The following is an 846,591-nucleotide window of genomic DNA, read 5'->3' as shown; positions in this document are numbered from 1 at the left end:
GCAGTCCAGCCGGTCTGGTGCGAGGCGCCGAGCCCAGCGCCGGTGTCGCCGTGGAAGTACTCGAAGAAAAACAGGCGATCTCGGAATCGAGGATCGCGCTGGAAGAGGGGGTGCTCGCCGTAGACAGGGCGGCGCCCCTCGCGGTCGCGCTCGAAGATCGCGATCAGCCGGCGCGCGATCTCGTGCGCTCCGTCGCGAAGCGTGCGAGGGCCGTGGCCGCCGAGCGACGGGATCGTGAGCACGTCGCCGAAGCCGTGGTCGAGCCGGAGCAGCGAGCGGTAGAGCAGGTAGCCGAGCGGGAACCAGATCGGGCCGCGCCAGTTGGAGTTGCCGCCCTTCATGCGCGTGATCGACTCGCCCGGCTCGTAGCCGACCGTGTACTGCGCGTCGCAGGGCTCGATCCCGAGCGAGACGGGCGCGGCCGCGTGCTCCTTGGAGAGCGAGCGCGGGCCGAACGGCGAGAGGAGCTTGTCCTCGTCGAACAGGTGCGCGAGCACCCGCTCGAGGCGCCCCGGCGGCACCGCGGAGAGCACCTGGCGGCCGTCTGGACGTACGGTGATCGCCTCGGCCAGCGCGGGGTTCTTGCGGAGGAACCACTCGGTCCGGCGCCGGAAGTTCGCGAGCTTGCCGTAGATCTCGGGGGTGATCACGTGCACCGCGCAGAGCGGGATGAGGCCGACGGCCGATCGGATCTTCACGTGCCGCGGCTTCCCTCCGGCGATGAGGATGTCGAAGTAGAAGCCGTCCTCCTCGGACCAGAGCGGCAGCCGGCCGTCCGCCGTGTGGTGGAGCGCGTGCGCGATCCGCAAGAAGTGCTCGAAGAACTTGCTGGCGAGATCCTCGTACGCGGAGTTGTCGAGCGCGAGCTCCAGCGCGATGCGCATGAGGTCGAGGCAGTACATCGCCATCCACGCCGTGGCGTCCGCCTGCTCCAGGCGCATCCCGGGCGCGAGCCGCTCGCTGCGATCGAAGAGCGAGATGTTGTCGAGGCCGAGGAACCCGCCCTCGAAGACGTTGTGCCCCTCGGCGTCGCGCTTGTTGACCCACCAGGCGAAGTTGATGAGGAGCTTGTGGAACACCCGCTCCAGGAACACCCGATCGCCCTCGCCCCGCTGCTTCCGCTCGATCTTGTAGATCTGGTAGGTCGCCCAGGCATGCACCGGGGGGTTCAGATCCGAGAACTCCCACTCGTAGGCAGGCAGCTGCCCGTTCGGGTGCTGGTACCACTCCTTGACCATCATCTTCAGCTGGGCCTTGGCGAGGTCGATGTCGAGCGAGGCCAGCGCGACCGCGTGGAAGGCGAGATCCCACGCCGCGAACCAGGGGTACTCCCACGCGTCGGGCATGGAGAGGACATCGGCGACGGAGACGTGCCGCCAGTGGGCGTTTCGGCCGCTCAGCCGCTCGGGCGGCGGCGCGTGCGCGTCGCCGCGGAGCCAGGTGTCGACGTCGTAGTGGTAGAACTGCATCGTCCAGAACAGCCCCGCCGCCGCCTGACGCTGGATGGCGCGGCGATCGTCGGACAGGGCAGGGCCCTGGACGGCGAGATAGTACTCGTCCGCTTCCCTGCGCCGCGCCTCCAGGAGCTCGTCCGCGCCGTCGAACGGGCACTCCACCGGCTCAGGCGCGAGCCGGAGCAGGATCCGCCGGCTCCCGCCGGCCGGCACCTCGAAGCGATGCCAGCTCGCGGCCTTCGTGCCGCGGCGCTCGGGGTTCACCCGCGCCTCGTCGTCGTGGACGACCCGGTGATGGAACGCGTCCTTGACGTACGGTGTCCGCGAAGGGGCGCCATAGAGCCGCTCGCGGTTCGTCTCGTTGTTGGTGAAGAGCAGCTCCGGGCTGCCCTCGATGTACAGGTGATGTGCGCCGTGCTCGGGGTGCGCCGCGCGCAGCATCACATGACCGGCGTCGGTCTCCATGGCCCGGATCTCCGGGACCGGACCCGGAGGCTCGGTCCAGGACCATGTGTTGCGGAACCAGAGGTGCGGGAGCACGTGGATCGGCGCGGCCTCCGGGCCGCGGTTCACCACGGTGATGACCATCAGGATGTCGCTCGGGCTCCGCTTCGCGTACTCGACGAAGACGTCGAAGTAACGATCCCCGTCGAAGGCGCCGAGATCGGGGAGATCGGCCTCGCCCTCCGAGAGTCCACGGTCGCGCGCGGCGGCGACGAGCGCCTCGTAGGGGAACGGCCGCTGCGGGTACCGGTAGAGATAGCGCAGGTAGCTGGAGGTCGGCGTCGCGTCCTCGTAGTAGTAGATCTCCTTGACGTCCTCGCCGTGGTTGCCTTCCGGCCCGGTCAGGCCGAAGGCCCGCTCCTTCAGGATCGGATCCCGCTCGTTCCAGACGGCGACGGCGAGACACAAGATCTGGTGTCGGTCACAGACGCCGCCGAGCCCGTCCTCGTTCCAGCGATAGGCGCGGCTCCGGGCATGGTCGTGAGGGAAGTGCGCCCACGCGTCCCCGTTCGCGCTGTAGTCCTCGCGCACCGTCCCCCAGGCCCGCTCCGACAGGTAGGGGCCCCAGTGCTTCCAGCGCAGGAGGCGCTCGCGCTCTTCCTCGAGGCGGCGGTGCTCGGCGGTCGGCGCAGCGCGGACGGTCCTCGTCATGCGCGCCACGCTAGGCGACTCCGACGGAGGCGTCGAGCCCGCGGCCGGCGCGCGACGACCTGGTGCGGGCGCTACTCGGTGCGCTGGATGATGTGGAAGCCGAACGGCGTCTCGATGATCTCGCTCACCTCGCCGATCTTCAAGGCGAAGGCGGCGTCGGAGAAGCCCTTCACCATCATGCCGCGCTCGAACACCCCGAGATCCCCGCCGCGCTCGGCGGCGCCCGGCTCGTCGCTGTACTCCGCGACCGCCTCCTCGAAGCTCGCCCCGCCGCGGATCTTGAGGAGCGCTTCCTGCGCGCGCGCGCGGGCTTCGGCGCGCGTGCGGCGGAGGCCCTCGGGCTTGCTCTTCGAGCCCTCGTGCATGACGAGGAGATGCCGCGCGCCGATCTGCTTGGGCTGACTCGCGATCAGCGCGCGCTCCCGCTCGATCGCTGCGTCCTCCTCGGCCGCCCGGATCGGCGCGGAGACCGCGAGGCCGCCGCCGACCCAGGAGGGCGAGGTGGCGAGCGTCCCGCAGGCGGTCGCGCAGAGGAGCGCGAAGGGCGAGCACGCCGAGAGCGCGTGAACCAGCACGGCGCGGAGATGAGGGCTACGCATCGGCGCGGAGACTGCCGCGGGAGGGGTGCGCCCGCAACCCTCCCGTCCGCGCGCGCCGCTCAGCGGAGGACCATCACCGGGACGAAGGCCCACCCGCCAGCGGCCACGCTCACCCGGGCGCGCCTCGACTCGCCGCGGACGCCGACGACCACGTCGTGCGCGCCCGCGCGGACGCGGGTCCGCGCGATCGCGATGCGCGCGGGGAGCGTCGACCATCCGCGCGTGTCCGGTGTGTCGAGCGCGGTCAGCGTCGCGCTCGTCAGCAGGCCGACGAGCAGCCCCAGCGGCCCGGAGTCCTCTGCTGCTGCCTCGGTGGCGCCCTGCGCGGCTTCGCCGGCCGCGATGCGGGCGACGGTCCTCGTGATGGCCGACAGGATGACGGTCCCCTCGCTCTTCTTCCAGGCCGCGCGCACCTGCGCCTCGACGTCGAGCGCCTGCTCCATCGGCTGGGGGCGCCCGTCGAGCTGCAGCGTCGGGATCGAATAGCCGCCCTTGCCCCGGGCGAGCGTCGGGTAGTTGACCCAGGTCACGAGCCCCTTCGCCGCGAGCTCGCTCGCCCGCGCGCGATCCGTCGGGCTGATGTCGTTGGCCACGAGCGTGAGCGCGAGGCCGATCGGAAGGCGCTGCGGCACCTTCTGCGGGACGCGCCCGAACCCGACGACGACGATGAGCTCGGCCTCGCCGGTCTCGTCGAGGGGCGGCGGCGGGGCCTCACCTTCGATCGACGCGGCGATGCGGGGCGACCTGGGCTCGCCGCGCGTGAGCGCGCGGAGCGGGCGGCGGAGCGACGGATACGACCCGTGGCGGAGGGCGTCGTCGTAGTGGAGGAGCGCCTCGTCAGCCTGGCCGCTCTTCTCGAAGGCGAGGCCCGCAAGGTAGCTGCCGAGGCCGAGGAGCGCCGTCTCGCCCTCGTGATCGCGCAGGTATCTCTGCATGATCGCGAGGCGGCGAGCCTCGACCCTGGCCCCGCCGAGGTCGCGCTGGGCCAGGTAGTTCATCATGTTGATGGTGTTGATGAGCAGCTTCTCGTAGGCAGGCGCCTTGTACGGGCCCACGTCGTCCGAGAAGAGGTATTTGCCGAGATCGTGGGCGGCCCCGCGGGACATGTCGAGCAGGTCGATCGACTTGTCCGCGGCCCCGAGATCGCGCGCGGACAGCCGGTAGCTGTCCATGCTGAGGAGGATGTTGCCGCGGTCGAGCAGGAGGAGCGCGTTGTCGCCCCGGAGCGCCGGGAGCTGGGCCGCGGTCTCGACCTCGAGCTGCTCGTTCAGCGCGGCCACCGCCTCGGCGGGCGCGCCGCGATCGAGCGCCTGGAGCGCGGTGCGCACGCGATCTTCATGTCCGCCGCAGGCGGCCTGCCAGAGGCCGAGGAGCAGCGCGAGAGGAGCCAGGGCCGCACGCTTGCGCCCCGCGAGGGTCGCGTGCCGCCGGCGCATCACTCCTGGATGAGCGCCTTGGTGAAGGCCGCCCTGTTCTGCCAGGCCACCGCGCTCGTGGCGACCTCGATGAGCTGCATGAACATGAAGTACTGGACGCGGCGCTCGTCCTCGGTGCGCTCGTCGGCGGTGAAGACCTTGCCGGTGAGGTAGTACTTCGCGCCGAGCTGGCGGTTGTACTCGGCGATGTGGTTCGGATCGAACCCGCCGCCGTGCTGCTTCTCGACCTCCGCGACCATCTGCTGCTGGCGCTCGACGGTCACCACGGTGACGAGGCTCGCCTGGGCCAGGTACGTCTCGATCTCGGACAGGAGCGCCTGAAGCTGGCTGTCGATGTGCTCGCTCGTCTGGTTCGACAGCGGATAGATGGCGAGCGTGGGCCGCGAGCCGTCGTGCGCCCACGCCTTGGCCACCGGAGAGGCCATCAGGGACGTCAGGTTCTCGTGGAGGAGCTGCTCGATGTCGCGCCTGTCGATTCCCGTGCTCATCGCCGCGTCGTCGAGCCCCTCGACCTGATTGCCGCGCACGTAGGTGGGGCCGCAGCCGATGGGAAGCGAGGCGAGCGCGAGCGCCGCGAGCAGCGCGGCCGGACGGATGCTGGGCGACATGGGCATGGACACTCCGCAGGGCAGGACGCCCGCATCCTAGCAGGCGAGGTGTGCGCTGGAGCTTCGATCAGGCGGAAATCGTGCTCTGCGACGGGGCGCGCGCGCTGCGTGCGCGGCGGGTGCGGCGCGCGCGGCATGTCGGCGGCGCGGACGCTCTGGCTCGCAGCAGCGCGAGCAGCGCGAGCATCGCGAGCAGCGCGCGCGCCGCCGCGGCCCCGCTGTCGTCGCCGACGAGGGGGCCGTGCGCGCACGAGAGCCAGCGCTCGTCGAGCGGCCGGCGCGAAGGCAAGCGCTCGGCGGGGTCCGACGCCGTGGCCCACCAGGGCGGGTCGTAGTCGCCGACGTCGGCGGCGCGCCTCGCCTCGGTGACGAGCCAGTCGCGATGGGCGATGAGCCCACCATAGATGGGATCGGCGCAGCCGGCCGGCCCGCGCGACGTCACGCCGATGATCCGCCCCGCGACGTCGAGCGCCGGTCCGCCCGAGTCGCCGCTGCAGATGCCGTTCTCTCCGCGCCACTCGCCTCCTGTGACGCGCTCCTGCGTTCCGCACCCGTACCCGACGCACTCGACGTGGAGCCCATCGCGGCGCCTGCGGACGCCGCCGCCGCGCGATCTGCCCTCCGTGTCGCCGAAGCCCACCGCCGAGTAGACCTCGCTCTCCTCGGGCGGCCGATCGAGGCGGGGCGCGAGCGGCGTGACCTCGCTGCCGCCGAGCGGGGAGGACAGCACGACGAGCGCGACGTCGCGCCCGCAGACGGCGTTGCCGTCGGGCGGGCTGAGCAGCGCGCGCGCGCCGATCCACGGCGTGTCCGCGGCCCACAGGGCCCCGCCGAGCGTGGCGTAGACCTGCGAGGCATCGACCGGCTCACCGAACGTCGCCGTCTTGCAGGCGATGAGCTTGGGAGCTTCCGCGATGCAGTGCTGCGCGGTGAGCACCAGGTTGGGCGCGATCACGGTGCTCGAGCAGGTCCGCGCGACGCGCCCTCTGCGATCGGTGATGAGGAGACCGGCGACCGCGCGGTCTCCAGCGTCTGGATACCCTCCCTTGATCTCCAGCGCGGCCTCGGCCGCGTCCTCCTCGTGCAGGTCAGCTTCGTCCGCGTCTCCAGCGCAGCCGGCCAGCGCGGCGGCGAGGAGGAGGCAGCCAGCTCGGGTACACCATGCGGTGCTGTTCCGGCACACGGCCAGCCGCCTTTGCACGGCACCTGCCAGCCTGGGCTGTGCACCGCCGCGCTCCCCGAGGGAGGAGAGGATTGCTTCCGGGGAAGCTCACGCGCCGGCGGAGCCCACCCCGCTGCGCTGTGGTGAGGGATGCGGTCAGCGCGCCGATCGGGCTCATGTACACCCGAGCGCCCGACGCTGTCGTCAACCGAGCGCAAGGCGCTGGAGCGCGAGACGGCGGCGAGGAGGCGGCGCGAGCGCGGGGCCTCGCGCGCCGGGAGCGCCTCCCTCGCGCGGCTACCCCGCGCGTCCGTTCGCGACGTCGCCGCGCCGCGAGCGCTCGTTTTCTCCCGGCAGCGCCGGAGCTCTCCGGGCGGCTCCGGAGCGTCAGCCGACCACGATGTTCACGATCTTCCCCGCGACGTAGATGAACTTCTTCAGCTGCTTGCCCGCGGCGAGGGCGGCCACGCTCTCCAGGCCGAGCGCGGCGGCTCGTGCCTCCTCCTCCGATGCCACCTTCGCCAGCATCACGCGACCGCGGACCTTGCCGTTCACCTGCACCGGGATCTCCAGGACGTCGTCGACGCAGAAGGCCTCGTCGTGGGTGGGCCATGGCTCGTAGCTGAGCGAACGCTCGTGGCCGGTGAGCCGCCACAGCTCCTCCGCGAGGTGCGGCGCGAACGGGGAGACGAGGAGGATCAGCCGGAGGACCGCCTCGCGCGGCGGCGAAGGCAGCGAGCTCAGGTGGTTCACGAAGACCATCATCGCGGAGATGGCGGTGTTGAACGCCATCCCCTCGATGTCGCCGGTCACCTTCTTGATCGTCCTGTGGAGCTGCCGGCTCGTCGCGTCGTCCATCGCGTCCGAGAGCGGTCGCGTGCACGTCGCGAACACGCGGTCCCGGAACCGGACCACCCCCTGGATCTGCCCTGATTGCCAGGGCTTCACCGCCTCGAGCGGGCCCATGAACATCTCGTACATCCGCAGCACGTCGGCGCCGTAGGCCCGCACGATGTCGTCGGGGTTGATCACGTTGCCCCGCGACTTCGACATCTTCTCGTTGTCCTCGCCCAGGATCATCCCCTGATGGACGAGCCTCGCGAAGGGCTCGGGGTGCTTCACGTGGCCGAGGTCGTAGAGCACCTTGTGCCAGAAGCGCGCGTAGAGGAGGTGCAGCACGCCGTGCTCCGCGCCGCCGACGTAGAGGTCGACGGGCATCCACGCGTCGTACGCGGCCTCCGAGAACGGCTCCGCGTCGTTCTGCGGATCGAGGAAGCGGAGGTAGTACCAGCACGAGCCCGCCCACTGCGGCATCGTGTTCGTCTCGCGCGCGTACCACTTGCCGTCCCGCTGAAAGAAGCGCCAGTCGACGGCGCGCGCCAGCGGGCCCGCAGGGTCGTCGCCAGGGCGGAAGTCGGCGAGCGGCGGCAGCTCGATCGGGAGGCTGGCTTCGTCGACCGCGATCGGCTGATCGTAGCGGATCGTGTGCGCGGCGCCCTTCCTGGGATCACCCTGCGGATCGGCGAGCTCGACGGGGAAGTAGATCGGGATCGGCTCGCCCCAGTAGCGCTGGCGGGAGAAGACCCAGTCGCGCAGCTTGTAGTTCACCTCGCGCTTGCCTCGCCCGAGCGCCTCGAGACGCGCGATGACCGCGCGCTTGCACTCCTCCGTCGCGAGCCCGTTGAACTCGCCGCTCCGGACCGCGACGCCCGGGTCGACGTAGGCGGCCTCGAGCTGGTCGTGCAGGGCGCCGTCGGGGCTCACGACCTCGACGATGGGCAGCCCGTAGGTGCGGGCAAAGGAGAAGTCGCGCTCGTCGTGCCCCGGCACCGCCATCACGGCGCCGGTGCCGTAGCCGCCGAGCACGTAGTCGGCGACCCAGATCGGCACCTCCACGCCCGTGATGGGGTGGACGGCGACGAGGCCGGTGTCGACGCCGGTCTTCTCCCTCGCCGCCGCGGCGAGCCGCTCGCGATCGCTCTTGCCCGCCGCGGCCGCGACGTACGCGCGCACCGCCTCGCGGCGCGGCTCGGACGCGCCGCTCTCCGCGCTCGTGAGCCATGTCGTGAGCGGGTGCTCGGGCGCGAGCACGACGTAGGTGACGCCCATCAGCGTGTCGGGGCGGGTCGTGAACACGCTCAGCGCGCCCTTGCCCCATCCCTTGACCTCGAACGTGATGAGCGCCCCCTCCGAGCGGCCGATCCAGGAGCGCTGCATCGCCACCGTCCCTTCAGGCCAGTCGAGGAGGCGGAGATCCTCCGCCAGGCGGTCGGCGTAGGCGGTGATGCGGAGCATCCATTGCCTGAGCGGCGTCCGGTAGACCGGGTGCGAGCCGCGCTCGCTCTTGCCGTCGATAACCTCTTCATTCGCAAGGACGGTCCCGAGCGCCGGGCACCAGTTGACGCTCACCTCGTCCTGGTACGCGAGCCCCTTCTTGAAGAGCTGGAGGAAGATCCACTGCGTCCAGCGCACGTAGCGCGGATCGGTCGTGGCGAGCTCGCGCGACCAGTCGTAGCTGAAGCCCAGCATCTTGAGCTGGCGCTTGAAGGTCGCGATGTTCCGCGCCGTCGTGTCGGCCGGGTGCGTGCCGGTCTCGAGGGCGTGCTGCTCCGCCGGCAGCCCGAAGGCGTCCCAGCCCATGACGTGCAGCACGTCGAGCCCGCGCATGCGGAAGTAGCGGGACATGATGTCGGTCGCCGTGTACCCCTCGGGGTGGCCGACGTGCAGCCCCGACCCCGACGGATAGGGGAACATGTCGAGCACGTAGCGCTTCGCGCGGGCGGGGTCCGCGCTGCGGACGGCGCGGAAGGTCTCGCCTTCCTCCCACGCGCGCTGCCAGCGCGGCTCGACGGCGGCATGATCGTAGCGCGCGGGCTCACGCGGCTCGTTGGGAGAAGGTTCGGTGGAGGCGCGGGGGTCCATCGTCTCGGCGGCCATATCGCGACGTGCCATAGCACTGTGCTGCCGCGGTCGACAGCCGCCCCGCGGCGGCAGACGCCCGCGCCCCGGCGGGAGCGCCACGCCCGTCCACGGCGCGCCGCGGCCATGTCGAGAGTTCCCGACAAGCGTGGACAGCGCCTCGGTCCGAGCTCTGCCGCCGGAGACGCCCGCGCCCGAGCGGGCTGACCTCGCGCGCCGCCTCGCGCTCTGGAGCCACCCGCGCGCCGGAGCGTCGTGCGCGCCCCCTGCGCGCCGGTGGCGCCGGCGAGAGCGCGCGCCTCGTGGGCGCCTCGGTGGCGGGACGAGCTCGCCCTTCATCGCCCCGACCCGAAGGAGCGCACCCCTGGCGTCGCTATCCTGCGTCCGCGACGGGCGGTGTCGTCACGGCGCGGCGCTGCGTGGCGCCAGCGCCGACGAGCGGCCCCGCCCCGCGGGGCGGGGCGACGCGTCAGAAGGATGGCCGCACGCCGAGACTTGGGGGTAGATTGAGAGCGCTGTTCCGCTTCAGTGTGAGGCGGAGGGGTCGCGTGGGCGGTCCCTCCGAGGCGCGCGGATGACCGACAAACACGTTCCATGGGGAGCCCCCGAGAGTGAAAGGGCGGCGCAGCCAGGCCGGCCGCTCCCGTCGGCGCACGGCTCGGGGATCCCTTTCCGGCCGCTGCCCGTGCCGCCGCTGATGGCGCCCGGCGCCCTGCGCCCGCTCTCCGCGCAGTACGCGCTGAGCCCTCATCTTCAGCAGCAGAGCCCGCCCGCATTCTCGGCGCCGATGCCGTCGGCGCCCGCGTTTTCGGGGCCGGCGTCATCGGCGCCCGCGTTCTCGGGCGCCATGCCGGCGCCGGCGTTCTCGGGGCCAGCTCCCGCCGGGTACACCCAGCCGCCCGCGGCGAGCGTCTCGGCGCGCGGAGGGACCCTTCCGCCCGGGATCGTCTCGCAGCAGGACGTGCTCTCGGCCAGCGGCGTCTTTTCTCCGAGCGCGCTCCCGTTCATCTCGGCGCCGCCGCAGTCGGACCCGGTGCCTCCGAGCCAGGCGGCCTTCCAGCCGGCGCCCATCACGGACCGGATGGGCGCGAGCGCGGCGCAGCCGCCTGCGCCGGCGGCGCCGCCCGGGTTCGGGAGCCCTGGCTTCGGTGCGGCCGCGCCCGCGGCGCCAGAGGCCGCGCGCGCGCCGATGCCATCGCCTCACGCCGGCCAGCCGCCTGCGCCGGCGGCGCCGCCCGGGTTCGGGAGCCCTGGCTTCGGTGCGGCCGCGCCCGCAGCAACAGAGGCCGCGCGCACGCCGATGCCCTCGCTGCATGCGGGGATGTCGGCTCAGGCGGGGCCGCCGCCGGCCGCTGCGCCCGCGTCGGCGATGAGCGCAGCTCCCGGCGCGGCGGGGCACGGCGCGCCCCAGGCGGCCGGCGGGTGGGACGGAGCGGCCGAGAGCCCGTGGGCCACCACGTCGGCGCGCCTCGAGATGCCGGCGCTCCCGTCGACCTTCGTCCAGGAGCGCCCGGAACCGCAGAAGCCACCCGCCGCCGTCGCGCCGCGGCGGCGGGAGGGCGGCAGGACGCTCATCATCGTGCTCAGCGTGATCCTGGCGGTGGCCTTGCTGGCGCTCATCGGGATCACGCTGTGGCAGAGCATGGGCGGCGGAGGACCGATCGCGATCGACTACAAGGAGCCGCCGTCCACGGCCACCGAGGCATCGCCAGAGCCCACCGTGAGCGTGACAGCGGCCCCCAGCGCGCCCGCCGCGCCCCGCCCAGCCGCGCGCCCGCGGCCGAAGAGCGACGACATCTACGACGAGGTCGAGAAGGAAAAGACCCGGCGCTGAGGCGGCGCGACGCCGCACAGGCGGGGCGCGCCGCAGGCGATTCGTTGGCCCCGCGCCCCGTTCCGTGCTGGTGATCGCCCGCGATGGCGACGCCGATCCCGCAGAACCTTGCCCCCTTCTCCCTCGACGAGCTGGCGCGCGCGACCGGCGGGCGCGTGCTGAGGAGCGGGCCGGACGCGCGGGGCATCTCGACCGACAGCCGGACGATCGCGCCCGGAGCGGCGTTCGTCGCGCTCGCCGGCGAGAGCTTCGATGGCCACAGGTTCCTCGGCGCCGCCGCGCAGCGCGGGGCGGCCGCGTTCATCGTCTCGCGGGAGGTGGCCCTGCCGCCCGGAGGCGGCGCGGTGCTCGTGAACGACGGCCTCGCGGCGCTCGGGGCGCTGGCCAGAGCGCACCGCGAGCGATGGCGGACGGGCGCCCACGCCGACGGGCCGCGGGCGATCGTCGCGATCGGCGGCTCGGCCGGCAAGACGACGACGACGCGGACCATCGCGGCGCTGCTCGCGGGGGTGGGCCGCGGCGAGGTGCACGCGACAGCGGGCAACCTGAACAACGCCATCGGGCTGCCGATGACGCTGCTCGGGCTCGAGGACCGCCATCGCTTCGCGGTCGTCGAGATCGGCACGAACCAGCGCGGCGAGGTCGCGGCCCTCGCGCGGATCGCGGGGCCGGATCTCGCCGTGCTGACGTCCATCGGCGTCGAGCACACCGAGGGGCTCGGCACGCTGGAAGACGTCGCCGCCGAGGAAGGTGATCTGCTGGCCGCCTTGCCGGCCGGGGGTGTGGCCCTCGGCAACGGCGACGACGCGAAGGTGGTCGAGCAGCTCGAGCGCGCCGGCGCCGCGCGGCGGATCACCTACGGCTTCGGGGAGCGCGCGCGGATCCGGATCGCAGGGAGGCGGCCGGTGGGGGTGCGCGGCACCTCGGTGCGGATCGAGCGTGGAGGCGAGGCGCTGGAGCTCGTCGTCCCGCTGCTCGGCGAGGCGGGGGCGCTGGCGGCGGCGGCGGCCGTCGCCGTCGTGGAAGAGGCGGTCGGCGAGCCGCTCTCGACCGAGCGAGCGGCTCGCGCCGCCGCGGGGCTCGCGCCGCCGGGGGACGGGCGCCTGTCCGTCCGCGAGCTGCCGGACGGCACCGTGGTCATCGACGACAGCTACAACGCCAACCCGCTGTCGATGCGATCGTCCCTCAGGACGGCCGTCGAGGTCGCCGAGGGGCTCGGGAAGCGGCTGGTCCTGCTGCTCGGCGAGATGCGCGAGCTCGGCGCGCTCGCGGCGGCGGAGCACGACGCGCTCGGCGAGCAGGTCGGCGCCGCGCGCCCCGCCGCGCTGATCGCCGTCGGCGGCGAGGCGGCGCGGATCGCGCGCGCCGCCGAGGCCGCCGGCGTGCGGGCGTGGTTCGCCGGAGACGCGGACGCCGCGGCGGCCCGAGCGCAGGAGATCGTCGAGCGCGGCGATCTGGTGCTCGTGAAGGGCTCGCGCGGGATCAGGATGGAGCGGATCGTGGAAGCCCTCGTCGCCAGCGCCGGGCGCGGCGCCGGCCCGTCGCCCTCGCCGTGAGCGCGCGTCCGCCGGTCGAGCGCGCTCGCCTCCGGGCGCGACGGACCGCGGTCACGCGCCGAGCGCAGCCCGCGCCTCGGCGACGGGCAGGCTGACCAAGAGCTTCGCCTCCTCGTTGCTGCAGAAGGAGCGCGTGACCATGCGATCGACGTACAGCGTGCCGCGGAGGTGATCGACCTCGTGCTGGAGGATCCGCGCGGGCCAGCCCGTCGCTTCCCACCGGACCTCCTTGCCGTCCTCGTCCACGCCGCTCACCTCGACCGACAGATCTCGCTCGACCAGCGCCATGTAACCCGGGACGCTGAGGCAGCCCTCGAAGAACGTCGCCCGCCCCGCGCCTGCCGCGTCCGGGAGCGACGGGGCGAGGACCCTCAGCGTCGGGTTGATGAGCACCCTGAGCGGGAAGGGCACGCGGCCGCGCTCGGCGCGCTGGCCCGGGGTGAGGCGGGACATGAGCTCCTCGCCGTCTTCGAGCACGATCACCTGCTGGTCGACGCCGATCTGCGGCGCCGCGAGCCCCACGCCGGGCGCCTTGCGCATGACGGAGACCATCGTCGAGACGAGGTGCTTGAGCCGCTTCGTCCCGATCTCCTCGGGCGGGACGGGCGCGGCGGGCTTCCGCAGGACGGCTCTGCCTGCGAGGACGATCGGGGGGAGCTCCATGCTGCCGGGATGAACCGGCGCCCTCGCGAGCGCAAGCGGTGTGAGCTCGGGAGCAAGGACCGTGTGGGGGCCTCGCGGCGAGGCGGGCGTGAGGGTGGATGTCCTCGCGGCGAGGCGGGCGTGAGGGTAGAGGAGCGGCGCCGGGCACGGCCCGGCGTTTCCATGGCAGCACCTCCTCCGCCTCCGTCGGCTCGCGCGGACGCCCCCCGCCGGCCGCTCCGCCTCGCCGTCGTCGTCGCCCTCGCGGCGCTGACGCTCGCCGCCTTCGCCGCCGTGACGCTGCGGCTGCAGCTCGAGCCGAATGTCGCCTCGCTCCTGCCGGAGCGCGGAGACGCCGCGGCGCTGCGCCGGTACGTGCGGGGGTTCGGGGGCGGCGACCTCGGCGTCGTGATGGTCAAGGGCGACGACCCCGACGAGAACGCGGCCGTGGCCGCGGAGATCGCGCGGGCCCTCGCGGCGCGCCCGACCGTGCAGCGCGCCGCCGATCGGATCGACGTCTCGCGCGCGCTCGATCCGTGGGTCGCGTTCCGGCACGCGGACGCGCGCGTGCGAGAGCGCCTCGCCGCCGCGCTCTCGCCCGAGGGGATGCGGGAGCGCCTCGCCGAGACGCGCGCCATGCTGCTCGCGCCGGGCGGCGGCGCCGCGGCCGAGACGATCGCGGCCGACCCGCTGCGCCTCTCGCAGCTCGTCTTCGAGTCCGCGGACATCGGATCCGGGGTGCGCACGCAGGCGGACGGCGCGTTCGCCACGGACGACGGCAAGGTGCACCTCGTCCTGGTGCAGCCCGCGGGGCAGGCGCTCCGCGGCGCCGACGCGCGGGCGTTCGTCGCGGACGCGAACGCCGTCCTCGGCCCGATCCGCGCGGCGCACCCCGGGCTCACGCTCGGGCTCACCGGCGGGCACGCCATCGCCGCGGCGACCGAGGCGATGCTCACGCGCGATCTCGCGATCTCGGGGTCGCTCTCGATGCTGCTCGCCTCCGTCGTCTTCGCGCTGCTCTTCCGCCGCCTGCGCGCCCTCGTCGCGGTGATGCCGCCGCTCGTGCTCGGGACCCTCTGGACCGCGGGGCTCGCCACGGCGCTCCCGGGCGGGCTCAGCGCGATCGCCGTCGCCTTCATGTCGGTGGTCGTCGGCGTCGGCGTCGACACCGGCGTCCACGTCTACGCCGCGCTGCTCGAGGCGCGGCGCGAGGGCCTCGAGCCGGAGGCGGCCGCGCGCGCGGCGAGGGCGCGGACCTCCCGCGCCGTGCTCATCGCTGCCGTCACGGCGGCGGCGGCGTTCGGGGCCCTCGCGCTGTCGGACATCAACGCGCTCCGGCAGCTCGGGCTCCTGTGCGCCGCGGGCGAGGTCCTGACGGCGATCGCCATCGTCCTCGTGACGCCGGCCGTGGGCGCGTGGCTCGAGCGGGGGACTCCGCCGGCCGAGGCGCCGGCGCGCTGGCCCGACGGCCTTTACTGGCTAACCCGCACCCGGGGCCGCGCGCTCGCGCTCACGGGGCTCGCGGCGCTCCCCATCGCGGCGGTCTCGCTCGGCGCCTCCCCGCCGCTCGCGGAGGCCATCGTCGCGATCAGGCCGGCCGAGCTCGAGCCCCTCAAGGTACAGCAGGAGATCTTCGAGGCGTTCGGCGGGCGGCGAGGGCAGTGGGTGGTGCTCGTCGCGGACGGCGACCAGGAGCGCGCCCGCGCGCGCGGCGACCGGATCGCGGAGCGCCTCGCCTCGATGAAGGCCGACGTGGAGGCCGTCGACGCGCTCACCGCGCTCGCCCCCGCCGCCCCGACGCAGGCCGAGCGCTTCGCCGCGCGTGACGCGCTCGACCTGCCCGCCAGGGCCGGCGAGCTCGCGCGCGCGCTCCGCGACACGGGCTTCGCGCCCGAGCGCTTCTCGGCGGTGCTCGACGGGATGCGCGCGCCCCCCCGGCAGGAGGTGGCGCTCTCCGATCTCGAGCGCGGCCCCGCGTCCATCCTGCTCTCGCGCTACCTCGGGGCGGACGGGGGCGAGGCGCTCGTCGCGCTGTACGTGCGGCCCCGCGAGACCGGCTCGGTCGCGCAGATCGAGCGCGCGATCCGCGAGGAGGATCCGGGCGCCATGCTCACCGGCTACAGCCGGCTCGAGGCGTCGCTGCGCGAGACGCTCGCGCACGACATGCCGAGGATCGCGCTCGTCGCGGGCGCGCTCGTGCTGCTGGCGCTCTCCGCTTCCCTCCGCAGCGCGCGCGACATCGCGCTGGCCGCGCTCGTCGTCGCCTCGGAGATCTCCCTCGTCCTCCTGCTGATCCGGGCGCTCGGCATCCCCCTGCACGCGTACGACGCGCTCGTCATCCCGGTGCTGCTCGGGATCACGGTGGACGAGGGCATGTTCCTGCTCCACCGCGCCCGCGAGATCGAGGCGGCGGGCGGCGGCGACGCCGTGATCCGCGAGACGCTGCGCCGCGAGGGGCCGGCGATCGCCGCCACGGCGCTGACCACGGCCGCGGGCTTCTCCGCGCTCGCGTTCTGCGGCTTCGACGGCCTCCGCGACCTGGGCCGGGTCGGCGCGCTGGGCAGCGCGGTCGGCCTCGTCGTCGCGCTCGTCGTGGTGCCGGCGGGGCTGCGGCTCTGGCCCCGGGCCCACGGAGGTGCATAACATGTCGCCGTTGTCACCCCGGGGCCTCCTCCTTGTCGCTCTCCTCGCGCTCGCGCGTCCCGCCGCGGCGCAGCCGTCTGCTCCGCCCGCTGCGCCGCGGCCTCCTGCCGCGCCCGCGCCGAGGCCGCCGCGCTCGGCCGTGGCTCGCGCCGTCGACGCGCTCGTGCGCTCGCTCGACGCCGTGGACGGCCGCGCGCTCGTGGCCGCCGCGCCGCTGGTCTCCGACGCGCCCGCGCCGCGCGGCGCCCAGCTCGTGGCCACGCTCGCCGCCCACGTCGCCGGCAAGCTCGGCGCCGGCGTGCGCGCGCAGAAGGACCCGATCCCGCTGCCGCTCGCGCGCGAGGCGGCGCGCGACGACGCGGCGCTCGTCCACCTCGTCGTCGAGATCGCGGCGGGGCGGCTGCGCGTCACCGCGGACGTGTACCCGGTGCCGCGCACCGTCTGGGCGCGCATCCGCGACCCGGAGCCGGGGCCCGTCGCCCACGCCTACGCCGAGGCGCCCCTCGACGCGGAGATCCGCAGCTTCCTCGCGCCGATCCCGCTCGTCGCCGCCAGGGTCGACCGCGCGAAGAACTTCGAGGGCGACGTGGTCGCGCTCGCGTGCGGCGATCTCGACGCCGACGGGGCGCTCGAGCTCCTGAGCGTGAGCCGCCGGCGCGTGACGACGCTCCGCCTCCGCGGCGGCCGGGTCGTGCCGCTCGCGTCGCGCCTGTGGCCGGACGTGGTCGCGGTGCACCCGGCGCCGCTCCGCGAGCCGCTCGCGTTCGCCACGCTCGTCGAGCGCGCGAGGGACGGCGAGCGCCTGCCGCCGTTCGCCGACGTCGGGCTCACCGACCGCGCGCGCAGCGTCCGCTTCGACGGCGAGCTGAAGGCGCTCGCCGAGCTCCCGGGGCTGGCGATCCCGGACGCGGGCGGCTCGGCCTGCACGACGGCGTGGGGGCCGCTCCTCACGGGCCCGCTCGGGCCGTGCGCCCCGGCCGATCCCACGCCGGCGACCGCGGCGCTCTCCGGCCGGTACGACGCGCTCGCGTCGGCGCAGCTCCTGTCCGCGCAGGGCGAGCCCTTCGCGGTCTGGGCGACGCGCGAGCGCGGCGCGGTCGAGCTCCGGGACAGCGCTGGCCGTCGCAAGGTCGTGGGCAGCGCCGGGGCGCAGCTCGCGCTAGGCGATCTCGATCAGGATGGAGAGCCCGAGCTGCTCGCCAGCCTCGACGTCCTCGATCCGCTCGAGGATGCCGTCGTGGTCTGGTCGTGGCGGCGCCGGGAGGGCGGCCCGGCCCGCGCGGCGCCCCAGGAGATCCTGCGCTTGCCGGCGCCGGCGGGGGTGCGCGCCCTCGCGGTCTGTCCGCCCGACGGGGCCGGGCGCGCCCCGTTCGCCGTCGCGACGGCGGACGAGATCTGGGTGGTGCGGTGAGCCTCCCGCGCCGCGCCTTCCTCGGCGGCGCCGGCGCGCTGCTCGGCGCCGCCGCCCTCCCGGAGGCCGCGCGCGCGATGGGGCGCACCCCGCTCGGCGGCCGCCTCTCGATGCACCTCCCGTGGCCGACGAGCTCGCTCGATCCGCACGAGCTGAGCGATCCCGCCGCGGCGCTGTTCGCGCCGGCGATCGCCGACAGCCTCTACGGGCTCGATGCGTCCGGGAACCCGTACCCGACGCTCTCGTCCGCGCTGCCGTCGCGCGAGGCGGATGGCGCGGTCGTGCGGCTCCGCGAGGGGTTGCGCACCGCGCGCCTGCTCAAGCTCGACGGCCGCGACATCGTGAGCTCCGTCGAGCGCGCCCGCGCTCGCGGCGCCGCCGCGGCGCTCGCCGACATCCCGAGGCCCGAGCGGCACCCGAGGGATCCGCTCGCCGCGGTGTTCCCGCGCGCGGATCCCGCCCGCGTCGCCCGCGCGCTCGCGTCGCCGATGGTCGCGCTCCTGCCGCGCAGCTTCGACCCCGCGGCGCCGGACGGCACCGGCGCGTTCCGGGCCGACGTCGGCGCGGGGAAGATCACGCTGACGCGCAACGACGTCGCCGCGCGCGGCGCTGCCTTCCTCGACGCGATCGAGGTGATCCGCTCCGACGACCTCACGACCTCGCTGCGCGCGTTCGAGACGGAGCGCGACGACCTCGGCTGGCTCGGCGCCGGCCTCCACACGAACCGCCGCGGCGCCGTCCGCTTCGATCTGGGCGTCGCCGGGTGGATCGTGCTCACGACGGGCCCTGACGCCGGGCCCTTCGGCCAGCCCGGCGTCGCGCAGCGGCTGGTCGACGCGCTGCCGCCCGAGCGCCTCGCGCACCTCGGCCTCGTCGGCCTCCCGAGGGCGCACGGCGATCCGGCGTGGGGAGGGCCCCCGGCCCCGCTGCTCGTGGACGAGTCTGCCGCCCACCTCGTCGAGGTCGCCGAGGCCGTCGCGCCGATCCTCTCGCGGCCTGGGCACGAGGTCACCGCGGAGCCGGTGGCGCGGGCGGAGCTCGGGCGCCGCCGCGCTCGCGGGAAGGCGACGCTCGCGATCGAGCTGGTGCGCCCGCTCGGCCCCGGGCCCCTCGACGCGCTGCTCGCCCTCGCGACCGCCGACGATCGCAGCCGCGCCCTCGACCTTGCCCGTCACCCGCCCCGCCTCGTGCCCGGCGCCGCCCCCCGCTCGCTCACCGCGACGCTCCGCCTCGGCGTGATCGCCGAGGTCCGGATCGCGGGCGGCGTGCTGCCGGACGTCGCGCTCGCGCGCGCCGCCAGCGGCGAGGGCTGGGATCTCGGCGCCACCTTCCGCCGCCCAGCGAGGCGCTGATGTGTGCCTACCTCCGCGTGGAAGCGAGCGCGACCGCCCGGAGGCTGTTCCGGACGTCCGGGCGAGCGTCGCGGTGATGGGAGCCGCTTCGAGCGCTTGCGCGGTGGGGACATTTGGTTACTATCGGCTGGTCACGAACGTCACTGGCACTCGACACGACGCTTCTCTTCTCGGGGATCGCGGATTGATCGCGGACTGGACGACGCAACGTGTGGCGCACCGGGGGCTCCTCCCCAGCGCCGCCCCCCCTCGATCCCCCACGGCTCCATCGGGGCGGCAGGGCACTGTTCGGCACCGAAGCTGACGCATCTCGCAGAGCCGTGAAGTGAATCAGTGTCATGGGTACTCGCCTCTACGTTGGTAATCTCCCCTTTTCCGCCACCAAGGCCTCCGTGCAGGCCGCATTCGCCCAGAGCGGCGAGGTGACGGATGTACACATCGTGACCGACCGCGAGAGTGGGCAGTCGCGTGGTTTCGGGTTCGTCACGATGGGCACGCCTGAGCAGGCCCAGCAGGCGATCGAGAACATGAACGGCGCCATGATGGACGGCCGTCCGCTTCGCGTGAACGAGGCGGAGGAGCGGGTCCAGCGCGGCGGCGGCGGCGGCGGCGGTGGTTACGGCGGCGGTGGCGGCGGCGGTTACGGCGGCGGCGGCGGTGGTGGCCGCGGCGGTCGTGGCGGTGGCGGCGGCGGTTACGGCGGCGGCGGCGGCGGTGGTGGCCGCGGCGGTCGTGGCGGTCGCGGCGGCGATCGGTACTGAGCCGAGCTAGGTCGACGTTCCAGCGGCGGTGCCTCTCCCCAGAGGCGCCGCCGTTCTCGTTTGTGCGCTGCCCTGTGCGGCGATCGCCGTCACGGGCTCCGGGGCCCCGGTGATCAGTCGATGCCTCCGCCTCCTCCGCCGTCGCGGCGATCTGGCCTGCCTCCGCGGGGCGGAGCACGAGCATGCCGACGGCCATCGCGACAAGGGCCGAGAACAGCGACCCGAGCAGGACGGCGAGCTTCGCGACCCCGAGCCTTTGCCTGGTTCCAAACGCGAGCCCCGCGACGAAGATCGCCACCGTGAAGCCGGTGCCCGCGACGCATCCCACGACGAGCACGCCTCGCCGGAGGACGCCGCGACCCGAGCTCCGCGCTTCCGGGGCGCGGAGCTTGCTCCTTTGCCTGGCGGGCGTCAGAGAGCGGCACGCTGAACGCCCCTCGCGCTCGGGGCGGGCCGCTCACAGCCGATGCCTCCTTCCATCCCTTCAGAGCACAGGCCGTCGCCGCGGGCGATCTCGCTTTACTACTTCGGTATCTTCGCCGTCCTCGGCGTGTACCTGCCGCTGTTCCCGAGCTGGCTGGAGGCGCGGGGGATGCAGGGGCTCGCGATGGGGGCGATCGCGGCGACGCTCCCGGCGATGGGCCTCGTCGCGCCGCCGGTGTTCGGCTTGATCGCCGACGCGCTCGGCGTGCGGGTGTGGCTGATCCGGGCGGCTTGCGCTGGCGCCTTCGTCGTGTTCGCGCTGCTCGCGCTCTCGTCGGCGCTCGGCGTGTCGCTCGGCTTCGCCGGCCTCTTCGTCGCGGCGCTCGCGTTCGCCTTCTTTCGATCGCCGATGTTCACGATGGCCGACGTCGTCGCGGTGGAGGCGTCGGCGAGCTCCGGCATCGCCTACGGCCGGCTCAGGCTCTGGGGCTCGATCAGCTTCGCGCTGATGGCGATCGCCAGCGGAGCCCTCGTCGATCCGGCGCGGCCGGCCGCGTTCCCCGCCACGATCGCTGCCTGCCTGCTGATCGCGTTCGCCATCTCGTGGGCCCTTCCGGCGCGCGGCGAGGCGCTCTTCCGTCGGTCCGGCCCGCGCGACGGAGCGGCCGACGCCGCCGGCGCTGCGCGCGCTCCGGCCGCTGGAGGCTCCGTGCGGCAGCGCGCCCGTGCCCTCCTCCAGAGCCACGATTTCCGCCTGTTCCTCGCGGCATCGTTCCTGGCCCAGAGCGCCACCTCTTCGTACGATCTCTGTTACACGCTGCACCTGCGCGACATCGGCTTCCCCGAGTCGCTGGTGGGGGTCGCGTGGGCCGTCGGCGTCGCCGGCGAGATCGCGCTCATGGCGTTCTCCGGCCCCCTGCTCAAGCGATTCGCTCCGCCCACGGTGCTCGCGTTCGCCTTCGCGGGCGCCTCGCTCCGCTGGGCGCTGCTCTCGTATGTGCGCTTCTGGCCCGCCCTGCTGGCCATCCAGCCGCTCCACGCGGTCTCGTTCGGCATGATGTGGGTCGCCTCGCTCGCCTACACGCGGGATCGCTCCCCGCCTGAGATCCTCGCCACGGCGCAAGGGCTCTTTTCGGCGAGCGCTGGCGCCGGATCCGTCGTCGGGATGCTCGTGTGGGGTGAGCTCTACAAGCGCGGGGGCGGCACCCTCACGTTTGGGGTCGCCTCGATCACGGCGTTGATCGCATTCGTCCTGGCTGTGACCTTCGCGCGCTCAACGCGGCGTTCACCGTCAGGGGGCTCAATTTTCTCTGTCAGCTCCCGGTGCCAGGAGTAACGTTCCATTTTCCGCCGCACGCGTAGGCGCGCGCGGGCACTACCTGAACGAGGCGAGCATGTGCGGGATCGTCGGATACGTTGGGTCAAAAAAGGCGGCGCCGATCATCGTCGAAGGGCTACGGAAGCTCGAGTATCGAGGCTACGACTCGGCCGGCATCGCCATTCATGACGGCAAGGGCATCGAGATCGTCCGGACGCTCGGCAAGCTGATCAAGCTCAGCGAGGCGCTCGAGAAGCGGACCCTCGACGGCACGACCGGCATCGGCCACACGCGGTGGGCGACGCACGGCCGCCCGAGCGAGGTGAACGCCCACCCGCACTCCGCGGGCCCGGTGGCCGTCGTGCACAACGGCATCATCGAGAACCACGTGGCCGTCCGGCAGCAGCTGGAGAGCCAGGGGGTCAAGTTCCTCTCCGACACGGACACCGAGATCGTCGCTCACCTCGTCCACCGCGAGCTCCAGAAGGGCGCGAAGTCGCTCTTCGAGGCCGTGCGCGGCGCGCTCCGGCAGGTCCACGGCGCCTACGCGATCGCGGTCCTCTCGCGCGATGAGCCCGACGTCATCGTCGCCGCCCGGTACGGCTCGCCGCTCGTCGTCGGCGCTGGCGAGAACGAGATGCTGTGCGGCAGCGACATCCCCGCGCTGCTCGCGCACACCCGCGACATGATCTTCCTCGAGGACGGCGACATCGTCGAGCTGCGCGCGAGCGGCGTCCGCATCGAGACCGTGGCCGGTGGCGAGAAGGTCGAGCGGCGCGTGAAGCGCATCGACTGGAGCCCCGTCCAGGCGGAGCGCGGCGGCTACAAGCACTTCATGCTGAAGGAGATCCACGAGCAGCCCGACGTCGTCGAGGCCACGCTGCGCGGCAGGATCGATCTCGCCGCCGGCGACGTGCACGCGACCGAGATGGGGGTCACGCCCGAGTTCGCGAGGGAGCTGCGCCGGGTCTACATCGTCGCGTGCGGCACGAGCCACCACGCCGGCATCGCCGGGCGCTACTGGATCGAGCAGCTCGCCAGGGTCCCCACGGTCGTCGAGCTCGCGAGCGAGGTCCGCTACCGCGAGCCGATCTTCTTCCCGGACGATCTCGTGATCGCCATCAGCCAGTCGGGCGAGACCGCCGACACGATCGCGGCGCTCAAGGCGGCGAAGGCGCAGGGCGCCAAGGTGCTGGCGCTCTGCAACGTGCTCGACAGCGCGATCCCGCGCCTCTCCGACGGCGCGCTCTACACGCACGCGGGCCCCGAGATCGGCGTCGCCTCGACCAAGGCCTTCACCACGCAGCTCGCCGCGCTCCTCCTGCTCGCCGTCTACCTCGGCCGCCGCCGCGACTCGCTGCCGGCGGAGCGCGGGCGCGAGATCCTCCAGGCCCTCTGGGAGATCCCGAGCCACATGCGCGAGGTGCTCGGCGACGCCGACTACGTGCACGCGATCGCGAAGCGCCTCGTCCACGCGAAGGACGTCCTGTTCCTCGGGCGCGGCCTCGGCTTCCCCATCGCGCTCGAGGGCGCGCTCAAGCTGAAGGAGATCTCGTACGCGCACGCCGAGGGCTACGCGGCCGGCGAGATGAAGCACGGGCCGATCGCCCTCATCGACGAGGCGCTCCCCGTCATCGTCGTCTGCCCGCGCGACGCGCACTACGACAAGACGTTCTCCAACCTGCAGGAGGTCCGGGCGCGCGAGGGGCAGGTCGTCGCGATCGCCACGAAGGGCGACGAGTCGATCCTCGAGATCGCTCAGCACCACGTCTGGATCCCCAAGGTGCCGGACGAGGTCGGGCCGCTCCTTACCGTGCTCCCGCTCCAGCTCATCGCCTATTACGTCGCCAACCTGAAGGGCAACGACGTCGATCAGCCGCGCAACCTCGCGAAGACGGTCACCGTCGAGTAGCGAGCAACGCCGCTCTCACGGCGGGAATCCCCGCCGCCGCGAGCGGCCTCCTCTGCCGCGCGCAGCGCTCCTCTGCGGTGAGCGCCCCTCCGTCTTCGGCGCATGCGCGCAGCATAGCCGCGCCTGCGCGCCCGCGCGGGGCCGCGGCTATGCTGCGCGCATGCGCATCCCCGGCAGGACGGAGCGGCGGGTCGTCGCGGCCATCCTCGTGACCGCCCTGATCCCGCTCGTCGCCAGCATCGTGGTCGCCAGGACGGTGATCGCGCGGGTGTCGGCGACGGCGTTCCAGCCCGAGTTCGGCGTCCACCTGGACAGGGCGCTCGGCGTGTACGCCGAGCTGGCCGCCGCCATCAAGCAGGGCATGCGCTCCGAGGCCGACGCGATCGTCGCGGCGGACCCGCTGCGCGAGGCCGCCTTCACCGGCGACGCGCAGCGCCTCGACGCCGAGCTCGCGCGCATCATCGCCGCTCACCCCGCGCTCGTCTCCCTCCGCGTCGAGCGCTGCGGCGGCGATCCCGCCGGAGCGCGCGAGCGCGGCCGCCCGGTGGATCCGGCGCACGAGAAGACGCTCACGGTCCGGAAGGCGATCGCGCGCGCGCCCGGCCACGCCGCCGAGCCCGGCGATCCCGCGCTCGACGACGGCGGCTGCGACGGCGACGCGCGGACCCTCGTCGCGACGTTCGCCGCGCCGAGCGCGCGCTTCGACGAGCTCGACGCGGCGCAGGCGTTCGCGCAGGCGTACCACGCCCTCGAGCGGGAGCACCGGAAGGAGTACCTCGACGAGAGCTACGGCGACGCCTTCGCCGCACTGCTCGGCGCGACGATCGTCCTCGCGATCCTCGCCGGCGTGCTCGTGGCGCGCCCCGTGGTCGACCGCATCGCGCGGCTCGCCGCGGCGACCCGGCCCGTCGCGGAGGGCGACCTCTCGGTGCGCGTGGGGCTGCGGGGCGACGACGAGGTCGCCGATCTCGGCCGCGCCTTCGACCGCATGCTCGAGGAGCTCGAGGGCAGCCGCGCGCGGATCGAGTTCCTCAAGCGCATGGGCGAGTGGCAGAAGATGGCGCGGCACCTCGCGCACGAGATCAAGAACCCGCTGACCCCGATCCAGCTCGCCGTCGAGGAGTGCCACCGCCGCTATGCGGGCAGCGACCCGGCGTACCAGCGCTTGCTCCAGACGACGCTGGAGGTCGTCGAGGAGGAGGTCGGTACGCTGCGCCGCCTCGTCGGCGAGTTCTCCAATTTCGCGCGGCTCCCGCGGGCAGAGCTCGAGCCCTCGGATCTCGCGGAGTTCCTGCGCGAGCAGGGCGAGCGCTTCGCCGCGATCGAGGAGGCGGGGCGCGAGCACGCCTCGGACGAGGCGCTGCTCGGGCGCGTCGATCTCGAGTTCGACGTGCCGGACGTCCCGATGCCGGCCGCGCTCGATCGCGAGATGCTCCGGCGCGCCCTCGGCAACATCGTGCGCAACGCGGCGCAGGCGCTGCGCGACGCGCAGCGAGCGGCGCCCGGCGGAGGAGCCCGAGAGCGCCCGGGCGCCGCCGCGTGGGGCAGCGTTCGCGTCTCGGCGCGGAGCGAGGGGCAGAGCCACCTCATCGCGATCGACGACGACGGCCCGGGCATCGATCCCGCCGTGCGGGACTCGGTGTTCGATCCGTACGTCACGACGCGGTACGACGGCACGGGGCTCGGCCTGAGCATCGTGAAGAAGATCGTCGTCGATCACGGCGGCACCATCGACGTGCTCGAGTCCCCGCTCGGAGGCGCGCGCTTCGTCATCCGGCTCCCGCGCGCAGGCACGCCGGCGGCGCGCGCCGCGCTCGGGGCCGAGGCCTTCTCCGACGGCGATCGCGAGCCTGCCTCCGAGGGCGCCGCTCCGACGCGGCCAGCCGCGCGCGGAGGGCAGGCGGCGCGCGGGGCGGGGTAGGGCCGCGTCCGCCGGTGCGGCGCCGCGGATCCTGCAGCGCCCCGCGCGCCGCATGCTGGACGACGAGCGCTGCCCGGGAGCGGGCTCCGAGCTGCTGGCGGGGGGGCCTCGGCGCTGAAAGCGCACCTCCGGACCGGTCGGTGGTCAGGAGATGCTTGACCAGCCGGCCCCGCTTTGCCATGTTCGCCGGCGGAGAGGTGACCGAGAGGCCGAAGGTGCCTGATTCGAAATCAGGTGTACCCGCAAGGGTACCGCGGGTTCGAATCCCGCTCTCTCCGCTACGCTTGGCTGCTTGCCCCTGTTGACGCAGGTGGGCTCTCACCGCCCGCTCTCTCGCGAGCGGCGCCGGTCCGGCAGAAGCGAGGCGCGTTGAAGTTGTATCGGGAGAGGTGACCGAGTGGTCGAAGGTGCACGACTGGAAATCGTGTGTACGGCAACGTACCGCGGGTTCGAATCCCGCCCTCTCCGCTGAGCTGAACCGTCGATCGACTCCTTGCCGTGATGAGCTCCTTCAAGCGAGCCAGCAGGACGTCGGCGAGCGATGCCACGTGAGCGATGAGGCCGATCGGTCGGTCGCTCGACTGCCGCGTCCGCTCGTCGCCGTGTTCCCTGTCGCGGCGTTCGAGGGGGAGCTTGGGGCGCGTTCGCCGTCGATGCCGCTAGGCGCTGCCTGGTTCAACACCCTGGCGAGCTGGATGGTCGGGCAAATGAGAGAAATGGGGGAGCCCGAGACAAGCCAGTGGTGCGCGGCGGGACCGACGTGATGGACGTGACCGACGTGATGGACGTGACCGGCGGGACGGACGGAACGCCGACGGATTGTCGACAAACCCCGCTTGACCAACCCTCGCCGGACGATGACGATGCTGCGGCAGAAGCCTGAGACGCTTGACAGGCGAAGGGCCGCCTTGTAGAAGTGGCGCCCCTTTTTGGCAGGCGCCCTTCCGGAGTTTTTCGCCCAATGAATCCTCAGCCCAAGTCCTTTTCCGCCAAGCCTGCGGAGGCCCGCAACGAGCGTACGTGGTGGGTGATCGACGCGGAAGGCAAGCCCCTCGGCCGCCTTGCCAGCCGCATCGCCACGGTGCTCCGCGGCAAGAACAAGCCCACGTTCACGCCGCACGTCGACACCGGCGACTTCGTGATCGTCGTGAACGCCAAGAAGATCCTTCTGACGGGCCGCAAGCTCCAGCAGAAGAACTACGTGCGGCACAGCGGCGAGCCGGGCGGCTTCCGTTCCGAGTCGTACGGTCACCTGCTCGAGCGCAAGCCGGAGCTCCCGATCCAGAAGGCCGTGAAGGGCATGCTCCCGAAGAACGTGCTCGGGCGCGAGCTCCTCACCAAGCTCAAGGTCTACGCCGGTCCCGACCACCCCCACGCGGCGCAGAAGCCGCAGCCCCTTAGCTACAGCTGAGCAAAGCCATGACGGAAACCAGAACGTACGCCACTGGTAAGCGTAAGACCGCCGTTGCGCGCGTCTTCCTCTCGCCGGGCACCGGCAACATCAAGGTGAACCAGAGGCCTGCTGACGATTACTTCGTCCGCGAGACCTCGCGCATGGTGATGCGTCAGTCGCTCGAGCTGCTCGAGCTGCTCGATCAGTTTGACGTGAACGCGACCGTGGTCGGTGGCGGCCACAGCGCGCAGGCCGAGGCGATGCGGCACGGCATCGCGCGCGCCCTCTGCGAGCTCGATCCGGAGCGCAGGCCGTCGCTCAAGCGCGCGGGCTTCCTCACGCGCGACGCGCGCAAGAAGGAGCGCAAGAAGTACGGCCAGCCCGGCGCCCGCAAGCGCTTCCAGTACTCGAAGCGGTAGCAGGCCTGGGCCGCCGCCCATCGAGATGGACGGCATGGCAAGGACATCGAGGACGCGAGGGTTTCCCCCTCCGCGTCCTCGGTGCGTTTTGTCTGCCCGATGCCGCGAAGGCGCCGAGGACGGGGCGGCTCGTCCCTCGGCGTCTGTTCTGCTCGAGCGGACCTCTCGGCCCGCTCGGCGTCCTCTGCTTTCATCGAGCGGACCTCTCGGCCCGCTCGGCATCACATCGCTTCCGGCGGGCTCTTGAGATCGGCGCCTTCGATGAGCTCGCCCTCGTCGTCCCCGGCGCCTTCCGGCGGCTTCGCTTCTTGCTCGTTCGGTCCGCTCGGTCCGACGTCCGGTGCCGCGGCGGCCGGGGCCTCGCTGCCGGTGGCCGCGAGCGGCGGCGAGGGAGGCTCTGCCGCCTCCGGCTTCGCCGGTTCGGGCGGCGGCTCGGGCAGCGGGATGGCGTCGAGCCGCTTGTCGAGCGCTTCCTTCGCCGCGGCGAACGCCGCGCGATCGACGCTGGGCATCACGCGCTCTCCATCGAGCTGGAGCGTTTCGGCATCGAAGTACTTGCCGTCCCTCTTCGCGCTGAAGTGAAGGTGAGGGCCCGTCGAGCGGCCCGTCGACCCGACGTAGCCGACGAGCTGGTGGGTACCCACCTTCATGCCCGCCTTGATCCCGGGGGCATACCTCGACAGGTGCGCATAGCCGGTGGTGACCCCGTTCGCGTGCGTCACCGTGACGAGGTTGCCGCTCGGCCCCGCCGGACCGACCCAGTCGACCACGCCGCGGTACGCCGTGTACACCGGCGTTCCCATCGGCGCGCCGAAGTCCGTCCCGTTGTGGGGCATCCTCTTCTTCAGCACCGGGTGCATCCGCTGCGGGTTGAACCTCGACGTCACGGGCGCGCCCGGGACCGGCGCGCGCCAGCCGCCGGCGTGCGGCTGCCGGCCGCGCTCATCGAACGTGCCGCGGGCCTCTTGCCCCTTGAAATCGTAGATGCGCACCGGCTTCTCCGCGGGATCCGCGGGTCGGTACTCGAACGCGATGACCTTCTTGTACCGGGAGAACATCCCGAGCGCCGTCTCTTCGATGGCGATCAGCCGGACCGTGCTCCCCTCCTCGAAGCTCTCCGTCGAGAGGCGCCCGTTCAGCGCGTCGTCGATCAGGTCGAGCACGCCGGGCTCCAGGCCACCCGCCCGGATCGCGTCGGCGAGATCCTTCCCCACGTAGAAGGAGGCGACGACCTCCTCCTCGGCGATCTTCATGTCGAGCGCGGCGCCCTTGAGCAGCCCGGCCGCGTCGTCCCTCGCCTGGTAGATCTCGCTCGCCGAGACCTCGTACTCGAAGGCGCGGACGCGGCGCGTGGAGCGATCCATCGCGACCGTGAACCGGTCCTTGCGGCCGCACTTGTCGAACTTCCGCAGCCCGTCGAAGGCCTTCATGATCCGGTAGATCTGCGCCTTCGGTACGCCCTTCTCGTCGAGGGCCGTGATGAACGACCGGCGGTCCATCACGTCGCTCACCAGGAGCATGGAAGGATCCTTCGCGAGCTCGGAGATCCGCCATGGGCCGGGCAGCGGGGTGCGCTGCTTGGTCTTCACCTCGGGCAAGGAGGACCGCCTGGCGGCCTCATCCGTACCTGCTGCCGAGGCCGCCGGGCTCGCCGCGACCAGCGCGCGCTCGTCGCGCACGGGGACGCCCTGGATCAGCAGCGCGATGAGCGAGGTGAGCGTCGCGAGGCCGAAGATGCCGCCGAAGACCGCGGTCATGCGCGGCGACAGGTGCGGTCCTGGAGGGGGGCGGCTGAGGCCGGGTGGGAGCCGCGGGCCATCCGTCGAACCAGGGCCCGCGTGGGGACCGCCGTCCACGAGCGACGGCGTCCGCAGGGGCTGCACGCGCGGATCGCTGCCGCGCGACCAGGGCGCCGATGCGCGCCCGCGAGAAGAAGGAGGAGGGAGCTGCGGCGGCCACGTCGACGCCGCGCGGGCGCGCAGCTCGCTGCTGCGCGACCAGGGAGCGGCCGGAGCGCCCTCGCCCCGGCGCCCGCCCTGCAGCGGCGCGGTCAGCGGCGGCGTGGCCGGTTTGCTGGGGGCGTCGAGCGCGTCGTCCGCGACGTCCTCGGCCGCGCCGATGCGCACGATCTCCGCGCGCGGCGCGTCCTGCGGGGCTGCAGCGCCGGGCTCCACGCGCGGCGCGTCCTGCGGGGCAGCGGCGCCAGGCTCCGCCGCGCTGCCGGCCTCTCCGCTCCGCTCCCTGGCGCGGTCCTCGGCGTCCGGCGCTCCGGAGGCCTCGAGCGGGTTCTGGGGTACTGCACTCGGCACGCCGCCGTGCGTACCAAGGCATCGACGGGGTTGCAACCGCGCGACTCCCTGGCCGACGCAAGGGTTGCGCGGAAGACGGATCCCATCGTACGCCGGTCGCGTAAGCTGACGGGCCTGATGGACGACCGGCTGAAGCAACTCCTGGTTCTCGGCAGGGAGCACTACGAGCGGCGCGAGTACGATCTCGCGGAGCACGCCCTGCGACAGATCATCGAGAAGACCGACCGCTTCGCGGACGTCTACAACATGCTCGGCGTCATTCTCCACGAACGCGGTGATTTCCTCGCGGCCGAGGCCCACTTCGAGCGCGCGGTGCAGCTCAACGAGCACTACACGGAAGCGCTGCTGAACCTCGCCGTCACCTACAACGACCTCGGCAAATACGAGGCCGCGCGGCATGTCTACTCTCGCATCCGCCGCGGCGAGGGGGGAGGCGGCGTCCTCGACCCGTTCGCGCGCGGCAAGATCGCCAACATGCACGCCGATCTCGCGCAGGCCTATGCCGACGCCGGTTGCGCGCAGGAAGCGATCGCCGAGCTCACGCGGGCTGTGGCGCTGTGTCCGACGTTCGTGGATCTTCAGCTGCGCCTCGGGACGATGTACCGCGACGCCGGGAACCTGGCGCTCGCTCGCGAGCATTACGCCGCCGCGCGCGACGCGAACCCGAAGTACGCGCCGGCGCGCGTGCTGCTCGGGGTCGCGCTGCTCTCCCTTGGCGAGCCCGATCAGGCGAGCGCCGAGTGGCGCGAGGCGCTCGCCATCGATCCCGACAACAGGACGGCGAAGATGTACCTTCGCACGCTGGAGGCGCGGCGGAGCGGGCGCGCCGGGGGCGTCGTGTCAGGCGACCCGGCGCCGCCCGCCGCGGCGGGCGGTGCGTGGGACGCGCTCGACGAGGCGACTCCCACGACCGTGAGCGACATCCTCTCCAAGACGACGGCCGATGCAGCGGGTGAGACGGATCGTGCTGCACGGGAAAGCAAGCCCTGAGCGTTGGCGAAATACTCTCTCCTCCGAGAGGAGGCGCGCCGCGCGTGGCGTGAGCTCCGTGGCAGCGAGCTGTCCGCCGGCCGGACCGCCGTGGCGGTCGCCATCGGCCTGTTCATCGGGTCGCAGCCGATCTTCGGCTGCCACACGCCGCTCGTGCTCCTCCTCTGTCTGTGGTTCCGTCTGGATGCAGCGATTGCCTGGGTCGCTGCGAACATCTCCAACCCCTTGTTCGCGCCAGCGCTGCTCACGGCCGAGGTCCAGGTCGGAGCGTACCTCCGCACGGGTCGCTGGCTGCGCCTTTACGAAAAGATGAGCTGGGCGCAAGCGCTTTCGGACTTCCCCGAGTACATGTTCCTCGGCGCCCCCGTGGTCGGGCTCGCGCTCGCGGCGCTCGGCGGCGGCCTGATCTTCGTCCTCGTCACGCTGAAGCGGCGCCGCGCTCCCTCGCAGCAGAGCAGCAGGATGGAGCCGTATCGGCTCCCCGGGGATGCGCCGCCGTGGGTTCACGCGGTCGAGCGCGTCGCCGGGAGGTACAGCCCGCCTGAGGGCGCCACGCCGGCGCAGCGTACCCGCTTTCACTATGTCCGCTTCAAGCTGCTCGGCGACCCCGTCGCCCGGTTGATTGCCGGCATCGCGGGCGACCGCTCCGGCGCGCTCGGGGAGGTCCTCGATATCGGGACCGGGGCAGGCCAGCTGCCGATTCTCCTGCTCGAGCTGGGGAGGGCCGAGCGCGCGCGTGGGTTCGACTGGGACCGGGCCAAGATAGAGGACGCCCGGCGCGCGGCCGGCGAGGGCTCCGGCGCATCTCTCCCGCGCTCGTCCGAGTCGCCCGGCCCGCCCGGCCCGCAGCGCGCGGCCCACGCCGGCCCTCCGCTGGACGCCGAGTTCTGGTGCGCAGATGCGCGCGAGGCCGAGCTCGGAACTGCAGACACCGTGCTGCTCATCGACCTGCTCCACTACTTCCGCGTGGAAGAGCAGGACGCGATCCTGCGGCGCGCGGCGGCCGCGGTTCGTCCGGGCGGGCGCTTGCTCGTCCGCGAGGCGGACACCGAGCGCGGCTTGAGGAGCTCGATCACGCTCCTTGAGGAGCGTGTCTTCACCGCGCTTCGATTCAACCGGGGCGAGCGTGTGCGCTTCCGTCCCGCCCGAGAGATCGAGGCGCTCCTCGAGCAGCTCGGCTTCTCCTGCGAGACGATGCCCGCCTGGGGGAAAACGCCCTTCTCGAATGTCCTCATCGTCGGGAGCCGAGCCCAGCGCTGAGCCCGAGTCGCCCTTCCCCGGAGCTCTCATCCTCCCACCGCCGTCACCGCGCCCCGAGCGTCAGCGGTCGTTGCCGGGGTGTCCGATCCGGCGTGCGGCCTCTTGTGCATCGCCCAGTTGCTCGATCACCGCGGATGGTTAGAACCTGTCCAGTAGGTTGACGCGCTGGTCTCGCGGCTCCTTCTGGTACACGACCCGCGCTATCTATCGGTTGGAGCGACCCTGATGGCACGGACCATGCCATGTCCCATGGGCCTGGCGGCGGAGCTCGCTGTCCATGTCCCTGTCCTGATCGCCAGAGGCCGATAGGCTTCCGGTGGCTCCTCCTTGCCGGGCGTCAGGCTCGCCCACATGGCAAGCCCGCACTATCCGCCTGGGGCATCTCGTCCAGGTGTCCGTGAAAGTGCGTTGAGCTCCGGGCCAGCCAGGTCCAGTGCGGCTCCGAGGGCGCCGCGTCATCGTCGAGAAGAAAGGCGCCGGGTGGGCGGAGCGGGTCAGGCGTTCACAGCAACGACGCTTGCGCGGCGCCGATCGCGCTCTGCCATGTCGGCAGTCCCGGCCACGCTCACGGCCCCACGGAGCGAGCACCGCCCGGCGGGAGTCCGGCCCCGGATGACCGGACTCCTGCGCCGCGTCGCGCCGGTGACGCTCCATTTCGCTTCCTTGGAGCTCGGCCCCGCCTCACGCCCCAGCGTCCGTCTCGAGGCCGCGTCAGCGCCGCGCGACAGGAGACCCGGCGCGATCGCGGATGCACGAAGCTAGATATGGTGGTCCTTTGATGATGCCCCACGATATGTTGGGGTCTCAGGGGATCACGACGTGGTGGTCTCTCCCGATCCGACGTCGACAAGAGCACGGGCATGGCGGCCCGGTAACCCAGCGTCCTGGGCACCAGATCGGACATGTGTGCACAGGCGCGATCGCGGAGCGCCGCCGCCGCCTGTGTCGTGTCACCAGGCGGATCCGCTCAGCAGCGCTCGGGCGGCAGTTGCCGCGCCTTACGCGCGGGTTTCTCCGTCGTCCTACGAGGAGACGACATGGCTTGGCGGGGCGTCCTGAGGGGCATCCAGCGGCGTGTACGGCTGCGGAGCTTGCTCCGCTCCGAGGTGCGACGTCTCCGCGCCTGCCGGGACAGCTCCCGGCTCGCCGCGATTTCCCCTGCCGGGCTTGCGGGAAGGCGGGACGTCGACCTCGGTCGGTTTGGCCGGACCCTTCTGGAGAGCGTCGATGCCGGCTTCAGCGGGAAAAGTACTTGGTAGCCCGCTTCTCTCCTTTCGACGTGATCTTCTTCTCGACGAGCAGCTTCCGAATCGGGAGGGTCAGCTCCTTCGTCGTGGTGCCCAGATCCTTGGCGATCTGCTCGACGCCCTGGCCGCTGTTGCTCCGGATGTGCTCCAGGACCTTCTGCGTCATGGCGGCGAGCTCTTCCTTCGAGCGCTTCTCGCCCTTCTTGCGGGTGGGCTTCGCAGCGCGAGCGGGACGACCGACCGCCTTCTTGACCTCCGCAGGCTGCTGGGGAGCGGCCTTGGCCCGACCCACCTTGCGCGGCGCGGCGGCCGCAGCGGCCGGCTGGCCCTCGCCTCGCAGGGCGTTGGCGACGGCCTCGAGAGCCGCTTTGCGGACAAGTCCGCTCAGCTGAGAGACGAATGCATCAACGTGGCTTTTGATCTCGGTTTCGACGTTGCTCATTGGATCTCGCGTCCCATGATTAGCTAGAGTTGTCAACTGCTGAACAGCACCTTGCTTGAAAATAATTCGAGAGGTGTCCCCCTCTCCCCTCAACGCGCGTCAAGAACCCGCGCTCGCCACCTCCCCGTCGGGTCATGGGGTGCTGGGGCGACCGGTCGAGCAGGACTCCAGCCACCTCGTCTCCCTGGCGACGTCGCGCCGCGAAGCCAGGCTCCGCCCCAACCCAAGAGGGTGCGATGGACAGCGCCGCGCTCCTCTCTGCACCGCGCTCCCGCTTTGGATGCCGCCGCGCGCGCGCCGTGGGCAGCCCCGTAACCGAGGGGAGCCAGCGACATTCCCATGAGGATCTGCTTTCCTGTGCTCCGGACACACGCGCCCCACCGCGCAGCGACCGAAGCGGGCGCCTGACCGAGGGACCGTGGAGGAGCCCGACCCCCCGGGTGGAGCGCCCGCGATGAGGAAAGGTGTCATGGCCGAGGTCGCCGTTCCAGGCGACCCCCGGTGAGCTGGAGCGGCAGCCTTTCACTTCTGCACTCCGCCCTGCTCCGGCGGCGTAACCGTATGCCCGAGCTCTCGTCTCCCGACCGAGCCGCTCTCCGGGATCGACCGCAACGTGTCGGCCGCCGAGACGTCCTCCGGCGGTGTCGACGTCATGAGGGCTACCCCACCCACCTGCAAGGACATCCCCCTGGCGGATCGGCGCGGCGGCCCGACGCGGTTGCTCCCACCCACGTTGCAGCCCCCAGGCCATGTCGCCTCCGGTCTGGCTGCGTCTTTTTGCGGCTGTGCTGGAGCTGCCCAGCCTCCGGCCGAGTCTCCCAAACCGCTCGCCGTGCCCGAGCTCCGACGGCCGCCCTGGCAAGCCGGAAGTCGCCCTGCGGGAGGCCACGAGGCCGCCGCTCCCGCTCAGCCGCTCATCCTGATTCAGGGGGTGACACTCGTGCTGGGCACCAGGGTGACGCTCGCCCGCGGCTCGCTCCCGTGCGAGGGGGCGAAGCTCACCGTCGCCGCCGAGGGCGACATCGATCCCCCGAGCGGGGCGGCGGTGATGGACGCTGGTGGACAGTTCGTCACTCCTCGGCTGTTCGACGCGCACTCCCACCTCGGGGGCCGCCCGACACCAGGCGCGGCGGCGCACCTGGACGGCAGCGAACGGGAACCAGGCACGGGGCCGGTGGCGCCGCAGGCTCAGTTCGCCGATGCCTTCTGGCCCCAGGACCCGGGTATCGAACGGGCAGTCGCTGGTGGTGTTACGACCATACAAGTCCTTTCGGGTTCAGGCAACCTGATTAGATGGTGCGCGGTAACGATGGAGCTCCGACCGGGCATCAGCCCTGCCATCGCCCCTCCGAGCTTCCTCCGAGCTTCCTCCCAGGTTCCTCCCTGATTCCCGCCAGATGCTTCCCAGACGATCGCCACCGTGGCGCCCGGCGGGCTGAAAGTGGCTTGCGGGGAGAGCCCGAAGCGCAGCTACGGCGGGGACAAGCGGGCACCGATGGCCGGTACGGGCAACCTCGCTCTCCAGCGGGCGACCTCTCTCAAGGCCAGGAAGCTCCAGACGGACTGGGCGCGATGGAGCGACCGGGAGTCGCGCCGGATTGCGACCGAGGCGAAGACGCCGTCGTCCGCCAGGCCACGAAGCAGGAGCGGTCGACACCCGAGACCTCCTCCCGCGAAGATCCTGACGTCGAGCCCACTGCCAGATCGAGGGCGTGTCTCGCCTCGACGTGGGCGCGGCGCGCCATCACCGCAGTCGCCAGCGCCGCCTCCTACACGGGCGATCGCGCGGCGCGTGACGGCGGCGCGCCGTGATCGGGTGGCCTCACGAGAGCCGCGCGTCGACACGCGGCGCGCGCGGCTCTCGTGATCAGGGCGCTCGCGCGCGCTGCGCGGCTCACGTGATCAGGGCGCTCGCCGCCCGACATCTCGACCTGGGCGTTCTGCCCCGTCGCGCCGAGGCGAGCGGCGCCGCGTCACATGACGGCGTTTCTAGATGTAAAGGAGAACCGGCGCGGGCCGCGTCGGCCGCTCTCCACGGGAGCAGCCGTGATCGCGGCGCTTGCTGCCGGCGCGCGCGACTTCTAGATCGTTCCGGCCGTGGTCAACCCGAGCGCCAAGCAGGATCCCGAAGCCCTCCTCGCCGCCAAGCTCGCGTCGCTCCCGACGACGCCGGGCTGCTATCTGTTCATCGACAAGGCCGGCGCTGTCGTCTACGTCGGCAAGGCGAAGAGCCTGCGCTCGCGCGTCCGCAGCTACTTTCAGGAGAGCGGGAGCGACGCCAGGTACTTCATCCCGATACTCCGGAAGATCGTGGCCGATCTGGAGACGGTGGTGACCGCCACCGAGAAGGAAGCGGCCGTACTCGAGAACGAGCTCGTCAAGCAGCACAAGCCGCGGTTCAACGTCAAGCTGCGTGACGACAAGGACTTCCTTTGCCTCAGGCTCGACACGCAGAAGGCGTGGCCGATGCTCGAGACGGTCCGCCGTCCCGCCCCGGACAAGGCGCGCTATTTCGGGCCCTACCACTCGGCGACGAGCGCGCGGCGGACGCTCCACCTGGTCAACAAGCATTTCCAGCTCCGCACCTGCTCCGATACCGAGATGGCGTCGCGCCGGCGCCCCTGCCTGCAGTACCAGATCAAGCGTTGCCTCGCGCCCTGCGTGATGGATGTGGACCGGGAGCTCTATACGGAGATGGTCCGCTCGGTCGCGCTCTTCCTCGAAGGGCGCCACGACGAGCTCACGGGGGAGCTCACCACGCGAATGCGGGACGCGTCGCGGGAGCTCGAGTTCGAGCGCGCCGCCATCTACCGCGATCAGCTCCGGGCGGTCGAGGCCGTGCGCGAGGCCCAGCGCGTCGTCTACGTGAAGGACGTCGATCAAGACGTGGTGGGCATCTACCGCGAGGGGACGCTCGTGGAGGTCGAAGTGATCTTGGTGCGGAGGGGGCGCGTGACAGACACGCTGTCCTTCTCGCTCCGCAACATGGAGCTGCCGGACGACGAGGTGCTCGGCGGCTTCTTGAACGAGTACTATGGCGTCGCGTCCACCACGATCCCCGATGAGGTCCTCGTTCCGGTGTTGCCCGACGGCGCGGAGGGCGTCGCGGAGTGGCTCGGCGATCGGCGCGGCCGCAAGGTGGCGCTCTTCGTGCCTCAGCGCGGGCCCCGCGTCGATCTGCTCAAGATGGCGAGCGAGAACGCGGCTCACGCGTTCCGGGAGAAGCAGCGGAGCTCCGACGATCTCGAGGCCCGGCTCGAGGAGATCAGGGAGCGCCTTCGTCTCCCGACGCTCCCGCGTCGCATCGAGTGCTGCGACATCTCGCATCTCGGCGGCGGCGACACGGTGGGATCGATCGTGGCGCTCCTCGATGGTCAGCCGGACAAGAAGCGCTACCGCAGCTTCAACGTGAAGAGCGTGGCCGACGGCGACGACTACGCCGCGATGTACGAGGTGCTCTCACGGCGCTTCCGCCGCGGAAAGGCCGCTCGGCAGGCGAGCCCCGCGTCCACCGCAGACACCGCAGACACCGCAGACAGCGACGCCGCCCTCGGCGCCGGAGGCGCGCCCGAGAGCGACGTGATGGAGGGCGTCACCGGGAGCGACATGATGGAGAGCGATCCGGCGGAGAGCGACGCGCTCGAGAGCGATGCGACGGAGGGCGACCTGGCCGACGAGGACATCGGCCTGGCAACAGCGAGCGACGCTCCGCCGGAGACGGAAGGGGCGCCCGTGTCCGCTGCCGCGGAGCGAGAGAGCGCCGGCTCGGGGGGTGATGTGTCGAGGCGCTCCGAGGCCGGCGGAGGCGAGTGGGATCTTCCAGATCTGTTCGTCGTCGATGGTGGGCGCGGCCAGCTGCAGGTGGCGCTGTCGGCCGCGCGCGATCTCGGCCTGCACGGCCTCCCGATCGTCGGTCTGGCGAAGGAGCGGGAGACGCAGACCGGAGAGAAGCTCGTCGACCGCGTCTACCTGCCTGGCCAGAAGAACGGTATCCCGCTCCGATCCACGAGCTCCGCCCTCTTCTTCCTGGCGCGCGCGCGCGACGAGGCGCACCGCTTCGCAAACCACGCACGCAAGCGGCTCGGCAAGGCGCGGCGCCTCCGGTCCGAGATCGAGGACATCCCAGGGCTTGGCAGCGCAGTGAGGACGGCGCTCCTCCGGGAGCTCGGTTCCATGGAAGGAGTGCGTCGCGCGACCGACGCTCAGATCCTGGCGGTGACAGGGGTCACCAAGCGACACCTGTCAGCGCTGCGCAAGGTCATCCCGTCTCCCGAGCCCTCGCAGCCAGACGCGCCGGCGGAGGACACCGGCGATCTCTCCAAGGCACGGGGGCTCACGCGCTGAGCGCGACCGGGCCCGTTCCGCGATGGATCGGTGAAAGATCACGCTGCGACCCGAACGGCGTTCCGGGTTGAGCGACAAGGCGTTCTCTGCGACGATCCGAGCACCAGGCGCCCGGTCGCAATCCGGGCGCACGCGGTCGTTTTTCGATCAAGAGCACCACCTGGCACACCGAGCGCTTCTTGCGGACCCGACGTCGTGGGCGGGCCGCGGCGGGCCGCGCTCGGCGGGCTCGATTCCCGGCGGGCGCTGCCTCGCTCCGGGGTTACGCGGCACGTGAGCACCATGGGAGAAGTACGCGCTGGCCACACGCTCGGTCGCTATGAGCTCCTCGTCCCCATCGCGCTCGGGGGCATGGCCTCGGTGTGGGCCGCTCGAACGGGCGGCCAGGTCCCCAGGATCGTCGCCGTCAAGCTGCTGCGCGCCGAGCTGAGCGACGATCCCGACTTCGAGGCGATGTTCCTCGACGAGGCCACGCTGGTCTCGCAGATCCATCACCCGAACGTCGCGGAGACCATCGATGTGGGCGAGGAGGACGGCGTCCTCTACCAGGTGATGGAGCTCATCGACGGCGAGCCGCTCAACCTGGTTCTCCGCGAGAGCAAGGCGCGCGGCGGCCTGCCGCTCCCCTTCGCGCTCCGCATCGTGGCCGAGGCGGCCCTCGGCCTGCACGCCGCGCACGAGCTGCGCGGCCGCGACGGCAAGCCCGTCGGCCTCGTCCACCGCGACGTCTCGCCGCAAAACATCCTGGTCGGATACGACGGGTCGGTGAAGATCCTCGACTTCGGCGTCGCCAAGGCCGCCTCGAACCTGCAGCGAACCCAGGTCGGCCAGCTGAAGGGCAAGTACGCGTACATGTCGCCGGAGCAGGCGGGCAGCGAGCCCATCGATCGCCGCACCGACGTGTTCACGCTCGGGATCGTCTTCTATCAGCTCGTGACGGGCAAGCACCCCTTCCACGCCGAGAACGATCCTGCGACGGTGCGCCGCATCTGCGACAAGGCGGCGGCCGAGCCGCCGCGGACCCTCGTCCCGTCGCTCCCGGAGGACGTCGGGCGCATCATCATGAGGATGCTCGCGAAGCCGAGGGACGAGCGCTTCGCCACGATGGCCGAGCTGCGCCAGTCCATCGATCAGCTGTCGCCAGCGACGCCCGTCGCCGCCTCGGATGAGCTCGCCGCGCTGATGCAGCAGATGCTCGGCCCGCGCGGCGAGCGGCGGCGCGCCGCGATCCAGGAGGCCATGCAGATCGCGCGCGAGCGCGCGATCGACTCCGACTATCCGCAGTCACGGCAGAGCTCGCCGCAAGCCGCCGCTCAGCCCGGGCACGCGAGCGCGGAGCGCGGCGCCGGCCCACCGCAGGGCGCTCGGCCGGCGCCGCCGACGTCCGACGAGGGCCACGCGCGGCGCTGGCTCGTCCCCGCGACCGTCGGCCTCGTGGTCCTCGTGGTGCTCGCGGGCGCGCTCCTCCTGCGCTCCTCGCCGCACGGCGGCTCGCCGCGCCAGCGGGGCTCCCTGCTCGTGCCCGGGGCGGGCTCGATCAAGGAGCCGCTCCTCAGGGCCGCGCGCGCCGCATCGAAGGCGCCGCGCGGCGGCTCCGATGTGACGCGGGCCGCACCGTAGCGGCGCCGCGCGCCCGCGTTTGCTTGACGGTTCGGGCAACGCTTTTCAAGATGGCCCCCCTCGCATGGATCTTCGCCGCTCGCCGGAGCTCTGGCGGTTCGCCGCGCTGGTGGCGATCTTCGTCACGAGCGGTCTGGCCATCACCTACCTCGTGCTGCCGCCCCCGCCGGACGACGGCCCCAAGCCCCCGCCGGTCCTCCGCGTGGCGCAGGTGCCGGTGCCGACGGGCGGCGACGTGGTGGCGAACGCGCTCGACCTCGTGCGCCGCTACGCCACCGGGGAGATCCGGATCGTGCTCCCCGACGGCTCCGCGCGCGCGCTCCGCCGCAACGATCTCGGCGTCGAGATCAACCGGGTCCGCCTCGCCGAGTTCGTGCGCGAGGCGCTCCGCCCCGAGAGCGCGCTCCGCCGCGCGCACGAGCGGGCCGGCGATGGCGACAAGCGCGACGAGGACGCGCCGCTCGACATCCCGATCCCGCTCCTCCTCGACTCCGAGCGGGCGATCAGCAAGCTGCTCGACCTGAAGGTCGAGCTCGACGCGCCCGCTGTCGACGCGTATGTCGACCTCGAGGCGAAGCAGCTCAAGCCCGAGAAGATCGGGTATCGGCTGGACGTCTACGGCACGCTCGCGCGCATCGACGCCGCCCTCCGGGCGGGCGAGGACACCGCGCAGGCCAGCGTCGAGACGATCGCGCCGAAGCTCGTCACCGAGCAGCTCGGCAACGTCAAGTTCGATCAGGTGCTCGGCTACTTCGAGACGCGCTACGCGACCGGCGCGCGATCCAAGGAGAGGACGTACAACCTCAGGCTCGCCGCGTCCAAGCTCGACGGCGTGGTCGTCATGCCGGGCGAGATCTTCGACTTCAACGAGACGGTCGGCCCGCGCGACGAGGCGCACGGGTACCGCGTCGCTCCGGTCATCGCCCAGGGAGAGCTCGTCGACGGGCTCGGCGGCGGGACCTGCCAGATCTCGGGCACGCTCCACGGCGCCGCGTTCTTCGCGGGGCTCGAGATCGTCGAGCGCTACCCGCACTCCCGCCCGAGCTACTACATCAAGCTCGGCCTCGACGCGACCGTCGTCTACCCGACGATCAACTACCGCTTCCGGAACCCGTTCGACTTCCCGATCGTGCTCCACGAGACGGTGGCCGGCGGCGTCGTGCGCGCCGAGATCCTCGGGCCCTCGCGCAAGCTCACGGTCACGTACTTCCGTCGCATCGACGAGGTCGTCCCGTTCGAGGAGGTGGAGCGCCCGACGCCGAAGCTGCCCGAAGGGACGCGGGCCCTCGCTCAGCGCGGCATCCCCGGCTTCAAGACGACGAGCTCGCGGCTCGTCCGCGACGGCGCCTACGCGGTGCGGGAGAAGTGGAGCGACAGCTACCCGCCGACCGCGCAGATCGTCCATGTCGGGAGCGGCCCGCGCGACCCCGAGGCCAAGACGGCCGACGACAATCACCCCGAGTACGTGGCGGACGAGTACCTCGTCGTGACGCAGGGGCCGGACGTCCGCACCCCGGGCGTGACCGGCCCGGAGCCGGGCGGCGGCACCGTCGAGAGCCGCGAGCCCGGGCTCACGGGCGAGCGCGGCTGGACCGAGCGCGCGGGGTTCGGCACGTTCCGCGCGAAGGGGGAGGCGCGCGCCGAAGGGGAACGCGGCCGCGCGCGCGGCGAGGACGCGCCGCCCGCAGAGGGGATCGCCGTCACGGGCGCGGCAGCGCCGGAAGCGCGTGGCCAGCGGGACCCCGCGGGGGACGAGGCGAAGGGCGGCAAGGGCAAGAAGCGACGCCAGAACCAGAACCAGAAGAAGAAGACGACGACGACGAGCGACGACGGCTGAGCGGGCGGCCTCGAACGGAGCCGGCGGCGGCGGCTCGGCGGAGCTCGCCGCGCGCTGGCCTCGGTGAGCTCCGCTCGTCCTCCGCCGCGGCCTTCAGCGAGCGCCGATCGCCCGGCGCACCTCGTGGAGCGTCGGGCCCGCGAGCGCCCGCGCGCGCTGGGCGCCTTCCAGGAGCAGGGCGTCGACGCGGGCCGGGTTGGCCATGAGATCGGCGTAGCGGCGCCGCGGCTCCTCGAGCGCGCGGTTCAGCACCTCGAACACGGCCTCTTTCGCCTCGCCCCAGCCGATGCCGCTCTGGTAGCGGCCGCGGAGCGCCTCCGCCTCTTCGGGCGTGGCGAACTCCCGGTAGAGGTGGAAGAGCGGCGAGGTGTTCGGATCCTTCGGCTCGCTCGGGGGTGACGAGTCGGTCTTGTACTTGAAGATCGTCTTGCGCAGCTTCTCCGGCGGCAGGAAGAGCGCGATGGTGTTGTCGTAGCTCTTGCTCATCTTGCGGCCGTCGAGGCCCGGGATCACCGCCGTCTCCGCGCTGATGCGCGCCTCGGGCAGGACGAGGGTCGGGCCGTAGATCGCGTTGAAGCGCTGCGCGATATCGCGGGCGATCTCGATGTGCTGGACCTGGTCCTTGCCCACCGGCACGACATTCGTCTTGAACAGGAGGATGTCGGCCGCCATCAGCACCGGATAGCCATAGAGGCCCATGTTGATCCCGGCGTCGACGTCGTCGCTGTCCTCGGCGCCCGCGGCGCTCGACGCCCCGGCCCGGGACTCCATGTTCTTGGCGACAGCGGCCTTGTAGGCGTGGGCGCGGTTCATGAGCCCCTTCGCCGTGAAGCAGGAGAGGATCCAGCTGAGCTCGAAGATCTCCGGAACGTCGGATTGCCTGTAGAAGATGACCTTCTCGGGATCGAGGCCCAGCGCGAGCCACGTCGCGGCGACCTCGTGGACGAGGCTCCGGAGCTTCTGCGCGTCGTGGATGACGTTGAGCGCGTGATAGTCCGCGACGAAGTAGAGCGCGCTCGACGCGGTCCCTGCGAGCGCGAGCGCCGGCTTGATCGCGCCTACGAAGTTGCCGAGGTGCGGCGTTCCGGTGGGCTTGATGCCGGTGAGGACGGTGCTTGCCATCGTTGTCGTGTTCCTGTGAGGGAGCTCATCCCATTACGCGCTCCCGGCGGGTGATGCCACTGCCACGCCCCAAAAATCAGCCGGGTTTCTTGCTGCGCGGGCGCGTTGGCGCGTGTCGGCGCGTTGGCGCGCGCGCGGTGGGGGGGTGGAGCGCGCGTGCGCACGTGCGCGCCAGCACGAGCTGCTCTGCGCGCAGCGCGGCCCCGGATCATCCGCCCGCGGCGCAGCGTGTACCCTGTCGTGGCCGTGTACGATTGGCGATTTTCGTGCCACGGTGGACCCCGGACCGACCCCACGACCCACGCTGGCACCTGCGCCATGTCTGGCCGAACGCCGTCATCTCCCGCACCTCGCCCCGAGGCCTCCGCTCCTCCTCTCGCTGGCCAAGCCCCCGAAGGCGCGCGGCCGACCGTCGCGCTCGCCGTCTCGGGCAGCATCGCCGCGTACAAGGCCGCCGAGGTGGCCCGGCTGTTGATCCAGGGCGGCGCGCGCGTGCTGCCGATCATGACGCGCGCGGCGCAGCAGTTCCTCGGGCCCATGACGCTGAGCGGGCTCTGCGGCGAGCCGGTGCGCGACACCATGTGGGATCCCGGCTTCGCGGGCGAGCTGCACGTCGCGCTCGCCGCCGAGGCCGATCTCGTGCTGCTCGCGCCCGCGACCGCCGACGTGATCGCCCGCCTCGCCGCGGGGCGCGCCGACGACCTCGTGACGGCGCTCGCCCTGTGCGCGCGGGGGCCGGTGCTCGCCGCGCCGGCGATGCACCCCCGCATGTGGGCTCACCCCGCGACGGCGCGGAACGTCGCCACGCTCGAGGCCGACGGGCGCGTGCAGCTCGTCGGCCCGGTCTTCGGCGAGGTCGCCTCGGGCGAGCGCGGCCTCGGGCGCATGGCCGAGCCGGCGGCGATCGCGGCCGCGGCGTTCTCGCGGCTCGCCCCGCGCGACCTCGCGGGCCTCCGCGTCGTCGTCACCGCGGGGCCCACGCTCGAGGACCTCGATCCCGTGCGCTTCCTCGGCAACCGGTCGACCGGCAAGATGGGCTTCGCCGTGGCGGAGCGGGCCGCGGCGCGGGGCGCGCAGGTCACGCTCATCGCCGGCCCCGTGTCGCTCTCCACGCCGCCGGGCGCGCGCCGGGTCGACGTGCGCGGCGCGCTCTCGATGCGCGGCGCGCTCTGGCAGGCGCTCGGCGAGGACCTGCGCGGCGCCGACGCGCTCATCATGACGGCCGCCGTGTCCGACTACCGCCCGGCCGAGCAGCACGCGACCAAGCTGAAGCGGACGCCCGATCTCGCGTCGCTCCCGCTCGTGCCGAACCCCGATCTGCTCGCGGAGATCGGCGCGGCGCGCGCCGGGCTGGCGGGCGCTGCCGGCGCGGACGGAGCGCGCTCGCCGGTGCTCGTCGGGTTCGCGGTCGAGACCGCCACGGACGAGGGGGTCATCGCCTATGCGCGGCACAAGCTCGCCAGCAAGCGCGTCGACATGATCGTCGCCAACCACGCGGCGGACTCGTTCGGCCGGGACGACAACCGCGCCACGATCGTGACCCGCGACGCCGCCGACGCGCTCGGCGTGTTGCCCAAGCCGGCGCTCGCGGACCGCATCCTCGACCGGGTCATGCGATTGTCTCGGTCGAGTCAGACGAATCAGGCGAGCGCGCGATGATCCCGGGCGAAGACCGCGCCGCGGCTCCTTCCGCCGCGGCTCCTCCGGCTGCCTCCGGCTCGGCCGCCCCGGCCTCGTCGCGCGATCCGCGGGCGATCGACCCGCGCGAGCCGCCGCGCTCCTCGCGCCGCGAGGCCGCGCTCATCGCCGCGTCCGTCACCGCCTGTGTCGCGCTCGCCGTCTCGTTCGCGTTCGATCCCGGCCGCGCGGGCGCGCCTGCCATGCTCGCGGCGCTCGGCGCGCTCTACGCCGTGCTCGCGGCGATCGCCGTGATGTGGCTCCGCCGGCGCGGCGAGCTCCGCGCCGCGCTCCGCCCCCTGTCCGGCGATCTCGCGCGCGGCGCCCTTGTCGCGGCCGGGCTCTACGGGCTCGCCATGGCGGTGCAGCTGCTGCTCGCCCCGCGGGGCTCGCCTCGCGAGGCGTGGGTCCTTCGCCTGTACCTCCAGCTCGGCGACCCCTCGGCCGACGCGCGCGTGTTCGTCGGCGCGCTCGTCTTCGTCATCGCCGCGCTGGAGGAGATCGTCTGGCGCGGGCTCGTCCTGCGCGCCCTGGAGGGGCCGCTCGACCGGGGCGCCGCGTGGCTGCTGTCGAGCGCGCTGTTCGCCGCCGCGCACGCCCCGACGCTCTTCCTGCTCGGCGATCCGGTGGCCGGGCCGAACCCGCTGCTCGTCGCGGCGGGCTTCGGCTGCTCGATCGTGTGGGGTCGCGTGGTGCACCGGACCGGGCGCCTGGCGCCGGCGGTCTTCGCCCACGCGTTCTTCTCGTGGGCGATCGTGAGCTTCCCGATCTGGCGGCCGTGACGCGCCCGCGCCTGCCGCGGGCTCAGCCCTCGAGCTTCGCGAGCTCCTCGTCGGGGACGTCGAAGTCGGCGTAGACGTTCTGCACGTCGTCGTGGTCGTCGAGCGAATCGACGAGGTTCAGGCAGACCTCGGCGTCGCGGCCCGCGACCTCTTTCTTGTTCTTGGGGACGTAGCCCGCGGAGTTCGACTTCACCGCGATCTTCGCGTCCTCGAGGGCCTTCACGACGGTGTCCATCACGTCGACGCTGGAGAGCACCTGCCACTCCTCTCCCTGGTCGCTGTAGTCGTCGGCGCCCGCGCCCACGGCGGTGTCCATCAGCTGATCCTCCGTCGCCGCGTCCTTCGCGAGGAGGATGATCCCCTTCCTCTCGAAGGCCCACTGCGCGGAGCCGCCGGCGCCGAGCTGCCCGTTGTTCTTCTCGAAGATCTTCCGGATCTCGGCGACGGTGCGGTTCCGGTTGTCGGTCATCGCCTCGCAGAGGAACAGCGTCCCGCCGGGCCCTGTCCCTTCGTAGAGGATCTCCTCGTAGTTCGCGCCCTCGAGCTCGCCGGTGCCGCGCTGGATGGCGCGCTTGATCGTGTCGGCGGGCATCGCCTGGCCCTTGGCGTCGTTGATCGCCTTGCGGAGGCGCGGGTTGCCGTTCGGGTCTCCGCCGCCCATGCGCGAGGCGACGGTGATCTCCTTGATGAGCTTCGTGAAGAGCTTGCCGCGCTTCGCGTCGAGCGCGCCCTTCTTGCGCTTGATGGTGGCCCACTTCGAATGGCCGCTCATGCCTGTCTGCTCCGTGATGACGGGGCGCTCGCTCGCGGCGCGCGCCCAGGGGGGAAGGTTCGGCGCAAGATGGAGCACCGTTCGGTTCGAGCGTAGAAACCGTCAGGGCGCCGGGAGCGCCAGGAGATCGTCGAGCTCTCCTGGCGCTCTCGGCGCCTTTCGGTTCGAACCGTCTGTCGCTCTAGCGGTGCGCCCCGGGGGAGGCAACAGCGACGGCGCCCCTGGCCGCGCGGTTCCCTCTCCACCGGGAGGGCGAGCGCGGCGGGGAGCCCTCGCCGACCTGGGTCTGTGGCTGCCCCCCTCTGTGTCGCTACAGCGCGTAGCCGGTCTCGCCGTGCTCGGTGGCGTCGAGGCCCTCGCGCTCGTCGCTCTCGGGCACGCGCAGGCCGATCAGCTTGTCGACCAGCTTGAGGAGCACGAAGGTCACGATCGCGGCGTACAGCCCGACGGCCGCGATGCCGACCAGCTGCGGGACCAGCTGCCCCGGGTTGCCGGCGATCACGCCGTCGCGGCCGCCCTCGTTCAGGGCCTTCTCGGCGAAGACGCCGGTGAGGACCGCGCCGAGGAGGCCGCCCACGCCGTGCACGCCGAACGCGTCGAGCGAGTCGTCGTAGCGCAGGCGCTCCTTCGAGACGACCGCGAAGTAGCAGACGACGCCCGCGAGCAGGCCGATCACGACGGCGGCCCACGGCGCCACGAACCCGGCCGCGGGCGTGATCCCGACGAGCCCGGCCACGATGCCGGACGCCACGCCGAGCGCGGTCGGCTTGCCTCGCTGCGCCCACTCGACGAGGAGCCACGCCGCGCCGCCCGCCGCCGCCGCGAGGTGCGTGTCGAGCAGCGCCAGCGCCGCGAGCCCGCCCGACGTCAGCGCGCTGCCGGCGTTGAAGCCGAACCACCCGAACCACAGGATGCCCGTGCCCGTCAGGGTCATCGTCAGGTTGTGCGGCACGTGCCGCTCGTGCGGATATCCCGTGCGCTTGCCCAGCACGAGCGCACAGATCAGCGCCGAGACGCCCGCCGCGAGGTGAACCACGGTGCCGCCCGCGAAGTCGAGCGCGCCCATCTCGAAGAGCCAGCCCTTCTCCGCCCACACCCAGTGCGCCACCGGGTCATAGACGAGCGTGGACCAGAGCAGGATGAAGACCAGGTACGCCGAGAACCGCATCCGCTCGGCGAACGCCCCCGCGATGAGCGCGGGCGTGATCACCGCGAACATCATCTGGAACGCCGCGAACGCGATGTGCGGCACCGTGCCGCGCTCCACCGTCGCGATCCCGTGCAGACCGACAAAGTCGAACCCGCCGATGAGCCCACCGTGCGAGGTCCCGAACGCGAGCGAGTACCCGACGGCCACCCACTGCACCGAGATCACCGCGAGCGCGGCGAACGAGTGCATGAGCGTCGCGAGCACGTTCTTGCGGCGCACCATGCCGCCGTAGAACAGGGCGAGGCCCGGCGTCATGAAAAGGACGAGGGCTGTCGATGCGAGGAGCCAGGCCGTATCCCCAGTGTCGATCTTCATGGCACCGGGGTAACGTGCCCGATGTTTCAACGAGGTTTCGTGGTCGCGGCAGGACGCATTTGACAGGAAGTCGGGAAATTTCTAACGCCCGATCTGGCGGCGCCGGACACCGGATCCCATCGTTTCGTGATGTCACCTACATCAGGCCGGTTGTGGTCCGCGTATCGACAGGACCGGGACCTTGGCCGATCTCACCACCCGCTGCGCCACGCTGCCGAGCAGCGCCCGCGCAACGACGCCGCGCGCGTGGGTCCCGATCACGATCATGTCGGCGCCGATCTCGTCCGCGAGGCGGCAGATCTCCTCGTCGGGGACGCCGGCGCGCAGCACGCCCGAGATCTCGACGCCGGGCGTGGCGCGCCGGCGCTCGAGCACCTGATCGAGGCTCCGCTGCGCCGCATCGCCGATGCGGGCGGCGTCCTCGGCCGAGGGGATCAGGGACGAGCCTTCCGGGAAGCTGTAGACGGGCACGCTGTACACGTGCGCGACGACGATCTTCGCGGACAGCTTGCGGGCGAGCTCGATCGCCGTGTCGAGGGCGATCTCGGAGGTCGCGTTGAAGTCATGGGCCAGGAGGAGGGTCTTCATCTTGCTCCGCGGTGGTGGAGGGCGCAGGCGGCGCGGCGCCGCCCTTTCGGTCCCGCTTTCGTAGCTCCGGAGGCGGGTCTCCGGTAGGGGGCTCGTCGGAGGCCGCCGGGGCCGGCGGCTGCGCCTTCGACGGGGGCTTCACCCGCTTGAACAGCGCCAGCTTCTTCAGCCGGCTGAGCTCCTCGAGCTCGCCGCGCTTCACCGCCGCGTTGTGGCGCTCCAGGTCCTTGCCCTTGAGCTCCCCCTCGTCGAGCAGCACGTACTGGACGGTCGCGGCGCGCTCGCCCGGATAGAAATAGGCCTCCTTCCGGTTCGACACGTGCGGTCCCATCTTGCTCGTCGCGCCGACGATGGCGCTCTTCGGGATCGCCTCCACCTGCTTCCGGACCCAGGCGTAGGTCGCCTCCTGGTCGGGCGTCAGCTTGCGCGCCACGCGGGAGAAGCCGCCCCTGAACGACGCGTTCTCGACGAGGCCGCCGAACTTCCACGACATCAGCGCGGCCGCCACGACCATGGCGGCGAGCAGCGCGCGCGACAGGCGCCGCCCGTCGAGCCCGTAGTACGCGGCCGGCCCGGAGCCCTCGATCCGCTTGAGCGCGATCGGCGTCAGCGCGAAGGCGATGGGGAAGAGGATCGACGAGTACTGGAAGTGGATCGAGAACACCGCGTCGCGCGAGGCGAGCAGGCAGAACAGGAGCCCGTAGGCGAGCATCCAGCGCCCGGGCTTGGCGAGGAAGGGCAGGAAGCAGAGGGGGACGAAGAGCTGGAGCAGGAAGATGATCTTCGGCTCCTCCAGCAGGACCTTGAGCGCGAAGACAGGGTTCGTGAGGAGGGAGACGAGCATGCCGCCGAGCCCGCTCCGGTTCGGCATGAGCTCCTCGTAGTAATAGGCGAACGAATAGGCGTCCTTGCCGGACATGATGATGCCCGACGACGTCATGAAGAACAGCTTCACGATGACGAAGTAGACGAGGCTCGTCGCGATGGTCACCCAGCCGAGGCGCGATCTGCCGACGGAGCGCCGGTCGAAGATGGCGTAGAGGCCGATGAAGCACATCAGCAGGGAGACGTCCTCCCGGCAGAGCAGCAGCACGGCGAGGGTGACCCAGTACAGCCTGTCCCTGCCGGTCTCGTAGAAGTAGAGGAGCCAGACGACGAGCGGCGAGATCAGCGCGAGCGAGTGGAACTCGTACATGTTCGCGCCGTGCAGGGCCGGATAGATGGCCCACACCGCGGCGAGCAGGAGCGCCTTGCCGCGGTGAGCGAGCTTGTCGCGCGCGAGCAGGTACACGGGCACGACGCCGGCGCCGAGCCACGCGGACTGGAGGATGAGGAGGAACTCCGCCCTCGGGTAGATCAGGTAGAGCGGCGAGAGCAGGATGAGGATCGGGTCGAAGTGCGCGGAGCCGTGGTAACCGGCCTTGAGCCAGGAGCAGCCGAGCGGCCGTCCGTGGATCGTCTGGTAGAAGATGTTGTCGTAGTAGCCGAGGTCGGGCGTCCTGGTGTGCAGCGCGTGGTGGTTGGTGATCGCGAGCCGGGAGAAGAAGAGCGTGTAGCCCGTCCACATCGCGAGCAGGGCCAGCGGCGGGAGCCACCGCGCGGCGCGGCCTCCGCGGGCGGGCGCGCCGTCGAGCTCGGACGCATCGTCGAGCCCGGGCGAGAACCGCGCGCGGCGGCCCCAGGCGTAGGCGCCGGCGCCCGTGGCCAGGGCGGCGAGGGCGGCGAAGAAGATCGTGCTCTTCGGGCTGTCCTTCTCGATGTTCGGGAGCTTGAGCGCGGCGACGAACGGGAGCGCGAGCAGGGGGATCAGGGCGCGGTTGAGGCGGCCCACGGTGCTCACGAAGTCCCACGAGCGGGCGCGGGCACGCCGCACCAGCATCACGAGGAAGTAGGCGAGCGCGACCCCCACGATGGCGGCGGCGGCGCCGCCGGCCATCCAGCGGCGCTCCACCTCGGTCAGCTTGTTCGTGTCGAGCTGCGCGTGCCGGCTCGGGTGGGTGAAGACCCAGGCCGTCACGGCGATGCTCATGCCGTAGAGGATCGGCCACGGCGCCAGGGTCAACGCGGCGCGCGCGAGCCGCTCGAGGGCGCCGTCGAGCTTGGCGAGCGCGTTGTTCAGCCTGGTGCGGTGGTTCTCTAGCATAGGTGAGGCGGGTCCTCGGCTACTTGACCCCACCCCCCGCTGTCAAGGAGCGGGGGGAACATCGCGAAAGGACGCGGAAGGACGCGGAAGGACGTGTAACGACGCGAGGGCGCGGGAAGGGCAGGGCGCCACGCGCGGCCCGCGGTAGAATGGCGCCATGTCGCACTACCGGGATCATCTCGATGCGGCTCGCGCGCGCATCGAAACCCTCGAAGCCAAGCTGAAGGAGCGGGATGCGGCGCTCGCCGCCCGGGACGCGGAGATCGCGGAGATCCGTGCGGAGGTCGAGCGGTTGCGTGGCGGATCGGACGATGACGGGCCGCCCGACGGGCCGCTCGGCCGGGGCGGTGGGCAGCGGGCCCTGCTGGTGGCGCTCGCGGTGTGCAGCTTCGCCACCGCGACGGGCTACGCGATGGTGCGCCCCTCGCACTGCCTGCAGCGCGGCGGGGCGTACCCCCTCTCCGCCGAGGTGTCGCTGCGCTCTCAAGAGGGGTACGACGCCTGGTCGAGCCGGGTCGACGGGGCGCGCGTCCGGGTGAGCAAGGCCGCGGGCGCGGCGCTCGAGCACGGCCGTGTCCGGGCGAAGCGCTGCTGGCAGCCGGGCGGGCCGAGCGGGGAGGGGAGCGTGACCGTGACCTTCGCGCCGAGCGGCGAGGCCCACGTGGCGCTGGACGGGGCGCCCTTCGCCGGGACCGAGGTCGGCGCGTGCGTGGTCGACGCGTTCCAAGGCGCCGCGGCGCGGGTGCCGGCCTTCGAGGGGGAGCCTCTCCGGCTCACGACCCCGATCTCGCTCTGAGTCCATCGAGGGAGATCGTCGCTCGCGCTCGCCCCTGCGGGCGACGGAGGAGCTCGGGGCGCTAGCTGGATCGGGAGGTGGATGGGGCCGGGGAGGTGGGCGGGGGGGCCAGCTGCCAGCTCACGAAGCCGACGGCGACGACGTTGAGGTAGACGACGGCGAAGACCAGCAGGCCGAAGCTCACGCCGTGCTCGGCGGTGAAGCCGAGCGAAGGGAACACGAGGGAGAAGAAGAGCTCGCGGACACCCACGCCGGCGATCGAGATCGGCAAGAGACCGAGCAGGTTCGCGATGGCGAGCAAGCAGGTGACGTCGAGGAGCGCGAGCGGTACGCCGAGGGCGCGCGCGATGAGGTAGCCCTGCGCGAAGTTGACGACGAACGTCGCCATCGTGACCGGGAGCGTGAAGAGGAGCCCGCGCCCGACATGAGCGCGCAGCGCGACCAGGAAGCGGCTCGCCGCGCCGGGCTCCGCGCTCTCCGACGGATCCTTCGCGAGCTTGCGCGAGAAGGCGAGCAGCAGCCGCTCGGCCAGCCCGGGGATGAGCAGCACGAGGGGCGCCAGGACCGTGAGGGCGATTCCACCCCACGTCAGCCAGGCCAGGCGGCCGGCGATCACCGCGCTGTAACGGGCGACGCCGACCGCGACGAACGCGGCGAGCACGTAGAGATCGCACAGCCTGTCCATCACGACGGTGGCGAGCCCCTCCGCGTAAGGCACGCCGAGGTCGTGGCGCAGGTAGCGGATCCGGAGCAGGTCGCCGACCCGCCCGGGGGTCAGCATGCCAACGTAGAGCGACGTCGCGTAGGCGCTCCACGCACGCCGAAGCGGATAGACGATGCCCCGGGCGCGCAGCAGCGCGTCCCAGCGGACCACCTTGAGGTGGATGTTGAGGACGTTCAGCGCCGCCGCGAGCGCGAGCGGGCCAGCCGAGGCCGACACGACCGCGCCGAGCACCGCGTCCCGGTCGTCCATGCGCGCGACCACGAGGACGAGCAAGAGCGGGCCAATCAGGCGGACGAAGGCGCGCAGGGCGGTGCGGCTCACGACGGTGAACCCCGGCCGCGCGCTCAGCGCGGCGCCGCGGAGCAGCGGGCCTGAAGAGAGGGGAGGCGCCCGGACGCGGGGGCCCAGGGCCGATCGCGGCGAGGCTCGGAGATCACTCGAACTCTTCGCGGATGGGCGGCTCGTCTGCCAGGTGGCGCTGCTGCATCTGGAAGGTGAGGAACTCGCCGATGAAGCCCATCGAGAAGAACTGGATGCCGAGGAGGATCATCAGCACGCCGAGCAGGAGCAGCGGCCGGTCTCCGATCTTGTGACCGAGCAGCCAGAGGAACGTCAAATACGCGTTGATGGTCACGCCGGTCGCAGCGAAGACCAGGCCGATGAGGCCGAAGAGGTGCATCGGCTTCTTCGAGTAGCGCGTGAGGAACATGACGCTGAGCAGGTCGAAGAAGCCGCGCAGGATGCGCTCCAGGCCGTAGCGCGAGGCGCCGTACTTGCGGGCGTGGTGGCGCACCGGGATCTCCGTGACGCGGAAGCCTTGCCAGGCGGCGAGCGCCGGGATGTACCGGAAGAGATCTCCGTAGATCGGGATGGTGCGCAGCACCTCGCGACGGTAGGCCTTGAAGCCACAGTTCATGTCATGGAGCTTCACGCCCGTGACCGCGCGGACGGTCCCGTTGAAGATCCGGGACAGGACGAGGCGATTGGCCGGGTCGAGGCGGTTGACCTTCCAGCCCACCACGACGTCGAGGCCCTCCTCGACCTTGGCGATGAAGCTCGGCAGATCGGCCGGGTCGTCCTGGAGATCGGCATCCATCGTGACGACCACGGCGCCCCTCGCCTTGCGGAACCCGGCCGTGAGCGCCGTCGCCTTGCCGAAGTTCTTCCGCAGCCGGATCCCCTTCACGACCGGGTTCTCCGCGCGGATCCTGGAGATGACGCCCCAGCTGTCGTCCGTGCTGCCGTCGTCCACGAAGATGAGCTCGTAGGAGAAGCGCCCCTTCAAGGCCTGATCCACCCGCTGGGCGAGCTCCGTCAGGCTCTCCGCCTCGTTCAGCCCCGGGACGACCACCGAGACGTGCGGCGCCGCCGAGGCGGCCGGCGCGATGGAAGGCGCCATGAGGCTCGGGCGAGGATCGAAGGCGGAGAGCCCGAACGTGGCCCGGTCCTCCGGAGCCTCGTGAGGGGCAGGTGTGGGGGGCTGGTCCACAATCACGGCGGCGGAGGATAGCAGAACGTCACGAGAAGGCGCGGTTCCGTCCGAGAACGCGCCGCAAGCGCGACGGCAACGAGGGCAGGACGTGCTGCCGGTCACCGGCAGCGGCTCGGGCAAGGGCTGCGGAGACCCGGCAGGGGTTCGGGGAAGGGCCGCGGAGACCCGGCAGAGGCTCCGGGAAGGGCTGCGGAGACCCGGCAGGGGTTCGGGGAAGGGCGGCGGAGAGCCGGCAGGGGTTCGGGGAAGGGCCGCGGAGAGCCGGCAGAGGTTCGGGGAAGGGCTGCGGAGAGCCGGCAGGGGTTCGGGGAAGGGCGGCGGAGAGCCGGCAGGGGTTCGGGGAAGGGCCGCGGAGACCCGGCAGGGGTTCGGGGAAGGGCCGCGGAGACCCGCCAGGGGCGGACGGAAGCGCTGCCGGATGCAGCGGCGATCGACGGCAGCATTGACATCCCGTGTGTCCGCCTGCCGGCTTCATGACGAACCGGGTGCGGTATGCGAGACTCTCCGCATGAACGGCCGCGGTACGAAGACCCTCGAGCACCTCCTGCGCCGTTTCGACGACGAGATCCACTTCGGCGCCGTGATGCTCGAGGTGCTCGAAAAGGACGGCTTCGAGCTGACCCATGCTCGCCCGGTTGGGCCGTCGAGCTGGCTGCTCCGAGCGAAGCCGCCGCAGCACATCCAGGAAGGCTTCGGGCTGGCCCCCGAGCTGCTGTTCGTCGCCGTCCAGGGCGAGGTCCAGTCGAGGGATCTCCAGCGCGCCGCCGACGAGGTCGTGCGCTCTGGCCTGCGCCTCGACGGCAACCTGGTCATCGTGACGGACGACGGCCACACGTATGACGACGGTCGGCCGCTCCAGGAGCGCCTCGAGCGGATGCCCGGCCGGGATCAGCGCGTGGCGTGGGTGTGGAACGAGGATCGGTTCTGGCCGCCGCTCTCCGAGGTGCTCTGTCAGTGCCTGCCCGCGTACGACGTCTTCGAAGAACGTGATCCAGTCCGAGGGCACCAGCTCATGGGCCGGGATGCGGAGGTGAAGGACCTCCGCACGCGCGTCCTGCGCGGCGACGCCGTCGGCGTGTTTGGGCTGCGCAAGTCGGGCAAGACCTCGCTGGTTCGCGCGGTCACCGATTGGCTCGATCCGGCGAGCGGAATCAAGACGGCCGACGCAGAGCAGGATGTGTCCCAGGCGTGCGTCCTCTGGGTCGATGCGCAGGGGCTCGATCTGCCGACCGTCGACGGTGTCGCGGACGATATGCTCGCGGCGCTGGGCCGCAGGATGCGCGCGTCCGGCGCTTCCTACGAGCCTCCGGCACGGGAGGGCATGGCCGGTTTGAAGGCGGCGGCTCAGGCGATTCTGGATGAGGGAATGCGCCTCTGCTTCGTGATCGACGAGTACGATCTCCTCTTCGAGCGCGAGGGCAACCTCGGCCCGGTGCCGGGCATCTCCAGGCTCCTCGGGCTCGTGCGCGCGCTGTCCCAGCAACAGCAAGGGGTCGTCTCGCTCGTGCTGATCGGCCGTGACCCCGAGCACCTGTCCGTTCCGCAGCTCGATGGGGTACCGAACCCCTTGCTCGCGGGGCTCACGCCGTTGTGGCTCGGGCCGATCCGTCCGCCGCACGACACGGAGATGCTCCGCAAGCTGGGGCGCCGCGCGGGCCTCGCCGTGGGTTACGAGACGGCAAAGCTCGCCCGCGCGTGGACCGGCGGGCACCCGCTGCTGCACCGACAGTTCGGCTCAGCGCTCCTCGAGGAGATCCGCGTGCACTCCCCGGGGGGCCTGCAGAAGGAGCCGACGGACCCTTATTGTGAGAGGGCTGTCGAGCGCTTCCTGGGACGTCAGGTGGTGCTCGAGGTGGACCGGGAGATCATCGCGCTGCTCTCGAAGAGGTACCCGGCTGCTTACGCGTTGCTCCTCGATCTTATCGAGAGCCATGATGCCGCCGCGGCTGTGAAGCGGTCAGGCGGACCGTATGGCCCCGGTGCGCGGCCGCTGCGGAACTTCGGCCTCCTTGACGATGCGACGCTGGCGTTGCCGATGCACCTCTCATGGTACGTCCAGAACCTGCTCCCGACGCGGACCCAGGTGGCCGTGTGACGAGCCGCTCCAATCCGTACAACTGGCAGCACCACACCCCACGCCACCCGGTGCATCGCGGCGCGCCGGTGGCCACCATCGCGGGGCACCTCCGTCGCGGCGCTGCCGTCAAGGTCATCGGCGGTCGCGGGATGGGGAAGAGCGTGCTGCTCCAGCAACTCCAGGCGCAGCTTCTTCAGGACGCACCTGGCACGCGCGTCCTGCTCGTCCCGGGGCCGCCCGAGGAGTCGACAGTCGCCGGAGCGGTGCGCGATCTCGCTGCCAGGCTCGGCATCCGCGATCTCGCGGCGCCGCGAATGGACGACCTCCTCGAGCGCGTGCTCGATGGCAGCACGACGCGGCTGGTCGTGCTCTTCGACGAGGCCGACCAGTACGTCACGGCTGGAGATGGCGAGCGGGGGGCGTTTGCAAGGAGCTGGTTCAACAAGCTGGAGGTCACGCGGAAACAACACGGCACATGCTTCGATCTCGTCTTCGCGGGCGGGATCGGCCTCTTCTATCTGGAGAGCGAGGTGGGATCCGGGATCGTGAGCCGCGCCGAACCGTGTGTGCTCGACCCGTTCGGACCGGCGGAGATCTCGGTGCTCGCGAGGTCCTTCCAGGAGGATGGGCGCTCCCTGGACGACATCTGCCTGGAGACTCTTCGCGTGATGTCCGGGGGCATCCCCGTGCTCGTGACCTACGGCCTGGAGCACCTGTGGGATGCGGCCAGCCCCTCCGTACAGGCGCTGGAGCAGATCTTCGGCGTTTTTCGCGAAAGGCACGACGGCTTCGTTCGCGCGGCGCGCTCCTCTGTCTCGCAGCGAGGGCGGCTCGATGCTCCCTGGCGCGTGCTGAAGGTCGTGCGCGAGCACGCCGGCTCGGTCCCGATGCAGCGGCTCCGTGATGCGTGCGCCTTGCAGGCCGGCGAGCACGTCTCCATCGATCCGGAGCAGGCGCTGAAGCTCCTGCGCGCGGCCGGTCTGGTGAGGGTCGAGGGCTCAATGCTCGCCGACCCCGCAGCAGCCTGGCCCATCGCCTCGATCTTGAACCTGCCGGAGCTCCCGGCGAGTTCGGGCGACCCTATCGATCGTCTGATCCAGGACGTCTGCGCGGCGCTGGCGAACCTGCGGCGTGTCGGGCGCGATTTTCACGGCAAATCCGGGCTGCTGGAAGAGCAGGTGTTCAGCTCCTTCATCGCGGCGGTGCTGGCTGTCCTCGGATGGGAGACGGAACGCGAGGCCATTCAGGTGGCGGGTTTCACCGACGTGAAGGTGCGCCTGACGCGGCCCGGCCTCGACGGCCACGCCCTGATCGAGACCAAGATCTGGCGCGGCGCGGCTCACAACCAGGGAATCCAGGAGCAGATCGACGACTACCGCGTCTCGGACAGCCTTCACGGCATCGCCGTGACGCTGGGCGTGCGTGACGCGTCGGGCTGGCCGGAAGCGTATGAGCGGATGTGCCTTGCGGGCCGCAGCATGGAGCGACTGCCGACGCCGCCGGATCTCGTGGGCCGCTGGCGGGTCCAGCAGACCGACCCGGACGGCAGGGTGTGGCGCACCGACCACCTGGTGGTGCAGCTCCCGAAGCGCAGGTGATCCTGACGAGAGCGTGGGCTGGCGCGACCTCCGGCGCCAGGCCGCTGAGTGCGACCTAGGACACCGATCACGTTGATCGAGCGAGAAATTAGCCGCCAAGGCGCCAAGGACGCCAAGAACAAAACACAATCTTGGCGTCCTTGGCGCGCTTGGCGGTTCAAATTCCTGTTCTTTTCTGAGGTTTCAACCCGTTTGTCGTTCTAGGCCGGAACAGGTGCGCGTGCGCCGACCGGCAAAGGGATCGCTCGCCGGCCCGCCCGGCGCACCCCCCGGCAGGCGCTCACGCGGGCGTGCTCTCTTCCGCCTCCGGCTCCTCGGCGTCCTCCTCCTCGGCGTCCTCCACCACCTCCTCCTCCGGCGCGGCGGCGGCCGGGGCGCGCTGCGGGCTGCGCTCGAGGAGGGCGAGGAACGGCGCGTGGAGCGCCTGGAGCATGTCGCGCTGCTTGCCGCTCGGCGTGTGCTCGATGAGCCAGCCGAGCTCGCCGTGGATGGCGTTGAACGCCTGCGTGCAGGCGACCACCGCCTCGCGGATGCGCTTCGAGCGCGCTACCGCGCGCTTCTGGCCGGAGGTGCGGCCGAGGCCTCGGGCGAGCGCCTCCGTCGCCTCCTCGACGCGCTTCAGGTACGCGCCGGCGCCGACCTTCTTCACGTCGGCGGCGAGCGGCGGCTTGCCCGCGAGCGCGACCTGGTGCCAGCCGTAGTCGACCTCGGCGTCATACGCGTACTGGGTCTGCTCGGTGCCCGCCCCCGCGAGCAAGGCGCCGCGGAGCCGCACCGCCGCGTCGCGCTGCGCCGGGTCCTTGCTCTCGGCCGCCGAGGCCAGGAACAGGTGCAGCGCCCGCTGGGCCGTGTCCCACTCCATGTCGAGCTCGGCGAGCACCGCGGCCGAGGCGACGCCGAGCGCCTCGTCGAGCGCCGCGATGCTCCAGCGCGCGCGCAGCTTCCAGACCACCGGCCTCGGCGCCTCGATGAGCAACGCCGCGGGGACGCGGTTCGGGACATCGTACTTGTCTATCGAGACGCCCTTCCACGCTCCCTGCTCGAGATCCCGCGCGAACGCGCTGAACGCCTTGTCCGTGACGAAGCTGTATCCATAGGATGCCATCGTTCTCTCCTCCGATCCTCCCCCAGGAAACCGTGCATCTTAGCGGGAGCGCCTCGCGCGTTCACAACCGCTTTGCGCAAAGGCTCCTGTCGGAACCGTGCTCTGCGCGGCCATCGGCCGGAGGCCATTGGCCGGAGGCCAGTGGGCCAGTGGCCATGGGCCAGCGGCCAGCGGCCATGGGAGGGCCGCCGGGCCGTGGGCGCCCGGTGGTGGTCGGCGGTCGCGTCGTTTTCGAAGGGGGAGACGTCGATTGGGTGAGCACTCCGGCGGCGCCGTACCGACATGGGTAGGCGACGGCAGCGCCTCCAGAGGAGGGGCGCTCGCCCGAGAGGCACCCGCCCATGGACAACGCGATGCTCCCTCTCACGGAACCCACGAGACGGCCGGCCTTCGGCACGGCGGCGCTGGCCGTCACGGCGGACCTGCCCACCGCCGCGCTGGCCGTCACCGAGGCGTTCCCGCCGCAGCAGCCGGCGAGTAGGGTGGACGCCGGGAAGGAGCGTGACAGCGCCGTGAGCGACGCCGAGGAACCGATCGAGCGGCAGGTGTTCCAGCCGGGGCAGGTCTTCCACCAGATGGAGATCGTGCGGTTCGTCGGCGCCGGGTACTCCGGCGAGGTGTACGAGGTCCGCCACCGGATCAGCGGGGCGCGGTGCGCCCTCAAGATGATGCACCTGCGCGACCGGAAGGACGCGAGGAAGGCGGAGCGGAGCCTGGCCGAGGCCCACGGGACGTTCGGGATCCAGCACGCCAACGTGGTCGAGGTCCACGACATCGGCTGCGAGGCCGACGGCACGGCGTGGATGCTCATGGAGTTCCTCGACGGGCCGACGCTGAGCACCATCCTGGAGCGCCAGGGGAGGCTGTCGCCGCTGTTCGCGCTGCACGTCGCGCTCGAGGCCGCGTGGGGGCTCGACGCGGCGCACGAGAACCAGATCATCCACCGCGACGTGAAGCCGGACAACATCGTCTTCACCGCGGACGGGATGGTGAAGGTCGTCGATTTCTCGATCGCGAAGGTCATCCCCTACGAGATGCGGACGACCCAGCGCAACGTGCGCCTCGGGACGGCCGCGTACATGGCGCCCGAGAACCTCGCCGGGAACGAGGCGGACGCGCGCTTCGACGTGTACTCGCTGGGGCTCGTGCTCTGGGAGATGATCGCCGGCCGCCACCCGTTCCGCGACGCCTTCGACGACCGGACGAAGCTCGTGAACTGGCAGTTCTTCGCGGATCCCGCGCCGCTGTCGGAGGTGGCGGGGCTGCCGGCGTACGTGGACGAGGTGATCCGGCGCGCGACGGCGAAGCAGCCGGCGGCGCGGTACCTGTCGATGGCCGAGATGGCGCAGGGCATGATCGCGCTGCGCAGGCGCCTCGAGCAGGACGAGGCGGAGGGCCGGATCTCGCTGGCGACGCCGCCCGGCGAGCCGCCGATCCCGGGCCGGCCGGGGCGGCGCGCGGTCTACCGGGCGCCGGTGACGGGGCCGACGCTCGAGGTGCCGCGGCGGGAGCCGTCCGCGCGGGTCGTGGTGGCGTCGCCGGCGCCCGCGGCGGGGCCCGGCGGGACGGCGCCGATGGATCTGGAGAGCGTCCGGGCGGCGGCGTTCGGGCCTGGACCGTGGCCCGCGGGCAGCGCCGGGGACGGGCGCGCGCCGGGCAGCCAAGGGAGGACGGCGCGGGGGACGGAGATCATGGAGGTGACGTCGCTGTCGTCGCCGTCCGGTCCGCCGCCGGGGTCGTCCCGGCCGCCCGCGGTGCGCACGACGAGCCCGATGCTCCGGCAGCTGGCCGCGGAGGGCGAGCGCGGGTCGGGGGAGCGGGGAGAGGGCGCGCGCGCCGGGCGCGAGGTGCGCATGGCGCCGTGGATGCTGATCGCGCTGGTGCTCGCCTCCTCGGCGGCGAGCGCGCTGGCCGTGCGGTGGCTCGCGCCGCCGGGCACGCCCGCGACCTCGGCGGAGGATGCCGGCGCAACGGCGGCTGCCAGCGCAACGGCGGTCGGAGCGGAGGGCGGAGCGGCGGAGGGCGCAACCTCGGTCGGAGCGGCGGAGGGCGCAACCTCGGTCGGAGCGGAGGGCGCAACCTCGGTCGGAGCGGAGGGCGCAACCTCGGTCGGAGCGGAGGGCGCAACCTCGGTCAGGCCGGCAACCCCGGCCAGGCCGGCGGCGGCGGGCGCAACCTCGGTCAGGTCGGCGGCGGCGGGCGCAACCTCGGTCAGGCCGGCAACCCCGGTCGGGCCGGCGCGCCGGCCAGCGGCGACGGCCAAGCCGCGGCGGCAGGGGACCCCGCCGCCCTTCGGAGACACGCCGATTTTCTAGGAATGCGCAGGGCGAAGCGCTGGAGCGCGCGCGGAGAGGAGGCCGGAATGTCACAGGACGATCGAAACGACGAGCAGCGGCTGCGCGCGGAGCGCGTGGTGGCGGAGACGATCGAGCGGAGCCTCGCGCCGTACCGCGGGCTCGTGCCGGAGGCGATGCTCGCGCAGTTGCGCGAGGCGATGGAGGACGAGCTTGTCAAGAACCCCTACTCCGTCGCGCTGCTGCGCCAGCTGACGGCGCGGCCGGCGCCGTCGTCGAGCGGGGAGGTGCCGTGCGAGGGCGCGCCGGCGGAGCGTGGCCACGACCGCAAGGGGGGCGCGGCGGGCGGCGGGAGGGAGGGCGCGTGACCGGCGAGGGCGAGGGCAAAGACGCCGAGGTGCTGCCGCTGCTCACGCCGAGGCAGCGGGCGATGGTCGAGCGCGCGCTGCCGATGGTCGATGCCCAGGCCCGCTGGTACGCGCGCAGGTACGCGGGGCTTGTCGAGCGGGACGAGCTCGTCGCGGCGGGCTCGGCGGCCGTGGTGGAGGCGGTGCGCCGGTACGACGAGGCGCATGGCGTCTCGTTCGAGGGGTACGCGCGCGCGCGGATGGACGGCAGCATGCTGGACCTGATCCGCGCGGAGACGCAGGCGCGGCAGCGCGACGTGGCGATGCGGCGCGCGATGGCGGCGCTGTCGGAGCACCACCAGGGCGGGTTCGACCTCTTGCGGGACGGCCCGGAGGAGATCCAGGGCCGGCTCCAGGAGTTCTGCGACGCGCTGGCGACGGTCGGGGTCGTGGCGGGGGTGGCGGCGATGCGGCGGCCGGTGTCCGACGAGGAGGCGGCCGAGCGCGTGGCGTACGTGGGCGCGATCCGTGCGCTGGGGGAGGCGTTCGCCGAGCTGCCCGAGGACGAGCAGCGGGCGCTCGGGGCGGTGTTCGTGGACGGCATGGACATGCACGAGGCGGAGGCGTTCCTCGGGGTGGCGTACGTCACGGTGCGGCGGCGGCTGGAGCGTGGCCGGGAGCGGCTGCGCAAGGCGCTGTGGAAGCGGGGGGTGAAGGAGATGCCGCTGACGCGGGGCGAGCCGTGGAGCGCGCCGGTGCTGCGCGGGGTGCGGGGCGATGGGCCCGAGGGTGGAGGCGCAGGAGGCACGGAAGGCGCGGAGCGCGCGGGGAAGCGAGGGCCCGGGCCGCGCGGGCGGTAGCGCGCGGGCGGCAGGGAGCGAGGCGATGACGAAGCAGGACGGCGAAGCGGCGGGCGTGCCCCGGGTGATCCAGAGCCAGGGGGAGGACGAGGCGAAGGCCTACGCGAAGGGCGAGGTCGCGCCGACGCCGCTGCACCCGACGGTGGAGATGGAGCGGGTCCACATCGAGGATCCGCAGCGCGTGCCGCCGCCGCGGGAGGGGGCGAGGCGGGGCGGTGGAGCGCGCAACCCGGAGCAGCGCGCGCCGCTCGCGGACGTGGGGGCGCCGAGCGTGTCGATGCCGGAAGGGCTGGCGGTGACGAAGCGGCAGCCGATCGTGATCGACAGCGAGATCCTCGCGGAGTGGCACGGGGGGCGGGGCGAGGCGGCGGAGGGAGACGAGGCGGCAGGGAGCGAGGCGGCGAAGGGAGACGAGGCGACGGGGAGCGCGGGAGCGGGGCGCGCGGCGCCGCGGCTCGCGGAGGTCGCGGCGGCGCGGCGCACGGAGCGGCGGGCGGGCCGGCAGCGCGCGGCGTGGGTGCTGGCGATGGGCGTACTCTTGGCGATCGGGGTGACGGTGCTGCGATCCGTGTGGGGAGCGGGCGGCGGTGCGGGAGAGGCGGCCCGCGGCGCAGGCGGGGCCGCGCAGGGCGAGCCGGCGGCCCGGGAGACCGCGGGGAAGGCTGCCGAGAACGCGGGTGCCCCAGGGGCGAGCGCTGCGCGCGCAGCCGGGGCGCCGGCTGCGGAGTCGGCGAGAGCGCCGGCTGCGAGCGCGCCGGTGGCGCCAAGTGGGGCCACGGTCCCATCGCAGGAGAGCGGTCCGAGCGGGCAGGCTGCGCCGAAGCCTGCGGCGCCGAGGCCGAGCGCGCCCGCGGCGCCGAGGCCGAGGGCGACTGGCTCCGCGGCGCCCGCGCGGGAGGCGCCTGCGAGCCCACGGGGCACGCGGGAAGAGCGCGGAGCGGAGGGCGCACCGGCGCCGTCGCCGCGCAGTCCGGATGAACAGCGGATCTTCGATTGAGCCGCCGGGGTGGATGAACGATGGGAGACGCCATGAGGAACCTGACGATGCGTTGGACGGCGGTCGCATGCTGCGCGCTGTCCGCCTGTCTCCTCGCGCCGGCCGCGGCCCGCGCGCAGGGCAGCCCGCCGCCCGCGCCGGTGGAGGACGACGCGGCGAGCGACAACGCGCGCGCGGCGCAGCTCTACCGAGAGGGCAACGTCGCCTTCGACCAGAAGCGGTGGGCGGAGGCGGAGCTTCTGTACCTGAAGGCGTGGGCGCTCGTGAGATCGTTCGACATCGCCACGAACGTCGGGCATGTGCAGCTCAAGCTCAACAAGCCGCGGTCTGCCGCTGCGTTCTTCGCGTTCGCCCTGAGGACGGCGCCGCCGTCGGTGAAGCCCGAGCAGCGCGCACGGATGCGGGGTTTCCTTGAGGAGGCGAAGGCGCAAGTGGGGGCGGTGCGGCTTCAGGGAACGGACGTGGCGGACGCGGAGGTGTTCGTGGACGGCGAGCGCGTGCCGGCGGAGGAGGTGAAGCACGAGATGTACGTGGAGCCTGGGGAGCATCGGCTCGTGATCCGGCGGGCGGGGTACGAGGAGACGGCGATCCGGGTGGTGGCGGCGGCGGGGGTGCGGGAGACGGTCCCCGTGGCGATGAAGCCGCTGGAGGCGAAGGCGGCGGAAGGGAAGGCGTCGGAGGCGAGCGAGGCGGGGCCGGCGAAGCTGCCGGAGGCACCCATTGTGGCGCCGATCCGCAGCGCGGAGGCGCATGCCAGCGGGCCGAGAAAGGTGGTGCTGATCGGCGGCGCGGCGACAGCGGGGGCGGCGGCGGTCGCGGGCGTGGTGTTCACGGTGCTGGCGAACGCGAACGCCAGCGACGCGGGAGAACGGCGGGATGCGCTGGCTGGCACGAACGCTGCTCCGTGTCCTCGCACCGGCGGACCACCTGCATGCGTTAAGCTGCGAGAATCGTACGAAGCGCGCGTCCACTTCACCAATGCCGCGCTGTTCAGCTTCGTCGGTGCTGGAGCCATCGGTGTGGGCAGCTTGGTCTACGGACTGGTGACGCGACCCTCATCAAGGCCGCAGGAGCGGGTGCAGTTCGCGCCGCTCATTGGTGCGAGCAACGTGGGCCTCTCCGTGAGCGGTACGCTCTGAACCAGGCACGATGGAGCAAGGAGACAAGAGCATGCGTCGTGCTTCGTGCTGTGCGTGGGCGCTCGTCGCGCTGGCGATGAGCTCGGGAATCTACGTGGCTGGGTGCTTCCCATTCCCGTTGAACTACAACTGCGAGAACACGTACACGGACTGCAGCTTCGGCGCCGGGGGCGGTGGTGGCGACGTGAGCCCCGCGTGCAAGGCGGATCCGACCGACGACGCAAGCACGGTGACGGAGGAGTGCGCGGTGTTCGCGAGCGCGAGCGCTAAGCCTGGTGGGGATGGAACGAAGGCGAAGCCGTACGCGTCGCTCGGGGAGGCGATCGCCAACGCGAACGGCAAGCGGGTGCTTGCGTGCGCGAGCGGGGCGTTCGCGGAGAGCGTGACGATCGAGGCCGGCGTCGAGGTGATCGGCGGCTTCGACTGCGCGGCGGATTGGACATGGAGCGCCGAGGCACGGAGCGCGATCGATGCGCCCGCGGATCGGATCGCGCTCACGCTGACCGAGGATGCGCGCGGGGCGAATGTGCGCAGCTTCGCGGTACGCGCGGCGAGCGCGATGGATCCGGGCGGGTCGTCGATCGGCGTGGCGGTGGCGGACGTTGAGGCGGAGCTCGCACAGGTTGATGTGACAGCGGGCGATGGGATGGACGGTGCGAAGGGCGAGACGCCTGCGGAGGCACCGCAGGCGGGCGCGAGCGCGGCGACGATGAGCGCGTCGAATGCGTGCGAGCTAGCCGCGGACGTGCGAGGCGGTGAGGCTGGCGTGACGACGTGCGAGGACGGTGAGACGCGCGGCGGCCGAGGAGGACCCGGAGGAACCCCGGGGATGGATGACGGCAACGGGCAGCGCGGGGAAGATGGCGCGCCGGTGCCGGAAGAGAACCCCGACGAGTATGGGCTCGGCGGCATGGGGCAGACGGATCCAGATGGCGCCTGCAAGCCCGGCACGATCGGCAAAAATGGAGCTCGCGGCATGGCTGGCACAGCAGGCAGCGGCACGACGCTGACGCTGGCTGGCATCGTGGGCGGTGATGGCGGTCCAGGCATACCAGGCGGCCGCGGTCAAGGGGGAGGAGGCGGCGGCGGAGCGAAGACAGGGCTCTTCTGCAAGGCCGACGAAGACACCGTGGAGGGCCCCGGCGCCAGCGGTGGCGGGGGCGGAGCTGGGGGGTGCGGCGGTAAAGGAGGGGGCGGTGGCAAGGCCGGTGGGTCGAGCATCGGTATCCTCAGTCTCGGAACGAAGCTCGTGTTGACGGACGTGACCGTCGCCGTGGGCAACGCTGGCAAGGGCGGGGATGGGGCTGGAGGCAGGGGCGGCGGGCTGGGTGGCAGTCCTGGGACCGGTGGTACGCCTTCGATCCTTGGTGGCTCCGCCGGCTGTGACGGCGGCAAAGGGGGGCAGGGCGGAGCCGGCGGGCCCGGTGGAGGCGGCCGAGGCGGCCACGCCGTAGGCATCGCCCATGCGACGGCTCCGAACGCAGCGGTGGCGCTGGAATTCGTCGAGGGCGCGGCAGGCGACGGCGGCAGCACCGTCCCTGGCGGGAACACCGGCGCGCCGGGCGTGAGCAGCGCGTGCTGGAACTTCGAAATGAACGAGAGCTGTGGGCCGTGAGGAAGACGAATTGGTGTCTTCCGAGACGGGCGAAGCGGGCATCGGCAGTCCTGGAGCGAGCGCGGAGGGCGCAGGGAGCGGCAGGCGTGAAGGCCGAGGTGCAGGCGTTCTGACGTGACGTTGTGAGCGGCGCTGCTGCTGCTGCGGAGCATGAGGCGCAGCGGCAGGGCGGCGTGATGGCGAAAGCGACGAAGGACGGGACGGCGCGCTGGAGCAGGCGCGACGAACGGCGGACGTGTGCGCGCGCGGCAGGGCACCGAGCGCGGCGACTGCGCGAGGAGCGGGTACATGATGGCGGACTTTGCGAGAGCGAGGAATCGACCGTGAGGCGAGCGGTGCGCGCGGGATGGCTGGTGACGTCGGTGCTGCTCGGCAGCACGGCAGTACCGAGCAGCGTCCGGGGCGAGGAGCGAGCGATGCCCGTGTCGAGCGAGAGCAGCGAGCGCGAGCGCGCGGTGCGTGACTTCGAGGAAGGCCGCGGGGCGCACATGGCGGGCCGCTTGGAGGAAGCGGAGCTCGCGTACCTGCGGGCGTGGTCGTGGATGAAGTCGTACGACATCGCGGTGAACCTCGGGCAGGTGCAGCTGCGGCTGAACAAGCCTGCGTCGGCGGCGAAGTACCTGGCGTACGGGGTGCGCGCGGCGGGGCCGGAGATCGAGCCGGAGCGGCTGGCGCGGATGCTGGCACTGCTGGACGAGGCGAAGGCGCAGGTGGGGGCAGTGCGGCTTCAGGTGACGAACGTGGCGGACGCGGAGGTGTTCGTGGACGGCGAGCGCGTGCCGGCGGAGGAGGTGAAGCACGATATCTATGTGGAGCCAGGGGAGCATCGGATCGTGATCCGGCGCGCGGGCTACGCGGAGGCAATGATCCAGGTGGCGGCCATGGCGGGGTCGCGCGAGGAGATCGCGACGGAGCTGAAACCGAAGCTGGCGACGCGGCCGGGGGCGGCGGGCGCGCCGGTGGTCGGGAAGGTCGGGGAGGAGAAGACGAAGGTGCCCGGAGCGGGGGTGGCGGTGGAGGAGCCGCGGAGCTGGGTGCCGGTGGTCGCGCTGGGGGCGGCGAGCGCGGTGGGGCTCGGGGTGGGGGTGGGCTTCACGGCGGCGTCGAACGGGGCGCGCGTGGACGTCGACGCACAGCGCGACGCGATCTTGAAGGCGCGCACTCACTGTGTAAACCCGCCGACCGCAACCCCGGAGCAGTGCGCGGAGCTGCGCAGGACGGTGTCGCGCGTCGACACGCTCGGCAACGGCGCGCGCGTCGCGTACGCGACAGCGGGCGCGCTGGCGATAGCCGCGTTGATCTACGCGACCTGGCCCAGAGGACGACCAGCGCGCGCGGTCGCTCTGGAGGCTGGGCCTGGGCTGAATGCGGGCGGCGCAGGCATCGCCGTGACGGGCTCGTGGTGAGAGGAAGAGGTGTGATGAGGAGAGGGCGATGGGCTTGGGCGCTCGGTGCGCTGGGGTTTGTGGGGGTGCGCGGCGGCGCTGACGCGATCGTGCGCGTGGAAGACGTGCATGCGAGCGGGACGATGACGGCTCGCATGCTCTGACGACCCGCGGCAGCGCCGCGGCGCGCTGCCCCAGAGAGAAGGACCCGGCGCTCTGCCATCGCAGTCGCAGCGCGCCATGGCTCGGCTCGTCCTGATGACGAGCGCGCGAGGAGGACGAAGGTGTATCCACAGCTTGCCGTCGAGGCGGCGGCGCACTCGGACGTGGGCCGGCGTCGGAGCAACAACGAGGACAGCTTCGCGGCGCTGCCGTGCCTGGGGCTGTTCATGGTGGCCGACGGGTTGGGCGGCCATGCGGCTGGCGAGGTCGCGTCGCGGATGGCCATCGAGGTGGTCAAGAGCTGCTTCGAGGAGGACGGCGATCTGGAGGAGACCTGGCCCTACGGCGCGGCGACGCCGCACGACCGGGACGAGGTGCGGCTGGTGATGAGCGTGCGGCGCGCGAACCGGGCGATCTACGAGGCGAGCCAGCGGCACGAGCAGAAGCGCGGCATGGCCACCACCTTCGCGGGGGTGCTGCTGGCGCCAGGCATGGCGTACATCGCCCACGTCGGCGACACGCGCGTCTACCGCATGCGCGGTGGCAAGCTGGAGCGGCTGACGCGGGATCACTCGCTGCTGGCCGAGCTGCTGGAGGACGACGACGGCGCGCGGGAGGCGGTCGAGGCGCTGAGCGACCGGGCGAGCGCCGTGACGCGCGCGCTCGGGTGCAGCGAGAACGTTGAGATCGACTGGCGCGTGGAGACGACGAAGCCGGGTGACGTGTTCCTCGTGTGCTCGGACGGGCTGTGGGGCCCAGTGCCTGAGAGGCGCATCGCCGGGATCCTCGGGGCGCACCGCGATCTGGGCTTTGCAGCGGAGCTGCTGATCGACCTCGCCAACGAGCACGGCGGGCCGGACAACGTGACGTGTGTCCTGGCACGTTTGGGAGATGGGGCGAAACGGTGCGTTGAGGCAGGCGCGACGCACGGCGGATTCGAGGAGATGCCTTAGGTCGGGCAGGACGAGGCCTGGCTCCGCCGTACAGCGGACAAGAAGGCTCACGGTCGAGGAGGGAACATGGAAGACATGCTGGGTGCAATGTGGCTCGTCTCGCCGCTCGGGCTCGCGATGATCGCGTGCGTGGCGATCGGCTTCGCGGTCACCGCGCGCGAAGCGCTGGGACGAGAGCGCGGGTTTCGTGAGGCGCGCGAGCACGCGCACGATGAAGAGGAGGCAGCCCTCATCGATGCGAAGGAGCAGGCAGCGGGCGAGCGAGATCGATACCGGCGGCTCCTGGACTGTCACGTCGATGCGGCGCTCGCCGAGCTGAGAGACGCCCGAGGGTGCCCCGTCCCCTGGCCGGGAAGGGTCCTCGAGTCGTTCTGTGCGACGACGCCTTCGTGGAGGAGGAAGCTGGGCGAGAGCACGGGGCTATCGCCGAGGGAGGTGGAGCGGCTGCTGAGGAGCGACCTGCCCATGACGCCCGGCCTCGCGCGGCAGCTGGAGACCTTCACCGGCACGCCGGCGCGGTACTGGGAGCGCCTGTGGCGGCTGCACGACGACCGCCGGACGGACGCGGAGGATACCGTGGTGGTCCAGGTCGGCGAGCCCGTCACCAGGCGCGAGAGCTCGGCGTCGCCGGCTCCGCCGACGGTACCTCCCCGCGCGCTCGACATTCCACCTCCCGTGGTGCCGTCTCCCGAGCTCGCGGCCAGGAGCCCGCAGGGGAAGCTCCCGCCGCCTCCACTGCCGCAGCTTCGGCCACCGCGCCCTGTCCGTGCCGTCGCGGGGGAAGAGCTCGCCCGTCGTGCTGCCCCGCTGACGAGCTTCCCGCTACAGCGCGACGAAGGAGCGGCGAACTCCGCCAACGGGTCCGATTGGGAGGAAGCAGAGCGCTCCTCCCTGAACACGACGCTTCCGGGCGTAGGGCGCCATGGGTGAGAAACTCTCTCCCTCCGGGCTCGCTGGCCAGACGCCTGGTGGCTGGGAGTATGGCGGACCCGACAACGTGACATGCGTGCTGGCGTGGCTGGGAGACGGGTGACGTGAGCGGGAATTCCGTGACAACCGAGGCACTGGCGACGGACGGACCCGCCCCGTCCCGCGCTCGGCGCGGGACCGGGGGCGGGCGGGCCGCGCGCAGGCCCGAAGGGCCGAGCACGGACCGGGGTGGGGCATCGATCCTTCTTCTCTTGTTTCTCGCTGTCGGATTGAAGCCGGTCGGTGACACAACCCGGGTGATCCAGAGCCAGGGGGAGGACGAGGCGAAGGCCTACGCGAAGGGCGAGGTCGCGCCGACGCCGCTGCACCCGACGGTGGAGATGGAGCGGGTCCACATCGAGGAGCCTCGGCGGGTGCCGCCGCCGCGGGAGGGGGCGAGGCGGGGCGGTGGAGCGCGCAACCCGGAGCAGCGCGCGCCGCTCGCGGACGTGGGGGCGCCGAGCGTGTCGATGCCGGAAGGGCTGGCGGTGACGAAGCGGCAGCCGATCGTGATCGACAGCGAGATCCTCGCGGAGTGGCACGGGGGGCGGGGCGAGGCGGCAGGGAGCGAGGCGGCAGGGAGCGAGGCGGCAGGGAGCGAGGCGGCGAAGGGAGACGAGGCGACGGGGAGCGCGGGGCGCGCGGCGCCGCGGCTCGCGGAGGTCGCGGCGGCGCGGCGCACGGAGCGCCGAGCGGGCCGGCAGCGCGCGGCGTGGGTGCTGGCGATGGGCGTACTCTTGGCGATCGGGGTGACGGTGCTGCGATCCGTGTGGGGAGCGCGCGACGGCGGGGCAGAGGCGGCCCGCGGCGCAGGCGGGGCGGCGCAGGACGAAGAGAAGGACAGGCGGGGCGAGGAGAAGGCAGGCACGCGGGGGGACGAGAAGGCAAGCGTGTCCGGCGCGGCGACGGCCAGCGCGCCGGCCGCGAGCGCGTCGGAGCGGCCTGTCGAAGCGCTGGGTGGCGCGGCGGTCTCGGCGCGGACGCCGCCCGTGGAAGGAGCGCCCGCGGCAGCGACCAGCGCGCTGCAGGGTAGGTCGAGCGGGCCCGCCGGGTCGGCGGCGTCGCAGGGCGCGGCGCCGAGGGCGCGCGCCGGCGGTCCGGCGGCGCCGACGCAGCAGGCGCCGAGGGAGCCGGCGGGCGCGGCGTCGGCGAGGGCGACACCGGGCGCGCCGCAGCCGCCGAGCGCCTACGACGTGCCGAACTTCGATTGAGCCCCCGGGATGGATCGACGATGGGAGACGCGATGAGAAAGCTGACGATGCACGTGACGGGCGCGGCGATCTGCGTGCTGTCCGCTTGCGCCCTGGCCCCCGCCACGGCCCTGGCACAGCCCGCGCCGCCGGCCGCGGCGGTGAGCCGGGACGACGAGGGCCGCGGCGACAACGCCCGCGCGACGCAGCTCTACCGGGAGGGGAACGAGGCGTTCAAGCAGAAGCGGTGGGCGGACGCGGAGCTGCTGTACCTGAAGGCGTGGGCGCTGGTGAGGACGTTCGACGTCGCGGCGAACCTCGGTGAGGTGCAGATCCAGCTGAACAAGATGCGGTCGGCGGCGACGTTCCTCGCGTTCGCGCTGAGGACGGCGCCGCCGTCGACGAAGCCGGAGCAGATCGCGCGGATCCGGCACTTCCTCGACCAGGCGAAGGGGCAGGTGGGGACGTTTCGCGTGCGGGTGAAGAACGTCGCCGACGCGGAGGTGCTCGTGGACGGCGAGCGCGTGCCGGCGGAGGAGGCGAAGCACGAGGTGTACGTGGACCCCGGGCCGCACGAGCTGGTGATCCGGCACGCGGGGTACGAGGACGAGACTCTGAAGGTGGTCGCGGCGCCGGGGATCACGGAGACGGTGATGCCGGAGCTGAAGCCGGAGGCGCCGGAGGCGGCGTTGGCCGGGGCGGCTGGGCAGGGGTCGGCGGGGGCGAAGGCGCCGGGGGTTGGGGGCGCGACGGGGGCGGTGGCGAAAGGGGAGGCGAAGACGAAAGCGCCCGCGGCTGGGGCGCGAGTGGAGGAGCAGCGGAGCTGGGTGCCGGTGATCGCGCTGGGGGCGGCGAGCGCGGTGGGGCTCGGGGTGGCGGTGGGGTTCACGGTGGCGGCGAACGGGGCGAAGGCGGATGGCGAGGCTCAGCAAGCCGCAATCTGGACTGCTCCCGGAGCATGCGTCGATGCCGTAAGCGCCTACGCGGATGCGTGCAAAGAGCTTCGGAAGACGGGAGCGCGCGCCGACACGTTCGCCAACACAGCGCGTGTGGCCTATGTGGCCTCGGCCGCCCTGGCTATCACTGCGGTGACCTACGCTCTCTGGCCGTGCGACAAGGGCAGCGGAGTCGCCGGGCGTGTGCTGGCGGTTCCGCGGCTTCACGCGTCGGGCGCCGAAATGATTCTGGCAGGCGCATGGTAACGAGTGAGGAAGCGATGAGAGTACGACGAAGCCGCTGGCTGCTCGGTGCGTTGGGGCTCGCTATCTGCGTGGGCGGTTGCGATGCCGTGTGGAGCAACCTGGAGGAGGACTGCTCCTTCACGCTGATGTGTGAGGAGTACCGGGGGCGCTGGAGGATCATCGAGACGCCTTCGGCGTGCGTGCCGAGCGAGACCGCCACTGGAGTGGTGGACGACGAGTGTGGGGTATTCGTATCGTCGTCGGGCGCCGACGAGAACGCCGCGACGAAGGAAGCGCCGGTGAAGACGCTGGGTGCGGCGCTGGCGCTGGCGGAAGCGAACGGAACGCGGCGGGTGTACGCGTGCGCGGAGACGTTCGAGGAGTCGGTGGAGGTCACGGGGAGCGTGACGATCTACGGGGGCCTGGACTGCGCGAGCGGGTGGGGCTGGACCGGGGAGCAGCGCAAGACGGTGCTGACGGCGAGGGCTGGAGAGATCCCGCTGGTGGTGCGCGGCGGCGGAGCCGAGGCGAAGGTGCGGGTGGAGGACGTGCACGTGCAGGCGAGGGGGATCGAACCTGCCGCTGAGGAGCTAGCGGGAGCGTCGTCGATCGCTGCGCTGGCGGACGAGGCGAACGTGGAGCTAGCGCGGTGCGTGCTGGAGGCGGGGGATGCGGCTGCGGGGGCAGAGGGCGCCGCGTACGAGACGAGCGCGCTGGGTGGAGCCGAGGGCAACAGCGGAGGCGAGGCGTGCTCGGCGGCGGCATCCCTCGGCGGTCTGTCGGTGACGAACGACTGCGGCACGCCGGAGGACGAGAGCGATGATTCGTCTGGTGGTGCCGGGGGCATCGGGCAGGAGAACCCGGGCGGTTCCGGGACTAAAGGCACGCCGGGCGCGACGCTGAACGGTGGCATGGGTGAGGAAGGAAGCACGGTCTGCACCGACGGGATTGCAGGCGAGAGCGGCCCCGAGGGCGGCTCCGGCACGGGCGCGACGGGGCTGGGCGAGATCAGCGCCAGCGGCTTCTCGGGCGCCGCCGGCCGCGACGGCACCAAGGGCGGCACTGCGCAAGGCGGGGGCGGAGGCGGCGGAGCGAAGGGCGGAGCGGGCGAAGGTAAATGCATGTCGGCCGAGTCGGCCGGCGGCGCGAGCGGCGGCTCTGGAGGCGCGGGCGGTTGCGGTGGAGTCGGTGGGCGAGGCGGCAGCGCCGGCGGCTCGAGCATCGCGTTGATCAGCGTGAACGCGACGCTGAGCTTCGATCAGGTAACGCTGAAGACGGGGCGCGGCGGAGCGGGCGGCAAGGGTGGAGCCGGGCAGGAAGGCGGCGATGGTGGGGCGGGCGGCCCCGGAGGCACGAAGCCCGAGGGAGCGACGGCGCTCAAGAACGCGTGCGCCGGAGGAGCCGGGGGCAAAGGCGGCCAAGGTGGCCCCGGCGGCGGCGGGCTGGGCGGTCACACGCTGGGGATCGCGTACAAGGGCGCGGCGCCGGCTGTGGAAGGAGCGACGGTGGAGCTTGGCGAGGCGGGCGCCGGCGGTCCTGGAGCGACTGCGGAGGGCGAGGGAGCGGCGGGCGTGAAGGCCGAGGTGCAGGCGTTCTGAGGTGACGCGGCTCGGTGCGGTGGCCGCGGCGAAGAGGACGCCGCCGCCGCGCCGAGCGAGACGACGAGGATGAAGGGCGAGACGTCGCGCTGGAGCAGGCGCGACGGACGGCGGACGTGTGCGCGCGGGGCGAGGCCGAGCGCGACGAGGCGCGAGGAGCGAGCAGGTGGACGGTGGATCTTGCGCGGACGAGGGAGCGACGGTGAGGCGAGAGCTGCATGCGGGGTGGCTTGCGATGTCGGTGCTGCTCGGGAGCACGGCGGCGACGAGCAGCGTCCGCGGAGAGGAACGAGCGCTACCGAGGTCGAGTGCAGAGGGTGAGCGTGACCGCGCGGTGCGTGACTTCGAGGAAGGGCGGAAGGCGCACGTGGAGGGGCGCTTGGAGGAGGCGGAGCTCGCTTACCTGCGAGCGTGGTCTCGGCTGAAGTCGTTCGACATCGCGGCGAACCTTGGGCAGGTGCAGCTGTTGCTGAACAAGCCTGCGTCAGCGGCGAAGCACCTTGCGTATGGGATGAGGACGGTGGGTCCTGAGGTGGAGGCGGAGCGTGTTGCGCGGATGGCGGCGCTGCTGGAGTCGGCGAAGGCGCAGGTGGGGACGGTGCGGGTGCGTGTGAAGAACGTCGCCGACGCGGAGGTGCTCGTGGACGGGGAGCGTGTGCCGGCGGAGGAGGCGAAGCACGAGATCTACGTGGACCCGGGCCCGCACGAGCTGGTGATCCGGCACGCGGGCTACGAGGACGAGGTGGTGCGGCTGATCGCGGCGCCGGGGATCACGGAGACGGTGATGCCGGAGCTGAAGCCGAAGGCACTGAAGGCGGCGGAGACGACGGCGGCGAAGGCGCCGGCGGTTGGGACGAGGGTGGAGGAGCCGCGGAGCTGGGTGTCGGTGATCGCGCTGGGGGCGGCGAGCGCGGTGGGGCTCGGCGTGGGGGTGGGGTTCACGGTGGCGGCGAACGCGGCGAGCGCGGATGGAGACAGGCAGCAAGCGATGCTGCGTCAGGCTGGCGGCGGTTGCGTAGGTGTCCCCGGCGAGTACAGCAATCTATGCTCGGGGCTTCGCGACAGCGCGTCGCGCCACGAAACACGCACCCGTGCGGCGACTGTCGCATATGTGGCCTCCGGTGCCCTGGCGATCGGTGCGGTGACCTATGCACTCTGGCCGCGTGCACGGACTGCGACGTCCCGCAGGATGCACGCATCTGCCGAGCTGAGTCCGGGCCGTGCTGGGATCGTCGTGCGAGGTGCCTGGTGAAGCGCTCGCGAGAGGTTGCGATGAGAATGCGAAGAAGCCGCTCGACTCGTGGGGTTTTGGCGTTCGCAGTAATCCTTTGTGGTTGCGACGTGGCATGGCCCAACACGACCGAGGACTGCGAATTTCTCATGACCTGTGAGCACTTCCGCGGGCTGTGGAACGACATGGAAACGCCCACGGGCTGTGTACCGAGCGAGAACGTCGCCGGCGCGGTGGACGACGAGTGCGGCGTGTTCGTATCGTCGTCGGGCGCCGACGAGAACGCCGCGACGAAGGAAGCGCCGGTGAAGACGCTGGGTGCGGCGCTGGCGCTGGCGGAAGCGAACGGAACGCGGCGGGTGTACGCGTGCGCGGAGACGTTCGAGGAGTCGGTGGAGGTCACGGGGAGCGTGACGATCTACGGGGGCCTGGACTGCGCGAGCGGGTGGGGCTGGACCGGGGAGCAGCGCAAGACGGTGCTGACGGCGAGGGCTGGAGAGATCCCGCTGGTGGTGCGCGGCGGCGGAGCCGAGGCGAAGGTGCGGGTGGAGGACGTGCACGTGCAGGCGAGGGGGATCGAACCTGCCGCTGAGGAGCTAGCGGGAGCGTCGTCGATCGCTGCGCTGGCGGACGAGGCGAACGTGGAGCTAGCGCGGTGCGTGCTGGAGGCGGGGGATGCGGCTGCGGGGGCAGAGGGCGCCGCGTACGAGACGAGCGCGCTGGGTGGAGCCGAGGGCAACAGCGGAGGCGAGGCGTGCTCGGCGGCGGCATCCCTCGGCGGTCTGTCGGTGACGAACGACTGCGGCACGCCGGAGGACGAGAGCGATGATTCGTCTGGTGGTGCCGGGGGCATCGGGCAGGAGAACCCGGGCGGTTCCGGGACTAAAGGCACGCCGGGCGCGACGCTGAACGGTGGCATGGGTGAGGAAGGAAGCACGGTCTGCACCGACGGGATTGCAGGCGAGAGCGGCCCCGAGGGCGGCTCCGGCACGGGCGCGACGGGGCTGGGCGAGATCAGCGCCAGCGGCTTCTCGGGCGCCGCCGGCCGCGACGGCACCAAGGGCGGCACTGCGCAAGGCGGGGGCGGAGGCGGCGGAGCGAAGGGCGGAGCGGGCGAAGGTAAATGCATGTCGGCCGAGTCGGCCGGCGGCGCGAGCGGCGGCTCTGGAGGCGCGGGCGGTTGCGGTGGAGTCGGTGGGCGAGGCGGCAGCGCCGGCGGCTCGAGCATCGCGTTGATCAGCGTGAACGCGACGCTGAGCTTCGATCAGGTAACGCTGAAGACGGGGCGCGGCGGAGCGGGCGGCAAGGGTGGAGCCGGGCAGGAAGGCGGCGATGGTGGGGCGGGCGGCCCCGGAGGCACGAAGCCCGAGGGAGCGACGGCGCTCAAGAACGCGTGCGCCGGAGGAGCCGGGGGCAAAGGCGGCCAAGGTGGCCCCGGCGGCGGCGGGCTGGGCGGTCACACGCTGGGGATCGCGTACAAGGGCGCGGCGCCGGCTGTGGAAGGAGCGACGGTGGAGCTTGGCGAGGCGGGCGCCGGCGGTCCTGGAGCGACTGCGGAGGGCGAGGGAGCGGCGGGCGTGAAGGCCGAGGTGCAGGCGTTCTGACGTGAGGTCGTGAGCGCTGCGGCTGCTGCGGCGGAGCGTGCGCCGCCGCAGCGTCACGAAGCAGGGCGGAGAAGACGACGTGGAGACGGCGCGCCGTGGTTGGCGCGACGAAGGGCGGACGTGTGCGCGCGGCGCGAGGCCGAGCGCGGGGCGAGCAGGTGGAAGGCGGACGTTGGGTTGCAGAGGGAGCGACGGTGAGGCGAGAGCTGCAGGCGGGGTGGTTGGCGATGTCGTTGTTGCTCGCGAGCACGGCGGCGACGACGAGCGCCCGCGGAGACGAGGAGGGAGCGATGGCGGGGCCGAACGCGGAGAGTGAGCGTGAGCGGGCGGTGCGTGACTTCGAGGCAGGGCGCCGGGCGCACATGGAGGGCCGGCTGGAGGAGGCGGAGCTCGCTTACCTGCGAGCGTGGTCTCGGCTGAAGTCGTTCGACATCGCGGCGAACCTTGGGCAGGTGCAGCTGTTGCTGAACAAGCCTGCGTCAGCGGCGAAGCACCTTGCGTATGGGATGAGGACGGTGGGTCCTGAGGTGGAGGCGGAGCGTGTTGCGCGGATGGCGGCGCTGCTGGAGTCGGCGAAGGCGCAGGTGGGGACGGTGCGGGTGCGTGTGAAGAACGTCGCCGACGCGGAGGTGCTCGTGGACGGGGAGCGTGTGCCGGCGGAGGAGGCGAAGCACGAGATCTACGTGGACCCGGGCGAGCACAACCTGGTGATCCGGCGGGCGGGGTACGAGGACGAGGTGATGCGGGTGGTGGCGGCGGCGGGGGTGACGGAGACGGTGCCGGTGACGATGAAGCCGGTGGAGGCGAAGGCGCCGGAGACGACGGGGCCGGGAGCGGCGGGGCCGGGAGCGGCGGGGCCGGGAGCGGCGGGGCCGCGAGCGACGAGCGCGCCGGGGACGGGGGGCGCGAAGACGAAGGCGCCTGCAGTTGGGACGAGGGTGGAGGAGCGGGGCTGGGTGCCGGTGATCGCGCTGGGGGCGGCGAGCGTCGTGGGGCTCGGAGTGGGCGTGGGCATGACGGTGGCGTCGAAAAACGCGAGCGCGGATGCGCACGCGCAGCGCGCTGCGATCTTGAGAGATAAGCCTGGATGCCTTCATGCAACGGGCGCCTTCGCCGAACGGTGTGGGGACATCGGACGCTTAGGATCCCGCACTGAAGATTTCGGCAACGGCGCCATCTTGGCGTACGCAGCGTCAGGCACCTTTGCCCTTGCCGCGCTGGCCATCGCGGTCTGGCCGCGCAGCCATACTGCTGCCATGGGTGTGCGAGCGTCCACCTCGCTGCAAGCTGGCGGCGCGAGCATTTCTATTGAGGCCACATGGTGAGCCTGGGGAGTGACGACCACATGACGAGCCAGGGGCGCTGGTGGAGGCGAGGGGGTGTGGGTCTTCTGCTCATCGCCTCCGGCTGTGACGGCTGGTGGATCAACGTGACCGACGACTGCGAGTTCATGCTCACGTGCGAGCATCACGACGGGCTGAAGCAGGATGGCGGCCCGCCTGTCGGCTGCGTGCCGAGCGAGAACGCGAGCGCGGTGGACGACGGGTGCGGTGTGTTCGTGTCGACGTCTGGGAGCGACGAGAACGCCGCGACGAAGGAAGCGCCGGTGAAGACGCTCGCCGCGGCGCTGGCGCTGGCCGAGCAGAACGGAACGCGGCGGGTGTACGCGTGCGCGGAGACGTTCGAGGAAGCCGTGGAGGTCACGGGGAGCGTGACGATCTACGGGGGCCTGGACTGCGCGAGCGGGTGGGGTTGGGTCGGCGAGCAGCGCAAGACGGTGGTGACGGCGGGGGCTGGAGAGATCCCGCTGGTGATGCGCGGCGGGGGAGCAGAGGCGACCGTGCGCATGGAAGACGTGCACGTGCAAGCGAGGGGGATCGAACCTGCCGCTGAGGAGCTAGCGGGAGCGTCGTCGATCGCGGCGCTGGCGGACGAGGCGAACGTGGAGTTCGCGCGGTGCGTGCTGGAGGCGGGGGATGCGGCTGCGGGAGCCGGGGGAGCTGCGTACGAGACGAGCGCGCTGGGTGGAGCCGAGGGCAACAGCGGCAACGCGGCCTGCTCGGCAGCCCTCGTCGTTCCGGGCGGAGAAGTGAAGAACGACTGCGGCACGCCGGAGGAGGAGAGCGACGATTCGCTCAGTGGTGCCGGCGGCATCGGCCAAGCGGGCACCGGCGGTTCCGGGACTAAAGGCACGCCGGGCGCGACGCTGAACGGTGGCATGGGTGAGGAAGGAAGCACGGTCTGCACCGACGGGATTGCAGGCGAGAGCGGCCCCGAGGGCGGCCCTGGTGCGGGCGCGACCGGTCTGGGTGACATCAGCGCCAGCGGTTTCACGGGCACCTCCGGCGGCGATGGCGCGAAGGGCGGCACCGCGCAAGGCGGAGGCGGAGGCGGAGGATCGAAGGGCGGCGCGGGCGCAGACAAGTGCCCGAGCGAAGCGTCGGCGGGCGGAGCGAGCGGCGGCTCAGGTGGTGCGGGCGGCTGTGGTGGCGCTGGTGGTCGAGGCGGTGGTGCAGGCGGAGCGAGCATCGCGTTGATCAGCCTGAACGCGGAGCTGAGCTTCGATCAGGTAACGCTGAAGACGGGGCGCGGCGGAGCGGGCGGGAAGGGTGGAGCCGGGCAGGAAGGCGGCGATGGTGGGGCGGGCGGCGTTGGAGGCACGAAAGCTGAAGGCGCGACGATGCTGCACGACGCGTGCGCCGGGGGCGTCGGCGGCAAGGGAGGCGCCGGCGGTCCCGGTGGCGGCGGTCGAGGCGGTCACGCGCTGGGGATCGCGTACAAGGGCGCGGCGCCGGCTGTGGAAGGAGCGACGGTGGAGCTGGGCGAGGCGGGCGCCGGCGGTCCTGGAGCGACTGCGGAGGGCGAGGGAGCGGCGGGCGTGAAGGCCGAGGTGCAGGCGTTCTGACGTGAGGTCGTGAGCGCTGCGGCTGCTGCGGCGGAGCGTGCGCTGCGGCAGCGTCACGAAGCAGGGCGGAGAAGACGACGTGGAGACGGCGCGCTGAGGTAGGCGCGACGAAGGACGGACGTGTGCGCGCGGCGCGAGGCCGAGCGCGGGGCGAGCAGGTGGAAGGCGGACGTTGGGTGGCAGAGGGAGCGACGGTGAGGCGAGAGCTGCAGGCGGGGTGGTTGGCGATGTCGTTGTTGCTCGCGAGCACGGCGGCGACGACGAGCGCCCGCGGAGACGAGGAGCGAGCGACGCCGGGGCCGAACGCGGAGAGCGAGCGTGAGCGCGCGGTGCGCGACTTCGAGGACGGGCGGAAGGCGCACGTGGCGGGTCGCTTGGAGGACGCGGAGCTCGCTTACCTGCGTGCGTGGTCGCGGCTGATCTGTGAAGATGAGCGCGATGAGAACGCCGAAGGACACGAGCGTCTCGCCCAACACCCGGGAAGCCTCCGTCGGCCGGTGGACCGATCCGGTGTGGTGCGCGATGACGCCGGAGGCGGAGAAGAAGCGCATCGCGCAGGTGGAGGCGCGACGGGCGATGGCAGCGCACGGGATCGAGGACGCCCGGCTGGAGGCGACGCTCGTGCAGCTGGCCGGTTGGGTGGAGAAGTGGGCCGCCGAGGAGCGCGAGGCAACGCAGGCGGACGACGACGTGTGGGTGAGCGCGGTGCCTGTGACGGGTGAGGCCGACCAGCGCAGGTCGCGCCTGGCGCTCGTCGGCACGGTGCTCTTCGTGCTGGGGGTCTTGTGCGGCGTGGTGCTGGCAGCGCTGCGGCTGCGCTGAGGTAACGACGTAGCGAAGCCGCGCGCGGCGCGGCTTCGTCGGGTGCAGAAGAACGCGCGCCGCCGTCTGCGGCGCGCCATGGCTCGGCTCGTCCCGAAGACGAGCGCGCGAGGAGGACGATCGTGTATCCAACGCTCGCCATCGAGGCGGCAGCGCAGTCGGACGTGGGCCGGCGGCGCAGTCACAACGAGGACAGCTTCGCGGCGCTGCCGTGCCTGGGGCTGTTCATGGTGGCCGACGGCCTGGGCGGCAACGCGGCCGGCGAGGTCGCGTCCCGCATGGCCATCGAGGTCGTCAAGGGCTGCTTCGAGGTGGACGAGGATCTCGAGGAGACGTGGCCGTACGGCACGGGGCGTCCGCACGACCGGGACGAGGTGCGGCTGGTGATGAGCGTGCGGCGCGCGAACCGGGCGATCTACGAGGCGAGCCAGAAGAAAGAGGAGGTGCGCGGCATGGCGACGACGTTCGCGGGCGTGCTGCTCGGAGCAGGGATGGCGTACATCGCGCACGTGGGCGACTCGCGTGTGTACCGGATGCGCGGCGGCAAGCTGGAGCGGCTGACGCGGGATCACACGCTGCTGGAGGAGCTGCTGAGCGAGGGGGACGCCGCGCTTGCAGCGCTGGAGGCGCTGAGCGGCCGGGCTGATGCGGTGACACGCGCGCTCGGGTGCGACAAGAGCGTGGAGATCGAGTCGCGCGTGGAGCCGACGCAGCCGGGCGACGTGTTCCTCGTCTGCTCGGACGGCCTCTGGGGCCCGGTGCCCGAGCGGCGCATCGAGGGGATCCTCGGGGCGCACCGGGACCTGAGCTTCGCGGCGGAGCTGCTCATCGACCTCGCCAACGAGGCCGGCGGCCCGGACAACGTGACGTGCGTGCTCGCACGCCTGGGAGGCGGGGCGAGACGGCGCGCTGTGGCAGGCGCGACGAACGGCTGACTCGAGGGGACGCCTCGGGTCGGGCAGCACAAGGCCGGGCTCCGCGGTGCACCGGACAAGAAGGCTCACGGTTCAGGAGGGAACATGGAAGACATGCTGGGTGCAATGTGGCTCGTCTCGCCGCTCGGGCTCGCGATGATCGCGTGCGTCGCGATCGGCTTCGCGGTCACCGCGCGCGAATCGCTGGGACGCGAGCGGGGGGTTCGTGAGGCGCGCGAGCAGGCGCGTGATGAAGAGGAGGCGGCTCTCACCGATGCGAAGGAGCAGGCATCGGGGGAGCGGGACCGCTACCGGCGCCTCCTGGACTGTCACGTCGATGCGGCGCTCGCCGAGCGGAGAGACGCCCGAGGGCGCCCCGTCCCCTGGCCCTGGCCGGGAAGGGTCCTCGAGTCGTTCTGCGCGACGACGCCTTCGTGGAGGAGGAAGCTGGCCGAGTGCACGGGGTTGGAACCGAGGGAGGTGGAGCGGCTGCTGAGGAGCGACCTGCCCATGACGCCCGGCCTCGCGCGGCAGCTGGAGACCTTCACCGGCACGCCGGCGCGGTACTGGGAGCGCCTGTGGCGGCTGCACGACGACCGCCGGACGGATGCGGAGGAGACCGTGGTGTTCCGGGTCGGCGAGCCCGTCACCAAGCGTGAGAGCTCGGCGTCGCCGCCGATCCCTCCCCGCGCGCTCGACACGCCTCCGCCCGTGGTGGCGTCTCCCGAGCTCGCGGCCGGTAGCCCGCGGGCGAAGCTCCCGCCGCCTCCCCTGCCGCAGCTCCGGCCACCGCGCCCTGTCCGGGCCGCCACGGGGGAAGAGCTTGCCCATCGCGCTGCCCCCCTGACGAGCTTCCCGCTGCAGCCCGACGAAGGGGGGACGAGCGCGGCCAGCGCGTCCGATTGGGAGGAAGCAGAGCGCTCTCCCCTGAACACGACGCTCCCGGGAGTAGGGCGCCGTGGGTGAGAAGATCTCTCCCTCCGGGATCCCTGGCCGGACGCCTGGTGGCTGGGCGTATGGCGGTCCGGACAACGTGACGTGCGTGCTGGCGCGCCTCGGGAGCAGGTGAGGTGCGCGGTGATGACGCGCTGCTGCCTCCCGTCACGGGCGCACCAAGAACATGAGAATTTTACGCAGCCGCGCGTAAGCGCGCGATCTCGGGCGTCGGCGATATAGCGCTTGGCGAGTGGTTTCGTCGGCGGCAGAATGAGTGCCCTCATTCGAAGAGGAGCGCTCGTGGCCAAGCGTCGGCGGTTCAACGGGAACGGCACGCGTCGTTCGGACAACGTGATTCACGTCAGCCCAAGACTGATGTGGGAGCTCGCGTGGCTGCGGAAGCTGGGGATCGAGGACGTCGACTGGGATCCGGAGCTGTGTTGCCCGGAGTGCAGAGCAGAGCGAGCCGCGCGCGGGGAACCTGTGGAGGAGCTCACGCCGCCCTCCGGCATCGGGCTCAAGCTCCCGCTGCCCGAAGACGAGCGCGAATGATCGACGGGCGCGATGCAAGGGCGCCCGTCCAGGAGAGCAACGAAGTGCCGAGGTGACGAAATCAGGAGACAAGAGTGCCGGGTGAGCACAGCGGCGCGCCGCGCGGCGGACACCCGGACGATGAACGGCTGTTCGGCCCCGATGCCGTCCGGACGCTGCGCGTGGCCTTCGAGGAGGTGACGTGGCTCCTCGGCCGCGGCTATCCGCTGCGCACGGCGATCCGGACCGCCGGCGACCACCACCAGCTGGCCGCACGCCAGCGCCTCGCGCTGCAGCGGGCCGCGTGCTCGGACGCGCAGCGGGCGTCGCGCCTCGCGCGCTGCGCCCCGTCCTCGTCGCTCCAGGGCGCGGAGGTGAACATCGACGGCTTCAACCTGATCATCACCCTGGAGGTGGCGCTCGCGGGCGGGCTGCTCGTGCGCGGGCCGGAGGGGGCGCTGCGCGATCTCGCGGGGCTGCGCGGCAGCTACGCGCCGATCGCGGAGACCGACGCAGCCATCGATCGGATCGGCGACGCGCTGTCCGGCGCCGGCGCGGCGCGCGCGCGCTTCCTCCTCGACGCGGCCATCCCCAGCTCCGGGCGGCTGCGCGCGCGGATCCTGGAGCGGCTCGGGGGCGCGCCCCTCTCGATCGAGGCGACGCTCGTCCCTGACCCCGACCGCCTCCTCGCGGGGGCGGCGGGCGTGATCTCGTCCGACAGCGTCGTCCTCGATCGCTGCGTGGGCTGGGTCAACCTCGCGGACGAGATCGTGAGCGCGCGCGTGCCGGCGGCGCGCGTGGTCGAGCTCGTCCCTTGCGGAGGCGGCGCCGGCGCGTGAGGGCGCGGCGCGCCCGTCACCGGCAGAGTCCGAGCCGCCTCGTTTGCCAGGCGACCTGCGCCGCGAGCCCCTCGCGCAGGGGCACCCGGGGCACGTACCGGAGCGCCGCCTGCGCCGCCGCGGTGTCCGCCCAGGTGCGCCGGACGTCGCCGGGCTGCGGCTCTCCCCGCTCGACGCGCACGGGGCCTGCGAGCTCCCCCAGCAGCCCGAGCGCGTCGTTGAGGCTCACCCGCGAGCCGCCGCCGATGTTGAACACGCCGACCGCGCCGCCTTCCATGGCGTCGACGTTGGCCTGCACCGCGTCGCTCACGTACGTGAAATCGCGCGTCTGCTCGCCGTCGCCGTACACGCGGACCGGCTCGCCCTTCAGCACGGCGGCGATGAACCGGTGAAACGCCATGTCGGGGCGCTGCCTGGGGCCGTACACCGTGAAGTACCGGAGCGAGATCGTGGGCAGGCCGAAGTTGAGCCGATACAGCTCGCAGAGCTGCTCGGCGGCGAGCTTCGTCACCCCATAGGGCGAGTGGGGGGCGGTCCGGCTGGATTCGTGCATGGGCATATCGCCCGTGTTGCCGGAGGGGTCGCCGTAGACGGAGGAGGACGAGGCATAGACGAGCTTGCGCACCTGGCCGTGCGCCCTGGCTGCCTCCAGCAGCCGCTGCGTTGCGAGCACGTTGTCGCGCAGGTAGATTTCGAAGCTCTGTCCCCAGCTCGGGCGCACGCCCGCCTGCGCTGCCTGGTGGAAGACGACCTCGCGGTCCGAGAGCAGCGGGCGGAGATCGTCTGTCGCGAGGTCGGCCGTCGAGAGCGAGAAGCGCGGTTCGCCGCGCAGCCGTGCAAGGTTCCCCTCCTTGAGCTCGCGGGCGTAGTAGTCGGTGAAGCGGTCTACCCCGAGCACCTCGTGTCCGAGCTCGATCAGCCGCTCCGCCAGGTGGGAGCCGATGAATCCGGCCACCCCCGTCACCAGACAACGCATCCGCCTTCCGTCCTGGTCCTGCCGCGTCGCGGCCTCGCGTCCTCGTCCAGCCGCGCCGCGGCCTCCGGTCCCGGGCCTGCCGCGTCGCGGCGCGGCGATGCTAGCACCTCGGGCCGTCCGTTGAGTCGGGCAGCAGCCCGCCGCGCCGCTGAGCTCGCTTGGGGGTTCGGGAACCGAGCAAGCAGGGACCGACCGGGGTTGGGGGTCCGGGACCGGGACCGACCGAGGTTGAGGACCGACCGAGGTTGAGGACCGACCGAGGTTGAGGACCGACCGAGGTTGAGGACTGACCGACCGAGGTTGAGGACTGACCGACCGAGGTTGAGGACCGACCGAGGTTGAGGACCGACCGAGGTTGAGGACCGACCGACCCGGGAGGGGGACGGCCTGAGCACGGGCTCCGCGCTTCCTGCCCTCTGTCAGCCTTCTTGCAACAGCACCCCCCACGCTTCTTGCAAATACGCCCACCTTTCCGATGTGTATTTCTGAATCTGGTTGCGCCTACCCGCCCGGCGGGCGACGCTGGTGCGCGCTCGGGCCCCTCGCTTTTCTGTCCGAGGCGCGGTCGAGACGGGTCGGAAGGCTAGCTGTTGCTTATGGGAATTGTTGTCGAGCGGCTCACGAAGCGGTTCGGTCCGAACAAGGTGGTCGATGACGTCTCGTTCGAGATCGAGAGCGGCGCGCTGGTCGCGCTCCTCGGGCCGAGCGGAGGTGGCAAGAGCACCGTCCTGCGCATCATCGCCGGGCTCGAGAGCCCCGACTCCGGCGAGGTCATCCTGAACGGCAAGAACGCGACCACCACCCGCGTCCAGGACCGGAACATCGGCTTCGTCTTCCAGAACTACGCGCTGTTCAGGCACATGAGCGTGCGCGACAACATCGGCTTCGGCCTCAGCATCCGGAAGCGGCCACGGAAGGAGATCGCGGCCACCGTCGACGAGCTCCTCAGCCTCGTGCAGCTCGACGGGCTCGGCGGCAGGCTCCCGCACGAGCTCTCCGGCGGCCAGCGGCAGCGCGTCGCGCTGGCGCGCGCGCTCGCGCCAGGCTCGTCGCTGCTCCTGCTCGACGAGCCGTTCGGGGCGCTCGACGCCAAGGTCCGCCTCGAGCTGCGCGAGTGGATCCGGAGGCTCCACAAGGAGCGAGGGATCACGAGCGTCTTCGTGACCCACGACCAGGAAGAGGCGATGGACCTCGCCGATCGGGTCATCGTGCTGCACAAGGGGCGGGTCGAGCAGATCGGCACCCCGGAGGAGATCTACGATCGTCCGGCGACCGAGTTCGTCGCGAGCTTCGTCGGGTCGATCAACGTGCTCAAGGGGGAGGTGCGCGACGGCCAGGCGGCGCTCGGGACCCTCGCGGTGCACGCTCCCCCCGGGACCGGCGACGGCGCGAGCGTGCACGCCTTCGTACGTCCGCACGACATCGAGGTCCACACCCGGATCGACTCCTCGAAGACGCCTGACGCCGACGACGCCAGCGTCGCGCGCGTCGAGCGGCTGTCGCGGGTCGGGTGGATGGTCAAGGCAGAGCTCCGCCTCTCCGACGGCCAGCCGCTCTCCGTCGAGCTGACCAAGGATCGCGTCGCCGAGCTCGGCCTGTCCGAGGGGGACAGGGTGCTGGTAAATCTCCGAGACGCCAAGATCTTCGTGCAAGATTACTCCATCTAGCCCGCTGGCCGGCGCTCCCGTCCGGCCAACGGCCACCACGGGAGGCGGCACGTGGCTTCAATCTTCGACGACATCGCGGCGACGATCGGGCGCACCCCCCTCGTCCGCCTGAGCTCTGCGGGCAAGGGTCTGCGCGCCGAGTTGATCGGCAAGGTCGAGAGCCGGAACCCCGGCGGCAGCGTCAAGGATCGCATCGGCCTCGCGATGGTCGAGGACGCGGAGCGGCAGGGCAAGCTGAAGGCCGGGAGCGTCCTCGTCGAGCCGACGAGCGGCAACACGGGCCTCGCGCTGGCGATGATCGCCGCGGCCAAGGGCTACCGGCTGATCCTCACGATGCCCGAGTCGATGAGCCCGGAGCGGATCGCGCTGCTCCGGGCGTTCGGGGTCGAGGTGCTGCTGACGCCCGGGTCGCTCATGGTGCAGGCCGTCGCGCGGGCGCGCCAGATCGTGGAAGAGACGCCCGGCGCGGTGATGCTCCAGCAGTTCGAGAACCCGGCGAACCCCGCCGCGCACCGCGTGACGACCGCGCGCGAGATCTGGGAGGACACGGACGGGACGGTCGACGTCGTGGTCGCCGGCGTGGGGACCGGCGGGACGATCACCGGCGTGGGCGAGGTGCTCAAGCAGAAGAAGCCGGGCGTGAAGATGATCGCGGTCGAGCCCAGGAACGCGGCCGTGCTGAGCGGCGGCCGCGTGGGCGCGCACCTGATCCAGGGCATCGGCGCGGGCTTCGTCCCGAAGATCCTCCGGCGCGAGCTCATCGACGAGGTGGTGCCCGTGTCCGAGGACGAGTCGTTCGACGCCGCGCGCCGGCTCGCCAAGACCGAGGGCATCCTCGTCGGCATCTCCGGCGGGGCGGCGATGGCGGCGGCGCTGTCGATCGCGGCGCGCGACGAGATGCAGGGAAAGAGGATCGTGGTGATCCTCCCCGACGGCGGGGAGCGGTACGTCACCTCGCCGCTCTTCAAGGAGCTCGTCGGTTGCGCTCGCGCGGCCGTGCCCCGCTGAACCGCCAGGGAAGGCAGCCGCACATCGGGTCGCCTTCCCCGCAGAAGCACTCCGCCTTCCTGGGCGCCTGCGGCGCCGCCGGCCTCGCGGCCTTGGCCTGATCACTCGATGCGGACGGCGACGAGGACCTTCATCCACACCCCTTCGGGCGGGATCGTCTTCGTCAGATCGACCTTGCCTTCCCAGTCGACGTGCACCGTGTAATCGCCGCTTTCGTCGTCCTTGTAGAAGAAGGGCCGGATGTCGTCGTGATAGACCCGATCGAGCGGGACGATGCGCTCCCCGGCAGGCATCGGCGCCTTCTTGGCGACGACGGTCGACTTGCCGTCGACGACGGCCGAGGCGGAGACGCTCTTGAGGAAGGTGAGGTCAGGCACGTTGTCGTCGCGTGCTTCCAGCCGGATGTACATGAGCTCGGCCCTGTCGACGGAGCTCGGGTCCTCCGAGACGGAGAGCTCGCTCCATCCGGAGAAGGTCGACTGCGAGGTGGGCTTCACGAGGAACTTGGTCTCCACCTCATGCTCGCCGACGACCGCGGTACAGGCGCTCGCGCCGAGCGACAGCGCCACGGTGAGCGCCGCGCCGCTGCGCGCGGCAAGGCAAAGCGAAGCGAGCCCACGGCGACAGGTCAACATAAGCATCCTCCTTCGCAAGACATAGCATGGCGAGGTCCGATCGACGCGCGGGGCGCGGCCGGCTATCGTCGTCGGCCGAGGGCGACCAGATGGCGGCGGAATCAGGCGCGGGTATTGACGGCGGTCAGGGCACGGCCCCTGCGTCCTTCGAGGCGAGGCTCGAGCTCGCCCAGCGGACGAGCACGCGGCTGCGAGACGCGATCGGGCAGGCCGTGGTCGGGCAGGACGACGTCATCGAGCAGACGCTGTGGGGGATCCTCGCGGGAGGGCACGTCCTCCTCGAGGGGGCGCCCGGGCTGGGCAAGACGCTCCTCGTCAGGACCATCGCCGGCTGCCTGGATCTCGCTTTCTCGCGCATCCAGTTCACCCCGGATCTCATGCCGAGCGACGTGACCGGCACGAACGTGCTCGTCGCGGCGGCGGACGGCTCGCGCCACTTCTCGCTGCACAAGGGGCCGATCTTCGGGCAGGTGATCCTGGCCGACGAGATCAACCGGGCGACGCCGAAGACGCAGAGCGCGCTGCTCGAGGCCATGCAGGAGCACGCGTGCACCATCGCGGGCACGCGGTACGCGATGGAGGAGCCGTTCTTCGTGCTGGCGACCGAGAACCCGATCGAGATGGAAGGGACCTACCCGCTGCCGGAGGCGCAGCTCGATCGGTTCCTGCTCAAGGTGCTCGTGCCGAGCCCGACCGAGGATGAAATGACCGAGATCCTCGCCCGGACCACGGGCCACGATCGCGGGCCGCCGCCGCGGGTGCTCACCCGCGACGACGTGCTCTCGCTGCGGTCGCTCTGCCGCGACATCGCGGTCGCCGAGCCCGTCATGCGGTACGCGTCGCGGCTCACCCGGGCGAGCGATCCGGCCGCCGAGGGGGCGCCCGAGATCGTGCGGAGGTCGCTCCGGTTCGGCGCCGGCGTGCGCGGCGCGCAGTCGCTGGTGCTGGCCGCGAAGGCCGCGGCGCTGCTCCAGGGAAGGGCGCACGTCGCCTTCGCCGACGTGCAGCGGGTCGCGAAGCCGGTGCTCCGCCACCGGATGATCCGGTCCTTCGAGGGCGAGGCGGAGGGGATCACGACCGATCAGGTGATCGCGGCGCTCCTCTCCGCGATCGAGGCGCGCCCCGAGCCCGTGGCGCAGGCGATCCGGCGATGAGGCGCGTGGAGGAGCCGCGGGGGCAGGCGATCCGGAGCGGGTCGCTGAGGAGAGGCGCGAAGGGCCTTGCGGGGGCGGCGTGGCTCGTGGCGCTCTTCTCGGCGGGGCCCGCGTCCGGGCAGGCGCCGCCCCTGTCGACCGCGGCGGCGCTCGTCGTCGACGTGGCGCCTGTGCTCGGGACGAGCGGCGGGATGCCCTGGGGCTGGAACCAGGTCGTCGTGCGCGTCCAGAACAACGGCGGCCGGGCGGCCAGGGGCGAGGTCGAGGTCGAGTCGAAGCGCTACTCCGATGACCGCGTCTTCGTCGCGTCGGCGCCGTACGCCGTCGGGGCTGGCGCGTCGGTCGACGTGCGCGTGCCGGTGCACGTGTCGCCTTTCGGCGACGTGCAGGTGCGGGCGCTCGATGAGGGCGGAGCGCAGGTGTCGTCGCAGGGGCTCCCGTCGACCTCGCAGCACGCGGTGGTGCTCTTCGACGTCAGCGAGAGGTCGCTGCTCCGCGGGGGCCTCCACGACGCGCCGATCGCGCCGCTGTACATATCGACCAGCCGCGCGCCCGGGGGGACGCCGAGCCCTGTCCTCTGGGTCGGGCAGCCTCGCTTCGACAGCGCGACCGGCGACCCGCTGCTGCCCGACCGTGCGGCCCTGTACAACGCGGCGGACGCCGTGCTCATGCGCACCGACACGCTGTCCAGGCTGGGCGGCTCCGAGCTCGAGGCGCTCGCCGGCTTCGTCCTCTCCGGCGGCACGCTGGCGCTGTCCGTCGCCCGCCCCGAGGATCTGCGGCACCCGACGCTCGCGGCGTTCGTCGGCGGCGAGGTCGCGAGGGCGGCCATCGCGCCGCCCACCCTCGCGGAGATCGCGCCGCCCGGCGGCTCCAGCGGCTTTGGCAAGCAGGGCAACGTGCTCCTGCCCGCGCCGAGCGCGACCCCCGCGGTGGCCGAGTCGCTCTGCGGCTGGTCGGGCGGCAACCTGCGCGGGAGCGCGTATGGCAGCTCGGCGTTCTACGGCCTCGGCGAGGTGCACCTGCTCGCGTTCGACCCCACGCGCTCGCCCGCGGCCAGCGACCCGTGGGTGAAGATCCGGGTGGCCGATCTCGCTCGCCGAGCCTACGACCGTCGCTCCACGGTCGCCTTCCGCCCGGGGGAGGATGCGATGGGCGTCGACCTCGATCCGGTGCGGCGGGAGCTCGATCCGAACGAGAGCTCCCGCTGGGCGATCGGGGTCTCCGCGCTGCTGCTCTGCATTTACGCGGTGCTCGCCGGTCCGATCAATTTCTCGCGCGCCGCGCGGCAGGGGAGGCCGCTCCGCGCGCTCTGGCACCTGCCGGTGCTCTCTGCGGTGACGTTCGCGGTGATCGTCGGCGTGGGCCTGCTCGCGAAGGGGGTGCGCGGCCGGGCGCGCCACCTCACGCTGATCGAGGCGGGGGCCGGCATGACGAAGGGGGCGGTGCGCCGGTTCCGGGGCTTCTTCGTCGCCAGCGCGGAGGAGCTCACGGTCCGCACGACCGACCCGAGCGGCGTGATCAGCACGGCGGTGGCCGCCGAGCTCTCGGAGCGGCGCGACCGGCTGCTCGTGGATCGCGACGGGGCGCGGCTGACGAAGGTCGCGGCGCTCCCCTGGCAGACGGTGATCGTGCGTGAGGACGGGGCCGCGTCGCTCGGGGACGGCATCGCGCTCGTCGCCGATCCGAGCGGCGACGTCGTGGTGAGCAACCGGAGCGGCCGCGACCTCCGGGCCGGCGTCCTGTGGCTACCGGAGGGCGCGGCCCGCTACTTCGCCCGCATCGGCGACGGAGAGAGGGTCTCGTCGCGCGCGGGGGTCGATCTCGCGGCGCGGAGCGAGGGGCAGGGCTGGCTCTCGCACGCGGGCTTCGGGCGGCGGGTCGGCGGCATGGACGTCCACGACCTCGGCGGGAGGCTGCTGGCTCCGCTCCTCGAGCCCGACGCGCCGGGGCTGGGCGCCGCGTGGCTGGCGATCGAGGAGGCGGCGGGCGGATCGGTCGACTGGTTCCCGGCCGGCGTGCCCGTGCTGTTCGGCCAGCTCGACGGCGGCGAGGGGCGCGCGAGCGACTCCGGGTTGCGGATCGACAGCGATCGCGTGCTCGTGCGGGTCGTGGGCTACGGAGGCCGGCCGTGAGCGCGGCGCTCGGCGGCGCTCCGCCCTCCACGGCCGCGGCGCAGATCGAGCGGCCTCGGCCGACGATCCGCGTCCGGCACCTCTCGCACCGCTTCGGCGCGCTCGACGTGCTGAAGGACGTCACCTTCGACGTGGGCCCCGGCGAGATCTTCGGCTTCATCGGGCCGAACGGCGCGGGCAAGACGACGACGATCCGGGTCATGGCGACCCTGCTCGAGCCCATGGCGGGGCGGGTCGAGATCGACGGCGTCGACGTGACGATCGACCCCGCGGCTGTCCGCCGCAGCATCGGGTACATGCCGGATCACGCCGGCGTCTACGACAGGATCACGGTGCGCGAGTACCTCGAGTTCTTCGCGGACGCCTTCCGGGTGCCGTCGCTCGACGTGGTCGACGCCGTCCTGGAGCTGACCGACCTCGGCAAGATCCAGGACCGGATCGTCGCCACGATGTCGAAGGGGATGAAGCAGCGCCTCCAGCTCGGGAGGATCCTGCTGCACGATCCGAAGGTCCTCATCCTGGACGAGCCGGCGAGCGATCTCGATCCGCGCGCGCGCATCGAGATCCGCGATCTCTTGCTCGAGCTCCGGAGCCTGGGGAAGACGATCTTCCTCTCGTCGCACATCCTCACGGAGCTCTCCGACGTGTGCACGTCGATCGGCATCCTCGAGAAGGGCCGCCTCGTCGTCGCCGGGCCGATCGGGGAGATCGCCGCGCGCCTCGAGGCGGTGCGCGCGGCGCAGGCGCACGGGCACGCGCCGCCGCGCCACGGCGCCGCGTCGGGCGCGTACGGGGCGCAGGCGCACGGGCACGCGCCGCCGCGCCACGGACCCGAGGCGGCCACGCCCGACGGCGCGCCCGTGGATCCGGCCTCCGCCGATCGCTCGCAGGCCGGCGGTCCGCCGCCCGGATACGGCCAGCACGCGCCGCACGCCGCTGCGCCGGCGAGCGCGGGGCAGGCGGCCTATCCGGCGCTCTCGCAGATCTCCCGGCGCAAGGTCAAGGTGCGGGTCCTCGGCGATCCCGAGGCAGCGGCCTTCCTGGTCAGGGGCGGGCCGGGGATCACCGACGTCGACATCGTCGCCGGAGCCGTGCACGTCGGTTACGTGGGCACCGACGTGAAGATCGCCGAGATCGTGCAGCACCTCGTGCGCAGCGGCGTCGGCGTGATCGGCGTCGAGCCGGAGCGCAATGAGCTCGAGAGGATCTTCCTGGAGGTCACGCAAGGAGAGGTGCAGTGAGCGTGCAGACTGGCACATCGCCGCCCGCCGGTCCGGCGTCGCGGCGGCTCGTCGATCGGGCGCGGCATCGCGTGGGGCACGTCCTGCGCGAGCCGAACCCGATCTGGATCCGCGAGCTCAAGCAGGCGGCGCGCCTCGCCCGCACGCCGATCATCCTGCTCGTGCTGGCCGTGCTGATGGCGCTGCTCGTGACGGCCATCGGCGGCATCGCGGCGAAGGAAATCGCGCCCGCGAAGACGGGCGTGATCCTGTTCCAGGTCTTCTTCTCGCTCGCGTACTTCGTGGTGGCGCTGGTCGGGCCGGCGGTCGCCGCGAACAGCATCGCTTCGGAGCGCGAGGGGCGCACCTGGGAGGCGGTGCTCCTGACGGGCATCCCGCCCGGCGAGATCGCGCGAGGCAAGTTCCTCGCCGCTTACACGGCGATCTCGATGTACGTGGTGATGCTCGCGCCGGTCGGGGCGCTGCCGTTCCTGTTCGGCGGGATCGCCGCGATGGAGGTGGTGATCGCCTTCCTGTTCCTCTTCTTGATCGCGCTGCTCAGCGTGGCCTTCGGCCTGGCGATCAGCTCGAAGATGGGGAGCCTGCGCGCGGCGATCCTCGTCACGCTGCTGCTCGCATTCCCGCTGTCGATCGGCCTGTTCTCGGCGGGTGGCTCGGGGCTCTCGTACGCGGCCCACCTGGCCTGGCCGGAGGTGCCCGAGGGGCCGCCCATCTGGCTCCCGATCGCCTACCAGCGCGCGCCGCTCGGCCTCGATTACGTGCTCTTCCTGATCCTCCTGCCGATTGCGGCGATCGGCGTGCCCGCGTGGTTCCTGTACCAGGTGACCGTCGCGAACCTCACGAGCGAGAGCGACGACCGCTCCTCCGGGCTGAAGACGTGGTTCGCGGTCTGCGCGCCCGTGGCGACCGCCGCCGTCGCGGTGCCGGCGTTCTCGGTGGACGCCTCCGATCGCCTGCCCGCGATCGTCGCGGGCGTGTGCGCGGCGCTCTCGTTTCTGATCTTCTGCGTGTTCCTCTTTGCCGGAGAGCCGATCGGCCCATCGCGCCGCGTCGAGGTTCACTGGGCTCGGAGCCGCGCCAGCCGGCTGCGTCGCTTCTTCGGCCCCGGCGTGATGCGCTCGGCGTACCTCCTCCTCGCGGTGGGGGTCCCCGCCATCGCCGCGCTCTGGGTCGTCGGGCACCGGCTGAGCCTCGGCGCGCCCGTCCCGATGCCGGCGATCCATGCGCAGCAGGTCCAGCACGTCGCCGTCTATGCGCTCGCCGTCTACGTGTTCCTCGTCGGGCTCGGCGCGTTCCTTCGCGCGCGGATCGCCTCGCCCCTGGTCACGCGGGCGCTGCTCCTGACGCTGCTCTTCACGATCGCGGTCGGCCCATGGATCGTCGCCGCCATCGCCGGCCTCGTCGCGGAGCTCGACACGAGCGAGAGCGCTCTCCTCGTGGCGGCCCCGTCGCCGTTCTATGCGTTCGTGATGCTCTCCAAGGCCGATCAGGGCGACGCGGGGTCTGTCCTCGCCGCCGGGTACACGGCCGCAGCTGGCTGGGTCGCCGTCGGGCTCGGCCTGCTCGCGGCGGCCCGCGCGCGCTGCGCTGCCGTGGTCGCGCAACGCGAGGCCGCCTTCGCCGAGACGGACGCGCTCCTCGCCCGGGAAGACGAGGCGGCGCTCGCGGCGGAGCAGGCAGCAGCGCCGCCGCACGCGACCACGCCCGAGCACGCGGAGCCAGGGAGCGCCGCGGGCACCGCCGCCTGATCACGGGCGTGATCGCGGCGAGCTCCGAAATCGTACGTGCATGTCTCTTTGTGTGGAAATTTGGAGCGCGACCGGGGAATGCGTCAGGATGCGCTGCGCGCGGATCTGTCGAAATCTTGAGCGTCCCGTGGTGAGCGTGTGAAAAGAGCGCTCGCGCGCTCGAGGTCCGGGAGCGAGAGGGGATCTCGATTCCTCGCGTCGTGTGACGACGGCGGCACCACCTCGACCCGCAGAGGATGGCCTTGCCTTCGCACGAAGACTGCCGATGCGCGGCGCCTGAGCTGAGCGATACCCTGCTGGAGGGAACGCCGTACCGGCCCGTGCGCCGGCTCGGGCGAGGGGGGATGGGCGAGGTGATCGAGGCGGCGCACGTGGGCCTCGACAAGCCGGTGGTGGTGAAGCTCTTGCACCGCGACCTGAACCGCGAGCCGCGGCTCGTGGAGCGGATGCGCGTCGAGGCGCAGTCGCTGGCGCGGCTCGCCCACCCGAACCTGGTGACCGTCACCGATTTCGGGCGGACCGCCGAGGGGAGGACGTTCCTCGTCATGGAGCGGCTCTACGGCCGGACGATGCGCGAGGAGCTCGCGGCGCGCGGCGCGCTGCCTGCGATGGAGGCGCTCGATCTCGTGACGCAGACGCTGGCGGGCCTCGCCGCGGCGCACGGCGCGGGCATCGTTCACCGCGACGTGAAGCTCGAGAACCTCTTCGTGTGCGACGTGGATGCGCAGGGGCGGCGCGTGGTGAAGGTGCTCGACTTCGGGATCGCCAAGGTGGTCGCTCCGCGCGGCGATGGGCGCGCGCCGGCGCCGTCGCTCTATCAGACGGAGGAGGGGGTGCTCGTCGGTACGCCGCGCTATCTCTCGCCCGAGCAGGCTTGCGGGCTCGCCGTCGATGCGCGCACCGACGTGTATGCGGCCGGCGTGGTGCTCTACACGCTGGTCGCCGGTCGCGATCCGTTCGAGCATGTGAGGCGCGTGCACGAGCTCGTGCGCGCCCACGCGAGCGAGGTCCCCGCGCCGCCGTCGAGCCACGCGCCACGACCGGTGCCGCCGGAGCTCGACCGCGCGATCATGAGGGCGCTGGAGAAGAGCCCGGAGCTCCGTTTTCCTGACGCAGCGGCGTTCGCGGCGGAGCTGTCGCGCATCGCCGCGGGGCTTTCGGGAGGGGTGGAAGGTGGGTCGGTCATGCCGTCCGGGTCGTACTGGCAGCGCACGGCGCCGCTGACGCTGCCGCCGGTCCGGGCGCCGGTGCTCCCACCGACGTTGAGCGCGACCGTGAAGGCGTTCGGCCTCATGGCGCCGGACATGGCAGCGCGGCCCGCCCCAGGGGCTGCGCCGCAGCGCGCCTCGGAGGCGCACAGAAGCAGGTCGCGGCGCGCGCGACGGCCCGCGCGCGCTCAGGCCAGCTGGGCGGCCATGGGATTGCTGGTGGTGAGCGTCGTGCTCTTCGGCTTCACCCTGGCGCTGCTGGTGAGCTTCCTGGGCTGACAGGCGGGTACGGCGTCGTCGCCGCGGATGCCAGGAACGTCACCCGGCGTGACGAACCCGCTACGATGCGGGCTGCGAAATGGGAGCGCCGGCGCCGAGAGGGCAACCTGGGTCGGAAGGGTCAACCTCGGAGGGGTCAACCTGGAGGTCAACCTGGGTGCGGGCCACGAGGCAGCTCAACCTGGGTGCGGGCCAGAAGGCAGCTCGGCAGCTCAACCTGGGTGCGGACCGTGGACCGTGGATGCTGGATGGGTGCAAAAAATCGATGTCGTGGCACGCGGGAAGTTTGGCGGCGCAGTATTGGACAACACGCGCGTGGTTCGGTGCGGAAGCAAGAAGGTGGCCAGGGTCAACTTTGCGCGCCGTCGACCCGCGGAGCCGCGCCTCGCGCGACGTCATGGTCCGCGACACCGGCGCCTTCGGGCATCGGGAGCCGCCGCAGTCACGTCCGTGACGGCGGCGGCTCCCGATGCCCGCGCCCTGCCATGGAGCGACCTTGGCATCGCTCCGGAGGGGGTGGTGACGCTTGGGTGCGTGGTGGTGGCGGCCGGGTGGAGTATCTTCGGGTCCATGCCGTGGCCCTGTCCCCGAGCGAGCTCCGAGGTACCGTGCGCGGACCAGCGCACGTTCGACGCTGGCCTCCGGCGCCCCCGGGCTCGTCGGAGCGCTGCCGTGGCACCCGCCACGCCGTCCGCGGTGCAGCGGTCGAGGCAGATCACCTCGGGAGCGCGCCCATGACAGCGCGGCGTCTTGTACCGGGGGCTCGATGCACTGCTGCTCACGTGGGGCAGCAGCACGCCTTTTGCGCGTGGCGAGAGGGGCAGGCATGACCAACAGGAACGCGAACAAGAGCTCGCCAGGGCAGCCGGCGGCTCAAGGCGCTGCGGGCGACGCCGCGCCGCAGCAACCGACGCTGCCGCAGCAGCCGCCGCGCGGGTACGACACGCCGAATTTTGCATCGCAAGAGCACCCCTCACCGGCGCAACAGCGAGCGCTCACGCAGGAGCCGCGCCGCAGACCCGAAGAAGGAAACACCGGCCCCGCAGCGCCGCCCGCGGAGCGGATGGTGCAGTGGGGCGAGCCCAGGCCGCGGCGCCGCCAGGATCGCGAGGCGGGGCCGAGCGACAAGCAGGTGTATGTTCCTCCGGTCACGCTGCCTCCCAACCGAGCGCACCAGGCGATGGATCAGCAGAAGATCCAGGTAGCCCCGTCGCTGTTGAAGGGCGTCGACGAACGGAACCGGCCGACGATGCGCAGGATCCCTGTGCAGGGGTTGCCGGGCCCCCCGACCGGTGCTCCCGATGGGCAGGGCGGCGCGCGTCCCGGTGGCGTCCGCACGGCCCACGTTGGTGTGGGCAGCGGCGTCTGGCCGCCGCCCGAAGACGAGTCGTCCGGCTCGCGCGGGCAGTCGTCCCGGAAGCAGCGGCCGATCGCAGCGGCCGTTTCCCCGCCAGCAGCCAGCGCGCCTCGAGCGGGGCTGCAGCCGACCGCGGCGCGGTCCGACGACACCGCGGTGACCGCAGCGGCCGCCGCGGCGGTGCTCGCGGCGCGCCGCCGCCGGGCCCCGCTGGCGCTCTTCGCGTTGCTCGTGTTTCTGGGGAGCGCGACGGTCGCAGGCTTCTGGGTGCTGTGGCGCGCCGCCAATCCGACGAGCGAGCAGGATCCGGCGCTGGCCGAGGGCGGCCGCGCTCCCACGCCCGATCCCGCAGGCCTCGCGACGCCCACCCCGAGCGCGCAGCCCGAACATCCGCCCCCGGTGGCGATCGAGCTGCCGCCCATCGCAGAGCGACCCGTTCCCGCCGCGCCCGAGGTTCCGACGGTATCGCCCACGGCGGAGCCGAGCTCGCCGCCCGCCCACTCCGCGGCCACGGTCGCTGCCCGTCCGTCATCACCGCGCCCTGCTGCGCAGGTGAGGCGCCCCGTCAAGCCTTCGACGGCGGCGGACGACATCTACGACTTGGCTGTGAGCCCTCCGCTCCCACCCCCGGTCCCGCCGTCCGCGCCCTCCGCGTCGCCCACAACGCCCCCGGGGACGACCGCTCCGCCGCGTCCGTTCCCCTGAGGCGTCGCCTCTCCGGATTGCATTCCTCCCGCCAGCCACCATGCGAAAGCCATTCTTGAAATACCTGTCTCTACTCCTCCCGTGCGCGGCGGTTCTTCTGGGGCCGAGCGTCGCGAGCGCGACCGGAGAGGCTCGGCTGATGCCGAACTCTCCGACCGACGCCGCGCCTGCGACGTCGCGCGCGGGCGAGCGCGCCGCGCAGCTCTACCGGGAGGGAAACAGGTTCTACGATGAAGCGCGATTCGCCGAGGCCGAGGCGCGTTATCAGGCGGCGTGGGATCTCCAGCAGAGCTTTGACGTGGCCGGCAACCTGGGGAACGTCGAGCTGGAGGTGAACCAGCCCCGCGAGGCGGCCGAGCACCTCCTGTACGCGCTCAATATCTTTCCGCTCGGCGAGAAGGCCGAGAAGAAGAGCTTTCTGCAGAAGCGCCTCGCCATCGCCAGGTCGCAGGTCGGCGCGCTTCGCATCAGCGTGAACGTCGACGACGCCGAGGTGCTCGTCGACGGCAAGGTCGTCGGGCATTCGCCCCTCGAAACCCAGGTGTTCGTCGATCCCGGCAAGCGCACGATCGAGGCACGCCGCGCTGGCGCCAGGACATCGACGTCGCTGCTCGTGGCGAGGGGCTCGGACCAGAGCATCGCCCTCAGCCTCGATTCGGGCCCGAACATTCCGCTGGTGGTCGCGGGCGGGGCCGTCGGGCTGCTCGGGCTCGCGTCGGGCGTGACCTTCGCGATCCTCTCCACGGCAAAGGGCGAGTCCGCAGCGACGGAGCCGTTCGGCAGCGCGAGGCGCACCGACCTGCGCGACGCCCAGACCACGCTCGCCAACGTCTCGTTCTGGAGCTTCCTCGGCGGCGGCGTGGTGCTCGCGGGGACGGCCTTGTACGCGTTCTCCACGTCGAGCCGCACGCCGGTCCCGAAGGCCGGGCTCCCCCGGCTGTATGCCGCGCCCTTCGTGAGCGCGGAGGCGAACGGCCTGGTGCTGGGCGCGAGCTTCTAGCGCGACTGCGGGGTAGAGCTAGGCGCGGTGGGCGCTCTGCGCTCCACGTCTCGTCCCCGGACTCAGCGCGGCTGGAAGTAACGGCCTACCTGCTCGCGGTACTCTTCGGGGACATCGCTGCGCTCGACACCGCCGACCTCCTGGGGACCCACGACACCGAGCGCGCTCTCGCCGCGCACGTTGGCGGTGTCTCCGGCGCGCCCGGCTGCTCGGCCCGTCACGATCCCCGGCATCGGCCTACCCGGGTTGAGCCTCGCGCTGGCGCGTGAGCGCAGCTCACCCCCGGCGATCGCGCCCGTCTGCCCTTCGTGGCTGCCCGAGCCGCCGCCCTCCGAGTGACCTGGCTGCGCCGACCCCTGCTTGCCGGCCCCACCCCCCGACGAGCCCTGCTGCCCGCCCTGTCCGCGCTCCTGGCCGCCCAACCCCGGTTGGCCTGACCGGGTCGGTTGGCCTGACCCGGGTTGGCCTGACCCGCCTGCGATCGGCACCGGGAGCGGCGTCCCCCCGAGCTGCCCCTCGGCCTCGCCCGCCCCGCGCTGTGCATCGTCGAGCGCTCGTTGGCGCTTCGATTCCTCGCTGCCCGGGCTGCCCTCCTGGGCCATCTGGCGCAGCTGTTCCTCGAGCTGCCGCTGTCCGTCCGGCGTCTCGAGCTGCCGCGCGAGCTCGCGCATCTGCTCCTTCGACATGGGCTCTCCGAGCGCGCTCTCGGGGGACTGCGTCATCCGCTGCTTCAAGCGGTCGGCGAGCCGCTTGCGCTCCTCGGGGCTCAATTGTTCGAGCGCCTTCTCGAGGCTGCCAGCAAGCCGCCGCGCGTCGCGGTCGCTGCCGGTCCGGGCGAGCTCGCGGAGCGCGTCGCGCCCCTCGTCGCCCAGCCCATCGCCGAGCGCCTCCGCCAGCTCCCTCAGCGCGTCAGCCTGCTTGCCGCGCTGATCCAGCAGCTTGCGCTGTTCCTCGAGCGCCTTCGCCACGCCGGGGGCGCCGGCCCTCCTGGCGGCTTCGGTCGCCTCCTCGAGCACCTTCCTCGCCCGTTCGCGGTCGTTCCGTTCGAGCTTGTTTGCGAGCCGCGCCATCTCCTCGTCGAACGCCACGAGGTCGCGATCGCCGAGCGCCTTCGCCGCCCGCTTCAGCTGAGGGTCTTCTCCGAGCTTGCCGAGCGCCGACTCCATCCCATGGCGCTGCTCGCCCTCGCCGAGCGATAGCCGCTCGGCCGTGATCGCGTCGCGGAGCCTGCCGAGCTCGGCCTGCGCTTCGCGGCGCTCGACGCCGCTCTTCAGCTTTTCGCGGAGCCTCTTCGCGTCGTCCGAGAGCTTTTTCAGCCGCTCGCGTTGCTCTGCGTCCCGGGCGTCGATCTCGGAAAGCTGGACCACCCGCCCGAGGCCGGCGATCTCGGCGAGGCGTACCTGCTCGGCCCCGGGCGGGGGCGCTGCTGCGGCGGGCGCAGGTGGCAGGGGAAGCCAGCTGAGATAGCCAATGGCCGCTGCCGCGAGGGGCGCTCCGGTATGCCAGCGCCGCCACAGGGGCGTGCGGACCTGCCGGGCGGTCGCGGCATCGAGGGCCGCGGCCGCGTGGGCGAACACCACGTCGCGGGCCGCGGATGCGCTGGCACCGGGCGCGCCGTCCGCCGCGTCCTTGGCTGCTGCGAGCTCGACGGCCGTGGAGACCGACTCGGCGGAGCCGAGCTTGCCGTCGAGAAACAACGCGACGTTCGGGTCAGTCCACCGGCGCCGGCGCGCCACCGCCGCGCCAGCCACGGCGCCGAGCAGGCCGCCCGCGGCCATCCAGGGGCGCAGCGCGCCTTGCCGCATGTGCCAGGCGACCGCCGCGCCTACCGCGCCGAGCATCATCCCAGCGGCGGCGCCGGTGAGGACCAGATCGAGCGCGAGCCGCCGCCGGACGCGGCGAGACCACCGAACGAACGCGGCGCTGAACCTCCGCCGGGGAGACGCATCGACCATGGAGCGAGGTGTACCTGCGGGCCGACGCGCCGGCCAGAGCTGCTTCGGGGCGCTCCTCCACGCCTCATTGCGGCGCGCTGTGCCCGACGCCGCGCCCGGTGCGAGCGCCTCGCGCGCTGTGGGGACGCCCTGTGGAGCGGCGTCGGTCGTCTTGCGCCACGACGCGCCGAGGAGGAGCTATCCTCGGACATATCGCGCTCCGCCCCCTCACGGGACAAAGCACCATTTCAAGTGGAATGACGCGAACTCGAGGCGCGCTGGGACAACGTCCTGGGCAGCGCCGAGCAAGTTCAGGCCACAGTCAGCGAAAGAGAACTTGCATTCGTGCGAGTCCCCGGACGATGTCCGGAGCGTCGCGTGGCAAGAGCCATAGAAAAGCGCATCGTCGACGTACATTCGCATGTTCACGACAGCAGCGTCGCCGCCCTTGCGTTTGCTGTCGAGCAGATGGAGATCGAGGTAGTAGAAGCCCCTCCTGTCCTTCGAGTGATCCGCCAGCTCCAGATTGGTTTCGCCATTGAGGCGGGAGCAGTCAACGTCCCAGCTGTCGTCGAATCCGGCGACAGGCAGCTTGCCGCTATCCCCCGTGTCAAGCACCAAGCTCTCCCCGTTCACGGTCATGACCGCCATGCCGTACGCTTCAGGAATTTCCGGGCTAGTAGAGCACCCGAACGGCGAGAGCGACAGCACGAGGCCTTGGGCGAGGAGGGGTCGGTGCATGGGAGTTCTCCAGCAGCATGGCGGGCGAGAGCATCGCACGAGGTCGACAACCATGAACGCGCGCAATGTGGTTGATCCATGCGCCGTGCCAGATGTCAACCGGAAACGGAGGCCCCTGTTGGGCCCGTGCCACCGGAAACGGAGGCCCCTGTTGGGCCCGTGCCGGACTGCGGGGCTGACCGACGTTGCCGTTGACTGTCGACCTGACCGACGTTGCCGGTCTGCCGGCCCGGCCAGTCTGACCGACGTTGCCTCGGTGATGAGACCCGATTACGAGGCGGTCCCAGGCCTAGGCCATGGCGGGCGCCGGCGGAAAACAGTAGCCGCCAGGATCTCGAAGATTCAAGTGCGCGAAATCATTGACCGCAAGCCCCGGCACGCGTTTGGCATCGTCGGCAGCCATGAGCCAGCCTCGCGCAATCGTTGCAGGTGCCACCTATCTCCTCACGCGACGCGCGTTGCGGCGACACCTCCTCTTCCGACCGGATGCCGCGATTACTCAGCTGATCACCTATGCACTCGCGGTTTCGGCCAGGCGCTACGGCATTCGCCTGCATGCATTGTGCGCCATGTCCACGCACCTGCACATCGTCGTCACTGACGTAGAAGGCGTGCTTCCGCGATTCCTGCAGCTGTTTCATCGCCTCGTGGCGCTGGGGACCAAGGTGCTCCGAACCTGGGAGGGGCCGGTCTGGGGCCACGAAGCGACCAGCGTTGTTCGCCTCTTGACGCGGGCGGCCGTGGTGGAAAAGATTTCATATTCACTGGCGAACCCGGTGGAGGCGGGGTTGGTGCGACGTGCGAAGGAATGGCCGGGTGCGAAGGTGCTCGTCAACGAAATCGGCCGCGGCGAGCTGCGGGCGAGGCGTCCTGACGTCTACTTTGCTTCGAGCAATTCCGCATGGCCCGAGGACGCCGCCATTGCGATCTCGCTTCCGCCAGCAGTGGCGGATGATGACGCGGACGCCTTTCGGCGCGAGGTGGCGGCGGAGCTGGAGCGGAAGGAAGCCGAGGCGCATGCCGCGATGCATCGAACTGGCCGCGGTTTCCTCGGCCCCGAGCGCGCATGCGCGGTGTCGCCCGACGCTCGCGCGACGAGCTTCGAGGCGCCTCGCGGCCTCAATCCAACGTTTGCGGTGGGGAGAGGACATGCAGACGCACGAAGGACCGCGGTCGCCGCTGTCCGGGCATTTCGCGCAGCGTACCGCGAGGCGCTTCAACGATGGCGTGCAGGGCTGCGCAGCGTGGTGTTTCCGGCAGAAACGTGGTGGATGCGCGTATTCCATGGCGTGGCCGTGAACGATGAGCCGCTCGTGTCGTAAAAGGAACGATCGGGATGCCGACGCGGCACATGGGCTGCTGAGCGAGGGCGAGTGGGCGGCAGACGCCCTCCGTTCGCGTGCATGAAAGCGCACCTGGTTTTCGTGTGAAACTACACGTCAAGGGCGCCGGGATTGCGTGAGTCGGCCTGGTGGTCGAGGAGGCGCGGGCGTTCCGTGCGCGTCGCTACAACGGTAAAGGGAGCTCGGTATACGGCTCCATGATCCGGCCGACGACGATATCGCGCACTTGCGTCCCATAGTATGTCGATCCCGATTGCGTGCTCCAGGCGTGTCCCACGATCGTCCCGTTGCCGTTGGCATAGAGGCGCATGACACCCCTGCCAACACCCGCGTGCCAGGAGCCGTCCGCGTTGCGCCGGGTGTCGGTTGTCCCGTGGCCCGTGGTGCTCGAGTCGAGGACGAGGAGCGAATACTGGATTGTCCCCGTGACGACCGGATTGGTCGCCGTGCGCGGCACCGCAGCGCCTGCCGCGATGGCGACGTGCCCGCTCGCCGTGCTCCCCGCCGGATACTCGATCGCAACGATATCGCCGGCCTCGATCTCGCTCACCGTCACGATCTGCTCGAAGCCGACCTCCTCGATGATCCTGTCGTGGTACAGCGCGGCGTTCGGGCTCATGCTACCGAACCATGTGCTGATGTCGTAGACGGACAGCTGATAGGCCTGCTTGAGGACGTTCGTGACGAACGACGCGCACAGGCTGCGGCTCCGATAATCCGTGGCTCCTCCGACGCCGGCCCAGTAAACATAGGTCGTGCCGCTTCCATATTCGTTGTTTGCCGGTGCGATGTGGGTCACGAGTGTGTCGGCCCAGTGGAAATGGCCCGGCTCTCCGGCCGTCTGGCCCTCTGCCGGGCGCGACGCGAGCAGGCTCACCCCGGCCAGAACGACGGCCGGGAGCGCGCGAACAGCGGCTTTCGAGCTCATGCGCTTCAATGCATTCATGATTTCCTCCCGTGTGGAATCGATGGCCCCGCGTAGGCTGGTCACACCGGTGTCGGCCTCATCGCGGGCATCGCCGCGGAGCGCCGGCAAAGCGAAGTTGCGCACCAAGCCACCGAACATACGCCGAACGAACGATCTCTTCAATCACCGGCACGAAGGCGGCACACGGGCCGTGCGCGATCCTGCGCGGATAGTGTTCCCCTCATTTCCACAGGCTGTCTCCTCGGGGCGACCTCCGTGCACGTCTTCGTAGATCCGCGCGTCGATGCCTACCGCAGGGGCGGCGCGGCGGCGGCGCGGGGATCACGGCAGGTACGGAGAGGGCGCGGCCGTCGCGACCGCCGACCGTCGCGACCGACGTTGCGCCCACGTCGCCCACGTCGACCGACGTTGCGCCCGACGCGACCGACGTTGCGCCGACGACGCCGACCGACGCGACCGACGTTGCGCCCGACCGACGTTGCGCCCGACGCGACCGACGTTGCGCCCGACGTCGACGTTGGAGGGCGGCGATGTCGTACGGATCGGCCGGTCCCGGGCGCTCGAGGCTCGCGCTCGGGGCTCCCGCTCGGCTCGCGCCCGACGCCCTGGCGAAGCGCGCCGCGCCCGCGCCGCGCGGGTCCAGGCGGCTCGCCGCGGCCGAACTCCGCCGTTTTGTTGACAGATCCGCGCAGTTCGATTGGATGGCCGCGTGCCCCCCGTGAAGCGCGCATCGACCCACCTCCACCCCACCCTGACGCTCGGCGACGCGCTGGAGCACTACGCCTCCTGGCCGAGACCCACCGTGATTGTCTCCGACGGTGCTTATGGCGTCTCCGGTTTTCCCGGCGATCCCCCGACGCACGACGGGCTCGCCGCGTGGTACGCGCCCCACGTCGCCGTCTGGTCGGAGCGCGCCTTGCCGTCCGCCACCCTCTGGTTCTGGGGGACGGAGATCGGCTGGGCGACGGTGCACCCGCTGCTCGAGCAGCACGGCTGGGAGTACCGGACCTGCCACGTCTGGGACAAGGGAATCGCCCACATCGCGGGCAACGCGAACACCCGGACGCTGCGCAAGTTCCCCGTGGTGAGCGAGGTGTGCGTGCAGTACGTGCGCAAGGTCCTCCTGGAGAGCGCCGGCGTGCGGCTGCCCCTCAAGACCTGGCTGCGGCATGAATGGGAGCGCTCGGGCCTCCCCCTGCGCCAGACGAACGAGGCGTGCGGCGTGAAGAACGCGGCCACGAGGAAGTACTTCACCCGCTGCCACCTCTGGTATTACCCCCCGGCCTCGGCGTTCGAGCAGATCGCCGCCTTCGCGAACGCGCACGGCCGCCCCGAGGGGCGACCCTACTTCTCGGTCGATGGCAAGCGGCCGTTGACGGGCGAGGAATGGGCTACCCTGAGAGCCAAATTCCATTGCGAGGTCGGCGTGACCAACGTCTGGCACGAGCCCGCGGTCCGCGGCCCCGAACGCTTCAAGGAGGACACCCGGTCGATCCACGGCAACCAGAAGCCCCTCAAGCTGCTCGATCGCATCATCCGCGCATCGTCCGATCCAGGCGATGTCGTCTGGGAGCCATTCGGGGGGCTCTGCTCGGTCGCGGTGGCGGCCTTCACCGCAGGGAGGCGCTGCTACAGCGCCGAGATCGCGCCCACGTACCACGCCGTCGCGTCGCGCCGCCTCGCGAAGTGCGCGCCGCAGCCGCGCGTCGAGATCTCGGCGGCCTGACGGTCGGTATCGGCCCCGCTCGTCCGCATGGTAGCCTGCTCCCCCATGGCGACGCCGAAGATCGTGACCGTGGGAGGAGGGACGGGCCATTACACGCTCCTCACCGGCCTGCGTGACCTGAGCGTCCGCATCACCGCGATCGTGACCATGATGGACTCGGGCGGGAGCTCCGGCAGGCTCCGGGACGAGTACGGCCTCCTGCCGCCAGGCGACTTCACGCGTTGCCTCGTCGCCCTGTCCGAGCACCCGGAAGCGCTGAAGGAGCTGCTCGGCCACCGCTTCCGCTCGGGCAGCCTCGGCGGGCACACCCTGCGCAACCTGATATTCACCGCGGTGCAGGAGATCACCGGCTCGCTCCCCCTCACGGTCGAGCGCCTGCACGAGATCTTCTCCGTCAAGAACCGCGTCCTCCCGGTCACGATGGATCACGTCGATCTCGTGATGCACCTCGAGAACGACCGGACCATCCGCGGCGAAGCGTCGATTGACAACCTCTCCGACATGCTCGATGCGCCGGTGCTCTCGGTCTATCTCGATCCCGAGGCCCAGGCGTATCCAGCGGCGCTCGACGCGATCGCGGAAGCCGATCTCATCATCCTCGGGCCGGGAGATCTCTACACGAGCCTCGTGCCGAACCTCCTGGTCAAGGGCGTGCGCGAGGCCATCGCGGCGAGCCGCGCCCGCGCGATGTTCGTGTGCAACCTGATGACGAAGCCCAACGAGACCCCCGGCTACACGGTCGAGGATTTCGTGGGGACCATCGCCATGTACCTCGGCGAGGCCCGGCTCGACGCGGTGCTGGTCAACGATGTCTGGCCCTCCGAGGGCCTCGCGGAGTACGCCTCCGCCGGCTCTGAGCCGGTCGTGACCTCGCCGGACAAACCGCTCGCCTCCGACCTCCTCGTCCCCGCGGACCTGCTGTTCGGCGGCAAGCTGATTCGCCACGACCCGCACAAGCTCTCCGCCGCGATCGTCTCGCTCGCCCGCCAGCGCTCGTGGTGGTGAGGCCCGGGCCCGGCTCCGCTGCGCCTGGCCCTACGCTCGACGGCCACCCCGGGGCGCGGCGCTGCCGCGTCGGCCGGGCGGCCTCGGGCCGGCGCGGCCGCGCACGACGATCAGGCGGTCTCCGGTTCGTCGGGCAGATAAAAAGGCGTGTTGACGATCACGATGCCCTTCCCGCCCCGGAAGAGAAGGAGCCATTTGAGGATCGACGCCGTGTGGTTGTGGAGCAGGTAATGGTACCAGCGTGACTCGACCACCTCGGGTACGACGACCGCCACCTGCCGGTCCGGGTGGGCGCGCGCGAGGGTGGTGACGAAGCGGAGCAGCGGCCTGAAGAGCCGCCGGTAGCGGGACCGCACCACCGAAAGCCGCGGCGCCGGTACCCCCTTCTCCTTCGCGGGCTCCTCCACCAGATGGTGCCATTCGCCGCTCAGGTCCTCGACGCGAGGGTCGTCGAGGAGCACCTGGAGCGCGTAGACCTCGGGCGAGAGGCGGAGCGCGAAGCGGAGCCCCTTCTGCGCCACGAGGTCCCAGCGCCTGATCGGGACCACCACGATCGGCGGCGGAGGTGGGGTGAGGTCGAGCGGCGCGCGGGCGCGAACCGCCTCGTCGATATGCTTGTAGTGGCGTCGCACATTGCAGAAGATGAGAAAGGCCCCGAGCAGGAGCAGGGTCGAGATCCACGCCCCCTCGGTGAACTTCGAGACGATGATGACGACGAGCGTGGCGGCCGTGGCCGTGGCGCCGGTCGCGTTGACGGCGAGGTGGAGCCGGGAGCGCGCGCCGCCGACCCTGCGCCAGTGCGCGGTCATCCCCGCCTGCGACATCGTGAAGGCGAGGAACGCGCCCACCGCGAAGAGCGGGATGAGGGCGTCGGTGATGCCCTGGAAGACGACGAGCAGGAGGGCCGAGAGCCCGGCGAGGACGCCGATGCCGTAGGAGAAGGCGAGGCGCCTGCCGCGGTGGATGAAGGGCTCGGGCAGGAAGCGATCGAGCGCGAGGAGCTGACAGAGGCGCGGGAAGTCGGCGAAGCTGGTGTTGGCCGAGAGCATGAGCACCGCCACCACGGCGGCCAGGGTCACGTAGTAGAACGGGCCGCGCCCCACGACAGCGCCCACGATCTGCGAGACGATGCTCTGATAGCCGCTCTTGCCGGGCTCGGTGGCGGTGATGCCGTACGCCCGCGCGAGGATCGCGATCCCGGCGAGCAGGATGCCAAGCGAGGCGACGATGTACGAGAGCGTCCGGCGCGCCTGCTCGCTGCTCGGCTTGCGAAAGGCAGGGACGCCGTTGCTCACCGCTTCCACGCCGGTCATCGCGGTGCACCCGCTCGCGAAAGAGTGGCAGAGGAGCGCCAGGCTCGCGGTCCCGAGCGCGACCGGCAGCGAGGGCGGCGCGACCACGGGCGGCGGGTGCCCTCCGTGGAGGATCGTCTTCCCGATCCCGATCCCGATCACCGCGAAGAGACAGCCGAGGAACGCGTACGTCGGCGCCAGGAACACGAGGCCTGCGGTGCGGAGCCCGCGCAGGTTCGCCGCGGTGAGCAGGGTGAGGACGGCGAGGCAGAGGCCCAGGGTGTGGGGCAGGAGCGCGGGCACCGCGGAGACCAGCGCGCCCACCCCCGCGGAGACGGCGACCGCGACGTTGAGCACGTAGTCGATGAGCAGCGCCGCCGCCGCGACGAGGCCGGCGCGCGTGCCGAGGTTCTCCTTCGCGACGATGTACGAGCCGCCGCCGTTCGGGTACGCGGCGATCGTCTGGCGGTACGATACGTAGACGATCGCGAGCAGCCCGATGACCAAGGCGCTGAGCGGCACGATGTAGTGGACGCCGAGCGCGCCGAGGGGGATGAGCACGGTGAGCGCCGCCTCGGGGCCGTACGACGCGGAAGCGAGCGCATCGAGGCCCAGGACCGAGATGCCGGAGAACGGGCCGAGCTGTTCTTTCTCCTCTTCATCCGAGGCCAGCCGCCGGCCGAACAGCACCGTCATGAGCGACATGGGTGAGGCAGCTCACGCAAGGCGTGTGCCGGGAGCGAGCGCCGTCGCGCGCGCGTCGATTGGAGCCGCAGCGTGCAACCGGTGCTCCAGGCTCGCGCCGAGCGCTCGTCAGCGGTGCTGATCGAGCACGAGCGTCGCCTGCATGAGCGTGGGTGGAGCCCGCCGCGTTCGAGGTTTGCACGGCCAGCCTCTCCTCCGATGCGAGCCGATAACGTGTGAGCCGATCGAGGTGGGATCATTTGCCACGCCCGGCCAAGTTGCCTCATCGCAGGCGGTCGCGCTCGCGTGCGAGCGCGCTCGCCGCTGGAGCAAGCGGCTCGCCCGCTGCCGCGCGAGCCGCGCGGGCGCACGCGTGCTGCGCCCCGGCCACCCCGGCGCTCGCTGCTGGTATGTGCTTCGCATGGCGCCGGGGGCTATCGCCACTTCCGTGGCTCATCATCTCAGGACGAGGTAGAGCGCTATGAGCATCGGTAATGACCAGTACACTTCGGGTGAGTACAAGAATGGGATTCACGAGGGCGGCTCGCGGGAGTCCGGCTCGCACGAGCCTGGCGCACAGCAGACGCAGGGCGGCGAGGGCGCGGTGAGCCTCGACATGCTGCTGAAGTTCGCCAAGGACATCCAGACCAAGGTCAAGGATGTCCCGTACGTCGTGCCGATCGCGATCGGCGGAGCGGCGTTTGCGATTGGCGTGCTCGCCAGCTCGAGGATCCTGCGCCAGCTCACGCTCCTCGCCGGCGGCTACGCGGTCAAGTACGCGATCCAGAACGTCCCCAGGGAGCCGATCATCGACTTTGCAAAGAAGGTCGTGTCCGACTCGTACCGGGCGTCGTCGAGGGCCTGAGCCGGAGACGCGCTGCGGCGCGCGCAGGGGCGCTCGCCCGCCTGTAGCCTGCGCTGCGCGTATCGTCGTCCTCTCTCGTACATCGTTGTAGATGTCGTCGTGCGTGCCCCCGTCGCCATGAGCCGCTGCAGCCGAGTGTCTTCCCCCGAGAGCGTCGCGTGCGATACCCTGCTGCCTTTCTGAGCTCCAGGGAGAGTGCTCGTGTCATGAATGTTACTTCAGACGCCCTGTTCGCGGAGTTCTTCGCCTGCTGTCCTGAGCTGCTGTTCGTCGCCTCGACGGCGGGCGGACTGCTCCACGAGAACGATGCCTTGCGGGAGGTCATCGGTCCTGCGAGCCAGGGGGGCGTGACGTTCGCAGAGCTCGCTCACCCGGAGGATCGCGCAGCGCTGCTCGCGGCGTGGGCGAACCTCGAGCAGACCGGTGAACCTGTCTCCTTTCGCGTCCGCCTTCGCGACGCGCGCGGGGCGTACCGTCCGCTGTTGTGCAACGCGAAGCGTTCGCCCGATCGCAGCGCGGTCTTCGGGTCGCTCCAACCGACCTCCGAGAGCGATGACAAGGAGCTGGGGACCCTCCGTAACAAGGCGTGCATGCTGGACAGCCTCGCCGAGCACGTGGACAACATGGTGCTCTGGGCGATCGACAGCGATGGAGTCTGTTTCTATCACGGAGGCAAGGGGCTCGGGGCCGCCGGGCTCAAGCCCGGGCAGCTCGTCGGGGCCAGCTGGTTCGACATCTATGCGGACAAGCCAGAAACGACTGGCATCCACCTCTCCGCCGCGGATCTGCGCCAATGGTTCGACGGGGAGGTGCGCGGCTTCCGCACCGACGCCTTCGGCGTTTACTGGGACAACTGGATCATCCCGCTCCAGGACGAGCGCGGAGGGGCCGTGTGCGGCGTGCTCGGGCTGGCGCTCGACATCTCGGCGTCCAGGCGCACGGAGGAGGAGCTGCGCGCCCAGCTGCAGCAGATCGAGGCGCAGCAGAAGGTCATTCGCGATCTCTCCACGCCGATCATCGAGGTCTGGGACGGCGTGCTCACGCTGCCGATGGTGGGGACGGTCGACAGCATGCGCACCGCCGACGTGATGGACAGCCTGCTCTCGAAGATCGTGGAGAAGCAGGCGCGCTTCGCGATCCTCGACCTGACGGGCGTCGAGGTGGTCGACACGAAGGTCGCGAGCCACCTGATCGAGCTCGTCACGGCGATCCGTCTGCTCGGGGCCGACGGGATCGTCGCGGGCATCAAGCCGAACGTCGCGCAGACGATGGTCGCGCTCGGGCTCGACCTCTCGCAGCTCAACACGCAGCGCAACCTTCGCGCGGCGCTCCAGCATGCGATCCGGAGCATGACCCGCCCGGAAAACCCCTCGCACAGCGGCGCTGCGACGCCCGGCCTGCGGGCGCGGGGCTGACCGCGGCCGTCACGGGAGCTCGCCGCCGCCGCAGAGCAGCGCGGCGAGCTCCTCCGTCCGCTCCGGCGTCGCGAGGTCCCCGGCTGCGACGCTGATCGCGCGGATCCCCTCGGCTCTCCAGCCGCCGTGCTCGCGCTCCGGGGCCGCCGTGATCCGGACGCGCATGAGCTCGCCGGACGCCACGACCGCGAGCTCCACCCCTTCGCCCTCCGGCCCGTCGTCACCGCGGCGGATGGCCACCGCCACCGCGCCGCGCGCCGCGAGCGCCCGCGCGAGCCGGGCCTCCGGCGCCGCCGCTCCGCCGAGCGGGTAGAGCGCCGTGGCGAGCTCCACGGACGCGATCGCCTCGGAGGCGCGCGTCCCCGCGTCGCGCACCGCGCGCCGCAGCCGCTCCGCGCGCTCGCCGTCGCGGTCGAGCGCCGCGCGATCCGCTGGCTCGAGCCGCACCACGCAGCGCACCAGCGCGGCGCCCCCGCTCGCGACCTGCGCCGCCTCGAGCCGCGCGCGGCGGAGCATCGCCGCGCCCCGCGCGTCGCCCGACGCCTCGAGCAGGGCCGCCGCGCCGCCGAGCACCGCGTCCGGAGCCGGCCGCTCCGGCGCCGCCGGGAGGGCGGCCTCCCGGTAGATCTGGCTCCACCCGCGCCCGACGCCGGGCAGGCGCAGCACCAGCGACAGATCGGCGAGCTCCGTCTCCGGCGTGCGGACCGCGCTCGCGAACGCCTCCTTCACCGCCGCGAGGCGGCTCGGATCCGCGGTGAGCGCCGCGAACTCGGGCGCGTCGACGGTCAGCGAGAGGCGCGATGCGCTCACCTCGCGCGACCCCAGCGTCCACCGCTGGGGCGGCGCGGCCAGCGAGAGCTCTCCGCCGGCGACGAGGGCGGAGAGCCCGCGCTCGCCGCGCGCCTCGAGCAGCGCCGCGACCGCGGCCTTGAGCGCGGTCAGCGCCGGGATCACGCCCCGCCCATGCGCCCGCGCCGCGCCGTCCGCTGCTCCTCGAGCGCCGCCTCCTCCTCGAGGGCCGCCTCGGCCTCGCGCTGCGCCTCGGCGTCGACCGGGCGTTGCCCCTGCTGGACGCGCACGGGCTTCGCCTCGGTGACCGCCGCCTCGGCCATCGCGACCGCCGCGTGCCGCACGTCGTCGTACGGCTTCGCGAGGTCGAAGATCACCTTGGTGTTGCCCTGGCTCAGGTTCGCCAGCGCCTCGAAGCGGCGCAGCTCCATCGCCCCGGGCGAGCGCGCGAGGATGCTCGCCGCCTCCGCGAAGTTCTTCGCGCTCTCCACGTCGGCCTCGCTCTTGATGACCACGTAGCGCCGATCGCGCTCGGCGATCGCGCCCTTCGCGAGCACCTCCTGCATCTGGGGCGGCAGCGCGATGTCCTGGAGGCCGATCATCTCCACGTGCAGGCCCCACGCGGCCGCCACCGCCTCGACCTGCGCGCGCACCTTGGCGGCGACCTCCTCGCGGTGCGCGAGCAGCTCGTCGAGCCGCGTCTCGCCCACCACGTCGCGCAGCACGACCTTCGCGCGATCCTTCATCGCCGTCTCGTAGTTCTCGACGGCCAGCGTGGCCTTCTCCGGATCGACGACGCGGTAATAGACGACCGCATCGACCATCGTGGTCACGTTGTCGCGGGTGATCACCATCTGCTGGAGGAGATCGCGGTTCTTCATCCGCGTGTCGATGCGCCGCAGCTCCTGGATCCCCGGGAGGAACAGCGTTACCCCGGGGGATATGCGGCCCGTCAGCTTGCCGAGCGTGAAGCGCAGCGCGGCCTCCCACTGGTTGATCTGCCGCAGCCCCGACAGCAGGTAGAGCGCGGCGAACAGCCCGAGCACGGTGAGGATCAGGGACATCGCTCGCGACTCTAGCAGAGCGGATGGCGCGGGCCGCGCGAGCGGCGCGCGTCGGCGGGCGCTCGTACGTCCGGACGTTCGCGCGCGCTCGCGGGCGCCCAGGCGCGGCTTCGACCTGGTGTCGTTGCCCGGGCGGTGTACTCTCGCTCCCTCGATGGATGCCGAGCCGAGCCAGGCGTTGCGCGACGGCCGCTACGCGATCACGCGCGCCCTCGGCGAAGGGGCTCAGGGGCACACGCTCGAGGCGGTCGACAAGCGGCTCGGCAAGCTCGTCGCGATCAAGCGGTTCCAGATCCGCGGCGCCTCGAGCTGGAAAAGCGTGGAGCTCGCCGAGCGCGAGGCCCGGGTGCTCGCGTCGCTCTCGCACCCGAGCCTGCCGGGTTATCTCGATCATTTCGAGGAGGACGGAGCGCTCTTCCTGGTGATGGAGAAGATCGAGGGCGAGAGCCTGGGCGCGATGCGCCGTCGCCGCGCGGTGCTCGGGCGGGACGACATCCTCCGCTTTCTGAGAGATGCCTCGGGCGTGCTCGACTACCTGCACGGCCGCGCGCCGCCGGTCATCCACCGCGACATCAAGCCGAACAACGTGATCCGCCGGCCCGACGGCTCCTTCGCGATCGTCGACTTCGGCGCGGTCCGCGATCGCATGCGTCCCGAGGGCGGGAGCACCGTGGTCGGCACGTTCGGGTACATGGCGCCGGAGCAGTTCCAGGGCCGCGCGCTGCCCGCGTCGGACGTCTATGCGGTCGGCGCGACCGCGCTCTGCCTGCTCACCGGCGAGGAGCCGGAGAACCTGCCGCACCGAGGGCTCGCGATCGACGTGCCCGCTGCCCTCGGCGATCGAGCCGATCCGCGCCTCGTCCGGGCGCTCTCCGCGATGCTGGAGCCCGACCCGGATCGCCGCGCCGGGCGCATCGCGCCGCTCCTCTCGGGGCTCGGAGCGGGCGGCGCGCCCCCCGGTACGCCGCGCGCCGGCGAGCCCGCGGAGGGCTCCGCGGAGCGCGGGGCGCGCAAGGAGGTGCGGCGCACGCGCAAGGACGAGCGGCGCGCGCGCAAGGACGAGCGCAAGGAAGAGAAGCGCGCGCGCAAGGAGGAGCGGCGCGCGCGCCGGTACGAGGGGCGTCCGGCGCTCGATCGCGGCCTGGTGGGCCTGCCGCTCGTGGCCGCGCTGTTCGGCCTCACCGTCGCGCGCATCGCCGTCGGCCTCGCGCTCGGGGTGATCGTCCCGACGGTGCTGTCGCTGCTGTCCCTGGTGTTCGGCCGCGTGCTGCGCGAGAAGGCCGCGCCGAACGTGCGCCGGGCCGGGCGGGTCGCCGATCTCGCGCTGCGCCGCGCCACGCGCGTCGTCCGCGGGCACCCGGCGCCAGAGGATGCGGCCCAGCGCGGCCAGGCCGCGGCGGGGCGCGTGCGCTTCGAGGAGCAGGAGGCCCCCGGTCGATCGCGCATCCACGACGGTGACGTCGCGCCGGACGAGGAGCTCGACGAGCCGGAGATCGACGAGCCGGGCCGCACGCACGCCGCCTCGCGGCCGCCTCGCGCGGGGGAGCGCTGAGCGCAGCGCGCGCTCGCGCGGGGCCGCGCGATCAGATGCGACCGCGCGCGGCGTCGAGCTTCAGGCGGAAGACCTCGACGATCGCCTCGGCGAAGATCCGGCGGCTCATCTTCGAGCGGCCTGCGCGGCGGTCGACGAACACGATCGGCACCTCGACCACGCGCAGCCCTTTGCGCAGCGCGCGGTAGGTCGTCTCGATCTGGAAGGCGTAGCCGTTCGAGCGCACGCTGCCGAGATCGAGCGAGAGGAGCGCGCGCCGCGTGAACGCCTTGTAGCCGGTCGTGAGGTCGCGGATGCCGACGCCCAGGATGGTCCGCGCGTAGAGGGAGCCGCCCTTCGAGAGCGCGTGCCGCCCGAGGCCCCAGCCCTCGACGCCGCCGCCCGGCATGTTGCGCGAGCCGAGCACGACGTCGGCGCCTCGCGCGATCGCGTCGAGGAACGCCGGCAGGTGGCGCGGGTCGTGCGAGAGGTCGGCGTCCATCTCGAACGCGACGTCGTAGCCGCCGTCCAGGGCGCGCTGGAAGCCCTCCAGGTAGGCCGTGCCGAGCCCGCGCTTCGCCGCCCGGTGGAGCACGCGGACGCGCTCGTCGCGCGCGGCGAGCTCGTCGCCGAGGGCGCCTGTCCCGTCGGGCGACGCGTCGTCGACGACGAGCACGTGCGCCTCCGGGGCCGCCGCGAGGACGGAGCTCACGAACTCGGCGAGGTTGTCTCGCTCGTTGTACGTCGGCGTGATGATGAGGGTTCGGGGGGCCATCCTGGCTCGGCGCCGCGCGAGCGGGCGCTCGCACGCGTGATCGTGCGCGCCGTGCAGCGTCGCGCGCCGGGTCCGCGGGCGTCCGCTCGCGCTCAGGCCTCCGCTGCGTCGGCCAGCGCGGGCGCTCCGGCGCCCGGCGATCTACCAAAACGACGGCGCAGGCGGAAGGTTTCACGGGGTGCGCCGCGAGCGCCTTGTGGGTTGCCGGAGGCGTGCGCGCCGGGTACTTTCCTTTCCCGACAGGGCGGTCCGCTCTGCATCGGGCCGACAGGCCGGCGCGGCCTCGGTCAACTCACGGGGCGCGCCCCGCGCATCACAGGCGCTGCCCCGAACATGAACAGCGCGGCACCGACGGAGACAATCATGGCAGGCGAGCACATCGTCACCTTCACCAACGAGAATTTCGAGTCCGAGGTCATCAACTCCCCGATCCCGGTGCTCGTGGACTTCACGGCCACCTGGTGCGGACCCTGCAAGCAGCTCGCGCCGATCGTCGAGACGATCGCCAAGGAGTCCCAGGGCACGCTGAAGGTCGGCAAGCTCGACATCGACGCGGCGCCCAAGCTCGCCCAGAAGTACAACGTCCGCGCCGTTCCGACGTGCATCCTGTTCCGGGGCGGCGAGAAGGCGGGCTCGTACACCGGCGTCGCGAGCAAGGAGAAGCTCCTCCGGGAGCTCGGCGTCTGATCCGCGGCCGCGCGTGACGCCGGCGGGACAGCGCCCGAGCGCGCCGGCGCTCCCCTTCCCACAGACCGAAACCACCCCAAATACCGACCGAAAGCCCTCCCGGCGGCGGGGCCGCTCCGGCCAGCCGGCCGCAGCCCCGCCGACGCCGCGGCCCCGCCGACGCCGGCGCCCCGCGGCTGAGGCTTTGCTTGACCGTCGCGCGCGAGGTGACTACGACTCGCGCCGGCCACTTTCCCAGGAGTTCGTGATGGCGACGAAGATCGCAATTAACGGTTTCGGGCGCATCGGACGCTGCATTGTCCGCGCGCTCTACGAGCGCGGCGTGAAGGATATCGAGCTGGTCGCCATCAACGACCTGACGGATCCGAAGACCCTCGCCCACCTCTTCCAGTACGACTCGATCCACCGCGAGTTCAAGGCGGCGAAGGTCGGCGCCGGCGACAAGCACATCAGCATCGGCGATCAGAAGATCGAGGTCCTCGCGCTGAAGGATCCGGCCGAGCTGCCGTGGAAGAGCCTCGGGGTCGACATCGTCCTCGAGTGCACGGGCCTCTTCACGGACAAGGCGAAGGCCGCCGGCCACATCAACGCGGGCGCCAAGCGCGTGATCATCAGCGCGCCGGCCAAGGGCCACGACCTCACGGTCGTGATGGGCGTGAACGACGAGCTCTACGACGCGCAGAAGCACACGATCATCTCGTGCGGCTCCTGCACGACGAACTGCCTCGCCCCCATCGCCAAGGTGATGCTCGACAACTTCGGCATCGTCCGCGGCCTGATGACGACGGTCCACTCGTACACGAACGACCAGCACCTGCTCGACGTCCCGCACCGCAAGGGCGACCTGCGCCGCGCGCGCGCCGCCGCGGTCAACATGATCCCCTCGAGCACCGGCGCCGCGAAGGCGCTGTCCGAGGTCATCCCGGCGCTCAAGGGCAAGTTCGACGGGCTCGCGATCCGCGTCCCCACGGTCGACGTCTCGCTCGTGGACCTCACCCTCGAGACCGAGAAGCCGATCACGAAGGAGAGCATCCACGCCGCGATGAAGCAGGCCGCCGAGCAGGGGCCGATGAAGGACGTCCTCAACTACACCGATCGGGAGCTCGTCTCGGGCGACTTCATCGGCTCGCCCGCGTCCAGCACCTTCGACGCGACCATGACGTCGGTCCTCGGCGATCGCTTCGCGAAGATCTTCTCGTGGTACGACAACGAGTGGGGCTTCTCGAACCGCATGATCGACCTCGCGCAGCTCGTGGCGAGGAAGGGCGTCTAGCGCCGTGAAGCTCACCGGAATCCGCTCCGTCGAAGACCTCGCCGCCGCCGGGGACGCCGCTGGCCTCAGCGGCAAGCGCGTCTTCATCCGCGTCGACTTCAACGTCCCGCTCGACAAGAAGACGGGCAAGATCACGGACGACTCGCGCATCCGCGAGGCGATCCCGACGATCAAGCTCGTCATGGAGGCGGGCGCGAAGGTGATCCTCGCGTCGCACCTCGGCCGCCCGAAGCCGGGCAAGACCGAGGGGCTCTCGCTGGAGCCGTGCGGGGGGCGGCTCAGTGAGCTCACGGGCTACGAGGTCCACCTGCCGGACGACTGTGTCGGCGACTCGCCCAAGAAGGTCATCTACGACCTCCGGGCGGGCCAGATCTGCCTCCTCGAGAACCTCCGCTTCCACGAGGAGGAGGAGAAGGACGACGAGGGGTTCGCGCGCCAGCTCGCCGAGCTCTGCGACGTCTACGTCGACGACGCCTTCGGCGCCGTGCACCGCGCCCACGCGTCGGTGCACGCGCTGCCGCGCCTCATGCGCGAGCGCGCCGCCGGCCTCCTCCTCCAGAAGGAGCTCAAGGCGCTGACCCGGCTCGTCGATCGCCCGGAGAAGCCTTACGTCGCCGTCCTCGGCGGCGCCAAGGTCTCCGACAAGATCGACGTCGTCGAGGCGCTCCTCAACGTGGTCGACACCCTGTGCATCGGCGGCGCGATGGCGAACACCTTCCTCGCCGCGCAGGGCAAGAACCTGCAGAAGAGCCGGATCGAGGAGGACAAGCTCCCGCTGGCGCGCACGATCATGAGCAAGGCGCGCGATCGGGGCATCCAGCTCCTCCTGCCCGTCGACGCCGTCGTCGCCTCGAGCATCGACGCGACGCAGGGCGAGCCCGCGTCCGTCGACGCGATCCCCGAGGGCACGATGGCGCTCGACATCGGCCCCCGCTCGATCGAGCAGTTCGGTCAGGCGATCGAGCGGGCGAAGACGGTGTTCTGGAACGGCCCGATGGGCCTCTTCGAGACGCCCGCCTTCTCCAAGGGCACGTTCGACGTCGCGCGCATCATGAGCGGCGCCTCCGGCTTCACGGTGGTCGGCGGCGGCGACAGCGCGGCGGCGGTCAAGCAGGCCGGCGAGCAGATCGCCAAGGGCTTCGATCACATCTCGACCGGCGGCGGCGCTTCGCTCGAGCTCATCGAGGGCAAGCGTCTCCCGGGCGTCGAGGCGCTCCGGTCGGCCGAGGTGAGCGAGTGAAGCCCGTGAACGATGGGGGCACGTCCGCGGAGGTGGGCGCCGCCCCGCGGGCGGCCTCGCGTCGTCCGCTCATCGCCGGCAACTGGAAGATGAACGCCGGGGGCCAGGACGCATGTCCTCTCTCGGCGGCCGTCGCCAAGGCGACGCGCGAGCTCACCCGGGCCGAGGTGGTGGTCGCTCCGCCGTTCACGGCGATCGCCGCCGTGGCCCACGAGCTCGCGGAGGCGAAGAGCGAGGTCGGCATCGCCGCGCAGAACATGAGCGCCGAGGTCTCCGGGGCGTTCACCGGCGAGATCTCCTCGGGCATGCTCAAGGACGCGGGCGCGACCTGGGTGATCCTCGGGCACAGCGAGCGGCGGCAGCTGTTCACCGAGACCGACGAGTCGGTCGCCCGGAAGGTCGCCTCGGCGATGGCCGCCGAGCTGCGCCCCATCGTCTGCGTCGGCGAGACGCTCGAGCAGCGCGAGGCGGGTGAGACGCTCGCCGTGGTCGAGCGGCAGGTCCGCGCCGTCCTCGACGAGCTCGCGAAGCAGCCCGGCTTCGGCGTCATCGCCTACGAGCCGGTCTGGGCGATCGGGACGGGCAAGGTCGCGCGCGCCGAGGACGCGCAGGAGGTGCACGCGTTCATCCGCGGCCTGCTCGCGAAGGCCTCGGAGGACCTCGCGGGCGTCACGCGCATCCTCTACGGCGGCAGCGTCAAGGCCGACAACGCCGAGGCGCTGCTCGCCCAGGACGACATCGACGGCGCGCTGGTCGGCGGCGCCTCGCTCGACGCCGCTGGCTTCGCCAAGATCGTCGACGCCGCTCACCGACTGGCGGAGCGCGCGGAACAGGGGTAGATCGCAGGCCGCTCCCGTCTCGCCACGGGAGCGCCGGCCTGTCCTGTCGCCCACTTGCCCCTTGGGCCCCTCGCGCGGTCCAGACTCACCCAGCTGAAAGACGCCGATGCTTCACACGTTCCTCAACATCGTGCACGTGTTCGTCTGTCTGTTCCTGATCCTCGTCGTGCTCCTCCAGCAGGGCCGCGGGGGCGGGATGGGCTCGGCCATGGGCGGCGCGACGGCGCAGGTGTTCGGCGGCCGCGGCGCCGGCAACTTCATGACCCGCCTCACGGCCGTCTGCGCCGCCGTCTTCATGGCGACGAGCGTTTCGCTCGCCTATCTCTCGTCGGCGGGCGACCGCGAGCTGCGCGAGTTCGAGAAATCCCAGGAGAAGTAGGCTCGCGTGCTAGGGCCCGCCCCCGCGCCGGGGAGGGCGCTCGGCGCGAGGCCGTCCGTGGACGCGGCGTCGGCCGTCTCCGTCCCTTTCGCGCGCGACCTTGCCCTCGTCGTCCTCGCCAAGGCGGTCGTCTCCGCCCTGGTCCTCGCGCTCGGCTTCCGGGCGGTGAGCGATGACGACTTCGCGCGCGTGGTCCTCGCGCAGGCGTGGGCCCACGCGCCCCGGCTCGACCCGACGGGGACGAGCTGGTTGCCTGTCCCTTTCTGGCTCAACGGCGCGCTCTTCTGCGTTCTTGGGCGCGTCTTCGCGCCGACCCTCGAGGTCGCCCGCGCCATCGCCTTCGCCCTCGGCCTCGCTTCGGCCGCGCTCGTCCACCTCTCCGCCCGCTGGATCACGGGTGACCGCCGCGCCGCGCTCGCCGGCGCGCTGCTCGCCGGCGCCTTCCCCTGGAGCGCGTGCCTCGGCGTGGCGACGGTCCCCGAGCTGCCGACCGCCGCCCTCTCGCTGTTCGCGGTGGCGTCGCTCGTCACGCCGCCGGCCGGGCCCGCGCCCCCGGCCGGGCGCGCCCTCCTCGGCGCGTTCGCGCTCGTGCTCGCGACGCTCTCCCGCTACGAGCCCTGGTCCATCGCCGTCGCCTTCGCGGCGATGGCGCTGCTCGCTGCCGCCCGCCTCGGTCAGGGCCGCGGCGCGCAGGCGAAGCTCGCGCTCGCCGCGCTCGTCGCGCTCGCCGGGCCCGCCGCGTGGATCGCGTGGAACCGCGTCGCTCACGGCGACGCGCTGCATTTCCTGGCCCGCGTCGCCTCCTACCGCAACGCGATCGGCCCGGGCGGCGACGGCTCCCTGCTGCGGCTCTTCGCGTACCCTGCCGCGATGGTCCGCGAGGAGCCGGAGCTCTTCGTGTGGCCCATCGCCATCGCCCTCGTCGCATGGCGCGCCCGCCGCGGCGCTGCGCCAGGGGCAGCCCGACCGCTTCCGCCGCTCCTTCGCGCGGCCCGTCCGTACGCGCTCCCCGGCGCCGTCGCCGCCTTCCAGATCGCGGCGCTCTCGCTCGCCCTCGTGCGCGACGGCGCGCCCACCCACCACCCCGAGCGAGCGACCCTCCTCGCGTTGCTCTTGCTCGCCCTCGCCGTCGGGGATCTCTCGGCGCGCGCCTTCCGGGGCGCCTCGGCCGGCGCGCGGCGCGCCCTCGGCGGCGCGCTGCTGGTGGTGCTCGCCCTCGGCGCCTTCTTCCGCCCGCACCTGCGCCGCGAGCACTTCAATCCGCGGAAGGACGAGGTCGCCATCGGCCGCGCCGCCGCGGAGCTCACGCCGCCTTCCGCGCCGCTCCTCCTCGAGGTCGCCGACTATGGCCACCTCGCGGCGCTCGCCGCCCTGGGGCGCCCCGAGGGGGTGTACCCCGATCGCTCGATCGATCCCCGTGATCCGCCCGTCCGCTCGAGCTTCGAGGACTCCGCCTCGCTCGCGCGCCGCGCCGCCGGCCTGGGCGCCGCCTACCTCATCGGGCGCGCCAGGCCGCCCGTCATCGATTTCGCCGGCCCGCCGCTCGCGACGCGCGGCGCCTGGGGGATCTGGCCGGTGCCTCTGGCAGGCGGCGCGCTGGGGGCCCCGCCGGAGGGTGGCTCCAGGGGCGCCGCGCACCCCGCGGACAGGGCGCCATGAGCGAGCCCGCAAAGCCCTTCTTCGCGCACCCGTCTGCGTGCATCGACGAGCCCTGCGACATCGGCGAGGGGACGAGGGTGTGGCACTTCTGCCATATCTCGGCCGGGGCGCGGATCGGCCGCGCCTGCGTCCTCGGCCAGAACGTCTTCGTCGCGGGCACCGCCGTCATCGGCGATGGCGTGCGGATCCAGAACAACGTGTCTCTTTATGACGGCACGCTGGTCGAGGACGACGTGTTCCTCGGCCCGTCCGCGGTGCTCACCAACGTCGTCAACCCGCGTGCCCCGATCGACCGCCGCGCGTTCCTCGACACGACGCGCATCCGTCGCGGCGCCACCGTGGGCGCCAATGCCACCATCGTCTGCGGCGTCACGATAGGGCGCCATGCGTTCGTCGGCGCCGGCGCGGTCGTCACGCGCGACGTGCCCGACTATGCGCTCGTCACCGGCGTGCCGGCCCGGCGCACCGGCTGGATGAGCCGCCACGGTCACAAGCTCGTCGCCTCGCGCGACGGCCTCCTGCGCTGCCCCGAGAGCGGCTTTCGCTACGAGCGTCACGGCGACATCGTCCGTTGTCTCGACCTCGACGAGGACGCGCCGCTCGCCCGGCCCCGCGCCGCGGCCACGCGCCATTACCGCGATCCCCTCTCCGCGGAGGACACCGACGGATGACCGCCCCTGTTCCCTTCTTCGATCGAGCCCGTGGCGATCTCGCCATGCAGGACGAGCTCTCCGCCGTGTTCCAGTCGGTCCTCCGGAGCGGCCACTACATCCTCGGTCCGGAGGTCGAGGCCTTCGAGTCGGAGTGCGCCGCGTACCTCGGCGTCCGGCACGCGATCGGCGTCTCTTCCGGCACCGACGCGCTGCTCGTCGCGCTGATGGCGCTCGGCGTCGGCGCGGGCGACGAGGTCGTGTGCCCCGCCTACACGTTCTTCGCGACCGCGGGCGCCATCCATCGCACCGGCGCCACGCCGGTCTTCGCGGACGTGCTCCCCGGCTCGTTGAACCTCGACCCGGCCTCCGCGGCGCGCGCCCTGACGGAGCGCACCCGGGCGATCCTCGCCGTCCACCTCTTCGGCGGCTGCGCGCCCATGGACGAGCTCCTCGCGATCGCGGGCGGCCGCGGCCTGCCGGTCATCGAGGACGCGGCCCAGGCCTTCGGCGCCGAGCGCGGCGGCCGCCGCGCGGGGGCGCTCGGGCTCATGGGGTGCTTCTCGTTCTTCCCGACCAAGAACCTCGGCGGTTTCGGCGATGGCGGGCTCGTGACCACCGATCACGACGAGCTCGCCGAGCGCGTCCGGACGCTCAGGGCGCAGGGCGCTCGGAGGAAGCACCATCACACCCGCGTCGGCGGCAACTTCCGGCTCGACGCGCTGCAGGCGGCGCTCCTCCGGCGCAAGCTCCCGCGGCTCGGCGCGCTCCTCGAGCGGCGGCGAGAGCACGCCGCGCGGTATGCCGCGCTGCTCGGCGGGCGAGATCTGCCCCTCGCGCTGCCGGACGCCGGCGCTGCGGGGCGCACGTTCAATCAGTATGTCATTCGCCTGAAGGATGCCTCTCTGCGCGATCCGCTGCGGAGCTCGCTTGCGGAGCAGGGCATCGGCACCGAGATCTATTATCCCGCGCCGCTCCACCTCCAGCCTTGCTTCGCGCAGCTTGGTCCGCCCGATGGCTCCCTTCCGGTCGCGGAGGCGGCGGCGCGCGACACGCTCGCGCTCCCCATCTTTCCTGAGCTCACAGGCGACGAAGTCACCCGCGTGGCGGCCGCCATCGCTTCATTTTTCGGTTGAACCAGACGCCTCGGCGCAGCGGCGTCAAGGCGCCGCGTCGGTGACCCTCCGCGCGCCGGGCCGCGCGCGGCGCTGACGGCGGACGGCGGCGCGGGCGAACCGGGAATCTCGCTGGGGCGGTGCTGCCCACGGGGCCGGGCCGCGCGACCCTGCCTGTGCTAGACGTGCGCGCCATGAGCGTCGAGGTTGGCATCGTCGGACTGCCCAACGTGGGCAAGAGCACCCTGTTCAACGCGCTGACGGCCGCCAAGGCCGAGGCGCAGAATTACCCCTTCTGCACGATCGAGCCCAACGTCGGCGCCGTCCCTGTCCCTGACGACCGGCTCACGACGCTCGCGAAGTTCATCAAGAGCGAGAAGATCATCCCCGCCATGGTGCAGGTGGTCGACATCGCCGGGCTCGTGCGCGGCGCGAGCACGGGCGAGGGGCTCGGGAACAAATTCCTGAGTCATATCCGCGAGGTAGATGCCATTCTCCACGTGGTCCGCTGCTTCACGCTCGCGGACGTCGTGCACGTCGACGGCGGGGTCGACCCGCTCCGCGACATCGACACGATCGAGACGGAGCTGATGCTGGCCGACCTCGGCTCCCTCGAGGGAATGCTGGAGCGCACGCGGAAGCAGGCCAAGGGCGACAAGGAGCTCCTCCCGAAGATCGCGCTCATGGAGAAGTGCCTCGAGGCGCTCCAGGCCGGCAAGCCCGTCCGCGGCCTCTCCTTCGACGACGAGCAGCGGAAGGTCGTGAAGACGTTCGGCCTGATCACGGCGAAGAAGGTCCTCTACGTGGCGAACGTCGACGAGTCCGACGTCTCCGGCACGGGCCCGCTCGCGGCGAAGGTGCGCGAGCGCGCCGCCTCCGAGGGCAGCGGCGTCGTGCCGGTCTGCAGCAAGCTCGAGGCGGAGCTGAACGAGCTCGCGCCCGACGAGCGCAAGGAGATGCTCGAGAGCCTCGGCATGAAGGAGCCGGCGCTCTCGACGCTCGCGCGCGAGGCCTACCGGCTGCTCGGCCTCCAGAGCTACTACACGGTCGGTCCCAAGGAGATCCGCGCCTGGACGATCCCGATCGGGTGCACGGCGCCGCAGGCCGCGGGGGTCATCCACAGCGATTTCGAGAAGGGCTTCATCCGGGCGGAGGTCTACAAGGTGGACGACCTCGTCGAGCACAGGACCGAGGCCGCCATCCGCGCCGCCGGCAAGCTGCGCGTCGAGGGCAAGACGTACGTCTTCCAGGACGCCGACGTCGCGCACTTCCTCTTCAACGTCTGACTGACCGTCCCTCCCACGAGCGCGCCCGCTGCAGTCGGTCTCCCCGAGCGGGGCCCGGTGCGCCCCTGCTTCGCGGGCGGCGCGGCACCGCCGTTGCTCCGCCGGCGTTCGCGCAGGCGCGGTGTGCCGGCCACGACCGCCGGCGCTCCGCGGACCTCGCGCTTCGGACGGAGGCAGGACGGTGCCCAGGGCGAACGTCGGTGCGTGGTGTGTGCTGGTTCTCCTCTCCTCGTGGGGGAGCGCCGCGGCGGGCTGCGTCGCGGCTGCCACCGACGTCCCGCCCGAGGAGGCGGGCGCCCCGGACCCGGGCGGCGGCGCGGCGCGGGCGCCTGTTCCGCCCGCGCGCTGCGATGTGCCGCGCGGGTTCTCGGAGGGCGCGCCGCCCCGCTTTCCTGCGGTGCCCGCGCCGGCCATCGGCCACAGGCCATCCGCGGAGCCCCGCGACGACGTCTTCGGCCGCTTCCTGCGAGCCACCGTCGTCTTCTGCGGGCCCGACGGAGAGCCGTATTTCCTTCACTATCGCTTTTACATCACGGGCCCGTTCTCGGGCCGCTGGCTGCGCCCGCCGCTGCTCCAGCCGCTCTGAGCGCGCCTCCCTGCCCAGCCCGCCTGGCGGCCGGGGCGATCGCTGTTCGTCGCCGTTCTTTGGACGATGGCGCCGCTGGCCGCGGCGCCCCGTCCGGTTTTTTGACCCCCCGGATCCGCTCGGCTACCTCCTTCGCCTTCACGAGACGAAAGGACGATCATTTGGGCGCACTCAAAGGATCCATCTCATTCTCGAAGTTCTATGTCCGCGGCGAGCTCACCGAGGGGTTCCGCGACAGGTTCGTCGAGCGAATCCAGCTCCGCGCGTTCCGGCCGCTCACGGTCGAGGAGGACGCGGAGCAGCGCGCCGGGTGGTGCTCCATCGAGAACCCGCTCGACTGCGAGCTCGATCACGGCAAGATCTTCTTCAACTCGTACATCAACCTCGGCCTCAGGACCGATCGCTGGCAGGTGCCCTCCGCGCTCTTCAAGGCGCATTTCGCCGAGGCGGAGCGGGAGCACCTCGCGAAGCGCGGGCGCGAAAAGCTCGGGCGGCGCGAGAAGGAGGAGCTCCGGGCCGTCGTGTCGAGGAAGCTCCGCGCGCAGCTCATGCCGGTGATGAAGGTCGTGGATCTGTCCTGGAACCTGGAGGCCGGCGTCGTCCGGTTCTGGAACCAGTCGCCGCGCGCGCACGAGGGGCTCTCGGAGCTCTTCGAAGAGACCTTCGAGCTCGATCTCGTGCCGGAGAGCCCGTACACCGCCGCCCGTGAGCTCGGCTTGACGGCCGAGCAGCTGGCCGCCTTCGAGCTGCTCAAGCCCACGGTCTTCCACGCGGAATCGACCCTTGGAGGTGCCCTGTGAGCCTCGCTGAGCTGATCGAGCAGCGCCGGTTCGTCGGCCGCGAATTCCTCGTCTGGCTCTGGTTCGAGAGCGAGCTCTTCGAGGGCCGCTTCTCCCTGGACGCCCTCGGCGTCTGCGAGCTCTGGCTCGAGGGGCAGATCACGCTCGTCCAGGAGAAGGAGCAGAGCCGGCTCAAGGGCGCGGCGCCGAGCAGCGCCCCCGAGGCCCACGAGGCGCTGCGCCAGGGCAAGCTCCCGTCGCACGCGCGCGTCCGCGTCACGCGCGGAGAGCTCGAGTACGCCTTCCTGTTCAACGCCGACGCGTTCTCGCTCTCGGGCGTGAAGATCCCGAGCGTCGTCAAGGACGCCGCGGACGAGCAGTTCTACGAGCGCATGTACCTCATCGAGGAGCTCGAGACGCTCTTCACCGCGCTCTACGGCGAGTTCCTCGCGCTCCGCCTCGGGGCCGCCTGGGAGTCCGGGGTGGCGCCGTTCCTCCGCACCTGGGTCCGGGGCGAGCCGGTCGACACGGCCGCGTATCAGAAGCTCCGGGGCAAGCTCGCGCCCGTCCGCGGCGCGGCGAGGTCGAGGACGACCCCGCCGCCAGCGGAGAGGCCCGACCGCGCGGCGCGCGTGGTCGCCTGAGCGCGCCGGCCGCCGCGCGCCGGCCGCGCCGCGCGGGGCCGGCGCGCTCGCGCCGCTACTTCCCCTTCACCTTGCCGTGGACCTGCTTCGCCATCGCGAGGTGCTCCTGGAGCTGCGGCAGCGTCGAGGCGGCGAAGTGCTTCACGTCCGCGTCCTTCGCCTCCTTCGAGGCCTTCTCGAATTCCTCGATGTCGCGCTGGTGGTCATCGACCATCGCGCTCATGTAGTCCCTGTCGAACTCGACCCCTGTCTTCTTGGACAGCTTGTCGACGTCCTCGCGGTGTTTCTGCGTGAGCTCTTGCGGTACGAGCGCGTCCTTGCGGTGCGCGAGCCCCGCGAGCCGCTTGTTGATCGCCGTGTGATCGTCGACCATCCGCTGCGCGAAGCGCTTCACTTCCGGGCTCGCGGTGCGCTGCTTCGCGAGCTGCCCGAGCCGCACCTCCAGGAGCCCTCCCTGGCCAGCCTTCTCGACGAACTCCCGATCTGACTCGCTGAGCTTGGTTTGGCTGGCCTGGGCCTGCTGCCCTGTCGAGCCCTGCCCCTCTGCAGCGGCAGAGGCCGGCACGGACGCTGCCGCCATCATGATGGTGAATAGAACAGGCTTGAGCATCTCAGTCCCCTCCTTGTCACGGCCGCCTTCCGGCGGCGGTGCCGATCGCTCCATCGCCCCGGGACGGCCGGACTCCACTGCTCGGCGCCCCCGGGTGATGCGCTCGCCGTATGTCGTGAGTCGCTGGCGCTCTGGCAAGGGGCAGCGAGCATGGGGCGGTCCGCTGTCCACGCGCCCGGCTTGGCGCAGCGGGCCGCGCCCGGCGGACGGGCAAAAGGCCCCCGAGAACTGGGCCCCGGCCGATCGCTCCATCTACCGTTGGCGCCTGTGGTCGGCGAGTTCTTCAAGCGCCTCACGAACGGCGTCGTCTTCCTCCTCGCCGCCCTGACCTTCTTCCTCGTCCCCATCGGCAGGAAGACGGCCGCGCAGCACCTCGTCGCGATCGTCTCGACGCCGCCGGCCAGGGAGGCCGCCTCGGCGTTCGCCCACATCGCTCGGCGCATCGCCACCGAGGCGCGCACGGAGCTGGACAAGCTCCGCCGCCCGCCGCCCGCGCAGCGCGAGCCGAAGCCGACGACCGCCAAGGTGAGGCCGCCGCCGTAGCCGTTCCTGCCGTCGTTGCGCGCTGCTCGCGCCGGGCGGCGCGCTGCTCGCGCTGCTCGACCCGCGCCGGGCGGCGCGCGACGGGGGCTCAGCCCTTGCGCGGATCCTTCACGTTCGGGTGCTCGTTGTAGAAAGCGTCGAGGCTCTCGCGGGAGATCTCCGCCTCGATATCGCCGTCTTTCAAGATCTTCGCCTGACAGCCGAGGCGGCTCGTCGACCGGACGTCGAAGGCCTTGTCGAGGATGTCCTCCTCGTCCTCCTCGGCCTCGCTGAGGAGCTCGCGGCCCTTCGTGACGTAGACGTGGCAGGTGGAGCACGCGCAGACGCCGCCGCACGCGTCGCCCTCGGGCGCGCCCACGGACTTCGACGCCTGGAGGACGGACGAGCCCACCGGGGCCTCGACCTCCCACGCGCGTCCGTGCGCCAGAAATCGGACCTTGGCCATCAGCTCCTCCTCGCCTCGACGCCGGCCTTCGCTGGGCCAGCGCCGCCCGCCTCGACCTGCGCGTGGCTCGCGTCGCCCCCGCCGTGCTCGGCCAGGTGCGCGTCCACGCCCTTCGCCGCGGCGACCTTCGCCTCGACGTCCTCGACCTGCTTGCCCGCGATCGCCCTGGCCACGGCGCGGTCCATCCGCCGCCCCGCCCACCCGTGTGTCGCCTCGTCGAGCGCCTCCGTGCGCGCGAGGATCAGCCCCGGCTTGTCCCCGCGGATCGCCGCGTCGAGGCCCTTCAGCGCGCCCTCGATCACCTCGCGCTCGCCTGGATCGAGCAGATCGGCGTCCGCGGAGAGCGCCTTGCGCGTCGCCATGGCCACGCGCTCGCCCTCGACCCGCGCCTCGACCAGCCGGCGCTTGAGAAGGTCCTCCTCGCCGTGGTCCAGCGCCGCGAGGAGCATGTTCTCGACCTCCTCGTCGGTCAGCCCGTAGCTCGGCTTGACCTCGACCTTCTGCTCGACCCCCGTCGTCAGCTCGCGCGCGGTCACGCCGAGCAGGCCGTCGGCGTCCACGCGGAACGTCACCTCGAGCCGCGCCATGCCCGCCGGCATCGGCGGGATCCCCTTCAGCACGAAGCGCGCGAGCGAACGGCAGTCGGCGGCGAGCTCCCGCTCGCCCTGCACGATGTGCAGATCGAACCCGGTCTGGTTGTCCGCGTAGGTCGTGAAGACCTGCCGCGCCCCCGCCGGGATCGTCGTGTTCCTCGGCAGGATCTTCTCGGCGACGCCGCCCATCGTCTCGATGCCGAGCGACAGCGGCAGCACGTCGAGCAGGAGCACCTCGTCCGCGCGATCCATCGAGCCGGCCAGGATGTCGGCCTGGATGGCCGCGCCCAGCGCGACGACCTCCTCCGGATCGATGTCCTTGAGCGGCTCCTTGCCGAAGAGGCGCGCCACGTAGTCGCGCACGTGGGGCACGCGCGTCGCGCCGCCCACGAGGATCACGCCGTCGATGTCCGCGGCCTGGACGCCCGCGTCGCGGAGCGCGCGGCGGCACGCGACGCCCGTGCGCTCCAGGAGCGGCGTGATGAGCGCGTTCAGCTCGTCGCGGGTCACGGTGACCAGCTTCGACGCCGGGCCGCCCGTCGCCTCGGCCGCCTGCACGGGCAGCTCGATCTCGATCTGCGTCGCGTCGGTCAGCGCGTGCTTGATGCTCCGGGCGGTGTCGAGCGCGAGCCGCACCACCTCGGGCGTGCGCCGCGTCGCACCCATCTCCTCGAGCAGCCGCTCCGCGAGCGCCCTGTCCATGTCGTCGCCGCCGAGCGAGCTGTCGCCCCCCGTGGACTTCACCTGGAAGACCCCGTTATCGAGCAGGAGCACGGTGACGTCGAACGTCCCGCCGCCGAGGTCGTACACGGCGAACAGGCCGTTCTGCTGCTTGTCGAGCCCGTACGCGAGCGCCGCGGCGGTCGGCTCGTTGAGCAGGCGCAGCACCTCCAGCCCGGCCAGCCGGCCGGCGTCCTTGGTCGCCTGCCGCTGCGCGTCGTCGAAGTACGCCGGCACCGTGATCACCGCGCCGCCCACGGAGCGGAGCTCGCGCTCCGCCGAGGTGCGGAGCTCCTTCAAGATCTCCGCCGACACCTCGACGGGCGTCACGACCGCGTCCCGCACCTTGAAGCGCACGCTCTTCGCGTCCTCGGGGCCCTTCGGCTCCGCGAACTCGTACGGCCCGAGCCGCCGCGTCTCCGGATCGTTCGCGCCGCGGCCCATGAAGCGCTTCACGCTGACGATGGTCTCGCGGGGGTGGCTCTGCGCGAGCCGCCGCGCGCTGTCGCCCACGACCGCGCGGCCGCGCTCGTCGTAGTGCACGACCGACGGCAGCAGCCGCTCTCCATTGCAGTCGTCGATGACCACCGGGCGGCCATCGCGCACGCGGGCGACGAGCGAGTTCGTCGTCCCGAGATCGATGCCGATCGGGCTGGGCCTTGCCTTGGGATCGAAAATTTCGAGGAGGGTCATTTCAAATCTGCGAGCTCTTCTTCGATGGCGCTCACTTCTTCGAGGAACCGCCGGATGTAGCGGAGCTCGCTGAGCAAGGCGAGCACGCCCTGCAGCTGCTCCGGATCATTCCCTGCGGCGGCGAAGGCGCCCTGGATCGCCGTGAGGGTCGCCTGCTCGCGCGCGAACATCGCCTCGCCGAGCCGCGCGATCCGCGCGGGATCGCGCCCCTTCGCCGCCTCGGCGAGCTCTTCGCGCGACTCCATCATCTCCATGAGCAGGGCGGGGGAGGCCTTCTGCTCGCCCTCCTCGCCCCGCGCGACCCCGGCGCGCTGGAGCAGCGCCTCGGCCCGGCGGATCGGATCCCTGAGGACGCGCAGGGCGTCGTTCGCCTCGATCGCGCGGCCGAGCGCGAGCCGGCGCTCGGCCGCGGGGGCGCCCGCGTAGCGATCGGGGTGGAGCGCGCGGGAGAGATCGCGGTGGCGCTGCTCCAGCGCGCGCAGGTCGAGGTCGAACCGCGGCTCGACGCCCAGGGTATCGAAGGGATCGGTCATGGCGTGCTCTGGGGAAGGCGCCTCGGAGGCGGGGCGGGCGCTCCCTGCGGCGGCTCAGGCCACCGTGAACGAGTGCCCGCAGCCGCAGCGCGTCGCCTCGTGCGGGTTCTTGAACTTGAAGCCCTGGTACATGAGCGTCTTCTCCCAGTCGAGCACCGAGCCGCCCAGGTAGAGGATGCTCTTCTTGTCGCAGAAGACGCGCACGGTCGCCTTGTCCGGCTCGGCGAACTCCAGGACGAGGTCGCCGGACCGGGGCGGCTTGTCCTCGAACTCGATGACGTAGGAGAACCCGGAGCAGCCGCCGCCGCGGATCCCGACCCGGATGGCGCCCTCGGGCGTGCCGCGCTTCGCGAGCTGCGCCCGGATGGCCTGCACCGCGGCGTCGCTCACCGAGAGCGTCCGCTTCGACGTTGCCTCCGCCTCGCCCGGGGCCCCGTCGCCGCGCGCGGGCGCGCCGTCCGCCGTTGCGGCGTGCGCGGCGTGCGGCCCGGTGTCCGCCGCCTTGGTCGTGGTCTGCTCACTGCTCTGCATGCGTCCTTCCTTCTCCGGTTCCGGTTCCGGTTCCGGTGCTGCGGGCCGCCTCCGCCCCGAAGCCCCGGCGCTGTTACTCCGCGCTCGCCGTCGCGGCGGCCGCGGCGGGGACCGAAGACGCCGCGCCTGCGAGCTCCTTCCTCGCCTGCTGCTTGGCGCGGAAGTCGGCGATGGCGCTCTTGATCGCGTCCTCGGCGAGGACCGAGCAATGGATCTTCACCGGAGGCAGGTGGAGCTCCTCGGCGATCATGCTGTTCTTGATCGTCTCGGCCTCGTCGATCGTCTTGCCCTTCAGCCACTCGGTGGCGAGCGACGACGACGCGATGGCCGACCCGCAGCCGAACGTCTTGAACTTCGCGTCCTCGATGACGCCGCCCTCGCCGACCTTGATCTGCAAGCGCATGACGTCGCCGCAGGCCGGAGCGCCGACGAGCCCGGTACCGACGCGCTCGTCATTCTTGTCGAGCGTGCCGACGTTGTGGGGGTTCTCGTAGTGCTCGATGACCTTTTCGCTGTATGCCATGGCTCTCTCCTCGACCGTTTCCTTTCGTCTCGAAACCTTGCTCTGCCGGGCCGGTGGCGGCGCCCGCGCCGCTCGTCAGTGGGCCGCCCACTGCACGGAGTTCAGGTCGATCCCCTCTTTGTGCATCTCGTAGAGGGGCGACATGTCGCGCAGCTTGTTCACCTTCCGGATCACGAGGTCAGCCACGTAGTCGACCTCCTCCTCGGTGGTGAAGCGCCCGAGCCCGAACCGGATGGACGAGTGGGCGAGGTCGTCGCCGATGCCCATCGCGTGGAGGACGTAGGAGGGCTCCAGGCTGGCGCTCGTGCACGCCGAGCCGCTCGAGACCGCCACGTCCTTGATCGCCATCATCATGGCCTCGCCCTCGACGAAGCTGAACGACACGTTGAGGTTGCCCGGCAGCCGCCGATCGGGCGAGCCGTTCAGCTGGATGGCGTCGAGCTCCTTCCAGAGCCGGCTCCTGAGCCGCTCGCGCAGCGACAGGATGCGCGCCGACTCCGCCTCGCCCTCCTGCATGAGGATCTCGGCCGCCCTGGCGAACCCGACGATGCCGGGCACGTTGAGCGTGCCGGACCGCATGCCGAACTCGTGGCCGCCGCCGTCCATCTGCGCGGTGATGCGGACGCGCGGCTTCGACCTGCGCACGTACAGGAAGCCGATGCCCTTCGGGCCGTAGATCTTGTGGGCCGTCACCGACGCGAGGTCGACCCCCATCTGCTCGACGTTGAACGGGACCTTCCCGACCCCCTGCACCGCGTCGGAGTGGAGGAGGACCCCCTTCGATTTCGTGATCTTTCCGATCTCGCCGATGGGCTGGACCGTGCCGACCTCGTTGTTGGCCAGCATGATCGAGACAAGGATCGTCTTGTCGCTGATCGCCCGGGCGACGTCGTCCGGGTCGACCATCCCGTACTTGTCGACCTTGAGGTAGGTGATCTCGTAGCCCTGCTTCTCGAGCCGCTTGCAGGTGTCGAGCACCGCCTTGTGCTCGATGACGCTCGTGATGATGTGGTTGCCCTTGTCCTTGTAGAACTCGGCGACCCCCTTGATGGCGATGTTGTCGCTCTCGGTCGCGCCGGAGGTGAAGACGATCTCCTTGGGGTTCGAGGCGCCGATGAACCTGGCGAGCGTCTCGCGCGCGTGGCCGACCGCCTCCTCGGCCGTCCAGCCGAAGACGTGGCTCCGGCTCGCGGCGTTGCCGAATTTGCCGTTGAAATACGGCAGCATGGCGTCGAGGACACGCTGATCGACCGGCGTCGTCGCGTGGTAGTCCATGTAAATCGGAAGCTGGATACCCATGATGTTTCTCGCTCAGCGGTGATTCGAGCCGTGGCGGCAATGCCCATTGCCGCGGATGCCGGCGACGAGCTCGGGCTCAGCCGTGCTCTTGTCGTGGAGGTTACAGTTCGTGCAGGCGGCGACGAGCTCTGCCGGGTCGCACGTCTCGCAGGTGTCGAGGTAGGCGAGGCTCGCCACGAGCTCGTGCTCGAGGGTCTTGAGGTGCGCGATCTGCTCCCGCACCTCTTCGAGCTTCTGCTGGTAGACGTGGCGGATCTGCGCCATCGCGCCGGGGGCCGAGGGGGACGACTCCCAGGTCGAGACGATCTGCTGGATCTGGCTCAGCGACAGGCCGAGGTCGTGGAGCTTGCCGATCCACCGGACGCGGGTCAGGGCCCCGTGATCGTAGAGCCGGTAGCGCCCCTTGGAGCGGGCGTGCGGCGTGAGCAACCCCACCTCTTCGTAGTGGTGGATTGCCCGCACGGTTTTCCCGGTTGCCTTGGCGATGTCCCCCACCTGAAGGAGGCGCTCCTCCTCCTCGGCGCCACCGAGAACCCCCATCAGGTCGTCCGTTCGGGACGTACTGGACGTGACGGGTCCCGCGATGCTTTGCTCGTGGGCCAGCGGAAGGTGGTGGCGGGTGGTCATCGGGTGGTCATCGGGTGGTCATCGGATCATTGCGCTCGAAACCGTGCTCGGTTGAAACCATGACCCTTACGTGCGCGTGAGGGTTGGGGACCTTGTAGGTCGGAGCGCCAAGACTGTCAACCGGGTCGTACGAGGCCAGCGTGAAACAGCGGAAGGAGGCGGAATCGGCGGCCGCGCCGCGGCGGGTCGGGGCGGCGGGGGGGCGCGCCTGCAGAGCCCGCCCCGCCGCCCTGTGCCGAGGCAGGCTGGCTGCTTTCCCTGGGGCGCGGGCCGTTCGGTGACGATCCGGCGCTGTCGGCGCGGCGCTCGGCGAGCGGGCGTTCCCGCCATCCATCGCCGCACAGGTATGGTATCACCTCCGGGACGATAGCGACGCGATGGCAGACAAGAAACGAATCCTGTTCGTGGGCTCGTTCAATCCCCCGGCTGACGGGAGGATGGGTGGGCAGTACTTTGCCTGTCGCTCGCTGATCGAGAGCGATCTGAAAGATGATTTCGATTTCCTCCTCGTCGACTCCACCCTCGACAGCATCCGGGTGCAATCGGCGCGCCGCAGGCTGCACAGGATCGCGCCGAGGGTGCTGAGGTGCGTCAGGGCGCTGCTCTTCTCGAGGGTGGACGCGCTCCTCTTGTTCTCGAGCTCGGGGCTGAGCTTCGTCGAGAAGGGATCGATTGGGCTCCTCGGCAAGCTGCTCGGCAAGAAGGTCGTCATCTTCCCTCGCTCGGGGCCGATCGTCGACAATGTCGCCAGGAGCAGGCTGTACAGGTCATACCTGAGCGCCGTCGTGAAATCCTGCGATGTCGTGATATGCCAGAGCGAAACTTGGCGAAGCTTCTTCCAGAGCGTGGTCCCCGAGGAGCGCGGGGACAAACTCGTCGTCATCGAGAACTGGCTGCCCGACTCCAGCTTCGGCGACGTGGGAGAGAAGGCATACCCGCGAGCCATGGACAGGCCCTTGAGGCTGCTCTATTTCAATCGGATCGAGCGGCAGAAGGGTATTTACGATTTCCTCGAGGCCATGCTCCTCTTGCAGCGGGCGAACGCCTCGGTCAGCGCCAAGATCTACGGGGACGGGAGCGAGCTGGACGACGTGCGCAGGTTCATCTCCGAGAAACAGCTCGATAACACCGAGTACATGGGCTGGCTCTCGACGGACAAGAACGACGTCATCTCGTCCTTCGATCTGTGCGTGTTCACCTCGCACAGCGAAGGGTTCCCGAACGCCTTGCTCGAGGTCATGGCCCTGGGGGTCCCCGTCGTGTCCAGCAGGGTGGGCGCCGTGAACGATCTGGTCGTGTCCGGGAGAAATGGGCTCCTGGTGGACGTCGGGAGCCCGGGCCAGATCGCCGAGGCGGTCCTGACCGTCCTCCGCGAGCCGGCGCTGCTGGAGGAGTTCTCGCGGCGCTCGCTCGAGAGGGTGAGGCAGACCAACACGATGGGTCATGCCGTGACCAAGTTCAGAGACCTGTTGTCGACGCTATGAAGAACCCTTCTGTGCTGCTGTATCGGCTGGGAAACTTCTTTTATCGGAACAACCTGACCTTCGTCGCCACGATCATCACGTGGTTGAACAGGTGGTTGTTCGCGGTCTTCGTCCCTTCCTCGGCCACGATCGGGGCGAATTTCAGGCTCGCCTACTGGGGGCTTGGGATCGTGATCCACACAAGGGCGGTCATCGGCGACAACTGCATCGTCTGCCAGAACGTCACGATAGGCAGGAATTTCGGCAGCCAGGGCGTCCCGCGCCTGGGCAACGACGTCTATGTCGGAGCGGGGAGCGCCGTCTTCGGCGACATTGTCATCGGGGATAACGTGATCATCGGAGCCAACAGCGTCGTGAACAAGGACGTGCCGTCCAACTCCGTCGTCGCCGGAAATCCGTTCAGGATCATCGCGTCCGACAGGAAGCTCAAGTACTACGAGCTGGATAACCCGAGCGCCTGATCCGCAGGATCGGGTCGGCCGGTCCGCGTGACGGGGCGCGCCTTCTTGCGTGCGTGTTCCGTGCGTGTTCCGTGCGCGCCCGGCCCCATGGTGCGCGTGGCCCGTGGGGGCCTGCACCGCCACGGGCGCGCCGGTTTCACCCGGCCGGGGAGCGCACGCACCTCGAGCGCACGGGGCGCCGCGCTGCGACATCCGTCCAGATTTGTCCTGGACCGAGCTGGGAAACCGTGATTCCTTTCGCGAGGCACCCGCCCCGCCGGCGGCCTGCCCTAGCGAGGACGTGATGAGCAACACGGCGTCGTCGGCCGGAGACAAGGCAGGAAGAGCGCATTGGAATCAAGTGTGGTCGAACCGGTCGCTCCCGACGCCGGTGGATCCGCACGCGCGTGGGTTTCGGCAATATGTGCGCCAGGCGTTTCATCGGGAGTTCGTTCGCGCGTTCGAGGGCATGGACACGAAGGGGCAACGTCTGCTGGAGATCGGCTGTGGTCGTTCCGCCTGGCTCCCCTACCTCGCGCGTGAGTTTGGCTTTCAGGTCAGCGGGCTCGACTATACCGAGATCGGCTGTGCGCAGGAGCGGGACATCCTCGCGGGCGCCGGCATCCCTGGAGAGATCGTGTGCGCCGATCTGTTCGAGCCGCCGGAGCGCTTCGTGGGCGCCTTCGACGTGGTGGTGTCGCTCGGCGTGGTCGAGCACTTCGAGGACACGGCGGGCTGCCTCCGCGCATGCGCGCGCTACCTGCGCCCAGGCGGGCGCATCGTCACGGAGATCCCGAACATGCGCGGGCTCGTGGGGTGGGTGGCCAAGGTCACCGACAGGCCGACCTACGACGTTCATGTTCCGCTGGACCGCGAGGCGCTGGTGAAGGCGCATCGCGACGCGGGCCTCCATGTGCTGCGGAGCGACTACATCCTGCCGCTGGACGTCAGCCTCTTCGGCGTGGGCAGCATCGGGTCGCGCTGGCTCCGCCTGCCGGCGGTCGGCGCTGCCTCCGCCGTTGCTGAGCTCGTCTGGGCGCTCGACGCGCGCGGCCTGGCTCCCCGACCGAACGCCGTCACGTCCCCGTACATCTTCTGCGTCGCCGAAAAGAGCTGATGGCACGACTCCATCGCGCCATGGAGTCTCGGGCCAGAAAGCGCACACCAGGCGCGGGCTCCATCGCTGCTATGGAGCGCCGCGCGGCCCGCGCGGGGCTCCACGCCCAGCCGAGACGAGAAGGGGCCCGCCGAGGCCACGTCTCTGTCCCGATGAAGGCGTTTCCGCTTTCACGACAAGCCCCGCCATGGCCGAGTCCGGCATCATGACATTGTCACCAGGCCGACGCACCATGGTAGACACTCACAGGTAAATTTGTTCGATGTGGCTGTAAAATGTGAGCAAAGGCAGAAAATTCCAGATGCTCGCCGCATTCCAAAGCCTGCTCCTGGGTTGTTCCGTGTGCTGACTTGGGGTACTAAGTGCGCACCAACAACGGGCTGTCCGCCATGGTGATGAGCTATGAATGCCGCCCGCCGCGCCGCACCTTAGGGATGCGGGATTTCCAGAGGAGCGAGCGATGGTAAGTACGCTCACGGCGGTCATTCTGGCGCTGGTGTTCTCGTGGGCAGCGACGCCGCTCGCGCGCCGTTTGGCGGTGAGGGTGGGGGCGGTGGATGAACCGACCGCGCGGCGCGTACACACGCGGTGCGTCCCGCGCCTGGGCGGGCTCGCGATCGTGGCGGGTTTCGTGCTGCCGCTGTTCATCCTGGTCGCGCTGGGGACGCAGATCGGGCTGTTGTGGTTCTCGCAGCACTCGCTGGTGGTGGGGCTGCTGGCTGGAGGGCTGGCGATCGCCGCGGTCGGCGCCTGGGACGATACGAAGGGAATGCGCGCGCGACACAAGCTGGCCGCGCAGGTCCTCGTCGCGTCGATCGCCTGGGCCTTCGGGCTCCGCCTCGAGTGCGTGACGCTGCCGTACTTCGGTCATGTATCGTTCTGGCCGCTCTCGTTCCTGGTGACGATTCCGTGGTTCGTCGCCATCATCAACGCGATCAACCTGATCGACGGGCTCGACGGGCTCGCGGCGGGCGTCGGCTTCTTCGCCTGCGTCGCGAACTTCATCACCGCGTACCTCGGCGGCTACCCCGGCAACATGGTGATCTGCCTGCTCGCGGCGACGCTCGCGGGCGCGATCGTGGGGTTCCTGTTTCACAACTTTCACCCCGCGACGATCTTCATGGGGGACACCGGGAGCATGTTCCTTGGGTTCATGCTGGCCGCGATCCCTCTCTTCGGCGTTGGCACGCACAAGGGCGGCACCGCGCTCGCCGTCATGGTGCCGCTGCTCGCGCTGGGCCTGCCGATCTTCGACATGATCTCGGCGATGGTGCGGCGTTATGTCGCTCGCCGGCCGATCTTCTCCCCCGATCGTTCGCACATCCACCACAAGCTGCTCGACAAGGGCCACTCGCATCGCAGCGCGGTGCTGATCCTGTACGGGCTCAGCCTGCTGTTCACCGTGGTCGCGCTGGTGGCGTATGTCGGCCGCTCGCTCGAGATCGGGTTTGCCCTCGTCGCCTGCAGCGTGGTGCTCTTCATCGTGGTGCGCACGGCGGGCTCGCTCCCGCTCTTCGGGGCGCAGCCGCAGGACCCTCGGCGCGCCCGCGAGGCCACCGTGGAGGCGCTGCGCCGCGCCGTGCCGTGGGCGCTGATGGAGATCGAGGCGGCGAGCGGCGTGGACAGGCTGCGCCCGGTGCTCGAGCGCTTCGCCGAGGAGGCGAAGCTCGTCGCGCTCGAGGTGAGCTCCGCCGGCGCCAATGGCAGCGCGCGCGTGAAGCCCTGGAGCTGGGCGCAGGACGCGGCGACGGCCCAGCAGCTCCGCGAGGCGGTGGTCGCGGTGTTCCCGATCCAGCTCGAGGGCGAGACCGTCGAGCTGCGCTTCCGCTGGGACAGCGAGGCGTGCGCGGTCAGCCCGCAGGCCGACATGCTGCTGCAGCTCGTCGTGGACTCTGCAGAGCGCCTGCTTCTACGCCGGCCGCCGCCGCGCGCGCGGGATTCGCGCCCGCAGGGGCGCTTCTCGGTGGTGTGAGGGGCCGCTATCCCCCGCTGATTTGTTCGTGCCGCCGGACTAGCTGAGGAGACATCGTGGACATTGCCAGCAGGATCGTTGGTCTCAACAACAAGACGAACGAGCTCTATTATCGTTTCAGCGATCGTGCGCATTACTGGAAGGTCTACCAGGGCATCGTGGACGAGGCGGTCACGCCGGCGACGGACATCATCCACCTCGGCTGCGGGCCGCTGTGGTTCGGTAAGGTCGCGACGGTGCCCCTCGACGGCAAGACCATCTACGCGGTCGACCCGGATGAGGAGGCGCTCGCGCGCAACCCGGCGCAGCGGCATATCTGTGCGTTCGGCGAGTCGATCCCGCTGCCGGACGGCTGCGCGGACGTGATCGCCGCGGACCACCTGCTCGAGCACCTCGAGCGGCCCGAGGCGGTGCTGCGCGAGGCGCACCGCCTGCTGCGGCCGGGTGGGCGGTTCGTGTTCACGGCGCCGAACCTCCTCTCCTATTCGGGGCTCGCGACGCACCTGACGCCGCACTGGTTTCATAGGCTCTACGTCGGGCTGCTGCGCGGGACGAACGGCAGCGACAATGCCAAGCCGTACCCGACGTACTTCCGCATGAACACGGTCTGGGCCGTGAACCGCATCGCGAAGGCCGCGGGCTTCCGCGTCGATAAGCTCGCTACCGGGGTCGACCATCCGACGTATACGGTGCTGGTCCCCGGGCTCCACCAGGCTGCGTTGGCGCTGCACCTCGTGCTCGACAAGGTCGAGGCGCTCTCGCCCTTCCGCATCACGCTCACAGGCAGCCTCGTGCGCGAGTAGCGGTCACGCTCCGGGCGTGGAACGCCGGAGCGACTGCGGCGTTCAGCGCGAAGCCCGAGCCGCTCTAAAAGCGGATGCGAAAGCCGCCGCGCCAGGTGTCGCGCACGTCGCCGCGCCCGGAGAACACCGTGGCCGCCTGCGACCTCCGGAAGCGGGGGTGCCACACGCCCGAGCTCCGCTCCGGCGCGAGCTGGATGCCCTCGATCACGATGGACTGGCGCTGCAAGGTGGCCTCGTCGAGCCTGAGCCGGGAGCACGCGCTCGTCCTGCCCCCGAGGATGTCGTCAAGGACCATGAGCTCCCGCGCGGCGAGCTCCACCGTCCGGCGATGTCGGGGGGCCCCGGGGAGCGCTCGATACCCGTCGTGCTCGGCCTCCACGGTGACGCGGGCCGGGGCGCGCTCGAGCCTGCGCACCTCAGCGCGCGCCCGGCGGCCGACGCGAAAGGCGCTCCATACCTCGCTCGAGTCCATGTTGCCGAGCTCCACGGTGTTGTGGGCGCGCGTGGAGCGGGTCGTCTGCCGGTCGCTGTCGGCCTTGTAGCTGGAGACCCCGTAATCGACGACAGCACGCTCTCCGCTGAGCCATAGCTCGAAGGTGAGCGCGTCCGCGTGCACGTGCCCTGGCTGATAGGGGGCCCCATCCATCCCCGCGTCGAGCGCGAGCCAGGCCCGGTCGCCGAACCGCAGGATCACCCAGCCGGTGGCTGGGAGGTAATCGAACGACGGCACGTCGTCCGGCGGCGCGCCGGGGGCCCCCCGCGCGCCGCCGGAGGCCGTTCCCTGCACGAAGAGGCCGAGGTCCGCGCCGAGGGCGAGGACCTGGTCGAGCTCGGGCGCGGCGTCGAGCGACGCATCGTTGAAGAGAGGATACGAGCCATCCGGCGCGCGCACGGCGGCCGCCCACTCGAGGGCCCTCTCCGCCGTGGTCCGCCAGCTCTGGGGCACAGCGCGGCCGGCTGCCTGCGCGAGCTCGATGGCTTCGAGCAGCCCGGCCGTCAGCGCGAGGTGGTACGAGGCGGAGAGCTCGAAATGACCGCCGTCCGCGAGGAACTGCTCCGGCAGCTGCCAGGCCAGGATCGCGGAGCCGAGCCGCCACCACGCCTCGGCCTCAGGCCCTTGGGCCACCGCGCCCCCGCACACGAGCCCGATCGCGTTCTCCAGGAGGTGATTGGCGAGCAGGTGCAGCTCGAGGCCGAGCGCGATGGCCCGACACGCGCGCGCCAGCTCGGCAGAGAGCCCGGGGCGTCCGAGGCGCGCCGCCACCGCGAGCCGGCGGGCGCGCACCGACGCGGGAAACGCGTGCGACGCGATCGGGTCGTCCCACGGGCCGGGGGCGGGGAGGGTCGGCTCGGCCCCGAGCTCATAGCCGTAGGCGCGCTCGTAGGCGTGCAGGAGCGACCCTTCGGGAATGGCTGCCAGTCGCGCGCGCCCGCGCTCCTTCTCCGCGTCGGCGAAGGCCGCGAACCGCGGGCTCGACGGGGCAAAGCCCGGCCGGACGCGCGGCGCCAGCGCCGCGCTCGGCCCCCCGCCGAGCGCGCGGCGGCCGAGGGCGACCGGGCGGGCGAGCACCTGCAGCGGATGGAGCTGGACGAGGGTGCGGGCGATCCGCGGGAGGTTCATCGTTCGCTCCTGCTCTGGCCTTCAGGAGAGCGCGAGCGGCTGAGCACGCGCTCCAGCACATCGACATACTCGCGCGCGAGCATGTCGCGCTCGAACGAGCGCATCACGTGGGCCCGCCCTGCCTTCCCCATGCGCCTTCGCCTCTCGGGGTCGGAGGCGAGCTCGACGATCGCCCGGATCATGGCCGGTACGTCTTCAGGGGGAGCGAAGACGCCGGCGTTCGCCTCCTCGACGATGGACCGCGCCTCGCCATCGACCGAGATCACGATAGGCCGCTCCATGGCGAGGATCTCGAAGATCTTCGACGGGATGACCGTCTGAAAGAGCTCGGTCTTGCGCAGCGGCACGAGGCATAGATCGGCGGTCGCATACACCTCGGCGACCGCATCGCGCGGGAGGGCGCCGAGGAACGTCACATTGGAGAGCCCGAGCACCCGGGCACGCGCTTCCAGGCTGGCCCGCTCCGCCCCCTCGCCGGCGAACAGGAAGCGAATGTCGTCGCGGGCGCGCAGGCCGTTCGCCACATCGAGCACGGCGGAGAGGCCGTGCGCCATCCCGTGCGTCCCGACGTACGCGACGACGATGCGCTCACCGATGCCGAGCTTCTCCCGGAGCGGCGTGTCGCGCGAGGAGGGGGTGAAACGATCGAGGTCCACGCCGTTCCTGATGACGTCGATCTTGCCGGCAGGGATGCCTCGCTGGACGAGCCGCTCGCGGAAGCTCTGCGTGACGACCACGATCCCGTCGGCCGCCTCGTAGAGATGCTCCTCGATGCGCGTGAGCCCGCGCACGACCGCGTGCCCGGCGGAGAGCGCGCCCACGGCCACGATCGACTCGGGCCAGAGGTCGCGCACCTCGAACACGAACGGCAGCCCGCGGAGCATGGCGAGCCCGTAGCCGGCCATGGCCGAGAGGAACTGGGGGCTCGTCGCGATGAGGACGTCGGCCCGCGGTAAACCGAGCTGCGCGAGCGAGAGCGCGGATAGGGCGAAGGACCCGTACGCGAGCGAGCGACGCACCGTGCCCCGGTTGGCGGCGGCGTAGATCCAGGTGCGGAGGACCCGCACTCCGTGGAAGTCCTCTTCCACGCGGAGCCGGCCTCGATACGCAGCCGGGATCACCCCAGTCGGGTGGTTCGGCATGCCCGTCAGGACCGTGACGTCGTGTCCGGCACGCCGCCAGGCCCGGGAAAGCTCGGAGACACGCGCAGCGGGGGCCCCAGGCTCGGGGGGAAAGTAGGGAGAGACGTAAAGGATGCGCATCAGGGTTTCAGGGAGGGCTCCGCGTGGGAAACGAGCTTCGCTCGGCGGAAGAGGGCCGTCAGCAGCTCAGGATGAGCGCCTTGATCTCCGTTCCGCCGTGGATGCTGTCGATGTGCCCGAAGCCGCTCTCCGTTCGCACGAACAGCGACGCCTTCTCGGCGTCGCGGTTGTCGATCACGAGGAGCTGCCCGCCAGGCGCGAGGGTGCGCCAGAAATTGCGCGCGGCTCGGCGGAGCTGATCGTCGGAGAAATAGGCGCGATTCAGGATGTTCGCTGCCTTGATGACCGTCGGCGCGGGGCCATCCCACGGCTGGAAGATGTCGTGGGGCCTGAGGCGCACGCGCGCGTCCCGGCGCGCGATCTCGCGGAGCCGCGGCTGGATGAGGGATACCTCCGGATAGGCCGGGTCGAAGGGCGGGATGGCGCCGCGCCACCCTGAGAGCACCCAGCGCGGCCAGCGGCGCGATCCCGCCGCTGCGGGATAGAACAGCAAGCGCGGGGTGGCCGCAAGGACGCAGGCACCGTCCGCATCATAGAAGAACGCCCGCCCGCGGTCGTCGGTGCGCACCCGGAGCGAGAGCGCCCTGTCCGTCACATAGTACGCCTCGAAGGCGTCGCCGAGCGCGGCGATCAGATCGAGCGCCGTGCTCCCGTCGGAGGCACCGACATCGAGGACGACGGGGCGCTTCTGCCGGAGCGCTTCCACGAGGAGGGCGTCGCTCTGCCGATGCCTGCCCGGCCGCGTTGTCTTGTAGGTGCCGCCCAGCAAGAGGACGGAGATCCGCTCCGAGAACACCTCGGGCGACGTGATCTCCTCAGGCCGGAGCAGCGCCCGCGGGTCCGGGAAGCAGACCCTTCGGGGCAGCACGCGCGCCGGCCAGCTTGAACGGTTCAAACGAAAGGGAACTCTCATGACGATAGGGACCTGGCTTTTCCGCTCTTCAATGTTTCGGCGCTGCGCGGTCCATCTTGCGGGCGCGCGGTCCGCGTTGTCCTCGCGCCGGCAAACTCCACCCCAGCGCGGCTATCGCCCCAGCGCAGACGAGGGGCCGAGGCGCGGGTCGCGCAGGCGCTGGCCGGGTCTCTTGCGTGTCGGGCGGAGCGCCGCCAGCCCGCGCCGCAGGTGCGCGACCACCGAGGTGAGCAGGAGCACCGCGATCAGCGCGATCCCCAGCGACACCGTGATCTTGAGCAGCGCGGTCAGCTCGCCGCGAAACTGGTTGTATGCGAACGAGGCGAGGTTCACCGCCGCAGCGCGGATGAGCAGGGGCGAGCCGCGGGCGCCGGCCACGAGGAGCGGAAGCATGAAGAAGAGCGCGCTGAAGACCCCGATCTCGATGGCCGTGCCGGCGAGCCCGAAGTTCAGGTACCCTTCGGCGGCGGCGCCCATCGCGAAGCCGGTGCCGCCGCGCGCGAGGTCGGGGGCCTCCCACAAGGCATATCGCTGCGCGAGGCCGAGCGGCCGCTCGCTCCAGAGCGGCTTGGGCACCAGGATGAGGAACGCGTTCACCCAGCTCTCGCCTGGGTAGCTGATGATGGGCGGCCGCTCGTTCACGACGCTGACGAGGTTGGCGTAGACGCGCTGGAGCTCTCCGATCTCCAGCGGGTTCTCTATCTGATCGAGGTACGCGCTGGCCGACGATATCTGCGCGTCGAGCCCGCTGCCCTGCTCGGCGCGGGCGCCTTCCACGACGATGCCGTAGAAGAGGACGCCCACCATTCCGATGGCCAGCCACACGCGTCGGATCTGGATGCCAAACGCATGTGCGGCGAGCGCGATGGAGAGGACCGTCCAGACGAGGGGGCCCCGGCGGCCCATGATCGTGTTGAGCAGAAAGCTCACCAAGAAGCACAGCCCCGCGAGCGAGATCACCCTCGGCACGCCCAGCCCCGCTTTGCGGAGCGATACGGCCCGGAGCAGGAGGTAGACGACGGCCAGCCCGACGAGATGCCAGCCGCCGAGGAGCAGCCCTTTGCCATCTGCCTCGAGGTGATTGGAGGCGTAGTTCATCGAGAAGAACCGCCCCACGCCGATCGTGGCGATCCATGTGAGCACGAGCCCCAGGCCCACCATGCCGACGATGATCGTCGCCCAGTCCTGGTCCAGCGTCGCCTTGGGCCTGTGCGCCGGGACCAGGCGCTGCAGGTCAGGCGCTTCCTTGGGGCGGCTCAGCGCGGTGCAGGCGAGGGCGCACCCGACCGCGCCGGCATAGGCCACCTGCATGGCTGCCGTCTCATGGCTCGACAGGGCGAACTCGCGGGAGATGAGGAGGCGCAGGATAGGTGAGTAGGCGACGCTGAGGAAATAGGCGGCTGGTATGTAGGTCTCCGGATCCAGCGGATGGAACCGGGGGCCGCTGGCGCGGGCGAGCGACGGGGCGGCCAGCAAGAGCAGGAGGCCGATCGTCCATCCGCGGCCGTCGCCGAGCGCTCCCTCGAGGATCGGGCCGAGGGCCGCCAGCGTCCCGACGAGGAGCGTCGCGGCCACCCGGCCGAGGGGCGTCTTCGTCCGCCGCGCGGGCGCCGCGCGGGCGCCGCGCGCGCGGGGGAGTCTCAGCGGGGGCAACGGCGGCGCTCCTCAGTTCGGCAAGGGGGGTGGAGGAGCGTCCGCCGGGGGCGGGGGCGCCGGCTCGGAGGGCGCGTGGTAATAGCCGTCCTTCCTGTCACCATAGTAGTGGTAGACCCCGTACTCCTGGCGTTTCAGATCGACGGCGTTCAGCACGACGCCCACGGTCTTGCCGCCGACGTCGAGCAGCGCGCGGATCCCGTAGCGCGCGAAGTCGTGCCTCGTCGAGGAGGCGCGCACGACGAGCACCGTGCCGTCGACCAGCGTCGACAGCACGGCGCCGTCGGTGACCGCGACGATGGGAGGGCTGTCGATGATGACCCGGTCGAAGCGGCCCTGGAGCTTCTGGAGCAGCGCCTTGAAGCGACCGCTGTGCAAGAGCTCCGCCGGGTTCGGCGGGATCGGGCCTGCCGGGATGACGTAGAGGTTCTCCACCTCGGTCTTGAGCGCGCTCTCGTCGTCCACAACGGAGTCGTCGAGCAGCGCGCTGGTGACGCCGAGCTCCGGGCTCTTGCCGAAGATCTGGTGGATGCGCGGCTTGCGGAGGTCGCAATCGATGAGGACGACCTTCTGTCCGGCCTGCGCCATGGCGACCGCGATGCAGCAGCACACGGTCGTCTTGCCCTCGCTGGGGCCCGCGCTGGCGATGAGGAGCGTCTTGTAAGGCCGGTCGGGCGACATGAAGAGCAGGTTGGTCCGGATCGCGCGCGCCGCCTCGGCGATCCCGCTCGTCGGCTGATCGTGCACGACGAGCTCGCGCCGGCCCAGCTGGGGCGCGGCCTTGCCGCGGTGGCGCGCCCTGCGGCGCTGGGCTTCCTTCTGGTCCCGCTTGTCGAACTCCGGGAGGAGGCCGAGGAAGGGCAGCCCGAGCTCCCGCTCGACCTCATCCGGCGTCCGCAGCGTGCGATCGAGCATCGCCCGCGCCAGCGCCGCGCCGATCCCGAGGAGCAGCCCGGCGAGGATGCCTATCCCGATGTTGACGCCGACGCGCGGCCGCAGCGCGGTGAGCGGGAGGTTCGGCCGATCGAGGATGTGGATGTTGTTCACCCGCAGCATTCGCTGGAGATCGCTCTCCTTCGTGCGCTCCAGGACGAGCTGGTACAGCTTCTCCGTGTTGTCCTTCGTCCTGCGGAGTCGATCGTACTCGATCTTGAGGGAGTTCAGCTCGAACGCCTGCTTCTTCGCGTCCTCGAGCAGCCCCACGAGGCCCCCCTCCTGGCGCTTCACGATGGCGAGATCGCGGCTCACCGCGCCCTGAACGTTCTTGATCTCGGCGACCAGCGCGCTCCTGTTGGCGGCGACCCGCTCGGTCGCGGCGCGGACGTCGGGGTGGTTTTCACCCTTGCCGGAGCCGATGAGCGCGTCGCGCTCACGGGCGCATTCCTCCTGGCGCGCGCGCAGCATCTGGAGGACCGGGCTCTGGATGAGCTCGGAGGCGGGGAGGTCGAGCGGGTTGTTCGGGTCGAGCTTCGACAGCTCGTGGTTCCGGGCCGCGAACTCTTCACGTTTCGTGCGCACGGACGTGAGAGCGTCGTTGATCTGCTTCATCTCCTCGCGCAGCAGGTTTGTCTTGTCCTCGAAATCGACGTCGAGGATGTTCTTGCTGAGCTTGTATTCGTGGAGCGACGTCTCGCTCGTCTCGAGATCGTTCTTCAGCTTGTCGAGCTGCGCCCGGAGCCAATCGACGGCTGAGTTCGTCGAGGCGACCGCGTCATCGAGGTTCTGCTCGATGTAGATGTCCATCAACGTGGAGAGGATGCGCTGAGCCCGCTCGCGATCCGCGTCGTTGTAGCGGATCACCGCGAGGCGGCTGTCCTTCACCGGCTCGACAGCGAGCCGCTCGCGCAGGATCTCCGCGGCCTCCTCCGGGGTCACGGACATCGGCCCGGGCGAGGCCGCGTCCTTCGGGAGGTCCTTCAGAAAATAAGCATCGTTCTGCAGGTTGAGCTGGGCGACGACCGCCAGCGCCACCCGGATGGACCGGATGACCTTGTACTGGGTTTCATAGTACTCGCGGTTATTCCAGTACGAGCCGGCGCCCATGTCGACCACGGTGTCGACCCCGCGGCCGAGCGGCCGAGGAGGGTTCGGATCGAACTGCACCGTCGCCGCCGATTGATAGATCTTCTTCTGCCCGAGCGTATAGAACGTGACGCTGAGGGCGACCAGGAGCAGGGTGGTCAGCGCGATGGCCCAGTGCTTGCTGACCGTTCGCCAGGTGACGACGAGGTCGAACGCGCGCTCGCCTGTGATCTCGTCGCGGAGAGCGGTCGTGGAGGGGGCTCTGGATTCGTCGGCCATAAGTCATGCGCTCGAAGCGCCTTCGCGGAGGGTAGAGGTCCGCGCGGAGGGCTAAGGTGCCCGCGGCGTCTCCAAAATTCAAGCCGGGGTTCTTACCAGGGGGGACGATGTAGTGCAATGTGCGCATTGTGGCAGGGCGCGGCCTGGCGGCGGCCTGGCGTCGGGGAGGCGAGGTGCGGCACATTCTCGCGCGGTGCGACGCTCGCGCCGATGCAGTACACTCCGGCCGCGCGTTCGGCAGCGAAAAACGCGCTCGGGCAGTCAGAATGGAACGATCGTCCTTCATGGCGCGCGGCGCGGTCGCGAGCGCGGTTTGCTCTGCGCTCCTCCTCGAGGGGGCCTCGGCCTTCGCCGACTGGCCATCTGCCCGTCACGACACGCAGCGCACGGGCGCCACGTCGTCCACGAGCAATATCGTGAAGCCGGCGCCCTACTGGCGGGCGTACCTCGGCGGTGTCCTCTCGACAGGCCGGGTGCTCGCAGGGGACGCGGACCAGGACGGCGATATCGACCTGCTCTTTGTGTCCGGCGGCCGCGTCGTCCTCTCCGATCCGCTGGGGTTCGTCCGCTGGAGCACCCCATCGCTGGGATTGCAGACGCTGCACTCCGTCGACGATCTCGACGGAGACGGGCGGGTCGAGATCGTCGCGCTGAGCGGCGCGGGCGCGGCGGTCATCGATGGATCGAGCGGAGCCGTCCTGTGGCGCGAGGACGCCTCGGAGCTCGGAACGCTCGGGGCCGCGCGCCTCGCGGATTTCAACGGCGACGGTTATCTCGATCTCTTCCTGGACGAGTGCGGCTGTTGCAGCGTGCGCACGGACAGCCCGGGTGTCATCTACAGCTTCGCGGGGGGGTTCGGCGCTGTCGAGCGGTTGCCTCCTCCTCCGCGGCGCGTGCATTGCAACGCGACGATCGACACGGTGGGCGACTGGAACGGAGATGGCGCGGACGATCTCCTCGTGTCCTCCTATGACCAGCTATTCCTCGTCTCGGGCTCGGGGGACGTTTTTGCGGAGTCGGCCAGCATCGGCGCCCATCTCGGCGGGGCCGTCTGCGAGGCGGTGACCATGGGCGATCGGGCGAGCCCCGGTCAACACGCGCTCTGCTTCCAGAATCGGGTCCGCGGCAACCAGGGCGCGCGCGAGGTCACCCTGCTCGCGTACAGGCCGGACGAGAGCCCGTCGCTCGCTGTGGTCTGGCGAAAGATCCTCAGCCCCAATGACGGCGGCGACGCCCGCGCCCCGACGCGCCTCGCGTGGGATCTCGACGGCGACGGCGCGCTCGAGGTGCTGGCGAGCGGCAAGGTGGGCGAAACCTGGACGTCCTTCGTGCTCGATGCCGCCACGGGCGCCGTGCTCGCCACCCTTCCCGACGCGATAGCGCAGGGCGCGGTCCAGGGAGACGCCGGCTCCGAGCAATGGATCGTCGCGTCGCGCGAAGAGCGCGTGTCGGCGTACCGGTTCAGCCGCGCCGCCGGAGGCTCGCTGGAGAGGCTCTGGTCGCTGGACGGCGAGCGGGTGCGCACGCGGCTCGACTGGGCGAGATCCCGCAGGACGAACCTCGCCTTCTCGCTGGTGACTCCGGATCTCACGGGCGACGGACGCGGCGAGCTCGTGCTCGAGTCGACGTCGGAGCCCGTGGCGCTCACCGCGGTCGACATGCAGGGGGGCGGGACGACGGTCGCGGCCGTCTACTCCGTCGAGCCTGGCAGCGGCGTCGCGGCGCTCGAGCTGCCCGTCGCGAGCGCTCCGTCGTGGCCGCGGCTGGTGGTCTCCCGGGCCGATGGGTTCCTCACGTTGCTCGACGCGTCGTTCGGGCCCTCCAACCTCGTGCGGGAGGGGCGCGACGTCCTGCCCGGGATGCGCGTCGGCGGCTTCTACACAGGCCCGGGCGCCTTCGTCAATTTCGGCCGCGCCCCGCTCGCCGCGAGGTTCTCTCCGGAGGACGCCGCCGCCAGCGTCGTGGTCGTCGACAGCCGGGGCGACCTCGTCCGGGTCGCGTCCGACGGCGCGAGCAACGTGGCGCCGGCCAAGCCCGCCTGGCGCGTGAGGGACGCGTTTGGCGCGTCCATCGTTCCCGCCGAGGGGAGCTCGCCCGCGACGCTCGCGTGCTTCAGGCGGCTGCACCCGCTCACCGACCCGGCGAAGTACGCCGTCGCGACGCTCGACGCGAACGGCAGGCCAACGAGCGAAACTCCGCTCGAGAAGCCCCCCGCGTGGGACGTGCTGCACGGGGATCTCGACGGAGACGGCGCGCGCGAGCTCGTGGCGGTCACGGTGGATCCGAGCCTGCACACCGAGGTCGTCGCGATCGATCGGGGCGGCGGCGAGCGGTGGAGACACCGTATCGACGCCTCCGCCGGCACCCAGGCCGTCGCGATCGCCGACTGGAACGGAGACGGCGCGGAGGACGTGGCGGTCGCGATCAACAGGGCCAAGGTGCTCTCGGGCAGGAACGGCAGCCCCCTCGGCGAGAACCCGGAGACGGTGCTCTATTTCATGCCCATCCTCGCCGATGTGTCGGGAGATCATCGGCTCGAGATGACCCTGCAGGGGGGGTATGCCCCCGCGCGGGCGCTGCCGCACGACCTGAGCGCCGCGCTGTGGCGGGGCGCGGAGGACATCCGTCCCTATCCGCACGGCGCGATCGCGCGCTGCGACGGCAAAACGGTCCTCGTCGAGGGGTCGTTCATGAATCCGGCGCGGCTGACGTTCTTCGTGCTGGACGCCGCCAGCGGGGGGCAATCGAGCTTCATCGTCCTCGCGGGCGACGGCGCGTTCGACGCGGAGGACGCCGCAGCGCGGGCGGGCGCCCCGATGGGCCAGCTCGGAGACGTGGCGATCTCGCGGAACCTGACCGGGCGCGCGTCCGCCGGTCCGACCGCCATCGTCGGCTCCACGAACGGCTTCCTCTATGCGGTCGACGCGTGCTCGGCGCGCCTCGTGTGGTCTTATGCTTTCGGCAGCCCCGTCGGCTCACCGAGCCTCGCGGACACCGACGGTGACGGCCACGACGACATCCTCGTGAGCGTGGCAGACGGCTACCTCTACAACATGCGACACGAGATCCTGCCGGCGCCCGAGTTCGTCTGGGACGTCGATCCGGGCAGCGGCGAGCGGGGCGAGGACATCGACGAGATCGAGACGAGGGACACGCTCCACATGAGGTGGTCGAAGGTCGATGGCGCGACGTCGTATCAGGTGACGGTCGTGGGCGGGCAAGGGGATTACCTGAGCTCGCCTGCGTGGCAGGACGTGGGCGACGTCGTCGAAGCCTCGGTCGGCGGGCTGCCGCTCCTCGATGGGGCGAAGTACTACGTCGGCGTGCGCGCGGTCTCTGCCGCCGGGCTCTCGCCGGACCGGGGGTCGGACGGCGTGATCGTGAGGATGCCGCAGGGCGAAGGGGGAGGCGGCGGTGGAGCCGGAGGCGCCGGAGGCGCCGGCGGCGCCGGCGGCGGGGCAGGGGGTGGCGGCGATGGCGGAGCAGGGGGCACCGGCAGCGCAGGTCCTGGCGGAGCCGGCGCGGCCGGGTGGGACGACACGCTCCTGTACGGCCGTGGTTGCGTGTGCACCGAGGCGCCGGGGCAGCGTCCGGCCTCGTGGGCGGCCGGCCTCGGCGCCATCGCCCTGGCGCTCGTCGCCCTCGGCCGGGCCCGCGGGACGGCGAGCGCGCCGCCGAGCCGCCGCGCGACCAGGGCACCTCGCGGGCGCTGGCCGCACGACGCGCGGCCGGCGCGCTAGAAGCTCACGCCCCCGCCGAGCACCAGCGTGAGCGCGAACGCCGCGCTCAGCAGGAGTATCGCGCCGAGCGTGTACCGCCGCACAGGCGCGTCGATCACGAAGGCGAGGCGCGCCACGCCGACCAGCACCGAGGGGCCGAACACGCCGAAATGGCGGACCAGGGGCGCCGGCGCCAGCAGGAGCCATCCGGCCACGCACGCGCTGCTCAGCACGCTGCCCGCCGCGAGCACGCGGCGCGAACCCGGGCCGGAGAAGTAAATGCACATGGCGTCCGTGACGAGCGGAGCCACCGCGGAGACCAGCATCGTCATCGTCATGGCGTCGCGCGCGGCGCCCGAGTGCGGCAGGCCGGGGATCCGGACCGTGAAGATCACATAGATGGCCGCGCCGAGGAGCGAGAGCAGGGCGGCCGGAGGCAGCCAGGCGCGCACGGCGCGCGCCTGCCAGGCCGCCGCGTCTCCAGACCTGCTCGCGCCCGCGACCGCGCGCGCCGCGAACGCCTGCGACGCCTGGGAGAGCACCGCGGCGAACGACCAGTAGAGCACCTGCTGCCCCACGCGATGGTCGCCGATGAGCTTGAGGTTGGCGCTGAGCGAGATCGGGTAAACGATGACCGTCGAGAAGTTCGCGATGGAGTACGGGACCGCGCGCCGGACGATGAGCATCGCGTAACGCGCGGCGCGCCGGAGCCGGGTCGGGCGCAGGAGGAGCAGCGCAGGCGAGGCGCCGGCGATCCCGATCGCGACGGCGACGGCATCGGGGCGCCCCGCGAGCGCGGCCAGCATGGACGCGCCCGGGGAGAAGACGAGGAGCACCGCGAGCGCGTGCACATACCGCCCCCGGAGCTGCCAGCTCGGCCAGATGCTCGGCGAGGCGGCGGCGAGCAGCGAGCACGCGCTGAAGAGCGCGGTGACCAACCCCGCCGTCCCGCCCAGCCCGGTGATCAGCTCATGGGCGAGCGTGCAGCTGAAGGCGAACACGGCGACGAGCGCGATGGCGCCGCCCACGAGCGCGCGGCCCTCCCTGGTCGCGAAGGCGCGCGCGCGGCGCGCAAGGGTCGGCGCGAGGCCGGCGGAGACCAGCGCGACGACGACCATCCCGCGCGACGTGTAGTTGGCGAGCGCGGTGAGCGCCGCGGGGTCGGCCGACAGCGCAAGCACCCACTGGGCCGCGAGAGAGACGGCGCGAGGCAGGATGACCGCGAAGGCGACCCCGGCGCCGCCGTGCATCCCAGCGCGCAGCAACGACGACAGCTTCACAGGGCGATTCGAAGGACGGGGAGGAAGGCGGAGATGGCCACGATCGTGCGCAATCTACCTACGGGCTGAGCGAAGGCGCCAGCGCCTTCGCCTTCTCCTCGAGGACCCGCTTGCGCAGCGCAGGGTCCTGCCCCCCGCGCCGCTGCAGCAGGCGCTCCAGCGCCTTCGACGCCTCGATGTGCGCGCCCGCGCGGCTGGCGGCGTCGGCCAGCTTGAGGAGACGCTCCTCGGTCGGCTCGTCCTGCGCTGCCCGCGCGTAGTAGGTCACGGCCGACGGATGGTCTTTCCGCGCCGTGAGCAGGTCGCCGGCCCAGGTCGACGTCGCCGCGCACGCCGCGAGCGTGGTGCACGACGCGGAGAGCAGCTCGCGGAGCGCGGGGAGGAGCTTCTCGGACGAGGCCATCTGCGCCGCCGCGACGACCCGCAGGCGAAGACAGCCGGCCCGGTTGTCCAGCCGCTCGCAGCTCCCCGAGAGCAGCTGCTCCGCCTCCGCGCTCTTCTTGCCCAGGAGGAGGAGCCGCGCCCTCAGCTGGACCGCGAAGAACGAGTCGTCGTCGAGGCCCTGCACCGCCGCCGCGTGCGCCTCGATCTCCCGCTCGCAGGCGGCCCTCCGCCCGTCGTCACCGCCGCAGCGGGCGGAGCCCGGGACCTCCAGCATCGCGAGCAGCGCATCGCCGGCAGCCCAGTGCGCTCCGACCCGCGCGGGGTCGCGTGCGATCGCCTCCTCCGCGCAGCGCAGGCGCAGCTCGACCTCTTCCCGGCGGTCGCCCGCGGTGGCCATGCGCTCGAGCACCGCGACCCCGGCCTTGCCTTCCGGCACGGCCCGCAGCAGCTCCTCCCACGTGTGGGTCCACTGCCGGGCGAGCCCCGCGGCCGTGTCGGTCACGCCGGGGTCGTCCTCCACGGCGAGCCGCAGGCTCAGGAGCGCCTGCTCCTTGGCGCCGCGCGACGCGAGCACCTCCGCGAGCAGGAGGTGGGCGCGCCCGTGGCGGCGCGAGCGCTCGAGCGTGCGCTGGAGCCATGGGATGGGGCTCTCGCCGCTGCCCCGCAGCGCGGCGACCGCGCCGAGCAGCGGGAAGTACGGCTCCGCGGGGTGGCGGAGGATCGCCGCGCGGAGCTCCTCGCGGAAGCGTGGCCAGCCGGCGCCGCTCGCCGCGCCGGCGTCGCTCTGCGCGCGCAGCGACCGGCGGTCGTGGTCGACGTCACGCCAGCCGAAGCGCACCATCAGGGAGACGAGCGCGAGCGCGGAGGCCGCGGCGCAAGCCGCCGCCTGCCACGGCCGCCGCCGCTCCGGGCCGGGCTCGCCCGCCGGAGCCTCGTGCCGCGGCCGCTCGCCATGGGCCTCACCCCAGAGCGAGCCCAGGGTCGTCGCGAGCGCGATGCTGACGCCTGGCACCTCGAGCCCGAGATCGAACAGGTTCTGGAGGACGAGCACCGCGCAGCCGACCCAGGCGCCGAGCGCCGCCGTGCTCGCGCGCAAGGCGATCTTGCCCGGGCGAAACGCGGCGCCGAGCGCGACGAGCGAGGCCGCCGCGACCGGAGCACCCCACTCGGCCGCCCACTGGATCACCACGTTCTCGGCGTGTGTGAACACGATGTTCCCCGGCGACTGTCGGTACGCCGGGAACACCGTCTCGAACGCGCCGCGCCCGACGCCGAGGAGCCAGTGATCCGCGAGCAGCGGGAGCGTCGAGCGAAAGAGCGACAGCTTGTCGAGGTTGTCGTCCGCCATCTCCGCGAGCGTGCGGTTCGTCGCGGCGAGCGCGGCCAGCAGCGCGCCGCCGCCGATGGCCACGCTCAACAGCCAGGCCGCCGCGCCCCGGCCGCGGGGGCCGGAGCGGTGCCTGCCGCGCCGCCGCGAGAGCAGCGCGAAGAGGGCGAGGCCGAGCGGCAGCACGAGCAGCCCTCCGCGCGACGACGCGATGATGCCGACCCCGACGATCGTGGTGAGGCCGACGCCGGCGACCCAGGGCGGCAGGAGCGGCCTGCTCGTGAGCAGCAGCCCGACCCCCGAGAGGACGCCGAGGTTCAGGTAACCGGCGAGGTTGTTCGGGTTGAGCAGCGGCCCGACGTGCCATGACGCCACCGAGAACCGCGGTTGATACAGGCCGAAGACGGTCGTCGCGCCGAGCAGCCCGTGGGCGATCGTCGTGAGCGCGGCGAGGAACGCGCTGCCGAAGACCAGGGTGATCCCGAGCTTCGCGCCGCGCCGCGCGCCGACGAACGCGGCCGTGATGAAGACTCCGGTATAGGTCAGCCATTTCACGGCCTCCACCAGCGTCGCCCCGGGGTCGAGCGAGGCGCTGGCGTACCGCGGCGCCGCCTCGCCGAGCGGCATCAGGGAGCGCGACCAGATGTCGGCGCTCGCCGGCGAGAGCCGCTCGAGCCACGCGAGCGGCAGCGGCGCGGCCTGCAGCAGCGTATACGCGGTCAGGCCGAGCAGCGTGAGCGCCGGCAGCGTCTTCACGGGAGACGGCTCGCCGGCGATCGCGCTGGCGCGGAGCGAGAGCGCGGCGGCGATCGCCACGACCGCGGACACGAGGGCCAGCGTCGGCGTATGGACAGCGCCGATGGCGAGCACGGACCCGGCGACGATGGCCCCGAGCAGCCACGGGATCACGCGCTCGGCGAGCGGCGGTGCGGTGCCTCCTGGGCGGCTCCGCGCCGCGGCGCCCATCGAGCGCCGGAGCTCGGCGGGCGACCTCAGCTTCGGGCGTGTGGAGTCCGTCGTCACGGCCGGCCAGGGTAGTCGATCTGCGCCGCAGAGGGACGGGGTCGCTCACGGCACCATCGAGTCGACCTGCGCACTCGCGGGATTGACCGAGAGAGTGTGAGATGACGAGCATCCATCCAGGAGCGCTGTCGCGCGCCGCCGCGCATCAATGCGCCTTCCTTCGCGTTCGACGCCGAGCGGTTGATCTCGAAGGGGTCGCTCGAGGCGCGGATCGAGCTCGCGCCCAACCACGCCTCCGGCGACCAGCTCGCCGATCACGACCTGCTCCGAGGAGGCGCTCGCGCAGCCTCGCCGCTCGTGTAGAGTGCGCCGCGTGCTCACGCTCTCGGCGCATCCTCTGCTCGAAGTCGCCGCCTTCGTCACGACGTTCCCCGCGCCGCTCGGCGAGCTGCAGGGGAGCGACGCGCTCCGCGGCCTGCTGTCCGACAAGGCCTCGGCCCCGTTCCGCTCGGACGACGGCGTGCGGTCGGCGGTCCGCGATCTGCTCCGGCACGGCGGTTACAAGCCGACAGGCCGGGGCAAGCCGGCCTCCGAGTACCTCATCCGCGCCGCCGAGGGGGGATCGCTCGCGGCCATCAACGCGGCCGTGGACGCGTGCAACGCCGTGTCGCTGCACACGGGCCTTCCCATCAGCGTGATCGATCTCGACCGCGCCCGCCCGCCGCTCCGCATCGAGGTCGCGCCCGCTGGGGCCCGCTACGTGTTCAACGCCTCGGGGCAGGAGATCGACCTCGAGGGGCTCCTCTGCGTCTTCGACGCGGACGGCCCGTGCGCGAACGCCGTGAAGGACGCGCAGCGGACGAAGACGCACGCGGGGACGACGCGCACGCTCTCGGTCCTCTGGGGCAGCCGCGCGCTTCCGGGCCGCGCCGCGGGAGCGGCCGCCTGGTACAAGGAGCTGCTCGCCGGCGTCGGCGCGGCGACCTCGGACGCGCCGATCGCGGCCTGATCGCCCGGCGCGCGGGCCATCGCCTCCCACGCACGCCGGCGCGCCGCCGCTGCCGCGATGCGCCCTACGGCGCCGGCGCAGGGGGGTCGGGCAGCGTGATCACGCTCTCGTCCTTGTCGGTGAGCCACCGCCAGTTGTCGATGAGCCCGGTCGAATCGAGCTGATGGTCTCCGGCGTCGTAGGCCCCCCATCGGATCTTGATCTCCGTGTTCGGCTCCACGGGCGCCGAGGTGACCAGCCAGCTCGTCCCCGCGCGGCTCTCGAACCCCGTCCCGAGCAGCTCCCGGGTCCCGCGGGTGCACGCGTAGACCCTCTCGTCGAGATCGCAGGGCGGGCCGTCCGCGCAGGCGCAGACGTCGATGAAGGAGTTGTTGACGCTCATCGCGTTCCTCTCGCTGTCGAACAGGATGTGGCCATCGATGAGGTTGGCCGGTCGCGGCGAGAGGAACGCGACGAAGTAATCGTTGAAATTGTCGCAGACGACGGGCCAGTCGAACGTGACGTAATTGACGTTGAACGCGAAGCCGCGGACGTTCGACGGGACCCGGAGAGTGATCTCGACGGCGGTCGGATCGGACGGCTTCGCCGGCACGAGATCCTCGCAGTTGCGAGGGTCCTTCGGAAAGCCCTCGGGGAACTCGCCTTCGTACTTCTTGTCGAAGCCCTGCGGGCTCTCGAACCCCTCGTCGTCCGCCGTCCGCGCCGTGCCGCTCGAGAGGGCGAGCAGCCGCGTGCCCGCCCTCGGCGGGACGTTGGGTCCGAACTTGGGGAGGATGCCGTGCCCGAGGTGGAAGTTGGCGAGCAGCTGGGCTTCCTGCGGCGGCGGCGCGCCGTCGACCATGACCCAGGCGGCGGAGACCACGCCCCAGTCGCGGGGCCCGGACGACATCTTGCACAGCTCGACCGCCCTCGCGGCGTTGAGCGGATCCAGGTCGTCGAGCGGGATCCCGTCGTCGCACGGCTCGGGCACGTTGTCGGGGATGCCGTCGCAGTCGTCGTCCACGGGCTCCGGCGAGGCTCCCCCTTCTCCACCGACCGTCGGGAGCTCGAGCGCTCGCGGGTTGATCAGCGCGTTGCAATCGTCGCAGTCGCCGTCGAGCTCCGTGAAGCCGTCGCCGTCGTCGTCGGCCTCCGGCGAGCCGCTGCAGCCCGCGCCCCCCGCACCCACCCCCGCGGACGAGGCGGCGGTCGTCGCGTCGGCCGTCGTTTCGGCTGTCGTGGTCGGTGTCCCGCCGGTGCTGGAGCTGCTCGCGGCGCCGCCCTCCCCGACATCAAGGCCGCCTACCGGTCCGATGTTCCCGGTGCAGGCCGTGCCCAGACACCCTGCCGCGGTGATGAGGCTCAAGAAATTCAACCAAGGTTTCATCGGTGCTCCTCGAGGTCGCATGGAACCAGGGAGGTTCGGGTCGATCCGGCGATACGGGAGTCGTCGATGATTTTATCAGCAGAAGCGGCCGCAGCAGTCAGCCCATCCCGGCAAAGGTCGGTGCTTTTTTGTGAGGTGAATGCCCACATCGTGGCCCCCGCATCCGACCCAGGCGCCATGGTCCATGCGCGTTCCAGGAGACGCGGGTCGTGGCGACAAAACGCAGAGCGCCGGCGCTTCGACAGCGCCGGCGCTCTCGGCCTCTCCGAGGGGCCGTCCACGGTTCGCCCCGCTCACACGCAGCGGGCGGAGCGCTCTGAACGATCAGGCCTGGGCGCCCACTTCCTTCTTGCCCTTGCGCTTCGGCTCCTTCTTGCTCCCGGCGCCGTTCGTGGTCGCGGGGACCGCGGCGAGCGTCGGGCGCAGCAGGTCCTCGGCCAGCTTGGCCGCGCGGTCCGTCTTCTCCCAGCTGAACTCGTCACGCCCGAAGTGCCCGTACGCGGCCGTCTTTCGGTAGATGGGCTTCAGCAGATCGAGCTGATCGATGATCGCCTTCGGCCGCATGTCGAAGTTCTGCATGATGTACTTCTCGAGCACGTCCTCACCTACGCGGCCCGTGCCGAAGGTGTTCACGTGGACGCCGACCGGCTGCGCGACGCCGATGGCGTAGGCGATCTGCACCTCGCAGCGCGCCGCGAGCTTGGACGCGACGACGTTCTTCGCGACGTAGCGCGCGTAGTAGCAGGCGGAGCGGTCGACCTTCGTCGGGTCCTTGCCGCTGAAGGCGCCGCCGCCGTGCCGGCCCATGCCGCCGTAGGTGTCGACGATGATCTTGCGGCCGGTGAGGCCGGCGTCGCCGAAGGGGCCGCCGACCACGAAGCGGCCGGTGGGGTTCACGTAGATCTTCGTGCTCCGATCCATCAGCTTGGCCGGGATGCACTTCTCGATGATCAGGCTCCGCACCGCGTCGACGATCGTCTTGTGCTTGACCTCGGGGCCGTGCTGCGTCGACACGACGACGGCGCTCACGCGCACGGGCGTCTGATCTTCGTACTCGATCGTGACCTGGGTCTTGCCGTCGGGGCGCAGCCAGTCGAGCTTCTTGGATTTGCGGAGATCGGCGAGCTTCCGGGCGAGGCGGTGGGCATAGCTGATGGGGGAGGGCATCAGCTCCGACGTCTCGTCCGTCGCATAACCGAACATGAGCCCCTGGTCGCCTGCCCCCTGCTCCTTGAAGAGGCCCTCGCCCTCGGTGACGCCGCGGGAGATGTCGGGCGACTGCTTCTCGATCGCCGTGAGCACCGCGCACGTCTCGTAGTCGAAGCCCATCGCGGCGTCGGTGTAGCCGATGTCCTTGATGGTGTTGCGCACGACGACCGGCATGTCGACCCACGCCGAGGTGGTGATCTCGCCGGCCACGACGGCCATCCCCGTCTTCACCAGGGTCTCGCACGCGACGCGGGCCGTCGGATCCTTCTCGAGGATCCCGTCGAGAATGGCGTCGGAGATCTGGTCGCACACCTTGTCGGGGTGTCCTTCGGTGACGGACTCGGATGTGAACTGGTAACGGCGCATGAATCGCTCCTTCGGCGGACTCGAGATCGGACCTCTACGCATAGTTCGAGCGCGGGGCACCGTCAACGCGAGCCGCGGCCTTCCGCGGACAAAAGCGCCGGCCGGACGAGCTGCCTCCGGGCTGTCGGTGTGGGCTGTCAGTGTGGGCTGTCGGTGTGAACGGTGCCGGGCGGCTGTCGCTGTCGACCCGCACCGACGTTCCGCGCAGGCTGCTGCCTGGGCAGCAATCTCACTCGGCTTCGCTGCTTCGCTGCTTCCTCGCTTCGCTGCTTCGCTGCTTCCCTGCTTCCCCGTGCGCCCGCGCTCCCTGGTGAAGGCGCCGCGCTGCCTGCGGGGAGCTTGCCGGCGGCGTCGCCCGCGAGACCGGACGAGCGGGGGGCGTCGGGCCGCCGATCCGGCGCGCTCGCCCCGAGTGCGCCGCGCCGCCAGAGGTTATGATGCCGCGCATGATGTTCGACGAGATCAAGGCGTGCCTGGAGCGCGAGGGCTGGGCTGTGGAGGTCGTATCCAACGACAGCATGCGCAGCGACTTCCAGGGGGCCGAGCGGCTCTTCCCGCTGTTCGTGCGGCTCTCGCCCCCCTTCGTCGTCTTCGCGGTGATCCCGTTCGTGCGGCTCCCGATGGAGCTCGAGGAGGGCGACGCGATCGTGCGGCGCCTGCTCCAGCTGAACCGTGAGATCAACATGGCCAAGCTCTCGGCCGACGAGGAGGGCGACGTGATTCTCAGCGTCGAGTACCGCCTCGAGGACCTCGATCCGAGCGAGGTGCGCGACGCCGTCGACGTGCTCTCCTTCTACGCGAACAAGCACTATGCCGAGCTCGTGGCGCTCACCGCACCATGAGCGGTCACCGACCCCGCTTCAAGGCAGGATCTGCTCCTCTCTGGGCTTGAGCCCCTCGTGCGCCTTCAGCTCGGTGCGCACGACCCGGACGCGCCGCACGTCGCGCCCGCGGACGACGGTGAGCTCGACGGCGCTCCCGACGGCGCCGCGGAGCCGATCGCGCACCGCCGCCGACGAGAGATCCCGGACATACACGCCATCAATCATCATGATCTCGTCGCCCGGGATCAGCCCCGCCCGCTCGGCGGCGAGGCCCGGCGGCACGTCGCGCACGTAGAGCGCCAGCGACTCGTTATCTCGCCCAAGGACCGCGCCGATGGATCCCACGCTCGCGGTGCACCCTGCGGCCACGAGCAGGAGCGCCGCGCTCCAGGACCTGTTTGCCACCGCGGCACCATAGCGCCGAGGAGCCCCGGCGCGCCGCCATTCTCGCAGGGCGCCCCCCGGAGCGCGCGGCGGGACGCGGCCGCCACGTCAGACCGGCCCGAGCGGACGCGCGCGCTCGTCGAACGTCAGAGCGCCGCAGGCGAGAGAATGTGACTTTACAGGAAGGGAGCGCCCGAGTGTGCCTGTCGCGTCCGCACGCGAGGTGCGAAGCGCGGTTCTCGGTGGGGCTTCAGGAGCGCAACCAACTACGCAGCTGGTCGCCGGAGGCGCGGGATACGCGCTGGAGAGCGCGGCGTGGCGCCCGGGCGCGGGCTTGCAGCGATCTGTCACGCCATGTCCATCGAGAGGTCGCAATCCAGTTGGTCTCCGGGGGCGGCTGCCCTAGAGTCCGGGCCGGGGTCGCCGATGCCTGAACCGCGCGCTGCTGCCGAGAGCTCGACACCTGCCGCCCAGTCCGGCGGTGTGCCCGGCGGCTGGAAGATGCGGATGGAGGACCCGCTCAATCGCTACTATCGGTACCCGATCGCGCGCTGGATCGTGCGGGCGCTGATGAGGACGCCGGTCACGCCGAACCAGGTGACGCTGGTTCAGCCGCTCTTCGCCGCGCTGGCCGGTTACCTGGTGACGTTCGATGATCCGAGGCACCTCATCGCCGGGGCGCTCGTGTTCGAGCTCCGCTCCATCCTGGACTGCGTGGACGGCGCGCTGGCGCGGGCGAAGAGGATGGTGAGCCCCGCCGGGCACGCCATTGACGGCCTGGCCGACTGGCTGGGCGTCGTCTTTCTTTATGCCGGCATCTTCTGGCACCTTCACCTTCACCCGCCGCCGGAGGGCCCGTGGAGCGCGGCCGTGCCCACGAACGCACTCCTGCTGATCGCGCTGCTCCAGGGGGCGCTGCGCTCTTTCTCCGCGGACTACTTCAAGCTCAAGTACTGCTCGATCTTCGAGACGGGCACCGACGAGACGGCGGACGTGCTGCGCCGGAAGATCCAGGCGCTCGGCCCCTCCTCCTCGTTCTTTGCCCATTTCGATGTCTTCATCGGGCGCATGGGGCACCTCGCGTTCGAGCACGAGTGGTTCGACCCGCGGCGGAGCCAGTCCTCGACCAGCGCGGATCAGGTAAAGCAGCTGATCCGGGAGGAGGCGTCGCCGCTCACGCGCCTCATCGGCGCGCTCTGGGCGATATCGAACGGCGACGCGTTCCTGTCGATGGTGGTGCTGACGCTCCTCGTGAACCAGCTCTGGCTGGGCCAGGTCTTCTTCGCGACGGGCGGGGTCGTCTGGATCGTCGCGGTCGTCTGGCTGAACGGCTGGTTCCTCCGCGGCGCATCCCGCCGCGCGAAGCTGGCCGTGGCCTGAGCTCGGCGATGGGCTGCGCCGCCGAGCTCGGATCCGCGAGTCCCCCTCAGCGCCCGCTCTAGAGGGCGCTCGCCAGGCGGCGGGCCTTCTCCACGTCTTCTTCGAAGTCGATCTCGGTCCAGGGCAGGTCGTCGACGCGCTCGATACCGAACGGTACCTCCTGGAAAGCGCGGTCCATCGCGGCCTCGTACTCCTGGTCGAGGCGGCCGGCGGAGACCTCCTCCTCCAGGAGGCGCTGCATCGCGCGACCGCCCTGCGGGCCGACCTTGGCGAAGCCGACGGTCTCGCCGGCGATGTCCCAGTCCTTGCCCACGCGGCGCGCGATCTTGAGGACGCGGCCGGCGCGGACGCCGACCATCATCTCTTCGCCGCTCTCCTCCGAGCTCGCGTCGACCAGCAGGCAGTTCTCGTGGGGCGAGCTCACGAGGCGCCGCAGCAGCGCGGCGGGGTACAGCACGTCGGCGTCCATCCACAGCCCGCCGCCCGACAGCCGGTCGGCCGCCACGTGGAGCGAGACGATGCTGCCGTGGGTGAACCGCGGGTTCTTGACGAGCTCGATCTTCAGCGAAGGGCGGAGCGAGGCGAGCGCGTCCTCGATCATCTCGTGCCGGAAGCCGACGACGATCGTCAGATCGGTGACGCCGCTCTCGGTGAGGTTCACGAGGTGGCGCTCGAGCAGCGTCTTGCCCTCGATCGAGATGAGGCACTTGGGCGCGTCCCGGCCGATGCGCCGGCCGCGGCCGGCGGCGAGCAGGATCGCCCTCATCGGCGCGCCTCGGCCGCGAAGCGGGAGGCGAGCTCCTGCGGCGTCTCCGCGACGCGGCCGATGCCCTTCACGGTGCCGCCGTCGACGAGGGCGAGGACCATGACCGGGCCCGGCTGCACGAGCGCGACGCGCAGCGACGCCTCGAAGGACTCGGCGGAGTCGGCGCGGTGCGTGGCGCGGTAGCCGACCGCGCTGGCGACCGACTCGAGCCTCACGTCGCCCGAGATCGTCCGCTGCCCGCCCGTCGAGGCGTGGGAGCGGTTGTCGAGGACGACGTGCACGAGGTTCGCCGGCCGCTCGCTGCCGACGCTGGCGAGGGCGTTCATGCCCATGAGGACGTTGCCGTCGCCGTCGAGCACGAAGATCCGCTTGCGCGGCTGCGCGAGCGAGAGCCCCAGGCCGATCGACAGGCCGAGCCCCATCGAGCCGATCATGTAGAAGTTCGAGGGCCGGTCCTGCGTCGTGTAGAGCTCGCGGCCGATCATGCCGTTGCAGCAGACCACGAGGTCGTCCTTGCCGACCGCCGCCGTGAACACCTTCAGCGCTTCGAGCTTGTTCATTCGAGCACCCCCGCGGGCACGATGAGCGCCGCCGGCTGCCTGGTGGAGAGCATGACGTCCTTCGCCCACTGCACCTGGGGGCCCATCGGCTCGGCGGCGCGGAGGACGCGGTGCTGGATCTTCATCAGATCGAGGATGGGGAGCATGATCTCGCCCATCATGATGTGCTCCGGGGCGTCGTTGCCGCCCTCGCCGCGCCAGGAGATGACGAGCAGCGTGGGCACCTCGTACATCGTGCTGAGCGAGGCCAGCGCGTTCACGGAGACGCCGAGCCCGGAGTTCTGCATCAGGACCATCGGCAGCCTGCCGCCGAGCCAGGCGCCGAAGGCCATCCCGATGGCGCTGTCCTCGCGGGTCGCCGAGATGTAACGGGCGCTCGTGTCGGCGTCGAGCCGCGAGACCAGGCCCTTCAGCAGCGAGCAGGGCACGCCCGCGAAGAAGTCGAACCCCGCCTCCTTGAGCGCGGCGACGAACTCGGGCGCATACGATTTGCCTGAACCGTGGGACATCGCCTCACTCCTTGATGAGCGCCCAGGCGCGACGGTAGTCCTCGAACGTGTCGATCTCGAGCCACCCCTTGTAAACGTCGATCGCCTGCACGTCCGCGCCGCGGTCGACGAGCTCCTGGAGCAGGTCGGTGAAGGTCGCGTTGCGGAGCGACTCGGCCTCGTGGAAGCCGCCCTTCGCGCGGCTCTCCTGCAGCTGGTGGTAGCAGTCGGTGAGCAGGCGCGCGCCCTTCGCGGTGAACATGGCCATGCCCACGAACTCGCCGTGCGCCTCGCCCGCGGGGATCGCGCGGCCGACGCGGGCCACCCGGTGCGGCGCCTCGGCGCCGACGAAGCGGTAACCGGCCTCCTGCGCGTCCTTCAGGGCCACGAGGTCGGGCACGCCGCGCGCGTCCTTGGGCCGCTGGCCCTCGGCGTACGCGCGGTCGACGACGATCGAGATGTCCGCCGGGCTCTTGAGGAGCTTCTCGAGGTGGCCGCGCTCGAACACGATGTCGCCGTAGAGGAAGAGGAACGGCCCGCTCAGCTCCTTGGAGGCGCGGAAGAGCGAGACCACCTCGTTCGTCGTCGCGTACTCGTCGTTGTCGTAGAAGCGGGCGTTCGGGACCTTGATCGCCTCCTTCTTGTACCCGCGCACGACGGCGACGTCCTTGACGCCGCAGGCGTTGAGCACGTCGATCTGCCGCTCGAGGATGCTCTTGCCCTTCAGGTCGAGCATCGGCTTCGGCAGCTCCTCCGTGAGCGGCAGGAGCCCCTGGCTCTGGCCGGCGGCGAGGATGACGGCGGTGACGCCCGGGCTGCCGGAGGGCAGGAAGCTCGACTCCTCCTGCTTCATCTTGTCGACGCCCACGAGCTGGTAGACGCGCTCGAGCGGCACGACCTTGTCGTCGACGCTGCCGGTGTACATCTCGCGCTTCAGCGTCTGGAGCGTCTCCGTCATCGCCTTGATCGACGAGCGGATCGCGTGGTTCGCGAAGATGATCAGCTTGAAGCCGGCCTTGTGCAGCGTGTCGACGCTCGTCGTGCGGTAGATCGTCGGCACGCAGACGAGCGGCGTGTTCGGGCGGTCCCACGCGCGGGCGAAGGAGAGCACCTCGTCCGGGTCCTTGCTCTTCGAGTGGATGAGGACCATGTCGGCGCCCGCGTCCGCGTAGGCGCGGCCGCGGCGGAGCGCCTCCTCCATCCCCCAGCCGGCGATGAGCGCCTCGGTCCGCGCGATGACCACGAAGTCGCGATCCTTCTGCGTCGCCTTCGCCGCGCGGACCTTGAGCGCGTGCTCCTCGACGTCCGCGAGCTCGCGCTTCACGCCGGCGTAGAAGCTGCAGCGCTTCGGGAAGATGTTGTCTTCCATGCAGATCGCCGCGATGCCCGCCGCCTCGTACTCCTCGACGCAGCGGACGACGTTGACGGCGTTGCCGTAGCCGTTGTCGCAGTCCGCCACGACCGGGAGCGACGTGTTGTTCATCATCTTGGCGGCCTGGAGGTTCTCCGCCATCGTGAGGATGTTCGCGTCCGGCACCGCGTAGCTCGCGGAGATCTCGAAGCCGGAAGCCCAGAGCCCGTCGAACCCTGCCTCTTCGCCGATCTTTGCAGAGAGCCCGTTGTGCGCGCCGATGATGACGATCGGCCCGGGGCGGGCCATGAGGTCGCGCAGCTTCCTGGCTTTGGTCACGTCTCCTCCACTCCTCCGCGCGGTGTTGCCATCTCTGCCCGGCGGGCGACCGCGCCCGCGTGCGCCGCGGTGCGTGTCCCCGGCGAGCGGCGTCCCGTCGTCACCGCGCGCGGGCAGCTCCGGGGGCGCCTGATCTCGCTCTCCTCCCCGAGGAGCCGGGCTTCAGAACGGGGCCTGCCTTAACACCGTTCGCCAGTGCCGCCAATGGCAGGGCACGACCGGAGCAGACGATCGCGAGGGCGGCGGAGCGCGCTCTCCGCCGCAGGGACGTGCGCGCTGCGGCGGTGCCTGATGGCGGGCGCGCGTGATGCTCACCGCGCGCCCACTGCAGCTCAGCCCTCGCGGCCGACGACCCCGCGCAAGCGGACCAGCCCGGGGCCCGCGCGGAGCACCGCCTGGCACGCGAGCCGGAGCCGCGGCGGGGCGCCGAAGCGCTCGAGCAGATCGCGCTCGCCGCGCGCGGGTGGCTCGAGGAGCTGCTCCCCTTCGACGACCTCGACGCGGCACGTGGCGCAGCGCGCGTCGCGGCACGAGAACACGATCGGAGCGCGCGCGCTGTCGCAGACATCGATGAGCCTGCCGGCTCCCGTCTCCGCGGTGACGGCGGGGCCGAGCGCGCCGTCCTCGAACACGACCGTGGGCACCGCCGATCCCTCCTCCCTCACCAGGCGCGCGACGCCGAGAGCGCATTTTCTCGGGCGTCGGCACGCATTATACGACGAGCGATGACGGATCGCTGGGACGCAATCATCCTCGGCGGAGGGCCGGGTGGGTCGACGCTCGCCGCATCGCTGGCCCGCCTCGGCCGCCGGGCCCTCGTGCTCGAGCGCGAGCGGTTCCCTCGCTTTCACATCGGCGAGTCGCTGCTGCCGCTGTCCCGCGAGGTCTTCGAGCGGCTCGGGCTGGACGAGGAGCTGGACGCGCGCTTCCTCCGCAAATATGGCGCCCGGTTCCTGTGCTCGTCGACGGGGCGGACGCGGACGTACAGCTTCGCCGACGCGTTCGATCCGAGGTTCGAGTTCGCCTACCAGGTGCAGCGCGACGCGTTCGACCAGCTGCTGCTCCGCCACGCCGCGGAGCTCGGGGCGGAGGTGCGCGAGTCGTGGGAGGCCGTCGAGGTGGTGTTCGAGGGCCCCCGCGCCGTCGGGGTGCGCGCGCGGCCCCGCGCTCGATCCGACGGCGCCGGGCCGGAGGAGGCCGCGGCCGCGCGCGCCGGCTCGAGCGACGCCGTCGAGCTCCGGGCGCCGGTGATCGTGGACGCGACGGGGCGGGACACGCTGCTCGCATCGAGGATGCGGCGGAAGGCGCAGCTGGCCGAGCTCGACAAGACCGCCCTGTTCACCCACTACGAGGGCGTGCCCCGCGAGGAGGGGATCCACCAGGGTGACATCCAGATCGTCCTCTTCGAGCACGGGTGGTTCTGGTTCATCCCGTTCCGCGGCGAGGTGACGAGCGTCGGCGCGGTGGTGTCGTCGAGCTGGATCCGGGGCCGGGCGAAGGGGGAGCGGCTCGACGAGCTGTTCGAGCGCACCGTCGCGCAGAGCGGCTGGGCGCGGGAGTTCCTCGCGAGCGCGCGGCGCGTCAGGCCGGTGGGGGCGCTCGCCGATTTCTCGTACCGGATCGACCAGCTCGCCGGAGATGGATGGCTCTTCGTGGGCGACGCGGGCGGGTTCCTCGACCCGCTCTTCTCGACGGGCGCGCACCTCGCCATCAAGGGCGCCGATCTGGCCGCCACGACCATCCACCGCGCGCTCGACGCCGGGGACACCTCGCGCGCCGCGTTCGCGGCCTACGAGGCGGAGATCCGCTACGCCGTCGATCTCTTCCTGGGGGTCGTTCAGGGCTTTTACAAAGGCCAGTTCCGGGAGACGCTGTTCGAGCCGAACCAGCGGCCCACGATGCGCAAGCTCATCACCAGCATGCTCGCGGGCGACGTGTTCCACGCCGAGCGGCGGCCGCAGTGGGCCTCGTTCCTCCGGCAGCAGTATCCGGCGGAGGTGCCCGCCTTCGCGTGAAGCGCGGCGGGCGGCCGAGCGTGTGCCTCGTCGCGCGCGCGCTCGCCCGGGCGCTCGGCCGTCCGGCGCTCAGCGGCCGCACGCTTCGCGGTCCAGGACCGCGTCGCTCATCTGCTTGCATGCGGCCGCGAGCGCGACGCGCGCCTCCGCCCTCGCGTCGCCCTCCAGCGCCTCGTCGTCGGCCTCCGCCTTGGCCTCGAGCACGTCGCGCGCGATCCGGATCGCGGCCTCGTGGCTCTTCCTGCTCTCCGCGGGCAGCTTGCCGGCGCAGGTGGTCATCGCGACCAGGTAGCTGTCGCAGGCGTCGACCCCCGTGCTGTCGAGGTCGGCCATCCCCGGATCGCCGCCTGCCTTGCCGCAGCCGAGGGCGAAGGTGCCCCAGAGAAGAAGTGCCAGGTGAGCTCTCGCCATGGTCGCGCGCGCCGGAGCGCCGCGCGCCGCAGGAGGCCGGTGCTGGCCGCCTCGCGCGCTGCCCGACGCCGGCGCACCCTGCCATGAGCCCGCGCCGCGGGGCAATTTTTGGTGGCTCCTGCGCGGCGGCGCGCCCTGCCATGCGCCTGCGCCGCGCGGGTCAGGTGCGGATCAGCAGGATGGCGTGCTCGTGGCGCGGGCGGCGCTGGAAGGCGCGCGCCGTGGGGCGGTGGAAGTGGGGGCGCGGCTGCGACGCGACCGCGCGGACCGCGAAGCGCGCGCCGGACGCGGCGGCCCTGACCACGTCGACCGCGTAGACCGGCGCGCCGGCGACCACGCTGTCGGCGATCAGCAGCACGAGCGGCGCGCCGCTCCGGAGGACGCGCGCGAGCGCGGCGAGCACGCCGCCGAGCTCGTCGCGCCAGCGCGCGCGGCCGGCGTCGGGGCCGAGCGGGTCGAGGTGCCGGCGGGCCCCGATCTCGTCCTGCTCGAAGCGGGCGCTGCGGAGCCGGAGCCAGCGCAGCCTCGCCTCGTGGTGGGCGAGGTAGTCGTACACGCCCGGGTAGGGCGGCGACGTGATCGCGAGGTGGACGGAGCCGGCCTCGACGCCGCGGAGCACGCGCGCGTCTCCCTCCTCGACGAGCGCGGGGGGGCTCGCCTCGAGCGGCGCGGCGACCTCGGCGAGGCGCTGGGCGAGCTCCTCCGCCTTGCGGAGGAAGAGCCGCGCCGGATAGCCGGCGGCGATCCGCCGCGGCAGCTCGTGCTCCGACGTGTCGGACGTGCGGCGGCTGAGCTTCGTCAGGATGGCGGAGAGGACGAGCTCGAGATCGGCGCGGAGCGCGTCGGCGCCGTGGCCCGCGATGCGGTCGAGGCCGACGCGGAGCCCGTCGAGCTCGAGGAGCACGTGCGGCTCGAACAGGGCCACGTCCTCGGGGCCGTACCGGCGGCTCGGACCGGCGCGCGCCTTGCGGCGCTCATCGGCCGCGGCCGCGACCTCGCGGGCGGCGGCGACGAGCCGCTCGCGCTCGCCGGCGGTGCTGCCCTGCACCTTGAGGCGGGCGAGGCGCACGGCCAGCGGGTTCGCGTCGACGCCGATCGCCGCCCGGCCCGCGAGCCGGGCCTCGACGAGGACGGTGCCGCTGCCGCAGAAGGGGTCGAGCACCCGCTCGCCCGGCCTCGAGAGGCCCTCGATCAGCCGGCGGGCGGTGTCCGGGTGCATCCGGGCCGGGTAGCTGTGGAACCCGTGCACGTGCGCGCGCGCCGCTTCCTCCGCCGTGCTCGAGCTGGCCACGTCGAGCGCGTGGGCGAGCTTCGCGGCGCTTTCGGGGTCGCCCTCGAGCACCGTCGCGCCGCCGATGTGGGTCAGGGCGCGGCGCTCCTGGGGCGCGGGGCGGCCCGCGCGGGCCTTCTGCTGCGGCGGGCCTGGCTTCGGCTTGGGATCAGCGCTTCGCGGGGTCGACATGGGCGGTCCGTTGCGTCATGGGCTCGGCAGCGAAGGCTTCCTCTTCGGCGGCGAGGGCGCGCGCCACGCCCTCGGCCCCCGCCTCGCCCCGGTCTTCGCCGCGCGCCGCGCCGACGCGCAGCTTCGGCGCATAGCCGAACTCGCCCGCGGGGCTCACCGCGCCGCGCACGACGTCGTTGACCTCCAGCAGGGCGAGGAGCTCCTCGCCCTGGGACTCGGCGACGCGGAGGGTCGAGGCGAGCCCGCCGGCGGTGAGCGGGCCCTCGGCCTGGCGGGCGATGTCGGAGGCGACGGAGACCCAGGCGGCGTCGAGCGCGGGCGCGATGTCCCGGCTCCGCGACTTCGCCCGCCGGAGCGCCCAGAGGGCGAAGGCGCCGACGGGCGCCATGGTCAGGAGGCCGGCGGTGAAGAGCCCGACGCTCGCGCTGAGGACGAGCAGCAGCACGGCGAACAGGAAGAGCTCGAAGCCGAGCAGCGCGCTGGCCGCGACGCCCGCGGCGCGCCAGACCGAGCGCGCCGAGGCCGCCGCGCGCGCCTTCTGGAGCAGCGGCACCTCGCGGCCGGATCGCTCGACGCGGGCGTCGGCGACGGGGACGCGCGGGCCGCCGCAGGCGTCGCACGCGAAGCGCAGCTCGGGGTGCGCCGAGACGCCGGTCACGCCGCCGCAGTGCGGGCAGGCCTCGGCGCGCGCGGCCGCGCCGCACTGCGGGCAGCGATCGCCCTCCGGCGCGAGCGCCGCGTCGCACACGCGGCAGCGGGCGGCGCCGGGCGACGCGTCGCTCACGGCGCGCTCGCGGATGGGGCCGGGCGGGCGCCGCCCACGCTGCGCAGCACGGCGTCGAACAGGGCGCGCCCGTCCGCGCGGCCCTGGCCCTGGAAGGGCTCGCTCATCCGTTCGGGGTGCGGCATCAGCCCGAGCACGTTCCGCCGGGGCCCGCCGTAGATGCCGGCGATGTCCATCGCCGATCCGTTGGGGTTCGCGTCGCCGCCGACCAGCCCCTCCCGGTCGCAGTACTGCAGCGCGATGGCGCGCTCCTCGACGAGCTTGCGGAGCGTCTCCGGATCAGCCTGGTAGCGCCCTTCGGCGTGCGCGATCGGCAGGCGGAGCACCCGCGGCAGGCCGGTCGTGAACGGCCCTTCCGCGCGCGGCGTCACGAAGACGTCGCGGCACTCGAAGCGGAGGTGCGCGTTGCGGGTGAGGGCGCCCGGGAGCAGCCCCGCCTCGGTGAGGATCTGGAACCCGTTGCAGACGCCGATCACCAGGCCGCCGCGCTCCGCGTGCCGCCGGATGGCGGGGACGATCTGGCTCGTGCGCGCGATGGCGCCGCAGCGCAGGTAATCCCCGTAGGAGAACCCGCCGGGGATCGCGACGAGATCGGTGCCTGCGGGGAGCTCGGCGTCGCGGTGCCAGGCGGTCGACGTGCGGACCTGGAGCACGTCGCGGAGCGTATGGATCATTTCGGCATCGGCGTTGGAGCCCGGGAAGATGACCACGGTCGCGTGCATGGCGGTCGACGTACTCCGATTGCCGGCGCTCGGCCAGGGGTCCTGACGGCGCGCGCGGCTTCACCGGCTTCTTTTGGCGTGCCATGATGGGACATGGCGTCGCGATGGGCGCGGACCGGTCGAACCGACGCGACGGTGCAGGCGGCGTCCGGCTATCTCGTCCTCGCGGCGCTGGCGATCTCGCTGGGCCTGGTGCTGCGGGATGGATGGCCGTGGATCCACCCGAGCCCGTGGCTCGCGCTGCCGCCGCTGGCCGCGCTGCTGGTGAGCGCCGCGCTCGGCCTCACGCTGGCGGCCGGCGTCATCGTGACGACGCGCGTCGCCGTGGCCCGGTTCAGCTGGGCCCGGCGCCTGCACGCGGAGCTCCGCCCGGTCGCGCGCGACTTCTCGCTCGGCCAGATCCTGCTCCTCGCGGGCCTCTCGAGCCTGGGGGAGGAGCTGCTCTTCCGCGGGCTCCTGACGCCGCTCCTCGGCGTGCTGCTGAGCGCGATCCTCTTCGGCCTGATGCACCAGATGCGCGGCCCGAGCCGCTGGGTGTGGATCGGCTGGGCGGTGGGCGTGGGCGCGGGGCTCGGCGCCATCTTCGCGGCGACGGGGTCGCTCGTCGGGCCGATCGTGGCGCACGCCGTCGTGAACGCGGTCAACCTGAGCTACCTGCGCGATCACGATCCGGGCGAGGTGGAGCAGCGGACGGCGCTCTAGATCGGCGCTTCCGCTTCCTCGCTGTCCCCGTTTCCTACCGTCAGCGCTTCTTCGCGTCGGGGCGGGGAGGCCTGGCCGGCATCGGTCTCGGGGGGATCGGGGTCGCGCGCGGCGGGCCTTCATGGCTCGCCGGCTGGGTCTCTGGGGGAGCGATGGTCCCGCGGGAGAGCTCGCCTGTCTCCACGGCGCTCTGCCTCGCCCGGCCTGGCGAGGACGGTCGCGAGGGCGGCGTTCGGCTCCCGCCTCGCGGGAGCGTCGGAGGCTCGCTCTCCGCCACGCGCACGCCGCGCTGGCTCGACGGCTTCGCTGTCCTGCGGGCCAGCGAGGGCAGCGTCGGCGGCGCCGCCGGGGCCGCCAGCTCGAGCTCGAAGTTCAGCTCGAGCGACGGCGGCCCCTCGGCGATCGCCACGCCGGGGTCGGAGCCCTTCGGCGGCGCAGGGGTGGGCCCGCGGCGCAGGCGCTCCTCGAACACGACGCGCGACGACGGCGGCGCGACGTCGTCGAGGATGGACGACGGCCCGCCGAGCGCCGTCGTCGCGCTCCGGGGCTCCGGACGGCGTCGCGACGGCGGGAGTGGCAGCTCGACGCGGGCGCTCTCGTCCTCGAGCCGGGTCGCCTCGAGCAGGTACGCAGCGATGGATGTCCGCTGCGCGGGCAGGGGGCGGATGCCTGGCACGAACGCGAACCGTCCGACCTTCCAGCTGAGCATGGTGCGGAGCGCGGCGAGCGCCGAGGCGCGCGTGCCTCCCACGGTCCCCTCGACGATGCACCCTTCGGCGATGTCCAGCTGAGCCCGACGTTTCTTGCTGCTCACCTCGAACACGCCCGACCGCCGCTCCATCTCGAGGACCGTGAGGACGGTCGCGATGGACATCTGGCTGAGATCGCCCTCGATCGCGGTCTGATCGACGGAGGTCGGGATGGACATGAGGCTGTCCCGCCGCAGGCGCAGGCGCGACGCCATCTGCACGAGCGCCCCGATCTGCGCGACGACCTCGCCGACCCGGAACGGCTTGGTCATGTAGACGTCGGCGCCCACGTGGAACCCTTCGAGGCGGGCCTCCTGGTCGTCGAGCGCGGAGAGGAACAGGAAGGGGGTGACCGATACCCGGGACGGCTGGGTGCGCACGCTGCGCGCGACCCAGTAGCCGTCGTGGTCGGGCAGGCCGATGTCGCAGACGATGCACTCGGGCTCCAGGGTGCAGGCGGTGGAGAGCCCGGCCTCCGCGGTGGGGCAGAAGACGACCTCGTAACCTGCCTCCCGGATCGCGGTGGCGAGCAGGTCCGCGATGTACTCCTCGTCCTCGATCACGAGCACGACCCCGCTCGGCATCTGGCAGACGGTACACGCGCCCTGCGGGGGTGGCCAAGGGTGAATGGCGGAGAGCCAGCCTGATCATTCATTCGCCGGCGCGCCGCCGTCCCGGCTCCTCGCGCGAGCCCTCGCCGCGGCATCCCGCGCGAGCCCTCGCCGCGGCATCCCGCGCGGGTTCGCCCGCGGCGTCCGGCCGCGGCGAGGAATCCACGCTATAAGAACGGAAATGGCAACTCTGGTCCGAGAGGCCGACGGTACGGCGCGGCCCGGCGAGCGGGCCTCGTCGGGGGCTCGCGTCTTCATCGCGATGAGCGGCGGAGTCGACTCGTCCGTCGCGGCGGCGCGCCTCTGCGACGCAGGATACGAGGTCGTCGGCGTGACGCTGCACCTCTGGGACTACCCCGACGACGGCAGCGTCAAGAGCCGCTGCTGCGCGCCCGAGGATCAGCACGACGCCCGCCGGGTCGCCGACCACCTCGGGATCCCGCACTACACGTTCGACCGCCGCGCCCTGTTCCGCGAGCACGTCGTCGACCCCTTCGTCGAGGCCTACCTCGCGGGCGAGACGCCGAGCCCGTGCGTGGCCTGCAACCGCTCCGTCAAGCTCCGGGAGCTGTTCCCGCTGGCGGAGCGGCTGGGGGTCTCGTGGGTCGCCACGGGCCACTATGCGCGGGTCGTCCTGGAGGACGGCGGCGCTCGCCTCTACCGCGGCCGCGATCGGCACAAGGATCAGAGCTATTTCCTGCACATGCTCCGGTCGGACGAGCTGTCGCGGCTCCTCTTCCCGCTCGGCGACTCGACCAAGGACGAGGTGCGCGCCGAGGCGATCGCCCGCGGGCTCCCGGGGGCCGAGAAGGGGGAGAGCCAGGAGCTCTGCTTCATCCCCTCCGGCCGTTACGCGCCGTTCGTGGCCGAGCGCGCCGCGGACAGGCTCCGCCCCGGCCCCATCGTCGATCGGGACGGCCGCGTGGTCGGGTCGCACGGCGGGGTGCACGGCTTCACGGTGGGCCAGCGCAAGGGCATCGGCGTCTCGCTCGGCCGGCCCGCGTTCGTCGTGGGCCTCGACGCCGCGTCCGGCGCGGTGCACCTCGGCGACGAGGGCGATCTGTACGCCGCGGGCGCCGAGATCGCCGACGCGGTGTGGTGCGACGACGCGGTCTTCCCCCTGGAGGCCGAGGTGCGGGTGCGCGCGCGGCACGAGGCGGCGCCTGGCATCATCGAGCGGCACCGCGACCCCGCGACGGGCGCGGAGAGCTTCGTGGCGCGGTTCGCGAGCCCGGTGCGGTCCGTCTCCCCCGGGCAGATGGCCGTGGTCTACCGGGGCGATCGCGTCCTCGGGGGAGGCCGCATCAAGGCGGCCCTCCGCTCGCAGGAGGCGTCATGAGGGCCCGTGCGCTCGCGCCCCTCGCCTGCGCGCTCTCGCTCGGGTGCTCGCTCGGGCAGGGGGAAGGCGAGGTCGTCAGCGAACGGCTGCGCGCGGCCGGCTGCTGGGACGACAGCTACGACATGAACCCGGACTTCTTCGCCGCGGTCCCCTACCGCTCCACCTTGCAGGTCCGGGTGCAGCGGGGGAGCGATCTGCAGGAGATCTCGGACGGGCTCGCGGTCCTGATCGATGACGTCGACCTCATCCGCGGGGACGGGACCGTGAACAAGCTCGACGTCGACCTGAGCGTCGGGCTCCCGCCCGGCGTCGAGCTGCCGGGCTCGCCTCCACCGACGCCGAAGCCGGAGGGGCTCGCGCCGCTCGTGCACATGGCGCTTTACCTCCAGCGGTCCTGCCACAACCAGAACATCGTGCTCTACGCCGTCGATGGGACCATCAAGTTCCAGGCGCTGTTCAGCGGCGATCCCAACGAGACGGACGCGGTCGACAAGTACACCGACGCGACGTTCGACGTCCTGGTCGGCGATCCGCGCGACGCAGGGCTCGGTCATCCAGCCGACGCCATCCCTCGGGAGCTCCTCTCGCGGGTCACCGGGGGGTTCCGCTTCTACTTCGAGCGGGGTCAACCTGGGCAACCGTTCCCCTGAGCCCGCCACGACTCCGTCCTGGGTTTCAGGTGGTGTCCTACCTGTCGGGACAGGCGCCTTCAGCGCCCGGGTGGATTGAAGCTGACCATCTGGAAGGTGTCCTGGCCGAGACGACATGGCAAAGCGCCGCGAACTCGCGGTAAAGTAGTGACCGCTCATGCCCCAACCCCCGCCTCGACCCGCATCGCGAATGGGCGGACCTCCAAGCCCCGGGTCGACCCATTCATCGCTCGAAGCGCGCGCGAAGGAGTCCGAGAAGCAGCAGGGGACCTACTTCCTGGGCCGTTACCGTGTGGTCGACGAGATCGGGGTGGGCGGAATGGCGAGCGTTCACCTGGCTCGCATGGATGGCCCGGGTGGCTTCCAAAAGTGGGTCGCGATCAAGCGGATCCACCCTCATCTGGTCGAGGACGATCAGTTCGTCGACATGTTCCTGGATGAGGCGCGCATCGCGGCTGGCATCAACCACGCCAACGTCGCGCAGGTCTTCGATCTCGGGAAGGACGACAACACCTACTGGATCGCCATGGAGTACCTCCACGGCGAGCCGCTCCGGGAGGTGATGCGCCGCGCGGAGGAGCGCCGGCTGCGCATCTCGCCCGAGCTCGCCGCGCGCATCTGCTCCGATGCCGCAGAGGGGCTCCACGCCGCTCACGAGCTGCGCGGAAAAAACGGCCAGCTGCTCGGCCTGGTGCACCGAGACGTCACGCCGCACAACCTGTTCCTCACCTACGACGGCTACACCAAGGTCGTGGATTTCGGGATCGCCAAGGTGGCCGACCGGCTGTCGTCCACCCGCGCGGGAACGCTGAAAGGCAAGTTGGCCTACATGTCTCCCGAGCAGGTGCGCGGCAACGAGATCGATCGCACGACCGACGTGTTCGCGCTCGGGGTCGTCCTCTGGGAGCTCACGACGAACCAGCGCCTCTTCCGGATGGATACGGATCTCGACACGCTCGAGAAGGTGCAGGCCTGCGTGGTCCCGCCGCCGTCCACGATCGTGCCCGACTATCCCATCGAGCTGGAGAGCGTGGTCATGAAGGCGCTCGCCAAGCACAAGCAAGACCGCTTCCAGACCGCGCGTGAGTTCTCGCGAGCGCTGCAGAATTTCCTGATGAGGAGCGGGGTCTTCGTTGGCTCCGAAGAGGTCGCGCAGTTCGTGCAGCAGGTGTTCGTCGATCGCATCCAGAAGCGCGAGGCGCACCTCGCGTGGGCCGCCGAGGTGACGTCCACCATCAACGTCGAGCAGGTGCGCGCGCGCAGCTCGACGACGGCCACGGACAGCGTCGGGCTGCGCAGCCGCGCTCGGGAGCCTGAGCCGCAGCAGCGCCTCACGCCGCCGCAGATCCTGCGGCACAACGCTCCGCCGGCGAGCGGGATCGCGCCGGTCGGGCGCCCGCCGTCGAGGGACGCGGACGACAGGCAGATGGTCGCCTCATCGCTGATGGATGATGATGAGGATGTCCCGACGACGGTCGCGACGCGCGAGCAAGCCGAGCCGGTGCGCTCCCCTCACGGGGAGCGACCGATGGTGCGCCCGGCGGCCGGCATGGTGCCCGAGCCGGCGCCTGCGCAGCCTCGCCAGGCCGGCGTCCAGTCCGGCATTGCCACGGTGCGTCCTGGCATGCCGACGGCGCGCCCCGGCTTTTCGCCGGCCTACCCGGGCCCACCGCGCGTGCCCGGCGGCCACGATCCTGCTCCGCCTCCGCTCTCCTCGGGCCCGTACCCTCCGCGCGACTTCGACACCGGCGAGCTCGCGCCCCTCCCCAAGGGAGGCCTCCTGGACAGCGATCTGGGCAACCCGCTCGCGTCCACGCTCGCGCTCCCGTCGCAGGATCCACCGCCGGTGTTGCAGAGCGCGAGCGAGCCTGCGCGTCACGCGCGGATGACCAGGACCCCTGCCGTCGCCGCGCCGTCGCCGGCGCACGCCGCGGTCCCGTACGCGCTCCCCTTCAATGGCCAGGGCCATGCCGCAGCCCACGCGCCCCCTGTCGGCTCGCCGGTGCAGGCGGCCCAGGCGCCGATGACGGTGGGGCAGGCCCAGCTGTTCGCGTCCGCGGCGACAGCGCAGCCTCCACAGTCGCAGATCGAGACGGCGCTCTCCCTGCCGCGCCCGGATCCGGCGGCCATCTGGGCCGCCACGCAGGACGCGGCGTCCAAGGGGAACGGCAGGAACACGCTCGTGCTCGTCGCCGTCATCACCCTCACCGTGCTGTGCGTGCTCGGTATCGGCGCGCTGATCTACATGAAGACGAGCGCCGCGCAGTCCTCGCCTTCCAGCGGCGTGGACGCCGGCCCTGCGTCGCCCGCCTCGACGGACGCGACCACCACGGGCCAGTCGAGCTCCTGCGTGCCGGGGAGCGCCGCGGGGGCCCTTCGCGCGCTCTCTCTCGCTGTCTGCGACCGAGCGTCCGTCGTCCACCCCGGCCGGATCCGCCTGCAGCGTCTTACGATGAAGGGATGAAGTCTGTCCACCGCCGCTCGAACGGCGCCAGGGCGCGGCAGCGCCCCGGCGAGCGAGCTCAGCTGCGCATCGAGGCGCTGGCCGCCGGAGGCGCGGGGGTCGGCCGGCTCGCGGGCGAGGTCGTCTTCGTCCCTGGGACCGCGCCGGGTGATCTTGTCGAGGTCGAGCTCGACAGGAGCGCACGCCCGGCGAGGGGCAGGCTCCTCGGCGTCGTCGAGCCGAGCGCCGACCGCGTCGCTCCGCCGTGCCGCTTCGCTGACGCCTGCGGCGGCTGCGACTGGATGCACGTCCGTATCGAGGCGCAGCAGGCCGCGCACGAGCAGATCGTCCGGCAGGCCATCGCGCGGGCGACGTCGCTCGCCGAGGCCGATCTGCCGCCGATCCGCGTCCACCCGGCCCCCCTGCCGCTCGGCTACCGCTCGCGGGCGAGGCTGTTCGCGCGCGCGGAGCGCGGCGAGGTGCGCGTGGGGTATCGCGCGCCGAGGACGCACGCCGTGGCGGCGGTCGATCGCTGCGTGGTGCTTGTCGACGCGATCGCGCCGCTCGCCGGCGAGCTGCCCGGTGTCCTCCATGGAGCCGTGGGGGAGGGCGATGTCCTGATCTCGCTGGGCGCCTCGAGCTGCCCGGTGGTCGAGATCCTGTGGCGTGGCCAGCTGCCGCCGGCCGTGTGGCAGCGGCTGGACGAGCGCACGGCGCGCGGCGAGTGGGCCGGCGCCCGCGTCACGCTCGACGGGGCGCGCGAGGCCGCGTCGTTCGGCGATCCGCGGCCCGCGATCCTGGGAGCGGACGGCCTGCCGCTGTTCCTCGCGCCGGGCGGGTTCGGGCAGCCGTCCGAGGAGGGGGCAGCCGTCCTCGCCCGCCGCGCCGCCGAGCTCGCCCACCTCGACTCCACCCGCGCGCCGCACGTCCTGGAGCTGTTCGCCGGGAGCGGGACGCTCTCCGTGCTGCTCGCGCGCGGCGCGCTGCGACCCTCCCCGGCCGCCGAGCCCGCCGGGGCCGCGGCCTCCGGCCCCCCGGGGCCCGCGTCCTTCACGGCCGTCGAGCTCTCGTCCGCGGCGGTCGCTTGCTTGCGGCAGAACCTCGCCGCTCGGGGCCTCGCCGGCAAGGCGATCGAGGCGGACGCCGATCAGTACCCGATCCCGGCCCGCACCGACGTCGTGGTGCTGGATCCCCCGCGCAGCGGGGCTCCCGGCGCGGCGCGCGCGATCGCCGCCTCGAGCGCGCGCGTGGTCGTCTACGTCTCCTGCGATCCGGCCACCCTCGCGCGCGATCTCGGCGGGATCCTCCGCGGCGGCTTCGAGATCACGGACATCGAGGCGGTCGAGCTCTTTCCCCAGACGAGCCATATCGAGTCGATCGTGCGGCTCTCCCGCGCCCGCAAGTCCGCGCGCTGACGCGCGCTGATCCGCGCGGGCATGCCGGCCTGCTCTCCGCGCCGAGCGCTGTTCCGCCGAGCTCGGCCGGAGGGCCGCGAGCGGCCGCGTGGCGCCGTCGCCCGGCGGCTTGCGCTACGCTGCCAGGGATGATTCACCACCTCGACGATCGACTCCGCGACGAGGCGCGGCGCTATCGTCTCGTGTTCGCCTGCCCCGATTGCGCCTCGTTCGATCCGGTGGCCTCCGACCCCGACGAGGCGGGCGCCGGGCCGCCTGGCCGCGGGCCTCGTTGCTCGCTTGGCTACCCGGTCGCGCCGCACCTGAGCACCTCGCTCGAGGATCGCGACGAGATCATCTTCTGCAAAGCGTTCGAGCTGCGATGAGCACTCCTGCTGGACCTCCCCCGCCGCCCAGGCGGGGCCGGTCGCACCCCCCGTCGCTGATCCGCCTCGCCGAGCGGCTGATCCGGGACGAGCGGCTGCTCGCTCGCGGCGACGTCGTGCTCTGCGCCTGCTCCGGAGGCCCCGACTCGACCGCCCTGCTGCACGTCCTTTCGCTGCTGCGGCGGCGGATCGGCCACGAGGTGGTCGCGCACGGCGTCGACCACGGCCTCCGCGCCGCGGCCGCGGCCGAGCTCGCGATCGCGCGCGACCTGTCCGAGCAGCTCGGGGTCCCTTACGCCGAGACCCGCGTGGACGTGGCTCCCGGCGCGAACCTCCAGGCCAGGGCGCGCGCCGCCCGGTTTGCCGCGCTGGCAGCCGCCGCGGCGGCGCACGGCGCCCGCGCGATCGCGACCGGCCACACCGCGGACGACCGGGCCGAGACGGTGCTCTTGCGCCTGCTGCGGGGGGCAGGGCCGCGTGGGCTTGCCGTTTTGCCGCCGCGCGCCCCGCTCCCGTCCGACGTCGCCGGCGCGGCGTGTGGCGGCGTGTTGCCGGCCCCGGCGGCGAGCATCGAGCTCATCCGCCCCTTGCTCCAGGCCCGCCGCGCCGACGTCCTGGCCCACCTCGGCCGACATCGACTGGCGTTCGCAGAGGATCCCAGCAACCGGGATCCCCGTTTCACCCGTGTCCGCGTCCGCCGCGAGCTCCTCCCGCTCCTCGAGGACCTGTCGCCGGCGATCGTCGACCACCTCTGCGCGCTCTCGGACATGCTCGTCGCCGGGCGAGATCGGCCGCCTGGCGGCGATTCAGACGTCCTCGACGGCAGCGAGCCGCCGTCGATTCCGCTCGGTCGGGCGCAGCGATTCGCGATCGAGCGGGCTCGCAAGCTGGGGCGGCCGCTGCGCGTCCGGGTTCGCGGCGGCGAAGAGATCGCCGTGGGCTTTCCAGAGGAGTCCAGCGTGCTTATCGAGGATGGGTCTGCGCGTCGCGGGACCTGACCGCATGCACCCCACCCGCGGCCGCTGTCGAGCCCCCTTTTTTCGCCGTGTCACCACGGTCGAGACCCGCGGTCGACGACCGAGCCGACGGGTGGCATGCTGACTGGAACACGCGTACAATTTCAGTACACGCCGGCTCGCCGCGCGAGCTTAGAGGGTCCTCGTGAAGCAATCGCACAAGACGCTGCTGCTCTGGGTTCTGCTGATCATGATGTTCTTGGCGATCTGGCAGTTCTTGAGCCCGGATTCCCGGCCCGCCACACAAGTCGCGTTCAGCGAGTTCATGGCCCAGGTCCAGGTCGAGGCCAAGGACAAGGAGCCGCACGTCGAGTCGGTCACGATCAAGGACCGCGAGTACACCTTCTGGGTCAAGGACCCGAAGAGCGGGACGAAGACGAAGAAGGTCACGATCGGGCCTGACAACGCCGACGAGATCACGAAGACGATCGTCGACAACAAGGTCGCGGTGTTCTTCGAGAAGGAGGAGACGTCGCCGTTCTGGCCGGGGGCGATCATGTATCTCCTGCCGACGGTCTTCCTGCTCGTGATGTTCTATCTGTTCATGCGCCAGCTCCAGGCCGGCGGCGGCAAGGCGATGAGCTTCGGCAAGTCGCGCGCCCGGCTGCTCAGCGAGGCGCAGAACAAGGTGACGTTCGCCGACGTCGCGGGCATCGACGAGGCGAAGGACGAGCTCGAGGAGATCATCGCGTTCCTCAAGGACCCGAAGAAGTTCCAGAAGCTCGGCGGCCGGATCCCGAAGGGCGTCCTGATGATGGGCCCCCCCGGGACGGGCAAGACGCTCCTCGCGCGCGCGATCGCCGGCGAGGCGGGCGTGCCGTTCTTCTCGATCTCCGGCTCGGATTTCGTCGAGATGTTCGTCGGCGTCGGCGCGAGCCGGGTGCGCGACCTGTTCGAGCAGGGCAAGAAGCACGCGCCGTGCATCATCTTCATCGATGAGATCGACGCGGTCGGCCGCCACCGCGGCGCGGGGCTCGGCGGCGGTCATGACGAGCGCGAGCAGACGTTGAACCAGCTGCTCGTCGAGATGGACGGCTTCGAGTCGAACGAGGGCGTGATCATCGTCGCCGCGACGAACCGCCCCGACGTCCTCGACCCTGCGATCCTGCGGCCTGGCCGCTTCGACCGGCGCATCGTCGTGAACCGCCCCGACGTGCGCGGCCGCGAGGGCATCCTCCGGGTCCACACGAAGAAGGTCCCGCTCGGTCCGGACGTCGACATGGAGATCCTGGCGCGGGGCACGCCCGGGTTCGTCGGCGCCGACATCGAGAACCTGGTCAACGAGGCGGCCCTCCTCGCGGCGCGTCAGGACAAGGACGTCGTCTCGATGGCCGACTTCGAGATGGCCAAGGACAAGGTGCTGATGGGCGCCGAGCGCCGCAGCATGGTCATCAGCGACGAGGAGAAGCGGACCACGGCCTACCACGAGGCCGGGCACGCGCTCGTCGCGAAGCTCCTGGAGAAGTTCTCGGATCCGGTCCACAAGGTGACGATCATCCCGCGCGGTCCGGCGCTCGGCCTCACGCAGCAGCTGCCGAAGGAGGACCGGCTCAGCATGTCGCGCGACTTCGCCAAGGCGCGGCTGTCGGTGCTGATGGGCGGCCGCGTGGCGGAGGAGATCGTGTTCGGCCAGTTCACGACGGGCGCGGGCAACGACATCAAGCAGGCGTCGAGCCTCGCGCGGCGCATGGTGACCGAGTTCGGCATGAGCGACGTGATCGGGCCGATCTCGTACGGCGCTGACGAGGAGAGCGTGTTCCTCGGGCGCGATTTCACGAGCCGGCGCCGCGACTACTCGGAGACGATCGCCAACCAGATCGACGACGAGGTGCGGCGGTTCATCCTCGACGCCCACGCCGAGGCGCGGCAGCTCCTCACGGACAACCGCGAGATCCTCGAGCGGCTCGCCACGGCGCTCCTCGAGCGCGAGACGCTGGACGCCGAGGAGGTCGACGCCATCGTCGGTGGCCGCGAGCTGCCGCAGCGCCAGCGCGTCGTGATCCCGAGCTACAGCGATCGCGATCGCGCCGCCAAGGAGAAGCGCCGCGCGGCCAGCATCTTCGGCACCCCGAAGCCCGCCCCGAGCACCTGATCCCGAAGCGCGGGGGGGCGCCCGATGCCTCTCGGGCGGCCCCCGCGTACCTGGGGCGCCACGCGGGACGGCGCGGCGCCTCGAGCCCCCTCGATTCCCTTCCCCATCAGAAAAGCGGCGGCGCGCAGCCGGCGCGCTCCCCGGATCGCCTCAGGGGGCGGTCAGCGTTGCCTGCAGGAACGCCCACTGCTGCAGATCCGCCGGGCGGCCGTCGTCGTGCGCGCGGTTCGCCTTCGTGAAGATCGCCTGGGCGCCGTCACCGAAGAGGAACAGGCCGTAGCCGAGCGCGAGGCGCAGCGGCTCCCAGGGCTGCAAGGCGAGCGAGACGTCGATCTCGTGGCCCAGCGTCCGGCTCTCGTTGTCGCTGGCGGCGCCGACAGGGAGGAGGCGCGCTGTCACCCACCTGCCTGCTGGAGAGGCGAGGCCGACGAACGTGTATCCGGCGGAGACGGTCAGCGGGTCGAAGGGCGAGGCGCGGACGCTTCCGCCCCCCTCGATCACGTTGGACCACGCGTAGAGCCCCATGGGGCCGTGGTTGTTCTGTGCGTCGGGCAGGATCGGATCGAAGCGGCGCTGCGTCTCGCCCACCGCGAGCGCGCCGTCGTCGCCCGTCGCGTAAGCGCCGCGGGCGCTGAAGGTGAGGTGGGCGGGGAGCGCTGTCTCGAGCTCTGCCCGCGCTGCGGCAGCGAACGCGCCGAGAGCGCGGTCGGCCGCGAACGTGGCCACGCGACCGAGCTCGTACGCCCCCTCGATCGCGTAGCGAAAGCCCCGGCGGTCGCCGGAGACGCGCGCGTCGAGGACGACGGTGTCGCCGGGCGTGAGCCAGGTCGGGCGCGGCTCCCGGGTGATGCGCGCGAGCGCCGTGGCCTCGAGGTGGAGCAGGGGGGCGAGCCGCCAGATCGCGTTCAGGCCGTAGAGCTGGGACCCTGTCCCGGCGGCGATGGGCTTGCGCGTCCCCGCCACCTCGGGCGGGGCGCCTCCTGGCGCAGCGAGGAGCACGGCCATCGCCTCGAGGTCGACGTTGCCGAGCTGCAGCCCTGCGCGCACCGCATCGAGCGATCGCCCGGTGAGCGTCTCGTCGTCCGCTCCGACGAGGCGGCCATCCCCCCACGCGATCCGCTGCCGGCCCAGCCGGATGAAGGCGCGGCGCCCCGAGCGCGCGCGCAGATCGATGTACGCCTCGTACGGCGCCGTCTCCGGGAGGGCCGGCTCGCCCGGCCCGACGAAGATCGCGTCGTCGTTCCCCCAGAGCCGCGCGTCCTGGAGCGTGACGACGCCCGTGACGGGGCCGCGCTCGACGGTCAGCCCGAGGCGCGCGCGCTGGGCGAAGAACCACTGCGTCTTGACGACGTTGCCCGTGTCGCTGAGCGGCGGCAGCGCGCCTCCGAAGCCCTCGGCGAGCACCGCGTTCGAGCTGTAGACGTCGCCGCCCGTGTCGACCGGGTACCGGCGGAGCTCTCCGCGGAGCCGGAGCTCCACCGAGGGGCGGAACGTGAACCCGCCGACGGCCAAGCCCTCCGCCTGCGGCGACGCCTGCGCCGCCGCCCTCCTGGGCGCGAACGTGAGCGCGAGGAGCGCCGATCCCAGAGCGATGGAGGCGAACGGCAGGGATCGGATCATCAGCGAGGAGGGCCGGAGCGCGGGGGCGTCGAACTGCAGATGTGCGGCCAGGACCGCGGCGTTCAGGCGGGCCGCGCTCCTGGAGCGCTCGCGCGAGGATAGGCGTCCCGATGCGCGTCGGACAAGTGGGGAAGCGGCTCCGCTCCTCCCCGGCGGCCCCGGCGTCCGGCGGGGCCAGCTCGCGCGCCGTGCGCCGTGCGCCATGCGGACGACGTCAGGGATCGAAATCGTCCTCGCCGTGCGACGCCGGTGGCTTCGGCGGCTTCGGGGCGGCCCCCGTGCTGCTCCCGCGCCGCGGCGGCGCCTTCACGCTCGGGGCGGGTTGCCTCGTCGGCGGTCGGCTGGCCGCGCCACGCCGCGCCGGAGCGTCGCCCGAATCGACGGCGAGCACCAGATCGAGCGTGAGCTTCGACGCCCTGCCGGCGCGTCGATCCGCGGCCGCGCCCGCCTCCGCGAGCACGCGCTCGGCCGCCTCGAGCTCGTGCTTCACCTCGCGACGCTGCGGATCGTCCGCGAGCGCCTCTGCCCACGCGGCCGAAAGCGACGCCCGCTTCTTCTCGAGCTCCGCGGCGCGGTTCGACAGCTCGCCGAGCTGCTTCGACGTCGCGAGGGAGCTCTTCAAGAACACCTCGAACGCCGCGATGGTGTTCCTGTCCTCCGCGTCCAGCGAGCGCCCGCCTCGGGCGATCCCGATCCGCGCCTCTGGCACGAGCTCGACCTGGAGCAGCACGCCCGCCGCGCGGAGCTCCGCCGCGCGCGCGCGCGCCGCCTCGAGCGCTGCCTTGCCGTCCGATCTCGGATCGAGCCCCAGCGCGCGCGACAGCTCGGCCGGCGCTGCATTCGAGAGCTCCTCGGCCTTCAGCGACTCGTCGCGGAGCGCCCGGGTGGCCTCGAAGAACTCGTCGTAGGGCTGCTTGCCCGTGCGCAGGGCCTGTCCCTGATCGAGCAGCGAGACCTGCGCGGCGCACGCGGCGAGCAAGGGGGCGTGCGGCACGACCAGCAGCAGCGCGAGCGCCGCCATGCGGAGCCGGCTCGCGCGGTCCGGCGGCCTCGTCACCGACATTGGAGGATGACCCCCCAGAGCTCGTAGCTCGCGGCAGGCTTCGAGAGGAACACCACGCCCACGTAACCCGAGCGCGACGACACGCCGAGCACGCCTTGCCCGAAGTTCCCGGCCGGCGGCGAGAGCGCGATCGGATCCCCGATGGGGGAGAAGTTGGCGGCCAGGGTCTGCGCGCGCATGGCGCGGCTCCCCGGAGGGCCCTCGGTCCACACGAGGAGCCAGCGTCCATCGCCGAGCCCCGCGATATCCGGCGCGAAGGCGTCCCCCCCGGGGCCGCCGGAAGGGAGCGGGATCACCTGGGTCGACCCGGGGATGGACCCCGGAGCGGCCTGCCCGGCGCGGATCTCCCATCGCCCGTCCGCTGGCCGATCGGCAAAGACGACGGCGAGCGCGCGCTCGTTCCATCCGAGCGACGGCTTGCCGATCGAGCCTCCGGAGCCGGTCACCCGGGTGAGCTCGCCGACGGGCTTGCGCTCGGCGTCGAGCCAGCCTGCCCACACGGCCTTCTCGCGGCGGAACGCGACGGCGTAGCCGCCGGCGCCGGCCGCGAGCGCGCGCGGCGCCTCGAGCGGCTCATCCCCTTGCACCGGCCAGAGCGGGGAGGGGGCGGCGTCGGGAGCATCGGCCGCCACCAGAGCGCCGTCCGCCAGACCGATGACGAACGACCTCGGCCCCGGCACGCTGACGGGAGAGCGGATGGCCTGCTGCGCCGCCGTGAGGACGGTGAAGCGCTCCTCGACCGGCGAGATGCTCAGGATGTCGGCGGCCTCTCGGTTCGAGAACCGCTCGCTCCGCTCCCCGGTCGCGGGATCGATCTCGAGGCCCACGGCCTCCATGGGGCTCTTCGCGTACCCCACCACGAGCTTGCCGCCCTTCGTCGTCGTGACCTCGAAGGGGATGCTCTTCGCAACGAGCGGCGCCCATGGCTGGGGCTGGCGCGCCACCCAGCAAGGCTTCGGCGGGACGGGGATCGCCGAGCGCGCGGCGTCCTGCGCTGCGCCGAGCGTCGTGCGCGCCGTCCCGACCGGCGACTGGCGCGCGGTCGTGACGGAGCGGCGGCCCGCGAAGAAGGCGACGACGCTCATGAGCACCGCCGCCCCGCAGAGGCCGATGAGCGACGAGGCCGGCACGGTCACCGCTGCGGAGAGCCCCTTTCCGTCGCCGCGTCGCGCCGCGAGCGCGCGCGGGTTGAGCGCTGGCGGGCCGTTGCCCGATCCGGGGACGGAGCCTCGATCCGAGCGCTGGCCCGAGGCGTGGAGCGCGTCGGCAGCCGCCGCGCTCCGCTGCGGGTTCGGCAGCCCCGGCAGCCCCGGCCACGCGCGCATCGCCGGGTGCCCCTGCGACGCGCTCGATCCGACGCCGACCGACGGTATCGTCGCGTACTCGCGGCGCCCCATCGGCGCCTCGGCGGCCAGAGGAGAGCGCTTCGTCTCGCTGGGCACGGGCGGCGTGGGGAGCTCCGGGTTCTCGCGGCGCAGCACCGTGGTGGAGGGCTCCGGGGCGTCGCTGCGATCGCGGCTCGCCGCGGGACCGCGGCCGTCGGCGGCCGGCGTGTCCTCGGAGCTGCGGGGCGAGGGACCGTCGGTGGACGTCGCTGGGCTCGCAGGGCGAGAGCCAGGCGCCGTGGAAGCGGCGCCCGTGACAGGCGCAGCTTCGGCCGGCGGGGCCGGCGCAGCGAGGGGCAAGGTCGGCGTCGCCAGCGGGGCCGACGGCGCGGGGGGCGGTGCCATCAAGGGCGCGGCGCGGCGCGCGTCCGCAGGGGGGCGCGGCGGCGGCGCGGGGAGCGCGCCGAGACGGACGAGGGCCTTTGCGCCGGCCGCCGTCCGATCCGACGCGTCAGGCGCGCGCGGGCCTGCGGGCCGCTTCGCGGCGACCGCGGGGAACCGGACCGGAACTGGAGGTGGCGGCACGGAGCGCTTCCCCGTGAGCGCGGCGCGCTTCGTGGCGCGGCCGGGGCTCGACGGCGCCGGTGGCGTCGCCGAGAGCGGCTTGCCGGCGCCCTGATCCGCGCCGGTCGTCGCTCCGCCGCGCCCATCGTTCTGCTGTGCAGCGCCCGCCAGCGCCGCATCGCGACCGACGGGGAGAGGCGGCGGCCGGGGTGGTCTCGCCTCGGGGCGCGACGCCGTACCGCCCGCGGCTCTCGGCGCTGTTCCCGGGCTGCTGGGCGCGGCCGCGCCCGCCGCGCGCCTCGGCGGCGCCGGCTCATCGCCGTCCGTCGTCGCGCCGGCGCCGCCCGCGTCTGCGGCAGGGCGCTGACCCGCGGAGGTCTCCTCGGGTTCCTCCGCCCCCGAGGGGAGCTTCGGCGCGCGCGGGATCTCGGTCGTCCCCTGGTCGCCGGGCGAGGGGCCGTCGTAACGGGGGAGCTGGGTGATCGCGCGGGCGACTCCCGCATCGAACGTTCCGCCCGCGGCTGGCACGACGATCGGCGCGTTCTGTCCGCTGGCCGGCGCGTCTGCCGGCGCCTCGACGCCCGTGAGCGTCCTCATGGACTCTCGCTTGCGCGGCGGCAGGGGAGGCGGCTGCGGTCGCGTGGCCGCTCGGCGCGCGTGCGGCGGCGCGGGCCTCCGCCCGTTCGAGGACCTCTCCGCGGGCGCCGGGCCGATGGGCTGACCGCTGCGGGCGGGCGCCGGACCCAGATCCTCGATGAGCTCGATCTCCAGCGCCGCGCCGTCCTCGCGAGCGGCCTCTTCAACCCCGGCGGCCGGCCCCTCGGGCGCAGCGGTGTGCGCCTCGGGCTTGCGCCGGAGCTGGGCGGCGTCGGCGAGCTCCGGCTGCCTGGACGCGGGCGCCCAGGCGTCCATGCCCTTGCGCCAGACGAGCGTGGAGCCTGGAATGATCCCGGCAGCCAGCGCGCTGCGCAGCTCGGCGGTGCTCAGGCTCCGCTGGACGCCACGCTCGTCCGTCCATCTCCACGCGCTCAACGGGGGCTCCTCCGCCAGCTGGTAGAGCGCCGGAATTTCAGGACGTGAACCACGACGATCGCGATCGTACCGCGCGTCGTTTGCAAAGAGATCTTCTTTCGTGCGCCCACGCAACCGCGCGTCCACTCACGACGAAGATCGCGCTGGTAGCTCATGAGCCTTTCCAGCGCCCTCGCCGCCGCAGTCCGCTCCGTGGTCGCCGCCGCTGCGCGCACGCTCAGCCCGCCGGCCTGTGCGGGCTGTGACGCCCCGGTCGCCGATGCCTCGGTGTTCTGCGCCGATTGCGCGCGCACCTCCGTGCCTTACGCAGAGGGGGCGCCGCGAGGAGGAGCGGGCACGCGCGCCGGGGCGGGAGCACCTCTCGTCGCGTTCGCTCCGTTCGGAGGGGCGGTCGCGGAGGGTATCCGGCGCTTCAAGTACGGAGATCGTCCGGATCTCGCGCGCCCGCTCGGCCGGTTGATGCTCTGCGCGGCGCGCGAGGCGGAGGTGCGCGTCGACGTCGTTGTCCCGGTGCCGCTGCATCCGCGCCGTCTCGCCGAGCGCGGGTACAACCAGGCCGCCCTGCTGGCCGCGCACGTCGCCGACGGACTCGCGGTGTCCTTCGCGCCACGGGCCCTCTGCCGTGTCCGTCCCACCGCGCAGCAGGCGCAGCTCCCGCGTGATCGCCGCCTGGAGAACGTGGCAGGTGCGTTTCGCGTGCACGCGCCTGAGCGCGTCCAGCGCCGGAGGGTCGCGCTCATCGATGACGTGGCGACCACGGGGGCCACGCTCGCGGCGTGTCGAGATGCGCTCCTCGGCGCGGGCGCCGCTTCGGTGATCTACCTCGTCCTCGCGACCGCCGAGAGCGGAGCGGACGAGCTCAGAAGCTCACCTCCGTCAGCACACCGCACTTGACGCGGACGGTCCTGCCCTCGGTGAGCCATCGCGTGCCGTCGCGCGTCGGCTCGCCGAGTCGAACGAAAAAACGCCCGCAACGGATCTCGACGGGTCGCTCGCTGGGCCCCACCGGCACGCCCGTCACGTAGACGGTCGCATTCCGGGAGGAGTTGAGCTTGAGCAGGCCGTGGCCCTTTCGCGGGGTCGGCGGAGTCGTCGCTGCAGCGTCGACGGATGTCTGTCGTTGAGGGGCTGCCGTCTCGGTGGCCGATGGTGCTGGAGGTGCCGCGGCCTCGGTGGCTGATGGTGCTGGAGGTGGCGCGGCCTCAGCACGTGGCGTCGGGGATGCGGCCGGCGTCGGCTGTGCCGTGGCGTCGGTCGCGCTCGCCAGCTGCACGGGGACGGCTGCTTGCTTTGAAGCCACGGCGGTGACGCTTACAGGACCGCCGGTGGTCACGATCGCCGGTCGGGGCGCTCGGCTGGGTGCCGCCAGTTCGGGCAGGCTCGTCTCGACGGTGTACACCCCCAGCGCAAACAGGATGGTTGCTGTCGCCAGCGCAACTCCGGCGGTGCCGAGCGGCGAGAGCGGCTTCGACAGAGGCGCCGCGACTGACTCAGGTTGAGGCGAGGCCGACCCAGGTTGCGGCGAGAGTGGCTTCGACGGGGGGCCGTCGTCCGACCCAGGTTGAGGAGCGTCCGACCCAGGTTGAGGAGCGTCCGACCCAGGTTGAGGAGCGTCCGACCCAGGTTGAGGAGCGTCCGACCCAGGTTGAGGAGCGTCCGACCCAGGTTGAGGACCGTCCGACCGAGGTTGAGGTACGTCCGCGCCTGTCGACCCAGGTTGGGGGGCGTCCGCGTCCGTCGAGAACATCGGGCGCCACTTTAGCCGGATCGCTGCCGCGCCGGATTCCCCCCTGTCGGCGGCCCACCCGACGGAAGCGCAGGAGCTTCGCCGTCGGAGCCGCTCTCGAGAGCAAGCACGAACGTCGGATGTGTGCTGGAATACATCCGTGTACGTCGTCGCACATCCACTGACGTGGATCCGCAGGAGGTTGCCGCGCGGTCGTCGTGTTCTGGCCGCCGGGGTGCTCGACACCCTCGGGCTCCTGGATCGCTTCCTCTGGCTGCGCGCGAAGCTTCGGTTGCCCGTGCTCTCCGTGTTCACCTACCACCGCATCGCGGACGTCTCGGAGGTGGACGAGCTCGATCCGGGGGTCGCCGAGGTGAGCGCGCGCGAGTTCGAGGAGCAGCTCGCGGTCATCAAGACGCACGGCACCGTGGTGTCCCTCCGGGACGTGCGGCTCTTCGCGAAGGGGCGGAAGCTCCCGCCGAACCCCGTCATGGTCGCGTTCGACGACGGTTACCGTGACAACCACGACGTCGCGTTGCCCCTCCTCGAGCGCGCGGGGGTCACGGCCACGTTCTTCATCGCCACCGGGTACCCCGACAGGGGCCGCCTCTTCTGGTGGGATCGCGTCGCGCTCCTCATGCACCGGTGCCGTCGGGCGCGCGTCGAGATCGCCTACCCAGCGACGCTCGTGCTCGAGCCGCTGCGCGACCCGATCGCCGCGGCGATGCTCGTCTGCCAGACCATCAAGCACACCTCCGGGGTCGACATCGGGCGCCTCTGGGACGAGATCGAGCGCGCCACGGGGGTGTCGATCGACCTCGACGAGGAGCGCGCGCTCGCGACCAGGACGATCATGGACTGGAACCACATCGGGGCGCTGCGCCGGGCAGGCATGGACGTCCAGTCGCACTCGCACAGCCATCGTGTCCTCCAGACGCTCTCGCCCGAAGAGGCCACTCGCGATCTTGCGCGCTCCCGCCGCGTGCTCTCCGACGCCCTGAACGAGGCCGTGCACGCGGTCGCGTACCCTGTCGGATACAGCCTGTGCGGCGCGTTCCATCGCGCCGTCAAGGAGGCCGGCTTCGAGATCGGCTTCACCAACAACTCCGGCCTTTGCATGCTCTCGTCCTTCGACCCCCTGAATTTCCCGCGCATCGCCATGGACCGCGGGCAGATCGGCGCGCTCTTCAAGCTCAAGCTGCTCATCGGCCAGCGGCCCGGCTCTCGGTCCGGCTGCTGATCGAGCAAAGACCGCGCGCCGCTCCGCCGCCGCGCGCCCCGAGCGCCTCCGCTCGCCCGACGCCGCCTCGGCCGGCGCGCGTGTGGCCTGGGCTGTGCACGTGGACGTCGCTGGGCCGGGTCTGCACGCGCGTGGCCTCGATGGCCCAGGAAAGCTGCTGCGCAGCCTGTTCGACGAAGGGGGGCTCACGTGAAAGGCACAATCCATGAACGCAGCTTCCGCGCCGCCGTCTCGATGCTCGGCGCGGCTTCGCTGATCTCCGCGGCCCTCGCGTCGGGATGCGGCGGCGCGTCGGCGCCCGCCGCCTCCGCGAAGGCGCCCGCGCGACCCGCGCAGGCGTCGCCCGGCGGGCAGGGCGCGCGGGGGGCGAGCGTCGAGCAGCGCGAGCAGCGCGAGCAGCGCGAGGCCCAGCGCGCCTGGTGCGTTTACCTCGACGCGCTCTACCAGCGGGCCACCGAGCAGGCGAAGGGCTGGCCGAAGTTCGAGCAGTGCACGCAGATGACGACGATGGCCTCGCCGAAGATGCTCCGCGCGACCTCGGAGTGCTCGCTGGCAGCGCTGCGGCGCTTCGAGGGCGATCCCTTCACCGCCGCCTATGCCGAGGAGGTGAGCCGCTGCGGCTCCGAGGCCATGACGGCCACCACGCTCCCGCGCGCCGACCTGGCGCCGTACATGGCCGTCCTCTGCGGCCGCCTCGCGGGGTGCGGAGACCTCGACTACGACACCTGCCGGCAGAGCCTGGAGGAGGGCCTCGGCCCGCAGCTCGAGCGAGCGATCGGCGCGATGAACAGCCGCGGCCGGCACGAGGTCCGCGCCTGCTTCGGCAAGCTCGCGTGCGGCGGCGATCTCGGCCCCCAGATCTCCGCGTGCCTCGAGCCCATCATGGACGACCTGCTCTGGCTGCCGGGGTGAGCGGCCGCCGCGCCGCGCTCCGCCACGCCCAGAGGGCGGCGGCGCCGCGCGGCGGTCAGCCGGCGGAGCCCGGCAGGCGGCAGCGCGCGATCAGGGGGACATGATCGGACAGCCCTGCGAACGCGCCCTTGTGCCCGAACGGGTGCGTGCCCGTGAAGTCCAGCCACTGGAGGCGCTCGGACGAGTAGACGTGGTCGAGGTGCATGCGGAGGTTCATGAAGCCGGCCGTCGGGAAGGCGCGCGCCTCGGTCTCGGAGAGGCAGCGGACCTTGGCGAACGCGTCCACGAAGCCGATCTCCTCGCGCAGGAAGCGATCGACCGGCGAGCCTGGCAGCGAGTTGAAGTCGCCGACCACCACGAAGTTGCCGCTCCGGCGCTCGCGGCGGACGAAATCGGCGAGCACCCTCGCCTCCTCGATCTGATTGGGCCCGAACCCCATCCGCGCCTCGCCGGTCCAGAACTCCCGCGAGAACACGCTCGGCAGGCTGAGGTGGGTGTTGAACACATCGAAGCTCTGCCCGCTCTCGTGCTCGAACGACACGTGCGCGCAGATGCGCGTCTGCTTCAGGCTCTTGACCCCCCGCCGATGGGTGATGTCGTGCGGGCGCTCCGCGTTGTGGTGTCCGATGTGGAATGTGTCGCGCGCGAGCACCGCGAGCCCGGTCGTGTAGATGTTCGTCCGGGAGGTAAGCCTGTAGGCGTGCGCGGGGAAGTAGTAGGCGACGTAGCGCTCGCGCCGCTCTGCCTGCGCCAGCGCCGCGTGCAGCTCGGTCGTCAGGCGATCGAGCTGGGTCTCCTCCGGGTGCCAGCGCGGGTTCATCGTCGAGGACCTCAGCGACTGGGTCTCGACCTCCTGGAGGCACACGAGATCGGGCAGCGGGGACATCCGCGCGAGCGTCGTCGCGATCCGGGTGATGGCGGCGCTGGTCGAGGCGATGCCCCGCGTGCCGTGCCCGAAGTAGCGGACGTTATAGGTGACGATCCTGAGCGCCATGGCGTCGTCGCGCGGTGTCCCGGGGCCGCGGAGAGCGCCGGACGCCGCGCGTGTCGAGGTCGGGTCCGGTACCTGCTCCGCCGGTGTTGGGCCGCTCGAACGAGGTGGGAGGCGTCGCTCGGTCATGTATCCTCTCGCCCATGGGCAAGAACATCATCGTTTCCGAGGATACCATTCGTGACCTGCTGGAAGCGCATGCCTCCCTCTCCGCCTGGTATTACGAGCTCTGGTCGGCGCTGCGGGTCGCGAAGGCCTCGGCGAGCGCCCCCGATGATGCGGCCCGTGCGGCGTTTGTCGAGCGGATGGCCATGAGCTTCCCGGAGGTCGCGTCGATCGCCCGCTCCATCCAGGTGCCGAGGATGTTCGTCCCGCCGCCGCCCGCGGTGAGCGTGCCCCCCGTCGCGGAGGGCGAGACGGGAGGAGATGAGGCCCCGACAGCGATCGAGCCCGCGCCCGCCCGGCTGCGGGAGCTCCACGGCCAGCCACCGAAGAGCCAGCCAGGCTCGCAGCCCACCGATGAGTCCGCCCCTGCGCCGTCACAACCTGCGATCGCTCCTCCACCGATGGTGGTCCCGTCGACAGTGAAATACGACACCTGAGGTCCAGTCCCCGCTCGGCCGGACTCGCGAGCTCTCACCACCAAGGGCACGCCTCGCGTGCTCCCCCTCAGCGCGCCTCGCGCGCTGCTCCTCGCAGAGCCGTCAGCGCGCGAGGCCGCGGGGGGCCTTGCGACGCGCGAGGAGCTGCTCGGCCTCGGCGGCCCCTGTCATGTCGAACCTGGGGTTCAGATCGAGCGCGTCCCGCACGAGCCGCTCGCCTCGCGCCACGTCCCCCAGGGCGATCCGGATCGCCCCGGCGTGGTAGAGCAAGCGCGCGTCCCTCGTGCCGAGCGCCAGCGCCCTGTCGCTGGCCGCGCGCGCTTCGGCCAGCTTGCCGGCGCGGTACAGCGCCCAGGCGTGGGTGTCCTCGGTGTAGATGTCTGCGCGGACGGCGCGCTCCGCGCCGGCGAGGCGGAGCGCCTCGTCGCGCTCCAGGCCCCTGGTCGCGTAGTACAGCGCGAGGGTCCGGCGGTCCGACCGCTGCCCCGCGTCGACCGCGCCGGCGTAAGCCCGCGCTGCGCCGGCGTTGTCGCCTGCAGCCATCCTGGCGTCGCCGAGCAGCCACGCGGTCTCCGCGTCCGGGCTCCGCTGGTGGGCCCGCTCGAGGAGCTCGACGGCGCGGCCCCACGCGCCGCGGGCCAGCGCGACGCGCGCCCTGCCGGCGAGCGCCGGCGGATATTCGGCCAGCGCGGCGAGCGCCCGCTCGAAGCCCAGGTCTGCGCCCTCGTGGTCGCCCTCGTGCCAGAACATCATGGCCGCCTGGGTCAGGGTCCACGCGAGCGCCTCGGGGTCGCCCGGGTCCCCGGCGTCGATCGCGAGGCGGATGATCCGCTTCGCCGTCGCCGCGTCGCCCTGGAGCCACCGCAGGTGTGCGGCCCGCGCGTAGGACAGCAGGCCGGGCCGCTGGTCGACCATCCGCTGCGCCGCGTGCGCCGCGACCTGGAAGGCGCCGAGCGCGAGGGCGGCGTCGCTGAGCGTCCCGAGCGCGAGCGCGTCGCCCTCGTCCCGCGAGAGGACCCGCTCCGCCGCGTCGCGCGCCTCGGTGAACCTGCGCTCGTGGATCAGCACGAGGCCGAGCAGGTTGAGCGACGCGCGATCGCCTGCGGCCAGCGCGAGCCCGGCCTCCGCGCACGCGCGAGCCCGGCCGTAGAGCGACGGATCGCCCGAGGCGCGCGCCTTTCGGAGCCACGCGTGGCCGAGCGCGCTCCAGAGATCCGCGCCGCCGGGCGCCTTCGCGAGCCGCCGGGACAACGCCTCGATCTCGCGATCGACGGCGCTCGCGCCCGCCGGGGCCGCGAGCGCGAGCGCGCGCGCGGCGTCGAGGCTCGAGGGCGCCAGCGCCTCGGCCGCGCGCCCGGTCGACGCCGTCGCGGCCGGGACGGCCTCGGCGCGCGGGCGCTCGGTGCAACCGAGGCCTCCGCTCAGGGCAGCGCAGGTGAAGAGGCAACCCGTTCGTCGCAGCATCGGAGCGTTGACCTCCTTTCGCGCTGGAGCTCCGCCCTGGGCGCGCCGCGGCTCTCCCGGGGGCGTCACAGGCTCGACCCGATCGCGAAAGAGCTTGCCTCGCTGGCATGCGCCGGCAAGCTCGCAGCTCCAGCGCATCGTTCGATCGACCAGCGGCGCGCAGCGCGGAGGAGATCGCATTGCCTGTCCAGACGGATGGCGACCGCCTGCAGCGGCTCTGCGCCGCGGCGCTGATCGTGCACCTCTGCGCCGCGTGTGCTCGCCGCGCCTCGCCGGAGGCGGGCGCGACCGCGGCGCCCTCGCCGGGGGCGGATGCGGCCGCGGCGCTCTCCCCGGAGGCGGGCGCGACCGCGGCGCCCTCGCCGGCAGGGCCCGCGGAGGACCTGCCGGGCGACGAGATCACCCCCGTCTACGGGAAGGCCGAGGGCGCGCCGGAGCCGCTCGCGGCCCGGCTGTGCGACGCGCTTCACGCGTTGCCCGCGCGGCGCAAGGCGGCGTGCTGCGGCGGCGCCGCGGGCTTCCAGGCCGCCGCCGAGTGCGCGCGCGCGCTGAGCGTCGCGGTGCGCGCGCGGGCGGTGACGCTGTCGACCGACGAGGTGGGCCGCTGTGTCGAGGCGATGGAACGGTCGCTCGATGGATGCGACTGGGTCTCTCCGCTCGCCGCCCCGGTCCCGCCCGCGTGCGAGGGGATCGTGCGGGGCGCGCTCGACGAGGGGGCCCGGTGCCGGTCGTCGCTCGAGTGCGCGGGCGGGCTGCGCTGCGACGGCGCCGGCCCCACCGACGCGGGCACCTGCAGCGCCCCGCGCGCCGCGGGGCCCTGCGGCCTCTCGGTCGACGCGCTGGCCGCGGTCACCCGGCAGACGCGTTACGCCGAGGCGCACCCCGAGTGCCGCGGCCACTGCGCCGGGCGCGCGTGCGCGGGCGACCTCCCGCTCGGCGGCCGCTGCGAGGCCCACGCGGCCTGCGGGCGGGGCCGCCGCTGCGTCGACGCGCGCTGCAGCGATGCGGCGCTGCCCCCCGCCGGCGCCGCCTGCCTCGGCGGGCTCTGCGCGGCCGGCGCGCGCTGCGTGGACGGGCGCTGCGCGGCGCCGAAGGCCGAGGGCGAGGCCTGCGCGCGCGACGGCGAGTGCCGCGCCGCGTGTGTCCGACGAGCGCGCGGGGGCGCCGCGGGCGGCGTGTGCGGGATGCGGTGCGCTGCGCCGTGACGGGCGAGCTGCGCGCGCAGCGCCACGCCGGGCCGCTCAGGGCCGGAAGTGGCCCTGGGTCGCACCCTCCCAGGCCGTCGCCAGGTACGGGAAGGCCGGGAGGAACCGCGCGTCGTTCGCTCCCACGCCGTCGCCCGCCGTCGCGCCGAGCGCGCCGGTCAGGACGAGCGTGAGCAGCGCGTCGGTGACGTCGGTCTGCTCGTGATCCGCGCCGGGGACCAGCGCGCGGCCGTTCGGGAAGCCCGACGGCATGCCCAGATCGATCCGGAGCACGTCGCCGACGGTCTCCAGGCTGTGTCCTCCGAGGCTCGCGGGCTTCAGGTTGAAGGCGTCGATGAGGTCGGTCCGGCTCTGCTTCAGCGCCTCGGGATCGAAGGCCGCGAGCGGCTGGCCTGCCTGATAGAGCCCGGCGAACTCGGCGTCCCGCACCAGGATCGGGTTCAGGAAGTAGGCCCCGAAGTTGGCGAGATCGTCGCGCGGGTGCGCGCGGTTGTACTTGTCCTTGTCCTGCAGGCCGATGATCCAGGTGTTGATCAGCGGCAGGCCGACACGCGACACCTGGACCCAGGGACCGAGGCCATCTTCCTTGCCGTTCGCGCGCAGGATCCGCACCTTGCGGCGGCTCGCGGAGGCCCAGACGCCGAGCGTCTGCCGGTCGCTCGGCCCCGGCGTCGGCTCCGCGCCGCCGTTGACCGCGGCGAGCGGGAGCTCGAGCGCGAGCGTGTGGACGTTGAAGCCGGCGAGGTTGTCGCGCGCGGTGCACGACGGGTTCGGCGCCGCGAGGAGCGGGCACAGCCCCGCCAGATCGGACGCGCGGCCGAGATCCGCGTAGAACCCGTCGTCGCGCGGCCCGGCCCAGGCGCGCCCCGCGCCGCCCGCCATCTGCTTGAGGAACTTCGAGGACGTCGCGAAGGCCGGGTAGCCGCCGCCGGTGATCCGGTAGGCGAGCTGGTTCGTCCTCCTCCCGATGTTCGGCGGCGCGACCGGGGCGTCCCTCAGGAGCACGGTCGGCGCGCCGCCCTCGATCCTCGTCACGGTGTACGTCTGCTCCCCGCCGGCGAGCTGCGAGAAGAACTCGTTGCCGCCGCTCGGCGCCGGCGTGAGCCCCGCCGGATCCGCCGGCACGTACGGCCTGGTCGAGAACCGGAACTGATAGGTCAGCGCGTCCTCGAGGCTCGACGGCCCGCGCGCGATGTGCACCTCGTAGAGCACGTCGTCCGAGAAGCCGTGGAAGTTCGGCCCGCTGGCGGGCTCCTCGAGCGGGATGTAGCTCGCGAGGATCACGAGGTTGCCGCCTTCCACCCACGCGTACAGGTCGGTGTTGTCGGCGGCCGGATCCCTCGCGATGGCCGGCGCCTCGCGGTGGCTCGACGCTGCGGCGAGGCCGGGCGCGCTGAGCGCGACGGACGCCGTGAAGACGGCGACGGCGCGAGACGGTCGGTGGATCATGCGTGCGGGTCCTTCCATCGCTCCTCTGCGGCTCATTGCCTGAGCAGGAACACCGAGCCTTGCTCCTGGGCCCTGTGATCGACGAACGCGAAGACGTCGGCGCCCCTCGCCCGGTGCAGCCCCCCGGGCTCGTCGTGGCCAGGCGCGCCAGCGACCGTCGCCGAGCGCGCCCCGGACGCCACATCGAGCCACACGACCTCGTCGGCGCCCCGGGTCGGGTCGCGCGTGAGCACGAGCAGCGCCGCGTCGTCGCGCGTCAGCGCGATGCCGCACGGCGTACCGACGTGGAGCCCGGTCGCGAACGGGCTCACGAAGCCGTCCTCGATCCTGAAGATGGTCGCCGTCTTGTCGGGGCCCGCGAGGGTGTCGCACACGAAGACGTCGCCCCGGCCGGCGACCGCGATCCCGCTCGGGTCGACGAGCGGGCTCCCCTTGGCGAGCGCCGACACCTCGCCGCCGCGCGCCGGCAGCGAGAACACGCCGGGCTGGCCGTCGTCGCGAGCGCGCCCCGAGAAGATGATCCGCTCCTCGTTGTCCGCGCCGCGGGCGACCTCGAGGCCGCGCGCGCACAGCCCCTCGCCGCCGTCGATCGGGGCGACGGCGCCGCCGGGCAGGTCGATCGCGAAGAGGGCGCCCGCGTCGCCGAGCGCCGGGCCGCCCGCGCCTGGGTCGGCCACGAAGACGCGACCGCCGTCCGCGCTCGTCGCGATCCCGAGCGGCGCCACGAGCGGCGGACCGGCCGCGATCTCGGCGGCGTCCGCGCCGCCTTGCGCGCCGATCCTGAAGACGCCGGCCCTGCCGTCCGCGCCGAGGCCGGTGAAGTACACGTAAGCCCCGGCGACATCCGGCGTCGCGTCGAACGCGATCGCCGGGACGAGCGGCAAGGCCGCATAGGGAGCGTCATCCCCCGCGCCGCCCCCGCCTCCCGTTCCGCTCGCCGCGGTCGTTCCTGGCGCTCCGCCGGTGGAGCCCGCGCTGGCCCGTCCGGGCGGATCCTCCGCGCGGCTGCAGCCCGGGTTGCTCGCGGCGGTCGCGAGCGACGCGACAGCGCACAGCACACCGGCGCTTCGCCGGAAGTCCCCCCTGGCTTCCGTCATGCCTGCTCCTCCCGAGGGCGCCGTTCGTGCGCTCGGCTCGCGCGGCGCGCTGGCGCGCGCGACGCGAGCCGCACGGCGATCGCGCGGCGCTGGACGCTGCCCGTTCTGCCACGTGCCTCCCGGATCGAGTAGGCCGCGGCCGCGCTGCGCGCGACAAAGCCGCTTGCACCCTGCCTCTCGTGTCCGGGGTCGCCTGCTGGCGCTCAGGCCCATGAGCAGCGCCGCCCTGGGGGCCCGGACGGCGTTCCCCCGTCGACCGGCTGACGGCCCCGTTTTATAACGACGTCATGTTCGATGTCGCTCGGTCATTGTACGTACGGGCGTTGGAGGACATCCGTGCGGCGGGTCTCTACAAGGAAGAGCGGATCCTCGAGACGCCGCAGGGGCCGGTGATCCGGACCGAAGGTGGCGCCGGGGTCCTCAACTTCTGCGCGAACAACTACCTTGGCCTGTCGTCGCACCCGACGGTCATCGCGGCGGCGAAGGAGGCGATCGACACGCACGGCTTCGGCCTCTCCAGCGTGCGCTTCATCTGCGGCACGCAGGACCTTCACCGGCGGCTGGAGTCCAGGATCGCCCGCTTCTTCGGCGCCGAGGGCGCCATCCTCTACTCGTCGTGCTTCGACGCGAACGGCGGCCTCTTCGAGACGCTCCTCGGCGAGGAGGACGCCGTCATCTCGGACGCGCTGAACCACGCGTCGATCATCGACGGTATCCGCCTCTGCAAGGCCGAGCGGCACCGCTACCCGAACGGGGACATGGCCGCCCTCGAGGACATCCTCCGCGCGACGGCCGGCAAGCGGCTCCGGCTCATCGCCACCGACGGCGTGTTCTCGATGGACGGGTACCTGGCGAAGCTCGATACCATCTGCGATCTCGCCGACAAGTACCGCGCGATGGTGATGGTCGACGACTCGCACGCGACCGGGTTCATCGGGCCGACCGGGCGCGGGACCGCGGAGCTCTGCGGCGTCATGCACCGCGTCGACGTGATCACCTCCACCCTCGGCAAGGCGCTGGGCGGGGCGAGCGGCGGCTTCACGACCGGCCGGCAGCCGATCGTCGACCTGCTCCGGCAGCGATCGCGGCCGTACCTGTTCTCCAACACGCTCGCCCCGGCGATCGCCGGCGCCTCGATCGCCGTGTTCGACCTCATCGACGCGGAGCCCTCGCTGCGCCTGCGGGTGATGGAGAACGCGCGCCGGTTCCGGCAGGGGATGGCGCAGGCCGGCTTCACCATCAAGCCCGGCGCCCACCCGATCGTGCCCATCATGCTGGGCGAGGCGCAGCTCGCGAACGAGATGGCGAGGGCGCTGCTCGCCGAGGGCATCTATGTCATCGGCTTCTCGTACCCCGTCGTGCCGAAGGGCCAGGCGCGCATCCGGGTGCAGCTCTCCGCCGCGCACGAGCCCGAGCACGTCGATCAGGCGATCGACGCCTTCCGGAGGGTCGGCCGGCGCCTCGGCGTCGTCGCCTGAGCGGCTCAGTAGCGGAGGATCACCTTCGGGTGGCTCGAGATCGCCTCCTGGAAGGCCGCCGCGTCGTAGTCCTCGAAGTCGAACACCGTCCCCTCACCGCGGTTCAGGATGACCTCCCAGATGAGGTCGTGGATGTTCGGATCGCGCGACTCGAGCAGGTGGCGCGTGATGTGCCACGTCTCGAAGATGCGCCGGCCGATCACGCTGTGGAGGCTGATGCCGTCCACGATGAGGCGGTCGAAGTTCTCGATCACCGCGTCACCGCTCTTCAGGCCGAAGAGGATGACGTCGCCCCCGCGCCTCGCCGCGTGGATCGCGTTGTTGACGCTGCTGTTCACGCCGCTCATCTCGAGCACGACGTCGACGCCGACGCCGTCCGTGAGCTTCCGCACCCGCTCCGTCAGCTCGGGATCGCTCGCGTGGGGCCGCTCGGGGCTCGCCCGGTGCGGGCGCAGGACCGCGTCGGCGCCCAGGCGGCGGGCCATCTCGGCGTTCCGCTCCGCCGGCTCCACGCCGATGACGTAGATCGCCCCCATCGCGCGGGCGATCGCGATCGCGAACAGGCCGATGGTGCCGCAGCCGAAGATGGCCACGCGCTTGCCGCGGAGGTTCACCTTGGTGCACGCGTGCACGGCGTTGCCGAACGGCTCCTGCACCGCGGCGACCTCGGGCCGGATCCTCGCGATGTCGGTGCGCCAGAGGTTCTTCGCGGGCAGCTTGACGAGCTCGGCGAAGCAGCCATCCTCGCTGATCCCGATGATCTTGTCGTCCGCGCACACGTGGGTGTCGCCGACGCGGCACTGGTAGCAAGCGCCGCAGGCGATGTGGCTCTCGGTCGACACGACGTCGCCGATCTCTAGCCCGAAGGACCGGCGCGCGTCGGTCCCGAGGTCGACCACGCGGCCGAGCAGCTCGTGGCCGATCGTGCGCGTCGCCTTCCGATCGCGATCGAGCGACGAGAGGATCATGTCCTTGAAGGCGCTGCGGAACCAGATGCCGCGATCCGAGCCGCAGAAGCCCGTCATGATCGGCTTGACGAGGACGCTCGCGCGGTCGTGGTAGTCCCTGGCCTCGTCGATCGCCGGGCGCTCGACCTGATCCTTGGACAGCCCGACGGTGGACTCCCACGGCTGCTTCTCGCGGTTGTACGTCAGCGCCCACATCGCGTCGCTCATGCACCTGGCTCCTGTTCGGGGTTCGAGGCGCACGCAGCTGGCGCACGGGCGCCTCGGGCATGGGAAGCGTGGCGCGTGAACGAGCGAACGCCCATCAGAAAATTGCGCTCGGGTTGCTCACGTGTCCGGCGTCTCCCCTCGGCCTCTTCGGCGCGATCTCGCGGCGCCCCGGGCGCATCGTCTGCGCCGTTGCCCTGGACCGGATGACTCGCCGCGTCGACCTCGAGGGGACAAGACCGCCCACGCGCTGTCGGGGACAAGACCGCCTACGCGCTGACGGGGAGGCTGCGCGCCCACGCGCAGCCGGCGCGGCTTCAGCGGCGCTTCGACGGAGGGCGCGCGGGCGCGGGCGGCGGGGTCGTCTCGGAGACGGGGGGCCGCTCGCGGAGGCATTTCTCGAGGCCGTCGTGCAGGGTCGCCTCGTGGGCGCCGGGGAGCTTCGGGCGCCCCATGACGTTCACGAAGAGGCGATCCTGCGCGATGCCGCCGCCGGGGCCGAAGCTCATCCACACGAACATCGCGCGTCCCTTGATGTGATCGAAGGGCACGCCCGCGCCGAGCCCTCCGCGCCAGCTGCGCGAGTCGTGGCTGTTGTTGCGGTTGTCGCCCATCACCCACGCCTCTTCGGCGGCCACCTTGAAGGGGCCCTGGAGATCGCCGCAGACGCCGCCCCGGCACGAGGAGCCCGGCGTGCAGTCGTCGCTCTCCACGCACATCATCCCGTCGGGGTTCTTCTCGTAGAGCGTGAAGTACGACTTGTCCCCGAGGTACTCGACGAACAGCTCCGCTTGCCGGCCCTCGTAGTGGTAGGGGCCGACGTGGCAGTGCGGGACGAGCCAGCCGTTGATGACGGGGCGGCCGTTGATCGCCTCCAGCGTGTCGCCGGGGATGGCGATCGTCCGCTTGATGAAGTCCTGCTCCTTGTTCTCGGGGAACTTGAACACCATCACGTCCCCGCGCGACGGCGGCAGGCGAGGGAAGAGGCGCTGGTCGGTCCAGGGGATGAGCGGGCCGTAGGTGAACTTGTTGACGAAGATGTGGTCGCCGACCATGAGGGTCGGGATCATCGAGCCGCTCGGGATCTTGAACGCCTCGACGACGAAGGCGCGCAGGAGGAGCGCGACGGCGACGGCGATGCCGATCGACTCCGCGTACTCGCGCATCTCGCCCTTGCGCCAGCGGCTGAGGTGCTCGCCGACCGCGCGATCGGCGCGGCTGTGGGCGGCGTCGAACTCGTCGGCGTCGAACGTCTCGGCGCTCATCGCGCGCTCGAGGGCCGCGATCGCCTGCGTCACCTGCTCGCGCTCGCCGCTCGTCAGCTCGCGCTCGACGTCACGCTTGCGGCCGCGCAGGATCCGGTGGGCCTCCTCGAGGAGCGCCGCGGCGTCCTCGAAGCGAGCGCGCGCCTTCGGCGGGATGTCCCGGCGGCCGCCCACGCCGATCGCCGACGCGAGCGGCAGCTCGTGGCGGAACCGCCAGAGGATCATCGCGAAGATCGTGAAGAGCACGATGCCCGCCGGGATCTGCTGCTCGCCGACGAAGACCCGGAGCGGCTGGGAGCTCCCTCCCTTCGCCGGCGGGGTGAGCAGCCAGACGCTCAGGACCGCGAGCGCGAAGGGGACGATGCAGATCCACACGAGGTGGAACAGGAAGCGCAGCGGCGCCCGGCCGTCCCTGCCCCCTGGCGGTGGCGGAGGAGAGCTGCCAGCCGAGCGCGGGTCTGCGCCGCCTGTCGCCTTGGCCGCGCTGGCGCGGGGCTCCGAGCTCGCGCTGCCCCTCATCGAGGGTCTGAACTCCGAGCTTGCGGGCCGACTGGCCGCGACCGACGGGACGCTCTGGGGTGGATCATCGGGGCGCGGCGGCAAGAGAGAGCTTATGTATACGCCGCCCCTCGCCGCGGCAAGTGCGCAGGCGTGGAGGGCGACACGCGGTCCGTCGGCGTCGCCGCCCGCGTGTCCTCGTTCGCCCTCGTTCGCCCTCGTTCGCCCTCGTTGTCCCCGTTCGCCCCTCGCTCGCCCTCGTCAGGGCGCGTCTCCGACCTCGACGGCGTAGCTCACGAGGGCCGCGCGGTCGTCGCGGGCGTACGTCGTTGGCTGCGTCCGCCCCGCGGCGCTCGTGTTGTCGATGACGAGGTAGTAGTGCCCCTTGGGCAGCGGCACCGTTCGCCGCCAGGGGGCGCCGGAGTACACCGGCTCGTCGAGCAGGGCCGCCGCTGTCAGGGGCGCCGGCGCGGGCTGCGTCAGGTACGCCTGGAGCCACGGCTCCCCGGCGCCTCGAGGCACGAGGAGGACGTCCACGCCGGGCGCGCCCTCGACGGTGATCGTGAGCGTCAGGGCCTCGCCGTTGCCCGCGATCTCCAGCGGGCCGATGGTATCGCGCTGCTCCTGGTGCACCTCGGTGCGCTCGTTCGCCAGGAGCAGCTTGCCGTTGTCGCGGCGCTCGTACGGAGCGTCGGGCCGCTGCCCCTTCTCGATGATGCCGAGCCCGAACTGCACGGCGCCGTCGTCGTCGCGGATGACGGTGAACCCCCGGGCGATCTCGGTCTTCAGGAGCTGGGCGCCGAGCGCGTTCGCGTACGCGCTGCCCTGGGCGAGCGACACGCCGCCGAGCGAGATCGCGGCGGGCTGCTCGATGAGCTTGGTCGTGAAGCTCGCCGCCGTCGTCGAGCGCTGGCGGAAGTACACGTACATCGTGTCGCCATCCATCAGGAAGTCGTGGTCGTACTCGACGGCCGCGCTCGCATCGAAGCTCATGCGCTTCGTCAGGTTCGTCCAGACGACGCCGCTCCCCCCGAACTGGAGGAGCAGGTGCCCGTTCGCGAGCTCCTGGGCGACGCACGAGCCCGGGTAGAACCGGCCCGTCACCGGATCCTCGTCGCGGAGGCGCAGCGGCACGCTCCGCTTCCGCATCTCGGTGCAGAGCTGGCTCGTCGCGAAGGCGAGGATGGCCCTGCGGAGGGACAGGTTTCCCGGGTCGTTCACGACGCCGGGCATCACGCCGAGCGCGCCTTGGCCGCACGCGCCGCACACCGTTCCGAGCAGCGAGAGGCAGAGCGCGAGGCCGAGCGCGCGCAGCGCGGCGGTGCGGAAGAGCATGGGCGCAGCATAGTCGAAACACCGGCGGGTCGAGCGGCGCGCCGGCGGGTCGAGCCGCGCGCCGGCGGGTCGAGCCGCGCGCCGCCGTCGGCCCCCGCGCGCCGCGAGGCGCGCCGCCGTCGGCCTCGGCGCGCGGGTGGTGATAGGGTCACCGCCATGGCGAACGTCGCAGTCATCGGGGCCGGCGCGTGGGGGACGGCGCTGGCGAAGTTGCTGGCGGACAAGGGCAACCCCACCGCGCTCTGGGCGCACCACGACGAGCTCGCCGAGCGCATCGGCCGCGAGCGCCAGAACGGCCGGTACCTGCCGGGCGTGGAGCTGCCCGCGAGCCTGCGGGCGACGGGCGATCTCGAGGACGCGCTCCGGGGCGCGGAGCTCGCCGTCGTGGTCGTCCCGTCGCACGCGCTGCGCGAGGTCGTCCGGGAGGCAGGGCGCCACATCCCGCGGGACGCGCTCGTGTGCAGCGCGACGAAGGGCATCGAGAACGACTCGCTGATGCTGATGAGCGAGGTGCTGGTCGACGAGCTCGGGCGCGAGGCCGAGCCGCGGCTCTCGTACCTGTCGGGCCCGAGCTTCGCGCGCGAGGTCGCGGCCGGCCAGCCGACCACGGTCGTGGTCGCTGGCAGGGGCGAGCGGGAGACGCACGCGGTGCAGCGCATGTTCGCGACCGACAGGTTCCGGGTCTACTCGTCCGATGACGTCGTGGGCGTCGAGGTCGGCGGCGCCCTCAAGAACGTCATCGCCATCGCCGCCGGCATCTGCGACGGCCTCGGCTTCGGCCACAACGCGCGCGCCGGCCTCATCACGCGCGGCCTCGCGGAGATCGGCCGCGTGGCGGGGGCGAAGGGGGCGAACCCGCTCACCCTCGCGGGCCTCTCCGGGATGGGCGACCTGGTGCTCACGTGCACGGGCGAGCTGTCGCGCAACCGCACCGTCGGGATCGAGATGGGCAGGGGACGGAAGCTCGACGAGATCCTCGCCGGCCTCGGCCACGTCGCCGAGGGCGTGAAGACCGCGAAGAGCGCGCACGACCTCGCGGACAAGCTGGGCGTGAGCGCGCCGATCACGGTCGAGGTGTACCGGATGCTGTACGAGGAAAAGCCGCCGCAGCAGGCCGTCGTGGACCTCATGACCCGCGCGCTCACGAGAGAGTGAGACGCGGGGCCGGCTCGCGGGAAGGCGCTTTCTCGCGCCGCCGCGCGCCTCGCCTCTCGCGAGCGTGTAAAGTGGCGGCGCGATGCACACGCGACCTCTCGTGAGTCTCCTCTCCGCGCTCCTCCTGTCGAGCGTCAGCTCGACGGCCGCTGCCCAGTACGGCGCGCCGCCCTACGGTGGTCAGCAGGGCGGCGCGTACGGCGGTCAGTACGGCGGCGCGTACGGCGGCGGGTACGGAGGCCAGTACGGCGGCTACGGGTACGCCCCGCCGAAGAAGAGCGAGCCCAAATCGACGCCGCTCGAGGTCGGCTACCTCTACGCCACCTCCGTGGCCTACGGCGTGGGGACCGGCATCTGGATCGACGCGATCGCCGGCATCGACGATCCCGGCGTGCAGTTCATCGCGCCCGCGCTCCTCGGCGTCGCGGCGCCGGTCGGCGTCTACTTCCTCGACTCGCCGCCGATGCCGCGCGGCATGCCGTCCGCGATCGCCACGGGCATGGTGATCGGCGCGGGCGAGGGGCTCGGCATCGCGTCCTACCAGTACGTCAGCGCGCGGAAGGGCAAGGAGTGGGGCTTCCTCGGGCTCGCGACCGCCGAGGTGATCGGCTCCACCGTCGGCGGCGCGGCGGGCTGGGGTTTCTACTACCTCCTCCGGCCCAAGCCGCAGACCAACATGCTCGTCGCCTCGGGCGCGGTGTGGGGCTCGCTCATCGGCAGCGCGTTCGGGGCCGCCGCCAGCAACGGCGACTGGAGCGAGTCGAACGACAGCGTCTCGCTCGGGGGCCTCATCGGGTTCAACGTCGCGACCGCGGGCGCCGTGGGCCTGTCCGTCGCGTGGACGCCCTCGTGGAACCAGCTCGCGTGGATGTGGGGCGGGCTCGGCATCGGCACGGTGGTGTCGTTGCCCATCTACCTCGCGTACATCGGGAGCGATCATGACCCCCGCCGCGGCCTCATCGCCCAGGGCGCGGCGGGCACCCTCGGCCTCGTCGCGGGCGCCTTGTTCCTCGGGAGGCCGGACTCGAGCGCCTCCGTCGCCCTGGACGACCAGGAAGATCGTGGCCGTCCCCCGTTCGCGCGCGTGCTCGGCGGCAGCCTCACGCCCTACCGAGGTGGGCTCGGCGCCGTCGTCGTCGGAGAGCTCTGGTAAGCCGCGGCGTGCCGTCCAACACGGCTGCATGAGGCCGCGGCACGCCTGCTATGCTGCCCTCGATGCCGACCCTGAAGTATTTCGCCTCCGAGGGCGCGCCACGCCTGTACAGCGTCCACAAGCCGGTCACGACGATCGGCAAGGCGCTCGGAAACGACGTCGCGGTCGCGGGGGCAGGGGTGCTGGACCATCACGCGCAGATCGTGTTCGACGGACGCGATTTCGTGCTGGAGGAGTGCGAGCGCGACGGGGAGATCGCGATCAACGGCAAGAAGAAGCGGCGCGCCCGCCTGGTGCACGGCGACCGGCTCCAGCTCGGCGCGGTCGAGGTCGGCTTCTCGATGTTCGCCGAGGCGCCGACCGTCCAGGAGCGGCTCGCGGCGGGCGACGGCGGCGCGGAGCGGCCCGCGCCGCTGCGGGGCTCGTCGGAGCTCGCCGGCGTCCGCAAGCTGTTCGCCTTCAGCGAGAAGCTCATCAACCGGCGCAGCGTCGACGAGCTCCTCGAGGCGATGCTCGACGACGTCATCGAGCTGACGCACGCCGACAAGGGCTTCCTCCTGCTCCTCGAGGGGGCGGAGGCGGCGGCCGACACGGCGGTCTGCGGCGGCGCGCCGGCCGCGGGCGGCGAGCGCAAGCTGGCCGTGCGCGCGTCGCGCAATGTCCGCAAGGAGGCCATCACCGACGCGGCCGGGGGGATCTCGGACAGCATCGTGCGTCAGGTCATCGTCTCGGGCCGCCCGGTGATCGTGTCCGACGCGCTCGCCGACACGCAGTTCGGCCGGAGCGACAGCGTCATCGCGATGAAGCTCTCCAGCGTGATGTGCGCGCCGCTCCTGTCGCAGGGCCAGATCATCGGCGCGCTCTACGTCGGCAACGACAAGATCAAGCACCTCTTCGACCGCGCCCAGCTCGATCTGCTCAGCATCTTCGCGTCCCAGGCCTCGCTCATCCTCCAGAACGCGATGCTCCTGAACGCGCTCAGGGCCGACAAGGCCAAGCTCGTCGCCGAGCTTCACGACAAGAAGTTCGGCGAGATCATCGGCGCCTGCCCGTCGATGCTCGAGGTGTTCCGCAAGCTGCAGAAGGTCGCGGCGACCGACATCAGCGTGCTCATCACGGGCGAGACGGGGACCGGGAAGGAGCTCATCGCGCGGGAGCTGCACCGGCGCAGCCCGCGCGATGGCGGCCCCTTCATCACCATCAACTGCGGCGCGATCCCCGAGAACCTCATCGAGAGCGAGCTCTTCGGCCACGTGAAGGGCGCCTTCACCGGCGCCATCGCCAGCCGCCCGGGCAAGTTCCAGGTCGCCGACAAGGGCACGCTGTTCCTCGACGAGATCGGCGAGCTGCCGCTGAACCTCCAGGTGAAGCTCCTCCGCGCCCTCCAGGAGCGGATCGTCTTCCGCGTCGGCGACTCGAAGCCCGAGAAGGTCGACATCCGCATCGTCGCCGCCACGAACAGGAACCTCGAGGAGGAGATCCGCGCCGGCAATTTCCGGGAGGATCTCTACTACCGGCTCAACGTCGTGAACCTGTGGCTCCCGCCGCTCCGCGAGCGGGGCGACGACGTGCTCATCATCGCCAAGGTGCTGCTCTCGAAGTACGCCGACGAGCTCGGCAGCGCCGTGCGAGGCTTCAGCCCGGCCGCGCTCGCCGCGATCAAGAAGTACCCCTGGCCGGGCAACATCCGGCAGCTCGAGAACCGCATCAAGAAGGCGCTCGTCCTCTGCGACCAGGCGCTCCTCGCCGTGGAGGACCTCGATCTCGGCCCGGGCGCCGAGACGGCCATCATGCCGCTGGAGAAGGCCAAGGAGGAGTTCCAGCGGCGGTACGTGCTGGAGGCGCTCGAGCGCAACAACGGCAACCGCACGCAGACGGCCCGCGACCTCGGCGTCGACCCGCGCACCATCTTCCGCTACCTCGAAAAGGAGCAGAACCCGATGCCGAGCGGGGCCGGCGGCGTGGCCCGCGATCCGACCGAAGCGTGATGGACTACAACCCCGAAGGGCCCTTCGCAGACCCCTGTCCGACCAAGACCCGCGCCGACCTCGAGTGGGATCGCGTCCTCGAGGCGCTCGCCGAGCGATGCGCGTCCCGGGGCGGGAAGCGGCTGGCCCGGGCCCTGCCCTTCGCGTCGACGCGCGCCGAGGCCCTCACCGCGCTCGCGGAGGTGCGCGAGGCGGTGGAGCTCGCCCGGGCCGGGGAGCCGGTGCCGTCGCGCGACGTCGCGGAGCTCGAGGACGCGCTCGATCGGGCCCGCATCGGCGCGGCGCTCGCGAACGAGGAGCTGCGCGCCGTGCTCGGCCTCCTCGAGGCCGCGCGGACGTCGCGGCAGTACCTGCAGAACCGGCGCCAGATCGCGCCCGCGCTCCACGCCGCGTGCGCGACCAACCCGGAGCTCGACGCCGTCGCGCGCGAGCTCGCGGCGGCCTTCGATCCGGACGGCACGCTCGCCGATCGCGCGTCGCCTCGCCTGGAGGCGCTGCGCGCGGAGCGGCGCGCGGTGCGCGAGCGGCTCGTCCGGCGCCTCGAGGACCTCATCCAGAAGCACGAGGACATCCTCCAGGACCGCTACTGGACGGAGCGCGACGGGCGCTACGTGCTGCCGGTGCGCTCCGACGCGCACGAGCGCTTCCCCGGCATCGTCCACGCGACGAGCGCGAGCGGCGCCACCGTGTTCGTGGAGCCCCGGGTGCTCGTCGAGACGGGCAACCGGATGAAGATGGTCGACGCCGAGGTCGCGCGCGAGGAGCTGGCGATCTACGCGGCGCTCACCGCCCGCGTGGCCGAGGACGTCGAGAGCGTCGCGGCCGCCGCCCGCGCGCTGGCCCACGCCGACGTGCGGGCCGCGGCGGCGCGGCTCGCGCAGGACCTCGACCTCACCTTCCCGGACGTCCCGGAGGACGCCTTCGAGGCCGGGCGGGGCGCCTCGGAGGGCGGATCGAGGTCGACCTCCATCGAGCTCGTCGGGGGCCGCCACCCGCTCCTCGCGCTCGACGGCGTGAAGGTGGTCCCGAGCGACCTCGCGATGAGCGCGGGCCGCGCGATGATCGTCTCCGGACCGAACGCCGGGGGCAAGACCGTGGCCCTGAAGACGCTCGGGCTCGCGGCGCTGATGGTCCGCGCGGGCCTGCCGGTCGCGGCCAGGGAGGGCTCTCGCGTCGCGCTCTTCGACGTCGTGCTGACCGACGTCGGCGACGAGCAGAACCTCCACAAGAACCTGTCGACCTTCAGCGCCCACGTGAAGAACCTGGGGCGGATCCTCGGCGAGACGCGCCCCGGCGCGCTCGTCCTGCTCGACGAGCTCGCCGGCGGCACCGATCCGCGCGAGGGCGAGGCGCTCGCCGCGGCCGTGCTCGACGCGCTGTGCGCGCGCGGGGGCACCGTCGCCAGCACCACGCACTACGAGGGCCTCAAGGCGCTCGCGCTCGGGGATCAGCGCTTCGAGAACGCCTCGGTCGGCTTCGATCTCGCCACCATGAGCCCGACCTTCCGGCTCGTCGTCGGCGTGCCCGGCGCCTCGAGCGCGCTCGCTGTCGCGCGGCGGTTCGGCATCCCGGGCGCCGTGCTGGAGCGGGCCGACCGCTTCCTCACGAAGGAGGCGGTCACCTTCGAGCAGATGGTCGAGAAGCTCTCCGCCGAGCGCCGCGCGCTCGAGCTCGCGCGCGAGGACGCCGAGCGGGAGGCGGCCGCCTCCCGCGCGAAGCGGCGGGAGCTGGAGGCGGAGATCGAGCGGGCTCGGGACAAGGAGCGCGGCGTGATCACGCGGGAGGGGGAGGCGCTGCTCGCCAGCCTGCGGCGCGCGCGCGAGGACCTCAAGGCGGCGCAGGCGCGCCTGCGCGGCAAGCCCACCGAGGAGGACGTGCGCGCGGCCGCTCGCGCCATGGACGCGGTGGGGCAGAAGACGTCGATCGGCGGCGAGCTCGAGCTGCGCCCGAAGGACGAGCCGCAGGCGCGGCCGGCGATCGATCCGGCCGCCATCCGCGTCGGCGCCCGCGTCTACGTGCCTCGCCTGCGGGCCGAGGCCGAGGTGGTGGAGGTCCTCTCGGGCGGCCAGCTGCGGGTCACCGCCGGCTCGCTCAAGCTCACGACCTCGATCGCCGAGCTGCGCGGCACCGGCGCGCCACCGGCCGCCGCGGCGCCCCCGCAGCGCCGCGTCGATCTGGACGCCGCCGCCGACCCCGACGTCCCGATCCAGACGGCGGACAACACCGTGGATCTCCGCGGCCTGCGCGCGCACGAGGCGGTCGCCATGGCCGAGCAGTTCCTCGACCGCTCGCTCGGCGCGGGCCGCAAGGTCACGTTCTTCGTCCACGGGCACGGCACGGGCGCCCTGCGCGATGCCGTCCGCGAGGCGCTGAGCGGGAGCCCGTACGTGGCGCGCCTCCGCCCGGGCGGACCGAGCGAGGGCGGCGACGGCGTGACGGTCGCCTGGCTGAAGTGGTGAGCGAGCGCGCGCCCGAGCGGCAGCGCGCCGTGACGCTCAGCGGTCCCGGTCGACGCGGCCGAGGTTCTCGGCGATCCGGTCGAGCACGCCGTTCACGAAGGCGCCGCTCTCCTCGCTGCCGTAGCGCTTGGCGAGCTCGACCGCCTCGTCGAGGATGACCGCGCGCGGCACCTCCGGGCGGTTCATCAGCTCCCACGCGCCGAGCCGGAGCACGTTCCGATCGACGCGCGCCATCCGCTCGAGGCGCCAGTTCGTGCTCGCCTTCCGGATCGCCTCGTCCACGGCCCCGAGATCCTCGGCGACCCCGACCACCACCTCGTCCGCGTAGGCGCGTCCCTCGGGATCGCCCGGCGTCTCGCGCCAGAAGGTCGCGACGACGCGGGGCGCCGAGCTTCCTCCGGCTTCCACCGCGAACAGCATCTGCAAGGCCGCTTCACGGCCGGTAGAGCGCGCACCCATCTCTCAGAACCTTCGTTTACAGGCCAGCGGTGTCCAGCGCGGCGCCGAGCGCGAGCATCTCGATCGCGCTGACGGCGGCCTCCCACCCCTTATTGCCATGCTTCGTGCCCGCCCGCTCGACCGCTTGCTCGATCGAGTCGGTCGTGAGCACCCCGAACGTGACCGGCACCCCGGTCTGGAGCGACACGGTCGCGATCCCCTTCGTGACCTCGGCCGCCACGTAGTCGAAATGCGGCGTCGAGCCCCGGATCACCGCGCCCAGGGTGATGATCGCGTCGACGCTCTTCTTGTGCGCGAGCCTCCCCACGATGGTGGGCATCTCCCACGCGCCCGGGACGCGCACGATCGACGTCCGACCGAGCGCGCCGCCGTGCCGCGCGATGGCGTCGAGCGCGCCCTCGACCAGGCGATCGACGATGAAGTGGTTGAAGCGGCTCGCCACGAGCGCGAAGCGCGCCCCCGGCGGGACCACCAGGTTCCCTTCGATCACCCTCGCCTGTGCTTGCCCGACCGCTTGCTCTGCCATCCGCCGTTCCTCTCTCCTGCCGCGCGAGGTGCGCGATCGCCGCGATCGCGATCCTGTCCGAGCGCCCTTTTACCAGCGAACGAGCGCGCCCGTCTGTCAGGCTTCGCCCTTCATCGAGACGAGCGGCACCCGCTCGATCACGGTGAGCCCGTACCCGGTGAGCCCCGCGATCTTCGGCTGGCTGTTCGTGAGGAGCCGGATCTGGTGCACCCCGAGGTCCGCGAGGACCTGCGCGCCGAGGCCGAACTCCCGCAGCGTCCACGGCTGCTGCGTCTTCACGACGGGGAGCGTCTCGTCGGAGCCCGAGCCCTTCAGCAGCTCCAGCTCGCGGCCCAGGTCCCCTCGCGACGGGATGTAGACGACCACCCCGACGCCGGCGCTCTCGATCGCGAGGAGCGCCTCGCGCAGGTTCGAGCCGCCGTCGAGGGGCGTCGAGCTGAAGAGGTCCGCGATGGTCGACCCGGAGTGCACGCGGCACAGGATGGGGTCCGGCGTCGCCACCGCGCCCTTGGTCAGCGCGAGGAACTGCCGCTGCTCGTTGATCACCTCGTAGACGTACACGCTCCACTCGGTGCCCGTCAGGTCGAGCCGCAGCGTCCGTTCGCCCACGCAGCGGACCAGCCGCTCGGTCTGGAGCCGGTACTGGATGAGGTCCGCCACCGTCACGATCAGCAGGCCGTGCTTCGCGGCGAACCCCTCGAGATCCCGCATGCGGGCCATGCTGCCGTCGTCGTTCATGATCTCGCAGATCACGCCCGCCGGCCGGAGCCCGGCGAGGCGCGCGAGATCCACGGATCCCTCGGTCTGCCCCGTCCGCACGAGCACGCCCCCGCGGCGCGCCTTCAGCGGAAAGACGTGCCCCGGCGTGACGAGATCCTCGGGCGCGGCGTCGCGCGCGATCGCGACCCGGATCGTGTGCGCCCGATCGGCGGCGCTGATCCCCGTCGTCACCCCGGTGCGCGCCTCGATGCTGACGGTGAAGGCGGTGCCGAGCGGCGGTCCGCTCCGCCCTGGCGCGGACATCATCGGCAGCTCGAGGCGCGCGACCTGCTCCTCGTCGAGGGCGAGGCAGATGAGCCCGCGCCCGTGCATCGCCATGAAGTTGATCGCCTCGGGGGTGACCGCCTCCGCGGCCATGCAGAGATCCCCCTCGTTCTCGCGATCCTCGTCGTCGACGAGGATCACCATCTTGCCCGCGCGGATGTGATCGAGCGCGGTGTTCACCCGGTCGAGGACCGCTTTGTCGATGGTCAGCCGGTGAGGCATCGGGCCCCCGGAGGTCATGTCCTGGTCGAGCCTGCCGCTCGAGGCGGCTGACACAGCCTCACCAGAATCCCCCCGCGCGCAGCTTTGCGAGGAGTCGTTCGTCGTGATCCGCATGCTCTCCCGTATTTCCGCGCTCTTCGCCGCGCTCGGCGGAGGCATCGCCGCCGCGCGCGTCTTGGCTCGAGAGGCCCTTCACGCTGGCGAGCGATGCGACCTCGAGCGCCCGCGCCACGTAGCGCGCGAGCACGTCAACTTCAAGGTTGACGGCCGCGCCGGGGCGGAGCTCTCCGAGGAGAGTCCGGCCGATGGTGTGCGGCACCAGCATCACCTCGAACCAGATCTCGGCGGCGCCCGGCGTGGACACGGTGTTGAGCGTGAGGCTCGCGCCGTCGACGGCGATCGAGCCCTTGGGAGCGAGGTACGGCGCGAGCTCGGGCGGGGCGCTCACCCGGAGGCGGATCGCGTCGCCGGCCCGCGCCTGCTCGACGACGCGGCCGAGCCCGTCGACGTGGCCCAGCACCACGTGCCCCCCCATCCGCGCGCCGAGCGGCGTCGCGCGCTCGAGGTGGACGCGCGCGCCGACCGGCAGCGCGCCGAGCGTGGTGCGGCCGAGGGTCTCGGCGGACATGTCGCACTCGAAGCCGCCGGGCGCGATGCGATCGACCGTGAGGCAGGCGCCGTTCACGCTCACGGACTCGCCGAGCGTCAGCGGCCCGAGGCTCGCCTCGACGAGCGCGCGGGCGACGGCGCCGCCGCTCCGGCGGCGGAGGACCCCGATCGTCTCGACAAGCCCGGTGAACATCGCCGACGCCCCCCTGCCTAGCCCTTCGAGGTGCGGTGCCCCTGGCTGGTCAGGAGCTTGTCGATGAGCCCCTGCGAGTAGCCCGACAGCTCGGTGAAGACGACGCCCATCCCCTGCGGATCATCGTGCACGCGCACCACCTCGCCGACGCCCTCGATCGTCTCGATGTCGTCCATGATCACGGTGAACCGCAGGTTCACCTTCGTCCCGACGGCGAGCGGCGTCTTCGAGCGCACGAACACGCCGGTCCGCGAGATGTTCGTCACGTACTCGTTGATGAACGCGTCGTAGGACTCGAACTCCTTGTTGATGGTGACGCGCTCTTCCTTGCGTCCCGTCTTCGCGTCGCTGCTCTCCGGAGAACCCTGATCGTCCACCATGACGCCTTACCTGCCTTGCAGATCGAACTGCTCGAGGTGGTACTCCTTCCGGGGCACGAGATCGATCCGGCGCTGGAACAGCCGCTCCGCCTCTTGCACGGCGATGCGCTCGTCGTTCTTCAGCAGATCGATCACGGCCGGGTGCGCGTTGACCACGACCGAGTAGCCGGGCAGGTTCATCCGCTCGCGCCGTATCTGCCGCAGGATCTCGTAGGCGACGGTCTGCTTGGATTGCAGCTGGCCCGTCCCGTCGCAGTAGAAGCACGGCTCGAGGATCGTCCGCCCGAGGCTCTCGCGCGTCCGCTTCCGGGTCATCTCGATGAGGCCCAGATCGGAGATCCGGTTCAGCGTGGTCTTCGCCTTGTCCCTGGAGAGCAGCTCCTCGAGGCGGCGCCGCACCTTTTCCCGGTTCTGGGCGCGCTCCATGTCGATGAGGTCGAGGATGATGAGCCCGCCGATGTTGCGGAACCGGAGCTGGTAGGCGATCTCTTCGACCGCCTCCAGGTTCGTGGTCAGGATCGTCTCCTCGAGATCCTTCGACCCCTTGCCGACGAACCGCCCTGTGTTCACGTCGATCGCGGTGAGCGCCTCGGCCTGGTCGATGATCAGGTGCCCGCCCGAGGGCAGCGGGACCTTCCGCGACAGCGCCCGCTGGATCTCGTCCTCGATCCCGTACGCGTCGAAGATCGGCTCCGTCCCCTCGTAGAGCTCCACCGCGTCGGCGCGCTCGGGCATGAACATCTCGACGAAGCGCCGCAGCCGGATGTACTCCTCGCGGTCGTCGATCACGATCTTCTCGATGTCGTCGGTGAAGAGGTCGCGTGCGGTCTTCAGCACGAGGTCGAGCTCGGTGTAGAGCACCGCAGGCGCCCTCACGCCGCTCTCCCGCTTCTTCGCCACCTCGCCCCAGAGGCGCACGAGGTAGCCGACGTCGGCCTTGAGCTGCTTCTTCGTGAGGCCCTCGGCGAGCGTGCGCACGATGAGCCCGCCCTGCGGAGGCTTCATCGCCTCGATGGCGTCCCGCAGCCGGGATCGCTCCTTCTCCGAGCCGATGCGCTTGGAGATCCCGATGTGATCGACCGTCGGCAGGTACACGACATAGCGGCCGGGCAGCGAGATGTGGCTCGTGACCCGGGCGCCCTTCGTCCCGATCGGCTCCTTCGAGATCTGGACGATGACCTCCTGCCCTTCGCGGACGACCTCGCGGATCGGCGTCGACTTCGAGATCCGCGGCGGCTCGTTCTGCCAGCTGCGTGAGCTCTGCTGGCCCCGCGCTGCGCTCTTGCCCTTGCCGTCCCGCGGCTGCTCGCGCCCGCGCTCTCGCGTCCGCTGCTCGCGCCCGCGTTGCTCGCGCCCCTCGCGTCCGCCCTGCTGTCCTTTGCCGCCCCGGTCGCGCCCTTCGCGCGCGTCCCGGCCCTCGCGGCCTTCGCGCGGCGCCTCGCGCCCTTCTCGGCCTTCGCGCGGCGCCTCGCGCCCTTCTCGGCCCTCGCGCGGGGCCTGGCGTCCCTCGCGCGGGGCCTCGCGGCCTTCGCGCGGGGCCTCGCGGCCTTCGCGCGGGGCCTCGCGACCTTCGCGCCCCTCGCGTGCTTCCGCGGGGGCCGCCTCCGCGAGCGCGGGGCCGCCCTCGAGGTTGGCGCGCCGGTCGCGCGTCCGTCCCGAACGGCGCACGCGCGCCTCGCGCCGTCCGCGCGCGCGCCCGCTGCGCGCCCGCGCTGCCGGCGGGACGTCCTCGCCCGAGGCCGCTGCCGCGGCCTCCGGGACCGGCGGCGCGCTCGCCTCCTGTCCGGCCGGCCAGTCGCCGGCGGCGCCGTGCTCGTCCGACGCGCTCGCCTCCTGCGCTCCTGTCTCGCCGCTGTCCGCGGTGTTGCTCAGCGCTTCCGGATGCTCCTCGGCCGCGCTCCACGCGTCCGCTGCATCCTCCGGTGGCGGGGAGGCAGGCTCGACCTCGTAGCCGGGCGCGTCGAGCTCGTCGTCGTCCTCGATGCTCGCCTCGTCGGGGCCGGATTCCTCGTCGCTGGCCTCGTCGGCGTCGCTGCCTCCGCCTGGCGCGACCAGCTCCTCGTCGTCGTCGGCGCCGTCGTGCTCGTGCCCGTCGTCCTCCGGCTCCGAGTCGTCGGCCTCGTCGAGCGCCACCATCGTCCCCACGCCGGCGAACGCCTGGCCGGAGGGGCCTCCGAGCACATCGAGCGCCGTGGGCAGCTCGATCGGCACGTCGCTCCCTTCGTCGAGCGAGCCGCCCGCATCGGCCGAGCCGCCGGCCTCGAATTCTTCTTCCGCCCCGAAATCCGCTCCTTCCCGGAGCTCGTGTCGTCCGGGCGTCACGTCGGGGCTCTCGGGCGCGGCTTCTGCGCCCGATAGCTCATGCACCTCGCTTTCGTCTGGTCTAGGCGCCTCGCTGCCACGCGCGGCGCGGCCTCGTGAGGAGGCGCGCTCTTCCTCAACATTCCGGCGGTGCCCAGCCAGGTACGCCTCGAAATCGTCGGGCCGGATGAGGTCCTCGACGTGCAGGAAGGCTGCTCGCTCGAGCCCCACGTCGATGAACGCGGCCTGCATTCCGGGCAAAACGCGGCTGACCTTGCCGAGGTAGATGTTTCCGAGCGTCCCCTTGGAGCTCTCCCGCTCGAGATGCAGCTCAGCGATGATCCCGTTTTCGATCAGCGCGACGCGTGTCTCGCGGATGTCCACATTGATGACGAGAAGGTTCTTTCCCATGTCGGATGCCGCACATCGGCGGCGCCGCCAAGCGTTACCACGGGTTGCCCGGCCCATGAAGGCGCAACCCGGAGTATGCTGCGCGATTGGGGCCCGGGACCGGAGGCCGCCGAGGCAGGCCGGCCGCCAGCGCGTGAGCTACCTCGCGTCTCCGCCGCTCTGCCTCGACGGCGCCCGGCGGCGCGCCTGCCGCCTGGCCCGCGGACCGGCGGCGCCCGCCGCCGGGCCAGGGCCCTGGCCGGGAGCGCCGGATCGAGGCGCCCGCACGGCGGCGAGGGCGCGCGAGCCGGGGCGACGTCCCTCAGGCGGCGCTCCCCGCCCTCGCCCGGGACCCGAACCGCCCCGTTCCCTCGCCCCCGCTGGCACGCCGCCGCTTCCGTGCTGCTCCGGAGCCGCCGGTGTCGTGCCCCGCGCCGCCCTGCGCCGGCTGTCGAGCCGCGACGGCTGGCGCGGGCGAGCCGTCCGCCGCGGCTCAGCCCGCATAAAGGCCGAAGGGGGCGGCCATCTGGCGCCCCCTCCGGAGATGCGCTGCTGTTGTCAGAGGCTCACAGGCCACACACCGGCTCTCCGCCGGCATCGCAGCGCTCGGCGCACTCCTCGCAAACAGTGCACGTGATGAGGGCGTCGTAGGCCTCGACCCCGGCCGCGTTGTCCGTGCGGCACGTCTCGATGCACGTGGCCGGGTCTTCCACCGCGGCGCAGTCAGCGATACACACCACCACGTCAATACAATCGCTGCTGTCCGCGCAGGCCTTGCGGACCTCTTTGCACGGCCCATCGCCGGCGCACTTGTAGCAGCCCTCATTCGTGTCGCGGCCGCACGTGTCCGTCGTGTCATCACAGGTCGGGGTACCCGTCGAGGAAGTGCTCGTGGCGCTCGCGCCTCCTTCTCCGCCGGCGCCGCCGCTGCCGCCGGAGCCGCCATTGCCGCCGTTGCCGCCGTTGCCGCCGCCGCCAGAGCTGCTGCTCCCGCTGCTGCTGGTGGTGGTGCTGGAGCCCGACGACGTGTTGCCGTCGTCACCGCAAGCCACGAGGGCGCAGCCGGAGATCAAAACCGCAGCGAATACCCAAGATTTCATGCTCAATACCTCCACAGAACCCAACCGACCCTTCATTCGTGTACTCGGCGCCCCCCCAACGCTCGGCATGCCTGCCAAACCACCCGTTGTCCTGCGACCGGCCTCCGGGTGCACCTGTGCAGATCGTCGGTCAGAGAGAAGCATCGTGCGTGAAGTTCAAAGAAAAACAGCCACGCAAGTCGTTTCTACACGCTCGGGATCGGCCGCGCAACGGCGTCGCTCGCCCCAGCACCCACCTGCCGTGGCGCTCTAAGCGGTTTGCTCGCTGATCTCTCCCGGAGCACGGCTCTCGCGGGCTCTCAGCTGTCGCAAAATTCTGCTAAAGCGGGATGTTTGATGTGCTTGGAGGCCGTGACGTCGTAAGCGCCGCCATAGGCCGTGCGGGTGATCACCCTCGCCTCGGGCACGGAGGCTCCGGCGAACGCATAGAGGAGCTTCGCTCCGTGAGCGATGATCCCGCCCTATTCCTGGTCGAGCCCCGGGAGGAAGCCGGGCACGTCGACGGAACGTGACGAGCGGGATAGTGAAGCCGTCGCAGCAGCGGACGAAGCGCGCCGCCTTGATGTCGAGGCAGCCGGCGAGCACGACCGCGCGACGCCATGGCAGGGCGACGACCCCATGCAGCCGGTACGACAAGGGAGCGAGGCCGGCGGAACCGTGCGAACCGTGCGAAACATGCGAAACGCACGAAACGCACGAAACGCGCACGACGTGGAGACCTGGGGACGCGCGAGGCGCGCGGGGACCTGCGACGAAAAATGACCGCGGTCCTCGATCGGCTCCGCCCTACTCTCTTGCGCGGGCGAGGGGACACCACGTACGCTGAGCGGCGCTCAGCTCCCGATGGTAAATGCAGGAATTCCCGATACGTAGACCATCTGAAGACCGGGACGCGGGGGCCGCCATCGCCGTTGCGGACCCGCCGCGCCGCGACTTCGAACGGGGCAGCTCGGGCCGGCGTGGCAGCAGAGCGGTCGCCTTCCACGGCCACTGACGTGCGGCGCCTCGTGAGATGCGCACGGAACAGCGTCACCGGCAGCCCTCGATCGTTCGCGCGAGCGCCACGCGCTCCTGGCTCGCAACGCCTTGCGCTCGACGGCCTCAGCGTGGCCTTCCGCCTCGCGTCGCGGGGTGAGATCGTTTCGGACGAGAGGTCGCTCGAGTGAAGCTCGCTCAGACTCGTGAGGCTCGTGCCCTGGCCGTCGCCGCGGTGGCGCGAGGGCTCATCGAGCCCAACGCCCTTTGGGATATGGCTTGCCGATGGACCCTCGGCGGCGCGTCGACGCCCCAGGAGCTCTTCGAGGGGATCCTCACGCCCGAGCAGCTGGCGGCGCTGCCGGAGCTGCTCGCGCAGGAGGGCCGCAGCCCGCCCGTCGCGCGCGCCCTCTCGCCGCAGAGCGAGGACGGGGACGCGCTGCGCTTCGACACGCAGCGGGAGATCGACCTGCCTGGAGATGACGTCGGGGCCGATTTCCCGACGCTCGCGACCTCTGCCACGCGCGCCGTGAACTCCGGCGGCACCCGGTACGAGGTGGGCGAGGCGCTCGGGGCCGGGGGCGCCGGGAAGGTCGTGAAGGCGCGCGATCGGGAGATCGGGCGCGTGGTCGCGCTGAAGACCTTGAAGCCAGGGGCCGAGGAGGACTCCGCGGTAGGCAACCGCTTCCGGACCGAGGCGCGGATCACGGCCCAGCTCGAGCACCCGAACATCATCCCGGTCTATGACCTCGGCACGCTGCCGAACGGCCAGCCGTACTACTCCATGCGGGTCGTCAAGCGGCAGAGCCTGCAGAACGTGCTGACGAACCCCGAGCTCCGCAGGCAATGGCCGCTCGTCCGGCTCATCGGCGCGTTCGTGCAGATCTCCCGGGCGCTGGCCTACGCGCACCGGCGAGGCGTCGCCCACCGCGACATCAAGCCGGAGAACGTGCTGCTCGGCGACTACGGCGAGGTCTACCTGGGCGACTGGGGCAACGCGAAGCTGCTCGCGAGGGCGGAGGTGAGCGAGCCGATCTCCGTCGATCCGAGCGGGCAGGACTTCGGCCGCAGGCGGCACGAGGCGATCGCGAGCGCGCTCTCGGGCACGCCCGGCTACATCGCGCCCGAGCAGATCCGAGGGGACCACGCGCGGATCGATCACCGCGCGGACATCTTCGCGCTCGGCGTGGTGCTCTACGAGATCCTCACCGGCGAGCACCCGTTCGACGCGCCGACCGTCCTCGCCGTGATCCTCGCGACCCAGACGCGCGACCCCAGGCCGCCGCGCTCGATCGCGCCGAGCTGCCCGCTGCTGCTCGAGGACCTCTGCCTGGCGATGCTCGCGAAGGATCCCGATCAGCGGCCGCCGACCGCCGACCGCGTCGCGGCGGAGGCGGAGGCGTTCCTCGAGGGCGCCAAGGAGCGGATGCGCCGCCGCGAGGAGGCCATCAAGCTATGTGAGCTCGCCAAGGCCCCGCTCGAGCGTGACCGGCGGCTCGACGGCGAGCGCGAGCGGCTCGTCGAGGAGGCGCGGCGGCTGCTCAAGGACGTGAAGGAGTACGAGGCGATCGAGCGCAAGCGGGCGGGGTGGCAGCTCGAGGACAGGGCCGCCGGGGTCGAGCGCGAGCAGGCGCGCGCCGCGGCGGAGGCGATCGATCTCTACACGAAGGCGCTGGCGTACGATCCGGACCTGGTCGAGGCGCGCGCCGGGCTCGCGGACCTCTACTGGTCGCGCGCGGTGCGGGCGGACCAGGAGCACCAGCACGCGGCGCGCATCTACCACGAGGCGCTCGTGGCGGAGTTCGACGTGGGCCGCTACGCCGCGCTGCTCACCGCCGATTCGGTCCTCTCGTTCGACTCGTCGCCGCCCGGCGCGAGCGTCGTCGCGTACCGTTACGTCGAGAAGGATCGCATCCTCGTGGCGAGCGACGAGCGCTCGCTCGGCCGCACCCCGCTCCGCGAGGTGCACCTCAAGCCGGGCAGCTACCTCTTCATCCTGAAGCGCGCCGGCTGCCGGGACGTGCGCTACCCGCTGCTGCTCAAGCGGGGCACCCACCACCGCGTCGAGGTGAACCTCTACACCGACGCGGAGATCGGCGAGGGGTTCGTGTACATCCCGGGGGGGACCTTCATCGCCGGCGGCGACGCGCAGGCCGACGATCCGCTCCGCCGCGCCGAGCTCCACGTCCCCGACGTCGCGATCGCGAAGTTCCCCGTCACCTTCCGCGAGTATTGCGAGTTCCTGAACGAGCTCGAGACGCGCGATCTCGATCTCGCCCTCAAGCGCGCGCCACACGGGACGCGCGGCTCCGAGGGCTACGTCGCGCGGCCCGCCAGCAGCGGCGGCTGGGAGCCGTTGCCCAGCGTGGTCGAGGGCGACGCGCAGAAGCGGTTCCCGGCGGAGGAAGGGCACCTCTGGAACCTGCCGGTCATCCTCATCGACTGGTTCGACGCCGTGGCCTACTGCCGTTTCCGGAGCGAGCGCGACGGGATCGAGGTCCGGCTGCCCACCGAGCTGGAGTGGGAGAAGGCGGCTCGCGGGACCGACGGCCGGTTCTACCCGTGGGGGGATCACTTCGACCCGACGTTCTGCCTGATGCGCTCGTCGCGGCCGTTCCTGGCGCAGCCGGAGCCGGTAGGGACCTTTCCCATCGACACCTCGCCCTACGGCGTGCGCGACATGGCGGGCGGCGTGCGCGAGTGGGTCGCCGACGTGAACGGCGAGAGATCGTGGGCGGAGACGTCGGGTGATCTCGAGTCGGCCGCCGACGCCGGCGGAGACGCGCCGCCGTGGCGCATCGCCCGCTCCGGGAGCTGGGCCGCGGACTCGCAGCAGTGCAGGAGCGCGTCGCGCACCCGCTTCTTCGGGATCGCGCGGGCGCTGAACCTGTCGTTCCGGGTCGCGAAGCCGCTCTCGCGGGGCCCGGGTCGCTGAGCCGGCGGCTCAGCCGCCAGGCCCCGCCGGGGGGTCGACGTACTCGACCTCGACGCCGCGGTGCGTGCGGAGGACGGTGCGCCCCGGCCGGCGGTCGACGACGTAGTCGGGGCCGATGGGCACCTTGCCCATCCCGCCGGGCGTATCCACGATCAGCTTCGGCAGCGCGATGCCGGTGAGCCGGCCCTGGAGCTGCTCCATGAGGGAGACGCCGGTCGCGAGCGGCGTGCGCAGGTGCGCCGTGCCGCGCACGGGGTCCATCTGGAGCAGGTAGTAGGGGCGCACCCGCCAGCGCACGAGACCCCGGAAGAGCGTGGCCAGCGTCGTCGCGTCGTCGTTGATACCGCGCAGCAGCACGGTCTGGTTCATGACGGGGAAGCCGTGATCCGCGAGGCGCTTGCAGGCGCGCTCGGCGGCGGGCGTGAGCTCCTTCGGGTGGTTGAAGTGCGTCATCACCCAGAGCGGGTGATACGGCTTGAGCGCGCGCACGAGCTCTGCGGTGATCCGCTGCGGCAGCGTGACCGGCACGCGCGTCGCGATCCGGATCGTCTCCACGCTCTGGATCTGCCGCAGCCGGGCGATGAGCCGCACGACGCGGTCCGTCGAGACGGCGAGCGGATCGCCGCCGCTCACGATGACATCGCGCACTTCCGGGTGCGCCTCGAGGTACGCCATCGCCGGCGCGAGGCGCTCGAGCGCCACCGCGCCGCCGCCGTCGCCGACCATGCGTGATCGGGTGCAGAAGCGGCAGTAGACGGCGCAGCGGTCGGTCGCGAGGAGCAGCGCGCGATCCGGGTACCGCTGCACGAGGTGAGGCGCGACCTCGTGCGCGACCTCGCCGAGGGGGTCGACCAGATCGCCGGGCACCTCGGCGGCCTCGTCGGCGAGCGGCACGCACTGCCGGCGGATCGGGCACGCCGGATCGCCGTTGTCGCAGAGGCTCAGGTAATAGGGGGTGACGCGGATGGGCAGCCCCGCCTTTTCGGCGCGCCGGGCGCCAGCGAGCTCCTCCGGCGTCAGCGACAGCGCCCCGTGGAGCGCGTCGGCGCTCGAGAGCGCGTGACGCAGCTGCCAGGTCCAGTCGCTCTTCCGCGTCTTCACGCGGGCGGATCGCGCTCCCTGCTGCGCGCTCGCGGCGAGCGGCCCCGCTCGCTCCGGCAGCGCGGCGGCGTGGGCGTTCGCGCCTTCCTCGCCGGGTCGCCGGGCGAGCCGCGCGGCGGCGACGAGCTCGCTACTTGCCGGCATCGCTCGACGGCGCCGCGGCAGCGCCGGACCGCTCCGGCTGTGGCGTGCGGGGCTTCGCGGGATCAGGCTGCGCCGCGCTCCCGGTCTCCATGAGCTGCTCCGGCAGCTTGACCGAGGAGAGCGCCGCCTCGTTGATCTCGACGGGGAATTTCTTCCGCAGCTCGTCCTCGAGAGTGCGCTCTTGGTCCTGCATCTTCTGCTGGAGGAGCGCGACCCGGATCGAGCGTTCGGCCTCCGCGAGCTGGCGCCGGTGCCCGCTGGTGAGCCCGTTCAGGCGGACGATGAAGAACCGTCCGTCGGCCTCGACGACCTCCTTGCCGACCGCGCCCACGCCGCCGATGCGAAACGCGGCCGCGCGGACCGGCTCTGGGACGCGGGGGTGGGCGCCGCGCGGATCGCCGGGCGGGCTGACGATGCCGAGCTCTCCGGCCAGATCGAGCGGCGGGGCCGCGCTCTTGTCCTTCGGCGCCGTGAGCGAGTGCTTGAGGAAGAGCTCACCCCACGCGCTGCTGCTCCCGGCCTTCTGCGCCTCCTTGAGGACCTTCTCCCCGAGCGCTCGGTCGCCGACGACGATGGCGGCGACGCGCCTGCGCTCGGGCTCGCTGAACTTGTCGGCGTTCGCCTCGTAGTACGCGCGCACCTCGGACGCGGGGATGTCGGCCGGCGCGGGCAGGCCCTTTCGCGCCCGGGCGATCATCGCCTCGCGGAGGATCTGCCGGATCGTGTCCTCGACCGCGGGGTCCTTGTCGAGGCCTCGGCGCCGGGCTTCCAGCGCGAGCAGCTCCGCGTCGATGAGCTCGCTGAGCAGCTCGCGGCGCCGCTCCTTCGTCTGGTACCGGAGCCGATCGAACTGGTCCATTCGCTCCAGCGTCCTGCCGAAGTCGCCCAGCGTGATCGCCTTGTCGCCGACCTTCGCGAGCACGCGCGCCGACTGCTCGGCGGTGAGGCCGAAGACCGGATCCCCCGCGTCCGAGGGGACCTGGAGGGCCGGCTCATCGCAGCCCGCGACGAGCGCGGCGAGCGAGATGGCGAGCAGGGGTCGGCGCACCGGAGCTCGGGACATTGCTGGCTCGGGGTCTAGCACGGTTTCAGCGTGGCTCGAGGTCGCAGCGCCTCGTTCGGGCTGGCGCGTCGGCGGACGCCTCGGCTCGTCGCGCGGAGCACTCGCTCAGTCGACGATCGTGCCGATCTCTTCGCCCCTGCAGACGCGGAGGATGTTGCCGCGGGTCATGAGCTTGAACACCCGGATGGGCATCTTGTTCTCGCGGCAGAGCGTGACTGCCGTCGAGTCCATGACCCCGATCCTGTCAGCGAGGAAGCGGTCGTAGCTCAGGTGCGCGAACATCTGCGCGCCTTCGTGGCGCACGGGATCGCGGTCGTAGATGCCTTCGACCTTGGTCGCCTTGAACAGCGCCTGCGCCTGGATCTCCATGGCCCGCAGCGCCGCCGCCGTATCGGTGGAGAAGAACGGGTTGCCCGTGCCCGCGGCGAAGATGACGATGCTGCCCTTCTCCAGGTGCCGCATCGCCCTGCGGCGGATGTACGGCTCGGCGACCTGCCGGATCTCGATCGCGGTCATCACGCGCGTCGGCACGCCCGTCTTCTCGAGCGCGTCCTGGAGGGCGAGCGCGTTGATGACGGTGGCGAGCATGCCCATGTAGTCGCTCTGGGAGCGGTCCATCCCCGCGCTCGCGCCCTTCAGCCCGCGGAAGATGTTGCCGCCGCCCACGACGACCCCGATCTGCACCCCCATCCGCTGGAGCTCGGCGACCTCGCCGGCCACGTGGTGGAGCGTCTCGGGACGAATGCCGAACCCCCCTTCCTCGCCGCAGAGCGCTTCGCCGCTCAGCTTGAGCACGATGCGGCGGTACTTCAGCCCGGGGGCCGGACGAGGGGGAGGGGGAAGGAGAGAGTCCTGTTCAGCGGCCACGGTGGGGCCTCGTAGCCGGGACCTGCGTGGAGGGCAACGAACAACGTGAACCCTCGCCCGGGCGAAGCTGCAGCGCGCGCCGCAAAGGAGGAAGAGCGAGGAGGCAGAGCCAGAGGAAGCAGCAGCAGAGAAAGCAGAGCAAGCAGAGCAAGCAGAGCAAGCAGAGCAAGCAGAGGAAGCAGAGGAAGCAGAGGAAGCAGAGGAAGCATCGGCAACAGAGCAGGCAGACCCGCCGGGGCGGCATGTACCTTGCGTTTGCTGGAGCGGGGAGCTACTCTCGGTCCCCCTATGGCGCGTGTGACTGTGGAAGACTGCCTCGAGCGTGAGGAAAACCGTTTCGCTCTCGTCGTGCTCGCGGCCAACCGGACGCGGCAGCTCATGAAGGGCTCGGACGCTCTCGTGAAGACGAAGAACAAGCCTGCCGTGACCAGCCTCCGAGAGATCGCGGCGGGCAAGGTGCACTTCCACCGGAGCTCCCACGAGGTCGTATCCGAGTGGCTCCAGCAGATGAACGCTGGCGGCCAGCGCTGATGCCGCATCGGAAGGGCGCGCGTCCGGTGATGCGCGGCCTCCGTAGAGGCTCCGTTCTGCAGCTCGCTCCCGTCACCGTGCCAGCGCTGCGCTTGATCTACTGCCTCGCATGAGCGGGATGGCCACGAGGCGGCCGGCGCGCGTTTCGGGCTCCGGCCAGCGTCGCGATCCGGAGCTCGAAGCAGGGACGTCGGCCCACTACGAGGATCCGGCGTACTACGCGAAGACGTACGCGCGCCGTAAGGATGACGTCCGCTACTACGTCGACCTCGCCGTCGCGTCCGCGGGGCCGGTGCTCGAGTACGGCTGCGGTAACGGGCGGATCACGCTGCCTGTCGCGAGGGCGGGGGTCCAGATCACCGGCGTGGACCTGTCGGCGCCGATGCTCGGCGATCTGCGCGCGCAGCTTGGACGCGAGCCGCGCGGTGTCTCCTCTCGCGTGAGCCTCCGGCGGGGCGACATGCGGGCGCTGCGGCTAGGGCGCCGCTTTCCGCTCGTGATCTGCCCGTTCAACGCCTTCTTGCACCTGTACACGCGCGTGGACGTGGAGCGATTCCTCGCGCGAGCGCGCGAGCATCTGACGCCGAAGGGCGAGCTCGTCTTCGACGTTTCCATGCCCGAGCCGGCAGAGCTCGCGCGAGATCCGGATCGCGCCTATGCCACGCCGCGCTTCCGGTACCCCACGAAGGATGGCCCTGGCGAGTTCGTCCGGTACACGGAGCGGTTCGACTACGACAAGGTCCGGCAGATCCTGTTCGTCTCCATGGAGTTCTCGCCCGTCGACGGCGGCGAGCGCTGGATGACGCCGCTCGCCCATCGCCAGTTTTACCCGCAGGAGCTCGAAGCCTTGCTCCACTACAACGGCTTCGAGCTCACGGAACTCCGCAGCGATTTCTCCGCGGAACCGCCCGACAACCAGACGAGCATGCTGCTCTATCATTGCCGGCCACGCCGTTCTGCCAGGGCTCGCCGCCCTGGACATGACGGGGGCCGCTGAAGGGGGCGCGGCACCGGCGCGCGAACGCCCGGCGCCCGCTGCGCCTCGCGCCGCCCTGTGGCGGCGCCCGGTCGGCATCAGGCCATGCGCGACGTGTCCGCGCACGAGCGCGTGTGTGCCCCTTGGTCCTGCAGCACCGAGCATGCGCCAGCGCCGCCGTTGCCTGGAGCCTCAGACGCCGATGTAGAGGCGGTGGGCGAAGTTGCGCTCGAGTTTGGCGCGCAGCACCTTCTCCGCCGCCGTCTCGATATCGTACTCGACGCGCTTGAACTCGAAGCGCTTCGTTTCGCTGTCGTAGACCGTGTAGCTCGCGCGGTTGTCGTAGTCCCGCGGCTGTCCCACCGAGCCGACGCTCACGATGTACTTGCGACCCTGCTCAAGCTGGAAATCCACCGCAGGGAGCTCCTCGACGCTGTTCGGTGTGAGCGCGAACACCTTGCAGAGGTGGGAGTGGCCGATCAGCGTGATGTGACCGAGCTCGTTCCACATCGGGAGGCACTCGCGCGCCTGCTCGGGGGCGAAGATGTACTCGAACTCTTCGAGCCGGACGGGCGAGCCATGACAGAGGTCGACGTTGATGTCCGTCAGCTTCTCCTGGTACGTCAGGCTCCGGAGCCAGGCCGCGTTCTCGGAGGACAGCATCGCAGCGTGGGTGTCGAGCGCTTGCCGGGCGGCCTCGTAGTAATACGAGTAATCCATCCGACCCGCGACGGCCGCGTCGTGGTTGCCGAGGATCGTCTTCTTGGCCACCTTGCGGACGAGATCGGCGCACTCGTTGGGCGAGCCGCCGTAGCCGACCGTATCCCCGAGGCAGTAGTAGACGTCGATACGTTCGTGGCGGTAGGACTCGAGCACAGCGCTGAGCGCCTCGTAGTTGGCGTGCGTATCGCTGAAAATCCCGAGTCTCATTTCGACGCGAGGGCGGAGCTTAGCACGAAGGCCTCGACTTCCGTTAGGAATTCAAACCTGGATCCACGGATGGGCCGGTCGGACCGGCACGGAGCTTTGTCGACTCGGCGTTGTATCGGCTGGCTCGTCGTTTCTGCTAGCCCCGGCGGTTCTGCTAGCCCCGGCGGTTCTGCTAGCCCCGGCGGTTCTGCTAGCCCCGGCGGTTCTGCTAGCCCCGGCGGTTCTGCTAGCCCCGGCGGTTCTGCTAGCCCCGGCGGTTCTGCTAGCTCTGGCGGATCCATCGGGTCCGTCAGCTCTGTCAGTTCTGTCAGTTCCGTCGGTCTCGTCAGCTTTGTCGGCTCCGACGGAGCGTGCTTCCGCTGCGCCCGAGGATCTGCAGAGGACGGTCGAGGGCCGGACATGGGCCTTGCGGAGCTTGCCGAGGCGCTCCCAGCACGACCACGTTGACGAGCGGCCACCCGCACCGGAGAAGAATAGCGTGGAGCCCATGAATACCAAACAGAACGGTGCAGGGACGTCTCCGATTTCTGCGGAGCGGCCGGCCGAGTCTGCGCCGTCCGCTGCAGCTGTCGAACCTGTCGCGCCGCCGCCGTCCACCGTGGAGGATCTCGCCGAGGGGTGCGTGCGGTTTGTGGAGCGCGCCCTCGGCGTACGGCTTGACTATCGGCCGGAGACCTTGCCTCTGCTCGACCACTACCTCGAGCAGGCGCGTGGCGCGACGTCGGAGCGGGCCGAAGCGTTGCCGATGGTCGCGCACATGGCAGGCGCTTACTTCGGTGAGGTGATCCGGCGCCGGCACGCGTCGTGGTGGCGCCTGGATGGCGAAGACCCGACCTACTGGCAGGTGCAGTTCGGCTCGGTTTTCCTCGCGTTCAGCCCCGTCCTCTTCGTGCGCGAGGCGCTCACGCGCGAACATCGGGCCGACGCCGCGCTGGACCTTGCAGAGGACTCCCTGAGCGGCGATCCGGCGGCGCTGGAGCTGGAGGAAGACGATCGCGAGGCGGTCGCGGCCAGGCTCGCGGAGCTGCCGTCGGTCTCGGAAAACGAGTACTACGCGCCCTCGACGCGGCTCGAGGTGATCGACATCGCCGTGGACGCGATCCGTTCGCGCCGGCTCGCTGCCGGCGAGGATACCGACGCCGCGCTCGATCCGGGCGACTACGAGCGCGGCGGCGGCTGACGCGGGGATCGCGGCGCGCGGGGTGTGGGGCGCCCACGCTCGGCGGCGCCGCGTGGACGTGCTCCGGAAGCGGCGACAGGTGGTATCGTCGCTTCCGTGTTGTGGGTCCTCTTCGGGCTGTTGTTCCTCATCTCGTGGGCGGCGTTCTTCACGTTCGACCTGCCCACCGCGATCCCGATCGCGACGAGCGTCGTCATCGCGCTCGCCGCGATCGCGCTCTTCGTGTACCGCCGGATCAACGCGCGCCGCGCCGCGTCTGCGCTTGAGCGGGCCATCGTCCAGCAGGGAGCGCAGCAGGCGCTCAACGCGCGGCCCGAGCGCCGCGCCGAGATCCAGGAGCTCCAGCGGCAGGTCCAGGGCGGCATCAGCGCCCTGAAGAGCTCGAAGCTCGGCAAGGGGAAGGAGCACGGCAACGCCGCGCTCTACTCGCTGCCCTGGTACGTCATCATCGGCCCGCCCGGGGCGGGGAAGACGACGGCGTTGAAGCACTCCGGCCTCGTCTTCCCGTACGCGCACCCGAGCAACGGCGGCGGCGTGCGCGGCGTCGGCGGCACGCGCAACTGCGACTGGTGGTTCACCAACGAGGCGATCCTCCTCGACACCGCGGGGCGCTACACGACGGAGCAGGACGACCACGAGGAGTGGATCGCGTTCCTGCAGATGCTCCTCAAGCACCGCGCTCGCCGCCCGCTCAACGGCATCCTGGTCGCCGTGAGCGTGGCGGATCTCATCGACGCGAGCGAGCAGCAAGTCGAGCTGATGGGGAAGAAGCTCCGGGCGCGCATCGACGAGGTGATGACGCAGCTCCACATGGTGCTGCCCGTCTACCTCCTGTTCACGAAGTGCGACCTCATCGCGGGCTTCTCGGAGTTCTTCGGCGACATGCGCAAGAGCGACCGCGCGCAGGCGTGGGGAGCGACGCTCAAGCTGAGCGCGGACAAGGCCGACCCAGGGAGGCTCTTCGACGCCGAGTTCGACGCCCTGGCGAAGCAGATCCACGCCCGCTCGCTGAAGCGGCTCGTGATGGAGCGCAGCCGCGAGGCGCGCGAGCGCGTCTACCAGTTCCCGCTCGAGTTCTCGGGTATCCGGCGGAACCTCTCCGATCTGGTCTCGACCGTCTTCATGGTCAACGCGTTCCAGGGGACGCCCATCTTTCGCGGCTTCTACTTCACGAGCGGCACGCAGGAGGGCAGGCCGCTCGACCGGGTCCTCCAGCGCATGGGCCAGGCGATGGGGATCCGCACGCACGAGGCCGCGGCGCAGCAGAACGTGGAGTCGAAGAGCTACTTCCTCCACGACGTCTTCATGAACGTCGTCTTCCCGGACGGGGACATCGCCGCGAGGAGCGCGAGCGAGATCCGGCGCCAGCGGCTCGTTCGCGGCGCGATCAGCGCGGCGGCCGCGGCGCTCGGGGTCATCCTCGCGATCCCCAGCGTGGTGTCGTTCGCCAACAACCGCGCGTTCCTGCGCGACGTGGAGGCGGACGCGCGCACCGTCAGCGCGCTCCGATGGGAGGACACGCGACCCCTCTCGGAGAAGCTCGCCGCGCTGCGGCCTGCGCTGGATCGGCTGAAGGAGATCGACAAGGCGCGCGAGGAGGGGCCGCCGGACGGGAAGGGGTGGACGATGTTCCAGGGCGAGACGGTGTACCCGCCGCTCGTGCACGTCTACGTCGCCAGCCTCCAGAACGGCTTCGTGATCCCGTGCAAGCAGCGGCTCGAGGATCGCCTCAAGCTCGCGAAGGGCGACCACTACCTCCGCGAGCGGAACGACCTCAAGCTGTACCTGATGCTGAGCGACGTCGAGCACCTCGACGTCGCGTGGGCGAAGGACAGGTTCACCTCGCTCTGGGCCGAGGTGCTGCGGGCGACCTCGAACCTCACCGAGACCGAGCTGAAGAAGCAGCTCGAACGGCACGTCGAGTACTACCTGACGCTCATCAAGGAGAAGCGGGTCACGCCGATCGCGCGCAAGGAGGATCTGGTCGCGAGCGTGCGCGCGACGCTCCAGGCCGTGCCGCCGCGGAAGCGGTACTACGACTTCTTCGTCAACGCGATCATCGAGGAGAAGTACGACGAGACGGGTGACAACAGCCGCGCCAACCGCAAGTACCCTCCTCACACGCTCGGCGACATGTTCGCCGACCGCCCCGCCGTGCTGAAGATCATCGGCAGCAAGCTGTACGCGAAGGAGAAGCGCTGGAAGGAGGTGGACGGTCCGTACACCGAGAGCGGGCACTTCGCGGTGCTCGAGAGGCTCGAGAGCGGCGCCGGCAGCTTGATGGCTGAGCGGTGGGTCGTGGACCTCGCGCCCGGCGAGGAAGCCTCCATCAACAAGAACCTGGACGGCCTCGCGGCCGACTACGACGTCAGCTACATCGCGCAGTGGACCGACTGGATGGCGGACCTCACCGTGCGGGTCCCGGCCAACCTGAAGGAGGCGAAGGAGACGTACCAGGCGCTCACCCAGGCGGATTACCCCTACCTCCGCATCCTCCGCGCTCTCGAGGACAACACGCAGTGGAAGCGGGATCGCAGCGCGATCGAGGACTCGGCCCTGGTCAAGCGGGGGAAGGAGTACCTCGATCGAAAGATCGAGCAGAAGACGAGGCTGAAGGTCCCCGTCAACGTGAAGCTCATAAGAAACCGGCCGAGCTCGGTGCCGGATGAGTTCAAGCGGACCGTCGAGTTCGGCGTGCCGGCCGCGCCGAGCGGCTCGGCGCCGATCACGGACACGCCCCTGGCGAGGTACGTCTCGTTGCTCAGCGCGCTTCGCGACGAGATCCAGCGCCTCGAGGATCTGAACCCCAACGTCGACGCGCGCCTCATGGCCGATCGGTTGATCGAGGCGACGCGACAGGCCGACGCGCTCCTCCAGCCCTTCGACGAGCGGGCCAAGACGCTGCTCCGGCCGCTGTTGCTCACCCCGATGCAGGTGGTGGCGGCGCGGCTGCCGCCGCTCGCCGCGGTGTCTCGCTATCCCGCGGCGGCGCCTGCTGGGGGCCCGCGCTGAGCCACGCGGCGCGGTTCAGATCTCGATGCGGATCTCGTCGCGGCCTGGTTGCACCGCGCCGGTCGCTGGATCGAGCGTGAGCACCATCTCGATCGCATCCTCGCCGTTGTCGCTGTAGTACCGAGGGCGTACCCCCATCGCGGTGAAGCCGAGCTTCCGGTAGAGCCGGATCGCTGCCCGGTTCGAGCGGCGCACCTCGAGCAGGATCAGCCGCACTTGCTGCTGCCGCGCATACTCGAGCGACCGGTTCATCAGCGCCGTCGCGAGCCCGCGCCGCCGCGCGGCCGGGCAGGTGGCCACGTTCAGCACGTGGAGCTCGTCGGCGACGTGCCACGCGATGAGGAAGGCGAGCGCGCTCCGCTCTTCGCGCGCGACCCAGCAGCGCGTCCAGGGGCGGCGCAGCTCTTCTCGCGCGGAGAATTGCGGCACGTCGAAGGCCGCGGACGCGACGGCGTCGATCTCGTCGAGCGCAGCGTCGTCCGCGGCGTCGGCCGTCAGCTGGCTCAGCGAGGCAGAGGGCCTCGTCGCGTCGCGCTTCACCTCGCCACCTCCGTGGGACAGCCGGAGACGATCTGGACTTGCCCCACCCGCCCGCTCTTGAGCTTCGCGCAGGCTTCCCCGAGGAGCTCGATGACCGCGGGCGACTTCCAGCGCCAGCCGTTCTCCGGGTCGTAGGCGACCAGCTCGTCGTCCAGGTAGACGTTCGTCTGTCCCGCCTCGGGAGGCGGGTCGACCAGGTCGAACTCGCAGGAGACGACGATGCTGGCGATCTTCGAGAGGACGTTCCCCAGCGTGTCGAGGTCGTCCACCTTGAAGTAGAACGGGCTCACGAACTGCGCCGTGCCGCCGGCGAGCGCCATCTGGTCGAGGACATCGCCGTAGAACTCGCTCCCCGGGATGCCGACGACGTAGACCTCGATCCCGCTCGCCGCGAGCCGCTCGATCGCGGCGACCGTATCGTCGCGATCGAGGCACCCTTCGGGGCCCGAGGGGCCCAGGGGCGAGCAGCAGTTCTCCTCGGGGTCTGGGCACTGCTGTTCGATGTTGGCGATGCACCCGTCGGCCTCGCAACTCGCCGAGCTGTTGCAGTTCGGACCGCCGTCGGTCGCGAGCACGACGATGGTCTTGCCGGGGAGCTCGACGAGCTTCGGCGTCAGCGCCGTGAGGGTCGCCGCGGTAGGCGTGCCGCCGAGGGGCGCGGCCCGCGTCGCCGCGCGGAACCGCGATGTCGTCGTGGAGCTCGCCTGTCCCTCTGCGAAGGGAGCCCCCGGCGTGACAGCGAACACCTCGCCGCCCGGCCTGCACGGCGCCTCGTCGGTCGCGTCCAGGGGGAACACGGCGGCGCCGACGTTGATCAGCGGGCCCAGGTTGCGCACGAGGTCGACCGCGGCCGCATGGACCCGGTCGTATCGGGTCGCGATCGAGCTCGAGGAGGCGGGGCTGAGCATGCTGCCCGACGCATCGAGGACGAAGTAGATGTTCGGCGCTTCGGCGATCTCGACCTGGTGGATCCGGTTGCCGCAGAGCCCTCCCGCGTCCGCGGCCGGTGGTCCGCTCGGGCCTTCGGTGTCCGGATCGAACCCGTCCTCCGGCTCTTGCGCCTCCTGACCGGCGCCGCTGCGCGGGCGCTGCTTCGTGACCTCGTCCTCGCATGCGGTCATCGCCCCGCCGCCGAGCGCGAGCGCGGTCCCGATGCAGAGGAGCATGCCGCAGGCGCCGGCTCGCTGCTTCACGGCCGTCTTCATGGCGAGCAGCGTATCACGCCCGTTCGAGCCGGCAGCGCCAGCGCGGGCGCCGCCGCGCGCGTTCAGGGCTCGCGGTAGAACCTGGGCACGCGGCGCGAGATGCTGGTCAGCACCTCCCAGGCGATCGTCCCCGTGAGCCCCGCGATCTCTTCAGCGCTGATCGCGCCGCGCCCGAGCGGCCCGTCCTGCGCTCCGAGGAACACCACCTCATCTCCCAGGCGTGCTCCCGGTACATCCGTCACGTCGAGCATCGTGAGATCCATCGACACGGCGCCCGCGATCGGCGCGCGTTGACCGCGCACGAGGGCGGCCCCGCGGTTCGAGAGCTGGCGGCTCAGGCCGTCGGCGTACCCCATCGGCACGGTGGCCACGACGCTCTCCCGGGAAGCTTGCCAGGTGTGGCCGTAGCCGATCCTGTCGCCCTTCGCGATCGTGCGCAGCGCGACGATCTCGCTGCGCACCCGGATGACCGGCTTGAGGTCGGGCGCGAGCCCTGCGCACGGCGATATTCCGAAGAGCGCGACCCCCGGACGGACGATGTCGAGCCACGCCGCAGGGAGGCGCAGCATCGCCGCGCTGTTCGAGGCGTGCCGCACCCGCGGCGTGAGGCCGAAGCGCTTCGCTCGCTGCTCGATCTCCCCGAAGAGGCGCATCTGCTCGATCGTCACGCCGAGATCGTCGGCGTCCGCGCAGGCGAGGTGGGTCATGAGCCCGTCGAGCCTCACCTCCGGGTGCTTGGCGAGCGTCGCGAGCACCGCCTCGATCTCCGAGCTCGCGGCCCCGAGCCGTCCCATGCCGGTGTCGACCTTGAGATGGACGCCCACGCGACCGCGCTGCTCGAGCCGCACGACGCTCGCGAGGCGCTCGATCTGGCCAGCGTCGTAGACGACGGGCACGAGGTCGCGCGCGATGATCTCCTCGAACCCGTCGCGGCGCGGGCCGTAGTAGCCGCCCATGACGAGGATGGGCAGCCGGATGCCGGCGTCTCGCAGCTCGATGGCCTCCTCGAGCAACGCGACGCACAGGCCGGGGATCCCTGCGCGCTCGAGCGTCCGCGCGACCGCTGGCGCGCCGTGGCCGTACGCATCGGCCTTGAGCACGCCCCAGATCTGCGGCTTCGTCGCGCCGGTCAGCCCTCGCTCGAGGACGCGCAGGTTGTGCCGCAGGTGCGCGAGGTTCACCTCGGCGCGGGTCGGCCGCACGGCGTCCGCGGGCGCCGCTCGCCGTGGCCGCAGCACCCGCATGGGGCCTGCGCTCACGCCGAGCCCCTCGAGGGGCGACGCCGCGCCGTTGCGATCAGGAGTCGTGCTGCTGAGCTCTTTGGGCGCGTGCGAAGCGGACATCGTGTACGCCGATAGCTCTACGCTCGATCGCGGGTCAAGATTCCAGGCCATCTTGGTGTGACAAGGTGAGGCATCCGCGAGGAGAGCCGACGACGTCGATCAGAAGCAGCGACGCATGCACCGCGAGTACTTGCCGGAGCATCCTTTTTCGCAGGCGGCGGATTTGCAGTCGTCCTGGCATTCCTTCCAGTCCGCCTGGCACGACGCGCCGCACTTCGCGCCCGGCGGCGCAATCTCCTCGGCGGTGTTCGACGCCGAGGCCGCAGCGCCGCCGTCGTTCGCGTCCGGGTCTGCATGGGCCTCCTCCGTCGCCGCCGGCGCGGCCACGTCGGCGGTCAGGAGCCTGGGCGGCGGAGCGAGCGCGCTGGTCGGCTCAGGCACGGCAGGGGCTCGGCTGCTCGGCGGAGTCCACTCGCCTTCGTCGAAATCGCTGGCGTGGCTGAGCTGCCTGGCCCGCAGCGTGGCGTACTCCACACGGTCGCGCGTCTGGCCGAACGTACAGAACTGAAGCCACTCGTCCCAGCACGCGCGCCGCAGGGTCGGCTTGACATCGGCCAGCGAGTCAAGCGCCATGCAGTGCTCGAAGCGTACGTCCCCCTCGTAGACCGCGTTGATGCTCGCGCCGCATGCGGTCACCGAGGCGGCGGCTAGGCAGAGGAGGGTCCTGGACCGCACGTCGTAGAACACCGATAGCAGAAAAGCTCGGCCCTTGTGCCAGGGCCCGTCCTATCCGCCGCGGGAACCTGCCGGTCGCCCGGTCGAGGTGCTCTCCGGTTGAACTTTGCCCTGTGATGCCGTACGTTGCCGCCCCTTCGCACCGGCGGCGGCGGCACGACGCCTCCGCGCCGGGCGCCTCAACGGAGCCTGTTCATGTTCCTCATGCTGTCGAAAGGTCCCCGGAAGACCACGCGCTCCAAGTCGAAGCGCCACCGGTCCAAGCTGAAGGCGAAGAACCGCAACCGGCGCAACCGCATCTACCAGCGCACCTGATCGTTGCACCGAGCGCGAGCGGGTCTACGGCCTCGCTCGCGGTGCGTTCTTCGATCCAATCTTCGGGGCCGGCCCCTGGAACCTAGGGGCCGCCCTTCTTCAGCTCGGTCAACACCAGCTTGGCGACCGCCTTGAGCGTGTCGAACACCCCGACGCCGGTCCGCGCGACCCCCTCGAAATCGGGGACGTTCGTCGGGTTGAGCAGCGAGCGGAGCTCCTCGACGGTGCCGATCTCCGGCAGGTCCCGCTTGTTGTACTGGATGACGTACGGGATCTTGTCCAGCGAGTAGCCCTGCTCGGCCAGGTTCGTGCGGAGGTTCTCCACCGACTCCTGGTTCGCCTCGATGCGGCCGAGCTGCGAGTCTGCCACGAAGACCACGCCATCGACGCCCTTCAGGATGAGCTTGCGGCTCGCGTCGTAGAAGACCTGCCCCGGCACCGTGTACAGGTGGAACCGCGTCTTGAAGCCGCGGATCTCGCCCAGCGCGAGCGGGAGGAAGTCGAAGAAGAGTGTCCGGTCGGTCTCCGTGGCGAGGGAGATCATCTTCCCCTTCGCGTCCGGGTTGGTGCGCTCATAGATGTACTGCAGGTTCGTCGTCTTGCCGCAGAGACCCGGGCCGTAATAGACGATCTTGCAGTTGATCTCGCGCGCCATGTAATTGATGAAGCTCATCGACCGCGCTCCTAGTCGTTGAAGAGGTTGTCGATGTCCTCGTCGGTGATCTCGGCGAACGGCGAGTCGGCGCCCGGCTCCTGCACCTTCTTGAGCAGCGCTTCGAAGATGTGGTTGAGCTCCTCGCTCGCCTTTCGCACCCGGAGCCTCACCAACCCGAGGCTCGACTTTGAGTCGAAGATCACCACGAGGATGACGCGGTTCCCGACCAGCTGGATGTGGATGTTCGCCTTTTCACCCTCGTGGAACTGAGTGGCGAACTCGTTCTCCTTGAGGAGCTTCGCCATCCCGCCCGTGGCGGCGATGTTCCCCGCCGTCAGCGAGGCGAGCGACGTGGTGTCGAGGTTGTCGACGTCTCCGCTCGCGGCGATCAGTTGCCCGTTTTTGTCAACGATGAAGACGACCTTCGCATTGGCGTCCTTGACGAGGCGATCCACCACGCTCTGGATCTGATTGAATTCCTCCTCGTACATCACCATCTGAGGGTTGACCATCGTTCCTCCGCCAGCGCTCTCGCGATGGGGCCCTGGGCATTGCGGGCTCTGTCGCCCTTGTCATCACCGGGCGCCGCACGTGCGGTCCCCGACCATCGTCATCCAACTGGCTTCCCGCTGCGCGGGCTTGCCTTACCACCGGTACCACGTTCGCGGCCTGACGCTCGCTGCCTTGGGACTTGCAGGGCTGGTTCGCAGCGCGCAGTGCGGCTGCTCCTCGACCGTGCACCCGTACATCTTGGGACGTTTCTATCCGAAGCAGGTGCGGCGGAGCAAGGCGGCCCTTTCTGGAAGTTGGAGGATCGCACGGCCGAACCTCGCCGAGCCCTTGCCGGACCCCGTCGGAGCTCGCTCCCCCTGCTTCCGGGGGAGGCTCGGTTCCGGACCTCTTCCAGGCGCCTGTCCGCCCCGGCTCACCCGAGGGCCTGCATGATAAATATCGAAAATTGTTGTTGTTTCCTTTGTTGAATGCGGTCGGACGGCGCTGCGCCCTCCTCCGGGGGCGCTGGTGTGGGGCGCGCTGCGTGTCATCGCGCTGTACCCGGCAGAAGATCGACAAAATTCGCGGGATCGGCGCGCGCGGCGCGGCGCGCTCATGGAGATGCGGCCCGATGAACGCGGCCCGGGGGACGACCTCCTGCCGGCGTGCGTTCCGCCGGCTCGCGGGCAGCACCCCCTTGACCTCGGCCGGTGCGACGCCTCTGCAGCCATGGCTTGTGCTTGACCGATGGCTTCGGCCACGGGATAGCGCCTCGGATGCGTGACGTGCTCAGCCGGGCCGAGCCCCGTGAGATCGAGCTCAACCCGGGGACGACGAGGGGGCGCTCCTTCTGCGCGCTCACCGTGGGGACGGCGGCCTTGGCGTGCGCCGTGTCGCTCGGCGCCGACGCGCGCGCGGAGCTCGGCGCGGTTCACCCTGAGGTGCTCTCCGCGCACGCGGCTGTCCGCGCAGCGAGAGGCCCCGAGGTCTACGCCGCGTTACGTGAGCTCTGGCGCACGTGGGACCGCGCGGACCCGGTCCAGGTCGAGGAGGCGATCGCGTCGATGGCTGAGGCCGGCGCGACCAGCGCGCCCACCCAGGTCTATGCCGAGCTCCTCTCGGCGTACGCGCGCAGGCGTCGAGGTGATCTCGACGGAGCGGTCGCCAGGATCCAGATGCTCGGGTTCATCGGCCGCTGGGCGACGATCGGACCGTTCGACAACGAGAACAAGGGGGGCTTCGAGCGGGCGTTCGGGCCCGAGGAAGATCTCGAGCAGCCGATGGCTGCGGGCAGGACGTACGACGGCAAGGCGCGCGCGGTCCGCTGGCGCGTGCCCCCCGAGGCGCCGCAGTACGGGTGGTTTGATTTCGGCGACTTCATTCGTCCGGTGGAGAGCGTCTGCGGCTACGCGACGACGTTCGTCCGCGCGAAGGCCGGGACGCGCGCTCCTCGGCCGATCTCGATCTGGGTCGGGGCAGACGGGGCGTTCAAGCTGTTCTGGAACGGCGCGAAGGTCCTGGCCGATCCGGGGTACCGCGAGCTCGACATCGATCGGTTCGCCGCGCCGGTGACGCTGCGGCCCGGCTACAACCGCCTGACGATCAAGGTCTGCGGAGGTGCTTCGGCGCCCAAGTTCGCGTTGCGCATCGGCAACGAGAAGGGGGCGCCGGATCTTGATCTGGAGGTGACCTCGGACATCGGAACCCAGGTCGCGGCGCCTCAGGGGGAAGCCGCTGACGCGAGGCGCGCGGGCGGGGCGCGGGCGCAGGCCGGAGGGCCAACCTCCGGCGCGACGCGCGCCGCGCGCGCGGCTGCGATCGAGGGGCCGATGCAGGCGTTCGAGCGAGCCGCGAGCGCCGCTCGGCCTTCGCCCGCCGTGCTGGAGGCGTTCGCGCGGTACCTCATGCTCACCGGCGGCGACGCCGAGGGGGAGCACAGAGCGCGCGATCTCGCGCGGCGCTCCGCCGAGGCCGAGCCGAGCGTGCGTCGCTACCTGCTCGCGGGTCAGCTCTCCGAGGACAGGAACCAGCAGCGCGCGTGGATCGAGCGCGCCGCCGCGCTCGCGGGCGGTCGTGAGGACACCGACGTCCTTCTCTCGCAGGCTCGGCTCGCGCAGACGAGCCCGAACTGGCGGGAGGCGGCTCCGATCTACGAGCGCATCCTGGCCTCCGATCCCGATCATGTCGCGGCCGTCCTCGGGCTCGTGGACCTCTACGTGGAGGCTGGGCTGAAGCGCACCGCGCTCGCCACGCTGGAGCGGGCGCTCGCGCGCCAGCCGAGCAGCGTCTCGCTCCTCCGCGCCTCGGCGGCGCAGCTGCGCGCGCTCGGGCGCGACACGGAGGCCGCCGAGATGGAGGCGCGCTACGCCGCGCTGCGGTTCGACGACTCGAGCTTCCTTCACCAGCAGGTCGAGCTCGCGGTGGCGCGCCGCGACCCTGCCGGCGCGGAGCGCTGGATCGAGCGCTTCCTCCGCAGCGAGCCCGACTCCGTCTGGGCCCGCACGGTCGCGGCGCGCACGTACCGCGCGCTCGGCCAGGGCGATCGCGCCCTCGCGGCCCATCAGCGCGCGCTCGCCATGGCGCCGGAGGACATCGGAACGCTGCGCGCGCTCTCGGACCTCTACGGCGAGGAGGGAAACCGAGAAGCGCAGCTGGAGATGCTGCAGCAGATCCTGGCGATCAGCCCTCAGGCGAAGGATGTGCGCGAGTACATCGAGCACATCGAGCCGCCGAAGCCGCGCGCTGACGAGGCTTACGCCTGGGCGCCCGACCGCTTCCTCCCGATGCGGCGCAACGCTGACCGGCAGTATCCCAAGCGCACGCTGCGCAACCTCACGGTCACCACCGTCTTCCCGAACGGCCTGGCGAGCCGGTTCCGGCAGGTCGTCTTCCAGCCGCTGACGGACGAGGCTGCGGCGAGCGCCCGGCAGTACGCGTTCGAGTACCAGGCCGATCGCCAGACCGTGAGCCTCCGTGCGGCGAAGGTCTACCGAGCAGACGGCAAGGTCGACGGGGCGATCGAGAGCGGGGAATCGGGGGCGAACAACCCGGCGCTCGCGATGTACACATCGGCGCGCACGTTCTACGTCAGCTTTCCGCGGCTCAACGCCGGCGACGTCGTCGAGCTGCGCTACCGCGTCGATGACGTCAGCCCTCGCAACGAGATCGGCGATCACTTCGGCGAGATCGAGTTCCTCCAGGGGGATGAGCCGATCGCCAGCAGCGAGTACGTGCTGATCACCCCGAAGACCAGGCAGTTCCACCTCTTCGCGTCCGACCTGCCTGGCCTCGTGCGCGAGACCAAGGAGGACGCCGAGCGGCGCATCTTCCGCTTCTCTGCCGCCTCGGTGCCGCCGGTGGCGCCCGAGCCGGCGATGCCCGCGTGGTCCGAGATCCTCGCGCACGTCCACGTCTCGACCTTCAAGACCTGGGACGAGGTCGGCTCCTGGTACTGGGGCCTCGCGCGTGAGCAGTTCGATGTGGATGATGAGGTGCGCAAGCGGGTGCGCGAGATCACGAAGAACCTTGCCGACGATCGGAGCAAGGTCCGCGCGATCTACAAGTACGCGACCGAGACGCGCTACGTGGCGCTCGAGTTCGGCATCGAGGGGATTCGCCCGAGGAGGTGCGCGCAGACGCTCGCTCGCGGCTGGGGCGACTGCAAGGACAAGGCGACGCTGATCGTCACGATGCTCCGCGAGATCGGCATCCCAGCGACGATCGTGCTCGTGCGCACCCGCATGCGAGGCGACATCGGGTCGGAGCCCGCGAGCCTTGCTCCGTTCGACCACGCGATCGCGTACGTGCCGTCGCTCGACCTGTACCTCGACGGAACGGCGGAGCACTCGGGCTCGACGGAGCTTCCGATCATGGATCGCGGAGCGATGGCGCTTCAGATCAACGAGGGCAAGCCGAAGCTCGTTCGCCTCCCGGAGCCTGCTCCCGAGGCCTCGGTCGTGCACCGGACCGTCGACATCGCGGTCAGCGCTGACGGATCAGCTCAGCTCGGGGTCGACATCCAGGTGGCCGGTGCGTCCGCGCCGGAGTGGCGGACCCGCTACATGGCGGAGGGGACGCGCCGTGACCGAGCAGCTCGTGACCTCGCCACGGATTTCGGCGCGGTCGAGCTGGCCCCTGGGAAGGCCGGGGTCGAGGTGAACGATCTCGAGGACATCGAGCAGCCGGCGAAGCTGCGGGCTCGAGGAAGAGCCGTCGCGCTCGCTCGAAGGGAGGGCGACAGCCTGTCGGTCCCGGCTGTCCCCACGCAGCGTCTCGCCACCGAGTTCGCCTCCCTCTCGGCGCGCACCCGCGACGTGATCATCCCCGCGCTCACCACGCGCCGGGATGAATGGACCATCCGGATCCCTGCCGGGTGGCGTGTCACCAGGGCGCCGCTGCCCCAGGACGTGGACACCCCCTTCGGCAAGTTCTCGCTCTCGGTCGAGCAGTCCGCGGGGAAGATCGTCGTCCGCAGTCAGATCTCCCTCACGAAGTCCCGGATCAAGCCGTCCGAGTACATGGCCTTCCGAACGTTCTGCGAGACGGCGGACCGCGTCTTCGGTCAGCGGGTGGTGCTCGGAAAGTGAGCGACTGAGCGACGACCTGACCCCCGGCCCTCCGGCGCGCCGACCGGCCCCCCTAGCCGCTGCCTGGACACTTGACAACCCCACGCTGGATCGCCATAAAGCGCCCCCTCTACGCATCCCTGCGGCGCAGAACAGCCTCTCCGGTGGTTCGGAGCGGTGGCCGCCGGGAGCGATAGGCATTCGGATCGAGGGCATCATGCCGAAGATGAAGACCAACCGCGCCGCGGCCAAGCGCTTCAAGGTGACCGGCTCCGGCCGCATTCGCCGCAGCAAGGGCGGGCTCAACCACTGCATGCAGGAGAAGAGCAAGAAGCGTCTGCGTCGTCTCCGCAAGAACGACATGGTCGATTCGGCGATGGAGAAGCGCGTCAAGCTGCTTCTTCCCTACGGCTGACCCTGGAGCAGTGAGGTAGATTACCGATGCCGCGTGTAAAGAGAGGCTTCAAGGCCCGTCGCCGTCGCAACCGTGTCCTCAACCAGACCGAGGGCTACTTCCTCGGCCGAAAGAACCGCTTCCGCCAGGCGGTCGAGGTGCTCCGTCACGCCTGGGAGTACGGCTACATCAGCCGTAAGCTCAAGAAGCGGGATTTCCGTCGCCTCTGGATTACCAGGATCAACGCCGCCGCGCGCCTCAACGGTACGACTTACTCCCGCCTCGTCAGCGGGCTCAAGAAGGCGGGCATCGCCCTCGATCGGAAGATCCTCTCGGAGATTGCGATCCACGATCCTGCGTCGTTCGGCGCCGTGGCGAAGCTCGCCTCGCCCGCAGCGGTGAAGTGACGGCTCCGCGGGGGGGTCTTCAGCCCGCCGTTCGACCACCCCGATGCGGAACGGTCGAAATTGGCCAAGGCCGCCCCCCTTTCCTCTCCAGTGCCCGATTATCCTAGTATTTCGTATAGTTGGTGCGCCTCCGCTGCGAGCGCTCCCTCGGGTTGCATCGCAGACGTAGAGTTCGGGGGCATCCCTTCGGCAGGGACGTGCGGCTGCCGTCGCTGACGCTGATCAGCCTCATCAGTGTGAGGCGATTAGGCACTGAGCAACTGCGCAGCGTGCATTCCGTGCGCACCTGCTATGCACCGCCGATGGCACCGTATGATCGTGCGATCAGGGTGAACTTCGACCCAGCCCGGTTCGCTGACGACTGGCCGACCGTTCGTTGTCTCTCAAGGGGCTCTGCGTCCCCAGTCGAGGCCTGAGCAACCTAAGGCGTGATCCCGGTCCCCTCCCCGGGGGCAGACTTAGCGATAAATTCCGCTGAGGCTAAACAATTTGCCGGAATTTCTAACTCTCCAGGCGATCTGTCGCGAAAAATAACCTTCTCCGCCTTCGTCCGTCGGGTGAGGGCTCGACATTGCCATCGGGAGGCCCAGGTTCAGGAAACATCGAAGCTCACTGAGAGAACGGCCTCAGCGGCTAGGCATGGGCTCCTACTCGCTGGAAAAGACAGCGAAATTCCCTTGCCTGTGCTGCGAGGACGGACCCACCGGACCGCGGAACGCTGACGAGCTCGAGGTGTCCCCAAGGAGAACAGGTTGCCGATGTTGTTGCGTCCCCGAAAGCGTACCCAGCCATGCAGTTCGGCCCGGTCGCAGCGAAACGCCTCGCTCGACAGGACATGGACAGCGCCTTCCGCTCTACATAGCGCACCCAGGCCGAGCTCTCAAACGGGAGAAGCGGGAACGCACGCTAAAAAAGGCACTGTTTTTGCTTCTGGAGCTGGGCTGCTACCGGGGACTGGCGCAGGAGCATCATTCTGCAAGAGCAGACCTGCCTCAGGTGAGAAGAGTTCGACCGGAATCAAAAGAAAGCACCAGCGGTTGCCAGTCTCAACGGGGGCTCCTTCGGTCAGCTCCTCCCCTCTGTTTGGCACGAAATCCTCTCGCCTGCCGTCAAAAGGTGGCGAGACATTTCAATCTCGCAAGGTCAGCCGTTTAGAAGTGAACGCCGACACAAAGACCAAGATGAGCACGTCGACCGCCCGCCGTCCAGAAACTGCGCGGAGAACCGCCAAGTCCTCTGCTGTAGGTGCCTCTGCGCGGCTCGCGGCATCCAAGAGCTCGCAGGGGGCCGAGACCGCATCGGCTCCCCGGCGGGGGGCATCGCAGACCACCGAGTTGGAGGTCTCCGAGGTCGAAGATTTCGGGGACAACCAGTCGCCGCGCTCGCACTTTCAAGGAGCTACCACCGTGGAGGGAGCCGCCATGAGGTCGACCAAGAGCAACGCCACTGTAGTGAAGGGCGACCCGCTCGCTCAGGGTGGGACGGCCACGCCGGAAATCGCAGCGCTCGGCCTTCTGGAAGACGACCAGACCGAGGAGACGGCCGTGCGACCCCGCCCGGCCGAGATCATCGATGAGGAGCGGGCGGCTGACTTCATCGATCTGGACCTTGGGCCGCTCGATCGGCTGCCTCAGCCCGAGCGCGCGAGGAACCAGGATCGGGAGCTGAAGGATGTCGAGGACGGGGGCGGCGACTCGATGCTCGCCCGCTATTTCCGCGACATGGCGCTCCACCCCGTCATGGGGCCGGACGAGGAGCTCGACACCGCGCGGGCGGTCGAGCGCACGGAGGTGGAGCACTGGGTGGCTCTCCTCTCCTACCTGCCTGCGGCCGAGTTCATCCTCACCGCGCTCGAGGAGGACGTCGTCAAGGCGGGTGAGGACGAGGTGAAGGCTCCTCAGATCGCGGAGATGCAGAAGCTCGTTCGCCTGGCGAAGAAGCAGAAGGGAAAGCTGCTCGCCGAGCAGGAGAAGCCGTGGACCCAGCTCTCCGAGGAGCTCGCTGCGGCCGTCCGCCTGCCGGACTCGGATCGCCTCTGGATGGCGCGTGCCTTCAGCATCGCGCGCGATCTCGTGCGCGAGCCCGACTTCGAGGACGACGTGAGCGATCCCGAGGAGACCCGCCCCACGCGGCCGAGGCTCCCGATGTCTGGCTCCTACCGCCGTTACCTCGATCGGGTCGAGCGGTCCTTCCAGGCGCAGCACGACGCGAAGAACCGCTTCGTGAAGGCCAACCTGCGGCTCGTCGTGTCGATCGCGCGGCGTTACAACCGCGGGCGCCTGCCGCTCATCGATCTGATCCAGGAAGGCAACATCGGCCTGATGAAGGCGGTCGAGCGCTTTGACCACAGCCGTGGCTACCGCTTCTCGACGTATGCATCGTGGTGGATCAGGCATGCGATCAGCCGCGCCTTGGCCGACAAGGGCCGCGCGGTCCGCATCCCGGTCCACATGCTCGATACGTACAACCGCGTGGCGCGGGCGACGCAGGCGATCATCGCGCGCACGGGGCATGAGCCGACCATCGAGGAGCTCGAGAAGGAGACGGGGGTTCCGCGCGAGAAGCTCGACAAGGTGAAGGACTTCTACGCGGAGACGCCTTTCTCGCTCGATCGTCCGGTCGGCGACGAGGACGGGCGCAAGTTCATCGACTTCCTCCAGGAGGAGAACGCGCTGTCGCCGTTCGATCACCTGGCCAACAGGAAGTGGAGCGACGAGGTCCGGCGTCTCCTGACCACGCTCACGCCGATCGAGTCGCGGATCATCCGCTGGCGCTTCGGCCTCGACGACGAGGATGAGCTCACGCTCAAGGAGATCGGCGACAAGTACAACCTGTCGCGCGAGCGCATCCGTCAGCTCCAGGAGCAGGCGCTCGGGAAGATCCGCAAGCAGATGCGCGACTACTGAGCGACGAGCTCAGCGCGAGTCGATGAAGCGGCCGCGCGGCGTCATGCTGCGCGGCCGCTTTGCGTGAGCCGCCCGAACACGCAGCCGCGTGGGGGCGCGCAGAGGTGAGCGGGGGCCGGAGCTCACCGCAGCCCAGCGGGCCGACACGACAGCCCGCGCTCTCACGGCGTGCGTGCGTCCTTCCAGAGCTCGCCGGCGAGCGACTCGACGAAGTGGTCGATGGCCCTTCGCGCGGGGTCGATCTTCCCTGGGACGTCGGAGGCGAGCACGGCGAAGGCGATCGGGGAACGACCAGGGGGCGCGAGGATGTAGCCAGACAGGGCCACGACCGCGGCGAGCGTTCCCGTCTTGGCACGGATGGCGCGCTCCTTCGACCACCCGCGGAAGCGGCTGCGCAAGGTGCCGTCGACACCGCCGATCGCGAGCTGCGCGGTGAAATCTGCGCCGAGCGCTGGATCGAGAAGCGCGGCGCGCAGCAGCCGGACGATGGCCTCCGGCGATGCGCGAGCGGCGTCGAACAAGCCCGAGCCGTTCCTCAAGACGACGTCTTGTCCGAACGCATCGAGCTCCCGGAGGGTCTCGCCGACCACCTCCGCGGCACCCTCGGCTGTGCCGGGGCGCCCGCGCTTCTCTGCGGCGAGCGTCTTGAAGATCGTCTCCGCGTAGAAGTTGTCGCTGTCCTTCCCGAGGGCGGAGAGGAGCTCGCCGAGCGGCGCCGAGCGGTGAGCCGCGAGGAGCCGCTTCTGGCGCTCACCGCCGAGCCGCACCTCGCCGGAGACGTCGACGCCCACCTCCAGCAGCATCTCCTTGAGCGCATACGCGACGACCAGGCGGGGATCGTCGACGCGCCTCGCCAGGCTCACCGCGCGGCCGCCCTCTGGGATGTGCCCGCTGAGGTGCGCGACGAGGCGCTCGCCGTTCGGTTCGAGCCGGACCCCGAGCTTCTCTGGTGTGCCGCGCCTCGCGGTGGTCACCGTGCCCCGGAGCACCGTGAAGCCCGGGGGATCGATCGCGACGGAGGCAGCCTGCCCTGCCTTCGACGGGCGCACCGTGAAGAGCAAGGCGTTCGCGTTCAGCGAGGCTGCCGCGACCGGGGCGCGAAAGGCCGCCCACTCCTCCGGCTGCTGTTCGAAGGCCGGAGGCACGTAGCGCGCGTCAAAGTAGCCCTGGTCGATCGCGATCGCCGCGACCTTCCGGACGCCGGACGCCCTCAAGGCGCGCGCCATCTCCCAGAGATCTCGCGTTCTGAGGGAGGGATCGCCCGAGCCCCGGAGCACGAGCTCGGCGACGGTTCCGTTCGACGCGTCCCCGTAGAGGCCGGTCAGGTAGCGGTAGCTCGGCCCGAGCAGGCGAAGCGCGGCGGCTGCCGTGAAGAGCTTCGCGTTGGATGCAGGGTTGTACAGGCCGCGCTGATCGAAGGCCGCGAGCGTCGCTCCGCTGGCGACGTCGAGGGCGAGCACGCCGACCCGCCCCCCCAGGCGGCGCACATCGGTAACGAGCGTCTCGACCTGCGCTCGAGCGCGCTCAGGGTCGATTTTTCGAGGTCCGTACGACGCGAGGGGCGCCGGGGGCGCGCTCGGCGAGACGGGGGCTCCCTGGGTCGGCCTCGCTGTGGGGGTCGAGCGGTCAGCGGGAGCGGCGCCGCTGTCGAGCGGCTGGGAGCCGCCGGGGCGGGCGAGGAGCGACGAGAGCGCGAGCGCGACCGCGGAGGCTGTACGGCGGGGATGTCGAGGCATGAGATGTCTCCGCCTCTACAACGCCTCCACCGCGGACGCCTCCTCCGGTCGACCGGTCGTCGCAGCCCGGCGTCGCTCATCGGTGCGCGCGTGTGCGCTCGGGGTTGTCCTCGGAAAGGAGAGCTTGCTAGGGTGCGCGCAGACGCTCCTTCACGCTCTGCTCGAAGGGAGGACACTGTGTCCCAGCAGCATTCGACCCGCGCGCTCTTGCCGCTCCTCATCCTCGCGGCTGCAGCATGCTCCGGCGCCAAGCCCAAGCAGGCAGGGGAAGACTACAACTTCGATCAGGCACCGTCCGATGTTGCCGCACCCGCCGAGACGGGGAGCTCCGGCGCCGAGGCGGAGAGCTCCGGTTCCGAGGCGGACAGCGGAGGCGGGCTCAACCCCGATCAGAAGAAGCAGATGGAGATCGCCCTGCGACGCGGAGGGGACAAGGCGGCGAACTGCGCCGAGGTCGTGCCCAACGCGCCGACGGGCGAGGGAGAGGTCAAGGTCGTGTTCGACGGCCAGAAGGGACGCGTGACCGACGTGCTGGTCGGGCCGCCCTTCGCAGGGACGCCCGCCGAATCCTGCGTAAAGCGCGCCTTCGTCGGAGAGATCGTGCTGCCGTTCGAGGGGGAGCCGCTCGAGGTCCCGTACACCGTGAAGCTGCCGTCCAAGAAGTCGGGCGCGGGAGCTTCCGGAACGAAGACGCCATGAAGTTCGCCTCGATCGCCGTCGTCGCCGCGCTGGGGTTGGCCGCAGCCTCCGCCGGCGCGGAGGAGCCGGCGGCGCCTCCGCGGTACCCGCCGTCCTCGGCACGCGTGAAGGTCATCGTCGGCGGGGTGGCCGTGACGGCGCTCGCCTACGGCGCGGCGTTCCTCGCCGCATCGTCATGGCCAGAGGTCCCTGGGGCGAGCGAGCTGAAGATCCCGATCGCTGGTCCGTGGCTCGCGCTCGCCAAGAACGGCTGCGCCGCGGACGATCCGGACTGCGGAGCGACGCTGTACGTTCGCGGGGCGCTCACCGCGATCGGTGGGCTCGCGCAGCTCGCCGGTCTGGGTCTCGTCGGCGAAGGGATCTTCATGACCACGGAGGCGCGCTCGGCGCAGCCTTCGACCCCTGCGGCGCTGACGGTGCGGCCGGCCCCGGTGATCACCGCGACCGGCATGGGCATCGGCGTCGTCGGAACGTTCTGAGCTACCGAGGACCACGCGGTCCGCGCGGTGATGCGCCGGCGCCCGCTCACCGGCGGCGCCATGGCAACAGCGCGGGGCCGCAGACGGGCTTGCCGGTCATCCGTCCGATGCGCTCGATCATCAGCTCGACGCTGGCGCCGTACGGCACGCGCTGATCAGCGCTCCCACCGAAGACGCGGCCCGCGCCGATCACGTCGCCCGCGCGCAGCTCGACGTGGTTGCTGATGTACGCGACGGACTCCGCCAGCGAGAAGGTCCACTCGCCAACGCGCGAACAGGAACGCGTCTCGGCGTCGACGCGGACCTGGGTCCGCAGCGCCTCGACCGAGCCGAGCTCGTCGGGCGTGACGAGCACCGGGCCGAGCTGCGTTGCAAAGTCCTTCGCCTCCGACGGTGGGAGCCCGCGCACCAGCGACCGCGCCTCCAGGCTGCGCGCGGTCCAGTCGTTCAGCACGGTGTAGCCAGCGATCGCGCGCTCCACCTCCTCCGGGGCGGCGCGCCGCAGATCCTCGCCGAGGACCACCGCGAGGTTCAGCTCGTAGTCGGGCCTGTCCTCGAGCGGGGGGAAGGGGATCTCGGCAGCATGTCCAAGCAGCGCGCGGCTGTTGCCGAACCGATACCAGGGGCGCTTGGCGCCGCGCGCGTAGGGGCCGAGCTGGATGTACGCCGCGCGGTCGGTGGCGCAGGGAGGCAACCACAAGATCGTGGCTGGGTGCAGATGCGTCGACGCGGGACGATCTCCGCTGAGCAGCCGATCATCCAGCGCGTGAAGGCCGGCGCAACGGAGCGCCACCACGCGCGTGTGAAAGTCCGACACGCCGCGGATGTCCGCGAGCTTCGTCCCGAAGTGGCGCTCCAGCTCCGCGACGTCGTAGAGCGCACCGTCCCGTTCGAGCGCTACGACCGGGGTGGACGTCGCGAGCTGGAGCACGTGCGCGATTCTCATGGCGTGACCAGGCCCGCCGGCAGCCGGCGGAGCGTACCATCCCGGTCGGCCGGAGCTCTCAGGCCCGCGGAGCCCCCAGCGCCTACGCCTGCGGCCGGCGGTCGGTGTCCGATCCCGAGGGACTCGACCCTTCTTGGGACATCGGATTGTCCTTTGCATTGACGCGCTGGGAGAGCGGCCTAGAATGCCGGCGGATTCAGAGCGGCATCACGTCGCGCAGGCTTGCCGTGGGTCCCTGCCGGTTGCAGATGGGCTCGTACGGTAGGTCAGGTTCTGTTGCCGGCGCGGGGTTCCCCGTCGCGGGGTTTCCTCCGGCTTCGGTCCTGCTGACGGGGCCGTGCGGCTTGTAAGCCGGGCAAGGTATTTGCCGTGGACAGCCGACCCTCGGCGGCGCTCACCTTGGAGCGCCGCTCGAGGGACTGGTTACAGGCGCGCACACGGCGCAGCGGAGCGATGGGTCATGAGCAAGCGGACCAAATTCGTCTTCGTCACAGGCGGAGTCGTATCGTCGATCGGCAAGGGACTGGCTGCGGCCTCGATCGGGGCGCTGATGGAGTCCCGTGGGTTGAAGGTCACCCACCTCAAGCTGGACCCGTACATCAATGTCGATCCCGGCACGATGTCCCCCTACCAGCACGGCGAGGTCTTCGTCACAGACGATGGCGCGGAGACCGATCTCGATCTCGGGCACTACGAGCGCTTCACGCTCGCCCGGATGAGCCGTCAGAACAACTTCACCACCGGCCGCGTCTACGAGGCGGTCATCTCGAAGGAGCGCCGCGGCGAGTACCTCGGGGCGACGGTGCAGGTGATCCCGCACGTCACGGACGAGATCAAGCTGCGCATCCGTTCTGCTGCGGACGGGGCTGACGTCGCGATTGTCGAGGTCGGCGGTACCGTGGGTGACATCGAGTCGCTTCCGTTCATCGAGGCGATCCGCCAGCTCAAGGTGGAGTCGGGCGCGCAGAACGCGATCTCGGTGCACGTCACGCTGGTGCCGTTCATCGCGACGGCGGGCGAGCTGAAGACGAAGCCCACCCAGCACTCGGTGAAGGAGATGCGCGAGATCGGCATTCAGCCGGACATCCTCCTCTGTCGCTGCGATCGGCCGCTCCCGCGCAGCATGAAGGAGAAGATCTCCCTCTTCTCGAACGTCGCCGTCGACTGCGTGATCGCGGCCGTCGACGTCGACTGCATCTACGAGCTCCCCCTCGTGCTCCACGCCGAGGGGATCGACGAGAAGATCACGGAGCTGCTCAACATCTGGGCGAGGCAGCCGGACCTGTCGCCGTGGCAGCGCATCGTCGAGCGATTCAAGAAGCCGTCCCGCGGGATCGTGAAGATCGGCGTCGTCGGCAAGTACGTGCACCTGCGCGACTCCTACAAGTCGCTGCACGAGGCGCTCGTCCACGGCGGGCTCCACAACGACGTGCGGGTCGAGCTCGAGTACATCGACTCCGAGCAGATCGAGGCGCGTGGCGCACCCGAGGTGCTGTCGAACCTGGACGCCATCCTCGTGCCCGGCGGCTTCGGCGATCGCGGGACCGAGGGGAAGATCGAAGCCATCCGCTTCGCGCGCGAGGAGAAGATCCCGTTCTTCGGGATCTGTCTCGGCATGCAGCTCGCGGTCGTCGAGTACGCGCGCCACGTCTGCGGCATGACGGGAGCCAACTCCGTGGAGTTCGATCGCAACGCGGCCTACCCGGTGATCGATCTGATGCCCGACCAGAAGGGGGTCGTCGAGAAGGGCGGGACGATGCGCCTCGGCGCGTACCCGTGCGTCCTGGACAAGGGCTCGATCGCCGCGGAGGCGTACGGGCAGACGAGCATCAGCGAGCGGCACCGACATCGGTACGAGGTGTCGAACAAGTACCGCGAGGCGATGGTGCAGAAGGGGCTCGTGCTCTCCGGGACGTCGCCCGACCAGCGCCTCGTCGAGATGATCGAGCTGCGCGAGCACCCGTACTTCGTGGGCTGTCAGTTCCACCCCGAGTTCAAGAGCCGCCCCCATAACGCGCACCCGCTCTTCGCGCGCTTCGTGCGCGCCGGTCTGGAGCGCCAACGCGAGCGCAACAAGGCCGAGAAGCCGAAGCCCGGCGATTCTGCCGCCGCCCACACCCAGCAAGCTGCCTCGTCCGTCAACTAGAGCCGGGTGCACAGGTTCGTGCGCGGCGCACCGAAGATGCGCCTGCGCGCTAGCGGCCCGCACCAGAGCTCCCGAGGAGCTCTGGCCGTCGCATCGACGGCGAGACGGGCGGCGCTGCGATGGTCGTCGAGGGTTCTGTCGCGAGCTCTTGCGGACGAAGGCGGCCCTGCAGCCTCCGTCCGCAGATCATCGATGACGAACGCCGCGCGCGGTCAAACGTCGCCGAGGCTCGGCCGGCCCAGCGGCGGGGCGTCAAGGGGCTCGGCGTTCGCGGCCTGAGGGGCGAGGAGCGGCGACCGCTCGCCGACCTCCTTGATCAGGTTCCGCTGCAGCACGTGCGCCGGCGCGGTCCTGAGCTCCCAGATCAGGCCGAGCTTCTCCATCGCGCGCAAGACGTAGAAGCTGACGTCGATCTCCCACCAGAAGAAGCCCTGGTTCGCGCTGCTCATGTAGTGGTGGTGGTTGTTGTGCCAGCCCTCGCCGAGGGTGATCAGCGCGAGCCAGAAGTTGTTGCGGCTCGTGTCGGTCGTTGCGTAGCGCCGCGAGCCAAACACGTGCGCGAGGGAGTTGATCGTGAACGTGCCGTGCATGAGCGCGCACGTCGACACGACATAGCCCCACAGGAACGCGTCGTAGCCGCCCACCGCGAAGAGCAGCGCCATCATGCCGAGCGGCCCGACCACGTGGTAGCGATCCAGCCAGCGGAGCTCAGGGAATCCCGCGAAGTCGGGGATGCGCTTCAGGTCCAGCTCCTCGTGCTCGCGGCCGAGCCACCAACCCATGTGCGCGTACCAGAACCCCTTGCGGAGCGGGCTGTGGACGTCGCGCTCGGTGTCCGAGTACTTGTGGTGGACGCGGTGCGTCCCCCCCCACCACAGCGGGCCCTTCTGCGTCGCCGTGGTGCCGAGCAGCGCAAGCAGGAATTGCAGGCCGCGGCTCGTCTTGTAGCTACGGTGCGAGAAGTACCGGTGGTAGACCGCCGTGATCGCGAACATCCGGACGACGTACGTGGCCGCGGCGAGCGCCGCGAGCTTCCACGTGGCACCTCGGAGGATGGCGACCACGGCGCCCACGTGGATCGCAGTGATCCCCAGCACGTTGAAGATCTGGCCGAGGCTGGGGCCAGGTTTCGGTACGACGACCCGTGTAGGGCTCGATGCAGGCGCTTGCGTCATGGGTTCCAAAGTGGATGGAGCATCGAGCACGCCCGTCACTGGGGCTCACGACGCTGGTCATGATTCCGTCATGCGATGCGGCAGCCGGCTCGCCGACGGATCGGCGCAGGGCGTCGGCGAGCGCGCGGACTCAGGGGCGCAGGGAGAGGACGTCGATGGCTGGCCCGGCGGAGACCCGGATTTCGCTCGCTCGGAGGGGATCGCCGTCGAGGATGTAGGGGCCGTCGCCGGGCGAGGTCGCGCTGGTCTCGGCGCCGAACCGGACCGTGAAATCTTGGACGAGGTCGTCGAAGTGGTCCCTGCCGCCGATCCGGCGGCCCGCGAGGACGAGCGGAGCGCGCGGCCCGAGCTCTCGAGGGGACAGGGCGCTGGCGACGAGGTGAGGGCGATCGAGATCCTCGCCTGCCCGGTAGGTGACCAGCATGTGGATCCCGAGGTCACGCACTGCAGACGAGCAGATGAGCGACCAGGCGCGTGGGGCGAGCTGCCGCCCCTCCACGTCGATCGTGCAGGGCAGCGGGTCGAGGACGCGGCGCGCGTGGGCGCCGCCGTAGAAGGACTCGATGAACACCCGCGCCACGATGCGCGCAGCGGCGCCGTAGCCGTCGCCTCCGCGCTCGTAGTAGACATCGAAGAAGCTGGCCACGAGCCCGGTGCCGAAGATGAAGCCGATGCGCTCCTCGACGCCGCTGCGGGTCGTCGCGCGCACGCGCAGGGTGGGCCGGCGGACGGCGCCATGGATGGCCGCGCCGCTCGGGAGGCCGCGAACCTCGTTGACCGTCCGCGCGAGGAGCACAGCCGGATCTCCGGTCATGCCCCAGTTCCGCGCGACGGTCGCCACGGTGCCGCCTGGCAGCAGGACAAGAGGCGGCAGCGAGCGCTCGCCGAAGGCGCGCGCGAGGGCCGTGACGCCGGCCATGAAGCTGCCGTCGCCACCCGAGAGCGCGACGAGATCCGTGCGTCGCCGGGCGAGCCGCTCGCAGACCTCCGCGAGCTCCGCGACGTTCGAGGTCGGGTGGAGCTCCGCCGCGCCAGCGCACGCGGCCGCCATGCGGTCGATGAGCGACGGCCTCGCCCGGTACCGGCGCGCCGTGGTGTTGACGATGACGTCGATACGCATGGTGCCGGAATGTGACCGCCCTATAAAACGGAATCCCCGGGTGGTCGAGCCGAAGGGGCTTCGAACGCGAACTTCGGCGCGGTAAGAGGCGCGTCATGCGCCGCGTGCTCTCCCGGTCGATCCTCGCCGGCCTCCTCTCGTTCGCCGCCGTCACCGGCTGCGCGAGCTCGGCCTCCCTGCGGGCAGCCGAGGCGGGCAGGTTCGACGAGCTGCGCCGCACGTTGAGCGACGAGCTCCGCCGCGGCACGCTGGACGCCGAGGGCGCACGAGCGATCGCCCGCGCGGTCGCGCAGGGGGAGATCGCGCGCGCGACGCCGCCATCGGGGGCCGATCGGCTGCGCGAGCTCCGGACGTGCGCGCGCGCGCTTGAGGACGCGCTCGCCGAGCGCGCCGCGGGCTCGGACGCGATCGCGACCGCCGCAGCGATGATCCTCCTCGAGGCGGGGCTCACCGACCCGGAGAGCGTGAAGCGGTACGCGAGCGACGCGGCGGCCGGGAGATACCCCGGCAAGGACACGGCGCTCCGCGCGCTGGAGACGCGGGCGCTCATCACAGCCGAGGACGGCGCGGTGCGCCGCTCGCGGATGCTCGACGGAGATCAGGAGGTCCGCGTCTCGGCGCTTCGCGCCGCCGCCGCGGCAGCGGACCCGAGCGATCGGGAAGCGCTGCTCGAGGCGGCGCGGCTCGATCCTTACCCGCTCGCGCGGACGCTGGCGATTCGCGCCGCCGGGGCGATCGGCGGTCAGGAGATCGTGCTGGCGCTGCGCGATGTCTGGACCCTCGCGGATGAACCCGGGCGCGAGGCGATCGCCGAAGCGTGGGCGACGTCGCGCGCGCTGGACGGCGGCGGGCGCGCGCAGCTGCGCTGGGCGATCTCCACCCAGCGCGGCGCGCCCGCGATCTCCGCCGCGCGCGCGCTGGTCCGCGCGGGAGGCGAGGGCGCCGGCGAAGCGGTCTCCGTCCTCATCGGCTCCATCCGCTCCAGCCAGAGCCGGGATCGCGTCTACGCCATCCTCTCGGCGCCGCTCCAGGACCCGGCGGTGCGATCTGCGCTCATCGAGGCGCAGGGCGATCCGGATGAGGCCGTGGTCTTCGCCGTCCATAGCCGCCACGTCGACGCCGCGCCGCGGGACGTCGCGGCGCGCGAGCGCTCCGCGGCTGTCGCTTGGCTGATGAAGCTCGCCGCGGGGACGTCGACGCGCGCGGTGCTCGCGCGGGGAGCCCTCGCACGGGCAGGGATCCGCGCGGTCGTGCCGCTGCTGGAGCGCGACGTCCGATCCCGCGAGATCCCGGTGCGCGAGGCGGCGGGGGCGGGTTTGGTCGCGCTCGGCGAGATCCCGCGCGCCGCATCGCTCCTCGCCGACGCCGAGCCCCAGGTCAGGACCTCGGTGGCCTGCGAGATCCTTGCGGCGTTCTGAGCGTTGCCGGTATGGCGCTCGCGGCGGCCCGGTCGCTCAGAATTTCGAGACGAGCTCGAGCCGCGCCCCCTCGAACGGTGGGAAATTCCGGCACACGCCCGAAACGCAACGCAGGCCCGCGCGCCGCTGTCCGACGAAGAGCTGCACGGTGTCGATGACCTGGTCGAGCACTGTCTCCCTCGACCCGGCTTTCCACTGAAGTCCCCCGTTGAAGTAATGGCAGAGCTCGTTGCCCTTGCCGGGCGCACACCCAGGCTGTGAGGTGTACTCGTAGCCGAACATCGCCGCGAGATGGGGTGACCACTGGAGCGCGACGTAGTTGTCCCCTTCGACCCAGGACGATTCGAAATTTTCTGGCCTGTAACGGCGGCGGCTGTTGCCCTGTGCCTGGAGGGAGAACGCGCCGGCGAGGTGCTTCACGATGTCGTACCGGACGTAGCCTTCGCTGTAGAAGACGTCGCCGGTGTCGGCCGCATCGGATTGCCGAACTCCAGTCCAGGCGCGCACGTGCGAGCGGCGGCCATCGAAGTCGATCTCGGCGCCTGCCGCGGTATCCCAGGTGTCGGTCCGAAAGCTATCCGCCGTGTCGCAGTCGATGTTGTCACGGCGTTCCGAGAAGCTCACATAGCGTCCGAGCCAGGCGTAAATGGCCGCGCTCCGGTTGAAGCGGTAGTCCACGCGGGCGCGACCGCCCGTTACGCAGACATTGGGGGACCCGATCGGCTCGACGTAGATGGGCTCCGCCGTCGGAGGCTGGTTGTACGCCACGCCTTCGAACTCCGGCGCGTTGAACCCCGGGTTCGACAGCGGGGAGACGTCGACGTTGGCCGAGAGCGGGAAAAATCGCCGGTAGTGCTTCCCTTCGAGGGCGACGGCGAGCGGACCTCCGCGCCCGTTCGCCGCCAGATAGACCGCGTAGCCAGATATGTCCCTTGCCTGCTCACCATCCCGGCTGGGGCGACCGCTGCGGAGCTGCTGACCGGCCACCTCGACGTAGACGTCCCCGCGCTCCGCGATAGACGGAATACTCACCGAGCCGCTGAAGGTGCGGATCGTGTTGCGCTGCCGCTCGGGGGGGTTGCTGACGAACTCAGGGAACTCACCGGCGCACAGGCGTTGCTGCGCCCTGCGCACATCGGCGTCCTCAATGAGCTGGGCCGCGGCCACGCATCGGTTGAACTCCTCGGTATATGACTTGCGCAGCAGCAGCGCGCCGTTCGCTGCGAGCTCGACGCCCTTCACACCCGCCTCCAGGCGTCCGCCGAGCACGGTGTCCTCCAGGTAGTTCGGCCGGGCCCCCTCGATCGCGTTGTAAGGTCGATTGTTTTTGTTGAAGTCGATTGTGGCCAGGTCGCTTGCGCCAGGGAAGCCGAAGAAGAGCGGCGACCCGTCCCCGTGGAGCCGCCTGCCGCTCGCGTCGTCGACGCGCAGGGGGTTCATCTGTCCGGCGAAGGCGGTGGCCTCCAGCCTGAACAGCTGGAAATCCTTGTCGAGCACGAGCCTGCCGCCCCTCACGGTCGTGTCGATGGCCAGCTCGTCCATCTTCCGCACGCTGAAGACGAGGCCGCGCCCGAGCTGCGCGTAGAAGTCGCCGACCGTGGCCTCGATGCCCGGCTGCGTGTAGGTAAGCCAGAGCTTCGCCGGGTAGACCGTCGTCAAATACCGGGAGTGGAGCTCCCGCGCGGCGTCGTCCAGCTCGAACGAGACCTCTTTGTTCAGGACCTTCCGCTGCAGATCGATGTCGGTCGCCGAGGGCCTGGGCACGTAGAAAGAGCCGTTGAGCCGCATACCGAGCTGCAGGCGCCACCAGTTGAGCTGGGCGTCGAGCCGATCGACGATCTCTCCGTAGTTGTCGTCGAGATAGCGCGAAGGATAGCGGCCATCGTCGTTGCGGTTGTCGAAGTGGTAGCTGATGGCCGCGGTGTTCACGACATCGAGCGAGCTCGGTTCGCCGCCGACGTTCGGGAGATCGACCGCCGCCGCCGGCGAGGCCGCGAGGACGAACGTCGCTGTCAGGCAGGAACGGACGAGGCGGAGCGGGCTGCGCACCGCCCGATCTCTACCATGGACCTCGGCGCCGTGGAGCGAGCGAGCCGCCGATCGCGCCGAAAGCACGCGCAGACGGCCGCCCCGGCGCTACAGGCCAAGCGCCTTCTCGACCTGCTCGGTGAGCGCCGCCTCGTCGCCGGGCTGGTACCCGCCGCGCTTGTGAAGAATCGAGCCGTCTCGGCCGATGAGCACGGAGAACGGAAGCTCGCGCTTCGGATTGTACTTGGCGGCCACGGTCGTCTCCTCGTCGAGGAGCACAGGGAAGATCATCTCCCTGTCGTGGACCGTGCTGCTCACCTGCGCCCGCGACTCCGGTCCGTCGAGCGACACGGCGAGCACGACGAACCCCTTGTCCCTGTGCTTCTTGTAGAGCTCGACGAGGTGGGGCATCTCCGCCAGGCACGGATCGCAGGTGGTCGACCAGAAGTCGATGAGCACCACGCTCTTGCCGGCATGGTCCGAGAGCCTGACCGTCTTGCCGTCGAGGGCGGGGAGCGAGAAATCCGGCGCCCGGCTCGCCGATGGGCCGCCTGAGGCTGCTCCGCACGAGGTGGTAGCGAGGCCGAGGACAATCGACGCCAGCGAGAGCGCGCAGCGGGTTTTTCGGTTCATTGGGTTTCCATCGCGAAGGGGCCGGCCTGAGCGGCCGACCGGCATGAGGGCTCAACGTCGCGGGCGCCCTCTGCGGCGCCCTGGCAGATTCTCGCTACACGCGCGCCGACCGGTGGTTCGACGAGGCGCGCACGGCGAAGCTCGTTCAGAGCTCGCCGTTCATGATCTTCTCAAAGGTTCGCCAGAAATTGCTGTTCACCTCGGGTACGCCAGCGACGATCTCCATGATCGTCATGTCCTGCGTCCTGACGATCATGTTCGCCGGGAACGCGTCGGCCTGGAAAAGCGCGCCGAGCTTGTACGAAGGGTCGATCGCCGACGGGTACTGCACGTCGTACCGGGTCGTCCAGCGGTACAGGTCGTTCGGGACCGCCGCCTCGCCCGGGGTCCTTCCGTCTGCGAGCTGAACAAGGAACTCGCCGCCCTGGGGTTGATACTTCTTGTAGAGCTCGGGCAGGACGGACTCTGCCTCGATTTTGCAGGGGCCGCACCATACGGACGAGACGTCGATCAGCAGCACCTTCGGCTTCGGCTCTCCCGCGCCGTAAAGCGAGCCTTCCGGAAAGACCTCCGTCCCGGTCGGGTTGTAGAAATCGGCGAGCTGAATCGGCTGCATCGTGTCGTTGTGTTCGGCGGCGTTGGCGTACCCGACGAACTGATAGTTCGCGATCACCCGGTGGAGGCTCACCCCATACGGCCCAGCCGGATATCGAGCGTTCGCTGCTTGACCCGTCCCCTCGGGAAAAGGAGGAGCAGGAATGGGATCCTCTTCTGCGCAGCCGACGAGCCCTAGAGCCGCCACGACGAAAAGGCCCATCCCACCGAGAACCGCGTCGATTCGCATGATGCCACCGCCTGAAGTATGGTGTAGGAGTGCTCATTCTTCTGGGCGGCACGGGGGGCGTCAAGGGCAACCTTGGCGTCGCCGCTTCGCTCGGGAGCGCGTTTCCGCAATCTCCGGCCAGGCCCGCCGTGCCTGCCCCGATCCGCGGGTGTTTCCCGCGCTGAGGTCCTATGCAGCAGGTTGTCGCTTCTCACAGCGCCCGTCGGCCCCGTCTCCGTAGTATCCACGCCTTCCTGATGCTGTGCTGCCTGGCGAGCGGGGCGGCCATCGCGAGCGGCGCATGCTCGTCGGGCACGCCACAGGACAAATGCTTCGGGGGGGTCATCGTCGACGGCGTCTGCGAGGGCAAATGCAAGCCAGAGCTCTGCCTGGAGGGCAACACCTGCGTCGGCAACCGCTGCGTGCTCAGGTGCAGCAGCCACCGCGAATGTAATCCAGGCATCCAGGACTGTGCGCCGGCCGAGGAGGACGACACGAAGGTCGAGATCCTGGTCTGCACGCAGAAGGAGAAGATGGTGGGCTTCGGTGCGCCCTGTCCATTCGGCACCGAGTGCGGCCAGTTCGGGCGCTGCCCCGACGAGACGCCGTGCAACCCGATCCAATGCAACGGGAACCCAGGCGAGTGCCAGCGCGACACGGAGCGGTGCGGCGACGACCCCGCCTGCTCCGCCGGCAAGTGCAGCGACGGCAGCGCCTGCGTCGTCCCGGCCTGCTCTCCCGACCAGTGCACCTCGCTCGGCCTGGAGTGCCTTGGCAAGGGACAGGGCGACGCCGAGGCCTACTGCACGATGCCGCACTGCATGGGCGATGCGGACTGCCCCGGCGGCTTCGAGTGCGCCGTGTCCCGCGATCCTCACGCGATCTGCGGCACGAACAAGGGGGATAACGGCTTCTGCGGTGAGACCGATGAGGAGTGCATCGACCCGTCCACGTTCGGGGACGGCAACACCTATGTCGAGGGCCCGGTGTGCCTGCTGCGCAGCACCTGCGTCAAGCGCACCCAGTGCGCGCCGTGCAGCACCGATTTCGACTGCTCGTTCGCCGCGGAGCAGCGCTGCGTCGCGATCGACGGCGAGCTCCGGTGCGCCAGGTCTTGCAGCGCGGACTCCGACTGCGACCTGGACTACCGGTGCGACGAGGGCGCGTGCATCCCGCGGTTCGGCGCCTGCACCGGCAAGGGCAACTTCTGCGAGCCGTGCCGCAACGACACCGACTGCGGCGACGCGGATTCCACGATGGAGTGCACCACCACGCTGCGCGGCGAGCGGGCGTGTCTGGACGCGGCGCTCCCCATCCGGTGCACCGCGGAGAACGCGGCGGAGGTCTGCCCGAAGTCGCCCAGCGGGCTCGTCGGCGCGTGCGTGTGCGTCGAGCAGAACTCGAGCGGGGACTGCGTGGACTCGCGGTGCTACCTGCCGTCGCGCCAGCTCGATCGCGGCGACCCCGATTCCAAGGTCGCCACCTGCTGGTGACGGCGCCGGCCGGGCGCAGGAACGGCCTGTGTCGCGCCGCGCCCGGCCAGGCCAGAGCGAGCGCCCGCGGCGACGCCGCGCTCGCCGGTTGACGGGAATCCCGAGCAGTCCTAACTCCTTCGCCCCATGCCCATCACGAAGGACGCCGCGCTCGCCGCGCTGGCAAAGGTCATCGCGCCGGACCTCCAGCGCCCCATCACCGACCTCGGTCGCGTCCGGGAGCTCTCGGTCGAGGGCGAGGCCGTCTCGCTCACCGTCGAGCTGACCAGCTACTTCAAGCAGCGGCTCGCGGCGGACATCGAGGCGGCGCTGAAGGGCGCCGGCGCGAAGGGCGTCCGGATCGCGTGGGACATCGGCATCCCCGCGCGCACCATCCTTCAGGACGACCCGTCCCCGGGCGTGCGGAACATCATCCTCGTGATGAGCGGCAAGGGCGGCGTCGGCAAGAGCACGGTCGCCGCGAACCTCACCCTGGCGCTCAGCCGCGAGGGGGCCAAGGTCGGCCTCCTCGACGCGGACATGTACGGGCCGAGCGTCCCGACCATGCTCGGCGTGATGGGCCGCCCGACGTCGGCCGATGGGCAGAAGTTCCTGCCGCTCGAGCGCTTCGGCGTGAAGCTCATGTCGATCGGCTTCCTGCTGGAAGATCCGAGATCGGCGGTCGTCTGGCGCGGGCCGATGCTCCAGAACGCCCTGATCCAGTTCATGCGCGACGTGGAATGGGGTGAGCTCGACTACCTCGTGCTGGATCTTCCGCCCGGTACCGGCGACATTGCGCTGACGATTTCCCAGAAGATGAGGACCACGGGCGCGATCGTCGTGACAACGCCGCAGGAGGTGGCCCTCCAGGACGTGTACAAATCGGTCTCGATGGCCCAGAAGGTCGGGATCGCCCTGCTCGGCGTGGTCGAGAACGAGAGCTACTTCGTGTGCGACGGGTGCAGCAAGCGGCACGAGCTCTTCGGGGCCGGCGGCGGGCAGAAGATCGCCGAGTTCGCCGAGGCGCCGCTGCTCGGCCAGATCCCGATGGATCCGGCCATCCGGGAGTGGGGCGACGCCGGCACGCCGGTCGTTCAGGCTGCCCCGAGCAGCCCGATCGCGCGCGCTTTCGTGGATGTGGCGGAGCGGCTGGCCGGCCAGGTCAGCGCCCACAACCTCGCGAGCGGGGGCGGCCTCCGCATCGATCGGAGCGGGGGGAGCAACAAGCACCTGCCCATCATGCGGTAGGCTCTCGCGTAAACGTCCCGGGTACGATATGGTTCCGGCCCCTTCCCCCATTCAACCGAGGGGGCCGCTGGAGAGAACGCGAGCACGTTTCGCCCCCATCGGCATGCGTTGTCGCGCGAGGCGCGGATGAATACCCACGAAAATACCACCACGCCGGCGGACGCGCCGGGAGCTCCGGCCGACCAGGGCGGCCCGCTCGAGTCGTCGAACGCTGCGCCCGAGCAAGCAGCCCAAGCCCATGAAGGGGGGTCCACCCCTCCAACCGAAGCGAGCCACGAGCCCGGCGAAGAAGCGCCGCCGCAGGCGAGCTCGGCCCAGTCCGAGGCGACACCGGCCGCGGCGGCGAGCGCCGCCCCGGCGAGTGACGCCGACGACGAGTGGGAAGAGCAGCCGGGCGACAACATCGGCAACCGCGTTCCAGGCTTGCCGCGGGATGATATCGGCAATCGCAAGCCGGGGTTCTCGTCCGGCAGGCGGACCCCTCCGGCGGCTTCGAAGCCCGCGCCGGCCGCGAAGCCGGCGCTGGCTGCGAAGCCCGCGCCGGCCGGAGAGGCCGGTGCGGCCGCGCAGACCGAGGGTGGCGCTGGAAAGAAGCGTCGTCGCCGCCGTCGCCGCAAGGGCGCGGAGGAGTCCGGCCAGCCCGAGGGCGAGGCCGCTGAGGCGGCCGAGGCCAGCGGCGCGGAGGCGGCCGACGCGGCAGAAGAAGAGGAGGGCGAGGAGGAGCACGCGGCCGACGAGGCGGGCGGGCAGCCGCAGCCCGGTGGCGAGAAGCGCAAGCGGCGCAAGGGGCAGGGCGCGCCGCCGCCGCGCGAGCGCCCGGCCTTCAGCATCGGCGAGGAAGTGTTCGGCAAGGTCAGCAAGATCACCGACCACGCCATCTGGATCGACATCGCCGGGAAGGCGACGGGGCTGTTCGACCGTCGCGAGATCCTCGAGGAAGAGCCGCCCGTCGAGGGAGATCAGTTCATCGCGACGGTGGCCAGCACCGGCGTGCGCGGAGGCATGCTCCTCCTGTCCAGGGCGCCGGTGCAGCTCGATCAGGCGCGCGCGCGCGCCGAGGCTGCGCTCCAGAGCGGCGAGTCGATCGAGGGGTTCGTGACCGGGGCGGTGAAGGGCGGGCTCGAGGTCGACCTCGGCGGCCTCCGCGCCTTCGCGCCGGCGTCGCACGTCGATCTGCGCCACGGCGCCGACCTCAACTACCTCGTGGGCCAGCGGCTCGACTTCGGCGTGACCCAGTTCGCGAAGAAGGGGCGCGACATCGTCGTGTCCCGCCGCAAGATGCTCGAAGAGGAGAGCCGGAAGGCGCGCACCGAGGCGCTCACGTCGATCGAGCCCGGCTCGCTGCACAAGGGCATCGTGCGCAAGGTCGTCGCGTGGGGCGTGTTCGTCGCGCTCCCCGACGCCGGCGGCGTCGAGGGGCTGGTCCACATGAGCGAGGCGAGCCACGACCGCGGCGCCAAGCTGGCCGACCTGTTCAAGCCGGGCGCGGAGATCGACGTGAAGGTCCTCCGCGTCGACGACAAGGGCAAGCTCTGGCTGAGCCGCAAGGCCGCCACGGTCGACCCGTGGGACGCGGTGAAGGAGAAGTACGCGGTCGGCACGCGCCACAAGGGCAAGGTCGCTCGCCTGCAGCCGTTCGGCGCGTTCATCGAGCTCGAGCCGGGCATCGATGGGCTCATCCACACGGCCGATCTCTCGATGAAGCCGATCCAGCACCCGAACGAGGTCGTGAAGGTCGGCGACGACGTCGACGTTGTCGTCGCGACCTGCGACGCCGCGGGCCGGCGCATCGGGCTCCACCCCGCTCCGCCCGAGGGCGAGGAGAGCGAGCCGCGCCAGCGTGTTCAGCAGGGCAAGGCGGTGAAGGTGTCCGTCACGCAGGTGACGGAAGGAGGGCTCGTCGTCCGGGTGCTCGGCACCACGGGGCGAGCGGCTCGCGGCTTCATCCCGGCAGGCCACACCGGCACGCAGCGCGGCACCGACCTCCGGAAGGAGTTCCCCATCGGGACCCAGCTCGACGCGAAGATCATCGAGGTGGATCCGCGCCGGGGCGAGGCCAAGCTGTCGATCCGCGCCCTCAAGGAGGACGCCGAGAAGCAGGCGTACCAGCAGTACCGCGCGGGAGTCGCGCGCGAGGCCAAGTTCGGCACGTTCGCCGACCTGATGAAGAAGAGCTGATCCCGGGAGGCGCGCGCCGCCCGTGCGGCGGCGCCTCCGCCTCCCTCCTCCACCGGCCACCGCCCGCGGTCCGGCGTGCTTCGCGCTACTCGCGCCCTAGCGCGCTCACGGGATCCATGCGCGCGGCCCGCCGCGCCGGGAAGAACCCGAAGACGATCCCGATCGCCGTGCTCACCCCGAGCGCGACTGCGAGCGCAGCCGGCTCGAGCCTCATCGGCCAGCCGAGCGCGCGCGAGAACCCGAAGATGACGCCGTACCCGAGCGCGCTGCCGACGATGCCGCCCAGCGTGGCGAGCACGAGCGCCTCGAGCAGGAACTGCAGCAGGATGTCGATCTCCCGGGCGCCGATGGCCATCCGGATGCCGATCTCCCGGGTGCGCTCGGTGACGCTGACCAGCATGATGTTCATGACGCCGATGCCGCCCACGACGAGCGACACCGCCGCGATGCTGACGAGCAACGCCGAGAGCGCCGCGAAGATCGCGTCCTGCATGGCCTGGAACTCCGCCTGGCTCCGGACGGCGAAGTCGTCCTCGTCGTTCTCGCCGATGCGGTGCCGCTGGCGGAGGATCGCCTCGGCCTGCTGCCTGGCGCGCTCCGACGTCTCGGCCGACGTCGAGCTCAGCAAGATGGCGTGAACCTCCCCGGGCCGCGTGGCGACGACGTGCGACCGCATCGTGGTGATGGGCATCAGCACGATCTCGTCCTGGCTCTGCCCGAAGGGCGACGCCCCCTTCTCCTCCAGCACGCCGAGCACGCGGTACATCTGGCGACCGATCCGCACCATCCGGCCGACCGGATCGAGCGATCCGAACAGATCGCGCGCGGTCTGAGCCCCGATCACGACGACCTTCTCGGAGAGGTTCTCCGAGGCGGGGCTCCACGGCTCTCCCTGCGCGACCTTCCAGCTCCGGATCTCGAAGTAGTTCAGGCGCGTCCCGACGAGCGTCGGGCTCGCGTTCTGGCCCTCGTGGATGACCTGGGCGCTCGACCTGAGGAACGGCGCCACGAGCCGGATGCTCGTCGACTCGCGCGCGAGCGCCTGGCCGTCGAGCTCCGAGAGCTTGGCGCCCGCGGTGCTGCGGACGCCCGAGGCGCGGGCGGAGCGGGCGAAGACGATGAGCGAGTTGGAGCCGAGGTTCGAGATCTGCGCGTTGACGCTGGCGCGCGCGCCGCTCGCCAGCGCCGTGACGGTGACGACGGCCGCGACGCCGATCGTGATCCCCAGGATCGTGAGCCCGGCGCGGAGCTTGTTCCGGCGGACGGCGCGCAGCGCGATCACGACCGCCGAGAACACCCGGGTGAGCGTGGCGCTCATTCGTGCCTCAGGGCAGCGATGGGATCCTGACGGGCCGCGCGGCGGGCCGGGAAGAACCCGAAGACGATCCCGATCGTCGCGCTCGTCCCCACCGCGACGACGACCGCGCTGGCCGGCAACGTCATGTTCCAGCCGAGCGTCGCGGCGAGGGCCTCGATGACGCCGAGCCCCGCGCCGAGCCCGAGCACGCCGCCGATGAGCGACAGGGTGATGGCCTCGACAAGGAACTGGACGAGGATGTCTCCCTCGGAGGCGCCGATCGCCATGCGGATGCCGATCTCGCGCGTCCGCTCGGTGACGCTGACCAGCATGATGTTCATGACGCCGATCCCGCCGACGAGGAGCGACACCGCGGCGATCGAGGACAGGAGCATCGTCAAGGTGTCCAGGATCCGCTCCTGGGACGCGCGGAACTCCGCTTGCGTGCGGATCACGAAATTCGGCTCGTCGTCGGGCGCGATCCCGTGGCGCTGCCGGAGGATCCTGTCGATCTGCTCCACCGCGCGATCGACGGTCCGCTCGCTCGTGGCGGCGGCGACGAGCATCTGCACCCTGCCCGGCGCGCTCGGCACGATCCGCGACCGGAAGCTGCCGATCGGCATGAGCAGCCGGTCATCCTGGTCCTCGCCGAAGGGCGATTGCCCCTTCTTCGCGAGCACCCCGATCACCCGGAACGGGTGCTTGCCGATCCGGATGTACCGGCCCACGGCCTCGCCCGAGCCGAACAGGTTCTCCCGGACGGTCTCGCCGATCAGGCAGACCTTCGCCTTGAGCTGCTCGTCGGCCTCGGTCCAGCCCTCGCCCACCCCGACGCTGTACGAGAGGATCGAGAGGTAGCTCCGGGTCACGCCCATGACCTGGGTCGCGACGTTGGCCTCTCCGGCAACGACCTGCGTCGACGTCGAGCTGAACGGGCTCAGCACGGCCACGCTCGTCGACTCCTTCAGGATCGCGATCCCGTCGGCCTCCGACATCCTCGCGTTCTCGCGGCGCTTCAGCCCCGACGCCTGCGTCGATTGCGGGAAGATGTAGATCGAGCTCGCCCCCATGCCCGAGATCTCGCCCAGGACGCGGTTGCGCACGCCCGTCCCGAGCGCCACGACGATCACCACGGCCGAGACCCCGATCAGGATGCCGAGCACCGTCAGGGCGGCGCGGAGCTTCGAGCGGACGATGGCGCGCAGCGCGATCCGGACGGCGGCGAGGTAGCCGCTCATGGCGAGCGCTCGTCGCTCTCCGCCGCGGAGAGCGGCAGCGCGGCGAGCGCCGCGGCCGCGTCGACAGGGCGATCATTCCTGAGATCGCTGCGGATCTCGCCGTCGCGCATCGTGATCACGCGGCTCGCGCAGGCGGCGATGTCCGGCTCGTGCGTCACGAGGACGATCGTGATCCCGCCCCGGTTGAGCCGCTGCAGCAGCCCGAGCACCTCGTAGCTCGTGCGCGTGTCGAGGTTGCCCGTGGGCTCGTCGGCGAGGAGCAGCGGCGGTGAGGTGACGAGCGCCCGCGCGATGGCGACGCGCTGCTGCTGCCCGCCCGAGAGCTGGTTCGGCGTGTGGTGCAGGCGCTCGGCCAGCCCCACCGCGCCGAGCGCCTCGAGCGCCCGCTGGCGCCGCTCCGCCGCGCCGACGCCCCGGTAGACCAGCGGCAGCTCGACGTTCTCGAGCGCCGTGGTGCGCGGCAGCAGGTTGAAGCCCTGGAAGACGAACCCGATCAGGCGGTTCCTGACGATCGCGCGCGCGTCGTTGCTGCGCCGGGTGACGTCGAGGCCGTCGAGCCGGTACGTCCCCTGCGTCGGCCGGTCCAGGCACCCGATGATGTTCATCAGGGTGCTCTTGCCCGAGCCGCTCTGCCCGACGATCGCGACGAAATCGCCGTGCTGGATGCTCAGATCCACGTGCCGGAGCGCCCTCACGATGACGGCCTCGGTCGTGTAGTCCTTGCCGACGCTCGAGAGCTCGATGAGCGGTTCGTCTCGGGGCGCCGCGGCGACGTCTTGGCTCTGGGGCAGCATCACGCCTCAGAACAGCCGAGGGCCGCGCCCCCTGCCGCTCGCGGACGGATCGTCGTTCTCGTCGGTGACGACCTTGAGCGGCCCGAGATCGGACCCGAGCGCGGTGAAAATGCCGTCGGTGATCCCGACGTCGACGACGCGCGGCTCGATCTTCTCCGCCCCGGGCGTCGCGTCGGTCAGCACGTAGATTCGGCCCTTCTTCGGCGGGAGCGGCTCGAGGGGCGGCCCCTTGATCTCCTTGCCGTCCTTGTCCCGCGCCGGGGCGGGCTTGAACCGGAGCGCCGCGTTCGGCAGCCGCCGCACCCCCTTGGCCTCGGCGGACCGGACGCTCACCGTCGCCGTCATCCCCGGCCGGAGCTTGATGTCGGGGTTGTCGACCTCGACGACCGCCGCGTATGTCACGACGCCGGACTGGCTCAACGGGCTGTAGCGCACCTGGCTCACCGTCCCTCGGAACGTCTCGCCCGGGAACGCGTCGACGCTCACGTCCGCCGTCATGCCCTCACGGAGCCGCCCGACGTCCGCCTCGTCGATGTCGGCGAGCACGCGCATCTTGCGAAGATCCTGGGCGATCACGAAGAGGGTCGGCGCCTGGAAGCTCGCCGCCACGGTCTGCCCGGGGTCGATCGCGCGGCTGATGACGACCCCGTCGATCGGCGAGAAGATGCGCGTGTACTGGAGGTTCGTCGTGGAGGAGCGGAGCACCGCCCTGAGCTGCGCCACCTGCGCCTTCGAGGCCGCGAGGTCGGCGAGCGCGACGTCGTAGGCGCCCTGCGCCGTGTCCAGATCGGCCTGCGAGCCCACCCCCTCCGCGACCATCTTCCTCGCGCGCTCGAGCCGCTGCTTGGCGGTCCCCAGCGACGCCTCCGAGCGCACGACGCTCGCGCTGGCCGCCGCGATCTGCGCCTGGTTCGAGTCGATCTGCGCCCCGAAGAGCGTCGGATCGATCTCGGCCAGCACGTCGCCGGCCTTCACGATGCTGTTGAAGTCCACGTAGACCTTGGTGATTCGCCCCGAGACCTGGGCGCCGATCTGCACCTCGGTGAGCGGCTTGACCTGCCCCGTCGACTGGACCACTTCGAGCACGTCGCCCGTGGTGATGTCGCCCGTGACGTAGCGCGGCGGCGGCGGGGGCCTCGTCCGGATCCTCCAGACGACGAGCCCCGCGACGAGCGCTGCGATCGTCGCGAGGACGCCGAGGCGAGCGAGCCAGCGCTTCGTGCCTACCCGGGAGAGCTCCTGCTCCAGGCTCTCTCCCCCACGTCGAGGACGCGGTCCGCCCTCGCGCAGGCCCCGGGCCGCCGCGCCGCCGGGGGGCGCCGGCGCGGTCGAGGCCGGTCGCGTCTCGCCCGGCGCCGCCTCTCCGGGACGGAGGCGCTCCGCTTCCGTGGTGGCCTGCGCAGCAGCGGGCGACGCGTCGAGGGGGTCGTGACCGGTCGCCCGAGCCATGGAATCGGCCATCGGACGTCCTCATAGCATGCTGCCGCGTGAGCGCGCCTCGCTTGAAACCGCGGAAGCGCCGTGGCAGACCAACCGCCGCCCCATGGAGTCGCTGCCCATCGCAACGGATACGGTCGTCACGCTGTCCTACGTCCTCTTCAACGAAACCGGAGAGACGGTGGATGAGGCATCGACCGCGGAGCCGCTCGTCTACACGCACGGCTATGCTCAGATCGTGCCCGGGCTGGAGCGCGCGCTGGAAGGGCTGCGCGCCGGCGAGCAGCGCGAGATCACCGTCGAGCCGGAAGATGCGTTCGGCGAGCGCGATGACGCCGGCGTCTTCGAGGTGGACAAGGCGGATTTCCCCGATGGGGGCGCTGTCGAGGTCGGCGACGAGTTCGTCGCCCAGGGCCCGGACGGTTCGCCGATCGCGCTCCGGGTCATCGAGATCCTCCCCGAGGGCTTCCGGGTGGACACGAATCACCCTCTGGCAGGCCAGAAGGTGCGCTTTCAGGTTCAGGTCAAGGACGTGCGCGCCGCCAGCGAGGAGGAGATCGCGCAGGCTCAGGCCGAGCTGGAGGAGCGCATCGAGGATTCCGAGGGCGAGGGCTGCTGCGGTCACGACCACGACCACGACCACGATCACAGCCACCATCACGAGCACGGGGATGGGGGGGTGCTCGTGACGCTCTCGAAGAAGTCGTCATAAGCCCACCGCGAACGGGTGGGTTGTCTGAGGAGATCACATCATGACCGTAGGTGAGAAGGGCAAGCTGACGGAGCTGCAGCTCGATCGTCGGGTGCGCGAGCGCCTCCTGGCGAGCGGGACGCTCAGCGCCGGGATCATCGAGGTGCACCTCGCGGGCTTGCAGGACCTGGAGGAGCACGCCGAGGGGATCGCCGTCGACCAGCCGGCGCTCGGCGCGTCAGCGCAGGGGTCGCGGATCGAGCCCGAGCTCGACGACGAAGGGGCAGAGTGAGCGACGCGACGAATCGGGAAGACCTCCCTCCGCCAGGGAGCCTCCCGGAGCTGCCGACGCTCGACTTCTCGACCTTCGTGCTGTCGATCATCGGCTCCGCGTACGTTCACCTCGGCGACGCGCCCAGCCCCGACGGCAGGGAAGAGCAGAACCTGATCCTCGCGCATCAGGACATCGATTTGCTGTCGCTCCTCCAGGAGAAGACGAAGGGGAACCTCTCGGGCGACGAGGAGAGGTTGCTCGAGCAGGCGCTCTACGATCTGCGGATGCGCTACCTCGAGGTCTCGAAACGATCGTGACCGTTGGCGCCAGGGCTCTCTTGTGGGTCCTCCTCGCCTCGCTGGTCGCCTCGTGCAGCAAGGCCTCTCCCGGCCACTCTTCCAGCGCAAGCAGCTCCACCGTCCCCTCGGGCGCCGTGCCGGTGGCGATCGCGCCGCCGCCTCCGCCCGCGCCGCCGCCTCCTCCGATCGTCCGCTCCGAGGGCATGCCCGGCTCCTTCGCGCCGCTCGCGCGCAGGGCCGATCCAGCGGTCGCGACGGTCAAGGCGCGCGTCGAGCGGCAGCAGCCGGGCGGCCGCCGCCGCACGGTCGCCGAGGGGCTCGGGACCGCCTTCGTCTATGATCCAGAGGGCTTCCTGCTGACGAACAACCACGTGATCGAGGGCGCGACCGACATCCTCGTGAGCTTCGTCGACGGCCGCGACATCAAGGCGACCGTCATCGGCCGCGACAAGCACACGGACGTCGCTGTGCTGAAGGTCGACGAGAAGGGGCTCCCGTCGCTCCCCCTGGGCGACTCGGACACCATCGAGGTCGGCGACTGGGTGGTCGCGATCGGCAACCCCTTCGGCCTCTCCCACACGGTCTCGGCGGGCATCCTCTCCGCCAAGGGCCGCACCCGGGACGACGTGAAGGGGCTCGACCCGAGCGGCTACTTCAACTTCCTCCAGACGGACGCGAGCATCAACCCCGGCAACTCCGGCGGCCCGCTCCTGAACCTCAAGGGCGAGGTGGTCGGCATCAACGCGGCCGTGCGCGCCAACGCGAACAACATCGGGTTTGCGATCCCGATCAACATGGTCCGGCAGCTGCTCCCGATGCTGCTGCGCGACGGCAAGATCCGGCGGAGCCAGGTCGGGGTGATCGTCGACGTCCTCAACTCGATCGAGGCGGGGCGGCTCAAGCGCCCCGATCGAAAGGGGGCATGGGTGAAGACCGTGGTGGCGGGGGGACCCGCGGACCGGGCTGGCATCGCGCCGGACGATGTGATCATCGGCTTCGAAGGAAAGGCGATTTCCGACCCGAACGAGCTCCGGTGGATGGCGAGCATCGCCGGGGTGAACAAGGCCGTTACGCTCCGCGTCGCGCGGCTGGAGCGGGTCTTCGATGTCCGCCTCACGCTGGGCGAGCTGCCCGAGCTCAGCGACGAGGCCGATGAGCCGTGAGCCGGACGGCCGCTGTCTGCCGCCCGGCACGTCCGCCGGCTGCCGCGCGCCGTGCGTGGCCGCCTGCTCCGCGACCTCCCTCGTCCCCCAGCCTCCTCAGGTAAGCTGACCCCGTGGCCATTGCACCTTCCCACCCGGACGAGCTCGAGCCGGTCGCACCTCCCGGTGATCCCGGCGAGGTCGACGCGGAAGGCGACGACCTGTCCGCGGAGGGCGACCACCCCGAAACGAAGCAGCTCCACCCGCGCCTGAATAGCGCTTCCGGCCGTGCGTCCAACCGCGAGGCACGGCGGCGGGAAGCGGAGGAAGATCGTGAGCTCATCGAGCGGGCGCAGAAGGGGGACCAGGCGGCTTTCCGCTCGCTCGTGGAGCGGCACCAGCGCAGGGCGTTCGCGATCGCGATGGGGCTCGTCCGCGACGAGAACGACGCGCGCGAGCTCGTGCAGGACGCCTTCCTCCGGGTCTACAAGGGCCTCGGCTCCTTTCAGGGGGGCTCGTCCTTCTTTACCTGGCTCTACAGGATCGTCACGAACCTGGCGATCGACCTCATGCGGAAGCCGGGACGCCGCGATCTCGAGCTCCAGGAGAACCAGGTGGCGGACGAGCAGTCCGACTTCCCGCTCGTCGCTCGGATCGACGGCGCGGACCCCCTCAACGTCGTCCGGCGCCGGGAGATCGCCGGGCGCATCCAGGCCGCGCTCGACGCGCTGCCGCCCTACCACCGAGGCGTGATCCTGATGCGGGAGGTGGAGGGCATGTCGTACGAGGAGATGGCTCAGGCCATGGGGGTCTCGAAGGGGACGATCATGAGCCGCCTGTTCCACGCCCGTCAGAAGCTTCAGCGCGCCCTCGCCGACTGTTACGCGGAGGAAGAGGGCAAGGCCCCAGCAGAGGACCCGGAGGAGATCGCGTGAGCAGCGCCAACAGCAGCAAGGCGAATCACGGGGAAGCGAGCGCCCCGCCGACGGATCTGGAGCTGATGCTCTATGTCGACGGTGAGCTCGATGAGGCGCGCCTCCGGCAGGTGGAGGAGCACGTGCTCCACGACCCGCGCTGCCGGGCGAAGGTCGCAGCGCTCGTCACCGCGGCCGACATGGTCCGGGACAGCGCGCTCGCCTCCAGCGCGGCCGACGGCATCGCCGATGGGGTGATGGCGAAGCTCCTCGAAGGGCAGGCGGGCGCCGCGCGGGGCGACGGGGGCGGCGCCGCGCGGCCGCTCGCGGCGCCGCCGTCGGGCGAGCCGCCCCGCGCTCGGGCGCGGCTCCAGGGAGCGCCGGCGAACGACAACGCGCGTGGGATCTTCGCGCTGACGGCGCTCGCCGTGGCGGCGGCCGCCGCCTTGATGGTCTGGGGCAAGATGGGCGTGGAGACGCCCACCGCGGAGCTGACGACGTCGGCGCCCTCCGCGTTGCTCGCCCCGCCGCCCGAGGCGCCCTCCGCGCCGCTCGCGGCGCCGGCGAAGGAGCCGGACGCCGCGCCGAGCTTCGAGGGGGAGGTCGAGCCCGGCGTCGAGATCGCCGCGGTCGACTTCGGGGCACGCATGGGCACCATCTTTTACGTCCCTCAGGAGGCCGTGGCTTCAGGCCCGACGACCACGGTGGTCTGGCTCTCCGATGACGGTCCGGGAGGACAGTGATGAGATTTCTTGCGAGTGCGATCACCGCGACGATGGTCCTGGCGCTCGGCGTGAGCCCTTCCCCTGCCGTCGCGCAAGAGAAGGCGCCGGCCCCCCCGCAAGCGGCGCCTTCGGACGCCGAGGTCACGTCCGAGATCGTGATCCTCCACGCGACGAACGATGGAAAAGGCATCGACCCGAAGATCGGCAAGATGCCCGAGCTCGGGAAGCCGCCGTTCTCTGCGTACAACAGCTACAAGCTCCTCGAGCGGCTGAAGGTCACCCTGCAGAAGGGGAAGCCGACCACGACGAAGCTGCCGAACGGCAGCGTCCTCATGGTGTCGCTGAAGGACGTGGTCGCCGCGAAGAAGAAGGACGAGCCGAGGCGCTTCGTCGTCAGCGCGAGCATCCAGAAGCCAGGTGGCACCACGTTCCTGCCCCTGCTCGAGGTGAACGCCAAGGCCGGCGAGAGCTTCTTCGTCGCGGGTCAGCCGCACATGGGCGGTGTGCTCGTGCTCGGCATCAAGGTCGCGCCCTGAGTCGAGGGGAGCTCGCCCCTGCTCAGCGGCGGGCCGAGGACGGCAGCGCGATCGGCAGATCCAGAGAGAAGACCGTCCCGCGCGGGGCGCGCGCATCCGCGCGGATGCTGCCGCCGTGCGAGGCAACGATGTTCCTTACGATGCTCAGGCCGAGCCCGGTGCCGGTTCCGTCGGTCTTCGTCGTGAAGAAGGGCTCGAAGATCCTCGTCAGGTGCTCGGGCTCGATCCCGTGCCCGTCGTCGCGGATCGTCACCGTGATGTAGCCGTCCGCCGGCGACATCGCGGTGGAGATGCCGAGGCAGCCGCCGCGCTCGTTCATCGCGTGCGCGGCGTTCGTGAACAGGTTCACGAACACCTGCGTCAGCGGATCGATGACGCCGCAAACCGGAGGGATCTCGTCGAAGCGCCGCTCGACGGTGACGCCCGTCTGGTCGAGGAGGTGCTCGCAGAAGACGAGCGCGCGCTCGATGATGTCGTGGAGCGAGACGGCGCCCGGCTTCTCCGTGGACGGCCGCGCGTAGGCGATCAGGTCGCGCGAGAACCGGCGGATGCGATCCGCCGCGTCGTTGATCCTCGCGAGCCGCTCGATGTCCGAGGGGTCGAAGCCGCCGCGCTCGCCCTTGCGGCGCAGGTACTCGGAGTAGGCGAGGATCGAGGTGAGCGGGTTGTTGAGCTCGTGCACGACGCCTGCGGCCATCTTCCCGAGCGAGGCCAGCTTCTCGGCCTGCATGACCTGAGCGCGCAGCGACTCGTGCGCGCGCGCCTCGCGGAGCGACGCACCCAGGGTGAGCACGAGCCGGTCGACCAGCGCCTCGACAGGCGCGCTGTCGAGGTACGCGGCGTCGTCGGCCGCGATGTGCATCGTCGAGCGACCTCCGGGCTCGATGGCCACGACGCGCTCGAAGGCGAACTCCGGGAGGAGCCGCGCCGGATCGCGGCCGTCGTCGCGGCGAGCGCGCGGCGAGACCCGGACGGCCACCTGCGCGCCCGTCGCGCCGGGGATGTAGACGCCGAGCCCGCAGGCCGTGAGCACCTTCGCGGCCGCGCCGAGCAGCGTCGAGGCGCGCTGCTCGATGGAGGCCGACGGATCCAGCTCGCTCGACGCGATCAGCAGGCTGTCCACCCACTCGAGCGGGATGTCCCGGGTGAGGGGCTTCCGGAGCGTGACGGGAGCGTCGGACAATGGCTGCTCCCCCAGGCGCTCCGCGGTCTTTCCGCTCACCCGATCACCCTGTTCGGGTCGTCGCCGCTCGATCGGTCGAGATCGATGATCTTCGCTGCGCCGACATAGGATTTCGTCTCATAGCGGGTGATCTTGCCGATCTTGCGGACGATCTCCGCCATCCGCTCGGCTTCGCTGCGGATCGTGGTCGCGGCCCCCTTGATGGGGGACGCGTCGTCAATCCGGCGGCAGATCAGCTCGGCGTAGCCGAGCACGCTGGTGAGCGGCTGGTTCAGCTCGTGCGCGGCCGCGCCCGCGAGCTCGGCGATGATGGCCTGCTTCTCGCGAGCGCGGAGCTCCTCCTGCGCCTCGGTGAGGCGGGCCTCCATCCGCATCCGCTCCCGCAGGTCCGTGAAGATGCCGACCGAGCCGACCGGGACGCCGTTCTCGAAGATCAGCGCCGCGGAGAGGTGCACCGGGATCCGCGACCCGTCCCTGGCCAGGACCTCGGTCCGGTAGCCCTCGAGCCGGCCGGGACCGCCGTGCTCCTTCGCGTGGATGAGCCTCATGATGTGCTCGGCGTTGTGGTCGGGGTAGAGCGCGCGGGCGTTCATCACGCCGACGACCTCCTTCGCGTCATACCCGTAGATCCGCTCGGCGGCGCGGTTGAAGAGCAGGACGACGCCCTCCATGTTGGCCGAGACGATCGCGTCGACCGAGCTGTCGATGACGCGCTCCAGGAACTCCTTCGTCTTGGTGAGCTCCGCCTCGGTGGCGCGCTCCGTGGTGACGTCGCGGAAGCTGACCAGGACGGCGCCGCTCTCCTCGCGAAGGACGCTGCTGAAGCTGAAGCTCAGGATGAGCCGCTCGTGCTCGCCGCGCCGCACGGTGAAATCCACCATGTGCGGGAACGATCCCTTGGCGAAGCCGGCCCGGATCTCCTCGAGGAGAGGGTGCTCGCGCGCGTCGACGAGATCGGCCAGGTTCGCCCTCTCGAGGTCCTCCGCCGTGCGCCCGGTGATCGCCTGCGCGCGCGGGTTGGAGAAGAGGATGTGGCCGTCGGGATCGACGACGACGATGCCGTCCGCCGTCGAATAGAAGAAGTCGGCGTAGCGCTGGAGCGCCTTCAGCCGGCGCTCCGCCTCGAACCGCGCGAAGGTGCTCTGCTGCGTCTGGTCGCGGAGCGACTGCAGGATGCGCGCGTTGCGCAGGGCGATCGCGGTGGCGCTCGCGACCGTGCGGGCCAGCGAGAGCTCGTGCGCGTGGGGCGCCACCGGCTGCCGGCCGCGCAAGAAGAGCACGCCGAGCGGCTTGTCTTCGAACAAGATCGGCAGCAGCGCCAGCGAGCGGAACGCGTTCTCCGGGAGCTCCGCGCGCACGATGTCGAAGAGCGGGTGCGCCTTCGCGTCGTCGATCACGAGCACGTCGCCCGTGCGCATGACGCGCTGGATCTCCGGGTACTTGCCGAGATCGATCGGCAGATCCCGCAGCTCCTTGTCGTCGCTCGCGGCGACCACGTAGCCGACGTCGCCCGCGTCGCGCACGAGGACGATGCTGCAGCGGTCGACGCGGGCCACCTCGGCGATGCGCCGCACGACCGTGAAGAGGATGTTCCGGAAGTCGAGCGTAGAGGAGAGCGCCTGCGTGAGCTCGAGGACCACCTTCGCGTCGTGCTCTTTGCGCGCGAGCGCGTCGACGTAGTCCCGGATCCGGAGCTGCCCGCGGATGCGCGCGATCAGCTCGGCAGGGCGGAACGGCTTGCGGATGAAATCGTCGGCGCCGAGCTCGAAGGCGCGGGCGACGTCCTCGTCCGCGTCGAGCGCGGTCAGCACGACGACGGGGACGTCCTGCGTCCGGGGGGCGTCCCGCACGGCGCTGAGGACCACGTAGCCGTCCGGGGGCGGCATCACGAGGTCGAGCAGCACGAGCGCCGGCACGCTCGCCTTGAGCCAGGCGAGCGCGTCCGCGCCCGAGGTGACCGCGACGGCCTCGATGCCCGCGTCGGCCAGCGCGTGCAGCAGCATCTGCCGGCTGACGGCGTCGTCGTCCACGACGAGCACAGGATCACGGCGAGGCACACGCCAAGCTTAGCGACTCCAGGCTGGAGCGATGAGAGAATTCCGGGCCTCGGCGCGGCGCTGGCGCGGCGTTGGCGCATTGCATTGCGCTGCCCGCGCGGCGCTGGGATCAGGAGAAGAGATCTCCCTGCTTCGTCGCAGGAGCCGCGAGGCCCAGGTGCTCGTAGGCGCGGCGGGTCGCGACCCTGCCGCGCGGCGTGCGGCCGACGAAGCCCTGCTGGAGCAGGAACGGCTCGTACACGTCCTCGATCGTGTCGCGCGGCTCACTGAGCGCCGCGGCCAGGGTGTCGATGCCCACAGGACCGCCGTCGTAGTGATCGACGATGACGCGCAGCAGCCGGCGATCCATCTCGTCGAGGCCGGCCGCGTCGATCTCGAGCCGCTCCGCGGTCTTCCGCGCGATCTCCACCGTGATCGCGCCGTCGCTCAGCACCTCGGCGAAGTCGCGGACGCGGCGCAGGAGGCGGTTGGCGACGCGCGGCGTCCCCCGCGCGCGCGCCGCGATCTCGCGCGCTCCGCCGGCGTCGATCGGCACATCGAGCAGGCCGGCGCTGCGCTGCACGATGCGCTCGAGCTCCTCGACGGGGTAGAAGTCGAGGCGGACGACGTGGCCGAAGCGCGACAGCAGCGGCGCGGTGAGCAGCCCGGTGCGGGTCGTCGCGCCCACGAGCGTGAAGGGCTTCAGCGCGAGCTGGATCGTCGTCGCGTACGGGCCATCGCCGGTCATGATGTCGATGTTGAACGACTCGATCGCGGGGTAGAGGCTCTCCTCGACCGCCGGCGTGAGCCGGTGGATCTCGTCGATGAACAGCACGTCGTTGCGCTCCAGCTTCGTCAGCAAGCCGGCCAGCGCGCCCTTGTGCTCGATCGCCGGTCCGCTCGTGACATGGAGGGCGACGCCCATCTCGCGGGCGATGATGTGGGCGAGCGTGGTCTTTCCCAGGCCGGGTGGGCCACAGAACAGCATGTGGTCCAGCGGCTCGCGCCGCCGGCGCGCGGCCTCGACGAAGATCTTGAGGTTCTCCGTGTGCTTGGCCTGGCCGACGTACTCGGCGAGCGAGGCAGGCCGGAAGAGGCGATCGAAGCGATCGTCGTCGCCTGTCTCGGCAGGAGAGAGCGCCCGTTCAGGCATACCACGGGCGTACCGCGTGCAAGCAGCGAAGGGAAGCGATCCGCGCGGCGGCGTGGGTCGCCGCGGGGCGCTGGTCGAGGTCAGCCGAGCGCAGGGACAGAGGACAGGCGGGGGCGGCGGGGGGGCGGGATGCGCGGCAGACGAGCGCGGCAGAGCGGCCGGCCGTCGGGGGCGCCGTCCACCTCGAGAGAGCCGCCGTGGAGCTCGATCACCGATCGCGCGTGGCTGAGGCCCAGCGTCAGGCCGCGCCCGCGCGCCGTGGTCTGCCGGCTGAACAGGGCCTCGAGCTCGTCCGGCGGCACGTCACGGCTGCCGTACTCGATGTCGATGCGGACCTCGTTGTTGAACTCGCCGGCCATCGTCGCCGTGAGGCGCACGAGGCGGGCCGACGGGTCGGCCGCGCCCGTCCGGAGCGCGTGCGCGACGATGACCGCGATCGCACGCGTCGCGTAGGCTTGATCGACGGGGATCAGCGGCAGGGTGTCGCCGACCTCGATGACGACCTCGCCGCCGGCGTCGCTCGCGAGCTCGCGCGCCTTGCGGAGCGCGCCCGCGATGAGCCAGCCGACGGACGTCGGCTGAGGCTCGAGCGTGAGCTGCCCGGCCTCGACGCGGGCGGCGTCGAGGATCGACTCGATGAGGCCAAGGAGCTCCCGGCCGCGCGTCGCGATGAGCTCCAGGCTCTCGCGCTGCGCGGGGGTCAGATCCTCCTGGCCCACGAGCTCGGCGAACCCGAGGATGGCGTTCAGCGGGCTCTTGAGGTCGTGGCTCACGCTCGCGAACAGGAGGCCGCGCATGCGCTGCGCCGCCTCGCGGGACTCGAGCGCGCGCTCCTGCGCCGCGGCGAAGACGCGGAAGCGCTCGGCGAGGTCCTCGATGGCGTGCCCGAGCCGGGCGACGACGGCGAACCGGGCGGGGCGCGCGATCTGGGTGGCGCCGCGCAGCACGCTGTCCGTGCCGAGCAGGCGCACCTGCTTCGTGGCGTGCACGAGATCGGCCGCGAGGACGCGGCCGAACAGGTTGCCGAGCGCGCCGGCGACCAGCACCGCGAGCAGCGCGACGAGCGCGCCCCAGATCGCGGCAGAGGGCTCGAGGTCGGCGGAGAACCGGGTGTTGACGCAGCCGTAGTCGAGCGGCGTGATCACGGCGATCTGCCCGTCGGCTTCGCGGCCGAAGGAGGGCTCCGAGCCCACGCAGTCGTGCTCCAGGCGCGCGAGGAACCCGAACTCCGCCGCCGAGGCCACGACGTCGTTGCGGCCGGCCGCGTCGATGGCCCCGAGCGACGGGTCGAGCGCCGTGCGCGCGATGAGCCCCGCGGTCGAGCGCCGGCTGCGCTCGATGAACGTCTGGAGGTGCGCGTTCGCGATGAGCACCGCCCCGACGCCGACGAGCAGCACCGGCGCGGCGACGGCCAGGAGCAGCTTGGAGGTGACCCGCCGGCGCGGCGTCTGGTAAAGCTCGGCGGTCTCGAGCAAGGCGCCGATCGCCTCGGCCGGGCTGATCTCGAAGAGGCTGAACGCCGCGGCGCGCGTCAGCACGTAGTGCGGGATCGCGGACGCGCTCAGGATCGTGATCGCGAGGATGAGCAGGCTGACCGCGCGGCCGTCGTCGAGCTTCTCTGGCCTGATCCCAGGGATCATCATGAGGCCCGCGATCGTCGAGCTCGCCAGCACGAAGCGCAGCGCCAGCGACGTCGGGAGCCTGGCGAACCGATCGAGCTCCTCGTGATCGACGTCGCGCGAGCCGATCACGAGCGAGCGCAGCAGGTTCTCGTGGGTGCGCAGCCGGAGCAGCGTCAGCAGCGTGGTCGCGCAGATCGCGGCGAGCGCGAGCTTGGCGCCGACCGAGAGCACGCTGGCGGCGACGCGCTGCTCGAGGATGAGCAGCTTCGGCGCGAGCGCCGCGATCGCGCCGAACGCGGCGACGCCGACCAGCGCCTGGCGGACGAGCACGCGCCTCGCGAAGTGGATCGCGTCGTCCCTCATGCGCTCCTCGGTCATGCGATCCTCCCCTGGGGGCCGCCGGCGCCGGGGTCGCTCCCCGGCGGCGCCGCCGCGTCGGGCGCGGGCGGGGTCGGCGCGAACAGGGGCTGCTGAACGATCCACATCGGCAGGGTGATCGTGAAGGTCGAGCCCCGCCCGAGCTCGCTCTCCAGCTGGATCGTCCCGCCGTGCATCAGCACGAGGCGCCGCGCGATCGAGAGCCCGAGCCCCGTCCCGGCCCGGCGCGAGCGCACGTCGCCGGTCTGCCGGTACTCCTCGAAGACCGCCGACGTCTCCTCCGGCGGGATGCCGGGGCCGGTGTCCTGGACGACGATCGCCACATAGCGGCCGCGCCCCGTGATGTTGACCGTCACCGAGCCACGCGCCGTGAACTTGACGGCGTTCGAGACGAGGTTGGTCAGGATCTGCCGCACCCTCCGCGGATCGGCGTGCGCGACCAGGGCGTGGTCCCCGGTGACGCGGAGCTGGAGGGGCTTGTCGCGCGCCGCCGCGGACGCTTCCCGCATCACCTGATCGACGAGCGCGCGGAGGTTGACGGCGCGGCGGGAGAGCTGGAGCTTGCCCGTCTCGAGCGCCGAGAGGTCGAGGATGTCGTCGATGAGCGTGCGCAGGTGCTCGCCGCTCTGCCGGATGACCGACAGCGCCTCGCGCGCGTCCTGGCTGAGCGGCCCGTCGACCTCGCTCTCCAGGACGTGCGCGAACCCGAGGATGGCGTTGAGCGGCGTGCGCAGCTCGTGGCTCAGCCCCGCGAGGAACGCCGAGCGCTCGCGGTCCATCGCGGAGGCCTGCTGGAGGTCCGCCCGGTAGGTGCGCTCCGCCGCGGCGAAGCGGGTGATCAGGAGGTTGAAGGCCGCCGTCAGGAGGCCGACCTGGTCGAGCGACCTGATCGGAACGGGCTCGGCCTGGATCACGTCCGTGGGCAGCGCGCTCTGGACCTGTCCGCGCGCCATCGCCGTGATGCGCTCGCGCAGGTAGTCGACGTCGTCGCGCGCCGACTTGGTGAACGAGAGCGCGACCGCGACAGCCACGCCGAGCAGCAGCACCGTGAGCGCCGCGACGGCGTTGCCGAGCGCGATCGAGTCGGGCGGCGGGCTCGGCGCCGAGACGAAGGTGAGCACCGAGAGATGAGAGAGCGGCGGGTGCAGCGGGCGCGCCGCGAAGCGGACGCGGCCGAGCGAGGTCGTCGTCTCGCCCTTGCCCTGGGTCAGCATCTGGACGATGCCGGCCCTGGCCGGCGCGCTGAAGCTCTCGTTGATCAGCACGTGGCCGCCCTGATCGACGAGCAGGATCTCCGACCCAGCCCGCCGCGCCGCCTCCCGCAGGAACGCCGCCCGCTCCCCCTCGATGGTCCCGCGGAGCCGCGCCGAGAGCGTCGCGGCCAGCACCTCGGCGCGCAGGCTCGCGGCCTGATCGCTCATCTTCGCGAGCTGGCCGATGCCGATCAGCGCGATCGCCATCGCCGTCGCGATCCCCACGACGATCACGATCGCGGGCGCGAGCGGCACGAGCGGCGTCGTGCCGCGGGGCCAGCGGATGAGGCGACGACGGCGGGCCACGGAGGAGTCAGGATGCTAGCGCGCTTCGGGCGGCGCACGGACCACCTCGGGCGCGCGGAGGGAACTAGCGAGCGAGCGCCCTCGCGGGCGGCTCTACCTGGGATCGGTCGCCAGGAGCGCGAAGACGGAGTGGTCGAGCCAGCGGCCGTCGCACCACTCGGCCTGCCGGGCGATGCCCTCGAAGCGGAAGCCGAGCCGGCTGATGACCGCGAGGGAAGGGTGGTTGTCCGTCGCGGCCGCAACCCGCACGCGGTGCGCGCCCATGTGGCCGAACGCGAACCCGAGCGCGGCCCTCGCGGCCTCGGTCATGAGCCCGCGCCCGGTCGCCTCCTTGCGGAGCCAGTAGCCGAGCTCGCAAGAGCGGTGCAGGTGCACGCACGCCTCGAGGCCGACCACCCCGGCGAGCGAGCGGTGCGCGCGCTCGCGGATGACGAAGCGCAGCGCCCTGCCGTGATCCCAGTCGGCGGCGCACGCCTCGGCGAAGCGCACGCTCGCGGCCGGATCCGTGTGGAACTGCACCCAGGGCAACCAGCGCTGGAGGGTCGCGCGCGAGCCGTTGACCGCGAGCCAGAGCTCGGGCCCGTCGGACGGGTCGATCGGCACGAGGATCAGCCGCTCGGTCTCGATGGGACGGGCGCGGACCTCGCTTCGAGGTGGGAGGATGAGCATGGGGTCACCGGCACTGGATGCGGGCGGCGTAGGGCTCGAGATGACCCGCCTCGTAGTCAAGCCAGGCGACATACCACTCTCCAGGCTTCGCGCCGGGGCTGATCGAGGGCGCCGGCTGATCCCCGCTGACGCGGGCGAACTTCGTGGGCGCGCCGATGCCGTCGCGGTTGATCGACGCGGTGAGCACGCGGCCCCCCTCGAACCAGACCAGCTGGGCCTGCCCGCTCGGCGCGATGGCGATCGACGGGCGCGCGCCCGACTTCGAGAACCGCTTGCGCCAGAGCGGCTGGCCCTTGGCCGGATCGATGTAGGCGGCCGATGCGCCCCCGAGCGGCGCCTCGCCGTGCCAGACGACGAAGCAGCCGCCCGCGCCGCAGGCGAGCGAGGGGCTGTCGCTCCGTACCCGATCGCTGTTCACGAGCGACAGGTCGCCGAGCGCGCGGTCGGCGCGCTTGCCGGGGCTGGCCGGCGGGAGCCCCTTGCCGGCGTTCGCGAGCGGGAGGCGCATGTACTGGATGACCCGCGTCGGCTCGCGATCGAAGCGGAAGGCGAGGTGCATCACGTCGTTCGCCACCGCCACCGAGGGGAAGCGGACGCGCGGCTTCGAGGGGCCCGTCGGGGTGACGTCGGTCAGCCGGATGATCTCGCCCGCCGGATCGAGGTTCGGCGAGAGGCGGCGCATGAAGAGGTCCTCGGAGGCGTTGTCGCCGTCGTCCGACCACGTGATCAGGAACCCCTCGGCGGCGCGCGCGAGCGAGGGCCACGAGTTCCCTCCGCGAGGGAAGGGCGCGACCATCACGGCGGGGCCGTCGATCCGGCCGTTGGCGTCGAGCCAGCGCACGTGCACGCCGGCCTCCGGTCCCTTGCCGTCCCAGTACGTGAGCACCAGCCGATCGCCTGCGGAGGTCAGCTCGGGGCGCCCGATGGCGCGGCCCTCGGGCGTCACGTCGAGCGCCGGCGACGACGGCCGCATCGCGCCGTCCAGCGTCGTCGTGTAGGCGTGCTCGGTGCCCTCGTGCGAGTCCGTCCAGGTGACCACCGCGCCGCGCGGCCCGAGCGCGATCGAGGGCCGGCTGGCCCCGACGGCGCGGCCGCCCTCGCGCACCAGATCGTGCGTGCGCGGCCTCGCGAGGCCGGTGAGCGCGCAAGGCGCCTTCCCGCTCGCGTCTTTCAGGGCGACCTGCACGTGATCGATCAGGGTCTTCGGCACGGCGTGGTTGCCCTTGTCCTGAGCGTCCTTCAGCAGCCTGAGCGCGGCCTTGAGATCGCCGGCGGCGACCGCCTCCTGCGCCTGCGCGACGAGCGGCGGCCACGCCAGGGCGGGCGGCTCGACGCGGGCGTCGGTGCGGGCCGGCACGTTGGCCCCGGCGGACGCCGAGGGGGCGCTGATGGCGCTGATGGCCGGCGGCGGCGCCGCGCTGCTCGACGAGACGGGCGGCAGGGCCGTCGGCTTGAGGAACTGGCGGTAGCCCGCGTAGGCGCCGCCCGCGAAGAGCGCGAGCACGCCGAACACGACGAGCGCGCGCCCCGCGCCGCCTCGCTTCGGCGTCGATGCGTGCGCCAGCGGATCGGGGACCGAGGTCTCGCCCGAGCCCCCGGAGAACGTGATCTGCTGCCCCGCGCCCTGGCTCATGCGCCCGGCGATCGCGGCGCCGGGCGCGCCCGAGGTGTCCAGCCCGGCGAACGGATCTCCCCCGCGCTCCGCCGGACCCGACGGGACGGTCCGCCGCGATTCGTTGGGGGTCACACGGACGACCCCCGGCGGGTCGAACGACAGGTCGGCCGGCGCGTCGCCGCCCGGCATGACGAGCCCCGCCTGCGACGGCTCCGCGCCGCGCGGCGGCGTCGGCTGCGCGACGCCGAGCGCGACCGACAGCTCGTCGGCGAACTCCTTCGCGGTCTGGAACCGGCGATCGATGGAGCGGTCGAGCGCCTTCTCGAACCACGTGGTGAAGCTCGCCGGGAGGTCGGGGCGGAGCGCCGCGGGCTGCGGCAGGGGCGCGTTGGCGATCTGCGCGAACGTCATCGCGACGCCCTGCTCGGTCTGCCAGACGGTGCGGCCGGTGAGGCACTCGTAGGTGATGCAGCCGAGCGCCCAGAGATCCGCGCGGTGGTCGACCGCTCCCTGGCCGCGCACCTGCTCCGGGCTCATGTACGCCGGCGTTCCGAAGACCGCGCCCTCGCGGGTGAGGCGCGCCTGCGCGTCGCCGCCGTCGACCGGCGCGTAGAACTTCGCGAGGCCGAAATCGAGGATCTTCGCGCAGAGCCGGCCCTCCTCGTCCTTCGTGAGGAAGATGTTCTCCGGCTTGAGGTCGCGGTGGACGATGGAGGCGGCGTGCGCCTTGGTGAGCCCTCGACACACCTGGGACACCACCGTCACGGTGGTCTCGGGGTCGAGGTACCTGATGACGGTCATCCGCTCGTACAGCGACTCGCCTTCGAGGAGCTCGAGCACCAGGAAGGGCCGCCCGTCGTCGAGCTTGCCCGAGTCGTAGACGTCGCAGATGAAGGGGCTGCGGATCGACGCGGCGGCCCGGGCCTCTCGGAGAAAGCGCTCGACCACGACGGCTGAGGTCGTCAGCTCCTGGGCGAGCACCTTGATCGCCACGCGCTTGCCGATGTCGATGTGCTCGGCCTCGTACACGGCAGCCATGCCACCGCGTCCGATCTCGCGTGTGATGCGGTATTTTCCGGCGAGGACCGTGCCTACCGGGATCTTCGCTTTGTTCGGCAAAGCCATCAGGCAGGGCTGTCCCGCGACTGGATTCGCCAGCGCAGCCTATTCGAGCCGCGTCACAAGAACAATGGCGAGCGCAGCGTGACCCGTCGGGGAGGGGCCCGATCGTCTCCCTGGCGCCGCGCGAGCGGGCTCAGCGGTCCCACGACGGCACCGTGAAAGCGGATTTCACCCGGGGCCGGTCATGGAACAAGGCGGGGCCACCGCCCTGGCGGCGCGGTGCGTAGGCAGGTTCCCACCTCCGGCGCCACCGCTGCGCAAGCGAGCTCTGCCTTGTACAGGTAGAGCTGTGAAAAAAGTAAGCGGGCTCCGATTTCCTGACGTCCGATGCACTTTTCTCACGCTCGCGCGGTGCGCGAAACATTCCGGAAACATGAGCTTGGGTACACCAGCCTGGACCTTCGGTCGCGCGCCAGCGTCCGGGGTGAAGGGTCGCCGATCCGGCTCCGCTGGATGGGCCCCTGAGTCGTTGACAGTGGCGGGCAAGGCTCGGTGGACCGGGCCGCTCCCGTCACGGATCGGAAGCCGGGCGGTGCCCGGCACATCGATGGGAGGCCGCCGGCGGAGGTGTCCCCCCTTTACCAGCTCTGCTCCGGCGGGGCCTTTCGGGTGAGCGCCCGGGTCTTCCACCCTGGCGCGCACCCAGTCACCACAGGCGTGCGCAATGAAAAAGGTCGAGGCGATCATCAAGCCGTTCAAGCTCGACGAGGTCAAGGACGCCCTCGCCGAGGTCGGGATTCAGGGCATGACGGTGACCGAGGTAAAGGGCTTCGGTCGGACCGGCGGCAAGAAAGAGGTCTATCGAGGGTCGGCGTATGTCGTCGACTTCGTGCCGAAGGTCAAGGTCGACATCGTCGTGCCGGACAGCATGGTCAGCGACGTGATCGACGCCATCGAGAAGAGCGCCAAGACGGGTCGGATCGGCGACGGCAAGATCTTCGTCGTCCCCGTCGAGGAGGCCGTGCGGATCCGCACGGGGGAGCGCGGCGAGGACGCCATCTAGGAGGCGCGCCGCCGGCAGAGCGTCACAGGGCATTCGCGGCGGGTCACCGGCTCGAGGATCGATAGGTCGATAGGTCGACAGATCGACAGATCGACAGATCGACAACCGAGAAGCGAGCACGAGCCCGCGCACCGTCGAGTCACATACAGCGAGAGCAGCGAGTCAGCGAGGTAGAGAAGATCATGAAGGCGAAAGATGTCGTCGCGTTTGCGAAGGAAAACGACGTAAAATTTGTCGATCTCAAGTTCATCGATCTGCCCGGCATCTGGCAGCACACGACCATCCCGGCGTCCCGCCTGAACGAGGATCTCTTCGAGGAGGGGATCGGCTTCGACGGCTCGTCGGTGCGCGGATGGCAGCCGATCAACGCGAGCGACATGCTGATGACGCCCGATCCGTCGACGGCGAAGCTCGACCCGTTCCATGCCCAGAAGACGCTGAGCATGATCTGTAAGATCAGCGATCCGGTGACCGGCCAGCCCTACGGCCGCGACCCGCGCTACATCGCCCAGAAGGCCGAGAACCACCTCCGCGCGAGCGGCATCGCCGACACGTCCTACTTCGGGCCCGAGGCCGAGTTCTTCGTCTTCGACTCGGTCCGCTACGAGAGCTCGCAGCGCGGCGCCTTCTACGAGATCGACAGCGACGAAGCGGTCTGGAACTCCGGCAAGGCCGGCCCGAACCTCGGGCACAAGATCCGGTCGAAGGAGGGCTACTTCCCCGTCGCGCCGACCGACACGCTCGGCGATCTGCGCGGGCAGATGATGTCGACGCTGATCGAGACCGGCATCGCGGTCGAGGTCGGCCACCACGAGGTGGCGTCGGCCGGCCAGTGCGAGATCGGCATCAGGTTCTCGACGCTGACGTCGATGGCCGACAACCTCATGTGGTTCAAGTACGTCATCAAGAACGTCGGCCGCAAGAACGGCAAGTCGGTGACGTTCATGCCGAAGCCGCTCTTCGGCGACAACGGCAGCGGCATGCACTGCCACCAGTCGCTCTGGAAGGAGGGCAGGCCGCTCTTCGCCGGCGACGGCTATGCCGGGATGTCCGACACGGGCCTCTGGTACATCGGCGGCATCCTGAAGCACGCGAAGGCGCTCGCGGCGCTCACCAACCCGACGACGAACAGCTACCGCCGGCTCGTCCCGGGCTACGAGGCGCCCGTGAACCTCGCGTACTCGAGCCGCAACCGCTCGGCGTCGATCCGCATCCCGCTGGCCCCGGGCAACAGCCCGAAGGGCCGCCGCATCGAGGTCCGCTTCCCGGACGCGAGCTGCAATCCGTACCTCGCCTTCGCCGCCATGATGATGGCCGGCCTCGACGGCGTCCAGAACCGGATCGATCCGGGCGACCCGCTCGACAAGGACATCTACGCGCTCTCGCCCGAGGAGCTCAAGGAAGTGCCGCACATGCCGGGCTCGCTCGACGATGCCCTCGGCGCCCTCGAGCGCGACCACGAGTTCCTGCTCCGCGGCGACGTCTTCACCCGCGACATCATCAAGACCTGGCTCGACTACAAGCGCGAGCGCGAGGTCGACGCGATCCGGCTCCGCCCGGTCCCGCACGAGTTCTTCCTCTACTACGACGTCTGATCGCCCCCACCCCCGAGGGCAGCGCAGGGGCCGGCGCGCAAGAAAATTGCGCTGTGCCCCTCGCTGCCCAGCCTCTTCATCGCTCGTCGTCGTGTCCGGCGAGCGCCGGTGACGCCGAGTCGAAGCGTCGCGGTATCGGAAAATCCACGGATCTCAGCGCCCGCGGAGGCGGCGAGGCGGGTTATCGACCCCTCGCGCCGCGAACTTTTGCTTCCTGCTGGAGCGCGCCGCACCGCGGTACCGCTCGTCCATGGCTCGGGTTATCCTCCGGTCCGGCTCCGGTGGGGGCGGCGTAAAGCCAGCTCCTCCTCGGTTCCCTGGTCCCGCGGTCCTCCGGCCCGCCTGTCTCCTCGGTCCCCTCAGTTCCTTCAGCTCCCTCAGCTCCCCAGCGACACCTCGGCGCAGCAGTGAACCCCGGCGATCTCATCCAGTCTCGCTACCGGCTCGTGAAGCTCCTGGGCCAAGGCGCCAGCGGGTCGGTGTGGGCCGCGAAGAACGTGCTCATCGACCGCGACGTGGCGCTCAAGGTGATGAGCCCCGAGGTGGCCGGGGACGCCGTCGCGCTCCAGCGCTTCTTCAACGAGGCGAAGGCGAGCGGGCGCCTGCGGAGCCCGAGCATCGTCGAGATCCTCGACCTCGGCCAGGCCGAGGACGGCTCTCCGTTCCTCGTGTTCGAGCTGCTCGTCGGCGAGGGGCTCGACGAGTGGCTGCAGCGTGAGCACACCATCGAGCCGGAGGTGCTGGTCGAGCTCTTCCTCGGCCTCGCGCGGGCGCTCGACATGGCCCATCAGCAAGGGATCGTCCACCGCGATCTGAAGCCCGCGAACATCTATGTGCATCGCAACCACCTGGGCGAGCTCGTGGGGAAGATCCTTGACTTCGGGATCAGCAAGGTCCTCGAGAAGGAGCACAACTTCTCGCTGACCCGCACCGGCTGCGTCGTCGGCTCGCCGGCGTACATGTCGCCCGAGCAGGCCGCGGGGCGCGAGGACGTGGACGCTCGCGCCGACATCTGGTCGCTGGGCGTCGTCATGTACGAGGCGTTGACCGGGACGACCCCGCACCAGGCGCCGAACTACAACGCGCTGATGGTCCGGATCCTGAGCAAGGACTGCGATCCGATCGCCTCGCGCAGGCCAGGGCTCCCGCCGCACCTCTGCCAGCTCGTCGAGGCGTGCCTCCGCCGCGAGCGCGACGAACGGATCGCCTCGGCGGACGCGCTCGCGAGGGAGCTCGAGGCCGTTCTCCGCGAGCTGCGCGCCGAGCGCTTCCGGGGACAGAAGGGGCGGCGCGCCTCGGACATCAGCCTCGGCGGCGACGTCGGCCTCGCGCCGGAGAGCGCGGCGGCGCGGGGCGGCGACGCCGCCGGGACGCTGGGGCGGCTCGTGCAGCACGGCAGGCGCCTGCCGCCGGCCATGCTCGTCGCGGCGGGCATCGGGGTGGTGCTCTGGGCGATGGCGCTCGTGCTCATCGGCAAGTACTGGGTCCGCTGAGCGCCGCGCCGCCGCAGGGCGAGCGAGCGCGGTCGGCTCGCCCGCGGCATACGCGCCAGGTTGCTCCTTGCGGCGGTGCGCGTCGGGGCCCCATGTTGGCCCCACGTCGAGCCGTCACCCGAGCTCGAAGCGAGCATTGATGGAAAGGATGCAAGTCGATGGACGACCACCAGATGCATGAAGCGCACGCCCATGTTCATGGGCAAGGATGTGGACATCAGGCGTTGCAGCATGAAGACCACGTCGATTACCTGCACGACGGGCACCTGCATCACCCCCACGGCGATCACTTCGATGAGCACGTGCTCTCGGTCGGCAAGGAGAACCCTGACGCGTGCACGCCGGGCCATGCATGCGCCGATCACGAGGAGGCGCACACGCACGGGGCGGGCTGCGGCCATCAGGCCGTGCCCCACGGCGATCATTCCGATTACCTCGTCGGGGCGCACCTGCACCATCCGCACGGCGATCACTGCGATCACCACGGCTCGGTCCAGCTAGGGTGATCGCCGCGCCGCCCCGCGCCGGAGCTCCGGCGCGTGAGGTGGAGGCCGCGGGACGACACGCGAGGGAGACTGGCGAGCGGCGCGCGAGGGAGGCCGCGAGCGGCGTGAGGGAGAGCGGCGAGCGTGAGCTCCTGGAACGACGTTCCGGGGAGCCCGGCTCACGCGGGCGGCGCGCCGTGGTCGTCCGGTGCGCCGCTCGCGCTGCAGCGATGTGCGTGTGCGCAGGGCGCATGCCGCTCCTCAGGCCCGGACGCACCGGTGTCGCCGGCGCCGCGCATGCCGCCGAGCCATGCGCGAGGGCCGAGCCTCATGAAGCTCGAGATCAGGAGCGCGCCGAGCGCGGCCGCGCAGACCCACGTGATCGCGGAGTGCTCCTGCGGCGCGAGGTCGTGGAGGTCCGGGATCGCCGAGAGGGGGACGAAGGCGTTCGCGACGAGGCCGAGCGCGACGGCGAAGGCGACGCTGAAGAGCGCGGTGGCGACGGCGGCGCGCGCTCCGAACGTCCGATGCAGGGCGCCGAGCGCCGCGATGTGGGTCGCGGGCCCCGCCACGAGGAACGCGAGCGCCGCGCCGACCGGGAGCCCCTTGTGGATCATCACCGCGGCGAGCGGCGCCGCGCCTTGCGCGCACACGTGCGCGGGCACCGCGAGGAGCGCGCTCACGAGGACGTCGTCCGGCGCGCCGAGCGCGCGCGCCGCGGCCGGCGCGATGGCCGCCTCGAGGGCGGCGGCGAGCAGAAGGCCCGCGACGTACCAGGCGGCCATGTGATCGAGCGCTGGACCGACGGCCTCGGCGACGGCGGCGCGGAGCCGCGCGCCCGGCGATGCCACGGCCCCGGCGACGACGGGCGGCGCGCCGCCGGAGGGCGCGGCGCTCGAGCCGTTCGTCCTGGCCACCCTGGCGACGAGGAGCGCGACCAGCACGGCGAGGAGCGCGCCGCCCGCGACGCGCGCCGCGGTGAACGGCAGGCCGAGCATCCGCAGCGAGAGCAGCGCGCCGGCGGGATCGAGCGCCGGCGCGCAGAGGACGACAGCGACGACCGCGGCGACCGGCGCGCTCGCGCGCGGGAGCCGCTGCATGCGCGGCGCAACGCCGCAGGCGCAGAGGGGCAGCGTCGGCCCGGACGCTGGGCCGCGGGCGGCCCGGGGCAGCGCCGCGCCGCCGCGCAGCGAGCCGGTCGAGCGGTGCAGGACGCCCGGAGAGAGCGCGCGCAGGAGCCCCGCCATGGCGAGCCCGGCGAGCACGGCGGGCGCCGTCTCGATGAACAGCGGGCCGAGCGACTCGGCGAACGACAGCTCGGACGCGTGCGCGCTCGTGAAGCAGCTCTCCGGGCCGGGGAGCGCGAGCGCGACGCAGAGCCCCGAGGCGAAGGCGATCGCGCTCGCCGTCCGCGCGCGCGCCCCCCGAGGCGGCGCCTCGTGCGTGTGGACCACGAGCCGCAGGAGGACGCCGAGGCCGAACGCGATGAACACCTCGAACGACTCGTGGGGGAGGCTCTCCACGGCGCCCTGGCCGAGGACGGCGCCGAGGACGGTGAGCAGCCCGAGGAGCCCGAGGCGCGCGGCGAGCTGCCGCCAGCCCCAGGCGGGCAGGAAGCGCGCCGCGAGCGACAGCCCCTCGGGCAGCCGGTGCACGAGGACGGCGCTCGCGAAGAGCACCCCATCCGCGCTGCTGTCGGCCGCGGCCACGGCCAGCGCGAGCCCGGCGCCGTCGAGCAGCCCGTGCACGGCGAGCGCCGAGAACGCGATCTCCCGCCCCAGCACCTCGCCGGTGTCACGCCTCCGGTGCTCGGTGAGGCCGAGCGCCGCGTACCCGAGCGCCGCCCAGAGGAGCGCCTGCGCCCCGATCTCCTCGACGACGTGCGGCAGGTGGCGCGTGAGGACGAGCGCGGGCACGAGGCCGAGCGTCAGCCCGTCGAGCGCCGACGTCGGCAGCGCCTGGCGCCGGCCGAGCGCCACGAGGAGCGGCCCCGCGGCGAGGCCGGCGATCGACAGGACGACGACGAGCGCGAGCATGGGCGCGGTGGGCTATGCCCGAGCCACGTGGCCTAATCAATATCAAATTGGTGTTGCAACCAGGATGCAGCCAGCCGTCTGTGGTCGCCGAGCGCCGCCGAGCGCCGCGTCATCCACGCGGCTCGGGGCTGCTGGTGGCCGGGGGTCGCCGATGACCGGGGGCTGCTCCGCCGCTCAGGCCTGCACGCACCGATCGCAGCGGCCCTTGATCTGGATCTGGAGCCCCTTGCGCCGCAACGCGCGCGGCGCGCCGCGCGCCGCCTTGATTTCGATGCTCTCATCAGGGAGGCAGAGCACATCGCCGCATGTGTCGCACATGAAGTGCGGGTGCTCGTCCGCCGCGTGGGTCCCGGTGGACTCCCGCAGCTCGAACCGCCAGAGGTGGTCGCCCATGTCGGTGCGGCGCACGAGCCCGGCGTTGGTCAAGTCGATCAGGTTCCGGTAGATGGTGGCGCGATCCCACCCTTTCGGGGCGAGCTCAGCAGCGAGCTCCGCGTGGCTGACGGGCGTCCGCGAGCGGCCGAGGCTATGCAGCACCGCGATGCGCGGCGAGGTGGCCCGCAGACCGGTCGCCCGGATCTGCTCGCGGAGCTCCTCCGCGGACTGACCTGCTTTCGTACGCGCCATGCCAAACATCTACCGTCGCCAGGAGAGTGCCGCAATCACGATGCATCGCGCCCGCCGGCCGCGCGGCGCCCGGGTCGGCCGCGTGCCAGTGTGAGCGAGATCGCAGGATCGCCGCCGAGCTCGCCGCGCCACCGCCCGCGAGAACGCAGCGTCTGCCCTCGTGCGGACCGCGTGTGCGCGTGCCCGGCGCGGCCCCGACGAGAGGGCCGGCGGCGGCGAGCGCCGACGGGGCCCCGAGCGGATGTGGCAGGCGGAGAGTTTGGATAACGTCGTGCGCTTGCCTTCGAGCGTCGCTCGAGCTGCACAGGCCAGGCGGATGGGCGCGCGGCGCGGCGCTCCTCGGGAGAGCGCCTCGAAATCGGGGTGAGCTCCGCGGTCCCTGATCCCGAAGGCGCGGAGGACATGGAACATGCGGAACAACCAGGTCCCCGTCATCGTCTGATCTCGAGTCGAGGGGCGCTCTCTCGGTCCGCGCCGCTCTCGACGTGTGCTCCATCATGGAGCGATCGATCCAAGTTGGAGCGATCGGCGTGTCCGTTCCACACGGGCCGCTGCGCCTCGTCATCGCCCTGCATGTCCGGGGGCCTGTCGGCGTTCGGCGAGAGAGCGCAAGACTCGTAAGACGACCAGAACGACCAGAACGACCAAGGCATGGAATCTTCCTTTGTCGTCGCGAGTGGAATCAGCTCTTTGGGAATTGAACCGATTGTGATCGCGGATATATATTCATGCTTCCTTTGCGGGGAAATGAACCAAGGAGAGTGTCCATGCGAGCTCGGACGTGTGCGGAAGTACTTGCCTTAGTCTTGATCGCTGCCTTGGGCGTCGCGTGCGGCGCCGACCCCTCGACCCCCGTGGAGGATGCGCCGGCCGTCGCTGACGTCGAGCCCGAGCAGGTCGAGGCGGCGCCGGCGCCCCTGCGGCGCGGCTGCGCGACCGTCGAGCTGAGCGACGTTGAGAAGGACGCCGTCGAGCATTTCGTCCGCAGCCAGATGGCGCTCGGGTTCTCGGTGGGCGCGACGGTCGAGATCCCCGTGCACGTCCACGTCATCAACAAGGGCACCGGCGTGTCGAACGGCGACGTGACGGACGGGATGATCGCGGAGCAGATCGATGTGCTCAACGAGGCGTACGCGAACACCCGCTTCAGCTTCACGCTGGCCTCCGTCGATCGGACGAGGAACGCGACCTGGTACACCATGTCGTCGGGCTCTTCGGCCGAGCGGCAGGCCAAGGCCGCGCTCCGCATTGGTGGGTCAGACCACCTTAATATCTACACGGCCAATCCGGGCGGCGGTCTGCTCGGCTGGGCGACGTTCCCCTCGAGCTACGCGGCCCATCCGACCGACGACGGCGTCGTCCTGCGCCATTCCACGTTACCCGGCGGCAATGCGGCGCCGTACAACGAGGGAGATACGGGTACGCACGAGGTCGGTCACTGGCTCGGCCTCTTCCACACGTTCGAAGGCGGCTGCAACAAGAGGGGTGATGGCGTCGCGGACACGGCGTCCGAGCGCAGCGCCGCGTATGGTTGCCCGCTGAGCAGGGACAGCTGCCGGGGAGGTGGGCTCGACCCGGTCCAGAACTTCATGGATTACACCGACGACTCCTGCATGGATGGGTTCACTGCAGGGCAGGCCGCTCGCATGTCGGCTCACTGGGATACGTATCGTTGATCGGTGGGTGATGGGACGGCGGGCGGCGGGCGACTCCGCCGCTCCCTGCCGGACAGGCGTCCGGCAGGGCTCGATCACATCGGCTTGATCTGGGCCCGGCGCTCGAAGCTCCGGCTCTCGGTGAGGACGCGCGGCGCGGGCTCGGCAGGCGCCGGCCCCGCGCTCGAGTCCCTCTCTCCCGGCGCCAGGCGCTGCTGGCGGCGGGTGCCGGCCTGTACGCCGAAGTACACGCCGAGGAACGTCACGACGCCCCAGCCGAGCAGGCCGACGGCGATGAGGCCGGTCTGGCGCGACGCATCGCCCCCGAGCTGGCTGATCTCCTCCATCGGCGCCGACAGCTTGCTCACCTCCTTCATCGGCTCGCGCAGCGTCGCGACCTGCTCCATCGGCTGCCTCAGCCCGGCGACGTCGCGCATCGGCGCGTCGAGGGCGGCGACGTCGCGCATCGGCGCGTTCAGGGCGGCGACGTCCGTGAGCGGGCCGCGGATGCCCACGAGGCTCTCGTTCATCGCGGCGATGGTGGCCTCCATCTCGCTCAGCCGGTCCATCGACTCCTTGAGGCGCGCGGTCTCCCGCATGCTCTGCTGCATTGCGTCCATCGACCCCTTGAGCTCGGCCAGCCGCTCCATCGCCGCCTGCATCTCGGCGAGCTTCTCCATCGGCTGACGCAGCTCGGCGAGCTGATCGATGCTCTCCTGCGAGCTCCGCAGCGTCTGATTCGAATCCTCGATCGTCGCGCGGGTGCGCCGCATCTCCTCCGTCGTTGCCTGGATGGAGCGCGTGTTCGTGTCGATCATCGTCGCCATGCCGCAGCCCGTCGACACGAGCGCGAGCAGCATCATCGGCGCAATCCGAAGGATCCTTTCGCAATGCATACCTGATCGTTGGTTCCTCGAAGGCGGCGCGTCAATGTGTGCTTGACGCGGTGCGCTGAAATATGACATAGCCGTGTCCGAGGGGTGAGGCGCTGTGGGAGATCGCGCGCGTTCGCCCGCGATCCGCTTGCGCGGCGCGCGCTCTCGCGGCGCTGTGGCATGTCGGTGTCGGTCCGGGGGATGTGACGCGCCGAGCGCCGGAGACCGGACGCCGGCGGTGGAAGAGGAGAGGCCGAGTGCCCAGCTGCGATGGATGCGGCGCCGCCGGCGCCGATGTCCGGAGCTACAACGCGGGTGCGGCGCGCTTCATGCCGGCGCGGCGGCGAGAGCTCCGTGGTGGCCGCGCGGGGCGGGGCGCTTCACCGCGCTGGACGGTCAGGCTGCAGGGCGCCGGCGCGGAGGGTGAGCGCGGCGAGGATGGCGAGCACGGCCGCGCCGAGCCAGGCGGGCGGGCCGAAGGCCTGCGTTCCCGCGGCGAGGGCGCCGTCGATCCACGTGGCGTCGAGCAGGGCGCCGCGCAGACCTGCGCCCGCGAGCGCGGTGAAGCTCGCGTGGACGGCGACCGCCCCGAACACGCCGCGGCCGCGCAGGAAGAGCGCCGCGGCGAGCGCGCCGAGCGCGGTCGCGAGGGCGAAGCTCGACGGGGACGCGCCCGGCGCGAGCCCGAGCGCGGCGCCGTGCGCGAGGGCGGAGAAGACCAGCGCGGGGCGGGGCGAGAGGCCGGCGCGCGCCGCGGCGGCGAACGGGATGCCGGTGAGCAGGAGCTCGTCGCGGACAGCGAGGGCGATCGCGCGCGCCAGGGCGAAGCCGAGGCCCGCCGAGGGCGCCCCGGCCTCGACGGTCACCCACCCCAGCACCGCGGAGACGCCGAGCGTGATCAGCACGGCGAGCGCGCCGAGCGCGGCGCCGAGCCCGACGCGACGGGCTCGGCGCGCGCGGCGGCCTGGGCCCTCCGGCTCCAGCGGGTCGCTCCACTGCACGCCGGCCCGCGCCGCGACGACGTCGGCGACGACCGCGCCGGCGAGCGCCGCCGCGAGCGGGCTCGACGAGAGGAGCACGGACACGATCTGCAGGGCCGCGGCGAGGCCGATGAGCCAGGCCGCGCCGAGCGCGAGCTCCGTCAGGCGGCGCTGCGGTCCGGCGGGACCGGGCCGAGGAGGGGTCTCCTCCGTGGCGTTCAGTGGAGCGTGTGCCACTGGCCGTTGTGCTCCACCTTCGGGACGTCCGCGTCGCCGTCGACCTCGTTGCGGTGACGCGCGCCCAGCGTGGCGACGAGCTGGACCGTGGACGGGCGCGCGGGCCGGTGGCGTGCCTCCGACGCCGCGCGGAGCCGGCGGCTCGGCGCGGGAGGCGGCGGCGATCTCCGGCTGCGGAGCCGCTGCACGGCCAGCCGGCCGGAGGCCAGGAGCCCGAGCGCCAGCAGCGAGCCAGCCAGCACCGGGACGAAGCCGTAGCGGCGCGCGACGTTGGCGCGCCACGCGAGCTCGATCTCGCGGCCCGTCGAGACATAGGCGGCCCCGAGCGCGGCCTCGAGCGGCACGCCGCCGCGCACCTGAGCCAGCGCGCGCACGAAGCTCTGCCGCCGCTCGTCCTCGACGAGGAAGCGGACGACGTCGGCCGCCTGCGCGTAGGGCAGCGAGCCGGCCGTGTCCTCGGCGCCTGTCAGGTGCGCCTCGAGCTCGTCGAGCGGGAGGAGGCGCCCCCGGAGCGCGGCGACCGAGAGCTCCTGCGCGCGACGAGCGCCGCGGTCCCCGGCCACGTGGGCGGCGAACCCCTCGTGGAACCAGCGCGGGACCACGGCGCCGCCCGTGACCTCGTCCAGGGCGAGGTGCGCGAGCGCGTGACGGAAGGCGCCCTCGAGATCGGGCGCCTCGGCGCCGAGCCGCGGAGAGGCGCTCAGGACCGCGAGCCGCAGCGCGCCGAACGAGATCGCCGTCACGGGGCCAGCGAGGCCCCCGGGGACGAGATCGTCGAGCTCGGCGGGCACATCCGCGATCCGGACCTTCACGGGGGCGGTCAGCACGTCGCGGCCGAGCAGGGCGCCGAGCTCGGCGCGCAGGTCGCCGGCGCGGGCGATCAGCGGGCGGACACGGTCGCGGGTGGACGGGTGATAGGCGAGCTCGATCCAGCCGAGATCCTCGGTGTGGTACGCCGGCGGCGGCGGCGGCACGGGAAGATCGGCGCTGCCGTCGCGCGACGCGGCGGGCGCGTCGTAGACGCGGGGCGCGGCGCCGGCGAGCCGCGCGGGCGCGGCGATGATCGCGACGCAGAGGAGCGCGACGAGCCTCAGCCCGAACCCCGCTGGGCTGCGCCGGGAGGAGCGCGTCATGGCGCGATCCGGCCCCGCAGGTGCACGGTGTCGCCGTCATCGCCGCCCGTCTGGGCCAGCACCAGAACGACGATCCCGGTCGCGACGACGCCCGCGAGCGGCCCCCAGAACCAGGGGGAGCTCCACGTCGAGCGCCGCTCCGACGGCTCCGGCGAGCTGGCGCCGCCGTCCGCGGACCTCGGCGCCGCCTGGGCGACGTCGGCGCGAGGTCCGCGAGGCCCCGAGGCGCCGCGCGGCGATGAGGCGGGCGCGGGCGGCGGCGTCGCGGCGCGGCCCGCCGCGCCTCCGCTCCGCTCGTCTCCGGCGAGCAGCGCGCGCACGGCCGCGCCCGCGCCCGGCCAGCCGAAGGTCGCCCCGGTGGGGGCGGCCGCGCCGTCCGCGGTCCGCTGGACCGTCGCGCCGAGCTCGAGCGGCGCGTAACTCGCGCCCGCGACCCGGAGCACGCGCGCCACGGGGTGGCCGTGCGCCGTGCTCACCGCGACGACGAGCGCCGCGCCTGCGCCCGCGCCGAGCGACGCGAGCAGCCCGCGCGCGACCGGCTCGGACTCGGCGCGCCCGGCGGAGCGGCGCACCTCCGCGAGCTCCTTCACGGCGGCCGGCGCGTCCGGGCGCGGCGGATCGCCGGCGAGCACCTGCGCCGTCGCCTCGTCGATGGGCGGGCGGAGCGCGGGGTCGCCGTAGATCGCGCGGGCGAGCGAGCGAGCCGCCTCGGCGCTCGCGTCGTCCACCGCCACCACGACGGCGCCGCGCAGGGCCGACCGTGCGGCGGGCGTGTCCGGCGCGCCGCGCGCCGCCGGCGCCGCCGCCGCGCTGCCCGCGTCCGGAGCCGCCGCGGCGGCGCCGTCTCGAGGCGGCTCCTGGGCCTGCGCGGGCGCCGCCGTCAGGCCGAGCGCCATCGCGACGAGGCCCGGGGCAACCGGCGGACAGCGGGACATGCATTTACGGTACGGAGGCCGCGGGCGAGCGTCAAACGGCGCGCGGCGCGGCTTCACGTCACAGCCAGCCGTGCTCGCGGTACCAGGCGACCGCGCGGCGCGTCCCCTCCGCCCAGCTCACCTCGGGCGCCCAGCCGAGCTCCCGGCGGGCGTCGCTCGAGTCGCAGACCCAGTGCGACGCGGAGAGCTCGTTCAGCTTGTCGCGCGTGAGCATCACGGCCTTGCCGGTGAGGCGGCCGAGCCCCTCGCTCGCGAGCGCGGCGCCGCGCACGAGCGAGAACGGGACGCCGAGACGGACGAGCGCCCGCGCGCCGAGCGCCGCCTCCACGTCCGCCAGCATGTCGCGCCACACATACACGCTTCCGTCGTCGATGAAGTAGGCGCGGCCGCTCGGCACGTCGCTCTCGATCGCCCGGATGCACGCGGCGGCCGCGTCGGAGGCGTAGATGACGCTGAGCGTGTTCCTGCCGTCGCCGAGCATCGGGAGGAAGCGGCGCGCGACGCTCTGGAAGAACGCGAACGACTCCTGGTCGCGCGGGCCGTAGATCATCGGGGGGCGCATGACGACCACGGGCAACGCGCCCTTCTCGGCGAGGACCAGCCGCTCGGCCTCGAGCTTCGAGCGCCCGTAGCGCGTCACCGGGGCCGGGCGCGCGTCGGCGGCGATGGGGCGCCCGTCCAGGCTCGGGCCAATGGCGGCGAGGCTCGAGACGAACACGAACCGCCGTATCGCCCCCGCCGGCGCCGCCTTCGCCGCGTCGAGCAGGTTGCGCGTGCCGCCGACGTTGACCCGGAAGAACTCCGCCTCGTCGCGCGCCTTGACCAGCCCGGCCGAGTGCACGATCGCGTCGACGCCCGGCGGGCCGACGACCGCGCGGCGGACGCTCTCCGCGTCCTCGACGGCGCCGTACGCGAGCTCGACCCCGCGCAGCGACGACAGGAACCTCGTGTCCGACGAGCGCCGCACCAGGGCGACGACGCTGTGCCCCTGCTGCACGAGCTGCTCGGCGACGTGCGAGCCGAGGAACCCGCTCGCGCCCGTGACCAGCACCCTCATCGATCCGCTACTCCTTTCCGGCCCCGGCGCACGCGTCCATCACAGCGCCCGCTCGTAGACGCGGTACTTCTTGTGGATCCGGCCGCCCATCAGCCGGATGCCCGCGTTGATGGCGGCGTTGTCCTCCAGCGTCCACCCCAGCTCGCCGCCCTCCATGCCGAGCAGATGCGCCGCGCGGTTCATCTCGACGTAGAGGAAGGCGCTGAGCCCGGCGTAGCGCCGCACGTGGCGCCACTTCTTGCGGATGCCGAGCACGACGAGGCGCCCGCGCTTCGGGCCGCGCACGCGCAGCCGCCACAGCAGCTTGAAGATGCCGCCAGGGAGGAGCTTGCCGTGGAAGTCCTTGATCAGCTGGTTGAGGTCGGGCAGCCCGAGCGACACGGCGGCCGGCTCGCCGTCGATGAACGTGATCTTGGTGAGCTCGGGCATCAGGATGAGCCGCACGTCCTTCGACCACTTGACGAGCTCCTTCTCGGTCATCGGGACGAAGCCCCAGTTGTCGCTCCAGGCGTCGTTGTAGACGTCCATGAGGATCCGGATGTCGCGGAGCAGGTTCTTCGGATCGCCGCAGCGCGTGTGCACCTCCGGCATCGCCAGGACCTCGGCGTGGGCCCTCTGCGCCCGGGCGGGGACGTTGCCGACCTCGTAGCCCCACGCGTAGAGGTCCTTCACCTTCTCGAGCCCCGCCTGCTCGATGAGCCGGCCCTGGTGCGGCCGGTGGTAGGGCATCATCATCACCGGCGGGAGCTCGAAGCCCTCGATGAGGCAGCCGATCTCCTCGTTGGTCGAGAGCGAGTAGGGGCCCCGCATGCGCTTCATCCCGCGCGCGCGCAGCCAGCCCGCGGCCTCGGCGAGCAGCGCCCCGGCCGTCTCGGCGTCGTCGATCGTGTCCATGAACCCGAACGAGCCGGTCTCGTCGCGGTGGACCCGGAGGTGCTCGTGATCGACCTGCGCGGTGATCCGGCCCGCTGGCCGGCCGTCCTTGTACGCCACCCATGCCGTCCCCTCGGCGTGCTCGAAGAACGGGTTCTTCTTCTTGTCGAGCCGATCGGAGATGTCCAAGTCGAGCGGGCGGATATAGCTAGGCTCACCTTCGTAGACGGTGTCGACCACGTTCAGGAAGTCCTTCAGGACCTTCTTGTCGCCCTTCCGGAGCTCGCGGATCTCGATAGCCATAGGGCCTGAGCCCGTACCTTCCGAGACGCGGCGCTGCAAGGGGCTCGCACCGACGTGGTCTCGGCCCCGAGCGCCGCGCGCCGCGCGCCGCGCGCCGCGCTGGTTGCCGGACGCCACGCGCCGCGCTGATCGCACGACGCCGCGCGCGTGAAGCCGGTAAGCTCTCGCGGAGGGCCTGTCCGGCCCCCGGCAACTCAGGTGGACGCAGCATGATGACCCCGAAGGAGTTCCAGAGGCAGTTCAAGCGGCTGCTGATGAGCCGCGTGGAGGGCATGGACTGGGAAGACAAGCTCGCCCGGGTCCGCCAGTACCTGCGCCAGCTCGAGGCGCGCCAGAGCCCGGAGGAGGAGTCGGCCGAGCTCTCGCCGTCGCTGGAGCTCATCCCGTTCGAGCCCGGCAAGCGGCCTGTCGACGAGGCGCTCTATCCGGGGCACGGGTGCAGCGAGCGCGTCGGCTGCATCAACACCTCCGGCGACCCGTCGGAGCTCGGCGACGAGGTGTGGCTGCTCTACCGGCTGCGCGATATCTACGCGTTCGTCGCCCCCTTCGAGCGCCCGTTCGAGGTGACCATGTCGGCGTGGTTCCTCCCCGCGAGCCCCGGAGACGGCGATCCGTGCCCGGTGCCCGGCCTCGTGGACCGGCCGCTCAGCCCGCAGATCGTCTCGACGTCGTCGTACCCCGTCCCGATGCTCGAGCCGGCCCCGTGGAACTCGTTCCATCAGACGGTCTACGTCGCCACCATCGCGCCGGCGCGGCAGCTCGTGCCGCACCCCCCGGGCGAGGAGACCGGCGGCGGCTATGCCTGGAGCGACCTGCCCGAGTCGTTCCGGCGGCGCGTCACCGACGGCTTCGAGCCGTTCACGTTCGCGAGCCTGTTCCGGCAGCAGCTCCGGGTCGAGATCAGGCTGAGCGAGGCGGGCAGGACGGTAGCCTCCGAGTCGACGGACATCGAGATCTTCGACACCGGCCGCTTCGGCTCGCTCTACGCGCGCCTGCTCGACCGGCTCGTCAAGGCGGACACGGAGATCCAGCAGCGGGCGCTCGGGATCGACGAGCTCCACGTCGGCTATCACCCGTGGTTCCCCGTGCTGACCATCGGCATGGACAAGGCGCTCCTGTACCTCCGGGCCATCCATCAGGACCTCGAGCAGCACCGGCGCAACCTCCCCGACCCCCGCTGGCTGCTCCGGGTGGGCCTCTACCTCGAGCTGCTCACGTGCCTCGGCATCTTCGAGGCCGTGAAGCACGACTACCCGGACATGCTCTCGCCGGGGGAGCGCGAGGCCTTCGAGGAGGGCGCGGCGTTCGCGCCGATCCGCGCCTCGATCGACGTCGCGGCGTGGGCGCAGGTCTGGGACATGCGGCACATCGCGCCGCGCGCGGCCGGCTTCTTCGCGGCCGGGCCCGTGAGCCTGACGAACCTGATGCGCAAGCAGAAGGCCACGCTCGCCTTCCTGCACGCCCACCACGCGGACCTGCAGAAGGCGATCGAGCTCGCCGGTCCCAACCTGTGGAACGCGCAGGAGACGTGGCACCGGGTGTTCCGCGACGCGGAGCGGGCCGTGCTCAAGAACAACGCGCTCGCGTTCCCGGAGCTCGCGCACCTCGATCCACGGTGGCGCGACTTCGCGCTCTGGCACCAGCGGGGGGACATGCGGCTGTTCGGGCTCAGCCTGATGCCCGAGGCGCTGACGGGGCTCTTCGGCGACCAGGACGGCATCTTCCCCGCGGCGTGCCGGCAGTACCGGAAGTCGATGAACGACGTCGCCCGGTGGGCCGCCGAGCGGAACCTCATGGATTACACGGGCGACGCGTGCATCCCGCGGAACGCGAGCCTGCTCGAGGCGTACATGGAGAAAAACCCGTCGCACCTCGCCGCGCTGCAGCGGCGCGACGGCCACGGGGCCGCGCCGTCGATCGAGCTGGAGGAGCCGAGCAAGGCGGCGCGGGAGGCGAGCGCCGAGGACCTCATGATGCTGCTCCGGCGGACGCCGGTCTTCAAGCCGCTGCTCGATCGCGAGCTCCGCAAGCTCGCCACGAAGGCGCGCCGGATCGAGTACGGGCCGCTCGACCGGATCGTGCTGCAGGGGCAGCGGGACTCGTCGATGTTCGTCGTCGCGTCCGGCGCCGTCGAGGTCCTGGTGCGGCACCCCGACGGGCAGGACGCGACGGTCGCCGCGCTCGAGAAGGGCGCCGTCTTCGGGGAGTTCGCGCTGCTCACGGGCGAGGAGCGGACCGCGACGGTGCGCGCCGTCGACGAGGTGGTGCTCTACCAGATCACGAAGGAGGCCCTGCAGCCGATCATCGAGGCGCGCCCGCAGCTCGTGATCGAGCTGAGCTTGCTCATGGCGTCGCGCCAGGCCCACCTGCGCGACGCGGCCGAGCGCTACCTCGAGGCCGAGGAGAAGGTGCGGAGCCTCGCGGGGCGCATCCGGCGGTTCGTCCTCGGCTGAGCGCGCTCGGCCCTTCGTGGCCGGCCGGCGTCGCTCGGCCCCCGCGCGATCAGCCCTTCAGGAGCCACGCGACGGCGTCGGCCTCCGCGGTGAAGAACGAGTACTCGGGCAGCCCCATGGCGGCCGACAGGCGGGAGATCTGCATCTTCGAGAGCGCGCTGTTCACGAGGTTCGCCGCCTTGCGCATGCCGTGCTCGACGGCGTAGGCCATGGTCTGCTCGACGTACGGGCTCACCTCGGGCTTCTGCGGGGGGAAGTCCGCGATGTCGGCGAGCACGTACCAGGGCTTCCCGAGGTTGAGCAGCGTCGATGCCTTCTGGCGGAACTCGTCGAGGTACGCCTTGCCCTCGTCGATGTCCCAGAACCCCCACACCTTCACGTGGAGGACCCCCGTCGACGTGTCGGGCCTGACGTCGAAGCGCCGCTGTGGGGCGCGCTCGCGCTTCGACGTGAGCTCGGACCTCCTCGGCGCCTCGCTCCCGGAGAGGCCCGTCCGGCCCGGCGGGTCCAGGGGGGGCGGCGTCCGGGGTCGGGTCTCCGCGAACTTCGGGGCGGCCGACGGCGCGGGCGGCGCGGAAGAAAACGAGGGAGGGACGGAGCGCGAGGGCGGGTTGGGTGCCGACGGCGTAACGGAGCGCGAGGGGGGGCTCGGGTAGGAGGCCGGACCGGGGCGTGAGGGAGGCGTCTTCGACGACAGCTCCGGCACCGTGACGGTCGGCACCTCGGCGAAGCCCCTCGCCGTGCCGGGCTTCGAGGGCAGCGTCGGGTCGGTCGGGCTCGGGTTCGCGCTCGGCGCGGGCGCCGCCGGCTCCGGCAGGAGGACGACGCGCGAGACCCGCGGGAGGGCGACGTCGAGCGCGGCGGCGAGCGCGCTGACCGCGACGGACGCGCGCTCGAAGCGGTCCTCGGCCTTGAGCGCCGTCGCCTTGAGGAACCAGCCGTCGAACTCCTTCGGCAGCGCCACCGAGGACCGCCGCGCCGCGCGCGCGCTGGGCGCCTCCATCGCGCCGCGCAGGAGCTCCCCCGCGAGCATGTACGGGGACGCGGTCGCCTCGGCCTCCTGGGCCCAGTACGACTCGCCGACGAGGAGCGCGTACGCGACCTGCCCGAGCGCGTAGATGTCGGCGCGCGGGCCGACGTTGCGCTCGGCGCGGATCTGCTCCGGCGCCATGTACACGGGCGTGCCGAGCATCTGCCGCGTCAGCGTGGAGGCGTTGTGCTGCTCGATGACCTTGGCGATCCCGAAGTCGAGGATCTTCACGCACGGCGAGCCGTCGTCGCGGACGGTGACGAACAGGTTGTCCGGCTTGAGGTCGCGGTGGACGATGCTCGCCGCGTGCGTCTTGTCGAGCGCGAGCGCGGCCTGGAACAGGTAGAGCGCGACGTCCTCGGCGAGGAGGGCGCCGCGCTTCTTGACGAGGCTGCCGAGCTCCTCGCCGCGGAGCAGCTCCATGACGAGGAACGGGGTGCCGGTCTCGTCGTCGACCCCGGCGTCCGAGGTCCTGACGATGTGGTCGCTCTCGATGACGCCGGTGATGCGGGCCTCGAGGGCGAAGCGGGCGCGCAGCTCCTCGCTGTCGAGCAGGCTGGGCAGCATCACCTTGAGCGCGCGGCGCGTCGCGGTGACGTCGTCCATCACCTCGTAGACGGCGCCCATCCCGCCCGCCTTGATGACGCGCAGCACCTGGTAACGGTTGCGAAACCGCGTATTCGGCTGCAACAGGCCGGGCGAGGAGCTCATCCTGCGGCCCTCGGTTCAGGCATGGTTTGCACCACGCTACCAGCGCCGCTTCCCGCGTCGCAAGGCGGTCGGGTGAGGAACGTGCTCAGCGCACGATCGCGCCTCCGCCCGTAGGCCCACCTCCGGATCGATCGGCGTGGTCGAGGTGCGGCTCCAGCGCGCTCCAGAGCGAGCGGACGTCCTGGAAGCGCTCCTCGGGGGCCACGGCCAGCGCCCGCGCGACCCACGCGTCCACCTCGGGGAGCAGGTCGGGCCGGAAGGCGTGCAAGCTCGGCCGCGGGCCGCGGGCGGCGGCGAGCAGGATGTCGACCCGGCTCGCGCCGGCGAACGGCACGCGCCCCGCGAGCGCGCGGAAGAGCACCGCGCCGAGCGAGTAGATGTCGATCCGGTGGTCGATCTCCTGGGGCCGGCCCTTCCATACCTCGGGCGCGATGTAGCTGGGCGAGCCGGGGATCGTGCCCTCGCGGGTGAGGGGGTCGGCCTGCATGACCTTGACGAGACCGAAATCGAGCAAGCGCACGCGCCCCCGCGCCGCTGCCCCGGCGCGGGCCGGCGCGCTCCCGCGGTGAGGGGAGGTGGAGGAAGGGACGCCCGTGTCGTGGTCGAGGACGAAGATGTTCGCGGGCTTCAGATCGCGGTGGACGATGCCGCGCGCGTGCGCGGCGTCGAGGGTGTCGACGATCGGGCGGAACAGCTCGCGGACCTCGTCGAGCGGGAGCCGCTGGTTCCGCGCCTCCAGCTGGCGCAGCGCCGTCTCGAGATCGCTGCCCTTCAGGAACTCCATGACGATGTAGAGGGTGCCGTCGGGCACCTCGCTGAACGCGAAGACGTGCGTCGCGCTGGTGCCGGCCAGCTCGCCCATGGCGCGGGCCTCGCGCCGCAGGCGAGCTTTCAGGGCGGGATCGCCGGCGAACTCGGGCCGCAGGCACTTGACGGCGACGTGCGCGCCGGTTTCCTGGTCCAGGGCGCGGTAGACCACGCCGTGGCCTCCCTGACCGACCACCTCGATCAGCGTGTACCGGCCGTCGAGCACGTCGTCGATGTCGTGGTCCATCGGCAAGCCCTCGGTGCGTGAGCGCGCTGCGTCAGCGTGCCGCACAGCGAGCCCAGGTTGTAGCCGCTTCGGCGCGCTGGCGGTAGGGACCGGTTGGGCGCCGCCCTGACTCGCCGGCCGGGGGCGGACCGGAGGCGGAGAGGGGCGGCGGGCGCGGGCGCCCGGGGACGCGGCCCGCGGGAAGCCGCCTGCGGGGGGAAGAGGCCTGTGGCGAGCGAGCGTGCGGCGAAGCGCGCTGGGAGCAAGCGCGACCCTGGGCGGAAGTGCGAGCGCGCCGAGGGGGAAAGCGAATGCGACAGGGACGTCACGGATCGGGTTCAGGCGGTATCCTAGAGCGACAAACGGGTTGAAACCCCGAGAAAAAGCAGGAATTTCACAGGGAGGCGAGGAGACGGGGAGCGAGAGACGGCGAGAAGGAGAGATTCTTTTTTTTTCTTCCTCCCCGCCTCCTCGCCTCCCTGTGAAATTCTCCGGGTTTCAACATGATTGGTGTTCTAGGAGTGACGGAAATGGCCTGATGATCGATCCCACGCATCATGACGCAGCGACGAATTTGGTTGGTTTTCCGCCCCTGAGATCCCGTGTAGAGTGGCGCCCATCCTCCTATGAGATCCGTCCGACAGAACAGCGACCTTCCCCGGGTGAACGGCGCGCTGCCGGTCACGCTCGACGCGCAGCCAGCCAGGCCCGGCGCACAGGGACAGGAGCTGGAGGAGGAGGCGTGGACGTATGAGGTCGCTCACCACGACTCGCCGTCGGATCTCACGCACGTTGTCGGGGAGAACCTTAGGCGGTTGCGCACGCGACGCGGCCTCTCGCTGGAGCGGCTCTCGAAGATCTCCGGCGTGAGCCGTGCGATGCTCGGCCAGGTCGAGCTCGGCCGCAGCGCGCCCACGATCAACGTCGTCTGGAAGATCGCCCGCGCGCTCAGCGTGCCGTTCTCGGCGCTCGTCAGCGATCGCTCGGCGAGCGGCCCGATGCTGCTGCGCGGGGATCGCGCGAAGCGGCTGACATCGCACGACGGCAAGTTCACCTCGCGCGCGCTCTTCCCGTTCGATGCGCCGCGAACGGTCGAGTTTTACGAGCTCTGCCTGGCCCCGCTCGGCGTCGAGAAGGCCGATCCCCACCCGCCCGGGACGACCGAGAACATCGTGGTCTGTCAGGGGACCGTTGAAATCAGCGTCGACGGACAGCGGTTTCTGCTCGCGACGGGCGACGCGCTCGTGTTCCAGGCGGATGTCCCGCACGTCTACCGCAACCCGGCGAACGTCGACTCGCTGATGTACCTGGTGATGACGTATTCGCTGCAGGCGCCCTGAGGCGGGGCGCGTTCCTCGCCGAGGAACGGGGGAGGGGCGGAGCAGCGCGAGGACGCCGGTGAGCGCCGACGCTCCGCTGCTCCGAGGCGGTCCGCGGCCGCGCTACTTGGTCATGGCGGGGGTGCACATCATCATGGGCATCCCGCCGCACATCATCATCATGGGCATCCCGGCCGACATCATCTTCGTCATGGCCTCGCAGCGCTCCTTCAGCGTGTCCATCGACATGCCCTCGGGCGGCATCATCTTGCAGATCATTCCGTCCTTGGTCATCTCACACGACATCTTGCACGTCATGGGCATGCCCATGCCCATCATGCTGGGCATCATGCCCATCATGCCGGGCATCATGGGCATGCTCATGCCCATCATGCCGGGCATCATGCCCATCATGGGCGCCATGGGCATGGGCATGCCCATCATGCCGGGCATCATGCCCATCATGGGCGCCATGGGCATGGGCATGCCCATCATGCCGGGCATCATGGATGCGCCGGCGGCCATCTCCGGCGTCGACATCATCGGGTACATCGCCTGCGGCATCATGGGCATCTGCATTGCAGTGGTCATGGGGGCTCCTGTCGTCCGCGCTCGTTGCTTCCGGGGAGCCGTTCTAGCCGGTCGGCGCGCCGTCGCAACGCGTTGACACGGGCGCCTGTCGCTTTGCTCCAGTCTAGCGGAGGCGCCTCCACGGCGTTGGAGGCGCCGGCGCCCCGGGCGGACGAGTATCCATGATAGCGACGGCCGCTCCGACAGGAGATAGCTCCTCGAGCTCAGCAGCGTTGATCAGTTGATCTGCAGGTTCGCGGACGCCTCACCGTCCTGTCCCGCGCCCGCGACGCCGCCGCTCGGGGTCGTGCCGCCAGCGCCGCCGTACCCGGGGACGCCGGTCGAGCAGCTGTTGTCTCCGAACGTGAAGCCGACGCTCGCGGCTCGCGCCAGGCAGGCGCTCGGGCCACCGCCCCCGCCCGCGCCTGGGCCGCCGTCGCCGCCATTGCCACCCCTGCCGCCGACGCCGCCGTTGCCGGCGTCATCAGGACCGGGGCCGCCAGGGCCGCCGTTCCCTCCGAACTGCGGCGCTCCTCCGTTGCCGCCGCGGCCGCCGTTGCCGCCCTTTCCGGTCGTGATCTCGTTGCGGGAGACGACCACCCGTCCGGCCGCCGCGAAGATACCAAAGCTCCCGCCTCCACCGCGGCCAGCCTGGCCGCCGCGGCCTCCGAGCCCGCCGCATCCGCCGCTGCCGCCGCCACCGCCGCGATCATCAGGGAATGGCGAGCACGAGCCGCCGCCGCCGCCGCCCGCGCCGCCGCCGCCGCCGCCGTTCGCTCCCTGCTGCCCGTTGGTGCCGTTCGCAGGCTGGTAGACGCCCGAGGCGATGCGCCCGAGATTCGCGCCCCCTGTTCCCGGCGTCCCTTGCGATCCCGCCATGCCCGGTGCGCCATTTTGTTCTGGCGAGGTGCGCGTCGAGCAGCTTCTCGACGCGATGCCCCCCGCGCCGCCCGCCGCGCCCTGGCTGCCCGGATGGCCCGCTGCTCCGGTGTTCGAGCCATGTCCGCCATATCCACCCCTCCCGCCAGGCTCGTCGCAGGTGGGCGCCGGGCCGGCATTGCCGAGGCCGCTGCAGTTGTGGCAGCCCTGCTCTCCCGCATTCCCCGCCGCCGCGGTCCCCACCATGTGCGCCGCCCCGTTCGTCCCTGCGGCGCCGGCCCGGCCCTCCTCCACGTCGATCTGGTTGAACCGCACGAAGAGATCCGCCGTCCCTCCGCCGAGGCGCACTCCATAGGTGCTCGCGCCGGCCGACGACGGGCTCAGCGCTTCTATCGAGAGGCCCTCGATGTGCGTCGGCTGCGTGATCGAGGGCGCGTGGAACACCGTGCCTGCCGCGCGCACGGTGGTCGTCACCGAGGACGTCCTCCGGAACTTGAAGTCAGCGTTGGCGTGATCGAACCCACCGTAGATGCTGATGCCGGACACGACCGTGACCGCCTCCTGGTACAGCTCGCCCGACAGGCAGATCGCCGGCACCGCGCCCGCCTGCGCCACCTGGATGGCCTTGGCGATCGTCTCCACCGGCGCGTTGCGCGCCCCGCTGCTGGCGTCGTCCCCCGTGCTCGCCGAGACGTAGATGCATCGCTCGACGAGCCCGTCGCCGCCATCGCAGTTGTCGTCGACGAACTCGGCGTCGATCGGATCCTCGCCCGCCTCTCCCGCCGCGGTCGGCGTACACGCGTATTCACAGCCGCACTCGCCCGTGAAGGGATTACCGTCCACGTCGTGTGTGCCCGGCAAGCATCCCAGCGCGCATCGATCCGCGCCCCCGGCGCCGCCGCCGCCCGCCTCTTCGCTGCCCCCCTCTCCACCCGAGCCGCCTTCACCCCCGCTCGAGCCGCCTTCACCCCCGCTCGAGCCGCTCGTGGCGGCGGCGCTGCTCGATGACGCTGTCGTGGTGGTGCTGCTGCTGCTGCTCGCGGAGGACTCGCCGCCCGCGCCCGAGCCGCCTCCCGTGCCCGCGACCGGCCCGACGGGGTCGTCGATCGAGCTGCTCTCCGCGCAGCCGATCGCCGAGAGCAAAGCGAGCAGAGATGCCGTCTCGAGGAAGAATTGTGCGCGCATGCTTAATTCTGCACCTTCGCGCGCTTTTCGAAAAGACATTGTCTTGCTCGTTCCCAATCACCATGGGGCTGTGCGCCACATTGCGGCCGGCATCAAAAGCGCGTCCGCCCACGCCGTTATGTGCTGCGCCGGCGCGAGCCAGCTCACGATTCCGCGATTCGCCCCTCGCGCCTGTCACCGTCTCCGGTACTCTGTGTCTGCGTACCTTCCCGCTTCCGCACCGTCCTCGCTGTCCTCTGTTCATCTCATGCGCCTCGAATCGCTCCACCTCACCTCGCTCGCTTCCATGGTTGGGCTCGCCGTCGCCCTGGGGCTCCATGGCGCGTGTGCACCGGACTCAGGAGCTGGCCTTGTCTCGTCCTCTTCCTCTTCGGACGGAGCTGGCTTGGGCGGGACCTTTGATCCGGATGGCGGGCTGTCGACCGACGCGCCTGTCGAGGTCCTCGATCCGGACGCCGCGTGTGGCCTTGTCACCGAGGAGGCGATCGCGGTCCCGCTCAATCTCTATATCATGATGGACAAGTCGTCCTCGATGGCGGGCGACGACCCCACGGTGGCCGACAAGTGGACCAGCGCGAAGGCCGGCCTGACGGCGTTCGTCAACAGCGCGAGGTTCGCCGGCGTGCGCGTGGCGCTGCGCTTCTTTCCGCGGGTGGCGGACGACGTGCCGGCCTGTGACCACGAGGCATACAGGGAGCCGCTGGTCCCGTTCGGTCCGCTCCCCGACAACGCGGGCGCCATCGTCGCGGCCATCGAGGCCGAGTCGCCGAACGGAGCGAGCACGCCCGTCTATCCGGCGCTGGGCGGCGCGCTGCTCCAGGGCATCGACGTGGCGAAGAACCACCCCGGCGAGGCCTCGGCGGTGCTGCTCGTCACCGACGGGCAGCCCCAGGGGCCGGCGGCCCAGTGCGCCGGGGTGAACCCGGAAGACCCGGACGCCATCGCGGATCTCGCGGCGGCGGGCGCGCGCTTCGGCACCCCCGTGCGCACCTTCGTGATCGGGCTCCCGGGCGTGAACCAGAGCTTCGCCAACCAGGTCGCGGCCGCGGGAGGCACCGACGCCGCCGTCCTCGTCGGGGCGACCAACATCGCCGTCGAGTTCGAGAACGCGCTCGCGAAGGTCACGGGGCAGGCGCTCCCGTGCGAGGTCGAGGTCCCTTCCCAGGTGGCCGGCGGGCAGGTCGCGTTCGACGACGTCAACGTCCTCTTCGGGCTCGACGGCGCATCGGAGGAGATCCTGCCGCAGCGCCCCGGCTGCGGCGGCCCAGGCTGGCGCTACGACGACCCGGCCTCTCCCGCGGCCCTCGTGCTGTGCCCCGACACCTGCGAGGCCGCCAGGGGCGCTTCCATCGCGAAGATCCAGATCCTCCTCGGCTGCGAGACCGTGATCCTCTGACCGAGCGCAGCAGAAGGACCGCGCGATCTCGAAGGAGAGAGGGCGAACCGCTGGCGTCGTGGAGAGGACGGCGGGAGCGACGGAGAGGCCCAGAAACATGCGGCGCAGACGCGAGGCGTCATGGGTGAGGCAGCTCACTGCGCTGGCGGCGTGGGGGCGCGGATCGTGGGGCCGGCGCGAAGGCGTGGGACCGGCGCGCGCGGGCGGCGCCCGGCGGCGCCCGGCGCGGTGAGCGCCGCCTTGCAACTCTGCACTGCGCTTTGTGGACTCCGGGCCCCCAGAGCCGTAAGAGGACGGAACCATGACGAAGGAGTCCTCCCTCGCAGCCGCAGGCTCGCCGCGGCACGCCGCCCCCGCCGCGCTCCACCCCGCCCTGGTGCTGAGCGCCTACCTCGAGCCGCTCGTGCGCGGCCGGCGGGTCGCGGTGGTGGGTGACGCCACCATCGGCCTCGCCGACCGGCTGCTCCAGCGCGGAGCCCGCCTCGTTCATGCCTACGACCCGGACGCCGCGCGCGTCGCCGAGAAGCTCGCGCGGACGGCGCCCACGCGGCAGCCGCACCCGAACGTCGCCGTGTTCGAGGGCGACCTCGGCGTGCGCGACGGCGCCTTCGACACCCTCGTCATCCCCGATCTCTCCCTCTTCGGCGATCCCGCCGAGGTCGTCCGGCGCGCCCGACGCCTCACCGCAGCGGGCGGCGTCGCCGTCATCGCGTCGCCGAACCCGGACGCCGCCCGGGGCCTGCTCCCCGCGGGCGCGCGGCGCGGCGCGGCGCCCGGCTACTACGCGCTCTACGACCTCGTGGCGCTCCAGTTCAAGCAGGTGCGGATGGTCGGCCAGGCGCCGTTCGTCGGCTACACGGTCGCGGAGTTCGCGCCGAAGGGCGAGCCCGAGGTCAGCGTGGACACGTCGATCCTCGACGCGTCCGAGGAGCCCGAGTGGTTCATCGCCGTGGCCGGCGAGCGCCTGCCCAGGCTCGACGCGTTCGCCGTGATCGAGCTGCCGTTCGCCGACTTCCCGGGCGCGAGCGCCGGCCCGTCGCCCGAGGCGCTCAGCGAGGCCGAGGGCCGCGCGCAGCGGCTCGGGGGCGAGCTCGCGGAGCTGCGCACCCGGCACCAGCGCGACCGCGAGGACGCCGGGGTCCGCGCCGAGAGCGCGGTCGCCACGGCCGCGCGCCTCGCCGAGGTGGAGGCCGAGCTCGATGCCAGGGCGGCGCGCCTGCGCGACGTCGAGGCCAGGGCGGGCGACGCCCACGTCCGGGCCGAGCGCCTGTCGCACCAGATCCGCGACATGGAGGAGGAGCTCCGCAGCCAGCGCGATCGCGCGACCCGGCTCACCAAGCAGCTCGACGACGAGAAGCGGGTGCGGACCAAGGTCGAGCTCGAGCTCGGCATGATCCGCAACAGGCCGGAGATCGCCGGCGCCCGCGACCGCCTCGACGCCGTGACCGCCGACCTCGAGGCCGCGCGCGCCCGGGTCGCCGAGCTCGAGGCGCGGCCCGCGGTGGCGGCGCCCGACCCGGCGCTCGCGGCGCGCGTGGGGGAGCTCGAGGCCGCCGCGGCGGGGGCGCGGCGGGAGCTCTCGAAGCTCACGTCGGAGCGGGACACGGCGCGCAGGCGCGCGCAGGAGAGCGAGCGCGCGCTGGAGGAGGCGCGGCGCGCAGGGGGGAGGGTCGAGGAGCTGGAGGCCGCCCGCGCCGAGCTCGCGCGCGACCGCGACCGGCAGAGGGAGCGGGCGGACCGGAACGAGCGCGAGTGCCGCGCGCTGGAGGACCAGCGGAGCGCCCTCGACGCGCGCAGGCTGCTGCTCGAGGCGCGGATCGTGGAGCTCGAGCAGACCGTCGTCGCGCTGGAGCAGCGGGCGTCGGAGCTCGAGAAGCGCGACGCAGGCGAGGCGGCGGCCGCGGAGATCGCGGGCCTCGAGGAGGCGCTGCGCGACCGGGGCCACGTCATCACGTCGCTCATGGCGCAGCTGCGCGAGAGCGAGCGGGTGGGCAAGGAGCTCGTCGACGAGCTCGGGACGGTCTTCGCGTCGGCGCCGGCCGGCGACGGCGGGCCGGGCCAGGCGGCGGACGGCGGGCAGGGCGGAGCGCTCGCGGGGCAGGGCGGGCCGGGCGGCGCGGTGGAGGCGCTGCGGCAGCAGCTCGACGCGCTGGCGCGGAGCGCCGCCTCGAGCGAGGCCGACCTGCGCGCCGCGGGATGGAAGATCGCGCAGCTCGAGCGCGAGCTGACCGAGGCGCGTGACACGGCCGGCTCTCCGCCGGCGCTCCACGAGGAGCTCGAGCAGGCGCTCGTCGCCGCGCAGGCGGAGATCGCGGCGCTGCGCCGGGCGGCGGAGCGGGACGACGTGGCGGCGGCGCGCGAGGACGTGGCGGCGGCGCGGGACGACGTGGCGGCGGCGCGGGACGACGTGGCGGTGGTGGCGGGCGAGGACGTGGCGGCGGCGGGCGACGACGTGGCGGTGGTGGCGCGCGAGGACGTGGCGGTGGCGCGCGACGATGTCGGCGTGCCGCCCGAGGTGATCGAACAGACGGTGCTCCTCCAGCAGGTCGCCAGCGCTGTCGAAGCGAGCGCGTGAGCCGCGGTCTGGACCGGGGCGGGCGGTGGCCCCGGTCCAGGTCCGGCTACGCGGCCTGCGCGCCGCATCGATCCACGCGTCCGCCGTGACGCCGACGCGTGGTCCGGGGCGCAGCCCGACGCGCGGCGCGCGACGTCACGCCGGGCCGGACAGGCTCGTGCTCTCGGCCGGCGACGCGCTGGCGAGCGGGGCGCGCTTCTCGCCCGCGAACGCCTTCTCCACGAGGTAGTCGCCCGGCTCGCCGCTGTTGCCCTCCTCGAAGCCGCGCGACTCCAGGAGCGCGGCGGTGTCGGCGAGCATCTCCGAGCTGCCGCAGAGCATCAGCCGGTCGTGCGCGGGGTCGAGCGCGGGCAGCGCCAGATCGGCGAAGATGCGGCCGGACTCGAGGAGCGCGGTGATCCGGCCCTCGGTCTTGAACGCCTCGCGGGTGACGGACGGGTAGTAGCGGAGCTTGGGCCGCACGATCTCGCCGAGCAGCTCGTCCGCCGCGAGCTCGTGCTCGAGGTAGCGCCCGTAGGCGAGGTCCTGCACGCGGCGGCACGTGTGCGTGATGACCACGCGCTCGAAGCGCTCGTACGTCTCGGGGTCCTTGACGACGCTGAGGAACGGCGCGAGGCCGGTCCCGGTCGCCACGAGCCACAGGGTCCGGCCCGGCCGCAGGTTGCCGATCGTGAGCGTGCCCGTCGCGCGCTTGCCGACGAGGATCGTCTCGCCGACGGCGATGTGCTGCAGGCGCGACGTCAGCGGGCCGTTCGGCACCTTGATCGAGAAGAACTCGAGCGTCTCCTCGTGGTTCGCGCTCGCGAGGGAGTACGCGCGGACGAGCGGCTTGCCCGCGACCACGAGCCCCATCATGCAGAACTGCCCGTTCGCGAAGCGGAAGCTCGGCGAGCGGGTGGTCTTGAGCGTGAAGAGCTTGTCCGTCCAGTGGTGGACCTCAAGCACCGTCTCTTCTGTGTAACCGGGTACCATGTCGTTCATCCTTGTCGGTGCGAAAGCATCGCGGCGAGGTGGTTCGAAAGAGCGCGCTCCCCGATCAAGACAGCGGGGCGGCGCCGCGGTGCGCGCGCGCGCCGAGCTCTACCGCAAGGTCGTCTTCCATGAGTTCGCCGCTTAACATAGCAATGATGCAAATGATAATCAAGATCGCCACCGGCCCATGGGGCCGTCCTTGGTGGCTCCGCGGAGCGTCGCCGCGCACGACCTCGTGGCGCGCCGTCCTCTAGGGGCGGCGGCGCGCCTTGACGATGCCCCGGGAGCCGCTGGCACGCCGCGGAGGCCCCATGCCGCGGGTCGGGCGACGACGGCGGGCCGGGCGGGGCGCTCAGGGGCCGGGCGGGCCAGGTGCGCTGCGCCGCGCGGCGTCTCTGTGCGCACGCGGTCGCTCGCGCTAAGGACCGGGCCGATGCGCGCTCCTCGCCCCCTCTCCACGCTCGCCCGGCTCGCCGGCGCCGCCGCCCTGGCCCTCGCGCTCGGCGCCTGCGGCGCGGTCACCGCCCCTGGCGCGAAAGACCCCATCGCCTCGCTCCGCGACGCCGGCGCGCATTCGGCCGACGGCGAGGTCGTCGGCCGCTGGCTCCTCGGAGAGCTCCTGGTCCCGGGCGGCACGCCTGCCGGCGCCAGGGAGGCGCGCAAGCGCCTGGAGGGGATCGGCGCGAAATCGATGCTCGCGTCGCTCGGGCGCGCGATCGACGACCAGGGGCACGGCCGCAACGCGCGCGCGGCGGCGGCCTACCTCGATGCGCTGGGCGCCGCCCGGGTGAGCGCGCACCCCGACGCCCCGCTCGTGGGCTGGTTCGCCGCGAACCGCCTGCTCGGCCTGCGATCCAGCGTCGCGGGCCTCTGGAAGAAGTCCCGCGAGGTCGTCCTGCGCGCCATCGACCACCCGGGCAAGCTGGGCTGGCGCGCGCGCGGAGAGCTCGTCGAGTGGTGGAGCCTCGACGGGCTGCCCGACGAGGCCGCCGCGGCGCGCCCGGACGGCGCCGCCGGGACCGCCGACGACGCCGCCGGCACGGCGCCCGCCGTGCCGCTCGTCGACGGCGCGGCGCCCGCCGTGCCGCTCATCGACCGCGCGGCGCGCCGCTACGGGTGCATCGAGGACGCCCGCTTCGCCGGCCCGTTCGGCCACCTGGCGCCGAGCGACCACCGCGTCCACTACGAGGCGGAGCGCGCCGGCCCCTGGCCGCCCGTGTTCCCGCGCGATCCCCACCGCAGAGGCCCGCCGCGCGTGCTCGGCGCCGAGCGCCGCGGCTGCCAGCTCTCGGCCGTCGCGCCGGAGGGGCCCGGCGAGGACGGGGCCAGGGGAGGCATCTTCTACGTCGAGACCTTCGTCGACCTGCCCGCCGAGCGCGAGATGCTCATCGCCGTCCAGGGGGCCTACGCCATCCTCGTCGACGACGTCGAGGTGCTGACCCGCGACACGAAGCAGTGGGGGATCTGGCCCCGCTTCGGCGTCCGCCTGCGCCTCGGCCCCGGCCGGCACCGCATCCTCGCCCGCGTCGGGGGCCGCGACACCTCCATCCGCCTGCTCGCGCCCGACGGCACGCCCCTCGGCGTGGCCACGTCCGCCGATCCGACGCCGCCCTATTCGCTCGTCCGGCCCGAGGTCCTGCCGGATCCCAACCCCATCGAGCCGTTCCTCACGGCGCTCGGCGTGCCGCCGCAGCCCGCGCCGAAGGTGGCGCGCGCGCTCGGCCTGCGCGGCGCGCCCCCCGCCGAGCGCGACGTGGGCGATCCGATCGCCCGGTACCTCGCCGCGACCATCGCGCACCTCGAGGGCCAGGACGACGTGAGCGCCGTGCTGATCGAGCCGCTCGTGGCCGATCCTGCGCGCGCCACCGGCCCCGCGCTCGCGGCCCAGGCGGTCTTCCTCGAGAAGGACCCGATCTTCCCGGCGTCCGACGGGCGAGACCTCGTGAAGGACGTGCGCGCGCGCGCCGTGGAGAAGGACCCGGAGCTCTGGTACCCCCGCCTCTGGCTCGCGCTCGAGGAGGCCGACAAGGTCGGCCTGTCCGAGATGACCCGCACGATCGAGGCCCTCGCCGACCGCTTCCGGGAGGTGCCCGACCTCCTGAAGACGCTCGCCGGGACGTACTCGCGGCTCGGCTGGCGCGTCGAGCAGGTCCGCACCGTGAAGGAGGCCGCCGCGCGCTTCCCGGACGACATCGAGGTGCTGGGCGCGCTCCTCCGGATCCACGACGGCGACGGGCACATCGCGCAGGCCGACGCCCTCGCCGCGCGCATCCGGGAGCTCGATCCCGACGCGGAGATCGAGCTGGAGAGGGCGATCGATCGCCGCGACTACGCGGCGGCGATCAAGGAGCTCCAGCGCCTCGGCTCCGTCCGCAAGGACCGCAAGGACATCGCCGCGCGCGTCGCCGACCTCCTGACCCGCGCCGGCAAGCGCGCCGAGTCGTTCGAGCAGCTCGAGCGCGCGCTCGCGAAGTCGCCGGACGACGCCGACGCGCGCCTCGCGCTCGCGGACGCGCGCTTCGCGCGGGGAGAGCGCGGCGCGCTCCAGAAGGCGCTCATCGAGGCGATCCGCACCGGCGCCGACACCTCGGGCCTGCGCGACGCGATCGAGCTGCTCGACGGCACGACGGAGCTCAGCCCGTACCGGCTGGACTCGAAGAAGGTGATCGCCGAGCACGAGGCCTCGGGCGAGGTCATGCCGGGCACGGCGGCGCGCGTGCTCGACTATGCGGCCATGTGGGTGCACGAGGACGGCTCGGCGCGGATGCTCCAGCACGAGATCATCCGGATCCAGTCGCGGGAGGCCATCCAGGAGCACGCCGAGCAGCGCATGCCCGAGGGGCTCGTGCTCAAGCTCCGCACGGTCAAGCGCGACGGGTCGATCCACGAGCCGGAGTTCATCGAGGACAAGCCGACCGTGACGATGCCCCACCTCGAGGTGGGCGATTACATCGAGGTGGAGAACCTGTTCGTGCTGCGCGGCGACGGGCAGGGGGGCCTCACGTTCCAGGGCCCGCGCTGGTTCTTCCGCGAGGAGAAGGTCCCCTACTGGCGGAGCGAGTTCATCGTCGTGTCGCCGAAGAGCCGGCCGCTCGACGTGGAGGCCTCCGGCCCCGTCCCGGCGCCGGCGATCGTCGAGTCCGGCGCGCTCGTCACCCGCCGCTACCGGGTCGACAAGAGCCCCGCGCTCCCGGAGGAGCCGGCGAGCGCGCCGATCTCGGAGTTCCTTCCGAACATCCGCATCGGCTGGGGCATCCGCCTGGACAGCACGATCGCGCGCATGGTCGACGCGGCCGCCGACGAGACGCCGCGCGATCCGCGGCTCGTGCGCATCGCGCGGGCGATCACGCGTACGCCGCGCTCGCCGGCCGCGGGCGGCGGCGAGCAGGGGAAGGCCGCCGGCGCCGCGCAGGATGCGCGCGGCGAGGGCGGGGGAGCGGCGCCGTCGAAGGACGAGCAGGCGCGCCGGATCTACCGGTGGGTGCTCTCCAACGTCGAGCCGGGGCGCGAGGACGACGGCCGCCGCGTCGTCATCGGCAAGAGCGGCAACCGGACCGAGGCGTTCCTCTACCTGTGCCGCCTGGTCGGCATCGACGCCGGCTACGGCGTCGTGAGCGACCGGCTCACCGCGCCGCCGCGCGGGCCCATGAGCGAGGCCGAGACGTTCAACGCGCTCGCCGTCCGCCTCGACACCGGGGAGAAGCCCGGCGCGGGCGCGGCGCGCTGGATGTTCGTGCGCGACAAGTTCGCGCCGTACGGCTACCTGCCGAGCTCCCTCCGCGGGCAGCCGGCGATCGTGCTGAAGCCGGGGACGCCGCGCGAGGTGACGCCCTCGTCCGGCGCGCACGACGGCGTGGTCACGGAGGGCGTCGCCGAGGTGGCGAGGGACGGCTCGGCCTCGCTGGCGATCGAGCAGCGCTACGAGGGCAAGCTCGCGATCGCGCTGCGCTCGGCGCTGGAGTCGCTCCCCGACGCCCAGCTCAGGGACGCCGTCGAGTCGCGCCTCCTGCCGCAGATGGTGCCGGGGGCGCGGCTCCAGGCGATCGAGATCAAGGAGCTGAGCGAGATCGACCGGCCGCTCACGCTGAAGATGAAGATCGCCGCCGCGAGCTTCGCGCGCGCGCAGGGAGGGGAGCTCGTCATCACGCCGCCCTTCGGCGTGCGCGTGGCCAGCCTCGCCAGCCTGCCGGTCCGCGAGACGCCGCTCTACCTGTCGGAGCAGATCGCGACGCGCTCGGAGGTGCGGCTCCGCGTCAAGCTCCCCGCGGGCGCGCGCGTGATCACGAAGCTCGCTCCGTCGACGGCGGACGACGAGGGGCGCGCCGTGCGGGTGAACGATCGCGTGGACGGGGGCGCGCTGGTCCTCGATCGCTTCCTCGATCTGCCCGCGGGCCGCGTGCAGCCCGATGCCTATACGAAGTTCCAGCAGTTCGCCCGCGCGGCGGACAGCGCGCTCGACCGGGACATCGTCGTGCAGCTCGACCGCGACGGACGCTGAGCGCGGCGCTCCGCTCGCCCCGCGCCGTGCCTCGGTCGCGGGGATTCCTGTGTGTCAACCCACGCGGTATGGATTACTCTTTTGTTCCCTACCGTGAGCGATCTGGATTCCCAGTACGCGCAGGATGCTGGCCGCCAGCCGACGGATCCCGTGAAGGCGCGGGTGGCGCGCGCGTTCCGGCTCTCCTCCCTGTTCGCGCAGGTGGATCGCGAGGTCCGGGAGGCGGTCACGGACGCCGCGGTGCTCGAGGTGGTGGCCTCCGACGCGGCGATCTTCGAGCAGGGGGCCCCCGCGGACACGCTGGTGGTGCTCGGCCGGGGGCGCGCGCGCGTCGAGCGCGTCAACGAGGCGGGGGCCGCGTTCCCGCTCAGCTACCGCGGCACGGGCGACGTGCTCGGCGAGTCGTGCCTCGGCGGGCTGGAGACGCGGACGGAGCGGGCGATCGCGATGGATGAGGCCGAGGTGGTCCGGGTGCCGCTCGCGCTCGTCCGCGAGCTCTGCGCCCAGCACCCGGGGCTCGGCGGCGCGGTGTTCGCGCTGCTCGTCGCGCGGCAGCGGGAGACCGAGGACCGGATCGAGTCGATGCTCTTCAAGAACGTGGGGGGGCGCCTCGCCGAGTTCCTCCTGCACGCGGCGGAGCGGTGGGGCGTGCCGACGCCGCGGGGGACGCTGATCTCGGCGCCGATCACGCACGCGGAGATCGCCCAGGTGATCGGGTCGACGCGCGAGACGGTGACGCTGACGCTCGGGGCGTTCCGGAAGGAGGGGGTGCTCGACGCGGCGGGGCGGCGCCTCATCGTCAAGGACCGCGAGGCGCTCGCCCGCAAACGCTAGGTGCGGTGACGGCCGAGGAGCCGGCGCGCTCCGCGCCGGCGCGCGCGCCGTTCCCAGTTGACGTGGCGCACGAAGCGTCGATACGCCTTCGCGAGTCGACCCCGCAGGAAAGGACCGCTCATGCCGAAGCTCAGCTCCGGGACAGCCATCGCCGTCGCATTTCTTTTCGGTTGCTCCGCGTCGTACGTCGCGCCGCGCTTCCTGGTGCCGCCGGTGCAGGCGGGGACCGATCCGCCCCGGTGGGAGGTCCGGTGCGTGGACGTGGAGACGGCGCGCGTCAGCGACAGCCAGGTGTTCGAGGTGACCACCACGGCCGGATGGAACCCGGTCCTCAAGCGGTTCGGGCAGGAAGGCTGGGAGCCGGTGCAGTTCCTGCGCAGCGAGATGACCGCGAAGATCGAAGCCGTGTGTTTCAAGCGGCCTCTCCTCTGACGTGTCGCACGTGTCGCACGTGTCGCACGTGTCGCACGTGTCGCACGTGTCGCACGTGGCGCACGTGGCGCGCAGCCGTCGCGCGCGGTCGCGCCGGGAAGGCCGCCCGCGCCGGGACACGCCGGGAAGGCCGCCGCGCGCCGGGAAGGCCGCGCGCGCCGCCGAGACGGCCGCCGCGCGCCGGGAAGGCCGCGGCGAGCGGGCGGGCCTGCCGCGCGGCATTCTTGCGGCGGAAGCCGGCCGGAAGGCGTGCTAGGGGGGCGCCGATGGAGTCCGTGATCCAGACGTACCGGATCCGCCTTGACGGCATCCGCTTTCGCGCCAAGCACGGCGTGTCTCGCGCCGAGCGCGACCTGCCCCAGGATTTCGTCGTGTGCCTGGAGGTGGAGCTCCCGGTCTCGCTGTTGCCTCGCGCGGACACGCGCGCGCGCGTCTTCGATTACGACAGGCTCGCGAGCCTCGTCGTCGAATCGGGCACGAGCGCGTCGTACAAGCTGCTGGAGACGCTCGCCGAGCGCATCATCGAGCGCGTGCTCGACGACACGCCGGCCCTGCTCGTGACCGTTCAGGTCAAGAAGTTCGGCCCGCCGACGTCGGTGTCGGTGGATGCCGCATCCGTGGAGCTCTCGGGCCGCAAGGTCGGATGAGCTCGCTTGAAGTGGGGCGCTGAGCGACGAGGAGGGCGAGCCACCATGCCCGGCGAGGAGAGCGTGAAGCGCACGGAGGCCTACGCGAGGGAGCACCTGGCCAACGAGCGGACGCACCTCGCCTACGTGCGCACGGCGATCGCGCTGCTCAGCTTCGGCATCACGCTCAACCGGGTCAGCCTCTACTTCCTCGAGGTGGGGCCGCCGTCCGCGCCGGGAGGGCCGCGGGCGTTGCTGCGCGAGGTCGTGGGCGTCGGCGCGGGCATGGTCGTGCTCGGGATGGCGCTCATCGCGTGGGCCGCGATGCGTTACCTGCGCGTCGCTCGCGCCATCGATCGCGGGGAGTACCGCCCTGACCGGACGGCGATCCTGATCTTCACGGCGGCGATCTTCCTGGCCGGCGCGGCGAGCATCGCCTGGCTGTTCGCCTCGTGAGCCGGAGGCGAAGCGTCGCGGCGTGACGCGACGCGACCCGGTGAGCAGGGGCGCACGGCCACGGACGTTCCCTCCTCGCGGCCCGGCGGAGAACACGGTGTCCATCGGCGGCTTTCCGTTGACGAGCATCGTTTTTCCTCCCTTCGACAGCGCGCCTGCCCTGCTGGAAGGCCGCCTCGCCGGCGGCGCATTCTGGCGAAAACTTGCGTGACGGCGGCGGGCCCGACGCGGCATAGTGCGCGCCTCGGATGACAGGCAAACGACACCCCGGCGGATTGGGGCCGCCAGGGTGCCGGCGCCTCAGCCTCGTGCCGGAGGACTGGAGCATGGGTAGGCCGATCGCGCCTTGGTTCGTTGGTTTCATTCTTCTCATCGGCCCAGCGACGTTCTTTGCATGTGGTGACGTGCCCTATATGGGCGGAGACTGCGCGGTCACGGATGACTGCGAGTCGGACCACCAGTACGTGCCGGGCACGGTCTGCGTCGATGAGCGCTGCGTGTGCGGCGACCCGGGCAAGGTCATCTGCTGCGCGCGCGGCGAGGAGGGCTCGCGCGGCGAGCAGGACTCGGAGTGTTTCAAGGAGTGCCTCACCTGCGACGAGTGCGCGGAGGGCACCGAGGAGGGCACCGAGAAGTGCTCCGGGGTGCCCGTGCCGCCCGGCGGCTGCGAGAGCGGCGCGGAGTGCCCCGGGGTGCCGCCCGGCGGCTGCGAGAGCGACGCGGAGTGCCCTGGCCCGCCGGACCCGCGGTGCGGCGCGGGGCGGTGCGTGGACGGCGCGTGCGCGGTGGAGATCCACAAGGGCCCGCTCGAGTCGCAGCTCCGCGGCGACTGCAAGATCGAGGAGTGTACAGCCGACGGCCGTGTGGTCAGCGCGGCGGCCCAGGACGTCTACGATGACGGCAACCAGTGCACCCTCGACTTCTGCGCGGTCGATGAGCCGCAGCACCTCCTCTTGAACGAAGTCACGTGCCCCGCCTCGGGCGAGGGGCGGTGCCATGAGGGCGCCTGCGTGCAGTGTGTCGACGCCGACGCGTCGCTGCGCTGTCCCGGCGGGCTCGCGTGTGATGGCGTCTGGTGCGTGCCGGAGCACTGCGTGAACGACGTGCAGGACGCCGGTCGCGGAGAGACCGGCTTCAACTGCGGTGGCCCGTGCCGGCCCTGCCAGGCGGGGGACCGCTGCCGCGCGGCCACGGACTGCATGAGCGGCGTGTGCACGAACGAGAGCTGCATGATCCCGAACTGCAGCGACGGGGTGAAGAACGGCCGCGAGTCCGGCGTCGACTGCGGCACGCTCTCGTGCCCGCGTTGCGAGCCGGGCGGGGGCTGCAAGACCGGCGCGGACTGCAAGAGCGGCGTGTGCTGGGCCGGCGCCTGCGAGGCCCCCACCTGCACGGACGGCGTGAAGAACGGCGACGAGGCCGGCGTCGACTGCGGCGGTGAGGGGTGCGCGGGGCCGTGTCCGGAGTGAGCGTATCGCCGCCTGCCTCCGCGGCGAGTGCCTTCCAGGAACCAGCTGCCCAGCTCGACGCCGCGGAGGCGGCGCCGCTGCTCGGCTCCTGAGAGCACTCGCGCCTCGCAGGCCGGCGCGCGACGGGCGCAACCTCGGGACGGTACGACCCATGTCCATCGGGACGTCCCCGCCCGGATCCCGGTTGACGTCCAATTTCGCCGTCGGTAGGACGGCTCGCGTCGTCACGTCGCTCGTCCGCTGAGGGAAAGGGGAGGTACCATGGGCACAAGAGGCCGGCAGAAGATCCCATGGGCGGTCGTGGCCGTCCTCCCGCTCCTCGCCGCACCGGCGCGAGCAGGAGCGGCCGAAATCAGCGCCGGTGCGAGCCTCGGGTGGATTGAGCTCGGCGCCGATTCTCGCCCCGCGGTGGGTCCACAAGGGGGGATATCGTGGCCCTTCGAGCGAGACTTCTTGTTCACGGTTCACGACCTGTGCACCCTCCTCCTGGGGGCCCAGGGCGGCGGGCTCGGTGTCTACAATCAGACGTCACTCGACGTCGGCGTCTCCTGGGAGGACGGCAATTTCAGCCTGGGGCCATCGCTCGCGCTCTACGACATGCCGTCGTGCGGCGTCGCCTTGTGCGGGCGCGTCGCCGGGGTGGCGATAGGCGGGCATGCGCAGGTCAACTCGTACTTCGCAGGGCCGCTGGGCTGGTCGACGAGCGCCCATGTGCAGTGGCTCGGCGGGGATAGTCCTGTGCTTCCGGGCCACGTGGCCTTCGTCGTCGTCGCTGGTCCCGTGTTTCGATGGAGCACAGAATGAACACGAGGAGGCCTCTGTCGTTGATGGCGGACGTCATCCCTCCTCCTCCGCGCCGCTTGCCAGCACCGTCTCTCCACCCTCCTTGCCAAGCTCGATGAGCCGGCAGGGCGTCGCCTTCCGGATCCGCTCCGCCAGCGGGCGGGAATGCGTCGTGATCCATAGCTGGCTCCGGGATGCCGCGTGCACAAGGAGATCCCCGAGCGGCCCGAGCAGATCCGGATGCAGGCTCGTCTCGGGCTCGTTCAGCGCCATCAGCAGCGGAGGCCTCGGGCTCAGCAGCGCCGCCAGGAGGCAGAGATAGCGCGCCGTGCCGTCCGAGAACTCGCGGGCGTCGAGCGGCCGCGACATCCCTGGTAATCCGAGCTCGACGCGGAACCGCCCCTGCGTCGAGGAGACCTCGAGGGACGCGCCAGGGAACGCGCTGGAGACGGCATCCTTCAAGGCGACCCTGTCGCCGATATCGAGGATCGTCGCCAGCGCCGCGGCCAGATCGTGGCCATCGGTGCTGAGCACAGGCGTCCGCACCCCGACCTGCTCGACCCGCAACGGCGCGCCGGAGTCGGTGCGGAAGTGGTGATAGAACCGGAAGCTCATCAGCTTTTGCCGCACCACCGAGAGCAACGGAAAGCGGTGCGGCTCCACCACCTGCGCCAGCACCGACTCCGAGCCCCAGAGCGAGAAGGGAAAGGTCACGCGGTGGCCGTCCGCGTCGCGCGCGAAGGCCGAGCCCGCGGCCCGCTCCAGCATCGGCAGGCGGCGGCGCTTGTCGAGCAGCCAGAGGCTCTCTTCCTTGATGTCCGGGTCCAGCTCGAACGGCCCTCCCGGCGGCGGCGTCAGCCCGCACTGAAGCTCGTAGACGAGCTGATCCAGCCGCACCCGCAGCGTCATCCGCACCGGGCCTTTGCTGCGCCGGCCGGCCCAGAGCACCGAGGGCATGCCCCCCTCCTCGGCCAGCGTGCGCGCAAAGGTCCCGCTCGCCGCGGAGCCGAGCAGCACCATGGTGCGGTAGAGGTTGGTCTTGCCGACGCCGTTCGGTCCGACGATGACGTTGACCTGCGCGAGGGGGAGGGTCAGCTCGCGGATCGAGCGGTATCCCGCGACGTGGAGCTCCTGGACCGTCATCCCGCCCAGGATAGCGTATCGCGGTCACCGGCCTTGCTACCGCAGGCGGTGCTCGCGGAGCACGTCGGCCGGCACCGCCTCGCGCGCGAGCTCGCAGAGCCGCGCGTGGTGCGTGAAGAACAGCACCTGCGTCGTCCCCGCGAGCTCGCCGAGCACCGCGAGGGCAGCCCGGGCGCGGTCGTCGTCGAAGTGGATCAGGATGTCATCCAGGATGAGCGGCATCGGCTCGCCCGTCCGGGCGTGGTGCTCGAGGCTCGCGAGGCGCAGGGCGAGGTAGAGCTGGTCGCGCGTGCCGTCGCTCAGGCCCGTCACGTCCACCTCGCGCTGCACCGGCGCCCTCGCGGGCTCCGCCGCTGGGTCCGCGGGCGCCTTCGCGGGCTGTGGCGCCGGGTCCGCGAGCGCCTTCGCGGGCTCCGCCGCTGGGTCCGCGAGCGCCTTCGCGGGCTCCGCCGCGCCGTCCGGCGCGGGCGCCCTCGCGGCCGCTGCCCCGCCGGCCACCCCGCCGGACGCCGCCGCGCGGACGCAGCGGAGGATCGCCTGCTCGCTCTCGTCGTAGCCCACCCGGAGGCCGGTGAAGGCGCCCAGCGTCAGGCGGTGGAAGAGCGCGCTCGCGCGCGCCAGGATCGGGCCCTGGTTGCGCTCGCGGTAGCGCTCGATCTCGCGCTCGAGGAGCACCGCGGCGAGGCGCGCCCGCACGTAGCGGCGCACCTCGCCGCGCAGGTGCGAGAGGCAGATCTGCGCCTCCGCGGCGGCCTCCGCGGCGCCCACCGTCGCCCGGAGGTGCTCGCGCTCCTGCTCCAGGCTCCCGAGCGCCCTGTCGATCCGGCGCCGCTCGTCCTCGAGCGCCGCGAGGCGCTCCTCCGCCCGGTCGAGCTCGAGCGCGAGCGCGTCCCGCTCCACCCCGGCGGTCTCCTGCTCGAGCGCGGCGATGCCCGCGCCCTCGCCCGCCTCGAGGAGCTTGCCCTCGTTCTCGACGAGCTCGCGGTCGAGCCGGCGCGCCTCGCGCGAGCGCTCCTCGGCCAGCGAGAGCGCGGCGACGTCGTCGGCGTCGTCACCGCCGCGCGGGACGCCCGCCGCCTCGAAGAGCTTGGCGAGGCGCGCCTCGGCGGCCGCGCGGCGCGCGTCCTGCTGATCCAGCTCGCGGCGCTTGTCGGCCAGGCTCCGCGCGATCTCGCCGCGCTCGCGCAGGTCGGCGCGCGCCTTGTGGTGGCGCTTGATCAGCTGATCGGCGGCCTGATCCGCCGGCAGCGGGGCGAGGTCCGGCGCGTGCCGGGACGCGAGCTCCGCGACGTCGGCCGCGAACGCCCGGGCGTCGCGCTCCATGCCCCGCACCCGGCGGCGCTCGTGGGCGGCGCTGTCCGCCTTGCGGAACAGCGCGCCGAGCTCGTCGAGGATCGCCGTGGCCTCGTCCGCGGAGGCGTCGCCGGGCAGGCCGAGCGGCCGCACGCCCTCGGCCCACTCGGCCCGCCACGCTTCGAGCGCGCGGGCGTGCTGCGCCTGCTCGCGCTCGAGGTCCTCGATCTCGCGCTCGAGCTCCTTGCGCTCCCGCAGGAGCTCCTTGCGCTCCCGGGCCGCGCCCTCGATGGCCGCGAGCTCCTGCTCCGCGGCCTCGATGAGCGCCGGGAGGCGCGCCGGCGCGTCCTCCGGCGCTCCGGCCGCGTCGTCGCGCGAGCCCGCGCCGGCCGCGTCCCCGCGCGAGGCGCCCGGCGCGGCGCGGGCGCCCTGGAGCGCCGCGTGGAGCTCGGCGGCGTGCGCCTGCATCCGGGCCCGCAGCGCCTCGGCCTCGGCCTCCGCGGCGCGCAGCCGGTCGACCGTGGCGGTCAGGGCCGCGTAGCGGCCGAGCCAGCCGCGCATCTCGTCGGGGGAGCGCGGGGCGACGCCCGCGGGCCGCCACAGCTCGAGCCACGCGGCCTCGGCCTCCTCGGCCCGGCGCCCGAGCGCGGCGCGCTCCGCGGCGAGCTGCGCCAGGTCCGCCTGGGCCCGCGCCTCGTCCGCGAGCAGCCGCGCCAGGCGGGCGACCCGGTCGGCCTCGCGGCGCAGCCGATCGGCGAGGGCGTCGGCGGCGCGGACCAGGTCGGCGTACTCGTCGGGCTTCCCCCGGGCGGGCGGCGGCTCGTCGCGCGCGGCGAGCGACGGCCTGCGCCGCGCCCCGGGCGCGGCGGGCGCGTCCGCGCCGAGGTCGAAGAGCGAGGCGGTGTGGATCGTCGCGGCCGCCGCGCGGGCGCCCGCCTTCGCCTGGAGGGCGCGCACCAGCGCCTTGAAGGCGGCGTCCCGGCGCTCGCGCGCCTCCGCGAGGTCGGCCTCCGTGGGGACGGCGCCGGCGCGCTGGAGCGCGTCGATCTCGCGGGCGCTCTCGCGGAGGCGCGCCTCGATCTCGGCGGCGCGCTCGCCGAGCCGCTCGCGCTCCCGGGCGAGCGCGCCCCACTGCGCGGCCGCCCGGTCGACCGTCTCGGGGAGCGGGACGGGCAGGGCGCTCGCCTCGGCCGCGGAGAGCGGCCGGCCTTCGGGCGCGCCGCCGGCGTCGAGGCGCGCCCGCCGCGCTGCCTCGTCGACGTCGAGGCGTGTCCGCTTCGCGGCCGCGCCGAGGCCGAGCCGATCGCGCTGCGCGTCGGCGTCGCGGGCGAGCTGCGCCGCCGCGGCGGCGGCCTCGCGGAGGCGGTGCTCGAGGTCACCTTGCTTCTGCGCGCGAGAGAGCGCGCCGCGGAGCGGGGCGGGGTCCTCGCCCGGCGGCAGCTCGGCCAGCCGGCGCGCGCAGGCGTCGCGCCGCGCGCGGTGCGCCGAGAGCAGCCGCTCCACCTCGCGCGGCTTGGCCTCGGCGGCGCCGCGCTCGCGGGCGAGCTTCTTGATGCGCGCCTCGGTCGCGACGTCGACGCGCATCGCCTCCAGCCGCTCGGGGTCGTCGCCGCCGGCCAGCGAGGCGTCCCGCCCGAGCCTGCGGAGGATCGCGCGCGCGTCCTCCTCGACGCCGTGGAGCTCCGCCCGGACGCGCGGCAGGTCGACGGCGGCCTTGCGGTGGCTGCCGAGCCGGGTGACGAGGCCGTCGATCGCGCCCGCGTCGAGGTCGGCGAGCGACGCGGGGACCTCCAGCGCGGCGTGGCGGGCCTCGAGCTCCGCGATGTCGGCGCGGAGCCGCGAGGCCTGGGCGCTCGCGTCGGCGGCGCGATCCTGGGCGTCCTCGCGGTCGCGCTGCGCGCTCTCGGGCAGCAGGACGACGTGGCCGAGGGCGGCGCGCCGGCCGAGGATCGCGCGCCGCGCCTCCAGCAGCGGGAGCACCCGGAGCGCGCGCCGGAGCCGCTTGTCGGTCGACCGGAGCGCGCGCAGCTCCGCGTCGACGCGCTCCTGCTCGGCCCGCTGCTCGTCGATCTCCTGCCGCTTGCGCGTCCAGTCCGCGGGCGGGTGCGCGGCGCTCCTGGCCCCGTTGCGGGCCGCCTCGAAGGCCTTGATCGCCTCGTTGAGGGGGCGGGTCCTCGCCTGGGGCGTGAAGATCTCGTCCGCCTCCTGGCGCAGCGTGGCGAGCAGCTGCTGCAGCCCCGGCCCGCCGAGCCCCGCGCCGAACAGGCTCTGACCGACGTCGCCCTTGCCCTGGAGCAGGGCCTCGGCGCCCTGGCGGAGCGTCTCGTGGGTGAGCCCGAAGGAGGTCCGGAAGAGCTCCTCCGTCACGCCGCCGAGCACCGGCGCGAGCGCGACGTCGTCGAGGGGGTTGTCGTCCGGGTCGCGGAGCGTCTTCACGCGCCCCTTGCGGCGGACGAGCGCGAGCGCGGCGTCGCCCCTGCCCGCGAGCCGGCCGCCGACGCGGAGATCGGTGTTGTGGTGCAGGTGGGCGTCGGGCGTGATGTGCGGGATGCCGTAGAGCAGGCCGCGGATCGCCCGGAGCGCGGTGCTCTTCCCGGCCTCGTTGGGGCCGTAGACGACGTGGAGGCCCGGCGACGGCGAGGCGAAGTCGAGCCGGAGATCCGTGAAGGGGCCGAACGCGAGGAGGTGGAGCTCTAGGATCTTCACGAGATCGCTTGCCGGGCGCAGGGGGCGGTGCCCTCCCCTGAACGGATAGCAAGTGCGGAACCTCGGCGCGTTGTCAAGCCGCACCGCGCGGCGCCGGGGCGCGTTCCGCGGCGCCCGTCCGTCCGATGAGGGAGCGGCAGGTCGTGTCGTGCTGGAAGCGGCGGGCCGCCTCCGCCACGCGCCCGACGCGGGGCTGCTGCTGCTGAACGGGCTCGATCGCCACATGCTGGGCGCCGCCGCGTGGCGGCGCCGCGTGGCCGCGGCGCCGCAGTTCCACGAGAACCACGTCCTCGCCGGGACGTTCGCGTACAACCTGCTGATGGGCAGGCGCTGGCCGCCGAGGCCCGACGACCTCGCGGAGGCCGAGGAGATCTGCCACGAGCTCGGCCTCGGCGAGCTGCTCGGCCGGATGCCGGGGGGGCTGGAGCAGGTGGTGGGCGAGACGGGCTGGCAGCTCTCGCACGGCGAGCGGAGCCGGCTCTACATGGCGCGCGCGCTGCTGCAGGGCGCCGAGGTCGTCGTGCTCGACGAGAGCTTCGCGGCGCTCGACCCGGAGACGCTGGAGCGCGCGTTGCGCTGCGTGCTCCGGCGCGCGCGCACCCTCGTCGTCATCGCCCACCCGTAGCGCCGGGGCGACCGGCCCACCTCGCCCTGTCGCCGGAGTCCAGCCACGGACGGACGCCGCGGCGGTCGCCCGACGGTCCTGTCGACATCCCGCGCGAGGTGGACGCTTTCAACGCGTGAAAGCGCTCACTCGGAAATCGAGCGGCCACCTTCAATGCCTGGGATGGGGTCCTGGAGATCCCAGCGGGCGCTTGCAACGCTTGAAGGTGGCGGCTGGCGTGCCGAGTCGGCCTTTCAACGGTTGAAATCGCCGACTCAGCGGCCGAGTCGCCGCTGCAACGCTTGCGGCGAGCGTTGCAGCGGCCGAGTCGCCGCCCTCAAGCGTCAGGCTGGGCTTCTGGGCTCGCAGGCGCGGTGGGGCCGGCCTGGGGCTCGGCGGGCAGCGCGTCCGAGACGCCGCTCGCGCGGTGGATCTCGGCGAGATCGTCGAAGATCAGCGGGAGCAGCTCGGGCTTTTTGAGGTGCGCGAGCACCCCCCGGACCAGCAGCTTGTTGGCGTCGTAGACCTCGAGCCATGCCCTGCGTGCGGCGCCGACCTCGGGGCCGATTTCGAGCTTCTCGACGCGGGTGGCGCGCTGCTGCTTCTCGAGGAGCGAGAGCTTCTCGTGCGCCTCGCCGAGCTCCTCGAGCCACAGCTCGGCCCCGCGGATCTTCGCCTTCTGTCGCTCCAGCTCCTCGAGGATGTGCCCGACGCCGGCGGTGAGCTTGGTGAGCCGGCGGCGCGCGAGGATGCTCGGGACCTCGCCACGAAAGAACAGCTTCGGGTCGACCGGGCGGCCCTTGAGCGAGTCGAGGTACGATGCGAAGCGGGTCACGACGTCGCGCGCCTCGGCGACGACGGCGGCGGAGTCGAGCTCGGGCGCGGGCTTCGGCTGGCGCGCGAGGACGTCCGCCATCGCCTGATCGGCGGCGAGCTGCTTGCCGACGGCGAACTCGATCATGCCGTCGAGCGCGGCGATCTTGCCCATCAGGACCGAGGCCATCTGTTCCCGCGCGAACTTCCCGTACGCCTTGGTCTCGAACGGATCGATGTAGGGGTCTGCCATGAGTACCTCCTGAGGTAGGGTGAAGCGGCTCAGGGTCGCAGAGGTCCGGTGAGGCGCGCAAGGGGGAGCGGCGGTCCTTCCTTCACCGCCGGGACCGGCGAGGCCGGCGTCGTGTCCGTGTCGTGCGGGCGGCGGGTGCATGCCCGGCGGGGTGTGGGCGAACCTGCTGTCGCCATGAGCAAGGTCACTGCGCTGGGTCTGGATGCCGTGCACGAGGGCTCCGGCCACCAGATGACCGGTATGGCGGTGAGCGTGTGCACGACGCCGGCCGCGCCGAGCCCTCTTCCGATCCCCTATCCGACGACGGGCACGGTGACCGAAGGGATCATCGACGCGCCGATGCGGACGACGATCGAAGGTAGGAAGATCCTGACGGTCGGCGGGTGCATGAAGGCGTGTCACGGCAACGAGCCGGGCACCATGAGAGAGGTAGCGAGCGGCTCGTCCGGATCGTCGATACGGCAGAGCGGGAGCTCCGGGGGCGATGGAAGGATGCGCGGATCACGCGCCTGGAGCTGTGGGCCGAGCGGCGGCTCGGGCAATGGGTGGAGTACCGCTATGACCGCGCAGGCTGCCTGATCGCGGCGGTCGACGCGGTGGGCGGCGTCGAGGCGTACGAGGTCGACGCGCGCTGCCGGATGACCGCGACGACGCTGATGCCAAAAATACCAACGAGATGAGGGTTTTGTCCGCCTCAGAACATCACAGGTACCGCCGCCGGGCCGCGGATCATCGGCCATTCGCTCCACACGATGTCGCGGGGCGAAGTGGCGAGCTCGATGCGCGGCAGCCTCCGGAGGAGCGTAGAGAAGGCGATCGCCGCCTCGATCCGCGCGAGCATCGCGCCCAGGCAGAAGTGGATCCCGCCCCCGAAGGCGATGTGCCGGTTCGGCGAGCGGCCGATATCGAAGCGGTCCGGCTCCGGAAAGTGCTTTGGATCCCGGTTCGCGGCCAGGAGCCCCGCCGCGACCCCTTCTCCCGCCGGCACGCGGGCGCCGAACAGCTCGATGTCGTCGAGCGACCAGCGGATCGTCGAGAGCTCCGCCGGCCCCTCGCAGCGCAGCGCCTCCTCCACCGCGGAGCCGACGAGCCCGGGGTCCTCGTCCAGCCGGCGCCGCTCCGCGGGGTGCGAGAGCAGGAGGAACATGCCGCTCGCGATGAGGTGCACCGTGGTCTCGTGGCCCGCGACGAGCAGCAGGAACACCATGCTCGAGAGCTCCGCCGGGCTCAGCTTGCGCTCCTGCTCCTCGGCCACCAAGAGGCCGCTGATCAGGTCGTCGCGCGGGGCCTTGCGGCGCGCGTCGGCGAGCGCCCGGAAGTACGCCGCGAACTCCTCCACCACGGGCTGCGCGCGCTCCACGAACTCGCGATCTTTCGCGGGCGCGAGGAGGATCTTCGTCCACCGGCGGAACCGGTCGCGATCCTCGAGGGGGAGGCCGAGGAGCTCGGCGATCACCGCGGTGGGGAGCGGAAACGCGAAGTCTGCCACGAGCTCCATCCGGCGCCGGTCGATCACCGCGTCGATGAGCCCGTCCGCGATCGCCTGGATGCGCGGGCGCAGCCCTTCCATCATCCGCGGCGAGAAGGCCCGCTGGACGATGGCCCTGAGCCGCGTGTGATCCGGCGGATCGGCGTCGAGCATGTGCTGATCCATGAAGGTCGTGCGGTCGCTGAGCGGGAAGTAACGCCGGCGCACCTCGTCGGGGAGCTTGCGGAAGTCGCGGATCAGGCGCGGATCCTTGAGGAGCTCCACGCAGTCGTCGTAACGCACGGCCACCCAGATGGGCACGTCGAGGCGGGGGTGGATGAGGCGATGCAGGCGCCCCGCGGCCCGCATGCGCGCGTAGATCGCGTGCGGCTCGGCGCGGCAGCTCGGATGGAACAGCTCCGGAAAAGCGTCCTGGTCGACCATGATTCCCCCGTTTCATGGCGTCCGGACGTTCGAGGTGATGCTCGCGTCACGCCGGATCGCGAGGTGTGCATGGTGGAGAACCGCGCGCCGTCAAGCGGCGGCCGGAGGGCTGCGCGCCGTCAGGTAGCGGCGCCGGAGCTCGGGCGCGCCGCGGGAGCGCGCCCGCCTTCAGGGCGCGTCGCTCGCGCCGAGCAGCCGCGAGATCAGCGTGTGCTCCACGTCGTCGAGCGCCTCGCGCAGGAACGCCGGGTCGTCGAGGCGGATCGCGTCGTCCCCCTCGCGCGCCTCGACGGGCAGCTTGTTCCTGAGGCTCGCGAAGTCGCGCAGCAGCGAGGACAGGCCCGCCTCGTCGTCGCGCAGCGCGCGCAGCGACCGCGTGAGCTGGCCGATCGCGTCGTCCCGCTCCTCGAGCGCGCCCACCTGGAGCGGCGAGATCGTCCGGGAGAGCACGCGCTCGATCCACAGCGCGCCGCCGAGATCGTTGGCGATCGCGCGGATCTGCCCCGTCCATCGCTCGAAATCGGCGCGGAGCGCGGCGTGCGCCTTCGTCGCGCCGCACAAGAAGACCCGCGCGGCCAGCGTGCGCCCGTCGGCCTCGGCGAGGCGCCGCTCGAGCTCCTCCCGCGTCAGATCCACGACGTCGTCCGCGCTCGCGGCCGGGGAGAGATCGACCTCGCAGGCGCTCCAGCGCACGACGTCGAGGGGGCGGTGCTCGACCGAGGTGATGCGGCCGTCGTCCACCGCGACGAGGAGGGCGCCCTTCTCGCCGGTCTCGCGGGCGTGGCGGCCCTGGAGGTTGCCGGGGAACGCGATGTACGGATCGCGCGAGAGCACCTCCCGGGTGTGCACGTGGCCGAGCGCCCAGTAATCGTATCGCTTCCCGACGAGGGTGTTCAGGCTGCAAGGAGCGTAGTTGTCGTGGCCCTCGCGGCCGCTCAGGCAGGTGTGGAGCATGCCGATGTTGAAGAGGCCTGCCCGCGCGTCCGGATAACCCGCGGCGAGATCGTCGGTGACGGCCTTGGTCGCGAAGCTCTGTCCGTGGACGGCGACCCCGAGCCGATCGAAGACGATGGACTCGGGGCGGCGGGGATCGAGCCGCCGGGCGTTCTCGGGGAGCTCCAGGTGACGCGTGATGTTGCTCTCGGCGTCGTGATTGCCATAGAGGAGCACGACGTCGACCCGGGCGGCGCGCAGGCGGGAGAGCTGCGCGGCGAAGAACAGGCCCGTGCTGTAGTCCTTCCAGTCGCCGTCATAGATGTCGCCCGCGAGGAGCAGCAGGTCGACCTCCTCGGCGAGGCAGAGGTCCACGAGGTTCTCGAGCGCGCGGCGGGTGGCCCCGCGGATCTGCTCGACGGGGGCGCCCGGGTAACGGTCGAGCCCGCGGAGCGGGCTGTCGATGTGGAGGTCGGCGGCGTGGACGAACTTCATGAGCTGGCGCGGCCCGAGCTTAGCCGCTCGGCGCCGGGAGCGCTGCTCATCCGATGAGGATCGCGCTCGCCTGAAGCGGCCGGGCCGCGCCCTGGCGAGGAGGCAGAGGGAGCGCGCTCATGAAGGGGGGCTGACGCGGGCGCTAACGGACGCACGTGCAGGCGGAGTGCTCGGAATCCGGCGAGTCCTCGCCCTGCTCGCCCGCCCTGTCGACGACCCGGGCGTCCATGCCGAGCTGTTGCAGGAGCTCGGTCACGAGCGCGATGGCTTCCTGTTTGTCCGCCTGCGTGCGCGGGGAGGACCACGCGACGCTCTTCTCGACGAGCGTCCTCACCAGGGCGTCGATCGACGCCGGGATGGTCACGGCGCCGTCGAGAGCCGCCGGCGCACCGGTCGCTCGCGTGGCCGGCGTGCCCGCTTGCATGGCCGGCGTGTCGCCGAGTGCGCCGTCTGACGGGGAGCCCTCGCCGCGCGTCGTGGAGGCGGCGGTTGCGGTCTGCGCGCCGTCGCTCCTGCCGCTCGCGGCGTCCCGGGGCCGGTACCCCGCGCGCGCGTCGGCCGGGTCCGCCGGGGACGGCGCTCCCGAGAAGAGCTCTTGCCGGCCGAACTCCGTCCGGATCTGCTCGGCCGACAGGACCTTGCCGCCGATGCTCTGGAAGCCGCCGGGGACCTTCGCGAGCTTGTTCAGCTCGCTGGGCAGCGGGAACACGAACTCCGCGCCCTCGTCGACCCGGATCTTCGTCGTCTTGCGGACCGTCCGCTCGCTCGGGTTGACGGGTCTCATCCTGTCGCGGTTGAGATCCAGAAAGAGGTTCATCAACGCCGGCGTGAAGGTGAAGTTGAACCGCTTGCAGTACCCGTCGAAGACGAGCGTATACGGCGTGGTGTGCTGCCCCCCGTGCCTGCTGGACGACGGCCGCGTCCAGCGCAGCACGGCGCGCGGCGTCCCGGCCTGCGTGTCGTGCGAGGAGGCCGCGTCCTCCGCGCCGGGCACCGCGCGCACTCCCCACGTCCCGAGCGATCGCTCCGCCGGACCGGGGTCCACCGCCTCGAGAGCCCTCCTGTCGAGCTCCGACAGGTCGAAGCTGGCGACGAGATCCGAGGGCGAGAGCTCCTGCTGGAGCGGCTGGCCTTCGAGCGTCTCCCTGAAGAGGCGGCGCGCCACGTCCTCGCTCGTCTCGCCGTCTTCCCTGGGCGCTGCGTCGATGTCGGGGTGACCGTGCAGCCTGGCGATGTGGTCCATGCTCGCATCGCTGAGCGGCATGTCATCGATCGAGCCGAGATCTCCCAGCGTCGGCAGCGCCAGGCTGAGATCGCGGCCTGAGCCAAGGATCTTCTCGACCTCGGCCTCGGTCGGCTCCTGGTTGAACTCGCTGGCGAGGGTGTCTGCCAGCTGCTCCTCGGTCCTCGGGGCCACGCCGAAGCCGCTGAACAGCTGCTCGCCGGACGCGCCGTCGCGCCCCAGGTACATCGCGTTCTCGCCGCTCCAGAAGCCCTCCGGGTGGCGTCTGGAATAGAGCTCGTGGTTCTTGATGTAGTACCAGCCGCCGCGCTTCGCGGGGCGGGAGCTCGGCGCGTTGCGCATCTCCTCCCCGCCGTCGCCGGTCATCTCCGCCCGCTCCTCGTCATCCAGCGTCGCGGCCTCGGGCGCGAAGAAGCGCTGCAGGGGGTTCTGGGCGCTGAAGTCGCGCTGCAGCATCAGGCGGTCCTCGTTCGGGACGGTGGAGCCCTCTTGGCCGAACCTCCGGTCGAAGTCCTCCTCTCCGACCGCGCGCAGGATCGTGCGGTAGTTGATCGCCTGCATCGTCGTGCCGCACTCGGCGATGGTGAGGTGCTCCTCGGGGTTGAAGAACTCCCGCAGCGCCTTGCTCGCGCTCACGCCGGGCTTCAGGCGCCACGTGTAGCTGCTCTGCTTCTCGAAATGATCCGGATTGAGGAAGCCGGTCCGGGCGTCCGCCAGCTCCCCCTGGACGCCGGCGTTCCGCGCGATCTCCGTGAGCTCGTCCAGGTCCTCGCTGGGCACGTTGAACGAGTACTGGACCCTGCCCGCAGTGTGGAGCTGGTCCATTCCCTGGACGTTGGCGCGCGCCAGCCGCGCCGACTCGGACATCCCAGCGTCGGAGTCCCCGGACTCCGACCGCTCCTCCCCGGCGTCCTCGGGCTCTGACGGATCGCCGTCGAGCTGCTCTTGCATCCACTGGTTGAACTCGCTCTGCGCGCTCTCCAGCGCGTCGAGCTGGCCTTGAAAGGCCAGGACCTCATCCAGATCGAACGAGTCCGTGTCGGACGCCTCGCCCTCGCTCTGGGCTTGCTCGATCGCCTCGAGCTCGGACAGGAGCTCCACCTCCATCAGCTCGGTGTCGGACGCCTCGGATGCCGTGAGCCTGTCCAGCAGCGCGCTCAGCCTGCGCGTGTCGTTCATGTTGAAGCGGCCCAGCCGGCGCAGCTCGACGCGCGCTCTCTGCGGATCCTCGTCGTAGAGCCGGAGCAAGAGCCTCGCGGCCTCGGGGGAGAGCGCGTCGATGGCCCCGCGCAGATCGTGGGGCTGCCGGATGCGGTGGATCTCGCCGAGCCAGGGGCGCACACGCTCGTTGAAGCGGCGCCAGTCCGCCCGGCTGTCGAAGTCCTCCACGCGGGGGGCCATGCCGGTCAGCGCGTCCTCGGCGCCGCCCGAAGCCTGAGGATTCACCTCGACGGACGCGCTCGCCTGCGGCGTCCGCGCCGGGGGATACGTGCCATAAGCGAACGCCGCGAAGAGCTTCGGCATGTCCTGCTTGGCCACCCGCACGGAGAAAGCTCGCCCCCAGGACTGGATCGGCACGAGGAAGGAATCGCCGTGGACCGTGATCGGCCCGTCGATCGCGACCAGGTGGGGGCTTGACGGATCGACCTCGCCGAGCCGCGGGATCGCCTCGGGATCCTGGGGGCCCGAGGCGCCGGCCTCGCGCTTCGCCGCTTCCTCCCAGAGCGCCTTGCCGTTCATCACGGTCGCGAGCGCGAACCCCGACTGGCCGGTCTTCCCGAGGGCCTCGTTGATGCGCGCGACGTCGTAGCCCTCGGGGGAGCCGCTGGTCATGATCTTCGCGTCCGCTCCGAGGGCCGCGTTCATCAGGGCCGCGGTCGATCTCGCCGAGAGCAGAAGATCGCCTTCCGCCGCGGTGACGCCAGGCTCCCTGGCGTCGTCGGTCTGCTTCTCGAGCGCCGCGACGGCGGTCCTCCCGAGCAGCTCGACGAGGCCCCGGGCGAGCAGGTGGTCGAGCAGGTGGCCGTCCAGCTCCTGGGTGGATGCGCCTTGCCCCTTCAGGCGGCCGTGCTTGGCCTTGGCGGTCTTGAGGCCGTTGACGAGCGGCCTCGTCGACGCCGGCCCTGGCGCGGGCAGGCCCTCTCCTTTCATCTGGTTCACGATGAGCCCCAGGCCTTCGCTGAGCGCCGCCGAGCCCGAGCCCTGCTGTCCGAAGGTGCCGGCGCCGGGCGCGCCCGCGAGCCGGCCGAGCAGCTTGCCGGTGAAGAGCGCGACGACCAGGTGCGATGCCGTGGAGAGGTCGTTCTTGAGCGTCGTGTAAAGGACGCTGTGCAGCGCGCAGTTGGTGAAGGCCGATTGCGACAGCGAGGCAGGGTCCTTGATGAGCGTGCTCAGCCGTTCGATGACCGAGCTGTTCACGCCCTGCGCATCGAGCAGCCGGCTCAGGAGCTGGGCGGCCGCCTCCCTGTGCTCGCCGTCCGCCGGGCGAGGCCATGTGCTGCTTTGCCCCTCGATCGTGCGGATCAGATCGTCGAGGGGGCTCCCCTGGGGCTGCGCGGTTTGCTCGGCGCCGGAAGGGCTGTCGGTCGCCGTGGCGGCGGTGGTCGGGGCAGGGGTGCCCTTCGCGCCCTGCGTGGCAGCGGGGTTGTACCCAGCACTCATGTCTGCCGGACTGGCGCTGGTCTGGGGCGCGGTGGCGAAGAACTCGCTCTTCTTCTCCGCCGGGGCGCCGGTGGGCTCGCTCGCGCCGTCACGTACGGCCCGGATGATGTCCTTCATGCCGTCGGCGAAGGCGTCGGCGTTCGGGGAGGTGTACTCCTCTCCCAGGCTCCTGTGGTACTCGCGGATCTGGGAGCCCTCGCCGCCGAGCGAGAGGAGGTAATCGGCGATGTCCTCGTCCTTGCGCTGGAGACCGGGACCTGCGTCGCCCGGAAGCCAGCTGGAGAGATTGCCATTGAGGGTCTCGCTCACCTTGTCGATGAGGTCGCGCTCGCGCTCGAAGCCGTGCTTCGAGGGCGGGGCTCCGAGCTGCTCCTTGGCCGCGCCGCCGCCCTTCACGAAGGGCTTGCCCTGGCTCATCATCATGTTGGCGGTGTTCGGCCCCTCCAGCACCCCCATCATGTTGGTGTGAGAGAAGAAGACCTCGAAGACGGCAGGCGGGAAGCCGCCGAGCTGGACGAGCAGTATCTGGTCCTGGCGCAGCTCGGAGATGGCCTGCATGGCTTTCGCGACGCTCTCCTCGGTATCGTCGACCGTGACGCGGAGCAGGCGCTCCTTCAGGCCGAGCTCCTCGACCGTGCTGTCGAAGGCGTCGAGCGCGGGGTTGTTCCAGCCTCGGCCGCCGGTGGTGTTCTGAAGCACCCTCTGACCCGCGTCGCGCGGACCGTGGATCAGGGCGTCGAGATCTCTGTAGTGGTCCTCGGTGAGGCTCGCGGTCACCACGAGGGCGACGCCCTCGGGGAACTGCCCTGGGTCCTTCTGCTGCGCCCGGGCCGTACCCGCGATGAGGCTGAACAGCTCGTGGGAGGCTGGAGCGTCCTGCGCTCGCTCGGCGTGCCCCATCCCGTAGAGCGGGATCACGGGCTTGCCGCTATCGATCTCGTCCATGAGGTGCCTGACGAGCGCCCCTCTCGGACCTGTCGTCGACAGGGCAGCCTCGAACTCCTCCGGCCCGGCGACGGCCCACTTGTGGGCCTTCGCGTCCAGCGACGGCATCTCGGTGAACTGCTTCGCTTCGAGGGCCGCCAGTTCCCTCTTGATCTGCCGCTGCTGGGCGAGGGGCGGCTTTTTGCCGAGCTGCTCTTTGAGCTTGGCGATCTTCTCGCGGGTCTCCTCGTCGGGCTGGCGCGCCCATCGGCCTCTCGGATGAGCCCAGCCGAACGGCTGGAGCTTCAGGACGTGGTCGCTCTTGAGCCGAGCGGCGAGGTTGTCGCTCTTGTTGTCATAACCGCCCGTGAAGCCGAAGGGCGTGATCGGCAGCCCCCCGGCCTTCGACTCGGGTGTGAAGACGAGCTGGGCCGCGCCGAGCTTCACGGTCTGCTCGCCAGCGCCTGGCGCCGGTTTGAACCCCGGGACGAGGAGCGCGAGCTTCTCCTCGACGGTCCTCTCGATCAGGCTGCTCTTCTCCAGCGGGTTGAGCTGCTGGCCGCGCCCCTGCTTTCGCCTGGCCTCCGCGCGGTCGTCGAGGAGCTGCTTCGTGCCGCTGTCGTCGTAGACGACGCGGAGGGTGCCCTGGAAATCGAACTGATCGACGACCCTCCGGACCAGGTTGATCGTGGAGGACTGATGTCCGAGCCCGGGTCCCTGGGGTACGTACGCGCGTATCTCGTCAAGCCCGTTGATGAAGCTCGCGAGCTCCTCGCCATCCGTCTCTTCGTCGCGCTCCGGGTCTCCGGTGGTCTTGTCCTTGGGCATGGTGGCGAAGAGCTCGCTCGTGCCGGTCGAAGGAGCCGCGCTCTTCGGGGCGGCAGCCGAGGGCGAGCCCTGGGCCGGGTCGGCCGCCCGCGGTGGTGCCGGCTCGTGCCAGCGGCCGGTGAGGATGTGGGGGAAGTACGCGCCCATCTTGTCCTTGGGCACCGGGAGCCGGATGACCTTCCCGTAGGTCGAGAGCGGAACGACGTAGCTCTCCGCGCCGTCGGGCGTCGTGGTCGTCTCGATCGGACCGACGATCCTGACCTGGTGTAGCCCCTGGTCGCCCGCGGACGAGCCCACGGGCGCCCCGAGCCCGCCGCCTTTCGCGGCGGCGCTCACCGGCCCGGCGAGGACGATGCCGTGGACGAACTGCGCGCTTGCGCCGTCCTCGAGCAGCGCGTTGATGGCGTCGATGTCATAACCGGCCTCCCGCGCGGACAGGACGTCGACCTCGTGCGCCTCGAAGACATCCTGGAGGATGCCGGTATAGGCCTCGTCGCTCATCGGGAAGTCGCCGCGCTTCAGGCGCGCGCCGTCGCCCTGGAGCTGCTCTCTCCCCTGGCCGAAATTCGCGTCGAACTTGCTCTCGACGCTCTCGCGCCAGGCGTCGTACTTGTCCCTGGCGCGGGTCTTCCAGAGCTTGGGCAGGGCGCGGGCGAGCAGGATGTCGAGGCGCTTGTCGCCGTAGTCCTTGCCCGTGTGCTCGGACATGCTCTCGATCTGCTTGACCCTGCCGCCGAGCAGCACGTTGCGACTCGGGTCCTTGCCCCGGGCCACCTCCTCCGCGCCGGGCGTGACGTCGATGGCTCCGCCGGACTCCAGCGGGAAGGGCGTCGCGTCGAACAGCGATCGGAAGACGTCGATCGCCTTCATGGGGTTGTTGTGCAGGGCCGCCTCGGCGATGGCCGTGAGGCCGCAAAAGGCGAAGTCCTGCTGGTCGATCCGCTCGGGGTGCTCGAGCAGCTCCTTGGCCCTCTCCTTGAACCCGGAGGGCATACCGTCGATGTCGTCGACCAGCGACTTGAGGTAGCTGTTCGGGTCCGGGTCGCCGCTCGCGATCGCGTGGCTCGTGTAACCGTCGAGGGCGCTCCCCCGCAGCCCGCGCTTCATCCCCCTGTCGGTCAGCTCGGCGAGCGACGGGGCCGGCGCCGCGGAGCCGGCCGGCGCGGACTGGGCGGCGGCGGTGTCTCCGGCCCCGGCGCGGTCGTCGTCCTTGCCGGGCGCAGGCGATTGATCCCCGGCGGACGCACCGGTCTCCGGCGCGGTCCACATGCCGTCGTCGGCGGGCGGCGGGGGAGGATTCTTCTCGACCCTGATGAGCTCGGTGAAGGCGATCTTCACCTGATCCTTGGTCCCGGACCGCTCCTTCAGCGCATTGAAGTACTGGTTCAGCTTCGAGTCGGGCTGCTGCGTGTCGTTGATGTACTGCCCGATGAGCCGGTCGGGATCCCTCTCCTGGAGCTTGCTCGATATGTAGTCCTGGTTCTTGTCGTAAAGCCTGCTGAGCTCGACCGGCGTGTAAGGCTTGTTTTTGCCCGAGCTCTTGAGCTTGGGTTCGCCCTCGCCCGTCACCAGACCGCTCCCGATCTTCAGCGCGACCTTGCGGTCGTCCTTCCTCGGCGACTCCAGCGTGCGGCCTGACTCCAGCCTCGATATGGCCTCGAAGATCGCCAGCCTGTCGTTGTGGTTGTAGCTCAGCGTCCAGTTCTCGAGCCCTGCGCGCCCCTGGAGCTGCCGCCCGACGAGCTTGGCCTGCTCCGCCATCTCGTCCGCTCCGGCCACCCCGTCCAGCTCGTCTGAGCCCGGGAACTTGTTGCTATTGGCGTTTGCGACATGGAAGTAGGGCTTGTTCTGCCGCTCCTTGTCCATGCCGTTCACGCTCTCGAAGCCGTTGGGCAAGGAGGTCTTGGAGCTGAGGTGCTCGAAGACGGGCATGGGGAGGCGGTCCGGCGAGAACTCGACGACGAGCACCTTGCGGGGCCCGACGCTGGTGATGCGGTCCCGCGCTTCCGGGGCCTCGATGTTGATCACCGTCGCGCGCGGCTCGCCGTCGCTGAGGAGCCGTTGACGCAGGCGATCCACGAGCGGTTCCCAGTCCGTCTCTCCGATGGAGTCGCCCGGGTCGACGATGAGCCGGAGCCCGCCCTCCCACTCCCCTGTCAGCATCTTCTCGAGCGTGGCGATCTCCCCCTTGTCCGACCAGCCCGCCACGCCGATGATCACGCCCTTGTCCTTGAGATCCGTTTCAGCGCTCGCCTCATCCTGCGCGTACAGGACCCCTGTGATGAGGTTGAACAGCGTGAAGATGGGCGCTTTCGGTTCCATCCCCGTCTGGAGCCCGTAGACGACCATGGTGTGGGTGTCGGGGCTCTCGGCCTTGTTCTTCGGGGTCTGCTCCAGCAAGGCGAGCATGCCAGGCGTCTTGGCCGCGGCGCCGCTCTTCTCGAGCTCCTCCACGAACATGGCCTTCGGGTCGTCGGGCTCCTTCGTCTCGTAGATGTAGCCGAGCCCGGAGAGCGCCTCGACCTCGTGGAACTGCTCTTTGCCGTCGCTGTCCTTGTAGGTGACGCCTCGCTTCCCGTCTCCGGGATCCCAGCCCATCGGCTGGAGCTGGACGAAGGAGTCAACGCCGAGCTCGCTCAGGATGCCGTCCGGCTTCTCGTGGTTGTCCATGGCGCCTGTGAGCCCGTACTTTGCCGGCTTCGGGTTGCTCTGGGCCTGGAACGTCTTGAGGCCCATGACGTTGACCCGGAGATCCCCGGTCGTGAAGCTCTGGATGGGGTCGCCGTTCGCCTTGAAGCCCGGCAAGAGGCTCTCGAGCTTCGGCCTGTTCGCGCCGTACGGCTGGCCGTTTATCCGTACCTTCTCGTTGTTCTCGCTGGAGTCGTCGTAGACGACGTCGAACTCGCCCTCGAAGCCGAGGTGGACGAGCCGCTTCATGAGCTGCACCGAGGCGGCCTGATGGCCGTTGCCCGGTGCCCGCGGGATGAAGATCCTGAGCGTCTCCTGCGCCTTCAGCGCCTCCATGGCCTCGGCCTCGAGATCGGCGGTGCTCCCCTCGCCGTCGCCGGTGGCATTGGACTGGGGCATGGTGGCGAAGAATCCGCCCTCGTTCGCCTTCGGGGGCGCGGTGCTGCCGGTGTCCTTGGCCGGGCTCGCCGCGGCGTCTCCGGGCAGATCGCGACGATCGCCGTCCCGCGGCGCGCGCTTGGAGCCGTCCCGCGGCTCGTCTGACGCCTCGTTGTCCTGCGGCGCGCGCTTGGAGCCGCCCGGCGGCTCGTCTGACGCCTCGTCGCCGTCCCGCGGCGAATCGCTGTCGGAGTCATCCCGCGGCTCGTCTGACGCCTCGTCGTCGTCCCGCGAATCGCGGTCGGCGTCGTCCCGCGGCCCGTCTGACGCCTCGTCGGCGTCGCGCGGCTCCACCTCCGTCGTCTCCTGCGGCAGATTGGCGCGCGGGCCGACGAGCTCCTGGATCGCCTCTGCCGGGCGGTCCTTCAGGTCTTCCGAGAACCTGTCCACTCGGTCCTTGAGGACCCCGGCCCAGTCGTCGCCGAGCTTGCCCAGGTCGACGGTGCGAGCATTCTTGATCTGGTCGTTGCCAATCTTGTCCTGCTTGAGGCCGCCGACGCTGGAGATGGGGTTGGCGGTCTTCTCGGTCGAGCGCCAGTTGTGGATGTAGCCGACGGTGCTGGGCGCGTTGGGCCCTGTCGTCTCGATGCCGATCTGGAGGGCGCCCGGCCTGTCCTGCCTGGGCGGCCGGTGGCCGATGAAAATGTGGCCGTGGGCGCCGTCTGGCAGGATGACGTCGCCGTTGAAGTCCTTGAGGCCGAGACCGCCGATGGCGAGGTTGATGCCGTAGAGCTCGGTGTCGTCGAGCTTGGACTTGATGGCGGCGACGTGTCCTCCCTCCTCCTTGAATTTGCCCTTTCCGAGCGCGACGTGGTGCGTCCCGAAGGCGCGCGGGAACACGCCGTCCTTCGGGTTGCCGTGGCTGTCGGTGATGCCGATGAACTCGGTCACCGCGTACGGAGGGGTGCCCGCGGGGATCTGGATGTTGACGCGGCCGCCGTGGGACAGGAGCTTGGCGACGGGGACGTCGCGGAGCGGGACATGGCTACCCGCGCCAGCGTCGTAGATCTCGGCGCCTTCCTGGAGCAGGTGAAAGACGTTCGTGAGCACCTCGAGCGACTGCTGGTGCCTGCCGAGGACGTCGTCGTTCGAGAGGGTGCCGCTCCCCGTCGGGTTCGGCACGGCGCCTTGCGTGATCGCCTTGGTCGCGTCGTCGTTCGGCTCGGTGTGCTCGAGCGTCTTGGCCCATTCTGCCGCGATGCCCTGATCGATCTCCTGCTCGAGCTCCTTCTTCCTCGCCGGGTCGGTCGTGTGCCTCGCCTCCATCGACAGGGCCACCGCGGCCGGAGGGGTGCCGTCGAAGCGCTTCCCGCCCTCGCCGCTGTTCCTCTGTCGCGAAACGTAGCTCGCGAGGACGACCTTGCTCGGCTTGTGGAGCTGGTGGAAGCCGCGGAATTTCTCGGGATTGTCGTCCTTGTCGTCCGACAGGTACTGCTTGACCTCGTCGAGCGTGAGCATGCCCGAGGCGTTGAGCCAGCGCTGTCCCTGAGGCGTCGAGGAGAGCTGCTCGTAGGCGTTCCACTCGGCTTCGTTGAACAGCGGTCCTTTGGGGAAGCGCTTCCCGAGCTGCTTCTTCGCCTGCGCGGGGTTGGTGGGGAAGCCGCCGCTGGTCAGCTGGTCGGCGATGCTCGGGACGGCTCGCTTCGCCTTCTTGCGGCTGCCTCTACCCGTCGAAGTTCTCCATCGGGACTTCTTGACGGCCTTGTCCGCGATCCATGTCACCTTGTCGCCCTGCTCTGGGTCAGCCGTGGTCGACGAGTCTCCCGGCGGCGCTCCCGAGCCTCCAGGCTCCGGCTGCCGGGAGCCCTGCCCCGCGGGCGGTGACTTCGAGGTGGAGGGCTTGGCGGGCGTGGGCTCCGCGGTGGGAGCGGTTTTTCCGGCGGGGGTGCTCTTCGCGCCGGTCTCGCCCGTCTTGGGGGAGGTCTGAGCCGACGTGCCGTCCTTTGCGCCTGTCTCGTTCGTGGGCGTCTTTCCGGGCACCTCCCCTTCCTTGGGAGCCGTGCTTCCTGGCGCCGTCCCCTTGGTGTTCCCTTGGGGACCCTTGCCGAGGTCCTGAGGTGGCGGGTTGGTAGGCTCGGTGGAGCCCTTGGGGAGGCCGCCTTCGGAAGCAGCGGACTGAGGCTTGGCGGTGGGCTCGGTGGTCTGAGGCTGGGTGGAGCCCTTGGGGAGGCCGCCATCGGAAGGGGCGGATCGAGGCCTGGCGGTGGGCTCGGTGGTCTGAGGCTGGGGGGAGCCCTTGGGGAGGCCGCCGTCGGAAGCAGCGGATCGAGGCCTGACGGTGGGCTCGGTGGTCTGAGGCTGGGTGGAGCCTTTGGGAAGGCCGCCGTCGGAAGGGGCGGATTGAGGCCTGACGGCGGGCTCGGTGGTCTGAGGCTGGGCGGAGCCCTTGGGGAGGCCGCCGTCGGAAGCAGCGGATCGAGGCCTGACGGTGGGCTCGATGGTCTGAGGCTGGGTGGAGCCTTTGGGGAGGCCGCCGTCGGAAGCAGCGGATCGAGGCCTGACGGTGGGCTCGGTGGTCTGAGGTTGGGTGGAGCCCTTGGGGAGGCCGCCATCGGAAGCAGCGGATCGAGGCCTGACGGTGGGCTCGGTGGTCTGAGGCTGGGTGGAGCCTTTGGGAAGGCCGCCATCGGAAGCAGCGGATCGAGGCCTGACGATGGGCTCGGTGGTCTGAGGCTGGGTGGAGCCCTTGGGGAGGCCGCCGTCGGAAGCAGCGGATCGAGGCCTGACGATGGGCTCGGTGGTCTGAGGCTGGGTGGAGCCCTTGGGGAGGCCGCTATCGGAAGCAGCGGATCGAGGCCTGACGGTGGGCTCGATGGTCTGAGGCTGCGTGGAGCCCCTGGGGAGGCCGCTATCGGAAGCAGCGGATCGAGGCCTGACGGTGGGCTCGATGGTCTGAGGCTGCGTGGAGCCCCTGGGGAGGCCGCTATCGGAAGCAGCGGATCGAGGCCTGACCGGATCCTGCAGGTCCCCGGCGCTGGAGAGCGGCGGCCTCGGCGTCGCGGTGGGTGAGCTTGGCGCGCTGGTGGGTACTCGACCGACATTGGGGCTGTTGTTGCCGGTCGTCGTGCTCCCGGCATGGCCCCCCGATGGACTCTGCGGCGCGGCCGTCGTCGTGGTCGTCGGGCCGGGCGAACTCGGTTTGCTGGTGCTCTTCCGCGTGACGGGATCCCAGCCGGAGAAGGGGTCTGGCTTCGGGGTCGGGCTGGGGGCCGCGGCCTGGTTCACGGCGTTGGGCGCGGCCGCGCTGCTGGACGTGCTGCCTGCCTCGGTCAGGGGATGCGCGAAATTGCCCGCGCTTTTTATCTGGACGCGCAGCCCCGAGCGGACACCTGTGGCTTTCGACGGCGACGGCGAACGGCTGCGCGAGGAGCTGCGCGAGGAGGGCATGCGCCATGAATGACGCGAAACTCATGCGCTGCCAAGCGCCTCGCTCCTCGCCTGGAGGCGGGAGTTGCCGTGCCATGTCACCCTGCTCGTCCAGCAGCGCACCTCTCCGGATCCGCCTTGTGGACCGGGAGATGCCCGCACCTTCACGCCATCGTGGCGGTCCCCCGGGACCGAATCCGCGCATGCCTCCAGGGCGACGTGGCGACAAGCATCGCGATTGCGGTCGGTCCGCCGAGCAGGTAACCTGGCGCTCTGATTGCACGCACGGATGTGTCAATTTTTCTGGAATGTTCCGCTGTGGGTGAGCGCTTGCTGCCTCTCCGCTCACGCGTCTGACGCACGGTCGTGCGTCGGCGCGCCTGACGAGGTCGAGGTGCTGCCGAGGCGATTCCAAGGTTGAGCCCGCTGCACAGCTGCCGCCGGCGCGAGTTGTCTCGCGCGGCGCGCTTGTGTACGAGGTTCTATCTACGGCAGCGCTGGCCCATGGAGCCGTCGCGCAGGGTCAGGAGGACGAGGAGCCATGAGCGTTACGACGATCGACGTTGCCGGGGTCGCGCCTTCGACGGAGCTCCTGCCCGCGTTCGACGAAGAAGCTTCGGTGCAGAGCCTGCTCGTCTCGCACATCGAGGCCGCCTACCGCCATCGCCTGCCGCTCGTCGGGCGCACGGACGTGCACCCGCTCGTCCAGGCAGCGTACATGGCCTTCACCCAGCGCTATCCGCTCGTGCTCTCGCCCGACGTGATATGGCTCTGCCTGGCGCGGGGGCTCACGCTCCACATCGCCTCGAACGAGGCGCAGCGGCGCAAGTTCATCCGGGAGGACCGCGATTTCGAGCTGACGCTCGACCGGCCTGATTTCACGCTCGGCCAGGTGAACCCGTGGCCCATCACGTTCTCGGAGCTCTCCGCCCAGACCGCAGCGCAGGTCGGCGAGCTGAGGGAGCTCTTGGCAGCCAACTTCTCGACGACGGGGCCGGTCGAGCGGGTGGCCTCGGAGCTCACGGTGACAACCCCGCTCGCGCCGCACTTCGAGTGGGAGCCGCCGTTCCCGGCCGATATGGTGTTTCCGACACCCGGAATCCCGCGCATCTACCTGATGGGCACGGCGGATGACTGGCGCTCTGTGCGGCAGCGCGCGGAAGCATTCGGAGCGCTCGGCGCGGAGCGCTGGACCCGCGCGCTCCTGCCCGTGCTGGACCAGATCGTCGCCTCGGCGGAGGGGCGAAAGCCCCCGGATCCGGCGTTCTGGCGCGCTTTCTTCCGGTACGAGAACGCGGCGGACGAGCTCACCGGCTGGATTCACGTGCTCTTCCCCTACCTCCGCGCGTGGCCCGCAGATCACTTCGTCCCGAATACGCACCTCGACGGCTGGCTCGAGCGGTGGAAGGCGGCGGATGCTCGCCGCAACCCGCTCGTGGCGCTGGCGGATCCGCAGGGGCCGGGGTTCGCTCGGCTCCCGCCGGCGCTGGCGAGCGCGCCGCTGCGGCTCGTCGACGCGCACCGTCAGGAGCACTCCCTGGAGCTCATCAGCGGGCTCATCGGCGTCACACAGGACCCTCACTCACTCGCGCTCATCCCGGAGTTCGTCTGGGCCATTTTGCACGAGGAGCCCGGGGCCGCGCCCGAGGAGCCCATCGAAGCGGGCTGAGCGCCGGCCGACCGGCGCTCTCCCATCGTTTACCCGAACCGCACATCGAGCCCCGCGCCCCCGCCCGCCACCACGACGTCTCGATCCCTGCACCCCGGATCCTCCGCCATGCGCGCCGCGATCGGCGTGATCACCCGCTCCTCGATCACCCGCTTCAGCGGCCGCGCCCCGCGCCTCGGATCGAACCCCGCCTCGGCTAGCCAGGCCCGCGCCTCGGGCAGCACACGGAGCCTCAGGTTGCGCCGCACGAGCCCGGTGCGCGCCTCGGCCTTGGCGAGCTCGAGATCGACGATCCTGAGCACGCTGTCCCGCCCGAGGCCCCGGAACTGCACGACGTGGTCGATGCGGTTCACGAACTCCGGCCGGAAGTGCTCGCGCACGCCCGCCGGCGCTGCGCGCCGCGCGCCCGGGGGCAGGGCGCGCTCGTCGTCGCCGCCGAAGCCGACCGGCGCCCGGTCGGCGACGCCGAGGTTCGAGGTCATCACGAGGAGCACCATCCGGAAATCCACGTGGCGCCCGTCCTCGTCCGTCAGCCGCCCCTCGCCGAGGATCGCGAGCAAGAGGTCGAACACCTCGCGGTGCGCCTTCTCGATCTCGTCGAGGAGCACGAGCGACAGCGGCTCCTGCCGCACGCGCTGCGCCAGCGTCGTCGCGTCCGGCCCCGCCGCGAGCAGGCGCGCCGACGAGCCCGGGAGCCTGTACTCGCTCATGTCGAGCCGGATCATCCGCCCCTCGTCGCCGAACATCGACCGCGCGAGCTCCTTCGCGAGCTCCGTCTTGCCCACGCCGGTCGGGCCGACGAACAGCAGCGTGCCGCACGGGCGCTCGGGGTCGTTCATCCCGGCCTTGAAGCGCGCCAGCACCCGCGCCGCCGTGTCGCACGCCTCGTCCTGCCCGATCACGCGCCGCTTCAGCCCGCGCGCGATCGTCTCGGCGCTCGCGGGGATCTCGTCGGCGATGAGCTCGATCGGCAGCCCCGAGTGGCGCGCGTAGGCCTCGGACACGTCCCGCGGGTACAGCACGCGCGCCGGCGCCGCTCCGGCCGCCTCCGCCTCCCCGCCGGCCCGGGCGCCGGCCTCCTGCGCGAGCCAGTCGAAGAAGCGGAACGCCTTGCCGGGGAAGAGCACGTCGCGCCGGAACATCGCGAGGTGCTGCACCAGCCGCTTCTTGCCCGCCGGGTGCAGCCGGACGCGCGTGTCCTTCCGCGCCTCGTACTCCGCGAGCAGCGCCGGCACCGCGGCCGCATCCGGCTCGCGCAGCCGGACGATCTGGAAGCACGCCACGAGCGACGCCGCGCGGCGCTGGCACGCCTCGAGCTCCGGCTCGGTGCACTCCGCGATGAGGCTCACCTCGCCGGTCCGGAGCGCGGGCAGGAACACGTCGCCGATCGACGCGCCGTCCGGCTGCGGCCGGAGCAGCTGCAGGAGCGCGCCGACGTGGAGCAGATCCCCCTCGTGCGACAGCTCGCTCACGAGCTTCAGGCACCTCGCCTGCCACATGCCGAGGTACTTCATCCCGGCGAGCAGCCGATCGGCCGACGTGCTGAACAGGCCCGGCGAGCTCGCGCGCGCCTTGTCCCTTCGCCACGCCGCGAACCGCCGCGCCAGCCGGTGGACCCAGGTCGTCTTGCCGACGCCCGGGCCGCCCACCAGCAGGATCGACGGCATCGACGAGGCGCGCGCCACGTCGAACAGCGGCAGCGCCTGCTCGAGCTCCTCGGACTCGCCCACCGCGGGCGGCAGCCGCTGGCGCGCGGCCTTCTCGACGAGATCCTCGGAGACGGCGTGCAGCGTCGGGCGCTTGTCCTCCGGGCGCCGGGCGGTCCGGCCGGCGCGCTCCATCCGGCGCGGCGACCACGGGCGCACGTACTCGTCTCCCTCCCGGCGAAAATCGAAGAGCGACCGCGGGGACTCGCCGAGCAGCGCGCTCGTGACGAGCTGGCGGAGCACGTCGGGCGCAATCGAGAGATCCTCGAGGACCACGGACCAGCCGAAGCGGGGGAGCATCACGCGGACGCCGCCCTCGGCGAGCTTGCTCGCGAGGTACGTGAGCCGCAGCGGGATCTGGCGCCGGCCGACGACGGCGGTCCGCTTGACCGTGGTCTGCGGGTGGACGTCGACGTCCAGCGAGCGGACCTCGAACGACTCGTCCCACAGGTAGCGATCGAGATCGTCCTCGTCCGTGGCGAGCCTCGCGTGGAGCTCGAGCTCGATCGCGCGCAGCACGTCGTCCTCGGAGGCGCCATAGGCGGACGGCGCCGGCCGATCGAAGAGGAATGCCCACGTGCGCAGGAGGATGCCGGTGACGCGGCCGTCGTGGTGGGCGATGAAATAGACGCGGAGCGATTTCTTGGTCATACGGTGGCGGTGGAAACGCGCAGCCCGAGCGCGCGAGCCTACCACACCCGGGCAGCACCCCGGTCCGGGAGCTCCGCTGCGTTGCTCGGCGGCGCTGTTGGTTGTTTCGTCGCGCGCGCCGTCGTTTCATTGCTCCGCTCTTTCATGTCGCCATTGCGGCGATTCCGCCGCAGTCGTCCGCGCAGCGCCCCGAGGGGGCCTGTCCCGGCGCGAGGGGGAGCGGCGCCGGAATACACTGACGGTCGACTCAACGTCAGAGCCACCCCATGCGTCGTGGTGACGGCGTGCGTCAAAACGGCTGCGCGCCGCGACGCAGGAACAACTGCGCTGCATAATTCTGGCGGTGTGGAGATGTGTAATCTCATCCACCCTGGTCTCCTCGGGAGGTGTAGAGTGGTGTTCATGCCGCAAACGCCTTATTTCACGACGCCTTGCCGCCGCGCGGCTCGAGCCGCGTTTTCCTTGTTCCTGTCGCTTGCCCCGCTCGCGGGGGCCGTGCCCGCGAGCGCTGCTGTGACGCAGCTGGACGGCACGCGCCTGCCCACGGCGGTCCGCAAGAATGAGCTTGATCTCGTGACCAGCCGGGGTTTCCGCGAGGACGCCGTCACGCTCGAGGGGCTCTTCGGGTACCGGGGGGAAGACATCGATCCCGTGGCCGACGCGAGCACGGAGCCAGGTGTCTTCTCGCCGCTCTGCGGGTTCACGGGAGAGCTGGTGCTGCGCGGGGGCGGGTGCAAGGTCGCCTTCGGCTGGTACAACGCGACCGCGAGCGGCGTGCGCCCGCCGGACAACCAGATCTACGAGCTGATCCCTGCGGACACCAAAACGACGTTCCGGTGCCAGGACGACGATTTCTGCCCGCTGGCCACGATGGTGACCACCCAGACGGGGCAGCACGGCTGGACGCCGCGGCAGTTCTCGGCGGCGGACATCCGGAACGATCGGCGGTACCAGGGCGGCCTGGTCGGCTTCGCGCTGATCGGCAAGGAGGGCACCTACTGCACCCAGACGAAGTTCTCGCAGCGCGAGCTGAACACCGTCTGCACGAGCTGCACGCCGAACGCGCCGTGGGTGACGACGCTCATCTACACGTCGACCGCCGAGCCCGACGCGTTCTATGTCGCCTTCGAGGACCTGCCCGTGACCGCGACGAGCTGGAAGGGGAGCCAGGGCGGGTACGAGAACGACGGCGATTTCAACGATTTCGTCTACTACATCACCGGCGTGACCTGCAAAGGCGGCGGCGAGATCTGCGATACGGGCCTGCAGGGCGCGTGCGCCGTGGGCAGGACGGGCTGCGCGACCGAGGGCGACGTCGAGTGCCTGCCCGTGCTCGAGCCTGGCGAGCAGAAAGAGACCTGCGACAACATCGACAACGACTGCGACGGCAAGGTCGACAACGGCGAGGGGCTCTGCAACGAGGGCTTCGTGTGCAACCGCGGGTCGTGCGTGCCGTACTGCGGGCGCGGCGAGGTGGTCTGCGACGTCGGCCTCGTCTGCAACAACGACGGCTTCTGCGTGGAGCCGGCGTGCGTCGACAAGGAGTGCACCGGCGGCCAGATCTGCGTCGGCGGCAACTGCGTGGGCGGGTGCGACGGCGTCGTCTGCCCCGCGAACCAGGAGTGCCAGCTCGGGCGGTGCGTGGATCTCTGCGCCCACATCGAGTGCGAGGACGGCGCGGTCTGCGAGCGCGGCATCTGCCAGTCCAACTGCGGCTGCCGTACCTGCCCGACCGGCAAGGTGTGCGGGGGGGACGGCCGTTGCGTCGACACCGGCTGCGACGGCAAGACGTGCGCTGACGGGCAGGTCTGCGTCGCTGGGAACTGCGCCGACGCGTGCGCGGGCGCCGTCTGCCCCGGCAACGCGCCGTGCGTCAACGGGGTCTGCGGCGAGCCGGTGGTCCACGGCGGCGCCGCCTCCGCCGCGAGCGGAGGGCCGATCGGACCCGACGTGGGGCTCGACGATCCGGTGGATCTGACCACTGGCTCTGGCTCTGGCTCCGGCTCCGGCTCCGGCTCCGGCTCTGGCGGCGCGAGCGGCGGCGGCACGGGCGGCAACAAGCCCGACACGTCCTGCGCGTGCCGCGCGGGCGCGACCTCGGAGGCCTCGCCGGCCAGGGTCGGCCTGCTCGGGCTCGGTCTCCTGCTGCTCGCCGGCCGCAGGCGCCGCGCGCGCCGCGCCGCGAGCCGCTAGAGCGACAATCGGGCTGAAGCCGCGAGCAAACAGCGAGAATTCGAACCGCCAAAACGCCAGGGACGGGCCCGCCGCGCGCCCGCGTCACCCCGCGGAGCGCGCGGCCATCGCCGCGACGAGGCCCCCCACGACCGCCGCCAGGACCCACGCGAGGCGCGCGCCGTACGGCGACGCGGCCGCGGCGCCGGCGGGCAGCGGGAACACCACCGACCGCACCCGCCGGGACTCCGCGTCGACAAGGAGCACGCCGTCGACGTCGAACGCGACGCGGTACTCGAGCAGCTGCCGCCGCGTCGCGGGCGTGTCGATGCGGGGCGCGAGCCGGCCCGTCTTCACCTCGGCGACATACCGCCTGGGACCGTGCGCCACGAGGTAGTCGGCGCGGAGCCCGACGCTGACCGGCTCGCCGTCGATCTGGACTCCGTACGAGATCGCGACCTGCCGGCCGACGATGGTGTAGCCGAGCTCGCGGAGGAGCGCCTCGGCGCGGGCCTCTCCCGCGGCGCCCTGCTCCCGGCACCGCGAGAGCCGGCGCCGCTGCCATGCGCGCCTCCACGCGAGCCGGAGCGTCTGGACCAGCCCGAAGGAGAGCGCCGCGCCGGCCACGGCCAGGAGGAGCTCGGGCGGCATGTCGCGGAAATCCACGCTGCGCGGGTTTGCTCAGGAATCGGGATACCGGGCCAAGTTTTCTGCGCCGGGACGCCCGCGGCTTGGCTGGCGCGCATGTCCACGTGCTCCTATGACAGGGCCGCAAGAGGCATACCGCCTGCTCGTGCTCTGGTGTGGTGGCGCCGTGTTCCAAGAGCGTGCCCGGCTGATCTGGGCAGGGATGTACACCCATCGTCCGCGAGAGCACCCTCCTGCTGGATCCGAGGGTCGTCTGCCTGTGATCGAAGACGAGGAGAGGCACCGTTCGCAGATCCGCGCGCTGACCGAGGCCAGCCGCGCGCTCGCGTCGGCGTGTTCGGCGCCCGCGGTTCAAGAGATCGTCCTCTCGGCGGCGACGCGTCTGAGCGGCTCCGGCAGGGCCGTCCTGATCTTGAACGACGAGGGCGGGCGTCCGGTCGTGCGAGCGGCGCTGGGGCTCGATCCGGCGCTGCTCGCCGAGCTCTGCGGCCGCCCGCTCCCGAGCGCCGACGACGGGATAGCGCGAGCGCTGGACGGGGCGGCCCACGTCGCCGCCGCGCCGCTCGTCGTCGGCGGCCTTGTCTCTGGCGTGCTCGCGGTCGAGCGGGACGCCCCGGCCTCCGGCGAGGATGCCTGGCTGATCGAGGCGCTCGCCGATCAGGCCGCTGTCGCGCTCGCTGGCCCCGCCGATGGCGCCGCGCACGCAGGCGCCCGGGAGCCGCGCGCGCGCCTGGAGGCGGACGTACAGGACGAGCGCTATCGCCTCCTCGGTCGAGCGATCAAGGACCCGATCTGGGACTGGGATATCCGGACGGACCGGGTCGAGCGCAACGTGACGTTTCACGAGGTCTTCCGCTACACGCCCGAGCAGACGGCCCCGACCGGCGCGTGGTGGGTGGGCCGCGTGCTGCCCGAGGATCGCGACCGCATTGCGCGCGCGCTCGAGGAGCTCATCCGCGGGGGCGCCGACACCTGGTCGGCGCAGTACCGCGTCTACCGCGGCGACGGCTCCGTCGCCCGCGTGTTCGATCGCGGCACGGTCCTCCGCGACGCGGGAGGCAAGGCGATCCGCATGGTCGGCGCCTCGGTCGACCTGACCGAGCGGTTCCGGATCGAGAGCGCGCTCCAGGACCGGGAGGATCGGCTCCGGCTGGCCACGTGGGCGGCGGACGTGGGCACGTGGCGGGTCGACCTGGAGACGCGGTACGACACGAGGGACGCGAGCCTGAACCGCATCCTGGGCCTGGACGAGCGCGAGACGACGCAGCCCATGGGCGACTGGCTGAGCCGCGTCCACCCGGAGGATCTCGACGCCGTGATCGCCGCGCACGAGCGGAGCGTCCGCGAGCGGTGCATCTACGACGTCATCCACCGCGTCGTCCGCGCCGACGGGTCGATCCGGTGGGTCCACGATCGCGGGCGCATCGTCGCCGATCGGGACGGCTCCCCGCTGTTCCTGACGGGCGCCGTCGTCGACATCACCGAGCTGAAGCAGCTCGAGCACGAGCGCACGGAGCTGCTCCGCCGCGAGCAGCAGGCGCTCGCCCAGTCGGAGAAGGACCGCATCCGGGCCGAGGACGCGAACCGCATGAAGGACGAGTTCCTCGCGACGGTCTCCCACGAGCTGCGGACGCCGCTCACGGCGATCCTGGGCTGGGCGCGGCTGATCAAGGACAAGGCCCTCGCCCCGGAGCGCGTCAAGCAGGGCATGGCGTCGATCGAGCGCAACGCCCACGCGCAGGCGCAGATCGTCGACGATATCCTGACGGTCTCCCGGATCATCACGGGCAAGCTGCGGCTCCGCACGATCACCTTGGATATCGCCGCGGTCATCGAGGCCGCCGTGGACACCATCACGCCGACGGCGAAGGCGAAGGAGATCGAGATCCGCGTCGAGCCGGGCGAGAGGCTCAGCCACGTGTGCGGCGACCCGGATCGCCTCCAGCAGGTCATGTGGAATCTGCTCTCCAACGCGGTGAAATTCACCCCGAAGCGGGGGCTGGTCACCGTCCGGGTGGGGCGGAGCGACTCCCAGGTCGCGATCTCGGTCACGGACAACGGCAAGGGCATCGCCACGTCGTTCCTGCCGTATGTGTTCGACCGCTTCCGCCAGGGCGACTCCTCGCCGACGAGGGCTCACGGCGGGCTCGGCCTGGGGCTCGCGATCGTCCGCCACATTGTCGAGCTGCACGGCGGCACGGTGGAGGCGGAGAGCCCGGGCGAGGGGGGAGGGGCGACGTTCACGGTGACGCTCCCCCTGCCCGCGGCGCCCTCCGCCGCGCACGAGCGGCCGCCGCCTGCGCCGGGGCGCGCCCCGCTGCGGAGCGGGGAGCCGCCGCTCTTCGGCGTTCACGTCCTCGTCGTCGAGGACGAGCCGGACGCCCGGGAGCTGCTCGCGTTCTTGCTGGAGGGAGCGGGCGCGCGGGTCACCACGGCCGACTCGGCGAGCGAGGCCATGAGCGTCCTGGAGCGGCTGAGGCCCGATGTCCTGCTCAGCGACATCGGTATGCCCGGGGAGAGCGGCTATGCGCTGATCCACCAGCTCCGCGCGGCGGGCCGGGACGAGATCCGGCGTATCCCCGCCGTGGCCCTGACCGCCTATGCCCGGATCGAGGACCGGAGGAGGGCGCTGGCGGCCGGCTTCCAGAAGCACGTCGCCAAGCCGATCGACCCTGCCGACCTGGTGCAGGTCGTCGCGGACCTCACGGGCCGCTCGGGCAGCGACGGGGCCCCCGCCCGCCCCCGGCGCGGCGCCCTCCTCGGTTGACCCCGCGCGGTCGCGTCAGGCGAGCTCGACGCCGAGCAGCCACAGCATCAGCGCCTTCTGCACGTGCAGCCGGTTCTCGGCCTGATCCCACACGCGCGAGCGCGGCCCTTCGAGCGTCTCGTCGTCGATCTCCTCGCCGCGGTGCGCCGGCAGGCAGTGCAGCACGATGGAGTGCTGCGCGGCCTTCGCCATCACCCTGGCGTCCACGGTCCAGCCGGCGAACGCGGCGCGGCGCTTCTCCGCCTCGGCCTCGTGCCCCATGCTCGCCCACACGTCCGTGTTCACCACGTCCGCGCCCGCCGCGCCCTCGCGCGGGTCGTGCGTGATCGTGACGTGGCCCGTCTTCCGCGCGCGCTCGACCTCGTCCGCGGGCGGCATGTACCCCTCGGGCCCGGCCAGCACGAGGTGGAAATCGAAGAGCGGCGCCGCCTCGAGCCACGAGCGCGCCATGTTGCTCGCGCAGTCGCCGAGGAACGCGATGCGCCGGCCGGCGATGCCGGTCCTGTCCCCGCTCGCCGCGAGCGCCTCCTGGATCGTGAAGATGTCGCTGAGCACCTGCACCGGGTGGCCGTCGTCCGAGAGCGCGTTGATCACCGGCACGCTCGCCTCCGCCATCTCGAGCAGGCGCGCGGTCGACGACGTGCGGAACGCGATGGCGTCGCAGTACCGGGCGAGGACGCGCGCCGTGTCGCGGATCGGCTCGCCGCGGGCGAGCTGGCTGCCCTGGGTGCTCAGCACGACCGGATGGGCGCCGAGCTGCGCGGCGCCGACCTCGAACGACACGCGCGTGCGCGTGCTCGCCTTCTCCAGGACGACCGCGATGGCCCGGCCGGCGAGCATCGTCGTGCGCCGCCCTTTCGGCTCCTCCTTCAGGCGAGCGGCGAGCCTGAGCACGCGGTGCGCTTCGGCCAGGGTGGTGTCCGTGATCTTGAGGTAATCGCGCTTCGCCATTGTCCCGCCTTCCGCGTCGCCGCCGTCCGGGCGCGCCGTCGCGCCGCGGGCAGCCCGCGACGCAGGGCGCGCCGTACGCCCGTCGTGATGTGGCACAACCGGGACGCCGCCGTCAATCGGCCGTGGATCCGCCGTGGACCGCGCTCAGCGCCAGATCTCGATCTGCCACGCCGCGTCCGAGATCTGCTCGACCGACGCGCGGATCCCGAGGAGATCCCGGAGCAGCCCGAGGTGGGTCGTCGTGTGGGATGACGGGCGCACGGTCCGGAAGGCGCCGCGGCCCGCGAGGGCGATCGGCAAGAGCAGCTGATCGGCCAGGTGCTCGCCCACGGGGACGCCCGCCGCGAGGTAGTCGCGCGCCTCCTCGGCCGCCTTCGCGGCGACGGACTCCGCGCGCACGCCCTTCGCGCCGAACCCGGTGAAGACCTCGGTCACGTGCTCGCTCTCGACGGCGATGGTGATCACGTTGCCCGGGCCGTTCCCGCCCCTCAGCACGCTGGGCTTGAAGCAGCCCGGCTCCCAGCCGAGCACCGCCGCCGCCGCGTCGAGCTCGCGCGCCGCGATGGCGCCCGGGAGGTTCGACACCGTCGCGACCGCCCGCCGGCCGCGGATCTCCCCGCGCTCGAGGAGCTCGAGCGGCGCGAGCGCCGGCGCCGGCGCGATCGAGACGCGGGCCAGCCCGCCGCCGGCCGGGTAGAAGCCGGGCGTCACGAGCGTCGCGGTGACGTCCGGCCCCATCCTCCGCACGAGCGGCAGGTAGGCGAGGTCCAGGAAGTCGAACGGCGGCGCCAGGGGGTTGTGCGTGCCGCCCTCGAGCGTGAGCGCCGACGGCGCGGGCGCGCGGAGCAGCGCGGGCAGGACGGTCTGCAGCACGAGCGTCGTGCTCCCCGCGCTCCCGACCTGGAACGTGTGCTCGCCGGGGACGATCGCGGTCGGTCGAAACACGATCTCCTGCGACCCGAGCGCGGCGCCCGACACCTCGGCGCGGCCGATCTGGGCCGCGGCCCGGACCGACGTCAGGTGTTGCCGCATCAGGCCCGGGCGCGCGCGGCCCTTGCGGATCGAGGTGATACGGACGGGCGCCTGCGTGATCAGCGAGAGGCCGAGCGTCGTGCGGAGGATCTGGCCCCCTCCCTCTCCGATGGATCCATCGATGGTCAGCATGGCGATCGGCTCTCCCCTGGATCAGCGATATCACGGCGCCGGGGCGCGGCTCACCCCTTCACGCAGACGACCTGCCGCAGGGTGTGGACGATCTCGACGAGATCCTTCTGCGCCCGCATCACGTCGTCGATCGGCTTGTAGGCCGCCGGCGTCTCGTCGATCACGTCCTCGTCCTTGCGGCACTCGACGCCCGCGGTCGCGGCCTCGTGGTCGGCGACGGAGAAGCGGCGGCGCGCCTCGCCCCGCGACATGACGCGGCCCGCGCCGTGGCTCGAGCTGCAGAAGCTCTCCCGGTTGCCGAGCCCGCGGACGATGAACGAGCGCGCGCCCATGCTGCCCGGGATGATCCCGAGATCGCCCGCCTGCGCGCGGACGGCGCCCTTGCGGGTCACGAGCACGTCCTTCCCGTAGTGGTGCTCGCGCGCCACGTAGTTGTGGTGGCAGTTCACCGCCTCCACGGTCGCGTCGAAGGGCGGCAGCTCGCCCGAGCCGCGGAGCGCCTCGACCACCTGCGCCATCATCAGCTCGCGGTTCACCGCCGCGAAGTCCTGCGCCCACGACACGGCCTGCATGTAGTCGTGGAAGTGCCTCGTCCCGTCCGGCAGGTAGGCGAGGTCGGCGTCGGGCAGGTTGATGAAGAAGCGCCTCATCTCCTGCTTGGCGAGCTCGATGAAGTGGCTCCCGACCCGGTTGCCGACGCCGCGCGACCCGCTGTGCAGCATGACCCAGACGCGGTCCTCCTCGTCGAGGCAGAGCTCGATGAAGTGGTTGCCGGTCCCGAGCGTGCCGAGGTGCTCGATGGCGTAGCCGCGCCCGACGCGCGGGTGCTTCTCGACGATCTGCCGGTACCGCGGCTCGAGCTCGGCCCACGCCGCGACCTGGGCGGGGGGCGGCGTGCGCCACGCGCCGCGGTCGTTCTTCCCGCCGTTGTCGGTGCGCCCGTGCGGCACGGCGCCCTCGATCGCCGTCCGGAGCCCGCGCAGCGCGTCCGGCAGCTGCGACGCGGAGAGGCTCGTGCGCGCCGCCATCATCCCGCAGCCGATGTCGACGCCCACCGCCGCCGGGATGACCGCGCCGCTCGTCGCGACCACGCTCCCCACGGTCGCGCCGATGCCCTGGTGCGCGTCGGGCATCACGGCGATCCACTTGTGGATGAACGGCAGCGCGGCGAGGTTCTTGAGCTGCGCCTCCGCGGCGGTCTCGAACGGCACGCCGACCGTCCACGCCTTGATGGGCACGCCCGAGTCCGTGGGGATGACGTTGTAGCTTCGCTCCATGGCAAGGTCTCCGGTGAGGGGTCGAGCCGTCCGGCGCGGGCCGCGGCGCGCGTTCGCGGCGGGGTCCGTCGGTCTCTGTCGTTCGGTCGCTCTGTCGCTCCGTCGGCTCGGCGTTCCTGCGTATCGCACGGCGCGTGCCACCCGAAATCCAGGCGATCACGGGCCGCTGGCCCTGCGGATTAGACGTGTGTATAAAACGGTTAGAGAAAATTCTATGACGCGCAAGACGACCGTGGTCCTCGGCATGCTGGGCCCGACGCTGGACACCGGGAAGACGCCGGAGCGCTGGTCGCGCTGGCGCCCGAGCGTGGCGCTGTGCCAGCACGAGGACCTGATCGTCGACCGGTTCGAGCTGCTCTACCAGCGCCGCTTCGAGGGCCTGGCCGGGACGGTGATGGGCGACGTGCGGCGCGCCTCGCCGGAGACGGACATCCGCGGTCACGTGGTCGAGGTGGACGATCCGTGGGACTTCGAGGCGGTGTACGGCGCGCTCCACGACTTCGCGAGGGCGTACCCGTTCGCGCCGGACCGGGAGGACTACCTCGTCCACATCACGACGGGCACGCACGTCGCGCAGATCTGCCTGTTCTTGCTCACGGAGTCGCGGTACCTCCCGGGTCGGCTCATCCAGACGTCGCCGCCGAAGCGCGACCGTGAGGAGCTCGCGGCCGGGTCGTTCACGATCATCGATCTCGACCTCTCGAAGTACGACCGCATCGCGTCGCGCTTCCAGAAGGAGCAGCGCGAGGGGGTGTCGTTCTTGAAGAGCGGCATCGACACGCGCAACGCGGCGTACAACCGGCTGATCGAGCGGATCGAGCACGTGGCGATCGCGTCGCGGGCGCCCATCCTGCTGATGGGCCCGACGGGGGCGGGGAAATCGCAGCTCGCGCGGAAGATCTACGACCTCAAGAAGGGGCGCCGGCAGGTGGGCGGCGACTTCGTGGATCTGAACTGCGCGACGATCCGCGGCGACGGCGCGATGTCGGCGCTGTTCGGGCACACGAAGGGGTCGTTCACGGGGGCGCTCCAGGACCGCCCGGGGCTCTTGCGCAAGGCGCACGAGGGGGTGCTGTTCCTCGACGAGATCGGCGAGCTCGGCGCGGACGAGCAGGCGATGCTGCTGCGGGCGATCGAGGAGAAGGCGTTCTTGCCGGTCGGCTCGGACAGGGAGGTGAGGAGCGAGTTCCAGCTGCTCGCCGGCACGAACCGGGATCTCGCGCTGGAGGTTCTGGCGGGGCGCTTCCGGGAGGACCTCCTGGCGAGGATCAACCTGTGGACCTTCCGGCTCCCGGGCCTCCGGGAGCGGGTCGAGGACATCGCGCCGAACCTCGAGTACGAGCTCGACGCCTCGGCGCGGCTGCTCGGCGTGCGGATCACGATGAGCCGCGACGCGCGCGCGCGGTTCCTCGAGTTCGCGACGTCGCGAGAGGCGGTGTGGCCGGGCAACTTCCGGGACTTCAACGCGGCCGTGACGCGGATGGCGACGCTCGCGCCCGGGGGACGGATCGGGGTGCCGATCGTGGAGGAGGAGATCGGGCGGCTCGTGGAGGCCTGGCGGCGAGCGCCGGCGGCGGGCGGGCGGGGGCTCGCCGCGGGAGGCGCGGCGGGTGAGGGGAGCGACGGGGACGAGCTCGTGGTCGCGGCGCTCGGCGCGCGCCGGGCGGCGGCGCTCGACCCGTTCGACAGGGTGCAGCTCGCCGAGGTGCTGCGGGTGCTGAAGGGCGCGCGGTCGCTGTCGGAGGCGGGACGGGTGCTGTTCGCGGCGTCGCGGGTGAAGAAGAAGAGCGTCAACGACGCGGACCGGCTGCGGAAGTACCTGGCGCGGTTCGACATCGACTGGAGCGAGGTGGTGGCGGAGGGCGGGTAGAGAGGGCTCCCCCCTATCACGGGGCCAGGACCGAGCCTGGGCAACGACGTTGCGGCGCCGAACCGTCGAGGGCCGCGCGCGGCCGATGCGCGATGCTCCCGCGGGCCGTGTCACGCCGCGAGCCGTGACATGTCACGCTGCAGCCCGTGAGATGTCACGGAGAATGGGCCTCACAGCGCGGCGGGCGGCCCGTCGTCCAGCGCGTGGAACGCGACGGCTCGAGGCATCTCGCGCGCTCTGCGCCTGGCACGTGGAGTGCTACGTGCTAGTCCGAGCGGCCGAGAAACAGCGTTTTCCACAGCGGCCTGTGCTCACGGGATGACAATGGCAAATCACGAGAACATCAATCCACCGGAGCGCACCAGGTCGTGTCCTTCTGCCGCTGGCAGAGGAAGAAGCACGACGGCGGACTGGGCCACGAAAGCCTGCTCGAAGGCGTTGACTTGCTGGTGACGGAAGGGTTCAAGACGCCGGCAGCAGCGCAGAACTTCGAAAACCTGGGTGACGAGTTCGGGGTCAGCAACGTGCCATGAATACGATCGATCCGATGACGTGCGCGATCGGTGTCGCTCTCTGGGCTCTCTTGGCCGTACCCCTCGGCTGCCAGGCCGAGGCGGAGGGCCACGAGCCATCCGTCGTGCCTGACGGCAGCATGGATCCGGCCGGTCCGGAGGTGACTGGCTGGGAGGTCGCCTCGGCCGATGGATCCGTGTGTCGGCATCCGGCGGTGGTGGCGGAGTGCGCGAATGGTTGGTGTCGCGTTCCGCCGGGCTGCTTCATCATGGGCTCGCCAGAGAGCGAGCTCTGGCGTGGTGAGTACACCGAGATTCCAAGGGCGGTCACGCTCGAGCGCGGGTTCGAGATCGGGCAGTTCGAGCTGACGCGCAAGCAGTGGTCGGAGCTCGTCGAGTTCATGCCGGAGAAGCCGGTGAAGGTCCAGGATGGTACGGCGACCTGCGAGGACGACGCGTGTCCGCTCCGGTATGCGACGTGGTTCGAAGCCCTCCTCTTCGCGAACCTGCTCTCCGCACGTCACGAGCCGCCCCTCGCGCCCTGCTTCGAGCTCTCCGAATGTCAAGGCGAGCTGGGCCGCGGCGTGATTTGCGGCCGCGTGGGCCTCGCGGGCGACGCGGCGAGCGTCTACGAGTGCGAGGGCTATCGCCTGCCAACGGAGGCAGAATGGGAGTACGCCGCGCGCGCGGGGACGAGGACGGCCTACTACGGAGGTGACATCACCGGAGCGAATCCGGACGCGCGCTACGACCCCGAGCCGAACCTCGAGCCCATCGCATGGTATGACGTGAACTCGGGAGCGCGTACGCACCCCGTGGGGACGAAGCGGCCCAACCGCTGGCTCTTGTTCGACATGCTCGGCAACGTCGTCGAGTGGACCAGCGATCGACCCGTCTTTCACGATGCCGAGGGGCCAGTGACGAACCCTGCCACGGAGATCACCCTGAGGACCGACGGGACAGATCTCCGCGTGACCCGAGGCAGCAACGCCGCGGGCTCGCGTTTTCAGCTGCGAGCGGCCAGCCAGAATTACCCCGCATCGGACGCGGCGTACCGAGGCGTCGGCTTCCGTCTCGTCCGAACCCTCAAGTGAAGGCTCAGCCGCCGGGCGCCTCGTGGTCGCGGCGCTCGGCGCGCGCCGGGCGGCGGCGCTCGACCCGTCGACCGGGTGCAGCTCGCCGAGGTGCTTCGGGTGCCGAAGGGCGCGCGGTCGCTGTCGGAGGCGGGACGGGTGCTGTTCGCGGCGTCGCGGGCGAAGAAGAAGAGCGTCAACGACGCGGACCGGCTGCGGAAATACCTGGCGCGGTTCGACATCGACTGGAGCGATGTGGTGGCGGAGGGCGGGTAGAGGGGGGAACGGCGAAAGGTCGCTCACCTCGGGTGACAGAAGATCCTCTGTGCGATCCCGTACCCCCGGAAGAGCGACGCTATCCCCCTACGTTATCCATGCATCCAAGGCGACGCCCTCCCTCAACAGCGTGCGGGCCCGGTTGACGGCGGCGCAAATGGGCTGATATCCATCCAATGGGCCAGCTGGGGGCGCCCCGGCGGCGCGGGTCCGAACGGAGGTCAGATGAAGCTCTACTACTCGCACAACTCAAACCCACGTCTCGCCGTGGCTGTGGCGCGGCACGTCCAGGCGCCGGTGGAGTTCATCCGCGCGGCCCCGTTCGCGCCGGACCAGATCGAATTCTTCCGAACGCTCAACCCCAACACGCGCGTTCCGATCCTCGTCGAGGACGGCACGCCCCTCTGGGAGGCCGACGCCATTGCCTGTCGCCTGTGTCAGCTGACTGGCTCGGACTTTTGGCCCGCGCCCGCTCGTCTGCCGGAGCTCTTGCGCTGGCTGAGCTGGGCGCACCAGCATTTCAATCCGCCGGCGAGCGCGCTCTACTTCGAGTACATCGTCAAGCCCACGTTTACGACCGACCGAGCAGAGCAGTCGGTGATGGACCAACACCTGAAGGAGTTCCGACAGTTCGCGGAGGTCCTGAACGGTCTCCTGAAGGGCCGCCGCTGGCTGATCGACGACAAGCTGAGCTATGCCGACTTCCGCGTGGCCTTCGTCTTTCCGTATGCCGCGCGCGCGCGGCTGCCCTTGGCCGACTACCCCGAGGTGCAGCGGCTGTCGAACCAGCTGGACGAGATCGAGGCGTGGCGCGAGCCGTTCAAAGGCCTGGAGGGATGAGATGAGGAGCCCGCGGGCGCGCGTGGCAGGCTGAGCGCGCCTGCGCTGCGAGCTCGAGCCGAGCTACCGAGGGGAGAAGGAAATCACTCTGGCCTCGTCGTCTTCAGCACCGACCACTCGACGTCGCCGAGATCCACGAGCTGGTCGTGGAGCAGCCGCGGGGGCCCATAGACGGCGACGCCGATCTGGGCGTCAAAGTATCGCGCCGCGGCGCGCTGCAGCTGCTCGGGGCTGATGGCGCGCACCCGGCGCTCCAGCGTCGCCAGGTGGTCGAGCGGCAGCGCGTTCAGATAGAGGTTCGCGAGCGTCCCGGCCAGACCGGGAGTCGACGACACAGCAGCGGCCGTCTGGCCGAGCAAGCGCATCTTCGCCGTCTCCAGCTCGGCCAGCGTCACCGGAGAGCTCTTGATCCGCCGGATCTCCGCCAGGATCTTCTCCAGGCTCTCACCTGCGCGATCGAGATCGGCGCTGAGCTCGATCAAGAATCGGCCAGCGGTCCTGCGTTGATAGCACGCGGCGTGCACCCCATAGCTGATTCCCGTGTCGTGCCGGAGCGTGGCCGCAGAACGCGACACGGCGAGCCCGCCGATCAGCATGGCGATGAGATCGAAGGTGAGGGCGTCCGGGTCTGACAAGCCGGCGCATGGCAAAGCGACGACCAGGCTGGCGTCAGACGTGCCACCCGCGATCGCACCGATCCGGATCTCCCGGTCGCCGCGGGGGATGACCGCTGGCGGCGCTGGCTCAGGCGGCACCTGACCCTGCGCAGGGGACCATGGGCCAAAGTGGCGGCGCGCGAGCGTGAAGATCGCCTCGGCTTGCACGGCGCCCACGGCGATGAGAGCGCTGTCGCGCGGGCCGTATTGCCGTGAGTAAAAGCTCCTCACCTGATGCGCGGAGAAACCCCTGAGATTGCTCCCAAAGGCCTTGAATGGCAGCGCCAGAGGGTGATCAGGGCCATACAGCCCCTCGAGGGCGAGCTCGTTCAGCTGGGAAGAGATGCTGAGGGAGCGGCTGAACAGCGCCTGGGACTGCGCGCCGCGTGCGCTCTCGAGCGCGTCGGCGTCAAAGACGGGGTGCTGGACGAGCCGCGCCAGAAGCCATGCCGCCTTATCGGCGCCAGACGCCAGCGTCGTGATCGCGATCGCGGTTCCGGCGGAGTTCACGCTCCACCCGGGGAGCTCACCGCTGATGCGGAGCTTGCGCAGGACCTCGCCGTTTTCCAGCCGCGTCCCCTCGTTCAACATCCGGGCCGCGAGCTCCGCGAGCCCGGCGTTGCTCGGCGCTCCATCGTCGCGGGCCGCACGGTTGACGTAGACCAGCGTCACGAGCGGCAGCTCGGGCCGCTCGACGACGAGCGTCGTCATGCCGTTCTCGAGCTCGGCCGAGCGGATGTCGTGGACCCGCAGCGCTGGCTCGGCCGTGAGCGGGGGCGCGTTCGCGCGGAACTCGGCGTCCGGGGTCGGCGTGAGCGGCGGCAGGGGAGGAGGCAGCTCCACCCGCGAGCCGCAGCCCGCGAGCGCTGCACCGAAGAGCGCGGCCCACCCCATGCTTGCTCGCCTCATGCGGACACCTCAGCGTGCGTCGACGGTCAAGTTGCCCTCAGGGGACGCGAGATCCTCGGGCTCCACGCGGACGAGGCGGGCGACGAGGCGCCGATCCGCCGTGAAGTAGCTGCGCAGGCGCAGCGCGTCGTCGGGGGTGACGCCGCGGATCTCAGCGATCCGCTGTGCCACGTCGAAAGGTCTCGACGTGGAGCGCAGCGACTGCAGGTGTCGGAACGCGCGCCCGATCGGCTGATCATGCGACATGAGCTCGCGGACGATCGCTGTCTGTTTCAGCTCCGGTAGCAGGGCGCCCCAGTCCATGGTCCACATCTGGCGGATTTCTCGCTCGATCGCCGCCTCGACGCCGTCGTGGGTCGCGTGCTTCGTCAGGGTCGCCGAGACGGAGAACACCGATCCCAGGTCCAGGTCGTCGATGTCCGCGTCGACGTGCGACAGGGTCCCCTGATCATCGACGAGGCGCGCCCGGAGCGACTGCCCCAGCGCGTAGGCGAAGAGCCCCGCCGCGACCCGCTCGCGCGACGAGGCGAGCGGCGCCGCCCAGCACATCTCGATCTGCTCACGATGAACCGCATTCTCGAAGGTCACCCGCTGCGCCGTAGCGAAGGCGGGCGGGGCCGTCCACCTTCGCACGAACGGCGCCTTCGGATTGACCACCGGGCCGAAGTAACGCTCCACGAGGGCGCGGGTCGCCTGTGGATCGATGTCGCCGACCAGGATCAGGCGCGCGTTGCTCGGACGGTAGCCTTGCTGGAAGAACCACTGCGCGTGCCGCAGCTCGATCGCCTCCAGATCGTCGAGAGGGAGCGCTGGGCCCGAGTAAGGGTGGTCCTGCCCGAAGATGGCGCGCCAGGTGTGGCGCTGGAACATCTGCTCGATGCCGTATTTCATCAAGAGCTCGTTGCGCACGATCTTCTGCTCGAGCGCGAGCGCCTGTTCGTTGAAGCGCTCGAGCGTGAATGCCATGCGCTCGCTCTCGATCCACAGCGCGAGGGGAAGCGCGGCCGCTGGCGCGAGCGCGTAGTAGGCGGTGTAGTCGGGGGTCGTGGTCCCGTTCATGCGGTGCACCCCCGCTCGCTCGAGCAGGCTCAGGGCATCGAACGGCTTCATGTGACGCGAGCCCCGGTACGTCATGTGCTCGACGAGGTGCGCCAGCTGGCTATAGCCCCGCGGATCATCTCGGCTGCCGATCTCGTACGCGGCGATGACGGCGACCGTCGGCTGCCTGTGATCTTCCTCCAGGAGCACCTCGAGGCCGTTGGCCAAGCGGAAGTGGGCGGCGCTCTGAGCCAGGCCCTCGATGCCTCCCGCCGCCGAGCGGGCGCCCGGAGCTCCCGCGGGGTCCGCCGCTGCCGCGAGGGGCATGGCGGCCGCCAAGAGCCCCGCCACCAGCCCTGCGGCCCTCGCTCGCCCCGGCGCGCGGAGTCTCGGCTCTTTCTTGGCGTTCAATGGTTCACCCCTCGCGTGCTGTCTCCTGGCGCATGGACGCTGGAACGGCCGTCCGTGTCAAGCGCGCCGTATGGGGCGGTGTCGCCGGAGCGCCCCCTGACGGCACCGCTCGTCGCTCGCCTTTTGTCGTGCGTGCTGGCTTGTGTGGGAGCGCTCGACGTGGATGCCGTCCGTCGCGAGGGTCTCCCGTCCCGCCGGCGCTACAGAGAGCATCTCTGGATATTTACCGTTTCAGTTGACGGTTCCTCCCGACGGCGCATTGTCCTGAGCTGTTGCGAGCCGTGACGCAGCGAACAGGGATTTACCGGTTCATCTTGTCGGCGTGGATCGATGACGGAGGTCACCTCCGCTGTTGATCGTGGCGCCGAACTGCCCCAGAGTGCCCGGCGCTGGAGGTCGGTTTCGATGGCTTTTCGTTCATTTCACCAGGCACCTTTCCTGGCCCTTACGCTGGGGGCGGTAGTCCTCCTGGCGGCCTGCTCGGATGACGACGGCGGCGGCGGCTCGTCAGCGAGCTCCGGGGGCACGGGCGGCTCGTCGGCGAGCTCCGGGGGCTCCGGGAGCACCACCGCGCAGGGCACGGGCGGCGCGGGCGGTGGTACGGGCGGCGCCGGGGACACGGGTGGCGGCGGCACGGGCGGCGGCGGCGGCACGGGCGGTGGCGGCGGCACCGGCGGCGGTGCGGACGCGCAGGGGATCGTGCCCAATCCCATCATCTCTCGCGGCAAGCCCGCCTTCGCCTCGGCGGGGACGGCGTCGGCGATCAACGACGGCAAGTACAGGTCGGCGGGGACCTGGATCGCGGGCAAGCCCACCTCGGCCGCGCCCGCCTGGGTCGCCATCCAGGTCGGCACCGGGTACGAGCGGCTGCTCCTGAGCTGGACGGCCTCGTACAACTACAACTACACGGACGTGCAATACGGGGCGCCGGGCGCCTACCGGGTGGAGACGTCGAGCGACTCCACGAACGGCTCGGACGGCACCTGGACCCAGGTTGCGGAGGTGACCAGCAACCCGGTCCGCACGCGCGCCCACAGCTTCGATTTCGGCGGCAAGAGCTGGGTCCGGCTCGTCGTGACCGCGGCCCCCGCGACGACCGACGACACCGGCGTGCAGCTCGACGAGATCGACGTGCACGACATCTCGAAGGGCGCGGAGGACACGTGGTTCTTCCTCGGCGACAGCATCACGGCGTACGCCTACGACCGCGACACCCCGGCCACGCAGCCGAGCTTCGCCGAGAACGTGCACGCGGCGCACCCGGCCCACTACCCGGCGATGATCAACGGCGGCATCGGGAGCGAGCTCACGAAGAGCAGCGACAAGCCCAGCGCGCTCGATCGCATCGATGACGTCCTGGAGCTGAACCCCGACTTCCACTACTTCGCCATCGGTTACGGCACCAACGATTCCTGGGGCCAGACCGACCCGAGCACCTTCAAGGCGAACCTGCAGCAGATCATCGACAAGATCGAGGCAGCGGGCCGCGTCCCGGTGCTCGCGCACATCCCGTTCTCGCCTGACGGCAACCACGACGCGGTCCCGGTATTCAACGAGGCGATCGACGCGCTGACGGAGGAGAACGGCCTCCCTCCTGGGCCGGATCTGTATACGTGGTTCAAGGACCACCCCGACCGGTTCACCGACAAGGTGCACCCGGATCCCGCCGGGCGGGTGGCCATGAACAAGCTCTGGGCCGACGCCGTGGACGGGCTCTACCCGGCCCAGCGGTAGCGCGACCAGACGCCGGGCGACACGCGACCACGCGACCGAGCGCGCTCGCGGCGCCGGCGCGAGCCTTGACGCCACGCGGCCGCGGGAGCTAACTCGATCTGGCGAACTACACGGATCAGGCCAAGATCAAGGCGTTCGTGGGCGCGTTCCAGGGGGCGGCTTGGCGGTTCCCTTCCCCGGCCGACCTCCCGCGGTAGAGATAACGGGCGCCGGAGCGGAGCCGTGATGGACGACGATCGGGACGAGCGAGAAGAGGAGGACACGAAGCGGGACATCGCTCCCTACGTGCCGCGCCGCCCCGTGATGGCGGTGATCGGCAACGGCCTCGCGGTGGACGCGGCGACCGAGGTTGTGTGCGTCGAGCTCGGGCGGCGCGCCGTGGAGGCGGGGTTCCGGCTGGTCACCGGGGGGCTGGGGGGCGTCATGGCCGCCGTGTCGCGCGGCGGGCGCGAGGCGACGACGTGGCGCGACGGCGATATCCTGGGGATCCTGCCAGGGTACGAGGCGTCCACGGCCAACCCGTACGTGGACATCGTCATCCCGACCGGCATGCAGATCGGGCGCAACGTCCTGGTCGTCGCCATGGCCGACGTGGTCGTGGTCGTCGGCGGCGGCGCGGGCACGCTGAGCGAGATCGCCGTCGCCTGGCAGCTCGGCAAGCCGGTGCTCGCGCTCGCGACGAGCGGGGGCTGGGCGAGGCAGCTCGCCGGGGGGCGCGTGGACGACCGGCGCTCGGATCGGATCGTGTCGGTCGCGAGCGCGGAAGAGGCGGTGTCGACGGCGTGGGAGACGGCGGGCCGCGGCCGCGGCCGGGGGGCATGACAGGGCGCCGCGCGCGCGGCGCGGCCGCCGGGCGAGCCGGCCGCGCGGCGGCCCGTGCTAGCCTCCGCGCCGATGCCGGAAGCGGAAGAGGACGAGATCCAGCGGCTGAGAGCCCGCGTCGGGACGATCCTCCACGGAAAATGGCGGATTGACGCGCTGATCGGGGCGGGTGGGATGGCGGCCGTCTACGCGGCCACCCATCACGTGGGGCACCGCGTGGCCATCAAGATCCTGCACCCGGAGGGCGCCGTGTCCCGGGAGCTCCGCGCCCGCTTCGAGCAGGAGGCGCTCGCCGCCGCGCGGCTCGGGCACCCGGCCGCGGTGCAGGTCCACGACATCGACGTGACTGAGCGAGGCGAGCCGTTCCTGGTCATGGAGCTGCTCGACGGAGAGAGCCTCCGCGAGCGCGTGTTGCGGCTCGGTGCGATCGATTCGGGCGAGCTCCTCGCCCACATGGACACGCTCCTCGAGGTCATCAAGGCGGCGCATGACGCCGGGATCGTCCATCGGGACATCAAGCCCGACAACCTCTTCGTGACGCGCGATGGGCGGCTCAAGGTGCTCGATTTCGGGATCGCGCGCATGAAGCAGGGCGGCTCGGGGCTGAAGACGCGGACGGGCGCGGTGCTGGGCACGACGAGCTACATGGCGCCCGAGCAGATCCTGGGGAGGAACGTGGACGGGCGGGCCGACCTCTACGCGGTGGGCGCGACGATGTTCACCGTCCTCGCGAACCGCCGGGTCCACGACGACGACGGGCTCACCGAGGGAGAGCTCCTCGTGAGGAGGGGCACGACGCCGGCTCCTCCGCTGCTGACGGTGGCGCCGGGCGTGGATCCGCGGGTCGCGCGCGTCGTGGACCGCGCGCTCGCCTTCCAGGTCGAGCGGCGCTACCCGGACGCGCAGACGATGCTCGCCGACGTGCGCGCGCTGCGACGGGGCGAGGAGCCGCCCTTCGCGACGGGGGAGCTGGCCAAGATGGACGAGCGCACGCGCGCGCATGGCCGGGCCATCTCCGACGGGCCGCCGGCGGGGGCGCGGTTCCCGAGCGCGAGCCCGCCGGGGGTGGGGATGCCGGCGGCGGTGGCCGCCTCGACGTGGGCTCCTCCGGGCCAGCCTTATCCGGGGGCGGGGGCCGCGCCGCGGGGGCCGCGCGCGCCGGGAGCGACGCAGATCGCCGTCGCCGGCGGGGTGGGGGTGCTCCTCTTCTGCGTGGGAGTCGGCATGGTGCTGCTGCTCTGGCCCTCCCGCGACCAGGGCGCCGGCGACGCTGGCGACGCTGGCGACAGCAACGCGCCGGTGTCCCTCCCGAACGCCGCGCGGGCCCGGAGCGCTGCGGCGCTCGCGGTCGACCCCGCCGGCTGCCCGCCGGGCGTGCCTTGCACCTGCCCGGGCGGCAGCCCGGGAAACGCGCCGGCGAGCTGCCTGCTGACGTGCGGCGACGCGCCCGGCTGCAGGCCGAGCTGCTCTGATCGAGAGAGCTGCGCGAGCCACTGCGCCGGTGACTGCCAGTCTTCCTGCGCGAGGAGCAAGGGGTGCAGCACGACGTGCGGCGACGGCTGCTCCACGGACTGCCGCAACGCGGAGACGTGCCAGGTCAACTGCGGCGCAGGGTGCTCGATCACCTGCGAGGACGTGAACAAGTGCGCCCACGTCGTGGGCGACAGGAGCGTCGTGAGGTGCAATCGGGTCGGAGGGTGCCAGGTGATGTGCATGGGCTCGTGCGCGGTGGCGTGCTCCAATGCCGGGGGAGGATGCCCGGTGACCTGCGTGGGGCAGGGGCCCGCGGTGAAGTGCGGCGACGGCCGCAACGCGTGCGGGGACGGTTGCTCGCTGCCGCGGTGAGATTGGGCTGGCGTGCCTGCGAGCCCTCGCCGCGCCTCAGAGCCGCGCCTTGCGCAGCGCGAGCAGCCAGTCGTTGAGCTCTCCCTGGTTGGGCGGCTCCTCCGGCAGCACGGCGTGATCGCGGGCCGCCTCGAGGGTCGTGAAGGCGCGGGCGATCTGCTCGGCCCAGCGCTCGGCGACGTCGGGAGCGAGCGGCGCCTGCTCCCCGGCGCGCTTGGCCTCGACCAGCTCGCGCGCGGCGCCGAAGCCGTAGAGGTCGAGGAGCGCGGTGACGTCGGTGACGATCTCGCCCGTCCGGAGGGCGTGGGCGCCGGTCAACGTGGTCCTGAGGACGTAGAGGAGCTTCTTCGCCGACGAGCGGCCTCCCGCCTCCCAGGCGCGGAGCTGGCTCGTGGCGAAGCCGACGTAATGGCGGAAGATCCGGCGCGAGAGCGCGGCGGCGACGAGCGGGCGAAGCGAGGCGAGGTCGGGATCGACGTGCAGCTGGAGGGGGCCGAGGATCCGCTCGATGTAGTTGCCGTTGCCCTGGAGGACGCCGATGAGGACGGGGTGGAGCTCGTTCGACGTGTAGTCGATCTCGACGCCGTCGATGACCTGCATCCGCTCGGGGCTCGCGTTGCCGCGGTGGAGGCCGAGCAGCCTCTCGGTCGGCTCGACGTGGACCGCCTTGAGGTCGAGGTCGCTGTCCGGCGAGGGGAAGCCGTACGCGTGGGCGCCGCTCAGGGCGATGACGAGGTGCGAACGCTTGGCCTCCTCCTCGGCGATGACGCGCGCCGCGACCTCCTGCTGCTTTGCTTCGAGCACCTGAGGGTTCATCCGTCGTCCTTTCTCTCCTCGTTGCCGGGCGCGGGGTCGTCGGGCGTGGGGGCCGCGCCTCCGTCGTCCCAGGCCGCGACCGGCGCGGGGGGAGCGTCCTTGCCGAGGGGGCCGGGCTCCGCCGCGAGGTGCCGGCGGGCGATCTCCTCGCGGACCCGCCGGAGGAGCACGTCGGCGCGGGGCACGTCGGGGTGCGGCGGCAACCTGGTCGCGAGCCGCGCGGCCTCGAGGTCGGGCGTCATCGCCTCGGCGAGCTCGATGGTGCGTTCGAGCGGCCAGGCGCCGCTCTTGATGGCGAGGAGCGTCTCGCGGAGATCGCCCTGCACGACCAGGTCGACCTCGCCGTCGCGCAGCCAGCGGATGGCGGTCGCGATCAGGCGAACCAGGTTGTAGGCGTTCTTGGGGCGGAGGTCGCGGGAGAGGTCGAGCGACGTCCTGTCGGCCCGGGCGAAGGCCGCGAGCGAGGCGAAGTCGCGCGCGGGGAGGAGGCCCTGGTCGTGGAGCGAGCGGTAGAGCTGCTTGATGTACTCCTTCGCCTGGAGCTCCCGGTCAACCTGGGTCGGCGCGGCGCGCGGGCTGACGGCGGCGAGCTTCCGGGCGACGTCGTCGAGCGCCAGCGAGGGGTCGTCGGCGAGCCAGTCGAGCACGCGCTCCCGGTGCTCGGCCAGCCGGTGCGCCTGCGAGAGCCGCTTGAGCTGCGAGAGCGCGTAGCGGCCGAAGCTGCCGTAGATGGCCGAGGAGACGAACGCGTCGCGCGCCTCGAGGATCCAGGCGCCGATCTCGTCGCGCGCCTCGGCGGTGCGGACGAAGAGCAGCTCGAGGGTGTTCGGGTCGGCGCGCAGGGCCTGCCGGATGGCCTTCTCGACCTCCCAGTACGAGGCGCTGCCGTCGGCGCTCACGAGGTCGCGCGGCGGTTCGGCGAGGCCCGTGGTCCAGGGGAAGGGGAGGGCGAAGACGCCGCGCCGGTCGGTGTCGGACCCCTCGTTCGCGAGCCCCCACGCGCGCGACCCCACGACGGCCTCGAGGACGACGGCGGGCAGGAGCGCGTCCCAGGCGGCGCTGCGCCGCTCCGCGTGCCGCACCTGGCCGGTCTTGCGCGGGACGAGCTCGTCCCGGCGGTAGCGGACGACGCCCACGCCGACGAGCATCACGTCGAGCTCGGCGCCCGCCGAGCCGACGACGCGCCCGATGGCGCCCTGCGGGACGCGGCGCTCCCCGAGGACGCGGTCGACCCGGGTGGTCACCTCGGTGCCGTGGGGCAGAGGGACGGCGAGCGGATCGAGGTGGGTGAGGCCGCGCAGGCGGAGCTCCATGCGAGGACGCTACCATGCGGGACGGCGGGGCCGAGCGGGCTCGTGCGGGACGTACGGCGCGGCTTGCCTCGCTTTGCGGAGCTCGATCGAGAGGGGCTCAGGCGGGGTGGGGCCGTGGCGCGCGGCGGGTCCTGCGGGGTGGGCCGGTGCGCTGGGGGGGCGGCTGCGGTACGGTGACCGGCGATGATCACGCGGATCGAGGTCGACGGGTTCAAGTCGCTCCGCGGCTTCGGGCTGGACCTGGAGCCGCTGACGGCGATCGTGGGCCCCAACGGCGCGGGCAAGTCGAACCTCCTCGACGCGCTGCACCTCCTGTCACGGCTCGCCCAGACCAGCGTCACCGAGGCGCTGAAGGGCGGTCGCGGGGCGATCCGGGATCAGTTCTCGCGGCTGCGGGATGGAGCGGCGGGGAAGATAAGCATCTCGGTGGAGATGCTCCTTCGGGCGGACAGGGACCTTCCTGGGGAAGAGCAGCTAGTGACGAGGGTGCTTCACAAGACCGACATCGGGCGTGCCGTCCTTTCTTCAGGGATCGAGGACATCACCGTCGATGAACAACGCTTCCTCGTCTTCGATGATCCAGCTGCGGACGAGTGGATCCAGCAGCATCCGGCGCTGCTGCCGTTCGCTCGTTACAACGCCCCGAACAGCAATCGTATGGAGAGCGTTTTCAAGTTGGAGGGCACAAGATCCGTCACCGGTCCGGATACTCGGGTGGCTCGTTGGAATGATTCCGGACTGGAGTGGAACCCTGCGTTCGCCCGCACCCTTCAGCACCGCGGAATTCTGGTGGGGTCGCTCGCCTCTCGGAACTGGGTTGGCAGAGTTGCGAAGGAGCTCAGCGCAATCCATGTCGTTCACTTCGAACCCTCCAAGCTTCGCCTCTCCAGCGATCGCGCTGCAGGCCCGACCCTCGCGGCCGATGGCTCCAACCTCCCGACCGCGCTTGCCGCGCTGGCCCCCGAGGCGCGCGCGCAGATCCGGGCCGACCTCGCGGAGCTCATCCCGGGTTTTCGCTCGTTCGAGGTGGCTCCGGCCGACGAGGAACTCCGGCTGGAAGTGGAGTTCACGGACGGCGCCCGCGTGCCCGCCCGCGTCCTCTCGGACGGCACGCTGCGCCTCATCGCGCTGCTCACGCTCCTGCGCGGCTCGCCGCCCGGCGCGCTGATAGCCGTCGAGGAGCCGGAGAATGGCATCTATCCCGGCCGGCTGCGCGCGCTCATCGACAAACTTGTCGACGCGACCACGCCCAAGGGCGACGTGCTCCCGCCGCAGGTGCTCCTCACGAGCCACTCGCCGGCCATCCTCGCCGCGCTCCAAGGGAGGCCCGAGTCGCTCGTCTTCGCGGATCTCGTCCGGCGAGGCGAGGACCTCCGCTCCACGCGCATGCGCCATGTGCGCGCTGCCGACGGCCCGGAGCGCGACCCGAGCACGGTCTCCCGGCGAGAGATCGAGCGCATCCTGGACGCCGCGCGCCCGGAGGACGAGGCGTGATCTGGCCATGTGCAGGGGTTTACGCCGAGGGCCCGACGGATGACCGGTTCCTCTGCAACTTGATCAACCGTATCTTGCCGCCGCTCGCCGTCGAGATCTGCAAGGGCGGCTTCTATATAGATGATGCCCGGCGCATCAGTGAGCCGCGACGCATGCGGGGAGCCAGCCGGGAAGAGCGGATCGCCGCGGCGATCGAGGAGAGCTGGAGCGAGTGCAACCTGTTCGTCGTGCACAGCGACGGCGAGGGCGCTCCCGATGAGGTGCGGCGCGAGCGGATCGAGCCGGGCCTCGCCCGCGCGCGGCGCGCGCGCCCCGAGCTCGCCGCGGCCGCCTGCGTCCCCGTGCGGGAGACCGAGGCATGGATGTTGGCCGACCCCGAAGCGTTCTGCCGCATCTTCGAGACCGACCGGACGCCGCTCTTGCCTCCCGATCCCGAAGCGGAGTCCGACCCGAAAGCTGTCCTGGAGACGGCGCTTTGTGGCCTGGGCGCGCGGATGGGTCGAGGCGTGGAGGAGTACTATGCGGTCCTCGGGGCCGAGGTGCGCCTCGGTGCACTGCGGCGCCTCGCGGCGTTTCAGCAGTTCGACGAGGAGTTGCGGAAGGCGATCGCTGCCATCGCGACCCCCTGGGGCGCATAGGCCGCTCGCCGATCGCGCACGACCTTCGTGTGTCTGGGTCGAGTCCGGGCCCCTCATCGAGAGCGCCCGCGCGTCACGCGCCGCCGCGCAAGCGATGCGGGCATCAGCGCGTCGCCAGCGGATCGCTCCGCGGGCTGGCAGCCCGCGCCGGGTCTACCGGTCGGGTTTATCCGGCCTACGCCCGGCGGTCACCGCTCGACCAGCAGCACCGGGCTGCCCGAGAGGGCGAGCGTCACCTTGCCACCGCTCGCGTCGGCGGAGGTCTTCGCGCCGTCCCACGCGCGGACGTCGAACCCTGTCGCCGTCGCGAGCCCGACGCTCGCGGACGCGTTCTCCGTGCTGCTCGGGGTCACGGCCCAGAGGGCGATCCGGCGCTTGCCGTCCTTCGTGAATACGACGCCGCGAGCGCTCGCCGGCAGCGCGAGCTCCGTGGTCGCGCGGTCATCGTAGGACGCGCCGAAGAGCACCTCGTTGAGGGTGGTGTACGCCTTGCCGAGGTCGGTCTTGGTGGCCTGATCCACGGTGGCGAGGGCGCCGACATCGTTGTAGAGCCCCATGTGCGCGAACACGTCGTCGCTCCCCTCCTCGCCGTTCGATAGAATGAACCAGTCGACGCCGCCGATGCCGTGCGCCTGCGCCATGGTCATCATCTTGATGAGGTAGTTGCGTGCATATTCCGGGCTACCCACCTCCGGGTACTCCGGCGTCGGCGCGAGCGGCGCGCCGTTCTCCGAAACATTCCACCCTTGCACCTCCACGCCGGCGCCGGCGAGCGTCGCGGCGAAGGCGTCCTTCGATGCGAGGAAATCGTCGACGGACGCGTCCGAGCTCTTCGGGCTGAAGATCGGGTAATAGTGAAAATCGAGCACATCGATATAGGTGCCACCCTTCTCCGGGTAATCCGGCGTGACCGCCCCGCCCTCGGGGTTGTCGGTGTAGCGCAGGATCGCCGAGAGGAACGTGGGGTATCCTATGCCTCCGGTGGCGATCCGCGCGTCCGGATCTGCCTTGCGCGCGGCCTCTTTCGTGACGCGCAGCATCCTTATGTAGTCGAATATCGAGCCGTTGAACCGGGGGAGATCGGCGGCCTTCGGCGGCTCGGTGCTCCATGTCTGGGTGACGCGCCAGTCTGCCACCCAATCGGGCTCGTTCCACACGTGCCACAGCTTGACCCAGGACTTGTAGGTGTCGACGGTCCGATACACGTACGAGGCCCACGCGTTGCCCGGATTCACCGTCCCGTCGGCCGAGAAGATCGGCTCGTAAAGGCTCTTCGGGATATAGTACTCGTTCTGCCAGTCCTCCGCGCCGGCCGGCGCGACGGTCAGATCCACGGACTCGGATCCGATGAGAAATCCGATGTGATCCGCCATGCCCAGGGACGCGTAGGATTGAACGTCGCCGACCTCGATCTCGTACCCCCACCTCGCGAAGTGGGCCGCGGGCAGCTTGACGCGGAGGCTGCGGACGCCCGCGAGCGCGGCGAGCGTCGCCTCCTTGTCGTCGCCCCAGTCCGCATTGCGGTGGCCGAGGTTGGCGCCGTAGCGAAACGCTCCAGGGAGCCCGCCGTTGCCGCCGTTGCCGCCGGAGCCGCCGTTTCCCCCGTTCCCACCGCCTGCGGAGCTAGTGTCGCTGCCGCCCGACGCGTCGTCCCCCGGCGAGTCGTCCCCCGAACCACACGCAACGACAGCTGCAGCGCACAGCAGAACGGACCATCGACGCATGAACATTCCTCCTCCGGGCGGAGCCCGGAAGGCAGTGTAAAGGAACTTTCCCCAGCTGAGGCGGTCCGGCTTCCGGCTGGCAGCGATCCGACCCAGGCCGGGTGGAGCAGGTCGGGGGAGCGCGACCCACGTCAGGGCAGCGGAGCATGCTCGCCCGTCGGTTCCACGCCGGGGCGTAGGCTGACGAGCCAGGGCGACGCAGACGCATCTCCCGCCGAGAGCGCCGCGCATCGGTAGGGTATTGCTCGATCGCGCAGTAGATTGCGATTGCTCCTGTTCTGGCTCGCCCGGCCGGTCCTGCAGGGGTCGGGCGAGAATGCTCGCCGCGCGCTGCGGTCCCCGTATCTCGAGGCGGGGCGTCGCGTGTGTTCTCGGCTGGTACGTCGCTTGCCATTGCGCCCAGCTGTGGCCAACGCAAGAACGGAATCGAACATGCCTGGAAACTGATGGAAGGTCTCCAAGATTCACCTTGGAATAGAGCACCGCAGAGCCCCAGCTCGGCGCGGATGTCCTCGATGCCGTGGCGGCCGTTCGAGGCATTTTCGACGAAGGCGCGGCGCGCGAACGGCACCTGAAATCTGGCAATACAGGAGAAGGACGCAGATGTTTGAATGGTTGGTCGACGACCTGATGGACCTCACCGTCGATGAGCACGGCGCCGCGAAGTCCGTCGTCTTCATCGGCATCGCCGCGTGCAGCAGCAGTAGCAGCATCCTCTGTATCGGTTGATGCGGACGACGCTATCCGACCGGACAGGGCTCCTCGTCAGACGAGGAGCCTCCTCCGGCGCTCCATTGATTCCTGACGGGCTCTGCCCCAGTCATCGCTCTGCGTGCCAGCGCTGGCGGCGTGGTGAGGCCTCGCCGCCAGCTCCGCAGCGCGAAGAAGCTGATGAACGAGTATGAACAAGCTAGACGACGTTCCTGAGTTCCCCTGTGTCAAGACCTGGTATCGGGTCGCGATCACGGATGATGCGGTGATCTTCCAGCACGGAGAGAGGGCGCTCTGCTTTCAGGGCAACGCCGCGAGCAAGCTGCTGCCGGTGCTGCTTTCGATCCTCGATGGAACGCGGACGATCGAGCAAGTGATCGAGTACATGGGAAAATCCATCGAACCCGCCACCGCGAGCGCCTTGCGGTTGCTAGCCGAGAAAGGGGTGCTCACGAGCGGTTCTCCCGTCGGGGCCTCGGCGCCGCGGCCCGCCCGGGAATCGGCCCGCTTCCACGCGGCATACCGCGATGACGAGCCGGAATCCCTCACGCAGCAAAGGTTGAGCGACGCCAGCGTGGCGGTCGTCGGTGCCGGCGTTCTTGCCGACGAGGTCGCGCGCCAGGTGAGCCTCTCCGGGGTCACGGGCGTGCAGCGGAGGTCGTTCGATGCCGGGGCGGGCGACCTGGCCTCGGCGAACCTCGTCGTGGTCGCTCCGGATCGAGGCGAGCTCGATTGGATGGCGCACTGGAACACGGAAGCGCTGCGTCGACGTATCCCCTGGATGCAAGTGCTCGCGTACGACAGCAGGTTCTCCGCGGTAGGCCCGCTCTACCTTCCGCACGCAACCTGCTGCTACGAGTGCTACCGGCTGCGCCTCGCTTCGAACGTCGCGTATCGCGGACAATACTGGGCCCTGGAGCGCAGCATGCCCAGCTTCCCGCTGCCGTGCGCCATGCTGGCGATCGTGAGCGGCCTCGCCGCATTGCTCGTGGCCCGCTGGATCGTCTCGCGGGACCCGCTCTTGCCAGGGCGGTTTTACGCGGTCAACCCAGGTCCAACCGTCCGCAGCGACACGCACATGGCGTACCGCGTACCCCGGTGCTCGGCATGCAGCGCCGCCGTCGCCGCGAGCGCCCCCAGCCCCTGGTACGCCCTGCAGGCAGGAACGGAGCCATGAACATGTTTGCTCCGCTCCGCTCCCCAGGCGACGAGCCGGCGCGTGGTCACGTCACGCCGAGGCGCGCGCAACGCACGCCGCTCGCCGAGGTCGCCGGCAGGCTGCGCACCCTCGTGTCTCCCTATACGGGCGTCGTGCGCGACACCGTGGAGCTGCTTCGCGCTCCGGATGACTGCCGCTTCTTCAACTTTGGCGCCCGCACGGGCGACCTTTCGGATCTGGTCGGCGCGCCGAGCGAGGTCATGTCCAACGCCGTGCATCCCGAGCGAGAGGCGGCCTGGGTGGCGGCGGTCGCCGAGGCCGTCGAGCGATATTCGTCGTTTTACGTACCTGTGGGGGATCTCGTGTTCTCTTCGTATGAGGAGCTGGACGGGGCAGCGCCGGAGCCGGAGAGCTTCGCCCTGTTTCATCCATCGCAGTACGCGTCGAGCGACTTCCCCTATGTGCCCTTCACCTCCGGCGCCCGGGTCCGGTGGGTGCGTGGCTGGTCCATCCAGGATGGGATGCCCGCGTGGCTGCCGGCCCAGCTGACGTTCATGGGATCACACCTCGCGCGCGGCGAGCCGCAGATCGCCTACGCGACGAGCAGCGGGACCGCGCTGGGCGGTACGCTGGAAGAGGCCGCGTTCAGCGCGCTGATGGAGGTCATCGAGCGCGACGCGTTCATGCTCGCATGGAACAACCGATTGGAGCTGCCGCTCCTGGATTGGCAGCGAGACGACTCGCCTCGTCATGACGAGCGCGTGGTTCCGGCCCCAGCGGGCATTCACTATGCCGCGCTCGACGCGAGCGTCTTCTTCCGCGTGCCTACCGCCATCGGCGTGACGCGATGCACCCTGGCCGGGCAGCCCGCCCTGACCGTTGGCGCTGCCAGCGCGGCGACCGGTCAGGAGGCTGCACGGAAGGCGCTGCGCGAAGCCTTCCAGACCAGGGTGCTGGCGAAGCAGCTCTTGAGCGCTCTTCCCCGGGGACGGCGCGCGCTGGAGGCGCATCAAGTCCGCACGTTCGACGATCATGCGCTCTACCATGCGCTGCGAGAGAACTCCGCGTCTTCCGCGTTCCTCGATGGAAGCCGAGAGCGGCGCCACCTCGGCGACGTGCCCCCCCTGGAGGGCACGGACGTGCTCGGTCAGACCGCTTCGGCCGTGCGAGCGCTCGCGCGGCGAGGCGCCGGTGCGTACCTCGTCGACATCACCTCGCCGGATGTGCGCCATCCGAGCATCCTCGGCGAGGAGGCCGCTGGTAGGACGCTCCTGGAGACGAGCGCGCAGCTCCAGCGCTCGACGGCGAGGTCAACCAAGCGGTATGTGCTCGGCGAGGCGATTCGACTGCCAGGACCGGCGCTGCCCGATGTGGGCCTGACGGCGCTCCTGCGGGAGCGCAGATCGATCCGCCGGTTCAGCGGCGCGCGCATCGACGCGCAGGCGCTCGCGAGCCTCGTGTACGCCGGGTACGGCATCACCCACACGGTCCCCGCGAGCCCGATGACGATGCGGACCGTCCCTTCAGGAGGCGCGCTTTACCCCCCGGATCTCTACTGCGCCGTCCTCGGGGTCGACGGTGTTGCCTCTGGCGTGTACCGCTATGACCCCTTCCAGCACGCCCTGGAGCAGGTGCGGGCTGGCGACTGCCGGGAGGAAATAGGCGGCTCCATGGTCGCGCCCGGGATCGTGATGGGCGCGTGCGTGGTCCTGCTGATTGCGGCGATGTTCAGGCGAAACCGGTTCAAATACGGCCTCCGAGGGTACCGGTTCGCGCTGATCGAGGCCGGGCATCTGGCGCAGAACGTGCTGCTGGCGTCCCAATCGCTTCAGCTCGGCGGCGTTCCGCTGGGTGGCTACTATGACCGCGGCATCGACGATCTCCTCGGCATGGATGGGGTGAACGAGTCTGTCGTCTACACGCTCGCCATCGGTGTTCCCGCCTGATCAGGCCTCGACCGGCGCGAGCAGCGCTGCCCGGTGGCGCGCAAGGTAGCTCCGCACGTCCTCCGCGGGCTTGCCGGTCAGCTCCTCCACCGCCCTCGTGGCCACATCCAGCGTTCCGCGGGCGATCGCCTCGTCGAACGAGGCGAGCAGCCCGGCAATCGCCGCGGGCATCCCGGCCTTCTGCATGCCTTGCTCCAGCGCGTCACGTGGCACGGGGACGTAGTCGATCGACTTGCCTGTGACGGACGAGGCGATCTGCGCGAGCTCGCGCTGGGACACGGCCGCCGGCCCGGTGATATCGAGCACGCGCTTGCCGTCGAAATCGGCCGCCAGCGCCGCGGCCGCGGCGCGGGCGCAGTCCTCGCGCGTGACATACCCGACCTTGCCGTCGCCGGCCGCTGCGACCAGCTGGCCCGTCGCCAGCGCGCGCCGCAGCGAGGCCACGAGGAAGTCCGTATAGAGGTTGTTGCGCAGGACGGTCGCGCCGAGCCCGCTCTCCGCGAGGGCGTCCTCGGTGGCCTGGTGGTCGGGCGCGATCGTGATCGGCGAGCCGGGCCCGGGGTTGGTCAGCGACGTGTAGACCACGTGCCGCACGCCCGCCTTCGCCGCGGCCTCGAGCGCGCTCCGGTGCTGCGCGATGCGCCGGCCCGGGCGGTCCAGCGCGTCGGTGCTGATGAGCAACAGGCGCGCCGCGCCGGCGAACGCCTCCGCGAGCGAGGCGGGAGCATCGAAGTCTGCGCGCCGCACCTCGACGCCGCGGGCGCGGAGCTCGCCGAGCTTCTCCGGGTGCCGGGTCGTGACGAGGAGCGGCCCTGCGCCCTGCGCGAGCAAGAGATCGACGACGCGCCGCCCGAGCTGGCCGTTCGCGCCGGTGACGAGGAGAGGCTGAGACATGGTGAGAGCTCCTTGTGACGAGGTTGGGCGCATATTTGCCGCTGTCTCGAATCTGGTGCAACACGCATAAACTGGCTACTGTGTGCCGAAATGGGAACAATGGATCTGAACCACCTCTCCGTCTTCGCGGCGGTCGCCGAGACGGCGAGCTTCACGGAGGCGGCGCGCCGGCTGGGGGTGCCCAAGTCGACGGTCAGCCGGGGCGTCGCGTCGCTGGAGGCGTCGCTCGGCGTGCGGCTCTTGCAGCGGACGACGCGCAGCGTGGCGCTGACGACGGCCGGGCACGCGCTGGTGGACCGCCTCGGCTCGCGGCTCAAGGCGCTGACGGAGGCGATCGAGGGGCTCCCGGAGCTCGAGGACGAGCCGTCGGGCACGCTGCGCCTCACCGCGACGGCGGACTTCGCGACCGAGGTGCTGGCGGAGATCCTCGCCGCCTTCTGCCGCCGCTACCCGCGCATCACGGTCGAGATGCACCTGTCGACGCAGCCCGTGGATCTGGTGAAAGAGGGGTACGACGCTGCGTTCCGGTTCCTCACGAAGCAGCCGCGAGACTCGACGCTGGTCGCGCGCAAGGTGGGCGAGCTGCACCTCCAGTTCTACGCCTCGCCCGCGTACCTGGCCGCGCGGGGGACGCCGAGGACGCTGGAGGATCTCGCGGGGCACGATGGCGTGGCGCTCATCAAGACGAGCCCGTTCGGGCGAGACGAGGTGTCGCGGGCCCGCGCGCGGCCCCGCGTCCGGTGGCTCGTGAACGACGGGTTCTTCGCGCGCGAGGTGGTGCGCAACGGCGGTGGGATCGGCCTGCTCCCGACCTTCCTCGTCCAGCAGGACGTGCTCGCCGGAGCGCTCGTCCGCGTGCTGCCGCGCTGGACGGCGCCGACGGGCGGCGTCTTCCTCGTGTTCCCGAGCGGCCAGCACTTGCCGAGGAAGACCGTCGCGCTGCGCGATCACGTGGTCGAGGCGCTGCGGATGCAGCTCAAGGCGCGCGCGGGCCGCGCCGGTGAGGGCTAGCGATCCATCGGGTTGTCGCGCACATTACACACGTGTTGGACCCACGGCAGCGCCGCGACAAGATGTGATCCGCGCCTCCCCGCGGGCGCCCCTTAAAGCTTGATTTGTCGACAGGTCGTGAGGTTAGGCTGCACAGCCGAGGCCGCCGGCGCATCGCGGGCGGGGCACATGAACCTGAACATGAGCGCACACGTGGACACTCTCGCGCGATCGCCGCTCGCGGTGGTCGAATACGGGCTGGATCTGGCAATCACGGCGTGGAACGAGAGCGCCGCGCGACAGCTCGGGTTCCCGAGGCAGGAGGCGATGGGTCGATCCATCGCCGAGCTGCTCCCCGCCCCCGAGGGCGCGGGGTTGTGGCGGCGGCTGCTCGACGAGGACAGCGGGGAGCAGCGCCTGCGTCACGCCCGGAGGGACGGGGGCGACGTGGCCATCGTGTGGGTTCATCACCGCGTGCTCGATGCGCAGGGAGAGGCGGCGGGCGTGGTGTGCATCGGCCGCGACGTGACGGCCGAGATCGAGGCGTCCAGGCGTCAGGCGGAGCACGAGCACATCCTCCGTGCCCTCGTCGAGAACCTCGATGTCGTCGTCTGGGCCTGCGATGCCAGCGGCGTGTTCACCTACTACGACGGCAAGGCGCTCGCGGCGGCCGGCATGAAGCCAGGACAGCTCGTGGGGCTGAACAATTTCGACATCTACAAGGAGCACCAGACCGGGGGGTTGCGCAGGGCACTTCGAGGGGAGCCGATGCACAACGTCATGGAAGCGGACGGAAGGCCCATCGAGAACTGGTTCGTTCCGGTCCGAGGGGAGGGGGGCGAGGTGGACTCGGTGGTCGGCATCACTCTCGATCTCACCGAGGCACGGCGCGCGGAGAGGGAGCTCCGGGAGCGGCTGGCGATCATCGAGCGGCAGCAGCAGGTCATCCGCCAGCTCTCGACGCCCATCCTGCAGGTCTGGAAGGGCGTGCTGGCGCTCCCGATGATCGGCGTGGTCGACAGCGCGAGGACGGCGGAGGTGATGGACAGCCTGCTCCAGGCGGTGGTGCGCACCGGGGCCCGCTATGCGCTGCTGGACCTGACCGGGGTCGAGGCCGTGGACACGAAGACCGCGAGCTACCTCGTCGATCTCGTCCGCGCGATCCGGCTCCTCGGCGCGGAGGGCATCATCACCGGGATCCGGCCGAGCGTCGCCCAGACGATCGTCTCGCTGGGGATCGATCTCGCCGAGATCACGACGCTGTCCGACCTCCAGGCGGGCCTGAAGCATTGCATCGGGCTCACGCTGCGCGAGGCGACCCGAGGTGGGCGTCCCGACCCAGGTTGAGGTCGCCGACCCGGGTTGGGGTTGAGGTCGCCTCCTCCTCGCCGACCCAGGTTGGGAGGTCGCCGACCCAAGTTGGGGTCGGGACCGACGGCCCGACCCAGGTTGAGGTCGGACGACCCGACCCAGGTTGAGGGCGATGAGGTCGGGCGATGAGGTCGGACGACCCGACCCAGGTTGAGGTTGCCGGCCAGACCCTTCACCCTGGGCACGCGCCTGGCACGGACCTCGCATACAATCGTCTCTCGAAGGAGGCCCCCTCATGGATTACGACCGCTTCATCGAGGAGGTGCAGCGCCGCGCCGGCTTCGAGGGCCGCGATGAGGCCGAGCGTGCGATCGCCGTGACAGCACGGACGCTCGGCGAGCGGCTGCTGATGGAGGAGGCGGCCGCGTTCGCCGGCGGGCTGCCGGGTCCGGTCGCCGCCGCGATGCGCCGCGCCACGTACCAGGGCGACTTCGATCGCGACGAGCTCTACGACCGCATCGCCCGCCGCGAGGGCGCGCCGCGCGGCTTTGGCATGGAGCACGCCCAGGCCGTGTGCCAGGTCATCGGCGAGGCGCTGCCCGAGGCCGAGCGCGTGCGGCTCCAGCGGCACCTGCCGGACTGGGCGGACCTCTTCGCGCCGCGCTCGGCCGGAGCGCCCCCGCCGCGGCCGGCGCACGCCGCATCGCCGCCCGAGACCGGCCAGGGCTCGACGCTCGCGACGGGGCGGCCTGGCAGCCACCACCCCTTGAGCGAGGCGCGCCCCGAGACGGCCCACGCGCAGTCGGTCGCCCGATCGGACGATCCCCACGCGGATACCAGGCTGTCGAGCAGCCCGGGGCTGACGCAGGAGCGCCTCCGAGAGACGCTGGCTGACGGGCGCCCCGGCCCCGAGCACCCCGTCAGCGAGACGCAGCGCTGAGCAGCGAACCGCACGCGGACGACCCCATCCCGGCGCGGGGGCGGGGGCCTCCGGCGCCTGCTTGACAGCGGCCGTGCTCCAGCGAACACTTCGCCCCACGGGCTGCTCCGAGCCCGGCTCCTCGCTCGCCGCCGGCACGGCTCCGCGAGGGGCGAAGAGGGCGCTGCCCTTCGGCGGTCTTCGCTCGTGATGCTGCCGCTCTTCCGTCGGTGCCGGCCGACAAGGACCGATCTCGGCAGATCACCTGGACAGGGCCGATGGGGAACCGCCACCACCACAAGAAGCTGCGCGCCGACGTCCGCGCCAGGATGGCCCGGACCGGCGAGAGCTACCAGAAGGCGCTCGCGCAGATCCTCGACGAGCGTTCCACGCCGAAGGCGGCGCGAAACATCGATCTCGTGCCGATCGATTACTTCGGCGCGCCGGCCGCGCTCGCGACGTTCGAGATCGCGGGGCGGCTCGCGTGTCTCGTCGTCTCGAGCCGCCATCGCCCGCGGCCGTTCCCTCAGAGCCCCCTCGTCGCCCTGGCGATGCGTGGGCCTCGGGCCATCCATTGAGTGATCTCCGCGATCCCGGGTGTCGCGAGGTCATGATGAGCACGTCAACGAGAGATCGAATCGACGCCTTTCGCGCGCAAGGCTTCTTCATCATGCGCGCTTTTCTCGACATCGCCGAGCGCGCCGAGCTCCGCCGCGCGTGCGACGCCGCGCTCCTCCGCACACGAGCGCTCTCCCGGGAGACGGGCCACTCGACCCCCAGCATCTCGCTCCTCACGGACGGCGCGACCTGCTTTCAGGACGATCCCTGCGCGCTGGAGCTCATCTCCGCGTTCGTCGGCTCCCGGCGCGTCTGCGAGCTGCTCGCCGGCCTCTCGCGCGCGGGAGCGGGAGAAGGAGAGGAAGACGCCCCGCGCCTGAAGGACGCGCATTACTACCACGAGCAGACCAGGCGCGACTGGGACGGGGACTGGCACCGAGACAGCCAGTTCGGCCAATCCGATCCAGAAATCGAGCGCGCCATCGTCGCGACGACGACATCGGTCCACTTCAGGGTGGCGCTGGAAGACGACGATCGGCTCGAGATCGTCCCCGGGTCCCACGCCCGCTGGGACACGCCGGACGAGCTCCGGATCCGCAGGGGCGCCGATCGGACCACGCCGGACATGCCGAACGCCGCGCGCGTCGCTTTACGCGCCGGAGACGCGTGTGTCTTCCACGCGTGGTCCATTCACCGTGCAACTTACCTTCGAGCTCCTCCGCGTCGCACGATCGACGCCCTCTACACCTTCGCTCGTCCGACCGTGCGCCGGTGGACGCTGCCGTGAGGTGCGGCCGGCCTCCGCGAGGTGGGCGGCCCGCGGGTGCTGCTCGCTTGGTCCATGCAGCTCCCCATCGTTCCGCAGTATCGATCAGCTGCGCCTGAGCACCACCCGTGGGCTGGGCGTTCGTCTGAGCCCGGACCCGACCTCGCGAGCGCCGCCGCGGCCTCCGCGCGCGTGACCGGCTCGCGATCGGCGAGCAGGCGCCCGGCGAGCTTACAGCAGCCGCGCGCGAGGTCGCCTATCCTTGCCGCCCATGGCGCTCCGCCTGCCCCTGCTCCACCGCCTCGCCGGCGGGCTGGAGACCCGCCCCGTCAAGGCCGCGATCTCGCTCCTGATCCTCGTCTCGGTCCTGCCCATCCAGGGCCTCGACGAGCAGCTCCGCCCGTATTTCCTGGCGATCTTCGGCGTCGAGCTCCTCTTCCGGGCCCTCCTCCTCCACCAGCGCGGGGACGGGCGGTCGCGCCTCGACGTGCTCCTCTTCGCGTTCGACATCATCGCCTGGGTCAGCTTCCTGCCGCTCGAGCGGCTCCTCGACGCGCACGCCGCCCACGCCCTCCCCATGCTGCGGCTCTCGCGGCTCTTCCTGCTCCTGCGCTTCACGCGCGAGATCGCGATCGACCTCTACGCGATCATGACGCGGCGGGAGCTGCTCGAGCAGTTCGGGCTCGTCACGCTCGCCGTCTGGGGGCTCGCGTTCGGCTCCTCCGTGCTGCTCAGCCACCTCGCGATCACGCACGACTACGATGGCCGCGGCCCGACCCCGGACACCGACTTCATCGACCGGATCTGGTGGTCTTTCCGGCAGATCGAGAGCGCCGACAACCTCGTCGAGAACCTCCGGGTCCACCCCGTCGTGGCCGTCGTCTCGCTCGGCCTCACCATGGTGGGCGTCTTCATCACGTCGTTCATCATCGGCATCGGCGCCAACGTGGTCGACCAGGTCGTGCGCGCGGCGCGGCGGCGGCCGGTCCGCTACGCAGGGCACGCGCTCGTGATCGGCCCGGTGCACGAGGCCGAGATGCTCGTGCAGGAGTTCGTCCGGCTGTACGAGCGCCACCGCGCGCTCCGGAGCATCCGGCTCTCGGAGCTCTGGCAGTGGCTCGTCCGCCGCGGGCCCCCGCCGACCCGGCACGCGCTCCCGCGGATGGCGCTGCTCGGCACCGAGGACGACCCGCCTGCCTACCTCTACGCGCCGGGGATGCGCTGGGTGACCTACCGGCAAGGGGACAGCGCGCAGCCGGAGGCGCTCGAGCTCGTGGGCGCCGCCGAGGCGAAGCGGGCGCTGATCCTCGCGCGGCCCGACGCGGGGCCCGACGCCGACGCCCTGACGGCGATGACGCTCTCCTCGTTCCGGGCGCAGAACCCGCACGGCCACGTGTTCGTCGAGGTGCAGGAGAGCAAGAACCGCGATCTCATCCAGGAGGTGGGCGGGCCCGGGACACATCCGCTCGACATGCAGCGGTTCCTCGGCTTCTTCCTCTGCCAGCACCTGCTCACGCCAGGCGTGGAGTCCCTCTACACCGACCTCATGACCGCGGACGGCTCCGAGTTCTACACGCACATCTTCCTGGGCGAGGAGGCGGCCGGCGCCGTCGGCAAGCTCGGCAAGGCGCCGAGGCACGAGCTCTCGTTCTCGGACATGGCGCGCGCCGCCTACGAGAAGCAGGTGATCCTCGCGGGGGTGTTCCTCGGGGACGAGGCGGCGGTGCCGAAGCGCGAGGAGGGCAAGCTCGTGTCGGTCGAGGGGCTCGTGCCGTGGCTGAATCCGCTGCTCGATCCGCTCGAGGGGTCGCCGGCGTGGGCGCTCGGCGCGCGGGCGGGCCGGGTGCCGGCGCAGCGGCTCCGGGGGCTCATCGGCGTATCGGCGACGTATGCGCCGCTCCTCAACTACGGGCGAGAGCTCTACAGGGGGCGGGGGATCGAGCGCGCCGCGGCGTCGGACGGCGCGACGGCGGCACAGGCGTGGGCGGCGAAGCTCTCGCTGCACCTCGACGAGATCGAGCGGGTGCTGATCGTCGGGTACAGCCCCGCGCTGCCCTCGCTGCTGCACGCGCTCGCGCGGTTCGTGCCGGGCGTCGAGGTGACGCTGGTCCTCGGGGAGCGCGGGGACGAGCGGATGCCGCTCCCCGATCGGCTCGCCTCGCTCGGCGTGACGCTCGGCCCGGGCGGCGCGCCCCCGGGCTCGGACGGGGCGATGCTCTCGCTCCCGCGCGGGGGCAGCGCGACGGTGTACACGCAGCACGGGCACGACCTCGCCTCGCTCGCGGTGCGCTGCGTTGCGCGCGGCGCGCCGCTCTCCGCGGCGGTGTTCCTGAGCGAGCCCGAGGGGCTCGATCGCGACGCGCGCACGGCGATGCGGGTCATCCGCTTCGCGCGGGCGCTGGCGAGCCGGGAGCTCGCGCACGGCGGGGCGCTGCACGTGCTCGCGGAGTTCTCCTCGGTGGCGAAGGGCGAGCACGTCCGGAGCCTCCTTGCCCCCGACAAGTGCGGCTTGGCCGTGCGGGTCAGCCTCGTCAGCACCGAGCGCATCAAGAACTACTTCATGGTCCACAGCGCTTTCGTGCCGGGAGTAACGGCTCTTTACGATGAGCTCCTCGGCGAGGGCGGGCAGGACCTCGTCCGCATCGAGGCGCCGCCGCCCGACGGGGCGGGGCAGGCGGGCGACGAGCTCCGCTTCGACGACATCCGGACGGCGCTCGCGCCCCGGGGCGCCATCCCCATCGCGCTGGAGGTCGAGGAGCCGAAGGAGGGCCAGCCCCGCGGCGCGAGCCCCGTCGCGCAGCGGGGCGAGCCCCGGGGCGCGAGCCATGTCGCGCAGCCGGGCGAGCGCAGGGTCGTGCACCTGAACCCGCCGCCGGAGAAGGCCTTCAAGACGGCGCTCATCCGCGTCGTGTACGCGCTCGCCCGGCGCCAGGATCTCGTGATCCAGGGGGCGCAGCGGCCGAGGCGGGGCGACGCCGGTGAGGCCGCGCTCGGGGAGGAGTCCCCGCGGATCAGCGCGTAATCAGCGCGTAATCAGCGCGTAATCAGCGCGTAATCAGCGCGTAATCAGCGCGTGATCAGCGCGCCGCCGCGCCTCTTTTTCGCGCCTCGCCCGAAGGCGCGCGATCTTCGCGGCGAGATCTGTATCCTGGAGGTGTGCCCGAGCGCCCGGACCTGGAGTACGTCGTTCCGATCCTGGCGCGCGAGCTTGCAGGCGCGGCCGTGGCCGCGGCGCGGGCGGAGAACTCGGTGGTGCTGCACGTCCTGCTCCCGGAGCGGCTCGACGCGCTCTTGCCGGGCGCGGAGGTCCGGCGCGTGGCGCGGCGGGCGCACGCCGTGGTCTTCGAGCTCGACGGAGCGCGCGCGCTCGATCTCGTGATCTCCCCGATGCTGGCAGGGCGGTTCTCGATCACGCGGCCAGGAGAGACGCGGATCCCAACCGATCTCGCCTTCTCGCTGACCCTCGGGGACGGCCGCGAGCTCAGGGTCCGAGACGACGTGCAGATGAGCAAGGTCTACGTGCTCGCGCGGGGCGATTTCGACAGGATCCCCGGGCTCCAGCGCGTCGGCCTCGACGTCCTCGATCCTCGGGTGTTCACGCAGGAGGCGTTCCGCGCCGCGGCGCGCGGGCGGCGCGACCTCGCCAAGGATTTCCTGATGGACGGGACGGCGCTCGACTCCATGGGAGACTCGTACGCCGACGAGGTGCTCTTCGAGGCAAGGATCCACCCGAAGGCGACGGTCCAGAGCCTCTCCGAGGAGGAGACCGACCGCCTGCACGTGGCGATTGCCCGTGTCCTCGGCGACGCGACCCGGACGATCGCCCGGCGCGCGCCGGCGCTGGACGAGCGGCTGCGCGACTTCCTCAAGGTCCGCGGGCGCCCGGGCCAGCCGTGCCCCCGCTGCGGCGACAAGCTCCGTCGCGCGAGCGTCCACGGGCACGACGCGATCTTCTGCCCGGCCTGCCAGCCGGAGGCGCGGAGGAGCGCAGCGGGGGATCCGCGCCGCGCCAGGCGGGAGCCGGGCTGAGGCGAGGCCGGCGTTACAGCGCTTCCGACAGCGGCTCCGGCGGCGCGAGCCCCGCGCTCTTCGCCCTGCACGGGACGCTCACGCCCTGACAGCCGCACTGGTTCTGGCCGCCGTCGGTGATCTTGCCCGCCGTGCCGCTCTCCGCCTCGACGTTGAGATCGATGAAGTTGCACTCGATGGTGCTGCGCGCGAGCGCCACCGAGGCGCCGAAGCTCGCGACGGCGGCGCCGTCGCTCGCCTCGATCTGCACGCCGGTCAACGTGGCCTCCGAGTCGCCAGCGTTCTTGACGATCGTGACGCCGTTTCCCTGGAGCCCCTCGGCCGAGCTCCGGGTGCCGCGGACCGTGGTCTCCTCCGACCCGTCCGCGCTCACGGTCCTCTCTTTGCTCGAACGCGACCGAGGAGACGCGGAGGCTTCACAGGAGAGAGCAGCGAGCGACCGCCATCTACTCCGCGCCTCTTCTCCTGCGCCTCTGTGGTGCATTTTTCTTCTCACTGCATCGGCGTGCGGCGTGCCGGCGCGAGTCGAACCTTCGTGCGAGGCACGGTGACAGGGAGCGGCGTTCTGAGCTACGCTGAGCGCCCCGCAGGAAACGCAGTATGCTTTGCAAATCCCATCCATCTGTACATCGCCTGGCCGGCGTCGCCGTGCTTCTTCTGTCGCTGCCGGGCTGCGCCCTCGAAACGAGCGGCACAGGCGGGTCAGGTGAATCCGAGGCTCAACCCGGAGGACCTGGCGGCGCTCCCGCTGGAGAGCCCGGCGGACCCATCGCCGGACAGCCTGGCGGCGCTCCCATCGAAGAGCCTGGCGGCGCTCCGGCGGAAGAACCCGGCGGAGCGCCGACGGAAGAGCCCGGCGGAGCGCCGACGGAAGAGCCCGGCGGGGATCCGCTCGGAGAACCCGGCGGCGCTCAGGTCGAAGAGCCCGGCGGCGCTCCCAAGCCGCTGTGCGGAGCGGCGGCTTCATCGCTGATCGCGTGCTTCGCGTTCGAGGGGAACCCCGACGACGCCTCGCAGCATCACTTCACGCCCGAGCGGGTGCGCAGCCTGCACTACGCCCCTGGCCGGGTCGGGCAGGCGCTCTCGGTGACGATGGGGAGCAAACTCTACTTCCGCCACGACGCCGCATGGACCGCCTCCGCGATGACCATCGATGTCTGGATCAACCCCGCCTCTCTCCCCGACAAGCGGCGATACACCGTGATCGACAGCGGCGGGAAGCCTTCGCTCTTCCTGATGCCGGGCGGACAGATCCGCTGCACCATGGGCGTCGAGCGGAACGTGACTTACCCCATCGTTCCCGGGCAGTGGACGCACGTCGCCTGTCTCTCCGACGGCCAGACGCAGAGCCTCTACGTGAACGGCGTCGAGGTCGACCGGAGCCCCTCTGGCCCGGTGATCGCCTCCGGCGAACAGCCCGTCCACATCGGCTCGGACGAGCCCTCGGGAGAAGACGAGTTCAACGGGCTGCTCGACAGCCTCCGCATCTTCGGCCGGACGCTCACGCCCCAGGAGATCTGCGCCGCTGCCGGCGGCGGCTGCTGAGCTGCGCCGTCCGACGCGCACCCAGCGGGGGGCTCCGGCCCGCGGGTCGGCCCATGGCCGTCGCCGCGGGCCGGCTCCATGGCCGTCGCGGCAGATCGCCAGGCGAGCCCCGGCGTGACCGGCCAGGGCTGTCCGAAGAAGGCGCGCTCTCGGCGCGCGGAAGGAAGAACGGAGGGAGGGAAGAGAGCGAGAGAGGAGCGAAGCGCCTCAGAAGGGGGCGTCGCGGAGCGTGTCCTTGTACGTCGCCTTGTACAGATCGTGGCAGGCCTTGCAGCTCGCCTTGGCACCGTCGATGTCGCCCTTCTTGGCCTTCGCGATGCCGTCGTTCGTGATAGCGACCCACTTGTCCATCCCCTTGGGCGGCCGCTTCGCCACGTACTCCAGGGCCTCCGCGATCTTCGCCGCGTCGCCGCTCGTGGTCGCCGACTGCATCACCGATTTCATCCAGCCCTGCATCGGACAGGCCTTCTGTCCTTTTGCACCGCAGCCGAAATCCTTCTTCTCGGCGACGGATGCGGGGAGGTCCGCGGTCCCGCCTGCGGCCCACGCGGCTCCAGCAAAGCCAATGCCGACGGTCATCAACACGGCACTCATCAGCTTCTTGCTCATCGACATCCGACGTCTCCTGTGGGTAAGGGCAAGCGCAGCGAGAGACATTGCAGTTCCGCGGGTGGAAGTCAACAGCCACCTTGGTCGCCGAGCCGGCTCGCGAACGCCGCCGAGGCGAGACGGCGTTGGGGGACAAGATCTTCATCCCAAACGCCGCCGAGGCGAAGATAACGTCAGGAGAGAAAAACTTCATTCATGATGTCCGCCCAGCGCCGTCTCCGTCCTCGCTCGCGCCGCGCGGACGTCCTGACGCCACGTGGCGGGCGGAGGTGCTGGCCCGCCGGCGAGCGCGCCTCAGGGCCGCCCTCCGGGCGCGCGCCGCCTCCGCGCCGCCTCCGCGCCGGAAGAGCGCGCCCACCCTGGGCGCCGTCGGCGGGGTCTCCGTTCGTCGATGGCGCAGGCAGGTCTCTTCGCCGGCGCGATGACGAGGTTCGCGATGCGCCAGAGCGACCCATCGACATGACGCGACGACGTGGCTTATCGACACCGCGCGATGCGCTCCTCGATGGCATTTCAGATGCCTTGAAGCGAGCCCGCAGAACACGGCACCCGGCGGCGCCCTCTCCGGCGCCGGAGCCGTTCGCCAGCGCGGGCGCCCTCCTCGCCGATGGCTTAGCTGCGCTCGGTCCACCACCCGGGCGGCCTGCACACACGCACGTGTCCGTCGAGGACCCCTCGTTCGCGCCGGCGGGCGGCCAGCGCGTGCGCGGAGCCGGTCCTCCCCGAGCGCCCCGGCGTGTTCTTCGTGAGACTCCAGCCCTGACGCGTCGCGTCGCGCATTCGATCCGGTCGCGATCGCGCTGAAGGTGAGTCGCCCTACCATCCCGGGCCTGTATCCAGACCAGGCGGGCGGCGCGCGTGATATCGCTGGATTCACGGCCGTTGATGCGCGTCGGAGAGATCGTCGACGAGCGGTTCCAGATCGAGGGCCTCGCGGGCTCGGGCGGGATGGGGCACGTCTACCGGGCGCGCGACCGGCGAAGCGGCGACACGGTGGCTCTCAAGGTGCTTCGCCGCGCCGACAAGGGCGAGCTCAGCCGCTTCTCCTGCGAGGTGGAGGCGCTCTCGGCGCTGCGCGTCCCCGGCGTCGTCCGGTACATCGCCCACGGCGTCGCGGCGGACGGCAAGCCGTATCTGGTGATGGAGTGGCTCGCCGGGGAGACGCTCGCCGAGCGCGTCGCGCGGCGAGGGCTCACCCCTGCCGAGAGCGTCGACGTCGTCGCGCGGATCGCGGAGACGCTCGGCGCCCTCCACGGGCAGGGCGTCGTGCACCGCGACCTCAAGCCGAGCAACCTGCTCCTCGTCGAGGGGCGGCTCGATCGCGCGATGGTGCTCGACTTCGGGATCGCGCGCTTCCGGATCGACCAGCAGCTCACCCTGCCGGGCACCGTCCTCGGCACCCCGGAGTACATGGCGCCCGAGCAGGCGCGCGGCGAGCGGCGCGTCGACGCCCGCGCCGACGTGTTCGCGCTCGGCTGCGTGCTCTTCAAGTGCCTCACCGGGCGCGCCGCCTTCCAGGGCGCCGGGGCGCTCGCCGTGCTGGTCAAGGTGCTGCTCGACGAGCCGCCGCGCCTCCGCGAGGTCCGCGCCGACCTGCCGGACGAGCTCGACGCCCTCGTCACCAGGATGCTCGCGAAGCTGCCAGACGGGCGTCCCCGCGACGGCGCGGCCGTCGCCGAGGAGCTCCGCGCGATCGACCTCAGCCGCGCCGGCGCGGCGGACGGCGCCCACCCTGGCGCGCTGGCGCCCGTCCTGGAGCTCACGAGCAGCGAGCGGCGCGTCACGTGCCTCGTGCTCGCGCACGAGCGTTCGGAGCCCGAGGAGGTGACCCGCTCGCAGGAGGAGGAGCAGGCGCGGGCGACGGGCCGCGCCGACGAGCTCTACGCGCTCGCCGAGCGCTACCAGGGCCAGATCGAGCTCATCGACGCGAGATCGCCGCTGCTCGTGCTGACGAGCGCCGAGGCGGCCACCGATCTCGCCGCGCAGGCCGCGCGCTGCGCGCTCTCGCTGCGCGTGCTGCTCGGCGGCGCGCAGGTCTCGCTCGTGACCGGTCGGGCCGAGCTGACGTCGCGCATCCCGATGGGCGAGCTCATCGACCGGGCGGTCCAGCTCCTGCCGTCGCGCGGCGAGCCGGGCGCGGTCGCGGCGGTCCGCATCGACGAGGTGACGGCGGGGCTCCTGGGCGGCCGGTTCGAGACGAGCTGCGAGGGCGGCGCGCGCTTCCTCCACGGGGCGCGGGACGACCTCAAGGTGACGTCGGCGCCGGCGCTGCTCGGCAAGCCGGTGGCGTGCTTCGGGCGGGAGCGGGAGCTCGCGGTGCTGGCCGCGGAGCTCGATCGGAGCATCGAGGAGTCGACCTCCGGCGCGCTGCTGGTGGTCGCGGCGGCCGGCATGGGCAAATCGCGGCTGCGGCAGGAGTTCCTCGAGAAGGTGTCGGCCCCCGCCGCGCGCGCGGCCGACCGCGCGGGCGGCGGGGGCGGCGCCGACCTGGCGGACGGCGCCCGCGTGGAGGTGTGGATCGGCCAGGGGGACCCGATGAGCTCGGGCTCGGCGTTCGGCCTCCTGTCGCGCGCGCTGCGGAGCGCGATGGGCATCGTCGACGGCGAGCCGCTGGAGGAGCGGCGGCGCAAGGTGAGGGCGCGGGTCGAGCGGCACCCGGAGCTCGACGTCGGGCGCGTCAGCGCCTTCCTTGGCGAGCTCCTGGGCGCGCCGTTCCCGGACGACGACATCCGGGTCGGCGCGGCGCGGCGCAACCGGCAGCTGATGGGCGATCAGCTGCGGCTGTCGTGGGAGGAGTTCATCCGGGCCGAGTGCGCGAGGCAGCCCGTGCTGCTGATCCTCGAGGACTTGCAGTGGGGCGACCTGCCCACCCTGACGATGGTGGAGGCGGCGCTCCGGAGCCTGCGGGATCTGCCGTTCCTGGTGCTCGGGCTGGCCCGCCCCGAGGTGCACGAGGCCTTTCCGGGGCTGTCCCAGGGGCGCTTCGGCAACCAGATGATGCTGCCGCCGCTCACGCGCCGGGCGAGCGAGCGGCTGGTGCGGGCCGCGCTGGGCGACGAGGCGAGCGCGGAGCTCGTGGCCACGCTGGTGGACCGGGCGGACGGCAACCCGTTCTACCTGGAGGAGCAGGTCCGCGCGGTGGCGGCCGGCCACGGCGCGGACCTGCCGGAGACGGTGCTGGCGATGGTGCAGGCGCGCATCGAGGCGCTCGACGCCGAGGCGCGGCGCGTGCTGCGGGCCGCGAGCGTGTTCGGCCAGGCGTTCTGGCCGAGCGCGGTGAGCGCGCTGCTCGGGGGCGCCGTGGTGACGCGCTGGCTCTCGGAGCTGGAGCGCCGCGAGGTGGTCCACCGGCGCGGCCCCGGGCGGCTGCGCGGAGAGGTCGAGTACCGCTTCCGGCACGCGCTGGTGCGCGAGGCGGCGTACGGGATGCTGACGGAGGCCGACCGGCGGCTCGGCCACGCGCTGGCGGGCGCCTGGCTGGAGGGCGCGGGCGAGCCCGACGCGATGGCGCTCGCGGAGCACTTCGAGCGCGGCGCCGTGCCCGCGCGGGCCGCGGCGGCGTACCTGCGGGCGGCGCAGCACGCCCTGGAGGGCAACGATCTCGGCGCCGCGATCGCGCGGGCCGAGCGCGGGCTCGAGTGCGCGCCGGAGGCCGCGGTGGTGGGGGCGCTCCGGCTGGTCCAGGCCGAGGCGCACGTGTGGCGGGGCGACCTCGCGCTGGCCGAGCAGCGGGGGACGGACGCCGCGCGGCACCTCGCGCCCGGCTCGGCGCCATGGTTCGCGGCCGTCACGCAGGCCGTCGCGGCCGCGAGCAAGCTGGGCGGCTTCGACCGCGTGGAGCGGTGGATGGACGAGGCGGTCGTTGCGCCCGGGCTGGAGGGCGCGGGCAGCGCGAGGAGCACGTGCCTCTGCGCGGGCGCCGCGACGCTGGCCTTCGCCGGCCGCCCTGCCGTCGTGGACGCGCTCGTCACGGCGGTGGAGCGCGCGCTGCGCGACGGGTCCGCGGCGGGCGCGGAGGTGGTCGCGGGCCTCCAGAACGCGCGCGCCTTCCGCGCCATGAGCGAGGGCGATCCCCGCGCTTGCGTTGCCGGCCTGGAGGCCGCGCTCGTGGCGTTCGAGCAGGTCGGCGACCGGCGCAACGCGTGCATCACCCGCGCGAACCTGGGCTATTCCTACGGAGAGCTCGGCGACTTCGGCGGCGCCGAGGCGGCGCTCCGCTCCGTGCTGGAGGCCACGGAGCGGATGGGCCTGCACGAGGTGGCGGCGGCGGCGCAGGCCAGCCTCGGGCAGGTCCTCGCTTACTGCGGCAAGCTCGCCGAGGCGCGGGCCGTCGCGGAGGCGGCCCTCGCGTCGAGCCAGCGGCTGGGCGACCCGCGCGCCGAGGTGGTGTCGCGCTCGTACCTCGCGAAAATCGCCCTGCTCGCCGGCGACTTCGCGGGCGCGGAGCGCGAGGCGCGCCTCGCGGAGGCGCTGGAGAGCGCGTCGCCGTTCCGCGTCACGGCCATGGCGATCCGCGCCCGGGCGCTGATCGGGCTCGGGCGCGCCGCCGAGGCGCTCGCGGCCGCCGGCGAGGCCCTGGCAGCGCTCGAGTCGCTCGGCGGGATCGAAGAGGGCGAGTCGATGATCCGACTGGTCCATGCGGAGGCGTTCTCCGCGGTCGGCGATGAGGCTAGCGCCGCCGCCGCGATCTCCGCCGCGCGCGACAAGCTGCTCGACCGGGCGGAGAGCGTCCGTGACCCCGAGTGGCGCAGGCGCTTTCTCTCCCACGTTCCGGACAACGCCCGCACCCTGGAGCTCGCAGCGCAGTGGGTCGGAGCTGTCGGAGCTGGGCGGAACTGTCAGAGCTGAACGTGGCCGAACGTGGCTGAACGTGGCTGAACGTGACTCAACGTGGCTGTCCTGCGGCGGAATCCGCGGGGGACGTGCAATTTAATGGCTGACAGTCGAAGTGGTTTGCCGTACCCTGCTGATTGACGTGGAGAGTTCCCGGCTGTCGTTCTGTTGAGCGACGCGCCGGAGGGCGTGCTGTGATCGGGGAGCGTGGGCGCTCCCCTTGGCTCGCTACCGAGGTCTCATCACGTGAAAACCAGTGCTGTACTTGGGTGCGCAGGCATCCTTCTCGTGGCTACCGGCTGCGTCGCGCCCGAGCAGGCGCTCGAAGCGGGGAATGAAACAGAGGAGCTCGGCTCCGCCGCTGACGAGCTCGCCAGCGGCAATGCGCTGAGCTTCAACGCGCTGAGCTTCAACGCGCTGAGCTTCAATGCGCTGAGCTTCAATGCGCTGAGCTTCAATGCGCTCAGCCACACCGCGCTGAGCCGGGAGGCGGCCTCCGCGCTGAAAGACCCCAGCGAGCGGGGCGAGCTCTTCCGGTCGCTCGTGAAGTACACGGTCAGCTGTGCGCTCAAGGAGTCCCAGTCGTTCCGTTTCTCCTGGACCGACCGCGCGGGCGCGACCCACAAGGAGGTCTATCCCGGACACCTCGGCCTCGCGCCCCGGTGGGACCGGCGCCCGCTCGACGGCGAGGGCAAGCGGATGGTCTCCGCGTGCCTCGCCGCCCACACGAACCGTTATGGGGTCTCGGTCGGCATCTCGATGCGCTCCCGACAGAACCCGCTGCGTCACGAGGTCGGGTGCGGCGAGCTCGACGAGTACCCTCATGTCGAAGGGGCCTTCTGGGGGAACCTCTTCACGGAGACGCCGTACCTGCGCGCCTGTTACAACCCGGCGAACGTCGATGTCGCGCGCGCGGCGAAGCGCGACTGCGCCGCGGGCCAGCTCGACGCGGACGGCGATCTCGAGGGCTGCGGGATGATCGAGATCGTCGGGCGTTGCAAGGAGTACTGCGGCAAGCTCAACCGCTCCGGGGAGTATTACAAGGAATGCGATGATCCGGAGTTCGGCGAGACGCGCCATGTGATCACCACCGCGCTGCGGTGACTCTCGCCATCCTGAGCAGAGGGGCCGCCGGTCGTCTTCTCCCTCGGCAGCCCTGATCGGGGCCGAGCGAGCGCGCCGGCCTCCTTGGCCTCCTCGGCCTCCTTGGCGCGGGCGGCGTCGCCGGGCGAAGATGCGCGGCCATGGAGATGCATCAGGTCCGGTATTTCCTTGCGGTGACCGAGACCCGCAGCTTCACGCGCGCGGCCGAGCGGTGCGCGGTCTCGCAGCCCGCGCTCACGGCCGCCATCAAGAAGCTCGAAGAGGAGCTGGGCGGCCCGCTCGTCCTGCGCGAGCGCGGCGGCGCCAAGCTCACGGCGCTGGGGCAGCGCGTGCTGCCGCGGCTCCAGCGGCTGCGGGACGAGATGCAGGCCGTCCAGGTGATCGCGGACAACCACCGGCGCCTCAAGCAGGTGCCGCTCCGGGTGGGCATCCTCTGCACCATCGGGCCCGCGCGGCTCGCGGGCTCGCTGGCGGCGTTCCGCGCGGACGCGCCGGGGGTGGAGCTGGAGATCGCGGTGGCCGTGCAGGGTGAGCTCCTGCGGCGGCTGGAGGAGGCCGAGGTCGACGTCATCGTCTCGAACCTCGGCGACGCTGTTCCGGACTGGTGCGTGGTGGCGCCCCTCTACGAGGAGCGCTACGTCGTGGTCCTGCCGCCCGGCCACCACCTGGCCGCGCGCGAGGGCCTGCGGCTCGAGGATCTGGACGGCGAGCCCTACCTCGATCGGCTCGCCTGCGAGATGCGCGAGCAGGTGACGGGCGCGTGCGCCGCGCGGCGCGTGGACCTGTACGCGGCGTACCGCACCGACCGGGAGGACTGGGTCCAGAGCCTGGTGCACGCGGGGCTGGGTTTTGCCTTCATGCCCGAGCACTCGGTGCTCCTGACGGGCGCGTCGCAGCGCCCGCTCGTCGACCCGGCCCTCCGTCGCACCGTCGCGCTGGTGCGCTCGGGCGATCGCACGCCGGCGCCGGGCTTGCAGGTCTTCTGGGACGCGCTGCTCTCGCGCGCTGCCCGGGCGCGGCCGGTCACCCCTTCGCGGCGATGATGTCCACGTGCTCGATGACGGGCGGCGTGGCGAGCAGCTCCGGCGCCTTGGCCATGAGCGCGGCCGCGATGCGGCCCGCGAGGTGCTCCTTGCGCCCCACCTCGTCCGCGAAGGTATCGAAGATGCCGAACGTCGACGGCCCGATGCGCAGCGCGAACCAGTGAACCGTCCGCGGCTCCTCGGCGGCGAGGCCCACGGCGGAGCGGAGGAGCGCCTCGACCTCGGCCTCCTTGCCGGGCTTGGCCTCGATGCGGGCCAGGAGAGAGAGCGTCACGGCGGTCGGGGAAGCAGCGGTCATGGGATCCTCCTCTTCGGCGGCGCACGGCGCGCCGCGCTTCGGTGAAGAGAGTTGTAACGATCGGCGTCCGGCCGACCATTCGATGTTCTGGATGGATCCATCAGCGCCGTGGATGGCCGCTTCACAGGAGGGGTGGCCGCGATCCGCCGCCATGGCGGCGCCACCCCCTGAGGTGGAGCGCCTCTCGGGTTCTCCCGTGTCTTCGCGCCGGCATGGGGTGTGCTCGAGGCCGAGCGTCATGCCGACGCTCGAGCACAACGCCCTCGTCGAGATGTTCCGCGAGCACCCCGAGCTCGCGCCCCACTGGCTCGCGACGCTCTTCCACCTCGAGGTGCCGCCACACACCTCGGTCGGGGTCGTCGAATCGTCGCTCGACCAGCTCATCCCGGTGGAGTTCCGCGCTGACCTGGTGATCGAGCTTCGAGACGCGAACGGCGTGCTCGTGCTTGCGATCGTCATCGAGGTCCAGCGCGACACGGATCCGGACAAGAAGTTCTCGTGGCCGACGTACGTCACGATCGTGCGCGCCAAGAAGCGCTGCGGCACGGTCGTCCTCGTGATCGCACCGGACGCCGGCGTGGCCGCCTGGGCGGCGGAGAACATCGACCTCGGCCTGGGCCTCGGCCACGTCGAGCCGCTGGTGCTCGGTCCGGCCGTCGTCCCCGAGATCACCGACCCAGCCGAGGCGGAGAAGGACGCCGAGCTGGCCGTGCTCTCGGCGGTGGCGCACGGCAATGGGCCGAACGGGCTCACCGTGGTCAAGTCCGCGCTCGTTGCGCTGGGCCGGCTCGACCAGGAGCACGCGATGGTCTACTTTCAGGTCATCTGGAGCGGGTTGCGTGAGCCCATGCGGCGGGCTCTGGAGGCGTTGGTCATGGAACGGCAGATCGAAGGCGAGACGAGGTTTCCGTTCGTGCAGGAGCTCATGGATCGCGTCAAGCTTGCGGGCCTACGTGAGGGCGAGCTCAAGGGCCTACGTGAGGGCGAGCTCAAGGGCCTACGTGAGGGCGAGCTCAAGGGCAAGAGGGACACGCTGTTGCGGTTGCTTGCGCGTGCAGGGATCGCGCTGACCGCGAACGAGGGCGCGCGTATCCACGCATGCGCGGACATCGCGATCCTCGATCGCTGGATCGATAACGTCCTCGGGGCGAAGACTGCGACCGACGTGCTCTCCTGACCGGAGCGCGCTGATGGCGAAGACAGGCGAGGAGATCCTCTCGCTCCAGCGCGTCGCCGAGGAGGCGGGCACCTGCTACTTGGAGGAGGCGGGCACCTGCTACTTGCTCGCCGTGGACCCGAGGAAGGCGAGCCCGTTCGACCGCGGTCAGTTTGTTCTTGATGAGATCACCGCGACGCTCGAGTGGCTGCTCGACGAAGGTCGACGGTCGATTGCCGCTCTGAGCTGGGCCTGAACAGGCCGTATCCCGCCGCCTTGCCCTGCAGCCGGCGGAGACAAGGCGCGCTTCCTGCGAGACTTGAATCGCGAGGCCCTTCTCTTCTGGGGAGCCATCGACGACCCGACGTTCGAGCGCCCCGCTCAACCCGCTCTTGAACAGCGTCGGCGTATCGAGTGAGATACCTCCTCGACACCAACACGTGTGGTTGGGATTCTGCGCGCGAAGCGCTCTCGTTCGATTTTGACGATCTCGCAGCCGATCACTATGCGCGCATCCGCTCCGATCTCGAGAGCGATCGTCAACCTATCGGGAGCATGGACCTCCTCATCGCCTCCATCGCGCTCGCGAATGGGCTGATCCTCGTCATCCATCATGTTCGGGAGTTCTCGCGCGTGAAAGGCCTGCCATGGGCTGAGGCTCCTTGCCTGTTCCCGCGGCGTGAGGCGTCGAACCATGGGGAGCGGATCCATGGGGCATCGGTTCGCTGGCGTGATCTCGTGACACGGGCATCGATCCCGGCGTCCGGCCGTCTCGGGCGGAGATGGCCTGATCCTGCGATCCGTTCTCGGAGATTCCGGCTCGACGGCGCGGGGACCGAGGTTATGGTGCGACCCCGCAGCGCAATCGGGCCGACCCGCGGAGGGGAAGATGAACCAGGAAGAGCGGCAGGACGCAGCCACCTATCGCGTCGTCGTCGATCACGAGAAGCAGTACACCGTCTGCCCTGTCGAGCGCGCGATCCCGCGCGGGTCGCGGGAGGCCGGCAAGCAGGGATCCATCATGGAGTGCCTCGCTTATATAGAGCAGGCATGGGAGCGCCTGCGCGCCCCGGCGGAGGGATGCGCCCCGGCGGAGGTCGCCGTCCGAGCGCGCGCGGAGTGGCTCTCCTGACGCCGTCATGAGGTGAGGAGAGCGGCGATGACGGGGTGGAACGGGCTCGAGGGCGTCCCTCCGCTCATGTCGACCGAAGCGCCGGGATCCCTCCACGCAGGCGTGGATCCGAGTCACGGCGCGATAAGCCTCCTCTGCGTCTCGAGCGGATCGATCCCGCGCAGCACGGCGGCGCCGTGCGGTCCAGCGAGGCGACAGGCTTCCTCGACGGGGAGGCCGCGGGCGAGATAGTAGGCGAGGGCGCCGGCGAAGCTATCGCCGGCGCCGTACTCGCCGAGGACGCGGTCCGGCGCGGGCGGCGCGTCGACCAGCGCGGCGCTCCCCGGGCGGAGCACGCGGACGGGCCGCGGCCCGTCCGTGAGCACCAGCGCGTCGGGACAGGGGTCGTACGCGTCGAGCGGGGCGTTCTCGCGCGGATCGGAGGCGCTGCCGATGACCACGTCGGGGGCGATCGCCGCCGCCCGGAGCGCCGCGCCCCTGCGGGCGGTCACCACGAGGCGACGCGCGGCGCGCGCGAGGCGCAGGCTCTCGGGGTCGGCGCCGGTGAAGTAAGTTGCCCAGCGAGGCGACGCGCCAGACGGGCGAGCGCGGACGGCCGCGCCGCTCGGGGGCGACGATGCGTCCGAGTTGCCTCGGGCGCGAAATCGGACCAATCGACGCCATGGAATCAGCAGCGGCGCGGCGCGCGCCAGAGCTCGGCTCCTCGCGGCAGCCGAGCCTGAGCACGCTCCTCGGGATCGCGACATTTCTCCTCACGGGCGCGGCGATCGCCGTGGCCGCCGCGCTCATGGCCGCCTCGGCGACCATGCAGCAGGCCACCGGGATCCTCGGCGACGCGATCGAGAGCGTCCGCCTGGTGCACAGCCTGCAGATCGACATCCTCCTCGATGCACACCAGATCCACCGCGACAACGGGGCCGCCAGCGGCGGGCCGATCTCCACCTTCCACGAGTGGGAGAGCGAGCTAAGGAAGGGCCTTGCGGAGGCTCACCGTCACGTGAGCAGCCAGGAAGAGAGCGGCATGCTCGTCGACGCAGAGCGGCGCGTCGACGAGTACCTCGTCGGGCGTCGAGCCGGCGATGCCGGCGGCTCACCCCCCTCGCCGGACGCGCCGGCGCCGGCCACCGATTCGCTCGCTTTCGACGAGGCGTTCAATGCCCTCGACGGCCTGGTCGAGATCAACCTCCATCAGGCCCGCGCGTCCCAGGCGCTCGTGGAGCGTCTGGGTCAGCGCGCGACCACCGCCGGCGTCGCGGCCGTCCTCTTCTTCATGGCCGGCGCGTCCCTGGTCCTCATCAGCGCGCGGCGGCTCGTCTACGGCCCCGTCGTCGCGATCCAGGAGGCGATCGGCCGCTACGGCGCGGGGGACCGCGCCGTGCGCGCGCCGCTCGTCGGGCCGCGCGAGCTCGGGGACATCGCGCGGGCCTTCAACAGCACGGCGGAGTCGCTGGAGCGCCAGCGTGAGGCGCGGTTCGCGTTCCTCGGCGGCGTGGCGCACGACCTCAGGAACCCGCTCTCGGCGCTCCGGCTGTCGGTCGGCTTCCTCAACGACGGAGGCCCCCCGTCGGAGCCGCGCGTGCAGCGGACCATGGCGCTCGTCGGACGGCAGGTCGATCGCCTCGAGCGCATGGTCGGGGACCTCCTTGACGCGTCACAGATCGAGGCGTGCAAGCTCGAGCTCCGGGTCGAGGCGCGCGACCTGCGCGAGCTCGTGCAGGAGGCGGCCGAGCTCTATCGCCCGGTGTCGCCGGAGCACCCGATCGAGCTCTCGCTCCCCGAGGCGCCGGTGCTCGTCCGCTGCGATGCGACGCGGATCCAGCAGGTGCTCAACAACCTCCTGTCGAACGCGCTCAAGTACTCTCCCGCCGGCGGCCCGATCGATGTGGCGGTCCACGGCGGCGCGGGCCGCGCCGAGATCGCGGTTCGCGATCGCGGGGTCGGGATCGATCCGGCGGATCTGGCGCACCTCTTCGAGCCGTTCCAGCGCCTCAAGGCGTCGGCGGGCGCGATCCCGGGGACGGGCCTCGGGCTCGCGGTGGCGAAGCGCATCGTCGAGGCGCACGGCGGCCGCCTCCTCGTCGAGAGCGAGCCGGGCGCCGGCTCGGTGTTCCGGGTCGAGCTGCCGCGTGCGTCCTGATGGGAGAGGCGGTGCACGAGGCCGCGACGTGCGGCGCGCGAAGGGCGACGCCTCCACGAAGCGACCCCGCTCCGCCGGGCCGTACGGTCAGGCGCCCGTCCCCGCCGCGCGCCGCCATCGGTCGTCGCGGCGCACCGCCCGCCCCTCGCGCTCCAGCTTGATCAGGTGAGCCTCGAGGCTCAGCCGCGCGAGCGGCCAGGCGACCGGCGCCTTGTCTGCATAGACGACCGGCAAGAGCGCCTCGAGCGACGCGCCGCCCGCGCCGTCCTCGCCGGCCGCCTCGAGCGCCGCGACCACCAGCCGCTCCCGCCCCAGCCGGTGCGCGATGTAGCGCCGGAACAGCGCCTCCGGCGCGCCGATCGGCCCGCCGTGCGCCGGCAGCGCGACCCGCGCCCCGAGCCCCGCGAGCCGCTCGATCTGCGCGAGGTACTCCGCCATGTCGCCCTCCCGGGGATCGATCAGGATGGTCCCCTCGCCGGCCACCATGTCGCCGCAGACCAGGGCGCCCTGCGCCTCGTCGAGGAAGCAGAGGTGGTCGGGCGCGTGCCCCGGCGTGTGGAGCACCCGCAGCGCCGTCGGCTCCGGCCCGCCGAGCCGCACCACCTCCCCGTCCGCGAGGCGGCGCGCGAGCGGGACGCCCGGGAGGCGCGGGGCCGCCTCGGCGTGCCCCCAGACCGGCAAGCCGAGCTCGGCCGCGAAGAAGCGCGCGCCCCCGACGTGGTCGGCGTGGTGGTGGGTCACCGCGATCGCCACGAGCGACCGCCCCTGGGAGGCGAAGCCGCGCGCCCAGGCGAGCCACTCGCGGCGCTCGTCCTCGTACGGCGTGGCCGGCTCGACGAGCAGCACCTCGCCGCCGCCGAGCGCGTAGCTGTTCGTGTGGGTCGCGGGCGGCAGGGTCGGCGTGCGCGCGGGGAAGGCCTCCACGCCGCGCACGCCGGGCCCGACGGGCTGCGGGCGGATCACCGCTCGACGACGACCGCGAGCGCCTCGCCGCCGCCGATGCAGAGCGTGGCCAGGCCGCGCTTCGCGTTCCGGTCCTTCATGGCGAAGAGCAGCGTCGTCAGGATGCGCGCCCCGCTCGCGCCGATCGGGTGGCCGAGCGCGACCGCGCCGCCGCGGACGTTGACCTTCTGGGCGTCGAGCCCGGAGAGCTTGTTCACCGCGAGCGCCACCACCGCGAACGCCTCGTTCACCTCGAAGAGGTCGATCTGGTCCGTCGGGATGCCGAGCTTCTTCGTGGTGTTCGCGATGGCCGCGGCCGGCGCCGTCGTGAACCACTCGGGCGCCTGCGCGGCGCCGCCATAGCCGACGATCCGCGCGAGCGGCGTGAGCTTGTGCTCCTTGACGGCGCGCTCGCTCGCCAGGACGAGCGCGCTCGCGCCGTCGTTGATCGACGACGCGTTGGCCGCGGTGATCGTCCCGTCCTTCTGGAACGCGGGCTTCAGGGACGCGAACTTCTCGGGCTTGCCCGCAGGCGGGCCCTCGTCCTCCTTCACGACCACCGCGTCGCCCTTCCTCTGCGGGACGGAGACGGGCGCGATCTCCGCGGCGAAGAGCCCCTCGCGCTGGGCCGCGACAGCGCGGCGGAAGCTCTCCTTCGCGTACTCGTCCTGCGCTTCCCGAGAGAAGCCGTGCTCCCTGGCGCACGCGTCGCCCGCGGTGCCCATGTGGAAGTTACCGTACGGATCCCAGAGGCCATCGTGGATCATCCCGTCCACGAGCTTGCCGTCGCCCATGCGGTAGCCGGAGCGCGCCTGCGGGAGGTAGTAGGGTACGTTCGACATCGACTCCATGCCGCCGGCGACGACGACGTCCGCGTCGCCGAGCGCCACCGTCTTCGCGCCGAAGAGGACGGCCTGGAGGCCCGAGCCGCAGACCTTGCTCACGGTGGTGGCCGGCACCTTGCTCGGGATGCCGGCGAAGATGGCGGCCTGCCGGGCCGGAGCCTGCCCGATACCGGCGGACAGGACATTGCCGAGGAACACCTCCTCGACGGCCTCCGGAGACAGCTTTGCCCGCTCGAGCGCCGCCCGGATGGCGACCTCACCCAGGCGGGGGGCGGGCAAGGGCGAGAGTGCGCCCTGGAACGCGCCGATCGGCGTCCGGGCCGCTGCGACGATATACACGGGGACGGGCAGGGTCATGATCTCCTCCAGCAGCGCTGATGCCATGTCATTCGATGACGCCAGCCGTGCGCCTTGCGAATGTGCCTTGGGTACCTCGGCTGGCCTGGGGGGGCAAGCCGGCCCCGCGACGCCCCGCTGCCCGCGCGGTTGCCTGCGCGGTTCGTCCGGTTCGCGCGGTTCGCGGGTTCACATCGATCATCGATCGCATCGATCGCATCGATCGCATCGATCGCATCGATCGCCCCCCTGCCTCGCTCCGCCGGCCGGGCTCTTCGCGACCGGGCTCTCGCGATCCCCTCGAGATCGTATGTCACCACCCAGCCGCCGCGCGCCGCGCCTCGCGCGAGGGGCGCCGCCGCCGCGCGCAGGCGCGGGAAACCCGGAGTGGAGCGCAGTCGTCGTGCGGCCGCCCTCGGACGGACCCCAAGCTCCGCCCGAGCCGGATCCGGGCTGGCCCTGAGCGCCCTCCGGGCCGAGGCCCCGCCGACTCGTCGCCTGGGCGCGGCGCGCGGCGACGCTGGCGCGGGCCGGGGGGCGCTATGTGGTACGCCGGGGACGTCGCGTGATATCGTGCGCGCCGATGGGGAAGGGGGGCTGTCCTCCCTGCGCCCGGGCGGACAAGGAGCGAACGAGCGATGGTGAATGCAGGCGATCGTGCCCCCGACTTCTCTCTCGAAAGCGACAGCGGTAAGACGGTGGGCCTCGCGGATTTCCCGGGCAAGACGGTCGTCCTCTACTTCTATCCAAAGGACGACACCCCCGGCTGCACGCGCGAGGCCCAGGCCTTCTCCGCGGCTCTGCGCGCCTTCGCCGACGCCGGCGCCGTCGTGCTCGGCGTCTCCCGCGACTCCGTCGAACGCCACCGGAAGTTCAGGGACAAGTACGATCTCGGGGTGACGCTCCTCAGCGATCCGGATCTCGCCGCGCACAACGCCTACGGCGTCTACGGCGAGAAGTCGATGTACGGCAAGAAGGTGATGGGCACCATCCGGAGCACCTTCATCATCGGCCCCGACCGCGCGGTGAAGCACGCCTTCGGCGCCGTGAAGGTCGACGGACACGCGGACGAGGTGCTCGCGATCGTGCGCGGAGGCGGCAGAGGCGAGGCGCCGCCCGCGCCTTCAGCACGGGCGACACCGAAGAGCGCGGCCAAGGCGCCTGCGAAGCGCGCGGCCAAGGCGCCCGCGAAGACTCGATAAAGGACCCCAGGAACCGTCGAACAAACGACATCGTCGACTCGGGGCGTGCGGGCTGTCGATCGCCTGATGGATGGCATCGCGAGGGCCTCCGGCGCGGGGACGGCGGGCTCGCCAAGCTGGACGGGCCCGGCGCTTCATGAAAGAATCTGTGCCGTTGCTTGCAAATCGATGAAACTACCACGACACCAGGGCTCATCTCTCGATCCGCTTCGTGGCAGGTGGAGCGATGAGCGCTGGAGCGAGGGAGCGAGGGAGCTGGATTATGATGTTGAAGCATCCGATGCTACGGACTTTTGCTTTGCTGAGCTGCCTCTCAGCGATCGCCGCGTGCGGCGATGACGAGCCGCCGCCCAAGGTGACCGAGGGCGACGGCGGCGGAGGCAGCGGGGGAGACGGCGGCAGCGGCGGCAGCGGCGGCACCGGCGGCGTGCCGGTCGAGACGTGGGATCTCGACCGCAGCAAGCCGCTGTCGGACGTCGAGCCGGAGTTCGCGGAGGCGGAGCACCCGCTCGCGCCGGGCGCCGTGCTGGCCGATCTCAAGGCCCCGCTCCCCACGAACGCCACCTGGATGAACTTCGCGCTCGGCCAGGGCGATCAGCGGATCAACGCCGCGCCGTACGACCTCAAGGCGGTCGGACAGGCGCTGTCGATCTCCCGGCCCGCCGTCGTGGTGGAGAGCGCGTCCGTCACCTCGGCGGACCTGACGCAGCTCGCGCTCAGCGCGCGCCAGGCCTTCGCCGGCCACACCGTCAAGTCGGCCGATCTCCTGTCAGTCACCGTGGAGTGGGCGGCGCAGGGCGGCACGATGACGGCGCCCATCGTGTACGGGATGCCGTACGTGACGGCCACGTACGACGGGCTCGCCCCCTCCGTCCGCGCCGGCGACGGCGTGGCGATCACCGAGGTCAACGGCGAGTCGACGAGCCCCACCACGGTCACGGGCGACCGATTCGAGATCACGCTCAACAACGGCCAGACGTGGGTGCTCTATGCGTTCCCCGAGATCAGCCTCGAGTGGGACGCCCTTTCCATGATGGCGGACGAGCCGTACGAGGGCTCGCTCCGCCTCGCGCTCGTCCCCGGGCCGAACGCCGCGGCCGTGCTCGACAAGCACGCCGCCGCCATCCCGGTCGGCGGCGACATCGAGGCCTCGGTCACCGAGGACGAGGCCAGGGTGCGCTTCGTCTGGAAGACCGAGGGCGAGGGCGATCTCCTGACCATGGCGCTGCCGCACCATCTGGATCACCTCGATATGTTCAAGGCGGCGGACGTCTCGCACCCGACCGTGATCGGTCAGATGAAGGGCATCTCCGGCGCGAGCTGGGAGCTCGAGTACCCGCTCAGCACGATCGGCTGGGACGCGCCGCGCCGCGCCTCGGACGACTGGGGCGACGACATCATCGCGGCCCTCGAGGAGGACAAGGGCTTCATGCCCGACGCGGCGGTCGCCGGGACAGACCCCTATTTCGGGGGCAAGCAGATCGCGAAGCTCGCGCGCCTCGCGCAGATCGCCGAGGTGGTCGGCAAGGCGGATCTCGCGGAAGAGCTCAGGGCGCGGCTCAAGTCGCGCCTCAACCCGTGGCTCAACGGCCAGAACGACAACCCCCTCGTCTACGACACGACCTGGGGCGGCCTCGTGACGACCAACGGCCTGGCGGACCAGGCCGCCGACTTCGGCCAGGCGTATTACAACGATCACCACTTCCACTACGGCTACTTCCTCTACGCGGCCGCCGTGCTGGCGAAGAGCGATGAGACGTGGCGCGAGGAGTACGGGGACAAGGCGCTCTGGCTCGTCCGGGACATCGCGAACCCGAGCGCGAAGGACACGTACTTCACGCCGTTCCGCAACATGGATTGGTTCAGGGGCCACTCGTGGGCGTCAGGGCTGTTCCCGTTCGCGGACGGCCGTAACCAGGAGTCGACCTCCGAGGCCGTCAACGCCTGGTACAGCATGCAGCTGCTCGGCGAGGCGCTCGAGAACGAGGACGTGAAGAACCTCGGCCGGGTGCTCCTCGCCATGGAGACGGCCTCGGCGCAGAAGTACTGGCAGGTGACCTCGGACAGCATCGTCTACCCCGAGCCGTTCAAGAACAACGGCGCTGTCGGCGTGCTCTGGTCCACGAAGGCCGACTTCGGGACGTGGTTCGGCCCCAACCCCGAGTACGTCTATGGGATCCAGCTGCTCCCGATCACGCCGATCTCGGAGTCGCTCATCTCCAAGGACTGGGTCCAGGACGCGTGGCCCGTGATCTCGGAGACCACGCAGGACGCGGAGGACCCCTGGAAAGCGTTCCTGATCGCGGCGCACGCGACCGTCGACAAGGAGGCGGCCTGGGAGGACGCGCAGGCGCTCACCGAGCTCGACGACGGCCTCAGCCGGACCGCGCTCCTCTACTGGATCGCCACGCGGCCCTGAGCCGGCTGCCCTCGCAATCGATCTCCCCGCGGCCCGGTGGTGGGGGAATTCCCCCACCCTGCCGGGATGATGGAGCCGCCAAGGCGCCATAAGACGCCAAGAATCTTGTGATGTCTTGGCGTCCTTGGCGTCCTTGGCGGTTCAAAAGACCCCCACCTTCAGCCAAAGCACCACCTACCACCTGCGGCCGTGAGCCCGCCGCCCCCTCAATCGATGGGCTCGACCCGCACGTCGACCGCGAGGCGCTCCGCCCCGCCGCCCACGTAGATCGTGCCCGAGGTCGGCGTCGCGTCCACGTAGTTGCGCCCGACCGCGACGCGGATGTGATCGGTCTGCGTCAGGATCCCGTTCGTCGGGTCGAAGCCCTTCCACCCGATCTCCGGCAGGTACACCTGGACCCAGGCGTGCGACGCCTCGCCCTGCCGCTGGTTCTCGTGCTTCGGCCCCGTGTAGATGTACCCGCACACGTAGCGCGACGGCACGCCGAGCAGCCGCGTCAGGCAGATGAACAGGTTCGTGAAGTCCTGGCACACGCCGCGGCGGTTCGCGTACACGTCGAACGCCGTCGTGAACAGGTTCGTCGACCCCTGCTTGTACTCGTACTCCTCGAAGATCGACGCGTTCAGATCGAGCAGCGTGTCGAGCAGATCGTAGCCGTTCCGCTCCACGAAGGTCATCGCGTACTCGATGAGCTCCGCGAGCTCGCTCTCCGCCAGCTCCGGCGGCAGGAGGAACGGCTGCAGGACCTGGCGCTGCCACGGCATCCACACGAGCGGGATCGTCGACCGGGCGCGCAGCGGGCGGAAGCTCAGCGGATCGGTGTCGAGCAGCTCCACCCGCGACCTCGACTCGATGACGAGATCGTGGAACGGCGTGTCGAGCAGCACCCGCCGCGTGCGGTTGCCGAAGACGTCGTCGTACTCGCGCTGCTGGCCCTCGACCGACACGTGGATCTCGTTGTGCAGCAGCGACTGCAGCCGGTCGTGCGCCGGCGTCAGCCGCAGGAGGTGCGTGCTGCGCTCCACCGCGGTCGCATAGTGGTACGACGTGCGGTGCACCACCTGGAAGCGGCGGATGGCCGCGTGCACGGGGCGGCGGACCGGGCGCGACGAGAGCGGCGGCACGGAGGCCGACGCCTTGCGCCGGTCGGTGTGCGGGGTCGCCGTGGCCCGCAGCGCCCCCTGCCGCAGCACCACGAGGTGCCCCGGCGGCACGCGCTTCCAGGTCGCCGCCCGCCCGCCCGCGTGGACCTTGAGCTCCTCCGACGAGACGATGACGCCCTTGCGGCTCTTGACCCCCCGGCGCGTCAGGTCGACCTCCAGATCGTCGTCCCCGAACGCGAGGCGCTCGTACGGCGGCAGCACCTCCCACAGGAACGCGTCCCCCTCGCGATCGCGATCCGCGTAGACCACCAGATCGCGGCCGTCGGCCAGGACCGTCGTGAGGGGGCCGTGCTCGTTCATCTCGTCGAACCAGTCGCGCAGCACCGCCGGGTCGACGTCGCCGACGCTCCGGAGGTTCTCCGACGCCATCCAGCGCATGAGCTCGCACAGGATGAGCTCCGTGTCCGTCGAGCCGACCGGCTGGAAGAGCGACTTGGGATCGACCTCGATCCGGTCGACGAGGCTGCCGCTGTGCGCGAACAGCCAGTCGCGCCCGCCCCAGCTCCGGCTGAACGGCTGCGTGTTGGCGTCGTTGACGCTGCCCCACGTCGCCGTGCGGATGTGCAGCACGAGCAGCGACGACTCGAGGTGCTCCCACGCCTTCACGAGCTCGCTGCGGATGCTCCCCTGCGGCGGCGCCGGCTCCTTGAGCACCGAGGCGCTCGGCTCGCCGCCGGGGTAGTAGCCGATGCCCCAGCCGTCAGGCAGTTTGCGCCCGGGGCGCAGGCAGGTGAGATCGAAGCATGGGGCGAGCTCGCCCTCGAACGACATCGCGAGGAGATTCGGCATGGGTGCGTCGGCGACTCTGGCGGCTACTGGCTCGTGACCGTGGGGCTACTGTCGGGCGGCCCGTAACCGAGCAGCTCGCGCCCGATACCGTCGCAGATCATCGCCGTCTCGTCGACCACATGGGTGAGCGCCGCGTGGACCGCCATCGGGTCGAACGCCTCGGTGGCCCTGTCGGCCACCCACTGGTGCAGGAGCTGGAGCCGCTCGAGGCTCTCGCCGCCGGGGAGCGCCACGCTGTCCGGCGGCCGGATCTCGCAGAGGCGCGCGAACGCCGCGTGGACGCAGTGCCGGATCGAGCGCGGGAAGCGCGGCTCGTACAGGAGGAACTGGGCGACAGCCTGCTCGCTCACCTGACCCTGGTTGAGCTTCATGAACGGCTCGAACCCGGAGCAGGCGCGGAGGAGCGAGAGCCAGAGCGCCGTCTCCACGACCCGGTGCTGCCTGCGCAGCGCGCCCTGCGTCTGGGCGCTCATCTCGGACGGCGGCGGCGGCGGCAGGTGGGTCAGGGCGTGGTGGTGCACGTCGAGCGTGCGCGCTGTCTGCCCGACGCGCTCGAGCAGCACGCCGAGCCAGATGAAATCGAGCGGCGTGTCGTTGAGCATCGTGCTCTGCGTGAGCCCGAGGCAGAGCTGCGTGAGCTGGCGTACGCGCCGGTAGAAGGCGTAGCGGCTCGACCTGAACTCCTCCCGCGCCTCGTCGCTGTTTACCCAGAGGTGGAGCTCGTTGACGGTCTCCCACACCTCGAGGCTGACGACCTCCCGGATCGACCGGGTGTTCCAGCGCGCGGCGGAGATCGAGCTGCGGAGGCTCGTCGTGTTGTCCTCGTCGAAGCTCATGTAGCGCTGCACGAGCTCGCCGTCGGCCGCGGCCTCCTCGCCGTGCTCGGCCTCGAAGTGCGCCTTCTGCCCGGCCACGATGATGACCGGCAGCCAGCACTGGTGCGCCGGGATCTCGGCGTCGAGCGCGAGGTTCTGCGTGACGGCGAGGATGCGGGCCATGTTCTCGGTCCGCTCGAGGTAGCGGCCGAACCAGAAGCAGTGATCGGCGACGCGGGAGATCACGAGGCCTCCGGGGGGTCGGATCCCGGCGCCGCGCCGGGAGGGTCGTTGTTCGTGGCAGCAGGGCCCGTGTCGGCAGCGCCGACCGAGGGCGTGCGCTGCGCGCTCTCCCCTGGGCCCTTCAGGACCCAGGTGTCCTTCGAGCCCCCGCCCTGGCTCGAGTTGACGATGTAGGAGCCGGCCACCAGGGCGACGCGCGTGAGCCCGCCGGGCAGCACCCACGAGCCGTCGCGGCCCGTCAGCACGTAGGGGCGCAGGTCGAGCCGCCTCGGGACCGCGGTCTTCCCGCTCGGGTCCCAGGTGGGGCTCGTCGAGAGCTCGACCCGGTGCTGGGCGATGTAGCGGCGCGGCGTCGCCTGGATGCGCGCCCGGAACTCGTCCCGCTGCGCGGCGGTCGACTGCGGCCCCATCAGCATGCCGTAGCCGCCGGCCTCGTCGACCGCCTTGACGACCAGCTGGTCGAGGTGGTCGAGCACATAGCGCCGGTCGTCGTCGCGCATGCAGAGGTAGGTGGGCACCTGCTCGAGGACCGGCTCCTCGCCGAGGTAGTAGCGGATCATCTCCGGCACGAAGGGGTACACGGCCTTGTCGTCCGCCACGCCGTTGCCGGGCGCGTTCGCGAGCGCGACGTTGCCGGCGGCGTAGGCGCGCATCAGGCCGCGCACGCCGAGCAGGCTGTCGGGGCGGAAGGCCTCGGGGTCGAGGAACGCCTCGTCGATGCGGCGGTAGATGACGTGGACCCGGCGGGGGCCGCGCGTCGTCCGGGCGAAGACCTGGTCCTGATCGACGAACAGGTCGGGGGCCTGCACGAGCTCGAGCCCCATCGTGCGCGCGAGGAAGCTGTGCTCGAAATAGGCCGAGTTGTAGGGCCCCGGCGTGAGCACGACGGCGCTCGTGCCGCTCGGGCTCGCGGGCGACACCGAGCGCAGCGTCTCGGCGAGCCGGGCCGGGTAATGGTCGACCCGCTGCACGCGCGCCTTGTCCAGCAGGTGCGGCAGGACGCGCTTGCTGATGAGCCGGTTCTCCAGGACGTAGGAGACGCCGGACGGCGTGCGGAGGTTGTCCTCGAGGACCCGGAAGGTCCCGGCCGGATCGCGGATGATGTCGACGCCCGCGATGTGGATGCGCACGCCGCCCGGGGGCCGCAGGCCGTGGACCTGCTTCAGGTACTGCCCGGAGCCGAGCACGAGGTCCCGGGGGACGCGCTCCTCCTTGAGGATGCGCTGGTCCCCGTAGACGTCGTCGAGGAAGAGGCCGAGCGCGCGGACGCGCTGCTCGAGGCCCCGTTCCATGTGGGCCCAGTCCGCCGCGGAGAGCAGCCGGGGGATGAGGCAGAGCGGGAAGATCTTCTCCGCGCCGCGCTGATCCGCGTAGACCGAGAACGTGACGCCCTGGTTGAGCAGGGCGAGCTCCGCGAGGTGCTGCGCGCGCGCGAACTCGTTCGGCGCGAGCGCGCCGAGGAGCGTGGCAGTGCGCAGGAACTCGGGGCGAGGAGCGCCGTCTCGACCAAACAGCTCGTCGTAGGCGCCGGGGAGGGGAGCGTAGCCGGCGAAGAGGCCGGCACCCGGGTTCTCTAACAACACTGGAGTGAAGCTACCGCTGGACGGCCCTGGAGGTCCATGGGCCATTTGCGGTTTCTGACGCGATGGAGGCAGTGGCGCGGTCGGCTGATCGACTCGGCCTACTCGGCGTCGAGGGCTTGCCGCTCTCTGGAGCGCGTGAGCTCGTCGACCGCGGCGAGGAAGGCGTCGTAGTCGATCGGCTTGGGCAGCACCCGAGCGACACCGAGGCTCGTCGCGTCATGTTTTGAAGACGCGGATGAAACAATGACTGGTATACGGGCCGTCTTCTCGTTGTGCCGGAGCGCCGTGAGCAGGCCCCAGCCGTCCATCACCGGCATCATGATGTCGACGACGAGCAGATCCGGCGGCGCGATCTGGTCGAGCAGCGCCAGCGCCTCCTCGCCGTTCGAGGCGCAGCGCACCTCGTAGCCGCCCTCGCTCTCCAGGATCATGCTCACGACCTCCTGGATGTTCGGCTCGTCGTCCACGACGACCACGAGCTTGGCGCGGCTGTTCGGCGCGCTCGATCGTGTTCGTACTTCCGCGTTGCGCCGCACCGTCCGACCTCCGAGCGTATCGACCAGCATGCCGTTCTCCCCCGCGCTCTCCGGACCCCGAATTCTCCGGATGAACGAGAGTATTCCCCACGCGCTCCGTTCCGTCGCTGCGTGGAATCCAAGATTGAAAGCTCGGGAGACTCCCGAAAGCGGTGGGGGCCGCGCGCTTGCGTCATTACGCCCGAACCACGATCGGGCGCGCGGCGCGACCGGGACATCCGCGCGCGCACGCCCATGACGCGCGCGCGCCGGGCCGCGTGGACGCGCGGGCGCGGGAAGTTTGGCTATTCCCGAATTTCCAGGGCGAGCGCGCCATGCGTCCGCCGTGCGTCGTCGCCGGCCGCCTGTTCCGAGATTCCTACTGTCCCGCGCCCTCGAGCTGCGCCGTCGCGTCGTGGTAGGCGCGCGTGACGTCGGATTCGTCCAGGATGCCGACGATCTTGCCCTCGGCGTCGGTGACCAGGAGCTCTCGCACGCGCAGCTCCAGCAGCACCTGGAGCGCGTGGTGCAGGTCCTCCGCTTCGCTGACCGAGGCGGGGCTCGCCATCATGTCGTGCGCGATCGCGAGCCCCGAGAGCTCGGGGCTCGTCGCGGTGGCGCGCAGGATCTCGGCGTCGATGGTGCCGACGACCTTGCCGTCCTCGGAGAGCACGGGGAAGGTGTCCTGCCACTCGCACGCCGCGATGCGCTCGACGACGATCGTGGCGGGGGTCCGCGCCTCGAACGACACGAACGGGCGGCTGCGGATGACGATGTCGGCGACGCGGATGCTGCGGAGCACGTCGACGATGAGCTCATCCCGGTGCGCCGGCGACTCGCGCTTGGTCGCGACCTGCGCGCGGTACAGGGTGCTGTGCCGGAGCGCCACGAAGGCGATGCCCTCGCAGAGCATGAGCGGCACGAGCAGGTCGTAGCTGCCGGCGAGCTCGCAGACCATGACGAGCGAGCCGATCGGCACGTGCGCGATCCCGCCGTAGAACGTGCCCATCCCGACGAGCGCGAACGCGCCGGGGTCGATGCGCGGGTCGCCGAGGAGGAGCTCCGCCGCGCGCCCGAAGGCCCCGCCCGTGAGCGCGCCGAGCACGAGCGAGGGGCCGAAATCCCCCGCGCTGCCGCCCGAGCCGACGGTGAGCGAGGTCGCGACGATCTTCGTGGCGAGCAGCACGAGCAGGAGATGCACCGCGGTCCACCCGCTCGGCAGCCACGGGGCCCCCGTGATCGCGATCTGGGCCGCGCCATACCCCGCGCCCAGCATCCCGAACCCCTGCCCCGGCCTGTCGAAGCGCGGCCCGAGGAGCATGAGCAGCGGGGTCACGAGCGCGCCGAGCGCGAGGCCGCCGAGCGCGGGCTTCGCCCAGGGCGGCAGGCGGATCCGGTGCATCGTGTGCTCCACGGCGTGCAGCGTCTGGAGGAAGACCGTGGCCACGAGCGAGACGACGAGCGCGAGCGCGGCGTAGAGGGGGAGGTGGCTCGGGATGAACGGGTAGCGGGGCGCGTGCGCGAAGAGGGTCGACTCGCCGAAGAAGTAAATGAAGACGGAGTACGAGACGACGCTCGCGAGGATGGAGGGGATGAGCGCGTCGGCCTCGAAGTCGTCGCGGTGCAGCACCTCGACGGCGAGGAGCGCGGCCCCGAGCGGCGTGCGGAACACGGCCGCCATGCCCGCGGCCGCGCCGGCGATGAGCAGGATCCGCCGCTCGCGCGTGTCCACCCGGAGGGCGCGCCCGATGATCGAGCCGATCGCGCCGCCGATCTGCATCGTGGGCCCCTCGCGCCCGCCGGACCCGCCGCAGCCGAGCGTGACGATGGAGGCGAGCGCCTTCACCACCGGGACGCGGCGGCGGATGTTGCCGCCCAAGTGGTGGAACGCCCGGATGAAGGCGTCGCCGCCGCCGCCGCGGGTCTCGGGCGCGAGCGCCGTCGTGAGCACCCCGCCGACGAGGGCGCCGAACGCCGGCAGGACGAGGACGAGCCACGGCCGGAACGCCCCGATGCGCGCGCGCGAGAGCACCGCCTCGCCCTTGGCGCGGAGCGGCTCGTAGCCGGTGACCGCGATGAAGAGCTCGTGCTCTGCGAGCTCGAGGGCGGCGAAGAACAGCGAGCCGGCGACGCCGGCCGTGACGCCGACGAGGATCGCGTGGAGCAGCACCCGACCGACGAGCTGGAACGGGATCAGCCCCTGCGCGCGGGGGATCGGCGTGCGCGCCGCCCCCGTGCGGCTGGGGCGTGATGGGGAGTACTCGCGGGACAACGTCATGATCTCATGGCCCAGGGCCTCCCCCTCGAGCGATGGGCCTGGCAGGAGCGGTAGCTTCCCTGATCTTCGGCGGGTTGCCGCCTGAAATCGCCGCCAGGATCGCCGTCCCGGGAGGCGCCCTCGCGGTGTCGGCCTCCGCGCGGTCTACGCTCAGCCTCCGCTCAGCCTCCGCTCAGCCTCCGCTCAGCTTCCGCTCGGTCTACGCTCGACTTCCGCTCGGGCCTCCCGCGCTCCATGAGCGAGGAAGGAAGCCTGGCGCGGGCGCGGCATCCGGACCCGCCCGAGCCCGGACGAGGTGGAGTCATGACGACCGATCGGAGCACCGTCGAGTACGGCACCCTCATCACCGGAGACGCCAGCGTCACGATGGGCGACGCCGCCATCCAGACGACGGACGAGAGCGTCCGCACGACCGCCGAGACCGTGGTCACGCCCGTTGTGGCGCTCGAGCTGGCCGCCGAGATCCTGGCGGGCTCGCTCGGCTCGCTGATCGATGAGGATTACGTGCAGGGCAAGACCCGGTTCCGGGACGTGCTCTGTGAGCGGATCGACATCTCGCAGCTCGAGGCGGAGGAGCTCGTCGATGATATGGAGCGGTCGGGGCGGATCCGTTTCATCGGCGTGGAAGAGGGCCGGGGATGGCACATCCAGCAGGGAGCGGGGGTGCGTTGATCGCCGCTGTCTCGCGCAGAAAGACGGGCTCGCCGGTGGTGCCAGACGAAACAATTCCCTTGCCGGCGTACTCGACTCGTGGCGTACGCTGAGGTGCCTATGGAGGACGGTACGAAGCCGCGCCAGGCCGTGGTCCCGAGCGCTCCGCCCGCTCCGCTCGTGATCGTGGCCGGTTGTCCTGCCGAGCTCGTCGCCGCGTGCCGGGAGGCAGGGGCCCGGCTCGGGGTGACGGTGCGCGAGTGCGATCTGCGCTCGCTCCGGGCGACGAGCGCGGCGTCGCAGCTGTACGCCGTGATCGTGGGGGAGGAGCTGTACCGGTTCGATCGGGAGGTGTTCGACGCGATCACCCGTCAGGCGCCGGCGTCGCTGGTGCGCGTCGATCGCCGGGAAGCGGACGACGCGTCGGCGCGGCGGTTGCTCGTGGACGCCGTCTTCGAGTCGGCGGCGACCGAGCCGAGCAGCGGGATCCGGTCCATCCTGACGTGAAGCGGCGCGGCGCGACGGCGCACAGCCGCCGCCGGCGGCCGCGTCAGGGCTTGCGCTTCATGCCGGGGAGGGTGGCCTTCTCGGGCGGCGGCTCGAGGTACTCGATCTGCTCCGCGGCCAGGATGCCGTACTTCGGGTTGGCCGCCGCGCCGCCGGTCGACTTCGTGAACGTCACGCCGTAGGTGCCGGTGACCTTGACCTTCGCGCCGACGGCCGGGATCGGGTTCGGCAGCTCCTGGCCCCAGAACTCGTCCGTGAGCTTCGCCTCGCCTTCCTTGCCGCGCGGCGCTTTGTCGATCGCCTCGATCATGCTGTAGATCTGCGCGAAGTTCGACGCCCAGCCCATGACGTCGACCATGTCCTTCGTCTCGCCCTTCTCGTCGGCGATCGCGAAGCTCGGGACCGGCGCCTTGCAGTCCGGCGGGTCGCCCTTGCCCGTCTTGTGCACGGCACAGGCGGGGGCCTCCGCCAGGTTCGTCTTGACGATGTAGCCGACGATCGAGAGCTTCTTGCCGTTCACGTCCTCGAAGTGGACGCGGCTCCGGAGGTCGTGCGTGACGCCCCAGACCGTGTAAGCGTCGCCCTGCTTCTTGTTCTTCGCGGGCAGCGTCGGCACCGCGGGCAGCGTCGCTTTGCGGCCGCTGAAGGCGGGCTTTGCCTGGTAGGGCTGCTCGTCCGTTCCGCACCCTGAAGTGCCCGCGACGAGGAGGATAGCGGCGAGGAGGGTTCGACCGAATCGGGCGTTCATGGCATCTCCAAGGTCAGCGTGACGGGCACCTCCAGCAGGAAAGATCCAGCGCTGGAATAGCCCCCGGACAGCGGTGCGCCGCGTGCGGGTCAGGCGCCTCTCGCATGCGCGCGCGGCGGCGGAAACGGCTAACACGGCCGCGAGTCGATCGTAAAGAGAAACGGAGACGTCCCCCTCTCTTCATCGGGCTCATCGGGCCTCGTCGCGCACCGGCGCGCGGCGGAGGGCGGGCGGAGGGCGGTAGAGCGCGGCGGGCCGCTGCCGACGCCGGCCCGAGCGCGGGGCAGGAGGGCGCGAGAGGCGGGCTCGGCGAGGCGCGCGCGCGACCCGCCCGGGCTCCGCCCGGCGCCGCCAGGCCGGGTTGCGCGGGTCTCCGCGGCGTTCTCCCGGTCCCGGGGTTGCCTCGAATACGCGAAGGACGTGTTTCCGCTCTTCGCGATGGCAACATCGATCGAGTACCCTCTCCGTCCCATGCGCGAGACCTCCCTGCGCGCCGCTTTCGAAGCGTCGAAGGTTTTGGTGATGATCCTCGCCGGCGGCGAGGGCCGCCGGCTCGGCCCGCTGACGCACGACCGGGCGAAGCCGGCCGTGCCGTTCGGCGGCCGCTACCGGATCATCGACATCGTCCTCTCGAACTTCGTCAACTCCGGCCTCCACCGCATCAAGATCCTGACGCAGTACAAGAGCGCGTCGCTAGACGAGCACATCGCCCGAGCTTGGCGCCTCTCGCCGATGCTCGACAGCTTCATCGAGACCGTCCCTGCGCAGCAGCGCACGGGCAAGAGCTGGTTCAAGGGGTCGGCGGACGCCGTCTACCAGACCCAGCACGTCATCACGGACGAGTCGCCCGAGCACCTCTGCATCTTCGGCGGCGACCACGTCTACAAGATGGACGTGCGCCAGATGCTGCACGATCACCTGTCGCGCGACGCGGAGGTGACCGTCGCCGCCATCCCGGTGACGAAGGAAGAGGCCCGGGCCTTCGGCGTCATCGAGTGCGACGAGTCGGGGCGCATCCTCGCCTTCCACGAGAAGGTGCAGGATCCGCCGAGCATGCCCGGCAGGCCGGGCATGTGCCTCGCGTCGATGGGCAACTACATCTTCAAGACGAAGGCGCTGCTCGACGTCCTCGAGCACGACGCGGCGACCGAGGACAGCGCGCACGATTTCGGGCGCGACATCATCCCGCGCATGGTCCAGAGCGGCAGCCGCGTCTACGTCTACGATTTCCACGAGAACCGCGTCCCCGGCGAGGACGAGGGCGCGGGGTACTGGCGCGACATCGGGACGATCGACGCGTACTGGGCGGCCCAGATGGATCTCGTCAGCATCCAGCCGGCGTTCAATTTCTACAACCCGCGCTGGCCCATCCGGACCGGGATCAGCCACGACCCGCCCGCCAAGTTCGTCTTCCGCGACGAGGCGAACGCGCGCGTCGGCATCGCCACGGACAGCCTGGTCTCGCTCGGGTGCATCATCTCCGGCGGCAGGATCCACCGCAGCGTGCTCTCGAACCGGGTCCGCGTGAACTCCTTCAGCCACATCGAGGAGTGCGTGCTGTTCGAGGACGTCAAGATCGGGCGCCACGTCAAGCTCCGCCGCTGCATCATCGACAAGGACGTCGAGATCCCCGCCGGCGCCGAGATCGGCTTCAACCTCGAGGAGGACCGCAAGAAGTGGTTCGTCAGCGAGGGCGGGATCGTCGTGATCCCGAAGCGCGCCAAGATCGACTCCCCGTAATGCGCCTGACCAGGGCCCAGCGCGGCGCCGTCCGGGTGGCCGGCGCGTAACTCTCCTGAATTGCATGTAAAATTTCGATCGCGGCGCGCGGCGGCGCGTGGCGCTCGCCGGCCGGGCCGCGCGGTCCTGCCGCGTCCACGGGGACGGGCCCGGGCGCCCCCCATGGAACGGGCGTCCCTGCTACGTTGGGTGTGCGATGCCGCGCACGATCATCATCGGTGACGTTCACGGCTGCCGGGATGAGCTGGCGCGGCTGATCGAGCACGTGGGCCTCGTATCGGGCGATCGGGTCGTCATGGTCGGCGATCTGATCGTGCGCGGCCCTGATCCGTGCGGAACGCTCGATCTGCTCCGGGAGGTCGGCGCGATCTCCGTGCGGGGCAACCACGAGGATCGGCTGCTCCGCTGGCGTGCCGGGCGGAGCGATCCTCGCGGCGAGCCGCTGGGGGAGCTCTCGAAGGAGACCGCGCAGCAGCTGCGCAAGCGGGACTGGGCGTGGATCGAGACGCTGCCGTTCTGGCTGGATCTGCCGGAGCACGGGCTCCGTGTGGTCCATGCAGGGTTGATCCCCGGGTTGCCGATCGAGCGACAGGATCCGCACACGTTGATGTACGTGCGCTGCCTCGGCCGCTACGGCGAGCCGGTCGAGCGCCGCGGGGGCAAGACGCTGTGGGGCCAGACGTACCAGGGCCCGCCGCACGTGGTGTTCGGCCACAACGCGCGGAGCGAGCCGCAGATGCACGCGTGGGCGACCGGGATCGACACGGGCGCGGTCTACGGGGGGCGCTTGACCGCGATGGTGCTCCACGACGGCGAGCGCGTCCCGCCGCCGGCGTCGCGCAGCGAGGTGCTCGTCTCGGTCCCGGCGCGCCGGCGTTATGTGGGGCGCTAGAAATGCTCCGCGTCTTCCAGCGGTTCCGCGCGATCGGCCGCGCCTCTCTGCGGGAATTTCGTTAGGCTCCCGTCCGCGCCGCGGCCGCTCTCCAGGCCGGCGGCTCGTCACGGAGCAAGCCAGGTGGAGCCTCGATACCCGTTCGTTGCAGTCGATGTCCCGGAGCCGGAGGCCGACGAGATCGGCGCCCTGCTCTTCGAGCTGGGCGCCAGCGGCGTCGAGCAGCGCGACGAGCAGACCCTCGTCCGCGGCGCGCGCTCGGGCCAGGTGACGCTCGTCGCCAGCTTCGAGGATCACGGCGAGGCGATGGAGGCCATCGCGGCGCTCGGGGAGCAGTCGCCGCCGCTCGCCGCGCGGCTCGAGGAGGTGGTGGGCGACGCCTGGCGCGACGCGTGGAAGGAGCACTTCGCGCCGTTCGCGCTGACGCCCACGATCACGGTCGTGCCGCCGTGGGCGGAGCGCGCGCCCGAGCGTGAGGGCGAGCGGGTGCTCCTGCTCGAGCCGGGCAGGGCGTTCGGCACGGGGCTCCACGCGACGACGGCGCTCGTGGCGGAGCTCCTCGACGAGCACGCGGCGGAGCTCCGCGGCCGCGAGATCCTCGACGTGGGCACGGGCAGCGGCATCCTCGCGCTCGTCGCGCTGCTGCTCGGCGCGGAGCGGGCGATCGCGATCGACAACGACGACGACGTGATCGAGGTGGTCCTCGAGAACGCGGCGCGCAACGGCCTCGAGGGCCGCATCGACGCGAGCGCCGGCGTTGTCGAGGGGGTGACGCGGCGGTTCCCGTGGGTCGTCGCGAACATCGAGGCGCGGGTGCTGCGGCCCTTGGCGCCGGAGCTCGCGCGCGTGCTCGAGCCCGGCGGCTGGCTGATCCTGTCGGGCATCCTCGAGAGCGAGCGCGACGATCTGATCGCGCGGTACACGTCGCTGCCGGGCCCGCTCGAGCACGTCGCGACCCGGCCGGATCCCGCGTCGCCGGGCGGCGAGCGCAGGGCGGGGCGGGGCGACGCGGGCGGCGAGGGCTGGGTGGCGCTCCTGTTCCGCGCGCCGGGCGGCGCGGCGTCCTCGCCCGGATGAGCGGCCCGGGGCTCTTGCGGGTGCCGCTCGGCGCGATCGCGGCCGGCGTGATCGCGCTGCCGCCCGAGGCGGCGAGCTATGTCGTGCGGGTGCACCGCCTCCGCGAGGGGGATCGGTTCGTCGTGTTCGATCCGGAGCTCGGGGTCGAGGCGGAGGCCACGCTCGAGTCGATCGGCCGCCGCGGGGCGGAGGCGCGCATCGACGCGCCCCGCCCGGCCGCGCTGCGGCCAGGCCGGCGCGTGACGTGGATCCAGGCGGTGGGCAAGGGCGACAAGATGGACGCGGTGGTGCGCGACGCGACCGAGCTCGGGGCGACGCGGATCATCCCGGCGATCTCGGCGCGGAGCGTGGCGCGGCCCGCCGAGGAGAGGAGCCAGCGCTGGCGCCGGATCGCGATCGAGGCGGCGCGGCAGTGCGGCCGCGGGGACGCGCCCCGGGTGGAGGCGCCGATGAGCCTCGCGGCGGCGCTCGCGGAGGCGGGGGCGGCGCCGTCGACCGAGGGCGGCGCGCTGGGGATGTGCCTGGATCCCTACGCGGAGACGCCGCTCGGCGCGCGGCTGGCCGCGCTGTCGCCGGGCATGGAGGCGGCGTTCGCGGTCGGGCCGGAGGGCGGGTTCACGCCGGAGGAGCTCGGCATGTGCGCGGCGCTCGGGTTCGAGCGGGTGCGCCTCGGCGCGCTGACGTTGCGCACGGAGACGGTGTGCGCGGCGGCGCTCGGAGCGTTGATCGCGGTGAGCGACGCGCACGCGGGGTGATGGGGCGGCGGTCGGCGAGCGGCGCGCTGGCCAGCGCTGGTCGCAGCGCCAGCGGCTCGTCGTCGCGAGGTGCGGCGCGGTGGATCGCGGCGTTGCTCGGCGCGCTCGCGGTCGCGGTCTGCGCGTGCACCAACACGGCAGACGCTCCGAGGAGCGCGCATACGCCGGCGCGTGACGGGGCCGCGCTCGGTCCAGCGCAGCCCGGCCTCGTGGCTGCAGCGCCGATCCCGACCGTCACCGCGGCCGCGACCACGCCGCCCGAGCCGGCGCCGTGGCCCCGAGCGCGCCCGCCGCGCGTCGAGACGGACTGGTGCATCGACGGCGTCGACGCGCTCGACGAGGAGACCTGCTACGTGCTGCCCGACGCGCCGACCCGGACGCTGCTGCTCTACCTCCACGGCATCGTCCCGCCGGGGAAGGAGAGCCAGCAGAAGACCAACTTCGAGACGGTCGTGTCCCGCGCCGCACGGCGCGCGGGCGTCGCCGCGCTGATGCCGCGCGGCAAGGTCGGCCTCGCGCCGAAGGGGTACGCGAGCTGGTGGGGCTGGCCGACGGGCGGGCGGGCGTACGACGAGCACGCTGCTCCGCTCGTCGCGACGTTCGCGGAGAAGCGGAGGAGGCTCGAGGAGATCGCCGGCGCGTCGTTCTCGCGGGTGTACGTCGCCGGCTCGTCGTCGGGCGCGTACTTCGCCGCGGCGCTCGCGTTGCGCGGCGGGATCGAGGCCGACGGGTTCGGCGCGATGTCCGGCGGGGGAGGTCGCGCGACGCCCGAGCTCGCGACGCTCGCCCCGAGGCCGTTCTACATCGGCTTCGGCGCCCACGACACGGTGGGTGGCTCGGCCCGCGCCCTCGCGGGCGTCCTGCGCGGCGCGGGCTGGCCCGTGCGCGTCGCCGAGCACCCGGTCGGCCACGGCGCGAAGGAGGTGTACCTGGACGAGGCGTTCGCCTTCTGGCGCGAGCACGAGGCGCGCTGAGCCCGCGCGTCAGAAGTAGATCCCGAGCGTGTCCTCGCCCCACGGCAGCCCGCCATCGAGGTGCTCCGGCGATGCCGTGTCTGACCCCGAGACGTAGGTCACGGTCGTGCGCGCCAAGGAGCGCCGCGGCACGGTCGTGCGAGGGAGATCACTCGCCGCGACCGAGGAAGTCCATCAGCCAGGTCATCGCCGGCCGCATCGTGCCGTCCGGGTACAGGAGGCCCGTGCGGTCCCTCCAGGTGGAGCCGACGACGTAGCCCCAGAGGGTGATGCCCTTGACGGCGCTGTGGTTGTAGAACATCGGGAACTGCTCCTCCATCACCCTGCGCTGCTCGTCGTCGTCCGCGAGGTCGATGTCGTACTCGGTGATGTACACGGGCAGGCCCGTGGCGGCGAGCCTGTCGATGTAGCCCTTCACGGTGCTGGTGTCGATCTTGTACGCGTCGTGGGCCTCCGCGCCGAGGCCGTCGATCGGGGCGCCCGCCTCCAGCGCCGCCTTCACGATCTCGACGAAGTGGTTGTGATCGCTCTCGTACTCGATGTTGTTGTAGTCGTTGAGGATCAAGGTCGCGTCCGGGCAGAACTCGCGAGCCCACTTGAAGGAGTTGACGATCCAGTCATAGCCGCTCTCGCCGCCGCCTCCGATGGCGTTCATGAAGGGAGGCACGGTGTGGGGCGGCGGCTCGTTCACGACGACGATGTACTTCGTGTCGGGGTACCGCTCGCAGAACGCCTGCATCCAGTCCCTCACGGCCTGCCGCTGCTCCTCCGCGGGGAGGCTCGTGAGCCAGGCCGCCTGCGTGGCACCCCACACGAAGCTGTGCTGCATGAAGGGGATGTCGTTGTCCTGCGCGTACTCGTAGATCGCGTCGAGCCTGCTCCACTCTCGAACGCCGCGGGTCCTCTCGACAGAGGGCCACTTGCCCTCGTTCTCGGGCGCGATCTGGTTCCAGTGCTGGATGAAGCCGTCGCGCACCTGGCCGTTCGTCGTGATGTTGCCGACGAACTTGCCGGTGCTGCCGCTCGAGCCACCCGACCCGTCGCTGGAACCGCCGGCCCCGGAGCTGCTCGGTCCAGCGCCTCCGGCGGCCCCGGCGCCTCCGTTGCCACCGTCGCCGGAGCCGCTCGTACCAGAGCCCAGAGCGCCCGTGCTGCCCGTGCCGGCTCCGCCGGCGCCCGTTGCGCCGGCGCTGGCGCCATGGCCCCCCGCTCCCGTCGTGCCGCCCGCGCTCGACGAGCCGCTCGGGCCATCGTCAGCCTTGTCCACCTTGCCAGAGCAGCCGGCGAGGGCCGCGATCCCGAGTGCGATCGAGGTCGTGCCGCACAGCCATCGAGAAGAACGGTTCTTGTTCATGCCAACCATCCGCAAGCTGAAGGATCGTGACCGGTGGCTCCCGGAGCGGGAAAGCCGAGGGGAGCAGCGCGAGGTAGAGAGCATGCGCCCAGCGCCACGCACGCCCGACAGACCGGCCCCTGGAGTTCCCGTTGCCCCTCGGATCTATCACGACCCGTGCCGTGGAGCGATCCGCCACGGTCACGAGAGCGGGCGGTGAGCAGCTGAAGCGCGTTGGCCTCCGCGCATACGAGGTCGGCCGGCTGCGCGTCGCTGCGCGCGCGGTATGGATACTGGCGCCCGTCGTGCTCGTCTGCGTGTTCGAGACGGGCGAGCGCGAGACCTGTGCGTGCCTCGGCGTGCTGCTGGTCAGCGCGAGCCTCTTCCTGCGCTGGCGCGACCGGCAGGGGGCGGACTCGGTGCGCTACGGGCTCCTCGCTGGCGCGCTGCCGCTCCTGGCGGGGCTCGCGGTCGCGTGGGCGGCTCCGGCCTGCGCGGACGCGCCGCTCCTCTCCGTGTGCACCGCCGTGTGCCTGGGCGTCGGGGTTCCATCGGGCGTGTGGCTCGGCGCCCGCCTCGTCCGGGGCTCGGCGCCCGCATCGACCTGGCTCGGGGCGAGCGGCATCGCGGTCCTGGCCGCGAGCCTGGGCTGCGCGGGCCTCGGCATCTCGGGTCTCCTCGGCGCAGGCGCTGGCTTGGTCCTCGGCGCTGCGTCCGCGAAAATGCTCTTCCGCGCTCCGACGTAGCCGACACGGGGGGCTTCCGTGGGATCGCGCGCTCGGCATTCTCACATTCGCTCGGGTTTCGCGGTAGAACGCCAGCTACGTCAGGTAAGACAGCATGATCTACAGACTCCCAAGCTATGTGCCCGGCATTGCGGTCGCCATCGCGGTTCTTGCTGCGTCGATCGGCGCGCTCCTGCTGTGGAGGCGCAAGCCGCTGCCAATTGCCCTGATCGCATTCGGGGTCTCCGCGGTGGCGGGTGGCCTCTTCGCGCCGATGCTGGCGATGGATCGGGTCGTTCTCGACGACGAGAAGCTGGAGCAGACGACAGGCTTCTGGTTCGCGCCGACCGTGAAGGGATTTCGTCTCGCTGATGTCGCATCCGTCGCGATTGGCACCGCCAGGGATAGAAAGAATCGCGAGATCGAGGTGTGGATTGTGAAGATGAGGGACGGCCAGACGCGAGAGATCGACCCTGGTGACCTCTGGGAGATGAACGGTCAGGACATCCTCCGGCGCCTGAGAGAAAAAGGGATCGAAGTCAGCCGATGAGGACAGGCTTGCTCGTCTCGCGCCCGGTGCCGGCGACCGCCGCCGAGCAGGCGCGGCATGAGCTCGGCGTCCAGGAGCCTCATTTGGAACCGCCGGCGCCGTACGACACCCACACCCGCGGCACTGGAGCGGCCAGCAGGAAGCCAGGAAGCCGCTTGTCGACTGGGATGGCTGGCACGCTGGTTGCCTGTCTGTGGCGTTGGCACACATGGCGTGGATGAAACCCGCGATTCGAGCGTCCTTCGGCCTGGGGCCGCGGCACAACGATCCGGGTTTGGCACACCGGCACACCAGCCCCCGTGCCGCCAAAGGAGCAGGAAAATCCGTGCACACCCAACGAATTCTCTCCACCTTGGTCAGCGTTGGCTTGCTGGCGGCGTGTTCTGGTTCCACCGAACCGGGCGGTCCGGGCCCCGCCGGTCCCGGCGACGAGCGTCCCGCAGACGTCGGAACCCAGGTGCAGCTCGAGCTCAGCTCGGTCGCCGCAACCGAAGTCGAAGCCCAGGTGGCCGCCGCCAAACAACACGACGCGGCGTCCCTCCAGGAGGCCTACGCGGTCTCGTTCTCGAACGATCTGGGCTACGGTCTCACGGACGTTCAGAACCTCGATCTGATCCAGCGATCAGAGCTGGGCCTGAATGACGCGGAGCTCGAGGTCCTGGCCGCCAACGGCTTCGTCGTCTCCAGCCGACTTGCCTATCCCAGCTTTCCCTACGCCTACGCTGCCATCTACGTGCACGATCTGCCGGTCTTCGTGAGCGGCGACATGGTGCTCGAGGCCATGCACCGTTCGTACGACGACATCTTGCAGGCCCTGGAACGAGCCGTCTTGATCCCGCGTGTCGCCCGCTTGCTCGACACGATGCGTGCGCGCCTGGCGTCCGGAGATTCCGGGCTCTCGCAGCAGGCGGCAGCCGACGCGGACTTCTACCTGACCGTCGCGCGCAGCCTGCTGATGGGAGCGCCGAGCGAACCCGTGGCGGGGGCAAGCAAAGCCGACGTCGCGTCCTTCCTGACTCACGCCGAAGCGGCCGACGGAGAACAGAAAAAGTCCATGTTCGGCGTTCCGCGCCGCTTCGACTTCTCGCAGTTCAAGCCCCGGGGCCACTACACGGACACGGTGGCGCTGGAACGCTATTTCCGCGCCATGATGTGGATGGGACGCATCGATTTTCGGCTCATCGAGACCATGCCCGATGGCTCGCGCGTCTTCTGGCGCCGCCAGCTCGAGGCGGCGCTGGCGTTGCGTGGCTTGATGGATGCCGCGGCGCTGGAAGACTGGTCGGGCATCGATCGAACCGTCACCGCGTTCGTGGGCGAGCACGACTACATGATCGTGCCCGAGCTGGACGAGCTGTTGAGAGGCCTGGGGGTGTCCGATGCGAGCGGGCTTGCCGCCATCGACGATTCGACGATCGCTCAGGCGATCATCAATGGGCGCTACGGCGAGCAGCGCATCGCGAGTCACATCATGCGAAAGGACGGCGGCGATTCCACGTTCCCGCTCAACGCGAGCTTTGCGTTCTTCGGGCAGCGCTACGTGATCGACAGTCACGTGTTCTCCAACGTGGTGTACGACCGCACCGCGAAGCGCGTGGTCCCGAACCCGCTCGACGCCGCGTTCGCCGCCCTGAAGAACGACCACGCGGTGAGCCTGCTCGCGGGTGAGCTCGAAGAATGGAGCTACGCCGGCGATCTGGCGGCCGTCCGCGTCATCGCCGACGCCCACCCGCCATCGTACTGGGAAGGCAGCCTGTACACGTCCTGGCTCGGGGCGCTCCAGACGCTCTCGGCGAACGCCACGACCCTGGGGCCAGCCGCGGAAGGTCTACCCAGCGTGGCGCGCAGCGAGGCGTGGGGGCGCCGCTTGCTGAACACCCAGCTCGGATCGTGGGCGCAGCTCAGGCACGACACGATCTTGTATGCCAAGCAGTCGTATACCGGCAGCAATGGCTGCGACTTTCCGGATGCGTACGTCGAGCCCTACCCCGAGCTGTTTCAAAGGATCGCCAAATTCGCCGGCCAGGGCCAGGCCTTGGTCGATACCCTCGACTTCAGCTTGAACGGGAACGACACGCTGGCGGAGCAGGTGAGCGCCTACTTCGGCACCCTGTCACGCATCGCGACCACCTTGAGTGAAATGGCGGAAGCGCAGCGGACGGGCATGCCGCACTCGGAGGAGCATCTGACCTTCATCAAGCAGGCAATTCACATCGAGGGCGGAGGCAGCGGCGACCCCTGGCAAACGGGCTGGTACAAAGATCTGTTCTTCGATCCCGTCGACGGCTTGAAGAGCGACCCGACCATCGCCGATGTGCACACGGACATCGGAGGCGACCTGCCGGTCCCGCGATCTCCGTCGGTGTTGCACGTGGGCACCGGCAATCCACGCATGATGGTCATGACGGTCGATACCTGTCAGGGTCCGCGCGCGTACGCGGGCGCAGTGTTCGCCTACCACGAGCACCTGGCGGAGGGCTTCACCCGACTCACCGACCAGGAATGGGCTCGGAAGCTGGTTCAGGATCCGCCGGCCGATGTGCCGTGGATGGCGCCGGTGCTGGCGGAGTAGACACCGGCGCGGCCAGGCCCCGCGCTGTGACAACCTGCGGTTCGACGCCCTCCGTCAACGTCGCTTCTCCTGGCGCCCTACGTCGAGGTGGCCGACGACCTGGCGAGGTCCCGTCGACGAGCCCCCGCCAGGAAGCGCGGAGCCGTCCCGGCGCCCCCCGCCCGGGGCGGGCGACATGCCGTGAACCCATCCGGGGGAGCTGGTGCGTCCATGCGGGAGATGGGCGGCACCCGTCTCCCGGTGGACGTGCCTCCAAGAAAAGACGAGTGGCACCCGTCTCCTGGTGGACGTGCCTCGAAGAAAAGACGAGTGGCACCCGTCTCCTGGTGGACGTGCCTCGAAGAAAAGACGAGTGGCACCCGTCTCCTGGTGGACGTGCCTGCAAGAAAAGACGAGTGGCACCCGTCTCCCGGTGGACGTGCCTGCAAGAAAAGACGAGTGGCACCCGTCTCCCGGTGGACGTGCCTGTAGGAAAAGACGAGTGGCGCTTGTCTCCCGTGGACGCCGCGAGGGGTGGCTACCGGAGCGGCGCGAAGCGCGCCTCGCCCGGCGAGATGAAGAGCGCCTCGGCGCCGACGCCTCGAAGCGCGTGCACAGGGCGCTCTGCGGCGAATCGCGTCCATCGCGGCCTCACTCCTGCTGCTCGGAGGCGCTCTCACCCTCCCCGCCGCGTGCGCCGCCCCGGCCCCGCCGAGCAGCAGCGCTCCGAAGAGCCCGGCGGCTCCGGAGCAGCCCGCCGCGACGCCGGCGGCACCGGCGCCGGCTCCGGCGGCGAGCGCGCCGGTTCCGTACGGCGGCGAGAGGCTCCTCCGGTGGGGCGACCTCGTTCACCTCATGGCCGTTCAGTTCGACGAGCCCTCGGTGGCGGTGGCCTTCGACGTGAACGCGCCGATGGCCGTGGAGACGCGCAAGAAGGCGCTCGCCGACGCGGCCGACAAGGGCTACCTCGTCGCGCACACCCACGCCCCGTTTCCCGGGCTGGGCCACGTCCGGAGAGACGGAGAGTCCTTCCGATCGAGCGCCTCGAGCAGGACGAAGCTGTCGCGTCGATGTCAGGATCCTGTGTCCCGGCGGCGCAGCCCATCTCATCGAACTTGACCGCGATCCCAGCGCCGCAGGCACACGTCACCGTCACCGGTGGCGAGTTCACGCAGGTAGGGCGTGGCTGTCAGGCCCTATCGGATGCCGCACACCGAAAATTTCGCGGAAAGTCTGCTGGTCCGAAGCTTGCCAGGCCTGCGAGCGAAGCTTGCCAGGGTGGGAACCGAGGGCGAAATGGAAGGGACCCTTCAGGAAGGGCGGCGCGCGCCCGAGTTCTTGGCGTGGGCGCCGCTGGCGGCCGTCGCGCTGTTCACGTTCAACAACTTCTGGCTCAAGGGGCGGGCGCCGGTCGTGCTCGCTGGCAAGCTCAGCGACTTTGCCGCCTGCTTCTTCTTGCCGCTGTTCGTGGCGGCGCTGCTCGCTCACGTCACGCGCTGGTCGCGAGCGCGGCGGGTGGCGCTCGGGGCCGTCACGACGGCGCTGGTCTTCACGCTGGTGAAGACGAGCGCAGCGGCGTCGGCCGTGCTCGACGGCGTTTGCGCCGCGCTCGGCTCGCTCGTGGCGCTGCGGTCACCAGCCAATCGCGTGGATCCGACCGACCTGCTGGCGTTGCCGATGGTGCTGCTCGCGTGCTGGTGGTCGAACAATCAGGGGAGAAGACGATGAAGAGGTGGGTAGCTCAGAAGCTCGAGCTGGTGGCGCTGATCGCGACGGGCGCCTCGCTGGTGGCGCACGGCGGGGACATTCCGACTTGCGGTTTGAACGACGCCGAGAGCATCACCGTCAACGTGTCCGGCGATTGTGGTCCTGCTGGCGTCGTCACCATCGAGCTGGGGGACGCGTCGTGCTCGGTCAGCGTGAGCGGAGACCAGACGGGCTTGCCTCGCTCGGGGCACAGCAGCCATGGCTTGAGCTCGGGGTTCAGCCTGCAGGCCGATGAGGCAGGCGGCGTCGAGCGCAGATGCACCGCCGAGAAGCAGGCGGGCGCCGAGGACACGTACAAACTGAGCTGCGATGTCCGCCGCACAGGTGGCAGTCCGTACTGGACCCCGGCGTGCGAAGCCGAGCTTTCGCCCGTCAGCGACCAGTGCGACTTGCGCCAATGCGCCCCGCTCGCGTGCCCGGACGGTCAAGAGCCGCGCTCGACGGCAGGCGCTTGCTGCCCGGTGTGCGTCGAGCCGCCATCGCAAGGCGAGCCGCCGCTGTTGCCGGTCGACCCGTGCGCCGACGTCGTGTGCCCCAGCGCCTGTCCGGAAGGGCAGGAGCTGGCCTACGCCGGTGCCGGGTGCTGTGCCGAGTGCATCACGCAGTCTGCAGCTTGCTTCGAGCAGCGTGACGCCTTCGAGCCCGAGCTGGCCGCGACGCTCGCGCTGGCGCGCGCCTGCAAGACGGACCTGGATTGTTCGTTCACGCAGCTGTGGACGCGCTGCAGCCCCGTCTGTCCGGTCCCCATCGCCGGCAACGCCATTGGCATGACCCACGAGACGCTGCGCCTCGCGGCCGAGGACACCTGCGCGGACTGTCTCCCGGCGGAGCCCCACTGCAGCAGCGAGCAATACATCACGGGGCGCGCCGCGTGCGTCGACGGCTCGTGCGTCGGCATCAAAGACTAGTTATTCTGCCTCCCCGACTCCCCGCGCCCGCGCGGTGTCTACCACCAGGCGCGGGGGGCGCGCCGCCACGGCGCCCACGGCGTGGCGGCGCTGGGCGGCGAACCCGCGCGCCGCATGGCCCATGCAGGGCCGGCACGGGCGCCGTCGGACTCACGTCTCGAGGGCTCCCGCCGCTCCGGGCCGGGCACGATCGAGCCAGGCGAGCAGCTCCTTTGCCCTCCTGTTGTCGCCAAACCTCCCGAGGAACCAGGTGTACGCGCGCTCGAGGACCGGAACCGCGTCGGGGTGACGTCCCATCGCGATGAGGCAACGGCCTTTGCCAAACAGCAGCGTGAACTCGGCCAGCTCGTCTCCTCTGCCTCTCATCATGCAGGACGCGCGCTCGTACGTCGCGAGGGCCTCCTCCCACCGCCCGGCATCCAGCAGCATATCAGCGAGCCCGCCCAGCGCGTGAGCGAGCAGGACGCCATCTCCGTGGGCTCGCTCCGTGAACCGAACGACATTCATCATGTGGGTGCACGCCAGCGCGGCTTCTCCACACGAGCTCAGGCTCAGCGCCAGCACACTCTGGATCCGCGCCGCGAGACGCGACTCCTCGCCGTGATGCTCGACGGCGAGCCGCAACGCGCGCTCGAGCGCGGCCCTCTCGCGATGCGGCAGCGTGGTCCACGGGTACTGCTGGCTCACAGCCCTGGCGTACTGGTAAAGGGGGTTGATCAGCTCCGGCGCGCGGTCGCCCGATCGCGATTCGATGTCGTGGATGAGCCCGGAGAGCAGCTCCTCGGCCTCGGCGTACGCTCCACGCCTCAAGAGCTTGCTCACTTCCGCCGCCTTCGTGGTGGCGAGCGATGTCGCCAAGCGCCATGCCTCCTTCATGCGCGCCGCCTTCACGAGAACCACGGCACCCACGGCGCCCGCGCTCCTCGTCGCCAGCCGTCGTCGGCGTCCGCTTCGACCGCCGCGCCCTGCCGCGGGGGGGCTGCATCGAACTCGCGCTCGAGCTGCTCGTCGCTGGCGACGCGCCCGAACTCGACCAGGTGGCAGGTGGACGGAGATCGCACCGCGCTCGCCGATGTCCGTCCGCCTCGACCTCCGATGGTCCGCGCCGAGCTCGGCCGCGACGATGTGCAACCCGCTGCGCTCGGCTCGAGCTCGGCTTCGACCGGGGCGAGATTGACAAGCCGTAACCGCAGCGACGCAATCCACGCCTTGAATCACAGTTGACGCCGCCCCTCCGCACACGCATCTGAGAAACCTGGAGGATGGGCATGCGCCACAGGCTGAAATCGAAGGCAATCCCTGTTCTCATTCCTCTCGGTCTCACGGTGTGGGCGTGCAACTACGACGTAGGCGAGTGCTATCTCAGGGGGACGGAAGGCACAGGGGCCGGAGAACCATTCCCACCGGGGTCAGCAGCTACGGGGGACTGGTTCGGGAACGGTGACGACGTGGGGAGCGGCGCCACTGAAGAGATGGCTGGTTGCACTCCAGATAGGTCATGCATAGACATGTACGTCGACTGCTAGGACAAAGGCTGTCCATGTAACCGCATTATCGATGGCGGCAAATCTCTTTGCGCAATTTGTCGGCGCGATTGTCAGCTCAAAAAGCGATATACGTACGACGAGTGCTATCGGTGTGGGTTTGAATGAACACGACGATCCAGAGGTCTATTCGGGGCGCAACGCATGTTGCCTTCGATTCGTCGACAACAGAGCGCCTGGCACGGCTCGGTGCGGTCAATACGGTGCGTGCGTCCGACTGCCTTATTGTCGGACCGAGCCGAATGGATGCCATGGAGCATGCCCGGGCGCGTGAGGCATGGTGGTCTTCGTTCGGAGAGTGGGACCGGCTCTATTCATCGAATGTCCGCTGGGATCTGCCCGTTGTCCTGTGGGTATCATCGAGCCTCCACGAGCGAGTTGGCCTCTGGAGGGCCTGTAGCTGGTTGCGTCGCCTAGGGATCGCGCGTCATAATGTCTTTATCGTCGATGTTGATCCAGTGCACCGCTCAAGGATCCCCGCGGAACCGATGCCTCCGTTCGACTGCTCCGCATCGGTGTCTGATCATCCTGACGAGGTTCTTCTGGAGCGCCTCGACAAGTCGCGCCCCTGGCCACGGGACCGCTACGATCGCGCCGTCCGCCTCTGGGAGAGGTACGTCGATGCGAATCCATTGCCTTTCGTCGAAAGGTGCACACGTGGCGTCAAAGGGTTTCCGGAGCTCGCTCCCTTGTGGGCGCTTCTCTCTTCCTTCTTTCCACGAAGGAGCACGAGAGGAGCCATACGCCTCAGTCGATTCGACGAGCTCATCTTGGCTCTTCTATCGGCGGAGTGGCAGGCTCCGTTGGCCGTGTGCGGCCAGAAATCGCAATTGGGCGCCGCGTTGTGGGAGTTCCTCGACTGCACGGGCGATCTGTTCCTACCACGCCGGCTGGAGCAATGGGCAGATCACGATTCGAGTGCGGTTGTGGAGCGGGCGACGGGACCGAAGCCGGCTGATGGCTACCCGATGCAATCGCTGGTCTATCGGCTCACCGATCGCGGCATGAAGCTCCGAGAAGGACTCGATCGGCTCGCGGATGCACCAAGCCTGCCGATCGCCGGGACCGAGGCGTATTCGACGTCATCTCCATGGGTGGTGCTCGATGATGGACGGCTAGCTCGGTTGTGATGGCCAGTCTGCACCGTCCGCCGACAACGGAACGCCCCTCGGGTTGAGTGTTCGTCAACCAAGTGGTTGGCGAACGGCCCTCGCCGTAAATTCACAGCGCCGCGACGATTCGGCGTGACTATGGCGGCCGCACCGTGCTGCCCGGCATGCGCTTCGACCTCTACGACCGCAGCGGCGGAGAGGAGCCGAGCTCGCGCCCGCGCGCCCGTATGGAAATTGTTTCCCCTTGCAGAGCGAGAGCGGCACCGGCGGGAAGACGTCGCCCAATCCCGCGTGGCTCCCTCGACTTCGCGGACGTAGCACCAAGCGGAAGGCATCCTACCGTATCGCTGTACCCTACTGGCTCTACCTGCCCGGCCCCCGTTTTCTGCACACCCCTTGAGTACGCCCGCGCTGCCCGGGTTTCACCGAGCATCGTCCACGGCGGCACGCCGGGGATCCATGCTTGACGTCCGCCGCTCCCCTCCCAATGGACGCCCTGCCCAGCGCTCCCTCAAGGAGGTCCTGTTGAGCTCCACATTCGCGGAGGACGCGTACCCTTCACCCGATGAGTGCGCTCGGTTGCGCGAGAGCCTCACACGATCGCTGCCCGAGATCCCGCCCGTCTACTTCTACGACGATCTCGGGAGCGAGCTGTTCGAGCAGATCACCCATCTCGAGGTCTACTACCCGACGCGCACGGAGATCGGCATCCTCGAGCAGCGCGCCGGAGACCTCCTGCGCGCCGTCCGGCCGCGGCGCCTCGTCGAGCTGGGCAGCGGCGCGGGCCGCAAGATCCGCATCCTGCTCGACGCCTGGCGGTGGGTGGGCGGCGGCGAGACGTGCACGATGCTGGACGTGAACGGGCTCTTCCTGGAGACGTCGATCCGCCGCCTCCGCACCGACTACCCGGAGTACACGTTCCGCGGCATGATCGGTGATTTCACCACCGACCTGCCGCGGCTCGGCCGGGGCGGGGGGCGCCTCGTGCTCTTCCTCGCGGGCACCATCGGCAACCTCTACCCCGACGAGCGGCGCGCCTTCTTCCGCGAGGTCGCGCGCGTCATGGAGCCGTCGGACGCGCTCCTCGTCGGCGCCGATCTGGTCAAGGACACGGCCCGGCTGGAGGCCGCGTACGACGATCCGGAGGGCGTGACGGCGGCCTTCAACCGCAACGCGCTCCGCGTGATCAACCGGCGCTTCGGGGCGAATTTCGCGCCCGACGCGTTCGCGCACCGCGCCTTCTACGACGCGGCGCGGGCGTGGATCGAGATGCGCCTCGTGGCCTCGCGGCGGATGCGCGTGCAGATCCCGGCGCTCGATCTGCGGCTCGATCTCGAGCGCGGCGCCGAGATCCGCACCGAGGTGAGCTGCAAGTTCACGCGCGACTCGCTCCAGGCCTCGGCCCGGGCCGGAGGGCTCGTGGTGTCTTCGTGGCACACCGATCCCGACCAGCTCTTCGCGCTGGCCCTGCTCCGGCGGAGCGACGCGTGACGGAGGCCTCGTTCGAGGCGCTCCTCGCCGCCGCGTGGCGCCGCAGCGACGATCTGTTCGCGCTCGTCCCGGAGGCGTCGATGGGGCGTCGGCCCATCGCGCTGCGACACCCCTTCTCGTTCTACCTGGGGCACCTCCCGGCCTTCGCGTGGAACCAGATCGGCCGAGGCGTCCTCGGGCTCGGGCCCATGCGGAGCGATTTCGACGTGCTGTTCGAGCGCGGGATCGATCCGGCCGACGAGGACGGCGCCCGCGCCGCGTCGAGGGGCGCGTGGCCGGCGATCGCCGAGGTGATCGCGTACCGCGACGAGGTCCGCCGCGCCGTGCGGGCGCGCATCCCCGACGTGCTGGCGCGCGCCGAGGACGTGCTCGGCGCGCGGGGGCGGATCCTCCAGCTCGTGATCGAGCACGAGCGGATGCACCACGAGACCCTGATGTACATGCTCCAGGAGCACGGCGCCGCGCGGCGCCCCGACGGCGCGCCCGCGTTCGTGGGCGGCGGGGGGCGCGCGGCCGAGCCCCGGCACGTCCCGGCGGGCCGCGTGGTGATCGGCGCGGACTTCGAGGCGATCCCGTTCGGCTGGGACAACGAGTTCGGGCGCGCGGAGATCGATGTCCCGGGCTTCACCATCGACTCGTTGCCGGTGCGGAACGGCGATTACCTGGCCTTCCTCGAGGCGATGGAAGACGGCGCGCGGGCCGCGCTCACGCCCCGTACGTTCGTGCGCCGCGGAGGCGGGCTGGCGGTGAAGACGATCTTCGGGCCGGTCTCCTTCGAGGTCGCGTCGGGCTGGCCGGCGCAGGTCTCGGGCGAGCAGGCGCGCGCCTATGCCGTCTGGCGCGGCGGGCGCCTGGCGACCGAGGCCGAGCTGCGCCGCGCCGCGTTCGGCGAGCCGAGCGGCGGTGTGCGCGCGCGTCCGTGGGGGCACGCGCCGGGCGAGCCGCGTCATGGCCAGTTCGGCTTTCGCGGATGGTCGCCGGTGCCGACGGGCAGCCACCCGGACGGCGCCAGCGCGTTCGGCGTCGAGGAGCTGGTGGGCAATGGCTGGGAGTGGACGTCCACGCCCTTCGCGCCCTTGCCCGGCTTCGTCGCGTACGCCCGCACGTACCCCGGGTACTCGGCGGATTTCTTCGACGGGGAGCACGACGTCGTCTTCGGCGCCTCGTGGGCGACCGACGAGGGGTTCCTCCGGCCGAGCTTCCGCAACTGGTATCGCCGGGACTATCCCTATGTCTTTTCGAGCTTCCGGGTCGTCCGCGAGGCGCCACGCTCTCGGCGGCGATGATCGAGCTCGAGCAGGTGACCAAGCGCTACGATGGAATCGTCGCTGTCGACAGGGTCTCCCTGCGCGTCGAGCCGGGCGAGCTGGTGGTCCTGCTGGGCGGGTCGGGATCGGGGAAGACCACGACGCTGAAGATGACGAACCGGCTCATCGAGCCGAGCTCGGGTCGCATCCGCGTCGAGGGCGAGGACGTGACCACCGTGCCGCCGCACGCGCTCCGGCGCCGCGTCGGCTACGTGTTCCAGCGGCTCGGGCTCTTCCCGCACCTGACGGTCGCCGAGAACGTGGGCATCACGCCGGCGCTCCTCGGCTGGGACGCGAGGCGCATCCGTGGTCGGGTGGACACGCTGCTGGAGCTGGTCGAGCTGGATCCGGCCGAGGTCCGCGATCGGCGGCCCGACGCGCTCTCCGGCGGCCAGGCGCAGCGCGTGGCCGTGGCGCGGGCGCTGGCGGCCGAGCCGGGCGTGCTGCTGCTCGACGAGCCGTTCGGCGCGCTCGATCCGATCACGCGCGAGCGCCTCCAGCGATCGTTCGCGCGGGTGCGCCGGAGCCTGGGGTTCTCGGCGATCTTCGTCACGCACGACGTCGTCGAGGCGCTGCTCCTCGGCGATCGCGTGGGCGTCATGCGCGGCGGGCGCCTCCTGCAGCTCGCGCCCGGCCGCGAGCTGGTGCGCGCGCCGGCCGATGACTACGTGGCCGATCTGGTGCGCGGCCCGCTCGAGCAGGCGCGCGCCGTCGAGTCGCTGATCGCGGGCGCGCCCGCGCGAACGATCGCTGGAGGCGACGCTTCGTGAAGGAGCAGCTCGCCCTCCTCCCGCGCTACCTCGCCGCCCACCTTGGGCTCACGCTGGTCGCCCTGGCGCTGGGCGTGGCCGTGAGCGTCCCGCTGGGCGTGCTGGTGACGCGATCGCGCCGCCTGGAGGGGCCGGTGCTGGGCGTGGCGAGCGTCGTCCAGACCATCCCGAGCCTGGCGCTCCTCGCCTTCATGGTGCCCGTGCTCGCGGCCCTGGGCGCGCGCAGCATCGGTTACCTGCCGGCGCTGATCGGCCTCTTCCTCTACAGCCTCTTGCCGGTCCTCAGGAACACGGCGGCCGGCCTCTCGGGCCTCGATCCGGCGGTGATCGAGGCCGCGCGCGGCGTGGGGATGACGCCCCGCGAGCAGCTCCGCCGCGTCGAGCTGCCGCTGGCGCTCCCGGTGATCGTGGCCGGCGTGCGCACGGCGGCGGTGCTGACGGTGGGCACCGCCACGCTCTCCACGCCGGTCGGGGCGCCGAGCCTTGGTGACTACATCTTCAGCGGGCTGCAGACGCGCAACACCACGGCCGTGCTGATCGGCTGTGTGGCCTCGGCCGGGCTCGCGCTGGTGCTGGACGGCCTGGTGCGTGGCCTGCTCGCCGGCGTCACGCGCCGCAGCCGGCGCCTCGTGCTGCTGTGTCTCGGCGGCTTCGCCGGGCTCGCCGTCTTCGCGGCCACCCCGGTCGTGCGCGCCCTCCTCGCGCGCGATGATCAGGTGTCCATCACCGTCGGCGCCAAGACCTTCACCGAGCAGTACATCCTCGCCGGCATCGTCGCCGGGAGGATCGAGCGCGTCGCCGGCGTGCCGGCGCGGACGCTGGGATCGCTCGGATCGACGGTGGTGTTCGACGCGCTGAAGAACGGCGAGATCGACGTCTACGTCGACTACTCGGGCACCCTCTGGGCGAACGTCCTGAGACGGAGCACGGAGAGCGCGGACCGCGCGTCGGTACGGGCCACGGTGGAGAGGGAGCTGCTCGATCGGCACAACGTCCACGTGGCCGCCGCGCTCGGGTTCGAGAACACCTACGCGCTCGCCATGCGGCGGGCCGAGGCCGAGCGGCAGGGGATCCGGCGCATCAGCGATCTCGGGGCGCGCGCGCGATCGCTGCGGGTGGGGGGCGACTACGAGATCTTCCAGCGGCCGGAGTGGCGCGCCATCGAGCGCGTGTACGGCCTCGCGTTCCGCGAGGCGCGGAGCATGGATCCGTCGCTGCTCTACGAGGCGCTGCGGGCGGACCAGGTGGACGTGATCACCGCCTTCTCGACCGACGGGCGGATCATCGCCGACGATCTGGTGCTGCTGGAGGACGATCGCCGGGCCATCCCGCCGTACGACGCGCTCGTGCTGGTGAGCGATCGGCTCGCGCGCACCCGCCCGGAGGTGCTGGAGGCGCTGCGCGGGCTGTCGGGGACGATCGACGCGCGGAAGATGCGCCAGATGAACGCGGCCGTGGACGAGAAGAAGGGCTCGCCGGCCGCGGTGGCCGCCCGTTTCCTCGATGAATTGCGGCGCTGAATTCTTCTGCGCTGGGCCCCCGCGGGCCGGCCGTTTGCGGCGCGGCGGGCCGGTTGCGTCGACGCCACGATGACGCGGGTTCGTCGGCAGCTAGATCGTGGCCTCGTCATCCCTCAGAAGCCCGTCAATCTTGCTTAGCAGATCTCGCTTGACCCGCTGCCGGTTCAGTTCGTCTTCGTAACCGGCCTTGACCGATGCCACCTTGACAACGTCCTTGATCATCATCAGAGCGTCGATCGTTCGCTGCGCCTCATCGTCGTCCAAGTCGCGCCGAAAGTGGACAACCAGGCCCTTGACGCTCATTGCAATCCCACTGCCCGCACAGAGATCACGCTGGCTTCTCGAAGCATAATGATATTGCGTAATTCACCCATGGCTCCCTACTCCCGGAAGTGTCGTGTTGGGAGGTAGCGTTGGCGGTGTCGAGCTCTGCGCCGGCGACGACGCGGGACGCGCCGCGCTCTCGCGCTTGGTGACGGGCTCGCCGACCTGGATCACCACGGTCTCCTCGGCGTCCGTCCGGTGGTCGTCGTGCAGCTGCCAGAGGCGCTCCCAGTACCGCGCCGGCGTGCTGGTTTTCCCGCTGCCGTCTCCGGAGCAGCTCTTCCGGCGTGGGGCACTCGTCTCGAATCTCGCACTCATCGAACGACGTCAGCACCTCGCCGCGGCAGCGTGCGTCACGGACGTGATTGCGCGCCTGGTTGATGGCGATCGTGACGCGGTACGGCGCTGGGTCTGCCCCCGGGTCGAGCCGCTTGTCGGCCTCCAGCCCGCGCAGCAGCGCTTCCTGAGCGATATCCTCGGCGTTTCGCTCCGGCACGCCGTGGCGCCTGGCGAGGCGCCGGAAGAGCTCGAAGCCGGGGAAGACGGTCGGTGGCTTGCCCACGGTAAGCAGCACACTTGAGCGGGCCCAAACGCTTCAAAAAAAAGAACCAACGAGCAATATTGGTCGGGCAACGTAAGCTAAGGTGTCATCTTCAGCCACGCGGAAGCGGGTCCAGAGGACGACTGAGCACATTCCATCATACGGCCGCCAATTCTCGCCCAAACGGCCGAGGCGTCGCGATTTCTGGCGGTTGACGCCGAACGGCCGGCGTCAGTACCGTCCCTGGATGCGTTGCATTGCGCATTCGCTCTCGATATTTCTCACGCTCGGGGTCGCAACAGGCTTCCCGACCTCGGCCAGCGCCGATGATGCCCCCCCGAAGGCGCAACAGACTTCACGAAGTCTGCCGGCGCCGCCGATGTCCCCCCCGAAGGCGGGAGCGAACGACAGCTCATTGGTGAAGGACCATGTTCGCCGTGGTCAGAGAGCGCGCAATGCCGGGCGGTGGAGCGAGGCATACGCTGCCTACAAGGCTGCTTTCGACGCCGCGGACCCGACGACCAGCACCGAGCGAGAGCGGGCGGAGATCGCCGGCGAGCTCGGCCTTTGCGAGGTCGCGTTGCACAAGTATCGCGATGCGGCCGAGCACCTTGCCAAGAGCCTCGAACAGCGCGAAGCGCTGCCGGACGCGCTCGGGCGGCGATTCCAGGCAGGCCAGCGCGAGGCAGTGAAGCGCGTCGCTACGCTCGTGCTCTCGGTGGATCCGCCCGACGCCGAGGTGCTCATCGACGGCGAGCGCGTCGGAAGGACCGCGCGCACCTATACGCTCTTCTTCGAGCCGGGGGACAAACACATGGTGCGGGGCCGTGCACCGGGCCACGCGGACGCGTTTCAGGGGTTCCTTGGCGTGGCGGGCGTGGAGCACGAGATGACGATGGAGCTATCCCGCGCGGCGGCGGGGAGTGCCACGGAGGCGAGCAGCACGAAGGACACCGCGCCAGCGACGCCGCCCGCCTTACGCACGTTGCCCGCTGCGCGCGCGAAGGCTCCCAGCCCCTGGGCCTCCTGGCCGGGGACGCTGCGCATCACGGGGATCGCCGTCACGACGGCTGGCGTGACGGTGGGCACCATCCTCATGATCCACGCGGGCAAGCTCGATGACGACCTGAGCGCCCGGCGTGACTGGCTCCAAAGCGAGCCGTCAGCGAGCACGTCGATGTGCTGGCACGCGCCTCGGAACTCGCCATGTGGCGAGCTGGCGCGCCTGCAGGACGCGCGAAACATGTTCGGCCGCGCCGGTCTGGCCACGGTGATCACGGGCGGTGTCGTCGGTGCCGTGACCGCCGCGTCATTCTTCACGGACTTCTCCTTCCTGAGATTCAAGCCGGCTCAGGATCGGGTCAACGTATCGCCCGTGGCGAATGGGAACGAAATCGGCGCGCGAATCGAGGGGGTATGGTGAACACGCGGGGGGCCGAGAGAATGGGGCCGCTGGCAGACCGAGGCGCCGTGACGTCGATCGTCGCTCTCGCAGTCTGCGTGTGGGGAGCTAGCACGCTGACAGCTTGCGCTGCCTATTCCGAGGATTGCTCGGAAAAGCTGGCGTGTGCTCCCGATCCGGAGCACACGCCTGACCCGTGCGCTGGAGAGCCCGGCACAGCGCCAGCGCTCGACAAGTGCGGCGTGTTCGTCAGCGAGCAGGGCGACGACAACAGCCCCGGAACCAAAGGAGCGCCGGTCAAGACGCTCCAGCACGCGATCGGGCTCGCCGCGCACGGGCGAGGCCACGGAGAGGGAGCGACCCGGCGCGTGTACGCGTGCGGCGGGTCGTTCGCGGAGAAGATCACGCTGCCCTCGGGGGTCGACCTCTGGGGCGGGCGCCTGTGTGACGGCGGCGATTGGTCGTATGACGGGTCGTTCGGCGGACCGAATCACCCGACGATCATCGCTCCGCCGGTGGGCATCCCGCTGAGGGTGATCGCGGATGATAAAGAGCGCGCGACGTCAACGGTCTTCGGCGTGCGCGTCGAGGCGGCGGATGCGTCGGCGGACGATGGCAAGTCGTCGATCGCGATGATCTTGAGCCCTGGGACCAGGGCGATCGTGCGGCAGAGCAAGATCCTCGCAGGCGATGGCAAGGATGGAGAGCCGGGCGAGGACGCGCCGAGCGTTCGCGCGAACTCCGGCGTGCTGGGGAACGACGGCGCGGACGCCTGCACCGCGGACGCGGCGCTGGGCGCCCTTCCGGTCGTGACCGTGTGCGGCGACGGGATCGAGTCGACGGGCGGCCAGGGGGGCGATGGAGGCCTCGAGACGGGCAGCGACGGAACTTCAGGGCTGCCGGAGCCGCTCGGGAATCCGACCGTGCGTGGCCTGGGTGGATCCGGCGCGGTCAGCATGGCATGCAGGCAGGGGCAGAACGGAGCCGACGGCGCTCCTGCGGAGCGCGCTGCCGGAGCGGATGGCGCTGGCCTCCTGGACGAGTACGGATGGGTCGGCGTCCGCGGGAAGGATGGAGCGAAGGGCGGCGCCGGTCAGGGCGGCGGCGGGGGCGAGGGCGGCAAAGGTCGCGACTCCGCCAGGAACGCGTGTCCGGCAGGTCGGCCCCAGGGCGGTGCGGCCGGCGGCTCGGGGGGCAGTGGCGGCTGCGGTGGCAAGGGGGGCAAGGGAGGCGACTACGGCGGCGCGAGCATCGCGATCGTGGCGTTGCAGGGGAGCGACCTCACAGTCGATGCGAGCACGGTCCTCGGGGCCAAGGGCGGCGACGGCGGGGTCGGCGGAACGGGCCAGTGGGGAGGCTTTGGGGTTGCCGGCGGACACGGCGGAGACGCTTTTCTGACCGAGACGTCGCGAGGGTGCCGCGGCGGCTTTGGCGGCGACGGCGGTCGCGGGGGCGATGCCGGCGGCGGTCTCGGCGGCCACTCGCTCGGCATCGGCTCCGTGGGCGCCTCCGTGGCCATCACGGAGTTCGCGAAGGTCTTGCCTGGACAAGCCGGCAAGGGTGGCCGCGGCGGCAATGCACCCTTCGAAAGCACGCCCGGCCAGGGGAAAGCCGGGATTGCGCTGTTCTGGTACCCGTTCGATACGCCAGATCCGGAACCGGCTCGATGAACTACCCTGCGCTGACAGCGCACGTCAGGATGCGCACATGAGAAAGACCACCGCTGCTACCTTCGTCTTTCTGTTGTCGCCGTGGGCGACCGGCTGCGGAACTGCGCCCGACGTGAACGCCCCTGGCGTGCCGTCTTGCGAGGGCACCTCGTGCGAGCAAGAGCCGCCCCCGGAGTCGGTCTGCGCCGAGCACGTCGCCGCCGATATCCTCGACGACGGCTGTGGCGTGTTCATCGCTGGACCCTACGGTTTTGGCGACGACAGGAACCCCGGCACGAAGGCGAAGCCTGTGGCCACCGTCGAGCGTGCCGTCGAGCTCGCGCGCACGGGACGAGGCCGCATGTTCATCTGCAACGACGGATTTCCGGTGCGTCAGATCAGGGTGCCCTCCGGCGTGGACCTCCTCGGGGGCTTTCACTGCCGGCGATGGAATCGCGACCCTGAAATCCCGCGAACCACATTTTTTCACCAGCCGATCGCCGACCTCGCCGACCCCATGGTGATCGTCGAGCCCGCGGGTCCCGAGGACAGCGGGGCCGCGGACGGGGTGTCGACGCTCGCCGATCTCAACCTTGGGGCTTTTGGTCCGCTCGGCGTGCTCGTCCAGTCCAACACGGGGGTGGAGATCGTGCGGAGCGAGATCCGCGCAGACGGCGCAATAGCGGGCAGCGATGGCGAGCAGTGGCCGACCGATCAACCGGACGGACCGGATGGCAATTTCGCTGGCGAGGGGTGCTCGGCGCCCCTCGTCGCCGGCGGACCTGCGGCGGTGAACCGGTGCGAGAGCGGGCACACGAGCGTCGGTGGCAAGGGAGGGGATGGGCTGCCCGACAGCGCCGGGGATGGCGGCGACGGGGAGCCCGTCTACACTTCGCCCTCGCGCGGCGGCATCGGGGAACGAGACAACCGCCGTTGCGAAAGCGGATTCACCGGGGGCCCGGGGGCTCCGGGAACGCAGGGCGCGCCCGGCAAGGGCATCGGGCGCCTCACCGAGGCCGGTTGGGAGGGCGACACGGGGGGCGAGGGGACGTGGGGCACCCCGGGCCAGGGGGGCGGCGGCGGCGGCGGTCGCCGGGGCGGGCTGGCCGTGTGCGGCGCGGCTTCCAAGGGAGGCGGAGGAGGAGGCTCGGGTGGGGCCGGCGGCTGCGGAGGCCGGGGGGGCCGCGGGGGAGCGAACGGACGTCCGACCATCGGCGTCCTCGCGCTTCACGCCCGGGTGACGGTGCGCGACAGCGAGATCACGACGATCTCCGGCGGCAGGGGCGGCGACGGCGGGCCGCCCCAGGAAGGCGGCCGAGGGGGCCGAGGCGCACCGGGCGCCGCCGACGTGGACGCCGTTCAGGGCTGCTTCGGCGGCCCGGGCGGCGAAGGAGGCCACGGCGGCTACGGCGGCCCGGGGCGCGGCGGCGACTCGATCGGTGTCGGCTACCTCGACGAGGGCCAGCTCACGCTCGAGGGCGTCATCTTCGAGATCGGACCGCCGGGCCATGGCGGCATCAGCTGGAACCACGATGGCACGACCACGATGGGGCCGAGCGGCGAGAGCCACGAGACGCTTCGCTTTCCCGAGTAGCCCCAGTCACCTCACGGGCGATCGGCGACCGAGTCCACGGGCCAAGTCGCCAGGAACCTGGAAGCCCAAGCGACCATGGCGGCCGGCGGCTCGCCTTCACCATCCCACGAAGCGATCAACGCTTCGAGCTCGCGCGTGGCGGCTTCGAGTTCGCGCTTGGAAGCGATGCCGCGGGGAGTCTTCGGCGGATCCATGAGCACACGAATTTTTGCAAGCACTCTCACTACTTCCTCTTTGCGCAGGACCCCATCCGTCGTCACCACCCAGTAGGAAGAACCGCTCTGCACCTCAGGCATCAGTGCCCATGCGATTTGATAGAGCGCCGCAAGCACGGTAAGCACCGCAACGAGCGAATCCGTAAGCTTGCTCGCTTCGATATCTACACCGGGCGCCGACACTTCAGACGGCGATGGCTTCACCCATGTATGCTGGTTCGAAAACAGGCAATCGTAGAGTCTTACCTCCCCGGGAGGCCGCAGGCCCGCTGTCACGTCCGGTACGAGCACGGTCCCGGTCTCCGGCGGCATGAGCTCGCAACCGAAGGTCGCTTCAATATCACGGGAGATCCACTCCGCACATGGTTGCTCGTCGGGCAATAAATCGAAGGAGACATAGCTCTCCCTGACGGTTGCGAACCTGAGGCTATCGTCCGGGCGCGACACGAAACCTGGATCGAATGGGCTTCGATGAACAATGACATGCATGCCTCGGAATTTGACCGAGAACAAGTCCCTCGTCTGTTTGACGCTCTCGACCGTGCGCCAGCTGTGGACGATGTAGTAAGGAGCCAGGAAGCTCACTTGGAACCACAGCGTTCGATCTGTAGCATTGGGCAGATCGATCGTAAAGGAATAGCAGCCGTCCCAGCCGCCGGCGGGGAGATGTAGCGACTGGTTCGTGAACATACCAGGGAAGCGATCTCGGATGCGACGCTGCATCGAGTGCCAGCGCTCGTCCTTTGATGCTTGGATCCGGGCGGCCACGAGCCGAGCGTGCTCTTCGGTCTCGTTGCGAAGCTGGAAGTCGATATCATCGGCGCTCCCAGTCCCACGCCGATAATATCGGTAGACAATGCCCAGCAATTCATCCAGGCTATGTTTCATGGATTTCTGACCTGCGCGCCGAGTCCCTTGTAATCTTTCTTAAAATAAAAGTCTACCTTCCCCTTGAACCTACTGCAGAATATGCCAGGCGGGAGATCCTCGCCTCCTTCTTTCTTGTACATTTCTTCCAGCACGAAGTTCGCCACATCAGCGCTAATGCGCGCTGCCTTGTCCGCCGGTATATTCCCCCAAAGCTCGCTTCGCAGTGGCATGCCAATGTGAATCATGCACGCATCGTCGCCCTCTAGATTGTGGCCGAAGAACAGCTTCGCCTTTGCCTCCTGCCAACCACCTGCCACACTCGTCCCATCGTAGGCCACGATGGTGACAAAGTCGAAGGCCCGCGGGTCAATCGGCTTGACACCTGTGCACCCCATGGTCGGAGTGCCGCTCTGCTGGCAGGGATCTGGCGGGCTCGTCGGGCTAGCTGTCGGCCTCTCCGAGCTGTCGCTCGGGCTTTCCTCTTCCTCTTCGTCTTCGCTGTCCGTTTTGTTGCACTGGATCTTGCGCTCGCTGCCGTACTCCGGTCCGCCCGGCGGCTCCGCCCCGAAGTCCCCCGACGAGACGGAGGTGAAGACGGGAACGTGCGGCCCGACTGGTGCACCTGCACCTTCGCCCTTCACCCACTCCTCGCGGGGATCGCAGTCTCCTACCGTCCAGTTGCAGGCCGCCAGCGTGCAGATGGCGACAGCCAGAATCGGAAACAGAATTCTTTTCGCGTTCATTTTATACTCCATCGAAGCACGGGACCGACGACGACCAGCACGGACACGTAACCTGGGAGCACGAGGCTGCTCCCGCCGACCCAATCCATATTGGCGCTCACCGACACGCCGAGCGGTCCTGCAACGTACGCGTTGGTTTGCGCATGCGCGCCTACCGCGATCCCGGCGACGTGCCCACACAATGTGCTTCCGCAAGCCGGCATGAAGTAGAGCGCAACGGATGGGCCAGCGCTAAAATCGCCATTCTTCCAGCCATATCCGAGAGCGGCGATGGTGCTATTGTAGACACCGACCCCACCGATCTGGACTGGGGGAATAACGCTGAGCAGATCGTGAACATTTAAAATGATGTCGCCGTTGATGCGCCACGAGATTCCCGCGTGCGGACTCACCGCCAGTCGCGTCACGGTGCCAGCCTGGATCCCCCCGAAGCTAATTCCGGCACTCAGCTCGGATGCGTCTGCCTGCGTCGGAACGACACTGAGCAGGAGAGCGAACACTGCCGACGATGAGATCTGCCGGTCTGTCATCCTCATCGTCTCCCTCACGGTCGTCCGAAACACGCGAGCAACGTGGCGACGTGGGCCATTCTTCTGATCACGGGATCGGCGTCAAACGGAATCTAGACGAGGACACTACACGGGCCAGGGGTCGTACCGTCCGGAGCGTGCGCCGGCGCGCAGCGACCTGCGCGGCTCCAGCGCGTGTCGGCCTACGGGCGCCAGCTGCCTGCCCACGCCGCCGCGAGAGAGCGCTACCGGCCACGCGCCCCGGGCTGCGCGTCTCGGCTGCAAGCCCGATCCAGCGCGGCGCCGCGCGCAGGCAGCGCTGACCGTGCGCTGTGACGGCCACGCGCGTGGCGCGGCACGACATCGCTCGCGCGGCCACGCCGCCCGCGAGCACGGCGCCTGACGGTGGCCTGCGCGGTCGGCGGCGGCGACGCGCCAGCGCTCACGCGCCTGGAGCTGCACGACGTCGCTCGCGCGTCCGCGTCGGCGCGAGCGTCCCACGTCGTGGCCCCATCGGCGGGCAGCCGTGAGACCGGCTACGGATGCCCGATGGGGCTCCGCAGGCACCGCATCGCAGCCCGGACGGTCCCGCAGCCCTCGCCCTTGCTCGCTGGCGTCGCCGCTGTTGCCCCGGCCGGCGGGCCTCTCGGCGTCGTCGAGCTGCCGAGCCGCGCCTGCGCCGATCACCACGCGCGGACGATCCAGATCGCCCAGGAGCGCTATCACCTCGATCACACCGCGTGCGGTACTCCGGCGAGCGAAGCGGGAGATCAGAGGGAGCAAGAGCTCGACCATGCCGCTGCGCAGCCGCGCGTCTTCGATCGACGGCGCCCGCGCGACAAGGGCGGGCCGCGCCGCGTGTCTCACGATTCTGCCGTGCCGCGACCACGCGCGGCTTGGACGCCCGCGCTCGCAACGAGCGATCGCTGGGCCCGACGCGCTTGAGCACACGGACATCGACGGCCCCGAACTCGCCGGCGTCCACGTCGATCCCCGCGCGCAGAGCGGTCAGGGACCTCGGCCCTGCGGCATGTCTGCTCGAGCGCCATGTAGCGCGCCGTCGGCGGCCCCGCGCATATGCGGCCGCTCTGGAGCGAGGAATGCGGCCTTCCTGTCTGCTTTGGCTCCATGTACGTCGTGCAGAACGGGCGCCAGCTGGCCGACGCGCGCCGTGCCGACGTCGCGCGCGAAGTCATCCAGGTGAACCTCGACCCGGCGATGGTGTTCTCCGGTGGGCCGAGCGCCCCGCCATCAAAGAGCTGGATCGACAGGCGCACCATCGGCATCAACGACGGTGCTCAGTAACAGCCTACCTCGGCCGCTATACCCACCGTGTCGGGCTGTCCAATCACCGGCTGCGGTCGATGGATGAGCGCGGCGTGTGCTTCCGGACCCGCGGAGACAAGACCGTGACGCTCTCCGCAGAGGAGTTTCTGCGTCGCTTCCTGCTGCACGTGCTGCCTCATCGCTTCGTGAAGATCCGACACTTCGGCCTGATGGCTGCGTGTCACGCCACCACCACGCTCGAGGTGGCACGCACGAGGATCCTGGCGGCGCGAGACGCAGGGCAGCGCGCTGTCGGGGGAGATGAGCACCGGGAAGGCAGCTTTCACGAGCACGAGCCCTCTGCGCGCCACGTCGTCAAGGTCGACTGGTGCACGCTGCTCACCGCGCTCACGGGGATCGACCTGTCCATCTGTCCTCGCTGTGGTCAGGCTGCGATGGCTCGCCGCCCGCTGCCGTCGTGCGTCGTCGCCTCTTCCGCTGCGCCTCCGGACACGTCATGAGCATCGCTGGCCTGGGCAGAAACGACAACACCACCTCCGTAGCACGGCGGCCAGGCATCGATCCGCCTTCTGCGCCGTCCACGTCGGCGGCCTGCGTGCTGCTGGGCCTCTGTCGGCGCCGCGCTCTGTCTCGGCACGCTCGGCACGTCTGCGCCCAACGTCGTTGCGGCGGGATGCACCACGCGCGCGAGCCCCGCCGCGCCCGCCCTCTGCTGCCTTCTCGGGCAGGATCTCCATAGACTCCGCGGCCGCCCCGCCCGGCCGCGAACCGGCCAGGTCCAACCCGACGTTTACGGGACTGCGCCGGGACCTCGCCGCCGCTGCTGCTCGGGCGCAGTCCCGCAAACGCCTATTCATTGGGCCCGGGTTGGGCCCATGCCTTGCAAACGGGTGTGATCGGTGGTCTGGTGCCCCCAAAATCCCTGGCACTCGTCTCCCGGTGGACGTGGCTCCAGGAAAAGACGAGTGGCACCCGTCTCCCGGTGAGCGTGGCTCCAAGAAAAGACGAGATGCACCCGTCTCCCGGTGGACGTGGCTCCAGGAAAAGATGAGTGGCACTCGTCTCCCGGTGGACGTGGCTCCAGGAAAAGATGAGTGGCACTCGTCTCCCGGTGGACGTGGCTCCAGGAAAAGATGAGTGGCACTCGTCTCCCGGTGGACGTGGCTTCAAGAAAAGACGAGAGGCACCCGTCTCCTGGTGGACGTGGCTTCAAGAAAAGACGAGAGGCACCCGTCTCCTGGTGGACGTGGCTCCAAGAAAAGACGGGTGGTACCCGTCTCCGCGGTGGAGGCGGCTGCAAGACGAGAGGGCCGGCACCCGTCTCCTGGTGGACGTGGCTCCAAGAAAAGACGGGTGGCACCCGTCTCCGCGGTGGAGACGCCGCCCTCCGACCCTGCGATCCCTGGCCCGCCCTTCTCGTCGGCGCTCCGGCGTGAGCCTCCCCCTCGATGCCGCTTGCCCCATTCCCGTCGACAGATCCAGATCGCCCTTCGCGAGGCGCGCGCGGCGTTCGCTTCGCCCCCGTCGCTTTTGTGAGCCACCGGGACCCGCTCGCGACCACCTAATCCAGCTCCCGTGGTCTTGCTCAGCGCAGCCCTCGCCCCCCGGCTCACCCTCGTCCGCCCGAGCCCCCTGGCCGGCCTGGACGACGCCGGCCTCGCCCGTGCGGCGGCCGAGGGCCAGCCAGGCGCCGCCGGCGTCGTCTGGGACCGCTACGGCGCCCTGGTGCACGGCCTGCTCCGCCGCGTGCTCGGGCCGGGCGGCGACGTGGAGGACCACGCCCAGGAGACGTTCCTGCAGTTCTTCCGGGAGGTGAAGAACCTGCGGGATCCCGCGGCGCTGCGGCCGTTCCTCCTCGGCATCGCCGTGCGCGTCGCGCGGTCGGCGCTGCGGCGACGGCGGCTCCGGCGCTGGTTCTCGCTCACCGACAGCGGCGCGCTGCCGGACGAGCCGGCCGAGGGCGTCGACGAGGGCGCGCGCGAGGCGGTCGCGCGGCTCTACGCGCTGCTCGACAGGCTGGACGACAGGGCGCGGCTCCTCTTCGTGCTGCGCCACATCGAGGGGCTGGAGCTCGCGGAGACCGCCCAGGCGAGCGGGATGTCCCTGGCCACGGCCAAGCGCCACCTGGCCAAGGTGACCGCGCGCGTCCACGCGATGGCCGAGCGGGATCCGCTCCTTGCCGCCTACATGGCGCCCGCGGAGGAGGCGAGCGATGGCTGATCCGAAGCCCGGCGTTCCCCCGGAGGTCGCCCTGCGGCGGCTCGCGGCGCTGGCGCACGACGCCGGAGCCGTGGAGCGGACCGAGCGCGCGCTCGTCCGCGGGCGCGCCCGGCTGATCGAGGAGGTCGAGCGGATCGAGTCGCCGCGCGCGCCGCGGCGCTGGGTCATCCCCGCGGCGCTCGCGCCGCTGGTCGTGATCGTCGGCCTGTGGGTCCTCCGCCCGGCGGCGCGGCTCGACTACCGGATCGACGAGGCCGCGCCCGCGGACAGCTACGTGCGCGCCGGGGAGCGCGGGGCCACGGCGCGCTTCAGCGAAGGGACGACCGTCCGCTTCGCGCCGGGGGCGCGCGGGCGTGTCGCCGCGGTCACGGCGCACGGCGCGCAGATCCACATCGAGCACGGCGCTGCGCACTTCCGGGTCGTGCACCTGCCGGGCGCCGAGTGGATCGCGGAGGCAGGGCCGTTCACCGTCACCGTGACGGGCACGGAGTTCGACCTGAGCTGGCAGGACGAGCGGATGGAGCTGACGATGCAGAGCGGCTCGGTCGCCGTGCGCGGGCCGCTCGCCGAGGGCGGCATCGCGGTCCAGGGCGGCCAGTGCCTTGTCGCCGACATCGTCCGAGGAGAGCTCACGATCGCCGATCAGAAGGCAGCCGCCGATCTGCGCGCGCCGGAGGGCGACGATCCGCGCGAGGCCGGCAGGATGGCCGAGCCCGACGCTGCGGCCGATCCCGGCCCCACCGGCGCTACGGTCGATCTCGACGTGAAGGCCGCTCTCGACGCGAAGGCCGGCCCGGGCGTCACGGCCAAGCGCGGCGCGGGCGCCGCCGTGCCGCGCACCTCTCCGCGCCGCGCGCCCGCGCCGCAGAGCTACCGCGAGCGCGTGGCCCGAGGCGACTTCGCCGGGGCGATAGCGGACGCTGAGTCGCGGGGGATCGACGCGACCATCGCGGCGAGCCCGCTCTCCGAGCTCGCCGCGCTCGCCGACGCCGCCCGCTATGCGGGGCGAAACGACCTGGCGCAGCGGGTCCTGCTCGTCGAGCGCGCGCGCTTCGCCGGCTCGCCCGAGGCGCGCTCGGCGGCGTTCCTGCTCGGTCGCATGGCCGAGCCGAGCTCGCCCGCGGCGGCCATCGGCTGGTACGATCAGTACCTCACAGAGTCGCCCGCGGGCTCGCTCGCGGCGGAGGCGCTCGGCCGGAAGATGATCGTGATGCGCGCCTCCCGGGGCGAGGCCGCGGCCCGGCCGGTCGCCGAGGAGTACCTCGCGCGTTACCCGCGCGGGGCCTTTGCGGCCGCCGCGGCGGAGATCCTCGGTCGCCCATGAGGGCGCACGGGCTCGTGCTCGCGCTCTGCGCGGCGCTCCTCGTGTCTCGGGAGGCGCGTACGGAGGAGCGGACCGCCGAGGTGGTCGTGGTGCGCTCGCCGCGCGCCGGGGAGGTCGTCGAGGAAGCCACGGTCCGCCTCGCGGGCGAGCTGCGCGCCGTGGGCCTCTCCGCCCGCTTCCTGGACGGCGCGCCGGGCGTCGAGGGGCGCGCGGCGATCGAGGGGGCCGGGGGCGCGTTCGCTGCCATCGCCATCGTCGAGACCGACCGCGGCGCGGTCGCCGACGCGTGGGTCGCGGATCGCGCGATGAAGCAGACCATCGTCCGCCGCGCGGATCTCGGCGATCCCGACGCGACCAACGCGGCGAGCGATCTCGCCGTGCGTTCGGCGGAGCTGTTCCGCGCCAGCCTGCTCGGTCTGAGCGACGAGGAGCGGAGGAAGCTGCCGGAGCAGGTGGCGCGATGGATCGCCGAAGCCCCGCGGCCGGTGGCTCCCGCGCCCGTGGCGCCCGCGGCCGAGCCGGGGCGCGCGCAGGCGCCGGCCGCCCCCCGGGATCGCCCCGCCGCGGCGGGCGCGCGCGCCGCACCGCCGCGGCGCGCGGAAGGCAGCGCCGCGCCCCGCGAGCGTGCCGCCCAGGGCCTCGGGCTGAGCCTCGAGGCGGGGCTCGCGGTGCTCGCCGGCGGCGTCGGCGCCGTGCCCGGCCCGTATCTCCGCGTCGAGTACGGCCTTCCGGCGAGGTTCTCGCTCGGCGGGACCCTCGTGCCGGCCGTCGTCGAGAGGCGCCTCGAGGCGCCCGCCGGGAGCGTGGCGCTCGGCCAGACGGTGGCGCTGCTCGGCGTCGCGTACGCTGCCGGCGCCGAGACGTGGCGGATCCGTCCGGTGCTCGCGCTCGGCGCAGGCGTCTACGATCTGACGATCGACGGCCGGGCGAACCCACCGCATCGGGACAGGCGCCAGCGCTGGCTCACCGTCGGGGTCTCCGCGGGGGGCGGCCTCGGCGTCCGCGTCCTTCCGCGCCTCACCGCGCTCCTGAGGCTCGAGGTCCTCCTGCTCGCGAGAGAGCCGGTCGTGACCATCGCAGGCGCGGAAGTGGGCCGGACAGGGCGCCCGGCGCTCCTTCCGAGCCTCGGGCTCAAGCTGGGCTTCTGACGTGCTGGCTCCTCCGGGACATGCGATTTTCGTGAGCTACGGAGAGGGCGTCATACCCACTTATCCGAGCGAGGCTTCGGGTGGCTTCGCATCGAGAGGGAGAACCATGAACTTCCATATTTCTGCGCGCCCGCGGCCGCTCGCCACGGCGGCGTGGCTCGTCCTGCTCTGCGCGTGCGACAGCAGCAGGCTTGAAGGACTCGATACGGCGGAGCAGCACGTGAACACGGAATCGTGCTCGTCCTCCATGGACTGTCCGTACGAGGGGGACCAAGGCGAGGGGGGCCACGACGAGGGCTATCTTGGAGCGGGGGGAGCCCCGCTGGAGGAGGTGTGCGGCAACGGCGTGGTGCAGAGGCCGGCGGAGCAGTGCGACGACGGCAATACCGACGACGAGGACGGGTGCACCAGCGCCTGTACGTTCACCGAGGTCTCGGTCGACGCTGTGTGCGGCGACGGCGTGGTGCAGACCCCGGTGGAGCAATGCGACGACGCCAACGCCGACGACGAGGACGGGTGCGCCAACGACTGCGTGTTCAGCACGGTCGCCTTCGAGTACAGCGGCGTGGTCATCGCCGTGGAGCAGGGAGGCGCCGCCCCTGACCCCCAGGGACCGCGGGACACCGGGGTTCAGGTCGGCGATACCTTCAGCGGGACCTACTATTTCGATCCGCACATGCACGATTTTTCAGGCCATCCAGCCGTGTCCAGCTATCCATTCTACAATGCGCCGGGCTTCTTCGGGCATCAGGCGGTGGTCGGTCCGCTGACCGTGACCTCGGCTCCTCACGCTCCCCAGGAGATCTCGGCTGGACTCCTTACGACGATCTCGCTCACCGACGGCGTGGCCGGTTATGAGGATAGCTACGAGGTGAACTGCCCGCTCAATGAGGTCGCGGGTCTCTCCTCATGGGATGTCGGTCCCATTCATCCTTACTGGACGCTGTCCCTCATAAGCGAGAGCAACCCGTCGGCGATCACGTCCACCGCGCTGCCGGACACGCCGCCTGATCTCAGCAAATTCGAGGCGGCGAGGGTCGTCCTGACGCTCCCCTACCAGGCCACGCCTTCGTCTCTCCAAAGCGCTATTTACATCGTGGCCGAGCTGACCTCGCTCACGCGCGTGGCGAGCGACTGACCTCGCGGCGCGAGCGGCGGCGCGCGCCGCCGCCGCCCGGGCAGGCGCGCCGGCCACCGAGCGACGGCCGGCGCGGCCAGCCCGCTTCACCCGATCACGGCAGCACCGCGCGCCTCGGGCACTCGCCGTCGCCCTGGAAGTCGCCGAGCGTGCGCGCCTGCGCGACCACGTAATCGTACGCCGTCTCGATCGGGCCGCCGGGCGCGCCGGCGAGGTTGTACTCGTCGCCGAACACGTCGGCGGCGTTCACCTGCTCGAGCTCGTCGATCGTCGTCTCGCCGTCGCCGTCGAGATCGCTGTCCGCGATGTACTGCGCGTAGCGCTTGGTCAGCTCCACGCCCGCGGTGATGTTGTCGAAGAACCAGTGGTCGCCGTGAATGGTCGGCTTCACCGCGACCGTGCCGCTGGTCGGCACGCTGAACCCGTTGAGCCCGTCCTCGGTCGCGCAATCGTCGAACGACGTCCCGGCCGAGAGGCCCCAGCTGAAGCGCACCCGAGCCGCGGGGACGCACGCGTCGCCGGGCGGCGGGCACGACTCGCCGTCCTCCTTCTCGATGGATCCCTCGAAGAACAGCGAATAGCGGCCCTCGACCATGAGGTCGACGTCGGCCGCCGTGGTGGGCGGAAGCGTCTTTGCCCCCGCCTTCGCGTTCGGGAGGTCGAACCCGAAGCGGTCCCAGCGCACCGCGCTCACGTCCTGGAACTCCGCGATCACATACCTCGTCGCCGGGGCGTTCTTGAGGTCGAGCACGAACACCGAGTCATCACCCAGCGTCTCCTTGGCATTGGAGCGCGCCGCGCGCACGTTGCCGATCGTCACGAGGAACCTCTCGTACGTGACTTTCCAGCCGTCCGCGATGTTCTCCTCCCCCGTGCCCGGCTCGAGGCCCTCGGGGATGGTGTCCTCCGGCTCCACGAAGATCTGCACGGCGCCGGTCTCGGACGTCGCGCCGCTGTCATCGCCGCACCCGGCGACGAGCGCGAGCGCGCACGCCGCGACCACGAACCCTGTCTCTTTCAGTCTTTGCATGATCAAGCTCCTGAGTCGTCTCGAAATCCCGACGAGCGCGCGCAGGCGCGCCCGGCGAGCGCAGGCCCGCGCTCCTCGCGCGCCCAGCGCCCGCATCACCCTCTGGCCTCGTGAGATGCTCAGGCCGCCGGCGGGGAGCTCTTCGGCGCCAGGATCAGCAACGGGATGGGCCGGACCTCGGGCGAGGGCCGGATCGAGGTGAGGCGGACGACCTCGAGCAGCGTGGCCTCCGCCACGCGGTGCACGGGCGCGCCGAGCTGGCCGCGCAGCGCGAACGCGTCGCAGTGCTCGTCGCCCTCGTGGCGCGGCGCGAGCGCGTCGCACAGGTCGTCACCCCCGCCGGGCCGCGCGCCGGGCGCGCCGGGCTGGCCGTCGGGAGGACGGCGCTCGGCGTGAAGCGTCGCCGCGGCGACGGCGATCGTCGCCGCGTGGACGAGCTCGCCGTGCTCGCAGCGGACGTGCCGGACGAGCAACGCGTGCGTCAGGCTGCACAGCTGCGCCGCGAGCGCGAGCGCCACGAGCCAGCGCGCTCGCCACCGGCAGGCGGGGCTCCGGCCAGGCCGCCGCCGCGCGGCGGCTGTCACGCGGGCCGGACGGCGGCTCACGGAGACCGCCTCATGGCGACGTCGACCAGAGGAACTGCGGCCGGTGCACCGCGATCATGTCGTAGCGCAGCTGCTGGTGCGCGGGCGACCCCGGCGCGATGGCCACCCTGGTCGCGCCTCCTTCGGCCAGGGCATCGAAATCGACGCTCGCGAGCCACTCGTCCACGACGTCGAAGCGGACCGCGAGGCGGACCGGCGCCGCGCCGACGCTCGCGGCGACCGCGAGGCTCGGGACCGTGAGCAGCCCCCGGCGCTGCGGCACGGCGTCGATGTCGGCCTCGAAGTCGAGCGCCTCCGCGCCCCGCGTCGCGCGCCCGCGCAGGTGGACGGAGCTGACGCCGGGAGCCTCCGGCTTCGGCGTGGGTGACGACTCGGTCGAGAACCAGTGGATGCCGTAGTTGAACGACACGCTCCGGATCTCACCCTCGAAGCCGTGGACCAGGCCGAGCGGCTGCGGCGCGGGATCGAGCAGGTTCACGCGCGTGATCGTGCTCAGCTCGGCGATCGCGGTCTCGCAGAGCGTCGACGCGCCGGATTCCGCGGCGCAGAAGTAGGCCGGGCCGAAGGCGACCGTCGCCTCGTCGAGCGCGATCGTCCACGCGCCCGCGGCGATCTCCCCGGGGACGGAGGCCTCCGCGTGCGCGACATACGTGACCTCGGGCTGGCCGGTGCCGGCGCAGGCGGACAACGCGGGCGACCCGAGGAGGACGGCGGCGAGGAGGCGGCGCGCGGCCGGGGAGAGGTTCGGGGCGTTCATAGCGAGAGCGTCACGTTCGCGAGGATCGAGCGCGGCGACCCGGCGCTGATGTGCCGGGCCGGAAGCTCCGAGGGGATCGGCGGCGGCCGCGATGCGTCCGTGGTGGTGCGTGGCCAGTACGACTTGAACGAGTACTCGGTGTCGGCGTACTCGGCGTCGAGCAGGTTCTGCGCCTCGACCCCGACCTCGATCCAGGGGCCGCCCTGCGCGGCGTCGCGGCCGACGCGCAGGCTCCGCCGGAGCGAGAGGGACGCGTCCACCACGAAGACCGGCGCGGCGGTCTGCGCGTACGGCAGCGGGCGCGGGGAGAGGAACGTCGCGCCGTAGCCGAGCCGCCCCTCGACGGGCGCGCCGGCGATCGTGAAGAGCGGCCGCTTCAGCGCGAGGTCGGCGCGCACCACGACGGGCGGCACGAACGGGAGCTGCTGCCCCTTCACGTACGGCGGCGACGGGTTCTCGGGCGTCGGCGGGGGCGGCTCGTCCAGCGTGGCGTGGACGAACGTCGCGCTCACGCCCGCTGTGAGGGCGGGGCTCGGCGCGGCCTGCAGGTAGGCGACGAGCCCGCGGCGGGTCGTCCGGCCGATGCGCACGAGCGCGCCCTCCGCCGCGTCGAACGCGAGGTCGTAGGAGAGGCGCGTCTCGTAGGCGGCCGCGGTCACGCTGAGGCCGCCGCCGGGGCGCAGCGTGGCGCCCGCCTCGTAGCTCCTCACGGTCGCGAACGGGGCGTTGTCCCCGTCCTCGAGCAGCCGCGCCTGCGGCGAGCGGTAGCCGTGCCCGTACGAGGCGGAGACGCGCAGCGCGGGCAGCGGGTCGAGCTCCAGCGTCACCCGCGGCCCGGCGGCCAGGCCCGCCGCCGTGCGACGGAACCCCTCGATGTGCGTCTCCTTCTGCGCCGCCGGGATGAAGTTGCCGATGCGGTCGTCCACGTCGAAGACGAGCAGGTCGGCGCGCAGGCCGCCGCGGAGGCGCGCGTAGCGCGACAGCTCGAGCAGCGCGTCGGCGTGGGCGCCGACCCCGGTCACCTGGATCGACGCGTCGACGCGCTGATCCCACGTCTCGTTCTGCGGCGGTTGGAGGAGGTTCTGCGCCTGGTCGATGCCGTTGGTCTGCACCTCGGCGCCGACGGCGACCTGGCCGGTGAGCCAGGGCGCGAGCGGGATCCGCGGCGTGCGGTAGGCGAGGCCGCCGCCGAGCGCGGCGTCCTGGTTCGCCTGCTCGATGAGGTCGCCCCTGCCGACCCACTCGGGCCGCCGGCGCGAGCGCTGCGTGTAGCCGGTGAAGTTCATCCGGCTCCGGTACCCGGACGTCGCCGCCCAGAGCCAGGCGCTCTTCTGAGAGCCGTCGTCGTCGGACCGCTCGACGCTCAGCGCGAGCTGGAGCCGCGTCGACGCGGCCGACTGCGCGCGGGCCGCGAGATCCGGGTAGGCGTCGTGGAAGTCGACGCGCCCCGCCTCGACGTCGTCGCGCCGGAGCACGCCCGCGAGGTTCGCGCGGCCGCCGTGGGCGGCGATGTGCAGCAGCGCCGAGTACTCGTCCGGCAGCGGCACGCGGTACTGGCCGACGGCGCCCCCGGAGATCGCCCCGCGCGTGCCGTCGCCGAAGCCGTCGGTCGCGCGCACCACGGCGGCCCCGAACGTGTCCTCCGACTGCGCCTCGGGCGCCCAGATCGCGAGCAGCCGCCGCGTGCCGAACGAGCCGAGCGTGCCCTTGAGCTGGAGCCCGCGCTCCTCGACGCCGAGGTCGAAGTACGCGCTGCCCGCGACCGCGAAGTCGCCTTGCTGCGGATCGTACACGCCCTCGACGACGCGGAGCGACCGCACCACTTCCGGGATGATCACGCCGAGGTCCGCGTAGCCCTGGCCGTGGACGTGCGAGCGCTGGTTCAGCGGGATCGGCCCGACCCGGAGCTCGACGTCCTGGCCGTGCTCCGCGTCGAAGCCGCGGAGGAAGATGCGCTGCGCGACCGCCTCGCCCTCGGGGTGGGCGACGTGGACGCCGGGCGCCGTGCGGAGCAGATCCGCGGCGGTGGCGTGCGGCGCGGCGGAGAGCGCCGCGCGGCCGATCCGGAAGTCGCTCGCGGCGCGGCGCGGCGGGTTCGGGCGGCCCTGCACGTGGATCTCGATCGGCTTGCCGGGCTCGGCCACCGCGTGCGGGCCCGCGACGCCCCCGGCGAACTCCACCGGCTTGGGCGCCGCCGGCCGGGGCGGCGGGGGCGCCGCCGGGCGATCCGCCGCCTCCGGCGCCTCGGTCTGCGCCGGCGCGGGCTGCTCCTCGTGGGGGCCCGGCGCGAAGTGGAACGGCACGCGGATACGCGCCCGCAGCGGCGCGCCGCCGCGCATCGCCGGCGAGAAACGCCACCGCCGCACGGCCTTCATGGCCGCGTCATCGAACGCCGCGCCCCCGGACTCGGCCACGACCGCGTCGCTGACCGTGCCGTCCTTCTCGACCGTGACGAACAGCGTGACCGTCGTGTCGATGCCCTCCGCGAGCCGCTCGGGCGGGTACTCCGGATCCACGTGCTCGAGGATCTGCGGCGCCACGGGCGCTTCGGGCCGCGCCTCAGGCTGCCCGAGCGCCGGAGGCGCGGCGAGGGCGGCCGCGGAGAGGCAGCAGAGGAAGGACAGCCAGCGCATGAGCAACCGAGCTGAACGCGACTACCACGCCACACAGCGGCGCCGCAAGCGCCGCACCGCCGCGCAGCGCGCGCAAACGACGGCGACGGAAGCGCGCGACGTCGCGCGACGTCCGCGCGCCTCCTCGGCTCCTCGGCTTCTCGGCGACACGTCGCGCCGGTGCAGCGGCGGTCTCGCCGCGGGGCGCGGGGCCGTGTATCGTCTCGTCATGCCGAATGAGACGCTCGTCCAGGCGGTCAAGACCATCGTCGCCCTCGCGCGCGGTGGCGACCTCGACGCGGCCTACAAGGGATACCGCGACCTCTTCCAGAAGCCGGAGTTCCTCAAGCAGCGCCCCGAGGATCAGCGCCAGGTGCTGCGGCTCATGATCCTCGCCAAGGGCGTCCCGTCGACGCCGACCGAGGCGATGATCGACGCCCACCGCGCCGCGGTCCCCGCGCTGACCGAGCTCGTGTCGATCCACGGCGATCCCGGCGACCACGAGCTCCTCGGGCTCTGCCACGTCGTGCTCGGCAACGTCGAGAGCGCCGACAAGATCTTCCGCGCCGGCCTCAAGATCGAGCGCGAGCGCAACCCCCAGAGCGATCTGTGCGGCACGCTGATGAAGCGGATCTCGCTGCTCTAGTTCGCGCTCGTCAGGGACGGGACTAGTTCTCAGCCGCAACCGTCCTGTTAGGATGGCCCCCGGGCGCCGTGACAGCGCGCCGTCAGGGAGTCCATGCACGTCATCGCGGTCGCGAGCCAGAAGGGCGGCGTCGGAAAGACCACGATTTCCCTCAACCTCGGGCTTGCCCTCGGGCGCGCGGGCAACCGCGCGTTGATCCTGGAGCTCGACGCGCAGGGGAGCCTCGGGCTGTCGCTGGGCCTCGCGGATCGCGCGCGGCCGGGCGTCGCGGAGCTGCTCACGGGCGCCGAGCGGCTCGAGTCGGTGCTGCTCCGGACGCGCGAGCCGCAGCTCCAGGTGCTCACCGTCGGCCGGGTCGATCCCACGACCGTCGCGGGCTTCGAGGACGCGCTCGCCCGCGGGCCCGTGCTCCCGAGCGTGCTCGCGCGGCTCTCGCCGGACTTCGACATCGTGGTCGTCGATTGCCCCGCGGGGCTCGGCAAGGTCACGACGCGGGCGCTCGAGGTGGCGACGCACGCGCTCCTGCCGCTCCAGGCCGAGCCGCTCGCGCTCCGCTCGGTCGGCCAGCTGCTCGCGGTGATCGATCGCGTCCGCGCCGAGAAGAACCCGCACCTGTCGCTGCTCGGCATGGTGCTGTCGATGTTCGACCGGCAGGCGTCCGCGTCGCTCGACGTCGCCGAGACGCTCTGGACGAAGTTCCCCGACGGGATCATCCTCGACACGGTCATCCCGCGCGACGAGGCGTTCCTCGAGGCGTCTCTCCGCGGGGCGCCGCTCCTGCTCATGCAGAAGCGCCCTCCGCCGCTCGCGCGCGTCTTCGATCAGCTCGCGAACGACGTGCTGGTTCGCCTGGACCCCACCTCGCCGGACGATGACGATGGCCCGATCTCGCTCCTCCTTTGATGTCGACGGCGCCGTCGTCACCGCGGCGGCGCTGGTCAAGCGGTCGAAGTCGCGGAGGCCGCGGGCGGCGCCGGTCGCGCCCGCGGCCGAGCCGCTCGTGTCGTTCGAGTCCCGGCCGCCGTCCTCGCGGGCGGAGCCGGAGCCGACGTCCTCGTCGCCGCTCTCGCCGTCGTTCGAGGAGCTCGCGCCCTCGAGCGATCTCCTGCCCCTGTCGAGCCCCCTGTCGGGCGCGGGCGCGGGCGGCGATCTCGGGCTCCGGGGCGCGCTGCCCTCGTCGGCCGACGACGTCGACTCGCGGCGCGGCGCGCCGCTCGACCTGCGGCCCCTGGGCGCGCCGCCCTCGTTCGCGGCGGCGCGCGAGCCCCTCGAGGAGCGCCTCGACGGCGCCATCGAGGCGCTCTCGGCGGGCCGCGCGCCGCGCTTCCCGGACCTCGCCGCGGCGGGCGGGCCGGTCGCGCGCTGCGAGCGGGTGATCGAGTGGATCTCCGAGGCGACGGGCGCCACGGACGTGTTCCTCGCGGACGCGGCCGGGCTCCCGTTCGCCGGCGCGATCCGCGACACGGAGGCGAGGCTCGCCGCCTCAGGCCTCATCGCGTCGGCGATCGGCTCGCTCGTCGCGGCGCTGCCCGGCGCCCCCTCGCAGCGCTTCGAGCTCTGCGTCGGCGACGGGCCGTTCTTCCAGCTCATCGGGTTCCAGGTGCGCTCCGCCGCGTACATCGTCGGCCTGATGCGCCCGGGCCCGCTCACGCCGCGCGAGGCGCACGCCGTCCGGATCGCGTGCCGGCACGCGATCGACGCCGCGGTCGGGGTCATCGGTTGAGCGCGGAGCACGGCGAGCCCTCGTTCGGTCGTGGCGTCGCGGTCGGCGCCGGCGCGCTGGACGACGACGACCCGCTCGCGCCGATCGCGCTCGACGGCATCGGCTACGGCGTCGGCGGCCTCGACGCCATCGTCGTGTTCCACCTCGGCGACGCGCGCGTCCACGCCGTGTTCGTCCGCGAGGGCGCGGCCCTCTCTCCGGGCGACGTGGCCGCGGGGCTGCGCGACGCGTACCTCGGGAGCCAGCTCGCCGCGCAGCGGCTCGTCCCGGAGCGGGAGGGCTCGATCCGCCCCGCCCGCAGCCGCGGCGCGCGGTCGTCGAGCAAGCCGCCGCGCTCGCAGGGCCGCGCGGAGGAGCTCCCGGACCCCGTGGTCACGCTGGAGCTGAGCGGCCGGACCGTCCTCCTGCGCCGCGTCCGCGCGTGTGTCGTCGCGAGCCTGTTCGACGGCACGATGCCGCTCGGCATGGCGCGGCTCGTGGCGCAGCAGCTCGCCGCGACGCTCGCGCCCGAGCTGCCGCTCGAGGAGCCGTCCGAGGAGATGCTGAGCGACCCGTCGGGGCTCTTCGAGGAGCCGCTCAGCGCGGACACGGTGGACGATCTCGTGCGGGGCGTCGCGCGATCGGCGCCGCCGAGGGGCTCGTCCAGCATCCCGTCGCGCCGGACGGGCGGGACGCCGCCGCCCGTCGAGCCGCCGTCGGCCGAGGTCGCGCGGATCCAGCGGCTGCTCGCGCTGCTGGAGGCGCGCGCGCCGGAGCCTCACGTGGCGCGGCTCCGGCTCGCCCTGCGCGCCGGGCTGACGCCGCTCGCGCTCGAGCACCCGGACGGGCTCGGCGCGGAGGCGATGGTGCTCGTCGAGACGGCGGTCGCGGACATCCTCGGCCTGGAGCGCGCCGCGCTGCGGAGGCTCCTGTGACGGCGCTCCGGCACGGCCTGCGGGGCCGCATCGACGGCCCGCTCGGCGATCTGGTCGGCCCGATCGTCCCGCACGGGCTGCTCCACGTGGCGGATCAGCTGGTGATCGCGCACTCCCACCACTTCGCGCTCTTCCTGGAGCAGACGATCTTCGACGCGCTCGGCGGGGAGAGCCGCGGCGTGCGCCGGCAGGCGGCGTTCGAGGCGACGCACGCGCTGCTCGGGCCGCTGTACGAGGACCGCCACGGGGCGTCGCCGCGGGAGAAGCTCGAGCTCGCGGGCGAGCTGTTCGCCGCGATGGGGCAGGGGCGGCTGCGGTTCGAGGTGAGCGCGGAGGGCGGCGCGGTGCACGCGGGCGCGCTCTTCCACGGGACGAGCTTCCTCGCGAAGTACGGCGGTCGGATCCAGAACCGGCTCGCGGTGGACGCGTTCGCCTCGGGCTACTGCGCGGCCGCGGCGAGCCTCGCGTTCCCGTCCGACTGGGGGCGGCTCGACGCCGACGAGGTGACGTGCGTCGCGCGGGGCGACGCGGCCTGCACCTTCCTGCTGACGCGGCGGTCGGAGCGGCCGCGCTTCGGCGAGGCGCTGACGCGCAAGCAGATCGAGGCGGCGCGGGTGCGCTGGGAGACGGAGGGCGGGCCGCTCTCGCGGGCGCAGCGCGTCGAGGGCGCGATGCTCGAGGAGCTCGGGGCGCTGCGGTCCGACGAGCGCGGGCTCATCTCGGCGTACGGGGTGAACGTGGCGCTCGTGCCGGTGGGGTACATCGATCAGAAGACGTTCGACACGGTGCACCTCATCGAGCGGCGGACTCCCGAGCTGGTCCCTGTGTTCGAGGCGCTCGTGCGGGAGGCGGCGCAGACGGGCGCGTTCCACCTGCTCGGGGGGATGCTCTCGTCCTCGTCGTTCGAGGCGGCGTGCGGCCCGGTGGGCAGGGACCAGCACGAGCGCCTGGAGCAGCTGCTAGGGCTCGCCCGCGCGCTCGGCTGGGGGGCGCTCTCCGCGCCCGAGTTCCAGCCGGGCCGGGCGCTCGTGCTGCGGGCGCCGATCACGCACGAGAGCGCGTATTACGCCATGAAGCACGGGCCCACGGCGCGGGGGCGGCTCCTGCTCCAGCAGGGGACGGCGCTGGCCATCATGCAGCTCCTGCACCGCGTCGATTTCGGGACGGCGCGGCCGATCGACGCCGAGACCTATGGCGGGCTGTTCAAGATGGGGACGCGGTTCCGCGTGCAAGAGACGAAGTCACCGCTCAGGGGGGATGGCGCGTGCGAGGTGCGGGTGGAGGCGGTCGAGGACAGGTGGTGAAGGCAGCCGCTCCCTCCGCTCTCGCTGGCGCATCGTCGTCCGAGCCGGCGGGAAGGGCGGCTCGCTCGCCGCGTGACAGCGCGTTAGACTACGAGGAAGGAGGTCGACCATGGCCGAGCCCGCGCGAAAGCTGACGTTCACGTTCGCCGAGTACCTCGCCCGCGAGCAGGCGAGCGAGGCGAAGCACGAGCATGTGAACGGCGAGATCTTCGCGATGGCCGGGGGCACGCCGGAGCATGGGCTCATGGCGGTCAACGTGGCGAGCGTGCTCCGCAGCCAGCTGCTCGAGCGACGCTGCCGTGTGTACAACTCCGATGTACGGGTGCGTATCCCGGCGACAGGGCTCGCGACGTACCCGGACGTCAGCGTGGTGTGCGGGGGGCTGGAGCGCGATCCTCAGGACGAGAACAGCGTTCTGAACCCAGTCGTGTTGGTGGAAGTGTTATCGCCGAACACCGAGGCCTACGACCGTGGCGACAAGTTCGCTCATTATCAGGCCGTCCCCTCGCTGCGCGAGTACGTGCTCGTCTCGTACCAGAGGAGGCGCGTCGAGGTGTTGCGCCGCAATGACGATGGCACCTGGACGCTCCATGACGTGCGGGAGAGCGGCGTCGCGGAGCTGTCGTCGATCGGGTGCCGTCTTCCGCTCGACGAGGTGTATCGGGGCGTCTTCGAGGAATGTTCGCCCGCGGGCGAAGCATGAGATTTTGAGCCGCGAGCTCTCCGGGATGGCCGGTGCACCGGCGGGAGGCCTGCCGATGTGCTACGAGGTGCGGCCCATGCCAGGACTCGTATTCCCCTCAGGCTCGTTTGTCGCCTACCTCTTTGATTGCGACGGGACGATCGCGGACTCCATGCCGCTCCATTACCAGGCGTGGCTCGAGGCGCTCGCCCCGCATGGATGCGAGTTCTCCGGCGAAGATTTCTACGGCTGGGCGGGTATGCCGACCGACCGGATCGTCGAGCGCCTGAACGAAAAGTACGGGCTGCGGATGCCGGTGGCCGAGGTCTTCGCGGCGAAGGAAGCGGCGTACCACCGCCTGATACCGACGGTGCGAGGCGTGCCCGAGGTCGTGGCCGCGCTCCGCGACGCTCCTCCGCGCGTGAAGCGCGCCGTCGTCTCGGGGAGCCCGCGGGCGTCGGTGGAACGGACGCTCGAGTTCCTGGGCCTCCGCGGGTACATTGACGTCGTCGTCGCGGCGGAGGATTACGCGCGGCCCAAGCCGGCGCCCGACCCGTTCCTCGAGGCGGCGAGGCGCCTGGGCGTGGAGCCCGCGCGGTGCCTTGTCTTCGAGGACGCCGCGCTGGGGATCCAGTCCGCGCAGGCGGCGGGCATGCCGTGGGTCTTCGTCGATCCCCGGGCGCTCGCCGCCGAGCGCGGGTGAGCGGGGCGGAGGGGGCCGGGGGGGGATACCTCGCCTGGCTCGCGTGGAGCCGGCGCGTCAGTGGGCCGCCGCGCGCCGCTCGGGCCGCGCGTTCCACACCCGCGTCGCCAGCGCGAAGCCGACGAGCGCGACCGGGAGCATGGCCGCGGGCCATGGCATCCAGTTCCCCGGGTGCTTCGCCGCGTCGCCCGAGGGCAAGATGCTCGCGTAAAGGAACGATTGCGCCGCGGTGCCCAGGTAGACGAAGCCGTCGATGATGCCAGTCGCGATGCCGGCGTTTTTCCTCCCGCCGAAATCCATGCTCGCCGTCCCCGAGAGCATGCCGTGGACGCCGATCACGCAGAGGGACATGAACACGACCGTCCACCCGGCGATGGGGAAGCTCAGCGTGAAGAGGACGATGACCGCGCCGAACACGAGGCCTGCGTACAGCACCGAGGCCACGGGGCCGCGGCGCGAATCGAAGACATGATCGGAGATGAAGCCGGCGAACACGCCGCCCAGGATGCCGGCGACGCAGAGGAGCACGCCCCAGTGCGCCGACACGAAGCCCTTGAGCCCGGTCTTGTCGGCGAAGACGAGGTACCACTTCATGACGGCGTTGCGGAGGAAGCCGCTGCAGAACTCGATGGCGACGATGATCCAGATGACCCGCTGCGAGAACATGCGCCGCGCGACCGCGATCGCCCCCAGGCGCCCGCCGGTGTCGCCCGAGGACGCGTCGGCTGTGTCGAAGTCCCGGAACCCCGCCTGGCCCGGCGTGTCGCGGATGAGGAAGACGTCGAGCGCCAGAAAAACGAGCAGCAGCAGGGCGGGGACGTGGAACACCCACGGCATCGGCAGGTGTTTCGCGACGAATCGACTCCAGTCGTAGGCGAAGTAGAGCCCGAGCGAGATCAGGATACCAAAGACGCCGCCGAGCATCCCGCGCTCGCGGACGTGGAACCAGGGCGCGTTGACCTTGACGATGGATACGGCGCCGAAGCTCTGGAAGTACATGTTGGCGGAGAAGAGCACCGTCATCGCGGTGATGGCGGCGCCGTGGTCGAGCCGCCCTTCCTGGGCGAGGCGGACGGCCACGCCCATCAGGACGTTCATGAGCGCCGATCCGCCCGCGGCGATCAGGATGGTGACCCGCCCGCCCCACCGGTCGGTGAGCGGCCCGTTCAGCAGGAAGGCGACCCCATAAACGGCCGAGCCCCAGCCGTCGATGTTCCCGAACTCGTGCTTGCTGACGAGGCGCAGCGCGTCGAGCTCGGGCGCGTTGGCGGAGAGGTTGTACCGCCCCATGTAGAGGAAGGCGTACGTGAGCCCGAGCGGAAACCAGTTGAAGAACCGCCGGCGCCGGAACTCCTCCGAGTGCCCGAGATCGATCTTCGGCAGCCGCCGCATGACGACCGCGATGGCCGCGAGCAGGAGCACGATCGGCAGCAGCTGGTTGAGCCACGCAGGCATGGACGCCCTTCGACGATAACGGCCACCCGCACGAGCGGCCATGCCTTCGCGCTTCCCCCGCGCGCCCGCTCGCTCGAACTCCGTCCGTGAGGTCGAAGCGCGCGCGGCGACGTGTTGCTGTCCTGCGAGCTACCGGCGAGAGCCGCGGTCAGCCGCCGTGAGGCAGCCCCGGAGATCTCCAGGGGGCCCCTTCCGAGGCCCCTCCAGGATCATCCCCCCCGCCCGCGGAAGATCGCGTGGCGGAAGAAGTTGATCTGGCTCTTGGCGAACTCCTTCGCCGCGTCCAGCCGGTCCCCCTCGCGCGACGAGCTGCGGAGCAGCAGCTCCCCGTTCTCGTAGAGATCCCGCGTCTTGCTCCGCTGGAGCTTCCCGCTCGAGGTCTTCGGCAGGATGCCCGCCCCGACCGCCACCACGTCATCGACGGTGAGCCCCATGGCCTGCTGGACGACGCGGCGCACCTCGCCCTTCAGCGCCTGCTTCTCCTGCTCGTCCAACGCCGGGGTCTCGAAGACGATGACCACGCGCTCGCGGTCGTTGTGCGGCTTCATCGTCCCGAACGCGATCACGTTGCCCTTCCGGACCCCGGAGACGCGGCTCGCCTCCCACTCGAGATCCTGCGGGTAGTAGTTGCGCCCGTTGACGATGATGACCTCCTTCGAGCGCCCGCAGATATAGACCTTGCCCTCCGCGAGGTACCCGAGATCGCCGGTCCGCAGCCAGCCGCCCGCGAACGCTTCCTTCGTGAGATCCGGGTCGTTGAAATAGCCGGGCATCACGCTCGGGCCCCGCAGCCGGAGCTCCCCGACCTCGCGATCGCCGAGCGGGCGGGCGCTCTCCGCGTCGTCCGACGCGAAGACCGCGATCTCGTGCCCCTCGAACGCCGACCCGCACTGCACGAGCGACGACGCGCCCTCGCTGTCGGCCGGGACGGGCGTCGCCTTGCCCTCCTTCCAGAGCGTCTCGCCGTCCACCGCGTCGGTCTGCAGCCCGGCCCCGAGCGCGCTGAACGACACCGCCAGCGTGCTCTCGGCCATCCCGTACGAGCAGACGAACGCCTTCTCGTCGAAGCCGACCGGCGCGAACTTCTCGGCGAACGCGCGCAGGTTGTCGGCCCGGATCGGCTCGGCGCCGCACCCGGCGACCCGCCACGCCGAGAGATCCAGCCCCGCCATCTCCTGCTCTCGGATCCGCTTCACGCAGAGCGCATAGGCGAAGTTCGGGCCGAACGACACGTTGCCCCGGTGGCGCGTGATCGTCTCCAGCCAGCGCACCGGGCGCTTCAGGAACAGGAGCGGCGGCAGGAACGTGATCGTGTTGACGTAGTAGAGCGGCGCGATCACGAAGCCGATGAGCCCCATGTCGTGGTAGAGCGGCAGCCACGACACGCCCGTGTCGACCGACCCGCGCACCGCCAGGCCGAGATCCACGATCGCCCGCACGTTGGACGCCAGGTTCGCGTGCGTGAGCACCACGCCCTTCGGGCGCGACGTCGAGCCGCTCGTGAACTGGAGGAAGCACACGTCGTCGAGCTCGACCTTGACCGGCTTCAGCTCCTCGCGGGCGCCCCGGAGGCCCTCCACCGCCACGATCTGCTCGAGCTCCGGCGCCTGCGCCTGGATCGTGCCGAGCATCCGCTTGATCTCGGCGCTCGTGAGCAGGACCTTGGCGCCGCTCTTCGCGACGATGTGCAGCGTGTTCTCGAGGTAGCCGGTCAGCCTGCCGAGGCCGGTCGGCGGGTAGATGGGCACCGGGATGACGCCCGCGCGGATCGCGCCCAGGAAGGCGAAGATGAAGTCGGCGTTGTCCGGCAGGATCAAGGCGACGCGATCGCCCTTCTGGAGCCCGAGCGCCTGGAGCGCCCCGCCGAAGCGCGCGCTGGCCCGCTCGACGCCCCCGTGCGTGAAGAACGGCTCGTTCTCGCTGGACTCCTCGATGAAGCGATAGCCCGTCTTCGTGCTCGCCGCTGCGTCCTCGATCGCCTGCGCGACCGTCCGCGGTTTCCAAACAGCCGTCATCCCGAGAGCCTTCCTTCGTTCTTGAGCCGGAGCTCGATGGCCTTGACGACGTCGGCGACCGTGTCGACCTCGCGCAACATGTCGTCGGGGATCGAGAGGTCGAACTTATCCTCCATATCCGCGACGATCTCCATCACTCCCAGCGAGTCGAGGCTGAGGTCGGCGACGAGGTGGCTCGACTCCTCGATCTTTACCTCGCCGGCCGTGTGTCCTTCCAGGAGCTGGATGATCTCTGCCCGCAACGTCTCCCGTGTCCACGTCATCCTACGTTCCTACCCTAACTGCGGCGTGGCGAGGAGGGGCTTGCTCGGCCGCAAGGCCGCGGGAATTCGGCGGCGCACCCCCTGACCCGACGCTCGCGCGTGCATCAGGGACGGGCGGCGTCGACGATCTCGCGCAGCCGACTGAGCCCCTCGAGCGCCCGCGCGCCGTACCACATGAGGTCCTTGCCGTCGCACCTGATCACGTGGCCGCGACGGGCAGCGGGGATGTCGAGGGAGCGAAATATTGCCGCGTCAGCGTCGGTGAAGGCGTGCGGCTCATCGGGCAGCAGGACGAGCTCCGGGGCGCGGGCGATCACCTCGTCGAGGGTCACGCGGGGGTAGCGGAGGTCGCGGCCCTGGACGCGCTCGGGGGGCAGCGGCGGCGCCTTGCCCAGGTCGGCCGCGAGCGGGTAGCGCCGGGGCCGATCCTCGAAGACGTTCTGCGCGCCCACGAGATCGAGCACGTCGGAGAGGAACGTGTCGCCGTGGGCGGTCATCAGCGGGTCCATCCAGATCGGGACGAAGGCGCGGATCGGCGGGCGCTCGCGGCGCCGCGCCTCGGCCGCGGCGTGGGCGCGGTAGGCGGCCGCGACCTGCTCGCGCGCCGCGGCCGGCGGCGGCTGGCCCGGGGCGCCGTGCTCCACGTACGCCAAGGGTGCGGGCGCGCCGGGCTTCGCCGCGGCGTGCCCGAGCAGGCGCGCCAGCCGGGCGAGGTGCGCCACGCCGTCGGCGACCCGCTTCGGGAACGAGACGAGCACCCGGAGCCCCGCGGCGTCGAGGCGCTCGATGTCGCGCTTGCTGTTCTCCTCCTGGTTCGCGACGACGACGTCGGGGTCGAGCGCGGCGATGCGGTCGACGTCGGCGTCCTTCGTGCCGCCGACGAGCTCGATGCCCTCGACGTCCTCGGCGGGCGCGACGCAGTAGCGGGTGCGGCCGACGAGCCGATCCCGGGCGCCGAGCCGGAGGAGCGAGTAGGTGTCGCTCGGGACGAGCGAGACGATGCGCCGCGGAGGAGAGCGCCACTCGTGCTTGCGCCCCCGGTCGTCGACGATGCGGATGAACGACCCGGCAAAGGCCGGTCCCCAGCCTGCGCTGAACGCCATGCGCCGGATGTAGCCCGCCGCCGCGCGCGCTGCACGTAAACTGCCGTGGACTGACGCGAACTGCCGTGGACTGCCGTGAACTGACGTGAACTGACGTGGACTGCGCGGCGCAGGGCCTGAACAGCGCCGCGTCCACTTAGTTGGCCCGCCCGGGCGAAGTCTGCGACGAGGGCTCGTGCAGATCGATCGCCTCGATGTGCGTCGCGGAGGCACGCTCCCGTACCCGCCTTCCGGCCTGCCCGCTCTCCCCCTCGGCGCCGCGCGCGAGGAGACGCCCCGCCGCCGGGCGGCGCCCCGCGGGGGGCGGCTGCTGCCGTGCCGGATCGGCCGCTACACGCTGTTCGATCACATCGGCCAGGGGGGGATGGCCGATCTCTACCTGGCCCGGGTGCGCACGGACCTCGGCGCCGCGCGCCTCGTCGCCATCAAGGAGGTCGCCCCGAGGTTCGCGCACGACCCGCGCTTCGTCGAGATGCTCGCGAGCGAGGCCAGGCTCGCGGCGGGGCTGCGCCACGCGTCCATCGCCCAGGTCGAGGACCTCTGCCGCGAGGACGGCTCGCTCTTCATCGCGATGGAGTACGTCGAGGGCCTCGACCTGCGCGAGCTGCTCCGCCGCTGCGCGCGCCAGAAGGTGAAGTTCCCGGTCGCGTTCTCGCTGCTGATCATCGCCGAGGCGCTCCAGGCGCTCGCGTACGCCCACCGGCAGGGCGTCGTGCACCGCGACGTCTCGCCGTCGAACGTGCTCCTGAGCTTCGAGGGCGAGATCAAGCTCTGCGACTTCGGCATCGCCCGCGCGCACGAGCGCTGCGGAGCCACGGACGAGGCGCTGCAGGGCAAGGCCGGCTACATGAGCCCCGAGCAGGCCCGGGGCGAGGCGCTCGACGCGCGATCCGACGTCTTCGCGGCGGGCATCCTGCTCTGGGAGCTGCTCGCCGGCCGGCGGATGTACAGCGCGAGCCCCGGCGCCGCGCTCTCCAAGGAAGCGGCGCGGGGCGATCTGCTCGAGCTCGCGCGGCGCGCGTCGATCCCGCCGCTCGTGGAGCGCGGGCTCCCCGACGAGGCGGCGCTCCACGCGATCGTGGCGCGGGCGCTCGCGGTCGCGCCCGACGAGCGCTACCCGAGCGCGGCGGCGATGCTCCAGGACATCGCCGCCTACGCGGCGGCGGCCGAGCTGACGGCGAGCCCGCTGCGCTTCGGGGCGTGGCTGCGCGACAACTTCGGTGCGGAGCTGGTCGCGCCCCGCCGGGCGCGCGAGCGCGCGGTGCGCGCGCTGGAGCTCGGTCCGCCTGCGGTGATCGAGCCGATCGCGACCGCGGCCATCGCGCCGAGCGCGAGGGAGGCCGTCACGCCGAGCGCGATGGACATCGGCGCGCAGGGCGCGATGGCAGCGCCGCCGGCGATGGCGGCGGCCGCGCTGCCCGCGAGGGCGGCCGGCGCGCAGGGCGCAGAGCCCGCCGCGCTGGCCCTGGCCGAGCCCCCGCCCTGGGCCAGGGCGCAGCCTCCGCTCGCTCGCCCGCAGCAGCGCCGGCTCGTGCCATTTCTCGTGGACGGCGCGCTGCTGTTCGCCTTCGCCGCGCTCGTCATCGCGGGCTGCTACCTCGCGGCGCGCTAGCGCCCGCTCGGGCGAGGAGAACGTCGCCTCCCGCTCCCGTCCGGCGCACCGGCGCCCGTCGCCGTCAACCCGCGTCGACGATCGGCGCTTCGGGCACGGGCACCTGCATCTCCGGCCTCCGCGCGCACGCGTCGTTGCCGATGCCGACGCCGTAGCGGTAGATGAGCTCTCCGCCGAGCCAGCCGCTTGCCCCCGCGAGGCCGAACCCCGCGGTCGACAGCGCGATCCCGAGCGGCCGCAGCCCGCTCGCCCTGGAGGCGAGCGAGGCGCCGTACAGGCCGGCGATCGCGAGGTTCATGGCGCCGTGGATGAAGCCGACCCGCTTCGCGGGGCCGAGGGTGGTGCTCCAGTCGGCGAGCCCGGCGAAGGCGGCGACGAGCGCCCCGCCGAGGCCGATGGCCGCGGTCGCGTCCGCTCCGCGATGGAGACGATGCCGCCTGCGGCCGATGCCGGCGAGATCGAGCACCAGCGCGCAGGACCAGGCGCCGATGGGGATGGTCACCAGCACCGGGTGCAAGGGGTGCCCGAGGAACTTGCCGTGCAGCACGCTGGCGAGCGTGGGCGCTCGCCTCAGGACGGATTGGATGCCGCGCTGGAGCGGGTCGGCCATCCGGTCGATCCAGTCCTGCTCCTCGATTCCCCCCAAGACTGCGCTTCCGATCATGTTCCCCTCCTCCGAGGCGCGTGGCTGCGCGGATTTCCAGCGCATGGCGCCCGCCCCGCCGACCGTCCAGCGGTGAACCCCTGACCGGATCCCGAGCAATCCGCGGACCCCGCGGCAGCGGGTCGGGCGTTCCCATCCCCTCCCGCGGCGCGCGCGTCGGCGACGCTCGAGCAGGCCGCTCACTTCGCTTCTGCAATGATGTTTTGCCGAAATTTCAGGTTCGAAATCAGCGAGCGCCCCATCTGAAGTGAAATACGTTCGAATCGCGAATCCCGCGGATGGCACGGACGGTGCTCTCTGTCCGGCCAGCGCTGCCGGCGCGGCCTTCCCCCCCCCGAGGCCCCGGCGGCGCTTTTTTTTTGGAGTCTTTCCTTTCCGGGCGCGGCGCCCGCGCGCACGCCCTTGCGTTCCTCGTCCTGGGCGGCGTTCTCTGGTATCTCGCCCGTGCCGCGCAGCGCGCGGCCCTCCCGGAGCGATGCCCCTCCTCGCCGACGTCGCGGTGCCCGTCCCGCTCTCGCAGGCCTTCACCTACGAGGTCCCCGCCGCGCTCGCCGGCGAGGTCCGACCGGGGGCGCGCGTCCTCTGCGAGTTCCATCGGCGCAAGCTGCTCGGCGTGGTGCTCGCCGTCAGCGAGCGCAGCGCGGCCATCGATCCGTCCAAGATCAAGCCGCTCACGGCGCTCGTCGACGCGCGCCCGGCGCTGCCAGCGGAGCTGCTCGCCTTCCTGCAGGAGCTCGCCGCCTACTACTTCGCGCCGATCGGCGAGGTGATCCGCCTCGCGCTGCCGGCGATCGAGCGCGAGCAGGTGCGCGCGCTCAAGGCCCAGGGGGAGCTCGACGGCGTCCTCGACCTCGGCCGCGCCAAGCAGGTCGGCGGCCGCAAGGTCGCGTACGCGAGCGCGACCGACGTCGTCGAGGCGCCCGGCACGCTCCGCGGGCAGGCCGCGGCGGTGCTCGCGCTGCTCCGGGCGAACGGCGAGCAGCCGGTCGCGCGGATCGAGGAGCGCTTCGGCAACGCGCGCAGCGCCCTGAAGAAGCTCGCCGAGCGCAACCTCGTCGCCCTGGACGAGCGCGAGCCGCCGCGCGACCCGTTCTTCCGCAGCGCCGAGGAGCGCGACGTGCCCCCCGAGCTCAACGCGGCGCAGGCCGAGGCCGCGGCGCGCATCGACGCGGCGCTCGCGGCGCTGCCCGCGCCGCCCGGGGGAGGGGAGCACCCCGCGAGCACCCACCAGGAGCCCCCGCGCATCGCGCAGGAGCCGCGGCCGAGCGCGTTCCTCCTCTTCGGCGTGACCGGCTCCGGCAAGACCGAGGTGTACCTGCGCGCCATCAAGAGCTGCCTCGACCGGGGCCGCGGCGCGCTCGTCATGGTGCCGGAGATCGCCCTCACCCCGCAGCTCGTCGCGCGCTTCCGCGCCCGCTTCGGCGACGAGCTCGCCGTGCTGCACAGCGGGCTGAGCGACGCCGATCGCCACGCGATGTGGGCGAGCCTCCACGTCGGCAAGGTGCGCGTCGCCATCGGGGCGCGCTCCGCGCTGTTCGCGCCGGTGCCGGACCTCGGCCTCATCCTCGTCGACGAGGAGCACGACGGCTCGTTCAAGCAGGAGGAGGGCGTGCGTTACCACGCGCGCGACATGGCGCTGCTCCGCGCCCACCGCGCGGGGGCGGTGTGCGTGCTCGGCTCCGCGACCCCTTCCATCGAGTCCGTCGCGCTGGTGCGCCGCGGCAAGCTCGCCGAGCTGCGCCTGCCGGACCGCGCGCACCGCGAGGCCAGCCTCCCCGAGGTCTCGCTCGTCGATCTCCGCCGCTTCGGCGCCGGTCCCTCGGGCGATCCGCTGATCTCGTTGCCGCTGCACCGCGCGCTCGAGAAGACGCTCGCGGCGAAGGAGCAGGCGATCCTCTTCCTGAACCGCCGCGGCTTCGCCCCGAGCGTCGTCTGCGGCTCGTGCGGGACGCTGACCACGTGCGACGCCTGCTCGGTCGCGCTGACGTACCACCGCGGGCGGCGCCGCGACGCGCGCCCGCCTTCGCCGGGCGGCGCGCCCGCGCCCGCGGCGCCGCTCGACGAGCGGCCGGAGGGGGGGCGGCTGCGCTGCCACTACTGCGACTATGCGGGGCCGCTGCCGGACCGCTGCGGCGCGTGCGGCGCGCGGAACCTGCTGCTCGAGGGGCTCGGCACCGAGCGGCTCGAGGCCACGATCGCCGGCTCGTTCCCGGAGGCGCGCGTGGCGCGCCTCGATCGCGACGTCGCCGGCAAGGATCGCTCGCAGGCGATCCTCGCGAGGATGCGCGAGGGCAAGATCGACATCCTGGTCGGCACGCAGATGGTCACGAAGGGCCATGACCTGCCCAACGTGACGCTCGTCGGCGTGGTGAACGCCGACGCCGCGCTCGGGCTGCCCGACTTCCGCGCGGCCGAGCGCGGCTTCCAGCTGCTCGTGCAGGTGGCCGGGCGCGCGGGGCGGCGCGACCGCCCCGGCCGTGTGCTCATCCAGACGCGCAACCCCGAGCACCCGGCCATCGCGTTCGCCGCGGCGCACGACGTGCCCGGCTTTCTCGAGCGGGAGATCCGCGACCGCGAGGAGGTGGGTTATCCGCCCGCCACGCGCCTCGCGCTGCTCCGCATCGACGCGGTCGACGAGAGCGTGGGGCGCGGCGCCGCGGCGAAGCTCGCGGCCCACGCCCGCACCTGCCCCGAGGGGGTCGCCCGGCGCGTCGAGGTGCTCGGCCCGTCGGCGGCGCCGATCGCGCGGCTGCGCGGGCGCTACCGGTTCCGGGTGCTCCTCCGGGCGCGCGATCGCGGTCCGCTCCGGGGGGCGCTCGCGGCGGTGGCCGGGCTGATGAGGGATGGCCTTGACCGGAACGCCCGGGTGATCATCGACGTGGATCCGGTCGCCATGCTGTGACGGGCGATCCTGGGAGACGGGCGCGCTCGCTGCGCCGGCGGCGCTCTCTATCCAGATCCGCGCGCGGCGAGCTCGCCGAGCTCGTCGCGCGACGCGCGCGAGAGCCGCTCGAACTCCGCGCCCAGCCAGTCGAGGAACGCCGCGTCCCACGTCGGCCCTTCCGGGCGGGACGCGACCGCTGCGGCGAGCTCGCGGTCCCAGCGGCCGTAGACGTCCCGGAGGAGCGCGTGTGCCCGGCGGCCCTCGGCGGACGCAGGATCCGCCTGGCCGTCCGCGCGCTCGGCGAAGGCGTCCTCGCAGAGGAAGTAATTGCATGTCGCGGCCCGCCGCTCGGCGGGGACGGAGCAGCCGCGCGCGCCGTGATAGACGCACTTCGATTGCCGCGGGGCCGTGCGCTCTTCCCGCTTCCGCACGCGCCGGAGCTCGAGTCCGCGGCTCACGGGGAGCAGGTTGCCTGCGGCGATCTGCTCGAGCAGCCAGCCACGGCCGTCGAGGGAGACGATGCGCCCGATGTCCGTCCAGTCGAGCTCGGGCGGGCTGACGCAGCACCCCGCGGGGCCCTGCGGGCACTGGGCGCACAGCGTCGAGTGCAGCCGGGTGTGCTCTCCTGAAAGCTCCAGACGGATCATCGAACCCCTTGCCGTCCCCCGGAGGGGTCGAGACACGCGCTCGCCACAGCGCACATCCTGCCAGCGAACGCGCCAGGAATGACAGAAGCGCCCAGCGGCTGCAACCGACGCAACCGACGCAACCGACGCAACCGACGTTGACCCCGCGTCGATCCGAGCGGCGCCAGGGCGCCCCTCCTCACCGGCATAGCGATCGAGAAGCGCGAGAACTCGCACTCCCGGGCGCTCTTGGAGGAGCTGAATCAGTTATAGTAAGTAACGGACATCGACGTGCGCCCCCGCGCGAATGCAGGGAGAAACGTGCGATCGTCCTTTTCCGGCCGCGGCGGGAGTTGATAGGCTGCGCCGGCCATGAGCGATGCGCTTCCCAAGGAGGTCGGTCGAGCCATTCGCGTGCTCCGGCAGCTGCACGGGCTCACTTACGCCGAGTTCGCCGAGAAAGCGCGCCTCTCGGCGACCTACCTGCGGCAGGTCGAGCGCGGAGAGCGCGATCTCGGGCTCGGCGCGCTGGCGCTCATCGCACAGGGGCTCGACTGCGATGCTCGGCTCCTCCTGCCCGGCGACGGGAGGAGCCCGGTCTCCGCGGTCGTCGCCGATCGCTTCGATCGCGCGCCCGAGGCGCTCCAGGAGGCGCTCCTCTTCCTGTTGATCGAGCCCGACGACTCGCCCAAGAAGCAGGCCATCCTCGCGCTCATCAACGAGGATCCGGAGCGCGCGCGGCTCCGCTCGCGGCCTCGGCCCGAGGAGCGCGGGTCGCGCGGCTCCGCCCCCTCGTCATCGAGCCGGCGCGGGCGATGAGCCCCTGAGCCGTCACGTCCGGGCGGACCAGCCCGCGACGCGAGGTGGCCCAGCGCAGGACTCCGGCCGGCCGCCGCCCCGCGCCTCTGCGCCGGGCATCGACGCGAGGCGCCGCGTGGCCATCTGCTGAAACGCGGCGAGCGCTCGGCTCCGCCGCTTGTACGCCGTCGAGAGGGGGATCCCGGCCCGGCTCGCGAAGTCCGCCATGGGGACGCCGTCGATGTCGTGGGCCATGAGGATCGCGCCGAGCTCGGCGTCGAGCTCGCGCAGGACCGCGCGCGCGAACAGGCGATCGCACTGCGAGATGATCAGCTCCTCGGCCGAGGGCTCGTCGAGCTCTGCGTCGAAGTCGTCGGGCAACGGCTCCTCCTTCCGGCGCCGCTCGCGCAGCCCGTAGTGGGACGCGGCGTGGACGGCGATCTTGTTCAGCCAGCGGTCGGACGGCCCGAGCTCCGGATCGTAGTTCCCGAAGCTCTCATGCGCCGCGAGCATCACGTTCTGGGCGATGTCCCAGCGATCCCGGCGCGGGACCCCCAGGAGGCGAAGCCATCGCCGCACGAGCACGATCGTTTTCTTGTTGAAGATCCGCCAGTAGGCCCCTTCTCTGTCGTTCGGTGGCCCTGAACCGTGGCCTCCTCGCCCCGTTCCCGACATCGCGTAACGATCGTTATCACAAGAAACGGAACTTGCAAAACTGGTCGGGGCGATCACAGGCGAAATTTGATCGAAAAAGTGGTCGAAGGTGTGCGCGTGTGGTCATCTCCTGCGTCCCCCTCCGCCTGCGCGACTGCGCGCATGCAGGCCGAATCGCTCGGGAAAGCGCCGCTGGACGATGGTTCTCGGGATGTAACGATCGTTCCTCACCCGAACCGCGCCAGGGGGCCTTCCGGCATCGTCGGTCACGATGGTGCTCCCGCCCGGCTGCTGCGGCGCGCTCGCCGCGCGGGCGGGCTCGGCGGCGGCCTGGTGCACCGCGGCGGAGGGCGCCTCCTCGCGCGGGTAGGCGGGTAGTAGGTAGGCAGGCGAGACAGGCGAGACGCCGCCGCTTTCCTCGCTGGACGCCGCCGCATCGCGCCGGTAGACAGGCGGCGCTCGATGCACAGCTTCCATCGAAGGATGCCGGCCCCACGGCGGAGCGGCGCGCCCTGCGGGGGGCGTGTCGCGACCGTCCGCGCGGGCGCTGGCGAGGCGCCCATCGCTCATGTCGGCTGACGCGGGCAAGCCAGGGACGGCGCGCGGCGACGACGCGGCGCCCGCGGCCAGCGACGCGGCAGAGGTGCCGGCGGCGCGCCAGCGGGTCGCCTACTTCGGGCGGCCCGGGACGTTCAGCCACGAGGTCGCGTCCCGGCGCTTCGGTGCGAGCGCGGACCTCACGCCCCGGCGCACCATCTCGGAGGTGTTCGACGCCGTGGCCGGCGGCGCGGCGGCCTACGGGGTCGTGCCGATCGAGAACGCGGTGGGCGGACCGATCTACGACACCGTCGATCAGCTGATCCGCCGCGAGGGCACGGGCGCCGCGCTCGTCGTGTGCGAGGAGCTCTCGCTGCACGTCACGCTGTCGCTCCTCGGCAGGGCGGGCGTGGCGCCGAAGCGCATCTATTCGCACTTCGTCCCGCTCAAGCACTGCGGCGACTGGTTGCGCGAGACCTACCCTGACGCGCAGATCCTCGAGGCCGAGAGCACCGCCGAGGCGGTCGAGCGCGCCGCGCAGGACGGCGAGGCCTGCGCGATCGGCAACAAGGGCGCGGCGGCCATCTACAAGCTGGAGATCCTCGTGCCGAAGCTCGGCGCGAAGGGCGAGAACATCACGCGCTTCTTCATCGTCGGGAAGGCCGCGGAGCCGCCGGCCTCGGGGGGGCGGACGCTGCTCCTGTTCGGGCTGGACCACCGCCCGGGCGCCCTGGTGGCGGCGCTCTCCGCGCTCGGGAGACACCACATCAACCTCACGCGCATCGTCTCTCGCGCGCTGCCGGACAGCCCTGAAGAGTACCTCTTCCTCGTCGAGTGCGAGGGCAGCACGGAGGAGCCTGCGTTCAAGGAAGCCCTCGCGTTGCTCGAGCAGCACGCGACCGGCGTGCGCTCGCTCGGCTCGTTCCGCGTCAGCCAGAAGTACGAGTAGGCGCCCCGGGCCGACCCGAGGACGATCACCGATCCGCGCGGGCGCGGCGCGGCGCGCCCGGTGCGTCGGATGACCGCGGGGCCGCCGCGGCGGACGCGCGCCAGCCGCTCGTCGCGTGGGCGCCCCCACGCGCGGGGAGAACAACGCCGCTGCGAAGCTGGGAATATCTTCGCGCGGGGTATCCCGCGTGACTCATGCGCTCTTTTCAATAACCAGTTGCCCCTCGCCTGTGACTAGAACGCTCGACAGGTGCTGTCTCGCACTCCTCACTAGGTAGGGTGGCATGGATCTACATTGGCGATGGCTCTTCGTGATGGTGCCGGCGCTCATGGGTTCTCTGGAAGCGTGTGATGTGGACCCATGGGAATCGGAGTTGACGTTCGACAGCGAGATGCAGAGCGGCGGGGCGAGCCAGAAGCGCCTCCCCGCCGGCGCGAGCTGCAGCTGCGATGCGGACTGCGACGGCGAGGCGGCCGTCTGCATGCTCGGCATCTGCATGCAGCGCGCGGAGGGGCTGTGTACGGCGCCGAACAGCGAGCAGGGCTGCGCGCCCGGCTCTCGCTGCTTCAACACGGACATCCTGAACGACTCGGGGGTGTGTTATCCCCTCTATGATCCAGGGACCTGCGATGGCGTGCAGAGCCGTCATGGCCTGTGCTCTCCCCGGCGCGGCGACGGGTGCAACACGGCCTGCGGCGCGGCGTGCGCGGAGGATACGGTCGGCGCCGGGGAGATCGGCGCGGCCTGCGACGCCGACGAGGCGTGCTCGCTGCGCGGCGCGACCTGCTATCGTGACGAGGATCCCTCGGCGCCGAACGGCTGGGTGGAGGGGTACTGCCTCGCCTTCGACTGCGAGAGCGATGACGAGTGCGGCCCAGGCGCCGGCTGCTTCCCCGCGGCGGAGGGCGGCTCGCCGGTGTGCATGAGCACCTGCGGCAGCGATCTCGACTGCCGGCCTGGCTACGTGTGTCACACCATCGACGGCGAGGGCAGGTCGGCCTGCTTCGCCGGCTGCGACGGCGCGTCGACGTGCCCGGAGGGCACGACCTGCCTCGGGGAGCTCTGCGTATCGGACGATGTCGCGTGCTCACCCGACGTCCCGTCCGGCTGGTGTCCGGAGGGCAGCTCCTGCGATGGCGGCGAGTGCCGCAAGGGCCCCTCCGCCTGCGGCGCCGAGGGCGACGCCCTCGAGCCCAACGACGACCTGGCAGAAGCCGTGACCGCGCCCACGGGCGTCACGAGGGACCTCACCCTCTGCGAGGGGGACGAGGACTGGTTCAAGATCGTGGTGCCGGAGCGGACCATCGTCCGCGTGGGCATCCGGTTCCGTCAGGCCGCCGGGGACATCGATCTGGTGGTCTATGACGGCGTGGGCCGCCTGCTCGGCGCGCGCGACGGCGCGCAGTACCCGTACGCGTACCGCGATCAGGAGACGGACACCGAGTTCTACGGGTTCTACTCCGAGCGGGGTGGTGCCGAGTACTTCGTCCGGGTCGTCGGCCACGACGGCGCGCAGAACGTCTATGGCCTGGACGTGACGTCGACTCCGTATGTCGACGGCCCGAGCTGCGTGGACGCCGGCTTCTCGTTCGACGAGTGCGCCGGCTTCGGCGAGCGCGGCGGCGGGCTCTTGCCGTTCCCGTTCCCCGACCCCGACGACTCGGTGGTCGGCGGCGGTTACACCTGGGAGACGTTCAGCAATTACCGCTTTGCTCGGCGCGAGCTCATCATGCTCGTCCGGGACGCCCTCGCGGAGACGCTGCATGCGTTCCCGGGCACGACGCCGCTCTCGCTGATCGACGTCTGCCAGATCAACGGCGTCACGCCCGGCTACGACGTCGACAGCCCGCGTCACCCCGAGTCGACGCACGATCAGGGTGGCAACATCGACATTGCCTATTTCCAGACGGACGGATCGAACGATGGGGAGATCATCTGCGGAGACGGGTCGAAGCACGAGGACGGGTACTGCTCTTCGGCGGCGAAGCGGAAGCACATCGTCGACCTCGAGCGGGAGGCGTTCTTCATGGCCAGGCTGTTCCGCTCGCCCCGCACGCGCGTCATCGGCGTGGACAAGGTCATCGCGCCGTTCCTGTCGAGGACCGCGGCCAAGCTGAACGCCCTTCCGGCCCGGGATCGGCGGAAGATCACCGACGGCGAGCTCGCGAGCTTCTCGGACCGGATGGCGTACGGCGAGGGGTGGCCGTATCACCACCACCACATCCACCTCAGCATGGACTGGTGGCCCAAGAAGGCCGCGGCCGGCGGCGGCACGTCGGAGGCGTCGTTCGCGGCGCCGCCCGCCATCCATCGTTCGCCCGCGCTCGCGGCCGAGCAGCGGATGGTGTGGCCCCCGCTGCCCCATCGCGGTCGTGCGGTGAACGACTGATCCCGCGCTTCGACGGGCCGGAGCCCCCGCCGGCCGCGAAGGGACGGCGGCCGGCGGCGCTCAGGCATCGCCTTCGGAGCGCGCCTTTCGCCGGTCGGCCCCGCGGGGGCGTTCGAGCGCCTCGCGCACGCGGGCGTGGTCGAGCGGGTCGCGGCCGTCGAGGGCGAGCTCGACGTACTCCATGCGGTCGCTCCCCCAGAAGAGCTCGTCGCCCACGAAGATCGTCGGCACGCCGAACACGCCCAGGCCGACCGCGCGCGCGGTGCTCTCCCGGAGCGCCTCCTTGGCGGCCGGCGCCGACGCCCGCTCGATGAGCGCGCGGCTGTCGAGCCCCTCGCGATCGAGCGCGGCCGCGAGCTCGTCCTGCGATCCGAGGTCGATGCCTTGCCCCCAGCCGGCCCTGAAGATGGCCGAGACGAGCCGGCGCTGCTCCGCGCCGGCGACCTCGCGCAGCGACAGCCGCAGGGCGAGCAGCGGGTTGAAGGGGTGGTACTTGGGACAGGCGAGCTCGATGCCGTGGAGCCGCGCGTGGCGGAAGGCATCCTTGTAGGCCCACTCGCGCTTGGGCGGGATCTCGGCGGGCCCGAGCTGGCCCCAGTGGTCGAGCAGGCCGGCGAAGAGCACCGGATGCACGCCGAGCTCCGCGCCGCGGCGGTCGCAGATCTCCTGGATGCTGAGCCAGGCGAAGTAGGCGTAGCCCGAGATGTAATCGAAGTAGAAGTCGATACGGTCGGTCATCGCGGGGTCCTCAGGTGCTCGTCGGACTGTGCGCCGCGCTGCGGGCCCTCGGAGGAGCCCTGGCGCGACGTCCGGGATCGTACCATGGATCGTTGGCACCCTGCGGCTGATCCGCAGGTCGTCATGCCCTTGCGCCAGCCATGCACCCACAGATTCTAAAGAGGAGCAAAGAAGAATTGCTTGCTCGCTGCTTCGGACAAGGAGGCTGAAATCCCCAGGAGACTAAACAGCATGGAAACGTGCTTCATGTTCGACGACTCCTTTCCGAGTGCAAGGGTCGTGTCGCGTGGCGCACGGTGGCCCAGGGTTCACGCACTCCAAACGAGGATCGCGCCATCGCCGCCGCCCGTGAGCACCTCCGCACCGCGTCCCCGAAAGCCAGGCGCCGTCCCCTGTGGCCCGGTCGAGGTGCGCGATCTCGTGAGGGCAGCTTCTGCGGATCGAGGCCCCGGGAACGCATCGTGCTCCGCCTGGTCGAAGGCGAGCCGGTCATCCAGTACGCCCGGATCGTGAAGACTCCCATGGCAACCGCGTTCTCGCAGCGCTGTCCAGGCGGCAAGCCCATCGACCACGTCAGGCGCTGGCATCGCTTGCGGTAGAGCCCGTCTTCCTGGCGTCTCAGGCGACAGAAGGTCCCTTGCGCGATTCGCATCCCTCCTGGAAAAGTGCGCTGTGTCCACAACGCACTCATGCATCGAAGGATGCCTCGTCTTACTCCACAGCCGCTGCCTGCGGGGCCTTCCACCAGGCGACGTGCAACAAGCGACCGATGCCGGCCTGAGCCATGGGATTCCTGGCGTTGATCGAGGCTCTTCGCGCGTGGATCCGGGGTGGCGTGCAGGCCCCTGTCACCCTCGATACCTGACGCGCCGATGCGCGTGAAACAGCAGAGGATAACTACATGAGGGCAGGAATGTGGGATCAGCTCGGGTCCCATCTTCCACGCCCCGCGCCGCCATGCTTTACTGTCGCCGTTCTTGGGAAGATGCCGCCGCCTTTTCGGCGCCTTGTCCGCCGGACGGACAGGTCATCGACCACCTGAGGAGAGCTGCTTTATGAGCAAGGAACGAGATACCGAGACCCAGGGCCCGTTGTTCAAGGTCGTTGACCGGCGGCAGGCGCTCCTGGGGCTGGGAGTGATTGCCGTCACCGTGTCGTGCGGAGATGGCGGCGAGTCGGATGACCCCAGCGGCGCCGGCGGAGGCTCTGCGAGCTCCGGGGGCAACGGGACCACGAGCTCGGGCTCGGGTACGGGAGGCGGGGGGGCCGACCCTGCCTCCACCACGGCGGGCTCGGGCGGCGCGGGACCGGCCACCTCCACCACGGCAGGCACGGGCGGCTCAGGCGAGGGGGGCTCCGAGCCGGGCGCGGGAGGCGCGGGAGGTAGCGGCGGCAGCGGCGGCGGCGACGGCCTCCAGGCGCCGCCGTTCGACAACGTGCCGATGTGCAGGGCGATCAACAAGACGGACGGCGCCGGCCAGGGCCCCTTCTTCATTCACGAGCTCGAGAAGAACGACGATATCTCCCTGGTCCGACAGGACATTCGTGGTCGCTACAATGAGAGCGCGCCAGAAGGTGTGGAGATGCACCTCCACCTGCGCGTGGTCGACCTGAGCGCGCCCGACTGCGATGGCAAGGGCGTCGGCCTGCCCGACGTGGACGTCTACATCTGGCACACGGACGGGCAGGGGTTCTACAGCGGCTTCGGGACCAGGGGTGCTGCCAACGAGCAGAAGCCCGACGCGCCCTACGCGGGCAGGCCGGGTCAGAACGATCTCACCAACACGGACCGTTTCTGTCGCGGCGTGCAGACCACGGACGCGAACGGCGTCGTCTCGTTCCGCAGCATCTTCCCCGGCTGGTACAACGGCCGCGACGTTCACATCCACTTCGTCTGCTTCAAGAAGGGGTCGATGTCGAAGGGTCGCACCACGTACCAGGGTGGAGACCACATCTTCACGACGCAGTTCTACTTCGATCCCGCCTTCACCGACTCCGTTCATACCAAGTACGATCCGTACAAGGCGCGCACCACCGGCAACCTGGCGAATTACTACCAGGGCGCCATCAAGGCCGACGAAGCGGGCAACAGCGGCCTTCGTGCCAAGGCCGTGATGGACGGGGACATCGTGATCGCCCAGATGCAGATCGCGGTGAATCCCGGCTAGCACTGCTGCGCGAAGTCGCCCCGGATCGGCAGAAAAACCGCCATGGCGCCGAGGCCGCCAAGGAGAGAGAGAAAGTGCCGTCGCGGCGTTTTCCCCTCTCATTTCCCTGGTTCCTTGGCGTCATGGGGTGGTCCATGGTGCTCGACCACGCCTTCGGCGACGGCGCTCTCGCTCGCGAGAACGTGACGTGGCCTGGCAACGCCGACGACGTGCGCGCGTGGCTCGGAGGGCTTCAGGGCCAGTGGCGAGCGGTGATCGAGCAGGCGACCGACGACGACCTGCGCTCGACACGACGGACGCGATGGCCTTTCCAGGACCGCCCGTTCGGTGATGTCGTCGCGTGGGCCAACGTCGAGCTCACGAAGAACGCCGCCGAGATCGGCTATGCACGCTTCCTCTACACACGAAGGCCGCGCAGCTAGGGTGCGAGCTCGCGCAGCTCCAGGAGGCCCGATCAGGGCGTGATCGTGATCCGGTCGAGCGCGGGCGGAGAGATAGGAGAGCTCGCCGCGAAGTAGTCCCGCAGCGCGTCCAGATCCAGCGCGCCGCCGAGCCGATCGGTGCCGTCGTTGAGCACGGTGAAGCCGTCGCCGCCCGTCGCCAGGAAGCTGTTCACCGTCACCCGGTAGGTCCGCGCCGCCTCGATCGGGACGCCGTTGATCCGGATCGACGCGATGTCGACCTTCGCGCCGACAGGCGCGCTCTGGCTGTAGGTGTACGTGAAGCCGCCCGAGACCTGCAGGATCAGGCTCTGCAGCGCGCCCCCCGCGTCCAGCCGGAACTGCTGCTCCAGCAGCGTGTCGATCTGCGCCCCTGTGAGGGTCATCACGACAAGGCTGTTGCCGAAGGGCTGCACCGCGAACACCTCACCGAACGTGACCACCCCGTCGCTGACCTCGGTGGACGAGGCTGCGTAGGTGAGGTCCGCGCGGATGCCGCCCGGGTTCATGAACGCGATCTCGGCCCCGCCGGTCCTCGCGTCGCGCGTGGCGGCGAGCTGGGCGTCGGCGATCACCGCGCCCATCGTGAACAGCCCGGCGCCCATGGCCGGGACGGCGCGGTCGAGATTCGCGGTGATGGTGCCGACCTGCACGCTGGCCAGCGGCGCCGCGAGGTCCTTGTAGCGCGTCACCAGGGTGCTCACGCCCGCGTCGGGCGCTTCGCGCGTCACGATGACGTTGTTCGCCGTCTTCGCCGTCACGTCGCCCGTGCTCTTGCTGATCTCCAGATCGATGTCCGTCACCAGACGGCCGAACGACGCCGCGCTCGTCACGATCTTGTCGCCGAGGATGCAGTTGTACGCCTGATGGGTGTGCCCTGAGACGATCACGTCCACGGCAGGGTCGATGTTCGTGGCGATGTCGACGATGGGGCCGGAGAGGCCCGGGCACTCGTTGAAGAGGCCGGTGGGGAGCCCTCCCTCGTGGAGCACGACGACGATCGCCTCGATGCCCTGCGCCTGGAGCTCCGGGACGATGTCGTTCACCGTGTCGACCTCATCCATGAACGACAGCCCCGCGACGCCGATCGGCGTCACGATGGACGGCGTGTCCTCGAGCGTCATGCCGATGAAGGCGACCTTCACGCCGTCGAACTCGCGGATGTCGTAGCGCGGGAAGAGCGTCCTGCCGCTCGTCGTGTCTACGACGACGTTGGCGGCGAGGAACTTGAAGTTCGCGCCAGGGAAAAAGGTGCCGTCCGTGCAGCCGTCGGCCGGGCTGCACCCGCCGTACTGCATCCGGAGGAGCTCCGCTGTGCCCTTGTCGAACTCGTGGTTGCCGACACCGTTGATGTCGAGGCCGAGGAGGTTCATCGCCTCGATCGTGGGCTCATCGTGGAACAGCGCCGACACGAGCGGGCTCGCGCCGATGAGATCGCCGGCCGAGACCACCACGGTGTTCGGGTTCGTGGCGCGGAGCGCGGCGACGCGGGACGCCAGGTAAGTGACGCCGCCGGCGTCCACGGTGGTGTTGGTGGGTGTGGCAGGTACGGTGATCCTGCCGCTGCTGCCAGTGGGGGGCTCCAGGTTGCCGTGGAAGTCGTTGAAGGCGATGATCTGCACGCTCACGGTGTCGCCGCCGGAGCCGCCGGTGCCATCCGAGCCGCCAGCGCCGCCGGTGCCGCCGGAACCACCGGAGCCGGCTGCGCCGGAGCCGCCCGAGCCAGCCGCGCCGGAGCCGCCCGAGCCGCCGGCACCGGAGCCACCTGAGCCGGCATCGCCGCCGGAGCCACCCGAGCCGGCAGCGCCGCCGCCCGAGCTGGTACCCGTCGCGCCGCCGCTGCCGCTGGATACCGAGGCGGTGGTCGTCGCCTCGTCATCGCCGCAGCCCGCGCTGACGACGGGTGGCACGCACAGCGCGGCTCCGAGGAGCGTGACCCGCCACGCTCGTGCGCATCGCCCGAGGACCCACGAAGCTCCGCTCGTTCTCATCTCTGCTCCTCCACGTCGCAGCGCTCGCCGTTCCATGGTGCCACATGCTGGATTCCCCTGGAAACGTCCATGTGAACGCCGCGCGGCGGGCTCATGGCCGGCCGCGGCCGCGGCTCCAGAACGCGACGACGTCCTCTGGCAGCTCGCGCTCGCGCAGGACCCGGAGGTCGTCGGCGTCGACGCCGAGCACAGCAGGAATGCCGCGGCTGCAGTGGCGGGACCACATGCTCAGCGTGTAAGCCCCCGTGTCGCGGATGAGCACGAGATCGCCAGGCGACAGCTCCGGAAACGCGAGCTCGCGGGCCAGCACGTCGCCGCCGAAACAGAGCGGGCCGCCGAGGGTGCACGGCGAGAGCGGCCCCGCCTTGGGTTCGGCCTCGGGATCGAGCGCCATGAAGTCATGGTGCCAGTCGTCCGGGTGATACGCGCGGCGCAGCAGGAAGTCGGCGCCGAGGTGAAGGATCGCGGTGCGCCCGGCCGAGTCCTTCTTCACGTACTCCACCCGCGAGACGGCGAAGCCGCAGCCCGCCTGGATCCAGCGCCCGAACTCGGTGATCAGCGCGGTCCCCTCCTCGAAGAGCGTCGGCACCTCGCGCCGCAGCGCGGCCGCGTAGTCCTCGAGCGCCGGGGGGCGGTCCGTGCTCCGGTAGGCGACCGGCAGGCCGCCGCCGATATCCATGGTTCCGGCGGCGAGCGGGCCCATCGCGCGCCGGAGCTCCTGGCGCAGCGCCTCGACGCGGCCGATCCCGTCGATGAGCTGGGAGAGCGCGCACCCCTGCGAGCCGACGTGCACGTGCAGCCCGGCGAGCCACGGGTACCGCGCAAAGGCGGCGCGCACGGCGTCGGCCTGTTCGAGGGGGACTCCGAACTTGGAGCGCCGATCCGCGACGCTGGTCAGGGCGATGCTGGAGGCCCCGACCTGCGGGTTGATGCGCAGCCCGATGCGGCTGGCCGCCCCCCCGTGACCGACGAGCTCGTCGATGCGTCCGAGCTCGTCGAGGTTGTCGGCGTTGAGCCGCACGCCCAGGCGGAGGGCCTCCGCGATGTCGGCGCGGGACTTCGCGGGAGAGTCGTAGACGATGCGGTCGGGCGGGCAGCCGGCGGCCAGCGCGAGCTTCACCTCCTCGAGGGAGGCCGCCTCGAGCCCAGCGCCGCAGTCGACCGCCGCCCGCAGGACCTCGACGAGGGGGTTCGCCTTGATCGCGACGGTGTGGAGGGCGCCCGGCGGAAACGCCGCGCCGATCCGTCCGATGCGCGCCCGCATGCGCCCCAGGTCGTGGAACAGGACCGCCGGCTCCACATCCATCCCGCGGCGCCGCGCCTCGCGGAACGCGCGCGCCATGCTCCCGGGATCCAGCCGATCCGTGTCGCTCATGGAACCTCCCTACCGCAGTCTGGCGCCCCGGAGGGCGATTGTCCGCCCCGCGCCGGCGCGGCGAACGGCAGAGGTGCCCTGTTTCCTCGAAATTTCGTGACGTTCAACAGGCAGCGAGCAGGCGCGGTCCCGGCTCGCCGAGGGGTGGCCCGGGTCGAGCCGGGGGCGTGACGCACGGCTCCCTGGGCGGGACACCCGTGCGCTCAGGCGTCGACGATGATGGTGAGAATGCTGGTGATCAGCCCCGAGGTGTACGTGGTCGGCATGACCACGCTGCCTGGAGGCGGATTGAGGTCGGACGCCGGGAGGTTCGCCGAGCGAGCCGCGTAGGCTGGCTCCTTCTGGAAGACCTCCGCGCTGAGGTCTGCGTCGAAATAGAGCTGCGTCGTGATCAGCCTGGTCGTGGCTCCGTTGATGCGAGCGAGCATGTGGACGAGGACCGGCCGCCCCGCGTCCGACCCGGGATAGATCGACTTGAAGCCCACGATCCCGTTGCGGTCCGAGAGCTGCACGCCGCGGCAGAACCGATCCTGGCGCTCCGGCGTGCGCTCGGCCGCGCCCGTGGACGGCGTGGAGGGGCCCTGACGCTCGAAGCTGCTGGTTTGCCCATCCGCGTCACAGTGCCAGATGTAGACCTCGGCGTCGGGGATGGGCTCGTGGTTGTTCCGGGCGTCGAGCAGGCGGACATAGAGCCGGAGCTCGCAGCCGGGGTGGTTGTCCCGGATGTCGCTGCGAAACAGGCTGATGTCGTTCGGGATCTCGCTGTCGTCGATGAAGAACGGACCCCCGATGTCCGTGGCGGTCAACCGGCAGCTGCCGGCGCCCTTGAAGATCGACGGATCCAGCGCGTCGGCGCCGCCTGCGCCAACGCCGCCGCCGGCGCTGCTCGAGCTGGTGGCGATGGGGCCGGCGGTGCTGCTGCCCGAGCTACCAGGGCCGCTCCACGTGCCCCCTCCGCCGCCGGTGCCGCTCCCGCTCAGGTCGCCGCCCCTCTCGTCGTCCTCCCTGCAGGACACGAGTACGGGCCTGGTGATGGCGAACGCCCCGAGCTTGACGAGGGGCTGCCGACGGTTGAAGACCCAGTCGAGCAGATCTCGCGGCACGGCTCCCTGGCTATTACGCATACAACGGTCTCCTTCGATGAGTCGCTGATCTGACCCGTGCAATCACCCTGGCTCGACCGGAGAGGGGGCGGCGTCCCGCCCCGGCGCTGCCCATGCCGGCGCCGTGGCTGACGGTGGGGCCGTGGTCGACGCCGCCAGCGCCGCTGGTCGCCGAGGAGGCGCTCGTCGACGCCGCGTCATCGTCATCGGGCGCGTCATCGCTGTTCCCGGTCTCGGACCGGCACGCCACCATGACGAGCGACGGGATGAGCGCGCCGAGGATGGGTCGGAGGGCACGGGTACCGAAGCTGCCCGAGGACAGGCTGCCCCACCCGCTGTTCACGGTGAGACAGTGCTTCAAGGACATACGGGCTTGGCCCTCCTAAGTAAGAACCGGGCGACGCGCCGAGGTGCGCGGTAGCGGAGCGACGTACCGCAAATCGTCTCTTTCTCGCCCCGTCTGGCGCTGCCGTGGCAGAACCAGGGCTCTCATCGAAGCAGCCCTGGTGAAGAAATACAGTGCGCGCGGTGCGCACAAGGTTTCCTGTGTGACTCAGACGAATTCCCGGAACGCGCCGATGTGATCACGGCACGGGCTCGAGGAGGGGCCAGGCCGGTCCTCGTCGGAGGCCGCCGCGGGGCACCTGACCAGCGCGCAGCCGGGCGTGGAGGGCCCAGGGGCGCCGCCGGGGGCGCGCTCTCCTGTCGGAAGGCGTCGGAAGGCGTCGGAAGGCGTCGGAAGGCCGACAAACACTTCCGATTTTGCCGTTTGTGGTGTACTAGGCGCCCCCTCGAGAGCTCGAGCCGGACCCGCCGCATGACCCGCATCCTCCTCATCGACGACTCCGCCGCGATGCGGACGTACATGCGAGCGGCGCTCGAGGGGGCGCCGGAGCTCGGTCCGGCGGTCGAGGTGGCCGAGACGGCGAGCGGGTTCGAGGCGCTCCGGCGGATGCACGGGGGCGCTTACGACGCGGTGATCATCGACATCCACCTGCCGGACATCGACGGCCTGGAGCTCATCCGTTTCATCCGGCAGAGCCTGCACCACCGCGACGTCGCGCTCGTCATCGTCTCGTCGATGTCCTCGCCGCGCGAGCGGGAGCGGGCGTTCCGGCTCGGCGCCCATGCGTTCGTCGCCAAGCCGTTCGCCCCGGATACGCTGGTGTCCGCCGTTCGGCGGGGGGTCGCGTCGAGCCAGCTGGGCCTGCGCGTCGCGACGTAGGCGGGCGCGACGCCTCGCGGCGAGGCTTCCGGTGCACCGCTCCGAGCTGGTAGGGTGCGGGCCATGACGCTTCTGTCCCACCTACGCCGCTTCCGCGTGGCTGCGCCGCTGGCGCTGCTCGTCGCGACCGCCTGCTCTGCCTCGTCTCCCGCGCCCCGCGTCGAGCCGCCGCCCGCGGCCGCCGCGCCGTCGCCGGCGTCGTCCGGCGCGCCCGGTGAAGTCGGCCCGACCGGGCTGCTCTCGGAGGAGGACTTCAAGGCCCTCCACCAGCTCAGGGCGGACAAGGCCCCGCCCGCGAGAGGACAGACGGTCGATGTGGCTGGCACGAAGGCGTACCTGAGCCTACCGCGGGACGCCAAGCCGCCGATCGCGGGCGTCATCGTCATCCACGAGTGGTGGGGCCTGAACGAGCACATCAAGCACTGGACCGATCGCCTCGCGGAGGACGGGTATGCGGCGCTCGCCGTGGACCTCTACGGCGGCAAGGTCGCGACCACGCCGGACGACGCGATGGCGGCGATGAAGGCGGTCGACGAGGCGAAGGGGATCGAGGTCGTGCGCGCGGCGCGCCGCTTCCTCACGACGGACGCGCGCGTCCTCGCGCCGCGCACGGCCTCGATCGGGTGGTGCTTCGGCGGCGCGTGGTCGCTCAAGCTCGCGCTGAACGAGCCCGAACTCGACGCGGCCGTGATCTACTATGGCCGGCTCGTCACCGACCCCGCGCAGCTCAAGGCGATCAAGGCGCCCGTGCTCGGCATCTTCGGCAACCAGGACAAGGGCATCCCGCCCGAGGTCGTCAACGATTTCGACAAGGCGCTCCACGACGCGGGCATCGAGCACGAGGTGCTCCGGTACGACGCCGACCACGCCTTCGCGAACCCGTCGGGAGAGCGGTACAACACCAAGGCCGCGGCGGACGCGTGGGAGAAGGCGCGGCGGTTCCTGGCGGCGAAGCTGAAGGGGTAAGGAGCGGCGGGGCTGGCGAGGGGGGCTCAAGCGGCCATCCCCCTCGCCGGCCAGGCGCTCAGCGGGACTTGAGCCGCTCGATCTCCGCGCGCGCCTGCGCCAGCTGCTTCTCTGTCTCCTCGCGCAGGCGCTGCTCCTCCTCGCGCAGGCGCTGCTCCTCCTCGCGCAGGCGCTGCTCCTCCTCGCGCAGGCGCTGCTCCTCCTCGCGCAGGCGCCGCTCCCTGTCGAGCTCCGCGGCCAGCTCCTCGGCGACGCGCTGCGCTTCCTCCTGGTGGGAGATGACCTGATCGAGCATCACGCCAAGGCGGGCGATCCTCTCGTCGGCGTCCTCGAGAAGGGCGTTGCCCGCGAAGAAGCGGAGGCGCGTGCCGTCGAGCAGCAGATCGAGGCCGAGCACCTCGGAGGCGAACCGGCCAGCCTGAGGCACGATGCGCTGGTAGGCGCGCGGGCGTGACGGGTCGCTCTCCTGGGCCGCGGGCAGCCTGTAGGCGTGCAGGCGCAGGCGGGCGCGGTCGAAGAGGAAGTACTCGCGGATGCCGAGCCGGGCGTAGCGGTCGACGTTGAGCTGGTGATCCTTCGTACGGCTGCCGGCCACGTGGACCTCGATCACGAGATCGAGCCCCTTGCCCTCGTGGTCGACCACCCACCGCATGCGCTCGTGGGGCTCGACGTCGATCACGGCGAGCAGGTCGGGCGCGAACCGCGGCTCGCCGGGGTAGAAGACGGCGAGCTCGGAAGAGAGGTAGATCTTGCGGGCGGTGCGGCGGAAGAAGCCGTCCAGGGCGTCGAGCGCGTCGCGCTTCGCCTTGCGGTGCGGGTCTCCCTCGGGAGGCATGAGCTCCAGCGGGACCTCGGCGGGGAGCATGTCGACGACGCGCGCGCGCTCGGCCGGGGTCATCCGCGCCCACTGCTCGCTCGTCGGCGCGCGCGGGTCCGCAGGGTCGAAGAGATAGCCGGTAGGGAGGGCCTGAACCACACGCGAAGCCTAGCTCAACCCACCTCGCTCGGGGAGGCTCCCAGGGCGCCGGGCGCCAAGGTGACGCCAAGGTGACCCCTTACGGCGAGGCATCGTTTTGCGTGTGATTTTCAGGGGCGGCCGTCGCTCATCGCCTCAGCGGAGCTCGCGCAGCGCTGCGATGAGCTCCGCCAGCGACGTCGCGTCGCTCCGATCGAGCGCCACAGAGCCCGCGGCGAGCGCCTCGGCGAGCGCGCGCGAGCCCCCGGCCTCCGGCGCGGCGGCGGCGACGGCCGACTCGGCGCGCGCTATCTCCGTCACGAGCGCGCCGATCGCCGCCGGGTCGATCGCCGCCGCCCTCGCCGTCGCGGAGAGCGCGCCGGCGGCGCTCTCGACCTGCTCGGCAGAGGCGCGCGCCGAAGCGTGGAGCTCCGCCAGGCGCAGCCGCTCGAGCAGCGCGCCGTAGGCCGACGCCATCGCGGCGAGCTCGCGCAACGCGAGCGCCGCCGGGCCCTCCGCGCCCTCTGGGCCGGCCGCGCCCTCTGGGCCGGCCGCGCCGTCTTCGCCGGGCGCACCGTCTTCATCGGCCGCGCCCGGCGCGCGCCGCTCCGCGATCTCCACGACCTCGGCGCGCGCCGCCCGCACCTCGCCGAGGAACGCCTCGATCGACGCCGCCGCCGGCGCGAGCGCGCCCGCGCCCAGGGTCGCGAGCGCCTGCGTCGCCTCGCGCGGCCGCCGCCGCAGCAGCCGCCGGAGCGGCGCGTTGCACGCGATCCGCAGCGCCGCGGCCTCCGCGGCGGCGAGCACCCGCTGGCCCATCGACAGCTTCAGCGCTGCCTCGTCGCACGCGCGCGCGAGGTCCCCGGCGAGCGCGCTCGCCTCCGGCCGCTCCTCCGACGGCGGCGCGTCCTGCGCGCCGGCGCGCTTCGCCTCGAGCGCGGCGCGCGCGCCGGCGAGCGCGCCCACCGCGGCGCGCAGCCGCGCGACGGCGTCGTCGGCCGCCGCCGTCTCGGCGGCGAGGTCGTCCCCCTCGGCGTACGCGCGCTGGCTCGCCGCGAGCAGCCGGCGCCGCTCGTCGCCGGCCCGCAGCGCCGCGGCGCTCCGGCGGGCCTGGGCCGCCCCGAGCGCCGCCGCGGCGCGCGCCCCGAAGGTCCACGCGCACGCCGCGGTCGCCCCGATCGCGGCCGCGGCGGCGATCCCCACGGCGGCCGTCGGGACGGCCGCGCCCGCGCCCGCGCCCACGCGCAGCCCGACCATCCCGGCCGCGAGCGCGCAGGCCGCCGCGCCCGTGCCGACCGCGCGCGCGCCGCGCTGGCGGGGCGCGGCCTCGAGCGCCGTCACGCCGAGGTAGGCCACCGAGCCGAGCGCCACGAGCAGCAGGACGAGCGACAGCGGCGACGTCAGCGTCACGAGGAGCCAGCCGAGCAGCGAGACGTCGATCATGGCAGCGCGCCGCTCGCCAGCGCGACCTCCCGGTCCTTCGCGCCGATCGACCCCGGCGCGCTCGTCACCTGGAACGACGCCCCGTCCCACACGATCGTCGTCACCACGAAGCGCACGTCCCTCCCCGGCGGATCGCTGCGGAACCGGACGCGCCACTCGAGGCGCGCGAGCTCCGAGGCGGGCAGCTGCACCGCCGCGAGCCCGACCGCCGGCGCGAAGGTGCCGTCGCCGAGCGCCGCGTCCACCTGGCCGTCCCGCGCCGCGAGGGCGAGCTCCGCGGCGTAGTCCTCCCAGAGCACGACGCGCAGCGCCCCGGGCCCGCTGAAGAGCTGGAGCTCCTTCAGCTTGCGGGCGAGGCTCTCGGCCTCGGCGCCGGTCGCGGGGGCCGCGCCGCCGCCCCCGGCGAGCAGCCGGCCGATGCGCGCCGCCGACAGGAGCCGCGCCCACGCGCGCGGATCGTCGGGCCCCGGCGTGCCCTCCGCGGCGGCGACCTTGCGCTGGATGCGGAGCGCCTCGTCGACGCGCCCGCTGCCCGCGGCCGCCGCGGCGAGCCGCAGCCAGCCCTGGGGCTCGGCCGGCGCGAGGTCCGTGAGCGTCGTGTACTGGCGGTACGCCGCCGCGTACCAGCCGTGCCGGAGGTAGACGTCGCCGAGCATCGCGCGCGACGCGGGGCTCGTCGGGTCGAACTCGACGACCTCCGAGTACGTGCGCAGCGCGTCCGCCTCGAAGCCGCTCGACGCGAGCACGTCGCCGAGATCGAGCGCGAGCGCCGGGCTCATGAAGCCGCGGTCGCGCAGCCGCCGCCCGTAGGCGAGCGCCTCGTCCTTCCGGCCCGCCTCCGCGAGCAGGCGCACCCGCCGGATCTCCCCCTCCGGGTCGTCGGGCCGGTCGGTGAGCGCCTGCCGCACCAGCGCGAGCCGATCGTCCACCGCCGGGAGCGCCGCGAGCCGCTCGTCGAGGAGCGCCCAGCTCGCCCTGGGATCGACGCCCCCGAAGAGCGTGCGCCGCACCGCCGCGGAGATCGCGGGGTCCACGCTCCGCCTGAGGAGCGCGTGCGCGATGAACCGCTGCGCCTCGGGCTCGCCGGCGAACCGGGCGAGCAGCGCCTCGGCGCCGCCCTCGGTGGACACCCTCGCCTGGAGGAGCGAGAGGAGCGCGGCCCTCGATCGCCAGTCCGGCAGCTCGCAGGTCGTGAGCGCGCCCTCGTAGCGCGCGATGAGCTGCTCCGCCGTCGTGGCGCGGGCGAGGCGCTTCGACCAGACGACGATGCGCTCGGCGAGCGGCCGCCGCGCGGTGTCGCTGCACGGCGCCATCGCGACCTGCGGGCGCCTCGGCGGCGGGGAGGAAGCGGGGCGCGCCGCCGCGGGCGCAGTCCTGCGGGCCTTCTCCAGGCGCGGGATGGCGTCGGACGGCGTGATCGGACCGCCGCCGCCCGCCGCGCGCTTGAAGCCGGTCGAGCCGATCGCTGCGAGCTCGGACGGCTCGTCGGCCGCCCGTGCGCTCATGGGCGCAGCCAGCGGGCGGGGGGCGGCCGGCTGGGTCGCCGTGGCCTCCTGCTTCTGCCGCAGGGGCTCTTGCTCCGCCTCCTCGGCCTGGCGCGCCGCCTCGGGCGCGGGGGGCGGGGCCGCCAGCGTGGCGCCGGGCGAGGGGACATCCCCCTTGAGGCCCTGGTCCCGCTCGTTGCCCTGCTCCGCGATCGCCGGCGCCATCGCCGGCGCTGGCGCCGCCGCCTGCGCCCTCGCGCCGTAGCCGCCTTCTTTCGCCGAGCTCTCCTCGTAGGCCGCGCTCGGCTCGCTCCTCGAGCACCCGGCGGCGACGGCCGCGGAGGGCGGCGCGAGCAGCGCCGCGAGCTCGCGCTCTCGCCGGGGCGTGAGCGCCGTCAGCCGCTCGCCCCGGAGCGGCGAGCGCCGCCGCCGGATCCCCTGGTTCACGTAGGCCTGCTCGCTCTCGAGCGCCAGCGTGCTCGTGAACGGCGTGATCAGCCCGTAGTCGAGCCCGAGCTCCACCACCTTGCCCCGGTGCGCCTCGATGTCGTCGCCGTCCGCGAGCAGCCGCCGCATCTTCTCGGCCGCCCAGAAGCGCGGCACCAGCGCCGCGCCGACGCCCCGATCGAGCGCGATGGGGTGCTCGCGGGTGTACTCCTTCCCCGCGAGCCGCCCCTTCACGATCGCCTTCGTGGGCAGCGCGTGGTGCGTGCGCGCGAGCAGCACCACCTCCTCGCCGCGCGACACCTTGCCGCTCGCGGTGAGCATCGGCTCGTCGAGCCCTGCGCCGAGGTCGATCGCGAGATCGGTGATGGTCGGCGTCTTGATCGCGCCGGCGAGGCGCAGCACCTCGGACGTCGAGCCCTCGGCCTCGTCGATCCGGAACGCCTGTCCTCCCCCGGCGCGCGCGAGCTCGCGGAGCAGCGCGTGGTTCGAGTTCTCGCCGACGCCGACGGTGAAGAAGCGCGCGCGCGAGCCCGTGAGCGAGCGCCGGAGCCGCTCCGCGAGGCGCGCGCCCGTCACCTCGCCGCTCGTCGCGAGCCCGTCGCCGATGTAGATGACCGCCGGCTGCTCCTTGCCGTGCACCCGCCCGAGCGCCGACTCGAACAGCGCGCCGAGGTCGGTCGCGCCCCCCGTCGCGTGCTCGGCCAGCCGCGTGAGCGCGGCGGAGATCTCCTTGTCCGACGCCTCGGCCAGCCCGTCCTTCGGGTGCAGGACCGCCGGCGCCGAGTCGAGCGCGATCAGCGCGAAGTGGTCCGACGGCGACATCGCCCGCAGGATCGCCTCGGCGGCCGCCGCCTTCTGCTGCCGCGCCGACTCGTCGGCCGACGCCGACGTGTCCACCACGACGACCAGGTCGGCGGGCAGCTCCTCGAGCTCGGCCCAGTCCACGTCGGGCACGTACCTGGCCATCACGTAGTCCGCGCGGTCCTCGCCCGCGGCGAAGCGCGACACCCGCAGGGGCGACGGCTTGGCCTCGACGGAGGCCTCGAGCTGGAAGTCCGCGCGCGGCTCGTAGCCGCTCCGCCGCATGCTCACCCGCCGCCCGCCGTCCTCGATCACCGCGTCGGCCAGCGTCGCGATCTGCAGCCCCTGGCCGGCCTGGCCGAGATCCACGGACAGGGAGAACTCGCCGATCTGCACCGGATCGCTCGCGCGCATCGGGTAAACGTAAGCAAGCTTACCTGATGGCGCGCTGAGCATCTCCACGTAGCGCAGCACGACGCGCCGGGAGCCGCTGGCGGGCACGGGGAAGATGCGGGCGCGGTAGCTGTGTCCGTCGACCCACTCGAGCAGCGCCGGCTCGTGGCCTGTCTGCACGGCGGTCTGGTACCGCTGCGCCGCTTCCTTCCGCTCGATGACCTCGCCCTCGACGAGCACGCCGTTGGTCTCCACGGCGAACGAGCTCACGATCGCCCGCTCGGGCACGGTGAACCAGTACCAGCCCTCGACCTGGCGTCCGCCCGGGTTCGAGAAGGTCTGGTCGACCTCGGTCTCGGCGATGCCGTCGCGCAGGACGGCCCGCACGGCCTGCCGGCTGATCTCGAGCGTGCGCGCCTGCGTCCCGGGGGCGCCTTGCAGGTCGACGCCGTAGATCCGGCCGGATCCGCTGCCTTCGCCTGCGAGCGGCCGGTGGTCGCCCATGCCTCCGGTCCAGTCCTCCCAGTAGGTGAGCGGCGCCACCTTGGGCGCGGCGCTGCCGGCGACGGTCGCCTGCTCCCCTGCGTGCACCTCGACGCGCCCGCCGGGGGCCGCGACGACGGCGAGCCCGCGCGCCACGTACACGGTCACGGCGTCGCCCGAGCGCCTCATCGACAGGCCGGCGTCGGCCGCCGAGACGTTGACGTCCCCGAGCGCGTGCGAGAGCCCGCCGCGCCCTTCGGGCGGCGCGTCGAGCCAGACCTCGCCCCGGGCGATCGAGAGCCCCTCTGCGCGGAGCGCGATCTCCGAGTCTGCGCGGAGGAACACCGCCGAGCCGTCGGCGAGCCGGACGAGCGCCCGCGCGCCCTTTCCGGTCGCGAGCTTCGCCCCGACCGGGACGGGGATCCCGGACACCACCGTCGACTTCCTGTCGTCCTGAGCGCTCGCCGCGAGCGTGACCTCCCCCGACGACAGCTCGAGCCGCGCGCCGATGGCGCTGGTCTTCTCGGGCTTCGTCTCGTGGGTCAAGACGAGCGCTGTCACGCTGGCGGCGAGCGCGAGCGCCCCGAGCGCGAGCCGGAAGCGCAGACCGCGCCTGCGGCGCGCAAGCTCGGCCCCCGCCCTCGCTGCGCCCTCTTCTGCCGGCGTATCGGCCGGCTCTACCTGTTCGTGCGACGACATCCAAGACCTCCTCGCCGCGGTGGCCCTCGCCCCCGGGAGCCCAGCGCGGGGCCGCATGCAGACGTCCCATGCCCCCCGGCGATCTACCGAAGCGATCGCGCTGGTCATCGTAACGGGAAAGCGCGCAGGAAGCGTAGCCCCAAGCCGGAGCGGGACGGCGAGCGGCGCTCATCCGGATGCCGCCTGGCGTGGGGACGAGCTTCGATCCGCCAAGACGCCAAGAGAAGAAGAATTGAACGCCAAGGCGCAAAGACGCCAAGACGCCAAGACGCCAAGAGAAGAGAGAAAAGCTCGTGAAGGCGCCAGGAGAAGATTGCGACGCTGGCGCTCCAAGGGTCACCACGCAACGTGGAAATCTTGCTGCGCCACGCCGCTCCGAACGCCGATCGGGCACGCTGCCGCCACGATGGCCGACCGGACGATGCAGAACAGCAGCGCTGCCTTCTTGATATCGATCGCACTGGCCGCCGTCGCCGCCTGCGGAGACGACGGCAGCGGAGAGGCGACCGCCTCGACGACATCTTCCGCGAGCTCGAGCACAAGCGCGAGCGCCGGGACCGGCGGCGGCTCGACCGGCGAGGGCGGTGCTAGCGGCGGCGCGACAGGTGGCGGCGGCGGCGCGACGGGCGGCGGCGGCGCGACAGGGGGCGGCGGCGCTGGCGGCGTGGGCGGGTCGGCCGGCGGCGGCGGCGCCGCGGTGGAACTCCTGGATCAGCTGCGCGCGCTCGACGTCGCCGAGGTCACGGAAGAGGCGTCCAAGATCCCCGGCTATCGGTTCTTCGTCATCGAGCTCGAACAGCCTGTCGATCACGATGCCCCGGGGGGCGAGCGCTTCCGGCAGCGGCTCGCGCTGCACCACCGCGACTCGAGCGCGCCGCTCGTGCTCGCCGCGACCGGCTACTCGCTGTTTCTGCCCGAGCAGTACATCGAAGAGCCCACCGCGCTCCTGAACGCAAACCAGATCTACATCGAGCACCGGTTCTTCACGCCGTCACGCCCGGAGCCGGCGGATTGGACCAAGATGACGATCGAAGCGGCGGCCGCCGATCACCACCGCGTCGTCGAAGCGTTCCGCACGATCTACACCGGGAGATGGATCTCCACGGGGGCGAGCAAGGGGGGAATGACCTCCGTCTACCATCGTCGTTTCTACCCCGATGACGTCGACGGCACGGTGGCCTACGTAGCTCCGCTCAGCCGCGGCGTGGAAGATCCGCGCTACATCGATTTCCTGAACCAGGTCGGCGAGGCCGACTGCCGCGAGCGCATCGCCGCGTTCCGGCGCGAGGTGCTGCTCCGGCGCCCGGCCATGCTCGAGCGCGCAGAGACGGAAGCGGACGCGCTGGGCTTGACCTACGACCTGTTCGGCGTGGAGGCGCAGCTCGAGAGCGCTGTGATATGGCTCCCATTCTACTTCTGGCTCTACTCGCTCGAGGCCACCTGCGGCCAGATCCCGGACGTGTCGGCGTCCGACGACGACCTGTGGCTGGCCCTCGGCCTGATCTCTCCCGTGAGCGCCGGCGCCGACGCTGCGTATCTCGCCTTCGAGCCGTACTACTGGCAATGCTACACAGAGCTCGGCGCCCCCCTGCCCGACACCGCTGATATCGCTGACCTGCTCACGTTCGACTGGGGGGCGGTCGACCGCCTGCCGACCATCCCCATCGAGCCGGCGTTCTCGCCTGCCGCGATGGAGGACGTCGCGCGCTGGGTCGCCACCGAAGGCAGCGAGCTCCTGTTCATCTACGGCGAGAACGACCCGTGGTCTGCCGGGGCCTTCGATCTCGGCGCGGCGGTGGACTCGTATCGCTATTTCGCGCCGGGCGCCAACCACGGCGCGCACATCGGCGGCCTCGCCCCGGCCGACAGGGACGCCGCGGTGGCGACGCTCGCCCGGTGGGCGGGTGTGCCACGGTCGCTCGTGACGGCGCAGCCCTTGCGCGCAGGCCTCCCCCGCTCTCCGCGCATGCTGCGCCCGCGATTCGCTCTCTGATCTCTTGTCTTTTTCGAGGCGATCACGACGATGTCGCCGGCGATTGCCGAGGGCGCTGGTGCGGCTGGATGACCCCGGGTTAACCTCGACCGATGACCACCGCGGACCACGGGGAGCACATCCTGGCGATGCGGCCGCAGCGATGAGCGAGGACGCCCCCGGCGCGGCTTCGCCCGAGCGACGCTGCAAGGTCGAGGTGCAGGACGCCCGCCGCGACAAGCGCCTCCTCGGGTCCGTTGTCGTCGCGTCGCTCGTCGGCACGTTCGCCGCTCCGTGGGGGCTAGCCGCGCTCGGGATGGAGACGGCCTCGCTCTTCGCCGCGCTGATCGGCCTTGGCAGCTATTTCGCCAGCGCGCTGTCGTTCGCCGGCGCGGACCGCGGACCGGGCGAGCGCCGCCTCCGCGACGGCAGCGTGACGATCGAGGGCGAGCGGCTGCTGATCGCGGAGGGAGCGAAGGAGAGCAGTCTGCCGCTCGCGCGCCTCGCGGGCGGCTGGACGGAGCGGACGCCGAACGGCCACGCCGCGGTGCTGTCGTTCTCGGATGGGCGCGTCGCCGCCGTCGAGCAAACCTCGGAGCAGGAGGCGATCGACCTCCTGTCCCGGGCCGGGGCGGGGGCGCAGGCGCGCGCGGTGCGGATGCGCACGTACCGCGAGGACTCCGGCGGTCGCAAGATCGCGGGCTGTCTCCTGGCCTTCTTCGTCCTGATCCTCGCCCCGGGTGCGCTGGCGCTGCTGATCCTGCTGTTCACGGCCATCGCAAAGTGGTCAATCGCGCCCCTCGTTCCGATGGTGGCCATGGGCGGGCTCGCGCCGCTCCTGGGCGTCGCGGCCTGGCTCTGGTCCAAGGTGACGCCGAGCTGGGTGCATATCGGCACCGACGGCGTGATGGTCAAGAGCGCGTTCCGGCGGCGGTTCTTCCCGCACAGGGCCATCGTCCAGGTCACTCTCACCCACGGGGGCGTTGGCGGCGCCTATCATTTCGTGAAGATCGGCCTGCGGCACGGCGAGTCGATCACCGTCCCGGCGGCCAGCCCCGCCGAGGCCACGGCGCTGATCGAGCGAATTCAGGCCGCTCAGCTCGCCGTCGCGATGCAGGATCGGGCGCGGCTGCTGGAGGTCATCGCGCGCAATGGCCGGCCGCTGGCCGAGTGGAAGAAGGCGCTGGGGTCGCTGGTGGCCAGGACCGGATACCGGACGGCGGGGAACGATCTCGAAGAGGTGCTGCGCATCGTCGAGGACGGTTCGGCGCCGCCGGAGCAGCGCGTCGCTGCGGCGCTCGCGGCGCGCCCGCACGGGGGCGAAGCGGTGGAGAAACGGATCCGCGTCGCCGCCGAGGCGAGCGCCGAGCCGAAGCTGAGGCTGGCGCTGGAGAAGGTGTCCGCGGGGGAGGACGAGGATGATCTGCTGGAGGAGATCGGCGCCGGGGACGCCCGGAAGGCGGCGGGATGAGCGGTGTCATCTGACCGGCACGCGGCGACGCCGGTGAGATGAACGAAAAACTCGTCAAGCCGCCAGAAGAAGATTGTAGCGCCAGCGTGCCAAGGGAGCGAAGGAGGAAATATTCCCTCTTGCCTTTTGGCGTCTTTGCGTCTTTGCGCCTTTGCGTCCAATTCTTCCTCCCCCTCCGACCGGCGCTTCAGGCCACCTCGCGCCCCGCGGGTCAGGCGCGACGAGCGCTTTCAGAGGGCCAGGGCCCTCTCTATATCTTCATGGAACAGGCCGCCTGGGCAGGGTGAACGTCCCTGCGATGCGCGAACGGCGGTTTCTGTGGGGCTATCCATCATAGGAGGGGGCGATGGCAGGATTGCTTCCGGAGTTCCGGAGGTTCATCGACTACGTGTCTCTTGTCTCCTGGAGGCGGGGGCTGCGCCGGGAGCTGCCGGGCGACAGGTTCCTGGCCGAGGTGGTGAGGACGGTCGACGGCGACACGCTCCGCGTGCGCGACGAGAACGGCGTGATCCATCCTGTCCGTATGCTCTCCATCGATACGCCGGAGACGCACTTCCTCGGCGCCTCGCAAGGTCACTGGGCCGAGGTGGCCGCCGAGCGGCTGTCCGAGCTGCTCCCCGACGGCGCCGAGGTCGAGATCCAGACGGACGAACAGCCGTTCGACGCCTACGGTCGCGTCCTCGGATACGTCCTGTCGCGGGGTCGGCTCATCAACCTGCAGATGCTGGAGGAGGGCCTGGCGGCGACTTACATCGTCGCCCCGAACCTCCGCCATGCCCGGGAGCTCTCCGAGGCCGCGCGGCGGAGCTTCGCCGAGCGCCGCGGCATGTTCGGCGACGCCAGCGTCCTGCTCCCGTACGAGTTCCGGTGGAGGATGCGAGGCCGGTCGAGCGCGAAGCTCGTCGGCAGCCTGTCCCGAGGCGAGGTGTACGATCTGGCGGAGCGGGAGCGGGTCCCCGTCTGGGATCGGGTGTTCTTCTTCCAAGCGAAGGACGTCAAGGCGCCGTTCTTCCGCGTCAGGCCGGAGCGGGGCGAAGAGGGCGGCTGAACGGACCGCCGTGGGGCGCGCGCGCTCGCGGCGCGGGCCATGATGCCACGGATCGTGGCAGTTTGCCTCGCGCCGGCCCGCACATCGGCTGGACGGAGCGCGCTCGTGCGCTCTGTGGGCACGGTGATCCGCGCTGGCGCGAGGTGTGCTCGTTCGCCGATCCGAGCGAGGGGGCACGATCCCCCGCGCAAATTGCCCCGCTCCGCGCCTGATCAGGAACGGAGCGCACAGCGGGCGCGCCCCTGGCACAGGAGTCGCCTGCGGGCGGAACTGCTCATGGCGCCTCGGCTGTATGCCCGGCGAGCCGCCATTCGTGTGCACCGGGCGGGAGCTCCGCGCGCCGGGAGGCGGGGCGCTCGGCCGGCCATTTCTGACGACGTACCCCTCGTGAAGGAGCCGCTCGTATGCCTGTGAGGAGAATGGATATCACGTGCATGGTGGCGTGCACTGCCGCGCTCTCGCTCGGCCTCGTGCACTGCGCCTCGACGCCCGGGGCGGTACCTCTGGAGCCTGACAGCACCCGTGGCACGCCGCCGGGGACGCCCGAGGCGGTCGCGCCGGCGGGCCCGAGGGCGCCCATGAACGCGTATCCGCCGCCCGGCCCCGCCACGCCGCGCACGAGCTACCTGCCGGTCGACGACAAGGAGCCGTTCGCCGCTGTGATGGCCCGGATGAAGGCCGACAAACCCGCGGTGATGAAGCGCCACCAGACGCTGCTCGATGCGCGGTACGACCTCTCGAACCGCCCCGCGCCAGGCGTCACCATGTCGCGCGGAAAGCCCGTCCAGGGGGGCGTCCGCGTGAAGCTCGAGAAGGGGACGACGTGGGAGTCGCTGGCGGCGCTCACGCCCGACGCCATCCGGGACCAGGGGCTCTGGCCGCAGGGCTTCCTGCCGCTGCCTCACCCGAACCAGCCGGAAGGCGGGATGGTCTTCCCGAAGCTCCAGATCGAGGAGCTGAAGCGCCAGACGGGGAGGGATCTCACGCGCTTCGATCTCGACTTCGATATCCCGGATCACCTGATCTCCGAGTTCCCGCCGCCGATCTACCTCACGACGCGGCCTGACCTCGGCGACGTCTCCAAGGGGCAGCTCGTCACGATCGACAACTTCTACGAGCTCTTCAACGGCATCCTGAACCCGAAGCAGCTCGAGGGGCTCCGCCTCCTCGTCACGCCGTTCCCGCAGATGCAGTTCAACGCGACCGCGGACCGGCGCTCGGAGAAGGCGAGCCTCGGCGTCGCCTGCTTCGACTGCCACGCGAACGGGCACACGAACAACGCGACCCACCTCGTGGGCGACATAAGGCCGCAGGAGTTCCGCCACCGCCTCGACACCCCGACCCTGCGCGGCGTGAACATCCAGCGCCTCTTCGGCTCGCAGCGCGCGCTCAAGACCGTCGAGGACTTCACCGAGTTCGAGCAGCGAGCGGCGTACTTCGACGGGGACATCGTCATCGCCGTGAAGAAGGGGATCAACATCCTGGACCGGGGGCACCAGGTGCACCCGATGGCCGAGTTCCAGGAGATCCTCGACTTCCCCCCGGCGCCGAAGCTCGCGTTGAACGGGCGCCTCGATCCCGCGAAGGCCACGCCGGAGGAGCTCCGCGGAGAGCAGATCTTCAACGGCAAGGGCCAGTGCGCGACGTGCCATGCCGCGCCGTACTACACGGACAACCTGATGCACAACCTGCGGGCGGAGCGCTTCTTCAAGCCCGTGCTCATCAACGGACGGATGGCCACCGCGGACGGCCCCATCAAGACGTTCCCGCTGCGCGGCATCAAGGACAGCCCTCCCTACCTGCACGACGGGCGCCTGCTCACGCTGGAGGACACCGTGGAGTTCTTCAACCTCGTGCTCGGCACGAAGCTGACGGCGCAGGAGAAGGCCGATCTCACGGCGTTCCTCCGGGTGCTCTAGGAAGGCTGCGGCTACCGGCGCTCGCGGGGACCTTTTCCTGCCGCGGCTCCGCAGGAGAGGCGCGCTGCGATGCCGTCGAGCACGCAGTCGAGACCCCTGTCGAATGAGGCGTCGGCCGGCGGGTGGGTGGCGTCCTTGACCACCTTGGCGAGCGTCGGGAAGCGGCCGGTGGCGATCATCCGGCGGATGTACGCCTCCGACGCCCGCTGCCATTCGGTCTGATCCATGCCGCTCGCGACCTCGGCGCGCAGCTCGTTGGCCTCGGCGCGGATGGCGCCGATCACGTAGGCGTTGACGGTCCTGACCGCCATCATGACGGCGTCGATGTCCTCGAAGCCCGGAGCGCCGCTCAGCGCGGCGAGCGAGGCCTCGAGGTGCGCGAGGGCGTTCGGGCCCAGATGGGGACGGCCGCCCAGCAGATCGATGAACCACCCGTGCTCCGTGGCGACCCGACGGGTACGGTGGGCGATCGTCCGGAGGGCCTCGCGCCAGCCGCAGGGGATCGGCCCCGCGGACGCCATCTCCCCGTACACCGCGTCCACCATGAGCTCGAGCAGCTCCTCCTTGGTGTCCAGGTAGCCGTAGAGGCGCATCGGGCCGGCGTCGAGCGAGGCCCCGATCTTGCGCAGGGACACCGCGGCGAGGCCTTCCGCGTCGGCGAGCGCGATGGCCGCGCGCACGATCCGCTCTCTGCTCAGCGGCCCGGGAGCGGGACGGAGCGCCGGCTCCGGGCGCTCCCAGATGAGGGAGGCGCCGGTCGCGTGCGGTTTCTTCTGCCGTGCGGTCATCGCTCGTCTTGTCCTTGTCCGCATCGGACCCCGGTTGACAACAAATCCTGAACGATACACTGTATCGCAGTGATACACTGTACCAAAGGACGGTTTTCATGGAACTAGAATCGACGCCGGTGCTCGTGGTCGGGGGCAGCCTGGTCGGCCTGTCGGCCGCGGTGTTCCTGGCCTGGCGAGGTGTGCGCACGGTGCTGGTCGAACGGCACGCTGGCAGCTCGCCGCATCCACGCGCGATCGGCTACACGCCGAGGACGCTGGAGCTCTATCGCGCGGTCGGGCTGGGCCAGCACATCCCGCAGGTGCCGCCCGGCTTCCGGCTGCGCCGGGCTCGGGTCGAGAGCCTGGCCGGGGCGTGGTTCGAGGAGGTCCCGTGGACGCCCGGGGAGCAGGGGGCGCCCGCGATCGAGCGCTCGCCGTGCGCGGGCGCTGCGATCGCCCAGGATCGTCTCGAGCCCAGGCTTCGAGACAGGGCGGTCGAGCTCGGCGCCGACGTGAGGCTCGAGACCGAGCTGACCCGCTTCGAGCAGGACCCAGGCGGCGTGACCGCCTGGCTGCGTGAGCGCGACGGGCGAGAGGTCGCGCTGCGCGCTTCCTACCTGGTGGCGGCGGACGGCCACCGCAGCGCGATCCGCGAGGCGCTCGGGATCGGGCGCGCCGGGAGAGGGCACATCCGGACGGTGCGCAGCGTCCTCTTCCGGGCTCCGCTCGAGGAGTACCTTCGAACGGGGGTCACGCAGTTCGCGATCGAGCAGCCGGGCTTCAGCGCATTCCTCACCACCTACGGCGATGGCCGCTGGGTGCTGATCTTCTGGGATGACGAGGAGCGCGACGCGGCGACGTTGAGAGCGCTGGTATCCAGGGCGATCGGCAGGCCGGACCTGGAGATCGAGATCGTCACCACCGGGCGCTGGGAGATCAGCGCCCTCGTCGCCGATCGATTCATGTCCGGCAGGGTGTTCCTCGCCGGGGATGCCGCGCACACGCTGCCGCCCAACCGGGGTGGTTACGGCGCGAACACCGGCATCGAGGACGCCCACAACCTCGCGTGGAAGCTCTCTGCGGTCCTCTCCGGCGCGTCGACGCCGGATCTGCTCGACACGTATGACGCCGAGCGGCGCCCGATCGCGTGGCTCCGGCACCACCAGATCTTCGCCCGGGAAGACTACAAGGCGCATGCGGGCGGGACCGCCGGAGGCGCGCCGATCCTCGACGACGACGCCATGGAGCTCGGGCAGCTCTACCGATCGACGGCGGTGCTCGGCGCCGGCGACGGGCTCCCGCCGGCGTTGCGGCCCGAGCAATGGGCGGGTCAGCCCGGCACGCGCGCGCCGCACGCGTGGGTGGTGAGGGGCGGCGAGCGGCTGTCGACGCTCGATCTGTTCCAGCGACGCTGGGTGCTGCTCACCGAGGACGCGCGGTGGTGCCCCGCCGCAGCGCAGGTCGGTGAGCAGCTGGGCATCGAGCTCGAATGCGTCCGCATCGGCGCGGAGGTGCTGCCATCCGATGAAGGAGCGTTCTCTAGGGCGTTTGGTCTCGGTGCCGGGGGAGCGTCGCTGGTCCGCCCGGACGGCTACGTGGCCTGGCGCTCGCTCGACCTGCCGGCGGATCCGCGCGGCGCGCTCGCCGATGCCCTCGGGCGGGTGTCGTCCGCCGCGCGCCGCACCGGCGAGCGCGACGTCCTCAGTTAGGTGGTCGCCTGAGCGCGCTCGCCGGACGGGCTGGCGAAATCAGCGGCGAAGCGGGCCGGCCACCGGGTGATGACCTCGGTGCTCCGCCCCGTCATGCCCGGAGGCGACTGCGCGGCTCAGGAGTGCGGCAAGATCAGGTGGGTGGTCGGCCCGGTCCGAGGCGCCGTGGCCGGCGCGTCGAGGGATCGTCGAGCTGGCCTGGGGGACGCTCGCCTCCAATCCCGGTCCGGCTCACCTCAGGTAGTCGGAGATCGCGTCGTACCAGCGGCCCGCCATCCGGGCGTAGCCGGCCTTGTTGGGATGGACCCCGTCGCCGAGCTCGGACGTGGGGAAATCCTTGAACTGATCGACGAAGAGGACGTGCGCGCCCTTGCTGGCGCGCGCCTCGACCAGCGCGGGGATCTTGGCGTTGTACGTGTTGACCGCGCCTGCGCCCATCGGGAAAGGAATGATGTTGCTCACGACGATCAGCGCGTCGGGCGCCTCGGCGATCAGCTCGTCGATGAGCGCGCCCAGGCGGGTGTCGGCGCCGTTCGGCTCTCGATACATGTCGTTGGTGCCGGCGTGGAGCAGCACGATGTGCGGCATCTCCCGGAGCCCCATCGGTATACGCTTGGCGATCTGCTCGATGGTCTCTCCGCTGATGCCCTCGTGATTGCGGGGGAAGGGCTTGCCATCGACCATCGCGGGGCCGTTCATCTGCTGCGTGCCCGTGAAGGTGACCTCGTGGTCGTCCTGCGTGGCAAGGTGGAAGAGCTCGACCCGGTACCCGCCGTCGAAGCCGAGGCCGACGGTGATCGAGTCCCCGAGGGGCAGGATCTTGCAAGGGCCCGTCGCAGGGCAAGGCTGGAACCCTGTTTCGGGCGAGCCCCCGCTGCCGCTCGAGGTCTCCGCAGAGCTGCTGCTGCTGCTCGCGCCCCCAGCCCCTCCGGCGCTGCTCGAGCTGCTGGAAGATGCCCCACCGCCCGAGCCGCTGGTCGCCGTCGTCGTGCTGCCAGCTCCGCTCGTGCTCGAGGAGACGCCCGACCCCTCACCCGTGCTCGTCGTCTGGGGGCCGCCGGAGGAAGAAGCCCCTCCTCCAGACCCACCCGAGTCTTCGGGCGACCCATCAGAAGCGCTGGAGCAGGCCATGGAACCGACCAACAGCAGGCCCACGAGCGGAATCCCACGGGCAAAGGTGCCGAATGCGCCACGGCGGACGAGCAGCGAAGAGGTCGAGGTAGACATGTGAGCCCCGCTCCCGGTCAGCGACCGAAGAAAATTGTGTTGTAAGCAGAGGGGGCGGGAGCTCGGCGCAATGCCTGACCACCCGCACAGCCTTTGCGAAAAAGTGAAGGGAAGGGTACGTGGCGCTCGCAGCGAGGTCGTTCAAATTCCCGGCGAAGGTTTTCAGGATCCCGACGCGCGGGATCCCATCCACCCGGCGCCAGCGCGCAGAGATGTGTGTGTGCTCACATGCCTGGCGCACGAGGGGCTTGACCCCCGTGTTCCTCGATGCCGACGATGCTCCGGGGCGATTCAGGCATGACCGCGGAGTTTTCAGCGAAGTACGGCGCGGCCCTGACCGGATCGGACTGGGTGGGGCTGCCCCTCCGGATCGGGTACGTGCCCGAGAGCGGCCGGCTCGAGGGGCTCTCGGCGGAGAGCGATGCGATTCTGGTGTGGACGGGAGGCCCCTCGCAGGTCGACATTCGCTTCGCGGAGCCGACCTCGGGCGAGGTCCGGGAGCATTCCTTCGAGCGGCTCTCGGGAATGATGGACCTCTTGCCGCGGAGGACCAGGCTGCACAGCGTCGCATGGCGGGGGCGGCCCTCCGTGTGCACGTCGGTGAACTTCCCCGAAGCATCCATGGTGGCGCTCTGTGCGTCTCCGTCCGCCGTGCTGGTCCCGGAGCGGGAGCCGCGGTTCGGTCTGGTCGACGCCCATGTCGTCGACCTGGTCCATCGCCTGCAGGCGCAGGCCGAGGGGCAGGAGTACTTCGGGGCCGTCTACGTGCAGTCGCTCTGCCTGGCGCTGGCTTCGTACGTATCGGCGCGGTACGGAGCGGGATCAGGGGCGGAGATCTCGCTGCGCAACGCGAGCCTCTCGAGGAGCCAGCGAACTCAGATCGAAAGATTCGTGGACAGCGAGCTCTCCTCGAACTTCGGGCTCGTCGACCTGGCGGGGCTGGTCGGCTACTCGCCGGACCATTTCTCGCGCTTGTTCAAGAGCGCCTTTCACCAGACTCCCCACCAGTACGTCATTTCACGCCGCATCGAGAAGGCGATGACCATGCTCCAGGACGAGCGGCTGTCCATCGCGGAGATCGCGCTGGAGTGTGGCTTCTCCAATCAGGGGCACCTCACCACGGCGTTCAAGCGCCGCACGGGGACGACGCCGGGCGCCTATCGAAAGAAGTGATGTCCCGGCCGGCGATCACTGGACCAGCGGGGCCGGTGGGCCCTCGGCTTCATCCTGAGAGCCATCGAGCATCATGCCCGGATCGACCGGCGCCACCGGGCTTCGCAGGGCGAGTTGCCGCTGGAGCAGCTGCTTGGTCCGCAGGACGCCCGACACCGAGCGGATGAGGCTCCGGTGATCCGCGCCGAAGTCGAGCCGCGGCACCGAGAACGGCGCGTCCGCGGAGCTACGGAACCCGCTGACCGTCGCATGGTCGCCAGGCCAGTTGGTCACGGCTCCCAGGAAGCCGAGCCGGCGAAGCGTCGCGCACTCGCGAGGACCGAAGTCCGTCCCCTCGTGCCCGTTCGGATAACAGAAGATGGGGACCGGGCGCCTGGCCTCGGCGCGCAGGCGCGCCCAGGACACGTGGATCTCGTGCTTCGATTGCGCGTCGCTCGTCCTGGAGAGCACCGGATGGGTGACCGTGTGCGGACCGAACGTGATGCCGCGCGCCTCGCACGCGCGGACGTCATCCCACGACATGGGCGCGTACCGCGCGGGAGGGCGCGCCGGGAGATCGACCTCGGCCGCGGCGGCGAGCCGCTGGATGGCGCGGAGCTTCTCGGTCTCGGGCACGCGCTTGCAGCGCTCCGTGAAGCGCCGCGCGAGCTGCGCCCGCGGGACGCCGTCGTCCAGGCGGATGACGTGGCGGAGGCCGCCCAGCATCACGCTGAGCTCGCGGCGTGGCGTCGTCTCGAACACGTGCTCCACGCGGTGCCACCAGCACCACAGATGGCCGTCCAGATAGCCGCTCACCACGAAGATGGTGGCCGGGCAATCGAACTCCGCGAAGATCGGCGCGGCGACCGTCGCCTGGTCGATCGTGCCGTCATCCATCGTGAAGGCGACGGCCCGGTCGATGGGCGGCTCCTCGCCCGCGAGGCCTCGGAACACCCGCTCGAGCGACACGAGCGGATACCGCTCCCTCCTCAGGAATTGCAGCGCGCGCCGGAGGGCGCGCGGATCCAGGCCCTCGATCCCGCGATCCGGGTCGGCGAGCCGATGCATCACGATGATGGTCGAATGGCCGTGCATCATCGGTGTGAATGGTCGCGTCGCCCACGGCGTGGCCAGGAGATCGGAGAGCCATCGCATTGCGTTCGACATGAGTCGTCCCCCCTTGAGAGCGTTTGAAAGCAGCAGCGTTCGGCGACGGCGGCGCTCCGCCGCCCGATCAGCGCGCGAGCGGCGCCGGCGAGCGCGACGACGGGTGATCGCCGAGAGCTCGCCCGCCGTGGTGGAGCGGGGCGGCGGTGGTTGCGCGCGGCGTCTGGTCCGCGCCCCAGATCCGGGCGAGCAGGGTGCTCGGGCGGACAGCGGCGACACGCCGCGAATGCCGCAGGAGCAGCAGCGCGTACAGCTCCATGTAGCGCTCGGCCATCTGGATGGCGGAGTAGCGCCGGAGCGCGAGCCTCCGGCCGCTCCGGCCCATCTGCGCGGCGCGGGCCGGATTGGCGTGGAGCCCCGAGAGCCTCGCGCCGAGCGGCACGACCCAGGCGTCTCGTGGAATCGCGAGATCGGCCCGAACCCGCGCCCTCGCCGCCGGATCCGGCGCGAACCGAGATCGATCGATGCCGTTCACGACGACATGCAGCTTCGGCGGGTCGACCTCGCGCCGGCCGAGGACGACCGCGGCGGTCGGCTGCGACACCGCGACATGAGCATCGACGAACGCGGACGCGGCGCGGAGCAGCCAGCTCCGTCCTTGCATGTCCTGGGACACGCCGTGCTTCGTGTGGATGACGGGGACCCGGTGCAGCCATCCGGCGGGCGCCGCGTAGACGAGCGCAAGGTGGTTGTGCGCGTGGACGAGCGTGACGCCCTTCGTCGCGAACAGCGCGGCGAGGCGGGCGGTGAGCGCCGCGTCGAACCCCGGGCATTTCGGCACGAGGCGCACCTCGACCCCGCGCCGCCGGAGCTGCTCGGCGCGCGGGCCGTCGGGATCCTCGGCGATCGCGACCGCCAGCACGTCATGACCCGCGGCGCGCTGGGACGCGGCGAGATCGACGACCACCTGCTCGGCGCCGCCGGTCTGGAAGCTGCTCACCACGTGCGCGATGGCGAGCCGCCGGTAGGTCCGTGGATCCTTGAGATCACGAGCCTCGATACCGCAATCGGTCCGTACCACCATACCCCTCTCCCCCCATCGAGCAGACTGTCGATCTCTCGACTCGACCGCTCATCGAGCGCCAGGCATGCCTCGACGTCCTCCCGCCGCGCCGTGGCTCTCCGGTACGGAACACACCGTCCAGGGCATCGCAAGAGCGAAACCGGGACGGATGGGGCCTCGACCTGGCAGATCGACACGAGCGCTGCAACACGCCGCATGACTACATTGCGGACGGCAGGGGCGCGATTCGAATACACTATACGTCGAATTCGCGAACTGACAAGCACATCACACAACAAACGAGAAGACCGGAGTACGGGGGCTTCACAAGCTCGAAGAGGACATGGGCCGTGGCGCCCAAGCGTGGTGATCCGTCCCAGACTTCGACTGGCCACCTCCCGTGAGGGCGACTTCTCACCGGCCCAGGAGCCCGTCGAGAGCCCGCGTGGGCGGCCCGGTCGCTGGCCCATAAAGTCGTTCGTTTTCGGCAGGTTACAAAAATCGTCGCCGGCCGGTCACGAAAGGTGAGCCGCGCCTGGCTCGCCTGAGCACTGTAGAGGGCGGGTCGGGGGGCGGTCTGGGATGGAGCGTGCTTGGCGGCGGTTCGCCCTGCGGCGGCGCCGCGGGTGACTTCGGATCATCGCCTCCTCACGGAACATGGGACACCGCGATGGATATCGCCGGACGGAGGACACCTCGATGCAGATCGCAGACGGCGCAGCCGCGCGCGTCTGGGGGGGCTGCGCCGATCGCGACCCGCATCAACGGCTGCGCGCCGGTGCTTCGCGGAGGTAGTCGAGCAGCCGGGCCTCGTCGCTGCCGATCATCCGATCGATGCCGTCCTCGCGGAAATGGCGCTGGATCTGCAGCGCCCCCGCGGTCGTCCGCACGAGGATGGCGACGCGCCGGAAGCGGCCCATCACGGGCGGCCGAATCCGCTGCATCGCCGCCTCGAACTGCGGGTCGTTCCGCCCCACCGCGGCGCGCAGATCGATGAGCAGACACAGCCGATGGCGGTCGACCCGGTCGAGCGCGTGGCTCACTTTCATCCACAGCTCCTCGAACTGCGCGACAGACTCGGACGGCACCGCGCTCCTCGTGACCCGGGCGATCTGCGAAGCCGGGTCGATCGTCACCGTGTGGTGCGCGTTGCGGAGGAGCTCGAGCATGGCCAGCGACCATTCTATCAGACCCAGAGCAGCGGAGCGAGCGAGCGAGCCGAGCACCCCGGGTGGAGCAGCCGAGTTCGCCGACGCTGCCTGGCTCTTTTTTCGACGCCGCCGGAAGAGACGCCTCCGACACGTACTGGAAACCCGCTCGGCGAGCCCCACCGCGTGAATCACGCTGACGCGCAGTGGCAGATCCTGAACAGGAGGGGCGAGGGATGCGCTCGGCCGGCGGAACGGCCCAGGGGCCTCAGCGCTTCGCCGGGTGACGGGGGCGCGGGCGGCGCCGGCGCGCCGATCCGCTCACCGGATCGCGAGCGGGATGCCCGGTGATCCGGACGCGCCCCGGAGGGGCAGCGGGCTGTAGACGTAGAAGAACTCGTAGGGGCTCTTGTGGCCGTGGGGCCGCTGCTGGAGCTCCGCGGCCAGATCCGCGGCCAGCTCCGAGAGCACCATCACCTCGTGCATGAAGATTCCGCTCTTCACCAGCAGGTGATGGTGCACCGGGAAGACCACCCCCGGCGCCACCGGAGCCTTCGGCGGGGTGACCTCGATGCCGAAGTTGTCCGACCCGACGCAGGCGATGCCCTTCGATGAGAGCCACTTCGCGACCTCGAGCCCGATCCCCGGCTGGGCCAGCCCCACGCCCGGCTGCGTGTAATACCCCTCGGTGCCGAGCTCCCAGTTCTCCTCCCAGCCCGTGAAGATCAGCACGACGTCGCCGGCGCCGATGTCGCGCTCGTCCATCTTCTGCGCGCGCAGCGTCTTCATCACCATGGGCAGCGTGATCTCCTGGCCGAACGCGAGCGTCTCCCCGCCGTTCGCGTAGCGCTTGACGTCGAGGAGCACGCCGCGCGTGACGAGCGGCTTCACCTTTTCGACGCCGAGGTGCGCGAGCCCGTCCTCCGTGAGGATCTCGGCGCCAGTGAACTGGTTGTAGAAGAGCGCGTCGGCGGGGTCCGTGCTCCCGGGCGGGATGTAGCCGAAATGGCCCAGCGCGTCGAACTCGGTCCCCATCTGGCCGAACTCCCCGTGCATCACCTCGGAGTTCGTGACCTGCTGCTGGATGACCGCGGTCGGCCCGGCCTCCACGGAGAGCCCCTGGTTGCCGGGGAACGTCGGCATCCCCGGCTCGTAGACGTGACCCAGACGATAGACCTTGCCCTCCTTGATCAGGCGCTTGCCCTCGAGGACCTTGTCCGGCGTCTGCGTGTTGGAGGCGCCCGCCTCGTCGTCAGGGCCCCACGGCGAAGGGCCGGGCACCGGATCGTAACCCTGCAGCATCGGCACGCCGCGGGCCAGCGCGGCCCCCGCGACCAGGCTGACGGCCATGGTCACCACGATCGCGCCACGTAACGGCATCACTCCAGGCTTCATAAGCAACCTCCTGGGTCACATCGCACGTTGTACCGACAGCGCTTCGCGCTCCCGTCATGGGCGCGGGCGCATGTCATCAGTAGAGTACACCGTCAGGGGCGCCAGAAACCTGCTCTCATGAGGTCGTCGCGGGCTCCGCCGATGCCGTGAAGGCCCTGTGCGTACCCGCGTACACCTGGTCTCTCGGTGGGAGCGCGCTCGGTCACCAGCGGCGCCGGCGCCCGAGCGCGTAGGCGATGCCGCTCTCCAGGGTCCCTTTGGTGACGATGCCGCTCAGATCGGCGCCCATCGTCGTGAGCGTCTGCGCGATCTGCGGCTTGATCCCGGTGAGCACGACCCGGGTGCCCAGCAATCCCGCGGCTCGGGCCGCGTCGATGAAGGATCGCGCCACGCGCTCGTCGACGACCTTCACCCCGGTGATGTCGAGGATGGCGATCTTGGCCTGCCGGTCGGCGATCCCTTCGAGCAACGTCGTCAGGATCTGCTCGGCGCGCGCGGGGTCGACGCTCCCGACGATGGGCATCGCGACGACGCCGGGCGCCAGCGGCAGGAGCGGCGTGATGAGCTCCTGGATCGTCGCCTGGTGCATCTCGATGAGCTGCCGCTGCATCTCCGCGCGCTCGGCCTCGGCCTGCTTGGTCCGGCTGATGTCCACCGAGATCGTCCCGACCGCGTAGATCTCCCCCTCGGCGTCGCGGATGGGGAACTTGGTCGACAGGTAGGTGCGCGGACCGTTCGGATAGACGAGCACCTGCTCGGATGCGCCCGGGCGTCCGGCGGCCGCCACCTCTTCATTGGCCTTTCGTATCGAGGCGGCCGCGGGCGCCGGGAGAAGGTCGTAGACGACCCGCCCTAGCAATTCCTCGCGGCTCATCTTGTAGAACGACTCGATTTCGCGGTTCACGAGGAGGAGCCGGCCCGCGGCGTCCACCGCGACCACCATGGATGGCGTGTATTCGAGGAACGCATGGAGCAGGCTCTCGCTCCGCTCGAGCATCTGCTCCGTATGCTTGCGCGCGGTGATGTCGTGCGCCGACCCCAGCATCCGCCGCCCCGGTCCCTCCGGATCGCGGCCGAGCGCGACGCCTTGCTCGAGGAACCATCGCCAGCCGCCGTCGCGACCGCGCACGCGGTACTCCACCGTCGCCTGCTCCCCGCTCCCCGAGGCGGCCATGCGAGCCCGGTACTCCTCGATGCGGCCGATATCGTCCGGATGCACCATCGAGGACAGGCCGTCGCCGCGGGGCGAGCCTGCCGCGGCTCCGCCGCCCTCTCCGACGAGATCGGCGAGCCCCCGGTTCCAGTAGACGTACCGCCCCTCATCGAGATCGAGCACGTAAACGAGGCTGGGCAGCGCGTCGAGCAAGCGCTCCGGGAAGCCGCGGCCGGCCTCCTCCAGCTCGGCGACGCGGGAGCGCAGGCGCCGCACTTCCTTCTGCAATGCGTCCAGCTCCGCCTCGAGCGCCACGGTCTTCTGCGCGTCCATCGGCCTTCCAGGGCGAGGTTATCCCAGCCTCGGGCTGATGTGGGTCACAATTTTCCCGGGTGTCCTGGCTCCAGCAGCGAGGAGACCTGGCCCGCAGCAGGCGAGCTGCGGTGTCAGGCCGGGAGGGCCGTATCCCGGGCCGCCAGCCGCCGGCGGCGCGCATCGCGGAGGCGCCTTGCCGGCGAGACGGCCAGCGCGAGCGCGAAGGCCATGATCGTGGAAGCGCTGCGCGTCGGCTGACCTGGACCGCCAGTGCGGCAGCCGCCATCCCCGCCGGCGTCGGCCCCAGGACTGCCTGTACCAGCGGACGCCGTGCTGCTGCCCGCGTTCCCGCCGCCGCCCGCGACACTGCTGCTCGCGCCGCCGCTCGCCGCTCCTCCGCCTGCGCTGGCGCTCGCGCCGCCCGACCCGGTGTCCGCGGTGCCGCCGCCGCCCGAGCCAGCGCTCCCCGCGCCGCCGGCGCCGCCGGCGCCGGCGGTCTCGGTCTCGGCCAACCCGGTCTCGAAGCAGCCAAGATCCGGAGCGGAGCCTGCGTAGGGCAGCCCGACGTCGACGCCCTTGTCGATGGCGTCGCTGTCCGGCGCGAGGCGGAAATTCGTGAGCACGGGCAAGCTGCCGTCCGCCTGTCGCGGAGCCCCTAGCCCCATTTCGGACGGATTTTGAAAGTCCGCGTCCGAGACCGTGACTCCCCCCGCCGTCCAGGAGTTGTTCGCGTCGTCGGCGCCGTTGCGGTTCGAGAACAGCGTCCCGCCGAACGCCAGATTGTTCCGGTAAACCCCGACGGTGATGTCGTTCCCGTTCGAATCCATCCCGAGCATGTTGAAGTCGGGGCGATTGCCGTACGACGTGTTGTTGTAGAAGTAGAGCGTGCCCGGGTGGTGGTTCGCGTAGAACCCTGCCGCCCTGTTGAAGGCGGCGAGACAGTTTTGCACCGTGTGGGCGGCGGGCTCGGCCGGAAATCGCGCCGGATCGGCGCCGTAGCCGCCGCCCTTGAAGCCGTTGCCGTTGCCGATGCCGGTCTGCGTCCCCGGCTTGTAGCCGTTGTACCAGGCCCACGAGCGCTCGACGAGGCAGGCGGCGCCGGAGTTGATGAAATCGTAGCCGTCGTCCGCGTTCCACCAGGCGCGGCAGCCTCGGAATACATTGCCGGTCTCCCCGGCGCCGACGTGACAGCCGAAGCCGTCCGCGCTCTCGCCCGCGCCGTTCGACGTGAGCTCGTCGAAGTTGTCGTGCGAGTCGCAGTTGAGCACGAGGTTGTTGCTGCCGCGCTGGAGGAAGATGCCGGCGCCCATGATGTGGTGGACGTCGAGCGCCTCGAAGATGTTGTTGCTCCCCTGATTCCACACGCCCCAGGACTCGTGGTTCAGGTTGTTGTTCTGGCGAACGCCTTTGATCTCGAGTCCCTTGAGGTGAATGTAATTGCCGGAGACGAGGATGCCCTTGATACGGCAAGAATCCCGGATGCCGTCGAAATCGAAGACGGGCTTCTCGCCGGGCGCCGCCCAGTACTTGATCAGGTTGCCGGCGCTCCCGCTCTTGTTCAGCACCACGCCGCTGATGGTCGCCGTCCCGCTCGAGCAGGTGGTGGTGCCCTCCGTGTACGTGTACGTGCCGCCTTTGAAGTAGAAGACGTCGCCGGCCATGGCCACGCTCTGCGCTTTGGCCATCGACGCGAACGGCGCGGCTTCGGTGCCGGCGTTCGCGTCGTCGCCGGCGGGCGCCGGGGCCACGTAGTAGTCCTTGGCCCACCCGCTCGTCGCAACGAGCAGCGGAGCGCCCAGCGCGGACAGCGAGAGAAGGAGTCGTCCGTTCATTCTTGCACCAGCCCGAGGTCGTCGAGGTTGAAGCCCGCCGAAACCGTGGGAAAGCACACCCAAACGCCCTGGAAACGTCAAGCTCAAACCGCGGGACCTCCGGGTTGACAGGTCCAGCGTCTCTGCGATATCGGCCAGAGGTGCGCCGCCGGAGCCCACGGGGCGTGGATCCATGCGACGATTCGCGATCTCTCGTTGGCTGATAGCGTGCCTGGCGAGCTGTACGTCGGCGCCGCCGTCCACGCCGGGGGACGGGGTCGCCCGAGTGAGGGCGGGCGGGCGCTCCTGCGCTGGCTCGCCGGCTGAGCGGCCTGGCCGCGCGGATCGCTGGTAGAACCGCGCCGCGAGAGGGCCGCCCGCCGTCCCCTGGGCGTGCGGGGGTGCGTGGTGCTGTCATTTGCCCAGAGAGGGTTCACATGAAGGCGGTAAGGCGGGAAGAACATTGAGATTTTCTTCCCGCCTTACCGCCTTCATGTTCAAATGACAGCACTACCCGGGGGTGAGCAACCGATCACGGGCGCGCGAGGCCGGCCGCTCTGGAGTCACTTGACACCGCTCGGGGACGGCACCTTGTTCGCCGTGGCCCGACCCCTGCCGTGCGCCGCCCGCCTCACGCGCTCTCGGCGGAGCGCGGGGCGCTCGTCGCGGCGGGCAGGCACGCCGGTGAGGCGCTGGGCTTCCATGGGCGGTTGCGGTGACGGCGAAGGTGACGGCGAAACTCCAGCTCCGGGAAGAGGAGGGTGCACACATGGCTGATCGCTGGCAGGACCCTGTTCATACGACGAGCTTCGGATTGCGATTGGTCGAGCCCTATACCCTGCGGGAGAACCGCGGCTCGTTCATCGGGCTCGGCATCGCCCTCGTGGTGCTCGGGGCGCTCGCGATCCTCATGCCCGTGATCGCCTCGCTGGTCACGGCGGTCGCCATCGGGGCCGTGCTGGTGGCGAGCGGCCTTTTCCAGGGCCTCCACGCCATCCAGCACCGGCGATGGGCCAACGCCGGCTGGTCGCTCGCGAGCGCCCTGATCCAGATCGTCGCGGGCGTCCTGATCGTGGCCTTCCCCTTGACGGGCACGGTCACGCTGACCTTGATCCTCGCGGCCTTCTTCTTCGCGGAAGGCTTCCTCAAGATCGTGCGCGCGCTCCAGCATCGCGAGATGCCGGCCTGGGGCTGGCTCCTGTTCGACGGGCTGCTCGCGCTGGCGCTCGGGGTCCTGATCTGGTGGCGCTGGCCGAGCACCGCGGCGTGGGCGATCGGGCTGCTCGTCGGCGTCAACGTCCTCGTCAGCGGCACGTCGATGTTGCTGATCGGGATCAGCGCGCGACAGCGGCCGGTGGCCAGCATGTGACAGGCGCCCCGGGCCGGAGACCGCGCCCGGCGCTCGTCCCTCACTGGCCACCATCGCTCGTGGCGAGCAGCCACGTCTCCACGGCGTGCGCGAAGCCCTCGTCGGCGTTCGACAGCGTGATGAACTGGGCTTGCCGCTGCACGACGGCGCGCGCCTGCCCCATGGCGATGCTGAGCCCGCTCTCCCGGAACATGAGCACATGGTCGGGCAGCTCGCCGATCGTGGCCATGGCCGCGCCGGAGACGCCGAGGCGCGCCGAGAGGGCCCTCGCGACCTCTCCGGAGTTGGCCCGCGGGTGCATCACCTCGATGCAATGGGGCGCGGGGCGCGACGCAGAGAAGAACGCGCAGGCCCCCTGGAGGCCCGACTCGCAGCGCTCCAGCACCTCGGCGTCGTCGCTGACGCCGACGATCTTGACCGCGCTGTCCACGACACCTTCCCAGCGCTCGACGACCCTGGGGACACACCGCGCGACCGCTTGCTCGCGCGCGACGTGCGGCGCGCCGGCGTGGCGCACCAGCCAGTCGTCGCCCTGGTAGACCCAGACCGCGGCGCCGTGCCGCTCCAGGGTCGCGATGACGACCGCGGCCGCGCCGTTGTCCAGCGGGTGCTGCTCGATCACGGAGAGATCCGGCCGCACCAGCACGGCGCCGCCGAACGCGGCGACGGGCGTCGCGATCCCCAGCCGCCCGAGCAGGACGCGCAGGCCGCGCGGCGGGCGCCTGCTCAGCAGCGCGAGGTCGATGCCGGCGTCGCGGAGCCGAGTCGCCGCCTGCTCCGCCCTGGGGGTGAGCACGCCATCGGGCGTGAGCAGCGCGCCGTCCACGTCGGCGAGCAGCACTCGAATCCCGGTCATGCGGCTCTCCTCGCCAGCGGGGTGGCCACGGTGGGCGTACGCCACCCGCCGAGGTCGGCGACGAGGCGGTCGGCTTCGGCTGGGCCCCAGCTGCCCGGCTCATGGGGCGAGAGCGGAGTCGCCTGGTCCAGGATCGGAGCGACCACGGCCCATTGCGCCTCCACCTCGGCCTGGCTCGCGAACAGGGTCGGATCGCCGGCGAGCGCATCGCCGAGGAGCCGCTCGTAGGGCCCCAGCGCCTCGGAAAGGTCGCTCGCCACGAGCAGCTCGGTCGGCTGTCCGGCCATCCGCTCGCCGGGCGCCTTGACCCGCACGCCGATGGCGAGCTCCGGCGCCGGGGCGAGCCGGATGCGCACGTAGTCTGGATCCCCGCGCCCGACATCGTCGAACACGGCGTGCGGAGGCCGCCGCATCAGGACGATCACCTCGGTCGCCGTGACCGCGAGGCGCTTGCCGGCGCGGATGCAGAACGGCACGCCCGCCCAGCGCCAGGTGCGGATGCGGAGCCGCGCGGCGCAGAACGTCTCGACCTGCGACCCCGGCGCGACGCCCGGCTCGCCGCGGTACCCGTTGTATTGACCGCGGACGACGTGCGCCGGATCGAGCGGCGCGATGGCCCGCAGCAGGCGGACGCGCTCCGCACGCACGGCGTCGGCGTCGCCGGACGGGGGTGGATCCATGGCGAGGCACGCGACCACCTGCAGGAGGTGGTTCTGCAGGACGTCGCGGATGCACCCGGTGGCGTCGTAGAACCGGCCGCGGCCCTCGATGCCGAACCGCTCGGCCATGGTGATCTGGACGCTCTCGACATGGTGGGAGTTCCAGACCGGCTCGAGCAGCGCGTTCGCGAAGCGGAAGTAAACGATGTTCTGGACAGGCTCTTTGCCGAGGAAGTGATCGATCCGGAAGATCTCCTCTTCCGGAAAGACGCTCGCGAGCGTGCGGTAGAGCGCCCGAGCGGACTCCAGATCGTGGCCGAACGGCTTCTCGACGACGAGCCGCCCTCGCCGCACGCACCCGGAGCGGTCGAGCGCCTTGACGACCTCTTCGAACAGGTCGGGCGGCACGGCCATGTAGTGGAGCGGCCGCTGGGCGGTGCCGAGCCGCTCGCGGAGGCGGTGGAACGTCGCCGGATCGGCGTAATCCCCGCTCACGTACGAGAGCCGCGCGCACAGCTCGCGAACCACGCCCGCCTCGAACGCGCCCGCCCGCTCGAGGCTCTCGCGGACCCGGGCGCAGAGCTGATCGAGGCTCCACGGGCTCTTGGCCACGCCGACGATCGGCACGTCCAGCTTGCGGCGGCGGATCAGCCCGGCCAGCGCCGGGAAGATCTTCTTGAAGGCCAGGTCGCCTGTCGCTCCGAAGAGCACGAGCGCGTCGGCGGCGCTCATGCCGCCTGCTCGGCGGCGCCGGACGTCACGCGCCGCATGCCCGAGCTCTCCCGGCCTTCCGCTTCCATCGATCCAGTGCGCATGCGCTCGGCTCCTCGCATCTCGCCATGGCCCGGGGGGCCCTGGTCCCGATCCGGCATCGCGTGTGCCACGCTGGATCGGCGCGAGCACGCCTTTCGTCACGCGCGCTGTGGCGCTGCGCGCCTGGGCTTGACTGCCCTGGCGGCCCGCCTCTTCAACAGGAGCGGGAGGCTCTCGATCACGTCGACCCGATCCGCGATGAACAGCGCGACCCAGTGGGAGAGCCGGTGATCCGGGACCTTGTAGGCGAGGCGGCGCAGCGCGCCGCTCGCTCCTCTCGGCGGCAATGCCGTGCTGAACACCGGCGTCGGGCGGGCGCGCCCGGGGTGCCTGAGCAGCGGCCCCTCGATCGGCTGCTGCTCGGGCTCGAGCCAGTGCGCGCTCTCCAGGAGGCGCGGCGGCACCTCCCTCGGGACGCCGGGCCTGTCCTCGAGGCAAAGATCGACTCCCCAGTACGGCAGCTCCCTCGGCAGCACGATCTCGGCTTCCATGATCGTCTCCCCCTCGATGACCGAGCTCACTTGGCCCCCCGCGGAACGAGCACGCATTTGAGGATCCCGTCGGTCCTCGCCGCGAACACCCGGTACATCTCCGCGGCCGCGTCGAGCGGGGCGCGGTGGGTGATGAGCGCCCTCGGGTCGATGTTCCCGCTGCGGATGTGCTCGAGCAGGCGGGGCATGTACCGCTTCACGTCGCACTGTCCGGCCTTGATCGTCAGGCCCTTGTTCATGGCCGCGCCCACGTCGATGAGGTTCCACGGCGGCCCGTAGACGCCGACGATCGAGACCCTCCCGCCGCGGCGGACCGACTGGATCGCCCAGTTGAGGGCGACGGGCGACCCGGCCTCGAGCTTGAGCGCCTTGCCCAGCACGTCGTGCAGCGCCGAGCCGTTCGCCTCGAGGCCGACCGCCTCGACACAGACGTCCGGCCCGCGGCCGTCGGTCATGTCCCGGAGCGCGGACACGACATCGGGGGTCTCGCTGAAATCGAGCGTCTCTGCCTTGTTGTGCCGGCGCGCGAAGTCGAGGCGGTAACCGATCGAGTCGACGGCGATGACCCGGCGCGCGCCGAGGATCCAGGCGCACCGCTGGGCCACGAGGCCGACGGGCCCGCAGCCGAAGACGGCCACGGTGTCCGCGGGGCCGATGTCTCCCATCTCCGCGGCCTGGTACCCCGTGGGGAGGATATCCGAGAGAAAGAGCGCGTCCTCGTCCGAGAGGTCGTCGGGGATCTTCATGGGGCCGACGTCGGCGAAGGGGACGCGGACGCGCTCGGCCTGGCCGCCCTGGTAGCCGCCGGTCGTGTGTGAATAACCGAAGATCCCGCTGGCGAGCGTGGTGAGCGGGTTCGTGTTCTCGCACGCGGAGGTGCGCTCTCGCTGGCAGAAGAAGCACGTCCCGCAGGCGATGTTGAACGGCACCACGACGCGGTCGCCGCGCTTGAGGGTCTGCACCGAGCACCCGAGCTCCTCCACGACGCCGGTGAACTCATGGCCGAAGATGGTCCCCACGCGCGTGTCAGGCACGTAGCCATGATAGAGGTGCAGATCGGAGCCGCAGATCGTGGCGCGACTCACGCGCAGGACCACGTCGTTCGGATGTTGGACCCGAGGCTCCGGGTTTTCCTCGACGCGGACGTTCTTCGGCCCATGGTATGTGAGCGCCAGCATTCGCACGACCTCCCACGCTGCTCGACGGGCCAATGCAAGGGGTGAACCAGGCGCGCACGCTCGTGGGTGCGCCTGGCGTAGGCATCGGCTCTCCGGGCCTCGGGCGCCCAGGCTCAGGACATCGAGGACATCGCTGCTGACGCCGGCGGCCCGGGCGCTGTTCGCCCCATCAGCGGCCGCTCGTCCTCTTCTTCTCTTTCTTCGGCAGCGGCGGCAGCTTCAGCTTCTTCGGATCGACGAGCGCGCGGGCGCCCCCTTGCCGAGGTGATACGCCGCCATCTTGCGCTTCAGGGTGTTCCTGTCGATGGCGAGCGCGCGCGCCGCGCGCGAGAGGTTGCCCTGGTGCACCTCGAGCGCGCGCCCGATCGCGGCGCGCTCGGCCGACGCCACGTCCTCCGCGAGCGGCGCGACCTCCTCGCCGCCTGCCTCCGACGCCGTCGCTCGCGCGATCCCGCCTGCGCCGCCGCCCGCCGGCCGCGCCGCCGGCGACGCGATCTCCGGCGCGAGATCGCCCACGTCGACCGTGTGCTCGCAGAACACGCCCCACCGCTGCACCTCCGCGCGCAGCTCGCGCACGTTGCCCGGCCAGGGGTGCTGGTAAAGGCGCCTCAGCGCCTCGCGCGTCACCTTGAGCCCGCGCCCCTTGCGCCGCGACTGCACCTCGTCGAGGAACGCGCCGACCAGCACCTCGATGTCGCCACCCCGCGCACGTAGCGGGGGAACCTCGATGATCGCGCCGCGGAGCCGGTAATACAGATCCTCGCGGAACGTCCCTTCCTCGACCATCGCCGCGAGGTCGCGGTGGGTGGCCGCGAGGACGCGGACGTCCAGCTCGATCTTCGCCTCGCCGCCCACCCGCCGCAGCGTCCCGTCCTGGAGCACGCGCAGCAGCGACGCCTGCACCCGCGGCGACAGCTCGCCGATCTCGTCGAGGAACAGCGTCCCGCCGTGCGCCTGCTCGAAGACGCCGCGCCGCCGCCCCGCGGCCCCGGTGAAGGCCCCCGCCTCGTGGCCGAACAGCTCGCTCGCGAGCACGCCCTCGGCGAAGACGCTGCAGTTCTCCGCGATGAACGGCCCCTTCGCGCGCGGGCTGTGCTCGTGGATCGCCCTGGCCGCGAGCTCCTTTCCGGTCCCGGTCTCGCCGACGATCAGCACCGGCACGTCGGTCGCGGCGACCCGGGTGATGCGGGCGCGGAGGAAGCGCATCGGCTCGCTCTCGCCCACGAGCACCGTGTCGCGCGTGCGCGCCTCGGCCCGCAGGCGCACGACCTCCTCGCGCAGCGCGCGGATCTCCGGGAAACCCTCGATGTCGAGCCGGACCTCGCGCACCGGCCGCGGGTGCGGGTGCGGCACGAACGCCGCCGGGATCACCTGGAGCATGCGCGCGGGCAGGATCCCCGCCTGCACCAGGATGACCCAGAGCGTCTGCGCCTGCGGCGTGCCGGCCGAGAGAAGGACGTCCGTCGCCCACGCCGCCGGCGGGAAGGCGCGCTTGAGCTGCGCCGAGAGCTTCCCGAGCGCCCGGAAGAGCTTCGCGTGGTCCGACGGATCGTCGACGTCCACGACCCGGAGCTCGATCCGCGGCGCGCAGGCCCGCGCCCGCTCGACGAGCGCGCGCGACGGCGCCTCGCCCGCCGGGATGGTGAGGACCACGATCGCGTCGTAGCGGCTCTCTTCCTGGTCGAGGAGCCGCAGCACCGGCCCGCGATCGCCCTCGGGCCGGCGTCCGTGGTGCGCCGGCGCCGGCCCGAGCGTGCCAGCGTCCGACCAGGTGAGGAGGAGGCGATTCACTGGTGCACCGTACACCAGATATGGTGCACGATGTACCACGTTATCTGGTGCACGGCGCACCATGTTGAGGCGTTCTGCCGGCGTCGCCGCGGGTCGCGCGCTGGCACGGAAGCCGCAGGTCTCCTCCGCATTCCCATGGGCATTCCCGTTCCCATCCGCGTTTGCGCCTGCCTTTGCCACCTGCCCCGGAGATCTCGATGAAAGCCCCCGCCGACAGCACTGTCCTTCCTGCCCACGCCCGCCTGGTCGCCCGCGATGACGTCTGGCTCGAGGGCAACGCCGTCCAGCAGCTCGCGCGCGTCGCCGCGCTGCCGGGCTGCGTCCGCGCCGTGGGCATGCCGGACCTGCACGCCGGGCGGGGGATCCCCATCGGCGCGGCCTTCGCCTTCGCGGACCGGGTCGTCCCGGCGCTCATCGGCGGCGACGCCGGCTGCGGCGTGCGGCTCGTCGCGACGTCGATCGGCCGCATGGCGCCGGACGTCCTCGAGCGGCGCGCCCGGCAGGCGATGGACGACGAGCCGCTCGCCGGGTGCGACCCGCGGGCGGTGTTCGAGCGGGTCTGGGAGCGCGGCGCGCGCGGCTTCGCCGAGGTCGACGGCGTGCCCGAGGCGCTCGCGCGGCTCGCGGCGGCGGAGCCCGAGGACGGCCTTCGCCCGAGCGGGGACGCCTCGCCGTACCGCGCGGGCTACGAGGGCGCGCTCGGCTCGGTCGGCGGGGGAAACCACTTCCTCGAGGTCGCCCGGGTCGGCGCGCTGCGGGACCCTGCGGCGGCGGAGGCCCTCGGCCTCTCCGCGGGCGAGCTCGTCGTCCTGGCGCACTCCGGCTCGCGCGGGCTCGGCGGCGCGCTCGGGCAGCGCTGGGGCGGCGCGGTGCTCGAGGGCGACGCGGCCGAGCCGTACCTCGGCGAGCTCGCCGGCGCGTGCCGCTTCGCGCGGGCGAACCGGCTCCTGCTCGCGTACCGGATGCTGCGCGCGCTCGGCGCCTCGCGAGCATCGACGATCACGGGCGGGCTCGACCTCACCCACAACGACGTCGCGCGCGAGGCCGTGGGCGGCGAGCTGGCCTGGGTGCACCGCAAGGGCGCGGCGCCCGCCCGGGGCAGCGACTTCACCGTGGTGCTCGGGTCGCGCGGCGCGCCGTCGTGGGTGATGCGCTCGTGCGACGCCGAGGCGGGGCTGCGCTCCGTCGCGCACGGCGCGGGCCGCAAGATGGGGCGCAGCGAGGCGCGCGAGAAGATCGCGGCCAGGTACCGGCGGCGCGAGCTCGCCCGCACGGAGCTCGGCGGCCGCGTTGTGTGCGACGACCCGGCGCTGCTGCTCGAGGAGCACCCGGACGCGTACAAGCCGATCGCGCCGGTGATCGAGAGCCTCGTCGAGGCCGGCCTGGCGACGCCCGTCGCGCCGCTCGTGCCGGTGCTCACGGTGAAGCGATGAGCCGGTCGTGGGTGCAGGTCAGCGCGGGGAGGGGGCCTATCGAGGTGAGGCGCTTCGTGGCGCGGCTCGCCGAGCGCATGGAGGCGCTCTGCCAGGAGCGCGGGCTCGCGGTGGTCGACGTCACGCTGCACGGCGACGAGGACGCGCCGGCCTCGGTCGAGATCCTGGTGGAGGGCGACGCGCGGCGCTGCCTGGAGGGCGAGCTCGGGACGCACGCGCTGGTCGAGCGGAGCGCGGCGCGGGGGAAGGCGGCGCGCAAGCGGTGGTTCGCGGGGGTGGCGGTCCACGCTGCCGGGGCGGACGCCGGGGAGGGCGCGGGCGCGGGCGCGGGCGTGGGCGTCGACCTGCGCGAGCTCGAGATCTCGGCCTGCCGCGCGAGCGGGCCAGGAGGGCAGCACGTGAACAAGACCCTGTCGGCGGTCCGGATCCACCACCGGCCGAGCGGGATCACGGTGCGCGTCGCCGATGAGCGCTCGCAGCGCGCGAACGTCCGCCGCGGGGTGGAGCGCATCGCGGAGCGGCTCGCCGAGCGCGCCGCCCGGCGCGTCGCAGACGGGGAGGCGGCGCGCTGGAGCGAGCACGATCGGATCGTCCGGGGAGAGCCGGTGAGGACGTACCGGGTGGGGCGGAAGAGCGCGCTCGTGGTGGCAGGGGCGCGGGAGGCGACCTGAGAGTGAGTCGGCCCCCGCCTCATCGGTCCCCTCGGGTCTACCCGTTTGGTCGTCGCGACGAACAGCCGATGAAATCCTCCGTCGCTCGGCCGGTATCCTACTCCGCACGTCGACCCGACGGCTACAGCTGCCGCATGAAGGCGGTGAGATCGCTCTTCTCGTCGCGCGAGAGGTTCAAGCCGAGCACGACGTTGAAGAACTCCACGGTGTCCTCGAGCGTCAGGCAACGCCCGTCGTGCATGTACGGCGGGCTGTCCTTGATGCCGCGCAGGGTGAAGGTCTTGATCGGGCCGTCCCCCGGCTCGTCCTTGAGGAAGCGCTCGAGATGCAGGTCGTGCTGCTGGTTGTCCAGATAGAAGGGCGCCGTGTGGCAGCTTGCGCATTGACCCTTGCCGAAGAAGATCTGCTCGCCTCGCAGCTCGCTCGGGGTCGCCTTCGCGCGGTCGAGGCGGCCCGTGGCCTGGTCGAGCTTGGGCGTCGGCGGGAAATCGAGCATGTTCTGCAGCTGCGCCATGTGGCTGACCTGGATGCGGTCGAGGATGTTCATGCCCTTCTTCATGGCGTGGATGGGATCGCCGTTGAAGTAGGCCGTGCGCTGCTCGAACTCCGTGAAGTCTTCGACGGATCGCAGGCTCCGCTTCGAGCCGTGGATTTGCTGGTTGAACACGCCTCGCAAGCTCACCGTGTCGAGGCGGAGGCGCCGCTCCTGCGGGCGCATGTCCGGGTTCAGGTGGAACTGCCCCGTCGTGTGGCCGTTGATGTGGCAGTCGAGGCACGTCACGCCGAGGCTCGGCTCACGGCTCTTGCGATCGTCGGTCGGGTTGAACTCCTCCTGCGGGAACGAGGTCAGGAGGAGCCGGAGCCCGTCGAGCTGCACCGGCGTGAGGATGTCCTTGAAGAGCCGATAGTAGTTGTTGATCGACACCACCTCCCCGCGCGACACGTCGCCGAGCTCCGGCCGGTTGCTCAGGAACATCGCGGGCGGGAACTCGGGCAGGAACGCCTCCGGCAGATCGAAGTCCACGTCGAAGCGCTCGAGCCGCGGGAACATCGCGATCTGCATCTTCGGGAAGACCTGGCCGCCGTTCGCATGCAGGGGATGGGGCAGCGACGGATACGGGAAGACACCCCGCCGCTTGATCTCCAGGGGAGGCATGGCGGCCAGCTTCTCCCAGGTCAGCCCGCTCTGGAGGCGCGCCGTCGGGCCCACGCAGAGCGGCTTGCCGCGCGACATCTTGGCGACGGGGTCGAATCTGGGCGTGAGATCGTAGCGCTGCTCGAGGAGCTTCTGCTGAGCGCGCATGACGTTGGGTTTGTTCGCGATCTCCCGCTTCATGATGGCGGTGGGATCCTCGTTCGGCTTGTCCGAGTTCAGCGGATCCCGGTAGAAGTCGAACCCCGAGACCCTGCCCTGCTTCGGTTGGCTCAGGAACACGGGAGAGGACGGCTCGGCGTTCCGCGCGTTGAAGATGTCCGAGAGGTCGTGGGCGGTCTTCCTCTGCTCCGGCCGTTGCACCGCGACCTGGCAAGCCTCCTGTGCGCGGGCGATCGCGTCAGGCGGAGGCGGGGTCGGACAGCTCGTCTGTGCCCACACGCTGGCGATGCCGCAACCGACCAGCGATGTCGCGACGAGCGCGACGACGCCGCGGCAAATCGGCCTCTCTGCGAGCGCGACGGTCGTCCGTGACGAGGCTGGTCGGTTCTTGCTCATGCTCGTCCGTTTGCAAGCGCCAGACCGATCTCGAGCGGTCCTCGGACAGCGCGAGATACCTCGCGGGCAGAACCAAATGCTGCAGGACCCGACAAACCGCGGGAATTTGAACAGCCCAGCCGAGCCTCGGACGGGCCGCTCCCAGGCTACTTTTCCGGCCTGACGGCGCCCTGCTTCGTGCGCTCTGCGTCGCGCGGTGACCGGCGCGACATCGTGTCGCAGGACCTTGGCAGCGGGTGACGCTAGCCTGTCTCGCGATGATCCAGAGAGACCAGGACGGGCCTGCCAACGACCCGGCCCGTTTCCCTCACGCCCCGCGAAAGGTAAGCGGACCGGTAGGTCTCCGGTCGTTGCAGAGCTCGCGCTGGCGCTGCGTGGCAGCGCTGGCCGTCGCCCTCGCTGGCGTGGCGCTCACCGGCAGCGCCGAGCCCGCGCCGCCCAGCCAGGCCGCCTCCGAGCTCGTCGACTCGACCCCGGCGCCCGGCGAGAGGGCGCTCGCAGCGCGCCTGCTCGCGCCTTGTTGCTGGGATCAGACGCTCGATGTCCACGAATCGGAGGTGGCGCGCGATCTTCGTCGCGAGATCCACGCGCGCCTCCGGCGAGGCGAGGCGGCCGACGCCATCGAGCAGGACCTCGTGGCGCGTTACGGCGAACGCCTCCGCGCGGCGCCCTCGTCAGGCACGCTCGGCAAGGTCGCGCTGGGATTGCTGCTGGGCATCGCAGCGACCTTCCTCGGGATCTTCGCCCTGCTGCGCTCGTGGCGGAGCAACGCTGCGCAGGCCGCGCCGTCCGGAGGCACCCTCGCGGCTGTCCGCGACGAGTACGACGAGCGCCTCGACGACGAGCTCCGCGAGCGCGACGCGTGAGCGCCCCCGTCTTCCCGGTTGACTGGAGAGGAGGCTCAGCAGGGACATCTCGTTATGACCGCGGCGCAGTGGCCGCGGCGGAAAACTCTTTGCCCGGATGCCGCCGACTCCCCTCGAAGGATGGCCGCAGGGTGCGACAACTTGCTGCACCCAGGAGAGCCGAGCTTCGAGTACGCTCGGCTCCGGTGCGGTGGTGACGACGTTGTGGCTTCGTAGCTTGAAAGGTTGCCTGATGATTTGTTCAATGGCGCGTGTCACGTTCCTCGGCGTGGCCTGTCTCGCGGCTCTGAGCGGATGCGGCGGGAGCGATGAGGACGTCACCTCGAAGACGTTCGCGTTGAGCTTCGCCGCCAAGGTCGGCGACGGGCCGTTCTCCTGCACCGACACCTTCGATGGAGTCGGCACGACCGGATCGTCGGTCAATGCGCTCGACTTTCGCATGTACGTCTACGACGTGCGGCTTGTTCGCGGCGACGGGGCCGAGGAGCCCCTCGCGCTCGAGCAGGATGGCCAATGGCAGCGCGACAAGATCGCGTTCCTCGACTTCGAGGACGGCACGGGCTCCTGTGAGACCGGCAGCCCGGAGACGAGGACCGAGGTGGTTGGCACCGCGCCCGCCGGCGATTACGCCGGTGTCAGGTTCAACGTGGGTTTGCCCCCGGAGATGAACCACCTGGACGCGGCGACGGCCCCGGCGCCCCTGAACATTCCCGGCATGTGGTGGTCGTGGAAGGGCGGCTACAAGTTCGTGCGCCTCGACCTCATCTCGACGATGAACCCGACCTACTTCTTCCACCTCGGGGGTACGAAGTGCGAGGGTACCGTGAGCGAGGGTTACTCGTGCGCCGCTGACAACCTCGCTGACATACGCATCGACGGGGTCGACCCGGAGTCGAGCACCATCGTCTTCGATATCGCCAGGTTCTATGCCGAATCCGACCTCGACCACCAGGTCGACGGCGAGACGGATCGCACCTCCGGTTGCATGTCGTTCGAGGGCGATCCAGAGTGCCCGCCCGTCTTCAACGCGCTTGGCATGGGCTTCGATGGCGTGAACCCGTCCGCCGCGCAGACCGCCTTCCGGGTGGAGTGAGATGTACATCCTCAGAACGGCGACCTGCCTGCTCGCCTCGCTATGGGTCTGTGCGCTCGCCGGCTGCGGTGCCTCGGACGAGGACATGGACGAGCCGCGCGACGCGGAGATCCTCCCGGGCGACCCTCGCTTCGAGCGCGATCCAGCGCTCGACGTGGAGAACATCAGCGCCGCCGCGGAGAGGCGCAGCCACAACATGGGGCAGAACTGCGTCGGTTGCCATCAGCCCCACGGACCTGGCAAGGGGCTCTTCACTGCTGCCGGGACGGTGTATGCGCCGTCGGGCACGCCGGTGACAGGCGGAACGGTCGAGCTCCGCACGGCCGGCGGAGGCGAGGGAGATCTCGTGCTCTCCGTCGCTATCGACGGGAACGGGAACTTCTTCACGACCGAGCCGCTGCCCTTCCCGGACCAAGCGCTGTTCTTCTTCCTGCGGTCACCGGACGGCGAGGGGACGAGCGAGATGCCGTTTCCAACCATCTCTGGAGCGTGTAACCTGTGTCACAACGAACAGCGCCGCATTCTGCTGGAGTGATCCGCGCAATCGCATCGGCGGGGCTCGTCGCGCTCGCGGCGGCGTCGTGTGGGGGCGAGACGGAAGCGACCTTGCCGGTCGACGGCTATGAGCTCGCCCTGCCCCTCGGCTTCCCGAGGCCGTGGGTGCCGCCCGACAACCCGATGACCGAGGCGAAGGTCGCGCTCGGGCGCGCCCTGTTCTTCGACGAGCGCCTGTCGGGCAACGGGACCATGGCGTGCGCCTCGTGTCACGAGCGCGACAGGGGGTTTGCCGACGGCAAGCCGACCCCGACCGGCTCGACAGGGGACACGATCCCGCGCAACGCGATGGGGCTCGCCAATGTCGCCTATTTCCCGCTGCTCACGTGGGGCAACCCCACGCTGTCGTCGCTCGAGGAGCAGGCGCTCGTCCCGATGTTCGGCGAGAACCCGGTCGAGCTCGGGATCACCGGTGCCGAGGACGTCGTGCTCGGCCGGCTGCGCGGCGACGAGGCGTACAAGGCCGCATTCGTCGCCGCGTTCCCCGGCGAGCGCGAGCCGATCACGTTCGATACCGTCGTGAAGGCGATCGCGACGTTCGAGAGGACGCTCCTCTCCGGGCGCTCCGCGTACGATCGCTATACCTACGGCGGAGAGGCGGGCGCGATGTCCGAGGCGGCGCTGCGCGGCATGGACCTGTTCTTCTCCGAGCGGCTCGAGTGTTATCACTGCCACAGCGGGATCAACTTCACCACCGCCTTCCGGAGCGCCGAGACGAAGCAGGCGGAGATGGATTTCCACAACACCGGCCTCTACAACCTCGGCTCGGACGGGGGCTATCCCTCCGGCGGAGAGGGGCTGTTCGAGTTCACCGGCGACCCGGCCGACAAGGGGAAGTTCCGCGTTCCTTCGCTGCGCAACGTCGAGCTGACGGCGCCGTATATGCACGACGGGAGCGTGGCCACCCTGGAGGAGGTCGTCGACCACTACGCCGCGGGAGGCAGGACCATCGACGACGGACCGTTCGCGGGCGTGGGCAGCGAGAACCCGAACAAGAGCACGCTCGTCAGGGCGTTCACCATCACGCCGGAGGAGAAGGCGGATGTCGTGGCCTTCATGAAGAGCTTGACCGATCCGGAGTTCGCAGCGGTGGTGGACGGCGCGCAGGCGCCGTGACCGGTGGGTGTCAGTTACCTCGGTTACATCGGCCGGCCCCCGCTCGCGCGGACGATCTCCCCCGTGACCGCGGTGTTCGCCGCCGAGCACAGGAACACGATCGTCGGCGCCACCTCCGCGGGCCGCAGCAACCGCCCCACGGGATACGCCTTCCCGCGCTGCGCGACGAGCTCCGGTGATACCTGCGCGCTCACCTTGTCGGTCAGCGTCAAGCCCGGCACCACCACGTTGGTCAAGATCCCGTGCGGCCCGAGCTCGCGCGCGAGCACGGACGTGAGCCCGTGGAGCGCCGCCTTGGCGGCGGCGTACGGCCCTGCGCCCACCACCCCGTCGAGCGCCACGCCCGACGAGACGTTGACGATCCGCCCCCATCCGCGGGCCCGCATCGAGGGCACCGCGGCCTGGATCGCCGCGAAGGCGCCGTCGATGTTGTCGTGGATGACGCCCTGCCACTCCGCGAGCGGGATGTCCTCGAAGCGCGGCGCTTCCCAGGGCAAGCGCTCGCCCCAGCGGACCGCGTTGTTGACGAGCACGTCGATCTGCCCGAAGCGCGCCACGGTGGCCGCGACGGCCGCCTTGACCGACTCGACCGACCCGAGGTCGAGCTCCAGCGCGACCGCCTCGCCGCCTCGCCCCTCGATCTCCCGGACGACCTCTCGGGCCTTCTCCCGCTCGCTCCGGTAGGTGAGCGCCACGCGGGCCCCCTCGGCCGCGAGCTGCAACGCCACCTCCTTGCCGATCCCCTGTGAGCCACCGGTCACCAGCGCGGCCCTCTTCTCCAGCCCCAGCTCCATGCGACACCTCGCTTTCGACAGGAAGATAAGCAAAATGGAAGAAACTTCCAAGATGAAATTGGAAGAATCCTCCAATTGAACCGCCTGGCCAGCGGTGCGCGGCTGGGGTAGGGGAGGGGCCATGGCCGTGGCTCGACAGAACGGCGTGGCCCGCCGGGAGGCGCTCCTGGACGCGGCGCTCCGCTGCTTCGAGCAGCGGGGCCTCTTGCGCACCGGCATCGAGGACGTCCGCAAGGCGGCGGGCGCGAGCCCTTCGAGCGTGTACCACCTCTTCGAGGACTTCCCGGCGCTCGTGGCCGCGCTGCTGGAGCGGACCTTCGAGCGGCTGGTGGGGCACGTGACCGCGCGCGTCCTCGCAGCCAGGACGGCGCGCTCGGCGGTGCGGGCGCTGGTGGAGGCGCACTTGACCTGGGTGTTCGACCACGAGGCCGAGGCGCGCTTCATGTACCAGGCGCTCGCGCTGGAGCTCGACGGGCATCACCGCGCCGCGCTCCTGGAGACCAAGGCGCGGCTCAAGTCGGAGAGCATGGCGCACCTCTCCGGGCTCGGCGTCTTCTCCGGGGCGCGCTCGTGCGAGGTGATGGTGATGGTGGACGTCGTGCTGCTCGGGCCGGCGCACCAGGCCTGCCGCGCCTACCTCTCCGCGCCCGGCGCCGTGGACCCCGCGTGGATGAAGGCGACCTTGCCCGAGCTCGCATGCGCAGCGATGGGCAAGGTCGACCCGGCGAAACGCGCGACGCGGACAGGGCGGCGCGCCGCCGGCGTGGAGCCCCGCCAGCAGGCCGGCGGGAGAAGGAAAGGCAACCCGGGGTGAGGATGTTCCTTATTGCCCGCCAGAACGACGATCGCCAGTGCGAGCTCCGGCTCCTTGAACACCAACGATGAGGCAGCCCCGAGGTCAAGGGCTTTAGCGCTCTCTTTCCGCGGCTGGCCGGCTTCGGCTCGGCAGCGGTAGCGCTCGGTGTCGTCAGTGCAGGTCGTTTCGGCATGGGCGTCTCCCTTCGCCCTGGCGGGCGTCGTTACGGTTGGGCTGGAGCGCCGCGTCGCGTGCGCAGGAGCGAGCTGTGGCTCAATCGACGATCCGCATTCACAGGCCGGCGGTCGCCCTGGTGACCTGGATGCAGGCTGGGGTCCGAAACGGGATCGTGGAGGCGCAATCTATCAAACGGTGTGTTCCACCCAGAGGCGGATCACCCTCGGTGTTCCCGCGCTCATCCACGTAGCCCTCGTTCACGCTCCTGGCGTGGCGCGCTCGTGGCGCATGTCCCCCGTGTGGGGGAAGTCAGTGCATCGAGGCCCTCCTTGAGGTCGAGCTCGGCCTCGATGGAGCCGCTGCCGTGGCGGCGTTGAGTCCCTTGTCGACGGACCGTTGCCGGCGGCGCGCCTTGACCGTGGCTCGCTGCAAGGCGTGCGCCTGCTGCTCGACCGACTGCGCCTGCAGGCGCAGGCCCTTGGCCGAGGCAGCCGCTGCGCTCTGCGCGTCGTAGAGCGTGCCGTCGCGCCACATGGCCCACAGCACCCCCGACAGCCGCCGCGCCAGCGCCACGACGGCGATGTGGCGACCCCGGCGTTCGGCAATGGCGTCTGCCCATCGACGCAGTGGGTCGTCGCCGCTCTTGTTCTTGTGCCGCAGGATCGTGTGCGCGGCCTGTGTCAGCAGCACGCGCACGTACGCGTTGCCTTGCTTGGTGATCGAACCCAGCCGCCGCTTGTCGCGCCCGCCGGAGGTGTCCTCCAAGGGAACCAGACCCAGGTAGGAGGCGAGCTGGTGGGCGTGGCGAAAGCGCTTGGCTTCGTCCACGACCGAGACGAACGCGGCAGCGACGACCAGCCCCACGCCGGGCGCCGTGGTCAACCGCGCGATCACCGGCTCGTGGGCGCACAGCTGCTCGAGCGCGGCATCGACCAGCGCGATCTGGGGGTTGAGCACCTCCAGCGTGATCACCAAGGGCCCGACCAGCTGACGGCTCTCGGCTGGCAAAGAGGCCTCGCGCAGCCGCGCGAGAAAATCCTCGGTCATACATGTCGCGAGCTTGTGTCCGCAGGCGCGCAGAATGCCGCGCACGGTGGTGACGTACTGGGCTCGCGTCTCGACCAGCGCGCGCCGGACGGCCAGCTGGTGGCGAATGGCCCGCCGGTGAGGCGAAAGCACGTGAGCGAGCGGAATGCCCCCGCGCTCGACGGCGCGCGCCAGCGCCTCGGCATCGAGGCGGTCATTCTTGCGGCCGTGCTGGCCAACGCCGACCTGACGTGCTCGCGTGGTGTCGACGACCAGGACGTCGTGGCCCCAGTCGCGGAGCTTGTCGTGAGCCACCCAGGCCTCCCGGCACGCCTCGATCGCCACCCGGGCCGGCGAGGACGACGGACCGAGGACATCTTGGAGCGAATCAAGCGAGCGGACCGTGCGTCGCAGCGCCACCTGCCCGCCCACTACCTCGCAGAACGAAATCTCGTTGACCCCCAGATCCAGCGCTACACTTCGCATGGCTGACCTCTCCTGGGCCCCCGTCGACTGCGTCTTCGAACGCGTGGGGGTGCCCGCAGGCAACCCTGCAGGCGAGAGGTCGGCCATCTTGCTTGCTGCTCCGAGTGGCTCCTTCTTGCGCGCTGCTCTCCGGAGCTTGGAGCCCCCGCCGGAGGCCTCCGTCCGCCCATCGCCCGCAGCTTTGTCCGGCTGGAGCGCGCAGGGGGAGTCAAGGGCGGCGGAGCCGGCGAGCTCCGCTCGCGAACCCTTGACCCCCCCGAGCACTCCAGCACGCTCTGCTGCTGCCGATGGGCCGACCTCCACGGTGATGCGGGCTGTCTTCGCAGGCCCCGCCGCGCGAACGCGTCGAGCAGACGCACGGGTCGGTGCGGTCGGCATCGTGGATCCAGGCGCCGCTTGGGCTGCCTCATCCCATCTATCATGTTGAAACCCGGAGAATTTCACAGGGAGGCGAGGAGGCGGGGAGGAAGAAAAAAAGAATCTCTACTTCTCGCCGTCTCTCGCTCCCCGCCTCCTCGCCTCCCTGTGAAATTCCTGCTTTTTCTCGGGGTTTCAACCCGTTTGTCGCTCTAGCCTGCATGGTTCCCGCCCGGCTTGACACCCTCCACGCAATTCGTGCTACGGTCCCCCCCGAAGCCACCCGACGCTGCGATGGCGGCCCGGCCTGCGCCGGTCCGTAGCGCGTCCCTGGTGGCCTGCGCGACCCGAGACCACCGGGACGACCTCCGTGGTCGCCAAGGCTCGGAAAAAACATGGCTGAGACGAAGTCGGCGTCGACGTCGCTGCCCCTCCTTTCGTTCGTTCTCCGCAACTACAAGAATTTCAACGCTCGCGCGACGCGCGACGCGCTTCTCGCGTACTGGGAGCACATCGAGCGCGGGGGGAAGATGTTCTGGGCCGTGGCCGGGGCGATGTCCTCGGCTCAGCTCGGCATCACGCTGGCGCCGGCCATCCGCGCGGGCCTGATCCACGGCATGTCCGTGACCGGCGCCAACCTGGAGGAGTCGCTGTTTCGCCTCGTGGCGCATGACGGCTACCGCGACTTCCCCGACTACCGTTACCTCACCAAGCAGGACGACACGCGGATCCTCGAAAACCGGATGCGGCGCGTGACCGACACCAGCATCCCCGAGGACGAGGCTTTCCGCGCGGTCGAGAAGCACATTCTCCCCATGTGGGAGCGGGCGACGGCGAGCGGCGAGCGCCGCTTCTGGCACGAGTACTTCTACGATCTGGTCCGGGTGGTCGAGCCCGCGCTCCACCGCGGACCGCCCGAGGACTGCTGGTTGCTCGCCGCCGCGGAGGCCGGGTTGCCGCTGGTGGTCCCGGGCCACGAGGACTCGACCTTCGGCAACATCTTCGCGTCCTACGTGAAGCGGGGCGAGTGCAGCGCGAGCATCGTGAAGTCAGGCATCGAGTACATGGCCGAGCTCTACGATCAGTACCGTGCGCTCAGCGCAGGCGCGGGCGTGGGGTTCTTCCAGATCGGCGGGGGCATCGCGGGGGACTTCCCCATCTGCGTGGTGCCGTCGCTCAAGTACGATCTCGAAGAGCCGGCCCGGCCCTGGGCCTACTTCTGCCAGATCTCCGACTCGACGACGTCCTACGGCTCGTACTCCGGCGCCACGCCCAACGAGAAGATCACCTGGGACAAGCTGACCGCGGACACCCCCATGTTCGTGATCGAGTCGGACGCGACCATCGTGGCGCCGCTCCTGCTCGGGGCGCTGCTCGAGTGCAAGCAGCACCCGGCCGAGGCTCGGGCCATCATCGAGGCGCGCGGCGCGTGAGCGTCGGCGGCTCTCCTTCGTATTATTCCTGTCCCAGAAGCGAGGTTGCAAGACGATGAGCAAGAAGAAGGTCCTGATCACGGGCGGCGCGGGCTTCCTCGGGATCAATCTGGTGCGGCACCTGCTCGAGCGCGGCTATGAGGTCACCTCGCTCGACCTCCTGGACTTCGACTACCCCGAGCGGTCGAGCATCCGCGAGGTGCGCGGGGACATCCGTGACGCGGCGGTCGTCGACGCGGCGGTGAAGGGGCAGGACTTCGTCGTGCACACGGCGGCCGCGCTGCCCCTGTACACGGCGGAGGAGATCTACACGACCGACGTGATCGGCACGCGCCTGGTCATGAGCGCCGCGCGCCGCCACGGCGTCGAGCGCGCCGTGCACATCTCCTCCACGGCCGTGTACGGCATCCCCGACCATCACCCGCTCTGCGAGGACGACCGGCTCGACGGCGTGGGCCCGTACGGGCAGGCCAAGATCCAGGCCGAGGTCGTGTGCCTGGAGGAGCGTGGCCGGGGGCTCGTGGTGCCGATCATCCGGCCCAAGTCCTTCATCGGCCCGGAGCGGCTCGGGGTCTTTGCCCTGCTCTATGACTGGGCGCTCGACGGCAAGGGCTTCCCCATGATCGGCGACGGCAAGAACCGCTACCAGCTCCTCGACGTGGCCGATCTCTGCGAGGCGATCACCCTGTGCATGACGAAGGACGCGTCGATCGCCAACGACACCTTCAACATCGGCGCGAAGGACTTCACCACCATGGGTGAGGACTACCAGGCGGTGCTCGACGCGGCGGGCAAAGGCAAGAAGATCGTGCCCTTCCCGGCGGCGCCGGCGGTGCTCGGCCTGCGCGCGCTCGAGGCGATGGGCGTGTCGCCGCTCTACAAGTGGGTCTACGAGACGGCGTCGAAGGACTCGTTCGTGTCGATCGAGAAGGCCGAGCGGGTGCTCGGCTTCACGCCGAGGTACTCGAACAAGGACGCGCTGGTGCGCAACCTCGAGTGGTACCGGGCGCATCGCAGCGAGTTCGAGAGCCGCTCGGGCGTGACCCATCGCGTGCCCTGGAAGCAGGGCGCGATAGGCCTGTTGAAGGCCTTCTTCTGAGGGGCGCGGCGCCGGGGAGAGCGAGATCATCATCATCATGAGTCACCCGCAGCGGACCTCGGGATGAGCATCGAGGACGACGCCCCCCTGCTGCGGGTGATGAGCCATCTCGGCCTGACCCGGGATGCGCTGCTCGGCGTCGGCGGTGAAGCCTGCGTGTTTGCGCTGGGCGGCGAGCGGGTCGTGCGCGTCCACCATCCCGGGACCGTCCGGGAGACGGTCGTTCGACGAGCCCAGCTGCTCGAGGACTTCCACCAGGGCGCGAGCGCGGTGCCGTTCTCGATCCCGCGTGTCCTGGAGATGACCGAGCTGCACGGCCGCCTCATCACAGTCGAGCCGCGGCTCCCCGGGCGGCCCCTCTTGCAGGCGCTCGGCGAGGCGGCCGGCGCCGAGCGCGAACAGCTCATCACCCGCTTTCTCGAGGCCTCGACGCACCTGCGAGCCCTGCGCGTGAGCGCTGCGTGGTACGGCGACCTCTGCGAAGCCGAGCCGATCCGGACGCCCTCTTACCGCGCTTACCTCGAGCTGCGCGCAAGGAAGAGCCTGGCCTGCGCCGGGAGCGCGTTCGACGGCATCGATCCGGCGCGCCTGGCCGCCGCGCTGCCCGAGCCGGAGCGACCGAGCTTCGTGCACATGGACTTCTATCCAGGCAATGTGCTGGTCGAAGGCCAGGAGGTGAGCGCCGTGATCGACTTCGGGGGCCTACCCATCGTGGGAGACGCTCGGCTCGATCCGCTCTCCGCCGTCATCTACCTCACGCCGTTCATCACCACGACCGCCACGGATCGCGACCGACGCCTCGCCCGGGAGTGGCTGCTGGCCCAGCACCTCGACGCGCTGCTCGAGCCTGCAGAGCGATGGCTCGCCGCCCGCTGGTCGTTCGCGACCGACGACGTGCGCCTGCACCGATGGTGTCGACGCGTGTTGCTCGGACACCAGGGGGATCCGTGAAGCGGACCCTTGGACCCACGCGGCGGGCGGGTCCTCCGGCCGTCACCACGGGGCCGCCCGCCTGCTTTGCCGATCGTCCGGGCGGGGGTGAAGCACACCTGGCGAGTCAGGGGGACAGCGCTGCGCGTGAGGCCGACGCGAAGCCCGGTACGCTCCGGCGGTCGCGGCGTCGCTAGAAAGATACGGCGCAGCGCTTCGTTGACGCGGCCCTCGCTACTTTTGGTAACATGTGAGCCATTCGTGCGATGCGTCGAGTCGCGTGCGTCGTGCATAATCATTTGAGCGCCTTTCGGGGAATTTGTATCCTTACCCTATGCTGAAATCACGGCGATTCCTTCGGCTCAAGAATTTTCCTGCGTCATCGTCCTTGGCGCTCGGTGCGATGTTGTTGCTGGGCACGCTGCACGTCAGCGGCTGCGGCGGCGATGACGGCGAGGATACCTCCACCAGCGGCACCACCGGTGGCCAGCAGACGACGAGCAGCAGCGGCGGCGGCACGCCGGGAAGCTCCTCCTCCAGCGGCGCGGATCCCAGCGCGACCTCGGCGTCGGCCGGGGGGGGCGACGGCGGCTCGAACCCCGCCGGCACGGGCGGCGCGGACCCGGCCGGCACCGGCGGCTCGGACCCCACCGGCACCGGCGGAACGGGTGGAGCGGGAACGGGCGGTGGCGGTGACGGAGGAGCGCTGCCCGAGTCCGGCATTCCGCCGGCGCCTGGCGCTGGCAATGTGCCGAAGCCGGGCGGCGCGGCCGGCGGGTTCAAGGTCCTCGACTGGGCCGGCTTCGCGGGCGCCGTGACGTACAGCTTCGACGACGTGAACCAGACCCAGATCCAGAACTACGACGCGATGAACGCGCTCGGCGTGCCGTTCACGTTCTACGTCTGGACCGGTAAGCAGGAAGCGAACAACGCGGTCTGGAAAAAGGCGCTGACAGACGGGCACGAGCTCGCCAACCACACGAGGAGCCACTCGAGCAACGACAACGGCTCCGATACGGACGCCGCGACGAAGGACATGAAGGACAAGTACGGTGTCACGCCGTACACGATGGCGGCGCCCAACGGCTCGGATGCGTACACGAGCATCTCCCAGTCGCGCTTCATGATCAATCGCGGCGTGTCCAACGCCCTGATCGGCCCGAACGACAACAGCAATCCGTTCAAGCTGCCCACCTACATTCCCCCGACCAACGCCTCCAAGGCGCAGATGGACTCGGAGGTCGCGAGCGCGCGAACCGGCAAGAAGTGGCGCACCTTCTGCATCCACGGCTTCACCGGCGGCAGCGACGGCGCCTATCAGCCCATCCCGTTCCAGGCCTGGGTCGATCACGTCAAGGCCGTCAAGGAATACGGCGACGTGTGGATCGGCACCATGGAGACCATCGGTGCCTACTGGCGTGGCCAGAAGGCGATCACCGATGGCACCAACATGAAGAACGGGAACGACACGACCTACAGCTGGACGCTCCCCCAGAACTTCCCGCCGGGCAAGTACGTGCGCGTGACGGTCACCGGCGGCACGCTCAAGCAGAACGGCGCCCCGCTCAGCTGGGATCCGCACGGCTACTACGAGGTCGCGCTCGACGCGAAGTCCGTCACGCTCTCGCCGTGACGCGAGCCGCCCGACGCCCCGCGCCGCTGCCGGCGCGGGCTTCGGGCGAAGCCGATCCCACCCAGGGAAGGTCCCGCAGCGGGGGCTTGACGTCTCCGAAGCGTTTGGGTCTCCTCTCCCCCAGCGAGAGCGCGTTTCATGCCTGACATCAGCGGTAGAACCATGGGGAGCTTCGCTCGGTTGCTCCGCGAACCGATCCTTCATTTCCTCTTCATCGGCGCGCTGTTGTTCCTCGGCCACCGGCTCGTCGCCGGCGATCCCAGGGAGATCGTCGTCAGCACGGGGCTGAAGGCGGACCTGGAACGGCAGTTCCGCGACACCATGGGGCGGGCGCCGACGGCGGCCGAGCTGGCGGCGGCGCTCGACGGGTGGAAGCGGGACGAGGTGCTCTACCGTGAGGCGCTGCGGGAGGGGCTCGATCGGCAGGACGCGACGGTGCGGGTCGCGCTGGCCGAGAAGCTGCGGACACGGGCGGCTCAGCCGAGCGCGGCGCGGGCGCCGACGGACGCAGAGCTGGACGCGTGGCTGGCTGCTCACCGGAGCCAGTACGAGGCGCCGCTCCGGTACGATTTCGAGATCGTCGCCTTTCCCAGGAGCGACCCGGCTGCAGAGGAGCAGCGGTCGACGTATCGACGTGCGCTGGCCGACGGTGCGGACCCAAGGACGCTCGGTCGTCCGATCGAGGGTGGCAACCTCACCCGCGATTCACTCGCAGCCAAGTTCGGACCCGCGGTCGCCGAGAGCATCGGCAGCTCGCCGCTCGCCGCGTGGCAGGCCCTGGAGACCCAGGACAGCCTGCTGCTCGCGCGGGTCAACCAGATAAGCGGGGGGCTGCCCAGCCGCGAGGCGATCCGCGCGACCCTCATCATCGACTGGACCGCCGCACGGAAGAAGCAAGCCGTCGACGAGTTCGTCGAGAGCCTCCTCGCGCAGTACAGATTCAAGGAGAGCCCTTGAATCGTTCGCGTCTGCTCCGGCTCGCTCGGTCCCTGCCGTTCTTGCTGGCCCTGCTCCTGGTGCCCGTCCCCGCGGCCGCCCACGCGCTCAACTCGGCGCTCCTTTCGCTGACGGAGGTGGAAGGTCACGACGGGCGGTTCGCCGTACGCTGGGAGGCGAGCTCGTCCGCGCTCCAGGCCGACCTCGCGACGCCCGCCGTGTTCCCCGCGGCCTGCAAGCTCGACGGAGCAGCTCTCGACTGCGGTCACGACGGCCTCGTCGGCGCCATCGAGCTCCCCTGGCTCGAGGGGACCGAGACCAACGTGATGGTGGTTGTCGAGTGGCGGAATGGAAGCCGGCTTGTCCGGGTGTTGACCGGCAACGACCCGAGCCTGGTGGTCTACGGTATTCCCGCCTCCGCCGGGCTCGGCGCGCTCCGGCCGATCATGGTCGATTACACGTGGCTCGGCGTCGAGCACATCCTGACCGGGTTCGACCATCTCCTCTTCGTCATCGCGCTCACGCTCCTCGTGCGCGGCGGCCGGAAGCTGCTCGGCGCCGTCACGGCCTTCACGGTCGCGCACAGCCTGACGCTGGCCTGCGCCGTGTTCGGCTGGCTGACGCTGCCGGCCCCGCCGGTCGAAGCGGCCATCGCGCTCTCGATCGTGCTGATCTGCGGCGAGTGCATCCGGCCGACCGACTCGCTGACCCGCCGGGCCCCATGGGTCGTCACGTTCGCCTTCGGGCTGCTTCACGGGCTCGGGTTCGCGTCGTCGCTGCTCGACATCGGGCTGCCGGAGAGGCATGTGCCGATGGCGCTCCTGTTCTTCAACGTGGGCGTGGAGATAGGCCAGCTCGGCGTGATCGCGCTGGTGGTCGCGCTGCGCCTCCTCGCCGCGCGCGTCCCCACGCAACCAGCGACGGTGAGGCGCGGCGTGGTGTATGCGATGGGCGCAATGGCAGGCTATTGGTCGATCGAGCGCGTCGTGGCGATGCTCACGGACGCCAGCATGTAGCGGAGCCCGCAGGCGGCGGCGTGGAGGTGGCCCCTTCGCGCTGCGCCGCAGGTCCGGCAGGCGCCTCGCCGCTCACCGCTTCTCGCCGCTCCCTGGCGCCGCGGGCGCGCCGCCTCCCGGCGTCGCGTCCACCGCGCCCGGCCCGAGCAGCGTGCCGCACATCGTCTTGCACCGGATGTCGGTCGGCTTGCACTCGCACTTGCCCTGCTCCTTGAGCTCGAGCTTCCCGCGCATCTCCTCGACCGTGAACTGCGCCATCCGCTCGACCCGAGTCATGTCCCACCCCTCCTGGACCTGCCGGGGCGTCCGTGGCTCGGTGGCCTTGCCGTCGGGCTCGGCGCAGCAGCGGAAGCTCAGGAAGTAATAATAGAACCCCTCGTCGTGGGTGTAGATCTTCGGCCGACACTGGTTGCGCACGCCCTTGTACCAGGGGCCGCCGGTGTGGACGCTGTCGAACTTGCCGCGCCAGCCGCCGCTCGTCTCGCTCGCCACCACCTCGTCGGTGTTCGCGGGCAGGTCGGCGACGCCATAGTCGCTGATGCACTCGGGCTGCGACCCGCTCCGCACCCCCTTCCAGAGGCGGGCCAGCTCGCCCGGATCGCGCTTCGCGACCTTCTTCATGTCGGGATCGTCCCAGAGGTGGTCGCCGTTGCACTTCGTCGCGTCGCGCGAGTACCCGTACGGGAACGGCTTCATCTCGGGGCCCTCGCACGCGAGCGTCCACTCCGACTCGGTGCAGAGGCGCTTGCCGACGGCGGCGCACTTGACCTGCGCCTGGTGGAAGCGGTTCATCACCTCGGGCCGCTCCCCCTTCTTGTTCGGCCACTCGTACGTGTCGATGCAATACCGCTTCTTCGTCTTGTCGCCCGTGCAGCGGGCCGGGGCGGGGGCGAACTCCTCGCAGATCGTCTTCTTGTTCGACTTGTCGTACCAGCTGCGGAGGCAGCTGTGCTCGACCTCGCTGCAGTACTCGCCCTCGACGAGCTTCATGTCGGCCGGGCACGCCTGCTCCTCCACGGCGGCGCTCTCCCCGCCGGCCGTCCCCGCCTGGGGGGCGGGCGCGCCGGCCTCCGGGGCGGGGGGCGCTGCAGGTCCGGCCTCGGCGGGGGACGGCGCGGCCGCGGGCGGGTGGCCGTCGTGCGCGCGCGGGGACGGCCCCGTCTGGGCGGGCTCCGGGGGAGCGCCGGAGCAGGCGGCGGCGAGCGTCAGGGCGGGGAGGGAGAGGGGGAGCAGGAGGCGTCGCATGCCCGGCGTCATAGTCGAGATCGCGGCAAGGGGAACCAGGCGTCGCGCCCCCGGATCGACGCCGCGCGCCCCGGCCGGGCCGGGGGCGGTCCGGCCGGGGCGCGCTCGCTCCGGGCGGCGGCGCGCCGGGCGCTCTCCGAGGGCACCGGCTTCCCGGGTTGGCGCTGCCGGATCTCGCCCTCTGCTCCGGCAGGCCATCGACGCGCACGGTTCGCCGTTCCCGCCGGAGGCGCGTGATATCGTGCGCCCGAAGACAGAAGGAGTATCGCTGATGATGCGTAGGGCTCGTTTCGGTTCGCTGGTTCTTGCGTTCGTCTTTGCCGCTTCGGCGGCCGCCGTCTCGTGCGGCGACGACGGCGACGCCCCGTCCAGCGCGGCCGGCGGCGACGGCGGTGAAGGCGGCGGTGAAGGCGGCGGGGGAGCGGCGGGCGGCGGCGGAGGGGGATCGGACGCCGGCGGCGTGGCGATTCCCGATCTCGACGGGGATGTCCGGGCGGTGACCGACGAGCTCGGGGTCCTCCACCTCGAGTGCGCGTCCGACAACGACTGCTTCGCCGCGCTCGGTTACTTCCACGCTCAGAACCGCTTCTTCTTCATGGATTTCATCCGCAACCTCGTCGAGGGGTCGCTCGGCGGGCTGGTGAAGGCGGGCGCGCGGGTGCTCGAGCAGGACTATCAGAACCGCCATTTCTTCACGACGCGGGACGGCGAGCCGCTCGAGAGGGCGCTCTACGCGCAGGCGAGCCCCAAGGTGAAAGGGCATTTCGACGCGTATGCGCGCGGCGTGAACGCCTGGCTCGCCGACATGCGGAGCAAGAGGAACGGCGCGACGCTGACCGTCGAGTACAACCTCGCGCTCATGGTGAAGGACCCGATCCGCGACTGGAGCCCGGAAGACAGCGCCGCCGTCGGCCTCTACGTGCTCAACGACCTCTCGAACAACAGCGCGCAAGAGCTCGAGCTCGCGGCGCAGGTGCCGCTGTTCGACGCGGCGCTCGCCGCCGATCTGTTCTCGCCCGCGCCCGTGTTCGACGCGTCCACCGTGCCCGCCGCGCAGGCGGCGGACCTCGCGCGGCCCTTCGCGCCGTCGGCCGCGTCGCGGCTCTCGCCGCACCGGGCGCTCTTCACGGGCGCGGCGGAGCGCGCGGCGGAGGTCGGCGACGGCCGGCGCAAGATGGCGGGCGACGCCGGGTCGAACAACTGGGCTGTCGGCCCGGGCCGCACCGAGAGCGGCCACGCCATCCTGGCGAACGATCCTCACCTGCTGCTCGGCAATCCCAGCATCTGGTTCCCCGTCGAGCTCGACGCCAAGAGCAGGGGCGACGGCGAATACCACGTCGCCGGCGGCACGTTTCCGGGCATGCCGAGCGTGATGATCGGACAGAACGAGTCCATCGGCTGGGGCGTGACCACCGCGTACTACGACCTGGCCGACGTCTACCTGGAGACGCTCACCGGGGACGGCGCGTCGGTCGATTTCAAGGGGGAAGACGTGGCGATCGTCGAGAAGAAGTTCTCGTTCAAGGACGCGGCCTCCGGCGAGACGATCGAGAAGACCTTCCGCTGGGTCCCGCACCACGGGCCCATCGTGAGCGAGGACGCGGGCGCCGGGACCGCCGTGACCATCCGGTGGCGCGGGCACGACGGCGGGACGGACCTCGACGCGTTCTTCGCCCTCGGGCGCGCTGGAAGCGTCGACGAAGCCAGGAGAGGGCTCGAGGCGGCGAGCTCCGCCAGCCAGAATTTCGTCGTCGTCGACACCGAGGGCAACATCGGTTGGTTCCCGTACAGCAAGGTGCCGGCGCGGCCCTGGGCGTCGCCCGAGGTGCCCGCGTGGCTGCCGCTCCCGGGCGACGGAAGCGCCGAGTGGGGCGACCCGATCCCGTTCGCCGAGCTGCCGCAGCTCCTCAACCCGCCTGCGGCCGCGATCGCGACGGCGAACGGCGACATGACGGGCGCGACCGCCGACGGCGACCCCATGAACGACGGGCAAGGCGCGCTCCAGGCGTGGGGCAAGGCCGACGGGACGCGCGAGCAGCGGATCCTCGATCTGCTCGACGCAGGCGGCGACGCGCATTCGCCCGACACCATGACGGCGATGCAGGGCGACACGTACTCGCTCTATGGCAGCTTCGTCGTGCCTGCCGTGCTGTCGGCCGCGGAGCCGGCGACGTTGACGGACGAGGAACAGGCCGTCGTCGACGCGCTCGCCGCCTGGGACCACACGTGTCCGACAGGGCTCGACGGGCACGATCCGGTGGACGCGGGCAAGGCGGACGACGCGACGCTCGCCGCCGCGTCGATCGGCTGCACGGCGTTCCACGCCACGTTCTATGCGATCGTGAGCGAGGCGCTGGGCGACGAGGCGGCGGCCGCGGGCCTCGACGAGCCCGGGTTCGGGCTGACCGTCGTGGCGCGCGCGCTGCGCGATCCGGCGCGCCTGAGCTCGGGCCCTCTGCTCTGGGACGACGTGACCACCGACGGCGTGGCGGAGACGCAGGACGACATCGTGCTCCGGGCGCTCACGAAGGCGGCCGCCTCGCTCGCGGTCCTCGGCCCGGCGGACGACTGGCGCTGGGGCCGCGTCCACACGCTCACGCTCCGCAGCATCTTCGATAACTTCGGCCTCGCCGTGTACAATGACGGGCCTTATGCCGCGCCGGGCGGGCTGTTCACCGTCAACGTCGCCAACCCGAGATCGCGCGCGCTCCCGCCGGACGGCGGAAAGCCCAGCTTCGCCTTCGCCAATGGGCCGTCGATCCGCCTGGTCATCGACGCGGATCCAGCGGGCCCGAAGATGCGCTTCGGGCTCCCCGGCGGGTCGGACCTCCACCGCGACAGCGCCTTCTACAACAACCTCCTCCCGCAATGGCTCGACAACGAGCCGCTCGAGTTCCACTTCGGGCCGGGCGCGGTGACGGATCCGGCGAGCGTGGTGGACGTCTCGCCGGCGCGCTGATCCCGCGCCGGCGTGTGATCCGGATTCCCGTGATCCCTCGGCTCCGGATAGTGCTCACATTTGCCCGAAGAGAGTTCACATGAAGGCGGGAAGGCGGGAAGATCATTGATCTTTTCTTCCCGCCTTCCCGCCTTCATGTTCAATTTTGAGCACTACCCGGCTCCGCAGGTCCTCGGGACACCGATGATTCCATTCGAAGGCGCAGAGAAGACCGTTGCGCCTGGGGCTGTCCCCTGCTCGTATCCGGCCGCGCCTCCAGCGCTTCTCCTGCGCTGCGATGGGGCGCGAACGAGCATTGGCCGTGAAGCGATCCCTGATTCGTGACCTGCGCCGGAGTCTGAATTACCTATCTCCCCACCGTGGTCGACTTTCCGTGTGCCTCGCGCTCACGCTCGTCTCGGGCGGCCTGCCCGCGCTCGAGCCGCTCGCGCACCGCGCGATCTTCGACCAGATCTCGGCGAGCGCTGGTGTCTTCGGCCCCGGGAGCGGGCCGGCCGCGCCCGGGGAGCAGGGCGCCCGGTCCCTCGCCTGCCTGACGCTCGCCCTGTGCGCGCTCGTCGTCCTCCGGCAGATCGCGGAGGGCCTGGGGGCGCTCTCGGTGTGGCGGGTGCGGCTCCGCATCAACCGCGACCTGCTCGACGAGACCACCGCGCGGCTGCACGCGCTGCCCCTCTCGTACCATCAGGAGAGGGGCGTCGGAGAGACGATGACGCGGGTCGATCGCGGCATCACGTCGCTCATGGACTGCCTTGCTTCGGTCGCGTTCCAGCTCTTCCCCGCGCTCGTCTACCTCGTGGTCTCGCTCGGGATCATGCTCCGGCTGAGCCCGCTGCTCGCGCTGGTCGCTGTCGGGTTCATCGTGCCTCCGCTCCTCTTCGGCAGGGCGACCACCGCGCGCCTCGTGGAGCGCGAGCGCGAGGTGCTCGACCGCTGGTGCGGGATCTACAACCGCTTTCAGCAGGTGCTCTCGGGCATCAAGACGGTCAAGGCGTTCGCGCGCGAGGCGGACGAGCACGCCCGGTTCATCCGTTCCGTCGAGGAGGCGCAGGGCGAGGTGCTCCGGAGCATCGGGCTCCAGACGCGGCTCTCCGCGGGCCGGAGCGTCTGCGTCAACATCGGCCGTGTGGCGCTGCTCGGCGTCGGGGGCCTGCTCGTCCTCCGCGGGGAGCTCGGCGTGGGCACGCTTGTCGCGTTCCTCGGCTATGTCGGCGGCCTCTATGGCCCCGCGCAGACGCTCCTCGGCGTCTACGAGACGGCGCGCCGCGCCGAGGTCGGCCTGGCGGCGATCTTCGGCGTGCTCGACGCCGAGGTCGCGGTCGCCGATCCGGAGCGCGCCGTGAGCCCGGAGCACATCCGCGGCGACCTCGAGCTCGACCAGGTGAGCTTCCGCTACCCGCACGCCGCCGGGCGGGCGGTCATCGACGGGATCTCGCTCTCGATCCGCGCCGGCGAGTTCGTGGCGGTCGTGGGCCCGAGCGGCGCCGGGAAGAGCACGCTCGCCGATCTGCTCCTGCGGCTGCACGATCCGACCTCCGGGGCGATCCGCATCGACGGGCTCGACCTCCGGGCGCTGTCGCAGCGCGCGCTCCGGCGGAAGCTCGGCATCGTCACGCAGGAGCCGTTCCTCTTCGAGGACACCATCGAGGCGAACCTCCGGTATGGCTCGCCCGACGCGACGAGCGAGGCGCTCCGCGCCGCGGCGCGCGCCGCCTGCGCCGAGGAGTTCATCGAGCGGCTCCCCCTCGGGTACCAGACCCTCGTCGGCCGCGGCGGCGTGGCGCTCTCCGGCGGCGAGCGGCAGCGCCTCGCGATCGCGCGCACGCTGCTCAAGGACCCGTCGGTCGTGATCCTCGACGAGCCCACGAGCAGCCTCGATATCGAGAGCGAGACCGCGGTGCAGCGGGCCATCGAGGGGCTCTCGCGGGGCCGCACCACGCTGCTCATCGCGCACCGGCTCTCCACCACCCTGCGCGCCGACCGCGTCGTCGTCATCGAGGGCGGGCGCGTCGTCGAGCAGGGCCCGCCCGCGGCGCTCCTCCGCCGCGGCGGGGCGTACCGCCGGATGATGGATCTCTGGCGGGCGCACGAGCCGTCCGGCGCGAGGGGCCTCGGCCACCGAGCGGGTGTGCTGGAGCCGGCGCTGCTCGAGGCCGCGGCGGTGCCCGGCGCGTGAGCGGCTCCCGAGGCGCCGGGTCAAAGCATGATCCAGGAGCGGGGGCGCAGGGCGGCGCCGCACGCCCGCCCTGAGCCGTCGCGGCGGGGGCCGGCCATCTAGAGGCTACCCGATGTCCGCGCACCTCCGCGTCGTTCCAAAGCCCCGTCCACCGGACGGCCCTGCCGGCGCGCAGCTCACCTCGGCCGACATCCTGCGCGGCCTGCACGCTCGGAACCCCGCGGCGGAGCGCCGCCTGCTCGACACCTACGCGGGCCTCGTCGAGCGGATGCTGCTTCGCATCCTCGGCGACGTCCGGAGCCTGGAGGATCTGGTCCAGGACGTGTTCGCCCGGGTGTTCTCCCGCATCGACGACGTGCGCGAGCCCGAGGCGCTGAAGCCCTTTCTCACCAGCGTCACCGTGTTCGTCGCGCGCGAGGCGCTCCGCAAGAGGCGCAGGCACCGCTGGCTCGCGTTCTTCGCGAGCGACGAGCTGCCGGAGGTCGCGGCCAGCGCCGATCCGGAGGCCCGGCAGGGCGTGCGCGCCTTCTACCGCGCCCTGGAGACGCTCGACGCCGACGATCGGCTGGCGTTCACGCTGCGTATCGTCGAGGGCCAGGAGCTCACGGAGGTGGCCGCGGCGTGCAAGGTGTCGCTCGCCACCGTCAAGCGCCGGATCCAGCGCGCGGAGCTCGCGTTCGTCGAGCGCTGCAAGAAGGATGAAGTTCTGTCTTCCTGGCTCGCGGAGGGCGACCGATGGACCTGAGGACCAAAGACGTCGCGGCCGTGGGGCGCCGGGTCGCCGCGCACCAGGACGCCGCGCTCGAGCGGCTGGTGCGGCCGTCGACCACGGATCGACTCGAGGCGATCTACCGCAAGGAGGCCGCGCTCTCGCTGAGCGCCAGGGCGGCTCCCCGCTCGCGGCGGCTCGGCGTCGCGCTCGCTGCGGCGTGCGTCGCCGCTTCGGTCCTCTGGTTCGTGCTGCTCCGGCCGGGCGACCCGTTGACCTACCGGGTCGCGGGGGCGCCGGGCGCCGTCGGCCGGTGGGTGGCGGCGGACGCGTCGCAGGTCGGGCTCGACTTCTCGGACGGGTCGCGCGTGGACCTCGCGCCCGGGACGCGCGCCCGCGTGACCGAGGTCGGCCCCCGGGGCGCGAGCGTCCTCCTCGAGCGCGGCTCGCTGCGCGTGCGTGTCGCGCATCGCGACGACACCCGGTGGGTGGTGGCCGGGGGCCCTTTCGAGGTCCACGTGATCGGCACCGAGTTCGACATCACGTGGAACACGGACGCCGAGGAGCTCACGGTCTCGATGATCACCGGCCGCGTGCGCGTCCTGGGCCCATGCGTCGACCCCTCGGGGCGCGCCCTCGCCGCCCCCGAAGCGGCGCGGCTTTCGTGCGCGGCTCCGCGACCCGCCGCGCCGCGGGCGTCGTCGCCGGCGCCTGCTCCGGAGGCCGTCCCCTCCGCGCAGCCTCCCGCGCTCCTCCCGAGCGCGAGCGCCGCCGCATCCGCGCCCGCGCCCGCCCCCGCGCCACCCTCCCCTGGCGCGCCGCAGCCCCGCGCGGGCGAGCCCCTGGCCGGCGCCCCCGCCGAGCGCTGGCGCGCGCACCTCGCCGCCGGCAAGCTCGGCGAGGCGCTCGCGGACGTGGAGCTCCTGGGCATCGACACGGTGCTCGGGCGCGCCGGCGGGGCGGAGCTCGTCGATCTCGGCTCCGCGGCGCGGCTCTCGCGCAAGCCGGACGTCGCGGCCAGGTTCTACGAGGCGGCGCGCCTGCGGTTTGCCGGGAGCGACGCCGCGGCCGCAGCGGCGTACCACCTCGGTCGCATGGCGTTCGACGGGCGCGGCGCCTGGGCGGAGGCCGAGCGCTGGTTCGCCGTGTACCTCGCCGAGAGGCCGCGCGGCGCGCTCGCGCCGGAGGCGCTCGGCCGCTCGATAGAGTGCGCGAGGAACCTCCAGCTCCGCGCGCGCGCCCGCGAGCTCGCCGCGCGTTACCTCGCGGCGTACCCGAACGGCGCCCACGCCGGGCTCGCGGCGACGCTCGCCCATGGGGCCGATTGAGGGGTCCGCCCGGCAGCCTGCACGCTGGATCGAGCCTCCTCCCGCGGAGGTCGCGGCCGCCCCGCCGGCGCCGCCCGCGCTCGCCGGGAGCGCGCGCCGTGGCGAGCTCGATCGGCTGCGCGCTCGTCGCTTTGCTAGCGTTTGCGGCGCTCGCGGCGCCGTGCTCCGCCGGTGAGGCGCCGCCGATCACGGTCGTCGCCGGCGCGCGCGGGGCGCTGGCGTACCGGCTCTCGCAGGAGCTCGAAGCGGCGGGCCTGCAGGTACACGTCCAGGCGGGCCCCGCGGCGGCTGGTTCGGGCGGGCTGCTCATCGTCATCCCCGAAGGCGAGGAGGGAGCCATCGAGATCTGGTCGGACTCGAGCGGGCGCGCGGACCTGGTCGCGAGCGTGGCGCCCGACGGCCCGCTCGACACCCGGGTGCTCCGCGCGGCGGAGCTGGTGCGGGCGCTCCGGTCGACGGCGTCGACGGCCGGGGCCCCCGCCGGAGCCGTCGGACCCGAGCCGGCGGCCGTCGCGCCGGCCCCGGTCCAGCCCTCTCCCGCCGCGCCTCCTGCCGCGCCGCCCGGTGAGGCGTGGCCGCGCCCGCCGCTCCGGGCCTGGGCGCCGCCCTCGCCGCCGTTCGCGGTGCCCGCGGCGCCCAGGGCCCCGCTCGTCGAGGTCGGCGTCGCGATCGCCGCGGGATGGCAGGCGCCTGGCGCCTCGCTGGCGCTCGAGGCCTCGCTCCGGATCTGGCCCTCGGCCCGGATCGGCGCCGGGCTCCTGGCGGATCTGCCGGTCATCGGTCCGGAGATCGAGGCGTCCGAAGGCAAGGTGCGCTTTCGCCGCTCGCTCTTCGGCGCCGAGCTCGCCCTCGCGCCCATCGAGAGGAGCCGCCGGTTCGGACTCGTCCTCTCCCCCGGCGTGGGTCTCGGTTACGTGAGCGCGTCCGGCGATGCGAGACCGCCCTATATCGACAGCGACGAGTCCACCTTCACCGCCTTGGTGTACGGGCGAGGCGAGGCGCGTTTCCGGCTCGTCGACTCCGTGGTTCTCACGGCGGGCGCGCTCGGCGGCGCGGCGATCCCGCCTGTCGACATCCGGTTCGCAGGACGGGTGATCTCGACGTTCAGCCCGATCGCGTCGTTCTCGCTCGGTGTCGTCGTCCAGCGGTGAGCCGCCGCCACGACAGGCGGCCATTCCTAGGAGCAAGCCACGCGCACTTCCTCACTCGAAATCGGAGAGACCTCCTTGAAGCAGCTCCTCGTCCCTGGATGCACCGCGCTCATGACGCTTGTCGCCGCATGCGACAGGATCCCGCTCGATCCCATACGCGATGAGGGCGCCGGCGGTAGCGCGACGGGAGAGGGCGGGGCCGGGGGCAGCGGCGGGGCCGGGGGCAGCGGCGGCGCAGGCGCAGGCGGCGCAGGCGGCGCAGGCGGCGCAGGCGGCAGCGGCGGCGCAGGCGCAGGCGGCGCAGGCGGCAGCGGCGGCGCAGGCGGCAGCGGCGGCGCAGGCGGCAGCGGCGCCGCCGTCGGCAGCGGCGGCGCAGGTGCCGGCGGCGCCGTCGGCAATGGCGATCCTCTGTGGAGCCGGCACTTCGCCTCGAACCCACGCCAACCCAACGTGTGGGTGGGCAGCCGCATCGCCGTGGACGAGCCCGGCAACCTCGTCGTCGCGACGGCGGTCGCCGATGGCGTCGACTTCGGCGACGGTCCGCTCTCGACCGGGGGCGCCCTGGCCTTCGCCCTCGCGAGATTCGACGACGAAGGAGAGAACCTCTGGCACAAGGAATTCCCCGGTTCCGCCTACCCGCGTGACGTCGCGGTCAACCAGGCGGGCCTCATTGCCACGACGGGGGTGGTTTACGGCACCGGCGTCGACTTCGGCGGTGGTTTGCTCGTGGGGCAGGAGTCGGGCGGCGACGCCTTCGTGGCCGTCTTCACGGGAGACGGAGAACACGTCTGGTCGGCTCGGATCGGCGCCGATGGTGATCAAGGGGCGGACAGCCTCGCCATGGATGCAGCCGGGAACGTCGTCGTGGCAGGGACGTTCATGGGTCAGATCAGCCTCTGCGGCGCCTCGCTGACCAGCGTCGGTGACATGGACTCGTTCATCGCGAAGTTCGACCCTGCGGGGAATTGCCTCTGGAGCAAGCAACTCGGCTACACGGAGATCCACGACGTCGCGCTCGGCGGGTCGGGCAGCGTCGTCCTCGCCGGCAGCTTCGGCGCTTATTTCGCAGATGCGATCGACCTCGGCGGCGGCCCGCTGATCACCGCGGGCAGCGAGGATATCTTCGTGGCGAAGCTCGACGCCGCCGGTGAGCACGTCTGGAGCAAGCGGTTCGGCGACGAGGCGCTCCAGAGGGCGTACGGCGTCGCGGTCGACGGCGCTGGAAACGTCGTCATCAGCGGGACGTTCCTCGGGAGCGTGGATTTCGGCGCAGGCCCGCTGGTGAGCGCGGGAGGGTACGGCCCTCTCGAGCCCGGCTCTGTCACGTGGGGGGGCAACGCCTTCGTGACCAAGCTGAACCCGGCAGGCGAGCTGCTCTGGGCCAGGCGCCTCGGGCAGCATGGGCCGCAGACGGCGCTGGACGTCGCGGCGACCGCGGGCGGCGAACTCGCGATCACCGGCCTGATGTACGGCGACGTCGACTTCGGCACGGGCCTGATGGACTGCACCTACGGCGACGCCTTCGTCGCGAAGCTCGATGCGGCCGGCACGGTCCGCTGGGTGAAGCACACCGGCGGCAGGGAGCAACAGTACGGCTATTCCACGGCCATGGACGGGGCCGGCGACGTGTACGCCGCCGGGCCGTTCTTCGGCACCATCGACTTTGGCACGGGGCCGCTGGCGACCCCGACGCCTACCCGGGCGATCTTCCTCGCGAAGTTCGGCCCCTGAGGCCGCGGGCGGCGATCCGCGAGGTGGCCCTCAGCGCAGGCAGGCGCCGAGCCATCGCGCGGCGTTCTGTCCGAGGGTGGGGCCCAGGAGCTCGGGGGGCAGATGAAGGCCCTGATAGGTGCCGATGGTGCGGGCGGGCTGATCGGCGGTTTGACGAAAGAAGCGAAACTTGTCCTCTCTCAAGAGACCCATGTTCGACTCCACCTGCAGGTCCCACAGCTCCATGGACATCGGGTCGAGCCCGCTGGTCACAAGGTCGGTCCCGAACAGGAAGCGCTCGGGCCAGCGAGAGAACAGCCTGAGGAGCTGGGCGCGCTCCCGCTCGAGGCTCGCGAACCCCTCTGTCGCCGGGCCGGCGGAGCCATGGCTCGTATCGACGAGCAGGCGCGGAAACGCCGCCATCAGGGACTCCATGCGCGCGAGGTCGGTGCGGCTGCCGCAGAGGTGCGCGCACACGAGCTGCAGGTCGGGGAAGGCGCGCAGGACCGCCTCGAGCTCGCTCCTGTAACGGACGGTGTTGGCATGAAGCAGAACCGGAAGCGCCTGATCCGCGAGCGCCTGCCACATCGCCTGGTGCGAGGGGTCGTCGAGGGGACGCTCGTGGAAGAGGTTGTGCCCCTGGTAAAGCTTCACGCCGCAGGCGCCTCGGCGGCGCAGCTCGGCGAGGTAGGCGATGTCATCGTCACCGAGCTCCAGGGTGACGAAGGGAATGAGCTTCCCACGGTGAGCCGCTGCGGCGTCGAGGACGAGCTCGTTGCCTGCGCGGTAGCCGGAGAGGCCAGCGCCGCCGCGTCCGCTGGTCAGGTCCGGGCTCGCCAGGATGACGGCGCGATCGACGTGATGCTTGGCCATGTGCGCGAGCAATGGTGCCACCGCGCTGGCCTCCGTCAGGTGCACATGGATGTCGATGACCTCCTGACGGGCCGGCGGAGGCGGCGACGAACGGCACCCCAGGACGGCGGCGAGCGCGGCGCCCCACGCGATGCTCCGGAAGCGAGCTCCGCGATCGGCGCGCGAGTTCATCGAAGGAGGGCGATGAGGGCGGCGGCGACCACGAGAGTGATGAGCGACGATTGGATTCATCGCCGACAAGGATACGCCGTGGCGGGGATGGCGCCATGAGAAAGGAGGGAGTCAGGAGATATGAAAAAATGATGTGAGCGGATGATCCGCTTCTGAGTCTGCTTTGTGCGAACGCTCGATGTTCGCGCCTCGAGGGCGAAGTTTCGCCCTCGAGGTCGTTGTTCATTTGTGCCCAGTGGAGTTGTCTATGTCGCTCATTCGTAGCTCGGTTCGTCTCATGGGGTTCGCGGCGCTCTGCGCGTCTTTGTTCGGAACGACATCTTGCTCGCGCTGGCTGGACGAGGGCTCAGGCGCCGACGGAGGCGGCGGTGATGCCAGCGGCAGCGGCGGTACCGGCGTCAGCGGGAGCGCCACCAGCGGTAGCGGCGGTACCGGCATCAGCGGCAGCGGCGGCAGCGGCGGCAGCGGCGGCAGCAGCAGCGGTAGCGGCGGCAGCGGCGGCAGCAGCAGCAGCGGCAGCGGCGGCAGCGGCGGCAGCAGCAGCGGCAGCGGCGGCAGCGGCGGCATCAGCGGCAGCGGCGGCAGCGGCGGCAGCGGCGGCAGCGGCGGCAGCGGCATGGGTGGGGCGGGTGGAGGCGGGGCCACGACCGGGGGCGGCGGAGCGCCTGTCTGCGCGGACGACGCCTACGAGGCGAACGACGCGTCCATCTCTGCGGCTCCGCTCGCCTATGACCATACCGACGACAGCTTTGGTCCCAGCGCGTGGTTCTCGAAGATCGACTTCGTCCTCTGCCAGGGCAACGAGGACTGGTACCTGCTCGACACCACCTCTCTCGGGATCGAGGAGGTCAACTGGAGCCTTCGCGTCCTGGCCTCCGGGGCAGGGCTGTGCGGCTCGGGTTGTGAGCAGTACACTCCGCCCCCCGGTCCAGAGAACACGTTGATCGTGGAGGTCTACAGCGCTGCCACGATGGAGCTCCTCGGGGCTGAGGAGAGCGATCATGGACGCGTATGGCTCGACGGAGGGGGCGCGGATTCGGCGAACGATCTGCTGCTCCGCGTCTATGGCCCGCCCGAGGCGAACTACCCGTACGACATGAGCTTCGTCGCCAAGTCCTATGAAGGGGAGGACGAGTGCGAGTGCTGATCTTCGCCTAGCGCCGCGACGCCCGCGCTCCTCCTGCTTCCGTGTCCCAAAGGGCCGGGCGGCCCGGCGCTGCCCCGCGCGCCGCCGGGAACGAGCGCGGCGCCCCGCTCAGCCCTGCTTCGGCGCCTTCATCCGCGCCGGATCCACGCTCACGTCCCGCGCCACCTTGCCGAACGCGATGACGCTCCGGTCGCCGTTCCGCTCCTCGATGACCACGCGCCGCACCGACCACAGCTCCGGCCCCGAGGTCATCTCGAGGCTGCGCACGTGCTTCGCGACCTCCTCGGCCCGCGGCCGCGCCGCCAGCGTGATCCCGTCCGCGCGGCTCGGGATCGACAGGTCGTAGCGCGCCCGCAGCTTCCCGAGGTCGCCGCCGAGCAGCACCAGCAGGTCCGACAGCACCGCCCCGAAGCGCCCCGCCGCGCCCCGCCCCGCGCCCGACGCGCCCTTCGGCGTCGCGAAGCCGAACCCCTCGGGCGTGATCCAGTAGGTGATCGCGTCCGGCGGCTTCAGCTCCCACCGGAGCCGGTCGGGCAGCACCAGCGTCATCTCGCCGTCGCTCTTCACCGCCGTCGCCAGCAGGCCGATGCTCCGCTCCTGCGTGAACGGCGCGACCAGCGTCTTCACCGACGCGCGCGCCCGCGTGATCTCGGCGAGCGCGTCGCCCACCTCGTCCGCGCGCGCGCGGCGCGCGTGGCTGCCGAGCGACAGCGCCCCGCCGCACGCCGCGAGCCCCTTCAGGAAAAATCGTCGCTGCATCCTCGCCTCGTCCTCTGACATGGTCATGTCAGACGAGCGGGCCGCGCTCAATCCGCAATGGGCTTCGGCGTGTTGGGCCCGCTCTCCGGCAGGTCCGGCTTCGCGATGTACTCCTTCGGGAGGTCGCCCGTCAGGCACTTGAGCCACACCACGATCTGATCGACCTGGGCATGGGACAGGTCCTTGCCGAGCTGGTGCTTGCCCATGAGCCGCACCGCCTCCTGCAGCGACGAGACGGACCCGTCGTGGAAGTACGGCGCCGTCATGGCCACGTTGCGGAGCGTCGGCACCCGGAAGACCATGAAATCCGCCTGCTTCTTCGTGATCTCGAAGACGCCGCGGTCCATCGTGTCGGGCCACGACCGCACGAGGCCGAGCTTCTGGAACATCGTCGCCCCGATGTGCGGGCCGAAGTGGCACGTCACGCAGCCGACCTCGACGAACGTGTTGAACCCTTCCTTCTCCGCGTTGGTCAGGGCCTCGGGCTCCCCCTCCAGGAACAGGTCCCACCGCCCGCGCGTGATCAGCTTGCGCTCGAACGCGCCGAGCGCCTTCGCCGTGTTGTTGGCGTTGACGGGCCACGGATCGCTCGGGAACGCCCTGCCGAACGCCTTCACGTACTCCGGGATGGAGCGCAGCGTCGCCTCCAGCCGCACCGGCGTCATCGCCATCTCGCTCGGGTTCATCATCGGCCCGTTGGCCTGGGCCTCGACGTTGTCGAAGCGCCCGTCCCACATGAGCGAGAAGAACCCCGCGGAGTTGTACACGCTCGGCGTGTTGCGGCGGCCGCTCTGGTGCGCGTGCCCGATCGACACCTTGGCGCCGTCCGCGCCGTAGCGATCGAGCGGGTGGCACGAGTTGCACGAGAGGTCGTGGTTCTTCGAGATCCGCGTCTCGTAGTAGAGCATCCGGCCGAGGTTGATCTTCTCGTCCGTGAGCGGGTTGCTCGAGGACGTGATGACCGCCGGCAGCGGGTTGAAGCTCCCGAGCCGCTCCGGATCGATCTGCACGGCCGGCTCGGCCGGGGCCGCGGCGGACGCGCCCGGCGCCGCGGTGGGCGCGGCCGGCGCGGCGGCCGCCGGCGCGGGCTGCGTCTCGCCGGTCGCCGGGGCGGACGCGGACGCCGTCGTCTTCTGCACCAGCCAGGCGCCGACGCCGGCGCCCGTCGCCGCGACCAGCACCGCCGCCGCCACGAGCGGGGCCACCCTGCTGCGGGGGCGCATGTGGGCGGTGGGCTGGTCACCCGCCACGATGATCGTCTTGTGGAACGGCACGGAGGTGCCCGAGACCGTCCTCGATGGCGGCGGGCCGTCCGGGAGCCCGCGGATCAGGAGGCCGTGCGGGGTCGCGTGGTGGCCGCTCTGGGTCGCGTGGTGGCCGCTCTGGGTCGCGTGGTGGTGACCGCTCTGGCCCAGGGCCCCGCTGTGCGTGACGTGCTCGGGCCAGCTGCGGGGTGTCCCCACGGGCGTGGGCGGGCGCCGCGTCGACATCTCGCCGGGGTCCGGCCAGCTGCGGGACGTGCTCCCGGGCGTCGGCGTGCGGCTGCGGGGCGTCCCCACGGGCGTGGGCGGGCGCCGCGTCGGGACGTCGGGGTTCGGCGGCCCCTGCGAGGGCGGCGGCATGTCGGCCTGCACCGAGTCGGGGAGGGGCTGCAGCATGCTCTCGTGGATCGAGATGCCGTGCGGCAGGAGCATCCGGCACTCGTCGAGCATCTCCGCCGCGCTCTGGAAGCGCAGGTTCCTGTCGATCTGGAGCGCGCGCTGGACGATCTCGGAGACCTCGTAGGGCACCCAGGGCGCCAGCGTCTGGATGGGCGGCGCCGGGGTCGAGCAGATCGCGACGATGAGCTCGCCGAGCCCCCGCGAGTTCCTGTAGGGGGTGCGCCCGGCGAGCATCTTGAAGAGGACGATGCCGAGCGACCAGACGTCGGTCCGGCCGTCGACGTCCCGCATGTTGCGCGCCTGCTCGGGCGACATGTAGATGGGCGAGCCGATCAGGTTGCTCGTGGCCGTGAGCTCCTTCTGTTGCTCGAAGGTGTCGTCCTGGATCTTGGCGACGCCGAAGTCGAGGAGCTTGACCGCGTACTCGCCCCCGTCGCGCCGCGCCAGGAACAGGTTGGCAGGCTTGATGTCGCGGTGGAGGACGCGCGCGTCGTGCGCCTTGATGAGGCCCATGCACGCCTGGGCCACGATGCAGAGCGCGAGCTCGGGCGGCAGGGGGCCGAGCCGCCGGAGCATCTGGTCGACGTCCTCGCCGTTGAGCAGCTCCATCACGAGGAAGGGCAGGCCGGTCGCGCGGTCCCTGCCGCTGTCGAGCACGCTCGCGATGTGCTCGCTGTCGATCGCGCCGGCCGCCCTGGCCTCGCGCTCGAAGCGGGCCATCACCGCCTCGTCCTGCGCGAGCTTGCTCGTGATCACCTTGACGGCGACGCGGCGGCCGGTGCCCAGGTGCCGTGCCTCGTAGACTGCCCCCATCCCGCCTTCCCCGAGCAGCCCGAGGATGACGTACCGTTGATCGAGGGTGGTGTTGATCAGGTTGATGTCCGTCATGGTCTGGTCGACTCGGTCGCCGCTCCGGTGCCGCGACCTTGGCGCCCCGAATCGCATTGTCGGACGGAAGCAGCCGCTAGGCAATCTTGCGGTAAGGCCATGCCGGACGAGAGGTGTCCTACCGCCGATGTACGGGCGTGGAAGAGAGGGCGCCCCGAAACCACGCCGAAAACTTGCGATCTCGCGCAGGGTGTGTCGCTGCTGCGCTGCGGGGAGGCCCTTCGTAGGCGTGGCGGCGCGGCGCTTTCGTGCTCGCTGTGGGAGGAGGCGCGTCCCGGGCGCGGGGCTGTCGCGCTCGCTCGCCACGCTCGCCACGCTGGCCACCTCGGCGTCACGGCATGGAGACGGCGCCGCCGCGCTTGCGCGAGGGACGGAGCGGTTATTGGGTTGCGTCTGTTTATTTTAAGGATTGTCGTTGCCGCGCTCCCCGCCTTCGTGGGGTGAGCCGGCGCGCTCCCAGGCGGCGTAGTCGCCGCTCGTGAGCAGCGGATCCTCGGGCAGGGCGCCGGGCTCGGCCGTGTCGAGCGCCGGGTCGAACGCGGGGTCGAGCAGCCGGGTGAGGTCGAAGCGGAGGAAGCGGCCGGCGAGGTGGGGGCCTTCGCTGACCCAGAGGACGCGCGCCGTGGCGTCCATGACGACCGCGTGGGTGGCGATGAGCGCGTCGATCGCGCGCCGGTCGCCGAGCGGCAGCGGCGCGCCGCCGCGCCCGCGCCGGTCGCGCAGGACGTCGACCGCCGCCTCGATCGTCGCGCCCTCGGGCAGCGCCGCGAGCCGCTCGTCGAGGCGGTCGCGCCGCGGGCGGGTCGAGGTCTCGGCCTCCACGCGCAGGTTGCGCGGATCGCCCGCGAGCGGCCCCTCGAAGTGGTTGGTGAGCGGGACCTTGCCGCGGCCCCGGCGCGCGTGCAGCGGCGCGCCGGGCGCCCGCTCGGCGATCGCCGCCTCGCCGCCCGCGTCGACCAGCATCACGAGGTGGGAGACCATCGGCGCGCGCGCCTCGAGGATCGCGAGCGCCTCGTCGACGCCCCGCGCGCGGCCGAGCACCTCGCGCATCGTGTGGACGACCGGCTCGCCGGCCGCCCGCGGCTCGCCGGCCCGCCCGCCGTGGACGACGAGCGCGAGGCCCGCGGCGTTCATCCCCGTCACCGCGCCGATCAGGCCGGGCCAGGACACCGAGGCGTACGGGATCTTCCCCTGCTCGTGGACGAGGAACACCGCCTTGCCCTCGTCGAAGACGGGCCCGGCCTCGAAGTCGAAGTTGCGGGCGAGCACCGCGTGCCCGCCCGCCGACGCCGTCCCGGTGAGCGCGAAGCTCGTGCAGCCGATGAGCGGCGAGTGCTCGAACGAGAGCGCGATGTCGTAGAGCGACTGGAGGAAGACGAAGCGGTGGTACGTGGGGAGGACGCCGTCGAACGGGTCGGGCGAGAAGGCGCGGGCCTGCGCGGCGATCTCGCGCCGCACGCCGTCGGTCATGCCCTCGTCGACGCCGCGGAACTCGAGGCGCGACAGGTCCATGATGAGCCACCGGAGCGGGGCGACCGGCACGTAGCGGTGGAACTGCTCGTAGAGGGTCCCCTCGTTCTGGACCATCTCCGGGTAGAAGAGCCGCCCGTGCTGGTGCCCGATCTCCTCCGGCGACCCGGAGAGGCGCGCCTCGAGGATCCGCCCGCGGCGGCGCACGTAGGCCGGGCCGAGCACGCGCAGCCCCCCCGGCCCTGTCTCGGGCTCGCCGGCGGCCGCGCGGATCGGGGGCGGCTCGATCCGCGTCGCGGCGGCGATGCCGAGGTGCGCGAGGATCGGCGCGGCGAGGAGCGCGGCGGCCGCGAGGAGCTTGCGGCGGTGGCGTGCGAGGCGCGGCGGCCGCAAGTCAGGGAGGCGCCGTCGCCGGCTGCCGCGGGTGGGGGTCGAGCTCCGCGGCGAGCGCGCTCGCCGCGGCCGGGCGGACCGGGTCGGGGAACGGCACCGGCGCGGCCGGCACGTGGCGGAGCCCGCGCGTGAGCGCGAGCGTCGCCACCACCCGGCGGATGATCCGCGCCGGATCGCGCACGCTGTCGAAGTGGGTGAGCCGCTCGCCCTCGGGCGGGTAGATGACCCGGATCGGCGCCTCGACCAGGCGGACGCCGGCGGCCACCGCGCGCAGGAGGATCTCCGCCTCGAAGGCGTACCCCTCGTCGCGGGCGCCGAGCGACAGCGTCGTCCGGAGCGGGTAGCGGCGCAGGCCGCACTGGGTGTCCGCGAAGGGGCGGCCGGCGAAGAGGGAGAGGAAGAAGTTCGAGATCCGGTTCGACATCTGGTTCGCGCGCGGCGCGCCTGCGCCCGCGAGATCCCGGATGCCGAGCACCAGCGCCTCGGGGTCGGCGTCGGCCTCGATGAGGCGCCGCGCCTCCTCCGGCGGGTGCTGTCCGTCCGCGTCGATCGTGACCGCGACGTCGAAGCCTGCGGCGACGGCGAACTCCATCCCGGTGCGCAGGGCGGCGCCCTTGCCCTGGTTCTCCAGGTGGCTCAGCACCGTGGCGCCGGCCGCGCGCGCCCGCTCCGCCGTCCTGTCGCTCGACCCGTCGTCCACCACGATGACGGAGCCGGCCAGGCCGTGGACCCGGAGCGCCTCCCGTGTGACGTCCCCCACGTTGCGCTCGGCCTGGTAGGCGGGAATGATGGCGCAGATCCGCATGAGACGGAGCGCGATTACCATGGTGTGCCCTGGATGAACAGCGGCAGGCGCCCGGAGCGCCGTCCTGGCCTGCTCCTGCTCCGTTGCCGTCCTGCGTTCCGCCGCGTCTGGATGAGCGAGATCGTCTCGCTGCTGGGCGACTGGATGAGCTTCGTCGCCGTGAGCCTGCTCGCGCTGGGGGGCGAGGGGGGCGGGGTCGTGGCGCTGGCGCTGGTGATGGTGGGGCATCACCTCCCGAACGCGCTGTTCGCGCCGGTGGCGGGGGTGCTCGCGGACCGGCTGGATCGGCGGTGGCTGCTCATCGCGACGAGCGTGGCGCAGGGGGCGCTCACGGTCGGGATGCTGGGGGCCGCGGTCGCCGGCAGCGTGGTCGGGGTGCAGGTCCTCGTCTTCGTGCGCGCGTCGGTGGGCGCGCTGCGCTTGCCGGCGCAGAGCGCGGTGCTGCGCCATGTGGTCGAGGAGGACGAGCTGCTCGAGGCGAACGCGATCGTGTCGGCGACGTGGAGCGTCATGTTCGCCGTCGGGATGGCGTTCGGGGGCCTGATCGCGGGGCTCGGCCCTGCGGCGGCGCTCGCCCTGGACGCGGCGTCGTTCGGCCTGTCGGCGCTGTTCCTCCGGGGGCTCCCCCCGATGGCGGCGGAGGGGCGGCCTGCGGAGGGCGGCGTGCTGCCGGCGCTCGCGTCGGTGCGCCGCGACATGGTCCTCGCCTGGCGGCACGCGTGGGAGCGGCCGCCGCTGCTCGACGCGGTGCTCGCGAAGACGCCGGTCCACATGGCGAACGGCGGGGCGCTCCTCCTGCTCAACCTGGTCGCGACGCAGCTCCCCTTCGCGGGCACGGGCGCGCTCACGCTGGGGGTGCTCCAGTGCGTGCGCGGCGCGGGCACCGGGGTCGGCCCCCTGGTCGGCGTCGCGCTGGTCCGCCGCGGCCTGCGGGGCGAGCGCGCGGCGGCCGGGGCCGTCTGGGTGACGTTCGGGGCGATCGCGGTGTTCGCGGTGACCCGCCACCCGGCGGCGCTGCTCGCGGTCGTGCTCGTGTGGGGCCTGGGCAGCGGGGCGAACTGGGTGCTGTCGAGCACGGAGATCCAGCGGCTCTCGCCGGATCGTTTCGTCGGCCGGCTCTCGGCCGCCGACAACCTGGTCCTCACGGTGGGCCTGTGCGGGACGTTGCTCGGCGGGGCGTTCCTGGTGGAGCGCGCCGGTGTGCCCGCGGCTTCCGCCTGGCTCGGCCTCGGCGCCGGCGTCGTCACGTGGCTCGGGGCGCAGTGGATGCTGCGCCGGCGGGCTGCGGCGGTCTTGGCGGTCCCGGCGCCGCCTCCCTTGCCCCCCGAGATTGCGGCGGTCCCGGCGCCGCCTCCCTTGCCGCCCGAGACCGAGCGCAGCTAGCCTCCCGCTCCGATGATCCCGGACGTGTGGGCGCCTCTGAGCGGCCTCTCCGTGCGCCGCTGCGAGGACGAGGGCCTCATCAACGGCACCTGGCTGGCCGGCGACCCTCCGCGGTACGTGGTCCAGCGGGTGAGCCCCATCTTCGCCCCGGAGGTCCACGACGACATCGAGGCGGTGACGGCGCACCTGGCGGCTCGCGGCCTCGCGACGCCGCGGCTGCTGCGCGCCGGCGATGGCGCCCTGTGCGCGCGCGACGCGGAGGGGGCGGTGTGGCGGGTGATGGACTTCGTCCCTGGCCGCACGCACCACCGGGTCGGCTCTCCTGGGCTGGCGCGCGCCGCCGGGGAGCTCGCGGCCCGGTTCCACCGGGCGGTGGACGATCTCGAGCACGTGTACCGCCACGTCCGCGCGGGCGCGCACGACACGGTGCTCCACATGGAGCGGCTGGACGGCGCGGCCACGGGGGGCGAGGGGCGGCGGCTGGCGGACGCCATCCTCGACGCGTTTCGCACGTGGCGGGGGCGGCTCGACCTGCCGGTCCGGCACTGCCACGGCGACCTCAAGATCTCGAACCTGCGCTTCTCGGAGGCGGGGGAGGGGATCTGCCTGCTCGACCTCGACACGCTGGCGCTGCAATCGATCGACGTGGAGCTCGGCGACGCGTGGCGTTCGTGGTGCAACCCGGTCGGGGAGGACTCGACCGAGACGCGCTTCGATCTCGAGGTCTTCGCCGCCGCGGTGGCGGGCTACCGCGAGGCGAGGCCGTTCGGGGCGGAGGAGCGGGAGGCGCTCGTCGACGCGGCGGAGCGGATCGCGCTGGAGCTCGCGGCGAGGTTCTGCCGGGATGCGTTCGAGGACCGGTACTTCGGCTGGGACCCGTCGCGCTTCCCGACGCGGGTCGCGCACAACCTGTACCGGGCGGCGGGGCAGCTCTCGCTGGCGCGCTCGGCGCGGCGCCAGCGCGGGGAGCTCGCGCGGCTGCTCGCGGGGGGGTGAGCGCGGCGCGCGCGCCCCTGCCGCGCCGGGCGCCGTGATGCGCTATCGCCCCTCTGCGCTCGTCAGAGATCCGCCACCGCGTAGGTCATCACCGGCTGCACGCGGCCTTTGACCGTGATCTCGCTGATGGGACGTGTGTTGAAGACGTCCTTCACGAGGAGGTGCGTGTCCTCGCTGAGGAGCACGCTCACGCCGAGCTCCTTGGTCGCGCTCTCCAGGCGCGAGGCGAGGTTCACGGCGTCGCCGATGACTGTGTACTCCATCCGCGCTTCACTGCCGATGTTGCCCGCGACGACCTCGCCGGTGTGGATCCCGACACCGGTCTTCAGCGCCGGGATCCCCCGCATGGCGAGTCGCTCGTTGAAGCGCTCGAGCGCGGCGCGCATGCGGATGGCCGCGCGCACGGCGCGCACGGCGTCGTTCGGCCTGGGGACGGGCGCGCCGAACACCGCCATGATCGCGTCGCCGATGTACTTGTCGACGACCCCGCCCTCGTCGAGGATGATGGCCACCATCTCGGTGAAATACTCGTTGAGGAGCCCCACGAGCTCATGGGCGTTCATCCTCTCGCTGATGGTCGTGAAGCTCCGGATATCGCAGAAGAGGATCGAGACGGTGAGCGTCTCGCCGCCGAGCTGCACCTTGCCGGCGAGCAGGTGCTCGAGCACCGATTCGGTCATGTACTTGCCGAAGGTGCTGCGGAGCTTGTCGCGCTCCTTGAGGCCGTCCACCATCGAGTTGAAGCCGGTCGCGAGATCCTCCAGCTCGTCGCCTGTCTTCACCGCCTCCACATGGACGTACCGCTGTTGCTCGAGGTGCTTGAGGGCGACGTTCACGCGGGAGAGCGCGCGCGACATCGTGCTTGCGAGGCGCGCGCCGAGGACCAGCGAGAAGAGCGCCGCGACGGCGAGCACGCCGGCCGCGAACATCAGGTTCTGGCGCACGATGTTCCGCACGTCGCTCACGTCGAGCGCCATGACGATCGAAAAATCGCCGGCCTTGCCCCGGAGCGATCGGGGCGCGAAGCGGGAGAGCGCCCACAGCGAGCTCGCCTCCTCGACGATCGTGGGGTGGGTCTCGTCGCCGATGACGGCGCCCTGGAGCAGCTCGATCGGGAAACGCGCCGTGCCCGTGACCCTCTTGCCCGACGGGTCGACGAGCGCGATCTCCACGCCGAGCCTCGTCGCCGCTTCGTCGAAGTAGGTGTGATCGATGGGGATGCAGGCGAGCAGCGACCCGGCGTCGCTCCTCGCATGCTGGGCGATCATGTACGCAGGCGGCGAGCCTTGCTGTCCATCACACCCATGGACGAGCACGTCCCGCAGGTCGTCCATCTCGCCGAGGCCCGGGAGGCCCTCGGTGAGCCCGGGGACCTCGTCCGTGCTCGTCGGCGGCGCATCGAGCCCCCTCGCCGCGACCAGCTCGCCGAGCTCGTCGAAGGCGACGATGGCGACGTTGGGATGAGCGTCGGTGACGGTCTCGAGCGCCGTCCCCACGGCCGACTCGTGCCGCACCCGGAGCCCCTCGACCAGCTCGCGCGCACGAGACGCCTGGCGTGAGCTCGCCGAGATGGCGCGCTGCTGCTGCCTGAGCTCCAGCCGGAAGTTGCGGATCGCCTGCGGGACGCGCTCGCTGATCTGCGCGAGGAGCTGCCGGTGCATCACCCAGGAGAGCACGGGGAGGGCCGCGAGGGTCGCGAGCGAAGAGAGCGCGACGAGGACGGTGAGCTTGGCGCGCACGGTGCTGAGGCGGAACATGAAGACCTGCATCAAAGCAAAGTCGGCTTCCGGTGGACAGCGCGACGCCCGGGGAGGCGAGCACTGGCACCTGGGGAGAGGGCCTCGGAGGGGATATCCTCGATCCGCCCGGCGAGCTTCTCCCGCCTGGGTCCGCGTCGCCTGGGCGCTTCGGTCGAGCCGATCAGCTCCTTTAGCGCCGCCTTCCCCTTCTGTCGGACCTTGGCGTCGAATTCAGCAGGCCCGTTGGACGCGAATCACGCAGACTCCCTGCCGGCGTGCTGCTGGACGTAGTACCGCCAGCGCACCAGGAAGGGATCCATCTCGGGGAGCGAGCGAAGGAGGGCCTCGTTGACGCGCCGGACCTCGGCCGCATCAGGGCTCGAGTCCCTGAGCAACTGCCGCGCCTGGCGCAGCACGGCCTCTGCCTCCGCGGACGTCGCGGCGTCGAGATCGAACACGTCGGACATCAGCCAGCGGTTGACGTCCCCCCGCTTGTGCCACACGTCCTGCGCGATCTGCACGGCGCCGTCCACGAGATCGAGCTTCCAGAGCGCGTCCGCTTCGGGATCGAACAGCGGTTCCACCGACGCGAGCACCAGCGGGGAGTGCGTGGCGGCGATCACCTGGACGCGCGGCGCATGCGCGCCCCACGCGCCGATCGTCCTGAGCAGCCCCGGGAGCACCGCGCGTTGCCACCGGGGGTGGAGGTGGGTCTCGGGCTCGTCGATGAGCAGGACGACCTGCTCCGAGAGCGGAAGGGCCTGCCGCCGCGCCGCCTCCTCGTGCTCCGAGAACGCCCAGGTAAGAAGGTACGCCAGCTTGAGCATGCGCTGCATTCCGGCCGCCGCGAAGATCACCGGTACCTCGTCGCCGTAAGGCATCTTGATCGTGGGGACGTCGCGCACGTCCTCCAGAAAGGGCCGGGTGGGTTTGCCGGCCTCCATGGGCCGTTCCGGATCCTCGGACAGCGCCTCGAGCATCCGGGAGAGCATCGCGAAGCGAGGGTCATGGGACTGCTGCCAGCGCGTCCAGTCGTCGAGCAATCCTCTGCAGACCACCTGGTTGTCGCCGGTGCGGAGCTCATCGAAGACCTGACCCGGCGTGAAGTGGTAGGCGGGCAGCATCTCGCGCTCGCTGCCGTCCGCGCCGCGGTAGAGGCGGTAGTTCTTCGCCGGATCCCAGACCGAGAACGCGCCGTCCGCGCGCGCGTAGAGGACGAGGCCGGGGTTCGATGGCCGCCCTCGCTTTCGCTTCCAGTCCTGGGCCTTCGCGATCCAGGGGGACACGTCCTCGGTGAGCCCCTTGGCCCCGTCGAAGGCGAACCCGATGGACGCGTCGGGCCGCCTGGGGACAGCCGGGTACTGCGGCCAGGTCCGCGTGAGCGCCCACCAGGCGACATCGAGGAGGAACGACTTGCCGAGGCCGTTGTCGCCGGTGATGAGGTTCAGCCGTCCCGCGAGCGGCCCGAACGTGAGCTTGTCGGCCGGACCGATGCCGTCGAGCTCCAGCTGTCTAAGCATCGTGTTCTCTGGTGAGCAGCGGGCGCGAGCTTCCGCGCGCGCGGAGCGCGCCTGCTTCAGTCGTTGCCATCGTCGTCCAGTTTGCGCGCGTCTCGTGCCACCGCCACCCGCCCGTGCGCTCGTCCTCCGTGCGGATGCGGTTGAGCTCGATCGGCCGCGCCAGGACCTCGTCGCGCACCTGGTCGCCGGTCGCACCCCGGGCGACGTCATCGACGAGGTAGAGGCGCGAGCGCACGCGCACGAAATGGCCCTGCTGCGGGGTGACCGACACGGGCGCATCCTAGGATGCGAGGGCATCCCGGAGGAAGGACATGGGCGGGTGCCTGCTCGGCGAGACCCCCGGGCATGTCGGACATGGGGTACGGACCGGTGGCCTGGGTAACGGTTCAGACCGGGAGCCTGGGTAGCACCCGGACGGACCGGGGGCTTCGGTGACACATGTCGTAGAGGACCGGCGACGGAGGAGCGCCGGTGCCCTGGAAAGAGACATGTTCAGTGGACGAGAGACTTCAGTTCATCGCGCAGGTCAACGAGTCGGACGAGACGTTTGCGGAGCTGTGCCGGCGGTTCGGCATCAGCCGGAAGACGGGGTACAAGTGGGTGGAGCGCTACGAGCAGGCCGGACCTCGCGGCCTGGAAGAGCGGCGGCCCGTGGCGCACACGTTCCCGCATGCGACGCCAGCGGCGCTCGTCAACGCGCTGATCGAGCTGCGGAAGGAGCGCCCCACGTGGGGGCCGAAGAAGCTGCGTGCACGGCTGGAGAGCCTGGGCGTCGAGGGGCTGCCAGCGACGAGCACCATCGGCGAGCTGCTCAAGAAGCACGGATTGATCCGGCCCCGTCGCCGCCGCGTGGTGACGCCGCCGTCAGCGATGCCGTCGACGCTGGCTCCGGCCGAGCAGCCTAATGACACGTGGTGCGCCGATTTCAAGGGCCACTTCGCGCTCGGCGACAAGACGCGCTGCCACCCGCTGACGTTGACGGACCAGGCATCGCGGTACTTGCTCAAGTGCGAGGGCGTGGCGAAGCCGGACGACGCCTCGGTGCGGCCGCACTTCGAGCGCGCGTTCCACGAGTTCGGGCTGCCGAACCGTATCCGCTCGGACAACGGCCCGCCGTTCGCCACGCTGGGTATCGGAGGGCTCTCGGCGCTGTCGGTGAGCTGGATCAAGCTCGGCGTGGTTCCCGAGCGCATCGAGCCCGGCAAACCGCAGCAGAACGGCCGTCACGAGCGCATGCACAAGACGCTGAAGGCGGAGGCGACCTCGCCGCCCGAAGCGACGCTTGCGGCGCAGCAGCGCGTCTTCGACCGCTTCCGGCACGAGTACAACGACCAGCGGCCCCACGAGGCACTCGGGCAGAGAACGCCGGCTTCGCGCTACACGCCCTCGCGACGGACGATGCCAAGCAAGCCCTCCTCGCCGGAGTATCCGGACACGATGGCCGTGCGACGTATCGGCGACACGGGACAGCTGCAGTTCGGGGGCGGGCAGAGCTTCGTTTCCAAGCTGATCGCGCGCGAGCCGGTAGGGCTGCTTCCGCTCGCAGACGATGTCTGGGAGCTGTACTACGGCCCGGTTCTGCTCGCGCAGGTCACCCTGAAGAACAAGGAGCTGCAGCTCGTCAAGGCACGGTGACCTGCGCGCTCGCACGCCAGACCGTGAGGAGAGGCTCGCGTGCACCGAGACCGCGGGGAGCGGTTCGTGTATAGATCCTGGCGATCCGAGAGAGCGAGGCAAGCCTGTCGCGTCGATGAGGATCCGGTCCCTGTTTCCAGCCCTCCCGGAGCAGGGGCCTGTAGCTCAGGAAAGTGTCACCGCGGCTCCCGGTCAGAAGTGTTACCAGGGCTCCGCTCGTACATGGGCGGGTGCCTGCTCGGCGAGACCCCCGGGCATGTCGGACATGGGCGGGTGCCTGCTCGGCGAGACCCCCGGGCATGTCGGACATGGGCGGGTGCCTGCTCGGCGAGACCCCCGGGCATGTCGGACATGGGCGGGTGCCTGCTCGGCGAGACCCCCGGGCATGTCGGACATGGGCGGGTGCCTGCTCGGCGAGGCACCCGGCATGTCGCCGCGAGCGGTCCGGCTAGAGCTCGGGCTCGGCGCTCACCGCCGGCGCGGCCGGCGCCACGTCGCCGGGCGCCGCCGGCGGGCTGGGGGCCGCGGGCGGGGCCTGCTCGGACGCCGCGCGCCCGCGCAGGGCCCGCTCGCGATCGGCGTTGAGCTTGTCGATGTAGGCGAACAGCCGCGCCTCATGGTCGGCCGGCAGCTTGCTGCCCTCTTCCTGGATCTCGTCCCGGAGCGCCTCCCGGAACCTCCCGAGCAGCCCGACCGCGGCGCCGCGGAGCGGGCCGGTGGCCGCGGCGTTCTCGCCCGTCGCGAGGAGCGTGGCGCGCCTGCGCAGCAGGCCGTCGATGTCGTCGCCGGCGGCGACGAACGCCTTCACCCAGTCGTGCAGCGTCCCTCCGCCGGGGGTCGCGGCGGCCTTCAGCTCCGCCTTGAGCCGGGTCAGCTCCGGCCGGTTGTCGAGCGCCGCCGCCGCCTCGTCCGCGTACGGGGCGCGGAGCACGTCGAGCTTTGGGACGAACGCCTGCTGCGCGGTCGCCGCCGCTTCCTTGAGCGCCGCCGGCAAGGCGGGGTGCGCCTCGACGGCCTTGCACAGGAAGAAGACGGCCGCCCCGAGGCCGTCGTGCCGGACGTCGGCCTCGGCCAGCTCCCTGGCGAGCGGCGCCTGCGTGCCCGCGGCGTCGGGGATCGCGTCGATCTCCTTCTGCTTCGCCCGGAGCCGCGGCTCATACAGCTTGCCTGTCGCCGACAGGCGCAGCTCATCGGCCTTGTCAGTCAAGAGATCGCGCAGCGCGAGCTTCAGGTCCCCTATCGTGAGATTGCGCAAGGTCACCTCCGTGAATGGCGTGATCGGCCACCCCCCCACGGCCGCACGGGCGGCCGAGAGGGCGAGCCAAGGAGTGTTGCTGGAGCGTCACAGGATAATGAACTTCTCCGCATCCGGTAGTCCGAATTCGATGGCTCGGAGGCGGAGGACCTGCGGGTGCGCTGAAATCGTGCTGGGAACCGGTCGAGTTTGGCGCTTTTCCCGGCGAGACCGCCCCACCTGTTATCGCTTGTAATTGCTATTTACGATGTCGTTTGCTCCCTTCGCGACCGCGGAGGCAAGCGATGACGTCCGGGTGGATGAGACGGGGTTGGCGGCTGTGCGCGGGTTGCGTTCTCTTGCTCATGGTGGTGAGCGCGCCCCTCGGCGCGTGGGCTCAAGCGTTGACGTTGCGCCGGATAGGCGATCCCCTGCGCGCGCGGCTCACCGGCGCTCGTGGCGGCGCCGAGCTCGCGGCGGCGCTCGCCGGGGACGCCGCCGTGCTCGCGAGCGCGGGAGATCCCGCCGGCGGCCCCGGCGGCCTCGCCGTCGTCCCGATGGTGGCCTTGCCAGCGGACGTTCGCGCCGATGGCGCCGGCCCGGGGGCGGACCCGTGGGTCCTGTTCGACGGCCGCGGCGACACGGGGCTTCGCAGCGAGACCGGGGAGAAGGTGCGGATCCGGGTCTCGTTTCCGCAGCCCACCGCGCTGGAGGCGCTCTCGCTGTACGGGCGCAGCGAGGGCGCGCTCACGGTCCGCGCGGAGGACGGCGCAGAGCTTCAGGCCGTCTCCGGCCTCGTCGACGTGCCGCTCCACGACACGGGCGAGCGCTGGACGCGCCTTCCCATGGCGGTCACGGCCCAGCACGTCGTCATCGAGTGGCTTCCTTCGGGCGAGCGCGGGCCGCAGGAGATCCTGTTCTGGACCGCCGGCGCGCCCACGCGCGGCCTCTCCGAGGTGGAGCTCGCCGATCGCGTGCTCGCGGGGCGGCTCGCCGGGGCTTACCAGTTCGCTGCGACGTCCGAGCGGGCGACCGTGACGCGCACGGGCGGAGAGCAATCGCTGTCGTTCCACGTGGACACCGATCCACGGGCGCTCGCGCGCGCGTTCCTCGTCTACCAGCTGGAGGGCCGCGGCCACTGGTCGAGCGTGAGCCGGCAGATCAACGGCACGGCCCCGCGCGGCGGCTCCCCGGCGGCAGCGCCCGCGACCGGAGGCCTGCAAGTCGAGGAGATCGCGCCCGCGTGGCTGAGGCGCGGCGATAACGTGGTGCGGTTCCGGCCCTCCGCGGAGCAGGAGCACGGATTCACCGTGAGCGCGCTCCGGGTGGTCGGGATCCCGCACGCCGGTGTAATCGAGGCGCGTTCCGCTGCCGAGGCGCGCGCCCGGCCGGCCGGCGGCGAGCGCGCGCGTCGCACGGAGGCGCTGCGCCTCGATTTCGGCGCGCGTGTGGCGCCCCACGCGCTCCTCTTCCAGCTGACCAGCGCGGGCGCCGGGGAGCTCCGGATCGCGCCCGGCGAAGGAGCCGAGGGGCTGCGCTTCGACCTGAAGGACCTGCCGCCGGGCTGGCACCGGTTCGATCTCCCGGAGTCAGCGACATGGCCGGGGGCGGCCTCCGTGCAGATCACGCCGGCGAAGGGGAGCCACGCCGAGGTGTCGGACGTCGCCGTGGTGGCGAGCCCCGTCCCCTCCCGCGCGCGGCGGATCGCGCTGAGCATGCCGCTGCACGGCGAGTGCGCCGAGGGGAGAGCCCATGTGCGCGGGTTCCTCGATCTGGCCGGCGAGGGCGCGTCGCGAGCACGGCTGTTCGCCGGCGCGGAGCCGGTTGCGCTGGGCGACGACGGCAGCTTCGAGCTCACGCTCCCGGAGCCCGAGGGGGCGAGTCACCGGACGTGGACGGCGCGCCTCGAGGCGCGGCTCGAGGACGGCACGCGCCTCGGTCGCGAGCTAGAGCTCGGTCCGTGCGCCGCGGGCGCCGCTCCGGGCGGGCTCGTCGTGGACCACGGCGCGCCCTATGGCGCGGTGGTGAGCCCGGACGAGGGCGCGGTGCTCTCGTTCGCGGGCGCCACGCTCGATATCCCGCCAGACGCGCTGGAAGAGACGACGCGCATCACGATCCGCCCGCTGATGCCCGTCCAGGTGCAGCCGATGGGGCGCGCGATGCGCAATGTGACGCCCGAGGGGCGCGCGTTCCGCTTCGGCCCGCATGGGCTCAAGTTCAAGAAGCCGGTGAAGCTGACGCTGCCTGTCGACGCCGCGGCGCTCCCGAGCGGCGCCAGGGCCAGGGAGATCTTCGGCTTCTACTTCGACGAGGCGGTCCAGCGATGGACGAAGCTCGGGCGCGTCGAGGAGGGCGGGGCCCGGGAGCTCACGAGCTTGACGGATCACTTCACCGATTTCCTCAACGCGGCGATCTCCATGCCGGATCAGCCGGGAGCGCAGTCGTTCGATCCCAACGCGATGAAGGGGATCCAGCTCGCGAGCCCGTCTGCGGGCGTGTCGTTCATCGAGCCGCCGGAGGCGAACGGCCAGGGCACGGCGCAGCTGTCGTTCCCGATCGAGGTGCCGCCGGGCCGGCACGGCATCGCGCCGGATCTGGCGGTCACGTACGAGAGCGAGCTGGGCAATGGCTGGCTCGGCGTGGGGTGGGATCTGCGCGTCTCGGCGATCGAGATCGACACGCGGTTCGGCGTGCCCCGGTACACGGGCGACGAGCTCTACACGCTCGACGGCCAGATGCTGCGGGCCATCCCCGATCAGCCGGGCAGGTACGAGCGGCGCGTCGAGGGCGCGTTCGATCGCATCGAGCGCCTCGGGGCCGATCCCGGGAGCTTTCACTGGGTGGTCACCGACAAGGACGGCACCCGGTATACCTACGGCGAGAGCGCGGACGCGCGCCTTGCGGACCGGTCCGGCGAGGCCGGGATCTTCCGCTGGAACCTGGAGCGGGTGGAAGACACGTTCGGCAACCGGATGCGGATCTCGTACTTCAAGGACGCGCCCGAGGGCGAGGACTGGGTGCAGCTCTATCCGCAGCGGATCGACTACACGGAGCACGAGAGCGGCTTCCCCGGAGCGCACTATCACGTGGTCTTCTCCGTGGACGACGGAGCGCAGCGGAGCGACGTCGTGAGCTCGGCGCGCGCCGGCTTCGAGGTGCGGACGACGCGGAGGCTCACGCGCGTCGACGTGACCCTGGGCCAGGCGCCCGACGCCGAGGAGATCATCCGGAGCTATCATTTCGCGTACGACACGCCGGACCCGCGGCACCATCACAAGTCGTTGCTGAAGAGCATCGCTGTCCATGGAAACGGCGGTGAGGAGATGCTCTACGAGCACGGCTTCGAGTACTTCGGCCTCCAGCAAGCGGACGGCGAGCTCCAGGTGTTCTCGACGCCGACCGAGTGGGGCCGTCCCGCGGAAGGGCGCGATGGCCTCGGGGCCACGAGCTCGGTCGAAGGGGGGCTCAGCGCGTTCGTCGGCGTGGGGCCGACGGTGTGTGATCCGCACGCCGGGGTGGGGGTCTCCGTCTCGTTCGGGGCGGACGACGAGGACGTCGCGTTCACGGACATCAACGGCGACGGGCTCCCGGATTTCGTGGGCAGCAACGGCGTCTGGCTGAACTCGCTCCCGGATCGGTCGAGCGGAAACGCGTTCTCGCCGGAGAGCGTGGGCAGCACGCACCAGATCACGGCGAGCCTGCAGGGGGCGATGCACATGTTGCAGGAGCTCGGAGGTCTCGGTCTCAACCGCGCCTGGAGCACCGCGACCGCGCAGAGCCTGCTGCTCGACATCAACGGGGACGGCTTCCCGGAGCTGCTGGATGGGAGCGGGGCGGCGCTGAACCCGAACAACGTGCGGCTGGGGCCGGGCGCCCGCGGCGCCGGGTTCACGATCGACGAGGATTTCAGCGATGGCGAGCAGGTCGAGGCGCTCCGCAACGCGTTCTACCGGACCAGCGCGCTGGTGAAATGGACGCCGCCGATCGACGGTGTCGTCGTCATCGACGGCGGCGTGTCGCTGGCCGGGGGCGGCGCGGGAGACGGGGTGACGGCGTCGATCACGAAGACGATGCTGGCGCCGCGGCCGAGTGACAAGTTGCACCGCGAGCACCTGCCGCTCTGGCAGAGGGACATCGGGCCGAGCGATGCTGCGTGTGTGCCCGAGGGCGAGAGAGGGTGCGGGAGCGGCATCCGCGTCCGCGTCCGTCCGACGGATGCGCTCTTTTTCCGCGTGGACCCGAGGGAGGACATCGAGGGCGACGTCACGCGCTGGAACCCGCGCATCCGTTATGCGGAGCTCTGCCCGTCGGACTCCTGCCGGCCGTTGCTTCCGCGCGACACGATGCGCCCCGACGCGCTCGGGCGTCCGATGTATACCTATGCCTTCGCGGACGACTTCTCCGTGCTCGACCGGAGCGTGCCGGGCTGGGCCGCGGGGGCGGACGGGCAGGTCACGGTGCGGGCGAGCTTCGTCCGGACCGACGCGGACGATGCGTTCGATGTGCGGCTCGTGCGCCGGGACGTCGACTCGGGGCAGAGCGTCGAGGTCCATCGGACCAGGGTGTCGGGCGCGCAGCTCGGCACCGAGATCGCGTGGCCGGTGTCCGTGCTCCAGGGCGATCTCCTGTTCCTGTACGCCGAGCTCGGCGAGGACGTGGTCGACCCGTCGCGCGTGCAGTACCAGGGGTTCGCCCGGTACACCGAGGTCTGCGGCCACGACGCGGATCCTGGGAGCTGCCGCGCTGTGGGCGAGTGCGCGCCCAGGTCCGGTGCTCCGTCCGGAAAGAGGGTTTGCGGGCTCGAAGCGTCGCCCGGCGACGGCGGGCCGATCTCGGTGCCCGAGGAGTCGATCCTGGCGCCCGTGCAGCTGAGCGACAGCACGATCGGCGGGACGGCGCTTCCGCTGTCGCAGCTGGAAAAGGTGGACGCCCGCATGGTGGGCGGGTTCCGCGGCTTCAGCTACGGCGAGTGGACGACGGAGTATCCGTTCGACGAGAACCAGCTCCGCCGGAGGCCGGCGGAGAACAAGCCGCCTTATTTCACGCGCGTCGAGCCGCACTGGGAGGGGTACCACGCGAGCTGGTCGCCGGGGGACGCCGGGTTTCCTCTCGTGGGCAGCGTCAGCGGCCCGGTGTTCCGGGGCTCGGGCGCGGACATGTACATCCGGGCCGGGGAGCTCAAGCCGTCGCGCGTCGGCGGCATCCGGCCGGAGGACGTGGCCAACGTCCCGGGGCTCAGGAAGAGCCACAACGGCTCGGGCTCGGGGGAGCTCGCGCTCATCGGGTCGTTCCAGGTGACGACCGGGACCACCGAGTCGAAGCTGGAGCTCGTCGACGTCAACGGCGACGGGCGGCCCGATGCCGTCACGCAGGGCGGCGTGCGCATCCAGACGTGCGGCGGCGGCGGCCGGTGCGACGGGCAGCAGCCGGGGCAGTATGGCGAGCTGACCGTCGACGGGCCGGGGGACATCCGGGTCATCGAGAGCATGAGCGCGCGGTTCGGGTTCGGCTTCGGATCCGCGGCGTCCGCCGTCGCGGAGAAGATCGAGGCGAGCGCCGAGACCAAGGAGGTGCTCAGCGTGCTGCCCTCGCTCGGCAAGAGCTGGGGCACGTCGCAGACGACGCGCGACCTGCTCGACGTGAACGGCGACGGGCTTCCGGACAAGGTGAGGAGCGCGGGCGGCGTGCTCCATGTGCAGCTGAACCTCGGCTACCGCTTCGGGGACGAGCGCCCCTGGGCGGCGCTCGATCCGAGCGGCGATCCGTTCGAGCCGCTGCCGGAGGTCGACGGGGATCCGCTGACCGCGCTGGGCCGGGTCTGGTCTCCGGAGCATCTCTCGTCGGTGCGGGTGCAGGACAACACGACGAACAGCCTGCAGGTGGGTTATGCGGGGATCGGCGGCGGCATCGCGCACACGGTGAGCCGGACGCTCGTCGACTTCGTGGACCTGAACGGCGACAGGCTGCCCGACCGGGTGATCAAGCAACCTGGACAGGCCTATTACCGCGTCCGGCTGAACCTCGGTGACCGCTTCGGGCCCGAGGAGAGGTGGAGCGCGCCGGCGGTGAGCGGCGCTCTGCCGTGGGGCGTCGTGCTGGAGAAGAAGTTCACGAAGGAGATCAACGGCAGCAACGACGCGCTGTCGTTCTCGGAGACGACGGCGTTCAACGCGGGGTATGGCGTGCCGATCAAGATCACGACGCCGTACGTGTGCATCGTGCTCGAGATCGCGGCGCAGCTCGGGTTGAGCGACGGACGGAGCGAGCTCGCATGGGAGGACCTGGACGGCGACGGGACGGCGGATCACGTGCTGAAGCTGAGCGAGGGGATGCTGCGGGAGAGCGACCCGGCGCTGCGGGCGCGGCTGAACCTGACGGGCAAGACCAACCGGCTGTCGCGCGTGGTGCGTCCGCTAGGCGGCAGCATCCGGCTGGACTATGCGCGTGAGGGCAACAAGGTGGCGTATGCGAGCAGCCCGGACGAGCTGAGCGTGGACATGCCCCGCAGCAAGTGGGTGCTGTCGCGGGTGGAGGTGGAGGACGGCATGGGCACGCCCGCGTACGTGCACACGTTCGATTACCACCAGAGCGGGTTCTACGACCGGGCGGAGCGGGAGGACTACGGCTTCGCGCAGGTGACGGCGACGCGCGAGGACGGCTCGCAGCTCGTGACGCGTTACCACAACCAGGACTATTACCGTCGCGGGCTGGTGGCCGAGGTGATCGAGCAGGACGCCGAGGGGCGGCTGTTCAGCCGGCAAGAGGTGGCCTATCGCGCGCCCGGGGCGCAGGCGACGCTGACGGGCTCGTTCTTCCCGGCGGAAGAGCTGCGGACGATGTCGTGGTACGAGGGCAAGACGACGGACCCGAGCGCGCCGGGCAAGCAGACGAGCGAGGAGCGGGACTGGGACGACCGCGGCAACCTCGTCGAGGTGATCGAGCACGGCGAGCCAGGCACGCTGGAGGACGACGTCACGAGCACGATCCATTACGTGACGTACGACGGGCCGCACATCGTGCGGGCGGACAGCGTCGAGGTGCGTGACAGCGCGGGGACGCTGCTGCGCGAGCGCACCGCCGGGTACAACGAGGTGACCGGAGCGGTCGAGTGGATCGCGAGCACGGTGATCGGGGGCAAGGATCCGGCGACGGGCGCGCCGTACACGGGAGAGGGCTCGACGAATCCAAGATGGGAGTTTTCGCACGACGCGTACGGCAACCTGGAGCGGGCGATCGAGCCGCGGGGGTTCACGCTGACGTACGAGTACGACGATGTGGCGGAGACGTACCTCTCGCGGGTGGAGGACTCGTTCGGATACTTCTCGGAGACGTGGTCGGACTACCGCTACGGCGCGGTGAGCGCGGTGCGGGACGTCAACGGCCATGAGGTCCACTACGACTTCGACGGGTTCGGGCGGCTGCGGGCGGTGTTCGGTCCGGACGATCCGCTGGCGGCGGCGGAGGCGACGATCGCGTTCGAGTATGCGCTCCAGGCCGGGGAGAGCGTCGCCATGCCGGCGTGGGCGCGGACGCGGCACAAGGACGTGCAGCACCCGGGGGATCCGATCGACACGGTGACGTTCGTGGACGGGCTGGACCGGGTGATCCAGACGAAGAAGGACCTGGAGAAGGATCCAGGGACGGGGGCCGCCGCGGTCGTGGGCATGAGCGTGAGCGGCCGGGTGGTGCTGGACGAGCGGGGGCGCGTCTGGCAGCAGGGGCAGCCGGTGTTCGCGACGGGGGAGGCGACGGCGTTCGTGGACGTGGCGCTGAAGCACCCGACGACGTTCGAGTACGACGTGCTCTCGCGCATCGTCGAGCGGAGGGAGCCGGACGACGAGGCCGAGGGCGGCGAGGCGGTGACCACGACGAGCTACGATATCGAGGAGCTCGATGGCGTGGCGATGTTCGTGGCGACGGAGGTCGACCCGAAGGGGAAGGTGCGCAAGGCGTACCAGGACGTGGACAACGCGATCGTGGCGGTCGAGGAGCGCAATCGGCTGGGCGGGTCGGAGGCGTGGACCACCCTGATGACGCGGTACGGGTACAGCGCGGTCGACGAGCTGGTGCGGGTGACGGACACGCGCGGGAACGTGACGACGGCGGCGTACGACACGCTGGGACGGATGGTGACGCTGACGAGCCCGGACATGGGGCGTACGGAGTGGCGTTACGACCGGTCGGGCAACGTCGGGGCGCGGCAGACGGCGAAGCTCTTGGCGGAAGGCGCGAACAAGCTGATCCGGTACGAGTATGAATACAACCGGCTCAGGCGGGTGAACTACCCGGACTCGACGGACGTGACGTATGTGTACGGCGCGCCGGACGAGGCGGGCGACGAGCACGGCAACCGGGCCGGGCGGCTGGTGGAGGAGCAGAGCGAGGCGGGGAAGAGGACGTTCTGGTATGACCGGCTGGGGAACGTGGCGAAGCTGACGACGGAGTTCCCCCGGCTGCGGGAGCCGCACCGGGGGCCGTACCAGGCGACGATGGAGTACGACTTCGACGGGTTCGGGCGGCTGCTGTCGATGAAGTTCCCTGGCTCCGGGGCGGAGGTGGTGACGTACGGCTACGACCGAGGGGGCCTTGTGCGGTCGGCGGTGGGAACGAACACGCAGACGAACCCGCAGCACCCGGACGAGCCTGCGGTGACGCAGTACCTGCAGCACATCGGGTACGATGAGTTCGAGCAGCGGGTGAGGGTGGTGCACGGCAACGGGATCGCGACGTCGTATCGGTACTACGAGAAATCGCGGCGGCTTCAGGAGATCAACGCGGACCACCGCGACCGGTACCTCGTGGAGCGCGGCCGGCCGGCGCGGGCGTTCCAGCGGATGCGGTACTCGTACGACCCGGCAGGCAACCTGGAGCGGGTGCGGAACGAGGTGCCGTACGAGCAGGACATGCCGGGCTCGGTGCTGGTGGGGCCGACGACGCAGGAGTACGGGTACGACGATCTGTACCAGCTGCTCTCGGCGAGGGGGACGTACCAGGATCGGAGAGACTGGCAGTACCGGTACCGGCTGTCGTTGGCGTACGACGAGATTGGCAACATCCTGACCAAGGACCAGGCGAGCTACCGGTACGTGCCGCAGGCGTGTCCCACGCCGGTTCCGGCTGGGTGCGACGGATGGCGCGAGGACCACGCGATCCGGGAGCAGACGTACCGGTCGGAGTACCGGTACACGGGCCCGCAGCCGCACGCGCCGAAGCGCATCGACGAGCAGCTCGTGGCGGAGTCGGCCCCGTGGTCGCGGGTGATCAGCTACGACGCGAGCGGCAACCAGACCGGCTGGACTTACCCTGGCTCGGGCACGCGTGCGACGGAGTGGAACGAGGAGAACCGGGTCACGCGGGTGACGCAGAACGGGCAGGTGCTGTCGCGGATGCTGTACGACGGCGACGGCGAGCGGCGGTTGCACCAGCACCACGTGAGCGGCGAGGAGGAGACGGCGTACCACGACCAGCACCTGACGCTGCGGGACGGTCGGTTCGTGACGAAGCACATCTATGCGGGGCAGACGCGGATAGCGAGCAAGATGGATCCGGACTGGTTCCGTGACCCGCCGACGCTGTACTACCACCCGGACCACCTGGGCAGCACGAGCTTCGCGTCGAACAACGAGCAGACGCTGACGCAGCGGGACGAGTACTTCCCGAGCGGGGAGCTGTGGATCGACGCGTCGGACTCGCGGTACGAGCTGAGGCGAGCGTACGTGTTCACGGGGAAGGAGCTCGACCAGGCGACGGGGCTGTACTACTTCGGGGCGCGGTACTACGACCCGAGGAGCAGTGTGTGGCTGAGCCCGGATCCGATCCTGGACGAGTACATGGACGGAGGGACGAGCGGAGGGGTGTTCAACCCCGGGAACCTGGGGCTGTACAGCTACACGCTGAACAACCCGGTGAACCTTGTCGACCCGGATGGGAGGAGCGCGCAGGGGGCGCATCGGAACTTCCCGCCTGGGGCCAACGGGTGCAGGCACCCGAGCTGCTTCAACGGGCCGGCGGGGCAGAAGTACCACCAGGAGCAGATGCTGCAGCGGATGAACGCAGGCGCTGCGGCGGCGGGTCGCACGTCTCGCGGTATCGGGGACGGCATGCGCCGGCTGCTGTTCAGGTTCGTCATGCAGCAGCAGGCTGCTCGGCCGCCGGCGCAGCCAGCCGCCGCGCCGGCGCAGCCGCCGCAGGCTACGCAGCCGGCGAAAGGCCCGCAGCCGGCGCCGGCGGCGAAACCGCCGCAGGGGGCGGAGGCGGCGAAGGCGGCGACATCATCATCCGCAGCGGGTGCAAACGGAGGACTCAAATGGGGGAATCCGGCGAGTAAGCCAACCTATGGTCACACATTTACTAGTCACACGGCAAAGCTTACGCCGAAGCAGCTAACGGATAGGGCCAGAGGGTTGGGTCACCAGGCAAGCCAGTGGACAAATGACAAGGCGGCGGCCAATTTTATTGCGGACGTGGCAAAGAAAGGTCCTGGGGTTCACGATGTCCCGCTTCCGAAGGACATGGGGCGGAGCTTTCTTGCTGATGGAACTCAGCTGAATTCCGATATGGCGCGGGTGATAGTCAAGCCAGATGGTGGGGTGAGGACCGCGTTTCCGTTTAGCTCGACTCATCCCAACTAAGATGCGCGAGGTTGACGTGATTGAAGACGAAATTGCATCGATTCGAAGAATTTGTTCTGATCTCGGGCTTCCTGAGGGAGATTCGTATGTTCAGGATTGGGCGTATGAATTGCCGGAGGAGTTTCGGGACGAGGTTGCATTCTACAGGTATCTGGATGCGTACGCTAACCCGACATATGGGGATCCTGAGCGGCGCATACTAATGCAGCTGGCACTGGATGTGGCGAACGATTTGCTGCAGCGGGATGAAAATATTGGTGTGTCGGCATGGAATGCTTTGGCCAGTGTCATTCGCGTGAGGCCTGATCTTCATCGAGATCAAGTTGAGTATTGGGCAGCGGTCGGGGAACCTCTGGAGGACGCCTTTGCATTGACGCGCATGGTTCGAGGGCTTTGGAATGAGATCTACGCTTGTGCGGACGAGCAGTCTTCGTGAGGTGTTGTGGTGCGGTGTGTCGAATTTTATGTTTCGTGGATAGAGCGTCAGCGCGGGTACGACCCGGCAGGCAACCTGGAGCGGGTGCGGAACGAGGTGCCGTACGAGCAGGACATGCCGGGCTCGGTGCTGGTGGGGCCGACGACGCAGGAGTACGGGTACGACGATCTGTACCAGCTGCTCTCGGTGCGCGGGACGTACCAGGATCGGAGAGACTGGCAGTACCGGTACCGGCTGTCGTTGGCGTACGACGAGATTGGCAACATCCTGACCAAGGACCAGGCGAGCTACCGGTACGAGCCGCGAACGTGCCCTCCCCCTCCGGAGCCGTGCGACCCATGGCAGGAGGGCCACGCGATTCGGGAGCAGACGTACCGGTCGGAGTACCGATACACGGGCCCGCAGCCGCACGCGCCGAAGCGCATCGACGAGCAGCTCGTGGCGGAGTCGGCCCCGTGGTCGCGGGTGATCAGCTACGACGCGAGCGGCAACCAGACCGGCTGGACTTACCCTGGCTCGGGCACGCGTGCGACGGAGTGGAACGAGGAGAACCGGGTCACGCGGGTGACGCAGAACGGGCAGGTGCTGTCGCGGATGCTGTACGACGGCGACGGCGAGCGGCGGTTGCACCAGCACCACGTGAGCGGCGAGGAGGAGACGGCGTACCACGACCAGCACCTGACGCTGCGGGACGGTCGGTTCGTGACGAAGCACATCTATGCGGGGCAGACGCGGATAGCGAGCAAGATGGATCCGGACTGGTTCCGTGACCCGCCGACGCTGTACTACCACCCGGACCACCTGGGCAGCACGAGCTTCGCGTCGAACAACGAGCAGACGCTGACGCAGCGGGACGAGTACTTCCCGAGCGGGGAGCTGTGGATCGACGCGTCGGACTCGCGGTACGAGCTGAGGCGAGCGTACGTGTTCACGGGGAAGGAGCTCGACCAGGCGACGGGGCTGTACTACTTCGGGGCGCGGTACTACGACCCGAGGAGCAGTGTGTGGCTGAGCCCGGATCCGATCCTGGACGAGTACATGGACGGAGGGACGAGCGGAGGGGTGTTCAACCCCGGGAACCTGGGGCTGTACAGCTACACGCTGAACAACCCGGTGAACCTTGTCGACCCGGATGGGAGGAGCGCGCAGGGGGCGCATCGGAACTTCCCGCCTGGGGCCAACGGGTGCAGGCACCCGAGCTGCTTCAACGGGCCGGCGGGGCAGAAGTACCACCAGGAGCAGATGCTGCAGCGGATGAACGCAGGCGCTGCGGCGGCGGGTCGCACGTCTCGCGGTATCGGGGACGGCATGCGCCGGCTGCTGTTCAGGTTCGTCATGCAGCAGCAGGCTGCTCGGCCGCCGGCGCAGCCAGCAGCCGCGCCGGCGCAGCCGCCGCCGGCCGCGCAGCCGGCGAAAGCGGCGCAGCCGACACCGGCGGCGAAATCGCCGCAGGGGGGGCGGAGGCGGCGAAGGCGCCTGTGAAGCAGGCAGCACGGGCGACAGGAGCCGCAAGAGGGGGAGCGGCTAAGCCCCTTCCAGAGCTGAAAGTCGATCGCACTCAATTCGGAAAGAAAGTTGGCAAACACGCCGCGGACTTCGGACTCAACCCGGCCAAAGCCGAGCATCGCCAGTGGGTTCGAGATCGGATCGATGCAATAGTCCATAAATACGACGAAGTTCGACAGGGCCATGAAATCCCCAGAGTGGCGGAGGAAACCATTTTTCTGTTTCTTTTAGGCAAGGCGCCGACGTGGTGGTCACCAAACTGTCCGGCGATTTTGTGACAATTCTCGCAGGAGGCCAGTCCAATGGATGGTTCAATGGTGCTTCTCCCCGCTAATCTGAAGGTCCTGCCCGGCAGACGCATTCGTGCCGTGGCGCGGATATTGTTCGAGCGTGACGGGCAAATTGAGTCGGACGACGGGCCGCTCGAACTCTACTTGGACGACGGTACCGTAGTTCTCTTCGACGGATCGGCTGATGGTGAGAGTCTTCGGGTTCAAGGTGCACCCTGGGCGGATCCGTTTGAGCCACCGATTTCCGATGAAAACCGCCTCTACGTTGAGCAGAGTGGAAAATGGAGTAGGTTCGAGCAGTCAAGTGGTCCGAGGTTTGCGAGTCTGCTTGGCGAGGTCGTGTCTTCTGTGGCAATCATGAAGAACCAATTCGGTCGAGATGCCGGGGTTCAGATTTCTATTGGAGAAAAATGCCTTTGGTTCGTGGTTGCTGGCGATCAGTGCTATGTTCGCTGGGTACCCCCCGACGGGTTCACTCAAAGTGCTACTTGCGGGCAGTAGGGGCGTCGGTTCGAGCGGTAGTGCTGGAGTGGAGGCGACAAAGGTGATTGGAGCGAATTTGCTAAGAGCGCCTAACAAGAGCCTGCCCGGACGTAACTGAGGCAGATCAGGCAGACGGAGAGCTTGAGGAACCCACGGTGGATGTCGGCCCGCCGCTCGTAGCGTACAGTCAGGCGCCGGAAACGACGCAGCCATGCGATCGTCCGTTCGACGAGCCATCGACAACGGCCGAGCTTCTCCGACGACTCGATACTCTTGCGAGCAATGCGGGGTACGATGTGGCGCAGATGGCAAGCCAAGCGTAGGGCCGGGTCGTCGTATGCCTTGTCGGCGTGCAGCTTCTTGGGGCGGCGCCGCGGTCGGCCGAAAGGGCGCGCGATCGGCGGCACCGCATCCACCATGGGGGTGAACATCTTCGAGTCATGGACGTTGGTCAGCGTCATCTCGATGGTGAGAGGGATGCCACTCTGATCGACCAGGAGGTGATATTATTTCGAGCCCGCCCGGTCGCGATCTGTGGGGTTCGGGCCGGTCTCTTGGCCCCCCTTTTTGCCGGAACCAAGGAGGCATCCAGCGCAGCACGATTCCAGTTGATCTTGTCGGCCCCGCCGAGTTCATCAAGCAATGCCTCGTGGAGCCGATCCCACACGCCAGCCTGCTGCCAATCGCGCAATCTGCGCCAGCACGTCATTCCGCTGCAGCCGAACTCTTGCGGGAGATATTCCCAAGGGATCCCTGTCTTGAGCACAACCAAGATCCCCGTCAGGGCGATCCGATCAGGCGTACGCGGCCGGCCGCCCTGCGGCTTCGGCTCCGTTTTCGGCAATAGAGGTTCGACTCGCCCCCAGAGTTCGTCCGGCACCAACAGCTTGCCCATGTTGTATTCTGTCGCACATTCCGCATCGCTCAAGCGAGCGGGCAAACGAGCGGCGTCAGCAGGATAATGTTAGGTGCTCTAAGTGATTGTTCCCGGGTTCGGGTAGCGAGGGGCTGTTGTCTATCAGGTCAAAGACGGGACTCTGAAGTTGAAGACGGTCTTGCAATGGAGGCCGCTGAAATGAGTGAATCTGACTCGTTAAATGGTGTTGGGTTCTTTGAGTTGCGTGTGTCTGAGGACGATTCTGGTGTGGCGTATCTTCGGTTGCCGTCTCATCCTGGAACCAGTCCCTGTGAGATGTCCAAGTCTGCTCGGCTTTGTGATCTTATTGGTGATTACGATGGTCCGGATGTGGTGCTTGATTTTGATTTGAGGGGTGTTCTTGTGGGTATTGAGATAATTGCATAGGCTGGGAAATCTGGCGAAGTTGACGTCCGAGCCCCCCGGGCTGCGCGAGCCGCACGGGGGGAGGGGACCCTACCATGCGACACACGCAGACGAACCCGCAGCACCCGGACGAGCCTGCGGTGACGCAGTACCTGCTGCACATCGGGTACGACGAGTTCGAGCAGCGGGTGAGGGTGGTGCACGGCAACGGGATCGCGACGTCGTATCGGTACTACGAGAAGTCGCGGCGGCTTCAGGAGATCAACGCGGACCACCGCGACCGGTACCTCGTGGAGCGCGGCCGGCCGGCGCGGGCGTTCCAGCGGACGCGGTACGCGTATGACGCAGCGGGCAACCTGGAGCGCGTGCGGAACGAGATTCCGTATGCTCAGTTGATTCTGGTATTGAAGCTATGGAATGCATATGCGAGAGCGTGTTCGTGAGGTGTTGATGCTGCTGTCGAGCTTGGAACTGCAGCGTGCCTACCAGGCGCGGATTCCTGCTGTGAACGTGGCGGAGGAGCTGTTTAATCAATGGGACGATTGCTACAGGCCAGACAACGCTGAGTTTGACTCTCTGTTTTCTGTGGAGGAGGGCCGCGCGCTTGGGGAGTTCTCCAGGATTATCGATGTCATCGCCGAAGATACCCCTCGGGTTCTTCCTCCACTGGAGGAATTCATGGCGACTGAGGCGTGGAAGCGGCTCTGCGCCGAAGAACAGAAGGCTTTAGGGGCACTGGCCAACCAGGGGCCGCGGAACTGCGGCGCTGGCTGGATGGGTGACGCCGCGGAACGGTTCGCTTGATGAGAATGCGAGCAGGGGCAGGTGTGGATGAGGGCAAGGCGCTGCTCCTCGGTGCTGAGTTGTTTCGCTCGGTTGTGAGCGAGATGCGCCCAGCGTGGATCGGCGGAGTCCTTGAGGCGGTCCTTGCTGTGACCCGATGCGACTTCTTGGGGTTCGGGCAGAGGACCGTGGCAATATGTCGCGACAGGAATTCGTGAGGTACGGCGGAGGGCCTGTTCCTCGGTCTCAGGCGGGTCAGCCTGAATCTCGAGAGCGAAGGGGCGCCAATCGAGTGTGCGATGGTAGAGCTTCTCGAGGTCTCCGCTAAGGTCGTATTCAATGCAAGCGGAGCTCAGCCGGGTTTTGACGCACACGCCGGAGCACGGGGCCTCCCGCTGGTGTGGCACATCATGAGGCTCGTCGAGGAAGGACCTGGACGCGAGGAGGCGCTGCGCTGCGTTGAAGAAGCCTTGTGGCGAGGGGTGGGAACGGAAGTCGCCAACAGGTTTGCGACAGGCCGGGCGAGGAACCTATGAGAGGATTGCGCTGGGGGCACGTTCCGGCACCAGGCCCCCAACCAGTCGAGGTCGGGGCGGCCGCGTTACGGCGGGCGTCGCGCCAGGTTCGGGCGCGGCGCTGGTCGTGTCTGTGTGCGGCGGCACCGCGGTTCGGCCGGCGCGAGCTCCCCAGACCCGAGCTCAGCGATCGGGCTCGGGTCGGGCCCACGCCAGCCGAGGGGGGCGATCCGCCGCCACGCCCCCCAAACCCCGGCCGAAGCCGCGGATCGCGACGACGGTTCGCCACCGCAAATCAGCCTGCGGGAGCTCGTCCAGCGCGCGCCGCGGGCCCTCCGCCGCTCAGGGCGACGGCTGTGCCGGCACGAAGCGCTCGATGACCGCCTTGCGAAGCAGCTTCAGCGGCAGGATGCCCTGGGCGAGCACGAAGTCGTGGAATCGCTGCGCGTCGAAGCGCGAGCCCATGGTGGACGCGATCTCTCGCCGCAGCTCCATCAGCCGGGTGAACCCGTCGAAGTACGAGGTCGCCTGCCCCGGCGCCCGGCAGGTGTAACGCTCCACCTCGGGCGGCATGAACGGGAGCAGGATGGCCTCCGAGCAAAGCGCCCACCCCTCCATGTTGGCGCTGTTCTCCGCGAAGACGGCCCGGGCGATCGAGACGCCCCGCTCGACGAGCGAGGCGAGCTGGAGCTCGTGCCCGGGGCGCGCCGCGTGGGCGGTGAGCGTCCATGACGCCGCGGCGTAGGTGAAATCGTCGATCCTTCGCAGCTCGTCCGAGGGCCCTGGCAGGCTGAGCGGAAGCACGAACTCCCCCCGCTTCTCCCTGGTTGTCGAGCAGCCGCGGCGGCCGCATGCGCGGCGCCGGCATCTCGGCGCTCTCGGCGGCGGTGCCGAGCCGGATGCGCGCCGGCCGCTCCGGCAGCGTGACGAGGCGCTCCTTCCGGATGATCTCGTCCATCCGGGCGAGCCGCGCCTTGTAATGCGTCAAGATCGCCGCGGCCTGCAGCGCGAGCGCGGCCCCCTCGGCGCATGGACAAGTTGTTGAATTGGCACCGCTTTTCAGGGGACGTCGGAGCGCATGGAAAATGTTCAGTCAACCCGGGGTCAGGTCCCCGCAGCTGGGGCTTGACGTCTTCGGAAACGTTGGATCTCCTTCTCCGCTGGCAGATTTCGGTAGATGAAATCAAGATAGTGAAACTGGCCCTGCGCGGCCGCGTCGGCCGGCACAGCGCTGAGCCGCACGGGAAAGCGAGCGGTGGAACATGGCAGACATTCGTCATCTGGTCATCGTGATGCTCGAGAACCGCTCCTTCGATCACATGCTGGGTTACCTGCGCGGCACGGGCATGGACGTCGATGGGGCGATCGGCGCGACGAACTCGGACGATAACGGCACGCCGATCACTGGATATCATCTCGAGAGCACGAGAGTCCGGATCCGCCCGTATCACCACCGGAAGGAGGTCGTGAGGCAGATCAACGGCGGCGCGATGGACGGCTTCGTGAAGGGCTACAGCACGAACAGCCACGTCGCCGAGATCATGAGCTGGTTCGATCAGCGCGATCTGCTGACGTACGATAGCCTGGCGCGACAGTTCGTCGTTTGCGACCGGTGGTTCGCTTCGTTCGCGGGCCCGACGTGGCCGAACCGGTTCTTCGCGCTATGCGGGACCAGCGGCGGGCGCACCGGCAACCTGCAATGGATCGACCACGCGACGTTCTTCGACTTGTTGCCGGTCGACTCGTGGCGCTACTACTCGCACGACATCGCGTTCTTGCGCACCGTCGAGAAATACAAGGGCCACCGCGGGCCGCCGATCGCGAAGATCTCCTCGTTCTACAGGGCCTGCCGTGAAGGCACGCTGCCCAGCGTCTCGTGGATCGACCCGAACTTCACGCTGGTCGACGTGGACGCGCTGCTGAACTGGGCGAATGACGACCATCCGCCGGCCGACGTGGCGCGCGGTCAGAACCTGATCGCGCGCATCTACAACCACCTGATCGCGAGCCCGTCCTGGCCGCACGTGGCGCTGGTCGTGACCTACGACGAGCATGGCGGGTTCTACGACCACGTGCGCCCGCCGCCGTCGCCCGCGAACGAGGCGGCGCCGTTCGACACGCTCGGCGTTCGCGTGCCGGCCTTCGTCGTCTCGCCGTGGGCTCCGCGCGGCGTGCCGTTCCACGGAACACTCGATCATACGTGCATCGCGCGCACCGCGCTCGAGCTGTTCGCGCCCGATCGCGTGAACGCGCTGAGCCCTCGGGTCAGCGCGTCTCCGAGCCTGCTCTCCGTGCTCAGCGAGCCGAGGCCACGCACCGACCAGCGCAGGCTCGACGGTATCCCGATCCTGGAGACCGCGGTCGCCCCGATCCACATGGGCTCGACCGCCCCGTCCGGCTTTCACTCGATGGAGCTCACCGACGCCCAGCAGGAAATTCTGACGCTGAAGAAGGCCGCGCTCGAGGCCGGCGTGCCCGTCGAGAACCATTGAGCCAGAGCGCGGCCCTCCGCGGCCGCGCTCCCCTCCGAGCGAACCCGGCGTCGACGCGCCCTGCCTCCACGGGGAGCCCGCTCGCCGGCCAGCCGCGCCAGCCACGCGGTGACCTCTCCGCTTCGCGTCACGCGCCCTCCAGCGCCGCCGTGCAGTGGCCGCAGCGCACCGCCTTGATGGGGATGCTCATCGCGCACTCGGGGCACTCCTTCGTCGTCACCTCCTCCGCGTGCTGTCTCTGAAGCTTCCCCATGAGCCGCACCAGGAGGAAGACGCAGAGCGCGACGATGAAGAAGCTCACCAGGCTGTTGATGACGACCCCGTACTGGAGGAGCACCGCGCCGGCCTTCACCATCTCCTCGGGGGTCGCGTACGGACCGGGCCCGCTCGGGGGCTTCAGGACGATGTAGTGCCGGCTGAAATCGATGCCGCCCGTCAGGAGGCCTATCGGCGGCATGATCACGTGATCTACCAGCGTCTTGACGATGTTGCCGAACGCCGCGCCGATCACGACGCCCACGGCCATGTCGACGACATTGCCACGAACCGCGAACTTCTTGAAATCCTCCCAGAACATCGCTTCCTCCGGCGTCGGGGGCTCCTGCCCTCGCGATCGCACCGCTCCGGTATCATCTCTCCGCGATCAGGACGCTACCAGACGCCCGTGCGGACCGCGCGGCAGCGGCGGTCGCCGCCCTCCGCGCAGCCGCCGCCAGCAGCACGAACGGTGCCACCGGGCTCGTCCGTGGGCTCACCCTGGCTAGCCGCCCGCAACTGCGCCCTCCGCGCGTTGCCCGCCGCGCTCCCGCGCGGTCCCTCGCTCGTCCCGCGCTCCCTCCCCGCTCTCCGCCCGCTCCCCGCCGCGCGTCGGGCCCCCCGCCCGTCGGCTTCCCCGCGCTCGCAGCGCGGCCGCTGCCCCGCCCCCGTGCAAGAGCGCCACACCTGGGGCCAACTGCGCCACCTCCCACCGATTTCGTACATGGCGGTTCCCCGGCCCGGGGCGGCTCTCTAGGATGCGCGCCGGAGGAACCACCGAGCCATGGACCCCGACGCCGAGGCCGCCCTGCGCTACCGCGCCAAAGCCGAGCTGCGGAAGCGCGCTCGGGCCCTCCGCGGCTCCATCCCCCGCGACGCCATCCTCGAGCGATCGCGCCGGATCCAGCGCGCGCTCGCGGAGCTGCCGGCCCTCGCTGCGGCCCGGCGGGTCGCGCTCTTCTACCCGATCGAGGGGCGCAACGAGGTCGACCTCCGGGAGCTCGATCCGCTGCTGCGCGCCCGCGGCGCCCGGGTCGCGTACCCCTCCGTCGACCCCGAGTCGCGCGCCATGACCTTCCGCTTCGTCGAGGACCCCGAGGCCATGGAGGAGCGCGGCCTCGGCTTCCGCGAGCCCGGGGCGACCGACGAGGAGGCCGCGGCGCTCGACGTCATCGTCGTGCCCGCCCTGCAGATCGACGCCCGGGGGCATCGGATCGGCTATGGCGCCGGCTATTACGACAGCACCCTGCCGCGCTTCTGCCCCCCGGCGCATGCGGTGGGCGTCGTGTTCGACTTCCAGCTCGTCGCCGAGGTGCCGGCGACCCCGGGCGACGTCCCGCTCGGGACCATCGTCACCGACGCCCGCGTGCTCGCCGCCGAACCCGCCTAGGATGCCCAGGGCGCAGGTGGGAGAGGACATCGCGAGCGACAGGCCCGTCCTCCTCGCGGCCATCGCCTCGGGCGCGATGATCGCCCAGCAGGTCGCCGGCCGGGCGACCCGTGACGCCCTCTTCCTCGCCAGCTTCGGCGCGGCCGACGTCCCCAAGGTCATGGCCGCCGGCGCGGCCCTGTCGTTCGCCGCCGTCGTCCTGCTCTCGCGCGCGCTCCTCCAGCTCTCCCCCGCGCGCGTCGTCCCGGCCACGTTCGCCGCGAGCTCCGTGCTCCTCGCCCTGGAGTGGGCCCTCGCCCGGCGCGCGCCCGGCGCCGCCGCCCTCGTCTTTTACCTGCACATCGCCGTCTTCGGCGCGACCCTCATCTCCGCCTTCTGGTCGCTCGTCAACGAGCGCTTCGACCCCCACACCGCCCGCCACTCCATCGGGCGCATCGCGGGCGGCGGGACCGTCGGCGGCGTGATCGGCGGCCTGTTCGCCTGGCGCGCCAGCCGCCTCATCGACGCCCCGACGATGCTCCTCGCCCTCTCCGCGGTGAGCGCGCTCACCGCCTGGGCGACCCACCACCTGGGCGCCGGCCTCGCGCGCGCGGCCCGCGCCACCGGCGGGGCAGGGCGCACCGAGGTTGAGGCGGGGCGCACCCAGGTTGAGGCGGGGCGCACCCAGGTTGAGGCAGGGCGCACCCAGGTTGAGGCGGGGCGCACCCAGGTTGAGGCGGGGCGCACCCAGGTTGAGGCGGAGGCGGGGCGCGCCGAGGTTGAGGCGGCGGCGGGGCGCACCCAGGTTGAGGCGGCGGCGGGGCGCACCCAGGTTGAGGCGGCGGGGCGCACCCAGGTTGAGGCAGGGCGCACCCAGGTTGAGGCGGAGGCGGGGCGCGCCGAGGTTGAGGCAGGGCGCACCCAGGTTGGCGCCGGTGGGTCGGGGCTCGCCGCGCTGCGCGACAACAGCCACCTGCGCGACCTCGGCCTGCTCGTCGGGCTCGGCGCCGTGAGCGGCGCGCTGTTCGACGTGGCCCTCAGCGTCGAGGCGGCCGCCGCGATGACCGACCGCAGCGCGCTGCTCTCGTTCTTCGCGCTCTTCCACCTCTCGGTGAGCGTGCTCTCGTTCCTCGTGCAGTCGCTCGCCGCCACCTTCTCGCTCGACCGGCTCGGGCTCGCCGCCACCATCGGCATCCTCCCGGCCGCGGTCGTCGCGAGCACCCTCTCCGTCGTGGTCGCGCCGCGGCTCTGGGCCGCCTCCATCGTCCGCGCGACCGAGGCGGTGCTCCGGAACTCGCTGTTCCGGTCGGGCTACGAGCTGCTCTACACGCCGCTGCCCCCGGACCAGAAGCGGTCGATCAAGACGCTCATCGACGTCGGCTTCGACCGCATCGGCACCGCGGCGGGCAGCGGCCTCGCGATGGCCCTGCTCGTGCTCGCCCCGGGCGGGTCGCTCCCGCTGCTGCTCGGCCTCGGCGCGGCGGCCGCGGGCGTCACGCTGCTCTTCACGCCTCGGCTGCACCGGGGCTACGTCGCCGCGCTCGAGGGCAGCCTGCGCTCCGGCGCCGTCTCGCTCGACCCGACGAACGTCGTCGACGCGACCACCCGCCGCACCCTGAGCGGCACCGTCGACGCGCTCAGCCGCGACAGGGTCCTCGCCGAGCTCGCCGCGCACCGGAGCGCCGCGGCGGCGCGGCACGACGCCGGGCGCGCTCCCGCCGACGGCGAGCGCACGTCGCACCCCGGCCCGCCGCTCTCCGGCCGCTCACCGCTCTCCGGCCGCGCGTCGCTCGCCGGCCCTGCCCCCGGGGACTCGCCGCGGCCTCCGGCGGATGATCGCAGGGGCGTCGACGGGCCGCTGTCCGCGCGCGCCGCGTCGGCCGCGCTCGCGTCCGATCCGGTGCTCGCCGCCACGGCCGACCTGCGCTCCGGCGATCCCGAGCGGATCCGCCGGGCGCTCGTCCGGGAGCCGGACCCCGCGCTCGTGCCGCACCTCCTCCCGCTCCTCGAGCGCGAGGGGCTCACCTCCGAGGCGATCCGGGCGCTCCGCGCCGTCGCCCCCCGCGCGACCGGCCAGCTCACCGACGCGCTCCTCGATCCGTCCGTGAGCGTCGCCCTCCGGCGCCGCATCCCGCGGGTGCTCCAGGCCTGTCCCACCCAGCGCGCCGCCGACGGCCTGCTCCTGGGCCTCGCCGACGAGCGCTTCGAGGTGCGTTTTCAGTGCGGCGTCGCGCTCGCGCGGCTCCTCCAGCAGCGCGCGCCGATCCACCTGCGGCGCGACGACGTGATCGAGGCGGCGATGCGCGAGATCGCGATCGGCCGCCGGGTGTGGGACGCCCAGCCCCCCGGCGTCGCGCCCCCGGTCGAGGCGCCGCCGGCCGAGCGATGGCTCGTCGAGCGGACGAGCCGCAGCCTGGAGCACGTGTTCCGCGTCCTCTCGCTCTGCCTCGAGCGCGAGCCGCTCGAGATCGCCTACAGGGCGCTCCACGCCGACGACGCCCACCTCCGCGGGACCGCGCTCGAGTACCTGGAGAACGTCCTGCCGGCGCCCATCCGCGAGAGCCTCTGGCCGTACCTGGGCGCCCGCGCGCCCGCCCCACCCGAGCCAGACGCTGCCGAGCCGCGCGCGCCGCGCCTGCCCGAGCACGCGCTCGACGAGCTTCGCCGCTCTGCCGCCGGCATTCCGCGGCCGTCGATCTCCGCTGCGCGCCGACGACGAGAGCCACGCACGTAGCGCGTGCCCCACCGCTCATCGCTCCGGCGAGCGACAAAAAAAAAGCGTCGCCGGGGCCTAGGGGGGGGAGAGGCCGCACCAGCAACGCTCGTCCGTGAACTAGCAGCTCACATGCCACCGCGAGAAGACGGAAATAGATTTAAAATTCGCATAGATGTCCCGGGCGCACCCTCCCGGCGTTGCACTCCTGCGATTTCATCCTTGCAAACGAGCATCGTGTCGAGGACGTCCCCCACCCATCCGTCTCAAGGTGTTCCCCCCGGCCCTCTGCCCCATCTCCAGCGGTTTCCGCCCCCTCTCTGCCCCATCCAGAGCCGCAGCAGAGCGGCGGTCTCCCGCACAGGAGACGGGCCCAGATCGGCGTTTTCGGCGCGGAAGCGCACTCCGGTGCGCTGAGCACCGAAAACGTCGAGGTGGGCCCGTCTCCTGTGCGGGAGACCGCCGCTCTAATGGAGGGGTTCGCGGCGGTGGGCGCGCTGGTCGAGGTGCTCGGCGATGGTGAGCCGGTCGGCGTCGCTCATGACCACGAAGCGGACGGCGAGCAGGTTGTCGCGGTCCCAGACCGGGCGGGCGCGCAGCCGGATGGGGCGCCCGACCCCGAGGTCGAGCTCGAACGGGGTCACGGCGGGCAGCGCGCGGCCTGCCAGCGCGGGCGCGCGCTCGACGACCATGCCCGTGGGGGAGAGATCGATCGCGCGACACCGGTGCCGGTGGCCATCGACGAGCGCCGAGACGGGGAAGTCGACCTGCGCGCGCGCGCCCTGCCTCCGATCCATGAAAGCCTCCTTGGTGTCCTCGTGACGCGGCGATCCTAGGTCGCGGGGCTCGTCCGGGCCAAACATCGGGCGGGCGAGCCGCGCGGTCCGCTCGCGGCGCCGGGGCGCGATCTCGGCGCGGTCCGCTGGTGGCGCGGGGGAGCGATCTCGGCGCGCGCGGGATCGGTGCGATATGCTGGCCCGTCGAAAGGAAGGTGTGGCGATGCCCACGTGCCGGGAATGCGATAACGAGGTCGACGAGCTCAAGACGATCAAGGTCGGAAGCAAGAAGAAGAAGGTCTGTGAGGACTGCGCCGACCGCGCGGCGCAGGAGGGCGCGATCGCCGAGGAGAGCGAGGCGGTGGTGCAGCAGATGATGGGCTTCAAGGGGAGGCGCTGACCGCTCGCACGCGCGCGCGCCCGCCGATTCCCGCCGATCTCCCCCGCGCGGCGAGCAGCGCGACGCCGCGCGGACGCCGCCGATCTCCCCGTCGAACGCCGGTCCGTCGTCCCTCTCCACGATCTCCCGCGAGCCCGTGCCGCGCGCGTCGCGGCAGGCCAGCCGCGACGCGCGCGGCGGATCCTCCGCCAAGCGATCGAGCAGGGCTGCGAGATGTCTTCTTGCTTGCGATGCAGCGGTGTCGCCGAGGAAGCGCGCGACCTCCCTCGGGGCACAGGCGCCGCGGCCGAGATAGCGAATGCAGGGGCAAGGTAGGCAAAGGTCGTTGGCCGACATGGAGAACGCTGTCGCATTGGGGTTTTACCCACATTTCCCCGGGGATTTCGTCTGCATTCAAGCGAGCGGACGACCACTTCTCTATACCTTCCTTACATCAGCGGACGGACTGCGCATTGCAGTTCTGCATCGAAAATTTGCAACCGCGATGTGAAAAGCGGCCGAGGTGTGCGACCTAATTGGGTGTTCGTTTCGTTTTCGAAAGCATTTCGTCTTGACCCGTCGTGTTAATCCGGGAATAAGTTGTTTCACGAGAGCGCCGGTATCCGCCCCTCTGGTGCTGAATGGTCTGCACCGATGGTTCGCGGCGCGAAGGCACGCAGCGGGAGGCTCCTCTTCTGCCCCCTGGTGCTTTCGCCCGTTACGGTCCTGTTCACCACAGGGGTTCAACGACGCCGGGGGAGATAAAGCCATGCATTCAATTTCTCAAGGCTTTGGGTCGCTGTCGATTGCCGCCGGTAAGGTCATCGCTTCCCTGTTGGCGATGTCGATCGTCGGCTTCGGCTGCGCGCCGCTCGACGAGGACGTGACCGCAGAGGAGCTGGACGCGGAGGAGCAGGCGGCCGGCACGACGTATCAAGTTGGTCCCACGCGCACCTACAAGACCATCGGTGAGGTAGCCAGCAGACTGCAGCCGGGCGACGTGGTGGCGGTCGACGGCAACGCGACGTACTCGGGCAACATCAGGCTCACGAAATGGGGCACGCCCACCTCGAAGATCACGATCCGCGGCGTTCGCGTCGGCGGGAAGCGCCCCGTCCTGAAGGGCGGCACCAACACGATCGAGATCAACGCGAACCACATCGTCTTCGAGGGGTTCGATGTGACGGGCGGCACCTCGAGGTGCATCTTCCAGCACGGGCACGATGTCACCATCCGTGACTCCGTGATCCACGATTGCCCAGCGCACGGGATCCTGGGCGCCGACAGCGATTCGGGTTCGCTGTTGGTGGAATACGTGGAGGTCTATAACTGCGGTAGCGGTACGCAGAAGCACCCGATCTACATCGCGACGGATGAGTCCGCCTACCCGGGCTCCGTGTTCCGGATGCAGCACAGCTACGTCCACGATGCAATCGGTGGCAACGCGGTGAAGACCCGCGCGGAGCGGAACGAGATCTATTACAACTGGATCGAGGGCGGGCTCTACAAGGACCTCGAGCTCATCGGCCCCGACGGGCAGGATCCGGGGCTCGCGCGGGAGGACTCCGATGTGGTCGGCAACGTCTTCCGCAAGACGCACACGCAGTACGTGATCCGCGTCGGCGGCGACGGCACCGGCGACACCAACGGGCGGTATCGGTTCGTGAACAACACGTTCCTGCTGATGGCGGGGTCGAGCGCGGCGATCCACCTGTTCGATGGCATCGAGAGCATCGAGCTCCACAACAACATCTTCCATCGCGTCGGGGGCGGGAGCGTTCAGGTCTTCCGTGACGACGCGAGCTGGAAGACCGGCAGCCCGCTCATCAAGGGCGTCAACAACGCCGTGCCCACGGGCACGACGGTGCCTTCCGGCTTCACGGGGACGCTGATCGTGAGCGATCCCGGCTTCTCGAGCATCGGCAACCGCGACGTGACGCTGCTCTCGACGAGCCCGCTGCGGAACGCGGGGGTCAGCTCGACGACGGGGATCTCGGGGCGCACGTTCCCGTCGCCGCTCGCGATGCCGCTCTACCACCCGCCGAAGGCGGCGCTCGCGGCCGTCGGCTCCGCGCAGCGGCGGACGGCCGTGGGCGCGGTCGACATCGGCGCGTTCGAGTTCGGGACGACGACCACGACGCCGACGCCCACGCCGACGACGCCGACGCCCACGCCGACGACGCCGACGCCCACCCCGACTCCGGCGTGCTCGGTCGTCAACGCTGGCCAATGGTTCAATTCGTCGCTGCCTTCGACCCAGCGGGGCACCTTCACGGCGACCTGGGACGTGACGCCGAGCGCGTCGAAGATCGACGCCGTGGTCGGCCTCTCGAGCGGCTCCGCGAGCCAGTGGACCCAGCTCGCCGCGATCGTCATCTTCGACGAGGAAGGCAATGTCCGCGTCCGGAACGGCGCGAGGTACCAGGCGCTCCGGGTGTTCCCGTACACCGGCGGGACGACCTATACCGTCCGGATGGTGGTCGACGTGGCGGCGAAGCGGTACTCGGTGTACATCCGGCCGAAGAACGGCACCGAGGTGCAGCTCGCGAGCAACTACGCGTTCAGGTCCGAGCAGGCCAGCGTCGCTTCGCTCGCGAACTGGGCGATGACGCAGACGATCGGAACGGCCACGCTGTCGGCCTGCAACTTCAAGATCCAGTGATCCCACGGGGGGCCGGCGCGACGAGCGCCGGCGCTTCCTCGAGGCGGTCGTCCGAGGGGGCCCGGCGCGAAGAGACGGTGTCCTTCGCGCGGCGCGGGGACCCCGCCGGACTCACCTGAGACAAAGCTCCTCCGGCTTCACCGGAGGAGCTTTTTCATTTGGGCTCAGACATCCGCCCTCCCCGCGCCGCGCGAAGAACACGGCCTCCTCGTGCCCACGGAGGCCGATGGGGCCTAGGCGATAACCAAGCTTCGCGCCCTGAGCGTGACCGAACGAGCCTGCTTGACGCCTCACGAGAGCGCCGCTCGGTCACATGGCCAGAGAGGGAGTTTGGGGGTAGCCGTGATGGACGCGGCGCCGGGCCGCCCCGGAGGCTCAGGCGAGGCCGCTGCGCTGGAGCAGGGCGTCGAGGGTGGGCTCGCGGCCGCGGAAGCTCCTGTAGAGATCCATCGGGTCCTGCGTGTCGCCGAGCGCGAGGATCTGGCTCCGGAACGCGTCGCCCACCTTCCGGCTGAACAGGCCCTCTTCCTGGAAGCGGGAGAAGGCGTCGGCGTCCAGCACCTCGGCCCACTTGTACGAGTAATAGCCCGCTGCGTAGCCCACCGGGCTCGAGAAGAGGTGCGAGAAGCCGGCGATCATGGCGTAGCCCTCGGGCAGCGGGACGGGCGAGTAACGCCCGAGGACCTCGCGCGCGAACTCGACGACATCGCCCTGCTCTCCGGTCCAGTCCATGTGGAGCGCGAGGTCGATCTCGGCGAAGCCGAGCTGCCGCATCGTCGCGGCACCCGCGCGGAACGTGCGGGCCGCGCGCATGCGCTGGAGCAGGTCGTCGGGGACGGGCGCGCCCGTCTCGTGGTGGCGCGCGAAGAGATCGAGCGCGTCCCGCTCCCAGCACCAGTTCTCCATGATCTGCGAGGGGAGCTCGACGAAGTCCCAGGCGACGTTGGTGCCGGCGAGGCTCCGGATCGGCACCCGGCTCGAGGCGTGGTGCATCATGTGCCCGAACTCGTGGAACAGCGTCTCGACCTCGCGGTGGTTGAGCAGCGCGGGGCGGCCGCCGACCGGCGGGGTGAAGCTGCCCGCGAGGACCTCGAGGTGGCGCGCGTCCTCGCCGGCCGCGCGCCCGTCGTCGCTCGGCGCGCCCGTGACGAGCCCGTGCATCCAGGCGCCGTCGCGCTTCTGCTCGCGCGGCACGAAGTCGAGATAGAAGGCGGCGCTCTGGGCGCCGTTCGGCTCGACGAGCTGGTAGGCGCGGACGCTCGGGTGCCACGTGGGGGCGGCCTGCCAGGGCGCGATGCGCACGCCGTAGAGGCGGTGGGCGATCTCGAACAGGCCGGAGACGACGCGATCCAGCGGGAAATACGGGCGGAGCGCCTCGTCGTCGAAATCGTAGCGGGCGCGGCGGAGCTTCTCGGCGTAGTAGGCGACGTCCCACGGCGCGAGCGGCGGCGCGTCCGGGCCCTCGATCTCGCGGCGGAAGGCGGCGAGATCTTCCTTCTCGCGGGCGAAGACCGGCTCGGTGCGCGCCCGCAGCGTGTCGACGAAGCGGCGCGCCGCGGCGCCCGTCTTCGCCATCCGGTCCTCGAGCACGAGATCGGCGAAGCTCGCGTAGCCGAGCAGCCTCGCCTTCTCCCCGCGGAGCTCGAGGATGCGGCGGATGAGCGGCCGGTTGTCGTGGTCGCCCTCGGTCGCCCGCGTGTTGAAGGCGCGGTAGAAGCGCTCGCGGATGGCGCCGTCGTCGAGGTGCGTGAGCACGGGGATGTAGCTCGGCGCCTGCAGCGTGAAGCGGTAACCCTCGATGCCTCTGTCCTTCGCGCCCTGACGGGCCGCCTCGACCGCGCTCGGCGGCAGGCCGGCGAGGCGGGCGGCGTCCTCGACCACGAACTCGAAGGCGTTCGTCGCGTCGAGCACGTTCTGCGAGAAGCGCAGGGTGAGCGTGGCGAGCTCGACGTCGATCTCGGAGAGGCGCTTCTTGCCGGTCGGGTCGAGCTCGGCGCCGCTCCTCCGGAAATCATCGAGGGTCTTCTTCAGGAAGCGGCGCCGTGGGCCCGTCAGCGCCGCGGCCTCGGGCGTGGCCGCGTACGCCTTGAGCGCGCCGTAGACGCCCTCGTTGAGGGCGATGCCGCTCAGGAACTCGCTGACCTCCGGCTGGACGGCGTTGTACGCGGCGCGCAGCGCGGGTGTGGTGGACGTCGATTCGAGGTGGGAGACGACGTTCATGGCGCGGTCGAGCCGCTCGGTGACGGCCTCGAGCGCGGCGAGGGTGTTGTCGTAGGTGCGGGGGCCGGGCGCCGCGACGAGCGCGTCGAGCCGGGCGCGGGCGTCCTGGAGCAGCGCGCGCACCGCGGGCTCTACGTGCTCGCTCCGGATGCGATCGAACGGGATCTCGAAGCCGAGAGTGAGCAGGGGATTGTCGGTCGCTTCGGTCATATCGCTCCTGGTTGGGCTTGATGGGGCCGGCGGGCGGGCGCGGGCCGGCGACCCTCGGCCGGTCCGCGCAGCCCTACCTTGGTAAAGGCGCCGGCGAGGGTTGGCCAGTAGTTCGTCGTCCAAGTTCTTCCATGGTGGATGGGAGGGGGCCGAGCGCCCTCCCCGGGGGGCCTGATGTCACGGCGAGGGCGGAGCTCGGTGAGACGAGGTGAAGCGCGGGCGAGCGGCTAGACGCCCAGCCACCGCGCGACGATCGTGGCGAGCACGTCGGACGTCCCCGAATGGATGCTGCCGCCCAGGGCGTCGTCGATGGCGGAGGGGAGGCCGCTCTCCTCGAGGTAGCCAGCGCCGCCGCGGAGCCGGAGGTCGTCGAGCGCGGACGCCACGGCCGAGTCCGCCGTGTGCCACTTCGCGAGCGCGGCCTCGGCCTGGCCGCGCTCGCCCTGGTCCAGCGCCCACGCGGCGCGGTAGATGAGCAGCCGCGACGTCTCCAGCCGCAGCTTCATCTGCGCGAGGCGGTGCGCGACGGCCTGGTGGCGGGCGATCGCCTGGCCGCCGATCTCGCGCTCGCGGGCGAAGCGGACGGCGTCGCCGAGGGCGCGCTCCATGGCGCCGAGGCGGAAGGCGAGGATGAGCGCGCGCTCGAAGGTCATCGCGATCTGGAAGACGGCGAGGCCGGCGCCGGCGCGGCCGAGGAGCGCGTCGTGGCCGACCTCGCAGCCGGCGAACGAGACGGGCGCGAGCCGCGCGCCCCGGAGGCCCGCGGTCGCGAGCGGCGCGCCGGGGAGGATGCGCGCGGCGCCCTCGCCCGCGGCGCGGGGGACGAGCAGCGCGGTGAGGCCGCGCGCCGGGGCCCCTCCGGCGCGGCCGCCGCCGTCGCGCGCGACCGCGAGGTACACGTCGGCCCGGTCGGCCCAGGTCACGTACCGCTTGTCGCCGGTGAGCCGGTAGCCGGCGTCCGTGCGGTCGGCCCTGGCCTGCACCGACGCGACGTCCGAGCCCGCGCCGGCCTCGGTCGCGGCGACCGTCGCGATGCACGCGCCGCTCGCCATCGGCGGCAGCCACGCGCGCTGCTGCGCGGGCGTGCCCACGCGCGCGAGCAGGAGCGCCACGCCGAAGAGGTGCGCCCCCGCGGCGAGCAGGACGCCGCCGTCGCGCAGCGTCGCGCCGAGGCCCTCGTAGGCGAGCGCCGTCGTGACGAGGTCGAGGCCCTCGCCGCCGAGATCGCGGGCGATCGGCAGGCCGAGGGCGCCGCCCCGGGCGAGGACGCGCATGCGATCGTCCGGGGCCGCGGCGTCGGCCTCGGCGCCGAGGGCCCGCATGCGGTCGTGGACGGCGCGCTGGGAAGGGGTCCACCCGAAGTCCATCGTCGCTGCGATACCAGAGCCGGCGAGGGGCGGGGAGGAGACGAGGACGGCGCGCGCCGACGACGCGCCCGCGGGCTCAGTAGGGGCGCTCTCCGGCGAAATTGCCGGGAGGATCGTAGTTGCACACCCAGATCTGCCAGGTGCCACCGCCGAACGGCGAGCCGGTCGTGCAATCGGCGACCCCGCAGCCGAGCCGCAGGGAGTCGGCCCATACCACCTGCGTGTAATGGCCGCAGGTGGAGCTGCAGGCATTGCTCGCAAGGTCGTAGTTGGCCGCCTCGTCGACCCACGAGGCGACTACATCCTCCGGTGTGGGTGACGCGCCGGTCGACGCGAAGATGTTTTCTCCATAATCGCTCGCGCTATGGCCGAATATGCACCGGGCGGCATAGGCCTGAGCCACCGCGGCGATCTCGGGCGACCACAGGAGAGGGGGCACCGGCTGATCGGCGGGCGGGTCGACGGTGGCGCGCGCGGCGTTGTGGGCCGCCGTCATCCCGGTCATCCTGGGCGGCTCGCCGGCGGCCTGGCCGCTCGTCGGGCCCTCGTCGTCGGACGAGGCGCCGCAACCGGCCGTCAGGGCGAGCAGGAGAGAGAGCTGCACGAACCGGGGGAGCCGTGGGCCGAGCGTCATCACGGGGCCATTGTCCTACGGCTCGACCGAGCTCTGCAACGGCGATTCGATGATGGCTGGTTGAGCCCACGACGTGCCGTGTCATGGCGCGCCCGCAGCGCTGCCTGGACGGCGGCGACCGGGCGTTCTTCCTACCACTGCCGTCGGCATGAACATCAACAGATCTCGTCGTCGCTGGCTCCCGTGCTGACGGGCTTCGCCCTAGGGTGACGTCGAGACGAGCAACAATTCCGCAGCATGGGCCTTGTCATGTGGGTCGATCTATGAGCTATTGTCGCCCTGCTTCGGAGGCGGCTGCAGGCCGAGCTCGGAGGCGAGTGCGCTCCCTCATGGGGGTTCACCGCTCTCCGTGGCAGTCCCGCACCAGCTGCACGCCCGACAAAGAACGAAGGAGTTTCCCGATGAATATCCGTGTGACGTGGCGAATCGCGGCATTCCCGCTGGCGCTGGCGGGGCTCTCCGTCCTCCCGGCGATGGGGTGTGACAAGGTCTCGGAGCTGCAGAATGACGTCTGCTGTCGCGACTTCACGCCGGGCGCCGATCTCGCCACGGTGGAATGGGGTCTCGAGGGCGAAGCAGAGCTCAATTATGGTGCCTTCATGCAGTCCGTGTCGGACTTCACGGGCGCCGCGGGCGCCATCGTGGCGGACGTGACGAGCGCCTGCCAGGCGATTGCGCTGGACCTCGGCGCGGACGTCGCGACGATCACGGCGACGAAGCCGAACGAACGGGCGGAGCAATGGTGTGAGCTCGCCGTCGACGCGCTCGGGGACGCGACGGCCGGCCTGTCGATCACCTTCCAGCCGCCGAGCTGCACGGTCGACGCGAGCGTGCAGGCGAACTGCGAGGCGAGGTGCAGCGCCAACGTCGAGTGCCAGCTGACCCCGGCGGAGGTCGTCGCGCGCTGCGATCCCGGCCAGCTCTCGGGGCGGTGCGAGGGGAAGTGCACCGGCTCGTGCGAGGGCTCGGCCAACCTGGCGGTCCACTGCGAGGGCACGTGCCAGGGGACGTGCGAGGGCACGTGCGACGGCGAGTGCTCCGCGACGACCGCCGGCGGCGACTGCCGCGGCGAGTGCCAGGGCACCTGCACGGGCGAGTGCCGTGGCTCGTGCGCGTTCGCGGCCGAGGCAGAGGTGCAGTGCAACGCCGATTGCTCGGGCTCGTGCGACGTCCAGTTCAAGGCGCCGAAGTGCAAGGCCGAGCTCAAGCCGCCGAGCGCCGAGTGCCAGGGGTCCGCGGAGTGCAGCGGCTCCTGCGAGGCGAGCGCGAGCGCGAAGGCCAGCTGCAGGGAGCCCGCGGTCAACATCGAGGGTGGGGCCGACGTCGAGGCGGCGATCGCGACGCTCAAGGCGAACCTGCCGCGGCTCCTCGTCGTCGCGCACGCGCGCGGCGAGCTGCTCCTCGCCAGCGCCCAGGCGGTGGTCGAGGCGGGCGGCCACCTCGAGGGCGCGGCCACGGGCAGCGTGAAGGCGGGGGCGTGCCTCATCCCGGCCACCAATGCGATCACGCAGGCGGTCGAGAACATCCAGGCGGGCATCGCGGGCAGCGGCAGCGTGATGGCGAAGCTGGAGATCGCCCCCCCGAGCCCGTGAGCGCAGGGCCCTCGGGCGCAGGCCCGGCAGCGGCGTAGGCCGCGGCCGGGCGCGCGTGAAGGACCCGTCAGGCCAGCCGGTGGCGCAGGCCGCTCACCGCGGCGCTGCGCCCCTGCTCCGGGCGCGGAACGCCTCCGGCGTCACGCCGGTCCAGCGCCGGAACGCCCGGTGGAACGCGCTCGGCTCGGAATAGCCGAGCAGATACGCCACCTCGCCGATCGCCATGTCCGCGTCGAGGAGCGCCGCAGCGCGGCCGCGCCGGACCTCGTCGAGCAGGGCGTGGACCGACGTCCCCTCGTCGCCGAGGCGGCGCTGCAGCGTGCGCGGGCTCATCCGCAGGCGCGCCGCGAGCGCGCCCAGGTCGGCCCCCTCGCGCAGCCGCTCGCCGAGGAGCGCGCGCACGCGGTCGGACAGCGCGGGCGGCGCCGCGCCCGGCAGGCGCGCCGCGGCGGCGCTCATGTGGCGCTCGAGGAACGCGGCGAGCGCCTCGTTCGCGTGCGGCAGCGGGCGGGCGAGCTCTTCCACCGGCAGGACCAGCTCGGTGGCCGGCGCCTCGAAGAGCACCGGCGAGCCGAGCCGCCGCGCCTTCTCCTCCGGATCACCCGCCGGCGCGTGGCGAAAGCGCACCGCGAGCGCCTGGAGCGGCGCGCCGCACATGCGCCCGGCGTTCACGAGCGCGTCGAACGCGAACATCTCCGCGAGCTGGCCGTGGGCCGGCCGGTCGGGCCCGAAGGGCACGAACCCGAGGTGCGCGCGGCGCCCGCGGATCTCCAGCGTGTGGCGCTCGCCCTCGTTCCAGATCTGCTGGTAGCGGAGCATCCGGCGGAACGACTCTCCGAGGGTCGGGCTGCTCATGGCCAGGAAGCCGAGCGCGTCGAAGTGCTCCGGCTCGAAGCGCGCCGCGAAGTCGAGGCCGAGGTGCGGATCGGCGGTCGCCGCCACGGCCGCCTCGATGAGCGCATAGAACGCCGCGAGCGGCACGCGGGCGTCCGGATCGGCGAGCGCCGCGCCGGCGAGCCCCGCGGCCTCGAGCAGCGCCCGCCGATCCGCCCCGCGCTCCGCGGCGTGGTCCGCGAGCTGCGCGGCGGTGCGGGCCCAGATCGTCGGGGCGGGCGCCCGCGGGGCCTGGCGCCGCATGTCAGCCCTTGTGGCGCGCGCTGTCACGGCTCCCCGGCCGGGCAGGCCCCAGGCTTCCGGGCGATCGGAGGAGCATCATGCGAAAGCACGGCATCGAGGAAGGGCGCGGCGCGTTCGTCGAGGGCGCCTGGTACATCATCGCGGACGCGGCGAGTGTGGGCAAGCGGCCGGTCGCCGTCGAGCGCTTCGGGACGCGGCTCGTGCTGTTCAGGGACGAGCGCGGCGCTCTGGTCGTGGCGCGGGCGCGCTGCCCGCACCGCGGCGCGGACCTCGGCATGGGGCGGGTCGTGGACGGGGCGATCGAGTGCCCGTACCACGGCTTCCGGTTCGCCTCGGACGGGCGCTGCGTCGCGATCCCGTGCGAGGGGCGCGGCGCGGGCGCGCGCGGCGCGGGGGATGCGCTCGCGCTGACCCGGTACGAGGCGCGGGAGCACCGGGGCTTCGTGTGGCTCTTCTGGGGCGAGCGGCCGGCCGAGCTGCCGCCGGTGCCCTGGTTCGATGGCCTGCCGCCGGACGAGCGGCACGCCCACACGGCGTCGATCGACTGGGACGTGCCGTTCGCGCGCGCGATGGAGGGCATGCTCGACCTCCACCACCTGCCGTTCGCGCACCGCCCCTGGGTCCCCGGCGTCGGCGCGATGCTCGACCCTTGCGAGGTCCGCGTGGACGGCGATGTCATCCACGCCGAGGCGGTGCTGCGCCACGACGACGGGGAGCCGTGGGACGGCCGTCGGGGGTGGAGGTTCGAGATGGAGGTGCGCTTCCCGGGCGTGCTGCGCCTCTCGTTCGGGAAGCGCGTGGTGGGCATGGCGGGGTGCGCGCCGATCGACGCGGAGCGGACGGCGATCGTGGGGCGGTATTACGTGCCGATCCCGGTGATTGGGCGGCTGCTCGCGTGGCTCGGGTTGCGGGCGGAGTTCTCGCTGATCCAGCCGGGCGACGAGCGGATGCTCGCGTCCTCGGAGCCGCGCGACGCGGATCTCGACGCGTGCCGCTTCGTGCGCGCGGACGCGGGGATCCTCGCGTGGCACAAGATGCGGCGGGCGCGGCTGAAGGCGCAGCGCGCGGGGGAGCCGCGCCGGCTGCCGGTCGAGGCGGGGTGAGGCGGCGCCGGGCGATTCACGATCGCACGGATCTGCTCTACGACGATGTTGAAAACCTATCCAGCGGTCAACTGGCGCGCTCCTGACAAGGGGCGTGTGCAGGCCAGTTGCTCGTCGATAGGGCCCCACCTACGCGCCATCTCGTGATGTCTGTGATCGCGAGATGCGCGAGGGGCGTGGGGGCGGCGGGCCATTGGTGTGACCGCGGCGTGGGGCGGCGCGGGGGGCTGCGTGGTGCGTCAGCCGCGCGTCGAGACGAGGGTCTGGACCACGAGCCGCAGATCGTCCACGTCGAGCGGCTTGTCGAGCACCGCGTCGGCGCCGAGGCGGTAGGCCTCCGCGTGCGTCTCCGGGTCGCCGAACGCGGTGATGAGGACCACCGGCGTCGTCCAGTCGTCGCGGCGCAGCCCGGCCAGCAGATCGAGCCCGCTCGCGCCTGGCATCCGGATGTCGCTCACCACGACATCGACCGGGGCGCCGTTCCCGGAGACGAGCGCTTCGCCCATCAACTCGAGGAGGTGCTTGGCGTCGTGCGCCTCCAGGACCTCGTAGCCGTCGCGGCGGAGGGCGGTGGCGAGGAGCAGCCGCAACTCCCTGTCGTCTTCGGCGAGCAGCACGCGGATGGGGGGCGCGCCGGGGTGGACGCACGGCACCGGCGCGGGGGGCGTATTCAGGATCGAGGCAAGACCGCGCATCGAGTCGGGGGGCATCGGGCTCTCTCCTTGGTGGGAGGCCTGTACTGCAGGCCGCGTGCCGCCCGCCGGCGGCCGTCCTGAACCGACCCGGGTTGAGGTGGCTGGGTTGGGTGGCCGGAACCGACCCGGGTTGGGGGGGCTGGCCGGAACCGACCGAGGTTGAGGTGACCCGGAACCGACCCGGGTTGGGGGGCTGGCCGGAACCGACCGAGGTTGAGGTGACCCGGCTGGCCGGAACCGACCCGGGTTGGGGGGGCTGGCCGGAACCGACCGAGGTTGAGGCAGCAGGCGCCACCCAGGTTGCGGCGGACGGGCGGGTTGCAGCGGACCGGCGGCGACCCCCCGCGTCGGCCATCCGGGGTGGGGCGTCGTTCCCCGCCCGGGGTATTCCTCCGCGCCTCAGCTCCCCTTCGTCCCCCCGGCGCCCGGCTCCCACCGCTCCAGCTTCCGGTGCAGCGTCTTCCGGTCCAGCCCCAGGATCCTCGCCGCCAGCGTCTTGTTCCCGCCCGCCGCCTCGAGCACCCGCAGGATGTACCGCCGCTCCACCTCCTCGAGCGGCACCAGCTCGGACGGGTCGTCCCCCGCCACGAGCACGTGCGACGGCCGGTGCTCCCGGATCTTCGCCGGCAGGTCCTCCACCGTGATCTCCGGGTACGCCGTGAGCGCCACCGCCCGCTCCATGCAGTTCTGGATCTCCCGCACGTTGCCCGGCCACGTGTACGCGAGCAGCCGCTCGGCGGCCGCCGGTGACAGGCCGACCACCTCCTTGCCCCAGCGCGTGGCGAAATCCTCGATGAAGCGCTGCGCGAGCAGCAGCACGTCGCTGCCCCGCGCCCGCACGGGCGGCAGCTCCACGTGGAGCACGTTGATCCGGTAGTACAGGTCCTCCCGGAAGCGGCGCGCCTCGACGGCCTCGTCCAGGTCGCGGTTCGTCGCGGCCATGATGCGCGCGTCGAACGGCACCTCCGCGTTCCCGCCCACCGGGCGTACCCGGCGCTCCTGGAGGGCGCGGAGCAGCTTCGGCTGCACCGTGAGCGGCAGCTCCCCGATCTCGTCGAGCAGCAGCGTCCCGCCGTTCGCCTCGACGAACAGCCCGGCGCGCGCCGTGCGCGCGTCGGTGAACGCCCCCCGCACGTGCCCGAAGAGCTCGCTCTCGATCAGCGACTCCGGCACCGCCGCGCAGTTGATCGCCACGAACGGCCCCTCCTTGCGGCGGCTCCGCGCGTGCATCGCCTTCGCGACGACCTCCTTGCCCGTCCCGCTCTCGCCGGTGATGAGCACCGTCGCGTCCGCGTCGGCGATGCGCTCGATCAGGTCCTGCACGCCCCGCATCGCGGCGCTCCGGCCGATGAGGTCCGGGAACCCGCCGGGCCCGGCCACGGCGCGGCGCAGCCGCCGCACCTCGGCCTTGAGCGCGTGGTGCGCGATCGCCCGCTCCAGCGCCAGCGCCAGCGCCTCGATGTCGACCGGCTTGGTCACGTAGTCGTACGCGCCCGCGCGGATCGCCTGCACCGCGGTCTCGATGCTGCCGAACGCGGTGATCACCACGACCGGCACGTCCGGCCGGATCTCCGCCGCCCGCCCGCAGACCGCGATCCCGTCCATCCCGCGCATGTTCAGATCGGTCAGGATGACGTCGAAGCCCTCGTCCGCCTCGAGCAGCGCGAGCGCCTCCGCCGGTGAGGTCCGGGTCGTCGCCTCGACGCCGCGCGACCGCAGGTCCGCCGAGAGCCACGCGCACATCGCCTCGTCGTCGTCGATGATCAGCGCTCGCCTGCCCATGGTCACCTCGATGGCTCGCCCGCCATCTCTCCTCGATAACTCGCGTAGTACAGCGCCCCGCCCGCGGCCAGCCGCGCCGCGGCGGCCGCCCCGGCCAGCGCGCCCTCGCCCTCGCCCTCGGCTTGCGGCCGCCGGGCTCGCGTCATCCTGCGTCCTCCTGGCCGCTCGGCGGGAGGTACACCGTGAACGTCGAGCCCTTGCCGAGCTCGCTCTCCGCGCCGATCCAGCCCCCGTGCTCGCGCACGATCCCGTAGGACACGCTCAGCCCGAGGCCCGTGCCCTCGCCGACGTCCTTCGTGGTGAAGAACGGCTCGAAGATGCGGAGGATGTTCTCGGGCGCGACCCCCTCCCCGCCGTCGGTCACCCGGACGGCGACGTGCTCGCCCTCGGCGCCGCCGTGGTCGGCCGGCGGGCGCGCGCGGGCGCGCTCCACCCGCACGGTGAGCTCGCCGCCCCGCTTCATCGACTGCATGCCGTTCATGATGAGGTTCGTGAGCACCTGCTGCATCTGCCCCGAGTCCACCTCGGCGCGCGCCGCCCCGCCGCTCGCCTCGTCGAGGCGGAGCGTCACGCTCCGCTTCCGGGCGAGGGGCTCGAGCAGCGCCAGCGTCTGGCGCGCGATGTGCGCGAGATCGGCCGGCGCCTTCTGCGCCACCCGGCGACGCGCGAAGTCCAGCAATTGCCGGATGATCTTCGTCATCCGGTCCGCCTGCTCGGCGATGATGCGCGCGCTCTCCGCCGCCTCCTCCTGCGGCAGGCCGCGCGCGATCATCTTGGCGCGGCCGCCCACCACGTTGAGCGGCGTGCCGAGCTCGTGCGCGAGCCCCGACGCCAGCTTGCCCACGGTGGTGAGCCGATCCGCGTGCCGGAGCTGCTCCAGCGCCGCGATGCGCGCGGTCGTCTCGCGGCCCGCGCGCTCGCGCGCCTCGGCCAGGTGCACGCACATCGCGTTGATCTCGTCGGCGATCCGCCCGAGCTCGTCGCGCTGCGGCAGGAGCAGCGGCCCGCCGAGGTCGCCCTCCCCGATCCGCCGCGCCTTGTCGACGAGCCGCCGCGTCGGGCGCCCGACGAGGACCTGCCCGAAGGTCATCGCCAGGAGCCCGCTCAGCGCCGCGAGGGCGATGATGGTGGCCACGGTGTTGACCACGCTCGCCTGGACGTACGCCTCTTCCTCCTCGAGCGACTCGGAGATCTCGATGGCGCCGACGCGCTCGGGCTCCACCCCGACGGGCGCGTACGTGTAGAAGCGCCCGCTCCTGTCGCCCTTGCGCTCGATCCGGAACACCTCGGTGCCCCGCGAGAGCTCCTCGATCTCGGCGGCGGGCAGCGCGGGCGCGAAGCGATCCCCGGCCGGCGCGTCGAGCCACACCCAGCGGAAGCGCACGCCGTCCTCGCGCTCGCTCATCTCGTCGAGCAGCTGGAGCGCCTCCCCCATCCCGTCCCGGCGCCACGTCTCGACCACCGCCGCGCGGAGCGCGATGCCGATGAGGTGCTCGTCGCGCCGCATGTCCGCCTCGAAGAGCGCCCGCTCGCGCCGGACGGAGAGGTAGCCGTACAGGCTGAGCGCCGCGCACATCACGAGGACGAGGGCGAGGGTGAGCTTGCTGGCGAGTCGCATGAGGTCGCCGGTAGGATGCAGGACGCGTACGCGTTCTCAAGGTGTCCGTCCGCACGCTGACCGGCCCGGGCCCGCCCCGGATCGCCCCGATGGGGCAAAACTCCCCTGGACGGGCCCCCGCGGGCCGCGGCGTCACCTGCGCGCCACGTCCTCCCACGAGCCGGTCGCCGCGAGCTGCGGCGCGGGCACCGTCGCCGACCAGCGCAGCGGCAGCGCGTCCTCCCGCCAGGCGCCCTCGGCCACGTGGAACCGCAGGAGCCGCCGGGCGCCTCTCGATCGTGCTCGCTGCGCACGAGCCCCCGCCGGTCCCCATCCATGTCGTCCACCCGGAGGGCCGGCGGGCGGCGGTCAGGGTGCGCGCGTTCGTGGATTTCCTCGTCGATCGGCTCCGGTCCGAGGCGTGGCTGAGCTCGTGATCGCAGGCGAGCTCGCGCGTCGAACCTCGGCCGGAGGGCGCTCAGTCCGCCGGCGCGCTGGCGCGGATGAGGTGCTCGAAGGCCCCGAGGGCGGCCTTCGCGCCGTCGCCGAGGGCGACGACGATCTGCTTGAACGGCGTTGTCGTCATGTCGCCGGCGGCGAAGAGGCCGGGCACCGACGTCTGCCCGCGGTCGTTCACGACGACCTCACCGAGGCCGTTGAGCTCCACCGTCCCCTTGATGAACCCGGTGTTGGGGAGGAGGCCGATCTGCACGAACACGCCCTCGACCTCGATCTGGCGCTGCTCCTTCGTCTCGGTGTGCTCCCAGCGGAGCCCGACGACCTTCTGCCCGTCGCCCACCACCTCGGTCGTGCGCGCGCGCGTGATGATCTCGACGTTGGGCATGCTCTTGAGCTTCCGAACGAGGACCGCGTCGGCGCGGAGGGCGGGGGCGAGCTCGAGCAGGGTGACGTGGCCGACCACGCCCGCGAGATCGATCGCCGCCTCGACGCCGGAGTTGCCGCCGCCGATGACGGCCACTCGCTTGCCCTTGAACAGCGGTCCGTCGCAGTGCGGGCAGTACGTCACACCCTTGGTCCGGTACTCGGCCTCGCCGGGGACGTTCATGTCGCGCCACCGGGCGCCCGTCGCCAGCACGACGCTCTTCGCGCGGAGCGTGGCGCCGCTCGCCAGGCGCAGCTCGAACGGCGAGCCGGGCGTGATCGACGCGACGCGCTCGTGCTTGATGAGCTCGACGGGGTACGCGCGCACGTGTTGCTCGAGCGCCGCCGCGAGCTTGGGCCCGTCGGTCTCCACGACCGAGATGAGGTTCTCGATGGCGAGGGTGTCCATCACCTGCCCGCCGAAGCGCTCGGCGACGATGCCGGTGTCGAGGCCCTTGCGCGCCGCGTAGATGGCCGCCGAGGCGCCGGCGGGCCCGCCGCCGACGATGAGCATGTCGAACGGCTTGCGCTGGTCGAGCGCCTCGACGCGCCTCTTCACGGCGGAGCCGTCGTCGAGCTTGGCGAGGATCTGCTCGATCTCCATCCGACCCTGGCCGAAGGGCTCGCCGTTCAGAAAGACGGTCGGCACGGCCATGATCTTCCGCTGCTCGACCTCGCCCTGGAAGAGGGAGCCATCGACGGCGACGTGGCGAACCCTCGGGTTCCTGGCCGCCATCAGGTTCAGCGCCTGCACGACGTCGGGGCAGTTCTGGCACGATTGAGAGAAGTAGGTCTCGAACCGGAGCTCGCCGTCGAGCCGCGCGATCTGCTCGAGCGCCTCGGCGCTCACCCGCGGCGGATGGCCACCGACGTGCAGGAGCGCGAGGATCAGCGAGGTGAGCTCGTGACCGAGCGGGAGCCCCGCAAAGATCACGCGCGGCTCCTCGCCGGGGGAGTGGATGCCGAACGACGGCGTGCGCCCTTCGCCCTCGCGCCGCTCGTGGAGCTCGACGAGGGACGAGGCGCTCGCGACGTCGCGCAGGAGCGCGCGCATCTCCTCCGACCCCTGCGAGTCGTCGACGAAGGCGGTGACCGCGACGGGCCGGGTCAGCCGTCCGAGGACGTCGCGGAGCTGGGTCTTGATGGAGTCTTCGAGCATGGCTGCGTTCCTTCCGGCGAATACGAGCGGGTCACGAGCGCTGGCGGGCGTCGCCGCGGCACGCGCGGCGACGCCCGAACACCTCAGATCTTGCCGACGAGATCGAGCGACGGCTTGAGGGTCTTCGCGCCCTCGTCCCACTTCGCCGGGCAGACCTCGCCCGGGTGCGTGGCGACGTACTGGGCCGCCTTGACCTTGCGGAGCATCTCCGCCGCGCTGCGGCCGATGCCGAGGTCGTGGATCTCGTAGACCTTGATGACGCCGTCGGGGTTCACGAGGAACGAGCCGCGGAGCGCGAGGCCCTCCTCCTCGATGAGCACGCCGAAGTTGCGCGAGAGGGTGGCGGTCGGATCGCCGACGAGCGGGTACTTGACCTTCTTGATCGCCGCGGACGTGTCGTGCCACGCCTTGTGCGCGAAGTGCGTGTCCGTGGAGACGCCGTAGATCTCGACGCCCAGCTTCTGGAACTCGCCGTGGAGGTCCGCGAGGTCCTCGAGCTCGGTCGGGCACACGAAGGTGAAGTCCGCCGGGTAGAACACGAAGAGCGACCACTTGCCGAGGACCGACTCGTGCGAGACGTCCACGAACTTCCCCTGGTGGAACGCGGTGGCCTTGAACGGTTTGATGCGGGTGTTGATGAGCGACATTCTCTTTTCCTCGTTTCGGGGCGGGGGCGTCTCGTGCCTCCGCGCCAGCGAGGGGCAACGTGGTCGCTCTGCGCCGGCGGCGCAAATCGAACGATTTTATGAAACGTTCATTTTTTATGATACTCCTCCGGCCATGGACCTCGAGCAGGTGACGCTCACGCAGCTCCGCTACGCCGTGGCGGTGGAGCAGACCCGCAGCTTCCGCACGGCGGCCGAGCGCTGCCACGTCTCGCAGTCCGGGCTCAGCATGCAGGTCCAGAAGCTCGAGGAGCTCCTGGGCACCGTGCTGTTCGACCGCAGCAAGAAGCCCGTCCTGGTGACCGAGGAGGGGGCGCGCGCCATCGCTCAGATGCGCGAGATCCTCCGGGAGACGGAGCGGCTCGGTCAGATCGTCGCCGGCGACGACGCTCCGGCGGGGCGCTACCGGCTGGGGATCATCCCGACCCTCGCTCCCACCTTGCTGCCGCTGTTCCTCGACCCCTTCGTGAAGGCACACCCGCGCGTCGAGCTGTTCATCGAAGAGCTGAAGACCGAGGAGATCATCGAGCGGCTCGCCGCCGACACCCTCGACGCGGGGCTCGCTGCGACGCCGCTCCACGCTCCGGGGCTGAGCGAGACGCCCCTCGGACACGAGGCGATGGTCGCCTATCTCCCCGAGGGCGACCCGCTGCTCGACCGCAAGACGGTCACGCAGGCGAACCTCAGCGAGCGCGAGCTGTGGGTGCTCCCGGAGGGGCACTGCTTCCGGAGCCAGGTGCTCTCGTATTGCAGGAGCGGCCAGGCGAGGCCCCCGCGCGGCGTCCAGCTCGAGAGCGGCAGCTTCGAGACGTTGATCGGCCTTGTCGACACCGGGCTCGGAGCGACGGTGCTACCCGCGCTGGTGGCGCAGGGGCTGCCCCCGGACAAGCGCCGCGACCGCGTGCGGCCGCTCGCACGGCCGATCCCGCTCCGGGAGATCGGGCTCGTCACGTCGCGGACTCAGCTGCGCAGGCGCGTCACCGAGGCGCTCGCGGCCGCGATCCGCGAGCACCTCGGCCGCGCGCTCGGGCCCTCGCCCCCGGGCGGGAGCGTGCTCGATCCGCTGCTCCCCGAGGGCTGACGAGGCAGGCTCGGAGGTCCTCCACGCATCGAAGGGGCCGTGTTCACTGCACGCCAGGCGGAAGCTCGTCCAGCGGCGGATGCCAGCGCGCGGAAGGTATTGACCGGGTGCACGACCGCTGGGACGTTCGTGGCCGGATGATCCCCCCCGATGCTCCCCGCGGCTCTCTCTCAGCGCCCGCGCAGCGCCCGACCGCGGGGCTCGTGCCGCTCGAGCGCCCCGGCTTCGGCGCGGGCCTCAAGGCCATCCTGGGCGGCTACGGTTACCTCTTTCGCACGCCGGACCTCTGGCCGCTCGCGCTCGTCCCCACGGGCATCGCGCTGGTGCTCATGGTCGTGTTCTCCATCGTCGGCGTGAAGCTCGCGCCCTCGCTCGTCGAGCTGATCGTGAGGGAGCCGGGGACGGGGTGGCCCTGGGCCGTGCTCATGGCCGTGCTGCGGATCCTCTCGCTCGCGGTGGTGCTCGTGGCCGCCCTCGTCCTCTCGTTCGGGCTCGCGAAGCCGCTCTCGGGGACCGCGCTGGAGCGGATGGTGCGCAGGGCCGAGGCCGATCTCGGGGCGCCCCCGTGGCCGGAGGTCGGCTTCTTCGCGGACATGTGGCGCGCGCTGCAGTCGTCGCTCGTGGCGCTCGCCTTCACGCTCCCGATCCTCATCGTCCTCGGCGTCGTGGGTCTCCTCTTCGCGCCGGCGAGCGTCGTCGTCGTCCCGCTCCAGCTCGCGGTGACGGCGCTCGCGGGGGCCTGGGACCTCTGCGACTGCCCGCTGTCGATCCGCGGCGTGCCCGTGGCGGCGCGGATCGAGTTCGTGCGCCGGAACCTCGCCGCGGTGATGGGCTTCGGCTCCGGCCTCGCGCTGCTCTCGTTCTTGCCTTGCGCGCTGCTCCTCGTGCTCCCGGCCGGCGTCCTCGGGGCGGCTCGACTCGTCGTCGCGCTGGAGCGGTGGGAGGCCACGACGCGAGCGCCGCGCTGAGCTCGGGCTGTCCGGGCCGCGGCGCCGGGGCTTGAACGGCAGGGCGGTCTGCTACGTCGCCCAGAGCACCGAAAGATCGAGCTCGACGGCCTCGAACGGCGGGGCAACCGAGCACGATCCGGCCGGCGGGCCCGCGCTCCGGCGCGGGGAGGTCCGTCGCGCCGCCGCTACATCCAGAGCCGCGCCACGATCCCGTACGTCCCTGGACCTGGCACGCCCCCCTGGTTCTCGCCGCAGATCACGACCTTCTGGCCCGGGTAGACCGCGGCCCGGTGGATGCCGCCGGAGTCGCCGATATACAAGGAGAGCACCCCGCCGACCCCGAAGTTGGGATCGAGCCTGCCGTCGCGCAGGTAGCGCGCGAGCACCGGCCCAGGCGTGGCGCCGCCTGTCGCATTGCCCACGACCAGGATCCGGCCGTCGGGGAGCACGATGGCGTCCTCCGCCACGTCGTCGCCGTCGGTGATCGGGAGCGCGACGACGCCCGACGCGCCAAAGCTCGGGTCGGCGGCGCCGTCCTCGAGGAAGCGGCGGACCTCGAAGTCGGCGCCCCCGTCCTTGCCGGCGCTGCCGCCCACGAGGATGCGGCCGTCGTCGAGGACGGCGATCGCCGCCGTGCGCTCGCTGATCCCGGACGCACCGAAGACCTGCTGGCCGCCGGTCCCGAAGGTGGTGTCGGGCTGCCCGCCGGCCAGGAAGCGGGCGAGGATGCCGTCGGACTGGCCCCCCGCGTCCACCTCGCCCACGACCAGGAGCCGGCCCTCGCGGTCGACGACCACGGCCCTCGCGGTGGAGGCGCGGTCGAGCGCCCAGAAGCCGTTCGGCGTGGCAAAGGCGGTGTCGAGCCTCCCATTCGAGGAGATGCGCGCCACCATCATGCGCGCGTCGCGCGCGCCAGCGACGAGGATCTTGTCGTTGGCCAGGACGAGCCCGTCCACGACCGTCTCTTCGCCGCCCGTGTCGACCAGCGCCTTGCCGTTGTTGCCGAACTCCGCGTCCGCGGTCGCGCCGTTCGCCCCGACGCGCCAGAGGGCGATGTCACGCGGCTCCGGGATCTCGTGCCAGCCCATCGCGATGATCTTGCCGTCCACCTGATGCCCCACCGCGAACGACTCGGCCTCGGAGCCCGAGCTGCTCCCGATCCTCGTCGAGAGCAAGGCGCCGCCGGCGAAGTCGGGATCCAGCGCGCCGGCGCTGGTCAGGCGCGCTATCTTCATCGAGGAGCCGCCGACGCCGCCGATGCCCCAGCCGGTCGCGACGATCCGCTCGCCGACCACCTCGATATCGGTGAAATAGCCGCCGTCGTCGTTCCCGAAGCGCACCGGCGCGATGCCCGTCGCCACGCCGAACGTCGCGTCCAGGGAGCCGGGGCGGCCGGTCACGAGCGCGTTCGTCACGGCGGCGGTGCTCTCCAGGGCGCCGGAGGTCGCCGCCAGGGTAAAGGAGATCGTGTTGCCCAGGGCGAGCGGCGCCTCGGCGCCTACCACGATCTCGGCCTTCGTCTCCTTGGCGGCGATCGTGATGCGATCGACGACGAGGCCTGCAGGAGGGCTCACCGCCGCCACCGTCACCTCGCCATCGAAGCCGCCAGTGCGGCGTATCTCGATCTCGACAAGGTTCTTCCCCCCGAGAGGCACCGTGACGTTGGGCGTCAGGACGACGAGCGCGAGATCCATGACACCAGGGCCGTGACCGCCGCCGCCGAGCCCGCCGCCGCCAGCGTCGCTGCCGCCAACCCCGGAGGGCGCGCCCCCGCTCCCTTGAGACGTCTGGCCGTCGGGCCCGCCCGTGTCGCGATCGTCGCTCACGTCATGAATGCCCAGGATCTGCTGGCAGCCCGCGAGAGCGAGCGGGAGCGAGGGCATGCACAGAAGCGGGAGCAGGGCGGCGAGCCGCCGGCGAGGACGCATTGCCGCCATCGTCGCACCCCCCCTCGCGACGTCAACCCGGACCAGGAGCTGCTCAGGGCGCGCTGGTCGGCGCTTGCCCGGCGCGCGGTACTGCAGCGCCGCCGGCGCGCTCGCGCCGCCTGTGCCGATCACCCGTCGCGCGAGTCGCGCGTCCCCTCCGCGTCGCCCGCGCGCTCGCGCCCCGCCCTGCGCTTGCGCCGCCGCTTGACCGACACCCCGCTCGACTGCATCGCGAAGAGGAGCGCCTCCCGGAGGTTCGAGAGCGTCTTGATGTTCGACAGATCGAGCCCCAGCGACACCACCGTCTGCGCCACCTCGGGCCGGATGCCGACGACGATGCCCTGCGCCCCGAGCAGCGCCACGGCGTCGATGAGCCTCAGCACGTGATCGGCCGTGGCCGCGTCCACGGCGCTCACCCCGGTCAGATCGATGATCGCGTGACGGCAGCGGGTCCGCGCCACGGCCTCGAGCAGCACCTCCATCATCTGCTGCGCCCGCTCCTCGTCGAGGACGCCGAGCACCGGCATCGTCAGCACCCCCCTCCAGACCTCGATGATCGGCGTCGACAGCGCCCGGATCGCCTCCTGCTGCTGCTCGATGATCGCGAGCCGCTCGTTCAGCACGGCCTGCTGGCGCTTCTTCTCGGTGATGTCCGTCGCGCCGCCCGCCATCTGGAACGGCACGCCCTTGTCGTCCCACTCGGCCATGCCGCGGGCGAACACGTCGCGGTACTCGCCGTCCTCGCGCCGCAGCCGGTACTCCACCTCGTACGGCCGCCGCTCCTCGAGGTGAGCCCTCAGCGCGGCCTGCATCACCCACCGGTCGTCGGGGTGCACGCGCTCGAAGAAGCTCGCGAACGTCCCGCCCCACGCCTCGCGGCGGACGCCGATCATCTGGAGCATGCGATCGCTCCACTCCACCGTGTCCTCGCGGATGTTCCAGAACCAGACGCCCTCGTTCGACGCCTCCGCGAAGAGCCGGTAGCGCGCCTCGCTCCTCCGGAGGGCGGCCTCGGCGCGGCGCAGCTCGGCCACGTCGGTGGTGCCGCCGATCCACCGGAAGATGTTCCCCGCGGCGTCGCGCTGCGGCAGCGCGCTGACCACGTGCTCCCGGTACGTCTGATCGCTCGCCCGCCGCAGGCGGAACTCCGTGTTGTACGGCTCGCCCGTCGCGAGGCTCCGGGTCCACGCCGCCACCGTCTTCGGGACGTCGTCCGGGTGCAGCACCGCGAGCCAGCCCTCGCCGATCATCTGCTCCTCCGTGCGGTCGAAATACTCGAGGACCGCCCGGTTCACGAAGTTCAGCTGGCCGTCCGGGCGCGCGGTCCACACCTGGAGGGGCATCGCGTTCCCGAAGAACCGGAGCTGCGCGTCCAGGTCGCTGAGCGGCGCGTCCAGCAGCCCAGCCCCGCTCGCCGGGCCGCCGGCCCCGCGCACCCGGCTCGGCGGCGGCGCGTCCCGCCCGTCCGGCTCCTCCACCTCCTCCTGCCCCGCCCAGGAGGCGTCCCCGAGCGCGCGGAGGAGCGGCTCCTCCAGGTCGAGCGTGCGCTCCGCGCGGCTCTCCGCGACCCGCGCGCGCACGAGGCGGAGCAGCTCCCTCCGCACCTCCTCCTCGATCCGGCCGCGCAGGTAGTCCTTCGCGGAGGCCCGCGACTCGGCGAACCTCACCGACTCCGCCGGCAGCTCCGCGATGTCCAGGAAGATCCCGAGCGGCGCGCAGGGCCTCGGCGTGATGCGCAGCGCGAGGGTCGCGTCGAGCCGGTGCTCCTCCGCCTCCCCCTCCGCGTCGACCCGCACCGTCACGGCGTGCGGGATCGCGACATCGAACGCGCCGCTCATGCTCCGCGTCGCCGCCGGTTCGCCGACCTCGAAGTCCACCGTGAGCCGCGACGGCCTGCCGAGGACCTCGAGCTCCCGCTCCGCGCGGCGCCCGACCGGGAGGAGGGCGATCACCTGGCGGCGTATCACGTCCTCGGTCATCGCGAGATCGACGATGCTCCGACCCAACTCCTCGAGCGTCAGCCCTCCGTCCGTCACCGCGTCTCCTTCCCGATCCCGCTCTCCCCCCGCTGTCCGTTAGCCCTCCTCGCGCCCGGAGGGCAATCGGTTGACGTTAACGCACCGCGCCGCTCGCCGGAAGCCCTCGCGAGGCTCAGCTCGACGCCGATGTGTACCGGCCTATCGCCCGCTTCCACACGCCGCGCGCGACGGCGCCGAAGGCGATCGCGCCGAGCGCCGCGGCGGCGGCCGTGCGCGGGGCGATGGTGCCGAGCATCGCCTCCGCCGGGTACGTGGTCATCAGCCCGAGCGGGACGATCACGGTGAAGACGACGCGCCAGAAGCCGGTGAAGATCGTGACCGGCCAGCGCGCGAAATCGAAGATGGAGTTGAAGAGGTAGGCCAGGTTGTCGAGGCGCACGACCCAGAACGCGGCGGAGATGACCAGGATGCACATGGAGTAGAGCACCAGCGTCGCCGTCACGAGCAGGCAGAGCGCGAGCGCGACGTGGGCGGGCGCGGGGGCGCGCCCCATCTGGGCGAAGGCGTAGACGAAGATCGCCACCGCGGCCGCGGCGTCCACGACCTTGCGGATCTCGAAGCGGGCCGTGGAGACGAGGAACTGCGCGTCGGCCGGCTTGAGCAGCGTGAAGTCGAGCGTGCCCTTCCGGATCTGGTCGACCACGCTGATGAGCGACGGGTTCACGGCCCCCTCGAGGATGCCCTTGAGCAGCGTGAACCACCCGACGACGACGAGCGCCCGCTCGTACGTCCAGCCCTGCACCGGCGGCCGGGCCGAGAGCGCGATGTGGAGCGGCACCAGCCCGACCACCGTCCACACGACGGTCATCACCGCGCCGAGCAGGAAATCCCACCGGTACTGCATCCCGAGCGCGATCGACACGCGCAGCTGCGTCGCGAGCAACCGGAGGTAACGCACGCCGCTCACCCGCCGAACGCCGAGAACCGCCGGACCCCCGCGCGCCACGCGACGAGCGCGGCGGCGGCGGACGCGGCGGCGAAGGCCCACTGCACCGCGAGCTCGGTGAGCGCGCGGCCCGGGTCGAGCAGGCCGGTGATGAGCTCGACGGGGAACGCGAGGCTGTAACGGAACGGCAGGACCCGCGCGAGATCGGCGAGCCACGAGGGGAACAGCTCGATCGGGACGAGGTAGCCGGCGAGGACCATGAAGGCCGCGAGGTAGACGTCGAACACCGCGGTCGAGCTGTCGATCACGAACGCCAGCGAGCCGATCAGCGCCATGGTGAAGAAGTTGATCGCCCAGGCGCCGACGAGGGAGGCGACCCAGAGCCCGAGATCGAGGGCCGTCGGCTGAAACCGCTCGCCCGACGTCGCGACGAGCGCGATGACCGCGATGGGCAGGCAGAGCGCCGCCCGGAGCGGCAGCGCGGCGAGGTTCTCGGCGGCGTACGAGAAGAGCGGGTGGATCGGCCGGAGCAGGCGCTGCGAGAGGGCGCCGCTCTTGATGTCCATGTTCATCTCCCAGACGAGCCACGAGCCGGTCAGCTGCCGGACGATGAGGATGGCCAGGAAGTAAGCGGAGAAGTCGCGCGCCTCGAAGCGGCCGACCGGCGCGCTCGCGGCCACCGCCGACCAGAGCGCGAGGCTCACGAGCGGCATCGTCGTCGTGAGCATCCAGATCAGCATCTCGGCCCGGTACGCGAGCGCGGCCGCGAGCCCGACGCGGAGCAGCGTCGGGAACGCCCGGGCGGCTCGAGCGAGCTCGCTCATGACGCGGCCCCGCCCGTCGACCCCGACGGCTCGCCTTCCGGCGCGCTCTCCGGCTCGCCTTCCGGCGTCGCCGAGGGCTCCACGCCCGAAAAGAGCTCGCGCATCACCTCCTCCAGGGGAGGATCCTCGACCGTGAGATCCGAGATGTCGGTGTGGCCGAGCAGCCAGGACATGGCGTCGCGCAGCTCCGCCTGCGGCACCTGCAGCACCGCGTGGCCAGGATCGAGCGAGAGGACGGCGCCCACCCGCTCGAGGAGCGCCTGGTCGACCGGGCTCTTGAAGTGCAGCGCGATCCGCTTGTGGGGCCGCACGCTGCGGACGAGCGCCGCGAGGTCGCCGTCGTAGCGCAGCCTGCCCTTGTCGATGACGATGACCCGCGGACAGAGCGCCGCCACGTCGTCCATGTAATGGGACGTGAGCACGACCGTCGCCCGCCGCCGCTCGTTGTAGCGGCGGATGAACTCGCGGACGCCGAGCTGCATCGCCACGTCGAGCCCGATCGTCGGCTCGTCGAGGAACAGGATCTCCGGCCGGTGCAGCAGGGCCGCGGCCAGCTCGCACTTCATGCGCTCGCCGAGCGAGAGCTGCCGGGTCGGCTTCGTCGCGATCTCGGCGATGCCGAGGAGGTCTTCCAGCTCACCGAGGGTCTCCTTGAAATCCGCGTCGCCGATCCCGTAGATCGCCCGGTTCACCGCGAATGTCTCGGCGGGCGGGAGGTCCCAGAGCAGCTGCTGCTTTTGCCCCATCACGAGGGTGATCCGCTTGAGGAAATCGGGCTCACGGTGCCGCGGGACGAAGCCGGCGACCTCGACCTTGCCGCCCGACGGGTGGAGGAGCCCGGAGAGCACCTTCAGCGTCGTCGTCTTCCCGGCGCCGTTCGGGCCGAGGAAGCCGACGCGCTCGCCGGGCGCGATCGAGAACGAGAGGTCCTCGACGGCGTGGACGACCTTGGTGCGGCGCCGGAAGAGCGAGCGCACGGAGGCCGAGAAGCCGGCGGCGCGCTCGTGGACCTGGTACGTCTTGGAGAGCGACTCCACCACGATGGAGCTCGACGCCTCTGCCATGGGCGGCGGAGACTAGCACCTCCGTGCTGGGGCTCCCGCGACGGTCGGCGCTCGACCGGCCGATCCCGTGGGGTAATCTCGTGACACGGGGGGCAATGGCCGCCGGAATTCCCCTATGCCGCAGAGCTTCAAGGACGACACGATCCACGACCTCCCGCTCCCGGCGAGCGGCGCGCGGCAGGGGGCCGACCCCGCGGACGCCGTCGCGACCGGCCCGCGGCAGGTCCTCGCAGGCCGGTACGAGCTCCTCGGGCTGGTCGGCATCGGCGGGATGGGCAGCGTGTACCGCGCCCGCGACCTGGAGCTCGAGGAGCTCGTCGCGGTCAAGGTGCTGCGCCGGGAGCTCAGCGTCGCGCCGGAGGTGACCGATCGGTTCCGGCGCGAGGTGCGGCTCTCGCGCAAGGTCACGCACCCGAACGTGGCGCGGGTCTTCGACATCGGCGAGCACGAGGGCGACCGGTTCCTGACGATGGAGTTCGTCGACGGCGAGCCGCTCGCCGCGCTGCTCGCGCGCGAGCGGCGGCTCGGCATGACCCGCGCGCTGGACGTCGTGGAGGGCGTCTGCGCGGGCCTCCACGCCGCGCACCGGGCCGGCGTCATCCACCGTGACCTCAAGCCGGACAACGTGCTGCTCGGGCGCGACGGGCGCGTCGTCCTGACCGACTTCGGGATCGCGCGCGCGGTCGCGAGCGGCGAGGCGGGCAAGACGCTGGGCGCGGTCATGGGGACGCCGGCGTACATGGCGCCCGAGCAGGTGCAGGGCGCCGACGACGTCGACGCGCGCGCCGACATCTACGCCCTCGGGGCGATGCTCTTCGAGATGCTCACGGGCGAGCGCGCGTGGCAGGGCGACGCGCCGCTCGCCGTCGCCGCGGCGCGGCTCTTCGCCGACCCGCCGGATCCGCGGCTCCGGCGCGCCGACCTTCCCGACGCGCTCGCGCGCGTGGTGCTCCGCTGCATGGCGCGCGAGCGCGACCACCGGTATCCGTCCGTCGAGAGCGTCGTGCACGACCTCGCCTCGCTCACCCGCCCCGCCACGGTGACGCCGCCGGCGTTCACGCCGCCGCAGGGGCGGACGGCGGTCTCCAGGGTGACCCCGGGGGCGAGCTCCGGGGTGGCCGAGCACGGCGGCAAGAGCGTCGTGGTCCTGCCGTTCGCGAACCAGGGACCTGCGTCGGACGCGTACCTGGCCGAGGAGCTGACGGACGATCTCGTCGACACGCTCTCCATGACGCCGGGCCTCCGGGTGAGGCCGCGCGGGGCGCTCGGGCGGCGCTCGTCCTCCGAGCTCGATCCGCGCGAGGTCGGGCGCGAGCTCGGCGTGCAGGTGGTCGTCGGGGGCTCGGTGCGGCGGCGCGACGGGACGGTGCGGATCAGCGCGCGGCTCATCAGCGTCGCCGACGGGTTCCAGCTGTGGGCGAAGCGCTTCGATCGCCCCGAGGCGGAGGTGCTGCGGATCAACGACGAGGTGGCCGAGGCGGTCGCGGCGGCGCTGACGCTCGACGGGGCCGCGCCGAACCGCACGGCGCCGAGCGATCCCGTCGCGCTCGATCTGTTCCTGCGCGGGCGCCACGAGTACCGCAGGTTCTGGCCGGAGCACCAGGAGCGGGCGATCGCGCTGTTCGAGCAGGCGCTCTCGCGCGCGCCCGAGGATCCGATGATCCTGTCGGCCTACGCGATCGCGCGCTGCCGCTTCTGGTTCTTCACCGACCGCGGCGGGGAGCTCGCCACGGAGGCGGCGTCGCGCGCCGTCGCCGCGGCGCCCGGGCTGCCGGACGCGCGGCTCGCGATGGCGTCGGTGCGGTTCCAGCGCCTCGACGTGGTCGGCGCGATGCGGGAGCTCAAGGCGGCGCTCGCGTGCCGCTCGGGCAACGCCGAGGCGGAGGGCCTCATCGGCCACATCCTTCTCGAGTGCGGCGCCTTCGAGGAGGGCGCGCGCCGCGCCCGGTCCGCGCTGGCGCGCGATCCCGAGGTGGTGCTGGCGGCGCAGGCGCTGGCGCGCGCGTACACGCTGCTGGACAGGTGGTCGGACGCCGACGACGTGATCCGGGCGCATCCGATGGTGGGCAGCGGCTCGGGCTACACCGTCCTGCGGATGCGCCGCGCGCTCTGGCAGCGCGAGCCGGAGGTGCTCGAGAAGCTCTCTCAGCGGCGCGTGAGCGAGGCCTTCCCGGACCTCCCCGCGCCGTTCGCGCGGGTGATCGCTGACCTCATCGAGGGGCGGCTCTCGGACATCCGGCCCGTGCAGGTCGAGGGGGAGCGCCCGGCCGTCACGGCGCTGCGGCGCACGTCGTTCTTCCGGCAGCTCCAGGCGGAGTTCGCGGCCTTCCTCGGCCAGCGAGAGCTCGCGCTGGCCGCGCTCGAGCTCTCGCTGGCCGACGGCCTGTTCGACCTGATCTGGCTCGAGCGCTGCCCGGTCCTCGCGCCCCTGCGCGACGAGCCGCGGTATGCGGCCGTCCACGCGGCGGTGCAGCGGCGGGCCTCCGAGGTGGTCGCGGTCTACCGCGAGCGCTGAGGCGCGGCGCTCAGCTCGGCGCGCGGAACAGCGCGAGCACGCCGGTGTAGAGGGCGAGCCTGGCCTGGCCCCGGGCCCAGGGGGCGATCTCGAAGCTCGAGTGCATGCCGGCGATCGGGAGGTCGGCGAAGCGCTGGCGCAGGATGCGCGCCTCGACGTCGGGCGTCCCGTACAGGCCCTGGCCGCGCCCGGCGCAGGTCAGGTAGAGCGCGAAGCGGGGGGCCGACCCGAGCGCGCTCCGGGACACCTGCCGGGCGATCCCCTCGAGCCCGGCGCGGCCGGCGGCGGCGTCGCGCACCGCGAAGGCGAGGCGCGCGCCGGGCCTCGCTTCGTCGCCGAGCAGGAGCCCCCGCCGCGACGGATCGATGCCGCGGACCGGCCGCAGCACGTAACGCTCGGAATCGAGCGCCTCCGCCTCGGCGTCGCCGCGGTCCGCGCCCGGCGGGTCGGCCAGCGCGGCGAGGATGAGCTGCTGCGCGCTGGGCGGCTCGCCGAGCGTGGCGGTCGCGGCGGAGAGCAGGTCGAGCGCCGGCTGCCCGCCGGCGCGGAGCACGACGCCGCCGCTCGCCTCGTCGATGCGGTGGAAGCCGGAGAGCAGCCGGGCGGCGGGCGAGGCGTCGACGAGCGGCGGGGCGAACCCGGTGATGGCGAGGCCCGTCGCCGGGCCCTCGATGAGCTCGCCCTGCGACGTCACGCCGATGGCGGAGCCGGAGGCCGTCCCGGCGCCGAAGAGGCACGCGTTCGGCGCGGACAGGGAGAGCGCCTCGGGCCGCTCGGGCGCGAACGCCCCGGGCCGGGCGAAGAGGATGGCCGTCGCGGAGCGCTGGCCGACGGCGCGGGCGAGCGCCTCGCGCAGGAGGCGGCTCGGCTCCTCGGCGCGCTCGGGCAGCGCGAAGGGGGTGACCTGCCCGCCGGACCACAGCACGCCGCTCGCGCCGGTGTCCCCCTCGATCTCGCCGCGCTCGCTGAGCACGCCCGCGGCCGGCACGACGCAGGCGGGGACGCCGCGCCAGGCGCTGCGGACGAGCTCGGCGACGCCCGAGGCGCGCTGGGCGAGCTGTCCGGAGGCGAAGACGACCCCGCCCGACGGCGACGGGACCGCGCTTCGCAGGTCCGCCAGGTGCTGGAGGAGGCCATCCGGCCCACAGGTCGCGGAGAAGCTTCGTGCCATGGCTGGCTCGTCTCCATCCTAACCGAGCCTCCGCCCACTCGACAGGCCCCACCCAAGAAGTTTATCGTGCGACAGTCGCGCCGGCGCCTCGGGGATTTCCTCACGGGACGGCAAGCGAAGGACCGGGCAAGCTCGATGAGGATCCAATCATTTGGCCGCACCGATGTCGGGCGCCACCGGCGCGCCAATGAGGATGCGTTCTTCCGGGACGACGAGCTCCGCCTCTACATCGTCGCGGACGGCATGGGCGGGCACGCGGCCGGCGAGGTCGCGAGCGCCGAGGCGGTCGAGACGATCTACGGCATGGTGAAGCGGGGCCTGCCTGCCATCGGCGATCCGAACGAGCCGCTGACGCAGCCCAAGGCGCGCGCCGTGCTGCGCATCCTCGAGGGCGCGATCCAGGCGGCGACGTACATGGTCTTCGCGATCGCCGAGCTCGATCGCGACAAGAGCGGCATGGGCACGACGATCAGCGCGGCGCTCATCGTCGGCGGCGCGCTCGTGACCGGCCAGGTGGGCGACAGCCGCATCTACCAGGTCCGCAACGGGACCGCGGTGCAGATGACCGAGGATCACACGCTGATCGCGTGGCAGATCAAGAACGGCCTCATCTCCGTGGACGAGGCCAAGAGCTCGCCCCACCGCAACGTGATCACGCGCGCGGTCGGCAACCGGGACTACGTCGAGGTCGACACCTCGATCGTCGCCGTGGAGGAGGGCGATCGATACCTGCTCTGCTCCGACGGGCTGCACGGGTATCTCCACGCCGAGGAGGAGGTCGCGAGCATCGCCTCGAAGGGCGGCGACGCGGCGGTCGACCTCTTCATCGACCTCGCGAATCGGCGCGGGGGGCGGGACAACATCACGGCGGTGCTGGTCGAGGTGGGCTGACGCGCCCGCGCGAAAGTCGGCTACGCTGCCCGCATGGCGCTGAAGGACAGACTGGTCACCGAGGGCATGAAGCTCGCCGCGAACCCGAACGTGGCGAAGCTGATGCAGGACGAGCGGTTCATGCGGCTGTTCATGACGGCGATGAGCGTGCCCGGCCGGGTCTCCTCGTTCACCGCGGAGCAGAAGGAGACGTTCGCCAAGGCGATGGGCCTGGCGACCGTCGAGGAGGTCCGCGACCTCAAGCGCACGGTGGCCTCGCTGGAGCGCGAGCTCGCGAGGCTCCGGCGCGAAGGCTGAGCCTCGGGGCTGGTCGCAGGCGGTAACGAAGCGCCGCGCCGCGTTTCTTCCTACATTCGAACGTCCACGTGGGTGACCGATGGGGGGGCGAGCGGCGCGGCGCGCGCTGCCGAGAGCGCCGCCGCGCCCCCGCGGCGGGTCACTTCGTGTCGCCGCGCGCGTAGATGCTGGCGACGTAGTCGAGCACGTCGCGCGCCGAGACCTCGTTGTACCCGAAGTACTTGATCATCCGGGTCTTGATGATGTCGATCTTCTCCTGCGTCTCCTTGTCGATGACGCTCGACACGAGGGTCTGGAGCTTGATCGCGTCCTTCTGATCCTCGAACAGCTTGAGCTCGAGGGCGCGGCGCAGCCGGTCGTTCGTGTGCCACTCGAACTTCTTGCCGTCGACCGCGAGCGCGCCGATGTAGTTCATGATCTCGCGGCGGAAGTCGTCCTTGCGGTTCTCGGGGATGTCGATCTTCTCCTCGATCGAGCGCATCAGCCGCTCGTCGGGCTCGACGTCCTCGCGGGTGAAGCGGTCCTTCACCTTCTCCTTCAGGGTGTAGGACTTGATCGAGTCGATGTAGTTCGCGGCGAGCTTCTGGATCGCGTCCTCGTCGGCGCTGATCGCCCGCTGCACCTCGTTCTTGACGAGCTCCTCGTACTCGCGCTTCACCATCCCGATGCACTCGGTGAAGCGCTTGCGCTGCTCGTCGTTCGTGATGAGCGAGTGGTGGCGCAGGCCCTTCTCGAGCTCGCTCATGACCATGAAGGGGTTGATCGTCCCCTCGCCGAGGTCGTTGACGAGCGCGTTCGAGATCTTGTCCTGCACGTAGCGGGGGCTGATCCCTTCCATGCCCTCGCGCGACGCCTCCTTGCGGAGCTCCTTCACGGTGTCCTGCGTGTAGCCGGGCAGGACCTTGCCGTCGTAGAGCTTCATCTTCTGGACGAGCGACAGGTTGTGCTTCTTCGGGTCCTCGAGCCGGGTGAGCGCGGCCCACATCGCGGCGACCTCGAGCGTGTGCGGGGCGATGTGCTTGCCGCGGATCTTCTCCTTGTTGAAGTCCTTCTCGTAGATCCGGATCTCCTCCGACACCTTCGTGATGTACGGGATATCGATCTTGATCGTGCGGTCGCGGAGGGCCTCCATGAACTCGTTGTTCAGGAGCTTCTTGTACTCGGCCTCGTTGGTGTGGCCGATGATGACCTCGTCGACGTCCGTCTGGGCGAACTTCTTCGGCTTGATCTTGTGCTCCTGCGACGCGCCGAGCAGGTCGTAGAGGAACGCGACGTCGAGCTTCAGCACCTCGATGAACTCGACGATGCCGCGGTTCGCGATGTTGAACTCGCCGTCGAAGTTGAACGCGCGCGGGTCCGAGTCCGAGCCGTACTCCGCGATCTTGCGGTAGTTGATGTCGCCGGTGAGCTCGGTCGAGTCCTGGTTCTTCTCGTCCTTCGGCTGGAAGGTGCCGATGCCGACGCGGTCCTTCTCGCTGAGCACGAGGCGGCGCACGCGCACGTGCTGCATCACCTTCGACCAGTCGCCGCCGTACTTGTCCATCAGGCGGTTGAAGATGAAGCGGCACGCGGGGTCGAGGTCGCCCTCGGTGCGGACGTGGTGCTGCGCGCTCGAGAGGCCGAGCTCGCGGAACGCGCGGTCGCGCCACGCCGGCGGGACGAGGCGCAGCGGCTCCTCGTGCATCGGGCACTTGAAGCGGGCGCTCTCCGTCCCGGCCATGCCGACGTCGTCGAGGTTCACCCAGTCGAACGTGTAGAGCGCGCCGTCGGGGGTCGTCGAGTAGTGCTCGATGCCCTTCTTGAGGAGCCGCGCGATCGTCGACTTCGACGAGCCGACCGGGCCGTGCAGCAGGATGACGCGCTTCTCCGGGCCGTAGCCCTCCGAGGCGGCCCGGAGCACGTGGACGAGCCGCATCAGCGGGATGTCGAGCCCGTACACGGCGTCGGCGCCGCCGTGCATCTCGTCCTTGAAGAAGTTGTACCGGATGAGCTTCTTCTTGTTGTCCGTGTACTCCTCGATGCCGTAGCGGATGATCATGTCGTACGCCCGCTGGAACGCGTTGCGCGTCACCTGCGGGTTCTGGCGCACGATCTGGAGGTACTCTTCGAACGTGCCCTCCCACGCGAGATCGCGGTAGAGCGCGAAGTCCTGCATCGCCGCGATCTTCTCAACCATCCCTGTCCGCAACTCGCCCATTTCGCACCCTTTTTCTCCAGGGCGATCGCGGGGCGGCCATGGCCGCCGGAGGTGCGGGGGACAGATCTCGGCTCGCCGAGCTCCGCCCCCGTCTCGCGTCGCGCGCCCAGGGGGAAGACGCCAAGCTTAACACCGATCTCGGGGAGGCAAGTCACCGCGCCCCGAGGCGTGATCCATCCCCCGGAACGGGAGCGCGCGGCGGAGCAGCCGGTCGCGCGGGTGGAGGTGCGAGGTCGACCGCGGGGAGGCGACGTCAGCGAGGCGTGGCCCCGCCGGAGCGCGCTCCCTGCGCGCCTCCCCAGGAGAGCCCGCCGCTCTCGACGACGCCGGGCCAGGAGTCGACGTATTCCGACGGCTCGCCGGGGCCGGAGATGTCGATCCAGAAGACGCGCCCGGCGCCGGGGCGGCGCACGTCGACATGGACGAACTTGCTGTTCGGGTAGAACCCGCAGCCCACGTCGTCGAGCGTGCGGCAGAACTGGAACAGCGCGGTGTTCGGGACGCCCATCACGAGGATGTCCATGGCGCGCCCCTCGGCGTGCTGGCTGTGGTGCGTGCCGGAGGTCGGCCTGCGCGCGGCCGGCGCGTCGCGCGTCGTCGGCGCCCGCGGCCTGTACCCGCTGAAGATGTGGAGCCCGCGGCGCGGGAAGGCGTCGGCGATCTGCTGGAGCAGCCAGAGCAGGCGCGGGTGGACGAGGCGGACCTGGGGCACCCACTCGAGCGCCCGCTGCCAGGTGTCGGCGTCGGGCTCGTCGGGGAGCTCTGCGCCCGGGTCGGGCGCGTCGGGCGGACGGGCCATGATCGACAGGCGATCCAGCGCGCCGGGCGCGACGGAGCCGTCGCAGCGCACCAGCTCGAAGGCGTCGTGCTGGCCGCCGTACCGGGCGAACCGGACCGGGCCCCTGCGGCAACGCCAGTCGAGCGGCTGCTTCTTCGGCGGATCCCAGAGCAGATCGAAGCCGTTCGAGGAGAGGCTCGGCCCCGTGGTCGCGAGCACCGGCGGGCCGAGGATCGGATCGAGCTGGCGGAACCACGCCGGCGCGGCCGGCTCGAGGTGGAGGGTGCCGGGCGGCTCGAAGGGGGTGAAGGGGGACCAGGCGCTCGCGAACGCCGTGGAGCCGAGGGCAGGGGAGGCGAGCGCGTGCTCGCCGAGCGCGTCCGCGGCGTCCGGCCGCGCGCCGCCCCAGGCGAGCTGCCACCACGGCTGCTGCCGCCATTTCCCGTAGGCGCTGCTCAGGTAGAGCCGGAACGGCCCGGGGCGCTCGACGGCGGCGTTGTGGAAGGCGCGGAGGAGCGGCAGCTCCGGCGCGACCGTCTCGTTCAGGTTGAAGCTCGCGCGCCTCGGCGGCTCGTCGAGCAGGCTGGCGCCGGCGCGCTGGGGGGCGGCGACGAGCGACGCGGCGAGGCCGAGGGCGGTCGCGAGGCTGTGGACGGCGGCGCGGGACGTTGCCGGCATGGGATCGACGAGGGGCGAGGAAGGTAGCTCACCCAGCGGGCGGGCGACCCTGATTTGCCACAAACCGCCAGCTGGTAGTGCTCAAAATTGAACATGAAGACGGGAAGGCGGGAAGAAAAGATCAATGATCTTCCCGCCTTCTCGCCTTCATGTGAGCTTTCTTCGGGCAAATTTGAGCACTCCCCGCCAGCTCGGGGGATGAACACACACCTGCGGGGCATCAGGGCCGGGCGGCGGCGCGCGGCGCTCGCTCAGGGGGCCGCGGAGGCGCGCGTCAGCCTGTCCCGCACCGCGTCCCACGCGGGCCCCTCGGGGACGGCGGCGATGACGATCACGTCGCAGCCGGCGTCCTCGAGCCGGTGCAATGCGGCGTAGAGCGCCGCGGCGTAGCCGGCGGGATCGCCGGGGAGGAGCTCGGCGTGCGGCCCTGTCGCGGTGCGGCTGCCGTGCTCGACGGCGCCTGCGCGCGACCCGGCCCGCGCGGCGCGATCGAGCGCGCCGCGGACGTCCTGCGCGGGGACCAGCGCGACCTGCGCGCGGGGGGCGTAATGGCGCGCGTGGGTCCCCGGGGACGGGGCGCGCTCGGCCGGGGCGGTGATCAGCCCGGCGGTCGTCTGGAGCGGCGCGAGCGGCACGAGCGCGGCGATCGCCTCGGCCGTGACGTGCCCCGGGCGGAGCACCCGCGCGGGCGAGCGCGTGACGTCGACGATGGTGGACTCGATGCCGACGGCGGTCGGCCCGCCGTCGAGGATCGCGTCGATGCGCCCGCCGAGGCTCTTCTCGACGTGCTCGGCGGTGGTCGGCGAGATCTCGGTGGAGCGGTTGGCGCTCGGCGCGGCGATCGGCAGCCCGACCGCGTCGAGCAGGGCGCGCGCGACCGGGTGGACGGGGATGCGGAGCGCGACCGTCGGCCCGCCGGCGGCGACCACGTCGGCGACGCGGTCGGGCCGGCGCGCGACGATGAGGGTGAGGGGCCCTGGCCACATGGCGTGCGCGAGCCGCTCCGCGTCCGGCGGCCAGCCGTCCGCGAGGGCGCGGGCGGACGCGACATCGGGGACGTGGACGATCAGCGGGTTGCCGGGCGGCCTCCCCTTCGCCTCGAAGATGCCGCGCGCCGCGCGCGCGTCGTCGGCGCGCGCGCCGAGGCCGTACACGGTCTCCGTGGGGAAGGCGACGAGCCCCCCGCGGCGGAGGATCTCGGCGGCCCGCGCGATGGATGCCGCGTCAGCGGCGAGCCGCTCGGTTCGCATGCGCCGCGGTCCATGTTGCCCGGGCGCGCGGGAGGCAAACGAAAAGCGATCCCCTCCGGCCGCCCGTTTGGATGCCCCCGCGAGGTCGCGACCTGGGGCGGAGGCTGTTCGCGAGCCGGCGGCGAGGTCGCGACCTGGGGCGGAGGCTGTTCGCGAGCCGACGGCGAGGTCGCGACCTGGGGCGGAGGCTGTTCGCGAGCCGGCGGCGAGGTCGCGACCTGGGGCGGAGGCTGTTCGCGAGCCGGCGGCGAGGTCGCGACCTGGGCACTTGTATGAAAAGATCCATTTCTTCAGATCGGGACCTGTCTCCGGGGCCGAAAAGATCCTCCGCGATAGGTCGTGACCTATCCGCGGCCTCGCAAACGAGCGCCGGCGCTGGTCGTGACCTTTGGTACAGGTCTTTTCTCGACGTGCACGCGCCAAGGGCGCCGTATCAATCGTACAGATCCACGGGCGCCGTCGGTGCGCTCGTATCGGAAGGGTGGGCAGCTCGCGTCGTCTTGGAGCTCCAGCCACCGGTCCTCTGGGCGTACTGGTTCCACCCACCAGGAGTCCGGCGAGGGATCCGGAGCGAGATTTCAACGCAAAGTCGCAAAGGCGCAAAGCCGCAAAAAAGAACAAACTTCGTACATCCTTGCGTCTTTGCGCACTTGACGATTGGAAAGCAAAGCTGGACAGCTGCACGTAATGCCGCACAGCCGGGCCAGGCGCCGGCCAGCTTGCGGCAACGCGTGCTGCCCTCTTCATGCGGGGCCGCGCTGCCGTGCCCGGCGCGCCACGGAGCTCGCCGCGCTCACGGCGCTGCGGTGCGGCCGAGGGAGCGGCCGTCGCCGTCGGCGTCGATCCAGAGCGGCGCCGTCATCGCGAACGGGAGGATCTCGCCCGGGTCCCCCGCGAGCACCGGCTCGAGCGGGCGCCGCCCCCGGACGATCGCGACGACGAAGGTGTCCTCGGCGACGGAGATCGCGCCGTGCGCGCTCTGCCCGGGCCCGCGGTCGCCGAGCGCTGCGCCGGCGCGGGCGTCGGGCCGTGGCGGTCGTCGCCCGCCGCCGGCTCCGAGGACGACGGGGATCGCGATCTCGTCGAGGAGCGCGCCCGCGGGCGTCGTGCGCGCGCCTTCCAGAGGGATCGGCGCGCCGCTCGCGACGCCGCCGACCAGCACCTGGAGCTCGCGCGCGTCGACCCACGGGGCGCGCTCGACGCGGATCGAGAGCGACAGCGGCCCGCCGCGGGACCCGCGCCGCGCCGAGGCGACGCCGCCCTGGCGGGTGTCGCCGAGGCGCATCGTCACGAACGGCCCGTTCGTGATCACGACGTCGCGACGGCGCCGCAGGCCCGCGACGAGATCGGCCACGTCGAGCCGGCCCGGATCCTCGTCGGCCACGGCGACGTAGGTGCGCGGATACCCCGCCTCCGCGCCGCGCAGCCCATGGCTGTCGCTGGTCGCCGTCGGCGTGACCGGGTGGGACGCGCGGAGCAACGCCCAGAGCTCCTCGAGCGCGCGGTCCCGCGCGGCCGCGTCGCGCCCGGTCCAGACCTCGACGGCATCGGCGCCGTCGCCGACGATCTGCGCGAGCAGGCTCGGGCCCGGATCCGGCGCGGCCTGCGGCGCCCCGGATCCGTGCAGCGGCGAGCCGCCGCCGTGCTGTCGGCTCACCTGGACGACGCGCTCGCCGGGCAGCGCGCGCACCTCGCGCAGGATCTCGCTCGCCGTCTCGTCGACCCACCGCAGCGCGCCCTCGCGGGGCGCGGCCGCCTCCCCGCCGAGCGGGAACACGCTGAGGCTCCCGAGCCCGGCGCCGCTCCGGCCGCTCGTGAGCTCCACGCCCGGGAGCGCGCGCAGCCGGGTCTCGAGCCGCAGGGCGGCGACGTCCCGCTGGAGATCCGAGGCGAGGTTGTGCTCGCTCGCCACCGCGCACTCCACGCCTTCCGCCGCGTTCCAGGCGAGCCGCGCGGCCGAGGAGACGCCCGCGTCGGCGCTCCGCGCCGTGTGCTGCCGGAGGTCGCAGGCGATGTAGCCCGACGTGTCGACCACCCGCTCCAGCGTGAGATCGAGCCGCGACGTCCCGCCGTCCGCGATGTCGACCGTCCCCTCGGCGAGCGCGTACTCGGGCCCGCGCGAGGCGACGACGCGGACTCGCCCAGGGGGAAGGGCGACATCGAGCTCGCCCATGAGCGCGAGCCGGGGCGGCGAGAGGGCCTCGCCGGTCGCGGCGTCGAAGAGGCTGACCCTCGCCGGCGCGAGCGGACCGAGGAGATCGGGGTCCGCGGCGGGCGCGGAGGCGCCGCCCTCGTGCACCGAGAGGTAGAGCCGGCCGGCGCCGGAGAGCGTGAGCCGCGCGGGGGCGAACTCGCCGGCGCGGATCCGGACCCGCGCGCTCCCCAGCGCGCGGCGGCCGCTCCCTTCGAAGCCGACGAGGTAGAGGCCGGGCGGCGCCTCGGCGGCGAGCGGCGCGCCGTCGCCGGTCCGCAGCCACAGATCGAGCGCGGCGGCGGGCGGCGCGGCGCCGTCCTCGGCGATCGGCGTCAGCGTCGCCTTGCCGGCGAGGGGCGGGAGCGGCGCGCCGCGGCCGTCCACGAGCGCGAGCGCGACGCCGCCGGGCGCGCCGCCGCCGAGGAAGAAGAGCTCCGTCTCGACGGCGAGCGAGTCGCCGCGCGGCGCGATCGCGAGGATCCGCTGGTACGCGGCGCGCCCGCCGGGCGGCAGCGCGGCCTGCCGAGCGAACGTCACGTCGCTGAAGCCTTCGCCGCTCCGCGCGCGGACCGCCGCGCCGCCCACCGGGGCGAGCGCGTACGCGACGCCGGACCCGACGCCGGCCAGGTACGGCGCCTCGTGCTCGCCGCGGAGCCCGGGCGCCGCGCCGGGCGCGACGTGCTCCGCCGCGCCCCAGTGGACGACGTCGCCGAGGTCGAGCGCCTCGAGCGGGCGGTCGCCGTCGTTCCGGAGCGACGTCGTGATCAGGACCGCCCGGTCGCGCGGCCGGAGCGTGTAGCGGGTGGTGACGGAGAGCGCGCCGCCGGCGAGATCGCGCCCGCGCACCTCGCCGCGCGCCTCGATCCAGGCGGCGCCGTCCTCGCCGCCGCCCGTCGTGATGTCGCGGTAGATCACCTGCCGCGGCGGCGCGCCGAGCCGCGTGACGAGCTGCCCGAGCTCGTCGCGGCGCGCCCGCGCGTCCGCCGCGTCGATGAGGTTGCCGCCGCTCTCGGCGAGGCCAGCCCCGGGGCCGGGCTGATCGACGACCACGGCGATCTCGTCGTTCTCGAGCACGTAGTCGCCGGGCCGCCCCGCCGCGAGCGGACCGGAGAGCGCGTCCGCGGGCCCCGTGATCCGCAGGACGCGCGCCGGCCGCGCGGCGCCGCCGTCCCTCGGGCAGAGATCGCCCTGCTCCGCGCCGCCGCGGCCCCACCGGCAGAGCATGCCGAGGCGCTCGACAGCGCCGGACGACACGACGACGCTGCCGCCCTGCACGGGCGGCGCGCAGGTCGCCGGCGCGAGCGCGAGCGCGAAGAGGCGCGCCGCGCGGAGGGCGCGGCGCGCCGCGCGCCCTGCGGGGCTTCCGGGGGGGCGGGGGCACTCGGGCGAGCGGGTCATCGATCCTCTTCCGACTCCGATGCGCGGCCGCGGCGCGCCTTGGGTCAGGAGCGCTCGGTGGCGAGGACGAGGAGGGCGGCGAGCCCCAGGCCGACGCCGAGCGCGCGGCGCGCGGTGAACACCTCGCCGAAGAGCAGCGGCGCGAAGAGCGCGGCGATCGCGATGCCGCCGGCGAACACGATCGGCCCCGTCGCGGTCACCGGACCGCCGATGCGGAGCGCCATGAAGGTGAGCGTCGCGACGCCGCTGATGCACAGGCCGGCGGCGCAGGCCCAGAGCACCCCCTGGGCCGACGGAGGCGTCTCCGCGCCAGGGCGGATGAGGAAGAAGACGAGGATCCCGACGGCCGCGGTGCCCTCGAGGCACAGCGCGCCAAGGGCGTCTCCGACCCGGCCTGCCGCCGCGCGCAGCATCAGGTAGTGACCGGCCATGCAGAGCGCGGCGAGGAGGGCAGGGACGTACCAGGCGGACATGTCGCGCGTCGCAGCCTACTCGTCGTCCGCCATCTCCGGGTAGTCGCCGGGCGCGAGGTTGTCGAACCGGGTGCACGAGGAGGTGAACCGCGTGAGCACCTTGCCCGTCGGCCCGTTGCGCTGCTTGGCGACGATGAGCTCGGCGATGCCTTTGTGGTTGGTCGTCTCCGGGTTGTAGTACTCGTCGCGGTAAATGAAGATGATGTTGTCGGCGTCCTGCTCGATCGCGCCCGACTCGCGGAGGTCCGACAGCTGAGGGCGCTTGTCCTTGGTGGTCCGGGTCTCGACGGCGCGGTTCAGCTGCGAGAGCGCGATGACCGCCACCTTGAGCTCCTTCGCGAGCTGCTTGAGCCCGCGGGAGATCTCGCTGATCTCCTGCTCGCGGCTGGCCACGCCGTCCCGCCCCTTCATGAGCTGCAGGTAGTCGATGACGATGAGCCCGATGCGCCGCCCCGAGCTGCCGTCGCTGGGCGGCCGGTCGTACTCGGCCTGGATGCGCCGCACCTTGGCGCGCAGCTCGAGGAGGGAGATGGCCGGCGTGTCGTCGATCCAGATGGGCAGGGTGGACAGGAACGAGGCGGCCTCCGTCAGGCGGCGCCAGTCGTCGGGCTGCAGGAAGCCCTGGCGGAGCTTGCCGACGTCGACGCGGCCCTCGCTGCAGACCATACGTGTCGCGAGCTGCTCGCGGGGCATCTCGAGCGAGAAGACGGCGGCGCCGAAGCCGGGGTCGTGCCGCTCGACGCCGTGCCCCGACTGGTCGGGCCCCGGGGAGCTCACGGTGCGCGGCGACGCCACGTTCACGGCGAGGTTCAGGACGAAGGACGTCTTGCCCATGCCGGGGCGGGCGGCGATGATCGAGAGGTCGCCGTCGTGCAGGCCGGCCGTCTTGGCGTCGAGCTTCTCGTACCCGGTCGAGATGCCGGTGATCCGGTCGCCGCGCTCGGCGGCGGCGGTGATCTGCTCGAACGCGGCCTTGAGCACCTGGGCGATCGGCTGGGTCGCCGTCCCCTGGGGCGTGCGCGCGAGCTGGTAGACCGCCTGCTCCGCGCCGTCGATGTACTCCTGCACCACCCCGACGTCGCCGTAGCCCTCGGCCGCGACGCGCTGGCACGTGGCGATGAGCTGCCGCACGCGCCACTTCTCGTAGACGACCCGCGCGTGGGCCGCGACGTGCGCGACCGCGGGCGTCGCGTCCGCGAGCTGGGCGAGGTACGCCGCGCCGCCCACCTGGACGAGGCGCTCCCGGTCGCGCAGCCACGACGCGACCGAGACGATGTCGATGGGCGTGCCGGCGGCCGCGAGCTCCTGCGCGGCCTCATAGACGCGGCTGTTCGCCTCGCTGTAGAAGTGGTCCGCTTTCAGGATCTCGAGCACCCGATCGAGCGCGTCGCGGTGCAGCAGGATGGCGGAGAGCACCGCCGCCTCGGCGTCGAGGTCGTGCGGCGGCACGCGTCCGGCGACGATGGGAGGCTCGATCCTCTGAGGCCGCTGGCCGCGGCGCTCCATCATTCTCATCATCCGTGCTTCTCCTCCCCACCGATTCCCCCCATCCCGCCCCGAGCTTTTCCACAGGTGCCGAAATGGGCGACGCCCCGGAGGGGAAACGTTCCTCCGGGGCGTCGGGTGCAGGGTCGATTTCCGTCTACCAGAACATGGGCAGCGCTGAGAAGGGTTTCTGTTTGCATTGCAGTGAGCGTTCGTGCGGTCGGCATCCCAATGCAGGTTCCACGTCGAGGGGGCGCTCTTCCATGATCGGAGGCATGATCGGAGGCATGAGCGGAGGCATGAGCGGAGGCATGAGCGGAGGCACGGTCGGAGGCAGGCGCGGCGGCTTGCTCGGGCGCTTTCGCGGAGGCCTCGGCGGCGGTCGCCGCCGAGGGGCCTCGCGGCGAGGCGCCGCCGGCGGCGAGGTATGGAAATTGAGCAACCCCGGTCGCATCGCCATTTCTTTTCGAGCTTGACTCAGCTGCGATGACGCTTCGCGCCTCGGCGTGAGCCATCGCGGGGAGCCGCCATTGTGGATCACAAAACACGCCATACAAGGATTGAGCCCGCCGAGGTGGTCTGCGTCGGTGAAGCGCTGTGGGATCTCTATGCGCCCGAAGGCATTCCGCTCGAGCAAGCGAAATTGCTGCGCCGTGTGCCGGGGGGCGGGGCCGTGAACACCGCGACGGCGCTCGTCCGGCTCGGGATACGCTCGGGGCTGTGCGCCGCGCTGGGCGACGACGCGATGGGGCGCGGGCTGAGGGACGAGGTCGCGGCGGCCGGCATCGACGTGGGACGGCTCTCGCTGAGCGCGGCGCGCACAGGCCTCATGCTCGTGGCGATCGAGCGCGGCGAGGCGCGCTTCGCCGGGTACAGGCAGGGCGAGAGCGAGGCGCAGGCGCTCGCTGCAGCGCTGCCGGAACGATGGCAGACCCGGGTCGTGCACTTCACCGGGATCGCGCCGGTGCGCGGGGCGAGCGGCGCGCTCGCGCGGGCGGCCGCGAGCGCTCGCCGCGAAGGGTGCGCCGTCGTGGTCGACGTCAACGCGCGCCCGCGGATGTGGCCGCGCGCCGAGCGCGCCGCGTCCGTTGCCGGCGCGGAGGCCGGCGCCGCGCCGGTTTCCGGCGCAGGCGTGCGCGGCTGCTTCCGCCTGTTCGGGCAGGCGGACCTCGTGAAGTGCAGCGCAGGCGATCTCGACGTGCTGGGGACGACGGCGCGCGCGCTCCGCGAGCGCCTCCGCCCCGAGGCGACGCTGGTCGTCACCGATGGCGCGCGGGCGACGCTCCTGCTCGGCCCCGGGGGCGAGCGCGCCGTCGCGCCGCGCCCTGTGCGTCCGCACGATCCGACGGGCGCGGGCGACGCCTTCTGCGCCGGGATGCTGGCGAGCCTCGTCTGGGAAGAGCGAGCGCGGTGGGGGGACGCGGCGCTCATGCTGCGCGCGGTGACGCGGGGGCACGACGTCGCGCGGGCGTGGGTGAGGCGGAAGCGCGGCTGAGGGGGCGCGGGGGCGCGGCCGAAGGAGGCGCGGGGGCGCGGCCCAAGGGAGCGCGCGGGCGCGGCCCAAGAGGGCGCGCGGGTGCGGCTGGAAAGGGAGGGGAAGCGCGGGAGCGCGGGTCGAGCCGCGCTCCCTGGCGCTGCGCTACTTGGCGGCGACCGTGACCTCGACCGACGCCGTGATGGACGGGGCGAGGCGGATCACGACGGGGTGGGCGCCGAGCGACTTGATCGCGTCGGTCTCGATGCGGCGCCGGTCGACGCTGAAGCCCTGCGCGGCGAGCGCCTCTTCGATGTCGCGCGCCGTGACCGAGCCGTACAGCTTGTCGCCCTCGCCGACCGGGCGGCTGATCGTGAGCTTGACCTGGTTGAGCTTGCCCGCGAGCTGCTCCGCCTCGGAGCGCGTCTTGGCGGCGCGCGACTCGGCGACCCGCTTCTCGTGCTCGATGCGGGACACGTTCTCGGCGGTGGCGCCCACCGCGAGGCCGCGCGGGATGAGGTAGTTGCGCGCGAAGCCGGGGCGAACCTTCACGAGCTCGCCGCTCTTGCCGACGTTGTGGAGGTCCTCCGTGAGGACCACATGGATGTGGGTTGCCATGATCGACCTCCTACGCCGTGACGGTGAACGGCAAGAGCGCGATGTTGCGCGCGCGCTTGATCGAGAGGGTCACCTTGCGCTGGTGGCGCGCGCAGTTGCCGCTGATGCGGCGCGGGACGACCTTGCCGCGCTCCGAGATGAAGTACTTGAGCGCCTGCGGGTCCTTGTAGTCGATGATCAGCGCCTTGTCCGCGCAGTAGCGGCAGACGCGCTTCCGGCCCGTGCGGCGGCGCCCGGGGGCGTCGGCGTTCAGGTCGGGCGTGCGCCCGAAGTCGCGATCGTCGTAGTCAGCGCCGCCGTTGCGGCCCATGTCACTGTTGCGGCCGTTCATAGCTCAGCTCTCCTCCTCGTCGGCGGCGCCTTCCGCCTCAGCCTCTTCGGCATCGTCGAGATCGCCCGCCGGGGCCTGCTCGGAGCTCCGGTCGATGCGGCGCTCCGGCTCGATCAGGCCGAGCTGGCGCTCGCGCGAATCGTCGCGGTCGTCCTCCAGCGGCGTGAGCTCGAGGCGCTCGAACTTCACGTCATCGTCGGCGATCGTGACGCCCTCGACCTCGACGTCGTTGCGCACGAGCACCGTCTGGTACTTCAGCACGCCGTCGGAGAGGCGCAGGTTGCGCTCGATCTCGGAGACGACCTTCCCGCCCCCGAGGTACTTCAGGTACACGTAAACGCCGCGGCGGTGCTTGGCGATGTCGTACGCGAGGCGGCGGCGCCCCCACGTCTCGACCTTGGTCAGCCGGCCCGACTCGCGGCCGACGACCTCGGCGAGGCGCGACCCGATCCGCTCGGCGCCGTCGGCGTCGATGTCGGGTCGCAGGATGTAGATCGTTTCGTACTCTCTGGCGCGCCCGGGCGCCGTTACCTGTCGGCTCATTCAGTCTTCCCTCTCGGCCAATGGCCCCGGGGCGGTGCCCCGGAGCGAGGAAAGGAACAGCCTGTCGAGCGACGCACCGGCGAGCTCGGCAGGCTGTCCCGTAGAGGATCAGGGCTTCTGCGTCGGGGGGAGGGGACCCTTCCCTTCCTTCGCGGCAGGGGCTGGATCCGTCGACCCATCCCCCTCGCCCTTCTGCCTCTTGCCCGGCCTGGGCCGGGTGTTTCGGACGTTCATCGCGGCCTCGAAGCCGCGGGCGGCGACTTCTAGCACACTTTGGACAGCTTGCTTCAAGCAGTCGGGCAGGCTCGCGCGCTCGACGGCGTCGAACCCCGACAGGACGTAATCCGCGACCTCGCCCCGGAAACCCGCCGGAGGCCGTCCTACCCCGAGGCGGACGCGCCCGAAGTCGCCCGTCCCGCCGTGCGAGATGATCGAGCGCAGCCCGTTGTGCCCCGCGTGCCCGCCGCCGACCTTGAGGCGAACCGTGCCGAACGGCAGGTCGAGCTCGTCGTGGAGCACGATCAGCTCGGAGGGCGCGACCTTGAAGAAGGCCATCGCCGGCTGCACGCTGCGCCCCGACTCGTTCATGTAGGTCATCGGCTTGAGCAGGATCGCCTGCTGTCCGGCGATCTCTGCCCGCGCGTGGACGCCCGAGAACTTCTCGCGGAACGGATCCGCCCGGACCTCGTCGGCCAGCGCGTCGATGGCCATGAAGCCGACGTTGTGCCGGTGAGCAGCGTATTCCTTGCCGGGGTTCCCCAGGCCGACCACGAGCAGCATGACGAGCGGGTTCTGCTGAGTCCCTGGAATTGAACAGGCGAGGCAGGCGAGGCAGGCGAGCGCGGGGCAGGGCGGGCCGCGCGCGCCTCGCGGTGCGGAGGCGCGAGGCGGCCCGCTCCCGGGTTACTTCTTGTCCTTCTTGTCGCCGCCCGCGGCGGCAGCGCCCTTCGCGGGGGCAGCGGCGCCGGCGGCCGGCGCAGCGGCCGCGGCCGGCGCGCCGGCGGCGGGCTTCGCCTCTTCCTCGGGGCCAGCCTTCTCGGGCGCGTTGACGACGGCGATCGTCTGGTCGTCCGCGAGGAGCGTCTTCACGCCCTCCGGCAGCGTCAGCCCGCTGGCCTTGTACGAGTCGCCCAGGTCGAGCTCGGTCACGTCGATCTCGACGAACGACGGGATCTTCTCCGGCAGGCAGCGCACGGGGATCGTGCGGAAGATCTGCTGGAGCACGCCGCCGGTGACCACGCCCTTCGGCTTGCCCACGCAGCGGAAGGGGATCTGCACGTCGACGGGCTGGTCGAGCTTCACCTGGATGAAGTCGGCGTGGACGAGCTCCCGCGAGATGGGGTGGTAGTCGTAGTCGCGCACCATGACGGTGAGCGTCTGGCCGTTCTCGATGGCCAGCTCGACCACGGAGTTCTTGCCGTGGTCGGAGCCGAGCACCTGAAGGAGCGCCTTCGGCGAGATGGCGACCGACTGCGGCGCGAGCTCGCGCCCGTAGGCGATGGCGGGAATCTGTCCGGCGCGGCGCAGGCGGCTCGACGCGCTCTTGCCGCTATCCTCGCGCCTCGTGGCGTTGAGCTTGATGATGTCCATGACGACGGCTCCAGAAGTGATCCGGGGGTCCGCGGTGCGCGGTTCCGCCCCGGCGTAGGGTGCGGCGCTATAGCAGAACGGAGAAGAGAAAGTCGAACCTTCGTCGCCGGAGGGCGCGTTTTATGTCTTTTGTGCGTTCTTTGGTGTGTCCTGGCGAGGGGGCGCGGGCGACCTGCGTCGCCGGTGCGTCCCGCCGCCGAACGCGCGCGGCCGGTCAGACGAAGAGCGAGCTCACCGAGTCCGAGTGATGGATGCGGCGGATCGCCTCGGCGAGCAGCCGCGCCACCGAGACGACCTTGAATTTACCGGAGGCCCTCGCCTCGTCCGAGAGCGGGATCGAGTTCGTCACCACGACCTCGGTGAGGGGCGAGTCCTTGATGCGCTCGACCGCCGGCCCGGACAGGACCGGGTGCGTGGCGCAGGCGGCGACGCTCCTGGCGCCCTGCTTCATCAGGGCGTTGGCGGCGTTCACCAGGGTGCCGGCGGTGTCGATGAGGTCGTCGAGGATGAGGCAGTTCTTGCCGGCCACCTCGCCGATGATGTTCATGACCTCGCTCTCGTTCGCCCGCTCGCGGCGCTTGTCGATGATCGCGAGCGTGCCCTGGAGGCGCTTCGAGTAGGCGCGGGCCCGCTCCACGCCGCCCGCGTCCGGGGAGACGATGACCACGTCCTTGCCGTAGTGCTCGCGGAGGTGGTGCTCCAGCAGCGCCGGCATCGCGAACAGGTGGTCGAACGGGATGTTGAAGAACCCCTGGATCTGCCCGGCGTGCAGGTCGAGCGCGACGATCCGGTTCACCCCGGCGGCGACGATGAGGTCGGCGACGAGCTTCGAGGTGATCGGCGTCCGCGGCGCGACCTTCCGGTCCTGCCTGGCATAGCCGTAGTAGGGGATGACCGCCGTGATGGAGCCGGCCGAGGCGCGGCGGAGCGCGTCGACCATGATCAGGAGCTCCATCACGCTGTCGTTGACCGGCGAGCAGGTGGGCTGGACGACGTAGGTGTCGACGCCTCGGACGTTCTCCTGGATGACGCAGAACGTCTCGCCGTCCGAGAAGCGCGACACGCGCGACTTCCCCATCGGTTGCTCCAGGACCTGACATATTTCCTGGGTAAGCGGGAAATTGGCGTTGCCGGAGAAGATACTGACTCTCTTGAACACGGCGCGCCTCCAGCCCATTTCGGGGAGCGCGGCTCTATCAGTCGGCCATGGGCACGTCAAGCGACTCTGTACAGCGATCGCTTGGCTGTACGTGCGTATCGTGACCGGCGGCGCCGGCTCTCACCTGCGTTCTCGCCTGCGTCCACCCGCATTTCGTTCGGCGCTGCTTCGGGTTAGGTAGCGGCCGTGGAGTCTTTCGCCGCCGCCGCTTCGGGGCAGGGCGGGCGCGCCGCGGCCGGGCCGCGGGGCAGCCTGGTGATCATCGGCAATTTCGACGGCGTTCATCTGGGGCACCAGGCGCTGCTCGCCGACGCGGCGCTGGACGCGGAGCGGCGGGGGCTCGAGCCGGTGGCGCTCACGTTCGCCCCGCACCCCGCGAGCGTCCTCGGCCGGACCCCGCCGGCGACGCTGACGGCGCTGCCGCGCAAGATCGAGCTCATCCAGCGCGTGCAGCCGGCGATCCGGGTCGACGCGGTGACGTTCGACCGGGCGTTCGCGGCGCAGACGCCGGAGGAGTTCGTGCGGCGCGTGCTGCTCGATCGGCTCGCGGCGCGCGTCGTCCTGGTCGGCGCGAACTTCCGGTTCGGCCGCGGGCGCGCCGGCGACTTCACGACGCTCGGGCGCCTCGGCGAGGATCTCGGCTTCGAGACGCGATCGCACCCGCTCGTGGGCGACGCCGAGGGGGCGTGGTCGAGCACCCGCGTCCGAGCGGCCCTCGCGCGCGGGGATCTCGAGTCGGCCGAGCGGATGCTGTCGCGCCCGCACATGCTGTCCGGCGTCGTCGCGCAGGGGGCGAGGCGGGGCCGGACGATCGGCTTCCCCACCTGCAACATCGACGAGATCGAGGAGGCGCTCCCGCCGTTCGGCGTGTACGCGACGCTCGTCGATCGGGTGACCTCGTCGGGCCGCGCGATCGCGCTCGCGCGCGGCGTGGCCAACCTGGGCGTCCGCCCGACGGTCGAGGCGTCGAGGCAGGCGCGCCCGAACCTCGAGGTGCACCTCTTCGACGTCGACGAGGATCTCTACGGCGCGGCGCTGCGCGTGCACCTGATCGCCCGGCTGCGCGAGGAGCGGCGGTTCTCCGGGCTGCCGGAGCTCAAGGCGCAGATCGCGCGGGACGCCGAGGCGGCGCGCGCGCGGCTCGCGTCGATCAGCGCGGATCCGGCGGCGGAGGGGGCGTTTCGCTGAGCGGTCCGGCGAGGGTGAGCGAGCGTCGGATGTGGTAGCGTCGGCGGCGATGGAGCGCCGGGAGCTCGACGGGCTGACGCGGGAGGAGCTGATAGCGCGCGCCGAGGGGCTCGGGGTGCCCCGGCCGCGCCTGCTCACGAAGGTCGAGCTCATCGACGAGATCGTGGCGCGCACCGCGCAGAGCGAGCCGGAGCGGGCCCGCCTCCGCGGCTTCCTCGGGCGGGCGCGCGATCTGCTCTCGCGCGTGGTCGAGCGGGGCCTGCACATGCCGGAGGCCGCGCGCGCGCTGCGCGGCGAGGCGCCGCCGGAGCAGTGGCCGCCGCCCCCGCCCCCGCCGCCGCCGCGGTCCACCACGACGCTCGCCGAGATCTATGCGTCCCAGGGGCACACGGACCGGGCCATCGCGATGCTCGACGAGATCCTCGCGCGAGCGCCGGAGGACGAGGGCGCGCGGCGGCTCCGGGAGAGGCTGATCGAGAGCGCGGCACGCGGGCAGGGGGCAGGCGTGGAAGCGCGGGACGCGGAGGACGCGGACGCGGAGGATGCGGAGGACGCGGACGCGGAGGATGCGGACGCAGCCGCCGAGGGGGCGGGCGCAGCCGCCGAGGGGGCGGGCGCAGCCGCCGCGGGGGCGGGCGCAGCCGCCGAGGATGCGGTGAGCGCCGTCGCGGAGGCTTCTCCTGCTCCGTTCGCGCGAGACGATGGCGCGACCGAGCCACGCGGGGCCGCCATCGCGAGCGAACACCAGGGGGAGCCCGGGCCCGTTGCCGGAGCGCCTGGCGGCGTTCCGGTGCAGCCTCCGCGAGATCCTTCGCCTGCAGGCGCCGGAGCGACGGCGTCGCCCGTCGCCGCAGGGGTGGCGCTGGATCTTGCGGCGGCCTTGCGCGACGAGCGGGCGGAGCTCCCGGCGCGGTATGACCTCGACGAGATCGTCGGCATCGCGGTCGATCACGAGACGATCTACCTCTACTGGGAAGTGCGTCCCAGGACGCTCGCGCGAGCGCGGGCGCGTCGCCCGGAAGGGCAGCTCGCGATCCGCGTCGTCGCGGTGCTCCCGAGCTGGGAGCGGCCCGTGGTCGAGCAACGGGATCTCGCCATCGACGCGCTCTTCGGGGACATGTTCGTGCGCGACATCCCGTCCGGCGCGAACCTCCGTATGTGCACGGGCTGGCTCGCCGGAGAGGTGTTCGAGCCTTTCGCGGTCGGCCTCGAGGTCGCTGTGCCACGCGCGTTGCCGGCTTCGCCGAGATCGTCCTCCGAGGAGCCACCGGCCTCTGCGCCAGCGCTGGCGGGCGGGACCTCGGAGGAGCCACCGGCCTCTGCGCCAGCGCTGACGGGTGAGACCTCCGAGGAGCCTCCGGCCTCTGCGCCGGAGCTGACGAGGGAGCTCCCGCCGGGCAGCCCCGCTGCGGCGATGAACGTCGCGGAGCCGCACCACGAGGGCGGCGCCGGCGATGCGGCGTCCCCGGCGCTGATCGCCGCGGTGACGGCGTCACCGCCGATTGCCGGGGCCAGCGGAGAGCACGGTGAGCCTGTCGTCGTGGTCGGCGCGAGCGGAGGCTCGGTGACCACGGCGCTTCCGGCGTCGAGCGCGCCGGTCGCCGGCGGTGACGCAGATGTCGAGGCGGCTGCGGCGGCGGTCGTCACGGGCAGCGACGTGGCGCCTGCTGCGCCGGCCGCGATCCGCGACGTGGCCGCCGAGGCAGTCCGGGCGGCCGCGCCTCACGGCCTCGAGGTGGTCGCGGCTGGGCGCAGCGCGACGCTCGTCGCGGAGCCGACGCTCGCGTTGCCCGACCAGGCGCCGGGGCGCTTCTCCTCGGGAACGGCGCCGACGCCGGAGGCGATCGCGCAGGCGGTCGCGGCGACCCGCGGCGCGGCGACCGAGGGACCAGCCCGCTTCCCGTCAGGAACGGCGCCGACGCCGGAGGCGATCGCGCAGGCGGTCGCGGCGACCCGCGGCGGTTCGAGCGAGCTGCTCCGAGGAGGCGGCGGGAGCGCGGGACCTCACGCCAGCGAGGCGCTCCGGCGCACGAGCGCGGAGCGGGGCCTCTCGCCGGGCGGCGGGCCGCGCCTCGGCGCCGATCGGGTCCGATCCCTTGGCGGTGGAGCGGAGCTCTGGCGGAGCTTCTCCACCCGGGCGCGCCCGCCTTCCCGGGGCCGCTGAGCGACCTGGTTGACCCGCCGCACGCAACTCGCGACGGGCGGCGGTCGACCCACCTCGCGTGCACCCGAACCACCGATCCGTCGCAAGCTCCGCTCTCTTCCTCCTCGCCGCGCTCGCCTGCGCCCTGTTCACGCGGCAGGCGCGCGCCGAGCTCCCCCTCGACGACGAGCCCACGGCGCTCGACCCGCGCGTGGACCGCCTCGACACCGCGCCCCACGAGCTCTGGGCTGCGTCCCCGGGCAGCGCGCGGCCGCTCTGGCTCGCGGTGGAGCTCGGGGTCGCCCGGCTCGAAGGGGGCGAGCGCTCCCTCACCGGCATGCTGCTCGCGAGCATCCCCCTCGAGCGGCTATCCGCCCGCCCTGGCGCGCCGTCTCCACCGTCCTCCGTCGCCGAACCAGCGGCGCCTCGGCTGAAGCCTGCCCCGGCGACCCCGAGCCCGCCGCGCGCGGCGCCCGAGATCGAGCCCCCGGAGCCGCCTCCGCCCGCGCAGCCAGCCGAGGCCGAGCCGCCGCTCCCGCTGCCGGTCCGGGTCACGCCGGCGATGGCCCGCGCGATCGTCGAGGCGGCGCTGCGGCGATCCCGCCTCCTCGATCCCGAGGCGCGCATCGACGCGATCGCGTCGCGCGCGCGGACGTCGTCGCTCTTCCCGGAGCTCCGGCTCCGCGTCTCCCGGCTCGTCGATGAAGCGGAGAGCCTGGCCCCGACGGAGTACGATCCGGCGCGAAGGACGGCGTCCGGCGGCACGAGCCTGTGGCTCGAGGCGCGCGCGACGTGGCGGCTCGACCGGATCGTCTTCGCCGACGAGGAGATCGCGCTGGAGCGCCTCCGCCGCGAGCGCGCCGAGCTGCAAACGAAGCTCACGGCGCGCGTCCTCGAGCTGCTGTTCGCGTGGCAGCGCGCCGTCGCGCTCGCGGCCGATCCGGGCCAGAGCCCCGAGGAGCACCGCGCCGCGACGCTCGCGGCGCTCGAGGCGGAGGCGTCCCTCGACCTGCTCACCGGCGGCTGGATGACGCGCTGGCGCGCTGCGCGCGAGTGAGCCCGCGCGCCTCCGCCTGCGCAGGGCGCCCGCGCGCTACAGGATGGTCTGCGAGAGCGTCACCGCGCGCTTGCCGGTACCGGCGTCTCCGTCGGGATCGGTCACCGTCACCTCGACGTCCACGACCTTCCCGAGCAGCTCCTCGATCTTCCGCTCGCCATCCAGCCGGAACCGCAGCCCGGCGAGCTTGCAGAAGCCGCCTTCGTCGGGATCCAGGGTGAAGATGACCTCGAGCGGCTCGATCGCATAGCCGAGCTCGGGCACGATGCCGTTCACCATGGTGAGCGAGCCGGATCGGCGCAGGTTCTTGAGCCGGATGGCGACGAAGATGTGGTAGCCGCCTTGAGGTCCAGCCTCCACCTGGACCTCGTCGAGGTCATCGAGCGGGAAGTAGTCGGCCTGCCCCTCCCCGACGATGACGACCGGCTCGCCCCCGGCGGCCGGCTTGCAGAGGTCCGGCTCCGCGCCCGCGTTCCACGAGGTGCTGTAGGGATCGAGCTGCCGGGGATCCACGTCGGGGGCGCTGCAGCCGCCGGCCACGCAGGTCTGCGGGGCCGGGCAAGTGGCCGCCCCGGGCGCGACGACGCACTCCCGCTCGAGGCGCACCCGCAGCAGCAGCGTGCGGCCGCCGATCACCCGGGTCGACGCGGTGCGGGTGAGCAGCGGCCTCTCGGCGTCCTCCGCTCCGAACGCCTCCAGGGAGATCTCCACGGCCGTGCCATCCTCGAGATCGCTGAAGAAGAACTCCCGCGGGAAGAACAGCTGCCCGTTCTTCTGCGCCAGCGCGTCCTCGTGGACCACGTCTCCGCCGGCCCGCAGGACGACGCGCAGCAGGTCGATGTCGGCGCCCGCGCGGAGCTCGCTCGTCACCCCGAACACCACGGTCCCGGTGGTGGGCCCCGGAGCGCCGCAGCCTGCGACGAGCAGGGCGCAGAGCGCGAGGGCGGCGAGCAGGAAGGCGCGGAGGTTCGTGGTGGCGTGGCCGCGATGGGCGCGGCGCCCGTCGCTCCCTCCTCGCGGCGTTCGATCGTCCTGGGCCATGCCGACGGCGTGTGTGGTGCGCTGCTGCCGGGCGTAGCGCGCTACTGGATGCCTTCGAGCGCGGCCAGGAACACGTCCGGGCCGACGAAGTCGTTGAAGCGCTTCCGCTCGGCGCCGGTGGAGTCGTACAGCACGACCGTGGGCAGGCCGACGACCTTGTACTTGCCCTTCACCGCGTCGATCTGCGGATCCTCGTCGTCCGTCGCGTCGACCTTCACCGCGACGAAGTGCGCCGCCTTGGCCATGACACGGGGATCCGAGAAGGTCTCCTTCGCGAGCTGCTTGCAGGCGCCGCACCACTCCGCGGTGAAGTCCACGAGCAGCGGGCGCCCTTCCGCCTTCGCCTTGGAGACGGCCACCGGCTCCTCGTGCAGCCACGTGAGCTGCGGCGACACGACCTCGCCGGCCACCGCCGACGGGACGGGCGAGGCGAGCCTTGGCAGATCCAGGCTCGCGACGAGCAGGAAGCTGCTGGCCACCGTGAGCGCGATCCCGACCCCCTTGCGGGCCTTCACGCCGGCGCCGCCGTCGTCCCAGGAGAGGTGCACCGCGCCGAGCGCGAGGCCGACCGCGACGAGGCCCGCCATGATGGCCATGAACTGCGGCGTGGGCTGCGCGAGCGACGACAGCGCCGGGAAGGTCGTCTTCAGGAAATAGAGCGCGACGACCATCATCACGATCCCGAAGAACGACTTCACCCCCAGCATCCACTTGCCGCCCTTCGGCAGCGCGAACGCGAACGCGCCGACGAGCCAGAACGGCAGGCCGAGCCCGAGGGAGAAGGTGGCGCCGACCAGCGCGCCGAGGCCGACATTCTGGGTCTTCCCGATCCAGAGAATGATGCCCGTGAGGACGGGCCCGGTGCACGGCGCGGCGACGAGGCCGCTCACGAGACCGAGCAGGAAGGCGCCGCCGTAGCCGATGCCCCCGACCTGCGAGAGCCGCTGCATCAGGGTGTCCGGCAGCGTCATCTCGAACGCGCCGAACATGGACAGCGAGAGCGCGATGAACACCGCCGCGATGCCGACGATGACCCACCTGTTCGAGAGCACGCCGCCGAACAGGCTGCCCGTGAGCGCCGCGGCCACGAGCATCGTCGTGAAGAGCACGACGATCCCGAGCACGAAGCTCGTCGAGAGCAGCATCGCCTCGCGCCGGGACTTCGCCTCCCGCGCCCCGAAGATGCTCACCGTGATGGCGATCATCGGGTACACGCAGGGGGTGAGGCACGTGAGCAGCCCGCCCCCGAGCGCGGCGAGCGCGGCGAAGAGCGGGCCGGCCTCCAGACCGCGGGTGAAGAGATCGCGCTGATCATCGGCCAGCGCGAGCGCCGGGGACGCGAGCGTGGCGAGCGCGACCAGCGCCGGGAGCGCGCGTCCGAGCGCGCCGCGCCCGCCACGTCGGACACCCGCCGGCGCGGCGCCGGCGCTTGCCTTGAAACGAGTCGAAGCGGTCATCACGAAGGTTCTATAGCAAAGCGATCGGGGTCGTGCGGCGGGCCGCCGTCCGTTCAGGCCGGCATCAGCGTTCCGCGAGGGACGCGAGCGTCCGGCGCGCCGCCTCGATCTCCGCGCCGAGCGCGATCGCGACCGCGGTCCTGCCCGAGGTGCTCCGCTGTACGAAGGCTTCCAGGTATTTCTTGGCCTCGTCCCAGCGATGGTCGAAGTAGGCCATCTGCCCGAGCACGAACCGGCCGTACCCCTGGCCTGCCGGCACCTCCGAGAGCCGATCGATCAGCGCGCCGAGCCCCTCCACCGGCTTGCCGCTCTCGCACTGCACGACGGCGAGGTGCCCCTGGTAGAGCGGCTTGTCCCGCGTGCCCCAGCGCGCCGCGCGCGTGAGCGCGCCGATCGCCTCGTCGTACCGGCGCGCCAGGTGATACACGCTGCCCAGCGTCCACCAGTGGAACGCCCTCCGGCTCGCCGGCCCCGTGCGCGCCGCCAGCCGGAGGTGCCCGACGGCCCCCTCGATGTCCCCGAGGGCCTGCTTCGCGCGCGCCGCGTCCTGGTGGGCGACGTCGCTCAGCACGCCGAGCGCCAGGATCTGCTCCGCGACCTCGGCTGCCCGCTCGAAGCGGCGTGTCTCGAAATACGCGAGGTAGAGCTGCCGCAGCAGCATGGCCTGCGTCGTCCTGTCGAGCGGCCCCCGGAGCGACAGGCCCCGCCGCGCCCAGAGGGCGCGCGACCGCGGGGTCGCCGCGCCCAGCGCGCGCCGCAACATCTCCTCCGCGCTCAGCGCCGCCGCGGGCGCGCGCCGTCGCGGCGCCTTGCTCGGCCGTTTCTCTCGTGGAGCCTTGGGGCCAGCGTCATTCCCGCTGCCCGCAACGGGCTGCGCCGTCGCTTTCGTGCGTCGCCGCGTACCCCCGGAGCCCGTACGGACGGATCGAGCGCCGCCCACGCTGTCACCGTGCTCGCTCGCCTTGCGCACAGAAAGCAATCCTAACAGACCTGCACACGCGTTCCAGCAATACGCGACGTTTCCATCTTGACTCGGGCCAGCTGGCTGGCAGGTGGCCGGTCGTGGGCGACGGCGGGGGCCGGCAGGGGTTGGCCGTGCGCCAGTACGGGCTGTCGGCTTCGGCTGGACCCTGTTGCGCCCCATCGAGCGTGGCGCCATCGTCGCGGCCATGCGTCGCCGTCCTGGCTCAACTTCCCTTCAAGGGAGGCGGTATTCCGTCTCCACGGTCTCCCTCAACCTGGGTCGGGTCCTCAACCTGGGTCGGGTCCTCAACCTGGGTCGGGTCCTCAACCTGGGTCGGGTCCTCAACCTGGGTCGGGTCCTCAACCTGGGTCGGGTCCTCAACCTGGGTCGGGTCCTCAACCTGGGTCGGGTCCTCAACCTGGGTCGGGTCCTCAACCTGGGTCGGGTCCTCAGGCTCGCGCCATGCTTGGCCTTGCTCGCCGGCCTGCCGCTCCTGACCGGGTGCGGGCACCCGGCGAGCCGTGACGAGTGCGAGGCCATCTTCCGGAGGAGCGCCGAGATCGAGCTCCGCGCGCAGAACGTCGTCGACCCGAAGATCGTCGAGGAGCGCACGGCGGCGGTGCGGGACGCCCGCGGCAAGGAGCTCATCGACAGGTGCGTCGGGCGCCGCATCACCGATGCGGCGATGGTGTGCGTCCGGCAGGCAACGACCCCGGAGCAAGTCGATGAGTGCCTGGAATGACGCGCCCCGCGACCCGCGCCGACGTCCTGGCAACCCTGGCGATCGTCCTGCTGGTGCTCGGTATCCTTGTGGGGCGCGCCGCGCTCCGCCGCGCCGCTCCACGCCCGTCCGCCGAGGCGTGCGCCGCGCTCCTCGATCGGTACGTCGAGCTCGTCCTGCGCGCGGCCAACCCCGAGCCCGCTGCGTCCCAGGTGGCCGAGAGGACCGCGATGGCGCGCGCGACCGCCGGGGAGCGCGGCTTCGCCCGCTGCGAGGCCGACCTCACGCAGGCGGAGGTGGCGTGCGCCCTCCAGGCGGGAACTGCGGACGACCTGGAGCGCTGTCTGCCCTGACGCGACCCGCGCGCGGTCCGCGGAGGACCAGCCCCGACATGCTCCCCTACCACAGCGACGGTGAAGGAGCGGCGGAGGGCGGGCGGAGGACGTCGGGAGCGCGGCGGAGGAACGTGAAGGGACGCCGGCGCGCTGCGAATCGTTCCGGGCGCGCCGCGCTGTGATAGTCTCGGCCGTGGCGAGCGCTCCCCGCTGGCGCGATCTCCTCACCTCCCCACCCTCGGATTGCCTGTCGTGAAAGCCCCGTCGCCCCTGCTCGGCTTCAACAACAACGTCCGGCACAAGGGGCGGTTGTTCCACATACAGACTGAGGACTCGGGCATTCGCCATCCTCACATCATCACGCACCTCTTCGCCGACGGCGGGCGCATCCTCAAGACCACGAAGACCTCGTACGCGGAGCACGTCGGTCAGGCCTCGCTCGCGGAGACGGTCCGCGGCCTCATGAAGGAGCAGCACAAGGCGATGTTCATCGCCCTGCGCGACGGTCACTTCGACTACCTCTTCGACGACACCGCCGCCCCGCCCGTGTCCGCAGGCGCCGTGTCCGCAAGCGCCGCCCCCGCCCCGTCGCATCCGGAGACGAGCAAGCCGGCGCGGGCGTCGTCGCCGTCGTCGCCCGAGGTGACGGGCGCGCCGAAGCCGCCCCCGCCGTCCCGGCCGCTCACGCCGCCCGTCATGCCGCCCGTCGTGCCCGATGCGTCGCCGCGCCCGAAGCCGGCGGCCGCGCCGACGCCGGCGCCCAGGCCCGCCGCGCCGCCCGCAAGGCCAGCGGCCGCGCCCCTCGCCGCAGCGCCGCGCGCCCCGGTCGCCGAGCCGGCGCCCGCTTCGGCCAGCGGGCGCCCTCGGCTCGAGCTCGATCCCGTCGCGCTCCAGGCGCTCGGCGGCGGGCGCGCGGCCAGCCCGCTCGCCGGCAGGGCCGTACGCCCCGCGTCGCCCGCCGAGATCAAGCCCGAACAACCGTCCATCGATCTCGATCTCGACGCGCTGGAGCGCGCCGCAGCCGAGGCACAGACGCCGTTCTTTCAGCAGATCCAGGATCTCCCGCCGCCGCCTGCGTCGGTGATCGGGCGGCGGGCGGAGTCCGCGGCCTCCGGCGCCGGGGTCTACAGCAATGTCCACCCCGAGCAGCCCGTCGCGCCGCCCGCGCCCCAGGTCGCGGTCGAGCATTTCTCGGGCGGCCCTGGCTCCGGCCGCTACGCGGCCTCGCGCCCGGCCAGCATCTTCGCGACGAACCGGCCGGCGGAGGGCGCCTCGATCTTCGGTGAGGACCTGATCAGCGAGAAATCGCTCGACGAGGTGATCCTCAGCTACCTCGCGGAAGATCTCGACAGCCCCCCGGAGAAGAAATAGCCGGGCCGCCGCCTGGCGTGGCGGACGCGTGGAGCAGGTGCGTGGGGGGCAGCGTGGAGCGGGAGGGCAGGCAGGTCGGCGAGCAGGTCGACCGAGCGGCGGTCACCTGATGAGACCCGATCAGACCGCAGACGACGCCGAACGACAGCGTCGCAGGGGCGCGACCGTGGCCCGCATCTGGCTGCGGCCGATGTCGTATCTCCTGGGCGTCAGCGTCGCGACCCTCGCCGTCGTCTACCTGCTCGACGTCGCGCGGCACGAGAACGCGCACCTCTCGCTCTGGGAGGTGTTCGCGCGCATGTCGCCGAGCGACGCCGAGCACATCATGGGCGGCATCGGCGAGGTCATCGCCGCCATCCTCGGCATCGTCATCACGGTCGCGTCCATCATCGTGCAGCTCGCCGCGAACCGTTACACGCCGCGGATCACCGAGATGTTCTTCCGCGACCGGACGAACATGCTCGTGATGGGCTTCTTCGTCGTCAGCGCGGTGTTCTCGCTGTGGGTCAACTTCTCGATCCGCGTCGGCGGGGGCGGCCCGACCGAGGACGTCTTCGTCCCCGTCTACGGCGTCGTCGTCACGATGGGGCTGCTCACCGCGAGCCTGCTCATGATGGCGCCCTACTTCGGGTACGTGTTCGACTTCGTCGAGCCCGACAACGTGGTCCGGCGGATCACGACGAGCGGCGTCGAGCAGGCGCTGCGCCCCGCGGGCGGAGAGGGCGAGGCCGAGGTCGACGAGCGGCGGGTGACGGCGCTCTCGTCGTTGGAGCAGCTCGCCGACGTGGCGCTCAACGCGATCGACCAGAAGGACAAGGGGATCGCGTCGAAGACGGTCGACTCGCTGTCGGAGCTCGTCGTCGCGTACCTGCCCCACAAGGCGACGCTCGATCCGCGCTGGTTCCAGATCCGCGATCGCCTCGCGAAGGACACCGACTTCGTGAGCATGAACGCCGAGGCGCTCGGCAAGCTGTCGACCGCGCGGACCTGGCTCGAGTACAAGGCGCTCCGCCAGTTCTTGATGGTCTATCGCGAGGCGCTCACGGCGATGCCCGACCTCATCACGCGCATCGCCATCGACACGCGCTACATCGGGCAGACCGCCATCGCCGCCGGAGACCGGGCCGCCGTCGCGGTCGTCGTGAAGTTCTTCAACACCTACATGCGCAGGTCGCTCAACGCGAAGGACATCGCCGCGGCCTACAACAACCTGAACCAGTACCGCTACCTCGCGGAGGAGCTGCTCAAGGCGGGGTGGGGGGATCAGGTCCTCGAGATCGCTCGTCATTTCAAGTACTACGCGCAGACGGCGCACGCGATGGGGCTCGCGTTCCTCACCGAGACCGTCGCGTTCGATCTCTGCGTGGTCAACGAGCGCGCGTACGACCTGCACGCACCTGCCCGGGACGAGCTGCTCCAGCTCTTCCTCGAGGTGGACAAGGAAGCGGAGCTCGATCAGCAGGAGCCGTCGCTCCGCGGCGTCCGCAAGGCGCAGGTCAAGCTCGCCACGTACTACCTGCAGAAGGGGGAGGAGGCGCTCGCGCGGAAGATCTACCGCGACATGCGCGACGAGCGGCCCGACAGGCTGCGCTCCATCCGTGCCGAGCTCCTGGCCGTGACGAGCAACGAGTTCTGGGAGATCAACGACCGGGGCGCCGTGTTCGAGTACATCGAGCCCGAGCGGCGCCAGCTCATCCACCGCTTCTTCGAGTGGTTCCCGGCGACGACCATGCGGGAGCCGATCCGCGAGGAGCACACGCAGGAGTGAGCGAGGCGTGAGCGGCGCCCCCTCGGTCAGGCGGAGCCCAGTGCACGCAGGCTGGATCTGCGCCGGGCATCGACGCGGTGATTCCTGCGGCGCGCGGGCGGCGGTAGGATCGGGCATGCCTTGCTTGCACCCTCTCCACCCCGAGCAGGAGGGCTAGCCTCGACGGCGTCGAGATCGAGCGCTGCACACCACGAGATGCCCGCCTCCCGCCCGCGTCGCAAGAACGCCGAGTCCGATCCGCCGCCGGAGCTGTTCGCCGGCAAGTACCAGCTCATCCGGATGCTGGGCAAGGGCGGGATGGGGGAGGTGTGGCTCGCCGAGGAGGGGCCTCCCGACCTCCGGCGCCACGTCGCGCTGAAGCGGCTGGTCCCGAGGCCAGGGCTCGGCGAGAGCGCGAGGGAGTCGTTCTTCGCCGAGGCCCTGGTGATCGCGCGGCTCGATCACCCGAACGTCGTCCGGCTGGTCGAGTTCGGGGAATTCGAGGGCTCGGTGTACCTCGCGCTCGACTACATCGACGGCCCCGCCCTCGATCGCGTGCTCAGGAAGGTGGGCGCGTTCTCGCCGCGCGCCGTGGCCTACATCGGCCGGGAGATGGCGAGGGCGCTCGAGGCGGTGCACGGCCTGTGCGAGGACGAAGGGCAGAGCTACGCGGTCGTCCACCGCGACGTCTCGCCGTCCAACATCCTGATCGGGCGGGACGGCCGCGTCTGCCTGACCGACTTCGGCGTCGCGCGGATACCGGGCCTCGCGGACGAGCAGTCCGAGAGCAGCGTGTTCAAGGGGAAGCTCCCGTACATGCCTCCGGAGCAGGCGCGCGGGGAGCCGTTCGACGGGCGCGCGGACGTGTTCTCCCTGGGGATCACGCTCCTGGAGGCGCTGCTCGGCAGCCGGGTGCGCAAGGCCGAGACGCAGAGGCAGCTGATCATGGGCGTCGCGTCGCTGCCGATCCCTCGCGCGCGCGAGCTCCTGCCCGACCTGGGCGCGCGGCTCTCGGATGCGCTCGACGCGGCGACCGAGTTCTCCATCGAGAAGCGGACCGCCAGCGCGGGCAAGCTCGCCGGCGATCTGGAGCAAGTGCTCCGCGACATGGGCCAGGGCGCCGAGGAAGAGGCCCGGAGCGAGCTGAAGGAGCACGTCGAGGCCTGCATCGCGAGGACGGGCTCGCTGAGCGGCGCCGGTTACCGCGCCTCTCCGTCGCTCCCTCCCGAGAGCGCGTCGAGACAGAGCTCGCCGGGCCTCGGGCGAAAGGCGCCAGCGGTCGGGACCACGTCCGCTGACCGTAGGTCGGTCCGCCCTTCATCGCCCGATGGACGGCGCGGCGTTCCTGCGGCGGGCCGCAGCGACGCCCCGCTCCCTCTCGGCGCCGCGACGGGCTCGCTCTCGGTGCAGTACCTCGATTTCGACGGCCCGGACGATGTTCCGCAGCGCCCGCGCCTGCACGCGACGTCGACCGCGCCGGAGGGGGAGCTCCAGCGAGGGCTGGCCGCGGCCCAGCCTGCGAACGGCGTTGCTTCCACGGCGAGCAGGCCGCCCGCCGCGGGCAGGCCGTCCGGAGCGAGCGTGCCGCCGGCAAGCAGCGCGCCGATCACGGTGCCGGCGGTGCACGCCGGCGGGGAGGTGGCGCCTGGTGAGGAGCCCGCGTTTACCGGGCTCAGCGCCGAGCAGCTGCGGCGCAAGCGGACGATCTTCTATGCAGGGCTGTTCGTGCTCGGGACGCTGGCGACGCTCCGCCTGATCTTCGTTTCTTACTGCTAGCGCGGCTCGGGCGGGGCCTGCGCGCCGCGAGCGTCTGGGCGCCCCTGTCAGGGCTCGGCTCGGGGCCGCCTCTCGTCAGCCGCTCTGGATCGCGCGGAGCACGGCCGCCTCGTTGAGCGCGTGACGGCCGCCCTGGAGCGAGGCGAAGCCCGCGCGGGCGAGCGCGGTGAGCGCGTGCGCGGCGCGCCGGATCTCGACCTGGCTGCGCGAGCCGCCGCGGGCGGCGAGCTCCTCCGCGGTCAGCGCCGCGCCGCGGGCGAGCAGCTTCGCGGCCAGCGCGACGTGCGCCACGGACCGGGGGGATCGGCGCCGCGCGTGGCTCCTCGCGGCGCTCACCATCTGCTTGACGCCGCGCACCTCGAGCATCGTGGTGGCCGGCATCGCGAGATCCCGGAGCGACGGAGAGGCCGGCTTCGCGATGATCTTCACGGCCGCGCCGCCCGACGCCGCGGCGGGCGCGAGCGCGGGCGCCCCAGGGACGCGGTCCAGGGTCGCGCCGAGCGCGGGAGCCGCGGGGGCGCGCGGATCGGCGGCCGCCGGCGCCCGCGCGACCTCGCCATGGCCAACGCGCGCCACGATCTCGCTCTGGATCACCACCTTGACGACGCCGGCCACCTGAAGCGCGGTGCGCAGCCGCTCGGCCTCGGCCTCGGCGGCTCTGCGCGCCTCGTCGGCCCGGGCGAGCTGCTGCTGGAGCCGGCGGATCTCGGCCCGCAGCGCGGCGCTCGGATCCGGGCCTTGCTGGCTCGCGCTCTCGGCCGCGAGCGCCTCGCGCAGCTCGTCGAGGAGCGTGCTCAGCGTGGCGTCCGCGACGCGCGGCACGCCGCTGGGCTCACCGGTCCAGCTCGGCGCCTCGCCGCCGTGGGCGGTGTGGCGGGCGCGCCAGCGCTCGAATCGCCCGGCGGCGGGCAGGAAGAACTCGCCGGCCGGGAGCGCGCGGAACTCCTCGAACGTGTGCCCGTCGACGAGCGCCCTCACCGCGTCGTAGTCGCGCTCGATCTCGAAGCCGCCGATGGCGGGGAAGTTGAGCTGGCTCATGAGCTCCTTCGAGACCGCCTGCGTGCGCTGGCTGGCGACGACGAGGAGGACGCCGCGCTTGCGGCCCTGCTTCGCGAACCGGTGCAGGATATCGGAGGTGAGCGACGCGCCCGATTGAGGCGCGAAGATGTGCACCTCCTCGACCACGACGGCCGCCGGGGCGCGGCGCTCCGAGAGGAGGACCCAGAGCCGCTCGAGGAACGGGAGCGCGGCCTCTTGCTGGGAGCGGCTCGTCGGCTGATCCGACAGATCGACGATGAGGCCGAGCCCCTCGTCGAGCACCCTCGCGAGCGCGATCTCCGCCGCGCGCTCGCCGGAGGGCAGCGGCAGGTCCGCGTGGGCGCCCCCGAGGACGAGGACGCGGAACCGCTCGCGCAGCGTGTAGAGCTCCCCCTCGGGATCGATCGCGACGACAGGGATGCCGGCGGCGAGCAGCTCCTCGCAGAGGACCCCGACGCCGAAGCTCTTGCCCCGGCCGGAGGAGGCCCAGATGCCGACCCGCAGCCCGGTGCGCGCGTAGTCGGAGAGGTCGAGCTGGTAGCCGTCGCAGAGGGAGAGGATGGGGCTCACTGGGTCGCTTCGGGTCGAGGGTCGGGTCGGCGCGCTCGTGGCGAACTGTAGGCGAGCGCGCGGACGCGCGGGAGGCGGGGGCAGCATCGCGGCGGAGTCAAAGGCCACAGGGCATGCCGCGCCGCTCTGCGATCGGGCGCGACCCGCGCTGCGGGCTCATCCGCGCCGTTCGGCTCGCTGCGGCGTACTTTCCTGCACCTCATTCGCCTGCCCCCGGCCGAATCCGTACCACACGAGCCTGCACCCCGCTTCACGGAGGAACCGAAACCGTCGGATAGGCGACGTGACCAACGCCGACATCGTCCACGGTGGTCGTCTCGAAGGGCCAGCTCCCGCCGGGCGGAATGTCGGCGGCCGCGCTGCTCGTCGCCATGCCGAGCGGCCGTCCGGCTCGATTCACCGGGAAGACCGTTATCCTGGGATCGCTCACCGCCACGTCGAGTCGGTTCTCGAGCGTGCCCGTGTAAGCGCTCCCGGCGCCCCTGCCGACGGTCTTCACCTCGCTGACGGTGACGGCATCGACGGGGACCACGTCCACGGTGAAGGCAGGAAACCTGTGCTTCAGATACCCGAGCTCCTCGATCACGAGCTCACCGGGGAGATCCGCTGAGCCAGTCATCGCGATCTCGCCCGGGGCGATGCAGGGGATCATCACGCCAGAGCCGTCGTCCAGCCGATAGAGCCGACGGCTGAGCAAGCTCCCGCCCCAGGTTGTCACGAGCTGATCGGCCTTGTCGATGAAGTAAACCATCAGGCCGGCGTCGCAGGACGGGGTCTCCCCGTCATTCCTGACCGCGGCGTAGAGCTCGGGGCCCGTCGCCCCCTGCACCAGGGTGAAGGCAACCAGCTTGAGCCCGGCCCCTTCCTCGTCCATGTCGGTGCTGGACAAGCCTTCCGGCACGAAATGCAGGCCCTCGCCGGGGTCCCCGTCCATGCCGCCCCCGCCCGTCTCCGGGCCGCTCGAGCCAGCTCCCGCCTCCCCGCCGCTGGCAGCATCCCCGCCGCTGCCGTGTCCGCTCCCGCCGTTGCCCGCCCCCTCCTCGGGGGGGCTCGCCGAGCATGCGAGAGGGAGGGCAAGAGCGACAGCCCCGATGACGACCAAGGACCTCGATTGCATCATTGTGCAGAGGGCGAGGGGCAGGGAAGCTGGCTTCCGGGGGCTCACGCTAGCGTCACACCGCCTCACGGGCAAGCGCCAACCTCCTGAAGCTTGGAGAGCGAGTGTTCAAGTCCACAGCCCACGACTCCAGGACGACGACACCGAGTCTTCATCCGCGGTAGCCCCCGCGTCCTCGGCGGCCGCCGGGCGAATCTCCTCGACGAGCGCCCCGACGCGCCCGGTCGACACCCGCACATCATCCACCCAACGCCTGGACGAGCGGGGCCGCGCGCCCGCTCTCGCGAAGGCCCCGGAGGAAGGGGACGCCGCGCCCGTCCCAGGAGCCGGGTCGACGACGTTGCGAGCGAACCCAGCTTTTCGAGCCAGAAATGACCGCCTTGACCGCCCTGACCGCAGATGACCCAATTGGCGTGATGCTCCTCACGTTGGGTGATGCGGCGCGTTGCCCACGAATGACACGAGGCTTGGAATGTCATGGTTGCACATTTGAGAACCTACTGGATTCGGCAGACCCGTGCGCCCGCGCGAGAAGCGCAGGCCTCTCGCGGCCGAGCGAGCTCTCGTCGAGCACTCCTTCACTGTTGCCGATGAGCCGCTCGATCCCGGCGACAGATGCTCCGTTCCCATTGGCGCTATCCAGCCTGGTTGCATCTCGCGGGCGCTCCCTTTTTGTTTGAGATGTCGCGCGGATGGAGTTCTATCTGGAGGAAGGTTGAATCGCCCGCGCGCCGCTGGCGCGCGCAGGGCTCGACGTCAACGGCGAGCTGCGGCGTGACCCATGGGCACGGCGAGGCACATCCCCCGACCGTCGACGGCGCCTCGTGCCATGTCGTGGTTCACGCGTTCTCTTCACTCCGCGGCGCTCGCTCGATGATGCGGCCGAGGAGAGCGTGCTTGTGGCCCCGATCGCGCCGCCGCGCCGCGTCGCAATGACGCGCTTGGCGGCCCCTGCAGTGGCCCGCGCGCGTCGCTGTTCCGCAGGGAACTCGGCGTCCGCGCGCCAATCGGTCCGCTTCTCGAGGTCGAAGACGACATCAGGGCGCCGCTCGTACGCCGGCGTTTCATTATCACGTCTCCAGAGGAAGCGATCGGCCAGACGCGCGTGATCTCGAGGATGGCGACCCGCAGGCTGTTTCATCACTTTTGATCCGCTCCCATGATCACTTCGGCGCGGACCGGGAATAGTGAGGTCATGCGAACGTTACGGCAACTATCGTACATTGGTACGACAACATTTTTCACCTCATTGACCTTCCTCGCCGGGTGCACCGGCGAGATAGCGCCCGGCGATGCGGAGGTCACCGGCGGCGGGGAGACCTCCGGCAGCGGCAGCGGCAGCACCGGTTCGGGGGGCACGGACGAGCCCGACAACGGTTCGCCCGAGAAGTGCATCCCTGGCATCCCGATCACGAGCCAGATCCCCCGGCTGCTGAACCGGCAGTACGACAACACGGTGCGGGATCTCCTTGGCGTCACCAGCGTCGACGGCCAGCTGCCGTCCGAGAAGCTCGGCGACGACTTCGACGGCCCGATGACCTCTGACGCGTGGCGCCTCTATCAAGAGGTTGCCGAGAAGATCGCCAAAGCAGTGATGGCAGGGCCGAACAAGTCCAAGTTCATCAGCTGCGACCCGTCGGCGGCCGGCTGCCTGGAGGAGACCATCAAGACCTTCGGCCGCAAGGCGTTCCGTCGCCCGCTGACCGATCTGGAGGTGGCGCGATTCCAGAAGCTGGGCCAGATTACGCCGGCAGGAACGCCCGCCGAGGTCGCCGAGGCAACGCTGATCGGCTTCCTCGTCTCGCCGTCGTTCCTCATGCTCCCCGAGCTGGCGACCGACCCGGATGCGTCGACTCAGGCCCTCAAGCTCTCCAGCTACGAGGTGGCGACGAAGCTTTCGTACTTGCTCTGGGGCTCCGCTCCGGATGACGTGCTGAGCGCGGCGGCCGACAACGACGAGCTCCAGACGAAGGAGCAGATTCTGGCCCAGGCGCAGCGGATGATCGCCGTGCGCGAAAAGACCGGGCCGCTCGTGACAGCGTTCCACCGCAACTGGACGCAGATGAACAACGGAAACGCCCACTGGTGGACGATGGATCACGACGTCGAGACGTATCCGTTGTACTCCGCGGCCGCCAAGCCCAGCTGGCAGGCTGAGCTCGACGCCTTCTTCGAAGACGTGGCGTTCGAGGGCGGTTCGTTCAAGGACCTCCTCCTCAGCAACGTCGCCTTCGTCAACAAGGACAACGCGGCGATCTACGGGCTCGACCCCGCGAGCTACGGCACCGAGCTGACCAAGGTGGAGCTGGACGCCAACCAGCGGCCGGGCTTCCTGACCCGCGTCGGGTTCTTGAGCTCCTACGCGGGCTACGACGCCACGAGCCCGATCCTGCGAGGCGCGTTCATCTCGGTGTACCTGCTCGGCGTCAATCCGGGTCCGCCCATCCCCGGCGCCACCATGCAGACCGTTCAGGGCGAGTTCACGACGCAACGCGCGAGGATCGAGAAGCTGACGGAGCCTGCGAGCTGCAAAGGCTGCCACTCGGTCATCAATCCGCCGGGCTTCGTGATGGAGAACTTCGACGGCATCGGAAAGTGGCAGACGACCGACCCGCTTGGTGGTGCGATCGACGCGAGCGTCACGACGAACACCATCGACTTCGGCGACGGCAACGTGAAGGAGATCTCCTCTCCGCTGGCGCTCATGCAGGAAATCGCTGAGCTTCAGAAGGCCAAGCAGCTGTACGCCGAGTCGTGGGTCTCCTACGCCTTTGGGCGGGATCCGAACGGGAAAGACAAGTGCGTCGTCGATCAGATCGACACCAAGCTGTCTGAGGGCGGCTACAGCATTCTCAATCTTCTGGCCGATCTCACTCAAGCGGATTCGTTCCGCGTGCGCGTCCGCGAAACGCCGTGAAAGCTGAGGAAACTTGACCATGAGCAAGCAACTGAACCGCAGAATCTTCCTTCGTGGCCTGGGCGGAGCCGCCCTGGCCGCGCCGTTCCTCAGCTCCGTGTGGGAGCGCGACGCAAAGGCCCAGACCGCTTCGGGTGGGAAAGCGCTCATCGTGATGTTCACCCATTATGGGTGCGTCACGAACAAGTGGTTCCCCACGAAGACCCAGGGTGAGCTCACGGCGGCTGACCTCGAGGCGACGAGCCTCGCGGCCCTCGCTCCGTACGCGAAGAAGCTCCTCATGCCGCGCGGCATCCGCTCGATGAACGAGTGGACCGCCAACATGAAGCGCGGACAGGGGAACGACTCCCACACGCAGATCGTGGGGTCGTTCTTCACCTGCCAGCCGGTCACGCCGAACAGCAACGACCCGTTCAGCTTCAACCAGGCGACGAAGTTCAACGCGAAGCCTGTCGGTCCTTCGCTGGATCACGTCATGGCCCAGCAGCTCAGCCCGAACGGCACTCCCCTGCTCATCGCCACGGCTGGCCAGAAGGACAACGCTCAGTCGGCGATCTCCTACTCCGCCGCCGAGACCATCCACAATGGCCTCAACGCGTCGCAGGCCTTCAGCAGCCTCACGGGCCTCTTCCAGGCGGGGCAGCCGATGTCACCGGACACCTACGCGGCGCTTCGCGGCAAGAGCATCCTCGACCTCGTGAAGGACGATCTGCAAACGCTCGAGCGGTTCGACATGAGCCAGGCCGACAAGCGCAAGCTCGCGGCCTGGAAGGAGCTCCTCAACCAGACAGGAACCGTTGTGGCCTCCGCGCAGTGCAGCGAGGAGCTCGGCGTGATGCTCGGTGCGACGTCCGCGAACGCCCAGAAGGCGTCGTCGGGCGGCCTGGGCGTCGACGTCCTCACGACCAAGGTCTCCGGCGACCTGGATGGCGCGGATATCAGCTCGGCGATCGCGGCGCTCGCGGCCGCCTGCAATGCCAACCCCGTCATTTTCCTGAAGTACCCGGGGAATTACGGCTTCAAGGGGCTCGGCATCACCATGGAGTCGCACTCCCTCTCGCACCGCCTCGACAATGCAGGCATGCAGGGCAGCTGCCTGCCCAACGCGCTCGAGTGGCTCGTCAAGGTGGACACCTATTACGCGCAGAAGTTCGCGAAGCTCGTCGGAATGCTCGACAGCATCCCCCAGGGGAATGGGTCGACGGTCCTCGACACCAGCGTCGCCATCTGGTTCAACGAGATGTCGGACGGCAACGCGCACAACCTCAACAACGCTCCGATCCTTCAGGCCGGCAGCGGCGGCGGTTACTTCAAGACCGGTCAGATCATCAACGTCGACCCCGCGTCGACCCCGACGGTCGGCAACAGCATGTCGCAGTGCGCCAACGGTACCGGCCAGGTCGACGGCACGAGACAAGGCACCGGGACCGATCCGAAGGTTGGCAACGCGCCGATCAACAAGTACTTCTGCAACATCATGAACGCCATGGGCGTGAAGGCGGGTTCGGATGGCTTCCCTGCGAAGGGCGGCTCCGCGGAGGTGACCCACTTCGGCTATTCCGACAAGACGGAGGAGTTCATCGGTGGCAAGGGCGCAGTCGCCGGCGCCAAGATCAGCAATCCGGGCGGGTTCACGGAGCTCAAGGCCTGAGCACTCTCGGAGCCAGGTCCTGAACACCCCGACGAGCTCGGGTCCAAAGACCCCTTCTTACCGAAGGGGTCTTTGGGTTTGTGCGCCGCCGGCGACCGCGGGCATCGCGAAATGGCCGCTCTTCGTGGTGCGCCTCACGTCGCGGCTCCGCGCTGCCCAACGATGGCGGGCAGCGATAGGCTGGGCATCTCTTCTCATGTTCATGCTGACGAAGCGCTTCCTCATCCCTGCTGCCGTGCTCCTCCCGCTGGCCTGCTCGAGCGAGGTGAGCGACGGTGCCAGGGTGGGCGGGGACACTGGGAACGAGGTGCTCGTCGTCCCCGAAGACCTCACCATCATCGCGCTCCCCGGCGGGAACGGCGTGCTCAACGTGATCGCGCTGACTCTTCGCAAAGGACCGACCAACACCGAGCTCTACGCCGCCTTGAGGAACGACGGGAATACCCCGGCGTGCAGCGCGGCCCTCTCCGTCGAGCTCTACAACAAGGCCCAGCAGTCCGTGGCATCCGGGATCAACGGGCTCCTGACTCAGCATTTCTATCGAGTCACGGATCGCCCGGACGCGATCGCTGCGTGCGTGGGTCCGGGTGACGTGACCATGACCGCGATCACGGATCTGCCCTCGGACATCGTGATTGAAGATGTGGGATACGTCGTCTACCGGTGCCCCTACTTTGCTCTCGACGTCGTTCCCATCGATGGCCTCACCACCAGCGAAGTGAAGGCCGTGACGGGCGGCGCCGGCACGGTGTACACGGGCACGCTCTTCAACGGGCTCGACGTGGCGGTGAGAGATCCCTCCGTCACTGTCTTCTCAGTCGATCGCGTCGGGCGTCCGCTCGGCGTGGCGATCGCCAGCGGCACCGTCCAGATTCCGCCGGGTGGCAGCTGGGCCTTCGAGACGAACACCGTGGACACGCCCGGAGCCGATCAGGCCGCATATCCGGCAGGCGCGATGGGAGAGCAGTAGACCTTCCCATGAGTCGCGCGGGCGCGATCAGCTACGGCAGCCTACCCGGTCTACGTGGGTGAAGGGAGCTGCCGCCGAGGGTGGCTTCGTTCGACCGGCGCCCGCGGGGCGCCGCAACCCGTCGGCGGCTGCTCGCCAAGCCCTGCTACTCCTGCGCGCCGTCCGCGATCCATTGCGTGAGCGCTTGGATGTAGTCGGGGGGTATGCACTTGGCATCGCCATCGTCGACGCATTCGAGGGGCATTCGCGGAGTTCCGCCGCACGGCCCCTTCAGGACCTTGATGAGCGCGCTCTCCTCCGGATTTTCGGTGTTGATGAGATCGCCGCAATGCTCGGTTACGTGGGAGCTCACCCTCATGTGGAGCTCTCCGTCGACCATCAAGTTCAGGGGGTTCATCTCGTCGTTATGGCAACCCGCCCCGAAACACGCGTTTTGTATGACGAACTGCAACGTCTCGAACGTCGGTGGCTGCCCGCTGCCACTGCCGGTCGAGCCGCCGTCGCCACCGGTGCTCGCGCTGGTCGAGCCAGCCCCGCCCGAACCGCCGGACCCGACCGCGCTCGACGTAGACGCACTGGCGCTCGTGCTTCCGGCGTCCGTGCCGCCGGCGCCTCCGGCGCCGGCATCGTCAGGGTCGTCGGAGCAGCCTGGAAGCGATGACAGGACGGCGACGATTGCTGCCGCGATAAAGCTTGAGAATCGAAGTTTCATGGTTCACGACGAAGATGGTGAGAGAGAAGGTTGAGCTCTCGTTCCCGTGGATCGAAGCAAAAGGCTTCGAGCTTCGGATTGCAGAGGCGACGCGCGATCCACGTCGCCCGTAGGCAAGAGCTGCGCGAGACGAGGAACGTCCTCTTGTGCCGGTAGAATGAGCAAACGCCATCAGAAAATCAAGCGGTTCGTGGAGGCCATCCCGGTGTACAGCCATGCTGTACGCGTCGATTGACACTCGTGCTTGTGCGCTCAAGCCGGTCTCACGTGCCCTGAGCCCCTCTCACAACCTCCCGTCACCAGGCAGACGGGGGCGGGCGCGTCGCGTCGTTGCTCCTCGTCGCGCCATGTCAGCAGGGCTCTTCGTCGCGCCTGGCGCTGCGCCCGAGCTCGGCTGCTTGGCTTGGTCCGGCGCGGTCCGCGCCGGGAGGGGAGAAGAACTCCTGGCGCGATCCGAAAGTCAAGCTCCTCGAAGTGGGCCTCCCGAAGTGGCCCTCCCATCGTACAGCCACGCTGGATGCGCCGGTCGACAAGAAAACCGGCTTGCGCTCAGCGCCCGGGCGCAGCCATCCTGCTCCGCGAGATCCAGCACTCTTCCGACAAGGAACTCCCCGTGACCGCCGCTTCGCTCTTCGAATTGGCAGTGCAGTTTCATCGGGCCGGGCAGGTCGATCGCGCAGAGCTCCTCTATCGCGGCGTGCTCGAGCAAGCGCCCGGGCATGGCGACGCGCTGCTTCTTCTCGGCGTGATCACCGTCCAATCCGGTCGGCTCGCGGAGGCCGCCGCGCTGCTCGAGCGAGCCGTCCGCGTCGCCCCGAGCAACGCCCTCTACCTGTCGCATCTCGGCGACGTGTATCGCTGCCTCGGCCGGAGACCCCAGGCGGTCGCCGTGTTGCTCATGGCCGTCGCTCGGAAGCCCGACTTCGCCGAGGCGGTGTTCAACCTTGCTCTCACGTTCGAGGAGCAAGGGGACCTGGACGCGGCGGCGGCGTGCTACGAGCGCGCCCGCGATCTCGAACCCGGGTTATTGCAGGCTGGCGAGCGCCTCGCGGGCCTGCGGGACCAGCGGGGTGCGTCTGCCGCCGGGGTCGCTCCTGCGGCGGCGCGCATCCCCGAGTCGGGCTTGAGCGCGTCCGACGCCCTGGCGGCCCTCGGCGAGACATTGCGCCTCGGCGGCCGGTCGGACGACGCCGCGGCCTGGTACCGCGTGGCGCTGAAGCTCAATCCGCGGATGGCCAATGCGTACACGGCGCTCGGCGCGATTCACGCGGACGCCGGCCGTTTCGACGAGGCGATCGACGATCTGCGTCGAGCGCTCGAGATCGACCGAAACTACCATGTCGCTCGGGATTATCTCGCCGCCGCGCTCGGCGAGTCGGGGCTCCTCGACGAGTCCCAGGCGATGTACCGCGAGGCGGTCGCCCTGTGTCCCGACGACCCCGCTGCGCACAGCGCTCTCCTCTTCAACATGCCGTTCTGGCCGAACGTCACCGAGCGCGACATCCTCGCCGAGGCGCGCGCGTGGAATGCCCGGCATGCCCGCGCCCTCGCCGCGCAGGCTCCCCCTCACAAGACCGATCGCTCGCCCGACCGGCGGCTCCGCGTCGGTTACGTGTCACCCGACTTCCGAACCCACGTCCAGTCTCTCTTCACGATCCCGCTGTTCCAGAGCCATGACCACCGGCAGTTCGAGATCTTTTGCTACTCGAGCACGGACAGGCCGGATAACCTGACGGATCGCATCCGCGGGTATGCCGATGTTTTTCGCGAGGTCGCGGCGCTGGACGACGCCGCCCTGTCCGAGGTCATTCGGCGGGATCAGATCGATATCCTGGTCGATCTCACCATGCATATGACGGACCGCCGTGTCCTGGTCTTTGCCCGCCGGCCCGCTCCCCTTCAGGTGTGCTGGCTGGCGTACCCCGGGACGACGGGCCTCGAATCGATGGACTATCGCCTGTCCGATCCCTTCCTCGATCCCCCCGGTGCGAGCACGGACGTCTACACGGAGGAGACCCTTCGGCTCCCCGACTCGTTCTGGTGCTACGACCCGCTCACCGACGTGCCCGACGTGAGCGCTCTCCCCGCTCTCGCGGAGGGGAGGGTCACCTTCGGCTGCCTGAACCACTTCAGGAAGGTGAATGAAGGGGTGCTTCAAGTCTGGACGAGGGTGCTGGCCGCGGCGCCCGGGTCGCGGCTCACGCTCATGGCGCCTCAGGGAAGGGCCCGGGACCGGGTGCGCTCGATCTTCGAGGAAGGGGGCGTCCAGCTCGACCGGGTCGAGTTCGTCGACCGGTGCGGGCGGCTCGACTATCTGCGAAGGTACCGCGAGATCGACATCTGTCTCGATACGTTCCCTTCCAACGGCCACACCACGAGCCTCGACGCGCTGTGGATGGGCGTCCCGGTGGTGACCCTCGCAGGGGAAACCGTGGTCGGCCGCGCCGGCGTCTGCCAGGCGATGAACCTGGGTCTGCCGGAGCTCATCGCGACGACGCCGGAACACTACGTTCGGGTCGCCAGCGCGCTCGCCGAGAACCTCGAGCACCTCGGCGAGCTTCGCCGGACGCTGCGCGATCGCATGAAGCAGTCGCCGCTCATGGACGGCCCGCGCTTTGCCCGCAATCTCGAGTCGATCTACCGCGACATCTGGCGCCGTCTCTGCGCTCAAGCCTGAGGCACCTGGCGCCTCACGTCGACAAACTCCTCATGCCCCGAGGCATCCGCGCGATGAACGAGTGGACGGTAGTGATGAACGCGCCGCGTGGGCCGGTGCTCCGGCGCTTCGCGCTCGTGACACGTTCTCGTGAAGCCATGCGCGAAGATTCCACCGCACGGGCGGCCTCATTAGCCGCCCGAGCAGCCGACCGATCGCTTCGCAAACAGCCCGGGCCGCACCCTCATGCTCGAGGGCGACGGCGCGGCTCAAGGTGCCAGTAAGCTCGGCAACCACAGCATCTCGAGGCGACGGGTCGGCCGGCGCCAGCTCCCCGAGTCAGGGGCTCGCCGGTCGGACCCGCGTTGGAATCCTGCGCTGGGGGATCAGTTCGGCACAGGTCGGGGATAGTCATATTATGCGAACGCTGCGGCAACTAGCGTACATCGGTACGGCAACATTTTTGACGTCATCCACTTTGCTCGCTGGTTGCACTGGCGAGATAGCACCCGGTGACCCGGGGGTCTCCTCCAGTGGCGGGGAGACCTCCGGCAGCGCCGGTACGGGGGGCGGGCCGGCGGAGCCGGACCCCGGCGACCCGCGTGTCTGCACTCCCGGCATCTGGGCGACGTCCCAGGTCCCGCGGCTCTTGAACCGCGAGTACGACGCGGTGGTGAGGGATCTGCTCGGTGTGACGAGCGTGCCGAACGCTCCCACGGGCAACCCATCCTCTCTCCTCGTGGCCGACTTCGAGGGCAGCATGACGGACATCGCCTGGAACTCCTACCTCGTGGCTGCCGAAAGCATCGCCGCCGAGGTGATGGCCGGGGCGAACAAGTCGAAGTTCATCGCCTGCGATCCGGCGGCGGCCGGGTGCCTCGAGTCGACGATCCGCGCCTTCGGCCGCAAGGCGTTCCGCCGCCCTGTGACGGACGAAGAGGTGCAGCGCTACATGCGGTTCAACGCGCTGGAGCCCAAGGGCACGCCCGCGGAGGTCGCCGAGGCCATCCTCTTCGCCATGCTCGCTTCGCCCTCGTTCATCACGGTCCCCGAGCTGACGGACGACACGGAGAACGGCGCCATCAAGCTCTCCAGCCACGAGGTGGCGACGAGGCTCGCGTTCCTGCTCTGGGGCTCCATTCCGGATGACGCCTTGAACACCGCCGCAGACGCGGGTCAGCTCACCACCAGGGAGCAGATCCTCGCGCAGGCGGAGCGGATGGTTCAGGACCGGACCAAGACGGCGCCGATCGTGGCCCTGTTCCATCGTGCTTATGCCGACATTCGTGAGGGGTCGCACTGGGGACAGGTCGAGCACGACACGACCAAGTTCCCCGACTACTCCCCGGACATCGTCGCTCCGATGCTGGCCGAGATCGACGCCTTCTTCGAGGAGGTGGCGTTCGAGGGGGGGTCGTTCAAGGACATCTTCCTCAGCAACGTCGCTTACGTGAACGAGGACACCGCTCCGATCTACGGGCTCAACGCCGCCGACTATGGCGCGGAGCTGACGCGGGTGGAGCTCGACCCGAACGAGCGGCCGGGGTTCTTGACCCGCGTTGGGTTCCTGAGCTCCTACTCGTCCTTCGGCGCCACGAGCCCGATCCTCCGGGGCGCGTACGTCGCCAACAGGCTGCTCGGGCTCACCCTGAAGCCGACGCCCGGCGCGGACCAGACGCCGCGGCCTCCGGGCCCGTTCTCCACCGAGCGCGAGGCCATCGAGGCGCTGACCTCCCCTGCGGGGTGCGTCGACTGCCACAGCAAGCTCGTCAACCCGCCGGGCTTCGTGCTCGAGAGGTTCGACTCCGTTGGCAAGGTGCAGACGAAGGATCCGCTCGGCGGCGACATCGACGCGACGGGCGACGTCTACTTCAGCGACACCAACACGAAGACGATCACGACGCCTTTCGAGATGATGACCGAGCTCGGCGCCGGTGCGATCGCCAAGCGTCACTACGCCGAGCAGTGGGTCTCCTGGGCCCGCCGGCGGGTGCCGAACACGAACGACGCCTGCACCGTCAACGAGCTCAGCGACAAGCTGTCCAGCGACGGCTACACCATCATCAATTTGCTCACGGATCTTACCCAGGCCGATTCGTTCCGCCTGCGCACCGTCTTCGGGGATTGAGAAGGACTACGACCATGATGAAGAACCTCAATCGAAGAGTATTCCTCCGAGGCCTGGGTGGAGCCGTCGTCGCTGCACCTTTCTTGGGCTCTGTCGCCGAGCGTGACGCCGAGGCGCAGTCGGCCGGCGGCGGCGCTCCGAAGCGGCTGATCGTGCTCTTCACGCACTATGGCTGCCTGACGAACCGGTGGTTCCCGAAGAAGTCCCATGGCGAATTGACCGCCGCCGATTACGAGGCGACGACGCTCAAGCACCTCGCGCCCTTCGCAAAGAAGCTCCTGATGCCGCGTGGCATCCGGGGGATGAACGAGTGGAGCTTCGGGCGGACCCACGGCCAGAACAACGACCCCCACGGCCAGGTCATGGGGTCGTATTTCACCTGCTATCCGGTGACGCCCGAGAGCGACAAGTTCAACGCGAAGTCGACCGGGCGGTCGCTCGATCACATCGCCGCGGAGCAGGTCAACCCCAACGGCGCCGCTCCCCTCGTGATGCAGATCGGCGGGGTGCGGCAGGACTCGTTCTCCAATTTCTCGTACGACAAGCCCAAGCAGATCTTCCCTGGCATCGGGTCTCCGACGACGATCTACAACAACCTCACGGGCCTCTTCGGCCAGGGCCCCGTGTCGCAGGACACGTACAAGGTGGTCCGCGGCAAGAGCGTGATCGACGTCGTGCGGGAGGACCTGGAGACCCTCGAGAGGGTCAGGATGAGCCAGGCGGACAAGCAGCGGCTCTCCGACTGGAAGGACCTCCTCCACCAGACCACGAACACGGTCAGGGCCCAGTGCAGCGCCGCCCAGGCAGAGGCGCTCGGGTTGACGGCCCAGTCCGTGCAGGCGGCCTCGCAGGGGGGTGGCCTCGGCATCGACCTGTCGAAATCGACGAACATCATGATGGACCTCGCGGTGCTTTCGGCCATCTGCGACCAGAACCGCGTCATCTTCATGAAGTTCCCCGGGACGCTCACGTTCAAGTGGGACGGCATCAATCATTCGAAGGACTCCCATGGCATCTCCCACCGCGTTGGCGACGCCAACATGGGTGGTGACTGCGTTCCCGGTGTCATCGAGATGATTCAGCAGATCGACGACTGGTACGCGAAGAAGTTCGCTTACCTCGTCGGTCGGCTCGACAGCATCGACGAGGGCGAGGGCAAGCTCCTCGACAACACCGCGACGGTCTGGTTCCAGGAAGACTCCGACGGCAACAGCCACAACCTCAACAACCTGCCGATCCTCCAGGCAGGGAGCTGCGGCGGCTACTTCAAGACGGGTCAGGCGGTGAACGTCGAAGGTGGCAAGGCTGACCTGGCCGTCGGTAACAGCGAGGCTGCCTGCGGGCCGGGCCAGACGAAGCTCGAGTTCGGCGAGATCGACGGCACGGGGACGCCGCCGGATGTCGCCACGCAGCCGATCAACAAGTACTTCTGCAACCTGCTGAACGCCATCGGGGTGAAGGCCGGCGCGGACGGCTTCCCGGCGATCGGTGGCTCGGCCGAGGTGACCCACTTCGGCAAGCACGACGACACCAAGCTCTTCGCCAGCGAGACCAATCCAGTGTCCATCAAGGACCCTGGTGAGTTCAAGATGCTTCGCGCGAACGGCTGATCGTCGCTCGTGCCGGGTCTGCCGGCTTGATCGAAATGCAAAAAAGGCCCCTCCCCTCAGGAGGGGCCTCTTGCTTGGCGCCGGGTTTCAGCGACCGCGATGACCTCGTGCCATCAGCACAACGACGCGGCGCTCCGGGGCGGAGCCCGCGTCGTTGTTATCGGCTGCTCACTGCTGCGCGCCGTCGGCGACCCACTGCTCGATCGCGTCGATGTATGTCTGGGGCAGGCACGTGTATTCCGGGCCGGGCTCACCGACGCATCCATTGGGCATGCGGGCGATATCCCCGCAGGGGCCTTTGAGGATCTTGACGAGGGCGCTCTGTTCTGGCTCGCCGGGGGTGACGAGCGGAATGTCTCCGCAAGCCTCGGAGATGTGCGTCGTCAGGGTCGCGTAGAGGGTGTCGTCGTCGAGCAGCCTCGGTTCCGCCTCGCCGTTGTGGCAGCTCGCATCGGAGCAGCCAGCATTCGCGACGACCGCTCTGACCGTTTCAAAGGTCGGGTCGACCGCCGAGCCGCCACCGCCGGTTCCGGCGGAGGTCGAGCTCGAGGCCGTGGCCCCTCCGGCGCCATCCCCGCCCGAGCCCTGCCCGCCGGACCCGGATGCGCTCGAGGTCGTGGTCGTGCCGGCCTCCGAGCTGCCGGAGCTTCCATCGTCGGAGCAGCCCGAGAGAGCTGACAGGAGGGGGAGGAACGCTGCGGCGGTGAAGTTTGAAAGTCGAAGTTTCATGGGTCGTGATTCAAGTGATTAGAGAGAAAAGTATAGCGCTCTCGCCGGTCGAAATAAAGGGAAAGGCTTCGATCCGTCGGACCTTCGAGGCGAGGCGTGATCAATGAATCGATCTGGTGAAGCCGAACTTTTGTGAGCAGGTCGCCCGCGGCGCTTTCGCCTGTCGCTCGGTGGAGCGCTGAGCGAGGCCAGGGGTGTCCTCCGGGGTGGGCAGGTGCTGCGGGGCGGGCAGGACGAGCAGATGCGGTTGAAAATCAAGCGGTTTGTGGCGCCTATTTCGCATACAGGCGTGCTGTGCGCGCCGATTGACATCCATGCCTGATGCCGTCAAGCCCGATCTCGACTGTCAAAAGTGCTTGCAAATGCCGTCGCTTTTGGGGCGCTCCGTCGAGCGCCGGAGTCGCGTGCGGCGGCGCAGCGCCGTCGGGCACAGCCGAGCCGTCGAGCATGGCGAGGATGCGATGTGGCCCGGCGCGAGCAAGGTAGGTACCCTTCGCCCATGCGCGATCCCTTCCTCGTGCCCCCCGGTCCGCTCGTCGATGTCGCCTGGCTCGCGGCGCACGCGGGCGATCCCCGCGTCCGCGTCGTCGATTGCCGCTGGTACCTCGGCGGTCGCCGCGGCGCCGACGAGTACGCCCGCGGGCACATCCCGGGCGCCGTCCACCTCGACGTCGATGCCGATCTCTCCTGCCCGGCGCACGGCGGACCAGGCCGCCACCCGCTGCCCGACGCGGCGGCCTTCGCGCGCGTCCTCGCCCGCATCGGGGTCATCCCAGGCTCGGTGGTCGTCGGCTACGACGACGCCGGGGGCGCCATCGCCGCCCGCCTCTGGTGGCTGCTGCGCTACTTCGGTCATCCGGGAGGGCGCGTGCTCGACGGGGGGCTCCAGGCGTGGACCTCCGCGGGACACCCCCTCTCGACCGAGGCACCCACGATCGCGGAAGCGCCCGCCATGGATCTCGCCCCCGGCGGCGCCCCGGTCGCCGACAAGGCGGCTGTCGACAGGCTGCGCCGCGATTCCGCGGCGGTGATCCTCGATGCCCGCGCCCGCGAGCGCTACGAGGGGCAGACCGAGCCCGTCGATGCCCGCCCGGGCCACATCCCCGGCGCCCGCTCCGCCCCCTTCGCCGAGAACCTCGGCGCCCCCGGGGGCGCCTTCCGCGAGCGCGCGGAGCTCGAGCGGCGCTACCGCGACCTCGGCGCGCTCGATGCAGCCACCGTGGTCTGCTACTGCGGCTCCGGCGTCACCGCCTGCCACGACCTGCTCGCCCTGACGACGCTCGGCCGCGAGGACGCGATCCTCTACGAGGGGTCCTGGAGCGATTGGGCCCGCGACGCCGCCCTGCCCGCGGCCAGAGGCCCCGAGCCCTGAGCGGCGTCAGGCGAGCGCGCGGCCGACGGTGGCCTCGATCGTCTCGCGCAGGTAGCGCGCGGCGAGCGTGACCGTGCGCGCCGCGCTCTCCGGCGTCGGCTGGAGCGCCGGCGCGACCTCCATGACGTCGCCGCCGATCAGGCCGACCTCGCGCCCGAGCCGGCGGATGAGCGCCACGACGAACTCGGGCGACAGGCCGTCCGGCTCCGGCGTCCCCGTGGCGTCGGCGTACGCGGCGTCCGTGCCGTCGATGTCGTTCGAGAAATACACGCCCTCGACGCCGGTGCTCTTCACGTGGGCCACGATGGCGTCGAGCGCCGCCGCCGGATCGGCGCGGCACTCGGCCGCCCAGAACTGCCGCACGCCGTAGCGGCTCTCCCAGTGCTCGCGCGGCTTCTGCGACGCGCGGACCCCCACCTGCGTCAGCCGGCCGCCCCGCCCGACCAGCTCGTTCGCGTGGTACGACCACGTGGCGAAGCAGTACGCGATCCCGAGCCGCTCCTCGAGGAGATCGGTGTGCGCGTCCGGCTGGACGATGCCCCACGGCCGCTTCCGCGCGCGGGCGAGCGCGCGCGCCACCGGCAAGGCCGTGGAGTGATCGCCGCCGAGCACGATGGGGGCGACGCCCGGGTTGATCGAGAAGACGAGATCGAGCGCGCGCTCCGCGATGGAGAGCGGCGAGACCGGCAGCCGCGACGCCGCGGGCTCGGGCACGCCAGGGTAGAGCGCGCGGCGCGACGCGGCCTTCTGCGCCTCCGAGAGCATGTCGTCGTGCAGGAGCTGCGGCACGACGAACACGTCGCCGATGTCGACGAGCCCGACCTCGCGCGCCCGCTCGGGGAAGTCCGGCAAGGCGTCGAGGAGCGCGGTCCGGATGGCCTGCGGGCCCATGTTGGAGCCGCGGAGGAACCCCGCGCCGACGTCGGAGGGCACGCCGAGCAAGACGGCGCGCGCGCCGGCGATGCAGTCGAGCGACGCGCGGAACCGCGCGAGGACCTCCTCCTCGGTCGCGGCGCCGTAGAGCCGCCGCTGGACCTCGATCTGCTGCGCGCGGCCGGTCGAGACGAGGTAGAGGCCTCCGGCCGCCGGGCGCAGCAGGAGCGCGAGCTCTTCTTGCGGGGTCATGCCCGACGAGGGTACGCGCCCCTCAGGGGGCCGCCAGCGAAAGGGCGGACGCAAGGAGCGGGAAGCGCTCGGCCGCGAGGGGATGGGTCAGTACGTTGTCGCCCGAGCTCGTCCCTGGCTCGTCGTTCGCGGGGCGCTCTTGCAGTCCCCGAGGGCCCGGCGTCGCCCTCGCCCGTGCGCGATCTGCTGGTGTTCACGTGCAACCTCAGGGGCAACCAGCCGAGCTCGTGCCCGACGTCGAGCCGCGCACGAGCGAGCGAATCATCCGCCTCGGCCTCTCCGACTTCGCGGACGAGCTGCTGCTGCCGCCGCTGTTGCGCCGGCTCGCGCGCTTGCGCGCGCCGCTCACCCGCGGCGACTTCGTCTGCTTGTTCGACCCGCGCCACGCGCGCCTCGGAATCGCGACGTCCCGCGAGGCGTGCTGGAGATCGGGGCGGTCGAACGTCGCGATCGTTGAGCCAACGCGCGCATCACCCCCGGGACCATCGGGGACCATCGATCCGTTGCGATCAAGGCCGCGCGGCGTTCCGTCCGTCTCGTTGCGTGTCGAAGGCGTCGCGTGTCACCCCGACGGGGGACGCACGTCGCAGAATCAGCAGAACGTCGCGTCCGCGCTTTCGCACGCGTCGTGCGCTCGTGCATTCCTCCCCGACTGCCCAGTCTTGGGACCATCGATAACATGTTGACAATTGATGCGCAAATTGTCACAATGTCTTCATGCAAGCGACGACAGACGACGAGGCGGCCGCCCGCCGCGCGAGGATCCTGACCGCCGCGCGCTGGTGCTTCCTCAACTTCGGCTTCGCGAAGACGGCCTTCGAGGACATCGCCAAGCGCGCCGGCCTCTCGCGCACGCTGCTCTACCGGATCTTCAAGGACAAAGAAGACATCTACCGGGCCGTATTCGTGGACTGGCTGGTCTCTCGGCACCCCGCCGCGAAGGAGGCGGCGAACGGCCCGGGGAGCGCCTATGAGCGCTTGCTCAGCGTCTGCCGTCTGCTGGCGCTCGAGCCCTGGGCGGAGATGGTCGGGGCACCGATGGGGAGCGATTTCATCGAGGCGTGCGAGCGCATCGATCCCGAGAGCGAGGCACTTTATCGCAAGATCGCGCTCGAGTGCGTGGCCGCCATCTTGGGCGATGAGGCGAGCGCCGAGGTCTTCCTCCTCGCGCTCGACGGGTTGCTCGCGGACCAACCGTCGATGGAGGTGCTGGAGCAGCGGACGCAGCTCCTCGCAGCGCGCTTCGCTCCTCGCTCGTCGAAGAAAGGAGCGCGGCCATGACAGCGTCACCTGAAATCCAAGAGATCGTCGTCATAACCGGTGCGTCTACCGGCATCGGCGCGGCCGCGGCACGCGAGCTCGCTCGGCGGGGGTTCCACGTCCTCGCGGGTGTCCGGCGCGACCGGGACGCCGACGCAATCCGGGGGCCAGGTATAGAGCCGCTGATCCTCGACATCACCAACCCGGACCACATCCGGGCGCTGGCGACTCGGGTGCACGGGGACCCGCAGGGCCGGGCAGTGCGGGCCCTGGTAAACAACGCCGCCATGGCGGTCAACGCACCGGTCGAGGTCTTCGCGATCGACGAGTGGCGACGCCTGTTCGAGGTCAACCTCTTCGGCCACATCGCCGTTACCCAGACACTCCTGCCGGCCCTGATCCGCAGCAAGGGTCGCGTGGTCAACATCAGCTCCGTGGGCGGCAAGGTCGCCATGGCCACCTATGGTCCGTACGCAGGCACGAAGTTCGCGCTCGAAGCGGTCAGTGACTCCTTGCGACGCGAAATCGCCCCGCTGGGCGTCCAGGTGGTCGTGGTCGAACCGGGCGCCGTGCGAACGGAGATGCCCGGCCGGGCGATCGCCAGCGCCCATGAGGTGGCGTCGACCATGACGCCCGAGCAAAGCCAGCGCTACGGCGGGCTGGTGCAAGCCATCATCGCGCAGACCGCCTACCACACCAAGTCGGGCCTGCCCGCTGACGCTGCGGCGAAGGTGATCGCCAAGGCAGTGACGGCGCGCAAGCCGCGCACTCGCACCACCGTCGGCCGCGAGGCCGCACTCCTCACCTTGGTGCGCATCCTGCCCGACCGGATACTCGACCTCCTCTTTGCCGCTGCTCTGCGTCCCCACTTTCCCAAGGAGAGCAAGTGAGCACCCGAACCTCGACATCCTTCTCTGCGACCTGTCGCGGATGGCCGACGTGAAGCGCGCCGCCGAGGAGTTCAAGGCCGAGCACGATCGGCGCTTGCCCTCATCCGCAAGACCCCCCGGCGCGCGCGTCGTGTCGACCTCAAGCTCCATGCAGGCGCGCGGAAAATTCGACCTCGCGAAGACACCGACCTCGCCGGAGGCGGCGTCGCTCAAGGGCGAGTACATCTCGAAGCGACGGCCGGCGACCCCGCAGAAGCAGGCGATGGATCCGAAGCTCGCGGCCGACCTGTGGACGTCGAGCGAGAAGCTCGGCGCCGAGGCGGCGGCTCGGGCGGCGAGAGGCAACGCATGAGCTTTCATGGTCTTCGTCTGGAACGAGTTCGTTCGTCGAGGCAGTTCGACGGCGACGTCTTTCGTAACCCGCTGGGTCCGTGGAGGGCGTCGACGACCGGAGTCCTTCCGATGCTCCCCGAGCTCCTCTTCGGGGGGGCTCGACGTAGACCGAAAGCTCCCTTGCCGACGACGCGCCCCCACGAAGCATGGGGTCGTCCGGTCAGACGACCACCTGTGTGCGACCACGATCGCCGGTCTCGCTCGCATGCCGGCGATCCCGATCGTCACGTCGCTCGGGGTGGGGTCGCACCTCGAGCGGCTGGGAATTGCGCCAGAGCGCATTCACGAGCTCGACTGGGGTGAATCATGCGACGTTCGCGGGTTGCGCTTCCTCGCGACCCCAAGCCAGCACTACTCAGGTCGCAGCCTGAGCGACCGGGACGCGACCCTCTGGTCGTCATGGGTCATCCAGTCAGATCGGCACAAGGTCTTCTTCTCGGGCGACACGGGGCTGACCGAACAGTTCCGCGAGACGGGCCAGATGTACGGGCCGTTCGACCTCGTCATGCTCGAGATCGGCGCGTTCTACCCAGGCGTTGAGGCCATTCCCCTGGGGCCCGAGAACGCGCTCAAGACCCATCGAGAACTGCGGCTGCCCTGGACGAGACGGAGAAGGTGCGTCTGGGCATGATTGATAGATGGGATGAGGCAGCCCAAGCGGCGCCTGGATCCACGATGCCGACCGCACCGACCCGTGCGTCTGCTCGACGCGTTCGCGCGGCGGGGCCTGCGAAGACAGCCCGCATCACCGTGGAGGTCGGCCCATCGGCAGCAGCAGAGCGTGCTGGAGTGCTCGGGGGGGTCAAGGGTTCGCGAGCGGAGCTCGCCGGCTCCGCCGCCCTTGACTCCCCCTGCGCGCTCCAGCCGGACAAAGCTGCGGGCGATGGGCGGACGGAGGCCTCCGGCGGGGGCTCCAAGCTCCGGAGAGCAGCGCGCAAGAAGGAGCCACTCGGAGCAGCAAGCAAGATGGCCGACCTCTCGCCTGCAGGGTTGCCTGCGGGCACCCCCACGCGTTCGAAGACGCAGTCGACGGGGGCCCAGGAGAGGTCAGCCATGCGAAGTGTAGCGCTGGATCTGGGGGTCAACGAGATTTCGTTCTGCGAGGTAGTGGGCGGGCAGGTGGCGCTGCGACGCACGGTCCGCTCGCTTGATTCGCTCCAAGATGTCCTCGGTCCGTCGTCCTCGCCGGCCCGGGTGGCGATCGAGGCGTGCCGGGAGGCCTGGGTGGCTCACGACAAGCTCCGCGACTGGGGCCACGACGTCCTGGTCGTCGACACCACGCGAGCACGTCAGGTCGGCGTTGGCCAGCACGGCCGCAAGAATGACCGCCTCGATGCCGAGGCGCTGGCGCGCGCCGTCGAGCGCGGGGGCATTCCGCTCGCTCACGTGCTTTCGCCTCACCGGCGGGCCATTCGCCACCAGCTGGCCGTCCGGCGCGCGCTGGTCGAGACGCGAGCCCAGTACGTCACCACCGTGCGCGGCATTCTGCGCGCCTGCGGACACAAGCTCGCGACATGTATGACCGAGGATTTTCTCGCGCGGCTGCGCGAGGCCTCTTTGCCAGCCGAGAGCCGTCAGCTGGTCGGGCCCTTGGTGATCACGCTGGAGGTGCTCAACCCCCAGATCGCGCTGGTCGATGCCGCGCTCGAGCAGCTGTGCGCCCACGAGCCGGTGATCGCGCGGTTGACCACGGCGCCCGGCGTGGGGCTGGTCGTCGCTGCCGCGTTCGTCTCGGTCGTGGACGAAGCCAAGCGCTTTCGCCACGCCCACCAGCTCGCCTCCTACCTGGGTCTGGTTCCCTTGGAGGACACCTCCGGCGGGCGCGACAAGCGGCGGCTGGGTTCGATCACCAAGCAAGGCAACGCGTACGTGCGCGTGCTGCTGACACAGGCCGCGCACACGATCCTGCGGCACAAGAACAAGAGCGGCGACGACCCACTGCGTCGATGGGCAGACGCCATTGCCGAACGCCGGGGTCGCCACATCGCCGTCGTGGCGCTGGCGCGGCGGCTGTCGGGGGTGCTGTGGGCCATGTGGCGCGACGGCACGCTCTACGACGCGCAGAGCGCAGCGGCTGCCTCGGCCAAGGGCCTGCGCCTGCAGGCGCAGTCGGTCGAGCAGCAGGCGCACGCCTTGCAGCGAGCCACGGTCAAGGCGCGCCGCCGGCAACGGTCCGTCGACAAGGGACTCAACGCCGCCACGGCAGCGGCTCCATCGAGGCCGAGCTCGACCTCAAGGAGGGCCTCGATGCACTGACTTCCCCCACACGGGGGACATGCGCCACGAGCGCGCCACGCCAGGAGCGTGAACGAGGGCTACGTGGATGAGCGCGGGAACACCGAGGGTGATCCGCCTCTGGGTGGAACACACCGTTTGATAGATTGCGCCTCCACGATCCCGTTTCGGACCCCAGCCTGCATCCAGGTCACCAGGGCGACCGCCGGCCTGTGAATGCGGATCGTCGATTGAGCCACAGCTCGCTCCTGCGCACGCGACGCGGCGCTCCAGCCCAACCGTAACGACGCCCGCCAGGGCGAAGGGAGACGCCCATGCCGAAACGACCTGCACTGACGACACCGAGCGCTACCGCTGCCGAGCCGAAGCCGGCCAGCCGCGGAAAGAGAGCGCTAAAGCCCTTGACCTCGGGGCTGCCTCATCGTTGGTGTTCTAGAGCGACAAACGGGTTGAAACCACGAGAAAAAGCAGGAATTTCACAGGGAGGCGGGGAGGCGGGGAGCGAGAGACGGCAAGAGGGAGAAATTTATTTCTTCTTCCTCCCCATCTCCCCGCCTCCCTGTGAAAATTCTCCGGGTTTCAACGTGATAGATGGGATGAGGCAGCCCAAGCGGCGCCTGGATCCACGATGCCGACCGCACCGACCCGTGCGTCTGCTCGACGCGTTCGCGCGGCGGGGCCTGCGAAGACAGCCCGCATCACCGTGGAGGTCGGCCCATCGGCAGCAGCAGAGCGTGCTGGAGTGCTCGGGGGGGTCAAGGGTTCGCGAGCGGAGCTCGCCGGCTCCGCCGCCCTTGACTCCCCCTGCGCGCTCCAGCCGGACAAAGCTGCGGGCGATGGGCGGACGGAGGCCTCCGGCGGGGGCTCCAAGCTCCGGAGAGCAGCGCGCAAGAAGGAGCCACTCGGAGCAGCAAGCAAGATGGCCGACCTCTCGCCTGCAGGGTTGCCTGCGGGCACCCCCACGCGTTCGAAGACGCAGTCGACGGGGGCCCAGGAGAGGTCAGCCATGCGAAGTGTAGCGCTGGATCTGGGGGTCAACGAGATTTCGTTCTGCGAGGTAGTGGGCGGGCAGGTGGCGCTGCGACGCACGGTCCGCTCGCTTGATTCGCTCCAAGATGTCCTCGGTCCGTCGTCCTCGCCGGCCCGGGTGGCGATCGAGGCGTGCCGGGAGGCCTGGGTGGCTCACGACAAGCTCCGCGACTGGGGCCACGACGTCCTGGTCGTCGACACCACGCGAGCACGTCAGGTCGGCGTTGGCCAGCACGGCCGCAAGAATGACCGCCTCGATGCCGAGGCGCTGGCGCGCGCCGTCGAGCGCGGGGGCATTCCGCTCGCTCACGTGCTTTCGCCTCACCGGCGGGCCATTCGCCACCAGCTGGCCGTCCGGCGCGCGCTGGTCGAGACGCGAGCCCAGTACGTCACCACCGTGCGCGGCATTCTGCGCGCCTGCGGACACAAGCTCGCGACATGTATGACCGAGGATTTTCTCGCGCGGCTGCGCGAGGCCTCTTTGCCAGCCGAGAGCCGTCAGCTGGTCGGGCCCTTGGTGATCACGCTGGAGGTGCTCAACCCCCAGATCGCGCTGGTCGATGCCGCGCTCGAGCAGCTGTGCGCCCACGAGCCGGTGATCGCGCGGTTGACCACGGCGCCCGGCGTGGGGCTGGTCGTCGCTGCCGCGTTCGTCTCGGTCGTGGACGAAGCCAAGCGCTTTCGCCACGCCCACCAGCTCGCCTCCTACCTGGGTCTGGTTCCCTTGGAGGACACCTCCGGCGGGCGCGACAAGCGGCGGCTGGGTTCGATCACCAAGCAAGGCAACGCGTACGTGCGCGTGCTGCTGACACAGGCCGCGCACACGATCCTGCGGCACAAGAACAAGAGCGGCGACGACCCACTGCGTCGATGGGCAGACGCCATTGCCGAACGCCGGGGTCGCCACATCGCCGTCGTGGCGCTGGCGCGGCGGCTGTCGGGGGTGCTGTGGGCCATGTGGCGCGACGGCACGCTCTACGACGCGCAGAGCGCAGCGGCTGCCTCGGCCAAGGGCCTGCGCCTGCAGGCGCAGTCGGTCGAGCAGCAGGCGCACGCCTTGCAGCGAGCCACGGTCAAGGCGCGCCGCCGGCAACGGTCCGTCGACAAGGGACTCAACGCCGCCACGGCAGCGGCTCCATCGAGGCCGAGCTCGACCTCAAGGAGGGCCTCGATGCACTGACTTCCCCCACACGGGGGACATGCGCCACGAGCGCGCCACGCCAGGAGCGTGAACGAGGGCTACGTGGATGAGCGCGGGAACACCGAGGGTGATCCGCCTCTGGGTGGAACACACCGTTTGATAGATTGCGCCTCCACGATCCCGTTTCGGACCCCAGCCTGCATCCAGGTCACCAGGGCGACCGCCGGCCTGTGAATGCGGATCGTCGATTGAGCCACAGCTCGCTCCTGCGCACGCGACGCGGCGCTCCAGCCCAACCGTAACGACGCCCGCCAGGGCGAAGGGAGACGCCCATGCCGAAACGACCTGCACTGACGACACCGAGCGCTACCGCTGCCGAGCCGAAGCCGGCCAGCCGCGGAAAGAGAGCGCTAAAGCCCTTGACCTCGGGGCTGCCTCATCGTCGATGTTCTAGCGGGCTTCCAGCGAAACGGCGGACGCCGGCAGAGGGAAGCGCTCGGCCGCAAGGTACGGGGCAGGCGCGCTCATCGCCTCGATCCACGACGCGCCGCAGGCGACGACGCGGAGCGCCCGCAGCACGCCCGCATGCGCGACCAGGAGGTGCGGGGACGCCCCGCACGTCGGAGAGAGCGCGCACCAGAACGACCGCACCCGGGCCTCGACCTCGATCGCCGACTCGCCCCCCGGCGGCCCGGCGCGCTCCCAGCCGTCGAGCCACGCGGCATACGCGATCGGATCGTCGCGCTCGATGCCCGACCAGGCGCGCCCCTCCCATGCGCCATAGGCGATCTCGACGAGGCGCTCGTCGACCGCGTGCGCCACCCCGAGGCGCGCCGCGAGCTCGGCCGCGGGGAGCGCACAGCGGGAGAGCGGCGACGACCAGACCACGCCGGGGCGGAGGCCGAGGTCGCGGAGCGCGCGTTCGATCGCGGTCGCGGCGCCGTCGGGGGAGAGCTCCGCGGCGACGTCGAGGCGGCCGTAGCAGACGCCGGAGAGCGGGACCGGGGCGTGGCGGAACGCGATGAGGCCGAAGGGGAGGGGATCCATGCCGGCGCGCCCGCGGCTCAGCCGCCCCGCGCGAGCGCGAGGGCGAGCAGCGCGGCGCACTCGGCGATCTGCTGCGTCGCGCCCAGGAAGTCGCCGGTGAGGCCGCCGACGCGGGCGCGGAAGCGGAGGCCGCAGACCGCCGCGGCGGCGGCGGCGGCGCCGAGCATGGCCGCCGTCTCGGCCGCCGAGACGACGCCTGCGGCGTGCGCGGCGGCGAGCGTGAGCGCCGGCCAGAGCGAGCCGAGGAGCGCCTGCGGGAGCGCCGCCCGCGCGACCGGCCGGCTGCGCGAGCCGCCCTGGGTCACGTAGGGCAGCGCGAGCATCAACCAGATCGGCGGGGTGCGCGAGAGGCACTGCGTCAATACGAGCGCGACCGGCGCCGCCGCGTCGAGCCGCGCGAGCAGGGCGATGCGCAGCACGAGGACCACGATCAGCGCCGCGGCGCCGAACGATCCGATGCGGCTGTCCTTGAGGATCTCGAACACGCGCGCGCGATCGAAGCCGCCGCCGAGCGCGTCGGCCGTGTCCGCGAGGCCGTCCTCGTGGAAGGCGCCGGTGAGGAGCAGGCCCAGCGCCACGACGACGCTGGCCGCGACGAGCGCGCCGCCCCCGTCGACGAGCAGCCACACAGCGGCCTGGACGGCGCCGAGCGCGGCGCCCACGAACGGGAACCAGGCCGAGGCCCAGCGCCAGTCCGCCTCGGCATAGGGGAAGCCGCCGACCGGGACGCGCGTGAGGAAGGTCGCCGCCGCGCGGGCGCCGCGCAGCACCGGCGGCGTCGTCATGGAGTCCCGGGCCGCGCGCGATCCGGCACGCTCGCGCTCGCGAACGTCGCCATGCCGGCGTGGAGGGCGCACGCCGCGTCGAGGAGGGGCAGCGCGGCCAGCGCCGCGCTCGCCTCGCCGAGCCGCATCCCGAGGTCCAGCAAGGGGCGCGCGTCGAGCGCCGCGAGGACGTGGGCGTGGCCGCGCTCGGCCGAGCGGTGGGCGAAGAGCATGCCCGACCGCGCCTCGGCGCACATCCGGACGAGCGCGAGCGCCGCCGTCGAGACGATGAAGCCGTCGACGAGCACCGCCATGCGCCGCTCGATCGCCCGCGCCATGGCGCCCACCAGCGCGGCGATCTCCTTCCCGCCGACCGCCTGCACGACGCGGTGCGGATCGGTGCGCTGGACGCCCGAGGCCTCCTGCGCGCGTCGCGTCGCGTCGCGCACGACCTCGATCTTGCGCGACAGCGCGTCGCCGGAGACGCCGGTCCCCGCCCCGACGACGTCCTCCGGCGCGACCCCGAGCAGCAGCGCCGTCATGGCCGCCGCCGCGGTCGTGTTGCCGATGCCCATGTCGCCGAGCAGGACGACGCGCGTGTCGCCCCCGAGCGCGTCGATCTCCGCGGCGCCCGCGCGGAGCGCGCGCTCGTAGACGGCCTCCGAGAGCGCGTCCTCGATCCGCAGGTCGCCGATGGGATCGTCGGCGACCGGATCGCGCCGCAGCAGCGCGCCATCGCCGCCGTCGACGCGCTCGTACGGGTGGGCGACGCCGACGTCCACGACCCGCAGCTCGACACCGAGGTTCCGGCAGAGGACGCTGGCGGCGGCGCCGCCGCGCACGAAGTTCGCCACCATCGCCGCCGTGACCTCCGGCGGGTACGCCGACACGCCGTGCCGGGCGACGGGGTGATCGGCGGCGAAGAGCACCGCCGCCGCGGGCCGGCTCGCGGGCGCCCCGCCCTGGATGCCGGCGAGCGCCACGGCGAGATCCTCGAGCACGCCGAGGCTGCCGCGCGGCTTGGTCAGCGTGTCCTGCCGCGCGCGCGCCGCGCCCACAGCGCTCGCGTCGAGCTCCGGGAAGACCCAGTGAGGCGAGAGAGCCATGTCCGGGTTCTCTACTCCGACGCGCCGGCGAGCGGGCACGGCGCTGCAGACTCCTTACAGGAACAGGAGTCCTTCGGTCCTATCGGTGGAGCTGAGGGGGATCGAACCCCTGACCTCATGACTGCCAGTCATGCGCTCTCCCAGCTGAGCTACAGCCCCGGTCGTTGGGAGCGGCATATCTACAGCCTCTCGCGCCGCTTGTCTCTACTTTTTTTCGACCGGCGCGTTTTTGTGTCCGAGGGCGTCGGTTCGCGGCTGTTCGTGCACGTTTTACGCACGTTTTACGCATGTTTTACGCATGTTTGCGTGCGTTTGCTCCCGTTTGCGCGTGTTTGCGTGCGTTTGCGCGTGTTGCCGGGTGGGGGCTCCCGGCGGCGAGCTCCGCGCGGCCTGGCGGTGATGCGGCCGCCGGGCCGCGGGGGGCGCTCAGAAGTTCATCAGCTTCGCCAGGTAGTACTTCATCGTCTCGGTCGTCCCGCCGCCGATGCGGAGGAGCCGCTGATCGCGCCAGGCGCGCGCGATCGGGAAGTCCTCGATGTAGCCCCAGCCTCCGTGGAACTGCAGGCAGGTGTCCACGACGTCGTTCGCCACGTCGCCGGCCAGGATCTTCGCCATCGAGATGAGCTTCACCGTGTCCAAGCTGATCGGCACCTTCCGCACGTACCGCTCGTCGTTGTAGTGATCGACGCACTTGTAGGCGAACGCGCGCGCCGCCTCGCAGCGCGTGTACAGGTCGACGAATTTGTGCTGCCACGACTCGCGCTTGATGATCGGCTTGCCGAACGCCACCCGCTCGCGCCCGTACTCGACCGTGCCGTCGAGCGTCATGAACGAGCTCGCGATCGCGCTCACCGCAGCGACCAGCCGCTCGGTCTGGAAGTTCTGCATCAGGTACGCGAAGCCCTGATCGGGCTCGCCGAGCAGGTAGCGCCCCGGCACCCGCACGTCCTCCAGGAAGAGCTCCGCGGTGTCCGAGGACTTGTTGCCGATCTTCTTCAGCTTCTTCGCGACGTTGAAGCCGCGGAGCGCCGTCGGCACGAGGAAGAACGAGCAGCCGTGGGCGCCCTTGTCCGGCGACGTCTTGGCGAGCAGCGTCACGAAATCGGCGCGCGTCCCGTTCGTGATGAACGTCTTCTGCCCGTTCAGCACGTAATCATCGCCCTCCTTGCGCGCGATCGTCCGGATCCCGGCCACGTCGCTGCCGGCCGCCGGCTCGGAGACGCCCAGCGCGGCGATCTTGTCGCCCGCGAGCGCCGGCTTGAGGAACTCCTCGATCTGCTCCTTCGTGCCGATGTCGCTGATCACCGGGGTCGCCATGTCGCTCTGCACGAGCAGCCCCATCGAGACCCCCGCCATCGTGCAGCGCACGAGCTCCTCGGCCTTGGCCGCCGAGAACCAGTAGTCGAGCCCGGCGCCGCCGTGCTCCTCCGGGAAGTGCGCGCCCAGGATCCCGAGCTCGCCGGCGCGCTTGAACACCCAGCTGGGAAAGCACTCCGACGACTCCCACTCCTCCACATGAGGAGCGAGCTCCTTCTCTGCGAAGGCCCGCACCGTCTTCCTGAACTGCTGATGTTCTTCCGTGAACGGCTGCCACATCGCGAACCCCTCCTCGCCGGCACGACCGAGATGATTCGTACACGAAACATTTTCCAGCGCAAGCGCTGCGCCTTCGCGCTTCGGCCGCGCCTGATCCGCCGAACGGGCCGCGAGGAGCCCCATGGAAAACGAGGGCCGATGGCGCGGCGCGCGACCGTGCGGGCCGCGGCGCGAGCGGCGCGAGCGGTGCGAGCGGTGCGAGCGGTGCGAGCGGTGCGAGCGGTAGACGCCCCGCCGAAGAGCGAAAAATGAATCGGCGCGCGCATCCATCCACGCAGTCTGCCGGCTCTGCTAGCCTCCGGGCCACATGCGACTCCTCGTCCTGTCCCGCAATGCGTCCCTCTATTCGACGAGCCGGATCGTGCTCGCGGGGCGCGCGCGTGGTCACGACGTCAGCGTCATCGATCCGCTCGATTTCCAGATCGTCGTGTCGCGCGGCCGCCCGTCGTTGCTCGTCGGTGGTTCGGCGGTGCCGCGCTTCGACATCGTGATCCCGCGCATCGGCGCCAGCATCACGAACTACGGCCTCGCCGTGGTCCGTCAGTTCGATCTCATGGGCGTCCCCGTCCTGAACGGCGCCGTCTCGATCGCGAGGAGCCGCGACAAGCTGCGCGCGCTCCAGCTGCTCACGCGCCGCAAGCTCAACGTGCCGATCACCGTGTGCGCCCGGAGCCCGGCCGGCGTCGAGGCGGCGCTCTCGCTCGTCGGCGGCTGCCCCGCGATCGTGAAGCTCCAGCAGGGGACCCAGGGCATCGGCACCATGCTCGCCGAGACGCCCCACGCCGTGCACGCGCTGCTCGAGACGTTCTGGGCCATGGGCCAGGACATCGTGCTCCAGGAGTACGTGCGCGAGTCGAAGGGGCGCGACATCCGGGTCATCGTCGTCGGCGGCCGCGTGGTCGCCTCGATGCGCCGCGTCGCCAAGCCGGGGGAGTTCCGCTCGAACCTCCACCGCGGCGGCAAGGGCGATCGGGTGAAGCTGCCGCGCGCCTACCGGAGCGTCGCGATCCGCGCCGCGAAGGCGATGGGCCTCGAGGTCGCCGGCGTCGACATGCTCGAGGCGCGCTCCGGGCCCAAGATCCTCGAGATCAACAGCTCGCCCGGCCTGGAGGGGATCGAGCGCGCGAGCGGCGTCGACGTCGCGGGCGCGATCATCAGCTACGCCGAGCGGTACGCGGCGGAGCAGCGCGGCCTCAGCCGCCGCACGCTCGAGGCGCGGATCGCCGAGGTGATCCACGACGAGCGCATGCCGGCGCCGCGGCGGCTGAGCCGCGCGGCGGCGGAGAACGGGGCGGGCGCGAGCCGCCGGAAGGTCGCGGCGCTCACCGGCGGGAGGGGCGCGCGGAGGGTCCTCTCGTGACCCTGCGGGTCGAGGCGGCCGGCGATGCGGTCGTCCTGACCATCGATCGTCCCGAGCGCAGGAACGCCATCGACAGCGGCTTCGCGGGCCGCCTCGGCGAGGCGATCCGCCGCGCCAGCGCCGACCCGCGCGTGCGCGGCGTCGTGCTCACCGCGACGAGCAGCGACGTCTTCGTGGCGGGCGGCGACATCCGCGAGCTCCACGCGCTCGCCGCCGGCGGGGCGCAGGGGGACGAGGTCCTCCGGCTGTTCGAGGGCCTCGCGGCCTTCGAGGAGAGCGAGGTGCCGATCGTCGCCGCCGTGCAGGGCGACGCGCTGGGCGGCGGCTGCGAGCTCTTGCTGCTCTGCGATTTCGTCGTCGTCGAGGAGCACGCAGGGCTCTCGTTCCGCCACGTCAAGATGGGCCTGTCCCCGGCCTGGGGCGGGCTGACGCGGCTCTGCGAGCGGGTGGGGCCGCTCGCGGCGGCGCGGCTGCTCCTGACGGCGGAGAGGCTCGACGCCGCCGAGGCGCTCCGCGTCGGCCTCGTGAGCGAGGTCGTCCCCACCGGCGCGGCGCGGAGCCGGGCGATCGCGCAGGTCGGCCGCATCGCCGAGAGCCCGCGCGCGTCGGTCGCGGCCATGAAGCGCTCCCTGCACAGGGTGCGCGAGGCGCTGCGCGCCTCCGCCGCCGAGGTCGAGCGACGGGCGTTCGCCGAGCAGTGGAACGGCCCGGAGCACCGGCGTGCGATGGATACGTTCCTGAGCAAGAAGTGACGGTGGCGCGGCGTGGAGGGCGCGGAGCGGCAGGACCTTGAGGGCGCCGAGCCCCCGCTGGAGGGCGCGGAGCTCGCGCCTGCGAGCGTCGAAGCCGCGCCTGTGAGCGCCGAGGCCGCGCCTGTGAGCGCCGAGGCCGCGCAGGCGAGCGTCGAGGCCGCGCAGGCGAGCGTCGAGGCCGCGCCTGCGAACGTCGAGGCCGCGCAGGCGAGCGCGCTCTTGCCCATGCCTGCGCCGCCGACGATCGAGCACTTCATCGGCCGCCGCCCGCACCTGCGCGCGCTCCAGCGCGCCGCCGAGGCCCTCGTGCTGGAGCGGCCCGTCGCGGTGCTCGTTCATGGCGCCGCGGGCATGGGCAAGAGCGCGCTCATCCACCACTTCTTGATGGGGCTCCGCCGCGACAAGGGGCCGGTCGTCCTGCGGGGGCGCTGCGCGCATGCGGCGGCCGAGTCCTACAAGGCGTTCGGGGGCGTGATGGAGGCGCTGAGCCGCTTCCTCCGGCGGGTCTCGGACGACGAGGTGGAGCGCCTCCTGCCGCGCGACGTCCGCGCGCTCGCCCGGGTGTTCCCGGTGCTCTCGCGCGTGCCGGCCGTCGCCTCGGCGCCGCGCGCGAGCGAGTCGCCCGACGCGCAGGAGCTGCGGCAGCGCAGCTTCGCCGCGCTCCGCCAGCTGCTCTGGCGCATCGCCGAGCGCAGCCCGCTCGTCGTGGCGATCGAGGACCTCCAGTGGAGCGACATCGACAGCGTGGCGCTCCTGCTCGAGCTCACGCGGCCTCCCGACGCGCCCGCGATGATGTTCCTCGGCAGCTTCCGGGACGAGGACGTCGCCACGAGCGCGCCGCTCCGCGCGCTGCTCGACGGCATGCGCCTCGAGCGCCGGGGCGCCGAGGCCGAGGCCGCCGGCGCGCGGGGGCGGATCGAGTCGGTGCGCGGTGACGGCGAGCTGCGCGAGATCGCGGTCGGCCCGCTCTCGCCGCTCGAGGCCGAGGAGCTCTCGCTCGCGCTCCTCTTCGCGCGCGACGACGTGACCCGCGCGCGGGCGGACGCCATCGCGCGCGCCTCGCGGGGCAACCCGCGGCTGCTCGGCGAGCTCGCCCGCGACGCGCAGGAGCTCTCGGGCGAGGACGGCGCCCGGGGCGACGCCGCGTGGGGCAGGGCGCTCGACGCGCGGCTCCGCCGCCTGCCGGAGCAGGCGCTCCGGCTGCTGGAGGTGATCGCGGTCGCCGGGGAGCCGATCGACGCGGCGGTCGTGGCGCGCGCGGCGAAGCTCCGCGACGACGAGCGCGCCCCGGCGATGACGCTGCTGCTCATGGAGGACCTGATCTCCGCGCGGCGCGCCGGCGAGGGCGAGCTCGTCGAGGCGTCGCACGACAGGGTGCGCGCGGCCGTGGTCGGCCGGCTCGGCCCGGAGCAGCTCGCGGCGCGGCACCGGAGGCTAGGGCGGGCGCTCGAGGCGCTGGGGACGGCGGACGCGGAGGCGCTCTCGCGGCACTGGCTTGGCGCGGGGGACGCGGCGCGGGCGGGGCGGCTCGCCGAGCGCGCGGCCGAGGAGGCGGCGGAGGCGCTCGCGTTCGAGCGCGCGGCGCGGCTCTACGAGCTCGCGCTCGGCCTGCGCTCGCGCGAGGCGGATGTCCCCGAGGCCGAGCGGCGCGCGCTCGGCGTGCGGTGCGCCGACGCCCTGGTCAACGCGGGCAAGAGCGCCGAGGCGGCGCGGATCTACGCGGCGGCGGCCGAGGGGGCGGACGGCGCGCTCTCGCTCGAGCTCCGCCGGCGGGCCGCGGAGCAGTACCTGCGGAGCGGGCACATCGACGAGGGGATCGAGCTCGTCCGCGCCGTCCTCCGGGCCGTCGGCCTGTCGTTCCCGGAGACGCCGCGGCGCGCGCTGGTGGCGCTGCTCCTGCACCGGGCGGAGCTGCGCCTCAGGGGCCTCCGGTTCCGCGAGCGGCCCGAGGCGGAGGTGCGGCCGGAGGACCTCGCGCGCATCGACGCCTGCTGGACGGTGACGGTGGGGCTGTCCGGCGTCGACATGGTCCGCTCCGCCGAGTTCTCGGCGCGCGCCCTGCTGCTCGCGCTGCGGGCCGGCGAGCCGTACCGCGTCGGCCGCGCGCTCGCGTTCGAGGCCTCGTCCGCGTGCATGATGGGGGCGCCGGGCCGGGCGCGCGCGGAGGAGCTCGTCGCCGCGGTGCGGGCGCTCTCGGAGCGGCTCGACAGCCCGCACCTCCTCGGCCTGTCGATGATGGTGTCGGGCATGCTCGAGGCGTTCACGGCCGGGCGGTGGAAGGCGGCGTCCGCGTGGTACGAGGTCGCCGACGAGCTCCTGCGCGACCGCTGCGCCGGCGTGTCCTGGGAGCTCGCGACGACGCAGCTGATGGCGTCGTGGGCGCGGTACTACCGCGGCCAGATCGACGCGCTCGCGCGGACGACGCCGGCGGTGCTCCGCGCCGCCGAGCAGCGGGGGGATCTCTACGCGGCGGCGATCTTCAGCGCGCAGGCGACGTGGGTGGCGCTCGCGTCGGACGACGTGGCGGGCGCGCGCGGCGCGATCGCGGGGGCGCTGTCGAGGTGGACGACGTCGGGGTTCCACCTCGAGCATTTCGTCGGGCTGCTCGGCGAGACCTACGTCGACCGGTACGCGGGCCGCGCCGGCGCGGCGATGAAGCGCCTCACGGACGCCTGGCCGATGCTCGAGGGCTCGATGCTGCTGATGATGCAGAACAGCCGGGTGATGGCCCACGTCGAGCGCGCGTGCACGGCGCTCGCCGTGGCCGAGGCGGCGCCCGAGCCGGAGCCGCTGATCCAGGCGGCGCTCCGGGACGCCGCGGCGCTCGCCCGGGAGAAGACGGCGTGGTCGGACCCGTTCGTGCCGCTGATCCGCGCGGGCGCGGCCGAGCTGCGCGGCGACAGGGAGGCGGCGATCGCGCAGCTGGAGGCGGCGGCGGCCGGGTTCGACGCGGCGGACATGCCGCTCTATGCGGCGGCGGCGCGGCGCCAGGCGGGCGAGCTGCTCGGCGGGGAGAAGGGGCTCCAGCGGCTCCTCGTGGCGGACGCGGTGATGGCGCGGGAGCGGATCAAGAGCCCGGCGCGGTGGGCGGCGATGCTGGCGCCGGGGTTCGGAAGGGGCGAGCGGGTCGGCTGGGGCTGACCGTGGCGGCCAGCGGCGGTCGGGGAGCCGCTAGCCCGAGCCGCCGCCGGGCAGCGGGCCGAACTGCTTCTCGTACGCCGCGAGCCGGGCGGCGAGCCGCTTCGCCTCATCGCCGGCGGCGCGCGCCTGTTCCTCGGCGGCGCGAGCCTGCTCTTCGCCGGTCTGCAGCACGCGCTCATGGGCATCGATCCAGCGCAGCCAGTCGATGGAGAGGCCGCGGTACGTGCCGTGGCGCACCCCGAGGCGCAGGCCGAGGCACGCGCTCATGACGTCGCCGTTCGTCTCGGGGGACACCCGTACATAGGATCGCGTGGCCCGATCGAGCGCATAGGCCTCGAGTGCGCCGGAGAACGGATCGAACAGGTAGTATTCCGGCACGTGAAGGAGCTTCGCGTAGATCCGCATCTTGTCGCCGCGGTCCACGGCCTCGGTGCTGTCGGAGAGCAGCTCGACGACCACGTCGGGGGTCCTGCCGTCTTCCTGCCAGACGACCCAGGACTTGCGCTCTCGTCTGTTGGTATCGAGGACCACGAACACGTCCGGCCCACGGAAGTCGTTCTTCTTTGCCTGGAGCTCGCTGAAGTAGATGGCCATGTTGCCGGCGACGTACACGTCGTCGCGGTCGTGCCAGTGCATCTGCAGGACCTCGACGAGCAGGTTCATCTGGGCGCGGTGGCGCTCCGACTCCATCGGTTCTCCGTCATCGTGCGGGAGCTCGTCCTCGCCGGGCGGGGGAATCGGGACGGGGGAGTTCTCGCTCTGGAAGGGCATTCGACGCTCCGACCGGAGCTTACCTCATCCGTGCGTGCGCGCAGCCGGCCGGGCGGTGGCCACGTGCTGGTGGCGCCCTTCGGAGCGGGAGTGCACGAATCGGGCGTGATCCGGCGCGAAGCGACGCGGCGCCGCGTACCACTTGCCGGTGGCGTCGAAGCTCCCGGGAGAGCTCGATGTCGGTCCGCTGGACGGCGACGATGCTGGCGTCCGTGTTCGGGATGGGGGGCGCGGGGTGGGGCGGGGCGTGCAGAGCTGGGAGCTGGCCTCGGCCGGAGGGGACGCGCTTGTCAGCGCCCCGGCTGCCAGGATCGGCCGACCCGGAAACCTTGTACATCTTCGAGGGGGTCGGGGTCGGTCGACCCGGAAACCTTGTACATCTTCGAGGGGGTCGGGGTCGGTCGACCCGGAAACCTTGTACAAATCGAGGGGGCCGGCGGTGAGCCGACCCGAAAACCTTGTACATCCCGAGGGAAAGGGGGGTCGACCGAGGCGGAGGCGTTGTCGCTGGAAGCTCGATCGAGGGCGGTGAAGGGACAACGGCGCCCGCCTGCCCCCTGCCGCTCGTGACCTTGCCCGACCCGGAGGGAAGGCGGTAGGTTGCTCGGGGTTCCTGCGGACCGCGGCTGTACGCGCTTCGCGCGGGGTTCCCGGGACGAAGGGCATGCGCTTCCGTGTCGAACATCTGGGCCCGCTACGCGAGGCGGAGGTCGATCTCTCGAAGGACCTCATCGTGCTGACCGGGCCGAACAACTCGGGGAAGACGTACCTCGCGTGGGCCGTGTACGGGCTGCTCCGGTTTCACCCCAGCGAGCCGACGGAATCGATCGAAGCATTGAGCGAGGCGCTCCTGGCGGCCGAGGACCAGAGCCTCCCTCTGGCCGACGTGATTCCCTATCTGCGGGATCATCTGGCAAGCCTCGCAAAAGCGTTCACGCCAGCAATACACCAGTGCTTCGCGGCAGAGAGCGATCGCTTCCGGGATACCATCGTGTCTCTCCGGTTCGACTCCCCACGTGCTGTCGATGAATGGGTTGCTCGGCTGGCGAGCTCCGAGGTCCTGGGGGGTACGACAGAACGCTGGTTTTTGGTCGTCGCCGGTGCGCCGAGCTCTTCAAAGCTCGAATTTCGTCTGCACTTTCGCAGGCAAAGGGTGGGGCCGCCCGAAGCAGTGGTTCTGGATACGGCGACCGTGATCAGCAGCGAGCGAGCGCTGGTGAGGCGCTTTCTCAACTTTGGTCTCGCGACTCTGATAGCCGACGCGCTTGGACAGTGTATTTTGTTTCCCGCTGAGCGCATTGCCGTGAATATCTTCGCCAAGGAGCTCGCGCTGAAGCGTACCGAGCTGGTGGACGAACTGCTTGATGCAAGCGCACGCCGCGCCCTGGCGGAGCCGAACGAGCTCATCGAGCGTCGCGCCGGCAGGTATCCTTGGCCGATCCGCGACAGCCTTCGCGTCGCGAATGATCTGGCGAGTATCAGCACGGTGACGAGCGGATTCGAGGACCTGGCGAATGACATCGAGGCGGCCGTGCTGGGTGGTGAGGTGAGCGTGTCTGACCTCGGAGAGATGGTCTTCTCGCCCGGCCAGGCCCCGGAGCGCCGACTCTCGGTTCACCTCACCGCGTCGGTGGTCAAATCACTCGCGAGCCTGGTGTTTTATTTCCGCCACATGGCAAGGGAAGGCGATTTTCTCATCATCGATGAGCCCGAGCTCAACCTGCACCCCGACAACCAGCGGAAGATCGCGCGGATCCTCGCCAAGGCCGTGAACCGTGGGTTCAGGATCATGATGAGCACCCACAGCGACTACCTGATCCGTGAGCTCAACCACCTTCTGATGCTGGGCCGCCTCACCGCGGGGGGGTCCAACCTCGTGGACGAGCTCGAGTACGATCGCGCCTCGCTCCTCCGGCCCGAGCAGGTCGGCGTGTACCTGTTCAACGACCACCGCGCCCAGGCGGTGTCCGTCACCGAGTCGGGCTTCGAGGTGAAGACCATCGACGACGAGATCAACCGGCTCAACGCGGTCTCTCAGAGGATCTACGCCGAGCTGGATCGCCTCGAGTGACTCATGTCGGTGCCTTTCGTTCTCCAGCGCATCGCTGACCTTCTACGACGCGAGCTTCGCGAGCTGCCGGCGGTGATCGAGCTCAGGGAGGTGGCGCACGGGAAGGCCGGCGAGAGCGCTGCGGTCACGCTTCGGAAGGAGGGGCCGGCCGTCGTGCTCAGGTTCGACGGGTTCACTCCTCGGCGGTGCTCGCGTCCGAACTGTGAATGCACGTTCTCGGTCGACGAACGCCTCTTCCCCCTGTTCCAGGCCGCTCCAGGAGTCCGCGCCCTCTGCGATTACATCATCTTTTATCAGCGGCACCGCGAGCATGGCGCCATGCCCGCGCCCCTCTACGTCTTTCTGTGCGAGCTGAAGTCCAAGAACGTCGGTGGCAGCAGGGGGCAGCTTGAGAACAGCATGCTCCTGGCCGAATACATCGTCTCCATGGTGAAGTACCACGGTCGGGTACAGTCGGATCTGCGGGTCGTTTACCGAGGATTGCTCTTCAGCTCGAACGTGCCTCCTCAGAAGACGGCCGTAAGGCGCACGCCTGTCAAGTACGTGGTGTCCAGCGAACGGTTGGTCGGTCTCAAGCTGATCCACTACCCGTGTGGCAGCGAGTGGACGTTGAGTCACTTCTGCGACGAGCCTTGAGCCCTCGCCGGGGGCCGGTCAGCTCGGAGCCCGCCGCTACCGCACCGCCATCACCACCTCGTGCGCCTCCGTCCTCGCCGGGATCTCCCACCGCTCGCTCATCCGCCGGATCACCGCCTCCGGCACCGCCGCCTCCCGCGCCCGGTTCTGCGCGAACAGCACCGCCGCCGGCGCCTCCACGTAAACGACGCGGATCCTCGCCCCGTAGTCGGCCGCCATCTGCAGCACGGGCCCACGCCGCTGCCGCGACAGGTTCGTCGCGTTCCACACGAACCGCTCCCCGCGCCGCAGATGCTCCTTCGCCCGCTCGCGCGCCGCCTGAACCACCTGCCCCTGCGCGTCGGTCGGATCGATCTCCAGCTCGCTCCGCAGCGCGTCCAGCGAGACGACCGGCCAGTCGGCGAGGTGCTCGCGAACATACGTGTCCTTCCCGGCGCCCGGCAGCCCGCTCATCATGACGACCTCGGCGCGCGTGTCGTCGTACACCTCCACGTCCGGGTGCCGCCCGCTGCCCCGCTCGGAGCGGAAGTACACGAAGCGCGTGTGAGCCGACGCGAACGAGCGCGGCGCCGTGTAACACCCCTCCTCGCGGCAGAACTCGCGGAAGAGCTCGATGTTGTCGACGACGCGGGCCATGTCCGCGCACACGCGCCCCCGGATGTCGGCCTCGGCCACGAGCGCGAGCAGATCGCAGCGCGCGTGCAGGCTGATCTCGGCGGCCACCCGCTGCGCGTCGTCGCGCTCGATCAGGTAGAACGGGATCTGGTGGTAGCGCACGAGCGCGCACACCTGCTCGCGCAGCGCGAACGGCGCGCCGAGCTCCCAGAGCAGGCGGCGCGCGAGGAGCTCCCCCGCGCGGGAGTGGCCCTTCGCCGTGATCCGCCCGTCCTCCTCGCGGGTGGTCGCCGGCTTCGCCACGTCGTGGAGGAGGCACGCGAGGTACACGACGCGCTGCTCCTCGGCCGGCAGCCCCTGCCACTCGGGCAGCCCGAGGAGCGTCTCCAGCACCATGCGGGTGTGGATCCAGACGTTGCCCTCGGCGTGGTGGATCGGGTCCTGCGGGCAAGCCTCGAGCGCGCGGACCCAGTCGAAGACCTGGAGCTCGTTCCAGGGGACACGCGCGGGATCGGGGGTGAGCAGATCGAGGAGCGAGGAGGTGGAGGACATGAAGGAGGACCCCTGGCGAGCGCGCAGTCAACGCCGCGCGTCGCGCGACGCGCAGCGCGCGTGAGGGCCGTAGCATGTCCGCGAAGCGACGCCGGTGCTACCCTGTCGCCGCCATGTCCGCCAAATACCCTCGCTCGTTCCACCTGCCGTGGTCCCCTGGCGGGACGTCCGACGACAAGCGGATGGCAGACGTGTCGGGGCTGCTGGGCGTCGAGATCGTCATCACCGAGAAGTGCGACGGGAGCAACCTCACGTACACGCGGGCGAGCGTCTTCTCCCGCTCGCACTCGGGCCCCCCGTCCCACCCGAGCTTCGACCTCGCGAAGGCCACGCACGCGAGCATCGCGCACCTGCTCTCGGAGGGCATGTCGCTCTTCTGCGAGTACTGCTATGCGATCCATTCCATCGAGTACGAGGCGCTCCCGGGGTACTCGCTGGTCTTCGGCGTGCGGGACGACGTGCGGGGCCTCTTCTGGGAGTGGGACATGGTCGTGGCCCAGGCGAACGATCTGGGGCTCCCCACGGTGCCTGTCCTGTTCCGGGGCACCGTCGAGGGCGAGCGCGAGCTCGAGGCGCTGACGACCGCGCTCGCGCGCGAGCCCTCCGCGTTCGGCGGCCCGCGCGAGGGCGTGGTGGTGCGGGCCGCCGGCGAGTTCCCGGACGCGGCGTTCCAGCGGCGGCTCGCCAAGTGGGTGCGGCGCGGGCACGTGCAGACGGACGAGCACTGGATGCACCAGGAGATCCGGCCCCAGCGGCTCGCGCCGGCGCCGGCCTCTGCGTCACCGCCGTGAGGCCAGCGCCGCGAGCCGATCGCAGAGGCCCTCGCGGATCGGGCCGTAGGCCTTGCGGTACTCCTCCCAGTCGAGGCGCTCGTCCGCGACGATCTCGCGCCAGTACGGGGTCGCGGCGCCGTAATCGTGGAGGACGCCGGACTCGGCGATCTGCACGGCGAAGAGCGGCACCCGGAGGGCGTGGAAGAGCTTCTTCTTCGAGGCCTCCGGCTCGTCGTCGAAGCGGGCGCCGGCCTTCTTGAAGTCGGACGCGGAGCGGCTCGCGGCCGACGCGGCGAGCTTCTTCCTGTCGAGCTTGAACGGGAAGGGCGGCCTTCCTTCCCTGAGCCGGTGCTCGGGCGGCAGGAACAGGCACTCGAGCGCGAAGACGCTGTGCTCGGCGATGGCGTCGCGGAAGGTGTCGAGGCCGTGGACGACGACGTTGACGCCCGGCGCGAAGGCGAGGTCCTGCCGCGCGTCGCGCCGCGCGAGGACGGCGACGAAATCCTCGTCCGACGTCGCGGACGCGGTGCCGTACACGCGCGACCCGGCGCGGAACACGCTGTGGACCTCGCCGTCTTTGCGGCCGAGGACGCGGAGCACGGTGGAGAGGCTCATGGCAGCGGCCCTGATCGAGGGACGGCCAGCATCGCGCCGTTCCCATCCCCGCGCAACGGTCGGCGCGCGCTCGACATCGCCGCGCGGTTCGTGGAGCTGGCGGGATGGTTAACCTTCGATCGTCCGCTCGCCGGCACCAGGGGGAGTGTCGTGTCGCCGCCTGTGGTTGCCGAGCAGCTCCGGTGCTCGCGCCGAGCGCGCCGGCTCAGATAGGCCACGATGACGATGTTGAGCACCAGGATGACGATGCGCGTCAGTCGCCATCCATGGCGGACGAGGTCCATGATCTCGAAGGGGACGAGCGAGGCTGTCGCTCCGACGACCCCATTGACATCACGCGTGTCGAGGACGGCGGCTGGCGCGACGTGTACGGAGTTCGGGCCGTGGCCTGCGACGTCCCGGCCGGCTGCGCGGCCTTGCCTCGCCAGCGCCTGGCCGCTCCGGCGGCAGCCTTGGCCGCCAGCGTGTATAATCATGGTGTTTCGCCGATGATCTCTTGATCAGGGCAGAATCCGCGCGAGGCATTCCTGCAAGTGGGGGTATACATGGCCGTCGGGCAGCAGCAAGCGGGGCAGCAAAGCCTGTTCACCGATGATTTTTTCTACTTCATCCTGAGGCTTCGAAAATCTCGTATCCAGTCCGTGGTGGCCCGCGTGCGGCGCATGTATCCAGACGAGTCGCCGGAGCAGCAGGCGCGCCGGCTGATCGCATCGACCAAGGCGATCTCTTTCGCCGCGGGCGGCGTCGTCCATGTGCCCTCCATCCTCCCTGGGTTCGGCATCGTGTACGAAGGCGTGGGGTTCGTCGCCGGTACATCCATCCTTACCAGGATGCACCTTTACCTGGTCCTCGAGATAGCGCTGCTCTTCGGGAAGGACATCGACGAATCCGAGCGCGTCAAGGAGCTCGCGGCCGTGGTGGCGGCTTGTGCCGCCAGCGCCGCCGCGCCGGTGGCCGTCCTCGCGGTGAGCTTGAGCCCGGCCTTCGCCGTGGCGACGGGGGCGCTCGCCGCGACGGCCGTCTCCCGGACGATCGGGGAGTCGGCGATCCGCCGCTACCAGCGCTCGACGGCGCCCGAGGCGGCGGTCCCCGCGCCCGCGAAGGGATAGCCGCGTGTGCTGCTGCGATGGCACGCTCGTCGCCGACGTGCACCCACGTGAAGCGCGGGTGCTGCTCGCATCACGGCGGCGGCTGCGCCTGCCCGTGAGCGCACCCGCAGCCGATCGCCGCGGCGCGAACACAGAAGGTGGCCCTCTCCACCCTCCCGGCGGAGCGCGAGCTCACCGGCGGCCGTGACGCTCCTGTGAGCCCGGCGTTTCCTCGACCGTGGTAGCACCGTGCTCCGCGCCGCCTCAGCCGGCGGCGCCTCCGCGCCTCCAGGAGGGTTCATGGCCGCCGCCGACTCGCGCTCCGCTCGCCCCCAGAAGACCGATCAACTGCCCGAGGCCGTCGAACGGCGGGTGGCGGACGCCGTCGCCGCGCTGTCGCTCGAGCAGAAGGTCCGCCTGCTCACGGGCGCCGACTTCTGGAGCACGCACCCCGAGCCCGCGATCGGCCTGCGCCGCATGGTCGTCTCGGATGGCCCGGTCGGCGTGCGCGGCGAGCGCTGGGACGAGCGCGACCCCTCGGTGTGCCTGCCTTCCTCCACCGCCCTCGCGGCCACGTGGGACGAGGCCTTGCTGGAGCGCGTCGGCGCCGCGCTGGCGTCGGAGGCGCGGCGCAAGGGCGTCGACGTCGTCCTGGGGCCGACCGTCAACCTGCACCGCAGCCCGCTCGGCGGCAGGCACTTCGAGTGCTTCTCGGAAGATCCCCTGCTGACCGGCCGGATCGGCGCCGCCTACGTCCGAGGGCTGCAGGCCCACGGCGTCGGCGCCACGCCCAAGCACTACGTCGCCAACGACTCGGAGACCGAGCGGTTCACGGTCGACGTCCGGGTCGACGAGCGCACGCTGCGCGAGCTCTACCTCGCGCCCTTCGAGCGGATGATCACCGGCGCGGGCGCGTGGCTCGTGATGGCCTCGTACAACGCCGTCAACGGGGTGACCCTGACGGAGAGCGCGCTGCTCGCGTCGCCGCTCGAGGACGAGTGGGGCTTCGACGGCGTCGTGGTCTCCGACTGGACCGCGACCCGCTCCACCGAGGCCGCGGCGCGCGCGGCGCTGGACCTCGCCATGCCGGGCCCGGGAGGGACGTGGGGCGCAGCGCTCGTCGCCGCCGTCCGCCGCGGCGCGGTGCCCGAGAAGGCCATCGACGACAAGGTCCGCCGCCTGCTGCGCCTCGCCGCCCGGGTCGGCGCCCTCGAGGGCGTCGCGCCGGCCGCGCCCGCCCCGGCCCCGCTCTCCGGCGCCGAGGCCGGGACGCTCGCCCGCGAGGCCGCCGCGGCCGGCATGGTGCTCGTGCGCAACCAGGGTGACGCGCTCCCGCTCGACGCGGCCAGCCTGCGGCGCATCGCCGTGATCGGCCCGAGCGCCGCGGCGGGGCGGATCCAGGGCGGCGGCAGCGCCAGCGTCCACCCGCACTACGCGGTCTCGCCGCTGGACGGGCTGCGCGCCGCGCTCGGCCGGCGCGCCGAGGTGCTCCACGCCGTCGGCACCCGCATCCACGAGGGGCTCGTGCCGGTGGCCGGGGACCAGGTCGTCGACCCCGTGAGCGGCCAGCACGGCGTCCACGTGCGGCTCCTCGACGCGGAGGGCGGCGTCCTGCACGAGGAGCACCGCGACGTCGGGCGCCTCACGTTCATCGGGGATCGGCGCGCGAACGAGGCCGCGACGATCGAGGTGACGGCGCGGTTCCGCGCCGCCGGGGCCGGGCTCTACCGGATCGGCGTGGCCGGCGTGGGCGTCTACCGCCTCGCCGCCGGCGGGCAGGTCCTCTTCGACGAGGCGATCTTGCCGGACAAGGACGACATGGCCGCGGCCCTGCTCGCCCCGCCGCAGCGGGCGGCCGAGCTGTCCCTGGCCGCCGGCCAGGAGATCGATCTCGCCCTGACGCACACCGTCCCCGTGGGCACGCTCGCGGTGGCGTTCTCCCTGGGCGCCGAGGTCCCGGCGCCGTCCGACGAGGAGGAGCTGGCGCGCGCCGTGGAGCTCGCGCGCTCCGCCGACGTCGCGATCGTGGTCGTCGGCACCACCGAGGCGATCGAGAGCGAGGGCTTCGACCGGACCACGCTCGGGCTCCCCGGCCGCCAGGACGAGCTGATCCGCGCCGTCGCGGCCGCGAGCCCCCGGACGATCGTGCTGGTGAACTCCGGCGGGCCGGTGACCATGCCCTGGCGCGACGAGGTGGCCGCGGTGCTGCTCACGTGGTTCCCGGGCCAGGAGTTCGGCGCCGCCGTCGCCGACGTGCTGCTCGGCGCCGTGGAGCCCGGCGGCCGCCTGCCCACGACCTGGCCCGCGCGCGCGGAGGACGTGCCCGTGCTCTCGACGAAGCCCGAGAACGGCAAGCTGGTCTATGCCGAGGGCCTGCACATCGGGTACCGGGCCTGGGCGCGCGCCGGCGTCACCCCGGCCTACCCGTTCGGGCACGGTCTGGGCTACACGCGGTGGGAGATCCTCGACGTGGAAGCGCCGAGCGCCGCCGCCGGCGCGGCGGTCGAGGCGCGGGTGCGCGTGCGCAACGTCGGGACGCGCCGCGGGCGCCACGTGGTCCAGCTCTACCTGTCGCGGCCCGACTCCGAGGTCGAGCGCCCCGCGCTCTGGCTGGCCGGCTTCGCGTCCGTCGAGGCCGAGCCCGATCAGACGGTCGACGTCGCCGTCACCGTCGAGCCGCGGGCCTTCGCGCACTGGGCGGCGGGCCGATGGCAGGTGGAGCCCGGCGTGTACACGCTGCATGCGGGACACTCGGCCGCCTTCCTGACGAGACGGACCGCGGTGCACCTGCGCGATTGAGAGCGCAGCTGCGCAGCCCCGGGCGCTGCGCGCGCTCGCTGGGATCGATCCGACCATCCACGGATCGAATCGATGAGGCCGGGAGCGAGGCTTTGCCGAGGATCATGGCGGGCGCCTCGCGCCCCCGCGCAATGCCTTGGTGCAAATTGCCTCAGCGTGACCGATGCGCGCGGTCGATTCCCCGCCGGAAAGGGGAATCCGTGCTCGTCTTGTCGTCTCGTCCCGAGGGCGCGCGGGCGAGCGTCGAGCTCGCCGGACGCTGCGTGCGCGGCAGGACGTGGGCTGGGGGTTCGCGCTGGCGCCGGCGGAGGTGAGGAGACGGCTCCTGGTTCGCCGCTTGCTTTCCAGGAGGGCGACCCATGATGGACGAGCACCATGTCCCCGGCCAGAGCGGATGGCTCGCGCTCGCCAGGAGAGGCGATGAGAGCACGGGCGGCGTCTCGTCGAGCGTCCGTGGATCGCAGCGGGAGCGCGCCGTGGGCGAGGTCCTCGCGGGCAAGTACCAGATCGTGGGCCGGCTGGGCGCAGGGGGCATGGGCACGGTGTGGCGTGCGCGCAGCCTTTGGCTCGACGTCGACGTGGCGATCAAGGTGCTCCACGAGGAGCAGCTCGACGCCCACGCCGCCGAGCGGTTGCTCCGGGAGGCGCGCGCGACGGCGAAGCTCGGCCATCCGGCGATCGTGCGCGTGTTCGATTTCGGCGAGACCGACGCGGGCGAGCCGTTCCTGGTGATGGAGCTGCTCGAGGGCACGCCGCTCTCGAGCTGGCTGGAGGCGAGGGGCCGGGTGCCGGCGGAGCAGGCGGTCCAGGTGCTCTTGCCGGTCGCGTGCGCGCTCGCGACGGCCCACGCGCAGCGCATCGTCCATCGCGACATCAAGCCTGCCAACATCCTCATCGTGCCCGACGGCGCGGGCGGCCACGTCCCGAAGGTCGTCGACTTCGGCATCGCCAAGCTCGCCAACGCGCCGAGCCCTGCGATCACCCAGCGAGGGACGATCGTCGGCAGCCCGGAGTACATGTCGCCGGAGCAGGCCGACGGCCAGCTGGACGTCGGGGAGCAGACCGACGTCTGGGCGTTCAGCGTGGTGATGTACGAGATGATCACCGGGCGGCGGCCGTTCAGCGGGGAGACGCTGAGCGCGGTGATCGTGGCGATCTTCAGCAAGGAGCCGGTGCCGACGACGGAGCTCGGCGCCGGCGACGAGGCGCTGTGGGCGATCCTCCGGCGCGGGCTGGCCAAGTCGCCGGCCGATCGATGGCCCAGCATGCGCGCGCTCGGCCGCGCCCTGGCCGCCTGGGCGGTCGAGCGCGGGGTGACGGCGGATGTGGCGGGCACGTCGCTCGCTCACCAGTGGCTCGCGCGAGGGGCCGAGCCGCCGCTCGCGGCGGAGGAGGCGGCTCCGATCGCGGCGCCTGCGGGCGCGGCCTCCGGGGCGGAGGTGGCGGCGCAGCGCCCGGCCGGCGCGCGGGAGGCGCCGGGCGCGCTGCGGGCACCGGCGGCCACGCCCGTCGCGCGCCGGGGCGGCACCATCAAGATGCCCGAGGCGTGGCGCGGAGCTCGGCTCGGGCTCACGGCCTCGCCGTGGCTCCAGAAGGCGCTCGTCGCCGGGGTCCTCGCCTTCGCCGCGCCTCTGGTGGTCGTCCTGGGGCTGGGCGCGCGGGGTGGGAGCGCGAGCGCGGGCACCGCTCGGCCGGCGGTCGTGGCGGCTGCTCCTGCCGTCGCCCTGGGCGCGTCGGAAGCGCTGCGGAGGACGGCGTCGGCTGCGTCCTCCATCGGCGTCGCGCCCCCGGATGCCGGCGCGCGGCGCGCGGCTGCTTCCGAGGCGGCCGTGAGGGGTGTGGCGGCGGACAGCGCGCCTGCCGAGCGGGGCGAGCGGAGCGATCCGCGGGAGGAGCCGGGCGATCCATGGGATGAGCTCTTGCCGGCGCCCGCGGAGCCGCGCGCTCCGGTGGCCGAGCCGGCCGGCCAACGGAGCGCGCCGCGCGCTCCGGTGGCCGAGCCGCGCGCTCAGCGAGCTGCGTCGCCGCGTCCACGGCCTGCCTCCACGTCCATGCCGCTGCCGGCGGCGCCCGACTTCTGAGGTGTCATGCGCACTCCCGGGGTGAAGCACCGTTCCCTTCGTGGTTCTGGCGATCTGCTGCTCCTCCTGGTCACGCTCGCTGCGGCGGCGCTCGGGCCGGGAGGCTGCTCCGCTCTGATCAGCGAGGAGCTGTCCGACAAGGCCGACGAAACAGAGGGCGCTGGAGGGCTCGACGACCAGGTTGGCGGCGGGCGTGGCGGGGGCGACCTCATCGGGAGCAGCGGCGCGAGCACGAGCAGGACCACCGTGGGCAGCGGTGGCGACGGGAGCGCGAGCAGCGGAAGCGGCGCAGGAGCGAGCAGCGGAAGCGGCGCAGGAGCGAGCAGCGGGAGCGGCGCTGGTCCGAGCAGCGGAAGCGGCGCTGGTCCGAGCAGCGGGAGCGGCCCTGGCCCGAGCAGCGGGAGCGGCCCTGGTCCGAGCAGCGGGAGCGGCGCTGGTCCGAGCAGCGGAAGCGGCCCTGTCCCGAGCAGTGGGAGCGGCGCTGGTCCGAGCAGCGGGAGCGGCCCTGGCGCGAGCAGCAGTGCAGGCGAGGGCAGCGGAAGCGGCGCTGGTGCGAGCGACGGGAGCGCCGCTGGCGCTAGCGGCGGTAGCGGCCCTGGCGCGAGCAGCAGTGCAGGCGAGGGCAGCGGAGGCGGCGCTGGCGGCAGCGGCGCGGGCGGCGAGGGCAGCGGAGGCGGCGCTGGCGGCAGCGGCGCGGGCGGCGAGGGCAGCGGAGGCGGCGCTGGCGGCAGCGGCGCGGGCGGCGAGGGCGCGAGCGGCTGGAGCGGCGCGGGCGGCGCGGGCGGCGCGGGCGGCGCTGCAGCGAGCAGCGACGCAGACACCGAGACGACCTGCAATGGCCATTACGCCGATTGTGACGGGGACGTGGCGCATCATTGCGAGACCAACCTGTGGAACAACGACGCTCATTGCGGCACCTGTGGCAATCGATGCCCCGCCGGTACGAAGTGCCGGCGAGGAGAGTGCTCATGAGCGCGCGCCCCGCACCGCGCTCCGCGCGCCTCGGCGTCGCGCTCGCCGCGGCCTTGCTCATGGCCGAGGTCCCGCTCCCCGCGTCGGCGCAGGGCGCGGGCGATGTGGAGTCCGCGCGCGTGCTGTTCGTCCAGGGGGCCAAGCTGGCCAAGCAGGGGCGCTGGGAGGAGGCGCGCGCGCTCTACGCCCGATCGTTCCAGATCAAGGCGGCTCCCCTCACGCGCTACAGCCTCGGCGTCGCGCAGAAGGAGACCGGGCACCTCGTCGCGGCGCTCGCCAGCTTTCGCGCGTTCCTGGCCGAGCCGCCGACGCCGGCGACCTCTCCCTACGTCGGGCCGGCGCGCGAGGCGGTCGCAGCGCTCGAAGGACGCATCGGCCGGGCGACGATCGCCGTCAGGCCCGCCGAGATCGGCGGGCTGGCGCTGACCATGGACGGGAGGCCGCTGAGCGCGGCCCCTGGTCAGGTCATCGAGCTGGACCCGGGCGCTCACGAGATCGCGGCGAGCGCTCCGGGGTTCCGCGCTGCGGTCGCCCGGTTCAGCGTCGGCGCGGGCAGCTCGGTCGAGGTCCCGATCGCCCTGGCGCGAGCCACGACCGAGACGAGGCGAGCCTCGGCTGCCGGGGGCGCTCTGCCTCCCGTGGCAGGCGCTGCCGATGCATCGTCGAGCCGGACGCTCCCGCTCGTCGTCCTGGGCGCGGGCGGCGCGCTCTTCGCCGGCGGAGCCATCCTCGGGCTCTCGGGCCTGAAACAGGCAGGCGACGCGCGCTCGAGCACGGGCGCGGACGCGGGCGCCGCGCGGGCCAAGGGGATCGCCGGCGACGTCCTCGGCGTGGCCGGCGTCGCCACCGTGGGCGTCGGGCTCTACCTGCTGCTGAAGGAGCCCGCGCCGAGCACGACCAAGGCGGGCTCCGTGACGCCGTGGCTGAGCGCGTCCGGCGCGGGCATCGAGGTGCGGCTCTGACGCCGCGCGGCCCGCGCCGAACCCACCGCCGGCGGCGAGCGCCCGACGCCAGGACGCGGGGCAAAGAAAGACGGGAAAGAGAGGCGGCGAGGGGTATTCCCGGCGGAAGCGCGGACATGGTACTGCGCGCCCATGCGCTCGCTCGTGACGGTGCTGCCCCTGGCCGCGCTCCTGGCCGCGGGCGCACCCGCCTCGGCCAAAGGCGACGGGACCAGCCCGCCCCCTGCGTCCGCGCCCGCGGCGAGCGCTCCTCCTGCGGCAGCGCCCCTGGCGAGCGCGCCCGCGTCCCCGCAGGACCCGGCGGCGGCCCGCTGGTGTGCGCCGGAGCTCGCGTTGCTGCCCGGCGAGGTGTGCGCCTTCCTGCCGGCCAGGGAGGCGCCTGGCCCCCGGGTGCTCGTGATCTTCCTGCACGGCGTCGTCCACCCCGATTCCGGGTGGCAGTGGGCGCAGCAGCGGGGCGCGGCGCGGGCCGGCGCCCGGCACGGGGCCGCGGTGATCATGCCGCGCGGCCGGCGCGGGATCGGTCCGAAGACCATGGAAGACTGGTGGTGCTGGCCCACCGCCTCCGCCGCGCAGACGGCCCACGAGGACGCCCTGCTCGCCGAGTGGGACGCGGCGCGCGCGGAGCTGGAGCGGCGCGCGGGCGCGCGCTTCGAGCGGGTGCTCGTGTTCGGCTTCTCGAACGGGGCGTACTACGCGGCGTCGCTGGCGATGCGCGGGCGGCTGCCGGTCGACGGCTACGCGGCGTTCGCAGGCGGATCGGGCGCGCGCTACCTGCAGCGCGCGGGCGCGCAGACGAAGCTGCGCGCGCCGGTCTTCGTCGGCTGGGGCGGGAAGGACCCGGCGCACAAGGACCAGGTGGCGCTCGCGAAGATGCTCCGCAGGCTGAAGTGGCCGTCGAGGTCGCTCGGCAAGCCGCGCGCCGGGCACGCGATGACCGACGAGCAGGTCGACGAGGCGTTCGCGTTCCTGAGCGGCAGGCGAGGCGGCGACAAGGCGCCCGGCGGAGGGCGAGGAGCGCGGACGCGATGAAGGAGGAGGGGAGCTTCTACATCACGCGAACCACGCTGCGCGGCGAGTCGTCGCTGCGCCCCGTCCTCATGCACCCGCAGACGACGGACGGGGACATCGAGGCGCTCGCGGCGCGCATCGAGGCGCTCGTCGTCGAGCCCGCGCCGCCGCCCTGACGAACACGCGCCGGGCCGGGTCCGCGGGCGGACGCGAGGCGGTCAGCCGCCGCCTCTCGACCTGGTCGCCGTGGCCGACGGGGGCGCCGGAGCGTCGCCGGCCGGCACCTGGAGCATCGCGTAGTCGATCGTGGTCTCGTTGCGGAGCACGGTGAGCACCACCATGTCGCCGGGCACGCGGGCGCGCAGGTCGTCCTCGAGGCCTGCCAGCGAGTGGACCGGCCGCCCGTCGACCGCGAGGATGACGTCGCCCGGCTCCAGGAGCGGGGACGTGAAGCTGCGGATATCCATGCTCGCGATCCTCGCGCCCTCCCCGGTGGTCGGCTGGATGGTGAGCAGCCACGGCGCCGGGACGGAGGTGGCTGTCGGCGCGCGGCTCGACCGGTCGTCGCGCTTCTCTGGCCTTGCGGTCGCCGCCGGGCTCGCCGGCGCGCCGGCGTGTTGCTGCGTGTCCTCGGCGCGCTGCTGCGAGGCCTCGACGCGCTGCTGCGAGGCCTCGACGCGCGGGCAGTCGCCGCGGCACGCGCCGACCGCCAGCGGGACGAGCGGGGTGAGCACCCCTGAGAGGCGTCGAGCCCACCCGTACGCGCCGCGCGCACGGAGGGGCTGATCCCGCTGTTGACTGCCATGCATGGCCCCGGCGTCCTCCGCGCGTTCGCCGCGCGTCCTCACGCATCCTCACGCATCCTCACGCGTGCTCGCGTCGCTCACGTCGCTCACGTCGGGAGGTGCAAGATCCCAACCACCGATTCCCCGCCGCTGTCCGGGCCGTTGTTCGGCGCGCCGCGCAGACCGCGGCGAGGCGGGCGCGGAGAGCGTTCTTCTCTCTCTCGCTGCGCCCTCGCAATTCCGCCTCTCGCGAGCCCGAGCGGCGTCCTCGGGCCTTGAACTCACCGGAAAGCAGGGAGGGTGTCCGTCCCCCGGCGCGCCGTGCTCACGGGCTGGCGGGCCGTGGCGCCGCGCCGAAGTGCGCGGGGAACACCCGCTCGAGGAACTCGTTGCGCAGGAGCCCGTCGGGATCGACGAGCCGCTTCAGGCGGACGAACTCCGGGAGCGCGTGCGCGTACATCGCCTCGAGGTGCTCCGCTGTCGCGTGGACGTTCTTCACCAGGTAGACGCGGCCGCCGAGCTCGAGCGCGCGCGCGCTGAGCTCGCTGAGGCGGAGGCCGATCCGGTGGGCGCTCTCCTCCTCCGAGGCCTCGAACGCGAGCGTCACGGCGAACCCGTCGGTCCCGTGGTTCGCCGAGAGGAGGAACTGGTCGCCCTGGATGTGGAGCACGTCGAACAGGAGCGGCGGTATGCCGTCTCGGGTCGCGATCTCATCCACCTTGCCCAGGAAATCGACGAGCCGGCGCAGGCTGTCCTCCTTGGCGCCCGGGTCGTAGGGAATCATGAACGCTTGCTGTACCGTGAGCATGGGCATCCCGAGGGTCTGCGCGATGCGCTTCGCGCGGACGTTGCCGTCCATGAAGAACAGGTAGCCCATGAGCTCATCGACGTACGGGCGTGAGACATCGAAGAAGAAGCGGTCGATGAGCGTCCAGAGGCCCCGGCTCACCACGGAGGCGCGCATCAGCCACTCGATCGGGACGCGGAGAACGTGCCGGGGGCGATGGATCAGCAGCGGGCGGAGCTCGTGCGAGGTCCCCGGGACGTACCGCGACCGGAGGACCATGCTCCTGCTCCCCTCCAGGGTGTGGAAGGCGATGGAGAAGAGCGCCTCCGGGATCCACCCGTCCTCGTCTGCGGTGCCTCCCTCGGCGTGCGGGAGCTGCTCCGCGCGCGGCAGGAGCTCCGTCGCGAGCTCCTCGAGCGAGGCGCAGCGCGTCGCCTGGGTGACGACCCGGATCGGCGTCCCTGCCGGGGCGACGCGCGCGACGCGGTAGGTGACATCGATCACCGCGCCGAGGTAGCCGAGCCCGCCGATCACCGCGTGGAACAGCGCGCTCGTCGCCTCATCGCGGCTGAGGGAGAGCAGCTGTCCGTCGAGGCAGAGGAGGGAGAGCCGCTCGACGTAGTGTCCCTCTTTGCTGGCGATGCCCGAGAAGCGCGAGAGACAGTCCCCCGAGACCGTGCCTCCCGCGGTGGCGTGGCTCGTCGAGACGACCGTGTAGGGCACGAGGCCGCGGGCGGCGAGCGCGCGGGCGATGGCTCCCCAGGTCGCGCCGGCGCCCACGGTCATCCGCGCTCCCTGCGTGTCGATCTCGATGGATCGAAAGTGGTGCATCGAGATCACGATGTCGTCGTTCAGCGCCTGGCCGTCGAACGACTGGCCTCCGGCGCGGAACGTGATCCTGCGCCCTGTCCGCTTCGCCATGCGGAACAGCACCCTCAGCTCCTCGACCGACGCCGGGAAGTACACGTCTCCGCACGATCGGTGCAGCCCGCTGTACCCCTGGAGCGAGAAGAGCGGTCTCCGTCGGATCTCGTCGAGCCGTGGCGCGAGCGGCGCCCCCCCCGCGTACGCGAGCCCGGCGCCCCCGCCTTCCTCTTCGCGAGGGGAGCTCGAGGGCGCCCTGCCGATGAATCGAGCGACCACGTTCAACCCGGCGACCGGTGGAGTTGAACCTCGCCCGTCGTCCCAGCCCGATCGAGAGCAGCGCGCATCCCACCAGCTTCGCTCCAGGTGGCTTGGCGGGCCAAATTAGCCGCCATCGTCGCGCGGCGGCTGTGCGCTGCCTCGACCGCGAAACGCGTCGCTCTAGAAGCCGCGCAGCTCCACGTGGATATTTCGCCGGTGCGCGGACTGCTGGAAGCGCCGGATCAGCTCCGCGACGTCGTGGTCGATGTACGACACCCCCTGGGCGTCCACGACCACGTGGGTGTCGCTCGGCAGCCGCTCGAGCAGCGTGACGAGGTTGCCCTGGGTGAAGAAGTAGGCCGCCTTGTTGAACCGGATGGTCACGCGAGCCCCCTCGTGGATCACGTCGAAGACGCGGGACATCTGGGTCCTCAGCACGAAGAGGACGCCGACCGCGAGGCCGATGGCGATGCCCTTCAGGAGATCGGTCAGCACGATGGCCACGATCGTCACCACGAACGGGATGAAGTGGTTCCAGCCGAGCTGGCGCATCTCGGCGAAGATCTTGGGCTTCGCCAGCTTGTAGCCGGTCACGAGCAGGATCGTCGCGAGGCACGCGAGCGGGATGCGCGAGAGCAGCCCCGCCGCGAAGACCACCGCGAGCAGCAGGAGCGCGCCGTGCGCGAAGGCGGAGACCCGCGTCCGCGCGCCGGCGTTCGTGTTGGCGCTGCTGCGGACGATGACCGACGTGACAGGGAGACCGCCGGCGAACCCGGAGAGCACGTTGGCGAGGCCCTGCGCGACGAGCTCCCGGTTCGGCGGCGACTTGCGGTGCCACGGATCGATCCGATCCACGGCCTCCAGGTTGAGCAGCGTCTCGAGGCTGGCCACGATCGCGAGCGTCACGCCCAGCACCCACACCTCGGGCCGCAGGATCGCCGACCAGTCGGGGAACTGGAGCGCGCTGACCAGGTCGCCCGTGGGCAGCGTCACGAGGTGCCTCTGCTCGAGGGCGAGCGACGGGATCGCCGCCTTGAACAGCTCGTTGCCGAGCGTCGCGACGAGCACGGCGATGAGGGGCGCGGGGAGCCAGGAGATCTTCGCGAAGCGCGATTTCTCCCACCCGACCAGGATGGCGAGGCAGACGGCGCTGATGAGGAACGCGCCCCACTCGATGGCCTGCGCCGCCTGGCCGATGATCGTGAAGGTGTTGCCGCCGTCGGCCTTGAACGACTCGGAGGCGAAGTTGTCCTTGTCGAAGCCGACCGCGTGGGGGACCTGCTTCAGGATGAGCAGGACCCCGATGGCCGCGAGCATCCCCTTGATGACCGAGGAGGGGAAGAAATGGCTGATGGCGCCGGCCCTCAGCACGCCGAGCCCGAGCTGCAGGACGCCGCCGATCACCACCGCCATCGCGAAGGCCTGGAAGCTCTGCAGGCTGGCGATGCCCGCCAGCACGATGGCGGCGAGCCCCGCCGCCGGGCCGCTCACGCTGAGCTGAGAGCGGCTCACGAACGGGATGACGAGCCCGCCCACGATGCCGGCCACGATGCCGGAGAGGAGCGGGGCCCCCGACGCGAGCGCGATGCCCAGGCAGAGCGGCAGGGCGACGAGGAAGACGACGAGGCCGGCGGGGATGTCGTACTTGAGGTTCGCGGTGAGGCGCGGGTCGAGCGGCGGCGCGCTCTCCGCGGGCGGCGACTCCGGGCTCGCACCCGGGCTCTCGGAGCTAAGCGTCACGGCGCCGGCGGGATTCACCCCGGCGCCTGCATGGATGGGATTCGGAAGCTGCATCGGACGGGCCCTCTCGATTCGAGTTAAGACGTGGATCGGCGACGAACAGGCGCTCAGACGGCCCGGCGGTAGACCGCCGACTCCGGCAGCGCCGATGGGGGCACAGCGTCACCGATCGGCCCGAACTGGCCGGTCGAAGCCTCGAATTGAAAGACCTGTCCGGTCTCGATCTTGAAGACCCAGGCGTAAAGAGAGAGATCGCCGCGCGCGAGCCGCGCGCGGATCGTCGGGTGCGTCCGGAGGTTCTCGAGCTGGGCGAGCACGTTCTCCTCCACCGTGATCGTCAGCCGATCCTCCCCCTCGATGTGCGGGTAGTTCTCCTGCACCAGGCGGCGCGTCAGCTCCGCGTGCTGGAGCCACCCTTTGACCGCCGGCAGCTCGTCGAGGCCCCCGAGATCGAGCAGCCCGCGCATCGCGCCGCAGTGCGTGTGGCCGCAGACGATGATGTGCTTGATCCCTAGGTGCGCGACCGCGAACTCGATCGCGGCGGACTCGCTGCCGTTGCTGGCGCCGTACGGCGGCACGATGTTGCCGACGTTGCGCACGATGAAGACGTCACCCGGCTGGGTCTGCGTGATGAGGTTCGGATTGATCCGGCTGTCCGAGCACGTGATGAACAGCGCCTCGGGCCGCTGACCCCTCGCCAGATTGCGAAAGAGGTCTTGATGTGTGGCGCACACCTCGGCATGGAACTTGTGCAATCCGTCCGCGAGCTTCTGCATGGAATAAACCCTCTCGTTGACCGCGCCGATACGGCGCGGCGATCGTCATGAACACCTCCACTTCCAGCGACTCCGAGCCGGACCGCGAGCGGCCTCGGCCACGGAGCTAGCCTGTCAGTTCAGGAAACGTGGTGGAGGACGACGGAGGGGAGGGTGGGGGACGGGGGACGGGACGCGGACAGGCCGGAGGTCGGCGACGAGAACGGCGCGCGGCGGCGCCGCGCCGGCGCGCGGCGCCGGTCGCGAGGCGATCGAACGATGCGCCCCGTCGCGGAGCTGCGGCTGCAAGGCCTCGAGGCCCCCCGCGTCGTTCTCGCTGGCCCCGGTACGAAACGATCCCGAAACATCGGACTTGCCGGCTTCAATGATGCTGATATTCGCCCGTCCCAGCGCAGCGGGGGCGAGGATCAGCATGAAGAGCAGCGCGATCCGAGGGAAAAATGACCGGAGAGCCAGCATCGTTCGAGGAGTGAGAGGCTGTCGGCCGCGGGAACCAGGGAAGCGCCCTGTCTATTCCCTAACCTGGCAGCGGTCTCGGTTCGTCGCAAGACACAACGAGGTGCAGACCGTGTGTGGCAGAATGTCCCGATCTGGGACGGACGTCTCGCGCCTGAGTCAGCACGGCGCCACGTCCAGATACCCGTACCAGCGACAGAATTCAACCTGCTGTCAATGCCGTCACGATGGCGTCGCGGAAGCCGCGCATCTCGTGCTCACTCGCATATTTATAACGAGGCCAGAAGAAGCCCTTGAGACCGTCCCTCTGACGGCGCGGGACCACGTGGATGTGCACGTGGGGGACGCTCTGACTGATGCGGTTGTTGATGGCGACGAAGGAACCATCCGCCGAGCATGCGGACTCGACAGCGCGCGCGAGGCGCTGCGCGGCCGCGAAGAGCGGACCGACGAGCGACGCCGGGACGTCGGTGAGCACCTGATGATGGGCGCGCGGGATGAGCAGGCAGTGGCCGGGGAAGAGCGGGTGGTGATCCAGGAACGCCATGACCTCCGGCTCGTCGAGCACGACGTGGGCCGGCGTTTCGCCCCGGGCGATGCTGCAGAACACGCAGGGGCGGGGCGGCATGGCGGGCCTCGTCCTCTTCGATGCCGCGCCACCTTCCTGGCGTCAATGCCGGGGGCGCGCCCGCGGCCACGCGGGCGGCGCGCGGCCCCGGCCACGCCGGGAGCGCGCGTCCACAGCGGAGCGCGGCTGCGCAGGGGGGCGCGCGATCAGTGGCTGGCGAGGAGGTCGTCAATCGAGCCGTGGGCGGCGGGCTCGCGCGTCCAGTAATCGAGGAGAAGGCCGCCGGCCGTCATCCACGCCCGGTCGAAGCGGCCGTCCTGCGACGTGACGCGCACGACGTGGTCGCCGCCGTGGAAGGCCCAGTGGCGGCCCGTGTGGTCGAAGTGATCGATGAGCGCGCCCTGCCGCGTCTTGACGTGGAGCGCGTCGGAGGGATCGCCCCACGAGGTGTCGATGATGAGCTCGTAGACCTGCCAGATGTTGCCGGACGGGAGCACTCCCCAGTCCACCTGGACCCCGGAGTCGTTCGGGAGCCCGAAGACGAAGCAGCGGGGCATGCGCCGCGCCGCGTGCCAGAGATCGCCGTTGCGGCTCGGCTCGTGGTGGAGCGTGACCAGCGTGTCGCGCGCGAGGCCGAACGCGTCGTTGTCGCCAGGGCTGTCCCACACCCGGCGGAAGAGGTGCTGGCAGAGCTGGTCGGCCCCGGCGGAGAACCCGACGGTGAGCAGGCCCCGCTGCCGGCGCTCGTGCAGGAGGCGCCCGAACTTGCCGGGCTCTCCGTCGAACATCGCGCCGAGCTGCTTGTAGCGCCAGAGCCCCGTCGTGCTGTAGCCGCCGCCGAGGATCACCACCTCGGACGACGCGAGGTAGCGCCAGAGGACGTCGACGTCCTCCCTGCGCAGATCGCTGCTCCAGTAGAACGGCACGTGCTCGAGGCCGAAGCGCTCGTAGAACCGGAAGAACCAGCTGAAGTTGCCGTACGCGAACTCCTGCCGCTCGCGCTCGTTGCCGTCGCGGGGCGCCTCGGACATCGGCAGGAACAGGATGCGCTTGTTGTCCCGCCCCGAGAGCGCCCGCTGCGCGATGTAGTGGTCGTGGATGAAGTTGCAGCGGTTATGGGAGCTGTAGAGCAGCGCGGTTCCTCTCATCAGGGCGCGCATCTGAGCCGCTCGCCGCGCCGCGCGTCAAGGGGCCGCGCTCGGCGGGCGGGCTCGGCGACGCGGCGCCTCGACGCCCTGGACGATCGGGCGCCGCGCCTCGATGAAGCACGGTCTCGGCCGCTCGCCTGCCCGGCGAGCGTCAGCCGCGCCGCACCTGCTGCATCTTGCGAGGGATGGCGCCCGAGCGCATCAGCATCTCGAACGCCTCCTTCTCGAGCATCGGGTGGACGCCGCGCGGCGGGACGCCCATGGGGCTCTTCTTCTTCGTGACGAAGCCGCTCAGGTACTGCGGGTTGAGCGCGCTCAGGCTCCGCAGCGTGGTCTTCATCTGCTTCGTGTTGTTCGCCCACGCGTACGCGAACGCGCGCGAGCGGAGCAGCTGCGGCTTGAGCTCGGCGAACGCCTCGTCGCTCGGATCGAAGGTCTCGAGCAGCTCGACCGCCTTCCCGGCCTGGCCGGTCCGGGCCCACGCCTCGCCGACGATGGCGGCCATCATGGCGCGGATCCTCGGCTCCTTGTGGCGGGTCATGTCGATCTTGTCGACGAGCGCCCGCGCCTCGTCCGTCTCGCTCAGGATGAGGTGGATCATGCCGCGCTGGGCGCGCGCCTCGTCGGCCATCGGGGCCATCACCTTGTCGAGGTTGATGGTCTCCAGCGTCCGGAGCGCGGCCCGCGGGTCCTCCTGCATCTGGAGCTGCGCCTTCGCGAACGTCGCGGCCGCGTCGTCCTTCTTGAACTCCGTGTCGAGCTTGGCGATCGCGTCCTTGCGGGCCTCGGCGGAGTCGGCGGTCTGCACGATCTTCGCGACGGCGCGCGTCCGGGTCGCGAAGCGCAGCGCCCACACGATGACGCCGCTGACGATGACCGTCAGGACGCCGGCGACCGCCTTCGGCCAGACCCCCGGGATGGCCAGGGCGATGGCCCAGACGATGAGCGCCGGGATGCCGACGCGGATGGCGAGCGAGCGCGGGTTCAGCTGGGAGAGCGGGTCGGCGGGGGGCTTTCCGCTGCGGAGGGCGGCGATGGCCTGCTCGCGCTGCTGCTTGGGGCTCTGCTTCTTCGGGGTGGGTTTGCCGGGGGTCTTCATCGAGGTCGTGGAGCTGATTTCCTGCGCGGGGCGCGGGGTCTCATAGCCGGCTTGCGGGGGAGCGGCCAGCGGAGGCGGACGGACGGGCCGATCGGCCCCGGGAGGGGGCTCGGGCGGTGGAGGGCTAGCTCGCGGCCGTGTCGGGGCCGCTGCTGCGGGCGCTGGGCTCGCCTTCGGGCTCGGGGGCGGGGACGGGCGTGGAGGCCGGGCGGGCGGGCTCGAAGCCGCGCAGCGGCGGGAGCGGCTCGATCGCGGGGGCGATGATCGGGACGCCGCGCTGCGGCGGGATCGTGGCCGTCGGATCGGCGAGGCCCAGCGTCGACTCGCGGAAGTGGAGGAAGATCGTCTGCGCGAGCGAGAGGCAGGGCACCGCGAAGAGCGCGCCGGTGATCTGGAAGAAGTGCTCGCCGACGAGCAGCGCGAGCACCACGAGGACCGGGTGGATCTTCGCCGCGTCGCCGATGATCTTCGGGTTCAGGAAGTTCGCCTCGAGCTGGTGGATGCCCACGATCCACGCGAGCACGCCGACCGCCGTGCCGAACGACTGCGTGAGGCCGATGAGGACCGCGGGGATCGAGCTCAGGATCGAGCCGAAGATCGGGATCAGCGACATCACCGCCGCGAGGACGGAGAGGATCGGCCAGTACTTGAGGTCGAAGAGCCAGAAGCCGATCGCGGAGAGGACGCCGTTGACGAGGCAGATCAGGAGCTGCCCGCGGACGACGCCGGAGAGCCCCCGGTCGAGCCGGCGCAGGAACCGATCGAACGAGTCGCGCGAGGTCGGGTGCCAGAGCTCGCGGAAGAAGCGCAGGATCTTCTCGTGCGTCAGGATGATGTAGCCGGCGAGCATCAACGTCATGAAGAGGTTGAAGATGCCGCGCGAGATGGCCGTCGCGATGGCCTGCCCGATCCGGAGGACCGCGAGCGAGTTCTCCTTCAGGTAGGTGGCCCCCTTCTCGTAGCCCTCCTGGAGCATGTTCGCGCTGGAGAGCCCGCGGTGCCTCGGGCGCGCCTGCGTGATCTGCCAGACGCCGTCGCGCGTCTCGCGGACCTCGACGTCGTCGGCGATCTGCACGTCGAACGCGCCGTCCGGCCCGGGCAAGACGCGGATCGGCGGGCGCTCGACGCCCTCCTCGCCGCCAGGGGCCTCGATGGAGCCAGGCGCCCGCGCGCCCTGATCGGGCTCGTGGTCGGGCGCGATCGCCGGCGGCGGCGCCTCGGGCTCGCGGCCCGACCAGCGGTTGAGCCGCGCGTCGAGCGCGGGCAGGTACTCCTCGCGCAGGCGCGCGGCGAGGCGCGGGGCCTCGACGGTGAGCGCCTTCCCCTCGGCGATGAGGCGCGGGACGCTGAGGGCGAAGAAGCCCGCGATCCCGGAGAGCACGAGCGCGTAGACGACGAGGATCGCCGCCCACCGCGGGACGCGCGCGCGCTCGAGCCGGAGGACCGCCGGCGTGAGCACGTAGGCGACCACGAGCGCGAGCACGAACGGGAGCAGCACCGCGTGGGAGACGATGAGCAGCGCCGCCGTGAGGACGGCGCTGACCGTCAGGAACACGGTGCGCTGCGACGGGCCTTCGCTCACAGCGCCTCGCCGCGCGCGGCCCGGCCGTGGGGGCCCTCGTCGACGAGCGACGCGGGGAGGTCGGCGAAGAAGCCGAGCAGGTGGTCCCGCGTCGCCTCGAGCGCCTGCGGGACGACGCGGGCGTCGGCGAGCACCGGCATGAAGTTGGTGTCGCCTGGCCAGCGCGGGACGATGTGGACGTGCAGGTGCTCGGCGATGCCGGCGCCCGCCGCGGTGCCAAGGTTGATCCCGACGTTCATGCCCTCGCACTTGAGCGCGGCGCGCAGGCGGGTCGTCGACTCGCGCACGAGGCGGAAGAGGGCCTCGTGATCGGCTGGATCGAGCGCGTCGAGCGAGGCGACGTGCGCGTGCGGGACGATGAGGAGGTGGCCCGACGCGAACGGGTAGCGGTTGAGCATGACGAACGCGCGGCGGGTCGTCGCCACGACCAGCCGGTCGCGCTGTTCTTGCTCGGATGCGCGGGGGATGCCGCAGAAGATGCAGTCGGCCTGGCCCTTCGGCGCAAGGATGTACTCGATGCGCCAGGGCGCCCACAGGGGGTTGCCCATGTCGCGGAGACGCTAGCACGGCGGCAACGCGCGCGGGACCACCGCTCGCTCGTCGGCACGCCGCGCTCGCAGTCGCCGCGCAGGCGCGCCTCGCGTTCCGCCGCGCCGCCGATGCGGGCTCAGAACTGGATCGGCGTGGCCGCGAGATCGAACCAGAGCGAGAGGCCAAGCCCGACGGAGGTGCCGAGCGCGTCCCAGACGACGTCGCGGACCGAGGGGGTGCCGTGCCCGGCGGCATCGTAGACCTCCTTCGCCAGCCCGGCGCCGAGCGCGACCGCGGCGCCGAGCGCGAGCCGCTGGCGGAGGTCGTTGGTCGCGAGCGCGCCGAGCGCATACCCGCCGCCGGCGAGGGCGATTGACGCGCAAAAATGGCGCATCTTGTCATCGCCGAACCACGGGTCGGCGGCGCGGAGCGGGGCGTAGGCGCGCCCGAGCGGCTGCGCCGGGGACCCCACCCAGGGAGCGGCCGAGGCGCGGGGGCCGCCGCCGCGGGCAACGGGAGCGGCCGTGATGCGGGGGCCGCCGGCGCGGGCAGCGGGAGCGGCCGCGGCGCGGGGGCCGTCGGCGCGGGCAGGAAGAGCGCTGAGCGCCAGGGCGGCGAGGACGGGCGCCCCGAGGGCGGGGCGCGCGAGGAGGCCTCTCATCGCGGCATCGTCCGCGGCCTCGCGGAAAAAGCAAGAGGCGAGGCCCTGGGGAGGGCCTCGCCTCTCGTCGACATCGGGTCCACACGGCGAGCCGAGGGCACCGGGGCGCCCTCGGCCCGCCGCACCTGAGGTGCGGCGGGTGAGCGCCTGGCGCGCGGCAGCGTCAGCGACGCCGCGCGCCGATCCGCGTCACTTCAGGTCCAGCTTGGTGCCGAACTTCTCTTTGATGAGATCACCGATCGTCCCGGCCACCGGCTTGTCGTCGTCGTCCTTGCGCTTCTGCTGCTGCTGCCGGACCGGGGCGGGGCGCTCCATGCCGATGTTCTTCATCGTCAGGAAGAGCCGGCGATCGACCGTGTCGAGCGACGAGATCTCGGCCTTCACCTTGTCGCCGACCTTGAGCTTGCCTTCCTCGGGCTCCTGCACGTCGCCCTGGGAGATCAGGCCCTCGACGCCCTCGCGCAGCCGCACGAACACGCCGTAGTCGACGATGCTCACCACCTGGGCGTCGTCGAGGACGCGGCCGGGCGGGTACTCCGTCAGCATGCTCGGCCACGGGTCGTCCCAGAGCTGCTTGATGCCGAGGGAGACCTTCTTCTCGTCGTGGTTGATCGAGAGGATGATCGCCTCGACGTCATCGCCCTTGTGGTAGAGGTCGCTCGGGTTGTTGACGCGCACCGACCACGAGAGATCGCTCTTGTGGACCATGCCGTCGACGCCCTCCTCGATCCCGACGAAGACGCCGTAATCGGTGAGCGACCGGACCTTGCCCGCGATCTTGTCGCCGGGGTGGTACTTGTCCGTGAACAGCATCCACGGATCGGGCTCCAGCTGCTTGAGGCCGAGGCTGATGCGCTTCGCGCGCGCGTCCACCTCGAGCACCTGGCACTCGAGCTCCTGGCCCACCTCGAGCAGCTTCGACGGGTGCTTGACCTTCTTGGTCCAGCTCATCTCGCTGACGTGGATGAGGCCCTCGACGCCCGGCTCCAGCTCGACGAACGCGCCGTAGTCGGTGATCGACATGACCTTGCCGCGGACCTTCTTGCCCGCCGGGTACGCCTCCTCGGCGTGGTTCCAGGGGTCCTCCTGGGTCTGCTTGAGGCCCAGGGAGACGCGCTCGGTGTCGGCGTTGTACTTGAGGACCTTCACGAGGACCTCGTCGCCGACCTGGAACACCTCGCTCGGGTGGTTCACGCGGCCCCACGACATGTCCGTGATGTGCAGGAGGCCATCGATCCCGCCGAGGTCGACGAACGCGCCGTACTCGGTGATGTTCTTGATGGTCCCCTTGACGGTCATCCCTTCCGTCAACGTCTCGAGCGTCTTGGCCTTCATCTCGTCGCGCTCGCGCTCCAGGAGCACGCGCCGCGAGAGCACGATGTTGCCGCGCTTCTTGTTGAACTTGATGACCTTGAACTTGTAGGTCTGGCCGATCAGCTTGTCCAAGTTGCGGATCGGGCGGAGATCGACCTGAGAGCCCGGGAGGAAGGCCTTCACGCCGCCGCGGATGGTGACCGAGAGGCCGCCCTTCACGCGCTGGCTGATCGTGCCCTCGATGAGCTCGTCCGCCTCGCAGGCGTTCGAGATCTCATCCCAGACCTTCATCTTGTCGGCCTTCTCCTTCGACAAGGTCACGAGGCCGTCGTCGTTCTCGCGGCTCTCGATGTAGACGTCGACCTTGTCGCCCGCCTTGACGGCGCTCTGGCCCGCGGCGTCCGCGAACTCGCGGAGCGCGATCACGCCCTCGCTCTTGCCGCCGATGTCGACCACGACGGAGTCGCGGTTCACTGCGACCACGGTGCCGGAGATGATCTCTCCTTCACGCGCGAAATCGCCCCCTTCCACGCTCTGTTCGAAGAGCGCGGCAAAGCTCTCCATGCTCGCCCCGGACGAGCCTGCCTCCATGTGGATGTTACTAGTCATGTTGTTCGTTCTTGTTTCCTTTCCTTCCCTGGGATTCGCCGCGCGGGCGCAGGCGTGGACCCTAGGTGCCACGCACGAGCGGCGGAGGGGCAGGCACACGCGTACCGATGCACCCGGGCCCCTCGGGAGAGGCGAGCCTGTAGTCTGAGGAGGCGCCTCTGTCAATGCAACGACCGAGCCACTGGAGGTTTTTGTGGGTCCGGTCCGTTTTGCTGGGAAGGATGTGCCCGCCCGCCCAAAGCAGCGTGATCTCAGGGCGCGCCGCCCGGCGCGCGCGCGTCGACGCCGCGGACGTTGAGCGCGTCGCGCGCGGCGCGGGCGCGGTGTGCGAGCTCTGCGCAGGCGCGATCGAGGCCCTCGTGGGGCCATTTCGTCCGGATCTCGACGAGCTCTCCCTGCGCGAGGGCCTGGGCTCCCTCGAGCGCGGCGCCCGCGCCGGCGACGTCGGGGAGCAGCGCGAGCGCGAGCTTGAGGCTGCCGAGGAACGCCTGGGTGTCCGGGGCGAGCGCCGCGGCGGCCTCGCCCGCAGCGGGCGCGAGGCGCATCGAGAGCTCGGGCTCCGCGCCGAGGGCGAGCGCGCCCGAGGCGTGGTCGATGCGGCGGAACAGCGCTCCGGCCCGCGGCAGCACGCCGGAGACCGAGGCCGAGGCGCCGGACCACGCGGCGCTGGTGAGCGCGAAGGTGACGGCGCCCTGCTCGGGCAGATCGAGGCGCCGCCACTCGTCTGCGTCGGGCGACGCGGGCAGCGCGGCCTTCACGATCTCGACGTCCGTGCCGAGGACGAGCGTGCCGTCGTCGGCCTGGCCGAGCACGGCGCGCGGCCCGAGGAGGAGGAGCTCGCCCTCGCGGCGGACGCCGGTCCAGCCCTCGTCGCGGGCGACCTTCTCCATGCCGGCGACGAAGCGGCCCTTCGGGATGCGCCCGCCCGCGAGCGCGACCCAGCTCGTGGCGTCGGTCGACGCGACGACGATCTCGCGCAGATCCGTCGGCAGATCGAGGCCGGTGGCCGCCTCGATGCGCGCCTTCCGCGACGCGGTCTGGGGCGCGTCGTCGAGCAGCGGGAGGAAGTGCCGGCGCACGGGGCCGAAGAGCGCGAGGTCGGCGGTCTCGAGGCGGATCACGATGTTCGCGTCGCCCGGGATGTGCTGCCGGGCCGTCGGCACATAGCGCCAGAACAGGAGGTAGACGCCGAGCGCCGCGCCGGCGAGCAACGCGGCGAGCGCGATCGCCAGCACGAGGCACGCGGCCCCGCGGGGGCGGCCCGGGCGCCGCGGGGCGGCTTCGCCGGGCGGCGCGGGGCGCGCGTCCGCGGGGGCGGGGTCGCCCTCGGGCGCCGGCGCGGGCGCGGCGAGGTCGTCGGTCACGGTCGGTCGGATCGGTTCTTCGATCAGGGTGTCAGGCATCGGCTAGTTCCGCCCGCCAGAAGTCCGGCCAGCGATCTGGGGAGAGATTTCAACGCAAAGACGCAAAGTCGCAAAGACGCAAAAAAGAACAGATTTTATGCAGGTTTGCGCCTTTGCGCCTTTGCGCCTTGACGCCACGGACTCAATCGACAACCCGGGGACCCGGCCGATGAGCTGGACGGCACGCTCGGATCCAGGTGGCCGCCACCCGGACGTCCGCCAGACGAGGGCAACCGGTACACGACCGTCGCCTGCTCCTCGTCGATCTCCACCCGTGCCACCAGGGTTCGGATCAACTGACGGCGCCCCTGCCAATCGAGGTGCTCCAGACCCTGCCCAACGCGCTCGGCGAAGTCTTGCAGCCGCGTGACCACGGCGCTCAGGACCGCGTTGTGGGAGAGCCTGTCCTCGGCTTCCTTGGCGGCCTGCTCTGCCCTTCGGATCTGTTCGCGCAGGCGCTCGGCGCGCGGCCGCAGCTCCTCCAAGCAAATCGCGCCTGCCTCGTAGGCATCCAGCAGCCGTTTGAGGCTGCGCTGGTGGTGGACGACCCATCGCTCGGCTTGAGCGCGCTCGAGCTGCGCATCAGTCGCGGCGCCGTCGTCGGCACTGCGGCGCAGCCACTCCTCTTCGAGTCGTTCGGGCTCTTGCAGCACCTGCCGCACCGAATCCCAGACCTGCGCGTCCAGCATCTCGGCGCGTACCGAGGGGTTGTTGCAAGCACGCGCAGCTCCGTCGCGCACCGCTTGCACACTGTTGCAGCAGTAGTAGCGGTAGATGACCGAGCTCGACGGCTTCGAGACCGATCGGCCGCAGAAGGCGTAACCACAGCGCGCGCAGACAACGAGGCCCTGCAGCAAGTAGCGTTGCCCTCGCGCGTGCCGCTGCGACAGCTGCCTGTTACGCATCATCTGCTCGCCCGCGGCGGCAAAGACCTCGGCCGACACGATCGGCGGCACCGGGATCGAGATCCACTGGTCGGCCGGTCTTCGCCGGAATGTCCTCGCACTACCGCGCGCTATCCGGAGCTTGCTCCGTCGAGGTCGAAGCGGCCGCGACTCAACCGACTCGCGCTTGCCGTAGGCGGCTTGTCCCATGTAGGCCGGGTTGCGGAGCAGCTCGTACACCCTTGCCCCTCTCCAACAGCCACCCCTGGGTGTCGGGATCTGCTGCGTGTTGAGCCGGCGCGCGATCGCCTGCAGAGGCATCTGCTGGTGCACGAAGGCGTCGAAGATGGCGCGCACGACGTTCGCCTCCGACCGCACGACCTCGTAGTGCGCCGACTCGGCATCCGAGCGACGCACGTAGCGGTAGCCATACGGAGCGGTCGACAGCGGGTTGACCATCCCTTGCCTGGCCCGGTGCAGCTTCCCGCGACGGCATCGCTCCGCGAGCCGCGCTCGCTCGTACTCGGCGAGCATCCCTTGGACCTGAACCAGCAGCTGGTCCTCGGCGTTCACCCCGGACGCGCCTTGCAGAAACACGACCGTGACGCCGCGTGCAGAGAACTCTTCGAGCAGCAGCACCTGGTAGGCGTAGCGTCGCGCAAGTCGGTCGGGGCTGTGGACGTACAGCAGATCGACCGCCCCCTCGGCGATGCGGTCGCGAAGCCGCTCCAGCGCCGGCCTGATCAGCGTTGCGCCGCTGCACCCATCGTCGACGTACACGTCTGCCGGCAAGACGTGATGGCCATCGGCCAAGGCTCGCTCCTTCAGCGCCGCCACCTGGCTGTCGACCGTGGCCTGCTTGGTCTGCCGATCCGACGAAACACGCGCGTACAGCGCGACCTTCTTCATGCAGCCTTCCCTCCCTTGCCACGCGCTCGAGGCACCTCAGTCGGCTGTCGCCGCGCCAGCGCGTCGACCTCCGAACGCACCTCGCGCCGGGTCGGCGGCACCACGATGGCGTAGGCCAGCTTCAGCTGCTCCGCCGACCGGTGCGTGGGCTCAAATGTGACCTCGATGCGTCTGCTGCGCCGCATGCCGCGCGGCCTAGCAGGCGCGCCACGGGCCTCAGCCAGGCGACGTGATGCGCCCCGACTCAGCCACCGCTCCCCCCGTCTCCGCCGCCAGGCTTCCGAGCTCGGCAGGCGCGTGGTGGCCTACAGGACGAGCGGGCGATCGAAGCCCGCCACTGGAATTTGTCGATTGAGTCCGTGCCGTCTTGGCGTCTTTGCGTTGAAATCTTTCTCCCTCCGCGACATCGATCCCTGACAGGATCTCTCACCCGAGGCACTAGCCCGGGGAGCGCCCGGACAGCAGGGCGAGCACGAGGGGCGCGGGGAAGAGCCAGCGGAGCCGCACGGTGCTCTCCACCTGCTCGATCGAGAGCTCCTTCATCAGATCTGCGTGACGACCCTCCTCGACGTTGTCGCGGAGCACCTCGAGGAACCGGCGGGCGCGCGCCGCGCCGGCCGCGTCGACGCCGACGAGCTCCACGTCGAGGCGCACCCCTTCGTCGTGGAGGGACGCCACGGCGCGGACGCGCGCGACGCCCGCGACGAGCGCGCCGATCGACGGGAAGCGCCGCGCGAGGTAGGGGGGGAGCCGGCGCGCGCGCAGGTCGACGCTGACGAGCCCCTCGGCGGCCGGGTCGCCGCGGCGCGCGTCGGGGCCGTCGCGGAGGAGGCGCGCGACGCTGCTCACCTCGACCGCCGACACGAGCGCGACCGCGCGATCGCCGAGCGCGATGATCCGCGCCGTGTCGGCGCGCGATCCCGCGACGCCGCCGCGGCGGTCGAAGACGGCGACGCCGTCCTGCGCCGCCGGCGCCGGCTCCCAGCGGCCGGGATCGGGCGTGAGCCCGGCCATGCGGCCCTCGAGGACGACAACGCGATCGCCCTCCTCGAGATCGGCGAGCCGCAGGCCGAGCCAGACGACGTCGGCGCGCTGGAGCGCGCTCTCCAGCGCCTCGTCGGGCACCTCGTCGAGCGCGCGCCGGGCGAGCTCGTCCGAGGCCGCCTGGCCCAGGCCGTCGCGCATGCGGGCGACGTCGACGCGCACGACGAGATCGAGATCGGCCGGGAGCAGATCGGCCGGCTCGATGCGCCGGACGACGCGCGGGCCGGCCGGGCTCGCCGCGCGCGCGGGGTGGCCGCCGCCCGCGAGCCGCGGCGCGGCGTCCCCGCACGCCGGGAGCCCGAGCGCCATCAGGGCGGCGGCGGCGGCGGCGGCGCGGACCTCAGCCGCCGCGCGCACGGAGCTCCACGAGGGTCGCCATCTCGTCGATGATCTCCTGCGGGCTCCTGTGCCCCGAGTCGACGAGGATCGCGTCGTCGGCCTTGCGGAGCGGCGCGACGGCGCGCTCGCTGTCGGCCTTGTCGCGGCGGAGCACGTCGGAGAGCGTCGCCTCGAAGCTGACGGGCATGCCGCGCGCGACGAGCTCGTCGTACCGCCGCTTCGCGCGGATCTCGGCCGGCGCCGTGAGGAAGAACTTCACCTCGGCGTCCGGGAACACCACGGTGCCGATGTCGCGCCCCTCGAGCACCACGCCGCCGCCCGCGCCGGCCTGCCGCTGCATCGCGAGCAGCGCCTTGCGCACGGCGGGGATGGCCGAGACCCGGCTCGCCCCGAGGCTGATCTCGGGCGCGCGGATCGCGCTGGAGACGTCCTCGCCGTCGAGCAGCACGCGCATGCCGCTGCCCCCCAGGCTCGACTGGGCCGGGGCGTTCGCGGGCGGGGGGGCGGAGGAGTCGGGCGGCAGGCCGTGCGGGCTCCGCTCCAGCGCGATGCGCCCGCCGCGCGCGAGATCCTCGGCGAGCGCGCCGATCTCGCCCTCCTCTTCCCACGTGAGGCTCGCGCGGCGGGCCGCGAGCGCGACGGCGCGGTAGATCGCGCCGGTGTCGACGAGCAGGTAGCCGAGCCGCTCGGCGAGCCCTCGCGCGACCGTGCCCTTGCCGGCGCCGGCCGGCCCGTCGATCGCGACGCGCAGCCGCCGGGGCTCGCCCCGGGCCGGGAGGTGGTGCGCGTCGTCCTGTCGTTGTCGTTCGGTCACCTGCGCTCCTCCTCCTCTCTCTTCCTCACCGGATCGCCTCACCGATCGCGCGCTCACGCGGCGCGGGCGCCCTCGACCTCGATGCGCGCGCCCAGGGCGCGCAGCGTCCCGACGAAGAGGGGAAAGCTGGTCGCGATGCAGCCCGCGTCGCGGACGCGCGTGGGCCCGCTCGCGGCGAGCCCGAGCACGGCGGCCGTCATCGCGATGCGGTGATCGCCGCGGCTGTCGACGTCGGCCGCGTCGAGCGGCCGGTCGGGCCTGCCCTCGACGAGCAGCCCGTCGGTGCGCTCCTCGCAGCGAAGGCCGAAGGCGCCGAGCACGGACGCCATGGCCGCGATGCGGTCGGTCTCCTGCGCGCGCAGCTCCCGCGCGTCGAACACCTCGGTGAGGCCGCGCGCCCGCGCGCCGAGGCCGAGCAGGATCGGCAGCTCGTCCATGGCGCGCGACGCGAGCTCGCCGCCCGCGCGCCCGGCGCGGAGGCCGCCGCCGGAGGCGGCGGACGCGACGTGGACGTCGCCGGTGGGCTCGCCGAGGGCCTCGCCCTTGATCTCGACGGCGACGCTGCCGTCCATGTCATCCATGTCGCGCAGCACCTCGAGCAGCCCGGTGCGCGTCGGGTTGAGGCCCACGCGCCGCGCGGTCACGCGGCTCCCCGGCACGATCTGCGCGGCGGCGATGAGGAACGCGGCCGCGGAGAGGTCGCCGGGCACGTCGAGCTCGAACGCCGGGAGCGCGCCGGAGAAGCGGGCCGCGTCGAGGCAGACCATCGCGCCGACCGAGTCGATCGGCACGCCGAGCGCGGTGAGCATGCGCTCGGTGTGATCGCGCGAGACGAGCGGCTCGCGCACGAACGTCGGGCCGTCGGCGTAGAGGCCGGAGAGGAGGAGGGCGCTCTTCACCTGGTCGCACGGGACGGAGAGCTCGTGCTCGATCGACGAGAGCACGTGCGGCTCGGGGAGCGGCCCGACGTCGAGCGGCGCCGTGATCTCGCCGATCTTGCGCGGATCGAGCTGCCCCTCGATGCGCCCGCCGCGGAGCCGGAGCGGCTTCGCGACGCGATCCATGGGGCGGCGCGAGAGCGACGGGTCGCCGACGAGCCGCGCGGCGAAGCGCTGGGCGACGAGGATGCCCGCGAGCAGGCGCATCGTGGTGCCGGAGTTGCCGCAGTCGATGGGGCCGCCGGGGGCGCGGAGGCCGGAGAGCCCGGCGCCGTGGACGACGAGGTCGCCCGGCGACGGCTCCTCGACGAGGACGCCCATGGCGCGCAGCGCGCCCACGGTCGAGAGGACGTCGCCGCCGAGCGTCCCGCCCCGGATGCGGCTCTGCCCGGTGGCGAGCGCGGCGAGGAGGAGCGCCCGGTGGGCGATGCTCTTGTCCGCAGGGACCGGCACGCTCCCGATGAGCGGCCGCTCCGCCGGGTGGACGATGAGGTCGGGCACGGGTTGCCGTGTAGCAGAACGGCGGCCGCAGGCACAGCGGGCGGGGCGCCGAGGGCGCCGCGCGCGGGGTGGGACCGCGCGGGCGCCTCGATGGTAGGGTCGCCGCGTCGCAGCGGGGATCGACGGGAGGCGGAGGCGGCATGGACGAGGCAGTGGACGTGGCGGCGCGCGTGGCAGCTCGGCTCGGCGCGATCCCGGGCGTGGTGGCGGTCGTGCTGGGCGGATCGCGCGCTCGCGGCGCGGGCCACCCGGACTCGGACGTCGATCTGGGCATCTATTACGAGCCCGAGAGCCCGCCCGACCTCGCTGCGCTGCGCGCGCTCGCGCGGGAGCTCTGCGCGGGTGGGGCCGAGGGCGACGTGGCGTCGCTCGCGCGGGAGCTCCACGCGAGCGCCGTCGAGGACGTCGTCACGCCGCCCGGCGCCTGGGGGCCCTGGATCAACGGCGGCGCGTGGCTGGAGATCGAGGGGCACCGGGTCGACTGGCTCTACCGGGATCTCGCGCGTGTGCGGCGCGTGATCGGGGAGTGCCGGGCGGGGCAGGTGACGTGCGACTACCAGCCCGGTCACCCGCACGGCTTCCTCAGCGCCAACTACCTGGCCGATATCCACGACTGCCGGCCGCTCTTCGATCCGGAGGGCGCGCTGGCCCCGCTGAAGGCGCTCGTGACGCCCTATCCCCCGGCCCTGCGGAGGGCGCTCCTCGAGAGGTTCCTGTGGGAGGCCGGCTTCGCCATCGACACCGCGAGGAAGGCCGGGCGGCGCGGCGACGTCTTCTACGTGAGCGGCTGCCTGTTCCGCGCTGCGGCCTGCCTGGTGCAGGCGCTGTTCGCGATGAACGAGCGCTACCTCTCGAACGAGAAGGGCGCCCTGCCGAGGACGCGGTCGCTCTCGCTGTGTCCCGAGGGCTTCGCCGACAGGGTGAACGCGGTGCTCGCCGCGCCCGGCGAGGGCGGGGAGGCGCTGCTCGCGAGCCTCGGGCGCATGGAGGCGATCGCGCGCGAGGTGCGCGAGCTGTGCCGCCGCGACGGGCCGAGCTGCTAGCATCCGCCGCGACGATCGCGGAGGGCGCCGCGGGGGCGGGCCCGGCGGCGGCGGCGCATGAAGCGAGGACGAGGAGCCATGGAGTCGATCAAGCTGGAGCACGGTCCGTCGGAGGAGCAGCTGGCGAAGCTCGGGGCGCGCGGCTGGCCCATCTGGACGAAGGAGGTGTCGACCTTCTCGTGGCACTACGACGAGCGGGAGATCTGCTACCTGCTCGAGGGCGACGTGATCGTGACGCCCGCGGAGGGCGGCGGCGCGCCGGTGCGGATCCAGGCGGGGGATCTGGTGACGTTCCCCGCGGGGCTGAGCTGCACCTGGGAGGTGCGCTCGCCGGTGCGGAAGCACTACCGGTTCGGCTGAGCGGGGGGCAGCGCCTCGGGGCAAAGCGACTGTCGGCCATCGCCGCGCGGCGGCGCTTCGGGGCGAGTCCGCTGCCGGTGATCGCCGCGCGGCGGTGCATTGAAGTAAGATGTCTTACGTGAGATCGCCGCCCGGCGGCGTTCCGGGCGAGTTCACTGCCGGCGATCGCCGCTTGGCGGCGCCTTGACGTAAGCCTTCTTACTTGTGATCGCCGCTTGGCGGCGTCTTGACGTAAGCCTTCTTACTTGTGATCGCCGATCGCCAGCAGATCGATGTAAGACATCTTGCAGAGGTTGCCGCCTGCCGAGCGTTCCGCGCAAGTGGGCAGCCGCCCACCCGCCGGCAGGTGGCGAAAAATGGAAGATGGCTTACTTTGATGGGGTGGAGAGCGGCGGGATCGAGCAAGATGTCTTGTCGCGCGCGCCCCCGGTGAGGGGATCCGTCGCGCCGCAGGATCAGGAGCGCCCGGCTCAGCCGCCGTCGAAGGAGTCGTCGCCGGCAGCGGGCGGCGCGACGTCATCTGCGGGCGCGGGCTCGGCCGCGCCCTCGGCGCCGCCCTTGCGAGCGCGCCGGTCGGCCCGGGCGGACTCGCGGCGGAGCCGGCCGAGGAGGCGCTCGGCGATCTCCTCGGTCGCCGCCTTCTCGAGGGCGAGGTTCGTCTCGACGGCCCGGACCATGCGGATCCAGGCGTTGCGGGCGTTCACGACCTCGCGGGGCGTGGCGCCGTCGGTGTTCGACGGGGCGCTCAGCGCGAGCTGCTCGCGCTGCGCCTCCACCTTCTCGATCTCGAGCGCGGCCGCGACCCAGGCGTCCACCACCTGCGCGAGCGGCCCCTCGGGCGTCTTCAGCTTCTTGAGCAGCTTCTCCGACGCGTCGTCGAGCCGCGACGGGAGCAGCTTGGCGTCCCCCGCCTGGTCGCCGTAGCTGCGCGAGACGGCCTTGAGCCCCGCCGGCGCGAGCCGGTCGCGCAGATCGAGGACCGCCGCCGCGAACGCGGGGTCGTCGGTCATCTCGGCGAGCGCGCCGAGGTAGTTGTACGCCCCGCGGAGCTTGCGATCGTGCGTCGCGTCGAGCGCGAGGGCCTTCTCCATGAGCGCCTTCGCCTGCTGCTGAAGGCTGGAGCCGAGCCGCTGCGTGGTGAGGATCCGGCCGTGCGCCTCCTCGACCGCGGGCAGGAGCGGCGCGAGCAGCGGCAGCGACGTGAAGACCTTCCGATCTTGCTCCGGATCGAGCCAGGGGCCCGAGATGTTGACCATCGCTTGCGGGGTGAGATTGCGATAACCCATGAGATACCCTCCTTGGTCAGGGGCGTCCCGAGTTTCGGTCCCGGGTTGGCTGGGTGCAACGTCCCGCGCGCTCAGGCAGCCGTCGCGATCTTGCTCCGCGATCGGAGGCTCGCCGGTCGCGCTCGGCCCGCTTCGGGCGGCCCGGATGGGCGGCCAGGGATGGGCTCATCTTCGGAGAGAGGCCCTCTCCTTTCCAAGAGAGACCCTCTTCCTCACCAGAGGCGCGCTCCGTCTCACCAGAGGCGCGTTCCGTGCCGGTGCACCCCGACCGCCCAGGAGGGCGATTTGGTGAGAATTTGTGGCCGCAATTTGCAATGCGTTGGCGAGAGCAAATTCGGTCTGTGGGGGATTCAAAGCGCGGGCAGACCTATGTTAGTGAACGTCTGCCCGAGGGATGGACGCCGCTCCGGCCGAGGCCGAGGCTGAGCTGAAAAGGCGGTACCGCGCCGGATTGGGCCGGCGCGGCATCGGTCCCCTTGGTAGGGCCGAGGTGCGCTTTGCTGCGTTCTGCGCTGGTCATCTGTTGGTCGCATGTGGCGGCCGTCGCGATGTTCCTCCTCGCGCTCGATCCAGCGTTCGCCGCGCAGCCGCCGCCTCGGTCGCCGCGCGTGACGGCTTTGATCAAGGAGGCAGAGGCCGCCCTGGAGCGGCTCGACATCGCGCGCGCACGCGACCTGTGGGCGCAGATCTACGATATCGAGCGTTCCACGGTGGGGATCTGCCAGCTGGGGCAGCTCGACCGCCGGCTCGGGCGCTGGGTGGACGCCGTGGCGGAGCTCACGCGGTGTGTGCAGGAGATGCGCCCGCCGGCCACGCCCAGGGAGCGGCGGCTCTACGAGACGCGGCATGCGGACCTGGCGGCGGCGCGGCTCGAGGTGGCGCAGCTCCATGTGTTCGCGCCCGCGGGGGCGGCGCCCGTGCTCGTGGACGGGCGCATCGTGGACGAGAGCGGTCAGGTCTACGTGGCGCCTGGGCAGCATGAGATCACGACGATGTTGCCTGACGGCCGCAAGGTACGCTCCACGGTGTACGTCACCGCGAGAGAGTCGCGCGTCGTCCTCCTGAGCACCGAACCGGCGAGCGTGCGCTCGGTCGCTCCGTCGAAGGCGACGCCTGCGGGCGCGCCGGCGCAGCCGGAACCCGGTCCGGCGCCGTGGCTTCTCTATACGGGCTCCGCGGCGTCGGGCGCGTTCCTGGTCTCAGGAATCGTGCTGCACATCGTGGCATCGATCGAGGACACCTCCTTGAGGGACGAGATGTGCAAGCCCCACTCGGACATCCAGGCTGCGGGCGTGTTTCGAAGAGAGCAGCAGTCCGTCGAGGTAAAGCAGCACCTCAGCACGGCAGCGCTTGTTGCCGGGACCGCGCTCGGTGCCGCGACACTCGCGGTTGCGGTGCTGCCGGATGGCACTCAGATCCGCGCGCGTAGGGCTGGCGCGGAGGTGCGGTTCTCGTGGTAGAGCCTGGTACCGTCTGGGAAGGTCACCGGATCCTCGGTGAGGTTCACGATGGCATGGTCAGCACATTCCTCGCCCGGCAAGTAGGCGATGAGGGAGCGACGGTCTGGTTGCACGTTCGTGAGGGCCAGGCCTTGGACAGGAAGGCCTTCACGTCCGAGTTGAAGCGGCTGCAGGATATCTCGCGAGCGGTGCCGCAGATCGAGCCCGTTCTCTACGGCGACGCAAGCGGCCTATCTGCCTGGGTCGCGTGCCGGCGGAGCGACGGTATCGGCATCAAGGACGCAATCTCCGGGGCCGATCTCGGGGCGACCGCGCTGCGGATGGTGATCGGGATCGCTCGAGCGATCGAGCGCTGCCACGCGCTAGGCTGGTGCCATGGGGCGCTGAGTCCGGAGCGCGTGTTCATCACGTCGCAGCGCGACTACTGCATCCGCCAGTTCGGCCTGGTCCGGTTGTTCCGGATCGAGCCGCACGAAGCCGCACGAGAGCCGCTGGTGGCGCCGGAACTGCTGAGCGGCGAACGTGTCGGCCCACGGGCAGATGTCTATGGCCTTGGAGCCCTGCTGTACGAGCTCGTGTGCCGTCGCTCGCTGGACGTCGGCCAGACGGGTGAGCTTGGGGCGCGGCGTATCGCTCCGGTCATCCCGAACGACACCCCGCGCGCTGTCGCCGCCGCGATCGAGATGGCCCTGGCCGAGGATCCGCGTCGCAGATACAGGAACGTCAACCACTTCATCACCGTGCTCGAAGATCTCGTGGACGCATGGCCTACGTTGGATCAGGCACCGAGCCGCCGTGGTGACCGGGCTTCGAGCGCTGGCGCAGCGCCGTCAACGCTGCGCAGCTCGCACCTGGAAGGGGCACCGTCGCCAGCATCCGTGATGGACGGCCCGGATACTCGACCATCCGAGGTCGCGCCCGGGGCTGTGCCATCGGGGGTTGCGCCGTCGAACGAGGACGAGCCTCCGCTGCCGCAGGTTCCCCCGCTCGATGTGTCCTCGTGGCCGGCCTCCACTCCGGAGGAGCCGGTTTTGCAGCCGCCACCGTCGTTGATCTGGCAACCGGACCGAGAGATCCTGGCCGCTCGGCGCAGGCCTTCCGGAGCGACGCCCCGGCCATTCCCCCTACGCATCACTGCTTCGCTTGCTGCGTTGGCTGCGATAGGCGCCGGGGTGCTCTGCATGACCCAGCCGGCTCGGGTCATGCTCCGCGCGGAGAAGCATGCAGCGACCCTGGTGGAGACGATCTCGCCGCCACGAAAGGTGCAGCCCTCGACGCGAACGCTGGGCTCGGCGCCGACCGCATTGAGGGAAGCGGACAACCGGCCGCGCACCGCGCTTCCGCGGAAAATAAGCGTGGCGACAAGAGCCGAGCTGCGCCGGGCGTACTGCGAGGCCGGCGATGTGAGCTGTGGTCCTGCGATGTACTAGGAGGGCTTCTGTCGATGCGATGTGTTCTTCTGCTCATCGGCGCTGCGGCCGCGGTAGGTTGTGTCCCCGACCGCGACTGCCCTGGCACAGGGCCCCACGAGGGCGATCGTGCCGTGTGGCTCTGGAAGGGCACGCAGAACGAGGTGCAAGACTGTGCGGAAGAGACGGAGGTCCTTTGGGATGGCTGGCAGGAAGATACCTCCACCTCACCCGAGTCGCCGTCGTTCGCACGTGCTTGCGCGGGCGTCGTTCGCGATGACCTCCCGGACGGGTACACCCTTTGCGTGATCCCGACCGAGGACGAGGAGATCTGCTACGAGGGATACGAGGATCGCGCGATGTATGTCGAGGAGAATGGAGAAGAGCACGTGATGTGCTGCACGCCTGCCGGGCACCCGCCGACGGTGATCCCTCTAAGCTTCGGCGAATGCACGACATGAGCGAGCCGATGGCAAATTCCCTCGCACGTGCGATCTCGCCGCTGTTCTGGGTTGTCGTGTGGAGCGCGGGTGGAGGGTGCCTCGCTCAAGCCGAGCCCGAGGTCTCGGGCAAGGCGGTTGTGACGCGCGCCGGCGAAGAGCTGGTGATCGACACCGGCGGTAATGGAACGAAACTTGTAGGCCTGGACGACGATCCGGCAGGCCTGTGCGTCGTGCGGAACTCGGGTGGCCTCAGCGTGGTGGTGGAAAAGGGGGATGACGCCGGGCTCTCGTTTATCAACGTCATGGACGGGGGCGGCCTGCCTCATGTATCCGCGACGATCGACGGAGATCTCTACCAGGGTCCGTGTGAGATTATCGTCCAGGAGCAGCCAACCGACCCGTACGAGGCCGACGTGTCGGCGGGGCCGTGTGACATCATCCGGCTCTTCGACGGTGCGAAGGCGCGCGTGGAGACGGCGGTCTTTCACGTCTCAGACTGCAGCGGAGCCGACTAGGCGGACGGGCTCTCCTGGGGCTATCGCGCCCTCTCCGGCGGACCGTCGTCGGCCTGCGCCTTGGATCGAGCGGCGCGGACCGCTGCGAGCCAGTGTGCCTGGTCCGGGTCGCTGTTCCACGGCGGGGCCTCCCGGTAGAGCGTGTCCCAGTACTCGCGCGCTGCCGCCTCGGCCGTCTCGATCTCGCTCTCGCCGTCGGGTGCGTCCTCGACGCGGTCCGCGAAGGCACGCCAGGGTTCCGAGGCGTGGTGGCTCAGATTCGACCACGGCCTTGCGGGCGCCCCGTCGAAGACTCCACCGCTGCTCTGAAGGTAGCTCTCGTAGGCGCTCCGAGCGATCGCGTCACGCCGGCGGCGGTTGACATGCCACGCGCAGCAATCGCGAACCGCTTGGGCCCATTCGCGGTCCTCCTCCGGCACGTCGTCCCGCCAGGCGCTCGCATAGAGATCGCGCAGTTCCTTCTGGCGTGTCAGCCACCCATGTCGATCGCCGGGGACCGGCGGTGCCCGGAGGGCCTGGTCGCGCGCGGCGCGGAGGGCTCGCTCGCGCGCGGCACTCGGTCCGGGGTACTCCGGCAGCCCGGCGCCCCAGTACCACGGCGGTTCCAGCATCGGAGGGATGGGCCTCTTCATCGAACTCGGGGCTCCGCGGAGAGCGTGCCGAAAACCCCGCTGGAAGGCGCGGAGCATCCCGGGCCGGTGCTGCTCGGCTGTGTCGTCGGAAGAAAGGATCCGCCAGAGGTAGGTTCGGTGGAGGCGCGAGGCTGCCCCGGCCGCGGCCTGTTCACTGTCGCTGGCAGGCGCTTCCTCGAACGCGTCAACGAAGGCGATGAACGCGCGCTCAACGGCGGCGAGCAACATCGGCCACGGCGGGGTGAACGCCCGGGGAATGTGCCCATGGCTGCCCCGGAGAGCGCTCTCGCTGGGCACCGGCTCTATGCCGTTCGGTCCCGGATCGTCGACCCACTTCCTAAAGCTCTCGCGGTGCGCCGCCGCCCATGCGCGGTCCCTCTCCGGCAGATCGTCGTGCCACACTTCGGCGCACAGCTCGCCCAGATCCTCGGAGCGCGACTTCCATTCTTCGGGATCTTTGGTCGAGAACAGCGCGTGTCCGATGGCCACCTCGCGCACGACGCGAGGCACGAGGGACTTCGTCTCCCCCATCGAAAGATTCATCAATAACCTCCGGGTTGACCGCCGGTGGGGTCCGTGGGCTCTTCGCCCATCGGGGTCATACCTACCAGAAGATTCGACCAGCCGCTGCTGGCTCCACGCTGACACCAGACCACGCGAGCGTGCGGATGAAGCGGACACCGCACGTCGCCACGATCGCCACATGCTGCGTCGATAGATAGGCCGCGCCGGCCTCCATGGCCGGGAAGAATCCAAGATAACGCAGGCACAACCCCCATGCGTTGCACACAGGGATGCGCCCGAAGTCGAGCCGCGCCGCGAGCTCGAAGGACACCGGCGCACGGAACGGCCTGCCCCGGACGGCCGCCGTGGGGCCGGTCAGCAGGCCGAGCCAGCGCGCGTCGCCGCCCAGACCGAAGAGGCCCACGTCGGCGCCGATGCCGATGTCCACGGCGTTGCGGACGGGCCATCGGCGCAAGCCGGTGACCGACGGCATGATGCCGCCCGTCGCGCGCGTGGCACGCGACCCTAGCACGACATAGGTCGCCTTGACGTCGATCTCCCAGCGCGGCGGCGCGCCCTCTTCCGCCCGCGCGACCGCGGGCAGGAGCGACAGCGCGACGAGCCCGGCGCGCGACCCCGTCCGAGCGCTACCTACCCATCGCCGGCGGACCATCGTCGGCCTGCGCCTTCCTTCGAGCGGCGCGGACCGCCGCCAGCCAGTGCGCCCGGTCGGGGTCGCTGTCCCATGGGGGGGCCTCCTGGTAGAGCGTGTCCCAATATTCTCATACGGCCGCCTCGGTCGTCGCGAGCTCGCTCTCGCCTTCGGGCGCCTCCTCGACGCGGTCCACGAAAGAACGCCATGGTTCCGAGGCGACGTGGCTCAGGCTCGGCCACGGCCGAGCAGGCTCCCCACCGAAGCGTCCATCGCTGCTCCGGAGATAGCCTTCGTAGGCGCTTTGCGCGAGGGCGTTTCGCCGGGGACTGTTGACCGACATCGTGCACGCGTTGCGGAACGCTGCGGCCCAGATGCGGTCCTCCTCCGGCACATCGTCTCTCCATGCGGTCGCATACAGCGTGCGCAGTTCCTCATCGCGCGCCGTAAGCTCCTCTCGATTCGCCGGAAACGGCAGCGCCTTGATTGCGCGCTCGCGCGCGGCGCTCGGTCCGGGGAACTCAGGATATCCGGGGCCTCCCCAGTAACAGGGTGACGTCAGCATCGGCGGGATGGGCCGCGTCAACGTCCTCGGCTTTCCGCGGCGGCCGATCCGAAATCCCCTACGAAAGGCGCGGAGCGCCTCGGCCCGGATCTCCGCGGCCGTATCGTCGGACGTCAGCGTTCGCCAGAAATAGGTCCCGTGGAGGCGAGACGTGGGGTCAATCGGAGCGAGCTCGCTTGTGCCCTCGTGATCGTTCTTGAAGGCCTCGAGCATGAAAAAGAATGCGCTCTGGACGGCTTCCAGCAGCATCGGCCAAGGTGGGGCCGGGTGTCCGTCGAGGCGTCCGTGGCGGCTCGGGAGAGCGCCTGCGTTTCTTCGGCCGACGCCCAGGGGGCGCGAATTATCAATCCACCGCCTGAACTTCTTGCGGTGCCGCTCTGCCCATATGCGATCCTCCTCCAGCAAGTCGTCTCGCCACGCTTCGGCGCAATGCCTGCCCAGATTCTCGAGGTCCCAGTTCCATGACTTGGGGTCTTTAGTTTTAAAGAGGCCGTGTCCGAAGACTGCTTCGCGCAGTTGAACCCCTCCCGGAGGGAAGTTCGACCACCACTTCACGGCCAATCTCCGGATTGGCCGCCCGTCCGATCGAATGGCATTGCCGCGATCCGGTCTCTCAGCTCGTCGCGGTCGCTGGGATCCACGGTGGAGCAGCCGCAGGCAAACACGACGAGCAGAACGCCGCGCCGATGGTTCATCGGTTTTCCCCTGATTCACCGATCCACGTACCCGCAGACGGTGGCCGATCTTACCAGCGGTCGCCGCCGCCGGTCAAGCCGCGGCGGACCACCTGGAGGACGGTGACCGGCGCCCAAGCGGCGCCACTGGTCGGGGCTTCGCCTTTGAAGAAGTGGCAGTGACGGTGCCGAACGATTTGCCGAACATCGCCGGGTCGAGGAAGCCCGGCCGAACCGCCCTTCACCAGCAGCGCAGAGTTGCGCCGCTCCTTCGAGCGCGGCTCCGCGAACGCTCGCGCCGCTCGACCCGGGTTGAGAGGGCACCACGCACTCGGCGCCGTCCACCGCGGAACTCCGGCTCCCTCCGCCTCGGGTCTCGACTAAAATACGACCCCATAGGCATTTTCCATCCACCGGCCTCTGGCGATATCGTCCCAGGCGTACGTATCGGGTTTGGGGCGGTGGCGGTGCTCTGGCGCGGGGGTGAAGCGCGGTCCTCTCTCGCGCCCGTGCGAGCTCGCTCAGGAACAGCGGCGCCCGGCAGGTACGCATCGGCAAGCACGGCGCGGGGACTGGGCGCGCGGATGGCTTGATGCTCACCGCTCTCCATGGAATCCTGCGCACATGAAGCTGCGCCTGAAGGCCATGGCGGCCGCTGCGGTCACCGTGATCGCCCTCGGCTGCTCGATCATGGACCCCGACGATCGCGACGAGCTCAGACGACGGATCGCGGCGCTGCCGTCCGAGACGCTATCGCACTTGCAGAAAACGAAATTGAACACCAATGCGCTGAGGTGGCTGCTGACCTACAAGAAGGACCACAACGATCAGGTGGGCAAGCTCCAGTGCCGTTTGAAGGCCGGCGGCACCTGGAGCGGCTGGAACGACCAGGAGCCGACGTACACCGTCGAGGACTTGATCCAGTGTCTCCTTGGCGGAGGAAATATCCCCGTGACCTACACGATGTGTGCCGACGAATTTCAAGGCAGGGGCAATGCGGCCATGAATCTCAAGATCCTGCACGAGGAGCAGGTGCCGGGCGTGACACAGGTCGAGTGCAGGTTCGTGTGGGATTTTCGTTACGAGCCGGAGAAGGTGCCGTCCGACCTGACGAACCCCAGATCGATCACAGTCGACGAGCTGATCGACTGGCTGATCTCGCTCCCGGCGCCGCCTCCGGGATTTGCTGCCCCTCAGCTCGTCCCGCTCCTCTGTCCGCTCGGCGCGGGGCCAGGCTGGGGGTGCCCACCTCGGCCGACGGACCTTCCGGGCGAGCAACCCACCGACCCGACGGGCGGTGAGCCAGGGGATCATCCATGAGGCTCAAAACGTCGCGCGTGTGGTACCTCATGCCGCGCATCGAGGTCGAGGCGGGCACGGCGAGTTGCCTATTTGCGCCCAAGGATATCTGGGGTCGGAACATGGACCTCGAGACCCTGGGCAGGCTGTGCGCCGAAGCATGGCACGACGACCTGCCCGAGTCGGACCGCGCCTGGGCCGAGGCGCATCGCGAGAAATTCGGGAGGTGGGTCGACGATTCGCAGCCCGAGGCCATCCGCCCGAGGGTGGAAGCGGGCTCTCCCCAGAGCCTCACGGGCAGGTTCGGCAAGGAGCCCGCTCCGCCGTGGCCGATGCTGCTCGAAGCCGTCAAGAGCGCGTTTTTTACCTTCGTCGTGGACTTCGGGCAGACGGTCGAGGGCGAGGGCGCGACGGGCGATCCGACAGCGCGCCTTCACCGGACGTCCGTCTGGCGGGCGCTGACGGTCGGCGACGCCCCCGAGGTGGATCGGCCCTCGGCGCTCCGCGCCTTTCAGAGGGGGTTTCGGCGCGGGCGCCGCGGGCTCCCGAGGTCCATGACGAGGCCCATCCGCCCGGTGCTGGATGTTGCGCGGTTCTGGACGTTTTCGGTGCCTCCTCTCCCCGGGCCGAGCGCGGCGCGCAACCGAGCTCTCGCGGACGCGTTGCGTCACACGACGGTTCTCAAGGAGTCTGCGGTGCTCCTGCAGGAGTTGCGCGATCTCTATGCGAGCGCCTGGCGAGACGACGTGCCGGAGGAGGACCGCGAATGGGCCGAGTCCTACCGCCACTCCTGCGTGGACGAGGTCAACCGTCGCCGGCGAGACGCCGTGGCCCGGAGCGCGTACGAGGGCTTTCTCCAGAGCAGCGACGGGCTCTTCGACGGAGAGCCCGCAGGGCCGTGGCCGAACCTGAGAGGCTACGACTCGGACCCATGGCGTGCTCTCGTGGATGCCGTCGAGGACGCGCCCGAAGGCGAGAGCGAGCTCGCGACGGCCGAGGCGGCAGCGCGCGAATTCTGGGACTCGCTCTACCGGGAGGCCCCGCCGTGGGACAGCGACCCGGCCAAGGTGCACTGGCTCGCGGCGGTCCGCGCCGCGCGACGAAAGGGGCTGTCCGGCGATGGTCCGCCGGACGGCGGGGCGTAGCGCTCACGGACTCCCATTTGCCTTTGGCACGGAACTGCCGCTCCCTCCGCCCCGGGTCTCGACTAAAATAAGACCCCATGCGCTTTGTTCATCGCTCCGGTGGGATCGTTTTCTCCATGAAGAGCGCGCGCGCGCTCGCGCGCGCCGCCGGGGTGCTCGGCGCCGTGCTCTGCGCGGCGTGCGCTGCAGGCCCCGAGGCCCCGCCGCCCGAGATCTCGGTCGGCACGGTCGACGGCACGGACGCCGTGCTCGCCCTCGTGCGCGGCGAGGGCACGGTCACGCTCTACGTCTGCGGCGGCGTGAGCAGCTACGCGACCATGACCCGGTGGTTCGAGGGAACCGAGGACCCGAGCGGCGCGTTCTCGCTCGAGAGCGACGGGTGGATGGCCACCGCCGATCCGGGCGGCGAAGCCGGCCGGCTGCGCACGCCGGAGGGCGCGGAGCTCGCCTTTCGCGCGCGTCCCGCGGCGCTCGACCGCATCGAGGGCCTCTACGTGGCGGTCGACGGCGGCTGCCGCACCGGCGCCGTCGTCTTCACGCCCGACGACGCCGAGGCGCCCGCGCTCCAGGGCACCTGGTGCGGCGCCGGCGATCTCTATGCCCAGGTGACGCCGATCCGCCCGCTGTCGGTGCTCGATCGGCGCGGGATCGAGGTGCAGGTCGAGCTCAGCGGCGCACGGAAGAAGCTGCTCGTGACCCCGCTCGTGCGACCCTGAGCCCCGCCACGCCTCCGCCGTCCCTCCGCAACTCCGCCGTCCGCCCGCTCCGGCCCGGCGCTCGTCCTCGGCGGCGCAGAGCGCGTCGGCGATGGCGCAGGACGCTCGGCAGTCTGCCGCGACGGCGGTGCTCGCACCGGAGTCCTGCGAGGAGGAGGCCGTCAACCCGATCCTCGTGGTCAACCCGATCCTCGTGATCGACACGCCGCCCGTGGGGTCATGGACCTGGTGAATCTTCGCTGGGCGCGCGGCGCGCGACCTCGTCGAGGATCTCGTCGGCGAGGAGCGACTCGCACGCGGGAAACAAGTCCCGCTCTTCGAAGCGCACGTGCTCGGCGAGCTCTGCTCCGAACGCCCGAGCGGCGTTCGCGTCACCCGCCGACGCCGACGTGGCCGCGCGTCGCAGGCGGGCGTGGTCGCGTTCGACGCGTTCGCAGAGGTCGAGCCGGCCCGCGGCGCGCAGCGCGGGCAGGAGGACCTGCTCCTCCGCGAGGAAGTGAGGCTCGAGCTCCCGATCGAACTGCTCGCGGAGGCGCGCGCCTTCCGACGTCGACCAGGCGTCGATCCGCCGCTCGACGGCGCGGGCCAGGACGAGGGCGTGGTGATGCTCCGACGACAGACCGCGGAGCCGCCGATCGCGCTTCACGACGACCCCGGCCCCTGCGGCGCGCCGCCGTCGTCGTCCCAGCACGTGAGCTCCACGGTGATCGCCGCGACCTCGGACGGCGGCCTCCAGGGCGCGGCCCTGCTCGCCGCTGCGGCTGCCGCACCTGGCGAGGGCGCGGCCCTGCTCGCCGCCGCGGCTGCCGCACCTGGCGAGGCCAGCAACGCCTTCATGATGCTGCCGAGACGAGGCCCATTCTCCGGCGTGTCGGGTTGGCCGTCGGCCCATACGGCGCGCGCGCCGCCGCCCCGGACCTCCTCCTCGAACGCGCGAACCGCCTCGTGCAGGCGCGCGATCGCTGCTCGCGGCGCGAGCGACGCGAGGTACGGAGTCGGACACTCGTAGCTGACGATTCCGGAGCAGGGCCCGTATTCGTCGACGAAGCGCTGGCTCTGCTCGATGGCGTCGAGCGGGACCGCGTAGGTCTCCGGGCACGCGGGGCACGACACCTCGAGCGACAGGTGGTGGGTGAACTGGGTCGAGAGCATGAGCGCCTCCTTTCACGAGATGCTGATCACGAGAACTGCAGGAGACGTGCCATCAGCTCGCGCTGTACTCGCGCAGCTTGCGCCAGAGCGTGTTGCGCCCGACCCCCAGCACGCGCGCGGCCTCCGCCTGGGAGCCGCCACAGGCATCGAGGACGCGGAGGATGTGCTCTCGCTCGACCTCCGCGAGCGACCGAAGCGCATACGGTGCGCGAGGTGCAGGCGGCGGCGTGAGCAGCTCCTCCGGGAGGTCCTCGGCGTCGATCCACGCGCCGGTCGCGAGCGCCGCGCCGTGCTTCACGGCGTTCTGCAGCTCGCGCACGTTGCCCGGCCAGGGGTGGCGAAGGAGCACGGCTTGCGCGGCGTCGGTGAAGCCATGCGCCCTGGTGCGCTCCTCGCCCAGCATGCGGCGCGCGAGCGGGAGGATGTCGTCTCGCCGCTCCCGGAGGGGCGGAACCTGCACGGAGAGGACCTTGAGGCGATAATAGAGATCTTCGCGGAACGCCCCCCCTCGCACGCGCTGCAGGAGATCTCGGTGCGTCGCGCAGACGATGCGGACGTCGGTCTCGAAGGCCTGGTTCTCGCCGACACGCCGGATCTCGCCGTCCTGCAGGGCGCGCAGCAGCTTGGCCTGCAGCGGCAGGGGCAGCTCGGCCACCTCGTCGAGGAAGAGCGTCCCCTTGCTCGCCGCCTCGAACAGCCCGCGCCGATTCTGCGTGGCGCCGGTGAAGGCTCCCTTGCCGTGCCCGAAGAGCTCGGACTCGAGGAGCTCGGCCGGCAAGGCCGCGACGTTCACCGGAACGAAGGGGCCGGACGCGCGCGGCGAGTTCGCGTGCAGCATCCGCGCGACGACCTCCTTGCCGGTGCCCGTCTCGCCCAGGACAGCGACCGGCGCCTCGCTCCTCGCGAAGCGCGCCACGCGTCGAAAGACGGCCTGCATCGCGGCGCTGCGGGCGACCACATCGGTCGCACCGGACAGGCGCGGCGCGAGCGGGATCAGGCCGCAAACCTCGCAGCTCTGGCGCGGGTGTTCCATGCGTTCCATTTTGGAACGCGACCGGAGAGGAGGCAAGCCCGCCAGCGATTTCGGGGGCGAAATCGGGTGGATCCGCGCGCGATGGATCTCCGGCACGCGCCCTGCTTACGCGGACGACAGGAGGTCCACCTTGCTGAACCCAACCCGATCGGTCGCCAACATCGTTCTTGATCACTCCGAGTGCGCCCAGGTCTTCCAGCAGCACCGCATCGACTTTTGCTGCCGCGGAGAGCTCAGCCTCGAGCAAGCCGCCAAGGAGCGCGGAGTCGAGCTCTCCGCGCTCCTGGGGCAGCTCGAGCGAGCCATCGCGGAGCGGCGAGGCGGCGCGCCGGGCGCGGTGCGCGAGGTCCCGACGCCCGCGCTCATCGACCACATCGTGGGCAAGCACCACGCGTACCTGCGAAAGGCGCTGCCCTTCGTGCGGCCGCTCGCGGCGAAGGTCGCGCGGGTTCACGGGGAGCACAACCCGAAGCTGCGCGCCCTCGACGGCGCTGTGGGCGAGCTCTCGGAGGCCCTGCTCCTGCACCTCGACGACGAGGAGGCGACCCTGTTTCCGGCGCTCCGCTCGGCGGGCGCACACGTCGACCCGGAGACGACGCGCGCCCTCGCGGCGATGCGCGACGAGCACCTCGCGGTGGCGAAGCTCCTCGAGACCATCCGGGATGCGAGCGACGATTTTGCGCTCCCCGACTGGGCCTGTGGCAGCTATCGCGCGCTGTTCGGGGAGCTTCAGGCGATCGAGCAGGACATCTTTCAGCACGTTCACCTCGAGAACCACGTCCTCGCGCCGCGCTTCGGTTCGTGAGCGGGAGCGCCGCGATGCGGTGAAGCGGCGGCGCTGGGGTGGTCGAGCGCGTCGCGGCCCGCCGCGCTCGCGCTCTTGCAGGGGACCACGCCGCTCGCGAAGGGCGTCGCGGTCGAGGAGCTCGAGGTCCTCGGCAAGGCCCTGCGGGCGCGCGCGGCCGGCCGCGACGCGCTCGCCAAGCGCGGCGACCCGCAGGCGGTGCTCGACGCGCTCGCCGCCCTGGAGGGCGACGTCGGCAAGGCCGCGCGCGCTTACCTCGACCTCGTGCGCTTCCGCACCACCTGCCCCACGCCCCCGCGCGCCGCGCCACCAGGGCCGTCAACACCCTCCTCGCCGCGACTTCACCCGGACACGTCGCGCGTCGCACGGACAGGGGCGGCGTTCACCCGGACACGTCGCGCGTCGCACGGACACTTTCGAAGCGGTGCACGAGCGGTCCTCCGCCGTGGGCGTGCCCGCCATGTCCTCCGTGGTGGCCGGCGTTGCCGCCGTGGTGGCCGGCGTTGCCGCCGTGAGCGCCGGCATGAGCGGCTGGGCCGGCGCCGTGCTGCCCGTGCGCGGGGGCCTGGGCAGGGGAGGCGGCGTCGGGCGTGGCGCTGCAACTGCTGAGGAGCGCGGTGAGGGCGGCGCAGGAGGCGGCGGTGCATCCGCGCTCCCTGCCACGAACCGCGGGCCGGAGTCCCCTGCGGGGCGACTGTCGCGCAAGTTGCGCAAGCTCGCGCCCATTTGAGCAAGCCCCTGCCCGATCCGGACCGCCCGGGGACCGCGGAAAGGCGTGAACCCCGCAAAAGCCGCATGGCCCGACTCCTGCCAAGGGAACTATGCCTCCGCAACACGGCGACGGACCCCGATGGCGCGTCGCCGAGGCGTCCTCGACACGGCGATCGCCGCGTCGAGCAACGCGTCGATCCTTCGCTTCGACGCTGCGCATGTCGCCGCCGCGGAGGAAGGTGCTCGTGCATTGCAACCGCCTCGCCGGGAGCGGCGAGGCCCCATGGAGAGACATCATGAACGTTCAGCGTCGTATCCACAATCATCGATTCGCCTCCGCGCTCTGGCTCGCGCTCTCGATGGCCCCGTTCGCCGCGGGCTGTCAGGTGGAGATGGCCGACGAGGCCGTCGAGCCGATCGCCTCCGAGGCGCAGGAGGCGAGGGCAGGCGGCACCCTCTCGGTGGCCCTCTGCGGCGGCTTCCTCGGGCTCACGTGCAAGCCCGGCTTCTTCTGTGATTACGAGATCGAGGCCATGTGTGGCGCGGGCGATCAGTGGGGCGCCTGCACGCCCATCCCGAAGATGTGCACGAAGGAGTACGACCCTGTCTGCGGCTGCGACGGCAAGACGTACGGCAACGAGTGCGCCGCGAACGCGGCGGGCGTGTCGGTGGCGTCGCTCGGCGAGTGCGGGGCTCCCGAGGAGCAGGCGTGCGGCGGCATCGCCGGCCTCGCGTGCGAGCGCGGGTTCTTCTGCGACTACGGCCCGGAGGCCCAGTGCGGCGCGGGCGATCAGACGGGCACCTGCGAGCGCATCCCGGAGGCGTGCCTGGACGTGTACGACCCGGTCTGCGGCTGCGACGGGAAGACGTATGGCAACGCCTGTTATGCGAACGCGGCGGGCGTGTCGGTGGCGTCGTCCGGCGAGTGCGGGGCTCCCGAGGCGCAGGCGTGCGGCGGCATCGCCGGACTCGCGTGCGAGCGCGGGTTCTTCTGCGACTACAGCCCGGAGGCCCAGTGCGGCGCGGGCGATCAGATGGGCACGTGCGAGCCCACCCCGCGGGCCTGCCTCCAGGTGTACGACCCTGTCTGCGGCTGCGACGGCAGGACGTATAGCAACGCCTGCACCGCGAACGCGGCGGGGGTGTCGGTGGCGTCGCGCGGCGCTTGCGACGCGCGCCTGTGAAGCGCGGCGCTTGCGACGCGCGCCTGTGAAGCGCGGCGCTTGCGACGCGCGCCTGTGAAGCGCGGCGCTTGCGACGCGCGCCTGTGAAGCGCGGCGCTTGCGACGCGCGCCTGTGAAGCGCGGCGCTTGCGACGCGCGCCTGTGAAGCGCGGCGCTTGCGACGCGCGCCTGTGAAGCGCGGCGCTTTAGTCAGGTGCTCGAGAACGCCGTCCGTCGGATGTTGCGTTACCTCCGCCGGCACGGCTCGCGACCAGCATCCCGCCCCCGCGCTTCCACACCGTGAAGTACGCGGGGGTGCTCGCATCTGCGAGCCCGTGGCGCCAGCGCATCGGACCGCGCCCTGCGAAGCCGCAACAGCCCGCGAAGGCCGACGACGAGCCCGCTCCCGAACGCAAGCGGGGCGGCTATCGGGCGGCCGGCAAACCGCGCCGAGCTTCTGCGCCGCACGTTTGCGATCGATGTCCTCGAGTGCCCGGCCTGCAAGGGCAGGATGAAGCTCGTCGCCATGATCACCGAGCCAAGGAGCATTGCCCGCTTCCTCACCGCGCTCGGCGAGCCGACCGACGTTCCACGCCGCCGAGCCAGGGATCCGCGCCCCGGGTCCGTCTCCTCGACGACCCGCGGGCAGCGACCCATGGAGGAGCGCGGTGGATGCAGCGGCACCGGCGCTACCGTGGGGACGAGCGCCTCGTCCGCGCTTCGCCCGCTGAGCAGCGGGGGGACATTTCCCGCGAAGCCGAGCGGCAGGCTCGTCGTAGGTGCAGGGTGGAGACGCCGCGAGCCGGTGCGGCTCCGACCTCCTCCGCGCTCGGGTCTCGTCCACGGCCCGGTCGTGAAGCCGGTGAACCGCGTCGAGCTCCACGCTGGAGCCGCGTTCGGCAGAACAACCCTCGTCGATTGGAGAAGGACATGCTGCAAGGCCATCGTAACGCGTTTACGTCCATGAGCCCGCTCGCGAATGTCTCGGTGCACCGCACGGCGCGGGGCCCTGAACGACATGTGCGGTTTCGCTCTTCGTTCGGTCCGCTGCTCCTCGCAGCGCTGGGCGCCGCGCTGACCGTCTCCGCCGCGCCGACGTCCGCCGAGGGCCCTCGGCAACACGGCCGAGTTCAAGCCCTGGGGCATCAAGGAGAACCGTTGCATCGCTTACGACTGGAGGACGACTCTCGTCGAATACAGCTTCGATTGCGTAGAGCAGTATGCGATCCACGAGATGGGACATGCCATCGGCTTCGAGCATGAGTGGCATCACCCGCTGACCCCTTTCGACTGCAGTGATCGAGCGCCGATCTCCACCTCCAACACTGCCAGCGTGTGGCCTTCGAGCCAGCCCGCCATCATCGTGAACCCTGGCTTCTATGACTACGACTCCATCATGACGTACGGCAGCGGATGTGCGCACCAAGATGGTGTTCGCTTCGGGAGCCCCAACCTCAGCCCGGTGGACATCCAGGCGGCCACCACGGTGTATCCGCCCGTCGCCGGAGCGGCCGATGTGTGCAATCCAGGCTGGTTCGAAGGGAAACGCTGGTTCTGCGCCGCTCGCCCCACTGTACAGGTAGGGAACTCTTGCTCCTCGGGATGGGTGGAGTGCCTCCCGCGATGCAACCCCCGGCCTTTCGGGAATGAGTGGTGGACCTGCCCAACGAACCCCTATACCACCACAGGCCAGAGCTGCTCCGCCCCCTGGGAGCTCTGCGGCTATTAAGAAATCATCTCGGAACACCGCGCTACCCTGAGATCGCCCGCCCTCGGAGGGCTCCACGCCCCGGCGGGCGTCCGCGCTCGCGCGCACGGAGGCGCCCGGCGCACGCCGGTGCCTTCTGCTGCGCTCCGCCGGCGCTCCGGAGCGTACCGTGAAGGTCCTTCTCGTCGCGCCGCCCAGCATGGACCTCGACGGCGACCGCCTTGTCCCCGCGGAGATGGACGCCGTCCGCGTTTGCCCGCCGTACGGCGTCTATTGGCTCGCGTCGGTCCTGCGGCAGAGCGGCCACGAGGTGGTCATCGCCGACCTCATCGCCGGAGGCTCGAGCCGCCTCGACCCATTCCTCCCTCACCTCGCCGACGCTGGCCTCGTCGGCATCTCCGCGACCTCGCTCTGCTGGGCGACGGCGGCCGACGTGATCCGACAGATCCGCGCGTGCCGCGAGGACGTGCCGATCGTCGCCGGCAACATCCACGCGACGCTGTTCGACAGCTACCTCCTCCTCCGCTTTCCCATCGATTACATCGTGCGCGGAGAGGGCGAGATCGCGCTCCCGCTCCTCTGCGCCGCGCTCGAGCGCGGTCGCGACGTCGCGGAGGTGCCGAACCTCTCCTTCCGGGCACCGGACGGCAGCGTCGCGCGCACGAAGCCTGGGAATCGTATGCAGAGGTCGAGAAGACCCTCCGCTTCGCGGCGGACCTGTTCGGCACCCGCGTCACGCGCCGGCGCCTTTGCCACGAGCCGGCGCGGTCGTCGTCGCCCGCGCCGCCGCGCGTACCTCGTCGCGCAAGAGCCGTCCATCGCGCGGTCACTAGCGAAAACTGGGCCGGGCCGTGCTCGGAGGGTCGGACCGAGGCGGACCAGGCGTGGGCCGTCGGGCGCAGAACCGAATACGAGGTGCGCCGGTATAACCGCCGTTCGCACTCGGGCGCCGCGTGGCCGCGAAGAGCGCCGCCGTCCAGACGCACTTCCCCTCGCGATGAAATCGTTCAACGACGACGGCAATTTCGATAAGCTGCGCTTCACAATCGCGGTGGAGCCGCGATCGTGTTATGCGCAGCAGATGCCCGTACACCGCCTAAAATTTTCTTCTTCCGCCGTCCTCTCGTGTGTGGTGCTGCTCGTCGCGGCGTGCAGTGACGGCGCCGACTCGCCTGGCACGACGACGGGCGGAACCGCGAGCACGGCCAGCGCCGGGACCACGAGCGGCAGCGGGACAGCGGCGGGCGGCGGCTCGCCCGGCAGTTCCGGCTCGAGCGCGACCAGCGGGGGCGCGGCGAACGCCGGTGGAGGAGGCACGGCCGGCGGCGGCACCGGGGGCGCCGGCGGAGCGGGCTCGGGTGGCATGGGCGGCGTATCCGACGGCGGCGGAGGTACCGCGGGCGACGGAGGTGACGCAGGGGGCAGCGCTGGCGAGGGCGGCGGCCCGGCATTCCAGCCCTGCCCGGCGAGCGGCTCCTGTAAGATCATGCCCTTCGGCGATTCAATCACGCAGGGTTTCAACGTCGCCGGCGGCTACCGCGCCCCGCTGTTCCACCTCGCGCTCGAAGCGAACCGCGACATCACCTTCGTCGGTTCCGCCAATGATTACAGCGTGCCCATGGTGGACGGAGTGACGTTCCCGAGGAACCACGAGGGTCACGGCGGCTGGACGATCGAGGGCAACAACGGCATCGCGCAGCTCGTGGGCACCAGCATTCCGAATTACAAGCCCAACATCATTACGTTGATGATCGGAACGAACGACATCAACGGTAACATCAACCTTGCGGACGCACCGAATCGCCTGGGCAAGCTGCTCGACTCGATTTTCATGCGTGATCCGAACATCCTCGTGGTGCTCGCGCAGATCGTGCCGACGAGAACGGACGCCACGAACAACGCCGTCAAGGCCTACAACGCGGCCATGCCCAACCTGGTTTCGACGCGCGTCAGCAAGGGGCAGCACATCGTGCTGGTGGACATGTACACAGCGTTCACCAACGACACGAACTACAAGCAGTCCCTCTTCGCCGACAATCTCCATCCGAACCAGGCAGGGTATAACCGCATGGCCGATGTTTGGTTCCAGGCGTTGAGTCCGTACCTTCGCTGAAATCGAAAGGCGAACGCCACCAACGCTCGAGCAGGTTCGCGGCGCACGCCGCGACGCTCTCGGCCCCGCCACTTCGGTTCGCCGCGCCGCACTTCTTCGCGCAGCGATCCGGCTTCTTTTACCTACGCGCCGCGCCCGTCCTTCAGCACCTCGATGCGGTCGGTCGCAAACGGCGGACGCGCGCAGCACCGGAGCAGACGCTCCCGTCCCTCGTCGTCGTTCGCGGCGATACGCACACCACAGTGCACGTCGAAGCCGTCGTACGACGCGGCTCGGCTTGTCGGCGAACGGTTCGTCGTCGTCTTTGCCCTTGCGCGCGAAGGGGCGCGCGAGGAAGGTCCCTCGCGACAGCGCAATGCGGGTCATGTCCGCCATCGGCGACAGGGCCGCTCCTTTGCTTTCGCGCTCTTCGGCGGGGCGCCCGTCGAGGCAGCCGTGACGGCGCTGTGCGCCTATATCGCCGCGCATGTGCCGCTCGCAGTCGCGCGCTACCTCGAGGAGAGGCGGGCGGCCGGGTTTCGGACGCGTCACGGGAGCCGACGCTCGGGCAACGCACGTGCCTCGGATCGCGAAGCGCGCTCGGAACGGTCCATTCGCCCCCGCGCCGCGCGCGTGCTAACGCCGGGCGGATGCGTCCCTCGACCATTTCGAACGTGCCTTTTTCTCGATTGCTCTTCGCCTCCGTCGCGCTCTCGGCGTGCACGCCGCCCGCGGCGACGACCCCCGCCGCGGCGCCCGCCGTTCCTCCCGAAGCTTCGGCGCGCGCGGGCGCGCACGCGGCGCCCGCCGCGTGTCCGGCGGTAGGTGAGGTAAAATCTTTCCTTTTGCGACACGCGCAGGCGTACGGCACGCCCGACGCCATCCTCGCGTCGCTCCCGCGCACGTTCCGGATGGAAGTCGAGACCGAGGGAAAGAAGGGCTCGTACGAGCTCGCGCTCGATCGCACGCGCTTCCGCGCCGTGCAGGAACTTGCGGGCGTGCGAGACGCCCGCGGCGTCAACGCCGAAGGGCCCTGGCAGCTCGGGGTGCCCGACGTCTTCGTGCGTCTGCGTCCGGAGGAGGCCGTCTCGCTGATGATCGATGGCTTCGTGGCGCGTCGCGAGTACGTCGTTGCGTTCGATCCCGCCCGTGACAAGGTGCGCTGCGCGGACGACGCGCCCGGTCGCGTGACGATCGCGCTCGATCTTCCGCCCGTCGGCTCGCCCGAGCTCGAGTTCGCTCTCGACAACGCCGCGCTCGTCGCCGTCACCTCGAGCCGAGCCGACGGCGAACGAGCGACCGTCCGCTTCGACGCCTGGACGAAGCCAGACGCGCGCGGCGTCAGCTGGCCGGCTTCGACGACGCGCCTCCGCGCCGTCGCCGAGCCGGAAAAGCGAACGCTCGTCGCCGCCGACGAAGGGCTCTCCTGCCCGGCCGAGCCCCCTGGCAAGGAGCGCGCGCAGGGCGAGGCGTGCCTGGCGCCACCACACCCGCGCCTCGAGATCGCCTGGCCGGCGTCGGGCGTGGTTCGCGTTCCGATGAAGCACTACCTCGGCGAGGTCTCATTCCGGGCAAAGATCGGCGGGCGAGAGACCTGGGCGATGCTCGACTCGGGCGCCAGCTTGACCGTGGTCGACGCGACGACGCAAGCGGGCGCGACGTTCGTGTCGACGATGGAGGTGAGCGGCACCGGCTCGACGCAGAAGATCCGCGTCGGGCTCGGCGAGCTCCCGTCGCTCGATGTCGGCGGTCTCGCGCTGCGCCGCGTGCCGACGGTGAGCGTGCCGATTCCCATGCTCGAGGCGTTCGGCAATCGACGCCCGGAGGTCATCCTCGGCTATTCGTTCTTCCTCGCCAGCGTCGTGCGCGTCGACTATGCGAAAGAGGAGCTCGTCTTCGCGCGATCGACGAAAGGGCTCGTTGACCCCGGTGCGACGTCGATCCCGTTCCGCATCGAAGAAGACAGATGGGTTACCGACGTGCTCCTCGACGGGACGCCGGCGCCCGTCCAGATCGACACCGGAAATTCCAAGGGCATCAGCCTCGTCAAACGCTGGGCCGGCGCGCACGGCTTCCCTGGAACGCGCCCCGCGCTCGCGGCGTCGGGGCGCTCGGGCGCCGGCGTAGACGCGACGTCGTCGACGCTCTTCCGCCTCGCCTCCGCGAAGCTCGGACCGATCACGCTCGAGGATCGCGTGGTCTCGATCGACGATCCGCCGGGGACAGGACACATCGCAGGGCTGCTCGGCAACGACATGCTCGCGCGGTGCGGCGCGGTCGTGTTCGACGTCGCGACGCGCACGATGCACCTCGTTCCGCCGTGCGATCGCCCGCGCCCGGAGGCGCTCGCCGGGTGGAAACTCGCGAAGAAGGAGTCGCCCGAGGCAAAGGGACGCCCATGGATCATCGAGCGCGTGTTGCCGGGCAGCGCGGCGATAGAGGCGGGGCTCACGCCGGGTGACCGGATCCTCGACGTCGGCGGGATCGCCGCGGAGCTCGACGTCTCGAACATCCAGAAGCCCATCGAGCAGAAGCCCGGCACGAAGGTCGTCGTGAATTACGTGCGCGATGGGAAGCGGGAAAAGACGACGATGGTGTTGAAGCGGGTGCTTTCGAACTGACGACGCAGGGCCCCGGCCTGTACGGCTCGCCTCTCCACGCTGGCCCTGACGAATTCCCCGTCTTTTTCTCTACCGGGAAGCCATCCCCTGTGACCCGAACGATCCTCCCGTGCTCGACCTGGCTGCCTTGCGTCCGGAAGCCCCGGGCCTCGCGACCGTGCTCCTTCATCTCCATCGCGTGTTCGAGAGGCTCGTCCCCATCGCGCGCTCGACGGTCTCGGTGATCGTTGAGGGCGAGACCGGCACTGGCAAGGAGGTGATGGCGCGCGCCCTCCACGCGCTCTCGCGGCGGACCGGCGATTTCGTTGCCGTCAATTGCGGCGCGCTCCCGAAGGACCTCGTGGAGGCCGAGCTCTTTGGCCACAAGAAGGGGGCTTTTCGGCCTGCTCACCGGCGCGATCCTCGCTCGCCTCCCGCCGGAGCACGCCGCGCGGGTCCGGCTCCACCCGCGCGCGGCGAGGGCGATGCTCCGCCACGATTGGCCGGGGAACGCGCGGGAGCTGGAGAGGTGCCTCGGGACGGCGGTCGTGCTCGCGGGGGCGGAAGGGCAGGTGGGGCTGGAGCACCTTTCCCCTGCGGTGCAGCGCCGTGCTGGAGGGGCCGGAGGCAGGGGATGCCGCGCGGCGGGAGGAGCTCGCCCGGCTGCTCGGCGTGCACAGAGGGAATATCACCGCCGTGGCGCGCGAGATGGGCAAGGCGCGGATGCAGATCCAGCGCTGGCTGAAGCGGTATGGCATCGACGCGGAGCGGTTCCGGAGATAGCCGTGCTCCTGACCACAGCCCCCGTACATGCAGGGTGCTACGAGGACTGCCACACCTGCAACCCATGCCTCGGCGAGACCTCTGCGCACGCTGTCGCCTACAGCCCGCCCGCCTGCGGGTTGGGGCGACGTTCCTCACGCTCTGGCGCTGAGCTCTCGGGTCCCGGGCACAAGCCTCGCGCGTCAGCCACCCCGCCGTTCACGGGTGCACGCGATGTGCCGGCGATGTGCTACAGCAGGCAGCGAGCGGCAGGCGTTCTCAGGTCGAGCCTCTGGGCAACCCTCACCCGCCGCCGAGCCCACCCTGATGGTCGAATTGAATCTCCTCCCCGCCGACGCGACTCCAGCCCGCGATCTGACTGACGACGAGGTCGCCCAGCTCCGGGAGGACCTCCTCTACGGCCCCGTGGACGACAGCACGTTCGACGCGCTCTACGCCGCGCCGATTCGCGACAGATCCAGGCAATTCTGGACCACCGCGGATATCGCCCGCCAGGCGGCCTCGCTGTTCGCGCGCCACAACGCCCGACGGGTGCTCGACATCGGCTCCGGGCCCGGCAAGTTCTGCCTCGTCGCCGCGTGCACCCGACCGGACCTCGACTTCACGGGCGTCGAGCACCGGGCTCACCTCGTCGAGGCCGCTCGAGCGGCCGCGCAGCGCCTCGGCCTCGACAACGTCCGGTTTTTCCTGGCCGACGCGACCGACCCCGCCTGGTTCGGGTTCGACGGCTTCTACCTCTACAACCCGTTCGCCGAGAACATCTATTCGGTCGACGATCATCTCGACGACACCGTGGCGCTCTCCCGGCGCCGCTTCATGAACGACGTCGGGCGAGTGACTCGTTGTCTCGCGAACGTGGCGGAGGGCACGTGCGTCGTGACCTACAACGGCTTTGGCGGTCCCATCCCCTCGACCTTCAAGCTCGTGCACGCCGAGCCGGCGGGCTGCGACTGGCTTCGCCTCTGGGTGAAGCAGCACGAGCCGGCGGATCCCGGGGGGTACTACCTGGAGGGGGACGACGACGTGACGCTGGTCCGCGGTGAGCTGTCGGACCTCAAGGAGAGGCTCGCCGAGCTGCTGTGAGGGCCGGTCCGCCCGCGAGGCGCGCGCCGCCATCCGCGCTGTCCGGCGCGCCGCCGGTGCCCGCGCCCAGCGCGCCGCGCTCGTCATTCCGGCGGGGCCAGAAGGAGCGTGAAGAAGAGCGTGGTGCCAACTCCTGGGTGGTGCGGTCATTTGCCCCGAGAGGGTCCACATGAAGGCGGGAAGGCGGGAAGATCCTTCAGGTTTTCTTCCCGCCTTCCCGCCTTCATGTTCAAATGACTGCACTACCAACTCCTGGCCGACTCTCCGCCCAGATCCTCCCGCCGTGGGCCTCCACGAGGCCCTTCGCGATCGTGAGCCCCAGCCCAACTCCCAGGCGCGCCGTCTCCGGCGCCTGCCAGGATGGCGGATCCGGCCGGCTGCGCACGCCCGAGGGCGCGGAGCTCGCCTTTCGCGCGCGCCCCGCGGCGCTCGACCGCATCGAGGGCCTCTACGCGGCGGTCGACGGCGGCTGCCGCACCGGCGCAGTCGTCTTCACGCCGTCTTCACGCCCGACCGCCCGCTCCGGCGTTGAATCCAGCCCCCGTCCGATCGAAGGTCGGCGCATGGCGGACGCAGCTCGGCCGCGGACGCGGCACCTTGCCCTGCCCGCGTCGCGCTTCATCGGCCGGGAGGGCGAGCTCGCCGCGATCGCCGAGCTGCTCCGGCGCGGCGAACGGCTCGTCACCCTCTGGGGCCCGGCCGGCATGGGCAAGACGCGGCTCGCCCTGGAGCTCGCGAGCCGCTGGGCCGAGGCGCACGCCGGCGAGGCCGTGTGGCTCTGCGAGCTCACCGCCTGCCGCGACCTGCGCGCCGTCTGCGGCGCGGTCGCGCGCGCGATCGGGGCGCAGGTCGCGGCAGGGCGCCGGGAAGCGACGCTCGTCGAGCGGATCGGCCGCGCCCTGGCGACCGAGGGGCCGGCGCTGCTCGTGCTCGACAACCTGGAGCACGTGCTCGAGCAGGCCGCGCCGGCCCTCGACGCGTGGGTGCGCGCGGCGCCCGAGCTCCGCTTCCTCGCGACGTCGCGCGAGCGCACCCGCCTGGCAGGGGAGATCAGCTACGAGCTCGGCCCCCTCGGCCTCCCCGCGGAGGGCTCGACCGAGCGCAGCGCGGCGGTGGCGCTCTTCCTCGATCGCGCCGCGGCCCACCGCGCTTCCGCGCCGCCGCCGCCGCCCGGCGACGAGCACCTCGCCGACGTCGCCGCGCTGGTGCGGCGGCTCGAGGGCATCCCGCTCGCGATCGAGCTCGCCGCGGCGCGCGAGGGCGTGCTCGGCGTGCGCGGCCTGCTCGCGCGGCTCGGGAGCCGGCTCGATCTGCTCGCGGGCGCGGCGCGCGGCCGGGAGGCGCGGCAGGCGACGCTGCGCGGCGCGATCGAGTGGTCGTGGGACCTCCTCGACGACCGCGAGCGACGGGCGCTCGCCTGCTGCTCCGCCTTCCACGGGCCGTTCACGCTCGAGGCGGCCGCCGCCGTCCTCGCGGAGCCCGACGCCGCCGCGATCGATCGGATCGAGGCGCTGCGCGACAAGTCGCTGCTCCGCGCGGCGCCCCCGAGGAGCGACGGGGCGACGCGCTTCGCGCTCTACGAGGTGGTGCGGGAGCTCGCCGCCGAGAAGCTCGCCGAGCGCGGGGAGCGCGAGGCGGCGATCGAGCGGCACGCGGCGTTCTACCTGGCCGCCGGCGAGGCGGCGGCCGCGGACTTCGAGCGGCGCGGCGCGCTCGAGGCGCTCAACCGCATCGCCGGCGATCTGGAGGAGCTGCTCGCCGTCGCCGAGGGCGCGCTCGCCCTGGCGACGGCGCCTCGCGTCGGCTCCGGGGCGGCGGCCGAGCGCGCGCTGCGGGCGCTCGGCGCCATCGAGCCCGTGCTCAGCACCCGCGGCCCGTTCGGGGCGCAGCTCGAGCTGCTCGACCGCGCGCTCGCGGCGGCCGAGGCGCTCGCGGCAGATCCGCGCGTCGTGGCCCGCGCGCTCGCGGCGCGGGGGCGCGCGCGGCGGCTCCGAGGGCAGGCGGAGGCCGCGCTCGAGGACCTCGAGCGCGCCCGCGCGCAGGCGGCGGCGCTCGGCGCGGAGGCGCTCCTCTCGGGGATCGTCACGGACCTCGGCGTGCTCCACCACGGGCGGCGCGACATGGAGCGCGCGCGCGACCACTACGCGCAGGCGCTCGCGCTCCACCGCGCCCTCGGCGATCGCCGCGCCGAGGGGCGGGTGCTCGGCAACCTCGGCGCGCTCCACCACGACGAGCGCCGCGAGGGCGAGGCCGCCGCCTACTACGAGCAGGCGATCGCGATGGCGGCGGAGATCGGCGACGGCCGGATGGAGGGCATCTTCTCGACGAACGCCGGCCTGCTCGAGCAGGAGCGCGGGGCGCCGGCGCAGGCGCGGCGGCGCTACGAGCGCGCCGCCGCGATCCTCGGCGAGGTGGGCGATCTCCGGTTGCTCGCGATCACGCTCGGCAACCTCGGCGCGCTCCACCACGAGGAGGGGCGCCTCGCCGATGCGCGCGCGTGCCACGGCCGCGCGGTGGGGCTGCTCCGCGAGGTCGGGGACCGCCGCTCCGAGGGGATCGCCCTCTGCCGCCTCGGGGCGGCGCTCGCGTCGGTCGGCGAGGTGGCGGAGGCGCGGCGCGCGATCGAGCCCGCGGATCGGCTGCTCGCGCAGCTCGGGGACGAGCCCGACGTGGAGCTCGCGCGGGTGGCGTCCGGCTTCGTCGACCTCGCGCTCGCCCAGGCGGCGCGCCGCGCGGGGCGGGGGGAGGAGGCGGCGGGGCACGCGGGCGCGGCGCGGCGCAGGATCGCGCGCGCCCGGGAGGGATCGCCGTCGAGCGCGAGCCGATCCGACGACGTGCGGCTGCTGCTGCGGATCCTGGAGCGCACCCTGGCGGCGCTGGGCGGCCTGCCCGAGGCGCGGGCGGAGGACGACCTCCTCCTGACCGAGGGGGCGCGCTTCGTCCGCCCGCCGGGCGGCGGCTGGCACGACCTGCGCGAGCGCCACGCGGCGCGGCGCCTGCTGCACGCGCTGGCCGAGCAGCAGCGGTCTGCGCCGGGCCGAGGGCTCTCGCTGGCCGCGCTGAAGGAGGCGGGGTGGCCCGGCGAGCGGATCTTGCCGGAGGCGGCGGCGAACCGGATCTACGTGGCGATGAACCAGCTGCGGAAGCTCGGGATGAAGCCGTGGCTCCGGAGAGACGCGGAGGGGTACTCGCTGGATCCGGCGCTGCCGGTCCACTACGTCGCGGTGGAGCCGGCCGCGGGGGGAGGGGGCGATTCGCGCGGGGGGAAGCGGCGGTAGGGGGCTGTTGCCGGCTGCCCGGCCCCCGGAGAGGGTGTTGTTGGGGCGGGGTGGGGGCCCCGCCGAACTCGGCGGAGACATGGCGCATCCGGCGCCGCCGGATGCGCCATGTCTCCGCCTCAAACATCGGCCCATCCCCCACCCCGCCCCAACAACACCCTCTCCGGGGGCCTGCGGAATCGATGGCAAGCAAGGACGGCAGCACCGGGGAGGAGGGCGTGCGAATCGGTTTAAGAGCGGATTAAGGGGCGGTCCTGCGGCCGGAACGTAGCCTGTCGGGCGGAGGTCACGCCATGCGCATTATCGCTTCTGTTCTGTTGATCGTCGCCCCTGCCATCATCCTCACCGGATGCGGTGAGAGCCGCGAGATCGAGCCGGTCGTCGATTCGAGCAGCACCCCAGGCGCAGGATCGGGAGGATCCGGCGGCGACGGCGTGGGGGGGTGGGACGGCGGCCCGGGGCAGGGCGGCGGTCCGGGTGAGGGCGGCGGTCCGGGGCAGGGCGGCGGTCCGGGGCAGGGCAGCGGTCCGGGGCAGGGCGGCGGTCCGGGGCAGGGCGGCGGTCCGGGTGAGGGCAGCGGTCCGGGGCAGGGCGGCGGTCCGGGTGAGGGCGGCGGCTCGGATGGCGGCGGTGGAGGAGAGCCGTCCGGCGAGCCGGTGGACTGCGCGAACCTACCCCACTTCGCGGCCGGCAAGCAGCCGGTGGTGTTCCTCCACGTGGCTCCCGGCGGGACGGACGCCGCGGGGTGCGGGACGGAGGAGGCGCCGTGCTCGACCCTCGCCGCGGCCGTGAGCGCGGCGACTCCGGGGACGGCGGTGCGGATCCACGCCGGGACGTACGAGCCCGAGCAGATCCGCGACGTCGCCGGCACCGCCGAGGCGCCGATCTGGATCGGCGGTGCACCGGGGGAGGAGCGGCCGGTATTTGTCGGTGGGGACCCGGTCCTGCACTTCTCGCGGCTGCGCCACGTGGTGATACACGACCTCGAGATCACCCAGACCTTGCCTACCGGAGATGTCCCCGCGCTCATCGTCGATGACGGCGAGGCATACGCCGATCCGACTGCGACGCAATTCGTCGCTGTCGAGCGCGTGTCCGTACGCGACATCTACACGTATTTCGCCAAGGCTGTGCGCTTGGCCGGACTCCACGACTTCTGGCTGCTGGACAGCGAGTTCATCGACATGGACACGACTGAAGGGCTCGAGATCATGGGTTCGCACCGCGGCGTTGTCGCCGGCAATGCGCTCGGCAACGGCGTCGTGATCGGGGGCGGCAGCTCGGACGTCGAGATCCGCAACAATCGCATGTTCGATATCATCGGGGGCTACGGGGTCCGGCTCGGCACGATCGTGTCACCCGAGGAGTTTCGCCCGCCGGTCGCGCCGGGGGCCGACATCATCGAGGTGCAGGACGTACGCGTGCTCGGAAACCTGATCGTGGCGCCCGGCGTGGCGGTCTCTTTCAACGGCTGTGTGGGGTGCCTGGTCGCCAACAACACCATCGTGTTCCCGAACCACAGCCTGCTGTCGTTCTTTCCCGGGTCGGGAGGCGTGGGCGGAAACCCCAGGGTTCGGACGACGGCGGACAATCGCTTCGTCAACAACATCACGTACTACCGCCGCAGCGACGTCGGGGCGACGGAGTATTCCCCGTCGTTCCCGACGCTGGCGACGAATTCATTGCACACGAACCTGTGGTACGCCGTCGACGATCCGGAGGCGTCGAGTCCGGTCGGGTCGCCGCTCACGGACGACGGCTCGATGGCGGGGATCGATCCGGGGTTCGTCGACATCGCCGGCGGGGATTATCACCTCAAGCCGGACAGCCCCGCCGTGAGCAGCGGGACGCCGCTCGCGGCGCTGTCGACCGATCTCGATGGAGCTTGCTTCGACGACCCGCCCTCGCGCGGCGCGCTTCGATAGCAGCAAGGGCGAACCTCGCCCGCAGACGATCGAGAGCCCCCGGAAACGACGGGAGGCGCGGTTCCCCGGAGGCGCCGGGTACGGACGCGAAGGATACCTGACGACCATCATGAGCCTCACCGAGGCACAGAAGAGTGAGGGCTGGAACGGCTTCCTCCTCGTGCGCCTGCCGCTCTGAAACGGGCGGCTCTCCCCGAGCGTCACCCGTCCCCCTCCAACTCCTCTCCTCCACCCTCCGCCTGCCGCTCCTCGGCCGCCTCGCGCGCGAGCGCACCCGCATGGATCGCCCGCACCTCATCCATCGTGCTGACGTCCTCTGCAGCCTTGTCAGGCCGGTGCCTCTTCACCCGCGCAAACCGCAGCGCGATCCCCCCCGGGTACCGCGGACTCGCCTGCACGCCGTCAAAGGCGACCTCGACGACGACCTCCGGCCGCACGTAGACCGTGTCTGCGTCGCGGCCGATCTCGAGCTCCAGCAGCCGCCTTGTCTGCCAGGAGAGGGTCTCCTCCGTCATGCCCTTGAACGTCTTGCCGAGCAGGACGAAGCCCCCGGCCGCGGGATCGCGCGCCCCGAGGTGCAGGTTGCTGAGCAGCCCCCGGCGCCGGCCGGTCCCCCACTCGGCCGCGAGCACCACCAGGTCGAGGGTGCGCGCCCGCTTCACCTTGAGCCACGAGCCGCGGCGCCGCCCCGCCTCGTAGGGCGCGGCGAGCGACTTGGCGATCACGCCCTCGTGGCCGCGGGCGAGCGCGTCGGCGAAGAACGCCTCGGCCTCGGCCGCCGTCGGCAGCTCGATGCGCGGGACGCGCAGCGACCGGTCGAGCACCTGCCGGAGCGCGGCCGTGCGCTCGCTGCCGGGCCGGTCGAGCAGATCCTCGCCGTCGAGGTGCAGCACGTCGAAGAACAGGGCGCGCAGCGGCAGCTCGGCGCGCAGCGCGGCCGCGTCGTGCGCGCGGCCGAAGCGGCGCATCGTGACCTGGAACGGGCGCGGCGCGCCGTCCGCGCGAAACGCGAGCGCCTCGCCGTCGAGCACGACCGAGCGGACCGGGAGCGCCCGAACGATCTCGACAATCTCGGGGACCGCCTTCGTGACCGGGCCGAGGCCGCGGCTGAAGACGCGCACCTCGTCGCCGGCCTTGTGCGCCTGCACGCGCACGCCGTCGAGCTTCCACTCCAGCGCCATCGCGCGGAGCTCGCTCAGCGCCGCCGCGACGTCGTCGGCCGACTGCGCCAGCATCGGCTGCACGGGGCGGAACAGCTGCAGCGAGAAGCGCTGGAGGCCGAGCGCCCCCTCGAGGAGCGCGGCCTTGGCCACCTCCGCCGCGTCGCCGGCGAGCATCACCGCGCGCCGCAGCGAGGCCGGCGGCACCCGCGCCGCGCGCGCCACCGCGTCGACCATGACCGGCTCGAGCCGCTCCTGGCGGAGCTCGCCGGCGAGGAGCCGCGCGAAGAAGTCCCGCTCGAGATCGGTCGCGCGCGCGAACAGCCCCGCCAGCGCCGCGCGGCGCTCCCCCCCGGCCCCCGCCCCCGAGGCGCGCGCGATCTCCGTGACGACCGCGTCGGCGTCCCCCAGGGTGAGCGCAGGCTGGGCGACGGGAGGAGAGGCCCGGCGGGCCTCGGCGAACACCGAAGGCCCGAGGCCGAGCCGCCCCTGGCGCGGCCGACCGGTGAGCCAGTCGACGCCGATCTGCACCTCCGCGGGCGAGAGGCGGCGCAGGAGCGCGGCGAGCGCGCCGATCTTCTCGACACGGCGAGAGAGCGCGGCGACACGCTCGGAGGTGGCGACAAGGTCGGAAACGAGCACGCGGGCAACCCTACCTTGGCACCTCGAGAGCTCACGCTCGACAGGTCTTTTGACGAGGCCGCTGCAGGGTGTCCTCCGCAACCGAGCCGGGGAACTCCGCAGGATCGAACCTGGCCCATGGGCGCCAAGTGGTCTCCGCATGGGCCGAGAGAGCCTACCAAAGGGTGTAACGCGGCGGAGCAGAAAAGCGCTCTCCCGCGCCGGAATGACGGTCACTCCCGCTTGCAACCACTTGCGGGGAGGGGCGAAGAATTATCATGTCATCTGCAGGCGAGTGCCTCGCTCGGTCGCCGCCGGCGCCGCGAGCAGGCGAGAGCGCGATCGCCTTTCAGAAGATCTCGGGCGCTGGATCTCGGGTGCTGCGCGCCATCGATTCGCCAGGTGCGAAGCGCCCGACGCGCCTGCGCCGCCGCGCGGGGGGGAGAGCGCGCGGAGCTGCCCCGCCGTGGCTGCAGACTCCCGAGTACGCCGCGAGATGGCCCCAGCTGCGCCCGTCTCCCTCGACCGCGAGATCGCTCCGTTTAGTTGACCTCCGCCGCGGGCCTTGATACCGGGTTGGCGGTCGGCGCGCCGTGGGCAGGTGAACACGGCGGGCGGGCGCAGTTTTCCTCAACCACAGCTCAGGAATAGCGCCCTCCGCTGACAAGGCCGCGGATTTTGGCCTTGGGAGCAGCTGGCTTGGTTTTTGCGCAGCACCTCTCCGGCAGCTGGACTGTACTGGAAGGAGCTGACGTGGTGTTGGTGTCCGCACGGGAAGGCGACGGAGGTTCTTCGATGGTGGAGCGGCAAGTCCGGAAGCGGGTGGGCGTCGTGATGGGCGGCTCGTCGGGTGAGCGCGACGTGTCCCTGCGCTCGGGCGCGGCCGTCGCCGAGGTGCTCGAGGCCCGCGGGTACGATGTCGTGCGGATCACGCTCGGGGACAGGTTCGGCGCGGAGCTCTGCGCGACGCTGCAGCGCGCGCGGCTCGACGCGGCGTTCCTGGCACTGCACGGACGTCTCGGTGAGGACGGGTGCGTGCAAGGCGTCCTGGAGCTCGCCCAGGTTCCGTACACGGGGTCGAGCGTGCTCGCGAGCGCCCTCGCGATGGACAAGCTGAAGGCCAAGGAGATGTTCCGGCTGCACAACGTGCCGACGCCTCCCTACTACACTGTGGGTGCGAATCAGGATCTCGAGGAGCTCGATGCCGTCCATGGCTCGTTCGGGTTCCCCGTCATCGTCAAGCCGCGCGGCGAGGGGTCGAGCCTCGGCGTGACCAAGGTCGGGTCGCTCGAGGAGCTGAAGTCGGCGCTCGCGCTGGCGTTCGAGTTCGACGACGCCGCCATCGTGGAGCGGTTCGTGGCGGGGACCGAGGTCAACGTGGGGATCCTGGACGGGAAGGTCCTTGGTGCGATCGAGATCGTCCCGAAGAAGGGGCTCTATGACTACGAGGCCAAGTACACGCCGGGCATGACCGAGTACCACATGCCGGCGCGCCTCCCGCCGACCCGCTACCGCGGCGTCCTGAACCTGGCGGAGCGGGCGGCCCAGGCGCTCGGGTGCACGGGCGCGGTGCGGGTGGATCTGCTCGTGACCGGCGGAGAGAACGAGTACGTGCTCGAGGTGAACACCCTGCCGGGCATGACCCAGACAAGCCTCCTGCCGAAGATCGCGGAGGCCGCAGGCTACGAGTTCGGCGACCTGTGCGAGGCCATCCTGGCGAGCGCCAGGCTGCACCAGCCGGTGCGGCGCCGCGCGCCCGCCGCCTCGGAGCTGCGGCTCGGCGAGCGCGGACAGGCCGAGAAGCGGCTGCGCCTCGTGAAGTCGGCGATCTGAAGCGAAGGCGAGCGCGGCTCCGGGGCCCCTGCCGGAGCCGGGGCGCGCTGCCATCGCGTTGCTGCGAGAAGTCGCCCCGGATCAGCGTCAGCAGAAGAGCCGCCATGGCGCCAAGGCCGCCATGAAGAAGCGGACAAGGGAAGGCCCGCCCCGGCATCTTGACGATCCGCAGAGGCGCCTCGTCCCCCCTGGACGGCAATCTCCGCCCGTGAGAGCCTCGGCGTCTCACGCCCCTCCAACCAGCCTCGCCTGGTCTCACCCCTCCTCGCCGCAAGGGAGCCGCTCATGGCCAGGTTCCGCCAACTCCTTGGCGCATCGTTCTTCATGGCCTCCACGGCGACCGTCCTCGCAGCCGGTTGCAGGGAGGAGGCAGCGCCGCTCGTCCCCTCGTCCCTGCCCCGCGCGCCGCAGGACGTGGACCGCAGCTGCCGGTGCCCGGACGGAGCCTACTCGACCGGCGAGCTCATCGATCCGGACGACACCTTCTGCGACATGCAGGTCTGTGGGAGAGACTTCATCTCCTATGCCTGCACAAAGACCGGGTGGAAGAGCCAGCCGCAGGACCGATGCGGCGACCGCGCCTGCCCCGACCACCCCGATTACCCCGCCTCCGACGATCCGGAGGGGCTCACCTTCTGCGGAGCGCGCGTGCTCAACGGCCACCCCGCTGGCCTCTACCATTGCTTCGGCGGCGGTCAGATCCCCCGGTGGTGGCGCGTGTGTGACGGCAGCTGCGCGGCCACGAGCCCCCGAGACGCCGAATGCAGGCCTCCGCGCGAGGCGTGCGACTGCCCTCTCCCGCGAGGCCAGGCCGAGTGCGGGGCGCGCGTCTGCCTCCCCTCCGGCGCCGGCAACGAGAGGACGAAGTACGTGTGCGCCAGCGACGGCTGGCATGACCTCGGCGTCTCCTGCTCGGGCGCAGGCCCGGCGAGCTGCACCGCCTGTCGTGGAATCCAGGACAGCCACGGCGAGGAAGCCATCACGAGCGTCTGCGGGGACGAGATCTGCGGGCTAGGCATCGGCAATGAGAGCCGCTGGGTCTGCGGCAAAGAGGGATGGATCAACGCCGGACAGCCCTGCGATCCCGACGAGCGGCTCGGCCCGGCAGCCGAGGATCTCGGGAGGTGCCCCCTCGCGTCCACGACGCGATACGGCTCGGGCCAGCCCTTCCCCCGGCCGATCGAGCCAGGGCAGACCTTCTGTGGCGGGCAGAAGTTCTACGACCACCATGGCCTGCCCACCGGCGAGATCAAGGGCGATCCCGCCATGCTCTACGCGTGCCCCACACCCGGCGGAGAGCCCGTCCTGTCCACCGCGTGCGCGGACGCGGGAGGCGACGGGACGTGCAAGCGCATGACGGAGCTCGCTCCCTGGCACGAAGGGGACATCTGGGGCCAGGCGACCGAGGGCGCCCCGCAGATCCCGCAGTGGGACCGCTGCGACGAGCGGTGCCCGCGCCCCTCCGAGGCGAAATACAAATACCGGAGCGAGGAGCGCCCCCATGAATGGTGGTACCGCGTCTGCGGCCAGCACGGCAATACAGGGCGCTTCGGCACGCTCTACTACTGCAGGATCAGCGGCGAAGACTACGACGCCGCGCTCGCCGGCGAGGTCGAGATGGGTGAGCTCCTGCCGGCAGAGGCGTGCGCGAACAGCGAATGCGACGCGATGGAGGACCCGATGGCGAACTACGACCGGTGCGGCGCCAGCGACGCCAAGCCGGTCGGCACGCCGCCCGATCCTCCGCCGGGCTCCGCCGTGATCGGCTGCGACAGCCTCCACGACTACCAGGGCACGCTCGTGCCGCAGCGCGATACACGCCGCGGCCTGCGGGTGTGCGGTCCAGGCAAGCAGATCTACGAGTGCTCGGACCGGACGCTCGGGCGCCCGAGCGGCTGGGAGGTCAAGCCGATCTCCTGCGGGACCGATTGCGGCGAGTGCGGACCCGATCCGTACGGCAGGACGCCCCCGTATTGCAGGGAGATCCCCGGCACCTTCAACCGCGGGCTGAAGTGGCTCGGCTGCGACAGCGCGACGTCCGATCCGTCGGAGATCGAGTGCAACGACAGCGCGGGCACGCTGGACCCTGCCTACTGCGGGAGCAACAGCGGCCCGCTCGGCGCGAACGGGGACCCGAGGATGCTCTACCACTGCCGGGCGATGTGCCCCCGGGGGACCACGTCCGCGCCGTGCGCCGATGGCGAGACGGCCGGGAGGACGTACGAGTTCGTCCGCTCGGAATACTGCCAGTTCGGCTGCGTGATCACGCCGTCGAGCGCCCCGAGCGACCGGTGCTACCTCCCACCTGGCCTGGGCTTCACGGATCCCATCGACAACCCGCGCCTGCTGAAGATCCTCGGCTACGAGGACCCCTGCTGGGGTGGACACCACCTCGGCCAGGACGTCGTCGTGAACGGCGGTCGGACCGTCGGCGCGGAGGTGAAGGCGATGGCGACAGGACGCGTCCTCTTCGCCGGCCACAACGACTCGAGCTATCACGCCACCGTCCGCATCGAGCACTTCGTCGAGGACCCGAGCGGCGGCCCGGCGCGGCGGGTCTGCTCCTTCTACGGGCACCTCAGCCGCGATGGCCTCATCAAGGAGGGCGAGATGGTCTCCATGGGGCAGCGGATCGGATCCGTCGCGTCGTGGGAGTCCATCAAGCAAGCTCACCCGGATCTGGGCCTCACGGGCGGGGAGGAGAACACGCATCTCCACTACGTGCTCCTCTCGGACGCGCTCTGCAGCACGTTCGGCACCTCGCGCGGCGCGCCGTGCGGGTACGACAAGTCCCTGAGCTCGTTCGACGAGCAGAAATGCAAGGACTCGGTGTACGACGCCAGCAGGACGGATCCCGACGAGGAGCCGGCGACGTTCACGGCCGTGAACGACAGGTGCGAGAACTGGATGCACGCCGGCGGCTTCATCTCCCCGCTGCACTACATGAACGAGACCCAGGGGCGGAAGGTGTGCGCCGCCAGGGCGGACTGCGAATAACGCTTGGCCGTAGGTGATCCCATGCGCCGCACTGGCACGATCCTCTTTCTCTCCATCACGACGCTCACATGCGGCGTTGACGACCCGCGCATCTGTCCGCCCGGCTCGCTCGCCGCGTGCTTCCTGCCGGACGGCACGCTCGGCGCGCAGCAATGCGCGAGCGACGGGAGCGCGTACGGCGCGTGCGGCGCGCTGCCCTCCCCGCCTCCTCCCGCCGGCGCGGGCTGCGCGCACCTCGGCGAGGCCTGCTGCCCGAGCCTGCCGGCCGAGCTTCGCCCCGGCTGCGAGGCCGCGGCCGCGGAGGGCGACGACGAGGCCTGCGACGAGGTCCTCCGCGCCGCGGGCGACGTCGACCTGTGCGCGGGCGGCCCCGCCGCGCCGCAGTACGGACCCAGCTGCGCCGGCCTCCTGAACGAGTGCTGCGCAGCGCTGCCCGAGGCGCTGCGGGAGGCGTGCCACGCGATCGCGTTCTCCGGCAACGAGCGGCGCTGCGAGCGGTTCCTGGAGCAGGACGCCAAGGCGTCGGGGCGCTGCGAGGACGTGAGCCACGCCGGCGAGAGCTGCGGCTACCTCGGCGCGAGCTGCTGCCCCTCGCTGCCCGAGGGCCCGGCCGCGCGCTGCGCGAGCGTCGCCGGGGCCGGCGACGCCGAGGAATGCCTCGGCTACCTCGGTCAGGTCGGGGACGCCAACCGGTGCCCCACCGTGGGCGACAGGGAGCCGCTCACGTCCGCCTCGTGCGACGAGCTCCTCGCGAGCTGTTGCTCGAGCCTCGACGGGCTGCTCGCCCACCGGTGCGACTTCACGGCGCTGACCGGCAGCGGCGCGCTGTGCGACGCGTTCCTGAGCGGCCTCGCGGGCACGGGGCTCTGCGGCGGCGGAGGCGAGGGGGGCGCTGGCGCAGGATGCGGCGATACGGACGCCGACGTCGAGAACTGCGGCGCCTGCGGCAACGTCTGCGGCAGCCAGAACGCGACGCCCTCCTGCGCCGCGGGCGCCTGCTCGCTCGCGTGCGCCATCGGCTTCGGCGACTGCGACGGTGACGCGTCGAACGGCTGCGAGGCGGATCTCGCCCAGGATGCCGACCACTGCGGCGGCTGCGGCAACGCCTGCGTCGAGAAGCACGGCACGGCGTCGTGCATCGCCGGCCGCTGCGCGCTCTCGTGCGTGGAGGGGTTCCGCGACTGCGACGAGGATCCCCTCACCGGCTGCGAGACGAACGTGAGGAGCAACCCCTTCCATTGCGGCGGCTGCGGCAACGACTGCCTGGGCGGCGTCTGCGAGGACGGCGTCTGCGGCCCCGAGGCGACGACGATCGCCTCGGGGCTCGCCGTGCCCTCGGGGCTCGCCGTGCTCGGCGACCACCTCTACCTGGCCGGGGCGCGGCCGCAGGGCGGGGTCGCGGTCCGCGTCCTGAAGTACGGGCTGGACGAGGTCGCGTGCCTCGCCACGCTCGCGCCTCCGCAGGACGGGACGTGCGGCTTCGGCGTCTTCGAGGGCGTCGCCGTCGCCGGGCTCGACGTCTTCGTGACGAGCGCGGAGGGGGTGCTCAAGCACACGGCGAGCGACGGCCTCCTGCTCCTCAGCGCGAACGTCGCCGAGCCGTGGGCCGTCGTGGCCGACGCGACCGCGGTGTGGTTCACCTCGCGCGCAGAGAGCGGCGTCTTCCGGGTGGACACGGCGAGCAGCGCCGAGGACGCCGTCGAGATCACGGGGACCGTCGGGAGGGCAGGCGGAGCGCTCGTCGCCGACGACACGCACCTTTACTGGGCCCAGGGCGGCGGGGTCGTGGTGAAGATGCGGAAGGACGGCGCGGAGCAGCAGCAGATCGCGTCCGGCCAGGCGTTCGATGACGCGCTCACCCCGCAGTTCCTCGGCATCGACGCGGAGCACCTCTTCTGGAGCACGGAGAGCGGCCGCTTGATGCGGCTCGGCAAGGACGGCGCGAACCTCGTCGTGCTCGCCGACGAGCAGCCCGCTCCGGCCGGGATCGCCGTGGATCCGGCGCCCGACGGCGCCGTGTACTGGGTCAACCGCGGCAGCGGGGTGGTGCGGCGGGTGAACAAGGACGGCTCCGGCCTGGCGACGCTCGCCGCCGGGCAGGCGCAGCCGATCGCGATCGCGCTGGATGAGGCGTACGTCTACTGGGCGGCGCAGGACGGGGCGGTGCGGAGGACGGCGAAGTGACAGGAGGGGTTCGGGGGCTGCCTTCGCTGGAGACGCTGTCTCCACGACGTGCGTCCCCAGCCGCTCGCTGAGCACGGCGAGAGCTCGGCGAGCGGTGGTGGATCAGGCTGCCTTGCGGAAACCCCTGGATCGCGCGGCGAGCAGCGCGGCGAGGAGGAGCCAGGGCACGGACGAACCGCCCGGGTCAGGGCCAGCGCTGCGCGCCAGGGCGCAGCCGTTGCCGTGCACGAGCGGCGGGCCGCTCCGCTCCGGAGCAGGCGCCGGAGGCGCGCCGCCGGCATCGCCGCCGGAGCCGCCGGACCCGCCGGTGCCGGTCGCGGCGGCGTCGCCACCCTGGCCCTCGCCGCCCTGGCCCCCTCCGCCCTGGCCCCCGTTGCCCTGGCCCTCTCCGCCCTGGCCCTCGCCCCCCGCGCCGCCCCCGGAGCCGCTGGCCGCCTCCGCGAGCAAGCAACCCCCGGCGATGCACTCGCCGCCTGGACAGGGCGCGCCGTCGAGCTTGTAGCGCCTCTCGCAGGCGCCGGTGGCCGGCGCGCAGACGGCGCGCCTGCAGGTGGACGTGTCGGGCTGCGGGCACACGAAGGGATCGCCGCCGACGCAGGCGCCGTTCTGGCAGGTGTCGGTCTGCGTGCAGGCGTTGCCGTCGTCGCAGGGGCTGCCGTCGGGCTTGCGCGGGTTGTCGCAATCGCAGGCGTCGCCGACCCCATCGCCGTTGACGTCGGCGTGGTCGGGGTTCGCGATCAGCGGGCAGTTGTCCACCGTATCACCGACGCCGTCGGCGTCGTCGTCGTCGTCGCACGCATCGCCGAGGAGATCGCCCGCCGGCAGGCCAGCATCGGTGTTGGCCTGGAGCGTGTTCGGGACCGCAGGGCAGTTGTCCTCGGTGTCGGCGATGCCGTCCTCGTCAATGTCGAGCGCGCAGGCTCCGGCCCTGCACTGCCCGCTGAGGCACTCCTTCGGGAGCGAGCACGCGGCGCCGACGGGCTTCTTCGGCAGGCAGTCGCCGCCGGTCGCCGCGCAGTAGGCCGCGTCGGCGCACTGGGTGTCAAAGGTGCAGCCTGTGAGGCAGGCGCCCGCGACGCAGCGGTACTCGGCGCAAGATCGCGTGTCACCCTCGGCGCAGACCCCGCGCCCGTCGCAGAGGGGGGCCTCGACGAGCTCGGAGGCGTCCTTGCACGAGGCCGCGCCGCAGGGAGTGCCCTGCGCCTGCAGCTGACAGCCGCCGCGGCCGTCGCAGAAGCCGGTGGCGCCGCAGGAGGAGGCAGGCTCCGCGGGGCAGTCGTCGTCCGGATCGGCGCCGGCCTGGATGGGCCCGCACGCGCCGTCGGGGCCGGCGCCCTTCTTCGCGGCGGAGCACGCCATGCACGCGCCCGCGCAAGGGACGTCGCAGCAGACGCCGTCGACGCAGGACGCGCCGGCGCAGTCCGCGTCGGCGTCGCACGGATCGCCGGGGAGGGCAGGGATGAAGAGCTCGCCGCCGGCGAGGATGCCGCCGGGCCCGTTGCCGCCAGTGACCAGGACCTTGCCATCGCTCAGCAGCGTCGCCGCATGGTGGGCTCGCTGGAAGTACATCGTCTCTGCCGGAGACCAGCTGTCGGCGGCCTGGTCGTACACCTCCGCGGTCGCGCTACCCTCATAGCCGTAAGCGCCGGCAATGCCCGCCACGATGAGAACCCGCCCGTCCACGAGCGACGTGGCTGTGTGGTTCTGGCGCGCGGCGCTCATGGGAGCCCGTGCCGTCCAGCGATCGGTCGCCGGATCATACGCCTCCGCGGCCGCGAGGTTGGTGTAGTCGGCCCCATAACCGCCTGCGACGAGGACCTGGCCGTCATCGAGCAGCGTGGCCGTGTGGTTCTGGCGCGCGGCGCTCATCGGCGCTATCGCCGACCAGGTGCCCGTGTCGGGGTCGAAGATCTCCGCGCTCGAGAGGTTGGTATAGTCGGCCCCATAACCGCCCGCGACGAGGACCCGCCCGTCCCTCAGCGACGTCGCCGTGTGACCCTGGCGCGCGGTGCGCATTGGCTCTGTCGCCGACCAGGTGTCCGTCTCGGGGTCGAAGATCTCCGCGCCCGAGAGGTTGGTATAGTCGGCCCCATAACCGCCCGCGACGAGGACCCGCCCGTCCCTCAGCGACGTCGCCGTGTGGAGCTGGCGCGCCGTGATCATCGGCTTTACCCCTTTCCAGCCGCGCGTGTCGGGGTCGAAGATCTCCGCGCTCGAGAGGCTGATATACTCGATCCCTTGGCCGCCCGCGACGAGGACCCGCCCATCGTTCAGCCGCGTCGCCGTGTGCGCGCTGCGCGGGTCGCTCATCGCCTCCGCCGCGGTCCAAGCTCCCCGCGCCGGGTCGAAGATCTCCGCGCCCGAGAGGCTGACATGGTCGATCCCTTGGCCGCCCGCGACGAGGACCCGCCCGTCGCTCAGCAACGTCGCCGTGTGGTCGTAGCGCGCGTCGAGCATCGGTGCTGCTTCCGACCACGGGCTCGCGCCCGCCAGGTCGTAGGTCTCTGCGCTCGCCTCGAAGTCCTGGTTGCCGCCCGTCACGAGCACATCGCCGCCCGGGAGCAGCGTCGCAGTGTGAGCGCTGCGGCCCGCGACCATCGCCGGCACGTTCGACCACGAGCCGGCCGCCGGGTCGTAGATCTCCGCGCTCGCCAGGGGCCCGGACTCGGACGACGCGGACCCGCCCGTGACGAGGACCGATCCGCCGTCCAGCAGCGTCGCCGCGTGGCGAGTGCGCCCGGCGCTCATCGGCGCCGTGAGCGCCCAGCTGTCGCTCGCCGGGTCGTAGATCTCCGCGCTCGCGAGCTCTCCCTCTTCCTCTTCCTCCTCGCCCTCGTCGTTCCGGTAGTTCGTCGAGAGGCCCGTGACGAGGACGCGTCCGTCGTTCAGACGCGTCGCCGCGTGCTCCTGGCGCGCGACGCGCATCGGCGCCGCGGCGGTCCAGATGTTCTCGACCGGGTCGTAGATCTCCGCGCTCTCCAGCGCGCTCTCGCCATCGACGCCGCCCGTGACAAGGACGCGCCCGTCGCCCAGCAGCGTCGCCGTGTGCTCATGGCGCCCAGCGCTCATCGGCGCCCCAGCGGTCCAGGTGCCCTCCAGCGGGTCGTAGATCTCGGCGCTCGCCAGCACGCCCGAGGTGCCATAGCCGCCGGCGACGAGGACGCGCCCGTCGTTCAGCAGCGTCGCCGTGTGCCCTTCGCGCGCGTCGCTCATCGGCCGCGCCGGCGCCCAGCGGTCCTCCGCCGGGTCGTAGATCTCCGCGCTCGTCAGCGCGAACTCGGAGTTGGCGCCGCCGACGACAAGGACCTGCCCGCTGGCCAGCAGCACGGCGGCGTGCTCGCGGCGATCCTGGCTCATCGGCGTCGCCGGCGCCCAGCTGTCGTCCGCCGGGTCGTAGATCTCCGCGCTCGCCAGCGTGCGCTCGCTGCGGGAGCCGCCCACGACCAGGACCCGCCCGTCGTCGCCGCCGAGCCGCGTGGCCGTATGCCCCTCGTCCCGTTGCTCGCCCATCGCCCCGATGGGGCGCCACAGCGGATCCACGAGCAGGAGCTCATCCGACGCCTCTGCCTCGACAAGCAGCGCGATCTCCGCCCCGCGCGCCTCGAGGCGCGCCGCGATCGGCCGCCCGCCTTCCGCGAACGCGCGCGGCGCGGTGACGCGCAGCCGCGGCGTCCCCGCGGCGTCCACCACCTCGACGGCCTCGCCGCGCTGCCGCAGCGCCGCGCCGTCGACCTCCCAGACGGCCGCGGGCTCACCCGCCGGCGCGGCGCCCGGCGCCACGGTGAGCCATTCCTCGATGCCCCCGGTGACCGCCCGCCAGAACGACGCGCCGCCCGCGCGGCCGTAGATCACCGCGCCGTCGACCACCGCCCCCGGGCCGGACGCGCCGGCCTCGCGCACCCGCACCGCGAAGCCGCCCGCGCCCGAGAGCCGCATCCAGCCGCCGCCGTCGCGCGGCAGCTCGGCCTGGAGCCGCGGCCCGCGCCCTGCCAGGCGAGGCGCGGCCAGCGCGAAGCCGCCGCCGGTCGCGCCGGTCGCCGACAGCGCGCCGGGAGCGCCGCTGCCCAGCACCTCGGCGGCCTGCGCCGGGAACCGGCGCTGCACGAGCGCCGCCGCCGCCGCGCCGTCGTGCCCCGCCGCGCACCCGATCGCGCCCATCCACCCCACCACGGCCAGCACCAGGACCGCCATGGCCAGCACGCGAAGACCCGACCCAGCTCGCATGCTGGTGAATGTCTCACGCGGTCACGCCCGTAACAACAGCGCCGCGAGCGCGGCTCACACGAGCGATGTGCAGATCCCGAACCGGGGATGATAGACCCCGATTCGGCGCTTGCCGCTCCGCGTCTCGGGCGTCACGAGGACCACCACGCTCCTGTCGAGCGGCGCGTTCGCGCGAATCCGCACGTGCTGGCCGGCGACGACGACGTGCCAGATGTTCACCGTCCCGTACCTCGTCACGACAGCTCCCTCGTAGATGTGCGCCGCCGACGGCGCGCCGCGGAGCGCCAGGCGGCACGCGGCGTAGCTGCCCAGCGCCTGATACAGGAGCACGACGGGCATGACGGCGAACGAGAAGGCGAGGAGCATCGCGACGAAATCGATGTGCCGGTAGAACGAGCCGACCCCGAGCAGCCCCGCCCAGAAGAGCAGCGAGTACCCCACGCCAGTCAGCTGGTGCCGGACGTGCCGCAAGGCCGCCCACGGGCGCGGGAGCGGCGCGCGGAGCTCCTCGGGCAACTGGCTCGCGTTGGATGGCTGCATGTCGTACCGCTCCGACATACCCGGGGCGGCAGCGGAGCTCAATCGGACAGCGCGCGCGCCGCCGCGTCCTCCCGCGCTCGTCCAGGCGCCTGGCCGCTCCCGCTGCGCCTGCGCTCGCCGCCGCAGCCCGCTCCCGCCGTCCTGCCAGCGATCACGGCGCGAAGATCACCGCCCCGCCCGGCGGGACGCTCATCGAGAGCACGCCGGCCGCGGAGACGACCTCGCTTGCGCCGCCGAGCGCGTCCCTGAGCTCGGTGCCGGGCGGGAGGCCCAGCGCCTGAGCGACCTCGACCGAGATGTGCTGCGCTGTCCCCGCGCGCGTCAGCGCCACCACGGCGGACTCCCCCCGGCCGTACCGGCGGCCGAAGACCAGCGTGTCCTCCGTGGCGGTGAGGTTCACGTAGGCGCCGCGGCGGAGCGCGGGGATGTCCCGGCGCGCGGTCCCGAGCGCGCGCACGAAATCGAGCGTCTCCAGCTCGTCCGCCGTGAGATCCTCCTCCGGACGCCACAGGCTGCGGTTGTTCGGGTCCGCGCCGCCCCACGCGCCGTACTCGTCGCCATAATAGAGCAGCGGCGCGCCCGGGAGGCCCAGGAGCCACGCCATCGCGAGGCGCGCCCGCGCGTACACCTCGGGCGACTCGGGCGCTCCCGCGGTGTCCGCCCACTGGCGGCCCGGGACCTCCCGGCCGCGGGGCCCCGCCTCGTCGCGGTAGTCGGCGAGCGTCGCGAACCGGGCCGTGTCGTGGCTGCCGATGTACGGCGTCATGATCGCGCCCTCCGGCCACCGCCGCTGCCCGTGCTCGACCCAGTACGCGGCGTGCAGCATGCCCTCCTCGCCCCAGCCGAACGTCTGGTACGAGACCCCGTGATAGAGGACGAAATCGAGCTGGCCGTCGAGCCCCTGAGGGCCGATGTACCTCGCGATCGTCCCGTAGTTCTCGTCGTTGCACGGGTCGGCGCAGTCGCTCCAGCCCATCGCCGTCTCGCCCATCAGGAAATAACGTGTGCCGGCCGGCTCGAACGCCTCGCGGACCTCCGCGGCGAGGTTGCGCGTCGCGATCTCCTCCACGTGCTTCACGGCGTCCACGCGGAGCCCGTCGAGATCGAACGCGTCGAGCCAGTGGATCGCGTCCGCCACGAACGCGGCGTTGGCCTCGGGCACCGTGTGGTCCACGTCGGGGAGGTAGCTCGCGAACATGCAATCGAGCGCGTGCGACGTCCAGTCGCACCCGTCCGTCCCGCAGACGCACCCCGTCCGGAACCACTCCGGGTGAGACGAGACGTACTCGTGATCTTCGTGCACGTGGTTCACCACGAAGTCCTGGAGGACGCGGATCCCGTGGCGGTGCGCCTCGGCCACCACCGCGCGGAGCGCCGCGGCGCCGCCGAGCCGCGGATCCACCTCGCGCGCCTTGATGGGCCAGTAACCGTGATATCCGGTGACCTGGTGGATTCCATCGCTCGCCAGGTAGGCACCGGCGGGGTTCTCCTGGAACGGCGTGAGCCAGATGGCCCGCACGCCCAGCGCGTCGAGCGTGCCGTCCTCGATCGCCTGCCGCAGCCCCTCGAGATCCCCGCCGGCCCAGTCGCCCCGCGGATCGGCGCCCGGCGTGGCGGGCGGGTTCAAGGCGGGATCGCCGTCGCGGTAACGATCGGTGACGACCATGTAGATGAGCGCGTCCTCCCAGGAGAACGGCTCGGCCTCGACCCAGAACACCAGCCGGAGCGGCTCACCGGCGCGCCCGCTCCGGGTCGCCCCGCGGAGGGTGACGCGGTATTTGCCGTCGCCGAGGCCTCCCAGCCGGATCCGCACGTCGCCGCGCGCGTCGACCGAGAGCTCCTGATCCGTGAGCGGGCGCGCCTCGCCGTCCTGGTCCTGCAGGACCGCCTCGAACGCGGCCGCCTCGGGGCCCGCGCCCTCGATGCCGTCCCGGTAGACGAGCCGGGCCTCGAAGGCGCCCTGTCCGGCGGCAGGCCGCGTCGCCTGGCTGGACGCGACCGAGAACGACGGGAGGCGGCAGTCAGGGACCTTGACGGCGGAGTTCTCGACCCCGTCGACGTACTTGCGGCGCCCCTCCGCCGGGTCGAGCACCCACGAGACCTCGCCGCCGGACCGATAGACGATCTTGTAGCCGTGGAGCCCCGGCGGCAGATCGACGGTGGCCGTGGGCCGGCCCTGCGTACCGCCCTGCAGCTGCGGGGCAGCGCCGAGATCGAAGCCGTTCCACTCGCCAGCGACGCGGACATCCGTGGCCCCGGGAGGCGCGTTGAACGTGAACGAGGTCGGACAGAGCACGTTCCCGTACTGCGCGCTTCCGCCCGCCCCGCCAGCGCCCGCCCCGCCGGCGCCCGCCCCGCCGGCGCCTGCGGCCTCGCCGCCTGCGCCAGCCGCCTCGCCGCCAGCCGCACCGGCGCCGCTCGTGCCCTTCCCCTGGCCCGCGTCGAGCGCGCGATCGCCCCCACACGCGAGCGGGACGGCAGGGAGCATGACGGCGGAGAGAGCGGCGATAATGACGGCAGAACGGCGGCGCGACATGGGCTCGAGCAGTATCCGATCGCGGGAGGCATGTCAGCGCGCGCGTCGCCCTGAACCACCTCAGCCGCCGCGGAGAACAGCGATGCTCCGCCCATCCTGTCGCGTCGCCAACAGGCGCGCGCAGGTTCCGTCGGGGCTCCGCCCCGCGCCCAGGCGTTCGCTTCGCGGCTGCCCTGTTTCCGTGAACACGCGATTCCTGGCGGGACGACTCCGCGGGGGCGCCCCGGCCGGCCATGGGCGTGCTGATCCTGGAGCTCGGCCGCCCTGCGCCGTGAGCGCCGCGAGAAGGGAGCTCAGGGCCGCGGGCCAGTACGGGCCGAACCGCGTGAGCTCACGCGCTCGGAGCGGCCTGGTCTCGCGACCCGATCAAGGCGTGTACCGATAGAGCTCGATCCAATCGTAGGTCGCGCTCGCCGTGCCCGTCTCGGCCGTCACGGCCCCTGCCCAGGCCGCGCTCGACGACGCCCAGATCGTCATGAGCACGTTCTGCGGCAGCACCATGAGGTCGATGCGCTCCTTCCACTCGTGTCGGAGCACGTCATCGACGGAAAAGCGGGCGCCGGACGGTGTCCATTCGATCTGGTACGTGTGAAAGTCCTCGCTCGGGTCGAAGCCGAGGTCCACCTTCTGCGGATGCTGCGTCGGACTGACGGATTGCGTCACCGGGGGCTGTACCGGAGCGCCAGTGTACACCATGGCATTGAACTGCACGTCACTCGGCTCGGCCCCCAGGCACTCGATGTCGAGCTCGTTCCAGTTGTCCGCTGGCCAGGGGGTGTAGATCGTGACCAGGGACGAGATGACCGCCGAGCCACGGGCCAGCTTGACGCGAGCGCGCACGCGCCCGTAGGTGAGCGCGTCCACGGAGCGAACCTCGGCGCCCAGGAAGGTCTTGGCGGCTCCGGAGCTGTCGGCGGTGCCCTGGGGGGCCGGCGTGAGCCGAATCACCAGCTGGCCACGTTCGATGGTGGCGGCGGATTGCGAGAACAGCGCCAGATTCCCGGTCCAGGAATGTGTCATCAGCTGCCAGCGAGCTGCGTCCAGCCGATCGAAATCGTCGCGGAAGAGCAGGGTGAAGGCCTCTTCGGGCAGGGGAGGGCCGCCCGCCGAGCCGCCGTTCCCCGTGGCGCCTGCCGCTGCTGTGCCACCCGCCGTTCCGCCGGCGTCGCCTGCGCCGCCCGCGCCGCCCGCGCCGCCCGCGCCGCCTGCGCCGCCCGCGCCGGCTCCGGCGCTGGAGGCGCCACCCGCAGCCCCAGTCCCCGCCATGGAGCTGCCCGTTTCGGCGCTGGAACCACCACCTGCACCCGCGCCGGTGCCGTCCCCGCCAGTTCCGGTCGCCGAGCCCGGGCGCTGGCTGGAGTCGTCACACGCCAGCGCGGTGAATGCGGAGAACAGAAGCGAAGCGACCGTGAAGCGCGTCGAAGACATCATGGGCTCCACTTGGAGCGCCGGGCGCGAGAGCGCTTCGCATTTTTTGCTTCCGGTCCGCGTCCCCGCTGCCGCACACTGACCTGGCCTTGAGCGCTCGGCCCGCGTTGTTCCAGCCCTTTCCGATGCTCGCCGGCCGGCGCGCCCAGGTCTTCCGTCACCAGCCGCAGTACCGTCGGCCCCGGCACTTCCACGAGGAGCCGGAGATCAACCTCGTCGCTCGCGGCACGGGCATGATGGGCGTGGGGGAGCGCGTGGTGCCGCTCGTGGCGGGCACGCTGCTCTATTTCGCGCCGGGGCAAGATCACGCGCTCCTCGAGGAGAGCCGTGATTTCATTCTGTACGTCGCGGCGCTCCGCCCCGGGCTGGCGGCTCGCGTCGCGGGGGCCGCGTCGAAGGTCGCGCTCGACGCCGTGCAGCTCACGCCGGCGGTGCTCGCCGAGGAGCTCGCGCTCCTCGGCGCGCTCGACCGAGCGCGCGACACCTCGGTCGTGGAGCATCGCCTCGCGGAGCTCTTCGAGCGGTCGCTGTCGAACGTGCCGCTCCCCCACGTGGTAAGCCGCCGCATCTTCGAGCTCTTGCGGCTCGATCCGAACCTCCCCGGGGCGGCCCTCGCGGCCCGCCTGCACACGGGCGAGAGCGGGATCAGCCGGCGTTTTCGCAAGGACGTGGGCGTGAACGTCGTCGAGTACCGTGCGCGGCTCAAGCTGATGCAGTTCGTCGCCGAGGTGGATCGCGGCGCGAGCTTCGCGCGCGCGGCGTACGCCGTCGGTTTCGGGAGTTATGCGCAATGCCACCGCGTCTTCACGCGCGCCCTCGGCTGCGCGCCCCAGGGCTATTTCGGCGGCCAGCGGACGGCGCTGACCGAAATGACCGTGCCGATGCACGGAGGGTAACCGTGATATCCCGCGCGCGGCCGAGCCCGCCGGCTGACGCGGATCCGCGCCGGATCGCCCGCAACGCTGGCCAATGTGCGAGGGCGGGGAATGGTATACCTTACCGGGGAAGGGGCTCCTGCCGCCACTGCCGAGGCTGCCTTGCCCAGCGCCTGCATGACGAGTCCGTCTCCTCCCTTTCCCTACACGATTCGCGAGACCATTCACGAGGGCCGCGGTACCGCCGTGTACCGCGCTGTTCGAAGCGCCGACGGCCATCCGGTGGTCCTCAAGGTGCTCGACCCGAGGAGCTGCCGGCCGAAGGACGTCGCCCGGCTCAAGCGGGAGTACGAGACGGGCAAGATGCTCGACGTGGCGGCCGTCGTCAGGCCCCTCGCCCTCGAGATGTACGATGGGGCGCTCGCCCTCGTCATGGAAGACCCAGGCGCTGAGCCGCTCGAACGACTGCTCGGCGCGCCGATGGCGATCGGCGGGTTCCTCGAGCTCGCTGTTCGCCTCGCGGATGCCGTCTCCGACATCCATCAGCGAGGGGTCGTCCACAGAGACCTCAAGCCCGCGAACATCCTGGTCATTCCTGCCACCGGCGAGGTGAAGATCGCCGATCTCGCGCTCGCCTCATGGCTCTCACGCGAACAGCACGCCCTGGGGCCGGCACGCCTCATCGAAGGGTCCCTCCCTTACATGTCGCCCGAGCAGACAGGGCGGATGAACCGTGGGGTCGACAGCCGCAGCGATCTGTACTCCCTGGGGGTCACGTTCTACCAGATGCTCACGGGGAAGCTCCCCTTCGACGCCCGCGACCCGCTCGAATGGATCCATTGTCACGTCGCCCGCGCGTTCGCGGCGCCGTCCGAGGTGGTCCCCGACGTGCCGGAGGCGGTCGAGCGCATCGTGATCAAGCTCCTCGCGAAGATGCCCGAGGATCGCTACCAGACGGCCCGCGGCCTTGGCCATGACCTGAAGCGGTGCTTCGACGCATGGCGCCGCGGCGGCAACGTCGCGCCCTTCCCGCTGGGCGAGCAGGACGCGTCGGGCCGCCTGCGCGTCCCGCAGAAGCTCTACGGGCGCGACGAGGCGATCGCGGCGCTGCTGCGCGCCTTCGAGCGCGTGGTCGACACCGGATCTCCGCAGCTCGTGCTCCTCTCGGGCTACTCCGGCATCGGCAAGTCGACGCTGGTCCACGAGCTGGACAAGGTTGTCGCCGGCGAGCGCGGATTCTCCGCCTCGGGGAAATTCGACCAGCACAAGCGCGATATCCCTTACTCCACCATCGTTCAGGCCGTTCAGGAGATCGTGCTCGAGCTCCTCGCCGACAGCGAGCGGATCGCGGCCTGGAAGCAGCGGTTGCTCGAGGTCCTCACGGTCAACGGGCAGCTCGTCGTGGACTTGATCCCGCAGCTCGAGCTGGTCATCGGCCCGCAACCGCCGGCGCCCGAGCTGCCGCCGGTCGAGGCGCAGAACCGGTTCCGCACCGTCTTCCGGCACTTCATCGGCGTGTTCGCCCGGAAGGAGCACCCCCTCGTGCTCTTCCTCGACGATCTCCAGTGGGCCGACTCGGCGAGCCTCGGGCTCCTGCAGGATCTGGTGACGCACCTCGACACGGGCCATCTCCTCGTCATCGGCGCGTACCGCGACAACGAGGTGACCCCCTCGCACCCGCTCATGACGGCGCTGCACGAGGCGAGGAGGGGGGGCGCGCACGTCCAGGAGCTGGTGCTCGGCCCGCTCTCCCGCGAGCACCTGTCCATGCTCGTCAGCGATATGCTTCAATGCCGCCTCGAGGACGCCGCGCCGCTCTCGGCCCTGGTCCACGAGAAGACGGCCGGCAACCCCTTCTTCGCGATCCAGTTTCTCCTCGCCCTCCACGAAGAGCGGCTGATCGAGCTCGACCTCGACCCGCGCGCGGGCGCCTTCCGGTGGGACATGGCGAAGATCCGCGCCAAAGGCTTCACCGACAACGTGGTCGATCTGATGGTCGACAAGCTCGCGCGGCTGCCCGCTGGCACCCAGGAGGCGCTGAAGCAGCTCGCCTGCCTCGGGAGCGCCGCGGACGTCGGCGTCTTGACGATAGCGTGCGACCGCTCGGACGAGGCGCTGCACGCGGAGGTCTGGCAGGCCATCCTCGCGGGGCTCGTCCTCTGCCACGAGGGCACCTACAGGTTCCTCCACGACCGCGTTCAGGAGGCGGCCTATTCGCTCATCCCGGAGGCCCGGCGCGCCGCGGTGCACCTCGAGATCGGCCGGCGCCTCGTGTCTCGTCTGCCCGGCGGGGCGGTCGAGGAGCGGGCTTTCGACGTCGCGACCCAGCTCAATCACGGCGCCCACCTCATCACCGATCCACGCGAGAGGGAGGCGCTCTGCCGGCTCAACCTCCTGGCAGGGATCAAGGCGAAGGCCTCGGTCGCCTACGCCTCCGCGCGCAGCTACCTGGCGCAGGCGACGTCCCTCTTGCCGCAGGACGCCTGGAGCGCGCGGTACGAGGACACGTTCAGGCTCCACCTGGAGCTCGCCGAATGCGAGTCCATCGCCGGCAATTTCCAGCCGGCCGACGAGCTGTTCGATCTGATCCTCCAGAACGCCCGCTCCAGGCCCGACCGGGCCAGGGCCCACCGGCTGCGCATGCGGCTCTACCAGATCGCTGGACGGCACCGCGACGCCATGACGGTCATGATCGAGGCCCTGCGGCTCTACGGCGCGACGCTCCCGGACACTGACGAGGAGATCCAGGCGGCCATGGAGGCCGAGATCCGGCAGGTCCCGATCTCCCTGCGCGGGCGCCGCATCGCCGATCTCGTCGACGCGCCCGTGGCGACCGACGAGGACGTGCGGGCGTTCATCGGCCTGGTCGCCGAATCGGCCCCCCTCCTGTTCTCCGTGCGACCGGCGCTCTGGCCGCTGCTCACCGCCAAGGGGGTGAACGCCTCTCTGCAGCACGGGCACGCCGAGGAGTCCTCGTTCGTCTACAGTTGTTATGCCGGGGTCATGGTGTCCATCCTCGGGGACGTCCCGTGCGCGTTCCAGTTCTCCGAGATGGCGCTCAGGCTGAACGAGAAATTCAAGAGCGTCACGGCCGTGCTGAAGGGGAGGCTGCTCTTCCACCACGCGGGCGTCGTCAGCATCTGGCACAGGCACTACGCGACGAGCCTGCCGCTCATGGATAAGGCATTTCTCGATTGCCTCGACGTCGGAGACTTCATCTTTGCCGGCTACTTGACGTACAACATGGTGTGGGTCGTCCTCGAGAACGGCGATCCGCTCGACCGCGTCATCGAGGTCGCGCGGAGATTCACCGCCTTCGCTCGCCAGACCCACAACGACGTGGTGTACCACGTGGTCCGGTTCGAAGAGCAGCTCGCGGCGAGCCTGAAGGGAGCGACGCGGGCGCCCACGAGCTTCGACGGCGGCGACCTCGACGAGGCGAGCTCCCTCGCGATCCTCCAGAAGGCGGGCTTCGGCCTTGGAATCGCGATGGTTCACATCATGAAGCAGGTCGCCGCGTTCACGCACGAGCGTCACGCCGAAGCGCTGGAGTCCGCGGCCACCGCCGCGCTGATGCAGGGGCAGGCGGCGTCTCTCGCCATGGAAGTGACGCACCAGTTCTACCACGCGCTCACGGTGACGGCGCTCCACGCAGAGGCGCCGGCCGAGCAGCGGCAGCGATTCGCGCAGACGCTCGAGAGGGCGCTCCAGAAGCTGAGGCGCTGGGCCGAAAGCTGCCCCGAGAACTTCCGGGGCCGCTACGCCCTGGTATCCGCCGAGGTCGCCCGCGTCGAGGGCCGGGACCTCGACGCGATGCGCCTCTATGAAGAGGCCATCCGCGCGGCGCGCGAGAGCGGCTTCGTCCACGTCGAGGCGCTCGCCTACGAGCTCGCGTCTCGGTTCTATCGAGCGCGAGGGTTCGAGCGCTTCTCCGATACGTACCTGCGCGAGGCCCGCTCGTGCTACGTGCGCTGGGGGGCCGACGGCAAGGTGAAGCAGCTCGAGCAGCGCTATCCGCAGCTCCTCGAGCGGCGGCCGCTCGAGGCGACCGCCACCTTCGCGGCCCGCACGGAGCAGCTCGACGTGCTCGCGGTCGTCAAGGCATCGCAGACGATCTCGGGCGAGATCCTCTTCGAGAAGCTCCTGCGAACCCTGCTCGAGTTCGTCCTCGAGCAGGGAGGTGCCCAGAAGGGCTGCCTCATTCTGGTGCGGGACGGCGACCTGACGATCGAGGCGGAGGCCGCGATCGAGGAGCGACAGGGGACCGTGACCAGGGTTCTCCAGTCGTTGCCGGTGTCGTCCTCTCCGCTCCTCCCTGCCTCGCTCCTCCACTACGTGCGGCTCACCAAGGAGCGCGTGCTCCTCGACGACGCCGCCGCGAAGGCGGGCAGGTTCTCGGGGGACGAGTACATCGTCCGGCACACTCCGAGGTCGGTCCTCTGCGTCCCCATCTTGCGGCAGGCCGAGGTGCTCGGCCTGCTGTACCTCGAGAACAACGTCACCACGCACGCGTTCACGCCCGAGCGGCTCCTCGCCCTCGAGCTGCTCGCCACGCAGGCGGCCATCTCCCTCGAGAACGCGCTCTTGCTCGCCAGGGAGCGCGAGGCGCGGGCGGCGGCGGAGGCCGCGGAGCGGCGCACGGCGTTCCTCGCCCACGAGCTGAAGACGCCGCTGACAGGCCTCCACCTGAAGCTCGACGCGCTCGCGCGATCGATCAAGCAGCGAGAGGCGGTCTCCTCGTCCTGGCTGTCGCCGTCCCTCACGTCGTTCAAGCGCCAGCTCGGCCGGCTCGACCTGCTGATCGACAGCCTGCTCGATCTCTCGCGCATCCAGAAGGGGCAGCTCGCCCTGACGCGCGAGCCGGTGGACCTGGCGGCCCTCGTGCGGGACGTCGTCGGGCGGCTGAGCGAGCAGGCCGAGCTGGCTGGATGCGCGCTCCACGTGCAGGCGGAGCGCGCCGTCGTGGGCCCGTGGGATCGGCTGCGGCTCGAGCAGGTCGCGACGAACCTGCTCACGAACGCCATGAAGTACGGCGCCGGAAAGCCGGTCCGGATCGTCACCGACGGGGACGGGGCCGTCGCTCGCCTCTCGGTCTCCGACCAGGGCATCGGGATCTCCGAGGCCGACCAGCGGCGCGTGTTCGAGGCGTTCGAGCGCGCGACGGGGCTTCATCAGGCGCAGAGCCTCGGGCTCGGGCTGTACCTCGTTCGGGAGATCGTGCGAGCGCACGGAGGGCGCGTCGATCTGCGCAGTCAGCTGGGCTCAGGGACGACGTTCCTCGTCGAGCTGCCCGTCGAGCCGGAGGGAGCGCTCGGCCTCGCGCAGCCGTCCTGAGGAGGGGGGCGCGCGGGCCGCCTGGCGCCGATTGGGCCTCTTGAGTCGGCGCCCATCACCGCGGTCGATCCAACGTTCGGCACCGGCTGGGATGACTGGAGCCAAGAGAATGAGTTGCAGCGGAAATCGACGAATGGTCCTTGGCGGCTTGGCGGTTTTTCTGCCGCTCCGGGGCAACTTCCCGCAGCAGCGCTAGCGATCGCTCAGCGTCTCCTTGTCGCGCGCGTCCGCGGCGAGGTACTGGCGCAGGTGCCGGCGGAGGGAGACCCGCGTGATCCCGAGCGCGCTCGCCGTGCGGGTCACGTTGCCGTTCTGGGCCGCGTAGACCGCGAGGATGTGGCGGCGCACGGCCTCCCCGAGCGACGCGCTGCCGCGCGCGGGCGGCGATGGCCGCAGCGCGCCCGGCGGGCCCGAGCGCGGCGGCGCCGGCGGACGCTTGGCCGCGCCGATCTCCGGCGGCAGGTGCTCCAGATCGAGCGGCGCGCCGTGGGCCCGGAGGAACGCGCGCTCGACGACGCCCCGGAGCTCGCGGACGTTCCCCGGCCAGGGGTACGCCTCGAGCTGCGCGAGCGCGCGCGGGGTGACCCCGGCGCTCGCGAGCCCCGTCGCGCCGCTCTGGCGCTGGAGGAAGTGCTCGACCAGCGCGCGCACGTCGCCGTCGCGCTCGCGCAGCGGGGGGAGCGAGAGCGCGAGCCCGCCGACGCGCCGGTGGAGCGCCTCGTGGAACGACCGCCCGAGGACGCGCGCGGCGAGATCCTGGCTCGTCGCGGCGATGACCCGCACGTCCGCGGCCAGCGCCTCCCCGCCGCCGATCCGGCAGAGCGGCTCCCCGTCGAGCACGGCCAGGAGCCGGGGCTGGAGCTCGAGCGGGAGCGCGCCGATCTCGTCGAGGAACAGCGTGCCCCCCCGCGCCAGCTCGAGCAGCCCGGGGCGCGCCGCGGGCCGCCCGTCCGCCCCGGCCGCCACGCCGAAGAGCTCCTCCCGGAGGCGCTCGGCCGGCGGCCGCGCCGCGCTCACCGCCACGAAGGGACCGCCCGCGCGCGGGCTCGCCGCGTGAAGGCGCCGCGCGCAGAGCTCCTTGCCCGTGCCAGGCTCGCCCGTGATGAGCAGCGGCGCGCGCTCGTGCTCCGCCAGCCGGCGCAGCTGCTCCATCGCGCCCGCCCAGCGCTCCGAGGCGCCGATGAGCCGCACCTCGCTGTCGTCCTCGACCCAGACGACGCGCGTCATCCCGCCGCCGGACGAGCAGAGGTGTTCCGTGCGCCGGGAAGGGGCCGCGCTTTCTTCCACATCGCATCTCCTCGATTCATGGGCAGACGGCGAGCGACGCGCCTGCCGTTTTCTGGATTACCGAGCTGTCCTCGGCGCAGGCGGCGACCAGGGAGGGGCCGCCGTGAGCGAAAACGGGAACGACGGTGGGAACGACAGATGGACGATAGACGGACGACGTCGGATGAACGTCGGTCACGAGGTGGCCACGAACAACGAGGGATGGCGGCTGACACATGCCGGGTGATCTCACCCGGTCAGCGACATCGACTCTACCGCGAATCACGGTCTCTTGGAAGGGAGATCCCGACCGGCGGCGGGGGGGCGCCGAGAAACTACGTGCTCAAAATTTGTGCGTACGCGCGGACCTGGGTTAGTCGACCCGTGTACCCGAAAGGAGAGACGACGAGATGAGCTCGAAGCGCAAGACCCCGGCCCGCACGAAGACCACCCGGGCCACGAGCCCGGTCGCCTCGGCGCAGCCCGAGAGCGCGGTCTCTGCCCCCGCCGCCGTCGAGATGCCCTCCGCGGCCGTGGGGCGCGCCGCCGAGCGCGCGAGCGCCGGTGCCCCGAAGGCCGCGCCTCCGCGCCCGCGGCTGTCGCGCGAGGAGCGCCACGGCCTGATCGCCAAGGTGGCCTATGGATATGCCGAGAGGGCCGGCTTCCGGAACAACCCCGTTGAAGACTGGCTGAACGCCGAGCGCGAGGTCGACGCGCGGCTCGAGCGCCTCGCCAGCTGAGGTCTCCGCCGCGGCGGCGGGGGCCGCGCGAGGCCCCGCGTACGCCCATGCGCGCCCGACAGGCGCGCTCGCGCGGACGTGAGCGGCCCCGTCGGCCGGCGAGGGCGGGCCGCGGCCGCGCTCCCGCCGGCCCGGCGGCCGCGCCCGCGGGCCCTCGAGGCTCGTAGCCGCGCCGCGAGATGGGTATCCTCGCGCTCCGCGTGGGCGGTGGGCCCACGGTTCGCGGTCCACGCGCGCCCCGGCCGCCTGGACCGCGGAGGTCTGCACACCGATACTTGCGCCATGCATTCAGGTCACGTCCTCGCCAACCGCTTCCAGCTGGAACGCCTCGCGGGCTCCGGCGGGATGGGCGCGGTGTGGCGGGCGCTCGACCGGCAGAGCGGCCACGTGGTCGCGCTCAAGGTGATCTTCAACCAGGGCAGGGAGCACGTCGTGCGCTTCCAGCGGGAGGCGCGCCTGCTCGCCGAGCTCGAGCACCCCGTCGTCGCCCGCTACATCGACCACGGCGTCACGGAGGACGGCCTCTACTACCTCGCCATGGAGTGGCTCGAGGGCGAGGACCTCGGCGCGCGGCTGTCGCGCGGGCCGCTCGGGATCGAGCACAGCCTGATGCTCGTCGGCCGCGTCGCCGAGGCGCTCGCCGCCGTCCACGCGCGCGGCATCGTGCACCGCGACCTCAAGCCGACCAACGTGTTCCTGCCCGGCGGCGACATCGGGAGCGCGAAGCTCATCGACTTCGGCATCGCGCGCCAGGCCGACGCGACGTACGAGCTCACCCTCACCGGCTCGGCGATCGGCACGCCCGCCTACATGGCGCCGGAGCGCGTCCGCGGCGACGTCGACGTCGACGCGCGCGCCGACCTCTACTCGATCGGGTGCCTCCTGTTCGAGTGCCTCACCGGGCGGTCGCCGTTCGTCGCCCAGCACCCGCTGTCCGTCCTCGCCAAGGTGCTCTTCGAGGCCGCGCCGCGCCCGAGCACCTTCTGCCCGAACATCCCGCCGTCGCTCGACCTGCTCGTGGCCCGGCTGCTCGCGAAGAACCCCGCGGAGCGCCCCGCGGACGCGGGCGAGGTCGCCGCCGAGCTCCGGATGCTGAGCGTCGTGGAGGGCAACATGTCCACGGGCAACGGCCTGCCGACGCCCGCGCTGACGAAGAGCGAGCGGCGGCTCGTCAGCGTCGTGCTCGCCGCCGAGATGAGCGCCGGCAGGCGTGGCCCCCCGTCGGCTCGCCCGCAGGCGATCGCGGGCCCCGAGCGGGCGAGCGACACGATGCTGTCGGGGCACCACGCGACCGTCGTCTCCGGCAGCAAGGACGCGCTGCCCGAGGGCCTGCTCGCGCCGGCGCCGCCGGCGAGGCCCCGGCCCGCCCCGCCGCCGACCACGCCGTTCCACGAGGTCCGGCAGGCCGCGCAGGCGCACGGCGCGGTCCTCGAGGTGCTCGCCGACGGCTCGGTCGCCGCGGTCGTCGCCGGCGCGGGCTCGCCGACCGACCTCGCCGGCAAGGCCGCCCGCTGCGCGCTCTCGATCCACGCGCTCCTGCCCGGGGCGTGGGTGGCGCTGGCGACGGGCTGGGACGTCATCGCCGGGACGCAGGCGGTGGGGCAGGTCATCGATCGCACGGGCGCGCTGCTCGACGCGCGGGTCCGCCACGCCGCGGAGGATCCGTCCTCGGGCCGGCCGGTGCTCATCGATCAGATGACGGCCGCGCTGCTCGGCGATCGCTTCGAGATCGCGGCGGGCAGCCAGGGCCCCACGCTGCTCGGCGCGCGCGAGCCGCAGGACGGCGGGCGCAAGGTGCTCGGGAAGCTCACGACGTGCGTGGGGCGCGAGCGGGAGCTCCGGGCGCTGGAGGACGTGCTCGACGAGTGCGCGACCGAGGGGGTGGCGCGCGTGGTGCTGGTCACGGCGGGGGCGGGCGTCGGCAAGTCGCGCCTCGCGCACGAGCTGCTCCGGCGGGTCGAGGCGCGCAGCGAGCCGGTCACGGTGTGGCGCGCGCACGGCGATCCGATGCGGGGCGGGGCGCCGCTCGGGCTGCTCGCGCAGACGGTGCGGCGCGCGGCGGGCCTGCTCGACGACGAGCCCGCGGAGGCGCGGCGGGAGAAGCTCGCGGCGCGGGTCGCGCGGCACGTCGGCGAGGCCGCGCGGGAGCGGGTGACGGAGCTGCTCGGCGAGCTGGTCGGCGCGCCCTTCCCGGAGAGCCCGGCGCTGCGCGCGGCGCGGCAGGACCGCGCCGTGATGGAGGAGCAGGCGCGGCGCGCGTGGCTCGATTTCCTGCGGGCCGAGTGCGACGCGCGGCCGGTGCTGATCGTGCTGGACGACCTGCACTTCTGCGATCGCGCCACGGTGGACACGCTCGACGCGGCGCTCCGGTTCCTGCGGCACCAGCCGCTCATGGTGCTGGCGCTGGCGCGCCCCGGGGTGCGCGAGGCGTTCCCGGGCCTGTGGGAGGATCGCGAGGCGACGGAGATGCGGCTCGGGGAGCTGTCGCGCCGCGCGTGCGAGCGGATCGTGCGGGAGGTCCTCGGCGACGCGCCGCCGGAGGCCGAGCTCGCGGCGCTCGTCGACCGGTCGGCGGGCAACGCGTTCTTCCTCGAGGAGCTCGTGCGCGCGACGGCGGACAGGCGGGCGGGGGAGGTGCCGGAGACGGTGCTCGCGATGATGCAGTCGCGGATCGCGGCGCTCGAGCCCGAGGCGCGGCGGGTGCTCCGGGCCGGGGCGGTGATGGGCAAGGTGTTCTGGCGCGGGGGTCTGGAGGCGATGCTCGGCGGGGGCGGGCAGGTGCCGCAGCTCGAGTCGTGGCTCTTGACGCTCGAGAAGCGGGAGCTCCTCGAGCCGCGGCCGGAGTCGATGTTCCGCGGGGAGCCGGAGTTCGCGTTCCGTCACGCGCTCGTGCGGGACGCGGCCTACGAGATGCTGACGGACGCGGATCGAGCGCTCGGCCACTGGCTCGCGGCCGAGTGGCTGGAGCGCGTGGGCGGGGACGATCCGGCGGTGCTCGCGCTCGTCGACTGCCACCTCGGCCGCGCCGCGGACGGGGCGCTCTCGCTCGGGAACGCGGACGGCGCGGCGGGGCACCTGGCGCGCGCGGCGGGGGTCCGCGTGCGCCGCGGCGAGTTCGACGCGGCGATCGCCGCGATGACGCGGGCGTTCGAGCTCTCGGACGTCGCGCGGCGCGAGCCCGACGAGCTCGCCCGGTGGGTGGAGATCCTCTCGAAGGCGGCCGGCCACGCGCGCCGCGCGCCGTCGCTGCCGGCGGCGTCGGACCGCATCCTCGCGCGCGTCGATGCGGTCGGCTCGCTGGAGCACCGGGTGAAGCTGCGCATCGAGCTCGCGCGCGCGCTCGGGGCGACCAACCTGTTCCGGCTGTCGCACGACCTGCTCGACGACGTGGTCGAGATGGCGGTAGGGCGCCGCGAGCTCCTGCAGGAGGCGCTGACGGTCGACGTGGAGGTCTCGTGCCTCCAGGGGCAGCTCGCGCGCGCGCGGCGGGCCGCGCTCGACCTCGTCGCGCTCGGGCCGACGGACGATCCGCGGGCGCTCCAGTCGGTCGCGCTGGCGCGGGCGACCTCGGGGGATCGGGCCGGGGCGCTGGAGGCGCTGTCGCGCTGGGAGGCGGCCGCCCCGAGCGACCGGGGCGCGGAGGCGGTGCGGGCGAAGCTGCTCGTGACGATCGAGCTCTACGCGGGGGATTTCCGGGCTGCGGCGGCCGCGTGCGAGCGCGCGATCGCGCTGGATCGGGCCCTCGGGCTGCGGTTTGACGGGGTTGTGAACCTTCACAACCTGGCCTACGCGTGCGTGCGGCTGGGCGAGCACGAGCGGGCGCGGTCGCTGTTCGCGGAGTCGCTCGAGCGGGCGGACGAGGCGGGCTACGACCGGGTGGCCGCCTCGAACCGGATGTACCTGGCGTACCTGGACGGCGTGGCGGGGGCGGGGGACGCGCGGGAGCGGCTGCAGGCGCTCATCGCGCGGGCGGAGGAGCAGGGCTACTGGCACGACGTGCTGCAGGGCCGCTGGGCGGCGGCGATGCTGCTGAAGAACGCGCGCAATGACGCGCTGGCGCGGCGGGAGTTCGAGGACCTCCTGGAGCTGTCGGTGCGGCTCGGGGATCCGCTGGTGGAGAAGGACGCGCGCGCCTGGCTCGACCGCGTGGACCGGTGAGGGGAGGCGTCCCCGGCATGCACTGCAGGCATGTTCCGGGCGCGTTGTCGCGTCTCGCGAGGAGAGAATCAACGCAAAGACGCAAAGACGCAAAGACGCAAAAAAGAGATGTGGGTTGAATGGAGGAGAACGAGATAGCCAAGGTTGTGGTGGACGCGGCGATCGAGGTCCATCGCACGCTGGGAGGGCCTGGGTTGCTCGAGGCCGTGTACGAGGAGGCGCTCGCCTTCGAGCTCTCGTCGCGAGGGCTGAACGTGCAGCGTCAGAAGGCCGTCCCGCTCGTCTACAAAGGTAGACGGCTGGCCACCGACCTCCGCCTCGACTTGCTCGTGGGTGAACGTGTCATCGTGGAGTGCAAGTCGACCGCTATCTACAATCGCCTGTTCGAGGCGCAAGCGCTCACCTACCTGAGGCTTTGTGATCTCAAGCTCGCGCTCGTCATCAACTTCGGCGAGCGCCTCGTGAGGCAGGGCGTCCATCGCGTCGTCAACGGTCTGCAGTCGTGAATGTCCCGAACCCTATCTCGGCCTTTTTGCGTCTTTGCGTCTTTGCGTCTTTGCGTCTTTGCGTTGATTCTCTCCTCGCGAGACGCGACAACGTGCCCGGAACTTGCTGGGGGGCACCGTGGCCAGGAGGATGACAAGCACCCGCGCCTCAGGCCGGTATGCGATGGCGCGCGCCCGCGCCCGCCCGCGAGCAGCGGCAAGGCGACGGTGAGCCTCGCGGCCTCCTGGTTGCGAAGGCCGAGCTCCGCCTCAGGATTCGACGCGGATCGCGGTCCGGGAGCGTCCCGGCGATTTGTGACGGCTGGCGGGGGCGCCGCGCAACCTGAGGGAAAGAAGCTTGGCTTCCATCACCCGCAGAGGAACCATGACCCACGCGTATCGACTCGCCTCCTTCTCGATCCTCGGCTTGCTGATCGCTTGCAGCTCGACGGATCCCGACGTCACGCCCGGCGCCGGCGCGGGCTCTGGAGGAACCTCGGGCGCGGGGCAGACGACCGGCGGGGGTGGCGTGACGACCACGGGCGGTGCCAGTACCACCACGGGCGGAACAGGCGGCGCCGGAGCCACCACCGGCGCAACGGGCGGCGTCCCCGGGGGCGTGGCCGGCACGGGTGGAGCGGGCGCTGGTGGAGCGGGCGCTGGCGGCGGGGACACGGGTGGAGTGGGCGCTGGTGGCGGCGGTACCGGCGGGTCGACCCCGGTCGGGGATCTCCACATCACGGATCCCGTTCCGGGCTTCGCGAGCGTCGCCGGCGGCACGACCGGCGGCGGCACGGATCTGAGCTCGGCCATCACGGTGGGCTCGATGAGCGAGCTCCAGGACGCGGCGAAGGGCTCGACCCCGGCGATCATCCTCGTGAAGCCCGGGAACTACAGCGGGACGCTCGCGCCAGGCGCCAACAAGACGATCATCGGCATCGGCCTCGGCGTGACCATCACCGGCAACATCCGGATGAGCGGCGCCGGCGTGAACAACATCATCCTCCGCAACCTCGCCGTGCGGGGCGCGCGTTGCGCCAGCTACGACGAGTGCAAGGCCGGCGCAGACGCCGTCTACACGGGGAACGGCGCCCACCACGTCTGGCTGGACCATCTGGACATCTCCGACGGTCAGGACGGCAACTGCGACATCACCCAGGGGGCCGACTACGTCACCGTTTCCTGGTCGCGCTTCTACTACACATACGACAAGGAGCACCGGTTCTCGAACCTGATCGCCGGCAGCGACGACGAGCCGGCGAGCCAGGGCAAGCTGCACATCACGTACATGAACAGCCACTGGGGCGAGCGCGTCGATTCACGCCAGCCTCGCGGGCGGTACGGCAACGTCCACATGCTCAACAACTACCACAAGACCGGCGGCGGGCAGATCCACGGCGTGGGCAAGGACATGGCGCTCATCGCCGAGAGCTGCGTCTACGATGAGAACAGGTCGATCTGGACGGACATGGGCAGTCCACGAGGCTGGAAGGGGATCGGCAACCAGGGGACCGGCGACGACTTGAACGACTCGAGGGGCACCGTCTTCGAGATCCCGTACCGCTACACGCCGATGCCGGCGTCCCAGGTCGTCGCGGCGGTCACCTCCAAGGAGTGCGGAGCCGGCAACACCTGCACGCTCGCCTACTGAGAGCTCCCCCCGGCTCGTAGGCCGGAGAGGGCCTCATCGGTTCCGATTCGTCGAAAAGAGCGATGCCCTCGGTCGGAAACATCCATGCAACAAAGGGCGGCCGCCTCAGCCCGGCCGCAATCTCCACGCGAGGCGAGCCCGGCCGTGGGTAGTGCTGTCATTTGAACATGAAGGCGGTAAGGCGGGAAGAAAATCTCAATGATCTTCCCGCCTTACCGCCTTCATGTGAACCCTCTCTGGGCAAATGACAGCACCACCCGGCCGTGAAGCGCGGGAAGCCAGGCGTCCAGGTGAAAAGCAGCCAAAATAATTGCGCATGAGCACGCTGCACGCGCGATTTCTTTGTCATGATTCCCCTTAGGAAGGGGATGACCATGGATAGCATTGGCGAAATCCTCAACAGGAAGGGTCGGAACGTCTACACCATCTCGCCGGACGCGACGGTCTTCGAGGCTGTGCAGTCGATGTGCGTGCGGCGCGTGGGCGCGCTGCTCGTGAGCATCGACGGGTCCCCGAGCGGGATCATCAGCGAGCGGGACGTGATGACACGGGTGATCCTGGCGCGACGCGATCCGGCGGACACGCCCGTCGCGGAGGTGATGACGTGCGGCGTCGTCTGCATCGAGCCGAGCACGCCGGCGCGGCAGGCCATGGCGGTCATGACCGAGCGACGCTGCCGTCACCTGCCCGTGGTCCAGGACGGGCGGGTGGTCGGGATGATCTCGATCGGCGACCTCGTGCACTGGATGAGCCGCGAGCAAGAGGCCGAGATCAAGATGCTGACCGAGTACGTGCAGGGGGTCTACAGCTGAGCGCCCGGCGGGCGGCTGCTTCTCCTCCGGGCTGCCTGTTCCATGGTCCCGCTGGATGGCCCCGGACGGAAAAAAAGATACGCTGTCCGCATGCGCCAGCTTGCTTCGTCCCTCGCCGCCCTCTCGCTCCTGCTCTCGTTCACCCCGCCAGCGCTCGCCGAGGAGACCGTCACGGATGCGCAGTGGGCGAAGTCCCACGGCTTCCGTCTCGGTGTGGAGGCGGACGTGCTCACCAGCACCATCGAGGCGAACCTCCCTGACTGGGAGACCGTGAGCAGCGACGGGGCGAGCGGCGCGTGGGAGGGAAACTCCTTCGTGGCGTCCTTCGCGGCGGTCGCCCAGATCAAGCTGATCGGCGGGCTCCACCTCGACGCCGAGCTGCCGTTTGCGTACGGGAGCAGCCAGGCGAGCGAGCCAGGTGCGGGGGAGCACGACGCGGCGACCATCGCGCCGGAGCTCGAGGGGTTCTTCTTCGGCAATCCCTCGATAGGACTTCACTACGCCGGGAACATTTCCCCCATGCTGATGCTCGTCGGCGGGCTCTCGGTCTCCATCCCCATCACGCAGGATCCGTCCGACGACACGAAGGCGGCCGCGGCGGCGGCGCTGGCCGTGCGCGGGTACTTCGACACGCAGCGGGCGCTCCTGGAGCACGTCCCGCTGCGGGCCCGCGGCGGCATCGAGCTGCGCCCGATCGAGGCGCTGTATGTGCGGAGCGATCTCGTGGCGATGTTCGCCATCCCCACGGGCGGCGGAGACACGGAGTTCTTCATCGAGCAGAGCAACGAGGCGGAGCTGCGCAGCGTGGGCGGGTTCGGGGTTGGCGCGCGGCTCCAGGCCGCGTTCCCGCTCACCCAGACCGACAAGATGCAGCTCGCGGCCGAGCCCTTCGTCGGGGTGGAGCCACCCGCGTCGGGCCTGTACTTCCGGGCCGGGCTGCTCGTGGCGCTGGACGAGCCGCTCGGGTTCGGTCTGGAGCAGGGCAAGCTCGCGACGCTCCGTGTCGCGGTGGGGGCCAGATTCTGAGTCGGCCGCGGCCGCGTGGCGCGAAGGGACAGGGCGTGCGGGGCTGGTCGTGAGCCCCGCGATCCCCTTGAGCCCGGCGACGCTCGCCTCCATTCTCATGCCCACACCGCGCGGCCGCCGAGCGCAGCCGCTTTGCTCGGAGATGATCATGACCCTCAAACGCCCTGCCCTGAACCCCGGCGATCTCGAGCCCCGCACCGGCTCGACGTACCCCGAGTCGCTTCGCGCGCGCGTCACGCCGCGCGAGAAGCGCGCGCTCGGCGACGCGCTCGGCCTGACGAAGGTCGGCGTCAACCTCACCACGCTCTTCCCGGGCAAGGAGTCGGCGCTGCGGCACTACCACTCTCACGAGGACGAGCTCGTATTCGTGCTGGAGGGCGAGGTGGTGCTGCGCACGGACGACGGCGAGCAGGTGCTCACGGCGGGTCAGTGCGCGGGTTTTCCGGCCGGCGCGCCCAACGGGCATCACTTCGTCAATCGCAGCGCCGCGCCAGCGCGTTACCTCGAGATCAGCAACCGCGATCCCGAAGACGGTGTCGAGTATCCCGACGAGGATCTCGCCTTCCGCAAGGTGGGCGGCGAGTTCGTCTTCACGCACAAGGACGGAACACCTTACTGAGTGGATGAGGTGAGCACGTCTCCGGGGAGCGCGCTTCACACGGGGCCTGTCTAGATCTCCGGGTGCGGTCCGCCGTCGAGGACCAGCAGGTCGAGATCGCGGAGCTGCTCGCGGTCGCCCACGACGTCGATCCGGGCGATTTTCCCCTGCGCGAGCGTGAAGCGGAGCACCCGGAAGAGCCGCCCTTGCGGGGCCACGACGATGCCCACGGTGCCGTCCACGAGGGCGGGGCGGGCGAACCTGGCGCCGCGCGCTGCGGGGATCGCCTGCTTGGCCCAGGCGCGCGCGCCGCGGATCTCGCCCCCGGCCGGGGGCTCGGCCGTGGCGTCGGCGTGGATCACGACGTCCGGATCGAGGATCGCCACGAGCGCGTCGAAGTCGCCGCCGCGCATGGCCGCGATGAAGGCGTCGACGAGCTCGCGCTGGCGGCCGACGTCGGCGTCCGGGGACGGGGGCGCGCCCTGCACGCGGCGGCGGGCGCGGCTCGCGAGCTGCCTCGCCGCGGCCGGGGAGCGGCCCACGATGGCGGCGATCTCCTCGAAGGGCACCGCGAACAGGTCGTGCAGCACGAAGGCGAGCCGCTCGGCGGGGGTCAGCGTGTCGAGCACCACGAGCAGCGCGAGGCCGACCGAGTCGGCCAGCACCGCCTCGCGCTCGGGGTCGGTCCCGGCCTCGCGGTCCACGGCGGGGTCGGGCGCGGCCATCGGGTCCTCGCGCCGCGCCTTTCTGGAGCGCAGCATGTCGAGGCACACCCGCGCCACGACCGTCGTCAGCCACCCGCCCAGGTTCTCGACGCCGCTCGTGTCGGCGCGGCTCAGGTGGAGCCAGGACTCCTGCACGGCGTCCTCCGCCTCGCTCAGGGAGCCGAGCATCCGGTACGCCACGGCCTGCAGATGGGCCCGGTGGGCCTCGAACCGCTCCGCCAGCCAACTATTTTCATCCATCGGTCACACTCCCTCGTCGTGCTTCGTCATGGCTGTGACGGACGAACCCTAGCCGATGTGACGACGCGAACGGACGTTCAGCGCCCGGTCACGGTCGGCGAGCACACCCGAGCACCTCGGGAGGAGCACGAACATGCTGAAAGCACGGATGAAGAACCCCGCGATGGTCATCCCCGACGTCATGCAGCCGATCTACGCCCTGATCGGCGCGGTGAAGAAGAGCGGCGTGCCGGCGCGGACGCTCGAGCTCGTCCACCTGCGGGCGAGCCAGATCAACGGGTGCGGCTTCTGCGTCGACATGGGCGCGCGCGAGATGAAGAAGGCGGGCGAGACCGACGAGCGCCTGTTCGCCGTGGCGGCGTGGCGCGAGGCGCCCTACTTCACCGACGCGGAGCGCGCCGCGCTGGCGCTCGCCGAGGCCGAGACGAGGCTCAGCGATCGCGCGGATCCGGTGCCCGATGACGTCTGGGAGGAGGCCGCGCGGCATTACGACGAGCCGGCGCTCGCGGCGCTGACCCTGCACATCGCGCTGACCAACCTCTTCAATCGGGTCAACGTCACCACGAGGCAGATCGCCGGCTCGGTGAAGTTCGAGGCGCGCGCGGACAACCGCTGACGGGGAGAAGATGTGGGATTTGCGTCCTAAGAGCGACCAGAAGGGGCGCTCATGTCCCGGCGCCCGGTGAGCCATGCGGTCCCGGCGGCGGCCAGAAGCGCGGCGGCGCCGAGGACATAGAGCCGGCGCAGGGCGACCCCCGTCTTGTCGGGATCGAAATCGGGGAGCGAGCTCCGCGCGCCGCGCGGCAATACCCAGGCGTCGCTCCCGCCGCCGATCGCGCGCAGCGCGCGCCCGAGCGCCTTCTCGGGCGCCATCCGGCTCTGGACGTACATAATCCAGCGGCTCAGCGGCGTATACCCCTTCGGCTTCTGCTCCATCGACGTGACGACGCGGCGGAGCTCGGCCGCCGTCTCGGAAGCGCTCCCCTCGCCCGGGAGGCGGGCCCATTCCCCGTGACCCGGCAACACCCACGCGAACCTCAGCCAGCCGGCCTCGGCCGCCGCGAGCAGATACCGCACCGAGCGGACCTGGCGCTCCCAATCCTCCCAGCATTGCAATCGATGCGCCACGAGTTGACCCAGGAAGCGCGAGTAGCTCAGGTGATCGCCGGTGAACAGGAAGCGGCCTCGGTACAGGAGGCATAACGAGCCCGGCGTGTGCCCAGGCTGCGGCAATAGCATGATCTCGGCCTCTTTGGCCGCCTCTCTCGAGAGCGGCTGCCCCTCGAGCGAGAGCGGGCCGAGCTCGTTCCCGAGCTTGATCTCCACGTCGCCGGTCGAGGGCATGTACTTGTTCTCACGGAGGCTCACGTCTGCGGCGCCGAGGATGCGGCGGCAACCCGGGAAGCGGCTGGCGAACTCGGCGTGGTGGTTCGTATGGTCCCGGTGCGTCAGAAAGAGCCATCGCACGCCGCCGTGCTCGGCGAGCCAGCGGAAGACCTCCTCGCTCGGCTTCGGGGGATCGATCAGCACCCCGCCTCCGTTGCGCTCGATGAAATAGGACAGGGCGCCGAAGTTCTTGATGGATGGCTGTCCGACGACCCAGACATGATCCTCGATGGGCCGCGGAAAACCGCGCCAAGGTGACCCGAGATCGCCCCGGCGGACCTGCGCCGCGCCCGGCTTGAGCGTGATGGCGCCGAACGGGCACGCCGCGACCGCCGTCCGCGCCGCCATCAGATCTTCCTTGCTCCGCGGCTGCCGCAGCACACCCGTGAAGGCGCCCCTCTCGTAGGAGCCCGGCAGCACCGAGAGGCGGCGGCCTCCCGGGAGGTCGCTGGCCGGCACCACCTCGCCCAGGAGCTCCGGCGCGTAGTTCCGGCACGTGCCGGCGCCGCAGCATTTGCGCGTAACGAAGAGCTCTCCCCACTCCTCAACCTGCATTTCGTCTTGCATCGCGGCACCTCGTGGATGGCAATCGCTGGTAGAGAACCTCTCAGCCGAGCTCGGAGTTCTCCAGTTCTTCGCTGCCAGTCGTGACAGTGTCGAGAACGACGGTAGCTTCTCCCGCTGCGTTTGACCAGGTAGCGGCGGGCGAATAGCCTGTTCGACCAGGCTGCACAATGTTCGATTTCGACGCGATGGCGACGTTCGTGGAGGTGGCGCAGCTCGGGAGCTTCAGCGCGGCGGCGAAAGCGCTGCGGCTGCCGCGTTCGACGGTCAGCGAACGTGTGGCCCGCCTCGAGGCGTCGCTCGGCGTGCGACTCCTCGAGCGCACGACGCGCGTGGTGCGACCGACGAGCGCCGGCGCCGCGTATCACGAGCGCTGCGCGCGCATCCTGTCCGAGATGGAAGAGGCCAACGCCGCGGTGAAGGACCTCGAGTCCTCCCCACGCGGCGTGCTGCGGGTGGCAACGCCGCTCCTGCTCGGCGAATCGTTCCTCGCCAGCGTGGCAGCGGCGTTCACGCAGAGCCATCCCGCCGTGGAGATCGAGATCGTCGCCTCGGACCGCCGCGTGCACCTGATCGAAGACGGCTTTGACGTGGCCATCATGGTCTTCGCTTGCGGCGACGGCTCGAGCCTGATCGCGCAGCGGCTGAAGGGAGGTGACCTGTGGCTGTGCGCGACGCCGTCGTATCTCGAGGCGCGCGGCATGCCGAAGTCGCCTGCCGATCTCGAGGGACACGCGTGCATCGTCTACGGCGAATCGCGCGTGACGCGCTGGACGTAAAAGAGGCGTGCGGCGAGAGCAAATCCGGACATGATCGAGGAGGATGAGGCGCACCGCCTCCGGGGTCCGGCTCGGGCCGCCCCCCGCCGTCCCGGCAGAGCCGTCCCCCGCTGGCGGCATCCGTCCGGCCATCGCCCGCGCGGTGCGCCTCGAACCGCTCCTCAACAGTCGCGGCCGCCGCCTCCCTCGAACTTAAAGCATGTACACGTGGCACCGAAGCCGGCGGTGCCGCCCTTGCACCTGCCACCCGCGTAGCACTTGTGCCGTCGGAACTCTATCGTTCTACAATGGGAATTACACACTGAATCGACACAGAACGGCGCCCGAGCAGCGGTCGGCTCGTCAGTCGGAGCGTCGGCGGCGCCCTCCTCGTCGTCGATCGACATCATGGCGACGTCACCTTCTTCTTCAGCTCCTTCAGACGTCATGCTGTCGAGCGCGGCGCTCTCGGTGATCGGCGCCGCCCGCTCTGGTTGCGGCGATCCATTTTTACCTGCCACGGTCGTCTCGTCAAACACGCCACAGCAGGCGCAGCCGACGAGGGCCAGAATCGACAAAATGGCGCAGTTTCGCATGGTATCCCCCCAATTCGTGCTGACAATGCTGATATAGGAGCGAATTCGCACGCCACCGGAGGTGTGCGAGCTCGCCTGCATTCTCTGGTGCCCGAGCGCTACTGCGTCAACGCGAGTGAAGCTGGGCCCGAGTCCCAGACGGCGTGCGCGGCGCCCCGGGCAGATCCTTCGCCTCCCATGCCGCTGCTTCCGAGTTCGCCTTCGACTTGCAACGACGGGCGATGAGCAGCTCGATCCCTCACGCAAGTGCGCAACGAGTTGGGCGCACAGAGGATCCATTCGCCTCTGAACCCTCCTGCGCCTCATCGTGCCGTCGCGCACCCGGTGCCCGCTCTGTTCGCCGCGCACACCTCATCGCGCAGGAGCCGGCTTCTTTTACTTCTTTTACTTGTACTTGGAGAGCCTAACACGCTGACTGGTGCGCGGAGCCAACCGAGCAGAAGCCCGCTCGGTCGCCGAGAAGCGCTGAGGCGGCCACGGCCTTGTCGTGCAGCAGAGGCTGCCCGAAAAAATCTCCAGACTAAGGATCGCTGGTCGCATTCCGTCCTGCTCGACGCTAGATGATGCTCCGACAGCAGCACCCCTGAAGGACGCGAGGGGGGCAACGATGGAGCTGCGGGATTACACGCTGGAAAAGGTAATCTACGACGGCAACGAGACACGGGTATGGCGCGCGGTCCATGTCCCCTCGGGGGCGCGCGTGGCGATCAAGATCCCGGTGGCCGAGGTGGCCAGTCCGCGCGTGATGGGGCGGCTGATCCACGAGCACCAGGTGCTCATGCAGCTCGCCGAGGTGCCGGGGGTGGCGCGCGCGCGGGCGCTGGAGCAGCGGGGCGGCACCGCGGCGCTGGTGCTGGAGGATCCCGGCCTCGGGTCGCTCGATCGCCTGCTCGCCAAGCAGGGGCGCGTGCCGGTCGGGGCGGCGCTGCGGCTCGGCCGGCTCCTTTCACGGGTGCTCGAGGGGGTGCACGCCGCTGGCGTGATGCACAAGGACATCAAGCCGCAAAACGTGCTGGTGGACGCGGCGTGCGAGAGGGTCACGCTGCTCGACTTCGGCATCGCCTCGCTGCTGTCCCAGGAGGCGACCGAGGCGAGCATTCCCGAGGCGCTGGAGGGGACGCTTGTCTATATTTCCCCGGAGCAGACGGGGCGCACGGCGCGCGCGCTCGATACGCGCACGGACCTCTATTCGCTGGGGGTGACGCTCTTCGAGGTGATGTCGGGGCGGCTGCCGTTCACGGAGCGCGATCCGCTCTCGCTGGTGCACGCGCACCTGGCCAAGGACCCGCCTCCGCTCGACGCCGTCGCCCCGGAGGTGCCGAGGGCCGTGGCGGCCATCGTGGCGAAGCTCCTGGCCAAGGATCCCGAGCGGCGCTACCAGACGGCCCGCGGCGCGGCCGAGGATCTGGAGGCGTCCCTCCGTCAATGGGACGAGCGGGGCACGGTCGAGCCGTTCGGCCTGGGAAGAAAGGACTTCTCGCGAAAGCTCCGGTTGCCGCAGGTGCTCGTGGGGCGGGAGCGCGACGTCGAGCGGGTGGGCGAGTCCTTTGCGCGCGCCGCGCAGGGCATGACGGAGCTCCTGCTCGTCGGCGGCCCCTCGGGCATCGGCAAGACGGCGCTGGTGCGCACGGTCTACAGGGACATCGCGCAGGCGGGGCGTGGGCTCCTGATCGCGGGCAAGCACGATCAGCTCGCGCGGTCGACGCCTTACGCGGCGCTGGCGCAAGCGTTCGGGGCGCTGATGCGCCAGTGGCTCTCCAGCCCGGAGGCGGTGCTCGAGGCCTGGCAAGAGCGGATCCGGCGCGAGGTCGGGGACAACGCGCGGCTCATCGCGGACGTGGTGCCGGAGCTCGACCTGGTCATGGGCAAGCTGCCGCCGGTGCCGCCGGTGGAGGGCGAGCAGGTGCTCAACCGGCAGAAGCTGACGTGGCTGAATTTCGTGCGAGCCGTCACGGCGCCGAACCCGCCGCTGGTGATGTTCCTGGACGACATGCAATGGGCCGACAGCGCCACGCTGATCATCCTGCAGACATTGCTGACGGACGTGGAGCGCAAATGGCTGCTGGTGATCGCGGCGTACCGCGACAACGAGACGCCGCCCGAGCACCCGCTGTGGAAGCTCGTGGAGGCGGTGGAAAAGAGCGAGGCCAACGTCTCGCGGATGACGGTGGGCCCGCTGTCGGCAGAGCAGGTGCAAAAGTGGTGCTCGCGGACGCTGGAGAGCGAGCCCGCGCGGGTGGAGCCGCTGGCGCGCGTGCTCTCGCGCAAGACCCGCGGAAACCCCTTCTTCCTGGAGCAGCTGCTGCTCTCGCTGCACCGGCAGAAGCAGGTGGAGAGGGACCCGGAGACCGGGGCGTGGCGGTGGGAGCAATCGTCGCTGGAGAAGGCGGGCGTCACCGATAACGTGGTGGCGCTCTTGACCAACAAGGTTCGTGAGATGCCCGAGCCGACGCAGCAGCTCCTGGGGCTCGCGGCCTGCGCAGGCCACACGTTCCACCTGCACGACCTGGAGCGGCTCAGCGGGTGGGAGCGGGCTCGCGTGACGGGGGCGTTATGGCCGGCGCTGGACGCAGAGCTGGTGGTGCCGGTCGACGGGGCCTACCGCCCCGCGCAGGCGCTCGGGGTCATCGGCGCGGCGGCGATGGACGCGGTCTACCGGTTCCTGCACGACCGCGTGCAGCAGGCGAGTTACGAGCGGATCTCGCCGGAGCAGCGGGTGCTCGCGCACCTCGAGATCGGCCGTCGGCTAGAGGCGCGTCATCGCGCCGAGGGGGGGACGGCCCAGCAATTCCTGGAGCTCGTGCGGCACCTGAACCTGGGCGCGGCGCGGCTCGAGTCCGTGGAGGAGCGCAAGGAGCTCGCGCGGCTGAACCTGGAGGCCGCGCGCGCCGCGAAGGCGGCGAGCTCGTACCGGTTGATGACCCACCTGCTGGACAGCGCCCAGGCGCTCCTCGGCGAGCGGGCCTGGGAGCAGGAGCGCGCGCTGTCGGCGGAGATCGGGCTCGAGCGCCTGGAGGCCGCCTATCTGCTGCGGGAGTTCGACGACGTCGAAGCGCGGGCGCTCGCCTTGCTGGACAGGCCTCTTCCGGAGGTCGCCTGGCTCTCGGCGCAGGAGATCCGCACGCGCTGCTGCGTCGCCACGGGCCAGTACACCCGGGGAATCGGGCTCGGGATGGCGGCCCTGGCGAAGCAGGGCATCACGTTCCCCGACACGGATGAGGCGTGCCAGGTCGCGCTCCTGCGGGAGTCCACCGCGCTGGATCGATGGCTCGATCGCGCGCCGGACGGGTTTGATCGAATGCAGGTCGATCCGTCGCTGGAGCACCGGCTCATCGATGCCCTGATGACGCAGGCGCAGCTCTGCGCGATCTACGGTGGCCGGCCGATGTTGTATTCGCTCGTCATCGCCCGCATCGTGTCCGAGGCGATACGGCGGGACGCGCTCACGCCCGCCGCCACCCTCATGATCTGCAGCTTCGCCAACGCGTGGTCGGTGGCGACGGGCATGTATCGCCGCACCATGCGCTGGCTCACGCCCGGGGTGCGCGCCGCAGAGCGCGTGGGCTCCCCGATGCTCCCCGAGTGCCTCGCGCTCAAGGGGATCTACCTCGGCCACGCGAGGCCCATCGATGAAGCGTCCCTCGTCTATGAGCAAGCCATCGCAGCCGGCCTGAAGATCGGGTCGTTTCAAGGCACGAGCTGGGGGCTCCTGTGCGACCTGCTCTACTACCGGCTGTGGCGCGGCCTGCCGCTCGGCCAGGTCGACGCGCAGCACAAGGCGCGCTGGGAGCTGGTGCAGCGCGCAGGGGACGCCGTCGGGCGGCACCACTTCGAGCTGGTCGCGTCCTTTTGCGAGGTCTTGATGTCTCCCGACGGCGCCGAGCGCCTCCTGGAGGAGGAGCCGTTGCCGCGAGGCTCTCGCTCCCTCCTTGCCGACGGGGACAGGTACACCGGAGGGTTCGCTCGTACCCTGGAAGGGTATCTGTTCTGCGCCGTCGGCAAGTGGGAGCGGGCGCTGTCGAGGATGCGGGAGGCGGAGCAATTCCAGGCAGACCTCCTCGGGATCCCGATGGTGACAGACATCGCGCTCTTTCTCGCGCTCGCGGCGGCGAAGCGCTGGCCCGACGCCGTCACGGACGAGGAACGGGCGCGGCTGCGGCAGCACATCGAGCACGGCCTCGCGCGATTGCGCTACTTCACCGAAGGCTGCGAGGCCAATTTCCTCCACAAACTGCGCCTCGGCGAGGCGGAATACGCCCGCGTCCTGGGCAAGCCCGAGGAGGCAGCGGCCAGATACGACGAGGCCATCGAGCTGGCCCGCGAGCACCGCTTCCTGCACATCGAGGCCCTGGCAGCCCAGCTCGCCGCCGAGTCTCGGCTGGAGGCGGGCAAGAGCCATGTCGGGGCGATGTACCTGCGCGAGGCGCGCGACGCCTACGCGCGCTGGGGTGCTGACGCGGTGGCCGCCCATCTGGGCGCGAGGTATCCCGCCTTGCTCAAGGCGCCCATGCACGAGTCGGCCTCCGACCGCACGACCGTGACGGCGACCACCACGACCACGGGCGGGTCCACGGGCGCGCATTTCGACGTGAAGACCGCGGTGCGCGCGGCGCAGGCGCTCTCGGGCGAGCTCGACCCGGGGCGCGTGGTGGGCCGGCTGATGGAGCTCACGCTGGAGAACGCGGGGGCGCAGCGCGGCGCCCTGGTGCTCAGCGAAGGGGAGGCGCTCTCGGTCGTCGCTCGTTTATGGGTGGAGGGGACCCGCATCGAGGCGGGCCTGTCGGAGCCGCTCGGGCGGAGCCACGACGTGCCGGTGGCGGTGGTGCAATACGCGGCCCGCACGGGCGAACCGGTGGTGACGGGCGACGCGCGGTCCGACGCGCGCTTCGCCGGCGACCCGTACCTGGCATTGCACGCGGTGCTCTCGCTGCTGGCGCTGCCCTTGACGCATCGGGGCCACGTGGTGGGCGTGCTGTACCTGGAGCACCGCGACGTGCCGTCGGCGTTCCCTCCGGCGCGCGTGGAGCTCCTGTCGGTGCTCGCCTCGCAGGCGGCGATCGCCGTCGAGAACGCCGCGCTGTACCGGGACCAGGAGGTCAAGATCCAGGAGAGGACGGCGGAGCTGCGGATCGCCAAGGAGGCGGCCGACCGCGCCAACCGCGCGAAGAGCGATTTCCTCTCGAGCATGAGCCACGAGCTGCGCACGCCCCTCAATGGCATCCTGGGCTACGCCCAGTTCCTCCTGCGAGCGCCCGAGCTCTCGCCGAAGAGCCGCGAAGGGGTGCAGATCGTGAAGAAATCGGGCGAGCACCTGCTGGCGTTGCTCAACGACCTCCTGGACCTGGCGAAGATCGAGGCAGGCAAGATGGAGCTCGTCCCGCGGAGGTTCGACTTTGCCTCCTTCGTGCACAACGTGGCGGATCTCTGCGGCGTGCGCGCCGAACAGAGGGGCATCGCCTTCACCCACGAGGTGCGGGGCCCGGCGCTCGCCGCCGTGCACGCGGACGAGAAGCGCTTGACGCAGGTGTTCCTGAACCTGCTCGGCAACGCCATCAAGTTCACCGAGCGCGGCGCGGTCACCCTGCTCGTCGACGTGCTGGACGACGGCGGAGATGGTCCGCGCGACGTGCGCTTCCGGATCGAGGACACGGGCACCGGCATCGCCCCCGAGCACCTCGCGCGCATCTTCGAGCCCTTCGAGCAGGTGGGAGACCAGCGGGTGAAGAGCGAGGGCACGGGGCTCGGCCTCGCCATCAGCAAGAGGATCATCGAGCAGCTGGGCGGGACCATCCATGTCGAGAGCGAGCTCGGCAAAGGCAGCGCGTTCACCGTGACGCTCACGCTCGCCGAGGCGCTCTCTTCCGCGGCCGCCGACGACGCCCTGGCGTGGGCCACGATCACCGGGTATCGCGGCGAGCGCCGCAAGATCCTCGTCGTGGACGACAACCCCGGCAACCGCGCTTTGTACTGCGATCTGCTGGTCCCCATCGGCTTCGACCTCGTCGAGGCCGACGGCGGCGAATCCGCGCTGCGGCTCGCCCTGGAGCACAGGCCGGCGCTGATCCTGATGGACCTGGCCATGCCAGGCCTGGACGGCAATGAGACCACGCGCCGCCTCCGGCGGATGCCCGAGCTCGACGGGGTGGTGATCCTGGCCTCGTCGGCGAACGTCGCCGCCGCCGAACAGCCGAAGGGGGCCCACGCCGGCTGGGACGACTTCTTGCCGAAGCCGGTGCATGCCAGCCTGCTCTTCGAGAAGATCGCGCGTTGTCTCCGCGTGGAATGGACGCATGAACCGGTGAACGCCGCCGCCCCCGCGGTGGTGAAGGGGGATGACGCGCTTGCGCCGCCCTCGGCCGAACAGCTATCGCTGCTGTCCCGGCTGGTGGCGTCGGGCCGTATCCGGAAGGTGCTGGTGGAGGCGGAGCGCATGCAGCAAAATGAGCCGCGGCTCCGCCCCTGGCTCGATCAGCTCCAGACGCTGGCGCGGACGTACCAGCTGCGGAAGCTGCAGGAGTTCGTCGAGGAGCACGCCGCGGTAGGCCAGGTGGTGGCCGACGGTCAGCGATCATGAGCAGAGCCTCCGCGCCCGGCGCTCGTGAGGCCACGATCCTCATCGTGGACGACATGCCCACGAACCTGGCCCTGCTCGTGGATCATCTGGAATCCGCGGGGCATCAGGCGCTCGCCGCCGAGGACGCGGAGGCGGCCCTGAAGCGAGCCAGCCTCATGAAACCCGACCTGATCCTGCTGGACGTGGTGATGCCTGGGATCGACGGGTTCGAGACCTGCCGGCGCCTGAAGGCGGCCGAGGGCACCCGAGACATCCCGGTGATCTTCATGACCTGCCTCGGAGAAGTGGCGGACAAGCTCGTGGGGTTCGAGGCGGGGGGCGTCGATTACATCACCAAACCGTTCGAGATCGAAGAGGTGCTCGCGCGGATCAGGACGCACCTGAGCTTGCGCGAGGCGCAGAAGGAGCTCGAGGCGAAGAACGCGCAGCTCCTGCGTGCCCACCAGGAGCTCGAACAACGGGTGCGAGCGCGCACGGCCGAGCTGGCGAGCTCGAACGCCGCGCTCGAGGCGGAGAACGCCGAGCGCCGGCGCGCGGAGGTCGCTTTGCGCGAGAGCCAGCACCTGCTTCAGGCGATCATCGACAACTCCACGGCGGTCATCTTCGTCAAGGACCTCGAAGGACGCTATTTGATGGTCAACCGCCGCCACGAAGAGCTGTTTCATGTGACCACGCGGTCGATCGCCGGCAAGACCGATTATGACCTGTTCCCCGCGGAGTGCGCCGACGCCCTTCGCGCTTTCGACCGGCGGGCGGTGGCGGCCGGGGGGCCGCTGGAGATGGAAGAGATCGTGCCCCAGGACGATGGGCTCCACACGTACATCGCGATCAAGTGTCCGCTCTTCGACGAGTCGGGCAGGGTGTATGCGGTCTGCGGGATCTCCACGGACATCAGCGATCGAAAGCGGACCGAGGCGGAGCGGGAGATGCTCCTCTCTCGCGAGCGGGCGGCGCGGGCGGAGCTCGAGCGTACGGGGCGGCTGAAGGACGAGTTCCTGGCGCTCTTGAGCCACGAGCTGCGGACGCCGCTCACCGCGATCCTCGGCTGGTCGCAGCTGCTCCGCATGCGCGGCCCGTCGGACGAGATCCTGGGCCGGGCGCTCGGGACGATCGAGCGGAACGCGCGCGCGCAATCCAAGCTCGTCGACGATCTCCTGGACATGTCGCGCATCATCAGCGGGCGGATGAGCCTCGACGTGGAGGTGGTCGATCTGACCGAGATGCTCGAGACGCTGCTGGAGTCGGCGGAGCCGGCGGCGAGGGCGAAGGGGATCCGCCTGGAGCTCAGCGTCGAGTCGGCCGGAGAACAGGTCACGGGGGACCCGAATCGCCTCCAGCAGATCGTGTGGAATCTGGTCAGCAACGCGATGAAGTTCACGCGGCAAGGCGGGCAGGTGAAGGTGTCGCTGCGCCGCGAGGGGACGTACGCGCGCCTCGTGGTGAGCGACACGGGGATCGGCATCGCGCCGGAGTTCTTGCCGTACGTATTCGAGCAATTCCGGCAAGCAGACGCCTCGACCACGCGCGAGTACGGCGGGCTGGGTCTGGGTCTCTCGATCGTGCAGCACCTGGTGGAGCTGCACGGGGGGACGGTGGAGGCGACCAGCGCAGGGAGGGATCAGGGGGCGAGCTTCACGGTGAAGCTGCCGCTTTCGGCCAAGCACGCCGAGGCGCTGGCCGGCGAAGAGCCGCCGACGACGCCGCAGCGCCGGCCGCCATGGCACCGCTCCGGGGAGCTCTTGAGCCTGAAGGGGGTGCGGGTGCTTGTGGTGGACGACGAGCCGGACACGCGAGAGCTGCTCCTGCGGATACTGGCGGAGTGCCAGGCGGAGGTGCGGACGGCGGGGTCGGTCGTGGAGGCGCTGGCGGAGCTGGAGCGGGACCAGCCGACGGTCCTGGTGAGCGACATCGGTATGCCGCACGAGGGCGGGTATGAGCTGATCCAGAAGGTGCGGCAGTTGCCGGAAGAGCGTGGAGGGAGCGTGCCGGCGCTGGCGTTGACCGCCTTTGCGCGCGCCGAGGATCGCGCGCGGGCGCTCATGGCCGGATACCAGATGCACCTGGCCAAGCCGGTGAAGCCACCGGACCTGGTGGCGCACGTGGCGACCTTGGCCGGGCGAATCCACGGCGGGGCGAGATGAGGATCGACGCTGCCTGCTCCGATCCGTTCGCCGCGCACGCTGGGCCCGGCGCGCTCCGAGATCAGCTTCATGCCCGCACATTGTGGACGGGCTGCACCCGGGTTGGAGAGCACGGCGGCGCCGTGGCGGATTTCCCTCGAATGGCCGTGCAGACCGCTTGATGCAGCGCACAGAAGCGCTCTACAACTGGTCCATGATCGGTATCCCCGGGTACACCCTGACAGGCCTCATCCACGAATCCGCTGCGTCGACCGTGTACCGAGGATACCGCAACGAGGACCGGACCCCTGTCGCGGTCAAGCGCCTCAGGAACGAGCGCCCAGCGCCGGCCGAGGTCGCGAGGCTTCGCTACGAGTACGCCATCGCCAAGGAGCTCGCGCTGCCCGGCGTGGTTCACGTCCTGGGCATCGTGAAGATCGGGGCGAGCCTGGCGCTCATCATGGAAGACGCCGGGGGCTGCACGCTCCATGAGCTCATCACGGCACGCTCCCTCACCCTCGAAGACGCGCTCCGGGTCGCGATATCCGTCGCGAGCACGCTCGAATCCATTCATCGGGGCGGGGCCGTTCACATGGACATCAAGCCGCAGAACATCATCGTCGAACCGTCCACGTGGAACGCCAAGATCATGGACTTCGGCAGCGCCACCCGCCTCTCCCAGGAGGCGCAGCGGCCGAGGAGCCCCGCCGCCTTCGAGGGCACCCTGGCGTATATGTCCCCGGAGCAGACCGGGCGGATGAACCGCGTTATCGATCTGCGCACGGACCTCTACTCCCTGGGGGTCACCCTGTACGAGATGGTGACGGGCAAGCTCCCTTTCCCGACGAAGGACCTCCTGGAGCTCGTGCACTGCCACATCGCCAGGCTCCCGCCGCCGCCGGCGCGGGTCTCGCCCGACGTACCGCGCTCCGTCTCTGACATCATCATGAAGCTCCTGGCGAAGAGCCCCGATGATCGGTACCAGGGGGCCTACGGGCTCCGGATGGATCTCGCCGAGTGCCTCACGCGGCTCGAGGCAGCGTCGGCGATCGAGCCGTTCGCGCTCGGGCGCCACGATTACGTGGACGCGCTCCGGATCCCGCAGAAGGCCTACGGCCGCGAGGCCGAGCTCGCGGTCCTCGAAGGCGCGTGGCGGCGAGTCAGCCAGGGCGCGAGCGAGCTGCTCCTCGTGTCCGGCCACGCCGGTATCGGCAAGTCGCTCCTCGTCGGCGAGATCCAGAAATCCATCGCGCAGGGCAAGGGGTACATCGTCGCTGGCAAGTTCGACCAGATCAACCGGACCGTCCCCTACGCGGCCGTGGCGCATGTCTTCCGGGAGCTCGTCCGAGCCCTCTTGACCGAGCCCGCGGAGGCGCTCGCGCTGTGGAAGGAGCGAATCGCGAACGCCGTCGGGCAGAACGGCCAGCACCTCGTCGATCTCATCCCCGAGCTCGAGCTCCTCCTCGGCCCCCAGCCCGGCGTCGAGCCGCTCGGACCGACCGAGGCGCAGGCCCGCTTCCACCTCGCGTTCCGGAAGTTCTGCAGCGCCATCCCCGCCCAGGAGCACCCCCTCGTCGTCTTCCTCGATGACCTGCAATGGGCGGATCCGGCGTCGCTCAAGCTCCTCGAGCAGCTCCTGACCGAGCCGGAGATCAAGCATTTCCTCGTGATCGGCGCGTACCGCCACAACGAGGTCGACGAGCGCCACCTGTTTTCAATCACCCTGGGGGAGCTGCGCAAGGCCGGGGTCGCCGTCGGCGACATCGACCTCAAGCCGCTCGAGCTCCCCGTCGTGACGCGGCTCCTCGCCGACACCCTCTCCTGCGACCCCGAGCGGGCCGAGCCGCTCGCGCGTCATGTGATGAGCAAGACCCACGGCAACCCGTTCTTCATGAACCAGTTCATGAGGGCGCTGCACGCCGAGAAGCTCGTCTCCTTCGATCCGGCCCGGCGCGAGTGGACCTGGGATCTGCCGCGCATCCAGCGGATGAAGGTCACGGACAACGTCGTCGACTTCATGGCGGGCAGGCTCCTGGAGCTCGACGGACGCGCGCAGCGCACCCTCACGCTCGCCGCGTGCATCGGCTATCGCTTCGACCTGAAGACGCTCGCGAGGGTGGCCGACAGGCCGCGCCGCGAGGTCGCAGGCGAGCTGTCGGCGGCGCTCCGCGAGGGGCTGATCCTCGCCGTGGGCGCGGACTCCAGGTTCTTCGACGCGGCCCTGGGCGGCGCGATGACCGGCGAGGCGGACGAGCCGGAGCTCGCGCTCGACGCCGCCTATCGGTTCTTGCACGACCGGGTCCAGCAAGCGGCCTACCGGCTCCTCGACGAGCCCCGCAAGCAGGAGATCCACCTCCAGATCGGGCGGCTCCTGCTCGCGGACAGCGACCCCGGCGGCATGGAGGGTGAGGTCTTCGAGGTCGCGACCCACATGAACCTCGGTATGCCGCGGATCACCGATCCGGAAGAGCGCGTCGCGCTGGCGCGCTTGAACCTCGAGGCGGGCAGGAGGGCGAAGGCCGGCGCGGCGTACGAGGCGGCCGCGAGCTACTTCGAGGCCGGCACGGGCGCGCTCGGCCCGAAGCGCTGGGACGAGCGGCACGATCTCACCTTTGCGCTGACCACCGGGCTCGCGGAGTGCCTTTGCCTGACAGGCCAGTTCGACGCCGGCGAGCGGCTGTTCGACGCGCTCCTCGAACACGCGAGATCCCCGCTGGACGGCGCGCAGGTCCGCAACTTGCGCATGTCGTTCCACCTGATGCGCGGCGACCTCTCCGCGGTCGTGCGGTGCGGCCTCGAGGCCCTCGCGCTGCTCGGGGTCGACATCCCCGCGGCGGCCGAGGAGCAGCGCGCGCTGCTCGGCAGAGAGCTCGAGGCGATGCAGGCCCACCTCGCGAGCCGCCCGATCTCCGCTCTCCTGGGGTTGCCCACCGTCGCCGATCCAGACAAGCAGACCATCCTCCGTCTCCTCGCCGACATGACGCAGCCCGCCTCCGCGCTCGGGCTGCCCGTCCTCGGGCCGCTCACGCTCATCATGCAGATCAACCTCGCGGTGAAGTGCGGCACCTCGAGCACCACGGCGTACGCGTGCGTGCTCTATGCGGCGCTCCTGATCGACGGCGTCTTCGAGCCGAGGACCACCGACGACCGGTACAAGGAAGCCTACCAGTTCGCCAGGGTCGGTATCGAGCTGAACGAGCGGATCCCCAACCAGCGCATCACGTGCATGCTCCTCATGACCTTCGCGTGCATTCTCCATTTCTTCGAGCCGCTCCGGGACACGGTGAAGCTCCTGGCCCGCTCCCGGCAGGCCGGCTTCGAGTCGGGAGATCTGGCGTACGCTTCGTACTGCTGCATTCACCTGATCTCGGCGAGCCTGAGCCTCGGCGACGATCTCGGCGCGGTGGCCGGCGAGATCGAGCAGGATCTCGCGCTCATGCGGAGGACGAACGACAAGCTCACGACGCTCATCCTCACGTGCGCAAGGCAGGTCGTCGCGAACCTCACGGGGGGCACCGCCGGGGCGCACACCCTGAGCGACGACACCTTCGACGAGGCCGCCTTCGCCAGGTTGGTCTCGGTCCCGGAGCTCAGCTATGTGGCCGCGTGGTACCACACGCAAAAGGTCCAGCTGGCCTATCTTTACGGCGACCACGGCGCCGCGCGCGCGCTCATGGCCGCCGCGGAGAAGATGACCGTCGGCTGCGTGAACAACTTCTGGGCGACCGAGCTCGTCTTCTATTCGTGCCTGATCCTCGCCGCCTCGTGCGACGGCGCGCCGGCCTCCGAGAAGGAGCGGCTCGTGGCGGCGCTGTCGGCGCACCGGGAGAAGCTCGCCCGCTGGGCCGAGCTCTGCCCCCGGAGCTACGCGCACAAGCATCTCCTCGCCGAGGCGGAGATCGCGCGGATTTCGGGCGGCGACCGGCACGCCGTGGCGCAGCTTTATGACAGGGCGATCGAGGGCGCCGAGGAGGCGGGGTTCACGCGCGACCAGGCGCTGGCGAGCGAGCTCGCCGGGAAGTTCCACCACGCGAACGGCCTCACCCGGAGCGCGCGCGCCCACATGACCGACGCCCACCACGGCTACATGCAGTGGGGGGCGACCGCCAAGGCGGAACGACTGGCGGCCGAGACACCGCAGCTCGTGCAGAAGGTCGCGCTCACGTCGGCGCCGCCTGGCATGCTGGAGCACGCCCGGGCCGCGGTCCAGACCACCTCGACGACGAGGCTCAGCACCAGCGTGCTCGACGTCGAGGCGGTCATCCGGGCAGCTCAGGCCATCGCCGGCGAGGTCGTCCTCGAGAGCGTGGTCAGCCGGCTGCTCGACATCGCGATCCAGAACGCCGGCGCGAAGAAGGGGGTCCTCGTCCTGGAGCGCGATCACCAGCTGATGATCGAGGCGTCCATCACCGTGGATCCGAACGCTGTGAGGGTCGGCCTGCTGCTCCCCGTCGAGGGCAGCGCCGAGGTCCCCGCCTCGATCGTGCAGTACGTCGCGAGGACGATGCAGCCGGTGGTCCTCGCGGACGCGAGCCACGAGCCTCGCTTCGCCGCGGATGCGTACGTCGCCGCGAACAACCCGAGATCGATCCTCTGCCTCGCGATGGTGCACCAGGGGCGCACGAACGGCGTTCTCTATCTGGAGAACGACACGGCGACCAACGTGTTCACGCCGGCCCGGCTGGAGCTCTCGAAGCTCCTGCTGGCGCAGGCGGCGAGCGCGGTGGAGAACGCCGTTCTCTACGCGAACCTGCACAGGCGCACGGAGTCGCTGCGCCTCGCCGAGGAGCAGCTCAGGGTCGAGTTCTCGGCGCGGGAGCGGAGCGAGCACGCGCGCGCCGAGCTCCAGGAGGAGATCATCCGCGTGCAGAGCGCCCGCCTGGCGGAGCTCTCCACGCCCATCATCCCGATCACCGACCGGATCATGGTCATGCCGCTCATCGGGATGATGGACCGGCAGCGGGCGGAGCAGGTGCTCTGCACGGCGCTCCAGGGGGTCGAATCGAGCGGCGCCGAGGTCGTGATCATCGATATCACCGGCGTGAGGACGGTCGACGGCGACGTCGCGAGCACCCTGATGAACGCCGCCGTCGCCCTCCGGCTGCTCGGGGCGCAGGCGGTGATCACGGGCATCCGCCCCGACGTCGCACAGACGCTCATTCGCCTGCAGATCGACCTCGGCGCGGTGGTCACGCAGGGGACGCTCCAGAGCGGCATCGCCTACGCCCTGCAGCGGGTGGGGAGCCGCGGCGCGCCCCTCGGCGCGCGCCCGCGGTGAGGAGCGGCCGAACGCTGCTTGAGCAGCACCCTTCCCGCTGACGCTCAGAGCCGGTTGTACCCGTAATAGGCGACCACCGCCACGAGCGCGTAGGCACCATAATCGCGTGCGAACCTGCCTGCACCCTCCACGCCCTGCCGGAGATACGAGGCGGTGGTGGCCACTTCGCCCTGCACGAGGTTCGGCCGGTTTTCGCGTTCGGCGTCTCTCACCTCCTGCTCGAACGCCTCGAGCCCCTGCATTACCTGGGTGACGAGCTCGCTTTTGCTCATCCGTCCCCCGAAGATCGCGTTGTCCTGGAGGATGACGGGCGTGAATCCGTTCTGGAGGAGGAGCTTGTTCAAGAGGAGCATCGTGTTCAGCCGCCCGTTCGCGTCGGTGTAGAAGTGGCCGACGTGAAGGGCGCGGACGAGCCGGACGATGGCACCGAGCACGCCCTCCTTGTACGTCTTTTGAATCTTGCTCTCCTCCTTCACCCGTTGCTCCTCGCTCTCCTCTTTTTCTCCTCCGTTCCCTAGGAACCCCCATAGGTTGGACAGGCCGCTCGACTGGGACTGAACTTGCAACTTCCGCAGATCCTGCGTCAGATTGCGCGAGCGGACGGCAAGGCTTCGATCCTCGGCGGCAACCCTGAGATCCTCGTAGTAACGGCTGAACAGCGCGTTCACCCTGTCGCGGACTTCCTCCGTCTGGTAGTTGGTGATGATCACCCACTGCTGGCCGTTTATCGTGTTGTTTACACGGTATTTGGCGTTGTATTTTTTGTTGAACGCGACTTCCTCTTCGCTCCCAAGCTCGCGGGCGCGCGTCATCTCTAGCAGAGCGGTGTCGCTCGGCTTCTGCGGCGGTATGGTCATCGGGAACGTGGTGTGCTGGCCGCTCCGCTGGTGGGGCACTGGCTCGTAGTCATTGCCGCGGGTTTTTCGCAGCACGCCGTTCGTCACCATCTGGTGGAGTCGATCGTAGTCCTTGAAATTGAGGTCCACGTCGGCCTGCTGCGCGGGCAAGAGCTCCTGTTCGAACGCCCGCCTCATCGCGTCGTAGAAGCCCGGCGACTCGTCCAGATCGAAGTACAGAGCCCCCTTCCCATGGTGACGGCCTTCGATGAAGAGCTTCCACCAGCTCCGGCGCGGGAGACGCCCGAGGGCCGAGCGCTGGCCGCCGTAGCCGGGAGGATCCCACTCTAGTACGTCCAGGGCGTGGCGCGCCCGACTGGCGGCGATGCGCTCTCCCCTCGTCCCTGGAATGCGCTGCGCGAGGCCCTGGAGCAGCCTTCCGAGCGTCTGCCGCGCGTTGTTCACCTGCAGGTAGTCGACCCAGGCGCCGAACGTCGGGACGTTCTCCGTGTCGTAGTACCGCCGGACCTGCGCGCCGAGTTGGTTGAGCTGGGTGCCGTCCGACGCGAAGCGCGCCATTTGAACGACGCCCACCGGGATGCCGGTCCCCTCGGTCGCGCGGCGGGTCGCGGCGCCGACCGGCGACTGGAAGGCCGGTGGAAAAGGCTCCGGCGAGGCAGCCAGCGCCCCCATGAAGGCCGCCTCGGCTTCGAGGGCGCTGTCTTCGAGGATCGCGGGCCCGCCCGACGCGTTGCCCGCCTGTGCGCGCGCGGCCCGGCCGGAGCGCTGCTGGAGGACGTGGGACAGCTCGTGCCCCAGGAGCTCGCGGCCTCTCGCGGTGGACGGCTCGTAGCTCGCTGGGTCGATGAAGATGTCGGAGCCGATCGTGAACGCGCGCGCGCCGAGCAGCTTTGGCTCGGGGCCCACGTGCAGCCGGACGGCCGAGAAATCAGCGCCGAAGTACGACTCCATGTGCCGGCGCAGCATCTCAGGCAGAGGCCGCCCGCGGCCCAGCGGGAGGTGCCGGAGCAATCCCGGCGGCGCCATGGAGGGGCGCCGCACCGCCGCTCGCGCGTCCGGATTCGAGGGTTGCCACGCGGCCTGGATCACCGGCCCGCGCGACGAAGCCGTGGAATTACCCGCTCTCTTGTCTGGAATCGGTGGATGACGCACGGACGCTCTCCGGTACCTCGCCTGGGAATGATGGATGATGCGCGAGACACTCTCGCTCGCCGCGCCCATGTAGGGACGGCAGTCCAACAGACCGGCGCTGTGATCCTGCCCGGGTGGCGGTGACGGGCCAAGTTCCCGTCCTCGCCCGCTGTTCTCCGCTTGCCGAGCCTCCGTCGTAAAGCGCATCCTCACCTTGCGGACGCCACGTTCCCACGATGCCTCATCCCATCTAGCTCTTCCCTGGTTGCGCGCCCGCGAGAGGCCCCCGGCGAGACCTCCTGCCGACCCGGGGTGAGCTCAGCCGCCGAGGACCCAGCTCAGTGCGACGGCGGGCCGCTCTCGGGTCCGCTCTCCGCGCCGAGCGGCCTGGCCCTCGACCTCCGGAGCACCCGCCCCTCCAGCGGGTCGACGAACGCGGGCCTCACCGCGCCCGCGATGCGCTGCTGGATCCCGCGGGCGACGTGCGCGACGTGGGGCGGCTCCATCATCGTGAAATGGTTGCCAGGCACCACCTGGACCGCAAACTCCCCTCGCGCGAGGTCCATCCAGGCATTGACTGCGCGCGCGTCGTCCGGGCTGACCTGCTCCCGCGCGCGCAGGAACAGGACACTGGCGTCGGTCGGCTGCGGCACGTAGCTCGCGAGCGCCTGCCACGTGCTCGTGACCTCGGCGCGGAGCCGCGCGTCGTCCTCCATGGCCGCCGCGAAGACGCGGTATCTCTGCGACGCGACGGCCTCGAGCTTCGCCATCTCATGGGCGAGGCCGCTCGCCGGTGAGCGCTCGCTCGCGCGCGGGTCGAAGCCCGTGTCCAGGAGCAGCAGCAAAGGCACCTTGCGTCCTCGCGCGAGCAGCTGCTGCGCCATCTCGTATGCGACGACGCCGCCGGCCGAATGCCCTCCCAGGAGGTACGGCCCCTCGGGCCTGGCGCGCAGGATCTCGTCCACGTACCGGGCTGCGATATCGGGAATGGACGTGAAGCGGGGCTCGCTCAGCTCCACCCCAATCGGCTGAATCCCGTAGACCGGCAGCTCGCCGCTCAGGCGTTGCACCAGAGGGTGATACGCATGCACCGTCCCGCCGAGCGGCGGGATCAGGAACAGCGGCGCGGCGCCCGGCGCCCCCGCCTGCAGCGTGACGAGGATCTGTCCGGCTGGGCGCCGCTCGGTGAGGACCGCCGCGCTCCCGCTCCGCTGCGTCATCGCGGCGCTCAGGGGCGCCTGCGAGTCGGGCGGCAGCGCTTCCCGGACGCGCTCGGCGAGCGCCGCGACCTCCCGCAGCCGCGCGCTCGCCGGCGCGCCCGAGCCCGAGGGAGGACCGGACGACGCCGGCGGACTCCAGATCTTCGGCGGCAGGGATCGCACCGTGGCCGGGCCCACGGTGCAGGTGGCGTCGAGCACGTGAGCGGTGCGCTCGAACGGGTACGTGGGGAGCGGCACGCGCCTCCGGCGCTCGTCCCGGGAGAATGCGGCCCAGTCCACGTCGACGCCGGCGCACCAGAGCCGGCCCACCGCGGCGAGCAACACCGCGAGGTCGCCGGCGCCCTCGCCCGGGCCCGCCAGGGTGGTCGCGACCCGTCGCTCCGCGTCCGGGTGCCGCGACGCCACGGCGGCCAGGGTGGAGCCGGGCCCGACCTCGAGGAGGACGCGATCGGCCGAGGCGAGCAGCGCGGCGATGCGATCCTCGGGGCCAGCGGCGCTCGTGGCCTCCTCCTCCGCGCGCCCGCGCAGCGCGACCCGCGCGACCGCGTCGTCGAGCGAGAGCGTGCCGGCGACGCACGCGGCGGCGACCTCGCCCACGCCGTGCCCGAACAGCGCGGCCGGGCGGATCCCCCACGACATCAGGAGCCGCGCCAAGGCGACCTCGGTCGAGAAGAGGGCGGCCGCGGCCGCGCTGAAGCGCGGAGCGCCGATCTCCGCGTCGCCGCGGGCGCGCTCCTGCGCTTCGGGGAAGAGCCAGTCGCGGAGGTCGACCGGCAGCTCGCGGCGGAAGCGGTCGGCGCATTCGTCCATGCTCTCGCGGTAGGCGCGCTCGTGCAGGTAGAGCTCGCGCCCCATGCCGGCATGCTCCGCGCCCGCGCCGGGGAACATGAAGACGACCTCCGGAGGCCGCCTGCCGGCGACCTGCGTGAAGACGCGGGCGGGGTCGCGCCGATCGAGGCAGGCCGCGCCCGAGGCCGGATCCGCGCACACCACCGCGCGGCGGTGCGCGAAAGGCACCCTGCCGCGCTGCAGGGTGAACGCGACGTCGGCGAGCGAGCGCTCCGGCGCGCGCCGCAGGTGCTCGGCCAGCCGATCGGTGCTCCTCTCGAGCGCGGCGCGCGTCTTCGCCGAGACGACGAGCAGCTGGCAGCGCCTGGACGGGCCGGACGGCGCCGTCTCCGGCGCCTCCTCGAGCACGGCGTGCGCGTTCGTGCCGCCGATGCCGAAGGCGCTCACCGCGGCGCGGCGCGGGGCTCCGCCGCGCTTCCACGCGCGCGGCGCGGAGTTGACGAAGAACGGGCTGCTCGCGAGATCGAGCTCGGGGCCGGGCCGGCGGAAATGGAGCGTTCCGGGGATGAGCTCGCGCTCCAGCGAGAGCGCCGCCTTGATGAGGCCGGTCACCCCGTTCGCCGCGCGGAGGTGGCCGAGGTTGCTCTTCACCGAGCCGAGCGCGCAGAAGCCGACCTTCTCGGTCGCCTTCCGGAACACCCGCGCCAGCGCGGCCACCTCGATCGAGTCGCCGAGCCGCGTGCCCGCGCCGTGCGCCTCCACATACGTGATGCTCTCCGGGCTCACGCCGGCAGCGGCGTGCGCCCGCGCGAGGGTCTCGACCTGCCCCTCCAGGCTCGGCGCCGTGTAACCCACCTTGAGCGCCCCGTCGTTGGTGACGGCGGAACCGCGGATCACGGCGTGGATCGTGTCGCCGTCGTCCAGCGCGTCCTTCAGCCGCTTGAGGACGACGAGGCCGACACCGCTGCTCGCCACGATGCCGCTCGGCTCGGCGTCGAAGGGCCGGCAATGGCCGTCGGGCGAGGTGACCCGGCCTTCCTCGTAGAGATAGCCGATCCTCTTCGGCGTGAGGATGCCGACGCCTCCCGCGAGGACCATGTCGCTCTCTCTGGTGAGGAGGCTCTGGCAGCCGAGGTGCACGGCGACGAGCGACGTCGAACAGGCCGTCATGACGCTCACCGCGGGCCCCCGGAGCCCCAGCTTGTAGGCCACGCGCGTGGTCAGGGAGTCGGTCACGTTCCCGGTGTAGATCCGGTGGTGCTCCGAGTTCGGCGCGGCCGGAAGGGGCCCGACCTGCTCGATCCAGTAGCTCGGCGCGTCGCTCCCGGCGAATACGCCGATCGGCTTCGGGTAGGCGAGCGGGTCGTAGCCGGCGCTCTCCATCGCTTCCCAGGCGCATTCGAGGAAGGCGCGCTGCTGCGGGTCCATGAGCACGGCGTCCTGCGCGCTGTAGCCGAAGAACGCCGCGTCGAAGCACATGACGTCCTCGATCACGCCGGCCGCCGGAATGAACCCGGGCGACCGGTAGAGCTCCGACTCCACGCCGAGCGCCTTCAGCTCCTCGATGGAAAGGAAGGAGATCCCCTCGCCCCCGCCCTCGAGCATCGACCACAGCGCGTCGACGCTGCGCGCCTTCGGGAAGCGACCCGCCATTCCGATGATGGCGATGGCGTGCTCGGGGAGCGCCTCCCGCGCGGGCGCTCCGGTCGCGGGGGCCGCGGCGCCGCGCTCGCGCCCGGAGGCCGCGCTCTCCCCCGGGGCGGCCGCCCGAGAGCCCCTCTTCAGACGTGCAGAGAGGCTGCGGATCGTCGGGTACTGGAACAGCTCCATGAGGGGCACGTCCTCGCCGAGCCGCGCCCGGATCCCCGCGCGGACCCGGGAGAGGAGCAGCGAGTGACCGCCGATCTCGAAGAAAGGATCGTCGAGGCCGACCTCGTCGACGCCGAGCACCTGGCGCCAGATCTCGGAGACGATCCCCTCGATGTTCGAGGCGGGCGCGGGCGGCTCCGCCCGCGGCTCGGGTCTCGCGCGATCGTCGGCCGGAAGGGCCGCGATATCGACCTTCCCGTTCGCGGTGAGCGGCAGCGCGTCGAGCTTCACGAAGGCGGCCGGAACCATGTAATCGGGGAGCTTCGCCGCGGCGAGCTCGCGCAGGCCTTCAGGCATGACGCGCGCCTTCTGCCTCCGGAGAGGGCTGTTCGCGAGCGACCGGGCCGGCGAGGTCTCCCCGGGCCGCGCCTGGACCCAGGCGCGCGGCCGCGGCGCGCCGCCCTCCGAGCGTTCGACCGAGCGTTCGACCGAGCGTTCGACCGAGCGCTCGAAGAGCACGTCCATGCAGCCTGGGCCCGAGGTCCTCGACGCGGTGATCCGGACCGAGCAGCCGAGGCGCGCGCCGAGCGCCCACAGCGCCTCCGGCTCGATCGCGGCCGCCGCGCTCCGAGCAGCGAACTCGGCGCGGTCCAGCTCGGCGCCGCCCCCTTCCCGCAGCCGGCTCGCGGCGACCACGTCGGCGACCACGCGCGCGTTCGGGATCCCCAGGACCAAGAGCGCGCCGGAGCCCCCCTCGCGCAGCGCTCGCTCGACGCCGGCGAGGCCCTCCGAGGCAGCCCAGTCCAGGGATCGGCCGATGGCGATGGGCTCGGGCGCCACGCCCACGTGCAGGACCACGTCATAGCGGAAGCGCGTCATCTCGTCGGCGTCCGAACCCCGCTTGAGCCAGCACTCCACGTGCTCCACGCCAGGGACCTGGCCGGGCAGCGCGTGAAAGAACTCGGGCGCGAGGACGAGCTCTTCCTCGCCGAGGGCCGCCCGCCGCACCCGGGCAAAGAGCTCGGCCGAGGTCACGCTCGCGGGCGCGCGGTGAAGCTGCACCGAGGTGTGAAACGCCTCGAGCAGGGGAAGGCTCCTGATGTCGCCAAGGAACACGACGCCACCGGGCGCCGCGGCGCGCACGGCACCCTCGATCACCGAGCGCAGGTAATCGGCGCTGGGGAAATACTGGACGATCGAGTTCAAGACGATCACGTCGAAGCTGCCCGGCTCGACGCCGCTGAAGTCGTTCGCCTCCCGGCGCTGCAGCGACACATGCGAGAGCGCGCCGCGCGCGAGCTCGGGGCGGAGCAGCGAGATCGCCTTCTCCGAGAAATCGGTCCCCAGGTAGGCGGCGCACTGCGGGGCCAGCTGCAGGAGCAGGAGCCCCGTCCCACAGCCGATCTCCCATGCCCGGCGCGGCTGGAACGAGAGGATCCGCTCGACCGTGTGATCCCGCCATGCGCGCATCGCTCCGGCGCCGATCGGCTCTCCGGTGTAGCTGCTGTTCCAGCCCGTGATGTTGAAGTCCGGATCCACGCCGGCGCCGGCCTTCCCGTAGGTGCCGTCGTACAGCGCCTGCCACGCCGAGACGTGCTCCGCTTGCAGGGCCGGGGCCTGATCCGCGGCGCCGCCGTCGTCGAGGCGAGGGATGACGTAGGCGACGAGCCGCTTGTTGCCCGGCGCATCTTCCCGCGCCACCACGACGGCCTCTTCCACGGCGGGGTGCTCTCGCAGCACGGCCTCGATCTCGCCGAGCTCGATACGGTAGCCGCGGATCTTCACCTGGTTGTCGACCCGCCCCAGGAACTCGATGTTTCCGTCCGCGAGCCACCGGGCGCGATCGCCGGTGCGGTACATGCGCGCGCCCGGCTCGTCGGCGAACCGGTCGGGGAGAAACCTCGCTTCGTCGAGCTCGGGCCGGTTCAGGTACCCGCGGGCGACGCCGGCGCCTCCCAGGTAAAGCTCGCCGGGGACGCCCACCGGGACGAGCTCACCGCGCGCATCGAGGAGGTAAACCCGCATGTTGTCGATGGGGCGGCCGATCGACGGGTCGAGGGTCGCAGCCCCGCCGCTCGGCCGCGCCCTCGGCACGACACAGGAGGTCGCGACGACGGTCCCCTCGGTCGGACCGTAGTTGTTCACGACCTCGAACGGGAGCCCTGCGCCTGGCCAGACGCGGAGCTTGTCTCCTCCGGTGAGCAGGTACCGGAGCGCGACGGAAGCAGGCCAGTCGAGGCGCAGGAGCTCCTCGGCCACCGGCGTCGGCAAGAACGAGACGGTGATCCCTCGCGCGAGGAGCCACGCCTTCAGCTCGTCCGGGGAGCGGCGGAGCGGCTCCCCGGGGATGAACAGGCACGCTCCCGCGCACAGGTACGGCCAGAGCTCCCATACCGACGCGTCGAAGCCAGGGCTCGCGACGAGGGTCGCGCGATCCGCGGCGGTGACGGCGAAGCGCCGCACGTGCCACGCTGCCAGGTTCATGAGGCTCCGGTGCTCCACGAGCACGCCCTTCGGGCGGCCGGTCGAGCCCGACGTGTAGATGGCATAGGCCAGATCCCGGGCGCCCGCGCACACCGGAGGGGGCGACGCGTCGCGCGCTGCCATCTCCGGCCAGTCGGCGTCGAGGCGGATCACCGCGCCCGCGAACGGCGGGAGGCGATCGGCGAGGCGCTCCTGCGTGAGGAGCACCGGCGCCCCGGAGTCCTCGAGGAGGAACGCCAGCCGCTCTCTCGCGATCTCCGCGTCCACAGGGAGATACGCCGCGCCCGCCTTGAGGACCCCGACGATCCCGACCACCATCTCCAGCGAGCGCTCCGCGCAGATCGCGACCAGGGTATCGGGCGCGACGCCCAGCTCGAGCAGGCGGCGCGCGAGCTGGTTCGCCTGGCGATCGAGCTCCCCGTACGTGAGCGAGCCGCGATCGGACACGACCGCGGCGGCGTGCGGCGCGCGCGCCGCCTGCTCCTCGAACAGATCCAGGACGCAAAGGTCGCGAGGGAAATCGGCGCCGGTGTCGTTCCAATCGACGAGCAGCCGGCGCCGTTCGCGCTCCGGGAGCAGCGGCATCGACGAGACGGAGCGCGCGGGGTCCGAGGTCGCGGCGGCGAGGAGCGTGAAGAGGTGACTCAACATCCGCTCCATCGTCGCCCGCTCGAAGAGGTCGGTGCTGTACTCCAGCATCCCGGCGACGCCGCCGGCGCTCTCCCAGGCATAGAGCGAGACGTCGAAGATCGTCTTCCTCGTGTCCGTGTCGATGGCGCGCGCCTCGATCCCGCGGAGGTGGAGCTCGCGCTCCGCGGGCGGCTGCGGCGCGAACACGATCTGCACGAGGGGGCTGTAGCTCGGGTCGCGCTCCGGCTGGAGCTCCTGGACGAGCCGCTCGAACGGGAGCCTGTCGTGCGCATAAGCGTCCAGGCACACGCCCCTCACGCGGCGGAGCAGCTCCTCGAACGACGGCCCGCCGGAGACGTCGATCCGGATGGGGATCACGTTGACGAAGAAGCCGATCGCCGCCTCGAGATCGGCGTGATCCCGGCCCGCGCTCGGCAGGCCGACCAGGAGGTCGTCGCGTTGCGTGGTGCGGTGGAGCAGGACGGCGAACACGGCCAGGAGGACCATGTTCACGGTCACGTCGTTGCGCGCGCCGAGGTCCCGGACCGCCCTTCCGACCTCCGGATCGAGCTGGAACGGGAGGGTCGCGCCGCGGAAGGTCTGGACTGCTGGCCGGACGTGATCGCTCGGCAGCTCGAGCAAGGGCGGCACGTCGAGGAGCCTCTGCTTCCAGCCGGCGAGCAGCTCCGACAGGACCTCTTCGGTCATCTGCTCGCGCTGCCACGAGGCGAAATCGGCGTACTGGAGCGGCGCGTCCGGCAGCGCCGCCGGAGCCCCCCGGCAGAAGGCATCGTAGAGCGCCGCGATCTCACGGTAAGCGACCTCGAGCGACCAACCGTCGACGGCGATGTGGTGGATGTGCAACCAGAGGACGTGATCCCGAGGCCCGAGCCGGAGCAGCCCTGCGCGGAAGACGGGGCCGCGCTTCAGATCGAAGATCCTCTGGGCCTCCGACGAGAGGTGCTCCTCCGCCTGGGCCTCGCGCTCCTCCCCGGAGAGGTGCTGGAGATCCGCCACCTCGAGCCGGAAGGAGGCGTCCTCGGCGACGATCTGGACGGGCTGGCCGTCGAGCTCCGTATAGACCGTGCGCAAGATCTCGTGTCTGCGGACGAGCTCACGGAGGCTCCTGTCGAGCGCAGGGACGTGGAGGTCCCCGGCGAGGCGGAAGGGACAGAGGCAATTGTAGGCCCTGCTCTCCGGCGCGAGCCGGTGGAGGAACCACATGCGCTCCTGCGCGAACGACAGGGGGATCGATCCCGCTCGGGCGCCTCTCGGAATGGCCTGATCGCCCCGGGCCGCGGCGCGCTCCTTTCCGCTGAGCAGCGCCGCGAGCGCGGCGACGGTCGGGTGGGCGAAGAGCTGCTGGAAGGTGACGTCGATCCCGAAGGCGCCGCGCAAGCGGGAGAACAGCCGGAGCGCGTGCAGCGAGTCGCCGCCCAGCGCGAAGAAGCTGTCGTGCACGCCGACGTGATCGACGCGCAGGAGCTCCTTCCAGAGGTGCGCCAGCTCCTCTTCCAGCTCGGAGCGCGGCCCGAGGAGCGCGCTCCGGAGCTCTGGACGAGCGCCGCTCGGCGCGGGCAGCGCCTTGCGGTCGAGCTTCCCGTTCGGCGTGGTGGGGAACGACGCGAGCAGCACGATCGCGGACGGGACCATGTAGCTCGGCAAATGGCTCTCGAGAAAGGCGAGGAGCGCCGGAGCCAACACGCGCTCGTCGCTCGCCGGGCCGCCCTGGCTCGTCCGGTGAGGGACCACGTAGGCAACGAGCGTCTTTTCCCCGGGCGCGTCTTCGCGCGGCACAACGACGGCCTCGCGTACCTCGGGGTGTTGGGCCAGCACCGACGCGATCTCGCCCACCTCGATGCGGTGGCCGCGGATCTTCGCCTGGTCGTCGACCCGACCGAGGTACTCGAGGTCTCCCGACGGGAGGTAGCTCGCGAGATCACCTGTCCTGTACAGGCGAGCGCCTGGGTCGTCGCTGAACGGGTGCTCGATGAACCGCTCCTGCGTGAGCTCGGGCCGGTGAAGGTAGCCGCGCGCGAGGCCCGCGCCGCCGACGTAGATCTCTCCGGGGACGCCGACCGGGACGAGCGCGCGGTTGCGATCGAGGAGGAGCACCTGCGTATCGGGGACCGCGCGGCCGATCCTGCTGGACCAGGGTCGCTCGAGATCGGACAGGCCGACAGGGCGGTAGGTGACGAACATGGTGGTCTCGGTGGGGCCGTAGAGGTTGAGGATCGCGGGCCCCCTGTCGCCGTGGCGCTCCCACCACGGCTTCAGCGCGGTCACGTCGAGGGCCTCGCCGCCGCAGATCACGAGCCGGAGCGCGAGTCGCTCTCTGGCCTCCGGCTCGATCGTCTCCTCGGCGTGGACGAGCAGGCGGAACGCCGACGGCGTCTGGGTGAGCACCGTCACCCCCTCCTCGCCGAGGAGCCTGTAGAACAGCTGCGGCGCGTGGATCACGGGCCGCGGCACGACGACGAGGCGACTGCCGTGGAGGAGCGCGCCCCAGATCTCGAAGACGGAGATGTCGAAGGCGAACGAGTGGAACGTCGTCCACACGTCCTGATCTCCGAAGCGGAACCATCCGGCGGTGGTGTCGAACAGGCGAAGGACGTTGGCGTGGCTGACCATCACGCCCTTGGGCTTCCCGGTCGATCCCGAGGTGTAAATGATGTACGCGAGGTCCTCCGGACCCTCGTTCGGCGAGGGCGCCACCTTGTTTTCGGGCTGCCGGTCGATCATGGCCCGATCCGCGTCGAGGCACACCACCCTCGCGCTCCCGCTCCGGAGCCGGGAGGTGAAGCGCTCCTCGGTGAGGATCACGGGGACGCCGGCATCTTCGAGCAGGAAGGCGAGCCTGTCCTCCGGGTAAGAGGGGTCGAGCGGGACATAGGCGCCGCCGGACTTGAGGACGCCGAGCAGCGCCACGATCATCTCGAGCGATCGTTCCAGGCAGATGCCGATAGGGACCTCGGGCCCCGCGCCGCGCTCCCGGAGGAGGTGGGCTATCTGGTTGCTCCTTCGATCCAGCTCGGCATAGGTGAGACGCTGCCCCTCGAACACCACCGCCACCGCGGAAGGGCTGCGCCGGGCGTGCGCCTCGACCCGCTCGTGCAGCCGATCGCGCGGCGGATCGAACACCTCGCCGCGATTCCACGCGAGCAGCGCGCGGCGCTCCTCCTCGGTCAGGACCGGCAGCTCCGAGACGCGCTGCGCCGGGTCGCCCGCCGCCCCGCGGAGCAGCGCCGCCCAGTGCCCGAGCAGCCGCTCGACCGTCGCGCGCTCGAAGAGGTCTCGATTGTAATCGACGCGCGCGAGGAGGCCCGCGTCCGTCTCCTCGACGCGGACGGCGAGCTCGAAGGCCACCTCGGTCGCCTCGAGCGCCACCTCCGTCAGCGTGAGCAGAGGGCCTCGCTTCGGCTCCAGCGTGCTCGGCTCGCTGGAGAAGGTGGCCTGGACGATCGGTGCGCGGCTTGGATCCCGCGGCAGCGAGAGCTGCTCGACCAGAGAGGTGAAGGAGAGATCCCCGTTCTCGCTCCCCTCCTGCAGGGAGCGGCGCACTTGACGCAGGAGCGCGCGAAAGCTCGGATCGGCGCCCAGCCTGCCCCGTACGGTCACGAGATTCCCGAATGCCCCGATGAGCCCTCGGGTCTCCTCGTCTCGTCCGGACAGCGGAACGCCGATGAGGACGTCGTCCTGGCCGGTATGGCGGTGGAGCACGGCGTGCATTCCCGCGAGCAGGACCGCGGACAGCGCCACGTCCTCCTCCCGGGCCAGGGCGCGGAGCTCTCGCACGAGCTCCCGATCGAGCGCGCACTCCACCGAGCCTCCGGCGAAGGTCCGCACCGCGGGCCGCGGCCGATCGGTCCGGATCTCCAGCGCCTCCGGTGCTCCCGAGAGCTCGCGACGCCAGTGCGCGAGCTGCTGGTCGAGGAGCTCGGCGGTCCTGTGCTCCCGCTGCCGCCGCGCGTGATCCTGGTAGCGTAGCGGCGGCGCCCGAAGCTCGACGCCATGATAGCCGTCGAATAGCTCCGAAAAGAACAGCGCCATGCTCGGTTTGCCATCCGAGAGCAGGGGGTGCATGGAGAGCGTGATGAGGTGGCGCCCTGGATGCACCCGGATGAGGCTCACGCGCCAGAGGGGGCCGCGCTCCAGATCGAGGGGCAGAGCGATCTCCCGGCGGGCCACCGCGAGCGCGGCTCCCTCCGAGGCGGGCTGCCCTTCGGCGCCGAGATCCACCTCGAGGAAGGCGATGTCTGCCCGCGGCGAGACGACCTGCACCGGCTGCCCCTCGTGCTCTGCGAAGGATGTCCTCAGGATCGCCTGACGCCCCGTGAGCTTCTCGATGGCATGGACCAGCCTGGACACATCCAGCTCGCCGTCCAGCCACGCCGCGCCCCCTTCGTTCAAGCCCGGCGCGGCGCCTCGGCTCCGGGCGAGCAGCCAAGTACGTTCTTGCTCCAGAGAGAGCGGGGAACAGGAAATTTCGTTCATCGCGGATGACCTCCTTGTTGCTGATAGGGGTCGGTCGCATCGATGCGCGTGGAGTAACCGCGCGCCGCGTCGTACGTTCGACGCGCGCACACCTGCGCGCACACCGTGCTTGCTGATCTGTCGTACGCTCTTCAATCAGGGTCGCCTGGTGACCTGGGCACGAGGAGCAGGCGCCAAGCTGGGCCAAAGCTTGCGAAAAAAAATGCAGAAAAATGCAAAAAAAGCTAAATCGATGTCGTCCGTATCACGAGGGGCGCGATGCGGACGCTACGCAGTATGAAGTATGAACACCACGACGCCAGTGCGTATTGGGGAGGATGCGGTTGCTGGCGATTGATGGACCTTGTCCGAATTCGGGGATCCCGACCTCGCGCCTGCTCTTGTGGGCCGATAGACAAATCCAGCTTCCGCCTCGCCCGGCGTTGGTCCTCTTCCCCACCTTCCGGGTGGCTTCCAGCGCATCACGTCCGAATCGTGCTTGCGGCAGCCCTCGACACGCTCGGTCCTCCGCTGCTCCGTTGCCACCCAGGAAACCAGCGACGGGAATGACTGGACGAGGCGCGGGCGACAGGCAGGGCGCAATCCAGTCATCCCGCACCGTGGAGGCCTGTCATGCCTCCGGCCCGCCGACGCTCGCAGCCTGGCGGAATCGACCGCGTAGCCTACCGCAAGAGCACCGCGGGCCAGAGATCCGCCGGTCAGGGCGACGTGTGCCTGCGACGAGCGCCGCTGGCGTCATGAGGTCGCCGAGCCAGCCAGCGATAGCGCGCGCGCCGGGCCGGAAGGAGAGCGAGCAGCGCGGTCACCACGAGGACACCGCCCGTCGAGCTGCGTGTCGCGCCGCCGACCGAACATCCGCCGTCGTCGCGGGCCGGGGCTCCGGGCGCGATGCCCTCGTCCGGAACGATCTCGGCCTGTCGCTCGCATTCCCCCTCCACGCAGTCCGGATCGGGAGCACCGCAGCCGCAATCGCACTGTCCTCCCTCTCCGTACCAGAGGGACGAGCACACCCAGTGACCGGGCGGCGTGAGCCCGCAATCCAGGCGGCACGTCCGCCACTCGCTTGCCTCGCAGCGGCCGTCGCCGCAATCGGGGACGCCGCAGTCGGCGGGGCAAGTGGCCACCTCCTCGCCGAGCGCGCAGATCGAGTCCTCGCACACGCCGGCGTCCCCGCAGAGCCGCTCGCTCGGCCACCCTTCCTCGCAGAGCGCCTGAACTGCCCGCCCCGCGAGGATGATCCCCTCTCCCGTTCGAGTACCAGACGAAGACGTGGTCCGTCGTCCCCGCGATGCCGATGCCTCGGACGCTCGCGATCGTGTAACCCGGCGGCAGCGCGTAGGACGTCGGCCCCTGGTGGGCGTCGAGATCCCACCTGTGGCGAGACGTTGATGGTCTGCCTTCCGCCCTGTCTTCCGGCGGGCGAGGTGCACTCGTTGCTGAGGACGAACTCGACGTAGTCGCTCTGGGTCGTGCGGGCGACGAAGTCGAAGTCGGTGTTCGTCTCCCAGTGAGCGATGGCGTCGTCGATCTTGGTCCGCATCTCTGTCGGCACGTCGCCGTCGATCAGGAAGGGTATGGTGCGGTTGGGCCACCGATAGTCTCTTATCGTCACGCCAGATCCCTTTGGCCGCGACTCGAACTCCTCCACCGTGCCCGGCACGATGTCGCCCTGGTAGATGGCCCGTCCGTCCACCACGTCGTAGTTGAGCTCCTCGGGTCCGTTCTTCCCATTGACGAGCAGCGACCGGCTCTCGCCCTGGCGCTTGATGTTGAGCTCAGCCGACATCGACTCGGTGAAGCAAGGTCCACGGAATCGATGGTGCAGGGGTCCACCTCGGCGTGGGCGACGATCGGCTCGTCCCGGTTCCCTGATCGCGCCAGCAGCACTCCACGCGTCGCCATGCTCGACCGAGCGCCGAGGGCGGCGCGCGCCAGCTCGACGGCCCTGTAGCCGCGTGGGGCGACGGGAGCGTGGGGACCAGGGGCATCGAGACATCCTGGTCGACAAACTGGACAATGGACGGCTAAATCTAGAGAGAAGCACCTGAATTCTAGATCGACACGGGCTCTATCTAGAGCTTTCTCTCTCTGATCTGGTTAGATCAAGGCTACGTCGAGAGAATAACCTCAAAAAACCAGGTCATCACACCTTGGATCCAGAGAATCATCTCAAAAAACCAGGTCATCGCACCCTGGATCCAGAGAAACAGCTCAGAAATCAAGCGAAGCAGGTGGGGTCGACTGCGAGCGCATGGTCCGGCCCGACTTCCGGTGGCCGACGTCCCACCGCTCGTCTCTCGACGCGCCGCAGCGCCGCGCTCGAAATCCCCGCCAGCGGCTCTTCGGTCACGGTGAGCCTGAATGGCGTCGCGGGAGAGCGTATCCAGGCGATCCGGGGCAGTCGCGTCGCCATGAACCCCGAGCCGGGGAGACGTGTAGCCGCGGCCGGTCGACGCAACGCGTCTCGCGCGCTGCGCCGCGCTCCGGCAGCGGTTCCGCCACGGCCCGCCGCTCGTGCATCCGGCGGGCCGGGTCGGCGGCGCCTCGGCCCGGAGCCAGGGGCTTGCGCAAATTTCGGTGCCAGGCATTGTGCCGGTGCGACGGGCCCTTGGCACCGGGCGAAACCTTTCCAACAATCCCGACCCGTTCAACCCTCGAGAAAACAGTGGAAACGCAAAATTCTACCATCATCTATACGAAGACGGACGAGGCGCCGGCCTTGGCCACCTATTCGCTCCTCCCGATCGTCGAGGCGTTCACGAAGGCCGCCGGGGTTCGAGTCGAGACGCGCGACATCTCCCTGGCGGGCCGCATCCTCGCCAGCTTCCCCGAGCGCCTGACGGACAGCCAGAAGCTAGGCGACCACCTGGCGGAGCTCGGCGAGCTGGCCAAGACGCCCAACGCCAACATCATCAAGCTACCCAACATCAGCGCCTCCATCCCGCAGCTCGTGGCCGCCATCAAGGAGCTGCAGCAGCAGGGCTACGCCGTGCCGGACTATCCCTCCGAGCCGAAGACAGAGGAGGAGAAGGCGATCAAGGCGCGTTACGCCAAGGTGCTCGGCAGCGCCGTGAACCCCGTCCTGCGCGAGGGCAACAGCGATCGTCGCGCCTCGCCGGCCGTCAAGGACTACGCCAAGAAGCACCCGCACTCGATGGGCGCGTGGAGCCGTGAGTCGAAGAGCCACGTCGCTCATATGTCGAGCGGCGACTTCTACGGCAGCGAGAAGTCCGTCGTGGTGGACAAGGCGCAGGAGCTGAAGATCGAGCTCGTCGCCGGCGGCAAGACGACCGTGCTCAAGCCGAGCGTCAAGGTGCAGGCGGGCGAGGTCGTCGACGCAAGCGTGATGAGCGCCAGGGCCCTGCGCGTGTTCTACGCCGAGCAGGTGGCGGACGCGAAGAAGCAGGGAGTGCTGTTCTCGCTGCACCTCAAGGCCACGATGATGAAGGTCAGCGACCCGATCCTCTTCGGGCACGCCGTCAGCGTGTTTTATGCCGAGGCGCTCGAGAAGCACGCGGCCACGCTGGCCAGGGTCGGCTTCGACCCGAACAACGGCATCGGCGACCTGTACACGAAGATCCAGAGCTTGCCGGCCGACGAGAAGGCGGCGATCGAGGCGGACATCAAGGCCGTCTACGAGCAACGCCCGACGCTGGCCATGGTCGACTCCGACCGCGGCATCACCAACCTGCACGTGCCCTCGGACGTGATCGTCGACGCCTCGATGCCCGCGGCCATCCGCTCCAGCGGCAAGATGTACGGCACCGACGGCAAGCTCTACGACGCCAAGTTCACGATCCCCGATCGCTCGTACGCCGGCATCTACCAGGCCACGATCGAGTTCCACAAGCAGCATGGGGCGTTCGATCCGCGCACGATGGGCAGCTCGCCGAACGTGGGGCTCATGGCGCAGGCGGCGGAGGAGTACGGCTCACACGACAAGACGTTCAAGATCGCCGAGAGCGGCACGGTGCGCGTCGTCGACGCCTCCGGCAACGCCCTGCTGGAGCAGAAGGTCGAGGCCGGCGACGTCTTCCGCGCTTGCCAGACGAAGGACATCGCGATCAAGGACTGGGTCAAGCTGGCCGTCTCCCGCGCGCGCGCCACGGGCGTCCCGGCGGTGTTCTGGCTCGACGAGAACCGCGCCCACGACAGGAACCTGATCGCCAAGGTCAAGGCAACCCTGCCCGAGCACGACACCAAGGGCCTGGAGCTCCCGATCATGAGCCCGGTGGAGGCGATCAAGTTCACGCTCGGCCGCATGAAGGAGGGCAAGGACACCATCAGCGTCACCGGCAACGTGCTGCGCGACTACCTGACGGACCTGTTCCCGATCCTGGAGCTGGGCACCAGCGCCAAGATGCTCTCCATCGTGCCGCTGCTGGCCGGCGGCGGCCTGTACGAGACCGGCGCCGGCGGCTCGGCGCCGAAGCACGTCCAGCAGCTGCAGAAAGAGAACTACCTGCGCTGGGACTCGCTCGGTGAGTTCCTGGCGCTGCAGGTGTCGATCGAGGACCTCGCCAACAAGACCGGCAACGCCAAGGCGAAGGTGCTCGCCAAGGCGCTGGACACGGCGATCGGCCTGTTCCTCGAGAACAACAAGAGCCCGGCGCGCAAGGTCGGCGAGATCGACAACCGCGGCAGCCACTTCTACCTGGCGCTCTACTGGGCGCGGTCCCTCGCCAAGCAGACCGAGGACAAGGAGCTGGCGGCCAAGTTCGGCAAGCTCGCCCAGACCCTGACGGACAACGAGTCCAAGATCGACGGCGAGCTGATCGGCGCGCAGGGTAAGCCCGTCGACCTCGGCGGCTACTACCACTTCGACGATCGGAAGACGTTCGCCGCGCTGCGGCCCAGCGCCACGCTGAACGCGGCCATCGACGGCTTCTCCTGAATCATTCACGGCTTCGCGGCGCTCCCCAGCTCGGCCGGGAGCGCCGCGTCGAGCCAGGCCTCGAAGGTGCTCGACAGCGCGCAGGTCGCCGCGCCGCCGCAGAGGTCCGCGCGCTTCGCCGCGAGCTCGCCCTCGAGCGCCTCCCGCGTGGCTCCCAGCGCGCGCGCGCAGACGAGGTTCTTCGCCGTCTGAGCGACGTTCACGCCGCTGCCGGCCGTCACGACGACCGCCGCGGGCTTCTTGCCGCACGCGCGGCCGAGCGCGGCTGTCGCGCCCGCGCCGCGCCCTCGCCGGCGCCGTCGGCCGCCACGGGCTCGCCCGGCTTCTCGGCCGCGGCCTCCGCGCTCGGATCGTGGATCACCGCGCGAACGGGGTGCCCTCCGGTCCCGTTCTTCTTCCGGCAAAGCAGCTCGAGCCAGCCGTCGAGGCTCTTCGCTTCGCAACCGAGGCCGACGGCCGCTGCGATCGACTCGCTCCGGCCGTCCTTGAAGGACGCCGGCGCACCGGGAGACGCCGGCGCGGTCGACGGCGGAGCCGGCTCGGCGGGCGCCGCGGTCGCGGGGGCCGACGAGGCCGCCTCCGCGGCGGCCGGCGACGCTGTCTCCGCGGCGGCCGCCGCCGGTGCGCTCGATCCGGCCACGGCGTCGTGTTCCGGGCGCGCCAGGCGAACCGAGCTCGATCCTCGCCGGCCAGATCGGATAGGCTGAGCATCCCATTCCATCGCGGCGTCAGGCGCCTGGAGAGAGCAGATGAGCGAGTCCAGCATTCACGGCGGTTGTCTTTGCGGGGCGGTGACATTCGAGGTCGACCCGCCGTTCCAGTTGATGGCCCATTGCCATTGCTCGCGCTGTCGCAAAGGCACGGGCACGGGCCACGCCACGAATCTGGCCGTCGATCCCGGCCAGCTCCGATGGCTGTCAGGGGAAGAGGCCATCACACGCTATGAGCCGCCCACGGCGAAGAGCTTCGGGAAGTGGTTTTGCAGTCACTGCGGGTGCCCCGTCCCGCGCCTGAGGCGCGGCGGCAAGATCGTGCTCGTCCCGGCGGGGTCGCTGGATACGGCGCCGCCCATCTCGCCGACGGATCACATCTTCTGGGCATCCAGAGCGCCGTGGGGGTGCGCCAGCGGAGGGCTTCCAACCCACGACGAGTACCCAGCGTCGTGGTAGGACGACCGGGCGTGTCGTCCCCTTGAGCGTGGCGCATGGTCAGCGGGTCACGCTGCTGTCCGGCCCGGCGCCCTTGGGGGGCTCGTAAGGCTCGGGGCTCTTGCCGACGGTCCTGAGGTTCACGAGCTTGTTGAGCAGGTCGAACCAGAACGGCGCGCCGAGGGAGGCGGCGGCCGCGGTGATGAGGATGCCGGGGGTCAAAAGCCTGTCGAGCACCCCGCGGAGCCAGCCGACGATGCCCTGGCCGAGGACCGCCGCGATCGCGTTCCAGAGCTTCGGGACGCTCGTGTGCTCGGGGGCCTTCACGCCCCAGGTGATCTCGACGTCGAGCCCGGTGATCCGCGAGCGAGCGGCGCTTCCCTCGGCGATCGCGGCCATGATGTCCTCGTTCTGGTCGACGCCGCCGGCCTGGGGCGCGGCGCGGGGCGGCGACTTCGCGATCTCCTGCGCCGCCGCGATCAGCCGGGCGCGCACCACCGCGTCGCGCGAGAGGGCGCCCGCGAGGCGGATGCTGTCGGCGTTGAACCCGACGCAGAGCACGAGCGCCGTCGCGGTGATGATCAGCTGCGCGCGGCGCTTGTACCGGCCGGCGGCCCGGTCCATGGCGTCATTGAACCAGCGCTCCAGCCGGATGTTGGCCTCCCGCATGTCCTTGACCGTGGAGTCGACGATCGTGGTGAGGGCGCGCCGGAGATCGCTCTTCGGCGGCATGCTCCGGAGGATCCGCTTCAGCTCGTCGAGCGGGTCCTCGTCGCGGCCCGGCACCGCCGCAATCTCGCCCGGCGCAGGCGCGGCGGCGCTCGCCTGCGCCGGAGGGACGCCGTCGCTCGCCTGCTGCAGGGGCGCGGAAGCGGCGTCGCCCGCCGGCGCAGGCGCGGCGCCGGCCTGCGTAGGTGGAGCGCTGGCCTGCGGGGGCAGCGCCGCGGCGCCGTCGGGCCAGGGGACGTGCCGCAGGGTGTCGATGAGCGCGGCCACGAACGCGTGCGACGGGATGTAGGACGGCCCTACCCAGCCGTACTTGAGATCCTTGATCAGCGGGTGCTCGCGGAGCTTCGCCGCGAGCGGGCTCGGGAGCGGTCCTGGCATCACCCGGGTGCGCACGAACTCGACAGCACCCCGCGCCACGCGCTTCATGACCTGCTCCAGCGGAGAGCCCTTGGGGGCGGCGGTATCGGCGGCGCCGGGCGACTGCTTCACGTGCGCGTCGAGCTCTCTATCGGCCAGCATGATCTCGATGCTCTGCGCCAGGTTGAGCGCGCGCAGCCGGAGCACGCCGGCGAGCGCCTCGTGGATGGCCGAGCAGAGGACGCTGAGCAGGAAGAAGACGCTGACGAGGCCGATCGCGATGTCGAGGGTCGTTCCCATGGGCATCCGGAAGGGCAGGGCGCGCGGCGGCGCGAGGCGCAGGCCGGCGCGCGTCGCGCTCCCCCGGCCAGCAGGAACAGGAAGGAAGAGGCGGCCCTGCGAGCGCCCGTTCCTCGCCGCGGCCCGACCAGCAACTCCCCTCCGCGGCCCGAACAGCATACGCCACCCGGCGCCGCGGAGCGAGCGGGAGAGCGCGCTCGTTCTCGCGTGTCATCCCGCGTCATCCCGCGCTCGATGCCACGGGATCTTGGTCTACCATCACGCCCCCGTGACGAGCACCACCCTACCCCCCGAGTCGCGGCGCAGCAGCGCGCCGCAGCCGCGCGCCTCCTGGGTCCAGGAGAGGGCCGACCCCGACCGGACGACGATGCGGCCCAGGCGCGCCCGGCTCATGCACGAGCCGCCGCCGGCGTCGCCGCCCGGGACGCTCGTCATCGAGGAGACGCAGCGGCCGAAGATCTTCGTCATCGACTACGACGCCGAGGTCGTGTCCGAGAAGGAGATCCAGAGCGTCGACGAGTGCATTCCCTACCTCACGGACGACCGGCCCTCCATCACGTGGGTCGATGTCCGGGGGCTCGGGCACAAGGGGACCTTCGAGCGGCTGGGCGAGATCTTCCGTGTCCACCCGCTCGCGCTGGAGGACATGGTCAACGTGCCCCAGCGGCCGAAGGCGGACGTCTACGGGGGCGAGCACGTCCTCATCATCGCGCGGATGGCGCAGGTCAACGAGCGCTGCGTGCTGCGCACCGAGCAGCTGGCCATCCTGGTCGGCAAGAGCTTCGTCCTGACGGTGCAGGAAGAGGCCGACTGGGACGTCATGGAGGCCGTGCGGGAGCGCATCCGCACCGGCCGGGGCTCGATCCGGGAGCGGGGCGCCGATTACCTGGCGTACGCATTGCTCGACGCGGTCGTCGACGGCTTCTTCCCGGTGCTCGAGCGGCTCGGCGAGCACATCGAGGACCTGGAGGTCGAGGTGATCGACGCGAAGCGCCGGATGTCGAAGCCGATCCACGATCTGAAGCGGGATCTGCTCACGCTCCGGCGCGCCATCTGGCCGCAGCGCGATCTCGTCAACGCGCTGCTCCGCGAGGACAACCCGATCATCGCCAAGGACACGCGGCTCTACCTGCGCGACACGTACGATCACGCGGTGCAGCTGATGGACATGGTCGAGACCTACCGCGAGCTGAGCTCCGGCCTCATGGATCTCCACCTCTCCGGGATGTCGAACCGGATGAACGAGATCATGAAGGTGCTCACGATCATCTCGACGATCTTCCTCCCGGTCACCGCCATTGCGGGCATCTACGGGATGAACTTCCACCACGAGAGCTCGCCGTTCAACATGCCGGAGCTCGACTGGTACTACGGCTATCCGCTCGTATGGTGCCTGATGCTGGCGAGCGTCGTCGGGCTGCTCACGTACTATCGCCGCAAGGGCTGGATCAGGAAGGACGACGACGGCGGCTGAGCGTCAACAAGCGGCGCGAGCGCGGCGCGTCAGCGCTCCTTCGCGGGCGCGTAGAACGCGAGGTTCCCGAGCAGGCGCGGATCGCCGGGGCGGCGCGCGAGGGCCTTGCGCAGCGCCGCCTCGCCGGCGGCGAGCTCGCCGACGTGGAACGCGCTGGTGGCGACGAGGTCGAGCAGCTTGTGCTCGTAGACCTCGGCGTCCACGAAGAGGGTGGCCTGGGCGGGGAAGGGGAGGGCGGCGCCGCGGGAGGCGAAGAGGTAGGTGAGCGGCCAGCACCGCTGTCCGTACCAGTGCCAGGCGACGGCGAAGAGCGGCTCGGCGCGGTGCGGGCTGTGGGCGTGGGCGTCGAGGTAGCGCTGCTGCACCTCGGGCCAGGGGCGCCCGAGCGCGGCGGCGGTGCGCGCCATGCGGAACAGCGATTCGTAGACCTCCTCCTGCCAGCCGCCGAGCGCGGCGCGCCGCTCGTAGGCCTCGAACGCCTCCGCGTGCCGGCCGAGGCACTCCAGCGTCTGCGCGAGGTAGAACGCGGCGCGGCCGTCGCGGGGGGAGCGGGCCAGCGCGGCGGAGAGCAGCTCCAGGTCGCGCTGCCACCTCCGGCTCTGGGCGGCGGCGTCGCGGCGAGAGAGATCGTGGACGATGTGGGCGTCGGGGACGCGGATCGAGGGGGGCGGCTCGCCGTCCTTGGAGAGCACCTCGTGGGTGGCGCCGACGTAGCGCCACCCGGCCGAGGCGCGGGCGAGCCGGGCGGAGTCGTAGACGGAATCGCCGTAGCGCACGCGGACATGGTAGGCGCCGTGCCCCGGGCCCGACGCGTCGCGGCGCTCCTCGCAGAAGCGACGGAGCGCGTCGCCGGCGACGAGGCGCTCGTCGCCGCTCAGCATGAGGGTGAACACGGCCGCGTCGCCCGCGAGGTCGAGGGCGCGGCTGCGCGTCGCGCCGAAGTCGGCGAAGGGCTCCTCGACGAGATCGCCGGGGACGCCCGCCATGGCGGAGCGCGCGAGGGCCTGTGTGCCGTCGGCGGAGCCGGTGTCGAGGAGGGTGAACCGGTCGACGTGGGGCCTGGCCGAGGCGAGGGTCTCGCGGATGGAGGGGGCCTCGTCCTTGACGATCATGACGAGCGCGAGGAGGGGGGGTGTCACGGGAGCAGTATGCCGCCGGACGCCGGTGGACCGGGGGTTTTAAAAATTGAAGAGGAGGAGGGCGCGCGCCGGAGCGCGGGAGGGGTGACGCGCGGCGGCGGAGGTAGGGCGCGCTCTCTGCGGATTGGTCACGGCCCTGGCGTTCTGTACACTCTCCATGTCATTGTAATGAACATGCGCGGACGCCGGAGTGCTCTCGTGTTCATCGGCGCAGTGGCGCTCCTCGCGCTCGCCGGCAGGGCGGAGCGCGCCTCGTCCGATTCGGGCTCTGCTCCCGGAGGCCACGGGCCGGGCCGCCCGCGCTTCGAGAAGGCGCTCGACGTGCAGGTGTTCCAGCGCGGGAACATCCACACACACACGTCCCTGAGCGATGGGGACAGCGAGCCGCGCGACGTCGTCCGCTGGTACCGCGAGAACGGGTATTCCTTCGTGGCGCTGACAGACCACAACCAGCGCGTCGATCCTGCGATGTTCCAGGATCCCTCGTCGGCGTCGAAATTCGCCGTGATCCCCGGCGAGGAGGTCACGATGTGGGCCGAGGGGAAGGCCGTGCACGTGAACGCGCTCTGCACGCGGGCGACGATCGGCGGGGGCGCCTTCCTGACCAAGGGGGAGGCGCTGAAGTGGGCGATCGGGCGTGTGTGGGCGGAGGGGGGTGTGGCGCTCATCAACCATCCGAATTTCGACTGGTCGTTATCCGCCGGCGACCTCCTGGCGGCGCCTGCGGCGGAGCTCCTCGAGATCCACAGCGGGCACCCGTACGTGTACACGGACGGCGACGCGACGCGCCTGTCGCACGAGGCGCTATGGGATGCGGTGCTCACGGTGCGCGGCGCCGCGGGAGGGGGGATCGTTGGCGTCGCGGTGGACGATCTGCACCAGCTCACGGCCGGGTCGGGCGCGCCGCCCGCGGGGCCCGGCCGCGGGTTCATCGAGGTGTTCTCGCGGGAGGCGTCGCGCGTCGCGATCTGCAGCGCGCTCGCCAGGGGACGGCTCTACGCGTCGTCCGGGGCGAGGCTGCGGAGGATCGCGCTCGCCGGGGACGCGTTCTCGGTCTGGCCGGTGGCGGCGGGCGCGGTCGTCGAGTTCGTCGGGCGCGGCGGGCGCGTGCTGGAGCGGCAGCAGCCCGCGGCGGGGCGGGCGACGTACCGGCTCCGCGGCGGGGAGCGGTACGTGCGGGCGCGGATCACGCGGCCGGACGGGAAGCGGGCGTGGACGCCGGCGTACGCGACCGTGGAGTGAGGGGCAGCGAGGGCAAGCGCACGGCGGCGCTCGCGTGGCCGTGTGGAACGCGCAGACGCATCGGGCCTAGCGGCTGCTCCGTCAAAGAACGTCGAGTTTGGCGGCTCGCGGTTCCCACCCCTGCAGCGAGTGGCTCACGATGGCGGCTCTCGCCAGTTCTGGAGGATGAGCGGGTAGCCCAGCTCCTGGACACGGACGTAGTGCCGCGTGTTTCCGGTCGCGACGCCAACGCGGTGGCAGAGGGCAATTGCGGCGTTCTGGGCGTCACCAACGTCGATCCCGCGACCGGTCCGTTGGAGCTCGCCGTAGATGACCCCCGCGAGGTCGGCGGATCGCTGATCGAGCTCGAGCACCTCGATGTCCTCGAGCATCTCGCGGAACGCGTCGATCCGGCTCGCGCGCTGCACGTGCTGCAGGCCCTGGATGACCTCGAAGACCGTCACGGCCGTCAACGTGTAGCGCCCGTGCTGCGAGAGATAGTCGCCCGCCCTGGCGAGGACCGTCGCGTTCTTCCCCTTGAAGATCTCGGACCAGATGTCCGTGTCAACGAGGGTTCTCATCGTCGAGCCCCCTCGCCCGACCCCGGGCGCGAGCATCCGCCGTGAGCTTCTCCAGCTGGTCGGCGAGCTCGGGATCGTCGGCGAGCCAGCCGAGAGGTGAGACCTTCGGGCGGGGCAGCGAGGCCTCCCGCTGGTCCGCCGACGCGTTCGCGATCTCATGGACGATCCGCTCCACGAGCCGCAAACGATCCGCTACAGGGAAGCTCCGGACTTCTTCGACGAGCTCGTCCACCGTTCGCATCAGCGACCTCCATGCATCGGACGGCAGTGTACCCGGCCGAGGTGAGCCGGGCAGCGAAACTCCGCGGCGGCTCACGCCCCCCCGCGCTTCCCGCCCAGCCGCGCCAGCACCGCCCGCGGCGACATCGTCGCCCGGTAGACATAGATCTCCCCGGCCTCGTCGTCGCCCAGCACCTCCTCGCTCACGCGGAGCTGCTTGCCGACCGCGAGCAGGATCCTCGCCGGAAACCCCTTCCGGATCAGCTCGACGCGCCGCCACACCGCGTCCCGGCTCCAGAACCCGAACGCCTCGAGGTACACCTCCTCCCCGGTCTCCGCGTTCAGGAACACCAGATCAGGGACGCACACCACCTCTCCGGGCAGCGCGAACAGCCGCTCGTTCGGCGACACGGTCCAGGGCGACCCGAGCTTCCTGAACCCCTCGCAGAACGCGTCCAGCTCGGGCGTCGTCTCCGCGAGCTCGCGCCCGTGGTACAGGAGGCCGTCCGCCGGGCCGATCTCGACCGCGAGCGGCTCCTTGTCGCGCCCCCAGCGCAGGTCGGCGCGCAGCCGGAACGAGGCGCACGAGAGCACCGACGGCAGGAACATCGCGAGCCGCAGGCCATACCGCTGCACCGCGTCGAACAGGCTGAACGGGCCGTCGAGCGCGATCGTGTAGCCGGAGACCGGATCGCCCTGGACCACGTGGATGAGCCCGTGAAAGCGCGCCGCCCGGAAGATCCGCCGGTAGCGCTGGGCGCTCTCCCCCTCGACGCGGATCGTCACCTGCGTCGCCCGGAGGAGGATCGACTGCGCCAGCGCCAGGTTGTACCGATCCAGCACGATCTCGGGCGCGTCCGCGGCCGCGCGCCGGAGGATCTCGGCGCCGCGCAGGTCGGCGTAGAGGCCCGCCTCGAGCGCGGCGGGCGTCGTGCCGAGCCGGGCGGCCACCTCGTCGAGCACGGCGGCCCGGTCGAAGCGGGCGCGGACGTCGAGGGCGCGGTGCGCCGCCGCCGCCGCGTGGAACAGCTCGCGCCGGAGCGCCTCGGGATCGACGCCCTCCTGCACCTCGTACTCGCAGCCGTCCTCGAGCACCTTCCTCAGGCCGAGCGAGGCCACGCGATCCCGCGCGGGCACCTCGATGGCGTCGAGCGCGGCCTCGACCTCGTCGCGGCGCTCGCCGACGCGCTGCGAGAGGATGTCGAGGTACGCCCGCGCGACCGGCAGCAGGCGCTCGGCGGCCGCCCCGCGGAGGTACTGCGGCACGACCATCCCGCCCCGGCGGCGGACGCGGACGAGGTCACTGGTAAGCAATGTGCTCCCGGCGCTTGTCGCTCACCCGCTGCTCGCTCGTGCCGAGGGCCACGAGCTCGTAGAGGATCGCCGTCTTGTTCTCGCTCCGGCGCAGGATGCGGCCGAGCCGCTGGACGTGCTCCCGCACCGAGCCGCTGCCCGACAGGACGATCGCCACGTTGGCCTCGGGCACGTTGACCCCCTCGTTCAGCACCTTCGAGGTGACCACCGCGGACAGCGCGCCGCGGTTGAAGGCGTCGAGGATGGCGCTGCGCTCCTTCACCTTGGTCTGGTGGGTGATGGCCGGCAGCAGGAACTGCCGCGAGATCTGGTAAACCGTGGCGTTGTCCTCGGTGAAGACCAGGGTGCGATCGGCGCGGTGGGCGTGGAGCAGCCGCGCGAGGACGTCGATCTTGCCGGGCGCGCACAGGGCGAGGCTGCGCTGGCGGCGGTACGCCTCGAAGGCGCGGCGGCCGGCGTCGGACTGCGAGCTCAGCAGGATGAACTGGCCCCACCCCTCGGGCATGCGGATGCCGTTGGCGCGCAGAAAGCCGATGTACACGGCGCGCGCCGCCTCGTACGCGGCGCGCTCGTCGTCCGAGAGCGGCACCTCGAGCCGGACGACGTCGTAGGCCGCGAGGTACTGCCCGGAGAGCTCGGTGATCTCCCGGCGGAAGACGATCGGGCCGATGAGGTCGTCGTAGCCCCGGCCGTCCGCGCGCTCGGGCGTGGCGGTGAGGCCGAGGCGGAAGGGCGCGAGGCACATCTTCGCGGCGAGCGCGTACGACGGGCTCGGCAGGTGGTGGCACTCGTCGAAGATCACGAGGCCGAAGCGGGCGCCGAGCCGGTCCATGTGGGCGTGCGCGGAGTCGTAGGTGGTCACCGTCAGGTCGAGGACGTCGTGGTAACCGCCGCCGAGCAGGCCGATCGGGACGTCGAACGCGGCGGAGAGCCCGTCGTACCACTGGTTCAGGAGATCCAGGGTAGGGACGACCACGAGCGTGCTGCGCTGCCGGGCGGCGATCGCGAGCGTCGCGACGAACGTCTTGCCCGCGCCCGTCGGGAGCACGACAACGCCCCGGCTGCGCCGCCCGGCCCAGGCGTCGAGCGCCTCGCGCTGGTAGGGGAACGGGTCGTGCTTGGCGAGCGGCGCGAGCGGGAGCGCCTCGTACTTGCGGGCGGCGTCGGTGAACGGGACGCCGCGGGCGCGGAGCCTCAGGACGAGCTCGGCGTAGTCGATCGCCGGCACGCGGTAGACGCGCTCCCGCGCGTCCCAGCGGCAGGACGCGGGCAGGCACGCGGGGTCGAGCGGCGCGCCCTCGGCGGGATCGCCCGTGTCGCCGCCGTCGGGCTCGCCCGCGCGCTCGTCTGCGTTCGATGGCAGCGCGCTGCTGTCGAGCGCAGGCGCCGCCTCGAGCGCGGGGCGCGGGGCGAGGCCTTCGATGCGGAGGGTGCCGCCCTGGAAGCCCAGGACGATCGGCGCTGTGCGGACCGGCTCGGTCATCGGCGCGCTCTTTTGCCGCGGGCAGGGCCGCGTGCCAAGCGGAGACGGCCGACGATCAGGCCAGCTCGGTCGGCATGACCGACGCGCCCCGGAGCGGCGCGCGGTAGCGCACCCAGACGAGGGGGGACTCGTTCAGCGTGATCGTGAGGGCGCTGCCGGCGCTCACCGGGAGCTTGCGGCCGAGCTCGCGGTGGATGTAGCGCGCGATGAGCTCCGGCGTCGAGCGCTTGCCCTCGAACGCGGGGTGCTCGTCGAGGTTCCGGTAGTCGATCTCGGCGAGCACGGCGCGCAGGCTATCCCGCAGCGCGCTCGTCTCGACCACCTGGCCGAGGGGCGAGAGCTCCTCGCGCTCCACCTCCACGCTGACCGTGTACGTCGCGCCGTGCAGGCGCTGCGCAGGGCCGAACTGCACGCCCTTGAGGCTGTGGGCCACCATGATGTGATCGCGGACGCCGACGGTGTACATGGCTCCACTATACCCGCCGCGCCGGCGCTGGAGGGAGATCCCAATCGCCTGTCACGGCACACCGGAGTAAGGTGGGGGCGATTCCCCGTCCGGCCCCCGCCGCGGCGGACGGGTTCGTGCGGGACGCAGTGACCGGTTGACCGTTGCGAGGGAGGATCGCCGATGAACAGCGAAGCGAGCGTGCTGGCCCCAGGGTTCCTCATCGCGTCGCCGCCGCTCGGCGATCCGAACTTCGACCGGACGGTCGTGCTCCTCGCGGTGCACAGCGAGGGTGGGGCGCTGGGGTTCGTGGTGAACAGGCCAGCGCCGATGACGCTGGGGGAGCTCCTGTCGTTCGCGGGTTATGGCAACGACCTGAAGGACCCGGCGCCGGTTTACCTCGGCGGGCCGGTCCAGCCGAGCTCGGGGTGGATCCTGTGCCTCGATCCGGCGCTCGGGGCCGAGGAGACGGGCGTGATCCCGGTGGGCTCCCGGGTGCGGGTCACGTCGTCCCGGAGCGCGTTCGACACGCTCGCGGCCGACGCGGTGCGCGGCACGGCCGCCGCCGACCCGCGGCGCAGGACGGTGCTTCTCGGCTACAGCGGCTGGGGGCCCGGCCAGCTCGAGCGAGAGATCGCCGCCGGCGCGTGGCTGCCCGTGTCCCTCGACGAGCGGATCCTGTTCGACGTGGAGGCGGCCGAGCGCTGGGAGCAGGCCTATGCGCTGCTCGGCCTGCGCCCGATCGATGTGATGTCGATGCGGAGCATCGGAGAAGCCTGAGAGCACACGACACGAGAGGAGTCCTATGGAGATCAATATCGGAATCGACGCCAAGAACCGCGAGCTGATCGGCGCGGGGCTGGGACGCGTCCTCGCGGACACGTACACTCTCTACTTGAAGACCCACAACTTCCACTGGAACGTCACGGGACCCATGTTCCAGACGCTCCACCTCATGTTCGAACAGCAGTACAACGAGCTGGCGCTCGCCGTGGACCTGGTCGCCGAGCGCATCCGGGCCCTCGGCCTCCCCGCGCCGGGGACCTACAAGCAGTTCGTCGCCCTCGCGACCATCAAGGAGGACGACGGTGTCCCCAAGGCCACGGACATGATCAAGCGCCTCGTCGAGGGCCACGAGACGGTCGCGCGCACGGCGCGTGAGCTCTTCCCCGTGGCCGAGAGCGCCAACGATCAGCCCACCTGTGATCTGATCACCCAGCGCCTGCAGGTCCACGAGAAGACCGCCTGGATGCTGCGCAGCCTGCTCGAGTAGCGCCGCGGGGCGCCGCGTATCGTTCCGCCCGTTCCGCCCGTTCCGCCCGTTCCGCCCGGCTCAGCGCGCGCTCTTGACGAGGAACCCCTCGCCGTCGATCGCCACGGCGCGCTCCTTCAGCAGGCGGCCGACGGCCCGCTTGAACGCCTTCTTGCTCAGGCCGAAGAGCGCCCGGATCTCCTCCGGGCTCGAGCGATCCCCGACCCTTGGCGCGCCCGGGCGCGAGAGCCGCGCGAGGATCTTCTGCGCGTCGCTCTCGACCTCCTCGTGCGCGTGACCGCGGAGCGAGAGCTCGATCCTCCCGTCTTGCAGCACGCTCGCCACGCGGAACCGCGCCGCCTGGCCGCGGGAGAGCGCGTGCGGCTCGTCGGCGGGGAGCAGGCCGACGAACCTGCGCTCGACGATGACGAAGAGGCCGATCCCCGGCTCGTTGCGCCACGCCTCCCCCTCGACCCACTCGTCGAGATCGAACTCGCCCTGGTCGCGCAGCATCTCGCTCACGCGCATCGTCCCCGCGAGGCGGCCGGTCCTGTCCACGAGCAGCCCCACGGGGTGCCGCTGGCCGACCAGCGGGTCGCGGGTCTGCTCCGCGCAGGGGACGAGCAGCTCCTTGGGCAGGCCCCAGTCGACGAAGGCGCCGAAGGGCGCGACGTCGGTGACCGCCAGAAAGGCGACCTCGCCCAGCGTGACCTTCGGCCGGCGCGTGGTGGCGATGGGGCGATCCTCCGAGTCGAGGTACACGAAGACCTCGAGCGCGTCGCCCTCCCTGGCGCCCTCGGGCACCTCGCTGCGCGGCAAGAGGAGCACCGGCGCGTCCGGGCGAAGGTCGTCCGGATCGGCCGAAAGGAAGGCGCCCGGCGGGCCGAACCGCCGCACCGGCAGGGTCACCACGCGCCCGAGGAGATGGTCGTACGGCATCGGCGCGCAGTCTTGCACAGGGCAGAGGGGCGGGGGCGCGCGGTCGGTCGGTCGCGCCTCTTTCGGCGCGATGACCTCCCGATCCCACAAATCAGTTGAAACTGCCTGAAAGACGCCGAATGGTGAGCTGCCGAGGCGCCGGAACGCCAGGAGGTGGAACGCCTCTTGGCGCGCTTGATGGTTCGTTTCCCGCTCGAACGACGTGATCGATCTTCCAGGAAGCCGAACGGGGTGAAGCTCCTCCAGGTCCCTCGGGGCGTGCCGCCCGCTGTGGCTCCGCGAGCGACGAGCGCGTCTCGTCGGGCGTGGAAGCGTCTCGCGATGGCCGCCGGTCTCCTGCTCGTCGCGCCCCTGGTCGTGGCGCACGGCCGCGTCTGGCTCGACGGCGCGACACCGTCCGAGAGCGCTGGCAGTCCCGCGCGCGGCCGGCTGCTGCACGGGCACCCGCTCCGCCCCTCGGGGCCCGGTTATGTGACCTACTCTTACCTGGGCGCCAGCCTCGGACGCCAGTACGTGCACGGCGCGGTTCGCGACGCGCTGGAAGAGGCGTTTGCCGCGTGCGCGGCCGCCAAACCAGGGCGGCGCTTCGTCGTCGGGGAGACGGGCCACCGCGGTGGCGGCCCGTTCTGGCCGCACCGCACGCACCAGAACGGGCTCAGCGTCGATATCTTCGTCCCGCTGCGCGACGGCGCGGGGCGGCCCGCGGAGGTGTCGACCTATCCCTGGAACAAGCTCGGTTATGGCCTCGAGCTCGACGCGCAGGGCCGGTGGGGCGAGCTGACGATCGATTTCGACGATCTCGCGCGCCTCCTGTCGACGCTGGACGAGAAGGCCAGGGCCAGGAAGCTCCGGATCCAGCGGATCATCCTCGCGCCGGAGTACGTGCCGTTGCTGCTCGCGAGCCCCGCGGGCCGCAAGCTGGGCTCGCTCGCAAGGGTGATCCCCCGCGGCCCGGTGTGGTGGCGGCACGACGAGCACGTGCACATCGAGTTTGCGTTCGCGGCCGGCGGCCCGCGCTGAGCGAGGTTATCGACGGCGATGGCGCCGGAGCCGCTCGCGCGGCTCTTTCCGCCCGCCCCCAGCCGCGGCCGAGTCGGGCCCGTCGCTCCCCCCCACGCGCGAGGCCGGTGGCTTGACGAGCCGGTTCCATGACGTTACCGCTGGGAAGGCCCGCGAGCGGCGCGGGTCGCGCGTCGCGCAGCGGTGAGGCGCGGAGCCCGCCATGGACGACAGCTCCGGATACCGCATGTACGTGTTCCGCAGCGGCCGCCGCGACGTCCCGGGGCGGCGGCTCGTCGACGAGCTCGCGGGCGACCTCCGGGCGATCACCGGCCCCGGAGGCGCGGCGCGCCCTCGCGACGTCGTGCTCAGCGCCTTGATCCGCGCTGGCGAGCTCGAGTCCCTCCTCGCCGACGCCGGCGCGGAGGGCGCCTCGGCGCTGGCGCAGCTCACCGACGATCTCGCCGCCGCGCTGATCAGCGGTGACGGCGCGGGCGCGCTCGCGATCGCGGACGGCCAGACCTCTGGCCACGGACAGCCAGACGTCTGGCCACGGACAGCCGGCCGTCTGGCCACGCCCGAGGCCCTCACGGCCGTCGAGGTCCCGGCGATCCTCTCGACGTCGCCGCCCGAGGGGTTCTCGTTCTACGCGCTTCATCCGCTCGATTTCGCCCGGCTGGCCGGGCGGCTCGCGTCCCCGCCGGCGCCGGTCCGGGTCGTCGGTATCCGCAGCATCGGCACGACGCTGAGCGCGGTGACGGCCGCGGCGCTCCGCGAGCAGGGGATCCGGGCCGGGCGCACCACCGTGCGCCCGTCAGGTCACCCCTACGACCGCCGCGTCGAGCTCGACGCCGGGCAGATCCGCTGGGTCGAGGACGGCATCGCCGAGGGCGCGCGGTTCTGGGTCGTCGACGAGGGGCCGGGCCTCAGCGGCTCCTCGTTCCTCGCCGCCGGAGACGCCCTGGTCCGCGCGGGCGTCCCGCGCGCCAGCCTCGTTTTCCTCGGCTCCCGCGCGCCCGATCCCGACGCGCTCGTCGCGCCGGAAGGCGCGTGCCGCTGGCGGTCCTTTCGCTCGGAGCGCGCTGACGGCGGGGCCCAGCTCCCCGGCGACGCGGGCGAGCCCATCGGCGCCGGGGCGTGGCGCCGCCGCTGCTATGAGGACGAATCGCGCTGGCCGCCCTCCTGGACGTCCATGGAGCGCCTCAAATACCTTTCCCGCGACGAACGCCGGATTCTGAAGTTCGAAGGGATGGGCCGCTACGGGGCGGAGTGTCTGGAGCGGGCTCAAGGCGTCTTCCGGGCCGGCTTTGGGCCAGAGCCGCGCGACGAGGGCCAGGGATTCTGCTCGTATCCATGGCTCCCTGGCCGCCCGCTCCAGGCCGATGACCTGTCCGCAGCGGAGCTCGAGCGCCTCGCCGACTACTGCGCCTTTCGCGCCTCGGCCTTCCCTGCGCCGAGCCCTGCGGCCGACGAGCTCATTGCGATGGCACGCACCAATTTCTCGCTGGAGATGCGGAGGGAGCTCCCGGGGGAGCTCCACCTGGAGCTCGCGCGTCCGGTGATCGTCGATGGCAGGATGGATCCCCACGAGTGGCGCAGGTCCTCCTCGGGCGAGCCGGTCAAGGTGGACGCCTGCGGGCACGGCGACGATCACTTCCTCCCTGGCCCCACGGACATCGCCTGGGATCTCGCCGGCGCCGTCGTCGAGTGGCGGATGCCGCGAGGCGCCCGGCGCGCCTTCCTGGAGCGGTATCGGCGCCGCTCCGGCGATGATCCCGGGCGGCGCCTGCCGGCGTATCTCCTCGCCTACACGCTCCTGCGGCTGGGTCACGCCGCGATGGCCGCGGCGTCGCTCGCGGACGAGGGCGAGGCGCTGCGCCTCTCCGCGGCGCGACACCGCTATCGCGCGGCCCTGATCGAGGGCCTCCGCCCCGCGGCCGCCTCGGGGGCGTTTGGCTAGCTCCGCGTGTCAGGAATCCCGCCAGAGAAGGCGGTCGATGACGAGCGGTCGCCGGAAACAGTAGCGATTTTCATAGCTTCCGCCTGTTTCGCCGCCGAGGGCGGCTCCGGTGTGGCCCAACGGAGCGCCCTCCGCTGCCGCATCGCCCGCGGTGCGCAGCAGCGGTCGTGGTCGCGCCGTACCTCTCCGCCATGGCGCCGCCAGGTCCCGCCGGCTTTCGTCCCGCTGAATTCCCCGCGGAGCACGGGCGGCCCGTGTTTCGCTCGCAGCCGCCGGGATGCTCACCCAAGCGGAGTCTCGGCCGCTGTCGGCGCGTCCAAGGACCTCGCGGCCAGCGCCGCACGCCTACGCGCCTCGCGAACCGCATCAGACCGTGTTGCATGGCCTTGTTCAGGAGCACCTCGCGACCTACGTTGCGCACGCAGCGCGCACGTACGCGGCCCCGCTCCCGAAGTACGTTGTCGCCGCCTTCGATGGCTACCTCGCCTGTGGCGATCTCGCGCGAGGTTTCGTCCGATGTCACTGCGATGGCTGCGGTCACGATGTGCTCGTCGCCTTCTCATGCAAGCTCCGCGGCCCCTGCCCCAGCTGCGCCTCGCGCCGGATGTGCAATGAGGCGGCGACGCTCGTCGATCGTATCTTGCCCAACGTGCCCGTCAGGCAGTGGGTCATGTCGCTTCCGTTTGAGCTGCGTGCGCTTGCGGCCAAAAGGTCCGACGTCCTCGCCGAGCGCCGAGAGCGACGCTTCTCCGCGGCGTGCGACGGGTTCGACGTGCATTGCGCGGTGCGCATCGCAGCGGATGACGGCGGTCGACGATCCGCGCGCGAGAGGCTCGTGCGGTACTGCTCCCGCCCGGCCTTCGCACTCGATAGAATCGAGCTCCTGCCCGATGGGCGTATAGCGTACTTGCTGAAGACACCTCGGCGGGGACGCACTCACCGCGTCATGAGTCCAATGGAGTTCATGGCCCGGCTCGCGGCTTTGATTCCTCCGCCGAAGATCCCGCTTGTGAGATACCATGGCGTGTTCGCGCCTCGCTCGTCGTGGCGCTCTCTCGTGACACCCAGACCTCCGGCCCGCGCCGCGAAGTCTGAGCCGTGCGCGGGGCACGCGCTTCTGCCCGCCGCGCCCGCGCCCGCATCGCCCGCGCCCGCGTCGCCGTGCGCTCCGCCGGCGCTCTCAGCGAGGTCGCTCGCGCATGCCGAGCCCACGGTGCGAGTTGAGCCGACCCTGATCTCGGTCTTGCACTGGGGGCGGCTGCTCGAAGGGGAGTAGTTCGCAACGTCGCGCTACGTCGAGTGGGCCGTGCTCATGAAGCGTTCGTTCGGCTTCGATGCGCTCCGCTGCCCGAGATGTGAACGGAGGATGCGCGTGCTTTCCACGAACACCGACTCAGCGGTGGTGCGCCGCATCCTCGATCATCTGAACTTGCCCTCGCAGCCCCGAACGGCAGCACCCGCGCGCGCTCCAACGTGGGAACCGATGGCGTTCGGGTTCGACGCGGCGTAGGTGGGCACCCGGCCCGAGCCCGTCATGGCGAACGCACGTCGCGGTCGTCGAGCCAGAGCTGCACCCAGTGCACGGCGCGCGGGCCCTGCGACGGGGCGAGCGGGTGTTTGATGCGCGATAGACGGCTCGCCCGGCGCCGTTCCCGCGGGGCGTGACACGGGCGAGAGCTCTATGGTTTCCTATCCGCCGGCGCCGAACAGCCCGTGGACGAGCCCCATCGCCACGTCCCCCGAGCGCCTCAGCATCGCGTCGATCGCCGCCTGGACGCGCTCGTCGGAGCGCTCGCCGAGCGCCCCGCTCTGCTCCACGAGCCACCGCTCGAGCTGCGCCAGCCGGGCCGGCAGATCGCTGACGAGCGACGTGAACTCGGAGTACACGCGCGGCGCGATGTACCAGGCGGCGGCCGTCGCGCCCCCTCCGAGCAGGCCGGCGAGCAGGAGGGTGCTCGCGATCCGCGGGACGCGCCAGCGCTGGAGGAGCGACACGAGCGGCGCCAGCAGGTAGTAGACGGCGCCGCCGATGAGCAGCGCCAGCACCGCGGACCAGAGGTAGTGGATGGCCAGGCACAGGGCGACCACGCCGCCGGCGATCGCGACCCCGCTGGTGCGCGCCGACGGCGCACTGCCGACCTGGGAGCTCCGCATCTTCCTTCGCCACCACGCCCCCTGCGAGCGCCGTTCCTGGCGCCGCGCGGGGCCTCGAGGGCGCCCCCGTCCGCCTGCCCGCGCTCCCCGGGAGCCGCTTCGGACGGTATTGTCCGGGGGACGCCTGCCGGGGCATCATGCGCCCCCCGGACACCCCCGTTCGCGTGGGCGAGCCCCGCCTCGAGGCGAGCGCGGGGCCGCGCCCGGGCGGGGGCTCCGGCCGAGCCGCTCATGATCAAGCTCCTCCTCCGTCGCCGGGTCGTCGAGGGCTACCGCGGGGAGCTCCTGCGCGTCTGGACCCCGTTCCTGGTCCTCGGCCTCGTCGCCCTCGTGGCGACGTACCTGCTGTTCGTCGAGCCCCCGCCGCCCCGCCGGTTGACCATCGCCACCGGCCAGCCCACGGGCCGCTACCACGCCTTCGCCGAGCAGCACCGCGCATACCTGGCCGGGTTCGGCGTCGCGCTCGAGATCCGCGAGACGGCGGGCTCGGCCGAGAACGTGGCGCTCCTGCTCGATCCGGCGAGCGGGGTCTCGGTCGCGTTCGTGCAGGGCGGCGCCATGCCGCCCGAGGCGCGCGATCGGCTGAGCAGCCTCGCCAGCGTCTACCGCGAGCCGCTCTGGATCTTCCACCGCGGCGACCGGCCCCTCGACCGCCTCACGGGGCTCGCGGGCAAGCGGCTCTCGATCGGCCCCGATGGCAGCGGCACGCGCGTGATCGCGGAGCGGCTGCTCGCGGACAGCGGCGTCACCGCCGCGGGCCAGTCCGCGGCCGGCGCGCCGTTCGAGGGGCTGCCGGACCCGCAGGCGGCCGAGGCGCTCCTGGCCGGCCGCATCGACGCGGCCTTCTTCATCGTCGGCCCCGGCTCCGCAGAGGTGCAGCGGCTGATCCGCGCCGATGGCGTGCACCTCATGAGCCTGCGCCAGCACCAGAGCTACGCGCGCCGCTACCCCTACCTGTCGAGCCTGGTGCTCAGCGAGGGGCTGCTCGACCTCGAGCGCAACATCCCGCCCGCGCCGAGCCCGATGCTCGCCCCGCCGGCCGCGCTGGTCGCGAACGAGACGCTCCACCCCGCGCTGATCCCGCTCCTGCTCGAGGCGGCGCGCGCCGCGCACGAGCCGGGCAACCTCCTCGACGCGCCCGGCGAGTTCCCGTCCGCGCGCTTCGTGGAGGCAGAGCTCCACCCCGAGGCGCGGCGCTATCTCGAGGAGGGGCCGTCGTTCCTGCGGCGCGTCCTGCCGTTCTGGCCTGCGTCGATGGTGAGCCGGCTGAAGCTCATGCTGCTGCCGCTGGCGACGGTGATCTTCTCCATCTTCAAGATCGCGCAGCCCCTGTACAACTGGCGGATCCGCGCGCGGATCTATCGCCATTACGAGATCTTGCGCCGCGCGCAGCGGGAGCTCGCCGGCCCGCCGGACCCGGCGCGGCGCGCGGAGATGATCGCGACGCTCCGGCGGCTGGAGGAGCGGCTCGCCACCGTGTCGGTCCCGCTCGGGGCGATGGGGGATCTCTATCAGCTGTACCTGCACCTCGGGTACGTGCGCCGGCGCCTCGAGGGCGAGCAGGCGTCGTCTCCGCCGCCGCCGCCGCCGCCGCCGCCGCCGCCGCCCCTCGCGTGACGCGTGACGCGTGACGCGTGACGCGTGACGCGTGACACGTGACGCGCTTTCCCGGCGAGACCGGCTCCGGTCGCCGGGAGGCAGCCAGCGGCGGCGCGCGGCCATGCGGCGTCGTGTGGAGCCCAATCTGCGGCGCCGGCGACGGGAGCCGCGAGGGCCTCACGGCCTGATCTCCGCCGCCCGAACCCATTCTGGCCGGGCAGAGATCGCGGTCGCGTGAGAAATCGCGATCGCTTAAGAAATGGTGTTGCAATAGTTGGTCGGCTCCCATATTTAGAACACCATGGGAGAACACGTTCGCGTGTCGCTCCTGGGTTGAGGGAGGATCATGGTGTCGGTGGGCCCTCACGGGCGCTGCGTCATGCGCATCGCGCGGAGCCCTATCCGCGGCGCCCGCGGCGATAGAAGCGGAGGGCGCCTCGCGGCCCGATCTCCGCGGTGCGGACCATCCTGTCCGGGTCGCGGTCGCGGTCGCGGTCGACCGAGGTCGACCTCGGTCGATTGATGAATAAATAAATAAACCGCGATCCCCCGATACATGGTGTTGCGATCATTGGTTGAGTCTCGTATTTAGGCCATCATGGGAGGCTGCGTTCGCGTGTCGTTCCCGCGTTGCGGGGGCGTCGCGCTTGCGGTGCGCGCTCATGACAACCGGATCTTCTATGGAGGGGTACGAACCATGGACCAGTACGTACGATTCGCTCTCTCCGCCCTGCTCGCGGCCGCGTCGCCGAGCGTGGCAGGGGCAGCCCATGCAGGCGTGACCGTCACGGGGGATGTGTCGCCCGGAAACCCGAGCGATCCTTGGGATCTGGGGTCGAGCACCCTCCTCGTGGGCGGCGCGAGCGACCCCTGGGAGCCCACCTTCGGCCAGGGGGAAGTGATCGTCGCGGGCGGCGGGGAGCTGATCACCGCGGCCGCGTCGATTGGAGATTCCAGGAGGGGCGCAGTTCAGGTCGTCGGGTACGGCTCGACGTGGACCAACCACGGATCCATCGACCTCTGCGTCGGCGGTATGGCCGAGGCGCTGCTCGCTGTCCAGAACGGCGCCGTGCCTGCGTGCCCGCACTCTGCCAGCCCAACGTTGAATTGACCTGCGGCGCGAAGCGCCGTCAGGTCCAATTCTGTGTTGGGCGGTGCCTGGTCGCGCATCATGGGATCAGACATCCCAGAGCCGCCTCTTGCCGGGCTGAGAGCCGCCGCTCACCGCAGCAGCGGTCGTGGTCGCGCCGTACCTCTCCGCCATGGCGCCGCCAGGTCCCGCCGGCTTTCGTCCCGCTGAATTCCCCGCGGAGCACGAGCGGCCCGTGTTTCGCTCGCAGCCGCCGGGATGCTCACCCAAGCGGAGTCTCGGCCGCTGTCGGCGCGTCCAAGGACCTCGCGGCCAGCGCCGCACGCCTACGCGCCTCGCGAACCGCATCAGACCGTGTTGCATGGCCTTGTTCAGGAGCACCTCGCGACCTACGTCGCGCACGCAGCGCGCACGTACGCGGCCCCGCTCCCGAAGTACGTTGTCGCCGCCTTCGATGGCTACCTCGCCTGTGGCGCTCTCGCGCGAGGTTTCGTCCGATGTCACTGCGATGGCTGCGGTCACGATGTGCTCGTCGCCTTCTCATGCAAGCTCCGCGGCCCCTGCCCCAGCTGCGCCTCGCGCCGGATGTGCGATGAGGCGGCGACGCTCGTCGATCGTATCTTGCCCGACGTGCCCGTCAGGCAGTGGGTCATGTCGCTTCCGTTTGAGCTGCGTGCGCTTGCGGCCCAAAGGTCCGACGTCCTCGCGGCGACGGAGCGCATCTTCGCGGAGGAGATCGCCCGCGTGACCACGCGGCTCGCGAGCATCGCCGGCGCACGGACGGGCTCGGTCGGGTTCCCTCAGAGATTCGGCTCGAGCTTGAACGTTCACGTCCATTTCACACGCTGGCAATCGACGGGGTTTTCGAGAAGACCGCCACGGGCGTGCGCTTCCACGATGCGCCGCCGCCTTCAAAGGACGATGGCAGCGAGGTGGCGCGACGGGTGCGCGAGCGTGCGCTTCTTTGGCTACGGCGCCGCGGCTACCTCGACGAGCGCGCGGCCGAGGAGCGCAGCGACGAGACCATCGAGCCCTCCGCGCTCGATGCGTGTACCCAGCTCGCACTCGCAGGTGGAGCGTATCTTGCGCGGCCTTTCGAGCACAAGGACAGTCCCGACGCGGCTTTCGAGCGCCGAGAGCGACGCTTCTCCGCGGCGTGCGACGGGTTCGACGTGCATTGCGCGGTGCGCGTCGCAGCG

The 846,591-nt window shown here is 71.3% G+C and carries 639 protein-coding genes, 3 tRNA genes and 8 pseudogenes (2 of these 650 only partly in view); 358 read left to right on the top strand and 292 right to left on the bottom strand.

Going from position 1 to position 846,591, the window contains the following annotated elements; all coding sequences use genetic code 11:
- The 6 genes from WMF27_RS36955 to leuS all read right to left on the bottom strand — a co-directional run.
- A protein-coding gene (locus tag WMF27_RS36955) for an MGH1-like glycoside hydrolase domain-containing protein (RefSeq protein ID WP_437764180.1) crosses the window boundary here: on the bottom strand, positions 1 to 2,609 show its 5' portion. 70 nt of this gene lie to the left of the window's left edge; only the first 2,609 of its 2,679 coding nucleotides appear in the window; it begins with the start codon at positions 2,607 to 2,609; its stop codon lies off the left edge, out of view.
- A 71-nt stretch (positions 2,610 to 2,680) separates the two neighbouring features.
- The gene (locus WMF27_RS36950; RefSeq protein WP_437764181.1) at positions 2,681 to 3,208 is read right to left on the bottom strand and encodes a peptidylprolyl isomerase; all 528 of its coding nucleotides are present in this window, start codon (positions 3,206 to 3,208) and stop codon (positions 2,681 to 2,683) included.
- A gap of 59 nt (positions 3,209 to 3,267) precedes the next feature.
- Entirely contained in the window at positions 3,268 to 4,644 is a 1,377-nt protein-coding gene (locus tag WMF27_RS36945; RefSeq protein ID WP_437764182.1) for a hypothetical protein, read from the bottom strand.
- The gene (locus tag WMF27_RS36940) at positions 4,644 to 5,252 is read right to left on the bottom strand and encodes a penicillin-binding protein activator LpoB (RefSeq protein WP_437943351.1); all 609 of its coding nucleotides are present in this window, start codon (positions 5,250 to 5,252) and stop codon (positions 4,644 to 4,646) included. Before WMF27_RS36940 ends, WMF27_RS36945 begins: the two co-directional genes overlap by 1 nt.
- A gap of 67 nt (positions 5,253 to 5,319) precedes the next feature.
- Positions 5,320 to 6,453: a trypsin-like serine protease gene (locus WMF27_RS36935; RefSeq protein ID WP_437764184.1), complete on the bottom strand. Its 1,134-nt coding sequence runs from the start codon at positions 6,451 to 6,453 to the stop codon at positions 5,320 to 5,322.
- Between the two features lie 348 nt (positions 6,454 to 6,801).
- Positions 6,802 to 9,366 carry a leucine--tRNA ligase gene (gene leuS / locus WMF27_RS36930; RefSeq protein WP_437764185.1) on the bottom strand — a complete coding sequence of 855 codons (2,565 nt, stop codon included), beginning with the start codon at positions 9,364 to 9,366 and terminating at the stop codon, positions 6,802 to 6,804.
- Between the two features lie 541 nt (positions 9,367 to 9,907).
- On the opposite strand from leuS, the gene WMF27_RS36925 reads away from it, so the two are divergent.
- Positions 9,908 to 11,167 carry a hypothetical protein gene (locus tag WMF27_RS36925; protein WP_437764186.1) on the top strand — a complete coding sequence of 420 codons (1,260 nt, stop codon included), beginning with the start codon at positions 9,908 to 9,910 and terminating at the stop codon, positions 11,165 to 11,167.
- 83 nt (positions 11,168 to 11,250) lie between these two features.
- Positions 11,251 to 12,723 (top strand): UDP-N-acetylmuramoyl-tripeptide--D-alanyl-D-alanine ligase, encoded by a 1,473-nt coding sequence (locus WMF27_RS36920; RefSeq protein ID WP_437764187.1) that lies wholly within the window; start codon positions 11,251 to 11,253, stop codon positions 12,721 to 12,723.
- A gap of 51 nt (positions 12,724 to 12,774) precedes the next feature.
- Here the strand turns inward: WMF27_RS36920 and WMF27_RS36915 are convergent, their stop codons facing one another.
- On the bottom strand, positions 12,775 to 13,386 hold the full coding sequence (locus WMF27_RS36915) for a peptide deformylase (RefSeq protein ID WP_437764188.1): 612 nt from the start codon (positions 13,384 to 13,386) through the stop codon (positions 12,775 to 12,777).
- Between the two features lie 162 nt (positions 13,387 to 13,548).
- Here WMF27_RS36915 and WMF27_RS36910 point away from each other — a divergent pair, with 162 nt between their 5' ends.
- From WMF27_RS36910 to WMF27_RS36895, 4 genes are all read left to right on the top strand, one after another.
- A complete protein-coding gene (locus WMF27_RS36910) occupies positions 13,549 to 16,008 on the top strand; it encodes an MMPL family transporter (RefSeq protein WP_437764189.1) in 2,460 nt (819 codons plus the stop codon).
- Position 16,009: 1 nt separating this feature from the next.
- Entirely contained in the window at positions 16,010 to 17,419 is a 1,410-nt protein-coding gene (locus WMF27_RS36905) for a hypothetical protein (protein ID WP_437764190.1), read from the top strand.
- Positions 17,416 to 18,771, top strand: coding sequence for a hypothetical protein (locus WMF27_RS36900; RefSeq protein ID WP_437764191.1), 1,356 nt, complete (start codon positions 17,416 to 17,418; stop codon positions 18,769 to 18,771). The genes WMF27_RS36905 and WMF27_RS36900 overlap by 4 nt, the downstream gene beginning before the upstream one ends.
- A 338-nt stretch (positions 18,772 to 19,109) precedes the next feature.
- Positions 19,110 to 19,532, top strand: coding sequence for an RNA recognition motif domain-containing protein (locus WMF27_RS36895; RefSeq protein WP_437764192.1), 423 nt, complete (start codon positions 19,110 to 19,112; stop codon positions 19,530 to 19,532).
- 202 nt (positions 19,533 to 19,734) lie between these two features.
- Here WMF27_RS36895 and WMF27_RS36890 read toward each other — a convergent pair.
- Positions 19,735 to 19,947, bottom strand: a pseudogene (locus WMF27_RS36890) (Na+/H+ antiporter NhaA); the annotation flags it as partial.
- 51 nt (positions 19,948 to 19,998) lie between these two features.
- On the opposite strand from WMF27_RS36890, the gene WMF27_RS36885 reads away from it, so the two are divergent.
- From WMF27_RS36885 to rpsI, 7 genes are all read left to right on the top strand, one after another.
- Complete coding sequence (locus WMF27_RS36885) at positions 19,999 to 21,291, top strand: MFS transporter (RefSeq protein WP_437764193.1); 1,293 nt, start codon at positions 19,999 to 20,001, stop codon at positions 21,289 to 21,291.
- 58 nt (positions 21,292 to 21,349) lie between these two features.
- Positions 21,350 to 23,185, top strand: coding sequence for a glutamine--fructose-6-phosphate transaminase (isomerizing) (glmS, locus tag WMF27_RS36880; protein WP_437764194.1), 1,836 nt, complete (start codon positions 21,350 to 21,352; stop codon positions 23,183 to 23,185).
- Positions 23,186 to 23,345: 160 nt separating this feature from the next.
- Positions 23,346 to 25,106 carry a sensor histidine kinase gene (locus WMF27_RS36875; RefSeq protein ID WP_437764195.1) on the top strand — a complete coding sequence of 587 codons (1,761 nt, stop codon included), beginning with the start codon at positions 23,346 to 23,348 and terminating at the stop codon, positions 25,104 to 25,106.
- A 191-nt stretch (positions 25,107 to 25,297) separates the two neighbouring features.
- A tRNA-Ser gene (locus WMF27_RS36870) sits at positions 25,298 to 25,384 on the top strand.
- 105 nt (positions 25,385 to 25,489) lie between these two features.
- Positions 25,490 to 25,574 (top strand) — tRNA-Ser (locus tag WMF27_RS36865).
- Between the two features lie 493 nt (positions 25,575 to 26,067).
- Positions 26,068 to 26,517 (top strand): 50S ribosomal protein L13, encoded by a 450-nt coding sequence (gene rplM, locus WMF27_RS36860; RefSeq protein ID WP_272102702.1) that lies wholly within the window; start codon positions 26,068 to 26,070, stop codon positions 26,515 to 26,517.
- Between the two features lie 8 nt (positions 26,518 to 26,525).
- A complete protein-coding gene (gene rpsI, locus WMF27_RS36855) occupies positions 26,526 to 26,918 on the top strand; it encodes a 30S ribosomal protein S9 (protein WP_437764196.1) in 393 nt (130 codons plus the stop codon).
- A 221-nt stretch (positions 26,919 to 27,139) separates the two neighbouring features.
- Here the strand turns inward: rpsI and WMF27_RS36850 are convergent, their stop codons facing one another.
- Entirely contained in the window at positions 27,140 to 29,227 is a 2,088-nt protein-coding gene (locus WMF27_RS36850; RefSeq protein ID WP_437764197.1) for a peptidoglycan DD-metalloendopeptidase family protein, read from the bottom strand.
- Between the two features lie 117 nt (positions 29,228 to 29,344).
- Between WMF27_RS36850 and WMF27_RS36845 the strand changes: the two genes are divergently transcribed.
- Positions 29,345 to 30,217, top strand: coding sequence for a tetratricopeptide repeat protein (locus WMF27_RS36845; protein ID WP_437764198.1), 873 nt, complete (start codon positions 29,345 to 29,347; stop codon positions 30,215 to 30,217).
- A 3-nt stretch (positions 30,218 to 30,220) separates the two neighbouring features.
- Positions 30,221 to 31,477, top strand: coding sequence for a DUF2062 domain-containing protein (locus tag WMF27_RS36840; RefSeq protein WP_437764199.1), 1,257 nt, complete (start codon positions 30,221 to 30,223; stop codon positions 31,475 to 31,477).
- A 1,236-nt stretch (positions 31,478 to 32,713) separates the two neighbouring features.
- Here the strand turns inward: WMF27_RS36840 and WMF27_RS36835 are convergent.
- Both WMF27_RS36835 and WMF27_RS36830 read right to left on the bottom strand, forming a co-directional pair.
- On the bottom strand, positions 32,714 to 33,166 hold the full coding sequence (locus WMF27_RS36835) for a DNA-binding protein (RefSeq protein WP_437764200.1): 453 nt from the start codon (positions 33,164 to 33,166) through the stop codon (positions 32,714 to 32,716).
- Between the two features lie 522 nt (positions 33,167 to 33,688).
- Positions 33,689 to 33,820 (bottom strand): hypothetical protein, encoded by a 132-nt coding sequence (locus WMF27_RS36830; RefSeq protein ID WP_437764201.1) that lies wholly within the window; start codon positions 33,818 to 33,820, stop codon positions 33,689 to 33,691.
- A gap of 1,443 nt (positions 33,821 to 35,263) precedes the next feature.
- Between WMF27_RS36830 and uvrC the strand changes: the two genes are divergently transcribed.
- From uvrC to WMF27_RS36815, 3 genes are all read left to right on the top strand, one after another.
- The gene (uvrC, locus tag WMF27_RS36825) at positions 35,264 to 37,510 is read left to right on the top strand and encodes an excinuclease ABC subunit UvrC (RefSeq protein WP_437764202.1); all 2,247 of its coding nucleotides are present in this window, start codon (positions 35,264 to 35,266) and stop codon (positions 37,508 to 37,510) included.
- Between the two features lie 282 nt (positions 37,511 to 37,792).
- Positions 37,793 to 39,130, top strand: coding sequence for a serine/threonine-protein kinase (locus WMF27_RS36820; RefSeq protein ID WP_437764203.1), 1,338 nt, complete (start codon positions 37,793 to 37,795; stop codon positions 39,128 to 39,130).
- Between the two features lie 64 nt (positions 39,131 to 39,194).
- Complete coding sequence (locus WMF27_RS36815; RefSeq protein ID WP_437764204.1) at positions 39,195 to 40,967, top strand: VanW family protein; 1,773 nt, start codon at positions 39,195 to 39,197, stop codon at positions 40,965 to 40,967.
- 93 nt (positions 40,968 to 41,060) lie between these two features.
- Here WMF27_RS36815 and WMF27_RS36810 read toward each other — a convergent pair whose 3' ends face one another.
- Positions 41,061 to 42,089: a tryptophan--tRNA ligase gene (locus tag WMF27_RS36810; RefSeq protein WP_437764205.1), complete on the bottom strand. Its 1,029-nt coding sequence runs from the start codon at positions 42,087 to 42,089 to the stop codon at positions 41,061 to 41,063.
- Between the two features lie 318 nt (positions 42,090 to 42,407).
- On the opposite strand from WMF27_RS36810, the gene coaBC reads away from it, so the two are divergent.
- Together coaBC and WMF27_RS36800 are read left to right on the top strand one after the other, a co-directional pair.
- The gene (coaBC, locus tag WMF27_RS36805; protein ID WP_437764206.1) at positions 42,408 to 43,748 is read left to right on the top strand and encodes a bifunctional phosphopantothenoylcysteine decarboxylase/phosphopantothenate--cysteine ligase CoaBC; all 1,341 of its coding nucleotides are present in this window, start codon (positions 42,408 to 42,410) and stop codon (positions 43,746 to 43,748) included.
- Positions 43,745 to 44,548: a CPBP family intramembrane glutamic endopeptidase gene (locus tag WMF27_RS36800; RefSeq protein ID WP_437764207.1), complete on the top strand. Its 804-nt coding sequence runs from the start codon at positions 43,745 to 43,747 to the stop codon at positions 44,546 to 44,548. The genes coaBC and WMF27_RS36800 overlap by 4 nt, the downstream gene beginning before the upstream one ends.
- Positions 44,549 to 44,570: 22 nt before the next feature.
- On the opposite strand, the gene WMF27_RS36795 is transcribed toward WMF27_RS36800, so the two are convergent.
- From WMF27_RS36795 to WMF27_RS36780, 4 genes are all read right to left on the bottom strand, one after another.
- Positions 44,571 to 45,320: a YebC/PmpR family DNA-binding transcriptional regulator gene (locus WMF27_RS36795; RefSeq protein ID WP_437764208.1), complete on the bottom strand. Its 750-nt coding sequence runs from the start codon at positions 45,318 to 45,320 to the stop codon at positions 44,571 to 44,573.
- 310 nt (positions 45,321 to 45,630) lie between these two features.
- Entirely contained in the window at positions 45,631 to 46,845 is a 1,215-nt protein-coding gene (locus tag WMF27_RS36790; RefSeq protein WP_437764209.1) for an ammonium transporter, read from the bottom strand.
- Between the two features lie 141 nt (positions 46,846 to 46,986).
- Positions 46,987 to 47,433, bottom strand: coding sequence for a universal stress protein (locus tag WMF27_RS36785; RefSeq protein WP_437764210.1), 447 nt, complete (start codon positions 47,431 to 47,433; stop codon positions 46,987 to 46,989).
- Positions 47,408 to 49,576, bottom strand: coding sequence for a DUF2079 domain-containing protein (locus tag WMF27_RS36780; protein WP_437764211.1), 2,169 nt, complete (start codon positions 49,574 to 49,576; stop codon positions 47,408 to 47,410). Before WMF27_RS36780 ends, WMF27_RS36785 begins: the two co-directional genes overlap by 26 nt.
- Before the next feature lie 157 nt (positions 49,577 to 49,733).
- Here WMF27_RS36780 and WMF27_RS36775 point away from each other — a divergent pair, with 157 nt between their 5' ends.
- Positions 49,734 to 50,372 (top strand): hypothetical protein, encoded by a 639-nt coding sequence (locus tag WMF27_RS36775; RefSeq protein ID WP_437764212.1) that lies wholly within the window; start codon positions 49,734 to 49,736, stop codon positions 50,370 to 50,372.
- Between the two features lie 61 nt (positions 50,373 to 50,433).
- Here WMF27_RS36775 and WMF27_RS36770 read toward each other — a convergent pair whose 3' ends face one another.
- Entirely contained in the window at positions 50,434 to 51,417 is a 984-nt protein-coding gene (locus WMF27_RS36770; protein ID WP_437764213.1) for a lysylphosphatidylglycerol synthase transmembrane domain-containing protein, read from the bottom strand.
- Between the two features lie 112 nt (positions 51,418 to 51,529).
- Positions 51,530 to 52,495 (bottom strand): glycosyltransferase family 2 protein, encoded by a 966-nt coding sequence (locus tag WMF27_RS36765; RefSeq protein ID WP_437748094.1) that lies wholly within the window; start codon positions 52,493 to 52,495, stop codon positions 51,530 to 51,532.
- 601 nt (positions 52,496 to 53,096) lie between these two features.
- Here WMF27_RS36765 and WMF27_RS36760 point away from each other — a divergent pair.
- Positions 53,097 to 54,683: an AAA family ATPase gene (locus WMF27_RS36760; RefSeq protein ID WP_437764214.1), complete on the top strand. Its 1,587-nt coding sequence runs from the start codon at positions 53,097 to 53,099 to the stop codon at positions 54,681 to 54,683.
- Positions 54,635 to 56,263, top strand: a complete 1,629-nt coding sequence (locus WMF27_RS36755; RefSeq protein WP_437943343.1) for an AAA family ATPase — start codon at positions 54,635 to 54,637, stop codon at positions 56,261 to 56,263. Before WMF27_RS36760 ends, WMF27_RS36755 begins: the two co-directional genes overlap by 49 nt.
- A 280-nt stretch (positions 56,264 to 56,543) precedes the next feature.
- On the opposite strand, the gene WMF27_RS36750 is transcribed toward WMF27_RS36755, so the two are convergent.
- Positions 56,544 to 57,368: a hypothetical protein gene (locus WMF27_RS36750; RefSeq protein WP_437764216.1), complete on the bottom strand. Its 825-nt coding sequence runs from the start codon at positions 57,366 to 57,368 to the stop codon at positions 56,544 to 56,546.
- 353 nt (positions 57,369 to 57,721) lie between these two features.
- Here WMF27_RS36750 and WMF27_RS36745 point away from each other — a divergent pair, with 353 nt between their 5' ends.
- The 21 genes from WMF27_RS36745 (at position 57,722) to WMF27_RS36645 (ending at position 81,840) form a co-directional block, all read left to right on the top strand.
- Positions 57,722 to 59,683, top strand: coding sequence for a serine/threonine-protein kinase (locus WMF27_RS36745; protein ID WP_437764217.1), 1,962 nt, complete (start codon positions 57,722 to 57,724; stop codon positions 59,681 to 59,683).
- Positions 59,684 to 59,730: 47 nt separating this feature from the next.
- Positions 59,731 to 60,030, top strand: coding sequence for a hypothetical protein (locus tag WMF27_RS36740; protein WP_437764218.1), 300 nt, complete (start codon positions 59,731 to 59,733; stop codon positions 60,028 to 60,030).
- Positions 60,027 to 60,869: a sigma-70 family RNA polymerase sigma factor gene (locus tag WMF27_RS36735; RefSeq protein ID WP_437764219.1), complete on the top strand. Its 843-nt coding sequence runs from the start codon at positions 60,027 to 60,029 to the stop codon at positions 60,867 to 60,869. The genes WMF27_RS36740 and WMF27_RS36735 overlap by 4 nt, the downstream gene beginning before the upstream one ends.
- A gap of 25 nt (positions 60,870 to 60,894) precedes the next feature.
- Positions 60,895 to 61,866, top strand: coding sequence for a hypothetical protein (locus WMF27_RS36730; protein ID WP_437764220.1), 972 nt, complete (start codon positions 60,895 to 60,897; stop codon positions 61,864 to 61,866).
- Positions 61,867 to 61,898: 32 nt separating this feature from the next.
- Positions 61,899 to 63,005, top strand: a complete 1,107-nt coding sequence (locus tag WMF27_RS36725; protein ID WP_437764221.1) for a hypothetical protein — start codon at positions 61,899 to 61,901, stop codon at positions 63,003 to 63,005.
- Between the two features lie 31 nt (positions 63,006 to 63,036).
- The gene (locus tag WMF27_RS36720) at positions 63,037 to 64,620 is read left to right on the top strand and encodes a hypothetical protein (protein WP_437764222.1); all 1,584 of its coding nucleotides are present in this window, start codon (positions 63,037 to 63,039) and stop codon (positions 64,618 to 64,620) included.
- A gap of 122 nt (positions 64,621 to 64,742) precedes the next feature.
- Positions 64,743 to 66,026: a hypothetical protein gene (locus WMF27_RS36715; RefSeq protein ID WP_437943342.1), complete on the top strand. Its 1,284-nt coding sequence runs from the start codon at positions 64,743 to 64,745 to the stop codon at positions 66,024 to 66,026.
- A 263-nt stretch (positions 66,027 to 66,289) separates the two neighbouring features.
- Positions 66,290 to 67,120, top strand: a complete 831-nt coding sequence (locus tag WMF27_RS36710; protein ID WP_437764224.1) for a PP2C family protein-serine/threonine phosphatase — start codon at positions 66,290 to 66,292, stop codon at positions 67,118 to 67,120.
- Between the two features lie 66 nt (positions 67,121 to 67,186).
- On the top strand, positions 67,187 to 68,050 hold the full coding sequence (locus WMF27_RS36705; RefSeq protein WP_437764225.1) for a helix-turn-helix transcriptional regulator: 864 nt from the start codon (positions 67,187 to 67,189) through the stop codon (positions 68,048 to 68,050).
- A 296-nt stretch (positions 68,051 to 68,346) separates the two neighbouring features.
- Entirely contained in the window at positions 68,347 to 69,300 is a 954-nt protein-coding gene (locus WMF27_RS36700) for a hypothetical protein (protein WP_437764226.1), read from the top strand.
- A 32-nt stretch (positions 69,301 to 69,332) separates the two neighbouring features.
- Positions 69,333 to 70,481 (top strand): PEGA domain-containing protein, encoded by a 1,149-nt coding sequence (locus WMF27_RS36695; protein ID WP_437764227.1) that lies wholly within the window; start codon positions 69,333 to 69,335, stop codon positions 70,479 to 70,481.
- A gap of 14 nt (positions 70,482 to 70,495) precedes the next feature.
- Positions 70,496 to 72,058: a PGRS family protein gene (locus WMF27_RS36690; RefSeq protein ID WP_437764228.1), complete on the top strand. Its 1,563-nt coding sequence runs from the start codon at positions 70,496 to 70,498 to the stop codon at positions 72,056 to 72,058.
- A 334-nt stretch (positions 72,059 to 72,392) separates the two neighbouring features.
- Positions 72,393 to 73,310: a hypothetical protein gene (locus tag WMF27_RS36685; RefSeq protein ID WP_437764229.1), complete on the top strand. Its 918-nt coding sequence runs from the start codon at positions 72,393 to 72,395 to the stop codon at positions 73,308 to 73,310.
- 128 nt (positions 73,311 to 73,438) lie between these two features.
- A complete protein-coding gene (locus WMF27_RS36680) occupies positions 73,439 to 74,893 on the top strand; it encodes a PGRS family protein (RefSeq protein ID WP_437764230.1) in 1,455 nt (484 codons plus the stop codon).
- A 227-nt stretch (positions 74,894 to 75,120) separates the two neighbouring features.
- Entirely contained in the window at positions 75,121 to 76,218 is a 1,098-nt protein-coding gene (locus WMF27_RS36675) for a hypothetical protein (protein WP_437943341.1), read from the top strand.
- 56 nt (positions 76,219 to 76,274) lie between these two features.
- Positions 76,275 to 77,798: a PGRS family protein gene (locus WMF27_RS36670; protein ID WP_437764232.1), complete on the top strand. Its 1,524-nt coding sequence runs from the start codon at positions 76,275 to 76,277 to the stop codon at positions 77,796 to 77,798.
- Between the two features lie 438 nt (positions 77,799 to 78,236).
- A complete protein-coding gene (locus tag WMF27_RS36665; RefSeq protein WP_437764233.1) occupies positions 78,237 to 78,620 on the top strand; it encodes a hypothetical protein in 384 nt (127 codons plus the stop codon).
- Between the two features lie 122 nt (positions 78,621 to 78,742).
- Complete coding sequence (locus tag WMF27_RS36660; protein ID WP_437764234.1) at positions 78,743 to 79,555, top strand: PP2C family protein-serine/threonine phosphatase; 813 nt, start codon at positions 78,743 to 78,745, stop codon at positions 79,553 to 79,555.
- Between the two features lie 84 nt (positions 79,556 to 79,639).
- Positions 79,640 to 80,500, top strand: coding sequence for a helix-turn-helix transcriptional regulator (locus WMF27_RS36655; protein ID WP_437764235.1), 861 nt, complete (start codon positions 79,640 to 79,642; stop codon positions 80,498 to 80,500).
- A gap of 270 nt (positions 80,501 to 80,770) precedes the next feature.
- Positions 80,771 to 81,022, top strand: a complete 252-nt coding sequence (locus WMF27_RS36650) for a hypothetical protein (protein ID WP_437764236.1) — start codon at positions 80,771 to 80,773, stop codon at positions 81,020 to 81,022.
- A 74-nt stretch (positions 81,023 to 81,096) separates the two neighbouring features.
- Positions 81,097 to 81,840, top strand: a complete 744-nt coding sequence (locus WMF27_RS36645; protein ID WP_437764237.1) for a DUF434 domain-containing protein — start codon at positions 81,097 to 81,099, stop codon at positions 81,838 to 81,840.
- A 16-nt stretch (positions 81,841 to 81,856) separates the two neighbouring features.
- Here the strand turns inward: WMF27_RS36645 and WMF27_RS36640 are convergent, their stop codons facing one another.
- Entirely contained in the window at positions 81,857 to 82,816 is a 960-nt protein-coding gene (locus tag WMF27_RS36640) for an NAD-dependent epimerase/dehydratase family protein (RefSeq protein WP_437764238.1), read from the bottom strand.
- Positions 82,817 to 83,412: 596 nt separating this feature from the next.
- Between WMF27_RS36640 and WMF27_RS36635 the strand changes: the two genes are divergently transcribed.
- Positions 83,413 to 84,483, top strand: a complete 1,071-nt coding sequence (locus WMF27_RS36635; RefSeq protein WP_437764239.1) for a sulfate/molybdate ABC transporter ATP-binding protein — start codon at positions 83,413 to 83,415, stop codon at positions 84,481 to 84,483.
- A gap of 51 nt (positions 84,484 to 84,534) precedes the next feature.
- Positions 84,535 to 85,491: a cysteine synthase A gene (gene cysK, locus WMF27_RS36630; RefSeq protein WP_437764240.1), complete on the top strand. Its 957-nt coding sequence runs from the start codon at positions 84,535 to 84,537 to the stop codon at positions 85,489 to 85,491.
- A gap of 101 nt (positions 85,492 to 85,592) precedes the next feature.
- On the opposite strand, the gene WMF27_RS36625 is transcribed toward cysK, so the two are convergent.
- Positions 85,593 to 86,126 (bottom strand): hypothetical protein, encoded by a 534-nt coding sequence (locus WMF27_RS36625; RefSeq protein ID WP_437764241.1) that lies wholly within the window; start codon positions 86,124 to 86,126, stop codon positions 85,593 to 85,595.
- An 89-nt stretch (positions 86,127 to 86,215) separates the two neighbouring features.
- On the opposite strand from WMF27_RS36625, the gene WMF27_RS36620 reads away from it, so the two are divergent.
- The 7 genes from WMF27_RS36620 to WMF27_RS36590 all read left to right on the top strand — a co-directional run bounded on the left by WMF27_RS36620 (position 86,216) and on the right by WMF27_RS36590 (position 96,953).
- The gene (locus WMF27_RS36620; RefSeq protein WP_437764242.1) at positions 86,216 to 87,280 is read left to right on the top strand and encodes an AAA family ATPase; all 1,065 of its coding nucleotides are present in this window, start codon (positions 86,216 to 86,218) and stop codon (positions 87,278 to 87,280) included.
- Positions 87,277 to 89,415: a hypothetical protein gene (locus WMF27_RS36615; protein WP_437764243.1), complete on the top strand. Its 2,139-nt coding sequence runs from the start codon at positions 87,277 to 87,279 to the stop codon at positions 89,413 to 89,415. Before WMF27_RS36620 ends, WMF27_RS36615 begins: the two co-directional genes overlap by 4 nt.
- Entirely contained in the window at positions 89,412 to 90,656 is a 1,245-nt protein-coding gene (locus WMF27_RS36610; RefSeq protein WP_437764244.1) for an ABC transporter ATP-binding protein, read from the top strand. The genes WMF27_RS36615 and WMF27_RS36610 overlap by 4 nt, the downstream gene beginning before the upstream one ends.
- Positions 90,653 to 92,404 carry an ABC transporter permease gene (locus WMF27_RS36605; protein WP_437764245.1) on the top strand — a complete coding sequence of 584 codons (1,752 nt, stop codon included), beginning with the start codon at positions 90,653 to 90,655 and terminating at the stop codon, positions 92,402 to 92,404. The genes WMF27_RS36610 and WMF27_RS36605 overlap by 4 nt, the downstream gene beginning before the upstream one ends.
- 236 nt (positions 92,405 to 92,640) lie before the next feature.
- A complete protein-coding gene (locus WMF27_RS36600) occupies positions 92,641 to 93,891 on the top strand; it encodes a serine/threonine-protein kinase (RefSeq protein WP_437764246.1) in 1,251 nt (416 codons plus the stop codon).
- A gap of 826 nt (positions 93,892 to 94,717) precedes the next feature.
- Complete coding sequence (locus tag WMF27_RS36595) at positions 94,718 to 95,953, top strand: hypothetical protein (RefSeq protein WP_437764247.1); 1,236 nt, start codon at positions 94,718 to 94,720, stop codon at positions 95,951 to 95,953.
- A 139-nt stretch (positions 95,954 to 96,092) separates the two neighbouring features.
- Complete coding sequence (locus WMF27_RS36590) at positions 96,093 to 96,953, top strand: hypothetical protein (RefSeq protein WP_437764248.1); 861 nt, start codon at positions 96,093 to 96,095, stop codon at positions 96,951 to 96,953.
- A gap of 62 nt (positions 96,954 to 97,015) precedes the next feature.
- Here the strand turns inward: WMF27_RS36590 and WMF27_RS36585 are convergent, their stop codons facing one another.
- Both WMF27_RS36585 and WMF27_RS36580 read right to left on the bottom strand, forming a co-directional pair.
- The gene (locus WMF27_RS36585; RefSeq protein ID WP_437764249.1) at positions 97,016 to 98,908 is read right to left on the bottom strand and encodes a hypothetical protein; all 1,893 of its coding nucleotides are present in this window, start codon (positions 98,906 to 98,908) and stop codon (positions 97,016 to 97,018) included.
- A 207-nt stretch (positions 98,909 to 99,115) separates the two neighbouring features.
- Positions 99,116 to 99,628, bottom strand: coding sequence for a hypothetical protein (locus WMF27_RS36580; protein WP_437764250.1), 513 nt, complete (start codon positions 99,626 to 99,628; stop codon positions 99,116 to 99,118).
- Positions 99,629 to 100,029: 401 nt separating this feature from the next.
- On the opposite strand from WMF27_RS36580, the gene WMF27_RS36575 reads away from it, so the two are divergent.
- The gene (locus WMF27_RS36575) at positions 100,030 to 100,950 is read left to right on the top strand and encodes a transposase (RefSeq protein ID WP_437764251.1); all 921 of its coding nucleotides are present in this window, start codon (positions 100,030 to 100,032) and stop codon (positions 100,948 to 100,950) included.
- Positions 100,951 to 101,134: 184 nt separating this feature from the next.
- Here the strand turns inward: WMF27_RS36575 and WMF27_RS36570 are convergent, their stop codons facing one another.
- Positions 101,135 to 102,022, bottom strand: coding sequence for a hypothetical protein (locus tag WMF27_RS36570; RefSeq protein WP_437769959.1), 888 nt, complete (start codon positions 102,020 to 102,022; stop codon positions 101,135 to 101,137).
- Positions 102,023 to 102,866: 844 nt separating this feature from the next.
- On the opposite strand from WMF27_RS36570, the gene WMF27_RS36565 reads away from it, so the two are divergent.
- Positions 102,867 to 103,625, top strand: a complete 759-nt coding sequence (locus WMF27_RS36565) for a DNA methyltransferase (protein ID WP_437748092.1) — start codon at positions 102,867 to 102,869, stop codon at positions 103,623 to 103,625.
- 45 nt (positions 103,626 to 103,670) lie between these two features.
- A complete protein-coding gene (locus tag WMF27_RS36560; RefSeq protein ID WP_437764252.1) occupies positions 103,671 to 104,630 on the top strand; it encodes a gluconeogenesis factor YvcK family protein in 960 nt (319 codons plus the stop codon).
- Between the two features lie 110 nt (positions 104,631 to 104,740).
- On the opposite strand, the gene WMF27_RS36555 is transcribed toward WMF27_RS36560, so the two are convergent.
- Positions 104,741 to 106,627, bottom strand: coding sequence for an APC family permease (locus WMF27_RS36555; protein ID WP_437764253.1), 1,887 nt, complete (start codon positions 106,625 to 106,627; stop codon positions 104,741 to 104,743).
- 460 nt (positions 106,628 to 107,087) lie between these two features.
- On the opposite strand from WMF27_RS36555, the gene WMF27_RS36550 reads away from it, so the two are divergent.
- Complete coding sequence (locus WMF27_RS36550; RefSeq protein WP_437764254.1) at positions 107,088 to 107,471, top strand: hypothetical protein; 384 nt, start codon at positions 107,088 to 107,090, stop codon at positions 107,469 to 107,471.
- A 206-nt stretch (positions 107,472 to 107,677) separates the two neighbouring features.
- Positions 107,678 to 108,886 carry an STAS domain-containing protein gene (locus WMF27_RS36545; protein ID WP_437764255.1) on the top strand — a complete coding sequence of 403 codons (1,209 nt, stop codon included), beginning with the start codon at positions 107,678 to 107,680 and terminating at the stop codon, positions 108,884 to 108,886.
- A 9-nt stretch (positions 108,887 to 108,895) separates the two neighbouring features.
- On the opposite strand, the gene WMF27_RS36540 is transcribed toward WMF27_RS36545, so the two are convergent.
- Both WMF27_RS36540 and WMF27_RS36535 read right to left on the bottom strand, forming a co-directional pair.
- On the bottom strand, positions 108,896 to 109,840 hold the full coding sequence (locus WMF27_RS36540; RefSeq protein WP_437764256.1) for a hypothetical protein: 945 nt from the start codon (positions 109,838 to 109,840) through the stop codon (positions 108,896 to 108,898).
- Entirely contained in the window at positions 109,837 to 110,739 is a 903-nt protein-coding gene (locus WMF27_RS36535) for a slipin family protein (protein WP_437764257.1), read from the bottom strand. Before WMF27_RS36535 ends, WMF27_RS36540 begins: the two co-directional genes overlap by 4 nt.
- Before the next feature lie 154 nt (positions 110,740 to 110,893).
- Between WMF27_RS36535 and WMF27_RS36530 the strand changes: the two genes are divergently transcribed.
- On the top strand, positions 110,894 to 112,291 hold the full coding sequence (locus WMF27_RS36530; protein WP_437764258.1) for a serine/threonine protein kinase: 1,398 nt from the start codon (positions 110,894 to 110,896) through the stop codon (positions 112,289 to 112,291).
- A gap of 31 nt (positions 112,292 to 112,322) precedes the next feature.
- Here WMF27_RS36530 and WMF27_RS36525 read toward each other — a convergent pair whose 3' ends face one another.
- Positions 112,323 to 113,045: a polyprenol monophosphomannose synthase gene (locus WMF27_RS36525; protein WP_437764259.1), complete on the bottom strand. Its 723-nt coding sequence runs from the start codon at positions 113,043 to 113,045 to the stop codon at positions 112,323 to 112,325.
- A 363-nt stretch (positions 113,046 to 113,408) separates the two neighbouring features.
- Between WMF27_RS36525 and trxA the strand changes: the two genes are divergently transcribed.
- From trxA to WMF27_RS36465, 12 genes are all read left to right on the top strand, one after another.
- Positions 113,409 to 113,732, top strand: coding sequence for a thioredoxin (trxA, locus tag WMF27_RS36520; RefSeq protein WP_012239959.1), 324 nt, complete (start codon positions 113,409 to 113,411; stop codon positions 113,730 to 113,732).
- Positions 113,733 to 113,979: 247 nt separating this feature from the next.
- On the top strand, positions 113,980 to 115,005 hold the full coding sequence (gene gap, locus WMF27_RS36515; protein WP_437764260.1) for a type I glyceraldehyde-3-phosphate dehydrogenase: 1,026 nt from the start codon (positions 113,980 to 113,982) through the stop codon (positions 115,003 to 115,005).
- Positions 115,006 to 115,009: 4 nt separating this feature from the next.
- Positions 115,010 to 116,245, top strand: a complete 1,236-nt coding sequence (locus WMF27_RS36510) for a phosphoglycerate kinase (RefSeq protein WP_437764261.1) — start codon at positions 115,010 to 115,012, stop codon at positions 116,243 to 116,245.
- A 5-nt stretch (positions 116,246 to 116,250) separates the two neighbouring features.
- A complete protein-coding gene (gene tpiA, locus WMF27_RS36505; protein WP_437769961.1) occupies positions 116,251 to 117,084 on the top strand; it encodes a triose-phosphate isomerase in 834 nt (277 codons plus the stop codon).
- Positions 117,085 to 117,190: 106 nt separating this feature from the next.
- Positions 117,191 to 117,463, top strand: coding sequence for a preprotein translocase subunit SecG (secG, locus tag WMF27_RS36500; RefSeq protein WP_437711363.1), 273 nt, complete (start codon positions 117,191 to 117,193; stop codon positions 117,461 to 117,463).
- A 6-nt stretch (positions 117,464 to 117,469) separates the two neighbouring features.
- On the top strand, positions 117,470 to 119,122 hold the full coding sequence (locus WMF27_RS36495; RefSeq protein ID WP_437764262.1) for a hypothetical protein: 1,653 nt from the start codon (positions 117,470 to 117,472) through the stop codon (positions 119,120 to 119,122).
- Entirely contained in the window at positions 119,119 to 119,793 is a 675-nt protein-coding gene (locus tag WMF27_RS36490) for an acyltransferase (protein ID WP_437764263.1), read from the top strand. The genes WMF27_RS36495 and WMF27_RS36490 overlap by 4 nt, the downstream gene beginning before the upstream one ends.
- Positions 119,790 to 120,908, top strand: coding sequence for a DegT/DnrJ/EryC1/StrS family aminotransferase (locus WMF27_RS36485; RefSeq protein ID WP_437764264.1), 1,119 nt, complete (start codon positions 119,790 to 119,792; stop codon positions 120,906 to 120,908). The genes WMF27_RS36490 and WMF27_RS36485 overlap by 4 nt, the downstream gene beginning before the upstream one ends.
- Before the next feature lie 173 nt (positions 120,909 to 121,081).
- Positions 121,082 to 122,173 carry a redox-regulated ATPase YchF gene (gene ychF, locus WMF27_RS36480; protein ID WP_437764265.1) on the top strand — a complete coding sequence of 364 codons (1,092 nt, stop codon included), beginning with the start codon at positions 121,082 to 121,084 and terminating at the stop codon, positions 122,171 to 122,173.
- 181 nt (positions 122,174 to 122,354) lie between these two features.
- Positions 122,355 to 122,759 carry a hypothetical protein gene (locus WMF27_RS36475; protein ID WP_437764266.1) on the top strand — a complete coding sequence of 135 codons (405 nt, stop codon included), beginning with the start codon at positions 122,355 to 122,357 and terminating at the stop codon, positions 122,757 to 122,759.
- Positions 122,760 to 122,920: 161 nt separating this feature from the next.
- Entirely contained in the window at positions 122,921 to 123,559 is a 639-nt protein-coding gene (locus tag WMF27_RS36470) for a hypothetical protein (protein ID WP_272102758.1), read from the top strand.
- Positions 123,556 to 124,182 (top strand): hypothetical protein, encoded by a 627-nt coding sequence (locus tag WMF27_RS36465; protein WP_437764267.1) that lies wholly within the window; start codon positions 123,556 to 123,558, stop codon positions 124,180 to 124,182. The genes WMF27_RS36470 and WMF27_RS36465 overlap by 4 nt, the downstream gene beginning before the upstream one ends.
- 55 nt (positions 124,183 to 124,237) lie before the next feature.
- On the opposite strand, the gene WMF27_RS36460 is transcribed toward WMF27_RS36465, so the two are convergent.
- Positions 124,238 to 124,792 (bottom strand): DUF4142 domain-containing protein, encoded by a 555-nt coding sequence (locus WMF27_RS36460; protein WP_437764268.1) that lies wholly within the window; start codon positions 124,790 to 124,792, stop codon positions 124,238 to 124,240.
- A 267-nt stretch (positions 124,793 to 125,059) separates the two neighbouring features.
- Here WMF27_RS36460 and WMF27_RS36455 point away from each other — a divergent pair, with 267 nt between their 5' ends.
- Positions 125,060 to 125,335, top strand: coding sequence for a hypothetical protein (locus WMF27_RS36455; protein WP_437769962.1), 276 nt, complete (start codon positions 125,060 to 125,062; stop codon positions 125,333 to 125,335).
- 88 nt (positions 125,336 to 125,423) lie between these two features.
- Here WMF27_RS36455 and WMF27_RS36450 read toward each other — a convergent pair whose 3' ends face one another.
- From WMF27_RS36450 to WMF27_RS36420, 7 genes are all read right to left on the bottom strand, one after another.
- Entirely contained in the window at positions 125,424 to 125,780 is a 357-nt protein-coding gene (locus WMF27_RS36450; protein WP_437295123.1) for a 2Fe-2S iron-sulfur cluster-binding protein, read from the bottom strand.
- Positions 125,780 to 127,786, bottom strand: a complete 2,007-nt coding sequence (gene hscA / locus WMF27_RS36445; RefSeq protein WP_437764269.1) for a Fe-S protein assembly chaperone HscA — start codon at positions 127,784 to 127,786, stop codon at positions 125,780 to 125,782. Before hscA ends, WMF27_RS36450 begins: the two co-directional genes overlap by 1 nt.
- The gene (gene hscB, locus WMF27_RS36440) at positions 127,783 to 128,319 is read right to left on the bottom strand and encodes a Fe-S protein assembly co-chaperone HscB (protein ID WP_437764270.1); all 537 of its coding nucleotides are present in this window, start codon (positions 128,317 to 128,319) and stop codon (positions 127,783 to 127,785) included. The genes hscA and hscB overlap by 4 nt, the downstream gene beginning before the upstream one ends.
- A gap of 54 nt (positions 128,320 to 128,373) precedes the next feature.
- Positions 128,374 to 128,850 carry a HesB/IscA family protein gene (locus WMF27_RS36435; RefSeq protein WP_437764271.1) on the bottom strand — a complete coding sequence of 159 codons (477 nt, stop codon included), beginning with the start codon at positions 128,848 to 128,850 and terminating at the stop codon, positions 128,374 to 128,376.
- 73 nt (positions 128,851 to 128,923) lie between these two features.
- Positions 128,924 to 129,373: a Fe-S cluster assembly scaffold IscU gene (gene iscU, locus WMF27_RS36430; RefSeq protein ID WP_437764272.1), complete on the bottom strand. Its 450-nt coding sequence runs from the start codon at positions 129,371 to 129,373 to the stop codon at positions 128,924 to 128,926.
- Positions 129,374 to 129,448: 75 nt separating this feature from the next.
- Entirely contained in the window at positions 129,449 to 130,666 is a 1,218-nt protein-coding gene (locus tag WMF27_RS36425; protein WP_437769963.1) for an IscS subfamily cysteine desulfurase, read from the bottom strand.
- 18 nt (positions 130,667 to 130,684) lie between these two features.
- A complete protein-coding gene (locus tag WMF27_RS36420; RefSeq protein ID WP_437764273.1) occupies positions 130,685 to 131,212 on the bottom strand; it encodes a MerR family transcriptional regulator in 528 nt (175 codons plus the stop codon).
- A 464-nt stretch (positions 131,213 to 131,676) separates the two neighbouring features.
- Here WMF27_RS36420 and WMF27_RS36415 point away from each other — a divergent pair, with 464 nt between their 5' ends.
- The 5 genes from WMF27_RS36415 to WMF27_RS36395 all read left to right on the top strand — a co-directional run bounded on the left by WMF27_RS36415 (position 131,677) and on the right by WMF27_RS36395 (position 137,115).
- Positions 131,677 to 132,783, top strand: coding sequence for a glycosyltransferase family 4 protein (locus WMF27_RS36415; protein ID WP_437764274.1), 1,107 nt, complete (start codon positions 131,677 to 131,679; stop codon positions 132,781 to 132,783).
- Positions 132,780 to 133,244, top strand: coding sequence for a serine O-acetyltransferase (locus tag WMF27_RS36410; RefSeq protein WP_437764275.1), 465 nt, complete (start codon positions 132,780 to 132,782; stop codon positions 133,242 to 133,244). The genes WMF27_RS36415 and WMF27_RS36410 overlap by 4 nt, the downstream gene beginning before the upstream one ends.
- 283 nt (positions 133,245 to 133,527) lie before the next feature.
- A complete protein-coding gene (locus tag WMF27_RS36405; RefSeq protein ID WP_437764276.1) occupies positions 133,528 to 134,340 on the top strand; it encodes a class I SAM-dependent methyltransferase in 813 nt (270 codons plus the stop codon).
- 406 nt (positions 134,341 to 134,746) lie between these two features.
- Positions 134,747 to 136,312 (top strand): glycosyltransferase family 4 protein, encoded by a 1,566-nt coding sequence (locus WMF27_RS36400; protein ID WP_437764277.1) that lies wholly within the window; start codon positions 134,747 to 134,749, stop codon positions 136,310 to 136,312.
- Between the two features lie 56 nt (positions 136,313 to 136,368).
- On the top strand, positions 136,369 to 137,115 hold the full coding sequence (locus WMF27_RS36395; RefSeq protein WP_437764278.1) for a class I SAM-dependent methyltransferase: 747 nt from the start codon (positions 136,369 to 136,371) through the stop codon (positions 137,113 to 137,115).
- A gap of 64 nt (positions 137,116 to 137,179) precedes the next feature.
- Here the strand turns inward: WMF27_RS36395 and WMF27_RS36390 are convergent, their stop codons facing one another.
- The 5 genes from WMF27_RS36390 to WMF27_RS36370 form a co-directional block, all read right to left on the bottom strand.
- Complete coding sequence (locus tag WMF27_RS36390; protein ID WP_437764279.1) at positions 137,180 to 138,736, bottom strand: heparinase II/III domain-containing protein; 1,557 nt, start codon at positions 138,734 to 138,736, stop codon at positions 137,180 to 137,182.
- Positions 138,733 to 139,998 (bottom strand): glycosyltransferase family 4 protein, encoded by a 1,266-nt coding sequence (locus tag WMF27_RS36385; protein WP_437764280.1) that lies wholly within the window; start codon positions 139,996 to 139,998, stop codon positions 138,733 to 138,735. The genes WMF27_RS36390 and WMF27_RS36385 overlap by 4 nt, the downstream gene beginning before the upstream one ends.
- Positions 139,999 to 140,056: 58 nt before the next feature.
- Positions 140,057 to 140,893 carry a hypothetical protein gene (locus WMF27_RS36380; protein ID WP_437943335.1) on the bottom strand — a complete coding sequence of 279 codons (837 nt, stop codon included), beginning with the start codon at positions 140,891 to 140,893 and terminating at the stop codon, positions 140,057 to 140,059.
- Positions 140,894 to 141,022: 129 nt separating this feature from the next.
- The gene (locus WMF27_RS36375) at positions 141,023 to 142,564 is read right to left on the bottom strand and encodes a hypothetical protein (protein ID WP_437764282.1); all 1,542 of its coding nucleotides are present in this window, start codon (positions 142,562 to 142,564) and stop codon (positions 141,023 to 141,025) included.
- Between the two features lie 12 nt (positions 142,565 to 142,576).
- The gene (locus tag WMF27_RS36370) at positions 142,577 to 144,865 is read right to left on the bottom strand and encodes a GumC family protein (RefSeq protein ID WP_437764283.1); all 2,289 of its coding nucleotides are present in this window, start codon (positions 144,863 to 144,865) and stop codon (positions 142,577 to 142,579) included.
- Positions 144,866 to 145,131: 266 nt separating this feature from the next.
- On the opposite strand from WMF27_RS36370, the gene WMF27_RS36365 reads away from it, so the two are divergent.
- Positions 145,132 to 148,605, top strand: coding sequence for an FG-GAP-like repeat-containing protein (locus WMF27_RS36365; protein WP_437764284.1), 3,474 nt, complete (start codon positions 145,132 to 145,134; stop codon positions 148,603 to 148,605).
- On the opposite strand, the gene WMF27_RS36360 is transcribed toward WMF27_RS36365, so the two are convergent.
- Both WMF27_RS36360 and WMF27_RS36355 read right to left on the bottom strand, forming a co-directional pair.
- A complete protein-coding gene (locus WMF27_RS36360; RefSeq protein ID WP_437764285.1) occupies positions 148,602 to 149,864 on the bottom strand; it encodes a hypothetical protein in 1,263 nt (420 codons plus the stop codon). The genes WMF27_RS36365 and WMF27_RS36360 overlap by 4 nt on opposite strands.
- 58 nt (positions 149,865 to 149,922) lie before the next feature.
- The gene (locus WMF27_RS36355; protein ID WP_437764286.1) at positions 149,923 to 152,598 is read right to left on the bottom strand and encodes an O-antigen ligase family protein; all 2,676 of its coding nucleotides are present in this window, start codon (positions 152,596 to 152,598) and stop codon (positions 149,923 to 149,925) included.
- A 180-nt stretch (positions 152,599 to 152,778) separates the two neighbouring features.
- Between WMF27_RS36355 and WMF27_RS36350 the strand changes: the two genes are divergently transcribed.
- Both WMF27_RS36350 and WMF27_RS36345 read left to right on the top strand, forming a co-directional pair.
- Positions 152,779 to 152,901 carry a hypothetical protein gene (locus WMF27_RS36350; protein ID WP_437764287.1) on the top strand — a complete coding sequence of 41 codons (123 nt, stop codon included), beginning with the start codon at positions 152,779 to 152,781 and terminating at the stop codon, positions 152,899 to 152,901.
- A 10-nt stretch (positions 152,902 to 152,911) separates the two neighbouring features.
- Positions 152,912 to 153,547 carry a phenylalanine--tRNA ligase beta subunit-related protein gene (locus WMF27_RS36345; RefSeq protein WP_437764288.1) on the top strand — a complete coding sequence of 212 codons (636 nt, stop codon included), beginning with the start codon at positions 152,912 to 152,914 and terminating at the stop codon, positions 153,545 to 153,547.
- A gap of 64 nt (positions 153,548 to 153,611) precedes the next feature.
- On the opposite strand, the gene WMF27_RS36340 is transcribed toward WMF27_RS36345, so the two are convergent.
- On the bottom strand, positions 153,612 to 154,913 hold the full coding sequence (locus tag WMF27_RS36340) for a hypothetical protein (RefSeq protein WP_437764289.1): 1,302 nt from the start codon (positions 154,911 to 154,913) through the stop codon (positions 153,612 to 153,614).
- Between the two features lie 324 nt (positions 154,914 to 155,237).
- The gene (gene metK, locus WMF27_RS36335; protein ID WP_437764290.1) at positions 155,238 to 156,488 is read right to left on the bottom strand and encodes a methionine adenosyltransferase; all 1,251 of its coding nucleotides are present in this window, start codon (positions 156,486 to 156,488) and stop codon (positions 155,238 to 155,240) included.
- Between the two features lie 446 nt (positions 156,489 to 156,934).
- Here metK and WMF27_RS36330 point away from each other — a divergent pair, with 446 nt between their 5' ends.
- A complete protein-coding gene (locus WMF27_RS36330; protein WP_437943331.1) occupies positions 156,935 to 157,330 on the top strand; it encodes a YbjN domain-containing protein in 396 nt (131 codons plus the stop codon).
- Positions 157,331 to 157,348: 18 nt separating this feature from the next.
- On the opposite strand, the gene WMF27_RS36325 is transcribed toward WMF27_RS36330, so the two are convergent.
- Entirely contained in the window at positions 157,349 to 157,717 is a 369-nt protein-coding gene (locus tag WMF27_RS36325) for a PDZ domain-containing protein (protein ID WP_437764292.1), read from the bottom strand.
- A gap of 405 nt (positions 157,718 to 158,122) precedes the next feature.
- On the opposite strand from WMF27_RS36325, the gene WMF27_RS36320 reads away from it, so the two are divergent.
- Positions 158,123 to 159,076, top strand: coding sequence for a CDP-alcohol phosphatidyltransferase family protein (locus WMF27_RS36320; protein WP_437764293.1), 954 nt, complete (start codon positions 158,123 to 158,125; stop codon positions 159,074 to 159,076).
- A 58-nt stretch (positions 159,077 to 159,134) separates the two neighbouring features.
- Here the strand turns inward: WMF27_RS36320 and WMF27_RS36315 are convergent, their stop codons facing one another.
- The 5 genes from WMF27_RS36315 to WMF27_RS36295 all read right to left on the bottom strand — a co-directional run bounded on the left by WMF27_RS36315 (position 159,135) and on the right by WMF27_RS36295 (position 163,224).
- Complete coding sequence (locus WMF27_RS36315; protein ID WP_437943330.1) at positions 159,135 to 159,842, bottom strand: NTP transferase domain-containing protein; 708 nt, start codon at positions 159,840 to 159,842, stop codon at positions 159,135 to 159,137.
- Positions 159,839 to 160,402: a thiamine pyrophosphate-dependent enzyme gene (locus WMF27_RS36310; RefSeq protein WP_437943329.1), complete on the bottom strand. Its 564-nt coding sequence runs from the start codon at positions 160,400 to 160,402 to the stop codon at positions 159,839 to 159,841. The genes WMF27_RS36315 and WMF27_RS36310 overlap by 4 nt, the downstream gene beginning before the upstream one ends.
- Positions 160,399 to 160,911 (bottom strand): thiamine pyrophosphate-binding protein, encoded by a 513-nt coding sequence (locus tag WMF27_RS36305; protein WP_437943328.1) that lies wholly within the window; start codon positions 160,909 to 160,911, stop codon positions 160,399 to 160,401. Before WMF27_RS36305 ends, WMF27_RS36310 begins: the two co-directional genes overlap by 4 nt.
- A gap of 4 nt (positions 160,912 to 160,915) precedes the next feature.
- Positions 160,916 to 162,580: an isocitrate lyase/phosphoenolpyruvate mutase family protein gene (locus tag WMF27_RS36300; protein WP_437943326.1), complete on the bottom strand. Its 1,665-nt coding sequence runs from the start codon at positions 162,578 to 162,580 to the stop codon at positions 160,916 to 160,918.
- A gap of 332 nt (positions 162,581 to 162,912) precedes the next feature.
- Positions 162,913 to 163,224, bottom strand: coding sequence for a 2Fe-2S iron-sulfur cluster-binding protein (locus tag WMF27_RS36295; RefSeq protein WP_437943325.1), 312 nt, complete (start codon positions 163,222 to 163,224; stop codon positions 162,913 to 162,915).
- A gap of 81 nt (positions 163,225 to 163,305) precedes the next feature.
- Between WMF27_RS36295 and WMF27_RS36290 the strand changes: the two genes are divergently transcribed.
- Positions 163,306 to 164,595, top strand: a complete 1,290-nt coding sequence (locus tag WMF27_RS36290; protein WP_437943323.1) for an NAD(P)/FAD-dependent oxidoreductase — start codon at positions 163,306 to 163,308, stop codon at positions 164,593 to 164,595.
- A gap of 69 nt (positions 164,596 to 164,664) precedes the next feature.
- Here the strand turns inward: WMF27_RS36290 and WMF27_RS36285 are convergent, their stop codons facing one another.
- The 4 genes from WMF27_RS36285 to purQ form a co-directional block, all read right to left on the bottom strand.
- Positions 164,665 to 165,006, bottom strand: a complete 342-nt coding sequence (locus WMF27_RS36285; RefSeq protein WP_437943322.1) for a hypothetical protein — start codon at positions 165,004 to 165,006, stop codon at positions 164,665 to 164,667.
- Between the two features lie 160 nt (positions 165,007 to 165,166).
- Complete coding sequence (locus WMF27_RS36280) at positions 165,167 to 166,468, bottom strand: DNA methyltransferase (RefSeq protein ID WP_437943320.1); 1,302 nt, start codon at positions 166,466 to 166,468, stop codon at positions 165,167 to 165,169.
- Positions 166,446 to 167,252: a zinc ribbon domain-containing protein gene (locus WMF27_RS36275; RefSeq protein WP_437943319.1), complete on the bottom strand. Its 807-nt coding sequence runs from the start codon at positions 167,250 to 167,252 to the stop codon at positions 166,446 to 166,448. Before WMF27_RS36275 ends, WMF27_RS36280 begins: the two co-directional genes overlap by 23 nt.
- Positions 167,249 to 167,974 carry a phosphoribosylformylglycinamidine synthase subunit PurQ gene (gene purQ, locus WMF27_RS36270; RefSeq protein WP_437764303.1) on the bottom strand — a complete coding sequence of 242 codons (726 nt, stop codon included), beginning with the start codon at positions 167,972 to 167,974 and terminating at the stop codon, positions 167,249 to 167,251. The genes WMF27_RS36275 and purQ overlap by 4 nt, the downstream gene beginning before the upstream one ends.
- Positions 167,975 to 168,067: 93 nt before the next feature.
- Here purQ and WMF27_RS36265 point away from each other — a divergent pair, with 93 nt between their 5' ends.
- On the top strand, positions 168,068 to 168,676 hold the full coding sequence (locus WMF27_RS36265) for a CPBP family intramembrane glutamic endopeptidase (protein ID WP_437764304.1): 609 nt from the start codon (positions 168,068 to 168,070) through the stop codon (positions 168,674 to 168,676).
- A gap of 40 nt (positions 168,677 to 168,716) precedes the next feature.
- Here WMF27_RS36265 and WMF27_RS36260 read toward each other — a convergent pair whose 3' ends face one another.
- Positions 168,717 to 170,009, bottom strand: a complete 1,293-nt coding sequence (locus WMF27_RS36260; protein ID WP_437764305.1) for a response regulator — start codon at positions 170,007 to 170,009, stop codon at positions 168,717 to 168,719.
- A 208-nt stretch (positions 170,010 to 170,217) separates the two neighbouring features.
- Here WMF27_RS36260 and mnmA point away from each other — a divergent pair, with 208 nt between their 5' ends.
- The 7 genes from mnmA to ftsH all read left to right on the top strand — a co-directional run bounded on the left by mnmA (position 170,218) and on the right by ftsH (position 179,356).
- Positions 170,218 to 171,375 (top strand): tRNA 2-thiouridine(34) synthase MnmA, encoded by a 1,158-nt coding sequence (gene mnmA, locus WMF27_RS36255; RefSeq protein ID WP_437764306.1) that lies wholly within the window; start codon positions 170,218 to 170,220, stop codon positions 171,373 to 171,375.
- Entirely contained in the window at positions 171,372 to 172,025 is a 654-nt protein-coding gene (locus WMF27_RS36250; RefSeq protein ID WP_437764307.1) for a hypothetical protein, read from the top strand. Before mnmA ends, WMF27_RS36250 begins: the two co-directional genes overlap by 4 nt.
- A gap of 190 nt (positions 172,026 to 172,215) precedes the next feature.
- A complete protein-coding gene (locus tag WMF27_RS36245; RefSeq protein WP_437764308.1) occupies positions 172,216 to 174,489 on the top strand; it encodes a protein kinase domain-containing protein in 2,274 nt (757 codons plus the stop codon).
- Entirely contained in the window at positions 174,486 to 175,883 is a 1,398-nt protein-coding gene (locus WMF27_RS36240; protein ID WP_437764309.1) for a class I SAM-dependent RNA methyltransferase, read from the top strand. Before WMF27_RS36245 ends, WMF27_RS36240 begins: the two co-directional genes overlap by 4 nt.
- Positions 175,884 to 176,011: 128 nt before the next feature.
- Positions 176,012 to 176,248: a hypothetical protein gene (locus WMF27_RS36235; RefSeq protein WP_437764310.1), complete on the top strand. Its 237-nt coding sequence runs from the start codon at positions 176,012 to 176,014 to the stop codon at positions 176,246 to 176,248.
- Positions 176,245 to 177,246, top strand: a complete 1,002-nt coding sequence (tilS, locus tag WMF27_RS36230) for a tRNA lysidine(34) synthetase TilS (protein ID WP_437764311.1) — start codon at positions 176,245 to 176,247, stop codon at positions 177,244 to 177,246. Before WMF27_RS36235 ends, tilS begins: the two co-directional genes overlap by 4 nt.
- A gap of 163 nt (positions 177,247 to 177,409) precedes the next feature.
- Entirely contained in the window at positions 177,410 to 179,356 is a 1,947-nt protein-coding gene (gene ftsH, locus WMF27_RS36225) for an ATP-dependent zinc metalloprotease FtsH (protein ID WP_437764312.1), read from the top strand.
- 150 nt (positions 179,357 to 179,506) lie between these two features.
- On the opposite strand, the gene WMF27_RS36220 is transcribed toward ftsH, so the two are convergent.
- From WMF27_RS36220 to WMF27_RS36210, 3 genes are all read right to left on the bottom strand, one after another.
- Positions 179,507 to 180,976 (bottom strand): alginate export family protein, encoded by a 1,470-nt coding sequence (locus WMF27_RS36220; protein ID WP_437764313.1) that lies wholly within the window; start codon positions 180,974 to 180,976, stop codon positions 179,507 to 179,509.
- A gap of 214 nt (positions 180,977 to 181,190) precedes the next feature.
- A complete protein-coding gene (locus WMF27_RS36215; RefSeq protein ID WP_437943317.1) occupies positions 181,191 to 182,033 on the bottom strand; it encodes a hypothetical protein in 843 nt (280 codons plus the stop codon).
- On the bottom strand, positions 182,030 to 184,960 hold the full coding sequence (locus tag WMF27_RS36210; RefSeq protein ID WP_437764315.1) for a GYF domain-containing protein: 2,931 nt from the start codon (positions 184,958 to 184,960) through the stop codon (positions 182,030 to 182,032). The genes WMF27_RS36215 and WMF27_RS36210 overlap by 4 nt, the downstream gene beginning before the upstream one ends.
- Positions 184,961 to 185,113: 153 nt before the next feature.
- Between WMF27_RS36210 and WMF27_RS36205 the strand changes: the two genes are divergently transcribed.
- From WMF27_RS36205 to WMF27_RS36195, 3 genes are all read left to right on the top strand, one after another.
- Positions 185,114 to 185,854, top strand: coding sequence for a ComF family protein (locus WMF27_RS36205; RefSeq protein WP_437764316.1), 741 nt, complete (start codon positions 185,114 to 185,116; stop codon positions 185,852 to 185,854).
- A gap of 1,034 nt (positions 185,855 to 186,888) precedes the next feature.
- Positions 186,889 to 187,926 (top strand): polysaccharide deacetylase family protein, encoded by a 1,038-nt coding sequence (locus WMF27_RS36200; protein WP_437943316.1) that lies wholly within the window; start codon positions 186,889 to 186,891, stop codon positions 187,924 to 187,926.
- Between the two features lie 189 nt (positions 187,927 to 188,115).
- Positions 188,116 to 188,838: a hypothetical protein gene (locus WMF27_RS36195; RefSeq protein WP_437764318.1), complete on the top strand. Its 723-nt coding sequence runs from the start codon at positions 188,116 to 188,118 to the stop codon at positions 188,836 to 188,838.
- Between the two features lie 55 nt (positions 188,839 to 188,893).
- On the opposite strand, the gene WMF27_RS36190 is transcribed toward WMF27_RS36195, so the two are convergent.
- Entirely contained in the window at positions 188,894 to 189,832 is a 939-nt protein-coding gene (locus tag WMF27_RS36190) for an endonuclease/exonuclease/phosphatase family protein (RefSeq protein WP_437764319.1), read from the bottom strand.
- Between the two features lie 140 nt (positions 189,833 to 189,972).
- Between WMF27_RS36190 and WMF27_RS36185 the strand changes: the two genes are divergently transcribed.
- Positions 189,973 to 190,431 (top strand): hypothetical protein, encoded by a 459-nt coding sequence (locus tag WMF27_RS36185; protein WP_437764320.1) that lies wholly within the window; start codon positions 189,973 to 189,975, stop codon positions 190,429 to 190,431.
- Positions 190,432 to 190,533: 102 nt separating this feature from the next.
- Here WMF27_RS36185 and WMF27_RS36180 read toward each other — a convergent pair whose 3' ends face one another.
- Positions 190,534 to 191,895, bottom strand: a complete 1,362-nt coding sequence (locus WMF27_RS36180) for a tetratricopeptide repeat protein (RefSeq protein WP_437764321.1) — start codon at positions 191,893 to 191,895, stop codon at positions 190,534 to 190,536.
- Positions 191,896 to 192,074: 179 nt separating this feature from the next.
- Here WMF27_RS36180 and WMF27_RS36175 point away from each other — a divergent pair, with 179 nt between their 5' ends.
- Entirely contained in the window at positions 192,075 to 193,100 is a 1,026-nt protein-coding gene (locus WMF27_RS36175) for a hypothetical protein (RefSeq protein ID WP_437764322.1), read from the top strand.
- A gap of 36 nt (positions 193,101 to 193,136) precedes the next feature.
- On the opposite strand, the gene WMF27_RS36170 is transcribed toward WMF27_RS36175, so the two are convergent.
- Complete coding sequence (locus WMF27_RS36170; protein ID WP_437764323.1) at positions 193,137 to 194,549, bottom strand: DUF4331 domain-containing protein; 1,413 nt, start codon at positions 194,547 to 194,549, stop codon at positions 193,137 to 193,139.
- A 32-nt stretch (positions 194,550 to 194,581) separates the two neighbouring features.
- Positions 194,582 to 195,646, bottom strand: a complete 1,065-nt coding sequence (locus WMF27_RS36165) for a hypothetical protein (RefSeq protein WP_437764324.1) — start codon at positions 195,644 to 195,646, stop codon at positions 194,582 to 194,584.
- A 287-nt stretch (positions 195,647 to 195,933) separates the two neighbouring features.
- Between WMF27_RS36165 and kbl the strand changes: the two genes are divergently transcribed.
- Positions 195,934 to 197,124, top strand: coding sequence for a glycine C-acetyltransferase (gene kbl, locus WMF27_RS36160; protein ID WP_437764325.1), 1,191 nt, complete (start codon positions 195,934 to 195,936; stop codon positions 197,122 to 197,124).
- Between the two features lie 5 nt (positions 197,125 to 197,129).
- Here the strand turns inward: kbl and WMF27_RS36155 are convergent, their stop codons facing one another.
- From WMF27_RS36155 to WMF27_RS36145, 3 genes are all read right to left on the bottom strand, one after another.
- Positions 197,130 to 198,299, bottom strand: coding sequence for a zinc-binding dehydrogenase (locus WMF27_RS36155; RefSeq protein WP_437764326.1), 1,170 nt, complete (start codon positions 198,297 to 198,299; stop codon positions 197,130 to 197,132).
- Between the two features lie 314 nt (positions 198,300 to 198,613).
- Positions 198,614 to 200,080 (bottom strand): signal peptidase I, encoded by a 1,467-nt coding sequence (gene lepB / locus WMF27_RS36150; RefSeq protein WP_437764327.1) that lies wholly within the window; start codon positions 200,078 to 200,080, stop codon positions 198,614 to 198,616.
- 240 nt (positions 200,081 to 200,320) lie between these two features.
- On the bottom strand, positions 200,321 to 201,394 hold the full coding sequence (locus tag WMF27_RS36145) for a hypothetical protein (RefSeq protein ID WP_437943312.1): 1,074 nt from the start codon (positions 201,392 to 201,394) through the stop codon (positions 200,321 to 200,323).
- 156 nt (positions 201,395 to 201,550) lie between these two features.
- On the opposite strand from WMF27_RS36145, the gene WMF27_RS36140 reads away from it, so the two are divergent.
- The 4 genes from WMF27_RS36140 (at position 201,551) to WMF27_RS36125 (ending at position 208,149) form a co-directional block, all read left to right on the top strand.
- Complete coding sequence (locus WMF27_RS36140; protein WP_437764329.1) at positions 201,551 to 202,549, top strand: NAD(P)H-dependent glycerol-3-phosphate dehydrogenase; 999 nt, start codon at positions 201,551 to 201,553, stop codon at positions 202,547 to 202,549.
- Between the two features lie 82 nt (positions 202,550 to 202,631).
- Positions 202,632 to 203,702, top strand: coding sequence for a hypothetical protein (locus WMF27_RS36135; protein WP_437764330.1), 1,071 nt, complete (start codon positions 202,632 to 202,634; stop codon positions 203,700 to 203,702).
- A gap of 50 nt (positions 203,703 to 203,752) precedes the next feature.
- Complete coding sequence (locus WMF27_RS36130) at positions 203,753 to 205,690, top strand: sigma 54-interacting transcriptional regulator (RefSeq protein WP_437764331.1); 1,938 nt, start codon at positions 203,753 to 203,755, stop codon at positions 205,688 to 205,690.
- Positions 205,690 to 208,149: an endonuclease MutS2 gene (locus tag WMF27_RS36125; RefSeq protein WP_437764332.1), complete on the top strand. Its 2,460-nt coding sequence runs from the start codon at positions 205,690 to 205,692 to the stop codon at positions 208,147 to 208,149. Before WMF27_RS36130 ends, WMF27_RS36125 begins: the two co-directional genes overlap by 1 nt.
- A 36-nt stretch (positions 208,150 to 208,185) precedes the next feature.
- Here WMF27_RS36125 and nusB read toward each other — a convergent pair whose 3' ends face one another.
- The 8 genes and pseudogenes from nusB to WMF27_RS36085 all read right to left on the bottom strand — a co-directional run.
- Positions 208,186 to 208,608: a transcription antitermination factor NusB gene (gene nusB, locus WMF27_RS36120; protein ID WP_437764333.1), complete on the bottom strand. Its 423-nt coding sequence runs from the start codon at positions 208,606 to 208,608 to the stop codon at positions 208,186 to 208,188.
- A 16-nt stretch (positions 208,609 to 208,624) separates the two neighbouring features.
- On the bottom strand, positions 208,625 to 209,134 hold the full coding sequence (ribH, locus tag WMF27_RS36115) for a 6,7-dimethyl-8-ribityllumazine synthase (RefSeq protein ID WP_272102824.1): 510 nt from the start codon (positions 209,132 to 209,134) through the stop codon (positions 208,625 to 208,627).
- Between the two features lie 96 nt (positions 209,135 to 209,230).
- Positions 209,231 to 210,400, bottom strand: a complete 1,170-nt coding sequence (ribB, locus tag WMF27_RS36110; protein ID WP_437944553.1) for a 3,4-dihydroxy-2-butanone-4-phosphate synthase — start codon at positions 210,398 to 210,400, stop codon at positions 209,231 to 209,233.
- 58 nt (positions 210,401 to 210,458) lie between these two features.
- Positions 210,459 to 211,202: a riboflavin synthase gene (locus WMF27_RS36105; protein WP_437764335.1), complete on the bottom strand. Its 744-nt coding sequence runs from the start codon at positions 211,200 to 211,202 to the stop codon at positions 210,459 to 210,461.
- A 17-nt stretch (positions 211,203 to 211,219) separates the two neighbouring features.
- Positions 211,220 to 211,582, bottom strand: a complete 363-nt coding sequence (locus tag WMF27_RS36100; RefSeq protein WP_012239873.1) for a PilZ domain-containing protein — start codon at positions 211,580 to 211,582, stop codon at positions 211,220 to 211,222.
- 6 nt (positions 211,583 to 211,588) lie between these two features.
- Positions 211,589 to 214,294 carry an Rne/Rng family ribonuclease gene (locus tag WMF27_RS36095; RefSeq protein WP_437764336.1) on the bottom strand — a complete coding sequence of 902 codons (2,706 nt, stop codon included), beginning with the start codon at positions 214,292 to 214,294 and terminating at the stop codon, positions 211,589 to 211,591.
- Positions 214,295 to 214,839: 545 nt separating this feature from the next.
- Complete coding sequence (locus WMF27_RS36090) at positions 214,840 to 215,373, bottom strand: hypothetical protein (protein ID WP_437764337.1); 534 nt, start codon at positions 215,371 to 215,373, stop codon at positions 214,840 to 214,842.
- A 332-nt stretch (positions 215,374 to 215,705) separates the two neighbouring features.
- A pseudogene (locus WMF27_RS36085) lies at positions 215,706 to 215,961 on the bottom strand (carboxyl transferase domain-containing protein); the annotation flags it as partial.
- Between the two features lie 661 nt (positions 215,962 to 216,622).
- Between WMF27_RS36085 and WMF27_RS36080 the strand changes: the two are divergent.
- The gene (locus WMF27_RS36080; protein ID WP_437764338.1) at positions 216,623 to 219,283 is read left to right on the top strand and encodes a protein kinase domain-containing protein; all 2,661 of its coding nucleotides are present in this window, start codon (positions 216,623 to 216,625) and stop codon (positions 219,281 to 219,283) included.
- Between the two features lie 9 nt (positions 219,284 to 219,292).
- Here the strand turns inward: WMF27_RS36080 and WMF27_RS36075 are convergent, their stop codons facing one another.
- The 3 genes from WMF27_RS36075 to pyrH form a co-directional block, all read right to left on the bottom strand.
- Positions 219,293 to 220,528, bottom strand: coding sequence for a KamA family radical SAM protein (locus WMF27_RS36075; protein ID WP_437764339.1), 1,236 nt, complete (start codon positions 220,526 to 220,528; stop codon positions 219,293 to 219,295).
- Positions 220,515 to 221,591 carry a peptidylprolyl isomerase gene (locus WMF27_RS36070; RefSeq protein ID WP_437764340.1) on the bottom strand — a complete coding sequence of 359 codons (1,077 nt, stop codon included), beginning with the start codon at positions 221,589 to 221,591 and terminating at the stop codon, positions 220,515 to 220,517. Before WMF27_RS36070 ends, WMF27_RS36075 begins: the two co-directional genes overlap by 14 nt.
- Before the next feature lie 105 nt (positions 221,592 to 221,696).
- Positions 221,697 to 222,458: a UMP kinase gene (gene pyrH, locus WMF27_RS36065; RefSeq protein ID WP_437764341.1), complete on the bottom strand. Its 762-nt coding sequence runs from the start codon at positions 222,456 to 222,458 to the stop codon at positions 221,697 to 221,699.
- 288 nt (positions 222,459 to 222,746) lie between these two features.
- Between pyrH and rpoZ the strand changes: the two genes are divergently transcribed.
- Together rpoZ and WMF27_RS36055 are read left to right on the top strand one after the other, a co-directional pair.
- A complete protein-coding gene (gene rpoZ / locus WMF27_RS36060; RefSeq protein WP_044966694.1) occupies positions 222,747 to 222,989 on the top strand; it encodes a DNA-directed RNA polymerase subunit omega in 243 nt (80 codons plus the stop codon).
- 109 nt (positions 222,990 to 223,098) lie between these two features.
- Complete coding sequence (locus WMF27_RS36055) at positions 223,099 to 223,986, top strand: class I SAM-dependent methyltransferase (protein WP_437545123.1); 888 nt, start codon at positions 223,099 to 223,101, stop codon at positions 223,984 to 223,986.
- A gap of 171 nt (positions 223,987 to 224,157) precedes the next feature.
- On the opposite strand, the gene WMF27_RS36050 is transcribed toward WMF27_RS36055, so the two are convergent.
- Entirely contained in the window at positions 224,158 to 224,895 is a 738-nt protein-coding gene (locus WMF27_RS36050) for a metallophosphoesterase family protein (protein ID WP_437764342.1), read from the bottom strand.
- A gap of 487 nt (positions 224,896 to 225,382) precedes the next feature.
- Here WMF27_RS36050 and WMF27_RS36045 point away from each other — a divergent pair, with 487 nt between their 5' ends.
- Together WMF27_RS36045 and tssM are read left to right on the top strand one after the other, a co-directional pair.
- On the top strand, positions 225,383 to 226,075 hold the full coding sequence (locus tag WMF27_RS36045) for a hypothetical protein (protein ID WP_437769964.1): 693 nt from the start codon (positions 225,383 to 225,385) through the stop codon (positions 226,073 to 226,075).
- A gap of 96 nt (positions 226,076 to 226,171) precedes the next feature.
- Positions 226,172 to 229,087, top strand: a complete 2,916-nt coding sequence (gene tssM, locus WMF27_RS36040; RefSeq protein WP_437764343.1) for a type VI secretion system membrane subunit TssM — start codon at positions 226,172 to 226,174, stop codon at positions 229,085 to 229,087.
- A 15-nt stretch (positions 229,088 to 229,102) separates the two neighbouring features.
- On the opposite strand, the gene rimI is transcribed toward tssM, so the two are convergent.
- The 6 genes from rimI to WMF27_RS36010 all read right to left on the bottom strand — a co-directional run bounded on the left by rimI (position 229,103) and on the right by WMF27_RS36010 (position 234,332).
- Positions 229,103 to 229,627: a ribosomal protein S18-alanine N-acetyltransferase gene (gene rimI, locus WMF27_RS36035; protein ID WP_437764344.1), complete on the bottom strand. Its 525-nt coding sequence runs from the start codon at positions 229,625 to 229,627 to the stop codon at positions 229,103 to 229,105.
- Complete coding sequence (locus WMF27_RS36030; RefSeq protein WP_437764345.1) at positions 229,624 to 230,832, bottom strand: vWA domain-containing protein; 1,209 nt, start codon at positions 230,830 to 230,832, stop codon at positions 229,624 to 229,626. Before WMF27_RS36030 ends, rimI begins: the two co-directional genes overlap by 4 nt.
- A gap of 62 nt (positions 230,833 to 230,894) precedes the next feature.
- Positions 230,895 to 232,175 carry an alanine racemase gene (gene alr / locus WMF27_RS36025; protein WP_437764346.1) on the bottom strand — a complete coding sequence of 427 codons (1,281 nt, stop codon included), beginning with the start codon at positions 232,173 to 232,175 and terminating at the stop codon, positions 230,895 to 230,897.
- Between the two features lie 99 nt (positions 232,176 to 232,274).
- Positions 232,275 to 232,811, bottom strand: coding sequence for a hypothetical protein (locus tag WMF27_RS36020; protein ID WP_437764347.1), 537 nt, complete (start codon positions 232,809 to 232,811; stop codon positions 232,275 to 232,277).
- A 436-nt stretch (positions 232,812 to 233,247) separates the two neighbouring features.
- Positions 233,248 to 233,838, bottom strand: a complete 591-nt coding sequence (locus WMF27_RS36015) for a GTP-binding protein (RefSeq protein WP_012239857.1) — start codon at positions 233,836 to 233,838, stop codon at positions 233,248 to 233,250.
- 11 nt (positions 233,839 to 233,849) lie between these two features.
- The gene (locus WMF27_RS36010; protein ID WP_012239856.1) at positions 233,850 to 234,332 is read right to left on the bottom strand and encodes a roadblock/LC7 domain-containing protein; all 483 of its coding nucleotides are present in this window, start codon (positions 234,330 to 234,332) and stop codon (positions 233,850 to 233,852) included.
- Positions 234,333 to 235,088: 756 nt separating this feature from the next.
- Here WMF27_RS36010 and WMF27_RS36005 point away from each other — a divergent pair.
- The 4 genes from WMF27_RS36005 to WMF27_RS35990 all read left to right on the top strand — a co-directional run bounded on the left by WMF27_RS36005 (position 235,089) and on the right by WMF27_RS35990 (position 242,584).
- Positions 235,089 to 238,898 carry a DUF3857 domain-containing protein gene (locus WMF27_RS36005; protein ID WP_437764348.1) on the top strand — a complete coding sequence of 1,270 codons (3,810 nt, stop codon included), beginning with the start codon at positions 235,089 to 235,091 and terminating at the stop codon, positions 238,896 to 238,898.
- A gap of 196 nt (positions 238,899 to 239,094) precedes the next feature.
- Entirely contained in the window at positions 239,095 to 239,292 is a 198-nt protein-coding gene (gene rpmI, locus WMF27_RS36000; protein ID WP_012239854.1) for a 50S ribosomal protein L35, read from the top strand.
- Between the two features lie 26 nt (positions 239,293 to 239,318).
- A complete protein-coding gene (gene rplT / locus WMF27_RS35995; RefSeq protein WP_437764349.1) occupies positions 239,319 to 239,678 on the top strand; it encodes a 50S ribosomal protein L20 in 360 nt (119 codons plus the stop codon).
- 1,421 nt (positions 239,679 to 241,099) lie between these two features.
- On the top strand, positions 241,100 to 242,584 hold the full coding sequence (locus tag WMF27_RS35990) for a sigma-70 family RNA polymerase sigma factor (RefSeq protein WP_437764350.1): 1,485 nt from the start codon (positions 241,100 to 241,102) through the stop codon (positions 242,582 to 242,584).
- Between the two features lie 161 nt (positions 242,585 to 242,745).
- Here the strand turns inward: WMF27_RS35990 and dacB are convergent, their stop codons facing one another.
- Entirely contained in the window at positions 242,746 to 244,320 is a 1,575-nt protein-coding gene (gene dacB, locus WMF27_RS35985) for a D-alanyl-D-alanine carboxypeptidase/D-alanyl-D-alanine endopeptidase (protein WP_437764351.1), read from the bottom strand.
- A 177-nt stretch (positions 244,321 to 244,497) separates the two neighbouring features.
- Between dacB and WMF27_RS35980 the strand changes: the two genes are divergently transcribed.
- Together WMF27_RS35980 and WMF27_RS35975 are read left to right on the top strand one after the other, a co-directional pair.
- The gene (locus tag WMF27_RS35980) at positions 244,498 to 245,019 is read left to right on the top strand and encodes a hypothetical protein (protein ID WP_437764352.1); all 522 of its coding nucleotides are present in this window, start codon (positions 244,498 to 244,500) and stop codon (positions 245,017 to 245,019) included.
- Entirely contained in the window at positions 245,016 to 245,498 is a 483-nt protein-coding gene (locus tag WMF27_RS35975) for a hypothetical protein (protein WP_437711171.1), read from the top strand. Before WMF27_RS35980 ends, WMF27_RS35975 begins: the two co-directional genes overlap by 4 nt.
- A gap of 46 nt (positions 245,499 to 245,544) precedes the next feature.
- On the opposite strand, the gene WMF27_RS35970 is transcribed toward WMF27_RS35975, so the two are convergent.
- Positions 245,545 to 246,444: a fumarylacetoacetate hydrolase family protein gene (locus WMF27_RS35970; protein WP_437764353.1), complete on the bottom strand. Its 900-nt coding sequence runs from the start codon at positions 246,442 to 246,444 to the stop codon at positions 245,545 to 245,547.
- Positions 246,445 to 246,904: 460 nt separating this feature from the next.
- Here WMF27_RS35970 and WMF27_RS35965 point away from each other — a divergent pair, with 460 nt between their 5' ends.
- Positions 246,905 to 248,590, top strand: a complete 1,686-nt coding sequence (locus WMF27_RS35965; RefSeq protein ID WP_437764354.1) for a CTP synthase — start codon at positions 246,905 to 246,907, stop codon at positions 248,588 to 248,590.
- Between the two features lie 212 nt (positions 248,591 to 248,802).
- Here WMF27_RS35965 and WMF27_RS35960 read toward each other — a convergent pair whose 3' ends face one another.
- On the bottom strand, positions 248,803 to 249,765 hold the full coding sequence (locus WMF27_RS35960) for an acyl-CoA desaturase (protein WP_437764355.1): 963 nt from the start codon (positions 249,763 to 249,765) through the stop codon (positions 248,803 to 248,805).
- 130 nt (positions 249,766 to 249,895) lie between these two features.
- Complete coding sequence (locus tag WMF27_RS35955) at positions 249,896 to 250,885, bottom strand: diacylglycerol kinase family protein (protein WP_437764356.1); 990 nt, start codon at positions 250,883 to 250,885, stop codon at positions 249,896 to 249,898.
- A 95-nt stretch (positions 250,886 to 250,980) separates the two neighbouring features.
- On the opposite strand from WMF27_RS35955, the gene WMF27_RS35950 reads away from it, so the two are divergent.
- On the top strand, positions 250,981 to 252,303 hold the full coding sequence (locus WMF27_RS35950; RefSeq protein ID WP_437764357.1) for a hypothetical protein: 1,323 nt from the start codon (positions 250,981 to 250,983) through the stop codon (positions 252,301 to 252,303).
- Between the two features lie 36 nt (positions 252,304 to 252,339).
- On the opposite strand, the gene WMF27_RS35945 is transcribed toward WMF27_RS35950, so the two are convergent.
- The 3 genes from WMF27_RS35945 to WMF27_RS35935 all read right to left on the bottom strand — a co-directional run bounded on the left by WMF27_RS35945 (position 252,340) and on the right by WMF27_RS35935 (position 255,637).
- The gene (locus WMF27_RS35945; protein ID WP_437764358.1) at positions 252,340 to 254,352 is read right to left on the bottom strand and encodes a hypothetical protein; all 2,013 of its coding nucleotides are present in this window, start codon (positions 254,350 to 254,352) and stop codon (positions 252,340 to 252,342) included.
- Positions 254,353 to 254,439: 87 nt separating this feature from the next.
- On the bottom strand, positions 254,440 to 254,964 hold the full coding sequence (locus tag WMF27_RS35940; RefSeq protein ID WP_437764359.1) for a peroxiredoxin family protein: 525 nt from the start codon (positions 254,962 to 254,964) through the stop codon (positions 254,440 to 254,442).
- A 145-nt stretch (positions 254,965 to 255,109) separates the two neighbouring features.
- Positions 255,110 to 255,637 carry a TlpA disulfide reductase family protein gene (locus WMF27_RS35935; protein ID WP_437764360.1) on the bottom strand — a complete coding sequence of 176 codons (528 nt, stop codon included), beginning with the start codon at positions 255,635 to 255,637 and terminating at the stop codon, positions 255,110 to 255,112.
- A gap of 407 nt (positions 255,638 to 256,044) precedes the next feature.
- Between WMF27_RS35935 and WMF27_RS35930 the strand changes: the two genes are divergently transcribed.
- From WMF27_RS35930 to WMF27_RS35920, 3 genes are all read left to right on the top strand, one after another.
- A complete protein-coding gene (locus WMF27_RS35930) occupies positions 256,045 to 257,280 on the top strand; it encodes a hypothetical protein (protein ID WP_437764361.1) in 1,236 nt (411 codons plus the stop codon).
- Between the two features lie 126 nt (positions 257,281 to 257,406).
- A complete protein-coding gene (locus WMF27_RS35925) occupies positions 257,407 to 258,507 on the top strand; it encodes a P-loop NTPase (protein ID WP_437764362.1) in 1,101 nt (366 codons plus the stop codon).
- A gap of 126 nt (positions 258,508 to 258,633) precedes the next feature.
- A complete protein-coding gene (locus WMF27_RS35920; RefSeq protein ID WP_437764363.1) occupies positions 258,634 to 260,685 on the top strand; it encodes a S1 RNA-binding domain-containing protein in 2,052 nt (683 codons plus the stop codon).
- An 85-nt stretch (positions 260,686 to 260,770) separates the two neighbouring features.
- Here WMF27_RS35920 and WMF27_RS35915 read toward each other — a convergent pair whose 3' ends face one another.
- Genes WMF27_RS35915 through WMF27_RS35900 form a run of 4 tightly spaced genes read right to left on the bottom strand, consistent with a single transcriptional unit; the run spans position 260,771 to position 265,475 of the window.
- On the bottom strand, positions 260,771 to 262,003 hold the full coding sequence (locus WMF27_RS35915) for an ABC transporter permease (protein WP_437764364.1): 1,233 nt from the start codon (positions 262,001 to 262,003) through the stop codon (positions 260,771 to 260,773).
- Positions 262,000 to 263,220: an ABC transporter permease gene (locus WMF27_RS35910; protein ID WP_437764365.1), complete on the bottom strand. Its 1,221-nt coding sequence runs from the start codon at positions 263,218 to 263,220 to the stop codon at positions 262,000 to 262,002. Before WMF27_RS35910 ends, WMF27_RS35915 begins: the two co-directional genes overlap by 4 nt.
- Positions 263,217 to 264,014: an ABC transporter ATP-binding protein gene (locus WMF27_RS35905; RefSeq protein WP_437764366.1), complete on the bottom strand. Its 798-nt coding sequence runs from the start codon at positions 264,012 to 264,014 to the stop codon at positions 263,217 to 263,219. Before WMF27_RS35905 ends, WMF27_RS35910 begins: the two co-directional genes overlap by 4 nt.
- A gap of 6 nt (positions 264,015 to 264,020) precedes the next feature.
- Entirely contained in the window at positions 264,021 to 265,475 is a 1,455-nt protein-coding gene (locus WMF27_RS35900) for an efflux RND transporter periplasmic adaptor subunit (RefSeq protein ID WP_437764367.1), read from the bottom strand.
- A 16-nt stretch (positions 265,476 to 265,491) separates the two neighbouring features.
- On the opposite strand from WMF27_RS35900, the gene WMF27_RS35895 reads away from it, so the two are divergent.
- The 7 genes from WMF27_RS35895 (at position 265,492) to WMF27_RS35865 (ending at position 270,032) form a co-directional block, all read left to right on the top strand.
- Complete coding sequence (locus WMF27_RS35895; RefSeq protein WP_437764368.1) at positions 265,492 to 266,163, top strand: FKBP-type peptidyl-prolyl cis-trans isomerase; 672 nt, start codon at positions 265,492 to 265,494, stop codon at positions 266,161 to 266,163.
- 40 nt (positions 266,164 to 266,203) lie between these two features.
- On the top strand, positions 266,204 to 266,434 hold the full coding sequence (locus WMF27_RS35890) for a hypothetical protein (protein ID WP_437764369.1): 231 nt from the start codon (positions 266,204 to 266,206) through the stop codon (positions 266,432 to 266,434).
- Positions 266,431 to 266,733, top strand: a complete 303-nt coding sequence (locus tag WMF27_RS35885) for a DUF1844 domain-containing protein (protein WP_437764370.1) — start codon at positions 266,431 to 266,433, stop codon at positions 266,731 to 266,733. Before WMF27_RS35890 ends, WMF27_RS35885 begins: the two co-directional genes overlap by 4 nt.
- Complete coding sequence (locus tag WMF27_RS35880; RefSeq protein ID WP_437764371.1) at positions 266,730 to 267,878, top strand: S1C family serine protease; 1,149 nt, start codon at positions 266,730 to 266,732, stop codon at positions 267,876 to 267,878. The genes WMF27_RS35885 and WMF27_RS35880 overlap by 4 nt, the downstream gene beginning before the upstream one ends.
- 113 nt (positions 267,879 to 267,991) lie before the next feature.
- Entirely contained in the window at positions 267,992 to 268,792 is an 801-nt protein-coding gene (locus WMF27_RS35875) for a sigma-70 family RNA polymerase sigma factor (protein ID WP_437764372.1), read from the top strand.
- Positions 268,789 to 269,514: an anti-sigma factor family protein gene (locus WMF27_RS35870; protein ID WP_437764373.1), complete on the top strand. Its 726-nt coding sequence runs from the start codon at positions 268,789 to 268,791 to the stop codon at positions 269,512 to 269,514. The genes WMF27_RS35875 and WMF27_RS35870 overlap by 4 nt, the downstream gene beginning before the upstream one ends.
- Positions 269,514 to 270,032: a hypothetical protein gene (locus WMF27_RS35865; protein WP_437764374.1), complete on the top strand. Its 519-nt coding sequence runs from the start codon at positions 269,514 to 269,516 to the stop codon at positions 270,030 to 270,032. Before WMF27_RS35870 ends, WMF27_RS35865 begins: the two co-directional genes overlap by 1 nt.
- A gap of 22 nt (positions 270,033 to 270,054) precedes the next feature.
- On the opposite strand, the gene WMF27_RS35860 is transcribed toward WMF27_RS35865, so the two are convergent.
- The 7 genes from WMF27_RS35860 to WMF27_RS35830 form a co-directional block, all read right to left on the bottom strand.
- A complete protein-coding gene (locus WMF27_RS35860) occupies positions 270,055 to 271,254 on the bottom strand; it encodes a sensor histidine kinase (protein WP_437764375.1) in 1,200 nt (399 codons plus the stop codon).
- Positions 271,251 to 273,272: a PAS domain S-box protein gene (locus tag WMF27_RS35855; RefSeq protein ID WP_437525690.1), complete on the bottom strand. Its 2,022-nt coding sequence runs from the start codon at positions 273,270 to 273,272 to the stop codon at positions 271,251 to 271,253. The genes WMF27_RS35860 and WMF27_RS35855 overlap by 4 nt, the downstream gene beginning before the upstream one ends.
- Positions 273,273 to 273,381: 109 nt before the next feature.
- Positions 273,382 to 274,404 carry a Holliday junction branch migration DNA helicase RuvB gene (ruvB, locus tag WMF27_RS35850; RefSeq protein WP_437764376.1) on the bottom strand — a complete coding sequence of 341 codons (1,023 nt, stop codon included), beginning with the start codon at positions 274,402 to 274,404 and terminating at the stop codon, positions 273,382 to 273,384.
- A gap of 80 nt (positions 274,405 to 274,484) precedes the next feature.
- Entirely contained in the window at positions 274,485 to 276,404 is a 1,920-nt protein-coding gene (locus tag WMF27_RS35845) for a sensor histidine kinase (protein WP_437764377.1), read from the bottom strand.
- Entirely contained in the window at positions 276,401 to 277,963 is a 1,563-nt protein-coding gene (locus tag WMF27_RS35840; protein ID WP_437764378.1) for a sensor histidine kinase, read from the bottom strand. Before WMF27_RS35840 ends, WMF27_RS35845 begins: the two co-directional genes overlap by 4 nt.
- 93 nt (positions 277,964 to 278,056) lie before the next feature.
- Positions 278,057 to 278,632, bottom strand: a complete 576-nt coding sequence (locus tag WMF27_RS35835) for a GNAT family N-acetyltransferase (RefSeq protein ID WP_437545075.1) — start codon at positions 278,630 to 278,632, stop codon at positions 278,057 to 278,059.
- A 4-nt stretch (positions 278,633 to 278,636) separates the two neighbouring features.
- The gene (locus tag WMF27_RS35830) at positions 278,637 to 281,372 is read right to left on the bottom strand and encodes a serine/threonine-protein kinase (protein ID WP_437764379.1); all 2,736 of its coding nucleotides are present in this window, start codon (positions 281,370 to 281,372) and stop codon (positions 278,637 to 278,639) included.
- A 661-nt stretch (positions 281,373 to 282,033) separates the two neighbouring features.
- Here WMF27_RS35830 and WMF27_RS35825 point away from each other — a divergent pair.
- The 4 genes from WMF27_RS35825 to WMF27_RS35810 all read left to right on the top strand — a co-directional run bounded on the left by WMF27_RS35825 (position 282,034) and on the right by WMF27_RS35810 (position 285,966).
- The gene (locus WMF27_RS35825; protein ID WP_012239819.1) at positions 282,034 to 282,372 is read left to right on the top strand and encodes a P-II family nitrogen regulator; all 339 of its coding nucleotides are present in this window, start codon (positions 282,034 to 282,036) and stop codon (positions 282,370 to 282,372) included.
- A gap of 182 nt (positions 282,373 to 282,554) precedes the next feature.
- A complete protein-coding gene (glnA, locus tag WMF27_RS35820; RefSeq protein WP_437764380.1) occupies positions 282,555 to 283,967 on the top strand; it encodes a type I glutamate--ammonia ligase in 1,413 nt (470 codons plus the stop codon).
- A 407-nt stretch (positions 283,968 to 284,374) separates the two neighbouring features.
- Positions 284,375 to 285,460: a serine/threonine-protein kinase gene (locus tag WMF27_RS35815; protein WP_437764381.1), complete on the top strand. Its 1,086-nt coding sequence runs from the start codon at positions 284,375 to 284,377 to the stop codon at positions 285,458 to 285,460.
- A gap of 224 nt (positions 285,461 to 285,684) precedes the next feature.
- A complete protein-coding gene (locus WMF27_RS35810) occupies positions 285,685 to 285,966 on the top strand; it encodes a hypothetical protein (RefSeq protein ID WP_437764382.1) in 282 nt (93 codons plus the stop codon).
- 158 nt (positions 285,967 to 286,124) lie between these two features.
- Here the strand turns inward: WMF27_RS35810 and WMF27_RS35805 are convergent, their stop codons facing one another.
- Together WMF27_RS35805 and WMF27_RS35800 are read right to left on the bottom strand one after the other, a co-directional pair.
- A complete protein-coding gene (locus WMF27_RS35805) occupies positions 286,125 to 287,981 on the bottom strand; it encodes a permease (protein WP_437764383.1) in 1,857 nt (618 codons plus the stop codon).
- Between the two features lie 174 nt (positions 287,982 to 288,155).
- Positions 288,156 to 288,608 (bottom strand): Fur family transcriptional regulator, encoded by a 453-nt coding sequence (locus WMF27_RS35800; RefSeq protein WP_437764384.1) that lies wholly within the window; start codon positions 288,606 to 288,608, stop codon positions 288,156 to 288,158.
- Between the two features lie 767 nt (positions 288,609 to 289,375).
- Here WMF27_RS35800 and WMF27_RS35795 point away from each other — a divergent pair.
- Positions 289,376 to 290,284: a zinc metalloprotease gene (locus WMF27_RS35795; RefSeq protein ID WP_437764385.1), complete on the top strand. Its 909-nt coding sequence runs from the start codon at positions 289,376 to 289,378 to the stop codon at positions 290,282 to 290,284.
- A 74-nt stretch (positions 290,285 to 290,358) separates the two neighbouring features.
- Here the strand turns inward: WMF27_RS35795 and WMF27_RS35790 are convergent, their stop codons facing one another.
- The 6 genes from WMF27_RS35790 to WMF27_RS35765 form a co-directional block, all read right to left on the bottom strand.
- Positions 290,359 to 291,126, bottom strand: a complete 768-nt coding sequence (locus WMF27_RS35790) for a hypothetical protein (RefSeq protein ID WP_437764386.1) — start codon at positions 291,124 to 291,126, stop codon at positions 290,359 to 290,361.
- Between the two features lie 392 nt (positions 291,127 to 291,518).
- The gene (locus tag WMF27_RS35785; RefSeq protein WP_437764387.1) at positions 291,519 to 292,355 is read right to left on the bottom strand and encodes a CPBP family glutamic-type intramembrane protease; all 837 of its coding nucleotides are present in this window, start codon (positions 292,353 to 292,355) and stop codon (positions 291,519 to 291,521) included.
- On the bottom strand, positions 292,337 to 293,488 hold the full coding sequence (locus tag WMF27_RS35780) for a peptidase MA family metallohydrolase (RefSeq protein ID WP_437764388.1): 1,152 nt from the start codon (positions 293,486 to 293,488) through the stop codon (positions 292,337 to 292,339). The genes WMF27_RS35785 and WMF27_RS35780 overlap by 19 nt, the downstream gene beginning before the upstream one ends.
- Complete coding sequence (locus WMF27_RS35775; RefSeq protein WP_437764389.1) at positions 293,485 to 294,423, bottom strand: hypothetical protein; 939 nt, start codon at positions 294,421 to 294,423, stop codon at positions 293,485 to 293,487. Before WMF27_RS35775 ends, WMF27_RS35780 begins: the two co-directional genes overlap by 4 nt.
- A gap of 58 nt (positions 294,424 to 294,481) precedes the next feature.
- Complete coding sequence (locus tag WMF27_RS35770) at positions 294,482 to 295,480, bottom strand: NAD-dependent epimerase/dehydratase family protein (RefSeq protein ID WP_437764390.1); 999 nt, start codon at positions 295,478 to 295,480, stop codon at positions 294,482 to 294,484.
- A gap of 39 nt (positions 295,481 to 295,519) precedes the next feature.
- Complete coding sequence (locus WMF27_RS35765) at positions 295,520 to 296,656, bottom strand: hypothetical protein (RefSeq protein ID WP_437764391.1); 1,137 nt, start codon at positions 296,654 to 296,656, stop codon at positions 295,520 to 295,522.
- 209 nt (positions 296,657 to 296,865) lie between these two features.
- Between WMF27_RS35765 and WMF27_RS35760 the strand changes: the two genes are divergently transcribed.
- Positions 296,866 to 299,109 carry a cyclic nucleotide-binding domain-containing protein gene (locus tag WMF27_RS35760; protein WP_437764392.1) on the top strand — a complete coding sequence of 748 codons (2,244 nt, stop codon included), beginning with the start codon at positions 296,866 to 296,868 and terminating at the stop codon, positions 299,107 to 299,109.
- A 49-nt stretch (positions 299,110 to 299,158) separates the two neighbouring features.
- Here WMF27_RS35760 and WMF27_RS35755 read toward each other — a convergent pair whose 3' ends face one another.
- Positions 299,159 to 300,850 (bottom strand): serine/threonine protein kinase, encoded by a 1,692-nt coding sequence (locus tag WMF27_RS35755; RefSeq protein ID WP_437764393.1) that lies wholly within the window; start codon positions 300,848 to 300,850, stop codon positions 299,159 to 299,161.
- An 85-nt stretch (positions 300,851 to 300,935) separates the two neighbouring features.
- Positions 300,936 to 301,904 carry a serine/threonine-protein kinase gene (locus WMF27_RS35750; RefSeq protein ID WP_437764394.1) on the bottom strand — a complete coding sequence of 323 codons (969 nt, stop codon included), beginning with the start codon at positions 301,902 to 301,904 and terminating at the stop codon, positions 300,936 to 300,938.
- Between the two features lie 605 nt (positions 301,905 to 302,509).
- Between WMF27_RS35750 and WMF27_RS35745 the strand changes: the two genes are divergently transcribed.
- On the top strand, positions 302,510 to 303,223 hold the full coding sequence (locus WMF27_RS35745; RefSeq protein ID WP_437764395.1) for a helix-turn-helix domain-containing protein: 714 nt from the start codon (positions 302,510 to 302,512) through the stop codon (positions 303,221 to 303,223).
- A 58-nt stretch (positions 303,224 to 303,281) separates the two neighbouring features.
- The gene (locus WMF27_RS35740) at positions 303,282 to 303,869 is read left to right on the top strand and encodes a hypothetical protein (RefSeq protein ID WP_437764396.1); all 588 of its coding nucleotides are present in this window, start codon (positions 303,282 to 303,284) and stop codon (positions 303,867 to 303,869) included.
- Between the two features lie 140 nt (positions 303,870 to 304,009).
- Here WMF27_RS35740 and WMF27_RS35735 read toward each other — a convergent pair whose 3' ends face one another.
- The gene (locus tag WMF27_RS35735) at positions 304,010 to 305,836 is read right to left on the bottom strand and encodes a PE-PGRS family protein (protein ID WP_437764397.1); all 1,827 of its coding nucleotides are present in this window, start codon (positions 305,834 to 305,836) and stop codon (positions 304,010 to 304,012) included.
- A 385-nt stretch (positions 305,837 to 306,221) separates the two neighbouring features.
- Between WMF27_RS35735 and WMF27_RS35730 the strand changes: the two genes are divergently transcribed.
- Both WMF27_RS35730 and WMF27_RS35725 read left to right on the top strand, forming a co-directional pair.
- Positions 306,222 to 307,232: a vWA domain-containing protein gene (locus tag WMF27_RS35730; protein WP_437764398.1), complete on the top strand. Its 1,011-nt coding sequence runs from the start codon at positions 306,222 to 306,224 to the stop codon at positions 307,230 to 307,232.
- A gap of 301 nt (positions 307,233 to 307,533) precedes the next feature.
- Positions 307,534 to 309,807 carry a hypothetical protein gene (locus WMF27_RS35725; protein ID WP_437764399.1) on the top strand — a complete coding sequence of 758 codons (2,274 nt, stop codon included), beginning with the start codon at positions 307,534 to 307,536 and terminating at the stop codon, positions 309,805 to 309,807.
- 135 nt (positions 309,808 to 309,942) lie between these two features.
- Here the strand turns inward: WMF27_RS35725 and WMF27_RS35720 are convergent, their stop codons facing one another.
- Positions 309,943 to 310,779, bottom strand: coding sequence for a ferredoxin--NADP reductase (locus WMF27_RS35720; protein ID WP_437764400.1), 837 nt, complete (start codon positions 310,777 to 310,779; stop codon positions 309,943 to 309,945).
- A 433-nt stretch (positions 310,780 to 311,212) separates the two neighbouring features.
- On the opposite strand from WMF27_RS35720, the gene WMF27_RS35715 reads away from it, so the two are divergent.
- From WMF27_RS35715 to WMF27_RS35685, 7 genes are all read left to right on the top strand, one after another.
- Entirely contained in the window at positions 311,213 to 315,277 is a 4,065-nt protein-coding gene (locus WMF27_RS35715) for a hypothetical protein (RefSeq protein ID WP_437764401.1), read from the top strand.
- Positions 315,278 to 315,370: 93 nt separating this feature from the next.
- Complete coding sequence (locus WMF27_RS35710) at positions 315,371 to 316,111, top strand: Crp/Fnr family transcriptional regulator (protein WP_157907166.1); 741 nt, start codon at positions 315,371 to 315,373, stop codon at positions 316,109 to 316,111.
- 120 nt (positions 316,112 to 316,231) lie between these two features.
- Positions 316,232 to 316,543, top strand: a complete 312-nt coding sequence (locus tag WMF27_RS35705) for a hypothetical protein (protein ID WP_437711098.1) — start codon at positions 316,232 to 316,234, stop codon at positions 316,541 to 316,543.
- A 266-nt stretch (positions 316,544 to 316,809) separates the two neighbouring features.
- Positions 316,810 to 317,190, top strand: coding sequence for a dihydroneopterin aldolase (locus WMF27_RS35700; protein ID WP_437764402.1), 381 nt, complete (start codon positions 316,810 to 316,812; stop codon positions 317,188 to 317,190).
- A 45-nt stretch (positions 317,191 to 317,235) separates the two neighbouring features.
- The gene (locus WMF27_RS35695; RefSeq protein ID WP_437764403.1) at positions 317,236 to 317,625 is read left to right on the top strand and encodes a YidH family protein; all 390 of its coding nucleotides are present in this window, start codon (positions 317,236 to 317,238) and stop codon (positions 317,623 to 317,625) included.
- Between the two features lie 326 nt (positions 317,626 to 317,951).
- A complete protein-coding gene (locus tag WMF27_RS35690) occupies positions 317,952 to 319,094 on the top strand; it encodes a hypothetical protein (RefSeq protein WP_437764404.1) in 1,143 nt (380 codons plus the stop codon).
- 261 nt (positions 319,095 to 319,355) lie between these two features.
- Entirely contained in the window at positions 319,356 to 319,898 is a 543-nt protein-coding gene (locus WMF27_RS35685) for a hypothetical protein (RefSeq protein WP_437764405.1), read from the top strand.
- A 33-nt stretch (positions 319,899 to 319,931) separates the two neighbouring features.
- On the opposite strand, the gene WMF27_RS35680 is transcribed toward WMF27_RS35685, so the two are convergent.
- On the bottom strand, positions 319,932 to 321,020 hold the full coding sequence (locus WMF27_RS35680) for an AAA family ATPase (protein ID WP_437764406.1): 1,089 nt from the start codon (positions 321,018 to 321,020) through the stop codon (positions 319,932 to 319,934).
- A gap of 36 nt (positions 321,021 to 321,056) precedes the next feature.
- The gene (locus WMF27_RS35675) at positions 321,057 to 325,019 is read right to left on the bottom strand and encodes an AAA family ATPase (RefSeq protein ID WP_437764407.1); all 3,963 of its coding nucleotides are present in this window, start codon (positions 325,017 to 325,019) and stop codon (positions 321,057 to 321,059) included.
- A 148-nt stretch (positions 325,020 to 325,167) separates the two neighbouring features.
- Here WMF27_RS35675 and WMF27_RS35670 point away from each other — a divergent pair, with 148 nt between their 5' ends.
- Complete coding sequence (locus WMF27_RS35670) at positions 325,168 to 325,644, top strand: ATP-binding cassette domain-containing protein (RefSeq protein WP_437764408.1); 477 nt, start codon at positions 325,168 to 325,170, stop codon at positions 325,642 to 325,644.
- Positions 325,645 to 325,960: 316 nt separating this feature from the next.
- Here the strand turns inward: WMF27_RS35670 and WMF27_RS35665 are convergent, their stop codons facing one another.
- Positions 325,961 to 326,689: a hypothetical protein gene (locus WMF27_RS35665; protein WP_437764409.1), complete on the bottom strand. Its 729-nt coding sequence runs from the start codon at positions 326,687 to 326,689 to the stop codon at positions 325,961 to 325,963.
- A 174-nt stretch (positions 326,690 to 326,863) separates the two neighbouring features.
- On the opposite strand from WMF27_RS35665, the gene WMF27_RS35660 reads away from it, so the two are divergent.
- Positions 326,864 to 327,268, top strand: a complete 405-nt coding sequence (locus WMF27_RS35660) for a PAAR-like domain-containing protein (protein WP_437943302.1) — start codon at positions 326,864 to 326,866, stop codon at positions 327,266 to 327,268.
- Positions 327,269 to 327,383: 115 nt separating this feature from the next.
- On the opposite strand, the gene WMF27_RS35655 is transcribed toward WMF27_RS35660, so the two are convergent.
- The 3 genes from WMF27_RS35655 to WMF27_RS35645 form a co-directional block, all read right to left on the bottom strand.
- Positions 327,384 to 328,601 carry a cytochrome P450 family protein gene (locus WMF27_RS35655; protein WP_437764410.1) on the bottom strand — a complete coding sequence of 406 codons (1,218 nt, stop codon included), beginning with the start codon at positions 328,599 to 328,601 and terminating at the stop codon, positions 327,384 to 327,386.
- Positions 328,602 to 328,769: 168 nt separating this feature from the next.
- A complete protein-coding gene (locus tag WMF27_RS35650) occupies positions 328,770 to 330,029 on the bottom strand; it encodes a metallophosphoesterase family protein (RefSeq protein ID WP_437764411.1) in 1,260 nt (419 codons plus the stop codon).
- A gap of 142 nt (positions 330,030 to 330,171) precedes the next feature.
- On the bottom strand, positions 330,172 to 340,791 hold the full coding sequence (locus WMF27_RS35645; protein WP_437764412.1) for a hypothetical protein: 10,620 nt from the start codon (positions 340,789 to 340,791) through the stop codon (positions 330,172 to 330,174).
- Between the two features lie 1,060 nt (positions 340,792 to 341,851).
- On the opposite strand from WMF27_RS35645, the gene WMF27_RS35640 reads away from it, so the two are divergent.
- Together WMF27_RS35640 and WMF27_RS35635 are read left to right on the top strand one after the other, a co-directional pair.
- Positions 341,852 to 342,211, top strand: a complete 360-nt coding sequence (locus WMF27_RS35640; RefSeq protein ID WP_437764413.1) for a hypothetical protein — start codon at positions 341,852 to 341,854, stop codon at positions 342,209 to 342,211.
- Positions 342,212 to 342,718: 507 nt separating this feature from the next.
- Complete coding sequence (locus tag WMF27_RS35635) at positions 342,719 to 343,846, top strand: DUF4419 domain-containing protein (RefSeq protein WP_437764414.1); 1,128 nt, start codon at positions 342,719 to 342,721, stop codon at positions 343,844 to 343,846.
- Positions 343,847 to 343,875: 29 nt separating this feature from the next.
- Here WMF27_RS35635 and WMF27_RS35630 read toward each other — a convergent pair whose 3' ends face one another.
- Positions 343,876 to 346,203, bottom strand: a complete 2,328-nt coding sequence (locus WMF27_RS35630; RefSeq protein ID WP_437764415.1) for an AAA family ATPase — start codon at positions 346,201 to 346,203, stop codon at positions 343,876 to 343,878.
- 402 nt (positions 346,204 to 346,605) lie between these two features.
- Here WMF27_RS35630 and WMF27_RS35625 point away from each other — a divergent pair, with 402 nt between their 5' ends.
- Positions 346,606 to 348,396 carry a hypothetical protein gene (locus WMF27_RS35625; protein ID WP_437764416.1) on the top strand — a complete coding sequence of 597 codons (1,791 nt, stop codon included), beginning with the start codon at positions 346,606 to 346,608 and terminating at the stop codon, positions 348,394 to 348,396.
- An 84-nt stretch (positions 348,397 to 348,480) separates the two neighbouring features.
- Here the strand turns inward: WMF27_RS35625 and WMF27_RS35620 are convergent, their stop codons facing one another.
- Positions 348,481 to 349,026 (bottom strand): hypothetical protein, encoded by a 546-nt coding sequence (locus WMF27_RS35620; RefSeq protein WP_437764417.1) that lies wholly within the window; start codon positions 349,024 to 349,026, stop codon positions 348,481 to 348,483.
- Between the two features lie 256 nt (positions 349,027 to 349,282).
- On the opposite strand from WMF27_RS35620, the gene WMF27_RS35615 reads away from it, so the two are divergent.
- A complete protein-coding gene (locus WMF27_RS35615) occupies positions 349,283 to 351,790 on the top strand; it encodes a PAS domain-containing protein (protein WP_437764418.1) in 2,508 nt (835 codons plus the stop codon).
- 15 nt (positions 351,791 to 351,805) lie between these two features.
- Here WMF27_RS35615 and argF read toward each other — a convergent pair whose 3' ends face one another.
- The 3 genes from argF to WMF27_RS35600 all read right to left on the bottom strand — a co-directional run bounded on the left by argF (position 351,806) and on the right by WMF27_RS35600 (position 355,182).
- On the bottom strand, positions 351,806 to 352,741 hold the full coding sequence (argF, locus tag WMF27_RS35610) for an ornithine carbamoyltransferase (RefSeq protein ID WP_437764419.1): 936 nt from the start codon (positions 352,739 to 352,741) through the stop codon (positions 351,806 to 351,808).
- Between the two features lie 144 nt (positions 352,742 to 352,885).
- The gene (gene rtcA / locus WMF27_RS35605) at positions 352,886 to 353,905 is read right to left on the bottom strand and encodes an RNA 3'-terminal phosphate cyclase (protein ID WP_437764420.1); all 1,020 of its coding nucleotides are present in this window, start codon (positions 353,903 to 353,905) and stop codon (positions 352,886 to 352,888) included.
- Between the two features lie 50 nt (positions 353,906 to 353,955).
- Positions 353,956 to 355,182, bottom strand: a complete 1,227-nt coding sequence (locus WMF27_RS35600) for an RtcB family protein (RefSeq protein WP_437764421.1) — start codon at positions 355,180 to 355,182, stop codon at positions 353,956 to 353,958.
- Positions 355,183 to 355,396: 214 nt separating this feature from the next.
- Here WMF27_RS35600 and rtcR point away from each other — a divergent pair, with 214 nt between their 5' ends.
- The 5 genes and pseudogenes from rtcR (at position 355,397) to WMF27_RS35575 (ending at position 359,753) form a co-directional block, all read left to right on the top strand.
- Positions 355,397 to 357,052, top strand: a complete 1,656-nt coding sequence (gene rtcR, locus WMF27_RS35595) for an RNA repair transcriptional activator RtcR (protein WP_437764422.1) — start codon at positions 355,397 to 355,399, stop codon at positions 357,050 to 357,052.
- A 368-nt stretch (positions 357,053 to 357,420) separates the two neighbouring features.
- Positions 357,421 to 357,585 carry a hypothetical protein gene (locus WMF27_RS35590; protein WP_437764423.1) on the top strand — a complete coding sequence of 55 codons (165 nt, stop codon included), beginning with the start codon at positions 357,421 to 357,423 and terminating at the stop codon, positions 357,583 to 357,585.
- Positions 357,582 to 358,658 (top strand): formylglycine-generating enzyme family protein, encoded by a 1,077-nt coding sequence (locus tag WMF27_RS35585; protein ID WP_437943301.1) that lies wholly within the window; start codon positions 357,582 to 357,584, stop codon positions 358,656 to 358,658. The genes WMF27_RS35590 and WMF27_RS35585 overlap by 4 nt, the downstream gene beginning before the upstream one ends.
- Before the next feature lie 19 nt (positions 358,659 to 358,677).
- Positions 358,678 to 358,913 (top strand): annotated as a pseudogene (locus tag WMF27_RS35580) (sigma 54-dependent transcriptional regulator); the annotation flags it as partial.
- A gap of 225 nt (positions 358,914 to 359,138) precedes the next feature.
- Positions 359,139 to 359,753: a glutathione S-transferase family protein gene (locus WMF27_RS35575; RefSeq protein WP_437764424.1), complete on the top strand. Its 615-nt coding sequence runs from the start codon at positions 359,139 to 359,141 to the stop codon at positions 359,751 to 359,753.
- Positions 359,754 to 359,836: 83 nt separating this feature from the next.
- Here WMF27_RS35575 and WMF27_RS35570 read toward each other — a convergent pair whose 3' ends face one another.
- Positions 359,837 to 361,318, bottom strand: a complete 1,482-nt coding sequence (locus WMF27_RS35570; RefSeq protein WP_437764425.1) for a M16 family metallopeptidase — start codon at positions 361,316 to 361,318, stop codon at positions 359,837 to 359,839.
- Between the two features lie 9 nt (positions 361,319 to 361,327).
- Positions 361,328 to 362,683, bottom strand: a complete 1,356-nt coding sequence (locus WMF27_RS35565) for a M16 family metallopeptidase (RefSeq protein WP_437764426.1) — start codon at positions 362,681 to 362,683, stop codon at positions 361,328 to 361,330.
- Between the two features lie 489 nt (positions 362,684 to 363,172).
- On the opposite strand from WMF27_RS35565, the gene WMF27_RS35560 reads away from it, so the two are divergent.
- The 3 genes from WMF27_RS35560 to WMF27_RS35550 all read left to right on the top strand — a co-directional run bounded on the left by WMF27_RS35560 (position 363,173) and on the right by WMF27_RS35550 (position 367,168).
- Positions 363,173 to 364,501: a GDSL-type esterase/lipase family protein gene (locus WMF27_RS35560; protein WP_437764427.1), complete on the top strand. Its 1,329-nt coding sequence runs from the start codon at positions 363,173 to 363,175 to the stop codon at positions 364,499 to 364,501.
- A 225-nt stretch (positions 364,502 to 364,726) separates the two neighbouring features.
- Positions 364,727 to 365,323, top strand: a complete 597-nt coding sequence (locus tag WMF27_RS35555; RefSeq protein WP_437764428.1) for a TIGR00725 family protein — start codon at positions 364,727 to 364,729, stop codon at positions 365,321 to 365,323.
- Between the two features lie 72 nt (positions 365,324 to 365,395).
- Complete coding sequence (locus WMF27_RS35550; protein WP_437764429.1) at positions 365,396 to 367,168, top strand: protein kinase domain-containing protein; 1,773 nt, start codon at positions 365,396 to 365,398, stop codon at positions 367,166 to 367,168.
- A gap of 36 nt (positions 367,169 to 367,204) precedes the next feature.
- Here WMF27_RS35550 and WMF27_RS35545 read toward each other — a convergent pair whose 3' ends face one another.
- On the bottom strand, positions 367,205 to 367,984 hold the full coding sequence (locus WMF27_RS35545) for a nucleotidyltransferase domain-containing protein (RefSeq protein WP_437764430.1): 780 nt from the start codon (positions 367,982 to 367,984) through the stop codon (positions 367,205 to 367,207).
- Positions 367,981 to 369,297: a DNA polymerase beta superfamily protein gene (locus WMF27_RS35540; RefSeq protein ID WP_437764431.1), complete on the bottom strand. Its 1,317-nt coding sequence runs from the start codon at positions 369,295 to 369,297 to the stop codon at positions 367,981 to 367,983. Before WMF27_RS35540 ends, WMF27_RS35545 begins: the two co-directional genes overlap by 4 nt.
- Before the next feature lie 183 nt (positions 369,298 to 369,480).
- Here WMF27_RS35540 and WMF27_RS35535 point away from each other — a divergent pair, with 183 nt between their 5' ends.
- A complete protein-coding gene (locus WMF27_RS35535) occupies positions 369,481 to 370,791 on the top strand; it encodes an AAA family ATPase (RefSeq protein ID WP_437764432.1) in 1,311 nt (436 codons plus the stop codon).
- Positions 370,792 to 370,850: 59 nt separating this feature from the next.
- Complete coding sequence (locus WMF27_RS35530) at positions 370,851 to 371,429, top strand: hypothetical protein (protein WP_437764433.1); 579 nt, start codon at positions 370,851 to 370,853, stop codon at positions 371,427 to 371,429.
- 188 nt (positions 371,430 to 371,617) lie between these two features.
- Here WMF27_RS35530 and WMF27_RS35525 read toward each other — a convergent pair whose 3' ends face one another.
- Positions 371,618 to 373,153 (bottom strand): hypothetical protein, encoded by a 1,536-nt coding sequence (locus WMF27_RS35525; RefSeq protein ID WP_437764434.1) that lies wholly within the window; start codon positions 373,151 to 373,153, stop codon positions 371,618 to 371,620.
- Between the two features lie 603 nt (positions 373,154 to 373,756).
- Between WMF27_RS35525 and WMF27_RS35520 the strand changes: the two genes are divergently transcribed.
- The 3 genes from WMF27_RS35520 to WMF27_RS35510 all read left to right on the top strand — a co-directional run bounded on the left by WMF27_RS35520 (position 373,757) and on the right by WMF27_RS35510 (position 376,969).
- On the top strand, positions 373,757 to 373,882 hold the full coding sequence (locus WMF27_RS35520) for a hypothetical protein (protein WP_437764435.1): 126 nt from the start codon (positions 373,757 to 373,759) through the stop codon (positions 373,880 to 373,882).
- Between the two features lie 172 nt (positions 373,883 to 374,054).
- Positions 374,055 to 375,041, top strand: a complete 987-nt coding sequence (locus WMF27_RS35515) for a TOMM precursor leader peptide-binding protein (protein WP_437764436.1) — start codon at positions 374,055 to 374,057, stop codon at positions 375,039 to 375,041.
- Positions 375,038 to 376,969 carry a YcaO-like family protein gene (locus WMF27_RS35510; RefSeq protein ID WP_437764437.1) on the top strand — a complete coding sequence of 644 codons (1,932 nt, stop codon included), beginning with the start codon at positions 375,038 to 375,040 and terminating at the stop codon, positions 376,967 to 376,969. The genes WMF27_RS35515 and WMF27_RS35510 overlap by 4 nt, the downstream gene beginning before the upstream one ends.
- On the opposite strand, the gene WMF27_RS35505 is transcribed toward WMF27_RS35510, so the two are convergent.
- Positions 376,970 to 377,863 carry an SDR family oxidoreductase gene (locus tag WMF27_RS35505; protein ID WP_437764438.1) on the bottom strand — a complete coding sequence of 298 codons (894 nt, stop codon included), beginning with the start codon at positions 377,861 to 377,863 and terminating at the stop codon, positions 376,970 to 376,972.
- Positions 377,864 to 377,953: 90 nt separating this feature from the next.
- Between WMF27_RS35505 and WMF27_RS35500 the strand changes: the two genes are divergently transcribed.
- The 7 genes from WMF27_RS35500 to WMF27_RS35470 all read left to right on the top strand — a co-directional run bounded on the left by WMF27_RS35500 (position 377,954) and on the right by WMF27_RS35470 (position 386,436).
- Positions 377,954 to 378,874 carry a LysR substrate-binding domain-containing protein gene (locus tag WMF27_RS35500; RefSeq protein ID WP_437764439.1) on the top strand — a complete coding sequence of 307 codons (921 nt, stop codon included), beginning with the start codon at positions 377,954 to 377,956 and terminating at the stop codon, positions 378,872 to 378,874.
- 180 nt (positions 378,875 to 379,054) lie between these two features.
- The gene (locus tag WMF27_RS35495) at positions 379,055 to 380,200 is read left to right on the top strand and encodes a PAS domain-containing protein (protein ID WP_437943298.1); all 1,146 of its coding nucleotides are present in this window, start codon (positions 379,055 to 379,057) and stop codon (positions 380,198 to 380,200) included.
- Between the two features lie 259 nt (positions 380,201 to 380,459).
- Positions 380,460 to 381,104, top strand: coding sequence for a DUF2267 domain-containing protein (locus WMF27_RS35490; protein WP_437764441.1), 645 nt, complete (start codon positions 380,460 to 380,462; stop codon positions 381,102 to 381,104).
- A 257-nt stretch (positions 381,105 to 381,361) separates the two neighbouring features.
- Entirely contained in the window at positions 381,362 to 381,661 is a 300-nt protein-coding gene (locus tag WMF27_RS35485; RefSeq protein WP_437764442.1) for a hypothetical protein, read from the top strand.
- Between the two features lie 32 nt (positions 381,662 to 381,693).
- Complete coding sequence (locus WMF27_RS35480) at positions 381,694 to 382,428, top strand: phytanoyl-CoA dioxygenase family protein (protein WP_437943297.1); 735 nt, start codon at positions 381,694 to 381,696, stop codon at positions 382,426 to 382,428.
- Between the two features lie 250 nt (positions 382,429 to 382,678).
- Positions 382,679 to 385,429: a hypothetical protein gene (locus WMF27_RS35475; RefSeq protein WP_437764443.1), complete on the top strand. Its 2,751-nt coding sequence runs from the start codon at positions 382,679 to 382,681 to the stop codon at positions 385,427 to 385,429.
- A 134-nt stretch (positions 385,430 to 385,563) separates the two neighbouring features.
- A complete protein-coding gene (locus tag WMF27_RS35470; protein ID WP_437764444.1) occupies positions 385,564 to 386,436 on the top strand; it encodes a DNA-formamidopyrimidine glycosylase family protein in 873 nt (290 codons plus the stop codon).
- Positions 386,437 to 386,449: 13 nt separating this feature from the next.
- Here the strand turns inward: WMF27_RS35470 and WMF27_RS35465 are convergent, their stop codons facing one another.
- Positions 386,450 to 386,809 (bottom strand): hypothetical protein, encoded by a 360-nt coding sequence (locus WMF27_RS35465; RefSeq protein ID WP_437764445.1) that lies wholly within the window; start codon positions 386,807 to 386,809, stop codon positions 386,450 to 386,452.
- A 333-nt stretch (positions 386,810 to 387,142) separates the two neighbouring features.
- Here WMF27_RS35465 and WMF27_RS35460 point away from each other — a divergent pair, with 333 nt between their 5' ends.
- Both WMF27_RS35460 and WMF27_RS35455 read left to right on the top strand, forming a co-directional pair.
- The gene (locus tag WMF27_RS35460; RefSeq protein ID WP_437943296.1) at positions 387,143 to 387,409 is read left to right on the top strand and encodes a hypothetical protein; all 267 of its coding nucleotides are present in this window, start codon (positions 387,143 to 387,145) and stop codon (positions 387,407 to 387,409) included.
- 119 nt (positions 387,410 to 387,528) lie between these two features.
- Positions 387,529 to 387,981, top strand: a complete 453-nt coding sequence (locus tag WMF27_RS35455; RefSeq protein ID WP_437913003.1) for a LamG domain-containing protein — start codon at positions 387,529 to 387,531, stop codon at positions 387,979 to 387,981.
- A 207-nt stretch (positions 387,982 to 388,188) separates the two neighbouring features.
- Here the strand turns inward: WMF27_RS35455 and WMF27_RS35450 are convergent, their stop codons facing one another.
- A complete protein-coding gene (locus tag WMF27_RS35450) occupies positions 388,189 to 388,590 on the bottom strand; it encodes a hypothetical protein (RefSeq protein ID WP_437764447.1) in 402 nt (133 codons plus the stop codon).
- Between the two features lie 885 nt (positions 388,591 to 389,475).
- On the opposite strand from WMF27_RS35450, the gene WMF27_RS35445 reads away from it, so the two are divergent.
- From WMF27_RS35445 to WMF27_RS35435, 3 genes are all read left to right on the top strand, one after another.
- Positions 389,476 to 393,438 carry a protein kinase domain-containing protein gene (locus WMF27_RS35445; protein WP_437764448.1) on the top strand — a complete coding sequence of 1,321 codons (3,963 nt, stop codon included), beginning with the start codon at positions 389,476 to 389,478 and terminating at the stop codon, positions 393,436 to 393,438.
- Between the two features lie 273 nt (positions 393,439 to 393,711).
- Entirely contained in the window at positions 393,712 to 394,527 is an 816-nt protein-coding gene (locus WMF27_RS35440) for a hypothetical protein (RefSeq protein ID WP_437764449.1), read from the top strand.
- A gap of 140 nt (positions 394,528 to 394,667) precedes the next feature.
- A complete protein-coding gene (locus WMF27_RS35435) occupies positions 394,668 to 395,570 on the top strand; it encodes a LysR family transcriptional regulator (protein ID WP_437764450.1) in 903 nt (300 codons plus the stop codon).
- Here WMF27_RS35435 and WMF27_RS35430 read toward each other — a convergent pair.
- Positions 395,551 to 395,868, bottom strand: coding sequence for a putative quinol monooxygenase (locus tag WMF27_RS35430; protein WP_272103977.1), 318 nt, complete (start codon positions 395,866 to 395,868; stop codon positions 395,551 to 395,553). The two genes, WMF27_RS35435 and WMF27_RS35430, sit on opposite strands and share 20 nt — an antisense overlap.
- On the opposite strand from WMF27_RS35430, the gene WMF27_RS35425 reads away from it, so the two are divergent.
- From WMF27_RS35425 to WMF27_RS35415, 3 genes are all read left to right on the top strand, one after another.
- Positions 395,867 to 397,045 (top strand): hypothetical protein, encoded by a 1,179-nt coding sequence (locus tag WMF27_RS35425; RefSeq protein ID WP_437764451.1) that lies wholly within the window; start codon positions 395,867 to 395,869, stop codon positions 397,043 to 397,045. The genes WMF27_RS35430 and WMF27_RS35425 overlap by 2 nt on opposite strands.
- Before the next feature lie 13 nt (positions 397,046 to 397,058).
- Complete coding sequence (locus tag WMF27_RS35420; protein WP_437764452.1) at positions 397,059 to 397,280, top strand: hypothetical protein; 222 nt, start codon at positions 397,059 to 397,061, stop codon at positions 397,278 to 397,280.
- Positions 397,281 to 397,913: 633 nt separating this feature from the next.
- Positions 397,914 to 398,156 (top strand): MbtH family protein, encoded by a 243-nt coding sequence (locus tag WMF27_RS35415; protein WP_437764453.1) that lies wholly within the window; start codon positions 397,914 to 397,916, stop codon positions 398,154 to 398,156.
- 113 nt (positions 398,157 to 398,269) lie between these two features.
- On the opposite strand, the gene WMF27_RS35410 is transcribed toward WMF27_RS35415, so the two are convergent.
- Positions 398,270 to 398,809: a PfkB family carbohydrate kinase gene (locus WMF27_RS35410; RefSeq protein ID WP_437764454.1), complete on the bottom strand. Its 540-nt coding sequence runs from the start codon at positions 398,807 to 398,809 to the stop codon at positions 398,270 to 398,272.
- An 8-nt stretch (positions 398,810 to 398,817) separates the two neighbouring features.
- Here WMF27_RS35410 and WMF27_RS35405 point away from each other — a divergent pair, with 8 nt between their 5' ends.
- The gene (locus tag WMF27_RS35405; protein WP_437764455.1) at positions 398,818 to 400,293 is read left to right on the top strand and encodes a HAMP domain-containing sensor histidine kinase; all 1,476 of its coding nucleotides are present in this window, start codon (positions 398,818 to 398,820) and stop codon (positions 400,291 to 400,293) included.
- Between the two features lie 87 nt (positions 400,294 to 400,380).
- Here WMF27_RS35405 and WMF27_RS35400 read toward each other — a convergent pair whose 3' ends face one another.
- The gene (locus tag WMF27_RS35400; RefSeq protein WP_437764456.1) at positions 400,381 to 401,256 is read right to left on the bottom strand and encodes an MBL fold metallo-hydrolase; all 876 of its coding nucleotides are present in this window, start codon (positions 401,254 to 401,256) and stop codon (positions 400,381 to 400,383) included.
- Positions 401,253 to 402,437, bottom strand: coding sequence for an acetyl-CoA C-acyltransferase (locus WMF27_RS35395; RefSeq protein ID WP_437769968.1), 1,185 nt, complete (start codon positions 402,435 to 402,437; stop codon positions 401,253 to 401,255). Before WMF27_RS35395 ends, WMF27_RS35400 begins: the two co-directional genes overlap by 4 nt.
- A 617-nt stretch (positions 402,438 to 403,054) precedes the next feature.
- On the opposite strand from WMF27_RS35395, the gene WMF27_RS35390 reads away from it, so the two are divergent.
- Positions 403,055 to 403,618 carry a peroxiredoxin gene (locus tag WMF27_RS35390; protein ID WP_437764457.1) on the top strand — a complete coding sequence of 188 codons (564 nt, stop codon included), beginning with the start codon at positions 403,055 to 403,057 and terminating at the stop codon, positions 403,616 to 403,618.
- A 298-nt stretch (positions 403,619 to 403,916) separates the two neighbouring features.
- Positions 403,917 to 406,037 carry a glycosyl hydrolase gene (locus WMF27_RS35385; RefSeq protein WP_437764458.1) on the top strand — a complete coding sequence of 707 codons (2,121 nt, stop codon included), beginning with the start codon at positions 403,917 to 403,919 and terminating at the stop codon, positions 406,035 to 406,037.
- A 206-nt stretch (positions 406,038 to 406,243) separates the two neighbouring features.
- Here WMF27_RS35385 and WMF27_RS35380 read toward each other — a convergent pair whose 3' ends face one another.
- The 5 genes from WMF27_RS35380 to WMF27_RS35360 all read right to left on the bottom strand — a co-directional run bounded on the left by WMF27_RS35380 (position 406,244) and on the right by WMF27_RS35360 (position 413,423).
- A complete protein-coding gene (locus WMF27_RS35380) occupies positions 406,244 to 407,989 on the bottom strand; it encodes a class II glutamine amidotransferase (protein ID WP_437764459.1) in 1,746 nt (581 codons plus the stop codon).
- A gap of 23 nt (positions 407,990 to 408,012) precedes the next feature.
- A complete protein-coding gene (locus WMF27_RS35375) occupies positions 408,013 to 409,050 on the bottom strand; it encodes an alpha-E domain-containing protein (protein ID WP_437764460.1) in 1,038 nt (345 codons plus the stop codon).
- A complete protein-coding gene (locus WMF27_RS35370; RefSeq protein WP_437764461.1) occupies positions 409,047 to 410,675 on the bottom strand; it encodes a circularly permuted type 2 ATP-grasp protein in 1,629 nt (542 codons plus the stop codon). Before WMF27_RS35370 ends, WMF27_RS35375 begins: the two co-directional genes overlap by 4 nt.
- Positions 410,676 to 410,728: 53 nt before the next feature.
- Entirely contained in the window at positions 410,729 to 411,196 is a 468-nt protein-coding gene (locus WMF27_RS35365) for a response regulator (protein ID WP_437764462.1), read from the bottom strand.
- Between the two features lie 328 nt (positions 411,197 to 411,524).
- Positions 411,525 to 413,423, bottom strand: coding sequence for a chloride channel protein (locus tag WMF27_RS35360; RefSeq protein ID WP_437764463.1), 1,899 nt, complete (start codon positions 413,421 to 413,423; stop codon positions 411,525 to 411,527).
- A 303-nt stretch (positions 413,424 to 413,726) separates the two neighbouring features.
- Here WMF27_RS35360 and WMF27_RS35355 point away from each other — a divergent pair, with 303 nt between their 5' ends.
- Both WMF27_RS35355 and WMF27_RS35350 read left to right on the top strand, forming a co-directional pair.
- Entirely contained in the window at positions 413,727 to 414,095 is a 369-nt protein-coding gene (locus WMF27_RS35355; RefSeq protein ID WP_437943294.1) for a hypothetical protein, read from the top strand.
- Positions 414,096 to 414,194: 99 nt separating this feature from the next.
- Positions 414,195 to 414,581 (top strand): hypothetical protein, encoded by a 387-nt coding sequence (locus tag WMF27_RS35350; protein ID WP_437764465.1) that lies wholly within the window; start codon positions 414,195 to 414,197, stop codon positions 414,579 to 414,581.
- 43 nt (positions 414,582 to 414,624) lie between these two features.
- Here the strand turns inward: WMF27_RS35350 and WMF27_RS35345 are convergent, their stop codons facing one another.
- Positions 414,625 to 415,329: a hypothetical protein gene (locus tag WMF27_RS35345; protein WP_437764466.1), complete on the bottom strand. Its 705-nt coding sequence runs from the start codon at positions 415,327 to 415,329 to the stop codon at positions 414,625 to 414,627.
- 471 nt (positions 415,330 to 415,800) lie between these two features.
- On the opposite strand from WMF27_RS35345, the gene glgC reads away from it, so the two are divergent.
- The 5 genes from glgC to WMF27_RS35320 all read left to right on the top strand — a co-directional run bounded on the left by glgC (position 415,801) and on the right by WMF27_RS35320 (position 420,767).
- Positions 415,801 to 417,069 carry a glucose-1-phosphate adenylyltransferase gene (gene glgC, locus WMF27_RS35340; protein ID WP_437764467.1) on the top strand — a complete coding sequence of 423 codons (1,269 nt, stop codon included), beginning with the start codon at positions 415,801 to 415,803 and terminating at the stop codon, positions 417,067 to 417,069.
- Positions 417,070 to 417,265: 196 nt separating this feature from the next.
- On the top strand, positions 417,266 to 417,961 hold the full coding sequence (locus WMF27_RS35335; RefSeq protein ID WP_437764468.1) for a metallophosphoesterase: 696 nt from the start codon (positions 417,266 to 417,268) through the stop codon (positions 417,959 to 417,961).
- A 123-nt stretch (positions 417,962 to 418,084) separates the two neighbouring features.
- Complete coding sequence (locus WMF27_RS35330) at positions 418,085 to 419,038, top strand: 50S ribosomal protein L11 methyltransferase (RefSeq protein ID WP_437943293.1); 954 nt, start codon at positions 418,085 to 418,087, stop codon at positions 419,036 to 419,038.
- On the top strand, positions 419,035 to 419,793 hold the full coding sequence (locus tag WMF27_RS35325) for an RsmE family RNA methyltransferase (RefSeq protein WP_437764470.1): 759 nt from the start codon (positions 419,035 to 419,037) through the stop codon (positions 419,791 to 419,793). Before WMF27_RS35330 ends, WMF27_RS35325 begins: the two co-directional genes overlap by 4 nt.
- Complete coding sequence (locus tag WMF27_RS35320) at positions 419,793 to 420,767, top strand: alpha/beta hydrolase (RefSeq protein ID WP_437943292.1); 975 nt, start codon at positions 419,793 to 419,795, stop codon at positions 420,765 to 420,767. Before WMF27_RS35325 ends, WMF27_RS35320 begins: the two co-directional genes overlap by 1 nt.
- A 148-nt stretch (positions 420,768 to 420,915) precedes the next feature.
- Here WMF27_RS35320 and WMF27_RS35315 read toward each other — a convergent pair whose 3' ends face one another.
- Positions 420,916 to 422,121 carry an endo-1,4-beta-xylanase gene (locus WMF27_RS35315; protein WP_437764472.1) on the bottom strand — a complete coding sequence of 402 codons (1,206 nt, stop codon included), beginning with the start codon at positions 422,119 to 422,121 and terminating at the stop codon, positions 420,916 to 420,918.
- 161 nt (positions 422,122 to 422,282) lie between these two features.
- On the opposite strand from WMF27_RS35315, the gene WMF27_RS35310 reads away from it, so the two are divergent.
- From WMF27_RS35310 to WMF27_RS35285, 6 genes are all read left to right on the top strand, one after another.
- The gene (locus tag WMF27_RS35310; protein WP_437764473.1) at positions 422,283 to 422,846 is read left to right on the top strand and encodes a hypothetical protein; all 564 of its coding nucleotides are present in this window, start codon (positions 422,283 to 422,285) and stop codon (positions 422,844 to 422,846) included.
- A 94-nt stretch (positions 422,847 to 422,940) separates the two neighbouring features.
- A complete protein-coding gene (locus WMF27_RS35305; protein ID WP_437764474.1) occupies positions 422,941 to 423,375 on the top strand; it encodes a hypothetical protein in 435 nt (144 codons plus the stop codon).
- Positions 423,376 to 423,700: 325 nt separating this feature from the next.
- Positions 423,701 to 425,947 (top strand): DUF3160 domain-containing protein, encoded by a 2,247-nt coding sequence (locus tag WMF27_RS35300; protein WP_437764475.1) that lies wholly within the window; start codon positions 423,701 to 423,703, stop codon positions 425,945 to 425,947.
- A gap of 834 nt (positions 425,948 to 426,781) precedes the next feature.
- Positions 426,782 to 427,045: a hypothetical protein gene (locus WMF27_RS35295; RefSeq protein WP_437764476.1), complete on the top strand. Its 264-nt coding sequence runs from the start codon at positions 426,782 to 426,784 to the stop codon at positions 427,043 to 427,045.
- 177 nt (positions 427,046 to 427,222) lie between these two features.
- Positions 427,223 to 427,654: a hypothetical protein gene (locus WMF27_RS35290; protein ID WP_437764477.1), complete on the top strand. Its 432-nt coding sequence runs from the start codon at positions 427,223 to 427,225 to the stop codon at positions 427,652 to 427,654.
- Positions 427,651 to 428,601 (top strand): hypothetical protein, encoded by a 951-nt coding sequence (locus tag WMF27_RS35285; RefSeq protein WP_437764478.1) that lies wholly within the window; start codon positions 427,651 to 427,653, stop codon positions 428,599 to 428,601. The genes WMF27_RS35290 and WMF27_RS35285 overlap by 4 nt, the downstream gene beginning before the upstream one ends.
- Before the next feature lie 150 nt (positions 428,602 to 428,751).
- On the opposite strand, the gene WMF27_RS35280 is transcribed toward WMF27_RS35285, so the two are convergent.
- Together WMF27_RS35280 and WMF27_RS35275 are read right to left on the bottom strand one after the other, a co-directional pair.
- The gene (locus WMF27_RS35280) at positions 428,752 to 429,492 is read right to left on the bottom strand and encodes a tetratricopeptide repeat protein (protein WP_437764479.1); all 741 of its coding nucleotides are present in this window, start codon (positions 429,490 to 429,492) and stop codon (positions 428,752 to 428,754) included.
- Positions 429,489 to 429,662 carry a hypothetical protein gene (locus WMF27_RS35275; protein WP_437764480.1) on the bottom strand — a complete coding sequence of 58 codons (174 nt, stop codon included), beginning with the start codon at positions 429,660 to 429,662 and terminating at the stop codon, positions 429,489 to 429,491. Before WMF27_RS35275 ends, WMF27_RS35280 begins: the two co-directional genes overlap by 4 nt.
- A 587-nt stretch (positions 429,663 to 430,249) precedes the next feature.
- On the opposite strand from WMF27_RS35275, the gene WMF27_RS35270 reads away from it, so the two are divergent.
- From WMF27_RS35270 to WMF27_RS35250, 5 genes are all read left to right on the top strand, one after another.
- A complete protein-coding gene (locus tag WMF27_RS35270; protein WP_437764481.1) occupies positions 430,250 to 431,275 on the top strand; it encodes a hypothetical protein in 1,026 nt (341 codons plus the stop codon).
- A 507-nt stretch (positions 431,276 to 431,782) separates the two neighbouring features.
- Positions 431,783 to 432,748 (top strand): L-histidine N(alpha)-methyltransferase, encoded by a 966-nt coding sequence (gene egtD, locus WMF27_RS35265; protein ID WP_437764482.1) that lies wholly within the window; start codon positions 431,783 to 431,785, stop codon positions 432,746 to 432,748.
- Complete coding sequence (locus WMF27_RS35260; protein WP_437764483.1) at positions 432,745 to 434,034, top strand: SUMF1/EgtB/PvdO family nonheme iron enzyme; 1,290 nt, start codon at positions 432,745 to 432,747, stop codon at positions 434,032 to 434,034. Before egtD ends, WMF27_RS35260 begins: the two co-directional genes overlap by 4 nt.
- Entirely contained in the window at positions 434,031 to 434,825 is a 795-nt protein-coding gene (locus WMF27_RS35255; protein ID WP_437764484.1) for an ATP-binding cassette domain-containing protein, read from the top strand. The genes WMF27_RS35260 and WMF27_RS35255 overlap by 4 nt, the downstream gene beginning before the upstream one ends.
- On the top strand, positions 434,822 to 436,345 hold the full coding sequence (locus WMF27_RS35250) for a glycine betaine ABC transporter substrate-binding protein (RefSeq protein ID WP_437764485.1): 1,524 nt from the start codon (positions 434,822 to 434,824) through the stop codon (positions 436,343 to 436,345). The genes WMF27_RS35255 and WMF27_RS35250 overlap by 4 nt, the downstream gene beginning before the upstream one ends.
- Positions 436,346 to 436,435: 90 nt before the next feature.
- Here the strand turns inward: WMF27_RS35250 and WMF27_RS35245 are convergent, their stop codons facing one another.
- The gene (locus tag WMF27_RS35245; RefSeq protein ID WP_437764486.1) at positions 436,436 to 436,648 is read right to left on the bottom strand and encodes a hypothetical protein; all 213 of its coding nucleotides are present in this window, start codon (positions 436,646 to 436,648) and stop codon (positions 436,436 to 436,438) included.
- A 274-nt stretch (positions 436,649 to 436,922) separates the two neighbouring features.
- Positions 436,923 to 437,243, bottom strand: a pseudogene (locus WMF27_RS35240) (RNA polymerase sigma factor); the annotation flags it as partial.
- Between the two features lie 178 nt (positions 437,244 to 437,421).
- Between WMF27_RS35240 and WMF27_RS35235 the strand changes: the two are divergent.
- The 3 genes from WMF27_RS35235 (at position 437,422) to WMF27_RS35225 (ending at position 441,855) form a co-directional block, all read left to right on the top strand.
- A complete protein-coding gene (locus tag WMF27_RS35235) occupies positions 437,422 to 438,633 on the top strand; it encodes a hypothetical protein (protein ID WP_437764487.1) in 1,212 nt (403 codons plus the stop codon).
- A gap of 221 nt (positions 438,634 to 438,854) precedes the next feature.
- Entirely contained in the window at positions 438,855 to 440,282 is a 1,428-nt protein-coding gene (locus tag WMF27_RS35230) for a hypothetical protein (RefSeq protein ID WP_437943291.1), read from the top strand.
- A gap of 37 nt (positions 440,283 to 440,319) precedes the next feature.
- Positions 440,320 to 441,855, top strand: a complete 1,536-nt coding sequence (locus tag WMF27_RS35225) for a hypothetical protein (RefSeq protein WP_437943290.1) — start codon at positions 440,320 to 440,322, stop codon at positions 441,853 to 441,855.
- 11 nt (positions 441,856 to 441,866) lie between these two features.
- Here the strand turns inward: WMF27_RS35225 and WMF27_RS35220 are convergent, their stop codons facing one another.
- From WMF27_RS35220 to WMF27_RS35210, 3 genes are read right to left on the bottom strand one after another with little or no spacing between them, the layout of a single operon-like run.
- Positions 441,867 to 442,958, bottom strand: a complete 1,092-nt coding sequence (locus tag WMF27_RS35220) for a hypothetical protein (protein ID WP_437764490.1) — start codon at positions 442,956 to 442,958, stop codon at positions 441,867 to 441,869.
- Complete coding sequence (locus tag WMF27_RS35215; RefSeq protein WP_437943289.1) at positions 442,955 to 443,683, bottom strand: hypothetical protein; 729 nt, start codon at positions 443,681 to 443,683, stop codon at positions 442,955 to 442,957. Before WMF27_RS35215 ends, WMF27_RS35220 begins: the two co-directional genes overlap by 4 nt.
- Positions 443,680 to 444,213 carry a hypothetical protein gene (locus tag WMF27_RS35210; protein ID WP_437764492.1) on the bottom strand — a complete coding sequence of 178 codons (534 nt, stop codon included), beginning with the start codon at positions 444,211 to 444,213 and terminating at the stop codon, positions 443,680 to 443,682. The genes WMF27_RS35215 and WMF27_RS35210 overlap by 4 nt, the downstream gene beginning before the upstream one ends.
- A gap of 1,107 nt (positions 444,214 to 445,320) precedes the next feature.
- Here WMF27_RS35210 and WMF27_RS35205 point away from each other — a divergent pair.
- The 6 genes and pseudogenes from WMF27_RS35205 to WMF27_RS35180 all read left to right on the top strand — a co-directional run bounded on the left by WMF27_RS35205 (position 445,321) and on the right by WMF27_RS35180 (position 451,309).
- Positions 445,321 to 445,497: a hypothetical protein gene (locus tag WMF27_RS35205; RefSeq protein ID WP_437770001.1), complete on the top strand. Its 177-nt coding sequence runs from the start codon at positions 445,321 to 445,323 to the stop codon at positions 445,495 to 445,497.
- Positions 445,443 to 445,686: pseudogene (locus WMF27_RS35200) on the top strand (transposase); the annotation flags it as partial. The gene WMF27_RS35205 and the pseudogene WMF27_RS35200, both read left to right, overlap by 55 nt.
- A gap of 1,368 nt (positions 445,687 to 447,054) precedes the next feature.
- Positions 447,055 to 447,699 (top strand): RNA polymerase sigma factor, encoded by a 645-nt coding sequence (locus tag WMF27_RS35195; RefSeq protein WP_437764493.1) that lies wholly within the window; start codon positions 447,055 to 447,057, stop codon positions 447,697 to 447,699.
- Positions 447,692 to 449,023: a FecR domain-containing protein gene (locus WMF27_RS35190; protein ID WP_437943288.1), complete on the top strand. Its 1,332-nt coding sequence runs from the start codon at positions 447,692 to 447,694 to the stop codon at positions 449,021 to 449,023. Before WMF27_RS35195 ends, WMF27_RS35190 begins: the two co-directional genes overlap by 8 nt.
- Positions 449,020 to 450,171 (top strand): hypothetical protein, encoded by a 1,152-nt coding sequence (locus WMF27_RS35185; RefSeq protein WP_437764495.1) that lies wholly within the window; start codon positions 449,020 to 449,022, stop codon positions 450,169 to 450,171. Before WMF27_RS35190 ends, WMF27_RS35185 begins: the two co-directional genes overlap by 4 nt.
- 106 nt (positions 450,172 to 450,277) lie before the next feature.
- A complete protein-coding gene (locus WMF27_RS35180; RefSeq protein ID WP_437764496.1) occupies positions 450,278 to 451,309 on the top strand; it encodes a DUF4215 domain-containing protein in 1,032 nt (343 codons plus the stop codon).
- 94 nt (positions 451,310 to 451,403) lie between these two features.
- Here WMF27_RS35180 and WMF27_RS35175 read toward each other — a convergent pair whose 3' ends face one another.
- From WMF27_RS35175 to WMF27_RS35160, 4 genes are all read right to left on the bottom strand, one after another.
- Complete coding sequence (locus WMF27_RS35175; RefSeq protein WP_437764497.1) at positions 451,404 to 452,339, bottom strand: hypothetical protein; 936 nt, start codon at positions 452,337 to 452,339, stop codon at positions 451,404 to 451,406.
- A 119-nt stretch (positions 452,340 to 452,458) separates the two neighbouring features.
- Positions 452,459 to 452,944: a hypothetical protein gene (locus WMF27_RS35170; RefSeq protein ID WP_437764498.1), complete on the bottom strand. Its 486-nt coding sequence runs from the start codon at positions 452,942 to 452,944 to the stop codon at positions 452,459 to 452,461.
- A 10-nt stretch (positions 452,945 to 452,954) separates the two neighbouring features.
- Entirely contained in the window at positions 452,955 to 453,701 is a 747-nt protein-coding gene (locus WMF27_RS35165) for a hypothetical protein (RefSeq protein WP_437764499.1), read from the bottom strand.
- Positions 453,698 to 456,334: a TonB family protein gene (locus WMF27_RS35160; protein ID WP_437764500.1), complete on the bottom strand. Its 2,637-nt coding sequence runs from the start codon at positions 456,332 to 456,334 to the stop codon at positions 453,698 to 453,700. The genes WMF27_RS35165 and WMF27_RS35160 overlap by 4 nt, the downstream gene beginning before the upstream one ends.
- 208 nt (positions 456,335 to 456,542) lie before the next feature.
- On the opposite strand from WMF27_RS35160, the gene WMF27_RS35155 reads away from it, so the two are divergent.
- The 7 genes from WMF27_RS35155 (at position 456,543) to WMF27_RS35125 (ending at position 462,285) form a co-directional block, all read left to right on the top strand.
- Positions 456,543 to 456,959 carry a hypothetical protein gene (locus tag WMF27_RS35155; RefSeq protein WP_044966617.1) on the top strand — a complete coding sequence of 139 codons (417 nt, stop codon included), beginning with the start codon at positions 456,543 to 456,545 and terminating at the stop codon, positions 456,957 to 456,959.
- A gap of 93 nt (positions 456,960 to 457,052) precedes the next feature.
- Positions 457,053 to 457,862: a ParA family protein gene (locus WMF27_RS35150; protein WP_437764501.1), complete on the top strand. Its 810-nt coding sequence runs from the start codon at positions 457,053 to 457,055 to the stop codon at positions 457,860 to 457,862.
- Positions 457,837 to 458,682, top strand: a complete 846-nt coding sequence (locus WMF27_RS35145; RefSeq protein WP_437764502.1) for a hypothetical protein — start codon at positions 457,837 to 457,839, stop codon at positions 458,680 to 458,682. The genes WMF27_RS35150 and WMF27_RS35145 overlap by 26 nt, the downstream gene beginning before the upstream one ends.
- Entirely contained in the window at positions 458,679 to 459,596 is a 918-nt protein-coding gene (locus WMF27_RS35140) for a hypothetical protein (protein WP_437764503.1), read from the top strand. The genes WMF27_RS35145 and WMF27_RS35140 overlap by 4 nt, the downstream gene beginning before the upstream one ends.
- Positions 459,593 to 460,900, top strand: a complete 1,308-nt coding sequence (locus tag WMF27_RS35135) for a hypothetical protein (RefSeq protein ID WP_437764504.1) — start codon at positions 459,593 to 459,595, stop codon at positions 460,898 to 460,900. The genes WMF27_RS35140 and WMF27_RS35135 overlap by 4 nt, the downstream gene beginning before the upstream one ends.
- A gap of 109 nt (positions 460,901 to 461,009) precedes the next feature.
- Positions 461,010 to 461,603 carry a Uma2 family endonuclease gene (locus WMF27_RS35130; protein WP_437764505.1) on the top strand — a complete coding sequence of 198 codons (594 nt, stop codon included), beginning with the start codon at positions 461,010 to 461,012 and terminating at the stop codon, positions 461,601 to 461,603.
- Between the two features lie 76 nt (positions 461,604 to 461,679).
- Entirely contained in the window at positions 461,680 to 462,285 is a 606-nt protein-coding gene (locus tag WMF27_RS35125; RefSeq protein WP_437764506.1) for an HAD family hydrolase, read from the top strand.
- Between the two features lie 57 nt (positions 462,286 to 462,342).
- On the opposite strand, the gene WMF27_RS35120 is transcribed toward WMF27_RS35125, so the two are convergent.
- The 4 genes from WMF27_RS35120 to WMF27_RS35105 all read right to left on the bottom strand — a co-directional run bounded on the left by WMF27_RS35120 (position 462,343) and on the right by WMF27_RS35105 (position 467,121).
- Positions 462,343 to 463,740, bottom strand: a complete 1,398-nt coding sequence (locus WMF27_RS35120) for an MFS transporter (RefSeq protein ID WP_437764507.1) — start codon at positions 463,738 to 463,740, stop codon at positions 462,343 to 462,345.
- A 209-nt stretch (positions 463,741 to 463,949) separates the two neighbouring features.
- Positions 463,950 to 465,755, bottom strand: coding sequence for a fatty acyl-AMP ligase (locus WMF27_RS35115; RefSeq protein ID WP_437764508.1), 1,806 nt, complete (start codon positions 465,753 to 465,755; stop codon positions 463,950 to 463,952).
- Positions 465,752 to 466,018 (bottom strand): acyl carrier protein, encoded by a 267-nt coding sequence (locus WMF27_RS35110; RefSeq protein ID WP_012239660.1) that lies wholly within the window; start codon positions 466,016 to 466,018, stop codon positions 465,752 to 465,754. The genes WMF27_RS35115 and WMF27_RS35110 overlap by 4 nt, the downstream gene beginning before the upstream one ends.
- Positions 466,019 to 466,122: 104 nt before the next feature.
- Positions 466,123 to 467,121 (bottom strand): helical backbone metal receptor, encoded by a 999-nt coding sequence (locus tag WMF27_RS35105; RefSeq protein WP_437764509.1) that lies wholly within the window; start codon positions 467,119 to 467,121, stop codon positions 466,123 to 466,125.
- Positions 467,122 to 467,296: 175 nt separating this feature from the next.
- On the opposite strand from WMF27_RS35105, the gene WMF27_RS35100 reads away from it, so the two are divergent.
- The gene (locus WMF27_RS35100) at positions 467,297 to 468,733 is read left to right on the top strand and encodes a serine/threonine-protein kinase (RefSeq protein ID WP_437764510.1); all 1,437 of its coding nucleotides are present in this window, start codon (positions 467,297 to 467,299) and stop codon (positions 468,731 to 468,733) included.
- Positions 468,734 to 468,797: 64 nt separating this feature from the next.
- Here WMF27_RS35100 and WMF27_RS35095 read toward each other — a convergent pair whose 3' ends face one another.
- Positions 468,798 to 469,397 (bottom strand): DUF2231 domain-containing protein, encoded by a 600-nt coding sequence (locus WMF27_RS35095; protein ID WP_437764511.1) that lies wholly within the window; start codon positions 469,395 to 469,397, stop codon positions 468,798 to 468,800.
- Between the two features lie 475 nt (positions 469,398 to 469,872).
- Here WMF27_RS35095 and priA point away from each other — a divergent pair, with 475 nt between their 5' ends.
- Positions 469,873 to 472,299 carry a replication restart helicase PriA gene (priA, locus tag WMF27_RS35090; protein ID WP_437764512.1) on the top strand — a complete coding sequence of 809 codons (2,427 nt, stop codon included), beginning with the start codon at positions 469,873 to 469,875 and terminating at the stop codon, positions 472,297 to 472,299.
- 47 nt (positions 472,300 to 472,346) lie between these two features.
- Here the strand turns inward: priA and WMF27_RS35085 are convergent, their stop codons facing one another.
- Positions 472,347 to 472,928 (bottom strand): hypothetical protein, encoded by a 582-nt coding sequence (locus tag WMF27_RS35085; protein WP_437943287.1) that lies wholly within the window; start codon positions 472,926 to 472,928, stop codon positions 472,347 to 472,349.
- 351 nt (positions 472,929 to 473,279) lie between these two features.
- Here WMF27_RS35085 and WMF27_RS35080 point away from each other — a divergent pair, with 351 nt between their 5' ends.
- On the top strand, positions 473,280 to 473,726 hold the full coding sequence (locus WMF27_RS35080; RefSeq protein WP_437943286.1) for a helix-turn-helix domain-containing protein: 447 nt from the start codon (positions 473,280 to 473,282) through the stop codon (positions 473,724 to 473,726).
- A 12-nt stretch (positions 473,727 to 473,738) separates the two neighbouring features.
- Here WMF27_RS35080 and WMF27_RS35075 read toward each other — a convergent pair whose 3' ends face one another.
- On the bottom strand, positions 473,739 to 474,284 hold the full coding sequence (locus tag WMF27_RS35075) for an RNA polymerase sigma factor (RefSeq protein ID WP_437943285.1): 546 nt from the start codon (positions 474,282 to 474,284) through the stop codon (positions 473,739 to 473,741).
- A 643-nt stretch (positions 474,285 to 474,927) separates the two neighbouring features.
- Here WMF27_RS35075 and WMF27_RS35070 point away from each other — a divergent pair.
- Both WMF27_RS35070 and WMF27_RS35065 read left to right on the top strand, forming a co-directional pair.
- Positions 474,928 to 475,845: a prephenate dehydratase gene (locus tag WMF27_RS35070; RefSeq protein ID WP_437764515.1), complete on the top strand. Its 918-nt coding sequence runs from the start codon at positions 474,928 to 474,930 to the stop codon at positions 475,843 to 475,845.
- A gap of 283 nt (positions 475,846 to 476,128) precedes the next feature.
- A complete protein-coding gene (locus WMF27_RS35065) occupies positions 476,129 to 478,234 on the top strand; it encodes a PPC domain-containing protein (RefSeq protein WP_437943284.1) in 2,106 nt (701 codons plus the stop codon).
- 60 nt (positions 478,235 to 478,294) lie between these two features.
- On the opposite strand, the gene WMF27_RS35060 is transcribed toward WMF27_RS35065, so the two are convergent.
- Complete coding sequence (locus tag WMF27_RS35060; RefSeq protein WP_437943283.1) at positions 478,295 to 478,972, bottom strand: 2-hydroxychromene-2-carboxylate isomerase; 678 nt, start codon at positions 478,970 to 478,972, stop codon at positions 478,295 to 478,297.
- A 1,055-nt stretch (positions 478,973 to 480,027) separates the two neighbouring features.
- Between WMF27_RS35060 and WMF27_RS35055 the strand changes: the two genes are divergently transcribed.
- Complete coding sequence (locus WMF27_RS35055) at positions 480,028 to 481,140, top strand: hypothetical protein (protein ID WP_437943282.1); 1,113 nt, start codon at positions 480,028 to 480,030, stop codon at positions 481,138 to 481,140.
- Positions 481,141 to 481,262: 122 nt separating this feature from the next.
- On the top strand, positions 481,263 to 481,562 hold the full coding sequence (locus tag WMF27_RS35050) for a DinB family protein (protein ID WP_437943281.1): 300 nt from the start codon (positions 481,263 to 481,265) through the stop codon (positions 481,560 to 481,562).
- 32 nt (positions 481,563 to 481,594) lie between these two features.
- On the opposite strand, the gene WMF27_RS35045 is transcribed toward WMF27_RS35050, so the two are convergent.
- The 3 genes from WMF27_RS35045 to WMF27_RS35035 form a co-directional block, all read right to left on the bottom strand.
- Positions 481,595 to 483,571 (bottom strand): bifunctional metallophosphatase/5'-nucleotidase, encoded by a 1,977-nt coding sequence (locus WMF27_RS35045; RefSeq protein WP_437943280.1) that lies wholly within the window; start codon positions 483,569 to 483,571, stop codon positions 481,595 to 481,597.
- Between the two features lie 91 nt (positions 483,572 to 483,662).
- Positions 483,663 to 484,946, bottom strand: coding sequence for a diaminopimelate decarboxylase (locus WMF27_RS35040; protein ID WP_437943279.1), 1,284 nt, complete (start codon positions 484,944 to 484,946; stop codon positions 483,663 to 483,665).
- 203 nt (positions 484,947 to 485,149) lie between these two features.
- Entirely contained in the window at positions 485,150 to 486,070 is a 921-nt protein-coding gene (locus tag WMF27_RS35035) for a protocatechuate 3,4-dioxygenase (RefSeq protein ID WP_437943278.1), read from the bottom strand.
- Between the two features lie 92 nt (positions 486,071 to 486,162).
- On the opposite strand from WMF27_RS35035, the gene WMF27_RS35030 reads away from it, so the two are divergent.
- From WMF27_RS35030 to WMF27_RS35020, 3 genes are all read left to right on the top strand, one after another.
- The gene (locus WMF27_RS35030; RefSeq protein ID WP_437764522.1) at positions 486,163 to 486,435 is read left to right on the top strand and encodes a hypothetical protein; all 273 of its coding nucleotides are present in this window, start codon (positions 486,163 to 486,165) and stop codon (positions 486,433 to 486,435) included.
- A gap of 431 nt (positions 486,436 to 486,866) precedes the next feature.
- Positions 486,867 to 487,274, top strand: coding sequence for a response regulator (locus WMF27_RS35025; protein ID WP_437764523.1), 408 nt, complete (start codon positions 486,867 to 486,869; stop codon positions 487,272 to 487,274).
- 63 nt (positions 487,275 to 487,337) lie between these two features.
- Positions 487,338 to 488,240: a dienelactone hydrolase family protein gene (locus WMF27_RS35020; RefSeq protein WP_437764524.1), complete on the top strand. Its 903-nt coding sequence runs from the start codon at positions 487,338 to 487,340 to the stop codon at positions 488,238 to 488,240.
- Between the two features lie 58 nt (positions 488,241 to 488,298).
- Here WMF27_RS35020 and WMF27_RS35015 read toward each other — a convergent pair whose 3' ends face one another.
- The 3 genes from WMF27_RS35015 to WMF27_RS35005 all read right to left on the bottom strand — a co-directional run bounded on the left by WMF27_RS35015 (position 488,299) and on the right by WMF27_RS35005 (position 494,945).
- The gene (locus WMF27_RS35015; protein ID WP_437943277.1) at positions 488,299 to 489,216 is read right to left on the bottom strand and encodes a Uma2 family endonuclease; all 918 of its coding nucleotides are present in this window, start codon (positions 489,214 to 489,216) and stop codon (positions 488,299 to 488,301) included.
- A 135-nt stretch (positions 489,217 to 489,351) separates the two neighbouring features.
- Positions 489,352 to 490,638 carry a hypothetical protein gene (locus WMF27_RS35010; protein ID WP_437764526.1) on the bottom strand — a complete coding sequence of 429 codons (1,287 nt, stop codon included), beginning with the start codon at positions 490,636 to 490,638 and terminating at the stop codon, positions 489,352 to 489,354.
- The gene (locus WMF27_RS35005; RefSeq protein ID WP_437764527.1) at positions 490,635 to 494,945 is read right to left on the bottom strand and encodes a VIT domain-containing protein; all 4,311 of its coding nucleotides are present in this window, start codon (positions 494,943 to 494,945) and stop codon (positions 490,635 to 490,637) included. Before WMF27_RS35005 ends, WMF27_RS35010 begins: the two co-directional genes overlap by 4 nt.
- Before the next feature lie 406 nt (positions 494,946 to 495,351).
- Here WMF27_RS35005 and WMF27_RS35000 point away from each other — a divergent pair, with 406 nt between their 5' ends.
- From WMF27_RS35000 to WMF27_RS34985, 4 genes are all read left to right on the top strand, one after another.
- Positions 495,352 to 496,938, top strand: a complete 1,587-nt coding sequence (locus WMF27_RS35000) for a S28 family serine protease (protein WP_437943276.1) — start codon at positions 495,352 to 495,354, stop codon at positions 496,936 to 496,938.
- A gap of 58 nt (positions 496,939 to 496,996) precedes the next feature.
- Positions 496,997 to 498,388: a hypothetical protein gene (locus WMF27_RS34995; protein WP_437943275.1), complete on the top strand. Its 1,392-nt coding sequence runs from the start codon at positions 496,997 to 496,999 to the stop codon at positions 498,386 to 498,388.
- Between the two features lie 346 nt (positions 498,389 to 498,734).
- Entirely contained in the window at positions 498,735 to 499,436 is a 702-nt protein-coding gene (locus tag WMF27_RS34990) for a thermonuclease family protein (RefSeq protein WP_437943274.1), read from the top strand.
- Positions 499,437 to 500,014: 578 nt separating this feature from the next.
- A complete protein-coding gene (locus WMF27_RS34985; protein WP_437944552.1) occupies positions 500,015 to 501,355 on the top strand; it encodes a cytochrome B6 in 1,341 nt (446 codons plus the stop codon).
- A gap of 11 nt (positions 501,356 to 501,366) precedes the next feature.
- On the opposite strand, the gene WMF27_RS34980 is transcribed toward WMF27_RS34985, so the two are convergent.
- On the bottom strand, positions 501,367 to 502,143 hold the full coding sequence (locus tag WMF27_RS34980; protein WP_437764531.1) for a TetR/AcrR family transcriptional regulator C-terminal domain-containing protein: 777 nt from the start codon (positions 502,141 to 502,143) through the stop codon (positions 501,367 to 501,369).
- A gap of 98 nt (positions 502,144 to 502,241) precedes the next feature.
- Here WMF27_RS34980 and WMF27_RS34975 point away from each other — a divergent pair, with 98 nt between their 5' ends.
- A complete protein-coding gene (locus WMF27_RS34975) occupies positions 502,242 to 503,834 on the top strand; it encodes an FAD-dependent oxidoreductase (protein WP_437943273.1) in 1,593 nt (530 codons plus the stop codon).
- Between the two features lie 231 nt (positions 503,835 to 504,065).
- Here the strand turns inward: WMF27_RS34975 and WMF27_RS34970 are convergent, their stop codons facing one another.
- Positions 504,066 to 504,965: an SGNH/GDSL hydrolase family protein gene (locus WMF27_RS34970; RefSeq protein ID WP_437943272.1), complete on the bottom strand. Its 900-nt coding sequence runs from the start codon at positions 504,963 to 504,965 to the stop codon at positions 504,066 to 504,068.
- A 393-nt stretch (positions 504,966 to 505,358) separates the two neighbouring features.
- Here WMF27_RS34970 and WMF27_RS34965 point away from each other — a divergent pair, with 393 nt between their 5' ends.
- Positions 505,359 to 506,234, top strand: coding sequence for a helix-turn-helix domain-containing protein (locus tag WMF27_RS34965; protein WP_437943271.1), 876 nt, complete (start codon positions 505,359 to 505,361; stop codon positions 506,232 to 506,234).
- A gap of 15 nt (positions 506,235 to 506,249) precedes the next feature.
- Here the strand turns inward: WMF27_RS34965 and WMF27_RS34960 are convergent, their stop codons facing one another.
- From WMF27_RS34960 to WMF27_RS34935, 6 genes are all read right to left on the bottom strand, one after another.
- On the bottom strand, positions 506,250 to 507,380 hold the full coding sequence (locus WMF27_RS34960; protein ID WP_437943270.1) for a polysaccharide deacetylase family protein: 1,131 nt from the start codon (positions 507,378 to 507,380) through the stop codon (positions 506,250 to 506,252).
- Between the two features lie 67 nt (positions 507,381 to 507,447).
- Positions 507,448 to 508,404, bottom strand: coding sequence for a glycosyltransferase (locus WMF27_RS34955; RefSeq protein ID WP_437764536.1), 957 nt, complete (start codon positions 508,402 to 508,404; stop codon positions 507,448 to 507,450).
- A gap of 740 nt (positions 508,405 to 509,144) precedes the next feature.
- Complete coding sequence (locus tag WMF27_RS34950) at positions 509,145 to 509,552, bottom strand: hypothetical protein (protein WP_437764537.1); 408 nt, start codon at positions 509,550 to 509,552, stop codon at positions 509,145 to 509,147.
- A 300-nt stretch (positions 509,553 to 509,852) separates the two neighbouring features.
- The gene (locus WMF27_RS34945; protein WP_437764538.1) at positions 509,853 to 510,926 is read right to left on the bottom strand and encodes a cyclase family protein; all 1,074 of its coding nucleotides are present in this window, start codon (positions 510,924 to 510,926) and stop codon (positions 509,853 to 509,855) included.
- Between the two features lie 202 nt (positions 510,927 to 511,128).
- Positions 511,129 to 512,412, bottom strand: coding sequence for a PAS domain-containing protein (locus WMF27_RS34940; RefSeq protein WP_437764539.1), 1,284 nt, complete (start codon positions 512,410 to 512,412; stop codon positions 511,129 to 511,131).
- Positions 512,413 to 512,525: 113 nt separating this feature from the next.
- Positions 512,526 to 514,226, bottom strand: coding sequence for a right-handed parallel beta-helix repeat-containing protein (locus WMF27_RS34935; protein WP_437764540.1), 1,701 nt, complete (start codon positions 514,224 to 514,226; stop codon positions 512,526 to 512,528).
- Between the two features lie 748 nt (positions 514,227 to 514,974).
- Here WMF27_RS34935 and WMF27_RS34930 point away from each other — a divergent pair.
- Positions 514,975 to 515,574, top strand: a complete 600-nt coding sequence (locus tag WMF27_RS34930) for an HdeD family acid-resistance protein (protein ID WP_437764541.1) — start codon at positions 514,975 to 514,977, stop codon at positions 515,572 to 515,574.
- 40 nt (positions 515,575 to 515,614) lie between these two features.
- Here WMF27_RS34930 and WMF27_RS34925 read toward each other — a convergent pair whose 3' ends face one another.
- The 5 genes from WMF27_RS34925 to WMF27_RS34905 form a co-directional block, all read right to left on the bottom strand.
- Positions 515,615 to 516,430 (bottom strand): HAD hydrolase family protein, encoded by an 816-nt coding sequence (locus WMF27_RS34925; RefSeq protein WP_437764542.1) that lies wholly within the window; start codon positions 516,428 to 516,430, stop codon positions 515,615 to 515,617.
- On the bottom strand, positions 516,427 to 517,821 hold the full coding sequence (zwf, locus tag WMF27_RS34920; protein WP_437764543.1) for a glucose-6-phosphate dehydrogenase: 1,395 nt from the start codon (positions 517,819 to 517,821) through the stop codon (positions 516,427 to 516,429). Before zwf ends, WMF27_RS34925 begins: the two co-directional genes overlap by 4 nt.
- A 179-nt stretch (positions 517,822 to 518,000) precedes the next feature.
- Entirely contained in the window at positions 518,001 to 518,393 is a 393-nt protein-coding gene (locus tag WMF27_RS34915; RefSeq protein ID WP_437764544.1) for a hypothetical protein, read from the bottom strand.
- Between the two features lie 26 nt (positions 518,394 to 518,419).
- On the bottom strand, positions 518,420 to 519,571 hold the full coding sequence (locus tag WMF27_RS34910; RefSeq protein ID WP_437764545.1) for a zinc-dependent alcohol dehydrogenase: 1,152 nt from the start codon (positions 519,569 to 519,571) through the stop codon (positions 518,420 to 518,422).
- Between the two features lie 219 nt (positions 519,572 to 519,790).
- On the bottom strand, positions 519,791 to 521,362 hold the full coding sequence (locus WMF27_RS34905; RefSeq protein ID WP_437764546.1) for a sigma-54 interaction domain-containing protein: 1,572 nt from the start codon (positions 521,360 to 521,362) through the stop codon (positions 519,791 to 519,793).
- A 197-nt stretch (positions 521,363 to 521,559) separates the two neighbouring features.
- On the opposite strand from WMF27_RS34905, the gene WMF27_RS34900 reads away from it, so the two are divergent.
- Positions 521,560 to 522,795, top strand: coding sequence for an RtcB family protein (locus WMF27_RS34900; RefSeq protein WP_437764547.1), 1,236 nt, complete (start codon positions 521,560 to 521,562; stop codon positions 522,793 to 522,795).
- A complete protein-coding gene (locus WMF27_RS34895) occupies positions 522,792 to 523,466 on the top strand; it encodes a peptide chain release factor-like protein (protein ID WP_437764548.1) in 675 nt (224 codons plus the stop codon). Before WMF27_RS34900 ends, WMF27_RS34895 begins: the two co-directional genes overlap by 4 nt.
- Before the next feature lie 121 nt (positions 523,467 to 523,587).
- On the opposite strand, the gene WMF27_RS34890 is transcribed toward WMF27_RS34895, so the two are convergent.
- The gene (locus WMF27_RS34890) at positions 523,588 to 525,177 is read right to left on the bottom strand and encodes a cytochrome B6 (RefSeq protein ID WP_437764549.1); all 1,590 of its coding nucleotides are present in this window, start codon (positions 525,175 to 525,177) and stop codon (positions 523,588 to 523,590) included.
- 350 nt (positions 525,178 to 525,527) lie between these two features.
- Here WMF27_RS34890 and WMF27_RS34885 point away from each other — a divergent pair, with 350 nt between their 5' ends.
- The 4 genes from WMF27_RS34885 (at position 525,528) to WMF27_RS34870 (ending at position 528,807) form a co-directional block, all read left to right on the top strand.
- Positions 525,528 to 526,043: a cytochrome c-type biogenesis protein gene (locus tag WMF27_RS34885; protein ID WP_437764550.1), complete on the top strand. Its 516-nt coding sequence runs from the start codon at positions 525,528 to 525,530 to the stop codon at positions 526,041 to 526,043.
- A 244-nt stretch (positions 526,044 to 526,287) separates the two neighbouring features.
- The gene (locus WMF27_RS34880; RefSeq protein WP_437764551.1) at positions 526,288 to 527,136 is read left to right on the top strand and encodes an MbnP family copper-binding protein; all 849 of its coding nucleotides are present in this window, start codon (positions 526,288 to 526,290) and stop codon (positions 527,134 to 527,136) included.
- A 1-nt stretch (position 527,137) separates the two neighbouring features.
- On the top strand, positions 527,138 to 527,671 hold the full coding sequence (locus WMF27_RS34875; RefSeq protein WP_437764552.1) for a hypothetical protein: 534 nt from the start codon (positions 527,138 to 527,140) through the stop codon (positions 527,669 to 527,671).
- The gene (locus tag WMF27_RS34870; protein WP_437764553.1) at positions 527,668 to 528,807 is read left to right on the top strand and encodes an MbnH family di-heme enzyme; all 1,140 of its coding nucleotides are present in this window, start codon (positions 527,668 to 527,670) and stop codon (positions 528,805 to 528,807) included. Before WMF27_RS34875 ends, WMF27_RS34870 begins: the two co-directional genes overlap by 4 nt.
- A 23-nt stretch (positions 528,808 to 528,830) precedes the next feature.
- Here the strand turns inward: WMF27_RS34870 and WMF27_RS34865 are convergent, their stop codons facing one another.
- Positions 528,831 to 529,601, bottom strand: coding sequence for an SDR family NAD(P)-dependent oxidoreductase (locus tag WMF27_RS34865; protein ID WP_437764554.1), 771 nt, complete (start codon positions 529,599 to 529,601; stop codon positions 528,831 to 528,833).
- A gap of 121 nt (positions 529,602 to 529,722) precedes the next feature.
- On the opposite strand from WMF27_RS34865, the gene WMF27_RS34860 reads away from it, so the two are divergent.
- Positions 529,723 to 530,415 (top strand): TetR/AcrR family transcriptional regulator, encoded by a 693-nt coding sequence (locus tag WMF27_RS34860; protein ID WP_437764555.1) that lies wholly within the window; start codon positions 529,723 to 529,725, stop codon positions 530,413 to 530,415.
- Between the two features lie 468 nt (positions 530,416 to 530,883).
- On the opposite strand, the gene WMF27_RS34855 is transcribed toward WMF27_RS34860, so the two are convergent.
- Entirely contained in the window at positions 530,884 to 532,086 is a 1,203-nt protein-coding gene (locus WMF27_RS34855) for an IS110 family transposase (RefSeq protein WP_437761397.1), read from the bottom strand.
- 752 nt (positions 532,087 to 532,838) lie between these two features.
- Here WMF27_RS34855 and WMF27_RS34850 point away from each other — a divergent pair.
- The 6 genes from WMF27_RS34850 (at position 532,839) to WMF27_RS34825 (ending at position 539,490) form a co-directional block, all read left to right on the top strand.
- Positions 532,839 to 533,876 carry a deoxyhypusine synthase family protein gene (locus WMF27_RS34850; RefSeq protein WP_437764556.1) on the top strand — a complete coding sequence of 346 codons (1,038 nt, stop codon included), beginning with the start codon at positions 532,839 to 532,841 and terminating at the stop codon, positions 533,874 to 533,876.
- 55 nt (positions 533,877 to 533,931) lie between these two features.
- Entirely contained in the window at positions 533,932 to 534,975 is a 1,044-nt protein-coding gene (locus WMF27_RS34845; protein WP_437764557.1) for an NAD-dependent epimerase/dehydratase family protein, read from the top strand.
- A 63-nt stretch (positions 534,976 to 535,038) separates the two neighbouring features.
- Entirely contained in the window at positions 535,039 to 535,926 is an 888-nt protein-coding gene (locus WMF27_RS34840; RefSeq protein ID WP_437764558.1) for a phosphotransferase family protein, read from the top strand.
- 382 nt (positions 535,927 to 536,308) lie between these two features.
- On the top strand, positions 536,309 to 537,538 hold the full coding sequence (locus tag WMF27_RS34835; RefSeq protein ID WP_437764559.1) for a polysaccharide deacetylase family protein: 1,230 nt from the start codon (positions 536,309 to 536,311) through the stop codon (positions 537,536 to 537,538).
- Positions 537,539 to 537,700: 162 nt separating this feature from the next.
- Positions 537,701 to 538,495 (top strand): hypothetical protein, encoded by a 795-nt coding sequence (locus WMF27_RS34830; RefSeq protein ID WP_437764560.1) that lies wholly within the window; start codon positions 537,701 to 537,703, stop codon positions 538,493 to 538,495.
- A complete protein-coding gene (locus WMF27_RS34825) occupies positions 538,492 to 539,490 on the top strand; it encodes a HupE/UreJ family protein (RefSeq protein ID WP_437764561.1) in 999 nt (332 codons plus the stop codon). The genes WMF27_RS34830 and WMF27_RS34825 overlap by 4 nt, the downstream gene beginning before the upstream one ends.
- A 72-nt stretch (positions 539,491 to 539,562) precedes the next feature.
- On the opposite strand, the gene WMF27_RS34820 is transcribed toward WMF27_RS34825, so the two are convergent.
- Complete coding sequence (locus WMF27_RS34820; protein WP_437764562.1) at positions 539,563 to 540,735, bottom strand: SUMF1/EgtB/PvdO family nonheme iron enzyme; 1,173 nt, start codon at positions 540,733 to 540,735, stop codon at positions 539,563 to 539,565.
- Between the two features lie 271 nt (positions 540,736 to 541,006).
- Here WMF27_RS34820 and WMF27_RS34815 point away from each other — a divergent pair, with 271 nt between their 5' ends.
- The 6 genes from WMF27_RS34815 (at position 541,007) to WMF27_RS34790 (ending at position 550,786) form a co-directional block, all read left to right on the top strand.
- The gene (locus tag WMF27_RS34815) at positions 541,007 to 543,694 is read left to right on the top strand and encodes a penicillin acylase family protein (protein WP_437764563.1); all 2,688 of its coding nucleotides are present in this window, start codon (positions 541,007 to 541,009) and stop codon (positions 543,692 to 543,694) included.
- A gap of 373 nt (positions 543,695 to 544,067) precedes the next feature.
- Positions 544,068 to 545,867, top strand: coding sequence for an ABC transporter ATP-binding protein (locus WMF27_RS34810; RefSeq protein WP_437764564.1), 1,800 nt, complete (start codon positions 544,068 to 544,070; stop codon positions 545,865 to 545,867).
- Positions 545,868 to 545,979: 112 nt separating this feature from the next.
- Positions 545,980 to 546,612, top strand: coding sequence for an RNA polymerase sigma factor (locus WMF27_RS34805; RefSeq protein WP_437764565.1), 633 nt, complete (start codon positions 545,980 to 545,982; stop codon positions 546,610 to 546,612).
- Positions 546,603 to 547,904: a FecR domain-containing protein gene (locus WMF27_RS34800; protein WP_437764566.1), complete on the top strand. Its 1,302-nt coding sequence runs from the start codon at positions 546,603 to 546,605 to the stop codon at positions 547,902 to 547,904. Before WMF27_RS34805 ends, WMF27_RS34800 begins: the two co-directional genes overlap by 10 nt.
- A gap of 98 nt (positions 547,905 to 548,002) precedes the next feature.
- On the top strand, positions 548,003 to 549,055 hold the full coding sequence (locus WMF27_RS34795; protein ID WP_437764567.1) for a hypothetical protein: 1,053 nt from the start codon (positions 548,003 to 548,005) through the stop codon (positions 549,053 to 549,055).
- Positions 549,056 to 549,130: 75 nt separating this feature from the next.
- Complete coding sequence (locus WMF27_RS34790; protein ID WP_437764568.1) at positions 549,131 to 550,786, top strand: hypothetical protein; 1,656 nt, start codon at positions 549,131 to 549,133, stop codon at positions 550,784 to 550,786.
- A 30-nt stretch (positions 550,787 to 550,816) separates the two neighbouring features.
- On the opposite strand, the gene WMF27_RS34785 is transcribed toward WMF27_RS34790, so the two are convergent.
- Positions 550,817 to 551,809, bottom strand: coding sequence for an amidohydrolase family protein (locus WMF27_RS34785; RefSeq protein ID WP_437764569.1), 993 nt, complete (start codon positions 551,807 to 551,809; stop codon positions 550,817 to 550,819).
- Positions 551,810 to 552,056: 247 nt separating this feature from the next.
- Here WMF27_RS34785 and WMF27_RS34780 point away from each other — a divergent pair, with 247 nt between their 5' ends.
- On the top strand, positions 552,057 to 552,956 hold the full coding sequence (locus tag WMF27_RS34780; RefSeq protein ID WP_437764570.1) for a hypothetical protein: 900 nt from the start codon (positions 552,057 to 552,059) through the stop codon (positions 552,954 to 552,956).
- Between the two features lie 108 nt (positions 552,957 to 553,064).
- Here the strand turns inward: WMF27_RS34780 and WMF27_RS34775 are convergent, their stop codons facing one another.
- The 4 genes from WMF27_RS34775 to WMF27_RS34760 all read right to left on the bottom strand — a co-directional run bounded on the left by WMF27_RS34775 (position 553,065) and on the right by WMF27_RS34760 (position 558,953).
- Positions 553,065 to 553,715 carry a LolA family protein gene (locus WMF27_RS34775; protein WP_437764571.1) on the bottom strand — a complete coding sequence of 217 codons (651 nt, stop codon included), beginning with the start codon at positions 553,713 to 553,715 and terminating at the stop codon, positions 553,065 to 553,067.
- 47 nt (positions 553,716 to 553,762) lie between these two features.
- Positions 553,763 to 556,264 carry a cytochrome c peroxidase gene (locus tag WMF27_RS34770; RefSeq protein ID WP_437764572.1) on the bottom strand — a complete coding sequence of 834 codons (2,502 nt, stop codon included), beginning with the start codon at positions 556,262 to 556,264 and terminating at the stop codon, positions 553,763 to 553,765.
- 402 nt (positions 556,265 to 556,666) lie between these two features.
- Positions 556,667 to 558,127, bottom strand: a complete 1,461-nt coding sequence (locus tag WMF27_RS34765; protein WP_437764573.1) for a C45 family autoproteolytic acyltransferase/hydolase — start codon at positions 558,125 to 558,127, stop codon at positions 556,667 to 556,669.
- Position 558,128: 1 nt separating this feature from the next.
- Positions 558,129 to 558,953 (bottom strand): glycosyltransferase family 2 protein, encoded by an 825-nt coding sequence (locus WMF27_RS34760; RefSeq protein ID WP_437764574.1) that lies wholly within the window; start codon positions 558,951 to 558,953, stop codon positions 558,129 to 558,131.
- Positions 558,954 to 558,965: 12 nt separating this feature from the next.
- Between WMF27_RS34760 and WMF27_RS34755 the strand changes: the two genes are divergently transcribed.
- Both WMF27_RS34755 and WMF27_RS34750 read left to right on the top strand, forming a co-directional pair.
- Complete coding sequence (locus WMF27_RS34755; RefSeq protein WP_437764575.1) at positions 558,966 to 560,315, top strand: MFS transporter; 1,350 nt, start codon at positions 558,966 to 558,968, stop codon at positions 560,313 to 560,315.
- Between the two features lie 24 nt (positions 560,316 to 560,339).
- On the top strand, positions 560,340 to 561,311 hold the full coding sequence (locus WMF27_RS34750; protein WP_437943269.1) for a phosphotransferase enzyme family protein: 972 nt from the start codon (positions 560,340 to 560,342) through the stop codon (positions 561,309 to 561,311).
- Between the two features lie 62 nt (positions 561,312 to 561,373).
- Here the strand turns inward: WMF27_RS34750 and WMF27_RS34745 are convergent, their stop codons facing one another.
- The 3 genes from WMF27_RS34745 to WMF27_RS34735 form a co-directional block, all read right to left on the bottom strand.
- Positions 561,374 to 563,068, bottom strand: a complete 1,695-nt coding sequence (locus WMF27_RS34745) for an adenylate/guanylate cyclase domain-containing protein (protein WP_437764577.1) — start codon at positions 563,066 to 563,068, stop codon at positions 561,374 to 561,376.
- 236 nt (positions 563,069 to 563,304) lie between these two features.
- Complete coding sequence (locus WMF27_RS34740; protein ID WP_437764578.1) at positions 563,305 to 564,570, bottom strand: AAA family ATPase; 1,266 nt, start codon at positions 564,568 to 564,570, stop codon at positions 563,305 to 563,307.
- Complete coding sequence (locus WMF27_RS34735) at positions 564,563 to 564,841, bottom strand: hypothetical protein (RefSeq protein ID WP_437764579.1); 279 nt, start codon at positions 564,839 to 564,841, stop codon at positions 564,563 to 564,565. The genes WMF27_RS34740 and WMF27_RS34735 overlap by 8 nt, the downstream gene beginning before the upstream one ends.
- A 200-nt stretch (positions 564,842 to 565,041) precedes the next feature.
- Here WMF27_RS34735 and WMF27_RS34730 point away from each other — a divergent pair, with 200 nt between their 5' ends.
- Complete coding sequence (locus WMF27_RS34730; protein WP_437764580.1) at positions 565,042 to 566,205, top strand: integrase core domain-containing protein; 1,164 nt, start codon at positions 565,042 to 565,044, stop codon at positions 566,203 to 566,205.
- Positions 566,206 to 566,653: 448 nt separating this feature from the next.
- On the opposite strand, the gene WMF27_RS34725 is transcribed toward WMF27_RS34730, so the two are convergent.
- Positions 566,654 to 567,466 carry a hypothetical protein gene (locus WMF27_RS34725; RefSeq protein WP_437943268.1) on the bottom strand — a complete coding sequence of 271 codons (813 nt, stop codon included), beginning with the start codon at positions 567,464 to 567,466 and terminating at the stop codon, positions 566,654 to 566,656.
- A gap of 338 nt (positions 567,467 to 567,804) precedes the next feature.
- On the opposite strand from WMF27_RS34725, the gene WMF27_RS34720 reads away from it, so the two are divergent.
- Genes WMF27_RS34720 through WMF27_RS34700 form a run of 5 tightly spaced genes read left to right on the top strand, consistent with a single transcriptional unit; the run spans position 567,805 to position 580,803 of the window.
- Positions 567,805 to 578,070, top strand: a complete 10,266-nt coding sequence (locus WMF27_RS34720) for a SpvB/TcaC N-terminal domain-containing protein (protein ID WP_437764582.1) — start codon at positions 567,805 to 567,807, stop codon at positions 578,068 to 578,070.
- Positions 578,071 to 578,086: 16 nt separating this feature from the next.
- Entirely contained in the window at positions 578,087 to 578,506 is a 420-nt protein-coding gene (locus WMF27_RS34715) for a hypothetical protein (protein WP_437764583.1), read from the top strand.
- Positions 578,507 to 578,515: 9 nt separating this feature from the next.
- Complete coding sequence (locus WMF27_RS34710; RefSeq protein ID WP_437764584.1) at positions 578,516 to 579,988, top strand: RHS repeat domain-containing protein; 1,473 nt, start codon at positions 578,516 to 578,518, stop codon at positions 579,986 to 579,988.
- Positions 579,985 to 580,290, top strand: a complete 306-nt coding sequence (locus WMF27_RS34705; RefSeq protein ID WP_437764585.1) for a hypothetical protein — start codon at positions 579,985 to 579,987, stop codon at positions 580,288 to 580,290. Before WMF27_RS34710 ends, WMF27_RS34705 begins: the two co-directional genes overlap by 4 nt.
- 36 nt (positions 580,291 to 580,326) lie before the next feature.
- Positions 580,327 to 580,803, top strand: coding sequence for a hypothetical protein (locus tag WMF27_RS34700; protein WP_437764586.1), 477 nt, complete (start codon positions 580,327 to 580,329; stop codon positions 580,801 to 580,803).
- Positions 580,804 to 580,874: 71 nt separating this feature from the next.
- On the opposite strand, the pseudogene WMF27_RS34695 reads toward WMF27_RS34700, so the two are convergent.
- Positions 580,875 to 581,680 (bottom strand): annotated as a pseudogene (locus tag WMF27_RS34695) (IS5 family transposase).
- A 482-nt stretch (positions 581,681 to 582,162) separates the two neighbouring features.
- On the opposite strand from WMF27_RS34695, the gene WMF27_RS34690 reads away from it, so the two are divergent.
- Both WMF27_RS34690 and WMF27_RS34685 read left to right on the top strand, forming a co-directional pair.
- Positions 582,163 to 582,510 (top strand): hypothetical protein, encoded by a 348-nt coding sequence (locus WMF27_RS34690; protein WP_437764587.1) that lies wholly within the window; start codon positions 582,163 to 582,165, stop codon positions 582,508 to 582,510.
- On the top strand, positions 582,491 to 582,871 hold the full coding sequence (locus WMF27_RS34685; protein ID WP_437764588.1) for a hypothetical protein: 381 nt from the start codon (positions 582,491 to 582,493) through the stop codon (positions 582,869 to 582,871). Before WMF27_RS34690 ends, WMF27_RS34685 begins: the two co-directional genes overlap by 20 nt.
- A gap of 836 nt (positions 582,872 to 583,707) precedes the next feature.
- On the opposite strand, the gene WMF27_RS34680 is transcribed toward WMF27_RS34685, so the two are convergent.
- Positions 583,708 to 584,169 carry a DUF885 family protein gene (locus tag WMF27_RS34680; RefSeq protein ID WP_437764589.1) on the bottom strand — a complete coding sequence of 154 codons (462 nt, stop codon included), beginning with the start codon at positions 584,167 to 584,169 and terminating at the stop codon, positions 583,708 to 583,710.
- A gap of 458 nt (positions 584,170 to 584,627) precedes the next feature.
- Here WMF27_RS34680 and WMF27_RS34675 point away from each other — a divergent pair, with 458 nt between their 5' ends.
- Positions 584,628 to 585,857 (top strand): phospholipase C, encoded by a 1,230-nt coding sequence (locus WMF27_RS34675; protein WP_437764590.1) that lies wholly within the window; start codon positions 584,628 to 584,630, stop codon positions 585,855 to 585,857.
- A gap of 127 nt (positions 585,858 to 585,984) precedes the next feature.
- On the opposite strand, the gene mscL is transcribed toward WMF27_RS34675, so the two are convergent.
- Entirely contained in the window at positions 585,985 to 586,434 is a 450-nt protein-coding gene (gene mscL / locus WMF27_RS34670) for a large conductance mechanosensitive channel protein MscL (protein ID WP_437764591.1), read from the bottom strand.
- Positions 586,435 to 586,896: 462 nt separating this feature from the next.
- On the opposite strand from mscL, the gene WMF27_RS34665 reads away from it, so the two are divergent.
- Positions 586,897 to 587,502: a 5-formyltetrahydrofolate cyclo-ligase gene (locus WMF27_RS34665; RefSeq protein WP_437764592.1), complete on the top strand. Its 606-nt coding sequence runs from the start codon at positions 586,897 to 586,899 to the stop codon at positions 587,500 to 587,502.
- A 16-nt stretch (positions 587,503 to 587,518) separates the two neighbouring features.
- A complete protein-coding gene (locus WMF27_RS34660; RefSeq protein WP_437764593.1) occupies positions 587,519 to 590,215 on the top strand; it encodes a hypothetical protein in 2,697 nt (898 codons plus the stop codon).
- A 446-nt stretch (positions 590,216 to 590,661) separates the two neighbouring features.
- Here the strand turns inward: WMF27_RS34660 and WMF27_RS34655 are convergent, their stop codons facing one another.
- Positions 590,662 to 590,991 carry a PilZ domain-containing protein gene (locus WMF27_RS34655; protein ID WP_272104316.1) on the bottom strand — a complete coding sequence of 110 codons (330 nt, stop codon included), beginning with the start codon at positions 590,989 to 590,991 and terminating at the stop codon, positions 590,662 to 590,664.
- 202 nt (positions 590,992 to 591,193) lie between these two features.
- Between WMF27_RS34655 and WMF27_RS34650 the strand changes: the two genes are divergently transcribed.
- Together WMF27_RS34650 and WMF27_RS34645 are read left to right on the top strand one after the other, a co-directional pair.
- The gene (locus tag WMF27_RS34650; protein WP_157907138.1) at positions 591,194 to 591,370 is read left to right on the top strand and encodes a hypothetical protein; all 177 of its coding nucleotides are present in this window, start codon (positions 591,194 to 591,196) and stop codon (positions 591,368 to 591,370) included.
- Between the two features lie 820 nt (positions 591,371 to 592,190).
- On the top strand, positions 592,191 to 594,011 hold the full coding sequence (locus WMF27_RS34645) for a hypothetical protein (protein WP_437764594.1): 1,821 nt from the start codon (positions 592,191 to 592,193) through the stop codon (positions 594,009 to 594,011).
- 375 nt (positions 594,012 to 594,386) lie between these two features.
- On the opposite strand, the gene WMF27_RS34640 is transcribed toward WMF27_RS34645, so the two are convergent.
- The 3 genes from WMF27_RS34640 to WMF27_RS34630 all read right to left on the bottom strand — a co-directional run bounded on the left by WMF27_RS34640 (position 594,387) and on the right by WMF27_RS34630 (position 598,442).
- A complete protein-coding gene (locus WMF27_RS34640) occupies positions 594,387 to 596,441 on the bottom strand; it encodes a M3 family metallopeptidase (protein ID WP_437764595.1) in 2,055 nt (684 codons plus the stop codon).
- Positions 596,442 to 596,668: 227 nt separating this feature from the next.
- Positions 596,669 to 597,808, bottom strand: a complete 1,140-nt coding sequence (locus WMF27_RS34635; protein WP_437764596.1) for an acyl-CoA dehydrogenase family protein — start codon at positions 597,806 to 597,808, stop codon at positions 596,669 to 596,671.
- A 76-nt stretch (positions 597,809 to 597,884) separates the two neighbouring features.
- Positions 597,885 to 598,442 carry a CAP domain-containing protein gene (locus WMF27_RS34630; RefSeq protein ID WP_437769970.1) on the bottom strand — a complete coding sequence of 186 codons (558 nt, stop codon included), beginning with the start codon at positions 598,440 to 598,442 and terminating at the stop codon, positions 597,885 to 597,887.
- Positions 598,443 to 598,843: 401 nt separating this feature from the next.
- On the opposite strand from WMF27_RS34630, the gene WMF27_RS34625 reads away from it, so the two are divergent.
- Positions 598,844 to 600,034 carry a hypothetical protein gene (locus WMF27_RS34625; RefSeq protein ID WP_437764597.1) on the top strand — a complete coding sequence of 397 codons (1,191 nt, stop codon included), beginning with the start codon at positions 598,844 to 598,846 and terminating at the stop codon, positions 600,032 to 600,034.
- Between the two features lie 93 nt (positions 600,035 to 600,127).
- Here WMF27_RS34625 and WMF27_RS34620 read toward each other — a convergent pair whose 3' ends face one another.
- Positions 600,128 to 601,171 (bottom strand): AraC family transcriptional regulator, encoded by a 1,044-nt coding sequence (locus tag WMF27_RS34620; protein WP_437764598.1) that lies wholly within the window; start codon positions 601,169 to 601,171, stop codon positions 600,128 to 600,130.
- Between the two features lie 77 nt (positions 601,172 to 601,248).
- On the opposite strand from WMF27_RS34620, the gene WMF27_RS34615 reads away from it, so the two are divergent.
- Positions 601,249 to 602,274 (top strand): Rieske 2Fe-2S domain-containing protein, encoded by a 1,026-nt coding sequence (locus WMF27_RS34615; protein ID WP_437764599.1) that lies wholly within the window; start codon positions 601,249 to 601,251, stop codon positions 602,272 to 602,274.
- Between the two features lie 239 nt (positions 602,275 to 602,513).
- On the opposite strand, the gene WMF27_RS34610 is transcribed toward WMF27_RS34615, so the two are convergent.
- The 4 genes from WMF27_RS34610 to WMF27_RS34595 form a co-directional block, all read right to left on the bottom strand.
- The gene (locus tag WMF27_RS34610) at positions 602,514 to 602,984 is read right to left on the bottom strand and encodes a response regulator (protein WP_437764600.1); all 471 of its coding nucleotides are present in this window, start codon (positions 602,982 to 602,984) and stop codon (positions 602,514 to 602,516) included.
- A gap of 384 nt (positions 602,985 to 603,368) precedes the next feature.
- On the bottom strand, positions 603,369 to 604,751 hold the full coding sequence (locus tag WMF27_RS34605) for a sigma-54-dependent transcriptional regulator (RefSeq protein ID WP_437764601.1): 1,383 nt from the start codon (positions 604,749 to 604,751) through the stop codon (positions 603,369 to 603,371).
- 2 nt (positions 604,752 to 604,753) lie between these two features.
- Positions 604,754 to 604,897, bottom strand: coding sequence for a hypothetical protein (locus WMF27_RS34600; RefSeq protein WP_437764602.1), 144 nt, complete (start codon positions 604,895 to 604,897; stop codon positions 604,754 to 604,756).
- A complete protein-coding gene (locus WMF27_RS34595) occupies positions 604,894 to 606,369 on the bottom strand; it encodes an ATP-binding protein (protein WP_437764603.1) in 1,476 nt (491 codons plus the stop codon). Before WMF27_RS34595 ends, WMF27_RS34600 begins: the two co-directional genes overlap by 4 nt.
- A 278-nt stretch (positions 606,370 to 606,647) precedes the next feature.
- Here WMF27_RS34595 and WMF27_RS34590 point away from each other — a divergent pair, with 278 nt between their 5' ends.
- Complete coding sequence (locus WMF27_RS34590) at positions 606,648 to 606,785, top strand: hypothetical protein (protein ID WP_437764604.1); 138 nt, start codon at positions 606,648 to 606,650, stop codon at positions 606,783 to 606,785.
- Between the two features lie 41 nt (positions 606,786 to 606,826).
- Here WMF27_RS34590 and ahpF read toward each other — a convergent pair whose 3' ends face one another.
- Together ahpF and ahpC are read right to left on the bottom strand one after the other, a co-directional pair.
- Positions 606,827 to 608,389, bottom strand: a complete 1,563-nt coding sequence (gene ahpF, locus WMF27_RS34585; RefSeq protein WP_437764605.1) for an alkyl hydroperoxide reductase subunit F — start codon at positions 608,387 to 608,389, stop codon at positions 606,827 to 606,829.
- A gap of 83 nt (positions 608,390 to 608,472) precedes the next feature.
- Positions 608,473 to 609,036, bottom strand: a complete 564-nt coding sequence (gene ahpC / locus WMF27_RS34580) for an alkyl hydroperoxide reductase subunit C (RefSeq protein WP_012239567.1) — start codon at positions 609,034 to 609,036, stop codon at positions 608,473 to 608,475.
- A gap of 133 nt (positions 609,037 to 609,169) precedes the next feature.
- Between ahpC and WMF27_RS34575 the strand changes: the two genes are divergently transcribed.
- Together WMF27_RS34575 and WMF27_RS34570 are read left to right on the top strand one after the other, a co-directional pair.
- Positions 609,170 to 610,135: a hydrogen peroxide-inducible genes activator gene (locus WMF27_RS34575; protein ID WP_437764606.1), complete on the top strand. Its 966-nt coding sequence runs from the start codon at positions 609,170 to 609,172 to the stop codon at positions 610,133 to 610,135.
- 137 nt (positions 610,136 to 610,272) lie between these two features.
- Positions 610,273 to 611,103, top strand: a complete 831-nt coding sequence (locus WMF27_RS34570; RefSeq protein ID WP_437764607.1) for an EI24 domain-containing protein — start codon at positions 610,273 to 610,275, stop codon at positions 611,101 to 611,103.
- 167 nt (positions 611,104 to 611,270) lie between these two features.
- On the opposite strand, the gene WMF27_RS34565 is transcribed toward WMF27_RS34570, so the two are convergent.
- The 5 genes from WMF27_RS34565 to WMF27_RS34545 all read right to left on the bottom strand — a co-directional run bounded on the left by WMF27_RS34565 (position 611,271) and on the right by WMF27_RS34545 (position 617,826).
- Positions 611,271 to 613,013, bottom strand: coding sequence for a hypothetical protein (locus tag WMF27_RS34565; protein ID WP_437764608.1), 1,743 nt, complete (start codon positions 613,011 to 613,013; stop codon positions 611,271 to 611,273).
- A gap of 128 nt (positions 613,014 to 613,141) precedes the next feature.
- Positions 613,142 to 615,049, bottom strand: coding sequence for a PAS domain-containing protein (locus WMF27_RS34560; protein WP_437943267.1), 1,908 nt, complete (start codon positions 615,047 to 615,049; stop codon positions 613,142 to 613,144).
- Positions 615,050 to 615,164: 115 nt separating this feature from the next.
- Positions 615,165 to 615,950 (bottom strand): ABC transporter permease, encoded by a 786-nt coding sequence (locus WMF27_RS34555; RefSeq protein WP_437764610.1) that lies wholly within the window; start codon positions 615,948 to 615,950, stop codon positions 615,165 to 615,167.
- 5 nt (positions 615,951 to 615,955) lie between these two features.
- Positions 615,956 to 616,762: an ABC transporter permease gene (locus tag WMF27_RS34550; protein WP_437764611.1), complete on the bottom strand. Its 807-nt coding sequence runs from the start codon at positions 616,760 to 616,762 to the stop codon at positions 615,956 to 615,958.
- Positions 616,759 to 617,826 (bottom strand): ABC transporter ATP-binding protein, encoded by a 1,068-nt coding sequence (locus WMF27_RS34545; protein ID WP_437943266.1) that lies wholly within the window; start codon positions 617,824 to 617,826, stop codon positions 616,759 to 616,761. Before WMF27_RS34545 ends, WMF27_RS34550 begins: the two co-directional genes overlap by 4 nt.
- Positions 617,827 to 617,941: 115 nt before the next feature.
- Here WMF27_RS34545 and WMF27_RS34540 point away from each other — a divergent pair, with 115 nt between their 5' ends.
- A complete protein-coding gene (locus tag WMF27_RS34540) occupies positions 617,942 to 620,341 on the top strand; it encodes a protein kinase domain-containing protein (RefSeq protein ID WP_437764613.1) in 2,400 nt (799 codons plus the stop codon).
- 10 nt (positions 620,342 to 620,351) lie between these two features.
- Here the strand turns inward: WMF27_RS34540 and WMF27_RS34535 are convergent, their stop codons facing one another.
- Complete coding sequence (locus tag WMF27_RS34535; RefSeq protein ID WP_437764614.1) at positions 620,352 to 621,512, bottom strand: FIST signal transduction protein; 1,161 nt, start codon at positions 621,510 to 621,512, stop codon at positions 620,352 to 620,354.
- Between the two features lie 135 nt (positions 621,513 to 621,647).
- On the opposite strand from WMF27_RS34535, the gene WMF27_RS34530 reads away from it, so the two are divergent.
- Positions 621,648 to 622,403: a PP2C family protein-serine/threonine phosphatase gene (locus WMF27_RS34530; RefSeq protein WP_437764615.1), complete on the top strand. Its 756-nt coding sequence runs from the start codon at positions 621,648 to 621,650 to the stop codon at positions 622,401 to 622,403.
- 33 nt (positions 622,404 to 622,436) lie between these two features.
- Positions 622,437 to 622,700: a hypothetical protein gene (locus WMF27_RS34525; RefSeq protein ID WP_272104359.1), complete on the top strand. Its 264-nt coding sequence runs from the start codon at positions 622,437 to 622,439 to the stop codon at positions 622,698 to 622,700.
- Between the two features lie 139 nt (positions 622,701 to 622,839).
- On the opposite strand, the gene WMF27_RS34520 is transcribed toward WMF27_RS34525, so the two are convergent.
- The 6 genes from WMF27_RS34520 to dnaB all read right to left on the bottom strand — a co-directional run bounded on the left by WMF27_RS34520 (position 622,840) and on the right by dnaB (position 633,186).
- Positions 622,840 to 624,897, bottom strand: a complete 2,058-nt coding sequence (locus WMF27_RS34520; protein WP_437764616.1) for a PrkA family serine protein kinase — start codon at positions 624,895 to 624,897, stop codon at positions 622,840 to 622,842.
- Between the two features lie 253 nt (positions 624,898 to 625,150).
- Positions 625,151 to 626,353 (bottom strand): YcbK family protein, encoded by a 1,203-nt coding sequence (locus tag WMF27_RS34515; protein WP_437764617.1) that lies wholly within the window; start codon positions 626,351 to 626,353, stop codon positions 625,151 to 625,153.
- Positions 626,354 to 626,604: 251 nt separating this feature from the next.
- Positions 626,605 to 627,603, bottom strand: coding sequence for an L-threonylcarbamoyladenylate synthase (locus WMF27_RS34510; RefSeq protein ID WP_437764618.1), 999 nt, complete (start codon positions 627,601 to 627,603; stop codon positions 626,605 to 626,607).
- A gap of 793 nt (positions 627,604 to 628,396) precedes the next feature.
- On the bottom strand, positions 628,397 to 631,195 hold the full coding sequence (locus tag WMF27_RS34505) for a CehA/McbA family metallohydrolase (RefSeq protein ID WP_437764619.1): 2,799 nt from the start codon (positions 631,193 to 631,195) through the stop codon (positions 628,397 to 628,399).
- A 44-nt stretch (positions 631,196 to 631,239) separates the two neighbouring features.
- Positions 631,240 to 631,668, bottom strand: coding sequence for a hypothetical protein (locus WMF27_RS34500; RefSeq protein WP_437764620.1), 429 nt, complete (start codon positions 631,666 to 631,668; stop codon positions 631,240 to 631,242).
- A gap of 15 nt (positions 631,669 to 631,683) precedes the next feature.
- Positions 631,684 to 633,186 (bottom strand): replicative DNA helicase, encoded by a 1,503-nt coding sequence (gene dnaB, locus WMF27_RS34495; protein WP_437764621.1) that lies wholly within the window; start codon positions 633,184 to 633,186, stop codon positions 631,684 to 631,686.
- 541 nt (positions 633,187 to 633,727) lie between these two features.
- Here dnaB and WMF27_RS34490 point away from each other — a divergent pair.
- The gene (locus WMF27_RS34490) at positions 633,728 to 634,648 is read left to right on the top strand and encodes a PfkB family carbohydrate kinase (RefSeq protein ID WP_437764622.1); all 921 of its coding nucleotides are present in this window, start codon (positions 633,728 to 633,730) and stop codon (positions 634,646 to 634,648) included.
- Positions 634,649 to 634,792: 144 nt separating this feature from the next.
- Here WMF27_RS34490 and rplI read toward each other — a convergent pair whose 3' ends face one another.
- From rplI to WMF27_RS34460, 6 genes are all read right to left on the bottom strand, one after another.
- The gene (gene rplI / locus WMF27_RS34485) at positions 634,793 to 635,245 is read right to left on the bottom strand and encodes a 50S ribosomal protein L9 (RefSeq protein WP_437764623.1); all 453 of its coding nucleotides are present in this window, start codon (positions 635,243 to 635,245) and stop codon (positions 634,793 to 634,795) included.
- A 10-nt stretch (positions 635,246 to 635,255) separates the two neighbouring features.
- Positions 635,256 to 635,576 carry a 30S ribosomal protein S18 gene (rpsR, locus tag WMF27_RS34480; RefSeq protein WP_437587596.1) on the bottom strand — a complete coding sequence of 107 codons (321 nt, stop codon included), beginning with the start codon at positions 635,574 to 635,576 and terminating at the stop codon, positions 635,256 to 635,258.
- A 3-nt stretch (positions 635,577 to 635,579) separates the two neighbouring features.
- Positions 635,580 to 636,119, bottom strand: coding sequence for a 30S ribosomal protein S6 (gene rpsF / locus WMF27_RS34475; RefSeq protein ID WP_437764624.1), 540 nt, complete (start codon positions 636,117 to 636,119; stop codon positions 635,580 to 635,582).
- 108 nt (positions 636,120 to 636,227) lie between these two features.
- Complete coding sequence (gene pth, locus WMF27_RS34470; protein ID WP_437764625.1) at positions 636,228 to 636,899, bottom strand: aminoacyl-tRNA hydrolase; 672 nt, start codon at positions 636,897 to 636,899, stop codon at positions 636,228 to 636,230.
- Positions 636,900 to 637,022: 123 nt separating this feature from the next.
- A complete protein-coding gene (locus tag WMF27_RS34465) occupies positions 637,023 to 637,709 on the bottom strand; it encodes a 50S ribosomal protein L25/general stress protein Ctc (RefSeq protein ID WP_437764626.1) in 687 nt (228 codons plus the stop codon).
- Positions 637,710 to 637,923: 214 nt separating this feature from the next.
- Positions 637,924 to 638,886, bottom strand: coding sequence for a ribose-phosphate pyrophosphokinase (locus tag WMF27_RS34460; RefSeq protein ID WP_437764627.1), 963 nt, complete (start codon positions 638,884 to 638,886; stop codon positions 637,924 to 637,926).
- 168 nt (positions 638,887 to 639,054) lie between these two features.
- Between WMF27_RS34460 and ribF the strand changes: the two genes are divergently transcribed.
- The 3 genes from ribF to WMF27_RS34445 are packed head-to-tail and all read left to right on the top strand — an operon-like array spanning position 639,055 to position 643,256.
- The gene (ribF, locus tag WMF27_RS34455) at positions 639,055 to 640,056 is read left to right on the top strand and encodes a riboflavin biosynthesis protein RibF (protein ID WP_437741234.1); all 1,002 of its coding nucleotides are present in this window, start codon (positions 639,055 to 639,057) and stop codon (positions 640,054 to 640,056) included.
- A 49-nt stretch (positions 640,057 to 640,105) separates the two neighbouring features.
- Positions 640,106 to 642,220 carry a hypothetical protein gene (locus WMF27_RS34450; protein WP_437943265.1) on the top strand — a complete coding sequence of 705 codons (2,115 nt, stop codon included), beginning with the start codon at positions 640,106 to 640,108 and terminating at the stop codon, positions 642,218 to 642,220.
- A 58-nt stretch (positions 642,221 to 642,278) separates the two neighbouring features.
- Complete coding sequence (locus WMF27_RS34445) at positions 642,279 to 643,256, top strand: hypothetical protein (RefSeq protein ID WP_437764629.1); 978 nt, start codon at positions 642,279 to 642,281, stop codon at positions 643,254 to 643,256.
- Between the two features lie 36 nt (positions 643,257 to 643,292).
- Here the strand turns inward: WMF27_RS34445 and WMF27_RS34440 are convergent, their stop codons facing one another.
- The 3 genes from WMF27_RS34440 to WMF27_RS34430 form a co-directional block, all read right to left on the bottom strand.
- Positions 643,293 to 644,297 carry a hypothetical protein gene (locus WMF27_RS34440; protein WP_437764630.1) on the bottom strand — a complete coding sequence of 335 codons (1,005 nt, stop codon included), beginning with the start codon at positions 644,295 to 644,297 and terminating at the stop codon, positions 643,293 to 643,295.
- A gap of 41 nt (positions 644,298 to 644,338) precedes the next feature.
- The gene (locus WMF27_RS34435) at positions 644,339 to 645,754 is read right to left on the bottom strand and encodes a protein-disulfide reductase DsbD family protein (RefSeq protein ID WP_437764631.1); all 1,416 of its coding nucleotides are present in this window, start codon (positions 645,752 to 645,754) and stop codon (positions 644,339 to 644,341) included.
- Positions 645,755 to 645,818: 64 nt separating this feature from the next.
- Positions 645,819 to 646,517 carry a tetratricopeptide repeat protein gene (locus WMF27_RS34430; protein ID WP_437764632.1) on the bottom strand — a complete coding sequence of 233 codons (699 nt, stop codon included), beginning with the start codon at positions 646,515 to 646,517 and terminating at the stop codon, positions 645,819 to 645,821.
- 406 nt (positions 646,518 to 646,923) lie between these two features.
- Here WMF27_RS34430 and WMF27_RS34425 point away from each other — a divergent pair, with 406 nt between their 5' ends.
- The 5 genes from WMF27_RS34425 (at position 646,924) to WMF27_RS34405 (ending at position 652,668) form a co-directional block, all read left to right on the top strand.
- A complete protein-coding gene (locus WMF27_RS34425) occupies positions 646,924 to 647,460 on the top strand; it encodes a hypothetical protein (protein ID WP_437764633.1) in 537 nt (178 codons plus the stop codon).
- A complete protein-coding gene (locus WMF27_RS34420) occupies positions 647,457 to 647,792 on the top strand; it encodes a hypothetical protein (protein WP_437764634.1) in 336 nt (111 codons plus the stop codon). The genes WMF27_RS34425 and WMF27_RS34420 overlap by 4 nt, the downstream gene beginning before the upstream one ends.
- 234 nt (positions 647,793 to 648,026) lie before the next feature.
- The gene (locus tag WMF27_RS34415; protein WP_437764635.1) at positions 648,027 to 649,145 is read left to right on the top strand and encodes a hypothetical protein; all 1,119 of its coding nucleotides are present in this window, start codon (positions 648,027 to 648,029) and stop codon (positions 649,143 to 649,145) included.
- 109 nt (positions 649,146 to 649,254) lie between these two features.
- Entirely contained in the window at positions 649,255 to 650,913 is a 1,659-nt protein-coding gene (locus WMF27_RS34410; protein WP_437764636.1) for a DUF2254 family protein, read from the top strand.
- 195 nt (positions 650,914 to 651,108) lie between these two features.
- On the top strand, positions 651,109 to 652,668 hold the full coding sequence (locus WMF27_RS34405; protein WP_437764637.1) for a serine/threonine protein kinase: 1,560 nt from the start codon (positions 651,109 to 651,111) through the stop codon (positions 652,666 to 652,668).
- Positions 652,669 to 652,743: 75 nt separating this feature from the next.
- Here the strand turns inward: WMF27_RS34405 and WMF27_RS34400 are convergent, their stop codons facing one another.
- The gene (locus WMF27_RS34400; RefSeq protein WP_437764638.1) at positions 652,744 to 654,276 is read right to left on the bottom strand and encodes a helicase HerA domain-containing protein; all 1,533 of its coding nucleotides are present in this window, start codon (positions 654,274 to 654,276) and stop codon (positions 652,744 to 652,746) included.
- 250 nt (positions 654,277 to 654,526) lie between these two features.
- On the bottom strand, positions 654,527 to 655,210 hold the full coding sequence (locus WMF27_RS34395) for an FxLYD domain-containing protein (RefSeq protein ID WP_437764639.1): 684 nt from the start codon (positions 655,208 to 655,210) through the stop codon (positions 654,527 to 654,529).
- A 1,342-nt stretch (positions 655,211 to 656,552) separates the two neighbouring features.
- Here WMF27_RS34395 and WMF27_RS34390 point away from each other — a divergent pair.
- The 3 genes from WMF27_RS34390 (at position 656,553) to WMF27_RS34380 (ending at position 660,931) form a co-directional block, all read left to right on the top strand.
- Positions 656,553 to 658,310: a DUF1592 domain-containing protein gene (locus WMF27_RS34390; protein WP_437764640.1), complete on the top strand. Its 1,758-nt coding sequence runs from the start codon at positions 656,553 to 656,555 to the stop codon at positions 658,308 to 658,310.
- Between the two features lie 19 nt (positions 658,311 to 658,329).
- Positions 658,330 to 659,961, top strand: coding sequence for a DUF1552 domain-containing protein (locus WMF27_RS34385; RefSeq protein WP_437764641.1), 1,632 nt, complete (start codon positions 658,330 to 658,332; stop codon positions 659,959 to 659,961).
- Positions 659,962 to 660,163: 202 nt separating this feature from the next.
- A complete protein-coding gene (locus WMF27_RS34380; RefSeq protein WP_437943264.1) occupies positions 660,164 to 660,931 on the top strand; it encodes an FxLYD domain-containing protein in 768 nt (255 codons plus the stop codon).
- A gap of 145 nt (positions 660,932 to 661,076) precedes the next feature.
- Here the strand turns inward: WMF27_RS34380 and WMF27_RS34375 are convergent, their stop codons facing one another.
- The gene (locus tag WMF27_RS34375; RefSeq protein ID WP_437764643.1) at positions 661,077 to 661,643 is read right to left on the bottom strand and encodes a hypothetical protein; all 567 of its coding nucleotides are present in this window, start codon (positions 661,641 to 661,643) and stop codon (positions 661,077 to 661,079) included.
- 613 nt (positions 661,644 to 662,256) lie between these two features.
- On the opposite strand from WMF27_RS34375, the gene WMF27_RS34370 reads away from it, so the two are divergent.
- The 3 genes from WMF27_RS34370 (at position 662,257) to WMF27_RS34360 (ending at position 668,037) form a co-directional block, all read left to right on the top strand.
- On the top strand, positions 662,257 to 664,320 hold the full coding sequence (locus WMF27_RS34370) for a tetratricopeptide repeat protein (protein WP_437764644.1): 2,064 nt from the start codon (positions 662,257 to 662,259) through the stop codon (positions 664,318 to 664,320).
- Between the two features lie 628 nt (positions 664,321 to 664,948).
- Entirely contained in the window at positions 664,949 to 666,427 is a 1,479-nt protein-coding gene (locus WMF27_RS34365; RefSeq protein WP_437764645.1) for a DUF1592 domain-containing protein, read from the top strand.
- Positions 666,428 to 666,441: 14 nt separating this feature from the next.
- Entirely contained in the window at positions 666,442 to 668,037 is a 1,596-nt protein-coding gene (locus tag WMF27_RS34360; RefSeq protein ID WP_437943263.1) for a DUF1552 domain-containing protein, read from the top strand.
- Positions 668,038 to 668,205: 168 nt separating this feature from the next.
- Here WMF27_RS34360 and WMF27_RS34355 read toward each other — a convergent pair whose 3' ends face one another.
- Positions 668,206 to 668,766 carry a hypothetical protein gene (locus WMF27_RS34355; protein ID WP_437764647.1) on the bottom strand — a complete coding sequence of 187 codons (561 nt, stop codon included), beginning with the start codon at positions 668,764 to 668,766 and terminating at the stop codon, positions 668,206 to 668,208.
- A gap of 499 nt (positions 668,767 to 669,265) precedes the next feature.
- Here WMF27_RS34355 and WMF27_RS34350 point away from each other — a divergent pair, with 499 nt between their 5' ends.
- Positions 669,266 to 670,138 carry a sulfurtransferase gene (locus WMF27_RS34350; protein WP_437764648.1) on the top strand — a complete coding sequence of 291 codons (873 nt, stop codon included), beginning with the start codon at positions 669,266 to 669,268 and terminating at the stop codon, positions 670,136 to 670,138.
- A gap of 6 nt (positions 670,139 to 670,144) precedes the next feature.
- On the opposite strand, the gene WMF27_RS34345 is transcribed toward WMF27_RS34350, so the two are convergent.
- Positions 670,145 to 671,263, bottom strand: coding sequence for an arginase family protein (locus WMF27_RS34345; protein ID WP_437764649.1), 1,119 nt, complete (start codon positions 671,261 to 671,263; stop codon positions 670,145 to 670,147).
- A gap of 227 nt (positions 671,264 to 671,490) precedes the next feature.
- Between WMF27_RS34345 and WMF27_RS34340 the strand changes: the two genes are divergently transcribed.
- From WMF27_RS34340 to WMF27_RS34310, 7 genes are all read left to right on the top strand, one after another.
- The gene (locus WMF27_RS34340; RefSeq protein WP_437764650.1) at positions 671,491 to 671,949 is read left to right on the top strand and encodes a hypothetical protein; all 459 of its coding nucleotides are present in this window, start codon (positions 671,491 to 671,493) and stop codon (positions 671,947 to 671,949) included.
- Positions 671,950 to 671,980: 31 nt separating this feature from the next.
- Positions 671,981 to 672,544 (top strand): TetR/AcrR family transcriptional regulator, encoded by a 564-nt coding sequence (locus tag WMF27_RS34335; RefSeq protein ID WP_437764651.1) that lies wholly within the window; start codon positions 671,981 to 671,983, stop codon positions 672,542 to 672,544.
- Positions 672,541 to 673,413, top strand: coding sequence for an SDR family NAD(P)-dependent oxidoreductase (locus WMF27_RS34330; protein ID WP_437764652.1), 873 nt, complete (start codon positions 672,541 to 672,543; stop codon positions 673,411 to 673,413). The genes WMF27_RS34335 and WMF27_RS34330 overlap by 4 nt, the downstream gene beginning before the upstream one ends.
- Positions 673,414 to 673,453: 40 nt before the next feature.
- Positions 673,454 to 673,765: a hypothetical protein gene (locus WMF27_RS34325; protein WP_437764653.1), complete on the top strand. Its 312-nt coding sequence runs from the start codon at positions 673,454 to 673,456 to the stop codon at positions 673,763 to 673,765.
- A 6-nt stretch (positions 673,766 to 673,771) separates the two neighbouring features.
- The gene (locus WMF27_RS34320; RefSeq protein WP_437764654.1) at positions 673,772 to 674,437 is read left to right on the top strand and encodes an MBL fold metallo-hydrolase; all 666 of its coding nucleotides are present in this window, start codon (positions 673,772 to 673,774) and stop codon (positions 674,435 to 674,437) included.
- Between the two features lie 422 nt (positions 674,438 to 674,859).
- Complete coding sequence (locus tag WMF27_RS34315) at positions 674,860 to 676,062, top strand: IS110 family transposase (RefSeq protein ID WP_437761397.1); 1,203 nt, start codon at positions 674,860 to 674,862, stop codon at positions 676,060 to 676,062.
- Positions 676,063 to 677,047: 985 nt separating this feature from the next.
- Positions 677,048 to 678,250: an IS110 family transposase gene (locus tag WMF27_RS34310; RefSeq protein ID WP_437761397.1), complete on the top strand. Its 1,203-nt coding sequence runs from the start codon at positions 677,048 to 677,050 to the stop codon at positions 678,248 to 678,250.
- Between the two features lie 411 nt (positions 678,251 to 678,661).
- Here the strand turns inward: WMF27_RS34310 and WMF27_RS34305 are convergent, their stop codons facing one another.
- The 5 genes from WMF27_RS34305 to WMF27_RS34285 all read right to left on the bottom strand — a co-directional run bounded on the left by WMF27_RS34305 (position 678,662) and on the right by WMF27_RS34285 (position 682,724).
- Positions 678,662 to 679,258, bottom strand: coding sequence for a histidine phosphatase family protein (locus WMF27_RS34305; RefSeq protein ID WP_437764655.1), 597 nt, complete (start codon positions 679,256 to 679,258; stop codon positions 678,662 to 678,664).
- Positions 679,259 to 679,275: 17 nt separating this feature from the next.
- Positions 679,276 to 680,043, bottom strand: coding sequence for an adenosylcobinamide-GDP ribazoletransferase (locus WMF27_RS34300; protein WP_437764656.1), 768 nt, complete (start codon positions 680,041 to 680,043; stop codon positions 679,276 to 679,278).
- Positions 680,040 to 681,128 (bottom strand): nicotinate-nucleotide--dimethylbenzimidazole phosphoribosyltransferase, encoded by a 1,089-nt coding sequence (gene cobT / locus WMF27_RS34295; protein ID WP_437764657.1) that lies wholly within the window; start codon positions 681,126 to 681,128, stop codon positions 680,040 to 680,042. Before cobT ends, WMF27_RS34300 begins: the two co-directional genes overlap by 4 nt.
- An 86-nt stretch (positions 681,129 to 681,214) precedes the next feature.
- A tRNA-Ala gene (locus WMF27_RS34290) sits at positions 681,215 to 681,287 on the bottom strand.
- Positions 681,288 to 681,554: 267 nt separating this feature from the next.
- A complete protein-coding gene (locus tag WMF27_RS34285; protein WP_437764658.1) occupies positions 681,555 to 682,724 on the bottom strand; it encodes an acyl-CoA dehydrogenase family protein in 1,170 nt (389 codons plus the stop codon).
- 307 nt (positions 682,725 to 683,031) lie between these two features.
- Between WMF27_RS34285 and WMF27_RS34280 the strand changes: the two genes are divergently transcribed.
- The 3 genes from WMF27_RS34280 to WMF27_RS34270 are packed head-to-tail and all read left to right on the top strand — an operon-like array spanning position 683,032 to position 687,977.
- On the top strand, positions 683,032 to 684,084 hold the full coding sequence (locus WMF27_RS34280; RefSeq protein ID WP_437764659.1) for a RimK family alpha-L-glutamate ligase: 1,053 nt from the start codon (positions 683,032 to 683,034) through the stop codon (positions 684,082 to 684,084).
- Positions 684,081 to 684,836: an enoyl-CoA hydratase/isomerase family protein gene (locus WMF27_RS34275; protein WP_437764660.1), complete on the top strand. Its 756-nt coding sequence runs from the start codon at positions 684,081 to 684,083 to the stop codon at positions 684,834 to 684,836. The genes WMF27_RS34280 and WMF27_RS34275 overlap by 4 nt, the downstream gene beginning before the upstream one ends.
- 12 nt (positions 684,837 to 684,848) lie before the next feature.
- On the top strand, positions 684,849 to 687,977 hold the full coding sequence (locus WMF27_RS34270) for an ATP-binding protein (RefSeq protein WP_437764661.1): 3,129 nt from the start codon (positions 684,849 to 684,851) through the stop codon (positions 687,975 to 687,977).
- A 30-nt stretch (positions 687,978 to 688,007) separates the two neighbouring features.
- On the opposite strand, the gene WMF27_RS34265 is transcribed toward WMF27_RS34270, so the two are convergent.
- Positions 688,008 to 688,748 (bottom strand): Uma2 family endonuclease, encoded by a 741-nt coding sequence (locus WMF27_RS34265; protein ID WP_437764662.1) that lies wholly within the window; start codon positions 688,746 to 688,748, stop codon positions 688,008 to 688,010.
- A 664-nt stretch (positions 688,749 to 689,412) separates the two neighbouring features.
- On the opposite strand from WMF27_RS34265, the gene WMF27_RS34260 reads away from it, so the two are divergent.
- Together WMF27_RS34260 and WMF27_RS34255 are read left to right on the top strand one after the other, a co-directional pair.
- The gene (locus tag WMF27_RS34260) at positions 689,413 to 690,819 is read left to right on the top strand and encodes an AAA family ATPase (protein ID WP_437764663.1); all 1,407 of its coding nucleotides are present in this window, start codon (positions 689,413 to 689,415) and stop codon (positions 690,817 to 690,819) included.
- Positions 690,820 to 690,822: 3 nt separating this feature from the next.
- Complete coding sequence (locus WMF27_RS34255; RefSeq protein WP_437764664.1) at positions 690,823 to 691,455, top strand: hypothetical protein; 633 nt, start codon at positions 690,823 to 690,825, stop codon at positions 691,453 to 691,455.
- A gap of 36 nt (positions 691,456 to 691,491) precedes the next feature.
- Here WMF27_RS34255 and WMF27_RS34250 read toward each other — a convergent pair whose 3' ends face one another.
- Complete coding sequence (locus WMF27_RS34250; RefSeq protein WP_437764665.1) at positions 691,492 to 692,622, bottom strand: AAA family ATPase; 1,131 nt, start codon at positions 692,620 to 692,622, stop codon at positions 691,492 to 691,494.
- A gap of 113 nt (positions 692,623 to 692,735) precedes the next feature.
- On the opposite strand from WMF27_RS34250, the gene WMF27_RS34245 reads away from it, so the two are divergent.
- Positions 692,736 to 693,413 (top strand): RNA ligase family protein, encoded by a 678-nt coding sequence (locus tag WMF27_RS34245; protein ID WP_437764666.1) that lies wholly within the window; start codon positions 692,736 to 692,738, stop codon positions 693,411 to 693,413.
- Here the strand turns inward: WMF27_RS34245 and WMF27_RS34240 are convergent.
- Together WMF27_RS34240 and WMF27_RS34235 are read right to left on the bottom strand one after the other, a co-directional pair.
- Positions 693,402 to 694,010 carry a hypothetical protein gene (locus WMF27_RS34240; RefSeq protein WP_437764667.1) on the bottom strand — a complete coding sequence of 203 codons (609 nt, stop codon included), beginning with the start codon at positions 694,008 to 694,010 and terminating at the stop codon, positions 693,402 to 693,404. The genes WMF27_RS34245 and WMF27_RS34240 overlap by 12 nt on opposite strands.
- Positions 694,007 to 694,294: a hypothetical protein gene (locus tag WMF27_RS34235; protein WP_437764668.1), complete on the bottom strand. Its 288-nt coding sequence runs from the start codon at positions 694,292 to 694,294 to the stop codon at positions 694,007 to 694,009. The genes WMF27_RS34240 and WMF27_RS34235 overlap by 4 nt, the downstream gene beginning before the upstream one ends.
- On the opposite strand from WMF27_RS34235, the gene WMF27_RS34230 reads away from it, so the two are divergent.
- From WMF27_RS34230 to WMF27_RS34195, 8 genes are all read left to right on the top strand, one after another.
- The gene (locus WMF27_RS34230) at positions 694,193 to 694,510 is read left to right on the top strand and encodes a hypothetical protein (protein WP_437770002.1); all 318 of its coding nucleotides are present in this window, start codon (positions 694,193 to 694,195) and stop codon (positions 694,508 to 694,510) included. The two genes, WMF27_RS34235 and WMF27_RS34230, sit on opposite strands and share 102 nt — an antisense overlap.
- Before the next feature lie 45 nt (positions 694,511 to 694,555).
- A complete protein-coding gene (locus WMF27_RS34225) occupies positions 694,556 to 695,119 on the top strand; it encodes a hypothetical protein (RefSeq protein ID WP_437764669.1) in 564 nt (187 codons plus the stop codon).
- Positions 695,120 to 695,398: 279 nt separating this feature from the next.
- Complete coding sequence (locus WMF27_RS34220; protein WP_437764670.1) at positions 695,399 to 697,897, top strand: beta-glucosidase; 2,499 nt, start codon at positions 695,399 to 695,401, stop codon at positions 697,895 to 697,897.
- Positions 697,898 to 698,256: 359 nt separating this feature from the next.
- Entirely contained in the window at positions 698,257 to 699,978 is a 1,722-nt protein-coding gene (locus WMF27_RS34215; RefSeq protein ID WP_437764671.1) for a protein kinase domain-containing protein, read from the top strand.
- A gap of 6 nt (positions 699,979 to 699,984) precedes the next feature.
- Positions 699,985 to 700,950: a hypothetical protein gene (locus WMF27_RS34210; protein WP_437764672.1), complete on the top strand. Its 966-nt coding sequence runs from the start codon at positions 699,985 to 699,987 to the stop codon at positions 700,948 to 700,950.
- Positions 700,947 to 701,912 carry a hypothetical protein gene (locus WMF27_RS34205; RefSeq protein WP_437764673.1) on the top strand — a complete coding sequence of 322 codons (966 nt, stop codon included), beginning with the start codon at positions 700,947 to 700,949 and terminating at the stop codon, positions 701,910 to 701,912. Before WMF27_RS34210 ends, WMF27_RS34205 begins: the two co-directional genes overlap by 4 nt.
- Before the next feature lie 132 nt (positions 701,913 to 702,044).
- Positions 702,045 to 702,944, top strand: coding sequence for an alpha/beta hydrolase (locus tag WMF27_RS34200; RefSeq protein WP_437764674.1), 900 nt, complete (start codon positions 702,045 to 702,047; stop codon positions 702,942 to 702,944).
- A complete protein-coding gene (locus WMF27_RS34195; RefSeq protein WP_437764675.1) occupies positions 702,941 to 703,099 on the top strand; it encodes a hypothetical protein in 159 nt (52 codons plus the stop codon). Before WMF27_RS34200 ends, WMF27_RS34195 begins: the two co-directional genes overlap by 4 nt.
- 42 nt (positions 703,100 to 703,141) lie before the next feature.
- Here WMF27_RS34195 and WMF27_RS34190 read toward each other — a convergent pair whose 3' ends face one another.
- The 17 genes from WMF27_RS34190 to aroA form a co-directional block, all read right to left on the bottom strand.
- The gene (locus WMF27_RS34190) at positions 703,142 to 703,732 is read right to left on the bottom strand and encodes a PDZ domain-containing protein (RefSeq protein WP_437943262.1); all 591 of its coding nucleotides are present in this window, start codon (positions 703,730 to 703,732) and stop codon (positions 703,142 to 703,144) included.
- A 301-nt stretch (positions 703,733 to 704,033) separates the two neighbouring features.
- Positions 704,034 to 705,638, bottom strand: a complete 1,605-nt coding sequence (locus tag WMF27_RS34185) for an FAD-binding oxidoreductase (protein WP_437764677.1) — start codon at positions 705,636 to 705,638, stop codon at positions 704,034 to 704,036.
- 162 nt (positions 705,639 to 705,800) lie between these two features.
- Positions 705,801 to 707,360: a SulP family inorganic anion transporter gene (locus tag WMF27_RS34180; RefSeq protein WP_437764678.1), complete on the bottom strand. Its 1,560-nt coding sequence runs from the start codon at positions 707,358 to 707,360 to the stop codon at positions 705,801 to 705,803.
- Positions 707,361 to 707,467: 107 nt separating this feature from the next.
- The gene (locus tag WMF27_RS34175; RefSeq protein ID WP_437764679.1) at positions 707,468 to 708,136 is read right to left on the bottom strand and encodes a carbonic anhydrase; all 669 of its coding nucleotides are present in this window, start codon (positions 708,134 to 708,136) and stop codon (positions 707,468 to 707,470) included.
- Between the two features lie 114 nt (positions 708,137 to 708,250).
- A complete protein-coding gene (locus WMF27_RS34170; protein ID WP_437943261.1) occupies positions 708,251 to 708,550 on the bottom strand; it encodes a hypothetical protein in 300 nt (99 codons plus the stop codon).
- Between the two features lie 244 nt (positions 708,551 to 708,794).
- Positions 708,795 to 709,220, bottom strand: coding sequence for an HIT family protein (locus tag WMF27_RS34165; protein ID WP_437764680.1), 426 nt, complete (start codon positions 709,218 to 709,220; stop codon positions 708,795 to 708,797).
- A gap of 146 nt (positions 709,221 to 709,366) precedes the next feature.
- Positions 709,367 to 710,308 carry a hypothetical protein gene (locus WMF27_RS34160; protein ID WP_437764681.1) on the bottom strand — a complete coding sequence of 314 codons (942 nt, stop codon included), beginning with the start codon at positions 710,306 to 710,308 and terminating at the stop codon, positions 709,367 to 709,369.
- 151 nt (positions 710,309 to 710,459) lie between these two features.
- A complete protein-coding gene (locus tag WMF27_RS34155) occupies positions 710,460 to 711,407 on the bottom strand; it encodes a hypothetical protein (RefSeq protein ID WP_437764682.1) in 948 nt (315 codons plus the stop codon).
- 124 nt (positions 711,408 to 711,531) lie between these two features.
- Positions 711,532 to 712,989, bottom strand: coding sequence for an AI-2E family transporter (locus WMF27_RS34150; RefSeq protein ID WP_437764683.1), 1,458 nt, complete (start codon positions 712,987 to 712,989; stop codon positions 711,532 to 711,534).
- Positions 712,986 to 713,537 (bottom strand): HIT family protein, encoded by a 552-nt coding sequence (locus WMF27_RS34145; protein ID WP_437764684.1) that lies wholly within the window; start codon positions 713,535 to 713,537, stop codon positions 712,986 to 712,988. Before WMF27_RS34145 ends, WMF27_RS34150 begins: the two co-directional genes overlap by 4 nt.
- Before the next feature lie 119 nt (positions 713,538 to 713,656).
- On the bottom strand, positions 713,657 to 714,181 hold the full coding sequence (locus tag WMF27_RS34140; RefSeq protein ID WP_437764685.1) for a hypothetical protein: 525 nt from the start codon (positions 714,179 to 714,181) through the stop codon (positions 713,657 to 713,659).
- Positions 714,182 to 714,370: 189 nt separating this feature from the next.
- Positions 714,371 to 716,473, bottom strand: coding sequence for a 30S ribosomal protein S1 (locus tag WMF27_RS34135; protein ID WP_437764686.1), 2,103 nt, complete (start codon positions 716,471 to 716,473; stop codon positions 714,371 to 714,373).
- Positions 716,356 to 717,507, bottom strand: a complete 1,152-nt coding sequence (locus WMF27_RS34130) for a hypothetical protein (RefSeq protein ID WP_437764687.1) — start codon at positions 717,505 to 717,507, stop codon at positions 716,356 to 716,358. Before WMF27_RS34130 ends, WMF27_RS34135 begins: the two co-directional genes overlap by 118 nt.
- A 95-nt stretch (positions 717,508 to 717,602) precedes the next feature.
- Positions 717,603 to 719,300, bottom strand: a complete 1,698-nt coding sequence (locus WMF27_RS34125; RefSeq protein WP_437764688.1) for a recombinase family protein — start codon at positions 719,298 to 719,300, stop codon at positions 717,603 to 717,605.
- A gap of 438 nt (positions 719,301 to 719,738) precedes the next feature.
- Complete coding sequence (locus tag WMF27_RS34120) at positions 719,739 to 720,701, bottom strand: hypothetical protein (protein ID WP_437764689.1); 963 nt, start codon at positions 720,699 to 720,701, stop codon at positions 719,739 to 719,741.
- The gene (gene cmk / locus WMF27_RS34115; RefSeq protein WP_437764690.1) at positions 720,685 to 721,497 is read right to left on the bottom strand and encodes a (d)CMP kinase; all 813 of its coding nucleotides are present in this window, start codon (positions 721,495 to 721,497) and stop codon (positions 720,685 to 720,687) included. The genes WMF27_RS34120 and cmk overlap by 17 nt, the downstream gene beginning before the upstream one ends.
- Before the next feature lie 53 nt (positions 721,498 to 721,550).
- Positions 721,551 to 722,936 carry a 3-phosphoshikimate 1-carboxyvinyltransferase gene (gene aroA / locus WMF27_RS34110; RefSeq protein ID WP_437764691.1) on the bottom strand — a complete coding sequence of 462 codons (1,386 nt, stop codon included), beginning with the start codon at positions 722,934 to 722,936 and terminating at the stop codon, positions 721,551 to 721,553.
- Between the two features lie 140 nt (positions 722,937 to 723,076).
- Here aroA and WMF27_RS34105 point away from each other — a divergent pair, with 140 nt between their 5' ends.
- Entirely contained in the window at positions 723,077 to 723,979 is a 903-nt protein-coding gene (locus tag WMF27_RS34105; RefSeq protein WP_437764692.1) for a nucleotidyltransferase domain-containing protein, read from the top strand.
- 78 nt (positions 723,980 to 724,057) lie between these two features.
- Positions 724,058 to 724,339, top strand: coding sequence for a cupin domain-containing protein (locus WMF27_RS34100; protein ID WP_012239482.1), 282 nt, complete (start codon positions 724,058 to 724,060; stop codon positions 724,337 to 724,339).
- A 470-nt stretch (positions 724,340 to 724,809) separates the two neighbouring features.
- Here WMF27_RS34100 and WMF27_RS34095 read toward each other — a convergent pair whose 3' ends face one another.
- The gene (locus tag WMF27_RS34095; protein WP_437764693.1) at positions 724,810 to 725,625 is read right to left on the bottom strand and encodes a hypothetical protein; all 816 of its coding nucleotides are present in this window, start codon (positions 725,623 to 725,625) and stop codon (positions 724,810 to 724,812) included.
- A 497-nt stretch (positions 725,626 to 726,122) separates the two neighbouring features.
- Between WMF27_RS34095 and WMF27_RS34090 the strand changes: the two genes are divergently transcribed.
- From WMF27_RS34090 to WMF27_RS34075, 4 genes are all read left to right on the top strand, one after another.
- Positions 726,123 to 727,085 (top strand): hypothetical protein, encoded by a 963-nt coding sequence (locus tag WMF27_RS34090; RefSeq protein WP_437943260.1) that lies wholly within the window; start codon positions 726,123 to 726,125, stop codon positions 727,083 to 727,085.
- 53 nt (positions 727,086 to 727,138) lie between these two features.
- Entirely contained in the window at positions 727,139 to 728,515 is a 1,377-nt protein-coding gene (locus WMF27_RS34085; RefSeq protein WP_437764695.1) for a serine/threonine protein kinase, read from the top strand.
- A 113-nt stretch (positions 728,516 to 728,628) separates the two neighbouring features.
- Positions 728,629 to 728,955 carry a hypothetical protein gene (locus WMF27_RS34080; RefSeq protein ID WP_437764696.1) on the top strand — a complete coding sequence of 109 codons (327 nt, stop codon included), beginning with the start codon at positions 728,629 to 728,631 and terminating at the stop codon, positions 728,953 to 728,955.
- Positions 728,943 to 729,452: a hypothetical protein gene (locus WMF27_RS34075; protein ID WP_437764697.1), complete on the top strand. Its 510-nt coding sequence runs from the start codon at positions 728,943 to 728,945 to the stop codon at positions 729,450 to 729,452. Before WMF27_RS34080 ends, WMF27_RS34075 begins: the two co-directional genes overlap by 13 nt.
- A 20-nt stretch (positions 729,453 to 729,472) precedes the next feature.
- Here WMF27_RS34075 and WMF27_RS34070 read toward each other — a convergent pair whose 3' ends face one another.
- From WMF27_RS34070 to WMF27_RS34060, 3 genes are all read right to left on the bottom strand, one after another.
- Positions 729,473 to 730,615 (bottom strand): hypothetical protein, encoded by a 1,143-nt coding sequence (locus WMF27_RS34070; RefSeq protein ID WP_437943259.1) that lies wholly within the window; start codon positions 730,613 to 730,615, stop codon positions 729,473 to 729,475.
- A gap of 73 nt (positions 730,616 to 730,688) precedes the next feature.
- Positions 730,689 to 731,261, bottom strand: a complete 573-nt coding sequence (locus WMF27_RS34065) for a hypothetical protein (protein ID WP_437764699.1) — start codon at positions 731,259 to 731,261, stop codon at positions 730,689 to 730,691.
- Positions 731,262 to 731,370: 109 nt separating this feature from the next.
- A complete protein-coding gene (locus WMF27_RS34060; protein WP_437943258.1) occupies positions 731,371 to 732,360 on the bottom strand; it encodes a hypothetical protein in 990 nt (329 codons plus the stop codon).
- Positions 732,361 to 733,103: 743 nt separating this feature from the next.
- Between WMF27_RS34060 and WMF27_RS34055 the strand changes: the two genes are divergently transcribed.
- From WMF27_RS34055 to WMF27_RS34040, 4 genes are all read left to right on the top strand, one after another.
- A complete protein-coding gene (locus WMF27_RS34055) occupies positions 733,104 to 733,799 on the top strand; it encodes a hypothetical protein (RefSeq protein WP_437764701.1) in 696 nt (231 codons plus the stop codon).
- Positions 733,796 to 734,923, top strand: coding sequence for a hypothetical protein (locus WMF27_RS34050; protein ID WP_437764702.1), 1,128 nt, complete (start codon positions 733,796 to 733,798; stop codon positions 734,921 to 734,923). Before WMF27_RS34055 ends, WMF27_RS34050 begins: the two co-directional genes overlap by 4 nt.
- Positions 734,924 to 735,039: 116 nt before the next feature.
- Positions 735,040 to 735,639: a hypothetical protein gene (locus WMF27_RS34045; RefSeq protein WP_437764703.1), complete on the top strand. Its 600-nt coding sequence runs from the start codon at positions 735,040 to 735,042 to the stop codon at positions 735,637 to 735,639.
- Positions 735,640 to 735,730: 91 nt separating this feature from the next.
- Complete coding sequence (locus WMF27_RS34040) at positions 735,731 to 735,871, top strand: hypothetical protein (RefSeq protein WP_437764704.1); 141 nt, start codon at positions 735,731 to 735,733, stop codon at positions 735,869 to 735,871.
- Here WMF27_RS34040 and WMF27_RS34035 read toward each other — a convergent pair.
- Genes WMF27_RS34035 through WMF27_RS34025 form a run of 3 tightly spaced genes read right to left on the bottom strand, consistent with a single transcriptional unit; the run spans position 735,857 to position 737,824 of the window.
- Complete coding sequence (locus WMF27_RS34035; RefSeq protein ID WP_437764705.1) at positions 735,857 to 736,285, bottom strand: hemerythrin domain-containing protein; 429 nt, start codon at positions 736,283 to 736,285, stop codon at positions 735,857 to 735,859. The genes WMF27_RS34040 and WMF27_RS34035 overlap by 15 nt on opposite strands.
- Positions 736,282 to 736,791, bottom strand: coding sequence for a hypothetical protein (locus WMF27_RS34030; protein WP_437764706.1), 510 nt, complete (start codon positions 736,789 to 736,791; stop codon positions 736,282 to 736,284). The genes WMF27_RS34035 and WMF27_RS34030 overlap by 4 nt, the downstream gene beginning before the upstream one ends.
- Before the next feature lie 52 nt (positions 736,792 to 736,843).
- Complete coding sequence (locus tag WMF27_RS34025) at positions 736,844 to 737,824, bottom strand: sigma-54 interaction domain-containing protein (RefSeq protein ID WP_437764707.1); 981 nt, start codon at positions 737,822 to 737,824, stop codon at positions 736,844 to 736,846.
- A 130-nt stretch (positions 737,825 to 737,954) separates the two neighbouring features.
- Between WMF27_RS34025 and ric the strand changes: the two genes are divergently transcribed.
- From ric to WMF27_RS33990, 7 genes and pseudogenes are all read left to right on the top strand, one after another.
- The gene (ric, locus tag WMF27_RS34020) at positions 737,955 to 738,629 is read left to right on the top strand and encodes an iron-sulfur cluster repair di-iron protein (RefSeq protein WP_044969819.1); all 675 of its coding nucleotides are present in this window, start codon (positions 737,955 to 737,957) and stop codon (positions 738,627 to 738,629) included.
- A gap of 1,007 nt (positions 738,630 to 739,636) precedes the next feature.
- Complete coding sequence (locus tag WMF27_RS34015; protein ID WP_437764708.1) at positions 739,637 to 740,524, top strand: Kazal-type serine protease inhibitor family protein; 888 nt, start codon at positions 739,637 to 739,639, stop codon at positions 740,522 to 740,524.
- Between the two features lie 1,856 nt (positions 740,525 to 742,380).
- Positions 742,381 to 744,324: a GDSL-type esterase/lipase family protein gene (locus tag WMF27_RS34010; RefSeq protein WP_437764709.1), complete on the top strand. Its 1,944-nt coding sequence runs from the start codon at positions 742,381 to 742,383 to the stop codon at positions 744,322 to 744,324.
- Positions 744,325 to 745,148: 824 nt separating this feature from the next.
- Positions 745,149 to 746,924, top strand: a complete 1,776-nt coding sequence (locus tag WMF27_RS34005; RefSeq protein ID WP_437764710.1) for an aspartyl protease family protein — start codon at positions 745,149 to 745,151, stop codon at positions 746,922 to 746,924.
- 109 nt (positions 746,925 to 747,033) lie between these two features.
- A pseudogene (locus WMF27_RS34000) lies at positions 747,034 to 747,309 on the top strand (sigma 54-interacting transcriptional regulator); the annotation flags it as partial.
- A gap of 203 nt (positions 747,310 to 747,512) precedes the next feature.
- Positions 747,513 to 747,686: a hypothetical protein gene (locus WMF27_RS33995; protein WP_437770003.1), complete on the top strand. Its 174-nt coding sequence runs from the start codon at positions 747,513 to 747,515 to the stop codon at positions 747,684 to 747,686.
- Between the two features lie 306 nt (positions 747,687 to 747,992).
- Positions 747,993 to 748,769 carry a methyltransferase domain-containing protein gene (locus WMF27_RS33990; RefSeq protein WP_437764711.1) on the top strand — a complete coding sequence of 259 codons (777 nt, stop codon included), beginning with the start codon at positions 747,993 to 747,995 and terminating at the stop codon, positions 748,767 to 748,769.
- Between the two features lie 229 nt (positions 748,770 to 748,998).
- On the opposite strand, the gene WMF27_RS33985 is transcribed toward WMF27_RS33990, so the two are convergent.
- On the bottom strand, positions 748,999 to 749,208 hold the full coding sequence (locus tag WMF27_RS33985; RefSeq protein WP_437764712.1) for an ATP-binding protein: 210 nt from the start codon (positions 749,206 to 749,208) through the stop codon (positions 748,999 to 749,001).
- Positions 749,209 to 749,332: 124 nt separating this feature from the next.
- On the opposite strand from WMF27_RS33985, the gene WMF27_RS33980 reads away from it, so the two are divergent.
- Together WMF27_RS33980 and WMF27_RS33975 are read left to right on the top strand one after the other, a co-directional pair.
- Positions 749,333 to 752,047 carry an ATP-binding protein gene (locus tag WMF27_RS33980; protein WP_437764713.1) on the top strand — a complete coding sequence of 905 codons (2,715 nt, stop codon included), beginning with the start codon at positions 749,333 to 749,335 and terminating at the stop codon, positions 752,045 to 752,047.
- 293 nt (positions 752,048 to 752,340) lie between these two features.
- Entirely contained in the window at positions 752,341 to 753,972 is a 1,632-nt protein-coding gene (locus tag WMF27_RS33975) for a hypothetical protein (RefSeq protein WP_437764714.1), read from the top strand.
- Positions 753,973 to 754,172: 200 nt separating this feature from the next.
- On the opposite strand, the gene WMF27_RS33970 is transcribed toward WMF27_RS33975, so the two are convergent.
- Entirely contained in the window at positions 754,173 to 755,774 is a 1,602-nt protein-coding gene (locus WMF27_RS33970) for an ATP-dependent DNA ligase (protein ID WP_437764715.1), read from the bottom strand.
- A gap of 774 nt (positions 755,775 to 756,548) precedes the next feature.
- Between WMF27_RS33970 and WMF27_RS33965 the strand changes: the two genes are divergently transcribed.
- From WMF27_RS33965 to WMF27_RS33955, 3 genes are all read left to right on the top strand, one after another.
- Complete coding sequence (locus WMF27_RS33965; protein ID WP_437764716.1) at positions 756,549 to 757,586, top strand: D-alanine--D-alanine ligase; 1,038 nt, start codon at positions 756,549 to 756,551, stop codon at positions 757,584 to 757,586.
- Between the two features lie 285 nt (positions 757,587 to 757,871).
- Positions 757,872 to 760,583, top strand: coding sequence for a M23 family metallopeptidase (locus WMF27_RS33960; RefSeq protein ID WP_437764717.1), 2,712 nt, complete (start codon positions 757,872 to 757,874; stop codon positions 760,581 to 760,583).
- A gap of 21 nt (positions 760,584 to 760,604) precedes the next feature.
- Positions 760,605 to 762,767 carry a hypothetical protein gene (locus WMF27_RS33955; RefSeq protein ID WP_437764718.1) on the top strand — a complete coding sequence of 721 codons (2,163 nt, stop codon included), beginning with the start codon at positions 760,605 to 760,607 and terminating at the stop codon, positions 762,765 to 762,767.
- Positions 762,768 to 762,869: 102 nt separating this feature from the next.
- Here the strand turns inward: WMF27_RS33955 and WMF27_RS33950 are convergent, their stop codons facing one another.
- From WMF27_RS33950 to WMF27_RS33935, 4 genes are all read right to left on the bottom strand, one after another.
- The gene (locus WMF27_RS33950) at positions 762,870 to 766,991 is read right to left on the bottom strand and encodes a kelch repeat-containing protein (RefSeq protein WP_437943257.1); all 4,122 of its coding nucleotides are present in this window, start codon (positions 766,989 to 766,991) and stop codon (positions 762,870 to 762,872) included.
- Positions 766,992 to 767,045: 54 nt separating this feature from the next.
- Complete coding sequence (locus WMF27_RS33945; protein ID WP_437764719.1) at positions 767,046 to 767,531, bottom strand: hypothetical protein; 486 nt, start codon at positions 767,529 to 767,531, stop codon at positions 767,046 to 767,048.
- Positions 767,532 to 767,682: 151 nt separating this feature from the next.
- On the bottom strand, positions 767,683 to 770,019 hold the full coding sequence (locus WMF27_RS33940; protein ID WP_437764720.1) for an alpha-amylase family glycosyl hydrolase: 2,337 nt from the start codon (positions 770,017 to 770,019) through the stop codon (positions 767,683 to 767,685).
- Positions 770,020 to 770,433: 414 nt separating this feature from the next.
- A complete protein-coding gene (locus tag WMF27_RS33935) occupies positions 770,434 to 771,498 on the bottom strand; it encodes a glycoside hydrolase family 16 protein (protein ID WP_437764721.1) in 1,065 nt (354 codons plus the stop codon).
- 104 nt (positions 771,499 to 771,602) lie between these two features.
- On the opposite strand from WMF27_RS33935, the gene WMF27_RS33930 reads away from it, so the two are divergent.
- Positions 771,603 to 772,391: a helix-turn-helix domain-containing protein gene (locus WMF27_RS33930; RefSeq protein ID WP_437764722.1), complete on the top strand. Its 789-nt coding sequence runs from the start codon at positions 771,603 to 771,605 to the stop codon at positions 772,389 to 772,391.
- Positions 772,392 to 772,547: 156 nt separating this feature from the next.
- Entirely contained in the window at positions 772,548 to 777,704 is a 5,157-nt protein-coding gene (locus WMF27_RS33925) for an AAA family ATPase (RefSeq protein ID WP_437764723.1), read from the top strand.
- Between the two features lie 192 nt (positions 777,705 to 777,896).
- Here WMF27_RS33925 and WMF27_RS33920 read toward each other — a convergent pair whose 3' ends face one another.
- Complete coding sequence (locus tag WMF27_RS33920) at positions 777,897 to 778,991, bottom strand: sigma 54-interacting transcriptional regulator (protein WP_437764724.1); 1,095 nt, start codon at positions 778,989 to 778,991, stop codon at positions 777,897 to 777,899.
- A 389-nt stretch (positions 778,992 to 779,380) separates the two neighbouring features.
- Here WMF27_RS33920 and WMF27_RS33915 point away from each other — a divergent pair, with 389 nt between their 5' ends.
- From WMF27_RS33915 to WMF27_RS33885, 7 genes are all read left to right on the top strand, one after another.
- Positions 779,381 to 779,710 (top strand): DUF2934 domain-containing protein, encoded by a 330-nt coding sequence (locus WMF27_RS33915; RefSeq protein ID WP_437764725.1) that lies wholly within the window; start codon positions 779,381 to 779,383, stop codon positions 779,708 to 779,710.
- A 282-nt stretch (positions 779,711 to 779,992) separates the two neighbouring features.
- Positions 779,993 to 783,868 carry a protein kinase domain-containing protein gene (locus WMF27_RS33910; protein WP_437764726.1) on the top strand — a complete coding sequence of 1,292 codons (3,876 nt, stop codon included), beginning with the start codon at positions 779,993 to 779,995 and terminating at the stop codon, positions 783,866 to 783,868.
- 119 nt (positions 783,869 to 783,987) lie between these two features.
- Positions 783,988 to 784,374, top strand: a complete 387-nt coding sequence (locus WMF27_RS33905; RefSeq protein WP_437764727.1) for a GxxExxY protein — start codon at positions 783,988 to 783,990, stop codon at positions 784,372 to 784,374.
- A 364-nt stretch (positions 784,375 to 784,738) separates the two neighbouring features.
- Positions 784,739 to 786,004, top strand: coding sequence for a pectate lyase family protein (locus tag WMF27_RS33900; RefSeq protein ID WP_437764728.1), 1,266 nt, complete (start codon positions 784,739 to 784,741; stop codon positions 786,002 to 786,004).
- 374 nt (positions 786,005 to 786,378) lie between these two features.
- Positions 786,379 to 786,816 carry a CBS domain-containing protein gene (locus WMF27_RS33895; protein ID WP_437764729.1) on the top strand — a complete coding sequence of 146 codons (438 nt, stop codon included), beginning with the start codon at positions 786,379 to 786,381 and terminating at the stop codon, positions 786,814 to 786,816.
- Positions 786,817 to 786,906: 90 nt separating this feature from the next.
- On the top strand, positions 786,907 to 787,842 hold the full coding sequence (locus tag WMF27_RS33890; RefSeq protein ID WP_437764730.1) for a hypothetical protein: 936 nt from the start codon (positions 786,907 to 786,909) through the stop codon (positions 787,840 to 787,842).
- A 148-nt stretch (positions 787,843 to 787,990) separates the two neighbouring features.
- Positions 787,991 to 788,461 (top strand): cupin domain-containing protein, encoded by a 471-nt coding sequence (locus WMF27_RS33885; RefSeq protein ID WP_437764731.1) that lies wholly within the window; start codon positions 787,991 to 787,993, stop codon positions 788,459 to 788,461.
- A gap of 50 nt (positions 788,462 to 788,511) precedes the next feature.
- On the opposite strand, the gene WMF27_RS33880 is transcribed toward WMF27_RS33885, so the two are convergent.
- The gene (locus tag WMF27_RS33880; protein WP_437764732.1) at positions 788,512 to 789,405 is read right to left on the bottom strand and encodes a sigma-70 family RNA polymerase sigma factor; all 894 of its coding nucleotides are present in this window, start codon (positions 789,403 to 789,405) and stop codon (positions 788,512 to 788,514) included.
- A 136-nt stretch (positions 789,406 to 789,541) separates the two neighbouring features.
- Between WMF27_RS33880 and WMF27_RS33875 the strand changes: the two genes are divergently transcribed.
- Positions 789,542 to 790,021, top strand: a complete 480-nt coding sequence (locus tag WMF27_RS33875) for a carboxymuconolactone decarboxylase family protein (protein WP_437769972.1) — start codon at positions 789,542 to 789,544, stop codon at positions 790,019 to 790,021.
- A 26-nt stretch (positions 790,022 to 790,047) separates the two neighbouring features.
- On the opposite strand, the gene WMF27_RS33870 is transcribed toward WMF27_RS33875, so the two are convergent.
- A complete protein-coding gene (locus WMF27_RS33870) occupies positions 790,048 to 791,358 on the bottom strand; it encodes an MBL fold metallo-hydrolase (protein WP_437764733.1) in 1,311 nt (436 codons plus the stop codon).
- A gap of 167 nt (positions 791,359 to 791,525) precedes the next feature.
- On the opposite strand from WMF27_RS33870, the gene WMF27_RS33865 reads away from it, so the two are divergent.
- A complete protein-coding gene (locus tag WMF27_RS33865; RefSeq protein ID WP_437943256.1) occupies positions 791,526 to 792,134 on the top strand; it encodes a LysR family transcriptional regulator in 609 nt (202 codons plus the stop codon).
- Positions 792,135 to 792,295: 161 nt separating this feature from the next.
- On the opposite strand, the gene WMF27_RS33860 is transcribed toward WMF27_RS33865, so the two are convergent.
- A complete protein-coding gene (locus WMF27_RS33860; RefSeq protein WP_437764734.1) occupies positions 792,296 to 792,709 on the bottom strand; it encodes a hypothetical protein in 414 nt (137 codons plus the stop codon).
- 607 nt (positions 792,710 to 793,316) lie between these two features.
- Here WMF27_RS33860 and WMF27_RS33855 point away from each other — a divergent pair.
- The 3 genes from WMF27_RS33855 (at position 793,317) to WMF27_RS33845 (ending at position 806,681) form a co-directional block, all read left to right on the top strand.
- Complete coding sequence (locus WMF27_RS33855; protein ID WP_437764735.1) at positions 793,317 to 799,283, top strand: AAA family ATPase; 5,967 nt, start codon at positions 793,317 to 793,319, stop codon at positions 799,281 to 799,283.
- Positions 799,280 to 801,424, top strand: a complete 2,145-nt coding sequence (locus WMF27_RS33850; protein ID WP_437764736.1) for a response regulator — start codon at positions 799,280 to 799,282, stop codon at positions 801,422 to 801,424. The genes WMF27_RS33855 and WMF27_RS33850 overlap by 4 nt, the downstream gene beginning before the upstream one ends.
- 160 nt (positions 801,425 to 801,584) lie before the next feature.
- Positions 801,585 to 806,681, top strand: a complete 5,097-nt coding sequence (locus WMF27_RS33845) for an AAA family ATPase (RefSeq protein WP_437764737.1) — start codon at positions 801,585 to 801,587, stop codon at positions 806,679 to 806,681.
- A gap of 44 nt (positions 806,682 to 806,725) precedes the next feature.
- Here the strand turns inward: WMF27_RS33845 and WMF27_RS33840 are convergent, their stop codons facing one another.
- The 3 genes from WMF27_RS33840 to WMF27_RS33830 form a co-directional block, all read right to left on the bottom strand.
- Complete coding sequence (locus tag WMF27_RS33840) at positions 806,726 to 808,504, bottom strand: eCIS core domain-containing protein (protein ID WP_437943255.1); 1,779 nt, start codon at positions 808,502 to 808,504, stop codon at positions 806,726 to 806,728.
- Positions 808,505 to 809,007: 503 nt separating this feature from the next.
- Positions 809,008 to 820,095, bottom strand: coding sequence for an amino acid adenylation domain-containing protein (locus WMF27_RS33835; protein WP_437764739.1), 11,088 nt, complete (start codon positions 820,093 to 820,095; stop codon positions 809,008 to 809,010).
- A gap of 802 nt (positions 820,096 to 820,897) precedes the next feature.
- Positions 820,898 to 821,881, bottom strand: a complete 984-nt coding sequence (locus WMF27_RS33830; RefSeq protein WP_437764740.1) for a M12 family metallopeptidase — start codon at positions 821,879 to 821,881, stop codon at positions 820,898 to 820,900.
- An 879-nt stretch (positions 821,882 to 822,760) separates the two neighbouring features.
- Here WMF27_RS33830 and WMF27_RS33825 point away from each other — a divergent pair.
- Positions 822,761 to 824,989, top strand: coding sequence for an NADP-dependent isocitrate dehydrogenase (locus WMF27_RS33825; RefSeq protein ID WP_437764741.1), 2,229 nt, complete (start codon positions 822,761 to 822,763; stop codon positions 824,987 to 824,989).
- A gap of 5 nt (positions 824,990 to 824,994) precedes the next feature.
- On the opposite strand, the gene WMF27_RS33820 is transcribed toward WMF27_RS33825, so the two are convergent.
- Positions 824,995 to 825,210, bottom strand: a complete 216-nt coding sequence (locus tag WMF27_RS33820; RefSeq protein WP_437764742.1) for a hypothetical protein — start codon at positions 825,208 to 825,210, stop codon at positions 824,995 to 824,997.
- Positions 825,207 to 825,629 carry a hypothetical protein gene (locus WMF27_RS33815; protein ID WP_437764743.1) on the bottom strand — a complete coding sequence of 141 codons (423 nt, stop codon included), beginning with the start codon at positions 825,627 to 825,629 and terminating at the stop codon, positions 825,207 to 825,209. Before WMF27_RS33815 ends, WMF27_RS33820 begins: the two co-directional genes overlap by 4 nt.
- A 109-nt stretch (positions 825,630 to 825,738) precedes the next feature.
- On the opposite strand from WMF27_RS33815, the gene WMF27_RS33810 reads away from it, so the two are divergent.
- A complete protein-coding gene (locus WMF27_RS33810; RefSeq protein WP_437764744.1) occupies positions 825,739 to 826,158 on the top strand; it encodes a GFA family protein in 420 nt (139 codons plus the stop codon).
- 39 nt (positions 826,159 to 826,197) lie between these two features.
- Here the strand turns inward: WMF27_RS33810 and WMF27_RS33805 are convergent, their stop codons facing one another.
- Complete coding sequence (locus WMF27_RS33805; protein ID WP_437764745.1) at positions 826,198 to 827,523, bottom strand: hypothetical protein; 1,326 nt, start codon at positions 827,521 to 827,523, stop codon at positions 826,198 to 826,200.
- Between the two features lie 268 nt (positions 827,524 to 827,791).
- Between WMF27_RS33805 and corA the strand changes: the two genes are divergently transcribed.
- Positions 827,792 to 828,997 carry a magnesium/cobalt transporter CorA gene (gene corA, locus WMF27_RS33800; protein WP_437764746.1) on the top strand — a complete coding sequence of 402 codons (1,206 nt, stop codon included), beginning with the start codon at positions 827,792 to 827,794 and terminating at the stop codon, positions 828,995 to 828,997.
- A gap of 29 nt (positions 828,998 to 829,026) precedes the next feature.
- On the opposite strand, the gene WMF27_RS33795 is transcribed toward corA, so the two are convergent.
- Positions 829,027 to 830,136 (bottom strand): hypothetical protein, encoded by a 1,110-nt coding sequence (locus WMF27_RS33795; RefSeq protein WP_437764747.1) that lies wholly within the window; start codon positions 830,134 to 830,136, stop codon positions 829,027 to 829,029.
- A gap of 198 nt (positions 830,137 to 830,334) precedes the next feature.
- On the opposite strand from WMF27_RS33795, the gene WMF27_RS33790 reads away from it, so the two are divergent.
- Positions 830,335 to 831,378 carry a PHP domain-containing protein gene (locus tag WMF27_RS33790; RefSeq protein ID WP_437764748.1) on the top strand — a complete coding sequence of 348 codons (1,044 nt, stop codon included), beginning with the start codon at positions 830,335 to 830,337 and terminating at the stop codon, positions 831,376 to 831,378.
- Between the two features lie 134 nt (positions 831,379 to 831,512).
- Here WMF27_RS33790 and WMF27_RS33785 read toward each other — a convergent pair whose 3' ends face one another.
- The 5 genes from WMF27_RS33785 to WMF27_RS33765 form a co-directional block, all read right to left on the bottom strand.
- Positions 831,513 to 831,938 carry a PIN domain-containing protein gene (locus tag WMF27_RS33785; RefSeq protein WP_437764749.1) on the bottom strand — a complete coding sequence of 142 codons (426 nt, stop codon included), beginning with the start codon at positions 831,936 to 831,938 and terminating at the stop codon, positions 831,513 to 831,515.
- A complete protein-coding gene (locus tag WMF27_RS33780) occupies positions 831,922 to 832,179 on the bottom strand; it encodes a hypothetical protein (protein WP_437764750.1) in 258 nt (85 codons plus the stop codon). Before WMF27_RS33780 ends, WMF27_RS33785 begins: the two co-directional genes overlap by 17 nt.
- 71 nt (positions 832,180 to 832,250) lie before the next feature.
- On the bottom strand, positions 832,251 to 833,471 hold the full coding sequence (locus tag WMF27_RS33775) for a DUF790 family protein (RefSeq protein WP_437764751.1): 1,221 nt from the start codon (positions 833,469 to 833,471) through the stop codon (positions 832,251 to 832,253).
- On the bottom strand, positions 833,458 to 834,954 hold the full coding sequence (locus tag WMF27_RS33770; protein WP_437764752.1) for a DEAD/DEAH box helicase: 1,497 nt from the start codon (positions 834,952 to 834,954) through the stop codon (positions 833,458 to 833,460). Before WMF27_RS33770 ends, WMF27_RS33775 begins: the two co-directional genes overlap by 14 nt.
- Positions 834,955 to 835,009: 55 nt before the next feature.
- On the bottom strand, positions 835,010 to 835,420 hold the full coding sequence (locus WMF27_RS33765; protein ID WP_012239418.1) for a 6-pyruvoyl trahydropterin synthase family protein: 411 nt from the start codon (positions 835,418 to 835,420) through the stop codon (positions 835,010 to 835,012).
- Between the two features lie 162 nt (positions 835,421 to 835,582).
- Between WMF27_RS33765 and WMF27_RS33760 the strand changes: the two genes are divergently transcribed.
- Positions 835,583 to 836,179 carry a YqgE/AlgH family protein gene (locus WMF27_RS33760; protein WP_437764753.1) on the top strand — a complete coding sequence of 199 codons (597 nt, stop codon included), beginning with the start codon at positions 835,583 to 835,585 and terminating at the stop codon, positions 836,177 to 836,179.
- 25 nt (positions 836,180 to 836,204) lie between these two features.
- The gene (locus WMF27_RS33755) at positions 836,205 to 836,672 is read left to right on the top strand and encodes a Dps family protein (RefSeq protein WP_437764754.1); all 468 of its coding nucleotides are present in this window, start codon (positions 836,205 to 836,207) and stop codon (positions 836,670 to 836,672) included.
- 60 nt (positions 836,673 to 836,732) lie between these two features.
- On the opposite strand, the gene WMF27_RS33750 is transcribed toward WMF27_RS33755, so the two are convergent.
- A complete protein-coding gene (locus WMF27_RS33750) occupies positions 836,733 to 837,590 on the bottom strand; it encodes a CvfB family protein (RefSeq protein ID WP_437764755.1) in 858 nt (285 codons plus the stop codon).
- A gap of 321 nt (positions 837,591 to 837,911) precedes the next feature.
- Here WMF27_RS33750 and WMF27_RS33745 point away from each other — a divergent pair, with 321 nt between their 5' ends.
- The 3 genes from WMF27_RS33745 to WMF27_RS33735 all read left to right on the top strand — a co-directional run bounded on the left by WMF27_RS33745 (position 837,912) and on the right by WMF27_RS33735 (position 841,825).
- Positions 837,912 to 838,610, top strand: coding sequence for a penicillin-insensitive murein endopeptidase (locus WMF27_RS33745; RefSeq protein ID WP_437764756.1), 699 nt, complete (start codon positions 837,912 to 837,914; stop codon positions 838,608 to 838,610).
- Between the two features lie 202 nt (positions 838,611 to 838,812).
- Entirely contained in the window at positions 838,813 to 840,549 is a 1,737-nt protein-coding gene (locus WMF27_RS33740) for a hypothetical protein (RefSeq protein WP_437764757.1), read from the top strand.
- A 277-nt stretch (positions 840,550 to 840,826) separates the two neighbouring features.
- Positions 840,827 to 841,825: a transposase zinc-binding domain-containing protein gene (locus tag WMF27_RS33735; RefSeq protein WP_437764758.1), complete on the top strand. Its 999-nt coding sequence runs from the start codon at positions 840,827 to 840,829 to the stop codon at positions 841,823 to 841,825.
- Between the two features lie 413 nt (positions 841,826 to 842,238).
- Here the strand turns inward: WMF27_RS33735 and WMF27_RS33730 are convergent, their stop codons facing one another.
- Positions 842,239 to 842,703, bottom strand: coding sequence for an AI-2E family transporter (locus WMF27_RS33730; RefSeq protein ID WP_437764759.1), 465 nt, complete (start codon positions 842,701 to 842,703; stop codon positions 842,239 to 842,241).
- Between the two features lie 231 nt (positions 842,704 to 842,934).
- On the opposite strand from WMF27_RS33730, the gene WMF27_RS33725 reads away from it, so the two are divergent.
- The 4 genes and pseudogenes from WMF27_RS33725 to WMF27_RS33710 all read left to right on the top strand — a co-directional run.
- Positions 842,935 to 844,320, top strand: a complete 1,386-nt coding sequence (locus WMF27_RS33725) for a TAXI family TRAP transporter solute-binding subunit (protein WP_437764760.1) — start codon at positions 842,935 to 842,937, stop codon at positions 844,318 to 844,320.
- Between the two features lie 679 nt (positions 844,321 to 844,999).
- On the top strand, positions 845,000 to 845,413 hold the full coding sequence (locus WMF27_RS33720) for a hypothetical protein (protein WP_437764761.1): 414 nt from the start codon (positions 845,000 to 845,002) through the stop codon (positions 845,411 to 845,413).
- A gap of 237 nt (positions 845,414 to 845,650) precedes the next feature.
- A pseudogene (locus WMF27_RS33715) lies at positions 845,651 to 846,040 on the top strand (transposase zinc-binding domain-containing protein); the annotation flags it as partial.
- Positions 846,041 to 846,276: 236 nt separating this feature from the next.
- On the top strand, positions 846,277 to 846,591 hold the beginning of the coding sequence (locus WMF27_RS33710) for a transposase (protein ID WP_437943254.1). The gene runs 828 nt beyond the window's last position; only the first 315 of its 1,143 coding nucleotides appear in the window; it begins with the start codon at positions 846,277 to 846,279; the stop codon falls past the right edge of the window.

Source organism: Sorangium sp. So ce281, from assembly GCF_051527395.1.
GTDB lineage: Bacteria > Myxococcota_A > Polyangia > Polyangiales > Polyangiaceae > Sorangium > Sorangium cellulosum_B.
This window is presented reverse-complemented; position numbering and strand designations above follow the sequence as displayed.

Coding starts and splice junctions, on each gene's coding strand:
- glnA (WP_437764380.1), top strand. CDS start 282,555: ATGAAGGCGAAAGATGTCGTCGCGTTTGCGAAGGAAAACGACGTAAAA.
- WMF27_RS36435 (WP_437764271.1), bottom strand. CDS start 128,850: ATGCAGAGCAGTGAGCAGACCACGACCAAGGCGGCGGACACCGGGCCG.
- WMF27_RS36130 (WP_437764331.1), top strand. CDS start 203,753: ATGCTGCCCTCGATGCCGACCCTGAAGTATTTCGCCTCCGAGGGCGCG.
- WMF27_RS36800 (WP_437764207.1), top strand. CDS start 43,745: ATGATCCCGGGCGAAGACCGCGCCGCGGCTCCTTCCGCCGCGGCTCCT.
- WMF27_RS34285 (WP_437764658.1), bottom strand. CDS start 682,724: ATGTGGCAGCCGTTCACGGAAGAACATCAGCAGTTCAGGAAGACGGTG.
- WMF27_RS33955 (WP_437764718.1), top strand. CDS start 760,605: ATGCGCCGCACTGGCACGATCCTCTTTCTCTCCATCACGACGCTCACA.
- WMF27_RS35395 (WP_437769968.1), bottom strand. CDS start 402,437: ATGACCCTGCCCGTCCCCGTGTATATCGTCGCAGCGGCCCGGACGCCG.
- WMF27_RS35225 (WP_437943290.1), top strand. CDS start 440,320: ATGAGAAAGACCACCGCTGCTACCTTCGTCTTTCTGTTGTCGCCGTGG.
- WMF27_RS34540 (WP_437764613.1), top strand. CDS start 617,942: ATGCCGCAGAGCTTCAAGGACGACACGATCCACGACCTCCCGCTCCCG.
- rplI (WP_437764623.1), bottom strand. CDS start 635,245: ATGGCAACCCACATCCATGTGGTCCTCACGGAGGACCTCCACAACGTC.
- WMF27_RS34805 (WP_437764565.1), top strand. CDS start 545,980: ATGTCCGCGCACCTCCGCGTCGTTCCAAAGCCCCGTCCACCGGACGGC.
- WMF27_RS34260 (WP_437764663.1), top strand. CDS start 689,413: ATGCGCTTCCGTGTCGAACATCTGGGCCCGCTACGCGAGGCGGAGGTC.
- WMF27_RS34840 (WP_437764558.1), top strand. CDS start 535,039: ATGAGCATCGAGGACGACGCCCCCCTGCTGCGGGTGATGAGCCATCTC.
- WMF27_RS36580 (WP_437764250.1), bottom strand. CDS start 99,628: ATGCACCGACCCCTCCTCGCCCAAGGCCTCGTGCTGTCGCTCTCGCCG.
- WMF27_RS36765 (WP_437748094.1), bottom strand. CDS start 52,495: ATGGCGCCTTCCATCGCGCCGGCCGCCTCGGCGGCGCCGCACGTCTCG.
- WMF27_RS33915 (WP_437764725.1), top strand. CDS start 779,381: ATGAGCTCGAAGCGCAAGACCCCGGCCCGCACGAAGACCACCCGGGCC.
- WMF27_RS34215 (WP_437764671.1), top strand. CDS start 698,257: ATGATGGACGAGCACCATGTCCCCGGCCAGAGCGGATGGCTCGCGCTC.
- WMF27_RS36620 (WP_437764242.1), top strand. CDS start 86,216: ATGGCGGCGGAATCAGGCGCGGGTATTGACGGCGGTCAGGGCACGGCC.
- WMF27_RS34910 (WP_437764545.1), bottom strand. CDS start 519,571: ATGCTGGCGCTCACATACCATGGGCCGAAGAACGTCCGCGTCGAGGAA.
- WMF27_RS35620 (WP_437764417.1), bottom strand. CDS start 349,026: ATGCCGCCCGAGCTCCTCCTGGCCGTGGCCGGCGCGGCGCTCTCCTTC.
- WMF27_RS35990 (WP_437764350.1), top strand. CDS start 241,100: ATGAGGTCGACCAAGAGCAACGCCACTGTAGTGAAGGGCGACCCGCTC.
- WMF27_RS36305 (WP_437943328.1), bottom strand. CDS start 160,911: ATGTCCCACGGTTCAGGCAAATCGTATGCGCCCGAGTTCGTCGCCGCG.
- WMF27_RS35485 (WP_437764442.1), top strand. CDS start 381,362: ATGGGGAACCGCCACCACCACAAGAAGCTGCGCGCCGACGTCCGCGCC.
- WMF27_RS35915 (WP_437764364.1), bottom strand. CDS start 262,003: ATGAGCGCCACGCTCACCCGGGTGTTCTCGGCGGTCGTGATCGCGCTG.
- WMF27_RS36030 (WP_437764345.1), bottom strand. CDS start 230,832: ATGAAGACGGCCGTGAAGCAGCGAGCCGGCGCCTGCGGCATGCTCCTC.
- WMF27_RS36835 (WP_437764200.1), bottom strand. CDS start 33,166: ATGAGCAACGTCGAAACCGAGATCAAAAGCCACGTTGATGCATTCGTC.
- WMF27_RS36790 (WP_437764209.1), bottom strand. CDS start 46,845: ATGAAGATCGACACTGGGGATACGGCCTGGCTCCTCGCATCGACAGCC.
- WMF27_RS35690 (WP_437764404.1), top strand. CDS start 317,952: ATGGGTAGGCCGATCGCGCCTTGGTTCGTTGGTTTCATTCTTCTCATC.
- WMF27_RS36780 (WP_437764211.1), bottom strand. CDS start 49,576: ATGCTAGAGAACCACCGCACCAGGCTGAACAACGCGCTCGCCAAGCTC.
- WMF27_RS35085 (WP_437943287.1), bottom strand. CDS start 472,928: ATGATCCGTCTGGAGCTTTCAGGAGAGCACACCCGGCTGCACTCGACG.
- WMF27_RS35575 (WP_437764424.1), top strand. CDS start 359,139: ATGAAGCTCTACTACTCGCACAACTCAAACCCACGTCTCGCCGTGGCT.
- WMF27_RS36575 (WP_437764251.1), top strand. CDS start 100,030: ATGAGCCAGCCTCGCGCAATCGTTGCAGGTGCCACCTATCTCCTCACG.
- WMF27_RS36095 (WP_437764336.1), bottom strand. CDS start 214,294: ATGGGAAAGAACCTTCTCGTCATCAATGTGGACATCCGCGAGACACGC.
- WMF27_RS36145 (WP_437943312.1), bottom strand. CDS start 201,394: ATGCTCTTCCGCACCGCCGCGCTGCGCGCGCTCGGCCTCGCGCTCTGC.
- WMF27_RS36340 (WP_437764289.1), bottom strand. CDS start 154,913: ATGAAACCTTGGTTGAATTTCTTGAGCCTCATCACCGCGGCAGGGTGT.
- WMF27_RS35220 (WP_437764490.1), bottom strand. CDS start 442,958: ATGAAACATAGCCTGGATGAATTGCTGGGCATTGTCTACCGATATTAT.
- WMF27_RS35585 (WP_437943301.1), top strand. CDS start 357,582: ATGAATACGATCGATCCGATGACGTGCGCGATCGGTGTCGCTCTCTGG.
- argF (WP_437764419.1), bottom strand. CDS start 352,741: ATGGCGAAGCGCGATTACCTCAAGATCACGGACACCACCCTGGCCGAA.
- WMF27_RS34930 (WP_437764541.1), top strand. CDS start 514,975: ATGGCTGATCGCTGGCAGGACCCTGTTCATACGACGAGCTTCGGATTG.
- WMF27_RS34320 (WP_437764654.1), top strand. CDS start 673,772: ATGGTCTTCGTCTGGAACGAGTTCGTTCGTCGAGGCAGTTCGACGGCG.
- WMF27_RS35190 (WP_437943288.1), top strand. CDS start 447,692: ATGGCTGATCCGAAGCCCGGCGTTCCCCCGGAGGTCGCCCTGCGGCGG.
- WMF27_RS35205 (WP_437770001.1), top strand. CDS start 445,321: ATGTACGTCGTGCAGAACGGGCGCCAGCTGGCCGACGCGCGCCGTGCC.
- WMF27_RS36185 (WP_437764320.1), top strand. CDS start 189,973: ATGGGCAAGAACATCATCGTTTCCGAGGATACCATTCGTGACCTGCTG.
- WMF27_RS35780 (WP_437764388.1), bottom strand. CDS start 293,488: ATGACGCGCTCCTCCCGGCGCAGCCCAGCGGGGTTCGGGCTGAGGCTC.
- WMF27_RS33840 (WP_437943255.1), bottom strand. CDS start 808,504: ATGCTGCGCCGGCACATGGAGTCGTACTTCGGCGCTGATTTCTCGGCC.
- WMF27_RS36165 (WP_437764324.1), bottom strand. CDS start 195,646: ATGACGGAAGCCAGGGGGGACTTCCGGCGAAGCGCCGGTGTGCTGTGC.
- WMF27_RS34500 (WP_437764620.1), bottom strand. CDS start 631,668: ATGTCCGCCTGGTACGTCCCTGCCCTCCTCGCCGCGCTCTGCATGGCC.
- WMF27_RS34815 (WP_437764563.1), top strand. CDS start 541,007: ATGATGCGTAGGGCTCGTTTCGGTTCGCTGGTTCTTGCGTTCGTCTTT.
- WMF27_RS35350 (WP_437764465.1), top strand. CDS start 414,195: ATGGAGGACGGTACGAAGCCGCGCCAGGCCGTGGTCCCGAGCGCTCCG.
- WMF27_RS34050 (WP_437764702.1), top strand. CDS start 733,796: ATGAGGCTCAAAACGTCGCGCGTGTGGTACCTCATGCCGCGCATCGAG.
- WMF27_RS34355 (WP_437764647.1), bottom strand. CDS start 668,766: ATGAAACTTCGACTTTCAAACTTCACCGCCGCAGCGTTCCTCCCCCTC.
- kbl (WP_437764325.1), top strand. CDS start 195,934: ATGTTCGATGTCGCTCGGTCATTGTACGTACGGGCGTTGGAGGACATC.
- WMF27_RS35345 (WP_437764466.1), bottom strand. CDS start 415,329: ATGAACGCCCGATTCGGTCGAACCCTCCTCGCCGCTATCCTCCTCGTC.
- WMF27_RS34865 (WP_437764554.1), bottom strand. CDS start 529,601: ATGGAGCTGGGGCTGGAGAAGAGGGCCGCGCTGGTGACCGGTGGCTCA.
- WMF27_RS36415 (WP_437764274.1), top strand. CDS start 131,677: ATGGCAGACAAGAAACGAATCCTGTTCGTGGGCTCGTTCAATCCCCCG.
- WMF27_RS33985 (WP_437764712.1), bottom strand. CDS start 749,208: ATGCGGTCGAGCGCCGCGGGGCGCGCGCGAAAGGCGAGCTCCGCGCCC.
- WMF27_RS36260 (WP_437764305.1), bottom strand. CDS start 170,009: ATGCCGAGCGGGGTCGTGCTCGTGATCGAGGACGAGGAGTACATCGCG.
- rtcR (WP_437764422.1), top strand. CDS start 355,397: ATGACGCGCAAGACGACCGTGGTCCTCGGCATGCTGGGCCCGACGCTG.
- secG (WP_437711363.1), top strand. CDS start 117,191: ATGCTTCACACGTTCCTCAACATCGTGCACGTGTTCGTCTGTCTGTTC.
- lepB (WP_437764327.1), bottom strand. CDS start 200,080: ATGAGGGGCAGCGCGAGCTCGGAGCCCCGCGCCAGCGCGGCCAAGGCG.
- WMF27_RS35290 (WP_437764477.1), top strand. CDS start 427,223: ATGGAAGGGACCCTTCAGGAAGGGCGGCGCGCGCCCGAGTTCTTGGCG.
- WMF27_RS35060 (WP_437943283.1), bottom strand. CDS start 478,972: ATGACCGACCGTATCGACTTCTACTTCGATTACATCTCGGGCTACGCC.
- WMF27_RS34895 (WP_437764548.1), top strand. CDS start 522,792: ATGAGCCGGTCGTGGGTGCAGGTCAGCGCGGGGAGGGGGCCTATCGAG.
- WMF27_RS35630 (WP_437764415.1), bottom strand. CDS start 346,203: ATGACCAAGAAATCGCTCCGCGTCTATTTCATCGCCCACCACGACGGC.
- mnmA (WP_437764306.1), top strand. CDS start 170,218: ATGGCAACTCTGGTCCGAGAGGCCGACGGTACGGCGCGGCCCGGCGAG.
- WMF27_RS34450 (WP_437943265.1), top strand. CDS start 640,106: ATGGAGCGCCGGGAGCTCGACGGGCTGACGCGGGAGGAGCTGATAGCG.
- WMF27_RS35050 (WP_437943281.1), top strand. CDS start 481,263: ATGGGGTGGTCCATGGTGCTCGACCACGCCTTCGGCGACGGCGCTCTC.
- WMF27_RS34980 (WP_437764531.1), bottom strand. CDS start 502,143: ATGACCGCACGGCAGAAGAAACCGCACGCGACCGGCGCCTCCCTCATC.
- WMF27_RS34195 (WP_437764675.1), top strand. CDS start 702,941: ATGAAGGAGGAGGGGAGCTTCTACATCACGCGAACCACGCTGCGCGGC.
- WMF27_RS35165 (WP_437764499.1), bottom strand. CDS start 453,701: ATGAACGCCCCGAACCTCTCCCCGGCCGCGCGCCGCCTCCTCGCCGCC.
- ychF (WP_437764265.1), top strand. CDS start 121,082: ATGAGCGTCGAGGTTGGCATCGTCGGACTGCCCAACGTGGGCAAGAGC.
- WMF27_RS34465 (WP_437764626.1), bottom strand. CDS start 637,709: ATGGACATCATCAAGCTCAACGCCACGAGGCGCGAGGATAGCGGCAAG.
- WMF27_RS36385 (WP_437764280.1), bottom strand. CDS start 139,998: ATGCGCATCCTTTACGTCTCTCCCTACTTTCCCCCCGAGCCTGGGGCC.
- WMF27_RS36695 (WP_437764227.1), top strand. CDS start 69,333: ATGAGAAAGCTGACGATGCACGTGACGGGCGCGGCGATCTGCGTGCTG.
- WMF27_RS35320 (WP_437943292.1), top strand. CDS start 419,793: ATGGGGCGGCGGTCGGCGAGCGGCGCGCTGGCCAGCGCTGGTCGCAGC.
- WMF27_RS33830 (WP_437764740.1), bottom strand. CDS start 821,881: ATGTCGGCTGAGCTCAACATCAAGCGCCAGGGCGAGAGCCGGTCGCTG.
- WMF27_RS33745 (WP_437764756.1), top strand. CDS start 837,912: ATGGCCGCCGGTCTCCTGCTCGTCGCGCCCCTGGTCGTGGCGCACGGC.
- rplT (WP_437764349.1), top strand. CDS start 239,319: ATGCCGCGTGTAAAGAGAGGCTTCAAGGCCCGTCGCCGTCGCAACCGT.
- WMF27_RS36180 (WP_437764321.1), bottom strand. CDS start 191,895: ATGCTGCGACGAACGGGTTGCCTCTTCACCTGCGCTGCCCTGAGCGGA.
- WMF27_RS34605 (WP_437764601.1), bottom strand. CDS start 604,751: ATGGGCAGGCGAGCGCTGATCATCGACGACGACGAGGCGATGTGCGCG.
- WMF27_RS35650 (WP_437764411.1), bottom strand. CDS start 330,029: ATGAAGTTCGTCCACGCCGCCGACCTCCACATCGACAGCCCGCTCCGC.
- WMF27_RS33785 (WP_437764749.1), bottom strand. CDS start 831,938: ATGAGAACCCTCGTTGACACGGACATCTGGTCCGAGATCTTCAAGGGG.
- WMF27_RS33925 (WP_437764723.1), top strand. CDS start 772,548: ATGACGAGTCCGTCTCCTCCCTTTCCCTACACGATTCGCGAGACCATT.
- WMF27_RS34265 (WP_437764662.1), bottom strand. CDS start 688,748: ATGCCCTTCCAGAGCGAGAACTCCCCCGTCCCGATTCCCCCGCCCGGC.
- WMF27_RS34685 (WP_437764588.1), top strand. CDS start 582,491: ATGCGAGAGCGTGTTCGTGAGGTGTTGATGCTGCTGTCGAGCTTGGAA.
- WMF27_RS34630 (WP_437769970.1), bottom strand. CDS start 598,442: ATGACGCTCGGCCCACGGCTCCCCCGGTTCGTGCAGCTCTCTCTCCTG.
- WMF27_RS36615 (WP_437764243.1), top strand. CDS start 87,277: ATGAGGCGCGTGGAGGAGCCGCGGGGGCAGGCGATCCGGAGCGGGTCG.
- WMF27_RS34240 (WP_437764667.1), bottom strand. CDS start 694,010: ATGAGCCTCTCCACCGTGCTCCGCGTCCTCGGCCGCAAAGACGGCGAG.
- WMF27_RS36680 (WP_437764230.1), top strand. CDS start 73,439: ATGACCTGTGAGCACTTCCGCGGGCTGTGGAACGACATGGAAACGCCC.
- WMF27_RS33720 (WP_437764761.1), top strand. CDS start 845,000: ATGGACCAGTACGTACGATTCGCTCTCTCCGCCCTGCTCGCGGCCGCG.
- WMF27_RS35045 (WP_437943280.1), bottom strand. CDS start 483,571: ATGAGAACGAGCGGAGCTTCGTGGGTCCTCGGGCGATGCGCACGAGCG.
- WMF27_RS36155 (WP_437764326.1), bottom strand. CDS start 198,299: ATGAGCGACGCGATGTGGGCGCTGACGTACAACCGCGAGAAGCAGCCG.
- WMF27_RS34755 (WP_437764575.1), top strand. CDS start 558,966: ATGAACAGCGGCAGGCGCCCGGAGCGCCGTCCTGGCCTGCTCCTGCTC.
- WMF27_RS36730 (WP_437764220.1), top strand. CDS start 60,895: ATGACGAAGCAGGACGGCGAAGCGGCGGGCGTGCCCCGGGTGATCCAG.
- WMF27_RS34505 (WP_437764619.1), bottom strand. CDS start 631,195: ATGACCCGCTCGCCCGAGTGCCCCCGCCCCCCCGGAAGCCCCGCAGGG.
- WMF27_RS36640 (WP_437764238.1), bottom strand. CDS start 82,816: ATGCGTTGTCTGGTGACGGGGGTGGCCGGATTCATCGGCTCCCACCTG.
- tilS (WP_437764311.1), top strand. CDS start 176,245: ATGAGCACTCCTGCTGGACCTCCCCCGCCGCCCAGGCGGGGCCGGTCG.
- WMF27_RS34460 (WP_437764627.1), bottom strand. CDS start 638,886: ATGGGCTGGAGGCGCGCCGTGTTCAAGAGAGTCAGTATCTTCTCCGGC.
- WMF27_RS35025 (WP_437764523.1), top strand. CDS start 486,867: ATGACCCGCATCCTCCTCATCGACGACTCCGCCGCGATGCGGACGTAC.
- WMF27_RS34615 (WP_437764599.1), top strand. CDS start 601,249: ATGCGAAAGCACGGCATCGAGGAAGGGCGCGGCGCGTTCGTCGAGGGC.
- WMF27_RS33760 (WP_437764753.1), top strand. CDS start 835,583: ATGAACAGCGAAGCGAGCGTGCTGGCCCCAGGGTTCCTCATCGCGTCG.
- iscU (WP_437764272.1), bottom strand. CDS start 129,373: ATGGCATACAGCGAAAAGGTCATCGAGCACTACGAGAACCCCCACAAC.
- WMF27_RS34775 (WP_437764571.1), bottom strand. CDS start 553,715: ATGCAGCGACGATTTTTCCTGAAGGGGCTCGCGGCGTGCGGCGGGGCG.
- WMF27_RS35160 (WP_437764500.1), bottom strand. CDS start 456,334: ATGCGCTGGCTGTCCTTCCTCTGCTGCCTCTCCGCGGCCGCCCTCGCC.
- WMF27_RS35370 (WP_437764461.1), bottom strand. CDS start 410,675: ATGGCCCATGGACCTCCAGGGCCGTCCAGCGGTAGCTTCACTCCAGTG.
- priA (WP_437764512.1), top strand. CDS start 469,873: ATGCCCCTCCTCGCCGACGTCGCGGTGCCCGTCCCGCTCTCGCAGGCC.
- WMF27_RS35035 (WP_437943278.1), bottom strand. CDS start 486,070: ATGCGTAATAGCCAGGGAGCCGTGCCGCGAGATCTGCTCGACTGGGTC.
- WMF27_RS35825 (WP_012239819.1), top strand. CDS start 282,034: ATGAAAAAGGTCGAGGCGATCATCAAGCCGTTCAAGCTCGACGAGGTC.
- WMF27_RS34030 (WP_437764706.1), bottom strand. CDS start 736,791: ATGCTCTCGACCCAGTTCACCCACCACCTGTCGCTCGAGGTGTCGTGC.
- WMF27_RS34925 (WP_437764542.1), bottom strand. CDS start 516,430: ATGACCGGGATTCGAGTGCTGCTCGCCGACGTGGACGGCGCGCTGCTC.
- rplM (WP_272102702.1), top strand. CDS start 26,068: ATGAATCCTCAGCCCAAGTCCTTTTCCGCCAAGCCTGCGGAGGCCCGC.
- WMF27_RS36875 (WP_437764195.1), top strand. CDS start 23,346: ATGCGCATCCCCGGCAGGACGGAGCGGCGGGTCGTCGCGGCCATCCTC.
- WMF27_RS35455 (WP_437913003.1), top strand. CDS start 387,529: ATGGGGAGCAAACTCTACTTCCGCCACGACGCCGCATGGACCGCCTCC.
- WMF27_RS34835 (WP_437764559.1), top strand. CDS start 536,309: ATGTTGTTGCTGGGCACGCTGCACGTCAGCGGCTGCGGCGGCGATGAC.
- WMF27_RS33960 (WP_437764717.1), top strand. CDS start 757,872: ATGGCCAGGTTCCGCCAACTCCTTGGCGCATCGTTCTTCATGGCCTCC.
- rpsI (WP_437764196.1), top strand. CDS start 26,526: ATGACGGAAACCAGAACGTACGCCACTGGTAAGCGTAAGACCGCCGTT.
- WMF27_RS36045 (WP_437769964.1), top strand. CDS start 225,383: ATGAATACCAAACAGAACGGTGCAGGGACGTCTCCGATTTCTGCGGAG.
- WMF27_RS34075 (WP_437764697.1), top strand. CDS start 728,943: ATGCACGACATGAGCGAGCCGATGGCAAATTCCCTCGCACGTGCGATC.
- WMF27_RS36915 (WP_437764188.1), bottom strand. CDS start 13,386: ATGGAGCTCCCCCCGATCGTCCTCGCAGGCAGAGCCGTCCTGCGGAAG.
- WMF27_RS36885 (WP_437764193.1), top strand. CDS start 19,999: ATGCCTCCTTCCATCCCTTCAGAGCACAGGCCGTCGCCGCGGGCGATC.
- WMF27_RS34235 (WP_437764668.1), bottom strand. CDS start 694,294: ATGGACCTCGTCCGCCATGGATGGCGACTGACGCGCATCGTCATCCTG.
- WMF27_RS36080 (WP_437764338.1), top strand. CDS start 216,623: ATGGCTTGCCGATGGACCCTCGGCGGCGCGTCGACGCCCCAGGAGCTC.
- WMF27_RS33950 (WP_437943257.1), bottom strand. CDS start 766,991: ATGCGAGCTGGGTCGGGTCTTCGCGTGCTGGCCATGGCGGTCCTGGTG.
- WMF27_RS35925 (WP_437764362.1), top strand. CDS start 257,407: ATGCCCATCACGAAGGACGCCGCGCTCGCCGCGCTGGCAAAGGTCATC.
- WMF27_RS35545 (WP_437764430.1), bottom strand. CDS start 367,984: ATGAACCCTCAGGTGCTCGAAGCAAAGCAGCAGGAGGTCGCGGCGCGC.
- WMF27_RS35325 (WP_437764470.1), top strand. CDS start 419,035: ATGAGCGGCCCGGGGCTCTTGCGGGTGCCGCTCGGCGCGATCGCGGCC.
- WMF27_RS34780 (WP_437764570.1), top strand. CDS start 552,057: ATGTCGCTCATTCGTAGCTCGGTTCGTCTCATGGGGTTCGCGGCGCTC.
- WMF27_RS36665 (WP_437764233.1), top strand. CDS start 78,237: ATGAGAACGCCGAAGGACACGAGCGTCTCGCCCAACACCCGGGAAGCC.
- WMF27_RS35295 (WP_437764476.1), top strand. CDS start 426,782: ATGGCCGTTCAGTTCGACGAGCCCTCGGTGGCGGTGGCCTTCGACGTG.
- WMF27_RS35000 (WP_437943276.1), top strand. CDS start 495,352: ATGGCCGACCGGACGATGCAGAACAGCAGCGCTGCCTTCTTGATATCG.
- WMF27_RS34515 (WP_437764617.1), bottom strand. CDS start 626,353: ATGCCGGCAACGTCCCGCGCCGCCGTCCACAGCCTCGCGACCGCCCTC.
- WMF27_RS36925 (WP_437764186.1), top strand. CDS start 9,908: ATGACCGACAAACACGTTCCATGGGGAGCCCCCGAGAGTGAAAGGGCG.
- WMF27_RS33845 (WP_437764737.1), top strand. CDS start 801,585: ATGCAGCGCACAGAAGCGCTCTACAACTGGTCCATGATCGGTATCCCC.
- WMF27_RS35900 (WP_437764367.1), bottom strand. CDS start 265,475: ATGGCCGATTCCATGGCTCGGGCGACCGGTCACGACCCCCTCGACGCG.
- WMF27_RS34850 (WP_437764556.1), top strand. CDS start 532,839: ATGGCTGAGACGAAGTCGGCGTCGACGTCGCTGCCCCTCCTTTCGTTC.
- WMF27_RS35435 (WP_437764450.1), top strand. CDS start 394,668: ATGGAGATGCATCAGGTCCGGTATTTCCTTGCGGTGACCGAGACCCGC.
- WMF27_RS35480 (WP_437943297.1), top strand. CDS start 381,694: ATGATGAGCACGTCAACGAGAGATCGAATCGACGCCTTTCGCGCGCAA.
- WMF27_RS34960 (WP_437943270.1), bottom strand. CDS start 507,380: ATGTCGAACGCAATGCGATGGCTCTCCGATCTCCTGGCCACGCCGTGG.
- WMF27_RS36940 (WP_437943351.1), bottom strand. CDS start 5,252: ATGTCGCCCAGCATCCGTCCGGCCGCGCTGCTCGCGGCGCTCGCGCTC.
- WMF27_RS34205 (WP_437764673.1), top strand. CDS start 700,947: ATGAGCGCGCGCCCCGCACCGCGCTCCGCGCGCCTCGGCGTCGCGCTC.
- WMF27_RS35550 (WP_437764429.1), top strand. CDS start 365,396: ATGCCGGAAGCGGAAGAGGACGAGATCCAGCGGCTGAGAGCCCGCGTC.
- WMF27_RS34915 (WP_437764544.1), bottom strand. CDS start 518,393: ATGGAAGCCGAGATCGTGCTGCCGAGGGAGCTGCCGTACTGGGGAGTC.
- WMF27_RS36745 (WP_437764217.1), top strand. CDS start 57,722: ATGCTCCCTCTCACGGAACCCACGAGACGGCCGGCCTTCGGCACGGCG.
- hscB (WP_437764270.1), bottom strand. CDS start 128,319: ATGACCGATCCCTTCGATACCCTGGGCGTCGAGCCGCGGTTCGACCTC.
- WMF27_RS36205 (WP_437764316.1), top strand. CDS start 185,114: ATGAGCCTTTCCAGCGCCCTCGCCGCCGCAGTCCGCTCCGTGGTCGCC.
- WMF27_RS34430 (WP_437764632.1), bottom strand. CDS start 646,517: ATGTTGCGGCGCGCGCTGGGCGCGGCGACCCCGCGGTCGCGCGCCCTC.
- WMF27_RS34950 (WP_437764537.1), bottom strand. CDS start 509,552: ATGCTCGAGCTCCTCCGCAACGCGCACCACACGGTGACGATCGACCCG.
- WMF27_RS36055 (WP_437545123.1), top strand. CDS start 223,099: ATGAGCGGGATGGCCACGAGGCGGCCGGCGCGCGTTTCGGGCTCCGGC.
- WMF27_RS34510 (WP_437764618.1), bottom strand. CDS start 627,603: ATGCGAACCGAGCGGCTCGCCGCTGACGCGGCATCCATCGCGCGGGCC.
- WMF27_RS34225 (WP_437764669.1), top strand. CDS start 694,556: ATGGCCGTCGGGCAGCAGCAAGCGGGGCAGCAAAGCCTGTTCACCGAT.
- WMF27_RS35125 (WP_437764506.1), top strand. CDS start 461,680: ATGCCAGGACTCGTATTCCCCTCAGGCTCGTTTGTCGCCTACCTCTTT.
- WMF27_RS36595 (WP_437764247.1), top strand. CDS start 94,718: ATGACCAACAGGAACGCGAACAAGAGCTCGCCAGGGCAGCCGGCGGCT.
- WMF27_RS35095 (WP_437764511.1), bottom strand. CDS start 469,397: ATGATCGGAAGCGCAGTCTTGGGGGGAATCGAGGAGCAGGACTGGATC.
- WMF27_RS36690 (WP_437764228.1), top strand. CDS start 70,496: ATGAGAGTACGACGAAGCCGCTGGCTGCTCGGTGCGTTGGGGCTCGCT.
- WMF27_RS36330 (WP_437943331.1), top strand. CDS start 156,935: ATGATGTTCGACGAGATCAAGGCGTGCCTGGAGCGCGAGGGCTGGGCT.
- WMF27_RS35795 (WP_437764385.1), top strand. CDS start 289,376: ATGCGAGCTCGGACGTGTGCGGAAGTACTTGCCTTAGTCTTGATCGCT.
- alr (WP_437764346.1), bottom strand. CDS start 232,175: ATGTCCGCTTCGCACGCGCCCAAAGAGCTCAGCAGCACGACTCCTGAT.
- WMF27_RS35505 (WP_437764438.1), bottom strand. CDS start 377,863: ATGTCTCAGCCTCTCCTCGTCACCGGCGCGAACGGCCAGCTCGGGCGG.
- glmS (WP_437764194.1), top strand. CDS start 21,350: ATGTGCGGGATCGTCGGATACGTTGGGTCAAAAAAGGCGGCGCCGATC.
- WMF27_RS35430 (WP_272103977.1), bottom strand. CDS start 395,868: ATGACCGCTGCTTCCCCGACCGCCGTGACGCTCTCTCTCCTGGCCCGC.
- WMF27_RS36550 (WP_437764254.1), top strand. CDS start 107,088: ATGAGCATCGGTAATGACCAGTACACTTCGGGTGAGTACAAGAATGGG.
- WMF27_RS35270 (WP_437764481.1), top strand. CDS start 430,250: ATGAACACGACGATCCAGAGGTCTATTCGGGGCGCAACGCATGTTGCC.
- WMF27_RS36815 (WP_437764204.1), top strand. CDS start 39,195: ATGGATCTTCGCCGCTCGCCGGAGCTCTGGCGGTTCGCCGCGCTGGTG.
- ahpF (WP_437764605.1), bottom strand. CDS start 608,389: ATGCTCGAAGACTCCATCAAGACCCAGCTCCGCGACGTCCTCGGACGG.
- WMF27_RS36555 (WP_437764253.1), bottom strand. CDS start 106,627: ATGTCGCTCATGACGGTGCTGTTCGGCCGGCGGCTGGCCTCGGATGAA.
- WMF27_RS36005 (WP_437764348.1), top strand. CDS start 235,089: ATGCGTGACGTGCTCAGCCGGGCCGAGCCCCGTGAGATCGAGCTCAAC.
- WMF27_RS36845 (WP_437764198.1), top strand. CDS start 29,345: ATGGACGACCGGCTGAAGCAACTCCTGGTTCTCGGCAGGGAGCACTAC.
- WMF27_RS34875 (WP_437764552.1), top strand. CDS start 527,138: ATGTACATCCTCAGAACGGCGACCTGCCTGCTCGCCTCGCTATGGGTC.
- WMF27_RS36490 (WP_437764263.1), top strand. CDS start 119,119: ATGAGCGAGCCCGCAAAGCCCTTCTTCGCGCACCCGTCTGCGTGCATC.
- WMF27_RS33865 (WP_437943256.1), top strand. CDS start 791,526: ATGTTCGATTTCGACGCGATGGCGACGTTCGTGGAGGTGGCGCAGCTC.
- WMF27_RS36810 (WP_437764205.1), bottom strand. CDS start 42,089: ATGGCAAGCACCGTCCTCACCGGCATCAAGCCCACCGGAACGCCGCAC.
- WMF27_RS34625 (WP_437764597.1), top strand. CDS start 598,844: ATGAATATCCGTGTGACGTGGCGAATCGCGGCATTCCCGCTGGCGCTG.
- WMF27_RS34550 (WP_437764611.1), bottom strand. CDS start 616,762: ATGAGCGAGCTCGCTCGAGCCGCCCGGGCGTTCCCGACGCTGCTCCGC.
- WMF27_RS34045 (WP_437764703.1), top strand. CDS start 735,040: ATGAAGAGCGCGCGCGCGCTCGCGCGCGCCGCCGGGGTGCTCGGCGCC.
- WMF27_RS34155 (WP_437764682.1), bottom strand. CDS start 711,407: ATGAAGACCCCCGGCAAACCCACCCCGAAGAAGCAGAGCCCCAAGCAG.
- WMF27_RS35360 (WP_437764463.1), bottom strand. CDS start 413,423: ATGACGTTGTCCCGCGAGTACTCCCCATCACGCCCCAGCCGCACGGGG.
- WMF27_RS35215 (WP_437943289.1), bottom strand. CDS start 443,683: ATGAACGCGAAAAGAATTCTGTTTCCGATTCTGGCTGTCGCCATCTGC.
- WMF27_RS36910 (WP_437764189.1), top strand. CDS start 13,549: ATGGCAGCACCTCCTCCGCCTCCGTCGGCTCGCGCGGACGCCCCCCGC.
- WMF27_RS34420 (WP_437764634.1), top strand. CDS start 647,457: ATGACGCGCCCCGCGACCCGCGCCGACGTCCTGGCAACCCTGGCGATC.
- nusB (WP_437764333.1), bottom strand. CDS start 208,608: ATGGGTGCGCGCTCTACCGGCCGTGAAGCGGCCTTGCAGATGCTGTTC.
- WMF27_RS34855 (WP_437761397.1), bottom strand. CDS start 532,086: ATGCGAAGTGTAGCGCTGGATCTGGGGGTCAACGAGATTTCGTTCTGC.
- WMF27_RS34665 (WP_437764592.1), top strand. CDS start 586,897: ATGGACCCCGACGCCGAGGCCGCCCTGCGCTACCGCGCCAAAGCCGAG.
- WMF27_RS34770 (WP_437764572.1), bottom strand. CDS start 556,264: ATGACGGACATCAACCTGATCAACACCACCCTCGATCAACGGTACGTC.
- WMF27_RS35775 (WP_437764389.1), bottom strand. CDS start 294,423: ATGTCCCGCTGTCCGCCGGTTGCCCCGGGCCTCGTCGCGATGGCGCTC.
- WMF27_RS36125 (WP_437764332.1), top strand. CDS start 205,690: ATGGACTACAACCCCGAAGGGCCCTTCGCAGACCCCTGTCCGACCAAG.
- WMF27_RS35005 (WP_437764527.1), bottom strand. CDS start 494,945: ATGTCGTCGCACGAACAGGTAGAGCCGGCCGATACGCCGGCAGAAGAG.
- WMF27_RS34025 (WP_437764707.1), bottom strand. CDS start 737,824: ATGGAACACCCGCGCCAGAGCTGCGAGGTTTGCGGCCTGATCCCGCTC.
- WMF27_RS36010 (WP_012239856.1), bottom strand. CDS start 234,332: ATGGTCAACCCTCAGATGGTGATGTACGAGGAGGAATTCAATCAGATC.
- WMF27_RS35955 (WP_437764356.1), bottom strand. CDS start 250,885: ATGCGTATCGACGTCATCGTCAACACCACGGCGCGCCGGTACCGGGCG.
- WMF27_RS36365 (WP_437764284.1), top strand. CDS start 145,132: ATGGAACGATCGTCCTTCATGGCGCGCGGCGCGGTCGCGAGCGCGGTT.
- WMF27_RS36950 (WP_437764181.1), bottom strand. CDS start 3,208: ATGCGTAGCCCTCATCTCCGCGCCGTGCTGGTTCACGCGCTCTCGGCG.
- WMF27_RS34720 (WP_437764582.1), top strand. CDS start 567,805: ATGGTGGTGAGCGCGCCCCTCGGCGCGTGGGCTCAAGCGTTGACGTTG.
- WMF27_RS36820 (WP_437764203.1), top strand. CDS start 37,793: ATGGGAGAAGTACGCGCTGGCCACACGCTCGGTCGCTATGAGCTCCTC.
- WMF27_RS35335 (WP_437764468.1), top strand. CDS start 417,266: ATGCCGCGCACGATCATCATCGGTGACGTTCACGGCTGCCGGGATGAG.
- WMF27_RS34055 (WP_437764701.1), top strand. CDS start 733,104: ATGAAGCTGCGCCTGAAGGCCATGGCGGCCGCTGCGGTCACCGTGATC.
- WMF27_RS36590 (WP_437764248.1), top strand. CDS start 96,093: ATGCCGAACTCTCCGACCGACGCCGCGCCTGCGACGTCGCGCGCGGGC.
- WMF27_RS35555 (WP_437764428.1), top strand. CDS start 364,727: ATGGACGACGATCGGGACGAGCGAGAAGAGGAGGACACGAAGCGGGAC.
- WMF27_RS35415 (WP_437764453.1), top strand. CDS start 397,914: ATGAACCAGGAAGAGCGGCAGGACGCAGCCACCTATCGCGTCGTCGTC.
- WMF27_RS35920 (WP_437764363.1), top strand. CDS start 258,634: ATGAATACCCACGAAAATACCACCACGCCGGCGGACGCGCCGGGAGCT.
- WMF27_RS33850 (WP_437764736.1), top strand. CDS start 799,280: ATGAGCAGAGCCTCCGCGCCCGGCGCTCGTGAGGCCACGATCCTCATC.
- WMF27_RS36370 (WP_437764283.1), bottom strand. CDS start 144,865: ATGGCCGACGAATCCAGAGCCCCCTCCACGACCGCTCTCCGCGACGAG.
- WMF27_RS36390 (WP_437764279.1), bottom strand. CDS start 138,736: ATGAACCTCCCGCGGATCGCCCGCACCCTCGTCCAGCTCCATCCGCTG.
- WMF27_RS35420 (WP_437764452.1), top strand. CDS start 397,059: ATGGCGAAGACAGGCGAGGAGATCCTCTCGCTCCAGCGCGTCGCCGAG.
- metK (WP_437764290.1), bottom strand. CDS start 156,488: ATGCGCCGTTACCAGTTCACATCCGAGTCCGTCACCGAAGGACACCCC.
- WMF27_RS36265 (WP_437764304.1), top strand. CDS start 168,068: ATGGCGTCGCGATGGGCGCGGACCGGTCGAACCGACGCGACGGTGCAG.
- WMF27_RS34820 (WP_437764562.1), bottom strand. CDS start 540,735: ATGCGACGCCTCCTGCTCCCCCTCTCCCTCCCCGCCCTGACGCTCGCC.
- WMF27_RS34375 (WP_437764643.1), bottom strand. CDS start 661,643: ATGAAACTTCGATTCTCAAGCTTTATCGCGGCAGCAATCGTCGCCGTC.
- WMF27_RS36220 (WP_437764313.1), bottom strand. CDS start 180,976: ATGATCCGATCCCTGCCGTTCGCCTCCATCGCTCTGGGATCGGCGCTC.
- WMF27_RS35445 (WP_437764448.1), top strand. CDS start 389,476: ATGCGCGTCGGAGAGATCGTCGACGAGCGGTTCCAGATCGAGGGCCTC.
- WMF27_RS33750 (WP_437764755.1), bottom strand. CDS start 837,590: ATGCCGTACGACCATCTCCTCGGGCGCGTGGTGACCCTGCCGGTGCGG.
- WMF27_RS35965 (WP_437764354.1), top strand. CDS start 246,905: ATGAGCAAGCGGACCAAATTCGTCTTCGTCACAGGCGGAGTCGTATCG.
- WMF27_RS34530 (WP_437764615.1), top strand. CDS start 621,648: ATGAGGATCCAATCATTTGGCCGCACCGATGTCGGGCGCCACCGGCGC.
- WMF27_RS33885 (WP_437764731.1), top strand. CDS start 787,991: ATGACCCTCAAACGCCCTGCCCTGAACCCCGGCGATCTCGAGCCCCGC.
- WMF27_RS34890 (WP_437764549.1), bottom strand. CDS start 525,177: ATGAGCAAGAACCGACCAGCCTCGTCACGGACGACCGTCGCGCTCGCA.
- dnaB (WP_437764621.1), bottom strand. CDS start 633,186: ATGATGAGAATGATGGAGCGCCGCGGCCAGCGGCCTCAGAGGATCGAG.
- WMF27_RS35570 (WP_437764425.1), bottom strand. CDS start 361,318: ATGAGGCGAGCAAGCATGGGGTGGGCCGCGCTCTTCGGTGCAGCGCTC.
- WMF27_RS36105 (WP_437764335.1), bottom strand. CDS start 211,202: ATGTTCACCGGGCTTGTCGAGACGATCGGGGTCCTCCGCCGCCGGAGC.
- WMF27_RS35895 (WP_437764368.1), top strand. CDS start 265,492: ATGCTGCCGCGTGAGCGCGCCTCGCTTGAAACCGCGGAAGCGCCGTGG.
- WMF27_RS35535 (WP_437764432.1), top strand. CDS start 369,481: ATGATCACGCGGATCGAGGTCGACGGGTTCAAGTCGCTCCGCGGCTTC.
- WMF27_RS36750 (WP_437764216.1), bottom strand. CDS start 57,368: ATGGCATCCTATGGATACAGCTTCGTCACGGACAAGGCGTTCAGCGCG.
- WMF27_RS36310 (WP_437943329.1), bottom strand. CDS start 160,402: ATGAACAAGCTCGAAGCGCTGAAGGTGTTCACGGCGGCGGTCGGCAAG.
- WMF27_RS36655 (WP_437764235.1), top strand. CDS start 79,640: ATGGAAGACATGCTGGGTGCAATGTGGCTCGTCTCGCCGCTCGGGCTC.
- WMF27_RS35185 (WP_437764495.1), top strand. CDS start 449,020: ATGAGGGCGCACGGGCTCGTGCTCGCGCTCTGCGCGGCGCTCCTCGTG.
- WMF27_RS34970 (WP_437943272.1), bottom strand. CDS start 504,965: ATGGCCTGCTCCAGCGCTTCTGATGGGTCGCCCGAAGACTCGGGTGGG.
- WMF27_RS35130 (WP_437764505.1), top strand. CDS start 461,010: ATGGCCGAGCCCGCGCGAAAGCTGACGTTCACGTTCGCCGAGTACCTC.
- purQ (WP_437764303.1), bottom strand. CDS start 167,974: ATGCACGCGACCGTGGTCATCTTCCCGGGCTCCAACGCCGATGCCGAA.
- WMF27_RS35540 (WP_437764431.1), bottom strand. CDS start 369,297: ATGGAGCTCCGCCTGCGCGGCCTCACCCACCTCGATCCGCTCGCCGTC.
- WMF27_RS35115 (WP_437764508.1), bottom strand. CDS start 465,755: ATGACGGCTGTTTGGAAACCGCGGACGGTCGCGCAGGCGATCGAGGAC.
- WMF27_RS35210 (WP_437764492.1), bottom strand. CDS start 444,213: ATGACAGACCGGCAGATCTCATCGTCGGCAGTGTTCGCTCTCCTGCTC.
- WMF27_RS36785 (WP_437764210.1), bottom strand. CDS start 47,433: ATGAAGACCCTCCTCCTGGCCCATGACTTCAACGCGACCTCCGAGATC.
- WMF27_RS33835 (WP_437764739.1), bottom strand. CDS start 820,095: ATGAACGAAATTTCCTGTTCCCCGCTCTCTCTGGAGCAAGAACGTACT.
- WMF27_RS35950 (WP_437764357.1), top strand. CDS start 250,981: ATGCGCCGCGTGCTCTCCCGGTCGATCCTCGCCGGCCTCCTCTCGTTC.
- WMF27_RS35520 (WP_437764435.1), top strand. CDS start 373,757: ATGTTTGAATGGTTGGTCGACGACCTGATGGACCTCACCGTCGATGAG.
- WMF27_RS35255 (WP_437764484.1), top strand. CDS start 434,031: ATGATCGAGCTCGAGCAGGTGACCAAGCGCTACGATGGAATCGTCGCT.
- WMF27_RS35065 (WP_437943284.1), top strand. CDS start 476,129: ATGGATCTACATTGGCGATGGCTCTTCGTGATGGTGCCGGCGCTCATG.
- WMF27_RS34760 (WP_437764574.1), bottom strand. CDS start 558,953: ATGGTAATCGCGCTCCGTCTCATGCGGATCTGCGCCATCATTCCCGCC.
- WMF27_RS34245 (WP_437764666.1), top strand. CDS start 692,736: ATGTCCGCCAAATACCCTCGCTCGTTCCACCTGCCGTGGTCCCCTGGC.
- WMF27_RS34965 (WP_437943271.1), top strand. CDS start 505,359: ATGACCGCGGAGTTTTCAGCGAAGTACGGCGCGGCCCTGACCGGATCG.
- WMF27_RS34345 (WP_437764649.1), bottom strand. CDS start 671,263: ATGACCCCGCAAGAAGAGCTCGCGCTCCTGCTGCGCCCGGCGGCCGGA.
- WMF27_RS35735 (WP_437764397.1), bottom strand. CDS start 305,836: ATGCGCGCACAATTCTTCCTCGAGACGGCATCTCTGCTCGCTTTGCTC.
- WMF27_RS36100 (WP_012239873.1), bottom strand. CDS start 211,582: ATGGTGGACGATCAGGGTTCTCCGGAGAGCAGCGACGCGAAGACGGGA.
- mscL (WP_437764591.1), bottom strand. CDS start 586,434: ATGTTCTGGGAGGATTTCAAGAAGTTCGCGGTTCGTGGCAATGTCGTC.
- WMF27_RS36315 (WP_437943330.1), bottom strand. CDS start 159,842: ATGAGGGCGATCCTGCTCGCCGCCGGCCGCGGCCGGCGCATCGGCCGG.
- WMF27_RS33730 (WP_437764759.1), bottom strand. CDS start 842,703: ATGCGGAGCTCCCAGGTCGGCAGTGCGCCGTCGGCGCGCACCAGCGGG.
- WMF27_RS36920 (WP_437764187.1), top strand. CDS start 11,251: ATGGCGACGCCGATCCCGCAGAACCTTGCCCCCTTCTCCCTCGACGAG.
- WMF27_RS34250 (WP_437764665.1), bottom strand. CDS start 692,622: ATGTCCTCCACCTCCTCGCTCCTCGATCTGCTCACCCCCGATCCCGCG.
- WMF27_RS33940 (WP_437764720.1), bottom strand. CDS start 770,019: ATGCTCCCTGCCGTCCCGCTCGCGTGTGGGGGCGATCGCGCGCTCGAC.
- WMF27_RS34140 (WP_437764685.1), bottom strand. CDS start 714,181: ATGAGAGGCCTCCTCGCGCGCCCCGCCCTCGGGGCGCCCGTCCTCGCC.
- WMF27_RS35305 (WP_437764474.1), top strand. CDS start 422,941: ATGATCTACAGACTCCCAAGCTATGTGCCCGGCATTGCGGTCGCCATC.
- WMF27_RS36400 (WP_437764277.1), top strand. CDS start 134,747: ATGCCGCCCGCCGCGCCGCACCTTAGGGATGCGGGATTTCCAGAGGAG.
- WMF27_RS35845 (WP_437764377.1), bottom strand. CDS start 276,404: ATGACCGAGGAGCGCATGAGGGACGACGCGATCCACTTCGCGAGGCGC.
- WMF27_RS36280 (WP_437943320.1), bottom strand. CDS start 166,468: ATGTCGACCCCGCGAAGCGCTGATCCCAAGCCGAAGCCAGGCCCGCCG.
- WMF27_RS35120 (WP_437764507.1), bottom strand. CDS start 463,740: ATGCCTGCGTGGCTCAACCAGCTGCTGCCGATCGTGCTCCTGCTCGCG.
- WMF27_RS36725 (WP_437764221.1), top strand. CDS start 61,899: ATGAGGAACCTGACGATGCGTTGGACGGCGGTCGCATGCTGCGCGCTG.
- WMF27_RS34255 (WP_437764664.1), top strand. CDS start 690,823: ATGTCGGTGCCTTTCGTTCTCCAGCGCATCGCTGACCTTCTACGACGC.
- WMF27_RS36015 (WP_012239857.1), bottom strand. CDS start 233,838: ATGAGCTTCATCAATTACATGGCGCGCGAGATCAACTGCAAGATCGTC.
- WMF27_RS34070 (WP_437943259.1), bottom strand. CDS start 730,615: ATGGGGGAGACGAAGTCCCTCGTGCCTCGCGTCGTGCGCGAGGTGGCC.
- WMF27_RS36525 (WP_437764259.1), bottom strand. CDS start 113,045: ATGGCCCCCCGAACCCTCATCATCACGCCGACGTACAACGAGCGAGAC.
- WMF27_RS35105 (WP_437764509.1), bottom strand. CDS start 467,121: ATGGCGTTCAGCGCAGGCTGGGGACCGGCCTTTGCCGGGTCGTTCATC.
- WMF27_RS34160 (WP_437764681.1), bottom strand. CDS start 710,308: ATGAGAGGAACCGCGCTGCTCTACAGCTCCCATAACCGCTGCAACTTC.
- WMF27_RS35450 (WP_437764447.1), bottom strand. CDS start 388,590: ATGAGCAAGAAGCTGATGAGTGCCGTGTTGATGACCGTCGGCATTGGC.
- WMF27_RS36070 (WP_437764340.1), bottom strand. CDS start 221,591: ATGTCCCGAGCTCCGGTGCGCCGACCCCTGCTCGCCATCTCGCTCGCC.
- WMF27_RS36450 (WP_437295123.1), bottom strand. CDS start 125,780: ATGGCCAAGGTCCGATTTCTGGCGCACGGACGCGCGTGGGAGGTCGAG.
- rpoZ (WP_044966694.1), top strand. CDS start 222,747: ATGGCGCGTGTGACTGTGGAAGACTGCCTCGAGCGTGAGGAAAACCGT.
- WMF27_RS34535 (WP_437764614.1), bottom strand. CDS start 621,512: ATGGCACGAAGCTTCTCCGCGACCTGTGGGCCGGATGGCCTCCTCCAG.
- WMF27_RS35180 (WP_437764496.1), top strand. CDS start 450,278: ATGAACTTCCATATTTCTGCGCGCCCGCGGCCGCTCGCCACGGCGGCG.
- gap (WP_437764260.1), top strand. CDS start 113,980: ATGGCGACGAAGATCGCAATTAACGGTTTCGGGCGCATCGGACGCTGC.
- WMF27_RS36795 (WP_437764208.1), bottom strand. CDS start 45,320: ATGAGCGGCCATTCGAAGTGGGCCACCATCAAGCGCAAGAAGGGCGCG.
- WMF27_RS35080 (WP_437943286.1), top strand. CDS start 473,280: ATGAGCGATGCGCTTCCCAAGGAGGTCGGTCGAGCCATTCGCGTGCTC.
- WMF27_RS36705 (WP_437764225.1), top strand. CDS start 67,187: ATGGAAGACATGCTGGGTGCAATGTGGCTCGTCTCGCCGCTCGGGCTC.
- WMF27_RS34525 (WP_272104359.1), top strand. CDS start 622,437: ATGGCGCTGAAGGACAGACTGGTCACCGAGGGCATGAAGCTCGCCGCG.
- WMF27_RS36635 (WP_437764239.1), top strand. CDS start 83,413: ATGGGAATTGTTGTCGAGCGGCTCACGAAGCGGTTCGGTCCGAACAAG.
- WMF27_RS35355 (WP_437943294.1), top strand. CDS start 413,727: ATGACGACCGATCGGAGCACCGTCGAGTACGGCACCCTCATCACCGGA.
- WMF27_RS35600 (WP_437764421.1), bottom strand. CDS start 355,182: ATGGAGCGAAGCTACAACGTCATCCCCACGGACTCGGGCGTGCCCATC.
- WMF27_RS34570 (WP_437764607.1), top strand. CDS start 610,273: ATGATCCCCCCCGATGCTCCCCGCGGCTCTCTCTCAGCGCCCGCGCAG.
- WMF27_RS35695 (WP_437764403.1), top strand. CDS start 317,236: ATGCCCGGCGAGGAGAGCGTGAAGCGCACGGAGGCCTACGCGAGGGAG.
- WMF27_RS36410 (WP_437764275.1), top strand. CDS start 132,780: ATGAAGAACCCTTCTGTGCTGCTGTATCGGCTGGGAAACTTCTTTTAT.
- WMF27_RS34315 (WP_437761397.1), top strand. CDS start 674,860: ATGCGAAGTGTAGCGCTGGATCTGGGGGTCAACGAGATTTCGTTCTGC.
- WMF27_RS33770 (WP_437764752.1), bottom strand. CDS start 834,954: ATGACCGAGCCGGTCCGCACAGCGCCGATCGTCCTGGGCTTCCAGGGC.
- WMF27_RS35380 (WP_437764459.1), bottom strand. CDS start 407,989: ATGCCGAATCTCCTCGCGATGTCGTTCGAGGGCGAGCTCGCCCCATGC.
- WMF27_RS34425 (WP_437764633.1), top strand. CDS start 646,924: ATGCGTCGCCGTCCTGGCTCAACTTCCCTTCAAGGGAGGCGGTATTCC.
- WMF27_RS36895 (WP_437764192.1), top strand. CDS start 19,110: ATGGGTACTCGCCTCTACGTTGGTAATCTCCCCTTTTCCGCCACCAAG.
- WMF27_RS33735 (WP_437764758.1), top strand. CDS start 840,827: ATGCTCACCCAAGCGGAGTCTCGGCCGCTGTCGGCGCGTCCAAGGACC.
- trxA (WP_012239959.1), top strand. CDS start 113,409: ATGGCAGGCGAGCACATCGTCACCTTCACCAACGAGAATTTCGAGTCC.
- WMF27_RS36775 (WP_437764212.1), top strand. CDS start 49,734: ATGTCGCACTACCGGGATCATCTCGATGCGGCTCGCGCGCGCATCGAA.
- WMF27_RS34785 (WP_437764569.1), bottom strand. CDS start 551,809: ATGAACTCGCGCGCCGATCGCGGAGCTCGCTTCCGGAGCATCGCGTGG.
- WMF27_RS33975 (WP_437764714.1), top strand. CDS start 752,341: ATGCGCATTATCGCTTCTGTTCTGTTGATCGTCGCCCCTGCCATCATC.
- WMF27_RS35500 (WP_437764439.1), top strand. CDS start 377,954: ATGGGAACAATGGATCTGAACCACCTCTCCGTCTTCGCGGCGGTCGCC.
- WMF27_RS34015 (WP_437764708.1), top strand. CDS start 739,637: ATGAACGTTCAGCGTCGTATCCACAATCATCGATTCGCCTCCGCGCTC.
- WMF27_RS34900 (WP_437764547.1), top strand. CDS start 521,560: ATGAAAGCCCCCGCCGACAGCACTGTCCTTCCTGCCCACGCCCGCCTG.
- WMF27_RS35905 (WP_437764366.1), bottom strand. CDS start 264,014: ATGCTGCCCCAGAGCCAAGACGTCGCCGCGGCGCCCCGAGACGAACCG.
- WMF27_RS36245 (WP_437764308.1), top strand. CDS start 172,216: ATGGGCGGACCTCCAAGCCCCGGGTCGACCCATTCATCGCTCGAAGCG.
- WMF27_RS34830 (WP_437764560.1), top strand. CDS start 537,701: ATGGGGAGCTTCGCTCGGTTGCTCCGCGAACCGATCCTTCATTTCCTC.
- WMF27_RS34610 (WP_437764600.1), bottom strand. CDS start 602,984: ATGCCCCCCGACTCGATGCGCGGTCTTGCCTCGATCCTGAATACGCCC.
- WMF27_RS34575 (WP_437764606.1), top strand. CDS start 609,170: ATGGACCTCGAGCAGGTGACGCTCACGCAGCTCCGCTACGCCGTGGCG.
- WMF27_RS34280 (WP_437764659.1), top strand. CDS start 683,032: ATGCGACTCCTCGTCCTGTCCCGCAATGCGTCCCTCTATTCGACGAGC.
- WMF27_RS35635 (WP_437764414.1), top strand. CDS start 342,719: ATGAGCGTTACGACGATCGACGTTGCCGGGGTCGCGCCTTCGACGGAG.
- WMF27_RS34655 (WP_272104316.1), bottom strand. CDS start 590,991: ATGGATCGGAGGCAGGGCGCGCGCGCGCAGGTCGACTTCCCCGTCTCG.
- WMF27_RS36760 (WP_437764214.1), top strand. CDS start 53,097: ATGAACGGCCGCGGTACGAAGACCCTCGAGCACCTCCTGCGCCGTTTC.
- WMF27_RS34135 (WP_437764686.1), bottom strand. CDS start 716,473: ATGGCCCCACGAGGGCCTCGATCGCGCCTGCGCAGAGCTCGCACACCG.
- WMF27_RS34190 (WP_437943262.1), bottom strand. CDS start 703,732: ATGCATGGCAGTCAACAGCGGGATCAGCCCCTCCGTGCGCGCGGCGCG.
- WMF27_RS36420 (WP_437764273.1), bottom strand. CDS start 131,212: ATGGGGGTTCTCGGTGGCGCCGAGGAGGAGGAGCGCCTCCTTCAGGTG.
- WMF27_RS34410 (WP_437764636.1), top strand. CDS start 649,255: ATGAGACCCGATCAGACCGCAGACGACGCCGAACGACAGCGTCGCAGG.
- WMF27_RS35285 (WP_437764478.1), top strand. CDS start 427,651: ATGAAGAGGTGGGTAGCTCAGAAGCTCGAGCTGGTGGCGCTGATCGCG.
- WMF27_RS36050 (WP_437764342.1), bottom strand. CDS start 224,895: ATGAGACTCGGGATTTTCAGCGATACGCACGCCAACTACGAGGCGCTC.
- WMF27_RS33980 (WP_437764713.1), top strand. CDS start 749,333: ATGGCGGACGCAGCTCGGCCGCGGACGCGGCACCTTGCCCTGCCCGCG.
- WMF27_RS35830 (WP_437764379.1), bottom strand. CDS start 281,372: ATGGCTTTGCCGAACAAAGCGAAGATCCCGGTAGGCACGGTCCTCGCC.
- ruvB (WP_437764376.1), bottom strand. CDS start 274,404: ATGCCTGAACGGGCGCTCTCTCCTGCCGAGACAGGCGACGACGATCGC.
- WMF27_RS34095 (WP_437764693.1), bottom strand. CDS start 725,625: ATGGGTTATCGCAATCTCACCCCGCAAGCGATGGTCAACATCTCGGGC.
- WMF27_RS35765 (WP_437764391.1), bottom strand. CDS start 296,656: ATGGCTATCGAGATCCGCGAGCTCCGGAAGGGCGACAAGAAGGTCCTG.
- WMF27_RS35865 (WP_437764374.1), top strand. CDS start 269,514: ATGAGATTTCTTGCGAGTGCGATCACCGCGACGATGGTCCTGGCGCTC.
- WMF27_RS35175 (WP_437764497.1), bottom strand. CDS start 452,339: ATGCAAAGACTGAAAGAGACAGGGTTCGTGGTCGCGGCGTGCGCGCTC.
- WMF27_RS36905 (WP_437764190.1), top strand. CDS start 16,010: ATGTCGCCGTTGTCACCCCGGGGCCTCCTCCTTGTCGCTCTCCTCGCG.
- WMF27_RS35705 (WP_437711098.1), top strand. CDS start 316,232: ATGCCGAAGCTCAGCTCCGGGACAGCCATCGCCGTCGCATTTCTTTTC.
- WMF27_RS36600 (WP_437764246.1), top strand. CDS start 92,641: ATGGCCTTGCCTTCGCACGAAGACTGCCGATGCGCGGCGCCTGAGCTG.
- WMF27_RS36250 (WP_437764307.1), top strand. CDS start 171,372: ATGAGGGCCCGTGCGCTCGCGCCCCTCGCCTGCGCGCTCTCGCTCGGG.
- WMF27_RS34600 (WP_437764602.1), bottom strand. CDS start 604,897: ATGACGCGAGCCCGGCGGCCGCAAGCCGAGGGCGAGGGCGAGGGCGCG.
- WMF27_RS34325 (WP_437764653.1), top strand. CDS start 673,454: ATGGCCGACGTGAAGCGCGCCGCCGAGGAGTTCAAGGCCGAGCACGAT.
- glgC (WP_437764467.1), top strand. CDS start 415,801: ATGCGCGAGACCTCCCTGCGCGCCGCTTTCGAAGCGTCGAAGGTTTTG.
- WMF27_RS35405 (WP_437764455.1), top strand. CDS start 398,818: ATGGAATCAGCAGCGGCGCGGCGCGCGCCAGAGCTCGGCTCCTCGCGG.
- WMF27_RS35245 (WP_437764486.1), bottom strand. CDS start 436,648: ATGAGCGTCAAGGGCCTGGTTGTCCACTTTCGGCGCGACTTGGACGAC.
- WMF27_RS35110 (WP_012239660.1), bottom strand. CDS start 466,018: ATGACGTGGACACGGGAGACGTTGCGGGCAGAGATCATCCAGCTCCTG.
- WMF27_RS35890 (WP_437764369.1), top strand. CDS start 266,204: ATGACCGTAGGTGAGAAGGGCAAGCTGACGGAGCTGCAGCTCGATCGT.
- WMF27_RS33780 (WP_437764750.1), bottom strand. CDS start 832,179: ATGCGAACGGTGGACGAGCTCGTCGAAGAAGTCCGGAGCTTCCCTGTA.
- WMF27_RS34220 (WP_437764670.1), top strand. CDS start 695,399: ATGGCCGCCGCCGACTCGCGCTCCGCTCGCCCCCAGAAGACCGATCAA.
- WMF27_RS35040 (WP_437943279.1), bottom strand. CDS start 484,946: ATGAGCGACACGGATCGGCTGGATCCCGGGAGCATGGCGCGCGCGTTC.
- WMF27_RS35390 (WP_437764457.1), top strand. CDS start 403,055: ATGGTGAATGCAGGCGATCGTGCCCCCGACTTCTCTCTCGAAAGCGAC.
- WMF27_RS34565 (WP_437764608.1), bottom strand. CDS start 613,013: ATGCGTCCTCGCCGGCGGCTCGCCGCCCTGCTCCCGCTTCTGTGCATG.
- WMF27_RS33895 (WP_437764729.1), top strand. CDS start 786,379: ATGGATAGCATTGGCGAAATCCTCAACAGGAAGGGTCGGAACGTCTAC.
- WMF27_RS34405 (WP_437764637.1), top strand. CDS start 651,109: ATGCCCGCCTCCCGCCCGCGTCGCAAGAACGCCGAGTCCGATCCGCCG.
- WMF27_RS35715 (WP_437764401.1), top strand. CDS start 311,213: ATGCGCGCTCCTCGCCCCCTCTCCACGCTCGCCCGGCTCGCCGGCGCC.
- WMF27_RS35365 (WP_437764462.1), bottom strand. CDS start 411,196: ATGCTGGTCGATACGCTCGGAGGTCGGACGGTGCGGCGCAACGCGGAA.
- WMF27_RS35525 (WP_437764434.1), bottom strand. CDS start 373,153: ATGCGTCGATGGTCCGTTCTGCTGTGCGCTGCAGCTGTCGTTGCGTGT.
- WMF27_RS35800 (WP_437764384.1), bottom strand. CDS start 288,608: ATGGCGCGTACGAAAGCAGGTCAGTCCGCGGAGGAGCTCCGCGAGCAG.
- WMF27_RS34360 (WP_437943263.1), top strand. CDS start 666,442: ATGATGAAGAACCTCAATCGAAGAGTATTCCTCCGAGGCCTGGGTGGA.
- WMF27_RS36530 (WP_437764258.1), top strand. CDS start 110,894: ATGGATGCCGAGCCGAGCCAGGCGTTGCGCGACGGCCGCTACGCGATC.
- WMF27_RS34385 (WP_437764641.1), top strand. CDS start 658,330: ATGAGCAAGCAACTGAACCGCAGAATCTTCCTTCGTGGCCTGGGCGGA.
- pth (WP_437764625.1), bottom strand. CDS start 636,899: ATGCTGCTCGTGGTCGGCCTGGGGAACCCCGGCAAGGAATACGCTGCT.
- WMF27_RS34520 (WP_437764616.1), bottom strand. CDS start 624,897: ATGGGCGAGTTGCGGACAGGGATGGTTGAGAAGATCGCGGCGATGCAG.
- WMF27_RS35155 (WP_044966617.1), top strand. CDS start 456,543: ATGCCGAATGAGACGCTCGTCCAGGCGGTCAAGACCATCGTCGCCCTC.
- WMF27_RS34065 (WP_437764699.1), bottom strand. CDS start 731,261: ATGGTCCGCCGGCGATGGGTAGGTAGCGCTCGGACGGGGTCGCGCGCC.
- WMF27_RS34440 (WP_437764630.1), bottom strand. CDS start 644,297: ATGGCCCAGGACGATCGAACGCCGCGAGGAGGGAGCGACGGGCGCCGC.
- rtcA (WP_437764420.1), bottom strand. CDS start 353,905: ATGCTGACCATCGATGGATCCATCGGAGAGGGAGGGGGCCAGATCCTC.
- WMF27_RS35490 (WP_437764441.1), top strand. CDS start 380,460: ATGGATTACGACCGCTTCATCGAGGAGGTGCAGCGCCGCGCCGGCTTC.
- WMF27_RS35510 (WP_437764437.1), top strand. CDS start 375,038: ATGAACATGTTTGCTCCGCTCCGCTCCCCAGGCGACGAGCCGGCGCGT.
- WMF27_RS35515 (WP_437764436.1), top strand. CDS start 374,055: ATGAACAAGCTAGACGACGTTCCTGAGTTCCCCTGTGTCAAGACCTGG.
- WMF27_RS35030 (WP_437764522.1), top strand. CDS start 486,163: ATGCCGGCGCCGTGGCTGACGGTGGGGCCGTGGTCGACGCCGCCAGCG.
- WMF27_RS35660 (WP_437943302.1), top strand. CDS start 326,864: ATGAGCAAGGTCACTGCGCTGGGTCTGGATGCCGTGCACGAGGGCTCC.
- WMF27_RS35835 (WP_437545075.1), bottom strand. CDS start 278,632: ATGCTCATCCTCCCACCTCGAAGCGAGGTCCGCGCCCGTCCCATCGAG.
- WMF27_RS34435 (WP_437764631.1), bottom strand. CDS start 645,754: ATGACCGCTTCGACTCGTTTCAAGGCAAGCGCCGGCGCCGCGCCGGCG.
- WMF27_RS34650 (WP_157907138.1), top strand. CDS start 591,194: ATGCCCACGTGCCGGGAATGCGATAACGAGGTCGACGAGCTCAAGACG.
- WMF27_RS34395 (WP_437764639.1), bottom strand. CDS start 655,210: ATGGACGGGGACCCCGGCGAGGGCCTGCATTTCGTGCCGGAAGGCTTG.
- WMF27_RS35425 (WP_437764451.1), top strand. CDS start 395,867: ATGGGATCCTCCTCTTCGGCGGCGCACGGCGCGCCGCGCTTCGGTGAA.
- WMF27_RS33810 (WP_437764744.1), top strand. CDS start 825,739: ATGAGCGAGTCCAGCATTCACGGCGGTTGTCTTTGCGGGGCGGTGACA.
- WMF27_RS35790 (WP_437764386.1), bottom strand. CDS start 291,126: ATGATGCTGCTCGCGCTCGTGTCGACGGGCTGCGGCATGGCGACGATG.
- WMF27_RS36135 (WP_437764330.1), top strand. CDS start 202,632: ATGCACACGCGACCTCTCGTGAGTCTCCTCTCCGCGCTCCTCCTGTCG.
- WMF27_RS35720 (WP_437764400.1), bottom strand. CDS start 310,779: ATGGTACCCGGTTACACAGAAGAGACGGTGCTTGAGGTCCACCACTGG.
- WMF27_RS35055 (WP_437943282.1), top strand. CDS start 480,028: ATGAGCAAGGAACGAGATACCGAGACCCAGGGCCCGTTGTTCAAGGTC.
- WMF27_RS35565 (WP_437764426.1), bottom strand. CDS start 362,683: ATGCCCCTCGCGGCAGCGGCGGACCCCGCGGGAGCTCCGGGCGCCCGC.
- WMF27_RS36545 (WP_437764255.1), top strand. CDS start 107,678: ATGAATGTTACTTCAGACGCCCTGTTCGCGGAGTTCTTCGCCTGCTGT.
- WMF27_RS34955 (WP_437764536.1), bottom strand. CDS start 508,404: ATGGTGGTACGGACCGATTGCGGTATCGAGGCTCGTGATCTCAAGGAT.
- WMF27_RS36460 (WP_437764268.1), bottom strand. CDS start 124,792: ATGCTCAAGCCTGTTCTATTCACCATCATGATGGCGGCAGCGTCCGTG.
- leuS (WP_437764185.1), bottom strand. CDS start 9,366: ATGGCACGTCGCGATATGGCCGCCGAGACGATGGACCCCCGCGCCTCC.
- WMF27_RS33935 (WP_437764721.1), bottom strand. CDS start 771,498: ATGATGTCTTCGACGCGCTTCACGGTCGCTTCGCTTCTGTTCTCCGCA.
- WMF27_RS34100 (WP_012239482.1), top strand. CDS start 724,058: ATGGAGTCGATCAAGCTGGAGCACGGTCCGTCGGAGGAGCAGCTGGCG.
- WMF27_RS35770 (WP_437764390.1), bottom strand. CDS start 295,480: ATGAGGGTGCTGGTCACGGGCGCGAGCGGGTTCCTCGGCTCGCACGTC.
- WMF27_RS35315 (WP_437764472.1), bottom strand. CDS start 422,121: ATGAACAAGAACCGTTCTTCTCGATGGCTGTGCGGCACGACCTCGATC.
- WMF27_RS34305 (WP_437764655.1), bottom strand. CDS start 679,258: ATGGATCCCCTCCCCTTCGGCCTCATCGCGTTCCGCCACGCCCCGGTC.
- WMF27_RS34085 (WP_437764695.1), top strand. CDS start 727,139: ATGGTCAGCACATTCCTCGCCCGGCAAGTAGGCGATGAGGGAGCGACG.
- WMF27_RS33905 (WP_437764727.1), top strand. CDS start 783,988: ATGGAGGAGAACGAGATAGCCAAGGTTGTGGTGGACGCGGCGATCGAG.
- WMF27_RS35930 (WP_437764361.1), top strand. CDS start 256,045: ATGCTGTGCTGCCTGGCGAGCGGGGCGGCCATCGCGAGCGGCGCATGC.
- WMF27_RS35625 (WP_437764416.1), top strand. CDS start 346,606: ATGCCGCAAACGCCTTATTTCACGACGCCTTGCCGCCGCGCGGCTCGA.
- dacB (WP_437764351.1), bottom strand. CDS start 244,320: ATGCCTCGACATCCCCGCCGTACAGCCTCCGCGGTCGCGCTCGCGCTC.
- WMF27_RS35560 (WP_437764427.1), top strand. CDS start 363,173: ATGGCTTTTCGTTCATTTCACCAGGCACCTTTCCTGGCCCTTACGCTG.
- WMF27_RS34635 (WP_437764596.1), bottom strand. CDS start 597,808: ATGGACTTCGGGTGGACCCCTTCCCAGCGCGCCGTCCACGACCGCATG.
- ribH (WP_272102824.1), bottom strand. CDS start 209,134: ATGGCAGAGCAAGCGGTCGGGCAAGCACAGGCGAGGGTGATCGAAGGG.
- WMF27_RS34300 (WP_437764656.1), bottom strand. CDS start 680,043: ATGACGACGCCGCCGGTGCTGCGCGGCGCCCGCGCGGCGGCGACCTTC.
- WMF27_RS34165 (WP_437764680.1), bottom strand. CDS start 709,220: ATGCCGCCCCGCCCCTGCGTGTTCTGCAGCATCGCCCGGGGCGAAACG.
- WMF27_RS34105 (WP_437764692.1), top strand. CDS start 723,077: ATGGACGAGGCAGTGGACGTGGCGGCGCGCGTGGCAGCTCGGCTCGGC.
- WMF27_RS34130 (WP_437764687.1), bottom strand. CDS start 717,507: ATGCCTGACACCCTGATCGAAGAACCGATCCGACCGACCGTGACCGAC.
- WMF27_RS34935 (WP_437764540.1), bottom strand. CDS start 514,226: ATGAACGGACGACTCCTTCTCTCGCTGTCCGCGCTGGGCGCTCCGCTG.
- WMF27_RS33880 (WP_437764732.1), bottom strand. CDS start 789,405: ATGGATGAAAATAGTTGGCTGGCGGAGCGGTTCGAGGCCCACCGGGCC.
- WMF27_RS33910 (WP_437764726.1), top strand. CDS start 779,993: ATGCATTCAGGTCACGTCCTCGCCAACCGCTTCCAGCTGGAACGCCTC.
- cobT (WP_437764657.1), bottom strand. CDS start 681,128: ATGGCTCTCTCGCCTCACTGGGTCTTCCCGGAGCTCGACGCGAGCGCT.
- WMF27_RS36140 (WP_437764329.1), top strand. CDS start 201,551: ATGGCGAACGTCGCAGTCATCGGGGCCGGCGCGTGGGGGACGGCGCTG.
- WMF27_RS33990 (WP_437764711.1), top strand. CDS start 747,993: ATGGTCGAATTGAATCTCCTCCCCGCCGACGCGACTCCAGCCCGCGAT.
- WMF27_RS34125 (WP_437764688.1), bottom strand. CDS start 719,300: ATGAAGAAGGTCGCGCTGTACGCGCGTGTTTCGTCGGATCGGCAGACC.
- WMF27_RS35975 (WP_437711171.1), top strand. CDS start 245,016: ATGAAGTTCGCCTCGATCGCCGTCGTCGCCGCGCTGGGGTTGGCCGCA.
- WMF27_RS34940 (WP_437764539.1), bottom strand. CDS start 512,412: ATGGACGCGCAGAAGACCGTGGCGCTCGAGGCGGAGCTGGACGCATTG.
- WMF27_RS34145 (WP_437764684.1), bottom strand. CDS start 713,537: ATGGGCAACCCCCTGTGGGCGCCCTGGCGCATCGAGTACATCCTTGCG.
- WMF27_RS35970 (WP_437764353.1), bottom strand. CDS start 246,444: ATGAGAATCGCGCACGTGCTCCAGCTCGCGACGTCCACCCCGGTCGTA.
- WMF27_RS35150 (WP_437764501.1), top strand. CDS start 457,053: ATGCACGTCATCGCGGTCGCGAGCCAGAAGGGCGGCGTCGGAAAGACC.
- WMF27_RS34880 (WP_437764551.1), top strand. CDS start 526,288: ATGGCGCGTGTCACGTTCCTCGGCGTGGCCTGTCTCGCGGCTCTGAGC.
- WMF27_RS35070 (WP_437764515.1), top strand. CDS start 474,928: ATGTCGGCTGACGCGGGCAAGCCAGGGACGGCGCGCGGCGACGACGCG.
- WMF27_RS36190 (WP_437764319.1), bottom strand. CDS start 189,832: ATGGCGCTCAGGATCGTCACCTATAACGTCCGCTACTTCGGGCACGGC.
- WMF27_RS35700 (WP_437764402.1), top strand. CDS start 316,810: ATGGAGTCCGTGATCCAGACGTACCGGATCCGCCTTGACGGCATCCGC.
- WMF27_RS34620 (WP_437764598.1), bottom strand. CDS start 601,171: ATGCGGCGCCAGGCCCCGCGGGCGCCCGCCCCGACGATCTGGGCCCGC.
- WMF27_RS34675 (WP_437764590.1), top strand. CDS start 584,628: ATGGCAGACATTCGTCATCTGGTCATCGTGATGCTCGAGAACCGCTCC.
- WMF27_RS35940 (WP_437764359.1), bottom strand. CDS start 254,964: ATGAACCGAAAAACCCGCTGCGCGCTCTCGCTGGCGTCGATTGTCCTC.
- WMF27_RS34745 (WP_437764577.1), bottom strand. CDS start 563,068: ATGTTCCGCCTCAGCACCGTGCGCGCCAAGCTCACCGTCCTCGTCGCG.
- WMF27_RS36485 (WP_437764264.1), top strand. CDS start 119,790: ATGACCGCCCCTGTTCCCTTCTTCGATCGAGCCCGTGGCGATCTCGCC.
- WMF27_RS36560 (WP_437764252.1), top strand. CDS start 103,671: ATGGCGACGCCGAAGATCGTGACCGTGGGAGGAGGGACGGGCCATTAC.
- WMF27_RS34845 (WP_437764557.1), top strand. CDS start 533,932: ATGAGCAAGAAGAAGGTCCTGATCACGGGCGGCGCGGGCTTCCTCGGG.
- WMF27_RS33965 (WP_437764716.1), top strand. CDS start 756,549: ATGGTGGAGCGGCAAGTCCGGAAGCGGGTGGGCGTCGTGATGGGCGGC.
- ribB (WP_437944553.1), bottom strand. CDS start 210,400: ATGCCTCACCGGCTGACCATCGACAAAGCGGTCCTCGACCGGGTGAAC.
- WMF27_RS36240 (WP_437764309.1), top strand. CDS start 174,486: ATGAAGTCTGTCCACCGCCGCTCGAACGGCGCCAGGGCGCGGCAGCGC.
- WMF27_RS33945 (WP_437764719.1), bottom strand. CDS start 767,531: ATGCAGCCATCCAACGCGAGCCAGTTGCCCGAGGAGCTCCGCGCGCCG.
- WMF27_RS34170 (WP_437943261.1), bottom strand. CDS start 708,550: ATGCTGATCCTCGCCCCCGCTGCGCTGGGACGGGCGAATATCAGCATC.
- WMF27_RS33855 (WP_437764735.1), top strand. CDS start 793,317: ATGGAGCTGCGGGATTACACGCTGGAAAAGGTAATCTACGACGGCAAC.
- WMF27_RS34990 (WP_437943274.1), top strand. CDS start 498,735: ATGGCAGGATTGCTTCCGGAGTTCCGGAGGTTCATCGACTACGTGTCT.
- rpmI (WP_012239854.1), top strand. CDS start 239,095: ATGCCGAAGATGAAGACCAACCGCGCCGCGGCCAAGCGCTTCAAGGTG.
- WMF27_RS35495 (WP_437943298.1), top strand. CDS start 379,055: ATGAGCGCACACGTGGACACTCTCGCGCGATCGCCGCTCGCGGTGGTC.
- WMF27_RS33860 (WP_437764734.1), bottom strand. CDS start 792,709: ATGCGAAACTGCGCCATTTTGTCGATTCTGGCCCTCGTCGGCTGCGCC.
- WMF27_RS36405 (WP_437764276.1), top strand. CDS start 133,528: ATGAGCAACACGGCGTCGTCGGCCGGAGACAAGGCAGGAAGAGCGCAT.
- WMF27_RS34975 (WP_437943273.1), top strand. CDS start 502,242: ATGGAACTAGAATCGACGCCGGTGCTCGTGGTCGGGGGCAGCCTGGTC.
- WMF27_RS34380 (WP_437943264.1), top strand. CDS start 660,164: ATGCTGACGAAGCGCTTCCTCATCCCTGCTGCCGTGCTCCTCCCGCTG.
- WMF27_RS33870 (WP_437764733.1), bottom strand. CDS start 791,358: ATGCAAGACGAAATGCAGGTTGAGGAGTGGGGAGAGCTCTTCGTTACG.
- WMF27_RS35020 (WP_437764524.1), top strand. CDS start 487,338: ATGACGCTTCTGTCCCACCTACGCCGCTTCCGCGTGGCTGCGCCGCTG.
- WMF27_RS35760 (WP_437764392.1), top strand. CDS start 296,866: ATGATGACCCCGAAGGAGTTCCAGAGGCAGTTCAAGCGGCTGCTGATG.
- WMF27_RS34800 (WP_437764566.1), top strand. CDS start 546,603: ATGGACCTGAGGACCAAAGACGTCGCGGCCGTGGGGCGCCGGGTCGCC.
- WMF27_RS34330 (WP_437764652.1), top strand. CDS start 672,541: ATGACAGCGTCACCTGAAATCCAAGAGATCGTCGTCATAACCGGTGCG.
- rpsF (WP_437764624.1), bottom strand. CDS start 636,119: ATGAGCCGACAGGTAACGGCGCCCGGGCGCGCCAGAGAGTACGAAACG.
- WMF27_RS33725 (WP_437764760.1), top strand. CDS start 842,935: ATGATCAAGCTCCTCCTCCGTCGCCGGGTCGTCGAGGGCTACCGCGGG.
- WMF27_RS35145 (WP_437764502.1), top strand. CDS start 457,837: ATGGCCCGATCTCGCTCCTCCTTTGATGTCGACGGCGCCGTCGTCACC.
- WMF27_RS35960 (WP_437764355.1), bottom strand. CDS start 249,765: ATGACGCAAGCGCCTGCATCGAGCCCTACACGGGTCGTCGTACCGAAA.
- WMF27_RS33740 (WP_437764757.1), top strand. CDS start 838,813: ATGGACGACAGCTCCGGATACCGCATGTACGTGTTCCGCAGCGGCCGC.
- WMF27_RS34040 (WP_437764704.1), top strand. CDS start 735,731: ATGGCGCAGGACGCTCGGCAGTCTGCCGCGACGGCGGTGCTCGCACCG.
- hscA (WP_437764269.1), bottom strand. CDS start 127,786: ATGACCCTCCTCGAAATTTTCGATCCCAAGGCAAGGCCCAGCCCGATC.
- WMF27_RS33755 (WP_437764754.1), top strand. CDS start 836,205: ATGGAGATCAATATCGGAATCGACGCCAAGAACCGCGAGCTGATCGGC.
- WMF27_RS34390 (WP_437764640.1), top strand. CDS start 656,553: ATGATCACTTCGGCGCGGACCGGGAATAGTGAGGTCATGCGAACGTTA.
- WMF27_RS35655 (WP_437764410.1), bottom strand. CDS start 328,601: ATGGTCGACCAGGACGCTTTTCCGGAGCTGTTCCATCCGAGCTGCCGC.
- WMF27_RS35910 (WP_437764365.1), bottom strand. CDS start 263,220: ATGAGCGGCTACCTCGCCGCCGTCCGGATCGCGCTGCGCGCCATCGTC.
- WMF27_RS35665 (WP_437764409.1), bottom strand. CDS start 326,689: ATGGCAGACCCCTACATCGATCCGTTCGAGACCAAGGCGTACGGGAAG.
- WMF27_RS36170 (WP_437764323.1), bottom strand. CDS start 194,549: ATGATCCACCGACCGTCTCGCGCCGTCGCCGTCTTCACGGCGTCCGTC.
- WMF27_RS36585 (WP_437764249.1), bottom strand. CDS start 98,908: ATGGTCGATGCGTCTCCCCGGCGGAGGTTCAGCGCCGCGTTCGTTCGG.
- WMF27_RS36755 (WP_437943343.1), top strand. CDS start 54,635: ATGGTACGTCCAGAACCTGCTCCCGACGCGGACCCAGGTGGCCGTGTG.
- WMF27_RS34335 (WP_437764651.1), top strand. CDS start 671,981: ATGCAAGCGACGACAGACGACGAGGCGGCCGCCCGCCGCGCGAGGATC.
- WMF27_RS35725 (WP_437764399.1), top strand. CDS start 307,534: ATGACGAAGGAGTCCTCCCTCGCAGCCGCAGGCTCGCCGCGGCACGCC.
- WMF27_RS34175 (WP_437764679.1), bottom strand. CDS start 708,136: ATGCAGAAGCTCGCGGACGGATTGCACAAGTTCCATGCCGAGGTGTGC.
- WMF27_RS36945 (WP_437764182.1), bottom strand. CDS start 4,644: ATGCGCCGGCGGCACGCGACCCTCGCGGGGCGCAAGCGTGCGGCCCTG.
- WMF27_RS36625 (WP_437764241.1), bottom strand. CDS start 86,126: ATGTTGACCTGTCGCCGTGGGCTCGCTTCGCTTTGCCTTGCCGCGCGC.
- WMF27_RS36290 (WP_437943323.1), top strand. CDS start 163,306: ATGACGGATCGCTGGGACGCAATCATCCTCGGCGGAGGGCCGGGTGGG.
- WMF27_RS36740 (WP_437764218.1), top strand. CDS start 59,731: ATGTCACAGGACGATCGAAACGACGAGCAGCGGCTGCGCGCGGAGCGC.
- WMF27_RS36320 (WP_437764293.1), top strand. CDS start 158,123: ATGCCTGAACCGCGCGCTGCTGCCGAGAGCTCGACACCTGCCGCCCAG.
- WMF27_RS34310 (WP_437761397.1), top strand. CDS start 677,048: ATGCGAAGTGTAGCGCTGGATCTGGGGGTCAACGAGATTTCGTTCTGC.
- WMF27_RS33890 (WP_437764730.1), top strand. CDS start 786,907: ATGCGCCAGCTTGCTTCGTCCCTCGCCGCCCTCTCGCTCCTGCTCTCG.
- WMF27_RS36075 (WP_437764339.1), bottom strand. CDS start 220,528: ATGCCGGCAAGTAGCGAGCTCGTCGCCGCCGCGCGGCTCGCCCGGCGA.
- WMF27_RS34595 (WP_437764603.1), bottom strand. CDS start 606,369: ATGCGACTCGCCAGCAAGCTCACCCTCGCCCTCGTCCTCGTGATGTGC.
- WMF27_RS35685 (WP_437764405.1), top strand. CDS start 319,356: ATGGGCACAAGAGGCCGGCAGAAGATCCCATGGGCGGTCGTGGCCGTC.
- zwf (WP_437764543.1), bottom strand. CDS start 517,821: ATGAGCGCCGCCGACGCGCTCGTGCTCTTCGGAGCGACAGGCGACCTG.
- rpsR (WP_437587596.1), bottom strand. CDS start 635,576: ATGAACGGCCGCAACAGTGACATGGGCCGCAACGGCGGCGCTGACTAC.
- WMF27_RS36235 (WP_437764310.1), top strand. CDS start 176,012: ATGATTCACCACCTCGACGATCGACTCCGCGACGAGGCGCGGCGCTAT.
- WMF27_RS34690 (WP_437764587.1), top strand. CDS start 582,163: ATGCGACACACGCAGACGAACCCGCAGCACCCGGACGAGCCTGCGGTG.
- WMF27_RS33900 (WP_437764728.1), top strand. CDS start 784,739: ATGACCCACGCGTATCGACTCGCCTCCTTCTCGATCCTCGGCTTGCTG.
- WMF27_RS35680 (WP_437764406.1), bottom strand. CDS start 321,020: ATGACGGTCCAGGAGCTCCACGTCGCGGGATACCGCTCGATCCGCGAG.
- WMF27_RS36830 (WP_437764201.1), bottom strand. CDS start 33,820: ATGACGTCGACACCGCCGGAGGACGTCTCGGCGGCCGACACGTTGCGG.
- WMF27_RS35010 (WP_437764526.1), bottom strand. CDS start 490,638: ATGATCGACGTCTCGCTGCTCGGCTGGCTCCTCGTGACGCTGACGTCG.
- WMF27_RS36535 (WP_437764257.1), bottom strand. CDS start 110,739: ATGTCCCTGATCCTCACCGTGCTCGGGCTGTTCGCCGCGCTCTACCTG.
- coaBC (WP_437764206.1), top strand. CDS start 42,408: ATGTCTGGCCGAACGCCGTCATCTCCCGCACCTCGCCCCGAGGCCTCC.
- WMF27_RS36720 (WP_437764222.1), top strand. CDS start 63,037: ATGCGTCGTGCTTCGTGCTGTGCGTGGGCGCTCGTCGCGCTGGCGATG.
- WMF27_RS34545 (WP_437943266.1), bottom strand. CDS start 617,826: ATGGCAGAGGCGTCGAGCTCCATCGTGGTGGAGTCGCTCTCCAAGACG.
- WMF27_RS36090 (WP_437764337.1), bottom strand. CDS start 215,373: ATGAAATCTTGGGTATTCGCTGCGGTTTTGATCTCCGGCTGCGCCCTC.
- WMF27_RS34740 (WP_437764578.1), bottom strand. CDS start 564,570: ATGCTTAGACAGCTGGAGCTCGACGGCATCGGTCCGGCCGACAAGCTC.
- WMF27_RS34350 (WP_437764648.1), top strand. CDS start 669,266: ATGCGCGATCCCTTCCTCGTGCCCCCCGGTCCGCTCGTCGATGTCGCC.
- WMF27_RS33765 (WP_012239418.1), bottom strand. CDS start 835,420: ATGTACACCGTCGGCGTCCGCGATCACATCATGGTGGCCCACAGCCTC.
- WMF27_RS35805 (WP_437764383.1), bottom strand. CDS start 287,981: ATGCTCGCGCTCGTCGTCGTCCTGTCGATCGCCGGCCTCGCCGCGGGG.
- WMF27_RS34860 (WP_437764555.1), top strand. CDS start 529,723: ATGGCCGTGGCTCGACAGAACGGCGTGGCCCGCCGGGAGGCGCTCCTG.
- WMF27_RS34640 (WP_437764595.1), bottom strand. CDS start 596,441: ATGACCGAAGCGACCGACAATCCCCTGCTCACTCTCGGCTTCGAGATC.
- WMF27_RS33805 (WP_437764745.1), bottom strand. CDS start 827,523: ATGGGAACGACCCTCGACATCGCGATCGGCCTCGTCAGCGTCTTCTTC.
- WMF27_RS34985 (WP_437944552.1), top strand. CDS start 500,015: ATGAACGCGTATCCGCCGCCCGGCCCCGCCACGCCGCGCACGAGCTAC.
- WMF27_RS34210 (WP_437764672.1), top strand. CDS start 699,985: ATGCGCACTCCCGGGGTGAAGCACCGTTCCCTTCGTGGTTCTGGCGAT.
- WMF27_RS35750 (WP_437764394.1), bottom strand. CDS start 301,904: ATGGACCACGACATCGACGACGTGCTCGACGGCCGGTACACGCTGATC.
- WMF27_RS36675 (WP_437943341.1), top strand. CDS start 75,121: ATGTCGTTGTTGCTCGCGAGCACGGCGGCGACGACGAGCGCCCGCGGA.
- WMF27_RS36285 (WP_437943322.1), bottom strand. CDS start 165,006: ATGGCGAGAGCTCACCTGGCACTTCTTCTCTGGGGCACCTTCGCCCTC.
- WMF27_RS34945 (WP_437764538.1), bottom strand. CDS start 510,926: ATGAAGCCTGGAGTGATGCCGTTACGTGGCGCGATCGTGGTGACCATG.
- WMF27_RS35755 (WP_437764393.1), bottom strand. CDS start 300,850: ATGAGCTCCTCGCCCGGCCTGTTGCAGCCGAATACGCGGTTTCGCAAC.
- WMF27_RS34700 (WP_437764586.1), top strand. CDS start 580,327: ATGGTGCTTCTCCCCGCTAATCTGAAGGTCCTGCCCGGCAGACGCATT.
- WMF27_RS35475 (WP_437764443.1), top strand. CDS start 382,679: ATGGCGCTCCGCCTGCCCCTGCTCCACCGCCTCGCCGGCGGGCTGGAG.
- ahpC (WP_012239567.1), bottom strand. CDS start 609,036: ATGTCGCTCATCAACACCCGCATCAAACCGTTCAAGGCCACCGCGTTC.
- WMF27_RS35745 (WP_437764395.1), top strand. CDS start 302,510: ATGAGATCCGTCCGACAGAACAGCGACCTTCCCCGGGTGAACGGCGCG.
- WMF27_RS34200 (WP_437764674.1), top strand. CDS start 702,045: ATGCGCTCGCTCGTGACGGTGCTGCCCCTGGCCGCGCTCCTGGCCGCG.
- WMF27_RS34645 (WP_437764594.1), top strand. CDS start 592,191: ATGTCGATCGTCGGCTTCGGCTGCGCGCCGCTCGACGAGGACGTGACC.